This window comes from Methylobacterium tardum (assembly GCF_023546765.1).
In the GTDB taxonomy this organism is placed as follows: domain Bacteria; phylum Pseudomonadota; class Alphaproteobacteria; order Rhizobiales; family Beijerinckiaceae; genus Methylobacterium; species Methylobacterium tardum.
Genome location: NZ_CP097484.1, coordinates 5,868,866 through 6,770,162, shown reverse-complemented (window position 1 = coordinate 6,770,162; position 901,297 = coordinate 5,868,866). Strand labels below are relative to the sequence as shown.

The window sequence follows — 901,297 nt, the reverse complement described above, 5'->3', positions numbered from 1 at the left end:
TCGGACCCCGCTCGGCGCGGCGGGCCGCCCTCCAGCTCATCAAGAAGCGCGACACGCTGCTCGGCCCGCTGGCCGATGCCATGCGAGTGGCGGCCGACCGCATCATCGTGTGCACGAGCTGCGGCAACGTCGATACCTCCGACCCCTGCACGATCTGCCGCGATGCCGAGCGCGACCCGACGACGCTCGTGGTGGTCGAGGACGTGTCCGATCTCTGGGCCCTGGAGCGCTCGGGCGCCGTGAAGGCGCGCTACCATGTGCTCGGCGGCGTCCTCTCGGCGCTCGACGGCGTGCGGCCGGAGCACCTGAACCTCGCAAGCCTGGTAGAGCGCGTGGCCCGGCCCGAGGTGACCGAGGTCATCCTGGCGCTCAACGCCACCGTCGACGGCCAGACCACCGCCCATTACGTGACCGAGTCGATCCGGCATTGCAGCGTGAAGGTCACGCGGCTCGCCCACGGCGTGCCGGTCGGCGGCGAGCTCGACTATCTCGGCGAGGGCACCCTGTCGGCGGCGATCCGCAGCCGCACGGCGTTCTGAGCGGCGGGAAGCCGGCGCGAGCCGGTATTTGACCGGTCCACGACCGCATCCTATTCGACGCTGAGCCCGGACCCGTCCCGGCGCCTTCCCTGCCGGTTTCCGCCATGACCATCCGCCCGCTCGTCATCCTCCCCGATTCCGTCCTGCGCCAGAGTTCCGAACCAGTCGGTCCGATCACCGCCGAGATCCGCACCCTCGTCGCCGATATGTTCGACACGATGTACGACGCGCCCGGCGTCGGGCTCGCGGCGATCCAGATCGGCGTGGCGAAGCGTGTCGTCACGATCGACACGTCGAAGGAGGAAGGCGTCCGCGACGCGCGGGTCTTCATCAATCCCGAGATCGTCTGGTCCTCAGAGGAGAAGCGGGTCTACGACGAGGGCTGCCTGTCGATCCCCGACTATTACGCCGAGGTCGAGCGGCCGGACCGGGTGCGCGTGAAGTTCCGCGACCTCGACGGCAAGGAGCAGGAGATCGAGGCCGACGGCCTGCTCTCGACCTGCATCCAGCACGAGATCGACCATCTCAACGGCGTGCTGTTCATCGACCACCTGTCGAAGTTGAAGCGCGACCGGGTGATCAAGAAGTTCACCAAGGCGGCCAAGCGCGACGCGGCCTGAGCCGGCCATGCGCGTCGTCTTCATGGGCACGCCGGACTTCGCGGTGCCGACGCTCGCCCGGCTCGCGCAGGACGGGCACGACATCGTCGCGGTTTATACCCGCGCGCCCGCCAAGGCCGGCCGCGGCATGAGCCTGCGTCCCTCGCCGGTTCACGCGCTGGCCGACACGCTCGGCGTGCCGGTCCTGACGCCCGCGACGCTTCGCACGCCGGAGGCAGCCGAGACCTTCGCGGCGCACCGGGCCGACGTCGCCGTCGTGGTGGCCTACGGGATGCTGCTGCCGCAGGCGATCCTCGACGCGCCGAAGCACGGCTGCCTCAACCTGCACGGCTCATTGCTGCCGCGCTGGCGCGGCGCGGCACCGATCCAGCGCGCCGTCATGGCCGGCGATGCCGAGAGCGGCGTCGGGGTGATGCGGATGGAGGCGGGCCTCGACACCGGCCCCGTGGCCCTGGAGGCCCGGCTCCCGATCGCCCCGGGCATGACGGCGGGCGCGCTGCACGACGCGCTGATGCCGGTCGGCGCCGATCTGATGGCGCAGGCCCTCGCCCGTCTCGACGCGGGTACCCTGACCTTCACGCCGCAGCCGGAGGACGGCGTCGTCTACGCCCACAAGATCACCAACGACGAGGCGCGGATCAACTGGTCCAAGCCGGCCACCGAGGTTGCCAACCGGATCAACGGGCTGTCGCCCTTCCCCGGCGCGTTCTTTGAGGTCGATCTCGGCAAGGGTCCCGAGCGCGTGAAGGTGCTGCGCGCCATTCCGGCAGCGGGCGCAGGCGAGGCGGGGACGTTGCGCGATGCGGAGGGAATTGTCGCGTGCGGCGACGGCGCCGTCCGGCTTCTGGAGCTGCGCCGCGCGGGAAAAGGCGGGAGCGCCAGCGGAGCGGAGTTCGTCCGAGGCGCCCGTCTCACGCCCGGCGCCCGCCTCGGCTGATGCGCGTAGCCCGGTCAAGGTCTTCTGCACTCGGTCCAACCCGTCATCGCGCGCGCAGCGAAGCGACCCAGGGCAGCGCACCCTGGCGAGGCTTGGCGCGACACGGGATTGCTTCGCTACGCTCGCAAAGACGATCGCGCGCACATCCTTCCAAAGCTTTGTGTCATATCGCGAAATCGAACATCAGAGCGCCCTCGGTAAACCTTGAGGGCGCCTGCTGATGCCCCGCTACAAACTCGTCATCGAGTACGATGGCGGCCCGTTCTGCGGCTGGCAGCGGCAGGCCGAGGATCCCACGGTCCAGGGCGCGATCGAGGCGGCCGTCACGCGCTTCTCCGGCGAGGATGCCCGGCTCACCTGCGCCGGCCGGACCGATGCCGGCGTGCACGCGATCCATCAGGTGGCCCATCTCGACCTCGCCAAGGACTGGCGAACCGACACGGTGCGGGACGCCCTCAATGCCCATCTGCGGCCGCAGCCAGTCGCGATCCTGTCCGCCGAGATCGTACCGGAGAGCTTCGACGCCCGCCACTCGGCGATCCGCCGGCACTACCGCTACCGCATTCTCAACCGGCGCAGCCCGGCGGCGCTGACGCGAGCCCATGTCTGGCACGTGCCGTGGCCCCTCGACGCGGATCGCATGCACGACGCCGCCCAGCGCCTCGTCGGCCGCCACGACTTCTCGGCCTTCCGGGCCGCCGAGTGCGGGCGAACAGCCCAATCCGCACGCTGGAGCAACTCGACGTCGCCCGCGTCCCGATGGCTCTGCACGACGAGATCGTGGTGGCGACCGCGGCGCGCTCGTTCCTGCACCATCAGGTGCGGGCCATGGTCGGCACGCTGATGCTCGCAGGCTGCCGCCGGCTCTCGGCGGATGACGTCGCCGAGATCCTCGCCTCGGGCGACAAGCGCCGCTGCGGGCCGCTGGCCCCGGCCGCAGGGCTGACGTTCGTGGGCGTCGACTACGGTCCGGCGAAGTAGGCGTCGAGCACCCGCTCGTAGATCGCCGTCAGTCGCTCCAGATCGGCGACCGCCACGCATTCGTCGACCTGATGCATGGTCTCGCCGACGAGGCCGAACTCGATCACCGGGCAGGCATCCTTGATGAAGCGCGCGTCCGACGTGCCCCCTGTCGTGGAGAGCGTCGGCGTCAGGCCGGTCTCGGCCCGGATCGCCTCGGAGACGAGCGTCACGAAGGCGTCCGGCCGCGTCAGGAAGGCCGGCGCATTCGAGGGCTGGAGGTCCAGGCTGAAGCGCACCGCGTTCCCGGCCGCCTGCTCCAGGCGCCGACGGATCTCCGCGCCCAGGCTCTCGGCCGTCCAGTCGTCGTTGAAGCGGACGTTGAAGGTCGCCCGGGCGGTTGCCGGGATCACGTTGGTCGCCGGGTTGCCGACGTCGATCGTGGTGAACTCGAGGTTCGAGGCGTCGAAATGCGCCGTCCCGCGATCCAGCGGCTCGGCGACCAGCGCCGAGGCGAGGCGCAGCAGGCCCGGGATCGGGTTCTCGGCCTTGTGCGGGTAGGCGACGTGGCCCTGCCGCCCCAGCACGGTGAGCTTGCCGGTGAGCGACCCGCGCCGGCCGATCTTGATCATCTCGCCGAGCCGGCCCGGATTGGTCGGCTCGCCGAGGACGCAATGGTCGAAGCGTTCACCCCGTCGCCGCGCCCAATCGAGGAGCTTCACGGTGCCGTTGACCGCCGGCCCCTCCTCGTCGCCGGTGATCAGGAACGCGATGGAGCCGCCGAAATCGGCGCCGCGCCGTTCCAGGAAGGCGAGCGTGGCCGCGAGCATGCAGGCGATGCCGCCCTTCATGTCGGCGGCGCCGCGGCCGTACAGCATCCCATCGGCGACCGCGCCCGCAAAGGGGTCGTGGCGCCACGCGCCCTCGCCTTCCGGCACGACGTCGGTGTGACCGGCAAAGACGAGGCACGGACCGTCCTGCCCGATGCGCGCGTAGAGGTTCGGCGTATCGGGGTATCCGGGCTCGGAGAAGACCGGCCGCTCGATGGCGAAGCCGACGGGCTGGAGCGCGTCGGCGACCACGTCGAGGGCGCCGCGATCCTCCGGCGTCACGGACGGGCAGCGGATCAGGGCCTGCGCGAGACGCAGAGCCGCGTCGGGGGCGTGATGATCAGCCGGCATGGACCCGTCCTCGGCGGCGTGACATGCCGCGCGGCCCGCTTAACCCGAAGCGGGCCGCCCCGGAACTCCCGTCCCGAGCCCTACTTGGTGACCACGACCTGCACGTCGCCGTGGCGGCGCTGCACCGACACGGTGACGTCGTCGTCGTAGCGCTGGAAGCGGATATCCAGGCGCGAACCGCCGAGCTTGACGTTGTAGAGGGTCACGCCGTCGAGGAAACCCGGGAGGATCGGGTTCTTCAAACGGACGCTGTTGCCCTCATGGTCGAGTTCGAGGCCGAGACACGCGGCCAGGAACGCGAACGGCGCCGCCGCCGCCCAGGCCTGCGGGCTGCAGGCCACCGGATAGGAAACCGGCCCGCGCTGCTTGCGGCGCATGAAGCCGCAGAACAGCTCCGGCAACCGCTTCTGGTCCTGGTAGAGCGAGGTGTCGAACATCCCCTGGAAGATGCGCGCAGCCTCGTGCTTGCGGTCGTAGCGCGCCAGACCCATCGCGATCAGCGCGTTGTCGTGCGGCCAGATCGAGCCGTTGTGGTAGGACATCGGGTTGTAGCGCGCCTCGCCCTTGGCGATCGTCCGCACGCCCCAGCCGTTGAAGCCGTCCTTGCACAGCAGTGTCTCGGCGACCTGGGCCGCCCGCTCCGGCTTGGCGATGCCGGTGAACAGGGCGTGGCCGGCATTGGACGAGCGCACCGCACACTGCTTCTTCGCTCCGTCCAGGGCCAGCGCGTAGGTGCCGATCTCCTCGTTCCAGAACGCCGCGTCGAACTTCTCGCGGAGCGCCGCAGCTTCCTGCGTGAGGCGCTCGGCCATCGGATCGTGCCCCAGCTGCGCCGCGAGCTTCGCCATGCCGTTCTTGGCCGCGTAGACGTAGCCCTGCACCTCGCACAGGGCGATCGGGCCCTTCGCCAGCTGACCGTCGGTGTGGAAGATCGAATCGTGGCTGTCCTTCCAGCCCTGATTTTCTAGGCCCTTCTCGGTGTCGCGGGCGTACTCAACGAAGCCGTCGCCGTCCCGGTCGCCGTAGCGGTCCATCCATTCCAGGGCGAGTTCCAGCGCCGGCCAGATGGCCCGGACGGTCTCGAGGTCGCCCGTGACCGCGTAGTACTCCCAGGCCAGCATCACGAAGAGCGGCGTGCCATCGATGGTGCCGTAATAGTGGCGGAACGGCACCTCGCCGAGCATCGCCATCTCGCCGCGGCGGGTTTCGTGCAGCACCTTCCCGGGCTGGGCATCGGCCGCCGGATCGATCGCCTTGGCCTGGGTCGAGGCGAGGTAGCGCAGCACGCCCCGGGCGAATTTCGGGTCGATCCAGAGCGCCATCATCGCCGTGATGATGCCGTCGCGCCCGAACACCGTGGAGTACCAGGGGATGCCGGCGAACGGGTAGATGCCCTCCGGGGTGCGGGTCGCCAGCATGTAGAGGTCGGCCGTGGCCCGGCACAGGCCCTCGTTGAACTGATCGTTCGGCGAGATGATCGTGGTGATCCCCGCCGTGAGCGCCCGGAGATCGCGCCGCGAGTCGCGATAGGCGCGGGCGAAGATCGTCCCCTCGCCGAGGTCCTTGAGCTCGCGCCGGGCGCCTCCGGCATTGGCCGCGAGCGTCAGCTTGGCGGCCGCGTCCTCGCCGACCATCGAGTCGGTCGGCGGCTTGGTAAAGGCCCGATGCGCCTCGAAGGTGACGCGGATGAACAGCGAGGTCCGGCCGCCCGGCGGCAGCGACACGTCGAAGACCACCTTGCCGGGCTCGATCGAATCGGGCTTCGGGCCGAAATGCAGCGCCGTGGTCCGGACGATCTCGTCCAGGCCGACGTAGCGGAACTGGACCTCCCGGTCGCTCGCCACCTGGACGCCGCGCTTGCCGCGCTCCTTTCGGTCGGTGCCGCGCACCTCGAACAGGTCGCGGTAATCCGCATCGAAAGTCACGGCGATGCGCAGGCGGCGGTGCTTCGAATCGAAGGAGCGCAGGCCGATGCGGTCGTAGCAGGCGCCGCGGAACAGGAACTTCGTGCGCTCGATCGCGATCGTCTCGCGCGGAATCGAGGTCTCGTCGTGGGCGTCGATGCGGATGTCGGGCGTCGTCATGTCGACGCTGAGCGCGCCGTTATCGTCCTGCATCACCGAGGAGAGCATCAGCGGGCGCTGTCCCTCCACCGTGACCTCCAGGCGCGAGAGGTAGCGCGTGTCCTGGAAGTAGAGGCCCTCCGGGCCGGGCTGGACGCCGATATCGCCGTAGGAATCGAGGACGCCGAACGCCTCGCCGAACTTCAGCGAGCGCAGGGGCCGCTCGACCAGGGAGGTCTGCGCCTCGATGTGATAGGTCGGCAGGACGTCGTCTGCGTCCTGGAATCCGTGCGCCACGCTTCCGGAGCTCGCCGCGGTCCGGGCCTTCGCGTCGTGGGCCGCTGCCGTGTTGTCCGCCGCCATGCAGGGCATCTCCGGGTGCAAGTGAGAGGTGCGATCGAGAGGGCTGCTGCACCCGTTCGATGCAGCAGCCCTTGTTCACCCTACGGATGAGTCGCCTTTAAGACGCTAGGCCGAGCCGGACCCGCCTCGCAAGCCCGGTGCCCAGGTTCAGGCCGGCATTGCGGCGACCGGGATTGCCGGGCGCGCGGAGCCGTTGACCTCACCGTATTGCGGCTTGAAGCCGGACTTCGGCAGCTTGATCACGTCGGCGCCGCGGGCGAGCAGGTCCTCGTAGGCGGCGACGTACTTCTTGACCATGCACTCGGCGGTGAAGGCGCTCTCGAAGTGGCGGCGCACGCCGGCGCGGCTCATGGTCTTGACCTTGGCGACCGCCGCCACGGCATCGTCCATGTTATCGCAGAGCACGCCGCCGACGCCGTCCTTGATCACTTCCGGCACGGAGCCGTTGCGGAAGGCGATCACCGGGGTGCCGGCCGACATCGCCTCGATCATCACCAGGCCGAAGGGCTCCGGCCAATCGATCGGGAAGGCGAGCGCCAGGGCGTTGCCGAGGAAGTCCTTCTTCTGCTCTTCATTGATCTCGCCGATGTACTCGACCAGCGGGTGATGGATCATCGGCTCGATGACCTCGTCCCAGTAATCCTGGTCGGCCTTGTCGACCTTGGCGGCGATCTTGAGGGGCGTGCCGGAACGGATCGCCATTTCGATCGCGCGGTCGGGCCGTTTCTCGGGCGAGATCCGGCCGAGGAAGGCGAGATAGCCGCCCTTGGCCTCCGGGTAGTACGGGCAGTTCTCGGCCGGCAGGCCGTGATGGATCGTCGCCAGCCAGTTGGAGGTCGGCGGCATCGGCAGGCGCTGATTGTCGGAGATCGAGACCAGCGGCATGCCCGTGAAGGTGCGGTAGACCGGCATGAAGTCCGGTACGTCCAGGCGACCGTGCATCGTGGTGATGCACTTGTGATTCAGATCCTCGAACATCGGATACTGAAGCAGGTCGATGTGGAAGTGCAGGATGTCGAACTCGTGCGCGCGGCGGTGCACCTGATGCAGCATCGCCAGGTGGCTGGCGGTGTGATCCCGGTACCCGAGCAGGCGCAGCCCCTCCGGCGTGCAGGCGGCGAGCTTGGCAGACGTCTCGGAGTCACCGCTGGCGAACAGCGTGACTTCGTGGCCCTGGCGGACCAACTCTTCTGTAATCCAGCTGACGACGCGCTCGGTGCCGCCGTAGAACTTCGGAGGGACGGCCTCCGACAACGGAGCGATCTGGGCAATGCGCACGAAGTGTCTCCTGGTTGGCCGAATTTGACGGGGGGTCTAACCCTGTTGGCCTGAGCGGGACATGAATGAAACGGACGGCCAAGGTTATGGTTCCTGGCGCCGCCCGCTGTCGCGCACCGTTTTGTGCAGCGCGCAAGCTGTCCCCGGATTCCCCCGAATCAGCGGGGGTGGCGTGCGCGCCGACCCGCCCCGAGGCGGCCACGGCGACCGCGCCGTCATCCCGGGACGGCGCAGCACGGCCCGGTATGACGGCGCAGACCTTCATGGCCGTCTGAGTGCCCCGCCCGTCACGGTGCCCCACGGCCGTTGCCGCCGCGTCAGCTTTCTGTCATAAGCCGCCCCGCGTCGAACCGCCCGGCCGATAGGGCTGCCGTGGCGGCTCGTGCTGCTCCACCAGAAGCATCAGCGCGCGAACCTCATCCGATCCCTCCGGATCGGCCAGAGATCCTTTCGCGCAACGGAGAGCCAAATGCCCAAGTTGAAGACGAAATCGGGCGCGAAGAAGCGCTTCAAGATCACCGGCACCGGCAAGGTGATGTACGCCCAGGCCGGCAAGCGCCACGGGATGATCAAGCGGACGACCAAGCAGATCCGCAACCTGCGCGGCACCACGACCCTGTTTGAGGGCGATGCCGCCAACGTGAAGAAGTACTTCCTGCCGAACGCGCGGTAAGTCCTTCAACACCCGTTGCCACTGTCTTTCGTCGAATCCAGGAGATAACCGATGGCCCGCGTCAAGCGCGGCGTGACCAGTCACGCGAAGCACAAGAAGGTTCTGAAGGCCGCCAAGGGCTATTACGGCCGGCGCAAGAATACGATCCGCATCGCCAAGCAGGCGGTGGAGAAGGGTCTGCAGTACGCCTACCGCGACCGCAAGAACAAGAAGCGCACGTTCCGCGCCCTCTGGATCCAGCGCCTCAACGCGGCGGTCCGCGAGCACGGCCTGACCTACTCGCGCTTCATCGACGGTCTGGCGAAGTCCGGCATCGTGGTCGACCGCAAGGCGCTGTCCGAGCTCGCGATCCACGAGCCGGCGAGCTTCGCCGCCGTCGCCGAGAAGGCGAAGGCCGCGCTGCCGCAGAACACCGCCAAGGCGGCCTGATCCAGGCCTGAGGCGAGACGGACGGAAGGCGCGGTTCCCCAGGGAGCCGCGCCTTCGTCGTTTACGAGGTCCCGCGCACCGCGCTTGCGCCCGGGCGCACAACGCGCGAGAGCACGGCCCGACGGCCGACTCCGCCAACCCTGCTCGAAGACAGCGATGACCGATCTCGACACCCTCGAACGCGATCTCCTGGCCCAGGTGGGCGCGGCGTCCGACGAGGCGGCCCTCGACGCGGTCCGCGTCGCCGCGCTCGGCAAGAAGGGCAGCGTCTCGGATCTGCTGAAGACCCTCGGTTCGATGACGCCGGACGAGCGCAAGGAGCGTGGGCCCCTGATCAACGGCCTGCGCGACCGGGTCCAGGGCGCCGTCACCGCGCGCAAGACCCAGCTGGCGGAGGCCGCCCTGGAGGCCCGCCTCGCCTCCGAGCGGGTCGACGTGACCCTGCCGGTCCGGGAGGCCCCCGAGGTGCGCGGCCGGATCCACCCGATCTCCCAGGTCATCGACGAGATCACCGCGATCTTCGCCGAGATGGGCTTCGCAGTCGCCGAGGGTCCGGACATCGAGACGGATGAGCTGAACTTCACGGCCCTCAACTTCCCGCCCGGCCACCCGGCCCGCGAGATGCACGATACCTTCTTCCTGGCCCCGGACCGGGACGGGAAACGCAAGGTGCTGCGCACCCACACCTCGCCCGTGCAGGTGCGGACCATGCGGGCGCAGACGCCGCCGATCCGCGTGATCATCCCGGGGCGGACCTACCGGCACGATTCCGACCAGACCCACACGCCGATGTTCCACCAGGTCGAGGGGCTGGTGATCGACACGAGCGCCAACATCGCCAACCTGAAATGGGTGCTGGAGGAGTTCTGCAAGGCGTTCTTCGAGGTGGAGGGCGTGAAGATGCGCTTCCGCCCGTCCTTCTTCCCCTTCACCGAGCCCTCCGCGGAGGTCGACATCCAGTGCTCGCGCAAGGGCGGCGAGATCCGCTTCGGCGAGGGCGACGACTGGCTGGAGATCCTGGGCTGCGGGATGGTCCACCCGAACGTGCTGCGCAATTGCGGGCTCGACCCGGACGCCGTGCAGGGCTTCGCCTTCGGCGTCGGCATCGACCGCATCGCCATGCTGAAATACGGCATGCCGGACCTGCGCCCGTTCTTCGAGGCCGACGTCCGCTGGCTCGACCATTACGGCTTCCGCCCGCTCGACGTGCCGAGCCTCGTGGGCGGCCTCACCGGCTGAGCCGCCCCGGTCCCGCCGCGGCCCTCCGGCCCCGGTGACGGCCCCGCGATCCTGTTCCTCCGACGGTCGAGCCGATACCGGGCTCTCGAAGGTCCATCATGAAATTCACCCTCTCCTGGCTCAAGGACCACCTCGACACCGAGGCCTCCCTCGACACCGTCGCCGAGACGCTCACGCGGATCGGCCTGGAGGTTGAGGGCGTCGAGGACAAGGCCGCCGCGCTCAAGCCCTACGTGATCGCCCGGATCCTGACGGCCGAGCAGCATCCGAACGCCGACCGGCTCCGGGTCTGCACCGTCGACACCGGTGCGGGCGCGCCCGTGCAGGTGGTCTGCGGCGCCCCGAACGCCCGGGCCGACCTCGTCTCGGTCTTCGCGCCGCCCGGCACCTACGTCCCGGGCAAGAACATCACCCTGTCGGTGGGCACGATCCGCGGCGTCGAGAGTCACGGCATGCTGTGCTCGGGCGCCGAGCTCGGCCTCGGCGACGACCATGACGGCATCCTGGAGCTCCCGACCGACGCACCCGTCGGCCAGGCCTACGCCCTCTATGCCGCACTCGACGATCCGGTCATCGAGATCAACCTGACGCCGAACCGGCCGGACTGCACCTCGGTCCACGGCATCGCCCGCGATCTCGCGGCCGCCGGCCTCGGCACGCTCAAGCGTGAGACGCTGCCGGGCGTGCGCGGCGAGGGTCCCTGCCCGGTCGAGGTCGAGCTGGCCCTCGATCCGGCCGACCGGCACCTCGCCCCCCTCTTCGCCCTGCGCCTGGTGCGCGGCGTCAAGAACGGCCCGTCGCCGGCCTGGATGCAGGCCCGCCTGCGCGCCATCGGCCTGCGGCCGATCAACAGCCTCGCCGACATCACCAACTACGTCACCTTCGATCGCGGCCGGCCGCTCCACGTCTTCGACGCCGCCAAGATCGCCGGCACCCTGACCGTCCGGCGGGCACGCGACGGCGAGAGCCTGCGCGCCCTCGACGGCCGGACCCACACCCTGACCGACGACACGGTGGTGATCGCCGACGAGAACGGCGTCGAATCGATCGCCGGCATCATGGGTGGCGATGCATCGGGCTGCGACGCCGGCACCACCGACGTGCTGATCGAGTCGGCCCTGTGGGACCCGACCAACATCGCCCAGTCGGGCCGCCGCCTCGGCATCATCACCGACGCGCGCTACCGCTTCGAGCGGGGCGTCGACCCGGCCTTCACGCTCCCGGGCCTCGACCTCGCGACGCGGCTCGTAGTCGATCTCTGCGGCGGCACGCCCACCGAGGCGCGGATCGCCGGCGAAGCGCCCGAATCCGAGCGCCGCATCGACTTTCCCTGGACCGAGGTCCGCCGCCTCGCCGGAATCGAGGTGCCGCGCGCCGAGATGCAGCAGATCCTCGAGACCCTGGGCTTCCACATCTCCGGCACCGGGGACCGGGCGACGGTGCTGCCGCCGTCCTGGCGGCCCGACGTCGAGGGCAAGGCCGACCTCGCCGAGGAGGTCGTCCGCATCGCCGGGCTCGACCGGATCGAGGCCAAGCCCCTGCCGCCGCTCGCCGGGATCGGCCGCCCGCTGCTCACCGTGATGCAGAAGCGGACCCGCCTGGCCAAGCGCGCCCTGGCGAGCCGCGGCCTCATGGAGGCGGTCACGTGGTCGTTCGTGCCGCACGACGACGGCGTCCTGTTCGGCGGCGGCGGAGCCGACCTCGTGCTGGCCAATCCGATCGCTTCGGAGCTGTCCGACATGCGGCCGAGCTTGGTGCCGGGCCTCCTGCGCGCGGCGCAGCGCAATGCCGACCGGGGCTACCCGGATGCGGCCCTGTTCGAGGTCGGCCAGTGCTTCGCCTCCGACGAGCCGGAGGGCCAGACCATCCGTGCGGCGGCGGTCCGCCGCGGCGGCGCGACCCTGGCCGGCGCCGGGCGGCACTGGGACGGCAAAGCCGCGACCGTCGACGCCTTCGACGCCAAGGCGGACGCCATCGCCCTGCTCGGCAGCCTCGGCGTGCCGACGGGCGGCCTTCAGATCACTGCGGGCGGCCCGTCCTGGCTGCATCCCGGCCGCTCGGGCACGCTGCGCTTTGGGCCAAAAAACGAGATCGGCTGGTTCGGCGAGGTGCACCCGCGGACGCTGCAGGCCCTCGACCTGAAGGGGACCCTCGTAGCCTTCGAGATCGTCCTCGACGCCCTGCCCCTGCCCAAGCACAAGCCCACCAAGGCCAAGGCAACCCTGGCGCTGTCGGAGCTCCAGCCGCTGTCGCGGGACTTCGCCTTCGTGGTCGGCCGCGACGTCCCGGCGGGCGATATCGTCAAAGCCGCCCAGAACGCCGAGCGCAAGCTCGTGACCGGGGTCGAGGTGTTCGACCTCTACGAGGGGCCGGGCGTGCCGGACGGCGCCAAATCGGTGGCGATCGCGGTGCGCCTCCAGCCCGTCGAGCGGACCCTGACCGACGCGGAGATCGAGGCGGTGAGCGCCAGGATCGTCGCCGAGGTCACCCGCAAGACGGGCGCGATCCTCCGGGCCTGAGGCGCTGCCATGGACCGGATCGCCCTGCTCATCGGCGACCTCGCGGCGGCCGAGTACCGGCCGAAGGCGGCGTTGCGGGAGGCCCTCAACCACCCGGCCGCCGTCGCAGAGGCGACTCTGCCGCTGCTGGAGGCGGCCGCCGACGGGCGCGAGCTGACGCCGGAAGAGACGAACCTCCTGTTCTGGGGCCTTCACGTTCTGGCCCACGCCCGGGACACGCGCGCCCTCGCGCCGCTTCTCAGGCTGCTCCGGCACGACGAGGAGAGCCTCGACGCCCTGCTCGGCGATGCCGTCACGGCGACCCTCGCCAAGGTCGTGGCGAGCCTGTTCGACGGCGATCCGCAACCGCTGTTCCGGCTGATCCTGGACAGCACGGTGGACGATCACGCGCGCATGGCGCTGATGTGCGCCTGCACCTTCCTGACGCTGGAGGGGCGGATCGACCGGGCCGCGATGCACGACCTGCTGGTCCGGTTCGACGATGCGCAGGCGGCTGTCGAGGACGGTCCCGCCTGGGTTGGCTGGGAAGAGACGATCGCGCATCTCGGCTTCCGGGACCTCGCGCCCCGCGCGGCCGCGGCCCGCGCCGACGGACGGCTCACCGACGAGATCAGCGACGCCGACTGGTTCAAGGAGGCCCTGCGCAAGGCGGAGACCAAGCCGGACGACCGAGACCGGCTCGGTCCATACCAGTACGGCTACCTCGACGATCCGGTCGAAGCGCTCGACTGGACCGAGGAGGGTGCGGGCGAGCCGCAGCGCAACCCGTTCAAGGATGTCGGCCGGAACGATCCGTGCCCCTGCGGCTCGGGCAAGAAGTTCAAGAAGTGCTGCCTCGGCAAGGTGGAGGCGGAGGGGCCCTGGATGCCGCCGGAGCCGCTAGGCCGCTGACGCGGCCGTTCCGCTGAGCGGGTTCTCGGGATCCCAGCCGTAGCTCAGCGTCTCGAACCGCATGGCGCGGGCGTCGACCATCAGGAGGCGCCCGACGAGGGGCTCGCCGAAGCCCGCCACGGCGCGGATTACCTCCATGGCCATCAGCGAGCCCATGACACCCGCGAGCGCGCCCAGCACGCCGGCCTCCGCGCAGGCGGGCACGCTGCCGGGCGGCGGCGGGTTAGGGAAGAGGCAGCGATAGGTTGGGTTCGGATTCCCGTCGGATCCGGTCTCGTGCGCCCGAATCGTGGTCAGCGTGCCGTCGAAGCGGCCCAAAGCCGCCGTGACCAGCGGGCGCCGCGCCCGGAAGCATGCGTCGGACACCGCGTAGCGGGTGGCGAAGTTGTCGGATCCGTCGGCCACGAGGTCGTAGCCGGCGATCAGGTCGACGGCGTTGTCCGCGTCGATCCGGAACGGGTGCGGGACCACGGTCACGTGCGGGTTGAGCCGCGCCACCGCGTCGGCCGCGCTCTCGACCTTCGGCCGGCCGAGATCCGGCGTGCCGTGAATCACCTGCCGCTGGAGATTTGAGAGCGAGACCGTGTCGTCGTCGACGAGGCCGATCGTGCCGATCCCGGCGGCGGCGAGGTACTGGATCAGCGGCGCGCCGAGGCCGCCTGCCCCGATGACCAAGATCCGGGCAGCCTTGATCCGGGCCTGACCCGGACCGCCGACCTCGGCGAGGACGAGGTGGCGGGCGTAGCGTTCGATCTCATCGGGAGCGAGGGCCATAGGCTGCCCATAATCCGCGGCGCCGCCGATCGAAAGCGCTGAAACGACAACGCCGCCCCGGTGAGGAGGCGGCGCGGGTCTCGCGTCTCTGGATCCGGGCCGCTCAGCGCGGCGCGAGGATCATGATCATCTGCCGGCCTTCGAGCATCGGCTCGCTCTCGACCTTGGCGATCTCGGCCGTCTCGTGCTTCACGCGCTCCAGGAGGCGCAGACCGATATCTTGGTGAGCCATCTCACGACCACGGAAGCGCAGGGTCACCTTGACCTTGTCGCCCTCCTCGAAGAAGCGGTGCACCGACTTCATCTTGGTGTCGTAATCGTGCTTGTCGATGCCGGGGCGGAGCTTGATCTCCTTGACCTCGACCGTCTTCTGCCGCTTGCGCGCCTCGTTCTGCTTCTTCTGCTCGTTGAAGCGGAAGCGCCCGTAATCGAGCAGCTTGCAGACGGGCGGCACGGAGTTCGGCGCGATCTCCACAAGATCCAGGCCGACTTCCTCAGCCAGATTGAGGGCGTCGAAGAAGGGGACGACGCCGCGGTTCTGCCCGGTATCGTCGATCAGCTGCACTTCCCGCACCCCGCGAATGTCGCGGTTGGCGCGCGGCCCGTCCTTCTGCGGGGCCGGCATGGCTCTCATCGGTCTACGAATGGCTTAGGTCTCCTGCTGCAACGACGAAACGGCGGACCAGACGACCCCCGAGAGAATCTCCTGACCGCCAGCCGTTCCGGTCTCATCCGGACATACTACGTTGGGGGAAGCGCGGCCAGAGTCAACGGCCTACCATGGCAGCGCGCAATAATAACCGGTTGTGACGTCACGACCGGTGAGCGCCGGCAAGGCGGCGCGGACGTTCGAGGCGCTCGCCTCCGCATGCGCTCAGATCAGTGCCGAGAGCGAAGGCGTGACGGTAACAGGCGCTCTCCAAGATCGGAGATTTCGCTCGGCGGTCGGACCTACCGGTGCCTGCGCTTCGCGGCTGCGCGCATAAGCTGAAGCACCGCTTACCGGCCGCGCCCGAGCAGCTCCGCGTAGACCGCGAGCGTGTCGCCAGCCATCCGCTCGAGAGAAAAGTTGGCCTCGACATGCGCGCGGCCCCTCCGCGCCAGCGCATCACGGGCGCTTGCGCCGAGCGACAGGGCTTCCGTGAGCGCCGCGGCCAGCGCAGCGGCATCTCCGGGGGTACGCGCCATCCGGTGCGCTGGCCGGCGGGCACGTCCGGCGGGGCCAGAACCGTTTCCGGGACGGCTCCGAGATCCGAGACGACCACCGGCGCCCCGAGCGCCTGCGCTTCGACAGCGGAGCGTCCGAAGGCTTCGGGCTCGACGGATGGGACGGCAACCACCGAGGCAGCCCGGTAGGCCGCCGGCATGTCGGTGCAATGGCCGACCCTGCGGACGAGGCCGCCCAGATTCCGCGCCGCGATCAGCGCGTCGAGCTCGCGCTCGTAGGCGGCGCGGCCCTGCGGGTCGCCGGCGAGCACGACAGCGATGTCCGGCACGCCGCGGTCGCGCATCTGCGCCACCGCCTCGATCAGCACGCGATGCCCCTTCCAGGCGGTCAACCGGGCCGCCAGAAGGATCACCCGCTCGTGCGGTGCCACGTTCCAGGCGCGGCGCAGGGCCTCGACGCGACCCGTGCCAACGGCCACCGGGTTGAAGGTGGCCAGATCGGTCCCGCGATGGATGACCCGGACGCGATCGCCGGCCTGCTCGGCGTGGAGCTGGTTGATCAGCGCCGCCGTGTAGTGCGAATTGGCGATCACCACATCGCCACGGGCCATGACGGAATTGTACAGCACCTTAACGCCGGTTCGGCCGGAATAACTGCCATGATAGGTGGTGACGAAGGGCAGCCCAAGGCGACGCGCCGCACCCAGCGCGACCCAGGCCGGGGCCCGCGAGCGCGCGTGGATGATCTGCACCCGCTCCCGGCGGCAGAGCGCCATGAGCCGCAGGACGTTCACGGCCATCCCAATCGGGTTCTTCGACGCCGCCGGGAACTGGTGCCAGTGCCCACCCTTCGCCTGCAGCTCTCCGATCAGCCGGCCGCCCTCGGTCGCGACCAGGGCGCGCGCGCCGACGGCCGCCAGGGCAGCCGCGACGTCGACGGTCGTCCGCTCTGCGCCGCCGGCGTCCAGTTCCGGGATGATCTGCAGGATCCGCGCTCCGGCCAGGACGCCGACCTCCGTCGGAAAGCCCGACAGACCCCGGCCCTCGTCGCCCATTCGCGGTCCCTCGGCGAGGACGCGCATGCCCCCGGACGGTATCTGCCAAATGCTCGCTGCCATTGCTCCAGCATCAACGCCGCGCTTTACGGTCCGGTAAACGGAGATTGAAACCGACTCGGTCAGGAAAGGACTTCGTCCGCTCCCAGACGGAGTTATCGGAGAATACGATGACCGAAACGGACCCCGCATTCATCACCGTCGGGACCGGCAGCGCCATGCGCCGCATCGCGGTCCGCGTGCGCGACGGCGCGGGGCCGCCGGTCGTCTGGCTCGGCGGTTTTCGTTCGGACATGACCGCCACGAAGGCGACAGCCCTCGATGATTGGGCAAACAAGGCGGGCCGCAAGCTGGTTCGATTCGACTACGCCGCCCACGGCGCCTCGAGCGGCACCTTCGCGGATTGCACCATCTCATCGTGGCTCGAAGACGCGCAGGCCGTGCTCGCGGCCTATGTCGATGCGCCGCCGATCCTGGTCGGCTCGCCGATGGGCGGCTGGATCGCCTGTCTCGCGGCACGTGAACGGGCGGCACAGGGCGCGAAGACGGCCGGGATGGTGCTGATCGCGCCCGCCCTGGACTTCACCGAGGATCTGATCTGGGATCGCCTGAGCGAAGCCGCCCGCACGATGCTTGTTCGGGACGGCGTCCTGCGGCGGCCCAGCGATTACGCGCCGGAGCCGGATCCCATCACCCTGAGTCTCATCGAGGATGGCCGCCGGAACTGCCTGCTCGATCGGCCGCTCGATCCCGCCTGCCCGATCCATATCCTCCAGGGCATGCGCGACACCGATGTGCCCTATACGCACGCTCTCAAGATCCTGGGGCGGCTGCCGGCAGAGGGCACGGTTGCCACGCTGATCGCCGACGGCGACCACCGCCTGTCACGGCCGCAGGATATTGCGCGGCTCATCGCGGCGGTGGCCGAAATCGGCTGATCCGGACCCTCAAATCGGGTCTGCACGCAGGTCAGTGGAGGCTGACAGGCTGCAGGTCGTGCGCGAAGGCGTTGGCCAGCACGACATCGCGGGAGTCGGCGAGCATGATCGGCGCGCCGCTCGCCGAGAGAAGGGCGAACAGATCCAGGCCGGGCGTCAGTTCCGGAGCCTGGGGGAAGAAGCGACGCACCTCGTCGGACCGGATCGGCCGAACGTAGGCGATGTGCCCCTCGCCCAGCGCGGCGAGATCGGCCGGCTGGAAATCGGCCGGGTCGAGATCGGCGGGGGTCAGGGGCGACGGGTTCAGGTCAGTCATCAATGCCCTCCTGGGTGGCAGAGCGTCCACCGTCGGTCCGAGAGGCACCGGCGGCTCGGACCTGATGTGGGGATTGTCGCCGGCCAATCAATCGGACGGTCGTTCTGTCTCAGCCGCGGGAGCCGATATCGATCTTCCGGACGATGCGGTCGGGCTCCGGACGTACGAGGTCGATAGACAAAAGGCCGTTGGCGAGGTCTGCCCCCAGAACCTCCATGCCGTCGGCCAGGAGAAAGGCCCGCTGGAACTGGCGCGCCGCGATGCCGCGATGGAGGAAATGGCGCTCGCGCTCGTCCACCTGCCGACCGCGGACCACCAGCTGGCTCTCCTCCAGCATCACGTCGAGCTGCTCCCGGGTGAACCCGGCCACGGCCAGCGTGATGCGCAGGCGCTCGGGCTCGCTCTCCGTGCGGGGCAGACGCTCGATATTGTAGGGCGGATAGCCATCGTTGGCGGCCTTCGAAACCCGGTCGAGCGCCTGCTCGATCTCGCCGAAGCCGAGCAGGAACGGGTGCCCGAAGGGCGAGGATCGGGTCATCGCGGCCGTCATCCAGAGAGCGAGGCCTCCGCACTCCGGGACTTGCCGCGCCCCGGCGTACGTTGAGCACCTCGGCGATAGGGAGCCCGCACGGGGCAGCGCTCCGCCGGGCAGGACGCCTCGGCAAGGCAAAGATATGGCCGAGGCCCTGCGAGCCATCAAGGGAGGCCGACCTTTTGTCCGTCAAGCGCCCGGAATGGCAGTAAGTGGGAAATTTAGGCACATCTAATTGGGAAGCTTAGGCAATATCCGAAACGGCCACGCTTTCCGGTAACAGTTTGGAACTGCTCTGATTTTCTCGCCAGGCCTTGATCCCGGCGGCGCTGATAGATACTGCCGCGGCTGATCACCGTCCGTCGTACACGGATCTCCTGCAACGCCCTGCCACGCGAGGCATCGAAGCCCATGAGCGCGCCCTCGACCCCGGCGGATCATGCGGTGATGCGGCGCGTCGCGGACGTGTGCGGCGATGAGGCCGACATCCTGGCGTTGTCGGTGGCCCGCTTCGTGGCCGCCGGCTACATGACCAGCGATGTGGCCTGCTGGAATGCCGCCTTCGACGGCGCCGAGCAGCTGCTCGGTCCCGCGGAGGGCTGCAGGTTCGTCGCCTGCGTGGTGGCGATCATCCGTGCGCTGCGGGCGGAGCGGGATGACGATTGGTCGTTCATGCCGGCGAGCTGCTGCCGGGTGACCGGGCATGAATGCGCGTTGGTGAACCTGATCAACCGGGGACGACAGCGGCTCTGGGCGGATCTCGAGGAGGCAGCGGCGGCGATCACGGGACGTGAGACCGCGCCGCGCCTCGTCGCAGCGGTTCGCGCGGCGGTCGGACCGCTGGATGCGGCAGCCGAGCGCCTCGCGCCGGCGGCCAGACCCGGCGGCGTGGTCCTCCATTGAGCTGCTTCTCGTTGAAGGACACCGGTCGGGCGGCGTGCCGCGTGGCTGGGCTGAAGAGGAAGAGGAAATCCGTTCGGTGCTTGCCTTGAGCATTCCCCTGTACCGTCGCCGTATCGGGCGCATCGCCCTCGACACGGCCGCCTGCTTCGCGCTCTCGGCGCTCCTCGTCGTCTCGGCGCTCGCGCAGGACGCGTCCGAGAAGGCGGTACCGCTCAAGCTTCAGCTCAACAAGGTTGAGACGGCCGGTGAGGCCTGCCGGATCACCATGGTGATCGACAACACCAAAGGGACCGCCCTGAAGTTCTACAAGGTCGACCTCTTCGCCTTCGACACGGAGGGCGTCGCGCAGAAGCGTGTGGCCGTGGAACTCGGCCCGCTTCCGCCCCGCAAGACCACCGTCAAGATCTTCGATTTTCCCGGCATCGCCTGCAACAAGGTCGGCCGGATACTCCTCAACGACGTTCTGGCTTGCGACGGCGGCGATTCCGCCCGCGAAGCGTGCCTCGAACGAACCGAGACAGAGACCAAGGCCGGCCTCCCCTTCGACCGCTGATGCGGGCGGCTTGAGGAACGACGAGACCAAACCGCCCTGCAGCACATGCCGCCGGGCGGCGAGCGGCTTTCGCCGCACACTGCGACGGATGCGGCACGAGACCGCGTGAGATCAGAACGCCAGGAGCCCGCGATGGACCCGACACAAGCCCCGATCGAGGCGGCCCACGACTTCTCGTTCCTCGGCCTGTTCCTTCAGGCCGACCCGATCGTGAAGGGTGTGATGATCCTTCTGGTGATCGCCTCGATCGCCTGCTGGACCGTCGTCTTCGAGAAGGTGATCCGGCTTTCGGCTGCCCGGCGTCAGGCGAAGGCCTTCGCGACGCTGGTGCGCTCCGGTGGGAGCCTGGACGGCGACCACCGGGGCATCGCGGGCCACGTGGTGAAGGCCGCGATCGATGCGTGGCGCGATCAGGACTCGTCCGAGACCCGCGCGGAGCGGCGCGAGCGGATCGAGCGGGCCATGAAGGGCGCGCTCACCCTCGAGGTGAAGCGCCTGCGGACCGGCCTGTCGCTGCTGGCGACCTCAGGCTCGACGGCGCCGTTCGTGGGCCTTTTCGGCACAGTCTGGGGCATCATGAACTCGTTCTCGCCGATCGCCCGGAGCCAGGACACATCGCTCGCCGTGGTCGCGCCGGGCATCGCGGAGGCGCTGTTCGCGACCGCGATCGGCCTAGTCGTCGCGATCCCGGCCGTGATGGCCTACAACAAGCTGTCGGCTGACATCGGCGGCGTCCAGAGCACTTTCGGATCCTACATCTCTGTGCTCGGGAACCGCCTCGCGCGCGATCGCGCCGGCGCCCACCGCGCCGCGGCCGAGTAGCCCCTTCGCGCGCCTGCCCGTACGGGCCGAACGTAACCGAACCGGAGACGCCCCGATGGCGATGGGATCCATTCGCGCGAGCGACGACGACGATCTCGACGACGCGCCGATGTCCGACATCAACGTGACCCCGATGGTCGACGTGATGCTCGTCCTGCTGATCATCTTCATGGTCGCCGCCCCGCTGATGACCACCGGGGTGCCGGTTCAGCTGCCGAAGACGGCGGCTCCCAAGGTGGCGCAATCGAAGAAGCCGCAGGAGGTCACCGTCGATAAGGAGGGCAATCCGTCGATCGCCAAGGAGGTGTTCACGATGGACAGCATCGTGCCGCGCCTGCGTGAGATGGCGGCCGCCGACAAGGACCAGGTCATCCTGGTCCGCGGCGACCGCGACGTCCCCTACGGCAAGGTCATGGAGGTGATGGGCCTCGTCGGCCAAGCCGGCTTCACCAAGGTATCGCTGATCGCCCAATCGCCGGGCGGAGCGGCCCCCGCGGCCGCGGCCGCGCCCGCAGGGACTGCCCGCTGACCCGATGAGCACCTTTACGTCGACGGATCTGCCGGCCGGTCTCGGCGAGCGCCGCCCGTCCGGGCTGGTCGCCGCCTTCCTCGTCGCCCTGATCCTGCATGCCCTGGTGCTGGCCGCGGTCATGTTCCTCCGGCTCTCGCCGCCCGCTCCTCCCGGTGAGCAGCAGATCACCGTCGACCTGGCGCCGGTCATGACCGACGCGGCCACCGAAGCCCCGGCGGAGCAGCAGATGAGCCAGGCCGCGCCACCGGAGACCAAGCCGGTCGAGCTGCCGCCCGACGAGGCGGTGCAACCGCCGCCGCCCGCCGAGATGGCGGAAGTGAAGCCCGAGGAGACCCCGGCCGTCGAACCGCCGCCTGCCGCCGAGCCGGTGGAAGCCCAGAACCAGGTCATCACCTCGACGTCCGAGGCGGCCGAGCCGCTGGCCGCGCCCCCGACCGAAGTGGCCAAGACCGAGGAGCCGCCCAAGCCGAAGCCCGATCCCGCCAAGCTCAAAGCTGAGCGCGAGGCGAAGCTGCGGAAGATCCGCGAGGAGAAGATCCGCGAGCAGAAGCGCGAGGAGGCCCGGCAGGAGCGGCTCGAGGAGATCCGTGAAGCGAAGGCGAAAGCCGCGCGCGAGGCAAAGGCGCGTCAAGCCAAGGCTCAGCAGGGCGCCGAAGCACGCGACTCCGCCTCGGCATCGCGCCAGAACGCGGCCGGCCGTGCGGCGGCCGGCAACGATCCGAGCGCGCTGCGCCAGTGGACGGGCGCGATCAGTTCGGCAATCCACGGGCGCATGAATGCGGGTGCCGCCAACGGCACGAGCGGCGGAACCGCGGTTGTCCGGTTCACGGTCATGCGCTCAGGCCAGGTTACGGGGGCCGGTCTCGCGCGGTCCAGCGGGGTCGGTCAGATCGATAGCGCCGCACTCTCGGCCGTTCGCGGTTCTCTGCCGCCGGCACCGCCCGGCGTGACCCAGTCGAGCCTGTCGGTGTCGATCCCTCTCAACTTCCGCGTGCGCTAAACTCTCCCGCACAACGCTGCGCGAGCGTGATCCGGCTCGTTGGACTGCGTAGGACTTCCACTGGCGTGGCGAATAGTGTGCGCTGACGTACCGAACGTGCCTCGCAGATTCGCCATCCGGCCGACGAGCGTGCTAAGGCTTACGTGAACTCGCTCCTGTGCGCGTCCGACGACGCTGCGCGGGAGCGATCAATCCGGCCTTGCCCCTCCCCCTCGAACAGGCCGGACCCGCCCAGTCACCGTCCCGCGCAGCAGGTGTGGCCGGGAACACTGAGCCGGGGCGAAAGGGATAGGATGAGCGACGAGACCGAGTTCGACCTCGACGAGGCGAATGCCATTCGCGACGCGGAAGCCGAAGCGAAGACGCGTGCGGAGAACCGCATCGAGCGGGCGGAGCGCGCCGAGCGCATGGCCCGCGAAGGTGCCCAGGCCATGGCGGAGCACCACGCGGCCATCAAGGCCGTGGACGAGCGAACGGTACGGTTGCGCTCCCTTCGGCTCGCCAAGGAGGCCGCGGACGCGCAGGCGAAAGCCGCCGAGATGGAAGCCAAGGCGGCCGCCAAGAGTGCAGGTAAAGGCGGAGCCAAGAAGGCAGCGCCGAAGAAGACCGCCGCGAAGGATTAGAGGCCGATGGCCGACGATCGCAACCGCCGCCGCTTCACCGATCCCCGCGCGGCGGCCGAAGCCGCCTTTCGGGCCGCCACCACCCCGAAACCGTCCGCACCGCCGCAGCCGGTTTCGCGGCCGGCCGCAGCCCCCGCCGCGATCCCGGGTGCGCGGGAGGTCGTCAGCCTCCGCCTCGACAGCACCGTCCTCGCGCATTTCCAGAAGGATGGGCCGGGCTGGCAGGACCGCATCAACGAGGCGCTGAAGGCGCTCGTCGCCGGCGCCTAGGATTGCCGACGGTTATCCGCCGTCAGACACCGGTCGGACGCTGCCGGAGAATCCGGTTCACCGCCTGATCGAGCGCCGACAGGAACGCCGACCGATCGGCGCGCGAGAACGGCTTCGGCCCGCCGGTGATCGTGCCCGCCTCGCGCAGGGATTGCATCAGATCCCGGGTCGCGAGCGCCATGCCGATCGAGGCCTCGCTGAACGGCTTGCCGGTGAAGGCGAGGACCGTCGCCCCGGCTTTCACGCAACGCGCGGCCAGCGGCACGTCGGCGGTCAGCACGATGCTGCCCGGACCGGCCCGCGCGGCAATCCAGTCGTCCGCGGCGTCGAGTTCGGAGCCGACGACGACGCGCACGATCCAGGGCTCGCGCGGCAGGTTCAGCACGCTGTTGGCGACGACGTGAACCGTCAGGCCGTAACGCGCGGCCACCCGGTACGTCTCGTCCTTTACCGGACAGGCGTCGCCGTCGAGATAGATCGGCGGAGCCGCTCTCTCCGCGCTCATGAACGCGGCACAAGCTTCGAGATGAAGCCTGCCAGGATCAGCAGGACTCCGAGGGCGAATTGCCCGTGCTCGATGTCGCCGCCGACCGAGAGCACGATGGCGCGACCGAACACCATCAGCCCGATCAGCGGCAGCCCGAAGCGCAGGGCCATCTTCACGGTGACCAGGAGGGTCGAGCGTCTCGCGCCGGCTTGGGTCATCAGCGGGCGGCCACCGCCCGACGCGCGGCCAAGTCCTCGACCGGTACGGTCTCGGCGAGGCCCCGCTCGAGGGTCGCCACGGCCAGCGGCGCGCCGCGGCCGCGCAGGGCATGGGCCCCGAGTGAGCGCGCCCGCACGCCCGCCGGCAGGCGCGGCAGCCGCCCGAGAAGATCCTGCGAGATCAGGATACCGACGCCCAGTGGGCGGCACAGGGCTTCGATCCGGGACGTCACGTTCACGGCGTCTCCGAAATAGGCGATCTTGTGCCGATCGACGCCTACTTCGGCCGTGACCACGGAGCCGCCGTGCAGGGCCGCCCGGAGCTGAGGCACCGTCCCGAACCGGGCTTTCCAGGCCGCGGCATCCGCGTCGATCCGATCGAGCACGTCGAACAGGCACGTGACGCACCGCGCATCCTTCAGCCCCCGGGCCATCGGCCAGGTCACCATGGCGAGATCCCCGACATAGTCGCCGACCGATCCGCCGTTGCGCCGCACCGGCTCGGCCAGGGTCGCGAAGACCGCGCCGAGATATTCCTGGGCCCTCAGATCGCCGTGTGCTTCGGCGAAGGCCGTCGAGCCGACCACGTCAAGGAACAGGAAGACCCGTTCCTCCGCCACCGGCTTGTGGTAGCGCCCGATCATGAAGTTCACGAAGACCTCGCCGCCGATGAGGTCGCGCATCCGGATCACGAACACGAGGAGGCCGGACACGGCCAGCGCGTAGGCCAGGACACGCGCCGTCATGCGGGTCGCGGTGGCCAGATCGTCGGGCGTGAGGGCGAAGGACCAGACCACCAGCCCGCCGATGGCGTTGCCCGCCATGATCATCAGCACATAGGCGAGTTCGGCGGCCGGCACGTAGAGCCATGCCGGGAAGCGCCGGATCCGCGCCTGCAGCCCGGCCAGGATCAGGCCACGATCGAAGGCCAGCACCGTCGCGCCGGTGCAGAGCCCGTAGGTGAACCCCGCGAGCGGCGACGCTCCCGCCGCGAAGATGACGTTGTAGAGCAGTCCGGCGCCTGCGGAGGCCAGAAGGATCAGCGCCCAGAACATCCGGTGGGCCGGCAGCATCGGCGCATCTCCAGCATGGCCTACCGATGGACCGCGCCTCGAACCACGCTCCGCGCGGACGCGGGACCAGCAGACGCGGCAGCCCCTCGTCGCCCGATTTCAGGCCGTGGCCTAAAGTTTAGCGCCGCGGGCATCACCCAGCCATTGCTCAACGCCCCAAGATGGCGCGAGTAAGGCGTGCCGGACGATGAGCGGCAGGGACACTGCACGCCGAGCGGGGCCCGTCAGCCATGAGGTGCGCCCCGGAAATCAGGTCGCGGCAGGGAAGGGAGCGCTGCCATGTACGCCAGAAGCTTCGGTGCGACACGCGTCCCGGTTTCGGTGATCGGCCAGGGCACGTGGCACATCGACAGCGCGGATCGCGCGGATGCGGTCCGCGCGCTGCGGGCCGGCATCGATGCCGGCATGACCCATATCGACACCGCCGAGATGTATGGCGACGCCGAAGCGATCGTGGCCGAGGCGGTCGCGGATTGCCGCGAGGAGGTCTTCCTTGTCTCGAAGGTGGTGCCCGGCAATGCCACCCGCCGGGGTGTCGTGCGCGCCTGCGAAGCCTCGCTCCGCCGCCTGAGAACGGACCGGCTCGACAGCTACCTGTTGCATTGGCCGGGGCAGCACCCGCTCGAGGAGACGATCGCCGGATTTGAGGATCTGCGCCGGGCGGGGAAGATCCTCTCGTGGGGCTTGAGCAACTTCGATGTCGACGACCTCGATCGGGCGCTCGCCATCGCCGGCCCGGACCGGATCGCCTGCAACCAGGTCCTGTATCATCTGAACGAGCGGGCGATCGAGCACGCGGTGCTGCCCTGGTGCGAGACCCACGGTGTCGCGATGGTCGGCTACTCGCCCTTCGGCAGCGGCGAGTTCCCCGATCCCGCAAGCGTCGGCGGGCAGGTTCTGGAGGGCATTGCCCGCGCGCACGGGACGACGCCCTACGCCGTGGCCCTCGCCTTCCTGACGCGGAGCCCCGGGACGTTCACGATCCCGAAAACGAGCCGCACCAGCCGGGCGGTCGAGAATGCCGGCGCGGCGGACCTGCATCTTGGGCCGGCCGAGATCGCCATGATCGATTCGCACTTCCCGCGTGGCCCGCGCCCCCGGATGCTGCCGATGCTCTGACCGTCCCCGAACCTCAGGCACACCGCGCGCGCGAGACCGGTTCCTCGGCAGCAGTGGCGCGCACCCGATTGCGGCCCGCCTTCTTGGCCGCGTACAGCGCCGCATCCGCCGCCACGAACAGCGTATCGGGTGCACCGCCGGAGCCAGGATCGGCACTCGCGACGCCGATGCTGACGGTGGCGACGCCGCCGACCTCCGGGGCGTGGGCGATCTGCAGGTTGACCACGGCTCTACGCACCCGTTCGGCCACGTCGTAAGCCGCCGCCGCGTCGAGCCCCGGCAGAAGCACCACGAACTCCTCACCCCCGATCCGGAAGCAGAGCCCATCGATGGGATGCGTCCGCCGCAGGCAATCGGCGATCACTTTCAGGACTTCATCACCGCGGTGATGGCCGAACCGGTCGTTGAACTGCTTGAAGTGGTCCGCATCCACGATCATCAGCGCCAGCGGCGCGTGGGATCGGACCGCACGCGTCCACTCCGCAGCGACGTGCTCGTCATAGCTGCGCCGGTTCGGGAGACCCGTCAGGCCATCCGTCCGCGCTAGGACGGCGAGCGCGGCGTTGGCCTGCTGCGTGGCGGCTTCCGCGAGCGCCCGACGCCCGATTTCCCGATGCAGCAGGATCGTCAGGCTGAAGGTCAGGACGTTCAGGCAGAGGATCAGGACGGCGATGATCGCAGCCTTGTAGATCCAGAGCGCGCGAATGCTCTCGACGCTGGTGGCTACCGTCACGATCAGCGGAAGATCGTGGAGGTTGGAAAACGCGTAGAGCCGCGCCTCTCCGTCGAGACTCGATCGACCCAGAAACTCGCCCTGCTGGTGTGTCCTATAGATCTGGTAGCCGGGGCTGTTTCCGATATTCCGGCCGAGCGCCGCGGAGCGTTCCGGCGCCCGCATCAGCAGCGTCCCGTCTCTGTGGAAGATGTTGATGATGAGACCGTTGTCGAAGCGCAAACGGTCGAACAGCCGCTGGAAGTGCACGAGGACGATCGACCCCGTCACGATACCGGCGAAGGCACCGTCCGGCGTCTCGATTCGACGGCTCATGCGGATGATCTGGCGCCCCGTCATGCGTGAACGGGTCGGACCCGTCAGAATGAGGCCCGCCTGCGGATCGGAACGCAGGGTCTCGAACTCGGGCAGATCGCTCAGATTGAGTTGAGGCGACAGATTCGGATCGCTCGTCATTCGGACGTGGCCGTCGACGTCGGTGACGGCGATCGGACCCAGGCCTGACTGCAGAGGCGAGACGTTGAACAGGGCTAACCGCCTGAGTTCGGGCTCCAGGGCGGCGATATCCGGCCGGCTCGCCAGACGGGCCGCATCACGCAGCGATTGATCGTACGTCCGGATGCTGTGGCCGACCCCCTCCTCGATCACCGCCAGCAGGTTGGCGCCGTTGCGCCGGGCGCCGTGCCAAGCGATGTCGCGCAGGTCGATACACAGATAGGCGCCGAGCAAGGTCAGACAGACGAGCAGGCTCGCGCCGGCCGCGGCGATCAGGCGTGTGGCCCGGTCGGCCAGATGCGCACGCAGGGCTATAGCAGCCGATCGCAGGATCATGACCGTCGCGTCACCACGGCTACAGTCGAACGCGCGCTCGCGGTCGCTGAACTTAGAATTGACGCGAATACTCGCTCAGGAAGATTGACAAAGACATGACCGAAAAGATTAGCGATCGGTGAACCGGCGCGTCGGACCGGGGCTTGTCACACGCACCGGGCGTGCACGCTCGTCCCTCTTGGCACGCGGGGCTCGGATCCCGCGTGCCTCCGTTCGCCTTATCGCTCGCCGAGACCCGCTTCGGCGCTGGCACCCAAGGACGACCGATCCTCAGTCACCGATGCCGAACAGCTTCTCGATGAAGTTGCGGTCGTCCTTCTGAGCCCGGCGTGCCGGCGCGGCCGGACGCGGCGCCGGCGCCTCCGGCTCGCCGAAGATCTGGCCGAGTATGCCGGCCGGTGAGCCCGGCGCGGCGCTCGCCACCGAAGCGGTCGTCTCCGGCGCCCTGCGCCAGCGGTTGATGTTGGGCAGCGGAACCGGATTCTGGCCCTTGAGCGCCTGGGTCATGTAGGTCTTCCAGACCTCGGCCGGCAGATTCCCGCCGGTCACCTTCTTGGTCAGCTCGCCGTCGTCATTGCCGAGCCAGACCCCGGTCACGAGGCTCCCCGAGAAGCCGATGAACCAGGCATCGCGATAATCCTGGGTGGTGCCACTCTTGCCGGCGAGCTCCCAGCCCGGAATGTCGGACTTCTTGGCGGTGCCGCTGACGAAGGTCTCGTGCATCATCGCGTTCATCATGCCGTCGGCATCGGCGCTGATGACCCGGCCGAGCCCGCTATCGGCACGCTTGTAGAGCACCTTGCCGTCCTGACCCTTCACGCTGGTGACCACGTAGGGGATCACGCCTGTGCCGCCATTGGCGAAGGCGCCGTAGGCTCCGACCATCTCCAGCAGCGTCACTTCCGACGTGCCGAGGGCGATCGACCCGTTGGCCTGGAGCGGCGACGTGATCCCGAGCCGCTGCGCGGTCTGAACCACCGCCTTCGGGCCGACTTCCTGGCCGAGACGCACTGCGACGGTGTTCAGCGATTGCGCCAGCGCGGTCCGCAGGGTCACCGGACCCTCGTAGCGGTGCGAGTAGTTCTCCGGCGCCCAGTTGCCGATGCGGATCGGGGCGTCGTCCCGCACGGTGTCGGGCGTCGCCCCGTGCTCCACCGCGGTGAGATAGACGAAGGGCTTGAACGACGAGCCGGGCTGCCGCTTCGCGGTGGTCGCGCGGTTGAACTGGCTCTGGGCGTAGTCGCGACCGCCGATCAGCGCGCGGATCGCGCCGTCGGGCCGCATCGAGACCATGGCGCCCTGGCCCACGTTGAAGCGCGCGCCCTTGGCGTTGAGCTCGTCGGTGAGTGCGCGTTCGGCAGCGGCCTGGAGACCCGTATCGACGGTGGTCTGCACGGTGATGTCGGTATCGAACTTGCCGACGTAATCGCCGAGCACGTCCATCACGAGGTCCGCGACGTAGTTGGCCGAGCCGCCGCCGCGGGCGTTCGCCGGCTTCGCGGGCTGGGCGAGCGCCACCTTGACGTCCTGCGGCGACGCGAAGGCGAGGTCCTGCATGGCGGCGAGCACCTGGGCGGCGCGCGCCTGGGCAGCGGGCAGGTTGCGGTTCGGGGCGAGCCGCGAAGGTGCCTGCACGAGGCCGCCAAGCATGGCGGCCTGCGCGAGGCTCACCTCCTTGGCGGGCTTGCCGAAATACCGCTGCGCCGCGGCCTCGACGCCGTAGGCGCCAGCGCCGAAATAGACGCGGTTCAGATACAGCTCCAGGATCTCGTCCTTGGTGTATTTGTGCTCCAGCCACAGGGCAAGGATCGCCTCCTGGATCTTGCGCGAGGCGGTGCGCTCCTGGGTCAGGAACAGGTTCTTGGCGAGCTGCTGCGTCAGGGTCGATCCGCCCTGGGCCACGCCGCGCCGGGTCAGGTTCTGGCCGATGGCGCGCAGGATGCCGACCGGGTCGACGCCGAAATGCTGGTAGAAGCGCCGGTCCTCGATCGCCACGAAGGCGCGGGGCAGATAGGGCGGCAGCTCCTTGATCGAGACCACGCGGCCGCCCGTCTCGCCGCGGTTGGCCAGCAGCGAGCCGTCGCTCGCCAGGATGGCGATGTTGGGCGGGCGCTTGGGCACCGCGAGCTGGTCGATCGGGGGCAGCTGGGACGCGTGGTAGGCGATCAGCCCGGCCAGCCCGATCACGGCCCAGAGGCCGAGCACGACGGTGCCGTAGACGATCCGGCCGAGCCACGAGCGGCGACGCCGGGCGCTACCCGAACGCTTTGGTCGCCCGCCCGTCTTGGCCGGCTGCCGCGCCGTGCCGCCCGATCGCTTCGCCACGCGCTCTCCTGTCCCGGGACGGTCCTCCCGGGACAGGCGCAGATCGAGTTCGCCGCGATCCCTCACGCGCCCTTCAGGCACATCGAAATTCGGCTCAATCCTGCCTCGACCCTTGGCCATGCATCCCGTCTTCGCATTGATCCGAACCGACGCGCGGGTCTCGTGCGACGCGTGACGGTTTCCGCATGCTAAATGCGGCCGTTTAAGGGGCCGTTATCGATGCGGTCCGCACCCGTTCCAGGCTTCGTCCCGGAAGAGCGTCAGGACCGCGGGCCCCTAGCCGGTGGGGGGCGTCACTCCGAGAACACGCCGGGACTCGGCAAGAAGCACGTCGTGGCGCACGGCTTGCGGACCCGAATCCGGCGTCTCGCGGCCGAGGCGGGCGATGCGAGACAGGAAGAGCCGACGTCGCAGACCGAGCCATCCGATGCTCTTGGCAAGCGCATGAAGGACGAGGCGGACAGCCTCCGTCCGTTCCCGCTCCTGCACGAGTTCGGTCTTGAGGTGCTCCTCACGCCGGAGTGCGGCCTCAAGTTCGTGCCGCAGGTCCGCGCTGGCCAGCGCGTCGTTGCGTGCGGCCGTGAGTTGGATCCGGCATTCCTGCAGCGCGCTGAGCAGCAGGAGCTCCTGCGCGGACGCATCTCTCATCAAGGCCTCCTGCGGCGCCGCCTTCGTAACGCGCGATGTCGCCAGAACATGCGATGTCGGTGGCTGCCGGCGACGGCATAGCGAGCGCCGCCGCTGGCCGGAAGCCGGCTTCCGGATTATTCGGCAGCGTGACCACGAACCACGGGGGAATCAGGGACGTGCGCCATCGGATCGTTGTGGCCTTCGGAGCCTTATCGCTGGGATCGGCCGTGCTGCACCTCACGCCGGCGCAGGCCTACCAGCTCGACACCGTGAACTTGGTCGGCTGCGCCCAGGACGGCGGGGTCTGCCGGATGTCCTACCCGACCAACGTGTATTACGGGGTCCCGGGCCGGACCAACGGTCGCCCGTTCCCGCAGGGCGGCACGGTTCCGTGCAACACGCAGACCTTCGGCGACCCGGCTCCGGGCCGAGGCGAAGAGCTGCTGGTACGCGCCGCGGATCACCGCGGGCGGCGGTACCGATCGGAGACGGTTTGACGAGGATGACGAGCCGCGCCGCGATACCTATCGCTACGGTCGCGACTACGATCGCCCACCGGCACGCCGCCCGTACGACGAAGATTACGGACCGTCGCGGCGTCGCTAGCGGGACGATCCGGACGAGGATTGATCTGCGGCATCGCAACTCGGCCTTCGCGCGCATCCGGCCTGTTAACCGCCGGTCGGCAACATGGTGCGGCGCGGAGCCCGGCTCCGCTGACTGACGTGACCGGTGGGAGGCCATGACGGAGAATCGCCGCAGCGTTTTCCGGAAGAACGCCTTCACGATCGGCAGCCTGCTGCTCGAACGCGGCGCGGTCGGCTGCCTGGTCTGGGACATCACCGAGACGGGCGCTCAGATCGAAGTCGAGGGCGACCAAGTCGTTCCGGCCAAGTTCCAGTTGCGCCTGACCGAAGGTGGTGACCCGCAGTTGGTCGCCGTGGCGTGGCGGCGAGGCCGCCGGATCGGCCTGACCTTCGCGCCTGTCGAAGGCTGAGCCCGCGCCTCAGCCCGGTTGCAGAGCGGGCACAGGGCGGCCGCTGGCCGTGGCGAGGCGAAAGCGCCGGGGCCGCACGAACAGGAAATCGAACGACGTGCCGCGCACGAGCCGCTCGAGGATCAAGGGCATCAGCACCGCCATCGCGATGACGATCAGGCTCGCCGCGCCGATATCGGCGATCCAACCGCTGCGCACGAGAAGCTCCCGCGTGGCGGCCATCGGCAACGAGAAGGCGAGATAGATCACGATCGAGCGCTGACCGCAGGTCCTGATCGCCTCGGCGACCGGACCTCCCAACCGGACGATCAGCGCAGCGGTCACGACGATCGCCAGCGCCCCTGCCGCACCCAGCGCAAGGCTGACGAGCGGCAGGCTGGCTACGGTCGGGTGATCCGGATTGCTCCACGGGGTCAGTGCCAGCCACCCTTCCAGGCCAGCCCAGACGGCGAGGCCGCACAGGGCGAGACCGATCCGGCGGCGCGCGGTATCGGCCAGCGCGAAGATCCGACCCGCAAACAGGTAGCCGGCGAGGAAGTAGACATACCGGGCGCAGAACTCGCCGATGAGCGTCGAGTCACTGCGGATATCGGCGATCTGCAGCAGGGCAGCGCCCGTCAGCAGCAGGCCCGCGGGAACCTGATGGAGCGCCTTGGTCACGACCGAGAACACCGCCAGCAGATAGATGAACCACAGGCTCGAATAGGGTTCGATCAGTGAATGGGCGAGATGCGCCGCGAAGGCCGTCGGCCCGCCGTCGCCGACGATCTTCCCGTACCGCGCGGCCGACTGGATCACGAGCCACAGCAGGTAGAAATAGGCGAAGTGAACGACGCGGCGGTCGGAGAACAGGCGCCAGTCACGGCCGATTACCCGGCCCATGAACAGGCCGGACAGGAGGAAGAAGTCCGGAATCCGAAACGGCTTCGCGAAGGCCACGACCGGATGCAGAAAACCTTCGCCGCCCATGGCGTCGCCGGTGCCGGTCACCGCATGCATCATGACCACGAGGAGGATGCATATGCCTTTGGCGACATCGACCCAGGCGAGCCGATCGCGCGCATCTCCGGTTCCGGCCATCGTCCCGTCCTTGCAGTCGAGGCGATCCTGGACCCGGAACGGTTGACGACAAGGCTCTGCGCCGGCGCCCGCTGTCGACGTGGCGAACGCGCGGTAAATGCCGCCCGTCAGTGCTTGCGCCGTGCTGCGCGCCGGTCGCGGGTTGAGCGGGTCGCGGCGTGGAAATCGTCGGGCTTGCCGCGGACCCAGGTCAGGAACCGGGCGATCTCCGGATCGGCCCTGAGAGCCTCCACATCGGCGAGGCGCTTGGCAATCTCGGCCTCGCTGTAGCGGGCATGGATAGCCGAGTGGCAGATCTGGTGAAGCCGGACCGTACCCCGGTGCGTCCCGCCTTTGAGCTTCGGGGTCAGGTGGTGAAGGCTGGAGCGAGCGCCGGGCGGAATCGGCCGCTCGCAGAGCGGGCAGACCGGATGCGCGCGCGCGGCCGTCCCCGGCGCATCGGGGTCATCGGCGCTCCAGCGCCGTGAGCGCCGTCCGACCACGCACATCCTCCCTCGTTCGACCCGTTACCGCTCCGATTGCGCCGCCGGCGCGCAGCCCCGCGCGAGGCGGCTCCGGAACAGCGCCTCGGCCGCGCGATCACCGACGCCCAGGATCGAGACGTGGTCGCCCGAAACGAGCTCGATCCGGGCTCGCGGCCCGGCTGCCGCCGCCAGGGCGACCGCAAGCTTGGCCGGCACCACAGGATCGTCGCGGCCCTGAACGATCAGCACAGGCGCCGTCCCGGTGCGGATGCGCAGGTCCGAGCGATAGGTGTCGCGCAGGAGCAGGTCGGGGCCAGCGGGACATGCAGCCGCACGGCGTGGCTCATCGAGTCGAACGGCGCCTCCAGATACAACCCGAGCGGCGCTGTGCGCGCACCGACCGCGACCGCGACGGCGGCGCCCAAAGAATGGCCGTGAAGCAGGATCGGCGCACCCGGCGCCCGAGCGGCCGCTGCAGCCACCGCCGCCATCCCATCATGGATCAGCCCCGTCTCGCTCGGGTGTCCGGTCGAGCCCGGATAGCCGCGATAGGCAGGGGCCAGGACGCCCCAGCCGCCGCGGTGCCAGGGACCGTCGGTGAAGCGGGCGCCCTGCGGCTCCGGCCGCGAGCCGTTGCCATGGAAACTGACGATCACGCCGCAGCCGGGCTCCGGCGGCTTCCACAGCGCGTGCAGCGTCTCGCCATCCTCGGTGACGAGGGTGACAGCGGCCACGCCCGGAACCGGCACGACGGCGGGCAATGGCCGATACGCGCCCGGATAGAGGAGCCGGCGCTGGTTGAGGCCGAGCACGACCAGGGCCAGGCCGTAGAAGAGGATGGCCGCGAGAGCCAGGCCGATCAGGAGACGCATATCCGCTGGCTGGAGAGCACGGCATTCGCCGAGGCGCGCGACGGCCCGGGAGGATCTGTTGTCTACGGGTTGCACTCAGCATTGACAAAGCGGCCCGAGAGCCCGAGTCTTGAATCGTTCCGAGGGGGCCCTGCAGGGGGCTGAGATTGGGCACGCTGCCCTGACCCTTGAACCTGATCCGGCTCATACCGGCGGAGGGACGGGAACCTGCGGTCGCGTGCGCGCGGCCGGCTCTCATCTCAGCCATCGCGTGGACCGGACCGCTCCAGAACGAGGAGAGGCCCACGATGAACGCACCCGTTCTCCCGAAGGACGTGAAAGGCAGCCCCGAGGCCGTGACCACCGGTCCGGTCACCGGATCGCGCAAGGTCTATGCGAGCCCGGCCGGCCGGCCGGACATCCGCGTGCCCTACCGCGAGATTGTCCTCTCCGATCCCAAGGAGGAACCGGTGCGGGTCTACGACCCGTCGGGCCCCTACACCGAGACGGATGCGCGCATCGACCTCAACGCCGGCCTGCCAGGCGTGCGCGAGCCCTGGATCGCCGGTCGCGGCTACGCGGCGGTCGCGCCGCGGGCGGTGAAGCCGGAGGATAACGGCTTCGCGGGCGACAAGCTCGTAGCCGCCTGCCCCGCCGAGCGGATCATCCGCAAGGCCGCGCCGGGCCAGATGGTGACGCAGTACGAATTCGCCCGCGCGGGGATCATCACCGAGGAGATGATCTACGTCGCCCATCGCGAGAACGTCTGCCGCGAGAAGATGCTCGAGGGCGCGGAGGCCGCGCTCGCGGACGGCCAGAGCTTCGGCGCCTCGGTCCCACCCTTCATCACTCCGGAATTTGTGCGCGACGAGATCGCCCGCGGCCGGGCCATCATCCCGGCCAACATCAACCACACCGAGCTGGAGCCGATGGCGATCGGCCGGAACTTCCTGGTCAAGATCAACGCCAATATCGGCAACTCGGCGGTGACCTCCTCGGCCGCCGACGAGGTCGAGAAGCTCGTCTGGTCGATCCGCTGGGGCGCCGACACGGTCATGGACCTGTCCACCGGCCGCAACATCCACAACATCCGCTCGTGGATCATCCGTAACAGCCCGGTCCCGATCGGCACGGTGCCGATCTACCAGGCGCTGGAGAAGGTCGGCGGCGACCCGCTCAAGCTCGATTGGGAGGTGTTCAAGGACACGCTGATCGAGCAGGCCGAGCAGGGCATCGACTACTTCACCATCCATGCCGGCGTGCGGCTGGCCCACGTGCCGCTGACCGCCCGGCGCGTCACCGGCATCGTCTCGCGCGGCGGCTCGATCATGGCGCGCTGGTGCCTCGCCGGCCACCGGGAATCGTTCCTCTACGAGCGGTTCGACGAGATCTGCGACATCATGCGGGCCTACGACGTGTCGTTCTCGCTGGGCGACGGTCTGCGCCCGGGCTCGATCGCCGACGCCAACGACGCCGCCCAGTTCGGCGAGCTTGAGACGCTGGGCGAGCTGACCAAGGTCGCCTGGGACAAGGGCTGCCAGGTGATGATCGAGGGCCCCGGCCACGTGCCGATGCACAAGATCAAGGTCAACATGGAGAAGCAGCTGACGGAGTGCGGCGAGGCGCCGTTCTACACCCTCGGCCCGCTGACCACCGACATCGCTCCCGGCTACGACCACATCACCTCCGGCATCGGCGCCGCGATGATCGGCTGGTTCGGCACCGCGATGCTCTGCTACGTCACCCCGAAGGAGCATCTAGGCCTGCCCGACCGGGACGACGTGAAGACCGGCGTGATCACCTACAAGATCGCCGCCCACGCCGCCGACCTCGCCAAGGGTCACCCGGCCGCGCAGCTGCGCGACGACGCGCTCAGCCGCGCCCGGTTCGACTTTCGCTGGGAGGACCAGTTCAACCTGGGCCTCGATCCGGATACGGCCCGGCGCTACCACGACGAGACCCTGCCGAAGGACGCCCACAAGGTCGCGCATTTCTGCTCGATGTGCGGGCCGAAATTCTGCTCGATGAAGATCACGCAGGATCTGCGCGCCGAGGTGCTGGCGATGGAGGAGGCCGGCGAGGTCGTGGGCGCGTCGCCCGCGATGTCCAAGGCCGAGGCCGAGGCCGGCATGCGGGCGAAGTCGCAGGAATTTCTGGCCGAAGGCGGCAAGCTCTACGTCGACGCCGCCGAGTGAGACGGCGGCACGCCCGGTCCCTTCAGGATTTGGGCGTGCCGCAGCCCCGCCCCGGCGCTCCGCCGTACGGGGCCTCGATATCGAGGACGGCACCCGGGCGGGCACCTTAGGCATCGTGCAGCGCCGCGAGCATCAGATCCGCGGCAATGCCGACGTCTGGGGGTTTCCCAGTTCCACGATCCGGGCGCAATTGTCCCCGGCCCATCGTGATCGAAGCGGAGCGCCTCCAGGGCGGCCGGGGCGGGCGCGCTCAGCCGCCAAGCGATTCCCATCCGGCGCGGCCCGGATGCGCCCGACGCGGCTTCGCAGAGCATCCGCGCATCCCGGTCCTGAAGATGCACCGGACGTAGCGCTGCGACTGCCCGTGCAACGCGACGACTTTAAAACGAATGCAGCTCGGATTTATGGCGTGGCGGTAACGGGGTGTTCATCGCATCTCCGAACGCCCACAGCCGTCCCGTGGACTGTCCGCGGCCCTTAACCGATGATTAGGCAGGTGGCCGGTTCAATCCTCCGATCACAGGATCGCAGGAGACTGGCCATGGAGATCCGCCCGTTAACGACCACGCCATCGGGGCCGCAGGGCCTCGACGCCCTCGGAGCCACGGCTGCAGCCGCCGTGACCCAGAAGGCGCCTGAACCCGAGACCAATACCGCGCCGCTCGAACCCGCGGTGAAGCTCGATATCGGCACCAATGGCGGCAAAGCGCGCTACATTCAGGACCCGGACACCAGCACGATCGTCTTCCAGGTGCTCGATCCCTCGTCCGGTACCGTGATCGACCAGCTCCCGAGCGAGACCGCTCTGCGCAATCGCGCCTACGATTCCGCGCACGGGACGCGCAATTCCCAGTCCGGCAGCGTGTCGCGCGTGGCCTGAGGCTGCCGGGTCAGGCGCGAAGGCGGCGGAGGCGGTCGTCCGAGGCGGTGTCTCGCAGGCCGAATGACGCCAGCGGAAGGATCTCCACGGGCTGATTGCGCCGGGCGATGAGGACGCTGTTCTCCGAGACGGACGTCCACGTGCCGTGGTCGCGATCGAGCGGCTCGGACGCGACGACGACACCGCCGTCGGACGCGCGATAGTAGAGGGAGTTGGCCTTGTCGTTGGCCGCGTAACGGAACGCGTAGAGATCGCGTCCGTCCGCGAGAGCGGCCGTGAACCGGAACGGATGTTCGCCCGCCAACTCGGTGAGCCGCACGAGCGCGCGCGCCGTGGCCTCCACGGGATCGCGGCGCGGTCCCGCGCCCATCAGGCCGCAGCCGAGCAGGCCGAGGAAGATCGCCTCGGAATCCGTCGTGCCGGCACGGGACGGGTAGAGCTCGTCGGGAATCATCGCCTCGACCGGCCGCCGCAGGCGGCTCCAGTCGCCGATATAGCCGTTGTGCATGAACAGCCACGGCCCGCACGCGAAGGGATGGCAATTTGGCCGGGTGATCGGCGTTCCGGTCGCGGCCCGCACATGCGCGAAGAACAGGTGCGAGTGCAGGTGGCGGCACAGGTAGCGCAGGTTGTCGTCAGACCAGGCTGGCTGCACCTCGCGATAGCGACCCGGCTCGGGATGATCCCCGTACCAGCCCAGCCCGAAGCCGTCGCCGTTGGTCGCCGCCGTCGATTCCAGCGCCTGGATGCTTTGCGAGACCAAGCTGTGGGACGGCTCGGTGACGTAATGCTCCAGCGGGATTGTGCGTCCCGCATAGGCGATCCAGCGGCACATCGACGGGGTTCTCCGGGTGCGTGTCGCGAGGCTGATCCGGGACGATCGTGGACAAAGCGCGGCACCTTGAGCGCCGCGTCGATCACAATCGTTCGCGAGAACCGTGCCGCGACGGTCAGCCTCAGACGCCGTGGGTCTGCAGCCAGCTTTCCAGAAGAGCGACCTGCCAGAGCTTGGAATTGCCTTTGGGCGTCAGCGTGCCGTCCGGATCGGCAAGCAGGTGGTCGACGTAGGCGCGGTTGAAGATGCCGCGTGCCCGCGCCTCCGGCCTGTCCAGAACGTCGCGGACGAAGTCCAGGAACGGGCCGCGGATGTGCTTCAGTGCGGGAACCGGGAAGTAGCCCTTCTTCCGATCGATGACTTCGGCGGGAACGACCGCACGGGCGGCTTCCTTGAGGATGTACTTGCCGCCGTCGCGGACCTTCAGATCCGCCGGGATGCGCGCCGCAAGCTCGGCGAGGTCGTGGTCCAGGAACGGGACGCGCGCTTCGAGACCGCAGGCCATGGTCATGTTGTCGACTCGCTTCACCGGGTCGCCGACCATCATGATCTGCTGATCGAGCTGCAGCGTCTTGTCGATGGCGCTGGCGCTTTTTGAGTCCGCGAAGAACGCTTCGAGATAGGCGGTGCTGTAGTCGCCGTTCACTAGGTCCGGCGCCAGCGCCTCGCGCATCTCGTCATGGTCGCGATCAAAATACGCTCTGGCATAATCCGAGACCGGATTCGCCGAGCCCATCAGCTTCGGATACCAATGGTAGCCGCCGAACACCTCGTCGGCACCCTGGCCGCTCTGGATCACCGTCACGTGCTTGGCGACCTCCTGCGATAGGAGCAGGAACGCGACCGCGTCGTGGCTCATCTGCGGCTCGGCCATGGCGGCGATCGCCGCGGGCAGCGCCTCCAGCGTGCGCGAACCGTCCACGGCAACCTTGGTGTGATCGGTCTCGAAGGTGCGGGCGATGATGTCCGAGTACTTGAACTCATCACCCTCGACGCCGTTCACGGCGTCGAACCCGACCGAGAAGGTCTTCAGCCCGGTCTGGCCGTTGCGGGCCAGGAGCGCGACGAGGAGCGAACTGTCGAGCCCGCCCGACAGGAGGACGCCGGTGGGCACATCGGCGACTTGCCGGCGCTCAACCGCCGTGCCGAGGGTCTCGAGGACGGCGTCGCGCCAATCGGCCTCGGTCATGCCGCGATCGGCCTCGCGCGGGCCGATCGTGACCGTCCAGTAGGTCTTTTCGTGCCGGGTGCCGTCCTTCTCCAGGGTCAGGATCGTCGCCGGCGCGAGCTTGCGGACACCCTTGAGGATGGTCAGCGGCGCCGGCACGCCCGCGTGCCAGCTCATGTAATGGTGGAGCGCCGCCGGATCGATCGCCGTGTCGACGTCGCCGGCCGCGAGCAGGGCCGGGAGTGACGAGGCGAAGCGGAAGCGACCCTTCACCGCGCTGTAGTAGAGGGGTTTGACCCCGAGCCGATCACGCGCGAGCACGACGCGTCCGGAGTCGCGCTCCAGGACGGCGAAGGCGAACATGCCGTAGAACCGCTCGACGCAGGCCGGTCCCCAGGCGTGATAGGCCTTGAGCACGACCTCGGTGTCGCTCGTCGAGAAGAAGACGTAGCCTTTCGCCTCCAGCTCGGCGCGCAGCGCGCGAAAATTGTAGATGCAGCCGTTGAAGACGATCGCCAGCCCGAGGCCCGGATCGACCATCGGCTGCTGACCGGCCTCGGACAAGTCGATGATCTTCAGCCGGCGGTGGCCGAAGACGACGCGGCCGGAGCCGAACAGGCCCTCGCCATCCGGGCCGCGCGCGCGCAAGCAGCCCACCATGGCCTGGACGGCAGCGGGATCGGCCGGTCCATCGAAGCTGATCTCACCGCAGATCCCGCACATCGTCGCTGTCGGCCCTCGTTCCGGCGGCATGACCGCTCCAACGGAGCGAAACGGCCGGCGCGCCGCGACGTTCCTTCAACGGCGCGGGATCGAACACCCGCACAGGTGGCCGGAAGCAGGGTCAAGCGTTTGACGCCGTCGCCGTCCGGCTGCTAGACCATGGCCGTGCATGAGCGCAGGGGTCGCGCGCGGACCGTCGGTTCCGCCCCGATGATCCGTGACGTCCATGTCGGCGGGCGTAGTTCAGTGGTAGAACGTCAGCTTCCCAAGCTGAATGTCGTCGGTTCGATCCCGATCGCCCGCTCCAGCATCTTCAGGCACTTAGCCTAGCCCCGCCCGGGGCGCGAACCGGGCGATACCACATCGATACCACCTTTTCCGCCGGCACCGCCCGAATCAGGGGCGCCGCCGCCGGAGTTGACGAATCCCCCGCCCAGGCGATCATCGCCCCCGACTGTCGAGGTCAGGCTGTTCGTCTAAGCACAGGACGCCGATCACGGACGGTGGCCACTCGTTCGGCGGGAGCCATCGCGATGATGACGGAAATCAGGGGAGGCCAAGGTCCCGGCCGGCGGGCTGCAACAGGCGGCAAGCCTCGACAGGTGGCAACGAAGGGCTCGGGGCTTCCCCGGGCCCTTTCGCTTTCGTGGGCGAGCTGCGACCCTGCCGGCATGAGCAAGCCCCTCTACCCGGTCGAGGACGGCCCCGGCGCTGGCCGATACGTCGACGTCGTCGTGCGCGTGATGGTCGGGCCCCGCCGTTCAACGGTCCTCGTGGAGCGTCAGGGCGAGCCCGCCAGCCTGTACGAGACGCGGGAGCATGGTCGCGAGACGGACGGCCTGGGCGACGCCGTCGAGGCGGCCGTGCGGGAGGGGCTCGCGAGGCTCCCTCAGTCCAGCCGCGTCGAGTAGCTGCCGTCGGGGTAGACGGTGCGTTCCTCGACGTCGGAGCCGTCACACAGGACCGTCTCGCCTTCCGGCTTGAACCGCATCCCGGCGGCGAAAGTGTCGAGAGCATCCTCGACCGGGACGCTGGTGGCGGCACCCAGACGCCGGCGTCCATCGCCGCCTTGGCGATCTGCAACAGGAAGGCGTACGGGATGCCCACGCTGGCCCCCGGCTCAGACGCCAGCGCCTGCCCCAGCATGTATGGGCCGAAGTACCCGGTGGCGCTCATGCCTTCCTCGCGACGGTAGCCCCCGGCCGGCACGGGTCGCCGGATCCATGGCAGAACGGGCACTCCGCCGGCGGCGCGGGCTGGTCGAAGCACGTGGCGCAGGACCGCGCCAGCACCGGCCGCCCCCCGGCGATGACCATGGCGGCCGCGCAGGGATCGGGCTCGATCACGTCGAACGTGACGGACCAGGTGCAAGCGGCCTCGTCAGACTCGAACGAAGTGATGCGGACGGGGATGGTGGGCATGTCAGGTCTCCGTCGCCTCGATGGTCGCCTCGGCGCGAGCCAGCACCCCGGTGAGCGCGGCGTCGATCACCGCCAGCGCGTCGGTCGCGCAATGCGGCCCCGACTGGCACGACCAGGGTTCCAGGGGGTTCCGGGCGGCCAGCGTGAAGCGGCCGCCGAAGTCACGCGACCACATCAGGCCGCCCTGGGGCACCCGCAGCAGGGTCCGGGCGAGCTTCAGGGCCTCGGGGATCCCGGAGAACCAGAGCAGGCGCCGGCGCTGGTCGCCGAACACGGTCGGGAGGAACACCCCTCGCGCGTAGCGCCCGATGGGGTTCGGCACCCATCCCTCGGGCAGGCTGCCCGTCTGGGTCAGGACCTGGCAGGCATTCTCGCCCCTCGCGTCGACCGGGATCTCCGCGTCCCGCCAGCCGAGCAGGTGCTCCGCGATCATGCAGGCGAGCCAGTCATTGTTGATCTCGGCCGTCGATGGGTCGATCGAGGCGATACACCGGCGCATCGCGGGGATCGCCTCGACGAGGCGCTTGGCCTCCTCGAGCCGGTAGGCGACCTCGGCAGCGCCGACCTCCACCTTCAGCCGGTCGGTGCCTGCGGTGCTGCGCCTAGCCATGGGCGGACCACACCGCCGGAAGATCGGCGTCCTTGGTCCTGGCGGGCGGACGCTCGAACAGGGGCGCCAGGGCGGCCGCCATCTCGTCTGCGAACGGCGTCATGTCGAGCGCGATGACGTAGGCAGTCGGGCTCCCCTCGGCGTCGAACTGGATCCCCGACACCACCTCGCCGGGCTTCGACGGAGCGGCGGCCAGATCGACCGGCAGGGAGACGAGTTCGAGGGGCTCGTGCCGGGGCAGGCCCTGGATCCGCCGACAGGCGTCGCCATCGAGGAGGTGGTTGTAGGGGCCCATGGTCAGTCCTCCTCGTCCTCGATGGGGTCCATCCGCGGCGCGGCCTCGGCGAGTTCCATGACCATGAGGGCGGCCGCGTCGAGCAGGGCGCGCTCGTCCCAGACCCAGACCGAGGCGACCCGGATCATCTCGACGGCCATCGCGACGAGGTCGTCGGTCGTGAGCCGTGGGTTGCCGTAGGCGGCCGCCTTCCGGACTGCCGGGCCGCCGTCGACGCCCCAGGCGCAGACCTGCCGGGTGTCCGCCTCGTCCGAGGCCCTGAGCATGATGTGAAACTCGTTGCTGCCCTCGTTGAGACAGACCTCGAACCCGTCGCGCGCGAAGACCGTGTGCTGGGTGCCCATGGTCAAGCAGCCTCGTCCTAGGGATCCTCGTACGGGCGTCCGTGCACCTTGGCGTAATGCTCCCTCGACCAGGCGAACTCCTCCATCGTGTAGCCGCCGTCCCTGATCCAGCCGGAGAGGCAGTAGGACCCTCCTTCCTCCTCGCCCTCGATGGTGCCGGACAGGTCGGGGAACAGGCGCGCGATGGCCTCGAAGATCGGCCGGGCGTCATCGTCGTAGGCACAGAACCGGCACTCGATCAGGCAGGGCTCGTCCCGGATGAACTCGAAGTACCCGGCGTTGTAGGCGCTGCCCCAACACTTGTAGGCCCAGTTCCGGCCCTCGCCGGAAGGGTACGCGGCGAACGTCTCGAAGCTCAGGCGGACCGGGGAGCCGGCGTAGCCCAGGTTCGTGTTCTCGACGATGTGGGCTGCCCGGAAGTCGGCGATGGAGGCCTCGGGTCCGGAGACGGTCAGCCGGAGTGTGGTCTCGTTCGCCATGGCTCAGGCCTCCGTCGAACGCGGGGCGAACGTGAGGTCGGCAAACCACATGTCGCGGGGGTCGTCCTGGTACCGGATCGTGTCGACGCGATAGCGGGTGGTTTCCCCATCGTTTGGGAGGATGAGGTAGTCGCCGGCGCTGACCCCATGGCCGAAGCCGGAGACCCTGAGGTGCTGGCCTTCCTCGATCACCCTGAGGGTGTTGCAGGCGTGCCCCCACCGTGGCCTGGAATAGTCGTGCGTCTCCGGCTCCCGGGCAGGCGCTCGCGGCTTGCTGGCGCCAAGTCCTTTCGCGAGCGCCATCGCGAGTGCTGCAGCCTGAAACACGTCCGGTCCCCCTCGAAACCGTTGGTGCCCCGGAGACGAGTCGAACGTCTCTCTCCACGTTTTCAGCGTGGCGCTATCACCGGGTCAGCTGCCGGGGCTCGCCCTCGATCGAAGCAGGAATTCCGGATTCGCCTAGGGGGTACCCACGAGAAAGGGGCCCCGCACTGCCACGCGGGACCCCTCGCAGTCCCGGACAAGGCCCCCTGGGATGGGCCCCCGCACGTGGCACCGCGCGGGCTCCCGACCGTGCCCGGCGGAAAGTGAGGAGGGCATCCTCGATCAGGGCGGAAGATTCGTCGAATGTTGTGTGATCGGGGATCACAGAGCCCCCCTTGCAATCCAAACCGTGTCTGCTAAATACAGACACTTGGCCGGTTCTCACCGACCCAGGGAACAAGAAGAGGCACTCCCTTGACCAGCAAGAACACCCTCGACACCGCCATCGCCGCCTGGAAGGCTGCCACCACGCAGATCGACCGCGACCTGGCCGCCCAGGCCATTGGCGAGCACATCGCCTACGATACCCCGGAGGGCGCCGACTACGAGTCCGCCACCGACGAGCTCCTCGCCCGCCTCAAGGCCGAGTTCGGCCCCGTCCCGGTCGAGGACCTGCGCGGGTTCTACATCGCCCTCCCGGCCGAGCTCACCGCCAACGAGATCGAGGGCATCTGGGGCGTCGGCCGCAGCGAGCAGCTCGCCGTCGCCGACGCGCACTACTGGACGCAGACTCAGCCTGCCACCGTCGAGCAGGGCGACAACGAGTGGATCATCCGACACGAGGGCAGCACGTTCCGGTGCCAGACCGTGCAGGGCGCCGACGCCTGCGCCGCGACCCTGGGCTACCGCGCGTGGCCCTGCACCGAGGCGCTGTACCGCCGCGTCAAGGAGGAGGGCTACGACACGAACGGCCGGAACTCCTACGGCTACGCGAAGAACGGCAGCCTCTACGACGTCGCCGAGCGCGACGCGGCCTGATCCCACCCCCGCGCCCCGGCAATCCCGCCGGGGCGCTCCTCGCTTCAGGGATCACCGAAATGGCCCTCACCGCCGCCGCCGCCAGCCTCGCCATGCAGCAGGCCGCCAGCCTCCACGACGTCTGCCGGATCGCCGCCGGGCTCACGCCGGATGTGCTCCACGCCCTGATCGACAGCTACCTCCCGGACCACGACGAGGGAGCGGTCGAGCCACGCGGCACCGTGCTGTCCCACGGCATCTATTGGACCGACACGCACTACGTCCACGCCGCCGCCGACGGTCGCTTCGTCGTCTACGAGCGAGACGACGCCTGATCCCAGGGGGCCGCCCCCTTCCGCGCCCTGGCAATCCCGCCGGGGCGCCCTCCATCCAGGGATCACCGCAATGGGCATCTTCGGATACCTCGACCGCATCGCCGCCGAGGCAGAGGCCAGGGACACCCGCACCCCGGAGCAGCGAGCCGCCGACGTCGCCGCCTACGAGGCCAGGGGCCGCGAGGCCGCCATCCGGCTCGCCGCGGAGCGAGTGGAGTTCCTCGCCGCGGCCCCCCGCTACGTCCTGCCCGACGGCACCGCGTGGCGGAGTTCGGACATGATGGGCACGCTCCGCACCGGCCGACAGGGCGACCAGGGGCGCCGCCTCCACGCCGTCCCTGAGGAGGATTGCGGCGTCTGGTCCGGCGCCAGCCCGGCGCTCTGCGGGGCCCAGCCCGGACCCCGGTCCGTCGGCTGGGGCGATGTCCGTTCGGAGCCGGTGGACTGCCCCCGCTGCGTCGCCAAGCTCCGGAAGTTCGGGCTGTGACCCGGACCGTCATCACCATAGCGGGCCGCCCCTGGGCAGTCCGCCTCGCCATCTGGGCGGCCGCCAACGACGGCGGCCGCCGCTTCGTTTCGGTCGACCTGCTCGCCACTCCCTGAGGGATCCATGCTCATCGAACTCGTTCCCCTCGACGAGGGGCTCCACGACGGCACCGCGGTCGGCCTGCTGGACGGCCGGCCGCTCGTCTACGTCGAGCGCCGCGCCCACGTCGACGGCCGCCAGTACGCGCACGGCGACATCGCCGACGCGTTCGTTGAGGCGGTCAACGTCGCCGCCACGAAGATCCTCGGGCCGGAATGGTCGAAGCCGCTGGCGCAGATCACCGGCCTGAACGCGCGCACGTGCAATCGCGACCGCATTCACCGCTGGGGACTCCCGCCGTGGGTCCTAGTCCTGCTCGCCCGGGGCGCGGCCTCGGAGCACCCCAGGGCCCTGGGGCACATGCTCCTGGCTGTCGCATCCCTGCGCGGGGGCCTCGCAGAGCTTAAGCACGGCCGGGACCGGGTCGATGTGGTCGTGGGCAAGAAGGCCAGGGCCCTGGTCGAGGACGCCAGCGAGCTCGTCGAGTGGGCGCGGAAACAGCGGCGGCTCCCGGGATCACAGGATCCCGAGACGGAATCTTAACCCGCGCCCCGTACAGTCCCAACTCCCAGCGTCGGTTCTCACCGGCGCACCGGACATAGGAACTCCGATGACCCTGGACCCGAAGCGGGTTGCAGAGGCGCGCCTGTCGCTGCGCCTGCAGACCCCTCCTGCCTACTCCCTCCCCGGCAACCCGCCAGACCTCGACAGCCTCTACAAGGGGGCCGGTCTCTGCTGGAACAACGCCTACGCGGACGTCCGCGCCTGGGCCATCCAGGTGGAGACCAAGGGCCTGCCGGCAACGCTCGTCGCGCTGCTGGAGCCCCTGCAGGACGCCCCGACGGTCGACCACGTCGTCGCCGCGGCGGAGTGCGCGGCGCGGTGCGAGCTCGATGACGAGCTCTCCACCGACGTCCAGTGGGCCTGCGGCCAGATCGCCCAACGCCTCCGGTTCGTGGGCGCGTTCATGGGGCACTACGTCTGCACGTGCATGGCGTACCACGCCGTGAGCGTCGCGGCGTCGGGACAGCACGACGACGCCATCCTGAACCTCATGCTCACCACGGTCGCCGTGCTGCGCGAGGTCGGGCACCGGATCATCGCCGAGATATTCGACCCGACGAGGGACGCGGACATCGCGAGGCTCCGCGAGATGGTCGTCCCGGACATGGAGCGCGACGCCGACAACATCGAGCTCTGGCGCGAGCTCCGCCTCGCGGACACCCAGGCCGCAGCAGGGGCGGACGAGCCCCGTGGCGCCGTCCGCGACGACACTGGGCAAGATTCCCGGGACGAGGACCACGACCGCGCCAACCGCGTCGTCGCCGACCTTCTCAACGAAGGGCGGCCCGCGGGTGCGAGCGAGCCCGGGATAACCGTGCTCCAGTCCGTCAGCCACCTGCCGGGTAGCGCGAAGGATGGCAGCCGCGGCAGCACGGGCAGCACGCCCCGGGCCGAGTTCGCCGGCATTGCCGGTGAGCGCCTGCGGTGCCTGCCGCTGCGTGACCTGTCCGAGACCCGGGCGGCGCTGGTGGCGCGGCATCCCCACGCCGCCGGCGTCGTCGACCGGGCGCTGGGCCACGCCGTCGGGCGGCCGTACGCCACGCTGCCGCCGATCCTGTTCGTGGGCCGCCCGGGCGCCGGTAAGACGCGGCTCGCCACGGACATCCTCGCTTTCATGGGACTGCCGAGCATCGTCTACGCCTGCGCCGGCGTCGCCGACGGGTCATTCGGCGGGACGTCCCGGCAATGGGGCACGGGCCGCGGATGCGTGCCCCTGCAGCGTGCCAAGGCACACCGGCTGGCGACGTGCGGGATCGTGCTTGACGAGGTCGAGAAGGCGGGCGAGAGCCGGCACAACGGGAACCTCCAGGATACGCTCCTGGCGATGCTCGACCACGCGGACCGGTTCTTCGACCCCTACGTCGAGGCTCAAGTCGACCTGTCGGGCATGACTTTCCTGGCGACCGCCAATAGCCGCACGGGCCTGTCTACCCCGCTGCTCGACCGGTTCATCGTCATCGACGTCCAGACCCCGGGCCGAGAGCACGTCCCCGCGCTGGTCGACGGGATCCTCGCCGACGTCCGCCGAGAACGGGGACTCGATCTCGACTGGTGTCCCGAACTCGACGGCGAGGAGCTCGCCGCGGTCCAGGACGCCGGCGCCCGGGCAGCATCCGGTCGCTCCGCCGACTTGTGGAGGCGATTCTCGCCACCCGTGAATCGCTGGCCCCGCGCCATTGATGGAGGCCGCCATGACGTTCTCCCTCATCCAACCGGTGCTGCCCAAGCGGCTGATCATGATCAACCGCGTGCTCGTCAGCCGGCGCGTGGACCTAAAGCAAGTGAACGAGGGCGTGGCCGCCGCCGCGATCCTCTTCACGTACCAGCTGGAGCGCGAGCTCCTCGCGGGCGAGATCGACCCCGACCTCGCCGTCAGGAAGGCCAGGGTTCTGTGCCGGGCTGCCGCCTTCAGCCACCCGGACCGCACGGAGGCGGCCCGATGACGGACGGCTACACTTACTACAGCCCGCGTCTCCTGTTCGACGTCTACTGGCACACGCGCAAGCGCCTATGGTCAGTGCGGGTGAACGGCCGGGTCCTCTACCACATGCCTCAGGCCTGCCTGAGCTGCGCCACGCTGATGGTCAGCGTCCCGGCGGTCGAACGCATCCGCGCCCGTGGGCAGAGGGAGGTCTGTGCGTGGGCGCGCGGCCACCGGGCGTACCTGCCGCATGGCCTCGGAATGGATGGCACCCCTGAGGGCGAGCAGATCTTCTTCGACCCGTACCGGTTCACGTCCTTCGTGACGGCCGGCGGGATGCAGGTCACGGCGTGCCGGTGGCTGTATTTCGATCCGGATGGCAGCGCGTGGGGGCTCGAATGTCGCTGAGACAGCGCTACCGCGGCAGCCTGCCGGCGGACCTGCACCGCATCTCGTCGGCGCCGCTGCTCGACGAGTGGCTCCTCGAACCCGACGACCAGGCCGCGGATGGGGCGGTGCTCACCGGCGTCATCTCCGGGCACCCTCGGTATCCGGACGGAACCCGCGTGACGACGAGCACGGTCCAGCAGATCGAGGACGAGCCGGCGAACGGCATCGGCCGGTGGGCCTGGTCCTATTCCACGGGCCTGCTCAGACTAGGGACCTGCATCGACCTGCCGTATTCGAGGGGAGTTCCGCTATGAGGTTCCGCCGTCCGTCGCTCGCCGAGATCGCTGAGCGCAACCGCTCCCGGGCCCGGGACGCCGATCTCCTCGCCTCTGGCTGGACGCCGTCCCCTGAGGATCTCGCGGACGCGCCGTTCATCGACCAGTACGAAGAGACCACGTACCCGGGGTCCGACAAACCGAGCCTCAAGGGCCAGGTGACTGGTCACCCGCGCCTGGGCAGCACCTATGTCTGGACATCGCCCCTGATCGCACGCGGCGACGGCTGGGTCCGCACGGAGGGGCGCTTCTATCGCTTGGGCAGCCCCGCCCCGACGCCCGAGCCCGAGCCGCCCACGCCCCCGGCCGCGCCGTACACGCCGCCCACGGACGAGGAGATCGACGACCTTCTCGGCAGCCTGCCCGACTACGGGCTCGACCCCCGGTAGCCTGCATTCCCCCAGAGCATGGCTGTGCGGTGGCGGTCGGTGACAAATCGCGCGCCACCGGGACAAAGCGCGCGCGATCGGCGGCCGAAATGACAAACCACGCGCGATGGGAACGAATGCCGCACGCAGTCCTACGTTCCGAGTGCTGAGACCCGCGCCGGGCGCAGGTCGGCCGAGATCGGCTGCAGACAGTACCCGCGCGGGCGCACAAGGCAAGTTTCAAGCGGAGTTTTCGATGCATATCGCGATTTCCCTGGCCGCCCTTTTGGCGACCGGAACGGCGGCGGCTGCCCCGATGGATGGCGACCGCTGGGATGCCGGCGCCGTCGAGCGGCGGGGCCACAAGGTCCTGACGACGGGGCTGATGTTCCGGCGCACCGGCGCGGGCGAATGGGAGGTCTCGGCGCGCTGCGAGACACGCGACATCCGGACTGGCCGGTGGCGCGCCAAGACGGGCCGCGGAGTCGCGGTCCGGAGCATGGGCCTCGTCATGGTCAAGACAGGGACGCTGGGCCGATTCATCCTGTTCGTCGACGCCGGGGAGATCGCCTCGAACAAGCCCTGGTGCGCGAGCGGTGCGGCCAACCTCGGGACCGGGGACTAGGCAGCCCGGTGCGCCAATTCCTCGCGGATCAGGCCCGGCGCGATGCCGACCGCGCCCGCAAGCGCGCCGAACGCCAGGCTTTGCGGGACGCCGGTGCGCCAGATCCCCGGCAACAAGATGCGACTATCGTCGATGCGCTCCGGGCCGCTCTCGTGCCCCCCACGGGTCAGGAGGCCGTCCGTCGACACGTCGACTCCACGACGTTTGAAGGGCGCTGCGCGGGCCTGAGGGGCAAGTCACACGGAGGAGTCTCCCTCCGGCGCCGAGCCATCCACGCGGCCCAGGTGGACAGGCTCGCGCCCCGGCAGGAATGACTAGGGGTGGGTGTTCAATACACACCCTAGCTCGATCCCGGCGGCGCCGGCACACACTCCGGCATGGCTACCGACCGTTTCTCGTCGCCCTCAGGTTCAACGTCAGCACCACATCCTGGGCCCGAAAGCTTGACAGGTTCACTAAGGACGTCGTGCCCTACCACACCTTGCCAAGATCGAGGCCGATGTGCAGGCGTGCGAGGCCGCTATTGCCGACCTCAGAGGCAAGATCGCTGCCTTGCGCCTCAATAGAGGGCGTGATGAACGCTGGGCGGCCATCGAGCGCCTGCGCGATCTTCAGAGAAAGGGAGCGACAGACGAGGAGGTCTTCGCGGCCAGGATGCGGATCCGGCAGATCATTTGGGACACCTTCGGGAATATGTGGTGCTACCCGGACGGACAGGTCGAGATCTTCACCAACGACGGGGGCTACCACCTATTTCGGGACGGGTACTGGTGGAACGACGAGGACAGGATCTGGGTGCCGTCTGTCGGCGCCATGACCGGCATCCCGTATCGCGCCACCGCGGCCGAGCTGGCCCGCTGGGCGGAATGGCTGGGGCATGCCTATCGCGACGCGCCCCGGATCAAGTTGCGGAACGGCGAGACCCTCTGAACGGGCGCGGGAGGGGCAGCCCGGCCGACCGGATGCCGGCGCAGCGTGCGGCGCCTCCGTTCCCGGTGTGGCCCCGTCGCCGGCGGTCTACGCGACGCCCCCCCCCCCCCCGCCCTTCGTGTCGTCCTTCGGCGTCCGCCTCCGAAAGCGCCCGCGCTCGGCCCGGGCGAAGAGCTTCTTGTGAAAGATCCGCTGTTCGATCTTCTTCCTCAGCGTCCTGTGCCCCCACTCCTCCCGGTGGGTCTTGCATTCCTCCACGAGATCCGCCCCGAGACGCTGCTCGATCTCCTGGACACAAAGGGAACCCGCCCGCGGCAGGATCCTCCAGATCTCCTGCACGACGCGTTCCCAGTAGGCGTCGGCCCGGACCTCCTGCAGGTGTCTTTCCGCCTCCGCCAACTCGGTCTCCAGCGTCGCCACGCGTTCCGCCAGCAGCCGGACTTCCGCCTCGTGGCCATCCAGCAAGGCGAGCGCCTCGTTCCGCATCTGGCGTTCGCCGTCGACCTCCTCCCGCATCCGCTGCCTGTCGCGAAGGAAGATGGCGCTGGCCTCGGCCTGGGCCGCCTTCCATAGCGCCACCCCGGCCGCAGCCAGTTGGTTCGAGACCGCCTCGGGCATGCCGGCGAGCTCGATTGCCGGGCTGTATTCCCGCTCCCGCTTCCAGTCGTTCAGGAGTGGGCCGACGTCGTTGGGCGAGCCTGCGGCGCCCAGGTTCGCCGAGAGCCGGGTCCTGACCGTGCGGAGCGAGACCCGCTCCCGTCCGCCGGCGCGGATCTCGTCCGCGGCCCTGAAGACGTCGTTCCTGGTCACCATCGCGGGCCGCCCTCCCGGCATGAGGGTGAGCGAATACGGTTAACGGATCGTGACTCCCATAGCGCGTGACAGGTATCGTTACGCGGCATGCGATACCGAATGGCCGTGTGGCAGACCGGCAGTGTCCAGGGCGGAGGAAGCGCGAGGGGTTGCCGGCGTCCGTACGCCGTGGCGCGCTCGGAGGTCCAGGGGACGGTGTCGGCCGGCCCGCGCCGACATAGGTTTCATCGGGCCGACGGGCGTGAAACCCGCCGCGCCGGCTTTCCGCCCGCACGCGAGGTGACGGCCATGTTCGACATGACGAAGGTGGTCGCCAACGCCTTGGGCGAGCAACTCGCGCTCACCTACCAGCGGACCTTCGGCAGCCGCGAGCCGCGCTACGCCGAGATCATCGAGGCTTCCGCGCGCCTCATGATCGAGCGCATCGTCGGCAGCGACGCGCTTTACCACGACGGCGACCACACGACCCTCGTGACCCTCGTCGCACAGGACATCCTGCGCGGGCGCTTCCTGCAGCAGGGCGTCACGCCCGAGGACTGGCTGCACATGATCGTGGCCGCCCTCTACCACGACATCGGCTACGTGCGCGGCGTCTGCTCGGGAGATCGGGCGGACGCCTTCGTCGTCGACGCGCAGGGCACGACCGTTAGCCTGCCGCGCGGGGCCTCGGACGCGGCGCTGGCGTTCTACCACATCGAGCGCTCCAAGCTGGCGGTGCAGGAACGCTTCGGCACGCACGACCTCGCCGATGCGGGACGGGTGATACGCGCCATCGAGCTAACCCGCTTCCCGGTTCCGGAAGACGACGAGCACCGCGAGACCGGCACGGAAGCTGGCCTCATGCGAGCCGCCGACCTGATCGGGCAGTTGGGCGACCCGCTCTACCCGCGGAAGCTGAACGCCCTGTTCTACTAGTTCGCCGAGGTCGGGCTCGACTGCCAGCTAGGTTACGACAGCCCGGCCGACCTGGCGGAGCGGTATCCGGCGTTCTTCTGGTCGAAGGTCGAGCCGGTGATCGGAGACGCGGCCCGCTTCCTGGACCTGACGGTCGAGGGACGCGGCTGGATGGCCAACCTCTACGCCCACGTATTCGCCATGGAGCACGACCGCCGCCGCATGGGCCCGCATGCCGGCGGATCACGGGAAGGTGGTTCGTAGCCCGCGACGAATACCTTCCGAGCGGCGCCCGAACCTTTTCCCTGTTGCACGTTACGCGTAACGCATTCCGAGTAACGCTACGCGGCACCCGCTACGCTCGGCGACAATATCACCCAAGGCTTGGTTCTCCGGGGGACTCCTCCGGGAGGCCGGCAAACCCGACCGTCGTGCATCCCCGAGGCAGATCTACGACGATCAGGCACCGACGAGGCCCACGAGGCTGGGGGGCCACTCGGACCGGGCCGGCGGGTGTCCCTCGTGAGGACAGCCCAGACTGCCCCTCCGGCTCACCAACGTCAAAGGAAGGCGCCCCGTCACCGCAGGGGGTGCGGGGCGCAAAGGCTACTTGCCGCTCGGGGCCGCCCCGCTGCCCGTCACCCCATTCCCCATGCTGCTGCCGGCCGGGGCGCCGGGCGTGCTGACGCGGGGGCCGCCGCTGGTGCCCGGCGCCGCTCCCACACCCATCGAGCCCGTCCGTTCCGCGGCCTTCTCGGAGTTGCTCTTCACGCTGCCGGGGTTGTTCATATCGCCTTCCGTACGGCCGCCGCCAGCGGGCGTCTGGGCAAGGGCAGCCCCCGAAAGCGCAAGCGAAAACAGCGCCGCGAGACTGAGTGTCCGCGTCAACATGGGCGTTCCTCCTGGATATGACGTTCGGGGACAACCAACGCCGAGACGGATCAAACCGTTCATCGGCATCGAGGATTTGCGCCGCCTCCCCCTTGTCGACGAAACCTGGTCATCGCCCCGCCCTTTCCCGCTCGGCACCCGGGTATTTGGCCCGCAACTGCGGGGCGACGATCCTTTCGAAGAAGTCGGCCAGGACCAGGATCGGCCGCCGGTGCCGCCGAATGGCTCCAGCCGAAGATCGATGATGCCCTGTTCGATGTCGGACGCGGGATGGCGCGCCGGAAAGCCGAGAAGGATGCATCTGGCCTCCTACATCGACCGGTCGCGCCCAAGACCCGTTCCGAGCGTCCGACCGTCAAGCTGAAGCCCGGGGCCGCGCGTCTTCGTGGCAAGCCAGCACATCGAGCCGGTACTTGTCCGTCCTGGACTGGCTTTGGACACGCAGGAACGCTCGCGTGCCATCGATGAAGCGCTCGGCGGCCTCGTCCCCGGTGAGCGGGTAATGCGTCTCACCCGTCCAATGCACCAACACCACCTCACCGCCTGGCCGAAGGCAGCCTTGGACCCGGTCCGCCAAGCGCGCCACGTCGCCGGCGTCGAGGTAGTAGACGACTTCCGACAGCAGGATCAGGTCGAACGTGCCCTCCGGCCACTGGCCGGGCACCTGGGCGAGTTCGAATCGTACGTGGGGCAAGTCCCGGCACCGCTCGCGAGCCCGCTCCAGCGCGCGCTCGGCCAGATCGAGGCTGACCAGGGCGTCGCAGCGCCGGGCCAGCACCTCGGTGAGCACGCCGATGGAGCAGCCGACCTCCAGGACGGAGGCGTAACGGTCCCGCGGCAGGGCATCGAGCGTGGCTGCGTACTTCGCCCGCTCGTAGTCGCTGGTCTCAAAATCCCAGGGATCCAGGTTCGCCGCGTAGCGCTCGCCGAAGTAGCTTGCCGGCAGGGAATGGTCGTGGCGCGTCATCGGAGCACCCGCGCTTCGAAGAGGTCATTGGCCATTTCCCCGCTGTCCAGGATCTCCGCCGCCGCGGTGGTGAGCGCCCGGTCCGGCGCGGGCTGACGCAGGTAAGTGGCGAGGTCGCGCGAGAGCCGCTCAAGGGGATGCTCGCGCAGGAAGCCCTGCAGGCCGACGGAACGCTGGGCGAGCTGCAGCACGTCCAGGCCGGCCCTCTCCACCGCGAGACGGGCCAGGTTGACGAACGCGACGATGCGCTCGGGCGCGAGATCGTCCTCGTGGACGATCCGCGCGGCGCGCTCGACCCAGTGCCGTGCGCCCTCGACCGCGATGGCACCTTCGCCGAGGCGGGCGAGCTGGTGCGGGTCGCCGCCGCGCCCCATCGCGGCGAGATGCGCCCGCCAAGCATCGAACACCGCCTCGATGCCCCCGAGCTGCACCGCCGCGAAACGCCAAGCGCCGCCCGAGAACGTGGGCTGGCGATGGTAATCGTCCCAAGTGCCCAGGATCTCGTCCTCGTTGACGGCGATGTCCTCGAAGTCGACGGTGCCAGTCGCGGACGCACGCATCCCATGGGCCCGCCATCCGGTCAGGTCGGCGCGGTTGCCGGGCTCCAGCGGCACGACGAGCATCAACGGCGGCGCGCCCGGCTCCCGCTTGACCGTCACGAGGGCCCTGGTGACGTAGCCGGCGCCCGACGCGAACGTCTTGACGCCGCGGAGCCGGCGATCGTCCCCCAGCCGCAGGCATTCACCGGGCGCGTCCGTGTTCCACACCCCGAACAGATGCCCCGCCCGCGCATCCGCGAACAGGCGGCCCCCCTGTGTGAGGGTGCCATAACGGGCGACGAGTTGCAGCGCGTTGACGTGGCCCTCGTAGATGCGCCCGAGTGCGAGGCTTCCGTACCCCACGAGCCGCAGCACCGCCGCGAGGTCGCACGCCCCCGGCTCCTCGCCGAGGCCGACACCGCCTTCTCCGGAAGGGATCGGCGCCGCGAGCAGGCCCAGGTGGCCCAGGGCGGCGACATCCTCGACCGGAAACCCGTCGTCGCGGTCCTGGCCCGCCGCGCGAGCCGCAGCGGCGGCGGCCACTTGCCGGGCTGCCGCGACCGCATCGTATGCCAGGTCGGGCGGGGTCCTCTGGTCCATGCGCCTCCCTCCCGTCAGGCCGCCGCGGCGGCGATGTCTTCTACCGTGCGGCCGGTCACGACCGACAGCGGTCGCTCTTCAAGGATGTCCGGCTCGCCAGGTCGACGCGCCGCCTCGTCATGGGACTTGATGAGCAGCCAGGAGACATGCCGTTCACGAGGCCGAAGTTTCATTCGCGTCAGGCGCCATCGACCGCTCAGCTTCTCGCCGTGCAGCGTGAACGCGAGCGACCCTGCGGCGAGCGCAGTCCCAGCGGCTCCGTCCGGCTCCCAGGTGCCTCGGTCCCACAGCAGCACCACGCCCGCCCCGTAGCTGCCCGGCGCGATCACGCCCTCGTAGTCGGCGTAGTCCAGGCCATGGTCTTCGACCTCCACAGCGAGCCGACGCTCGCCCGCGACGAGGCTCGGACCTCGCGTGACCGCCCAGCTTTTCAGGACGCCGAACTCCAGCCGGAAGTCGTAGTGCAGCCGGCGCGCGGCGTGCTTCTGTACGCGGTAAATCAGGGGGGCACCTTCAGGCATTGCCGGTCCGCTCGACGGCGGTCCCGCGCAACCTGCCCGCGGCGCCGGTTGAACGGTCGGACCGGCCAAAGCGACCCAAGCCGCGCAGGAGCGTCAACGCCGCGGTCGCCATGCGGATGTGGGCCCGAAGCTCACGCGGGCGAAGCGGGCGGTAGGCCAGGTGCGGGGTGGCGGCCTCGACCGCGGCGAGCATCGCGCCGAGGGCCGGCAGCCGCAGGATGGCCGCCGCATCGTCGGGACGGACGCCGAGCCAGGGTGCCCAGAGCCGGTCGCGCCGCAGCCGCCCGGACGCATGCAGGCGACGCAGCCGCCGTCGCCAGGCGAACCGAAACAAGGCGCGGGGCAGCGGTTCCAGACGCGGGTCGCAGGGGCTCTCCGGCACCTCGCAGCGCAGCTTCATCGTGTCCGCCGCGCCGCCCGGCGCCCGCCCGTCGAGGCGGCCCGAGGTGACGACGAGAATGTCTGGGTCGTGGCGCACCCGCGCGTCGCTCGACAGAAGCGAGGAGACGAACGCCTTGTCCTCGCCGACGGCGAGCGGCGGCATCCCCCCGACGCGGCGGTAAGTCCCGAGCCTGACCGCGAGCGTCGCCCCCGAGGTCGTCCAGTGGCGCGGCCAGGGGTCGTGCGGAACCGGATCGATCAACGCCTCAAGCTCGGTCAAGAGGACCTCGTAAGCGCCTTCGAGGCTGCCCCGCGCATGAAGCGCTGCCGGTAGGCGTGCGGCGTCAGCCTCATCGAGGGCGATCCGGCCGGCCACTGCGTCGACCCCGTCCGTGATGGCCGCAAGGTTACGCGCGACCCAGTCCGCGGGCACCCGGCTGTCGGCGTCGGTCGTCAGGATGACGCCGTCGGCGGCGTCGCCGCCACCCTCCTCCAGCCAGTCCGCGGCGGCCTCCATGGCCTCGCGCCGGGCCCAGCCCGCGTTGGCGCCGTCGAACACGCGCTCGATCACACGGACGACGAGGCGCCGCGGATGCGGCAGGGCTGCGACCACGTGCGCGGTGCCGTCCGTGCAGTTGTTCAGGAACAGCACGACACCGAGTTCGCTTGCCCCAAGGCCCTCCTGGACGTCGAGCGCGCGCAGGCACTCGCCGATCCGCTCGGCCTCGTTCCGGACCGGGATGGCGACCACGCACCTGAGCGCGGGCGCCGGATCGAAGCCCCCGCAAGCGCTCTCAAGCTCCATTGCCCGACGACCTCCGGCAGCCGCAACAGGCATGCCGGCGGCCCAGAAAACCAACTTAGGACAGGCGAATCCTTTCCTGAGGCGACCTGCGACCAATAAGACCGCTATCCGGGGCAGTAGATGCAGTCAGCCACGAGCCTCCTCGCCCTCAACTTCGCCCTGGCGGGAGCGCGCGAGGGCTTCGGGCCGTTCCTGGGCGTGTACCTGCAGAAGCAGGGCTTCGACCCCGCGGCGACCGGCTTCGCCATGGGTCTCGCCGGCCGGCCGGGCTTCTCGCCACGACGCCGGTGGGCGCGCTGATCGACCGAACGGCGTACAAGCGCGCTGCGCTCGCCACGGCGGTCCTGGGCATCGCCGCGGGAGCCGTGGCCCTGGTCGCGACGAACAACCTCTGGCTGATCGGCCTGTCGCAACTCGTTATCGGCGTCGCCGACACCAGCATCGCCCCGCTGGTCGCGGCCGTGACGCTCGGCATCGTCGGGCAGAAGGCCTACGGTCAGCAGGTCTCGCGGAACGAGGCGTACAACCACGCCGGCAACGCCGCGAACGCTGCGTTGTCGGGCGTGCTCGGCTACACACTGGGGCTCGGCTTCGTAGCGATCGCCATCGTGGTCATGGCGGTCGCCTCGTGCGGGGTCCTGCTCGCCATCGACAAGGGCCGCATCGACCACGCTGCCGCGCGCGGCGGCGAGCAGGACGAGCGCTCGACCGTCCGGGTGCTATTCGAGACCAAGCCGCTCCTGCTCCTCGCGGGTACCGTGTTCGCGTACCAGACAGCAAACGGCGCCATGCTGCCGTTCCTGGCGCAGGCGCGCACGGCCGCCGGCGCCGACCCGAGCCTGACGACCGGCGTGATGACCGTCGTCTCGCAGGCCACAATGGTCGGGGCCGCGCTTCTGGCCGCCCGCATTGCGAAGGATTGGGGATACGCCAGTGTCCTCTCCATCGCCCTCGGACTCGTCGTAACCCGCGGCATCCTCGCGGCGTTCGCGGCCTCCTGGTGGCTGGTCATCCCAGTCCAGCTGCTCGAAGGGCTGGCGATGGGCCTGGGCGGCGTCGCCATCCCGGCGCTGGTGGCCGAGACGATGGAGGGCTCGGGCCACGCCAATGCCGGGCTCGGCGGCGTCATGACCGCCTACGGTGCGGGCGCCACCGCGAGCCCGCTGGTCGCCGGGCTCGTCGCGCAATACCTCGGCTTCTCGACCTCCTTCATTGCCCTTGCGGCCATCGCCGCCGGCGGGCTCGCGGTGTGGATGGCCGGTCGCCGGGTGCTGGGCTTGCGTGACCGGACAGGTCAGACTGACGGCGCGTCCGCCGATCCGGCCTGACGGCTCGGAGCAGGCGGATGGATGCGCGGAGCGGAGCGACGAAAACCGTGCCCAGCGCGCTTATGGGCTCCTTCCCGGCTTTCGTGCTGTTGCAAGGTTCGCTCTACGCCGCCTACGGCACCGAATCCCCCTTCCTCCCGAGCTTCCTCGGCGAGCGCGGTCTCACCCCGGGCGAGATCGGCCTCGCGCTCGCCGCAGGTACCCTGATGCGCCTCGCCGCGGGACCGGTCGCTGGTCACCTCGCGGACCGACACGACGCCACGCGGGCCGTGCTTGGCATCGCGGCTGCCGCGTCCGGGCTGATCTCCTTCGCCTACCTCGCTGGCTACGGCTTCTGGCCGCTCCTGGCCGTGAGCGTGCTGCATGCCAGCGCCATCGCGGCCCTGGCGCCACTCGCCGACGCGCTCGCGCTCGCCGCGGCGGAGCGGGAGGGCACCTTCTCCTACGGCTGGGTTCGCGGCGCTGGCTCGGCGGCCTTCGTACTCGGGACACTGGCCTCGGGGCTGCTCGTCGCCCGGGCCGGCCTGGCGAGCATCATCGTGTCGAGCGGCATCCTGTTCCTCGTGACGGCGGCCGCCACCGCCCGCGTCCCGGCGGCGCCAGCCCGGGACGGGCTTCCAAGCCTCGGCTTCGGCGGCATCCGTGAACTCCTGGCCCTCGCGCCGTTCCGGCGGATGCTCGTGATAGCGGCGCTCGTGATCGGCAGCCATGCCCTCAACGACGGCTTCGCAGTCCTCCGCTGGCGCGCGGCCGGCATCGGTCCGGGCACGATCAGCCTGCTCTGGTCGGAGGCGGTCGTCTCCGAGGTCTTGGTCTTCGTCCTCGTCGGACCCTGGCTGCTGGCGCGCCTCGGGACGGCCCGGGCCGCGACGCTGGCGGCAGGGATGGGCGTCCTGCGCTGGTCCGTCATGGCCGCGACGGCCTCGGTTCCGGCCCTGGCCATGGTCCAGCCGTTGCACGGGCTGACCTTCGCGCTGCTGCATCTCGCCGCCATGCACCTCATCGCCAGGGTCGTGCCGGAGCACCTCGCAGCGAGCGCCCAGACGCTCTACGGCACGCTCGGGCTCGGCGTGGCCTCGGCGGTCCTGACCGCGACGGGCGGCCTGCTCTACGGCGCGTTCGGCGCCGGGGCGTTCTGGGCCATGGCCGCGCTGTGCGCGTCGGCGCTCCCCTTCTTGGGCGGCCTGGACCGGGCTGATGCGCCGACCGAGCGTCGCGCGACCTGACTTACGTGTTGCTTGCGCTAGCTCCCCGGTGCGCACCCCTGCGCGGCCGGAGACCCCTGCCATGTTCATGAAGATCGACAAGCTCCTGACGGAGCTGCCCGTGCCGAAGAGGCCGGAGCCCAACGCGGCCGCAGCCCTGCAGGAGTTGCTCGGCGGCAAGTACGGCGAGATGTCCACACTCGGGAACTACATGTTCCAGAGCTTCAACTTCCGCAACAAGGAGAAGCTCCGGCCGTTCTACAGCCTCGTGTCGAGCATCTTCGCGGAAGAGATCGGCCACGTCGAACTCGTCTCGACCGGCATTGCGCTGCTCAACAACGGGCCGGGCAACCCGAAGAAGAACGTCGACGTCTCGAAGGCGCCGTTCGAGGACATGCAGGACATCCGGCTCGCCGGGAGCTTCCTCTCGAACGGCGGCGGCGCCATGCCGATGAACTCGAACGCCGCGTCCTGGAACATGGACATGGTGACGACGACCGGAAACCTGATCATCGATCTGCTGCACAACTTCCACCTGGAATGCGGCGCGCGCATCCACAAGCTACGGGTCTACGAGACCATGACCGAGCCGACGGGGCGCGAGGTCTGCGGCTACCTTCTTGTGCGCGGCTCGCTGCACGCGCATGCCTACGCCCTGGCCCTGAAGAAGCTCACCGGCGTGGCCATCGAGCAGATGCTGCCGACGCCCAACATCGACCTGTCGCGCATCCCCGAGTGCCAGAAGTACCTCGACGAGGGCAAGCACCGCCGGCTCTACACCTTCAGCCCGGACGACTACGCCGAGGCGGCCGGCGTGTGGTCGAACGACGAGGTCGCGCTGCCGGGCGACCCACCGGGCAACCTGGAGGTCGCCGACGGCGCCCCCGAGGGCGGCAAGATCCCCGAGCTCGACGGCAACTACGGCGCGTTCGCTCCGGACTACGCGCCGGAGGAGATCTTCGAGATCGCGAGCAAGCTCTACAAGAAGAGCCGCTGACCACCGTCGCGGGCGATGCCTTGCCGGCGTCGCCCAGGCTTGGCGGGGCGCTTCCGCCGCAGTCGGTTCCAGGAACGGCGGCACACCCCTCACGTCGGAGGGCGAACCCGACACCAACGAGGAGCCACGACGGCATGGCCAGCACGGACATCGGCAGGATCTACACGGGCGCGCTGCGCAACACGCGCGCCCTAGAACGGCAGGGCCTGGAGCAGATGGAGCGCCAGCTCTCCGGCCTGGAGCGCTATCCCGACTACGCTGCCGTCCTGCGCCGCCACGTCGAGACCACAAAGGGTCAGATCGCCCGCCTCGACACGGCGCTGGAGGCCATCGGCGAGAGCGTCTCGACCCTGAAGGAGACCGCGACGAGCGTCGCCGGCACCATCGGCGCGGCCGTGCACGCCGTCGCGCAAGACGAGACCCTGAAGAACCTCTACGCGGGCTACGCCTACCAGTACGACCGGGTCGCGGCCTACCGCTCGCTCGCCGTCATCGCGGAGCGGGCTGGCCAAGCCGACAAGGTGGCGGGGTTCCGCGCCGCAGTCGACGAGGAAACGAAGGCGGCGGAGGAGATCGCCGCCCTCATCGAGCCGGTCACCAAAACCTACCTCGACCTGACGCTGGGCGGCTCGAAGGCCGATAGCTGAACCTCACCCGGGGCGGTCGTCCAGCCCGCCCGACTCGTGTTCTGGGAGTTGGTGATCGAGGAGAAACACGACTCCAAGGGGACCTACAAGGAATTCAAGCACGTCGTGAACATGACGGCCTCCGCGCTGCAGAAGCGCTTTAAGAGCGAGGAGAGCCAGTCGGTCGTCCAGAAGAGGGATGGAGGCGAGGCGACCAGCCACGGGGAAGGCCGACGCATCGTCGAGATGCTGCACAAGAAGAAATCCGATCTCACGGACGACGATTGCGGGCACATGCGCAAGGTAGTCGGTTACGTCCACCGGCACCTGAAGCAGGGCGGCCCCCAGGAAAAGGACACGGAAGAAGAGTCGCCGTAGCGGCTTTCGCTGATGAACTGGGGCCACGACCCCCTGAAGGACACTTGAGGCATGGACGACCCAACCCCCGTGACCGTCACGGTCGAGGCATGCGGCGAGAGCCACGGTCAGTATCGATGGCACCTAACCGACGCCGACGGCGTCTCCGTCCGGGTCTCGCCGGAACCGTACGCTTCCCCGGAGGAGGCCGCGTCCGCGGGGAAGATGGCGCTGGAAGCGTTCGGCGCGGCAGCCCAGGCTTGAACGACGAAACCAGAATTGCGACCGCGCGCCGCAGCAAAGCTTCGAGGCTTTGCCTGTGGATCCCCATGTCGGTCGCACGCCATTAAATCGATCTACACCGATGGGGCGCACCATGGGGATTCGAACCTACCCGGGGTCGCCCCATGCTCACCGTCGTCGGATGCCTCGCCGAGTCCCATGACTTCCGCCTGGTCGCACTGGCGGCGACCGTCTGCGCGCTCTCGGCCCTGACGACGGTCTGCCTCGTCAGCCACGCGCGCCGGGCGAGGGCCTTGGCGCAGGCCGGCTGGCTCGCCGTGGCGGCGACCGCCGGCGGTTCCGGCATCTGGGCGACGCACTTCATCGCCATGCTCGCCTTCGCGCCCGGCGTGCCGAGCGGCTACGACGTCGCGCTCACCGGCCTCTCCCTCGTCATCGCCGTCCTGTTGGTCGGCTCCGGCCTCTCGCTCGCGGTGCTGGGCGGCGGACGCGTGGCGGCCTGGGCCGGTGGCGCCATCGTCGGCTTCGGCATCGCCGCGATGCACTACACCGGCATGGCCGCCTACGACGTCGCTGGGCACAAGGCCTGGGACCCGGCCACCGTCGCCGCCTCGCTCGCGCTCGGGGGCATCCTGGGCGGCGCGGCGCTGGCGGCGCAGGTCGGGGCCCGCGGCCTCGCCCGGCAGTTGCCGGCGGCCCTGCTGCTGCTGCTGGCCATCTGCAGCCACCACTTCACCGCCATGGGCGCCGTCACGGTCACGCCCGACCCGACGCTCGCCGTGTCGGCGTCCGCCGTCCCGAACGCGTGGCTCGCCGTGGCCGTGGCGCTCGCGAGCTTCGCCATCCTGCTGCTCGCCGGCGCCGCGCTCGCCCTCGACGTGCGCGACCGTCGGCATTCGAAGGTGGAGGCGGAGCGCCTGCACAGCCTCGCCAACGCCGCCGTCGAGGGGCTCGTCGTGTGCACCGGCGACACCGTGGTGAGCGCCAACCGGAGCTTCGCCAAGCTCGTCGGCCTGCCGCAGGCGGGCCTCGCGGGGACGACGCTGTCGGCGTACCTACCGGGCGACGCGGCCCGGCTCGCCCTGGCCGGCCAGCCCGAGCGCCCGGTCGAAGCCGAGCTCCGGCAGGCCGACGGCACCCTCGTCCCCGTCGAGGTCATCATGCAGCCGGTCGAGCATGCGGGGCGCTCGCACTACGCGGTGGCGGTGCGCGACCTCCGCGCCCGGCGTCAGGCCGAGAGCCAGATCCAGTTCCTCGCCCACCACGACGCGCTCACCGGGCTGGCCAACCGCGCCAGCTTCGGAAAGCGCCTCGACCAGGAGATGCGGGCCGCCGACGCGGGCGGGCGCAAGCTCGCGGTGCTGTGCCTCGACCTCGACCGCTTCAAGGAGGTCAACGATCTCTTCGGCCACGCCGCCGGCGACGCCATGCTGGAGAGCGTCGCCCGCATCGTCTCCGCCGAGCTCGACGACGCGCAGATGGTGGCCCGGCTCGGCGGCGACGAGTTCGCGGTGCTTGCCCCCTGTGACGGGCCCTCCGAGGCCGGCCGCCTCGCCGAGCGCATCCTGGAGGCGCTGCGCGCCGTGAAGGCGGCGGGCAACGGCCCGCAGGTCGCCACCAGCATCGGCATCGCCCTGTACCCGGACGACGCGCAGGAGCGGGCCGCCCTCCTCAGCTACGCCGACACCGCCCTCTACCGCGCCAAGTCGGAGGGCCGCGGCACCTACCGCTTCTTCGAGGCAAGGATGGGCGTCGAGGTGCGCGAGCGCCGCCTGCTGGAACACGACCTGCGCCACGCCGTGGCCCGGGGCGAGATGCACCTCGTCTACCAGCCGCAGACCGACGTCGGCAGCGGCGCCGTCATCGGCTTCGAGGCGCTGCTGCGCTGGAAGCACCCGGAGCGCGGGTTCGTCTCACCCGCCCTGTTCATCCCCATCGCCGAGGAGAGCGACGCCATCCTTCAGATCGGCGAGTGGGTTCTGCGCGAGGCTTGCCGCGAGGCCGCGAGCTGGACGCAGCCCCTGTCCATCGCGGTCAACGTCTCGGCGGTGCAGATCCACAGCCCGCACTTCGTCGGCCTCGTGCACGAGGTGCTGCTCAGGACCGGGCTGGCACCGCAGCGGCTTGAGGTCGAGGTGACCGAGACGGCGCTGATCAGCGACCCGAACCGGGCGCTCCTGACCCTCCGGCAGTTGAAGTCGCTCGGCTTGCGCATCGCCATGGACGACTTCGGCACCGGCTACTCATCCCTGTCGAACCTGCGCTCGTTCCCGTTCGACAAGATCAAGATCGACGGCTCGTTCGTGCGCTCGGTCGACAGCAACGAGCAGACCGCCGCCATCGTGCGCTCGGTGCTCGGCCTGGGCCGCGGCCTCGGGCTGCCGGTCCTGGCCGAGGGCGTCGAGACCGAGGCCGAACTCGCCTTCCTGGCTACGGAGCAGTGCCATGCCGCCCAGGGCTACCTGATGGGCCGGCCTTCGCCCATCGCGCAGTTCGCCCGGCACACGCATGGCACGATTCCCCTCAACGCCGACGACCGGAAACGTGCTTGAGCCGAACGGCAATGGGGCAAGCGTTAACTTCGCACGCGTAAGTTCGTCGGGTCGGCTTGGACGGGGGACAGGCATGGAGGGCCGCATGACACGAAACCCTTCCACGACACGCCCGCCGCTCCGTGGCGCCGCCCTGGCCTGCGCCCTGGTCGCCGGCTGCGGCCTCGCCCCGGTCGCCCTTGCCCTCGCGCCGCGCCCCGGCGAGCCGGTCGCGGTGCTCACCCTCTTCCCGGACGCGCCCGTCCCCAAGGCCGTCGCCGCCTCGGGTGCCTCCATCCTGTGGCTCTCCACCGGTGGGCACGTCGCCGTGGTGGACGCCTCCAGGCGCGACGCCGCCGCCGACCTGCGCCGGGCCGGCGCCCTCCTCGTCCTCGCCGCCGGCCCGCTCGGCACATGCCTGCCGGGCTTCCGGCTTCCCTCGAACCGAACCGGCACATCCCCGTCATGACCGACAGCAGCAGCCTCGACCGCCTCCGCCTCGCCTTCCTGCCGGTCATGCTCGGCGCGCTCGGCGTGCTCGCCGCCATCGTCACGGCGCTCGCCTGGTGGCGGGACGTCATGCCCGTGCCCGTGACGGTCCTCGCGCTCCTCCTGCCCGGCGCGGCCTTCGCCGCCGCCCGCCGGCATGGTGCGGCGGCCATCACGCGCCACCTCTCGTCGGCCGCCCTGATGATGCTGGTCGGCCTTCTGGTGCTGACCTCCTCGGGCACGCACCTGCAGATCGACCTGCACATGGTCTTCTTCGCCGCCCTCGCGGTCGCCGCCGGCTGGTGCTGCTGGTCCTCCATCCTGGTGGCGGCCGGCGTCGTGGCCGTCCACCACCTCGCGCTGAACGTGCTCTACCCCGCCGCCGTGTTCCCGAACGGGGCCGAGTACCTGCGCGTCGTCCTGCACGCCGTCGTCCTCATCACCGAGGCCGCCGCCCTGGTGCTGGCCGCCCGGCAACTCGCGAGGGCGCTGGCCTCCGCGGAGGCGGCCACCCGGCAGGCCGCCGACAGCGTGCTGGCGCAGCGCCGCGCCGAGGCCGCGGCCAGCCAGGACCGCAACTTGGAGGCCCACCGCCAGCGCCGCCTCGCCGAGGTCGTCGCCGAGTTCCGCGACGCCTTGGTCGAGATCGAGCACAAGGTCGAGCGCGAGACCGGCGGCATGCGCGAGACCGCGCTGGCGCTGAGCGGCGTCGCCGAGCAGTCCAGCCGCCAGGCCGCCACGTCGGAGGCCACCGCGTCGGCGACCGCGCAGAACGTGCTCTCGGTCTCGGCGGGCGCGGAGGAGCTCAGCGCTTCCATCTCCGACATCGCCGGCCAGACCGAGCGGGCGCGCGGGCTCATCGCGCACATGACCGAGATCGCGCGGAGCACAAACGAGGAGGTCGAGCAGCTCGCGGTCGTGGCAGACCGCATCGGCACCGTCATGGGCCTGATCAAGTCCGTGGCCGACCAGACCAACCTCCTGGCCCTCAACGCCACCATCGAGGCGGCGCGCGCCGGCGCCGCCGGCCGTGGCTTCGCGGTGGTGGCCTCCGAGGTGAAGGCGCTGTCGGGCCAGACCATGCGGGCGGCCGACGAGATCGTGTCCCAGGTCGAGGCCATCCAGGCGTCGACACGGCGCACTGTCGGCTCCGTCCACGCGATGGCGTCGGCCACGCAGGAGGTGAACGCGTTGACGACCTCCATCGCCGTCTCGGTCGACCAGCAGCGCGCCGCGACGCAGGAGATCTCGCGCACGGTGGCCCAGGTCGCGCAGGGCAGTTCCGAAGCCCACGCCGGGGCCGTCTCGGTCTCCCAGGCCACCCGGGAGACGCGGCGCCATGCCGGCACGGCCCTGGCCGCGTCCGAGTCCCTCAAGGCGGTCGCCGCCGACCTCGCGCGCTCGGTGGCCCAGTTCGTCCAGCGGGTCACCACCGACCTGGACGAGCGTCGCGGGACCGTGCGCGTCGGCGTCGACGAGGCGGCCATCCTGCACGCGCGCGGCTGGCGGCACCCGGTGCGCCTCGTGGAGGTCTCCTCCCACGGCGCCCGCGTCTCGGGCGCCCCGCATCTCGCGCCGGGCGAGGCGGTCGAGTTCGAGGCGGCGGACGGCGCCCGCATGCCGGCCGTGGTCGCGTGGTCCGATGGCGGGATGGCCGGCCTCGACATCCGCGCCGGCCTGCGTCACCGGGCCCTCGACGGCGGCCTGGGGCTGGCGGCCTGACGGAGCCGCGTCCGATCAGCCCCGCCTGATCAGGTCCCCGATGCGCGAGCGGATGCGGGTTGCCGACTTCCCGCATCCCCCGGTATGGCAGAAACACACGTGGGGGATTCGGTCGCCGGAACCCGGCCCCGGCGTCGCCGCCGTGCCGGCGGTGGGCAACCTGGGCATGGGACGCGGGAGACCGGCGCGGTCGCGCCGTCGTCCCGGCTGCCGGCGCGGTCGGGGACCCTATCTCTCACGCCTACCAGCTCCCTTTCCCACCAACCCGTAACCCGCCCCGCAAATGTCTTCTCGACGCCTGCCTGACGCGCCTGGCCCGGCCCCCTTCCAGGCGACGCTCGACAGCGCCGCGGATTTCGCCATCGTCACGACCGACCCCGAGGGACGCGTGACCGCCTGGAACCCTGGGGCCGAGCGCATCCTGGGCTGGACGGCCGAGGAGATGGTCGGGCAGCCGAGCGCGACCTTCTTCACGCCGGAGGATAGGGCGGCCGGCCAGCCGACGGCGGACATGCGCCGCGCGGTCGAGACCGGGCGCGCCGCCGACGAACGTTGGCACCTGCGCAAGGACGGCACCCGGTTCTGGGCAAGCGGCGAGATGATGCCCCTGCGCTCGCCCGACGGCGCGGAGCTCGGCTTCATCAAGATCCTGCGCGACCGCACCGGGGCCACGGCCTGCGAGGGCCAGACGCGCCGCGTCCGCGACGAGCTCCAAGTCGTCACCGACGCGCTGCCGGTGCTCATCAGCTTCATCGACCGGGACCACGTCTACCGCTTCGTGAACCGGCACTACGAGACGTGGTTCGGGCGCCCCGCCGGTGAGATCCTGGACCGGCCCGTGCGGGAGGTGGTCGGCAAGGAGACCTATGCGGCCCGGCTGCCCTTCCTGGAGCGGGCGCTCGCGGGCGAGGACCTCACCTTCGACGCGCTGATGCCCTACCGCGGCGGCGAAACCCGCCAATCGGAGATCCGCTACGTCCCGCGCCGGAGCGCGGGCGGGGCCGTCGACGGCGTCTTCGTCATGGTCACCGACATCGCCGAGCGCCATCGCGCCAGGGCCGACCTGCAGGAGGCGGAGGACCGGCTCAGGCTCGCGCTGGAGGGGGCCGGCACCGGCATCTACGACTACGACCTCGTCACCGGCGCGCTCACCTGGGACGCGCGCACCCGCGCCCTGTTCGGGCTGTCGCCCGACGACCCGGTCTCCTACGAGGGCGCCTTCCTGCCAGGCGTCGACCCGGAGGACCGCGAGCGTGCCGACCGCGCCGTGCAGGCCGCCATCGGCTCGCCCGACGGCTTCGACATCGAGTACCGCGTCGTCGGGCGACGTGACGGCGTGGAGCGCGTGCTGGCCGCGAGGGGCAACACCGTTTTCCGGAACGGCGCGCCGGCACGCTTCGTCGGCACGGTGCGCGACGTCACCGAGGCGCGCGCCGCGGAGGCGAGCGCGCGCCGGCTGGCGGCCCTCGTCGAGCAATAGAGCGACTTCATCGGCATCGCGGGCCTCGACGGCCGGCCGAGTTCCTGAACGAGGCCGGCCGCGAGCTCGTGGGGCTGGCGAGCCTGGAGGAGGCCCGCCGCTACGGAATCGCGGACTTCTTTGAGCCGACGGATCGGCCGACCGTTCTGGAGGAGGTTCTCCCGGCCGTTCGCGAGACCGGCTTCTGGGAAGGCGACCTCGCGTTCCGCAACTTCGCCACCGGTGCCGCGATCCCGGTCCACTACACCGTCTTCCCGTTCCGCGACGCGCAAGGTGCCGTCAGCGGATACGGCACGGTCACCCGCGACCTCACCGAGCGCCGGCGGCAGGAATCGTTCCGGGACGCGCTGATCGCGTTCGGCGACCGCCTGCAGGCATGCCGCGACACCGCCGAGATGGCTGCCGCCGGCGCCGAGATCATGGCGCGGACGCTGGACCTGGACCGGGCCGGGTACGGAACCGTCGACGCGGCGCTGGAGCACATCGAGGTCGAGCGGGACTGGACGGCCCCGGGCGTGGCGAGCCTCGCGGGGCGACACCGTTTCGACGACTACGGCGAGGTCCGCGCCGGCCTTGAACGAGGCCGCGAGGTTGTCATCCCGGACGTGACCGCCGACCCCCGGACCGCCGGCAACCCAGGCCCTCTCCTCGGCATCGGGGTGCGCGCCCTGATCAACGTGCCGGTGATGGAACACGGACGCATCGTGGCGGTGTTCTTCCTCCACGACCGCAACGTGCGCGACTGGCGGCCGGACAAGCTCGCCTTCGTCCGCGACGTCGCCGAGCGCACCCGCGCCGCCATCGAGCGCACCCGCGCCGAGGCGAGCCGGCGCGAGAGCGAGGAGCAGTTCCGGGTCTTCGCCCAGGCCATGCCGAACCACGTCTGGGCGGCGGATGCCGGGGGCGAGCTCTACTGGTTCAACGAGCAGGTCTACGCCTTCAGCGGCACCTCGCCGGGCGATCTCGACCGGATGGGATGGACCGCCATCGTGCACCCCGACGACGTCGAGGCGGCCGGCCGGGCCTGGGCGGCCTCGCTCGCCTCGGGCGCGCACTACGAGACGGAGTTCCGCATCCGCCGCGCGGACGGGGTCCACCGCTGGTTCCTCGTCCGCGCGGAGCCGATCCGCGGGCCCGACGGCGCGGTGGTCCGCTGGATCGGCACGAACACCGACATGGAGGACAGCAAGCAGGCCACGGCTCAGCTGGAGCGCCTCAACGAGGGGCTGGAGCAGCAGGTCGAGGAGCGCACGCGCGACCGCGACCGCATGTGGCGGCTGTCGACCGACGTGATGCTGGTGGCGCGGTTCGACGCGACCATCGTGGCGGTGAACCCGGCCTGGACCGCGCTGTTCGGCTGGGGCGAGACCGAGCTGGTCGGGCGCTCGTTCATGGACCTGGTGCACCCGGACGACGCGGGCTCCACCGCTGCCGCCGCCGGCGACCTCTCGGCCGGCTCGGTCATCCCCCGCTTCGAGAACCGATACCGGCACAAGGACGGCAGCTACCGCTGGCTGTCCTGGACCGCCGTTCCGGACGAGGACTTCATCCACGCGGTCGGGCGAGACGTCACCAGCGAGAAGGAGGCCGCGCAGGCGCTCGCCCGGACCGAGGAGGCGCTGCGGCAGTCGCAGAAGATGGAGGCGGTGGGCCAACTCACGGGCGGCCTCGCGCACGACTTCAACAACCTGCTCACCGGCATCTCGGGCAGCCTGGAGTTGCTGCAGACCCGGATGGCCCAGGGCCGGCTGACCGACCTCGACCGCTACATCAACGCCGCCCAGGGAGCCTCGAAGCGGGCGGCCGCCCTGACGCACCGGCTGCTGGCCTTCTCGCGCCGCCAGACCCTCGACCCGAAGCCGACCGACGTGAACGCCCTCGTGCACGGCATGGAGGAGCTTGTTCGCCGCACGGTCGGTCCGTCGGTCCACATCGAGGTGGTCGGCGCCGCAGGGCTCTGGCCAGCCCTCGTCGACCCGCCGCAGCTTGAGAACGCGCTGCTGAACCTGTGCATCAACGCCCGCGACGCCATGCCGGACGGAGGCCGCATCACCATCGAGACGGCCAACAAGTGGCTCGACGACCGCGCCGCCCGGGATCGAGACCTGCCGCCCGGGCAGTACCTGTCGCTCTGCGTCACCGACACCGGCACCGGCATGACGCCCGACGTCATTGCCAAGGCATTCGACCCGTTCTTCACCACCAAGCCCCTCGGCCAGGGCACGGGCCTCGGCCTCAGCATGATCTACGGCTTCGCGCGCCAGTCCGGTGGGCAGGTGCGCATCTACTCGGAGGTGGGACAGGGCACGACCATGTGCATCTACCTTCCGCGTCACTACGGCGACGCGGAGGGCGCCGAGGGCCTGCCGGACCTCGCCTCCGCTCCGCGCGCCGAGCAGGGAGAGACGGTGCTCATCGTCGACGACGAGCCGAGCATCCGCATGCTGGTCACCGAGGTGCTTGAGGACCTGGGCTACACGGCCATCGAGGCGGCGGACGCGAGCTCGGGCCTCAAGGTGCTGCAGTCGGACGTGCGCATCGACCTGCTGGTGACCGACGTGGGGCTGCCGGGCGGCATGAACGGCCGACAGATGGCCGATGCCGGCCGGGTCAACCGCCCGGGCCTGAAGGTGCTGTTCATCACCGGTTACGCGGAGAACGCGGCGGTGGGCAACGGGCACTTGGAGCCCGGCATGGCAGTCCTGACCAAGCCGTTCGTGATGGAGGCGCTCGCCTCGCGCATCAAGGAGCTCATCGCGGCGCCCTGACGCCGCGCGGCCCATCCGGCGAGACGTTCGGTTCTCCGACAGGACCCAGCCATGAGGGCCTTGTGGCCGTTCTCGCCTCCGAACGCCGGAGGGAACAGGAGCACCGGCTCCGCTCGGAGGCGGCCACGACGGATGCGGCCATGACCGCGATGGGTGGACCTCGCACCGTGCCGTGCGACCCTGGCCCGGTTGATGGCCATGCTCCCCGACTCGTTCAAGGCCGATGGGCTTCCTGATGGCCCGCGAGCCCGACCTGTGGCGGAGGCGCGTTCGCCGACCCATTCCAAGCGGCGTTCACGGTGACGACACGGCGCCGGCCTGAGGAGCGGCCCCCGTGACCCGCCTCAGGATGCGGGAGAGTTGATCCGCCGAGTAGGGCTTGTGCAGGAGCTCGAAGCCGTGGCTGCCTTCGCGGGCCAGCACATGGCTGTAGCCGGACGCCAGGATCACGGGCATGCCGGGGCATCGCCGCAGGATCTCGCGCGCGAGGTCGACCCCGTCCATGCCCGGCATCACGACGTCCGAGAACACCGCGTCGAAGCCGGAGCAGTCGGTCCCGAGACGCGCCAAGGCATCCTCGGCGTTCCTCGCCCAGGTCGTCTCGTAGCCGAGGTCCTCCAGGATCTGCGTGGCGAAGCGCCCGACCTCGACGTTGTCCTCCACCACCAGAACCCGTTGCCCGGCGCCCCCCGCGTCCCCCACGGCCTGGGCGAGCCGGGCCTCCTCCGGCTCGCCGGGCTCGATCTCGGGCAGGTACAGCGTGAAGGTCGTCCCACGCCCGACCGCGCTCTCAACGCCGACGTCGCCCCCCGACTGCTTGGCGAAGCCGAACACCTGGGACAGGCCGAGCCCGGTGCCCTTCCCGACGTCCTTGGTGGTGAAGAACGGCTCGAAGATGCGCCCGACCACTTCCGGCGCGATGCCGGAGCCCATGTCCGCGAGCGACACCGCGGCGAAGGGGCCCGGCGCCGCCGCATGTCCCCGGATGGCCGGCTTGCCCATCCCGCACGCGAGCCGCACGGTCAGCGTGCCCTCGCCGCCCATGGCGTCCCGGGCGTTGACCGCCATGTTCACGAGCGCCGTCTCGAACTGGCTGCGGTCGGCGCGCACGTAGCACGCGGCGTCCGGAAGCTCGGTCACGACGTGGATGCGGGCGCCCGAGACCGTGTCGAGCATCTCGGCCACGCCGCGCAGGCAGCCGACGAGGTCGAACGCCTCGGCCTTGAGCGCCTGGCGCCGCGCGAAGGACAGGAGCTGCCCGGTCAGCTTGGCGGCGCGCTCGACCGTGTCGGAGACCGCGTCGAGGTAGCGGCCCCTTCGCGCCTCGGGCAGGTCCGGCCGGCGCAGGAAGTCGACGGAGGACCGGATGATGGTCAGCAGGTTGTTGAAGTCGTGGGCGACGCCGCCGGTCAACTGCCCGATGGCCTCCATCTTCTGCGACTGCCGCAGCGCCTCCTCCGCCTCGGCCAACGCGGACGAGCGCGCCTTCTCGGCGGTGACGTCGCGCCCGTAGGCGTAGACGACGTCGCCCTCGGCGGCGGTGTGCCAGGAGATCCAGCGCGGCGTGCCGTCCTTGTGGGTGTAGCGGTTCTCGAAGGCGGTGAGGTCGTCGTCCGAGGCGGCGTAGGTCAGCGCGGTGCGCGTGACGACGCGGTCCTCGGTCCAGATGAAGTCCAGGAAGCTGCGGCCCACCACCTCGGCGGGCTCGTGGCCGAGGATGGCGGTCCAGGCCGGGTTCACGGCGCGGAAGACGCCGTCGACGCCGACGACGACGAGGAGGTCGCGCGAGTTGCGCCAAACGCGGTCGTGCTGCGCCGTGCTCTCGGCGATGCGACGCTCCAGGGCCTCCTCGCGCGCGTGCTCGGCGGTCACGTCCTGCGCGATGCCGCCGAGGCGCCGGAGCCGGCCCTCCCCGTCGCGGATCGGGAAGCCGGTGTCGCGGATGTGACGCACGGTTCCGTCGTCCGGCCGCACGATGCGATACTCGACGCTGTTGGTCTCTCCGGCGAGGAGCCGGGGCATCGCGGCAAAGGCCCTCACGCGGTCCTCGGGATGCACCAGCGAGGCCCAGCGCCCGAGGTCGTCCATGACGAGCTCGCGCCGGTCGCCCCAGACCCTCTCGTAGGCCGGGCTTAGGTACTCAAGTCCCCCGCCGTCCGGGTCGGCGATCCAGAGCACGTCGGCGGAGTTCTCCGCGAAGGAGCGGAAGCGCTCCTCGCTCTCGGCCAGACCCGCCGCCGCGCGCACCCGGCCGGTGGTCTCCTGAGCGACGTTGAAGACGCCGGCGACCCGTCCGTCCGCGCCGGTGACGGGGTTGAGGCTGTAGGTGAAGAAGACCTCCTCGGGCGCGTCGCACCGGTCGAGCACCAGGCGCTGGTCCTGCACCTCGACCGCGCCCCCGCCGGCGAGCACCCGGTCGAACAAGGGCCCCAGCTCGTGCCAGGCTTCGGGGAAGACCTCCCGAACCGGACGGCCCAACGCCCCGGGGTGCTTGCCGCCGACAAGCGCAGCCCACGCGTCGTTGTAGAGGATGGCAAGGTCCGGCCCCCAGTAGACCGCCATAGGCGTCGCGGCCTGGAGCGCGACGCCGACCAGGGCGACGAGCGCGGCCGGCCAAAGCTCGGCGGGCCCGAGGGCGGTCGCGGACCAATCGTGCGCCCGCATCCGGTCGGCCATGTCGCCGTCGCCCGGGAACGGGTTCTGGTGTGTCTCGGGCAGGCCTTCCATCCGGCGGGGTGGTCCGTGGTAAGTCAGTATCATTATTGTGGGCGAAATGCCGCGCTCGCGACAAGCCAATCCCCGCCTCTCGGGTCCACCCGGGAAGCAGGGTGCACAGAAGTCGCGTCATGTGCCCTCGGAGACGAGGCGCCCGATATCGCCTGCGCCCGTCATCGTCGCCCGCTCCCGACGCTTTCCTCCGGCACGGGGGTATGCTCCTGGACCGCGGTCAGCGGAGCCTCCAGCACGCAGACCAGGCCCTCGGGCGCGTAGTCGAGGCGGGCCTCGCCTCCCGTCTCCGCCGTGAAGGTGCGCTCGATCAGCCGCGAGCCGAACCCCTTGCGCGTGGGCGGCCCCGGAAGCGCCGGCCCGCCGCCCTCCGTCCAGGTCAAGCGGAACAGCGGCTCGCCGTCGGTCCGGTGCTCGACCTGCCAACGCACGTCGACCGATCCGCCCGCGGTCGAGAGGGCGCCGTACTTCGCGGCGTTGGTGGAGAGCTCGTGCAGGACGAGGACCATCGACAGGGCGACCCGGGCAGTCAGGAGCACGTCGGGACCCCCGCAGCGCAGGCGCGAGGGGTCGGCGTGGCGGTGCGGCGCGAGGGCGCCCTCAACCACGTCCGCGACGGGCGCAGCCGTCCAATCCACGGCCGTGAGGATGTCGTGCGCACGGCCGAGCGAGATCAGCCGCGCCTCGAACGCCCGTCGCGCCTCCTCCGGGTCGGGGGCGCCGCGCAGCGTCTGCCCGGCGATGGCCTGGACCAGCGCCAACGTGTTCTTGATCCGGTGCTGCAACTCCCCGGCGAGCAGCCGCTGCCGCTCCTCGGCCCGCTTGCGCGCGGTGACGTCGAGCACCGTCCCGACGAACCGGGTCGCGCGCCCGTCCTCGGCGAAGCGGCGCCCGCGCGCGGCCACCCACCGCTCGACCCCGTCCGTGAGGCCGAGGGTCCGGTACTCCGCGTCGAAGGTGCCGTCGCCCGCGGGGTCGAGCGCGGCCCGGACCGCCGCCTCGGTCGCGGCGCGATCCTCCGGGTGCAGGCCCGCGAGGAACGTCTCGTAGTCGACCGGGGCGCCGGGAGGCAGGCCGAACAGCGCCCGCACCCGGTCGTCCCAGACGAGCTCGCCCGTCGCCAGGTCGTAATCGAAGACGCCGATGTCGGCCGCCTCGATGGCCAGCCGCAACTGGTCCTGCGCCTCGCGCAGCACGGCCTCGTTCCGGCGCTGGTCGGTGCGGTCGCGCAGGATCCTCAGGAAGCCGAGCGGCCCCCCGTCCCCGTCGCCGAGCGGCATCGTCTCGCAGCCGGCGACGAAACGCTCGCCGTCCTTGCGCATGTGCCACCGCTCGCCCGTGGCACGACCCTGCTCCAGGGCCAACCGCATCTCGGTCTCAAGCATGCCGGCCTCCCTGTCCTCGGGCGTGAAGAACACGTCTGCGGGACCGCCCACCACCTCGCCCGCGCCCCAGCCGAGGATGCGCCGCGCACCCTCGTTCCAGCGGGTGACGATGCCTGCCCGGTCCGTCGCGATGATGGCGTGGTCGGTGGCGCCGTCGAGGATGCGGTCCTGCAACCGGTGCTGCTCGCGCAGGGTCCTGCCCATCGCGAGCAGTGTCATGACCTGCCGCGCCAGCGCCTCCAGGCCGTCGCCCTGCTCGGGGGTGAGCCCTCCCGGGCGCGGCGCGGTGTCGAGCACGCACACGGCGCCCAGGACCTCGCCGGCGGGTGTCCGCAGCGGCGCGCCGGCGTAGAAGCGCAGGTGCGGCGCGCCCGCGACCTGCGGGTTGCCGCGGGTGCGCGGGTCGTCCGTCAGGTCGGGGACCACCAGCAGGCCGGCGGCGAGGCCCAGCGCGAGGCGGCAGATCGAGCGGCCGAGCGGCATCTCGCAGGCGTCGGTGCCGAATTCCGCCTTGAACCAGTGACGGTCGGCGGCCACGAAGCCGACCTGCGCCATCGGCGTCCCGCAGAGCCGCGCCGCCAGCCGGGCGATGTCGTCGAACGCCCGCTCGCCTGCCGTGTCGAGGACGCCGTAGCCGTCGAGCGCGCGCAGGCGTTCGGGATCCCGAACCGGGTCGTCCGGTCTCATTTTCGGGCGGCGCCCACGAGGGAGGACGAACTCAGGACGCACGGCGCGCGCCCTCATCCACATCGGACGGACGAAGTTGCAGCAGGGTGCCGCCTGGGCTGTACAGGGCGCCGAGCACCCGCTGGAAGTGCCGCTTGATCGTGCCGTGGCACTCGCAGGCCGCCTGCTCCATGTCGGCGCGGTTGCACACCGTGATCCGACCGCGTCGCACCTTCACCAACCCTCGGTGCTGCATGTCGCGCAGGGTGCGGGTCAGGTACGAGCGCTGGACCCCGAGAAGCTCGGCCAGCATCTCGTGCGTGATGGGCAGCGTGTCGCCGCCGAGCCGGTCCTGGAGGGCCAGCAGCCAGCGCGCGCAGCGCTCCTCGATGGGGTGGCTGGCGTTGCAGGCCACCGACTGCAGCACCTGCGCGAGCAGGCAGTCCGAGTAGCGGGTGAACAGGTTGCGCAGCGGCTGGGACTCGCCCTTGATGGCCTGCAGCCGCGCGGCGGGCATGCGCAGCACGGGGCCGCCGACCTGGACCACCGCCTGGCTGAACGCCGGCAGCGACCCCTGGCTGACCACGCCGCCGATGGCGCCCTCGTGGCCGACCGCGGCCGTCTCGACGCTGCGGCCGTTCCTGAGGACGATCACCAGGGCCGCGACGCTCTGGCCGACGGGGAAGGTGATGTGGGTGACGTCCTGGTCGACCTCGAACAGGACGTCGCCGCGCCTGCACTCCCGCAGGTCCATGTACGGCGCGAGCAAGGCCCGGTCCTGCGGGCGCAGGGCGGCGAGGAGGAGGTTGCCGCATAGGTCGTCGGGGGACATGGGGGCGTCGTCCGGGGGAACTGCAAAGCCGCCTACCGTGACCGGTGCCGCATGTCTGGTCACTTGTGCACGGATGCCACGAAAATGCCTCAATCGCGACGGGCTTCAATTAATTGTGAGAACACAGACGGTTAGGCACGATATCGCCGTGACGGCGATGCGGCGATGCAACCAAGGGCCCGCGGCCGATTTGATGGCATCGGATCCAGAGCCCGGACGCAGCCGACGCCCATGCCGCGCTACTTCATCGACTACGAAGAGGGCGACAAACGCCTCGTGGACGAGGACGGAACGGAGTACCCGGACCTCACCGCGGCGCGCGACGCCGCCATAGCGGCGCTGCCCGACATAGGTCGGGATGCTCCGCCGTCGGACGGCAAGCGCCGGTTCGTGGCCCGCGTGCGCGACGGGGGCGATACGGTACTCTGCACCGTGACCCTGCAACTCGACGCGGATTGCGGCCCCGGGTCATCCGGTGAAGGTGGCCTGAACGACTGATCGGATGGGAAGGGTCGCCGTGAGCGTTTGACGCAACCCGGGAGTGCCGGCGCCCTCGCAGAAGGCTAGGCAGATGTCTCGGGAGCGCGCTGGCGGACAGCCAGAGCTTGCGCGTCACGGCTCGAACCAGCGTTGGCCTCAAGCGCCGGTCACCGTTCGCACTGGGCCTAGACGACTTGCGCGGGCACAAGCCCGCGGCCATGGGCCGGCGCCGGACGGCGCTCACGGTGCGACGGAGCGGCAGGGACGGGCTGCGTGAAACGTCTGGCGATGCGGGAGAACTCCGGCGTGCGCATGTAGCCGTAGGATTTGTGGTGGTTGGCCTCGCCGTCGGGACGACGGTAGGCGTTCACGACGCGTACGTCCACGACCTCCACCGCGCCGTGCCCGCCATAGTCGGGCCGCAAGTCGCCCGTGACGGCGACGACGTCCTTGCCGTCCGCGAGGTTCGTCCAGCTCGCGACGTTGGCCGGCACCCGCAGGTCGCCGAACTCCTCCTCGGCCTTCAGCTTCACCTTCGCCAACCCGAGGGGCGAGCCGACCGTGACGAGATGCTCGACCCTCAAGCCGGGGTCGTCGCGTTCCAGGGAGCGGAGCACGTCGTAGGCGATGACCGACCCCATGGAATGGGCCGCAAGGAGGATGCGGCGGTCGCGGAACATGCGCAGGCGCTCGATCAGGCGGCCACGCACCTGGCGGGCGAACGACGTCTCGGCGTGGTAGTGCCAGAGGTCGTCGAAGCGGTGCTCCAGGATGAGGTCGTCGACCAGGGTGATCCCGGTCGCTCCCTCGATCCTGTCGATGCCTTCGTAAACGGTGGCCAGCACGTCCTGGACGGTCGTCGACGGGGCGTCCCCGTGGCTGGGCAAGGGCCCCACGCCCCCGCAGGGTTCGTAGGGTTCGGCGAGGTCGGCGCCCGAGAGCGGCGCGTCGTAGCGCAGGTCGGCCCAGTACACGAACTCGAAGTCGAACTCGGCGTCGTGAAATCCCTCGTTCCGGGCGAGACCTTCCGAGATGGCCGCGCGCCACCAGCGCGTCTTCTCGTCGACCGGCGGCTTGTTGGCCAGCCCGTGTATCCCGATGATGACGGTTGGCCGATCCATTTCCGCGGGGGCGCCCTGAATCCGTGCCGCCGACCGCGACCGTCGGGGCGGCGTCGCCTCGGAAACGTCGATGGGTGCGGTTTGGTGCCGAACGCGACCGGGGACGTCTCGGCGACGACGCCATCTGGAAACGCCCTCCGACGCGAGGCCGTGGATGCCTGTTTTCGCGGTGTCCCACGCCTTCGGACGGAAGCGTCACGTATCAAGCATCCGGTTCCTCCACAGCGGAGGCAATCGGACGCGCGATCCCGGCGGGGCGTCGCGGGTTATCGGGCAGCCAGGGCGAGACTCGCCCAGGGCGGACGGCGGCCGAGGTGCGTGGATGCGTGACGAGAAGGCGTACGGACCCGAGGGACGCGCGGCGGTGCTGGAGCGGCAACGCACCCTCAAGATGGCCAAGTCCGCCCACGCCTACGTCCGCGGCAACACGCTGAAGTTCTACGAGTGGCTGGACGGGCTCGCGCGAGGAACCCTGCCAGAGGGGCCGCCTGTCTGGATCTGCGGAGACTGCCACCTCGGCAACCTTGGCCCTCTCGCCGACGCGGACGGGCGCGTCGACGTCCAGATCCGCGACCTCGACCAGACCGTCGTCGGCAACCCGACGCACGACCTCGTCCGCCTCGGCCTGTCGCTGGCGAGCGCGGCCCGGGGCTCGGACCTACCCGGCGTCGTCACCGCCAGGATGCTGGAGGAGATGGTCCGCGGCTACGCGCAGGGGCTCGCGGGTCACGGTCCCGACGAGGTCCCGCCCGAGCCGGACGTGGTCCGCACCGTCCGGCGACGGGCGCTCGGCCGGCAGTGGAAGCACCTCGCCCGCGAGCGGTTGAAGGACGTCGAGCCCAGGATCCCGCTCGGCCGCAAGTTCTGGGCGCTCGACGAAGCGGAGCGCGGCGCCCTCGGCGAGCTCTTCCGGCGGGACGCGGTGCGCGGCTTGGTCCTTGCCCTGAACGGGCGTGGCGAGGAGGCCGGCGTCCGCCTCGTCGACGCGGCCTACTGGATGAAGGGCTGCTCCTCGCTTGGCTTCCTCCGCTACGCCGCGCTCGTGCGCATCGAGGAGGACGGCAAGCGCCGCCTCGCCCTCGCCGACCTTAAGGAGGCGGTCGAGCCCGCCGCCCCGGCGGCACCCGGCGCGGAAATGCCCGCCGACCCGGCCGAGCGGGTGGTGGCCGGCGCCCGGTCGCTGTCGCCGAACCTGGGCGAGCGCATGTTGCCGGTACGCCTGCTCGGCAAGCCGGTCGTCATGCGCGAGCTGGCGCCGCAGGACCTCAAGCTCGACGTCGACCAGTTCACACGCGCGGAGGCGGTGCGGGCCGCGCACTACCTCGCCCACGTCGTCGGCAAGGCGCATGGCCGGCAGATGGACGAGGCCATGCGCTTGGCCTGGCGCGCGGAGGTCATGCGGGGCACCGAGGGCGGGGAGCGAGCGCCGACCTGGCTGTGGTCGAGCGTCGCCGAGCTCGCCGGCCGCCACGAGGTCGGCTACCTGCAGCATTGCCAGCGCTACGCGCACAGGGAAGCAGCCTGAGGCCGGCGCCGGCCTCGCCGGCGTTCGCTGAGGGTCGGCACCGGTCCCGATAGCGGAGCGTCGGCGTGCAGGGTAGGTACCCGGAACGGTTCCGGGTTCACGCCGCCCCCGCGCGTACCATGTCCTTCGCCGGCAATCGGCGCCACAAGAACCGTGTCCGAGCGTCCGGCACGTGCCCGGTCGCCGCCAAGTCCCAGGCGCCATCGTGGTGAGCGGCGGCGGTATGGTCACGCCCTCGCCAAGCGCCACCGAATACTGAGATTCCTGAACACCTATTTCAATCGCCGAGTCTCATACTGAGGAACGTCATGGGCTGTCGCGCGATCTGATACATATTAGCTTTGGCCCCTACGCCACCGCTTCCGCCTCGCCATGCCCGATCCATCGTTCTTCACAGACGAGCCTCAGCTCACCCCGCTTCTGCGCAAGCTGAGGAGCATCACCCGCCTCTCCGCCCGGGACGAGCAGGCGATCCTGCGCCTGCCGGCCCACCCGCGTGTGTTCACGGCGGGTCAGGACCTCGTGAGCGAGGGCGACCGATCCACCCAATGCTGGCTGGTGCTCATGGGCTGGGTGCAGCGCTATAAGTTGCTGTCCGGCGGCAGGCGGCAGATCTCCGCCTTCCATGTCGCCGGTGACATGGCCGATCTTCCGAGCCTCCATCTGCCGGTGATGGACCACAGCCTGGGCGCGGTCACCTACGTCATGGCCGCCTCCATCCCCCACGAGGCGCTGCGCGAGCTCCTGGAGCGCCACCCCGACCTCAACGCCCCGTTCTGGCGCGACACCCTTGTCGATGCCGCGATCTTCCGCGAATGGGTGGCCAACGTCGGGCGGCGTCCGGCCTACCAGCGGCTCGCGCACCTGTTCTGCGAGCTGTACCTGAAGCAGGCCGCGGTCGGCTTGGCCCAGGACCACCGCTGCCCGATGCCGGTGACGCAGGTCGACCTGGCGGACGCGACCGGGCTGACCAGCGTCCACATCAACCGGACCTTGCGCGACTTGCGGCGCGACAAGCTCATCGACCTCAGGAGCAAGACGCTGGTCATCCACGACTGGACGCGGCTGGTCGAGGCCGCCGAGTTCGACCCCACCTACCTGCAATTGGACCGCACCCTGGCGGCCTGAACCGGCCACCCGCCCGGTTGTTGCCCGTGCAGGAGCGACGGCCACCGGTGCACGCCGTTCCCTGGACCTGGACGCGCGATGCCGCTCTACTACTTCGATACCGACGTCGGCGGCGACCGTCTCCACGACGAGGAGGGCCTGGACCTTCCCGATGCCGCGGCGGCGCGCGACGCGGCGATGGGCGCCCTGCCGGACATGGCGCGCGACGAGTTGGGAAGCGGCGACCGGCACACCCTCACGGTCCGGGTCCGCGATGCGAGCGGGACCGTTGTCTACTCCGCAACGCTCGACCTCACCGGCGAGTGGCACGTCCCGCAGACGGTCACCTGATGGGGGCGCCCACCGGATTTCGGCTCAGGCAAGCTCCTGGGACGTGAGCCGCTCGACCCGACGCACGCTTCCGTCGGCGTCGGGACGTTTCCGGTCGAGCTCGCCGGACGTCGCGAGGTCGGCCACCCGCTGCACCGCCGCGGTCACGCCGCGACGGAAGCCGCCTGAGGGGTTGAGGCACTCGACGGCCCGACGCCGTCGGGAAGGGCGAGATAGTGGAAGCGGCTGTTGGCTTGTCCTCCTGGCGGAAGCAGCGCCAAGCCCCGCAACGCATCCCTTCCGCCCGCGGCCCAGCGGTCCCGGATCGAGGAGGGTGAGAAGTCGAAGCTCTTGGCCGCGAGTTCGTCGGCGCCCGCCTGGTAGACGAGGTGGAGCAGCGTCACCGCCGGCCCCGTGGGATCGAGCCGTTCCCGAAGCTCGTACTCGCGCCTGAGGCCCGCAATCGCCCGGCGCGGCGGGCTGGCGAAGATGAGGTCGTTGGCGCGCTCCAGAACCGCGTCGAGGGAGGCGGGACGTGGCGCCCGCAGGGAGAACAGGTCCGAGGCGATGCACAGGAGGTCGCGTTCGGGCTCGGTCGCGAAAAGCGGGTCGAGGGGTAGGTTGTTCGTGTAGCCCGCGTCGCACAGGACGCGCCCGTCGATCTCGACCGGCGGGAACGCGGGCAGGATGGCGGTGCTGGCGAGGACGTGCTCCGGCCGGACCTCCTGGCGGGCCGTATCGAAGTAGACCTCCTCGCCGGTCTCGACGTCGACGCACCCGACCGTCAAGCGGGTGTCGCCCCGGTTGAGCCGCCCGAAGTCGACGAGGCGCTCCAAGGTCCGGAGGAGCGGCCTGTTGTCGAACAGGGCCACGTCGTTCGGGACCCACGGCAGCGCCGACCACGGGCCCGGGAACCGGTGGCCGAAAATGGTCGGCCGCCCCCCGACCAGCGAAAGGAGGGCGTGCAGGCCGTTGTAGACCTGGCGCGGCTTGAGCAGCCCGGTCGGGCTCGGGCCCGTGGCCTGGGTCGCCTCGTCCCAGAACGTCTGGAGCTTGGCGACCCGGTCCTCGGGGGCGCTGCCCGCGACGATGGCCGCCGTCACCGCGCCGATGGACGCGCCGACGAACCAGTCGGGCCTGAGCCCGTGGCCGTGCAGCGCCTCGTAGGTCCCGGCATGGTAGGCGCCGACGGCGTTGCCGCCGGCGAAGACCAGGGCGAGGTCGCGTGAGTTGTCCGGCATCCTTGCCTTCGTGTCTTGAGGATCCCCTCGCCGTAATCGGACGGAGCACGCGGCGCCATCCGAACCGGCGAGAGGCTGGCAGGCGTCCGCCGCACCCCATACAGGCGGGCGTTCACCCGTTCGGCACGGTCCGGCGTCAGCCGTGCGGCTTGAACACGACCTTGGTGCAGTTGTCCTTCTTGTCCCGGAACATGTCGTACAGCGCCGGGCCATCCTCCAAGTTCGTGGAGCGGTGGCTGATGATGAAGGACGGGTCGATGTCGCCGTTCTGGATGCGCTCCAGCAGCGGCTTCATGTATCGCACCATGTGGGTCTGACCGGTCTTCAGGGTCAGGCCCTTGTTCATCAGGACGCCGAGGGCGACGGGACCGACCGGACCGGCGAAGACGCCGGGCATCGAGACGTTACCGCCCGGACGGCAGGCCAGGATGGCCTGGTTGAGCGCGAAGGGGCGCTCCAGGCTGACGGTGTGCTCCATGATGGCGGAGGAGACCTTCTGGAGCGTGGTGTCGGCCCCGTGGGACTCCATGCCCACCGCCTCGATGACCGAATCCGGCCCTAGGCCCTTGGTCATCTCCATGAGCGTGTCCTGTACGTTCTCCTTGGACAGGTCGATGGTCTCGGCCCCGGCCTCCCGGGCCAGCGCGAGGCGCTCGGGGACGCTGTCGATGGAAATGACGCGCTTGGCGCCCAGCATCAGGCAGCACTTGACGGCGAGCACGCCGACCGGGCCGCAGCCCCAGATGGCGACCGTGTCTTCCGGGCCGATGTCGCAGTGCTCGGCGGCTTGGTAGGCGGTCGGGAAGATGTCTGAGAGGAACAGCACCTGCTCGTCGGTGAGCCCCTCGGGCACCACGATGGGGCCGACGTCGGCGTAGGGCACCCGCAGGTATTCGGCTTGCCCGCCCGCATAGCCGCCGGTGATGTGCGAGAACCCGAACAGGCCCGCCAGCGGATAGCCGTAGGTCTGCGCCTGCAGCTTGCCGTTCGGGTTGGTGCGCTCGCAGCAGCTCCAGTTGCCCCACTTGCACTGCCGGCACTCGCCGCAGCAGATGGTGAAGGGCACCACGATGCGGTCGCCGACCTTGAGCTTGTGGTTGTCCTTACCGACCTCGATGACTTCGCCCATGGTCTCGTGGCCGAGGATGTCGCCGCACTCCATGGTCGGCATGAACCCGCCCATCAGGTGCAGGTCGGAGCCGCAGATCGCGCAGGCGGTGACCTTGATGATGACGTCGCGCCCGTGCTCGATCTTCGGGTCCGGCACGGTCTCGCAGGTAATCTTGCCCCGGCTCTGCCACGTGAGTGCTCTCATGGTCGGTCGTCTCCGGTCGTCGGGTACCGGTTCGAAAAGAAGGTTGGCCGCGACCCGGTTCCGGGCGTGGCGGGGCGTGAAGGGTCAGTGACGGCGCGGCTTGGGCCGCGTGCCGAGGATCACCGCCGCCGTCGCGGCCAGGCCGGCGGCGAGCACGCCCGCCGTTGCGAGGGGGTGCAGGGTGGCTCGGGTGTAGGCGCTGGTGCGCATGACGTAGACCGGCGGGTCGCCGCGGACCGCCCCGGCGTGCCGCGGCGCATGGAGGGCGCCCTGCGGGTCCCGAAGGTGCTCGGACCGCTTCTGCAAGGCGATGATGGCCGGGGCGAGCTCGTCGTAGGCTCCGGGCGCGAACTCCTTGCTCATCACGAACAACTTGCCGCCGCCGCCCACGAAGATGTCCCGCTGCGGGTACACGGCGGCGTGCAGGATGGCGTTGGCCACCTCCTCGGGCGGGTAGATCGGCGTCGGCAGGGTCGGCTCGCGGTCCATGTAGTTGCGGGCGCGCTGCGGCAGCGGGGTGTCGATGGAGGCGGGCTTCACCAGGGTGACCGAGACCGGCGCGCCCTCCGCGATGAGCTCCATGCGCAGGGTGTCGGTGAAGCCCTTCACCGCGTGCTTCGAGGTCGCGTAGAGGCCCTGGAACGGGAAGGCGAGGTCGGAGGCGATGCTGCCGACGTTGATCAGCGCGCCTCCGCGCTGGCGCAGATGCTCCGCGGCGATCAGAGAGCCGTTCACTGTGCCCCAGAGGTTGGTCTGGATCAGGCGCTCGTGGTCCTCGTAGGCGATCTCGCGCAAGGGGCCGTACACGGTCAGGCCGGCCACGTTCACCCAGGTGTCGAAGCCGCCGAACGTCGCCACGGCCTTGTCGGCGATGGCCTGGACGTCCTCACGTCGGCCACGACGTAGGCCGCCTTCTGGCCGATCTCGTCCGCGACCTGCGCGAGCACGTCCCCGCTGCGGGCTGCGAGCACCACCCTCGCCCCGCGCTCCGCGGCCATGCGCGCCGTGGCGAGGCCGATGCCGCTTGACGCGCCGGTGATCACGACGACCTGCTCGCGCAGAGGCTTATGCGTCATGTCCGGTTCGCTCCGTGTCGCCCCTGAAAGGGGCCCGGCATGGCTAAGTGCCAGACGCCGAAGCGTTGCGGGCCGAGCGGGCTTTCGTGCCTTCGGGCCTAAGCCGCGCCGGCCGTGACCGGCTCGCGGACGGCGGCGTGACGCGTGCCGTTCGGTGGGCGAAGCAGGAGCAGGCGGTCGCTGTCCGCCGCCTCGGCCATCTCGTGGTCGGCCGAGGGAAAGTCGAGCCTTCCATCCGACCGGATGACGAGCAGGCATTGCACGTCGCCGGCATCCGGGCCGGCCGGCTCGACCACGAAGCGGCATCCCTCGGCGTGTCTCGCCGCAAGGGTTTCGAAGTCGAACCCGCCATCCCCCAGCACCTTCCCACGCAGATCCCGGCTCACGCCGGTCTCGACGTGCAGGAGGTGGTCCGCGGAGGGCGCGAGTTAGTAGACCCGCTCGCGACCGAGTTCCGGCGCGAGGCGCGTGCAGACGAGCGCGTTGTAGAGCTCGTCCCGGGTCGCCGCGAGCAGGCGGTCCGGCGGCTGGTCGGCCAAGCCCTCCTCCGCCTCACGGGACAGCAGCTCCGCCTGCAGCGTCGGTACCCCGCCGGCCCGCGCCGCGCGCAGAGCCCCGGGGTATGTGTCGACCAGCAGCACCGGCACGCCCGCCCGGTGCAGCGCCAGGGCAAGCGCGCTCGACCAGGGTGAGGCCCCGACGATGGCGAGGCGCTCCGCGTCCGCCGCGACCGAGAGCCCGAACCGGCGGGCCAGCGGCCCCAGCGAGAAGCCGTGGGCCAACACCGTCGCGACGATGACGGCGAACACCGTCGGCTGGATCAGGTCGCCGCCGGCGTATCCGGCCTCGCTGAGCCGCGGCCCGGCTAGGCCCGCCACCGCGGCCGCCACGATGCCGCGCGGCCCGATCCAGCCGACGAACAGGCGCTCGCGCCAGGTCAGGTCGCTGCGCCAGGTGGCCAGCCAGATCACGGCGGGCCGCACCACGAACAGCGTCGCGGCCGTCAGCGCCAGGACGGGCAGGGAAAGCTTGCCCAGGACTGCGGGATCGAGGTCGGCGGTGAGCACCACGAACAGGCAGGACACGATGAGGACGACGAGCGCTTCCTTGAACCGCCGCAGCTCGCCGATGCCGGGTACGTGGAGGTTGGCCAGCGCGACGCCGAACACGGTCGCACCGATCAGCCCGGCCTCGTGCATCAGGAGGTTCGGCACCGCGTAGGCGACGAGCGCCAGCGCCAGCAGCAAGGGCGTCTTCAGGGTCTCGGGCACGAGGTCGCGCCGGAAGGCCCAGGCCACCAGGAAGGCGGAGCCGGAGCCGAGGATGGCCGCGGCGGTCGCGCCTTCCGCGAGGTGCAACGCCAAATCGGTCAGGGCCTCCTCGCCGGAGCGGTGGGGCAGACCGACCAGGATCTCGATGACGATGGCGGTCAGGATGGCCCCGACCGGGTCGTTGACGGTGGCCTCCCACTTCAGGAACGCGGCCGAGCGCCGCTCCAAGCGCGCGTGGCGCAGCAGCGGCAGGATGACCGTGGGCCCGGTGACCACCAGGATGGCACCGAAGACGGCCGACGGTCCCCAGAGCATGCCGCCGATGAGGTGGGCGGCGAGCGTGCCCAACACGAAGTTGATGGGCAGCACGATGGCGGTGAGCCGGAGCACGCCCTCGCCGGCCGCCCGCAACTCGCGGACGTCGAGCGCGAGCCCCCCTCGAACACCACGATGGCCACCGCCAGGCCGATCAGGGGACGCAGGTTCGACCCGAACGACTGGGAGGGATGAAGGAGGCCGAGCACAGGGCCGACGAGGAAGCCGAGCCCGAGCAGGAGGACGATGGCCGGGATGCGCAGCCGGGCAGCGAGCACCTGGGCGGCGACGCCGCCGGCGACGATGCACAGCACCGCCATCGCCACACCCTGTTCCATACGCGAAGCTCCCTTGGGGGCGTCCATACTGGTCCGGGACAACGTTCCCGGACGCCGCGAGTCCCTGCCGACGTCGCCTCAGGCCGCGCCGGGAGCGCCCGCCTCCGTCGAACGCGGGCGGAACGGGCAGCCCCACTCGTCGCCGACGACGCGGCCGCTGTACTGGCGCGCCTCCGACGCCTCGCCATGGCGGGCCAGCATCGGGTTGAGCGAGCCGGCGAGAGCCTCGTCCCGCTGCAGGATGGAAGCGCGCAGCTTCTCGTAGCGGCCCACGGCACGCAACTGCTCGAACTGGGCGTGCAGGTTGAACACCAGCGCGGGCGAGGAGAACCGCCGCGCCGGCCGGCTGGCGTTCGGATGCAAGCCGACCACGAAGAACGCCTCGCCGGCGAAGCTCAGCGAGAAGTGCGGGCTGTCCGGCTCCTGGGCGACCCGGCGGTCCCACGGGTGGCTGAGCCATGCATCCTTGTCGGCCAGGGACTGCACCCGATCCCAGAGGTGCCGCTCAAAGCCCTCCTCGTCGAGGTCGACCGGCCCCTCGAACACCACCGCGAAGCTCTGGAACAGGTCGGGCTTCTCGCGGTATCGCGCCGCGAAGGCCATCATCGCCGGGTAGATGCGCATGTCATCCCAGGCCGAGGTGATGTCGCGGGCGACCAGGATCCGCATCTGTCCCTTGGTCAAGGCCGACTTGGCGCCGACGCACGGGAAGCCGGCGTCGCGGATGAAGGCTCGGAATGCCTCTGCCTTGGGGTGGTTGGTATCGTCTCGGGGTAGTTGCATCGGAATTCGGCACGCACGTCGCACGGATGCCCGCGGAACCGGTAAAGGCGCCGCGGCCTCAGGCAACGGTGACGTCCAGGCCGCGTTCCGTGCTCGCGCTAGCCTGCCCTACCTATCCACAGCCGGCAGACCATCGCGGAGGCGTGATGGCCGGCGAGCCGGTAGGCGTCAGCCCCTAGGCCAGGTCACTACTTGCTCTTGCCGCCCTTCTTGCCGAGCTCGGCCTGGGCCGAGGACGAGGTGCGCGGGTTCGATTTGCCCTCGTGGCTCGCCTTGGCGTTCGCCTTCTTGGCCGTCGCGCTGCCGTGGCCCTTCTTCTCGGTCATGGTCGTCTGCTGAAGTGGTGAACGGGAAGTCCCCGTCCACCCCCGCGTTCCCAGCACGGTCTCCGCTCGGCGTTCACGCGTGCCTGAGGTCGTCCGGGACCTTGCCGCCGTTCTCGGCGAGCTTCTGCACGACCTGCTTGTGAAGCCAGACGTTCATGGTGGCCGAGTCCTCCTTGTCGCCCGTGTAGTGGAGCTCGTCGGCGAGCTGCTTGCGGGCCTGCAGGCTGCTGTCGAGGTCGAGCAGCTTCAGGAGGTCGGCGATGGAGCGCTTGTAGTCGAGCTCCTGCCCCTTCTTGGCGGCGAGACCGGCGAGCACCTGGCCGACGTCGACGTTCGCCTGTCCGGCACCGGACGGGCCGGCCGCGACCGGGGACGGGGCCCCGCTCATGGAAGGCGCGGCGGCGCCGCTGGCCGAGCCGGTCGGGCCGTCCTGGCCCTGCGCCGCGGTCGACACGCTCGGTGTCTCCGAGGCGTGCGGGGCCGCGGCCTGGGCGCTGGCGCTGACGCCGCCGAAGATCTTCGACATGATCGAACCGAACATGCTCATTCCGTCCTCCGCGTTCCTGGCCCCCACGGGGGCGATTGCTCGACAACGGGAAGGTGAGCGCCGCGTTCCGGCAGGGGCTGGCGGCGGCCTTGGCCGGTGCAAGCCTGGGCCGCGGCGGCGCGGCGCGGGCATGACTGCCATGGCGGGGCGCGTGCCGGAAACCGGCCAGTCCGCCATAGGTTAGTCCGTAGCCCCTTCCGTTCCGGGGCCAGGGTTGGGTGGCTGTCTTGGAATGTCTGGACGACGCGATGGTGCCGGCACCGGACCTGGAAGTGTTCAAGGCCGCGGTCGAGGCGGCCGGCGAGGCCATCGTCATCACCTCAGCCGAACTCGACGAGCCGGGTCCCCGCATCGAGTACGTGAACCCTGCCTTCACCCGGATGACCGGCTACGAGGCACGGGAGGTGATGGGACGGTCGCCGCGCCTGCTTCAAGGCCCCGGAACGGACCGTGCGGTGCTGGAACGCTTGCGCGCCTCCCTCGAAGCGGGCGAGGCCGCGAACGGCGAGGCGCTGAACTACCGCAAGGACGGTTCGGCCTACACCGTCGAGTGGCTGATCACGCCGGTCCGGGGTTCGGACGGGCGCATCGCGCGCTGGGTCTCGGCGCAGCGAGACGTCAGCGAGCGGCGGGCGTTCGAGGACCGGCAGGTCCTGATGGTGCGCGAGCTTCACCACCGCGTGAAGAACACCCTGGCCACGGTGCAGGCGGTGCTGAACGCGACCGTCCGCTCCTCATTGTCCATCCCGGAGTTCACGCGCGCCCTGTCGGGCCGCATCGCCTCGCTGGCCCGCACGCACGCGCTCATCACCGAGGACACCGGGCAGGCCGCCTCGTTCGAGGGGCTGCTCAGGGCCGAGCTGGACCCGTACGGCGAGCGGGGGCGCCTGAGCCTTGACGGGCCGAATGTCGTGCTGCCGTCGGAACTCGCCGTGCCGGTCGGCATGGCGCTGCACGAGCTGACGACGAACGCCCTGCGGCACGGGTCGCTCGCCGACCCGAACGGTCGCCTACAGGTGACCTGGCGGGTCGAGGAGGGTCCGGCCGGCCGCGGCCTGCGATGGGACTGGGCCGAGCACGACGGCCCCCCCACCGCGCACCCCACGCGCGAGGGCTTCGGCCATCGGCTCCTCAACAAGGTCCTGGCGACCCAGACTGGGGCCGAGGTCGAGGTCGACTTCGCACCCGACGGACTCCGCGTCTCCATCAGGATGCCGCTGCCCGAGGCGCGCTCCTGAGGGCGGACCCTCACCCGACATGGAGGCGGGCGACGTAGGCGTCGAGGAGGGCGGCGACCCGGCCTTGTGTCTCCAGGGCCTTGACCCGCCGCCGGCGGGCGAGCGCCAGCAGGACCTTCGCGCCGGAACGGCCGTCGCAGGCCATCGCGGCTTCGCCGAGGGCGTCGGCGACGGCGTTCAGCACGACGACGCCGACCGCCAACACCGCCAAGCCTTCAAGTGTCGCCACCCGCATCCCCCGGAGATAGGGCGCCCGGGCGCTGGCGGCTCCGGCGGGCGTCCGCGTCGGGCCGACGCGCCCGTTCGGCCATGCCGCTTCCGGGGGCCGTTAGCGAGCCGAGCGGATCAGGCATGGACCAGGCGCAGGGCCGCCGGCCTCCCGCCGTCGTCGGCAGCCGGCGCGCACCGGGTCTGGTTCCGGCCGCCGTCCTTGGCGGCGTAGAGGGCCGCGTCGGCGGCCTGGTACAACGCCCCCGCCTCCGCGCCGCCCCGGCCGGCGCCGCTCGCGAGGCCGACGCTCACGGTGACCGCGCCCGGCCCGATGCCGGCGGCGGCGACCGAGAGCGACGCCACCGCCTCGTGGACCTTGGCGGCGACGCGCGCCGCACCGTCCTCGTCGGTGTCGGGCAGGAGCAGCACGAACTCCTCGCCGCCCACGCGCGCCACGAGGTCGTCAGGACGGTGCACGCTGGCCGCGAGGCAGCCGGCGAGGCCCCGCAGCACCGCGTCGCCGACGGCGTGGCCGTAGCGGTCGTTGAGGCGCTTGAAGTGGTCTGCGTCGACCATGAGGAGAGACAACGGCTTGCCCGTCCGCCGCGCGCTGGCCCAGGCCGTCTCGAACACCTCGTCGAAGCGCCGCCGGTTCGCGAGGCCCGTCAGGGCATCCGTCACCGACAGCCGGGCGAGCTCGGCCTGCATCGCGGCGCGGCGGCGGAGCTCGCGCCCGAAGAGCAGCGACAGCGTCGCCGTCAGGCCGCAGAGGAGCAGCAGGACCGCGCCGACCACGACCGCCTTGGCGCGCCACCCGGCCTCGATGTCGTCGGTGGCGAGCGCGACGTTGAGCACGAGCGGCAGGTCGCCGACCCGGGTGAAGGCGTAGTACCGCTCGACGCCGTCGCGGACCGAGGTGCCCGTGAAGGCGCCGCTCGGCGCGCCCACGAACCGCCTGAAGGTCGGGGCGTCGGCGATGTTGGCGCCGATGTCCGCGTCGACGAAGGGATGGCGCATGATGCGCGTGCCGTCGGCGCGGTACAGGTTTATGGCCCCGCCCTGCCCGAGGCCGAGGCGCTCGAACAACCGGTTGAAGTAGGCGAGCTTGATCGTGCCCACCACGACGCCGCCGAAGGAGCCGTCGGGCTTGTCGATGCGGCGGCTGAAATTCATCATCCGCTCGCCCGTGAGGCGCGAGACCACGGGCCGGCCCACGTGCAGGCCGAGGCCCGCCCGGTCCCTGTGGACCTGGTAGTATTCCCGGTCGGCGTAGTTGCCCTTGCGCGGCGGCCACGCCGCGGCCTCGGCGACGATGTCGCCGCCCTCGCCGAGCACCAGCAGGACGCCCAGGTCGCGCGCCGTGGTCGCCCGGTCGAACAGGACGAGTTGGCGCAGCTCCGGGGCGGCCTGGGCCACGCCGGGCGCCTTCAGGTTGTCGGCGACGGCCTGGAGCGACAGGTCGATGATCTCGACGTTGCGGGCGATGTCGCTCTCGATGACCTGCAGCAGGTTCTTCGAGGTCTGCTCCGCCTTGTCCCAGGCGTCGCTGCGCAGGTCGAGCAGCATCATGCCCGACAGGGCGAGCATGCCGAAGGGCGCCAGCACGCCCAGCGCGATCCAGGTGCGGGTTGAGCGGAACCTTTGCGCGAGGCGGGTCGGCAGGTCCATCGTCGGACACTCCCCGGGGCGGACTTCTCGTTGCCTGGTTTATGACGCGCAAAGCCTTACCGTGGCTTTCGCCCGGGGTTGTCCCTGGCCCCTTAAACGTCCGATGCCTAACGCCCGGTTGAGGGGAACCCGACACTTGCCGGCGTCGCTTGGCGAGGTCAGGCGGACGGCTCAGGCACGGGCGCCTCGACAGTGAACACCACGCCGGCAGGGCGGTACTCGATCCAGTCCGTGTTGCCTAACGTCCGATAGATGATGCAGTCGTGTTCCCGCGAGTCGCTCAAGAGCGCTCCGCCCCATCGTGACCGCTTCGGCCTCCAGTTCCCGGGTCGACGCGTAACACGCGGCACGCGCGGGTGCGAAGGCGCGGGCCGCGACGCGTACGCCCGGCGGCTGACCTCAGCCTAGTATGACCCGAAGCTTGTTGGCGAGCTCATCCCGCTGGTAGGGCTTGTTCAACAGCGGCAGGTCGGCCGGCACGCCGTGCTCGTCGAGCGCCGTGCCTGTGTAGCCGGAGGCCAGCAGAACGCGCAGCCCGGGCCGCAGGCGCCGGGCCTCGACCGAGAGCTGCACCCCGTTCATGCCACCGGGCATGACCACGTCCGAGAACAGGATGTCGACCCGCTCCGGGCCGCTCAGGCGCTCCAATGCCTCGGAGGCACGGGTCGCGGTGAGCGTCCGGTAGCCGAGCTCGCCCAGGCTCTCGACCGCCATCTCCAGGACCGCCGGTTCGTCCTCGACCACGAGCACCACCTCGCCTGAGGCGGCGCGGCGCAGCGGCAGCGGGCCGTCGAACCGAGGCTCCACCGCCTTCTCGGCCGAGCGCGGCAGGTACAGCTCGATGGAGGTGCCCCGGCCCGCCTCGCTCTTGATCTGCGCGTGGCCGCCGGCCTGGCGCACGAAGCCGTAGACCTGGCTGAGCCCGAGGCCGGTGCCCTTGCCGACGTCCTTGGTCGTGAAGAACGGCTCGAAGGCGCGGGCGCGCGTCGCGTCGTCCATGCCGTGGCCGGTGTCCGAGACGGAGACGAGCACGTAGGCCCCGGGCCGCAGGTCGGGCCGGTCGGCGATCTCGTCCGCATCGAGATGCGCGTTGCACGTCTTCACCGTGAGAGTGCCGCCGCCCGGCATCGCGTCGCGCGCGTTGACCGCGAGGTTCAGCACCGCGCTCTCGAACTGGCCGGGGTCTAGCCGCACCGGGTCGAGGCTCGCGTCGAGGCCGAACCTGACCTCGACGGTTTCGCCCACGGCGCGCTGCAGCAAGGCGCGGAAGTCCTTCAGCAGCCGGTTCGGGTTGACCGTCTCGGGTCGGAGCACCTGGCGGCGCGAGAAGGACAGCAGCTTCTCGGTGACCTCCGCGCCGCGTTTGGCCGCGGTCATCGCCGAGTTGGCCGGCGCTCGACGCGCTGCGTCTCCCCGGGGCGGCGCACGATCATGTCGAGGTTGCCCACGATGATGGTGAGCAGGTTGTTGAAGTCGTGCGCCACGCCTCCGGTCAACTGCCCGATGGCCTCCATCTTCTGCGCCTGGTTCAGGCGCTCCTCCGCCTCGTGCTGCCGGGTCGTGTCCATGACGATGCCCGCCACCGTCCGCGGCTGGCCGGCCTCGTCGCGGTAGACCTTGCCCCGCGCCGTGATCCGGCGGGTCGCGTTGTCGCCGGCCCGCCTGATCCGGCAGTTGAGGTCGAGGCGCCCGGTCCCGTCGACGCCTTCGAGCGCCGCCCTGGCCATGGCGCGTTCCTCCGGCAGGACATGCTTGACGAAGGCCTCGACGTCCCAGCTCGCGACCGGCTCCTGGTAGCCGAAGATCGCGTCGTGCCGCGGCGTGCGGCGCGAGGTACCGGTGCGCAGGTCGAGCTCCCAGTCGCCCATCTCGGCGGCCTCAAGCGCCAGGGCGAGGTTGTCGCGCGCGACTTGCAGCTCCGCCCGGCGCGCCTCCCGTTCACGGGCCGTGGCCTCGGCGCGGGCGTAGAGAAAGTCGACCTCGCGCAGGTAGACCCCGAGCAGGATGAAGCCGGAGACGAGGGCCTCCAGGCGTCCCGTGAACCATCCGACCGTGCCGCGCGCCGCGCCGGGCAGGGTGACCATGTTGTCGAACACCAGGAGCAGCAGCGAGACGGCCAGCCAGAGCTGGAGCACGGTCCGCAGCCGGGTCGTCCAGCACAGCGCCGCGAGGGCCAGAACCGTCAGGGCGACTACTCCCGGGCCTACGCCCGAGGTGGTGAGCAGCCGGTAATCGTCGCCCTCGACGCTCTTGGGGAGCAGGTCGACGTATCGGGTGACGACCACCGCGGTCAGCGCCGCCGTCGCGATGGTTCCGGCAATCGCGAGCAGGCCGACTGCGGCCACGCGCCCCGGCGCCACGGTCTGGCTGCGCCCATGGCCTTCCATGAGGGCGTAGGGCAGCGCGAAGAGTGGTGGTCCGATGTGCCAGAAGGTCCAGAGCCAGGTCGTCGTGTCCGGCCCACCGCCGAGGATGCGCCCCGGGGCGAGGACGTTCGGGAACGACAGCATCTGCAGGAGCACGACCAGCGTCACGTAGAGGCTGCCGGTCCCGAGAACGAGCAGCGGCCCCGAACGGGTGCGGCGATACTGGGTGAGGAAGAGGTAGGTGGTCAGTCCGTAGACCACGATCAGGGCCGCTTGGTAGACGGGCACGAAGCCCGGCATCGGCAGGATGGGCTGGGCGGCGAACGGCAGCAGCGCGAGCGTGACCGAGCCGAAGACGAGGCTGACCAAACCGGCGAGCAGGCGCTGCCTTCGGCCGGCCCGAGCCGTCGCGAGGGTTGCGAGCGTGGGGTCCGTCGCGGTCGTGCCCATCGTGTGCTCCGTGACGAAGCGCGATGGCTGACCGTGCCGGTAAGTCGCTCGCGAAGCTCTGGGGTTAGCACGACCCCGGCCCGGGCGCCATTTGGTGGCGTCGCGGACCAGGGTTCAAAGAGAGCTAGGCGGTGCCGTTGCCCCCGGTGGCGCCGTAGACCTCGCCGGTGACGTAGCTCGCCTCCTGGCTCGCCGGGAACACTTGGACAGGCGCGAGCTCCACCGGCTGGCCCGCCGGAAGGCTGGAGGGCCGGTCAGAACGGACCGGGGCCACCGCGTTCACGCGGATGCCCTTCGCGACCGCTGCTTGGCGAGATCCGAACTCGATGCCCGTCTGGACCCGATAGCTGTGAAGAAATGGCGCGACCCGCAAGGCGCTATCTGACGGTCCGAGGTCTCGGGCCGTGACCACGTCCCTTCACGGATCGGCAACGGCACCCCCATCCTCACCCGCGACGGTGACGCCGCGCGCGAATTTGTCCATCGGATCGCGGTCGGGATGATGGAGGAGACCGGATTCGGGACCTTCGAGGCGAGCGACGGCGACAAGGCCATGACGCTCCTCGCCCGGGAAAATGCCCTCATCGTCCTACTGTCCACCGACGTGCAGATGCCGGGCTCGCGGAACGGGTTCGCCGTGGCCCGCGATACCTCCAGCCCGTGGCCGCACAGCGCCATCGAGATCGTGTCCGGACACGCACGGCCCGAGCCGGACGACGGAGCCGCGTTGCCGGTGCTCAACCACGCCCACAGGCCATCTTAAGGCCCGGCGAAGCCTCCATGTCGTCCAGCATGCGCTCGGCCCTTCTCGCGCAGCGGTCCGCCAGGCCGCGCACCCGGTCCAGGGCCGCGACGAACGCGTCGACCCCCTCCGATGCCACCCGAGCTTCGTCGAAGGCCTCAAGCGCGTGGCAGGCCGTCGCCATCTCGGTGAAGCCGATCATGCCCGATGCCGAGGACAGCGAGTGGGCGCGATGCCGGAGGCGGATGCGCACGGCCTGGTCGGCGGCATCGCCCTCGAAACTGGTATCCAGTTCCCCGACGAGCAGCGCCAACACCTCGCGTGGGCGGCCGGGTGAGAGGAAGCGGCGCACGTCGCTCCAGGCATCCTCGTCGAACTCCGGGCTCGCAGGCTCCGGGAGCGGTGTCACGTCGGCCGCCCCGTCCCGTGCCAGCCACCGGTCGACGGTCGCGTAGAGGTGCTCCCGGTCGAACGGCTTGCCGACGTGGTCTTCCATGCCGGCGTCGCGGAAGGCGGAGACCTGCTCCGGCAGCACGTTCGCCGTCATTGCCACAACGGGCAACCGCGACACGGGTCCCGGCAAGTCCCGGATCAACCGCGTCGCGGTCATCCCGTCCATGCCCGGCATCTGCACGTCCATCAGCACCAGGTCGAAGGCCCGGTCCCTGACCGCGTCGACAGCCGCCTGCCCGTCCCCGACCATCTCGACCACGTGCCCGGCTCCGCGCAGCACGGCGCCCGCCAATTCCTGGTTGATGAGGGAATCGTCGACCAGCAACAACCGGCCCCTCTGGCGCGGTGCGGCAGCGAGCACAGGTGCCGGCGCCTCGGCCGGCGCCGATGCCCGAGGCAGACCGACGATGAACCAGAAGGTCGAGCCTCCGCCTTCCACGGACGAGACCCCGATCTCGCCGCCCATGAGCTCGACGAGGTGCCGGCAGATGGCCAGCCCGAGGCCGGTGCCGCCAAAGTCCCGCTGGATCGAGCCATCGACCTGGCTGAAGCGCTGGAACAGGCGGTTCTGCTTGTCCTTCGGGATGCCGATGCCGGTGTCGGCGACCCGGAAGCGCAGGCGCTCGCCGCCCGAGATGCCGCCCTGCGGCGCGACGTCGAGGGTGATGGACCCGGACGCCGTGAACTTCACCGCGTTGTTGAGCAGGTTGAACAGAACCTGCCGGAGCCGGTTCTCGTCGCCCTTCAGCCAGCGCGGGAGGCCGGGGTCCATGCGCAGCCTGAACTCCAGGCCCTTGGCGTCGGCCGGCCCGCGGACGATGGAGACGCAATCGTCGACCATGGCTAACAGCGAAAACGGCTCTTCGACGAGTTCGATGGCGCCGGCCTCGACCTTGGAGAAGTCGAGGATGTCGTTGACGACGGTCAGCAGGGCGTTGCCGGACGAGCGTCCGAGCTCGGCCTGGCGCCGGTTGCCGGGGTCGAGCCGGCCGGACGCCAGCATCAGGTCGGTGAAGCCGATGACCGCGTTGAGCGGCGTGCGGATCTCGTGGCTCATCGAGGCGAGGAAGTCGGTCTTGGCGCGGTTCGCCCGCTCGGCGTCCGCGCGCGCCGCCTCGGCCACCGCCTTGGCCTCGGACAGGGCGATCTCGGCGACCTTGCGCGCGGTCGTGTCGAGCGTCAGCCCGATGACGCGGGCGGTGCGCCCGGAGGCGTCCGCCTCGACCCGGCCGATGGCGGTGATCCAGCGCATGCCGCCCTCCGCCAGCGGCACGCGGAACTCCGTCGTGTAGCTCCCGCCCGCCTCGATGGCCTGCGCGAGGTCGGCGAGGACGTGCGGGACGTCGTCGGGATGCGCGAGCGGCTTCCACTCGGCCTCGACGTCGATCTCGGCCTCGCTCTCCGGCAGGCCGTGCTGACGGGCGCACTCCGCCGAGAGCCGCACCCGCCCGGTCGCGACCTCGTAGTTCCAGGTGCCGGCCTGGGCAGCCTTCATCTCGGCCTCGTGCCGGTACCGTTCGCTCAGGTCCATCGCGATGCCGAGGAAGCCGAGGTCGGTCCCGTCCTCCGCCCGGAGAAGGGTGACGTTCAGCAGCACCGGGAGCCGCTCGCCGCCCTTGGTGACGTAGGTCCACTCCCCGGGGTCCGGCTGGCCGTGGCGCGCCTTCGCGACGAACGCCTCGAAGCCGGCCTCGACCGGCCGACCCAATTCCCGGGACAGGACACCGGCCCGCCGCTCGACCTCGGCCGGGTCGTGGAACACGCCCGGCGTCGCCTTGCCGACCAACTCCTCGGCGGCGTAGCTCAGCATCCGTTCGGCGGCCGGGTTGAACAGCGTGATGGTACCCCGCATGTCGGTGGCGATGACGGCGTAGCCGGCATGGTCGAGGACGGCCTTCTGAAGGGCCGATCCCGCTCGCAGAGCCGCCGTCCTTTCGGCGACCTCCCGTTCGAGCGAGGCGTTGACCGCGTGGATGCGCTCCTCGGCGGCCGCCTGCTCGGTGATGTCGCGCGTGACCACCGCCACGCCGGCAACCGAGCCGTCCGGCGCGCGGATCGGCGAGGCGGTGACGAGGACGGGGAAGACCGTGCCGTCCTTACGCGTCCGCAGCGTCGGGAACGGCGGCACGACCTCGCCGCGGCGGATGCGCAGCAGCACGTCGCGCTCCTGCGCCCACAGGTGCCCCGGGACGATGAGATCCTCGGCCTTGCGCCCGATGGCCTCGTCGGCGGCATGGCCGAACAGCCGCTCGGCGCCCGGGTTCCAGTCGGTCACGACGCCCTCAACGGTCTTGCCGACGATGGCGTCGTCGGCGTTCTCGACGATGGCGGCCAGCCGCGCCTTCTCGACGGCAGAGAGCACCTCGCGCCGGCGCCCTGCGAGGCGCAGGTAGACCAGCCCGGCCAGGAGCAGCGCGCCCGTAACGACCACGACGGCCACGGTCGCGGGGCGGACGAGGTTCAGCCCGGAGACGAAGGCGGGGCGCGCTGCGACGTCGACGTCCCAAGTCCGACCGAAGACGGACAGGCGCCGCGTCGCGGCGAGACCGGCCGCCGGCGCCTCGGATGCCACGCGTCCGACGTAGAAGCGCGTGACCCCCTCCGGCTCGACGTCCCGGATGGCGACGTCGAGCTCGTCGAGGTCGAGGTCCACGCTCGCGAGCACCTCGTCGATGACCAGCGGCGCATAGGTCCAGCCGAAGGTCGCGGCCCGCCGCTCGTCAGGCGTGGCGGCCGGAGCGCCGTCGCGCAGGACGGGCAGGAATAGGAGGAAGCCGCGCTGCCTCATGCCGGTCGCCTGCACCAGTGTGACTGGCGCCGTCAGCGTCGCGGCCCCGGTCTCCATGGCCTGGAGCGCGGCACCGCGGCGGTTGTCCTCGGAGGCGACGTCCAGGCCGACCGCCTCGCCGTTGCGCGCCATCGGCTCAACGTACTGGATCACCCAGCGCTCGCCCTCGTGGGGCGCCAACTGCCGGATGCGCAGGTCCGGGGCGCCATCGCGTCGCGCTTCCGCCAGGAACGCCACCTCTCCCGACGCCGGCACGCGCCGGACGAAGCCGAAGCCGCGCACGCCCGGGAACTCCCGGTCCACAGCCCGGCTGTTGGCGTAGCGTCGGAAGCCGTCGCGCGTGATCGCGGTCTCCCCCGCGGCCAGCACGGCGCCGCGGGCGCCTCGGACCGCGTATTCGTAGCGCGTCATCCGCCTGTCGATGACGGAAGCCAGCCGGCCCGCTGCGACCTGAAACCGTTCCGCCGCGACGCGCCCGTTCCACGCCTGCGTCCACTGTGCGGCCCCGAGCGCGGCCAGCAGGCCGAGGACTGCGACCGACAGCGCCGCGATGCACGGCGCCGGGCAGGGCCCCGTCTTCCCGAAGTCGGAGATCCCGTTCTTTCCCGATCCCATCCGGTCCATGTCCAGCATCCCCCGATGAGGCCCCGGGATGGTCGCGCGGTTGGCCCGCGCCGGTCGTCGTACCGCCCCAGCCCGGCCCTCATGCCGTCTTCCACTCCATCGCGCGCAGCGCGGCCTGCGAGAAGCGCGGGTCGCCCGTCACCTCGCGGCCGACCCAGTCCGGCAGGTCCACTTCCTGGTCCTCGCGGTCGAGCTCGACCTCGGCAAGAACGACCCCGTCGAGGTCGCCCTCGAATACGTCGACGGTCCAGACCGAACCGCCATGGGGCACTCTGTGGCGGACCTTCTCGACCCGCTCCCCGGGCTGGAGCGACCGCAGGAGGCTGTCGGCCTCGGGCGTCGTGATCTCCCACTCGAACTCCGCCCGGACGACCCCGGCACGCGGTCCCTTGACCGTCAGCCACGCCTCCCCGCCGTCCTTGCGCACCCTGACCTTCATGCCGGCGGCATTCGCGATCAACCCGTCGGAGAGACGGCGGCAACCGGCCGAGGCGGTTAACCAGCCGTCCCCGCTCACGAGGAACCTGCGCTCGGCCTCCAGTCGGAAGGACCATGAGGCGCGGACCGGCTCCATCTCCTCCGCTCCCGCGCCGAGGACCGACCGTACGATGTCCGCCAACCGCCCGATCCCGTATGGCTTACCCAGGAAGCGCGAGCCCGGCACCATGTGGCGGGTCTCCACAGAGCGGCCCGAGAGGTAGACGACCGGCAAATCGGGCCGCAGTGCCCGGACCTCGGTCGCGAGGAACAGCCCGTCGACCGAGCCGGGCATGTGGACGTCGGTGACGAGGGCGTCGAGGCGCTCGCCGAACGCGACGTGTTCGAGGGCGGCGATCCCATCCGAGCAAGTCACGGCCTGGCAGCCCGCGGCTTCCAGCTCCGCGGCGACCATCCGCAGGGCGATGGGGTCGTCCTCGGCGACGACCACGACGGGCCTTTTGCACGGCGATTGCATGCGCCGGTCCCCCGGTTGCTCGGCACGGACGCGCGCCGTTCTTGTGACAACAGGCTACGATGCGTCGGGGCGCGCGATCCAGTAGACTTCACGGGGGTGAAACCCGCCGCAGTTAGACCACCTGGCCTATGTCCGCGACACGAACGGGCCGGATTGCCGACATCGGGGCGGACGGGGGCCGAAGGACCGTCAGGGATGCCACGCGTCGCAGGCCAAGCCGTCATCGCCGACGACGACCCGTTCTTCCGGATCGCCCTCGCGAGCATCCTCACCGGCCATCTCGGGCTTGACGGCGTCCATCAGGCCGGCTCGCTCGACGAAGCCCTGGAGACGCTGGCGGAGCAGCCGGACGTCCGGGTCGCGCTGTTCGACCTCGCCATGCCCGGGATGGAGAGCGCCGCCAGCCTCTCGGCGGTGCGCGAGTGTTTCCCGGAGGTCCTGACGGTCGTGGTCTCGGGCTCGACCGACCGCGAGGACGTTTTCCTCGCCCTGCGGGCCGGGGTGCACGGCTTCGTACCCAAGGGTACCTCGGTCGAGGAGCTGATCCAGGCCTTGGGAATGGTGTTCGACGGCTTCGTCTACGTGCCCGCCTTCGTGACCCGGGTGCCCGGCGAGGGCGCGCCGACGGCGCCGGCCGCTTGGCGGGAAGCCGCCCGCGACCCGACCGCCGCCCTCACGCCGCGCCAGCGCCAGGTGCTCGACCTGATCGTCGCCGGGCAGTCGAACAAGGAGATCGCCCGCTCGCTCGCCCTCGGGGAGGGCACGGTCAAGATCCACGTCGCCGCGCTCCTCAAGGCACTCGGCGTCGCCAACAGGTCCGCCGCAGCGGCCTGGGGCGGGGCCAACCTCGGTCGAGTGCGAACGTCGCCATAGGCCAGGAGGTCTATTCGGCGGCCCGCACACGTCCGTCAGGCCGAGATGACGGCGTTTCCCCGGAGGCAAACAATGGGTCATCGAACGCCGGACACGCCCGCCATGACCCACCTCCTGATTCCCGCCGCACTCGCCGCCGCTACCGTCGGGGTCGGCTTCGGACTCCGAACGACGGTGCCTCCCAGACACGGCGCGCTGCCGGTCCTGGCGCTGATCTCCGGACCCATCGGTACCGCAGCTTCGTCGAGCCAGGCGTTGGCGCACCCTGCCATGCCAGCCTCGCTGCCCACCGTGCGGGTGGTCCTGGCCTCGCCCTATCCCGGGCGCTGAGCGATATCCGCAAGCATATGCACGAACCCATGAGTGACATGACCGGCGACATCGACCAGACCACCTTCGAGCAGGTGGGGCGGCTCCTCGGGGCCGAGCGCGCCGCCGAGATGCTAGGCCTGCTCCGCGACACGCTGGCGGAGCTCGCCGACATGACCGACGACGACCTGCGCGCACCGGCCGGGCTGGCCCGCGTCCATCGCCTCAAGTCGGAGGCCGGCCTGATGGGCTTCGGGCGCGTGTCGCAGGCCTGCGAGGCCGTCGACGTTGCCGGGACGCACGGTTCCGTACCCCTGGCCCGTTTGAACGACCTGCGCGCGGCGATGGCCTCGGCCCTGGCAACCGTGGCGGCGCTCGGACCGAACCTTGGACCACCTGCGCCCTGACGGCGCCATCTCCCGAAGAGGTCACAGCCATGAGGAACCAAGAGCGGCGCGCCCCAGCGGGCGCGATCGATACGTCGTGCCGTATCGTCAGCGCCTACGTGGCCGCGAACGCGGTGCCGGCGAGCCGGCTCCCGGACCTGATCGTCGAGGTCCACGCCGCGCTCGCGAGCCGGTGGCCCATCGTGGCGGCCGGAAGACCGTCCTCCGGTGTGGAGTCGCCCCTCGGCGGGCGGCCGACCCTGGCGCAGGTCCGAGCATCGCTGGGACCCGGCGGGATCAAAAGCTTTGAGACCGGCAAGCGCTACACCTCGCTCAAGCGCCATCTCGGCAGTCTCGGCCTCACCCCTGACGCATACCGTCGGAAGTGGGGACTGCCGCCCGACTATCCCATGGTCTGCCCGGCCTACTCCGCCCTACGCGCCGACATCGCGAAGTCCATCGGACTCGGGAAGCGATATGCATGATTGATGCGTCTAGGCCGACCGACCGATCAGGATACCGGTGCGCAGGGGCGAACCTCGTAGTATCGGTCGTCGCGCATTCGCCTGGGCTTCGGTCTCGTCCCTCAATCTTATCGACCGAGGCACGTTCGAAAGCGGATGGTCGACCGAACGTTTCCACATGCGACCCGCCTCTGCCGTTGGTCACGGCCGAAGCAACGCTCGAAAGCAGCCGCGTGGGTACCCGAGATCGGCGTGACCGTAGCACATGCGAGCACTCGGGCGGAGAGCCCCATCGTGACCGCGCGAGTCATGCACAAGGCTGGCTTCGCTCGGTCGCAAACGGGGGCTTGCGGGTCTTCCGACGTGCGCGCTCCGGCACCGGCTTCGGGCACGGCTAGGCCAGGGAGGTGGACCCGCCTTTCGGTTCGCCAAGGACGGTCCCTCCCCGACAGGCGCCGGAAACCTGGGCGGCCACGGTCGGTTGTAAGTCATGCCCGGGTCGGGGCCGGCTTGGCGCCCAGGACGGCCTGGCGCCGAGGATCGGGAGCGGTGGACGTGCGGGATCGGAACGCGACGCAACGGGTTCCGACGGATGCCGGTCTCCTGCTCGCCGCGGTCGAGGCCAGCGGGGAAGCCGTACTCATCACCTCCGCCGCGCTCGAAGAACCCGGTCCGCGCATCGAGTACGTGAACCCAGCCTTCACCCGCATGACCGGCTACAATGCGGAAGAGGTCCTGGGACTGAATCCCCGCCTCCTCCAAGGCTCGGGGACGGACCGCGCCGTCATCGACCGGATGCGCGCGGCGCTCGCGGCCGGCGAACCGTTCCAGGGCGAGGCCGTGAACTACCGCAAGGATGGTTCGACCTACACGGTCGAATGGCTGATCACGCCCGTGCGCGACCCCGACGGGCGGATCGGCCACTGGGTCTCGGCGCAGCGCGACGTCACAGAAAGGCACGCGGCGGAGGAAAGCCAGGGCCTGCTCGTCCGCGAACTCCATCACCGCGTCAGGAACACCCTCGCGACCGTCCAGGCGGTGCTCAACGCGAGCCTGCGCTCGCCGATGGGGCTGGCGGACTTCCGGCAGGTGTTCACCGGCCGCATCGCCTCGCTGGCCAAGACCCACACCCTGATCACCGACGCGCGGACGCAGACCGTGTCGTTCGAGGGACTGCTCCGGACGGAACTTGAGGCTTACCTGGAGCCGGGCCGCTCGCGCGTGTCGCTGCAGGGACCCCAGGTTCCGCTCGCGTCCGAGCTGGCGGTCCCGGTCGGGATGGCGCTGCACGAGTTGACCGTCAACGCCATCCGGCACGGCGCGCTTGCCGACCCGGACGGTCGCCTGGAGGTGACCTGGACGGTCGACGAGAGCCCTGCCGGACCGGTCCTGCGCTGGACCTGGGACGAGCATGACGGGCCGCCCGTGGCGCTGCCGAGCCGGGAGGGTTTCGGCATGGAATTGCTCAACGGGTTGCTGACGTACCGTCTCAAGGGGAAGGTCGACGTCGCCTTCGACCCGGACGGCCTGAGGGTGAGCGCCGCCGTCTTGCTGCCGCGCGTGCGGTGAGGGATGCGCGGCGGCCGTCGGTAGGTCACCAGGCGCAAGGTGCGGACTTCGGCATCGTGATCTACCCCACGCCCGTTCTCTCCCTCCCTCTTGAGCCGCTCGCCCCTGTCGACCTTGCAAACGCGTCGACGGCCGCGTCCGGGAACGATGGGCGACGATGTCGCGGAGAACAACACCGGAGGGCCACCTGTGCTAGGTGTGTGGCATGCCTGCCGGACGCGACCGCCCCACTGCCCTGACCGCACCCGTTGCCGCCCGCAGCGGCAGCCCATCGACCAGGCGGACGCTCCGCCTTCGTGCGGAGGCACCTGGGCAGCCTGGCTCGACGGTTCGGCCGACACTCCGTGGGGACCGAGCCTGAGCCGATGACCACGAAGGCTTCGCTGTTCGCGGCAGGCGGCTTCATGGGCGCGCTGATGGGCGATCACGACTGGGCGACCACCTCGCTCGGGTCGCCGCAGCACTGGCCGCAATCGCTCGTGACCCTGATGCGCGTCATGCTCAACTCGCGCCAGCCGATGTTCATCGCCTGGGGGCCCGACCGCACGCTGGTCTACAACGACTCCTACGCGCCCATGCTGGGCGCGCGGCATCCCGCGGCCCTGGGCCGCCCGTTCTTCGAGACCTGGCCGGAGGTCCGCGACGAGGTCGGCGCTCTGATGGACCGCGTGTTCGCGGGCGAGCCCGTGCACATGGACGACCTGCAGCTCACGCTGCACCGGAACGGTTACCCGGAGGAGGCCCACTTCTCCTTCTCCTACACGCCGGTGCCTGGGGACGACGGCCGGACCGTCGGCCTGTTCTGCGCCTGCACGGAGACGACCCGGCAGGTCCTGACGGAGCGCCAGGCCGCGTCCGAGCGGCAGCGGCAGCAGGCGTTGCTCCAGCAGATGCCCGGGTTCGTCGCCGTCCTGGGCGGCCGGAAGCACGTCTTCGAGTACGTCAACGACGCCTACATCGCCGTCGCAGGCCAGCGGGACTACATCGGTCGACCGGTCCGGGATGTATTCCCGGAGCTGCGCGACCAGGGCTTCTTCGAGCTGCTCGACCGGGTCTACGCGACCGGCGAGGCTTTCGCCGCCCGCACCGTCCCGATCCGCTTCACCGACGGGGACGACCGGTACCTCGACTTCCTGTACCAGCCCATCCGCGACGAGGCGGGGGCGGTCACGGGCATCTTCGTGGGCGGCTACGAGGTCACCGAGCAGGTGCGCTCGCGAGCCGCGCTCGCCGAGAGCGAGAGCCGGTACCGCACCCTGTTCGAGACCATCGACGTCGGGTTCTGCATCATCGCGATGAAGTTCGACGAGACGAACCGGGCCATCGACTACCGCATTACCGAAGCCAACCCGGCCTTCGAGCGGCAGACCGGCGCGAACGTGACCGGACGATGGGTCAGCGAGTTCGCACCGAACCTTGAGCCCCAATGGCTGGAGACATACGGACGCGTCGCGCTGACCGGCCAGCCCGCGCATCTTGAGAACTGGGCCGAGGTGTTCGGGCGCTGGTTCGACGTGCGCGCGCTGCGGGTGGGCGACCCCGCCGCACACCGGGTCGCCATCTTCTTCACCGACATCTCCGAACGCAAGCGCATGGAGGAGGCGCTGCGCGTCCTGAACGCCACGCTTGAGCAACAGGTCTCCGAGCGCACGGCTGAGCGCGACCTCCTGGCCACCATCGTCGAGCGCACCGACGCCATGGTGATGGCGGCCGACCTCGACTACGACATCCTGGCCATCAACAAGGCCAACGCGGACGAGTTCGAGCGCATCTACGGCGTCCGACCCAAAGTCGGTGACAACATGCTCGGCCTGCTCGCCGACCAGCCCGAGCACCGTGCCCAGGTCCGTGCTGGTTGGGGCCGTGGCCTGGCCGGGGAGGAGGTCACGATCATCGAGGATTACGGCGACCCCGCCCGCGTCCGTCCGTACTACGAGATCAGCTTCCGGACCCTGCGCAACGAACGGGGCGAGCGCATCGGCTGCTACCAGTTCGTGACAGACGTCACCGAGAGGTTGCGCGACCAGGCCGAGCTCGCGCAGGCGCAGGAGGCGCTGCGCCAGTCCCAGAAGCTGGAGGCGGTCGGGCAGTTGACCGGGGGCGTGGCGCACGACTTCAACAACCTGCTTACCATCATCCGATCTTCGGTCGATTTCCTGCGGCGCCCGGACCTCGCCGAGGAGCGCAAGGGCCGCTACCTCGACGCGGTCTCCGACACGGTCGAACGGGCCGCCAAGCTGACCGGCCAGCTTCTCGCCTTCGCGCGGCGCCAGGCGCTCAAGCCCGAGGTGTTCGACGTGGGGCAGCGGGTGAGCGGCATCGCCGACATGCTCGATACGGTCACCGGCGCCCGGGTGCGCGTCCTCGCGGAGGTGCCGGATGAGCCATGCTTCATCAGGGCCGACCTGAGCCAGTTCGAGACCGCGTTGGTGAACATGGCCGTCAATGCCAGGGACGCCATGGACGGTGAGGGTACGCTGACCCTGCGCCTCGTCCGCGGCGCGGCCCTGCCCGCCATCCGCGGTCACGCCGGCTCGGACCAGGCGTTCGCGGCCGTATCGCTGATCGACACCGGCGCGGGAATCCCACCGGAGCGACTCGGTCGGATCTTCGAGCCGTTCTTCACGACCAAGGAGGTCGGCAAGGGCACTGGCCTCGGCCTGTCCCAGGTGTTCGGCTTCGCCAAGCAGTCCGGCGGCGACGTCGACGTGCGCAGCACGGTCGGAGAAGGCGCGACGTTCACGCTCTACCTCCCGGAGGTCACGCCGGAGGAGCTGCCGGCGAGTGCCTCGCGCCCGGACCACGGAATGGCTCCCCTCGGGGCTGGCCAATGCGTGCTGGTGGTAGAGGACAACGTCGGGGTCGGCCAGTTCGCCACCCAGATCCTGGAGGACCTTGGCTACAGCCCGACCTGGGCGGCCAACGCCGAGGAGGCGCTGGATCGGCTCGGGCGGACCGGCAACGGGTTCGACCTGGTGTTCTCGGACGTGGTCATGCCCGGCATGGGCGGCATGGCCCTCGCCAAGGAGCTGCAGCGTCGGCTGCACGGCCTGCCGGTGGTGCTGGCCTCGGGCTACAGCCACGTGCTTGCCCAGGAGGGCACGCACGGGTTCGAGCTATTGCACAAGCCGTACTCGGCCGAGCAGTTGGGCCGCATCCTGCACCAGGTCCTCGGGCTCCAGTCCGGGCATCGGAGCGTGTGACCGAGCAACGAACGTCCTGACGCCGCGTTCTGCGCTCACCCCCGGACGGCGGCATCATGGGACCGCGGATCGGTCGAGGGCGGAAAACGGGTGGAACGGTGGCGGGCGAGACGGTGCGGTTCAGCGCGACGCAGCGGGAGGCCGGCGACGGCGCGCCCGGGGCGACGGCCGCTTTCCCGTACGACCGGATGACCGTGGAGCGGTTCCGCGCCGCGTTCCCCCGGGCACGCTGGCGAGACGACCTGGGCGCCTGGTTCGTGCCGGGCCGTACGGCGGAGCGGCGCCTCACGGCGTGGTCGGGGCGGGAGTGGACGGGCGTCCTGGCCCATGCGGACGAGCGCGGTCGCGACGCCTTTGCGTTCGAACCCGTCGAGAGCCCCTACCTGGAGACCACCGACGACCTGGTGGTCCGGACGCCGTACTCCCGTGCCGTCGTCGCCGAGTTGCGGGCGGTGCCCTGGGCGCGATGGGACCCGGCGTCGAAGGCGTGGCGCGTGCCCTTCAGGTCCTTGGAGGAGCTGCGCCGTCGATGGCCTGCCATCGAGGACGCCGCGCGCCGGGCCGAGCCCGCGGAGCGGCGCAAGCGCGAGGCGGACCGCAATCAAGCCTCCATCGGCGGACAGGGGACGTCTAGGCATCGCCCATTCTCCGGGCAAACCGCCGCGCCGCCCAGGCCCATCAAGGGCGGTCCTGACCGGCACATTTGCTTGACTTTCGCAGGCACCGGCTTAAATCTCGTGTCGAGGCCGCAAGCCTCTTAGGCTCACCGCATGGGGGCCGCGAACAGCCGGGCATCGCCCGGTTTTTTCGTTTCTAGTCGAAGCAATAGTATTTCACGCCGAGCTTCGCCCCCTCTCCGGGGAACGCGAAATCGGCGATCCGGGCCCGGTCCCGGACGTGCCGGTACAGGTCGAACTTCTTGTCGTACCCGGCCCTCGCCATCGCGTAGACGTAGCTGTCGGCGAGCTGGAGCAGCGGGAACGCCTTCGGCTTGTACTGGATGCGCCCCAGGATGGACGCGAACTCCTCCTTGGGCATGGGCTCGTACTTGCCGCTGGTGGCCTTGTCGAAGGCGAGGCCGTTCTCCTTCAGGTTGTCGAAGTAGCCCACCACCGTTTTGTTGAAGCTGGGGTCGGCCTCGAACACGACGTGCAGCTTCCTGTCCTCCCTCTTCGCGATCTTCGCCGCCCGCTCGACCGTGATGTCGAACGCGCTCCGGCACAGCAGCCAGCGGTCGTTGCCGTGCTTCGCCAAGTAGCCGCGGGCGAGGTAGCGCGGGCGGTCGATGACGCACGCGAGGCCGATCACCGGCGCGCCGACGAGGACGCCCTTCCAGTCGGTCCAGAACGCATCGCGCTCCTCCTGGGTGCGGCGTTCGAGCCAAGCGAAGTGGCCCTTCTCGGCACGCATGTCCGTCAGGTGGGCGGGTCCCCTCAGGCGCCACCTCTCGGCGAAGCCGTCCACGAGGTCGCGTGCGGCGTCGTTGTCCTCGCCGCGGACCAGGATGCCGCCGAACGCGAACCAGTCACGCCCCTCGCGCCCGGCGTCGGGGCGCTTGTCCGGATGCCGGTTGCCGGTCTCGTCGAGGTACAGCGTGAAGGGACGGTTCATGCCCAGGGAATGCCGCGCGATTCGCGCATTGCCAAGTCGCCTTGGTCGCGTCGGTGGGTGATGGCGCAACAAGACCGACGCGGCGGCCTTGCCGCGGCCTTGCGGCATGCCGCGGAGCCCTGCGACACGGCAATCGCCTCACATGTAGAATTTGTATTCCGACCTCACCGTCATCTCCGGGCTGACCTGTTTCAGGATCTCGCTGACCTTCCGAGAGAAGGCCATCGTGATCGGGACGCCGTCGGAGAAGGCGGCGTTGTTGACGTTCATCTTCGTCAGGGCGAGGATTTCGGCGGCAAGCTCCCTGGGGCCGCTGTCGCCGTGCTTCTCAAGGATGGTCCACGGTTCCGGGACGTGGACCCCCGGATAGGTGTCGAAGTACGGCGTGAAGCCGTGGGTGTAGAGGATGGGGTAGGCATCGCCGACCATCGCGAAGGTGCCACGAACCGGGGGATAGCGTCCGATGCGGGCAAGGCGCACCCGGCTTCTGTCGAGGGTCACCAAGTCGATCTCAGCGCGGGCGTTCACGGCGGAGATGCCTTCGAAGAAGCCCGCGAGCTCGTTGAACTCCCGATGCTCGGCCCCCCAGAAGCGGGAGCTCTTGTGCACCACGACGCGCTTGGGCGGCAGGCGGCTGATCTTCTCGTATTCGGTGAGGACCTTCCTCATCAGGTCGGCGGCCCCAGCCTGGGTGAGATGCGGGGTCTTGCCGTGCTCATCGACGTCCCATTCGAAGGGGTCGCCGCGCAACACGACACCCTGCCCGAGGTAGTCGAAGGCCTGCGCGACGCCGGTCCGCATCACGATCCGTCCCTGGGCGTCCTCGGCCTTGTAGAACGTCACCCCGACGTAGCAGGTGTCGGTCCCGAGGCCATGCCCGCGCCAGGGAACTCCGCCGCCCTTGAAGTACAGCGCCGTCGCGAAGTTCCAGGCCCGCGTCGCCCGGTCCTGGAGGGATGGCTTCTTCCCGCTGAGGGTATCCTCCCTCAGGATCTGGATCGGGACGCCCCACTTCATGCTTCGCGCCTTGAGGCCGCGGCGCAGGTTGAGCCAGCCGCCGTTGCCGAGCTGCGCCGTGGAGGAGTTTTCGAGGAGCACCTCCGGCATCGCCACCAGGATGACATCCGGCGCGGGAGAGACGGTCGCGATGCGCTCGATGTGCTCGGCGATGAGGTCGGTGGCCCGCTCGACGCGCTGGATCGGGTTGTCCCCGTCTGCGATGAGCCGCGCCTCCCGATCCTGGAACGTAGCCCGCCAGCGTTCGGCCGTGAGGATCGAGGTGGCGAAGCTGCTCTCCGCCGACATGCCCACGAAATCCGGGGTGAGGCTTTTGACGAGGGCCTCGACGATCACGTCCTCGTCGACCTCCTCCGGCAGCGAAGGCGAGCCGGCCGGCATGGTCCGGCGCTGGGTCTTGGTCGTCTCGATGTAGTGCCGGCATTCGTCCACCCAGCGTTCGCAAAGCTCGGCGGTGGCGCGGGTACCGACGATGCCCACCCTGATCTGCGTCGGATGGAGGGCGGGATCCGTGCACCCGAAGGGCCCGGTCTCGGCGAGCCCGGTCTTCTTGTCCGGGTGGAGGAAGTGCCCGCCGAATTCCAGGTGGGGCTCGCGGATGTACTCGATGGTGACCGACATCTCACTTCCCCTTGGGTCGCTTGCGAACCGGGACCGGATTGCTCTGGATGCTGAAGGCCGCCTCCGCCGTAAGGGGGATGCCGCTGGCTGTGGCGACGGCTTGGTCCCCGATCTTGAGATCGAATCGGTCATGACCGCCGGCCATTTGGTGGGCCCAGAACAGGATGTTGTTGAGGTAGGCGTCGTTGTACTCCTCGACCCGCGCCGAGATCGCGTATGACCGGCCGCCTCTCCCTCCCACGGCCGCTTGCCGTCCGTGGTGAACATGAGCTGCGGGTGGATCGCGATGGCCCAGAGGTCGCCGAACCGTTCGAAGCCGTAGTCGAGGGCCTGGTGCCGGAAGAACTTGAGCTTCCCGTACTCGTAGTGCTTGGCGACGGTGCGCGGTTGCGTGCGGTTCGTTCGCGCGCTGGTCCAGCGCTTCTGGATCGGGGCGTCGACCGCCAAGCCGCGATTGTAGAAATAGCGACGCGGCCGCTTCTCGTAGCTGAGCCCGATCCCTCTCAGGTGCCGGTGGATCAGGCTGTTCATCAGCCGGGCTAGGTCGACCTCGTACTCGGTGCCCTGGGCGATCCAGTCCTCCAGATCGACCTCCTCGACCCCGCCGGCGTCGATGACGCCGGCGAACGCCGTTTCCCCGTCCGAGGGGTCCGAGAGCGTATGGATGAGGCCGCCCTTGTAGACGTAGGGCGGGATCATGCCGCTCAGGCGGTCATGGAACCCGAACTGCTTCTGCGGCAGGACCGGGGCGATCCAGACCTTCTCGGGACGGCGCTCGATCCTGAGGAGGTTGGTATAGAGCGTCTCGCCGACATCCATCGACACGCGTTCCGGGGCGGCCTCGCACAGGGCCAGGAGCGCCGGGTAGGCGTCGCCGTCGAAGCGGTCCTCGGACTTGGAGAACTCGATCCGGTGCGGGGCGGTCAGGGCGCCGGGGTTGTCTCGCAGGTAGGCCTTGACGTCCTTCCAGTAGAGGGCGTCGTCGTCCGGATGGTACACGATGTAGATGACCGGCAGGTTGAAGCCGCGCCAATAGTACAGGTCTTTCTCGGTGACCGGGGATGCGAAACCATCGTCGGTGTCCCGGATGACGAAACTCGAACCCGACTTGGACTGGACCTTGACGATCTTGCCGGTGGCAATCGCGCCGTCTCCGTCCGAGCGGGGACGACAGAGCTCGATCTCGCCGTCGATGCCGACGTCGTCCTTCTCCTGCTCGCGCCAGATGCATTTCATGCCGTGGACGAGCAGGCCGATCCGGTCCAGCCCCTTCCACTCGGAGATCTTCGACTTCGCAACGATCTTGACGGGAGCATTCATCGGCATGCCTCCGGATGCGCCCGGCCAGGCACAGCTTCGCTGTTAACGGCCACATTCATGGTTTGTTCGATCCGGTGGTGATTTTTGAATCGCCAGCGCTCAGCCGATAGGGAGAGGCAGTGCGCGAAGGTTGCCGAGCCCGTTCCTTGCCCTTGCCTCTGCAACGTCCGTGCGGACGCTTGATCACCGTCGTCGCCCAGGCCATCTGACACGCTCGTCAAGAGATCCTTGACCATGAAACGCGCGACCCCACACCCGTCCGATTGACCCCGGCGCCCCCCGCGGCGTGCCGAGCCTCCGCGCCTGCGAAGGCTGACGTGCCCCAGCTTCTCTTCACTTTCGACGGCCCCAGCGGCCCCGCCGACTTGCCCCGGAGAGGCCTTCGCACGTGCCTGAAACTTGCGGGTGCGCTGTGCCCACCGAGCAAGTTGGATGGAAACCAAAGTTTGATGTGAGGGGGTCCGGGGCGCCCGATCAGGGCACAACAGCCGAGCTCGGCAAGGACCGAACACGAAGCCCTACTAGTGTCTTGCCACTTTGTGAGGAAAGCTCCTCGCAGGAGTCAAGTCCGCGTTTACCCTGACGTCGATTTCGACTTTGTTTTTGGTCGCCGTTTGACGACGAATCGTCGGGACGTACCATCGACTATCGGAAGGGGTCAGGCCGGTTCGCGGAGTGTTCCGCGGGCAAGAGCCACCAAAGCCCCGCCAGCACTGGACCAACACATCCGGTGAACCTCGACAGCACCACGCGCGACCGGGCCCAGGCCCCAAACCCACGATGAGGAAAGACCCTCTTGGACCTCCTCGCCAGTGACGCTGCGGACCTGCCGCAGGTCGAACCGCCGTCGGATCTCGACGGCGCCGGCGTCCTAGATCGACTGATCGCGTCCTATGGCGCGGAGCCGGTCCGGACGCGCGCGCCCGCCGTCCAGCGCCCCGCCGGCGAGTTCTTCTTCGACCCCATGGGCCCTAACCTCGTGGTGCAGGGCTGGAGCGTGTTCCCGCAGACCCGCGGGGAGCGTCGCGGCCCGGCGCTCATCGACGGCCGCGGCCTCGCGTGGAAGCCGTTCGCCGAGCGTCTGCCGACCGACCGCGACGTCCGGTGGTGGGCCATCCAGGCACCCTCGCACAACGTCGCCGCGATCATGGGCCGGGCCTCCGGCGGCGCGTTCGCTCTCGACATCGACGTGACGGACGCCGGGCTGAACGCCGCGGTCCAGGACCTCGCCGACGAGATTTTTGGCGTCACCGACTTCCGGCGCTATGGCAGCCACCCCAAGGTCGCGCTGCTCTACCGCCAGGCGTGGCCCGAGGACGACGACGGCAACGCGGACCTGATCCCCAACCGGTCGTGGCGGTTCGTCGACGGCGAGCCCGACGAGGACGGCAGGCCGCGGCAGTACGGCGGCGTCGAGATCCTGGCCCGCGGCAAGCCGATCACGTTCTACGGCAACCACCACAAGACGGGGCGGTACTTCTCGTGGGCGGGGCTGCACCCCCTGTACCATGGCCCCGAGGCCCTGCCGCTCGTGACCCGCGTGCAGGTCGAGCGATTCGTCGAGGCGGTCCAGAAGCTCCGCCCGTTCCACCGCGGCGGCGCCAACCCGGTCGACACCCGGTGGACGTTCGACCCCGAGGCCGGCCTGCACGCGCCCCGGGCGATGGTCTCGCGACGATTGGGCCACGGACGCCGACGGCCGGGTCGTGGACGGCCGCGAGGCCTTCCTGTTCCGCCTGTGCTCCACCATCGTCTGCCGGAACGAGGCCGCCGTGCGTGGCGGCCGCCAGGGCATGGGTTCGCTCTGCGCGCTAGCCGAAGAGCGTTTCCGGGCCCTGGCAGAGGTCTCGGGCCGCTGGGCCGACGACGGCGAGCTCAAGGGCGAGATTGCGGACAAGATGGTCCGCCTCGTCCGCGAGGCCATTTCGGAAGCGGACGCCGGCAAGCACGCGTTCCAGGCCCCCGTCACCCTCGATCCCGAGACGGGGATCTCGACGTTCGCCGAGGCCCGCCACGAGGCCGTCGTCGCCGTCGAGGCGAAGAAGGCCGACGACCTGTCGTGGGCCAACGAGGCCGTGCGCCGGGCCATCACCGACCTGGGGGCGAAGCGCCTGCCGCCGATGAAGGTGGTCCCTGCGACGCCGGCGTCCGCCGCGGCCGCCGCGATGATGCCCCGGCAGGACCGGTTCGCCGCCGGGCGCAAGGCGGCCGAGGCCGTGGCGGCCGCCGCCGACGAGGCCTTCGCCTTCGCCTACCGAACCATCCGCGCCGGCGGCTGGCGCCCCCCGGCCGACGACCCGAAGGCCAGGATGCCCATCCACGGCATCGTCGCCCCGACCGGCGCCGGCAAGACCAGGGCGGTGATCAGGTCCAAGATCCGGGCCCGCGCCGCCAACCCCGAGGTCCGGATCAACACGGCGATCCTCGTGCCCACCCACGCCAACGCGGCGGAGATCGCCGACGCCGTCGGGGTCCACGAGCGCGAGCTCGGCGAGGCCGTCGCCGAGGCGAAGGCGGCGGGCATGAACGTGTTGCATTTCAAGGGGCGCATCGCCGCCGGCTGCAAGTTCGGCGGCCAGATGGAGCGCCTGTATGGCGCCGGACTGCCGGGCAACCGCCTGTGCCGGACCAACGACAAGGACCGGTTCACGAAGGAGCGCGAGGAGAAGCTCTGCCATTTCTACGACGAGTGCCCCCACCGCCTGATGCTGGAAGAGCTCAAGTCCGGGACGGTCGACCTGACGCTCATGCCGCACGCCTACCTGACCGGTCCGATGGCCAAGGAAGTCGCGGACAACGTGCACCACGCCGTCGTCGACGAGACGCACTGGCGGGCGGTCTCGGGCACGAAGACGTTCCCCATCCAGGTCCTGGAACAGGCGCGGTCGCTGCCCCGGCTGACGAAGGAGGAGCGAGCCGAGGGCGTCGATGCCCAGGAGTTCGTCATGCTTCGCGACGAGGCGGTGCGCGTCCTGCTGCGGGCGCGCGACGCCAGCGTCGACCCGGCCCGAGCGTTCCTGGCGCTCAGCCGCCGCAAGGGCCCCGACTGGGACCACCGCGGCGGCGACCTGATCGGGGCCGCCGCGCGCTGCGTCGATGCCTCCCGGGACGCCGGCAGCAAGGTCCACCCGAACATGCAGGACGTCGAGGTCGACGTCGCGGTCGACATCGCCCAGGCCAAGCACGCCGACGGCGAGGGCGCCCTGTGGAAGCTCGTCCGCGACCGGTACGAGGACCTGGTCAAGGACATGGAGGAGGCCGCGGCCCACGCGGCGCTGGCGTCCACCGGCGTCGACGTCCCGGCGCCCGAGCCCCGCGTGCTTTCCCAGCGCGACACCCGGATCCAGTTCGGCGTCATGGTCGACGAGGAGACCCACCAGCAGGTCGACAGCGTCCGCGTCAGCTACTGGAAGAAGCGGAACTTCGTGGGGCTGCCGACCCTCCTGATCGACGCCTCGATGTCGGAGAGGATCACGGAGCACGCCTGGCCGGGGCGCCAGCCGGTGATCACCCGGATCGACGCCCCGGTGCACGCCCGGACGATCCTGGTGGCCGACGGGACCGGTTCCGACGGCGCCGTGCTGCCCGGCAAGGGCAAGTCCGGCAAGGGCAAGCTCCAGGCGGCCGCCCGGGCCGAGCTCCTGCTCGCCCTGCGCACCAGGGTCGCCGGCATCTACGCCAACGGCGGCGTGCTGGAGAGCTACACCAAGGCGGTCCGGGCCTTTGTCGAGGGCTCGCAGGCCGCGGCCCCGAACGTGGACGTGCTCCACCAGGGGAACACGCGCGGGTACAACTTTGCCGAGAGCCACTCGGCCCTGCTGTCGTACGGCCGGCTCGAATACCCCATCCAGGCGGTGGACGCCTACAAGGCCCTGTTCACGTTCAACGACGCGGACCAGGAGCCGGCCTGGGACGCCCTGGGCACCGGGTTGGACAAGTCCGGCAAGCCCATCCAGGCGCCGCAGGGAGAGCGCACGATCACGATGCGCGACGGCAGCCAGCGGGTCTACTCGGACATGATGTTCCCCGAGGGCTCATGGGCCAGGGAGGTGCAGGAGCAGCTCCGCGAGGAGGAGCTGCGCCAGACCCTGGGGCGGCTGCGGCCGGTCTACAGGATCGACAGCGACGCGGTCTGGGTCAATGTCGGCCGGTGCGTCCCGGCAGGCATCGTGGTCGGCGAGATCGTCTCGCTGGTCGACCTCGTCCGCCCCGGCAAGGTGGACCATATCTTCGAGGCCGCGCGCCGGTCGCACGGGGTGCTGTCGCCCCAGGGCGCGCGCACGCTGCAGCCCGACCTGGCGCTGTACCGCGTCGGCCAGACGTCGCCGCTCAAGCGCCTCGTGCCGCGCGAGACCGAGGGCCTGGTCAAGGTCCGCTGGTCGATCCAGGGCACGGCCGAGCCGGTCGAGCGCCTCATGCTCAACTACGTCGAAGACCTGGAAGAGGCGGTCTACGAGTTCTGCCGGCAGGCCGGCTGGCGCATGGTCCCGGGCTCGTTCGAGGTCGTCGGCCAGCGCCCGTCCCGGATCGCCATCGGCCACAAGCGCCCCGACCGCCAGGACATCGAGCGCGCCGGGCTGACGATGGGTCAGGCCGACGACATCGTCGAGGAACGCGGCGTCGAGGGCCTGAGGCTGTACGTCATGCAGCTCGACCGCGAGCGCGAGGAGGCACGGCGCGCCCGTGCCCTGAAGCGGGTCACTAGGGAGCTCGGGCGCGCGCCCCAGGGCGCCGACTGGCAGGGCCTGCCCATGCTGCCCGACGTGCCCCGGGCCATGGCCAAGGGCAGCCTCACGACCCGCATGCTGGTCGACGCGGGCGAGTGGGTCGACGGCGGCGGGGACGAGGACTAGGCGGCCGCCCCGGCCGGGACGCGGGGCTTCAGGCGCAGCTTGCGGATCCCGGTCCGGGGCTTGGCCTCCGGCCGCGCCTCGCGCAGGGACACCGTGAGCGCCAGGTGGGTGAACACCTGCTCGTACCCGGCGAGCCGGATCCACTCGACGTGGAGGTTGACGCCGGCGGCCGCCAGGTCGGCCTTGGCCGGGGCCAGCGCCAGCCGGTCGAGGTCGGCCTTGCGGCGCAGCGCATCGACGCCGATCAGGAGCCCGGCGTCGGGCACCGGCACGCGGATCTGCGCGCGCCCCGACCCGACGAATCGCTTGCTCCATCCAGATCGCAGCGGGACCTGCCCGGAGAGCCACGCCAGGACCCGCAGGTACAGCAGGGGCGAGTACCGCGACCGCATGCGCCCGACGGCCGCCAGGTCGAACTCGACGGGCTTGGTCGGCGGCAGGGCGCCGGTGTCGTTGGCGACGTGGGCCTCGGCGACGAGGCGCGCCGGCAGCCACAGCGCGGCGGTCTCGCTGGTGCGCTCGGGCTCGCGCTGGAGCGTGCCCCGGCGCTCCGGCAGGCCCGGGCCGGGCGACATGACGGCCACGGTCTCCCACCCGAGCATCGCCGGCACGACGGTGTCCGCGAGGCCCATGAGGCGCACCTGCGTGCCCTGCAGGCGACCGACCATGGGACGGAGCAGGGCCATGCGGCGCACGCCCACCAGGCCCATCAGGGACCGCACGGGGACGTCCGCCGCGGCCTGCTGGCGGGTCATGAGCATGTCGACCGGGTTCGCCAGTCCCTCGGCGACGGGGTTGGCCGCGACGGCCCTAGACACGCCCGCCAGCCACACGGCGAGGTCGCTCGCGGTGGCGTCGCCGGCGACGATGACGGCGCCCGTGGCGAGGCAGCGCGAGACGGTGGCGGGGGCGGTCGGCGTGGTCATGGCGACTCCTGTCGCTGTCATGTTACGCCCGGCCCGGCGAGGCGCAAGAGAATGCGCGCTATGTCACCCGCGTATCACAAAACCGGACGGTGCTAAGTTATTCAAGTTATTCATTTAAATGCGATCCGACGCGATCTCGATAAAGAGCTAAAGATATATAGGCTTTCTTGAAGCCCTCCGGGCTCCAGGATCCCTGCTCCCGGCGGGGTCGGGAGACCTGCCTGCCTCCGGCTCCGGGGCGAGCCTGTGGCCTCCGACTCGGGGCGGTGGGTAGGTCGGTGGTGGTGGGTCTGAGGACCTGCGTAGCCAACCTGGAGACAGGCCCAGTCCTGACCCTGCCGGTGTCAGCCTACGGCCCTGCCAAGGTTCCAGGGTCGCCGTGCCGGGTCGGCGTTGTGCCTTGCCAGGCCGGCAGGCACGCTCGCGGGCGAGGAGAGACATGCCATGGCCCAGCACCGCCTGACCCTTCGCCAAGTGCGCGCCAACGCCGCCATCCGGTCGGCCCGCGCCCGCAGCCGCCGTGCCGCGCTGCAGCGCCCCGAGGGGCGTGACGTCGCGCTCGCGTTGGGCGACGCTGTCGCCGAGGTCCTCGTCCGACGCGGCGTCGTCACCCCCGCCGGCCGCGTCGCCGGCGTCGCCGCGCTCCAGGCCCATCCCGACCTCGCCGCCATCGTGTCGGCCGCCACGGAGGCGCTCGCCGCCCGGTTCGCGCCGGGCGAGGTGGCCGCGGTCTTGCAGGCCCGGCTTGCCGCTTGACGCCGTCGGGGACTCTTGCGGCCGAATCGGTCGCGACCTACAATGGCAGCATCCTCCGTGGGGTTCGCGCCCCATGGTGTTGTCACCCGAGCGTGCCCACAGGCCGCTCGGGTTTTTTTCTGTCTGACGAGGCGCCCATGGCCGGCCTGAACGTCAACCTCGACCTCGCCTCCAAGGTCAACGCCATCGCAGAGGGTTGGACCGAGTTCACCGAGCGCGACTTCGCCCGCGCGCTCCAGTTCAGCCTCACCGGCGTGGGCATCGACGCGGTCAACCGCTGGCGCCGCGCCGCGCCGGGCGTCATGGACCACCCGACGCCGTGGATCCTCAACGGCGTCCGCTACGACGTCGACAAGTCGCGCCTCGCGTCCATCCAGACCGTCGACCAGGCCGTCGCCGTCGTGCGCGTCCTGCCCGACCGGTCGGCCGTCATGAAGTACGGCTTCGGCGAGGGTCACAGGCCCGCCGGCGGCGTCGGCATCGAGGGCTGGTTCGAAAATCTGTCCCAGATCTACCTACCCGTGCAGTCGGGCCTGGAGAGGGGCGCCGGCATCCGCCCCAACGCGTTCGGGAACTACAGCGGCCGCCGGGTTAAGGCGCTCGCGCAGCAGTTCGCCGCCGGCTACCAGCGCAACGTCACCGCCTCGTCGAAGTGGCGCCCATCCCAGATGCAGACCTACGTCCACGGCGCTATGGTCCAGGTCGTCTCGAGGACGAACAGCGCGCTGTGGCGGGCGTTCGCTGACGGGATCCCGCCGGGCGTGGCGCCGGGGGCGGACCCGCGCTGGGGCCGCGTCAGCGTGGAGGCGACGAACGACATCCGGTTCCACCACGCCGGGCCGATGCTGGACGGCGCGATCCTGGGCGGCGGGGTCGTCACGTAGAACACGTATCTCCAGGCGGCGCGCCGGGAGCCGGGTCTACGCCTCGGGCGTGCGGGCGGTGAACGTGCAGGTCTACGTCAACGGGACGCTCGTCGCGACGTCGGCCACCGTCGGCGCCGGCAACGCCATCCAGACCGCCACGTGGACGGGCCTCTCCGGCGGCTAGCTCCTCAAGCCCGGGGACGTCGTGACCGCGAAGCTCCAGTACGCCGTCAAGGACACGGTCGGCGTGACCACCGGCAGCGCGACCGACGCGGTGGTCGTGGCGCTGGTCCTGGTCTGATCGGATCCGCGTTACCCGCCCCGGCGGAGGCGTGTCGGCGTTCTTCCGACGAGCGTTCTTCTTTATAGAAGTAACGGGGGCACTGATTCACAGCTTCAGGATGTCCTGCGTGTCGGCGTCACGGTGGTTATCCCCAGGGAGGCCAGGGATCCGGTAACCGTGATCGAGGTCCCAGCTGGACGAGGAGTCCGAGCTCTGGATCTATATGCGGGCAGACGTCGGGAGACCTTCATGAACATCGAGCGCGACATCAAGGCCTGCGAGACCGGGCTCACCGCGATCCTGTTCGAGGCTCACCTTCAGGGCCAGGCCCGGCAGTCCGCCCTTCGGCAGGCGAGCTCGGACAACGCGGTTGCGTCGGTCGACCGCCTGGGCCGCGAGCTCCTCGCCAGCCGCCGCCGGGAGGCCGCGCTGGCTCGCCGCGTCGCGGAGCTTGAGGCCAGCCTGCGGAGCGAGCGTGCCCGGCCCCGGGCTGCGGACTGGGGCACCGGCTACGCCCGGCGCGCCTGAGAAATCGTACGCGGCACGCATTTTCCCCATTGCGCCTTTCCCTGTGCGTCCGAATCGGGACGCAGAGAGACCACCGTGGGGCGCACGTAGCCCGACGTCGGGCGCACAGAAGTCAAAGAGAAAGGGCCCCGGATCACTCCGGGGCCCTCTTTCATTCGGCGTCCTGGCGTTCGTCGCGGCGTTCCCGCCGCCTTCGTTCAGCGAAAGGGCACCGGGCGGGGCCCGGCCTCCGACATCGCGTGCGCGTGGAGGTCGTCGAGGAACTCGTCGACGGACGATGCCGCGCGGTCGGCGCCGGCGTCGCGGGCGAGCCGGGCGATCTCGCGCTCCCTCTTGGCTTCCGCCTCCACCCTGGCCTCCGGCAGGCGGTAGCAGGGGGCGAGGTTTACGAGGAGATCGCGCTCCGACTTGGCGCGCAGGTGCTGGTCGAGGCGCTGAATGGGGCACGCGGCGACGCGGTAGAGCTCGTCGTCCGTCAGGGCTTCGAGCCACATCCGCACGTGCTCCGGCAGCGTCGCGAGGTCCAGGGCCTCGTACCGGTGGGCATTCCAGGCGAAGTGGCGGACGTGGTCCTGAAGGGCGGCCGCCTCCGGGTACTGGACCCTCAGCACCTCCTCGAACCCTTCCGGGTTCTCATGCTTCATCTGGGCGATGTGGGCGTCCGCGAAGGCGGAGAGGCGGGCCTCATCGGTGGTCTCGGCGCCGGCGGCATCGAGGTAGGCGTCCGCCTGCGCCTCCGCCGCGGAGACGGCCGGCTGGGGCGAGACGAGGCGGCTGACTAATCGGACGGCGCCCGTCGCGGCGTCGACGACGGCCTCCGTGACCATGATGGCGGGCGCGGCGGCGATGCGGGCGACCCGGCCGGCGGCGCGGAGGGCCTTGGAGGCGGCAGAGAGGGCAGCCTTGAGAACGGACCTGAGAGACATCTTGGAACCCCTTCCTTGTCGGTGTTTCGACGTCCTGATCGTCCCCCTGGGCGTAGCAAGCGACAACGAGGGGGTGGGCGGGCCGGCGTGGCGTGACGCCGGCACGGGTCGGCGTCATGGGGCCGGGGCGCCGTGCTCCGCGTCCCAGGCGGCCACCTCCTCGGGGCGGGCCTGCCGCCAGAAGTGCCGCGTGCTCGCCGAATGGGTCACGACGCGGCCGCCGGCGGCGGTGCGGGTGAACCCGACTTCCGCCGGGCCCTTCCACTCGCGCTCGCGGTACGAGTAGGCGTCGGTGGCCGCCCGGCGCGTCGCGATGCCGGCGGGATCCACGATGTCCATAACCTCCGTCTCGCGCAGCGGGACGAGGCGGCCGTCGCGCATGACGGCGAACCGCGGGCACCCTTGCGACCCGTCCTCGATGACCGCGTAGACACCGCCCTCGACGGGCTCCGGGTACATCACGCTCTCGTCGTACGCGGCCGTCCAGGCCCCGCCGCCGGGCGCCCGGCACACGCCCGTCACGCGGTGCAGCAGCTCCAGCTCGTCGATCCCGTAGTCCCTCATCCGATCCTCCTCCGTGCCGTTCGCACATTGGGAACGTAGCACTCGCGTCACCGCGCGCAAGTGTTCGAAGGATTGGATGGTGAATTCATGAGTGCAGCGATTTGCACCCAGACCCCCACTTAGTGGGTGCAAATCGCTGCAGCGTCCCTTCCTTCCTGCCGTCAACTTTGGCTGTCCTGGCGTCAACTTTCGATTTTGCTTGTGGTTTGGAACGGGAGTGCTTGAATTCGGTTCGCGAATTGGGAGCGCCAGATTCGGCGGAGGGGACATGAGCTGGCACCCGGACGAGGCCTATGACGACGCCGCGCTGCAGCGTGAGGAGGCCGCTGAGGTCCTCACGCCCGAGGCCGTGATCACCCGCCTCAAGCTCGCCGTTACGGACGCCGGCAGCCAGGCCGAGTTCGCTCGCCGCGCCGGCACGTCGAGGTCGCGTGTCTGCGAGGTCCTCTCAGGCCGCCGCCCGCCGGGGGACGCCATCCTCGCAGCCCTCGGCGCCCGCCGGGCCATCGTCGGGAGGCAGGCATGAGGCTGACCGAGAGGCAAGCGCGCATCCGCCTCGCAGCCGCGGTTGCCGCCGCCGGCGGGCAAGCGGCCTTCGCGCAGTCCATCGGGCTGCCGGTCGGGACGCGCAGCCACGCCACCGCGGTCAGCCGGTCGGTCCGCGGCCCGCAGCGGATCTCGGCCCGGATCCTCGCCGCCATCGGCCTGCACCGGGACGAAGCCGGCGAGATCCACACCATCGAGCGGGCCGCGAACACAGCCGCCTGAGCGGCCGTCGGGTCCAACTCCCGGCACTCACCCAGAACGACAACCGACACCCAGCAGGGAAATCAGATGGACGCGGACATCGAACGGTATCTCGTCGAGATGGCGAGAAAGGCGGTCGCCCCCTGCACCCCGCCGACGAGCTCGCCGCGCTGGAGACCCGCGTCGCGAAGCTCCGGCGCTGATAGCCGCCGACCGCGAAGTCCGCGTTGGCAGCACCCACCACGCGACCGTCGAGCGCGTCGACGACCGCGACCACGTCATCATCGAGCCGCTCCCTGACCTGACGGAGGTCCTCGGCCGGCTCGTCGGCCCGCTCGTCGTCCTGGACACGGAGACGACCGGCCTGCACCGCCACAACGGGGACCGCCTCATCAGCCTCGCGGTCCTCCCGCTGGACCGCGACCGCGGGCCCGGGGAGGAGCGGGTGACGTTCGCCGCGTACCGGCTGACCGTGAACCCCGGCCGCCCGTCGAGCCCCCAGGCCCTGGCGGTCCACGGGCTGACTGAGGCCGAGCTCGCGACCAAGCCGGCGTTATCCCGCGCGATGGCGAGCCAGGTCGTGCGGTTCATCGGCGGCAGCACGGTGGTCGCCCACAACACTCCGTTCGACGCCGGCTTCGTCCAGTCGGAATGCGAGCGCCTCGGCATGGGCTGGCGGCCCGACGAGGGGCAGGTCGCCGACACCCGGCTGCTCTGCAAGCTCCTCTGGCCGGGGGAGCCGGGCAGCCTCGACGCCCTGGCCACGCGCCTCGGCGTCGACCGCGGCGACCGTGACGCCGGCCACGACGCGCTGGCCGACGCCCGCCTGCTCGCTCGGTGCCTGCCCGGGCTGGTGGAGGCCCTCGTCCGCCACATCCACGGTAAGGCCGCGGCGTGAGCTTCCGGGACGCCATCGTCACCGACACGCACGGCGCGGCCGCCCTGCTGGGCTGGCCCGTCTCGCGTGTCGAGGCCGAGCTCCGGGCAGGCAAGCTCCCCGGGCGACAGGTCAGCGGCAAGGCGGCCCGCATGTTCCTCGGCGAGGCCATGCGTCTGCAGACCGCCATCGAGATCGGCGGCGCCGGCGGCCGCCACATGCGCGAGTTCCCGGTCCCCGGGAGCCCCACGACGAAGGCCTACCGCTGGGCCGTCGTGCTGCCCGGCGAGGGCTCCTACGAGCTCGACTGCCTCCGTGCCGGCCCCGAGGGCGAGCACCTGATCGACCGCGACGACTACGCCCCCGAAGAGGACCTATGAACACCGCCGCCGCCCTGCTCGCCGGCCTCGACACGCTCGACGGCGCGGACCTGAAGACCCGGTTCGCCGACGCCCGGCGGGCCGCCCTGGCCGCCGGCGCCAACGCCGAGGTCGAGGCAGCGATGGCCGCGCTCCAGGCCGCTACGCGCGCCGGCATCGAGGGGATGGCCGCCGCCGTCGCCGCGGCGCTGAATGCTCAGCCCCTGCCGGTCCCGCCCCCGATCAGGTGCCCGACGCCGGCGGACTTCGCGGCTGCCGCGCGGGCCGGGGCCGCCCGCAACGCCGCCCGGGCCGCGTCCCCGATGCGCCCCATCCCGGCGCCCGTGCGCCCCGCGGAGGAGCCCGTGGCCGACGCCGGCGTCCCCAAGGTCGAGGCGGCCGCTCCCCCGCCGCCCGTCCCGGCGCCCCGGCCCCGCGGGCTGGCGAACCTGCGCCGCGCCCCCTTCGAGAACGCCCCGCCAAAGCCGGAGGCCTCGACGCCGGCGGCGGCCGCACCGGCCGTCACGCATCCCGTGCCGCCGATCCGGAAGCCGAGGGTCAGCGAGGCGAGCCTGGATCAGGACAAGCTGAGGGCGCTCCGGGCGAAGTACCGGAACCCCCGCCTCCTGCCGTTCATCCGGCCGAACGGCGAGCCCGACTGGTCGCTCCCTGCCTGGGATCCCCAGGACGACGAGATCCCCTGCTGACGAATCCCCCCGGCGCCGGGGGAGTGGCGCTGCAATCCCCGCAGCAGCCCGAAACGAAGGGACCATCCGAATGGGTATCGCCGTCACCGCCTACAAGATCATCACCGAGGCCCTGGAAGAGGCGCACGAGCTCGGCAGCACGCCCGCGCTCAAGGCGCGCTTCAACCTCAACAACGCCCGGGCCGCGCTCCTCACCGGCCCCGACCTAGCCGGCTACGAGGTCGTCCGGAAGACGAAGCCCAAGCCGTTCATCGGTGGCCTGCAGCCCGTGGTGTTCGAGTCATGGAGCGAGTTGCTCAAGGCAGTCGAGTGCCCCCTGGCGCCCGAGGATTTCACCGGCAAGCTGGAGCCGGGGAAGGCTGAGGTGGGGCAGGAGAGCCCCGCCGACCTCGCCCGCCGCGTCGACCCGGCATGGTGCTACCGGAACGACGCCGCGTACCGGGCCCGCCACGACTAGGCGGTCCGCGACTGCATGGAGGCCAGCCAACTGACGTACGCGGCCGCCGAGGTCATCGGGCACGCGGCCGTCAGCGAGCTCCTCAACTCGGCCGAGCCGCCCGCCGGGGAGGAGCCGGAGCAGCCGACCGTCCATCCCGTCACCGGGGCCCTGCGTGAGAAGCTCGCCGAGGCATTCCCGGGCGTGACGGCGACAGTGCACACCCGTCGCCCGTTCACCGACGAGGACACCCCTGCGGTCACGGTGCAGCCGTGCCCCTGGATCCTGACGGCTGTCCTGCCCGGGCAGACGAAGGTCTCGGAAGGGAATGGAGTCTGAGATTACAAGGTCTCGACGTCCGCCACGGCGGTCATGTTGAACACGTTCTCCGGCGTCGAGCGGGAGATCCACGTCGACGCTTCCAGCCCCTGTGACAGGGACCTGGAGCGGATCCGCGACGCGGTCGAGCAGGCTGTCAGGTACGCGATTGAGAGGGCGCGCACGGCGGCGGCCGCCTTCATCAAGGCCCTGTCCCCGGCCCCTGCTACTGCCACCGAGGAGGCCGCCTGAATGCGCGCACTCCTCGTCCTCATGTGCGGCACCGTCGGCGGGACGATGATCACCGCCGCCGGCATCGTGACGGTGCTGTTCGCGTGCATGGGCCACGCCGGCGACCTGGGCCGGTCGGCCATAACCCTGGCCTGCTGGACCCTCGGGTTCGGGTTCGCCTTCCTCGTGGTCTCGCTCGTCGGCGTCGCGACCGGCGTGCTGGAGCCCACCGCCCCGGCCGCCAAGGAGGCCTCCGATGTGTGAGCGCTCCAACATCAGCGAGCACGCGTTCGACGGGGCCGCGGCGTGGGCCGCCTTGCCCGCGCACGTCGAGGCCCGCACCGGGGCCTTCGCGCTGGAATGCGGGGTCGCCATGGGCATCATGGCTCACGCCGGGGTCCCGCCCTGCGCGCGGCAGAACAGGCCTTCGACTTCTCCAGCCAGCTCCTGCAGGAGGCCGTCCTCGGCTACGACGGCGTCTCCGACCGCGATTGGTTGAACGACCACCTCGCCGCTGACGGCGGCACGTTCTCCGTCCCGTCCTGTGTCGGCATGGTCTGCCGGCAGTGCCGGTGCAGTCACAACGACCCCTGCGAGGAGGGCTGCGGCTGGCTCGCCGACGGCCTCCGCACCGCCTGCGCCGCCCCGGAGCCTGACGCCGGCGTCGAGGCGGCCGCCCCGCTCCAGCCCGGCGACGTCGTCGTGAACGGCGTCGTCCGGCACGAGCCCAAGCTGCCCGAGGAGGAGGCCCGCGCGGTCGTGAAGGGCGCCTGCCGGGCGGTGGGGGCATCCGAGCTGGCGGAGGTGCAGCCCATGCGCAGCGACCTGCGCCGGCTGGCGGCAGCTATCGACGGCATGCACGCGGAGATCGAGGAGGAGGCACCCTGATGGCCTTCGCCCGCATGGCGGACGCGGAGGCCCTGGCGTTCTACCGGGGCCTCGACCGGAGACTCGATGACCGGGAGGTGGCGCAGGAGCTCTGGCAGTACGCATGCCAGCACGCCTACGAGGGACTCGACGTCGGCGACCGGGAGTACGTGCGGGCGCTGGCGTTCGAGAAGGGCACCGGCATCGGATCCACCTACTACTACAATCGGACCGCCGGGCTCCGGATCATGTCGGGCGGGTGCTGGAACGAGGGTCCGTTCGTCCCGCGGTTCGAGCGCCTGCGCGGCCGCGCCGCGGTCCTATGGGCGGCCTACAATACCCTCTACATGAAGGCCGACCAGGGGCGCGTGTCGGTCTGCAAGTGGCTGCAGATGGGCCACGGATGGCAGCGGCACTGGCGCTGGCGTTACCATGACGCAGTGGAGAAATCGGCTCTGTCAGGCCTGGAACGGTGGCTCGGCCGCCCGATCCGCCGGGTCGACTGCGGTTATGAGGACAGGCACCAGTTCGTCTGGAAGGACAGCGTCGGCCTGGCCCCCGGACTGGCTTCCTGTCGGTCATCGTGCCCCGCGGGCTGCACCGACCGCCGCCGGCGTCGGAGATCTTCCCGGTGTCCGCGACCGCGCCCCGGGATGCAGGCGACGGGGTCTGGCTGGCCGAGGGGTCATGGCTCACGAAGAAGACCTACGACCGGCCGGCGGCTCTCGGCTGGCTCGCCTGGTCCTACGCCCCCGGTCGCCCCGGGGAGGTCGAGGTCCTCGTCCGCGGCGCGACGGCGGCCGCCGCCGTAGACCGGTTCTGGCAGGCATACGACGCGGCGCGGGGCACGTTCGCCGGCCGCCGCGTGACGCCGGCGGACCGGGAGCTCGCGTGGGAGCCGCCGACGGTCGAGTTCGCCGACATCGAGGGCGAGGACCTCGACGCGCTGGCGGACCTGTGCGCGGGTCTCTGACGGCGCCCAGGGTTACCGGGAGCTGAGTCCGACCGCGAGGATTCTGCCTGTCCCAGAATGAATCATCGTAACCCGGCGCTGCTATGGTTCAGTCAGTCCCCAGGACGGCGAACACCGGCAGGCGGAGGTAGCGTCCCGCCAGCATCGTCAACCCCACCCGACGCTGATGCAGGGCGCCTGTGCCCTGTCGTTCGTTGGGGGCGTGTCGTGCCACGTAAGAAGGGTGAGAAGGAGCTCAAGAAGGTCCGGAAGGTCAGGCTGACGGAGGGCCAGAAGCTCTTCGACAGACGGCCCGACTTCCTCGATCCCACCGGGGCGATCCGGAAGAGGGTGAGGCGGAGGCTGGGCGCCGAGAGCGCCCGGGCCAGGGTCGAGCGGGAGCGTGAGGCCAGGAGGCCGCGCGACGCCCGCTACCGGGAGAGGCTGCGGGCGAGGAAGCTTTGGGAACGGGAGAACCCCGGCATCCCGATGCCTCCGCCCCCGCCGCCACCCCCGCCTCCGACTGACCAGCTCAGGCTGTTCTGAGCTCCTCGGGCCTCGTGTCGCTGAGTGCCATCGCGTCTATGACGGCGCTCAGCGACACGGGCCTGTACCCCCAGACGTCGACGCCGACGTCGCATGACTGCGTCGTGCCGGGCAGCCGGCCGTGCGTGTGGCCGAACAGGTGCAGGCTGCCGCGGAAGGCACGAGCCCAGCTACGCAAGGGGTAGTGGCACAGCACGAGGTGCCGGCCCTCGACCGAGATTTCCCGGATCCCCTCGTGCTGCTCCGCCCAAGGCAGGCGCCGGCCCCGGCGGTCGTGGTTGCCCACGATCAGGATCTTGCGCCCGTTGAGCCTGCGGAACGCCCGTTCGATGGCGGCCGCGTCCCGGGACAGCGCGAAGTCGCCCAGGTGGTAGACGGTGTCGCCGGGCCGGACGGTCGCGTTCCAGGCCTCGGCCACGAGCTCGTCGTGCTCCGATGGAGGCGAAGGGACGCTTGCAGGCGTGCAGGATCCCGCCGTGGCCGAAGTGCGTGTCTGCCGTGAAGAAGATGGCCATCGAGGCCTCCATGGGTAGGAGGCCGGCGCGCGCGCTCAGGTCCTCCGGGATGTCGGGAAGGGCAGCGCGGCCGCGCGTTTCAGGGACATCCGGGGAGGCCTCGGTGGCGGGAGGAATCGTCACGATCGCAGCTCGCGCCGGGGCGGTCCAGCGCGCCCTCAAGACAGGGTGAACGAACCCCTGGCCGCGGTTGACCCCAGACGCTTGTTCACTATCTGTTCTTAGAGATGGAGGGCAGCATGCTGAGCTATGACGACGTCGCCACGGCCGCCGCCGGCGAGGAGCGCGACGCCCTGTGGAGGGCCCTGCCGAGGACATGATGGCCGAGGCTGCCGCCCGCCGGGACGGGCCGGATTTCGTGCGCGCGGAGCGGCCGGCGGACGTCGCGCGGGCGCTCGGCCGGGGACGCCGGAGGCCTCAGGCGAGCCGGCTGCGCTCGGCCTCGTAGGCGTCGAGCACCGCCTTCGTCCAGGCCTCCATGCCAGCGGCCTTCATCTCCAGCCGCTGGCCGTGCAGGTAGTGCCGTAGGGTGATCGCCTCCGCGAGCTCGCGCTCCTGGGCGTGCTCCCCGGGCGTCCGTTGCTTGCGGTGCCCGAGGATGGCCGAGGCGGACCCGCCCAGCCGCTCCATGTCCAGATAGGCCGACAGCGTGCGCCGGACGTCGTGCCGGACCCAGGGGCGGATCCGGTGCAGGGCGAACAGGTCGGCCTCGGGTCTCAGCGTCACGTTCCCGTCCCGGCCGGCCTTCGACTTGCCCTGCAGCCGGGCGGCCAGCTGCGTCAGGGCGTTGCCGGCGAGAGGCTGCCCGGCGACGGTCGAGGGGAACAGGAACTCGCTCCCCGGGGACGTGTCCCACCGTGCGATGGCGGCGGCGGCCGCCGGGGGGATGGGCAGGCCGTGCGGCACCTCCTCCCCGCCCGACTTCTTCATTTCCTCGCCCGACCACGACCACACGACCCAGCCGGGCGGGCCGCCCTCCCACGGCACGACGGAGGCGCGCCGGGTGCCGGTCAGGGCCGTGACGCGCTGGCCGGTGAGGACCGTCGCCCACAGGGCGCCAAGGACCGCGTCCGAGGTCCGCTTGCCGGTGCCGCCCAGGGCCCGGTGCCGCTCCGCCACGAAGAGCGTGCGGGCGAGCTCGTCGAGCCGCGGCGTGTGCTTGCGGGCCTTCGCCTGGTAGTCGACCCTGACCTTGTCCCGCCACCACGGGTATGTGCTGTGGCTGAACCCGGCGCGGTGCGAGTGCAGGCTCAGCGCCCAGTCCAAGGCGGCCTTGCAGGCCTCCACGGTGTCGGCGGCCGCGCTCTGCGTCCGCTCCTCCGCCACCCGGTCGCGCAGCGCCAGCAGGTCGTCGGGCCGGACGGCGGAGACGGGCGCCCGGGTCAGGCGCGGGTCGAGCGACCGGCGCAGGTGACCCTCGAATTGCCGGGCCCAGCGCGGCCGGAGCTGGGGCAGCTTGTGGGCCAGGAACTCCTCTACCAGGTCTTGCCACTGCCACGGGCCGCGGCGGCGCCGGTCCTCGTCCGACTGCGCCTCGACGCTCTCCGGGAACGCCGCGTCGACGGCATCCTCGACGCTCGCCCCTGTCTTCATCGCGTGCTCAAACACCCGCAGGTCCGGGCGGGGGTCGACCCCTCCCTTGAGATCGAGGCGCGCCCGCGTCGCCGCCTCGCGGGCGGCCGCCACCGTCACGTCCGCCCCGGCGCCGAGCCGGATGGTCGACGTCCGGGTCTTGAGCAGCCAGGTCACCGCCAGGGGCGTCGTACGCAGGATCAGCCCCGGGACGGCGACGTCGGCGTGGTCGATGCCACGGCCCGTCACCTTGCCGCCGTTAACGAGGGCCAGGGCCCGCTTGACGTCGGCGGCCGTCAGCCGCGACCGCTCGCGTGTGTAGGTCGACACTCAGCCTCCGTGGGCGCGATACCACCGCGATACCACACAGGCGGCACGCGCCGGGTCAACCCGCGTGGCTACGCAGGGAACCGGAATTCGTAGGCGTGGGAGGGGTTTGTGCAGCTGTGGTTAAGGGCGGCCGCGGCGCCTGGAGCGATTCGTGTCAGCTTCCCAAGCTGAATGTCGTCGGTTCGATCCCGATCGCCCGCTCCAGCATACCTTTCCGGTAGGATTACAGCCCGTCTGGTGCCGTCGGCTGCGAACGCCGGGGGACCTCCGTACCGCTCGGTTCAAGCGGCTTTGGGAGCGCCTGCCGGCGTCTGCGCGTAGGTGATCTTGTAGGCTGTCGGGAACGGCGTGCCGCCGTCCTCGACCGCGCCCTCCGCCCGCAGGCCATCCCGGAGAAGGATTCGGCGGACGATTTCCGGAATCATCGCTCCCGCCACGTAGCGGCCCAGGCATTCGTGATGCCCGAAACCGAAATGCAGGAATGCATGATCGGGCCGGGTCGAATCGAACCGCTCGGGATCGGGCACCCAGTCCGGGTCGAACATCGCCGACAGGCTCAAAGGCAGCACGACCTGGCCCTTCCGGATACGGGTCTCGCATGCGCCGTCGCGCCCGAGCACGTGATCGGCCTCGGCCTGACGGAACATGAAGGCGACGATCGGCGCGAAGCGCAGGGCTTCCCACACGTAGCCATCGAAGGTGGCGGGATTGGCGGCAGCCGCGCGCGCGGCCGCGTGAATGTCGGGGCGCCGGAGGATCTCCGCGAGGGCGTTCACCACCGCCTCCGCGGTCGTCTCGATCGCGCCGATGAGAAGGCCACCCACATTGATGACCACCCGGTCCATGCCGAAACCGCTCGCCGCCGGAAGATTCAGCCGGAGGAGCCGGATGAGGATATCGTCGGGTACGGGAGTGCCCGCCTTGAGGGCGGCGAGCCTTGACGGGATCAGTGACGCGAAAGCGGCGCGCATCTCCTCGCGGGCCCGTTGCGCGGCGCCCTGGACGGCCTCGGCATCGGGCCGACCGTCGAAGGGAAGATTGTTGAACTGATCCAGCTGGTTCGCGTAGGACCAGCGCAGCAGGTCGTCGTCCGGGGACGGGAAGCCGAAATAGCTCTGCACGATCCGCAAGGGGACCAGGCGCGAGATCGAGGCGACCACGTCGAGCGACCCGCCGCCCGCGTCGAGGGCGGCATCGGTGATCGCGCCGGACTGCTCGCGGATGGCCGGAAGATCCTCCCACGACAGCATGGCGCGCATCACCGCCTTGTCGCGATAATTCACGTCCGTGCCGTCGAGGGCCAGCATGAACTGGCCCATCTTGGGCTTGTAGAGCGCCACCGAGAAGACTGTCGGCAGGGACAGGATCTCCGCGATCTCCGCGCGGCGGGCGACAAGGACGACTTCGCCGCAGTCCAGCACCGGCCGTCGCTGACGCAACTGCGCGAAGAACGGCCGCGGTGCGCGTCGGATCCAGTCCCGGGCGAGCGGCCAGCGCTCGGCGACGGGCAGCGCTTCGAGTCTGTCGAGGCAGGGGGCATCATGGTCGGCTGGGCGCATGGACCTCTCCCAATCTGTTGCGATCCGGCCCGGACGGCCACGCGATGCGGCGCGGGCCGTCAGTTGAGCGAGATGTCCAGGCCTTCGCGCAGGCGCGCGACGAGTTCACCCTGCCGGTGCGTTTCCGTTTTGGCGAAGAGGGCGCGCAGCTGCGTGCGCACGGTCGAGATCGCGATGCCGCGCTCCCGGGCATGGTCATCGAGCGAGCGACCCGACGCGACCGCGTGGGCGAGGATCGCCTCGGCAGAGGTCAAGCCAAACAAGCTCTGAAGACGGACCGCACCATCCTGGCTCTTGTTGCCGCCGCTGCGGATCACGACGGCCAGTTCGGCCTTGACCCGCGTTCCCGTTCCGGACGGCCGCTTCGACAGCGGATGCAGCGACACGCGGAACGGGGTGCCGCTCTCGGCACAGGTGATCGCGATGTGTTCGGCCTGTGTGATCTTCACGTGGCCGGTCGCGGCCGCGAGGGCCTCGCTGGCCGCTTGCGCGATGCGCCGGGAGCACTGGCCGTCCCTGAGGGCGAGGCTGCCCCTGTCGAGGGACAGGCCGGTGCGTGACTTCGCGAGCTCCTCGGCGGCGCGGTTGGCGTGCGCGACCCGCAGGCGCGAATCGGTCAGGATCACGGCAGCGTCGAGGAGGTCGAGCGCGGCGGCGAGATCGGAGGAGCGCTCGGAGGCCTGGCGCATCAGGGCATAGAACTCGAAGGCCCGGCGCAGGTGCGGCACCAGCATCGCCAGGCGCCGCGCCTCAACGGATCGGAAAGGCCCCGCCTCCTCGTCGCGCATGGCGGCGAGCGTCGCCATGACGTCGGCCTCCTTGGCGAAGTAGCTCACGAGGCTGTGCTCAATGCCGAAGGGCCGCACGACCTCCTTGAAGAGAGCCGTCTCGCGGAACTGGACCGGGTCGACACCCTCCTCCGCCCGGATGACCTTGCCCTGGTTCGACAGGATGTAGGGCAGCCGGGGATCCTCCGTGGCGTGCCGGTAGAGGAACGTGCGGTACTGCGTGCGGTCGAAACCCGACACCGCCCACATCGGCTTGCGGCTCCCGTCGAGACTGAACACCGCGAGCTGGCCGACGCGCCCGCCGACGAAGTTCGTGAGATCTCCCAGGAGGGCCGACCATTCCTCAGGCTGGCCGACACGGTCGTAGATGGATCCGACCAGGTGCGAGTAGGCCTCAACGTCCTGCATCGTGGGGCTCCAAAGTTGGCAGCGGGCGTGCGTGCGCGACGTTTCCTTTTTCGATCAGCATCCATGGGGCATGATCGGCACCCGGTACTAGGTGATTTCCGTCATACGTCGATCAAAAATTCAGTTTCAACAGCGATTTAGACGTGTTCACGACTTACAAGGTCCGCATATACTCTAGAAGCTGCCGTCGCTGCGCATCATCGAGCCGGTCCGTCCCATACGCGGGCCCCTCGTGCCCACGGTTCGAGTTCCCCGGTAAACGTCGTGTCGAACAGGAACGGGCCGACATCCGAGCGGAAGCCGAGGCGGGCCTCGTCCACTTCCCGGCTTCCGACATGGAAGGTTTTGGAACGTTGTTCCGAGGGGAGCAGAAGTTCGTACAGGTTCGGCACCGAGCCGTTGTGCAGGAACGGTCCCGTCGCCCAGATCCCGTCGAGCGGGCGCGCCTTGTAGGCGAGGAGATCGCGGTCCTTGCGCCTGTCGAGGAAATCAGCAACCGCGCCTTTACCGCCGGCTGTCGAGACGTCGTTGAGAAGAGGGTTGCCGGACTTGATCGTGGAGGCACCCCGCTTGAGTAAGCGGTTGATGACAACGCCCTGATCGGCGCGGATCCGGGTCAGATCCGGAGCCTTATCGATCGGCGCCAGGATCGCGCCGGCGACGATCGCGGCGACAAGGTCGAGGCTGCGCGTTTCGGCGGGTAGCGGCGGCGTGGTCGCCAGAAACGGCATGCGGACACCCTCAAGAATGCCGGTCTTGGCCCGCCGGTTCGCGGCATTCTCCGCCATCTTCGGATCGGTGCCGATTTCGGCGAGCGGCGTCATAATTACGGTTTGAGCGCGGTTGGACCCCTTCGCGGCAATCGCATGGCAGGACAGGCAGAGCCGATCGTAAAGGGTCTTGCCGGCGACGGCGTCGCGTTTCTGGGCCTCGGTGCGCGGCGCGATCCGGTCCGGCCAGGCAGGCGCCGTCAGAGCGCCCAGCTGGTTCTCGATCCGCAGCAGGTTGAGCCGGTCCGCCGAGGTCTCGAACCAGAGCGGCGGCAGGGTTGGCTCGCGGATATCGGCGTAGGCGAAGACGCCGAGCACTTCGCCGACGTTGCGGCCGAGGCGCTCGACGGCGAGCTTGTTCGGCGCGGAGCCGTTCCACTGCACCTTATCGTGCCAGGACGTGTCCCACAGGAACGGATAGCTGACGGGTGCATCGGGCTTGGCGATGTTGCGCCGGTCGTGCAGATCCAGGCCTGTCGCCCGGTTGAAGATCATCCCGAACGCGTCCAGGCGCGCCGGCCCCCAGGGCACGGACGCGCGGCTCGTCTCCACATAATCCGAGAATTCCTTGGCGAAGCTGTCGAGGCTCTTGCGCAGGCGGACGCGGTCGGCCTCCGCGGCGCCCGGGTCGCGTGCGGACAGCTCTGGCGGCAGGACGCGGCCTGCGAAGCGCTCGAATCGGTCCGGCTCGCTCGCGGTCAGGGTTAGAGCCCGGCCGAGTTCCTCGATGAAGGCGAACATGTCCGCGTTCGTCGGCCCGCCATCGATCTGGATCGTCTGCCCGCGCAACTGGACGCGGTTCACGTGACAGGCGGCGCAGGTCATGCCGACCCACTCGCCGCGGTCGTCGACATCCTTCACGAAGCCGATGGGGAGGCCGGTGCGGACGGAGCCGGGCGCACCGTCATAGGGATTCGGCAGGTATCCGAAGCGCGCGAGACTGTCGGCCACGAACAGGCGGCCGCCCTCCGCACTCTCCAGGGACATGAACCACGCGTAGGGCATGATCTGCGAGCCCTGGCTCGCCGTGTAGAACCACGCCCGATCCGAGGCGCTCCAGGACTGATTGAGGAAGTGCGGCGCCGGCCCCGGCTGCTCCGCGCCCACCGGTGTCGCCGGTCGTGCCGTCAGCACGAGCAGCGCAGCGAACGCAACGCCTGCGATCCTGGATCGAGTCACGATCGCATCTCGGGCATGGCCTGGACCTGCCGCCTCTCAGGTTGCTTCGAAAATTGATTAGACGTCGGTCAATTCAGCTGCCTCCCCCAAATGGAGGATAAACAGACTGGGAATTCAAGCGCGAAATAAACTTCCAGTGACAGCGAACACTGGATTGGCAACCCGATCATGCTCGGCGCGCCGGCGCTCCAGGCGGCCCGCGCGCCGATCGCCGCCGCGCGTCAGCGCACCCCGCCGCCGACGTTGATGTCCTCACCCGTCACCCAGCGGGCGTCGTCGGACGCGAGGAACGCCACGACGCTCGCGATGTCATCGGGCTGGCCGGCGCGGCCGAGGGGTGTCTGCGCGACCATCCCGGCCTCCATCTCCGAACCGGAAATGCCCGCCGTATGCGTGCCCTCGGTCACCACGTAGCCGGGGCTGACCACGTTGACCCGGATCTTGCGCGGGGCCAGCTCGTTGGCGAGGACGCCCGAGATCGCGTTCACGGCCCCCTTGGTGCCGCTGTAGACCGCCGTGGTAGCCGGATGGATGCTCGCAGCCACCGACGAGATGGTGATGATGCTGCCGCCCTCGCCGAGATGCTCCGAGGCGGCCTGGGTCGCCAGCAGCACCCCCAGCACGTTGACGTCGAAGATCCGGCGATAGTGCGCCTCGGTCACCTCGGCGAGCGCGGCGAATTCATAGACGCCGGAATTGTTGACCAGGATGTCCAGCCGGCCGAACTCCTTCACTGCCGCCTCGATCAGCCCGCGCGCCTGTGCGGCGTTGGAGACGTCGGCCTGGACCGCCATCGCACGGCCCCCCGCCGCGGTGATCGCTGCCACGACGGCGTCCGCGCCCGTCCGGCTCGACGCGTAATTGACCACGACCGCGGCTCCATCCTTCGCCAGCGCCTTCGCGATCGCGGCGCCGATCCCCTTCGATGCCCCGGTCACCACTGCGACCTTGCCGTCGAGCTTCGACATGTGTGCTAACCTTCGACATGGGCCGGATCCGGGATGGAAGCCGTCATCCCATAGTTCCGAATTTTGGAACTAACGAAACGGAGTTCAAGGCCCCACATGGATGAAACATGAGGCCCCTGGTTCACCCTGCGATTGAAGACGTTCAGCCCGAAGCGATCCTGCACGCGCTGGCCGATCCCGACCGGGCAGCGATCTTCGCCCGCATCACGCGGGCGGGCTGTGTCGAGGCCTGCTCGGCCGTCTCCGCGCTCGGCGAACGGGTGATCCCGAAATCGTCGCTGTCCAGCCACTTCAAGGTGCTGCGCGAGGCGGGCCTGATCCGGTCCGAGCGCCACGGCGTGGAGATGCGCAACCATTCACGCTTCGCCGAAGTCGATGCCCGCTTTCCCGGCATGCTCGCCGCGATCCTGAACGCCTACGCGACCCGGTTCGCCGAGGACGGGGCACCCGAGACCAAGGCGGCCGAAACCGGCGGGACCTGAGCTCCCGCCGCTCGATCCTGCCCCGCGGCTCCGGGAGAGCTCGCGCCGCCGATGGCGGTCAGCGTGCCGGGGCCGCTCCGGGACCGAAGCCCGTGGGCGGGCGCGAGCCGAGATGGCCCCGCAGGGTCCGGCTCTCGTATTCGCTGCGGAAGAGGCCGCGCCGCCGCAGCTCGGGCAGCACCAGCTCGATGAAGTCGCCGAGGCCGCCGGGAAGGGTCGGCGGCATGATGTTGAAGCCGTCGGCGCCGCCGGCCTGGAAGCGCGCCTCCATCTCGTCGACGATCTGCGCCGCCGTCCCGACGATCTGCGAATGGCCGCGGGCGCCCGCGATGCGCAGGTAGAGCTGGCGCAGGGTCAGACCCTCGCGGCGGGCCAGATCGAACATGAGTTGCTGACGGGACTTGATGCCCTCGGTCTCGGGCAGCTCCGGCACGGGCCCCTCGGGATCGTAGCCCGACAGGTCGTGGCCGCCGATCATGCGGCCGAGCAGCGCCAGCCCGACAACCGGGTCGATCAGGTCCTGAAGCGCCTCGAACTTCGCCCGCGCCTCGGCCTCGCTGCGCCCGACGACCGGGAACAGGCCGGGCATGATCTTCAGATCATCCGGCGCACGACCGAACCCGGCCATGCGCCCCTTGAGATCGCCGTAGAACTCGACCGCCTCGTCCAGCGTCTGGTTGGCGGTGAAGACGATCTCGGCGGTCCGCGCCGCGAGGTCCTTGCCGGGCCCGGAGGCGCCGGCCTGCACCAGCACCGGCTGGCCCTGCGGCGTCCGCGAGATGTTGAGCGGACCGCGCACCTCGAAATGCTTGCCGTGATGATCGAGGGGCCGGAAGCCGTCCGGCTTCGAGAACTGGCCGCTGGCGCGGTCGATGATCACCGCGCCGTCTTCCCAGGTGTTCCAGAGGCCGAGGACCACGTCCACGAACTCCTCGGCGCGCTCGTACCGGTCGGCGTGGCGGGCGATCCGGTCGCCGCCGAAATTCGCCGCCTCCGCATCGGTGGCGGATGTGACGAGGTTCCAGCCGGCGCGTCCGCCACTGAGATGATCGAGCGACGCGAACCGCCGCGCCACGTTGTAGGGCTCGTTGAAGCTCGTCGACGTCGTGGCGACGAGGCCGATCCGGCTCGTCACGGCCGCGAGGGCCGAGAGAAGGGTCAGCGGCTCGAAATGGGTCGAGCGCGCCGTGCGCTCGCTCGAGCGAAGGTCCAGATCACGGATTCCGGTGCCGTCCTCCAGAAAGATCAGGTCGAACTTCGCGGCTTCAGCCCGGCGGGCCCAGCCGACATAGCGTTCCAGCACCAGCCCGCCGTCGGCCTCGCTGGAGGGATGACGCCAGCCGGCCACATGGTGACCCGTCGCGTAGAAGAACGCGCCGAGGCGCAGGGTGTCCTGTCTCATCGATCCGACCGGCTTGGAGGACGGCCCGCTCCGGGCCGCGTCACGGGACGGAGTGTAGCCGACCGAGCCCCGGCCGCGAACCGCCGGTTGCGGACGCGGTGAAAATCTCGAGCGCCTGCAACGACCGCGACCTCCAGCGGCGGCCTCGCGGACAAGGCCATGTGATTGAATTCTTCTCGCGGCGCGGCCGAATGCCGAAGATTATTGTCTTCAAACTCCAAAGTAGAGAACGCACTTTCGTTGACTCGGGCATGCTCCGACAGGATCTTGTATACACTGTCTGCACCAGGGACCCCGCGGCAACGATGAAGACGCAAAAGCCGTCCGGCCGTGGCCCCGGAGCGACTTTGCGCGAAGGCCGCACGCGCGCCCGCGATCGAGGCGGCGCGCCGCGTCACGGCGGATGCACGCGCCTGCCGCGATGTCCGGCATCGGCAAGCCGCGTCCCGCCGACCGCGCAGCACTGAGCGGCCTTTTCCCTCAACCAGACCAGCCAAAACCCCGCGCCGGGCGCAGCCTCCGCGTCCCGGGCGGGGCGCCAGAACCCCGCGCATCGCCAACCTTCCAAGCCCTAGGTTATGCCCATGTCCTTGCTCCGCCGATCCCTCCTGGCCGCCGGCCTTGCTCTGGCCGGTCTGGCAAGCCCGTTCGGGCAAGTGGCCAGGGCCGAGGAACCCAAGGAGATCCGGCTCGACTGGGCCACCTACAATCCGGTCGGCCTGCTCCTGAAGGAGAAGGGCTTCCTGGAGGAAGCGCTGGCCCCGCGCGGGATCAAGGTCCGGTGGGTCCAGTCGCTCGGCTCCAACAAGGCCCTCGAATTCCTCAATGCCGGGGCGATCGATTTCGGCTCGGCGGCAGGCGCGGCGGCTCTCGTTGCGCGGATCAACGGCAACCCGATCAAGGCGATCTACGCCTATTCGCGTCCCGAATGGACGGCGCTCGTCACCCGCAAGGAGACCGGCATCACCAAGCCGGCCGATCTCAAGGGCAAGCGCGTCGCGGTCACCCGCGGCACCGATCCGCACATCTTCCTGATCCGCGCGCTCCAGGGCGCCGGCCTGACCGAGCGCGATGCCAAGCTCGTCCTGCTGCAGCACCCCGACGGGCGCACCGCCCTCGACCGGGGCGACGTGGACGCCTGGGCGGGCCTCGACCCGATGATGGCGGCGGCCGAGATCGAGAACGGCGACGTCCTGTTCTACCGCGACGCCGCCGCGAATACCTGGGGCCTGCTCGACGTCCGAGAGGCCTTCGCCAAGGAGAATCCCGACCTCGTGCGGGTGGTGATCGCCGCCTACGAGCGGGCGCGGGCCTTCGCGCTGGCCAACCCGCAGGCGCTCTCCGCCGCCCTGATTACCGCCACCAAGCTGCCAGAGCCGGTGATCGCCCGCCAGCTCGAGCGCAACGATCTGTCCCAGCCGGCGATCGGGCCGGCCCAGGCCGAGTCGATCAAGGCCGCCGGCCTCGCGCTGCAGCAGGCCGGCGTGATCCCCGCCGGCACCGACGTGACGGCCGCGGTCGACGGCCTGCTCGACGCGAGCTTCAATCCCGTCGCCGGACGGTGAGGTTCGGCGTGCCGCTGCTGCAGCGGGGCGGTCGGGCCGGTCTCGGGCTGGTTCTGCCGCTCCTCCTCGCGATCGGCTGGGAGATCGCGGTCGATACGGGGCTCGCATCCGGGCGCCTGCTCCCGCCGCCGAGCCGGATCGGCGCGACGCTGTGGGACCTCGCGGCGTCGGGGGATCTCTGGATGCATGTCGAGGCGACCCTGGTCCGGGTCGGCCTCGGCTTCCTGTGCGGGGCCGCGGCCGGGATCCTGGCCGGCGCGCTGGTCGCCACGGTTCCGGTCCTGCGCTGGCTGGTCGATCCGAGCCTCCAGGCGCTGCGCGCCGTCCCATCGCTGGCCTGGGTGCCGCTGTTCATCCTGTGGTTCGGCATCCTCGAGACGCCGAAGGTGCTGCTGATCGCCGTGGGCGTGTTCTTCCCGGTCTATGTCGGCGTGTCCGGGGCGATCGCCTCGGTGGATCGGAAGCTCGTCGAGGTGGGGCGGATCTTCCGGCTGTCGCGCCTCGCCCTCGCGCGCCGCATCCTGCTGCCGGCCGTCCTGCCGGCCACGCTCATCGGCCTGCGCACCGGCCTCGGGCTCGGCTTCCTGTTCGTCGTCGCGGCGGAGCTGATGGGCGCCTCCGAGGGCCTGGGCTACCTGCTGGTCGACGGCCAGCAATTCAGCAAGCCGGATCAGATCGTGGCGGCGATCATCGCCTTCGCGGTGGTCGGCAAGGTCGCCGACATGGTCCTGATCACGCTGACACACCCCTTGACGCGCTGGCAGGATACCGTGCGGGAGAACCTGTGACGGCCGATCCGAGACCCACGCCATTCGCGCCGGCTCCGCGCACCGATCCCGACGGACCAAGGTTACCCGTGCTCATCGTCGACGACCTCTCGAAGACCTATGCCGACGGCACCGAGGCGCTGTCGGGCATCGGCCTGTCGGTCCGGCAGGGGGAGATCGTCGCGCTGATCGGCGGCTCGGGCTGCGGGAAGACGACGCTGCTCCGGCTGATCGCGGGCCTCGATCAGGCGAGCCGCGGGTCCGTGCAGGTCGACGGTGAGGCGATCCGCGCGCCCCATCCGAGCGTCGGCGTCGTCTTCCAGGAGCCGCGGCTCCTCCCCTGGCTCGACGTCGCGGGGAATGTCGGCTTCGGGCTCGCCGCCCTCCCCCGCGCCGAGCGCCGGAGCCGCGTCGCCCACGCCCTCGAACGCGTCGGCCTCGCCGAGTACGGCCATCGCTGGCCGCGCGAGCTCTCCGGGGGCCAGCAGCAGCGCGTCGCGATCGCCCGGGCCTTCGTGGCCCAGCCCCGGGTGCTGCTCCTCGACGAGCCGTTCTCGGCGCTCGACGCCTTCACCCGGAAGGGGCTGCACGAGCAGCTTCTCGACCTCTGGACCGAGTCGAAGCCGACGATCCTGATCGTCACGCACGATGTCGGCGAGGCCGTCACGCTCGCCGACCGGGTCGTGGTGATGCGCCCGCGGCCGGGCCGGCTCGGACGAGACCGTGGCGATCGGGCTCAGCCGCCCGCGCGATCCCGTGGCGCCCACCTACGAGGAGGCGGTGCGCCGGGTGCTGGCCGCCCTCGACCGCTCCCTGCGACCGGCCCAGACCGGCCCCCGCCCCACCCCCGAGACCCGCGCCAGCTGGTGGTGAGCCACCGCCGCTCGGCGACCCGATCCATGGATGCTTCGATGCCCGTCACGCGCCGTACCCTGCTCGCCGGCTTCTCGGCCGCCGCCCTCGCCGGGCTGAACCGCCCGGCCCGGGCCGCCGCCACGCTGCGCATCGGCTATCAGCGCTCCTCGACCCTGATCGCGCTGCTGCGCCAGGACGGCGCCCTGGAGCGCGCCCTGGCGCCCCTCGGCACCGGCCTGTCCTGGCACGAATTCACCAGCGGATTGCCGATTATGGAGGCGCTGAACGCCGGGCAGATCGACGTCTCGGCCGATGTCGCCGACACCGTCCCGATCTTCGCCCAGGCCGCTGCCGCCCGGATCACCTACATCGCCCAGGAGGCGCCCTCCCCCGAGGCCCAGGCGATCCTGGTGCCCGCCGATTCACCGGCGAAAACGGTGGCCGACCTCAAGGGCCGGCGGGTCGCCGTGACCAAGGGGGCGGGCAGCCACTACCTGCTCCTCGCGGCGCTCGCGGAAGCCAAGCTCACCTTCAAGGACATCACGCCGGCCTATCTGACGCCGGCCGACGGGCGCGCCGCGCTCGCCAGCGGCGGCGTCGAGGCCTGGGTCGCCTGGGATCCCTTCCTGTCCGCGGCCCGGCAGCAATCGGGCGCCCGGGTGTTGCGCGACGGGGCCGGATTGTCGCTCTACAAGCGCTACTACCTCGCGGCCGATCCCTACGTGGCCGCCAACGGCCCGGTGCTCGCCGCCCTGTTCGACCGGCTCGCCGAGACCGGCGCCTGGGTCAAGGCGAACCCGGCCGAGGCCGCCTCCCGTCTGGCGCCCCTCTGGAAGATCGAGCCCGAGGTGATCGTGCGCGCCAACGCCCAGCGGAGCTACCGGGTCGAGCCGGTCACCCGCGCCGGCCTCTCGGAACAGCAGAAGATCGCCGACGCGTTCCGCGCCGAGGGATTGCTGCCCCGTGCCGTCGATGCCAGCGCTCTGGCCATCTGGACGCCGCCGGCGCGCTGATCCGCATCGCGCCGCGCCCAGCGCGACGGATTTTGTGCGCCGCACATGCGTGTGAATTCGAACGGGATCCGTCGCCTCATTTCGAGGGTTGGCCAAACACATCATCATCGTAGAATGGCCAATAATGACACAAGTTAAGCACGCATCGAATAACAACGGTGAGGCAGACGCTCTTATACTCGCGATCTGCCGCAGTATTCCCGCAGCCCGCCGCGTGGCGGAAACGAGCGGCCTCCGCGTCCGGACCGAGGCGCTGCTCCGCAAGGCCTCCTGACCCGCGTTCCGGCCGGGCTCGACCTTCCGGTCGAGCCTGGCCAATCGTGTCTCATTCGGACCGGACCCAATCCTCATGCTGCACATGCATTTTGGCGCAGGCCGCCTCGGCCTGGGCCTCGTCGTGCCCGCGTTCCAGGCACCGACCACCGCGAGCGTCATCCTGAATCGTGCCGTCCCGGCCGCCAACGCCACCGGGTCCACCGCGCTCGGCGCCGAGCGGCGCAACGCCCTGCTGCGGGATCACCCGGAGAGCGCCTACCATCTGCAGATCCTCGACGGCACCGAGGCCCGGACCGAGCGGATCCGCTATGCCGGGTTCCACACCTACGCGGGTGGCGACGTAGCCGCGTGCACCCGCGCGATCGCCGAAGCGTCGGAGGGGTCGCGCCGGGGCGTCATGGTCACGGCCTCGGTTCTCAAGCGCGAGAATTACGGGCCGGTCGTCGAGGCGCTGACCACCCTCGCGGCGATGCGCGAGGCCGGCGCGCCGGTCGGCCCCATCTTCCTGGTCGCCTGCGAGAACATGGTCTCCGCCCAGGAGGTCCTCGGCGATCCCGACCTGGTCGGGCCCGATCCCGCAATTCTGCGCCGCCACGTGACGCCGGTCGCCGCTCTGGTCGACCGGATGTGCGTCGACCTGGAGGAGGACGCGTCGGGCACCGCTCCGACGGTCTGCGTGCGCACCGAGCCCTACGCGTCGCTGAAGCTCGCCCTCGGCCCCGATACCGAGATCCTGCAGGACCTCTGTGCGGGGAGCCTGATCACGTTCGGCCGCCATCTCGACGTCGAGAAGCAGATCAAGGGCTGGCTGCTCAACGGCAGCCACTGGCTGATCGCGCTCCGCGCCTTCCAGGCGAGCGGTGGCGACCGCGCGATGAAGCTCAACGAATTTATCGCGGCCTCGCCCGACGAGCGGCGCCACGCCATCGCGGTGATGGACGAGATGCGCGAGGGGGTCGCCCTGCTGCTCCGGCAGGATCCGGCCTACGCGGATTTCGTGCGCGACGTCGATGTCGACGCCTACCTGGCCGGGGCCGCCACGGCGATCCTGCAGCGGTTCCTCTCCACCGAGGACCCGATCACCCGCATCCTCGCCCGGTTCCAGGCGCCGCCGCCCGGAGACCCGACGCCGATCGAGGCGTTCAGCACCCGCTTCGCCGACCGCATCAACGCACCGCTGAGCGCCTACGAGACGGCCAAGGGCGTGCTGCCGCCGGCCGCCAGCCGCGGCCTCCTCAGCCTCCTCCACCTCGTGCAATCCGGAACCTTCATCGATGCCCGTGCCCAGTAATCCGTCGTCGGGACCGACGCTCATCTTCGACTGCGACGGCGTCCTGATCGACAGCGAGATCCTCGTCTGCCGTCTCGTCAGCGAGGAGCTCACGGCGCTGGGCTACCCGATCAGCGTCGCGGACGTGATCGCCCGGTTCGCCGGCCGGCCGGAGGCCGAGATGCTGGCCGAGATCGAGGCGGACCGGGGCGCGCCGCTGCCGGACAGCTTTCTCACGCGCACCCGGGCCAGGACCGCCACCAGCTACGAGACCGAGTTGCGGGCGGTGTCCGGCGTGGCCGAGATGCTGGAGCGCCTTCAGGTGCCGGCCTGCGTCGCGTCGAGCAGCGCGCCGGGTAAGCTGCGTCAGGGACTGGAGACGACCGGCCTCCTCAGGCATTTCGGTGGCAACGTCATCAGCGCCGCCGCGGTGGCCCGCGGCAAGCCGGCCCCGGACGTCTTTCTCTACGCAGTCGGATGGATGCGCAGCACGGTCCAGAGCTGCATCGTCGCCGAGGACAGCGTCCCGGGCGTCACGGCGGCCCGCGCCGCCGGCATCCGCACCTTCGGCTTCACCGGCGGCGGCCATTGCCCACCGGATCTGGAGGCGCGGCTCCGGGCGGCGGGGGCGGAACAGGTCTTCAGCGACATGCGCGCGCTGGAGCGGCTCGTGCCGGCGGCCTTCGCGGAGCCGCTGGCGGCATGACGCGGGTCAGTGGGACGGGACGGGATCGAGCGTGCCTAGGGCAGGCCGGATGGCCGCCCGGGTGCGCAGATAGGATGTCGTGAAGCCGAGGAGGCCCAGGCAATCGCAGGTCAGGCCATACACCGACCCCATCAGGATGTTGTGGCTCGCCCAGCTGAGCGCCGCGCCGATCAGGAGCAGCCGCATGGTCTGCGGCGCGGCCTGAAGGCGCGCGGTGGTGGCCACCAGCGCGGCGAGGCCGGCGAAGACCGACGGCAGGCCGTTCCACGTCGCCAGGGTCAGGATTGCGGCGAGCACGAAGGTCCCGGCAAACACCGCATCGAGCCAGGCGGGGCGTCCGCGCACGGTGACGAAGCGCGCCGCGAGCAGGCTCTGGGCGACTGCGATCAGGTTCATCGCCGTGCCGGTGGACGAGCCAAGGCGGAAGAAGTGCACGCTGAAGCACAGGCCGCAGGCGGCCGAGCTCAGCAGGATCAGCCGACGTTGCGGCATCAGCCCGGTGGCGAAGCCGAAGGCGAGGCCGAGGAGGCCGAACAGATCGAGATGGCCGGCGGCGGCGCGCGCAAAGGCCAGCCAGGCTTCGGGACTGAGCATGGTTCGAGGTCTTGGAGACGGGGTTGGCGGGACCTCCCTCTGGTCGGCTGTCGCGGTGGCGCGATTAAGGAGTTTCGGCGGCTTATTGCGGCGCAGCAGAGGCATCGCGAAGGCCGCGGCCGAAGCCGTCGGGTCCGTGGTGAGACCGGGGATCGTGGGCAGAACAGGAGCGCGGCATGACTCCCTTCATGTGGCTGGCGGCCGCGACGGCCGCGATCGGCGGGTTTCTCTACGGTTACGACACCGGCATCATCGCGGGCGCCCTCCTCTCCATCACCGAGGAGTTCGCGCTGCCCCACGCCATGCAGGAGGTCGTGGCCGCCGCGATCCTGTTCGGCGCGACCCTCGGCGGCCTCGGCACCGGCGCCGTCTCGGACCGGTTCGGGCGGCGGCACACGATCATCGCGATCGCCGCGCTGTTCACCGCCGGCGCCGTGGCGGCGAGCCTCGCCCCCAACGCCACGCTCCTCGCGCTGTCGCGGGTGGTGCTCGGGATCGCGGTCGGCGCCTCCTCGCAGTCGATCCCCGCCTACGTGGCCGAACTCGCCCCGGCGGAGCACCGGGGACGTCTCGTCGTGGCGTTCAGCGTCGCGATCGGCCTCGGCATCCTGTCCGCCAGCCTCGTCGGCTACGGCCTCCACGACACGCTGTCGTGGCGGCTGATGATCGCCGCGGGCGCGGCCCCGGCCGTCGTGCTGTTTTCCGCCATGTTCGCTCTGCCGGAGAGCCCGCGCTGGCTCGTGGCGCAGGGACGGCGCGACGCGGCGCGCGCGGCGCTCGCCCGGGTCCGGCCCGCGAACGCGGATCTCGACGGCGAGCTCGACGGCATCACCCAGGCGATCGCGCAGAGCGACCGGTCCACCCCGGGCTGGCGCGGCCTCGCGGAGCACTGGGTGCGCCCCGCCGTGATCGCCGGCTGCGGCACCGCGGCCTTCACCCAGCTCGTCGGCATCGAGATGATGATCTACTACGCGCCGACCCTGCTGAAGGGCGTCGGCTTCGGCGAGGGCAGCGCGCTGCTGACCAATGTCGGCATCGCCGCCATCTATCTCGTCATGACCGCGACCGGTCTCGCCATCGTCGACCGCGTCGGGCGGCGGCGGCTCTCGCTGGTGACCCTGCCGGGCGCGGCCCTGTCGCTCGCCGCCCTGGGCGCCCTGTTCGTGCTGGGCCGGACGGGCCCGGACGACGCGCCGTTCGTGGTCGGATGCCTGTTCCTGTTCATGGTCTTTCAGGCGGGCGGCCTGCAGGTGATCGGCTGGCTGACGGGTTCCGAGGTCTACCCGCTCCGGGTGCGGGCGGCAGGCACGAGCGCCCAGGCGGCGACCGTCTGGGGCTCGAACCTGCTCCTGACCGGCACGGCCCTGTCGCTGATCCACCATCTCGGCGCAGGCGGCGCGATGTGGGTCTATGCGGGGCTCAACGCGCTCGCGTTCCTGTTCGTCTGGCGCTACCTGCCCGAGCTGAAGGGCCGCAGCCTGGAGGAGGTCGAGGACGCCCTGCGCCGGGACCACTTCACGCCGGAGCATTTCGCCGCCGCGCAGCCCCGTTATCGGGAGGCCCGGGCCACCGCCTGACGGGATCGGGCGCCGGGCTCAGGCGCCGAGGGCCGGTGACAGCTCCCGATCCTCCGGCTCGACCTGCCGGAACCGCGCGAAGCGCAGGGCCATCAAAGGCAGGATCAGCAGGTTCAGCACCGTCGAGGTGACGAGGCCGCCGAGGATCACCAGCGCCATCGGCCCCTCGATCTCGCGCCCGGGCTCCCCGGCGCCCAGCGCCAGCGGCAGCAGGCCGAGGCCGGTGACCAGCGAGGTCATCAGGATCGGCACCATCCGGTCGGCCGCGCCCTCGGCGGCGGTGGCGGCGTTCCAGGGACGGCGGTCGCGCGTCACCATCTGCTCGTAATGGGCGATCATCATCACGCTGTTGCGCAGCGAGATCCCCGACAGGGTCACGAAACCCACGACCGAGCCCAGCGACAGCACACCGCCCGTGAGCGCCGCCGCCGCCACGCCGCCCACGAAGGCGAAGGGTAGGTTGATCAGCACCAGCAGCAGGTTCGCCGCCGAGCCCGTGACGATAGCGAGCAGTACCACGATGCCGAAGCCGGCGAGCGCCGCATGGAGCAGCAGGTCGCGGCGGGCGGCCGCCTGGGCTTCGGCAGCCCCCGAGAAGGTGACGTAGACGCCTTCGGGCAGCCGCACCTCCTTGGCGATCTTGCGCTTGGCCGCCGCCACGAAGCTCGCGATATCGCGCCCGACGACGTTGGCGGTCACCGCCTGGACCCGCTGCGCGCCCAGGTGCTGCACTTGGTACCGGCCGGCGCTTTCGTAGACGTCGGCCACCTGCGACAGGCGGACGTAGCGGCCGCCGGGCGCGCGCAGCGGCAGGTCGCCCACCGCGCTGAGGCGCCCCGCGCCGGGGCGTCGAGGATCACCAGCACGTTGAATACGGCGTTGCCGCGGTAGGTCTGGCCGACGACATCGCCCTGATAGGCGGTGCGGACCGCCTCCAGGACCTCGACCGGGTCGAGCCCCCAATGGCGCAGGTCCACCGGGCGCAGGGCGACGGTGACCTGCGGCAGCCCGGCGGGCGAGGCCTGCTGGACGTCGCGGGCACCCTTCACCTCCGACAGCTCCCGGGCCACCGAGCGGGCGGCGGCCTCGATCCGGTCGAGGTCGCTGCCGACCACGTTGATCACGACCGGTGCGGTGAAGCCCGAGACCGTCTCCTCGATCCGCTCGGTCAGGAAGGTCTTGAGCGAGAAGGCCGCACCGGGAAATCCCGCGATCAGCGCCCGGATCGCGGTCTCGACGGAGCGCTGGGCAGAGCCGTCGAGGCCGGGCTGCAGGTCGATGTGAATCTCGCTGTAATGCGGCCCAGCCGTGTCCTCGCCCGCCTCGGCCCGGCCGATCTGCGACGCCACCGCCCGCACGCCCGGGATCTGCTTCAGGTCCGCGGTGATGAGGGTGCCGAGCCGCTGCGATTCCTGCAGCGAGGTCCCGGGAATGGCCACCATGTGCAGGATCATGTGCCCCTCCCGGAGATCGGGGAGGAACACCGCCCCGAGGGTCGGGAGGATGGCGGCACCGACGAGCGTCACCAGAAGGCTGCCGAGCATCGCGAGCCGCGGCACCCGGCCGACCAGGGCGAGCAGCCGGAGATAGGCCGCGCGGCTCCAGCGCACGACCGGCGGCTCCCGGAACGGCACGGCGTCGCCACCCTTCAGCCGGCCGGCCAGCAGCAGCAGCGCCAGCGCGGGGGTGACGGTGAGCGCCACGAGGAGCGAGGCGACGACCGCCGCGATGTAGGCGAGCGCCAGAGGGCCGAACAGGCGTCCGGCGACCCCGTTGAGCGCCAGCACCGGCATGAACATCAGGAGCACCGCCAGGGTGGCGTAGGCCACCGAGGTGCGCACCTCCAGCATCGCGGAGAACACCACGCGCGCCGCCCCGCGGCCGGTGCCGCGGGCCGCTCGCAGCCGGCGGGCGACGTTCTCGACGCCGATCACCGCGTCGTCCACCACTTCGCCGATGGCCAGCGCCAGCCCGCCCAGCGTCATGGTGTTGAGGCTCTCGCCCCAGGCCTGGAGGGCCAGGGCGGCGGCGATGAGCGAGAGCGGGATCGCCGCCGCGCTGATCAGGGCGGCCCGCCAATCCGCCAGGAAGACGAGGAGCACGAGCACCACCAGCACCCCGCCGAGCGCCAGGGCCTGGAGGACGTTGCCGGTGGCGACGTCCACGAAGTTCGCCGGCCGGAACAGGTCGGGGCGCAGGCTCACGCCCTCGCGGTCGAGAACCGGGCGCAGCTCGTCCAGCGCCGCCTCCAGGCGGGCGGTCACCGCGCGGGTGTCGACCCCGATCTGTGCGCCGACCATCAGCAGCACACCGGGCGTCCCGTCCACGAGGGCGCCGCTGATCGCGGGCTCGGGCGCGGCCGTGACGGTCGCGACGTCCGACAGGACCACGCTCGCCCCGCCGTCATTGTGGAGGACGGTCCGTCCCAACGCCTCGGGCGTCAGCGACTGCCCCTCGGTCCGCAGCAGCACCCGCTGGTTCGGCGTGTCGACGAAACCCGCGCCCCGGACACCGGTCGCCTTGCGGGCCGCCGCCAGGACATCGTTGAGGCCGATCTGGTAGCGGATCAGGTCGTCCGGACGGATCTGGACCTGGAGCGATCGGACCGAACCGCCGTAGATCGACACCTGGGCGATGCCCGGGACAGCCTGCAGGCGGCGGCGCACGGTCCATTCCGCGACATGGCGCAGGTCCATGGCATCGCGCGTCTTCGAGGTCAGCCCGACGAGGAGCACCGTGAGCGTCGAGGAGGTCAGCGGGGTCATGGCGGGCGCCGCGACCCCGTCCGGCATGCGGCCGGCAAGGGCCGCCAGACGCTCGTTGACGCGCTGGCGCACCCGGTCGACATCGCTGCCGGATCGGAACGCGGCGGTGATCACCGAGAGGCCCTGGATCGACGTCGAGCGCAGGGTCTCCAGGCCGGGCAGGCCGCCGACCGCGACCTCGACCGGCTGGGTCACCAGCACCTCGACCTGCTCCGAATCGAGGCCGGGCGCCTCGGTCTGGATCGTCACGATCGGCGGCGCGAATTCCGGGAAGACGTCGTAGCGGGCGCCGGCAAGGGCGTAGAGGCCGAAGACGATCACCGCGCAGGCCAGCGCCAGCACCACCCGCGGCAGCCGGACCGCGAAGCCGACGAGGAACGCCTGGGGGCCGCCGCGACCGGCAGCGGCGGGCGGCTCAGTCATCGTCGTCGCCCACGACCCGGATGCGGCTCTTCATCTCTTCGGAGAGCAGGGCACGGCCGCCCTTCAGGACGATCTCGCTCGCCTCGGGCAGATCCTCCACCACGAAGGCGTCGGCCGACATGGGCGCGTCCGGACGGATCGGATGCCGCACATAGGCCCCCTCGCCGGTGCCTCGATACACCCAGGTGCCCCCCTCCCCGTGCACGACGGCATCCTCCGGGACGAGGACGCCGCGCACCGGGCGCGCGGCCGGCAGGAAGGCCATCGTGCTCGTTCCGGGCAGGAGCCCGCTCTCGCCCGAGACGAGGTAGAAGAAGCTCTGGCCCTGGATGCGCGGGTCCGTGCGGGTCGCGGGCGAGACCAGCCGCAGGGGCACCCGCTCGCTCTGCGGGGGCACCTCGGCGGACGCTTGCTTCGGCGGCTCCGGGAGGCTCTCGCCCGGCGGCAGCGTCACCTGAACCAGGAAATCCGCGCGCTCGATCAGGCGCGTGACCAGGGGCGAGCGCTCGATGATCGCCTTGCCGAGCACCGAGCCCCATTCCTGCCGGGCGGTGGCCGCGAGGGTGCGCACCTGCGATTCGGCCGCGGTCACGGCGGCCCGGTCGGTCAGAAGCGTGCCCTCGGCGGTCTCGATCTGCGCCACCGCCACGACCCCGGCCCCGAGGCTGCGCGCGCGTCGCGCGGCGCTGGCGGACACCTCGACCCGCGCCTGGGCGGTCTGAAGCGCCGCGACCGCCCCCGCGTAGTTGTTGGCGAGCTCGGTGATGCGGGCGAGGTCGAGGACGCTGCCATACGCGGTCAGCTCCTGCTCGTGGCTCACGGAGGGCCGCGTCTCGGTGACGAGGCCGATCCGCTCGCGCTCGGCGGTGGAGAGCCGCACGACGGTGCGCCCGTCCTCGATCGCGGTACGCGGCGCGGGAAGCCGCGCCTCGGCAACGGCGTCTCCACGCAGGCCGGGGACAAGCGGTTCAAGATGCTGCCGCAGGTCCGACAGGATCGGAGCCGCGCGTGCGCGGAGCAGCGCACCGGGCTCCGTGAAAGCGACGCACGCGGCCGCGAGCAGCATGCCTCCGGCGAGCAGAAGCGTCCGCCGCTCACCCACGTCACGTCCCTCCCCTGTGCCATTGCCGAATTTACCCGGCTCAGATGCCGAATACACCCGGATGCGCTGGGCTCAAACCGCGCCGCGTCGCGGCGGGGCAAGGATCCAGAGGAATGTCGCGGGTCTCTGCCCGCCTGCGCGATGTGGTCGGGACCTGTTTGTAGCGCCTTCGGGTGATCGCGCCAGCGCTATCGCGCCGCGCGCACAGCGTCGCGGACCCTCGTTGACGATGCCGCGACAGCAAAAGGCCCGCCTCGTGCTTGCGAGGCGGGCCTTCACCGGTTTTCGAGCGTCTTGGCTCGGCTTTAGCAGTCGTTGCCCGAGACCGGGGCCGTCTGACGGTCGGCGGCGGCGTTGTTCATCGCGCCGACAGTGCCGGGCGACGCCGGCTGCTGGCCGCCCGCAAGGTTGGCGGCAGCCGGATCAGTCGAGTTCGACTTGGCACCCGGGCTTGTCTTGGAACTGTCAGCCGTCTGCGTGGCACCGGCGTTGTTCATGGCGCCAACGGTTCCGGGCGAGGCGGGCTGCTGACCACCGGCGAGGTTCTTGCTCGACTTGTCGACGTCCGAGCTGCTGGGGTTGGATGACTGCTGGTCCGGCGTCTTCGACTTCGTCGTCCCGGTGTTGCAGGGCGCGGCGAGGGCGGGACCGGCCGCGAGGGCGAAAAGCGCAACCGCGCTGGCCAGGCGTGAGACCTTCATCAAAACGTTCCTCCAGAGTTTTTCCGTGGACGTAATTGCCAGATCGACCCGGGAGTTCCGTCAATAGTATCGGTATTTCGATGATGGACGGTCGAAAGCTCATGTCGTCGAGGCGCCGATCGGTGGGTGCGCTTTGCGAAACCGAAACTGTGCGACGCGGAGCGGTGCGTAGGCTTGCGGCATCACGCCGACGGGCCGCGATACACGACCGGGGTCATGCCGACCTCTGGCAGCACGTTACGGGCCGATCCGACGTCGGAGCTGGACGTCGGCCAGAGAATGACCAGGCATCGGCCTTGCAGGCGGTGGAGGCCAGCGCGCGACTTCTGCTAGAGCACATTGGCGGGTGGGGTCGGATCGCGCTCCGATGTCGGAGCGAGAACGGTGAGGGAGCAAGTCCGGTGACGCGCGTGGACCTGAACTCCGACCTCGGCGAGGGCTTCGGCGCCTATGCCTGCGGCGACGACGCGGCGATCCTCGGGATCGTCACCTCGGCCAACGTCGCCTGCGGGCTGCATGCGGGCGACCCCGAGATCATGGCCCGGACCTTCGCGCTGGCGAGGGAGCGCGGCGTCGCGGTGGGCGCCCATCCGGGCTTCCCGGACCTCTGGGGCTTCGGTCGGCGGCGGATGCCGTTCAGCCCGCCCGAGATCGAGCGGCTGGTCGCCTATCAGGTCGGCGCCGCGCAGGCGCTCGCGGCCTATGCCGGTCACCGCATCACCTACGTGAAGGCGCACGGGGCGCTCGCCAACATCGCCGCCGAGGAGCGGCCGGTGGCCGACGCCATCGCCCGCGCGGTCCGGGCGGTGGACCGCGACCTCGCGTTGCTGGCCATCGCGCTGACCGCCCAGGTGCCGGCGGGCGAGGCCTGCGGGCTGGAGGTCCATCAGGAGATCTTCGCCGACCGCGGCTACACGGAGGCCGGCCTGCTGATCCCGCGCGGCCACCCCGGCGCGCTGATCACGGAGGCCGACGCGGCCGCCGACCGGGTCGTGCGCATGGTCGAGGCCGGCGCGATCATCACGGCGGCGGGCACGCCTCTGCCGACACCGATCCGCTCGATCTGCGTCCACGGCGATTCCGACCATGCCGTCGCCACCGCCCGGGCGGTGCGCGCCCGGCTGGAGGGCGCAGGGGTGACGCTGGCGCCGTTCCGGCCGTGAGCGCGGTCTCGGACGAACCCCGGCTCCTCGATGCCGGCGAGGCGGCCCTGGTGGTCGAGTTCGGCACCACCGTCGATCCCGCGATCAGCGACCGCGTGCTCGCGCTCGACGACGCCCTCGGCGCGGATCCGCCGGTGGGGCTGCGGGAGCGCGTGCCGACCTACCGCTCGCTGATGCTGCACTACGACCCTTTGGTGCTCGACCGCGACACCCTCGCCGCCCGGGTGCGGACGCTCGCGGCGGGCGCTGCCGCGCGGGCGGCGACCCCGACCCTGTGGACGCTGCCCTGCTGCTACGACGCCCCGCACGGCGAGGACATCGCCCAGGTGGCCGAACGCACCGGCCTGTCGGCGGAGGCGGTCGTCTCGACCCATGCGGGCGCGACCTATCGGGTCTACATGTACGGGTTCGCGCCGGGCTTCGCGTATCTCGGCGGCCTGCCGAAGACCCTGGCGGTGCCGCGGCGGGCGAGCCCGCGGCCGCCGCATCCGGCGAACGCCGTGGTGATCGGCGGCGGTCTCGCCGCGGTGGCGACGGTGCCGATGCCGACCGGATGGTACGTGATCGGCGCCACGCCGGCCCGCCTCTACGCGCCGGAGCGCGATCCGAGCTTCTTCGTCGGCGCCGGCGACCTGATCCGCTTCGAGGCGGTGGATGCCGCGGCCTTCGAGGCCCTGACCGCCCGCGAGGCGGCGGGCGAGCCGGTGGCGCGGCGCGGGGAGGCCCGCTGATGGCCGCTCTCGTCGCCGAGGCCGCCGGGCCCGGGATCACGCTGCAGGATGGCGGCCGGCACGGCTACCTGCGCTACGGGATCACGGCGGCGGGGCCGATGGATCCGCTGATCTACGCCACCGCCAACCGGGCGGCGGGCAATCCCCTGGACGCCGCCGCGATCGAGATCTCGACCGGTGGCCTGGCCGTCACCGCCGCGGACGGCGCCCTTGGGCTCGCGCTGATCGTCCCGGGCTTCCGGGTCACGCTGGACGGCGCGGCGCTCCCCGACGCCGTCGCGCTGACCCTCGAACCCGGACAGAGGCTCGTCGTCCGGGCGGGCGACGCGGGCGCCTGGGGCTATCTGGCGGTGAGCGGTCGCCTCGACGTGGCGCCGGTCCTCGGCTCGGTGGCGACCCACACACGCTCGGGCCTCGGCGGTCTCGACGGCCGCGCGCTGGCCGCCGGCGACCGGCTGCCGATCCGCGAAGCCGTGCCCGGCGACGGTGCGCCCCAGCGGCTCGTCGCGCCCTGGCTCGACCGGGATCCGCGGGAGATCCGAGTCGTGCTCGGGCCGCAGGACGACTACTTCGCCCCCGACCAGATCGAGGCCTTCCTGGCCGGCCCCTGGACGGTCTCGCCGCGGGGCGACCGCATGGCCTGCTTCCTGGACGGCACGCCCCTGCGACACGCCAAGGGTCACGACATCGTCTCCGACGGGGTGGCCATGGGGGCGATCCAGGTGCCCGGCAACGGCCTGCCGATCATCCTGATGGCCGACCGCCAGTCGACGGGCGGCTATCCGAAGATCGCCACCGTCATCGGCCCCGATCTCGGGCGGCTTGCGCAGATCCGCGGCGGGGCGCGGCTGTCGTTCCGGCGCGTCTCGGTGGCCGAGGCGGTGGCGGCCCGGCGGGCCGAGCGCGACGTCCTCGCCGAACCGGTGCGCCGGGAGCCGGTGGTGCGGACGGATTTCGCGTCCGACTTCCTGCTGGGGCTGAACCTCGTCGGCGGCGTCACCGACGGACGCCCCTGAACGCGAAAGAGCCGCACACCGCGTGCTCCACCGCGATCAGGAGCGTAAGAGACCGCGCCGGCCGGCTCGCCGGCCGCAGATCCGAGAGAGCAGGAAGGTCGTCACGCATGGCTCACGCCGTCACCGCCTCGGGCACGCCGCCCGCGCGCAGCAACGAGCCCCTGAACGCCGACAGCGTGCGCCGCGCCCGCATCGACCTCGCCGCGTGCCTGCGCTGGGCCGCGCGCAACGGTCTTGAGGAAGGCATCTGCAACCACTTCTCGGCGGTGCTGCCGGAGCGGCCGGACCTGTTCCTGGTCAATCCCTACGGGCTCGCCTTCGCGGAGGTGACGGCGTCGAGCCTGCTGCTGTGCGACTTTCACGGCAATGTCGCCGAAGGGGACGGCCAGCCGGAGGCGACCGCCTTCCACATCCATGCCGAACTGCACCGGCTCTCTCTCTCTCTCTCTCTCTCTCTCTCTCTCTCTCTCTCTCTCTCTCTCTCTCTCTCTCTCTCTCTCTCTCTCTCTCTCTCTCTCTCTCTCTCTCTCTCTCTCTCTCTCTCTCTCTCTCTCTCTCTCTCTCTCTCTCTCTCTCTCTCTCTCTCTCTCTCTCTCTCTCTCTCTCTCTCTCTCTCTCTCTCTCTCTCTCTCTCTCTCTGAAGCCGCGCGCCCGGGCGGCCTTCCACACGCACATGCCTTACGCCACGGCGCTCGCCATGCTCGAGGGCGAACCCCTGATGTGGGCCGGCCAGACGGCCCTGCGCTTCTACGGCCGCATCGCGGTGGACGAGGATTACAACGGGCTGGCGCTGGACTCGTCCGAGGGCCAGCGGATCGCGATGAGCGCCGGCGAGGCGGACGTGGTGTTCCTGAAGAACCACGGCGTGATGGTGCTCGGCGAGACCATCGCGGAGGCCTGGGACGACCTCTACTACCTGGAGCGGGCCGCGCAGGCCCAGATTCTGGCCATGAGCACCGGGCGCACTCTGAAGGTCGTTCCCGAGGCGATCGTCCGACACGTGGCGGCCCAGGAGGCGGCCGGGCGCGCCGAGAGCGCGCGGCTGCACCTGGAGAGCGTCAAGCGCGTCCTCGCCCGGGACGAGCCGGCCTTCCTCGCCTGATTGGCTCAGGGCGCCGCACGGATCCGGTCGAGCAGCGGCGCGTCGGCATAGCCGTCCGGCGGCAGGCCGACCGAGCCCTGGAAGGCGCGGAGCGCCGCCCGGGTCTTCGGCCCGATCTTGCCGTCGACACCGCCGGTGGCGAAGCCGCGCTCGATCAGGCGGGTCTGGAGGTCGCGGCGCTCGTCCGCGGTGAGGGCCCGGTCGCCCCTTGGCCAGTCGCGGGTGAGCGCCGGATCGCCGCGGAGGCGGTCCGACAGGAGCGCCACCGTCAGCGCGTAGGACAGGGCGGTGTTGTAGCGCAGGATTACCGCGAAGTTCGGCTGAATCAGGAAGGCCGGGCCGCGGATCCCCGCGGGCAGGATCAGGGTCGCCTGGGCGTCGTCCGGCACCGGCCGGCCGTGGGCCGGCGTCACCCCCAGCGCCCGCCACGCCGCGACGCTGCGGGCGGTGGTCTCGTCGGCGAGCGCGGCGTCGAAGCGTTCCTGCAGCACCGCCTCGGTGCCCCAGCCGTCTCCGGGTTTCCAGCCGTGGACCCGGAGGTAGTTGGCCGTGGACGCCAGGGCATCGGGCACCGACGTCCAGATGTCGCGCTTGCCGTCGCCGTCGAAATCGACCGCGTCACGCTGGTAGACGGAAGGCATGAACTGGGTGTGGCCCATGGCGCCGGCCCAGGATCCGGTCAGCCCGCCGGGCATCCGGTCCAGGGGCGCCCGGTTCCAGGCCAGGATCTGAAGCGCAGCCGCGAGCTCGTCGCGCCAGTACGGAGCGCGGGCGGGATCGCCGCACCCGAGCGTCGCGAGGGAACGGACCACGGGCTTCACGATCGCCGGGTTGTCGAGCACGGCTCCGTAGCTCGACTCGACGCCCCAGAAGGCCACGAGGATATGGCGGTCGACGCCGTACTTCGCCTCGATGGCCGCCAGGGTGTCGGCATGCTCGGCGAGCTTGCGCTGGCCGGCCTCGATGCGGGCCGGCGTCACGCTGGCTTCGATGTAATCCCAGATCGGCCTGACGAACTCGCCCTGGCTTCCGGTCGCGGCGAGCACGTCCGGATCGGGGGTGAGGTTGCCGAGTTGCGCCTCCGCGAGATTCTGCGGCACGGCCCGTGCCGTCGCCCAGGCGATCAGCTCGGTCCGGCAGTTCTCGAAGGGTTGCGGTGAGGCGGTCGGAGGCGACCCGGTCTGCGCGATGGCGAGAGCCGGCGCGAGCACGCAGGCGGAGACCGCGAGGCAGATTGAGCCGCGCCGCTTCGCGTGCCGGATCTGCGCATTGCCGTGATCCATGGGGTCTCCGGTGGCCCAAGCCGTGTCTGTCTGCCAGCATAGCCGCCAAGGCCGAGCGACTTCCAGGCGCGCGCCTGCCCCGCGACGGACGCGCCAGGCGCCCTACATCGAACCGGCGTGGCCCGACGGAGAGGGAAACCGTGAAGCGCATTGCCTGCACGGTGCTCGGCGCGACGCTGCTCGTCGCCGAGCCCGCCCATGCCCTGGAAGTCTCCCGGAGCCGCGACATCCCGGTGCGGCCGGACGCGGTCTGGGCCCTCATCGGGGATTTCTGCGCCATCCAGCTCTGGCACCCGCAGGTGCAGCGCTGCGTCCTGTCGAACGACGACGATGACGGCATCCGCGTGCAGATCCGCGGCCTCGTGGTGAAGGGCGGCCTGGGCACGATCGTCGAGGTCGAGACCGCCCGGGACGAGGCCGGCATGAGCTACAGCTACAGCTTCATCCAAGGCCCCCTGCCGGTGCGCGCCTACAACGCGACGCTGGCGGTTCGCCCGAACGGGACCGGCGCGACGGTGATCTGGAGCGCGACCTTCGATGCGGACGGCATGAGCGATGCCGAGGCCGTCGCCGACATCACCGGCGTCTTCGATGCCGGGCTTGCCGGGATCGCTCGCGAGACAGCACGGTGAGTTCCGGCCGGATCGCCGCCTGGCGTGAAAAATGCCGCCCCCGCCCTCGCCGCAGCATCGTCGAGGACCGATGTGAGCGGCGTCGGCGCGACCGCTCGGCCGGCGCGACACCCCCGAGGCAGCCTCAGGAGCCCGAGACCGCATGCGCCGTCACCGTCACGCCAAGATCGTCGCCACCGTGGGCCCGGCCAGCTCGTCGCCGGACCGGTTGCACGCCCTGTTCCTCGCCGGGGTCGACACCTTCCGGCTCAACTTCAGCCACGGCGTCCAGGAGGATCACGCCAAGGTCCATGCGGCGATCCGCGCCCTCGAGAAGGAGGTCGGCCGGCCGATCGGCATCCTGCAGGACCTCCAGGGTCCGAAGATCCGGATCGGCACGCTGCAGGGCGGCCGCCTGGATCTTGAGGCCGGCGAGACGGTGCGCTTCGTCCTGGAGGGCGCCGAGGGCGACAAGCAGGCGATCCCGCTGCACCACCCCGAGATCTTCGACGCTGTGGTGCCGGGCCAGGAACTGCTGATCGGCGACGGACGGGTGCGGGTCCGGGTGACCGGACCGGATCGGACCACCATCACCGCTGAGGTCCTCACCGGCGGGCCGATCTCGAACCGGAAGGGCGTCAACCTGCCGGGCACGCTGCTGGACCTGTCACCGCTCACCGAGAAGGACCGGGCCGACCTCGCCTTCGGCCTCGATCTCGGCGTCGACTGGGTGGCGCTGTCCTTCGTCCAGAAACCCTCGGACGTCATCGAGGCGCGGGGGATCATCGGCGAGCGCGCCGGCATCATGTCGAAGATCGAGAAGCCGCAGGCGCTCGAGCGGATCGGCGACATCATCCGCCTCTCGGATGCCGTGATGGTCGCCCGCGGCGATCTCGGCGTCGAAATCCCGCACGAGGACGTCCCGGGGCGGCAAAAGGAACTGATCCGCGCCTGCCGGCTCGCCGTGAAGCCGGTAATCGTCGCCACCCAGATGCTGGATTCCATGGTCAGCGCGCCGGCGCCGACCCGAGCCGAGGCGTCCGACGTCGCCACCGCCATCTACGACGGCGCGGATGCCGTGATGCTGTCGGCGGAATCGGCCACCGGCCGCTACCCGGTGGAGGCCGTGTCGATGATGGACCGGATCATCCGCAGCGTGGAGGGGCACAAGCTCTACCACTCGATCGTGGCGGCGTCCGAGCCCGGCGAGGAGGAGACCCCGCCCCACGCCGTGGCGACCGCCACGGCCGACCTCGCGGAGGCCGTGCACGCGGCCGCCATCGTCGCCTACACGGCGAGCGGGACGACGGCCGCGCGGGTCGCGCGCAAGCGCCCGGCCGCCTCGATCCTGGCCTTGACCCCGAACCTCGCCACCTCGCGCCGGTTGAGCCTTCTCTGGGGCGCGCACAGCGTGCTGACGGAGGATGTCGATTCCTACGAGGAGATGACCACCAAGGCCTGCCACCACGCGCAGGACGAGGGTTTCGCCAAGCCGAACGACGTCATCGTGGTCACCGCCGGCATCCCGTTCCACACCGCCGGCAACACCAACAACATCCGCCTGATGCAGATCTGATCCGGTGTCCGGGTGATCACCTCGGCCTTACCGTCCTTGCGAGCGGAGCGAAGCACTCCGCCAGCGCCAAACCCAAAGGGTCGCGCCGCACCGGGTCACTTCGCTGCGCTCGTGATGACGGCGAGGACCCGCTCCGAGGCTTCACCGGGCCATCTCACGAGGCCCGCATCGGTACGGCCGCCGGTGGAACGCGGTCGCCGGGTCGCCCGTTGAATCGAAAGCTGCGCCGTTTTGGCGCGAAACCGGAGGGCCGACCCATGAACCTGATCGGACGTCTCGTCACCAAGCTTCTCGGCAACGAGAACCGCCCCATCGATCGCGACGACCGGAACGCCAGCACGGCGACGCCGATCGGCCGCCTCGTCACGAAGATCCTGGGCAAGTAAACCCAATCCGTCGCCGCGCGCCGGGAGGCGCGCGGCGCGCGATTGGCGCGGTCAGTTCGCGAGCGCGCTGGTGGTCGCCTTCACGACCGGCGCCGCCGGCACCGTATGCTGCCAGAAGGTGCCGGTGCGGCCCTTCTCCAACCCCTCCTCGTAGAGGGCGCGCATGTAGGCGGTGTCGAAGCCCTTGGCGGCCGGCACCTTCGGGCCGTTCTCGTCAATGTAGGTCAGGTTGAAGCCGATGCCGTTGTTGCGCGCCAGGGCGTAGGTCGCCGTGAGCGTCGCCCGCGAGCGCGCCCGGCTCGCCGTGGTGAAGGAGCGCTCGACGATCGAGAGCGTGTTGTCCTTCGTGACCTCGAAATCCGGCTCCAGGCGGCCGTTGATCACGACGTAGATCTCGGCCTTGCCGCCGGTGCGGATGCGGCCGTCGCGCAGCAGCAGCGTCTGCGGCAGCGTGAAGACCGGCGTGACCACCGATCCATCGACATGCATCTCCTGGAAGCGGGCATCGCCGGCCGAGACGTCGATGAATTGGGGCGGGAAGACCGCGGGGATGCTGGCCGAGGCGGCCAGCACGTCGCGGAACAGCTCCCGAGCATTGGGCACGCCGCTCGCCGCGATCGCGCCCATGTTCCAGATCACCGCGCGCTGCGAGTCGAGATTGGTCGTCACGACGAGCAGGCGCCGGCCCTTGGCGTGCTCCTCGGCGACCGCCCGGATCAGGTCGGGCGTCACGTAGCGGTCGATCAGGTTGCGCAGCCGCCCGTCGCCGAACAGGCCCGAGCCGAACAGCACGTTGGCGAGATTGGGCGAGGCCACGAGCTCGCCGGCGACCCCGCTCGTATAGAACTCGGTCAGGTACGGGTCGTAGGCCGAGCCCAGGAACGCGAAGGGCGCGATCAGCGCGCCGGTCGAGACGCCCGAGACCAGGGTGAATTCCGGCCGCTTGCCGGAGGCGGTCCAGCCGTTCAGCACGCCCGCCCCGTAGGCGCCGTCGCCGCCGCCGCCCGAGAGCGCGAGATAGGTGAAGCCGGCGGAGCGCCGCTGCGGATTGGCCGCGAGTTCCGCGATCGTCTGAACCGAGGCGTCGGCGAAGACGCGCGCGCCCGGGATGCCGGGCACGCTGGCGAAGGCGGCCTGCTCGGCCGTGTAGGGCGCGCGCGGAACGCTCCCGCAGGCCGCGACCTGAGCCGCCAGCCCGAGCGCGAGCAGCGCGCGCAGGCGTCTCTGACGGAAACCCATCGTCCTGACCTCAATCCGTGAAACCCGAGCCACTGTGCCATACGGAACGAGCTTGGCCGTATCCGGCGTTCCGCCTTCGCTGGCTCAGAGGCACGATATGGCCGCGCTGTTGCCCCGCGGTCACGATCGGACGGGATCGCGGCGCGAGCGTGGCCGCGCCGGATCAGCGAGCCCGCACGCGTCGCCCATTGCCGGTGGACAGGGCCGGCGCTGGGCAGGGCGATGCCCTTGCAACGCTCGCGAACGCCGCGCTAGGGTTCGGTCGTGGCCTGACAAGACAGGGTGTCGCACCTGATGCGGCAGCCATTTCGTCGGCGCGCGGTCTGTCCGACGGCTTGCATAGCCGGATGACGGGTCATGGACCCGGGATGCACACCGCACGCGTGGCGCAAGGCAGGTCGCAGGGGGCGGAGGGGATTATGGAAGCGGGCCTTGGCTGGACGGATGATCGCGTAGCTCTGCTGCGGCGACTCTGGGAGGACGGGCAGAGCGCGAGCAAGATCGCCGCGCAGCTCGGCGGCGTCACCCGGAACGCGGTGATCGGCAAAGTCCACCGCCTGGGTCTGGCCGGTCGCGCCCGCGGCGCCGATGAAGCCCCGGCCGCCGCAACGCCCTCGAAGATCGTGGAGATCGAGACCGCCATCGCGGTGGTGGAGACCCAGGCGCCGGAGCCGGTGGCGATCCTGTCGCATCGGCCGGCGCCCGAATTTCCGGCCGCCGCGCCCGCCAAGGAGCCGGTCGCGATTCCGGTGTCTCAGCGGGTCACCATCATGGACCTGCGGGAATCCATGTGCCGCTGGCCGCTCGGGGATCCGACCACGCCGGAATTCCGCTTCTGCGGCGCGCGCTCGATTACCGGGCTGCCCTACTGCACCCATCACGCGGAGATCGCCTACCAGCCCGCCACGGAGCGGAAGCGCGACCGCCGGGTGGCGTCGTTCCGCTGAGCGTCCGGCGCATCAGCGCAGGCTGATTCCCGCCTCGGTCAGAAGTCGGGCGGTGGCGGGGTTGATCCAGGCCGCTGGAACGAGGCCGACGAGGTTCTTGGGCTGGGTTGCCCCGAGATCGGCGCGCGCGATGGCGCGGACGATCTGGTCGGCCAGCGCAGTGTCGAGGTTCGGCCGCGCCAGGACGAAGCTCCACGAGCCCACCGTCTCGATCGGCGCCGATTGCCCGGGGAAGCTGCCCGCCGGCACCGTGAGCCGCCGCATCGCCGCCCCCGGCTGGGCCAGCCGCGCGATGCCCGCCTCCGAAGGTCCGAAGAAGCGGGCGCCACCCGGCTCCCGCGCCAGGGCCTGAAATCCCGGCCAGTCCAGGCCACCGCCCCAGAGCGCGTCGGCTTGTCCCGCCCGCACCAGGGCGGGCCCGTCGCCGGCCCGATCCAGCAGGATCGGACGGATGTCCCGCGCGGGATCGAGGCCCGAGGCGTCCAGCGCGCTGCGCCCCATGACCGTCAGTCCGGAATTGTGGGTGCCGAGCACCACGGCGCGCCCACGCAGATCCGCCACCGTTCGGATCTGACTGCCGGCAGGAACCGCGAACAGGCCGGGCGTCGGGTACATCGGCGCCAGGATGGTCAGGCCGTCAGCCGCGGCGAGGGCCGGATAGGCGTACTCGCCCTGCACGAGGGCCAGGTCGACCTGCCCGTCGCGCAGGAGTCCGATATTCTGCGCCGATCCGCCCGAGTTCCGCGTCTCGATCGTCAGTGTGGCGTCGGCCGTGTGGATCGCCGCCGCGAACGCCTCGCCGAAGGCGGGGAAGCCGCCGCCGGGCGTCGCGGTGGCGAGGACGACCCGCGCCTCGGCCGCGTGGCCGGGGCGAGCCAGCATCAGCCCGAGGCCCGACAGGAGCGCCGCCCGGCGAGTCGGACGTCGGCTTGGCGGGGCACCGGCGCGCCCGCGCGTCATCGGGCCCGGACCTTTGTGCGCCGACTAGCTGGAGAACGAATTTCTATCGCGGCCGGGAAATTCAGCATAGCCGTTCCACCTCCGGCGCTCCTGACTTGCTAAAGCGGAAAGAACTTTCGGCAACGGGACTTAGCCCGATTGCCCCCGCGGCGGCAACGCGATATCGCACCCTCCTGTCCGGCGCCGGACACGGCAGCGCCCGATCGAACCTATCCCGCGCGGGCGGTCCGGACCCGACGTCCGTTCGTCCCATTTCCACGAGCAGGAGTTCCGCGATGGCCGATACCCTCAACGCGCCGCAGAAGGTCGGCCATGGCCGTGTCTACGGCTCGATCACCGAGACGATCGGCAACACGCCGCTGGTCCGGCTGAACCGCTTGCCGAAGGAACAGGGTGTCGATGCCGAGATCCTGCTGAAGCTTGAGTTCTTCAACCCGATCGCCAGCGTCAAGGATCGCATCGGCGTCAACATGATCGACGCGCTCGAGGCGTCCGGCAAGCTTCAGCCCGGCGGCACCCTGGTCGAGCCGACCTCGGGCAACACCGGCATCGCCCTGGCCTTTACGGCGGCGGCCCGGGGCTACCGGCTGATCCTGGTCATGCCGGAGACGATGTCGCTGGAGCGGCGCAAGATGCTCGCCTTCCTGGGCGCCGAGCTGGCGCTCACCCCCGGCGCACAGGGCATGAAGGGTGCGATCGCCAAGGCCGAGGAGCTCCTGAAGGAGATTCCGGGTTCGGTGATGCCGCAGCAATTCTCGAACCCGGCGAACCCTGAGATCCATCGGAAGACCACCGCCGAGGAGATCTGGACCGATACTGGCGGCCAGCTGGACGCCTTCGTGGCCGGCGTCGGCACCGGGGGCACCGTGACCGGCGTCGGCGAGGTGCTGAAGCCGCGCCTGCCGAACCTGAAGGTCTTCGCGGTGGAGCCGGAGGATTCGCCGGTGATCTCCGGCGGCCAGCCGGGCCCGCACAAGATCCAGGGCATCGGGGCCGGGTTCATCCCCGACAACCTCCACACCGACATCCTCGACGGCGTGCTGAAGGTTTCCAACCAGACTGCCTTCGAGACCGCGCGGGCCCTCGCCCGTCTCGAGGGCATCCCGGGCGGCATCTCGACCGGCGGCAACGTGGCCGCGGCGCTTGAACTGGCCAAACGGCCGGACTTCCAGGGCAAGCGGATCGTCACCGTCGCCTGCTCGTTCGCCGAGCGCTACATCTCGTCGGCGCTGTTCGACGGAATCGGCTGAGCGGCCTGGCGCCCGAACATCGCCCTCGCGCCGAAACTTAAATCTGTCATCCCGGGGCCGCATCGCGGATCCCGGGATCCAGACCCACAGGCGCGTCAAGGATCGAGACCGAGCGGGTCTCTGGATGGGCTGCCGCCGGCATACCTTTTCGAGTCCCGGCTCGCCTCTGGTGACTCGAACTGATGGCCGTGAGGCGACGGTCCGGTGCATGGCTCGCCGCCCACAAAGAATGCCAATCCAGACGTGATTGGCCATTAATGAGTTTGCCTTGTTGTCGATAACCGATATTTTCGACCCGTGATTACCATTTTCCAGCCAAAGCCGATCACCTCTACTGAAAATAAGCTTCGATACTGCGCATCAGTTCTCGCATAGGATGGCCTCGGGCCGGCGGAGATCGAGACGAAACCTGCGCGAAGTCGATCTGGATCTTCGTTCATCCTTCCGCTATCGCCGATCGGGCGACCGGAAGGAGATTCTCACATGCGCGGCCTGCTCTGCCTTCTCTGCTGCCTCTGGGCACAGGCGGGATCAGCCCAGGGCTTCGCCGTCCACGACCTGACGCAGGTCACCGAAGCGGCCCGCGCGAGCCTCGGCAGCGGAACATCGGCACAGGCGGAGCCGGAGCATCTCATCCTGACCTGCACGGGCTGCGCGGGCGCACCCTTGGCCGAATTGCAGCTCGGGCGGCTGAGCGACGGCACCGAGCAGCGGGTCCGGTCCGGAAAGACCTCCTTCGGCGCCCTGGAAGCGCTCTGCATCAAGCGAAATCCGGATTGCCGGCTGTCTGGCCTTCCCGCCGGCCCCGCCATCGGCTGGATCACCGTCTACGCGCTCGGAAACGGCGGAGGCGCCACCGCGGTGATCCTGCGCGACGGCGACCTGTTGTCGATCGACGCCCGGGCGACGAGCCGCGGGAGCGCCGAGGATACGGTCCAGCGGCTGGTGCAGACGATCATGCCGCGGATCGTCGGCCCCTGACGTCCGGGTCGGCACCGATCGCGCAACCGACCGTCTCCGCCTCCGTTGTCCCGCGAAGACGCAGAGAGGCGGATGATGACGAATCACGCAGACCGATCGTCGCCGAAGGACAACGTCGCACCTGCCGGCGGCACGAACGCATCGGGATCCGGCGAGATCGGTTCCCAAGCGGGTTCGCCGCGCGAGGACCGCGATAAACCGACGGGCCAGGCCAACCCGCAGCTGAGTGAAGCGATCGATCGCGCCACGGCGGCGGTCGGCCAGGACGACGGGAAGCGCTGATGGTCAGGCCGACGAGCGATTCCGGCACCGTCACCCGCAAGCCCGACGACGCAGTCGGCACACGCGGGGATGCCCCCGCCGGTGGCGGTCGGCAGACCGCCGATCAGGCCGCCATCACCGAGATGGGCACCGGCGGAACGCCGCGCACCGAGCCGAAAGAGGGTTGGGGAAACGCGGGCGAGCCTGGGCGGTCGCCGCCGGCCGTCGGGGGCTCATCGGGTGGGCACTCCGATCAGAAGGCGTCGCGCGGCCCGGCCGAGGACGAGAAGGTCGCGGGCGGGCGCTACCGGGCTGAGCGGGAGAATCGGGAATGAGCGAGCGCGAGGAGACCGGCGCGAAGCCGGAGAAGCCGAAGAACGTCGCGCCCGACGCGGTGAAGGATCCGAACGAGAAGACAGACGGCAAGCCCGGGATGGGGCCGCCGGCTGGCGGGACCCAGCGCGACGAGACCGATCCTGGCAGCAGCTGAGCCGGGGGTGACGCGGACGCGGCGATCGCCGCCGCGCCCGGCGCCGCTCAGACGAGCCGGAACGGGATCGGCTCGGCGGAGAGCCGGACGTCGTCCGGCCGGCAACCCGTTTCGATACAGGCGTAGCGGATCGCGTCCTGGCGGGTCCGGAAGATGCCCCCTGCCCGTCCTCCGGTCTCAACGGCGACCCAGTGGCCGTCGCCATCCTGGCCGACGAGGTAGGAAAGCGGCGCCGGGGCACCGAGCGACCGGACCGGCGGGAGCGAGTTCAACGCGACGGGCATGGAGCTTACGGGGTTCACGCGGACCTCTCGGGTCCGCCATGCCGCGTTACGCGACACGGCATAAGTGTTCGATGGACTCGAGTGCGGCCCACCATAAGGACCGCATCAGCAACCGGGCCTGAGCGCCCGGTTGCCGTCCGTTCACGTCCGGGTGCCCCGGCCGTTCGGCTCAGGCCGCGTTCTCCTTGGCACGCTCGGCACGCTTCCGGTCGTTCGGGTCGAGGACCGCCTTGCGCAGGCGGATCGACTTCGGGGTCACCTCGACGAGCTCGTCGTCCTGGATCCAGGCCAGCGAGCGCTCCAGGGTCATGCGGATCGGCGGCGTCAGGCGGACGGCCTCGTCCTTCGAGGTCGTGCGGATGTTGGTGAGCTTCTTGCCCTTGAGCACGTTCACCTCGAGGTCGTTCTCGCGGTTGTGCTCGCCGACGATCATGCCCTGGTACACCTTCCAGCCCGGCTCGATCATCATCGGGCCGCGGTCTTCCAAGTTCCACATGGCGTAGGCCACGGCCTCGCCCTGGTCGTTGGAGATCAGCACGCCGTTGCGCCGGCCCGGCATCTCGCCCTTGTAGGGCTCGTAGGCCTTGAACAGCCGGTTCATGATGGCCGTGCCGCGGGTGTCGGTGAGCAGCTCGCCCTGGTAGCCGATCAGGCCGCGGGTCGGCGCGTGGAACACGAGGCGCAGGCGATTGCCGCCGGACGGCCGCATCTCCAGCATCTCGGCCTTCCGCTCGGACATCTTCTGGACGACGACGCCGGAATGCTCCTCGCCGACGTCGATCACGACCTCCTCGATCGGCTCCAGCAGCCCGCCGTTCTCGTCCCGCTCGTACACGACGCGCGGCCGCGACACGGCGATCTCAAAACCCTCGCGGCGCATGGTCTCGATCAGGATCGAGAGCTGCAGCTCGCCGCGGCCCGAGACGTAGAAGCTGTCCTTGTCGGCCGCCTCCTCGATCTTGAGCGTGACGTTGCCCTCGGCCTCCTTGAACAGGCGGTCGCGGATCATGCGGCTCGTGACCTTGTCGCCCTCGGTGCCGGCGAGCGGGCTGTCGTTGACGATGAACGACATCGTCACGGTCGGCGGGTCGATCGGCTGCGCCTGGATCGGGGTCTCGACCTGCGGGTCGCAGAACGTGTCGGCGACGGTGCCCTTCATCAGGCCGGCGATCGACACGATGTCACCCGCCTCGCCGATGTCGATCGGCGCGCGCTCCAGGCCGCGGAAGGCGAGGATCTTCGAGACGCGGCCGGTCTCCACGACCTTGCCGGTGCGATCGAGCACCTTGATCGACTGGTTCGGCTTCACCGAGCCCGCGGCGATGCGGCCGGTGATGATGCGGCCGAGGAACGGGTTGGCCTCCAGCAGGGTGCCGAGCATCCGGAACGGCCCCTCCTCGGTCCGGGCCGGCGGCACGTGCTTGAGGACGAGGTCGAACAGCGGCTCGAGACCCACCGACGGGTCGGCCTCCGGGCTGTCGGCCATCCAGCCGTTGCGGCCCGAGCCGTAGAGGATCGGGAAGTCGAGCTGCTCGTCGGTGGCGTCGAGGGCGGCGAACAGGTCGAACACCTCGTTCACGACCTCGTTGATGCGGGCGTCCGGCCGGTCGACCTTGTTGATCGCCACGATCGGGCGCAGGCCGATCTTGAGCGCCTTGCCGACCACGAACTTGGTCTGCGGCATCGGGCCCTCGGCCGCGTCGACCAGCACGATCACGCCGTCGACCATCGACAGGATGCGCTCGACCTCACCGCCGAAATCGGCGTGGCCGGGGGTATCGACGATGTTGACGCGGGTGTCCTTCCAGACGACCGAGGTCGCCTTGGCCAGGATCGTGATGCCACGCTCCTTCTCGAGGTCGTTCGAGTCCATCGCCCGCTCCTCGACCCGCTGATTCTCGCGGAAGGTGCCGGACTGGGCCAGCAGCTTGTCGACGAGGGTCGTCTTGCCGTGGTCGACGTGAGCGATGATGGCGATGTTGCGCAGATTCATGGCGGCCCGAAACGGGTTGTGCCGGCTCCCTGGCGGCCGCGCGGCGCGGCCGTCCGCGCCGGTTCAGGTACGGAGTCGTGGTGGTTGCGTCGCAATATAAGGACACGCGCCCGTCGGCAAGGCCACCGAGGACATGGCGGGGGCGCACAGCCCGAATCGCTGGGGGCAGGCGCGGTCCTCGATCGCGCGTCGGCCGGAACGGCGGGACATCGCCGCTCTCGTGCAGGGCTGCCCTGCACGCGTGCCCGCTGCGGAGATCACCGCCCTATATCAGGACGTGCATGCGCCTCGGCGGCGGCTGCCGCGGCCGCTTCGGGTTGATTTGGATGGAATCGGACCGCTCGGGTACCGTGACGGCGGCGGCACTGTGTCCGGCCGCCGTGATTCGGCTTTCGCCCCACCAGAACGGACTTACGTCGGAAGGACACGATGCGCGCGCTTGAGCCGCGGCTGTTCCCGTACATCTGGCGCTACTCCAAGGCCGATCAGCTCAAGATCTGCGCCGTGGTGTTCGCGTCGCTGCCGTTCTACTTCGCGTCGCTCGACCTGCCGAAGCGGATCGTCAACGACGCGATCACCGGGAAGGCCTTCTCTCACGGCGAGGGAACCGCACCCTTCCTGGAATTGACGGTCCAGTGGCCCGACGCGCTCGGCGGCGGCACAACCCGGCTGTTCGAGGGCTTCCAGCTGGACCGGCTGGAGCTGCTGCTCGGGCTCTCGACGCTGTTCCTGACGCTCGTCCTGATCAACGGCGCCTTCAAGTTCTGGATCAACCTCCAGAAAGGCATCCTCGGCGAGCGGATGCTGCGGCGGCTCCGGTTCCAGCTCTTTTCGCTGATGCTGCGCTTCTCGCCCGAGGCGCAGCGGGAGGTGAAATCCTCCGAGACCGCAACGATCATCCGCGACGAGGTCGAGCCGATCGGCTCCTTCATCGGCGACGCCATCGTGGTTCCGGTGTTCCTCGGCACGCAGGCCGCCACCGCGCTCGCCTTCATCATGATGCAGAACCTGTGGCTCGGCCTTGCGGCCGGCGGCATGGTGGGCGTGCAGATGGTCGTGATCCCGCGGTTGCGGCGCGAGATCATCCGCCTCAGCCGGCGGCGTCAGATCGCCTCGCGCAACCTCGCGGGCCGCGTCGCCGAGGTGCTGGACGGGCTGCCGGCGGTCCTGCTCAACGATACCGGGCGCTGGGAGCGGGCGGAGATCGGCGGCCGGCTCTACAGCCTCTACGACCTGCGCCTGCGGATCTATCGGCGCAAGTTCGCGGTCAAGTACCTGAACAACCTGCTCGCCCAGGTGACGCCGTTCCTGTTCTACGCGATCGGCGGCTACTTCGCGCTGAAGGGCGAACTCGATATCGGCCAGCTGGTGGCGGTCCTCGCCGCCTATCGCGATCTGCCCCCGCCCCTGAAGGAGCTGATCGACTGGGACCAGCAGCGTCTCGACGTCGAGGTCAAGTACGAGACCGTGGCGGCGCATTTCGGGCCGCAGCGCCTGCGGCCGGCCGAGCACGAATCACAGGGGCCGCCGCCCCGGCTCGGCAGTCCGCTCCGGGTGGAAGGCCTGACCTTGCGCGATCCGCAGGGCGGCGCGTCGGTCGAGGTGCGCGATGCCGAGGTGAGCCTGCCACAGAGCCTCGCGCTGGTGCCATCCGGCCCGGTCGCGCAGGAATTCACGCGCGTCCTGGCGGGCCTTCAAACGGCGCCGAGCGGCTCGATCCGGATCGGCGAGCACGACCTGTTCACCCTGGCGCGCCCGGTCCACGCGCACCGCATCGCGTATGCCGGCGTCGAACCGGTCCTGTTCCCCGGAACGTTGCGCGACAACATCCTCTACGGCCTGCGGGTCCGGCCGCTGCGGACGAACGGCCTCGATCTCAGCAAGACCCGGATCAACGAGGCGGTGAAGACCGGCAATCCGTGCGACAGCGTCGAGGATCCCTGGGTCGATTATCGGCGTCTCGGCGTCCGCGATGCCGGGGAGCTGGACGAGCGGCTCGTCGATCTGCTCGGACGGCTCGACCTCGGCGACGACCTGTACCGGTTCGGTCTCGGGGCGCTCAGCTCGGTGGCGCACGACACGCCGGTGGGCCAGCGCATGATCGCGGCCCGGGAGCATCTGCGCGAGCACTTCGCTCGCAAGGGCCTGGCCGACCTGGTGATCCCCTTCGCCCGCGGGCGCTACAACGATCAGGCGACCGTCGGCGAGAACCTGCTGTTCGGCGTCCCGCGCGACCCGAGCTTGAAGGAGCCGCAGCGCCTGGCGGCGACCCCCCTGTTCCGCCAAGCCCTTGAGAAGGTGAAGCTGCTCGACGAACTCGATCGCATGGGCGTCGCGATCGCCAGCAACCTCAAGGACATCTTCGCCGACGTGCCGCCCGGCCACCCGCTGTTCCGGCGGTTCTCGCTGATCACGCCCGACGCGCTGCCGGATTACCTGCGCCGGCTCGCCCGCCTGCCGGCCGAAGGGCGCCTGAGCGAGGCCGACAGCGTCGCCTTCCTGGCGCTGGCCCTCGCCTATGTCGAGCCCCGGATGCGTTTCGGCCTGCTCGACGAGGCGCTCGCCAAACGGATGGTCGGCGCCCGCGGGATCGTGCAGGGCTTCATGCACGGCGACGACGGCTGCGACGTCGAATCCTACGATCCGAACCGGATCAACCCACGCAGCACCGTCCTCGACAACCTCCTGTTCGGCCGCATCGACACGGCACGGATGCACGGCGAGGCACTCATCCAGCAGGAGGCGCGGGCGGTGTTCCGGGAATTCGACCTGGAGCGGCCGATCCAGCGGCGCGGTCTCGAGAAGGACGTCGGCAACCGCGGGCAATTGCTGGCCGAGCGCGTCCGCGTGCGGATCGGCCTCGCCCGGGCGATCCTGCGTGAACCCGAGATCCTGGTGGTCGATCGGGTCGACGAGCACCTTGAGCGCGGCGTCGAGACGCTGCTCGACGTCGCGGGCGCCACGCTGCCCCGCGCCAGCCTGGTGGCCAGCCTCTCGCCGGACGCGGATCTCGCCCGCTTCCCCGCGCGTCTGCCGCTCCGCGATGCCGACACGCGCCTGCGCAGCGCCGCCGAATGACGGAGGCGTGAGCGGCGCACCCGGCGCGCCGGCGGCGGTTTACAGATCATCGCGTGTCCGGCACAGGATGGCGCCCCATGCCCACATCAATGGACGCGACCGCAACCCCGGCCCGGTCGACCGCGAGCCTCGCCGGCCTGCCGCGCGTGGTGCCGCCGCACCGCGCCCCGCCGGAGCGCGAATTGCCGATCCCGGCCTATCTGCGCTCGATCCGCGACAACAGCCTGCGGGGGTTCCCCAAGCGGGCCTACGAGGAGCCGGTGACCCGCCGCGGCCTGCTGGGGCGCTCGAGCTTCATCCTCAACGACCCCGAGGCGATCCGGCGGGTTCTGGTCGAGAATCAGGCCAACTACGCCCGAACCACCGGCACCACCCGCATCCTGCGCCCGATCCTCGGCGACGGGCTCCTGATCAGCGAGGGCTCCGCCTGGCGCCATCAGCGGCGCACGCTCGCCCCGGCCTTCACGCCGCGGGCGATCGACGGGCTGGTCCCGCACATCTCGGCCGCCGTGGACGAGGGCTTGGACCGCATCGCCGAAGAGGCGGCCGCGGGGCCGGTCGACCTGTTCAACGCGTTCTACCGGCTCGCGCTCGAGGTTGCCGGGCGCGCCATGTTCTCGGTGGGCATGGACGAGCACGGCGCGGAGCTGCGCCGCTTCATCGCCGAGTACGCCGAGCGGATGGGGCGGCCGCATCTCCTCGACATCGTGACGCCGCCGGGCTGGCCGGTACCCCTCGACTGGTCGCGGTCACGCTTCCGCCGCCGGTGGATCCCGTTCCTCGACCGGATCATCGCGGCCCGCCAGGCCTCGGACCGCGGTCAGGCCCGCTCGGGCGACCTGCTCGATCTGCTCGCGGCGGCGCGCAACCCGGATACGGGTGCCGCCTTCTCGCCGGGCGAGTTGCGCGATCAGGTCGCCACCATGATCCTGGCCGGTCACGAGACGACCGCCGGCACGCTGTTCTGGGCCGCCTACCTGCTGGCCCTCGCCCCCGAGGTGCAGGAGCGCGCCGCCGCCGAGGCGCGGGCTGCCGACCTCGCGGACCCGACCGGCTGCCAGAGCGACGGGCGGCTCCCCCTCACCCGCGCGGTGATCGGCGAGACCCTGCGCCTGTATCCGGCGGCGTTCGTGGTGGTCCGTCGGGCGCTCGGCCCGGACACGGTCGCCGGCCATGCGGTGAAGAAGAACGACATCGTGATGGTCAGCCCCTGGGTGCTGCACCGGCACCGCGGCCTCTGGTCCGACCCCGAGGCGTTTGATCCGGGCCGCTTCCTGCCCGGGGCGCCGCAGCCGCCGCGCTTCGCCTACCTGCCGTTCGGGGCCGGCCCGCGCGTCTGCATCGGCGCGCAATTCGCGCTGAGCGAGGCGGTCCTCTCGCTGGCGCGGATGCTGGCACGGTTCCGGATCGTGCTGGATGAGCGGGAGCCGGTCCTGCCGCAGGCCGTGGTCACCACCCAGCCGGACCGGGCGGCCCGGTTCCGGCTGATCGCGCGGGAACCGGTCAGCCCTTGATGCCGGTGATCGTCGCCGAGACGGCCCGCGGGTCGCGCAGCGGCCAGCGGCCGCTCTCCACCTGCGCCAGGAACGCGTCGAGCAGCCGGTTGTAGGCGTCCGGCTCCTCGACGGAGAGCGCGTGGCCGGTGTTGGGCAGCATCGCCAGGGCCGCGGACGGGATGACCTGCTTGAGCATCAGGCTCGGAGCCGGCACGGCCAATCTTCGTCGCCGGCGAGGATCAGGGTGGGCACGGCGAGGCCTGCCAGCGCGTCGGTCAGATCGTAGAGTGAGGGCCGCTCCTTCTGGACCCCGGCCTGCGTGTTGGCGGAGCCCACGGCCGAATGCTCGGCGAGCATCCGCTTGAATTCGGCGTGACCCCGCGGATCCTTGTTGGCGAATTGCACCCGGGTCGGTCCGTAGGCGTAGCGCTCGGCGAATGCCGCCATGCCGTCGCGGCGCAGCATCGCGGCGGTGGCGTCGGCCTCGGCACGGAACAGCGCCTGCCGGTCTGGCTCCGCGCCGTAACCGACGCCGCCGAGGCAGAGCGACAGGGCGCGGCCGGGATGGCGCAGGCCGAAATGGAGAGTCGCGAAGGCGCCCATCGAGATCCCGGCAACGTGCGCTTTCTGCGCCCCGACATGGTCGAGGATCGCCAGGATGTCGTCGGCGGCGCGCGCCTGCGTATAGGCCGAAACGGCCTCCGGAACGTCGGAGGGCGGATAGCCCCGGGCATTGAACGCGATCGCGTGATAGCGCTGGCCGAAATGGCGGAGCTGCGCCTCGTAGCTGCGATGGTCGCCGGCGAATTCGTGGACGAAGATCAGCGGCGTCCCGTGCCCGCTCTCCTCGTAGTGAAGGCGAATTCCGTCATCCGTCGTGGCGCTCGGCATGGCGATCCCTGTGCTGATGCCCCCCGGCACACCATACCGATACCCTAAGCCGCCTGAGATGCGGCAGCCTTCAACGACGGCCGAGGTGAAACGTTTCGCCGCTCGGCCCAAGAGAACAAGCCCCGTCTTTCCGGGGCGCCGCAGGCGAGCCCGGAATCCAGAACCGCCGTCGGTGCAAGATCTTGGCGCGCCAGCGGCTCTGGTTTCCGGGCTCCGCTACACGGCCCCCGGAATGACAGGACGTGGAGTCGCGACGCCGGATCGAGAAGCGGCTCGGCCTCCATTCGCGGACCCAAGGCTCCCCAGGCGAAACGGAAAGCGGCAAAGCCGCGCCCGGCTGCCCGGACGCGGCTTGTGTCGATTCATGCCGGCGGGAGCGATCCCGGCCCGGCTCAAGCGGCCTTCTTGGAAGCCACCTTACCGCCGCCCTTGTTGGCGACGACCTCGGCGAGCTTGGCCGCGAGCTTCGCGTCGAGCTTGCCCGCGGCACCGAGCGGCAGCTCGATGTCGAGGCCGAGGGTCGAGACGCCCTCGCCGCGCTCCAGCGTGACCTTCACCTTGTCGGGCTCGACCGCGACATGGTTGGCGATCACCGCCAGGATCTCCTCCCGGAGCTGGAGCACGAGGTCGGGGCGACCCGACTCGGCCCGCTCGTGGGCGAGGATCAGCTGCAGGCGGTCGCGGGCGACCGTGCCGGAATTGCGCTTCTGGAAGATCCCGAGGATGCTCATGCCGCCCTCCGCATGAACAGCTTGTCGAGGAAGGACTTGCGCTCGACCGGCAGGCTCATCGGCACCTCCTCGCCCTTCAGGCGGCGGGCCGCGTCGGCGTAGGCGCGGGCCGGGGCGCAGAGCGGGTTGTTGAGGGTGACCGGGCAGCCGAGGTTCGAGGCGCGCAGCACCTCCTGGCTCTCCGGGATGATGGCGAGCAGCGGGATCGACAGGATGTCGAGCACGTCCTCGGTCTTGAGCATGTCGCCGCGGTCGGCCCGGCCTGGGTCGTAGCGGGTGAGGATCAGGTGCTTCTCGATGTCCTCGCCCTTCTCGGCCTTGGCGGTCTTCGAGTCGAGGAGGCCGATGATCCGGTCGGAGTCGCGCACCGAGGAGACCTCGGGGTTGGTCACGACCACGGCCACGTCGGCGTGGTGCATGGCGAGCTGGGCGCCGCGCTCGATGCCGGCGGGCGAGTCGCAGATGACCCAGTCGAACTTGTCGCGCAGCTCTTCCATCACCCGGGCGACGCCGGCGTCGGTGAGCGCGTCCTTGTCGCGGGTCTGCGAGGCCGGCAGCAGGTGCAGGGTCTCGACCCGCTTGTCCTTGATCAGCGCCTGCGGCAGCTTGGCGTCGCCGTTGACCACGTTGATCAGGTCGTAGACGACCCGGCGCTCCGCGCCCATGATCAGGTCGAGGTTGCGCAGACCGACGTCGAAATCGGACGACGCACACGCTCTGTCCGCCTTGTGCCAGGGCTGCTCCGAGGGCCGCGGTCGTCGTCGTCTTGCCGACGCCGCCCTTGCCCGATGTGACGACGAGAACCTTTGCCACGCGTCGATCTCCCTTAATCCAGGCTTGCCATTCGGATGTTGCCGTTATCGAGCCAGACCTGGGCGGCCTTGCCGCGCAGGGCCGTCCCCATGTCCTCCGCCGTCCGCACGAGGCGGTCGATCCCCAGCAACTCGGGTTCGAACTTGCGGCAGTAGATTCGTGCGCGCGGGTTGCGCGCGGCTCCGGCGATCGCGCGTCCGCGCAGGGCGCCGTAGACGTGGATGGAGCCGCCGGCCAGGATCTCGGCCCCCGAGGAGACCGAGCCCATCACGGTCACGTCGCCGGTCGGGTTGATGACGCTCTGGCCGGAGCGGACCGAGCCCTCGACGGTGATCGAGGTGACCACCTGCGGCTCCGGCTCGGCCGGGACGCTCGGGATCTCGATCGTCTCGGACGGCTGCCCCTTGATCAGGAGCGGCGGCAGGCCCGCCGCGACCGTGTCGGCGCCCTCGATCCCGAGGACCGCGATGCCGCGGGCCTTGAGCTCGGCCATTAACGTTTCGAGCGCGTCCGGCTCGGGCTTGAGCTGGGCGCAGTCCAGGATGACGGCCCGGCCTTTCAGCAAAGTCGGCGAGCGCTTGAGCGCCGCGTCGAGGCCCGCGAGCCACTCGGGAAGCGGCGGCTCGGGGGAGAGGGCCAGGGCCTTGAAGGCCCGTCCGCGCAGGCTGAGCGGCCGGGGCGCGGAGGGAGAAGCCGCCTGGGCGGTCTCCGGATCAATCGGCTCGGGGAGGGTCTCGCTCATGTCCGCCCGTTAAGAGTCCTTACCGGACCATTGACGGCGGGTATGGTTACCGAAGGGTTAAGTTTCTGATCCGGTCGGCAAATTCTGCCGGGATCCTTGTATCGGTGCGGAAGAGGACACTTTCAGGTTCCGGCCGCGACCGTCGCAAGCGCGGTCGAGTGCTCTCGTCATCGCCAGCGCAGCGAAGCGACCCGGGGCGGCGCCATCACCGAAATCGGAGCGCCGACCGGATCGCTTCGCTGCGCGCGCAAGGACGGCACGGGTTTCGAGAGGCCGAACGGACCGCTCTCGCGAAAAGCCCCTCAGCCCCGCTCGAACAGGTTGAGCTTGATCGCATCCTCGAGGAGCCGGACCTCGACGGCCTGTCCGCGGAAAGCCGGGTCGAGGTCGTCGGCGGCCCGGTAGAGGCCGTCGATCGCCACGAGCTCCGGCTCGAAGCGACGGCACCAGATCCGCGCCGTGGGATCACCCGCGGCGCCGGCGATGGCCCGTCCGCGCAGTGCCCCGTAGACGTGGATCGAGCCGCCGGCGATCACCTCGGCACCCGAGGCGACGGCCCCCAGCACGGTCACGTCGCCTTCCAGATGCAGCACGGTCTGGCCCGACCGCACCGGCGCGTCGAGGATCAGAGAGCGCGCGACCTCCTTGGCCGGCGTCTCGGCCGGCGCGGCCTCCCCGGGCGTGTCGATCTCGCCCGCGGGGCGCCCGCCCGACAAGGCCGGCGGCGTTCCGGTTCCGAGGAGCGACGGCGCCGCGCCCTCGATGCCGAGGATCGCGATATTGCGGGCGGCGAGTTCGGCCAGAAGCCCGTCGAGATCCTCACGGCCGAGCCGCAATCCCCCGAGGTCGAGGATCACCGGCCGGCCGGCGAAGAAGTTCGGCGCGCGCCGGTTCAGGGCGTCCAGGTCGCCGAACCACTCGGACACGGGCGGCACCGGCGCCAGAACGGTGGCCATGAAGGAGCGGCCGCGGAAGCGGATCGGCGGGCGCGCCGGCTCGGATGTCGGCTGGGTCACGGGCGTGTTCGGTGTCGCTGCGAGGGTCGTCCGCATCCATGCGGCGGCGCGGCGCCGGGGGCAATCCCGCATCGCCCGGTGTGACGCCTTGGCGGGTGCGCGAGGCCGTTTCTGTTGTAGAGAGATGCGGCAGCCGAGCCGGACGGACCCTTGAGCAGCGCTACCACGCAAACCCTCAGACCCTTCGTCGCCGATGACTTGACACAGGCGAACCAGCGCCGGGCGGCCGATCCGCGCGCCTCGGCCTGGGTGTCGGCCAATGCCGGGGCGGGCAAGACCAAGGTGCTGACCGACCGGGTGGTGCGGCTGCTGCTCGACGGTGCGCCGCCCGGACGCATCCTGTGTCTGACCTTCACCAAGGCGGCGGCCGCCAACATGGCGATCCGCGTCTTCCGCCTTCTCGGGCGCTGGGTGACGCTGGATGACGCGGCCCTCGCCGCCGAACTCGCGGATCTGACCGGCGAGCGCGCCGGGCCGGATCGGCTGCGCATGGCGCGGCGCCTGTTCGCCCGGGCCGTGGAGACGCCGGGCGGCCTGAAGATCGAGACGCTGCACGCCCTCTGCGAGCGGCTGCTGCACATGTTCCCGTTCGAGGCCAACGTCCCGGCCCGCTTCGTGGTGCTCGACGACACCAAGGCGCGCGAGCTGTTCGAGATCGAGATGGCCAACGTCTTGGCCGACGCGGTCTCGAACGGCGACACGCCGCTGAGCGCGGCCCTCGCCCGCGTGACGCCGGAGGCGACGGGCGACACCCTCCGGGCGGCGATCCGCTCCGCGATGCGGGCCCGCGGCCTGATCGGTGACAGGGCCGGGCTGGACGACGCCTTCGCGCGCCTTCACGGCGCGCTCGGGCTCGCCGCCGAGGAGACCGCCGAGCGGATCGAGGCGGCGATCCTGGACGGAGGCCCCGGCTGTGCGCCGGACGACCGCGCCGCGCTGGTGGCGGCGCTCCGCACCGGCAAAGCCAACGACGAGAAGCTCGCGGACGCGCTCGCCGCCGCGGAGGCCGAGCGGGTGCGCTCCGAGGCTCTGCCCGACCGGAGCGAGGCGCTCGCGCTCTATCGCGGCGTGTTCTTCACCCTGAAGGACGAGCCCAAGGCCGATAGCAGCCTCGGGACCAAGAGCGTCCCGCCCGCCGTGAAGGAGGCCCTGATCGCCGAGCGGGAGCGGCTGGTGCCGCTGTTCGACCGCCTGCGCGCCGCCCGGGCCCATGCCCGCACGCAGGCGCTGTTCCAGCTCGCGGCCGAGATCCATCGGCGGGTCGAAGCCCAGAAGGCCCGGCTCGGCGCCCTCGATTTCGACGATCTGATCCACAAGGCGCTGGATCTGCTCGACCGCGTCGGCGCGGGCTGGGTCCTGTACAAGCTCGACCGGGGCATCGACCATGTGCTCGTCGACGAGGCGCAGGACACGAACCCGGAGCAATGGGCGATCCTGCGGGCGATCACGCAGGAATTCGCCGCCGGCGAGGGCGCCCGGACCGGGACCCGCACGCGCTTCGCGGTGGGCGATCCGAAGCAGTCGATCTACGGCTTCCAGGGCGCGGAGCCCCGGGAATTCGCCCTCACCCGGGCGGCCTGGATCGCCGAGTCGCGTTCGGCCGGCCTGACCTTCGAGGACGTCCCGCTCACGCTGTCGTTCCGCTCCACGAGCCTGGTCCTGCAGGCGGTCGACGCGGTGTTCGCCCTCGACGCGCACAATGAGGGCCTGTCCTTCGACGACACGGTGCGCAAGACCGTCCATGCCAGCGCCCGGCCCGGGGCGCCGGGCGCGGTCGAGCTGTGGCCGATCGCCGAGCCCGAGCCGGCGGCCGAGCCCGAGGCCTGGACGGCGCCGCTGGACGCGCCCGAGATCAGCGCCCCCGCCATCGTGACGGCCCGTCGCGTGGCGCAGGCGGTGCGAACCTGGACCACGCGCGGCGACGCCACCGGCCGGATCTGGCGTCCCGGCGACGTCCTGATCCTGGTGCGCAAGCGCGGACCCGCCTTCGAGGAGGTGATCCGGGCCCTGAAGGGGCTCGGGGTCCCCGTCGCCGGGCAGGACCGGCTGGAGGTCTCGGCCCATATCGCGGTGGCCGACCTCGTCGCGGCCGGACGGGCCGGCCTGCTTCCCGCCGACGACCTGACCCTCGCCACGGCGCTGAAGACGCCGCTCGTCGGCCTGACCGACGACGATCTGGTGCGGATCGCCGCCCGCCGCGACCTGTCCGATACCCTGGAGGACGCCCTGCACCGGCACGCGGAGGCCGGCGACGCGGCGGCGATCCGCGGGCGCATGGCGCTCTCCGACTGGATCCGGCTCGCCGGCCTTCACGGCCCGTTCGGCTTCTATGCCCGGCTTCTCGGCCCGCAGGGTGGCCGCGCGAAACTCGTGGCCCGCCTCGGCGGCGAGGCCGGTGACGCCATCGACGTGTTCCTCGCCGCCGCGGCCCAAGCGGAATCCGGAGAGGACGCGCCCTCGCTCGGCGGCTTCCTGGCGCGCTATGTCGGTGCCGAGGCCGGGCATACGGTCAAACGCGACCTCGAATCGGGTCGGGACGAGGTCCGCGTGATGACCGTGCACGGGGCCAAGGGTCTCGAGGCGCCGGTGGTCGTGATCCTCGACGGCTGCGAGCCCCTGGGACGCAACGATCCGCCGCTGCTGCCGCTGGCCATGCAGGGGGCCGTCCTGCCGCCGGTCTGGTCCGGGGGGAAGACGCAGGATTGCGCGGCCGCCGGAGAGGCGCGCGCGGCCCTGCTCGCCCGTGCCCGGCAGGAACACAACCGCCTGCTGTACGTGGCCATGACCCGGGCCGCCGACCGGTTGATCGTCGCCCCCTTCCGCGGCCACGAACGCGAGAGCGAGACGGCATGGTGCCGGATGATCCATGCCGGGCTGGAGAACGCCTTCGGCGCCGGCCGGTCGATCGAGCTGTCCTATGGTCCCGCGACCGTGTGGCACGACGGGATGGAGACGGCCCGCGAAATCGATGGGCCGTCGCAAGCCGCCACTCTGGACCCGGAGCCGTCCTGGCTGCGCGGCCCCGTGCCGCCCGAGCCGGAGGTGCCGACGCTCAGCCCGTCGGGCGCGCTCCAGGCCGCGGACGGCACTCGCGTGCCACCGCCACGCCTGGCGGATGCGCAGGCCGTGCGGCGCGGCATCCTGATTCACGCGCTCCTGCAGCACCTGCCCCGCGTCGAGCCGGCACGCCGGGAGGCCGCCGGGCTCGCCTTCGTGCGGTCGCGGGCGCCTGGATTACCGCGCCCCGCTATCTACAGCATCGTCCGATCAGTGCTCCGACTCATCGGCGACCCGGACCTCGCGCCGCTCTTCGCGCCCGAAGCGCGCGCGGAGGTCAGCCTGTCGGGGCGGGTGCGGACGGAGCAGGGCGAGCGCTCGGTCCAGGGGCGAGTCGACCGGATCTCGGTCACGGCCGACACGGTGCGCATCGCCGACTTCAAGACCGGGCGCCCGCCGGACGAGGACGCACCGCTGCCGCCGGCCGAGGCGGGCCAGATCGCCCTGTATGCCCGGCTCCTCGGCCAGATCTATCCCGGCCGGACGATTCGCCCCATGCTGATCTGGACCTCCGGCCCGGTGATCAGACCCCTCGATGCCAGCGATGTCGCGGCGGCCCTCGCGCATGCCGGGATCGTGACCTGAGGACGCGTCCCCCGCGCTCCGCCGGTGCCGACATGCGCCAGCGCACACGCGGCAGCGGGAGACGGGAGCCTGCTCCCGCCGGACCGACAGGACTTCTTGACCGCGCAGTCACCCGTCGCCAATTCTGGTCGGACCGCGCGGGCCCCTGCCCGTTCGACGCTGCCCGACCGGCGGCGACTTCCGAAAGGTGACGTTATGGCGACGGTGAAAGTAACCGACGCGAGCTTCGAGCAGGACGTTCTCAAGTCCGCCGAGCCCGTCGTGGTGGATTTCTGGGCGGAGTGGTGCGGCCCCTGCCGCCAGATCGGCCCGGCGCTCGAGGAGATCGCGACCGATCTTCAGGGCAAGGTGAAGATCGCCAAGGTGAACGTCGACGAGAATCCGCAGATCGCCGCCCAGTACGGCATCCGCTCGATCCCGACCCTGCTGCTGTTCAAGAACGGCGAGCGGGTTGACCAGAAGGTCGGCGCCGCCCCGAAGGGCGACCTGTCCCGCTGGATCGGCGCGCAGACCGCCTGAGCGATCCGCGAGGACGCCAAAAAGGAAAGCCCGGCCGCAAGGCCGGGCTTTCTCGGTTTCAAGACCCTGTTCTTATGAAGTCCCGGGCTTCTGCCCGGGACTTGACGTCCGGTCTCAGTACGAGCCGAACTTGTAGTTCAGGCCGGCGCGGACGACGGCGAAGGCGTTCTCGTCGCGACGGGCAGTGGCCAGCGAGTAGACCGGCAGGAGGCCGGCCGGAGTGACGGCAGCGCCGACCAGCGGGAACTGGGCGCGGTTGTTGCTGTCGAGGTTCACGTACAGGCCTTCCACCTTCAGCGTGACGGCCGAGGAGCGGAAGAAGTTCAGGAAGGAATCGGTCGGCAGGGCGTATTCGATACCGCCACCGACGGTCCAGCCGGTCTTGAAGTCGTTCCGGCGACCGGCGAAGTTCTGGAAGCCGACGCGCGCGCCGTCATCCGTGCCGGTGGCGTAGGCGAAACCGCCGGTGGCGTACACGAGGGTCCGGTCGAAGGCGTAACCGAGACGGCCGCGGACGGTGCCGAAGAAGTCGATGGTGTTGAGCGTGCCGTTGACCGGCACGAAGCCCGCGTTGATCGCGCCGGCGTTGGTGGCGAAGCGGGCGCGACGACCGAAGTCGAGGTACTGCGCGTCGGCCTCGAAGCCGATCACGGCGCCGTTGCCCGGGCTCAGCTGCCAGTTGTAGCCGATCTGGCCACCGCCGCTGAAGCCTTCGCGGCTGTTGTTGTCGTAGACCAGCGACGAGCCGAGCGGCGCGAGAGCAGGATAGGGCGCGAAGCCGGCGGGCGTCAGCACGACCGGGTTGCCGGGGGTCTGAACGAAGCCGCGGGTCGAGTTGCTGCTGGCGTCGAAGGCGTAGCCGGCGTTGATACCGAAGTAGGCGCCGGTCCAGGTGAACACCGGAACGGGGGTGAACACCGGCGGCGGAGCGCGGCGCGGCAGGTCGGCGGCCGAAGCGGCGGCGGTGAGCGCCGTAAACGCCGCAAGAGAGGTAACAAGCTTCTTCATTACTGTGATCCCCAGCATTAGCCCGATCGAGAGTGAAAATAAGCGATCGTGGCTTTCGGGGATGTAGCTTAGCTGCCACAGCCGGGGGAAAGCGTGGCCGTGGAGCGGCTTTCGCCGCGTTGATTGCGGCGAATCGGCGACGTTTGGAACTCGGAAACCAAAGTTCGCGAGATGTCCAGCGCCAAGCCCTGGAGCTGCCGGGGCAGCTCCGAACCGCCCCGGACTTGCGAGCACTCAGACCGGCGGCGTGTCGTTGGCCGCGAGGACTAAGCCGGCCAAGTACAGCGAGCCGCAGATCAGGATCCGCGGCGGCTGCTCGAAGGCGATGTCCTTCACGAGAGCGAGAGCAGCCTCGATGCTCGGCGCCGCGTAGGTCGAGAGGCCGACGCTCGCGCCGATCTGCGCCACCTCGTCCGCGGGACGTGCCGCCATCGTGCCGGTGATCGGCACAGCGACGAGCGCGCGCGCGAGACCGACGAAGTTGCGCAGGAAGCCGTCGGCGTCCTTCGTGCCGAGAAGGCCCACGATCAGCACCAGCGGCACGTCGCTGCGTTCGCCCAGATCGGCCATCGCAGCGGCCAGGATCCGGCCGCCATCGATGTTGTGGCCGCCGTCGAGCCACAGCTCGGTGCCGGGATCGAGCTGCGCGGCGAGGCGGCCGCGGCCGAGCCGTTGCAGCCGGCCCGGCCAATCGACCTCGGTCAGGCCCTTCTCCAGCGCGGTGATTCCGATGTCGCCGAAACCGGCCGCGCGCAGAGCCGTGATAGCGGTGCCGGCATTGACCAGCTGGTGGCGGCCGGCGAGCCGGGGGCGCGGCAGGTCGAACAGGTCCGTCTCATCCTGGTAGACGAGGCGGCCGCGCTCCTCGTGAACCGAGAAATCCTGGTTGCCCACCAGGATCGGTCCGGCGCCCACGGCCTCGGCCCGCCGGCAGAGCACGGCGTCGGCCTCGGCATAGTCCTGGGCGGCGATCACCGCCGGACAGCCGCGCTTGAAGATCCCGGCCTTCTCGGTCGCCACCGACTCGACGGTGTCACCGAGGTATTCGGCGTGGTCGCGGCCGATGGGGGTGACGACCGCGCAGGCGGGCCGCTCGATCACGTTGGTGGCATCGAGTCGGCCGCCGAGGCCGACTTCCAGCAACAGCACGTCGGCGGGGTTCTCCGAGAACAGCAGCAGCGCCGCGGCCGTGGTGATCTCGAACATGGTGATCGGCTCGCCGTCATTGGCGGTCTCGCAGCGCGAGAAGGCGTCGGCGAGCCGGTCCTCGTCCACGAAATGGCCGCCGCCGATCCCGCCGATCCGGATCCGTTCGTGGAAGCGCACGAGATGCGGCGAGGTGTAGACATGCGCGGCCAGACCGCCCGCCTCCAGGATCGACCGCATGAACGCGATGGTCGAGCCCTTGCCGTTGGTCCCGGCGACATGGATCACCGGCGGCAGGCGCCGTTCCGGATGGTTGAGCCGCCCGAGCAGCCGCTCGATCCGCCCCAGCGACAGGTCGATGGTGCGGGGGTGCAGCGCTAGGAAACGCGCCATCAGGGCGTCGGACGAGGCCATCGCGCGGGACTTACGCCGCCTCGGAGGCCGTGACCGGCGCACCGGCCTGGGCGACGTTGGTCAATAAGCCGCAAAGGCGCGTGATTGTCTCCTTGAGCTGGTGGCGATGCACCACTTGGTCGACCATGCCGTGCTCGCGCAGATATTCCGCCCGCTGGAAGCCGTCGGGCAGCTTCTCCCGGATGGTCTGCTCGATCACCCGCGGGCCGGCGAAGCAGATCAGGGCACCGGGCTCGGCGAGATGCACGTCGCCGAGCATCGCGTAGGAGGCGGTGACGCCGCCGGTGGTCGGGTTGGTGAGGACCACGATGTAGGGCAGGCGCGCAGCATTGAGCCGGCGCACCGCCACCGTCGTCCGAGGCATCTGCATCAGCGACAGGATGCCCTCCTGCATGCGGGCACCGCCGGAGGCCGCGAACAGCACGTAAGGGGTACGCTTCTCCAGCGCCGTCTCGGCGCCGCGGACGAAGGCCTCGCCGGCCGCCATGCCGAGGGACCCCGCCATGAAGCCGAATTCCTGCGCGGCCAGCACCATCGGCAGGCCACCGACTCGGCCGAAGCCGATCTTGAACGCGTCCTGCAGTCCGGTCTTGGCGCGCGCCTCCTTGAGCCGGTCGGCGTAGCGCTTCTCGTCGCGGAACTTCAGCGGGTCGGGGGCGACCTCGGGAAGCGCGACGTCGATCCAGGTGCCCTCGTCGAACATCATCTTCAGGCGCGCCTGGGCACCCATCTTGAGGTGATGCTCGGAGCCCGGAATGACCCAGTGATTGGCCTCCACCTCCTTGTGGAAGACCATCTGCCCGGTATCCGGACACTTGACCCAGAGGTTCTCCGGCGTCTCGCGCTTGAACAGAGTCTTGATCCGGGGGCGCACAACCTCCGAGATCCAGTTCATCGGTTCGACCATTGCGTTGCGTCCGTCCGCTTCAAGCCCGCGCAGATATCAGGATGGGGGCGCCCCACCGCCAGGGTTCAGGAGTGCGGCTCAGGCCGCCCGCTCGACACCGGCGGACCGCACCCCCTCGGCCAGCTCGCGCACGAGGTCCACGACGGCCGGCACGCTCCCGGCCTGCGGCCGGCCCTCGCCGTCGAGAGAGCGGACCAGGGCGTCGACCAGCGCCGAGCCGACGACGACGCCGTCGGCCCCCTTGGCAATCGCGGCCGCATGGGCGCCGGTCTTCACGCCGAAGCCGACCACCACGGGCAGGTCGGTGTGGCGGCGGATCCGGGCGACCGCCTCGGAGACCTTGCCGAAATCGGGCGTCGCCGTGCCGGTCACGCCGGTGATCGACACGTAGTAGACGAAGCCCGCGGTGTTCGCGAGCACCGCCGGCAGGCGACGCTCGTCGGTCGTCGGCGTGGCCAGCCGGATGAAGGCCAGTGCCCTTGGCCAGCGCCGGCAGGCACAGCTCGGCATCCTCTTCCGGCGGCAGGTCGACCACGATCAGGCCGTCCACGCCGGCCGCGACCGCATCCTCCAGGAACCGGTCGACCCCGTAGGTGTGGATCGGATTGTAGTAGCCCATCAGCACGATCGGCGTGCCGTCGTTCTCCGCGCGGAAGCGGCGGACGAGGTCCAGCGTGCCGGAAACGGTCTGCTTGGCCTTCAGCGCCCGCAGGCCCGCCGCCTGGATCGCCGGACCGTCCGCCATCGGGTCGGTGAACGGCAGGCCGAATTCCAGGATGTCGGCGCCGGCACCGGGGAGCGCCTTCAGGACCTCCAGGGAGGTCTCGGGATCGGGGTCGCCCGACATCACGTAGGTGACGAGGACGGACCGGTTCTCCGCGCGGGCGCGGGCGAAGGTGGCGTCGATGCGGCTCGGCATGGTCTGGCGGTGTTCGCGGTTGCGAGCCGAGAACGGCCCGGGGTTGCACCCGCGCTACACCAAAGGCGCCGGCCCGTGAAGCGGGCGGCCCTTGCAGCTTCGCTTCGGTGCCGACGGCCGTCACGCCCGCGGGCGCTTCGGCGTGTGCGACGCGGCCATGCGCGGCGGCCGATTGTCGAGGCCGCTGCGGCTGCGTAGCAGGTCGCATGTCCGAGATTCCGCTTCCGACGCGCCCCTTCTCCGCGCTGCTGTTCGACATGGACGGCACGATCATCAGCTCGATCGCCTCGGCGGAGCGGGTCTGGTCGCGCTGGGCCGAGGCGCACGGCCTCGACGTGGCGTCGTTCCTGCCGACCATCCATGGGGTGCAGTCGGTGGAGACGATCCGGCGCCTCAACCTGCCCGGTGTCGATCCGGAGGCAGAGGCTGCCGCGATCACGCGGGCCGAGATGGACGATGTCGGCGACATCACGGAGATTGCCGGGGCGCGGGCCTTCCTGAAGGCGCTGCCGCCGGAGCGCTGGGCGATCGTCACCTCGGCGCCCCGGGCCCTGGCGACCCGGCGCCTCGCGGCGGCCGGGATGCCGCTGCCCGCCCTCATGGTGGCCGCCGAGGACGTTCGTCACGGCAAGCCCGCGCCGGACTGTTTCCTGATGGCGGCGGAGCGGCTGGGCGTCGCGGCACCGGAATGCCTGGTCTTCGAGGACGCGCCGGCCGGCATCCAGGCGGCCGAGGCCGCCGGCGCGACCGTGCTGGTCGTCACCGCCACCCATCACAGGCCGGTGAGCGCCGGACACGCCGCGTTCCCGGATTACCGCGGACTCTCAGTCGAGGCCGCCGCGGACGGGATCCGCGTGATCGCGCGCACCTGAGCGGATCGGCTTCGCGGCCCTCGCGCAGGGCATTGACTTCACGCGGGCACAGCACGGCACTATCGGGCCCACGAGGATCGGGTCCAGGAGCAGCAGGCCGATGACCAAGCCCAACGGCGTGCCGCGCAACCTCTTCGAGACCGCCGAGGGCCGTCGTCTCGCCGAGGCCCGCACCGACCCGGCTTGGCGCCAATGGGGACCGTATCTCAGCGACCGGCAATGGGGCACGGTCCGCGAGGATTACAGCGCGGGCGGGGACGCCTGGGACTACCTGCTCCACGACCATGCCCGCTCCCGGGCCTATCGCTGGGGCGAGGACGGGATCGGCGGCTTCGGCGACCGCCATCTCAACTGGTGCCTGTCGCTCGCGCTCTGGAACGGGCGCGACCCGATCCTGAAGGAACGACTGTTCGGTCTCACCAACCAGGAGGGCAATCACGGCGAGGACGTGAAGGAGCTCTACTACTACCTCGACGGCCTCCCGACCCACGCGTTCATGCGGATGCTCTACAAGTACCCGCAGGCCGCCTTCCCTTACGGACAGCTGGTCGCGGAGAATGCGAGGCGGGGCCTCGACGACCCGGAATACGAGCTGCTCGATACCGGTCTGTTTGACGAAGGCCGCTACTTCGACGTCGAGATCGCCTACGCCAAGGCCGCACCCGACGACATCCTGATGCGCGTCACCGCGACGAACCGCGGTCCTGACGCCGCCGACCTGACGCTCCTGCCGCAGCTCTGGGCACGCAATATCTGGTCTTGGAAACCGGACGTTGCCAAGCCGGAGCTGATGGCTGGGTCCGACGGCTCGGTCTGGGCCCGTCATGCCGCGATGCCGCCGATGCGGTTCTTCGCGCAGGGCACGGCGGAGCTGCTGTTCACCGAGAACGAGACCAACACCCACCGGCTGTTCGGCAGCGGCCCGGCCACGGGCTTCTACAAGGACGGGATCGACCGCCGCGTGGTCCGCGGCGACCGCGGCGCGGCCAACGGGCTGTCGGGCACCAAGTGCGCCGCCCGCTACGACCTGCATCTCGAGCCCGGGGAGACGCAGATCCTGCGCCTGCGGCTGCGCGCCGAGACGGTGGCCGGGGAGCCCTTCGCGGATTTCGATGCGGTCTTCGCCGCGCGCGAGGACGACGCGGACGCGTTCTACGCGGCGCTCCAGGCGCCGATCGCGGATCCCGAGATGCGTCTCGTCCAGCGGCAGGCGCTGGCCGGCATGCTCTGGTCGAAGCAGCTCTATCACTACGACGTGCGCGAGTGGCTCGCGGGCGATCCGGCCCAGCCCGCCCCCGCACCAGAGCGCCGGCACGGGCGCAACAGCGACTGGGCGCACCTCCGCGCCAACGACATCATCTCGATGCCGGACGCCTGGGAGTATCCCTGGTTCGCGTCCTGGGACCTCGCCCTCCAGGCGATCGTCTTCGCGCTGATCGACCCCGATTTCGCCAAGAACCAGCTGCTGCTCCTCGTCGACGAGGCTTACGCGCATCCGAACGCGGCGCTGCCGGCCTACGAGTGGGGGTTCGGCGACGCCAACCCGCCGGTTCATGCCCTGGCGGCCTGGCGGGTGTTCGAGCTGGACCGCGCGCTCACCGGCGTGCCCGACCACGACTTCCTCAAGCGGATCTTCAACAAGCTCACCCTGAACTTCACCTGGTGGGTGAACCGCAAGGATGCGGACGACCGCAACCTGTTCCAGGGCGGTTTCCTCGGGCTCGACAATATCGGGATCTTCGACCGCTCGAAGCCGGTGGGCGATGGAGCGACCCTCACCCAGTCCGACGCGACGGCCTGGATGGCGACCTACGCCCTCAACCTGATGCGCATCGCCATCGAGCTGGCACTTCAGGATCCGACCTTCGAGGACATGGCGGAGAAGTTCTTCGAGCATTTCCTCCTGATCGCGGGCGCCACCGGCGCGGGCGTGTGGGACGAAGCGGACGGCTTCTTCTACGACGTGATCGAGACCCGGGACGGCCAGCGGCTGCCGATCCGGGTGCGGACCATGGTCGGCCTGATCCCGATCTTCGCCGTCGCGACGATCAACGCGTGCGACCTCGAGAAGCTGCCGTCGCTGCGCGCCCGGATGGCGTTCTTCCTGAAGAACCGACCGGATCTCGCGACCCTGGTCTCGCGCTGGAACGAGCCCGGCCAGGGTCAGACCGCGCTGCTCTCCCTGCTGCGCGGCCACCGGCTGAAGGCGCTGCTGCACCGGGCCCTCGATCCGGGCGAGTTCCTGTCGGATCACGGCCTGCGCGCCGTATCCCGGGCCTACGCGGACCAACCGTTCTGCTTCGCGTGGGACGGCCGCGACCTCGGCCTCGCCTATGAGCCCGCGGAATCCCGGTCACGCTTGTTCGGCGGCAATTCGAATTGGCGCGGCCCGGTCTGGATGCCGGTGAACTATCTGCTGATCGCAGGACTCAACCGCTTCCACGACTATTACGGACCGGATTTCCGGGTGGAGGCGCCGACCGGTTCGGGCCGGACCTCCTCGCTGCGCGAGATCGCCCGGCATCTGTCCCATCGCCTGATCGGCCTCTCGACCCGCGGATCCGACGGGAAGCGGCCGGTCTACGGGGACAGCCGCATCGAGCAGGACGACCCGAACTTCCGCGACCACGTCCTCTTCTACGAATACTACGATGGTGACACCGGACGCGGCGTCGGCGCCGCGCACCAGACCGGATGGTCCGGGCTCGTGGCCTTGCTGATTCAGGACATCGCGACGGCGGCCGTCGAGGCGTCAGCTTCGGAATGACCGTGACGCGCCTCGCCGGTCCGCAGCCGGACGGTGCGGCGCTACTCCGCCGCCTGTCTGACCCGCAGCCGCTGGCTTATCCCGATCTGACGCGAGATGTTCGACCGGCGGGCGCTGTAGGCGGCCGAGACCAGCGGATAGTCGACGGGCAGGCCCCATTTCGCCCGGTAGGCCTCGGGGGTCAGACCGCGAATGGTCAGGTGGCGGCGCAAGGCCTTGTAGGGCTTCCCGTCTTCGAAGCTGATCAGCGAATCAGGGCGGATCGAGGCGCGGATCTGCGCGTCGGTCGGCCGGTCGATCGACGTCTTCGAGGGTTGGTCCAGCGCCGCGATCGAGCGGTGAACCTGCAAGAGCAGCTCGGGCAGAAGATCCGCGGGCACGCTGTTGCGCGTTACATACGCGCTCAAGATCTTCGCTGCGAGTTCAACACTCGGCGAGGCGGTGCGCATGGTCGTCTCCTCAATTTTTCTTTATGGCCGATCTGGCGCTTGTCCGTCTCTTCGGCTTTACCTCTGCCGTGGGCTATTATGCGCCATAGGAAACATACTACAACTGTGGCGCGCATTTGTCGCACCGTAAATACGACCTCGAGTTGAAAAATTCGAATTGCTGACCTGGCTGTATCGGCGAGGATGCGACGTGGCCTCCGGAACTGCCGCCGGGCACAGCTCCGATTGGTGCGGTCGACGCGACCGAAGCCGTGGGACGTCAGGTTGCGATTACACTGGCGCAGAGCGCCAGCCCCGCGCCGACGTCAAACCAGCTGGTTGAAGGCTCAGAACAGCAGGTGCAGCGCCAGCGGCGCCAGGATCGCCGTCACGAACGCGTTGAGCCCCATGGCGATGCCCGCGAAGGTGCCGGCCACCTCGCTGACCTGGAAGGCGCGCGCCGTGCCGATGCCGTGCGCCGCGAGCCCGGCCGCGAAGCCCCGGGCCCGCATGTCGTGGATCCGCAGCACGTTCATCATCGGCGTCACGAGGATCGCGCCGATGATGCCCGTGAGGATCACCAGGATGGCGGTCAGCGTCGGGTCGCCGCCGAGCGCCTCGGCGATGCCCATGGCGACACCCGAGGTCACCGATTTCGGCGCGAGCGACACGAGAACCGGCTGCGGGATGTCGAGCAACCGCGCCAGGCCGATCACGACGGCCAAGGTCGTGGCCGAGCCCGCGGCCAGGGCCGTGAGCATGGGCACCAGCGCGCGCATCACGGTGGCCCGCCGCTCGTAGAGCGGCATGGCAAGCACCACGGTGGCGGGTCCGAGCAAAAAGTGCACGAACTGCGCGCCCTCGAAATAGGCGGGATACGGTGTGCCGGTCACCGCCAGGACCCCGCCGACCAACGCCACGGTGATGAGCACCGGATTGGCGATCGGATGCCGGCCGGTGGCCGCGGCGATCCGGTCCGCCAGGACGTAGGCCGTCAAAGTCACCGTCAGCCACAGCAGCGGCGTCTTGGCGAGATAGACCCAGAGGGAGAAGTCGCCGCTCATGGGTCAGGGCTCCCGATCGGACCCGCGCCGTTCCACCAAGGCCGCCACGGCGCGGAAGACCAGGACGGTGACCAGGAGCGACAGCGCGGTCGAGACGACCAGCACGATGGCGAGCTTGAGGCCCTGCGCCCGCAGCAGATCCAGGCGGCCGACGACACCGACGCCCGCCGGGACGAACATGAGCGACAGGTTCATCAACAGGCCGCGCGCCGTGGATTCGAGCGTTCCGTCGGTGAGCGGCTTCGGAAGATAGCGGGGCAAGCCGAACCGGGCATTGTCGCGCACAAGCAGGAACGCGAACATCAGCCCCATGCCGATGACCGGGCCCGGGATCGGCACCCCGGCGCCGCGGGCGAGGATCTCACCCATGAGCTGAGCGAGCAGGATCAGCGCCAAGCTCGCGATCATCGCCGTCTCCGAAGCTTCAGGCGATTCCGACGCTGTGCTGACCGGTGCGCCGCGCGGCCGCGATGGCGCCGTCGCCGAAGCCGAGCAGGCGGCCGAGGCGCTCGACCAGCGCCTCCTCGAATTCATCGACATGGCCATCTGCGGCCGCGACCGACCAAGCCATGGTCAGCAGCTCCTGTCGCTCGGTCCTGTCGGCCTCGTGGGGGATCATCTCCACGAGGCTCGCGACGTCGCGCGTCTCGTTGTCGATGGCGGCGGCCCGCTCGATCAGCGCGCGCGCCGCGTCCGGGCCGTCCGCGTAATGACCCTGCACGAGGCGGGACAGGCGCTCGCTCTCGGACGGGGCCAGGATCCCGTCGACCCGGGCGACGTGGACGAGGAGCGCCGTGGCGGCCAGATGCGTGTCGTCGACGGTTTCGTGGCTGCCGACGCCGAGGGCCTCGGTCGCGTAGGCGCGCAGGCGTGCGATCAAGGACATGTCGGCTCCGGCGGATCTTGTACGGCACAGTTCGGACGGGCGGCTGCCTCCGTCAAGGACGCGCCCGCACGTCGCCGCTCAGCGTGGCAGAGCTGCATCGCTGACGCCGCGCTCGGGACACCGCGCCGCTTCCGTCGCTCCGGCGACCAGCGGCGCCAGGATCGCGTCGGCGGCCCGGACGGCAGCCGGTCCAGCCTGCGCGGGCGTGCCGGCCTGGAACGGCGGTTCCGGCGCATACTCGGCGACGAGCTGAGCGGTTCGGGCGTACTCCGCACCGCGCAGCCGCGCGGCGAGGGCCAACCCGAGATCGAGCCCGGCCGAGACGCCCGCTCCCGTGACGCGGTTCCGGTCGAACACCACGCGCTCGGCCACCGGCTCGGCACCGAGGAGCGGCAGGGCCGCATTGCGCAGGCACCAGTGCGAGGTGGCCCGGTAACCCCGCAGCAGCCCGGCGGCGCCGAGGATCAGCGAACCGGTGCACACACCGGTCAGCCACATCGCCCGCGCGGCGCGTTCGCGCAGGAAGGCGAGCAGCGTCGGATTGCGCATCTGCGCCGGCGTACCGTCGCCGCCGGGTACGAACAGGACATCGAGCGCCTGCGGACACGTCTCGAAGCTGTGCGTCGCCACGAGAGCGAGCCCGGTGTCTGTCGCGACCGGACCGATCTGTTCGGCGACAAGGTAGAGGCTGTCCTGAGCCATCCCGGCGAGCAGCGTCTGCGGCCCCACGAGGTCGAGGGCGGTCATGCCCGGGAACAGCAGCATGGCGATCCGGACCGATCGATCCGGCGGGATCAGTCCGGGCGTGTCGGATCCTGCGGCGAGCGCCGGCCAAGCGGCCGCCGCCGCCGCTGCGGCGGCCATCAGGTCGCGTCGACTCGGGCCCGACGGCGCTCTCACGCTCGTTGCCGGCGCTTCAGACCGGCCATCCGGCGTCGCGGTAGGCACTGTCCCAGAACATCCATTCGAGCCGGGTCGCCTGCGTGAAGGCCCGGTGCATCCGCTCGCGCGTGCCCGCCGAAGCCGTCAGCGCCGCCCGATCGGTCGCCGCGATCATCCCGGCCACCGCTTCGGCGAATTCCTCGCCCGCATAGGTGTCGATCCAGGCCCGATACGGATTCCCGGCCGCGGCGCGGGCGAAGATGTCGTCGCCCACGGCCTTGTAGATCCAGAAGCAGGGCAGCAGGGCGGCGCAGACGACCTCGAAGGGCTCCGCGTAGGCCGTCGCCAGCAGGTAGGACACGTAGTGGTCGCAGGCCGGCGTCAGCGGCGTCGCCGCGAAGCTCTCGGGGCCGATTCCGTAATCACGGAAGAAGCCGCCGTGGAGCGCGCGCTCCACCACGATCGCGTCCTGCGCGGCCCGGGAGAACTGCACGATCCCGTCCGGTTCCGGCGCCTTCGCGGCGGCGAGACTGAGCGCCCGGCCGAAGCCGATCAGGTAATGGGCATCCTGGACGATGTAGTGCTGGAAGGTCTCCCGCGGCAGCGTGCCGGCGGCGAGCTCGGCATTGAACGGCATCGCCCCGATGATGTCGCAGGCGGCGGCGTTTCGCGTCCAGGCCTCGCCGGAGAAGGAGCCCGGGCCACCGTCACCCGTCATCGCGAGGGCCATTCCTCTAACCCTGCCGCTGCGCGTGGGTGACGGCGACGTGGATCAGTTCCGCGAGGGTGCGCACGCCGAGCTTCTGGCGCATCTGCGAGCAGGCGTTGGTGACGGTCTTGTAGCTGACCGACAGGTCGGCCGCGATGGCGCCGTAGGAGCGCCCCTGGGCGAGACGGGCCAGGATCTGCTGCTCGCGGGGCGTGAGCTGCGATTCCGGGGTGCGGCGGGCGTCGGCGCGCAGCATCGCCACCTCGGTGGCGAGTCGGCGGTCCAGATAGACTTCGCCGATCCGCACCTTGCCGAAGGCCTCGAACAGCTCGGCCGAAGCATGGTCCTTCAGGACGTAGCCGAGGGCTCCAGCCTCCAGGGCGCGCGCGACGATGACCGGGTCGTTGTGCATGCTGAAGACGAGGATGCGCGTCTCCGGCGCCACCGCGCGGATCCTGCGGATCAGGCCGAGGCCGGCCATGCCGCTGCCCTGGAAGGTCAGATCGCAGATCACCACCGGCGGCCGCAGCCGGTGGAAGATGCGGTAGCCGCCGACCACCGTGGTCGCTTCCGCGATGGTCTCGACGCCGGCATCTTCCAGCACGCGTCGACAGCCCTGCAGCACGATCGGGTGGTCGTCGATCACCAGGACCGGCAGACGGGTTGCTGCGACGTCGATCTGGGAAGCGATGGCGTTCATGCGCTCGGCGCGTTGTTCTCGTCGCCCTGCTCCGGCGGAACGGGGATCGTGATCCGGACGATTGCTCCGGGGCCGCCTTTGTCAAGGGCGAAGCTGCCGCCAAGGGCCTCGACGCGCTCCCGCATCCCCGAAAGACCGAGGCCGGTCCCGTGTTCAGCCGGGATTCCGGTGCCGTTGTCGCGGATCGTGGCCTGCACCCGCCCGTCCACCTCGCCGGCCTCGGCCTCCACCCGCGTCGCGCCCCCGTGGCGGACGGCGTTGGTGGCACTCTCCTGCACGCAGCGGAACACGGTGAGGTCCACGAGGTCGCCGTAGCCGCGCGCCAGCCCGTCGAACCGGCCGACGAAGGCGATGGCGGGATGACGCTGGGCGAACCCGCGCAGGAGCAGGTCGAGGCAGGTGGCCAGGGGCGCCTGGCCGAGCCCGTGCGGCCGCAGGCGGTTCAGGAGTTCCCGGTTCACCGTCTGGACCTGACCCACGATGGTACTGATCTCGTCGGCCCGGGCCGCAAGCTTCTCGCGGCTGGGCTCGGCGGGACCGGATGCGATCCGGGCGATCGAGGCGGCATTGGCTTCGAGGGCGAACAGGCACGGGCCGAACTCATCGTGCAATTCGAGGGCGGTGCGGCGCCGCTCGTCATCCTGCGCGGTCAACAGCTGGCGATTGAGCCGACCGTTGGCGGCGCGGACCTCACCCAGTGCCGCCGCCACCTTGTTGAAGCGGTCGGCGATCACCGCCAGCTCGCGGGCTCCGGGGGGCTCCAGCCGCGCCGTGTAATCGTGGTGCTCCAACTGCGTCAGACCGACGCCGAGCCGCCGCAGCGGCGCCAGGATGCGGCCGAGGGCGATGTAGAGCGCGATCAGCATTGCGGCGTTGATCGCCAGGGTGGTCAGCGACAGCGCCCGGGCGTAGCCCCAGATCTCGCCGATCTCGTCGAGCGGCTGCGTGGTGATCTGCGCGGTGCCGAGCTGCTGGCCGTTCACCGCGATGGGCAGGGTGTGCCGCTCGATCGGCGGCATGATCAGGTCGGCGAACCAGCGCGGCGCCTCGCGCTCGGACCGGTGGGGCAAGGCCGGCTGCCCGATCTGGTCCCCGTCGGCGTCGCGCACGGCGACGCGGACGTGACGGAGCACCTTGAAGCGGAGGTCCAGGGTCTGAAGCAGCGTGTCGGGGTTGCTGGTGTCCGAGAGGCGGATCGTGTCCGCGACCAGGGACTCGACGGTCGCCAGCGACGCGCGGGTCTCGACCCGCACGGCCGTGCGGGCGTTGAGCACGATCACGCCGCAGGAGATCAGGGCCGCCAGCGCGTCGATCAACAGCACGACGGCGACGAGCCGCGCGCGCGTGGACCAGCCCGCCCAGGGCCACCGCCCGGTACGGTGCTTGAAGGGCGCGGGCGCGTCGTCCAGCGTCAGGTGTTTCGGTCCTGTATCCACTCCGTGACGCATAGCGGCCGCGTCGCCGAAGTCCATGCCGAGCCGTCCCGTGGAGCGGACCTCGGCGGAGGATGCGCAGCGTCGGAACCGGCGGGATCCCGGCGATGACGGATTCTTAAGCGGCACGCGTATATCTTGTGGATAGCCGAGCCACGACTGGGCTGCCTGCCAATTCGAACCGACATCTTTGCGCCGTATTGCGCTTTCACTGTCGGATGCAGCGACGAACCTCTTCCGTACTATCGGAAGACGCTGGCCGGTCGCGGGGGAGCCCGGTCGCGCGCATTGTGCATCGTGTCAGAGACCCCGGACCATGATCGATCTCGCCCTGGATCCTTCTGAGACCCGAGAGACTCGGGATCCGGAGCCGCGTCCGAAGCGTGGCGTCAACCTGCGCGTCATCCTCTTCAGCCTCGCCGGGGCTGGGGCCCTCTGCGGCTTCGGCGTCGCCGCCTCGACCGTGATGGCCGGCCTCGCCGCACCGGCGCCCGCGACGTTCAAGGTCTCCGGGAAAGCGGCCGACTGGCCCGACCTGAAGGACGGCCTCCCCGCCCTCGCGGGGTCCGGCAAGGTGGCTTCGGCGCCGGTGCCGGCGGCCGAGCCTGTATCGCCCGCCCTGCGGATGGCCGCTCTGCCCGAGGCGTTCACGCCGGCCGTCGCGCCGACCGGAAATCCAGCCGCGCCGCCGCCGGCAAGGTTGCCGCCGCCGCGGAACCGCCGGCCCGCCGCATCCCGGTCCCGACCCCGATCGCGCCGATCGCCGCCGGGCGCCAAGCTGCGACGCTGCCGCCGAGCCGGACGGCGGCGCTCATCGCTCCCCGTGCCTCGGAGGCCATCAAAGCGCGCGAAGTGGTCGAGCCCGCCGCGACGCCTGTTCAGAAGCCGGCCGCCGCATCCGCGCCCATGGCCGCGCCGCCCGCGGCCGAGAAGAGCGAGAAGCCGGGGCGCAAGCCGGTGGCAGCCCAGAAGCCGCCTGCTCCGCCCAAGGTTGCCGCCAAGGCGAAGGCGCCGGCATCCACCGCCGTGGCACAGGCCGAGGCTTCGGAACCGGAGGAGACCGAGGTTCTCGGCATCAAGCTGCCGTCCCTCGCGCCGGCGGGACGCAAGCTCAAGGAGAGCGTCGACGCGCTCGGCGACGCGGTGAAAAACGTCTTCTGAGCGGCCTGCGGCACTCAGTGAAGACAGGCTGAGGCGGGCTCCCGCCCCCGCTGCGCCATGAACGATCCTTGAGGACTGCTCAATCAGTCATCCGGACCGCCTGCGGCTGCACCGTTCGCGAGCGCCGCGCCGCAGGGCGGCGACGCGGCAGGACCGCTCGGCGCCGATTCTCAGCCCCGACCCGAATGGCGGCCCGGCTTGTGGTCCGGCTTCGCACCAGTCCGCTCGACCTTGCGCTGATGCTTCCCGGCTCGCGGGCTCGCGAAACCCTTCGGGCCGCTGGGCCGTCCGCTGCGCTCGCCGGGAGGCGCATCCCCTACGAGCGCCTCGACCTGGATTTCCGGCGATCCGTTGCGGGCGAAGGATTCGGCAAAGCGCGCCGCCGCATTGCCGCGCACCTCGAACTTGGTCTCGCGTTCGAAGATCCGGATCGCGCCGATCTCCTGACGGCCGATGCCGCCCCGGCGGGTCAGCATCGGCAGCAGGCGGCGCGGGTCGGCGTTGTCGCGGCGGCCGAGATTGAGCCGGAACCAGACGGCCGGCCCCATGGCGGCGATCCGCTCCGGATCCATCGGGTCATAGGGCGGCCGCTCGCCCCGCGGCGCGCGGCCCTCACCCGGATCGCTGACCTCCTCGGGCGCCGGCAGGCGGGTGCGGTAGACGCGGGCGAGGAGCGCCGCGAGTTCGTCCGGGCTCTTGCTGGCCAGGAGCGTCTCGGCAAGCGCCACATCCTCCTCGGCCGGCGGCTCGGCGAAGAGCGGGTCGGAGAGCATGCGCTCGCCGTCCAGACGGCGGATCTCGTCGGCCGAGGGCGGCCCCGACCATTCGGGGCTCACCTTGGCGATGGCGAACATCTGCTCGGCCCGCCGCCGGCGCGAGTTCGGGATCAGGAGCACGGAGGTGCCCTTGCGGCCGGCGCGGCCGGTGCGGCCGCTGCGGTGCTGCAGCACTTCGGCATCGTGCGGCAGATCCGCGTGGATCACGAGGCTCAAGGACGGCAGGTCGATGCCGCGGGCGGCCACGTCGGTGGCGACGCAGACCCGCGCGCGGCCGTCGCGCAGGGCCTGGAGCGCGGCGTTGCGCTCGCCCTGGCCGAGCTCGCCCGAGAGCGCCACCACCGAGAAACCGCGCTCGGTCAGGCTCGCCTGCAGATGGCGGACGGCGTTACGAGTGTTGCAGAAGACGATCGCCGTCTTGGCGTCCGCCTCGCGCAGGAGGTTGAGCACCACGTGCTCGGTCTCGCGCGGCATGATCCGAACCGCCCGGTAGGCGATGTCGGCGTGTCCCCGGGTCTCGCTCTTGATCGCGAGCCGGAGCGCGTCGCGCTGATAGCGTTCGGCCAGCGCCTCGATGCCCTTCGGCAGGGTCGCGGAGAACAGGTAGGTCGCCCGCTCCGGCGGCGTCGCCGAGAGGATGAACTCGATATCCTCGCGGAAGCCCAGATCGAGCATCTCGTCGGCCTCGCCGAGGACGACGGCCCGCAGCGCCGTGGGATCGAGATTGCGCCGTTCCAGGTGGTCGCGCAGGCGGCCGGGCGTCCCGACGACGATATGCGTGCCCTCGGCGAGCATCCGGCTTTCCCGGCGCGGGTCCATGCCGCCCACGCAGGCGGTGATCCGGCCGCCGGCCGGGCCGTAGAGCCAGAACAGCTCGCGCTGCACCTGGAGCGCGAGTTCCCGGGTCGGAGCGATCACCAGGGCGAGCGGCGCCGCCGGCGGCGGGAGCATGTCGCCGTCGCCGATCAGCAGGCTCGCCATGGCCAGACCGTACGCCACGGTCTTGCCGGAGCCGGTCTGCGCAGAGACGAGGAGATCGCGGGAGCCGGCAGCCGCCTCCAGCACCGCGGCCTGAACCGGGGTGGGATCGGCGTAGCCACGATCGGCAAGGGCCCGCGCGAGGGGGCGGGCAGGGTCGGAAAAGGCAAGCTCGGGGAACTCTCAACGGCCGCGCCGCACCCGGCAGCGCGCCATCGCGCGGCGGAGGAATCAGGCACCGGACTCTATTCGGGTGGTGGGAAGGTAACGCCTCCCGGGCCAACTGACCACTCCCGCCGCAGCATGGGGCGGTTGCACGCGGTCAGCCGAGGGCGCTCCGGCCCTGTCATCCACGATCAGATGGCCTAAGAGACGGTCAAGTATCGCACACCGCCGCTTGGCCGCGGTCGGCACGGAGAGCATCACGGACATGACGGCAGCCCTGCGGGTGGCGGTAGCCTGGGCGACGGTTCTCGCCTTCGCGTGGTTCGGCAAGGACTGGCTCGGCGACCTGTCGCAGCCGCTCTTCGCAGGCGGATTGTTCGCGTGGCTGCTGGCGGTGATCGTGTGGTCTGCGTTCGGCGTGGTGCATGAGGCCGAGGAACTGGCTCACCGGCTGGGAGAGCCGCTGGGCACCCTGGTGCTCACCCTCGCCATCGTCATCATCGAGGTGTCGCTGATCTCCGCCGTGATGCTCTCGGCCAAGGACGCGCCGACGCTCGGCCGCGACACGATGTTCGCCGTGCTGATGATCGTGCTGAACGGCGTGGTCGGGCTCGGCCTTCTGGTCGGCGGCCTGCGCCACCACCAGCAGCGCTACAACCTCCAGGGGGCCTCGGCCTTCATGGCGGTGATCATCCCGCTCACCACCATCGCGCTGATCATCCCGAACTTCACCAGCTCCACCAGCGACGGGACGCTGACGACCTTACAGGCGGTGACGTTCTCGGTGTTCACGCTGGCCCTCTACGGCGTGTTCCTGCTGATCCAGACCGGCCGGCACAGCGAGTTCTTCATCGATGCCGAGGCCCGGGATGCGGACGCGCATCCCGGTGAGGCCTCCTCCGTGTCGGGCGGCAGTGTCGCCAAGCATGTCGGCCTGCTGCTCGCCAACGTCCTGCCGATCGTCATCCTGGCCAAGAGCCTCGCGGTCATCCTCGACCACGGCATCGCGGCGCTCGGCGCTCCCTCGGCGCTGGGCGGCGTGCTGATCGCCGCCATCGTGTTCACGCCAGAGGGCATCTCGGCGCTCAAGGCGGTGGCCCGCAACGAGCTGCAGCGGGCGATCAACCTGTGCCTCGGCGCCGCCACCTCGACGGTCGGCCTCACCGTGCCGGCGATCCTGACCATCGGCCTGCTCACCGGACAGACGGTGGTGCTCGGCCTCAAGCCCACCGAGATGACCCTGCTCGCCGTGACGCTGATCCTCAGCGCTCAGACCTTCTCGGGCTCGCGAACGACCGTGCTCGAAGGCGCGGTGCACCTCGTGCTGTTCTTCGTCTACCTCGTGCTGATCTTCAGCCCGTGATCCGCGCGGGTTACCCATTCAACGCTGTCATCCCGGGGCCGCGCAGCGGAGCCCGGGATCCAGACCCGCCGACGCGCCCTGGCTTGGACTCTCACGGGCTCTGAATTCCGGGTGTGCCTGCGGGGCCTGAGAATGACGGCGCTCATTATCCTGCCGAGAGCGCCGAAACGCAGGATATTACGCGTCAGGCCGCGACAGCCCGGATTCCATCACTCAGGCGCCGAAGCGCTCCGTGCGGATCAGGCCCGGGGCGACGCCCGCCGCCACGATCAGGTCCGACGCCGCGGCGACGAACCGGTTGGAGCCGCAGATGAACACCTTCCCCGGCGGCCCGGTCCGCGCCAGCGCGGCGGCCACCAGGGCAGCGTCGATCCGCCTGCCACCGGCTTCGCGGGTAATCGCGAGATGCAGGGAGACGCCGGGATCCGTCGCGGCGAGCCGTTCCAGCTCGGCGACCGCGATCGCCTCCGCGCGGGTGCGGGTCGAGTAGATCAGCGCCGCCGGGATCTCCCGCCAGCCCTGCGCCCGCCGCCGCAGCATTGCGAGCAATGGCACCACACCGGAGCCGCCGGCCGCCAGGAGCAGCGGGCCGCCGTCGGGCCCGTCCCACGAGAACGAGCCGCCGATCGGCCCGCGCAGCTCCACCCGGTCGCCGACTTCGGCGCAATCCGAGAACCAGCCAGAAACCTCGCCGTCCGGCAGGCCCTCGATCATCAGCTCGAGGGTGCCGCTGCCGTCCGGCGCCGAGGCGATCGAGTAGCTGCGCTGGGCCTGGTAGCCGTCCTCGGCAGTGAGGCGGACATCGACGTGCTGCCCGGCCCGGTACTGCTCGGCCAAGCCGCAGCGCAGCCGGACGCTCTTCACATGGGGCGTGACGGGCGCGATCGCGGTGATCTCGGCCTGATGCCAGCGGAAGACGACGGGCTCAGTCACCGATGTAGCGCTGCTCACGCCAGGGATCCCCGTACATGTGGTAGCCGCGCAGCTCCCAGAAGCCGGCGGTGTCGACGGTGGTGAAGCGCAGCCCCTTCACCCATTTGGCGCTTTTCCAGAAATAGAGATGCGGCACGAACAGCCGCGCCGGACCGCCGTGATCCGGATGAATCGGCTCACCGGCGTAACGGGTGGCCACGAGGGCGCGACCGCCCACGAGATCCGCCACCGGAATGTTCGTGGTGTAATCGTCATAGGATTCCGCCAGCAGGAACCCCGTCGGTGCCGCGATCCCGGCATCCGCCAGAAGGTCGCCGAAGCTGACCCCCTCCCAATCCGTATCGAATTTCGACCACTTGGTGACGCAGTGGATGTCGCCGTGCCACCTGGTCCGCGGCAGCGCCTCGAACGCGTCCCAGCTCCAGGACTTGATCGGCCGGGATCCCTCGCGGAGCGTGAATCGCCACGTGGCGAGGTCCACCACCGGGTTGGGACCGATCTGCAGGATCGGGAAATCCTCGGTGAGATACTGGCCCGGCGGCAGGCGTGCCCCGGTCTCGGGCGGCTGCCTGCGCCCGACGAAGCCCCGTGTCACCATACCGGCCTCCGCACCCCTCGCTGTCGCCCCGGGTTTGGTGCGACGGCACACCTCACGTCAAGCCGCCAAGTCCCGTCATGTGCGGCCGAACAAACGCCCCAAAGCTCGAGTGTGCTAGCGGGACTGTGCCGACGTTCGGCACGAATCGCCTGCTTTCAGGGGGAAGTCATGAAGTACCTTCTCGCGACGAGCCTTGTCGTCGGGAGTCTCGCCACCCTCGCGCCGGCCGCCCAGGCCCGCGACGGGATCGGTGCCGGCGGCGCGGCCGCGCTCGGCGTGCTCGGTGGTCTGGCGGTCGGCGGCGCCATCGCGTCCGCCAACAACGGCTACTACCCGGGCCGCCCGGTCTACCGCGCCCCGCCGCCGGTCTACGTCGAGGAGGATTACGGCCCGGTCTGCCACTTCGAGCGCCGCCGCACCGTCGATCCCTACGGCGACGTCTATATCCGCCGCGTTCGCGTCTGCGAGTAAGCGGCCTCCGGAACGGGCTCGACGGCGAGCGCCGGCTTCAGGCGCTCGGCACAGGCGATTCCGCCGAGGACGAGCGCGAGGGCGGCGGCTTGCGTCGCCCCGAACGGCTCGCCGACCAGCAGGACGGCGAGGATCGCGCCGAAGATCGGCACGAGGTTCACGAACAGGCCGGCGCGGTTCGGACCGATCATCTCGACGCCGCGCATGAAGAAGAGCTGCGCCAGCAGCGACGGCCCTAGGCCGACGAACGCCACCATGGCCCAGCCCTCGCGGCTGGGCCAGACGGCGTGCCCGGTCGCCCACTCGACCGCCAGCGGCGGCAGAGACGTCACGAAGGCGGCCACCGCCATGGCGGCGAAGAAGGCCAGCGCTGAGACCTTCGGCCGGGTCGGCAGGAAGATCGTGTAGCCCGCGTAGAGCAGGCAGGCCCCGAAGACGAGCACGTCGCCGCGGTTGAAGGCCAGGTGCGTGATCACCGACCAGTCGCCGTGGGTCGCGGCGAGGCCGGCGCCGATGAGCGTCAGGACCACGCCGGCAACCTGGCCGGCCGTGACCGGTACGCGATAGGCCAGGCGGTTCAGGACGATCACCAGAACCGGGATCGCTCCCTGGAAGAGCGCGAGGTTGATCGCGCCGGTATGCACGCCGGCCGCGTAGAACAGGCAGTTGAAGGCCGTGTAGCCCAGCCCGCCCATCAGCAGGATGCGCAGCCAGTGCGGGCGCAGGAGCGGCCACTCGGCCGCGAGCCGTCGGGCGGCGAACGGCGTCAGCACCGCACAGGCCACCGCCCAGCGCAGGGTCGTGATCACTTGAGGGGAGACGTGGCCCGGCGCCCAGCGGCTGGTGACCGCGTTGCCGGCCCAGAGCAGGGCCGTGGCTGTGAGCAGAAGATAAGCGGGCGCGGCCGACGGAGCCCGGGCCGCGCGCTCGGTCGTCAACGGCGGCGGAACTGACCGCCGCGGACAGGGGGACGCGGGCCGGAGGAACGCTCGTCCTTGTGGCGGAACACGAGGCGTCCCTTCTCAAGGTCGTAGGGCGACATCTCGACGGTCACGCGGTCGCCGGCCAGCGTCTTGATGCGGTTCTTCTTCATCTTGCCGGCCGTGTAGGCCACGATCTCGTGGCCCTGGTCGAGCTGCACGCGGTAGCGCGCATCCGGCAGGATCTCGATCACGAGACCGTCGAACTGCATCAATTCTTCTTTCGCCATGCACCTTCTCCAGTCGGACCGTCCGGCAGCAGGCGTTCCGGCAATGCGTTTTCGGCTGTCATCGAGCTCGGGAAACGCCGCAGGGCGCGGATCCGATCCGGTGGACCGACCGCGCCAGCTCAGCAGCACCGCTCGCATGTAGTCGCCGCGGGAACGGCCCGCAAGTCACGGACGCCGAACCCGTTCCGTCATCGACATGAATTACGCCGCCTCACGGCTCAATGTCATTGCCGGCATAATCGAGGCGCCCGTCCGGCGACCGCCGCCAGATCCGCAGGGCCACGGCGTTGCCGGTGCGATCCCCGCGGGCGTCGAAGCTCATCGGACCGAGAACGGTGCGCACGGGCTGCGGGCCGCGCAGGATCTCGGCCACCTTCCGACTGTCGGAGATCCGACCCGTCTTCGGATCCGCGGCATGGGCCTGCTCGGTCGCCCGGGCCAGGAGCTCCACCGCCGCGTAGGCGCCGGCCGCCACGCTCTCCGCCTCGGGCGTCCGCGATGCGGGCTTGCCGCCGCGGGGATCGGGCAGGCGCGGCGGGTCCGGGAGCAGCGTCATCACCGTGCCCTCCGCGGCAACTCCGGCGGCGGCCGGGAAGCTCGGGTCGAGGATCCCGTCGCTGGCCACCAGGGCCGCGCCGAGGCCCGCCTCCCGCATCGCCCGCAGCAGCGCGGCGGCCTCAGGCGCGAGTCCGCCGAAATAGACGGCGTCGAGCCGGGCAGCCTTCAGGCGGGCGACGAGGTCGGAGAGATCGCGCGTGCCCCGCGCGAACCCGTCGAACAGCACCTCCGACGCGCCGCTCTCCTTCAGCCGCGCCGAGACGGCGTCGGCGAGGCCGCGCCCGAAGGTCGAGCGATCGTTGAGGATGCCGACACGGCGTCCGGCATAGGCCTTCGCGAGATAGGCCGCCGCGGCCCGGCCCTGCTGCGCATCACTCGGCGCCATTCGGAACAGGTTCCAGAGGCCGCGGCTGGTCAGCGGGGTGTAGGTCGCGCCGGTCGTCACCGCGACGGCGCCGGCATCCTCGTAGACCGGTGCGGCGGCCGCGACCGCACCGGATTCGAACGGCCCGATCACGAGACGCACCCCGTCGGCGGAGAACTTCCGGGCCACCGCCACCGCCTGCTTGGGATCGCCGGCGTCGTCGGCCGGAACGAGAACCCAGCGCGGGCGCCCGCCGGCGGCCCGGTTCAGGTCGGCCACCGCCTGCTCAGCCCCCTGCCGGAGCCCCTGGCCGAAGACGGCGTCCGGGCCGGTCAACGGGGCCGAGAGCCCGATCCGCACCGCATTCTGTGCGGCGGCCGGCGCGACGGCGAGGAGGCCCGCGAGGGCCAGGGCGAGAGAGCGCAGCATCCCGGCACCTTACGGCGGAGTCCGGCGCCGCCGGAAGGCCGATCTTTGTGTGACCGCGGATGCGCAATGCGTGACAACGACCGTCGTCAATTGCCGGATTATGTGCATCCTTGAACCGATCGGGAGGCAGATACGCGCGGAAGCGCTGGCGCGCGCGGGCGATGTGCGGAATAAGGCCCTCGGCCCGATCCTCGCCGGTCGACTGAACCGCCCTTCGCGGCCTGACTCGAAGACCCTCTGGGACGATTGACGATCATGACCTCGCTGTTCGCCGGCATCCAGGACGCGCCGCTCGACCCGATCATGCGGCTGTTCGAGGCCTTCAACGCCGACCCGAGCCCGAAAAAGCTCAACCTCGTCGTTGGCGTCTACACGGATGCGGACGGCAAGGTGCCGCGCCTGCGCGCCGTGCAGACCGCCGAGAAGCGCTGGATCGAGAAGGGCCTGCCGAAGACCTACCGGCCGATCGAGGGCACCAAGCCGTTCCGTGACGCGGTCCAGGAGCTGCTGTTCGGGAAGGGCGCGCCGATCCTGTCGCAGAACCGGGTCGCGACGCTGCAGAGCATCGGCGGTACCGGCGCGCTGAAGACCGGCGCCGACGTGCTGGCCAAGCTGTACCCGGGCGCCACCGTCGCGGTGAGCAACCCGAGCTGGGAGAACCACAAGGCCCTGTTCAGCCAGGCCGGCTTCACCGTGGTCGACTACCCCTACTTCTCGGCCGAGACCGGCGGCGCCGACTACCCGGCCATGAAGGCCTATCTTCAGGATCTGCCGAAGGGCTCGATCGTGGTGCTGCATGCCTGCTGCCACAACCCGACGGGCGCGGATCTCAGCCTCGACGAGTGGCGCGACCTCGTGCCCCTGATGGCCGAGCGCGGCCTCATCCCGTTCCTCGACATCGCCTATCAGGGCTTCGGCAACGGCCTCGACGCCGATGCCGAGCCGGTGCGCCTGTTCGCCGAGTCGGGTCAGGAATTCCTCGTCGCCTCCTCGTTCTCGAAGTCGTTCTCGCTCTACGGCGAGCGCGTCGGCGCGCTGACCATCGTTGCCGAGAACCCGACCGCGAAGGCGAAGGTCGAGGCGTTCGCCAAGCGGCTGGTGCGGGCGAGCTACTCGAACCCGCACACCCACGGCGCCGCCATCGCCGAGATCGTCCTCACCGATCCGGAGCTGCGCGCCGATTGGGAACGCGAACTCGCGGAGATGCGCGACCGGATCCGCGCCATGCGCGACCGGATGGCCGACAGCCTGCAGCAGCGCCACCCCGAGCGCGGCTTCGACGCCATCAAGACGCAGAAGGGCATGTTCTCCTACACGGGCCTGAGCCCCGCGGAGGCCACCCGCCTGCGCGAGGAACACGAGGTCTACGCGCTGGAGACGGGCCGGATCTGCGTGGCTGCGGTCAACACCCACAACATCGATCACGTCATCGACGCGATCGACGCCGTGGTGAAGGGCTGACGCCGTGGCGGCTCTCAAGCGCGTCTGCCGGTTCAACGTCTGGATCAATCCGGTCTTCGATACGCGGCTGAGGGCCGAGCCCGACATCGACCTGCAGATCGGCGACCTGCAGGGTCCGGACAGCGCGCTACAGGCGTTGCTCGAGCAAGCCCATGTCTTCCACGTCTCGCCGGCGCGGGACGAGCTGCCGCGCCGTTGGCACGTCACGGACGATCTGCTCGCCTCCTGCCCGAACCTGCTCGCCGTCTCGTCGGGCGGTGCCGGCTTCGACACCGTCGACGCCGCCGCCTGCACCCGGGCCGGCGTCGCGGTGGTCAACCAGGTCGGCGGCAACGCGCAGTCGGTCGCGGAGCTCGCGATCGGCCTGATGCTCGCCGTCTCGCGCAAGATCTGCGTGTCCGACCGCCTGCTCCGGACCCAGCGCGGCTTCTCGCGGGAATCGCTGATGGGCCACGAGATCGGCGGTTCGACCCTCGGGCTCGTCGGGATCGGGCATACCGGCAAAGCAGTGGCCAAGCTCGCCCGCGGCTTCGACATGCGGGTCCTGGCCTACGATCCGCTGCTCTCCGCCGAGGAGATCCGGGCGCGCGGCGCCGAGCCGGTCGATCGGGATCGGCTGCTCGCCGAGTCCGACATCGTGTCCCTGCACTGCCCGCTCGACGACACCACGCGCGGCAGCTTCGACGCCAAAACCTTCGCGGCGATGAAGCCCGGGGCGCTGTTCATCACCACCGCCCGGGGCGGCGTCCACGACGAGGCCGCGCTGGCCGAGGCTCTGACCTCGGGGCACCTCGCAGGGGCGGGCCTCGATGTCTGGGCACCGGAGCCGCCGCCACTCGACTCGGCGCTTCTCAAGCTCGAGACCGTGGTGGCGACCTACCACACCGCCGGTGTCACCCATGAGGCACGCCGCAACGTGGCCGCCTGGGGGGCCGAGCAGATCATCGGCATTCTGAACGGCGTGACGCCGCCGCGGCTGGTCAACCCGGAGGTCTGGCCGGCGGTGCTGGAGCGCCGGGCGCGTTTGCTGGGCTGAGCCCCTCGTCTTTGCGAGCGCAGCGAAGCAATCCAGTCGGCGCCTCGGCTCCTGATGTCGCGCTGCCCTGAATTGCTTCGCTACGCTCGCTAGGCGGGGGTTCGCTGTTACGTCGCCGCCCGCATCCAGCCCAGCCCCGCCTCGGTGCCGGCCGCCGGATGGTACTCGCAGCCGATGAAGCCGGCATAGCCGACCTCCTCCAACGCGGCGAAGATCGGGTCGAACGCGATCGTCCCGGTCCCGGGCTCGTGGCGGCCGGGATCGTCGGCGATCTGGACATGGGCGATGAGCGGCGCGTGCGCGCGGATCAGCGCCGCCGGGTCGTGGCCCAGGCAGACGCAGTGATACGCGTCGAACAGCAGCTTGACGTTGTCGCGCCCGATCGCCCGGATCGCCTCGACGGCCACCAGCGGGTCGCCGATCACGTAATTGGCGATCGAGCCGGGGCCGATCGGCTCGACGATGACCGTCATCCCGCGTGCCTTGGCGGCATCGGCCGCGAAGGCGAGATTGTCGAGATAGGTCTCCCAGAGCCGCGCCTGCTCGACCCCGGCGGGTCGGACGCCCGCCATCGGGTGGACCATGCGGCAGCCGAGCTGCGCGACGTAGTCCAGGGTCGGCTCGATGGTGGAGCGGTAATAGTCGACCTTGTCCGGAAGGGCCGCGAAGCCCTTCTCGCCTTTGGAGGCGTCGCCGGCCGGGAATCCCGTCTGGACCAGCGGCACGCCCGCCCGTTCGAGCCAGCCCGCCACCTCCCGCGCCGGCGTGGCGAACAGGTTCGGGTGTTCGACCGCCCGGAAGCCGGCCTTGGCGGCGGCGGCGAAGCGCTCTGCGAGCGGCAGCTCCGTGAACAGGAAGCCGCAATGGCCGCTGAGGCGGTCCTTGTAGGCACCGAGCTTCATGAATCAGGCACTCCTGCCGGTCTCGATCATCGCGCGCATCCGGTCCACTGCCGCGTGGGGCGCGGTCAGGACCGGGACATTCACCGCCTTGCGCACGGCCTCGGCCGCCCGGGAGGTCGAGAAATGCGCCAGCATGATCGCGTCGCAATCGGCGAGTTCCGGCGCCCGCTCGGCGATGAGACGATTGTGCGTCTCGGCATCACCCGACCGAAGGCGCGCCATGGCGTCGTCCACCAGCACCGTGCGCAAGGTCGCTGGCCGGTCGGCCTGCCCGACGAACTCCTCGAACTCGTCGGTCATCGTGCCGACGGAGGGGCCGAAGGTGGCCAGCATGCCGATGCGCTGGCCCTGCGCGATCGCCGCGCGGAACATCGCCTCGTTGGGCTTGAGCACCGGGATCGGCACGGTCTCGATCAGCCGGTCGATCGCCGGACCGAAGGCCGAGCAGGTGATCAGGATGCCGTCCGCGCCCATGTCGTGGCCGTAGCGGCCGAACCGCACGAAGCGGTCGATCATGCCCTCCGAGATCTCACCCGGCTCCTTGGCCCGGTCCAGCGACAGGCCGTCGCCGAGGAGGTTGACGGTCTCGGCCTCGGGCCAGTTTTCCGCGAAGGCCGCCTGGATCGGCGCCATGGCGACCGGCGTGGCATGCAGGAGAACGATGCGGGGAGCCATGCTGTGTCTCAGGTTGGGCGTTCGGCCCCAGGCCGAAGTGTCATCGATCGACTTGTAAGCGATTTCAAACAGGGAGCAAGATAACGCAAGCTAGTCCCGAAGGCCTAACGCCGCGGCGGCGCCGTGCTCGCGCGGAGGATCAGTTCGGCATCGATCTCGGTGAGGCGCACCACCGGGCGGCCTTGGATCCGGGCGATCAGGTGATCGCCGGCGGCGTGGCCGATCTCGGCGGAGTGGATGCGGATTGTGGTCAGGGGCGGATCCAGGAAGGGCGCGAAATCGGAATCGTTGTGGCCGATCACCGACAGGTCGCCCGGAATGGCGAGGCCGCGGGCCCGGGCTTCGATCATCGCGCCGAAGGCGATCTGGTCGGTGCCGCAGATGATCGCGGTGGGTGGCGGACCGCTCGCCAGCATCTGACGGAAGCCGTCGCGGCCGCCGCCGATCCCGTAGGAGATCTCGATATCGTGCTCCGACGCGAGCCGCAGGCCGCGGACCGCAAGCGCCTGCGCGATGCCGTTCACCCGCGCCCCGCCGCGGTCGTTGTCCTTGCGCAGGCCGGAGATCACCCCGATCCGGGAATGACCCAGGTCCATCAGGTAGTTGGCCGCCCGGGCCGCCGAGGCGGCATTGTCGAACCCGACGCAGGGGCGCTCCCGCGACAGGCTGAAGGTCTGCACCATCGGAATGCCGGTGCTGGCGATGCGGGCGTAGAGGTCCGGGTGGTGGATGTCGCCGACCAGCATCAGCCCGTCGACGCCCCGCTCCAGCAGGAAGGTCGCCTCCCGCAATTCGTCCTCCAGGTCGTAGCCGGCATTGGCGGCGACCAGGGTGTAGCCCGCCTGCCGCAGCCGGTCTTGGAAGCTCGACAGGACGCGCACGAAGGCTTCGTTCTCGATATTGGGGACCACCGCACCCACGGCCATGAACCGGCGGGTCGAGAGCGCCCGGGCCGCACCGTTCGCGACGAAGCCGAGATCCTGCGCCGCGCGCATTACCGCCTCGCGCTTGTCAGCCCGGACCCCAGCGGAGCCGTTGAGCACCCGGGACACGGTGGCGGTCGAGACGCCGGCGCGGCGGGCCACGTCCCGCGCGACCGGGCTGCGCGACGGTGGCTCGAGGGTCTCCCCCGGCAGATCCAGCACTGAAATCGACCGCCCCCTATACCCGGCCTCGCCTGTCTCGCGATGCCTCGATCCGCTGCTTGGCGTGTGCGCCGACTCGGACAGGCAGTATATTGACACCCCTCGCGCCGCCTGACTATCTGAAAGCGCTTTCAAAAGCCGTCCGGCGCGACGGTCTACAGGGAGGAGCGGATGGCGACGCTCGACCGGCCGGCCTCCGGCCTGGGGTCACCGGAACGCGAGGCGCCGACGGTAGGCGGGGCGGATGCCACGGCCGCGGGCATCGCCGCGCCGCAGGCAATCGTGACCAGCCTCAAGCGCAGCGACGCCGTCACGCCCTACCGGTTCCGCGACCTGCTGGCGCTGGACGATTTCGAGCGCCACGCGCGGCGGCTGCTGCCGCCCATGATCTTCCAGTACGTGTCCGGCGGGGTCGAGACCGGCTCGGCCCTGGCGCACAGCCGCGGCGCCTATGCCGACTACGCCCTCGTGCCGCGGCTGATGCGCGATACCTCGGCGCGCGACACCACCACCGAGCTGTTCGGCCAGACCTACGCGGCGCCTTTCGGGATCGGACCGCTCGGCGGGGCCGCCTTCATCGCCTACCGGGGCGATCTCGTCCTGGCCGAGGCGGCCAAGCGCATGAATGTGCCGATGTGCCTGAGCGCCTCGTCGCTGATCAAGCTGGAGGATGTCCACGACCAAAATCCGCAGGCCTGGTTCCAGGGCTACCTGCCGGGCGACCAGAACCGGATCGACCGCCTGCTCAACCGCGTGGAAGCCACCGGCTACCGTACCTTCGTGGTGACCGCCGACACGCCGACGCTCGGCAACCGCGAGCACAACACCCGCAGCGGCTTCTCCATGCCGATCAAGGTCACGCCGAAGGTCGCGTGGCAGAGCGCGACCCATCCGCGCTGGCTGCTCGGCACCGTGGCCCGGACCTTCCTCAAGCACGGCGCCCCGCATTTCGAGAACACCGAGGCCGAGCGCGGGCCGCCGATGATGTCGCAAGGGGCGGTGCGCAACACCATCGCCCGTGACCAGCTCTCGTGGAAGAACCTGGAGGCGATCCGCAAACGCTGGTCGGGCAACCTGCTGGTGAAGGGGCTGCTCGCCCCGGAAGATGTCGAGATCGCCCGCGCATGCGGCGCCGACGGCGTGATCCTCTCGACCCATGGCGGGCGGCAGCTGGACTACGCCGTCGCGCCCCTCGACGTGCTGCCGGAGATCGCGGCCCGGAAGGGCGACCTCAAGATCATCGTCGACAGCGGCATCCGCCGAGGCACCGACGTGATGAAGGCGCTGGCGCTGGGCGCCGATTTCGTCCTGCTCGGCCGACCCTTCATGTTCGCCGCAGCTTTGGGCGGGGTCGCGGGCGTCGAGCACGCGATGCGGATCCTCAAGGAGGAACTGAACCGCGACATGGCGCTGATCGGGGTGAACCGCCTGTCGGAGCTCAATCCCGAGTTCCTGCGCCGCGTCCCGCGTCGGGGCTGAGCCGGAGATCGCCATGCCCGATGCCGCGCTCCGCCCTGCCCCGCTCGGTCTCGCCTTCGTCGGCTGTTTCACCACCGAGCGCCGCAGGGCGCGCGGACAGGGCATCGACGTGTACCGCACCGGCGCCAGCCTGGAGGGCTGGACCCATCTCGGGCGGGTGGACGGGCTGACGAACCCGTCCTTCCTTGTGACCGATCCGGCGCGTGCCGTGGTGTACACCGTTCAGGGCGACGGCGAGGCGGCGAGCGCCTTCGCGGCCGAGGCCGACGGAAGCCTGCGCACGCTCGGAAGCGCGGCAACCGGCGGCACCAACAGCGTGCATCAATCCCTCGACCCGAGCGGGCGCTTCCTGATCGTCGCCAATTACGCCAGCGGCTCGGTGGCACTGCTGCCGGTGCGCGCCGACGGCGGACTCGAACCGGCGAGCCACGTCCTGCCGCTCCCGGGCGATCCCGGCCCGCATCGGTCCGAGCAGGCCTGCGCCCACCCGCACCACGTGGTCGTGTCGCCGGGCGGCAGCCACGTGCTCGTCCCCGACAAGGGTCTCGACCGCGTCTTCGTCCTGCGACTCGACGGTGACCGGCTCGCGCTCGTATCGGAAACGGTGATGCGCCCCGGGGCCGGCCCGCGCCACATCGGGTTTCACCCGGGCCGCCCCCTCGCCTTCCTGGTCAACGAACTGGACTCGAGCGTCGCGACCTGCCGCTGGAACGAGGCGACCGGGACGCTCGTCCCCCTGCATCTCGTGCCGACCCTGCCTCCGGACTTCTTCGGCGCGAGCACGGCGGCGGCGATCGTGGTCACGCCCTGCGGGCGCTTCGTCTACACTTCGAACCGCGGTCAGGACGGCATCGCCCGTTTCCGCCTGAAGGACGCCGCCGAGCGGCTCGACCCGACCGGCTGGACGCCGTCCGGCGGCCGCGACCCGCGCTTCATGACGCTCGCACCCGACGGCAAGCACCTGCTCGTCGCCAACGAGCAGGGCGACAGCCTCGCCGAGTTCACTATCGACCCCGACACCGGCGACCTGTCCCGGACGGGCGCGCGCCCGAGCCTCAGCCCCTGCACGATCGCGTTCCTGTGACGGAGACATCCGGATGCGCGGTCATCCCTGCGCGCGAAGCAAGACAATTCAGGGTTGCAGGAAGCTCACCGTCGTCGCGCTGCCCTGGGCGCTTCGCTCCGCGCGCGATGACGGCGCGCTTCAAGAGATCGGTCGAAAGCTGTTCGACCAAGATAAAAATAAAAACATGATCTACCCGGAGGAAATCCCATGTTTGCCAAGCGCTACAGGTTTCTGATCGCGTTCCTTCTCTTCATTGCGGGGATCATCAATTACATGGACCGCGCGGCGCTCGGCGTTGCGGCGCCGTTCGTCAAGCAGGACCTCAACCTGTCGCCCTCGGAGCTGGGGGTGATCTTCAGCACCTTCTTCTTCGGCTACGCGATTTTCGCCTTCGTGGGCGGCCAGCTCGCCGACCGCTACGGCCCGCGCAGCGTCTACAGCTGGGCCGCCGCCTCGTGGTCGATCCTGTGCATGCTCACCGGCGCGGTGACCGGCTTTGCCCAGATGTTCGTGGTCCGCGCCCTGTTCGGCTTCGCCGAGGGGCCGATGAACTCGACCACGAACCGGACCATCACCACGTGGTTCCCCCGCGAGGAGACCGCCCGGACGATCGGCTTCACCTTCTCGGGCCAGACCGTGGGCAGCGCCATCGCGGCTCCCGTCGTCGGCCTGCTGGCGATCCAGTACGGCTGGCGGGTGGCGTTCGTCGCCATCGGCGCCGTCGGCCTGCTCTGGGTCGTGGCGTGGCGGCTCCTCATGACCGACCGGCCGCAGGACAATCCGCGGGTCGGCCCGGAGGAGATCGCCCTCGTCGAGCGCAGCCGGGCCGTGACCCATCTCGCGCCGTCCGACCACGCGCGGTCCCTGCGGGAGTACCTGTTCCTGCCCAGCACCCTGTCGCTGGGACTCGGCATGTTTGCGGTGAACTACACCCTCTACATCTTCCTCTCGTGGCTCCCGAGCTACCTGACCGACGCCCTGCACATGCCGGTGCAGCAGATGGCGCTCGTGGCCTCGATCCCGTGGGCCTGCGGCTTCGTCGGCTATGTCGGCGGGGGCGTCGTCGCCGATCACCTCTACAAGCGCATGGGCGACAAGCTGGCCGCCCGGAAGCTCACCACGATCGTGCCGCTCGCCATCGCGGGCGTGGCGCTGATCGCCGTCAATGCCGCGCCGAACGCCGCCGCCGCGGTCGCGCTGATCGCGCTGGCCGTCCTGATGCTGACGAGCTCGGTTCAGTCCTGCTGGGCGACGATCCACGAGCTGGTGCCGGAGGCGCGGGTCGGTGGGGTGAGCGGCTTCATCCACCTGCTCAGCAACATCTCGGGCATCGTCGGACCGACCGCGACCGGGCTCGCCGTCCAGTATCTCGGCGGCTACGCCAGCGCCTTCGTCATCGCCGCCCTGATCGCCGCGGCCGGCGTGGTCGCCATGGCAATCTTCGTGCGCCGCCCCCGTCTTCCGGAAGCGGCGCACCCCCTGAATGCCGCCAAGACCGCCTGATTCCGGAGGGCCAGACCATGAGCACGCGCGCCGATACCGTCCCGCAGAAACCCGTCCTCCTGACCGGCGCCTCGGGCGCCCTCGGGCGCGTGCTCACGCGGGCGCTCGGAGAGCAGGGCTGGACCCTCCGGCTCACGGACCGCGTCCCCTTCCCCGACCAGCTGCCGGAGGGCGCGCGCTTCCAGCTCGCCGACCTGGAGGACGGGCCGGCGATCCTGCGGCTCGCGGAGGGCTGCGGCACGATCCTCCATTTCGGCGGGATCTCGGTGGAGCACCCGTTCGAGACGGTGATCGGCCCGAATATCCGCGGCCTCTACCACGCCTACGAGGCCGCACGCCGCGAGGGTGCCCGGATGGTCTTCGCCTCCTCGAACCACGCCATCGGCTTCCACGAGCGGACCGAGGTGCTGGATGACGACTGCGCTCTGGCGCCGGACGGCTATTACGGCCTGTCCAAGGCGTACGGCGAGATGATGGGCGGCCTGTATCGCCACAAGCACGGCGTCGAGAGCGTCTTCCTGCGCATCGGCTCCTGCTTCCCCGAGCCGACCGATGCGCGGATGCTCGCCACGTGGCTCTCCTACGGCGACATGACCCGCCTGGTCATGCGGGCCACCCTGGCCCCGACCCTCGGCCCGTCCGGGACGGCCGTGATCTGGGGCGCCTCGAAGAACAGCCGCATGACTTGGTGGCGTCGGGACGGCCGCGAGACGATCGGCTGGGCGCCGCAGGACAGCGCCGATTCCTACGCGGCGGCGCTGGAGGGAAAGACCAGCGGCAACCCGGTGGCCGAGCGCTACCAGGGCGGCGGCTTCACCGCCCTCGACTATTCCCGCAGCGAACCCCCGCGGTGATGACAGGAAGATCGAACCGCCAATCCCCTTCCACCGCCCTCATCCTGACGTGACCGCGAAGCGGGCCTCGAAGGAGGGCTCCAGGGATCGCAGCGCTCTCTGGCCTCCTCCCTCGAAGTCGCCACGGCGCTCGGGCACCGCGGGACGAGATCGCGGTCGGGAAACCCAGGACACGCGTGTGCGACCCGGCGGAACGTCGGGGCGACCGGCTCTCAGATGAAACGATGAGACACGATATGGCAGACGAGCAGACCGAAACCCGACTGAAATGTGCCCTCGTGGTGCGGGGCGCCTTCGACGCGCACGTGGTGCCGGCCTTCGAGGCGGCCGGTGGTCGGGCGGCGATCCACTGGGCGCCGACCGCGGTGATCATGAAGGAGATCGAGGCCGGCGCGACCGCCGACGCGATCCTCGTCCTGTCGGACGCCATGGACCGCCTGATCGCGGAGGGCAAAGTCGAGGCGGAGAGCCGGGTCGACGCGGTGCGCTCCCGCTACGGCATCGCCGTGAAGGCCGGGTCCCAGCATCCGGACATCTCGACCGTGGAGGCGCTCAAGCGGACGCTGGTCGAGGCGCGCTCCGTCGCCTACTCGCGCACCGGCGCGAGCGGGATCTACTTCGCGGGGCTCCTGCCGCGGCTCGGGCTCGCCGAGGCGGTGAACGCCCGGGCGACCATCATCCCACAGGGCTTCACGGCCGAAAAGCTGGTCTCCGGCGAGGCCGACATCGCGGTCCAGCAGATCAGCGAGCTGATGGTCGTGCCGGGCATCGAGGTGGTCGGCCCCCTCCCCGATCCCGTGCAGGAGATGACGACCTTCTCGGCCGCGATCATGCGCGGCGCGACCGACCGCACGGGTGCCGCGCGCTTCCTCGCGGGCCTGACCACGCCGCAGGCCGCCGAGGCCTACCGGACCAGCGGCCTCGAACCGGCCTTCTGACCGGCGCGGCGACGATCCGGCGAAACCGGTCGAACAAAACGATGTCTCACGAGGAAACGATGCCCCCGAACGAACAGGACCGGATTGTCCGGCAGGTCTTCTTCAGGCTGATGCCGCTGCTCTTCATCGGCTACGTCATGGCCTATGTCGACCGGATCAATGTCGGCTTCGCGGCTCTGCGGATGAACGCCGACCTCGGCATCGGCCCGGCCGTGTTCGGCCTCGGCGCCGGGATCTTCTTCATCGGCTATTTTCTCTTCGAGGTGCCGAGCAACCTGATCTTGGAGAAGGTCGGGGCCCGGCGCTGGATCGCCCGGATCATGATCACCTGGGGCCTGCTCTCGGCGGCGATGATGTTCGTTCAGGGTTCGGCGAGCTTCCTCGTCCTGCGCTTCCTGCTCGGCGCGGCCGAGGCCGGCTTCTACCCGGGCGTGATCCTCTACCTCACCTACTGGTTCCCCAAGGCCTACCGGGCGCGGATCTTCGGCGCCTTCGCGGTCGGGATCCCGGTCTCCCTGGCGATCGGCGCGCCGCTCTCGACCTCGATCATGCAGCTCGACGGGCTCCTGGGCCTCAAGGGCTGGCAGTGGCTGTTCCTGCTGGAGGGCGTGCCCACCACCCTGTTCGGTTTCGTCTTCCTCGCCCTCATCCCCGACCGGCCCAAGGACGCCACGTGGCTGGCGCCCGCGGACCGCACCGCCCTCCAGTCAGTGATCGACGCCGAGCAGCGGGCGGTCGCAGCCACTCACGGAACCAGCCTGCGCAAGGCCTTCGCCGACCCGCGGCTGATGGCCCTGTCGTTCATCTACTTCGCCAATACCGGCGCCAATCTCGGGCTGGCGTTCTTCCTGCCGCAGATCCTCAAGAGCACCGGCCTGTCGGACATGCAGACCGGCCTGATGACCGCAGTCCCTTACGTCTTCGGGGTGGTCGGCGGCCTGACAATCGGCTGGATCTCCGACCGCACCAACGACCGCCGGGTGACGCTGGCGAGTGCCCTGATGCTCACGGCGGCGGGCACGGCACTCGCGGGTTTCGCCACGGGCTCGCTCTGGGCGGTGGCCTTCATGGCGGTGGCGGCAGCCGGCCTCTACGGCGGCAAGGCGCCGTTCTGGGCGCTGCCGCCGGTCTTCCTCTCCGGCAGCGCGGCGGCCGGCGGCATCGCGCTGATCAACTGCGTGGGCAATCTCGGCGGTTTCGTCGCGCCGTCCATCGTCGGCTGGATCCGCGAGACCAGCGGCAGCTTCGAGGCCGGACTGTACTTCCTGGCAGCACTGGCCTTCTCGGCGGTGATCGTGACCCTGCTGGTGGTCAATGCCCGCTTCGGTGACGCCCGCCAGCCGGCGACGGTTCCAGGCCCGGCGGTGGCGCCGCGCACCTGACGCGATCCGGGTGGATATCGCTCCCAGATCCCCACCCGCGACTCCGAAGTCGCCCTAGGGTTCGCCATCCCGGGTTCGCGACCGCAAAAAAGTCCTTATGCTCGTGCTGTCCGGACACCTCATCCCGTCGGACCGGATCGCGCCCTCCATGCTGAAGACAGCCTTCGTTGCCGCCCGCGACCGCCAGCGGCTGTCCGAGATCGCGACGATCCTGATCGGCTTCGGCGTCACGCGGGTCGTGGACCGCCTCGGCCTGCGCTATCTGCCGCTGCTACCGCGCCGCCAGCCCCGGCTCGACGTCACCCGCCTGTCCGAGCCCGAGCGCCTGCGGCGGGCGATCGAGGCGCTGGGTCCGACCTTCATCAAGTTCGGGCAGGTCCTGGCGAGCCGGCCCGACCTCCTGTCGCCCGCCTGGACCGAGGAGCTGCAGAAGCTTCACAGCCAGGTCGTACCAGTCACGTGGGAGCAGATCGGGCCGCAGCTCGAGCAGGATCTCGGCGGCTCGCCGCTGGAAGTGTTCGCCGAGTTCGACACCAACCCGATCGCCTCGGCCTCAATCGCCCAGGTCTACCGGGCGCGCCTGCACTCGGGCGAGGACGTGATCGTCAAGGTCCTGCGCCCGAACCTGCGCAAGATCATCGAGGCGGATCTGCGCCTGATGGCGCACGGCGCCCGCATCGTCGAGAACGAGTGGCCCGACATGGCCCGCTATCAGCCGCGGGAGCAGATGCGCCACCTCGCGGAAGGGTTGAACGGCGAGCTCGACCTCCTCAACGAGGCGCGAAATTGCGAGCTGCTGGCCCAGATCTTCGAGGGCCGCGACGACATCGTCTTCCCGAAGATCCACTGGGAGTACTGCTCCGAGCGCGTGCTCGTGCAGGACTTCATCCACGGCATCCCACCGAACGACGAGGCGGCCCTAAAGGCGGCCGGCGTCGACAAGAAGCTGCTGGCCCAGAAGGGTACCGACGCCTTCCTGCGGATGGCGCTGATCGAGGGCCTGTTCCACGCCGACCCGCATCCCGGCAACATGCTGGCACTGCCGGGCAACCGCATCGGCTTCATCGATTTCGGCATCATCGGCCGGCTGTCGCAGCGGCGGCGCTCGCAGCTCCTCGTGCTGATCGGGGCCATGCTCAAGCAGGACGCCGACGGCCTGATGGCCGTGCTTCTGGACTGGACCGGAACCAGCAATCCGGATCTGACCCGCCTCCAAGTCTCGGCCCAGTCGTTCGTGGAGAGCCACTCCTCGATCCCGCTCAATCTGGGGCTCGTGCTCACCGACTTCATGAACATGGCCCGCGAGAACGATCTCGCGATGCCCACCGACCTCGCGATCCTGTTCAAGGGGCTGGTCACCGCCGACGGCGTGATGCGCCACCTCGACCCGGATTTCGACCTGTTCGCCGCGGCCGGCCCCACGGTCCGGGCGAGCATGCAGACGCAGTTCTCGCTCTCCGCCCTCAAGCAGAAGGCCGAGGCCCTCGGCGTCGGCCTCTACGGTGCCGCCTCGGAGCTCCCGACGCTGATCCACCTGATGCTGGTGCGCCTCAAGCAGGGGCGCGTCACGGTCGAGATCGAGGTGAAGGGGCTCGACAAGGTCACCCGCGGCATCGAGCGCGCCGCCGCCCGCGTCGCCGTGGCGCTGGTGGTCGCCGCCTTCGCCACCCAGCTCGCCCCGCGGCTGATCGACCTCGGCACGCCGGTCTTCGTGTCGATTGGATTAATTATTTTCGTGCTCGGGATCGGCTGGCTCGTGCTGCTGATGCGTAACAAGTAGACGACGTGATCGACGATCTTGTTACAAATCTAAGTTATGGCTCCGCGGCGAATACCGGTCTCGTTTGATTATCGTCCGCGGCGTGTTAGCGTAACTCATCCAACGATTCGCCGGGTCGCGGGCGAGGTGTGTACCAGAAGCGGTTAAACCGTCGGTGCCGCCGAGCTCTCGACAATCCGTCGCCGCGCCCTGCCGTCGGTGGAAGGCTGGCGGCGCGCCGCGCACAGGCGCCCGCCGGGACCAGAGGGGGCGGGCGATGGATGCGGGCATCGTGTTGCCGTGGACCGACGGGGCGACGCGCCGCCTCGGCGCGCTCGAAGCAGAGAACATCCGCCTGCGGGACCTGCTGACGCAGGCGACCGCGCAGGCCGACCGGGAGCGCCAGCGCAGCCGGCGGCTCGGTCGCATTATCGAGGCAGCAAGCCGGGTCGAGGCCGGCCGCCTCGCTGCCGGGCACGAACCGGCCCCGCCGGGTCCGACGCGGCGCACAGGCTCAGGCCCGGACATGAGTCCGAGCCGTGACCGACGGGCGCCACATTCCGCACGGCATCAGGCGGCCAACGACTACCTCGAACTGCTCGATTGCGACGGCCGCCTGATCACGGGCAGCGAGGATGGGCCGGCGCTCTTCGGCCTGCGCGAGGAGACGGACGCGGTCGGTCGCCTGTGGATGGAGATCTGGACCCGTCCGGAGGATCGCGAGGCGGCGGCGGCCGCCCTGGACCGGGCCCGCGCGGGCCGACCTAGCCGCTTCCAGGCGGAGCTGGAGACCGGCGGCACGGTGCGATGGTGGGACGTGGCCGTCACGCCGCTCGGCGCGACGGCCGATCGGCCGGAGCGCATCCTCGCAGTGTCGCGCGACATCACCGAGCTGAAGCTGACCGAGGCCCGGCAGGCGCTGCTGATGCAGGAGCTGGCGCATCGGATGAAGAACACCATGGCCCTGGTCCAGGCTGTCGCGGCGCAGACCATGCGCAACGCGGCGTCCCTGGAAGCGGCCGGCGAGGCGCTGTCGGCGCGGCTGCTGGCCCTCGCCAAGGCGCACGACGTTCTCCTTCAGGGCTCCTTCGCCCGGGCCTCCCTGATAGACCTGGTGGACGGAGCCGTCTCCCTGCACGGCGACGGCGTTCTGGGCCGGTTCGCGGTCGCAGGCCCGGAGCTGACCTTGAGCGCGCGCCATGGCCTGACCCTGGCGCTCATGCTGCACGAGCTCGGGACCAACGCCACCAAGTACGGCGCGCTCTCCGTGGCGGCCGGTCGGGTCGGCATCACCTGGGAGGTGACTGAGACGGAGCGCGGACCGGCTCTGCGGTTCCGCTGGGAAGAGACCGGTGGACCGCCGGTCGTCCCACCGACGCGAACCGGATTCGGGACCCGCCTGATCGCCCGCAGTCTCGCCCACGGCTTCGGCGGGACGGCAACGCTCCTGTACCCGCGCGCCGGGGCCGTCCTGACCTTCGAGGCGCCGCTCGACGCCGTGGCGGCGGCTTGACCGGGGACCGGTGCCACGCCGTTCCCGGCCGCATGGCCGGACTTCACGTTGGGATTGACGATGCGGCGGGCCCGTTATCCGGTCGCCAGCCGGATCGACGGTTCCACCGCGGGCCGCATGTCCCGGAGAGCCGTGATCGTCCGGTCGCGGAGGATTCTGAGGTCGATCAGCGAGCCCGTGATGTCGTCGCCCGCCTTGGCGGCCTCTTCGAGGCCGCGGCATGCCAGAGACAGGGGTGTGCAGCCGAGCATGCCCGACATGGACACGAGGGTATGCGCCTCGCGCCCGTACTCGGCCGGTCCGCAATCGGGTCCCTCGAAGGCGGTGACGAGGCTGGCGACGAACCGGTCGAGGATGCGGACGAGCTTATCCCGGCCGATCGCGGCCGTGAGCTCGTCGAGCGCATCCCGATTCACGAGCGCGTGTGACACCGTCCGTCTCCGGTACCGGGCATGATGCGAGGGCGGTCCACCCTCGCGCTCTTGCCCCGGGAACGCGGTCACGCGGACCTTGTCGCCGCCTGTGCCACGTTTTCAGAAAGAATCGTAATCTTCCAGCGGAACCTGCGCAGAACCGCGCTGATTTGCAAGCACTGTCGCGAAGCTATTTAGGCGCCGCACCCGGATTTCGGACGCCGGCTTCATCGTAAAGTTGCATTGATTACCTCAATGAAGCCGGTGCTTGTCCACGACTTCTGCCGGCGGATTGGTGGCCGCCGCGGCGGGCGGTGCTAAGCATTCGAATCAGGCGGCGCACAACCGTCGAGGAGCGCGCAGCTTGCCTGACCGGACGGCACCGTGACAGCCTACAGCCTGCGTGCCCGGCTGCTTGCCCTGTGGGTGCTGCTGCTGACCTCCGCGGCCGCGACGGCCTACCTCATGTACGGCGTCTACAATCAATCGACCGGCGTGCAGGTGGCTCAGGCGGAGGTCGCGGTGGCGCGGGCCTGTCGCGCGATCATCGACCGATACGCCGCGCTGGTCCGCAACCGTGGCGCGCGGACCGCGGAAGGTGACCTCGCCGACGTGGTCGAGGGGGCGCTCGGCGGTTTCGGGGGAGTCGAGGGCGGAATCTGGAGCGCGTCGGACGGTTCGATCGCCTATGCCTATCCCACCTACGAAGGGACCGGACCGAAGACGGATCTCCCGGCGGCCGAGCGGGAGACGATCGCCGCCGTGAACGCCGAGGCGCTGCGCGTCGACCATGCGGTGCCGCAACGCCGGCCGAGCCGCACGCAGGTGCTGCTGCTGCAGGGCTGTCCCCTGCACGGGCCCGAGCCCGGGCTGACCGCCTGGACCATGGGCCGCGTCCGCGTCAATGACGGCCCCACCTACACGCGCTTCCTGGCGGGACTCGGCTTCCTGGCCGCCACGGTGCTCGGGTCGGCGGCCTTTCTCGGATGGTTCCTGTACGGGTTTTCCGGCCGGATCGCGCGGCTCGAAGCCGCGCTCGCGACCCAGCCGGACGGCGAGGATCTGCCACGGCTCGCACCGACCGGCGAGCGCGAACTCGACCGTCTGGTCGATGCCCTGAATGCGGCCGGCGGGCGCCTGCGGGACGCGCGGGCGCGGATCGTGGCCACCGAGCGTCTGGCCACCGCCGGCCGGCTGGCGGCGAGCATCGCGCACGAGATCCGCAACCCGATCGCCGCGATGCGGCTCAAGGCCGAGAACGCCCTGGCCAGCGGTGACTCGAACCGCGCCGCCCTGGCCCTCGAAGCCATGCTCGGCCAGATCGCGCGGGTGGACACGCTCCTGCGCGACCTCCTCAACCTGACCCAGGCGCGGCCGCTCCACCGGACGCCCACCGCGATCGCACCGCTGCTCGCCGAATGCGCGCGCCTGCACGAGGATCTCGCGACCGCCCGCAATGTCCGGATCGAAACCGTGTCGGACGGCCTCCCAGAATCGGACCACCCGCATATCGACCGAGCCCAGGTCGCGCGCGCGCTCGACAACCTGCTGCTGAACGCGCTCCAGCACACGCCCGCCGGCGGCCGCGTCCGCCTCGGCGCCGCGCGGGACACGGTCGATGGAACGCTGCGTCTGCGGCTTCGCGTCAGCGATACCGGTCCCGGGGTCGATCCTGCGATCCGCCCCAGCCTGTTCGAGCCGTTCGTCACGGGCCGCCCCGACGGGACCGGCCTCGGCCTCGCGATCGTGCGCGAGATCGCGCTGGCGCATCGCGGCACGACCGGGCTGGTCGACAACGCGCCGGAGACCACCTTCTGTCTGGACCTGCCATGGCGACCATCCTGATCGTCGACGACGACCGAGCCCTCCGCGAAGGTCTCACCGAGACCGTGGCCGACCTCGGCCACACGCCCGTGCCGGCGGCGTCCGGCTCGGAGGCGCTCGCGCGGCTGCAGGAAGGCCCGGTGGCGGCCGTACTCCTCGACCTGCGCATGCCCGGCGATCTCGACGGCATGGCCACGCTGGAGCGGATCTGCGCGCTGCCGGACCGGCCACCCGTGACCGTCCTGACCGCCTTCGCCAGCCCGGCCAACACGATCGAGGCGATGCGCCTCGGCGCCCACGACCATCTCACCAAGCCGATCGGCCGCTCGGACCTCGCCGCCGCCCTCGACGCGATGCTGGCGCATGCCCGGCCGGACGCGGCCGCTCAAGCCGCGCATGCGGGCCATCCGGGTCTCGTCGGATCGAGCGAAAGCATGCGGCGGGTGCAGAAGACCATCGGTCTCGTGGCCGACACCGCGTCGACGGTGCTGATCCGCGGCGAGACCGGCACCGGCAAGGAGGAGGTGGCACGCGCCCTCCACGCCTTCTCGCGGCGGCGGGCGCGGCCGTTCGTCCCGGTGAACTGCGCGGCCATCCCGGGAGACCAGCTGGAGAGCGAGCTGTTCGGCCACGTCCGCGGCGCCTTCGCCGGGGCGACCGCGGACCGCGCTGGGGCCTTTCATCAGGCTGAGGGCGGCACGCTGTTCCTGGACGAGATCGGTGACATGCCGGCGGCCATGCAAGCCAAGATCCTGCGCGTCATCCAGGATTGCGTCGTGACGCCCCTCGGCGGCCGCTCCGCCCGAATCGATGTCCGTCTCGTCGCCGCCACGCATCGCGACCTTCCGGCGCTCGTGGCCGAGGGCGGTTTTCGGGCTGACCTGTACTACCGGCTCAACGTCGTGCCGATCGACCTGCCGCCCTTGCGCGAGCGCCTCGCCGACATCGTGCCGCTCGCCGAGCATTTCCTGGCCCCGTCGGGCAAGCGCCTGAGCGGCGGCGCGGCATCCCGCCTGCTGGCCTATGACTGGCCGGGGAACGTGCGCGAGTTGCGCAACGTGGTGGAGCGGGCGGCCGTGCTGGTGCGCTGTGGCGTGATCGCGGCTGACGACATCGACCTGCCGGCGGCCCGGCCCGAGCGGCGAGCCGGTGACGGATCACTTCCAGGACTGGCTCTCCGGCGACCTGCCCGGAGCCGTGGCACGGCTGGAGCGGACCATGATCGCGGCCGCCCTGCGCGAGGCCGACGGCAACCGCGCCCGGGCCGCCCGCCGCCTCGGTATCCAGCGCCAGCTCCTCTACGCCAAGATCGAGCGCTACGGCCTCGGCACGCCGGGCGCCGACCTGTCGGGAGACACGACAGGGGATGTCGTGAATCCCGACGCTTCGGATCCCCCTGAGCCGGGCTAAGCCGCTCACGGTACACGGAATCTTGAGCCGCTGGGGTGCAGCCCGCATCCCGTGGGAACCGCAGGCCTGTGCGCGCGTCGAGCATCGCGGCGGGCCGGCGGATCATGTGTACTGGGCCTCGCCGTCGATCGGGGGATCGAGGCACGATGGACAGGATCGACGGGGGCCGGCAGGCCCGGACTGCGCGCGTGCGGACCGCCGACACCAAAGCCCTGCGCGGGCTGGACGCGCTGAACTTCTTCCTCGCCGACGTGCGCGACGGCCTCGGCCCCTACCTCGCCATCTATCTCATCGCGGTGCGCGGCCCCGATCAGGGCTGGAACGAGGCCACGACCGGCCTTGTCATGACGATTGCGGGCATCCTCGGCCTCATCGCGCAGACGCCGGCGGGCGCGTTGATCGACGCGACCAACCACAAGCGCGCCGTGGTGATCGGCGGCGCGATCGCGGTGACGGCGAGCTGCCTCGTCCTGCCGTTCATCGCGAACTTCTATCTCGTGACCGCAACGCAATCGATCGCCCACGTTGCCGGGACGATCTTCCCGCCGGCGCTGGCCGCGATCACGCTGGGCCTCGTCGGCCCGAAGATGTTCGCCAAGCGGATCGGCCGCAACGAGGGCTTCAATCATGCCGGCAACGCGGTCTCGGCCGCGGTCGCGGGCGGGCTGGCCTACTTCTTCGGGCCGGTCGTGGTGTTCTGGCTGATGGGCGTGCTGGCGGCGCTCTCGATCGGCGCCATGCTGATGGTGCCGGCCGACGCCATCGACAACGACCTCGCCCGCGGCATGACCGAGGACGAGGCGCAGACGCAGGAGAAGCCGTCGGGCCTCGCCACCCTGCTGCAGAACCGGGCGCTGCTGCTGTTCGCGGTGCTGTGCGCAATCTTTCACCTCGCCAACGCGGCGATGCTGACCTCTGTGGGTCAGCTCCTCACGCACCTGTCGGGCAAGGACCACGCGACCTCGCTGATCGCCGTCTGCATCGTGGCGGCGCAATGCGTGATGGTGCCGGTGGCGATCTTTGTGGGCGCCAAGGCCGACGTGATCGGCCGCAAGCCGATCTTCCTGGCGGCCTTCGGAGTCCTGGCGCTCCGCGGCGTGCTCTACACGATGTCGAACAACCCGTTCTGGCTGGTGGGCGTGCAGCTGCTCGACGGGATTGGCGCCGGCGTCTACGGCGCGCTGTTCCCGATCGTGGTGGCCGACCTCACCCGCGGCGGCGGTCGCTTTAATGCGGCCCAGGGCGCGGTCGCGACCGCACAGGGGATCGGCGCATCCCTGAGCGCGACGCTCGCCGGCGTGATCATCGTGTCGGCGGGCTATTCTACCGCCTTCCTGGCGCTCGCGGCCATCGCGGCCCTGGGCTTCGTGCTTTACCTCATGCTGATGCCCGAGACCCGCGGCAGCGGCGCAAGCGAGCCGGAGAGCGACGGGACGCTACCGCCGGCCGTGCCAGCGAGCGCCTGATCGGCGGTTATTGGGGGCTTCTTCGCCGACCCCGTCTTTGCGAGCGCGGCGAAGCAATCCAGGGCAGCGCGCCATCACGAGGGCGGCACCGCTGGACCGCTTCGCGCCGCTCGCAGACGCGGGGAGGCAGCCGCAGCGGCGATGCTGACGGTGTCCCCCATCCCGCGAGGCGGCGTCAGAGGGCGGCGATCATAACCGGATCCGACGGCATCGCCGCGACCGTCGCCTCCGGCGGGGCCTTGCGCGAGACGTAGTAGAGATCGATGGCGCGCCAGAACGCGCCCTGCTCCTCGACCGAGCGGCGCGCGAGGGAGCTCTCGAGGATCGTCATCGCGGCCCGCGCGGGCTCGCTCCGCTCGAGTTCCTCGAGCAGGCCGGCGAGATGCAGCATGGGGGCTTACCTCCGTACGGACAGCAACCCCCGACAACGCCCGAGCTTGCCGAACGATCCAGAGACCGCGCGCGGCCACATCCCGCACGATCCTTGCCTCGCGCGGAAGCGCGGCTACCATCGCGGCGCCGAGTCTGACTCGCTTTCCTTCAACCATCGAGGATCACCGATGTTCTCAAGCCGAAGCGGCGCGGCTCTTACCGCGCGCGGAGCGGTGTTCGCGCTGGCCCTGGCCAGCACGCTCGGGGCGGGTCCGCTCCTCGCCCGCGAGATGCCCGAGGCCGGCACGGCGGCGGCGGCGAAGAAGCCGAACGTCGTGATCCTCGCCACCGGCGGCACCATCGCGGGCGCCGGGGCGGATGCCGCCAACAGCGCCACCTACACGGCCGCCAAGGTTCCGGTCGACAAGCTGATCGCCGCCGTGCCCCAGATGAGCGCCGTCGCCAACGTGCGCGGCGAGCAGGTCTTCCAGATCGCCTCGGAGAGCTTCACGGACGCGCAGCTCGTCCAGCTCGGGAAGCGCGTGTCCCAGCTGCTGAAGCAGGACGATGTCGACGGCGTGGTCATCACCCACGGCACCGACACGCTGGAGGAGACGTCGTTCTTCCTCGACCTCGTGGTGAAGAGCGACAAGCCGATCGTGGTGGTCGGCTCGATGCGGCCCTCCACGGCGATCTCGGCGGACGGCGCCCTCAACCTGCTGGACGCCGTGACGGTGGCCGCCAGCAAGGAGGCGATCGGCCAAGGCGTGACCGTGACGATGAACGACACCATCCAGTCCGGCCGCGACGTGACCAAGCGGACCAACGTCGTACCCAGCGCCTTCTTCAGCCAGTGGGGGCCGCTCGGCATGGTGATCGAGGGCAAGACCTACTTCTTCCGCTCCCTGTCGAAGCGCCACAACACGAGCTCGGAATTCGACATCGACCAGATCGACAGCCTGCCTCTGGTGGGCATCGTTCACGGCTCGGGCAACATGATCCCGGGCGTCTACGACGCCGAGGTCCAGGCGGGTGCCAAGGCCATCGTCAACGCGGGCACCGGCAACGGCTCGGTGGCGGGCTACCTCGTCGACAAGCTCAAGGACATCCGGTCCAAGGGCACGCTCGTCATCCGCTCCTCGCGGGTGCCGGACGGCCTCGTCCTGCGCAATGCCGAGCAGCCCGACGACAAGTACGACTGGGTGGTCGCCCACGACCTCAACCCCGCCAAGGCCAAGATCCTGGCCGCCGTGGCGCTCACCAAGACCAGCGACACCAAGGAGCTGCAGCGGATATTCTGGGAGTATTGAGCCCGGCGACGGGCCACGTCTTCCAAGCGCGACTGCACCCTGTAGCGCGCCGCGAAGGAGCCCCTACTCGGCGCGCTGACGCCGGACAATGGCGTCGCGGCTGCCGTCTCTGCGAGCGGAGCGAAGTGACCCAGGGCAACGCCACGTTCTCGTGGGGCGCGCTGCCCTGGGTCACTTCGCGCCGCTCGTGATGACGGTACGGGCGGCGTCAGTCGAGAGCGCCAACCGGAGCCGCCAAGACTCTGGGGCTTCCTTGACGGCCTACCCTCTGATGCTGCCAGCGGCACCCGCCCCGGGTTACATCCCAGGGCACACCCCTTAGATACCGGCCAGCGCCGCGGTTGCGCGGGCCGAACCGAATCGCGGCTCTGGCCCCGCCCGGTGGCACCGATCCTGGAGGAACGAGCATGACCGAGCTTCATCCCGAGGTCGCGGCGGTCACCGAGCGCGTGGTGGCGCGCTCCCGCGAGACCCGGCGTGCCTATCTCGACCTGATCGCCCGCGAGCGCGAGGCGGGGGTCCGGCGCGGCAAGCTCGCCTGCGGCAACCTCGCCCACGGCTTCGCGGCGTCCGGCGAGGACAAGGCGGCGATCCGCGACGAGCGGACGGTGATGAATATCGGCATCGTCACCGCCTACAACGACATGCTCTCGGCCCATCAGCCCTACGGGCGCTACCCGGACCAGATCAAGCTGTTCGCCCGGGAGCGCGGCGCGACCGCCCAGGTGGCGGGCGGCACGCCCGCCATGTGCGACGGCGTCACCCAGGGCCAGACCGGCATGGAGCTGTCGCTGTTCTCCCGCGACACCATCGCCCTCTCGACCGCCGTGGCGCTGAGCCACGGCATGTTCGACGGCGCGGCGCTGCTCGGCATCTGCGACAAGATCGTGCCGGGCCTGCTGATCGGCGCGCTGCGCTTCGGCCACCTGCCGACGATTCTGATCCCGGCCGGGCCGATGCCGTCGGGTCTCGCCAACAAGGAGAAGCAGCGGATCCGCCAGCTCTACGCCGAGGGCAAGGTCGGCCGCGCGGAGCTGCTCGAATCCGAGTCCGCCTCCTACCATGCGGCCGGGACCTGCACGTTCTACGGCACGGCCAACTCCAACCAGATGATGATGGACATGATGGGCCTGCACATGCCGGGCGCGTCCTTCATCAATCCCGGCACGAAGCTGCGGCAGGCCGTGACCCGCGCGGCGATCCACCGGCTCACCGAGATCGGCGCGGCCGGCAACGATTACCGGCCGCTCGGCCTGTGCGTCGACGAGAAGGCGATCGTGAATGCCGCAGTCGGCCTGCTGGCCACGGGCGGCTCGACCAACCACGCGATCCATCTGCCGGCCATCGCCCGCGCCGCCGGCATCGTGATCGACTGGGAGGACATCGACCGCCTCTCCAGCGCCGTGCCGCTGATCGCCCGCGTCTATCCGAACGGGGCCGGCGACGTGAACCACTTTCATGCCGCGGGCGGCATGAGCTTCGTGATGGCCGCGCTGCTCGACGCCGGCCTCCTGCACGACGACATCCTGACGGTGGCGGGCCAGTCGCTGCGCGACCACGCCCGCGACCCGAAGCTCGCCGAGGAGGAGCTGGTCTTCGAGGACGCCGTGCCGGAGAGCCTCGACGACACGATGCTCCGGCGGCCCGAGAACCCGTTCCAGCCGGACGGCGGCATGCGGCTGGTGAAGGGCAATCTCGGCCGGGCGACCTTCAAGACCAGCGCCGTGGAGGAACAGCGCCGGACCATCGAGGCCCCCGCCCGGGTCTTCTCGGATCAGGACGAGGTGCTGAAGGCCTTCAAGGCCGGCGAGCTGGAGCGGGACGTCGTGGTGGTGGTCCGCTTCCAGGGCCCGAAGGCGAACGGCATGCCGGAGCTGCACAAGCTCACGCCGCCGCTCGGCGTGCTGCAGGACCGCGGCCACAAGGTCGCCCTGGTCACGGACGGGCGCATGTCGGGGGCGTCGGGCAAGGTTCCGGCCGCGATCCACGTGAGCCCCGAGGCGCTCGGCGGTGGCCCGATCGGTCGGATCCGCGACGGCGACGTCGTCCGTCTCAGCGCCGCCGAGGGGCTGCTGGAGGTGCTGGTCGGCAACGACGAGCTGGCCGCGCGCGCGGAGGCCGTCGCACCGGCACCCGCACAGGGCACCGGGCGCGAGCTGTTCGCGTTCATGCGCCATGGGGCCGACACGGCCGAGCGCGGCGCTTCGGCGATGCTCGCCGCCGCCGGCCTCTGAAACCGCACAGGAGGTGCCGACCATGAACGATCTGACCAGCATCGACGCGCTGATGCGTTCCGTGCCCGTCATTCCGGTCCTGGTGATCGACGACGTGGCCCATGCGCGGCCCGTCGCCGAGGCCCTGGTGAAGGGCGGCCTCACCGCCCTTGAGGTCACCCTGCGCACCCCCGCCGCCCTCGACGTGATCCGGGAAATGACCCGGGTCGAGGGCGCGGTCGTCGGAGCCGGGACGGTGCTCAATCCCCGCGACCTGGAGAACGCGCTCGCGGCGGGCGCCGAGTTCATCGTCTCGCCCGGCCTGACCGAGCCGCTGACCGACGCCGCCAAGGCCAACGGCGTGCCCTATCTGCCGGGCGTCGCCACGGCGGCCGACATCATGCGCGGCCTGGATCACGGGCTCGACCGGTTCAAGTTCTTCCCGGCCGAGGCGGCCGGCGGGATCAAGGCGCTGAAGGCGCACGCGGCGGTGTTCGGCGCGGTGCGGTTCTGCCCGACGGGCGGGATCACCGAGGCGACCGCCCCCGACTGGCTGGCGCTTCCCTCGGTGCTCTGCGTCGGGGGCAGCTGGGTGGTGAAGCCCGGCACGCCCGATCCGGTAGCGATCGCGCAGGCGGCCCGGGCGGCCGCGGGGTTGCGGACGGCGTAAACGCAGCGACCGCCGTACTTGCAAGCGGAGCGAAGCAATCCAGGGTCGCGCCACATCCCCAAGATGTCGCGCTCCCCTGGGCCACGTCGCTACGCTCGTGATGACAGAGAGAGCACGGCGCCCGCGTCGATCAACAAGAGACCGGATGGCTGAGCGGCCGGACAACGCTCACCTCCCGGTCGAGAGAGGAGCGTCGGTGTGGCCCGCTACTCCGCCGGCAGCGGCTGCCGCAGGTCCCGCGGCGTGAACACCCCGCCCTTCGGCTCCAGCGTGATGCGCCGGTCGTGGAAGGCGTCCAGCGTCGAGCGGTGGCCGATCGACACGATCGTCGTGCCCAGGAGCTTCTCGCGCAGCATCCGGTAGATCGCCGCCTCCGAGGGCTCGTCCAGCGAGGCGGTCGCCTCGCCGAGGAACAGCCATTCCGGCTTGGCGAGCAGGGCGCGGGCGATGGCGAGGCGCTGCTGCTCGCCCCCGAGAGCCGCCGCTCCCAGGTGTCGACCTCGTCGAGGCGGTCGACCAACGGGGCCAGCTGGGCCGCCGTCAGCGCATCCTTGATCGCCGCATCGGGGAACTGGTCGACGGTGTTCGGGTAGACGACCGCGCCGCGCAACGTGCCCTGCGGGATGTAGGGCCGCTGCGGCAGCAGCAGCGCCGACTGACCGGCGGGCACGTCGACCCGGCCCTTGCCGAAGGGCCAGATCCCCGCGATCGCGCGGAACAGGGTCGACTTGCCCGAGCCGGACGGACCGGTGACCAGGGTCGCACCGCCGCGCGGCAGCGTCAGCGCGTCGGCGGTGACGATCGGCCGCCCGTCCGGAAGCGCGAGGACGAGCCCGCGCGCGGTGACGTCGCCGGTGCTGTCGTTGCCCTGCACGAGGCCGTAGCCCGCCGCCTCCAGCGCCTCCGCCTTGGTCATCGCCCGGCGGAAGGAGCCGAGACGGATGGTGTTGGCCTTGTAGGCGGCCAGCGTCGTGTAGGAATCCACGAAGAACGACAGCGAGCTCTGCACCTGCCCGAAGGCCTGCGAGGTCTGCTGGAGAGCGCCCAGAGTGATCTTCTTGGCGAAGAACGACGGCGCCGCCAGCACCATCGGGAAGATCACGCTGGCCTGCCGGTAGCTGAACGTGAAGGCGATCAGCTTGATGCGGCGGAAGATGATGCCGATGTAGTTATCGATGACGCTGTGGAACAGCGTCGCGAGCCGCGAGGCCTCCGCCCGCTCGCCGCGCAGCAGCGCGATCTGCTCGGAATAGATGCGGTTGCGGGCAAGCGCGAAACGGAAATTCGCCTCGACCTGCTCCTGCCGGAAGTCGAGCCCGATGAGCGGCCGGCCGATCAGGTGGGTGAGCCAGGTGCCGACCACCGCGTAGGCGATCACCAGCCAGACCAGGAAGCCCGGGATTACCGCGTCGGTGAACGGCACGACGAAGTCGCGCGACAGGGTCCAGAGGATCACGATGAACGAGACGAGCTGCGCGGCTTGGCTGAGAAGCCGGATCGACAGCGTCGTGGTCTGCACGATGAAACTGTTGACGTCGGCCTGGATGCGCTGATCCGGGTTGTCCGCCTCCTCGTCGGTGAACGGGATCCGGTAATGCGTGCCGTTGCCGAGCCAGCGCTCGTACAGGCTGTGGGTCAGCCACGTGCGCCAGCGGATCAGCAGCGAGGAATCCACGAACAGGTCGAACATGCCGATGGCGATGTTCATCGTGGCGAGCGGCACGAACACCCAGAGCAGCTGGTACCAGAAGGCGTTCGCGTCGTATTCCTGCAGTGAGTTGTAGATGTCGCGGTAGAAGAAATTGAACCGCAGCGTCAGCGCGACATCGGCGAAGTTCACGAAGATCGAGAGCGCGACGAGGTTGCGGCCGATCCGGCCCTCGGTGGTGCCGAACCAGCGGAACAGGCCGATCTCCTTGGTCGGCTTGTCGCGGTTGGCGAAGTACGGGTCGGCAATGTTGGTGATCGCCCGGATTGGTTCGAGATACGAGATGCCGAGCACGATGGCGGCGAACACCACGGCGCCGGTGGCGGCGAAGGCCGGGGGCAGAAGCGCCGCGATCACCGGCGGCAGCAGGCCCATCGCCGCGATGGTCTTCGACCCGGCGAGCAGCAGGTAGCCGACGCCGTAGACTGAGACGAAGACCTTCAGATAGGCCGAGATGCGGTTGGACGCGATCAGGATCGCCGCCATGGCGAAGCCGGCCAGCGAGACGTAGAGCGGCGGGCTTGGAATACCGGGAACCGCCAGCAGGATCAGCGCGGCGACGGCCGTGAGCACGGCCTGGATTCCGAGCCCGGTCCTGAGTGCAGCCACGCGTCGATCCCCCGTCCCGTTCGCACCCGGTCAGGGGCGCAACCCGGCGGCCTTGGCCCCGGCTGATGGCGAGATAGTGGCACTGGCCCCGCGCTGTCGCGTGAAACTTTCGTCACGTTGACGCGCTGCGGCGATTTAGGCCGTTGGCGCGCCTACCAGTTCCATTCCTCGAAGCCCGGCTCGCGGCACCGATAGCCGATCGGGCATTGCGGGTTGTCGCGGGTTGGCGCGAAGCGCAGCTCCGCGATCTCGGAGCCGCTGCACTGTCCTGGCCCGCTGACGAAGCGCTCTGGGGCGGCGCCAGCGACGATCACAACATCGCCCTCGCCCTTCACCAGCGCCATCGCCTCCGCGCAGGTCATCCGGGCGGTGACCGAGCCGCGCGGCGCGCGCGGTTGCGCAAACGCCCCCGTCCCGGCCGCGACGGCGGCAAGGTGCGAGCACAGCAAAGCGAGGGCCAAAGGCCTCATCAAGAACGGATTCCAACACGGACCCGGGAAGAAAGCCCACGGGCGTCGCACCATCCTGCACGGGCCGGCTGCCGGAGACTGTCACCGGAATGCGCCACCGCACGGCTTTCGCCGTCGGACCGCCGCAATCGGCGGATTATGAGATTTTCGGACCGCCGCGAAGCGTTGCACACTCCGAACCGGGGCCGCCTGCGCGGGCGACCTCGGCAAAGCGTCGCGAACGGCCTTCGGCACGCGCTTCCGGCGCCCGGCGTGCCGGTCGACCTGCGTCGGAGCCAAGGGATCCAACGATGTCCGCCCTCTCGATCCTTGACGTCTCTGCGGTGCGCGCCGCGCCCGTATCCCGGGAGCCCTACGCCTATACCCTCGGGAACAACGTGCTCAACCCGGACGCGATCGGCGACATTCGGCGCGACTTTCCCAATATCGGCAAGCCCGGTTACCTCACCGTCGACGAGGTCGCCCTCAAGGGCCGGTTCAAGGCGCTGATCGACGAGCTGGAGAGCGACGAATTCTCCGCGATCCTCGGCGAGAAGTTCGGGATCGATCTGGTCTCGTGCCCGCGGCTCACCACGATCATGCGGCGCAGCCAGCTGAAATACGGCTCGATCCACACCGACGGCCCGTCGAAGGTGCTGACGCTCCTCGTCTACATGAACGACGCCTGGGACGCCCCCGCCGCGGGCCGCCTGCGGGTGCTCTACGACGGCAAGAACTACGAGCCTTTCGCGGTCGAGGTGCCCCCGACCATGGGCACGATGTTCGCCTTCCAGAGGGCCGACAATTCCTGGCACGGCCACGAGCCGTTCGAGGGCGAGCGCCGCGTGGTGCAGGTCGCGTGGCTCAAGGACGCGTCGGAGCTGGAGCGCAAACGCAAGCGCAACCGCACGGCACAGTTCCTGAAGGGCATCTTCGGCCGCTGATCGGACATTTGGGGGGTGGACGATGGGGGCGTTGGTGCTGGCCGATCCGGGAGGCGGAGCGCATTCCGGATCCGGGCGTCGCTATGCGTTGCCGGCGCTGCTCATTCTCGGCTGGATCGGCCTCTTCGCCTACAGCGCCGCCTACCTGACCGAGGACCTGCCCTTCCGCTCGCAGCCGCCCGAGGCGACCGCCTCGGCAGACGCCGCCGCGCAGCGGGCACCATCGAGCCGGATCGTGATGCTCGATACGCCCGATCTGCCGACCCTGGCTACGCCTCCCGAGACAAAGTCGACGCCCGCGCCGAGCGTGCCGGCCACGCCCGCGCCGGCGCCGCTCCCGATCGCTCGACCCGCTCCGGCCTCAGCCCCGATCAGTGCCGAATACGTTGGCGTCTGGGGTCCGACTCCCGAGGCCTGCGGGTCCCGCTCGAGGCGGCGGGGCTATATTCCGGCGACGATCACGCAGGATCGCGCGCGGGCCGGCCGCACGGTCTGCACCTTTCACGACACCCGCCGCAGCGGGAGCGCCTGGATCACGTCGGCCGAGTGCAGTGATCGCGGCCGCCACTGGTCCTCGCAGGTCCGCCTGAGGGTGGAGGGCGATCACCTGACTTGGTCGAGCAGCCGCGGCACCTCGGCATATATCCGCTGCAGCCGCCGCGCCGGTTGAGCGTCACGGTCCGGGGGCGACCAGCCCCGCAGCCTGCAGGACGATCCGCGCGGCGGCCCGGCTGGGCGTGTCCGCAGCCGCGAGCCGCATGCGACCGTCGATCCGGGCGAGCGCGGCGAGCTGCGCGTCCCGGGCGGCGCCGCCAGACAGGAGGGGCTGCAGGGCCTCCGCGAGGCGCGCGGGCGTGCAATCGGCCTGGACGAATTCCGGCATGGCGTTCTCGGCGAGGATCAGGTTCGGCAGCACGATGGTCGGAACCTGAATCAGGCGGCGGGCGATGAACTCCTCGGCCCGCGAGACCTTGTAGGCGACGACCATCGGGACGCCCGCGAGCGCCAGCTCCAGCGTCACCGTCCCCGAGGCGGCAAGCGCCGCGCGGGCCCCGCGGAACGCGGCGTATTTCGGTGCCTCGCCGGTGACGATCCGAACCGGGACCGGCCAATCCGCCGCCAAGCGCTCGATCAGGGCGCGGTGACGCGTCACGGCCGGCAGCGAAGCCTCGATGGGCAGCGTGCGACCGACCTGGGCCAGCACCTGCCCGAAGACCGGCATCAGCCGCTCGATCTCGGATCGGCGCGACCCGGGCAGCACCGCGAGGCTGTAGGGCTGCGCCTCGCGGCGCCCCAGTTCGGGATCGTTGGGACGCAGTTCCGACAGGCGCTCGATCAGCGGATGCCCGACATAGGTGCAGGGCGGCCCGCCGAGCCGCAGATGCGCGTCCGGCTCGAACGGAAGCAGGGCCATGACATGGTCGATGAAGGGCCGCATCCCCTTCGCCCGCCAGGGACGCCACGCCCAGACGCTGGGCGAGACGTAGTCGATGATCGGGATGCCGGGCGCGGCCTTCCGCACCCGCTTCGCCACCGCGTGGGTGAAGCCGGGGCTGTCGATGATCACCAGCACGTCCGGCCGGGCGCGCACCGCGGCCTCCGCGGTCTCGCGGATGCGGCGCAGCAGCGTCCGCGCCCGGGCGAGCACCGGCAGGTAGCCCATCACCGCCACGTCATCGAGGGGGAACAGGGACGTGAACCCGGCCTCCGCCATGGCCTCGCCGCCGACACCGCCAAAGGCGAGGTCCGGCGCCGCCGCCTGCAGCGCCCGCATCAGCTTGGCCCCGAGCTGGTCGCCGGAATCCTCTCCGGCGACGAGCCAGATCGTGCGGGACGGAGGGGTGCTCACGGCGCGCTCCCGTAGCCGGTCACGAACAGCCCGAGGCGGTCGGCCTCCGCGGCGGTGGCCTCACGGTCGATCACCAGGGTCCCGCCAGCCTCCAGCGCGAGGCCGACGCAGCCGGCCCGGGCCGCGTTCCGGACCGTGCGTGGGCCGACCGCCGGCAGGTCCACGCGCAGGTCCTGGCCGGCCTTGGGCGCCTTCACCAGCACGGTCGCCGGCAAGGGCCGCCCGAAGCCAAAGGGCCGTCGCCCGAGGGCGCGCGCCCGGGCGAGCATCCGGTCGGTGCCCTCCGGCCCCTCGACGGCGAGCACCCGGTCGCCCGCGACCGCCGTCGCCTGGCCGAGATCGTAGGGCGACAGGGCCGACAGCACGGCGCGCCCGGTCCGGATCGAGGCGGATGCCTCCGCGTCCGGCGCCCGGCGGCCGATGTGCCCCTCAGGGCAGAGCAGGTCCGGCGCAGCCTCGTGGACGCCGAGGACCCGGTGTCCCTCCTCCTCGACGAGGGACAGGGCGGCGCGGAGCAGGCGGTCGTCACCCCCGCCCGCGATGGCGCGCAGGGCCTCGCGGTTGCGCAGGGCGGCGCCGGCGTTGAGGATGGCGGCCGGGCTCGGGCGGGAGACGCCGCCGGCCGGCACGACCATGGCCGGCCCCCAACGGCGCAGCAGCTTCAGCGTCGCCGCGAGATCGAGGAGATCGACGGTCGCGTCGGCGCTGGCGCGCAGGGTCCGCCCGGTGAAGCCGCGCAACGCGATCACTCGGAACGGCCGGCGGGCCCGGCGGAGCGACTCGGCGACGAGTTCCGGCAGACGGCCGGCCCCGGCGATCAGGACGAGGGCCCCCTCGGGCGCGGGATCGGCCATCGCCATGCCCTGCGCCGGTCAGGCGGCGCTGATCGGGGTCGGCACCTCGCGCGGCGTGCAGATCGAACGCTTGCCGCCGACGCGGATGAAGTCGAGGATCTCCCGCACCGCCGTGTGGGACTCGAAGGTCGCCGCGACGTCCTCGACGCGCTCCATCAGCGTGCCCTCGGGGGCGAAGAGCAGGCGGTAGGCCCGCCGCAGCGCGTGGATGTCCTCCCGCGCGAAGCCGCGGCGCTGCAGCCCGATGATGTTGAGCCCCGAGAGGGTGGCGCGGTTGCCGAGCACCATGCCGTACGGGATGCAGTCGTTCTCCAGGCCGGAGAGGCCGCCCACGAAGGCATGCGCCCCGACGCGGGCAAACTGGATCACCGCGGCCCCGCCCCCGAGGATCGCGTAGTCGCCCACCGAGCAATGACCGGCCAGCATCACGTTGTTCGAGAAGATCACGTGGTCGCCGACGCGGCAATCATGGCCGACATGCGAATTCGCCAGGAAGGTGCAATGGTCGCCGACCAGGGTCTCCAGCCCGCCGCCGCTGGTGCCGGGATTCATGGTGACGCCCTCGCGGATCAGGCAGTCGGAGCCGATCGTGAGGGTCGAGGCCTCGCCGCGGTACTTCAAATCCTGAGGCGGATGCCCGATCGACGCGAAGGGGAAGATCCGGGTGCGGGGACCGACATGGGTGCGACCCGCCAGCACGACATGGCTGACAAGCTCGCAATCGCGGCCGAGCACCACCTCGGCGCCGACATGGCAGAACGGGCCGATCCGCGCCCCGTCGCCGATCTCGGCGCCGGGCTCGATCACGGCGCTCGGATGGATGAACGGCGCGCTCACTCCGTCACCAGCATGGCGCCGATCTCGGCCTCCGCAACCAGCGTCCCGTCGACCCGGGCCTCGCCGCGGAACCACCACATGGTCCGGCGCTGGTTCATCTTCGTCATGTGGAAGCGCACCTGGTCGCCGGGGGTGACGGGCTTGCGGAACTTGCACTTGTCGATGGTCATGAAGAACACCTGCTTGGTGCGCAGCTCGTCGGTCCGGATGTGACGGCAGCAAATGGCGCCCGCCGTCTGCGCCATGCCTTCGATCAGGAGCACGCCGGGGAAGACCGGCAGGCCCGGGAAATGTCCCATGAACTGCGGCTCGTTGGCGGTGACGTTCTTGATGCCGACGCAGGATTCGTCGCGGTCGATCTCGACGATGCGGTCCACCATCAGGAATGGATAGCGGTGCGGCAGCAGCTCCAGCAGCGTCTGGATATCGGCTGTGCCCAGCTCGCCGCCGGTCTCGCGCGCCGCCTCACTCATCAGATTCCGCACCTCGACGTGCCGCCCGAGGCGGCCTGGGATCCGACCGCCGACGGCGGACGGATCGCCCTCTTCGGAAGAAATCGCCGAAAGCGCAAGGTCTTCCCGGTCATGCGCTCGCGGCAAGCCCGGTCCCTGACACTCGGACGAGGCCGGCCCGCGCCGGAAGGACGGGCGCCCTGCCCCTCGTCCTCAGGTTCAGAAGCATTACGGAGACCTTCAGGGAGGGGCCGGCAGTCCTTGTGATCTCCCGACCCGCGTTCGCGCCGGCTGCGGCACAGGATCCTGAGGCTACGATTCCTCGCCGGCCGCGTCCTTTCCGGAGCGCTCGGCAAGACGGGCCAGCGTCGTCAATTCACGGAACCAGGCCCGCACCGGCTTGGCGGGGGTTCCGCCCCAGCGGCTGCCCGGCGGGACATCGCGATTGACGTTGGAGGAGCCGGCGATCTGGGATCCCCGGCCGATGCGCAGGTGGCCGACGACGCCGACCTGGCCGCCGAGGACGACGTAATCCTCCAGCGTCGCCGAGCCCGAGATGCCGACGCCCGACACGATCACGCAGTGGCGCCCGATCACGACGTTGTGAGCAATCTGCACGAGGTTGTCGATCTTGGTCCCCTCCCCGATGACCGTGTCGCGCGAGGCGCCCCGGTCGATCGTGGTGTTGGCACCGATCTCGACATCGTCCTGGACGATCACGCGCCCGATCTGCGGCACCTTGAGATGGCTCGCGCCCATGGCGAAGCCGAAGCCGTCCTGGCCGAGCCGCGCCCCCGGATGCACGATCACCCGGTTGCCGAGAAGTGCGTGGCTGAGGGTCGTGCCCGCGCCGATCGCGCAGTCGCGGCCGATGCGCACGCCCGGACCGATCACCGCGTTGGGGCCGATCACCGTGCCGGTGCCGATCTCCGCGCCGGGGCCGATGACCGCGCCGGGATCGACCGCGACGCCCTCCTCGAGCCGCGCGTCCGGATGGACGTGGGCGCCCGGCGCGATGCCGCGGGCCCCGAATTGCGAGCCGGGGCGCAATGCGTCCGGATGCAGGCGGCCGAGCAGCACCGCGTAGGCCCGGTAGGGATCGCGGCTGATCAGGGAGACGGTTCCCGCCGGGCAGCGTGCCGCGAAGCGGGGAGACCAGACAGGCACCCGCCCGCGTGGCGGCGAGGGCGTCGCCGTAGCGGGCATTGTCCATGTAGGCGAGTTCGCCGGGACCGGCGCTCTCCAGCGGCGCGGCGCCGCCGAGCCTGAAGTCCGGGTCCGCACCCTCCGGGAGGGTCGCGCCGGCAACTGCCGCGACCTCGGCGAGGGTCAGGCCGCCCGCGGCGGTGAAGAAGATAGGATCTGACATGTTCGACAACGCGTCGGCCGGGACAAACCGGCCGACGCGCGAGATTTTTATCAGAAGCGCGAGCCGCCGGAGAAGCGGAACGCCTGCGTCTGATCCTTGCCGACGTGCCCGTACTTGCCGAGGATCGGCACGTAGACCGCGATGCCCTCATCCTTCGTCAGAGCGTAGGCGTAGTCGAAGCGGATCGGGCCGAGCGGCGAGTTCCACAGGATGGACGCACCGACCGAGGAGCGGATCGTGGCGCTGTCGCGGACGTTCACGCATTCCGGCTCGACGCCGACGTTGAAGGCGTTGAAGTTGCAGCGCCCGGTGATCGGCGACGTGCCGTTGATGAAGCCGTCGCCGTTCACGTCGAAGTTGCGGCGGCTGTTGTAGCCGAACAGCGTGCCGGCGTCGGCGAAGAGCGCGCCCTTCAGGCCCAGATCGCGCGGAACGAGGGGCAGCGGGAACTGCACTTCGAGGGTACCGCCGATATAGGTCGAGCCGCCGATCGCGTTCGAGCGGGCGTCGGCGATGCCGACGTCGCGCGGGCCGATGCCGTTGGGCGCGAAGCCGCGGACCAGCGACGGGCCGAGGAAGAACTCGTCGGTCACCCGCAGCGGCTTGCCGTCGATCGCCGAGATGTGGCCGCCCTGGAACCGGACGAAGCCGACCACGTCCTCGAAGATCTCCTTGTAGTACCGCGCATCGGCGGTCACGCGGAAGAACTTGGAGTCGCCGCCCAGGCCCGCGACGTCGGGCTTCAGCTCGGCATAGAGGCCGTTACGCGGCGCGCCGATCACGTCGAGCGTCGAGTAGGCGAGCGTCAGGCCGGCCAGCGAGGTCAGAGTGTTGCCCTGCGAGCCCTTGATGGCGATCGACGCCTCGCCGTCATACGCGCAGTTCGGGTAGAGCGCCGGCCGCCGATGTTGCGGCCCGTGTTCGGGTCGATCGTGCCCGCCGCGTAGGTCGCGGTGTAGCCGGGGATCGGGATCGAGCAGTCGTTGTACGGCCGCTTGAGGGTGTTCGGCACCTTCAGCTCGGTGTTGTACAGCGAGTAGCGCAGGGTGATGCCGAACTCCTCGGTGATCGGCAGGCCGAGGCGCAGCTGGCCGCCGTACACCGTGGTCTCGTAGCGCGAGTACCGGGTCAGGTCGGAGTACTTGTAGAAGGCATCGAAGCCCGCCGCGAGGCGGTAGCCGAGGAAGTACGGCTCGGTGAAGGAGAAGTCGACGCCGCGCGAGTACTGGCCACCCGTGCCGGCGAGGCGGACGTACTGGCCGCGACCGAGGAAGTTCGACTCGGAGACCGAGACCTCGCCGATGATGCCGTCCTGGGTGGAGTAGCCGCCCGCCACCGAGAACGAACCCGTGGGCTGATCCTCAACGTCGATGTTGATGACCACGCGGTCCGGGGCGGAGCCCGGCTCGTTGGAGAAGCGGACCTTCTTGAAGAAGCCCAGGCCGTTCAGCCGCCGCTCGGCGCGGTCGGTCAGCACCCGGTTGTAGGCATCGCCCTCGGCGATATCGAGCTCGCGACGGATGACGTAGTCGCGGGTCCGGGTGTTGCCGCGGATGTTGATCCGCTCGACGTAGACGTGCGGGCCGTCCTCGACCACGAAGCCGAGGGAGACCTGGTGGCTCCCCGGGTCGCGCTGGCCGGTCGGGCGGACCTGCGCGAACGGGTAGCCGGCGCGGTTGACCTGACGGGTGACGTTGTTGAGCGTCTTCTCGACGTCGTCCGCGTTGTAGACGTCGCCCACGGCGGTGGCGACGTCGCTGTTGAGCTGCGCGGTGTCGAGGCCCGGAAGGCGGGAATCCACCTGCACGGCGCCGACCTTGTACTGCTCGCCCTCGCTCACCGTGACGGTGATGACGTAGCCCGAGGTCTCGCCCTCGACGTAGCGCGCGTCGGCGCTGACCACCTGGAAGTCGGCGTAGCCGTTCTTCAGGTAGTAGCGGCGGACCTGATCGAGGTCGTTGGTGATGCGGTCGGGATCGTAGACGTCGGAGGTCTTGATGAACGACAGGAAGTTCATCTCCGAGGAGCTCATCAGCCCCTTCAGCGTCCGCTCCGAATAGGCGTTGTTGCCGACGAAATTGATCGAGATGATGCCGGTCTTATCGCCTTCGTCAATCTGGTAGATCACGTCGACGCGGCCGTTGGGCAGATCAACCGTGCGGTAGGTAACCTTGGCGGTGCCGCGGCCGAAGCGCTTGTAGACGTCGCGGATGCGGGCGAGGTCGGCGTTGATGATCGCCTCGCTGTACGGGCCGCGGGCCTTGGCCTCGACGATCCCCTCGAGGGTCGCCTTCTCGACCTTCTTGTTGCCCTCGAAGACCACCCGGTTGATCAGGTTGTTCTCGCGGACGGTCACCACCGTGCGCCCGCCCGACTGAGCGACCTTCACGTCCGAGAACATGCCGCTCGCCAGCAGGTTGCGGCGGGCCTCCTCGGCGGAGCCGGAGGCCGTTCCGGTCACGTAGGACCGGATCGTATCTGCATCGACGCGCTGGTTGCCCTGGACGACGATCTGCTGCGCCTGAGCGGCTCCGCTCAGGACAACGCCAAGACCCGCGGTGACTAGGACGATGGTTCTCCGCACCGACTTGCGTCGGCGCTTCCCCGTCAACGACATCATGCAATCGCCCGTTTCTGTTCTGGTCGCGGGGGTTAGCCCGTCTCAGGCGACCGTTGACCGGTCGTCCCGTCACCTGGTCCAAGCGTGGCTTCGGTCCAAGCGTAGCTCTTAGCGGGATTCCCCTGCCAAGCAAACGCGCGGGAGGCCATCGTCAGGGGATTTTGGGGGTCGTGGCCTTCGCGCCACTTAACGGTGCGGTCAGCCTGTGGGCAAACCGCAAATCGTGGTGAACGACCCGTAAACGCTTGCGACGACGAGCCTTTTCAGACCCGTCGTCGCCCCTGCGAACGCAGCGTTAACCGAGATTTCGACCCGCGCGAGGGCCTGTTCAGGGCGGTCTCCTGGCGAGATCGCGGCGGGAATGGGGCATCCTTTCCCGTGGACCACGGACAGGATACCCAAGCGGCCGCCCGAGGCGGCGGCGCGTCAGGTGTTCCGCCAGGACGCGCCGAGGTTGAGGATGTCGTTCCAAGCCGCGAACAGCATCAGCATCAGGACCAGGGCGAGGCCGATGCGGAAGCCGATCTCCTGGGCGCGCTCGCTCAGCGGACGGCCGCGCACCACCTCGAAGGCGTAGAACAGCAGGTGGCCGCCATCGAGCAGCGGCACCGGGAAGAGGTTCAGGAGGCCGATCGAGACGGAGAGCAGCGCGATCAGCCCGACGAGGCCGCCGACACCGCCGGTCTTGGCGACCTCGCCGGAAACGCGGGCGATGCCGATTGGGCCGGAGAGCTGGTCGGCGGATTCGCGGCCGGTGGCGAGCTTGCTGAGATACGAGAAGGTGCGCTCGGCGACGAAGTAGGTCTCGCGCACCCCGAGATCGAGTGAATCGAGCGCCCCGTAGCGGACCAGCCGGGCTTCCGAGCCGGCGGGCGAGCGTATGCCGAGGCGGCCGATCCGGTGACGGCCGAACGGCGTCTTGTCCTCGAAGGTGGCCGGCGTCGCCTGGATGGTGATCGACTGATCGTTGCGCTCGACCGTGAAGGTCAGCGGCGTCCCGGCGCTGCCGGTCACCGTCCGGTACATGGCGTTGAAGTCGCCGATCTTCTCGCCGTCGATGGCGGTGATCACGTCGCCCGGCTGGAAGCCGGCCTGGGCGGCGACGCTACCCGGCTCCACCGACGAGACCCGGGCGGGCAGCTCGTAGCGGCCGCCGAGCCAGATCGCCCCGGCGAAGAGCAGGATCGCCAGGATGAAGTTCGCCACCGGCCCGGCGGCGACGATCGCGGCGCGCTTGGATACCGGCTGGGTCGGGAAGCTGATCGCCCGCTCCTGCGGGCTCATCCGGGCGACCGCCTCCGGATCGGGCATGCTCGCCCCGTTCACGTCGCCGTGGAACTTGACGTAGCCGCCCAGCGGGATCGCGCAGAGCTTCCAGCGGGTGCCGCGGCGGTCGTTGAAGCCGAACAGCTCCGGGCCGAAGCCGAGCGAGAAGGCGTGCACGCCGACTCCGCACCAGCGCCCGACCAGGAAGTGGCCCATCTCGTGCACGAACACCACGACGGTGAGCACGAACAGGAACGGGATCACGGCGCCGAAGAAGCCGCCGGCGGTGCCGGTCATCGCGTTGAGGAAGTCCATAAGCCGTTCCCTGGCCGTCTTCGCGCCGGCTTCTCGGGCCAGGCATCGAACCGTTCTAGCAGATCGGGGCTGCCCCCTGCCAACGCAATCCTGCGCGCAGGCTGCCGAAGGTCGCACGCGCCGTCCGATTCCGCACGCTCCGATCGCGCCTGCCGGACGGGAGCGTCAGTGGCCGCCACCCCGCCCGCCACGGCGTTCGGGCGGCGGATCAGCGGCACGGCGCAGGCGATCGCCAGGAACAACGCCGTGAGCGCGAGGAACACGTCCTCGAAGGCCATCACCAGACCCTGGATCCGCACCGTGTTGGTCATCGCCTGCAGCGCCATGCCGGGCGCGGCGCTGCCGTAGGAATCGAAGCCGCGCTGCAGCGTGTCGAGGCGCTCCAGCGCGGCCGTGTTCGCCCAGGTGAAGCGCTCGTGAAGCCGGGTGAGATGGAGGTCCCAGCGATCGTTGAGGATCGTGTTGATCAGCGCGAGGCCGACCGCGCCGCCGAGGTTGCGCGTCAGGTTGAACAGGCCCGACGCGTTCTTCATGCGCGCCGGCGGCAGCGTGCCCAGCGCGATGTTGTTGATCGGGATCATGCACAGCATCAGCGAGCAGCCGCGCAGGATCTGCGGCAGCAGCAGCTCGTAGAAGTCCCAGTCCTTGGTGAGACCGGTGACGATCCAGGTCCCGCAGGCGAAGCCGACGAAGCCGAGCCCCATCATGAGGCGCGGATCGACCTTGCCGGACAGGCGGCCCGCGATCGGCGCCGTCGCGAACATGCACAGGCCGGAAACGAACATGGTCTCGCCGATCATCAGCGCCGAGTAGCCGCGCACCCGGGCGAGATAGACCGGGTAGATGTAGGTCAGCCCGTAGAGGCCAATGCCCAGCACGAAGCTGGCGACGCAGCCGCTGGCAAAATTCCGGTCCGAGAAGGCGCGCAGGTCGACGATCGGTTGCTTGGCGGTGAACACCCGCCAGAAGAACAGCAGCGCCGAGGTCCCGCAGATCACCGCGCAGGTGAAGACAGCCTCGTCCTGCAACCAGTCGTGGTTCGGGCCCTCCTCCAGAACGTATTCGAGGCAACCGAGGAACCCGGCCATGAAGGCCAGCCCGGCCCAATCGAACGATTTGATCAGGCCGTAATTGGGCTCGCCGAAATCGACCAGGATCCAGGTCGAGACCGTCACGAAGATGCCCGGCACGACGTTGATCAGGAACAGCCAGTGCCAGGACATCAGGTCGGTGAGATAGCCGCCCACGGTCGGGCCGATCGTCGGCGCCAGCGTCGCCACGAGGCCGATCATCGGCGAGACGATGGTCCGCTTTGAGGGCGGGAAGATCGTGAAGGCCGCGGCGAAGACGGTGGGGATCATGCCACCGCCGATGAAGCCCTGGGCGGCCCGCCAGACGATCATCTCGCCGATCGACGAGGAGGTGGCGCACATCAGGCTCATGGCGGTGAAGCCGCCGGCCGAGATCGCGAACATCCAGCGCGTGGAGAGCACCCGCGACAGGGTGCCGGAGAGCGGAATCGAGATCACCTCGGCGACGAGGTAGCTGGTCTGAACCCAGGGGATCTCGTCGCCCGAGGCGGAGAGGCCGGCTTGGATCTCGTTCAGGGAGGCCGAGACGATCTGGATGTCCAGGATCGCCATGAACATCCCGAAGACCATGCAGAGGAACGCCACCATGCGGCGGCGGTCCAGCGGCGGCTCGGCGGCGCGCGCCGGCGCGCCCGCGGGGATGGCGGCGGCGGTGGCCACGGCCTGCCTCAGCGGCTAGCGGTGCTGACCGGCCGGTCGCCGGCGGCCCGGTCCAGCACGGATCGGTCCGCACCAACGCGGGTATCGACCCGCACCACCGCCGACAGGCCCGGCCGCAGCAGACCCTCGCGGGCGACGTCCTCGGGCACGCGCACCCGCACGGGCAGACGTTGGACGATCTTGGTGAAGTTCCCCGTCGCGTTGTCGGGCGGCAGCAGGCTGAACACCGAGCCGGAGGCGGGCGAGAACGACTCGACCACGGCGTGGATCTCGCGGTCCGGATAGGCGTCGACCGTGACCGTGACCGGCTGGCCGGGACGCATGCGCTGAACCTGCGTCTCCTTGAAGTTCGCGTCGATCCGCACGCTCTGGAGCGGCACGAGGGCGGCGATCCGGGTGCCGGGCGACACGTAGGCGCCCGCCTCGACGGCCTTGTTGCCGACCACGCCGTCGAACGGCGCGCGGATCACCGTGAAATCGAGATCGCGCCGGGCCCGGTCGACGGCGGTGCGCAGCTCCGCCGCGAGGCTCTCCGCCTCGCGCTTCTGCGCCTGCAGAACGTCGACATTGGCCCGGGCCGCGACGAGGCCGGCCTCCATGGCCTTGACCGAAGCCTCGGTCCGGTCGCGGTCGGCGCGGGTCTGGTCGATGCGGGACTTGGCGACGTAGTCCGCCTGCATCTGCGTCGCCCGGGTGAAGTCCGCCTGGGCGCGGACGGCGTCGGCGCGGGTCGCGTCGAGCTGCGCGGCAGCCTGGGCGACCTGCGCCTGCGCCGCCTCGGCCTGCCGGCCGATCCGCGCGATCGTGCTCTCCTGGGTCGCGAGCTTGTCCTGCGCGGCCTGGAGCGCGAGGCGGTAATCGCCGTCGTCGAGCTTGGCGATGACGGCGCCCTTCTTCACCGACAGTCCGTTCACCACCGGGACGGCCTCGAGATAGCCCGGCACCTTCGCGGCCAGCACCGAGATATCGGCCTGGACGTAGGCGTCGTCAGTGGCGACGAAGAACCGTCCGACGGTCCACCATTGCCAGCCCTCATAGGCACCGCCCGTGAGTGCGGCGGCCAGCACTCCGAGCAGGACGAGCCTCCTGAGGGGCCGTTTGCGCCGCGGCGCTTCCGAAGGCGCCACCGCGCTTGCCGGCGCAGCCGTCGCGGAGACCGGCGCACGGGGCGCCGCATGCTCCGCGCGCTCGTCCGCGCCGGTCTCGGCAGGGTTCTCGATACCGGATGTGGGCCGATCCGCGTCCTCGCGAAGGGACATCTCAGCGCCTCAAGGTGACTGACCGAACCGTTCGGTCAATGGGGAGGACGCGTCTTGACGCGCCTCGGAAGACACCGCAGATTACGTTGACCGAACGGTTCGGTCAAGCGTGGCGGCGTCTCGGACGCGGAGCGGAACGATGGCACAGGGTGCGGTGCTGGAGCGGGGTCAGGCCCAGCACGAAGGCGACAAGCGGCGGCAGATCCTCGACGGTGCGCGGACGGTGTTCCTGTCGGCGGGTTTCGACGGCGCCAGCATGGGTGAGATCGCCCGGGCGGCCGGTGTCTCCAAGGGCACGCTCTACGTCTACTTCGAGAACAAGGAAGACCTGTTCGAGGCGCTGATCATCCAGGAGAAGACCAGCCTCGCCGAGGCGCTCTTCACCCTCGATGCCGGAGATCCGGACGTGCCGGGTGTGCTGGCGCGGCTCGGCACCAGCTTCCTGACCGAGATGTGCCGGCCGGAGCACGTCTCGGTGGTCCGGATGGTGATCGGCGCCTGCGAGAAGTTCCCGCGTTTCGGGTTGGCCTTCTACGAGGCCGGGCCGGCCTGCGGCGTCGAGCGCCTGTCGGGCTATCTTGATGCGCAGGTCGCGGCCGGCCGGCTGCGGATCGCCGATACCGAACTCGCGGCCCGTCACTTCCTGCACCTGTGCCAGGCGGGCCTGCTGACCCGGCTGCTGTTCGGGGCCGGCGGCATCGCCGACGCGGCCCAGATGCGCCATCAGGTCGACGAGGCGGTGCGGATGTTCCTGGCCGGGTACGGGCCGGAGCGCTGAAGCGCGGCTCCGGCGGCGACCGTCTTGGCTTCGCTGCGCCCGCGAAAACGGGGTTCAGCCCGCCGCGCGCAGCTCCGGCAGCGCCTCGGCGCTCCAGACGCGGACATGGGCGTCGATGGCGAGCGCCTCGTCGACGTCGGCCGGCGCCGAGCGGTACTGCCCGGCGAAGTGCGTGCAGGCGCGCTCGACGAGATCGCTGATCCCGTAGAAGCCGATCCGGCCGGCGATGAAGGCCGCCACCGCGATCTCGTTGGCCGCGTTCATCACGGTCGGCGCAGCACCGCCCGCCGCCAGCGCCGCACGGGCGATCCGCAGGCACGGGAAGCGCGCCTCGTCCGCCGCCTCGAAGGTGAGCGATCCGAGCTTCACGAGGTCGAGGGGCCGGCCGCGCTCGATGGTCAGGCGGTCGCCGAGTCCGAGACAGTGCGAGATCGGCACGCGCATGTCGGGGAGCGCCAGCTCGGCGGTCACGGCGCCGTCGAGCCAGTAGACCATGCCGTGGATCACCGATTGCGGGTGCACCACGACGTCCAGGCGCTCGGGCTCGATGCCGAACAGGTGGTGCGCCTCGATCAGCTCGAGGCCCTTGTTCATCAGGCTGGCCGAATCGATGTTGATCTTCATGCCCATCGACCACGTCGGATGGGCGGCGGCCTCGGCCGCGGAGGCGGCGGCGATCCGCTCGCGGCTCCAGGTGCGGAACGGACCACCGGACGCCGTGATCATCATGGTGCGGACGTCGGCGAGCGGCCGGCCGGCGAGCGCCTGGCTCAGGGCGTCGTGCTCGGAATCCATCGGCAGGATCGTGGCGCCATAGCGCGCAGCGTCGCGCATGAAGGCGTCGCCGGCGCAGACCAAGCTCTCCTTGTTGGCCAGCGCGACCTTGCGGCCGAGGCGGAGCGCCGCATGGGTCGATTTCAGCCCTGCCGCCCCGCTCACCGCCGCAACGACGATGTCGGCGTCCCGGGCGACGGCCTCCATGACGGCCCCCTCCCCCGCTCCGCTCGGGATGCCGGAGCCCGACAGGGCCTCGGCGAGCGCAGGGCCGGCGGATTCGTCGGCGAGCGCCGCGAACGAGGCGTTCAGCTCGCGGGCGACCTTGGCCAGCGCGACGGGATCCTTGCCGCCGACCAGGGCTCCGACGCGGAACCGGTCGGCATGCTGGGCCAGCAAGTCGGCGGTCGAGCGGCCGATCGAGCCGGTGGCGCCGAAGACGGTGACGATCTGGGTCACGGGTTCAACTCCCTCATCGTCACGCGATCAGACCGCCCCCGCGCAGGGCGAGATACAGGGCCGCCAGAAGGGCGACCGCGAAGAATCCATCGAGCCGGTCCATGACACCGCCATGGCCCGGGATGATCTTGCCCGAATCCTTCACGCCGTAATGGCGCTTGAGACCGGATTCGATCAGGTCCCCCGCCTGACTCAGGACGGAGGCCAGCGCGCTCACGCCCGCCACCACCGGCAGGGAGGCGGCACTGGGCAGGGTCATTCCGGCGAGGTCGGCAACCACCGGCACCATCGTCCCGGCCGCGACCGCGCCGACGAGGCCGCCAAGGGCTCCCGACCACGTCTTGTTTGGCGAGACCCGGGGCATCAGCTTGGGGCCGCCGATCTTCCGGCCGGCGAAGTAGGCCGCGATGTCGGTGGACCAGACCACCGCGAACATCCAGGCCGGCCCGACGAGGCCGATGGCGGGATCGTCGCGCAGGGCCACCGGCACCGCGGCGATCGCGGCCGCGCCGAGCACGCCGAAGAAGGCACGGAGCCGCCCCCGGCCGGTCCGGGCCACCGTGGCGCAGGCCGCGGCGCCGAGCAGCAGGACTGCGAGACAGGCCGGCGTCGGGGCGCCGCCGCGCTGGCAGAGCAGCAGGGCGCCCAGCGTCGCCGCGCCCAGCGCGATCAGCACCTCGCGGGGCTCGGTACGGCTCATCACCATCCACTCGGCGAAGCCGACGATGCCGGCGGCGAGCCAGATCCCCGCGAAGGGCCAGCCGCCATAGACCAAAGCGGCCAGCACGCCGGCCCCGAGCACGAGGCCCGAAGCGACGCGCAGCCACAGCTCGCGCCGTCCCGAGGGACGCGCGGCCGGTGCGGCGGCGGAGGTCACGCGCGTCCCGTCCTTCGCCTCAGACCTGCATGATCTCCTTCTCCTTGGAGGCCAGCACGCCGTCGATCTCGGCGATGTACTGGTCGGTCGCCTTCTGAACGTCGGTGGCCTGACGCTTCTCGTCATCCTCCGAGATGGCGCTGTCCTTCAGGAGCTTCTTGAGGTGGTCGAGGCCGTCCCGGCGCACGTGGCGCACGGCGACGCGGGCCTCCTCGGTGTACTTGTGGGCGACCTTGACCATCTCCTTGCGGCGCTGCTCGTTCATCTCGGGGATGCGGAGCCGGATGGTCTGCCCCTCGGTCTGCGGGTTGAGGCCGAGGTCGGATTCGCGGATCGCCTTCTCGACGGCCGTGACCATGCTGCGGTCCCAGACCGAGATCGACAGGAGCCGGGGCTCCGGCACGCTGACGGTGGCGACCTGGGCCATCGGCATCATCGAGCCGTAGGCGTCGACCTGGATCGGGTCGAGGAGCGAGGGCGTGGCGCGCCCGGTGCGCAGCGAGCCGAGATCCTTCGAGAGAGAAGACACAGCGCCCTGCATGCGGCGCTTGATGTCGTTGAGATCGAATTCCGGTGTGGCCATGAGGGTCGTCCCGAGACGTCTGACGTGGTCTTCTAGCCCGGCGCGGGCAGTCGCGGCCTCAATGGACGAATTTTTCAGGGCCGCAAACCGTCTTCCGGTCGGATGACGCCCAAGCCCGTCAGGGCCGGTGGAACGGGCAGGCGCAACGTCCGCCGTCAGTCCGGGGCCCCGACGGCGAGCCCGGAAACCAGAACCCCGGACGGTGCCTTGCTCTGGCCTGCCGGCGGGCCGGATCCCGGGCGCCGGCGTGCGGCCCCGGTATGACGGTGTCGGCTGCCGGCACCGGAACGCCGTCGGACAGACGGCTCCGTCAGGGCGCCACGAGGGTGGAAGGCGCTTCACCCGACAGAATCGCGGCGATCGAACTCGGCGGGTGCAGCGAGCCGACCAGTATCGACAGCTTGCTCTCGCGGGCGAGCGCGAAGGCGGCGGTGTCCATCACCTTCAGATCGCGGGCGATCGCTTCGTCGTGGGTAATGCGGTCGTAGCGGGTCGCGCTCGGGTCCGTCTTGGGATCGGCCGAGTAGACCCCGTCGACCTGCGTCGCCTTGAGCACGGCGTCGCAGCGAAGCTCGGCGGCGCGCAGGACGGCGGCGGTGTCGGTGGTGAAGAACGGGTTGCCGGTGCCGCCGGCGAGAACGACCACCTGCCCCTTGTCGAGGTGATGCAGAGCTGGCTGACGGGCGTAGGTCTCGCAGATGGTCGGCATGGAGACCGCCGACATGGTGCGGGCCTGGACACCCGCGGCGTTCAGCGCGGTCTCGATGGCCAGAGAGTTCATGACGGTGGCCATCATGCCGAGCGAGTCGCCGGTCGCCCGGTCGATCCAGCCGGCCGCCGAGATCCGGGCCCCGCGGATCATGTTGCCGCCGCCGACAACGATGGCGATCTCGGCGCCCGCCTCGATCGTGCGGGCGATGTCCTCAGCCAACCCCGCCAGGGTCGGGGGATGGAGCCAATAGCCGTCCGGGGCGGCCAGAGCCTCGCCCGACAGCTTCAGCAAGATCCGGCGAAACGGCGTCGTATCCGGCATCGGGTCTCCCGGCTCCATCCCGTATCGCGCAAGCCGGGAGGCTTCTACGTCAGGCGCGGGAGCCGCGTCGAGGGGTTGCGGCGGATCCGGTGAGTCGTCCCAATCGAATTGGGACCCACGCACGAACGGATGTCTTACGGTCCCTTCGTGCGCGGGCGAGGCGCCGGCCTGATCGAGGGCAGGCCGGCGCCCGGTTTCAGCTACCGGCCAGAACGCCGACGGCGCCGAGGACGGTCATTGCGAGACCGGACGCGAACACGCCGATCATGAGGTAGGAGAAGGGTTTCAAAGCCATGCGCAGAACGTAGCGCAGCGCGGCAGAATGGCGTGTGCGCCGCAACACGATCCGGCGTGGAACACAAACCGGCCTGCGAAAACACGAAGCCCCGCCCGGCTCGCGCCGGACGGGGCTCACATCACACGAGGCCGGTGCGATCAGGCGCGGCCGGCCTGCTGGGCGACTTCGGTGGCGAAGTCCGGACCCTCTTCCTTCTCGATGCCCTCGCCCAGCGCGTAGCGGACGAAGCCCGTCAGGGTCACAGGGCCACCGACCTTGGAGCCGGCCTCCTTGAGGACCTGGCTTACCGTCTTCGAGCCGTCGTGCACGAAGGGCTGATCCAGGAGGGTGACCTCCTTGTAGTAGCTCTTCAGGCCGCTCTCGATGATCTTGGCGAGGACGTGGTCCGGCTTGCCGGCGTTCTTCTCGCGCAGGATGTTCGACTCGCGCTCCACCGTGGCGGCGTCGACGCCCGAGGCGTCGAGAGCCACCGGATTCGTGGCGGCGACGTGCATGGCGATCTGACGGCCGAGCGCCGACAGCGCGTCGACGTCGCCCTCGGATTCCAGCGCCACGAGCACGCCGATCTTGCCGAGACCCTCGGAGATCTGGTTGTGCACGTAGGAGGCGATGACGCCCTTCTTGACCTCGAGCTTGGTGACCCGGCGCAGGTTCATGTTCTCGCCGATCGTGGCGATCAGGGCCTGCAGCTTCTCGGAGACGGTCTCGGTGGCGCCCGGGAAGTGGGCGGCCTGGAGGCCCTCCAGCGTGCCGTCGGTGTTCAGGGCGATCTTGGCGGCCTCACGGGCAAAGGCCTGGAAGGCATCGTTGCGGGCGACGAAGTCGGTCTCGGAGTTCACCTCGACCACCGCGGCGTGATGGCCGGCGGATTCGACGGCGACCAGGCCCTCGGCGGCGACGCGGCCGGCCTTCTTGGCGGCCTTGGCGAGACCCTTCTTGCGCAGCCAATCGACGGCGGCTTCGATGTCGCCCTGCGTCTCGTTGAGCGCGCCCTTGCAGTCCATCATGCCGGCGCCGGTCTTCTCCCGGAGCTCCTTCACCATCGCGGCGGTGATGTTGGCCATGGCGATCCCTTTCGTGTGGTCTGGATGAGAGAGGCCCGGCGCGCGGGTGAGCGGCCGGGCCCGGTATGCCTGGAACCGCGACGTCCCGATGACGGGGCCGTCGCGGAGTCCCGATAGATCAGGCCGCGGCGGCGGCCTCGACGAAGCCACGGGCCTGCGAGACCCACGAATCGCGGTCGATGCGGCCGTTGAGCTTCAAGTCGGCATCGACCTTGGCGACGTCCTCGGGGGTCATCGCGGCGAGCTGCCAGTAATGGTAGATGCCGGCGTCGTTCAGCTTCTGCACGATCTGCGGACCGGCGCCGTTGAGCTTGGTCAGGTCGTCCGGCGCGCCGCGCGGGGCGGCGAGCAGCTCGAAATGCTCGGTCGACTCGGCGAGCATCGCCACGTCCGCCGGGTCGAGGGCGTCGGACTCGACCGAGACGGCCGCGTCGTCGTTGGCCGGCAGCTCCTCGGCCATCGGCTCCTCGGAGGCGCCGAGATCCATGCCCGACGAGCCCTGGGCGCGCGAGATGCCGTCGATGGCGGCCTTGGCGATCAGGTCGCAGTACAGCGCGATCGCGCGGCCGGCGTCGTCGTTGGCCGGGACGATGTGGGTAATGCCGTCCGGGTTGCAGTTGGTGTCGACGATGGCGGCCACCGGGATGCCGAGGCGGTTCGCCTCCTTGATCGCCAGCTGCTCCTTGTTGGTGTCGATCACGAACAGCAGGTCCGGCACGCCGCCCATGTCCTTGATGCCGCCGAGCGCCTTCTCGAGCTTCTCCTTCTCACGGGAGAGCATCAGGCGCTCCTTCTTGGTCAGGCCCGGGCCGCCGGTCTCCAGCGTCTCGGTGACCTTGCGCAGGCGCGAGATCGAGCCCGAGATGGTCTTCCAATTGGTGAGCATGCCGCCCAGCCAGCGGGAGTTGACGTAGTACTGGGCCGAACGCTTGGCCGCCTCGGCGATCGTGTCGGCCGCCTGGCGCTTCGTGCCGACGAACAGCACGCGGCCGCCCTTGGCGACGGTGTCGCTCACCGCCTGCAGCGCCTGGTGCATCGCCGGCACGGTCTGGGCGAGGTCGATGATGTGGATGTTGTTGCGGGTGCCGAAGATGTACGGCTGCATCTTCGGGTTCCAGCGGTGGGCCTGGTGACCGAAATGGGCGCCCGCCTCGAGGAGCTGACGCATAGAGAAATCGACGGCCATGTCTTTTGTGCTCTCCGGTTAAATCCGCCGCGGAGGGATGCGGCCGCCCGAATGCTCGGACGACCACCGGAAACGCCTCATTCAGGCATGAGGCCGGCTCCGCGTGTGGGATAGACGGGCGCTTAGCAGAGTGTGCGCCCCGCAGCAAGTCCGTCAGGTGCGATCCGGCCGGCGCGAGCAGCCGCGGATTCCATCTCGAAAGGATCTCCACGCCCGTTCGATCGAGCGTTGCCGTCCTGCGGCACCACGCCAATCGGCGTCCGAAAATCGCCTTGCGCCAGCAATTATTTCTGATCTAGATTGTATTCGTAGAATACAATTTGCCGATCGGACTCGAATACGAACAATTTGAAATCAATAGATTGAATTTCGACACGCCGCCCGTCGCTCGATGAGCCGACGCGGTGCGCCGAACCATGCGCGCCGCTGGTCCGCGGCTTGTCGGGGAGATCGTCAACGATGGCGTCGGTCAATCCTGCGGGGGCATCGGAGGAGAAACCACCCGAGCTGCGCGTCGACTGGAAGACAGCCTTTGCCGAAGAACAGCAAGCGCTCGGCCTCGACGGAGACACCCGGCCAGCGGCCCTCTGCCTATCGGGCGGTGGCGTGCGCAGCGCCGCTCTGTGTCTGGGCGTCCTGCGATCGTTGGCGGATCGGAAGCACGCGCTGCTCCAGAACGTCCATTATCTCTCCACCGTCTCGGGTGGCGGATATATCGGATCCTGGCTGACGCGGTTCATCGCCGATCAGGACAAGGCGCAGCGGGTCATCCCGGCGATCACGCGGACGATCGGCAGACGCGCTCACGAAGGCGAGGCGGCACCGGTCCGGCAGCTGCGCCGCTATACGCGCTTCCTGGCGCCGCAGGCGGGCCTACTGTCCCTCGATACCCTGGCGGGTATCCTGCTGTGGATCCGCAATACGCTGGTCAACTGGCTCATCTTCCTGCCGATCTTCAGCGCGGTGGCGAGCCTGCCCCTCGGGCATTTCGCCCTGACGGCGGCCATGGTCGGGGTCCCGGTGGATAGTCCGATCAAGATGCTGGTCGCGCTGGTCGCCTTCCTCGGTCTGATCTCAGGCGCGGCGGCTTCGATCCTCTACCTGCCCAGCCACTATCATCCCGACCCGGAGGCGAGCCCCCCGAGACAGGGCCCTTACGGAATACCGTGGCAGAAAATTCTGGCCGTGGTCGTCGTGCCGATGCTGGCCTGGTGCGTGCTGGTCCCGCTGATGGTCGCCGACACCGTCCTGCCACCTGCACAGATCCGGCACGCGCAGACCGTGTTCGGCACGTGGCCCGACGGGGCATGCCCCGCCAGCACGCCGGCGGCGTGCCCGCGGGCAGACGGCCAGGCGCCGCTGACCGCGGTTGTGCGCGAAGCCCTGCGGATCGCCGCCAGGGACTCGTCGCTTGCGGCGGATGGCCGATCCTGCGGCGCGGCGGTCTCGGCAACGGCCTGCGTACGGCCCACGCGCCCCGGCTACCCCTCCGTCGCCGATCTGTGGCGGCTACCGGTCTCGAGTGCCGGTGCGTGCGTCCTGGCCTACCTCATTGCGTATCTCCTTATCGCGCGACGGCGCTACGAGCCGATTATGCGGAGCGGGAGACCCATCGACCCGCGCAAAAAGCATCTCGCCGTGCTCGCGCAAGGCTTCCTTCCTTGGCTGGCCGGCTCCGCACTGTCCTGCGCGTTCCTTTGGGCGGGCATCGCCCTCGCGCGGGACGGTGGCCTGTTCTGGCTCGCCATTGCGGGCCCGCTCTGGGTCGGTGTGGCGGAGACACTGCGAACGACGGTGTTCGTCGCGTTGCGCCATAAGCGGATCCGCGGCGACCTCGATCGAGAATGGCTTGCCCGCATGAGCGGCGCCAAACTCCTCGTCATCCTGGCCGGCACCGCGGGCGGCGCCGTCGTGGTGGTCGGCGGCGCCGGGCTCGCGCTGCTCAGTGGCGGCGCCTTCAAGACGCTGGCAGGCGGCGGTCTGGCTTCGGGGGGCCTCGTGGCCTGGATCGGGCGAAGCGCCGCGACGGTCTTCACGCCGCGCACCGTCGGCAGCCCCGCGCCCGCGCTTCAACTGCCGCTCGCCGCGATCGCCAACGTCGCCGTCATCGTGTTCGGAGCCACCCTGTTCGCGCTGATCGGCCACGGCATGGCGATCCTGATCGGAGCGACCGCAGCCCGGATCGCCGCCCCGGCCGAGCCCGGAATATTCGGGATCTCCGTCCTCTCCTTTACCGTCGCCGCGGCCTGCGCCGGACTCGCCTGGGGCCTCGGCCTCGCGATCAACCTCAATCGCTTCTCGATGCACGCGGTCTACCGCAACCGCCTGACGCGCGCCTTCCTGGGCGCGGCCCGCAAGCCCGAGAGCCGGCATCCGGACAGTTTCACGGGCTTCGATCCGGCCGACAACCTGCGCGTGGCGGACGCCTTCGACCGGCCGTCGGGCGGTAATCGCCTGTTTCCGGTCATCAACGTCGCCCTCAACAGCACGGTCGGTGAGGATCCGGCGCGGGCCGAGCGCAAGGCGGTGTCGTTCACGATCACGCCGCTGCGCTGCGGCTCCGCGGCGCTCGATCTGAAAGAGAACATGGCGGACCCGAAGGGCGCCTATGTGCGCAGCGACTCGTATGCCGGCGACGAGAAGCAGACCGGCCTGCTCGATGAGCGCAAAGGCATCAGCCTCGGTACAGCGATCACGATCTCCGGCGCCGCCGCGAGCCCCAATATGGGCTATCACTCGGCGCCCCTGATCGCGAGCGTGATGACGCTGTTCAATGTCCGGCTGGGGGCGTGGCTTCCGAACCCGGCGGTCGTGGACGACCCGAAGCAGCTCGGCCGCGCCGGCCCACGCAACGCCGTCGGGGTCCTGCTCTACGACCTGCTGGGTCAAGCAAGCCTGAAGCGTCCGTACGTCTACCTCTCGGACGGCGGCCACTTCGACAATCTCGGTATCTACGAGATGCTGCGCCGACGCTGCGGCATGATCCTCGCCATCGATGCCGGGCAGGACCAGCATTACGCCTACGAGGATCTCACCCGGACCATCGAGTACGCGCGTATCGACCTCGGCGCGGAGATCACCTTCCTCCCGCCGATCCGTGTCGGCGACGCCAAGCTGGAGGCCCAGGGGGCCTTTGCGGAGATTCTCTATCGGAAGACGACGGAGGATGAACCGCCGCAGACGGGCCGCTTGATCTACCTGAAGGCGTGGCTGCCGCCGGATGCGCCGGTGGAACTGCTGGCGATGCAGAAGCGCAAAACGAGCTTCCCGCACGAGAGCACCCTGAACCAATTCTTCACTGAGAGTGATTTCGAGAGCTATCGGCGGCTGGGCGAGTACCTGATGGATTGCCTCATCGATCTGTCGAACGCCCCACCCGGCGAAGGCGCAGACCCAGCGCCATCCGCGAACGGGCTGGAGCACCTGTTCGACGGACTTCAGCGTCTAGCGCGGAAGGCACAGCGGGATCGGGCTGCCCCCGGCCAGCCCGTAGACCCAGGCCGTCAGCATGCGGCGAACACGCGCGCGACGGCCTCCTGGCTCATGACGCGATAGGCCCCAGCCGCCAGATCCTCCGGCAGATCGAGCCCTCCGACCCGATCCCGGTGCAGCGCCGCGACGTGGTTCCCGACCGCGGCGAACATTCGGCGGACCTGATGGTAGCGGCCTTCCGTCAGCGTCACGGCGCAGCGTGTGGCATCCTCGACGTCGAGCCGCACCGGCAGCAGCGGGCGCTCCTCGCCCTCCAGCATCAGCGTCCCCGCGGCGAAGATCTCCGCCTCCCGCCCGGTCAACGGCCGGTCCAGGGTGACGCGGTAACGCTTCGCCACGCTGGCCTTCGGGCTGATGATCCGGTGCAGCAGCGCCCCGTCGTCGGTGAGCAGCAGCAGCCCCGACGTCTCCTTGTCGAGCCGGCCGACGGTGGAGAGCGGCGGGTCGCGGCGGCGCCAGCGCTCGGGCAGAAGCCCGTAGACCAGCGGACCGGCCTCCTTGTGCGAGCAGGTGACGCCCAGCGGCTTGTGCAGCATCAGGCACAGGCCCGGCAAAGGATCGAGGGGCGCGCCGTCGATCGTCAGGCGATCCGGCAGGTCCGGATCGAGGGCGATGCGATCGCCGGCATCCTCCAGCTCGACGCCGTCCAGACGGATCGCGCCGGCGCGGGCGAGGCCCTGGATCTCGCGCCGCGAGCCGTAGCCGAGATTGGCGAGGAGCTTGTCGAGCCGGACGGATTTCGCCGCGCTCACCGGCGGGCCTCGTAGACCCGGAAGCCATTCGCCTGCACGGCGACGGTGACGGCCCGGAACGACTCGCGCAGGGTCGCCTCGTAGGGCAGGTGCGCGTTGGCCACGAGCCAGAACGCGCCGCCCGGCCGCAGCACCTCGGCGGCCCGGGCAATGAAGGCCCGGCCGAGTGACGGGTCCTCGGCTCCGCCCTCGTGGAACGGCGGGTTGGTCACGACGAAATCGAGACCGTCCGGCACCACGCCGGGGGTGCGGATATCCGCCCAGTGGATCGTGGCCCGCGGGTCGGCGACGTTGCGGCGCGCCATCTCGACGGCCCGGCGATCGATCTCCACCAGCGTCAGAGCGGTCACCGCGTCGGATCCGAGCAGCGCCCGGGACAGGATCCCGAGACCGCAGCCGAAATCGGCGCCGCGGCCCTTCAGGCTCGGCAGGTTCGCCAGGAGCAGCGCCGTGCCGGCATCGAGCCGGTCCCAGGAGAAGATCCCGGGCTGCGTGCACAGGGCGAGATTGTCGACGTGGCGCGGACTGCCCTCGTCGATCGCCTCCGCGAGGCCGGCCGGAACCTGCGGGCGCTCGGCCGTGCAGATCCGGTGATGCCGGCGCGGCTGGTCGGCGGCGGCGCAGCCGAACGTCGTCAGTTCCTTGGCGAGGCGCGTGCCGCCCCGGTCCTTCGGGGCCAGGGCGACCATGCGGCCGCCGGGGCCCAGGGCCCGCAGCAATTGGGCCAGCACGTAGCGGCGCTCGACCGTTCCGGGTGGCGCCAGCACGGTCGCCGTGTCGAGGCTGTTCTCGGGCAGATCCTCCAGCCGGGCGGCGCCGGGGATCAACGGGGAAAGCTGGACGGCATCGCCGGGGACCTCGGCGAGGTCCACCGGCGGCAGGCCGTAGACGGCATGGCGCATGAAGGATTCGGGATCTTGAGAACCGGATCCGGAACGCGAATCCGCTGCGGAGCGGGGAGACCCGCGCCCGACTCGGTTCATCCGGGGGGAACACCGCGTTTATACCGGAACCGGCCCGGATGCCCAGCCTTCCGGGCGGATCACAGAGCCCCGGAAGGGCGTCGAAGCACCCGTATCGGGCTTGGGCTCCGCCCGATGCTCCCATCCGTTCAGGCGATCGCTTCGGCCTGCCCGTCTTTGCAAGCGGAGCGAAGCAATCCAGCAGCGCCACAGCCGAAGAGGTCTTGCTGCCCTAGGTCCGATCGCTGCGCTCGTGATGACGGAGGGTCCGTCACCCGGGGACTTCAGCCGGAAACCGTCTCACGTCGTCACTGTCGGACGCAGCGAAAGGACCCCGGCGAGGCGCATTACCCCCGGGGGAATTCGAGGCCCATCTCGCGGTAGCGGGCCGGATCGTCGGCCCAGTTCTCCCGCACCTTCACGTGCAGGAACAGGTGGACCTTGGCGTCGGCCGCCTCGGCGATCTCGATCCGGGCCGCCTGCCCGATCGACCGGATGGTCTGGCCGCCCTTGCCGAGGACGATGGAGCGCTGGCTTTCCCGCTCGACGAAGATCGTCTGCTCGATGCGCACAGAGCCGTCCGATCTGACCTGCCACTGGTCGGTCTCGACCGTGGAGCGGTACGGCAGTTCCTCGTGCAGCCGGTCGTAGATCTTCTCCCGGGTGATCTCGGCCGCGAGCATGCGCAGCGGCGCGTCCGAGACCTGATCCTCCGGATAGAGCCACGGTCCGGCCGGCATGCGTGCCGCCAGCGCGCGGCGCAGATCATCGACGCCGCTACCGTTGAGCGCCGAGATCATGAACGTCTCGGCGAAGGGCGAGGCAGCGTTGAGCTTCGCGGCGAGGTCGAGGAGCCGCTCGCGCGGGATCAGGTCGATCTTGTTGAGGATCAACAACTTCTCGCGCCTCACCTCACCGAGACGGCCCAGCACGGCCTCCACCTCGGCGTCCACGCCCTTGCGGGCATCGACCAGCAGGCAGACCGCGTCGGCATCCGCCGCGCCGCTCCAGGCCGAGTGCACCATCGCGCGGTCGAGGCGGCGCTTGGGCGCAAAGATGCCGGGCGTGTCGACGAGCACGACCTGAGCCGAGCCCTCGATGAAGATGCCGCGCACGAGCGCCCGGGTCGTCTGCACCTTGCGGGAGACGATGGAGACCTTGGTCCCGACCAGGTTGTTCAGGAGCGTCGACTTGCCGGCATTCGGAACGCCGATCAGCGCGACGAAGCCCGCCCGGGCGTCCGCGGGCGTACCCGGAAGGGCCGAGGCCGCGTTGCCGGCCGCTGCTGGTGTCGGGCCGTCGTCCTGATCGTTCTCGCTCATGCTGTCTCCGTCGGCCCCGCCTCCGGCAGGGCCCCGATCCCCTCCCGCTCCAATAACGCCTGGGCGGCCGCCTGCTCGGCGATCCGCTTCGATGTGCCCTCGCCGAGGCCGGGCTCAAGACCCTCGACCTGGACGGCGATCTGGAACCGGGGCGCGTGATCGGGGCCGGTCCGCTCAACCACCGCGTAGGTGGGGATCGGCAGACTCCGCCCCATCGCCCATTCCTGCAAGGCGGATTTCGCGTCGCGGCCGCGCGCCGCGGCCGTCGGCTCGCCCGGCCGGAAATGCGCCTCGACCACGGCCCGGGCGGCGTCGAACCCGGCATCGAGGTAAATGGCGCCGAGAATCGCCTCGCAGACATCGGCGAGGATCGTCTGGTTGCGCCGGCCGCCGCCCATCACCTCGCCCTGGCCGAGGATCAGGTGCGGCCCGACCTCCCACGACGCGGCAACCGTCGCGCAGGTCTCCCGCCGCACCAGCGCGGCGAGCCGGCGCGAGAGGTCGCCCTCGTCCGCGTCGGCGAAGGCGCCGTAGAGGCGGTCCGCCACCGCGAGACCGAGCACGCGATCGCCGAGGAATTCGAGGCGCTGGTAGCTGCCGCCCCGCCCGCTCGCCTTGCTGGTGTGGGTCAGGGCGCGCGTGAGCAGGTCCTGATCGGCGAAACGATGGCCGATCCGTTCCTCGAGCGCGCCGAGCGGCGGGCGTGGCTTGTGGGCGCGTCGCGTCCGCGCGGAGGATCGAGGCTGCGCCGCGTCGTCCAAGTCCGAACCGGTCAATGGATCGTCGTGAACAGGCGCGACCAGCGGACATGGGCCGGCCAGTTCCACACCTGCCACGCCGGTGTGCCCTCATCGATCGAGAAGAAGATCATCTCGGCCCGCCCCACGAGATTCGCGAACGGAACGTAGCCGACATTGGCGAGGTCGCGCGAATCCGTCGAGTTGTCGCGGTTGTCGCCCATCATGAAGAAGTGACCGGCCGGGACCGTGTAGGGCTCGGTCTTGTCCCAGAAGCCGTTGTCGCCGTCGCGCTCGATCACCCGGTGGACCACGCCGTTCGGCAGCGTCTCGAGATATTGCGGGACCTTGGTCGCCTGGCCGTAGGGATCGGTGGTCTCGTAATCGGCGATGCGCTCGCGCTTCACAGCCTTGCCGTTGATGTTGAGCACGCCGTCGATCATCTGGATCTTATCGCCCGGCAGGCCGATCACGCGCTTGATGTAGTCGGTCGCGTTGTCCTTGGGCAGCTTGAACACCGCGATGTCGCCGCGTTTCGGCTCGGCACCCCATACCCGTCCATCCGCCTGGACCGGAATATATTCTGAGAGCGGCAGCGAGTACTTCGAGTACCCGTAGGAGTATTTCGAGACGAACAGGTAGTCGCCGATCAGCAGGGTCGGGACCAGCGAGCCGGAGGGGATGTTGAACGGCTGGAACAGCAGCGTGCGCACCACCAGGGCGATGAGTAGCGCCTGGATGCCGACCTTCAGCGTCTCGCGGATGCTGGCCCAGGTGCCGGTCTCGGCGGGTTTCCTGAGCGGCTTGCCGTCGTAATCCACGCGCGCGTCCCGTCTTCGGTTGAGGTTCCGTCGCCTGCCGCCAGCGGGGCGCGGCCCCGCCGCGCGCGGCTTAGATGTGCGGTTGTCCCGAGGGATGCGCCGCAATCGTGTCCGCTGTGTGCGGCGGTCTAGACCAAGCGCGAGCCCCCCGCAACGCGCGAGAGCGGCCGGCTAATCCGCGCTGCCGGATCTTACCCGATGCCGGCCACCGGCAGCGCCTCGATGATCACGAAGGCTTGTGCCATGGGTGGATCGTCCGTGAGGCTCACGTGGAGGCGCCCCTCGTGGCCAGCCGGCAGCAGCTCCTGGAGCCGCGCCGCCGCGCCGCCAGCGAGTCGCAGGGTCGGCTGGCCGGAAGGCAGGTTGACCACCTCCATGTCCCGCCAGAACACGCCCGCGCTGAGACCGGTGCCCAGAGCCTTGGCACAGGCCTCCTTGGCGGCGAAGCGGCGGGCGTAGCCCTCTGCGCGGGCAGCCCGCCGGTCGCAGCGGGCCCGCTCGCCGTCGGTGAAGACCCGATGCGTGAAGCGCTCGCCGTGACGCTCCAGGGTCCGGGCGATCCGGCGGATATCGCAGAGGTCCGAGCCGATCCCGATGATCATGGTGTCCGCGCGCGGTCCATGGCGGCGCGCATGTCCCGAACGGCCTGGGCGAGCCCGACGAAGATTGCGTCGGCGATCAGCGAGTGGCCGATGTTCAGCTCCCGGATCTGCGGCAGAGCCGCGACCGGGCCGACGCTGCCGAGGGTGAGACCGTGCCCGGCATGGATCTCCAGACCGAGAGCCGCCCCATGCTCGGCCGCCCACCGGATGCGGGCGAGTTCGCGCGCGGTGTGGGCCGCGTCCGCCTCCAGGGCGGCCTCGCAATAGCTGCCGGTGTGGAGCTCTACCACCGGCGCCCCCAGGGCGCGGGCCGCATCCATCACGGCCGGCTCCGGCTCGACGAACAGCGAGACCCGGATGCCGGCCTCCGCCAGGGCCCGGATGCGGGGGGCGAGATGGTCGCGGCCGCCGATGATGTCGAGCCCGCCTTCGGTCGTGCGCTCCTCGCGCTTCTCCGGGACGAGGCAGGCGGCGTGGGGACGGGTGTCCAGCGCGATCGCCACCATCTCGTCGGTGGCGGCCATCTCGAAGTTGAGCGGCACGGCGAGGCCGCGCTTCAGCGCCGCGATGTCCGTGTCGCGGATGTGGCGTCTGTCCTCGCGCAGGTGCGCGGTGATGCCGTCGGCCCCCGCCTCGACGGCGAGCAGCGCGGCCCGCACCGGGTCGGGATAATCGCCGCCGCGCGCGTTGCGCACGGTCGCGACGTGGTCGATGTTGACGCCGAGGCGCAGCTTTTCGGAAGTCATCCGCTCGTTCGTCCCCGTGTCGGCGCGGTTCGACAGGCCTGCAAGCAAGATTTGGCGCGCGTCATGCCGACGCTCCGTAGCTGCGATATGCTGGCGTTTGGCCGCCCCGACAAGACGGGCCGTCGACGCTCGGCGCTCGGGACGGCCCGCCCGCGGGCTTGCCAGCGCCCGGAAAACCGACTAAGCGCCGCCCCTCGCGTTCGCTCCGGCCGGGGGCTGAACGGACGGTGCCGCTTGCGGCATAGGGTTCGTCAAGAACCCGTCGTCCGGTGTCTCCGCCTTCGATCAACCGCTCGGGCCTGAAAATCGGCTCGAAGGGCTTGGCGCCGGGCGACCTGCGAGACGAACCGGCCCGAATCTCCGCCCCCGGCGGCCGGGCTCCTTTTGACGATGAAAGGCCCGACAATGCCTCTCTACGAGCATGTGCTCTTGGCCCGCCAGGACGTGACGTCCCAGCAGGTCGAGACGATGATCGACACCTACAAGGGTGTGATCGAGCAGAACGGTGGCCGTCTCGAGAAGATCGAGATGTGGGGCGTGAAGTCCCTCGCCTACCGGATCAAGAAGAACCGCAAGGCGCATTTCGCGCTCCTCAACATCGACGCCCCGCCGGCCGCTATCGCCGAGATGGAGCGCCAGATGCAGATCTCCGAGGACGTCCTGCGCTTCATGACCGTCCGGGTCGAGGAGCTCGATCAGGAGCCGTCCGCCATGATGCAGAAGCGCGACCGCGACGACCGCAAGGATCGCGAGCGCGGCCGTCGTCGTGACGACGAGGGCTTCGGTGGCGGCTTCGGCGGCGACCGGGGTGACCGCGGCGATCGGGGTGATCGCGGCGAGCGCAGCTTCGGCGGGGAGGGCTAACCCATGGCATTCGGTGCTGGTGCGGGCGGCGGACGCCGTCCCTTCTTCCGTCGTCGCAAGACCTGCCCGTTCTCCGGCGCGAACGCGCCGAAGATCGACTACAAGGACGTCAAGCTCCTGTCCCGCTACGTGTCCGAGCGCGGCAAGATTGTGCCGTCGCGGATCACCGCGGTCTCGGCCAAGAAGCAGCGCGAACTCGCCCAGGCGATCAAGCGCGCCCGCTTCCTCGGCTTGCTGCCCTACGTGATCAAGTAGGCTGAACGAAACCCGCCGGCCCGGCATCAGCCCGGGCCGGTCCTCGCAGAGGGCGGCTCACGCCGCCCGATCGTTGGGGCGCAACGCCGCCTCTAACCCTGCCGCAGCGGCAGCGGGACAGCGGAATCCATGGCACAGCATATCGGCATCGGTATCGGCGCGGGCCTCGTCTCCGCACTCCTGTTCGGGGTGCTGCTGAAGGCGACCCCGCTGGCGATCCTGCTCTACCTCGTGGCGCCGCTGCCGATCTTGATCGTCGGACTGGGCTGGAGCCACAAGGCTGCCCTTGCGGCGGTCGCGACCGGAAGCCTCGCGCTCGCCCTGCTGATCGCGCCCTTCATGGGATTGGCCTTCGGCGCCTATATCGCCCTGCCCGCGTGGTGGCTCGCCTATCTGACCCTGCTGGGACGCGAGACCCCGAACGGCCTCGAATGGTATCCGACCGGCCGCCTGCTCGGCTGGATCGCCGCCACGGCCGCCCTCGCCTTCATCGCCATCGCGGTTCTATCCTCGCCGAACCACGCCGCCTTCGACGCGCAGCTGCGCGGGCTCGCCAACACGTTGGTGCAGGCCCGGATGCCGGACGCGCCGACCGAGTCGCCAAGACCCGCGATGCCGGGCGTGCGTCCGACACCGGGGACGCGGCAGCCGATCCGAAGGCGGTGCCGGACGCGGAGCCGGCCGACGTGACGCGGACCGAGCTGGCCGACGCTCTGGCGCGGGTGGTGCCGGCCTTCGCGGCGAACGGGCTGGCTCTGCTGCTCGCCTTCTATCTCTGGGCCTCGGCCCGGATCGTGAAGATCTCTGGACGCCTGCCGCGGCCCTGGCCCGATATCCCGTCGACCGCCATGCCGCGTGCGACGCTGGCGACCCTCGCGGCCGCCGTGCTGATGTGCTTCGCACCCGGCTATGTCGGCGTGCTCGGCGTCGCGCTGGTCGGCGCGTTCAGCGCCGCCTTCTCGCTCCAGGGGCTCGCCGCCTTTCACGACCGCTCGCGCGGCCGCCCGGGGCGCGGGCTGATGCTGTTCGGCATGTACCTGACCCTGTTCGTGACCCAGGGCATCGCCCTGGTGGCACTCACCTTGTTCGGCCTGGCCGACACCGCCCTCGACCGCCGTCGTCCGAAGGACAGTCCGGCGCCGTAGACCCCGGCCTCAGCGGCCGACCACCTGAAGGAGAAAAACCATGGAAGTGATCCTGCTCGAGCGCGTGGCCAAGCTCGGCCAGATGGGCGAGACCGTGAATGTCCGCCCCGGCTTCGCCCGCAACTTCCTGCTCGCCCGCGGCAAGGCCCTGCGCGCGACGGAAGCCAACAAGAAGCACTTCGAGGCCCAGCGCGCCCAGCTCGAGGCCCGCAACCTCGACCGCAAGAAGGACGCCGAGGTTGTCGCCGAGAAGCTGAACGGCCAGAGCTTCATCCTGATCCGCCAGTCGGGCGAGACCGGCGTGCTCTACGGCTCCGTCTCGACCCGCGACCTCGCCGAGGTCGTCGCGAAGGAGGGCTTCACGGTCGATCGCGGTCAGTTCACCCTGAACCAGCCGATCAAGACGCTCGGCCTGCACACGGTCCCGGTGGTGCTGCACCCCGAGGTCGAGGTGGAGATCACCGTCAACGTCGCCCGCAGCCCCGAGGAGGCCGAGCGTCAGGCCCGCGGCGAGTCGGTCACCGAGCGCGAGGCGTTCAACCTCGGCGACCTCGGCCTCGAGGTCGGTCAGGCGCTGGCCGATGCCGGCGAGGGTGCCGACGACCGCGGCTGATTCCCTTTGCGGCTCCGGCCGGCCTCTCGGCCGGCCGGAGCCGCAAGCGTGGGGTTGCATCGGGCTGCTCCGTAGCGGGTCGGCGATGCCTGTATACCGGTGAACATCGGGGATCATCGGCCCCGAGACTTGACACGTTCCAGTTTTGTTCCAGCATGGACGCCCGCCGCTTGCGAGAGTCGGCGGGCGTTCGTTTGTCCGGGATCGACCCGACAAACGCGGCGTCGGCTAGGCTTCGGTAACCATACCGCGGCCAAGGTCGTGCGGTGTGATCCTGGTGCGCCCGCCGCGGCGCCTGATACGGAGTCGTCCGCCGATGGCCCTGCCCAATGCGCTCACGGCCAAGCTCGAAGCGGTCCAGGCCGAGTACCGCGTCGCCCCGCACAACGTGGACGCGGAGCAGGCATTGCTGGGCGCGATCCTGGTGAACAACGACGCCTATTACCGGGTGTCGGACTTCCTGCTGGCCGAGCACTTCATGGAAGATGCCCACCAGCAGATCTTCACGGTGGCGGCATCGCTGATCCGGGCCGGCAAGCTCGCGACCCCCATCACCATGAAGACCTATCTGGGCGACGCCGATTTCGGCGGCCAGACGGTGATGCAGTACCTCGCCCGGCTCGCCGCCGACGCCACGACGGTGATCAACGCCGGCGAGTACGGCCGCACGATCTACGACCTCGCCATCCGCCGCCGGCTGATCACCATCGGCGAGGATCTGGTCAACGGCGCCTACGAGGCGCCGGTGGAGCAGGCCCCGCGGGATCAGATCGAGGAGACCGAGCGCCGCCTCTACGAACTGGCCGAGGCCGGGCGCTACGACGGCGGCTTCCAGAAGTTCTCGGACGCGCTCACCGCCGCCGTCGACATGGCCGCCAAGGCCTACCAGCGCGACGGCAAGCTCTCGGGTATCGCGACCGGCCTGAGCGATCTCGACGCCAAGATGGGCGGCCTGCAGCCCTCCGACCTGATCATCCTCGCGGGGCGCCCGGCCATGGGCAAGACCTCGCTGGTGACCAACATCGCCTTCAACATCGCCAAGGCCTATCGCGGCGAGAAGCAGCCGGACGGCACCACCAAGACCGTGAACGGCGGCATCGTCGGGTTCTTCTCGCTGGAAATGTCGGCCGAGCAGCTCGCGACCCGTATCATCGCCGAGCAGTCGGGCGTGCCCTCCTACAAGATCCGCCGCGGCGATATCCGGCCCGAGGATTTCTACAAGATCACCGACGCCGCCCGGGACATGCAGACGATCCCGTTCTACATCGACCAGAGCGGCGGTATCTCGATCGCCCAGCTCGCCGCCCGAGCCCGGCGCCTCAAGCGCCAGAAGGGCCTCGACCTGCTGATCGTCGATTATCTCCAGCTGCTGTCGGGCTCCGGCAAGCGCAGCGACAATCGCGTGCAGGAGATGACCGAGATCACCACGGGCATGAAGGCACTCGCCAAGGAGCTGGCAGTGCCGATCATCGGCCTGTCTCAGCTCTCCCGTCAGGTGGAGAACCGCGACGACAAGCGTCCGCAGCTCGCCGATCTTCGCGAATCGGGCTCGATCGAGCAGGACGCCGACGTGGTGATGTTCGTGTTCCGCGAGGAATATTACGTCGGCAACAAGAAGCCCCGCGAAGGGACGGAGGAGTTCTTCGCCTGGGAAGCCGAGATGCAGCGCGTCCACGGCAAGGCCGAGGTGATCCTCGGCAAACAGCGTCACGGCCCGACCGGCACGGTGGAATTGCAGTTCGACGCCAACATCACCCGGTTCTCGAACCTCGCCCAGACGGATCGGATCCCCGAGCAGATGTGAGGCGCCATCGGTTCGGCCGGCTCCGTCATCGCGAGCGCGGCGCAGCGACCCCGGGGCGGCGCGCGATCGATCATCGTGGCGCGCCTGGATTGCTTCGCTCCGCTCGCAAGGACGACGGGGCTTCCTGGCCGGCGGGCCCGAGAACCGCACGGTGGCCATCCGAGCCCCCGCGTTCCCGCCCGCGAACCATCGGCAGCTCCGGCCGTTGAGCGAGGACGATTTCCCGCCGCGGCAGGAGCGACGATGACCGAGCCGACACCTCCGAAGATGCCGTACTGGCACGTCTACACCGACGCGGAGGGGGTGAGCCGCCAGGAGCTGTTCCACCTGGAGCGCTTCAAGTTCGAGGGGATCAACCCCGAGACCGCGCCCCAGTGGAACGACAAGATGGATCCCGCGCCGTCGGTCGTGACCTTCACGGTTCTGCCGGTGGGCTGGGTCGGCGAGTGGCACGAGAATCCGCGGCCGCAATGGATCGCGATTCTCTCCGGCCGCTGGTTCGCCGAGACCATGGACGGCCATCGGGTCGAGATGGGCCCGGGCGAGCTGATGATGGGCGAGGATCAGAACACGAAGGAACGGAACGGGAAGAAGGGTCACCTCTCCGGAACGGTCGGCAACGAGCCCTGCACGATGATCGTGACCGGCCTTCAGGTCGAGCCGACCGTGAACCAGCCGGGCCGGTTCAAGTAAGGACCGGCCATGGACGGCTTCGAACTCACGCAGCCGCGCTTCAAGGCCTACGTTCTGCCGAACGCGCCCTTGCAGAAGCTGGCCGAGGGATTCCGCTGGACGGAAGGTCCGGTCTGGTTCGGTGACCGAGACGAGCTGCTGTTCTCGGATCTGCCCAACAACAGGGTGATGCGCTGGGCGGAATACGCGGGCTTGAGCGTCTACCGGGAGGCGGGCGACTTCGAGAACGGTCACGCCCGCGACCGTCAGGGGCGGATGCTGTCGTGCTCGCATCGCGGCCGACGCATCCATCGGACCGAGCTGGACGGCCGCGTCACCAGCCTGGTCGAGCGCTACCAGGGACGGCGGTTGAACTCGCCCAACGATATCATCTGCAAGTCCGATGGCACGATCTGGTTCACCGACCCGCCCTACGGAATCCAGACCGACTACGAGGGCGGCAAGCAGGAATCGGAGCTGCCCGCCGCGGTCTACCGGTTCGACCCGCGCGACGGCTCGCTACGGGTGGTGGCCGACGATTTCCAGGGGCCGAACGGGCTCTGCTTCTCGCCCGACGAGCGCAGGCTCTACATCGCCGAGACCGGCCTTCAGTTCGACACCGACCCGCTCCAGCACGTCCGGGTGTTCGACGTGTCCGACGACGGCGGCCTGTCCGGCGGTGGCGTGTTCTGCACGATCAACCCGGGCAATGCCGACGGGATCCGTTGCGACGAGCACGGCAATCTCTGGTCGAGCGCCGGCGACGGGGTCCACTGCATCGATCCGGGGGGCGAATTGGTCGGCAAGATCCTGGTGCCCTCGACCGTGGCCAATCTGACCTTCGGCGGACGGAACAACAGCCGCCTGTTCCTCTGCGCGTCGCATACGCTCTACGCGATCTACGTGAACGTGCGCGGAGCTCCGCTGCTGTGAGCGGCATGCGGGCGATCGTCGGCTTCGGCCGCACCGTCTTGGATCTCTCGGTCACCGAGGCGTTCTACCGCGACGGCCTGGGCTTCGCGCGGATTGCCCCGCCGGAACCCGTGCCGGTCGCGCAGGCGGAGGCGATGGGCCTCGCGGATCGGCGCGCGACGCAGCTGCGCATGCGGCTCGGCGGGCAGACCGTAATCTTCCTGGCGGTCGATCCGCCCGGCGCGCCCTACCCGGCCGATCCTGCGGCGACGGACCCGTTCTTCCAGCACCTCGCGATTCCGGTCCGCGACATGGAGGCCGCGGTCGCGCAACTGGCGCGGCTCGCCCCGACGCCTATCAGCCGCGGCGGTCCGCAGCAGCTGCCGGCCTCCACGGGGGGCGTGACCGCCTACAAGTTCCGCGATCCCGACGGGCATCCCCTGGAGCTGATCGCATTTCCCGGTGGCCCGCCCGCCGCCCGCTGGCGCGACGCGCCGGGCCTGTTCCTGGGCATCGATCACTCGGCGATCACCGTCACCGACCTCGACGCCACCCTGGCTTTCCTCACCGGCCCCCTCGGCCTCACGGTGGCGGAGCGTGGCCTGAACCAGGGTCCGGAGCAGGCGCGCCTCGACGGGGTGGAGGATCCGCAGGTCGACGTGATCGCGCTGGAACCGCCGGTCCCGGCGCCGCACGTGGAGCTGCTGCACTACCGCGTGCCCACCACCGACCGGCGGCAGCGCGTCGGTCCCGGGGACCGGGCCGCGACCCGCTACATCTTCTCCGCGACCGATCCGGAGGGCCTGTCGCGACGACTGTGCGCGTCCGGACTGGCGCCGCAGGCCTCCGCCGACGGCGCGACGGTCTACTGCGCCGGGCCGGATGGACACGGCTTCTTGTTCGTGCGGGCCTGAGCGCACCTGTCCGGCAAGTGCCGGCGCGGGCTTGACGCGTCGCCCCTCCGGCGTCCAATCCGGCCGCCCCGGAGGTGAGATTGATGCCGCTCCTCGCCCTGCCCTTTCCGGCCATCGATCCGGTGGCGCTCGCGATCGGGCCGATCACGATCAAATGGTACGCGCTCGCTTACATCGCCGGCCTGATCGGCGGATGGTACTACGCGCGCCGCCTCGTGATGGCCGACCGCCTCTGGGGCGTGGTGAAGCGTCCGCAGGTCGCCGACATCGACGACCTCGTCGTCTGGGTGGCGCTGGGCGTCGTGCTCGGCGGCCGGATCGGCTACGTGCTGTTCTACAATCTGCCGATGTATCTCGCCGACCCGATCGAGATCCTGGCGATCCGCAACGGCGGCATGTCGTTTCACGGCGGCTTCCTCGGCGCGATCCTGGCCTTCCTGCTCTTCGCCCGGGCCAAAAAGCTCAACGGCTACACGCTGCTCGACATCGGCGCCGTGGTCGTGCCGATCGGCCTGTTCTTCGGCCGCATCGCCAATTTCGTGAACGGCGAGCTCTGGGGGCGGGTCGCGCCGGACTTCCCCTACGCGATCGTGTTCCCCAGCGGCGGGCCGCTGCCCCGTCATCCCAGCCAGCTCTACGAGGCGGCCACCGAAGGCCTGCTGCTGTTCATCGTCATGGCGATCGCCGTGCGCCGGTTCGGCTTCCGCAAGCCCGGCCTGCTCGGCGGCATCTTCGTCCTCGGCTACGCCCTGGCCCGAACCTTCTGCGAGTTCTTCCGCGAGCCGGATCGCCAGCTCGGCTTCCTGTTCGGCGACCACCTTGGCCCGATGGGTGGTGGCGTGACCATGGGCATGCTCCTGTGCGTGCCGATGATGATCGTCGGGCTCACCTACATCGTGCTGGCCGCCACCGGCCGGACACGCCCGCGCCACCCGGTCGAAGGGCCCGTCGCCGCCGAGGAGGCGCGCAAGGCGCCGGTGGAGGCGTGACGCCCCTCGGGGCCGAGATCGCCGCGCTGATCCGGCAGAACGGGCCGATCGGCGTCGATCGCTACATGGCGCTGTGCCTCGGCCATCCGGTCCACGGCTACTATCGCACCCGCGATCCCCTCGGCGCGCAGGGGGACTTCACCACGGCGCCCGAGATCAGCCAGATGTTCGGCGAGCTGATCGGCGCCTGGACCGCCTACGTCCACGGGCTGATGGGTCAGCCGGACCCGCTGGTCCTGGTGGAACTCGGCCCCGGCCGCGGCACGCTGATGGCCGATGCCCTGCGGACCTTGCGGGCCGCGATCCCGGATGTGCGGGTGGCGCCGCACCTCGCCGAGACGAGCCCGATCCTGCGGGCCGCGCAGGAGCGGACGCTCGCCGGCACCGGCGCGATCTGGCACGCGGAGATCGAGACGCTGCCTCCAGGTCCGGTGATCCTGCTCGCCAACGAGTTCTTCGACTGCCTGCCGGTGCGCCAGTTCGAACGCCGGCCGACCGGTTGGCACGAGCGGCAGGTCGGCCTCGGGCCGCAGGGCACTTTCGTCTTCGGCCTCGCGCCGGAGCCGAGCCCGGGGCTCGACGTCGACGGGCCGGACGGAGCCTTGCTCAGCGTGCCGACGGTTGGTCTCGCGGTGATGCGGACGCTGGCGCAGCGGTTCCGCACGTCGGGCGGCGCTCTGCTCGCCATCGATTACGGCCACGTCCGACCCGGCTTCGGCGATACCCTGCAGGCCGTGGCAGGCCACCGGTTCGCGGATCCGTTGGCCGCGCCCGGGGAAGCGGACCTGACCCATCATGTGGATTTCCAGGCGCTGGCCCGGGCGGCGAGCGGCCAGGGCGCGCAGGTCCACGGACCTGTCGATCAGGGGGATTTCCTGTTCGCCCTCGGTCTGCGCGCCCGCGCCGAACGGCTGAAGACGCGCGCGACCGACGCCCAATCCATCGAGATCGACAGGGCGGTCACCCGGCTGACAGAGGCTGGCGAGGGCGGGATGGGCTCTCTGTTCAAGGTTCTGGCGGTGAGCGGCCCAACTCTGGGGCCGCTCCCGGGGTTTCCGGACGCCGGATCGTCGGCAGAGGGTTGATGGCCCGGTCTTGGAGACCGCGTCGGATCAGCCGAAGGAACCGAACCCCGAATCCGTCTGGCTGGGGGCCCGCGGAGTCGGCGGCGCGGGCGGGTTCGGGTCGTTCGGGTCGAAGGCGGCAAGTTCGCCCGTGACCGGATGTGCGGGCGTGCTCGGGATCCGGGGCTCCTCGGCCTCCGGCTTGGTCGTTTCGATCAGGGCGTCGGTCTCGATCCCTTGGGCCATTGCGATCCTTCTCGGAATGGAGCCGTCCGCGGCTCCATACTGCATTGCAGCAAGAATCTGACGCCTGAACGATATCGTCAAGGGGCGGGCCTTGCGGTATCGGAGCGTGACAGGGGAACCGGAATGGGAGCGAGCGTGACTTCAGGCATGTCGATCGAGGCGCCGCAACTCTCCGCGCATCCGAACGTCCGCCACGCCTTCTTCACCCGCCAGGGCGGCGTATCCGACGGCATCTACGCCTCCCTCAACGGTGGTCTCGGGTCGCAGGACGATCCGGAGCGCGTCGTCGCCAATCGGGCTCGGATGTGCGCCCAACTCGACGTTCCGCCGGACAGGCTCGTGAGCCTGTACCAGGTCCATTCCGCCGAGGTGGTGACCGTCGAGGCGCCGTTCGCGGCGGCGATGCGCCCAAGGGCCGACGCCATGGTGACTCGCGTTCCGGGGCTTGCTCTCGGCATCGCCACCGCCGATTGCGGGCCGATCCTCTTTGCCGATGCCGAGAACGGCGTGGTGGGGGCCGCCCATGCCGGCTGGAAGGGCGCGCTCACCGGGGTGATCGACGCGACGGTGGCGGCGATGGAGGCGTCGGGCGCACGACGGGATCGGATCGTGGCGGTGCTCGGCCCGACGATCAGCCAGAATTCCTACGAAGTCGGACCCGACTTCGTCGCGCGGTTCCGGACGGAGGCGCCCGGCATGGAGCGGTTTCTCGGCGCCGGGACACGGCCCGACCACGCCCAATTCGATCTGCCGGGCTTCATCCTGGCGCGGCTGGCCGGAGCCGGGATCGGCGATGCGACGTCGCTCGATCTCTGCACGTACGCCGATCCGGAACGCTTCTACAGCTACCGCCGCACCACGCATCGCGGCGAAGCAGATTATGGCCGCCTGATCTCGGCCATCGCACTCACGCCCTGAGGGCCGATTACGAAGACGAAAATCGGGTGCGACAATTTGCCAACCTGGCGCTTCAAAAAAAGCGTAGCCGCAAACGAACCTTGGCCATTCGAGCGCGTTGTGGGGTCAAGGTGCCGGGGAAAAACGGCGGGTTGCCTGAAGGGGCCGCGATCAGCGGTCGGCGACACCGCGGAGCGCAAAGCAGCCCTGGAACCGCTGGACGACAACCAGATCCGCGCTCCGTATCAGTCCGGTCCACGGGCGGTACGGAACCACCAGTGAGGACCAGATCATGAAATCCCTGCTCCGTCTGTCCACAGCCCTCGCGGGCGTCGCCCTCGCCGGCTCGGCCTTCGCCGCCGACCTGCCGCGCCGCGCTGCTCCGCCGCCGGTGTTCACCCCCGTCCCGGTCTTCACCTGGACCGGCTTCTACGCGGGCTTCAACGCCGGCTACGCTTTCGACGCCAGCAGCCGCTCCAACAACTCCACCTTCGTCATCCCGGGCGGCGTCGGCCTGACCACGGGCCCGGCCGCGGTCGCCACCTTCCGCAACCGCAGCCAGGACGGCTTCTCCGGCGGCGCGCAGATCGGCTACAACTACCAGTTCACCCCGGGCTCGGGCGTGGTGATCGGCATCGAGGCCGACGCGCAGTACCTCGACTTCGGCCGCGACCGGAACAACGCCTTCGTCACCGGCGGCGCGATCGCACCCGGCCTGATCCTCAACGACCCGCGCGGCCTGGCCAGCCTCGACTACTTCGGCACCGTGCGCGGCCGCCTCGGCTACGCCTTCGACCGCACCCTCGTGTACGGCACCGGCGGCTTCGCCTACGGCTCGGGCAGCGCCGACCGCTCGTTCGGTGGCTTCGCCGGCAATGACAGCTTCCGCACCGGCTACGCGGTCGGCGGCGGCATCGAGTACGCCCTGCCCACCGATTCGTTCCTGAACTTCTTCCGCTCGTCCGCCGTGACGCTGAAGGTCGAAGGCCTTTACGTGAACCTCGACCGCGGCACCCGCAACCAGGGCGTCCTGCTCGTCAACGCCGCCAATCTGGCGCCGGTCTACACCACCGGCATCGGCCGCCGCGACGACGAGTTCGCCGTGGTCCGCGCCGGCCTGAACTACAAATTCGGCTCGTACTGAAAGTTGGTGACGGCGCAGCTTCGGTCGCGCCGGCCTAACCGATCAAGCAAGAAGCCCGGCCGAGAGGCCGGGCTTTTCGCATTCGACTCTCAAGCGAATGAAGTTTTCGCAATCGCCCCTGACAAAGCGTCGCCGCGCACCCATGTCGTGTCTGCCATGCGGCGCGTTCGAGCCCGCGGGTGAGATTCGAGGAGGACGACTCCATGAACAGCGAAGAACGCGACGTCATATCGGGCATCTTCCAGCGGCTGGAACAGGCGCAAACCCAGCCCCGCGACGCGGAGGCCGAGCGCTTCATCGCCGACAAGATCCGCGCGCAGCCCTACGCCCCCTACGCGATGGCGCAGCTGATCTACGTGCAGGAAGAAGCGATCAAGAGCTTGAACCAGCAGCTCGAGCAGGCGCGCCGACAGGGCGAGCAGGCGCAGTCCTCGGGTGGCGGGGGCTTCCTGTCGAGCATCTTCGGCGGAGGCGGCAGCCAGCGCCAGGAGCCGCAGCAGCAGCCGGGCTACGCCCAGCAGCGCCCGGCTGGCCAGCCCTGGGGGAATACGGGCGCGCCGCCACAGGGCTATCCGCAGCAGGGTTATCCCCAGCAGGGCTACCCGCAGCAGGGTTATCCGCAGCAACAGGGCGGTCCGTGGGGCGGCCAGCCGCAGGCTCCGGCGCGCGGCGGCGGCTTCCTGGCGAACGCACTGCCGATGGCCGCGGGCGCGGCGGGCGGCATGCTGCTCGGCAGCGCCCTGTCGAATGCCTTCGCGGGCGGCCACTCAAGCCTCGGCAGCGCCGCTGCGGCGGGCCTCGGGGGTGGCGGTGAGACGATCGTCAACAACTACTACGGCGACGGCGGCAACCAGGACCTCGGCTCGGCGCTCGACAACAGCGGCAGCGACCTCGGCGGCTTCCAGGACGCGGGCTACAGCGATCCGGGCGGCGATTTCGGCGGCGACCTGGGCGGCGGCGACGACAGCGACTGGACCTGATCGCCCGGCCGCAAAGTGATGCAAGATGGCCCGGTCGTGCTCAGGCACGGCCGGGCCTTTTTGTACACGCCCACGATCAGCTGTGAGCCGAGCGTCAGAGAACCTCGACGCGGGTGCCGACGGGGACGCGATCGTACAGATCGATGACGTCCTCGTTCATCATCCGGATGCAGCCCGATGAGACCGACTGGCCGATGGTGTTGGGCTCGTTGGTCCCGTGGATGCGGTAGAGCGAGGAGCCGAGATAGAGCGCCCGCGCACCGAGCGGGTTCTCGGGGCCGCCCGCCATGTGGCGCGGCAGATCGGGGCGGCGGGCCAGCATCTCGGACGGCGGCGTCCAATCCGGCCACTCGGCCTTGCGGCTGACGGTCTTGAGCCCGGACCATGCAAAGCCGGGACGGCCGACGCCGATGCCGTAGCGGAGCGCCCGCTGTCCGGCCTGAACGAGGTACAGGTGCTTGCCGGAAGTGTCGATCACGATCGTCCCCGGTCTCTGCGATCCGGTGAACGGGACCTCCTGGCGCTGGTATTCCGGCGCGACCGCGCGGGCGATACGGCTCGGATCCGTCTGGGGCGCGCCGTAGTAGGCTCCGGCAGCCGCGGCACCCGCAGGGGCGGCTCCGTACGGCCGGGGCGGCACCGCATAGGCCTGGGCGTCCGGCTCGGCCGGCAGCAGCTCGCCGGAATAGGCCGCGACACGCTGAGGGGCTACGACGGGTTGGGGAGCCCGGATTTGTTGCGGGTTGGCGTAGCGCTGGGGCAAGCTCCGGCCGCCGCTCCCGGCGCTGCCGGTCATCAGATACTCGATGAGGCCGCCGCCATAATTGCTCCCGTTACCGCTTTCCGCGTAGCGCGCCTGCTGTGCGTGGGCGGGCACGCACCACGCAAGGGCGGCCACGCTCGCCCACACACCGAGATGGACTGATCCCCGCATCGTCGCACGCTCCCGCACCGGGGCTGCACATCCCCGTGGCGCGAATAGTCCCGCCCGAAATCCGCGAATCAGGTGAATGAGCGTGGTGAATCGAATGCCGGCTCGGCGCTGTCCCGCGATCCGGCGACGACACCGTGAATCAGCGGTAAAGCATCGCTGCCGCGGCCCGGAAAACGTCGGGCGCGGCCGAGAACGCGGCAAATGCGCGATCGACGCGTGGCAGTCACAGTCCGCTAACTGATGTGTTAGACACTTATCGCGACCGAACCCGAACGCCTACGCCCGGACGATGACCCAGAAGCGCTATCGCATCGAAGACGCCCTTGGGCTTCCCGGGGCTCCCCGCCAGCGTCGAGCACGCCCGCCTCTGGGGAGCGCCTCGAAGACATCTTCAACGCCATCCAGGACCTGCGCCGCGTTACTCAGATGAGCGCGAGCGAGACGATCGAGTCCTGCCGCCGCGAGCTGCACGAAGCGCTCGCGATGCGCACCGAACTCGACATCATGAAGGATGCGATCACGCGGACAAAGGGTGAGCTGGCAACGCTGCACCGGACCGAGAACACCGGCAAGGGCATGCGCCGGGCAGCCGACGAGCTCGATGCCGTGGTCGACTCGACCGAGCGCGCCACGACGCAGCTCCTCGGGGCGGTCGAGGAGATCGAGAGCCACGCCGGCATGCTCAATGCCGCGACCCTGCCGCCTGGCATGAAGCCGCACGTCGACGTGATCCTCGAGCGGGTCATCACCGCTTACGAGGCCTGCAACTTCCAGGATCTGACCGGCCAGCGGATCACCAAGATCGTCGGCGTGATGAAGTTCATCGAGGAGCACCTCGACCGGCTGATCGCAACCTGGTCGGAACTCGACAGCTTCAAGGAGCTCATCACCGTCATGCCGGTGCCGACGGCGCTGGACGACGAGAGCTCGCTGCTCAACGGGCCGAAGCTCGATCACGATCCGGGTCACGTTGATCAGAGCGACATCGACTCACTCTTCGACTGATCCGTCTGCGGGCCGGCGGCGCACGATTTTTGTACGCCGCCCTGTCCCCCTCGGCGGCAGGAACGCTTAGATCTGCGGTATGAGCCGCAGAGCCCTTACCGACCTGCCCCCCGACACGTTCGACGACGGCCGCGATGCCGAGCGGGACGAGAGCGCCGACGAGGCAGGCCGGCCGCCGACGCCTCGCCGGAGATCGACTTCGATTTCGAGCCGGGCGCGGTCCAGGCCGGCACCGAGGTGATCCGGCGCTTCTGGTCGACGCTGCCGTCCTCCCCCGGCGTCTACCGGATGTTCGACCACCGCGGCGACGTCCTCTACGTCGGCAAGGCCAAGAACCTGAAGGCCCGCGTCGGCTCCTATGCCCGCGGCAGGCGCATTCGAACCGCATCGCCCGGATGATCTCGCAGACGGCGGCGATGGAGTTCGTCACCACCGCCACCGAGACCGAGGCGCTGCTCCTCGAAGCCAACCTGATCAAGCAGCTGAAGCCCCGCTTCAACGTGCTGATGCGGGACGACAAGTCGTTCCCCTACATCCTGGTCACCGACGACGGCCCGGCTCCGCAGATCGTCAAGCACCGCGGCGCGAGGCGCCGGAAGGGCAGCTATTACGGGCCCTTCGCCAGCGTGTGGGCGGTCAACAGGACGGTCAACGCCCTGCAGCGCGCCTTCCTGCTGCGCACCTGCACCGACAGCTACTACGAGAACCGCACCCGGCCCTGCCTGCTCTACCAGATCAAGCGCTGCTCCGGCCCGTGCACGGGCGAGATCGCGCTCGAGGACTATGCGGCGATGGCGGATTCGGCGCGCGCGTTCCTGGCGGGCAAGTCCAACGCCGTGAAGGATCGGATGCGCGGCGAGATGCAGGAAGCGTCCGAGGCCATGGAATTCGAGCGCGCCGCCCGCTTCCGCGATCGGATCGCCGCGCTCTCGGCGATCCAGGGCGTGCAGGGCGTCAACACGCAGGGCGTCGAGGAGGCCGACGTGTTCGCCCTCGACGAGCAGGCCGGTCAGTTCTGCATCGAGGTGTTCTTCTTCCGCAACTTCCAGAACTGGGGCAACCGCGCCTACTTCCCGAAGGCGGATCGGACGATGACGCCCGACGAGGTGCTGGGCTCGTTCATCGGCCAGTTTTACGACGACAAGCCTGCGCCCCGGACGGTGCTCACGAGCCACGCCATCGAGGACGCGGAGCTGGTCGCCGCCGCCCTGTCGAGCCGGGTGGAGTACCGCGTCGAGCTGCACCGCCCGAGCCGCGGCGAGCGCAAGAACCTCGCCGACTACGCCCAACGCAACGCCAAGGAAGCCCTCGCCCGGCGGCTCGCCGACACGGCCTCGCAGGGCAAGCTGCTCGCGGCCCTGGGACAGGCCTTCGGGCTCGACCGCGCGCCGCGGCGGATCGAGGTCTACGACAACTCGCACATCATGGGCACGAACGCCGTCGGCGGGATGATCGTCGCGGGCCCCACGGGCTTCATGAAGACGCATTACCGCACGTTCAACATCAAGTCCGAGGATCTCACGCCCGGCGACGATTACGGCATGATGCGCGAAGTGCTGCAGCGGCGGTTCAAGCGGCTCGTGAAGGAGGCGCCGCGCACCGAGCGGGAAGCCGCCGTCGCCGCGGCCGAAGGCGGCGTGCAGGAGCCGGTGCCGGTCCCGGCCGAGGAGAGCGAGGCCTTCCCGGCCTGGCCCGACCTCGTGCTCATCGACGGCGGCAAGGGCCAGCTCGACGCGGCCCGGGCGGCGCTCGACGAGGTCGATGTCACGGGTGTGCCGCTTGTCGGCGTCGCCAAGGGACGCGACCGCGATGCCGGGCGCGAGACGTTTTTCGTACCCGGCCGGCCGCCTTTCAAGCTTCCGCCGCGCGATCCGACGCTCTACTTCGTGCAGCGACTCCGCGACGAGGCTCACCGCTTCGCCATCGGCAGCCACCGGGCCAAGCGCAAGCGAGAGATGGTGAAGAATCCCCTGGACGAGATCGCCGGCATCGGCCCCAGCCGCAAGCGCGCGCTGCTCCACCATTTCGGGACCGTGAAGGCGATCGAGCGCGCCGCCTTCGAGGACTTGGCCAAGACACCGGGCGTCAACGCCGCAACCGCACGGGCGGTCTACGACTTCTTCCATGCCGGCGCCTGAGAACCCCGCCGTCATGACCGAACCGGCCCCCAAGGCGTTGACGCCCGCGCCGGGCTCTGATTTCACCCCGGCGATGAACGCCGTCCTTCCCCGACGACGGTCGCCGGCTTGGACGCTCGCGAATTGCCTGACCTACGGGCGCCTCGTTGCCGTGCCGGTGATGGTCGCGCTGCTGTTCTGGCCCGAGTCCCACACGGCGCGGTGGACGGCGCTCGGCGTGTTCGTCGCGGCCGCGATCACCGACTACCTCGACGGTTACGTCGCGCGGACCTACGATCAGAGTTCCGCACTCGGCCGGATGCTCGATCCGATCGCCGACAAGCTGCTCGTCTCCGCCTGCCTGCTGATGTTGACGGCAGACCACACCATCATCGGCTCGAATATCTGGGCCGCGATCGTGATCCTGTGCCGCGAGGTCCTGGTCTCCGGCCTGCGGGAGTATCTGGCCGAGCTGAAGGTCGGCGTGCCGGTGAGCCGGATCGCCAAATGGAAGACCACGGTGCAGCTGCTGTCGCTGGGCTTCCTGGTGGCCGGACCCGCGGGCGAAACGGTGTTGCCGGGCACGGAATCGATCGGCCTGACGCTGCTGTGGCTTGCCGCCGCCCTGACGCTGTGGACCGGCTGGGACTACATGCGGGCGGGGATCAAGCACGTCATCGACGACCCGCGCTGATGACGCGGCGCGCGGGCGGCCCGGTCCCAGGCCTCTGTTCGGCGGTGTTGCCATGAAGCTCGTCTATTTCGCCTGGGTTCGGGAGCGGATCGGCCGCCCCGAGGAGGAGGTGGCTCCGCCACCGGAGGTCGCCACCGTGACGGATCTCGTCGCGTGGCTGCGCGGGCGGGGCGAGGAATACGCCTACGCCTTCGAGGATCCCGGCGTGGTGCGCGCCGCCATCGATCGCGCCCATGCCAAGCCCGACGCCTCGATCGTCGGCGCTCGGGAGATCGCCTTCTTCCCGCCGATGACCGGGGGCTGAGGGGCGCCGTGCACGTAGTCGACCCGGCTTGAAGCGCGCTATTCCGGCGTCTCTAACGCCGTCGCTCCGGCTGTGCTTCATGCCGAACGGCGCGCGGTCCGAGCCAAGTTCCTTTACGGGTTCGGCCCGCCTCAAGACTTCGTTGGCTGCGGAACGCTCAAGCTGGGCCGGCCGTTACCGGGGACCGATATCGGTTACCGGAGCCCGAGAATGCGCAAGACCCTGCTCGCCACCGCTGCCCTGCTGAGCCTCTGCGCCGCCGCGCAGGCGCAGACCACCGTCATCGAGCGTGACCGTCCGGCGGTCGTCGCCGATCGCCCGGCCTCCGAGTCGAAGTCCGTGACCGTCCACGAGCACGGCGACGGCTGCGTCACCAAGACGGTCCGCAAGGAGAACGACATGGGCGATTCCAAGACCGTGAAGAAGGAGTCGTGCGACTGAGGCACGGCCCTGCGCGGCCGGGCCTCTCCACAGGTCCGGCCGCGAACGCCTCGTTCGCACACGCGGATGATCATCAAGGGTGACGGCGACTCGCCCTCACCGCCAGCCGACATCCACGAAGTAGCCGTGGCCCGTACACATCCGGGCATCGTCCGAGGCCAGGAACAGGACCAGGGCCGCGACATCGGCCGGCTGGATCCGGCCGTCGAGGCATTGAGCCGCGACGATCCCGGCTTCCCCTTCCGCTGTGTACCATTTCTCCTGCCGCGGGGTCTGGACGTTCCCGGGCACGATCGCCACCACCCGGATGCCGTCGCGGCCGAGATCGCGGGCGAGCGCGCGGGTCATGCCCTCGATCGCGGCCTTTGCGGTCTGGTAGAGCGGCATGTCCGGCAATCCGAGATGCCAGCTGATCGAGCCGAAGTTCAGGATCACGCCCCCGCCGGCCCGACGCATCGCCGGGACCGCCGCCTGGGCGGCGAAGAACAGATGGCGCAGATTCACCGCCATGCGGTCGTCCCAGTAGGCCGGCGTGACATCCTCGAGCTTGTGGCGGTCGTCGTTGCCGGCGTTGTTGACCAGCACGTCGAGGCCGCCCAAGGCCGTCTCGGCCTCGGTCACGAGAGCCCGGACAGCCTCGACGTCGGTCAGGTCACAGCGTCGGTAGAGCGGCGCGTACGCTGCCCCGGGAGAGAGCCTCGCGATCACGGCCTGCGCCGCGGCGTCGGCGATATCACAGAAGAGAACGCGCGCGCCCTGCAGCACGAAGGCTTCCACCAGACCCGCGCCGATCCCGGACGCGCCTCCGGTCACCAGCACGCGCTTGCCCTGCAGGCTCGGATAGATCGCGCGAGTCCCAGGCGTTGACGACATCGGACAGCCCTCCTCGATCGCGACCGCCTCCGCGCCGCGAATTGTCGGAGTTTTACCCGTGTGCCGACGCGCCGCAACGCTCAGGCAGAGGTCGAAGATTCGCGAAACGTTAAGAGTTGCCGAATGAGATCGCTGCGTCTTCTAGAAAGGAAAACGCCGTGCCTCTGCGCCTGGAACTCAAGCCGTTCGAGCGGCTCATCATCAACGGTGCCCTGATCCGCAACGGGGACCGGCGGTCCGCGTTCCTGATCGAGACCCAATGCAAGTTCCTGCGGGAAAGCGAAATCATCACGGAGAGCGAGGCCGATACGGCCTGCAAGCAGCTCCACCTGACGCTGACGGTCATCTACCTCGCCGATGACCCCGCGCAGGGGATCGACCTGTTCTTCCGCCAAGCGACCGACCTCATCCGCCTGGTTCCGGCGGCCGCCCAGCAGATTGCCGCCATCGCCGAACTCGCCGAGGCCGGCGAGTATTACCGCGCGCTCAAGCTCGGCCGAAAGCTCGCCGAGTGGGAGAGCGCGATCTCGTTGGAGGCGCCGGCGGCGACTTGAGCGCGCCGCGCCTCAGCCCGGATTGCCCTGCAGACCGGCGGCGAGCTGGTTGTTGATCGAGACCAGCGTCGCGATCTTCTCGGAGGTCGGCTCGATCATCGTGTCGACACAGCTGCGCAGCACGAAGACACCGAGACGGGCGACACCCTGCTTCACGTCGGCCGGAAGCGGGTTCTCGTCGGCCGTCGCCTCGGAGCTGAGCAGCGTCCAGATCCGCTGATTGAACGAGAGCGCTTCGTTCAGCGACCGGACCTCCCCGGAGGCGAGCCCATGCTCCGCGCTGATGAGACGTTGCGCCGCCTTCAGCAGCAGAGCTGACTCGGCCTCACGGGGCGACAGAGCGCTGCGCGCGGTTCTGGCATAGGCATTGGCGGCAGTGTTCATCGGCGGTCCCCAACCGGCATCGGACTCACCTGCGCGGCAGGCTTGCGCGTAGCTGTCGCAGAACAGGAGTTAAGACGGCGTGAGCGTCAGATCCGCCATGATACTGCCGGGTTGGACAACGACCACGGTTTGTGGCTCGAAGGAATCCGCCGCCGGACCCCCTCACCAATGCTGAATTTCTGTCTCGGAACTGTTGCTGGCGGCCTGATCGCCTGCGTTCTGACCATCGCGGCGGCACGTCAACCGGAGATTCAGGCGCGACTCGGCCTGAAACCGACCCTGCCGCCGATGGCTCTGGCGGCGCTTCCGAAGCCGCCGGAGCCGGATTGCGTCCGGCGCCCCGATGCGGCTCCGAAGATCGGCGCGCAGGATATGCTCTTCAACCGCCAGAGATTCTGGTCGGTTTCGCCCTGATCAGAAGGTGCCGATCAGGACGAGCAGCATGGTCGTCGCGACCGTGGTGCTGACGAAGCCGCAGAGCGCGGCGGCGAAGGACGGACCGGTGCGGACAGCGGTCGCGGAGTCGACATCGTTCGAGAGCGTGGTGGCGGGGGTCATCGGCACAGAACCTTCTGGGCGACGTGAGTCGCGCATGTCAGGATGATGCTGCTGGCGCGGCGCGGCCGAGGTGCGGGCGCGCACCCGATCAGTCGCAGCGGTTGATTTTCTTGGCGATCCGCAAGCCCCGAAGCTCACTGCGCAGATCGATCGCCACGACACCCTCGCCGCATCGCTCGAACGCGTCGCGGGCATCGTCGTAACGGTCGCCAACCTCATCGAGCGTGTCGCAGACACGATCGTGGTTGCCCAGCCGAGCTTCCTGGCGCGCCTGGAAGCGCAGGGCATTCGCCTCATCGACCTTGCGCTGAGCCTCCAGGCACGCCGGCAGAGCCAGCGCCGAGGAGGTCATGACGAGGCCGGCCAGGACACTGGCGAGGCATCGGGACAGAGTGGCCGAACTGGCACTCACGGGAACACTCACACACTGGATGTGATGGCAGACCTTGGTTCGGTCTGCCGGGTTTCTCGGGGCGGCTCGCGTCCTCCCCATCTCTGTCCGCTCAAACGGTGAAGCTGACATGAAGGTTCCGGTCCGGATCAGCTCTTCCGGCGCAGGCGAGAAGTGAGGATTGCAGGCAACGCCACGGGGGCCGGACCCATCGGATCGACCCCGACATCGTACTGCCTGGGCATCGGCTTGAGCTTGCCGTGGCTGTGCCCGTGCAGATTGAGTGCGCCCCGGCTCATGCCATTCCAGGTGCGAAATGCGTAGTGGCAGAGCACCACCATCCGGCCCTCGACCGCAAATTCCGCATAGTGGCGGACCGAGGCCCAGCCGGGCGCCGTCAGGGTCTCGGGGCCGTCGTTGTTGCCGATGATCAGATGCTTCTCGCCGTTGAGCCCGTCGAGGATCTCGCGGATCCGTGCCCCGCTTGGACCGAGGGCGAAGTCGCCGAGATGCCAGACGATGTCGGTGGGCGTCACGGCCGCGTTCCAGGCCGCGATCAGGCCGGCATCGTGGGCGGCCAGATCGGGATAGGGCCGGTGGTCGAAGCGCAGGGCCCGCTGATCCCCGAAATGCGTGTCCCCCGTGAAGAAGGTCGTCACCCGTCGCTCCACCGTGAGCCCGCCGCCTCGCCGCGAAGCGCTCCGGCAGCGGCGTTGTTCCATCGGGACCGTGACCCGTCGGCGCGTTGACGCCATCGGTCACAGGCGCGAAGCGTGGCATCCGGGGCGATCGAGGGAGGGCGGGGACATGCTGGGGACGGTCGGATTCGCCTTCCTGGCCGGCCTGCTGTCGGTGCTCTCGCCCTGCGTCCTGCCGCTTGTGCCGATCGTGCTCGGGACCGCGGCGTCGGAGCATCGGCTCGGTCCGGTCGCCCTTGCGAGTGGGCTCGCCATCGCCTTCACGGCCATTGGCCTGTTCGTGGCGACGATCGGCTTCGCCATCGGGCTCGACGGGGACGTGTTCCGGAGCGTCGGCGCGATCCTGCTGGTGCTCGTGGGCGTGGTCCTCATGCTGCCCCGCCTCCAGGCCCAGGTCGCGACCGCGGCGGGGCCGGTGGGAGCCTGGGCCGAGGAGCGCTTTGCCGGGATCGGGACCGGCGGTCTGTCCGGCCAGTTCGCCGTCGGCGTCCTGCTCGGGGCGGCCTGGAGCCCCTGCGTGGGCCCGACCCTCGGGGCGGCCTCGCTGATGGCGTCGCGGGGCGAGCACCTCTGGAGCGTGGCCCTCGCGATGCTGGCCTTCGGGATCGGCGCGGCCGCGCCGCTGATGCTGCTCGGTCTGGTCTCCCGTCAGGCGCTGATGCGCTGGCGCGGCGGGCTGGCGGCCGCCGGCCGGGCCGCGAAGGCAGCGATGGGCGTCGTCATGGTCCTGCTCGGCCTGCTGCTCCTGACGGGGCTGGACAAGCGCGTCGAGGCTGCGGCCGTCGCGGCTTCGCCGGACTGGCTGAACACAATCACGACGCGCTACTGACAGCCGGCGCCAGCGCCCGCAACGGAGATCAGCGATGACCGAGCCCCCCGTCTGACCAGTTTGGCGCATGGTGGCGGCTGCGGCTGCAAGCTCGATCCCGCCGTCCTGCGCCAGCTGCTCGCCCAGCAGCCCGCCGCCGGCCCGTTCGAACGCCTTCTCGTCGGCAACGAGACCTCCGACGATGCGGCGGTCTGGGAGCTGGACGACGGCACCTGCGTCATCGCCACCACCGACTTCTTCACCCCAATGGTCGACGATCCCGTCGATTTCGGCCGGATCGCCGCCACGAACGCGATCTCGGATGTCTACGCCATGGGCGGCCGTCCCATCCTGGCTCTGGCGATCCTGGGCATGCCGGTGGGCAAGATCGATCCCGAGGTGGTCGCACGGATCCTGCAAGGCGGCGCGGCCGCCTGCTCCGAGGCCGGCATACCGGTCGCGGGCGGGCACTCGATCGACACGCCCGAGCCGATCTACGGGCTCGCGGTGATCGGAACCTGCCGCCGGGAGGCGGTGCGGCGCAACGCCGATGCGCTGCCCGGGGACGCCGTCATCCTGACCAAGGCGCTCGGGGTCGGCGTCTACTCGGCCGCGATCAAGCGGGAGGCCTTGGACGAGGCCGGCTACCGGGATTTCGTCGCCACGACCACGCTGCTCAACCGGGTCGGGGCGGATCTCGCCGCCGAGCCCGCCGTGCACGCCCTCACCGACGTGACCGGCTTCGGCATCCTCGGCCATGGGCTGGAACTCGCCCGCGGCGCCGGGCTGACGCTCGTCCTGGAGGCCGATGCCCTGCCGCTGCTGCCGCGGGCGGAGGCGCTGGCGCGCGACGGCTTCGTGACCGGGGCCTCGCATCGCAACTGGGCCGCGTTCGGCGAGGCGGTCGACCTGCCGGCTGCGTTTCCCGAATGGCGCCGGCACCTCCTGACCGACCCGCAGACCTCCGGCGGATTGCTGGTCTCCTGCGCGGCCGAGCGGGCGGATGCAATCCTCGCGCGCATCCACGCCGCCGGCTACCCGGCCGCGGCCCGGATCGGCCGGGTGGAGACCGGGCCGGCCCGGATCCGTGTTGACAGCTGAGGACACGGCGTCGCCGGGGAGGCAATCTTCAACAATCGCGTTCAGGCTCTCGCCCCGCCGAGTGCAAGAGCCATCAAACCCGCTGTGACCGATACCTCAACCCTGCCGCCACCCACGCACGGCATCGCCGGCTGGCCGTTCGGGACCGCCCGCGGCGGCCTCGCGCGTCCCGCGTCCCTGCCGGACGGGCGACCGTGGCCGCGCATCCGCGTCATCACGGTCACGCGGCACGGGACCGATCCGGGCGGATCCGTCGCGTCGGTCCTGCGCCAGGAATATCCGGACGTCCGGCACGACCTCCTGCCGCCCGGCTCCGGCCGCGCCGCGGTCGAGCGGATGCTGGCCGACCCGACCATCGACCACCTGCTCTGGCTCGGCGCCGGCGACCTCCTCGCCCCGGGCGCCCTCACGGCCCTGGCGCTCGAAGCCGCGCTCACGGGCGCTGCCGCGGTGGCGGGCCTGCGCGTTCTGTACGATGACGCCGTCCGTGCTCTCGATGCGCCGGCCGCCATGGTGGAGCCGGGTGACGGCGCGTTCGCGGGCAGCGCAATCCTGTGGGCGCGGGACGCGCTGTCCACGCACGCCCTCCTCGATGCGGACGGGGCGCTGCAGGCCGCCGCGGCCTGGTCGGCGCTCGGCGAGGCGCGGCGGGTCATCATCGGACGCCCCGTGCTTCTGCACGGCCTCGCGGTGGCGCCGATCCCGACGGGCGACCTGTCGATCGTCTCGCTCACCGGCACGGGCACCCAGGGCGGCGCCGGCGTGGCGCAGCGCCGGCTCGCCGACGCTCTCGCGCTCGCGGGCCACCGCGTGACCGAAGTCGCCTTGAGCACCCGCCCCGAGGCCGCCGAGTGGACCGACACGTTCCCGCAGGCCGAGGCCGCGATCGCGGCGGCGGCTCCCGATCTGGTGCTCGCCGGTAACCTGCACGGAGCGACCCGCAGCCTCGACATCGTCGGACGCCTCGCCCGGCGGGGACCGGTCGGCCTCGTCCTGCACGACCTGTTCCCGCTCACAGGCCGGTGCTGCCATCCCCGCGATTGCGGCCGCGCCCTCGCCGGCTGCGACGCCGCCTGCCCGACACCGGACGAGTACCCGCAGCTCGCCTCGGACCGGATCGCCAGCATGCATGTCCGCAAGCGCGCGGTGCTTGCCGGCCCTGCCGGCCCGTGGCTGCTCGCGAATTCCGACTGGACGCTTTTGCGCGCCCGGGAGCTCGCGCCGCCGGGCGCGATCGCGGAGCGGATCCGCTTGGCCTTCCCGACCGCCGTGTTCCGGCCGGGCGATCGCGCCGCCCTGCGCCTTCGGCTCGGTTTGCCGCCCGGCGACGTGCTGATCCTGGTCTCGGCGGTGATCGTCGACGGGCCCGACAAGGGCTTCTCGGACCTGCGCGCCGCGCTCCAGGCCGTGACGCGTCCGGGCGTCGGGGTCGTGGCGATCGGCCGGCTCGACGACCCGACCAAGCTCGGTGTCCCCAACCTGTTCGCGCCGGGCCTCATCGCCGACGAAAAGACCCTCGCCGCCTGGTACGGCGCCTGCGACGTCCACGTCACGGCGAGCCGCCACGAGACGCTGGGCCAGACGCCGATCGAAGCCGGTCTCTGCGGCGTGCCGACGCTCGCCTACCGCGTGTCCGGCCTGACCTCCTCGGTGATCGACGGCGTCTCGGGCCGCCTCGTCCCGGTGCGGCCCGGCGCCCTGGCGGAGGCGCTGACCGCGCTGGTCGAGGACGGTGACGCACGGGCGCGGCTCGGCGCCTTCGCGCGGATCACTCTGGAGAGCCGCCACAGCCCGGCCGCGGCCGCCCTGTCCCTGGACGCGGTGTTTCGCCGACGCGGCCTGCGGGACGCCACGCTGCGCCCGACCTTCGCACCGGCGATGCTCGGCCACTTCCCGTTCGCCGCCGCGCTGCAGAAGGGAGCCGTCGGCACAGTTCCGGCGGCTTCGCCGCCCCTGGTGCGCCGGCTGCGGCGGGCCAAGCAGATGGTCCTGGGCCGCCGCATGCCGCTCTTCGTGCGCCGCTGTCTCTACCTCGCCGGCACGCTGCGACGGAGCGCGCCGTGAGGCGCGGGGACGAGGCCGGAAGACGGCGGATCTATCTCGACGAGACGCATCTGCGCGGGCACGTGACCGGGATCGAGCGGATCACGCTCGACCTTTTCGCGCCCGAGACCCTGGCACCGCACGAGGTCCGCCCGGTGACCAGCGGATCGCTGCCCGGCATGATCGCCGCGCAGCAGCTCGGCCTGCCGCTGCGGGCGCTCCTGGACCGGGAGGCCCTGTTGCTGTTTCCCGGCTTTCCGCCCGGACCGCTCTGCGCCGTCGCGGCTGAGCGGTGCCTGCTCTACGTCCACGACACCTTCCTGATCACCCGGACGGCGGATCTGAGCCTGCGCAGCCGCCTCTACATGAGCCCGAGCTTCGCCCTCGCCCTGCGCTGGTGCCCGAACCTGTTCGTCAACAGCCGCACCACCGGCGAGGCCGTGCGCGGCCTCTGCGCGGACCACGCCCGCGTGGCGCTGCTCCGCCCTGGCGTGCGCGACGCCTTCGGCCTCGGCGATCTGCCCGGGCCGGCCGGCTACGCCGCCGGCCAACCCCTTCGGCTGCTCGCGATCGGCACCATCGAGCCGCGCAAGGACTATCCGGCCGCCCTGGCCCTGACGGCCGCGCTGATCCGCGCCGGCGTGTCGGCCGAACTCCATCTCGTCGGCCGGGTCGGCTGGGGCCGGCACGAATTCCTCGACGATCCGCCCCCCTACCTGCATCGCTACGGCTACGTGTCCGATGCCGAGCTGCGCGGGCTCGCGGCCTCGTGCCATTTGTTGATCTCGACATCGAAGGCAGAGGGGCTCGGTCTGCCGTTGCTCGAGGTGCAGCACGGCGGCCTGCCGGTGGTGGCGCCGGATGAACCCGTGTTCCGAGAGGTTCTCGGCGCGTCGGGGCTTCTGATCCGCCCGGATCAACCGGACTCTGCCGTTGCGGCGCTGCTCGGCTGGATCGCGGAAGGCGGTCTGACCCGGGCGATCCAGGCGAGTCGAGAGAACGTGGCACGCTGGAACGCGGCGGCAGCCGAGGATGCGCACCGTTTCCGAAGTTTTCTGGCCGGCGATCGAACAGCCTACGACGCGGCGGAGTCAATTGTCGCACCCAAAGGCGCCGCGTGAGACGGAGTACGTAGTCCCCAACAAAATCAGGGGTTCCCGCGCCCCTCTGCCGTGACACTTACGTTTGTCGCTGTATCGCTTATCTGCGCGTTTCCTGCGTCAGGAACCTGCACCACGGCGAGAGTACTTGTTCGGTATGCTGGTTGCTCGACTGCCGGTGACGAGACCGCCGCAAGCGAGGATCTGTCCCGGATCGGCACGGAGCTGCACCGCGGAGAGACAGGGCGATGGAGGCGGTGACGGGCGGCGTTCTCCGCCCCGGCAGGTCAAGGAGCGAGGCGTATGTTCGACTTCTCGACACGAATGGGCGGTGATCAGCCCGTGCGCATGGTGCTGCCCCAGGTCACGCCTCGGACGGAACCGCGCGTGATCCTACGGCGCCTGTGGCGTGGAAGCGGCTTCATCGTCCTGGGCGCCCTGTTCATGGTCGCGGTCGCGGTCGCGCTGCTCGGGCTCATCACGCCGCGCTACACATCGAGCATGCAGGTGCTCGCCGATCCGAGCGACCTGCGCGTCGCCGAGAACGACGTGAACGCCCGCCAGCCCCAGGCCGACAGCGGCGTCTCGATCGCCGAGAGCCAGGTGCGGGTCATCCAGTCCGACAACGTGCTGCGCCGGGTCATCGCCAAGCTGCACCTCGATCAGGATGACGAGTTCGTGCTGCCGGACGGCAACAACCCCACCCTGAACTGGATCAAGGGCGCGCTCGGCATGCTGCCGCCGCCGGCGAGCCGGGATCCGGTCAACATCGCCCTCGACACGCTCCAGAACCGGCTCACCGTCCGGCGGGCCGAGCGGACCTTCGTGATCGACGTCGCGGTTCAGTCCCGCGACGCCGAGAAGGCCGCGCGCATCGCCAACGCAATCGGCGACGCCTACTTCGCCGAAGAGGCCGCGGCCCGGACCGACACGGCCCGGCGCGCCTCGGATGCCCTGGCCGGCCGGCTCGCCAACCTGAAGCGGGATGTCGAGCAGGCCGAGAGCGCGGTGGTGCGCTACCGCGAGGATCACAAGCTCGTAGCCTCCAGCGGCAGGCTGCTGACCGATCAGCAGCTCGGCGACCTGAACCAGCAGCTCGTCACGGCCTCGATCAAGACCGCCGAGGCCAAGTCGCGCCTGGAGCAGGCGCGCAGGATGCGGTCCTCGGATCCCAGCACGGCGCTCCCCGAGATGCTGCAATCGCTGGAGATGCAGGCGCTGCGTCAGCAATACGCCACGCTCTCCCGCAATACCGCCGAGCTGGCCACCCGTCTCGGCGAGCGGCACCCGGCGATGGCCGAGCAATACGCCCAGCAGCGCGACCTTCAGCGGCTGATCCAGCGCGAGAAGGAGCGGATCATCGAGACGACCCAGAAGGATTACGACCGCGCCGCCGCCAGCGAGGCGGCGATTCGGGCCAATCTCGACCGGGTCAAGACCGAGACGGTGTCCAGCGACCGGGCCTATGTCGGCCTCCGCGAGCTGGAGCGGACGCTCGATGCCCGCCGCGGCGTCTACGAGGCCTATCTGAAGCGGGCCCGCGAGGCGAGCGAGCAGGAGCGGCTGAACACCACCAACGTGCGGGTGATCTCGGTGGCGACGCCCGCCCGCCAGCGGACCTTCCCGCCTTCGCCTAAGATCGTCCTTCCGGTCGCCCTGGTGCTCGGGCTGCTTCTCGGCGGCGGCATCGCCCTGGCGCTCGGCGCCGACAGCGACCGCCGACGCAACCAGCGCGCCGCCGCCCGTCCCGCCGCGAGCTTCCGGGCCGCCGATGCGTGAGATCGGGAATGTCGGCTTCGGCCTGGACGCTGCGGACCCGCCCCGCCGCGAGGTCCGCACCGCGCGGCTTCCAGCCTCCCTGGTACCCGGCGCCGTGCAGGCGTGCGCGACCGTGGAGCTGTTCGGCCTGCGCTTCAACACCGGGACCGCCGCCGCAATCGTCGCCGCGGTGGCGGCCCGACAGGACGATGCGCCGCGCATGATCGTGACGGCCAACATCGACCACATCGTCCAGCTCAACGAGAATGCCGGCTTCCGCGGCGCCTATGCTCGGGCCGTCGCCAGGACCCTCGACGGCATGCCGCTGGTCTGGCTGGCGCGAGCGGTGTCTCGTCAGCCCGTGCAGCGGGTCACCGGCCACGACCTGCTGGCCTGCATCCTCGCCGACCCGCATACCTACGCGCAGAGGGTCTTCTTCGTGTCCTCGCGCCAGGATGCGGCGGATGTCCTGACCGCCCGCCTGCGGGCGGAGGGTCTGCCGGGCAGCGCGGTGGCGAGCGTCGTGCCGCCCTTCGGGTTCGAGCATGACCGCGACTACAGCCGCGCCCTGGCGGAGCGGATCCGGGCACACGGCACCACGCTGCTGGTCCTGGGCGTCGGAGCTCCGAAATCGGAGATCTGGATTGACCGGCATGCCTCGGCGCTGGGCAACCCGATGGTGCTCTGCGTCGGCGACGCGCTCAACGTCGCGGCCGGATGCCTGAAGCGGGCACCCGGCGTCATGCAGCGCCTCGGCCTCGAGTGGATCTTCCGGTTCCTCCAGGCGCCGCGCAGGCTGTTCCGCCGGTACTTCATCAAATCCTGGCGCTTCGTCGGGATCGCGGCCCGGGCGTGCCTCCCGCACCGGATCGGGTGATCTCAGCCCGCTCCGGTGAACAGGTCCGGTCGCCGCAATTGCAGCGCGAAGAGCAGCACCAGCGACTTCATGTCGGTAAGGGCGCCGCGCCGGCCCATCGCGGCCAGTTCCGGGAGCGGGATCTCGTGCACGGCGACGGCCTCGCTCTCCGAGGCCAGGCCGCCGCCGGCGCCGGTCCGGTCGGCCTCGCGGTAGGCCGCCAGGAACAGGTCCATCCGTTCGGTGGAGATGCCCGGCATCGACCAGGCGCTGGAGACGAAATCGAGCTGCCCGAGGCGTAAGCCCGTCTCTTCCATGGCCTCACGCCGCGCCTCGTCCTCCGGCAAGCCCTCGTCGAGGAGGCCGGCCGGCACCTCGAGGTGGCTCGACGGGCCGCTGGCATAGAGCACCGGAGCCCGGAACTGCGAGACCAGCGTCGCGACGCGCCGGTCGGGATCGTAGGGCAGCACCGCCACGGCCCGGCCGTGATCCTCGATCTCGCGCGTGATGCGGGTCCCGTCCTCCTGCATCACCTCCGCCACGAGATAGCGCGCCCAACCGTCGTGCACGAGGCGCACGCCCCCGATCCGTGGTGCCATGCCGTTCCCAACCTCATTCCGAGATCCTGACGGATCGTTCAGGAATGCGGCGGCTTCACGGAGGCGGTCATGCGAAAACGCACGGTCTCGCCGAGGCGCTCGGCCGCGTCGAGCCGCGCGCCCTCCTCACGCACGAGGTTAGGGATATCGATCATCGCCAGAGGATCGGTGCAGGTCACCGCGAGGGTCTGGCCGGGCTTCAGCGCCCGCAGAGCCTTGCGGGTGCGCAGCACCGGCAGCGGACATTTCAGCCCGCTGAGATCGACCTCGATGCAGTCCGGATCGTCGTTCCGCAAACGGCTGGCTCCCGGAACGGCGCAGAAGCCCGCTCCGGGTCGGTCATAGGGACCCGTGACCGCCGATACCAGCGGGCGGCCTCACCATTCGTAGTAGCCGAAGGCCGGGCCGTAATAACCGGCCGGTGCGGACCAGACATAGCGCGGGCCGTAATACCCGGTGTCGAACCCGTGGCTCGGCACCGGCGCGTAGGCGACGCCGTAGCCGAACGGGGCCGGGTAGCCGTATTCGCCGTAGTAGCTGTATTGCGGCCGGCCGCGTGCCGTCACCGTGCCGGCGATCCGGCCTTCGGGACCATAGTGCCAGCGACCGCCCCCGTTGAACGGGGCCGGGTCGGCGGCCCGGCACGGGCCGGCCGCGATTGTCACAGCGGCCATCGCGGCCAGAAAGATGGTTGTCACACGGATCATGGAACGCCCCCCGGCGAGGCCGAAGCGGGCCTCAGAACGTTCCATTAGCACGTCCGTTCAGGGATTCGCGCCTGGGCAAGCGCGCGCCCGAAGCACGGTCAGAACACGCATTCCGAGAAGGCAGCACGCACGCAGGACCCCCAGCGCCCCTCGTAATCGGCCAGCAGATCTTCGGCCCGGGTCCGCCCCGCCGCCACGATGGCTTCGAGCGGCTGGAGGTAGATCGTCTCGTCACGTCCCTCCGCGTCGCGGCGGCCCCGCGCGCGCAGACCCGCCCGGGCAATGGCCAGGGCCTCGGCCGCGACCGCACCCAGCGTCGTGTTGGCCACCGGGGTTGCGAGACCAAGCCGCGGCGCCGTGGCCCGCGCGGCCTCGCGGTTCGCGGGGCTCCACCCCTTCACGAGGTCGAGGGCGGCGTCGAGGGCGGATTCGTCGTAGAGCAGTCCGACCCAGAAGGCCGCCTGCGCGGCGATCATGCCGGGATCGCCGACATCGGCGCCGCGCATCTCGAGAAAGCGCTTCAGGCGGACTTCCGGGAAGGCGGTCGAGGCGTGATTGGCCCAGTCGGAGACCGTCGCGTACTCGCCCGGAAGCTGCGCGAGCTTGCCGGCCATCAGGTCGCGGAACGAGGCACCCGAAACGTCGTGGTAGGTGTCGCCGCGCTTGACGAAGTACATCGGCATGTCGAGCAGCCAGTCGACATAGGCCTCGTAGCCGAACCCCGCCTCGAAGGCGAAGGGCAGCATCCCGGTGCGGTCCGCATCCGTGTCGCGCCAGATCTCCGACCGGCGCGACAGGAAGCCGTTGGGCCGTCCGTCGGTGAAGGGGGAGTTGGCGAAGAGTGCGGTGGCCACCGGCTGCAGCGCCAGCGAGGCGCGCATCTTGCGCACCATGTCGGCCTCGGAGGCGAAGTCGAGGTTCACCTGCACGGTGGCGGTGCGCAGCATCATGTCGAGACCGAGCGACCCGACCTTCGGCATATAGCCAGCCATGATCCGGTATCGGCTCTTGGGCATGACCGGAGTTTCGTCCCGGCGCCATTTGGGGCTCATGCCGAGGGTGAGGAAACTGATGCCCAGCGGATCGGCGGCGCGTTTTGTGGCCGCCAGATGGGTGGCGAGTTCCGCGGCCGTGGCGTGCACGTCGGGGAGCGCCGCGCCGGACAGCTCGAACTGGCCGCCGGGCTCGATCGAGATCGCGCCACCCTCTTCCGCCGACAGGCCGATGATGTTGCCGAGATCGAGGATCGGCTCCCAGCCGGTCTCGCGGCCGAGGCCTTCCAGCAGCGCACGGATCCCGCGCTCGCCGTCGTAGGGCACGGGCGCCCGGGTCTCCCGGTAGAACGGGATCTTCTCGTGCTCGGTGCCGATCGCGAAGCGCTCGCGCGGCTTCTCGCCCGCGGCGAACCACTCGATCAGCTCGGCGCGCGCGGTGAGCGGCGTGGTGTCGTTGCTGTCGCGCGCCATGCGCTGCCTGCCCGTGCGTCTGACCTGTGCCTGGGAGAGGGCGCGCCGAACTGCTTCGGCGGGTCCGCCCGGTTCAAACCCCACCTCGCGAATGGGGTTCGGGCTGACACCCGCCCCCGACCCCGATGAGCCCGCGGCGCAGGCGGCGTCCGGTGAGGGACATAGTCGAGCCGCCGAGAACCCACAACGCGGCGGCGCAGACCGGTGCCCCGCTTCACGTCTGATCCGGCGCGACAATCGCCCGCCGGACTATCCTTATGTGCGCCGGCACACATGGATCCGACAGGCGGACATTTCAGCGCGCATCTCCGAGAACCGCCTGGACCAGGGTCAGCACCGCGACAGCGGCGGTGTCGGCTCGGAGGATCCGCGGCCCGAGCGACAGCGCGACGGTGTTGGGCCGCGCCCGAATCAGCGCCCGCTCCTCCTCGGAGAAGCCGCCCTCCGGGCCGACCAGGACGGCGAGCGGCGGCGGCGCCTGCGGATCGCCCGCCGCGCGCAGGGCCGCCACCGGATCGCCGACGGGGGCGTCCTCGTCGCAGAACACCAGGAGACGCTCCGGCGCGAGGCCGGCCAGCACCGCGGGCAGGCGTTGGGGTTCCGGGCAGTCCGGGATCGCCAGGATGCCGCATTGCTCGGCGGCCTCCACCGCATTGGCGCGCAGCCGGTCCATATTGACCCGCTCGCCCTGCGTGAACCGGGTGATCACCGGCTGGATCGTGCCGGCTCCCATCTCCACCGCCTTCTGCGCGAGGTAGTCCAGGCGCGCGCTCTTCAGGGGCGCGAACAGGTAGTGCAGGTCTGCGGGCCGAGGCTGCGGACGCGTGCGCGCGGCGACGTGCAGGTCAGCGCCCTTGCGGCCGGTCTGGACGAGGTGCGCACGCCACTCGCCGTCGCGACCGTTGAAGACCAGGACGGGATCGTCCGGCCCACGGCGCAGGACGTTGAGCAGGTAATTCGCCTGCGCCCGGTCGAGCGGCAGAATCACCCCCGCGGCGAGATCGGGCGCGACGTAGAGGCGCGGAGCGGTGAAGTCGTAGGCCGGCATCGGCGCGTGGTTGCCCGCCCCGCTGGGCGTGTCAACGCGGGACGGGCCCCGCACTCTGTTGCCAAAAGGTTACGAGAGCGGCTTTTCCGCACCTCGTCCACCAGTGCATCGCGCAGCCGGTTTGCCGCTTGATTGACGCCACAATCCTATGGCGAACCCAGGGAAACGGATGAGAGCCGGCCGCATGCGGATTCGGCAGGGGCGTCGAGGGAGTCGTGGAATGGCGAAGGGGAGCTTGAGTCTGGGGGCCGCGGTGCTGGTCGGCACCGTTCTGTTCGGTACCGCAGCCTTCGCGCAGAGCGCGACGCCGGAATGCGGCGCCATCCAGAAGACCCTGGCCGATCGCAAAGCGCTGGTCGGCCGTGCCAACGCGGCCTCGCAGTCCAAGAAGAAGATGACGCCGCAGGAAGCCTGCGCGCTGTTCGGCAAGCTCCAGGCCAACGGCGCCGAGGGCCTGAAGTGGATCACCGCCAACAAGGAATGGTGCTCGATCCCCGATTCCTTCGCCGAGGGCTTCAAGGCCGACCACCTGAAGGTCAGCGGCATCCGCACCAAGATCTGCAGCGTCGCCGCCCAGGCGACCAAGATGGAGGCGCAGGCCCGCGCCCAGGCCCAGGCTCAGGCCAATGGCAACGGCGGCGGCCTGCTCGGCGGTCCGGGCTTGACCGGCAGCTTCAAGCTGCCGCAGGGCGCCCTGTAAGATCGTCTGAGAGGATCACGGATCCGGCGCGGATCCCCTCTGCAGCGGAGGGGGCCTCGTGTGCGGCGACCGGAGATCCGAGCGATGAGCAGGACGGCGATTGACGACGGGCGGCCGGCGGACGCCGTGAGCGGACACTGGGTCGACCGGTTCGCGCCGCGGCCCTGGCGGCCCTATCTGCGCCTAGCGCGCATCGACCGGCCGATCGGGTGGTGGCTGCTGCTCCTGCCCTGCTGGTGGTCGGCCGCGCTGGCGGCGATCGCCGCGGAGCAGCCCTTCCCGGATCCCTGGCACTGCCTGCTGTTCCTGATCGGGGCGGTGGCGATGCGTGGGGCGGGCTCCACCTACAACGACATCGCCGATCGCGACCTCGACGCCCAGGTCGAGCGCACGCGCCTGCGCCCCCTCCCCTCGGGGCAGGTGCGGCCGCGCCACGCGGCCGTGTTCCTGGTGGTCCAGGCGCTGATCGGGCTCGCGGTGCTGGTGCAGTTCAACGAGGAGGCGATCCTCATCGGGCTGTGCTCCCTCGTGCCGGTGGCGATCTACCCGTTCATGAAGCGCGTCATGCCGCTGCCGCAGGCGATCCTGGGCCTGGCCTTCGCGTGGGGCGCGCTGATGGGCTGGGCGGCGGTGTTCGCCCGCCTCGATCCGCCGGCGCTGCTGCTCTACGCGGGCGCGCTGTGCTGGGTCATCGGCTACGACACGATCTACGCGGTTCAGGACATCGAGGATGACGAGATCGCCGGGATCCGGTCCTCGGCCCGGCTGTTCGGCCGGCGTGTCAAAGGCGCCGTCGGGCTATGCTACGCCCTGGCGGCAATCCTGATCCTGCTGGCGGCCAGAGGCGCGAGCGCGGGTATCGTGGGTTACCTGGGCGTTGCGGCCTTCGCGGCGCATCTCGCCTGGCAGGTCGTGTCGCTCCGGGAGCGCGACGGGCGCGGAGCGCTCACCCTGTTCCGGTCGAACCGGGATGCGGGCCTGATCCTGTTCGTCGGCCTCGCTGCCGACGCGTTGCTGCGTGGTCTCTTCTGAGGTCTGCGGAGACCGTCAGGTGCGGGCGATGATCTCGTTCTCGCCGCGGAAGATCTGCGGCCGGGCCGGCAACCGGCCGGTCTTGCGGCGGGCCAGGAAGCGCGGGCGGCGGGCGCCGAGCCCGGCATGCCGGCGGCGGATGCGCACCTGTCCGAGGATCAGACGGCCAATCTGCTGGGACACCGGCACGAGGACACCGTCCTCCCGCACGATCATCCGCACCAGCCCGGCCCGGCCCGCGATGTCGCGCCAAACGGCCACGACGTCGTCCTCGCCGAAGCTGCCGAGGCGATGGAGCGCGTGGCCTTCCGCATCGACGAGGATCAACGTGAACCGGTCGGTCCCGGTGATCTCGGCATCCTCGGCAGCGTAGGCGAGTGCGATGCCGGCGGCCGGGCGGGCGCCGGACGTCCGGCCGATCACCGGGAGCGGCGAAGCCGTGAAACAGAGCGCGATGTCCGCATCAAGCATCGGCTGTCCTGTGCGACGTTCATCCGCGATCGGGGAAGTGTTCATCGGTCCGAGTCCCTGGATCAAGTGGCGACCCCTGTCGGGCCGTCCGTTATGCCAAGCAAAATCGCACCCGAACTCCTCCGCACCGCTTAAGAGCCGTCGTTAAGCGAATCTGGACAGGGCTGTCATTTGCGGAATGCTCAATGCTTCCTTGAATGCTCAACACTTCCTTGCGCTGTTCGATCATTATCGATCGATCAACCAACATCCTTGTGGCGGTGCGGGAGGCGCCGTACAACGGAGCGGCCGGATGCGCGGCCCTCCCGCGCCCGGTTCTCTCAGCCCAGCCGGGCCCCGACATCCGCTCAGCCGGATAGACGGCGCAACGAGGCCCTTTGCGGGGCCAGACCGATTCCATGCGGAGCGCGATGTCCGAGACTCTCACCGACGACGCCGTCTCCGCCCTCATGCCGGACCTGCGCGCGGTCATGCGCGAGGCTGCCGAGATCGCGCGTCCGTTCTTCAGGCTCGGCGGCCAGACCTCCGCGCGGATCTGGTCGAAAGCGGGCGGCTCGCCGGTGACCGAGGCCGACGTCGCGGTGGACGCCTTCCTGAAGGTCCGGCTGAGCAGCCTCGTTCCGCAGGCGGCTTGGCTTTCGGAGGAGACGGCCGACGATCCGGCGCGCATCGGCCACGACCTCGTCTGGATCGTGGATCCGATCGACGGGACCCGCGCCTTCCTGTCGGGCCACCCCGACTGGGCGATCGCGGTCGCCCTGCTCTCCGGGGGCCAGCCGCTGATCGGCTTCGTCCACGCGCCGGCCGGCGGCGCGGATTACGAAGCGGTCCGCGGGCGCGGCGCCACCCGGAACGGCGAACAGATCCGGGTCGACGGCCGGCAGAGCCTGCCGGGCGCGCGCATCACCGGCCCGAAACCGATGCTCGACCGCCTCACGCGCGGCGCCGGCCCGGATCCGGATTTCTCGGTGATCGCGCGGATCCCGTCGCTCGCCCTGCGGCTCGCCCGCGTGGCCGACGGGACCGTCGATGTCGGGATGATCTCCGGCCATGCCCGCGACTGGGACCTCGCGGCCGCGGACCTCGTCCTGCGCGAAGCGGGCGGGATTGTGTGCGACTTCAACGGTGACGCCACACCCTATAACCGCCCGGATCCGGTTCACGGCGAGCTGCTCGCCGCTCCGGTGGTGCTGCGCGATCCCGTCCTGGCGGCCTGGGGCCGCTGAGGCGCGGGGACGGCTCTTGAAGTCGGCTGTGAGGCCCAATCACGCCGGGTGACGATCGCGATCCCATCTCGTCATCCGGGATGGGCGACATCCCGGGGCCGCGCAGCGGAGCCCGGGATCAAGGCACGCCGAGGCGCCACGGTTGAGCAACCGCGGCGCTTATGGCTTCCGGGCTCACCTGCGGCGCCCCGGAATGACGGTGTGATCGGCGGGAAGCGATCGGTCGCGAGACTCGCCGCTACGTCTTGCCCGTCAGGCTGCCGCGGACTCGCGGAGCATGACCGCGCCGGGCGCGAGCCCGAGGCGCTCGGCGAGATGCCAGTGCAGTTCCCGAGGGGAATGGTAGTTGTAGGACCGGTCGATCAGGTGGCTGATATCGGCCCCGGTCTGATCCGCGGTCTTGGCCCGCGCCAGCTTGCCCACCCGGAAGGTCGGCGCATCGGTGACGGGGAACGGACGCCGCGGCGCCGTGTGTATTCGAACATCATGAATTAGGTCTTTTCTTTTCTGGACCGGACGTTTTACGCCGCCCGGCGTCGTTTCTGGGATATTGCCTCCGACGCGACCGGATACCGAACGGTCTCGTCCGGCATGGAAGCGTCGGAAGGGGGAACCGCTTCGCGCGGCCGGATCAGGATCCCTCACAAGCGTCCCTTCGGGACGGTCTCCCTCCGCACCCAGGGCGCAGCGGGAGGCCTGTGAGGGCCTTTCAGACCTGCGGGACGGTCAGGCCGCCTGCAGGTTGCCGGCGGCGTCCTTGCCGCTGCGCTTGTCGGTGAGGATCTCGTAAGTGATCCGCTGGCCTTCGATCAGGTTGCGCATCCCGGCGCGCTCGACGGCCGAGATGTGAACGAACACGTCCTTGCCGCCATCATCGGGCTGGATGAAACCGTAGCCCTTGGTCTCATTGAACCACTTCACAGTGCCGGTATTCACGTAGTGTACCTCGTTCGTCCATAGGCCACCCGCGCGACGAAGGAGCCGCGTGATGCGCCAAGGTCTTTCTGGGGTTTGGCCAGTGTGGCGGGGCGCGAGATGCCGGACCCTTGAAGCGTCGGTCTCGGTGGGTAAGCCCCCCGAGGACGTATTTAGGGATCCGCTGCGGCCGCAACAAGGCGGTTCGGACGCAACATCTGCGTCGCAGGCCGGATCGCGGGCGCTGCCGAGGCGCGCCGCCCCCTGTGATTCTCGGCATTCACGATGCATATACGGAATGCGCTCAAGCAGTTAAGGCGCGTGGCTCTGGACGGTACATGGCAGGCATCTCGGTCTCGCTGGACGGTGCGAACATCCAGCTCTCTTTCCAGAAGGATGATCAGGCGACGGCGGTGGTGATGGATGCCCGCGCCGCGCGCGCCCTGGTGCGCGCCGTCGGCCAGCTTCTCACGGCGATCGACGATACCGACGAGCCGGATGTCGGGGATGAGATGGGCGACGAGGAGGTCGCCATGCTCGACGTGACCTCCTCGGCCATCGAGATCGGCACCGACGACGAGGGTCAGGCGGTGGTCGCCCTGCAGGCCGGGGCGCTCCCGCCCTTCCAGCTTCGCCTGACGGACGAAGAGGCCCGCCACGTCGTGACGAGCCTCTCCGAGATCCTCAACGCCCCCCGCGACGTTCGCACCTCGCACGGCGGCCACTGAGTCTCACCGCTGTCCGCGGGTCACATCCGCGTCCCGGGATCGGTCGGCGTCCCCGGGAAGATGTCGGGTTCGGAACCTGGACCGCCGGGCTCGCCGATGCCGGGGTCGTTCACCGGATAGGGCGTGCGCGGACCGGTCGGGCCGATATCCGGCTCCTCGTCGGGCGTGGGCGGCACAGGCGGCAGATCGCCGGGCGTGGGTTCGGGCAGGCCGGGGTTGGCCATGGCGCGACTCCTGATGCGTGATGGGATGGTCACTAACGGACCGCGCTCCCGGGGGTTCCTTGGCCCGCCCGCGCCGGGCTCGGCCGCCGTTTGGCCGCGGGAACGGGGTGATCGGCCTTCCGTTGGTCGGGCACATCCCAGCAACGGAGAACACCCGCCATGCCCGACATCAAGCAGGCCAAGATCCTGATCCTGGCGACCGACGGCTTCGAGGAAGCCGAGCTGACGGTTCCGCAATCCAAGCTGTCTCAGGCCGGTGCGAAGGTCACCGTCGCGGCCCCGCAATCCCGCCAGAGCAAGGGCTCGATCCGCGGCTGGGACAAGACCGACTGGGGCAAGGAGGTCGCGGTCGATACCGAGCTGGAGCAGGTCGATCCGTCCGCCTACGACGCGCTGGTCCTGCCCGGCGGACAGATCAACCCCGACAAGCTGCGGCTCGAGCCGAAGGCGCTGGAGGTGATCAAGAGCTTCCTGACATCCGGCAAGGTCGTCGCCGCAATCTGTCACGCGCCGTGGCTGCTCATCGAGGTCGGCGCGGCCAAGGGCCGCGACCTGACCTCGTTCAGCTCGATCCGGACCGACGTGATCAACGCCGGCGGCCGCTGGCACGACAAGGAAGTCGTGACCGATCACGGCATCATCACCAGCCGCAATCCGGGCGACCTCGACGCCTTCTGCGCCAAGATCATCGAGGAAATCCGGGAAGGCGGCCACGGCACGCGACAGCTCGCGGCCTGAGGTCACGCGCGCGGGCGACGAGCTGCGCCCGCGCTCGCCCATGACTCCGAGGACGGCGCAGCTCCGGATCGGCCAGCCGTACTCGTCCGTGCCCTCGACCGCGATGCGATGGGCGCCCGGCGCGAGATCGTCCGGGAGCCGCGCCGTCCAGATATGGGTCGAGGGTATCGCCCCGACCCAGCTCTTCCTCGTTTCCGGGTAGCGCTCGAACAGCTCGGCGAGGAACGGGTCGAGACAGCGCCCCCCGAAACGCGCGCGGCCCGCATCCTGCCGGAGGATGCGGGCCGCGGCCTATCGGTATCGGGCTCGAAGAGCTCCGCGGCGCGCGGGACGCCTACTCCTCGTCGCCGGGCTCGAACGACTGCGGCATCGGCTCGGCGCTGGCGACCGGGGTCGGGGCGCCGATGGTCGACGGCACGTTCACGCCGTCGCGCTTGTAGATGTCGTCGCGGAACTGCACGAGGCCGTCCGGGGTCGACCAAGCAGTGATGTAGGTCCAGTAGACCGGCACCGGCTGGGCGATGTTGGCGTCGACGCGCTTGCCGCTCTCGATCGCCTCCTCGACCTTCTGACGATCCCAGCCGGGCGTGTCCTTCAACAGCCAGGTGATGTACTCGCGCACGTTCTGCACGCGCACGCAGCCCGACGAGATGAAGCGGAAATCGTCGCCGAACACGCCCTTGGTGTTCGTGTCATGCATGAACACGCCGTAGGGGTTCGGGATGTTGATGCGGACGATGCCCATCGAGTTGAAGTCGGCGCCCGAATCCTGCCGGTAGGTGTAGCGGGTGCCCTCGTCGGAGAACCAGTTGACCGACTTCGGCGAGATCTCCTGACCGTTCGACAGGATGCGGATCCGGTTGTCCGTGAGGTAGTTCGGATCCTTCTGCATCTTCGGGATCAGGTCCTTCTTCACGATGGAAGCCGGGACCGTCCAAGTCGGGTTGAAATTGATCTGGGTCGCCTTGGTGTTCATGATCGGCGACTGCCGGTCGATCTTGCCCACGCCCGCGGCGTGCAGCGTCACGACCTGACCGTTCTCGACGGTCTCGACCAAGGCCGCCGGGATGTTGGTGATCACGAAGCGCCGGCCCAGGTCGCCCGAGTAGGAGCGCAGACGCACGACGTTGGTCTCGAGCTGGCGCAGCCGGACATCGGCCGGGACGTTCATCGCCTGCTGCGTAGCAAGGCTCATCGTGCCGGTCTGGCTGAGGCCGTGGCGGGCCTGGAAGCGCTTCACGCCGGCGGCGACGTAGGAATCGTACACGCCCGAGCCGCCGGCCGCCGGATCGAGATCACCGGTGACGATCAGGCGCTGGCGGACGGCCGCCACGGCCGGGCCGCGCGAGCCGATCCGCAGGTGGTCGGCGCCGGAAACCTGCTTCCAGCCGCCGCGGCCGACGATGTCCTTGTAGCGCTCGACCATCTGCTCAGTGGCCGAGACCGTCTGGGGCGAGAGAATCGGAACCGTCTCGCGCTGCACCTGCATGGCGGCGGGCGAGGCGTAGTCCTGCGCCCATTCGGCCTGGGCGTAGTTGCCCTGGTCGCGGGCTTCGGCGGCGCCAACACCCAGCGCGCCGAGAGCGGCGACGCTCAGGAGGGTGGTGAACCGGTTTTGTGCCTTCATGCGCATCGGTCGCTGGCTCTGGTCCGGAGTACGTCAGAATGTGGCGGGAGCGAATTGTCTCGGACGCCACGGTGTCGGTCTGACGTTAAGAACCCTTATCGAAGGGGCCGGAATGTGGCATCGCGGTGCGCTAGCGCACGCAGCATCCAGGTGCGGCACGCTGGCAACAGCCAAGGCCATACCGGTGTGGCAGTGATGCCATAGCCGTCCGGACCGGACGACGCGCGGGAGCAGCATGAGAGCGGGCCCGTCCCCCACGGATCGATGTGACCGACCTCCGGCCGCTTTTCTGCGGGCGGCGATCTCCGTGCTGGCGCTCTACGCGTTCGTGCTCCAGGCCTTCCTCGGTGGGCTGATGCCGGTCCCGGCCGCGGCCGAGGGACTATGCGCCCAGCATGCCGCGGGCGATGCGGCGCCGGGCAAGGCCCTGCCGCACGGCCATGGCGATTGCTGCACAGCCGCGCAGGCGTCCGCCACGGCGCTTCCGGCGCGGGCGGCTTCGGCCGTCATCGTGTGGACGATCGCGGTGGCCTCGTGCCCGACCTGGGCGACGACCGACGGACCGCGCGCCCGCGCCCCGCCCGGCGGCATCGCGTCACCGCGAGGTCCCCCCGCCGCCTGAGCGATATCCCCCCTCGGATCTCTCAGGACGGATGCATTCCCATGAAGACCTTTGTCTCGGCCGCCCTCGGGCTCGGCCTGCTCGCCTCCGCGGCGCAGGCCCACGCGGTGCTGGAGCGCAAGCAGGCGAGCCCCGGCGCGTCGTATCGCGGCGTCGTTCAGATCATGCACGGCTGCAGCGGCAAGCCGACCACCCGGGTGAGCGTGACCATCCCGGAGGGGCTGATCGGCGCCAAGCCGATGCCGAAGCCCGGCTGGACGCTGGCGACGACGCGCGGCGCCTACGCGAAGACCTACACGACTCATCACGGCACCGCCTCGGAGGGGGTGACGGCGATCACCTGGAGCGGCGGCTCCCTGCCGGACGACGAGATCGACGAGTTTACCTTCCTGGCGCAGGTGGCCGACACGTTCGAGCCGGGCGCGACGGTCTACGTCCCCGTGCAGCAGGATTGTTCGGAGGGCGGCTATTCCTGGACCGAGGTGCCGAAGCCCGGTCAGGACGCCCATGACCTGAAGGCGGCCGCTCCCGCGTTCCGCATTGTTCAGGTCGCGCAGATGGGCGGAGCGATGGCGGCTCCCGCGGCGTCTCCCGCCGCATCGGCGCCCGTGAAGGCCGGCGACCTGACTATCGAGACGCCCTGGCTCCGGGCGACGCCGAACGGTGCCAAGGTGGCGGGCGGCTATGTCCGGATCACCAATACCGGGAGCACGCCCGATACGCTCACCGGTGCCGCCGTGCCCTTCGCCAAGTCGGGGGACATCCACTCCATGTCGATGGACGGCGGCGTCATGAAGATGGCCCCGGTCTCGGGCGGCCTGACGATCAAGCCCGGCGAGACCGTCGAGCTGAAGCCCGGCGGCTACCACCTCATGTTCGAGGGGCTTACCGGGGCGCCGAAGGCCGGCGAGAGCGTGTCGGGCACGCTGACCTTCCAGCGCGCCGGCTCCGTGCCGGTGACCTTCTCGGTTGCGCCGATCGGTGCGGCGTCGCCGGGCGGGCAGCACCAGCACCAGCACTAGCGTTTCCGGACGCCCCGCCGAGCGGCCGACCATGACGGCCCCGGTTCTTGCCGGAAGCGGGCCCGCGGGTCCGACGCCCCTCCCCGTGCGGGAGTGGGTGCCCGTCGTGCTGCCGCGGCTGCGAACCCGACGCGGACCGGGCCGCCTGCTTCTGGCGGTCCTGGTTCTCTACGCGCTGGCGCTCCAGATCGTGCTCGGCGGCATGGCGATGGCCGCCGCGCTCGGGCCCGACCACGTCCTGTGCCTCGCCGATGGCGGCGCGCACGGGTCGGCGCCGGACAAGACGCACCTGCCGGCCCACGGCCATCTGACCTGCTGCACATTCTCCCACGCCGCCGGTCCTGCCGCCCTCCCCGCACCCGAACCGGACGCGGTCACGCGGCGTCCGATCTGCGTCGCGGCTCCGGGAGCGCGGGCGCATCGCCTTACCATGCCGCGGGCGCCGCCCCGGCGCGGTCTCGGAGCCCGCGCGCCCCCCGCCGTCTGATCGATCGCCCGCCTCTCCCGATCGCCAGACACGGATTTCCACCCATGCCCCGCCCAACCCGGGTCGGCCGCCGCGCCGCGCTCACCCTCCTCGCCTGCGCGGTGCCGCTCGCCGCGCGCGGTCAGACCGCGCCGGCCGCGGCGGTCGCCCTCCCCGAACTCAGCGTGGTCGGCAGCGCCACGCCGACCGGCCCGCTGCCGGGGGAAGCGCGCGGCTCGCTCTCGGTGCCGAGCGTCGATACGCAGCGTGCGACACTCTACGGGACCGTCGGCTCGGTGGCCTTCGTGGACGCCGCCACGATCCAGGATCGCTACGCCAACACCGCCATACGCGACGTCCTCAAGGACGTGCCCGGGGTCTACGTGCAGGAGCGCTACGGGCAGGAGCTGCGCCTGTCGGTGCGCGGCTCCGGCGTCGCCCGGAACTTCCACCTGCGCGGCATCGAGCTGCTGCAGGACGGCATCCCGTTCAACCTCGCGGATGGCAGCGGCGACTTCTACCAGATCGATCCGCTCGCCCTGCGTTCGGTCGAGGTCTACAAGGGCGGCAACGCCCTCACCTTCGGGGCGACCACGCTCGGCGGCGCGATCAACTTCGTCACGCCGACCGCCTACACGGCACTGGCGCCCAACATCCTGCGTCTCGACGGCGGCAGCTTCGGCACGATCCGCGAGCAGGCGCAGATGTCCCGCATCGACGGGCCGCTCGACGTGCTGGTCAACGCGACGCTCACCAATTCCGACGGCTTCCGCGCCCACGAGGCGCAGGCGACCCGGAACTTCAACGCCAATATCGGCTACCGGATCGCGCCCGATATCGAGACCCGCTTCTATCTCGGCACCTACATCACCGACCAGAAGCTGCCGGGCAGCCTGACCCTCGGCCAGAGCCTGACCACCCCGACGCTCGCCAACCCCACCGCGATCACCGGCAATCAGTCGCGCAAGGTCGAGACGGAGCGGATCGCCAACCGCACATCGTTCCTGCTCGACGTCGGCAAGCTCGATGTGGACACCTGGGCGATCCACAAGAGCCTGTATCATCCGATCTTCCAGGCCATCGACCAGGATGGCTGGACCTACGGGATCAGCCCGCACTGGGCCGGCACGTTCGATCTCGGCGGCTTCCGGGACGACGTCGTCCTGGGCCTGCGCGCCTACGCGGGCCAGAACTCGGCGCTCCAGTTCGTCAACATCCGCGGCCAGCGCGGTGCCAAGACGCTGAATTCCCTTCAGAGCGCGTCGAGCTACGAGGCCTATGGCGAAAACCGGTTCTGGTTCCTGCCGGACGTGGCGCTGATGACGGGCGCCAAGGCGTTCTCGCCGAACCGGACCTTCAGCGACAAGGGCGGCGTGCCCGGGAACGTGACGCCGCGCTTCGCCGACCTGACCTATTCCGGGATCAACCCGAAGATCGGCCTGCTCTGGCAACCGCTGCCCGACCTGCAGGTCTTCGGCGACGTCACCCGGTCCCGCGACGTGCCGGACTTCTCCGACCTCGTGCAGCAGAACCTGCTGAACACAACCTTCGTCCCGCTTCAGGCCCAGCGGGCCTGGACCTACGAGGCCGGGGCCCGCGGCCGGGTCGACCGCCTCGCCTTCGACGTGACCCTCTACCGGTCGGACCTGCGCGACGAGCTGATCAACTTCTCGACCAATCCCGGCCTCAACATCCCGGCCGCCACCTTCAACACGCCGCGCTCGATCCACCAGGGCGTCGAGGCGGCCGTCACGCTCGATGTCGCCCGGGACCTCGCCGCGGCCGGCGACGGTTTGAGCCTGACGCAGATCTGGACCCACAACGACTTCCGCTTCGTCCGCGATCCGGTCTTCGGCAACAACCGCATCGCCGGCATTCCGCCGGATGTCCTGCGCACCGTCCTCAGCTACCGGCACCCGAGCGGCTTCCACATCGCTCCGGCCCTCGACTGGGTGCCGCAGGGCGCCTTTGCCGATCACGCCAACACCCTCCGGGTGCCGGGCTACGCGCTCCTCGGGATCGAGGCCGGGATCGACTTCGCCAACGGCGTCTCGCTGTTCGTGGATGCCCGCAATCTCACGGATGCGCGCTACGTGTCGGACGTCGCGGTGGTCGCCAACGCCGCCGCGACGGCCGGCGGTGCGGGCGCATTGGCGGCGTTCTATCCTGGCAATGGTCGCAGCGTATTCGGCGGCGTCCGCGCCTCGTTCTGAGCGCTGGTATCCGCCCCCGACGAATATATGTGCAGACGGAAGCGGCCCATTAAGGTTAAGAAACGATGAACCCTGATGTCGCCGCCGATCGGCGCTAAGATTGCCCCGTCGTCGGAAAGCCACGGACGGAGCGTCCCAAATCCGGACGGACAGGCCGTCGGACGGCACAGGAGAGGCAGAATGAACGGCTTCGATGTCACGTTCCGGGACGATCAGGACTGGGTCGATTTCGGTAAGTCCTACGTCAATTCCGAAGCCTTCAAGACGCTGTTTCGCGAGGGGATGACGCTCGCCGAGGAGACGGCCGCCTATCTCGACGGTGAGGGCCGCGACGAGTCGCGTCTCGTCTCCCGCGACGCGACGCTGAGCTACGCGGCCGAGAGCATGCGTCTGACGACGCTGCTGATGCAGATCGCCTCCTGGCTGCTGGTGCAGCGCGCGGTCGCCGAGGGCGAGATGACCCCGGCCGAGGCGCTCCTAGAGAAGCACCGGGTCAAGCTCGGCAGTACCGAGCCGCCGAAGCCGCAGGATTTCACCCTGCTGCCGGTGCGGCTCCAGCAGTTGATCCTGCGGGCGCGGCGGCTGCACACCCGCATCCTGCACCTCGACGTGCTGATCACCGAGGACCGGCCGACCCCGGCTCCGGTCGAGAGCCCGGTGGCGCAGCAGCAGGGACTCCTGCGGATGGCGTTCCGCATGGCCGAGGGCTGACCGCGTTCGGGCACGATCGGATGCACCACCCGTCCTCAGCGGGCATCTGCTGAGGACGGCCGCCACACCGACCGGGCGCGCAACGCAAAACGGGCGGCCTCACGCGGAGACCGCCCGTCCTGTTGGCGCCACGCCGAAGGCGCAGCGCCCGATCCGTCTGGATCTCAGCGCTTGCCGAGGTTGCCGAAGCGCGAGTTGAAGCGCGAGACACGGCCGCCGCGGTCGAGCATCTTCTGCTCGCCGCCGGTCCAGGCCGGGTGGGTGAGCGGATCGATGTCGAGATTGAGGGTGTCGCCCTCCTTCCCGTAGGTCGAACGGGTCTGGTACTCGGTACCATCCGTCATAACGACCTTGATGAAGTGGTAGTCGGGGTGCTCGGTCCCCTTGGCCTTCGCGGCCGCGTCCTTCGCCATGACCTGTCGTCCCTGATCTGGCACGCCGGCGGGAAGCGCAGGAGGCGCCGCCCGACCCGGAATGCGGAAGATATCACCGGTTGCACCGAACCGTGGGTTCGTGGCAACGGCACGTCCAAGCCGACCGTGGTGGCGGCCCGCGGCCATTGAACACACGCAATCGGATGAGCGGCGGCGTATACCGCAGGCTCTCCCCGGTCACAAGCGCCGTGGACCGGGTGAATGACTGACACGTGAGGCGTGATGGCCCGTAGACCCAAGGCGGCCGCGGAAGGCCGGCCCAAAGCCCCGCTCAGCGCGCTCCGGCCGCTGCTGCCCTTCGCGCTGCACTATCGCGGGCGAATCGTCGCCGGCCTCGTCGCCCTCGTCTGTGCCTCGGCCTCGACGCTGGTCGTGCCGATCGCCATGCGCCGGGTGATCGACCACGGCTTCACGGCCGACGGCTCGGGCGTGATCGATGCCTACTTCCTCGCACTGCTGGGCGTTGTCGCGGCCTTCGCGCTGTCGAGCGCGGCGCGCGTCTACACGGTGGTGACGCTGGGCGAGCGCGTGGTGGCTGACCTGCGCAGCGCCGTGTTCGCGCGGCTGACGCAGCTGGATCCGGCCTTCTTCGACCGGGCCCAGTCCGGCGAGATCGTCTCGCGACTCACGGCGGACGCGACGCAGATCAAGTCGGCCTTCGGCGTGTCGGTCTCGATCCTGCTGCGCAACCTGTTCCTGTTCGTGGGCGCCACCGCCATGATGGTGATCACGAGCCCGCGTCTTTCCGTGATGGTTCTGGCGGCGATCCCGGTCATCGTGTTCCCGCTGATCTTCTCCGGCCGCGGCGTGCGGCGCCGCTCCCGCGCCGCGCAGGATCGCTTGGCCGATGCCTCCGCCTACGCCGCCGAGGCGGTCGGGGCGGTTCGGACCATGCAGGCCTTCGGTCGCTCGGCCACGACCGCGGCCCGCTTCGCGGCCGCCTCCGAGGACGCCTACGCGGCCGCCCGCGCCTCCATCCGCGCCCGGGCCCTGCTGACCGGCGTCGCGATCTTCCTGATCTCTGCCTCGGTGGTCGGGGTGATGTGGTATGGCGCCCAGGGCGTCCTCAACCATACGATGACGGGCGGCGAACTCTCGCAATTCGTGCTCTACGCTGTCTTCGGCGCGGGCGCCCTCGGCCAGCTCTCCGAGGTCTACGGCGACCTCGCCATGTCGGCCGGGGCGGCCGAGCGCCTCACCGAGATCCTCGCCGCCGAACCCGCGATCCGCGCGCCGTCGCCGGCCCTGCCGCTGCCCGACCCTGCGCGGGGGGCCGTGGCCTTCGAGGATGTGCGCTTCGCCTATCCGACCCGCCCGGAACACGCCGCCCTCAGCGGCCTCAGCTTCGCGGCCGCGCCCGGCGAGCGCATCGCCATCGTGGGGCCGTCCGGGGCCGGCAAGTCGACGGTGTTCCAGCTGCTCCTGCGCTTCTACGATCCCCAGGCCGGCCGGATCGTGGTCGATGGGGCCGATATCGCGCAGGTCGATCCCGAAAACCTGCGCGCCCGCATCGCCCTGGTTCCGCAGGACCCGGTGGTTTTCTCCGGGACCGTCAGCGAGAACATCCGCTATGGCCGCCCCGAGGCCGCGGAGGCGGAGGTCCGGCGCGCGGCCGAGCTCGCCAACGCGCACGGCTTCATCACTGCCCTGCCGCAGGGCTACGCGACCCAGGTGGGCGAGCGCGGCGTGACGCTCTCGGGCGGACAGCGGCAGCGCATCGCCATCGCGCGGGCCATTCTCAAGGACGCGCCGATCCTGCTCCTCGACGAAGCGACTTCGGCGCTGGACGCCGAATCCGAGCGCGCCGTCCAGGCCGCCCTCGACACGCTGATGCAGGGACGCACCACCCTGGTGATCGCACATCGGCTGGCCACGATTCGCGCCGCGGACCGAATCCTGGTGCTCGACGACGGCCGTATCGCCGAGACCGGGACCCACGAGACCCTGCTGGCGCAGGGCGCGCTGTACGCGCAGCTCGCGAACCTGCAATTCACCGACGCGCTGGATGAGACCGCCCGGGGCAAGGAGCCGCGAACGCGCGGCGAGCGTCTGCCGGCGGCAGAATGAGGCGCGCGGCACCGCGACAGGCACGGCCCCGCCGTGTAGGACTGTCGCGATGCCAATGCTCGACCTCGCCCGCTTCCCGCGCCTGCCGCTGCTGACGCAGCCGACGCCGATCGAGCCCCTGGACGGGCTAACGCGCCATCTCGGCGACACCCTCAACGGCGTGCGGATCTTCGTGAAGCGCGACGACGTGGCGGGGATCGGGCTCGGGGGCAACAAGCTGCGCAAGCTCGAATACCTGCTCGGCGCGGCTCGGGCGGAGGGCGCCGACACCGTCGTCACGGTCGGCGCCATCCAGTCGAACCACGCGCGGCTCACCGCGGCCGCGTCCGCGCAGGCAGGCCTCGCCTGCGAGCTGTTCCTGACACGCAGCGTGCCGCGCCAGGATCCGGACTATACCGGCAACGGCAACCGGCTGCTCGACGACGTGTTCGGGGCCACGGTTCACGAGCTGCCGGGCGATGCGGATTCCCTGGCGGCCGCCGAGGCGCGGGCGGCAGAGCTTCGCGGCCAGGGCCGCCGGGTCTACACCTTCCCGTCCGGCGGCTCGAGCCCGACCGGCTGCCTGGGATACGCGAACTGCGCCGCGGAGATCCTGTCTCAGGCGGACCAGCTGGGTCTGAGCTTCGCGCAGATCATCACGGCGAACGGCAGCGCCGGCACCCATGCCGGCTTCGTGGCGGGCCTCGCCGCCATGGGCCTCGACACCACGCTGGCCAAATCCTTCGCGGTGCTCGCCGAGGACGCGCGCGCCCGCGCAGAAGTGCTCGAGAAGGCGAACGCCACGCTCGCGTTGATCGGGTCCGAGCGGCGCGTGTCGCCGCAGGACATCAACCTCGACGGCACGCATCGCGGGTCGGGCTACGGCATCCCCACCGACGGCATGCTCGAGGCGGTGCGGCTCATGGCACGGACGGAGGGCAAGCTCCTCGACCCGGTCTACAGCGGCAAGGCCTTCGCGGGCCTGCTGCACGATGTCCGCGCCGGCCTCTACCCGGCAGGGTCGTCCGTGCTGTTCCTGATGACGGGCGGGACGCCCGGCCTGTTCGCCTACAAGGAAGCGCTCGCCGGCTGAGGCCGCCCTCAAGGCCTTCAGGCGCGCGCGCGCCGCATCGCATCGGCCTTGTCGTGCGACCGCTGGGCCGCGGCCTGAATCCGGCCGACCTGCGACACCAGCGTGTCCGTGGCCCTGGCCATCTGCCCGGCCAGATCCTTCACCTCCGCGGCGGCGGCCGCGAAGCCGCGCCCGGCCTCGCCGTCTCGGGCCGCCGCGATCGAGGCTCGGAGGGCCATCAGGCCGGTCTGTCCGGCGATCGCGGCCAGCAGGCCGGTCACGTCCTCGCCCGCCGACATGTCATGGGCGGGAGCGGCCGCCGCCTCGACCGCCCGCAGGCGGATCAACCCGTCCTCGAAAACCCGCATGGCCGCCGCGACGGCTTCGGCCTGCGCGACGGCTTCCTCAGGACCACATTCCATCGTGGCCGTCTCGAAAGGCGTCGTCCCGGAGAGTTCGGGCGCCGTTCGCCCGTCGGGGCGCATTGATACGTTGCGATTCGACATCGATCCCACCCTCCTCGGATCGCCCGCACCCTGCAGCATCAAGGATAACGCAGAGTTAATTTCTCATGGGCGCTGGCGGAGCGCCGATGCCCCAGATTTTTTCTAGTCTAATTTGTAGCGATTCGGCACGCTCTGCGCATCGCGCGCAAGAACAGGCCAGATTGTGCAAGAGATTTATTCTCGCCAGAATAGATTGGCCAGAAAAATACTATCTGCCGATTTTCAGAAACATGCGATTGGGCCAACCCATGAGATCAAGTGGCGGCGCGAGTCGCCAGCTTCGGCCTTGCGACACGCTGAGCGGGCAAGGAGCGTACGGGCGAGCCGCGACGACCGGCTCTTCCCCCATCCTTGCCCTCATTCTGAGGTGCCCGCGTCAGCGGTCCTCGAAGGAGGGCTCCAGGGACCGCGCGGCTGGCTGGAGGCCTCCGCTGCGCTCCGGCGCCTCAGGATGAGGCCGCGGGGAGATGCCCCAACCCCGGCCCGCCATCAGCGTCCCGTCATCGATCGTTTCAGGGTGGCCCAGAAACGGCTTCAGCGCTCCGTGAGCTTCATCTCGATCCGACGGTTGCGGGCGTAGGCCTCTTCGGTGGTGCCGGCATCGAGCGGCTGGAACTCGCCGAAGGCGCCGGCCAGGAGATGCTGGGCGGGGGTCCCCTTCCCGGCCAGATACTGCACAACCGCGATGGCGCGGGCAGCCGAGAGTGCCCAGTTGGACGGGAATTGCGACGTGTTGATCGGCCGGGCATCGGTATGGCCGTCGACCCGCAGCACCCAGGGCAGATCCGCCGGGATCTGCTTGGCGAGGTCCGCGATAGCGCCGGCGATGCGGTCCAGCTCAGGGCCGGCCTCGGGCTTCAGGGTCGCGGAACCGGCGGGGAACAGCACCTCGGATTGCAGCACGAAGCGGTCGCCGACCACGCGAATATCCGGGCGGTTGCCGAGGATCTGGCGCAGGCGTCCGAAGAAGTCCGACCGGTACCGGGCGAGTTCCTGGACCTTCTGGGCCAACGCGACGTTCAGCCGGCTGCCGAGCTCGGCGATGCGCGCCTGGGATTCCCGGTCACGGCTCTCGGAGGCCGCGAGGGCGTCCTCCAGGGCGGCGAGCTGGCGGCGCATGGCGCTGATCTGCTCGTTGAGCAGATCCACCTGCGAGAGCGCCCGCTTGGTCGCGCCCCGCTCGGCCTCGAGCTGCTTGTCGAGGGCACCCGCCGCGCCCTGGCTGACCGTCGCAGCCTCGGCCTGGGACTTGGCCTCGTCGCGTTCGGCCTCGACGCCGGCGAGCGTCGTGCGGAGATTGCGGGCCTCGTCCTCCTGGCTGCGCCGGTTCGAGCGCTCCAGGGCGAGGAGATCGGTCAGGTCGGCGATCTGCCGGTTGAGTCTAACCAGCGTCTCGTCCCGGCCGGTGAGTTCCTGAGACAGGAAAAACTGACCGACGACGAAGATCGTGAGCAGGAACACCACTGACAGCAGCAGCGTCGCCAGCGCGTCGACGTAGCCGGGCCAGACATTGAGCGTGCGCCGCGTGCGGGTCGCCGTGGAGGCCACTACACCCGCTCCCGGCCGAGCCGGTCGAGCGCCTGCTTCAGCTCGCGCTCACGGCTCGCCTGCGCCTCGACCCAGTCGCGGATCATCTGCTGCTCGGCGCGCATGTGCTGGACGAGGCCCTGAATGCCCTCGGCGAGGTTGGTCATGGCGAGCGTGGCGGCGCGGCTGCCCCCGCCCTCGGCCACCAATGCGCTCAGGCGGTCGATCGCGTCCTTCAGCTCCTGCGTGCCCGCGGCCGGCCGGGCCACCACGACCCCCGCCTCGGCGGCCGTCTCGCCGGACATCAGCCAGTCCTGCAATTCGTTGTGGAACCGGGCATGGGCCTGGCCCGCCTGCAGTTCCAGGAAGCCGGTGATCAGCGAGGAGGCGAGGCCGAACAATGAGGCCGAGAAGGCGAGGCCGATCCCCGACAGCGGCACGGCCAGACCGGATTTCAGCTCGCCGAACATCACCCCGGCATCGCCGCCGCCGCGCATCCCCTTGATCACACCGCCCACCGCCGAGAGCGTGTCGATGAGGCCCCAGAACGTGCCGAGCAGGCCGAGCAGGATCAGGATGCCGGCGATGTAGCGCAGCATCTCGCGGCCCTCGCCGAGGCGCACCGCGATCGTGTCGAGATAGCCGGCGGTCCCCGGAAGGGTCGTCCCGGCGGCCCGGGCCGCGATCATCGGCGCCATGGGGGCCAGGAGCGCCGGCGGCTGCTTGGCCTGGGCGCCGCGCGCCACGGCGTTGACGTAGCTGGTCTCGCGGAACAGCCGGATGACCTGGCCGAAGGCGATCAGCACCGCGATCAGCAGCACGCCGAGGATAAGCCCGTTGAGTCCGGGATTGGCCAGGAAGGCCGGCGTGATCTGCTTGAACAAGATGAAGGCTAGGAAGCCGACGAGGATCAAAAAGATCAGCATCCGCCCGAGATAGATCCCGGGCCGTGCCAGCGGCTCTCTCTTGACTTCGCCGGTATCGCGGGCGGCCATCGATCGCTTTAGCCTAATCTCGAGATGCGGTCGCCGGTGGCGCCCGTCGCGGCCACTGTGGGGGCAGGCCTGCACGCGATCAAGTCACGCAAAGGACACGCTAATCCCAGAAGTGCGGCGCACTCTCCTCGAGATTCGGCCCGAGGCGCAGGGCCGCGACCCGGGTGGCGAGGCCGCGCGCGTCGGTCTCGACGGCGATCCCGCAGAGCGTCCCCTCGCCGACGGCGACCTCCCAGCGGGATCCCGGCGTCTTCTGGATCATGCGGCGGATCGGCTCGTCCTTCTGCATGCCGATGACCGAGTCGTAATCGCCGCACATGCCGGCATCCGACATGTAGGCCGTGCCGCCGGGCAGGATCCGGTGGTCGGCGGTGGGGGTATGGGTGTGGGTCCCGACCACGAGGCTCGCGCGGCCGTCGAGGTAATGGCCGAAGGCCTGCTTCTCGCTGGTCGCCTCCGCGTGGACGTCGACCACCACGGCGTCGGCCGCCGCGCCGAGGGGGCAGGCGGTGAGCTCGCGCTCGACCGCGGCGAAGGGATCGTCCATCGCGTCGAGGAAGACCCGGCCCATGACGTTGACCACGAGGACGCGCGCGCCCGCCTGCGTCTCGATGACCGTCGCCCCGCGGCCGGGCGTGCCGGGCGGGTAGTTGGCCGGGCGCACCAGCCGGGGCTGTCGGGCGATGAACACCAGGGCCTCGCGCTGGTCGAAGCTGTGGTTGCCGAGCGTCACGGCGTCGGCGCCGGCCTGGATCAGCTCGTCGCAGATCGTCTCGGAGATGCCGAAGCCGCCGGCCGCGTTCTCGCCGTTGACCACCACGCAGTCGAGGCGCCAGCGCTCGCGCAGGCGCGGCAGGCGCTCGCAGACCACATGGCGGCCCGAGCGGCCGACGACATCGCCGAGGAAGAGCAGGCGCATGGGTCAGGCCGTCCTGTCGAAACGGATGACCTCCGCTTCCGTGATCACGAAATGCAGCGGCCGGTCGTGCGGCTCGGCGGGCACGTCCGCGACCTCCTGGGCGGCGAACCCGATCCCGACGGTCAGGATCGGCCGATGGCGCGACAGTCGCGTGATCGCGCCATCGTAGTAGCCGCGACCGTAGCCGATGCGCTGACCGGTCCGGTCGAAGGCCGCGAGGGGCACGATCAGGGCGTCGGGATCGACGGGGGGCAGCGCGGGATCCGGCTCGCTCAGGCCGAAGCTGCCGGCGACCAGGGCCTCGCCCAGGCGCCACTCCCGGAAGACGAGGCCCTCCGGCGTCACATGAGGCAGCGCCACGGCCTGTCCGCGGGCGAGCAGGCCCTCGGCGGCGGGACGCGGATCCACCTCGCTGCGGATCGGCCAGAAGGCCCCGACCAGGCGGGCCTCGGTGAGTTCGGGCAGCGCGAGCAGCGCCCGGGCGATCACCGCCGAGGCGGCCTGTCGCGCGGCCGGGTCGAGCGCGTCGCGCGCCGCAAGGGCAGCGCGCCGGAGTTCCGCCTTGCGCGCCACGTCGGGGGATTCGGAATCAGGAGAAGTCGGGTGCGGAGCCACGTGAGCCGTTGGAGGATCGATCCCGGGAAACCTACAGCGTAGGTGGGCGCCGTGTTGGCCAAGTCCAGGGACGAGGCCAGGGACAGCTCCCGAGGGAGTCGATAAGGCCCCGGGGATAGTGCTCCTGACGAACTCTGCAGCCCCGCCACCGACATGTAGCTGTCCGGGCGGCCAACCGCCAGGGCCATGCCGGCTAAAAATCGGTTCCCCGCCGCATCCGGGATCAGGAACGAGACGGCGTCAGAAGCGCCGCGCGCGAGCGGCACCGTCGATGCATTCGATGCCGCCGCCGGCGTTCAGGGTATGCAGGCGGCTGCCCGGCCAGCCTGGGCCCGGCGGAATCCGGGCGAGGACGGTCTGCGCGAAGCCGTCGCCGTCGAGCCGGTCGATCCGCGCCAGCGCCAGGGCGCGGCCGTAGCCGGCGGCGCAATCCTGGATCGGGCGGATCAGATGTCCGCCGCGCAGGACGATGCGCCCGGCCGGACGCGCGAGCGCGGGATCGACCAGCACCGGATTGGACGGATGCGGCGTGTAGGGCCCCCGGAAGTCTGGTGCGGACCAGAGGTAGAGGGCGTCGTGGAAGGAGCCCGCACCGGCCGGCGCGTCGCGCTCGGCGTCGCGCACGGTGGCGAAGATCCACCAGCGCCCCCCATGCTCGACCAGGGTCGCATCGCTCGCGACCACGCCGGACAGAAGCGTCGTCTCCTTGACCCAGCCGCCGGGAAAGCGCGTCGCGCGATACAGGTCGACCGTGCCGGCCGCCGAGCTTTCCGGCACCATCCAGACCGAACCCTCGCGTTCGAAAACAAACGGATACGAGAGGTGGTGGGGCTCCTCCAGAACCGGGACGGGCGCGCCCTCGGGACCGTCCGGACCGAAGCGGACCACCGAGATGATCGCCTTTCCAGTCGCGTGCGGAAAATCCTCGACGAAGAGGTGCGTCGTTCCGGCGACGGCGATCGGGAACGGATCGGCGTAGAAACGGCGGCCGTCGTCCGGCAGCACGGTCCAGCCCGAGTCGGGCAGCCGCCCGAGATCAATCAGGTCGGGTCCCACGAGGCGCCGCCATCCGCAACGCCAGTGCGGGGCGTTGTAGCAGAGGCGGTAGAGCCGGTGGACGAGCGCGCCGGCGAGCATCCGCCCGGCCTGCCTGCCGAAAACCGGCAGCGTCAGGCCGCCGGATCGAGCCTCCGGCTCGGCCGAGCCGGCCGGCGCGGCCGCGCGCCCCGCGATCCGGTCGCAAAGGGCCGCGGTGATCACCGTCACCGTGCGGGCCAGCGCATCGTCGAAGCTCGGGAGCACGACGCCCGGCCGGTCGGCGCCGAGACGGCTCTCGGCGATGATCCGGCCGTCCGCCGCCAGCGTGGCACGCGGAACGGCGTGGGCGAGCAGAGAGGCGAGCAGCGCCGCCTCGCCCGGCGCGCCGTCATAGGCCAGCTGCCAGGTCGCAGGACCGGGCGGGACGTCGCCGCACAGGTCGATCACGAGATCGGCTGCCGTGTCGCGGTGACGCCACCGGTCGAGTTCGTGTAGCGGAAGGGGCGCCGATCCGAGCGGCTGCAGGCCATGGACCAGGGCCTCGAGCCGGAAGAGCAAATCGGCGCTGGTCGGCCATGCCCCAGGCCCGGGCGCGTCGTCGACGCTCACGCTCAGGATTCCGGGGATGTCTGAGATCCGCCGCAGCAGCGCAGCCTGCCACCGGCGCGGTCGCGTCCCGTCGAGGCGAACTCTCACATGCATCGGCGTTCGCGTTCCGGCCCAGCGCGATGATCCGTCGCTCCGTGGACCAGGCAACGCTATATCCCGTCAGCCGTATCGAGAACGATAAGATCGCGAAAGGGCGCTCAAACCTGTGAAGAGCGTTTACCAACGTTCCAGTAATCAGCGTTTCTCGCTCGACCGATCGCAGTTATCACGGCTTGTCAGAAGCCCGCGCGACTCTTGCAGCAGGGCATGTCACCCGGGTGGGACTGACCTGGATTGAGACGACGGTGACCGATCGTGGCACGGATCGACCCTAATATCGCTGTCGCAACCTGGCTCACCCCCGTGCAGCCCGGTTATCCCGAGCGGCCGAGCCCCAGCCAGCCGGAGACCACGGCCGAGTTCGGAGACCTCTGGCGCATCCTGTGGCGCCGCAAACGGCTCGTCTTCGGGACGGCCTTGCTGCTCGGCCTGCTGGTCCTGGCCTACGCCCTGATCACCCCGTCCCTCTACACCGCCGCGGCCCAGATCCTGATCGATCCCCGCGACCGGCAGGTCGTGTCCAACGACGTCAATCCGGGCGCGCTCTCTCCGGACGGCGGCATCGCGCAGGTCGAGAGCCAAGTGCGGGTGATCGAGTCGGACGCGGTCCTCGGACGCGCCGTCGCGCAGGCCGGCCTGGAGAAGGAGCCCGGTTTCGGGGTGCCTCAGGACAATCCCGTGCTCAAGGCCCTCGCCGCCCTGCGGGAGATGATCACCGGTCCCAAGGCGGAGCGGCATGTCGATCCGCGCGGCCGCGCGCTCGACCAGCTGCGGCGGCGCCTCGCGGTGAAGCGCGCCGACAAGGTTTTCGTGATCGACGTCGTCGTCACGACGACGGACCCGGACCTCTCGGCCCGCATCGTCAACGCCATCGCGAACGCCTACCTGGCGGACCAGACGGATGCCCGATCCGATGCCGCAAGGCGCGCGGCGGGCGACCTGCGGGGCCGGCTCGATGAGCTGCGCAAGGCGGTCAACGTCGCCGACAAGAAGCTCGAGGATTACAAGGCCCGCAACGGGTTGATCGCCTCGAGCGGCCGCTTGGTGAACGAGCAGCAGCTGACCGATCTGAATACCCGGCTCGTGGCCGCCCAGGCCCGGACGGCGGAGGCGAAGGCGCGCCTGCAGGGCATTCGCAGCGCCCGCGGACAGCCGGTCGGGTCCGGCGCGATGCCGGAGGCGGTCCAGTCCTCCGCGATCGATCGCCTGCGCGGCCAGTATGCCGAACTCGCCGCCAAGGAGGCGGATCTGCGCACCAATCTGGGGGAGCGCCACCCCTTCATCGCCGCCGTGCGCACGCAGATGCAGGACGTCCGTCGGCTGATCGACGCGGAACTCAATCGCATCGCGGGCGCCGCCGAGACCGAGGCCCAGCGCGCCCAGGCCAATGAGCGGACGCTGACGGCCGAGCTGGAAAAGCTGCAGCGGCAATCGGCGGTGACCGCCCAGTCGTCCGTGCAGCTGCGCGAACTGGAGCGCGAGGTCGAGGCGGCGCGCTCGGTCTACAACAACTTTCTGGTCCGGGCCCGCGAGATCAAGGAGCAGACCAGCATCGACAGCTCCAACGCCCGGATCATCACGGCGGCCCGGCCGCCGCAGGATCCGAGCTGGCCGCCCCGGCTGATCCTGGTCGCCGCAGCGCTCGCGGGCGGACTTGGCCTCGGCGCGGGCCTCGCGCTGACGCGGGAGTACCTCGCGCCGACCGTTCTCTCCTCGCGCCAGCTCGAGAGGCTCTCGAACGCGCCGGTCGTCTCCGTGCTGCCGGGCGCCCGGCCGAGCCGCGCCAACGCGGCGGCCGCGGGCTTCACCCTCGACCATCTCGCGGCGACATCGGGGAGCCGCGCACCCTCGCTGGCGCTGCTCGTGACGTCCGGCAAGGCGGATGACGCGCAGCGCCGGGCCGTCATCCGGCTGCTTGCGTCGGTCGCGGTCGGGCGCGGGGACCGGGTGCTGCTCGTGGACGCGGATCTGCGCGCGGACGGGTCCGGCACGGGCGGCCTTCTCGACGTGCTGCGCAGCGAGCAGAGCCTCAACGCGGTCACGCAGACAGATCCGAAATCCGGGGTCCGCCGGATCGGCCTCGGCGACACTCAGAAACCGATCCGCGACGCGCTCACCCAGGCCAACATCGAGCGCTTCATCGCGGGCGTGAAGGGCCGGTTCGAGCTGGTGATCATCGACGGCGGCGTGCTCACCGAGAACTTGCGGCTCGGCCCCTTGGCGGCCGCAGCGGACAGGCTGCTCCTGGTCGCCTGTAACGGCACGACGCGCCAGAGCGACCTGATCGACCTCGTCGGCACCTCGGAGACGCTGGGGCGGCCGATCTCGGGCTCCGTGCTGCTGGGCGGACGCCGGGCTTGATGGATCCGCGTCCGGCGTCGATCGGGCACCGCTTCGATGCGCCCCAGCGGGCGGTTGCGGGCTCGGGCGTGATCGCGCGGGCCGAGGCCGTGGCTTTCCTGCTCTGGACGCTGGCGCTCGTCGGTGTCTCGGGCGGCCTGCTCTGGGCGCTCGGGCTCAATTACGACGGGATCAGCGGCTCGGCGCCGTCCAAGATCCATCCGGCCACCTACATGGCGGTCGCGCTGTTCGGCTGGGTGATGCTGCGCGCCGGCAACCCGGTCATTCCAGTGGCCAACGCGCTGACCCGCCCGGCCAGCGTTCTGCTGGCGGTCTGCGGCATCCTGCTCCTCGTCCTGATCGCGGCCCGGGGCGGAACGGGCCTCGCGGGCTCGATCGACACCTTCGTGCTGGCCGGCCTCGTCCCGATCCTGCTCATGGACCGCGACGATGCCACGCTCGGGCGGCTCGAGACCGTGTTCCACTTGGTCATGCTCGCCAATGCCCTGCTCGGGCTCTACGAGGCTGTGAGCGGCCAGCGCTTCTTCCCATTCCGGTTCGACGGGGTCGCGTTCGAGACCGATACCCGGTCTGCGGCGCTTCAGGGTCACCCGCTTGCCAACGCCACCATGACGGCCTGCTACATCCTCGCCCTGGCCAAGGGCGGCGGCCGGCTCGCCCCGCCCCTGCGCGCCGGCATGATCGCCCTTCAGCTCGTCGCGCTGGTCACCTTCGGCGGCCGCTCGGCCACCGTGACGACGCTCGTCCTCGGCAGCGGCGTCGGACTCTTCGCGCTGAACCGGACGCTGCGCAGCGGCCGGATCCCGCTCGCCGGTGCGGCCTGCGCCTGCTTCGCCCTGACGCTGGTGCCGCTGGCCGTGGCAGCCCTGGCCGAGATCGGCTTCTTCGACACGCTGTTGAGCCGCTTCGTCTCCGACGGCGGCAGCGCGCAGGCCCGGGTCGACATGCTGGCGATCTTCGACGCCATCCCGCTCCGGCAGCTGATGTTCGGGCCGGACCTCCTCCAAGTGAGCACCCTGCGGCGGATCTACGGCTTGGAATGGGGCATCGAGAACTCGATCATCTCGGACGTCTTCTACCACGGCGTGCTGGTGACGGCGGTGCTCGTGCTGGCGGTGGGCCTCTATCTCGCCGAGGTCGCGCGCACCTGCCGGCGGGGCGTCTGGCTCCCGATCCTGGCCTTCGTGATCCTGGTCAACACCTTCGAAGGCCTGGCCGGCAAGACCACGATGCTCGCCAAGTTCGCCCTGATGCTGATCGTCCTGTTCCCGCCCGTCCGACGCGCCCCGCGCCTCTGACGACGCCTCAGCGCCGCAAGCCGAGCGCGGCCACGAGGCCTGGATCGACGACGTGGGCGTCGCTCATCAGGCCGAGCCCGTCGAACAGGTTCCAGAACGACCACCCGAAGCCCGCCCGCTCCGCCGCCTCGCGCACGTCGCGGATGTAGGCGGCGCGATCGGGCGCGCGCGCGGCCGTGAACCGGGCATCGGTGCGCAGAGCCCCGAACTCGCCCATGAGAACAGCGGCGGGCGGGATGCCGTAGAGGTCGGCCCAGGTCGAGACGGGGGCCATCGCCCGGGCGATGTAGGCCGGGCCGGGCTCGGCCGCGAAGTACTCGCGCAGCTTGGCCTCGATCACCGCCAGGTCGCGGGTCTTCTCCGCCTGCGGGACCGCGGGGTTGGCGTCCATGCGGGCCCGGACCGCCGCGAGGGTCTCCTTCAGGCGGCCGTGGGTGCCGGGCCACGGCACGGCGTTGAGCCAGCGGTAGAACGGCTCCTCGGTGAGCCACGTCGCGCCCTGGTGGGAGAACAGGTAGGGCTCATAGAAGTGAAAGGTGTAGAGGATCGGCGCGAACGTCCGGAGCGAGGCCGGATCGAGGGCGGTCAGCCCGTCGGCGAGGCTGCCGCAGGCGCCGGTCGCGACCAGGGTGAGCGACGGCGCGGCCGTGCGCGCGGCCGTGAGGAGGCTGGCCTGGACGCGGTTCCAGGCGAGCGCTCCGCAGGCCTGCGGCGGCTCGTTGACCGGCTCCAGCGCCACCCGGTCGGCGCCCTTCCTGGCGCACAGACGGGCCAGATCGGCGACGATGAGATCCCGATAGGCCTGGAAGAGCGTGGCCCGGTCGGACCCGTAGAAGGCGTCCGGCGTGTAGTGGTGCGTCGCCGCGTTCGCCTGGACATTGACCAGGACGCGCATCCCATTCGCCAGCACAGCGTCGATCGCAGACGACAGATCACCAAGGAGTTGGCTGCGCCGCGCGCCGGTAAAGGCGACGAAGGGACCGGGATCGAGCGGAAGACGCGCGAAGTCGAAGCCGAGCGCCGCGAGCTGGCGCAAATCGGACCGGCTCGGGACCGGCCGGTCCGCCTGGAAGGGCGGCCAGGCATAATCGGTTCGCGGGGCGGGAAATTCGGTGGTGAGCGAGAACCAGGGCCAGAGCGCGATCCCGCGGCGGAGCCGCAGCGGCTCCACGTCGCCCCGGGCCGGGCGCGTCCCCGCCGCCGCAACGGCGAGGCCGCCCGCCAGGAGGGCCCTCCGGCTCGGCATTACAACTCCGTTCCCGCGGTTGCGCGGGCGGGCGCGACGACGGGCGGCGGGCGGCGGGGTGGCGCCTTCGGATAGCCGCCGACCTGCCGCACCTCGTCCTCGTAGGCCGCCAGCACGTCGTCCCAGCGGAAGCTCTCGGCGCGCCGCCGCGCCGCCGCGCGGGCGCTGTTGACCGCGGTCGCGTCGGCCAGCACGCGCTCGATCGCGGCGGCGCAGGAATCGCCGTCCGTGAAGTAGAACTGCGCCTCGCCCGCGGTGCCGCGGTTGAACGGGTTGTCGTGGGCGATCACCGCATTGCCCGCCCACAGGGCCTCGACCAGCGAGGGGTTGGTGCCGCCCACTGTGTGTCCGTGCAGGTAGGCGCGGGCGTGGACCCGTAGGGCCTGGACCTGGTCGGCGTCGTAGATGGCGCCGGGGAACAGCACCTCGGGCGAGGCGGCATCCTCCACGGCGCGGTGGTAAGGATCGCCGACCTTCATCGTGCCGAGCACCACGAGCCGCATCCCCCTCGGCCGACGCGAGAACGCCTCGACCAGCGTCAGGATGCTGTTGTCCGGCTCGATGCGGGCGATCGAGACGAGGTAGCGATCAGGTTCCAGGCCCAGCGGCGGCAGCCCGAGACCTGACGGCGGCGGGTCGCCCCGTAGGGGATGGTCGCGATGGCGTCGCGCGTGCGGCGCTCGGCGAGATGGTCGGCGATGGCCGGATGGTCCGCGACCAAGCGCTGCGACGACCAGGCGGCGATCCACTCGCTGACATAGAAGAACGCCCTGACCGGCAGAGACCATTTCGGGCGGCGCCACTCGATCCCGTCCATGTTGGTCAGGATCCGGCCACCGCGGGCGCGCAGATAGGGCAGGAACACCGCCCCGTTATAGCCCAGCACGAGGCAGACCCCGTCCCGATTGGCGGCGTCGTGGGCGCAGATCGCGTCGAAGGCCAGCGTGGCGGCCGGGCCGCGCAGGCCGACCTCGACGGTGATCAGCTCGACGCCCTCCCAGAGGCGCGACGAGACCCGTGTGCCCACGCGATCGACGTCCTTCTGGCAATACACCCCGACGCGCCAACCGCGGCTGACCATATGGAGCGCGAAGCGTTCAGCGAAAGTCTCGAATCCGCCATGGGCGGCCGGGATGCCGCGCGTTCCGAGAATAAGTACCGCGGGCGCGCGATCCGACATCGTCCTTCCTTCTCAGCCTGCCCCTCATATTGTATTAGGCCGGTGAACACCAACCCTGTAAGTCAAATTTTCAACCTTAGGTCCATAGTTGATCACGGGAACCAATCTTTTGGCGTGCAGACCGACATAGACGATGACTTGTTCCGGGGATGATCGCGGCGTGCCTGCGCGGGGACTACGCATAACCTGCGTGCACCAGGGCTATGAACTCTACGGGTCCGACCGCTGCTTCATCGAGACGGTGCGCGCCATGCGGGCCGCCCATCCGCGGGCGGAGATCGACGTGGTCCTACCCCAAGCCGGCCCGATCGTCGCGGCCTTGGAGCCCTATGCGTCTCGAATCGTGGTCGAGCCGCTCTGGATCCTGCGTCGCAAGAACCTGCCGCGCCTCGCCACGCTGGGCATGATGGCGCTGCCCGGTGCGGTGCTGCGCGCGCTGCGGCGGATCCGTGCGAGCGATCTCGCCTACATCAACACCTCCGTCGTGGCCGATTACCTGCTGGCCGCCCGGCTGAGCTCCGGGCGCAGCATCGTGCACGTCCACGAGATCGCGGAAGGAGCGGTGCTGGCGGTCCTGCGCGGGCTGATCCGCTGGAGCGGCGCCAGCGTGGTGTTCAACTCGCGCGCCACCGAGCGCGCCTTCGCGCTGCCGCCGCGCCGCCTGACGCGGGTGGTCTACAACGGCATTGCCGGGCCGGCCGAACCGAACCCGCCGACCTACGACGGGACGCGTCCGCTCCGGGTGCTGATGCTCGGGCGGATCAGCCGGATCAAGGGCCAGGACGTGCTGATCGAGGCGCTGGCCTCCCTCCCGAAGGCGACGCGGCGGCGGATCGAACTGCGCATCGTCGGCAACGCCTTCGAGGACGCGGCCCGCGAGCGCGCCCTGGCGACGCGAATCGCCGAGACCGGCCTGTCGGACCAAGTCAGCCTCCAGCCGTTCGTGGCCGACCCGGCCGCGCTCTATCGCTGGGCCGACGTGGTGACCATGCCGTCGCAGCGGCCCGAATCCCTCGGACGGGTGGCCATCGAGGCCATGTCGTACGGGGTGCCGCCGCTGGTGACCGCGATCGGCGGGCTGCCGGAGGTCGCCGATGACGGCAGGACCGGATGGATCGTGGCGCCCGGCGGCCCTCAGCCGCTCGCCGACGCGCTGGCGCGGATCGTCGCGGAACCGGAGGGCTGGCGAGACTTCGGCCGCGCGGCACGCGCGCGCTACGAGGCCCACTTCTCGGAACGCGCGGCGGCCGACGGCATCGCCACCATGATGGAGGCGACCTTGAGCCGATCGGCAGCGCCGTGAACAGGATTGCCAGCCCGTGCGGAACCGGAGGCAGCCCCGTATTCGGCCGCGAATGGTCCGGTATCGTGTTCCATGTTATGAGCGGCCCGCTCCTCGACCGGAACCAGTCTAGGGCGACTGATTTAGAGAGCACGCAAGTGGGGTGAGCACCGGTCGAAGGTCTTGCCGGCGATCTATCCGGGTTCAAGCGTGGCAGCGGACGCGCCGCACTCGCGAGAATCGGGCCTTTATCGGCGAAGGGAACGCATTTTGATGGATATTGCCCATTTCCTCCAGCAGATTATCGAGAAGGTCTCGGCCGAGAATCTGCTCGCGGCGGGCATGCTGTTCGCGACCGCGCTCGGTTGCGCGCTGATCGCCTATCTCCGGACGGCGGAAAAATACTCGTTCGCGGAATTCTTCGAATTCGCGATTCCCCGCGAGGTGATCGCGCATCCGTCCGCGCGGGCAGACCTGCTGTTCTACATCACCCGGAAGGCGATCATGCCGTTCCTGCTGATCCCGGCCGGCGTGACCTTCGTGGTCGCGGTCGGCTATGCCACCAACCGCGTGCTGGGCGCGATCTTCGGGATCCACGAGCCGGTCTTCGGCGCGCCGGGACCGATCACCGTGGTGATCTTCACCGGGACGATGCTCCTCGCCTACGACCTCTCCTACTACCTCTATCATACGGCCCAGCACCGCTATCCGTTTCTCTGGGAGCTCCACAAAGTCCATCACTCGGCCGAGGTCATGGTCGGCATCACCAAGGATCGGGTGCACCCGCTCGACGAGTTGATGAACCGGGCCTGGGACGGGGTGATCCCCGGGATCTGCTTCGGGATCTGGAGCCTCGTCGCTCTCAATCCCGTCGAGCTGACGGTGTTCGGCATCAACGTCTACATCATGCGCAACATCCTGATGATGGACTTCGTGCGGCACACGCATTTCAAGATCTCGTTCGGGCCGCTGAACAACGTCGTGCTGTGCCCGCACTGGCATCAGCTCCATCACTCCACGGCTCCGCAGCACTACGACAAGAATTTCGGCCTGCTGTTCTCCTTCTGGGATCGCCTGTTCGGGACGCTGTGCGTGCCGGAGCCCAACGAAGATTTTAAATTCGGGCTCGTCGATCGGGATGTTGCCGACTATCAATCCCTCTCGGGTCTCTACCTGCTGCCGCTGAAGAAGATGGGCCGGCGGATCACGCGGCAGGCCCGGCGTTTGCGCGGAGCCGTGTCCCAGCCGCGTCCGGGCGCATGACCATGGCCCTCGAGCGCTTCGAGACGGTTCGAACGAGCGAGCGGCTGGGAGAAGTCGGTGCGGCCTGGACCGACCTGTGGCGGCGCAGCGGCGCCCTCGTGTTCCAGAGTCACGCCTGGATCTCCGCCTGGTGGGCGAGCGCGCCGGATCGGGAGCGCCGGGCCCTGGCCATCGTGCTGGCCTGGCGCGGGGAGTCGCTCGTCGGCGTGATGCCGCTCGCGACCGTGCGCCGGAAGGGCCTCCGGGTTCTCGAATGGGCCGCGAAGGAATGCGCGGATTTCGGTGACGCGCTCCTGGCCCCCGGGACGGACCGGGATCTCGTGCGGCGGATGTGGCGCCATGCCGGCCAGGCCGGCGGTTTCGACCTCGCCTACCTGAACCGGCTCCTTCCGGGCGCCGCGGCCCGGGCGCTGATCGACAGCCCGGGCGGCGGGATCCGGCTGCGCCTGAACCATCGCGAGGAGGCGAATTGGCGGGTGCGCGGCCCCTGGAAATCCGGGGCGGCGTGGTTCGACGCGCAGTCGAAGAAGACCCGCCAGAACTATCGGCGCGGCCAGAAATTCATGAGCGAGCGCGGCGCGCTGGCCTTCCGCCTCCTCGGTCCGGAGGAGCCGCTCGCACCGGTTCTCGAGCAACTGACCACCTTCAAGCGGGCCTGGCTCGCGGCCCATGGGCTGGACTCGACGGCGTTCTACGACGAGGGATCGCAGGCTCTGCCTGCCATGGTCGAGGTTCTGCGCGAGACCGGGCTGCTCCATGCCTTCGTACTGGAATGCGGCGGTGCGGTCGTGGCGGTCTCGATCAACTTCGTCCAGGCGGGCGCCATGATGGCCTTCGTCACCACCTACGATCCGGCCGCGGAGCGGGGCTCACCCGGCATGGTCCTGATGATGGACTACATCATGTGGTCGATCGACCACGGGTTGCAGACCGTCGATTTCCTGTGCGGCGACGAGGGCTTCAAGGGCCGTTTCGGCACCGAGAACCTCACCCTGGCCTCGCTGATGGGCGCGCGCACGCCGCAGGGCGCGGCCGCACATTTCGTGGACCGCGCCCACCACGCGTTGCGGGGCCGCTTCGGAAAACCGGCGGCGCCCGTGGACACGGCGCCGGCCGCCGAGGCTGTCAGCTGACGGGAATGATCCCTTCCGGACACGTCCGGCCTCAGGTCGCGCAGGCGGCGGGCGGCGCGGCGTGCGACATGCGCGCGAGGCTCCGGAAAGCATTCACCGACCAGGCCAGCGTGGCGATCTCGGAGGCGAGCAGGCCGAGGAGCGCGGTGGCCGCCGGCAGGAGCAGGAGGGCCGGCACGATCAGGGCGAAACCGAGCGCAGCGCTTGCCACGGCGCCCGCCGTGATGGTCCGGAACGCCGCCGAGGCTTCCAGGTAGGCGCGGGGAAGCGCGTAGAGCAGCGAGACGGTGACCACCGCCCAGACGCCGAGCCCGATCCATCCGAGCGGCGCGTCCGCGAACCGCCCCTTGAACAGGATCTCCTCGATCAGCGGCAGCAGCGCGGCCATCGCGGCCCCGTAGGCGAGGCAGGCGCAGCCGAGCAGCGCCGCCTGGCGGATCACGATCCGCCGGGCCGCCTTGGCCTGCCCGCTCGCGCGCAGCCGGATGATCTCCGGCAGGACCATGTTCATCAGCGCGCTCGTGGGAATGCGCAGGGGCGCGTAGAGTACGAGGGTCGCCGCGATCGGGGCGTAGGCGGCCGGGCCGGCGAGAAGGGCGAACAGCAGGGTCAGGCCCTGGCCTTGCACTGTCAGGCTGGTCACGCCCGCGAGCGACCACGCCAGGGTCGGCCAGATCGCCCGGTAGCGCGCCCGGGCCCGCGCGTGCAGCGAGATCCGGAGCCGCTCCCGGAGCACCCCGTAGGCCACCGCGATGGCGACCGCGTGAGCCAGCGCGATCGCCGCGAAGGCATGATCGAGGAGCACCGTGCCCGAACCGTCGAGACCGAGTGCCGCGAACACTGTCCCGCAGGCGGCGTAGACGACGTCGCTGAGCCCGGCGATCCGCGGACGGCCGCGGGCGAGGAGCACGATCCGCAGGTAGCTGCGGAAGGCGTAGAGACCCACGAAAGCCCCGGCCGCCAATGCGCCGAGGCCGATCACCGGCACGAGGGCGAGCCCGACGCCGACGCCCATCACGCCGGAGACCAGCAGCGCGCCGGAGCCGAACATCACGTCGTAGCCGAGAGCCGCCGGCCGTCCGATGCTGCGGGCGACATGCAGGGTCGCCGGAACCGCCACCAGCGCGCGGATGTAGGTGATGCCGACGGCGCCCACCGTGAACACGATCGCGAACAACCCGTAATCGTGCGCGTCGAGCTCGCGCACCAGCAGGATGTTCAGGACGAAGTGGAACAGGCTCTGGGTCAGCTCGCCGGAGAGGATCACGGCGAACCGCCCCGAGACGGCAGCCCTCAGCGCATCGAGCAGCCGGCCGGGCCGCGTACGGCCGCCATCCGTCGTGCGCAGAGGGTCTTCGGAATACGACATGGGTCTCGACATACGCGTGCGGGCAGCCTCTCCCCGCAGACAGTGAGAGAGGCTGCCCGCGGAGACCTAGGCGTCAGGGATCGGCACGGCATCCGCACTGTCCCTGAAGCTCGGCCTAGCCCCGCTACGTTCCCGGAGCGTGTCTGGTTTCACGTTCGAATTCGTCCTTCAGTGCGGCGAGACAGCGCGCGAGGTCATCCTCGTCGGCCCAGACATGCGGGCTGACGCGCAAGGCCTGCGCGCGCTCACTCACGAACACGCCCCTGCGGCGCAGGCGATCGACGATGCCCGCGGGAAGCCCGCTCGGCGAACGCAATCCGAGGATATGGGGGGCGCGCAGGTGACGCGGCGCGACCGAGAGCGGCAGCGTTGCGGCTGCCTCCGCGAGCCGATCCGTGAGCCCGCGCAGCCGGGCCGTCACGGCCAACACGCCCCAGCCGGCGATCAATTCCAGCCCGGTCGCCGCCATGGGCAGAGCGACGGGATCGTTCAGCTCGCCGCGGTCGTACCGACGCGCGCCGACGGCCGGCGGCCGGTTTCCGAGGTTGTCCTCGATCGCGGTGCCATCCTGCCGGTGGGGCGCGGCGTAGAGGAAGCCGAGGCCGTAGGGTCCCAACGCCCATTTGTAGGTCGGGAAGGCCAGGAAGTCGGGCCGCCAGCGCGCGACATCCACCGGCACGGCACCCACCGCCTGCGTCGCGTCGATCACCAGAGCCGCGCCGGCCCGGTGGACCGCGGGCGCCAGGCGGTCGAGGTCGATCAGGCCGCCGTCGGTCCAGTGCAGCGGGGTCAGGGTCGCGAGCGCGAGCGGCGGGGCGCCCGGGCGCTCGATCGCGTCCAGGATTGCGGCGGTCCAGTCGCCGTCCCGGGGAGGCGCGACCTCCTCGGCGACGAGGCCGTGGACGGCGGCGAGCGTGTCGAATGCGAAGCGCAAGGACGGGAACTCGTCGGCGACCCGCAGCAGGCGCCCGCCCGGCATCGGCTCGATGTTGCGCGCGGCGACGGCCATCGCGTGGCTGATCGAGCCGACGATCGCGACGTCGTCGGCGGCCGCCCCGATCAGCCCGGCGGCGGCGGCGCGGGCCCGCTCGGCCCAGGCGGGGATCGCCTCGCGGGGGTGCTCCCAGGGACGGCTCTTGGTCAGGATGCCCGCCTCGCCGGCCGCGCGGACGGCCCGCGGCAGGGGCGACCACGCCGCCGCGTCGAGGTAGCTGACCTCGGGCGGGACCTCGAAGAGGTGGCGCTGGGACGGGAGCTCTTCGGCGGTCGACATGGCGGGACCGTAGAGGATCGGACCCGCCGGAGCCACGCTCCGGAGCTTGATCGCGCCGCCCCGATGCCGCAAGCCGGCGGACCACATCCGCGAGGCCGCCCGTGCCGACCCACCTGCCCCCTCCCGATCCCGCGCCGCCATGGGCCGCCTGAGCGCCGATTGCTTCGACGCCGCGCCCGCCCCGATGCGGGTCGCCGATGCCGTCGCGCTGATCCGGAGTCGGTTGCCGGTGCTGTCCGGGATCGAGACGGTGGACCTCGCGCGCGGGGATGGCCGCGTGCTCGCCGAGGATCTGGTCGCGCCGATCGATCTGCCGCCCTTCGACAACGCCGCGGTGGACGGCTACGCCGTGCGGACGGCCGATCTGTCGCCCGGAGCAGAGACCCGCCTGCCCCTCGGTGGCCGTGTGCCGGCGGGGCACGCACCGCGCGAGGCCGGCGCGGGCTTCGCGGTCCGGATCTTCACCGGCGCGCCGCTGCCGCCCGGCACCGATACGGTGGCGATGCAGGAGGATGTGCGCCTCGACGGCGGGACCGTGGTCCTGCCGGCCGGCCTGGCGCCGGGCGCCAATCGCCGCCGCGCCGGCGAGGATGTGGTCCGCGGCCGCCTCGCGATCCCGGCCGGCACCCGTCTCGGCCCGCGGCATCTGGCGCTCGCCGCCGCGCTCGGGCTGCCCGGCCTGCGCCTGCGCGTGCCGCTGCGCGTGGCCTTGTTCTCCACGGGTGACGAGCTGGCGCCGGCCGGCGAGCCCCTGCCGCCCGCCGGCATCCACGATGCCAACCGGCCGATGCTCGCCGCCCTCCTCCGCCGTCTCGGCACCGTGCCGGTCGATTTCGGCATCCTGCGCGATTCGGCCGCCTCCGTCCGGGAGCGCGTCGCGGCGGTGGCGGCGGATCACGACCTGATCGTGACCTCGGGCGGCGTCTCGGTCGGCGAGGAGGATCACGTCCGCGCCGCCGTCGAGGCTTCGGGGGGCCTGACCTTCTGGCGCCTCGCGATCAAGCCGGGCCGGCCCGTGGCGCTCGGGCATGTCGCCGGCACGCCCTTCATAGGCCTCCCGGGCAACCCAACCGCCGCCTACGTGACGGCGCTGGCGATTCTCCGGCCGCTGGTCCTGCACCTGTCGGGGGCGCTGGACGCGGCGCCGTCGCTCATCGTGCGGAGCGGCTTCGCCACCGCGAAGCGGCCGGGCCGGCGCGAATACCTGCGCGTGTGCCTCCGGCCGGGCGCCGACGGGACACCCGAGGCCGTCCCGGCGCCCGGGGGCGCCCTGTCGAGCCTGTCCGGCAGCGACGGGCTTGTGGAACTCGCCGAGGACCTGACCGCGATCCGCGTCGGCGACACCCTCCCCTATACCGCGCACGGCGAGCTCGGCTGAGCTGTTGTTCCCGCGCGCGAGCCTGTAGAGCCTCGCGGAGCACTTCCAACACCGTTTCGAGATCCCGTGTCCCTGCTCGCAGACCGCGCCCCCGCCAAGGTCAACCTGACGCTCCACGTTCTCGGGCGGCGGGCGGGCGACGGCTATCACGTGCTCGAAAGCCTTGTGGCCTTCGCGGGCACCGCGGACCGGCTGACCCTGGATCCGGGCGCTCCGCTGGGGCTTTCCGTCAGCGGGCCGACGGCCGGGCCGGCCGGCCCGACGGCGGACAATCTGGTGCTGCGCGCGGCCCGGGGGCTGGCCGCGCGGGTCCCGGACCTGCGGACGGGCGGCTTCCACCTGATCAAGCGCCTGCCGGTCGCCGCCGGCATCGGGGGCGGATCCTCCGATGCCGCCGCGGCCCTGCGCCTGCTCGCGCGCCTCAACGGGCTCGCCCTCGACCATCCGGCGGTCGTCGCAGCTGCGCGGGAGACCGGGGCCGACGTTCCGGTCTGCCTCGATCCGCGGGCCCGGATGATGTGCGGCGCCGGCGAGGACATCGGACCCGCCCTCGGCGTGACGCCGCTCCCGGCGGTGCTGGTCAATCCCGGCGTCCCGGTCCCCACCGCGCCGGTGTTCAAGGCGCTGGGCCTGACGGTCGGCGAGACGCGCGCGGGCGCGGCCCATCCGGTCATCGCCGCGGGTCTCGACCGGGACGCGCTCGTCGCGGCGATCGGCCCGGCCCGCAACGACCTGGAGGCGCCGGCCCTGACCGTGGCACCGGTGATCGGCGAGGTCCTGGCGGCGCTGCGGGCGCGCGGCTGCCGCTGGCGCGGATGTCGGGCTCCGGCGCGACGGTGTTCGCGCTGTTCTCCGACCGCCGCGGCGCCGTGCGCGCGGCGTCCGCCCTGCGCCGTGCCCATCCGGGCTGGTGGGTGGCGCCGACGTTCCTGCGCTGAGCCGCGGGATCTCAGGCGGGCTCCGCCTCATAAAGGGTGACGACGCCACCGGCTTCCGGCACCATCACGCGCCAGCATCGGGTCCGCGGCAGCGCGGCCGGATCGACGGCGCTGGCGAGGCCGGTCCCGACATCGAAGAGCGCGCCCCGTCCAGATTCATCGCGGCCGCACAGGTAGGCGCGCCCGTCACCGAGATGGAGGGCGGCCGCTGACGTCGCGGCTCGGCCGGATGCGGGGGCGCCGCTCGGCGCGATGACGGCGCCGCGCAATTCGAGAACGTCCGCGTCGGGCGGCAGATCGGAGCGGACGGGCAGATGGCCGCCCTCCGCGCTGCGCCGGTTGAGCAGCAGCGGCGCCGGTCGCCCCTCCCGGCTGACCAGGAGGGCGAGATCCGGCCCGTCGCGGCCGGCCATCAGGCAGCAGGCCCCGGGCCGGACTCGGTCGAGCCTGATCGTCCGCCCCGGGATGCGAAGGCCCTCGGTCATGCTCCGACCTGTGTTCGGCGCGCATCGCGGCTGCGGAAGAACGCCCGCCGCTCGGCCTCGGCGCGCACCACGGTGGCGCGGACCTGGAGCAGGTCCTTGCGCGTCAAAAGTCCAACCAGCCGGCCGCTCTGCGGATCCGTGACCGGCAGGCGCCCCTGCCCGGCCGCGAGCATCACGTCGAGCGCGTGCGAGACCACGTCGCCCGGATGGACCACCGCGAGATCGGCATCCGAGACGCGCTCGCCGAGGGTGCCCTCCGCCGCGTCGCCGTCACGCTCCTCCAGAGCCCAGTTCAGCGCGTCGCTGCGCGAGACCAGCCCGACGGGGCGGCCTGCCCCGTCGGCGACCGGGTAGGCATGATGGGCTCCGTCCTCGATGGCCGTGAGCGCGTCCGCCAGCGGCAGGTCGGCGGCCAAGGTCTCGACCTTCGGGGTCATCACCGCCGCGACCCGGGCGAGGTCGTAGGGGTCGATCCCGTATTCACGGGTCACGTGCTGGCCGCGCCGGGCGATCTTCTCAGTGAGGATCGACCGCTTCAAAAGCAGGACCGTGACCGCGTAGGCCGCCATGGTGGCGGCCAGCAGCGGGGCCAGAGCGGCGATATCCCCCGTGACCTCGACCGCGAAGACCACGCCGGTGAGCGGCGCCGGCAGGGTGCCGCCGAGCATCGCGGCCATGCCGATAAGTGCCCAGAAGCCGTGCGCACCCGGCAGGAGCAGGCCGAGCAGCCATCCCACCGCACCACCGATGATCAGGAGCGGCGCGAGCACGCCGCCGGACGTGCCGGAGGACAGGGCGGCGAGCCAGATCACCGCCTTCACTGCGAGGATCGTCACGACGGCGCCGGCCAGCATGTGCCCGGACAGCAGATCGTGGATCACATCGTAGCCGACGCCGAGCGCCCGCGGCTCCACGAGGCCGCCCAGGCCGACCACCGCGGCGCCCAGGGCCGGCCACCACATCCAGTGAATGGGCAGCCGGCCGAAGCCGTCCTCCAGGGCGTACAGAGTCCGCGTCAGGCTGCCCGAGATCAACCCGCAGGCGATGCCCACGGCCGCGCAGGCGGGCAGGCCCCACCACGGCAGGTTCGGGTTGTCCGCGAAAGGAAAGAGCGGGCCGGCCCCGAACAGGGCGGGACGCCAGCAGGCCGCCGTCACCGCCCCGACCGTCACCGGGACGAGGCTGCGCGGGCGCCATTCGAACAGCAGCACCTCGAGGGCGAGCAGCACGGCCGCCACCGGCGTGCCGAAGATCGCCGTCATGCCGGCGGCTGCCCCCGACACCAGGAGGGTCTTCCGCTCCGCGGCGCTGAGATGGAAGAACTGGGCGAACAGGGAGCCCACCGCCCCGCCCGTGACGATGATCGGCCCCTCGGCGCCGAACGGGCCGCCGGTCCCGATCGCCACAGCCGACGAGACCGGCTTCAGCACGGCCACCTTGGGCGACATCCGGCTGCCGCCGATCAGGATCGCCTCCATGGCTTCCGGGATGCCGTGGCCGCGGATCTTCTCGGAGCCGTAGCGCGCCATGGCGCCGACGATCAGCGCGCCGATTACCGGGATGGCGACCATCCAGGGCCCTGGCGTCGCCTCCGCGAGGGAGGTCAGGGCCGTGTCGAAGCGGCCGTACCACGCGAAGTTGGTCACGAGGCCGATCAGCGTCAGCAGGATCCAGGCGGTGCCGCTCGCGGCGGTGCCGGTGACCACGGCCATCCCGGCCAGCGTCAGGACCCGTCGATCCGCGCTGAAATCCCCCAACGCCCGGCGCAGCGGCCTCTCGCCGCCACGCTCGATCTCGGTCCCGCCGTCCATCTGGATCTCCGCTTGGTGTGTCCGACATTTATGTCGTGATACGATATATTCCACAACTGCGCGGCCAAAGACGGCACGCCGTCCGGCCGTCGTGAGGGGGTTCGGGCCGGCGGTGGCACAGAAGGCGCACGCCGGGATCCGAGCCGGGACATCTGGAGGCCGTGATGAGCCACGCAGCGCCGAAGGGCGACGCACACGTCGAGGCGCTCTCGCCTGAGCAGTACGCGGCGCTGGCGGATTTCCGGTTCCGGCTCCGACGGTTTCTCGCGTTCAGCGAGGCCGCCGCCGCCCGGGCGGGTTTGCCGCCCCAGCAGCATCAGGCGCTGCTGACCCTCGCGGGCCATGCCGGGCGCCAACCCGCCACGGTCGGCCTGCTGGCCGAGCAGCTCCTGATCGCCCCCCACAGTGCTGCGGAGCTGGTCACCCGGATGGTCGAGGGCGGTCTGCTCGCCAAGGCGCGCGCGGCGGAGGACCGGCGACGGAGCGAGCTGTCGCTCACCCCGCGGGCCGAGGCGCTGCTGAGGACCTTGACGGCAGCCCATCTGGAAGAGCTGCGCGATCTCGCACCGGCGCTGGTCGGGGCGTTGAAGCCGGCCGTGCCTTGACGGCGCGCGGTACCGGTGGCCCGCTTGCTACGGGAGCAATCGATGGCCGGCCGGAGCGACTCAGAGGCGCGCAGCGCCAAGCTGCGGAAGGTCTATGCGGCCCTGGTCGCGGGCCCTGCCTCGGTCGCGGACCGGCGGATCGAGGCGGCCTTCGCGGCGATCCCACGGGAAACGTTCGCCGGGCCGGCGCCCTGGACGATCGTGACACCGGCGCCCCGTCGGTTGCGGCAGCGCGGTCCGGTCTACGTGCGGACGCCGGACGACGATCCCGCCTTTCTCTACCAGGACGTGCTGATTGCGCTCGACGCCGAGCGGGGCATCCATATCGGCCAGCCAAGCCTCCACGCCCTCTGCCTCGACGCCCTGGCGCCGCAGCCCGGCGAGACCGTGCTCCAGGTCGGCACCGGCAGCGGCTACTACACGGCGCTGCTGGCGCATCTGGTCGGACCGACAGGACAGGTCCACGCCTTCGAGATCGATCCGGACCTCGCCGCCCGTGCAACCGCCAACCTCGCGCCGTGGCCCTGGGTGCAGGTCTGCGCACGGTCAGGCGTGGCGGACCCGCTCCCCGCCGCCGACGCGATCTACGTCAATGCCGGCGCGACGAGACCGGCACGCGCCGGCTCGAGGCCCTGCGGCCCGGCGGGCGCCTGCTCTTCCCGCTCCAGTCCGGTCAGGGCCGCGGCGGCATGCTGCTGCTGCAGCGGCCGAGCGGCGGAGCGGCTTGGCCGGCCCGGTTCGTGTCCTTCGCGATCTTCATACCCCTGCGGGGCATGCCGCAAGAGGACGCCCCGGCACTCGCCACGGCCTTCGGCAGGGGCGACCTCCCGGCGGTGCGGTCATTCCGGCTCGCGGGACCGCCCGACACGAGTTGCTGGTACGATGGCGGCGATTGGTGGCTCTCCACGCGGGAGCCCTGAGGTGCAGCCTCAGCGCGCCCGCGCCACGCAGAACTCCACGGCGCCGATGAGCGCCGTCCTCACCGGTCCGTCCGGGAAGACGTCGAGGGCCGTCCGGGCCTGGGCGCCGTAATGGTGGGCGCGCGCAACGGTCTCCTCCAGGGCGCCATGGCGCTGGAGCAGATCGAGGGCCGTCTCCAGATCGTCGTCGCGGATCTCGCCCTGCTGCAGGGTCCGGCGCCAGAAGCCGCGCTCGCCCTCGCTGCCCCGGCGATGGGCCAGCACGATCGGCAGGGTGATCTTGCCCTCGCGGAAATCGTCGCCGACGTTCTTGCCGAGCTCCGCCGAGGTGCCGCCGTAATCGAGCACGTCGTCGATCAGCTGAAAGGCGATGCCGAGATTCATCCCGTAGGCGCGCGCCGCCGCCTGCTCCGCCTCCGGCCGGCCGGCAAGGACGGGCCCGACCTCGCAGGCCGCGGCGAACAGCTCGGCGGTCTTGCCGCGGATCACCGCGAGGTAGGCCGCCTCATCGGTCTCGAGGTTCTTGGCGTTGGTGAGCTGCATCACCTCGCCCTCGGCGATCACCGTGGCGGCCGCCGAGAGGATGTCGAGCGCCCGGAGCGAGCCGACCTCGACCATCATCCGGAAGGCCTGACCGAGCAGGAAGTCGCCGACCAGCACGGAGGCTTCGTTGCCCCACTTGATCCGGGCGGCCACGCGGCCGCGCCGCATGTCGCTCTCGTCGACCACGTCGTCGTGCAGGAGCGTGGCGGTGTGCATGAACTCGACGCTCGCGGCGAGCTTCACGTCTCCGTCGGTGTCGCCCGCGTAGTCGCAGAGCTTGGCGCAGGCCAGGGTCAGGATCGGGCGCAGGCGCTTGCCGCCGCTGGCGATCAAGTGGTTCGCGACCTCGGGGATCATCGCCACGTCCGATCCTGTCCGCGACAGGATCGTGGTGTTGACCCGCGCCATGCCGTCAGCCACCAGCGCGACGAGGTCGTTCAGCCCCGCCTCGGCCTCGGGCTTCGGGTTCTCGATGGAGAGGGCCATACCCAAGATCCGTGACCTCCAGACCGGTTGCCCCACAGGGGGCGGGCGATCCCTTCGCACGCGCCCCGCGGCGCCGCAACATCGCTCCCAGCTGGATATGGTGTGCCGGAAACGCGGATCTCACGCGACGAAAGCGCCGATCCGCGCTCCTCTGACCTCGGTGCGCGCCCGATGATCGAGCTGATCCGCGCCAACGACGTCGTGCTGATCGGGTTCGCCCGCTCGGTTCTCGAAGCGGCCGAGATCCCGGTTCTCGTCGCCGACAGCCATATGAGCCTGATGGAGGGCTCGATCGGCGTCTTCGGGCAGCGCCTGCTGGTGCCACGCGACCATGAGGCTCAGGCCCGGCGCCTGCTCGTCGATGCCGGGATCGCTCACGAGCTGCGCCAGCCGTGAGCCCGGAGCCGGACGGCCTTCTCGGCGGACGCCTGCGCCTGCATCAGCCACCGCGGGGCGCGCACCGGGCCGGGACGGACGCCATCCTGCTCGCGCAGCTGCTGGTTCCGGCGGCCGGCGATCGGCTCTGCGACGCCGGCGCCTCGACGGGCGCCGTCGGTCTCGGCTGCGCCGCGCTGGTGCCCGGCCTGAAGCCGACGCTGATCGAGCGCGATCACGACGTCGCCGAATTGGCTCGGGCGAATGCCGGACTCAACGGCATCGAGGCTCGGGTGATCGAGGCCGACCTGCTCGCGTCCGCGGCGGAACGCCGCGCTGCGGGTCTGCTGCCGGACAGTTTCGACGTGGTGCTGACCAATCCGCCCTTCTTCGACGGCGGCCACCGGACCTCGCCCAATCCAGGGCGGGCGACCGCCCACACCTTTGCCGGGCAGGACCTCGACGCCTGGATACGGTCCTGTACGGCGATCCTGCGGCCCGGCGGTCGCCTTGGGCTCATCCACCGGGCCGACGCGCTGCCCGCCTGTCTCAATGCACTCAAGGGACGCTACGGCGGCATCGCGATCCGCCCGGTCCACGCCCGGGCCGAGGCGCCCGCGATCCGCCTCCTGATCAGCGCGACCAAGGGCAGCCGCGCCGCGCTGAGTCTGCGCCCGCCGCTCGTGCTGCACGATCCCGACGGGAGCTTCACCCCGGAAGCCGCAGCGCTCCATCGCGGAGCACCGTGGCCGCCCGCCTGACCCCTCCGCTCACGCGGCCAGGGCAGCCGGCTCCTCCTCGCGAATGCCGAGAAACCGCTCGACCTCGGCGAGATCCGGGAAGGACAGGAATTCCGGGCGCAGCGGCTCGGGCAGGCCTTCGAAATTGAGCCCCGGGAACGTGTCGGGATGCGGATAGAGCTGCCAGGCGGCACCGGGCTCCACCGGCGGAAACAGGATCGCGACCTTCTCGTCGCCGAGCCGCACGATCCGCGACGGGCTGTACGACAAGGTCTCGATGCTCCAGCCCCGGTGGGCGTCCCGGCGGGCCTTCATGGTGCGGCGGCTCGTCGCGCGATGCATGGCGGTCTCCTTCGGTTGCGGGATTGTTGGCGGATGTCTCAGGCGGCGCTCTTGCGGCCGGACCGCTTGGGCCAGCCGAGCGCCACGAGGCGCGCTTTCGCGTAGTCCCGGACCTCGTCGCGGGTGCCGGCCGGCATCGTCGCGAGGACGGCCTGGGTGGCGCCGTCCAGCATCAGGTCCGTGACGGCATTGATCGTCTCGGCCTCGTCGATGCGGCGCTTGAGATCGCCTTCGGCCTCGGTGATCTCGTCGAAAGCCGGCGGCTCCTCGAAATCCTCGTCCACGGCCCGGACCGCGGGCTGGTGAGCGCGGAACTCGTCGGCCTCTTCCTCCGAGTAGACGAGGCCGTGCAACTCGATGAGCTTGAGGATGACGCGGTCCTTACCGCGCTTCTCGGCCATGGCGTAGACGTAGGCCGCCTGCTTGCCCGAGACGCGGTAGTTCACGTTCACCAGAGCCTCGCCCAGCGACCACTCGACCCGCTCGGTCCCCGGCTTCGCGCCGGGCAGGCGGCCGGTCACGAGGATTACGGCCTCGTCGCGCTCGGACCGGATGATGGTCGGAGGCTCGAACACGATCCCGGCCTGGGCGGCGATGCGCTCCAGCGTCTTGTGGTAGATCACGGCCGTTCCCTGGACGCGCCAGACGTTGCCCCCGAAGGGCTCGCCGTAGCGGACGAGGATGTCGGCGATCTGCTTGTCGGCGGTTCGCATGCGGGGCTCGTTCCGGCGGGTTGGGCTGCGTCGTCCACAGCTTTGTAAGGCGACGCTCTTTTGTTCTCTTTTTGTTCGTATCTATATGCGCAATCCCCCCAAGATGCGCAAGGGTCGGCCGCGGATTTGCGTGCGCCTGGACATGCGGAATAGTCCCCGCGCGCGTCAGGCCGTTCCGGTTCGATTCACTGCACGCAAGGCGACCCGCCTCGTCATCCCGGGGCCGCGCTGCGGAACCCGGGATCCAGACCCGCCGACGCGGAAAGAACGGGCGCCGACTGAGGTTCTGGGTTGCCCACCTCCGGCGGGCCCTCCGGGTCCGGGCTCGCCTGCGGAGCCCCGGAACGACGGGGCTGATCTCGTCACCTGGTTGGGGTGTTGAACTGAGTTTGCCTATGCGTGGGCATTTGGGGATGCTGACCCCGTGCCTGCGCTGTTCTTCGGCGGATCACCCGCGCGGACCTCGCTCAGGGGACGCCCAACATGTCGGTCGGCTGCAAAGCTGCGCCGGAGACCCGCATTGTTGCTGCACCGCATCCTAGGTTAGACCGCAGGAACGATGTCTGAGGCAGCCGCCGCGATGACCCCTTCCCTCTGGACCCGCCTGTCGAATCCAAGCCACTTCATGCGGTGGTCGGGCGCGCTGGTACCGTGGCTCACCGCCCTGTCGCTCGGCGTGCTGGCCGTCGGTCTGTACATGACCTTCTTCGTGGTGCCGCCCGATTACCAGCAGGGCGAGACCGTGCGGATCATGTACATCCATGTTCCCGCGGCGTGGCTTGGGGTGTTCTTCTACGGCGCCATGAGCGTGTCGGCGATTGGCAGCCTGGTCTGGCGCCATCCGCTCGCCGACGTCGCCCAGCGCGCCGCGGCGCCGATCGGGGCCGCCTTCACGCTGATCTGCCTCGTCACCGGTTCCCTCTGGGGCAAACCCATGTGGGGGACCTATTGGGTCTGGGACGCGCGCCTGACCTCGATGTTGATCCTGCTGCTGATCTATTGCGGCATCATCGCGCTGTGGCGGACCCTGGAGGACCCCAACCGGGCTGCCCGCGCGGTGGCGATCCTGACCCTCGTCGGCGCCGTGAACCTGCCGATCATCAAATTCTCGGTGAACTGGTGGTCCACCCTGCACCAGCCGGCCTCGATCCTGCGCATGGGCGGTTCGACCATCGATCCGTCGATGCTCTACCCGCTGCTGATCATGATCGGCGCCGCGACGCTCGGCGGGACAACCCTGCACCTCTACGCGATGCGCACCGAGATCATGCGCCGCCGGGTGCGGACGCTGACGATCCGCGAAGCCGAGCGCCTGGACCGGACCCAGCCGCGCCTCACCCCGACACCGGCGACGCTGCCGGTCGGTCAGCCGGTCTAGGAGGACCGCGATGGATCTCGGATCTCACGGCGGCTTCATCCTGGCGGCCTACGGCTTCACGGGGCTGGTGATGGTTGCCCTCCTCGGCAACGCGATCCGCGACCGGCGGGCCCAGCTGCGCGCGCTCCGGGGCTTCGGCGAGGATCGGCGATGACCCTCCCCCTCGACGAGGTGACCGGGCGGCCGCCGCCCGTCCGCCGCTCGCTCCTGTTGATCGTGCCGGCTCTCGCCTTCGCGGCGCTCGCCGCCGTGCTGTTCCTGCGCCTGCGCTCGGGCGCGGATCCGGCGGCCCTGCCCTCCGCGATGATCGGCAAGCCGGTGCCGAGCTTCGACCTTCCTGCCGTGCCCGGGCTGACCGCGGCGGGCGCGCCCGTGCCGGGGCTGTCGAGCCAGGACCTGAAGGGGCAGATCACGGTGCTCAACGTGTTCGCCTCGTGGTGCGCCCCCTGCCAGGTGGAGCACCCGATGCTGATGCGGCTGGCGAAGGAGCCCGGGATCCGGCTCGTCGGCATCGACTACAAGGAGCCGAGCCCCGAGGCCGGCCAGCGTTTCCTGGCCCGGCACGGCGTGCCGTTCAGCGCGGTCGGGGCGGATGCCAGCGGACGGGCGGCCATCGATTTCGGCGTCTACGGCGTGCCCGAGACGTTCATCGTCGGGCCCGACGGCGTTATCCGCGACAAGCTCGTCGGCATCCTGACGCCGGAGAACTTCGCGAGCGTGCTCGCGCGCATCCGCGCTGCCGGAAAGGTCGCGGCGGCGCAGTAGCGCCTACGCGCCGGGCTGCGGCTCCTTGCGCTCGTAGCGGGTCAGCAGCGGCGTCTGCGCCAGCGCGAACAGCACGGTGATCGGCATGATGCCGAACACCTTGAAGTTCACCCAGAAATCCTCCGTCTGGGTCCGCCACACCGCCTCGTTGAGCGCCGCCAGCACGAAGAAGAACACGCCCCAGCGGAAGGTGAGCTTGCGCCAGCCTTCCTCGGTGAGGCTGAACATCGAATCGAGCACCACCGACAGGAGCGAGCGCCCGAAGGCGAGGCCACCGAGGAGAACCGTGCCGAACAGCGCGTTCACGATGGTCGGCTTGACCATGATGAAGGTCTTGTCCTGCAGCGCCAGGGTCAGGCCGCCGAACACCACCACGACCACACCCGAGACCAGCGGCATGATCGGCAGGCGGCGGACCAGGACGTAGTGGATCGTCAGCGCCACCACGGTGGCGGCGATGAACAGGCCGGTCGCCACGAACAGCTTCTGATCGGGCGCCACGCCGAAGCGCTCGGAATAGGCGTTGCCCAGGAAGAACAGCACCAGCGGTCCGAGTTCGAGCGCCAGCTTGACGAGTGGCGGCAGGTGTCGGCGCGGGGGACGGATTCGATCTGCATGCGCTCTGGCTAGCTCGGATGCGGCGCCCTCGACATATCCGAGGCGCCGGACTCACTCGGTTGCGGGTGTGTGGAACGCGGGGCGGCCGAAGTCCATCACGGCGTGTGCCGAAGACCGGCGGCCACTCGCGCCTCAATCCTTCTCCAGGCCAGCGATCGCCCGGGCGAAGTCGCGGGCCGCGAACGGCTCCAGATCCTCCACGCCCTCGCCGACGCCGATGAAGTGCACCGGCAGGCCGAACTTCGCCGCCAGCGCCACCAGGATCCCGCCCCGCGCGGTCCCGTCGAGCTTGGTCATCACGAGCCCGGAGACTGGCGCGGCCTGCGAGAACAGCTCCACTTGGCTGAGCGCGTTCTGGCCGACCGTGGCGTCGAGGACGAGGAGTGTCGCGTGTGGGGCATCCGGGTCCTGCTTGCGCAGCACACGGACGACCTTCTCCAGTTCCGCCATCAGCCCGGCCTTGTTCTGAAGCCGGCCGGCGGTGTCGATCAGGAGCACGTCGGTTCCAGCGGCAGAGGCCTGCTTCAGGGCGTCGAAGGCGAGCCCGGCCGCATCCGCGCCCTGCGCGCCGCTCACCACCGGCGTGCCGGTGCGGGCACCCCAGACCTTCAGCTGGTCGATGGCCGCGGCCCGGAACGTGTCGCCTGCCGCGAGCATCACGGTGCGCCCCTCCGCCCGGAGCTTCGAGGCGAGCTTGCCCAGCGTCGTGGTCTTGCCGGCGCCATTGACGCCGACAGTGAGGATCACGAACGGCTTCCGGGCGGCATCGATGGCGAGCGGCACGGCGACGGGCTCCAGGGCCCGCTCGACCTCGGTCGCCAGGATCGCCCGCACCTCGTCGGGCGAGATGCCCTTCTCGTACCGACCCTTGCCGACGGCTTCCGAGATCCGCATCGCGGTCTCCAGTCCAAAATCGGCCTGGATCAGGGCGTCCTCCAAATCCTCCAGAGTGGTGGCGTCGAGCTTGCGCTTGGTGAACAGGCCGGTGACCCGGTCGGACAGGGCCGACGAGGTCCGCTTCATCCCGGAGGTGAGACGGCTCCACCAGCCCTTGGCCTCGGGCTCACGGTCCGGCCCGGCCCCGGCATCGTGGGCGAGGGCCGCGGCGGAATCGAGCGGCTGGATGTCGGGAGACGGGTCCGTGATTGGGGCGTGAACCGCGTCCCCGGTATCGACCGGATCGGCCCCGTGCTGCGGGTCGTCGCCAGCCGTGCCGGCGGGCGGGCGCTCGGGCTCGCCGGCGATCGGCAGCAGATCCGCGCCCTCGGACGACGTCGGCGACGGGCTCGCCCGTCTCCTCGGGCGGCAGCGGCACCTGCTCCACGTCTTCCGCCCCGGTGGCGAAGTCGGGCTGGCCCTCGGACGGCGACGCCGCCTCCGCCGGCAGTTCGGCCTCGGGCTTATCGTCGGCCGCCGCCTGGCCCTTTCGCCCGAACAGGCGTCCGAACCAGCCGGGCTTCTCCTCGCTCGCCATGCAATCGCGTCCTCAACCCACCTTGCCGACCCGGCGCCGACCCTCTAGCCGATCCGGATGCTCAACGCCTTCGACATAGGCGCGCGCCTCCTCTACCGCGATGCCCTGCTGCTCGTCATCGACAAGCCGGCGGGCCTGCCGGTCCATCCGGGCCCGCGCGGCGGCGAGACGCTCACCGATCATCTCGACGCGCTTCGGTTCGGCCTGCCCCGCCGGCCCGAAGCCGCGCACCGGCTCGACCGGGACACGTCGGGCTGCCTCGCGCTGGGCCGCCACGCCAAGGCGCTGGCGCGGCTGGGCAAGCTGTTCGCCGGCAGCGCCGTCGACAAGACCTACTGGGCGATCGCCGAGGGCGGTCCGTCCGAGGAGAGCGGCCGCATCGACCTGCCGCTGGCGCGGCGCTCGGACGATCCGCGCTCGTGGTGGATGAAGGCCGACCCGGCGGGGGACCCGGCGCTGACCTACTGGCGCGTGCTCGGGCGGTCGGACGGTCGGACTTGGCTGGAGCTGAAGCCGGTGACAGGGCGCACCCACCAGCTCCGGGTCCATTGCGCCGCCTCGGGCTGGCCGATCCGCGGCGACGCGATCTACGGCACCGCGCCGCGCGGCAGCGCCCTGCACCTCCACGCGCAGACCCTCTCGATCCCGCTCTACCCGAAGCGCGACGCGATCACCGTGACGGCGCCGCCACCGCCGCACATCGCAGAGGTAGTGGGCGGAATGCGCGCCTGAACCTCACCGTCATCATGCGCGCAGCACCGTGAGCGCGGGCAGCGCGACGGCGGGAACATGGCGCCGCTGGATGGCTTCGCTCCGCTCGCGAGGACGAACGGTTGGGGCCGCGATAGGCAGGTTCGGTCCTCCGTCTGCAACCCTCCTGCGCTTCGGCACTGTCGTTCCGGGGCTCGCCGCAGGCGAGAGCCCGGAACCCAGAACCACAGCGTGATCGCGGTATGGAGGAGCGTCCTGACGACACCGCGGCTCTGGATTCCGGGCTCCGCTGAGCGGACCCGGAATGACGAAGTTGATTGCGTACTCACTCAAGCCCAGGCCGCGCGCTAGGCGGCGATGAGCCGCGTACCGTCGTGCCCCGCGATGGCGACGTTGTGGAACGTCCCCGCGGCTTCGGGCGCGGCGAGGCGCACTGCGGTGAAATCCGCGCTCCGCCCCACGCCGCCGCGCTCCGCCAGAACCGTCAGGCGGCGGCCGACCTGAGCGTCGAGGTGCCGCCGAAGGGCATCAACTCCGGCCTCGCGCAGCCGCGCCGCCCGTGCGCGGATCGCCTCTGCGGCCACCGGCGGCATGCGCGCTGCGGGCGTTCCGGGACGGGGGGAATACGGAAAGACGTGCAGGTGCGTCAGGCCGCATTCCGCCACGAGATCGACGGAGCGGTCGAACTGCGCCTCGGTCTCGGTGGGAAAGCCGGCGATCAGATCCGCGCCGAATACCATGTCGGGCCTGAGCCGCCGCACCGTCTCGCAGAAGCGGATCGCGTCGGCGCGCAGATGCCGGCGCTTCATCCGCTTGAGGATGAGATCGTCGCCGGCCTGCAATGACAGGTGCAGGTGCGGCATCAGCCGCTCCTCCTCGGCAATGGCGGCGAGCAGCGCCGCGTCCGCCTCCACGGAATCGATGGAGGACAGGCGCAGGCGCGCGAGGCCCGGCACCGCGCGCAGGATCCGCCGGACCAGGGTACCGAGGCTGAGCGGGGGCCCGGGAAGGTCGCGGCCATAGGCCGTGAGATCCACCCCGGTCAGCACCACCTCGCGGCCGCCATGGTCCACGATCCGCGCGATCTGCGCGATGACGTCGGCCGCCGGCACGGAGCGGGAATTCCCACGGCCGAAGGGGATGACGCAGAAGGTGCAGCGATGGTCGCAACCGTTCTGCACCGGCACGAACGCGCGGGTATGCCCGGCGATGGCCTCGATCCGCGTCGGCTCGGCCGTCCGCGCCGCCATCACCGCACCCGGTCCCGTGCCGGCCGCCGTCCATCCCTCGGGGCGGAGCTTCTCGCTGTTGCCGACGAGGCGCGACACCTCGGGCATCGCCGCGTAGGCCTCGGTCTCGACCTCGGCGCCGCAGCCGGTGACGACGATTTCTGCCCCGGGCCGCTCCCGGGCGATGCGCCGGATCGCCTTCCGGGCCTGACGCCCGGCCTCGGTGGTCACCGCGCAAGTGTTCACCACCACCCGGTCTCGCCCGTCCGCCGCCGCGTGGGCCCGCAGGGCCTCGGACTCGACGGTGTTGAGGCGGCAGCCGAAGGTCAGGGTCTCGACCGTCATCAGGCCGCGCTGTCGAACAGCTCCGGCGCCAGGGTGCCCTCGGCGACGAGCGCGACCGGGCCGGTCATCAGGACGTGGTCGTCGGCGCGCCATTCGACGAACAATTCGCCGCCCGGCAGCGCGACATGCGCCTGCCGGCCGATCATGCGGAGCCGCGAGGCGGCCACGACGGTGGCGCAGGCGGCCGTGCCGCAGGCGAGCGTCAGCCCGGCCCCCCGCTCCCAGACGCGGAGCTTGATCGTCTCGCGGCCCGTGACCTGCGCCACCGAGATGTTGGCGCGCTCCGGAAACAGCGGGTGGTTCTCCAGCATCGGGCCGATCCGGGCGAGGTCGAAGCTGTCCGGATCCTGCTCCACGAAGAACACAGCGTGCGGGTTGCCCATGTTCACGGCACCCGGCGAATGCAGGATCGGATCGTCGATCGGGCCGATCTGCAGCTCGATCCGGCGGGTGTCGGGGAACGGCTCGGACAGGGGGATCTCGTCCCAGGCGAGCCGCGGCCGACCCATATCAACCGTGAAGGCGCGCTCGGAGACGCGGCGCACGCCGAGAAGACCGGCCGCCGTCTCAAGGGTCAGCCGACCGCCCTCGGCGGGCCGGGCCATGGCCGGGTCGTCGAGCATCGCGTAGGCGACACAGCGCGTGCCGTTGCCGCAAGCGCCCGATTCCGAGCCGTCGGTGTTGTAGATCCGCATGAACGCATCGGTGCCCCGGCTCACGGGATCGTGCAGCACCATCAGCTGGTCGAAGCTCGACCCCGGATCCTGCGCGATCGCCCGCGCTTCCTCGGGCCGCACCGTCACCGAGGACCCGCGCAGGTCCAGCACCACGATCGCGTTGCCGGCGCCGTGCATCTTCAGGAAGCGTCTGTGGGCGAGTGCGCTCATGCGGTCCCGCAACGAGAGGGAGGTGGCGGGCTATATGGCAAAAGCGGTCCCCGAGCGCGAGGGGAACGCGCAGCGTGGCAGATGCGCCGCACCTGCAGCTCTCGTCCGCGGCGGTCTCGCGGGCCGTCCCGTTCGCCATTAGGTTATGCGCCGGGAGCCCGCGCGATCATCCGCTGGCCTCGACCGGAGCGCCCACCGTGATCCGCCTTCGTCCGCTCGTCGCCCTCTCGGCTGCTCTCGTGCTCGCGTCCGGCGGCCCGATCGTCGCCCAACAGCAGCCCGCACCCCCGCCATCCACGGCGCCCGCGCCGGCCCAGACGAATCCGCTGCCGACGACGACGGCGCCGAACCCGGTGCCCGACCCGGGCAAGAGCCCGGCCCCGGCGCCCCAACAATCGGTGGCGCCTCCGCCCGCGGGCCAGTCCGCCGTGGGAACGCCCGCGCGGCCGACGCTCCTCGAGAAGGCCGGCGAGCCCGGCGACGTCGACGAGGTCACCCTGCCCGCCAAGCCGGCCGCGATCCTGTCCGGCAAGACCAAGTGGGAAGAGGCGGTTCCGAACCTCAAACAGGCCTTCGCGCGGATCGAGGCCGACCTCGCCAAGATCGGCGTCGCGCCGGCCGGCCGGCCGCTGGCGGTCTTCACCCGCACCGACGATGACGGCTTCGAGTTCGAGGCGATGATCCCGGTGGCGTCCGCCCCCAACCCGGCACCGGCCGAGACCGACGGGCTGCGCTTCGGCACCACGCCCTCCGGCAAGGCGCTGCGCTTCGCCCACAAGGGATCGTACGAGTCGATCGACAGTACCTACGAGACGCTGACCGCCTATCTCGATGCCAAGGACATCGTCGTGCAGGACCGGTTCGTCGAGGAATACGCCACCGACCTCAAGGACAGCACCGACGACAACCTCGACGTGAACATCTACGCCCTGGTGAAATAGGCGGCCGCCATCCGGCGCCGGTCTGCGGCGCCGCACCCGACTGCGACGACCGCTTCGGGATTGAGCGCGGGTCCCCTCTCTCATGCAGGAGAGGGGGAAGGTCACACGCTGTCGGTGGCCGCGCTTTCCGCCTGAGACGCGCGAGCGGCGAAGCCTCTCCGGCGTGCGAACCCGACGAGGCGGACAGATCGCCGCTACCCCGCCACGGCAGGAACAGGGGCATCGGCTCGCGGATTCGCCCGACATGCCCGCCGCCGACATCAGATCCGCGACTGTCCCGCGTCCGCGCCGCAAGGCGGCCCCCGCCGTCACGGATCCCTCGCTCGCCGAGAAGGCGCTCGTCATCCACGCGCGCCTCTGCCCGGTCTACGGCTGCCCGATCCCGTACTTCCACAGCCTCGATCCGGTCAGCGAACTCGTCTCCTCGCTCCTGTCGCATCGGACGCGCAACGCCGAATCCGGCCGGGCCTTCAAGGCGCTGCGGGCGCGCTTCCCCGACTGGGAGGCGGTGATCGACGCGGACGTACCGGAGATCGAGGCCGCCATCGCGGGTGTGACCTGGCCGGAGCTGAAGGCGCCGCGCATCCGCGACGTGCTCCGGGCGCTGCGCGACCGGTGCGGCAGCCTCGACCTCGCCTTCCTGGCCGACATGGAAGTCGAGGCCGCGCGGGCGTGGCTGCAGGCGATCCCGGGCGTCGGGCCGAAGACCAGCGCGGCGGTCCTGTCCTTCTCCACCCTGCGGATGCCGGCCCTGCCGGTGGACAGCCACCATCACCGGGTCGCCCAGCGCCTCGGGCTGATCGGCAAGACCGTCGATGTCGGCCCGTCGCACCCGATCTTGCGGGCGCAGCTCCCTGCCGACTGGAGCGCCCAGGACCTCTACGACAATCACGAGATCCTGATGCTCCATGGCCAGCAGGTCTGCCACCATCATCGCCCGGCCTGCGGACGCTGCGTCTTGGTCGATCTCTGCCCGAGCGCGAAGCGGCCCACGCGGGAGCCCTGAGCGAATCCTTGACCGGTCCGGCCTACGGGTGCGAGTAACCCCGCGCCCGGACGGCGCTGAGCCCCGGCCTTACTTTGCTCAGGATCGGCGCCGATGGCCGCGTTCACCGAATTGGTCTTCTCGGGCGTCCAGCCCACCGGCAACCTGCACCTCGGCAATTACCTTGGGGCGGTGAAGCGCTTCGTGGAGATGCAGGAACGCGACGCGCAGTGCCTCTACTGCGTGGTCGACCTGCACGCGATCACCGTCTGGCAGGATCCCGAGGCGCTGCGCGGCCAGATCCGCGAGGTCACGGCCGCCTTTCTCGCCGCCGGCATCGATCCCAAGCGCTCGATCGTGTTCAACCAGAGCCAGGTGCCGCAGCACGCCGAGCTCGCCTGGGTGTTCAACTGCGTCGCCCGCCTCGGCTGGCTGAACCGCATGACCCAGTTCAAGGAGAAGGCCGGCAAGGACCGGGAGAACGCCTCGATCGGCCTGTACGACTACCCGGTGCTGATGGCCGCCGACATCCTGGCCTACCGGGCGACGCACGTGCCCGTCGGCGAGGACCAGAAGCAGCACTTGGAGCTGACCCGGGACATCGCCCAGAAGTTCAACACCGATTTCTCGGGATCGATCACGGCGCACGGCCACGGCGACGCGTTCTTCCCGATCACCGAGCCGCTGATCGGCGGCCCGGCCGCCCGGGTCATGTCGCTGCGTGACGGCACCAAGAAGATGTCGAAGTCGGACCCGTCCGACAACGCCCGCATCAACCTCACGGACGACGCGGACGCCATTGCCCAGAAGATCCGCCGGGCCAAGACCGACCCTGAACCCCTGCCCTCCGAGGTGGCGGGCCTGAAGGAGCGACCGGAAGCCGACAACCTCGTGGGGATCTATGCGGCACTGGCCGGCATCACCCGGGAGGACGTGCTGCGCGATTTCGGCGGGGCGCAGTTCTCGACCTTCAAGCCGGCGCTCGCCGACCTCGCGGTGACGAGCCTCGCGCCGATCGCCGGGGAGATGCGCCGCCTCACCGCCGATCCTGGCCATATCGACGCCGTGCTGGCCGACGGCGGCGCCCGGGCCGAGACCATCGCGGCGCAGACCCTCGACGCGGTCAAGGACATCGTCGGCTTCGTCCGGCGCGGTCCCAGCCTCCAGGCGGTGCGGTGACCGTCCGGGCGCTGGTCTTCGACGTCTTCGGGACGCTGGTCGACTGGCGCTCCGGAGTCGCCCGCGAGGCGGCGCGGCTGCTGGCGCCCGTCGCGCCGAACCTCGATGCCGGCGCCTTCGCGGACGCGTGGCGGGCGCGCTACAACCCGTCGATGGAGACGGTGCGCTCCGGCGCTCGACCCTTCGTCGACCTCGACACGCTCCAGGCCGAGTCGCTGCCCGACGTGCTGGCGCAGTTCGGCATCACGGGCGTCTCCGAGGCCGTGCAACGGGAGCTGATCCAGGCCTGGCACCGGCTCGACGCGTGGCCCGAGGTGCCGGACGCGCTGCGGCGGCTGCGGGAGAAGCACCTCCTGGCGCCGAACTCCAACGGTCATGTCCGGCTGATGGCCGATCTCGCCCGCCGAAACGGCCTGATCTTCGACGCCATTCTCGGGGCCGGCTATTCCCGCGACTACAAGCCGAAGCCGGCGCTCTACCGCGATGCTGTCGCGGCCTTCGGCTTTGCGGCCGGGGAGACCATGATGGTCGCCGCTCATTCCAACGACCTCGCGGCGGCGGCGAGCCACGGCTTGTCGACCGCCCACATCGCCCGCCCGCACGAACACGGTCCGGCCGGCGGCGAGACCGCGCCGACGGTGCCGGTCACCCACGCGGCACGGGACCTGGCGGATCTCGCCGACCAGCTCGGCTGCTGAGGCGGACACACCGGAGGGTTCAGATGGCTGATTGGAACCCCGCCCTCTACACCCGCTTCGAGGACGAGCGGACGCGACCGGCGGCCGAACTCCTCGCCCGCGTACCCCTCGACGCACCGGTTCTGGCCGTCGATCTCGGCTGCGGCCCCGGCAATTCCACAGCACTGATCGCGGCGCGCTACCCCGACGCGGAGGTGATCGGCCTCGACACCTCGCCGGCCATGCTGGAGAGCGCCCGCGCCAGAGCGCCCGCGCCCGGCTCCCCGATCTCGCCTTCGCGCTGGCTGATGCCGCGACCTGGATGCCCGAGCGCGCGCCGGACCTGATCTTCGCCAACGCCGTCCTGCAATGGTTGCCCGACCACGCGACCCTGCTGCCGCAGCTGTTCGGCCTCCTCGCTCCGGGCGGTGTGCTGGCCGTGCAGATGCCCGACAACCTCGCAGAGCCCTCGCACCGGCTGATGCGCGAGGTCGCCGGCGCGGGCCCATGGTCAGCGGCCATCGGCGATCCGGCCGTGGCCGGCCGCCTCGGCCGGATGCTGGAGCCGACCGCCTATTACGATCTGCTGGCCCCCCACGCTGCCGAGGTCGACGTCTGGCGCACGACCTACCACCACCGCATGGCGGATGCCGCCGCCATCGTCGAGTGGGTCAGCGCGACCGGCCTCCGGCCCTTCCTCGATCCGCTCGACACAGATCAAAAGCCCCGCTTCCTGGCCGCCTATGAGCGCGCCATCGCAGAAGGCTATTTGCTCCGGAGCGACGGCCGGCGCCTTCTCGCCTTCCCGCGGGTGTTCATCGTGGCACGCAAACCGGGGTAGCAGCCCGCTCCTTCAGGCCGCGCGCACCGTGCCGAGAAAACGGCTCACCTCGGCACTCAGGTGCTCGGATTGCCGGGACAGGTCGGAGGACGAAGCCAGCACCTGATTGGCGGCCGCGCCGGTCATGTCGGCAGCGCCGGCCACCCGGGAGATGTTGGTCGTCACCTCGCCCGTGCCGGCGGCGGCCTGGGTCACGTTGCGCACGATCTCCTGGGTCGCAGCGTCCTGTTCCTGCACCGCGGCAGCGATCGTTGTCGCCACCCCGCTGATCTCACCGACGCGCCCCGTGATGCTGCCGATCGCCGACACGGCCTAGCCGGTGGAGGCCTGAACGCGGGCGATGTGGCCCGAGATCTCTTCGGTGGCCTTCGCGGTCTGGCCAGCCAGTTCCTTGACCTCGGCGGCCACCACCGCGAAGCCTCTTCCGGCCTCCCCGGCCCGGGCCGCGTCGATGGTGGCGTTGAGGGCCAGCAAATTGGTCTGGCCGGCGATTCCATGAATCAGGGCCACCACGTCGCCGATCTTGATCACCGCCGCGTTCAGATCCTCCACCAGCCTGACCGTCTGGGCCGCCTCGTCGGCCGCAGCCTGCGCGAGCCGCGCGGATCCCTGAACTTGCCGTCCGATCTCCTGCACGGAGCTGCCGAGTTCCTCGGCCGCCGAGGCTGCGGCGCGGACGTTGGAGGCCGCCTCCTCGGCTCCGGCCGCGACGGTGGTCGACTGGCTGGCGGTCTCCGAGGCCGTATCGGCCAAGCCGCGCGCCGTGGCCTGCAACTCGGTGGCCGCCGCCGTGACCGAGCCGACGATGCCGCCGACCGCGTGTTCGAACGCGTCCGCCAGCTCGGCGGTCGCACGCCGGCGTTCCTCCTCGGTCTGGGCCAGGGCGGCCGCGCGGTTCCGGGCGTCGGCGTCGGCCTGGGCGCGGAGCGCGTCGCGCAGGCTCAGGACGGCGCGTCCGACGAGCCCGACCTCATCGCGGCGCCGCGCCTCGGGTACGCGCGCCTCGTAGTTCCCCGCCGCCATGTCGCCGATCGTTCTGCCGAGGCTGCGGATCGGCGTCCCGACGAGGCGGTGCAGCACGCCGAGGAAGGCCGCGCACCCGATCAGCACGCAGAGGACCGAGATACCGATCAACATCGCGCGGGCCCGATCCTCCGCGGACGTCAGGGTCGCGACCGGCACCGCGACCACGATGGCCCATCGATCGGGCGTCTCGCCGGCCTGGATATGCTGCGCCATGTAGCGCCACGGCGCGCCATCCGGGCCGGGCGCATCGGCGACCACATTCGCGCCCGCCGCGATCGCCTGCTTGGCGACGGCGGCGGCGGAGGCGTCGAAGGTCTGCAGCGGCTTCCCGGCGGCTTCGCCGGTCGGGTGCGCCACGGTCGTCCCGCTCGCCGAGACGACGGCCAGGTAGCCGGTTCCGAACGGCTTCACCGCTCCGAGCGCCCGGTTCAGGGATCCGAGGTCGATGTCGACGCCGGCCGTGCCGAGATATGCGCCGTCCACGCTGATCGGCGCGCCGAACGACATCATGACGATGTCCTTCCCGGCGACCGGGTAGATGTAGGGCTCGATGGCCACCAGACGGTTGAGCTTCTTGGGCTGAAGGTAATAGGCGCCGTCCGGCTCGGTCTCGTAGCCGGTGAGAACCTCCCGCTTGATCGTGCCGCTGCCGCGGTTCCAGTACGGCATGAAGCGGCCGCTCGCGTCCGAGGATGCCGTGCCGGCGAACTCGCGGTCCCGCCCATCCAGGGCATTCGGCTCCCAGCCCGTCCAGGTCGCGATCAGGTCGGGGTTGGCGCGCAGCAGCTCGCGCAGCGTCGCATCGTAGACCGCCCGATCCCGGATCCCGCCGGCGCGCAGGGCCGACGCTGCAACCGCGAGGCTCTCGGCGGTCTTGGCTGCGGCAGAGAGACGAAGCCGGACGTCGCGCGCCTCACTCGACAGCGTTTCCGACTGGATCCTTGCCGTCTGTTCCTCAAAAGCAGAGTTTATCCGGCGGATCAGGAACGTTGTTCCGGCCGCAAAAATCGCGGCGATCAAGACACTGCATATGATTGCGACGCGGAGCGGAAGCGAGAACATTTCGGATAAGCGTCCGCACGTAGATTATGAGGCTTTCGCCGGTCATTTCTACGCTATCTAACCCGTTTGCCGCCGTCAACGCTACGAACACAATGCATAGCCACAGATCAATTACACAATATAAACTGCAAGTTTACTGCCGATGAGGGCTACATGATCGACTAATTCAAAGCAAATTTTTTGAAAACGGCCGAAGAAGCGAGTTCGCCGGCCGCCCGGTGGGATCCGGCGGCCGGCAGCTTTCCCTCAGGCTTCGCCGCGTGCGACCAGCGCCTCGTACTCGGACACGTCCAGCTTGCCTTCCTGGGCAACCCGCGCCTTGTCGGCATCACTGATGACATCGCCCGCAAGGTCGAGACGCTTCCACGCGGCGAGCGGCGTCTCGCGACCGGGTCTTGGGACGTACTTGTTCTGCTCGAGCTTCTTGTACTTGTGGATGTAGCGCGGGCAATTGACCCAGATCTTCGTCACCGCGACCTTCACGAGGTACTTGGCCTCGGTGTACTCAGCCATCAGCGCGTCGTCGCGCAGCAGCGTGGCGTGGCCCTGAACGCGGATGCGGTGCGGCGTCTCGAAGTCGATGAACAGCAGACCGACCTTGGCCTGACCCTCGATGTTGCCCATCGAGTAGAACATGCCGTTGCCGTCGAAGCCCGGGAACACCAGCGTGCTGGCGTCGAGCACCTTCACGAAACCCATGGGGCCGCCCTTGTAGGAGACGGTCGGCATGCCGTCGGGATCAACGGTCGAGAGGAAGAACATGTCGCGGGAGCCGATGAAGGCGCCCTCCTCCGGCTGGATGCTCTCGTGGACCCAATCCTCGTCAAGACGCACGGCGAGCTTGGTGGTGCCGAACTCCTCCTGCAGCGCCCGGTGCGCGTCGGAATAGAGCGATGCCATGGGTGTCCTCTCCGTTTGCCGGTCCTCGTGCAGGCGAGACCGCTGCCGGGCTTATGGCCGGGATGTCCGGTGCCGGACAACCTGAAACGCGAAGGGCCGGCCGCGCCTTCGCGCGACCGGCCCCCAGCGCGGCCAAGCAGAGCCCGGCCGCGCGATCCGAAGCGATCAGTTGCGGGTCTTGTCGACCAGCGCCTTCTCGGAGATCCACGGCATCATGCCGCGGAGCTTGGCGCCGACCTCCTCGATCGGGTGGGCGGCGAGCTTGGCGCGGGTCGCCTTGAACGAGGTCTGGTTGACCCGGTTCTCCAGCATCCAGTTGCGGGTGAAGATGCCCGACTGGATGTCGTTGAGCACGCGCTTCATCTCGGCCTTGGTCTCGGGCGTGACGATGCGCGGGCCGGTGACGTACTCGCCGTACTCGGCCGTGTTGGAGATCGAGTAGTTCATGTTGGCGATGCCGCCCTCGTAGATGAGGTCGACGATCAGCTTCACCTCGTGGAGGCACTCGAAATAGGCCATCTCGGGGGCGTAGCCCGCCTCGACCAGGGTCTCGAAGCCGGCCTTGATCAGCTCGGCGAGGCCGCCGCAGAGCACGGCCTGCTCGCCGAACAGGTCGGTCTCGCACTCCTCCTTGAAGGTCGTCTCGATGATGCCGGCGCGGCCGCCGCCGTTCGCCGAGGCGTACGACAGGCCGAGATCGTGGGCGTTGCCGGAGGCGTCCTGCGCGATGGCGATCAGGGTCGGCACGCCGCCGCCGCGGAGGTACTCGGAGCGCACGGTGTGGCCCGGGCCCTTCGGGGCGACCATCAGGACGTCGAGATCCTTGCGCGGCTCGATCAGGTTGAAGTGGACGTTGAGGCCGTGGGCGAACAGGAGCGCGGCGCCCTGCTTCATGTTGCCCTCGAGGGACTCGCGGTAGATGTCACCCTGCAGCTCGTCGGGGGTGAGCATCATCACCACGTCGGCCCACTTGGCGGCCTCGGCGACCGAGAGAACCTTGAAGCCCTCGTGCTCGGCCTTCTTGGCGGTGGCGGAGCCTTCGCGCAGCGCGATGACGATGTCCTTCACGCCCGAATCGCGCAGGTTGAGCGCGTGGGCGTGGCCCTGGCTGCCGTAGCCGACGATGGCGACCTTCTTACCCTTGATCAGGTTCAGGTCGGCGTCGCGATCGTAATACACCCGCATGTCTGTCTCCTCTTAGCCTTGGTGGTTCGGGTCGGGTTTGGCCCGGCCGTAAAGGGCCAGGAACTGCTCGACGGCGCGGCCCGCATCGCGCCGGATCTCGGCCCCGTCGAGGTCGAGGGTCTCGCCGAGCAGAAGTCGGATCTGGATATCCCGGCCGACGAGGCCGAAGAAGGTGCGGAAGGCGGTCTCACTGTCGGCGAAGGCCAGCAGGCCGGCGGCGCGCCCCGCCTCCAGCACGGGCTTGACCCGCTCGCCGATGGCAAAGCGGCCGTTCGCGAGCACGATGCCGCCGAGGTTGCTCTTGCGCGAGCCCGCATGCGCGATGGCGATGCGGTTCAGCGCCACCGAGGTCGGGCCGGTGATGACCTCCAGCCACGTCACGGCGAAGTCCTGCAGGCGCTCCCGCAAGGTCGCGCCATCGAGCACCTGTGCGGCGTCGTGCCCGGCATGGACCCGGGAGGCCTGCCAGCGCACCGTTGCGGTCAGCAACCCGTCGCGGTCGCCGAACCACTTGTAGAGCGTCTCCTTCGAGCAGCTCGCCCGGCGCGCGACGGCGTCCATGGTGACTTGCTCGCCGTCCTCGACCATGAGGCCGAGCACGGCATCCAGCACCGCCTGCTGGCGTGCCGACGGGGCGTCCTGCTCTGCTGTGGCGCTCGCCTGCATCATCTCGAATGGCGTACCGTACCGTACGGTACGCGCTCTAGGCCGATTCGACGGCCGCCGCAAGGGGGTGCCGCGGCCGAACCGGGTCAGCGCGGGAGCGGCAGTCCCTCGCGGGCGAAGACGGTCTGCACGGCCGGCCGCTCGGCGACGCGGCGGGCATGGGCGGTCCAGGCCGGGAAGCGGCCGGCCATATCAAACCGGAGCACGGGCCCGTTGGCCCAGAACCAGAAGACCATCAGGTAGGCGTCCACCACGCTGAAGCGGTCGCCAACCGCCCAGCCGCCGTGCGCGAGGCGAACCTCGGTCATCGTGGCGAGATCCGCATAGGTGTTGGCGGCCTTCGCCTTGATGCCTTCGAAGGCGCTCTCGTCGTCGGTGTAGCGCTCCGGACGGCGGACATGCGCGTAGGTGACGTGGTGGTTGCAGGCGAGCCAGCCGAGCCACTCGTCGGCGGCCGCTTGCTCACGCAGATCCGTCGGCCACAGCGCCTTCTCCGGCACCTGACGGGCGACGTGGCGCAGGATAGCCGCGCATTCGGTGAGCACCCAGCCGTCCTCGGTCAGCGCCGGCACGCGGCCGCGATCGTTGATGGACAGGTATTCCGGCCGCCGCTGGTCGCCCGCCGCGAGGTCGAGCTTGTTGCCCTCGTAGGGCAGCCCGGATTCCTCCAGGATGATGTGGGCGGCGAGCGAGCAGGCGCCGGGGGCGTAGTAAAGAGTGCGGGCAGTCATGCAGGGTCCTTGATCGGCGAACGCGGGCGCGACGTTTTCAGCGACAACGGCCAGCCGGCTGTCGCCTTCAAATCCGACGACGACTTCCGGCTCCCCCGAGCACCGACTGGCCGCGCGTCAGAAGCTCAGAGCGGCTCCGCCCCACGCCCCATGGCGCTGATGCCGGTGCGACAGATCTCCACCAGCCCGATCACGCTCATCAGGCGCACGAACCGGTCGATCTCCTCGGTGGCGCCGGTCAGCTCGAACACGAAGGAGTTGAGCGTCGCGTCGAGCGTCTTGGCGCCGAAGGCCGCGGCCAACCGCAGGGCCTCGCTGCGGTGCTCGCCCTCGCCCTTCACCTTCACGAGGCAGATCTCGCGCTCGATGGCGTTGCCCTGGAGCGTCAGGTCCACGACCCGGTGCACCGGCACCAGGCGGTCGAGCTGCGCCTTGATCTGCTCGATCACGGCGTTCGTGCCCGTCGTAACGATGGTGATGCGCGAGATGTGGCGCGCCTCCTCGGTCTCGGAGACGGTCAGGCTCTCGATGTTGTAGCCGCGGCCGGAGAACAGGCCCGAGATGCGGGCGAGCACGCCGGGCTCGTTGTCGGCGATCACCGCCAGCGTGTGCCGGTTCACCGGCTCGACGCGGACCGCATCGGGGTAGTGGGTGTTCATCGCGTTCATCGCCGGCCTCGTCCTCGTCGTTCGACCCATCGCCGCCGCAGCGGCGGATCGCGGCCCGGCACGGAGCCGGGCCGCCCTCCCTCACACCAGCATCTTGCCTTCCTCGGAGATCACGTCGCCGAGCTCGACGCCGGTCTCGCCGAGGTAATCGGACAGGAGCATCTCGTTGTGCGCCTTGCCCGACGGGATCATCGGGAAGCAGTTCTCGGTCTTGTCGGCGATGCAGTCGAAGATCACCGGGCCGTCATGGGCGAGCATCTCGGCGATGGCGCCGTCGAGGTCGCCCGGCTTCTCGCAGCGCATGCCCTTGGCACCGTAGGCCTCGGCCAACTTCACGAAGTCCGGCAGGCTCTCCGAGTAGCTCTGCGAGTAGCGCGAGCCGTGCAGCAGCTCCTGCCACTGCCGGACCATGCCCATGTACTCGTTGTTCAGGATGAACACCTTGATCGGCAGGCGGTACTGCACCGCCGTCGACATCTCCTGCATGTTCATCAGGATCGAGGCCTCGCCGGCGATGTCGATCACCAGCCCGTTCGGGTGCGCGAGCTGCGTGCCGATCGCGGCCGGCAGGCCGTAGCCCATCGTGCCGAGGCCGCCCGACGTCATCCAGCGGTTCGGCTCGTCGTACTTGAAGTACTGGGCAGCCCACATCTGGTGCTGGCCGACCTCGGTGGTGATGTAGGTCTCGCGGCTCTTGCAGGCCTCGTAGAGGCGCTGGACCGCGTATTGCGGCTTGATGATCGTGCCCGACGGCCAGTAGGCGAGACAGTCCCGCGCCTTCCAGGTCCCGATCTTCTGGAACCACGAATCGAGGTTCGACTTGTCCGGCCGCGACGGCAAAGCGCGCCACGCCTCCAGCATGTCGGCCAGCACCGAGGCGCAGTCGCCGACGATGCCGACATCGACCTTCACGACCTTGTTGATCGAGGACGCGTCGACGTCGATGTGGATCTTCTTCGAGAACGGCGAGAACGCGTCGAGCCGGCCCGTGATCCGGTCGTCGAACCGGGCGCCGACGCAGATCATCACGTCGCACTCGTGCATCGCGAGGTTGGCCTCGTAGGTTCCGTGCATGCCGAGCATGCCCAGGAACTTCTCGTCCGTGCCCGGATAGGCGCCGAGCCCCATCAGGGTCGAAGTCACCGGGAAACCGGTCTCGCGGACGAGCTCGCGCAGCAGGCGCGAAGCCTCCGGGCCCGAGTTGATCACGCCGCCGCCGGTGTAGAAGACCGGCCGGCGCGCGGTTGCCATCAATTCGACGGCGGCGCGGATCCGGTCGGAATCGCCCTTCACGGCCGGGCGGTAGGTCTTGTGGCTCGCGATCTCAGGACGCTCGTAGAGCCCCGAGGCGAACTGGATGTCCTTGGGCAGGTCAACGACCACCGGGCCGGGACGGCCATTGGCCGCCACGTAGAACGCCTCGTGCAGGATGCGCGGCAGGTCGTCGATCGATTTGACCAGGTAATTGTGCTTCGTGCAGTGGCGCGTGATGCCGACCGTGTCGCATTCCTGAAAGGCATCGGTGCCGATCAGATGCGTCGGGACCTGGCCGGTGATGCAGACCAGCGGGATCGAATCCAGCATCGCGTCGGTCAGGCCGGTGACGATGTTGGTGGCGCCGGGACCCGAGGTGACGAGGACGCAGCCGACCTTGCCGGAGGAGCGGGCATAGCCCTCCGCCGCGTGGACAGCGCCCTGCTCGTGGCGGACCAGGATGTGCTTGACGGCGTTCTGATGGAACAGCGCGTCGTAGATCGGAAGTACGGCGCCGCCCGGATACCCGAACAGCGTGTCGACACCCTGATCCTGGAAGGCCCGGATGACCATCTCGGCCCCGGTCATGACCTCGCCGCTCATGCTCGTCTCCTCGCGCTCTCCGGAGCCACCGCGATCCTCGGATCGCCGCCCTGCCCCGTCCTCTCTCACCGCACCTTCGTCCCGCGGGGCGGTCTCCGCCTCGCCCGAACGTGCCCTTCGCGTCGATATCCCGTCTGCGCCGATCCCATGCTGCCCTGACGCGGGCAACAAAAAAGGGCCCCGAGGGACCCTGCATGCGCCACCGCTCGGACCGCGGCCCTAGCTCAGGGCCGCCCCGTCGGTGACGCTACCGCTACAATAAGGATCGTGGTCATCGGATATCCGAACTCGCCCCGCGGCGGCCGACCAATCCAGCAAGGATTGCAACGGATCGCGCGTGAAGTGCCGGGCGTCTTAGCGGAGAGCGGAGAGCGGGTCAACGGTTCTATCGTGCCGTTTCGGTGTTTCGAGCTTCCGCGCTTTCACGCCAGCGGCGGCGGGTAGCGGCGGACCCAGTTACTCGCTGCGTCGTAGGCCGTGCCGAGCTGAAGGCAGGCGAGCTCGCCGTGGTTGGGACCGACGATCTGGATGCCGGTGGGCAGTCCGGCCTCCCCGAACCCGGCCGGCACGTCGAGGGACGGCAGGCCCGCCATGGTCACCGGGATCACGGTCTGCATCCAGCGGTGATAGGTGTCCATCCGGCGCCCGCCGACCGTCTCGGGCCAGCGCAGAGACTTGTCGAACGGGAAGACCTGCGCCGTCGGCATCACGAGGTAGTCGTAAGTCGCCATGAACCGGCGCAGGGTCTCGTACCAGCGCGTACGGCCTTCCAGCGCGGCGATGATCTTGTCGGCGGTGAGCGCCAGCCCGCGCTCAACCTCCCAGGCGGCCTCCGGCTTCAGCTGGGACCGGTGGCGGGGCTCGTCGTAGAACGGGCGGAGGTTCGCCGCGACCGTCAGCGCCCGCAGCACCAGCCAATCCTGCCAGAGCCGCTCCATGTCGTAGTGCGGAACAGCCTCCTCGGCGATGCAGCCCAGCTCGGCGAAGGTGGTCAGCGCTGCGCGTCCGAGTTCCAGCACACCGGGATCGAACGGGATCTGCCCGCCGAAATCGCCGAGCCACGCAATGCGGGTGCCGCGGAAATCCCGGGCGCGCGGGCTGGCGAAGGCGGAGGGGTCCTGACGGATCGCGTTCGGGTTGCGCGGGTCGTAGCCCGCCTGAACGGAGAGCATCAGGCCGATATCGGCGGGCGTGCGCCCGATCGTCCCGAGCACGCCGAGGCCGGGGCTGAACACGTCCTTGGCCTCGGCGGGGATGCGGCCCCAGGCCGGGCGCAGGCCGTAGCAATTGTTGAAGGCCGGCGGGTTGCGCAGGGATCCGGCATGGTCACTGCCGTCGGCGACCGGCTGCATTCGCAGGGCCACCGCGACCGCGGCGCCGCCGCTCGACCCGCCCGCGGTCTTGTCGCGATCGTAAGCGTTGGCGGTGGTCCCGTAGACCGGGTTGAAGCTGTGCGAGCCGAGGCCGAATTCCGGGATGTTGGTCTTGCCGATGAAGATCGCTCCGGCGGCGCGCAGCCGGGCCACCATAATCGAGTCGGTGTCGGCGACCCGGTCGGCGAAGATCGGCGAGCCCTGCGTGAACCGCAGGCCCCGCACGGGATCGAGATCCTTCACCGCGAGGGGGAAGCCGTGGAGCGGTCCAACCGCCTCACCGCGCGCCAGGACGGCATCCGCGGCCTCCGCCTCGTGCAGAAGCGCCGCGTCGTCCCGCAGCCCCACGATGGCGTTCACCTGCGGGTTGATCCTGTGGATCCGCTCCAGATAGGCGCGCATCACCTCGACGCAGGAGACGACCCGGCCGCGGATGGCGGCGGCGAGGTCGACCGCGCCCATGGCCGTGATGCCGTCCGGTCGCACGTCCTGCATCGTACCGCTCCTTCAATCTGGTGGGCTGTGCCAGTCACTCCGCGATGCAAGATCGGAGACCGTTTTGGCGAGCGGAGCAAAGCGAGGACGGCGCGCCTTCGCCTCAGGCTGTCACGCCACCGACCAGGGCAGCGTCTCCTCGCCCCGGAACACCACCACCGCCGTGTCGTCGACCGAGACGGCCTCGGCGACCCGGCCGGGCCGCCGCTCCAGGGTCACGGTCCCGGGATTCGGCTCCAGGCCGTGGAAGCGGGCGCCGTTGAGCGACGCGAAGGCCTCGAACTTGTCCAGCGCTCCCTCCTCGTCGAAGACCTGCACGTAGGTCTGGAGCGCGCTCGGGCCGCAGAACACGCCGGCACAGCCGCAGGAGGCTTCCTTGGCGCCGCGGACATGCGGGGCCGTGTCGGTGCCGAGATAGAAGCAGGCCTCGCCCGAGGTCGCGGCCTTGCGCAGGGCCAGCCGGTGCCGCTCGCGCTTGGCCACCGGCAGGCAGTAGAGATGCGGGCGCAGGCCGCCCTGGAAGATGTGGGTTCGGTTGATTACCAAGTGGTGCGGCGTGATCGTCGCCGCGCACCGGCTCCGGTGCTCGCGGACCACGTCGAGGATCTCCGCCGTGGTGGCGTGCTCCACGGTGACCTTCAGCCCCTGATGGCGGCCGAGCAGCGGGATCAGGCTGCCTTCCATGAAGGCGGCCTCGCGGTCGAAGATGTCGATCTCCGGGTCGGTCGCCTCGCCGTGGATCAGGAGCGGCATGCCGATCCGCTCCATCCGCTCCAGCACGGGCGCGATGCCGTTCAGGTCGGTGACGCCCGCGTGCGAGTTCGTGGTCGCGCCGGCCGGATACAGCTTGGCGGCGACCCAGACCTTGTCCCGGAAGCCACGCTCGATCTCATCCGGATCGGTGTCGTCCCGCAGGTAGCAGGTCATCAGCGGCGTAAAGTCCATGCCGGCGGGCAACGCGGCGAGGATGCGCTCCCGGTAGGCCTGCGCGGCCGCGACCGTGGTCACCGGCGGCACGAGGTTCGGCATGATGATGCCCCGGGCGAACTGCGCCGCTGTATAGGGCAGCACCGCCTTCAGCATGGCACCGTCGCGCAGGTGGATGTGCCAGTCGTCCGGCCGGCGGATCGTGATCCGGTCGACCGGTTTCGCCTCCTGGCGCTCGGCGGGGAACAGCTCGGCGACACCCATCGCGAAACTCCTCAGGCCTGACCGAAGGCGGAGATGCCGCCATGAGCCGCGGACCACTCCGCCGGCGCGTTGAGGAAGCGCTCGACCTCTTCCAGGGTCTTCGGATCGAAGGTGCCCATCTCCTTGGCCACCGCCAGCACGTCCCACCACGTGGTGAGGTAGTGGAGCTTGATGCCGATCTCCTCCATCAGCGCGGCACTGCCGGGGAAGATGTCGTAGTAGAACAGCACGAAGCAGTGATCGACCTGGGCGCCGGAATCGCGCAGGGCCTTGCAGAAATTGACCTTGCTGCGCCCGTCGGTGGCGAGATCCTCGACCAGCAGGGTCCGGGCGCCCTCGGCGATCTCGCCCTCAATCTGGGCGTTGCGGCCGAAGCCCTTGGGCTTCTTCCGGATGTACTGCATCGGCAGCATCATCCGGTCGGCGATCCAGGCGGCGAAGGGGATGCCGGCGGTCTCGCCGCCCGCGATGTGGGTCAGCTTCTCGTAGCCGATCTCGCGCACGATCGTGGCGGTGGCGAAATCCATCAGCGTCGAGCGCAGGCGTGGGAATGAGATGATCTTCCGGCTGTCGGTGTAGACCGGGCTCGCCCAGCCGGAGGTGAACTTGAACGGCTCGTCCTTGTAGAAGAGCACCGCGCCGATCTCGAGGAACATCTTGGCCGCCTCGCGGGCGATCACTTGCCGGTCGAGGGGCAGGAAGGGGCTGGTCATGCGGCGTGCGCGCTCCGCTGGGGTGCTCTCCGGGGCTTGAAAATCAGTCCGGCCGGAGAGAACGCGTTGAATAAGGGCCTGACCGCCCTCCTCCGCCCTGTCTCCGTCAGCGTCAACCCTGTGCGGCGCGCTATCCGCGCTTCACTTCATGCGGTCTTGCCGGCCCGCAGATGCGCGAGGTGCCGGATCGCCAGAGCGTAGCCATGTGTCCCGAACCCCGCCAGCACGGCCGTCGCCGCGAGCGAGATGTAGGAGTGGTGGCGGAAGGCCTCGCGGCGATGGACGTTCGAGATGTGGCACTCGATGACCGGCACCTCGCAGGCGTTGAGCGCGTCGAGGATCGCCACCGACGTGTGGGTGTAGGCGCCGGCGTTGATGACGATGCCGGCCGAGCCGACCCGGAATTCCTGGATCGCGTCGATCAGCACGTGCTCGGCGTTGCTCTGGCGGCACTCGACCGCGAGTCCGAAGCCTGTGGCGGTCTCGCGGCACAGGGCCTCGACATCGGCCAGCGTCTCGCGGCCGTAGATCTCTGGCTGGCGCTTGCCCAGCAGGTTCAGGTTCGGCCCGTTCAGGACCAGGATCGTGTCGTTCATCGTGTGCCTCGCGGCCCGAGAGGTGCGGCAAGCGCCGGCAAGACACAAGGGCAGGATGTCATCCGGCCGGAGATGTCCCGCATACGGACCCGAGTCGCACGCCGGTCGGTTCAGATCCGCGACCCGCGGCGCTATCCCGGACGGCGCGAGGGGATGAGGCAGGGAGAACAATCGGATGGCGGCATCCCGAAGCGACGCACCCGTGGTGATCGCGGTGGCGATCACGGGCTCGGTCCCGCGCAAGAAGGACAACCCGGCCGTGCCCGTCACGGTGTCCGAGCAGATCGAATCGACGCAGCAGGCCTTCGAGGCCGGCGCCAGGCTCTGCCACATCCACGTGCGCAACGACGACGAGTCGCCCTCCTCCGACCCGGACAAGTTCGCCGCCGTGCAGGAGGGGCTGCGCCAGCACTGCCCGGGGATGATCGTGCAGTTCTCCACCGGCGGGCGCGGGCGCGACCCGGCCGCCCGTGGCCTCTCGCTCAGGCACCGGCCCGACATGGCCTCTCTGTCCACCGGCTCGGTGAATTTCCCGACCATCGTCTACGAGAATTCCGCGAGCCTCGTGACCGACCTCGCCAGCCAGATGAAGCAGTACGGCGTCCGGCCCGAGATCGAGATCTTCGACCTCTCGCACCTGCACGGCGCCAAGCGCCTCGTGTACGCGGGCCTGATCGACGCGCGCCCGCACGTGCAGTTCGTCATGGGCGTCCAGAATGCGATGCCGGCCGAGGAGCACCTCCTCGACATTCTGCTCGCCGAGACCCGGCGGATCCTGCCCGAGGCGACCTGGACCGCCGCCGGGATCGGCCGCAATCAGGCGGTGGTGATGGACTGGGCGCTGGCCCGCGGCGCCGACGCGGTGCGCACGGGCCTCGAGGACAACATCCGGGTGACGAAGGACCGTCTGGCGGCGAGCAACGCCGAGCTGGTCGGGCTCGCCGCAGAGGCCGTGGCCCGCCACGGCCGCCGTGTCGCGACGCCCGCCGAGGCGCGCGCCGCGCTCGGGCTTGGCTGAGCCACCTTCTCACGCGCGGGTCGGCGTGCTAACGCTCCGACCGCGCGGGTGTAGCTCAATGGTAGAGCAGCAGCCTTCCAAGCTGAATACCCGGGTTCGATTCCCGGTACCCGCTCCATCAATTTTCATTGCTGCGTCAGCGAGTTGGCCGCATTTGGTCCGACGCTGACGCATGTCCGGGATGGCCGGATACAACATCGATACAACCATTCACAGGTGGCGACCGTGGGCTGCGTGATTCTCGTCGACAACTCGAACATCTTCATCGAGGGCCAGAAGGCCTCGGCGGTTCGTAAGGGGGAGCTTCCCGCCGCGCCCGGCGACAGGCAGCCTTCGGACATCTCCTGGCGCATCGACTTCTCGCGCCTGCTCACCCGCCTCGCCGACGGGAGGCCGATCCAGGAAGCGATCCTTGTCGGGTCCCGGCCGCCGGCGAACGACGCGGTGTGGACGATGGCCGAGCAGGGGGGCTTCAAGGTCATCACGCACGAGCGCAACGCCCAGAACAAGGAGAAGGCCGTCGACACGGAGTTGGTCGCGCAGGGGACCCGCATCATCGTGAAGGCACCCGAGCCGGGCGTGCTCGTGCTCGCCTCGGCGGATCGGGACTTCATGCCCTTGGTGCGGGTCGCGCAGGAGGAGGGCTGGGAGGTCGAGATGGCGGCGTTCTCCCGGGCGTTCAGCCCGACCGGTGAGATGGCAATCTCCGTCAACCGGGTCCGTCCCCTCGACGGTTCTTTGGACCTGATCGGGGGCTGCGCGTTCGAATGGCCGTGATGACCTGCGCCATTCCGCGCGGCCGACGCATTTCCGACAGTTGATGATCCGGCGTCATAGGGTCGGGGAGCGACTTACCTCTGGCCTCCGCTGCGCTTCTCCTCATCGAGCTGCTCGTGGCGGGCCAGGGTAGCGAGCCGGCCTATGACGGTGTGGTGCGCCCTGCCGAGCCGACGGCCGATCTCGCTGGCCCCGAGCCCCTCGGCTTCGAGCAGCAGGAGCTGGGCGTCCTCTTCCGGGGTGAACCGCCGTACGACGCGCCCGCCCCGGACGTAGTCCGTACCGGCCTTGCCGACCCTGCCGCTCCTCGGGCCGACCACGCCCAGGCGCAGGAGCTGCCACTCCACGGCCGCCACGTTCGCATCCATGGCCGCGGCGATGCGTGGGCGAGGTATGCCGGCCTCGACCATGTCCGCCATGCGGTCGAGCTGTTCCGGCGTCCAGTGGTACCTGCGTTTCGACATGCGCGTTCAGGGTTGGAGTGACGCAGATCCTGCCTTGAAGGACGTGGAATTCTCGAAAAGGGCCTGGATCGCCCCGCAGAATAGCTTCTCCTCCTCCTCGATGTCGACGGACGCCAGGTCGATGTGGCCCGTGTAGACCTCAGTATCACCAACGGTCCCCACGAATCGCGCCGGCTCCACGCCGTCCGGACGGATCGGGTAGAGCAGCATCACCCTCGGGCACCGGTAGCGGACGGAGTAGCCCAGGACCTGGTTCAGGTCGGGCCGGTCCGGGACGCCCTCGTTGCGCTTGTACTTGGCGTCGATCACCAAGTGGGTCGCCGCACCGTCCTGCAAGACGATGTCGGGGGTCATGTCAGTATTCTTGGCCCCGGCGGCGAGCGTCTCGTAGGCCGGCATCTTGGCGCCGCCCGGGCCGCCCAAGTTGCCGTCGAGCACCCGCGGCGCGCCGGCGCGCCCGAAGTGCCCGGACAGGAGCCGGCGGGCGTAGTCCTCGAAGATCCGCTCCATGTCGACCAGGATCGTGCGGAAGACCGTCTCCCCGTCCGGATCCCGGATGGCCAGGCCCTGGCCGCGGATGATCAGCTCGGCCAGCAGCAGGGCGTCGACGTAGTGCTCGTGGTATTGCGGCAGTGAGGCCAGGTAACGGGCGACGGCCTCGGGGCTCGCCTCGGACGGACGCGCCGGCGCAATGTGCTCCAGGCCGCGCAGGGTGCGCCGCAACTCGTGGAGGCGCTTGGGGCTGACGAGCTCCGACGGCAGGGAGAGAAAGCGCCGCAGCAGGTTCTCGACCCCGAGGCGCAGCATCCGGTTCGGGCCGAAATCCGTGGTGCGCTCGAACGACGACGAGACGGCGACGGGTCTGGCGCCCCGCTGGGTGAGGAGGGCGCTGTCGAGGGCGCGCACGCTCCCGGCCGGGGACGACCCGATGCGCTCGCGGCGCTCGTACTGCGCGACCAGGCCGTCGCGCCAGATGCGCTGGAAGATGGCCAGCAACTGCTCGGCCATCAGGTCCACCAGGGAGACCGGCATCTCCGTGGACGTAGAGAAGGTGCGGAGGTGCCTAGCGAGCACGACGGGCCGGTAACCCGTCACCATGCCCATCAGGCGCTCCATGTTCCCGACCGGCACCCGCGGCGTGACGTTGATGGCCCAGGCATCGTTGAGCGGGATGTAGCCGACGTAGCGGCCGAGCAGGATGTGGGGCACGGTCCCCTTGAAGAGGACCTGGAAGTATTTCAGGACGTCGTCGTGCAGGTCGAGCCTGCCATTGGGCAGCACGAGTTCCGGAGGCAGCGGCAGCATCGCGTGCTCGGTGGCCTGCAGGACCCGGTGGTCGGCCCGATGACCTGACGCGAAGCTGACGCCCGCCGGGACGCGTTGGAGGCGCCGCATCGCGCCGCCTTAGGCCGCCGCGCCCGGGGCACCTGCCGGCACGGCCTCGGGATCGGTGGACGCTTCCACCTCGGGCGCCGGCGCTCCGTCCTCAAAGGCACGCCACATGCGCCGGATGTCCTTGTAGGTCTCGGGCAAGAACCGGCAGGCCCGCTTGAAGAACGGATCGAGGCTGAACGCCCAGATCCGCCTCGCGCTGGTGTCATTGACCGCGTTGATGAAGTAGGCATGCCCAAGCCTACAGTATTCGTCATCAAGCCGCTGGATGCCCTCGTAGAACGCGAGCATCCGTTCCACGAACTCCTGCTCGGCGCCCTTCGCCAACAGGATCTCCCGTAGGAGGTCTGGGCTCGGCGGCATCTCGACCCGGGCGAAGCGCCGCTCGAAGGCGATGTCCATGTCGTCCACGCCCTTGTCCCAAGGGTTCATGGTCGCGATGATCACCAGGTTCTCGGGGATCGTCATCTCCAGCCCGGAGGCGACCCGGAAGGGCAGCTTGCGCTTGTCCATCTCGACGTAGGTGAGGGCCTCCCCGAAGACCCTGGCGGCGTCGCAGCGCGAGATCTCGTCGATGACGAGCACGTGCTGCGTATCCGGGCGCGCCAGCGCCTTCTCGCACATGATGGGTAGCGTCCGCTTCACCGGCTGAAACCGGCCCGCCGCGTCCGGGACGAACCCGACCATGAAGTCCTCGTACTGATACGAGGTGTGGAACTGAACGAAGTCGGTCGCGTCGGCATCGCCCGCATATGCGTGGGCGAGCCGCTTGGCGTACCAGCTCTTGCTCGTCCCCGGGGGGCCCACCAAGATGATGCCGGCGTAGCCAAGGTCGATGGCGTCGAGGAGCTGCGCCAGGACCTCGTCGCCCTCGGGCAGTTCCAGGTCCTCGGGCGAAGTGTCGGCGGCGCTCAGCGCGGGCGCCGGGGCGTCGGGCGTCGAGGCCACGGCTGACGCGATGCCCAGGTTCTCGACCGTGAGCTGGCGGACCTTCTCCGGCGTCATGATCATCAAGCCGCGTCTTGAGCCAGGGGGACGAGGTCTTCGTCGGCGAAACCGTCGAGGCTCGGGTCGAACAGGGCGGCGAACGTCGCCGACTCGTCCGTGTGGTGTGCGCGGAGGGCGAAGCGGTCACGGAAGGTATCGAGGACCGCCTGCAGGCTGCGCTCCTCGAACCCGTAGTCGCGGAACAGGTAGGCGGCGAGCGCGACGGCCTGGACGCGCTTGCCCCCGAGCATCGAGCCTGACGCCACGTTCGCGTGGTCCGGCATCAGGGAGTAGGTCACGCCCTGGCCCTTCCCCTTCACGTCCACGGCGGCCATGAACGGCCCGTCCGGCCGGAGCGAGCTTGGTGCGTAGGAGCCGGCCACGTTCTTGTTGAAGGGCTTGACCTCGCCGGCGTCCGGGTTGCGGACCGGCGAGAAGAAGGGCGACGAGGTCTTGAGGCCCGCGACGGTCAGGTAGCGCTGGTGGAAGTCCTTGATGTCCCGGCTCCGGTGGAGGCCGCCCTTGCCCCGGCGGTCGGCCTCCAGAAGACCTAGGTAGCCCGCGAAATGCTCGTGCGCCGGCGTAGCGGAAAGCCGGTCCATCGCCCGTCGGACCGCATCCACAGTGAATACGTAGGTCTCACCCGACCCTGGACCTGCTGCCACCTGACGTTGCCCTCTTCGACGCGGGGGTGTTCGCCAGATCTATACCGTACGCACTTCGTCCCGCGGAAGCGGCGGCGCGCAACGTCGTGCCGGTCCCGGAGAACGGATCCAGGACGATGCCTGGCCGGTATGGGCCCTCGCAGCCGCAGTCGGTCCAGCCGGCTGTCACGCGCTTCGCGAAGGTGAACTCGCGGAAGTACCCGCCCAGAGCCACCTTGGCCTCGGCCGCCAGCCGCTGGACGGCGGCGGAATTCCTGCCGGTGCCCGTCTGTGTCTTCATCGCCTTGCCGGCGTCCGAGATGCCTGTCGCCTGGATGGCCGCGATGTGGGCGTCCGTCAGACCCTTCTCGGCCGCCAGCTCCATGGCGCGGCGCGCCTGCGGCCGCGTGGTGTCGAGCATCGCCGTACGCTCCACGATCCGGCGCCGTGGCTTGCCGCAGCACGTGCAGACCTGCTCCGGGCAGGCGAGCGTGAGGATGCGGTCCACGAGCTCCACCGGGTATGGCGCCAAGTGATTGCTGAGATCCCGCCGCAAGCCGATGGTCCAGACGTCGCTCGGCCCGGTGCCATTCCCATACTTCTCGGCATAGCCGAACTGGTCGTAGTAGTAGTTCTTGTTCCGAACGAAGTGGAAGATGAACTCATGCCGGCTCTTGAGCCGGTCCTTCGCGGGATCAGGCATCCCGCCTTCCTTGACCCAGATGATGCGATTGCGGAGCTTCCACCCGGCATCCTCGGCGGCCACCTCAAGCCTGGCAGGCGTACCGGCGAGAGAGTTGCGGTGATAGGTGTCGCCAAGGTTGATGAACACCGAGCCCCATTCGGGAATGACCCGCCGCCAGTCCTCCATGCATTCGAGGAGGGACGCCACGAACTCGTCGGCCGTGGGTTCCTGGCCAATCTGACCGCGCACTCCGTAGTCGCGCTTCAGCCAGTAGGGCGGTGACGTCACGACGAGATCGGCGTCCCCTGCCTTTAGTGGCACGGAGCGCGCGTCGCCGAACAGGGTCTTTATGAACGCCGGTTCGAGGACCGGTTCCGGCGGGGTCGCCTTGCCGCGACGAGAACGGATGTTCGCGCCGTCGGCCTTCGCGGGTTCGGGGCGGAAGAGGTCTGGCTTGACGTTCACGTTCATCGCGCGGGCCTGTTCAAGGATTGCAATACTCGTCCGTTCGGTCGGTCCTACTGGCCGACCGCGCCTGTCCCCGGCAGGCGTTTCATTTCGTGCTGCAACCCAGTGCCTCGCCGCTTCGGTTAACCGACCGCCACATTGTATTAACCCGCGCCGGTGCGCCAGCCGAGAGTGCGAAGATCGTTACCAACAGCCTGGGCTCTTGGCGCCGGCGGCTTGACCGCGCCAGGGCGGCCGGGCACCACCGGGGGCGGGCCATGGCATCGGGCCGTGCCCCCGCGTGGAGACGGTCCATGACGCCCCTCGTCCGCCTTGAGCTCGCCGCGCCGTCGATGCCGGAGCCGGGCGACCTCCGCCTCGGCCGCGTGTGGCTCGACGGCCGCGAGGGCGAGCTCGTGTACGTCGGGCGGGAGCCGCACTTGGAGGGGCCCGACGGCCGGGTCCCGATCCCGAGGGATGCGTACGGCGTCGCCCTCGTCGAGGCCCTCGATGCCCTTGCCAACCGCGTCTGGGGCGACGACTGGTCCTCCGCCGTGGCCGAGCTCACCGGCATGAACAGGCGCTCGACGGCGCGCGACCGCGTCCGGAAACAGGGGCTTCCCCCGAACGCCCTCTCTGGCGTCGTGAGGATCGCCCAGCGCCATGACGCCAGGGAGTTCGCCGCCCTCGTTCGGGCCGCGGCGCGGTATCTCGACGCCCAACGCACCATCGGGGCGACCGCCCTATTCACGGATGCCACGAGTGCCTTGGTAGAGCTTAGGGGGCTGCGGGCGCTGGATCCAACCCACCGTTAACGGGTTCGCAAGCCGCTTCCTATAGAACCGCTCACCTGCCCCGTCGGCATAGGCCGACATGGGCGCTGGAGATTGAGTCCATGACCGACGACGCGCAGCGTCGGGCGCCGGCCGCCCGCGCGGGTGAGCACACGCCCGCAGACCTCCTCACCACGGTTCCCACCTACAGCGAGCTCGCCCTGGGGTACCCCACGCTGGGGCCGCCCTCCGCCGACATGGCCGCCTGGGCGCGTACCCTCGACCTCGCAGGCGTCCCTGACGGCGTCCGGTGTGCCATCGAGGCCCTGACCGACGACGGCCACGTCCTGCAGATCGTCGCCGTCGCGCAGGCCTGCGAGCTCGCCAGCGTCGACCGCGCGCTGCCGGTCGAATCGCGCGAGACGATGACCGAGTGGCGCGACCGGGCCCGACTCGTCGCGGCAATCGCCGGGCATCGCCAATGCGCCCTGGCCGCGATGCACACGCTCGACGTCGACGCCGGCGCCACGGAGGATCCCGTGCAGAGGCGCCAAGTCCTCTGCACGCGCGCCGAGGCGAGCCACATCGTCCGGCAGGTCGAGCTCGGGACATACGACGCCGCGAACGCCTGGCGCCCGGAGAACCGCCTGCTCTCTCGGCAGATGGCCTGGGTGGATCTCGTCGACGAGGCAACAATAGTGACGGCGACCGCGCCCCGCGCCGAGCCCGAGTTCGACGTCTGCTTCGACGGCCTCGATGACAACGTCGTTTCCGGGCTGCCGCCGGTGACGCACGCCGCCGCCCTGCAACTGCAACGCACGCTCGACGTGCCAGGCGTCAGCGAGGCCCTGGTCGGTGGTGGCGGCGTCGTCCTGCTCGACGTGCCCGACGCGCTGACGCTCGCCGTGCTTAAGGACACGGCCGACGCCAAGCGGGGCGTCCCGTTCGGCGTCGAGATGCTCGCCGAGGACGCGCCGGCGAAGCATCACGAGGCGGCCAAGCGCGAGCGGCAGTACGTCGCCTGCCTCAGGCGTGAGCAGCCTGTTCTGGCCCTGTCGCCGGACGCCGGGACGTGCCTGCCGGCCGTCGCGCTGCGGGCGGCCGACCACCGCCTCACGCTGTCCCCGATCTGCGGGGCGGACGTGGCTGCCGTCATCCGGGGCACGACCGGCCAGGCCGTCTCCGACGCCGACCGCGCCCGGCTGGAGGGGCTCGCGTTCTCGGCGGCCGACGTCGCCGCGGCGGTGCGCCCGGGGCGGGATCCGGCACGCTGCGTCGAGCACATCGTCCGGCTCGTCACGCCGACGCCGGCGTCGGGCCGGGGGCGGGACCTTACGCTCGATCAGCTCCACGGCGCCCGGGAGGCGGTCGAGTGGGGCCGCGGCCTCATCGCGGACCTGGCAGCATGGCGGAGCGGGGAGCATTGGGCGACAGTCCGCAACGGCGCCATTCTCGGCGGGCTGCCCGGCACCGGCAAGACGCTTTTCGCGCAGGCTCTCGCCAACAGCAGCGGGTTGCCCCTCATCATCTCGTCGCTGATGGAGTGGCAGGGCACGGGGGAGGCGCATCTCGGGACAACGCTGAGGGCGATGCGCGAGACGTTCGCGCGGGCCAAGGCCCTGGCCTCGGGGCAGCGCGGCTGCCTGCTGCTGGTCGGCGAGGTCGACGTTTTCGCCGACCGCCGCACGGTGCAGCATCGTCACGCTGACTACGTCCTGCAAGTCATCAACTCGTTCCTGGAGCAACTCGACGGAGCGGCGGGTCGGGAGGGCGTCATCGTCATCGGGACGACCAACGATCCGGACCGCATCGACCCGGCGATCCGGCGGCCCGGGCGGCTCGGCAAGACGATCCAGATGGGCCTGCCGGACGTGGAGGAGCGCGTCGCGATGCTGCGCGTCCGCCTCGGTGACGACCTGCGCGACGCGGACCTGCTGCCGGTCGCGTACCGGACGGAACGGCACACTGGCGCGATGATCGAGGCCCTGGTCGAGGACGCCCGCCGCCGCGCCCGGCACGCGGGGCGGCCGCTCGCCCTCGATGACCTGCTGGACGTCGCCGGGGCCGGGGACGCGGACACGCCGGAGGCGACGCTGTACCGCCTGGCGGTGCACGAGTCCGGGCACGCCCTGCAGGCGCACCTGTCTGATCCGGACCGCGACTTGATCGTCACCCTGCAGTCGCGCGAGGGCGTCGGCGGGTGGGTCGAGCTAGTCGGGGGGGACAGCGGGGTATGGACGCGCGCCGAGGCCGAGGCGCGGATCCGGATCGGGCTCGCGGGCCGGGCGGCGGAGGAGATCATCCTCGACAGCGCCAGCTCGGGCGCGCGCCAGGACCTGCTCACCGTGACGAGGATCGCGGTCCGTATGCTGGGCGAGTGGGGTCTGGGCGAGCGTAGCCTGATTGCCGTCGAGCGGGATCCCGTCACGGCGCTCGCGACGGACCCGCGCCTGCAGGCGGAGACGTCGGCCCTACTCGACAGGCTGTACGCCGAGACGCGGGACACGGTCCGCCGGCATGCGGGAGCCGTACGCCGGATTGCGGAAGCGCTGCTCGTCGAGCGCCGTCTCGATGGCGCGCGGGTCGCCCGGCTGGTCGCCGAGGCCGGACCGGCGCGGCGGCGATGAGGGAGGCGATCATGGACCGGACCGATCCCTCCGAGCGTCAGCTCGCGCTGTTCGGCATCGCCGCTCACGCCATCGCACTCGTCCGCGACGGTCTCATCAGGCCCGGGGACCTGGCCGAGATCACCGCTGTCATCCAGGCCCTCATCAAGGCCGAGCACGAGGAAGGGGGCGGACATGACGGTCAGGCAACGCTACCCGTCCCGGCTCCCCGCGGACCTGCACCGCATCTCTCAGGCGCCCCTCCTCGACGAGTGGCTCCTCGAACCCGACGACCGCGCTGCGGACGGGGCGGTACTCACCGGCGTCATCTCCGGGCACCCGCGGTACCCCGATGGGAGCCGGGTCACGACGTCGACCGTCCAGCAGATCGAGGACACGCCCGCGGGCTCGTTCGGCGGGTGGGCCTGGTGCTATTCCACGGGCCTGCTCAGACTCGGACGGTGCATCGACATCCACTACAGCAGAGGGGTTTCGCTATGAGGTTCCGCCGTCCGTCGCTCGCCGAGATCGCAGAGCGCAACCGCTCCCGGGCCCGGGACGCTGACCTCCTCGCGTCCGGTTGGACGCCGTCCCCCGAAGACCTCGCTGACGCGCCGTTCATCGACCGGTACGAAGAGACGACCTACCCGGGGTCCGATAAGCCCTCGCTGAAGGGGTTCGTGACCGGGCATCCGAGACTGGGCAGCACGTACGCGTGGACCTCCCCCTCATCGCGCGCGGTGACGGTTGGGTGCGGACCGAGGGCCGGTTCTACAGGCTGGGCGAACCGGCCCGGACCCCGGCGCCCGAACCTGAGCCGGAGGCTCCGGCCGCGCCGTACACGCCGCCCACGGACGAGGAGATCGACGACCTTCTCGACGGCCTGCCCGACTACGGGCTCGACCCCCGGTAGCGGTGTCGAGCCGTTCGCGGCGGTGTCGGATCGGTTGAATCCGGAGCCGCCGGTGTCCGATCAATGGATTCCGCGTCGGCCGGGACGAAACGCCCGCTGCCTGGACAGAACGCCCGCTGGCGGCCTCGAAATGGACAGAACGCCCGCGGCGACAAACGACATGCGCGCGCGACGAATGACATGCGATCGGGCCGCGGAATGACAAACCGCATGCGGGACGGCCGACGGTAGCCCCGCGGAGGCCGCAGGTAGGCGCACGTCGGGCGCACGTAGCAAGTATCTAGTGGAGTATTCGTATGCGTAACCTGATCACCCTGGCCGCCCTCGCGGTGGCCGGGTCGGCGTCGGCCGGCCCGACGGACGGCGAGCGGTGGGACATGGGCGCCGTCGAGCGCCGCGGGAGCGAGGTCCTCACGACGGGGCTGACGTTCCGGCGGACCGGACCCGGCGAGTGGGCCGTCGAGGCCCGCTGCCAGGTCACGGACACCCGCACGAAGCGCTGGCGCGTCCGGACCGGCCGGGGCGTGGCGGTCAGGAGCATGGGCCTGGTGCTGGTCGACGTGCCCGGGCTCGGCCGGTTCGTCCTGTTCGAGGCGTCGGACGAGATCGCCGCGAACGTGCCCGGCTGCGCGTCGGGCACGGCGATCTACGGGACCGGGGACTAGCCCCACTTGTATTCGGGCAGCCCACGTCCGACGAGGAAGTGCAAGAAGTCTTTCCCCAAGGGCGTCAGGAAAGCCTTGGTGTCGTCGGTCGGGTCTCCAGGCTCCAACGTGACGAGGCCACGGTTTACCAAGTATCCACTCCAAGCCGGAAAATCATCATCCTTGAAGGTCTCCGGGTAGTTACGGAGGGCAGTGATGTTGAAAATTTCGCGGGCCTGCCGAAGCGTGAGCGGACCGAGGGTGTTCAACTGTTTCAGGGCATGGATCTGGCTGCCGAATATGAGCCGGTACGTCTGCTCGTGATTTGCCTCCACCTGAGCCGCCACGGCGATGCGGACCGCCCACGCCATCTGGACGTCGAGCGGTCCCGGAACGGCTTGCTCAATGCGCCGGCGCAGGTCGGCTTCGATGGGGGCATAGACCGGGCTCGGGGGCGGTAGCGCGGGCAGCGGGGCGCCCGGCTCCGGAGCCGGCACGGGCAGCCTCTCGGTCTCCGGTGGCGGCGCGTTCTTCTGGGCCTCGACCTGCGCCGTCCCGGAGAGGTCGATGGACCGATCCTTACCGAGGTTCGCTCCTTTCCAGCGATCGATCGCCCTGGCGAGGGGCTGTCGGAAAAGGCCGCTGCCAGGAGGAAGGCAACGACGCCGCCGGAGGTGTAGACAGCGGCGACTTGGGCGGCGTCAGAGATCATCCACCACAGGTAGCGCGCTCGCCACAGCCCGGCGATCTCACGCCGCAGTGGAGCGGCCGATGTCCACAAGCTGCGCCAGGTCCTCGCGGATCAGGCACAGCGCCGACCCGGCCGGGTCCGCCCGGGCGGCGTCGTAGTCCGCCGGTGTCGGGGTCCGGCCGACGTATCGAGGGTGGAGGTCACCCGGCTCCCGGTAGACGGCGCAGAACACCGCCCGGGCGCGGTCGATTTTCAGCCATGCCCGGGGCTCGACGCCGAGCTCGTCCGTGAGGGTTTCGGTCAGGAGGAGGCGGCACGAGCGGCCGCGCTGCTCCCACACGGCAAGGGTCTCGATGACGTCGTCGCCGAGGAGGTCTGTGGCATGCATGGGGAGGTTTCCGGGAGGTGGGCCGGGGCGCGTGCCGCCGGCCCTGAGGGAAGCGAGGACGGGTTAGCTACCGATTGCCTGTACCGCTTCACATGCCCGGGAAGCGGGGCGCGAACGCCGTCGCGAGCCTCGCCAGCCCCTTCGCCGTGACCCGCACTTGCGTGTAGGCTTGGTCCTCCCCGTCGGCGTCCGGCACGACCGTAGTTTTTTGCACCAGGTTGCCGTCGTTGAGGCGGTGCTGGTGGGCGAGGAGGCGCTTGCTAGCGCCCCGCATGTTGACCCAACCTTCGGCCCTCAGGTGCCGCGACGGGTCCTTGGGCCGGATCCCCACCTCGACTGCCGCGGCGTCATCGAGGCCGGCGAGGGCCACCTCCCCGACACTCAGGGAGCGCTCGCGTATCGGCGCACCGCGCGGTTCGTCACGATAGCGCGAAGGCCGCCGGAGCGGTCGACGCAGACGTTGGGGAGGGACGGGGCGAACATTGGGCTGCCTGCGATGGATGCAGGGGCCATGATCAGCGGCGCGCGGGACCGCGCACGGTAAGAGCCGGGAACCTCCGCTCGATTCGTCGCGAAGAACGGGCGATTCGATCCATGAGGGCCTGGATCCCGCTCGCCGAGGCCGGCCGGCGCCCCATTGGGGACGTCTACGCAATTTCGCGTTCACACTGGCACGAGGCCCCAGGGCCGGGCTGGCGGGGGGTCTCGGCGTCGGGGTGGCGGAGTCGCCGGATCCGCCAGAAAGGGGTCGCGGCGGCATTCCGGGGGCGCGGGCGAGCCAGGAGGTGGGCCTCGGGGCGGGCCGGATCGGCGGCCTGGGCGGCGTTAACCGAGGGGCCTCACGCCGCCCTAGCCGGGCTTGTGCCAGGCGCTTGGACGGTCAAATCTATCCAGGTCGACGGGTGTGCTGCCCCGCCGATGGCCTCGCCTGGACAGAGAATGCTCCTCGACTACGTCATCCCCGAGACACCGGATTGCCTGCTCGACGAAACCCCGCTCGCCGCGGAGATCCGCGCGCGTGCGACCGTCGCGGCGTCCCGGCGCTCCAAGGTCGAGAAGGCCCAGGCGCGCGCCGCCGAAGCCCGGGCCGCCGCCGCGGCCGAGCGCGCTGCGCTGGACGCCCGGGCGGCGCACCTTGCGGTCCTGCATCCGACCCACAGCGCGATCTACGAGAAGGCGTCCCCGCGGAAGAAGATCAGGCGCCAGATCCCCGTGAAGGGCCGCGCCACGCTGACCGGCGCCAACCCCGGCCACCGCATCACCCGGCACCCGATCCAACTTGCGCACTCGCACATGCTGCCCGAGGCCGGGTACGTCTCGCTCCAGCGCCACGACACGGGCTGCCGGTCCGACGAGCTCGTGGCCATCAACGCCTACGCGTGGGCCGATCTCGAAATCCGCGAAGGCGACGCCTTCTATGGCATGGACCCCGCCGACGTCGCCGGCATCGTCCTCGCGCGCCACGATGCCGCCGGCGTGCCCCGGCCCGATTACGTCACGTTCTCGGGCCGGGGGTTGTGGTTCGTCTACCTCGCCGACGGCCGCATCCCCCCGCAGGCGCGCGGGCGCGTGCTCAAGGCCTGCCGCGCCTACTGGGGCGAGGAGATCAAGACGGGCCGCGGCGCCGGCACCGAGCGCGTCACGGCGAAGGCGGCCGCCATGCGGTCCCTGTGGGAGGGCGGCCGGATTGACTGGGCCGTCGCCGACATGAGCCGCGTCCATCGCATCGCGGGCTCCATCAACGACGCCAGCGGCGAGACCGTCCGGCTCGTCTGGCCGGCATCTTGGGCCGACGTGACGCGCTCCGGGTTCGACGCATTCTGCGACGCCGTGCTCCCGTTCACCCGCCAGGAGACGAAGGCCTACCTCGACGAGTGCGCCGCCCGCCGTAAGGCCCGCGAGGAGCGCGCCATCGCCGAGGGCAGGACCCCCACGGGATTCCTGCGCGCGCCCATGCCGGGGCGCTGGGCCGTTGTCGCGACCGAGATCGAGGCCCTGATCCGGCACCATGCCGGCGACGGCGCCGTCCCGCCCGACCTGGGCCTCCGGAACCTGCTCGGCCACCACCTGTGCTGCGCCTGGGCGCTGTCGGGCCGGGGCGGGGATGCGCGTGCTTGGGCGGCCGAGCTCGCCCCGTGGCTGTGCGGGCCCAAGCTGTCCGAGAAGGCGCTGGCGACCTACCTCCGCCCCATCGAGAAGGCGCTGCGTCGCCATGAGGCCGGCGAGACGGTCACTTACAAGCCGCCCGGCGGCGAGCCCCGCGAGGTCTCGCCCCTCTACGAGTACGGCGTCGGCCGGGTCGCGCGCGAGCTGAAGGTCACGCGGGAGCTCGCCGCCTCGCTGGGCTTCCGGATCCTCACGCCGGCGACCCAGGACCGACAGGCCCTGTCGCCGGCGGAGAGGCAGGCGGCGAAGCGCCAGCGCGCGGGGGCGAGGAAGCGGGAGGCCATGGCCAAGGAGAAGCGGGAGCGGTCGGGGCTCATCCTCGAACTGACGGCCGAGGGCCTCGATGCCGGGCAGGTCGCCGAGCTCCTCGGGTGCTGCGCTAGGACGGTCGAGCGCGCGCTGGAGGAGATGTTCGAGGGCGCGGCCGACCGTGCAACGGTGGTGCTGGACCTCCCCGACGAGGACGTCTCCGACGACCAGATGCAGGCTCTCGTGGAGGCGTGCACGCTCACGGCTCCGACAGATCCGTCACGCCATCTATCTGAGGGCTTCGCCCTTAAGGGGGAGCCTGCCCCCGCCGCCCCCCGTGAGCCCGTCCCGGCCTGGATTGAGGCGGACGTGAACCCCGACCTGGGCCGCCTCTTCGGCCTGTTCGTCGCGGAATATCCCCTTCCTCCCGGTCAGCGCTACTCGGACCATGCTCAGCGCCTGCAGGGCCTGTTCTGGCATGACCTCGCACGTGTCGGCCGGGTCGACAGGACGATGCGGCTCCACGTTCGCCGGGACGCCCTGGAATTCGCCATGCACATGCTCCAGGGCGAGCTTGAGGACGGGATCTCGTTCGGTCGCCTGCCGACCCAGGAGACCGTCTACATGCCCCTCAAGCCCCGTCCCCGTCGCCCTGTCCGCACTCTCGGGCATTGTCCCTCACCGGCGACGCGTCTACATTGATCACAGGTCGGCGCGAGCCGTCCGGGACTGGCCTCTCGATGCAGCACATCGTCCGCCAGGACACACGCCCGCCCGGCGACCCCGCGGCGGGCGTCGTCGTTTCAAGGCATGGTGGCTTGCCAGCCCCGGCGGCAGGATCGGCCCCATGATCCCGTCTCCGTACCCCTCGATGTCCACGGCCTCCCCCTTCCCGGCCCCGTCCTCGCGGGCGGCGCGTCGCGATGCCGACCGCCAGAGGAAGCGGGCCGAGAGGCAGGCCCTCAGGGACGCCGGGGCGCCCGATCCCAGGCAGCTCGACGCGGCTATCGTCGACGCCCTGCGGGACGCTCTCGTGGCCCCTGCAGGCCAGGGCGTGGTTCGCCGGCACGTGGACATCCACGACGTCCTGAGGGGCGCCGCGCGGGCGCTGAGGGGCAGGACGCATGGAGGAGTCTCCCTCCGGCGCGAAGCGATCCACGCGGCCTTGGCCGACCGTCTGGCGCCCCGGCAGGACTAACATGGGTGGGTGCTCAATACCCACCCTAGCCCGGTCCCGCGGCCGCCGGCACGCTGCCCGGCATGTCTGACCGCCCCCTCGTAGAGCTCCGGTTCAACGCCAGCACAATCTCATGGGCCCCGCCAGCTCCAGGGGTTAGCTAAGGACGTGATCCCGTACGCGGCCTCCTACGCGCTCAACGGCACGGTGTTCGCCGCCCGCGATGCCCTCCGGGACGAAGCCAGACCACGAAGGGCAAGGGCCAGAAGGTGCACCAAACCACGAAGGCCAGGGACGCCAAGCGCCGCCCCGTCTTCTTCGCCTCGGTGTTCGGGGCCCAGGCCATCTGGGAGCGCCCGGAGAGGACCAAGGCCACGGGCCCGCGCCGGCGTGGGGTGCGCAGGTCCACAACCTGTCCGCCCCCCGCCTGCTCGTGGCGGCCTACAGGCACGAGGAGTACCGGCGGCACCCCTTCGACTTCAAGGGCATTGTCGCCCGCGCCTACGAGGACCTGCCCATCAGGTTCGGCGAGGCTGTGAGGCAGCCCTCGGCAAGGTGCTTTCGGACCGGGGCCTGTCCGGCCGCTGAGCCCATCCTGGGCCCATACGCCCCCATGGGGAGGCCATGGAACGCCCATGGGCTGGCCGCCCCCGATGCGGACGGACTAAGCCCCTGATATCAGACCATGACCGGCCACGGGCCCATGGGCACGGGACGGGCCTGCGATGAGGCCTGGCATCCCTCGGGCACGGCCCACGCGCCCCCATCCCGTCTCCGTGGATCCCCATGCGTACCCATGGGCGCGATGGGCCGCGGACCAACGCCGGCCTGCCATCCCATCCTATCGGTCCGAGACACCGATAAGCCGCGGCCACAGGATGCCCGCCAGGCGGTGCCGGTTTGGGGAACCGGTAGGGACTGTACGCGCGCGCGATGGGCCTGCAAGGCCGCCCCATTGCGTCGCCCGCCAGGTCGATTACCCCCAGGGTGTTAGCGCAGGGCGTGCCCGTCTGCCTTCCGGGGACGATCCTTCTTCTTGCGCTTCTTGCTCGGCTTCACCTCGCCGTCCGCATCATCGGCACCGCGTTCGCTTAAGGCAAAGCTGTGCAGGTCCGCCAGCGCCGCATCGCCCGTGGCCGGTGCTTCGGTCAGCGCATAGAACGCCGCACGCACGATCTCCTTCTTGTGGGCCTGCGGGTGCCGCTCACGTCGGCGGTCCGTAGCTCTTTCGGCTTCATGCCCGGCTTGACGATCGCGCGCAGCGTTGTCGCGATTTCTTCGATAGATGCCATGTTCACCCCCGGCTGGTAATTCCGCAGTGCGGCAGCCCAGTTCCTCCTATATGACAGTATCGTGACAATCAAACCGGCTGTGGGCGTTGCAAATTAGGCATAGATCCCTGTCGGCACCGCCGCTAAGAGACGCCTGTTCTTATTGAGACCGGAACACACCTTGCAGGCGCCGCGGCGAAATCGGGGCGCCTGCCTCTTTTTATATATAGCCGGCTTCATGTCTTGAGGCTGGCGATTCATACACGCCGTCATGATGGACTGCCACAGCACTCCTTTTCTACTTTTTGCGCTTCAAGCCAGCGGTCACGCGGTTTGCAACTAGCCACGCGTGGAGCCAGCAGCACCGTCAGCACGTCGCCCACCCGGACCGGGGCGCCCGCGCAATGCAGCTGCAGCGGCGCCACGCCGTCGCTTACCTCGAACGTCAGGCGGGCGCTCAGATCGAGGCCGACCTGCTCCGATACCTTGCGGATGATCGCCGCGAACTTGCCGGCGGTCATGTGGGTGCGGTAGCCGTCGATCACGTCCCAGAGCTGGACGAAGATCTCCGACCAGGCTTCCGGGTTGGCGCCGCAGTCGAGGGCGGCGAACTGCCCGGCCTTCACCTCGGTGACGTGGTAGCCGCGCTGGATCGTCCGGCCGGCGTAGCTGAACACCAGCGGCGTCGCCGGCTGCGCGTCGCAGGCGGCGAGCAGGGCACCCAACGGTATGTCCGTGACGGCGGCCGGCGTCGTCGTGTCCGGGTGTTCAAGGGTCAGCATGGGCTTGCTCCTCGGGTTGAACCTCAGCGCTTCACGAAGCCGATGTCGGCGGCCACCGCGCTCAGCCGCTCCGGCTCGCGCTCCTTCCGCTCGCTGTATCGGTCGACCAGGTAGTCGGCCCGCTCGCGGGTCAGGAGCGTGACCTTCATCAGCTCCTCGCAGACGTCCACGACGCGCTCGTAGAGCGGCCCCGGCTTCATACGGCCGGCGTCGTCGAACTCCTTGTAGGCCATCGGCACCGACGACTGGTTCGGTATGGTGATCATCCGCATCCAGCGCCCGAGCATCCGCAGGCTGTTCACGGCGTTGAAGCTCTGCGAGCCGCCGGACACCTGCATCACGGCCAGGGTTCGCCCCTGGGTCGGCCGCACGCTGCCCTCGCTCAGGGGCAGCCAGTCGACCGGCTCTTCATCACGCCGGTCATGTTGCCGTGCCGCTCGGGGCTGACCCAGACCTGGCCCTCGGACCAGATCGAGAGCGCGCGGAGCTCCTGCACCTTGGGATGGTCGGCGGTGCTGTCGTCCGGCAGCGGCAGGCCGTGGGCGTCGTAGATCCGCACCTCGCCGCCCATCGCCTCCAGCAGGCGCGCCGCCTCGTAGGCCAGGAAGCGGCTGAAAGAGCGCTCGCGCAGCGAGCCGTAGAGGATCAGGAACCGGGGCGCGTGGGTGAACGGCGTCGTCGTCTGCACGCCCTCGCGGGTCGGCACCACGAAGTGCGCCTGGCTCAGGTTCGGCAGGCCGTCGGCGAAGGGCTGGGCGGGCTTGTCCAAGGATCGGCTTTCTTGTACGTTCAAATTGTAATTTGAAGATTGTATCGAAAATGGACGAACCGCAAGCCCTCGCCGCGTTCGCGGCCCTCGCCCAGGAACACCGCCTGCGCCTGGTGCGGGCCCTCGTGACCGCCGGGCCGGACGGCCTGGCCTCCGGCGTGCTGGCCGAAGCGGTCGGCGTCTCCGCCGCGAGCGTTTCCCACCACCTCAAGGAATTGAGCCACGCTGGGCTGGTCGCCTCGCGACGCGAGGGCCGCTCGATCATCTACAGCGCCGCCTACCCGGTGCTGTCCAACCTGATCGCCTTCCTGATGCGCGACTGCTGCCAGGGCCGCCCGGAGGTCTGTGCCCCAGCGATGGCCGCGCTGGCCACCTGCTGCCCCCTAACGGAGAGACCGCCCATGCCTGAGCCGTTCGACGTCGTGATCTACCACAACCCCGAATGCGGCACGTCGCGCAACACCCTGGCGATGATCCGCAACGCCGGCATCGAGCCGCACGTGGTCGAATACCTGAAGACGCCGCCGAACCGGACGCTGGTCAGACAGCTGCTCGCACGCGCCGGCCTCTCGGTGCGCGACGCACTGCGCGAGAAGGGCACGCCCTTCGCAGAGCTGGGCCTCGGCGACCCGGCGCTGTCCGACGAGCAACTGCTCGACGCGGTCGAGGCGCATCCGGTCCTGCTGAACCGTCCGCTTGTGGTGAGCCCGAAGGGCGTGCGCCTGTGCCGGCCGTCGGAGGCGGTTTTGGACCTCCTGCCGATGCAGCAGGGCGAGTTCGTGAAGGAGGACGGCGAGCGGGTCGTGGACGAGCACGGTTGCCGCGTCGTCACCGCCTGAGCACGCCATGAGCACCTTCGAACGCTACCTGACCCTCTGGGTCGCCCTCTGCATCGTGGCCGGCATCGCCCTCGGCCACGTCATGCCGGGCTTCTTCCACGCCGTGGGCGCCGTCGAGGTCGCCAAGGTGAACCTACCGGTGGCGGCCCTGATCTGGCTCATGGTCATCCCCATGCTGCTCAAGATCGACTTCGCCTCGCTCCGCCACGTCGGCCGGCACTGGCGCGGCATCGGCGTGACGCTGTTCATCAACTGGGCGGTGAAGCCGTTCTCGATGGCGGCGCTCGGCTGGTTGTTCATCGGGTACCTGTTCCGGCCCTACCTGCCGGCCGACCAGGTCGACAGCTACATCGCCGGGCTCATCATCCTGGCGGCGGCGCCCTGCACGGCGATGGTGTTCGTGTGGTCGAACCTGACCCGGGGCGAGCCGCACTTCACCCTGAGCCAGGTGGCGCTGAACGACACCATCATGGTTGTGGCCTTCGCACCAATCGTCGGCCTGCTGCTCGGTCTCTCGGCCATAACGGTGCCGTGGGGCACGCTGGTGCTCTCGGTGGTGCTCTACATCGTCATCCCGGTGATCATCGCCCAGGTCGTGCGGCGGAGCCTCCTCGCCTCGGGAGGCCAGGCGGCGTTGGACCGGCTGCTCGCCGGCTCGGGCCTGCCTCGCTCGTGGCGCTCCTGGCCACCCTGGTGCTGCTGTTCGGCTTCCAGGGCGAGCAGATCCTGGCCCAGCCCGCGGTCATCGGCCTGCTCGCGATCCCCATCCTGATCCAGGTCTACCTGAACTCGGGGCTGGCCTACCTGCTGAACCGTGCCGCGGGCGAGCAACACTGCGTGGCCGGTCCCTCGGCGCTGATCGGCGCGTCGAACTTCTTCGAGCTCGCGGTCGCCGCCGCCATCAGCCTGTTCGGCTTCAACTCGGGCGCGGCGCTTGCCACCGTGGTCGGCGTCCTGATCGAGGTCCCGGTCATGCTCTCGGTCGTGTGGATCGTGAACAGGAGCCGGGGCTGGTACGAGCGCGGCGCGGCGGGCAAGGAAGCGGCGCTCAAGCCAGCCTCCCGTGAGGTCTGAGGCCCGCGGCCGCCTCGTCGTGATCTCCGCCCTCGGCGTGGTGGAGATCCTCGCCTGGGGTTCCTCGTTCTACCTGCCGGCGGTGCTCGCCGACCCCATCGCCGCCGACACGGGCTGGCCCCTGGCCTGGGTGGTCGGCGGCCTGTCCATCGGGCTCCTGGTGGCGGCAATCGCCTCGCCCCGCGTAGGAATCGCCATCCACCGGCACGGGGGACGCCCGGTCCTGGCATCCGCCGCGCTGCTGCTGGCGGCGGGCCACGTCGTGATCGGCCTGGCGCCGTCCCTGCCAGTGTTCCTTGCCGGATGGCTCCTACTCGGCCTCGGCATGGGCTGCGGCCTGTACGACCCGGCCTTCGCCACGCTCGGCCGGCTCTACGGCGCCGAGGCGCGCCCGGCCATCACCACGTTGACCCTTTGGGGCGGGTTCGCCAGCACCGTCTGCTGGCCACTCTCGGCCTTCCTCGTCGAGCAGGTCGGCTGGCGCCATGCCTGCCTCGCCTATGCCGGCCTCCACCTTGCCGTGACCCTGCCGCTCGTGCTCGGCCTGATCCCGAAGGCGCCCGCATTGTCGACCGAGGGAGGAGCGGGTCACGGGGCAGACGTGCCTCTGACGGTCCGCGAGCGCCGGGCGTTCCTGCTGATGGCCGGCGTGCTGGTGCTGGGAGGCACGGTGATGACGCTGGTCTCCGTGCACCTGATCGCGCTGCTGCAGGCCCGCGGCGTTGCGCTCGCGGCGGCCGTGTCCTACGGCGCGCTGATCGGGCTCGCCCAGGTCGGGGCCCGTATCGTCGAGATGGCGAACAAGGGCAGGTACCACCCGCTCTGGACCCTGACGGCGGCCATGTCGCTGATAGCCGTGGGTCTGGCCATCCTGGCGGCCGGCATCCCGGCGGTCGGCGTCGCCCTGGTGCTCTACGGAGCGGGCAACGGGATCTACTCCATCGCGCGGGGCACGGTGCCGCTCGCCCTGTTCGGCCCCGTCCGCTACCCGGTATTCGTGGGTCGCCTTGCGCGGCCGGGCTTGGTCGCGCAGGCACTGGCGCCGTCCCTCGGAGCCGTGGCGCTCACCTACGGCGGTGCCGATGCGGCCTACGGCCTGCTTCTGGCGCTCACGCTGGTCAACCTCGGCCTGGCATCCGCCTTGTGGGGGACACGGCCGCACGGCGCCGAGGGGAGCGGCGCCGTCGGCTGAACGGAGGCTGCGTGCCGGCTTCAGAACCAGTTCGACGCGGTCGCGCAGCCTGAGGGCATCTCGAACGAGGAAGGTCCTCTCAGGACGCTACGAACCCGCACGCTTCGAGCGGGACTACCACCACCACGACCACGGATACTGAGCGGCGCACGAGAAGGCCGAGGCGCCTGCTCTCCGACCGGGCGGCGAGTGGGCGCCCTCAGGCTCGCATCTCCGGCCGCCGAGCTCTGGCCGCGGTCAGGCGCGCGGAAGTCGTTCCGGCCAGGGCGTCGTGTGCCTCGTTGGGTATCGGGTACACGGAGCTCGCGTTGATCTCGCAGAGCACGTAGGTGTCCTCGCCGCCGGCACCCTTCGGCCCGAGCAGGAAGTCGGCGTCCCAAACGACCGGTAGGTCGTCCGGGACCAAGCCGAGCAGACGCGTCATCTCAGGTATCCATTCCGCTTCCATCAGGCCGCGCAGGTGCTGGAAGCGCGCGTCGTCCGGCCCCGAATAGAGGCGCGGCGGGGCCCGTCCATGCTCGGGCGGGGCGAGCGCGGTCACGTACTGGGCACCGAACCCGGCCACCCGCGTACCGCTCACGTAGCAGCGGACCATCCCCTCCAGGTGCCGCGCCTGGAACGGCTGGTCGGCGAGCGCGCCGCCGGCCGCGAAGTCGGCGCCGCGCTCGGCCAGGAACGCGTCGAGCGGGACCGTGCGCAGGCTCCTGTCGCGCGCCTCCTGCACCGAGACGTCGGGACCCGCTGCGCGCTCGACCTTCCAGACGCCGATGCCGCCGTTGCCGCGGCTGCGCTTCAACACCCGCGGTCCCTCGGCCAAGCGCCCGGGGAACTCCGCCGCAAGGGCGGCGTAGCTCGCGTAGAGATACGTGTCCGAGCCCCAGCCCATCTTCCGCGTCCGGACCAGCACCTCCTTGGTGCCCATCCGGTCGATCACGTCGGGATGGCCGCTCACCAGGATGCCGGCGGCGGCCACCTCCCGCAGCACCGCGTCGAGCGCGCCGCGGCCCTCGCCGGCATCCTCCGTCACCGGGTTCACCCAGACCAGCACCGCGTCGACCGCCATGAGTTGGGCCCGCAGGAGGTCGGCCCCGCCCTCGACCCAGACGGCGGGCTCGGCGGCGAGCCCCTGCCGCTCCAGGGCGGCGAACACCGCCGCGAACCGGCTGGTCTCCGGGCGCGCCTCGGCGCGTGCCCGGGCGTCGCCCCGCCAGACGACGGCGACCTTGAAGGGATGCGGGTCTGGAACGGTCATCACGGGCACCGGGGAGGATGGCTGGTGCGGTTCGGGAGTGAGAGGCGGCCGCCCTCCGGTTCACCGTCCGCAGGGCCAGCGTTGCCGCAATGCGAGGCTGGCCCCCGCCAGCATGTCGGTCCGGAGCAGCGCCGCATTGGCGTGCGCCCAGGTCATGTATGTCTCGGTCAGGGCCTCGATGGTGTAGTCCGCGGCGCAGATCCCGGCCTTGTCGCCGCCATCGCCGAAGGCCGCCAGCGTATCGGCGACACCCATGAGGTAGGCGCTGCACCAGCCTGACGCCTCGCCCCGCTCGGCGAGGCAGACCCGGTACAGGTCCCCTGACCGCCTCTCGCGGATGTCGACCGAAGCGCTCGGCGGCACCGCCGGGGCACCGGCGCCCTGGTCCTGCGCGCAGGACGTGCCCTCGCATCCGGCGGCGCTCGCCGGCGGAACCGAGGCGGCGACCGAAGCCGCCACGACGGCCGCGAGGCACCGCTGCCTGAGGTTCACCGACATCGTCACCATGGCGACGCTCCTGCGCATCAGCTCTTCGCGACCTTCACCTGGTCGAGCGCGTCCCGCAGGCCCTTGGCGAGCTTGCCGGCGTCGTCGTTCGCCCAGAAGTGCATGAAGAACAGCCGCGGCTCGTCGTCGAGCATGTGGTTGTGCAGGGCCGTGACCTCGATGCCGTTCGCCCGCAACGCCCTGATCACCGGGTTCACCTCGTCGGCGGTCAAGACGAAGTCGCCCGTGATGGCGGCCTTGCCGCCGCCGGTCGGCTGGAAGTTGATGGCGATGGCCGAGCCCATGGCTTCCGGCACCGTCATGCCGTGGTCCTTCGGGGTCTCCGCGCGCGGCACGCTCACGGCGTAGACGCCGCCGTTGACCTTGCCCTTGCGCCCGATAGCCGCGTCGATCGCCGCCGTGTCGAGGTCGAGCGCCTGGTCCGGCGCAGACGCCTTCGCCGGCACCGGACCCTCGCCCGCCGAGGCCGGTTCGGTTTTCCCGGTAGGCGGCGTGCCGCCCGCGGTCTCGCCGCCGAAGGGCGTGCGGCTCGCGCCGAGCGCTCCCGCCAGGATGGTGGCGAGCTTGCCGGGCTCGCCGTGTCCGGAGACGTGCATGTACAAGGTGCTCGGCGAGGCCCGCAGCAGGTGGTTGTGGATGGCCGTGATCTCGACCCCGTTCTCGACGAGGCGCTTCATCACCGGGTTCACCTCGTCTTCCAGCAGGACGAGGTCCCCCATGACCATCACCTCGTCGCCGCCTCCGTGCCGCACGAAGGCGAGCCAGGATCCGAGCGCGAAGGATGGCTTCAAGGTCACGCCGTCGAGGGTGACCTTCAGGTCGGACCGGGGCAGGCCGACGCGGTAGACCCCGCCCGGCATGGCGGTCCCGGGCTTGCCGAGCCCGGTGGCGATGGCATCCTGCCAGGGCTCGGCAGCCGACGCGCCGGTCGCGAGGGTGCTCAGGACGGCGATGGATGCAAGCAAGCGACGCATGGTCGTCTCCTCGATTGTGGTAGCGGTTCGAAGTCCTCAGGACCGGCGTGCCGGTGCCTGCAGCACACCCTCGTCGGGCAGGGTTCCGTCGCCACGCCGGAACTCGACGCGGTTGCCGGCCATCCAGACCTGGACGCAGGGGGCGGCCTCCAGGCAGAGCTCGTCCTTGTCGAGCCGCCATCTGGCGGTACGGGCCCGCCCGAGGGACACGACATGCAGGCGGCCGCCCGGCTCGAACCGGTAGGCCCAGTGCACCTCGTCGGTGACCTCCTTGCCGACGAGGCGCGCCCGGATCTCGGAGGCGGTCAGGTGCCGGAACACCTCGCCCGCGTCCGCCGGCACCGCCGGCAGGGTGAGCAAGGCGACAGCTAAGGCGATGACTCGGGCGCCCATCACACCAGCCCCGCGAGATGCAGGACGATGCCGGCTGCGGCGCAGGCCCCGAGCGTCTGGACCATGCCGACCTTGAGCCGAAACACAGCGAGGACCGCGGCGGTGGCCAGGGCGAGCGCCCACGGGTTCAGGCTGGCGAGGACTGGCACGTCGAACCCGACCGGTCCGGCCGCGAGCGGTCGCGTCTCGGCGAAGACGGTGTGCAGGGCGAACCAGACCGCGAGGTTCAGGATTACGCCGACCACCGCCGCCGTGATGGCCGAGAGCGCGCCGGCCAGGGCCCGGTTGCCGCGCAGGCGCTCGACGTACGGGGCGCCCACGAAGATCCAGAGGAAGCAGGGTGCGAAGGTCACCCAGGTGGTCAGGAGCCCGCCAAGCGTGCCCGCGACGAGGGGCGGCAGGCTCCCCGGCGCCCGATAGGCGGCGAGGAATCCCACGAACTGGGTGACCATGATCAGCGGGCCTGGCGTGGTCTCGGCCATACCGAGGCCGTCGAGCATCTCGCCGGGCTTCAGCCAGCCGTAGTGCTCCACCGCCTGTTGGGCGACGTAGGAGAGCACCGCGTAGGCGCCACCGAAGGTCACCATCGCCATCTTGGAGAAGAACACCGCGACGTGGCTAAACACGTCGTCCGGCCCGACGGCGAGGAGGATGGCAGCGACAGGCACCAGCCAGATTGCCCCCCAGGTCAGCAGCACCCGCACCATGTGCCCGGCCGCCGCCCGCTCCTGCGGAAGCTCGTTGTCGCCGAGCAGGAAGGGCCCGTCCACGATCTTGCCGCCGCCGCCGTGGCCCCCGGCCTTGAACTGCGGCATCCCGGCCCGGCCGCCGAGGTAGCCAATCACGCCGGCCGAGAGCACGATCAGCGGGAACGGCACGTCGAGGAAGAAGATGGCCACGAAGGCCGCCGCCGCGAGGCCGACCATGACGGGGCCCTTGAGCGCCCGCTTGCCGATGCGGATTACGGCCTGCACCACGATGGCGAGCACCGCCGCCTTTAGCCCGAAGAACAGGCCGGCGACGAGGCCGACATTGCCGTAGAGCGCGTAGACCCAGCTCAGGGCCATGATCGCGACGACGCCCGGCAGGACGAACAGGCCGCCGGCGACGAGGCCGCCGCGGGTGCCGTGCATCAGCCAGCCCACGTAGGTCGCGAGCTGCTGCGCCTCCGGCCCCGGCAGGAGGGTGCAGAAGTTCAGGGCGTGCAGGAAGCGGTTCTCGGAGATCCAGCGCTTCTCCTCGACCAGGAGGCGATGCATCACCGCGATCTGCCCGGCAGGGCCGCCGAAGGAGAGTGTTGCGATGCGCGCCCAGACCGGCACGGCCTCGGCCAGGGTCACGGGCAGCGGCGCTCCCGGGGCGGACGCGCCGGGCTCGGGCGCGGTCTGGATGCGGGCGGTCGCGGCCATGCTCATGCCTTCCCCTTGGTGCGGTCGCCGACCCAGTCGTGACGCTCCTCGGTCGCGTCGCGGCACCAGCGGTAGAAGGCGTCGTAGAGGAGCATGCCGGCGTCGAGCTGGGCGAGGTCGTCGGCGTAGATGCGCGACAGGCCGAGCGAAGCCGCGAGCAGCCCGGCCGCCTCCGGCGCGAGGTCCGGCCGCCCCGTGTCGGCTCCGCGCACCAGCATCGCGAGGTGCAGGAGCGGCGGCGTTGCGAGGCCCATCTCCTCGACCATGACGTCGAAGGTGCAGAGCTCGCCCCGGTGGCTCCAGAAGGTGCCCGGGTCGCCGATATCGAACGGCGCGGCCTCGAACCGTTCCGCGACGCCGACGACCTCGCCGGGCGGCACGAAGAGGAAGACTGCGTCGGGGTCGACGAAGCGGCGGATGAGCCAGGGGCAGGCGATGCGGTCGACCTTGGGCCGGGAGCGCGTGACCCAGACGGTTCGGCCTAGCTCGTCGCGGTTGCGGACCTTGTCGGCTGGAACCATGGGCAGTTCGGCGGCCGCCCAGTCCGCGATGCCGCCCTGCAGGGCTTCCGCGCTCACCCCGGCGCTGCGCAGCCAGGCGGCGACGCCGTGGCTGTGCCGGCGCCCGTCCTCGCAGACCACGACGACGGACCTGTTGCGCAGCGCCGGCGCCCATTCAGCGACCCGGCCCGGCTCCCGGACGAGGGAGCCGGGTACGTGACGCTGGTCCGCAAGGAATTCCTTGTAGGTGCGCACGTCGACGACCACCGGGCATCCCGGGGTGCCGATCAGGCGCGCGAGTTTTTCGACGGAGATGGAGTTCGGCACGGGCATGACGCGTCCTTGCAGCGAGTGCAGATGGGACGCGATTCTTCAGCCGAAGCCTCGTCGGGGGATCGCTCCCCGATGGGCCTATACATCCCGTCGGCAGGTGCCCTGTCAAGCGTCTCCGGACCGCACTGGGTTTGTCCCCGCGCCGGAGACCTGCGTGACCCTGCGGGGCAGCTCGCGCGTCAGGGCGGTGCGCCGATAGGGTGTCATCTTCCGCCAGGTACGGATCTCCTGGACCGTCCGCCCGCAGCCCACGCACCAACCTGTCCTGCCGTCGAACTGGCAGACCGAGATGCAGGGGTCGTCCTTCTTCATGGTACGGCTCCGCATGCCCCACGGCATCGATGCCGCTGGACACATATATAGGATACCCCCCTATATATCATCACGACGAGGAAGCCCGCGATGGCTCATACGATCAAGGAAAAGACCAAGCTCCTGGCGCGGGTGCGCCGGATCAAGGGACAGGCGGAAGCCGTCGAGCGGGCCCTGGAGGCCGAACTCGGCTGCGCCGACGTCCTGATGCTGGTCGCCTCGATGCGCGGGGCCATCAACGGCCTGACCGCCGAGCTGATGGAAGACCACATCCGCCATCACGTCGTGAACCCTGACGCCGAACCGGACGCCGAGCGCGCCAGGGGCGCGGCCGAGCTGATCGAGGTGGTGCGGACCTACCTGAAATGACGAGACCCCATGACTTCCTTGCCTGACCTGCTTCAGCAGGGGACTGCGCACGCCTGGCTGTTCGTGCCGAGCGCGATCCTGCTCGGCGCCCTGCACGGCCTGGAGCCCGGCCACTCGAAGACGATGATGGCCGCCTTCATCATCGCGGTGCGGGGCACGGTCACACAGGCGATACTCCTCGGGCTAGCCGCCACGCTCTCGCACACGGCCGTGGTTTGGGTCATCGCGCTGGGCGGGCAGTACCTCGGCCAGGAATGGGGCGGCGAGGCGAGCGAACCGTACTTCCAGCTCGCCTCCGCTGTCCTCATCGTCGGCATCGCGCTCTGGATGGCGTGGCGCACCTGGCGGGAGCGGCGCCACGACCATCATCACCACGACGAGGCGAAGCACGTCACGACCCGTGAAGGCGTGTTCAAGCTGGAGGTGTTCGAGGACGGTGTGCCGCCACGCTGGCGCCTGAGCCGGGTCAAGGGCGTGTTGCCCACTTACCAGCGTGTCAGTCTTGAGACCGTTCGACCGGACGGTGTCCGCGAGACCTTCTCCTTCGCGAGCCGGGGCGACTTCCTGGAAAGCCCGAAGGAGATCCCGGAGCCGCATACCTTCAGGGCGAGGCTGAATTTAGTTGGACCGGCTGGTACGGAGATCCACGAGGTCGAGTTCGAGGAGCACGACCATGACCACGGGCACATGAACCTGGGCGACGAGGACGACGCCCACGCCCGCGCCCATGCCGAGGACATCCGCCGGCGCTTCGCCGGCCGTCAGGTGACGACCGGCCAAATCGTCCTGTTCGGACTGACGGGTGGGCTGATCCCGTGCCCGGCGGCCATCACGGTCCTGCTCCTGTGCATCCAGCTCAAGCAGTTCAGCCTGGGCTTCGCGCTCGTCGTCTGCTTCAGCATCGGCCTGGCGCTGACGATGGTCTCGGCCGGTGTCCTGGCCGCGTTGAGCGTCAAGCACGTCGCCTCCCGCTGGTCCGGGTTCGGCGCCTTCGCCCGTCGGGCCCCCTACGCCTCGGCCGCCCTTATCGTCCTGGTCGGCCTCTACACCGGCTGGCTCGGCTGGCAGGGCATCGGCCACGCACACCAGGACCACGCGGCGGCATGGTCGGTCGACGTTCATGGCTGACCGACAGGCCGTGAGCCGAAATCGGTTCAGTCGTTGGCGGAGGCACTCGACATTGGATCGACCAGAAGGCGGACCTTAACAGCCATCACGCTCGCATGGGATCTTCTCGACGCGCCGCCTCCGCCATCCTGGAATGTCGCGCCTCCACGACCCGCGTCCCCGTCGCGGCCCGGCCGAAGCGGACGTAGAGCGCCGGCAGGACCAGCAGGGTGAGCAGCGTCGCGCTGACGAGGCCGCCGATGACCACGGTCGCCAGCGGTCGCTGGACCTCCGCCCCGGTCCCCGTCGCCAACGCCATCGGGACGAAGCCGAGCGCGGCGACCAGCGCCGTCATCACCACGGGACGCAACCGGGTGAGGGCCCCCTCGCGCACGGCGTCACGGGCGGGCATGCCCGCCGCGACGAGCGCGCGGATGTGGCTGAGGAGGACCAGCCCGTTGAGGACGGCGACGCCCGAGAGCGCGATGAACCCGACCGCCGCGGAGACCGAGAAGGGCATGTCCCGTAGCCACAGCGCCGCCACGCCCCCGGTCAGGGCCATCGGCACCGCGCTGAACACGATCAGCGCGTCCCTGGCCGAGCCGAGGGCGCCGAGGAGCAGGACGAGGATCAGCGCGAAGCACGCCGGCACCACCACCGCCAGGCGCTGTCGGGCGGCGGTCAGGTTCTCGAACTGCCCGCCCCACTTGACCTCGTAGCCCGCCGGCAGCCTCACTTCGGCGGCGATGCGTTCCTGCGCCTCCGCCACGAGCGAGCCGATGTCACGCCCGCGCACGTTCGCGGTCACCACGACGCGGCGGCGGCCGTTCTCGCGGCTTACCTGGTTCGGCCCCTCGGTGAACTCGAAGCTCGCGAGTTGCCTAAGGGGCACGCTCAGGCCGCCGGCCAGGGCCGGGCCGGCAGGCACGCCGGTGCCCGCCCGCGCCGTGGCCGCCTGCGAGGCCGGCAGCGGCACCGGCAGGTTCTTGAGCGCCTCGACGTCGCCGCGCACGGAATCCGCGAGGCGCACCACGATGGCGAAGCGCCGGTCCCCCTCGAACACCAGCCCGGCGTCCTTGCCGCCAACCGCCGTGCCGATGACGTCCTGCACGTCGGCGAGGCTCAGGCCGCGCCGCGCGATCTCCTTCCGGTCGATCCTGATCTCCAGGAAAGGCAGGCCGACCGCCTCCTCGACCTTCACGTCCGCGGCGCCATCCAGGCCGCGCAGGATGCCGGCGATCTTGCGGGCCCCCTCGACCATCGGGCCGAACTCCTCGCCGAACACCTTCACCGCCAGGTCGTCGCGAACCCCGGCGATGAGTTCGTTGAAGCGCATCTGGATGGGCTGGGAGAAGCCCAACAGCGTGCCGGGGATCAGCTTCGCCTCGGCCTCCATGCGCCCGATCAGGGCTTCCTTCGTCTCGGACGGGTCCGGCCACTCCGCCTGCGGCTTGAGGATCAGGTAAGCGTCGCAGGCGTTCGGCGGCATCGGGTCGGCGGCGATGTCGGGCGTGCCGCAGCGCGAGTAGACGAAGGCCACTTCCGGGAACTTGCTCATGGCGTCCTCGACGCCGAGTTGCATCGTCTGGGACTGCGTGATCGAGGTCGACGGGATGCGCCGGGCCTCCATCACGATGTTCTTCTCGTCGAGCGTCGGGGTGAACTCCTGCCCGAGGCGCGTGGCGAGCACGCCGGCCAGCCCGACGACGGCGACCGCCGCCATGACGAAGGTCAGGGGCGCCCGGATCGCGCCGCCGAGCACTGGCCGGTAGGCGGACTTGAGCGCCCGGATGAGGAGGTTGTCCCCTTCGCTGACGCGACCCGTGACGAAGGTGGCGACCATGGCCGGCACGAAGGTCAGCGACAGCACGAAGGCCGCCACGAGCGCGATCAAAACCGTCAGGGCCATCGGCGTGAACGTCTTGCCCTCGACGCCGGTGAAGGTCAGCAGCGGCACGTAGACCAGGATGATGATGGCCTGCCCGTAGACGCTCGGCCTGATCATCTCCTCGGCCGAGACCCGGACCGTCTCCAGCCGTTCGGCCAGGCTCAGCCTGCGCCCGAGTTCGCGCTGTCGTTCGGCGAGGTGCCGCAGGCTGTTCTCGGCGATGATGACCGCGCCGTCGACGATGAGCCCGAAGTCGAGGGCGCCCAGGCTCATGAGGTTGGCGCTGATCCGGCCCGCGAGCATCCCGGTCGCGGTCAGCATCATCGCGACCGGGATGACCAGGGCGGTGATGATGGCCGCCCGGATGTTCCCGAGCGCCAGGAACAGCACCGCGACGACCAGCAGCGCGCCCTCGGCGAGGTTCCTGGCGACCGTCCCGATGGTGGCGTCCACGAGGTCGGTGCGGCTGAGGAGCGTCCGGGCCTGGATGCCCGGCGGCAGCAGCTTGTTGATCTCCCGGATCTTGGCGTCCGCCGCCGCCGAGACGGTTCGGCTGTTCTCGCCGATGAGCATCAGCGCCGTGCCCAGCACGACCTCGTGGCCGTTCTCGCTGGCCGAGCCGGTCCGGAGCTCCCGCCCGATTCCGACCTCGGCGACGTCCTTCACCAGGATCGGCACCCCGGCCCGGGTCGCCACGACGATGTCCCGGATCTGGTCGACGTTCTCGATCAGGCCGCCGGCCCGGACGACGTAGCCCTCGCCGTTGCGTTCGACGTAGTTCGCCCCCCGGGTCGCGTTGTTGGCCTCGATGGCCCGCGTGAGGTCGGCGAAGGAGAGGCCGTAGCCGACGAGCTTCATCGGGTCCGGCTGGACCTGGTACTCCTTGACGAAGCCGCCGATGGCGTCGGCCCCGGCCACACCGGGCACGCTCTTCATCTGGGGCCGGATGATCCAGTCCTGCACCGTGCGCAGGTAGACGGTCCGTTCGAAATCGGACTTCAGCCGTTCGCCCTCGGGCGTCAGGTAGCTGCCGTCCGTCTGCCACCCCGGCTTGCCGTCGGCCACCGGCGTCCCTTCGCCGGGCGCCTCGTACTCGACCGCCCACCAGTATATCTCGCCGAGACCGGTGGAGATCGGGCCGAGCCGAACCTCAACCCCGGGCGGGAGGGTGCCGCGCACCTCGGCGAGGCGCTCGTTCACCTGGCTCCGGGCGAAGTAGATGTCGACCTTGTCACTGAAGACCGCCGTGAGCTGCGCGAACCCGTTGCGTGAGAACGAGCGCATGCTCTCCAGGCCCGGCGTGCCCGCGAGCGCGCGCTCGACCAGGACCGTGACCTGTTTCTCGATCTCGACCGGCGTCAGCGCCGGGGCGATGGCGTTGATCTGGACCTGGTTGTTGGTGACGTCGGGCACGGCGTCGATGGGCAGCCGTGACAGCGACCAAGCGCCGAAGGCGGTGGCGATGAGCGTCACCAGGATGACCGCGTAGCGATTGGCGACCGAGAAGGCGAGGACGGGGCGGATCATGGCTCAGTCCTCCGCCGCGGCCTTGCCGAGTTCGGCCTTGAGCGTGAAGCTGTTGGCCACCGCGATGACCTCGCCAGGCTCAAGCCCGGCCGTCACCTCGACGTCGCGGTCGTCGGAGCGCCCGACAGTGACGGAGCGCGCCTCGAAGCCCTCCGGCACCCGCACGAACACGGTCGGCTTGCCCTCGATGGTCTGGACCGCCTCGGAGGGGACGAGGACGCGAACCGGCTTGTCCGAGACCTTGATCTCGGCGGCCACGAAGGAGCCGGGACGCCAGGTCTCGTCGGGATTGGCCAGCTCGGCGACGACCCGGGCGGCGCGGGTGTTCTGGTCCAGCACCGGCCCGATGAAGACGATGCGACCCTCCGCGGTCGCGCCGGTCGCGTCCGTCCGGACGGTCACCGTCTGGCCCTCGCGGACCAGCGGCAGGTCGCCCGGCGTGACCGCGAGGTCGATCCAGACCTTGGTGAGGTCGGCGACGCTGTAGAGCTCGGTCTCCAGGTTGTCGCGTCCGACCGCGGCGCCCAGGTCGACGCGCCGCTCCACCACCTTGCCCGCGATGGGCGAGCGGATCTCCTGGCGCTCGAACTGCGCCTCGGGCTGGCTCGCCAGGGCGTTGATCTCGGCGGGCCCCAAACCCAGGAAGGTCAGCTTGCGGCGGGCCGCGTCCTCCTTGACCTTCAGGTCCTGGTAGCTCGCCTGCGAGCGCAGGTACTGCTGCTCGGACGAGATCCGCTTGTCCCAGAGCTCCTTGTCGCGCTGGTACAGGGTCTTCTGCAGGTCGGCCGAGACGTGCGCGGCGAGGTACTCGCCCTTGGCGTCCGCGATCTCGCGGCTGTCGAGCAGCGCCACGACCTCACCCTTGGCGACACGGTCGCCGAGCCCCTTCCGGAGCTCCACCACCGTGCCTGTCGTCTTCACCGCGATGCGGGCCGTGTTGTTGGCGCTCGGCACGATGGTCGCCGGGACGTGGAGGTGCCGGAAGAGGCGTCCCCCGTCGGCGGCGTCCGTGCGGATGCCGGCCTTGGCGATCTGCCGGTCGCTCAGCCGGACGAGGCCGGGTCTCTCGGGCTCCGGTGCGGCCGCCGGCTTGGCCTCGGGACGGGCCGGCGCAGGCGCTTGCCGGGTCGCCAGCATGGACCTGAGCGCATCCGGCGCGGCCGGCCACCATGTGGCGACGAGGAAGCCGCCGACGACGGCCAGCGGGACTGGGAGGAGTCGTTTCAACATGTCGGCGCCATGGACGGCCGGCCGCGCGTCCGCACGGTGCCGTCGTTCGAGGAAGGGACGTGGCGGGTGGCCTCAGCCCCTCGGAGGCTCGTACGGCCCCTTCGCATCGCCGCCGGCGCGGTCGGCTTCGTGCGCGACGGCGAACGATTGCACCGTGCAGGACGGAGCGTCCGCGGGAGCACGAGCGTCGGCCGGCATCACGCACTGCGCGTGCGATTGCGCATGGTGGACCAACTCGTCCGCCTCTTGGTGGCCCGCGACATGGTCATGGCCCGATAGGCGGAGGTCCGCGTGGACGGAGGCTGCGGAAGCGTCGTGTCGAGCCTCCGCCATGAGCGGCAGCAACGTCACCGCCGCCATCACGAAGGCGATGGCAACCGTCATGAGACGCCGTCCGAACGACACCCGATCCCAATCCCCCGAAGCCTGCGCAGGCCCATCCCGACGCGGCGAAAGCGCTTCCCTTATCCTATCCAGGGGGATAGGAAGTCAACATGGACCATGCCCACGCCTCTCACCCCGAAATCGTCAAGCGGCTCAAGCGAGCCCAGGGCCACCTCGCCGGCGTCATCGCCATGATCGAGGAGGGCCGCTCCTGCGTGGATCTCGCCCAGCAGCTCCAGGCGGTCGAGAGCGCCATCGCCAACGCCAAGCGCACCCTGATCGAGGACCACATGGAGCACTGCATCGGCGACGGCGTCGCCGGTGGGGGCAAGACGGCACGCGCGGCGCTGGCCGAGTTCAAGGCGCTGGCCAAGTACCTGTGAGGGCCCGATGCTGAGCGTCCTCGCGAACCGGACCTACCGGCACCTGTTCGCCGCGCAGGTCATCGCCCTGATCGGCACGGGACTGCTGACCGTCGCGCTCGGCCTGCTGGCTTACCGCCTTGCCGGGGCCGGGGCCGGCGCCGTCCTGGGCACCGCGCTGGCCATCAAGATGGTCGCTTACGTTCTGGTGGCGCCGGTCGCGAACGCCTTCACCGGGCAGTTGCCGCGACGCGCCTTCCTGGTCGCCACCGATCTCGTCCGAGCCGGCGTCGCGATGGTCCTGCCATTCGTGGACTCGATCTGGCAGGTTTACGTGCTGGTCTTCGTGCTGCAGTCCTGCTCGGCCGCCTTCACCCCGACCTTCCAGGCGACGATCCCGGACATCCTCCCGGAGGAGCGCGACTACACCCGGGCGCTCTCGCTCTCGCGGCTCGCCTACGACCTGGAGAACCTGCTCAGCCCGGCGCTCGCCGCCGTCCTTCTCAGCGTCATCAACTTCCACTGGCTGTTCGGCGGCACGGTCGTCGGCTTCCTGTGCTCGGCCGCGCTCGTCGTCTCGGTCAGTCTGCCGAGCCCACGGCAGACCGAGCGGCGCGGGATCTACAACCGCACCACCCACGGCCTGCGCATCTACCTGGCGACGCCCCGCCTGCGGGGCCTCCTCGCCCTCAACCTCGCGGTCTCGGCCGCCGGCGCCATGGTCATCGTGAACACCGTGGTGATCGTCCAGGCGATCCTCGCACGCCCCCAGAACGACGTCGCGGTCGCGCTCGGGCTGTTCGGCGGCGGCTCGATGGTTGCGGCCCTGATCCTGCCGCGGATCCTCGACCGGCTGCCGGATCGCGCCGTGATGCTGCCGGCGGCGGCGCTCCTCGGCGTCGTCCTGCTCGGCTTCGCCGCCACGACCTGGGGTGGCGTGATCGGCTGGCCGATGCTGCTCGCCACCTGGTTGGTCCTCGGGGTCGGGTACTCGGCCGCACAGACCCCGACCGGGCGGCTGCTCCGGCGCTCGGCCGCGACCGAGGACCGGCCCGCGGTGTTCGCGGCGCAGTTCGCCCTCTCGCACGTCGCCTGGCTCGTGACCTACCCGTTGGCGGGCTGGCTAGGCGCCGATGCCGGGATGCCGGTCACCCTCGCGGTCCTGGGCGTGCTGACCCTGCTGGCCGTCGCCGCAGCCGCCGCGCTCTGGCCGGCGAACGATCCGGACGTCGCCGAGCACGTCCACGCGGACCTCGATCCCGCGCACCCGCACGTCGGGGGCGCAGGCGGGGTTCGCCACGCCCACGCCTTCGTCATCGACGACCTTCACCACCAGTGGCCGGCCCGGTTCGGATGAGACTGCAGCCGGTCTTGGTCGCGCTGCTCCCGCTCACCCTGGCCTATGGGCCCGCTCGGGCGATTGACTGCACCGACTTCCTACGGATGCACGGCATGCTTCGGCAGGCGCAGGCCCAGTGCACTTTCGAGAGCTTCAACCCTGAGATCGTGGACACGGCGCGTCGGTGCTTTGACCAAGTAGGCTCCGGCAAGGGTGCGCGGGCCATCCGCGCGGGTGCCAAAGAGTTCGACCGGTTGGCTGACCTACGAGGAAGGAACGCCGCCTGCGCACTCATCAAGAGGAACTTTCCGATGGTCATACGCTGAGGCCAAGCGCCTTGAAGCGGACCGCTCCTGAGCCTCAATGGGTCGTGAACAGCCCTGCGTTAAGCCCACTCAACGTACCGTCGTCCGGAAGCGGACAGTCTGGAAACCACCGAGGCTGTGTGAAAACGCCCTGTTGTGCTACCTTTTCGGGAGCGCTGGAGGGGTCGAATGGGCCGTTTCATCGAAGGTTGCGAGCGGCGCCAAGCGCTTCTTCTGGCGGACTGCGTCGACGACTATGTCGGCGAGGAGAATCCAGTCCGGGTGATCGACGTCTTCGTCGATGAGCTGGACTTGGCCACACTCGGCTTTGAAGGCGCGGCTGCGACGGGGCGGCCCGGCTACCACCCGGCGACGATCCTGAAGCTCTACCTCTACGGTTACATGAACCAGGTGCAGTCGAGCCGACGCCTTGAGCGCGAGGCAGGCCGCAATGTCGAGGTCATGTGGCTGACCGGCAAGCTTGCCCCCGACTTCAAGACGATCGCGGACTTTCGACGCGACAACGGCGAAGCCGTTCGGGCAGCGTGCAAGCAATTCGTCGTCCTGTGTCGGGAGATCGGCCTCATCGCCGGCGGCACGGTGGCGGCGGACGGCAGCCGGTTCAAGGCCGTGAATACGCGCGACAAGAACTACACGCCCGGCGCGATCCGCCTCCGCTTGGCGCAGGTGGAGGCCAGTATCGAGCGCTATCTCGATAAGCTCGACACCGCCGACCGGCAGGAGGCGGACGTCGCCGAGATGCGCACGACACGCCTGAACGAGAGGATTGCGGCGCTTCGCCAGCAGATGCGCACGCTGCAAGCCATGGCGCACGAAGTCGAGACAGCGCCCGACCGTCAGATCTCGCTGACCGACCCGGACGCCCGTGCGATGGCCACGAACGGCAAGGGCACGGGCCTCGTCGGCTACAACGTCCAAGCGGCGGTCGATACGGACAGCCACATCGTCGTGGCGCACGAGGTCACGAACCTCGGCCATGATCGCACCCAACTCGCCAACATGGGCCGGCAGGCGAAGGACGCGACCGGGGTCGAGCACCTGACGATTCTCGCCGATCGCGGCTACTTCTCAGGAGCGGAGGTTCTGGCCTGCGAAGGGGCGGGCGTCACACCGATCTGCCCAAAGCCTTTGACCTCGGGCGCCAAGGCGGAGGGGCGCTTCGGCAAGCCGGACTTCCTCTACGATGCGCCGAGCGACACCTATCGGTGCCCTGCCGGCGAGACCCTCATCAAGCGTACGACCACCATCGAGAACGGCCTCGTTCTGAACCGCTACTGGTCGAGCCACTGCCGATCATGCGCGTTGAAGCCGGGCTGCACGACCGGCAACGAGCGACGGGTGACGCGCTGGGAGCACGAGCATGTCGTGGAAGCCATGCAGGATCGGCTCGACCGCAGGCCGGACGCCATGCGCATCCGGCGACGGACCGTCGAACATGTGTTCGGCACGATCAAGGACTGGATGGGACGCAGCCACTTCAAGATGCGGAGGCTTGCGAACGTCGGGACGGAGATGAGCCTCCACGTCCTCGCCTACAACGTGAAGCGAGCCATCGCCCTCCTCGGAACGCCGAGGCTCATCGCCGCGATGCGGGTATGAGCCGAGAACGGCTCGCCCAGCTCGTCATCGCTTCCGCCCCAACCCGTTTCCACACAGCCTCCACCCATCACGGATTTTGACGGCACGGTCGTGAAGCGGCCCGAACAGGTCACCCACGAGCAGTAGGGATGCTGATCTCGAACCTTCGCAAAGATGTGGCCCTGGGTTTCAGGCGAGGTGCGGGAGGTACCCGGGTCTTGGCTGCACCGACCGTTTATCGACTAGGATCGTGCGCCGCTTCGGCGCGCCTGGATCAGACAGCTTCGGAGTGAGGGTGATGATCGCGACCTTCCAATCGGGCATGCCGGGAAGCGGAGCGTCCATGATGCCGACGAGGACGGTAACCCCGCGACGTCGGAACTCGGCGACCGCGGCAAGCACATCGTTGCACAGATCACGCCGCCGGTCGGGCTCGCCGCCGCCGATGGCATGCGGCCCCATCACCATGGAGGCGAGATCCATCCACTCGGTCAGTCCCGCGACCTGTGCGTCGTAGGCGGGCCCAAGCTCCGGACGGTAGATCAGGAACGCCTGCGATGCGGCGACCATGCGAACCTGGCGGTGAGTGTCGAATGGGCTGACCGCGACCGGTTCGAGATGGCCCATCTCCTCGACAAATTGGGCTGCCGCCTCCTCGCGTGGAGTGGGGATGCGGGGCTTGGTGAAGGCACCACGCTCGTAACCGAGCGCCTCGGCGATCCTGTCGAGGCTCTCGGCTCCGACCGGTTCGGCCCGTTCGACCCGTTCGACGGTCGATAGCGAGACCCGTGCGAAGTCCGCGAGGGTCTCCTTCTTCCATTGCCGCAGGCTCCGGCCCATCCGGGTCACCATGGCGACAAGCTCGACGGGCGGGACGTGGTGGACCCCTTGTGGGGGAGGCGGCATCGCTGCCAGCCGCTCGATGATCTCCTTCGGCGTCATGTCCTGCTCCTTCCGACGAGAGGAAGGTGGTCCAGGCTTCGCGCGCAAAGGAGCCCGAAAACCCTTCAGGGCATCTTGGCTCACAAGCGGAGGCGGGTCGACAATCGAGACGTAACGCCAAGGCTCGCGCGTGACGGCCGCTGATCCCTGACTAAGTGACGCCGGAAGGCTGTGTGGCGACAGGCCACGCAAATCACCCGACACATCCGCTCATGCTTAGCGCTGCCCTGCCCGAGGGCGTCGGCCAGGCCGAGCCCTCAGTCGAACCGGAAGCCGAAAAGGCCACCGTCTTCCCGGTCCGACAGCGTAGGCTCCACAATGGCCTCTTCCCAGACGATGTTCGTCTCCTCCGACAGGGAGTTCAGGACGTCCGAGTTCAGGCACGCGATGTACTGTCCCTTGTGGATGTCGGCCGTGGCCTTCCCGAGTTCCAGGGCCTTGAGGATTTGACGCGGGTCGACGCCGTCGAACAGCCGACTGTCATGGATGAGGAAGCCGGGTCCCATCCCCTTCCGCTGCCAGATGGTGAAGAGGGCGAAGTCCAGGCAGAAGATCTCCATGTTGGAGATGCCGCCCCCGCTGTCGCCTTGGATGCTGATCCGGAACTCGGGCCCGTTGTCGGTGGCCTCGACCTCGAAGCCGCCGGATCGGTCGCCCTTGTAGAGCTCGCCGATGGCGCCGCCGATGAGGAGCATCGCGTCCTCGATATGTGACTGCTTGTCCCTCAGGTTCGCGCTGAGACGCAGCTTGATGTGTCCGCGTTCGACGTCGAGCTGCGTCGTCTCCTGTTCGAGCGCCTCCGCCGACCTGAGGCGCTCCTGCAGGGCCGCATGTTCCGCCTCAGCCTCAGCCAGCAGGCGCTGCAGGTCGATGAAGTCGTCGAGGGCGCCGCCGGACCTCAGGATTGCGAGTATGCGCGTCCTGGTGACCTCTAGCGCGGTCGAGCGCTGCTCGCCGAGGGCCAGCTCCCCTTCCGCACGTGCGATCTCCTCTGTCAGGTGGGCGCGTCTGTTAGCCAGGACCGACGCCTGGAAGGCAGCGACCTGTTCGCGGCGGCGCTGGACCACAAGGCCCGGCAGTTCGACCCCGACCGCCTCGTACAGCCGCTCGACGTCGACCAACGGCGATCCGGATCGCTCGCCCTCGATTGCGTTCCGCAGGTACTCGATGGTCTCGTTCAGGACGACGGCGCGGCGCGCGATGGCCTGCATCTCGGCCTTGGCTGCGGCGGCCTCCGCCGACAGCTCCCTGTAGGAATCGGCGACCTCGAAACGCGCGAGACGCTCGCCGAGCTTGGTCGCCTTGTCGCGGGCGAGGACGACCTGTGGCCGGAGCTCGGCCGACGTTCCGATGATGTCTCCCAGGGCTCCGCCCTTCGCGGCCTTCTTCAACTCCTTCAGCATGCGCTCGCGCTGACGGACGTTGTGGAGGTCGTGCGAGATGCGCCAGTCCAGGCCGAGCAGGTAGGACAGGTTCTCCTGCCAGTCCCATCGCTGCTGCATCTCGGCCTGGCGCTCCGGCGAGATGAAGCCGGCGGACCGGTCACGCCGCGCGAAGTAGGAGAACATCGGCCGGAAGCTCGGCGTGTACGATACGCCGTACGCCGATCCCTTCAGGGCCGACGGCAACCCGAACATCGCATGGCCCAGGTACTGGTTCCAGTCGGCGGTCGAGATCGACGTCGCCCCGCTGCCCTTGTCCTGCTTCCACGGCAGGCCGAGCTGCTCCGCAACTTCGGCCGCCATGCCAATGCGTCCGAACGCCGATCCGCTGCGCTCGACCTGGATCTCCCGACCCGCGATGCGGAACGTGCCGCGGAACGTCTCGTCCACCAGCGCCTTCTTGCGGAAGAGGTCGTCCTTGTCGCAATCGGCGCCCAAGAGAAACTGGACGAGCTCGGCGAAGCTCGACTTGCCCGCGCTGTTGCGGGTCTTGCCCTCGTTTGAGCCGTCGGCACGGGTCGACAGGACCACGTTCAGGCCGGCGTGGAACGTCAGTTCCTTGAATTTCGGGAGGCTGCTGCCGAGGGACAGGATCATGGCTCGCCGCCCCCCGGCCTGATCATGCCACCCGCCATGTGCACAGCGCCGACGGTGTAGAGGAACGTCAGCGCCGTCACGAACCAGTCGAACGAGACCGGGTCGGATTGCTGCCGGGCAGCGCGCGCCGTTCGGAAACCGTCCCAGAGGTCGGACACCTCGCGGGGCTGTCCGAGAAGCTCAAGGATCTCGCCGCCAACGCCGATGAGCGAACGCGCGCCTGAGAGGTGCTTTCCGGGGAGGATCATGCCGCCGCCTCTTCCGGCTCGTCCTCGGGCTTGTCCTCGAAGATGTTGCAGGCGTCGAACAGGAAGGTGAGGATCGCACCGGCAGCGACGATCCGGTCGTTTGTGACGGTGCCGATCCCAACGATGCCCTGGTGCAGGTTCTCCATGATGTCGCCCGGTGCGAGGCCTTGTTCCTTCAAGGCGAGGTAACGTGCCTTGAATGTCGCGGCGATCTTCTGGCCTCGCTCGACGTCGGGGTGCGTCGCGAAATATTCCTCGACAAGCGGGACGTTGGCCATCTGCCCCCTGATCATGTGCCGCCAGTGCGGGGGGATCTTGTTGAACTCCAGCTTCCTGAAAGGCACCGGCTTCGGGTCGAGGCCATCGTCGAGGGGGGCCTTCTCGACCGCGGTCATGATGCCGTCAACCAGTTCGGCGACGACCTTAAGCTTCATGTTCCGGGTTTCCTCGGCCGTGACCGCCATGCCGATCAGGGCGATGATGTCGGCTTCATGCAGGCCGAAAATCGTGTCTTCGAATCCGGCTCGGCCGAAATGGCCGAACTTGTGGCCCGCATTGGCCTGCCGCATCTCGCCTAGCTTCGTCACGGTCGCGTCGGTTGCGGTCCCGTCGAGGAGGTTGTGGACGAAGTGCCACTCCTTCATCAGGCCCTTGAGGTGCCCACTGGCCTTGGCGAAGTCCTCGTCCATTTTTTCGAGCAGCGTCGGCACGCTTGGCGACGCGTCGTCGACCTTGCCGTAGCAGGCGAACGCACGGCCGACGGATGCCAGGTAGCCGTCGCAGCCCCTATCGCCGAGCGAACCGAGCGGTCGCGTCTTGACGAAGTCGTCCCTGTGGGCGCGGGTCATGACGTCCGCGAAGAAGTCCTGGAAGCCCACGCCGGACAGCATGCGCAGCCTCAGGTGTAACTGCACCTGCCATGCGTATCGCTGCTCGCTGGTCATCCAGGCGGACATCAGTTCATCCCTTCGCGGCCGTCATTGAAGTTCCGGCACCTGCAGCCCACAAGGGCTCCAAATGCCATTCCCCGTGGGTTTGACGAAGGCTGTAGCCATCAGAAGGGTTGACCTCCGCCGGCGGTTGCTTCGCGACCGATCGTGCCACGTCAGGACCTAAATCATCCCCTCACGCCGCCACGACCGGGAGCTCCTCGAAGCGCGTGGTGTAGCGGGGCGAGCGCATCTCGAACTTGGTCGCCCACTCCCTCTTCTGCACGACGCCGGCGGTGGCCGGCACGACTGTTCCGCGGCCGTAGCGCCGGTTGCAGGCGTCGAGCGCCGCCATCAGCGCGGTCGCATTTTCGCGATCCAGCTGGCCCATGCTCGGGAAAGCCCGCTGCGAGGCTTCGAGCGGCACGAGGTCGGTCGTGACGATGCCCGCCTTGGAATAGCGGTAGCCGGGCTTCCAGACCTTCCTCACGCCGAACACGGCGGCCTTCACGAGAACGATGGTGTCATTCGAGGCTTCCGGAAAGGACACCACCGTCGAGACCGACCGCTGCGGCCGGTTCCTGTCGTGCTCCGAGGTGTGGAAGAAGACCGTGACGTGGTCCGTGCCCAGGCCGCCCGCACGGAGCTTCTCGCCGAGCCGGTGGCATGGGTGGCGACGGCCTGCTCCATCGTGGCGAGATCTTCCACCCGATCGGAGAAGCACCGCGTCACCGCGCAGCCTTTCCGGGTCGGCGCGACCTCCTCCAGGTCGAGGCAAGGCACGCCGCGCAGCTCCTGCACAAGCCGTTCGCCAACCACCGTCATGGCCTTGCGCGCGACCCGGGCATCCAGGTCCCTCACGTCGGCGACGCTCTCGCAGCCGAGCGCCTCAAGCTTCCTCGCGTTGGCGGGTCCGATCCCCCAGATCTCGCCGGGCTCGATGCGCGCCATCCAATGGGCGTACTGGACCGGGTCGGTCAGGTCGCACACGCCTTCGAGTTCCGGAACCTTCTTCGCGACGTGGTTGGCGAGCTTGGCCAGCGTCTTGGTGGGCCCGATGCCGACGCAGGTCGGGATGCCGGTCCAGGCCTGAACCGTCGCGCGCATGTCGCGTGCGAGCGGCATCCTGTCGGCCTGCCGCACGTCCGTGAGGTCGAGGAAGCTCTCGTCGATGGAGTAGACCTCGATGCGGGGGCTGAACCGCGCGTAGACCTCGTTCACGCGCGCCGACATGTCCCCGTACAGGGCGTAGTTCGAGGAGAAGGCCCGAACGCCCCCCGACCGGCACAGGTCGCGGATCTTGAACCAGGGATCCCCCATCTTAATCCCGAGGGCCTTCGCCTCGCTGGTTCGGGCGACAGCGCAACCGTCGTTGTTGCTCAAGACGATCACGGGGACCCTGGCGAGCCGGGCATCAAAGACGCGCTCGCACGAGCAGTAGAACGAGTTGCCGTCTGACAGCGCGTAGGTCCGGCCGGTCATTCGCCGCGGCGCCTCGGGTTGATGGATCCCGTCACCACTCCCCAGACCTCGACCACGGCGTCGCTCGACAGCACGAATGACGGGAACCGGGGGTTGGCGAACGAGAGCGTCACCCTCGGGCCGACCCGCTTCCAGACCTTGAAGCTGCGCTCCCCGTCGACGTCGACCACGACGATGTCCCCGTTTCGCGGGGTGACAGAGCGGTCGACCACGGCGAGATCGCCGTCGAACAGCCCGGCGAGGAGCATGCTGTCGCCGGCCACCCGGACGATGAACGTCGCCGGCCGGTTCGAGACCAGCAGGCGCTGGAGGTCGACCTCCTCCTCTGCGAAGTCGTCGGCCGGGCTCGGGAAGCCTGCCCGCACGGCCTTGGCGAGCATCGGGATGGGCATTGGCAACCCAATGACGATGCCGCTGACCTGCATGCCTGGCCTCCGAATCCTCATAGAACAAAGTGTGAACGAAAAGGTTCATGGTCCGCAAGCGGCCAAGCTTGCGACGACATGCCGTTGTGGATTGATGTGGATAGCTGTCCGAAGGGGCTCGCCGGCATGTCCCTGGACGCTCCGGCCGAGTGGCGGGACCTCGTCCGGCGTGTGGTCCGGCCGGGTCCGTAGCGCAAGACGCGTAGCGTTACCTGCTACCCGCTACGGACTCGAAACGCTTCCTTAACCATGACGGCCCCCGACTGAGACCGCACGGGGAGAAGGCTATTATGGCGGGGGGAGCCACCATCGGACTGGCACCGGGCGATGAACGCCGGAGGCGCGCCGTCTTCCAGGCGGCCGACGACATCCGTGCCGAGGGCGTGGAGGCCGTCAACCTGCGGACGGTTTGGGCGCGGGTGAAGCTTGATCACGGGGTTGCCGGCAACAACCAGACGATTGGCCGGTACTACGCCGAGTGGACCGCCGACCGCTGCTACGTTCCCGCCATCGAGCAGTCGGGGATGCCAAAATCTGTCTCGACGAGGCTGGCGAAGGCCGGCATCGAGCTTTGGGGGGCGGCGCAGGCCGAGGCCACCATGATCTACCAGCGCGACCGCCAGCGCATGGAGGCGGAAGTCGCGGCCGAACGAAAGTTGCGGGAAGAGGCACTCGCGATGCTGGACGCCCGCGAGGCGGTCATCGACGCGCAGCGGAACGAGCTTGCCTGGTACGCGACCGAGCTCGACCGGGTGAGGGAGCACCTGTCGTTGGTGAGGTCGCGCGCTTTCTGGCGGACGGTGGCCCAGGAGATCTGGGAGATCCTCCCGGAACGGGAGGCGATGCACCTGGCCGACATCGTGCCCCGGATCGGGCATGAGTTCGTGAGGGAGGCCGAGGAGTACCCCGGGGAATGGGGCGTGGACCTGATCCGGGGCGTGATGGACCAGCGGATCAAGTTCAAGAAGCTCTTCGCGAAGGAAGGCGCTGCGCGTTACCGACGCCGCCGTCCCGAAGACGATGCGGCCTGAAGCGTCAGCCGCCCCAATGAGGCCGTCGGTTCAATCTTAATCTCGCTGGCGTTGTCCCGAGGAAGCCGACGAACTGCCGGAAAACATCAGCGTGAGGAACGATACCAGCCGTCAGGTTTCGATGCGCTACGTCCCCTTGGATTTCCGTTCCCTTTCGAGGAAGTAATGGGGGGCGCTATACGCCCAGGTCCGTGTAGTCACCCGGACGCGTCCCTCGGTATTCCCCGGCTAGGGATCCAGTAACCTTGCGATGACGATCAGCTGGACGGCAGCCCGACGAGCTGAATCTATGGCCTCCTGAGACGACGGAGGCAGCGATGCGCGATCACGGACAGGTCGTCCACGACGGCGTGTCGGCCGGCCTGGGAGCCGCCCTGCTGGCAATGGACGCCGGCATCCGCGCCCACCGCGAGCAGGCCGCTTGGGATCGCGCCGAAGCCCGCTCGGAGGCTGCCGTCCACCGTCTCGGCCAAGCCCTCATGGCCTCCCGCGCCCGTGAGGCGGAGCTCGCCCGCCAGCTTGCGGCCGCCCGCGCCGAGGTCGCTGGCCTGAGGATCCGCGCCGCCAAGGCAGAGGCCCGGCTTCCAGCCGTCCGGCGCGCGTGACGATTTTGCTTGCGACTTGCCCCGTGCGCCCTTTTGCGTCCCCTGTGGGACGCACGTAGGCCGACGTCGGACGCACGTGCGCCCACGAAAAAGCCCGCCGGTGATCCCGGCGGGCTTCGTTGTTTCGGGGGCTCGGGCGGCTCAGGCAACCCGGACCTGGCGGTGCCTGAGGGCTTCAACGTGTGCGAGCAGGTCTGCCATCGCGCTGTCGCCCCGGGCGCCCCTATACGGCCAGGAGAATGCCGGCGCCTCTGACATGTCCGCATCCTGCGGATGCGTCCCGGGCGCCGCGGACGTGTCCGCATCGTGCGGGCCCTGCAGGCCGGGGACGTGTCCCGTTCCAGCGGCGAGGGCCTGGGCCTCGTGGGGCATCGCGAGGGCCAGCACGGCGAGCTCGTCGGGCGAGAGCGAGTGCAGCCACGTCGCGGCGTCGGCGGGCAGGCCGGTGAGGTCGACGGGATCCCCGCCAGCGGTGAGATGACGGGCGTGGAGGACGAGGGCCATCCCGACCGGGTGCCGGGCCGGAATGCCCTCGGGCACCGGGGCGGAGGGAGCGGCCGCCACGGCGGCATCGAGGTAGTCCTCCGCGGCTACGGCGGTGGGCAGGACGGGATCGGGCCGGAAGAAGAGCCTGCGGATCCACTTCGCCCCGTCCCACACGAGGGCGACCGGGGCGAGGGCAACGGCGGCGAGGACGGCGGCGAGGCGGGCGAGGAAACGCATCGGGGGTTCCTTGGTGTGTGGAGTCTCGATGATCGCCTCGCCCCGGCAAGCCACAATCAGGCGGCGTCCGCGCTGGCCGCGATCCACGCCTCGGCGCTGAGCCCGAACAGTCTCCGGTCGAGGTCCGGGGGCAACTGCCGCCGGTGCGTGCGGAGCGCCCGGAGCGCGTGGCTCGCGAGGATCGTGTCGAACCTTTCGTGGGACGAGAGGACGTGCCCCTTAACGGTCGTCGTCCTGCCCCAGCCCATCTTGTTATTGATGCTGGCCCGGTCGCTGTCGCGCGCGCTGAGGAGCCGGCAGCCCTCCAGCGCGGCGATCTGCACGTCCTCGATGGCGGCGCGCTCAGCCTCCGGCTCGTAGATCGCCGTCATCGCGGCCATCGCCCTGTCGACGTTCGCCTGCGCGCGTTCGACGTACATCTCTAGCGCCCATGCCAGGCGCCGCTCCAGTTGTGCGGGCGGGATCAGGATCAGGCGCCTGGCCCGGGTGACGTCGTCGGCCAGGGCCCACGCCCACTCGTGACGTTCGAGGGACTCCTTCGCGGCGGCGATGGCGCGGGTCGCGAGGTCGAGGTCCTCGGCCGCCTGGCGCTCCCGGTTCGCCGCCTCGAACGCCTCGCGCTCGGCCGCGTCGGCGCGCTGCCGGGCCAGCTTCTCGCGATACGCCTGCAAGCCGTTGCGGGCGGTATTGACGAGGACCTGCGCCGCCTGACGGTCGAGATGCGCGCTCTCCCAGAAGCACGGCAGACCGCTAAGACGGTCGTAGCTGTAGCCGACGGTACGCAGGTGCCGCCCCTCTTGGCTGGCGAGCGCGTCGTCGTAATCCTGGCTGGGCTCCGTCGCCGTCCAGAGGGCTTTGAGCTCGCCCGACACGCGGAGCTCCCGCGGCGCGACCTGCCAGGTCAGCCCCAGCCCCTCCGGCGGGCGCTGCCACTGCCTCGTGACCCGGTTCTCGTACGGCATCGCATCCCTCCGAATTTGCCGTGCCGTCATTCGGCACATGACGAATGCTAGCACCGCTGCGGGCTCCGGCAAGAACATTCTCTGTCCTGGCGTCAACTTTGCGAGGCTATCATCTGAAGACTGTGCGTATTGATACGTACATGGCGCTCTATACAGGCAGGTCTTTGAACGTTGTTCAATCGAGACCCGTTAACTTTGTGCCCCCAAGCCTCTTTCGTCTTTTGACGAACTTGCTCAAATACCCCTGCGCAAGCATCGCGTGAACATTCGGAGGACGGCAATGCAGATCTGGAGGGAAGTGGGATCGGGCGTGTCGGTGCCCGATGTCCGGCGCGTCGTTGCGGCCACGGTCGGCGTCGGCGCGGTCGCGCGTCGGCTCGGCGTCTCGCAGTACACCGCCCACTGCTGGGCCCAGCTCGCCGGCGTCGCCATCCGAGCGGTGCCGCCGACGGCGCGTCTGCCGGATCGCCAGCGCATGACGGACGCTGACGTCGCCGCAGCGATCCAGGGGCCGCTCTCGCTGCGCAGGGCGGCGGCCGCGCTGGGCGTCACGCCGCCGGCGCTGCAGAGCCGGGCGCGCTACCTCGGCCTGCCGACGGACACCGCCGGCCGGGCCGCGCTGAGGGGGGCGTGCGCGTGAGCTGGCACCCCGACGATTCGTACGACGCGGCCGCCCTGAGCTGCGAGGAGGCGGCGCAGGTCGTGGCACCGGAGGCCGTCCTCGACGAGCTCCGCGCTGCCATCCAGCGCCAGGGCTCCGCCGCCGGCTGGGCCCGCCGCCACGGCGTGGGCCCCGGCTACCTCGCGGACGTCCTCTCCGGCCGCCGGTCGCCCGGAGCCCGGATCCTGCAGGCGCTCGGGATCGAGCGCGCGTACGTCAGGGGGTGCCTGTGAGCGCTGCCTCCGCCGCCCGCGACGCCGCCGTCCTGGCCGCCCTCCAGGCCGGACCGTCGAGCTCGCTCCCGATGCACCTCGCGCCGGCGCTCGGGCTCAGAATCGCGCAGGTCTCGCTGTCCCTGCAGCGCCTGCGCAAGTCCGGCCACGTCCGGTTCGAGGCCGGCAACTGGATCGCCATCGAGGAGCCGCGCGCGTGAGCCATCCCCTGCTCGAAGGCCTCGATGGCCTGACCGGCGCAGCCCTGCGCCAGCGCCTCGCCGAGGCCCGCGCCGCCGCCCTGGCCTCCGCCGCAGGCGACGCGGGCCACCCCATGACCGGCCTCGTCCGCGACGTCGAGGACCGGGTCGTGCAGGCCATGCGTGCCGGCGTCATCGCGCTCGTGGACGGCATGCAGCCGGCGACGCCCACGGAGCCCGCCCCGCCGCCGGCCCCCGTCCCCGCGCCGCGCCCGCCGATGATCCGCGTCCCGGCGCCCGCCGCGGCCCCCGCGCCGGTTCCCCCGCCGAAGCCCCAGGCGCCCTCCAGGCTGGCCGGGCTCAAGCGATCGGCGCCGGCGGACGACGGCCCCCCTGAGGCGCCGGAGCCGGTGCCGCGGCATCCGCCGATCCGGCCGACGCTCCCGCGAGTGCAGCCCCTGCCCGGGTATCGGCCGCCCCCGCCACCGCCGCCCCTCGATCCGAACGATGCAGACATCCCTTGGTGAGGAGACAGACGATGAGATTGACCGAACGCCAGGCCCGCATCCGCCTGGGAGAGGCCGTCGCCAGGGCCGGGGGGCAGGTCGCCTTCGCCCGGGGGCTGCAGGGCGTGTCGCCCAAAGCGGCCGAGAGCATCGTCTCGAAGAGCTTGCTCGGGCGCCAGCGCGTCGCCGGGTCCGTCCTCGCCTACCTCGGCCTGCGCCGGGACGCTGCGGGGGACATCCACACCGTCGAGCCGCCCTCCCGCATCGAGGTCCTCGCCGTCCGGGCGGAGGGCGACGCCGGCGTCCGTGCAGCGGCCGCGCTCGCCGACGGCATCCTCGGCCCGAGGCCCTGAAATCCAGCCCCACGCCGCCGCATCCCCGCAGCAGCCAGAACAGAAGGATCGTCAGATGAGTGTCCAGGTCCCCAGCCCCGCCCATGTCGCCATCGCGGCTGCCCTCTCGCAGTGCCTCGGCAACATTCACGGGAGCGCCAACAAGGCCTCGTTCGTGATCGAAAGCCTGACGAAGGCCGGGTTCGAGATCATCCGGTCGAACGGGCCCGACCACGTGGCTGTGCCGCCGTCCAAGGCCGTCCCCATCACGATCACGCTGGGCGCCGAGGCCCTGCAGGCGGTCGCGAACGTCGACGACATCGAGGCCCTGCGCCGGGCGCTGCCGCGCCTCACCACGCCGGTGGAGGACACGCTCTGATGCGCGCCTTCCTCATCCTGACGTGCGGGACGGTCGGCGCGACCTGCGTAACCGCCGCCTTCCTCACGACGCTCCTGTTCGCGTTTGCCGGCCATGCCGGCGAGCTCGCCCTCGCGGCCTTCGTGGTGGCGGAGTGGTCCCTCGCGTTCGGCCTGCTCTTCCTCCTCATCGCCTACCTCTCGGACGTCGCCGGCATCCTGGAGCCGATCAACCCGCGCCGGGGGGACCCAATCGATGGCTGAGCACTCGAACATCAGCTCCACGGCCTTCGACGGCACGGTCGCGTGGACCGCGCTGCCGGCGCACGTCCAGGCTCGCGTCGGGGCGGCCGCCGTCGAGCTTGGCGTCGCGATGGCCATCTCGGAGCACGCCAGGATGCCGGCGTGCCGCGCCGGGGACGAGGCCATGGAGCGCGCGGGCGAGCTCCTGCGCGAGGCGGTCGTCGGGTACGACGGCGTGCCGGAGGGGGCCTGGTGGGCCGGCACGGGCGACGAGGCCAGCGTGTTCTCTATCCCCTCGGTTCTCGGCATGGTCTGCCAGGCGTGCGGCTGCAGCCAACTGGATCCGTGCCCTGGTGGCTGTGGTTGGCACTCGGGCGATCTGTGCACCGCGTGCGTTCCCAACGCCGGCATCGCCACCGCTGCCCCGCTCCGACCCGGCGACGTCGTCGTAGACGGCGTGGTCCGCCCTGAGCCGCCGATGCCCGTGCAGCCTCTCGGGCGCCGCCTGGGTGAGATCGCCAGGGCCATAGACGGCATTGACCAGGGGGGCGGCGATGAACGCTGAGAGGGGCGACGTCACGCTCAGGAACGGCCAGGTGACGACGCGCAAGGCCCGACCCTGCGCCGTCTGCCCCGACGGTCGCATTATCCCAGCCGGCTCGCCGTGCTGGTCCACGGCCATCATCGGGGACCGCGGGTTCCGAGCTGAGCACACCTGCCTCGGCACCCCCTGCCTCGTCGCATCGTCGGCGCTCGTGCCGGCGACCGTACTCGGGGAGGACGAGCATGCCTTCTGAACAGACCCTCTCCCCCGATCTCCTCCCGAACCTCGATGGGTTCGAGGGCACCTATGCCGGCGTCGAGATCCCCGCCCTGAAGGCCGGCGAGCCGTGGATCGATTCGTCTATCGCCGGCCTGCAGTTCTACGACTACGCCGCCATCTACGAGCTCACGGGCGAACCCCTGATCCCCGTCGCTGGCGACCGCCTCTCCCTCGTTCGCGAGTCCGAGAACCCGCACGACAGCAATGCGGTCGAGGTCTGGTGGCGTAACGGCATCAGGCTCGGGCATCTGCCCCGGCGCGTCGCGGCCGAGATCGCCGGGCCGCTCGATGCCGGCGTGGCGCTAAGGGCATACGTCGCCCACGGCGGCGACGGCGAGGCCTGGTCCGCCCGGGCCCTGCTCGTGGGGTCGGCGGCCGCGGCCTTCCACGGCCGGTACATCCGCCACGTGTGCGAGGCCGCGTTCTCGCGATGGGAGTGGGAGCAGGAGTCCCGCGCGATCCGGGAGGACCGGCCGTCCCGGGAGCGCGGGCAGGCCTTCGCCCGAGAGCAGGGGGACCGGCGAACCGCGCGCCTGCAGCAGGCGGTCAACACGTTCGCCAAGCTCCCCATCGAGCTCGACGAGCCGCCCGTCGGCGCGGTCCGCGAGATCTACGCCATCCAGTCGGCCCTCGGGTGCTCGCGGAGCACGGCGTTCCGTCTCGCCCGCGCTGCCGGCGTCGAGCCCCGGCTGCACCACCGCGGCTGGTACTGCGACGCCGCCACCGTGCGGTTCACGCCCGAGCTCATCGAGGCCATGCGAGCCTGGGCGGCCGCGCCACGGACGCGGTATTCGCTCCGATGATCCACGGCCCTGGGCGCGGCCAAAACCCGGCGCCCAGGGCCGTTTAACGGAAAATTCAAGGGATCCGGGTAGACAAGGATCAGTCTCCGAGGCGACGGTTCTACAAGTACAAGTCCAGTAGATCCGATCAACCCACTCCCATCGAGTACGCCAAATCCCGGCGCCGGTTGGAGACCGCAAAATGGAGCCTTGTCTTAGCACACCCGACCTCTTTCACGGCCGTACTCGGACTGAGACGGCCGCGCTGCATGCGCCGGAACTGCGGTACACCGCGGTCAAGCACGTGCGAGCGATCGTGCCGCCTCTGTACGCTCGCGACGCCGACGGTACCGGTGGCCCGTACACGATCCGCCGGATCGAATACGCGGACAGCCCTCTGTCCGAGACCGTCACGCCCGAGCATCCCGAGGGGATCCTAGAGGTGTGGGAAATTTTGCATCCCGACGACCCCGACTACTGCTGCGGTGTCCTGCTGAAGCGCAGGAGCCCGCGGACGGGGAAGGTGCTGTGGTGCGGCTGGGACGGCATGGACGAGACCGAGGACGAGCGCCTTGGCTACGCGATCTGGGAGATCGCGTTCCACAGCCAGCAGTATGGGCGCTCGTCGACCGGCTGGCGAAAGGACAGGTACCCTAACCCTCCGCCGGAGTTCTGAGCTCAGCCGGAACCGTGTCGCTCGCCGCCATCCGTCCGCGGATCTCAGCGAGCGACACCGGCCTGTAATCCCAGCAGTCGACGCCCACGTCGAGCGACCGGCTGTCCCCGGGCAGCGTGCCGTGCGAGTGCCCGTACAGGTGCAGGTCGCCGCGGTGCAGCCTCGGCCAGGTTCTGTGCGAGTAGTGCGAGAGCCAGATCCCCTGGCCGTCGGCGACGACCTGCCCGACGTCGCGCACGCTGGCCCACGGCAGGGCGGCCGCGCTCTTGTCGTGGTTGCCCCGCACCAGGTGCTTGACCCCGGCCAGGCGGTCGAACAGCGCCCTCTCGCGCCGGGGGTGGCAGCGGTACGAGAAGTCTCCCAGGTGCCAGACCGTGTCGTCGGGCCCGACCGTCGCGTTCCAGTTCGCGACCAGCGCCTCGTCGTGCTCCTCGATGGTGGAGAAGGCGAGGCGGGGCGTGCTGAACGTGGCGTTGACGATCCGGGTGTGCCCGAAATGCGTATCCGCGGTGAACCACGTAGCCATGGGGCCTCCAATTTTTGGGGGAGGCCGGCGCGCGCGCTCAGAGCCTCCGGGATGTCGAGACGGGCGGCGCGGCCGCAGGTTTTCGGGACATCGGGGAAGGCCTCTGGCGGGGAGGAATCGCGACGATCGCAGCTGTTGCGGCCGGGCGCCAGCGGAGCCTGCGGGCAGGGTGAACGGATCCCTGGCCGGGGCGGCCGCGCGGTACAAACCTAAGTCAGAATGCCGGATCTGCCCTGGATTTGTACCATGACCCGGCTTGTGGCTTGCCGGGTGCGCCCGCGCGCTGCCCACGTGCGGCCTCAGGCGGGACGCACGCGCCGAGGCGCCCGCTGGGTCCGGGGCGGCCGCACGGGCGCCGGGAGGCCGGACAGGGCCGCCCGCTCGGCCTCGTAGGCCTCCAGCACCGCGCTGACCCACAGGCCCATCCCCTCGGCCTTCAGGGCCACGCGCTGGGCCGTGTCGTAGTGCAGCCGGGTCACCGTGGCCCGGCGCTCGCGCAGGTCCTCGGCGCCGGCGATCTCGTGGTCGAGGATGGCCGACGCCGCGCCCCCGAGCCGGCGGTCGGTCAGGAACGTGGTCAGCGACCGCCGCACGTCATGCAGGGTCCAGTGCCGGACCCCGTGCGCCCCCAGCAGGTCGACGAGCGGCCCCCTCCCCGTCGCCCCGGTGATGCGTCGACCGGACAGCCGGTAGAGCAATTGGTTCAGGGCGCCCGGGGACACGTGCCCTCCCCCGCGCTTGCTCGGGAACAGCCAGGCCGCGCCCTTCGCCCCTGACACTCGGCGCAGGGCCGCCCAGGCCTCCGGCGGCAGGGGGAGCAAGTGCGCCCGCCTCGACTTCATGGCCGGCCCCTCCCACGCGACCGCGCGCCAGCCGGGCCCGGGCGCGCCCGCCTCGGCATCGAGGTCCGAGACCTGCCCCGGCGTCGTGCCGGCGACTTGTCCGGTCCGCTGCCCGGTGAGGACGACGCACCACAGCATCGCCAGCGCCCCGGCTCCGGTGGCGTGCTCGGTCTGGCCGAGGCTGCGGTGCCGCTCCGCCAGGGCCAGCGTCCGCCCGAGCTCGGGCAGGGTCGGCGTGTGCGCGCGCTTGCCCGGGGCGTAGGTGACGTTCCACTGATCCCGCCACATCGGCCACCGGTCGCGCGCCTTCGACAAACCACTTCGCCCCGAATGGTTGGCCCAGGCCCACTCCATCATCTCCTTGCCCTGGCGGACGCAGCGCGCCGCGGCCGAGAGGGAGTTCGCCTCGGCGATGTCGTCACGGATCTCCTGGAGGATCTCGGGCCCGAGGTCGCGAACCAACACGTGCCGCAGCCGGTCGTACTGGGGATGGCGCAGGTAGGACGTGTACTGCCGGACGTAGCCGGGCGTGAGCGTCCGTGCCTTGTGCTCCAGGAACAGGTCGACCAGGTCATGCCACTGCCACGGGCCGCGGCGCCGGCGTTCCTCGTCCGACGGCACGGCGACCTCCTCCGGCCAGGCCGCGTCCGCCGCCGCCTCCGGGTCCCCGGTCGCCGCCATGGCGTGCTCGAACACCCGCAGGTCCAGCTTCGGGTCGCGGCCGCCCTGGAGGTCGAGGCGCGCCCGGGTCGCGGCCTCGCGCGCTGCGGCCACCGTGAGCGCGTCCACCGAACCGAGCCGGACGGTCGACGCCCTGCCCCGCAGGTACCAGGTGGCGGCCTGGGGGGTGACGCGGAGCGTGAGGCCGACGCAGGCGGTGTCGCCCCACTCGAAGCCGCGGCCCTCGATTCGCCCCCCTGCGATCATCGACCGCGCCCGCCGGACGTGATCCGCCGTGAGCCGCGCCCGTTCCCTCGTGTAGCCGCCCGCCATGCCCGTCCCCGGCCCGATACAACGGCGATACAACGGGCGGGGCGGCGCGCTGGCAAGCGGCCGCCGCGGTCGGACAGTGGACAAGTATTTGACGTAGAAGGTGTTCTAGAATGTGGTTAACAGGCCGGGCGCCCCCGCCGTGCGGCGTCAATCAGCCTTCCAAGCTGAATACGAGGGTTCGATTCCCTTCACCCGCTCCAGCCCGCGCCGCCGGCCGCGGTCGCCGCGCCGGGTCGCGCCTCTTCCGGATCAGGCACACATCATGAAGGTTTCGGCCGACCTCTGCATCGTGCCGATGGGCGTCGGCCCGTCGGTCTCGCCCTATGTCCGCGCGATCAAGGCGATCATCGAGTCGAGCGGCCTGACCGCCACGATGCACCCCAACGGCACCAACATCGAGGGCGAGCTCTCGGAGATCTGCGCGCTGGCCGAGCGGTGCGAGGCGAAGCTCGCGGAACTCGGGGTCCAGCGGACCTTCTTCACGCTGATCTTCTCCACGCGCCGGGACAAGGACCAGTCCATGGCCGACAAGCTGACGGCCGTCTCCTGACGCGGCGCGCGCGCGGCGCGCCCGCCGCGCGGTCTGGACGCTCGAACGACCTCAGCCGTGGCAGCTGCAGCCGGCATGGTCGCAGCCGGGGTGATCCGTGTGCCCGTCGGCGCACGAGTCGCAGCAATAGGCCTTCCCGTCCCGGGATACCGCCTTCGCGACCGGGATCACGCAGACGCAGTCCTGGCAGGCACACTTCACCATCTCGACGTCGACGCTGGCCGCGATCTCCTCCTCCACTCTTATGTGTACGAGTCGACGTTAGATCCGGGACATCAATCAGAAAAGCCGTCCCGGTTGCGGTGACGCGCCCGTGATCCGTTTCCCGGCTCGCGCGTTTCCCTCGTCCGGTCGCTGGCGTGCCGGATGGGAGGACAGCATGGCCGAGCAGGAAACCGGCGACGTACGGATCGAGCCCTATGACGGCCCGGCGGGCGGCTGGGGTTCGGCCCGCTCCCTCGCCGAGATCCTGACGCGTGAGGGTGTGCCGGTCACCGGTTCGGCGATGCTGCTGAAGCAGAACAAGCCGGACGGGTACATGTGCGTGTCCTGCGCCTGGGCGAAGCCCGCCAAGCCGCTCGCGTTCGAGTATTGCGAGAACGGCGCCAAGGCGACCGCCTGGGAGCAGACACGGCGGCGTGCGACCCCGGACTTCTTCGCGGCCCACACCGTCACCGAGCTGCTCGGCTGGAGCGATTATGCCCTGGAGGAGCAGGGCCGGCTCACCCATCCCCTGCGCTACGATCCCGAGACCGACCGCTACCGTCCCGTCTCGTGGGCCGAGGCGATGGCGGAGATCGGGCGAGAGCTGAAGGCCCTGCGCGCGGCCGACCCGAAATCGGTCGTGTTCTACGCCTCGGGCCGGGCCTCCCTGGAGACCAGCTACATGTGGGCGCTGATGGCGCGTCTCTACGGCAACAACAACCTGCCGGATTCCTCCAACATGTGCCACGAGCCGACCTCGGTGGCGCTGCCCCAATCAATCGGTGCGCCCGTGGGCACGGTGCTCCTGGAGGATTTCGAGGACACCGACCTGATCCTCTTCTTCGGCCAGAATGTCGGGTCGAACGCGCCGCGGATGCTCCACCCGCTCCAGGAGGCACGCCGCCGCGGCGCGCAGATCATCACCTTCAACCCGCTGCGCGAGCGCGGGCTGGAGCGCTTCACCGATCCGCAATCGCCGGTGGAGATGCTGACGCGGTCCTCCACGAAGATCTCGACCCAGTACCATCAGGTGAAGGCGGGCGGGGATCTCGCGGCGATCACCGGCCTGTGCAAGGCGCTGCTTGCCATGGACCGGGAGGCTTCCGCGTCCGGCCGGCCCGGCGTGCTCGATCACGCCTTCATTGCCGAGCACACTCACGGGTTCGAGGATTTCGTCGCCTTCTGCGACGGCCAGGATTGGGCCGCGCTGGAGCGGCGCTCCGGGCTCACCCGGGCCGGCCTGGAAGCCGCGGCGGCGGCCTACGCCCGCGCCAAGGCGGTGATCGGCATCTACGGGATGGGCCTCACGCAGCACCGCAAGGGCACCGAGACCGTGCGGATGCTGGTCAACCTGCTGCTCCTGCGGGGCAATATCGGGAAACCCGGGGCCGGGATCTGCCCCGTGCGCGGCCATTCCAACGTGCAGGGTCAGCGCACGGTCGGCATCACCGAGAAGCCGGAACTGGCGCCCCTCGACAAGCTGAAGGAACTCTACGATTTCGAGCCGCCGCGGGAGAAGGGGCTCAACACCGTCGAGACCTGCGAGGGCATCCTCGATGGCAGCGTGAAGGCCTTCATCGGGCTGGGCGGCAACTTCCTGCGCGCGGTCCCCGATACCGGCCGCATGGAGCCGGCTTGGCGACGGCAGCGGCTGACCGTCCAGATCTCGACCAAGCTCAACCGCTCGCATCTCGTGAACGGGGCGGTGGCCTACATCCTGCCCTGCCTCGGCCGCATCGAGATCGACCGGCAGGCGAGCGGCCCGCAGGTGGTCTCGATGGAGGATTCGACCGCGCGCTTCCACGGCTCCCGGGGCGTCTCCGATCCGGTCGGCCCGCACCTGCGCTCGGAGCCCTGGATCGTGGCGGAGATCGCGAAGGCGACCCTGCCGCCGAATCCGCGGATCGACTGGGATTCCTGGGTCGCCGATTATGGCCGGGTGCGCGCGGCCATTGAGGCGACCTATCCCAAGGTGTTCCACGACCTGAACGGGCGGATGTTCCAGCCGGGCGGCCTGACCAAGCCCCTGGGCGCCCGCGACCGGAAGTGGGAGACGGAGACCGGCAAGGCGAACTTCGCCGTGCCGGCGGGCCTGGAGGCCGACCCGGACCTGCCGGCCCGCGGCCCGGACGTGCTCGACCTGATCACCCTCCGGTCGAACGACCAGTTCAACACGACGGTCTACGGGTACGACGACCGCTTCCGCGGCGTGAAGGGCACCCGCGACGTGCTGTTCATGAACCGGCAGGACATCGCCCGGCTTGGACTGAAGGATGGCGGCGGCGTCGACGTGGAGACCGAGGCCGACGACTCGGTTCCGCGGCGTGTCGGCGGGCTCCGGGTCGTGGCCTACGACATTCCGGAAGGGAATTGCGGCGGCTACTACCCCGAGCTGAACGTCCTGCTGCCGCTCTGGCACCATGACGAGCAGTCCAAGACGCCCGCCGCCAAGGCGATCACCGTCCGGGTGACCGCAGCGGCCCGCTCGGGCTGAGAGGAGCGTCTGGCGCGCGGTCGCTCCTTCCGGCAAGGAACGATCATGGACCAGTGCGACCCCACCCGACGCGCGACCGGACACTTACGCGGATCCGCGTCTGCTCGCACTCCTGGACCGGATCGCGGCCGAGACGCCCCTGCGGGCGCCGGGACTGGATCTCTCGCATCTGCGGGCGTGCCCCGATGTGCTGTCCGCGGAGGCGGGGACCGCCGATCCCGAGTCCGGCGGCCTGCCGCTCACCGAGGCCGATCTCTCCGGCGCCCGGATGGAGGAGGCCGACCTCGCCGGGGCGAATTTGCGCCGGGCCACGCTCCGCGGCGTGGTCGGGCGCTCGACCCGCTTCACGGGCGCCATCCTGGAGGAGGCAGACCTCTCCGAGGCGGACCTGTCGGGCGCGGATTTCACCGGGACGGTCGCGGGCCAAGTGAAGTTCGCCGGCGCCATGCTGGAGGATGCGCGCTTCGGCCAAGCCGCGATGCGGTTCGCCGACCTGTCCGGCGCGCTTCTCGACGGAGCGGATTTCGCAGGCGCCGATCTCTGGGGCACGGATTTCTCCGGCGCGGACGCCGACGACACGGTGTTCCGCGAGGCCCGCCTGGACGAAGCCAAGCTCGCGGATGCCAACCTCACCCACGCGGATTTTGCCGGCGCCAGCCTGACGAAGGCGAGTCTGGCGGGCTCGCGGCTGCGGGGGGCGAATTTCACCGGGGCGAAGCTCGACGGGGCCGACCTGTCGGGGGCCGATCTGTCGGATACCGATCTGGTGCGCTTGAATCTCGCCACCTGCCGCCTCCGGCACGCCCGATTCTCCGGCGCGTGGCTGAACGGCACGCGGATGAGCGTCGAGCAGCTCGGCGGCGCGGTCGGCGAGGAGGTGGCCGGCGCCTACGAAGCCGCACAAGCGAGCTATCTGGCCCTGGAGCAGAACTGGAAGAGCATCGGCAGCCACGACGCGGCGAGCTGGGCCTACAAGCGGGGCCGCCGGATGGGACGTTTCCATGCCGGGCGGCAGGCGCTGGCGGCCTGGACCGAGCGGGACTGGACCGGCGTTCTGCGGCACGGCTACCGCTGGACCGCCGACCGTTTCGCCGAGTGGCTGTGCGATTACGGCGAGAGCCTGTCGCGCATCGCCCGGGCCTTCGCCCTGCTGATCGTCGTGTTCGCGGGTCTCTACGGGCTGACCGGCGGCCTGTTCATCCTGGACGGGCCGGAGGCGGGCCCGACCTACAATCCCCTCGATCTCTTGAGCTACAGCGCGCTCAACATGATGACCGCGAACCCGCCGGAGATCGGATTGAAGCCCACCGGCCGCGTCACCAACCTGCTGGTCGGCCTCGAGGGCGCGGTCGGCATCATCCTGATGGGGCTCTACGGCTTCGTCCTGGGCAACCGCCTGCGCCGATGATGGGAGGCTGCGGCCCGCTGCGCGGAGCCGTCACTCGCCCACACTCAGGCGGTCGATGACGAGGCTCAGGTCCTTGCGCAGGGCGCGGATCTCCGGCTCGCTCAGTTCGAGCTGGCACATCACGCTCTCACGGACGGAGACGGCCTCGGAGCGGAGTGCCGAGCCCTTCGGCGTCAGCGCGATCTCGACCTCGCGCTCGTCGGACTGACGGCGGGTGCGGAGCAGGAAGCCCGCGCTTTCCAGCCGCTTCAGCACCGGCGTGAGGGTCCCGGAATCGAGCCGCAGCCGCCGGCCGATCTCGGAAACCGTGACGCCGTCCTGCTCCCACAGGACCAGAAGGACGAGATATTGCGGATAGGTCAGGCCGAGCCGCTCTAGGAACGGGCGGTACGATTTGGTCATCCGGTGCGCGGCCGCATACAGCGCGTAGCAAAGCTGATTATCCAGGAGGAGCGGGTCCGACTCTCGCTCCGCCTCTAACGTGTCGGCAGTGTACGCCATATCGTTCGCCCATCGCGGTCCAGGCACCGCCACTCTCGACCGCGACCGCGGGTCTGTCATCATACCATAACACGCGAAGCCGGCGCACAAGGTCCAGCCGAGCGTTACGATTTCCTAACAACCGGGTTGGGATCGTGACTCACTATTTGGCGATGCGAGCGCCGCGAGTGTGTCGAGGAGCCCGGTCTCGTCCTCCAGGGTCCGAAGGTCGAGGACGATCGTGTCGTCGGTGATCCGGCCGATCACCGGTATCGGCAGCCCGCGCAGGCGCTCGGCCAGCCGCTTGCACCGACCGCCGGCGCCGCGCCGGCCTGGTCCGCCCCCGGATCCGGATGGAGAACCAGCGCGGCGCTGGGCAGGGTCTCGACCGGCAGGGCGCCGGAGCCGATCTGGCTGATGCACGCTGCCACCGAGACTGTCGCGCTGCCGGCGAGCCGCTGCGCCACCGCGGGCGCGAGCCGCTCCGCCTGCTCGGCGATCGCCGCGCGGTCGCGGGTCAGCAGCCGCAGGGTCGGCAGTTCCGCCCGCAGCCGCTCCGGGTGGAGATAGAGGCGCAGCACCGCTTCAAGGGCCGCGTAGGTCATCTTGTCGACACGCAAGGCCCGCTTCAGCGGGTTCTTGCGCACGCGAGCGATCAGGTCCTTCCGGCCGGCCACGATGCCGCATTGGACCGCACCGAGGAGCTTGTCGCCGCTGAACGTCACCACGTCGGCCCGCGCCAGGGCCGCCCGGACGGTGGGCTCGGCCGGAAGGCCGTAGGCGGTGAGATCAACGAGACTGCCGCTGCCGAGATCGTCGGCAAGCGGCACGCCGCGCTCGCGGCAGAGGGCGTGCAGGGCGGCCGGGTCGGCGGCGGCGGTGAAGCCCGCGATCGCGTAATTGCTCGGATGCACCTTCATCACCAGGCCGGTACGCGGGCCGATCGCCTCCGCGTAGTCGCCCAGATGCGTGCGGTTCGTGGTCCCGACCTCGCGGAGACGGCATCCGGCGCGGATCATGACGTCCGGCACCCGGAAGGAGCCGCCGATCTCCACCAGCTCTCCGCGCGAGACCACCACCTCCTTGCGCATGGCGAGCGCGTTCAGCACCAGCAGGACCGCGGCCGCGTTGTTGTTCACCACCACCGCGGCCTCCGCACCGCTCAGGCGGCAGATCAGGCCCTCGACGTGGTCGTCCCGCTCGCCCCGGGCCCCGGTTCCCAGATCGAATTCCAGGTTGCTCGCCTGCACCATCACGGCGGCGACCGCATCGGCGGCCGAACGCGGCAGCAGGGCGCGACCGAGATTGGTGTGGAGCACGGTCCCGGTGAGGTTGAACACAGGCCGCAGGGAGGGGCGTCGCGCGGCGGCGAGGCGCGCGCACGCGGCAGCCCGGATCTCCGGCTCGTCCGGCACCGGGCCACCCGCGGCGCGGAGGTCGGCCAGCACGGCCCGGATCGCGTCGGTGAAGGCTGTCCGCCCATAGGCTTCCAGATCGGCCGCCGCCGTACTGCCGACCAAGCGCTCGACGGATGGCATCCGGCGGGGTGTTCCGGCGGCGCTCGGGTGGATCTGGGCGGATGAGCTCATGCAGACGCACAGATAACGATCCGCCGGCTCCGGGCCAGTCCGGAAGCACGTGGACAATCCGCGCAGGATTGTTCCGCCCCGGGTCCGACGTTAAGGCCACATCCGGAAAACGGTCGCCGATGGCGTGCCAAAGCCTTACCAAGCGGCCCGGGGCCAGGCCATGCGGGCCGCCCGCCGATCCTATCGGGAGACGTCACCATGTCCCGGTCCTCTGCTGTCATCCACCCGATGATCCTGTGCGGCGGGACGGGGACTCGGCTGTGGCCGGCCTCGCGGGAGAGCATGCCCAAGCAGTTCGCCCGGCTGGTGGACGCAGAACGCTCGACGTTCCAGGCGACGCTGGCACGGGTGTCGGACGCGGCCGTGTTCGCGAAGGCGACCGTGATCGCCTCGGCCGAGGCCCGGTTCATCGTCGCCGAGCAGCGCGACCAGCTCGGCCTTGCCGCCGACATCCTGCTCGAGCCGCAGGGGCGCGACTCGGCCGCCGCGGTCGCGGTGGCGGCGCTGCACGCGGCGGCCACCGACCCGCAGGCGGTCGTGCTGATCATGGCCGCCGACCACGTCGTGCCCGACACCGCCGCCTTCGTGGACGCCGTGGTGCGCGCGTCCGCCGGCGCGCGGGCGGGCTACACCATGACACTGGGCATCGAGCCGGACCGCCCCGCCACCGATTACGGCTACATCCGCCGCGGCGAGCCGATCGCCGAGGCGCCGGGCGCCGCCCGCGTCGCCCGCTTCGTCGAGAAGCCCGACCGGGCCGGCGCCGAGGCGCTGATTGCGGAGGGCGCGCTGTGGAACTCCGGCTACTTCCTCTTCCGCGCCGACCTGATGCTGGCCGAGCTGGAGGCGTTCGTGCCGGACGTGCTCGCGGCCGCGCGCGCGGCCCTGGAGGCCGCGGTCACCGACCTCGACTTCGTGCGCCTCGATGCGGCGGCCTTCGCCCAGGCCCCCAAGATCTCGATCGACTACGCGGTGATGGAGCGGACCGCCCAGGCCGGCGTGCTGCCGGTGTCGTTCCCCTGGTCGGATGTCGGCACCTGGGACGCGGTCTGGCAGGTCCTGGACCACGATGAGGCCGGCAACGCGGTGCGGGGCCGGGTGTCGCTGATCGAGACGAAGAACAGCCTCGTCCACAGCCAGGGCGACGGCGTCACCGCTGTGGTGGGCCTGGAGGACGTGGTGGTGGTGTCCACGCCCGACGCGGTGCTGGTGGCCTCGAAGGCGCGCTCGGGGCAGGTGAAGGAGCTGGTGACCGCGCTGCGGGCGAAAGGTGAGCCGGAGGCGGATGCGCATCTGCGGATGTACCGGCCGTGGGGCTGGTACCAGCGGATCGACCTCGGCGAGCGGTTCCAGGTGAAGCGGATCCAGGTGGTGCCGGGCGGCCGCCTGTCGTTGCAGAAGCACTACCACCGGGCAGAGCATTGGGTGGTGGTGCGCGGCACCGCCGAGGTGACGATCGACGAGCGGGTGGTTCTGGTCCACGAGAACGAGGCGGTCTACCTGCCGATCGGGTCGATGCACCGGCTGGCCAATCCGGGGAAGATCCCGCTGGAGCTGATCGAGGTGCAGGTCGGCTCCTATACCGGCGAGGACGACATCATCCGCGTAGAAGATATCTACGGGCGCTGACCGAAAACGCGCCCTGCGACGCAAACACCCTCCCGGTATCCGGAACCATGACGCCCTCCCGGTGAATAGCAGGGTGTGCGGTCGCGTCCCTCGCGGATGGCAGCCGCATATCGAAACACCGGGGGAGACTCATGAAGCACAAGCCGCTCCGCGAGCAGGTCATCGTGATCACCGGCGCATCGTCGGGCATCGGGCTGGCCACGGCGCGGATGGCGGCCGAACGCGGCGCCCGCGTCGTCATGGCGGCGCGCAGCGGCGACGCCTTGGCGCGCATCCGGGCCGAGATCGAGGGGATCGGCGGCAAGGCGATCGACGTGGTCGCCGATGTCGGCCGCCGGGCGGACGTCCAGGCCGTCGCCGATCGCGCGGAGGCGACGTTCGGCGGCTTCGACACCTGGGTGAACGTCGCCGGCGGCTCGATCTACGGCCGGCTGCGCGAGATCAGCGACGCCGACCATGAGCGGCTGGTCCAGACCAACTTCTGGGGCACGGTCTACGGGTCGCTGGTGGCGACCGAGCACCTGCGCCAGCATGGCGGCGCGCTCATCAACGTCGGCAGCATCGCGTCGGACCTCGCCTTCCCGTTCCAGGGAATGTACGCGGCCTCGAAGCACGCGGTGAAGGGCTTCACCGACGCGTTGCGCATGGAGCTGATGTACGAGAAGGCGCCGGTCTCGGTCACCCTGATCAAGCCGGCCTCGATCGATACCCCCCTGCCCCAGCGCGCGCGCAACTACATGGACCGCGAGCCGAGCCTGCCGCCGCCGATCTACCCGCCCGAAGAGGTCGCAAACGCCATCTTGCACGCGGCGGTGCACCCGCAGCGCGACATCTTCGTGGGCGGCGCCGGCAAGGCCTTCACGGCCGGCAAGGAGTTCGCGCCCGGCGCCTACGACTATCTCGCCCCGGCGATCATCGCGCTCCAGAAGCGCGCGAGCGCTCCCCGCAATCCGGATGGGGCCCTGCACGCGCCGGTGGCGGCGGGCGAGATGCGCGGCGACCCGCCGCTCCCCGTCATGCGGACCAGCGCGTACACCCGGGCGACGCTGCACCCGCTCGCAGCGGCGGCAGGCCTTGTCGGCATCGGTGCGGCCACCGCACTGGCGGTTCTCAGCAACGCGCCCGGTCGCCGTCGGCCTCTGTAGTTGATCCGCGTGGTGGACACTCTGCCCGGTCCGGGCCGACCTGCGTCGGACGCGCCACGCGACCCGCGGGTCGTCCCGCGCCGGATCGTTCAGCTCTCCGAAGACCGAACCATCGCCTACGCGGAAACCGGGCGCGGCCCTGATCTCGTGGCGATCCACGGCACGCTGATGTGCCTGGAGGACATGTGGCTCGGGCCGGTGCCGGCGCTGGCGGAGCACTTCCGCGTGATCGCGGTCGATCGCCCGGGCCACGGCTTCAGCCTGCGCCCCCGCGGACGCGCGGGTGATCTCTGGGATCAGGCCGCCCGGATCCGGGACGCGGTGCAGCGCCTGGATGTGCACCGTCCGGTGATCGTCGGTCACTCGTTCGGCGCGGCGGTCGCGCTCGCCTACGGAATGCTTCACCCGGAGGAGATTGCCGTCGTCGTCGCCGTCGCACCGATCTGCTTCCCCGAGCCCCGCCTGGAGCACGTGCTGTTCGGCCCCCGGGCGCTGCCGTTCGGCGGCGATCTCCTGTCCAAACTCCTGAGCGCCGGAAGCGACAAGGCGCTGCTTCCGCTGCTCTGGAACGCGATGTTCTTCCCCAAGGCGATGCCGGACACGTTCGCCCGCCGCTTCCCCTTCGACCTCGCCGCGCGGCCCGCGCAGATCACCGCCGAGGGCGAGGATGCCGGATGGCTCTGGCCGGCGCTCACGCGCAGCGTTCTATCCTACCCGACCGCGCGCGCACCGGTGCGTTTCGTGTGCGGCAGCGCCGATCTCGTCGTGAACACGTTCGTCCACGGGCGGCGCGCCGCCGGCCTCATGCCGTCGGCCACGTTCCAGCTCCTGCCAGCAGCCGGCCACATGCTGCACCATTTTCACGCCGACGCGGTGGTGCGTGCGGCGTTGTCCCTGCGTCCTGCGGCGTAGGTCTGCCGGCGCTCCGGCTCTCTCGCGTGCCGCTGCGTCCACGGCGTGGCGCGATCCGAAAACCTCGGCCCGACCCGGGCGCGATGCCGCGTCTCAGGTATGATCCACGCGGGGCAGCGCGACCCTGCGCGTGACCGCAAGCGCCCGAATGGCTGCCTGTGCTCTGCGGGGATAGCGGGCACAAGCCTTCACTTAGCCGACACAGGTTGTTGCGCAGGCCAAGCCATTAACACGCCGCGATTTTTCGCGGTGCATCATCGAAGTATGACGTAGCTCGCGAGCCCGCCATGCACTTCAAGATTCGCGCGACCGGCCGGCATCTCTGGACCTGGGTGCTTCTGGACGACACCGAGGCGACGGTCGCCGAGTCGGACCGGTCGTTCCCGACGCAGACCCAGGCCTCGGCCGCCGCGATGGCGTTCGCGCAGCTCGTGGCGCGGGCGGGCCGATCGCTGAACGCGGGGTCGCCCGGGGGCAGCCTGATCTGACCGGATCCTCCGGTCCCTCGTCGTGTGGACGGCCTGGACAGCTATGCGCGCGGCGTCGGCCGCCAGTCGGGCGCGGCCATCTCGAAGCCCGCGAAGTCGAAGCCCGGTGAGACCGTGCAGCCCACGAGCGTCCAGGCCCCAAGGCTGGTGGCCGTCTGCCAATGGCCGGCGGGCACCACGCATTGCGGTCGCTGCCCGGCGGCGAGATCCGGCCCGAGATGTTGCGCGGCGGCGTCATGGCCGTTGGGGCTCGTGGTGATCACCAGCGGCGCGCCGGCATGCCAGTGCCAGATCTCGGCGGCGTCCACCCGGTGCCAGGCCGAAACCTCGCCGAGATCGAGCAGGAAATAGATCGCGGTTCCGACGGAACGGCCGTCCACGGTCCTCGGATCGCGAAAGGTCTCGCGGTAGTGGCCGCCTTCGGGATGGGGCTTCAGCCCGAGCATCGCGATCACCTCGGCTGCCGTCATGTCCGCCTCTCCGTCCTCGGGCCGGGCGCGAATTGCCTCGGGCTTGCCGGCACTTGGCACCGATGGTACCGGCCGAAAACCCTCAAGGTCCGAAAAACATGCCGAGCCCCACCGTACGCCTCCATCGCGGCGACCTGCCCGCCACCTACGACGCGGGCCGCGCGGTCGCCATCGACACCGAGACGCTCGGGCTCAATCCGCACCGCGACCGGCTCTGCGTGGTGCAGATCTCCACGGGCGACGGCACCGCCGACGTCGTGCAGATCCCGCAAGCCGGCCCGGAGCCGGTCGTGCTCAAGCGCGTCCTGGCGGATCCGGACGTGCTGAAGATCTTCCACTTCGCCCGGTTCGACGTTGCGGTCCTGTACAAGGCCTTCGGGGTGATGCCGCAGCCGGTCTACTGCACCAAGATCGCCTCGAAACTCGCCCGCACCTACACCGACCGGCACGGGCTCAAGGATGTGGTCCGCGAACTCGTCGGCGTCGATCTGTCCAAACAGCAGCAATCCTCCGACTGGGGCGCCGAGAACCTGTCTCAGGCGCAGCTCGACTACGCGGCCTCCGACGTGCTCCACCTCCACGCCGCCCGCGAGAAGCTCGACGCGATGCTGGCTCGCGAGGGCCGGACCGACCTCGCCGCTTCCTGCTTCGCCTTTCTGCCGACCCGGGCGCGCCTCGACCTCGACGGCTGGCCCGAGACCGACATCTTCGCGCACACGTGACGTCGTTTCGGCGGGATCCGGCGCGATTCCCGTGCGGGGTGAGCCTTTCCTGCCACCGCATCGCGGAACGCCGCTGCTAGGTTGCCCGTGCCGCGGCTTTCGAGTCTCGGCCGTGCCCTCCTCGCCGGTCACTTTCCCGATCAGGCCGGCGAGGAGGGTCCGTCGATGGCTCAGGTCAGGATCCGGGCGCCGGAGGGCGTCGTGATCCGTGCGCTCCAGCGCGGGCCGGGGCCTTTCACGAGCTTCGGAGGATCGGCGAGGCCGAGCGCGGCGTGAAGCGCCGCCACGCCGTCCGGCTCCGGATGCGTCAGGACGATGGCTTCGAGGCGGGCGCCGAGATCCGGCATCGACGCGGCAGGGTTCCCGTGCGGCCCCCAATCCATCACGTACGGCACGGCACCGTCCGCCGGCCAGGCCCCGTCCGGACGCACGCCGAAGCGCCACGCCAGGGCGCCGCGGGTCATCGTGGCCGCCTGCCCGAGCAGGGCGTCATGGGCGGCGAGCACGCCGTCGAGGTCGTCGGTGCGGGCGACGAACCCGCGCAGCCGCCGGCCCGAATCCCAGTCCGCCCGCACCTGCGCGGCGTCGCCGAGGCCGAACCAGCGGGCACGGGTCGGGACGGGTGCCTCCGGATCGACGGCGATCACCTCCAGGAACGTCGCGTCGCCGAGGCGCAGCAGGTGGTTGCGGGTGCCCATCTCCCAATGGCGACCGCCCTCCGGCATGGTGAGGCCGAGGCAGTCGCGGACATGCGCGACGCCTTCCGCAAGATCCGGCGCGACGACGGCGAGGTGGTCGAGGGTGAGCATGCGTGCATCCGCCGTCTTGGATGATTGAGACGCTGCCGTGTAACAGGCCCTTCCGCAGGTCGAGATGGACCTGGGCCAGAAAGCGCCTCAGATCGTCCGGGCCGCGGAAACGCCAATCCGTGCAGGCTTTGGCCCAGAGTTTCATCTGTTCATCCGGCGTCAGGTCGCTTTTGAGGGCCGCACCCATGAAATCACGCAAGCGGCGGCGATCCTCACCTTTGAAGCCAGTGAGTATCGCGGCAGTGGCTTCCTCCAACGACCCGTACAGATAGTCGATGCTCTGATTGAATTGCTCACCGAAGCGGATGAATTCCGGTGTCGCAGGCAAACGCCCCGACTTCCGCCGCGCCCGGTTCCGTAGCTTCGTCCGCCGGCTCACGGCTGCTCTCGCGTCATAACTTGTCCCGCACCTTTCTGAGGAAGGCTCTGAGTGCGGCACCATCGTGGAACACGACATCAGCAGATGACGACCACCACAGTTTTCTTAGTTCTTCGTCAGCAATCTGATCGCTGGTAATCAAATCTAGATATTTCCGCAAATTTGTTCGCTTGCCTTCATCTTTCAGGGGAGACAATACGGTTTCAATCATTTCTTCTTCGCTGGATACATCGTCCAAAAGGTCCTGATAGAATTGCAAACTAAGCTCAAGAAATTCAGCCGATAGTTTCATCTCAGTCTCCCTCCGTTAAAGGATAGGCGGTTCGTATGCGGAACCCTCGCGGAGAGGTGGGATCATGTCTTGATTCGATGCCGACACTGCGTGTGTTGCGCATGTAGACGACGCCATCGTCTGTGCTGTAGGCCTCCCTTCCAGTTTTATAATCGAACGATCTAGTAATAAATTTGCGATCATCTAAGCCCGATGCGACGCGATCAACGGCCTCTTTGTTGGACTTGAGGGTCTGATTCACCAGATCGTTGGCCGATTCGATAGAATCAAAGCTCCCATCTCTCTTCATTCCTCCATCGACAATCCAAGAACGCGACTGAGATTTTCGCAAGCGTTCGAACAATTCGTCGTCGGATTTGCCGACGTGCTTCCCGAGAGTGTGCCCACCTCGACCTTCCTCAGCTTTCAGATCGACTCTGTACTTCTGATCGTCACTGCCGACGAGGATAAAATGCGCATCGTTGCCGACTGCAACTTCTCCAATGCCGCCCTCATTTGTCCACTGACCACCGTCTGGTTGGCCAGCCGGCACGCGTGGTTGGCCGGGATTGTAGGCGTAGAGTACGAGTCCGAGTCGAAGTAGCTTTACCTCTACGCTAAGGGCTACGAGTTGCCACTGCATCCGGGCGACGAAGATCTCTTTCAAGCACATGGATCATCCTCGCCATAAGCGTAGGGCCTATGATAGGATGATCTTCTTATAAGTGAGCAATGTTCTTGATTTGTTCCAGTTCTGGGGAGGGACGCGGGAGAGAGACACGGCCATCACCGGTCACAATCGGGGGCCGGGCTCGCGCCCGGTCCCCGCTCGCCTCACAGCGAGTAGTACTGCACGAACTCGATCGGGTGCGGCGTCATCTCGTAGCGCAGCACCTCGGTCATCTTCAGCTCGATGAACGAGTCGATCTGGTCGTCCGAGAACACGCCACCCTCCTTGAGGAAGGCCCGGTCCTTGTCGAGGCTGGCGAGCGCTTCGCGGAGGGATCCGCACACGGTCGGGATCTTCTTCAGCTCCCGCGGCGGCAGCTCGTACAGGTCCTTGTCCATGGCCGGGCCCGGGTCGATCTTGTTGCGGATACCGTCGAGGCCGGCCATCAGCAGCGCCGAGAAGGCGAGGTAGGGGTTCGCCATCGGGTCGGGGAAGCGGACCTCGACGCGCTTGGCCTTCGGGCTCTTGGTCCACGGGATGCGGCAGGAGGCCGAGCGGTTGCGCGCCGAGTAGGCCAGCAGCACCGGCGCCTCGTAGCCCGGCACTAGGCGCTTGTACGAGTTGGTCGACGGGTTGGTGAAGGCGTTCAGCGCCTTGGCGTGCTTGATGATGCCGCCGATGTACCACAGGCACTCCTGGGAGAGGCCGGCGTACTTGTCGCCCGCGAAGACCGGCTTGCCGTCCTTCCAGATCGACTGGTGGACGTGCATGCCCGAGCCGTTGTCGCCGTAGACGGGCTTGGGCATGAAGGTCGCCGACTTGCCGTAGCTCTGCGCGACGTTGTGGATGCAGTACTTGTAGATCTGCATGTGGTCGGCGAGCAGGGTCAGCGTGTCGAACTTCATGCCGAGCTCGTGCTGGGCCGAGGCCACCTCGTGGTGATGCTTCTCGACCTTCACGCCCATGGACTGCATGGCCGCGAGCATCTCGCCGCGCATGTCCTGCGCCGAATCCTGCGGCGGGACCGGGAAGTAGCCGCCCTTGGTCTGGACCCGGTGGCCGAGATTGCCGCCCTCGTAATCGGTGAAGCCGTTGGTCGGCAGCTCGGTGGAGTCGAGCTCGAAGCCGGTGCGGTACGGGTCGGCGCCGAACTTCACGTCGTCGAACACGAAGAACTCGGCCTCGGGGCCGACATAGATCGTGTCGCCGATGCCGGTCTGCTGCAGATAGGCCTCGGCGCGCTTGGCGGTGCCGCGCGGGTCGCGGCCGTAGGGCTCACCGGTGGCCGGCTCCAGCACGTCGCAGACGATCGACATGGTCGCGGCCGAGAAGAACGGGTCCAGCGTGGCGGTCACCGGATCCGGCATCAGCAGCATGTCGGATTCGTTGATCGCCTTCCAGCCGGCGATCGACGAGCCGTCGAACATCGTGCCCTCGCCGAAGATCTCCTCGCCGATGAGCGACACGTCGAACGTGACATGCTGCCACTTGCCGCGCGGGTCGGTGAACCGGAAGTCCACGTAACGCACGTCGTTGTCCCGGATCGTCTTCAGCACCTCGGCCGCAGTGGTCATCGTGGGCATCCTCCAGGGATCTTCGAAAAACGTCTCTCGTGGCGCACCCGCACGCGGTCAGGTGCGCAAGCAAGCGGGGCTTGATATCCGGCGCGGGCGTGCCTTGCCACCCGCCGGGGGCCGGAATCGGCTGTCGGATAGAACGATCCGCCCGCGATCCCGCGCGATCTCGAAAGCGTGATCGCGCACGGGCGTTTTTAGGGCATCGTTGTTCCCCGGCAATGGCCCGCCTGGCACGATCCATGCGAAGGCGGCCCCGGCCGTCGATGAGGCGGCAAGCCGTTCGCGTCTGCCCGGGTTGCCCAGGTCGCGCATTGATACGGACGAGAGAACCGGAATGACCAAATATAAGCTCGAGTACATATGGCTCGACGGGTACACGCCGACCCCGAATCTCCGCGGCAAGACGCAGATCAAGGAATTCGATAGCTTCCCGACCCTCGAGCAGCTCCCGATGTGGGGCTTCGACGGCTCGTCCACGAAGCAGGCCGAGGGCGGCAGCTCCGACTGCATGCTGAAGCCCGTGCGCCACTTCCCCGACCCGGCCCGCAAGAACGGCGTGCTGGTGATGTGCGAAGTGATGATGCCGGACGGCGTGACGCCGCACGAGTCCAACAAGCGCGCCACCATCCTGGACGATGCCGGTGCCTGGTTCGGCTTCGAGCAGGAGTACTTCCTGTACAAGGACGGCCGCCCGCTCGGCTTCCCGACCTCCGGCTACCCGGCGCCGCAGGGCCCGTACTACACCGGCGTCGGCTACTCGAACGTCGGCGACGTCGCCCGTAAGATCGCCGAGGAGCACCTCGACCTCTGCCTCGATGCCGGCATCAACCACGAGGGCATCAACGCCGAGGTGGCCAAGGGCCAGTGGGAATTCCAGATCTTCGGCAAGGGCTCCAAGAAGGCCGCCGACGAGATGTGGATGGCCCGCTACCTCCTGCAGCGCCTCTGCGAGAAGTACGGCATCGACGTCGAGTACCATTGCAAGCCGCTCGGCGACACCGACTGGAACGGCTCGGGCATGCACTGCAATTTCTCGACCGCCTTCATGCGCGAGCATGGCGGCAAGGCCTACTTCGAGAAGCTCATGGAGGCGTTCAAGAACGCCCGCGAGGAGCACATCGCCGTCTACGGTCCGGACAACCACATGCGCCTGACCGGCAAGCACGAGACCGCCTCGATCCACGAGTTCTCGTACGGCGTGGCCGACCGTGGCGCCTCGATCCGCGTGCCCCACTCCTTCGTCAACAACGGCTACAAGGGCTACCTGGAGGACCGCCGTCCGAACTCCCAGGGGGACCCCTACCAGATCGCCTCGCAGGTGCTGAAGACGATCACTTCCGTGCCGACCGAGGCCGCTGCAGCCGCGTAAGACGCGGGGGGAGCCCTGGGCTTCCCGGTGCCATCAACGAAGCCGGGCCCTCGGGTCCGGCTTCGCCCTTTCTGGGACAGGGAAGAACGTGGCCGACAGCAGGGCGGCCGCGACCCGCGCCGTCATTTCGGGACGCAACAGGCGAGCCCGGAACTCAGAATCGCCGCGGGTGCAAAGTCTTGATGCATCAGCGCGTCTGGATCCCGGGCTCCGCTGCGCGGACCCGGGATGACGGCGGGGCTTGCAGCGCGGACGGCGCGCTGTCGGATGTCACGGCCGCCGCGGGCGCTCGTCCTCGCGGATGGCGGCCTCGTGGTACCACGCGCCGCCGCTGAAGCTCGGCACCGGCGCTGGCTTCGCCTCCGCGACGGCGCGGGGCGTCGCCCGTGCGCGCCGGAACGCGGACAGATCGTAGATCTTGGCGGTTTCGCGCGGGTCCGTGGCGGCCATCGCACATCCTCCTGCACCAGGTTCAAGCGGCCGATCAGGCCGGCCGTTCCCGATGATGTGGGGTGCGGAAGACGGCGCTCCAGAGCCGGAGGCGCCGATGCCGGACATTCGCGCAGTACGAAATCTTAGGCAGACGTCTCGCGGTAAGCTGCCGCCTGCAGTGCCGGAACCACAGGCGGAGGCGTGTCAGATCGCGTCGGTACCGGTCTCGCCGGTGCGGATGCGGATCGCTTCCTCGATCGCCGAGACGAAGATCTTGCCGTCGCCGATGCGTCCGGTCTGCGCCGATTTGCGGATCGCCTCCACGGCCCCCTCGACGAGGGCATCGGACAGGACGATCTCGAGCTTCACCTTGGGCAGGAAATCGACCACGTACTCGGCGCCCCGGTAGAGCTCCGTGTGGCCCTTCTGACGGCCGAAACCTTTCGCCTCGATGACGGTGATGCCCTGGAGACCGACCTCCTGGAGCGCCTCCTTCACCTCGTCGAGCTTGAAAGGCTTGATGATCGCTTCGATCTTCTTCATGCCGCTCGGGCCTGCGCTGCGGTGCGTGGCATTTCTAACATCCTCGTGACGCCTTCGCCATGCCGTTTTCGCGGCGTGTTCGACCATAGTGCCTATTTCGTGTGCGATTCACGCACATCCTTCGGGCGCTTCCCAGGAATCTGGCGCGGTTTTAGTCAGAGCTGATCGGCACACGGGCAGAGGCGGAGATGGATATGCATGTGCTGACGGTCGCGGCAATGAGGCGGGTCGATGCCGCGGCGATGGACGGCGGTATGCCGGGTCTTACGTTGATGGAAGCGGCCGGTACGGCCGTAGCCGGTCGCGCCCGGGCCCGGCTGCCCGCGGGTGGCCGCGCCGTCGTTCTGTGCGGGCCGGGCAACAACGGCGGCGACGGCTTCGTGGCCGCGCGCCTGCTGGCCGAGGCGGGCTACGCCATCGACCTTTTCTGTCTCGGCGAGGCGTCGAAGCTGACGGGCGATGCCGCCCGGGCGGCCAAGGCCTGGACAGGGCCGGTGCACGCGCCCGAGGGCGGCGCGCTGCCGTCCTGCGATCTCGTGATCGACGCCCTGTTCGGGGCCGGCCTGTCGCGCGACCTCGACGGTTCTGCCCGCGCGCTCGCCGAGACGGTGAACGCCTCCGGGGTCCCGGTGCTCGCCGTCGACGTGCCGAGCGGGGTCGACGGCGATACCGGCGCGGTGCGCGGCGCGGCCATCCAGGCGGTGGAGACCGTGACCTTCGTGATCTTCAAGCCGGGGCATCTGCTCCAGCCGGGCCGTGGCCTCTGCGGCCAGCTCAGCCTCGCGGATATCGGGACCGGTCCGGAGGCCTTGGCGGCCGGCCTCGCCGCCTGTCCGCGCCTTCACCGGAACGGGCCCGACCTGTGGGCCCGGGATTTTCCGCGGCTCACCGGAGCCAGCCACAAATACACCCGCGGCCACGCCCTGGTGCTGTCGGGGCCGGCCACCAAGACCGGGGCGGCCCGTTTGGCCGCCCGCGGCGCCCTGCGGGTCGGCGCCGGGCTCGTCACGGTCGCGTCGCCGGCCGCCGCGCTTGCCGAGAACGCCGCCCATCTTACGGCGATCATGCTGCGGGCCTGCGAGAGCGCCGACGATCTCGACGACCTGCTCACCGACGAGCGCCTGAACGTGATCCTGGCGGGGCCGGGGCTCGGCACCGGCGAGCCGACCCGCGAGCGCGTCGCCGTGGCGGCGGCGGCCGGGCGCGGTCTCGTCCTCGATGCCGACGCGCTGACGAGCTTCGCCGGGCAGGCGCCGCTGCTGGCCGCCCATCTCGCGGATGGCGAGGCCCGCGCGGTGCTGACGCCGCATGCCGGCGAGTTCGCGCGGCTGTTCGAGAACACGGACGCGATGGCGGAGGGCACCGACAAGGTCGCCCGGGCCCGCGCGGCGGCCGCGCTCACCGGCGCCGTGGTGGTCTTCAAGGGCGCCGACACGGTGATTGCCGCCCCCGACGGGCGCGCGGCGATCAACGACCATGGCAGCCCCTATCTCGGGACAGCCGGGTCCGGGGACGTGCTGGGCGGCCTGATCGCCGGCCTGATGGCGCAGGGCATGGAACCCTTCGCGGCCGCCGCGGCCGGCGTCTGGCTCCACGGGGATGCCGGCCTGCGCCACGGGCCGGGCCTGATCGCCGAGGACATCCCCGAGCTGATGCCGGCGGTGCTCCGCGACCTCGCCGCGTCGACCGGCGGCTGACCGCTCAGGTGACCTCGAACATCGTCCAGAGGCCGGTGTCGAACCGCTCCAGCACCGTGGCGCTGATCAGCCAGCGCCCCGGGTTGTCCGCCAGGAAGCCGATCCGGGCTGTCCGGCCCTCCAGAAGTTGGAACGTGTCGAGCCAGTAGGGCTCCCAGCCATCATCGAGGGGGTGCAGGAGCCGGAAGCAGTGGCCGTGCAGGTGCAGGGCCTGCGGGAAGCCGGTCTCGTTGCGCAGGGCCAAGACAACGACCTGGCCGCGCTTCACCGAGAAGATCGGCTGGAGGCCGACGGCGCCGCTCGCGCCGTTCACCGACCAGATCTTCTGCGGGTCGCCGGTGTAGACCGGATCGGGTGCGGCGCCATCCTTGGTCCCGTCCTTGGTCTTCGGCACGAAGGCGCCGCCGGTGATCACCACGTCGCGGCGCAGGGCGTTCTGGAGCTTGATCTCGGCCGGCAGGCGCTTGTTCTCGCCGATCGGTCCGATCGGCGGACGCTTCTCGGTAATCCTGGCACCCTTGGTGGTGACGCTCGCGAGCGTCAGGCCTTTCCCGATCAGCGCCTCGATCGTGCACCGGGCGCCCTCCTCCTCCGGCAGGTCGACCAACAGGTCGTAGCGGGTGCCGTGCGGGAACGGCAGGGTGGCCCGCAGCGGCTCGAACGTGTCGGTGGGCTGCCCGTCGACGGCCGCCACGTAGACCTTCACGCCCTCGAACTTGATGCGCGTTGCCCGGGCGTTGCAGGCATTGCCGAGCCGCAGGCGGACCCGGGAGCCCGGCCGGGCCTCGAAGGCGCCCGGCACCGGCTTGCCGTTGACCGTGACGAGGTTGCCGAGGCGCCCGTGCGCGGCCGCGAGCGCCGTCTGCCCGAAGGCCATCAGCGTGCCGTCGTCCTGGAGTCGCCAGTCCTGCAGGACAACGCTGACGTCGGCGTCGACGGCGGGCGGGTTCGCCTCTTCGACGACCAGCATGCCCGCGAGCCCGCGGCCCGACGGCTCGCTCGCCCCGCCGACGATCAGGGGCCGGATCAGGTAGGAGCCGGCATCCGGCGGCGTGAAAGTGTAGAGGAAGTCGCCGCCCGGCGGGATCGGAGCCTGGGTCACCCCGCCGACGCCGTCCATGGCGTTGATATTGCGCACGCCGTGCCAGTGGAGCGACAGCGGCTTGTCGGTCCGGTTCTCGACCTTGAGGCGCACCGCCTGCCCGAGCTTCACACGGACGACGGGCGGCAGGGCCTTGCCGTCGAAGCACCAGACCGGAATCTCGGGCGCGGGCTCCGGCCTGAACCGCGCCTTGCCGGGCGCCGCTTGCAGAACGGCGGGTTCCGATTGAGCGGCGGCCGGCGTATCCGGCGAAGCCCCCGGCGCCTGGGCCCGCACCGCCTCCGGGGCGAACCCGAAGGCGGCCGCGGCCGCGATCAGGGTCCGTCGCGACGGCCCACCGGCGTGCGAATCGGTCGGCGGCACGGGGCGGGATGGCGGCATGGGAACTCGGCTGCGGCTCGCGACGGGCCCGCTCCTTAGCGGCGCGCGGGCTTGCGCGCCACAGGGACAAGTTTTTTGCTGCGGGCCGGCTGGCCCATGCTATAGGGCGCGCTTCCGGCGGCCGGCGATGCGCCGGATGTCGGCGCGCGCGGGCGTGGCGGAACTGGTAGACGCGCTGGATTTAGGTTCCAGTGTCGCAAGACGTGGGGGTTCGAGCCCCTCCGCCCGCACCAGGACGTCTCCTGAGGGTGCGGTCCCAGCGGACCGCCCTGTCTTCGTACCCGACGTCTCGGCATCCCGAACCGCGTGAGCACGATGCCGGCCCGGCCGGCGACCCCAGGTTTCTTTGAAGAGCGACGACGACGATGCAGGTGACCGAGATCAACGCCCAGGGGCTGAAGCGCGAGTTTCAGGTTCTGCTGGCCGCCCAGGAACTCGAGGAGCGCCTGACCAACGAGCTGTCCGGCATGAAGGACAAGGTGCAGCTCAAGGGCTTCCGCCCGGGCAAGGTGCCGGTCGCGCACCTGCGCAAGGTCTATGGCCGCTCGGTGATGGCCGAGGTGGTGCAGAACGCCGTCAACGAGGCGAACCGCCAGATCGTCACCGATAACGGCCTCAAGCTCGCCCTCGAGCCGCAGGTCGAGTTCCCGACCGACCAAGCCGAGGTCGAGAAGGCGCTGGACGCCAAGGGCGACCTCGCCTTCAAGGTCGCCCTGGAGGTGATGCCGAGCTTCGAGCTCGCCGACCTCTCCGACGTCAGCCTGACCAAGTTCGTCGCCAAGCCTTCCGACGAGGAGGTGAACGAGGCCCTCGAGCGCATGGCCGGCCAGAGCCGTCCGTTCGCCGAGCGCGACGAGGGTGCCGAGGCGCAGAGCGGCGACCGCGTCACCATCGACTTCGTCGGCCGCATCGACGGCGAGGAGTTCCAGGGCGGCAAGGGCGAGGGCATCGACCTGGAGCTGGGCTCCGGCTCGTTCATCCCGGGCTTCGAGGACCAGCTTGTCGGCGCCAAGGTCGGCGACAAGCGGCTCGTGAAGGTGACGTTCCCGGAGGCCTACGGGGCTGAGAACCTCGCCGGGAAGGATGCCGAGTTCGACGTGACGGTCACGAAGATCCAGGCGCCGGGCGAGGCCAAGATCGACGACGAGCTCGCCAAGTCCATGGGCATGGAGTCGCTGGAGAAGCTCCGCGAGGCCGTCTCCGAGGCGATCGGACGCGACTTCGAGGCCGCCACGCGCCGCCGCCTCAAGAAGGACCTCCTCGATGCCCTGGACGGCAAGTACGCCTTCGAGCTGCCCCCGTCCCTGGTGGCGCAGGAATTCGCCGCCGTGTGGGCCCAGGTCGAGCAGGACCTGAAGACCCGCGGCAAGACCTTCGCGGACGAGGACACCACCGAGGAGAAGGCCCAGGCCGAGTACAGGAAGATCGCGGAACGGCGCGTCCGTCTCGGTCTCGTGCTTGCGCAGGTCGGCGAGAGCGCCGATATCAAGGTCTCGGATGACGAGGTGAACCAGGCCCTCATCGCCCGGGTCCGGCAGTTCCCGGGCCAGGAGCAGCAGGTCTGGGACTTCTACCGGAAGAATGCACAGGCGCTCGCGGAACTCCGCGCGCCCCTGTTCGAGGAGAAGGTCGTTGACCACGTCCTCGGGCAGGTCAAACTCGCCGAGGAGCCCGTCTCGAAAGAGGCGCTTTTCGCCGACGAGGATGAGGACGACACGACCGGCGAGAAGCCGGCAGACAAGGCCGGGGCCGAGACCGAGCCCAAGGCCGACTGAGTCCCGCTCTGTCCCAGGACGGCGGGCAAGGGTTAGGCGATGGTTAAGCATCGCCGGTGTTCGCTGACATGTCCGGGGCTGCCCTGATTCGCGGCAGCTCCGGGCCTCACTTGGGCAGGACGAGATGAGAGATCCGATCGACGTCTACAACAACGCGCTCGTGCCGATGGTCGCCGAGCAATCGAGCCGCGGCGAGCGCGCCTTCGACATCTACTCCCGCCTGCTGCGCGAGCGCATCATCTTCCTCACCGGCCCCGTGGAGGATTATGGTGCGTCGCTGATCGTGGCGCAGCTGCTGTTCCTCGAGGCGGAGAACCCGAAGAAGGAAATTTCCTTCTACATCAACTCCCCCGGCGGCGTGGTCACCTCGGGCCTGTCGATTTACGACACGATGCAGTTCATCCGCTGCCCGGTGACGACCCTCTGCGTCGGCCAGGCCGCCTCGATGGGCTCGCTGCTGCTGACCGCCGGAGAGCCAGGCCACCGCTTCGCCCTGCCGAACGCCCGGATCATGGTCCACCAGCCGTCGGGCGGCTTCCAGGGTCAGGCGACCGACATCCTGATCCACGCCCGCGAGATCGAGGCGCTGAAGCGGCGCCTGAACGAGATCTACGTGAAGCACACGGGCCGCGACTACGACACGATCCACACGGCTTTGGAGCGCGACAACTTCATGACCGCCGACGCGGCCAAGGAGTTCGGGCTCATCGACGAGGTGATCGAGAAGCGTCCCGAGCCGGCCGCCGCCTGAGCGGCATGCGGCGCCTGACCGCCGCGGCGCGGCCTTGATCCCGCCGCGGCAGCGTGTTTGCATCCGAGATTGGGCCCTTCGGTCAAACGCGCGCAGCACACTGTTTCTTTAAACGGGCCCCCTACATTCATGCGATGCGCGTCCGCCCCTAGCCGGCTGCGGATGCGAGGAATCGGAGACCGATATGAGCAAGACTGGCGGCAACGACTCGAAGAGCACGCTGTATTGCTCGTTCTGCGGCAAGAGCCAGCACGAGGTCCGCAAGCTGATCGCCGGCCCGACGGTGTTCATCTGCGACGAGTGCGTCGAGCTGTGCATGGACATCATCCGCGAGGAGTCGAAATCCTCGCTGGTGAAGAGCCGCGACGGCGTGCCGACCCCGAAAGAAATCCGCCGCGTCCTCGGCGACTACGTCATCGGCCAGGACTTCGCCAAGAAGGTTCTCTCGGTCGCGGTGCACAACCACTACAAGCGGCTCGCCCACGCGACGAAGCACAACGACGTCGAGCTGGCCAAGTCCAACATCATGCTGATCGGGCCGACCGGCTCGGGCAAGACCCTGCTCGCGCAGACGCTCGCCCGGATCCTCGACGTGCCGTTCACCATGGCGGACGCCACGACGCTGACCGAGGCCGGCTATGTCGGTGAGGACGTCGAGAACATCATCCTCAAGCTGCTCCAGGCCTCGGACTACAACGTCGAGCGGGCGCAGCGCGGCATCGTCTACATCGACGAGATCGATAAGATCTCCCGCAAGTCCGACAACCCGTCGATCACCCGCGACGTGTCGGGCGAGGGCGTGCAGCAGGCGCTCCTGAAGATCATGGAGGGCACGGTCGCCTCCGTCCCGCCGCAGGGCGGCCGGAAGCACCCGCAGCAGGAATTCCTGCAGGTCGACACCACCAACATCCTGTTCATCTGCGGCGGCGCCTTCGCGGGGCTGGAGCGGATCATCTCCCAGCGCGGCAAGGGCACCTCGATCGGCTTCGGCGCGACCGTGCAGGCCCCGGATGACCGCCGCACCGGCGAGATCTTCCGCTCGGTCGAGCCGGAGGACCTGCTGAAGTTCGGCCTCATCCCGGAGTTCGTCGGCCGTCTGCCGGTCCTGGCGACCCTCGAGGATCTCGACGAGGCCGCGCTGAAGAAGATCCTGCAGGAGCCGAAGAACGCCCTGGTTAAGCAGTATCAGCGGCTGTTCGAGATGGAGAATGTCGACCTGACCTTCCAGGACGAGGCGCTGTCGCTGGTCGCCCGCAAGGCGATCGAGCGGAAGACCGGCGCTCGCGGCCTGCGCTCGATCCTGGAGACGATCCTGCTCGACACGATGTACGACCTGCCGGGCCTCGAGTCCGTGGAGCAGGTTGTGATCGGTCCGGAGGTGGTCGAGGGCAAGTCGCGCCCGCTCTACATCCACGGCGACCGCAACAAGGACGCGCCCGCCAGCGTCAGCGCCTAAGCGCTTGGTAGGGTTGCATTAAGCGCCCGGCTCCGGCCGGGCGCGCTGCGGGGAACATCTTGAAAACGCTGCCCCCCGCAGCCACCTCAGGCTCAGCGCGGTGGCCGCACGCTCCTTCGAGGTTCGGTCCGCGTCGCCAGCCGCAAAGTTAGCGAAATCCGACCCTCGCGGCCCGGTCGGCCCCTGGCTGTAGGCGCGCTCCATGCATGGAGGCGCCGAACCCGGGCGTCCTGAGAGGAAGTCAGCATGTCACAGTCGAAATCGCGCCAGCCGGTGGTCCCGGGTTCGACGGGCTCCTACGCCGTCCTCCCCCTGCGCGACATCGTCGTCTTCCCGCACATGATCGTGCCCCTGTTCGTGGGCCGCGAGAAGTCGATCCGCGCCCTCGAGGAGGCGGTCCGCACCGATCGCCATATCCTGCTCGCCACCCAGATCAACGCGGGCGACGACGATCCGGCGACCGATGCGATCTACAAGATCGGTACCCTCGCCTCGGTGCTCCAGCTCCTGAAGCTGCCCGACGGCACCGTGAAGGTGCTGGTCGAGGGCGTCGGCCGCGCGAAGGTCACGGGCTTCACCCGCTCGGACGAGTATTACGAGGCCACCGCTGAAGCCCTGCACGACGAGCTCGGCGATCGCGTCGAGGCCGAAGCGCTCGCGCGCTCCGTGCTCTCGGAGTTCGAGAACTACGTCAAGCTGAACAAGAAGATCTCGCCCGAGGTTGTCTCCGCCGTGACCCAGATCGACGAGCCGTCCAAGCTCGCCGACACGATCGGCTCGCACCTGCTCGTCAAGATCTCCGACAAGCAGGGCATCCTGGAGACGCCCACGGTGGCGCAGCGCCTCGAGCGCGTGCTGTCGCTGATGGAGAGCGAGATCTCCGTGCTCCAGGTGGAGAAGCGCATCCGGACCCGCGTCAAGCGGCAGATGGAGAAGACCCAGCGCGAGTACTACCTGAACGAGCAGATGAAGGCGATCCAGAAGGAGCTGGGCGACTCCGAGGATGGCCGCGACGAACTGGCCGAGCTCGAGGAGAAGATCGAGAAGACCAAGTTCACCAAGGAAGCCCGTGACAAGGCGACGGCCGAGCTGAAGAAGCTGCGCCAGATGTCGCCGATGTCGGCCGAGGCGACCGTCGTGCGCAACTACCTCGACTGGATGCTCGGCATCCCGTGGGGCAAGCGCTCGAAGATCAAGAAGGACCTGCTCGGCGCCCAGGCGCTGCTCGACGAGGACCATTTCGGCCTCGACAAGGTCAAGGAGCGGATCGTCGAGTACCTGGCGGTGCAGCAGCGCGCCAACAAGCTCACCGGCCCGATCCTGTGCCTCGTCGGCCCACCCGGCGTCGGCAAGACCTCGCTCGGCAAGTCCATCGCCAAGGCGACGGGTCGCGAGTTCGTCCGGATGTCGCTCGGCGGCGTGCGTGACGAGGCCGAGATCCGCGGTCACCGCCGGACCTATATCGGCTCGATGCCCGGCAAGATCGTGCAGTCGATGCGCAAGGCCAAGACCTCGAACCCGCTCATCCTGCTCGACGAGATCGACAAGATGGGCATGGATTTCCGCGGCGATCCGTCGGCGGCGCTCCTCGAGGTGCTCGACCCTGAGCAGAACAGCACCTTCAACGACCACTACCTGGAGGTGGATTACGACCTCTCGAACGTGATGTTCGTGACCACGGCCAACACCCTCAACATCCCGGGCCCGCTCATGGACCGGATGGAGGTGATCCGCATCGCCGGGTACACCGAGGAGGAGAAGGTCGAGATCGCGCGCAAGCACCTGATCCCGAACGCCCTGAAGAAGCATGGGCTCGGGACGCACGAGTGGTCGATCGACGCCGACGGGCTGATGATGCTGGTCCGCCGCTACACGCGGGAGGCCGGCGTCCGCAACCTGGAGCGCGAGCTGTCCAACCTGATCCGCAAGGCGGTGAAGGAGATCCTGATCACCAAGACCAAGTCGGTCGCGGTGACCCCGGAAACCCTTCCGGTCTTCCTCGGCCCGCCGAAGTTCCGCTACGGCGAGATCGATGCGGACGATCAGGTCGGTGTGGTCACGGGTCTGGCCTGGACCGAGGTCGGCGGCGAGTTGCTGACGATCGAAGGCGTCATGATGCCCGGCAAGGGCAAGATGACGGTCACCGGTAACCTGAAGGACGTGATGAAGGAGTCGATCTCGGCGGCGGCGAGCTACGTCCGCTCCCGGGCCCTGGACTTCGGCATCGAGCCGCCGCTCTTCGAGCGCCGCGACATCCACGTCCACGTTCCGGAGGGGGCGACCCCGAAGGACGGTCCGTCGGCCGGCATCGCCATGGCCACCGCGATCATCTCGACGCTGACCGGGATCCCGGTCCGTCGCGACGTCGCGATGACCGGCGAGGTGACGCTCCGCGGTCGGGTTCTGCCGATCGGCGGCCTGAAGGAGAAGCTGCTCGCCGCGCTGCGCGGCGGCATCAAGACGGTGCTGATCCCCGAGGAGAACGCCAAGGACATCGCCGAGGTGCCCGACAGCGTGAAGAACGGCCTTGAGATCATCCCGGTCTCGCGGATGGACCAGGTGCTGGAAAAGGCGCTGGTCCGCCAGCCCGAGGCGATCGAGTGGGAAGAGCCGCTGCCGGTGGCCAAGCCCGCCCGGACCGAGGAGGACGGTGCCGCCTTCGTGGCGCACTGATCCATCGGGTCGAATGAGACAAGCCCCCGGAGCTTCGCGCGCCGGGGGCTTTTTCATGCACGGAGGTCGGATGCGCATCCTGCTGATCAACCCGAACACCAGCGCGCACGTCACCGATCTCGTCGCCCGCCATGTCCGCACGCAGTTCGACGGCCGGGCGGAGTTGCGCGCCGTCACCGGCCGCTTCGGGGCCCGCTACATCGCGAGCCGGGCCGCCGCGGCGATCGCAGGCCACGCCGCGCTCGACGCCCTGGCGGAGCACGGAGCCGACTGCGACGCCATCTATCTGGCCTGCTTCGGCGATCCCGGATTGCTGGCGCTGCGGGAGCTGTCACGGGTACCGGTGATCGGCATGGCGGAGGCCGCCTGCCGCGAGGCCGCCGCGCGGGGCCGCTTCGGCATCGTCACCGGCGGCGCGGCCTGGGAACCGATGCTGCGAGAGTTCGTGGCGGCGCTCGGTCTGTCCGACGCCCTGGCGGCGCTCCGAACCGTGGCTCCGAGCGGCGGCACCATCGCCAGCGACCCGGACTCGGCGCTGGCGATGCTGGTCGAGGCCGGCCGGGCCTGCGTGGCGTCGGGATCCGAGACGGTCATCCTGGGCGGTGCCGGTCTCGCTGGGCTGGCGGCGCGGATCGCCCCGCAGATCCCCGTCCCGCTCATCTGCTCGGTTGAGGCCGGGACCCGGGCGGTTCTGGCAGCGGCGGGCGGATCCGAGCCGGCCTTGTCCAGGCCGGACCCCGTCGAGAGCGTCGGCCGGCACCGGCTCTGGCGGCGCGGCTGATGGATTCCTGACGCGGATCCGGGATGTGGACCTTGCACCGAACCGGCGCCATGCCGTAACGGTCGCCGTCCGGGCGGTTAGCTCAGTTGGTAGAGCGTCTCCTTTACACGGAGAGGGTCGGCGGTTCGAGCCCGTCACCGCCCACCAGATGATGTATCGGTCTCGTGCGATCCCGATGACCACGCCTCCTCGCGTGCAGGTCGGTCGCGGCTGAGTCTATGGCTCAGCGAGGGTCGGTGATCGGCCCCGGTAGCCGTCCGGAGGTCACCGGGCCAACCCGACCTCTCGGCAACGGATGCTAGCCTCGCGGCGCGGCCCGGGACGCCCGCACCGCCGCGAGCGCCCCGGCCACGATAAGCAGGCAGGCGAGCGCCAGCGCCGGGCCGGGATTGGCATAGCCGGCCGCCACCAGGATCAGCGTCGAGAGGACCGGTGCCGCGTGGGCCGCGACGCCGAGAAGCCGGACGTCGCCGCGCTTGCAGCCGATATCCCAGAGGTAGAAGGCGGCGCCGACCGGTCCGAGGCCGAGCAGCAGCACCGCGCTCCACTGAACCGCATCGACCGGCCAGATTGTCGCCTCGACGGCTCGATGGCATGCGAGGCTGAACGCGGCTGTCGCGAGGCAGAAGCCCGCGACCGCGTCGGTCGGAACGGTCCCGACCCGGGCCGAGAGCACCGAATAGCCGGCCCAGACGAAGGCGGCCGCCAGGGCCGCCGCGTAACCCGGCAGCGCCCCCGTGGCGAAGCCGAGTTCGCCGCGGCCTGCAAAGAGAGCCGCGACGCCGGCAAGCCCCAGCGCGGCACCGGCGAGGTGGCCCGTCTGCAACCCGCCCGATCCCGGCAGGCGGGCCGAGAACAGGACGATCAGCAGCGGCCAGAGATAGTTGATCAGCCCGGCCTCGGCCGGCGGCGCGAGGCGCAGGGCGCTGAAGTAGAGGGCGTGGTAGCCGAACAGGCCGCCCACGCCGAGCAGCCAGACCGGCCAGGGCTGGAGCAGCGCACGGGCGCGCGCCGGCCGGGCGATCCAGGGCAGGCAGCCGCACAGGCCGCCGACCAGGAAGGTCATGGCGGCGAGCTGGAACGGCGGCACCACGCCGGAGGCCGCGGTGAACAGGGCGAGCAGCGACCAGAGCAGGATGGCGCCGAAGCCCGCGAGGGTCGCGGCCGAGCGTGGCGTGCGGCGGGACAGGGATGACGCGGTTTCACGCATGGGCCGCGGCTATCACGCGAATTCCAAATCGGCGAGACGTGCGGTCATGTGCCTGTCATCGGGGCATCCTACCGGCGGGCCGGGATAGGGAGAGCGGTGATGCGTGCGATTGCAGCCGGGCTGGCGTTGATCCTCGCGGGCGGTCCGGCACAGGCGGGAGACGCCGCCCAGCTCGGACCGCGGCCGTTCTACCTCGCCGATCAGTTGAAGCCCGGCCCGCTGAAGGACACGCTCGCCGCCTGCGGGGTCGACCGCACCTACACGCCCCGGACCTTCTCGATCTCGCATCGGGGCGCACCCCTGATGTTCCCGGAGCATACCCGCGAGGGCCTGTTCGCCGCCGACCGCATGGGCGCCGGCATCATCGAGTGCGACGTCGCCTTCACCAAGGACCGCCAGCTCGTCTGCCGCCACAGCCAGTGCGACCTGCACACGACCACCAACATCCTGGCCCGGCCGAACCTCGCGGCGAAATGCACGCAGGGCTTCCAGCCCGCGGACCCCACGACCGGGCGCAAGGCCTCCGCCAAGTGCTGCACCAGCGACCTGACGCTCGACGAGTTCAAATCGCTCAACGGCAAGATGGACGCGGCCGATCCGGACGCCACCACGGTGTCCGCCTACATGAACGCGACGCCCCGCTGGCGGACCGACCTCTACGCCAGCACCGGGACGTTGATGTCCCACAAGGAATACCTCGCGCTGGTGAAGGGCATGGGCCGCAAGTTCACCCCCGAGCTGAAGGCACCCCAGGTCACGATGCCGTTCGAGGGTACCTACACCCAGGACATGTACGCCCAGCAGTTGATCGATGAGTATCGGGAGGCCGGCATCCCGGCCGCCGACGTCTATCCCCAGAGCTTCCAGCTGCGCGACATCCTCTACTGGCTGGAGAAGGATCCGGATTTCGGCCGTCAGGCGATCTTCCTCGACGACCGCGACGAGACCACCAAGGGTTTCGACCCCGAGAAGCCGGCGACCTGGACCCCCGGCATGGCGGAGCTTGCGGCCAAGGGCGTCCGGATCCTGGCGCCGCCGCTGTGGATGCTGGTCCGGCCCGGGCCGGAGGGCGCTATCGAGCCCTCGACCTATGCCCGGGAGGCGAAGAAGGCCGGGCTCGGCCTGATCGCCTGGTCGCTGGAACGCTCGGGCCCGCTGAAGGAGGGCGGCGGCTATTACTACCAGTCGATCAAGCCGGTGGTGACCGGGGATGGCGACATCCTGCGGCTCCTCGACGTGCTGCACAGGCAGGTTGGCGTCCTGGGCGTGTTCTCGGACTGGCCGGCCACCACGACGTTCTACGCCAATTGCGTGGGCGTGCCGTAGGGAAGCCGCTCAGTCGGCCCAGAGGGCCACGAGCGAGAAGAGACCGGCCATCGCGAAGTTCACGATGAGGATGCCGGTGATGATCAGAGCAAGCGTCATGGTAGCCTCGGCGGCCGGGCGTTGTGCTGGGAAGGGATTGAGGAGCGACGTGGCGTTCAGACCCGCGCCGCCCGGGATGGCCCCGCGGATCGTCCGCGCGGACCGAGGCTGGCGTCGCCTCAGGGCGGGCTGATCACCCGGACGAGGTCGAACAGGTAGTCGCCGTCCAGCGGCTTCCAGCCCAGCCACCGCCGGACCAGGGCGTAGCCCCCGCAGAGCAGGGTGGCGCTGGCGACGACGGCCAGCATGAACCACGCGATGTCCCGGGTGCCGAACCCGATCGCGATGCTGAACAGGGCCGTCATCACGAAGATGATCTTGCTCGGGTTGCGCGGGCCGCGCGTCGTCACGTCAGACATGGGAACCTCCTTCGGACCAGGTCAGCGGGCGCGGCAGTTCGGGCCGTACCAAGTCAGGGTCCGGCGATCCATGCCGCCGTCGGACGAGGCTCCGCAGACAGGGAAGCGCGGGTCGCCGCTGCGCTGAAGGCTCGCGAACTTGTAGAGATCCTGCCGGGCCTCGCGGCGGCGATTCTGCTCGGCGAGTTGGGCCTGCCGGTACAGGTTGCTGTTGGCCTGGGCCGCGGCGCGCTGCTGGTGAAGCCCCATCATGCACTCGGCAAAGGCGTCGGTCTCGGGCTCGAACCCGAAGGCGTAGCACTGGTTCTGATCCATCGCGTGCCGTTCCTGCGGTGTGACGCAGGCGGCGAGGCCGAGCGCGCAGGCCGCTGCGAGACCGAGCTTGAAGGCGGCTGGAAGTCCACCCCGAACGGCGGCGGCGCGCGAAGAACAATTCCGATCGTCGCTAACAGGGTGAACGTCGAATTTACCGTCAAACCAGGTGTTCATGATGCCCGCGGTCTCGTTTTTCTGTCCGCGCGAACATCCGCGACGCGACAGAACGGGACCTATACGAGGTGCATCGATTTGTTCGTGTTTCAGAGCACGCGCGCGATTGCGCCAATCCCTTCCCGCAATGCCCGTTTTCCCGGGACATTGAAGAACGTGAATCGGGAAGGGATTTCCTCACACGTGCGCGGATGAGCACGGGGCGCGCCATCCCGGCCGACCGGGATCGACCCTCATCCGCAGGACGTCATCGCCCCGTGCGTGCAACGGAGCGGGTTCGGCGGGACAGGTCCGCCCGAAGAGACGATGCGTCGAACCGGAGCAGGTTTATGGACGCGCCGGGCCGGACCCGGCGCGCCCGGTCGCAATCAGACGAAGTGCTGCCCGCCGTTGATCGTCAGCGTCGAGCCGTTGACGAAGCCGGCCTCGTCGCTGGCAAGATACTCGACCGCGTGGGCGATCTCGTCGGCCTCGCCAAGACGGCCAGTCGGGATCGCCGAGATGATCTTGTTCCGGATGTCCTCCGGCACCGCCATCACCATCTCGGTGGCGATGTAGCCCGGCGCGATCACGTTGACGGTGATGCCCTTGGCGGCACTCTCCTGGGCCAGCGCCTTGGCGAAGCCGATCACGCCCGCCTTGGCGGCCGAGTAGTTGGTCTGCCCGGCCTGACCCTTCTGGCCGTTGATCGACGAGATGATGATGATGCGGCCGAAGCTGCGGCTGCGCATGCCCTCGATCAGCGGACGGGTGCAGGTGAACATCGAGTCGAGGTTGGTCTTGATGACCGCCTGCCACTTCTCGAAGGTCATCTTGTGGAAGGCACCGTCGCGGGTGATGCCGGCGTTGTTGACCAGGATGTCCACCGGGCCGAGCTCGGCCTCGATCGCCTTGATGCCGGCCTCGCAGCTGGCAAGATCACCGACGTCGAACTTGAAGACCGGGATGCCGGTCTCGGCCTTGAAGGCGTTGGCCGCCTCGTCGTTGCCGCCGTAATTGGCGGCAACCTTGTAGCCCTTGTTCTTGAGCCGCTTGGAGATAGCCGCGCCGATACCGCGGGTGCCGCCCGTCACGAGGGCGACGCGTCCTTGGGTCATTGTTTCCTCCTGTTCGCATCCCGTGATGCCGCGTGCGGATGGCGTCCGCACGCGATTTTTTCTGACTTCGGCCTTAAGTCTATGTTGTTGGCCGAGACAGACGTTCCGGACGAATCAGGTCCGCTCGATACACATCGCGACGCCCATGCCGCCGCCGATGCAGAGCGTGGCGAGGCCCTTCTTGGCATCGCGCCGCTTCATCTCGTGCAGCAGGGTGACGAGCACGCGGGCCCCGGAGGCGCCGATCGGGTGACCGATGGCGATGGCGCCGCCATTGACGTTCACCTTGGCATCGTCCCAGCCCATGTCCTTGTTCACGGCCAGCGCCTGGGCCGCGAAGGCCTCGTTGGCCTCGATCAGGTCGAGGTCGGACGGCTTCCAGCCCGCCTTGTCCAGAGCCTTGCGCGAGGCGGGGATCGGGCCCGTGCCCATCACCTTCGGGTCGACGCCCGCGGTCGCCCAGGACTTGATCCGCGCGAGCGGGGTGAGGCCGCGGCGCTCGGCCTCCGAGGCCGACATCAGCACGAGCGCGGCGGCGCCGTCGTTGAGGCCGGACGCGTTGGCGGCCGTCACCGTTCCCTCCTTGGCGAAGGCGGGCTTCAGCTTGGCCATCGCCTCGACGGTGGCGCCGTCGCGGATGTACTCGTCGGTGTCGACGACGGTGTCGCCCTTCTTGCCGGGCACCGTGACGGGGACGATCTCGTCCTTGAAGCGGCCCTCCTTGCGGGCGGCCTCAGCCTTGTTCTGCGAGCGCGTCGCGAACTGGTCCTGCTGCTCGCGGGTGAGCTGGAAGGCCTGGGCGACGTTCTCGGCGGTCTGGCCCATGTGGTAGCCGTTGAAGGCGTCCCAGAGCCCGTCCTTGATCATGGTGTCGACGAGCTTGAGGTCGCCCATCTTCTGGCCGCCGCGCAGATACTGCGCATGGGGCGAGAGCGACATGGATTCCTGGCCGCCGGCCACGATGACCTTGGCGTCTCCATTGGCGATCTGCTGCATGCCGATGGCGACCGTGCGCAGGCCCGAGCCGCAGACCTGGTTGAGGCCCCAGGCGGTGGCCTTCTCGGGGATGCCGGCCTTGATGGCCGCCTGACGGGCGGGGTTCTGGCCGGCGCCCGCGGTGAGCACCTGGCCGAAGATCACCTCGTCCACGTCGTCGGGCGAGACCTTGGCGCGCTCCAGAGCGGCCTTGATCGCGGTCGCGCCGAGCTCGTGGGCCGGCACCGCCCCGAAGGCGCCGCCGAACGAGCCGACCGGCGTGCGCGCGGCCCCGACGATGACGATCTCTTCGCTGCCTGCCATGTGAACGTTCTCCTCTCACGAGCCGGCGCGCCTTCCTCTTCCCGGGCGCGCTCTGTGCCGGTCTTGGGATGAAGGGCGTGAGAGAGGCGAAGTCAAGATTGTGCATCGGCGGCGTGAAGCCCCCGATGACGTGTCGAAGAGACTGAAATGATCTCGCCGGCTGGCGGCCTCTGCATTATTCTGCGTTGAAGACGTGCAATTTGCTGTTTTCTGCGCCCGGAGAAGGCTTTAAGGATCGTGCTGCGGGCGCGAAGACGGCCCCCGCCAGGCCGCACCGCGCGCCTGCAACGCCCCTAGGTCCCGAGTCCAGAAAGGCCGTTCCCGATGGCGGATACCGTCAAGGCCACCCAGACCGTCATCAAGAAGTACGCCAACCGGCGCCTCTACCACACGGGCACCTCGACCTACGTGACGCTGGAAGACCTCGCCACAATGGTCCAGAACGGCGAGGACTTCGTCGTCTACGACGCGCGGACGGGCGACGACATCACCCGCTCGGTGCTCACCCAGATCATCTTCGAGCAGGAGAACAAGGCCGGCGCGGAAAACCTGCTGCCGGTGGCGTTCCTGCGCCAGCTGATCCGCTTCTACGGCGACAGCATGCGCACGATGGTGCCGAGCTTCCTGGAATTCTCCATGGCGAACTTCGCCAAGGATCAGGACGGCCTGCGCGAGAAATTTGCCCACAGCTTCGGCCCGGCCGCGTTCCAGAACGCGATCGAGCAGCAGGTCCGCACCAACATGAGCTTCTTCGGCGATGCCATGAAGATGTTCACGGGCTTCGCACCGCCCGCCGCCGGGTCGCACCCGCCGGCAGCGCCCGCGCCGACTCCTATGCCGGCGGCGAGCTGGACGACCTCAAGCGCCAGATGCTCGAGATGCAGCAGCGCCTGGAAGCGCTCGCAAAGAAATAATTACCGCCGGTGCGGCGGTATCGAAGGTTGACGATTAGTAAACATCGGCCCCACCTTTGCGACATCGGCACGGAAACGTGCGGAGGATGTCGCGATGATGCGGATCGGAACAGGCAGCCGTCCCGAGCTGGTACAGGTCCGGCCCGTGCGGGACGTGCCAGGGTCGACCGAAGGCACGCGTCAGGAGAGCACGCAGCCGCCACGGCGCGCGCCGCCCGCGTCCGAGGCACGCGCGCTCGTCCTGATCGATGGCGGGCAGTCTGAGCGGTCCGAACGGGCCGCATCGGCGGAACGCCCGGCCGCAGGAAAACCGCGCGCGGGCTTCATCGCACACTTGCTGACGGCCGGAGACCCGGCGCTGCTTCCGTCGCGTCTGGAGCGGACCCGTATGGCCGCCGCGTGCTACGCGGAGGCCGCGCGGCGCCTCGCCTGAGGCGCCGCCCTCGCGAAGCTCAAGCCTCGGCGGACTTCACCTTGAGCACCTGACGGCCGCGGTACATGCCGGTCTTCAGGTCGATGTGGTGCGGACGGCGCAGCTCGCCCGAATCCTTGTCCTCGACGTAGGTCGGCGCCTTGAGGGCGTCGGCCGAGCGGCGCATGCCGCGGCGGGAGGGGGAAGTCTTTCGCTTCGGAACGGCCATGGCTTGATCCTTCGTGACGCCGCGAACAAAGCGGCGCGCGGGCGGCTCCTCGATCGAGGATCGCCACGCACACCGCGGGATACGGATGAGGGCGCGCTTATAGCGCCGGCACCGGCCCCTGGCTAGAGGCGCCCGCCCACAACCGTTAAGCGCGGGTTCAAGCGGAGCCGTGCAGATCTGACGTGACGGTGCCGCGGAGCGGGCCGTGCCTCTCGGGAGAAACGCCATGGCTTCCTCCACCAAGACCCTCGCCCTCCTAGCCCTGCTGTCGAGTCTCGTCGGCGCACCTGCCTTGGCGCAGGCGCCGCAGACCCCGACGACCGCGGCGCCGACCGCCCCGGCGAAGCCGACGGCGCCGAGCGCCCCCGTCGCCGGGTCGCCCAATGCCGCCAAGGGCGCGCTCCTCGATCTCAACAGCGCGAGCACCGAGGAGCTCGACGCGCTTCCCGGCATCGGCGCGGCCCGCGCGGCGGCGATCATCAAGGGCCGCCCCTATCGCGGCAAGGACGAGCTGGTCTCCAAGAAGATCATCCCGAAGAACGTCTACGACGGCATCAAGGACAAGGTGATCGCCAAGCAGAAGTGACCGCCTACTCGGCGATCGCGCCCTGAGGCATGGAGAAGCCCGGGGTGTCTTCTCGGCCGCGGCCTTCGGGGCCGCGTGCCGGGCCGGGCTCTTCTTCCGTGCCACGGGCTTCTGCGCCGCCTTCACGGCCGGCGGATCCTCGCAGGCCCGGAAGCTGAGCTCCGCCAGAGGGCTGCCCTCCTCAGAGACGATGGCGATTGGATCGGGCAGCGTCGGCAGGGCCGCCTGCCAACGGATCGGGCCGCCGAGCATCGCTTCGATCGCCGCCGGGGCGCTGCCGCGCCGCAGGGTGCTGAAATCCGGCCCGTAGGCGGTGGCGACCTTGCCGCCCACCACCACCAGCAGGACCTCGCTGACCTCGGGCGTCAGGGGTCGGAGCGGGTTGGTCGTCCGGACCTGCCCGGCCCGGGTCACCACCATCTTGAAGCCCTTCGCGCCCTCGAAGCGCGCGGCCCGCGCCCCGCAGGGCTGCTCGACCGGCGGAGCGGCGGCCGGCGTGGGCGTCCCCGCCTGCGGCGTTGACGGATCCGGCGCCGGGCTCGGCGCAGCCGGTGCGGGCGCGTTCTGGGCCAGGGACGTCTGAGACGACACGGCCGAAAGGCAGGCCGCACCGGCCAGCAGCAGCCATGCGAATGTCCTCATCGCCCGGACTCCGGCCCATCACGCCGCGGCCGCTCGATCCGCTCCGTCCTGTCGAGTGCTCTGATCGGTTCCAATTCGATCGCGTCCAAATCCAAGACACGCGGATCCAGCACCTGTGCCGTGCGGTCGATCGGGCTCCGGCGGGCGCCGACCGAGCCGATGAGCAGGTGCTCGTCATCCACGTCGAGTTCGGAGTCCATGCGGAGAGGCTCGCGCCGCGTCCTCGCCGCCATGGCAAGAACAGTCACGATGGCGACGGCGAAGACCAGTACGGCCAGGATGATCAGCAGGCGCTCCATGCTGGTCGAAGCTCTACTCCGCCTGGAGGGGCGCCGTCACCCCGTCGCGCGCGACGGCCTGCGCCCGGTGTCCGGAGCCGACTCACGCGGGGCCGGATCCCCAACGCTTTCCTGCGCTGCCGATGACGCGGAACGCTCCTTGCGTGGGGCGGCGGAGCGGGTAGATGCGGGCAGACCCGAGGCGGAATCGATCGATGCAGCACCAGCCGAGCCGCAAGCCTGAGGAGCTGGAGGGCCACCTCCTCGGCCTGATCGAGGCAGCCCGCGACCAAGCCCGGGAAGATCCGTTCCGCAACCCGGTCCTGGCGGTCACCCTGGCGATCACGCGCCGCTTCGACCGGAACGAGATCTCGGCGGCCGATCTCGACAGCCTGTTCGTGCGGCTGCGCGCCGCGTCGCTGGACTCACGGGCCGCGCGGCTGCGGGCCTATGTCGGGCTGGAGGCTGGGCCGGCCGACCCGCAGGCGGCCATCCCGGCCCGTTTGGTCGCCGCGGTCCCGGACCGGCCCGAAGCCTTCGAGGCCTTCGCGGACTTCATCCGCCGCACCGCTTTCGCGGTCGTCTTCACGGCCCATCCGACCTTCGGCATGCCGCGGGCCGTGGCGAGCCTGCTCGCGGAGGCCGCCAGCCTGCCCGACGAGACGGCCCGCACCGGCCTGATCGCGCAAGCCGCCGCGCTCTCGACCCGTCCGGACGCGCCGATCACCCTGGATGTCGAGTTCGAGCAGGCCTGCGCGGCCGCCAATAACGGCCGGCTGGCCCTCGACGCGTTCAACGGCGCGGTGCTCGACGCGGCCCGCGCCCGCTGGCCCGACCGCTGGACCGAGCTGACACCCCGCCCCTTCGCGATCGCCAGCTGGGTCGGCTGCGACACCGACGGCCGCACCGATATCGGCTGGTGGGACACCCTGCGCTACCGGCTGATCTCGAAGCGCATGCAGTTCGACCGGGTGATGCGCGAGCTGCCCGAGATCGGGGCCTGCCGCGAGGTCCGCGCCCTGGCGGAGGGCGCCCTGGCGGCCGTGAACCGCCAGCTCGCCGTCGCGCCCCGCCTCGGCGACAAGCCCTCCCTCGAAGCGGTGCACCGCTTCTCGCTGGCGCTGATCATCGAGCGCGAGCGCGCCCAGACCGATGCGGGCCAGCTGATCGCGGGCCTCACCGCGGCGCTGGAGGCAGCCGGGGATCCGGCCGACCAGCGCAGGATCGCCGTCCTGCGGGCCGGCGTCGCCACGCACGGCCTGTCGAACGCGCTGCCGCATTTCCGGCTGAACGCCAGCCAGATCCACAACGCGGTCCGCCGCGTCGCCGACCTGGAGGGCGAACCCACCGACGCGGCGCGCCGCCGCTCGCATCTGGCGACGGTTCACGCGCTGCTGAACGACGTGCGGCCCGTGGCGGTGGATTTCGGCGCGCTGGCCGCCGAGCGCGCCTCGGCCGCCCGGCTGATGATGACGATCGCCCAGATCCTCAAGCACGTCGACGGCACGCACCCGGTCCGCTTCCTGATCGCCGAGACCGAGACCGGCTACACCCTGCTCGCCGCCCTCTGGCTCGCCCGTCACTACGGCATCGCCGACCGGCTGGAGATCACGCCGCTCTTCGAGACAGCGAGCGCCCTGGAACAGGGCATCCGGGTGCTCGACGATGCCCTGCGCAACCCGCACTGGCGTCAGTACCTGAAGCGCATCGGCCGGCTCACCGTGCAGTTCGGCTACTCGGATTCCGGCCGCTACGTCGGGCAGCTCGCCGCGACCTTCTGGATCGAGCGGCTGCGGCTGCGCATCACCGAGATGCTGGTGCAGAACGGCCTGGCCGATATCGAGCTCGCGATCTTCGACACCCACGGCGAGTCGATCGGGCGCGGCGCTCATCCCACCTCGCTGCGCGACCGCCTCGCCTACCTCGCCCCGGAGGATGCCCGGGACCGCGCTCGCAAAGCCGGGATCAAGGTCCGGCTGGAATCGAGCTTCCAGGGCACCGACGGCTACCTGCTCTACGGCACCGAGGCGCTGGCGGCGGCGAGCGTCGCCCGCATCGCCGAGCACGTCTACGCGCTTGATGTGGCCGAAGACGACACCTTCTCGGACTACGCCCTCAACGACGCGCAGGCGAACGCCGACGCCACCGACGACCCGATCTATTCCGAGCCGGATTTCGCACTCGAGTTCTTCACCGCGGCCCGCCAGGACATGGAGGCGCTGGTGGATGATCCGGGCTACGCCGCTCTGCTCGGCACGTTCGGCCCGAGCCTGATCGATCGCACCGGCTCCCGCCCCGTCGCGCGCCAGAGCGACAATGGCGGCCCGGCCCGCATCACCCATCCCCGGCAGATGCGGGCGATCCCCAACAACGCGATTCTGCACCAGCTCGGCTTCCTGGCGAATTCGCTGCACGGGATCGGCCGCGCCGCCCAGCGCGGCCCGGACCTGTTCCGGGATATGCGGCGCGACTCCGTGCGGTTCTCGCGCGCCTTCCGGCTGGTGCAGCACGCCGCCTCGGTGGGCGACCTCGACGTGCTGCGCGCCTATATCGACACGCTCGACCCGGCCGTGTGGCTGGAGCGCGCCCGGCGCACGCAGAAGGACTTTCGCCGGGACGAGCTGGTGGTGATCTCGGGCGCGCTGGAGCGCCTCGATCTCGCATCCGCGCTTCGGAGCCTGTTCGGTCGGCTGACCCGCGACTGGCTGGACCTGACCGCGGCGGCCCCCGACCTGCCGGCGATGTCGGCACGGCTGACGTTGCTGCACGCCCTCCGGCTCGCCCTGATCCACCGGATCTGGTTCCTGGCGGTGCACATCCCGGGCTTCCGGCCGCAGGCCGGCATCTCCCGCGAGCAGCTCCTCGAGCGCTTCCTGCGGCTCGACATCGACGGTTGCCTGAAGCTTCTCGACGAGATCTTTCCGATCACGCCGGATCCGACCCTCGGCCTCGACTTCGGCGAGCCGGCGGGTCCGCGCGATGTCGGCACCTACGAGGCGGAGCACGCCAACCTGTTCCAGCCGATCCGGCGGATGTTCGACCAGGTGCGCGAGATCTCCGGCATGATCCAGCACGAGGTCGGGGCATTCGGGTAGACGCGGCGCGCTCGGCCGGCGGCGCCAGTCGGCGCTGGCGCGATCCCGGAGCGTCCAGACACCCAGCCAGCGCGACGAACGCGGACTGTGACGGGCTGGCCGTCAGACCGCGGGCCTACGGGCTACGGCCTTGATCCGGCAACGGCGCCTCCAGCGTGAACACCACGCCGCGGCGGCGGTAGTCGATCGCCGCCGTGCCGCCCATCTCGGCCGCCAAGGCCCGCTCGATCAGGCGTGAGCCGAACCCGCGGTGCGTCGGCGCGACGACCGGCGGCCCGTCGACCTCCTCCCAGCGCAACCAGAGCTGGGCGGGCTGTGATCCGTCCACCATGTCCCAATTGAGGATCACGCGGCCTCTGTCGTTCGACAAGGCACCGTATTTCACCGCGTTGGTCGCCAGCTCGTGCAGCGCCATGGTGAAGGCGAGGGTCAGGCGCGGCGGGAGCCAGATTTCGGGACCGCTGACGACGAAGCGTCGCGCAGCGCCGCTCTGAAACGCCAGCAACGCCTCGTCCACGATCTGCCCGAGCGGCGCGCCCACCCAATCCTTCCGGGTCAGCACATCGTGGGCGGTCGCGAGCGATTGCAGCCGGGCATCCAGCGTCCGGTGCGCCTCCTCGAGTGAGGCCGCGTTGCGGAGGGTCTGGTGCGCGATCGACTGCAGGGTCGCCATCGCGTTCTTGACCCGATGGTTGAGTTCCTCGGCCAGAAGCGTCCGGTGCTCCTCGGCGCGCTTGCGATCGGTGATGTCGATGGTGACGCCTGCCATCGTGAGGGGCTGGCCCTCGGCGCCGTAGAAGGGCTGCCCACGGGCCTGCAGCCAGCGGACCTCACCGCGCGGCATGCGCACCCGGTACTCGATGTCGTAGTCGGCCCGCGTCGCAATCGAGGCTTGGACGGCGGCCTGCATCCGTGCGCGATCCTCCGGCAGGATCGCCTCGACCAAGTCCTCGTACGTGCACGGCTCGTCGGGTTCGCGACCGAGATTCCGCTTGCAGCTCTCCGAGGCCAGCAGGCGCATCTCCGTCAAGTCGAGGGTCCATGAGCCGAGCCGCGCGGCCGAGAGGATGAAGCGCAGGCGCTCCTCGCTGCGCATCAGGTCGTTGGTGCGGCGCTCGACCTCCTGCTCCAGGGCGTCGCGGTCGCGCTGGATTCGGGCCAGCTTGTCCCGTTCCAGCGTGACGTCGAACTGCGAGGCGAAGAAGTAGGTCAGCTCTCCGTCCTGGTCGAAGACGGGCGAGATCAGCAGGCGGTTCCAAAAGACCTCGCCGTCCTTCTTATGGTTCAGCAGTTCGATCTCTATGGGAACACGCCGGGCGATGGCGGACCGGATCCTGGCGATATCGTCCCTGTTGGTCTCCGGACCCTGCAGGAAGCGACAATTCTGGCCGACGATCTCGTCATGGCCGTAGCCGGTCAGCTTCGAGAAGGCCGCGTTCACGAACACGATCGGATTGTCGGGCTGATTGGGGTCGGTGATCAGCATCGGCATCCGCGTCGCCCGGACGGCGGATACGAACGGATCCGTGCTGGCGTCCGTCCGTGCAAACTCCGCCTCGAAGCGGCTGCGCTCTTGATGATCTGCCACTATCCGTCGCCCACGCCGCGACCACCGGCATGCGTCCTCCGCATCCGTTCCAGCCTGACCGTAACACCGGATAATTCGCTTGCGCGCAACTCACTCTTTGTCGCAGCTGGGCCGCGGGACGGACTCGCGCGAGGACTTCCCGCGCAGCCCCTACAGGTCGCTCTTGACGCCGCGCGAACACACGGCAGTGGCGAAACCATCCTCGTTGAAGGGCGTCACGCCGCCTCGACCCGCAGCACGGTTCCGCTGATGCCCGTGACCCGCACCCGCTCGCCGACGGCCATCTCCGGTCCCGTGATCCGCCACAGCGTGTCATCGAAGCGGATGCGGCCCGCACCCTGCACGATCGGCTCCTCCAGGATGGCCTCCCGCCCGATCAGGCCCCGATCGGGACGGTTCAGCGCCGGCCCGCCCGCGCCGCGCCTGTGCAGGCGGCTGGCGATCCCGACCAGGACGACGGCGAGCCCCGCGAAGAGCAGCGTCTGGCCCTGCCAGGGCATCGCGATCGCGGCCGCGGCGAGCCCGGTGGCGAGCGCCGCCAGGCCGAGCCAGATCAGGAACACGCCGGGAATCAGGATCTCGGCCGCCGCCAGAATGAGGCCGGCGATCACCCAAATCCAGGCGGCTCCGACAGACTCGACGGCGCTGAGGACGGACGTGAGTGTCATCGGCATCACGCCCGTGACGACGCCACGTTGGGCGGGGTTCCCGCGCGGCGCGGCGGTGCGCCCTCGCCGAACACGCTGCGGGTCAGCTCCCCGATGCCCCCGAGGGTCCCGGCCAGCGCGGCCGCCTCGATGGGCACCACCACGACCCGCTGGTTGGGCGCGGTGGCGATGGCGCGGACGGCATCGACGTACTTCTCCGCCACCAGGAAATTCGCCGCCGCGATATCGCCCTCGGCGATGGCCCGGCTGACCATCCCGGTCGCCGCCGCCTCGGCTTCGGCGGAGCGCTCGCGCGCCTCGGCGTCGCGGAAGGCCGCTTCCCGCCGGCCCTCCGCCTCGAGAATCGCCGATTGCTTGCGCCCCTCCGCCCTCAGGATCTCGGCGGCGCGCTGCCCCTCCGCCTCGAGGATCGAGGCGCGCTTCTCCCGCTCGGCCTTCATCTGCCGAGCCATGGCCCCCGCCAGATCGGGCGGCAGCACGATGTCCTTGATCTCGATGCGGTTGATCTTGACGCCCCAGGGCGAGGCCGCAGCATCCATGACCCGGAGCAGGCGCTCGTTGATCTCGTCGCGATGGGCGAGCAGCTGATCGAGATCCATCGAGCCGACCACGGTTCGGATGTTGGTCATGGTCAGGGTCGTGGCCGCGAGGTCGAGGTTCGAGACCTCGTAGGATGCCCGCGCCGCGTCGAGCACTTGGTAGAAGACCACCGCGTCGATGGTGACGCCGGCATTGTCGCGCGTGAAGGCCTGCTGGCTCGGCACGTCGATCACCTGCTCCATCACGTTGACCCGCCGGCCGACGCGCTCGACGAAGGGCGTGATCAAGCCCAGGCCGGCATCCAGGCTGCGAGCGTAGCGGCCGAAGCGCTCCACCGTGTAGACATAGCCCTGCGGCACGATCTTCACGCCGGCCGCCAGGGTGATGACCGCCAGCGCCGCGGCGCCGACCGCGAAGACGCTCAGCCCGAGCGGAAGATCCATCGATGGCCCCCTGATCCGCCGCGCGCGGATGCTGGCCGACGGTATGAAGCGCAGCCTATCAGCTGAGCCGCGTGCCCGCGAGCGCCGCCCATCCGCGCTGGCGCGATCCACAATCCGGGGTTGGAACGAACGCTGCGTGAACGCGCGCCCTGCGGATCTGATCATCAGCGGTTCAGGCCGCCGCGCTTAGGACAGACGAAAGCGTCGCGCTTGTCGTCGCTCAGGCCCTCTCATCGCAACGCTTGTTGAAGAAACAATCGGCATGATCCCTGCCACGCTTGCCGCGGAAAGAAGTCCTTTCACGCCACGGTGGGCGGCAGATTTCCCCATCCTCCCGGACTTGGTGCGCGCGTGAAGATCGCTGTCCTCGCACATCTGAAATACCCGATCGGCCAGCCCTATGCCGGCGGGTTGGAGATGCACACGCACCTCCTCACCGTCGCCCTGAAGCGGCACGGGCACGAGGTGACGCTGTTCGCGAGCCGCGGGTCAGACCCGGCTCTGAACCCGGTGATGCTCTGCGATCCGACCGGGGATGCGCTGCTCGACCCGGAGCGCGAGGAGGCGATCGACCGCGCCGAGCACGATGCCTACCGGCAGATGATGGATATGGTCGCGGCCGGCGGCTTCGACCTGGTGCACAACAACTCCCTCCACGCCCTGCCCTTGCGCGAGAGTGCCCGGCTCGGCCTGCCCTGGGTCACGGTGCTGCATACGCCGCCGTTCGACGCTCTCACGGCCGGAGTGGTCGAAGCCGATCCCGACATGGCGTTCCTGGCCGTTTCGCCCTCGCTGGCGCAGGAATGGGCCTCGCTCGTGCCGGGCGCACAGGTGGTCGATAACGGTGTCGATCTCTCGACCTTCGCGTTCTCGGAAAGGGCCGACGCTCCGGCCTTCGCCTTCTGGTCCGGTCGGATCGTGCCCGAGAAGGGGCTGCATCTCGCCATCGACGCCGCCCGCGCGGCCGGGCTGCCGCTCACCTTCGCGGGGCCGAAGCTCAACCCCGGCTACTGGGCCGCCGAGATCGCGCCGCGCCTCGGCCCGGACCTCACGCATCTCGGGCATCTCTCGCACCGGGATCTCGCGCATCATCTCGGGCGCGCCCGGGTGGCGATTGTCTCACCGCGCTGGGAGGAACCCTTCGGCCTCGTCGTGGCGGAGGCGCTCGCCTGCGGCACGCCGGTGGCCGCCTTCCGCCGGGGTGCCATGCCGAATATCCTCGACGCCCAGTGCGGCCGCCTCGCGCGGCCGGACGATTCGCAGGATCTCTCGGTAGCGATCCGCGAGGCGGCCGGCCTGTCGCGCCGCGCCTGTCGCGATCGGGCCGAGGCGCTCTACGATGCCGCCGCCATGACCGACCGGTACCTCGATGCCTACGAGGCGGTGATCGCGCGCTGCGCCGAGCGGGCGCGGCCAGCCCTGCGCGTCGCCGGACGGCGGGCCTGACATGAGCGCCGACGCGGACCGCACCCTGCCCTGCGCCGTCTGTATCCCGGCGCGGAACGAGGCGGACCGCCTGCCGCGGCTGCTCGCCTCCCTGGCCGAGCAGGACTGTATTCCGCTGCGGAGCGCCTTGCGGGTCGTGGTCCTCGCCAACAACTGCACCGACGGGACCGTGGCGGCGATCCGGGCCCTCGAAGCGTCCGGCGCCCTGGCGCCGCTCGCGCTCCGGTTGATCGAGGTGCGGCTTGCCGGTGCGGAGGCGCATGTCGGCACCGCGCGGCGCATGGCGCTCGACGCTGGGGCCGAGTGGCTCGCCGCGGACGGGGTTCCAGACGGCGTACTGCTTACTACCGATGCCGATGCGCGCCTGCCGGCCGACTGGATCGGAGCCAATCTCCGCGCGCTGGAGGCGGCCGACGTGGTCGGTGGCCGGCTCGTCATCGACGATGACGGCGAGGCGGATCCGGCGCTCGCGGCGCTGCATGCCCGGATCGAGCGCTACTGGGCCGGCGTCCGGCGGCTGGAAGACATCCTCGATCCGCCGCCGCACGATCCGGCGCCGCGCCACGGCGACCATACCGGCGCGAGCCTCGCCGTCCCGGTGGCTCTCTACCAGGCCGTGGGCGGACTGCCGCCCCTGCCCTGTGGCGAGGACAACGCCCTGGTCGGGCTGCTGCGCGCGCGCGGCGCCCGCCTGCGTCACTGCCCGGCGGTGCGGGTGATGGTCTCGTCCCGCAACCAGGGCCGGGTCTCGGGCGGCATGGCCACCGAGATGGCCCGCCGCGCCCGGGTGATCGGCGGCGAGGCCTACCTGCTGCCGGAAGCGGCCCATTGGCAGGCGCTGATCCTGCGCCGTGCGGCCCTGCGCCGGGCGTTCCACCTCCAGCCTCCGGCCCGTGCCGCCGCCTGCGCGCGCCTCGGCCTCGGACCGGACGACCTCGCCGCTGTCGGCGACTGTCCCAACGACATCGCTTTCGTAGAGCGGGCCGACCAAATCCTCGAAGCGCGCGCCGCGCCGGCGCGGGAATGCCCCCTCGACCGGGCCATCGCCGATCTCGACGCGCTGGCCCTCGCCCTGCGGGATGCCGCGTGACCCGGGGGATCGGCTGGTACGTCCATCACCAGGGCGCCGGCCACCTCCAGCGGGCCCGGGCGGTGGCGGCGCATCTGCCCCGCCCGTGCACGATCCTGGGAACGCTCGCCGGCTTCGACACGACCGGGCTCGCCATTCTCGACCTGCCGGATGACCGGCCGCTCGGCGATGCCGCCTTCGATGGACGGGACGGCGCGGCCGACCGGCCGGAGGCGCTGCATTACGCCCCTCTGAACCATCCCGGCCTCCGCGCCCGGATGGCGCGCATCGCCAACTGGGTGGCGCGGACCGATCCGGCGCTCCTCGTGGTCGATGTCTCGGTGGAGGTGGCGCTGTTCGCGCGCCTGCTCTCGGTGCCGACTTTGGTGGTGCGCCTCGCCGGCACTCGCACCGACCAGCCGCATCTCGAAGCCTTCCGCAGCGCCAGCCGCCTCCTCGCGCCCTTTCCCGAAGCGTTGGACGGCGGGGGCGTGCCCGAGTGGGTTCGCGCCAAGACAATCTACGCGGGTTTTCTCACCGGACCGACCCTGCTCAACACCGAGGCGAGCCGCGATATCGTGGTGGTGTTTGGACAAGGCGGCGCGGGCGGCGACACCCCTGCCCTGGCCGCGGCGGCACGGTCCGTGCCCGACCGGGCCTGGCACGTGCTGGGCCCGGTCTCTGGCTCAGGCGCGATCCCCGACAATCTGCACCTGCACGGCTGGGTCCCCGACGTCGCCGCCCATGTGGCACGGGCCGCCCTGCTGGTCGGGGGCGGGGGCGACGGGGTCGTGGCGCTGGCTGCGGCGCAGGCCAAGCGCTTTCTCTGCCTGCCGGAGGCGCGGGCTTACGGCGAGCAGACCGAAAAGGCGGCAGCCCTGGCTCGACTCGGCGCCGCTATCGTGCAGGAGGGCTGGCCTGAAGCCTCCGCATGGCCGCGCCTGATCCAGGCGGCGCTCGCCCTCGATCCGGCAGTGATCGGCGGCTTGCATAGTCCGACCGCGGCCGCCGAGTGCGCGGCGGGGATCGATGCGCTAGCCGCTTCATTCGAGCGAACCTGAACGCGGCATCCGCACGCTGCTTTGCACGCCAGCAAAGCGCTCAAGCCGGAGCAGGCCACTCCGAATTTCGGCATCGACCGTCCACCGGCTGGAAGCCGTCGTCGAGTCGCCATGGGAGCGAGGACGTACACGGGGAGGAGCCGGTCTGTGCGCTGGACCGCTCACCCGGCTGGGCGTTTCTGCAATGGCACTTCGACCAGTATGAGAAGAACGCCGGCAGTCTCGGGCGATATCGCGCTCTACTGGCTACGCTGAACAAGCAGTCGCCGATCCCGCTGTATGGAGCTGGTTGAACGCCGCGCTCGAAACGCTGTCGTCCGCGCTCTGACGCGTCAGGTCCGGCCGACTCAATCGGCCGAAACCTTCATCATCGAGGCGCGCCGAACCGATATGCGGCTTCGACGGACGGATCGTTAAGAGATCAGGTCGAGCTTAGCCGCCTCGATCCCGTCCGCCCGGATCGCGTCCGGGATCGCGGAGAAGTCGCGGTATCCGGCTTCACGCGCCATCGCGTCCAGGGCCGTCTGCTCGTCGTCGGCCGCGCCGGTCCAGAGCACCGCACCACTCTTCTTCTGCTTGATCTGAAAGATGCTCATCGATCCATCCCCCATCCTGAGAAGCCCATCGCGGAGACAACGTCGCCGCTCTCCGCCGGTTGCAGGCCGGGATAGTCAAAGAGCCGTCTTCGTCGCTGTTCCGGGACGTGCGGCGTAACATCCAGCGACGGAAACATGCGGCGGCACTATGCTGGCTTCCGTGAAGGACAACGCGCCATGAAAACGCCGGCCTGCACAGTGATAGAGGTGCGTCATCAATCCAGCACCGAGCGCGAGGCCCCCGTCGTGAAGTACGTCCGTTGGCGCGCGTCCCGCCTCAGCGTCCTGTGCGGGCTCGCGATGCTCGCCGCGGCACCGGCCAGGGCGGTCGAGACCGCCTCCGTTCCCGATGCCGCCGCCATCGCGCCGGCGGTCACCGTCGTGCCGGCCGACAGCCGCGAGATCGCCGAGCGGGCGGTGGTCACCGGGACGCTGGTTCCACGCGACGAGATCCTGGTTTCCCCGGAGGTCGAGGGCCTGCGCATCACCGAGCTGCTCGCCGAGGAAGGCGACCGCGTCAGCAAGGGCGAGGTGCTCGCCCGGCTGTCGCTGGAGATGATCGCGACCCAGGAGGCCTCGAACGCGGCGGCGATCGCCCGGGCCGAGGCGGCGATCGTCCAGGCTCAGAGCCAGATCGTTCAGGCGGAGGCCGCCAACGTCGAAGCCAAGCAGTCGCTGGAGCGGGCCCAGGCGCTCGCCAAGACCGGCAACGCCACGGCGGCGGTGCTGGAACAGCGCGTCTCGGCGGCGCAGGGGGCGGAAGGGCGCCTCGCCGCCGCCAGGGGCGGCCTGCAATCCGCCCAGGCCGACCTCGCCACCGCCCGGGCGGCCGGCTCCGAAATTGCGCTGCGGCGTGCCCGCACCGACATCCGGGCGCCGGAGGCCGGGATCATCAATCGCCGCACCGCCCGGATCGGCGCCACCGCCACCGCGGCGGGAGAGCCGCTGTTCCGGCTGATCGCCCGGGGCGAGATCGAGCTGGAGGGCGAGGTGCCCGAGACGTCGCTGGCCCGCATCCAGGTCGGCAACCCGGCGAGCCTCGATCTCGATGACGGCCGCCGCCTCGCCGGCAAGGTGCGCCGGGTCTACCCGGAGGTCGATCGTGCGACGCGGCTCGGCAAGGTACGCGTCCGGCTCGGCGACGATCCGGTCCTGCGGATCGGCGCCTTCGCGCGCGGCAACGTGGAAGTGGCGCGCCGCACGGGCGTCGCGGTCCCGGTCTCCAGCCTGCTCTACGCCGCCGACGGCCGCGCCAGCGTCCTCGTGGTGAAGGACGGGCGCGTCCAGGCGCGGCCCGTGACGACAGGACTCTCCGCCGAGGGCTTCACGGAGATCCGCTCCGGCGCCGCCGCCGGCGAGAGCATCGTGGCCCGCGCCGGCAGCTTCCTGCGCGACGGGGACCGGGTGCGCCCGGTCCCGGCGAACACCAGCACGCCGATCGCCGACGCGGCCCCGCGGTAGGACGAGTCGAAGGATCCGGCCATGCGCCTCAACGTCTCCGCCTGGGCGATCCGCAAGCCCCTGCCGTCGGTGGTCCTGTTCCTGGTCCTGATGATCCTGGGGCTGGTGAGCTTCCGCGCCCTGCCGATCACGCGGTTCCCGAACATCGACATCCCGATCGTCTCCGTGACGATCACGCAGTCGGGCGCGGCCCCGTCCGAGTTGCAGACCCAGGTCACCAAATGGGTCGAGGATTCGGTCGCCGGGGTGAAGGGCGTCAAGCACATCCTCTCGACCATCACGGAAGGCACCTCGACGACGACGATCGAGTTCCGCCTAGAGGTGAACCAGGATCGCGCGACGAACGACGTCAAGGACGCCATCGCCAAGATCCGCCAGAACCTGCCGCGCACCATCGACGAGCCGATCGTCTCCCGCGTCGAGATCGCCGGCCTGCCGATCATGGTCTACGGCGCCTCGGCGCCGGCCATGACGCCCGAGGACCTGTCGTGGTTCGTGGACGACGTTGTCGCCCGGGGCCTGCAGAGCGTGAAGGGCGTCGGCGGCGTCGAGCGGCTCGGCGGCGTCGCGCGCGAGATCCGCGTCACCCTCAAGCCCGACCGGCTGCTCGCCCTCGGCATCACGGCCGCGGACGTGAACCGGCAGCTGCGCCTGACCTCGGCCGACATGGCCGGCGGCCGCGCCGAGGTCGGCGGCCAGGAGCAGTCGATCCGGGCGCTCGCCGCCTCGGCGAGTCTCGACACGCTGGCCAAGACCTCCATCGTGGTGCCGGGCAACCGCAAGGTCCGCCTCGACGAGCTCGCGACCCTGTCGGACACCGCCGAGGAGCCCCGCACCTTCGCGCGCTTCAACGGCGAGCCGGTGGTCGCCTTCGCGATCTCCCGCGCCAGCGGCGCCAGCGACGCCGATGTCTCGGTGGGCGTCGCCAAGAAGATCGCGGCGCTCCACGCGGCGAATCCCGACGTGCGCTTCGACCTGATCGACACCAGCGTCGACAACACGATCGGCAACTACCACTCGGCCATGATGGGCCTGATCGAGGGCGCGGCCCTCGCCGTCGTGGTGGTGCTGCTGTTCCTGCGCGACTGGCGTGCGACGCTGATCGCCGCAGTGGCGCTGCCGCTCTCGGTGCTGCCGACGTTCTGGGTGATGAGCGCGCTGGGCTTCTCGCTCAACGCGGTCAGCCTCCTCGCGATCACGCTGGTCACCGGCATCCTGGTGGACGATGCGATCGTGGAGATCGAGAACATCGTCCGGCACATGCGAATGGGGAAGTCGCCCTATCGCGCGTCGCTGGAGGCCGCCGACGAGATCGGGCTCGCGGTCATCGCCATCACGGCGACGATCATCGCGATCTTCTCGCCGGTCTCGTTCATGGGCGGCATCGCCGGCCAGTACTTCAAGCAGTTCGGCCTGACCATCGCGGCGGCGGTGTTCATGTCGCTGCTCGTGGCGCGGCTCATTACGCCGCTTCTCGCCGCCTATTTCCTGCGCGATCACGGGCCGGATCACGAGCGCGATGGATTCGTGATGCGCGGCTACACGCGGCTCGTGGCGTGGTCGGTCCGGCACAAGTTCATCACGCTGGTGCTCGGCATCGCGTGCTTCGCCGCCTCCATCGCCTCCACGGGGCTGCTGCCGGCGGGCTTCCTGCCGGCCGAGGATCAGGCCCGCACCCTGTTCGTGGTCGAGCTGCCGCCGGGCGCCCGGCTTCCGGACACGGTCCGGGTCACCGACCGCATCGAGGAGAAGATCCGCGCGCTGCCCGAGGTGAAGAGCGTGTTCGTGGATGGCGGCCGCCAATTGCCGGCCAAGAAGGAGGTGCGGCTCGCGAGCCTCACCATCAACCTCGTCCCGAAGAACACCCGCCACAGGACCCAGAAGCAGGTCGACGCGGAGGTCGCGGCGATCCTTCGGGAGGAGCCGGACCTGCGCTTCTGGGCGCTGCGCGAGGGCGGCCAGCGCGATCTGGCCCTGATCATCGCCGGTCCCGACAAGGCGGTGGTGGCTGAGACCGCAGCCAAGCTGCAGCGCGAGGCCCAGCAGGTCCCGCACCTCGTCAACGTCATGTCGACGGCGCCGCTGGACCGGACCGAGGTCCGGATCCGGCCGAAGCCCGCGGTGGCGGCCGATCTCGGCGTCACCACCGACACCATCGCCGAGACCGTGCGGGTCGGCACGATCGGCGACATCGGCATGAACCTCGCCAAGTTCAACGCCACCGACCGGCAGGTGCCGATCCGCGTGCAGCTGCCCGAGAGCCTGCGCGGCCGGCTCTCCGACCTTGAGACCCTGAAGGTCCCGGTGAAGGGCGGGACCGCCGTTCCGCTCGCCACCGTCGCCGATATCAGCCTCGGCCAGGGCCCGACCGGCATCGACCGCTACGACCGTTCCGTGCGCGTGGCGCTCGAGGGCGACATGCAGGGCACCGACGCGCTGGCCGAGCTGATCAGCCAGGTGATGAACCTGCCGACCGCCAAGAACCTGCCCCCCGGTGTGACGATCAGCCAGACCGGCGATGCCGAGGTGATGGGCGAGGTCTTCGAGGGCTTCGCGCTCGCCATGGGTGCCGGCCTGATGATGGTGTTCGGCGTCCTGATCCTGCTGTTCGGCAATTTCCTTCAGCCCCTGACCATCCTGTTCTCGCTGCCGCTCTCCATCGGCGGCGCGATCCTGGCGCTGCTGATCTGCCACATGCCGATCTCGATGCCGGTGGTGATCGGCATCCTGATGCTGATGGGCGTCGTGACCAAGAACGCCATCATGCTGGTGGATTTCGCCGTCGAGCAGATCCACGCCGGCGTCGACCGCAACACCGCCATCGCCGATGCCGGCCGCAAGCGGGCGCGGCCGATCGTGATGACCACGATCGCGATGGCGGCCGGCATGGTGCCGTCCGCGATGGCCTACGGGATCGGCGGCGAGTTCCGCGCGCCCATGGCGGTGGCGGTGATCGGCGGCCTGATCGTCTCGACGGTGCTGTCGCTGGTCTTCGTGCCGGCGATCTTCGTGCTGATGGATGACCTGTCGCGCCTGATGAAGCGCCTGTTCGGCCGCTTCGTCGGCGAGCGCGACGATCCGGAGGATGCGGTCGACTTCGACTCGGTCCATCCGGCCAATGACGGGCATCCGGCGCCGCCGCGGATCGCCGCGGAGTAGGACGGAGCGGCCGGGTTGTCGTCCGCTCCGTCATCCCGGGACCGCGCAGCGGGGCCCGGGTGTATCCGCGGCGCGCATTGCGCGCGGCGCCGCGATGGGCTGTGACTCCCGCCAGCGAATCGAACGAGGACACGAGAAGCGATGTCGGGTGGTCACGGGGCGGTCGAGGGTTCGAACAAGCGCGTCGCGCTGCTGATCTCGGTGCTGGCACTGTTCCTCGCGTTCAGCGAGACCCTGGGCAAGGCGGCCCAGACGGAGTCGATCGGCGCGAATGTCGAGGCCGCGAACCAGTGGGCCTATTTCCAGGCGCGCACGATCCGCTCGACGGTGCTCAAGACCGCCGACGAGGCCCTGGCCCTGGTGCCGCCGGGCCCCAACCAGGATGCGATCGCGGCCAAGCGCGCCGAATGGGCCAAGACGCTGGCGCGCTGGGAATCCGAACCCGCCACAGGCGAGGGCCGCAAGGAGCTGACCGCGAAGGCGAAGGCCTCGGAGGAGCGGCGCGACCTGTCGCTGCTGCGCTACCACCATTACGAACTGGCCTCGGCGGCCTTCCAGATCGGCATCGTGCTGGCCTCGGCCGAGGTGATCACCGGCATCGCTCTGCTGGTCTTCGCCGGCGGCTTCCTGGGGCTCGCCGGCGCGGTGCTCCTCGGCTTCGGCTACCTCGCGCCGCATGCGCTGCCATTCTTCCATTGAAGGTCGCAAGGAGGATCATCCGGGCGGGACAGCGGCGTAACGCCACGATCGCTGGCGATTGATCAGACGCGCGCGGCGCCAGGCTGGACGCGCGCGTCGGAAGCTGATCGTTTCGGCATATTCCGGGGGGAATAATGTCGGATCACTCAGAAGAACAGGGACGCCTGACGAAGATCGCCAGCGCGATCTTCCTGCACACCGAGCACGCCATCTACGCGGCACTCGGCCTCCTGCTGGCGCTCACCGCGCTCATCGCGCTGGTCGACGCCGCCGGGCTGACCTGGGAGGCCATGCGGGCGCTCGGCGGCGCCGCGCAGATCCTGGAGGTGATCGACCGGCTGCTGTTCCTGCTCATGCTGATCGAGATCCTCCATACGGTGCGGGTCTCGATGCGGTCGGGCACGCTGACCTGCGAACCGTTCCTGATCGTCGGGCTGATCGCGTCGATCCGGCGGGTCCTGGTGATCACGTTGCAATCCTCCGAGATCACCCACGCCAAGGACTGGTCGCCCGAGAAGCAGGCTTTGTTTCAGGCCTCGATGATCGAGCTCGGCGTGCTGGCCGGCCTGATCGTCACGATGGTGTTCGCGATCTTCCTGCTCCACCGCGCGCGGGACGATGGACGTCCGGCGGGCGAAGAGAAGCCGAGCGGCGCGTCCTGAATCCGCGAGCCGCCGCCGTCCTCGCGGGGGAGCGAAGCCAAACTGAATGAGCGGATCCGCTTTCAATTCAGCCGAAGGATCGCGGCGTTGAGCAGGGTCGCGAAGGCGACCCAGGCGGCGTAGGGCACGAGGAGCCAGGCTGCGACCCGGTCGAACCGCCAGGTCAGGCGGATGGTCCAGAGCACCATCACCAGCAGCATCGCCACCACGATCAGGCCGGCCCCGATCGCGTGGGCGGTGAAGAAGACCGGCGTCCAGGCGGCGTTGAGGGCGATCTGGACCAGGAAGGCGGCCAGCGCGAGCCACCAGCCCTTGCGGCTCGGCCCGGAGCGGGGCATGGCGCCGAGCAGCCGCCAGAGCGCAATCGCGATCATGGTGTAGAGGATCGTCCAGGCCACCGGGAACACCCAGTTCGGCGGGTTGAAGTCCGGCTTGTTCAGGCTTGCGTACCAGCCCGGGATCTCGGCCTGCGTCGCGGCCGAGCCGATTGCGGCGGTGGCCGCCACCGGCAGGATCGCGGCGGCGAGGCGCAGCCAGCGCGGCAGGGGCGATCCTCCGGGGACCTGTGTCGCGGCGGTCATGGTCGTTCATCTCCAGGCCGCATGGGCGCGCGGCTTGCCGGGGCCCACGCGCCGTGGCACGCGCCCGTCTCCATCCGCCGAGATTCGCCAGATGTCACAGCCTAACGCGCCGCAGGGTCCGTCGGATAGCCGGAGCGACGCCGCGCCGGATGTCACCCGCCGAAGCCTTGCTGCCCAGGCGCTGGGCCGGATCGAACCCGAGACCCGGGCGGTGGTGATGCCGCTCCACGTCTCCACCACCTTCATCCGCGATCCCGACCACGGCTACAGCTCGGGCTACTGCTACGCACGGCCGGACAACGCCACGGTGCGCGAGGCGGAGGCCGTCCTGGCGATGCTGGAGGGCGCCGCGGCCGGCGCGTTGCTGTTCGGGTCCGGGATGGCGGCGGCGACCGCGGTGTTCGGCGCCCTAGAACCCGGGGACCATGTCGTCGCCGGCACGGTCATGTACTGGGCGCTGAAGCGCTGGCTGCGGGAGGAGGCGCCCCGGCGCGGCTTTACGCTGACCTTCGTGGAGACGGACGATCTGGACGCCCTGCGGGCCGCCATCAAGCCGGGCCGGACCAAGCTCGTGTGGATCGAGACCCCGGGCAATCCGCTCTGGACGGTGACCGACATCGCCGCCGCGGCCGAGATCGCCCACCGGGCTGGGGCCCGGCTCGCCGTGGATTCCACCGCGGCCTCGCCGGTGCACACGCGCCCGCTGGAACTCGGCGCCGACATCGTGATGCATTCGGCCACCAAGATCCTGAACGGCCATTCCGACGTGGTGGCGGGCGTGCTGGCGGGCGCGCAAGCCGACACGTTCTGGGAGCGGATCCGGAGTATCCGCGCCGGAAGCGGCGGCATCCTCGGGCCGTTCGAGGCGTACCTGCTGATGCGCTCCCTCCGCACCCTGCATCTGCGCGCGGCGGCACAGTCGGCGGGCGCCCTGAGGCTCGCCGAGCGTCTGAGCGGGCACCCGCACGTGACCCGCGTCCTGTATCCGGGGCTCCCGGACGATCCGGGGCACGCGGTCGCCCGAAGGCAGATGCGCGACGGGTTCGGCTTCATGCTGTCGATCCGGGTCGCGGGTGCCGAGGCCGGCGCCATCGCGACGGCGGCGCGGGTGCGGCTCTGGAAGCGCGCGACCTCGCTCGGCGGCGTCGAGAGCCTCATCGAGCACCGCGCCTCGGTGGAAGGCCCGGGCAGCCCCTGCCCGACGGACCTGCTGCGCCTGTCGACCGGCATCGAGGACACGGACGACCTGTACGGCGATCTGGATCAAGCGCTGCGGGCGGCGCACGCGGTGGCCTGAGGGGATCCGGCGGCTGAGGACCGCGAATGATAGATCGGTCAGGCTATTCACTGCCGCGCGAGCCCCGCGATTGCGATCGCCACCTGTATTTCCCAACAAGAACCCACAAAGTCGCCCCATGCCGGCTCTAGGGACGCGTCGCGGCTTCGATGACGCCCCTACCCCGACGCTGAAGCGAGCGACCTTTGCGCATCCTCGTTCTCGAAGATGATCCGATGCTCGCGGATGGCCTGATCTCGGGCCTGTCGCTGCATGGCATGACCGTCGATTGCGTATCGACCTGCGGAGATGCCGTCGCGATCTTCGATGCGACGAACTACAGCGCGGCGATCCTGGATCTCATGCTGCCCGACGGGTCCGGATTGGATGTCCTCAGGCATATTCGGGCACGTGACGACGCCACCCCCGTCCTGGTCCTGACCGCAATCGACGCCGTCGCCGACCGCATCGCGGGACTCGATTGGGGCGCGGACGATTACATGGGCAAGCCGTTCGACCTCGGCGAACTCGCGGCCCGGCTGCGCGCGATGATCCGGCGGGCGGCCGGGCGGGCCTCTCCGACTTTCGCGTGGCGCGGCCTCACGATCGACCTCGGCCGGCAATCCGTGACCCAGGCGGGCGCCGCCCTCCCCCTGTCGCGCCGCGAATTCGCGCTGCTGGAGGCGCTGATCGAGCGGCCGGGGCGTGTCCTGTCGCGCAGCCAGCTTGAGGCGCGCCTCTACGGCTGGAACGAGGAGATCGGCAGCAACGCCCTCGAAGTGCACGTCCACAATCTGCGCGCCAAGATCGGCCGCGACGCGATCGAAACCGTGCGTGGCCTCGGCTACCGCATGCGGGAGGATCGGGCGTGAACTCCCTGCGCATGCGCCTGTTCGCGACCCTGGTCACGGCCACCGGGCTGGTCTGGCTCGCCGCCATCGTCTGGACCTATGTCGACAGCCGCGCCCAGTTCGAGAGCATCCTCGACCGCCGCCTGATGGAAGCGGCCCGCATGGTCGACAGCCTGTTCACACCGGCCCGGGCCGCGACCGCGCGGCGGCCGGGAAGCGCGGACGGTGACGAGGCCACGCTGACCCATATGGTGAGCTACGATCGGCATCTCAGCTGCCAGATCTGGTCGCTGGATGGACGGCTCATCGGAGCCTCGGATGGCGCACCCGATCCCAAGCTGTCGGATCAGCGCGACGGCTTCTCAAACCGGGTGATCGACGGGCAGGCGTGGCGGGTGTTCGCCCTGTCCGATCCGGCCAAGGGCTTCCGCATCCTGGTCGGCGACAATCTCGGGCAGCGGCGACAGCTGGAGCACGGCCTCGTCGGCAGCCTGCTGCTCACCGCCGGCTGCGTGCTGCCGATCCTGGCGCCGCTGATCTGGTTCAGTGTCGGCCGCGGCCTGCGTCCGCTGAACCATGCGACCCGCGACCTCGCCGCCCGGGACGCCGACAACCTGGAGCGGGTCGCGGTCGGCCGGATGCCCTCGGAGATCCGCCCGCTGGTCGATGCGCTGAACCGGCTGTTCGGCAAGGTGGCGGCCGCGCGCGACCACGAGCGCAGCTTCCTCGCCTACGCGGCGCACGAGCTGCGCACGCCGCTGGCCGGTCTCAAGACCCAGGTCCAGGTCGCCATGGGGGCGCAGGATGCGGCCATGCGCGACGCCGCCCTCGCCCAGACCCTGAGCGCGGTCGACCGGTCAGCGCGCCTCGTCCAGCAGCTTCTGACGCTCTCGCGCCTCGACAGCAGCGTCCGGCCGGTCGCCACCGCCTGGATCCCCGTGGAGGAGCGGCTGCGCGACCTGCTCGCCGGGATGGCCGATATGCCGGCGCCGGAGCGCGTCGGCTTCGCGCCCGACCTCGCGACCCTTGAGATCCGCATGGACGAGGACCTGTTCGACCTCGCCATGCGCAACCTGATGGAGAACGCCCTGCTGATGACCCCGGAGCCGGGCGCGGTCACCTGGGAAGCCGCGCTCGGCGCGGACGGGAGCGCCACCCTGTCGCTTGTCGACGCGGGGCCCGGCATCGCCGAGGCGGAGCGGGCCCAGGTCGTCCGGCGCTTCGTGCGCGGGAGCCGGCGCGCCAAGGTCGGCAGCGGCCTCGGCCTCTCGATCGTCACCATGGCGCTTGAGCAGTCCGGCGCCCGCCTGCGGCTCGACGGGCGGAACGACGGGCCCGGGCTGCGGGCGAGCGCGGTCTTCGACGCCGGGCTCGCCCGATGCGCGCCCGCCGCTACGGCTCGCCTTTGACCCGGGCGAGGTAGTCGACGATCACCTTGGCGTCCTCGGGCGTGATCGGCGCCTTGTAGGCGGTGATCATCTTGTCGACGACCGTGTGCCATTCCTCGCGGGAGAGCGACGGCTGGTTGAGGGTGTGGTCGGCGGAGTGGCAAGCCGTGCAGTTGGACGCGATGACGTCCGAGCCCGGGCCGGCGGGAAAACCCGGCGCGTCGCCGAAGGGCAGCTCGACCTCCGGCGTCGGGTGAAGCTCGAGCGGCGCGGCAGCCAGAGCGGCCGACGTGGCGACCGCCAGAGAGGTCAGGCAGGCCAGAACGGCGGTGCGGATGGGGCGCAGCATGGGTTCGCTCCTCAAGCCGCCACGAGGTCGAGGGCTTCGACCTGGTTGGTCATGTAGCCGCCTGCGTTCCAGACGCGCTGCATCGGCTGCGTCACCCGGTCGGTGTTGGTGCAGCGGACCATCACGGTGTGTGCCCCGCGCTCGGGCAGGCTGATCGTGGTTTGCCACTGCCGGAAACCGTAGGTGCCCTCGTCCTTGCCCAGATCGTGGGCTGCCGGTGCGGCCATGATCGAGGGACAGGTCCACGGCGGCGACGCCGCGGTCGCCCCCGAAGGCGATGCCGCGCACCGTCTGCGGCGCTCCGGCCGGCACGCTGTCGCCCGCCTTGAGGTTGGTCACGAACGAGCGGGGCAGATTCCGGGTGATCGGGATCATGGTGACCCCCTTCTGCCCGGGCTCGATCGTGTGGTGCGGCGTGTCCGGCACGCGGTAGCTCCGGGTCGTCCAGACGCTCGGATCGGGGTGATCCATCACCTCGATGTCGCCGAGCATCTTGATCCAGTAGACGGCGCACCAGCCGGGGACGACGAGCTTGAGCGGGAAGCCGTTGAGCATCGGCAACTGTTCGCCGTTCATCGCGAAGGCGAGCATGACCTCGCCGTCGCGGGCGTGGTCAATGTCCAGGGCTTTGACGAATTTCGGGGCGTCGGGCAGCAGCGGCTCGCCGAGCCCGCCGAAGCGCACATGGGTGGCGCCGGCCTTCACGCCGGCCCGGTCCAGGACGTCCCTGAGGCGCACGCCGGTGTAGAGGGCGTTGCTCATCGAGCCGTTGCCCCACTGGGCGCCGGCGACCCGGGGCTGGGCGTAGAGGCGCGAATTGCCGGCGCACTGGCTGACCGCCGCGATCTCGAAGCGCGGCAGGTCATGGATCAGCTCCCGCAGCGACAGCGCCTGCGGCCGCTCGACGAGGCCCCGGACCTTCAGGGTGAAGCTGTCGGTGTCGACGCGGGTCGGGAACGTGGCCCAGTGCCAGCTCACGAAGTGCCGGTCGTTCGGGGTGAACACGCCCGTGTCGAAGACCTCGAAGGGCGTCTCCAGCCACGGCGGCCGCGTGCGCTGGACGATCATGCGCCCCTTCTCGGGGTAGGTCGCCGACATCGGCCGGGTGCTCGGGCCGCCCGGGACGTGGAAGTCGAAAGTCTCGGCCCGGGCGCGGCCCGCGAGCAGGCCCATGCCGCCCAGGGCGGCCGCCGACAGCAGGCCGCGGCGGCTCGGGTTCGATAACGCAAGGTGTTTCGGCATCGACGTGACAATTCCGCTGCGCCGACGCCCAGCGGGTCGGCGCGGGGTCTCCACGCCCCCCAGCTTAAAGGCACCTTAAGGGCATCGACGGACCGGCGGTGCCAAAGCGGCGAACGGCGCGTTGTGATGGCGATGCCCTTCGCGGGCGCAACCGCTATCGTGAGCACCGCACGCCGATGAGATCCTCCTCCCCGCCGCCGCCCTCCTCGGCCTCGCCGTGACGGCGGCCCACGCCGATGCGGTGCCCAGCCTCGACGTCGAGCGGACCTGCCGATCGGCGCAGGTCACCAACACGACGATCAGCGACCAAGCCAACTACGATGGCTGCCTCCGCTCGGAGCGCGAGGCCAAGAAGGAGGCCGAGCAGCACTGGGGCAGCTACACCGCCGCCGCCAAGCGCCAGTGCCAGGACCAGTTCAAGGCCGGCGGCTTCCCGTCCTACGTCGAGATGGTGACCTGCCTGGAACTCGCCTCCGGGACCGTGCCGACGCAGAGCAGCGAGGGCGGCCGTGCGGTGGGCGGCCCAGGCTCGCCGCGGGACGTGAAGGCGCAGCAGGAGGGCGGCGCCAACCTCACCCGCGAGCCGCCCGCAAGCCAGCGCACCAACCCGATTCAGGTGCTGGAGAACAAGTAGGCCGCCGCGGCCGGAGCCGGCGAGCCATTCTCCCGGTGCAGACGCGGGACGCCGCTGTCACGTGCTAAGGGCTGCGTTCCCGCCCTCCGCACGCCGACCGGATCCGTGAACGCCCTCGCCATCATCGCCCCGATCTTCGGGATCGTCCTGATCGGCTGGGGTGCGGCGCTCGCGGGGCTGCTCTCCGACAAGGTGAGCGACGGCCTGTCGGAATACGTCTTCGCGGTCGCCGTCCCGGCGCTGATCATCGCCACGCTGACGAAGCCCGGGATGAGCGGCACCGTGGCGTGGTCCTACTGGGTCGCGTATTTCGGGGGCGCCGGCATCGCCTGGTTCGTCGGCACGCTGATCGCGCGCCGGCGCGCCGGGATCGAGCGGCGGGGCACGATCCTGCACGGTTTCGCGGCGAGCCAGTCGAACACCGTGTTCGTCGGCGTGCCGATGATCCTCCAGGCCTACGGCGAGGAGGGCGCCTTCCCGCTGTTCATGCTGCTCGCGGTCCATCTGCCGCTGATGATGGGCAGCGCCACCTTCCTGATCGAGTCCGATTCCGGGCTGCCGGTCCTGGCGCGGATCCGGGGCCTCGCCCTGGTGCTCCTGCGCAACCCGATCTTCGTGGCGCTCCTGATCGGCATGGGCATGAAGGGGTTCGGCCTCGCACCGGCCGGCATCGCCCAGTCGCTGATCGATGCGTTCGCGGGGACGGCCTCCACCTGCGCGCTGGTCGCGCTGGGCGCCGGCCTGAAGCGCTACCGGGTGCTGTTCGATCTGAAGGGCGCCCTAGTGATCGCGCTCCTGAAGAACCTCCTGCACCCGCTGGCGGTCTGGATCCTGGCCTTCCACGTCTTCGCGATGCCGCCCGCCTACGCGGGAGTCGCGACCCTGTTCGCCGCCATGCCGGTGGGGATCAACGCCTACCTGCTGGCGGTGCGCTACAAGACCGAGACCGGGATGGTGGCCGCCTCGGTGCTGGTTTCGACCCTGCTGGCGCCGCTCACCACCCTGGCGTGGCTCATGCTCCTCGGCCGGGCGTGACGGCAGCGCCCCGGCGTCACCGCGCGCGTTGGACCGCGCGCCGCGCGGGTCTAGGGTAGGGACAACCGCGCGGGCCTCGAAGACCGGCGCTCTCCTGCAGGCGAGGAAACTCCATGAACGCTCCGATGCGCCCTCCGGGCAGCGCCTCCCCGTCCGCCCCGGCCTCGGCGAGCTTCGTCTGGGACGATCCCTTCCTGCTGGAGGACCAGCTCACCGAGGACGAGCGGGCGATCCGCGACGTGGCTCAGAGCTTCGCGCAGGAGCAGCTCCTGCCCGGCATCGCCGAAGCCTACGCCACCGAGAAGACCGATCCGGGCCTGTTCCGGAAGATGGGCGAGCTCGGCCTCCTGGGGGTGACCCTGCCGGAGGAGTACGGCTGCGCCGGCGCCTCCTACGTCGCCTACGGGCTGGTAGCCCGGGCGGTCGAGGCGGTGGATTCCGGCTACCGCTCGATGATGAGCGTCCAATCCTCCCTCGTGATGTACCCGATCCACGCCTACGGCTCGGAGGAGCAGCGGAAGAAGTTCCTGCCGAAGCTGGCCTCGGGCGAGTGGATCGGCTGCTTCGGCCTCACCGAGCCCGATGCCGGCTCGGACCCGGCCGGCATGAAGACCAAGGCCGAGAAGATCGACGGCGGCTACCGGATCTCGGGCGCCAAGATGTGGATCTCCAACGCGCCGTTCGCCGACGTCTTCGTGGTCTGGGCGAAGTCCGACGCGCATGAGGGCGCGATCCGCGGCTTCGTCCTTGAGAAGGGCATGAAGGGCCTGTCGGCGCCGACGCTCAAGGGCAAGCTGTCCCTTCGCGCCTCGACCACCGGCGAGATCGTCATGGAGGGCGTCGAGGTCGGCGAGGACGCGCTGCTGCCGAACGTCTCGGGGCTGAAGGGGCCGTTCGGCTGCCTCAACCGGGCGCGCTACGGCATCTCGTGGGGCGCGATGGGCGCCGCCGAGGATTGCTGGCACCGCGCCCGCAACTACACGCTGGAGCGCAAGCAGTTCGGTCGGCCCCTGGCGCAGACCCAGCTCGTCCAGAAGAAGCTCGCCGACATGCAGACCGAGATCGCCCTCGGCCTCCAGGCCTCGCTCCGGGTCGGGCGGCTGATGGACGAGGGCCGGATGGCGCCCGAGATGATCTCGCTCATCAAGCGCAACAATTGCGGCAAGGCGCTGGACATTGCCCGTACCGCCCGGGACATGCACGGCGGCAACGGCATCATGGGCGAGTACCACGTGATGCGCCACGCCCAGAACCTCGAGACGGTGAACACCTACGAGGGCACCCACGACGTCCACGCCCTGATCCTCGGCCGGGCGCAGACGGGGCTGCAGGCGTTCTTCTGAGGCCCGGAGGACGCGACTCCCACCAGATCACCGCATCCTGAGGTGCGGTGAAGCCGTCCCGAAGGAGGGCTTCAGGGATCGCAGCGGCATCTGGAAGTCTCCGAGTCCTCCGTTGCGCTTCGGCACCTCAGGATGAGGGCGCGGGTGGGATATCTCAGCGATGAGGACGGTTACTCCCCGCCCTCCTCCCCGGCCAAAGACCATTCGCGCACCCGGGCGAGATGGTCGTAGGACCCGTACTTGCTGGCAAATTGCGGATAGGGCCGCGCCGTGTAGGCGGCCTCGCCGGTCATGAACCGGGCCACCAGCCCGCGCAGCCGTTCGGCATGCTCGGCGACGATCGCCTCGACGCCGCGCTCTTCGCCCCGGGGCGGCTTGACGGGGATCGGCAGGAACGGCTTCCGGCCGCCGGAGGCGTGGACGTAGAGCAGGTCCGGCACCGCCTTCACGGCCGGCAGATCCGCGAAGGCGCCGTGCATCAGCATCGCGGCCTCCAAGGTCAGTTGCGGCGAGAACCCGGAGAAGATCATCTTCGCCGAAGGCGGTGCGCCGGTCTTGTAATCGACGATGCAGGCGGTGCCGTCGGCGCGCAGCTCGATCCGGTCGGCACGGGCACGCAGCGTGAAGGTCTCGCGCCCCATCGGGATCACCCAGCGCCCGGAGACTTCCGGGTAGACCCGGGACAGAGCGGGGCGGCGCTGCGCCTCCCATTCGAGATACGCCGTCGCCATGCGCTCGTAGCGCGGCCACCACTCGGCGTAGAGGTTCGGATACTCCGCCTCGATGTCGGCGAAGGCGTTCACCGCGAGGTTCAGCAGGCGCACGGCCGAATCGGGCGGCAGGTCCTTGGGATGGCGGCTGGCAAATTCCGCGAAGACGTCGTGCACCAGCGAGCCGCGGGTGGCGACGCCCGGCGCCGCCGCCAGCGGGTCGAGCGGGTCGAGCCCGAGCACGTGGCGGGCGAAGATGCTGTAGGGATCGCGCACCAGCGTCTCGATCTCGGTGACGCTGAGCGAGCGCGGGAACAGGGCCGGGTCCGGCTTCGGCGCCGGGCGCTTCAGCCGCGGCTCCGGCGGCGCCGCGTCGAGCCGGGCCGCGAGACTGGTGAGCCGGCGTCCCGCCTCCAGGACGGTCTCCCAGCGGGGATCGCCCGCGAGCGCCCGCAGCCGCTGGATCAGCCGCGACGGCACGGTCGGCGCGCCCTCGCGCTTCAGAGCCCGGGTGATCACCGCGTCGCGGCAGCCGAGCGCCTGCACGAAGTCGTGGGCCATTTGGCCGATTCGCCGCTCGGGCGGGTTCAGGCCGACGCGCTCGCGCATCGGCCGGTTGAGGAACGAGTCGGTCAGCGTGCGCACCGGCCAGACGCCCTCGCCGAGGCCGCCGAGCACGACCCGGTCCACCGACAACAGGCGCGCCTCCAGCAGGCCGAGGATGCGCAGCCGCGGATGCGGCGCGTCGCCGGTGCAGGCGACTTTGCGCTCGCGGGCGAGCGACGTGAAGAAGGTGGCGTAGTCGCCGAACCGCCCCGGCATCAGGCCGGGCTCGGCCATCTCCAGATCGCCGAACAGGGCGTCCAGACAGGACAGGGATCCGTCCGTTTCGGTCTTGGGCGCGTCCTCCGGCCCGGCGATCAGCCGGTCGCAGGCCACCCGGTGGCTGGTGGCCGTGGTGACGAGATCGCAATCCCCAGCGCCGTCGGCCCCCGGGAAGTCCCGGAACACCAGATCCAGTCGGTCGAGCAGATCCGCGGCCAGCGCCCAGTCGATGTCCTTCAGGCGCCGTTTGGCGCGGGGCCGATGCTCGGGCGGACCGGCCTGCTCGGCGGCGAGGGCGTTGCGCAGGCCATCGAAGCCCGGAGCCGGGACCGGACCGCGCAGCAGCCCGATCTCCAGGGCGGCGGCGCCCCGGACCACGTCCGCGCGTGGCAGGCCGAGATGGACCATCGGGTGCGAGAGCAGCGCGATCAGCCGGGCCGGGATCGCGTCGGCCTGGTTGCGCGCCAGATCGGCGGCGAGTTCGGCCGCGAGCCGGGCGAGCCGCCCGGCTGGGCTTCCGGCCAGCGCCAATCCGGCGGAATCCTCCGCCACGATGCCCCAGCGCAGCAGCTCGACGGCGACCCGGCCGGCGAGTCCCCGGTCGGGCGTGACCAGGGCCGCGGTGGCGCCGTGCGTCTGCAGGGTTTCGCGCAGCGCCAGCGCCGCGACCAGCGCCTCCTCACGCTCGTCGGCGGCCTCGGCGAGCGCCAGCCCGTGCAGGCCGAGCCGGGCGATGGTGTCCCGTCCGGCCGGGTCGAGAGCGGCCCAGGCATCTGTCGTATCGGCAGGCCGCAGGGCCTGGGACAGGAGCGCGGCCCGCGCGGCCTGACCGGCATCGGGATCGCCGAGGGCCACGATCTCGGCACGGTTCAGGTTGAGATTCTCCGGCCCGAGCAGCCGGTGCAGCACCGCCTGCGGGTGGCCGTGGGCGATCACCCGGGAAAAGCCCTCGCCGGTGTCGATGCCGTCCCAGCCGGCCGCGTCGAGGTCCAGGTCGAGCCCGGGCAGGACCACGGCACCCCGGGGCAGCTTCGCCACGGCGGCGATGAGCCGGGCCGTGGCGGGCACGGAGCCCAGCGAGCCGGCAACGATCACCGGGTCCGGAGTGGCGCTGCGCGACAGGCGCCGCTCCTCGGCGAGCACGAGACCGCGCGCGCGGGCGACCGGGTCGGCGAGGCCGCGCTCGGCGAGCAGCTTCGGCCAGTTCTCGGCGGCGATCTTCACGAAGTCGAGGGTCAGGCCGAAGTAGCGAGAATATTCGGCCTCGACGGCGGCGCCGATCTCCGACCAGGGCAGCCCCTCGACGGTAAGCGCGTCCATGAGCCGTTCGAGATCGCCGGCGAGCCCGACCGCGTCGGCGGGGGAGGACGGCACGAGGAACGGCACCTCGGCATCCAGCGGCAGCAGGGTCCGGTCGACGGTCTTGGCCCAGGCCTGGACGAGGCGGGCGAGGATCAGCCGACGCTCGAGCGCCGGCATCGGGACGCTCAACGGGTCGGCATTCTCCTCCAGCAGCGGCTCGGCGGCGAGGTCGAGCTCCGCCTCGTCGGCCTCGCCGAGGGGGATCATCCGCGGCAGCAGGGTGGCCTGCCCGGGCGCGTCCCGGCCGAGCCGGTCGGCCAGGATCGCGCTGAGCGCCCGCGCCGCGCGGCGGGTCGGCAGGTAGATGGTGATGGCGGCAAGCGCCAACGGGTCATCCGCAACCGGCCCGACGAGCCGGCCGGAGAGCAGCGCCTCGGCGAGCGTCGGCAGGAACGGAACGCCGCGGGAGATGGTGAAGACGGCCGATCTGGCGGACATGGTCAGGCTTCTACGCCCGCGGCGATGTTCCGGACAGGGGGCGATGGGCCGCTGCCCGGATCGAGGCGGATGGCCGATCGCGCGCATCGCGGCGCCCCCGCGCGTCACGACTTCGGCATGCGCCGCCCTGTGCCGCGGGCCCCGTCGTTCCGGGGCCGCGAAGCGGAGCCCGGAACCCAGACACGCCAACGCGACCCGAGACGGCCCTGTCGGCGTGTCTGGATTCCGGGCTCGCCTGCGGCGTCTTGGAATGACGGCGGGCACAATGGTCCGGCCGCATCGCTTCATCCGCGAAGCGGGCCCTCGGAAGCGGGCCGGAGCAAGGTTGGTGGCGCTGAAGCCCGTGTTCCCGATCAGCCCTTCGCCCCCGCGGCAGCGCCGTAGCCCGCCCGCCGGCCGAACACGACGCCGGAGGTCAGCCCCGAGCCGCCGGGATAGCCGTTGAAGAACACGCCGCCGACCATCTCGCCGCAGGCGTAGAGCCCGGGGATCGTGGTTCCGTCCTCGCGCTTCACGCCGCCGTCGTCGCCGACCTCGACGCCGCCATAGGTGAACGTGATCCCGCCGGTGACCGGGTAGGCCTTGAACGGTCCCGTCTCGATCTTCTGCGCCCAGTTCGATTTCGGCAGAGGGAGCCCCTTCGTGCCGCGCCCGTCCTTCACGGTCGGGTCGAACGGCACATTCTCGTCCACGGCGGCGTTGAACGCCGCGATGGTCTGCACGGCCGCGTCCCGATCGATGCCGTCGAGCTTGTCGAGCAGCCCGTCCAGGGTGTCGGCCTCGACGAAGTGGGCATCGTGGAACCGGTACTCGCTGTAGAGCAGGTGATCGACCTTGGCGTCGAAGATCTGCCACGCCACGTGCCCGGGCTGCTCCATGATCGAGCGACCGAACTGGGCGTAGGTGTAGTTGCGAAAATTCTTGCCTTCGTCGACGAACCGCTCGCCGTTCGCGTTCAGCATCAGCCCCAGGAAGTAGCAGATCTTCCGGTAGTGCTTGCGCTCGCCGTGCGGCAGATCGAGGTTGCCGTATTCCGGCATGTGCAGATCCATCGGCGTGGCGTGGCAGCCGCCGTAGAAGCCGTGTGCCTTCGCCCCGAGGGCCAGCGCCATCTCGAGACCGTCACCCTGGTTGTGTGGCGTGCCGCGGACCCGGGCCTTGTCCCAGCCCGCGCCGATGAAGCGCGTCCGCAACGCGGCGTTCGACTCGAAACCGCCGCAGGCGAGCACCACCGAGGCGGCGCGGAACGCGCCCTTCGGGGTCTCCACGCCGACCACGCGCCCGTCCTCGACAATGAGCCCGGTGGCGGGACAGCCGTAGCGGATCTCACCGCCGGCCTTGGTAAAGGCCTCCAGCTCGGTCCGGGCGAGGCCGAAACCTTCGTCGTGGGTGGCAAGCGTCAGGCCGCCCCAGAAGACGAAGCGTCCGTCCTTCTCGAACGATTGCCGGGAATAGATCGGCTCGAACTTCACCCCCTGCGTCGCGAGCCAGCGCAGAGCCGCGCCGCTCTCGCCGATCAGGATGCGCTGCTCGCGCGACAGCGGCCGGCCATCGTTGAAGCCGAGTAGATCCTCCTCGAACTTCTGCGCCGTGTAGGCGCCGAAATCGGTGCGCGGCAGGCGCGGATCCTCGGGGTCGACCAGCAGCGGGATCAGGTCGTCGTTTCCCTCGTAGACGAAGCGCATGGCGCCGGCCGTGTAGGCGGTGTTGCCGCCTGCCAGATCCTGCTCGGCCTTCTCGATCATCAGCACCGAAGCGCCGCGCTCCAGGGCAGCGAGGCCGGCGCTCATGGCGGCGTTGCCGGACCCGACCACCACCACATCCCAATGATCATCACCCGGACGCTGCATGCCTGCCTCCTCCCAACGAACGGCTTTCACAGCATTGTATACGCCTGCATGCAATCTGTCGCAAGCATTTCGGACCGCGCGGTTTCGCGCTATGGCCAAGCTGAGGAGAGCCGGGATGAAGGCCAGCGAAGCGGAGCGCTCCAGCGGCGCCGGCGCCTATGAGCGGCTGCTGCGCGCGATCGAGGAGGGCGAGCTCGCCCCGGGGAGCCGGCTGCGTGAGGCGGAGCTCGCCGAGCGCTTCCAGATCAGCCGCACGCCGGTGCGCGAGGCGCTCGGTCGTCTGGAGGCGCAGGGCCTCGTCGCGCACGAGCCGCACCGGGGCGCCAGCGTGGCGCAGCTCGACTACGGTCAGGTGAGCGAGCTCTACGATCTGCGTGAGGTGCTGGAAGGGACCGCCGCACGCCTCGCGGCGATCCACGCCAGCACGGTCGAGACCGAGATCTTGGAGGAGATGGTCGCCCGGGACCGGACATTGCTGGGGGACGCGCCAGCGCTGGCGCGCACCAACCGCCAGTTCCACCGCCAGATCCACGGGGCGGCGCGCAACCGCTTCCTGCAGGGCACGCTGGAGACGATGCGCCTGTCGCTGGTGCTGCTGCCGGGCGCCACCACGCTGGCGGCGCCCGATCGCGCCGCGGAATCCCTCGCCGAGCACGCCGCCATCGTGGCGGCGATCCGCGCCCATGACGCGGACGGCGCCGAGGCGGCCGCCCGGGCCCATATCCGGGCCGCCTTCAAGGCCAGGATCCGGATCTGGCAGGAGGCCTGAGCGGCCTCAGCCCTCAGGCGTGGGCGGGGGCTCGTTCGACCCGCGGACCGCTCCGGAACAGCGCGAGCGTCGCGACGATGCCGCAGGCGGCCGCCGCCATGAGCCAGTAGCTCGGCGCCGCCCGGTCGCCGGTCGTCTGGATCAGGTAGGTCGAGACCATCGGTGTGGCCGTGCCGAACAGCGCGGTGGCAAGGCTGTAAGCCAGCGAGAAGCCGCTCGCTCGGACATGGGCCGGCACCACCTCGGAGAGCGAGACCACCATGGCACCGTTGTAGACGCCGAAGAAGAACGAGAACCACAGCTCGACGGCGAGCATCTTGCCGAAGGTCGGGTCGGCCACGAGCCAGTGCAGGGCCGGGTAGGTCGTCAGCAGCGACAGGGTCGAGATCGTCAGCAGCACCGGCTTGCGTCCGATCGCGTCCGACAGGGCCCCGCCCACCGGCAGCCAGACGAAGTTGGTGATCGCCACGAACAGCGTCACGATCAGGCTGTCGGTCTCGGTGAGCTTGAGGACGTTCTTGCCGAAGGTCGGGGTGTAGACGGTGATCATGTAGAACGTCACCGTGGTCATCGTGGTCAGCATCATGCCGAGCAGCACGATCCGCCAATTGGCCGCCACCGTGGTCAGGATCTCGCGGGTGCTCGGATGGCGGGTCCGCTTGGCGAATTCCTGCGTCTCTTGGAGCGAGCGCCGGATGAAGAAGATGAACGGCACGATCAGGCATCCGATGAAGAACGGGATGCGCCAGCCGAAATCGCCGAGCTGCTGTTTGGTCAGGAACGCGTTCAGCCCGTAGCCGATCAGGGCGGCGAACATGATTGCCACCTGCTGGCTCGCCGACTGGAACGAGGTGTAGAAGCCGCGCCGGCCCGGTGTGGCGATCTCGAACAGGTAGATCGACACGCCGCCAATCTCGACGCCGGCCGAGAAGCCTTGCAGCAGGCGCCCGGCGAGCACGATCAGCGGCGCGGCGATGCCGATGGTGTCGTAGCTCGGGCAGAAGGCGATGAGCACGGTGCCGCTCGCCATGATCGCGAGCGTGATGATCAGGCCCTTCCGGCGGCCGATCCGGTCGATATAGGCGCCCAGCACGATCGCCCCGAGCGGCCGCATCAGCGCCCCGAGCCAGAAGGTGCCGAAGGTCAGGAGCAGCTCGGTGGTCTCGTTGCCCGACGGGAAGAACGCCCGCGCGATATACGTGGCGTAGAACCCGAACAGGAAGAAGTCGAACATCTCCAGGAAGTTGCCGCTGGTCGAGCGGAGGATCGCCCCGATCCTGGACTTGAGCGTGGCCTCGACGGCCCCCGGATCTCCGGCCATGACGCAATCCTCTCTGGGTGCCGCTCAGGCACCGATCCACTTCATGGCGATGATCGTGCCGGTCACGGTCAGCGCGCCGCCGATCCGGGTGGCGATCTGCGCGAACGGCATCAGCGCCATGCGGTTCGCCGCCGTGAGGATCGCCACGTCGCCGGTGCCGCCCTGGCCGCTGTGGCAGGCGTTCACGATCGCGGTCTCGATCGGGTACATGCCGAGCCAGCGCCCGACGAAGAAGCCGACGGTCATCAGCGTCACCACGGTCGACACGATGGTGATCAGGTTCACCAGGGTGAAGGCGGCCATCAGCTCGTGCCAGGGTGTGAGCGCCACGCCGATGGCGAAGAGCAGCGGGTAGGTCATCGAGACCTGCACGAACTTGTAGACGACGAAGCCGCCGGCCTGGAGATGGGGCGACACCGCGCTGGCGAGCTTGGCGAACACGGCCAGGAACAGCATCGCCACCGGCGCCGGCAGGCCGACGAGGTGGTGGGCCATCACGCCGAGCAGGTAGAGGGTGATCGCCGTGAGCCCGGCCGCGCCGATCGTGGCGGGATCGATCTGTCCCCTGGCTGCCTCGGCCCTGGCCTGCGCGTCGCTCGACTTGATCCCGTCCGAGTCGGGCTGGAGCCGCCCCTCGCCGGTAAGGTGCGGGTAGCGCTTGCCGACCGAGTTGAGCGTGCCCGACAGGATGATGGCCGTGAGGGAGCCCAGCATCACCGGCGGCAGCACCTGGGCGAAGACCACGCCCTGCTGCATCCCCAGAATCGCCGCGTAGCCGATGGAGAGCGGGATCGCCCCCTCGCCGACGCCGCCCGCCATGATCGGCACGACGATGAAAAAGAACGTCTTGTAGGGGCCGAGACCGAGCAGCGTGCCGACCAGCGTGCCGACGAGGGCCGCCGCCACCGATCCGAGCGCGAGCGGCGCGAAAATCTTGAGGAAACCCTTGATCAGGACCTCACGGTCCATGCCGAGGATCGAGCCGACGATGATCGTGGCGATGTAGATGTAGAGGAAGTTGGTGAACTTGGTGAAATCGGTGATCGCCTTCACCATCTGCGGCGGCACCAGCGCGTAGTAGACCAGCGCCGAGGGGATGAAGGTCGCGAAGATCGCGCCGGCGCCGATGTTCTTCAGGATCGGGATCCGCTTGCCGATCTCCGCACAGGTAAAGCCGCCCATCACCAGCACGGCGATCATCGTCGGCCCGTCGGGCTTGATCTCGCCCTCCTGAACCAGAACGGCGATGAGGATCGCCAGAACGGCGAAGATCGGCAGCGGTATGATGCCGATCTTGAGGTCGATGAGGCGCCACCAGCCCTCCGGCCAGAACCGGGCCGCGCGCCCCTCGGACGACGGGCTCTCGACCGGGGCTGGGATCGGCCTCGGCGACGCGGTGCTGGTCATGGACGTCCCCCGGATGTCTGCCCGCGCGCCGGCAGTCTCGACCCCGGTCTCGCGGCGGCCGAAATCCGCCTCGGCCCGTCAAGGCCCGTTCGGGCGGCGGAAATAAAGTGACATTCGGCGTATCAGCGCTGGCGGGGGGCGGCAACGCGCGGCCGGGAACAAAGCGCGCGACCTGTTCCGTGAACAGGGATTAAAAGTTGCGGACACAACGTTCGCAGCTTCTTTGTACGTGCAACCTGCTGCGAGTGGTCCGGCTTGAGGCCGGACCCCGACGTGATGTGCCGGCGCTGAGACAAAATCCCGGCGCGGGCGCAGGGTTCAGAAGTCGCGCTGGACGCGGAAGCGGATCTGCGTCAGCGAATCCTGCGTCGCGGTGCGTGGCACGAAGGCGCCGCTGTTGATCCCCGCGACGTTGGCGTATGCCGTCGGGCTCTTGTCGGAGTCGATGACCCGGCCACTCTTCACGCCGACCTGCGTGTAGAACGCCTCGACGCCGATATCGAGATCGCTCACCGGCGACCAGATCAGGCTGCCGCCGACCACGAACTGATAGGTGTCGCGCAGCGCTTCGCTCAACTGGTAGAAGCGGGTGCCGGGTACGCCGACGGCGCTGGATCCGAACGCGTTGGCGCCGTTCGGATTCAACAGGCCGAAGAGCGCGCCCTGGGCGAGACGGGCGCTCCGGGCGAAGTCCAGCTCGCCGTAGGACCCGAACAGCGCCGAACGCCATTCCGGCGACCAGTAATGCAGGTACGAGGCGACCGTCGAGAAACCCGCAGACGTCTGGAGTTGTCCGGTGAACGGATTGATCGTCGCGTCGGCGAAGGGCTGGTTGAACTTCTGACCGTCCCAGCCGCTGTTGGCCTGCGCGTAGCAACCGGCCACCATGCAGTATCCGATATACATCTGCCCGCCCTTGGCATACGCGCCCTGCAGGTAGAGGGCGTCGCCGGCGCTGATGGCGGGCGCATTGATCTTCACGCCACCCTGCACGGCCCAGCCCTGGACCGAGTTGGTGTGCGGGATCCCGGTCAGCACGCCGCCCGCGCCCGCCGCCGCCGCGGTGCTCAGGTTACCGACGTTGATCTCGTGCGTCGCGGCCGAGAGCTGGGCGGAGCCCCAGGCCTGATCGACGCGCAGGGCGGCGACGAAGTCGGGAAGCCGCGAGCGCTGGACGCTGTCGACGTTGCCGAAGCGGGACGGGATGCCGTCGGCGTAGCCGACGTAAACGGGGCTAACCGCGGGGGTGCTGCCAGTCGGCGCGAAGACCGGCGAGCGGGTGAAGACCGGATCCTCGATCGACAGGGTCGCCGAGAGGCCGTTGCCGAAGGTCGCCGTGTAGGCGAGCAGGTTGGTCGACGAATTATCCGAGCCGGCGGTGGCACCGTAGAACTCGAAATCGTGGGCGTAGAAATCGAAGAACGACGACGCACGACCGGCGGTGAGGCCGGCGAACTGGATGAACGCCTTGTCGACGTTTACATATTGCTGCGACCGTCCCCGCTCGTCCACGCCGACGGCGCCGTAGGCTTGGGCGATGCGCAGCTGCGTGCCCGAATGGATGGTCCCGGTGCGCGACGCGGCCTCGAGGCGGGCGAAGGCGCGCAGGGTGCCGTAGGCGGTCTGCGTGCGGGCATCGAGGTTGATGCGGAGCTGCCCCCTGTAGCCCGACGTGTCGCCGCCACTGCCCGCCTGCCGGCTGTAGCTGGTCTGGTAGCCGGCCTCGTACCGGGCGCGTCCCGAGATACGCAGGCAGGTGTCGGTGCCGGGAATGTAGAAGAAGCCGGCGCCGTAGGCGGTGCAGACACGGACGTACTCGATCGGAACCGCCTTCTTCACCGGAAGATCGGCGGCGTGTGCGGCACCCATGACCGCCAAGGTAGCGGCGGACCCGAACAGAAAACGCTTGAACAAACGCATTGTGACCCCCAGTCTTTCGAGTATGACAGCAGCTTCGCGAGACCTTGTTCCGATCCGAGAAGATCTTTCCGCGTCTCATCCTGCTTGCAGGAGATGTTTTCTGCTTTCATCGCGCTGAAATCATCTTCACTGGTACGCTGCAATGCTCTTGTGAGGGCATCAACGGGGAACCCAGAGTTTATAAACATTGATCCGATCTTGTTGCAGGCGCGCAACATAATTGATTAGCACTACGTCGGTTGCGATCATCGATGCTGTAATGATAGGTGCATTCGCAACGTGTTGATCTGACCTGGAATGCGCCGGACGAATGCGCATTCGTGTTTTTATTATTGTTGTTTCGGAAGCAGCGCCTCCTGGTCACAGCAGCCGGAACTTGCGACCGGCCGGCCGATCATTCGGCTATTCGGGCGGTCCTCCGCCGGGCTCCGGCCTACGTGGACGGCCTGCGATTCGCGCGGGGCGTCAGACGCTGGCCATTGATCGCGCGGGCACGAAACCAGTGGCCGAGGGCCGGAGCGCATGCCTCTGCCGCTGGATCAGAGCCGGTCAGTGCCACCCCGTGGAACGCCAAAAAGAGCCCGGCACGGAGCCGGGCTTCGAAGTCATCCTGCACGGGGGCCGGCACCAGGGCTGAGGCTCCGGCGCCGGCGTTGCGGATCAGAAGTCGCGCTGCACGCGGAGACGGACCTGCGAGACCGAGTCCTGCGTCGCGGTGCGCGGCACGAAGGTGCCGTTGTTGATGCCGGCGACGTTCGCGTAGGCGGTCGGGCTCTTGTCGAGGTCGATCGCGCGGCCGCTCTTCACGCCGACCTGCATGTACAGAGCCTCGACACCGATATCGAGGTCGCGCACCGGCGACCAGATCAGGCTGCCGCCCGCCACGAACTGGTAGGTGTCGCGTAAGGCCTGACTCAGCTGGTAGAACCGCGTGCCCGGCACGCCGACGCCGTTGGACCCGAAGCTGTTGGCGCCGTTCGGATTCACGGCATTGAAGATCAGGCCCTGGGCCGTGCGCGCGCTGCGGGTGAAATCCTGCTCTCCGTAGGCACCGAAGATGGCAGAGCGCCATTCGGGCGACCAGTAGTGCAGATACGATGCAACCGCCGAGAAGCTGGTCGATGTCTGCAGCTGGCCGGTGAACGGGTTTATGGTCGCATCCGCGAAGGTCTGCCCGATCTTCTGAAGCTGGATCAGGGTGTTGACCTGAGTATAGCAGCCCGTGAAGGCACAGTAACCGGTGTACATCTGGGCGCCATCCGCGTAGGCGCTCTGGAGATACAGGGCATCGCCCGGGGCGATGAATGGCGTGTTGATCTTCAGGCCGCCTTGGACCGCCCAGCCTTCGACACTCTTGGTATGAGCGATGCCGGCGGTCACGCGGCTCGCAGCCGGCAGCGGTGCCGCCGTGGTCAGGTTTCCGGTGTTCAGCTCATGGGCCGCGGCTGAGATCTGCGCGGAACCCCAGGCTTGGTCGACACGCAGGGCGGCGACGAAGTCCGGCAGGCGCTCGCGCTGGATGTCGCCGATGACGCTGTAGCTGGACGGAGCACCGTTGGTGTAGCCCACGAAGACGGGGCTGACTGGCGCGGTACCGGCCGCCGGCGAGAAGACCGGGCTGCGGCGGAAGACCGGGTCTTCGATCGAGAGCGTCGCCGAGAGGCCGTCGCCGATCGTGGCCGTGTAGGCGAGCAGGTTGGTCGATGACACATCCGAGCCCATCGTGGCGCCGGCGATCTCGAAGTCGTGGGCGTAGAAGTCGAAGAACGAGGAGGCGCGACCGGCGGTCAGGCCGGCGAACTGGATGAACGCCTTGTCGACGTTCACGTATTGCTGCGCGTGGCCGGCCTGATCGACGCCCGTGGCATCGTAGGCCTGCCCGATCCGCGCCTGAGTGCCGGAGCGGTCGTAGCCGGTGCGCGAACCGGCATCGAGGCGGACGAAGGCGCGCAGGGTGCCGTAGGCGGTCTGGGTGCGGGCATCGAGGTTGATGCGCAGACGAGCCTGGTAACCCGCGTCGTCGCCCGCGTTCGTGCCGGCCTGACGCGTATAGACGGTTCTGTAGCCGCCCTCGAACCGGGCGCGTCCCGAGACGCGCAGGCAGGTGTCGGTGCCAGGAATGTAGAAGAAGCCGGCGCCGTAGGCGGTGCAGACGCGGACGTACTCGATCGGAACCGCCTTCTTCACCGGAAGATCGGCGGCGTGCGCGGCACCCACGGCCGCGAACGCGGCTGCGGACCCGAGCAGCGAGCTCTTCAAGAGCGTCATAGATATCTTCAAAGCTTCGAGACCCGATGACACCATTCATTGAACACAGATGTGCTTTGAATGGCACTTTATAACCTGATCAACATCGTATCTGATGTGATCATCAGGCCTCTCGCGTCCGAGATGCCGTTTGCAGCGGCACAATGTTTGATCAAACACGACATGATCAACTCTGAATCGTCTATGTCGTTTCTTCTTGTTGATTTTTGTTGCCTCACAGCCACAGATCGAGTCGAATGACCAGAATTACTTCTAAGACGGATTAATTTTACTACAGAGATGTCGCCTACTATATCTAACTTATCTATGCGTGATCGAGATTGATCACAGAAGATCTAGATAGCCATGGCGGCGTTTCGCCATCGCGCACGAATGGGCACTGAGACGGGCTGCGGCGCCTCGGATTTCGGGGATGGGCGGCGCCGTTATGGCACCCGGTGCCACGCCGGGACGACGACTCGGCGCGAGGCCAGCCGAATCGGCGAATCGATCAGCACGACGCCCCGACCCGATCGCGGACCGGTCGGCGCTCCAGCGAGATGGATTCCGATTAAGATGGTCGGGGCGCATCGCGCGGCTCCCACCAAACGCCCGGGCGGATCGCGTTCGGCTTGGACGCCGCAACAGGGGTGATTGGCCGGTTCGCTCTTGCGGCCGCACGGCGAGGACTGCTCGGCGCCGACGCGGTCGCGACGGATGCGGCTTTACGCGATCCGGGTGCACCGCAGCCTCAAGGCGCGGCAGCTCGGCGGCAGAAGGGAAACGGGCGGCCGGAGGCCGGCATCCGGGACACGGTCACGGCCCACCGGATCCGCCCGATGCGCAGGCTCGGTCTCCCAGCATCGCGTGGGGCCATCCTGCGAAGGGCCGCGCGCACAGAAAAAGGCCCGGCCGAAGCCGAGCCTTGAGGTCCGTGCAGCACGGGAACCGCCGGGGCCGTGACCCCGGCGTTGTCGATCAGAAGTCGCGCTGGACGCGGAAGCGGACCTGCGAGACCGAGTCCTGCGAGGCGGTGCGCGGGACGTAGCTGCCGTTGTTGATCTGGGTGACCAGGTTGTAGGCGCCCGGGTTCTTGTCGAGGTCGATCGCGCGGCCGTTCTTCAGGCCGATCTGCGTGTAGAAGCCCTCCACGCCGATATCGAGGTCCTTGACCGGCGACCAGATGATGCTGGCACCCGCCACGAACTGGTAGGTGTCGCGCAGCGCCTGGCTGAGCTGGTAGAACCGGGTGCCCGGAACGCCGACGGCGTTCGTGCCGAAGCCGGGGGCGCCGGTGAGACCGCTCACGAGGCCGTAGATCGCGCCCTGAGCTGCACGCGCGCTCTGCGAGAAGCTCTGCTCGCCGTAGGAGCCGAAGAAGGCCGAGCGCCACTCCGGCGACCAGTAGTGCAGGTACGACGCGACGGCGGTGAAGCTCTGCGAGGTCTGCAGCTGACCGGTGAACGGGTTGATCGTCGCGTCCGAGAAGTACTGAGCGAACTTCTGGCCCTGGATGGTGGTCGTGCTCTGGATGTAGGAGCCGGTGTAGTTGGAGTAGCCGGTGTAGAGCTGCGCACCGTCGCCGTAGGCGCCCTGCAGGTAGAGGGCGTCGCCCGGGGCGATGAACGGGGTGTTGATCTTCACGCCGCCCTGGATCGCCCAGCCCTGGGTGTTCTTGGTGTGGGCCGGCACCAGGATGGGACCGGTGCCGAGACCGCCGGCATTGGCGGCGCTCGATAGGTTGCCGGCGTTCAGCTCGTGGGTGGCGGCCGAGAGCTGGGCCGAACCCCAGGCCTGGTCGAGGCGCACGACGCCGACGAAGTCGGGCAGGCGCGACTTCTCGATGCTGTCCACCAGCCCGAACCGGCCGGGACCGACGAAAATCGGCGTCGGCTGGACGGTCACGCCAAAGTTCGAGGCGCTGCCGGTGGAGACGGTCGGCGAGACGCCGAACGGCGAGAAGATCGGGGTGCGGCGGAAGACCGGATCTTCGATCGAGATCGTGGCCGACAGGCCGTTGCCGATCGTGGCCGTGTAGGCGAGCAGGTTGGTCGAGAAGATGTCCGAGCCCGCGGTGGCGCCGGCGATCTCGAAGTCGTGGGCGTAGAAGTCGAAGAACGAGGAGGCGCGACCGGCGGTCAGGCCGGCGAACTGGATGAACGCCTTGTCGACGTTCATGTACTGCGAGTCGCGGCCGAACTGGTCGGTGCCGATGCCGGCATAGGCCGGCCGATGCGCTGCTGGGTGCCGGACTGGCCGACGCCGGAATAGCCGGTGCGGGCGCCGGCATCGAGGCGGACGAAGGCGCGCAGGGTGCCGTAGGCGGTCTGGGTGCGGGCATCGAGGTTGATGCGCATCCGGCCCTGGTAGCCCGAGGTGTCGCCGATGTTGTTGCCGTACTGGCGGGAGTAGCTGGTCTGGTAGCCACCTTCGAACCGGGCGCGGCCCGAGATGCGCAGGCAGGTGTCGGTGCCAGGAATGTAGAAGAAGCCGGCGCCGTAGGCGGTGCAGACGCGGACGTACTCGATCGGAACCGCCTTCTTCACCGGAAGATCGGCGGCGTGCGCGGCACCCACGGCCGCGAACGCGGCTGCGGACCCGAGCAGCGAGCTCTTCAAGAGCTTCATAGATATCTCCAAAGCTTCGAGACCCGATGATGCGGACGTGCCCGGTTTTCCGGGTCTAGCCGCACGTTCTGTAGGTTTGGCCTGCGTCTTGAGCGGCAGGCTCCTGCGGGCTCTCGCTTGGCGATGCCCCCGTGCACCCTCACCATGTGCGAACGGGTTTCGGCCGGCAACGAGGATTCTGATCTGGCTTGGCTGTTCCGACGCGATGTTGCCGCCTGGCAACAATTTTGGGGCGAGTTAGCCGGCAATTCCCCAATCGCCGCAGCCGGATGCCAATTCGACGTGCGTCTCTGGCGCGTTTTCGGTCACGAAATGCCCGGCCTCCCGTTTCCGGCAGGCCGGGCGCGATTCGCGGGCGGCGCCCGCACGCTCATCAGCCGCGACGGGTCACATCGGCGGCGTCAGGCCGTCCTTGCCGACGGCCACGCGGCGGGCCGTGATCGTGCCGTCAGTGTCGCGCCCCACCACAACGAAGGCTTTGGCGCCGGCAGTCAGGGCGGCCTTGTCGGCCGGCTCGAAGGTCACCACCGGCGCCTGGGGCGGAACCAGGATCTGGATGGACTGGCCCTGCCCGTAATCCACCGTGAGGGTCCGCTCCGCGCCGCCGCCGCTGGCCTTGACGGTGCCGTTTGTCATGCTGCTCTTCACACGAGGGGCGTCCGGTGCGGTGGAGGCCGACGCAGCCGTCACGGTGCCGTTGGTCATGGCGCTCTTGACCTGGGAGCCACCGGCGGTCCGGTCGGGGATCATGTCCCAATCGTAGTGCCCCTCCCCGGTACCGCGCATCGCCTCGGGAAAGAGAACGACCTCCAGCGCCACCGGAGGCTCGCCCTTCGTGGCGGTGCCGATGAACACGCCGTCCTTGATCTGATCGAGTTGGGCCGGCACGACCCACGAGAATTTGGCGTCCGAGGCAAGCGCGATCCGCTCGGACTTGCCGTCGGCCGTGTTCAGCGTGAATCCGTTGCCGTCAGCCGCCTCGATCGTTCCGCGCAGGCGCTCGACCTTCGCGGCGGCCTGCGCTCCGGTCGCGGCGGTCAGCAGGCCCGCCAGGGCGAGCATAAAGAGTTTCGACATCATGGGGTCCCTTCGCCGGCAGGATTGCCGCGGCGGGCGGGACCTGGGGCAGGAAGCGTCGGCGTCAGCCCCAGCGGCCCTGTGACATCGCGACCGGTTTGGGGGACGGACGCTCAGCCGGGTTGCCGAAGCCTTGCCAGAAACGGCGCGGCCGACGCCTCCGCGGCCGCCTCGATGGCCCGGTACTGCGCCACCACCGCGCCGCCGAACGCCGAGAGCCGAGCGCCGCCGCCGGTCCGACCGCCGGTCTGCGCCTCGACGACCGGGCGGCCGAAACCCGTGTTCATCGCTTCCACGAGGAGCCACGCCCGCCGGTACGACATGCCCAGCGCCCGGCCCGCGGCCGAGATCGAGCCGTGCTCCGCGATCAACTCCAAGAGGCGGACCTTGCCGGGCCCAAGACGGTGCCCGGGCCCGAAATCGACGCGGATGCTCAGACGCGGCGCGCGCTCCGCAGGGGTGTCGGCGACCGCGCTCAGGCGGGAAGCGCCAGCATGGCGAGCCCGAAAGCGGCGACGCCGGCGCCGAGGACCGGCGCGGTGCGGCCGGCGCCGAGGCGTGCCGCGCCGATCCCAAGGCCGATGCCGGCCGCGTGGAGAAGGGCCGTGGCCGCCAGGAAGCCCAGCCCGAAGGACAGGCCGGAGGCGGTCTCCGGCGTCTCGGCACCGTGGGCGTAGCCGTGGAACACCGCGAACACCCCGACCAGGGCGGCGAGCAGGGCAACCGGCGCCCGCAGGCCGACGATGGCCGCAAGGCCGAAGACGACGATCGAGAGCGCGATCCCGGTCTCGGCATAGGGCAGCGCGATCCCGGCCATGCCGAGCCCGGCCCCCGCGCTCATCAGCGCCAGGAACGCCAGCGGCAGGGCCCAGAGCGCCCGCCCGCCCCGCAGCGCCGCCAGCAATCCGACCGCGACCATCGCCAGGATGTGGTCGGCGCCCATCAGCGGGTGCAGGAACCCGGCTTCCGCACCGGTGGCGACGCCGTGGCCCGGATGCGCGAGCGCCGCCTGCGGCAGCAGCGCGAGCGCGGTCGGGAGCGTAGCCAGAGGAACGGCGAGTCGAGCTTTGAGCAGGCGCTTCATGGGAGATCCTTCGCTGGTCCCGGGCAGATGTAGCGCCGTTTCCACGCCGGTGCGAGGGTCGCCCGCGCCGCTACAGAGTCATCGCCTCGTGGACCGCGCTCGGCTCGAACGGCTCCAGAAAGGCGGCGCCGACTCCATGCGTGAAGTGACGCATCACCCGGGCAAGCTTCCGCCCGACCTGGATTGTTGCGCCGATCTCGAGCGATTGCTCGACCAGCAGCGCGACGCCGGAGGCCGAGATGTTGAGCACGTGACCCGAGACGCCAAGGCCGCCATCCAGTGTGACTTGGACGATCTTCTGCTTCGGCACGATGCGGTGATGGACGCGCACCACCTCGGGCCGCAGATCCTGAGCCCGCGACAGCGCGACGAACTGGCGGGCCAGATCCGTCAACGCCGAGCGGCCGCCCCGGACCGAGACGGTGAATTCCTCACCGACCGCCCGGTCGATCCGCGCCTCGAGAAGGCCGATGTGACGAATGCTGCAGGTGAGATCCTCGCCGGGGCTCAGCCGGGATGAGGACCGGAAGCGGATGCCCTCGGTCGAGACGTCCGTTGTGATGGCGTAGAAATCCCGGCGGCGCTGATTCCAGCACAGGGCAGGCAAGATGACGTGGTGTCGTTGGCCATTCATGCCCTTCAACGCCGTACCCGAAACATAGCTGCGTTGTGCGATGGATCAGCCTGACGAGACATTCATGAGGTCTGTAAAATTGCACTGATCTTCTGTCTCGTGCACGCTGTTCTTTAGATCGCGGTTGCCAGAGGGCTCATTCGGAACCCCAGCGAAAGCAGGCCATCGGCGGCCATCCGCAGCTGCGGCGCAGCCGATCCGATTGCATACAAAATGCATATTGACCGATTGGCATGGATGCTGCCTTGGGATTGTGCATACCACGGCGGCGTACGACACTGCCCGTCGTCGCATGGATCGGTCGCGCCGGTCCCGTCCCACTCCTCGCGCCTGCATCCGGACCGGTCCCATGTTGCGTCTCGCCGCCTGCCTCCTCGCCGGAACCCTCGTCGCCGGGCCCGCCGCGGCGCAGACCCTCCGATACGGCATGATGGAGGATCCGGACGCCCTCGACCCGACGCTCGCCCGCACCTTCGCGAGCCGGATGGTGTTCGCCGCCCTCTGCGACAAGCTCGTGGATATCGGGCCCGACCTGAAGCCGGTGCCGCAGCTCGCGACCTCCTGGGAGCTGTCGCCCGACGAGAAGGCGCTGACCATGCACCTGCGCCCGGGCGTGCTGTTCCAGGACGGCGAGAAGCTCGATGCCGCCGCGGCCAAGTTCTCGATCGAGCGCCACATGAAGATGCCCGGCTCGCAGCGCCGCTCGGAAATCGCGCCGATCGACTCGGTGGATGTCGTCGACGACCTGACTTTCCGCATCAACCTGAAGCAGCCGTTCGCCCCGCTGCTCGCGCAGTTCACCGACCGGGCCGGCATGATGGTCTCGCCCAAGGCCGCCGAACGGCTCGGCGACAAGTTCGCCTCCGCGCCGGTCTGCGCCGGTCCGTACAAGTTCGCCGAGCGGGTGCCTCAGGACCGGATCGTAGTTGAGCGTTTCGCCGACTACTGGAACAAGGACGCGATCAGCATCCAGCGGATTGAGTTCCGGCCGATCCCCGATGCAACGGTGCGGCTCACCAACCTGCGGGCGGGGCAGCTCGACCTGCTGGAGCGGCTCGCCCCCACCGACGTGGCGCAGGTGAAGCGCGACGCCAAGCTGAAGCTCGACTCGACCACCGAGCTCGGCTTCCAGGAGATCCTGTTCAACCCCCACAAGGCCGGCTCGCCGGTCTCGGACCCGAAGGTGCGCGCCGCCTTCGAGGCGGCCATCGACCGCAACGCCATCAATCAGGTGGTCTACAACGGCGAGTTCCTGGCCGGGAATCAGTGGGTCAACCCGAAGAACCCGGACTACGTCAGCGAGTACCCGATCCCCAAGCGGGACGTCGCCAAGGCCAAGGCCCTGCTGGCCGAGGCCGGGAAGCCGAACCCGCAGATCACGCTGACCGTCTACGCCAACAGCGAGTCGCCGCAGGTCGGCCAAGTGATCCAGGCGATGACCAAGGAGGCCGGCTTCGACGTGAAGATCCAGGCGGTGGACTTCACCACCGCGCTCGATGCCGCCGACAAGGGCAATTACGAGGCGCAGCTCTATTCCTGGAGCGGCCGCTCGGATCCGGACGGCAACACGTTCAGCTTCCTGTTTTGCAAGGCGGCGCTGAACTACCCGAAATACTGCAGCCCGGAGGCCGACGCGGCGCTCCAGGCCGAGCGCGGCACCGTCGACCCGGCCAAGCGCAAGGCCGCCTGGAAGGCTCTGGCCGATCACGTGCTGACGGACCGGCCCGGGATCTACATCCTGCACCGCAAGCTGCTCTGGGCCTACAGCCAGAAGCTCACGGGTTTCGTGCCCTATCCGGACGGGCTCGTGCGCTTCACCGGCCTGAAGCTCAACTGATGCTGCGGTTCCTGGCACGGCGCCTCGCCCTGGCGGTCCCGACCCTGATCCTCGCCTCGATGATCATCTTCGCCCTGCAGCAATTGCTGCCGGGCGATGTCGCCACGGCGCTGACCGGCGAGGAGCGCGATCCGCAGGTGATCGCGTTCATCCGCGAGAAGTACCACCTCGATGAGCCCCTGCCGGTGCGCTACGCCTACTGGGCCGGCGGCGTGCTGCGCGGCGATCTCGGCGAGTCGATCCGGCTGCAGAAGCCGGTCTCCGAGCTGATCATCGAGAAGCTGCCGGTGACGCTCGAACTCGCCTGCCTCGCCATGCTGGTGGCGCTCGCCATCGGCGTGCCGATGGGCGTGCTCTCGGCGGTCAAGCGCGGTCAGGCCGCCGACACGATCGCCAACGGCGTGGCCCTCTGGGGCCTGTCGGTGCCGAACTTCTGGCTCGGGATCCTGCTGATCCTGCTGTTCTCGGTGGAGCTGGGCTGGCTGCCGGCCTCGGGCTACGTCTCGCCGTTCGAGAGCCTGTCGGAGAACCTCGCCGCCATGGTGATGCCGGCTTTCGTGCTCGGCAATGCCATCGCGGCGGTGATGATGCGCCACACCCGCGCGGCGATGCTGGGCGTGCTCGGCTCGGATTACGTCCGGACGGCCCGCGCCAAGGGCGTGTCGCCGCTGCGGGTCACCCTGCGGCACGCGCTGCCGAACGCCGCGATCCCGATCATCACCCTCGGGGCGCTGGAATTCGGCCAGCTCCTGTCGGGAGCGGTGCTGACCGAGCAGGTCTTCTCCGTGCCGGGCTTCGGCAAGCTGATGGTCGATGCCGTGTTCAACCGGGATTTCGCCACCGTGCAGGGCGTCGTGATCTGCACCGCCGCCACCTACATCGCCCTCAACCTCGCCGCCGACCTGCTCTCGGCCGCCGTCAACCCGAAGCTGAGGCGGGCATGAGCACCGGCAGCGAGATCGCCCGCGCCGAGGCCGTCGGCCTGGAGACCGCCCCGTCCGGCACACCCACCAACGGGCTCATCCAGGAACCCGGCACCCTCGCGGCCTTCTGGCGGCGCCTGCGCGCGCGCCGGAGCGCGGTCGCGGGCCTCGTCATCGTCGGCCTGCTGGTGCTGATGGCAGCGTTCGCACCCTGGATCGCCCCCTACGACCCCACCGCCACCGACTGGGCCAACGTCCGCGGCGCGCCGAGCCTCGCCCACCCGTTCGGCGGCGACGAGGTCGGGCGCGACGTGCTCGCGCGGATCATCTTCGGCGCCCGCGCCTCGCTCGGCGCCGGCCTCGTCTCGGTGGCGCTGGCCGTCTCCCTCGGCCTGCCGCTGGGGCTGCTCGCCGGCTACGCGGGCGGCTGGATCGACGGCGCGATCTCCCGTCTCACCGACGCGCTGCTCGCGATCCCGTTCCTGATCCTGGCGATCGCGCTCGCCGCCTTCCTCGGCCCGAGCCTCGTCAACGCGATGATCGCCATCGGCCTCTCGGCGACCTCGACCTTCATCCGGCTGACCCGGGCGCAGGTGCGCGCCGTGGCGGCGGAGGAGTTCGTGGAGGCGGCCCGCGCCATGGGCAACCCGCCCTGGCGGATCGCCCGCGTCCACATCCTGCCCAACATCGTGCCGGCGATCCTCGTCCAGGCGACGCTGACCATCGCGGCCGCCATCATCGCGGAGGCGAGCCTGTCGTTCCTCGGCCTCGGCCAGCAGCCGCCCGAGCCCTCCTGGGGGGCGATGCTCAACACCGCCAAGAACTTCATGGACCAAGCCCCCTGGATGGCGATCTGGCCCGGCCTGTCGATCTTCCTGGCGGTGCTCGCCTTCAACCTGTTCGGCGACGGCCTGCGGGACGCCCTCGATCCGAGGCAGCGCACATGACCAAGCCCCTCCTCGACGTCCGCGACTTGGCGGTCGCGTTCGACACCGACGGCGGCGCGGTTCACGCGGTCAACGGCGTCTCTTACACCCTGCACGAGGGTGAGACGCTTGGGATCGTCGGCGAGTCCGGCTCCGGCAAGAGCGTGCACGTGCTGGCCATGCTGGGCCTGATCCCGCGCCCGCCCGGCCGCATCACAGGCGGGCAGGTGCTGTTCGAAGGTCGCGATCTCCTCGCCCTGAAGGAGCGCGAACTGCGAAAAATCCGCGGCGGCGCGATCGGCTTCGTGTTCCAGGATCCGATGAGCTCGCTCAACCCCGGCATGACCGTAGCGGCGCAGATCATCGAGCCCCTGCGCATCCATCTGGGCCTCGATGCCCGCGCGGCCCGCGCCCGGGCGAAGGAGCTGCTCGACCTCGTGCGTATCCCGAACGCGGCCGCGCGCCTCGACCAGTACCCGCACGAATTCTCCGGCGGCCAGCGCCAGCGGGTGATGATCGCCATCGGCCTGAGCTGCCGGCCGAAGCTGCTGATCGCCGACGAGGCGACCACCGCCCTCGACGTCACCGTCCAGGCCGAGATCGTCGCCCTGGTGCAGGAGCTGAAGCGCGAGCTCGGCATGGCGATCATCTGGATCACCCACGATCTCGGCGTGGTGGCGGGGATCAGCGACACCGTGCAGGTGATGTATGCCGGCCGGATCCTGGAGCGCGGCCCGGTCGACGACATCTTTTCGGATCCGCGCAACGCCTACACGCTGGGACTCCTGCGCTCCCTGCCGGATCTCTCCGGCGGCCGCGCCGGGCGCCGCCGCCTTCACCAGATCGAGGGCGCGCCGCCGGACATGCGCCATCTCCCGCCGGGCGACCCGTTCGCGCCGCGCAACGCCTTCGCGACGCAGCGTTGCCGAACCGAGATGCCGCCGCTGGCGCAGGCCCCCGGCGCCGCCCCCGGCCACCTTGTCGCCGCCTGGTACGACCTGCCGAAGCTCCTGAGCCAGGGGGCCTCGCGATGAGCGGGCTGGAGCAACCCATCGTCTCGGTGCGCGACCTGTCCAAGCACTATCCCCTCCGGTCCTGGTGGGGCGGCAAGGGCGCGGTGTTCCGCGCGGTCGAGGGCGTGAGCTTCGACATCCGCCCCGGCGAGACCCTGGGCCTCGTCGGCGAATCCGGCTCCGGCAAGTCGACCATCGGCCGGGCCGTGACCATGCTCAACCCGCCGACCTCGGGCACCATCGCGTTCGAGGGCACCGACCTCGCCAAGCTCTCCGCGGGGGCGATGCGGAAGATGCGGGCGCGGATCCAGACCGTGTTTCAGGATCCCTACGCCGCCCTCAACCCGCGGATGAGCGCTGGAGACTACGTCGCGGAGGCGTTCAAGCTGCACCGGCGCGCCATGCGCGGCCCGGAGCGGCGGGAGGCCGTGGCGGCTTTGTTCCAGCGGGTCGGGCTCGATCCGCGCTTCATGGGCCGCTACCCGCACCAGTTCTCGGGCGGCCAGCGCCAGCGCATCTGCATCGCCCGGGCGATCGCCCTGAAACCCAGTTTCATCGTCGCCGACGAGCCGATCGCGGCGCTCGACGTCTCGATCCAGGCGCAGGTGGTGAACCTGCTCCAGGATCTTCAGGACGAGATGGGCCTGTCCTACCTGTTCATCTCCCACGACCTGCGGATGGTGCGCTACCTCTGCCACCGGGTCGCGGTTCTCTGGCGCGGTCGGATCGTCGAACTCGCCGAGGCCGACGCCCTCTACGAGGATCCGCGCCACCCTTACACCCGCCGTCTGCTCGCCGCGGTGCCGGTGCCGCACCCGGCCGAGGAGCGCGCCCGCCTCGCCGCCCGCGACCTCGCCGGCCACGATCAGCCGCCCGACGGGCCGCTCACCGAGGTGGCGCCGGGGCATTGGGTGGCGCTGCCGGGCGGCGGCCCTGTTGAGTAGGACGCACCCCTCTCCTCCCCCTTGCGGGGAGGAGGCGGAGGTGGGGGTGGTTCAAGATGCGGCTCAGCGGTTCCTTATGAACCACCCCCAACCCTAACCCCTCCCCGCAAGGGGGAGGGGAAACGCTGGACGACTAGGAAACGACAGGACATCCCGTGAGAGACTTCTCCGCCCCCGGCCGCTCCCCGGTCTACGCCGCCAACGCCGCCGTCGCGACCTCGCACCCGCTCTCGACGCTGGCCGCCATCGAGGTGCTGCGCGCAGGCGGCAACGCCGTCGATGCCGGCGTCGCGGCGGTCGCCGTCCAATGCGTGGTCGATCCGCTGATGACCGGGATCGGCGGCGACTGCTTCGCCCTCTACGCTCCCGCTGGCGCCACCAAGCCGATCGCCCTCGACGGCTCGGGCCGGGCGCCGGCCGCCGCCACGCCCGACTGGTACGCCGAGCACGGCGTCGCGATCACGCCGACCTCCCCGCACGCCGTCACGGTGCCGGGCGCGGTCGCGGCCTGGGAGCTACTGGTGCGCGAGCACGGCACCCGCTCCCTCGGCGAGCTGCTCCAGCCGGCGATCCGCTACGCGGAGGACGGGTTCGTCGTCCAGCAGCGCGTGGGCTGGGACTGGCTGCGCGGCGCCGAGCGCGTCGCCGCGGACCCACATGCCGCCGAGACCTACCTGCCCGGCGGGAAACCGCCGGTGATCGGCAGCGTCGTCCGCCTGCCGAAACTCGCGGCGACGCTCCGAAAGATCGCGGAGGCGGGTGCGCGTGCCTTCTACACGGGACCGGTCGCCAAAGACATGGTCAGCCGGCTGAATGCCCTCGGCGGCCTGCACACCCTGGACGACTTCGCCGCCGCCCGGCCCGACATCGTCACGCCGGTCTCGACCCGCTACCGCGGCTACGATGTGTACGAGTGCCCGCCCGCCGGCCAGGGTCTGGCGGCGCTGATGATGCTGAACGTGCTCTCGCATTACGATGTCGGAGCTCTCTCGGAGCTCGACCGGCTCCATCTCTTCGCCGAGGTGTGCAAGCAGGGCTACCACCACCGCGACGTCCTGTTCGGGGACGCCGCCCTCGCCAATGTGCCGGTGGAACACCTGCTCTCCGACGCCTGGAAAGCCGCCGCCCACGGGGCGATCGACATGGGCCGCGCCCGCGAGCCTGAGATCTATCCCGAGATCGCCCGGGAAGTCGCCGAGGGCCGCGCCCACAAGGACACGGTCTATCTCTGCGTGGTCGACCGCGACGGCAACGCGCTATCGCTGATCAACTCGATCTTTCAGGGCTTCGGCTCCGGCATCCTGGCGCCCGAGAGCGGCGTGCTGCTGCACAACCGCGGTCTGTCGTTCCGCACGGAGGGCGGCCATCCGAACAGCGTCGGCCCGGGCAAGCGGCCGATGCACACGATCATCCCCGGCATGCTGATGAAGGACGGGCAGGCGGTCGCGCCGTTCGGCGTGATGGGCGGGCATTACCAGGCCATGGGCCATGTCGAGCTGCTCTCCGGCCTCCTCGACCGGGGGTTCGACGTGCAGGAGGCCCTCGATGCCCCACGCAGCTTCGCCTATGGCGGGACCCTGGAGGTCGAGGGCGGTATCCCCGACGCCGTGATGGCGGGGCTGATCGAGCGCGGCCACCCGGCGATCCGGGCGCCCCTGCCGCTCGGCGGCGGGCAGGTCATCTGGATCGACCGCAAGGCCGGCACGCTGGCGGCCGGCTCGGACCCGCGCAAGGATGGTGCGGCGCTGGGGTATTGAGAGGCGTGTGAGGGCTGGGCGTTGCCCGCCCTCATACTCTGGTACCAGCAACGGTGGGCTTTCATCAGCACCACCGTCTTTGCGAGCGGAGCGAAGCAATCCAGATAGCGCTACGCCGATCGACGGCGCGCTACCCTGGGTCACTTCGCTGCGCTCGTGATGACGGCAGGCAGCCCCGCCGCCGGCTCAGTCGATATCCTCGACCGCCTCGCCGCCGCCATAGACCCGCTGCGCGAGCGAGGCCTCCATGAACGGGTCGAGATCGCCGTCGAGTACCTCGTCCGGATCGGTGGACTGGGTGCCGGTGCGCAGGTCCTTCACCAGCTGGTACGGCTGCAGCACGTAGGACCGGATCTGGTGGCCCCAGCCGATATCCGTCTTGGCGGCGGCCTCGGCGTTGGCCTTCTCCTCGCGCTTCTTCAGCTCCAGCTCGTACAGGCGGGCACGCAGCATGTTCCAGGCGGTCGCCCGGTTCTTGTGCTGCGAGCGCTCCTGCTGGCACGCCACCACGATCCCGGTGGGATTGTGGGTGATGCGCACCGCCGAGTCGGTGGTGTTGACGTGCTGGCCGCCGGCGCCGGACGACCGGTAGGTGTCGATCCGGCAATCGGATTCCTTGATCTCGATCTCGATCCGGTCGCCGATCACCGGGTAGACCCAGACGCTGGCAAAGCTGGTGTGCCGCCGGGCGCTGGAATCGTAGGGCGAGATCCGCACCAGGCGGTGCACGCCGGACTCGGTCTTGAGCCAGCCATAGGCGTTGTGGCCCTTGATCAGGAGCGTGGCGCCCTTGATCCCGGCCTCCTCGCCGTCGGTCATCTCGGCGACCTCGACCTTGTACTTCCGGCGCTCGGCCCAGCGGGCGTACATGCGCTGGAGCATGTTGGCCCAGTCCTGGCTCTCGGTGCCGCCGGCGCCGGCGTGGACCTCGAGATAGGTGTCGAACCCGTCGGCCTCGCCGGACAGCAGGGTCTCGACCTGCCGGCTCGCGGCCTCCTTCTCGACGGCCAGGATCGCGGCCTCGCCCTCGCGGATCGAGGATTCGTCGCCCTCCATCTCGCCGAGTTCGATCAGCGTCGCGCCATCCTCGAGGTCGCGCTCGAGCTTCTTGATCGCCGTGACGGCCTCGTCGAGCTGCTGGCGCTCGCGCATGACCTTCTGGGCGGCCTCGGCATCGTTCCAGAGGTCGGGATCCTCGGAGGCTGCGTTCAGCTCCGCGAGGCGTTTATCGACTGTGTCCCAGTCAAAGATGCCTCCTCAGCAGCCCTATAGACTGCTTGGCGGCATCCGAGGCTTGCTCGATCTCGGCGCGCATCTGGTTTTTCGGGAATGAGGTGCAGGAGAGAGATGGTTCGTGTCGGGCCGGGGTGATAGCCCCCGGGGCGCGGCCTGTAAACGCCGCCGGCCCCGCGTCGCCGTCACCACGGGTGGGTGCCCGTTCGAAGGGACATCCGCGCGCCGACCTGAGACGCCCGGGCGTATTTCGCGTCCCGCCGGCGCCTCGTGGCGGCTCAGTACCGCGGCGGGATGATGTAGGCGGGCGCGATCACGTACTCCTTCGGACGCTTGCGCGCGCCGAAGCGGCCTTCGGTGATCTGGTCGCTGAAATAGTCGAAACCGGTATAGCCGAAGCCGCCGCCGTTCATCACCTCCGCCACCGGCACCGGCGGGACGGCGAGGTCAGGGCGTCCCGGCGGCACGATCACCTGGCAGCAGCCCTCCGTCCGGAGGACCGTCGGACCGTTCGGGGCGGTGAACACGAAGGCCCGCGGCTGGTAGGGCGCGGTCGGGTAGGTCGCGTCCGACGCGGAGGCGCCCTGCCCCGCCCCGAGGGCGAGCAGTCCGGCGAGGATCAGGGTCTTGGTGCTCACGCGATGCTCCGTCACGGGGGCCGGCCGGGCCGGCAACTGGCCTACACTCTAGCTGATCGCGGGCGGATTGTCCGGCCTGTCCGAGCCGACCGGTTACCGAAACGCCGGACCGGATCAGCCGCGGGCGCGCAGGACCACCTGCGGGCTCGCCGGCACGGGACGGCAATCCGTCATGAAGGTGTTGAGCGGCAACGGCTTCGAGTCGCACGCGTACACGTCCGCCGGCCCCGGGGCGGGCACCGGATCACGGGCGATGATCGGGTTCGGCGCGCAGGCCGAGGCCGCGGCGGCAAGCAGCAGGGCGGCGATCAGGTTCAGGCGGCGCATGCGGCTCTCGGGACGCGGGAAGACCCCCGCAGCTGACCCTGGCCATCGCGATCCGCCCTGACAAGCGTCGGCGCGGGGCCTGGATGCCTTTGGCGGAGCCTGTCGCCCCGCGGCAACAATCCGGACCGGACCACCGGTGGCGAAGTCGGCGGCCTGGGACGCGGCCGTGTCGGCCGCACCGGATCTGATTGGCAGACGAATTTTCCGGCGACGGTCTGCCTCCGAGCGGGTCTTGACGCGCGACCTGCATCAACCGGTAAAGTGCCTCGCGCTGTGAACGGCCGCAGGATCGAACCGCCGTCCGACGCCACCGTCCGGAGGATGCTCGCCGTGTCTGCTGAAGCCGCCAAGGGACCGGCGTCGTACTTCCCATCCATCGAGAAGACCTACGGGCGCCCCATCGGCGAGTGGCTGCAACGCGTGCGCGACAAGCTTCCGGCCAAGCACATGGACCTGGTCGCGATGTTGAAGACCGAACACGGGATGGGTCATGGACACGCCAACGCGATCGTGGCGGCGGTCCTGGCTGCAGAGAAGCAGTGAACGACACGCGGCGCGGCGGATCGAATAGCGGTCGGATGACGTTCCTCACCGCCTACACTGGCCAAACAAGAGGAACGCCCATGCGTATTCGCTATCTGCTGCCGCTCGTCGGCTTGCTCGCGCTCACGGCTTGCAAAGACGAGAAGAAGGCTGAGAATCCCGCGCCTCCTCCGCCTTCTGCCAGCACTGCGCCGGCAAACCCCGCGTCGCCGACGACGACGACGACAAATCCGGCTCCAGCCAACAAGCCGTAGCCGACGAGCCCTGAAGGAGGCGGGCCCTGGCACGCCTCCCGAGACCACAGGGCCCGTCAATCGCAACCGGGGCTGACGTCGCCGCTTCGATCGCGAAACTCATACCCAGGCCGGACTCTCTGGCCGGGTTCCATGGATGGAAATCAGCCGGTGCGATCTTGATATGGCCGCCGGATAAAGCGGGCCTACATTTTCGTCTGCGGACGCGCCGATCCGCTACACACTTAGGGGCGCGAGCTGGACGAGCTTGGCAGAACGTGGCCTTTGGTTAAGGGGCACCAACAGTGCCGTGCATCGTAGCTCCGACCAGGTGAGGCTTCGGCGAACGGGCCGCACTGGAAGCCTCTTCCTCGTGGTCGTGTGCCGCGCCAAGATGATCGAAGACTGTTCGGCCGTCAGATCGAGCGCGGTCGACGAATATAAACGCCAATACTTCGTGGATCCATACGCGGCGACCCATTCGATAGTACCAGCGAATTGCGTGCCGTATCTTCGGATCCGGGTGCCAGACCCACCTCATAAGCGCTCTGGGGCGAAGCTGCGCGGCGGCTCCGGATCTTGGGACACCGCGCTGGCTGGTAACGAACCGGATCCCGGTTCGCCGGGCCGCGCCTCAGCCGACGCGGGCCATTGGCACGACGTTGTGCAGGGTCTTGTCGCCGCCGTCGAAGAAGCGACGGACGTTGCGGGCCGCCTGCCGGATGCGCTGCTCGTTCTCCACCAGCGCGATGCGGACGTACTCGTCGCCGAACTCGCCGAAGCCGATGCCGGGCGCCACCGCCACGTCGGATTTTTCCAAGAGCAGCTTGGAGAATTCGAGACTGCCCATCTCCCGATAGCGTTCCGGGATCGGAACCCAGGCGAACATCGAAGCGGCCGGCGACGGGATGGTCCAGCCGGCCTTGCCGAAAGATTCCACCAGTGCATCGCGCCGCTTCCGGTAGGTGCCGCGCATCTCGTTGATGCAGTCGTCCGGCCCGTTGAGGGCGGCGGTGGCGGCGACCTGGATCGGCGTGAAAGCACCGTAATCGAGGTAGGATTTCACCCGGGTCAGCGCCGCGAGCAGGCGCTCGTTGCCCACCGCGAAGCCCATGCGCCAGCCGGCCATCGAGTAGGTTTTCGATAGCGAGGTGAACTCCACCGTGCAGTCGATCGCGCCCGGCACCTGCAGCACCGAAGGCGGCGGGTTCCCGTCGAAATAGACCTCCGCGTAGGCGAGGTCCGACAGCAGGATCAGCTCGTGCTGCTTCGCGAAGGCGACGAGGTCCTTGTAGAAGTCGAGGCTCGCCACGTAGGCGGTGGGGTTCGACGGGTAGCAGACTACCAGGGCCACCGGCTTCGGGATCGAGTGGCGCATGGCCCGCTCGAGCGCCGGGAACATCGCCGGGGTCGGTTCGGCCGGCACGGAGCGGATCACGCCGCCGGCCATCAGGAAGCCGAAGGCGTGGATCGGATAGCTCGGATTCGGGACCAGCACGACGTCACCGGGGGCGGTGATCGCCTGGGCCATGTTGGCGAAGCCTTCCTTGGAGCCCAGGGTCGCCACGACCTGCGTGTCGGGGTTGAGGCTCACGCCGAAGCGGCGCTGGTAATAGCCGGCCTGCGCCCGGCGGAGGCCCGCGATGCCCTTCGAGGCCGAGTAGCGGTCGGTGCGCGGCCGCCCCGCCGTCTCGCACAGCTTGGCGATGACGTGCTTCGGCGCGTCCAGATCCGGATTGCCCATGCCGAGGTCGATGATGTCGGCGCCCTGCGCTCGGGCGGCGGCCTTGATCCGGTTGACCTGCTCGAAGACGTAGGGCGGCAGTCGCTTGATGCGGTGGAAGTCGGTCATGGGCGTGTCCATCGGCGCGTCCCGAATCTGGCGTCTCTCGTCTGTGCCGGTCGCGCGAACCATCTGCCGTAGCAGATTTGCGCGCCGTCGCCGACCCACAAAAGCGTTGCTATTGCGGAGGCGCCGGGGCCGGCTTGATCGTGGCCGCAGCGCCTTGGCCGGCACTCGCGGCGGCGCGCCCGCGCCTCGTTGCGCCCGCGGGCGCCCTCCAGCTCCGCCTCCAGGGCCTTCTGACCGGTGACCGACTTTGCCCGGACCGGGCGCTTCGGCGCATCGACGCCCACCGGCATGAAGTCGGGCTGCTCCTTGCTGCGGGACTCCGCGACGAAGTCTGGCGCGGCGACCATCCGTGGCCCGTAGCCTGCATCGGAGGCCAGGGAGCGTACGACGTCGCCCGAGCAGGACGCCAGCGATCCCGCCAGGAACGCCACGACGGCCGCACCGGCGATCCGACGCATCGCGGCACCGCGATGCGCACGCGCGACGGGGTTCAAATTGGCGCGCTCCATCGTCACATGCCCATGAGAAGATCGGCCGGATGTTTCGGCGACGTCGGGAGCCGGGCTGGCGAAACCTCTGGCTCGCTCCTTATTTTGTCGGAAACGAGGCCCGCGCCATCGGGCCGACAGACCAAACACAGGGAGGCACGCTTGACGAGCCCGCAGGCGCCGGATCGGACCGCACCTCCGAAGTCGGTCTCAAACGGTGCGATGCCGGACGGGATTAAGGCCCCGCTTCCGGATATCGAGGCACTGACCCGCAATGCGGGTCAGTTCGTGGAGGCGATGGGCCGCAACGTCGGCCGCCTCCTCAAGCCCGAGACCCAGGCCGGCGGCCCCGGCGACGAGCTGAGCGATGCGGCCAAGGTCCTGGGACAGGTGGTCGAGACCTGGCTCGCCGATCCGAAGCGGAGCGCCGCGGCGCAGGCCCGTCTGTCGCAGGCCTTCCTGACGCTGTGGGGCTCGACCTACCTGCGCCTGCAGGGCCAGCCGGCCGATCCAGTGGCGCTCCCCGAGTCCCGGGACGCGCGCTTCGCCCATGCCGAGTGGTCAACCAACCCGTATTTCGACTTCATCAAGCAAGCTTACCTGCTCGCCACCCGCTGGGCCGAGAGCCTCGTCGACGAGGCCGAGGGTCTCGACGCGCATACGCGCCACAAGGCGCAATTCTACCTGCGCCAGCTCACCAGCATGCTCTCGCCCTCGAACTTCCTGCCGACCAATCCGGAGCTGATCCGCCACACTCTGCAGGAGAACGGCGCCAACCTCGTCCGCGGGCTGAAGATGTACGAGGAGGATCTGGAGTCCGGCGGCGGGCAGCTGCGCGTGCGTCAGACCGACCCGAGCGGGTTCGAGGTCGGCCGCAACATGGCGGTCACCCCCGGCGAGGTGGTGTTCCGCAACGACCTGATCGAGCTGATCCAGTACGCGCCCACAACCGAGACCGTGCTGAAGCGCCCGTTCCTGATGGTGCCGCCCTGGATCAACAAGTTCTACATCCTGGATCTCAACCCCCAGAAGAGCTTCTTCAAGTGGATGGTCGATCAGGGGCTGACGGTCTTCTGCATCTCCTGGGTAAATCCGGATTCTGCGCCACGCCGACAAGGATTTCGAATCCTACATGCGCGAGGGGATCGAGGCGGCCATCGACGCGATCGGCGTCGCCACCGGCGAGACCGAGGTCACGGCGGCCGGCTACTGCGTCGGCGGCACCCTGCTCGCCGTGACGCTGGCCATGCAGGCGGCCACGGGCAACCGGCGGATCAAGAGCGCGACGCTGCTCACCACCCAGGTCGACTTCACCCATGCGGGCGACCTGAAGGTCTTCGCCGACGAGGAGCAGATCCGCCAGATCGAAGCCCGCATGGCCGGCCAGGGCTATCTGGAGGGCACCCGGATGGCCAACGCCTTCAACATGCTTCGGCCGAACGACCTGATCTGGCCCTACGTCGTGAACAACTACATCAAGGGCAAGACGCCCTCGGCCTTCGATCTGCTGTACTGGAACTCGGACGCCACCCGGATGCCGGCGGCCAATCACTCCTTCTATCTGCGCAACTGCTACCTCAACAACACGCTGGCGCAGGGCCGGATGGTGCTCGGCAACGTCCGCCTCGACCTCAAGAAGGTGCAGGTGCCGATCTTCAACCTCGCCACCCGCGAGGACCACATCGCGCCGGCCCTCTCGGTGTTCGAGGGCTCGAAGGCCTTCGGCGGCAAGGTCGATTTCGTGCTCGCGGGCTCGGGCCACATCGCCGGCGTGATCAACCCGCCAGCCAAGCCGAAATATGGCTACTGGACCGGCGGGCCGGTGAAGGGAACGCTGGAATCCTGGATCGCCGCCGCGGTCGAAACCAAGGGCTCGTGGTGGCCCTACTGGTTCCAGTGGATCGAGGCGCAGGCGCCTGAGCGTGTCCCGGCCCGGCAGCCGGGCGGCGACGCGCTGCAATCCCTGGGGCCGGCCCCGGGGACCTACGTGCGGATGCGCGCCTGAGGTGACGCATCCCGAAATCGGAACGGGATCGGCTCGGTAACCGCACCGTCGTCACGCGCGAAGCGAAGTGACCCAGGGCAGCGCGACATCTGTCAGCGTGGCGCTACCCTGGATTGCTTCGCTGCGCGCGCGAGGACGGCGTCAGCGAAGCCCTCGACCGGAGCTGAGTTTCAGTACTTTCGCACCAGCGGTGCGGGGCCGGGGCCGGCGGGGCACCGAACACGTAGCGGAAGCCCACTGAGACGATGTCGGCGCTGGAATCGACCACGCCCGCGAAGGCGATGTTGCTGACGTTGTAGTCGCGCCCGATGCCGGCGAGGATCCGCGACCGGTCCAGGAAGAAGTGCGAGTAGGCGACGTTGAGGGTCAGAGCTTGGCTCCAGCGGTAGCTGGCGCCGACCGAGACATTGTAGCGGTCGCCGTCGGGCAGGCGCACCGACCGGTTCGAGAAGTCGATCGGCGAGGTCTCGTAGGCGAAGCCGGTCCGCAGGGTCAGGTTCGCGCTGGCGTCGTACTCGGCGCCGATCGAGTAGGTGTAGCCGTCCTTGTAGTTAAGCGGCAGGGAGTTGACCGGCAGGCCGAGCGTCTTCGAGACGATGCCGATATTGCCGAGCCTCGACCAATTGTCCCACTCGAAGCCGAAGTTCACGCGGGCCACCGGCGAGATCGCCTGGGTCAGGCCGACGCTCAGCTTCTCGGGCGTGTTCAGCCGCGCGCGGACCTGCCCGGCCAGCGGCGCCAGCGCGACCAGCGGCACGCCGATCGAGCCGTCGATGTCGTGATGCACCGAGGAGCGGTAGCCGATGCCCAGAACCGTCCCGTCGCGGGGCGTCAGCGTGGCGCCGGCGGTGAAGCCCGCACCCCAGGACTCACCCTTGAGGAAGGAACTCGGATAGACGGTCGGCTGGATGCCGGGGATCGGCAGGGCCTGCCGCAGGGTCAGGCGGAAATACTCGATGTTCGGGCCGGCCGCGACCGACAGCCACTCGTTGACCTTGAAGCCGAGCACCGGGTTAATCGCCAGTGAGAAGATCCGCGACGAGCGCCCGTAGACTTCGCCTGCCCACACCTGATGCGGCTTGGTCACGAGACCGAAGGGAGCGCCGGTGGAGAGGCCGAGCCAGAGGCGGTCGTTGAGCTGATAGGAGGTGGCGCCCGCCGGAACCACGGCGCCCTGGCCGATATCGCCCGAGCCGCCCAGCCGCGCGAAACCCGGATTGGTGCCGAGATCCGGACGGATCGTGGAGGACAGGCCGATGAAAGTGAAGTTCTGCTCCGCGACGAAGCCCGGGTTCATCGTGATCGTCGCGGGATTCCAGAAGATCGACGAGACGCCGCCCGAGCCGGCCGCCGCGCCCGCGAAAGCGAGGCCCTGCGCCTCGGTGCTCTGCTCCCGGATGCCAAAGGCGCCCGCTTGCGCTTCCCCGACGCCGAGGATCGCCACCGTGGCTGCGAGCATCGCCGCGCGCACTGTCCCGCCCATCTTGTCCCCCAGATCCTTTGTTTTGACCGGCACCGATTGATTGCCCGAAACCCGTTATCCGGCGCCGTTTCGTACATGGTGCCGGTTTTACGAGCTGAATCGCAACGACCTTCGTCCTATCCGGAGCCAAGACGAGGCACGGAGTGACGACTGCGATCAACGCCCACGCACAAGTGCAGCGAAACGATCATCAATAGTCAGCGCTTTAATCTTGAGTTGCCTCGGACATTCTCCGTCATGAATAATAGATCCGGAAACGACCGGATCTGCACTTTTCCGCCGGCCTGTTGCGCAGCTGCGACACCCGGTGAGGTCCGGCGACCCGCCCTGTCCGCTTGCGCCGGGACGGGCGCCCGGCCATGGTCCCGCCGTCCGGCGCAGACCGGCACCAGGGAAGGATGAGGAGTGCGGCGATGAAGCTCTTCCGGCACGGCCCGAGCGGCGACGAGAAGCCCGGCCTCGTGGATGCGCATGGGGGGCTGCGCGACTTGTCGGGAATCGTCCGTGACATCGCCGGCCCGGCGCTGGCGCCCGAGTCGCTGGCCCGGCTGCGGGCCCTCGATCCCGAGACCTTGCCGAAGCTGCCGCCGGACGTGCGGCTCGGCCCCTGCGTGGGTGGCACCCGGAACGTCGTCGCCATCGGGCTCAACTTCGCCGACCACGCCGCCGAGACCGGCTCGCCGATCCCCGCCGAGCCGATTATCTTCAACAAGGCGCCGTCGAGCCTGTGCGGGCCGAACGATACGGTGATCATTCCCAAGAGCTCGCACAGCACCGATTGGGAGGTGGAGCTCGCCGTCGTGATCGGCCGGCGCGCCAGCTACGTCCACGCCAACGAGGCGCTGAGCTACGTGGCGGGCGCCTGCATCTGCAACGACGTCTCCGAGCGCGAATGGCAGATGAACCGCGGCCCGACCTGGACCAAGGGCAAGAGCGCGCCGACCTTCGGGCCGCTCGGCCCGTGGCTGGTGACCCTCGGCGAGATTCCCGATCTGAAGAATCTCGCCATGAGCCTCGACGTGAACGGCGAGCGCCGCCAGACCGGCTCCACCGCGACAATGATCTTCGACGTGCCCCAGCTCGTCGCCTACACGTCGCATTTCATGCTGCTGGAACCCGGCGACGTGATCACCACCGGCACCCCGCCGGGCGTCGGCCTCGGCATGAAGCCGCCGCGCTATCTCAAGGCGGGCGACGAGATGGTGTTGCGCATCGAGCGGCTCGGCGAGCAGCGCCAGAAGGTCATCGCCTTCGACGATTGGACCGCCAAGGTCTCGGCCGGCCAACCGACCGATTGAGAGGCCGCGCCGCCTCCGCGGGGCCCGCTTCGCGCGGAGGCGCTTGATTTTTCGTCGCCGATCCCACTCAAGGGAACCATGAGCCAAGCCGCCGACCCGCACGCGACCGATATCCGCCACGACTGGAGCGTGGCCGAGATCCGCGCGATCCACGACCTGCCGCTGATGGACCTCGTGTTCCGGGCCGCGCAGCTGCACCGCCGGCACAACGACCCGGCCGACATCCAGCGCGCCTCGCTCCTGTCGATCAAGACCGGCGGATGCCCGGAGGATTGCGCCTACTGCCCGCAATCGGCGCACCACAAGGGCGCGGGCGTCGCCCGCGAACGGCTGATGCCGGTGGAGACGGTTCTGGCCGAGGCCGCCGCCGCCAAAGCCGCCGGCGCCCAGCGCTTCTGCATGGGCGCCGCGTGGCGCCAGCCCAAGGACGGCCCGGAATTCGATGCGGTGCTGGCGATGGTGCGCGGCGTGCGCGGGCTGGGCATGGAAGCCTGCGTCACCCTCGGCATGCTCACGCCCTCCCAGGCCGGCCGCCTCGCCGAGGCGGGGCTGACCTCCTACAACCACAACCTCGATACCGGACCGGACTTCTACGGCGACATCATCTCGACACGGACCTACGACGAGCGGCTGCGGACGCTGGAGAACGTCCGCGAAGCCGGGATCGGCGTGTGCTGCGGCGGGATCGTGGGGATGGGCGAGGGCATCACCGACCGCGCCGCGATGCTGCAGGTGCTGGCCAATCACGCGCCTCAGCCCGAGAGCGTGCCGATCAACGCGCTCGTGGCGGTGCCCGGCACGCCACTCGAGGACCAGCCGGCGATCGATCCGTTCGACCTCGTGCGCATGTGCGCCACCGCGCGGATCGTGATGCCGCGGTCCCGGGTGCGGCTGAGCGCCGGCCGCAAGAGCCTGACCCGGGAGGCGCAGGTTCTGTGCTTCCTGGCAGGCGCCAACTCGATCTTCTACGGCGAGCGGCTGCTCACCACCGCCAATAACGGCCAGGACGACGATGCGGCCCTGCTGGCCGATCTCGGCATCCGCGTCGGCGCGCCGGTTCGCGCCGCGGCCGAGTAGGCCGCAGACGCCCTTCACGGGCTGCGCGCCGCATCTTTGCGAGCGGAGCAGAGCAATCCAAGAACGCCACGACACGCGGCGTCGCGCCTACCTGGGTCGCTTCGCTGTGCTCGCGATGATGATGCGGGCACCATCAACCACGCGCGATCGCGTCAGCCCTCCGGCAGCGCGATCCGGAACCGCGCACCGGGCTCGCAGCCGTCGAGGCTGAGGGTGCCACCGTTGATCCCGATCAGCTCGGCGGCGATCGGCAGGCCGAGACCGGTGCCGCCGGAGCGCATGGATCCCTGGAACGGCGCGAACAGGTTCTCCCGGGCGCGCGCCGGCAGGCCCGGGCCGTTGTCGGCGACCAGGACGGTCACGCGGCCCGGCTCGCCACGGCAGGCGGTGACCCGCACCTCGGCGCCCTCGACCGCCGCGCCGTCCAGGGCCTGCACGGCGTTGCGGACGAGATTGGCGAGCGCCCGGCCGAGCTGCTCCGGATCGGCCTGGACGCTCAGGCCGCCCGCCGCGACCTGAACGGCGACGGGATGTCCGGCCAAAGCGGCCAGATCCGGAAGCTCGGCGAAGATCGGCGCCAGCGGCGTGCTGGTCAGGTTTGGCGCCCGCTCGGAGACGCGGCCGTAGGCGAGGGTCGCCTCGCAGAACCGGATCGCCCGGGCCAGCGTCCCGACCAGGCGCGGCGCCACCCGCTGCACGGTCGGATCGGCGGTGCCCTCAAGGCGGTCGCCGAGGAGCTGGGCGCCGGTGAGCAGGTTGCGCAGCTCGTGGCTGATCTTGCTGACCGCGAGACCCAGCTCGGCCAGCCGCCGCTTCTGGCGGAGCTGGTCGGCGAGGCTGCGCTGCATCCGCCCGAGGGCAAGCTCGGCCTGCCCGATCTCGTCGCTGCGGCGGGACGGGGCGATGATCCGGCCGGCATCCTCCGGATCGTCGGCGAAGACCGTGATGCTGGTGGCGAGCCGCCGCACTGGCCGCACGATCAGCACCTGCAGCACGACGAAGACGAGGCCCGCCGCCGACGCCGCGATGATCAGCGACGAGACCAGCAGGCGCAGGGCGTAGTCGATCATCGCGGTGCGCAGCGGTGCCTCGTCGAGCAGGATCTCGACCCGCTCGAAGCCGATCCCGCCCTCCCCGACCACGCGGATCGGCTCCCGCACCGGGGCCACGAGGGTGCGCCACGCGCCGCGGATGGCGGACAGGGAGGTCACGTCCCGCAGATCGACGGTGTCGGCCACGGTTTCCGGCATCGGCTCGATGGCGAGCAGGCGCTGGGCTCCGCCGCCGCGAACCGCGATCGCCCGGGCGTTGACGCCGGCGAGCAGCCGGCTCTCCAGCGCCTCGGAGACCGGTTCGCCGGTCCTTCCGTCCAGCACCAGGGCCGCCACCTGGGCGGCGGCCAGGCGGTCGGACATCCACTCGATCCGGTAATTGGCCACCGCCGGCACGTAGGTCAGCACCTCGGCCACGACCACGAAAGCGACGGTGACGAGGAACAGCCGGCCGGACAGGCCGAGACGCGCCGCGCGCCGGTCGAGGCCCTCGCGGGTGGAGGCTGTCCCCGGCGCCGGCGGAGCCGCGGCCGTGGTGTTGGACTCGAGGGACACGCCGGTCACGCTCCGCGCGGGCATCGCAGATGGGGATCGGCGGAGTGGAGGTCGCAGGTGCTCGAGCCGGTTCCGGCCTTCGCGGAGAACATGTTCGCAAGCCACAGTTTCGCAGGCGGGAATACAGAGTCTCGTCGGCGAGCACTATACGGCAACCACCCGCACGCGGTTGCACGCGTTCTCAGACACAGGAACACATGAACCGCTTCGAAATGCGGAGCTCAACAGCGCCGGGCGCGCCGGCTCACCAGCAGGCTCGCCAGGGTGAAGACGGCGAGCAGGGCAAGCCCGGCCACCATCTTCGGCGTGACGAGCGCCCGCAGCGCCAAGGCATTGTCGCAGCCGCCCGCGCCGGTCGCGAGGCACACCGCCTTGGCGGTCTCGTGGGCGGCGACCACGTCCTCGATCCCGGCCCCCGTGGTCGCGTAGACGAAGGCGCCCGGTAGCAGGCCCAGGAAGGTCGCGAGGACGAACACGCGCATCTTCACGCCGAACGCGGCCGGCGCGATGTTGGTCACCCAGAACGGGAACAGGGGCAGCAGACGCAGGATCACGATGTAGCCGAAGGCGTCGCGGCGGAAGCCCTCGGCGAGACCCGCCAAACGGGTCCCGCCGATCCGGCGGAGCAGGTCGGCGCCCGGTCCGCGGCCGATGGCGAACACGATCGCGGCGCCCGTTGTGGCCGCGCAGACCGCGGTCAGCGCCCCCGGCAGGATCCCGAACAGGAAGCCGCAGATCATGGTCAGGATCAGCGTGGCCGGCACCGACACCACGACGGCCCCGACATAGAGGCAGTAGGCCGCCACCAGCGCGCGGAGATAGCCGACCTCCACGAAGCCGCGCAGCCGGCCCGCGAGGCGAGCAGCCGATCGAGACTCAGGAGTTGCGCGGCCCCCGAGACGAGGACGATCGCCGACACGCTCAGGAGCAGCACCAGCGGCAGCCAGCGCAGCCACCGCCGCCAGCGCCCCTCGGCGACGGGTGCGGGCGCGATGTCCTTCACCCGGGCTTGCGCATCCGCAGGATCTTGAAGAATCCGCCCGGGAAGGTCGGCTTCAGACCGACCACCTCGACGCCGTTGCGCCGGGCCCAGGCCTCGATCCGGGTGGCCTTGAAGTCCGAGGACCAGCCGATCTTCGTGCAGAGCGGCGCCACGATCTCCTCGACGCGGGCGACGGGACCGTCGCTCTGGCCGAAATGGTTGGCGAGCACGATGCCGCCGCCGGGCCGCACCACGCGCAGGAACTCCGACATCGCGGCCTCGGGATCGGGCACCAGGGTGATCAGGAACTGCGCCACCACGGCGTCGAAGCTCGCATCGGCATAGCCCAGGTGGCAGACATCCATCACCTGGAGGCCCTTCACGTGGGACAGGTTGCGGCGCCGAACCTTCGCGCGGGCGCGCTTGAGCATGTCCTCGGACAGGTCGACGCCGCAGACGAAGCTCGCCTTCGGGTAATAGCCCAGCGCCAGCCCGGTGCCGACGCCGGCCTCCAGGATGCGCGGCCCGTGCTCGGCGGCCGCCTCGACGGCCGCGCGGGCCGCCGGCTCCGTGAGCTTGTCGTAGACCACGTCGTAGACGGGCGCCCAGCGGGCATAGGCCTTGCGCATCAGGGCCGTGCTCGGCCCGGCCATCTGCGGCTCGCTCAGCATCGTTCGCAATTTCCAGAGGTTGAGATCAGGCGGCCTCGCGGGGCCGGGCCGACAACGCGTCGACGCGCCGGATGGTGCCGCCGCCGAGCACCCGCGCCCGGGGGCCGTCATCCGCGTAGATCGCGCAGGCTTGGCCCGGCGACACGCCGTCTTCGGGCTCGGTGAGCACGATCTCGGCGGTGCCGTCGGGCCCGGCCGTGAGCGTCGCCGGGCGCGGCGGCCGGGTCGAGCGCACGCGCACCGCCACGGCAAGGTCGCGCACGGCCTCGACCGGGCCCGCGCCGAGCCAGTTCAGGTCCGAGAGGCGGATGCGGGTCGTGGCCAGCGCGGTGCGCGGGCCGACCACCACGCGGGCCGAATCCGGCTCCAGGCGCACCACGTAGAGCGGCTCGGGCCCCGACAGGCCGAGGCCCTTCCGCTGGCCCACCGTGTAGTGGACGATGCCGTCATGCCGGCCGAGCACGTGCCCGGCGAGGTCGGCGATCTCGCCGGGCCGCGCCGCGTCCGGGCGCAGGCGGGCGATCACGTCGCTGTAGCGGCCCTGCGGCACGAAGCAGATATCCTGGCTGTCGGGCTTCTCGGCGAGCGACAGACCGAGCTCCTTCGCGAGCGCGCGCGTCTCGGTCTTCTCCAGCTCGCCCAGCGGGAAGCGCAGGAAGTCCAGCTGCTCGGCCGTGGTGGCGTAGAGGAAGTAGCTCTGGTCGCGGGCGGGATCGAGGGCGCGGTGGAGGGCCCGCCCGCCGCCCGGCAGCGCGCGGCTCGCCACGTAGTGGCCGGTGGCGAGCGCGTCGGCGTTCAGGTCCCGCGCGAGGCCGAGCAGGTCGCGGAACTTCACCGTGCGATTGCACTCGACGCAGGGGATCGGCGTCTCGCCCGCGAGGTAGCTCTCGGCGAACTTCTCAATCACCGCGTCGCGGAACCGGTCCTCGTAATCCAGGACGTAGTGCGGGATGCCGAGATGCTCGGCCGCGGCCCGGGCGTCGTTGATGTCCTGGCCGGCGCAGCAGGCGCCTTTGCGATGCGTCGCCGCGCCGTGATCGTAGAGCTGAAGCGTCACGCCGACCACGTCGAAGCCCTGCCGCTTCAGCAGGCCGGCCACCACGGAGGAATCGACGCCGCCCGACATGGCGACGACGACGCGCGTCTCGTGGGGGGCTTTGGGAAGATCGAGCGCGTTCATCATGAAGGTCCGCAGCCGCCGGCTCGGAAGCTTCCTGGCTGCACGATGCGTCTATAGCGGGATCCCGCTCTGCTTTCCAGGCCGGCCGGTGCGCCCAGACAGGCTCGCTCGGCAGATCCTGCCGGGCGCGCGGCAGCTTCGGCCCTGAAGGTGCGACAGCCCGACACAAGAAGTGCTGGTTTCTGAAATACTTATCCATTCCATTCGGTGGCGCGCGCCTTGCTGTGGGAGATGTCGAGAGGAGCCCGGCATGGCGAGCGGCACGACGGATCGATTGGATGTCACATCGTGGATCTCATCCGCGCGGACGGCGTCCACCACGCGCTCGGGCTGGGAAGCAGCGGGTGTCGCGGCCCGTGCCGGTGACTCCTCGCAGGACCGCTTCGGCGCCGCCCTGAGCGCCGCCCAGACCCGGGACGACGCGGTCCAGGTGCGCGCCCGGGCAGCCGCTCGCCAGGACCAGAATGACGCGGCGCGCGCCCGTCAGACGGCCCAGCGCGATCAGGCCGACGCGACGCGGGCCGCATCGGAGCGCACGCGGAGTGCGAGCCTGCAGGCCGAGGCTCGGGCGGATGACAGGCGTGCGAGCCAAGCCAAGCCGGCGCATGTCTCCGCGCAAGCTCCGGGCGCGTCGCGGACCGATGTTCCGGCCGCCTCGACCGCTTCCGCGACGGATGCGGGAACATCGACCGCCACGACCCAGGCGGGGAGCGGCGATGCGGCTTCGGTCGCACCGAAATCCGGCGCGACGACAGCGGCCGCTGGGGAGACGAGCCCTCAAGCGCCCGAGGTGGCGCCTGATCAGGACCAACACGCCGAAGCGGCGCTGCAGCCGCAACAGGCGAACGCCGTGCCTCCGGCCGCGACCGCCGATCCCGCAGCCACGCTGCTGGCGCTGCTGGCCACACTGGCGGAGAGCGGCTCGGCCCGCGCCGCCGGTGCAGCGGTGGCTGGCGACGGTTCCGAGGTAGCCTCGCCCGGCGCGGTGCCACCCGGACAGCCCGGAGCCGGCTCGACGAGCGGTGACGCCAAGGACGGCGTCGCCGGCGTGGCGGGGTCGGTCACCGGGGCGGCAGCACTCGCGACGTCGACGGCCTCCGGCAAGGCCGGAAAGAGCAGCGCTCCGGTCGAGGTCGTGCAACCCGGTACCGGCGACCCGGCGGGTGCGTCGGCCGCCGATGGCAAGGATTTCCTCGCGGCCCTCGCCGATGCCGGCCCGAGAGGCGCTCAAGATGCGGGTCAGGGCGCGGCCGCTGGCGCCGTGCAGGCGGCGCCTCCGGCGAATCCCGGCCTTCCGCCCGCCGCGGGGACCAATGCGGCGCATGCCGCAACCGCCGCGCAGGCCGCCGCTCCCGCCCAGACGGACCCGGCGATTCCCATGGGCAGGTGCCGATGGCCATCGGCCTGCGCTCGATGAACGGATCGAGGAGTTCCAGATCCGGCTCGACCCGGTTGAGCTCGGGCGGATCGACGTCAAGCTGGAAATCGACAAGGCGCGCGGCACGGTCACGACCCACTTGGTAGTCGATCGGCCCGAGACCCTGGCGATGCTGCAACGCGATGCCGGCCAGTTGCAGCAGGCGCTGTCTCAGGCGGGCCTCGATCCCTCGGCCGGAGGCCTGAACCTGTCGCTGCGCGGCGATGGCGGCGCGCAGGGCGGCAATGGCGGCCAGCAGGGCGATGCACCCCGTGGCGGACCGGCCACCTGGACCCGGGATCAGGCCGAGGCTCCGCAGGACATCGCGCCGACGCGCTGGCTCCGCGGCTATGGCGGCGTCGACATCAGGATCTAACCGGTCCCACGGACTGACACGCAGACATCGTGCATCCGAGCCCCGCGCTCCGATGCCTCATCGGAGAGAACGGCATGACGAGCGGCATATCCAGCCTTACCAGCACGACATCCACGACGGGCTCCTCGTCGAGCAGCAGCGGCAACGCCACCGAGATCGCCAGCAACTTCACGCAGTTCCTGACGCTGCTCACCACACAGCTCAAGAACCAGAACCCCCTCGACCCGATGGACACCAACCAGTTCACGCAGCAGCTGGTGCAGTTCGCCGGTGTCGAGCAGCAGCTCAAGACCAACGATCGCCTCGACAACATCCTGAGCGCGTCGCAATCGGCGAGCTCGGCCTCGGCTACCAGCTACATCGGCAAGACCATCACGGCCGACGGCAGCTCGGCGCAGCTCTCCAACGGCTCCGCCTCTTGGACGCTGGCACCGGCCCGGGCAGCCTCCAAGGCGGTGATCACGATCCTCGATTCTAAGAACAACGTCGTGGCCACGCAGACCACGTCGCTCACCGCCGGCAGCCAGACCTACACGTGGAACGGCAAGACCTCGGCCGGGCTCAGTTCTACGGACGGCACCTACTCGATCAAGGTCTCGGCCACGGATGCCACCGGCTCCAGCGTCGCGGTCGACACCAGCCTGACCGGCACCGTGGACGAGGTTGATCTCAGCGGGACGACGCCGGTCCTGATGATCGGCTCACAGAAAGTGCCGCTGTCCAGCGTGCAGACCATCGGGTTGTCCACAAGTGGCACTTAACGAATCACATCCGAGTGACTCGCTTCAACATCTCTTAAGCGGGCGCAAGTACCTTCAATGCTCGACAGGTCAGTCGAGTGTAGAGCGTATCATGACCGAACCGAGCCGCCCGAGAGTGAAGTACGTGATCGGGCCCGACGGCAGCCCCCTGACGATCGCGGATCTTCCGCCTCCGAGCACCCGCCGCTGGGTGATCCGGCGCAAGGCGGAGGTCGTGGCGGCCGTGCGCGGCGGTCTCCTCAGCCTGGAGGAGGCGTGCAAGCGCTACACCTTGACCACCGAAGAATTCCTCAGCTGGCAGTTCTCCATCGACCAGCACGGTCTGGCGGGCCTGCGTACCACCCGGATCCAGCATTACCGGCACTGATCCCCAGCGCCACCACAGGACGGTGGCGTGAAGACCCCAACCGCCCTGCTTCGACACGCAGAGCTTCGCCATCGCACCGTCGTTCCGGGGCGCCACAGGCGATCCCGGAACCCGTCAACACCGAAGGTGCCACGACATGGCGCATCGGCGGTTCTGGACCCGGGGTCCGCTTCGCGGTCCGGGAAGGGCGGGATGGTCACCCCTCCCGAAGCGTGCGCCCTCGGCAGCGCAGTTTGGGTCTTTGGACCGGCCTCGGGAGAGTATGAAGCCGCGTCCGGACCCCGGGCGCGGCTTTTCAGCGTTTCGACGCCCCTCGCGGCCGCCGCACGGCCCGGCATTAACGACCCGCTAACCATGGACCGGGCAATTTCTGCCGAGCGGGCCGTGGGGGTCCGCCTCGCGTTCAGAGTGCAGCGACCCCGCCCGTGAAGCCGGTCCTCGATCTCGTCACGAAGCTCGGACCGGCCCGCATCGCCGCCATGGCGGCGGTGACGCTGACGCTCATCGGCTTCTTCGCCTTCATCATCCTGCGGGTCTCGCGCCCGGACATGGGCGTGCTGTTCTCCGACCTGTCGATGCAGGATTCCGCCAGCGTGGTCCGCGAGCTCGACAGCCGCGGCATCCGCTACGAGACCCGGGGCGACGCCGGTCAGACCATCCTGGCGCCCCGCCCCGATCTCGCCAAGCTGCGCATGGACCTGGCCGGCAAGGGCCTGCCGACCCAGGCCGGCGTCGGCTACGAAATCTTCGACAAGGGCGACGCGTTCTCGTCCACGAACTTCGTGCAGAACGTGAACCACCTGCGCGCGCTCGAGGGCGAGCTGGCCCGCTCGATCCGGGCGATCGGCCGGGTGCAGGCGGCCCGCGTCCATCTGGTCCTTCCCGAGCGCCGCCTGTTCGAGCGCGACCGGGAGAGCCCGAGCGCCGCCATCGTGCTGAAGCTGATGGGCGACCTCGATGCCGGTCAGGTGCGGGCGATCCGCCATCTCGCGGCCTCCGCGGTGGAGGGGCTCAAGCCCGAGCGGGTCTCGATCGTCGACGAGCGCGGCCGGCTGCTGGCCGACGGCGCCCGGGACGCTAAGGCCGACGGCGCCGAAGGTTTCGAGGACCGGCAGGTCGCCCTCGAGCGGCGCCTGCGCGGCCAGATCGAGGACGTTGTCGCCGGCATCGTGGGCCCCGGCCGGGCCCGGGTTCAGGTCAACGCGGAGCTCGACCTAAACCGCATCGAGAGCCGCTCCGAGACCTTCGATCCCGAGAGCCGCGTGGTGCGCTCCGCCCAGACCCGCACCGAATCGGCGCTGACCAGCAATGCCGACGGGCAGGTCAGCGTCGGCAACGAGCTGCCGGGTGCCAATGGCGGCGACAAGGCGCCCAGCCCGAAGGACGCGACCAACAAGAACGAGGAGACCACCAATTACGAGATCTCCCGCGTCACCAAGACCGAGATCGCGGAGGGTGGCCGGATCAAGCGGCTGTCGGTGGCCGTCGTGGTCGACGGGCTCTACGCCACCGCGCCGGACGGGAAGCCGGCCTACAGCCCGCGGCCTGCCGCCGAACTCGAGCGGATCACCGCCCTGGTGCGCAGCGCGGTCGGCTTCGACAAGGCGCGCGGCGACCAGATCGAGGTGGTGAACCTGCGCTTCGCGGAGGCGCCGAGCGTGCCGCAATTCACCGAGCCGACGCTGATCGAATCGCTGCTCGCCCCCACCAAGGAGGACGTGCTGCGCATGGCTGAGTTCGCCGTGCTGGCTCTCCTGACGTTGGTCGTCCTCCTCACGGTCGTGCGCCCGCTGGTGCGTCAGGTGCTCGCGCCGATTCCGGCGCCGCCGTCGCTCGCCGGGCCCGGGATGGGCATCGTCGGCGACGCGTCCGTGGTCGCGGGTCCGGGCGCCACGGTCACGGTCATCGACCGCGACAGCCCGACGGCGCGGCTGATGGAGTTCGCCAAGATCAACGGCCAGATCCAGGCCGAGACGGTCCAGCGCGTGGTGGACATGGTTCGGGCGAGCCCCTCCGAGACCGTCGAGGTGCTGCGCACCTGGATCCAGGATGAGTGACGCGTAGGGAGTCGAGAGCAGGTCGATGGCGGCAGGATTGGCGAACACCTTGGCGGCGGCGGGCGGCGATTCCTTCGCGGCGATGCCCGGTCCCCAGCGCGCGGCAGCGCTCCTGCTGATGCTCGGCGAGGAGGAAGGGGCGCCGATCTGGCAGATGCTGGAAGAGGAGGAGATCAAGAAGGTCAGCGCCGCGATGGTCCAGCTCGGCACGCTGGAGGCGGCGACCGTCGAGAAGCTGATCATCGAGTTCGTGACAAAGCTCGGCAACAGCGGCGGCATCTCGTCGAACTTCGAGCGGACCGAGGCGCTGCTCCTGAAGATTTTCCCCAGCGACCAGGTCTCGCTGATCATGGCGGAGATCAAGGGCGCGTCCGGCAAGCGCGTCTGGGCCTCGATCGCCCAGGTCGATCCGGAGATCCTCGCCTCGTTCCTGCGCAACGAGTACCCGCAGACCGTGGCGGTGGTGCTCTCGCGGGTGCGGGCCGACTACGCCGCCAAGGTGCTGACCATCCTGCCCGAGGACTTCGCCATCGACTGCCTCAACCGGATGCTGCGCATGGAGACCGTGCAGAAGGAGGCCCTGCGCCACATCGAGGAGACCCTGCGGGTCGAGTTCGTCTCGACCATCGCGCAGACCCAGCGCCGCGACGCCCACGAGATGATGGCCGACGTGTTCAACGCCTTCGACCGGCAGACGGAAGGCCGCTTCCTCGCCGCCCTGGATCAGGCCAATCGCGGCTCGGCCAAGCGCATCCGCGAGCTGATGTTCACCTTCGAGGATCTGCTGAAGCTCGATCCGGGCAGCGTCCAGACCCTGATGCGCTCGGTCGACAACGAAACCCTGTGCCGCGCCCTGAAGGGCGGCAACGAGCGGACCCGGGCCTTCTTCATGCAGCAGATGTCGACCCGGGCGGCCAAGAACCTCACGGACGAGATGGCATCCCTCGGCCCGGTCCGGCTCAAGGAGGTCGATGAGGCGCAGGCGAAGATGACCGAGATCGCCAAGGATCTCGCGGAGAAGGGCGAGATCATGATCGCCAAGAATAGCGCCGAGGAGGAGCTGGTCTATTGAGCGCCCAATCCGCCCGGAGCGCCAAGCCGTTCCTGTTCGAGACCGATTTCCGCAGCGCACGCCCGAGCGCCGAGGCACAGCGCGCCGCCGAGGCCGCCGCCCAGGCCGAGGCGGAGGCGCATGCGCGCGGCGTGCAGGAGGGGCGGATCCAGGCCGAGTCGCAGGTCCAGGGCCGGCTCGCCGACGCCATGACCCGGTTGGCGCTGGCCGCGGCGGGCCTGATCGCCCAGGCCGACGCGCGGGACGTCGAGCGCGAGGCACAGGCGGTCGAGGTAGCCATCCTGATCGCCCGCAAAGTCGCGGGCGACGCCCTGGACGCCGCGCCCCTCGCCGGCATCGGCGAGGCGGCCCGCACGGCGCTCCAGCACCTGCGCGGCGTGCCTCATCTGGTGGTGCGGGTGCATGACAGCCTCGCCGAGGAGGCCGAGACCCTGGTGAAGCGCCTCGCCCGCGAGCGCGGCTACGAGGGCCGCCTGGTGGTGCTGGGTGATCCCGACATGGCGGCGGGCGACGCCCGCATCGAATGGGCCGATGGCGGCATCGTGCGGGAGCGCGCCCGCATCGAGGCGGCGGTTCTGGACGCCCTCGGCCTGCCGACGAGCCCGTGAGGAGATCCTGATGTCCGACGATTTCAGCCTGCCCCAGCTCGGCGACCACGACACCGACTACGCGGCGGGGTCGATCCGCGACGCGCCCACCACCCCGAAGACGGCGGCCGATCTCGAGCAGCTCTTCGACGTGCCCGTGATGGTCTCGGCGGTCCTCGGCTCCGCCCGGATGCCGATCGGCGACCTGCTCCGGCTGGCGCCCGGCGCGGTGCTGGAGCTCGACCGGAAGGTCGGCGAGGCGATCGACGTGTTCGTCAACAACCGGCTTGTCGCCCGCGGCGAGGTCGTCCTGGTTGAGGACCGGCTCGGCGTCACGATGACCGAGATCGTCAAGGGCGAATGATGGGCGGGACGGGCGCCGATGCCGGCAGCCTACCCAACGGGCGCGCAACCCGCGCCAGGATGTTTGAGAGGGACGAACCATGCGGCTCCTGATGATCGGGCGGCTCAACGGCGAGCTGATCACCGCCTCGAAGATCGCCATGCAGCGCGGCGCCTCCGTCACGCAGGCGGATGCCGTGCCGCAGGGCCTCAACGTCCTGCGCGCCCGCGGCGCCGACCTCATCATGATCGATGTGGGCCTGCCGATCCGCGACCTCGTCACCGCGCTGGAAGGGGAGCGGATCCGCACGCCGGTGGTCGCCTGCGGCGTCTCGGCGGATGCCTCGGCCGCCGTGGCGGCGATCCGGGCCGGCGCCAAGGAGTACATCCCGCTGCCGCCCGATCCCGAGATGATCGCCGCGGTGCTGGAGGCGGTCGCCACCGACCGCGCCGCCTTCGTCTGGCGCGACCCGTCGATGGAACGGGTGGTCAAGCTCGCCGAGCAGGTTGCCCGCTCCGAGGCCTCGGTGCTGATCACCGGCGAGAGCGGCACCGGCAAGGAGGTACTGGCCCGCCACGTCCATCAGAAATCCAACCGCGCCGGCAAGCCCTTCGTGTCGGTGAACTGCGCGGCGATCCCCGAGGCCCTGCTCGAATCCGAGTTGTTCGGCCACGAGAAGGGCGCGTTCACCGGCGCGGTCGCCCGGCGCATCGGCCGGTTCGAGGAGGCCAACGGCGGCACGCTGCTCCTCGACGAGATTTCCGAGATGGACGTGCGCCTGCAATCGAAGCTGCTGCGGGCGCTGCAGGAGCGGGTGATCGATCGGGTCGGCGGCACGGCCCCCGTGCGGGTGGACATCCGCGTTCTCGCCACCTCGAACCGCAACCTCGTGGAGGAGGTCCGCAAGGGCACGTTCCGCGAGGACCTGTTCTACCGGCTCAACGTCGTCGCCCTGAAGCTGCCGCCCCTGCGCGAGCGGCCGGCCGACATCCTGGAACTCGCCGCGCATTTCGCCAAGAAATACGCCGCCGTGAACGGTGTCCCGGCCCGTCCGCTCTCGGCGGAGGCGCGCGCGCTGGTGCTGAAGAACCCGTGGCGCGGCAATGTCCGCGAGCTGGAGAACACCCTGCATCGGGCGGTGCTTCTGGCCTCGGGCGACGCGATCGGCCCGGAGGCGATCCTGTCGCCGGAGGGCGAGGCGATCACCGCGCAGGGACCGGCGGCGCGGGCCGCGCAGGTCGCCGAGGCCGCCACCCGCGGGCTCGTCGGCCGAACCGTGGCCCAGGTCGAGTGCGACCTGATCCTCGACACGCTAGATCACTGCCTCGGCAACCGGACCCACGCGGCGAAGATCCTAGGGATCTCGATCCGGACTCTGCGCAACAAGCTGAACGAGTATGTCTCGGCGGGCCTCGACGTGGCCGAGCCCGGCAGCGTCCGGGCGAGCGTGGCCTGCGGTTGAGAGGATTCAGGGCGACTGGACCGCGCAAGAGCCGTGCCGGTCGCGGTGCGATCGGGCACGCCTCCGGATCCTGGCTTCACCGCGCGCTCGCCGCCTAACCGGCCTCCGCTTCAGCGGAGAAGGCTCTAGCGGCGGCCGGCCTGGGACGCCTTATCGGCGGTGTTCTGGGCCGCGAAAGCCGCTTCGAGCTTGCGCAGCGACGCGTAGCGGGCGACGTCGCCCTCCACGTCGCGGATTGTTTCCTCGGCGAGATGACGCTGGAGCGCCACGCGCGGGTCGTCGGGCGGCAGCGCCTCCCGCTCCTGCAGACGGAGCACGGCCTGCCGCACCACGGTATAGACCGCCTCGCGCTCCTCCCGGGTCATCGACGGCTGGATCGCCTTCGCGACGAGATCGGAGAAATCCGACATGGAGTGTTAGACTTCGCTCGTTTCACCGGGGCGCCCGGAGACCGGGCCGCCTCCCTCTACAGACCGCGCAGCGCGGGATCCAGAGCCCGCCTGCGGCGGGCTACATCCGCTGGTCGCGGATACCGGCGACCAGGAGCGAGCACGAGCTCCAGATCACCAAGAAGCAGAAGAACGCCACGAGGAGGGTATGGCCCCGCTCGGGGTAGAGGCTGTCCGTCGGCAGGACCGGGGGCACGAACGTCGCCAGGAAGATGTGCTGCTTGCTGGCCGCGATGCGGGCGCGGTCGAGCATCCCGCTGGCCGATTCCTCGAGCTTCTCGGCGATCGTGCGTTCGACCAGGAGACCCTCGTACTGGAGCAGGGCTTCCGTGAGGTTGGGACCGCCGCCCGCCGCCGCGCCCGCGCTCGTCAACTCGTCCTGTAGCAGCTTCATCTGCTGGTCGATGGCCGCGCCGTTGGCAACCAGCGTCTGGATGGAGCGCGAACGCTCGTCGAGGTTCGAGCTGCGCAAGACCTGCAGGTCGTTCTCGTTCTTCAGCTTGTCTTTCCGCAGGGTGTTCAGGGTGGTGAGCGTTCCCTCGGCCGACTTGATCGGGTCGATCACGCCCCATTGGTTGCGGAAGCTTTGCAGCGCGACATGCGCATTGCGCAGGCGTTCCTGCGCCGTCGCGGCGTCGGCCTGAGCCTGCGCGACCATGTCGGCCTGCGCGCGCTTCGAGATGGCGTTGATCAGGGTTTCAGACCGGGCCACCACCTCGCGGGTGATGGTCAGAGCATCCTCGGGGGTGAAGGCGCGCACCGTGAGGCGGATCACGCCCGAGATCGAGTCGATATGCGCTTCGACGTGCTTGCGCCAGTACTTGGTCAGATCCTCGATCGGGTCGCTCGGGTCGAAGCGCGTCCAGAAATCGGCCTCGGGCCGCGAGAACATCTTGGAGATGCCGATGCTCTTCTCCAGCGCCTCGACCATCGTCTGACTGCCGATGTAGTCGCGGACGATGAAGCTGTCCTGGCTGTTGTGCTTCTGAATCAGGTTCGTGTACTGGCCGAGCGAGATGTTCTCCATCGGCTCGACGTTGCCGCGAACCGCGAACTGGGCCTCGGCGACGTACTGATTGGAGGCGAAGCCGAACAGGTAGAGCCCGATCACCAGGGTCGGCAGCAGGACGAACAGGCCGACACGCCGGATGATCCGAGAACCGTAGGTGGACGTGTCCTCCTCGCGCGGACCGAGGCCCGGCAGGCGCGTCCAGTCCATGCGCTCGCGGATCGAGGCCATCAGCGCCCGGGCGTTGCGCTTCTCGGGAACCGGCCGAATCGTTTCCGCGCTCCGCCGCAGCTCGGGCATGGCCGAGGCGGCAAACGTCACGATTTCACCTTCGCGCGTGTCGTCCTTGACGTCGCCGAAGCTCATCCGCTCTGTGTTCCTGGGTCTGCGCCGGTTCCGCTGCCGCGGCGCCGGCCGAGGGGCGGCCCGTGCGCGGCTCCGGAATCCCGTTCTTTTAGGCCCTTTTTATGGCGCCCCCGCCGTCTGCCGCACCGCGGCGACGGGCACCGTAGCCCAGCCCCCGTATCGCGTCCTAGAGTCTCCGGATGATGACAGAACCTCGTTTCGAGGGCGATGCGGATCGCCGCCTCACCGGCCGCTCGGCTAAGGCTGTGGCCAAAGGCTTGGCCAAAACCAAGCTCACCGAGGTTGTGGCGGTGTGCGCGAAATGTGCGAAGCGGCAGGGCCTGCGCCCGCGCGCCATCCGTGCGCTTCTGAAGCGGGCCGGGAAGCAGGCGGCCAAGGATGGGCGGACGGGCAGCCGGACGAAGCTCTGCATCGCCGAATCCAGCTGCCTCGGACCCTGCCCGAAGCGCGCGGTGGCGGTCGCGACGGGGGCCAGCGTCGCGGCCGGTCGCGTCATCCTCCTCGATCCCGGGGCGAGCCCGGAAGCGGCGCTCGCCGCCGTGCTCCAACCCGGGAGGCCTCGTTCTTCGGCCCCCGAATTCGGCCCCAATACCGCTCTAGCGGCGATGGCGACCGACGAATCGCCGCCGGCCGGTTGACCGGCCCAGACCTGGAGCTGCCGTTCTTGCCCCCTTCCCGACGCGCAACCCGCACGCCCCGACCGTGACCGGCGACCGCGTCTCCTGGAAGAGCCGGGCAGGCCGGGCCGTGCTGCGCCGCCTGCCCCTGTTCGGCACGCTGATCGGCCTCGGGCTCGCGGTCTGGCTCGTGGCGACCAACGATCTCGGCGCCGTCGCCGCGGCGTTCGGGCGGATCGGGGTGGCAGGCTTTGCCGGCGTCACGCTGGTGCGGGCGCTCGTGATCGTGCTGTGCGGCATCGCCTGGGCGCGCATCCTCGACGGGCTGTCGCCCGCCCCGGCCGCGGCCTGCCTGATCCTGCGCTTCGTGCGCGAGGGCATCAACGTGCTGCTGCCCGTGGCCTCGGTCGGCGGCGAGGTCGTGGGCGCGCGGCTTCTCACCTTCTGGGGGGTCGCGGGCTCCCTGGCGGCCGCCTCGGTGCTCGCCGACCTCCTGTTCCAGGTCGGAACGCTCGGCCTGTTCGCCGGCCTGGGGGCCGGGCTCCTGACCCGGGTCGAGGGCGCGCAGGCCGCCGAGCTCGCGAACTGGACGCTGCGGACGCTGGCCGTCGCAGGATTGGTGATCACGGCCTTCTTCGCGCTCCAGCGCACCGGCGTGGTGCGGGTGATCGAGGATCGGGTCGCCGCCCTCGGACGGCGCTTCGTCCGCGAGACCGAGGCCCGCCCCGAGCCGAGCCAGCGCATCCAGGGCGCGCTGGACGCGGTCTGGGCGGCGGGACGGCGCGGCCACCTCGCGCAATCCTGCCTCCTGCACGCCCTGGCGTGGCTCCTGGGCGCGGCCGAGATCGCCGTCGTCCTGGCCTGTATCGGGATCGACCACGTCAGCGTCTCGGAGATCCTGGTGATCGAGGCGCTCAGCCAGGCCATCAAGGCAGCCGCCTTCCTGGTCCCGAGCGGCCTCGGCGTGCAGGAAGGCGGCCTCGTGCTGGTCTGCGGCCTGTTCGGGATCGATGCCGGCACGGCCATCGCCCTCTCGCTCGCCCGCCGGGTGCCCGACGTGGTGCTCGGCCTGCCCGCGCTGCTCGTCTGGCAGAATCTCGAGGCCCGGCGGGCCAACGTGCGCCCGGCGACACCGACCTGACATTGCCCGTGACGCCGATGATCGACGTGCAGACCCGCCTGACTTGTACACGCCCGACCCTGCGCCGCCGGCACCGTGTCCTGGCTGCCCTGGCAGGGTTGGCCGGCGCGCTGCTCGCCGCGAGCCCGGCGCTCGCCCAGAGCGTCACCCTCGATCTGGGCGCCGGCGGCACGACCGAGCGCGCGCTCCAGCTGGTCGCGCTGATCACCATCCTGGCGGTCGCGCCCTCCGTGCTGGTGATGGCCACGGCCTTCACCCGGATCGTGGTCGTGCTGTCGATCCTGCGCTCGGCGCTCGGCACGCAGACGGCGCCGCCGACCGCGGTGCTCGTCAGCCTCGCGCTGTTCCTCACGGCCTTCGTGATGGCGCCCACCGGACGGACGGCCTACAGCGCCGGGATCGAGCCCCTGATCGCCGGACGGATCACGCAGGCTCAGGCCTTCGAGCGCGCATCGGCGCCGTTCAAGACCTTCATGCTGCGCAACGTGCGCGAGAAGGACCTCAAGCTGTTCCTCGACCTCGCGAAGATTCCGGCGCCGAAAGGTCCTGAGGATGTCGGTCTCGAAATCGTGACCCCCGCTTTCATGATCTCGGAGTTGCGCCGCGCCTTCGAGATTGGTTTCCTGCTCTTTATCCCGTTCCTGATCATCGATCTCGTCGTCGCCTCGGTCCTGATGGCGATCGGCATGATGATGGTCCCGCCGGCCACAGTGTCCCTGCCGTTCAAGCTGATCTTCTTCGTGCTGGTCGACGGGTGGACCCTGGTGGCGGGCTCGCTGGTGCAGAGCTATGGTGGATAACAACCTATAGACTTAACATCGGAGTCTTCAGGGTTGCTTTAACCGACATTTAGCACTCCTATGCGAACAAGGCGCATGTTTTCCATGCGCAGCTTTATTCACGATCGTGGAGGCGCCGCAGCCGTCGAGTTCGCCCTCGTCGCCGGACTGTTCATCCTGGCTATTCTGTTTGTCATGACAGTAGCCACTATACTTTTTATCAATCAATCACTCGATTACGCCACCACGCGCGCGTCGCGGCAGATCATGACCGGCGCGGCACAGACTCAATCCATGGATCAGGCCGGGTTCAGGACGGCTCTGTGCGGCTACCTGCCCGCCGTGCTCAAGTGCAGCAACGTCATGATCAACCTGTACGTGGTGCAGCCCGGGGGCTCGCCGAGCGGGTATTACAGCTTCGTCAAATCGGACATGAGCGGCTTGGCGATCCCGACGCTGACACCGGGTTCGGGGCAGTACACGCTGGGTTCGCGCGGCGCCTACCAATACCTGCTGGTGATCTACCCGATCACGTTCATGCCCGCGGCCTTCGCGTCGATCCTCGGAAGCAGCGCGACCTTCAACGGCGCGCCCGCCTACCTGACGGTCTCGACAGCGGCCTTCCGCAACGAATTGTACTGATGTCCGCCGGCCTGCCATCGCCGACGCGCGGCTTCATCGCCGACACCCGCGCGGTGTCGGCGGTCGAGTTCGCGCTGATCTTCCCGGTGCTGCTGGTCCTGATGCTCGCGGGGATCCAGCTCGTCACCTACATCAACGCCACCCGCAAGGTGGAGCTGATCGCGCAGTCGATCAGCCAGATGATCTCCCAGGCTCAGCCGCCCCAGAATTCCACCACCGCCACCGTCAACGCCACGGACCTGCATTTCAGCTTCGACTCGGCCCTCGTCCTGTTCCCCTACCTGATGAAGGACGCGCCCCGGCAGGGCCTGCAATGGTGGCAGGACATCGCGATCACCTTCGCGTCGGTCAACTTCACGCAGACCGCCTCCAATTGCACGGGCACCACCGACCTGAGCAATTGCTACGCCGCGAAGGTCGTCTGGACGAGCACGGGGACGACCGGGGGAACTACCGGCCCTGCACGCCCGCACAGCTCCCCGCCGACAACACCGCCGCGCCGAGCCGCGCCACGCTGCCGCGCTCCGTCTTCGGTCCGGGCTCCCTCATCGCGGTCGACGTGGTCTTCACGTTCCGGCCGTCATTCGGCGCGCGGTTCATCCCGGCCATACGGATCGCCCGCTCGATGTACGTGCAGCCGCGCTACGCCTCGCTCGTCGATCTCGACACGACGGGCAATGACGGGATCGCCACGAAATGCCCCTGATCCGCAACCCTGCCCGCCGCCTCCGGGACCGGGCCGCGTCCCTGCGTGGCGCCCGATCCGGCAACGTGACGATCATGTTCGCCTTCAGCCTGATCCCGCTGATCGGCTTGGTCGGCTACGGCGTCGATTATGGCGTGGCGATCACCGACAAGGCGAAGGTCGACGCCGCCGCGGACGCGGCCGCCATCGCGGGTGTCGTCGCCAGCAAGGCCTATTTCGCGGCCAATCCGGGCCAGACCAACCTGAGCGCCAACGCATTCGCCGCCGGAGCCGCGCAGGCGACCAACGCCTTCACGGTCAACACCGGCAACGTGCCGTTCGCGCAGGTCCAGCTCCAGGCGCCGCAGATCTCCCGGCAGGGCCAGACGATCACCTCGGCGATCACCTACACGGCCACGGTCAAGAACAACTTCGGCCAGATGTTCCGGACGCCGACCACGACCTTCGGCAACACCGTCACGGCCACGGCCGATCTTCCGAGCTATCTCGACTTCTACCTCCTGCTCGACGTGTCCGGCTCCATGGGCCTGCCGGCCACGACCGACGGCATGGCGAAACTCGCATCCCAGAACACCGACAACTGGTCGGACTACAAGCAGGGCTGCCAGTTCGCCTGCCACTTTCCGGGCTACAAGGGTTGGAGCCTCGCTTCGGGCAAGATCCAGCTGCGGTCGGACGCGCTGAACAGCGCGGTCTGCTCCCTCATCACCCGGGCCTCGAACCCGACGATGCAGAACCAGTACCGGGTCGGCCTCTACCCCTTCATCAACCAGATGGGCGTGCTCGCCGACATCAACAGCTCCATCGCGACGCTGAACACGGCCGCCCAGTGCTCGGGCCAGCCCTGGCCCCTCGCGCTCACGAACCTTCTGGATACCGGCACCACGCAGCTCTACACGAACAACGACCCGAGCACCGGCACGGGCGCCGGCGGCACGCATTTCGAGGTCGTCCTGCCGCAGATGCAGAGCACCATCACGGCGTCCGGCGGCTTCAACGACGGCTCCAGCACGACAGCGCGCAAGCCCTTCGTCTTCCTCGTGACCGACGGCATGCAGAATAGCCAGCATTACTCCACAAATAGCAGCGGGAAATACTATTACCCGGGAAATCCCTCGACGTTCAGAGGCTATGCAGCCGGGAACTGGGACGGATCCCAGCCCGCTCAGATCGATCCGTCCCAGTGCGCGGCCCTGAAGAAGGCCGGCGCGACGGTCTCGGTCCTGTACATCCCGTACAACATCATCAACTTCAAGGATTACGGCGGCGGCATTGCCTGGGAGAACAACCGCGTCAACGGGTTCAGCCCGACGCTGGCGACCCCCCTGCAGAGCTGCGCGTCGCCGGGCTTCTTCTTCACGGCCAATTCCCCGGCCGACATCACGTCCGCCCTCAACGCCATGTTCGACAAGGCCCTTCAGGTCGCCCACCTGACGCAGTAGACACCGGCCGGACCGGGTTTTCCCGATCCTCGGCGCGGCGGGCTGCCGAACCGGCAGATCCGCGTGGACGACAAAGCCAGCCCGTCTTTCCGGGGCGCCGCAGGCGAGCCCGGAATCCAGATTCGCCGTGGATGATTACCGGCGGTTCCGGTCTCCGGGCTCCGCTCCGCGGCCCCGGAATGACGGGGTGGAAGTTCGACAACCCTTCGCATCGTGCCGACCGGCTGCCTGCGCGGCAGCGTGGCTTTCATAACCACGTTCTGGCATCCGGGCTGTGCCAGGCACGGCTCGGCCTGGGCCCGCGATCGCCCTGCATCCCTGGCGGGCTCCCGTCGTGCCGCTCAACCCGGCGGCGCACCGGCCGGCGCGGCGCTGCTCTGCTGCTCGGCGCCCGACGGCTCCTGGCCGCCCGCGGCGTCCGGTTTTCCGCGCTCGGGCGTCGCGGCGTCCGGGTAGCGCTTGCGGTACTCGGCAAGGAACGCCGACAGGGTCTCGGCCTTGGTGGCGCGGGCCGCGATGGCGCGGAAACCCGGGGCAAGGGTCGGGTTGGCGCCCGTGAGCAGCGCGAAGGTGCGCGCGTCCGGGCTCGCCGCCATGGCTTCCGAGAACTTCGCCTTAAGCCGCTCCAGGCCGATCACCTCGCCCGCAAGATCGTAGGCAATCGCGGCGCGCACGGCATCGGAACGCGCCGTCTCGTCCAGAGGCTGGCCCGACCGCCACGCGTCGCCGAGGAGCCCCTCGTGCGCCTCCCCGGCCTCGCGCCACCGGCGGGCCCCCCAGTAGATGTCGGCGCGCAGCCGCTGGATGTCGGGGCCGCTCTCGTCCTCGATCGTCTCCAGCGCGAGATCGGTGCGGCTGAGATCCGATAGGGCGCGGGCGCGGACAAGACCGCGGGCGCGCTTCAGCTCGCGCGGGAGTTCCGGCAGGTCGGTGGCGTCGAGCACCTGCAGCGCCTGCATGGGCTTGTCGTCCATCAGCCGCACCGTGGCGAGCCGCGCCGCGACGGCCGAGCGGGCGGGTCCGGTCAGCCGGTTGTCGATCTGGTACTTGAGGAGGTCGGCGGCCGGGTCCAGCAGGTCGAGCTCGACCAGACGATCGGCCAGACGCCGCACCACCTCGTCGCCGCGCCGCCCGATCGGGCTCATCTCGCGGAAGTCGAAGAACAGCGCGACGGCGTCGACCCCCGAGAGGCTGTCGCCCTTGTCGGTGAGATACAGGTCCTCGAAGGCGGCCTGCGCGTCGCGCGTGAGGGCCTCCGAGGCGGGCGCATTCGGCGCGAACGCGTTCACCCGGCGCACCGTCGTGAAGGCGTCGCGCCAGCGGCCGGCCGCGAGATAGAGGCGCGCGAGGCCCGCCGTGATGGCTTCGTCGATCGGCCCGCGATGCCAGGTCAGGCCAATGCGTTCCAACCGCTCGATCGCGGCGTCGGATGTGAGCTTGCCCGCGGCCCGGGCCAGGAGCGCGCCCCGCAGGCTCGCCTCGACCGAGACAGGGCGCAATGCGGTGCCCTCCAGGCGGGTATAGGCGTCGAGCGCCGCCTCGGTCTGACCCGTGGCCTCCGCGGCGCGGGCGCGGACCAGGGCCAGCCGGTCGCGGATCCACGGCGACAGATCGCGCGCATCCTCCGCGCGGGCCGCCGCAGTCTCGGCATCGCCGGTCTCGATCGCCGATTCCGCCGCCGCGGCGCGGATCTGCTGGGCGAGATCGGCGGGGTAGCCGTTCGCGAGCGGCAGAACCTTGAGGAAGCCGTTCTCGGCGGCCTTCCAGTCTCCCGATCCGGCCGCCGCCATGGCTCGCCACAGGGCGGCCTCGGGGTCGTCGGTGAGCGTCGGCAGGCTCAGCGCCTTCAGGGCCTCGGCGGTCCGCCCGATCCGGACGAGTGCGATGCCGCGCAGGACAGCGGTGTCGCGCTGGGCGGCGAGCAGCGGATCGTCGGACGCGGCCGTCTCGAGAGCCGCAAGGGCTTCGAAATCGAGACCGTTGGCGAGATCGGCGCGCGCGAGCGTGAGGCGGGCGGGGCCGCGCTCGGCAGGCGTCGCCGCGGAGGCCGCGTTAGCCAATCCGCGCAGGGTCTCGCGCACGTTTCCAGCGCGCGCCCGCTCCCAGGCCTCCCGCGCGATGGCGAGGGTCCCCGCCTCGGCGAGAACCGTTTCGGCCTTCCGGGCGATTGCCGAGGCGGCGAGACCGCCCTCCCGCCCGATCGTCACGGCATCGAGTTCGGGCCGTACCGCGAGGTCGTCTGCTCCGGCGAGCACCGCCAGCCCGTGCCGGCTCGGCAGGATCTCGAAATCGGCGAAGCGGCGGCTCTTCGGATTGCCGACGGGGCGCCGCGCCGCGGAGGTGACCACCGCGACGCGCTCACCGTCGAGATCGAGCCATGTCGCCGAGCCCGGCCGCGGCAGGCCGAGCGAGACGGCGACGCGGCCCGAGGGGTCGAGCTGGCGTACGGGATCGAGGCTGTCGCTCGGGCTCAGCGTATCACCCGCCGACAGCTCCCAGCCGAGGCCGCTCCCCTTTGTGACGGCGTTAAGGTCGACCAGGCGCCCCTGCGGAACCGAGAAGCGCAGTACCGTCAGCGGCCCGGTCCGTGACGGCGGGCCCAGCGGGACCAGCCCCTGGCTGCCCGTCGGCAGGGTGACCGGCTCGGCGGTCTCGAACGCCAGGGTGGCGATGCCGCCGCGCTCGAACAGGACTGCCGGCGGCAGGGACTGGAACGGAAAGACGAGACCGGCCCCGGCTTGACGCCGCGGAGGCGCCTCGGGCGACGGGCTCCGGACCGCCGGCGCCTCCGCGCGGCTCGGTGTCGCCGGAGCGGGACCGGGCAGAGCCGCGGCGGCCGGCTGTGCCGTCGGCCCGGGAACCTCGGCGACATTCTTGACCGGCTCGGGCGGCTTCCGCCGGACCGCGTCGAGGACGAGGGCCCCGTCCTCCCGCTCCGTGCCGATCGTGTACCCGTCTTCGGGCGTGACCAGAAGGCTGGCCGACGTCCCATCGATCTCGGTCGCCAGCTTGGCGATCCCGGGGCGCGGTCGTCCGCGGGTCTCGCCGGCATCGATAGTCCAGGCTCCGACGACCCGCAGCCGCGTCACCGGTCCCTCGCTGGTCACAGTGGTCACGGCGTCCGCCGGGACGCGCAGCGACAGGCGCGTCAGCGTCGGAAGCCGGGCGAGTTCGAGGGACAGGGGCTTGCGCACCGGTTCAGGTATGCGCGCCTTGAGGGCTTCCTCGGCCACCCTGGCCCGCCGCGCGAGTTCGGCGACGACCTCCGGCGGCAGCGGCGGCGGAAGGCCTGACCAGCCCTCCGGCAACAGATCGACGAACACGCGCTCGCCGGCCGATTGCACATTGATCCGATAGGGCCTCTGCAGGGCGACCCGCAGGCCGGTTCCGTCGGGATCGCGGCGGACGCTGGACACGTAGGCCGGCATCTCGTCGGCCAGATGCTCCGGTCCCTGCGCGACGCGCTCGCCATAGCCGACCAGCAGGACACCGCCCGCGAGCTTGGCCTTGACCGAAACCGGCTTGTCGAAATTGAGCACGATCCGGCCGTAGCCGCCCGCGCCGCTGCCGGTCTCGCTGCCCTTGGCGCCGATCAGTTTGGCGGCCAGCGACGGATCGACCGACGCCAGAAGGGCGAGCACGGGCAGCGACATGCGCAGGAGCCGCACGCCGAACACACGACCGATGCAGGGGCGCCCGCCCTCCGATCCCATTGCCTCGCCGATCCGATCCCGGCGCGCGGCACCGGTGGGGCCGCAGCGCGCGGCGCCACATCACAGCGGGATCCTGCGGCAGCGCGGCTAACGCTGCCTTAACCGTATCGGGAAAATCGGCCGGAACGCCGCCTCGGTCGCCGCGAGCGTGCCCGGGATCACGGGCGCGCCGATCCTCAGCCGCTGAAGGCGACGGCGCGGTCGAAGGCCTGTGCGAAGCCTTCGAGGGGAACCGTGATCGCGGCCGGATCGGAGCTGCCCGACTTCTGGCCGGTCACGATCAGCTTCTTGGCGGTCCGCATGCCGTCGAGGGCGAGCGTCGGGAAGCTGATCGGCACGAAGCAGCCGTCCTGGCTGCAGGCCGTGTAGGGCGCACCCTTGCCGAGGGTCTGCTCGTCGAGCTTGAACGTTACGCCCGGCTCGATGGCGAGACCGAACGGCATCAGCACGATGCCCTCGGACCGGCCGTTCGCCGGCGTCTGGAGCTCGAAACCGAACTTGCGGCGCCCGGTCTGCGAATCGCCCTGCGATTGCGCCACGATGCAGATCACCTTCTCGCCGGGACGCGTGCAGGTCATCGTCCAGTCGCCGTAGCTCTCGCTGACGGTGCTGGCACCCGCCGGCCAGGCGGCATGGGCCGGCGCTGCCGCGGGCGTCGCCGCCGGTGCGGCGGCCTCGGCCGGGCCGGGCTTGGCCGGCGTGGACTTGGCCGCCGGCTTCGGCGCGGGTTTGGGACGGGGCTTGGGACGGGCCTGCGCGGGCGCGTCGGAGGGTGGAACCGCCTCGGGCTCGGCATCCTGAGCGCGCAGCGACAGGGTCGAGCCGGCCAGGGCCAGCGTCCCGATCAGGCTGACGCGTACCAGCGCGCGAAGTGTCGACATAGAATCACGATCCCCCGTGGCCAGAGAGCGGCAGTGCCGCCTAATGCCCAAGCCGGGGGGACGCAATCGCCCAGGCATGCACGACGCGCGGTCGTGATGCCGTCAGAGGGGGTTCGGGCCGCCGACGGCGCGGGCCAGGGCACAGCGCCGGGCGAAGGCGGTCTCGCTGCCGGTGCGGACGGCACGGGCGACGGCGAACACGAGGGTCAGGAAGCCGGGATCGCGGTCGGCGGACTCGGTGGCCGGACCGGGGATCCGAGAGGTGATGAGCGCGAGCATGACGGACTCCGAAATCGAGATCTCGAGCGCTTCCGCAAACCCTTATCGCGCGGCCGTCTCGGCGGCCTTGTTGCGTTGCAATATGAGACCTGCAGCTGGCGCCTGCCATCTGATCAGACGCGCATGACGCATGCGCCGTACTCATGCCCAACTACGGGATCTTCAGAGGAAGCTTAACAGTTTCAGGTGCAGCGCCCGGCACAGCATCCGCGATGGACTGAGCTGCATTGCTTTCGCTCCGTAGTGCGGATTCCAAGCGCGAGCCGACGCTGCAGCGCGGTTGACCGTCGGCGGCTGAGCCGCCATTGAGCGCGCTTCCGGCGACTCGGACCCTGGGCCGTATCGGCCCCGCCTGCGCGGGCCTGTCGCCGCACTGTCACATGCGCGCCATAACCCGCCCGCCAGCCAGAACCCGCGGATTCACGACCTGTCCGCCCGACCGAGGACCTCCCGCATGACCGACCAGCCGACCCGTCACCCGATCCACGGCCGGATCACCGGCCCCATCGTGATGATCGGCTTCGGCTCGATCGGCCGCGGCACCCTGCCGCTCATCGAGCGGCACTTCGAATACGACCGCGCCCGCTTCACGGTGATCGACCCGGTCGACACCCACCGGGCGCTGGCCGAGAAGCACGGCCTTCGCTTCGAGAAAGTCGCCCTGACCCCGGAGAACTACCGCGACGTGCTGACCCCGCTCCTCACCGAAGGCGGCGGTCAGGGCTTCTGCGTCAACCTCTCGGTCGACACCTCGTCGCGCGCGATCATGGAACTCTGCCGCGAGCTCGGCGCCCTCTACATCGACACCGTGGCCGAGCCCTGGCCGGGCTTCTATTTCGACAAGTCCAAGAGCCAGGGCGACCGCACCAACTACGCGCTCCGCCAGGACATCCTCGACGCCCGCGCGCAGAAGCCCGGCGGCACGACCGCGGTCTCGTGCTGCGGCGCCAATCCCGGCATGGTGTCGTGGTTCGTCAAGCAGGCGCTCCTGAACATCGCGCAGGATACCGGCCTGCAGCGGCCGGAGCCCAAGACCAAGGCCGAGTGGGCCGGCCTGATGAAGGATCTGGGCGTGAAGGGCGTCCACATCGCCGAGCGGGACACCCAGCGCGCCAAGACCGAAGCCGCGCGGCGTCTTCGTCAACACGTGGTCAGTCGAGGGCTTCGTCTCGGAAGGCAACCAGCCGGCGGAGCTCGGCTGGGGCACCCATGAGACTTGGAAGCCCGCCAATGCCCGCGAGCAGGAGAAGGGCTCGCGCTGCGCGATCTACCTGCTGCAGCCGGGCGCCGACACGCGGGTGCGCACCTGGGTGCCGACCGCCGGCGCGCAGTTCGGCTTCCTGGTGACCCACAACGAGGCCGTCTCGATCGCCGATTACTACACGGTGCGCGACGGCGAGACGCCGGTGTTCCGGCCGACCTGCCACTACGCCTACCACCCGGCCGACGACGCGGTGCTGTCGCTCCACGAGATGTTCGGCAACGCCGCCAAGGTGCAGGAGCAGCACCACATCCTCGACGAGACCGAGATCGTCGACGGGATCGACGAGCTCGGCGTGCTCGTCTACGGCCACAAGAAGAACGCCTACTGGTACGGCTCGCAGCTCTCCATCGAGGAGACCCGCCGGGTCGCACCGTACCAGAACGCCACCGGCCTGCAGGTGACTTCGGCGGTGCTCGCCGGCATGGTCTGGGCGCTGGAGAACCCGGAGGCCGGCATCGCCGAGGCCGACGAGATGGACTTCCGCCGCTGCCTGGAGGTCCAGACCCCGTATCTCGGCCCGGTCGTGGGCGTCTACACCGACTGGACGCCGCTTACCGATCGCCCCGGCCTGTTCCCCGAGGACATCGACACCCGCGACCCCTGGCAGTTCCGCAACGTGCTGGTGCACGGCTGAAGGTCCGGCGCGAACACGTCATCCCGGGGCCGCGGAGCGGAGCCCGGGATCCAGACACGCCGAGGCGACTCGTCTCGGCGGCCGCGGTGTCTCTGGATTCCGGGCTCGCCTGCGGCGCCCCGGAAAGACGACGCTGGGGCAACCAGGACGGGCACGCCTACTCGGCCTGACGCCGCGTCACCAGGGTGCGGTTCGGCTCGACTTCGGCCGTATCCTGGTACAAGGGCACGATCGCCCGCAGCCAGCCGCGGATCTCCCGGCCGCCGTAGTTCCGCGCGACCACGTCACGGGTGAGGTAGGCCTGCAGGTTCACCGGCCCGAAATTATAGCCGACGAGACCGCCCACCGCGATCTGCCCCTGCGGACGGTAGCCGACGACGCGGGTCGGCAGGTCGGTGGAGCCGAATGCGACCGCGCCCACCTGCCACTTGCCGAATTTCCGCGTCGCCGTCAGGTCGAGGTTCAGGTAGTCCGGATAGAGCGTGCCGGCGGGCGAGCGCGGGTCGAGGAAGATCCCGTAGAGCAGGTTCGCGGTGAGGTTCCAGTCCTGGCCGGTGTAGCTCGTCGCGAAGCGGTGGGTCAGCGAGGCCGACTGCGTGAGAAACCCTGTCTGGATCGGCAGATAGCCGCCGAACAGGTAGCTGACGCCGACATCGCCGCCGAGATCCCAGGCGAGCTGGGCGGCCAGCAATTGCTGCCCGATCCCGCTCTGATAGGGCGCGCCCCGGCTGCTCGCCGCCGCGACCAGCTGCGTGAAGAAGAACTGCAGGCGCCCGCCCGCGACGTCCCAGGGGGTCGACCACGCGAAGGTCGGCAGGTTGACGTTCGTTGAGGAGTCGCGCGGGTGCGTACTGCGCGTTCCGAAGCTCGACAGGTTCACGAAGTACAGGCCCACCGGGAGCTGGGCGCCGACCGGAAGCCCGACCGTCTGTCCGGGCTGAGCCGCGGACCCGGCGCGCGCATCCGTCGTAGCGAGGGCTCCGTAGACGGCAAGAACAGCCGCCGCGATCCCGCGTGTCGTCAGGCTAAATCCGGCCATGAGGTTCCCGAACCAGAGCCCCGACATCCGGGGCTGATCAGGGTTGGACGCACATCCGGAGCGCCGACATCCCGCCGTTACAGCCAAGCTGTGCGGAACGACACGGGATCGACATTTCGACGGGACGATGCGGGACTAAACTACTCGCCGTCGGCGACAACGACGCGATCGGGCCGGTAGGTCGCCCCCTCCACCGGGTTCGCGACCCAGCGGCACCGGCCGATCCGCATGTCGTGACCCGCGTGGAAATGGCCGGAGATCCACAGGCCCGGCCGCTCGGGATCGGCGAGGTCGTCGAGCGCCGTGGAGGCGTAGAAGGCCGGGACCCACCAGGGGACGCCGGGCGCGCCCCGGAACCGGTCGGCCGCCAGGGGGCTCGCCGGGTGATGGGTCACGACCACGGTCGGGCCGTTATGGGCGATCCGGAGAGCCTCGTGCAGGGCCGCCCGCTCGATCCGGTGGGCCGCCATCGCGTCCGCTGGCTGCCAGGGGGTGCCGTCGGCCTTGCGGATCGATCCGCGATACTCGCGGGAGCCGGTGACCGGATCGGTCATGCGCGCGGCCGCGTAGGCCACCGGATCCTCGGGGCGATCGGGCGTCTCGGCGGCGAGCCAGCGCCCGGCGAGGGTCCAATCGCTCCACAGGGTGGTGCCGATGAAGCGCACGCCGTCGATGACGCAGCTCTGAGCGTGCTGAAGCAGGTGGATGCGGGCCCCGAGTCCGTTCACCCGGGTGACCTCCGCCTCCAGGGCCGCCAGCAGCTCGGGCGCCGTGCGCGGGTCGCCGGTCGGGGCGTAGCGCTCGTGATTGCCCGGCACCAGCACGATCGGCCGGCCCTGCGCGAGGTCCAGCAGCGCCGCGAGCCCCCGCTCGGGGTGGCCCTCGTACAGGTCGCCTGGGCACGCCAGGAGGTCGAAGGGTTCGGCCGGCGGCGCGATCAGGTCGAGGCGCCGCCGCTCCAGGTGCAGGTCGGAGATCGGGAAGATGCGCATGGGTGTCGTTATCCGGCGGCCCGGCGCTCGGCCGCGGCGGCCCGGAGAATGTCGGCGGCGGAATCGGCGTTGAGGATGGCGATCCCGGCCGCGGCGACGAGATCCGGCCAGGGCGAAGGATGGAGGGCGGTCACCAGCCCGGCCGCGATGATCGCGAGGTTGGCGAAGGCGTCGTTGCGGGCCGAGAGATAGGCTGCCCGGGTCAGGCTGCCCGAGCCGGTGCGGTGCCGAGCGAGCATCAGCGCGCAGGCGAGGTTCACCGCCAGCGCACCGAGGCCGGTGAGGGTCAGCGACAGCGCCGCCGGGGCCACGAAGTCGGAGGCTTTCGCGTAGGCCGCCCAGGCGGCGGCGAGCGCCGGCAGGAGCAGGATGCCCGCCATCGCGGTGCCGAGCCGCGCGCGGTTGCGCGCGCTCCAGCCCAGGCCCGCGAAGATCAGCAGGTTGATCGCCGCATCCTCCAGGAAGTCGAGGCTGTCGGCGATCAGCGCTACGGAGCCGATGGCGAGCGCCACGGCGATCTCGATGCCGAAATAGCCGAGATTGAGCGCCGCCACGCGGGCGACGACCGGACGGAGGGAGGGCGGCTCGGCCCGCTGCGCATCATCGGCGATCACGGCGCGCGTCTTCGCCGACGCCTGCCCGCCTGTCGAGGCCTGTTGAGAAATCTGCGCCCGCCGCTCAAGAAAGTTCAGGGATCTTGCGCCTTTGTCCGGGTGGATTCGGCGCCGGGATCGTGCGAGGCGGTTGCGGGAGCCGGCCGCGCGAGACGGGCGACCGGCGGGAACCGGAGGTCTGCCGAGCCATGCTGCCCGAATTGCGCGTGCTCTATTTCGAGGATCTCGAGGTCGGGCTGTCGGAGACTTTGTCGAAGACCATCGCCTCCTCGGACGTGGTGGGCTTTGCCGAGATCACCGGCGACCGCAACCCGATCCACCTCTCCGAGCACTTCGCGGCGCGCACGCCCTTCGGCACGCGCATCGCCCACGGCCTGTACACGGCGGGGCTGATCTCGGCGGTGCTCGGCACGCGCCTGCCCGGACCGGGCGCCGTCTACATCTCGCAGACCCTGAACTTCCGCGCGCCGGTGCGCATCGGCGATGTCGCCGAGGTCACCGTCACGGTCGCCGAGCTGATGCCCGAGCGGCGGCGTGCCCGGCTCGCCTGCCGCTGCGCGGTGGCGGGCGAGACCGTCCTCGACGGCGAGGCGTTGGTGAAGGTGCCGACCAAGGCCGAGGCCGACCCGCTCGCGAGCCGGACCGAGCGCGCGCAGGGCTGAGGTGAGGGCGACCGAGGCGGTCCCGGAGACGATCGCCGATCCGGACGACCCGCGCCTCGACGCCTACACGCGGATGCGCGAGCGCGACTTCGTCGGCCGCGCCGGGCGCTTCATCGCCGAAGGCGAGGTGACCCTGCGCCTGCTCCTCGGACAACGCAGCCGTTTCCGCGCGGAATCGGTCCTGCTCGCGCCGGAGCGCTGGCCAGGACTGGCCGACGCCATCGCCGCCTGCCCGGACCCGCCGCCGGTTTACTGCGCCGCCAAGGCCGTGATGAGTGCCGTCACGGGCTTCCCGATCCACCGCGGGGTGCTGGCGGTCGGCGTGCGGGGCGCGGAGTTGGACGCGGCCGCGCTCGTGCCGCCGCCTCCGGCGCCGGCCCTCGTCCTCGGCCTCTCGGGGCTGACCAACCACGACAATGTCGGGTCCGCCTTCCGCAACGCTGCCGCCTTCGGGGCCGACGCGGTGCTCCTCGACGCGGGCAGCTGCGATCCGCTCTACCGCAAGAGCATCCGCGTCTCGGCCGGCGCGGCGCTGATCCAGCCTTTCGCGCGTCTGCCTGCAGGACAGGATTGGCTTGAGGTTGCGGACGCCCTCGGGCTTCAAGCCTTGGCGCTCAGCCCGGGGGCCGCCGAGACTCTCGAGGACGGCGCCGTGCCGGCGCGGGCGCTCCTGATCCTCGGCACGGAGGGACCGGGCCTCGACGCGGCGACGCTCGCCCGGGCGCGCCCGGTCCGGATCCCGATGGCGGCCGGATTCGACTCGCTCAACGTCGCCACCGCGGCGGGCATCGCCCTGCACGCCATCGCCCGCGTCCAGGGACGGCTCGACCGCGCGTGACGGATCGACCGCCCCGCTCATCTACCGATAAAAATTGACACCGAGCCGAGAAAGACTCTGGATCGAGCCTCCAGTCGGAGACAGGCCGAGGACAATCCAGTGCACCGTCTTGAGGGGCCGGCAACTTAATTCCCCAAAAACAATACGTAGATTTTTGGATTCGGCTTGGTCGGCGGATTTGCCTTTGCTACGGCGGATTTGACGTCGTTTTGAGCAAGGAATTCAATGATGATGCGCACCATCACGACCGCCGGCGCCGCTTTGATCGCGGCTCTGGCCTTCGTCGGGACTGCGGACGACGCGCGGGCCGGCTGCCACCGCTGCGGCCCGGTGACGCCCGGCTACCGCGTCAGGACCGTGAATCAGGTCTCGAACCGGACGCAGTATCGGGACGTGCAGCGCACGCACTACGTTCAGAAGACGCGTCCCATCTACAACGTCACGCGTGTCCGCCCGATCGTGCGCGTCCACACCGTCACGCGCGTTCATCATCATACGGTGCCGGTGATCCGCAACGTCAACGTGTACAGCGTGCAGCGGCTGCCGGCGCAGTACATCCACACCAACAGCGTGCAGAACTACTATCACGGCTGCGGCTGCAACTGAGCCCAGCCTGTCCGGTGGCCTCGCGCCGCCGTTCCCGGCCGGCCGCTCAATCGCGGCTGGCCGTTTTCGGTCCCGTATTCAGGCACGCCTTCGGGCAGATGGGGGCGCGACCGAGGAAACGCCCCAGCGCGGCTTGCGTCCGCATCGCGCACAGCTTGCCCAGGAAATCCTTGTCCTCGTCGCCGAAATCCGGGATCCGGCAGGACGCGACCATCGTGCGCTCGGCCTGTGCCCACAGGGTCGAGACCGCGGCCGTGGTCCCGGGACGCTTCAGCGCGGACCACGCGGACGGGTCGTTCTCGGCCGTCTCAATGTAGAGCGCGACGAAGCTCATCAGCGCCGCCAACCCGTCCCGATGGTGCTGCTGGACGTCCGGATCACGCCGATCGTTGAGGGCAACCGCAGTGTCGAGATCGTGCGTGTAGGAGTTGAGTTCGTCGAGCAGGTAGCGGAAGTCGACCGCCGAAGTCGCGCCTTTCGGGCGCAGATACGTGTCCACGAACAGGCTGGACCGGAATAGCCGCGAAATCCTGGCTGGCGCGAACAGGGCCGCGTCCTCGGCCGGCCGCTTGACCGCCCCGCCGCCGACGAGCGGAAAGGCGTCGCCGTCCGCGGTGATCACGTGCACCGATTCATGCACGGCCGTCGGCAAGCCGTACTTGGCATCGCCGCAATCAAGCCACGTGCGGAAGAACGCCTTGTCCTTGACGGTCCTGAACACGGCGTAGCCGTTGGACGACGCGGATTTCAGGACATTGATGGCCTGAGCTTGGCAGTCGCCGGCAACCGCCGGTCCGGCGCCCAGAGATGCGGCAGCTTGCAGGACGAGCCCGCACAGGGCTGCTCGAACGGTCTTGCGCATCGGCCCGCATCCTTGGAGATGCGGATCCTGTGGCCGGCGTGGTTAAAGAACGGTTCCGGCACCGTTCCCGAGACCGTCGATCGGTATTGGTCACACTCTCGACGCATTCGGCCCGCTCTCAATTCTGAAATGGCCGAGCTTGCCGGTCCGCAGGGTTCCGGCACGTTCACGCTGCGCCTCAGGGCCGACGGGTGGATGCGTGCGCGCACGAACCCTCGGGCCGCAGGACATGGGAAGTCCGGAACCATGCTGTTGAACGTTGCGAATGCCGGTGCCGGCCCAGCGGACGAGGACGCGCGGTTCCCGCGCGGCGCCGAGCAACTCAGCCGCCGATCGTTCCTGGTCGGCTCAGCGCTCGGCATCGGCGCGCTCGGGCTCGGCGGCTGCGGGACCTCCGACAGCCTGTTCCTCGCCGAGGCGCGCAACACCTACGGACCGATGCCGGGCGAGAAGTTCCCGATCCCGGCGGTCGATATCAGCAAAGTCGATCCGAAATACTATCGCCGCACCGTCAGCTACCAGACCAAGGAAGCGCCCGGCACGATCATCGTCGATCCGGCCAATTACTACGTCTACCGGGTTGAGGGCGACGGGGCCGCCACCCGCTACGGCGCCAATGTCGGCCGCCAGGGGTTCCTGTGGAGCGGCGACGCCTATGTCGGCCGCAAGTCCGAGTGGGCGACCTGGACGCCGCCCGCGGAGATGATCCGGCGCCAGCCGGAGGCGGCGAAATACGCCCGCGGCATGCCGGGGGGCCTCGACAACCCGCTCGGCGCCCGGACCCTCCACCTTTACCAGAACGGCGCCTACACGCTCTATACGATCTACGCGAGCAGCGACGCCGAATCGATCGGCTCGGGCATCACCAGCGGCTGTGTCGGCCTACTCAGCCAGGACATGATCCATCTCTACGCCCGCACGCCGGTCAAGACGAAGGTCGTCGTCCTGCCCGCGTAGGGGGCGGATCCGGCTCCTCGGCCGGCGCGCTCCAAATGCTCGCGCCGAGACGGTCGAGCAAAAGGGGTACTTCGGGCACGCTGGCACAGATCTCCCATTCACGACCGCACGGTACGCCCGCTCCCGTGAATCTGCGCGCGACAAACGGCTGCAATTGCCGTGCGAGGATGCAAGGCTAGCTTGGCCGCAGGGGTGCGGGGATTCGGTGGGGAGTCGTCAGCGTTGCTTCAGTCTGGGGATGGGTTGCGGGCGTTGACCGGACGCCGGGTGGCTGTAGTCGGAGCCGGTCCGGGCGGACTGGCCGCAGCCCTGCTCCTGGCCCGCGCCGGAATCCACGTCACCGTGTTCGAGAAGGACGCGCAGGTCGGCGGCCGCACCAAGACCGTGGAGGCGCCGGGCGGCTACCGGTTCGACATCGGCCCGACCTTCTTCCTCTATCCCCAGATCCTCGCCGACATCTTCGCGAGCTGCGGCGAGCGGCTTGAGGACCACGTCAAGCTCGAACGGCTCGATCCGCAATATCACCTCGTCTTCGAGGGCCCGGACGGGATCTCCGGCACGATTCGCGCCACCGGCGACGTCGAGCGGCTGGAGCACGAGATCGCGGGCCTCGCGCCGGACGACGCCAAGAACGTCAAGGCCTTCTTCGAAGAGAACCGCACCAAGCTGCGCTACTTCAAGCCGGTGCTCGAGCAGGCCTTCCACACCCTGCGCAGCATGGTGAGCCCGGCGATGCTGGCGGCCCTGCCCTACCTGCATCCGGGCCGGAGCGTCGACCGCGACCTCAAGCGCCACTTCGCCGACCCGCGGGTGCGCCTCGCCTTCTCGTTCCAGACCAAATACCTCGGCATGTCGCCGTTCCGGTGCCCGAGCCTGTTCACGATCCTGTCGTTCCTCGAATACGAGCACGGGGTCTACCACCCGGTGGGCGGCTGCGGCGCGGTTTCCGAGGCGATGGCGGGCCTGGCCACGCGGATCGGCGTCGACCTGCGGCTCAACACCAACGTCGAGCGGGTGCTGTTCGACGGCAAGCGCGCCAGCGGGCTGGTGGCGGACGGCGAGACCTTCAACGCCGACGCGGTGCTGATCAACGGCGACTTCGCCAAGGTGATGCGCGCCCTGGTGCCGGAGCGACACCGCCCGCGCTGGCGCGACGCCAAGATCCAGAAGGCCCGCCTCTCCTGCTCGACCTTCATGCTCTATCTCGGCATCGAGGGGAAAATGCCCGACACGCTCGGGCATCACACGATCCTCCTCGCCGAAGGCTACGAGAAGAATATCCGCGAGATTACCGAGGGCACGCTGCCGATGCAGCCGTCCCTGTACGTGCAGCACGCGGGCTACACGGATGGCGGCATGGCGCCCGCCGGCCACACGGCCCTCTATGTGCTGGTACCGGTGCCGAACCTGAAGGCCGGGATCGACTGGACGGCGATACGGGAAACCTACCGCGCCCTGATCCTGGAGCGGCTGAAGCTCCTGGGGCTCGGCGATATCGAGTCCCGGATCCGCTACGAGCGGATCATCGATCCGACCCAGTGGGAGGAGGATTTCGCCGTCCACGAGGGCGCCACCTTCAACCTCGCCCACGACCTGATGCAGATGCTGTATTTTCGGCCGCACAACCGCTTCGGGCCGGGCCTCTACATCGTCGGCGGCGGCACCCATCCGGGCTCCGGCCTGCCGGTGATCTACGAGGGCGCCCGGATCTCGGCGCGGCTGCTGATCGAGGAACTGGCCGGCGCCCGCGCCGCCGCCACGGCAGGCATCCCCGAGACCGCACCGCTGGCGACCTCCGGCGAGGCCTCGTGAGCGCGCTGGGCGCCCGGATCGTCCTGATCGCGGCTCTCTGCGCCGTGGCGCTGCCCGCTTCGGCCGCGACCGTCCAGGTCGAGGTGGACGGGATCGAGCCGGGCGCCGGCAGGGTGCGGGTCGCCCTGTGCCAGGGCGGCCTTTCGGAGGCATCCTGCGCCCGCGGTGACGACGCGCCGGCCTCGGCAGCCCGCGCGCTGTTCACCTTCCAGGGCGTCGCGCCGGGCACATACGCGGTCGCCGCGTACCAGGATTCCAACGGCGACGGGCGGCTCGACCGTACGGGGCTCGGATTGCCGCTGGAACCCTACGGCTTCTCCGGTGCGGTGAGCCGCCGGGCGCGGCCGGACTTCGCCGAGGCCGCCTTCGCGTTGCGCGAGCCGGGCACGGCCCTGCGGGTGCGTCTCGCCCGCGCCCTGCCGCGGCGGTGACACGATGGGCGAGCCCCTCGTCCGGATCGAGGGCGTCGGCCTCGACCTGCGCGGACGCCGGGTGCTGGAGCGGGTCGACCTCGACCTTGAAACCGGCGAGACCCTGGCCTTGCTCGGGCCGAACGGGGCCGGCAAGTCGTCGTTGATGCGCCTCGTGGCGGGCCGCCTGAGGCCCGATGCGGGCTCCGTCCGCGTGGCGGGCGCGGACCCGTTCCGAGAGGGCGATGCCCGTCGCGCCATCGGCTGGGTGCCGCAGGAGATCGCCCTCTACCCGAAGCTGACCGTGTCGGAGAATCTCGGAATCTTCGGCCAGCTCGCGGGCGTGCACCGGCGCGACCGGAAGGCCGCCGTCGAGGCGGCCCTGGACATGGCCGATCTCGCCGATGTCGCGCGTCGGCCGGTCGGCATCCTGTCCGGCGGCTACCGGCGGCGGGTCAACATCGCGGCGAGCCTGATGAACCGGCCCCGGCTGGTCCTCCTCGGCGAGCCGACGAGCGGCGTCGACCTCGCCGCGCGGGCCGCGATCCACGCGGTGCTCGATCGACTCAAGGCGGCCGGCACCGCGATCCTGATCGCGACCCATGATTTCGGAGAAGCGGAGCGCCTCGCCTCGCAGGTCGCCTTCCTGGCGCAGGGACGGATCGTGCGGGCCGGGCGGCTCGCCGATCTGCTGGCGCAGCTGCGCACGGGCGCGCCGGAACGGGAATTGGGCCTGACGGTCCCAGCGGATGATTCGGCCGAGGCGGTGCTGCGCCGTGCCGGCTTCGCCCCCACCGAGCCCGGCGGCGTGCTCTGGCGCTCGGTGGAGCGCGGCGGACTCGACGGCGCGGCCCTGCTCGGGCGCTTGCGGGCCCAGGGCGTGCCGGTGGCCGAAGTGCGGGTCCGCGCGCCGCGGCTGGAGGCGCTCTATCTCGACGCGCTTCGGCCCCGCGGCATCGCCGACCACGATGGGGCACGGGCATCGACACCCCTGCGGGCGGGAGCGGCCGGGTGATCGGCGCGGCGTTCCGCGTGATGGCACTCAGCCTCCTGCGCGACCGCGCGGCCTTGGTCATGGCCTTCGTGTTGCCGACCGTGATCTTCTCGATTTTCGCGGCGATCTTCTCCGGGGCGACAGGCGACCGGATCCGCATCCATCTCGGGATGGCCGACTTCGCCCACACGGCGGCGACACAGCGCTTGGTGGACGCGCTGGCCGCCGACCCCTCTCTGCGGGTGACCCGCCTGCCGGCGACGGACCTCGACGCCGTGGCCCAGGTCGTCCGCTCGGGCGAGGTCGACGTGGCGCTGGCCCTTCGCGGCGACCTGATCGCCACCCCGGCGGGCGACGCGCCCGGGCCGGCCGACCAGCCGGTCGTGCTCGTCGAGAACCCCGCCAAGGCGCTCGCGACCCCGATCGCCCTCGGCCAGCTGCAGCGGGTGCTGAACGAGGCCCTGCCCGACGTGGTGCTGTCCCGGATCGTCGCCGACGTGGAGCGCACCGGCAAGATCGGTCCCGACGAGCGCCGCTTCTTGGAGGACGCCTTCGCCGAGCAGCGCGCCAGGAAGGAGCCGTTCAGCTTCGCATCCCTGGTCGAGCGGCGCAGCACGGCCGCCGGCACCGCCAATGCCCGCATCAGCTATTACGCGGGCGCGATCACCGCGGTGTTCCTGCTCTTTGCCGCCATGCAGGGCGCGATGTCGCTGGTCGAGGAGCGCGAGACCGGGCTCACCGAGCGGCTGATGGCCGGCCCCGGCGGCCTGCCGGTGGTGGTGCTCGGGAAGTTCGGCTTCCTGACGCTCCAAGGTCTCGTCCAGGCCGGCCTGATCTTCCTGGCCGCCGCTCTGCTCTACGGCGTCGAGATCGGACCCCACTGGCCGGCCTTCCTGACCGCCTGCCTGCTCGTCTCCGCCATGGCGGCCGGCCTTGCGCTCGCGGCCTGTGCGCTCGCGGCCTCGCGGCAGCAGGCGCACCTCGCCTCGACCTTCGGGGTGTTGCTGCTCTCCGCGGTCGGCGGCTCGATGGTGCCCCGGTTCCTGATGCCGCCCTGGCTGCAGCAGGCGGGCTGGCTGACGCCCAACGCCTGGGCGATCGAGGCCTATCAGAGCGCGCTGGGCGAGGGGTTCGCCGCCGCGGCCCCGGCGCTCGCCGTGCTGGGTGCGCTGACACTGTGCGGGCTCGGCCTCGCGCTCGCGCTGGCATCGCGTCGGACGGCGTAGGGCCGTGACCGGTCCGAGCCGGCGCTAATCGACATAGACGCCGGCTCCGATGAGCGCCTCCACCCCATCGACATGCGTCGCGCAGACGTAGCTCCATTTCACGCTCGGTGCGGCCGGCCGGGCTTCGGGAACATGTAATCGACCCAGCCGGAACCAGATGTTCTGACGACCTCGGCGAGGTCCCGGTGGAACTGCTTCCCGTCGGCATCGCGCTCGTAGAGCAGATCGCGTCCTTCCCGGTCCGGGCGGGCGGCGTTGAACAGGACGATCCCGCGCAGATCGAAGACGAACAGATAGACGTCGCCGTAGCGCCAGCCGCCGCCCTTCCGCCTGAACGCGCCGAACGCCCGGGCGCCCTGCTCTTCCAGCACCTCAGCCGCCCTGTTGACGAGAGTCTCGATCTCCGCGGCCTGATGGACCGGCGGGGCGATCTCTTCGCGAAGGCAGGGATCGCCGTCCCCAGAACCAGCAGAACCGGCCATATCAGCAGGGCTCTCAACATGCCGTCGCCTCGCCGACCGAGCCTCCTCTCCGCGTAGAATTTACGGTTTGTGCCGCAGGGTGATCGATCGCGGAGTGCCCAGACCCGGCGGCGCCATTCCCGCGCTAGGCCCTCGTCCGCGCGAACCAGCCCTCATCGGCCGGACGCTGGCGCAGGAGAGGCCGCCACGTCCACTTCTGGGGGGCCGGCGGGCTCACCGCGTTGGGCAGCGCCTCGAACGTCAGACGAGTGCGATGACGGTCGATGATCCGGCTGAGATGCCGGAGCGCCGTGAGCCCCTGCTTCGCCATCATGAGATGGCCCTCGCAGGCTCCATTCCGTCCCAGACGATCGAGGGTCGCTTCAGCGCGGGCCAGGATCTCCCGGGCCTCCACGCAATAATGCTCCAGCTCAGCGAGATCTGGCATCATGTCCTCCGCGCCGACCGTGTCTCGGAGTTTGACGGCGCATCGATACCGCCACGGCCGCCCGCCGCACATCATCCATTTGAGGGGCACGATCGGCCTCGCGGCTTATGAGGCCGAACGGGGATCGCGCATCGGCGCAGGGCGGATCCACCATCCCGTTCTTCACCATGCGGCACCGAGCTCCCGCGACGATCCGCGCCGTTCCTGCACCAGGCCGCGCACCGCCATAGCGGCGTTGATCCGTCACTGCCCCGCTCACCGGAATCCCGCATGCTCCGCCTGCTCATCGCCGACGGCAACGACCGCGCCGCCCGCGACCGCCACGTCGCGGCCACGGGCCGAACCTCGGCCGAATCCTACGCCGCGGTGGTGCAGGATCTCGCGCCGGAATCCGCCTGCCGGCACATCAACCCCGCCGATGCCGACGCCACCGTGCCGGCGGGTCTGTCGGATTTCGATGGGCTGATCTTCACCGGATCGACGCTCAAGGTCTCCGAGGGCACGCCTGCGGTGACCCGGCAACTCGCGCTGATGCGTGCCGCCTTCGAGGCCGGGCTCGCCGTGTTCGGCTCGTGCTGGGGCGTGCAGGTCGCCGCCACGGTGGCGGGCGGCCACGCCGCCGCGAACCCGCGCGGACCCGAATATGGCTTCGCCCGGGCGATCACCCCGACCGAAGAGGGCCGGACCCATCCCCTCCTGGCCGGACGGCCGGCGACCTGGGACGCGCCCGCGATCCACTCGGACGCGGTCCTGGAGCCGCCGCCGGGTGCCCGGGTGCTCGCCGGCAACCGCATGCTCGGCATCCAGGCCATCGAGATCCGGCAGGGGAGCGGCTGGTTCTGGGGCACGCAGTACCATCCCGAACTCGACCTCGGCGAACTCGCCGCGATGCTGCGGCTGTGCGACACGGGCATCGTGGAGGCGGGCCTTGCCGAGTCTCCGCAGGCGGTGGCGGCCTATGCCGACGAGATCGCCGCCTTGCAGGGCAGCGACCATGAGGCGGCGCGCCGCCTCGCCTGGCGCCACGGCATCGGCCCGGAGGTGCTCGAGGCGGATCTGCGGCGGCGGGAGATCGGCAACTTCCTGAACCGCCTGTCCACAGGCGAGGCCTGAGCGACAGGCACCGCGACCGGGTGGCGCGTTGACCCGTCGGGCCCCAGGTCTAGCTTCGCTCCTGCGGGCCATGTCCAGTTCGGCCCGGGGAGCGACCCAGCAGGATGAGCCAGGATTCTACGGTCGCCGTCATCGGCAGCGGGCTCGGCGGCCGGCGGCCGCCTGCGTCGCCGCCGCGCGGGGCCACCGCGTGACGGTCTACGACAAGAACGGCTGGCTCGGCGGCAAGGCGGCGGTGCTGCACGAGGGCGGCTTCCGCTTCGACATGGGCCCGACCATCCTGACCGTGCCCCGGGTGCTGGAGCGGATCTTCGCGGAGGCCGGACGCTCGGTCCACGACTACATGGACCTGCGCCGCCTCGACCCGCAATGGCGCTGCTTCTTCGGCGACGGCACCCACATCGACCTGATGCAGGATATCGAGCGGATGGCCGGCGACATGGAGCGCTTCGCCCCCGGCACCGGCGAGGGCTACAAGAAATTCATCTCCATCTCCGAGCACCTGCACGGGGTTTCAGAACGATTCTTCTTCTGGAAGCCGGTGGAGGATCTGTTCGACACGATCAACATCCGCGCCAACATGAATCCCGGCACGCTGCGCGACGTGCTGTCCCTGCGGATGCACGCCTCCGTGGCCTCGGCGATCCGCGGCAAGGTCAAGGATGCGCGCCTCGCGCAGATGCTCGACCACTTCGTGCAGTATGTCGGCTCCTCGCCCTACGGGGCACCGGCGGTGCTCTGCGCGATCGCCCACATGCAGACGGCTGACGGCGTCTGGTACCCGATGGGCGGCACCCGCGCCGTCGCCGAGGGCTTGGCGAAGCTCGCCCAGGAACTCGGCGCCACCTGCAAGACCGACACCGAGGTGACCGGGATCGAGACCGCCAACGGCGCGGTCCGCGGGGTGCGCACCGCCGAGGGCGTCACGCCGTTCGACGCGGTGATCTCCAACATGGATTCGGTGCGCACCTACCGGGAGCTCGTCGGCGGCGAGGCGGCCAAGGCCTACGCCAAGAAAAACCCCGAGCCGGCCTGCTCGGGCGTGGTGCTCTATCTCGGCCTGAACAAGCGCTACGAGCACCTGAACCACCACGACTTCGTCTTCTCCCGCGATCCGGAGGAGGAGTTCGACTACATCTACAACAAGGGCGAGCCGGCCCCGGACCCCACCGCCTATCTGGCGGCCCCCTCCTCCACCGATCCGAGCGTGGCGCCCGAGGGCGGCGAGGCGCTCTACGTCCTGGTGCACACGCCCTATCTCCGGCCGCACCACGACTGGCGCCCGGACGGGCCGCTGTTCCAGAACTACCGCCGGACGATCCTCGACAAGCTCAAGCGCACCGCCGGCATGCCGGATCTCGAGGAGCGGATCGTGGTTGAGCGCCACCTGACGCCGCAGGACATCCACGAGCGCTACAAAGTCCTCAACGGTGCGATCTACGGCCTCGCCTCCCACGGGCGGGTGATGGGGGCGTTCAAGCCCGGCAACCGCTCGCGGCAGGTGCGCGGCCTCTACCTCGCCGGCGGCGCCGCCCATCCGGGGCCCGGGATGCCGATGGTGATGATGTCGGGCTGGATCGCCGCCGACGCGCACGACCAGGATGCGCGCGGCGCCTTGCGCGAAACGGCGTGAGGCCCACGCCGCCGTCCCCTCCCACCGTTCGGGGGAGAGAGCGCGGAACCCGCGGCGTGCCGCTTCCGCGGGTTTCGCTGCCGATCCGGAACTTCATGGTGGCGTGGTTCGAGCGCTACCTGCACCGCCATCTCGACGCCTTGCGCCTGCCGCTCTGGAGCACGCCGCCGGCCGGGGACCATCGCGGCCCGATCGTCGTCTACTGCAACCACCCCGCGTGGTGGGATGCCGCCCTGATCATCGTGCTGGCCGGCCGGCTCTACCCGGAGCGGGCGAGCCGGGCGCCCTTCGACGCCGCGATGCTGGCCCGCTACCGCATCTTCGAGCGGATCGGCGCCTTCGGGGTTGACCTCGGCACACCCCGCGGGGCCGCGCAGTTCCTGGCCGCCGCCCGCGCGATCCTGGCAGGGCCGGACGGCATGATGTGGATCACCGCGCAGGGCCGCTTCGCTGATGCCCGCGCCCGGCCACTGTCGCTGCGCCCTGGAGTGGCACGGCTGGCCGAGTTCGCCCCCGACGCCCTGTTCGTGCCGCTCGCGCTCGAATACGCCTTCTGGGACGAGCGCGGCGCCGAGGCCTTCGCGGCGTTCGGGACCGGGATCCGAGGATCCGACCTCGCCGCCCTGCCCCGGGCGGAGCGGCTCGCCCGGCTGGAGGCCGACCTGACCGCGACCCTCGACCGGCTCAGCGCCGACGTGATCAGCCGCGACCCGGCCCGCTTCCGCGCCCTGGTGTCGGGCCGGAAGGGCGTCGGCGGGATCTACGATCTCTGGCGGCGCGTGGCGGCCCGGCTCAGCGGGCGGCGCTTCGACCCGGCGCACCGGGCCGTGAACGGCAACGATCGCGCGCCATGACCCCTTCCGTCCCGTCGGGCCCGCATGCGATGCCGGGGGATCGCCGCCTCCTACCCCGGCACGGACGATGACCGATTCGATCCTCACGGCCCTGGCCCTGATTTGCCGGCCGCGGCCCTCCTGCCCGCCGTACTGGCGGCGGTGAACCTCGCGGTCCTGCGCCGGCCGGTCCCGGAGGCCGATCCCGGCCCGGTCTCGATCCTGATCCCGGCCCGCAACGAGGCCGGCAACATCGAGGGCACCGTGCGGGCGGCCCTGGCCAGCACGACGGTGCCGGTGGAGGTAATCGTCGGAGACGATCATTCCACGGATGCGACCGCCGCGATCGTGCACGCCATCGGCGATCCGCGCCTGCGCCTCGTCGCCGTGCCGGCACTGCCCGAGGGCTGGACCGGCAAGAACCACGCCTGCAGCCACATGGCCGGTCTCGCCCGCAGCCGCCAGCTCCTGTTCATTGACGCCGATGTGCGCCTCGCGCCCGAGGCTGCGGCGTGCCTCGCCGCGCAGGCCCGCCGGACCGGCGCGGCGCTCGTCAGCGGGGTGCCGCGCCAGCGCACGGAGACGCTCGGCGAGATGCTGACCGTCCCGATGATCGACTTCCTGCTCCTGGGCTACCTGCCGGTGCCGCTGATGCGCCGCCTGCCCGACCCGTCGCTCGGGGCGGCCTGCGGCCAGCTGATCCTGGCCGACCGCGCGGCCTATGTCGCCACCGGCGGGCACAGCGCGATCCGGACCTCCCTGCACGACGGCGTGCGCCTGCCCCGGCTGTTCCGCACGGCGGGATACCGCACCGACCTCGCGGCGGCCGCGAGCCTCGCCACCTGCCGGATGTACCAGGGCTTCGCGCAGGCCTGGGCGGGATTCTCCAAGAACGCTCATGAAGGCATGGCCACGCCCCGCGCCCTGCCGGTCTGGACCCTGCTGCTCGGCTGCGGGCAGGTCCTGCCGCCGCTCCTCGTCCTGCTCGGTCTCCTCGGCCTGATCCCCGCGACCGCCCTGCTGCCGGCCGCTTCGGCCTGGGCCCTGTCCATCGCCACGCGGGCGGCCATCACCCTGGCGACGCGGGCGCCGCTGGCGACGATCCCGCTGCATCCGGCCACCGTCCTGGTGGCGCTGGCGATCCAGTGGAACGTGCTCCTGCGCCGCGAGCGGGCCGGCGCCGCCACCTGGAAGGGCCGCAGCTATCCGGTGAGCGGGGCCTGAGATCCGTTCCGCCGGAACCTGGTCCTCACCGCGATGCCGGCTGACACGGCTCGGTTGAAGGGGGCGCTCCCTCTTGCTTCTTCAGGGAGACGATGAGCTGCACGTTCGGCACATCGCCGACCTGCCGAGTCAGGTGCCCGACATGCTTCTCCGGCCCCTGCGGCGTCGACCCCATATCGGCGTTGAACTGCACCTCGCCCGGCCCCTGCTCCAGCACGGTGCCGTCCGTCGCCTCGACCGACCAGCGCCCCGACAGGGTGACGACCCATTGCGGGCCGGGCGCCGCGTGCCACGCGCCGACATAGCCGACGGGCGGCACCGCGTAGCTGATCGACCTGACGTCACCCGGCGGGACGCCGACGAATTGCGGCGCCGCCGGCGGCGCGTAGCTCTTGAAGACGAAGTCCTTCAGGTCGCAGTACTGGACGTGACTCTGCCCCCTCTCGTCCGCGTAGAGGACGCCGTAGCGAAGGGCCGGCGGATCGGCCGAGGCGAGGCCGGCCGGGCCGGAGGGCGTCGGCGCGATGGTCATCGGGGGCTCACCGGCCGTGCCATCGGCCCGCGCACCCGCACCGCACGCCAGCGAAGCCAGCATAAGCGCGGCCGCGCGACCTGCATCCTTGGCGCGTATCATAGTCCAGCCTCCGAAGCTTCCGGGCATGGTGCCCGGATCGGCGCCGACGCGGTGATCGCCCCGGGCGCCGTCATCGCCCGGAACGCCGGCGTGCCGCGTCTCGGGCTCGTCGATCAGGCGCCCCGATCGGCCGCCGAGACGGCGCCGCCGAGACCGGTCTCCGCCAGGATCCAGGCCGCCGTATCGGCATCCGCGCCGGCAACCGGCAGGTGCAGGATGATCGGTGTGTCGTAAGGGTGACGGGCCTTGAGGGCGACCGACAGGGCATCGGCGAGACCCGTGCGGCTCTTCAGGATGGCCGCGACCTCCTCGCCGTGCTCCACCGCGCCCTTCCAGCTGTAGACCGAGCGCATGCCGGGCAGGACGTTGATGCAGGCGATCAGGCGCTCGCGGACCAGGGCCTCGCCGATGCCGAGCGCCGAGGCGGCGTCGGGAAAGGTGGTGTAGACGAGGAGCGGACGCTCCATGCTATGCCTCCGGATGTGCGTGCGTCCGGAGAGTGAGGCGCCTGCAGGGTATGAACGTCAACCGGGCGGTTCGCTCATGAGACTGGAGCCGTGACGTGACACCCGACGCGACCCCGATCCACCCGACCGGCTGCGCCTGAGCCATGCCGCATTTCAAGAAGATCGCCTTCGTGGCGAGCCCGACCGGCCATGCCCGCGAGGCGGCCGCCGCCCTGATGCGGCGCTACGACCACGTCCCGCCCGAGGAAGCCGACGTCGTCGTCGCCCTCGGCGGCGACGGGCTGATGCTCCAGGTTCTGCACCGGTTCATGGACAATCCGAAGCCGATCTACGGGATGAACCGCGGGACGGTCGGCTTCCTGATGAACGAGTTCCGGGACGACGATCTCCTGGAACACCTGGAGGCGTCACAGCGCAGCGTCATCCATCCGCTGGTGATGGACGTGCTCGACACCGAGGGACGTTCGCACCGGGCGCGGGCGATCAACGAGGTCTACCTGCTGCGCCAGACCCACCAGACGGCCAAGCTCAAGATCGCCGTCGACGGCAATGTGCGCCTGGATCTGCTGATCGCCGACGGCGTGCTGGTCGCCACGGCGGCCGGCTCCACCGCCTACAACCTGTCGGTCGGAGGCCCGATCCTGCCGCTGGACGCGAAGCTGCTGGCGCTCACCCCGATCTCGGCCTTCCGGCCCCGGCGCTGGCGCGGCGCGCTCCTGCCGGACTACGCCCGGATCCGGATCGACGTCCTTGATGCGCCCCACCGGCCGGTGGCGGCAGTGGCGGACCATATCGAGTTCCGTCGGGTCTGCACGGTGGAAACCTCCCTCGACCGGACCACCGAGCTGGTGCTCCTCCACGATCCCGGCCACAGCCTCGACGAGCGCATACTCCGGGAGCAGTTCGGGTGAGCCGGCGATCAGACCGGCGCGCGCGTCCGATCACGCGGCGATCGCCCGCATCATCCTGCCGACCATCCGCGCGGGGGAGACCTACGCGCTCGACCGCGACCTGAGCGAGGCCGACGCCCTCGCCTATTGGACCGGCGCGGACCGCGAGACTTTCGTGGCCGAGGCGGACGGGGCAGTGCTCGGCACCTACTACCTGCGCGCCAACCAGGCGGGCGGGGGCGCCCATGTCGCCAATTGCGGCTTCATGACCGATGCGGCCGCGACGGGACGCGGAGTGGCCCGCGCCATGGGCGCGCACGCCCTCGACCGGGCGCGGGCGCAGGGCTTCGCGGCGATGCAGTTCAACTTCGTGGTGACCACCAACATCCGGGCGGTGCGGCTCTGGGAGAGCCTCGGCTTCGCGATCGTCGGCCGGCTCCCGGGCGCCTTCGCGCATCCGAGCCTCGGGTTTGTCGACGCCCTGGTGATGTTCCGGACGCTCTGAGGGCTGAACCGTCCTGGGAAGCTCCCGCGGCAGGTGTTCAGCCCCGGCCTCTTCCTGAGTTCTGGCTACAGAATTCCAGCTCAGAGGGAGCCGGGACGCGCCCCGATCAGCCGAGGGGTGCCTCCACCAGATCACTCTCGCGGATCGCCCGCTCGCCGGTCTGAGTGCGGATCCGGTAGCTGGGCTCACCCGTCTGGTCCTCCGGCATCAGCCGCAGGACCTCGAACACCTCGCCGTCGCCCTTGTCGCCAGGAAGACCGAGCCGGGGCCGGCACACGCGCTGGCCGATCTTGAACTTGTGGGACATGCCGGACTCCGGGAGCGAGGTATCGATGGGGCGACGCCTCAGCGGCGCTTCTGGGCCTTGGCCTTGCGGGCGAGATAGCGCGCGTCGCGCTGGGCCTTCTGCTCGGCCTGCAGAGCCTTGGCACGCTCCTGGGCGGCGAGCTGCTCGGCGTGCTTGCGCTCGATCTCGGCGAGGCGTTCGGCCTCGGCGAGCGCCGCGGCGCGCGCGATCTCGGCCTGCCGGAGGGCGGCGCGCTCGGCCGCACGGGCCTCACGGGCATCGATCACCGCGCGGCGGGCGGACTGACGGGCCAGGACCGCGGGATCGTCGGCGGACGGGCGTGCCCGGAACCGGGCCAGCATCTCGGACCGCGCCTTCGCGGCCGTCTCGAGGCGATCGACGACACCCTGCTTGTTCGGAAAGCTCACAGACACTCCTGGGTCGGGCGTGGCGGAGGCCGACGCCCCGAAAGGGGATTGCAGATACAAAGAAGCCGCTCCTGGAGGAGCGGCTTCCAAAGACCGTTCGAACGGCGATCAGGCCGTCTGGAGCTGGCCGGCGGACTGCTTGCCGCTGCGGCGGTCGGTCTCGAGCTCGTAGGTGACCTTCTGGCCCTCGTTCAGGCCACGCAGGCCGGCGCGCTCGACGGCCGAAATGTGGACGAACACGTCCTTGCCGCCGTCATCCGGCTGGATGAAGCCGTAGCCCTTGGTCTCGTTGAACCACTTGACGGTTCCGGTGCTCATGGAAGTCCTTGATCTTCGCAGGAATAGTGAGAGATGGCACACACCCGTGGGGCATGGCGCCGGCATCGACCGATAGCGATAGGAAAGTCAGAACCGCCCTGCGAAGGCGTAACGGTCCAAGATATCCGGACACGTGCCGATGAGTGAGAGGTAGACCCTTCGGGGCTTCTTGGCAAGCGCGAGGAACTATTTACCGCGGCCAGCGGCCCGGCGGCCGGGAATTTCTTGCCGGAACAACGCGATCATCCGCTCCGGAAGCGCCATCTGACAGCAGGAGAGCGGAATGTACGGTCGCGGAAACACTTGAAATCTGTGGTTTCCGTCGTGCCATTTGGCACGCGGCGGATCCGGAATCCGCTCAGGCCGGGACGAGACGCAGCACGCCCTCGCCGCGACGATGGCCGATCGCCGTCACGGCGACCTCCCGCGCGCCGCGGTCGGCGACGAGCGCGGCCCCGAGGGCCGCGCCGAACGGGGCCGCCACTTCGAGCCCGTGCCCGATCACGTCGCCGAGGGCGCGCAGGCGCGCCTCGGGTGCGAGCCGCCCGAGGGTGTCGCGCTCCTCGGCGGTGATCGGGGCAAGTCCGGTCGCTCCGGACAGGACGTGGTCGGGCGCCGCGATCCCGGCCTGCCGCCAGAGGGTCTCCAGGCTCGCCGCGACGCCGCCGGGCCCGCGCCGGGTCCGGTCACTGGCCACCGCCTCGAGCCGGGCAAGCGCGCGGGCGCCGCGGGCAGCCGCATGGTCCGCCGATTCCAGCATCAGGAACGCCGCACAGCTTCCGAGGATGAAGCCGCCGGTCTCGCCACGCTGGAAGACCGGGCTGAAGCTGCCGCGCGCGAGGTAGCCGCCCATCTCGTGGATCACCAGCACGTCCGGCCGCTCGGCACTGTACGAGCCGCCGACCAGGATCGCGTCGATCTGGCCCGAGGCGACCCGAGCCTGGGCGATCCGCAGGGCATCCACCCCGGCGGATTCCTCGCCCATGAAGGTACGCGAGGCGCCCGTGACCCCGTGGACGATGGCGATGTTGCCGGCCAGCAGGTTCGACAACTGGGCCAGGAACAGCGTCGGGCGCAGGTCGTTCTGGAGCCGCTCGTTCAGGTAGGCGCCCGGATCGGTAGCCTCCCGCAGGCCCGTCAGGATCGCGCCATCGACCGCGTAGTCGCGCTCGCCGCCACCGGCCGCCACGACGAGGTGGAGCGCCTGCTTGAGGGCGGCCTCGTCCTTGACGCCGGCGGCGTCGAGGGCCAGCCCCGCGGCGTAGACGCCGAGCCGCTGCCACGCCTCCATCTGGCGCTGGTCGCTGCGCTTGGGGATCTGCCCGTCCCAGGCAATCGCGGGCGCGGGATGCACCGGATAGGGCGCGAAGGTCTCGGTGTCGGTGCGGGGGGCCGCCTGCGCGTCGAGGGCCGCGAGATGGGACTCGACGCCCTCGCCCGCACAGGAGACGAGGCCGAGCCCGGTGACGACGACGGGGCGGTTCATGGCGGGCTCACGACTGCGCGGGATCCGGGAACAGACCGATCGCCTGCGCCCGCGCGCGCATCGGCGCGTCGAGCCCGTCCGGGAAGGGCATGGTGCGGAAGCGCAGCTCCGCATCGCAGAGCGCCTTGCCGGCATGGCTGATCGCCGCCTTGGTCACCGCGTAGCCCGAGCCGTCATGCTCGAGATTGGCCGTGACGACGAGTTCCGCCCCCGGACCGACGAAGGAACGGAACCGCGCCTTGTCGACGCCGGTGAGGAACGGCATCCGGGCGAAGTCCAGATGGGCCAGCACGAGATAGCCGGAGGCCTGCGCCATCGTCTCCGTCAGGAGGACGCCGGGCACCAGCGGATGGCCGGGGAAATGCCCCTCGAAGACGGGGCTCTCGAGCGGCACCCGCGCGAGCGCCTCGATCCGCCCGGCGGCCCGGTCGAGGAGCCGCACGGAATCGATCATCTCGAAATATTCGAGGCGCATGGCAGGACCGACGTGGCGGGACGAATCAGAGTGCGGGCGTCAGACCTTGGCGGCCTTCTCGGCCACCAGACCGTCGATGCGCGCGCACAGGTTCTTGAGGACGAAGTACTCTTCGGCCGGAACCTTGCCCTCGTTGACCTCCTGGGTCCAGCGCTCCAGCGGCAGCTTGATGCCGAAGGCCTTGTCCACCGCGAAGGCGATGTCGAGGAAGGCGAGGCTGTCGATGCCGAGATCGTCGATGGCGTGACTCTCGGGCGTGATCTTGTCGCGCGGGATGTCGGCGGTCTCGGCTATGATGTCGGCCACGCGCTCGAAGGTGGCGCTGCCGTGGGCGGGCTCGTCGGACATGTCTTCTCGCGGGCTGTTCGAATTCCGGATCGGTCGGGCGGGGAGCCCCCTCGCCGCCGGGCAGCCCGGCGCTCACGCCCCGCGCGGCCACCCTACACGTCAGTCGGGCCTCGTACGCGGCCCCGTCGGATGGCGGCGACCTCTACACGAGGGTGTCAGGAGCGGCAACCGCGACGGTTCCCCCGGCGTTTCAGCGCGTATCCACAAGCGCGCGTCGCTGCGGGTGAGGACGCGCGGACGCTCTGGCCGCGCCGGCCCCGGCTGACGCGCGACCGCGCGTTTCCAGGAGTTCAGACGGATGCCACCGATCACCAAACCCGCCGCCCCGCCGGCGCGGATCGAGGCGACGCCCCCGGCGCCCCCGCTGGCGCCGCACGAGCGGGCGCGCTCGCAGGGTGCGGCCCGCGTCCTCCTGGTCCTGGCGCTCTCCGCGCTCGGCCTGTGGATCCTGCACGGCTTCCTGCCGGCGCTGGCCTGGGCGCTCGTGCTCGCCATTGCCCTGTGGCCGCTCTACACCCGCCTGGAGCACCGCTTCCCGCCGGGCAAGCACAACATCCTGCTGCCCTCCCTGATGACGGCTGCCGTGGCGCTGATCTTCCTGGTGCCGCTGGCGATTCTCGGCGTGCAGGCGGCCCGCGAGGCCCACGACGTCGCCGACTTCGTGCGCAACGCGGAGGCGAACGGCGTCCCCGCACCCGAATTCCTGCAGCATCTGCCCTACGGCGCCGCGCAGGCGACCGCGTGGTGGAACGACAATCTCGGCCATGCGCAGGCAGGCTCGGACCTGCTGCACCGCTTCGACAATCACTCGGTGATCGGCGCGTCGCGGAACTTCGGGCGCGAGGTGGTGCACCGGATCGTGCTGTTCGGCTTCAGCCTCGTGGCCCTGTTCTTCCTGTTCCGCGACTGGCGCACCGTGCGGGACCAGTCGCTGACCGCCTGCCACCGCCTGTTCGGCCCGCGCGGCGAGCGCGTCGCCCGCCAGATGGTGGCCTCGGTGCACGGCACCGTCGACGGGCTGGTCCTCGTCGGCCTCGGCGAGGGCTTTTTGCTCGGGATCGTCTACTACTTCGCGGGCGTGCCGCACCCGGTTCTGCTCGGCGCCTTCACGGCGGTGGCGGCGATGATCCCGTTCGGTGCCGCCCTCGCCATTGCGATCGCGGCACTCCTGCTGGTGGCGGCCGGCTCGGCGAAGGCGGCGATCGTGGTCGCCGTCGCGGGCCTCGTCGTCACCTTCGTGGCCGACCACTTCGTGCGGCCCGCCCTGATCGGCGGCACCACCAAGCTGCCGTTCCTGTGGGTGCTGCTCGGCATCCTGGGCGGCGTCGAGACCTTCGGCCTGCTCGGACTGTTCGTCGGTCCCGCCGTGATGGCCGCCCTCGTCCTGCTGTGGCGGGAATTCACCGAGGGGCATGACGAGACGGCCTGAGGTCCGGTCTCATCTGGAGCCGGACCGGATCGTGCCGCCATCCGGAACGGCCCCGGGTTTCCGCATTCACCCGCCCCGTCCTGCCGAAGGGCGGGACGCCGCGGCGGCGGTGTCCCTAATCGGCCGCGCTCGCCTCGACGCGCCGCCGGTCCTGACGCCAGTCGGCCGGCTTCTCGAAGGTGCCGGCCCAGATGCCGCGGCGGGTGGCCCAGGCCTGGCCTTCCTGCCGGACATAGGACGCCGTGACGTGTCGGCTGGCCAGGGCGTGGCCCTGCGCCGCCATCCAGGCGGACAGGTCCTCGCCGTGGACGTGGCAGACGCCGGCGACACGGCCCGCGCCGCCCCCCTCGCGCCGCTCGCAGGTGACCACGCCGCCGGCGATCCGCGCGCGCAGGGCCTGCTCGGCCTCACGGCCGCAGCGATACTCCAGACCGGACGCCGTCTCGCAGCTCTGCGCCGTCTCGGGCGCGTCGATGCCGTAGAGGTGGATGCGGGTGCCCTGAACCTCGATCGTGTCGCCGTCGATCACCGTCGCGGGGCCGCTGATCGTGCCGGCCGCCGCGGCGGAGCCGCAGAGGAGGAGCAGGGCTAGCATCGGTCTGATCATCGGGAGACTGTCCACGCGGAGGGCGGTCGAACTGGCAAAAGGCTGGTGAAGCCGGAATGCTGCGCCGCCAATGTGGCGATTTTGCCGGGCGGCCCCGGCGCAGGGTTCGCCTGGAGGCGAAGGTTGCCGCTCTGGGGTTGCGAAAGTGTTCCACCCGGCACCGCGGGAACGGCGGCCCGGCAGCAACCGTTGTGAAGCATGGCGTTTCTCAAGACCCTGCTGGGCACGGTCGCCCTGTGCGCGGCGCTCCTGATCTGGGCCGATTACGCGATCGGACCGGAGCGATCGGGCTCGGAGCCGGCCTCGGGCCTCACGGCCGCGGCGGTGCTGGCCAGTGACGGCATGACGCCGGACGGTTCGCCGGGTGATGACCGCCTCGACCGCGCGGCCCTCGACAGGCTCGCCCGCGCGGCCTCGGCTGAGCCCCTGGCGGCAGGCGCGGCCGAGAGGCCCGCCAGCTGACGGGCGGGTCCCGACCGCCGTGCAGCGCGGCCATTCCGTCATTTCGAGCCGGCGCGGTGGCGTTCAGGACCCGGACCGGCCACCGCCCCGGATCCTGGGACGACCAGCGCGTCCAGAGCGTGGCCGCGTCAGGCCCGGTACTTGCCGCTGCGCTTCACGAGCACGCGGGTCCCGACCGGCACGCGCTCGTAGAGATCGGCGATGTCCTCGTTGAGCATCCGCACGCAGCCCGACGACATCTGCTCGCCGATGCTCCACGGCTCGTTGGTGCCGTGAATCCGGAACAGGATGTCCCGGTTACCCTGGTACAGGTAGAGGGCGCGGGCGCCGAGGGGATTGTCGAGGCCGCCCTTACGGGTCCGCGGCAGGTCCGGATTGAGCGAGACCATGGTGGCTGTCGGGCTCCAATCCGGCCAGACGCCCTTCCGGCCGACCCGGGCCTCGCCCTTCCAGGAGAAGCCCGCTTTGCCGACGCCGACGCCGTACTGCATCGCGGTCCCGTCGGCCTGAACCAGCATCAGCTGGCGCTTGTCGATGTCGACCAGGATGGTGCCGGGCTGCTCGGGGCCGTTGTAGCTCACCTGCTGCCGACGGTACTTCGGATCGAGCCGCCCGGTATCGACCAGGGGAATGTCGAAAGGTTTGTCGGGCTTTGCGCCGATATACCACGCCGCGTCGTCGTCTTGCGCGAGCTGGGCCGGGCGGGTCTGGCAGGCTGCGAGGGGCGCGATCGCCACGAGAGCGAGTACGAGGCGCGAGAGCAGGATCCGGCGGATCCGGGTCCAGGCCAAGGGGCGCGTCACGGTCATCAGTTCTGTCATGCAGGCTAAGGTCCTCAGGCCCTGCCTACCGCCTCCCCGCCAGTGACGATGTAGCTTTTCCGCCGCAGCAGGCCATGTGCGGCCCGCTCCCGCGGCCACGGTTGCGCCCTAATTCATAATGGAGGCGGGGCTTCGTCGAGCGCCGCGCGGAGGCGATCGATGCCTGAGACCGAGACGATTCCCGAGCCGGCAGAGGTCCCGCCCGCCCTGGCGCTCAGCCCTGCGATCCACCTCGATCATTGCGTGATCCACGTCAGCGATTGGGCGCGGTCCAACGCCTTCTATCGCGACGTGGTGGGCGCCGAGGTGATCGAGCGGGGGAACGGCTACGCCTACCGGTTCGGTGGCGTGCAGCTCAATTGCCACGGTCCCGGCGTGAAGGCGGATCCCCTGGCGCTACGCCCCGTCGAGCCCGGCAACAGCGATCTCTGCTTCCGATGGTCGGGCCCGATTGCGGATGCGATCGCCCATCTCGAAGCCGCCGGCGTGCCGGTGGAACTCGGGCCCGTGGAGCGGCACGGCGCCGCGGGCGCCGGGCTCAGCGTCTATTTCCGGGATCCGGACGGCTCGCTTCTCGAGTTCATCACCTACCCGACAGGCTGATCAGCCCCGGCTCTCGGCCAGTGCCTGGTTGGTTTGCTCCAGCCGCAACGCCAGCACACGCATCAGTGCGATGCTGATCTGTGGAAACTGTGCCAGGAGTTCGAGGAACACGCCGCGGTCGATGCGGAGCGCGGTCACGGCGGATTCGGCCGTCACGGTGGCCGACCTGGGCTGCTCGGCCAGGATGCCCATCTCACCGACCAGGGCATCCTGGCCGAGCAGCGCCAGCCGCACCGGCCCGGCGGGACCATCGATGCTGACTTCCGCGGTCCCCTTGAGGATCACGTAGGCCGCATCGGCCACATCGCCGCGGGCGAAGAAGCGCTGCCCGGGCTCGAAATGCACCCGCTCGCTGGTGAAGGCCAGCAGCTTCAGGCGCGCCGGTTCAACTTCACGGAACAGCGGCACCTGCTTGAGAGAGGAAACCTCGGTGTCGAGGGTCATACGTGGGCTCCACGACGGGTCTCGGGGCGGGAACGGACGAGCCTGCGCATCCATGCGGTTCATCAGGCACTTGTCCAGCCCTGCACCCGACGCAGCCCGTCACCGCCAGCGTCGCGGGGTCTGCGCGATCCTCGTGTTGGCGGTCCTGTTTGTGGGCGGTCCGGCCTGGGCCCGGCTGAGCCAGAGTGAACTCGCCCGCGTTGCCGCGGCGCCGGTACCCGGAGCGCAGGCACCGCTGGATCTCCGGGTCACGGACGCCCTGACCGGTCAGGCGACGACGCTGGGACAGGTCTTGGCGGGACATCCCGCCCTGCTGCTGCCGGTCGACTACACCTGCGGCAATGTCTGCGACCCGATGGTGTCGATGTCGGCCGACGCGTTGGCGGCGACGGGTCTCGCACCCGGTGACTCCACGCTGGTGCTCGTCGGCATCGATCCGCGCGACGATGCCGCGGCCGCACGCCGCATGCTCGCGGACACCTTAGGCGAACGCGCCGCGTCGGTTCGACCGAGGGCGTTGATCGTCTCGGACGAAGCACTCGCCCGCCTGACCGGGGCGCTCGGCTACAACGCGGTGTACGATCCCGGCACCGACAGCTTCGCCCATCCGGCCGCCGCCCTGCTGCTTACCGGCGACGGGCGGGTCGCCCGGGTGCTCTCACCCCTGGCGCTGACCGGGCGGGACCTCCGCTTCGCCCTCACGGAGGCCGGGGAAGGTCGCGTCGGGGATTTGGCCGACCGCCTCGCCCTGCTCTGCTACGGCTACGACGCGGCCCGCGGCGTCTACACGCCCCTCGTTCGGCGCATCCTGACGGTGGCGGGCCTCGTCACGATTCTGGCGATCGGCGTCCTCATCCTCGGACTGACCCGCCTCGCGCGGACGCGGGCGGGCTGAGGGCCCGAATCAGCGCCGTGTCGAAAGGCCCTGCTCACCGGCCGCCGGGGCCTCGCGCTTCAGGCTGGCATTCAGATGGGGCGAGTCGACCGGCTCCTCGCGGGTCGTCGGCGTCGCCGAGTCTTCCGGGGCCGGCATCGGCGGCAGCGGCGGCGTATTCGGCCTCACATCGGGGCCACCACCGGCGGCATCCTTGACCATGTTGCGGTTCGTCATACGCGATAACCTTCCTGCATCCCGCACGGTCGAACGCTCCGTTCCGGCCTCTGAGCCAGTTCGGCAAGCGTCCCTCAGGGCAGATGCGGTCGTCTACCCAGGTCGATCGACAACCAACGCGGCAGATAAGACCCCGGTTGCCGTCAAGCTTAGCTATTCGAAGCTTGGCTAGGTCTCGACATAGGAACCTTGGTTATTGCTGAAGGTTGTTGCGGGGTGAAGCGAAGCCTGAGGAGGAACTGATGGCATCCGGAAATTCGACCTCGAAGCGAGGCTTTGCCTCGATGGACCTGGAGCGGCAGCGCGAGATCGCTAGCAAGGGCGGCCGCAGCGTCCCCGCCGAGAAGCGCTCATTCTCTCAGGATCGCGAACTCGCCTCGTCCGCCGGGCGTAAGGGTGGCCAATCCACGGGTACCGGCCGCGCCGAGTGAGGCAGACCACTAACCGTGTCGCGTAGCGGCGCCGTGTCCTCGAGACCGGCGCCGTTTTTCTTTGTGATGGCTTCCGCACAGCAAAAGGCCCCGCCTCCTCGGCGGGGCCTTTTGCTGTGCGGTCCGGCTTTGAATTCGGATCAGGAGATGCAGCGGCCCGGCGTCATACGGCGCGCCTCCGGGCCGACCAGAGAGCTGAGGGCGGTCTCGCAGCCCTCGCGGACCATACGACGCACCGGCGGCTTGAGCACCGGCTGAATGCCCATGTCCTGCGCCTCGCCGGCGACGGGGGACCGGCTTTCGAGCTTCTGAACCCCAGCCACGCGGGTCGGGCTGATCGCCAGCGAGACCGGCCGCATGCCCGGCAGGGGCATCTGCACGGTCTGGGCCGTCAGCGTCGGGGGCGTCCAGTGGTCGGCCGTGTCGCGCACCACCGGCTGGACCAGCACGGTGAGGAGAGCGGCAGGAGCACTCACGCCCAGGAGGAAACCAGACCGCAGCATTGCCCCGACCTCATTGCGAGAGCTTGACAGGATGTTTCGATAACGCGCCCTGCAATCGCAGGTTCCTAGACTGTCTCGCGTCTATGAGGCTTTAAGTATTCGATGGCAGCTCGGCCGTTGGTGCGGCGGCGCACCCGCGCCATCCACACCCATCCCCTGTTGCATCGAAACCACGCCCGCCGAAAAAGCGCATTTTCTGGAACCTGCCTGCCCGGCGGCCGTTACCTGAGCACCCGGCCACCTGGTCCTCCCCGCATTCCCCTTGTGCATCGGCCGGAACCTCACCGACGGGCTGGAGCCTTCTCCGGCCCGTTTTTTTGCGTCCTGTCTCCGACCGCATGGCAACAAAAAACCCCGGCTTGCGCCGGGGTTCTTCGAGTCGATGAGAGTGCCGCCGACGCGTCAGGGTTTCGGCCGCGACACCATGTTAGGGCAACCTTGGCTCAGGCCGTCTTGGCTTCCCGCCGGCGCGCCGTCTGCTGGAAGAACAGCGCCTGGCTGATCACCGCGGAGACGTTGGCGGGCTGGAACGGCTTGGCGATGAGGAAGGCCGGCTCGGGACGCTCGCCCGTCAGGAAGCGCTCCGGATAGGCGGTGATGAAGATCACCGGCACCTCGAAGGACTTCAGCAGGTCGTTGACCGCATCGAGGCCGGACGAGCCGTCTGCGAGCTGGATGTCGGCCAGGATCAGACCCGGGCGCTTGCCCTCGCCGGCGATCTTGACCGCCTCGGTGCGGGTCCGGGCCACGCCGATCACGTTGTGTCCGAGGCCTTCGACCAGCGCCTCGAGATCCATGGCGATCAGCGGCTCGTCCTCGATGATGAGGATCTCGGTCGCCATGTCGGCGGCGAGTTCGCGGCCGGCCTCGTCGACGAGATCGCGCACCTCGGAGACGTCGACGCCCAGGATGATGGCGGCGTCCTCCTCGGAGAAGCCCTCAAGGCAGGAGAGCAGGAAGGCCTGACGCGGCAGCGGCGTGATCTGGCCGAGGCGCACCTCGGCGGGCAGGTCGTGCTGGACCTGCTCGCTGCGGCCGTTCACCGACAGCGAATTCCAGATCCGCGTGAAGACCCGGAACAGATCCGCCTTGATGTTGGTGCTCCGGCCGAGCGTGTCTGGCTCGTTGACGAGGGTCTCCAGGGTGGCGGCCACGTAGGCGTCGCCCGCCACTTGGCTACCCGTGAGCGCACGCGCGTAGCGGCGCAGGTACGGCAGGTGCTGTACCACGAGTTGCGATGTCGACATTCGATCCCCTGTGCCTCGCCGTGTTGCCCGGCCGCGATCGCCTCGATCCGTTGACCGAGAGCCTGCCGGGGCCGGCTTTGTGTCCTGCGCAGCCTACCGCCCAACGCGGAGGCCAGCACTCCGTTCCACCCCCGGCGGAACCGATGCCGGCGGGCAGGCGTTGCCGGCGCAGCCATGGCGTATGTCGAGCCGCAGCACAATGCGGCCGGGCCGACTTCGGCAACAAGGGGCCTGTTGATGGTGGACCAGGGAAAGGAAACGCGTTCCCGCGCGCCGCGGCCGCGCGCGGACGGTGCTACGGACGACGTTTCCGACGAGCAGACCAGCGATCCCGTCGAGGCGGGCGCATCATCCGCTTCAAATACTGGCTCGACTGCGTCCCGTACGGGATTGAGCGAGCACACCCGCAACCGGATCGCCTCTCAGTTGCGCACCATGTACGACTCGATCGCGCAACAGCCCGTGCCCGACCGCTTCGCCGACCTCATCGCCAAGCTCGACAGCGGCGACCGCGAGAAGGCCTGACGCCATCCACCCGTCTTCAAGTCCGTCAGTCTGCCCCTCACGCCCGCTTCGGGCGTGGAGGCAAAACCGCGCAGGACCGGGACTTGCAAAAGGGCTGCCGCGTCGGGCAGCAGCCCTTTCAGACCTTCTTCACCAGCCTGAGACCAGTCCCGGCTGCTACAGTCCTACCTCAAAGGGTCGGCGAGCGGCCCCGCATCAGGCCGACAACGGCCGAGATCGCGAACAGGACGATTGCCACGAAGAAGACCAGCTTCGCAGCCTCCATGGCGGTGCCGGCAATGCCGCCGAAACCAAGCAGAGCCGCCACGAGGGCAACGACAAGAAAAGTTACGGCCCAACCGAGCATCGTTCGTATCCTTCAAAAGTGCCAACGCGGGCTCAGCCGCGCCGTTCTGAACACAAAAACGCCAAGGTTTCGGTCCGGTTCCGCCAACTTGACAGAGTCGTGTGCGTAGATCCGGGTTAGCCGATCCGGCCGCGACGATGGGTGACGGAACGGGACAAGGGCGCTAGCGTTCGAAGATAGGTCTTCAGGTTCGATCCGGGATCCGCGATGCTGCAATCTGCCAAGAGTGCCGTTCGATCAAAGGCCGCCGCGATGGCGCGCCGTCTCGCCGCCGTGGCCGACAAGGCCGGCGACGCGTTGCGTGCCGCGCTTCTCGGGCTTGTCGTATCGCCGGCGCCTGTGCCGGTCCGCGTGCGCGCCCGCCGTTCTGACCGATCGCGCTGAGACACCCCTTCCCAGCACGCCGCGGGGCCGAGCGGAGCAGCCGGCCCCGCCCTCGCGCGGCGGAATTGCCGGCGCCGCGCATCGCACCAGCCGTGGACGGCCGGAACCTGCAGAGCGGCAGGGCCTCGTGATGCGGGGCTCCGGCCGCCTCCCGATTGCAGATGCAGCCGGAAGCCGCTTTAGGAACGGCCGACCATCTCGCGCGGGGTAAGCGATGGCGGACACGGACGCGAGCAGCCTGACCTTCGATCGATCGATGCCGCAGCCGGATCGGCTGGAAACCGTGGCGCCGCTGATCCGCCGACGGATCGCGCCGAACGGCGGCCCGTTCACGGCCAGCGGCACCTGCACGTACGTGGTGGGCCGCGACCGCGTCGCCGTCCTCGATCCAGGGCCCGACGACGCGGCCCACATCGATGCGCTCCTCCGGGATCTCGCCGGTGAGCGGGTCGAAGCCATCGTGGTCACCCACACGCACCGCGACCATTCTCCGGGGGCACGCCTCCTCGCCGCCCGAACCGGCGCGCCCATCCTCGGATGCGCTCCGCACCGGGCCGCACGGGCGCTGTCCGAGGCCGAGATGCCGATGCTCGACGCGAGCGCCGACCGGGCCCATGCGCCCGAGCGTGTCATGGCGGAGAGCGATACGGTCTCAGGCCCAGGCTGGACGCTGGTGGCCGTGGAAACGCCCGGCCACACGATGAATCACCTCGCCTTCGCATTGCCGGAGGCGCAGGCCTTGTTTTCGGGGGATCATGTCATGGCCTGGTCCACGACGATCGTGGCCCCGCCGGACGGCGAGATGCGGTCCTACATGGCGTCCCTCGACAAGCTGCGGGGCCGCACCGAGACGATCTTCTGGCCGGGCCATGGCGGTCCGGTCCGCGATCCGGCGCGGTTCCTCCGCGGCCTCGCGGGCCATCGCCGGCAGCGCGAGGCCGCGATCCGCGCGCGTCTGGCCGCCGGCGATACGCGGATCGCCGACATCGTCGCGGCGATCTACCAGGGGCTCGATCCGCGCCTCAGAGGCGCGGCAGCCCTGTCGGTCTTCGCCCATCTGGAGGATCTCGTCGGGCGCGGCCTCGCCGCATCCGACGGCGCACCGCGGCTGGACGGGGCCTACGCGGCCGCCTGAACCCCTTCGCGGCCGACGATCACTTCACCGCGAGGGCGAGGTTGGCGACATCGTCCAGGTAGGCGCGGATCCGGTCGGCGTTGCTGCCGAAGTCGCGCCCGCCGAGCCGGGAGGCTGAGCGCACGTCGATCCGCGCCCCATCGGCGCGCGGGCGGATCCGCACGGTCACGTCGTCGGGCAGATTGAGGATCAGGCCCCGGGCCACCGCCTCGATCCGGCCGTTTCCAGTGCGGCCGCCCGGCCGGATCGCCTCCACGATCTGCCAGTGACGATTGAGAGCGGCCTTCCGGGCCAGCTCGAACGCCTCGTCGGCGCCGATATCGAGGGTGAGCGGCGCGATCTGCGGATAGGCGCCGCGCTGGCGCTCGCGGAGCGCCGGTCCCGGATCCGGTGGATAACGTCCGCCGCGGGCCGCGAAGGCGGCGCGCGAGCGCGAGAAGGCGGGCGGATTGTCGATGTCGGTGCTGATGTCCGGAACAGCGGGCAGGCGCAGACCGCGCAGGCCCAGGAAAGCGGGATAGCCCAGGACGACGAGCGCCAGGATCAGCCCGGCCAGGGCGGCGCCCAGGCCGCGCGCCCCCTCGCGCCAGACCCGGACGAAGGCGAAGATCGCGGCAGCGGCCGCCACCAGCGCGACGCCGAACCCGGCCATGAGGGCGGCGAGCGCCGCGTCGGTATCGGCACGCGGATCGCGCACCAGGATCAGGGCGAGCCCGGTCACGAGGATGGAGAACAGCGCCAGCCGCCGGGCCAGCAGCCCCGCACGGGTGACGGGTTCCTCGACGAGTAGGCGGCGCATGGGCATCATGGAGGCGTTCGGGGCCCAATCTTACAGCTTGGCCATGGCGGACACCATCGCGGTGCTACGGGGCATAGGCGCGGGCATTGCCGTGCAGGCCGAGGGTGGCCGGCTGCTTGAGGCTCTCAGGCAGCATCGCCTCGCCGGGCCGGCTCGCGGCTTCCGCGGCCTCGCCATGCGCCAGGATCTGGACGGCCGGTGCGCTCCAGGGTCCCGAAACGGCGAACAGCAGACCGCGCGGCGGGGCGGACGCGGGTCGCAGGGCGAGATTGCCCCTGGCGTCGAGCCGCCGATCCGGAAGCGAGACCTGACCATGCAGGGTCGCGCCGACGCTCGGACCGACCAAGCCCGCCTCGGTGATCTCGCCGATCCCGTCGGTGAAGCGCAGGGTGATGGCGGCGCGCTCGAACGCGGTCCGGCTGTTGCGGCGCGCGAGCGCGCCGGGCGCGATGGCGCCGTTGCGGTGGATGACGTCGGCGAGGTCGAGGCCGGCGATCGCGCCGCCCTCGACGGACAGCGCCGCCCGTCCGCCGAGATGCGCCAGGAGGCCGGCGCTGTCCCGGGCGCTCGAGTCCAGGGAGAACTGCCCCTGCACGGGTCCCCCCACCCAGCGCCCGGCCCCCATGTCGCCGGACAGGCTCCCGAGATCGAGGTGGTCTACGCTTCCCTGCAGGCGCATCTCGGTCTCGGCCGGGTCGGCCCCGCTCGCCAGGGTCATCCGTCCCTTGAAGGTGCCCTCCTGCACGCGCGCCCGATTCACCGCGACCTCCATCGCGGCGTCCCGAACAAGGACGCTCGCCGCGAGGTCCTGCACCGGAACCGGTCCGACCCGCGCATCGGCCGCCGACAGACGCAGGTCGAGATCGCCCTGGGTGAACGGCGCCAAGGCCAGCGGCACGCCTTCCGGCTCCGACAGCCGCACGAGATCACCGACCAGGGGCGCGAGATCGAGCGTCTCGGCCGCCAGCGTCGCCTGGACTGACAGCCGCGGCGCCTCGCCCGGGCCGAGCGCGACGGCACCCGCGCCCTCCAGCACGTTCTGACCGAATCCGACCCGCAGGCTCGGCCAGGACACGGACCGTTCCGCCGTCTCGAAGCGGCCGGCGACCGAGACCACGCCCGCCAGCGGCGAGAGCGGGACGTCCCAGCCGATCCACGACAGGGTCTCCGGCAGCGCGCGGGTCTCGAAACGCACTTGGCCCCTGAGGTTGGGCAGCGCGGCTGTCTCCGAAGACGCCTCCACGGTCCCATCCGCCGCCAAGCTGCCGCCCGGCCATGTCACGTCGGCGGTGAACGGGCTGCGCCCGCCCAGGGCCATGTCGGCCGGCCGGAGATGCGTGAGCGCGACCTGCGTCGGGACGCCCCGCCATGTCAGCGTCGCGTGTCCCTCGGCCGACCCGCTCCAGAACGGCCATGCGAGGTCCAGATCGAGATCCCGGACCTCCGTGCCCTGCGCGATCCGCGCGCCGGTCACGATGATCCGGCGCGGCCGGGCCGTGACATCGGACCGGACCTGCGCGCCGAGGCGCCCCAGGGGCCCGCTCCAGGCGGCGGCCTCCCCCGACAGGCGCGCGCCTTCGAGGCGCAGCCCGCCGATGGCCGCGCGGCCGCCGAGCAGGCTGAACGGATCGAGGTCGATGCTCAGGCGGCCTTCCTCCACCAGGGCCGGTCCCGCGGTCCCGGCCGCGACCCGCACGCGGCCGAGGGTGAGGCGCGGCAGCGGCAGCACGGTCAGGCTCGCAGGTCCCTGCGCGCTGAGGGTGAGCCCGTAGGCGTCGAGGGCCTGACTGACGAAGGCCGTCGCCCGGCCGCCGTCGACCGGCCAGTCGCGCAGGCCGAGGCCGGCAACGATCAGGCTCCCGAGAGCGAGGACAAGGGTCGGGCGGCGCAGCGACATCATGCTCCGGACGGGCCGCGGCTGCGGCCGGAAGCCGGGTGCCGCGACAGGCCCCCTCAAGCCGTCGCGGCCCGGCAGGGTCTGCACGTCGAGGGGGTGTTCTAGCGCCCTTCGCGGCGTTTGTCTGCCGGACCTGCGCGAAGCCGCCGATCCCTCCCCAGGCCGCGGCGGTTACGGATCAACCCGGACCGCACCAGCTCGCGCGGCGCAGCACTGGATTTCGACGGCGGAATCGGGAACAGCAGGCGCGAGGAAACGCGCTTGCCAAAGTTTCGGCCGGTCAGGCCCGGCGGGAAAAGGACGGTTCGATGAAGAAGGTCTACACGGATGCCGCCGCGGCCTTGGCTGGGCTCCTGCGCGACGACATGATGGTGATGTGCGGCGGCTTCGGGCTGTGCGGCATCCCGGATGAACTGATCGAGGCGGTGCGCCTCTCGGGCGTCAAGGGCCTGACGGTCGTCTCGAACAATGCCGGCATCGACGGCGTCGGCCTCGGCAAGCTCCTCGACACGCGCCAGGTGCGGAAGATGATCTCGTCCTATGTCGGCGAGAACAAGGAATTTGCCCGCCAGTATCTCGGCGGCGAGCTGGAGATCGAGTTCAACCCGCAAGGCACGCTGGCCGAGCGGATCCGCGCCGGCGGCGCCGGCATCCCGGCCTTCTTCACCAAGACCGGCGTCGGCACCAAGGTCGCCGAGGGCAAGGAGGTCCGCGAGTTCGACGGCGAGCAGTACGTGATGGAGCGCGGCCTGTTCGCCGACATCGCCCTGGTCCACGCCCATACCGGCGACACCGAGGGCAACCTCCGCTACCGGATGACCGCCCGCAACTTCAACCCGATGATGGCCACCGCGGCCAAGATGACGGTGGCGCAGGTCGAGCACCTCGTGAAGCCGGGCGAGATCGATCCGGACACGATCCACACGCCCGGCATCTTCGTGAAGCGCATCATTAACGTGGGCGTGCGCGACAAGCGCATCGAGCAGCGCACCACGCGCAAGCGCGGCGACAGCACCCCGGCCGCGGCGGCCGGCGGCGGCACGCACTGATCGGACGGGAAGGGAGCGAACGATATGGCCTGGACCCGCGAGCAGATGGCGGCGCGCGCCGCCAAGGAGCTGGAGGACGGCTTCTACGTGAACCTCGGCATCGGCATCCCGACGCTGGTGTCGAACTACATTCCCGAGGGGATGTCGGTGCAGCTCCAGTCGGAGAACGGCATGCTCGGCATGGGCCCCTTCCCCTATGAGGGGGAGGAGGACCCGGACCTGATCAACGCCGGCAAGCAGACCATCACCGCCCTGCCGACGACGAGCTACTTCTCCTCGGCCGATTCGTTCGGGATGATCCGCGGCGGACACATCAACCTGTCGATCCTCGGCGCCATGCAGGTGGCCGGCAACGGCGACCTCGCCAACTGGATGATCCCCGGCAAGATGGTGAAGGGGATGGGCGGCGCCATGGACTTGGTGGCGGGCGTCAAGCGCGTCGTCGTGGTCATGGAGCACGTCGCCAAGAACAAGGACGGCACCGAGAGCCCGAAGCTCCTGAAGGCCTGTGACCTGCCGCTCACCGGCACGCAGGTGGTCGATCTGGTGATCACCGATCTCGGCGTGTTCGAGATCGACAAGAAGGGCGACGGCGGCATGAAGCTCATCGAGCTCGCCGACGGCGTCACCGAGGACGAGATCCGGTCGAAGACCGGGGCGGATTTCACGACCGCCCTTAAGGGATGACCGATTTCGGACGGGGGCCGCGCGTCGGCGGCTCCCGTCCAGGGATGCCCGCCGATCAGGCCGCACGCACGCTGTCGAGGAAACGGATCACCTCGGATCTCAGCCGATCGGCCTGACTCGACATCTCCGAGGCGGCGCCAAGGACTTGCGTGGCAGCCGTCCCCGTCTGACCCGAGGCCTCGGCGACGATGGCGATGTTGGTCGTCACCTCTCCGGTGCCGGCTGATGCTTCGCTGACGTTGCGCACGATCTCGCTGGTCGCGGCGCCCTGCTGCTCGACCGCAGCAGCGATCGTCGCCGCCACACCGTTGATCTCGCCGATCCGCGCCGTGATCGTGCCGATCGCCGTGACGGCCTGTCCGGTGGCGCACCGAACCTCGCCGATCTGCCCGGTGATCGCCGCGGTGACCTTGGCGGTCTGCTCAGCCAGAGCCTTCACCTCGGCCGCGACCACCGCGAAGCCGCGCCCGGCCGCTCCCGCCCTGGCAGCCTCAATCGTCGCGTTCAGCGCCAAGAGATTGGTCTGGCTCGCGATATCAGCAATCAATCCGACCATCTCGCCGATCCGGTGCGAGGATTCGTGCAGGGTGTTGACGAATTGCGTTGTCGCACCGGCCTCGCCGACCGCGTTCCGGGCGAGGCCGACCGAAGCTGCGATCTGGCGCCCAATCTCCTGGATGGACGAACCGAGTTCCTCGGCAGCGGCCGCGACCGTCTCGACGTTGGCGGCCGCCTGCCCGGCCGCCGCCGCAACGGTACTGGATTGCGCGGCCGAGTCCGCGGCCGTGGCTGTCAACATCTCGGCCGTCGCGTACAGCTGCGTAGCGGAGGACGAGACCACGTCCACGACCCCGCCGATCGTCTGCTCGAACGTGTCCGCAAGTTCGCTCATGGCACGCTTGCGCCCCGCTTCGGCTGCGACGGCGGCTCGTTGACGCATCTCGGCCTGCTCCTTGGCCTGCTGGGCAACCAACTGCTTGATATCGCCGACGGCCCGGCCCACCGCCCCGATCTCGTCGGCACGGGCCGCCTGTGGGATCGCGATCTCCACATCCCCCTGAGCCATACGCTGCAGGACGCCACGCAAGCCACGCAGCGGACCGGTGACCCCGACGCGGACGACGAGGCCGGCGACACCGATCGCAGAGAGGAGACCGAGGACGGTGGCAATGACCAGCATGGTCACGGACCGCTCGACTTCATGATCGGATTGGTCACGCACCGCCTGCAGCGCGCTTTCCAGCGTTTCGAGCTGCGCACGCACGATGCTGTTCATCTCAACACTGATCGGAACCGCTTCGTTGATCAGGATAGTTCTGGCCGTCACGTTGTCGTTCACGAGAGCACGCGCGGACACGTGATCGAGCGCAGATAAGAAATCGGCGAATTTTGCCCGAAGACGCACATCCGCAGCGTGTTGCGCGTCATCATCCGGCAAGGCAATCAATTGCTGCAGCAATGTGTCTGCACGCGCTCGACTTTGATCGGACCGCGCCTTGTAGGCCGCCATTTCCTTCTCGCCGGTCTCGATAATCAGATCCCGAACGTGCGTGGCCAGATCGCCGACCACGACCCGGAATCGCAACATCAGATTGAGATGCTGAGCCTCGACGTCGACGATCCGACGCATCTGAGACGATAAGCTCAACATGTTCAGCCGCGCGTATGCGATCAGACCGCCGGAGATCACGGCGACCAGAAGAATAGGCAGCATAACTTTGATGAAGATCCTGGCGTCGCGAAGCATAGACATGACACGTCTCGCATTACGGGCTCAAACGCGCGGATCTTTATGATTCAAAAAACTAGATGTCCAGCAAACCTAGGAGAAATACCGCGAACTATGGGTTAAATGTCTTTGAACATACTCCGCAAGTCGGGCACACAACGAAGACCAGCCGGATTTTATGGCGCCCGAGTCTGTGAAATAATTTTGCACACTGGTTCAGTCGCGAGATGGCAGGTCGTAATGTCAACGCAAGCGGCACGTCGCGGCGGTCGCCGTGCCTCAACGGGAAGCATGGCGGCCGCCGAATGATGGGATTGGGTTAAGAGGGCGTCCTGCGCTCCTGCCTACATCGGCGGGGTCAGGCCATCCTTGCCGACCGCCACGAGCTTGCCCTCCGCCTTGCTGCCGTCCTTGGCGACCACCGCGAAGACTTTCGAGCCGGGGGTCAGGATCGCCTTGTCGGCCGGCTCGAAGGCGACGATCGGCGCCGAGGACGGCACCACGATCTCCTTGGAGCCGTCCTTGCCGTAACTCACCGTCAAGGTGCGCTCGCCGCCCGAGGCCGCCTTGTCGGCCTTCACCGTGCCGTTGGTCATGGCGCTCTTCACCTTCGGCGCGTTCGACGTCTCGGCCTTCACCGTGCCGTTGGTCATGGCGCTCTTCACCTTGGCGCCGGCGCCCGCGGTCTGGTCGGTGATCGTGTCCCAGCCGTAATGGCCCTCGCCGGTGCCGCGCATCGATTCTGGGAAGAGGACCACCTCCAGGGCGGTCATCGGGTTCTCGCCCTTGGTGGCGGTGCCGATGAAGACACCGTCCTTGATCTGGTCGAGGCTCGACGGGACCACCCAGGCGAACTTCGCGCCGCTCACATCGACGGTCTCGGACTTGCCGTCGTCGGTCTTGATCGTGACCGTGCTGCCGTCGGCCTTGTCGACGGTGCCGCGGACGCGCTCGACCTGCGCGGCGAAGGCGGCGCTCGACAGGAGAGCCGTCAGGCCGGCGGCGACGAGGGTCTTGCTGAGGTGCTTCATCGAGGTCCCATCCTGGCTTCAGGAGCCGGGTTATGGGGCGCTGCGCACGGCAAACAAGGTTGTGCGCAAACGAAATGCGCGATCTGGAAAACAAATGAGGCGGCGCCCGATTGAGCGCCACCTCATGCTGCCTGGGCTGGGCCGGCGCCTCGCACCGTCATTCCGGGGCGCCGAAGGCGAGCCCTAAAACCGGAACCACAGCGGTGCCCATTCTGACACCGCGGCGGATCTGGATCCCGGGATCCGCTGCGCGGCCCCGGGATGACGGATCGGCTGCGATCGCCTCTCTGGAAGGACCCGATCTGATCAGGCCGCGAGGGAGCGCAGCACGTAGGGAAGGATGCCGCCGTTGCGGAAATACTCCAGCTCGTCGAGGGTATCAATCCGGCAGGTCAGCGGGACCTGCTTCACCGAACCGTCGGAGGACTTGATCTCCGCAATCAGCGTCTGGCGGGGCTTCAGCTCGCCGGCGAGGCCCTTGATGGTGACGGTCTCGTCACCCTTCAGGCCGAGCGACTGCCAGCTCGTGTCACCCTGGAAGACCAGCGGCACCACGCCCATCCCGACGAGGTTCGAGCGGTGGATGCGCTCGAAGCTCTCCGCCACCACGGCGCGGACGCCCAGCAGCTTCGTGCCCTTCGCCGCCCAGTCGCGCGACGAGCCGGTGCCGTACTCCTTGCCGGCGAAGATGACGAGCGGCGTGCCCTGCTCGGCGTATTTTTGCGCCGCGTCGTAGATGAACATCTTCTCGCCCGAGGGCTGGAAGTGCGTCCACCCGCCCTCGACCACGTTGCCCGCCTCGTCCCGCACCATCTGGTTCTTGATGCGGATGTTGGCGAAGGTGCCCCGCATCATCACCTCGTGGTTGCCGCGTCGCGTGCCGTACTGGTTGAAGTCCTGCACGCGCACTTGGTGCGACTGCAGGTAGGCGCCGGCCGGCGAGGCCGCGCGGATGTTGCCCGCCGGCGAGATGTGGTCGGTGGTGATCGAGTCGAGGAACAGGCCGAGGATGCGGGCATCCGCGATGTCCTCCACCGGCTTCGGGGTCTTCTCCATGCCGACGAAGTAGGGCGGGTTCTGCACGTAGGTGGAGCCCGGGTTCCACGCGAAGGTCTCGGCCTCGGTGACCTGGACGTCCTTCCAGTTCTGGTCGCCGCCGAACACGTCGGCGTAGCGCGACTTGAATAGCGCCGAGGTGATGTTCTCCTCGATGAACTGCTGCACCTCGGCCGAGGTCGGCCAGATGTCCTTCAGGTAGACCGGCTTGCCGTCCGAACCCTGGCCCAGCGGCTCCGTGGTGATGTCGATCTGGAGCGAGCCGGCGAGCGCGTAGGCGACGACCAGCGGCGGCGAGGCGAGGTAGTTCGCCCGCACGTCGGGGTTCACGCGCCCCTCGAAGTTGCGGTTGCCCGAGAGCACCGCGGCGGCGACGACGTCGTTGTCGTTGATCGCCTTCGAGATCGCCTCCGGCAGCGGGCCGGAATTGCCGATGCAGGTCGTGCAGCCGAAGCCCACGAGGTTGAAGCCGAGGGCGTCGAGCGGCTCCTGCAGGCCGGATTTCTCCAGGTATTCGCCGACCACCTGCGATCCGGGCGCGAGCGAGGTCTTCACCCACGGCTTCGAGCGCAGGCCCTTGGCGACGGCGTTGCGGGCGAGCAGCCCGGCGCCGATCATCACCGAGGGGTTCGACGTGTTGGTGCAGCTCGTGATCGCCGCGATCACCACGTCACCGTGCCCGATGTCGAAGTTGGTGCCCTCGACGGGGTAGCGGCGGGCGAGATCGGCCGCCTTCTTGAACTCGGTTTCCATGGAGGCCGCGAAGCCCGGCTTGGCGCCGTCCAGCAGCACCCGGTCCTGCGGGCGCTTCGGGCCGGCCAGCGAGGGCCGGACCTCGCCCATGTCGAGCTCCAGCGTGTCGGTGAAGACCGGGTCGGGCGTGCTGGCGTCGCGCCACATGCCCTGCGCCTTGGCGTAGGCCTCGACCAGGGCGATTCGGTCGTCGGAGCGGCCGGTGACCTTCAGGAAGTCGATGGTCTTCTGGTCGACCGGGAAGAAGCCGCAGGTCGCGCCGTATTCGGGGGCCATGTTGGAGATCGTGGCCCGGTCGGCGACCGCCATGTCGCCGAGGCCGGGGCCGTAGAACTCCACGAACTTGCCGACCACGCCCTTCTTGCGCAGCATCTGGGTGACGGTGAGCACGAGGTCGGTGGCGGTGGTGCCCTCGGGCAGCTTGCCCGACAGCTTGAAGCCCACGACCTCGGGGATCAGCATCGACAGCGGCTGGCCGAGCATGGCCGCCTCGGCCTCGATGCCGCCGACGCCCCAGCCCAGCACCGCCATGCCGTTGACCATGGTGGTGTGCGAATCGGTGCCGACCAGCGAATCCGGGTAGGCCACGTCGGAGCCGTTCTCGGACTTCGTCCAGACGGTCTGCGACAGGTATTCCAGATTGACCTGGTGGCAGATGCCGGTGCCCGGGGGCACCACCGAGAAGTTGTCGAAGGCCGATTGGCCCCACTTCAGGAAGGTGTAGCGCTCGCCGTTGCGCTCGTATTCCAGCGCGACGTTGTCGGCCAGCGCCTTCGGGGTGCCGAACTCGTCGACGATGACCGAGTGGTCGATGACGAGATCGACCGGCACCAGCGGGTTGATCTTCTGCGGATCGCCGCCGAGCGCCACCATGGCGTCGCGCATGGCCGCGAGGTCGACCACCGCCGGCACGCCGGTGAAATCCTGCATCAGCACGCGAGACGGGCGGAACGCGATCTCGACCTCGGCCTTGCCCTTCTGGTCGAGCCAGCCGACGGCGGCCTCGATATCGGCCTTCTTGACCGAGCGATCGTCCTCGTAGCGCAGCAGGTTCTCCAGAATGACCTTCATGGAGAAGGGCAGCGCGGCTGCGGAGGCGAGGCCGTTCTTCTCGGCCGCCGGAATGGAATAGTAGGTGTAGGTCTTGCCGCCGGCTTCGAGCGTCTGGCGGGCCTTGAAGCTGTCGAGTGAGGGCACGGCTGGTTCTATCCTCGCTGCGGGTTGTCGAACACGCGCAGGCAAGACCTGCGCTACGAAGTTGTGTTCGGCCTGTGTAGCGCCCGACGGGCGCGCGCCGCCCCGGGAGTGCCCGGGCAGGAGACGATGCGCGGGGGCGATTTGGACGCCCGTGGAGCCGCGCGGCGCAGCCAGGGAGGGATATAGAACTTTTCGAATCTGGCCGCTACCGGGTCGCGATGACAGGCGCGTTTTCCTGTCGGAGATACGATGGACGAGCGGAGGCGGCCGGCCGTGACTGGCTGCGACGGACGTTCAGGTCTGCCGTGCGATCTCGGAACGGGGCACCATCCCCGTCTCCCGGTGTGGTCGCGTCGCAGCCGCGTCAGCCCGTCGTCCCGGGGCCGCGCAGCGGAGCCCGGGATCCAGACCCGCCGACCCGCCAAGTCCCGGCACCGAAAGCGGTTCTGGATTGCCCGCCTCCGGCGTGCCCCGGCGGGTCCGGGCTCGCCAGGGGCGACCCGGAATGACGGCGCGGCTGCCCTGGATTGCTTCGCTCCGCTCACAAGGTCGATTGAGGCGAAGCCGTCTCGGCCCTAGCCCGGGACGCTTACCCCCGGCAGCGCCTTGGACCGGTTCGGCTGGGCCGCGAGCTTGCGCAGGGATGCGACATTGGCGGCCGCCTCCTCGGGGCTCATGTCGCGGCGCAGGAGCGCCTCGGCATCGGCGAAGCGGCCCTTGAGACCCAGCACCATGGCGAGATTCGCCCGCACCCGCGCATCGGCGCCGGGCTGATCGGCAGCGAGCCGCAGGGTCTGCTCGGCCTGGTCGAGGTTGCGCGACAGCGCGTAGGACAGGCCGAGATTGGACAGGAGCGAAGGCTCGTTCGGTCGGATCTTGAGGGCGGCCTCGTAGAAGCTCTGTGCACGGGCCTGCTCGCCGAGCTGCGCGGAGGCCGAGCCCTGCGCCGACAGGATGCGCCAGTCGGGCGCGGCCGGCGAATGGGCGTTGGCGAGCACGTCGATCGCCTCCCGGAAGCGGCCGGCCTCGACCAGCGACTTGCCGTAGGCGCCGAGGAGCGCCGTGTCGCGCGGGTTGCGCAGGGCCGCCTGCTGCAGGACCGCCGAGGCTTGGCTGATCTGGTCGTTCGCCCGCAGGGCGCGGGCATAGGCGATCGCCGCGCGGGCATCGCCGGGATTGGCGTTGAAGCGCTCGGCCAGGGACGCCGTCTCCTGACGCGCGGCCGGCGGCCGTCCGCCCAGCTCGCCGATCGAGCCTGTGGTCTCGGGGGAGCGGGTGTTGCAGCCGGCGAGCCCGAGGGCGACGAACATCGCCATGAGCGTTACGCGGCGTCCGGCGGATGCCGCAGGTCCCGGGACCCGGATCAGGGCCGTCATCATCGTGCGCTCCGCCGCCAGCTCAGCCGAGGACTCTGGCGCGTGCTTCACGCCCCCGGCCGGCCGGTGATAGAGCATTAACCCTAATCACCGGTTAAGCCGCCGGTCTCGGCGGCGCATGAGAGGCACATGACCCAGGCCGATACCCAGGCATCGACGCCCGCCCTGCTGCCCGGCGACACGCCGGCCGTGCCGGTCACCTTGGTGACCACGGCGACCTGGGTGGAGGCCGAGGCTGCCCTGGCGCCGCTCCAGCGCAGCTTCGCGCACGCCGTCGGGTTCAAGCCGAAGGCGGGCAGCCTCGCCCTGCTGCCCGGCCCGGATGGCACCCTCGCCCGAGTGCTGTTCGGCCTCGGTGATCCCGAGGCGGGAGCCTACGACCGGCTGCTCGCCGGCAAGCTGCCCGGCCTGCTGCCCGAGGGCACCTTCCGCCTGGAGAATGCGCCCGAACCCGCCGAGGCCGCCCTCGCCTGGCTGATGGGAAGCTACCGGTTCGGCCGCTATCGCTCCGCGGGCGGAACCAAGGCGCGCCTCGCGGCGCCGGCCGGCATTGATGCCGCCGAGGTGGAGCGGATCGCCGCCGCGATGGCGCTGGGCCGCGATCTCGTCAACACGCCGGCCAACGATCTCGGGCCCGACGCGATCGAGGCCGCCGCGCGGGCGCTCGCCGCGCGCCACGGTGCCGCCGTCAGCGTCACGCAGGGCGATGCCCTGGAACGGGAGTTTCCGCTGATCCAGGCGGTCGGCGCCGCCTCGCCGCGGGCGCCGCGTCTGATCGACCTGACCTGGGGACCGGCTGAGGCGCCGCGCGTGACCCTGGTCGGCAAGGGCGTCGCCTTCGATACCGGTGGTCTCGACATCAAGCCGTCCGCCGCGATGCTGCTGATGAAGAAGGACATGGGCGGCGCCGCCGCGGCGCTGGCCGCCGCCGACATGGTGATGGGCGCCGGCCTGAACCTGCGCCTGCGCGTGCTGATCCCCGCTGTGGAGAACGCGGTGTCCGGGAACGCCTTCCGCCCGGGCGACGTGCTGCCGAGCCGGGCCGGCCTCAGCGTCGAGATCGGCAACACCGACGCGGAGGGCCGGCTGATCCTCGCCGACGCGCTGACCCTGGCGGACGCGGAGGGCCCGGAGCTGATCCTCGACTTCTCGACGCTCACGGGTGCGGCGCGCGTGGCGCTCGGGCCGGACCTCCCGGCCTTCTTCACCGAGGACGAGGCTCTGGCCGGCGCCGTGGCGGAGGCCGGGCTGCGGGCGATCGACCCGGTCTGGCGCATGCCGCTGCACGCGCCCTACGCGAGCCTGCTCGACTCCAAGGTGGCCGATCTCAACAACGTCTCGGGCGGCCCGTTCGCGGGTGCCATCACCGCCGCCCTGTTCCTGCGCCGCTTCGCGCCGAAGACCAAGGCCCACGGCCATTTCGACCTCTACGGCTGGAACCCGTCCACGAAGCCCGGTCGCCCGGAGGGCGGCGAGGTCCAGACCGCGCGGCTGACCTACGCACTTCTGAAGGCGCGCTACGGCGGCTGATCCGTCCTCGGCGCCAAGGGCGGAGGCAACGGTCGAGCCGTATCAGCGCCCGTGCGCAAACCGGATCACCCTCGTCGTTCCGGGGCGCCGAAGGCGAGCCCGGAACCCAGAGACTCCGTCGCCCATGATCGGGCGCCTCGGCGGCTCTGGATCCCGGGCTCCGCTGCGCGGCCCCGGGATGACGGGCTGTGATGGCGCGCTTTGGGTCCTTTCGGGCATCGAATTATCGGATTGCCGCGCGCGATGACGGCGCGGCTCAAGCGAGCCCCGCCTGCCGCAGCAGCATCCCGGCCCCGGCGCACAGCGCCAGGGTCTGCAGCGTGCCGAGCCCGAAGCGGAACACCGCCAGGATGGCGGCGAGCGTCAGCGCCAGAGCGGCTGGGTCGAGGCTCGTCGGCACCGGCAGGTCGAGGCGCAGCGGCCCGAGCGGAACCGTCTCCACCTGGGTGAACAGCGTCCGCAATCCGAACCACACTGCGAGATTGAGGATCACCCCCGCCACCGCGGCGGTGATCGCCGAGAGCGCGCCCGCCAGCCGGCGGCTGCCGCGCAGGCGCCCGATCAGCGGCGCGCCGGCGAAGATCCACAGGAAGCACGGCACGAAGGTGACCCAGGTGGTGAGGAGCCCCGCGAGCGTCCCGGAGACGAGCGGCGGCAGGGTGCCGGGCGCCCGGAAGCCCGCCAGGAAGCCCACGAACTGGAGCACCATGATCAGCGGGCCGGGGGTGGTCTCGGCGAGCCCGAGCCCGTCGAGCATCTCGCCGGGCTGCAGCCAGCCATAATGCTCCACCGCCTGCTGGGCCACGTAGGCCAGGGCCGCGTAGGCGCCCCCGAAGGTGACGAGCGCCATCTTGGAGAAGAACAGGGCCGTCTGGCCGAAGACCGGCGGCACGCCGGGCAAAACGAGCAGCGCCGCCACCGGCAGGAGCCAGATCGCCAGCCAGAGGGCGGCCACGCGCAGCGAGGCCGCGGCGCCGACGCGCTCCCGCGGCAGCGCCGCCTCGCCGATGATCACGTCCGCCTCGTCCGCGGGCGCCGCATCGGTCTCGGGGGCCGGGCGCCGGCCGCGGGCGAGGCCCAGCAGGCCGGCCGCGATGACCACCAGCGGGAACGGCACGGCCAGCGCGAAGATCGCCACGAAGGCCGCGAGGGCGATGAGCCGGTCCGTTCGGTCGCGCAGGGCGCGGCCGCCGAGCCGCCAGAGGGCGTGCAGCACGATCGCCAGCACCGCCGCCTTCAGCCCGAAGAACAGGCCGGCGACGACATCGACATGGCCGTACAGCACGTAGAGCCAGCTCAGCGCCATCAGGGCGAGGAGCCCCGGCAGGACGAACAGCCCGCCCGCCACGAGGCCGCCCGCGGGCCCGTGCATCAGCCAGCCGATATAGGTCGCGAGCTGCTGCGCCTCCGGCCCGGGCAGGAGCGTGCAGAAGCCGAGCCCGTGCAGGAAGCGGCGCTCCGAGATCCAGCGCCGCTCCTCCACCAGGATGCGGTGCATCACGGCGATCTGCCCGGCCGGGCCGCCAAACGACAGGGCCGCCACCCGCAGCCAGACCGGGACGGCCTCGGCGAGGGTCGGCAGGCGTTTCAGGCCGTGAGCGGCAGCCCCGTCTCGATCAGGCGCGCCCACAGGGAAGCCCCGTACGGCGCGGCCGCGTCGTTGAAGTCGTAATGCGGGTGGTGGAGTGAGGCACTGTCGCCGTTGCCGATGAACATGTAGGCGCCGGGGCGGCGCTCGAGCATGTAGGAGAAGTCCTCGGCGGTCATCATCGGCGCCACCGCGCGGTCGACGTTCTCCCCACCGACCACAGCCTCGGCGACGTCGGCCATGAAAACCGTCTCGGCCGGATGGTTCTCGGTGACCGGGTAGCTGCCGCCGAACTCGGTGACGCCGGTCGCGCCGAAACCCGCGGCGATCTCGGCCACCAGAGTCTCGATCCGCGTCCGGACCTGCGTCCGCACCGCCTGGGACAGAGTGCGCACGGTGCCCCGCAGGGTCACGGTCTGCGGCAGCACGTTGAAGGCCTCGCCGGCTTCGAGGGTACAGACCGAGACCACCGCGGACTGCACCGGGTCGAGGTTGCGCGACACGATGCTCTGCAGGGCGATGATCACGTGGCTCGACACCAGCACGCTGTCGACGGCGTTCTGCGGCAGGGCCGCGTGGCCACCCCGGCCCTCGATGGTGATGGTGAAGCGGTCGGTGGAGGCCATGATCGGCCCTGGCCGAACCGCGAAGGTGCCGACCTTCATGCCGGGGATGTTGTGCATCCCGTAGACCGACTCGACGCCGAACCGCTCCATCAGCCCGTCCTCGACCATGGCCTCGCCGCCGCCGCCGCCCTCCTCGGCAGGCTGGAAGATCAGCACGGCGGCGCCGTCGAACTCGCGGGTCTCGGCGAGGTACTTGGCGGCCCCGAGGAGCATGGTCGTGTGCCCGTCATGGCCGCAGGCGTGCATCATGCCCGGGACGGTGGAGCGGTAGGGCAGATCCCGCACCTCCTGGATGGGCAGGGCGTCCATGTCGGCGCGCAGGCCGATGGCGCGGTTGGAGCCGCGGCCCCTGCCGCGGATCACGCCCACTACACCGGTGCGGCCGATGCCGGTCACCACCTCGTCGCAGCCGAAGGTCCGGAGTTTCTCGGCGACGAATCCGGCCGTCCGCTCCACGTCGTAGAGCAGCTCGGGATGGGCGTGCAGGTCGTGGCGCCACGCCTGCATCGTGTCGGCGAAGTCGCGGATCCGTTCGAGGACGGGCATTGGGTTGGGGCTCTCGTGGCCTTGGGGTTTCGGCCTCCAGCAAAGCCGGGGCCAGAGCCGGCGTCAACGGCCGCGCTCGGCGAGGCTGCGGCGCGTCCTGTGCTGGGGTTAGGAACGGTTGCGGTGAGGGAAAGCCGATGTTTGTCGGCAATCGATGCGCCGACCGCGCGTCGCTTCGATTTCGCCTCCCGTTCCTCAGAACAAGATCGAGGAGGGACAAGGCTCTGCCTTTATGAACAGGCGTTCTCGACCTTTGAGAAGATGGTCGTTTCGAGCGCGATGTGACTGTCCACGGCCTTCGGCTGCGCACACCGTTCGACGGCATGGAAGACCGCGTGGATCTCCTCGGCCGTTTTTTCGTCGGCCCGGACGAGACGCCCGGTCCAGGCCGTGATTTCCTGTGGCGACGACGTGCTGGTCACGAAGCCGATGATGTCGCCCTCGGCCGTGCCGACGAGGATGCGGCTTCGACTCGTCTGCGCAAAGCCGGGATTGGCGGCGGTGTAGGTCCCGGAGACGGCCTCGCCCATCTGGAGGAGGCGAAGTTCCGCGCCTGCTTGGCTCCGCCAGACACCATCGAACATCGTTGCCCAAGCCCGCCGACCGAGCGGCCGTTCGCACGGCCAATCACAAGCGATATAGCAGATTTGATATAACGGAAGCGCGGGCTCGGCAATGCTCGGGCGCGGTTCGTGTCTGGTGAGGCCCTGGGTGCGGCTTCGCTACCAGAGGGCTTCGTGCGGATGGAACCGCACGATGTCGCCCGGCACGACCTCGATCCGGTCCTCCTCCAGCTCCACGAGGCCGTCGGTATCAGTGAGCGATGACAGCATGCCCGCGCCGTCGCGCTGGAACTTCCGGGCTTCCCAGGTGCCGTCGGCGTCCTGAGCGAGGCTGGCCCTGACGAACTCCCTGCGGCCCGCGCGCTTCCGATAGGAGAAGGCCGCCCTGACGGTGAATCCGCGCGGCGGCGCGTAAGCCTCGCCGGCGAGCCGGGCGAGAAGCGGCCGCACGACGAACACCAGGGTGACGTAGACAGCCACCGGGTTGCCCGGCAGGCCCAGGAACGGCTTGCCGTCGATCATGCCCATCGCGACCGGCCGTCCCGGCTTGATCCCCAGCCTCCAGAACACGAGGCGCCCGACGGTCTCGACGGCGGTCTTCACGTGATCCTCGTCGCCGGTCGACACGCCGCCCGAAGTCAGGATCACGTCATGCTCGGCGGCTGCCGCCGAGAGCCTCGCCGCGAGTGCCGCCGGGTCGTCACGGATGACGCCGAGGTCACGCGCCGCGACGCCCATCCGCCGGAGAAGAGCAAGCAGCAGGATGCGGTTCGAGTCGTAGATCGCGCCCGGCCTCAAGGGCGCCCCCGGCTCGACGAGCTCGTTGCCCGTCGAGAACACGCCGACCCGCAGGGTGCGGCGGACCTTCAACGTGCGCAGGCCGACCGCGGTCGCCAGAGCCAGGTCCTGCGGCCGGAGACGCCGGCCGGCCGGGACGATCGACGAGCCCTTCGCCGCGTCCTCGCCGGCGTCGCGGCTGTTGGCGCCGCGCTTCAGCCCGAGCGGCAAGGACACCCGGCCGTCGGGCAGGACGTGGACGTCCTCCTGCATGAAGACGGTATCGGCCTCGGCCGGCATCGGGGCCCCGGTGAAGATCCGGGTAGCCGAGCCCGCCGCCGACACGCCCTCGGACGACGCGCCGGCCGCGACGACCGCCCCGACCGGCAGCACCGTCGCATCGGAGGCGCGCAGGTCCGCGAAACGGACCGCGTAGCCGTCGACGGCCGAGTTGGGGAACGGCGGGACGTCGATGGGCGCGACGCAATCCTCGGCCAGGATGCGTCCGTCCGCCTCCAAAACGGGAACGTCCTCGGTGCCGACGACCGCGACGAGCCGCTCGCCGAACAGCGCGTGCGCATCCTCGATGGTCATCAGAGGACCGCCGAACGCGAAGCAGTCGTCGCTGAGCTGGGCCATCCGGCTAGAGCCTCCCGAGGACGTCTTCGAACGAAACGGCCACGTCGAGCATCAGCCCCGTCACCGCCTCCGCGTCGTTCAAATCTACGACGGGAATGCCCGAGGTCGGAAATGCGACGTCGCTCGCGATGCCCACGATGGTGGTGTCCAGAGGATGGATGGGCGGGCGGCCGTTGCCAGCGCGATGAACCTCGATCTTGGGGATCGGCTCCCGCTTGTACCCTTCCACGATGATGAGGTCGCAGGGGCTGATCCGCTGCAGGAGCTGACCCAGGGTCGCCTCCTCCTCATCCCGCAGCTCGTGGACCTGGGCCCACCGGCGACCCGACGACACGAGAACCTCGCTCGCTCCCGCCCTGCGGTGCTCGTACGAGTCCTTCCCGGGCAAGTCCGTGTCGAAGTCGTGGTGAGCGTGCTTGATGGTCGCCACCTTCACCCCGCGGGCGACGAGCACGGGGATGGCCCGAACCAGCAGGTTGGTCTTGCCAGCCCCGCTCCACCCGGCAAGTCCGATTAAGCGCATGCCGGACACCACTGACCGCCTCCCTCGTGACGTTTCCACTGCCCCGCTCGACGGCTCAGGGCAAGCATCAGTCACGCCGCCGGGACGCGTGACTGCGGCCCCGCGCAAATTGAAACGCCTTCAAAAACGATATAACACCTGCGCTATAACGGCTGCCATTTGGTATGCCACGAGCGAACGCCACGCCAACGGACCCGAACGGGCACGCCATGCACGACTTCAACCTTCCCTCGATCGCGCAGGCATGACCATGGGCCAAGCATCCCCTGCGGCGGACTGGGCCGACATCGTGACGGGCGCCTACTGCGCCGACGCGAAACCGCCGCTCACGCAGGAGCTCGCCGGCCAAGTCCGCGACGTGCTCGCGAAAGCGGTCGCTTCCCCGGCCGGAGACGCCCCGAATTCCCTGATGGACCGCCTGAACGACGCCCTCGACGCATTCGAGACCGAGCTCCGGTCCGTCGTCGGGCCCAGGGTCACGTCCCTGGACGAGGCGACGGGAGCCGTCGCGATGAAACACCGGTCCGAGGCCGGCCAGCCGCTCCGGGCCTTCGGCGGCCAGTAGACCCGACCGAACCGCAGGACGCCGCGACCACCCGCCCCAGCAGTTGAGAACCAGATACCGCAATGAGTGAGGCACCGGGGACAGTCAGGACCTTCTCGCATCCCGGCCGGGGGCGGAACAAGGCGCGCAGCGTGCCCAAGGGGCGCCGAGGTCGAGCCGCGGGCGAAGGTCGAGATCGAGGAGCTTCTCGGCTCCCGCTCGCGCCAGCGCGACCTGCTCATCGAGCACCTCCACCTGATCCAGGACACCTACGGCCAGATCAGCGCCGAGCACTTGGCGGCGCTGGCCGACGAGATGGCCCTGGCCTTCGCCGAGGTGTTCGAGACCGCGACCTTCTACGCGCATTTCGACGTCGTGAAGGAGGGTGACGCCTCCATCCCGAGGCTGACCGTCCGAGTCTGCGACAGCATCACCTGCGCGATGTTCGGCGCCGACGAATTGTTGGAGACGCTCCAGCGGGAACTCGCCTCCGACGCCGTCCGCGTCGTGCGCGCACCCTGCGTCGGCCTGTGCGACCACGCGCCCGCCGTCGAGGTCGGGCACAACTTCCTGCACAAGGCCGACCTCGCGTCCGTGAGGGCCGCGATCGAGGCCGGCGACACGCACGCCCACGTCCCGGACTACGTCGACTACGATGCCTATCGAGCCGCCGGCGGCTACGCGACCCTCGAACGGCTCCGCAGCGGCGACCTTCCGGTCGACGACATCCTGAAGGTGCTCGACGACGGCGGCCTGCGCGGCCTCGGCGGCGCCGGCTTCCCGACGGGGCGCAAGTGGCGCTCGGTGCGTGGCGAGCCCGGCCCCCGGCTGATGGCGGTCAACGGGGACGAGGGCGAGCCCGGCACCTTCAAGGACCAGCTCTACCTCAACACCGACCCGCACCGCTTCCTCGAAGGCATGCTGATCGGCGCCCACGTCGCCGAGGCGCCGGAGGTCTATATCTACCTGCGCGACGAGTACCCCATCTCCCGCGAGATCCTGACGCGCGAGATCGCGAAGCTTCCCGAGGGCGGCCCGCGTATCCACCTGCGCCGCGGCGCCGGCGCCTACATCTGCGGCGAGGAATCCTCGCTGATCGAGTCCCTCGAGGGCAAGCGCGGGCTGCCGCGGCACAAGCCGCCGTTCCCGTTCCAGGTCGGCCTGTTCAACCGTCCGACGCTGATCAACAACATCGAGACGCTGTTCTGGGTCCGCGACCTGATCGAGCGGGGCGGCGATTGGTGGAAGAGCCACGGCCGCAACGACCGCGTCGGCCTGCGCTCCTACTCGGTCTCGGGGCGGGTGAAGGAACCGGGGGTTAAGCTCGCCCCGGCCGGCCTCACCATCCAAGAACTCATCGACGAGTATTGCGGCGGCATGGCGGACGGCCACACCTTCGCGGCCTATCTGCCGGGCGGCGCGTCGGGCGGCATCCTGCCGGCGTCGATGAACGACATCCCGCTCGATTTCGGGACGCTGGAGAAGTACGGCTGCTTCATCGGGTCCGCCGCCGTCGTGATCCTGTCGGACCGGGACGATGTGCGCGGCGCCGCGTTGAACCTGATGCGGTTCTTCGAGGACGAGAGCTGCGGGCAATGCACCCCCTGCCGTTCGGGGACCCAGAAGGCCCGCATCCTGATGGAGCAGGGCGTCTGGGATACCGAGCTCCTGGGCGAGCTGTCCCAGTGCATGCGGGACGCCTCGATCTGCGGCCTGGGCCAAGCCGCCTCGAACCCGCTCAGCAGCGTCATCAAGTATTTCCCCGACCTGTTCCCCGCCCCGCGCGCCGCGGCTGCCGAGTGAGGCACCCGATGGCGCTGGCGAACCCTACCCCGATGTCCGAGCCAGGAGCGGCCGCATGAGCAACGCCCCCGAACAGCACGGCAACAAGACCGAGAAGTCCGAGATCCGGGCCGACGGGCTGCAGGATGCAGGCGGCCCCGCGTCGGGCCCGAAGCCGGAGGCCGGCGGCTCCTACTCGGAAGGCGCGAAGGCGGGCGGCCAGGCGGCACCGGAGCCGTCGGGACTGCACAATCTGAAGGAGCGGCCGACCGCACCCCCGACCATCGCTTTCGAGCTCGACGGACAGCAGGTCGAGGCCGGCCCCGGCGAGACGATCTGGGCCGTCGCCAAGCGCCTCGGCACCCACATCCCGCACCTCTGCCACAAGCCCGAGCCCGGCTACCGTCCGGACGGCAATTGCCGCGCCTGCATGGTCGAGATCGAGGGCGAGCGCGTGCTGGCCGCCTCGTGCAAGCGCACGCCGGCCGTGGGCATGAAGGTCAAGACCGCGACCGAGCGCGCCACCAAGGCGCGCGCTATGGTGCTCGAACTGCTCGTGGCCGACCAGCCCGAGCGCGAGACCTCGCACGACCCGACATCGCACTTCTGGGTGCAGGCCGACTTCCTCGACGTATCCGAGAGCCGCTTTCCCGCGGCCGAGCGCTGGACCGGCGACTTCAGCCACCCGGCCATGAGCGTCAATCTCGACGCCTGCATCCAGTGCAATCTCTGCGTCCGCGCCTGCCGCGAGGTCCAGGTCAACGACGTCATCGGCATGGCCTACCGCTCGGCGGGCACCAAGGTCGTGTTCGACTTCGACGACCCGATGGGCGGCTCGACCTGCGTGGCCTGCGGCGAGTGCGTCCAGGCCTGTCCGACCGGCGCGCTGATGCCGTCCGCCTACCTCGACGCCGAGCACAAGACCCGGACGGTCTATCCCGACCGCGAGGTGACCTCGCTGTGCCCCTATTGCGGCGTCGGTTGCCAGGTCTCCTACAAGGTGAAGGACGAGAAGATCGTCTACGCCGAGGGCGTGAACGGCCCGGCCAACCACAACCGGCTCTGTGTGAAGGGGCGCTTCGGCTTCGACTACGTCCACCACCCCCACCGCCTGACGGCGCCGCTGATCCGCCTGGACAACGTCCCGAAGGACGCCAACGACCAGGTCGACCCGGCCAACCCGTGGACGCACTTCCGCGAGGCGACCTGGGAGGAGGCGCTCGACCGCGCCGCCGGCGGCCTCAAGACGGTCCGCGACACGCATGGCCGCAAGGCGCTCGCCGGCTTCGGCTCCGCGAAGGGGTCGAACGAGGAGGCCTACCTCTTCCAGAAGCTGGTGCGGCTCGGGTTCGGCTCGAACAACGTCGACCACTGCACCCGGCTGTGCCACGCCTCGTCGGTGGCCGCCCTCATGGAGGGGCTGAACTCGGGCGCCGTGTCGGCGCCGTTCTCGGCGGCGCTCGACGCCGAGGTCATCATCGTGATCGGCGCCAACCCGACCGTGAACCACCCGGTCGCGGCGACCTTCCTCAAGAACGCCGTGAAGCAGCGCGGCGCCAAGCTGATCGTCATGGACCCGCGCCGGCAGGTTCTGTCGCGGCACGCCTACAAGCACCTCGCGTTCAAGCCCGGCTCGGACGTGGCGATGCTCAACGCGATGCTCAACGTGATCATCGAGGAGCGGCTCTACGACGAGCAGTACATCGCCGGCTACACCGAGAACTTCGAGGCGCTGAAGGAGAAGATCGCCGAGTTCACGCCTGAGAAGATGGCCTCGGTCTGCGGCATCGACGCGGAGACGCTGCGGGAGGTCGCCCGGCTCTACGCCCGCGCCAAGTCCTCGATCATCTTCTGGGGCATGGGCATCAGCCAGCACGTCCACGGCACGGACAACTCGCGCTGCCTGATCGCGCTCGCCCTCGTCACGGGGCAGATCGGGCGTCCGGGCACCGGCCTGCATCCGCTGCGCGGCCAGAACAACGTCCAGGGCGCGTCCGACGCCGGCCTGATCCCGATGGTCTACCCGGATTACCAGTCGGTCGAGAAGGCCGCGGTGCGGGAGATGTTCGAGGAGTTCTGGGGTCAGAAGCTCGACCCGCAGAGGGGTCTCACCGTCGCCGAGATCATGCGCGCGATCCACGCCGGCGAGATCAAGGGCATGTTCGCCGAGGGCGAGAACCCGGCGATGTCCGACCCCGACCTGAACCACGCCCGGCACGCGTTGGCGATGCTCGACCACCTCGTCGTGCAGGACCTGTTCCTGACGGAGACCGCCTTCCACGCCGACGTGGTGCTGCCGGCCTCCGCCTTCGCCGAGAAGGCCGGCACCTTCACCAACACCGACCGTCGCGTGCAGATCTCGCAGCCGGTGGTGTCCCCGCCGGGCGACGCGCGGCAGGATTGGTGGATCATCCAGGAACTGGGGAAGCGCCTCGGCCTGCCCTGGAACTACGGCGGCCCGGCCGACATCTTCCGCGAGATGGCCATGGTGATGCCGTCGTTCAACAACATCACGTGGGAGCGCCTGGAGCGCGAGGGCGCCGTGACCTACCCGGTCGACGCGCCGGACAAGCCCGGCAACGAGATCATCTTCTACGCCGGCTTTCCCACGGAGAGCGGGCGCGCGAAGATCGTCCCGGCTGCCGTGGTGCCGCCGGACGAGCTGCCGGACGAGGACTACCCGATGGTCCTGTCGACCGGCCGCGTGCTCGAACACTGGCACACCGGGTCGATGACCCGGCGCGCCGGCGTCCTCGACGCGCTGGAGCCCGAGGCGGTCGCCTTCATGGCCCCGAAGGAGCTCTACCGGCTCGGGCTGGAGCCCGGCGATACGATGAAGCTGGAGACGCGCCGCGGCGCCGTCCACCTGAAGGTGCGCTCCGACCGCGACGTGCCGGTCGGCATGATCTTCATGCCGTTCTGCTACGCCGAGGCCGCGGCCAACCTGCTGACGAACCCGGCGCTCGACCCGATGGGCAAGATCCCCGAGTTCAAGTTCTGCGCGGCCCGGGCCTCCGCCGTCCACGCGACGCCCATGGCCGCCGAGTAGGCGGCGAGACCTCCGGCGGCGCGCCCAGGCATGCCGCCGGACTTGGACGGCGGATCACAGGAGGCTTCGGCGGGCTGCGCCGGGAGCAGCAGGGCTGCCGGCCCCGAGCCGCGGGCTGATACCGTTTCCGGTTGATCGGTCGGTGCCGTCTTTGCGAGCGCAGCGAAGCAGTCCAGTCGGCGCCGCGCTGACAGATGTCGCGCAGCCCTGGGTCGCTTCGCTGCGCTCGCGATGACGCAGCGGGCTGCACAGACCGAAGCATTCAACCGGACACCGTATGACGGGCCGACGCCTAACCTCGAGAGACTGCGCCCGACGGAGGCGCGCCTCCGCGCGCCATCCTCGATCCTAGGAGTCGGGTTTCATGAGCGAAGCGAGAAGGTCGAGTTCGCCCGCCACGGCAGCTGAAGCGAGCCGCTCCATGCGCAGGTAACTGTCGAGGATGGTGTCGCCCGTGCTCGTCAGGACCGCCCCGCCGCCGCGGCGTCCCCCTTGCTCGCGAAGACGAGCGGCTCCTGGAAAGCCTTGTTCAACGTATCGATGAGGTACCAGGCTCGCTTGTAGCTCATGCCCATCCGGCGCCCTGCGGCGGCGATGGAGCCCGTGTCGCGGATGCCGCTCAGAAGGGCGGCCTTGCCCGGTCCCAGCAAGGTGTCCGAGCCGAGCTCGATCCGCAAACTGATGCTCGTGTCCTCGCCCAATGCCCACCGCCGCTTCGCTGGAGGCCCCTGCGCCTCGCAGGCGTCCCTACGCGAAACGGCCTCGCCGATCATCCCGGCGAGCGACAGGATCGTCCGTTTCGTTCCACCGAGGTGGGTCCACCTCATCGCGGGTCGGGGGCACGCCACCCGCGCAGGCCGGCAAGCCCTGCAAGCGTCACGCGGCTTCTGCGGCGGGCGAGAAGCCCAGATCGCGCAGCGCGGCGGCCGTCCCGGGCTCGCCGAGCAGACTCAGGAAGGCCGCGAGCGCCGGCATCCCCTGGGCGTCCTCGCGATATGCCAGGTCGTAAGCCTCTTCCGTCAGTGGACGGAAGCCCAGCCCGTAGGCATCCGCGACGCTTGCTATGGCCACGCCCCAGTCCGCCCTGCCCTGCGCGACCGCCGCGGCGACGGCGTTATGCGAGCGCGGCTGGTTCCAGAACCCCGCCGGCCGGGCACCGTTCAGCAGCCGGTCGACGAGCAGGCGCGTGCCCGATCCGGCGTTGCGGTTGACCATCACGGCGTCGGGGTCGGCGAGCGCGGAGGCGACCGCGTCCGCGGCGTCCCGACCTTCGAACCTGACGTCGCCGCGGCGAAACACGACGCCCTGGAGGCGGCGCCAGCCGGGCACGAGGGACATCCCCTCGGCGAGGAACGGGGCATTGTATCGGCCCGTCTCGGGATCGAAGAGGTGCATGGCGGCGACATCGCATTCGCCGCGTCGCAAGGCGGCAAGGCCGCCGGCCGACCCGACCCAGATGGTGCGGGCGCGGTAGCCGCGCTCGGCGAGCAGGCCGACCACCCGGTCCAGACCGATGCAATGGCTGCCGACGATCGTCAGGTCGGGCGCCCGAACGCCGGCGCCCAGGCGGACCACGGCGACGCCCTCTCCGGCTTCGATGCCTGCGCGCGCGGCTGGAACCGCGAAGAACCCGTCCGCCTGCGAGAAGGCGGTGACCGAACCCGAGCCCTTCGGCAGCGGCAGGGCCATCGTCCCCTCGGGACCGAGGGCGAGCGAGGTCATCACGAACTCGGTGCGACCAAGCTCGGAGGGTACCCGCTGGGACACGCGCGCCTCGATCGTCTCGTCCTCCCGCGGCGGCAGCCCGGCAAGCGCCCGCACGAACGGAACGACGAAGTCGTGGAAGGTGAACATCGCGGAGGTGGGGAATCCCGGCAGGACGATGATGGGCCTTCCCTGAGCCACCGCCACGCAGAGCGGCTTCCCGGGCTTCAGGGCCACGCCGTGGAACAGGATTCCCGGCTCGCCGAGGCGGGACAGCACACGGTGCGAGACGTCGCCGGCGCCTTTGGACGTGCCTCCCGAGAGCACGACGAGGTCGCTGTCCTGGAGGGCGGACCGAAGGGCGGCCTCGAGGACGGCAGCATCGTCGCGCACGATCCCGAGCCGAACCGGCTCCCCGCCGTTCTCGGTCACCGCGGCCGCGATGATCGCGCCGTTCGAGTCGTAGATCGCGCCTTCGGGAAGGGGCTCGCCCGGTGCGACCAGCTCGTCTCCCGTGGACAGGACCGCGACGCGCGGGCGTCTGGTGACGTCGACGGCCGCCAGGCCGCACGCCGCCAGCATACCGATTTCGCGGGCAGTGATCCGCGTCCCCTTTCGCAGCACCGTCTCGCCGCGGGCCATGTCGGCCCCGGCATATCCCACGAACTGCGCGGGCCGAACCGCGGTCAAGACATCGACGGCAAGGCTCCGGGCGTCGAATTCCGAGTGCTCGACCATCACCACCGCGTCGGCACCACGAGGGATCATGCCGCCGGTTGAGATCGGCGTCGCCGTTCCCGGCCGGACTACGGTTGTCGGCGCGACGCCGCAGGCGAGGATCTCGCGGTTCAGCGTGAGACGCCGTGGGCTCGCCGGCCCGGCTCCTTCGGTGTCGGCCGCGCGCAGGGCGAACCCGTCGACCAGGGAACGGTCGAAGGGCGGAACGTCCATCGGGGAGGCCACGTCGCGGGCGAGCACGCGCCCGAGCGCGTCTTCCAAGGGCACCGTCTCGGAAGGCAGGCGCGTGTGCGGGACCGCCGCCCGGAACGTTGCGAGCGCATCGTCCCGGCTCATCACCCTGAGAAACTGCTCCTGGCTTGAGGCCGCGGCGAGACGCTCGGCGAAATCCGCCGCCTCGTTACGGTCTGCATCGGCGTTCACAGGGCCCAAACCTCTGCCTCCTCGCCGGCCCGGAAGCCTTCGCTTTCCGGCTCGACCACGATGATGCCGTCCGCCTGCACCAACCGACGAAGCGGAAGGCCGGCTCCGCCAAGTGGCTCGACGCCATCCGGCCCGCTTCGGACGAAGACGATTTCGGACAGACCGATCGACGAGACAATCTTCCGTACGAGGACGTGCCGCCGCGGCAAGCGGTCCTGCGCGCCGGCGAGCCGCGCGATGAGAGGACGGCCGAGGGCCAGGAACGCGGCGAGTGCCGCCTCGGGACGCCCGGGCACCAGAAGAACCGGCCTGCCGGCTGCGGAGCCGACGGCGGTGGTTTCCCCGGGCCGCATTGCGATGCCGTGCGCGCGGACTTCCCCGGCGATGGCAAGGGCCGCAGCGCTCTGGTCCGAGCGACCGAAACCGCTCCCCCCAACCACCAGCACCGCGTCTGCCGTGCCGCCGCGGATGGCCTCGACGATGTCCCGGACTCCCTGGGCGCGAACGGCCTCGGTTGTCCCACCTGCCCGCGCGATCAGACGCCTCAGCAGGGGCGACACGGTATCGAGGCTGGACGCCCCCGCGGTGACGACGCGCAAGAGTGGCTGACGGACGTCCAACGCCTTGAGGCCGGTTGCCTCCAAGACGAGCAGGTGAAGCGGCTCGATCCGTGTGCCCGCCTCGATCAGCCTGTCGCTGCCAGCGACGTCATCGCCCGCTCCACACACACCTTCCCGCGGGGCGATGTCCGCGACGACCATGCCGTCTACAAATCCCTCCGGGGGCAAGACGGCATCGGTGCCGGACGGCAGCGGCTGTCCGGCCTCGACCCATGGCGGCGGCCGCCCCAGGAAGATCGGCGCGTAGGCCGACGCACCGCCCACCGAAGCGGCATCGACCGCGAAGCCATCTCGCATCGCCGTCAGGCCCACGGGCACGTCGGAGCCCGCGACGACCGCTCCTGCGGATATGCGTCCGAGCGCCGCTGCGAGCGCAACCGTCACGGGGGCGACGGGAGCAGCTTCGCCGCTGAGCAGGTTCGCCGCCTCCCGAAGCGGGATCAGCGCCGAGGACGCATTTCGGATCATCGTGGCGGCGATGCGCCATCCGGGTTCGAGGATCAAGGGGCGGCGCAGCGGTCGACCCGGCGTGCGCCGCGTTCGAGTACCGAAAGAAGCAGCGTCGGCGAGAACACGTGCGGCTCTGCCTGGAATGCGGCACCGACGATGCTCCCGTGGCGAGCATGTTCCCCCGCGAAGGGTTACTGCTCGCATCCCTGACGGACAGCGATGGCCTCGCCGAACGTCCCGACGCCACGACAACGGTCGCCTCGGGCGATATGCTCACTGACTATCCGCACGCGCTTCCCTGGTAGGCATGACAGGTCCATTCCGCCGAACCTGCGTCTCAAGGTCGGACTCATCGGCTGATCGCGCCATCCGCCCCGTCCCCTTCCTGAGGACGGGCCCGGGCGCATGATGCAGACGCTTCAGGAAATCCTGTCCCGCCTGTGCAGTCTGGATCGCGACGTGCTGGCGATCGCGTGGCTGTCGCTGCGTGTCAGCCTCACCGCCGTCGGCATCGGTCTCGTGCTCGGCATACCCCTGGGTGCGTGCGTGGCTGTCGCCCGCTTTCCCGGGCGCGGCGCTGTGGTCGGCCTGCTGAACGCGTTCATGGGGCTGCCGCCGGTGCTCGTCGGCCTCGCGCTCTACCTCGTCCTCTCCCGCTCCGGTCCGCTCGGACCGCTCGGCCTGCTGTTCACCCCCGGCGCGATGATCGCCGCACAGGCGACGCTCGCGACCCCGCTCGTCGCCGCCCTGACGCAGCAGGTCGTCGCCGACGCCCGGGTGCATCTCGGGGAGCAGCTGCGCTCCCTCGGGCTCTCCGCCCCGCGTCAGGCCGGGGCGATGATCTACGACGTGCGCTTCTCCCTCGTGACCGCGGCGCTCGCCGCGTTCGGCCGGGCAATCTCGGAGATCGGGGCGGTCCTCGTCGTCGGCGGGAACATCGACGGGTATACCCGCACGATGACGACGGCGATCTCGCTGGAGACCCAGAAGGGCGATCTCAGCCTCGCCCTGGCGCTCGGCCTCGTGCTGATCGGCCTCGTTCTGGTGGTGAACGTCGCCGTGGCCCTGCTCCGCCGGCACGCCGCACGGGTGTATGGATGAGCGCGACGCCTGCCATCCGCCTCGAAGACGTAGCTCTGTCCCTCGACGGGCGAACGGTGCTCGACCATCTCTGCCTGGAGGTCGCCTCGGGCAGCGTCACGGCCATCATCGGCCCAAACGGAGCGGGCAAGAGCGTCACCCTCAGGGTCATCGACGGGCTCCTGCGACCCGACAGCGGAACGGTCCGGGTCGGCCTGCACCGGCGGGCCTTCGTGTTTCAGCGGCCCGCGCTGATCCGCGCAAGCGCGGCCGCGAACGTCGCGCTGGCTCTCGGAGGCCTCCCCCGTCCTGCGCGCGCCGTGCGGGTGCAGGAGGCGCTCGCCCGCGTCCGCCTCGCCGAGCGTGCACGCGATGCCGCGACGCGGTTCTCCGGCGGCGAGCAGCAGCGGCTGGCGCTGGCCCGCGCCTGGGCGGTCGAACCGGACCTGCTCCTCCTCGACGAGCCGACCGCGAACCTCGACCCGGCTTCGACCGAGATCGCCGAGGGACTGGTGTCCGCGATGGCGCGGGCGGGCACCACGGTGGTGCTCGTCTCACACAATCTCGGGCAGGTGGCGCGCCTCGCCGACACGGCGATCGTGCTGGCCTCCGGCCGCGCCGTCGAGCATGGTCCATCCCGCCAGATCCTGTTCTCGCCCCGCACCTCCGAGGCGCGGGCCTACCTCGCTGGGGAATTGCCGTGGACCCCTTCCGTCGTCGCCTCCTGACCCTGGGATTGGCCGCGCTCCTGAGCGCGGCTGGCCTCCTGCCGTCGGCTCACGCCGAACCGACCTCGATCGTCGTCGCCTCGGCGACCTCGACCGAGCAGTCCGGCCTGTTCAAGCACATCCTCCCGCTCTTCCGGGAGACGTCCGGGATCGACGTGAAGGTCGTCGCTCTGGGCACGGGCCAGGCGCTCGACGCCGCGCGCCGCGGCGATGCCGACGTGGTGCTGGTCCACGACCGTCCGGCCGAGGACAAGTTCCTCGCCGAGGGCTTCGCGAAGACGCGGTACGACGTGATGTACAACGACTTCGTGCTGATCGGCCCGGCCTCCGATCCGGCCGGCGTGCGCGGCCTGGGCGTGCGCGAGGCCTTCGCCAAGCTCGCGGCCAGCAAGGCGGCGTTCGTGTCGCGCGGTGACCGCTCGGGCACCCACAGCGCCGAGCTGCGCAGCTGGAAGGAGGCGGGCGTCGATCTCGCGGCCGTGCGCGGTCCTTGGTACCGGGATGTCGGCCAGGGCATGGGCCCCGCGCTCAACGCGGCCTCAGCGCTCGGCGCCTACATCCTCGCCGACCGAGGGACCTGGCTCGCGTTCAAGAACCGCGCCGACTTGGTCATCCTGGTTCAGGGGGATCCGAGCCTGTTCAACCCCTACGGCGTGATGCTGGTGAACCCCGACAAGCACCCCGGCGTGAAGGCGAAGGAGGGGCAGGCCTTCATCGACTGGCTTGTCTCACCGGCGGGGCAGCAGGCGATCGCGGGCTACAAGGTCGGCGGCGAACAGCTGTTCTTCCCGAGCGCCGGCGCGCCTGTGACGCGCTGACCCGGTATCCGCGCGTTGGAGGGCCGGACTGGCATCGACGCGCGGCCCCGCGGGCTGACACGCGGCGACCAGGTATGTTGTGCGCGTTCCAAGGTTCGTCGTCGAAGACACCAACTCAGCAGCGCACGGCCCGATAGGCGCTTTGGCATCGCGCTCGTGGGCCGCGACAGCACCGCCGCGATGTCAGCGTCCCAGGGATCACCAGGGGACGCATTCCGGTTCCGCAACGTTCTTCTCAAGGCGCAGCGCGCGCATGTCCGCGCCAGCTCAATCGTCGACATGGCTGGGCGGCTGGGAGAACGCCTATGCCCACGACGATCAGACGCGTTGAACTCGCGCAAGCCGCTCTCGACGCTTACCTCCACGTCGAAGGCGCTGACCGGCGCTGGACCGGTGGTGTGCCCGCCTGCGAGATCGTAGACTTGATCACCGACCTGCTGCTTCTTCCGAGAACCAGAGGGTATGATCCCTGCTCAGTCCTCAGCAAGGCGCGGCATTACGTGGAAGCTGAGACTGGCGTGCGCTGCTGAATGCGCTCCGCTGCCTCCGGCCGCTCAGCGGACTGAAGGTGTCGGCTGTTCTCCGACGGGGCAGACCTGATTACTGCCTAGCCCTTATCACGCGAGACTCTGAGCCAAGCGGCGTCACCTGCGTTGCTATCCGTCGCTTCAAATCTCGGATAAACTCGGTCCAGACGCCAAGATCTGAGACGCAGGATGGGTAGCAATACCAGCTCGCCTGTGTGGAGACCCGGCCAGGGAGAGATGGCCGAGTGCATTCGTGCTCATGACTGGGCGGCAACACCGCTCGGATCGATCGAGCACTGGTCGCCGCGCCTCAAGCTCGCTGTCGAGATGGTGCTGGCCAACCCGCTGGTGGCCAGTCTTGTCTGCGGGCCCGATCACATCCTGATCTACAACGATGCCGCCGCCGCGCTCTACGGTGCGCACCATCCCGCAGCTCTCGGCCAGCCTCTGCCAAAAGCCTTTCCGGCCGGTTGGGTTACGGTTGAAACCCTCTACCGGCGGGCGTTCGCGGGCGAGGTCGTGCAAGTCCACGGTCAGCCGCTCGACACGCGCGGCGACGGCAATCCGCAAGCCGACGCGTTCGACGCCATTCTCACGCCCGTGCGCGAGGAGGCGGGACATGTGGCTTACGTCCACATGGTGGGCACCGAGATCGGCAGGCGCACGCGCGCCGAGACGGCTCTGCGTGCGAGTGACGAGCAACTCGCCGCGATCTTCGGCAACGCAGCTGTCGGGTTGTCGGAACTCGCGCAGGATGGCCGCTTCCTGCGGGCCAACAATGAACTCTGCCGAATCCTGGGGCGCACCCGTGACGAGGTTCTGCGCCTGACGGTCATGGATGTCACGTACCCGGACGATGTCCCACCGAGCCTGAAGGCCGTCTCCGAGGCACTCCGGACCGATCAGCCCGCTTCCCTCGACAAGCGCTACATGCGCCCGGACAGCACGTTCGTGTGGGCCAACAGCCGCGTACAGCCGCTGCACCATGGACCAGATCAGCCGAGCACGCTGTTGGCGGTCACAGCCGACCTCACAGACCGGCACGGCGCCGAAGAGCGTCTCCGGGAAAGCGAAGAGCGGTTCCGGGCCCTGGCGAGCCTTGTGCCCGTCATCCTGTGGCGCTCGGACGCAAGCGGCACGAACTTCTCGGAGAACCGGTCCTTCCTCGACTACACCGGCCAGCTGACAGGTGAGGTGGACGATTTCGGTTGGCTTGAGCCGATTCACGCCCACGACCGAAAGGCCGCCCGTGAACTCTTCCGAAGCGGGATCGAGAGCCGGCAGCCGATCAGCATGCAGCTCCGCCTGCACGGCCGAGACGGGCAGTACCGCTGGTTTCTGGCGCGACAGGTGCCGATCTTCGACGCGCAGGGCCAGGTGACGGAATGGTTTGGCGCGGCCATGGACATTCACGAGCTGCGCGAGTTGCAGGAGCGTCAGGCCGTGATGGTCGGTGAGCTGCAGCACCGCACCCGCAACCTGATCACGGTGGTGCGCGCCATCGCGCAGAAGACCATGGCGCAGACCGGCCCGACGGAGACGTTTTGCGAGCAGTTCAACGACCGGCTCTCAGCCCTGGCCCGCGTGCAGGGGCTGCTCTCGCGCTCGGACCAGGAGCCCATCACGCTCAGGGGGCTGATCCGCACGGAACTCGACGCCTTCGGGGTGTCTGCGATGCAGAACCGCGTGGCGCTGGAGGGGCCACGCGTGGTTCTGCGCAAGGCCAGCGTGCAGACACTGGCTCTGGCCCTGCATGAACTGGCCACCAACGCGCATAAATACGGGGCTCTGGCCAGCGCGCAGGGCGAGCTATGGGTCAGTTGGGACACCTATACCGCCAAGGCCGGGGAGCAGCGGCTCTCCTTGCTGTGGCTCGAGGAGGGGATCCGGAAGCCTGAGGGGCAGAGCGCGGTCCAGCGCGGCTACGGGCGCGAGCTGATCGAGAAGGCGCTGCCCTACGCGCTCAAGGCGCACACGAGCTACGAACTGGGTGAGGACGAGCTACGCTGCTCGATCGACCTGCCGCTTGCTGACACGCACGAGCGGACTGTCCGCTGAGGCGCGCTTCAACCGGCAAATGCGGCTACCGGACAGCATCTGACCTGAACGGCTGTCCAGTCCCCCGATCAGCCCCAAGGCGCCCTCAGGCCCGGATGAGAGCGCGGAAGTCGACCTAACGGTGGACGAACGCCAAGGCCGGGAGAAGCAGGCAGGTCTGCAACCCACCACCATCAATCCTCGACCTTCGTCTCGGGCCGGTCACCGCCCCGGGCGGTCTCGTCGTGCCACCGGTACTTCTCATCTTCGTAGCTGATCACGGTGTCATCGTCCGGTGCACGCTGCTCCGCTGCCGCACGTTCCGCGGCCGCATGCGCATCCTTCCGAGTTGGGAACGTCTCGGAGAACACATCGCCGACTTTATACGCCCAACCTCCATCGTGCTCGACCACTTGGTACGTGACGCTTGCCATGGCGGAACCTCGCGCTTGCACGAGGCAACGCGGCACTCCGCTCTTCAGTTCTAGCGGGATGCAACCGCAAGCGGACGCGGGCCGCTCGTCCAAGCGCCTGTCTGAACCGGTCTATAGACAGGCGCTTTGGGAAAGCTGCCGGAGGTCAGGTGCGTTGCCCCGCGGCCGGATTGGCCGGTCCCGGGTCGCGCGCTAGGTTCGAGGACCGCGCCCCTTTGGCAGCCGTGGAGCGCACGACATGGGTATGGCCAACCTCCCGCCACTTTCCTTCGAGGCGCTTCCACACGGGATCCGCGCGCGCTTCGTCGACGGCGTGAACGGGCTGCGCATGCACGTGCTGGAGGCCGGCCACGGTGAGCCCGGCCGCCCCCTTATCTTTCTGGTGCATGGCTTCCCAGAGATCGCCTTTTCCTGGCGCAAGATCATGCCGGCCCTGGCTGCGGCCGGCTACCACGTCGTAGCCCCCGACCTGCGCGGCTATGGCCGCACGTCGAACGGCTCGGTCGGCTACGACGATGACCTCGCGCCCTACCGCCTCCACAATCACCTTCTCGATCTGCTGTGTCTGGCGAGCGCGCTTGGCCGGCACCGAGCCGCCGCCATCATCGGGCATGATTTTGGGTCCTGGATCGCCGGCTACTGCGCGCTGGCCCGCCCCGATGTGTTCGGAGCAGTCGTGCTGATGAGCGCCCCGTTTGCCGGTGCCCCCACGTTCGACGCGCTGGGGCGAAGTCTGCATGCCCCCGCCGACGACCCGATCCACGCCGCGCTCGCGGCCCTGCCGCGCCCGCGCGAGCACTACCACCTCTACTATGCGTCACGATCGGCCGCGCCCGACATGGACGGCAGCCCGCAGGGCCTGACGGCCTTCCTGCGCGCCTATTTCCACCACAAGAGTGCGGACTGGCCGGACAACCGCCCGCACGCGCTCGCGCGTTGGACCGCCGAGACGCTGGCGGAGCTGCCGACCTACTACATCATGGATCTCGGCCGGAGCATGCCGGCGACGGTCGCCCCCGAGATGCCCGCCGACGCGGGTGGCAACTGCGCGTGGCTGACCGATCGGGAACTTGCAGTCTACGTCGACGAGTACGCGCGGACCGGTTTCCAGGGGGCGCTCCAGGGCTACCGCTGCCGAATGGATGGGAGCCTTGCCCGCGACCTCGCGCGGTTCGCCGGTCAGCGGATCGAGGTCCCCGCGCTGTTCGTGGCCGGGCGGAGTGACTGGGGTCCGTTCCAAGCCCCCGGCGCGCTGGAGCGCATGCAGGAGGAAGCGTGCGCGCGCATGCTCGGCTGCCACTTCGTCGAGGGGGCCGGCCACTGGGTGCAGCAGGAGCAACCCGAGGCCGTGATCGAGTTGGTCCTCGACGCCCTTGCGCACGCCGCGGCGTGATCCACCGCTCCGCGGTGCCCTACGTCCGCCCCTTGGCCTGAGACGTCATCGCGAAGGATCACGAAGGCCGGAGGCGGCCGGTGCGCGCCGGTTCCGGAAGCCGCCGGCGCACCGCGATGTGAGGTGCTGAAGACCGGATGCTACCGACCGTAGAATTTCGGATCGAGCGCGGCGAGCGCAAGAAGCGGTGGCGGGAGGGCGACACCGTGCATCCGCATTGTCCGCGCGGCGGAACGGCATCCGAGCTGGTCGTCGGCTGCGGCCGCGGCCTCGACCGCCGCGATGGTGGCGGCGTCCGGGTGAGGTGCCGATGCCGGCTTGGTGGCAGCCGGCGCATCCTTCGCCTGGTTCGCCGGCCCGCGCTGAGCATCGGTGCCCGCCTGATTTGGCGAACCTCCCGGGGTCGGGCCACTCAGCCCGGACTTCTGCTGGACGTCGCCGCCCGCGGAAGAGGCCGCACCCTGGCTTGCCCCCGAGGGATTTGAAACAGCGGTCGCCTGTTGCGGAGGCGTCGCGGCGGCCTCCTTCGCCGGCTCCGGCTGCTTCACGAAAGCCAGAAGCTCCTGGCAGAGATTGGCTGGACGCCCGGATGGGGCGGCTGTGCCGCTCTCCTGCGCGAGCGCGTTGTCCGCTACGAGCAGGGCCCCTGCCAAGCCGATTGCCTGGGCGAAAGTGCTCAGTCGCCGCTTCATCGGATGCGCTCCTCCTGAAAGCTTGGTCTCGTCGCAGCTGGCGCTCGAATGCCGGGTCTCAGGAGCGCTTCGGCTGCGAGGCGGCGCCCTCGGCTTTCCCATGCGGCTCGCCGGCGAACTCATCGGGGGACGGGTCGCCGTTCCAACGCGGGCCGACCAGGTTGGTGCCCGGCTCGGAGACCCGCGCACCCGAGGTGGCGAATGCCTGGTAGGCGAACTTCTGATTGCTCGTGAGCGCCAGCATGGCCGCAACGCCCAGGAGAACGGCGGCAAGGACGGCGGCGATGAAAGCTTTCATGTCAGCTTGTCCTGATATGAGCCCGGCCCATCACTCGGCCGGTGCCGGGCGGGATCCGAGCTGCGGGCCGCTCGCGGTGCGGGCCTGCTCCTGCTCTACCCAGAGGTCGTGGTGCGCGCGCGCCCAGGCCAGATCGACCTGACCGCTGCCCATCGCGTCGTAGGCGCCCTTCATCCCGAGCGTGCCGATGTAGATGTGGGCCAGGATACCGGCGATGAAGACGATGCCGATCAGGGAATGGATCACCTGCATGATCTGCATCCCGTTGACGTCGAAGAGCGCGAACGGGAAGAGCATCATCAGGCCGGTGGCGCCCATGGCGGCGCCGAAGCCGGCCACCATCCAGAACACGCCCTTCTGGCCCGCGTTGAAGCGGCCGGCATGCGGGTGCTTGCTGCCGATAAAGCCGCCCCCAGCTTTGAGCCACTCCCAGTCGATCCGGTTCGGGATGTTGTCCCGGATCCAGACGACGATCATGAAGGCGACGCCCAGCATGAAGGGCCAGGCGAGATAGACGTGGCTGTACTTCGCGTACTGGGCCAGCGCGCCGAAGGCATCCGGCCCGATCAGCGGCATCAGCAGCCGTTTGCCGAAGATGTAGTTCAGGCCGGACAGGGACAGGATGATGAAGCACACGGCCGTCATCCAGTGCGTGAACCGCTCGAATGCGTTGAACCGGAGGATCTTCTTGCCGGATTCCTGGCTGTGATCCGTGATGATGCGGCCGCGCCAGAGGAAGAAGAGCGCCAGGGCCCCGAGCATGCCGAGGATCACGAGCGCCCCGATCCAGGGCAGCCACCCCTCGCGGAACATCTGGTACGCGCGGCCCTGCGGCTGGATCAGGTTGGCGGCCTTGCCGTCCGGGATGCTGATGCGCCCGCTGATCTTGGGGGCCTGCCGGAACAGAAGCTCCTCATTGATCGAATCCGCCGTGGGGTTCGCGCCCGTCGGGTTCTGCCCATCGGCCTGGATCGGGTTCTGCGCCTGCGCGGCCCCGTAGACACCCGGTGCCGTCCAGAGCGCCGTTGCCAGGACGAGAGTGCTGAGAAGCGTCCATGCCCGCCGCATCGGCGTTCCTTTCAGATCGGTCGAGCGGTCCGCGGATTCTGCCGCGGTCCCTGTTCCTGCGCGCCCCTCAGCAGAGGAGCAGCCCTACATCAGATCGTGATCGTCTCGCGGTAGGCCGTCTTCCAGCCCCAGGCCCCCGAGCCGTACCCGCGCTTGATCACCCGCTGCTTGTAGATCTCGGCGATCATCTCGCCGTCGCCCGCGAGCAGAGCCTTGGTCGAGCACATCTCGGCGCAGAGCGGCAGCTTGCCCTCCGCGAGCCGGTTCGAACCGTACTTCTCGTATTCGGCGGTCGAGAGATCGGGCTCGGGGCCACCCGAGCAGTAGGTGCACTTGTCCATCTTGCCCCGGGACCCGAAGTTCCCGACCCGCGGGTACTGCGGTGCGCCGAACGGGCAGGCGTAGAAGCAGTAGCCGCAGCCGATGCAGATGTCCTTGGAGTGCAGCACCACCGCGTCGGCGGTGGTGTAGAAGCAATTGACCGGGCACACGGCCGCGCAGGGCGCGTCGGTGCAGTGCATGCAGGCCATCGAGACCGAGCGCTCGCCGGGCTTGCCGTCGTTGAGCGTCACCACCCGCCGCCGGTTGATGCCCCACGGCACTTCGTGCTCGTTCTTGCAGGCGGTGACGCAGGCGTTGCACTCGATGCAACGATCCGCGTCGCAGAGAAACTTCATGCGCGCCATGATCAGGTCGCTCCTCTCAGGCCGCTCGGATCTGACACAGGGTGGCTTTCGTCTCCTGCATGCCGGTGACGGGATCGAAGCCGTAGGTCGTGACGGTGTTGACGCTCTCGCCGAGCACGACCGGGTCGGTGCCCCTCGGGTAGTAGTCGCGCATGTCCTTGCCCTGGTACCAGCCGGAGAAATGGAACGGCATGAACGCGACGCCCTTCCCGACGCGGTCGGTCACGAGGGCCTTCACCTTCGTCTTGGAGTTGTTCTCCGCGCCGGTGACCCAGACCCACTGACCATCCTTGATGCCGCGCTCGGCCGCGTCGCCGGTGTTGATCTCGGCGAACATGTCCTGCTGCAGCTCGGCGAGCCATGGGTTGGAGCGCGTCTCCTCGCCGCCGCCCTCGTACTCGGCGAGGCGGCCCGAGGTGAGGATGATCGGGAAGTCCCGGGCGACGTTGCGCTCGACCGCCGCCTTCTGCACCGAGAAGCCGATATTGGGCATGCGGAACTGACGCTCATCGGGCCGGGTCGGGTACTTGGCCACGAGATCCGGGCGCGGTGAGTAGATCGGCTCGCGGTGGACCGGCACCGGGTCGGGCAGGTTCCAGGCATTCGCGCGCGCCTTGCCGTTGCCGAAAGGCGAGACGCCGTGCTCGAGACAGACGCGCTGGATGCCGCCCGAGAGGTCGGTCGCCCAGCTCACCGTGTCGGGCTTGTCGCCGCCGATCTTCAGGATCGTCGCCAGCTCGTCCGCCGTGAGATCCTTGTCCCACCCGAGCTTCTTGAACACGCCGAGGGTGAATTCCGGATAGCCGTCGGTCAGGTCGGAGCCCTTCGAGAAGGAATCCTCGGCCAGCAGGGTCTCGCCGTTGCGTTCGGTGCCGAAGCGCGCGCGGAACGTGCCGCCGCCCTCCTTCACGTGCAGCGCCGTGTTGTAGAGGATGGCCGAGCCCGGATGGCGGATCTCCGGCTTGCCCCAGCAGGGCCAGGGCAGGCCGTAATAGTCTCCGCCGACCTCCGGATCGTCCTTCGGCGCCCGCAGGGTGACGAGGTCGAACTTTTGCTGGTTGCGCATATGCGCCTTCAGGCGCTCGGGCGACTGCCCGCAATAGCCCGTCGACCAGCCGCCGCGGTTGATCTCCCGCAGGATGTCCTCGGCCAGGGGGACGTTGTTCTCGACCTTGATGTTCTTGAACATCGGGTCGGCGAAGCCGAGCTTCTTCGAGAGCAGGTAGAGGAACTCGTAGTCGTTCTTGGACTCGAAGGCGGGCTTCACGATCTGCTCGCCCCATTGCAGGGACCGGTTCGAGGCCGTGCGGCAGCCGTCCATCTCCAGCGAGGTGCAGATCGGGAGCAGGTAGGTGTTGTCCTGCCGGGCATCGAGCGCCGCGAAGGTGGTCGGATGCGGGTCCGCGACGACCATCAGGTCGAGCTTGTTCAGGCCTTCGAGGGCCTCGGGCAGGCGCGTGACGGTGTTGCCGCCATGGCCCGAGATCATCATCGCCCGCGTGGGGCTGCGCTGATCGATCTGGTCGGGCGGAAGGTTCACGGAGTCGAACCAGCGGGTCGAGGTGATGCCCGGGGTCTCCATGTTCTCCTTGCGGGATCGCGCCTTGCGGCCGGCAGCCGCGGGAACCTCATCGAAGCGCGATTGCAGCCAGGCGTAGTCCACCTCCCAGACGCGGGCCCAGTGCCGCCAGCCGCCCTCGGCGAGGCCGTAGTAGAGCGGCAGGGTCGTCACATCGAGGCCGAGGTCGGTCGCGCCCTGCACGTTCGTGTGCCCGCGGAAGATGTTGGCGCCCGTGCCCGGCTTGCCGACATTGCCCGTGGCCAAGCACAGGATGCAGAGCGCGCGCACATTGGCGGTGCCGACCGTGTGCTGCGTGTTGCCCATGCACCAGATCATGGTGGCGGGCTTCTCCTTGGCGAACTTCTCCGCCACCCGGCGGAGCTGCTCGCCCGGCACGCCGGACACGCGCTCCACTTCCTCGGGCGTCCACTTGGCGACCTCCTTGCGGACGTCGTCCATCGCGTAGACGCGCTGGCGGATGAAGTCCTTGTCCTCCCAGCCATTCTGGAAGATGTGCCAGAGCATGCCCCACGCGACCGGGATGTCGGTCCCCGAGCGGATGCGCACATAGTCGGTGGCGTGCGCCGCCGTGCGGGTGAAACGGGGGTCGATGACGATCAGGTTGGCGCGGTTGATCTCCTTCCCGGACAGCACGTGCTGCATCGAGATCGGGTGCGCCTCGGCGGGATTGCCGCCCATGATGATCATGGTCTTGGCGTTGCGGATGTCGTTGTACGAGTTGGTCTGGGCGCCGTAGCCCCAGGTATTCGCCACGCCCGCCACGGTGGTCGAGTGGCAGATGCGCGCCTGGTGGTCGACGTTGTTGGTGCCCCAGAAGGCCCCGAATTTCCGCAGCAGGTACGCGGCCTCGTTCGTGTACTTGGCCGAGCCGAGCCAGTAGACGGAATCGGAACCCCACTTCTCGCGGATCTGCAGCAGCTTATCGCCGATCTCGTCGATCGCCTGATCCCAGGAGATCCGCTGCCACTGGCCGCCCACGAGCTTCATCGGATATTTCAGGCGGCGGTCCGACGAGACCAGCTCGCGGATGGCGGCCCCCTTGGCGCAGTGGGTGCCGCGGTTGATGGGACTTGCCCAGGACGGCTCCTGGCCGACCCACACGCCGTTCACGACTTCGGCGGTCACCGTGCAGCCGACCGAGCAATGCGTGCAGATGTTCTTCTTGATGACCGTCCCCGGCCCGACCGCCGACGAGCCGGCGGCCTCGACCTTGCGGACGGCGCCGAGCTGGATCGAGCCCGCGGCGGCGAGCGCCCCGGCCGTGAGCCCGGACTTGCGCAGGAACGCACGCCGGTCGAGCACGCCCGCCGCGAGACCGGCCGCGACCGCCTGATGCTTGCTGCGGCTGGCCTCGCCGCTCTTCCGCTTCGTCAGCATGGCAGCCTCACTTCGTCCCCGGCGCAGGATCGGGATTTTTCAGGAGCGTCTCGTAGCCGTTGGTCCGGTAGAACGCCTTTACGTGATCGCTCAGGCGGTACCGGCTGCGCGTCTCGTCCTGGCCCGGGTCGTAGGCCTGGGCCTCCGTCGCAGCCATCGGCGACGCGACCGCGGCGGCGGCCGCCACGGTGCTTCCGCCGAGCGCCCGAAAGAACTGGCGACGACCGAGCGTCTTCGGATCCTGCCGCATCATCCAACTCCCTCAGCGACACCCGCTTGATAGCAAACTCACGTCACGCCTTTCGGTCACGCTCGACCACCGGGCACCGCATCCCCGTCACGAATCCATCGCGAAGGCTTCCGCCTCCACCTCCATGAAGGTCCGTCCCAGGCTGCCCACCGCACGGTAGAAGCGCGCGTTCTTCGCCCGCTCAAGATCCCCGAAGAAGCGGTCCGCCCAGGGGACGAGGTGCCGGCCGAAGAAGCGTGCCTGTACATCGGGCCCGGCCTCGAACCGCCCGCCGGCGAGCCCCGCCATCACCTCCATGAGGAAGGCCAGGTGGTCCTCCGGCTCGCTCATGGCCTCGGCCCGCGAGAGGCCGAGGGCCGCGAGATCCTCTCGGACCAGCGCGAGCGGGCGCTCGTTGAGGAAGCCGGTGAGATAGTAGGAGGCGTAGGGAAGAAGCTCGCCCCTGCCCACGCCGATGAACAGCGCGAAGAACTCGCGCTCGACTCCCGCGCCCGTCGCCTCTGCCGCCGCGCGGCTCAGATCCGCGACGTGCTGGCCAAGGATCCCTTCACCGCCCGAAAGGCCGGCGAGCGTATCGAGCAGGTCCTGACTGGGTGGACGTCCGAGCAGGACGGCCAGGAGATCGTAGTGCCGCGCGCGGAGCCCGTCGACGTCGTCCACGCGGGCGCCGCCCAGCGCCTCCGATTCCACAGGTCCGAACGCCGACGCCACTGGAGTTTTCTACTCGCCCGAGATCGGACCGATCCCGCTCTCTGGAACGACAATAAGAAAGGCTCTTATCTCCCGCAATCCAAAACTCCTAGCCCGTATTGGGCATCGCGCCGCCGTGACGCCGCAGGCGGGGTCCCGGACGCGCCTCCATTCCGTCGGCTGCGGGCACGGAATCGCGCGCGGGCGTCGGATCAGGAAAGGCCGGAGCGGCTTGCTGGACCGTGGCCGCGGGGGCCGGGAGGGCCGGCGCGTGGTCCTGCGGATCGGGTCCGGGCGGAGCGGCATCGGCCACAAGGGGACATTCCGGCGTCCGACCGGACTCCGGCGAAGCTTCGGGCTGGCGATCGCGGGTCTCACCCGACGCCGGCATCGCTTTGGCGGCCCCGCCCAGCAGACGCCCGAGCATCGCCTGGACGTCGTCGCTGGGCAGAAGCGGACCGAGGCCGGGGACGCCACCCGGGCTGTTCCAGTCGTAAGCGTATTCCCGCGCCTCGCTGACGAAGTCGCGGATGGCGGGGTCGAGTGACCACATCCGGCGCAGGGCCGCGTTGCGCAGGGCCGCCGGAACGCCGGCCCGCAGGAACGGGGCGAGATCGGTCTCCGGGGTCAGGGCTTCGAGGGGCGGGAGATCCACCACCGGATCGTCCGCCGGCACCGGTTCCGGTGGCCGCGCCTCGGGTCCGGGCTGCGGCGCGATGAGATCCGCCTCGGCAGCCCCCGCGTCCGGCTCCGGGAGGGGCGCCGTGTCGGGGACGGCCGGCACGCCGCGTTCCGTCAGGGCGGCGGCGCGCACGGCGAGCTTGCGCCGCGTCCATCGCGAGAGGAAATTCTCACTCATTCGCGCCGCTCCCGGGCGCCGTGCGCCCGGCGGGCCAGCGCCTCGGGATCGGCGCGATCGCGCTTGCGCTTCTCGAACTTGCGCTCGACGTGGAAGGCCTCGAAGAAGGCCAGAAGCTTCGCCTGCACCTCCGGCGGCATCGGCACCGGCTCGACGATCTCGCCGACCCCTTCGGCCATGGATTCCCCCTCATACGGGTCGGCCGTGACGCTCGCGACCTCGTAGGTCTCGTCGCCGGTGTTGCGCAGGGCGACCCAGAGGGAGGGGCGACCGGAGACGAGATTGTCGCGGTAGTGCCCGGTCTCGCCCGGATGCAGCGCGACCTCGTACGAGCCGGCATAGAAGGTCGCCTCGTCCTCGGTCTCGGAGAGCTTCGTCCAGGGCGACGCGGCCGCCGCCGCCGGCAGGGCCCCGACCGGGAGCCGTGCATGGCTCGCCCAGGGACCGGAAAGGCGCCGCCGCGCGACGATGATGCCGACCTCGAAACGATGCTCGGGCGTCGTGGACATGTCAGGCGGCCTCCCGGCCTTCGGCGAGGGGCAATCCGACGACGAGATTGTGCGGCTTGAGCTGCACGCTTCGATCCGGCGCCGCCGCGAGCAGGAGATAGACCGGGCGCTCCCCCACTGTCGGCAGGACCTGCGCGGGGTCGCCGAAGGTCAGGCTGAACACGGCGAGCACCCGGTCGCGTGTTCCGGCATCGAGCGTGTCGCCGCGCCAGAGCGCGTTGCCGATGCGCGTCGCCTCCTGGTCGAGACCGACGAACCAGCGCCAGTCGGGGTCCTCCAGCCGGTCGAGGGGCGTCACGCGCACCGCGACGTTCAGCAGGTGGCCGACGAAGGTCTCGATCACCCGCGCCAATCCCGCGCGGCTGCGGGGATCGGAGCCGAGATTGAGCGCCATCGTGAAGGCGTCCGACCGGCTCCAGTACGTCCAGGCATTCTCGGCCGTCAGCACGTCCAGCTCGTTCGCCGCCTCCTTGCCCAGCATCGTCAGCAGGGGCGAGAGCGGCGCGCTTCCCTCGCGGGCGGCGATCACCTCGGCGTCGGCCAGGAGCACAGCGCCCTCGTGGAAGCTCACGCATTGGGGGCGGAAGAACAGCTCGGCCGCGCGCAGGACGAAGGGGTCGTCGCAGCCGTCGAGGGCGTTGCGCAGGATCAGGTGGACGAGTTGGTTCAGGAACAGGGACGGCACACCCTGAAGGTCGCCGCGCACGAGCGACAGATATCCGGCCTCGACGGAGCGGGCGGCGAGCAGCCGATCGCGGAAGGCGAGGATCACCGCCCAGTTCTCCCGAGCGTCGGCGTCGGCGATGGCGGCGATCTCGGCGGGCTCCACATGCCGCCGGGGCGCGTCCATGAGGGCAGCGTGGAGCGCGACCTCGGACGCGCAGGCGTCGTCCGGCGGCACGAGTTCGGGCCGCGCCAGATACGCGAGGATCAGTTCGTCCGTGACCGTGAGGCCGCCGCCGGCCGTGCGCTGCGTGAGGTGATGGCCGCTTGAGACCCAGAACTCGGTCATCCGGTCAGCCTCCCGCCGTCGTATCACGCAGAAGGCCGACGAGGTCGGCCTGTTCCTCCGGCTCGTCCGCGTCGGCCTCGACGAAGTGGAACGCGCGCCCGTGGGACCGGTCGCCGCCGGGCCGGTGGTGCAGCGTCCGGAAATCCTCCCGGATCGCACCGTCCGCCTCGACGCGGTGCATCGCCACGACGCTGCCGACCGGCAGATCGCAGAGGGACGCGGCGACGTCGAGTTCCTCGCGGGCGGCCGCACGGGCCGCCTCCCAGTCGGGAGCCCCGAAGCGCGCGCGGATGTGGCCGGCGAGGTGCTCCTCGGCCTGCGCGCGCTCCGCTTCGCTGGCCTCGCTCACCACCACCAGAGTGGAGAAGCCGAGCGAGCGGACGCCGACGAACCCCGAGCGGAAGGCCGTCAGGGCCTTGCCGGTCAGCCGCGACGGATCCCCGTCGAGGAACAGGAAGGTCCCGGTGACGGCCCATTCTCCGGGTTCGGCGGCCTGCGCGAAGACGAAGGTGTCGGAGGGATCGAGCCGCAGGGTTCGGGGAAGCTTCAGCGTCACAGAAGGACCCCGCCGGTCTTCGGATCGCGCCAGTCCGGCGCCTCCAGGCTCACGCGCAGCGGGAGGTGCTCGACCCGCCCGTCGGGCCAGGTCAGCTTCCCGTCGCCCTCAGGCTCGATCGCGGCCCGCACACCGGATTCCCGCGGCAGATGGGCGAGGTAGAGCGCCGCGACATGGCCGAAACCGTCCTCGCGCCAGATCTCGAAGGTCTTGGTCAGATGGCGCGCGAAGCTCTCGACCAGGGGCGCGCGCAGGTCCGTGCCGAAACCTTCCTCCTCCAGGGCGGTGGAATCCGGCGTGTGGCCCGGGTCGCCCGCCGCCAGCTTCGAGGCGAGCAGCATCCCCGAGAAGACCAGCCAGTCCGGCTCCTCGTCCTCGCGGCACGCTTCAGGCCAGCCGAGGCGCCCCCCTCCGAGGCGCGCGCCGTTGAACAGCAGCGTCCCGGGCCATTCGAACGTCACCGGGATCTCCGGCGGTCCGAAGACGCCGACGGCATTCGCCAGGGCGACCATGCCGGCGAAATGCGCGCGGCGCGCGGTGGCGAGCGGCTCGTCCGGGGCGAGCACCACGGCGAGGTCGATCAGGTCGTCGCGCCGGCTCAGGACGAGCGTCGCCGCCTCCGCCTCGCCCGATGCGGCGAGCCGGCAGGCTTCCGCGTGCGCGTCGGAATGCCGCTCCGCTGCGCGCTCGCTGAAGCCGGGGGGCAGGACCAGCCTCGACGGGCCGGCATCGACAAGGACGGTCATGGAGCGGCTTTGGCGAGGGGCCGATGAGAGTGCGGGACAGGGTTGCGACCTGCGCCCGCATGCCGGATCGTTGTTTCGAATGGTTCGAGTATAAGGGACCGGCCCCGTCGCGCGAAGGGGCTTTCCATTCGCAGTTGTATTCGGGTCCGATCTTGTCCGACCGCCTCGTACTCGCCTGCTCCTGCGAGCGGACGATGTCCCTCGATACCGCCGCCATGGGCCAGGCCTGCGGCGGCGAGCTTCGCACCGCCGACCAGCTCTGCGGCCGCGAACTCGACCGCTTCCGGGAGGCCCTGGCCACCGGGCGGCCCGTCACGGTGTCCTGCACGCTGCAGGCGCCGCTGTTCGACGAGGTGGCGGAGGAGGCAGGCGCGGAGGATCGGGTCGCCTATGCCAAGATCCGGGAGACCGCCGGCTGGTCGTCCGATGCCGCGGCGGCCGGACCGAAGATGGCCGCCCTGCTCGCCGCGGCGGCGGAGCCGCTTCCCGACGCCGCCACCGTCTCCCTGGAAAGCCGCGGCGTGGCCCTGATCTACGGGCGCGACGAGGTGGCCCTCGAGGCTGGCCGGCGGCTCGCCGAGCATCTGGACATCACCGTCCTGCTGACCCGCCCCCGCGAGATCCCGCCGCTGCACCGCAACGCCTTCCCGGTCCTGCAGGGCACGATCCGGACCGCGAAAGGGTACCTCGGAGCGTTCGAGCTCGGCATCGGACGATTACGCCCTCCCGGCCCCGTCCTCGCGCACGCACCTCGTTTTCGGCGCGCCGCGAAACGGCGCCGTGTCGACCTGCGATCTCGTCATCGACCTCTCGGCCGGCGCGCCGTTGTTTCCGGCACACGCGGTGCGGAGCGGTTATCTGCGCGCGGACCCGGGCGATCCGGCCGCCGTGGAGCGCGTGCTGGCGGACGCGTCCCATCTGGTCGGCACGTTCGACAAGCCGCGCTTCATCGACTTCCACGGCGACTTGTGCGCGCACAGCCGCTCCCGCATCACGGGCTGCACACGCTGCCTCGAAATCTGCCCGACCGGCGCGATCGCGCCCGCGGGCGACACCGTGCACATCGACCCTTACGTCTGCGCGGGATGCGGCTCTTGTGCCGCGGTCTGCCCGACAGGAGCCGCCGCCTACACGCTGCCGACCTCCGACGCGCTGATGCGCCGGCTGCGCAGCCTGATGCGCGCCTATCGGGCGGCGGGCGGACAGAACGGCCTCGTCCTGTTCCACGACGGCGACCACGGCGAACCCCTCGCCGATGCGCTCGGCCGCTATGGCGACGGCCTTCCCGCACATGTGCTGCCGGTGCAGGTCAACGAGGTGACGCAGATCGGACCCGAGGTGATCGCGGCCCTGTTTGCCTACGGCGCGGCCGGAATCCGGGTCCTGGTCCGGGCCCGTGCAAGCACGACCTCGAACCCCTGTACCGAACCCTGTCCCTCGGGGAGACGCTGGCGCAGGCGCTGGGCTACGGTGCGGAAGGCGGCGGGCGCGTGGTCGAAACCATCGAGACCGATGATCCGGATCTCCTGGGCGCCGCCCTCCGGCAGGCCACGCCGGGGCGGCAGGCCGCGGTGCCGGCCGGTCTGCTGTTCCTGGGGAACAAGCGTGAGGTGCTGCGCCACGCCTTCCGCGACATGCACAGCGCCGCACCGGCACCCGTGAGCCGGGTTCCGCTCGCGGCCGGCGCCCCCTTCGGCGGCCTCGATTTCCGGGTCGCGGACTGCACCCTGTGCCGGCCTGCGTCAGCGCCTGTCCGACCCACGCGCTCTCCGACAGCGCCGAGCAGCCGCTTCTCGGCTTCGAGGAGAGCCTCTGCGTGCAGTGCGGCCTCTGCGCCGCGACCTGTCCCGAGGACGTCATCGCCTTGCGTCCGCAGGTGGATTTCGAGGCCTGGGCGGCGCCCCGTCGGGTCGTCAAGGAGGAAGAGCCCTTCTGCTGCACGCAGTGCGCCAAGCCCTTCGGCACGCGCTCGACGATCGAGCGCATCGTCGAGCGGCTGCGCGAGCGGCACTGGATGTTCAGCGGGGCGGGCGGCGAGGCGCGCCTGCAAGCGCTGACGATGTGCGAGGATTGCCGGGTCGAAGTCGCGGTGAATCAGGGCTTCGATCCGCATTCGGCGCCGGAACGCGACAAGCCCCGTACGACCGAGGATTACCTGCGCGAGCGCGCGAGCGGCTGACGGGCGCCTCAGCGGGGCGCGGTGGCGCGTTCGAGGAATTCGATCAGGGCCGCACGGTCCGCTTCGCTGCCGATCGTCTGCTCGGGCATCTTCGTCCCGGGCGTGTAGCGGGCGGGACCGATCTCGAAGAGCCGCGAGACGGTCTCGGGTGTCCAGACGAGGTCCATCCGCTTCAGCGAATCCGAGTACCGGTAACCGGGCACGCTGGCGATCCGGCGGCCGAACAGGCCGGCCAGCGTGGGCCCGGCCCGCTCGCCCTCGTCGGACGTGAGGGTGTGGCAGGCGACGCACGCCCCGAACACCTCGGCGCCCCGGCCGCCCTGCCGGACAGCGAGGGGATCTGCCGGGCGCCGCATGATCAGCGCGCCGATCGGTTCGCCGCTCTTCGCGTCCCAGCGCCGGACGAGGCGGTCGCCGCCGCCCGTGACGAGCTCGGCCCCGTCCGGACGCCACGCGAGCGACCAGACCGGTAGGCCGGGTCCGACGAGGCGCAGCTGGACCTGGCCGGTCGCCCGGTTGACCACCGCGATGGTCCCGCCTGCCGTCGCAGCCGCCACCCTGGCTCCGTCCGGAGACAGGGCCAGGGCGATCACCGGGTTCGGGCCGAGCTCGGCAGCGGCCCGGACCGTGCCGTCGGTGCGGACGAAGCGGAGGATCGCATCGGCCCCGGCGACCGCGATCTCGCCGTCCGCAGCCACCGCGACGGCATTGAGGCCCGTGGGTGCGGTGGCAAGGACCTGGGATCCGCCCTCCGGGGGCCAGATCCGCACCGCCCCGTCGGCACCGGCCGTGACCGGCGCGCCGCCCGGCAGGAAGGCCACCGCGTTCACCGGCCCGCGGTGCGGATCGAGCGACCGGCTGTCCTCACCGGAGAGCGACCAGATCCGCGCCGTGCCATCCCACGAGCCGGAGGCGAGAGACAGGCCGTCCGGCGAGATCGCGAGCGCGACGATCGGGCCCGTATGGCCCTCGAGCACCCGTTCCGGCTCCGCGCGCCCGAGGCGCCAGAGGGCGATCCGCCCGTCCTCGGAGGCCGTGGCGAAACGGCCGTCCGGAAGCGCGGCGACCGCGTTCACCGCGCCGTCGTGGAAGCGCAGCACGCCGAGCGCGGCACCGGTCTCGATGCTCCACACGATGGCGGATTGGTCGAAGCCGCCCGAGATTGCGAGGCGGCCGTCGGCGGTCACGGCGAGCGCCCGGACCGGGCCGCCGTGGCCGCGCATCTGCGCGCGGGCCGGGGCGCCGCAGAGCAGCAGGAGAGCGATCACACCTAGGATCCGCGCGAAGCTGGTCATCGAGGCTCGGCTCTGGAGGGGCCGCCCACCATAGCGGAGCGCCGACCGGCCTGTCGCGGCGGTTCCGGCGGTCATCGATCGCCTTCCGGGCGCGGATACGGCGCGCGGCATTGCCGGGGCGGTGCACAGGTCGAATCCTGATCATCACTCCGGGATGACGCATCGCTCCGGCGATGATCCGAACCGCCTCCGCGTCTCTGTTGCCGCTCCGGGACGCGCTGCCCCTGCTGTGCGGCGCCGGCGCGCCCTTGACGCGCCGATCGGCGATCAGCGGGGTGGCGGACCGGACTGACGTCGACGCGCGATGTACCAGAGGGCAAGAACCACGACGGCCACAATCAGGCTCAGCCAGACCCAGTTGAAGTCGATCGCCGCGGCCGTGGCCGCGCCCGAGCTGGATTGCGCGGGGCCCGTCTCCGAGATCGGGGGTGCCGGGTGGGTTTGCTGTGCCAGCGCGCCCTGAAGGCTCGACGCCCAGATCAGGCCGGTGAGAACGGCGCTTCGCATGATTTTCTCCCGGGCGAGGCGTGGACGCTAGAGGCGGGACTTCCCGGAGCGGAACGCCGGCGCTGCTTCCAGTTGCGCCCGCGTCAGGCGGATTTCGGCGCGCCAGGGCTTCTCGCCGACGAGGACCGTCGCCGGCGTGCCGCTGGGTCGCTCGGCCCCCGCGGAGCCGGTCGCTTCGGTCACGCGCCCGCTATGCTGGTTCTGAACCGCACCGAGGGTATCGCGGGTGGTCCGCGCGCCCGGCATCGTGTCCGGCCCCACCCGCGCGGCCGCCTCGGCGCCGGGCGCGGTCTCGGGCGTGACGATCGAGCTCGGGCCGCTTGTCAGCGACACATCGCTGAAATTCCAGGCGATCTGGTCGAAGGGGAGCGCTACGGATTTCTCGCCCAATCCCAGGAATCCGCCGACCCCGATGATGACGGCCCGGACCTGACCACCTCCGTCGACCAACACGTCCTCGATCTTTCCAACCCCCACGTGGTCCATTCCAATCACCGGAACCCCGATCATCTGCGAGGCCGATATGGTTCCGGGCTCGGGGCCTTCGATGAACCGAGCCGCGGGGGCATCCGACTGCGCGGACGGCGATGCCGCCGCAGGCAGCGCGGCGGTGACGAGGAGGACACCCAGCATCCTGGCTTTGAGAAGGGCACCGCGCATCCCAGGCTCTCTGAACTCGTGCCAAAACAGACACGACGAGAACAATGGACTGTGCCCTTGGGTTCATCGACGGTGCGGCCGGCGGCCCGGCGATCGTGCCGACCGCGATCGAGGCCTTCGGAAGGCCTGCTGTGACGAACGCCCGATCAGGCATGTTCAGCTGACACCAGCGTCAAGAGCCGTGCATCAATATCGGACTTCGCGCGGCGAAGGGCCCGCAAGGCTGGAAGTCTGACGCACCGATGTCTAAGGGCTCGTGGCGTAGCGCTACAGGCGCCAAGATCCGCCTTCTGCGCTGCGGCGATGCCGTGTCCGGCCCCTATACCGCCAACCCGTCCGAGCGGGATGTGCCCAGAGCTGCCGAATGCTCGTCGGAGCGGTCAAGGGCGAGACTATCGGCAGCTCATCCCCATGCGGCGTCCTGCGGCGGCGATAGAGCCAGTCTCGCGGATAGCTTGTAGTGGGGCGGCTTTGCCCGGTCCGAGCAAGGGTCGGCTACCAATTCAACCCGGAGGAGGATTCCCGCTCTTTCAAACCTTGTACGCATTGAGTGGCGGCTACCACAATGTTCGGTGCCCCATCCGTCACCGGAAGCATGATTAAGGGCAGCCGGTCTAACCCGCGCTGTCATCGATCGATCGGGGCTCCTGCGGGATCATGGCGCTGCGTTCCGGCTGTCTGGCGGCCTTCCTGATCGGTTGAATGTAGCTTTGCAACACGGTCAGGCCGTCCTCGGTGATGGCCCATCGGCGCGTGCCATCTGCGGACTGATCGGGAAGAGGCGCGATCAGGCCACGGCGGGACAGAGCTTTACACTGGTAATCCTCAAGGCCGTACTGCCGAGGCCCCCGGGAGAGGAGCTTGAGTCGATAACGCGCGCTCACGGTGAGATGTAATGGTTCCACTGCCACGACGGCATTCCCTCTCCCGAACGCAACTCTTCGGATGCGCTTGTTGGTCAGGATGCCTCATTGCTCGCAGCTTTGTCGACCTTGATCAGCCACTTAACTCGCAAACACATGTTGCGAAATGCACTCGGAAACAGCGGTCGAGCCGAAGATCGCAGAACCGCAGCCCGTATGATCAGCCGCGCCCAGTATATCACGGATCTGCAGCCACCGTGTCACGATTTGAGGCGGAGCCCTGGAAATAATTCGATTTTCACCGTCGGTGTTGGTGTGCCGAATCCGACAAACAGGTCATTAAATACTTACAATCGATATTCTTACGAAGGTACCTTCGATTATCTGGAACACTTCTGGCTTGTCGCTCCATCGCAGTTAATCATCGACATCGTACGCAGCGGCGGCGTTGCTGTTCCGTTCCTCTTGCCCAATACTGCCACTACGTTATGGCTTGCGCAGGAGGGAAGGCTTCGGGCGGCATGGCATACTTTAACCTCAACCCGGCCGAGCATTGAGTCGAGCGGTTTGAGGACGGCGAGGCCCTATGCCGACGGGCCTCGATCGCAAGTAAATCGGCAACTTCCTTTAAGTGAACACTCTATGAAAGCGTGATGTCCCTAGAATGCATCGCATGGCAATCCGCCATCCGGATGTGCTTTCAAGGTCAAATCGCGGGTGTCGATTCTCGTCTGGGGGCTCGCTTCAGAGACAGGCGGAGTCGTCAACATCGTCAGCCAGAACACGCCCGTCGCGAGCCCGAGAGCGGCCAAAAACATACTTGCTCGTCGCATCGATCGCCTCCGTCAGACTCCATGCTCCGTCTGATTTATTGATTTCATGATCGATCAGTGGTGTCGATCGGGCTCATATCAGCATGGAATGCAGAGGCGCGCAATATAGAGATCTATTTCTGAACCCGGATAAATTATTCCTATAGAACCGTGGTCGATGGACTTTACGCGCCTGCGTCTGCATAGGAGCGAAGCGTTGATTGCCTTCCTAAGCATCAGCAATCTGAGACCGCCTGAATGCTAGCGCTTCCGCAACGATATCGCTTCAGCAAAGCACTGGGAGGGCAACGTCGTACGGCCGCCAGAGCGGCGAACGACCGCTTCTAAAGCCGAGCCTCTCCAGCGCAGTGCGGCTGAAGTCGCGCCGCCAGAGCGTTGAAAGGGCATCCGGGTCGGAGCAATTCAGATCTTCAGCGCTGCGGAGGACTATCCTCCGCCACAGGTTCACGCACGTCACACGACGCAGGGCTGAGTCGCACGGTTTCGCGTGAGCCAATTCCGCGGCTCTGCGGGGCTTGTCGCAAACGCAGACGGCCCTTCGTTCACAGGTCGTTGGTCATACCCGCTCACGCAGATCCTGGCTTTAGGGTCGACCCCTGATGTGCTCCTCACAGGGAGCCCGCGATGAAGCAGTCCAAAAGCCCTGCGTGAACCCAAACCGTCCGACTCAGCTCATTCCGAAAACGCTCTCGCGTCTGAACGACGGTCCAGACCGGCCTGATCCAGGGACGTGGCGGCCTCCCTCCGAAGAGAAGCCGCCGCGCTCACACGGCTCTGCGCGCGGCCCCGCGTCCGGAGAGCCCGCGGCGCTGTGGCCGAGGCGTGGGCGGACGGTCCGCCGCGGCGAGGTCGTCCAGGATCGGGCAGTCCGGCCGTTCGTCGCCGCAGCAGGCGCCCGCCAGATGCTCCAGCGTCCGCGCCATGCCCTCCAGCTCGGTGATGCGGCGGCGCAGGTCCGCGATCTGCTCCTGCGCGATGGCCTTCACGCCGGCGCTCGGCCGGTCCCGGTCACGCCAGAGCGCCAGCAAGTCGGCGATCGCGTCGACGCTGAAACCGAGATCGCGGGCGCGGCGGATGAAGCGCAGCGTGTGCAGGTCGGCCTCGCCGTAATGGCGGTAGCCGGATTCGGACCGCGCGGCCGGCGGCAGCAGGCCGGTCGCCTCGTACCAGCGGATCATCTTGGCCGAGACGCCGGTGCGCCGTGCCGCCTCGCCGATCGTCAGGAGCGCCGCGCTCATACGGTCCTCGGGGTGAGCGCCGCCGCCTCGGCAGGGGTCGGCCGCCCGCCGGCCCGGCGCAGCCGCAGCGCGTTGCCGAGAACGAAGACGCTTGAGAACGCCATGGCGCCCGCGGCCAGGATCGGCGACAGGGCCGGGCCGCCGAACGGCACCAGCACGCCCGCCGCGACCGGGATCAGCGCGGCGTTGTAGGCGAAGGCCCAGAACAGGTTCTGGCGGATATTCGCCATGACCGCTCGCGAAAGCGCCAGCGCCTCCACGAGAGAATCCAGGCTCCCCGACATCAGCACCACGTCGGCGCTGTCCACGGCGATGTCGGTGCCGGTCCCGATGGCCAGCCCGACATCGGCCTCGGCGAGCGCCGGCGCGTCGTTGATGCCGTCGCCCACGAAGGCCACCGGCCCGTGCGCCGCCCGGAACCGCTGGACCGCCTCGACCTTCCCGCCGGGCAAAACCCCGGCGGCCACGTGGTCGATGCCGAGGCGTTCGGCGACACAAGCGGCGGCGCGGGGATCGTCGCCCGTCACCATCGCGACGGTGAGGCCGCGCGCTTTGAGCACCGCCACCGCCTCGCGGGCGCCGGTTTTCACGGGATCGGCCAGGGCCAGCACGGCGGCGTGGCGGCCGTCGAGGACCAGATGGACCGGGCTCCGTCCCGCCCCGGCCAGCCGTTCGGCGCGGTCGGCGAGGGCCGGATCCAGCACGACCCCGAGCCGGTCGAGATAGCGCGGCGCGCCGAGTGCGACGGCCCGGCCGGCCACGCGGCCGGAGATTCCGAATCCGTCCACCGCCTCGAAGCTGTCCGGTTCGGGCACCCGGAGGCCGCGCTCGCGGGCGGCCGCCACGACGGCACCGGCCAGCGGGTGTTCCGAGCGGGTCTCGAGGCCGGCCGCCAGGGCCAGAACCTCGTCCGCCGCGACGCCGTCGGCCGGTGCGAGATCCGTGACGCGGGGCTGCCCCTCCGTCAGGGTTCCGGTCTTGTCGAGGGCGACGACCCGCACGTCGCGCAGGCGCTGCAGCGCGGCGCCGTCGCGGAACAGGACGCCCCGCGAAGCCGCGCGCCCGGTCCCGACCATGATGGCGGTCGGCGTCGCCAGGCCCATGGCGCAGGGGCAGGCGATGATCAGCACCGCCACCGCGTTGACCAGCGCCGTCCCCAGCGCGGGCGCGGGCGCGAGCAGCAGCCAGGCCAGGAAGGTCGTCGCGGCGATCCCGATCACCGCCGGCACGAACCGCCCGGTCACCCGGTCGACCAGCGCCTGGATCGGCAGCTTGCCGCCCTGGGCCCGCTCGACCATGGCGGCGATCTGCGCGAGCACAGTGGCGCCCCCGACCGCGTCGACGCGCAGGTCGAGGCTGCCGCGGCCGTTGAGGGTGCCGCCGACCATCCGGTCGCCCGGCGCCTTGCGCACCGGCGCCGGTTCCCCGGTGATCATGCTCTCGTCGACATGGCTGGTGCCGGAGGCCACGACGCCGTCGGCGGCGACACGCTCGCCCGGGCGTACCCGGACCACGTCGCCGACGCGCAGATCGGCGAGCGGCACCTCGGCCTCCGCGCCGTCCCGGACGACCCGGGCGGTCTTCGGCGCGAGGTCCATCAGCCGGGCGATGGCCTGCCCGGTTCGCCCCTTGGCGCGCGCCTCCAGGGTCCGGCCGAGCAGGATCAGCGTGACGATCAGCACGCTGGCCTCGAAGTAGAGATGAGCCGCGCCCGCCGGCAGCAGGCCGGGCGCCAGCGTCGAGACCAGCGAGTAGAGGTAGGCGGCCCCAGCCCCGAGGGCGACGAGGGCGTTCATGTCCGGGCGGCCGCGCAGCAGCCCCGGAATCCCCTTGAGGAAGAACCGCCGACCGGGCCCGGCGAGGATCACGGTGGCCAGGACAGCCTGGATCAGGGCCGTCACCACGCCGCCATGCAGGCCCGGCAGGACGTGGCCGCCCATGTCGAGGATCACCACGGGTGCGGAGAGGAGCGCCGCGGCGATCAGGTCGCGGCGCAGGGCCCGGCCCTCGGCGTCCTGCCGGGCCGCCGGGTCGACCGGCTGCGCCCCATCGACGGATCGCGCCGCGTAGCCCGCCGCCTCCACGGCCGCCACCAGATCGGCCATCGCCACGACGCCCTCGGGATGGCGGACCACGGCGCGCCCGGCGGCAGGTTGACGCTGGCGCCGGTCACGCCCGGCACGGCTGCGAGCGCCCGCTCGACGCGGTCGACACAGCTCGCGCAGGACAGGCCCTCCAGCGCCAGCAGGCTCTGCGTCTCGGGAACGGGGTAGCCGGCATCCGCCAGCGCCGCCGCGGCGTCGGATGGCCGTGCGCCGCCCCCCAGGACGAGGCTGGCGCGGTTGGTGGCAAGGTTCACCGCCACGTCGCGGGCGCCGGGCAATGCCGCGAGGACGCGCTCGACGCGGCCGACGCAGGAGGCGCAGGACATGCCCTCGACGGGGAGGGTCAGGGCGACGGGGTCCGACATGGCGGCGGTTCCGTTCGAAGCTTCCAGGCCCAGTGAGATGGGGGTTCCCATCATGGGAAGGTCAAGAGGCGGGACTGACGCCAGAGCGATGCCCGGCAACGCGCAGGGATTTCCCAAGGCAATGGTTGTGAAATCGGCCATGTCCGGCCAGAGTCCGCCAGCAACCTTGCGGACAACAGGGATGACCGAGCCGCTCACGATCTATGGCGACCCAGGATCCGGGAACTGCCTCAAGGTCAAATGGGTCGCGGCCCATCTCGGCATTCCCGCGACGTGGCGCGATGTGGACGTGCCGGGCGGCGGGACGCGCACGCCCGAGTTCCTGGCGCTGAACCCGGCCGGGCGCGTGCCGGTCGTGGTCCTGCCTGACGGCGCGGTTCTGTCGGAATCGAACGCGATCATCGTCTACCTGGCGGAGGGCTCCCCGCTCATCCCAGAGGCACCGCTCGACCGCGCCCGCATGCTGCAATGGATGTTCTGGGAGCAGTACAGTCACGAGCCCTACATCGCGGTCCGGCGCTACCAGCTCCACTACCTCAGGCGCGCGCCCGAGGATCTGGATCCGAAGCTCGCCGAACGCGGCGCGGACGCGCTGCGGCTGATGGATGGGACGCTCGCGCACTCCGCCTTCATGGCAGGGGACGCCCTGACGCTCGCCGACGTGGCGCTGGTCGCCTACACCCGCATGGCGCATGAGGGCGGCTTCGATCTCGGACCGTATCCGGCAGTCCGCGGCTGGATCGGGCGCGTCGAGGCGAAGCTCGGGATCGGCGCCTATGCCTGATCGGCCGCCGCCGGGAGCGGCGCGGCGGCGCCGTATTCCGGCAGGCTGACCCGCACGACCGTCCCCTGCCCCACGGCGCTCTCGATGGCGAGGCGGCCGCGATGGCGGTTGAGGCTGTGCTTGACAATGGCGAGCCCGAGCCCGGTGCCACCCCGCGCCCGGCTCGACGCGACATCGACGCGGTAGAAGCGCTCGGTCAGGCGCGGAATGTGCTCGGGCGGGATGCCCGGCCCGTCATCGGAGACCGACAGGATGATGCGGCGGCCGAGCCGGGCATCCTCCTCCCGGGCCAGCCCGACGCTGACCTGGCCACCGCCGTATTTCACCGCGTTCTCGATCAGGTTCTCGATCACCCGGGCGAGCTCGTCGGCATCACCGGGCACTGGATAAGGGCCGGCCCCGTCCTCGAACCGGATCGACGCGCCGCGGGCCTCGGCGGGCGGCCCCTGGGCGTCGACCATCTGCCGCGCGAGGGCTCCGAGATCGACCACGGCGGTCGGTGCCACGTGCTCGCGCAGCTCGATCCGCGACAGCGAGAGCAGGTCGCCGATCAGCCGCGTCATGCGCAGTGCCTGAACGCGCATGATCTCCAGGAAACGCGCGCGCGCCTGCGCATCGTCGCGAGCCGGCCCCTGCAGGGTCTCGATGAAGCCGATCAGGGTCGCGAGCGGCGTACGCAGCTCGTGGCTGGCGTTGGCGACGAAATCGACCCGCATCGCCTCCAGGCGCCGGGCCGAGGTCAGGTCGCGCAGGAACAGCACGGCGCTGACGCCGGACCCGTCGGGCATCGGCAGGGCGCCGATCTGGACCTCGAAGGTCCGCTCCAGGGGAATCCGGGTCGAGAAGGCGATCCGGCGGGGCATGCCGGAACTCAGCACCGCCTCCACGCCGTCGAGGACCTCCGGGTCGCGCAGGGCGAAGGACAGCGGCCGGGCCTGGTGCAGAGCCGGCAGGAGCGCCCGGGCGGCGGGGTTGGCCTCCACCACCAGGGTCCGCCGGTCCACCAGGATCACCGGGTCCGGCACGTGGGCGAGCAGCGCCTCGGCGACCGCGCTGCGCGGCGCGGCCGCGGCCGGCCGCGGCGGCGACAGCGCCCGGTCGCGGCCGGCCAGCCAGCCGCCGAGGCAGACCGCGCCGAGGCCCGCGAGGATCAGCGGCAGGTCGAGGCGCCCGGCCAGGGCGGCCGCGAGCCCGAACAGACCGGCCGCGATCGCGGCGCCCGTCCAGGCCGGGGAACCGCGCAGGCGTTCCGGAAGCGGGCGGTCGGGCATGGCGGGCCGGCCGATCCGATCAGCGGGGGCCGGACTCGTCGTGCCACGCCCGGCCGGACGGGCCGGCGGTGCCCTCCGGCGGCCCGGGATCCCGCGCGCCGCCCGCGCGCTTGACGATCTCGTACAGGCCGAGCATCGCCAGGGCGGTCACGAACGGAACCACGTAGTAGCAGCCCCGGAATAGGAGCAGCGAGGTCAGCACCTCGTTGCGCGGCAGGCTCGACAGGGCGAGCAGGATCGTCGCCTCGAACACACCGATGCCGCCCGGCGCGTTCGACGCGATGCCCAGCATGGCGGCGAGCACGTAGATCGCCAAGAAGGTGGTGAAGGCCAGCGTCGTCTCCTGCGGCAGCAGGACGTAGAGCACGGCCGCCGCCGCGCAGACGTCGCCGATTCCGACGATCATCTGGCCGATGGAGACCGAGGCGCCGGGCAGCTCCAGGCGCCAGTGCTTGACCGTGATGCTGCGCTTCTTGGCCGAGACCCAGGCGAGGTAGCCGAGCACCAGGGCGAGCGCCGCGAGGCCCACGCTCTGGTTGATCCGGATCGACGTGAAGGCGAGCCCGGCGAGCTGGCCCGCCTCGATGATCAGGCTCAGGCCCAGCACCACACCCATGCCGAGCCAGAAGGTGAATCCGGCGATCACCGTGAGCGCCGCGATCTTGGCGGTGGACAGGCCCTGCCGGGCGTAGATCCAGTAGCGGATGGTGCCGGCGGTCAGCAGGGGAAAGCCGAGGGTGAAGCTCACCGCGTAGCTCGTGAACGAGGCGAGCGCGGTGATCCGGTACGGCACCTTGATCCGGAGCTGGCGCAGGGCCAGCGCGTCGTAGCCGGTGAGGAACAGGTAGCTGATGCCGACGAACAGGAAGGCCAGGCCGAGTTGCTCGAACGTCGCCGCCTTGATGGCCGCGTGGACCTCGGCCCAGCTCACGCTCTGGACGAGCTTCCACAGCACGCCGAGGGAGACCGCGAACAGCACGATGCTGGCGGCCGTGCCGATCCAGGCATAGCGGCTGCGCCGGCTTTTCCGCGGTACGGCCGCGGGGTCGTGCTGGACCGGCTCGGCCTTCTCGGCCGCGCTCCGGTGCTGTCCCTGAAAATTCATGCCGTTCGGCGTCCGCCCTTCCGGCTGCGCGGCCCGGCCGCAGGGCATCAGCCCGTGCCGGAGTCTCCCGGACCGCGGCCCGTTGCCCCGCATGTAGGCCGAACGGGCGCGCAAGGCCAGGGAAGGCGCCGCCCGGACCGACGTTCTATCCTCAACGAGCCGTCCGACCGAGGATTGCGGCGGCCTCGGCGAGGCCTTTCCGGATCCGGGCCGGGACGTCCGGCGAGGTGCAGACATAGGTCGGGCTCGGATGCGGCACCCGGATCACCGGCAGGCCCGGCCGGATCGCCGCGACAGCCGGCGCCGCCTCGCCGGCGAAGCGGCCGGCCAGCACCGCGACGGCTAGGCGCGGCAGCAGGTCGAGGAGCGGGGCCAGATACGGCGCGGCGGCCGCGACCTCGGCCCGGCGGGGGGCGCGGTTGAGGGCGCCCGCTTCGTGAATCAGCCAGGGCACGACATTCCAGATCAGCGTGTCGGCCCGGGCGATGCTGGCCTCGGCGAGGAAGCGGAACAGGTTGGCGGCGGTGCCGTTCGCGCTGTCGCGGGTGACGAAGCCGGTGCGCAGCACGGCCGGGCCGGGCGTCTCGAGGAGGAGGAGCATCCGCGCCCCGACGCCGCCGTCCAGGGGGTCCGGCACGGGGACCGGCGCCCCGCGTTCCGCCGCGATCCGGTCCGCGAGCGCCCGGATCGGCGCGATGTGCGGCGCCCCGATCAGGGCGCGGCGCGCCGCGAGGGCATCGGGATCGGCCAGCGCCTTCGGCGCCTGCGGCTCAGCCTTCATCGAGACCCGGGATCGCCGCGCCGAGCCGGCCCGAGAGGCGGAAGCGCTCGATCCCCGCCTCGCGGGCCAGGCGCGCGTTCAGTCCGGCCTCGCCGCCGAACTGGAAGCCGATCTGGCTGGCATAGGCTGCGCAGGCCGCGCGCTTCCGGGCCTGCGCGTCCGGATCCAGGCGCATCTTCGCCTCGGCGAGGGTGGCGAACAGGCCGACGAGGGGCTCCTTCGGCGCGTCCTCCCGCACCGTATAGGGGAAGTCGCGCCACCACAGGATCGGCGCCGCGACGTCCAGGCTTCGGAGCGCCCGGACGACCTGCACGTGATCGACATGGCCGCCGATCGCCTGGGGCGCGAGGAGGAGATCGGGGCTCTCCGCGGCGATCAGGCCCGCGAGCGCGGGTGCGAGCTCGGCCGCGATGCCGTCGTCGGCGCGGGTGTCCGAAAAAAGCTCCGGCGCCGAGCCGTAGCCCCGGTGCGGCGCCTCCCGGAACGGCAGGTGCACGGGCGGCGCGATGCCGAGCGCGGCGGCGGCGCGAACATCCTCATCCCGGCGCAGAGCCATGTAGTCGACATCTGGCGCCAGACCCTTGTCGAGCTGGCAGGCCAGCGCGAAGCCTTGCGGGTCGGCGACGCTGCCGGTGAACAGGGTCGCCATCACCACGCGCCAACCGGCCTGCGCGAGGCTCGCCAGAAGGCCGCCGCAGGAGAAGGCCGCATCGCCGAGATGGGGCGAGAGGGCGAGCGCGGTGGGCATGGTTCAGGGTCTATCGGCTGGTGCGAGCTCCAACCCGTCACCGCACCCTAAGGCGCCGGAGCGCAGCGGAGGCCGCGGGTTGGATATCCAAGACTGAAGCGCCTTCAGAGCAGATGCGGCTCGGCGCGGAACCGGCAGGTCGGATCGTGGGGCAGGTCCGTCGCGAAGTCGGTGGCGGGCCGTTCGTCGCGCACCCGGGCGTAGACGTCCATGATCTGCCGCCCGACAGCATGCCAGGAATAGACCCGCCTGCACTCCTCCAGGCCGGCGGTCGCCAGGCGGCGGCGCAGGCCCGCATCCGTGATCACCCGGGTGAGCGCGGCGGCCTGCGCGGGCACGTCGCCGGGATCGACCAGCAGCCCATTCTCGCCGTCGCGCAGGCAGTCCGAGACGCCGACCGCGTGGCACGACACCGTGGCGAGCCCGGCCGCAAGCGCCTCCAGGATCGTGTTGGAAAACCCCTCCGCGTAGGTCGGCGAGACGAACACGTCGGCGCGCCGGTACAAGTCGGGCACGGAGCCGTATTCGGCGTAGCCCGTGAAGGCGATCTCGCGATCCGAGAAGGCCAGCTCCGCGGCGAGTGCCCGGGCCGGATCCACATCCGGTCCGATGCCCGAGATCGTTGCGGCGAAGGGCGTGCCCTGCTCGCGCAGGATCGCCAGGGCGTTGATGAAGTCGAGCACGCCTTTCCGGCGGTCGACCCGGCCATGGTAGAACAGCCGCACCGGCCCGGCATGAGGCGCGGGCAGCCCGTCGGGCGTCCCTTGCGCGAAGCGGTCGGTGTCCACCGCGCCGGGCACGATGGTGAAGCGGGCGGGATCCGATCCCAGCCGCTCGCAGACCTCGTCCACGAAGGAGGCGCCGCCGATCAGCAGCGCGTTGGCGTGGGCCAGGACCTCGCACATGGCGACGCGGTGCGTCTCGCAGCACGATCCGACCCAGTGACCGTCGCCGCCCTGGATCGAGACGACGCTCGGCACCCCGAGCTTGCGCGCCGCGAGCAGCACCGCCCAGCCGGTCGGGTAGCCGTACTGCGCGTGCAGGACGTCGAAGGGCTTTTCGGCATGCTCTCGGCCGATGGCGTCCACCATCGTGTCGATGTCGCGCTCGAAATCGCCGGAGGTCTGCTCGCCGAGCTGCTCCAGGCCGATCACCCGCACGCCCGGCACCGGCGGCGGCGGCCCGCCGCCGTAGACGCGGGTGCCGAAGGCGTCGCCCCGGTACTGCGAGATCATCGTCACGTCGTGGCCGGCATCGACCAGCTCGCGCAGCAGGTTCTGCGCGTAGACGCTCATGCCCGATATCGCCGGGAAGTAGCGACGGCTGAGGAAGAGGATTCTCATCGTTGCACGCGATGCGGAGTGCGGGCCGGTCGGAATCCCCTCCCCCTTGCGGGGAGGGGTAGAGGTGGGGGTGGTGCAGGAGGCACCCGATCGCTCAATTCTGCACCACCCCCACCTCCGGCTCCTCCCCGCAAGGGGGAGGAGAGGCGGGCCGCCATCCTCACGGCCATTGCCGCCGCGTCTCCTGCTCGCCCGCCAGCACCGGGCCAGGGCGCCGGCAGCCACGGAGGTAGTCCAGCGCCTGAGGGATCATCACGTCGGCCCGGTGGCTCTCGCGGGACAGCTCGACGCAGATCAGCTTGCCGAAGCCGACCTCTTCCAGCGCCTCCAACACGCCCGGCACGTCCATGTCGCCCTCGCCGAAGGGCAGGTGGATGTGACTGCCGCGCTTCATATCCTCGATCGCCACAGTGCCGATCCGGTCGGCGAATTCCCGCACGGCCGCCGCGGGCTCGCGCTCGCCCGTGACGAGGCAGTGGCCGGTGTCGAGGGCGAGCGCGAGCCCCGGCACGTCGAGGGCCGCATAATCGCCGAGCGTCTCGATCAGCATGCCGGGCTCCGGCTCCAGACACGGCACGACCCCGGATTCGGTGGCGAAGGTCGCGACCTCGTGCAGCCCCTCGACCAGCCAGCGCCGGGCCTCGCCATGATCGACGCCGGGCTTGGGCACGCCGGCCCAGAACGACACCGCCTCGGCGGAGAGCATGGCGCCGATCTCGACGGCCCGCTTGAGGAAGCCGACCCGGCGGGCGCGGCCCGCGGCGTCGGCCGTCACCAGCGTCGGCTCGTGCTTGGCGTTGGGATCGAGCAGGAAGCGGGCGCCGGTCTCGATGACGCAGGTCAGCTCCAGCTTCTCCAAGAGACTCGCCACCCGGCCGGCCTCGGCCGCCCAGGTCTCGGCGAACGGATCGAGGTGGTGGATGTCGAGCGTCAGGGCCACGCCATCGTAGCCCGCCGCCTTGATCAGATGGAGCGCGTCGCCGAGGCGGTGGTTGGCCGCGCCGTTGGTGTTGTAGGCGAACCGGAGCGTCACGCCGCCCTCCCCTGCCGTTGGGCGAGGCGGAACGGCGCATGGTGCGATTCCGGCTCGCGGTACAGCGGATAGTGCCGACCGACGATCGTCTCGGCCAGGGCCGTGTCGAACAGCGGCTGGCCGCCGAACCGCTCCAGGGCCTCCGGCGTGAGCCGCACCGGGCGCAGGGTCTCGCTCTCGGTGCCGAAGCGGATCAGCGGGTGATCGCGGTCGAGGAGCTTCTTCGTGTTGCGCTCGCCGATCCGGTAGTAGCTCATGGTCTCGACCTCGAGCCCCGGCACGATCGCCTTCACGACGCCGACCCCGCCGCCGGATGGGGTGCAGTCGACGTAGAGGACATCGAACCCGGCCTCCAGCAGCCGGTCACAGGCGATCTTCCCCCGGGCATGGCCGTCGGCGGCCGGGGTCGAGGGCAGCTCGGCGAACCGCTTGGTGCTGCGCTCGGAATAGACCGTGTCGGCCAGCACGCCGCGCAGGTCGGCCGCCGGCATCTCGATCCATTCGAGCATCGCCTGGAGAGCGCGGCTCTCCTCCAAGTCCAGGCTGGGGAGCGCCTTCTGGATGAACGCGTCGACGTAGCCGGGCGGCGTCACCGTGGCGGCCATGTCGAGGGGACCGTGCCCGAAGGTCTTGCGCACCCGCGCCGCCTGGAACTCCAGCAGCGCCTTGCGCAGGGCCCGCTCCCGGTCCGGATCGCAGGCCTCGCCGCAGGCCGAGAGCGCGATCGGTGCCGGGGTCCGCGCCGGATCCTCGTCGTAGCCGACGACGTAGAGGTTGGTCAGCCCGAACTGGTCGGTGGCGAATTTCGGCAGGGCGCGGATCCCGAGCTCCTTCAGCCGGGCCAGCATCGCGGCGTTCTCCGGGCCGATGCCGTCGAGGTCGAGCATCACGCCCTGGTCGAGGGCCCGGAACAGCAGGCCGTTGCCGTCCCGCTGCAGCAGTTCCAGCACGCCGTGGCCCAGGGCGAAGGGCACGTCGGGCCCTGCGCCGAGCCCGTTGGTGATCAGGTTGGTGAAGGGCTTGTAGCCCTCCGACAGCTCGAAATAGTCGGTGGCCGCGATGTCGAGCGGCATCAGCACGATCTCGCCCGTGGCGTGCCGCACGGACGGTGTCCATTCGAGGACCGTGTCGCGGCCGACCGGAGAGCCGGCCGGGAGGCAGAGGGTCAGCGGGTCGGCGACGGATTTGGTGCCGTAGACGCGCACGAGGTCGGCGTAGCTCGCCCGCTCCTTGGCCCGCGGCAGCACCGCGAGTGACGGCATCAAATTCTCGGCGATCTCCGCCACGGCGCCGATCAGCGCCTCGTCGTCGGTGGCGCCGTAGCCGATGCCCGACGGCATTGCGCCCACGAAGAACGGGTCGCCGAGGAACAGGGCCACGAACCAGACCGGGATGCCGGTGCGATCAAGCGGTGCCAGCGGGAAGCCGACGATGCGGCCTTCCGGCAGGACGTCGAGATAGGCCTTGACCGCGTCGGGCAGGGTCTCGGGCAGGCCCTCGATCGGCCGCTTGGCCCCGAAGCGGTAGGGTCGCGGCGCCTTGATCCGCTCGTGGCGGGCGCGGTCGTCCTGGTCGTGGAAGGCGTCTGCTTGGGTCAAGTCGTGTTCCCGTCTGCCGCGAGCCGTGCGCCATGCCCCTGCCCCCATCCACCCACCTCAGGATGAGGGCGCGGGTGAGGTGGATCGGGTCGCGGCTCGGTGTTGTGTCATCCTGTCCGGCGGTTGCTACCCCTGCCCGTAGGCGCGGGCGACGAGCCGCATCGTGTGAAGGTCTCGGGACGCCGAGTACGCCGCCCGCTCCTCGGGCCGGCGCAGGGCCGAGCCGAAGGCGCGCACCTGCTCGGTGAAGGGCGAGCTGTCGGCGTCGAAGGCGAGCGGTTCGGCGCGCCCGCTGGCGCCGTCTATGAAGGTCAGCGACCCGCCGGCCGTCTGGCCCATCGTGTTCTCGGCGACCAGCAGGCCCTTCGTGCCGACCACCTCCAGGCGGCGGCGGGGCAGCGCGTCCGGGCAATTGTAGGCGACGTGCAGGCTCGCCAGGGCACCGCCCGCGGTCCGCCCGATCAGCAGGGCGCCGTCGCCGACGGCGTAGTCCTGCACGCGGGACTGCGTGAGCGCCGCGAGATCCGTGATCGGCTCACCCACCAGGAAGTCCACGAGGTCGAGCCCGTGCGGGGCGAGGTCCATCAGGGCGCCGCCGCCGGCCTGGGCGGCGTCGATCCGCCAGTTGGGCTGCCCGGCCTCCGACCAGTCTCGGCCGAGCCAGCAGGCGTAGACGATCCGCACCGCCGTCACGGTGCCGAGCCGGCCGGCCTCGACCTGAGCGCGGATCGTCCGGTGGGCCGGGTGATGCCGCTGGTCGAAGGCCGTCCCGTAGAAGATGTTTTGCGACTCGACCGCGCGGACCATGGCCTCGGCGTCCCCGAGCGTCGCCGCCATGGGCTTCTCGCACAGGATCGCCTTGCCGGCGGCGGCCAGCGCCTCGACGGCGATGCGGTGGAGGTGGTTCGGCGTCGCCACGTAGACCGCCTCGACCTCGGGCTCGGCGATCAGGGCGGCAAGGTCGGCGTGACCGCGGGCGCCCGCCCGCTCGGCGGCCGCGCGGCTCTCCGGATTCGGATCGCTGACCGCCACCAGCCGGTGCCCGGCGGCGCGGATGCCCGGCTCCATGAAGTCGCGGGCGACCCAGCCGTAGCCGACGATGCCCCAGCCGACGGCGTCCATCACCACCGCTCCGGGAGGTCGACGAATTCGCGTACGCGCACGCGCTGCGTCTCCGACGCATCGAGGTTTTCGCCGAAGGTCAGCGTCTCGGGTCCCGGCGAGTGCAGCGGGTAGGTGGCGCGGGGGCCGTATTCCGCCTCGTAGCGCTCCGAGGGCCAGCGGATGACGTAACCGTCGCCTTCTGGCGCGTAGAGCGGGTTGAGCCGCAGCACGGTCCTCGGCTTCGGCAGGGTCAGGCCGTCGACAAGCGCGCGCGGCGCCGGGCGCATGCCGGGGCCGCACACCACCGAGAACGCCTCGCAGGTGCGCAGGGCCGCCGGCTCCTGCGGGCCCGGCGCCCGCGCCTCGACGAGCGCCCGGGTCAACTCCGCGTCGTCGTACACCAGGGCGTCGGGAAACAGCTCGGCGATCTCCTCGGCCGTCACCGCCCGTCCGGCCGAGAAGCCCGGGCAGTCGCGGTTGTGGATGTGGCTCAGCGCCAGCCAGCCGTCGTCGCCGGCATTCTGGCGGAGGCACTCGAGCAGCACCGCCTTGTCGCCGAGGAAGTAGAAGGCGTCGTTGCACACGACGAGGTCGACCGGAGCCCCGGCGATCGGCCAGTGGGCTGAGCCGGCGTCGAAGCAGACGAGCTGGGCCTTCTCGGCCACGACCCAGTGGCGCGCCACCCAGAGCTTGGCGAAGACCACGTCGGCCCCAGCGACCTTGCAGCCGCGCCGCTGCAGCTCCCGCAGGTAGTGGCCGATGCCGCAGGCGAATTCGAAGACGCAAACGGGCTCGTTCCAGTGCGCTTCCAGGAGAGACAGGCCAGCCAGGAAGGTCGGGTCGCTCCAGCGGTGCAGGAAGTAGTCGCCGACGCGGCCCCAGCCGAGGAGTTCGACCGCGTCGCGCAGGGTCGCGGTGCGGCGCTCCTTGATCAGGCGGATGATCCCGGCGGGATCGGCGGGCGGCCCGTTCCACCAATCGTCTTGATCGACCAGCAGGGCGGCCAGCGCCTCGTCGGGCTCGCCGGCATCGAGATGGGCGAGCACCCGCTCGACCAGGGCCGCGCGGTTGATCCGCAGGTACGGGATGCCGTCGATCACGGGCCAGCGCGCGCCGGTCTCCGCGTCGCGCAGGGCGTGCGGGCCGTCGGCCTTCAGCGGGTTGCCGGTGTCCGGCGATCTGAGTTCGAACGGGATCATGGTTCTCGGGGCCGCCCGGGCAGATGGGCGACCGGGTCCGGCGATCAAGGGATGCGCATGTCGGCGAGGACACGATCGTGGAAGCCCTTCACCGGGCCGGCATGGACCAGCTCCCACTCGCCGAGCACCATCCCCATCGTGGTCGAGGCCCCGCGGAGATGCTGGGCGATCTGCAGGACCCGGTCGATGCAGTCGGCCGCGTGGAAGGCGCGGCCCTCGGCGGTGGCGTCGTCGGGCAGGACCGCGCGGGCGCGCTCGACCTCGCCGCGCAGGGGTTCGCCGAGTTCATTGAGCGCCCAGGCGGTGGTGGTCGCCATGATCGGGCCCAGATGATCGCCGAGCAGCATCTCGCCAGTAAAGCCGGCATCCGGCATCGCGGCGTTGTGGAAGTGGTGGGCCATCGCGGCCAGGAACACGGTGCCGGGATCGGCCCGGTAGAACGGGCTGAGGCAGACGCCGTAGACCGCCACGATCAGGCAGTGCTCGGCGTGGTTCTCTGGCGGCTCCAGCAGGATCCGGGCGCGGCCGGGGCAGGTGACGCCCGCCCGCGGCTGCTGCGCCAGGGCGCCGACGAAGCCCGGCAGCGGCCCGGGCCGGCCGGCCGGACGCGGCGCGAGCCGCGCGCGCAAGCGCTCGCGGAGCTCCGGATCGAGCTCTCTGGTGACGGCGTCGAAGCCCGCCACCAGCACCGTGGAGGCGTCCGCGTCGGAGAGCCCCGCCGCGGTCAGGAAGGCCGCGTCGAGGTCGCAGAGGCGTGTCGCCGCGAGGGTGGTCGCGGTGATGTCGAGGGCGACGTCATCGGGCGCGGCGCCGCCGGTGAGGAGTCCCCATCCCTGCGCGAACAGCCGCTCGGCGATCGACCCCGGGCGGCCCGCCGAGCGGACGCGCTTGAGGTCGTTCATCTCGACCAGAAGGTCGCGCAACGCCTCCGGCGCGGCGGCGCCGGAGGGGGACGGGTGGTTCTCGCTCGGCATCGTTTCTTTCAGACGGCGTGCAGCAGTTCGGGTGAGGTCTTCACCGAACGCCCCAAGGACCCTTCCGGCTCGCCAACCGACGAAGGTCGAAACGCGCGCCTCCTCCCCCGTGGGGGGAGGAGCGTACATTGTGGTGCGTCAGCGCCCGTTCAGTGCACGCCCAGCCAGTCGTGGAGCATCTTCTCCTGCTTGCCGAAGGCGTGCTCCGGCCCGTGGCCGTTTTTGACCATCGGCGCCTTGAAGAAGGTCGAGAGCTGCTCCTGCACGCCGCCGTCGCCGCGCTTGTTGGCGAGGTCGAGGACGCGGGCGATCTCGATGACCAGCGGGGCGGCCAGGATCGAGTCCTTGCAGAGGAAGTTCACCTTGATCTGCATCCGCTGGCCCATGAAGCCGGTGACGTCGATGTTGTCCCAGGCTTCCTTGTCGTCGCCGCGCGGCCGGTAATAGTGGATGTGCACGAGGTGGTCCTCGACCGGGTAGCCGAGGATCGAGTCGAGCACCGTGCCCTTGGTGTTGAGCTTGGACTGCAGCGAGTTCGGGTCGTTCAGCGCCAGGCCGTCGCGGTTGCCGAGGATGTTAGTCGAGAACCAGCCGTCGACGTGCAGGGCGCGCGCCTTGAAAGCGGGGGCCAGCACCGTCTTCATCATGGTCTGGCCGGTCTTGCCGTCCTTGCCGGCCACCGGGACGTTCAGCTCCTTGGCGAGGTCCAGGAGTGCCGGGACGTCCGCGGCCACGCTCGGGGTAAAGTTGGCGTAGGGGATGCCGCTCTTGATCGCCGCGTAGGCGTAGAGCATCGCCGGCGAGATCGCCTCGTCGCTCGAATCGAGCCCCTTCTCGAAGGCCGCGGTCGAGTTCAGGGTCGGGTCGTTCAGGTCGGGCCAGCGCTCCGTGGAGGCGAGGTTCACCACGACCACGTCGCCGAGGTTGCTCTCCTTCTGGAAGCGGCGGAGGTCGTTGGCGATCACCGAGACCGCCTCGCGGTGGTCCTTGGCGACGATGCGGTTCTGGCCGTCGATGTTCTTGCAGAACTTGGCGCTGCCGACAGCCGGCCAGGGGGTGATGCCCTTCAGGACCTGGGCGCCGTTCTCGATGTCGTCTTTCGAAAGCACGCCGTGGCCACTCGCGGCCGAGGCGAGGTCGTCGCCGTTCAGGTCCCAGCCGCCGAAGACGAGATCCTTGTAATCGGCCGTGCCCGCCACGGAGAGGCCGGCGAGCGGCAGTCCGTCGAGCCGGTTCGAGCCGGATTTGATCATCTCGATGCCGGCGATGGCGGTGGTGGCGACGGCGCCCCCCATGCCAACGAACGCGACACCGACGCGGCGACCGGACTGCATGCTCATTGGAAACTGATGTCCTTGTGGGGACGCGGGTGGCGTCTTGGGACGGAGAGTTCGGCCCCCCCGGGCGGTACCTAACTGGCTCGGACGTGCGGCGTTCCAAGCCGAATGCGACAACTTTGCGCCTCCGCCCCTCGGAGCGCGGCGCGATCACGGCGTTACGGCGGCCTTAAAAAGCAGGGTTAACCCTTCGTTGACCGTGCCACGCTTGGATCACGGAGCCGTCCCATTCTGGTCACGGCCGGCGCCGATACGGCCGCCGCTTCCAAGGACCGGCCGCCAGACGCCGGGCCGACAAAGGAAAAATCTGAAGAGGACCAGTGATGGGGGTTTTCCCGGAGCCGGCGCGTTGCGCCGACGACGTGAGCCGACTCGCGCCGACCGCGAGCCATATCGAGGATGAAACCGTGGCGTGGCTGCCGCGGGCCGGACGCGGAACGGAGCGCCGGTCACTTCGCCGCACAGGCCAGAATGGGATCCGCCGGCTCTCCGGAACGCTGGTCCTGGGCCTGATCGCCGGGTTCGGCCTGCCGCAGGCGGCCTTCGCGCCGGCCTATTTCGCGCCCGCCGCACAGGCTCACGACCGGGTGGACACCAGCCCGCGTGCCGCGCAGGCGCTCGCCCGCTCCGCGATGGACGCCGCGCCGATCGAGGCCTCATCCGAAGCCTACGCCGCCTGGAGCGGACTGCCCGTTCCGGAGCAGGAGCCGGCCACCACGGCGCTGATCCAGGACAACCTCGCCGCCCTGCCGCGCGTGACCCAGGAGCAGGGCGAGGCCGCCGTCCGATTCGGCCAGCGCAGCGTGCCGGGCAAGGTGGTCGACACGATCGTGAAGGCCTCGGACGAGGCTGGTGTCGATCCCGTCTACATGATGGCGCTGGCCGACAAGGAATCGAGCTTCGACACCGACGCGAAGGCCGCGACTTCCTCGGCGCAGGGCCTGTTTCAGTTCGTCGCCCGCACCTGGCTGGAGATGATCCGCGATTACGGCGCCCGCTACGGGCTCGCCAACGAAGCCGCCGCCGTGAAGGGCCGCGGCTCCGCAATCACCGTCACGGCCGGGATGCGCACCCGGGTCCTCGGCCTGCGCAACGATCCGCGCGTGGCGGCGCTGATGGCGGCCGAGCTGATCAAGCGCGACCGCGAGCGGATCGAGGCGCGGGTCGGTCGGGCCCTCTCCACCACCGAGCTCTACCTCGCGCATTTCCTCGGCACGGCCAGCGCCGGACGCTTCCTGTCGCTCTCCTCCGAGAGGCCCGACGAGGTCGCGGGGCGGGAGTTCCGCAGCGCGGCCCGGGCCAATCGCAGCCTGTTCACCGAGAAGGCCGGCGGCAAGCGCCGCAGCCTGACCGTGGCCGAACTGCACGGGCGGATCGAGGACATGATCGACCGGCGGCTGACGCGCTACAAGGGCGTCGCGGCGGTGGCCGAGGCCCTGGACAAAACGCCGGCTCAGACCGAGGTCGCCGCCGACGAGGCAGGCCAGGCTGCGGGCAACCGCCGCGTGCAGGTCACGGAAGCGCTGCCGCCGGACGGGGTGTGAGGATCGGGTCTCCATCCTGGCGCGCAAGGGTATCGTGATTGAGGCATCACGGGCATCAGCCTGTCATTCCGGGGCCGCGCAGCGGAACCCGGAATCCAGAGCCGCCGATGCGTCAGGTCCTGACACGGGCGGTGTTTCTCGATTCCGGGCTCGCCTGCGGCGCCCCGGAAGGACGGAGCCGGGAGCGCGGCGCATCCCGAGGTTGATCGTCCGCCTCAATGCCCGCCGGCCGGCGCACCGCCGCCGAGCTTGACGCTCTTCAGGCTCAGCGCCAGCGGCACCGCGCAGGCGGCGACCATGCCCAGCACCCAGAACACGTCGATATAGGCCCAGTAGGCGACCTCGGTGCTCAGCACGCTGCCGATCCAGGCCGTTGCCTGGTTCTGGGCCTCGACGCCGACATAGCCGTGCTCGGAAAAGTACTGCGTCGCGCGTCGCATCGTCTCCTGGTAGGCGGGCTCGGCCGGATTGATGCTCTCGACCAGCCGGCTCTGATGGAACTGGCTGCGATAGGCCAGGATGTTCTGGGCGAGCGAGACGCCCATCGAGCCGCCGACGTTGCGGGCGACGTTGATCAGGGCCGAAGCCTGATCTGTCTGGTCCTTGCGGATGCCCTCGTAGGAAGCCGAGGTGATCGACAGGAACACCATCGGCAGGCCGATGCCGATATAGACCCGCGACCACGCGAAGAACGCGAAGGTCGTCGTGCCGTTGAGCCGCGTCAGGTCATACATCCCGAGCGCCACGATGGTCATGCCGGTGGCGATCAGCCATTTCGGCTGCACGTAGGCCGAGACCCGGCCGGTGAGGAACATCATGACCACCGTGACGATGCCGCCGGGCCCGAGCACGAGGCCCGACAGGGTGGCGGTGTAGCCGTAATATTCTTGCGTGATCTGCGGGATGAACTGCGTGGTCGAGATCAGGATCGCGCCGGTAAACATCATCACCAGGAAGCAGGAGCCGAACTGGCGATTGCCCAGCAGGCTCAGGTCCACGATCGGGTTCTTCTTGTTCAGGAGCCACGGAATCATGGCCGCGAACGAGACCACCATCAGCACGCCGGAAACGTTCATCAGAGTCGAGGTGCCGAACCAGTCCTTCCGCTGGCCCTCGCCGAGGATCACCTCCAGCGAGCCGAGGAACAGGGCGACCAGAACGAAGCCGACGATGTCGAAGCGGATGCCCTTGCGGGACAGGGCCCGGCGCTCCTTCTTGGCCGCCTCGCTGTCCTCGATCAGCCAGTACATCAGCCCCAGCGCGATCACGCCCACGGGGCCGTTGATCAGGAAGCACCAGTGCCAGGAGGCGTTGTCGGAAAGCCAGCCGCCGAGCGTCGGCCCGATCACCGGCGCCACGACGATGGCGACGCCGTAGAGCGCGAAAGCCTGACCGCGCTTCGCCGGCGGGAACGAATCGGCCAGGATCGACTGGGCGAGCGGGGCCATGCCGCCGCCGCCGAGCCCCTGCAGCACCCGGAACAGCAGGAGCGATTCGAGGCTCCAGGCGAAACCGCACAGGATCGACGAGATCGTGAACAGCCCCACCGACCACATGAAGAACGCCTTGCGGCCGTAGCGCTTGGCCAGGAAGCTCGAGGCCGTGAGCGTGATCGCGTTGGCCACGAGGTAGCTCGTCACCACCCAGGCCGCCTCGTCGGGCCCGACCGCGAGGCCGCCCGAGATGTAGCGGAGCGCCACGTTGGCGATGGTGGTGTCGAGCACCTCCATGAAGGTCGCCAGCGCGACCACGCCGGCGATCAGCCAGGGATTGTGGCCGCCCGGCGCCTTGCCCGAAGCGGACTTGCTCGCAGCGGACTTGCCCGTCCGCGGCTTGTCCGCGTTCGGCTTCCGCCCGGGCGCGGCCGACCCGCCCTTGGCGGCCATCGCGCTCACCGGACCGTGACGGTCGGAACGATCGACATGCCCGGGCCGATCGAGACGTCCGTCGGCCAGTCGCTGACGACGATCTTCACCGGGATGCGCTGCGTCACCTTCACGTAATTGCCGGTGGCGTTCTGCGCCGGCAACAGGCTGAAGGCGGTGCCGGAGCCCGGCTGCACCGAGGCCACCGTGCCGTGGATCTTGCGGCTCGGGTAGGCATCGATCGCAATGTCGACCGGCTGGCCCGGACGCATGTCGGTGATCTGCGTCTCCTTGTAGTTCGCCGTCACCCAGATGTCGTCCGGCACGAAGGTCGAGAGGGTCTGCCCGGCCTGGGCGAGCTGACCGATGCCGCCGGTCAACCGGACGACACGGCCGGACTGCACGGAGCGGATTGTGGTGTAGCCGAGGTTCAGTTCCGCCTGTTCCACCTGCGCCTTGTCGCGGGCGAGCTGCGCCTGGGTCGAGGCTTTCTGCGCCTGCAGCGAGCCGATCTGCTTCTGCGCGGCGACCACGCTGGCATTGGCGCTCTGCAGCGAGGCCTGCCGCTGCTGCAGCGTCGAGGTCGCCGATTGCGATTGCTGGATCGAGCCCGAGCCGCGCTCGGCGAGGTCCTTGTACCGGGCCGCATCCTCCTGGGCGAATTTCAGCGCCGCCTCGGCAGTGGCGACCTGCGCCTTCGACACGTCGATGTTGGCGTACTGCGCCTGGATCTGGGCATCGATGTTCTTGATCGCGGCCTCGTCGGCCTCGACCTGGGCTTTCGCCTGCTCCAGGGCGATCTGATAGTCGCGCTGGTAGATCTGGAAGAGGATCTGCCCGGCCTCGACGTGCTGGTTGTCGGTGACCGGCACATCGGCGAGGTAGCCGCCGACCTTGGGCTGGATCGAGATGCTGCGCGCGTCGACGAAGGCGTCGTCGGTGCTCTCGTACGGGTGCATGTACAGGAGCCAGTAGAAGAACACGCCGACGCACAGAGCGACGACCGCGAGGGCGCCGAGCAGGAACGCGAACGGGTGGCGGCGCAGGATGTTGGGGCGGCGCTCCTCGTCCTCCTGATCGTCCGCCCCGTCGTCGGTCTCCTCCTTCGGCGCGTCCTGATCCGCCTCCTGATCCTCGCCGTCCGCGCCGGGCTTGCGCGCGGTCTCGCGCTCCTGCGTGGGCCGGCCGAGATCCAGGACATCGCGGTCGACGACATCGCGGTCGACCGCCTCGGCCCGGCCATCGGCCGGCCGCGCGCGCGCCGCCGCCTCGGAGGCCTGCCGCTGATCGTCAAACATGGGAAATCGTCGCCCGGTGGGCCGGCCCCCGAGGGTGGCCGGACAGTGCATATCGCCCGCCTCGCACTGCAAAAGCCGAGCGCTGGCCCAAGGTTCCATGGCGCGGCAGTCGCCCCCAGGAACGCTTGCCGCACTGCGGCGTTCTGCGCCGGGAACCTCTGCCGCTCACGGCTGCCAGGTTCGGAGTTCCGCCATGACCAGCAGTCCGACACCGAATTCCGGCCCCACGGCCACGTCTCCGTCCGGCGTCCCGCTCGTCGGCGCCGCGCGCCTCGACGCCATGAGCGCGGCGCTCGCCCGCAACTGGTGGCTCATCGCCCTGCGCGGGGTCATCGCGATCCTGTTCGGCGCCGTGGCCTTCATCGCGCCCGGCGCCTTCGTGCTCTCGCTGGTGCTGTTCTTCGCCGCCTACATGGTCGCCGATGGCGTCTTCGCCATCATCGGCGCGGTCCGGGCGGCGCAGCGTCACGAGCGCTGGGGCTTCCTGCTGCTGGAAGGCCTCGCCGACATCATCGTGGGTGTCGCGGCGGTTCTGGTCCCGGCGGCGGCGGTCTGGGCCTTCGTGCTGCTGCTCGCCGTCTGGGCGCTGGTGACCGGCGGGCTGATGATCGCCGCGGCCTTCCGGCTTCATCTCCATTACGGCCGCTGGTGGCTCGTTCTCGGCGGCATCGTGTCGATCCTGTTCGGGATCGCGCTGATCCTCGAGCCCGGCATGTCGGCCCTGGTGCTGACGTGGTGGATCGGCTCCTACACCTTCGCATTCGGCGTGCTCCTGCTGATCCTGGCCTTCCAGCTTCGGAGCCGGCACGGGGCCGCCGGGTCGTCCATCACCCCGACCGGGCGCTGATCCGAACCGGATCCGTGGCCCGATCCACACGGCCGCGGTGCGATCGTCATCCGGGTTCGATCACGCCGCGGTGATTGCGGGACACGCGGCCTGAAGCAGCCTAGAACACCGCGTCGACCGGAGCGGCCGGTCCCGGACCCTGCAATGCGATGACGCCCGACGCGCCGGAGCGCGCCCCGACCGACGGGCCGACACCGTCAGATCCGAAGGCCGCGCGCCCAGCGAAGAGCGATGCGCCCGACCCGCGCCGGCCGCCCGCGAGGCGCGGCGCGCTGCTCTCGATCTCCTCCGGCACCTGTGGGTCCTGCTCGCCGCGGGCGGCCGCGGGGTCGCGCGCCTCGGGGGTGCCGCATCTGCCCGCTCCGGCGCACTCCTGGCGCGCAGACGCGATCGGGCTCGGACGGAGGCTCGGCCGAGGGTGCCCGCCGACCGGCCTGCCGCCGAAGCGGGGACGCGCTGGGGCGGACCGGTGCGGCGGCGGCCGGTCCTGCTCGCGGCTGGTGCCGCGATCCTGCTGCCGGCCCTGGCGCTGGCGCTCTACCTGCTCGCCGCGCTCCTGACCCTGCCGCCGCTCGGCGGGGCCGTCGCCGAGACCGGTCAGCGGGCGATCACCGTCGAGGCCGATGACGGGCGCGTCTTCGCCACGCGCGGAAGCTTCCGCGGCCAGAAGCTCACCGCCGCCGACCTGCCGCCGCATCTCGCGCAGGCGATCGTGGCGATCGAGGACCGGCGCTTCTACAGCCACTGGGGCCTCGACCTGCGCGGGCTCGCCCGGGCGGCGTGGCGCAACGTCACGGGCGGCGGCGTGCGCGAGGGCGGATCGACGATCACGCAGCAATATGCGCGCCTGACCTCGCTCAATCAGGAGAAGACGCTCTGGCGCAAGGTCCAGGAGGCGTTCCTGGCCCTGCGCGTCGAGGCGACGATGAGCAAGGACGAGATCCTGCTCGGCTACCTCGACACCGCCTATTTCGGCGCCGGCGCCTACGGGGCGGATGCGGCAGCACGGCGCTATTTTGGCAAGCCGGCCAAGGCCTTGAGTCTTCCAGAGGCGGCCATGCTGGCCGGTCTCGTGCGCGCACCCTCACAGCTCGCGCCGACCCGCAACCTCGGCGGCGCCAAGGAGCGGGCCGACGTGGTGCTCCAGGCCATGGTCGAGACCGGCGCAATCACGCAAGGAGAGGCCGACACGGCCCGCCGGCAGAGCGTGACCCTGAAGACGCCGCCAGAGGCGCCGCCCGGGACCAACTACTTCCTCGACATGATCGCCGGCGACGTGAAGCGCCTCGCCGGCAAGGACGGCGACGTCACCGTCCGCTCGACCTTGAACCTAGACCTGCAGAGCCTCGCCGAAGGCGTCGTGGCGCGCCGGCTCGACAAGGACGGGCGCCGCCGCAAGGTCGGTCAGGCGGCGATGGTGGTGCTGTCGAAGGAGGGCGCGATCCTCGCCATGGTGGGCGGCCGCGACTACGAGGACAGCCAGTTCAACCGCGCCGTCCAGGCCAAGCGCCAGCCGGGCTCGCTGTTCAAGATGCTGGTCTACCTGACCGCCTACGAGAACGGCTACAGCCCCGAATCCGTCCTGGTCGATCGTCCGGTCCAGATCGGCAATTGGGAGCCCGAGAACGACGACGGGCGCTATCGCGGCCCGGTGCCGCTGCGGACCGCCTTCGCGCTCTCGATCAACACGGTGGCGGCCCAGCTCGGCCAGGAGGTCGGCATTCCCGCGGTGATCGCCACCGCGCGCCGGCTCGGCATCCAGTCCGACCTGCCGAACGTGCCGAGCCTCGTCCTCGGCTCCGGCGGCGTGAGCCTCCTGGAGATCACCCGCGCCTACGGATCGGTCCTCTCCGGCCGCACCCCGCTCCAGGCCTACGGCATCCAGGCGATCCGCGGAGGGGCGCCGCAGCCGCTCTACGTCCAGACCGATCCGGCACCCGGGGCGACGCTCGCGCAGGAGCCGCGCACGATGATGCTCGACTCGCTTCAGGCGGTGGTCGAGTCCGGCACCGGCCGGGCGGCGCGGGTGCCCGGCCAGATCATCGGCGGCAAGACCGGTACGAGCCAGGATTTCCGCGACGCCTGGTTCGTCGGCATGACGCCGGACCTCGTGGTCGGGGTCTGGATCGGGAACGACGACGACAGCCCGATGAGCCGGATGTTCGGCGGCGAGATGCCGGCCGGGATCTTCCACGATTTCGTCCAGCGGGCGGCGGAGAAGCTTGCCAAGGGCAAGCCGCGCCCCTCGGCGGAGCGGGCCGAGCCGGCCCGGGCGGTCGCGACCGCGGCCGATCCGTCCCCGGCCGGCGAGGTCCGGGGCGTACCGGAGGTGATCGATACCGGGACCCTGAACCTGCGCGGCCGCGTCGTGCGCCTTCTCGGGGTGGAGGGCGAGCGCGGACATCTCGCCCGTCAGCTCGCGAGTTACCTGCGGCGGCGCGAGGTGGTCTGCACGGCCGTCTCCGACGGGGCCAAGGCCCGCTGCCGCATCGAGGGCGACGACCTCGCCGGGCTGATCCTGGCGGCGGGCGGCGCACGCGCCGCGGAGGATGCGCCGCCGGACCTGCTCGGGGCCGAGGAGCAGGCACGGGCCGAGCGGGTCGGCCTGTGGGGCCGGTAGGGCGTCAGGCCCGGCCGAGCTTGACGAGCGTCAGCGGGTCGGGCGAGCCGTCGAAATAGCGCGTCAGCGCCTCGGCGAAGAGCGGCTCGTCCGGCGCGGCGGCGGCGAACAGCGTCATGCTGGAGCGGAACTTGACGTCATCGGGCGCGCCGAAGATCGCGTGCGCCGAGCGCCCGGCCACGGCGTTGACGGCCTCCGTGCAGCTGCGCAGCCGCGCGCCGAGAACCGGATGCGCGCAATAGGCGCGCGCCTCGCCCAGGGATTCGATCGCGTAGCGCTGCGCCATCGGGCTGGAGCCGAGGCCGGCGATCTGCGGGAAGATGAACCACATCCAATGGCTGCGCTTCGCCCCGGCCTGCAGCTCCGCGAGGGCGCGGGCGTACACACCCTCCTGCGCGGCGACGAAACGGTCGAGATCGTAGGGCTCGGCCATGCGGTGCTCCTCAACATCGGTCCCTGACGCACCGGCCGCCCTGGTGTAAGCGGCCGCCATGCTCGGAATCCTCATCAGCTTCATGATCGCGAACCCGGCGGCGAGCCACGCGATGACGGCGGTTCTGGAGACCGCCGGGATGGCCGCGGCCCTGATCCTCCTGCGCACGCCCCGTCCCGAGGGCACCGCGGCGCTCCTGGTCTCGACCTACTATTACGGCCGCGAGGCCGGACAGCGCGAGCACGACATCAAGCATGCCGGCTGGGACGCGGTTCAGGCGCATCTCGGCGCCGAGTTCCTGTACGGCTGGTCCCTGCCGAACCTGCAGCAATGGCTCGCGCCGACCTGCGCGGCCTGGGCAGTGGCGGCCGCGCTCTACGTGATTCGATCGCGGTCAGCACGGCTCCCGGCCGCCGCGCTGGGACGCCGCCCCTAGTCTCCCGTCGGCGCCGCAGTGCTCAGCCCCGCGTGAACGACCCGTCCGGCGGCCCGATCTCGCTGCGATCGCCGAGAAGCCGCCGGCCCGAGGCGATGATCTGTACCGTCTCCCGACTGCCGCACTGACGCCGGGCCAGCACCTCGAGGTCACGCAGGTAGTCGATCACCGGGCCGCGCTGCTTCTCGCCCCGGCCGATCACCGGTTCGACCTTGGCGGTCACCGTTCCGGCAACCGAGTCCCAGAAATCGGCAGCGTTTCCCATGGACTCCCCGATCGAAGGCTCGTGCATCGCTCGTCCCTTCCGGCTCACGGGCGGCTTGTCGGGCCATTCGGGAGGGGCCGCATTGACCCATGTTGAAGGCCGGGCCGGGATCGCCCCTCCGCAGCGCGCGGCTCACTGCATCGTCATCGCGGGGCGGCGCGGCACGGGGTCGAGGTCGGTCCCGACACACGGCAGGGGACCGACATCCCGTCCGATGGTTTGCCAGCTTACGGCGACCTCGCACCTGGGGGACGTACAGCGGCGAAATCCGCGGAGAGCGCCCCGGCTCGATCGCCAAGGCCGTGAACGGGCGCATCGTCGGAAGCCTCGACACGCCGGCGCGGGGCCTATCTTGACGGAACCTGCCTCCTGACGGCGTGACGCGCCGTGGTCCGGACCTGCACTCGGAGATCATCGCATGCCGCAGATCACCATCGGCGGACTCTCGTTCCGGTACCTCCTCGAGGGGCCCGAGGGAGCCCCGGTCGTCGCCTTCTCGAACTCGCTGGGTGCGACGCTGGAGATGTGGGACGCGCTGCTGCCGGCACTTGGCGGACGGTACCGGACCCTCCGGTACGACACGCGCGGCCACGGCGGCTCGGAGACCCGCGACGCGCCCACGGAGATCGCCACCCTGGCCCAGGATCTGGCGGGGCTGCTCAATGCCCTCGGCCTCGGCCGGGCCCATCTGGTGGGCCTGTCGCTCGGCGGCATGACCGTGCAGGCGCTCGCGAGCGCCGATCCCGCGCGGCCGCTCAGCGCGACCCTCATGGCGACCGCCGCCTCCATGCCGAGCGCGCAGACTTGGAACGAGCGCGCCGAGACCGTGCGAACCCAGGGAACCGCGGCGGTCGCCGAGGCGACGCTGGGGCGCTGGTTCACCGCGGAATTCTCGCAGCGCGCGCCGGAGACGGTGCAGGCGATCCGCGATCATTTCCTCGCCTGCGACCCGGCGGGTTACGCGGTCTGCTGCGGCGCGATCGGGCGCATGGATCTGCGGCCGGCCCTCTCGGCCATCACGGCGCCGACCCTGGTGATCGCCGGGCGTGACGATCCGTCGACGCCTCCCGCGATGGCTCAGGAGATCTGCGACGGAATTCCCCAGGCCGAGCTCGTGGTCCTGCCCCGGGCCGCCCATCTGCTGGCCGTCGAGCGCGCCGAAGCCGCCGGCGGCTATCTCCGCGCCTTCCTCGACCGCAACACGTCAGGAGGTTGAACGGCTCGGCGCGATCCGGACTCTCGCGCCTCGACCCAGAAGCCGATTCTCAACCATTGACTGCCAGTCTGACGGCTGCGGGCCTGCGTGACCGGCCCGCGGAGCCCGCGTATCATGGCCCATACCGCAGCGCCCGGCGCCCCGGTTCCGTCCGGGGTGACGGCCGGCATCCCGCTCCTGGCGGCCATCGAGGGCTTGGCCAAGGCGCTGTTCGCGGCCTTCATCTTCTTCGCCTGCTTCGCCTTCTCCGAGACGTCGCCCTACGACGCCGTGGCGATCCCCACGATCGTGCTGTGGCTCTGCCTCGGCGTGCGCCTCCACCGCGGGACCGTGCCGCTGCTCGCGCTCCTGCTGCTCTACCTCGCGGCGATCGTCACGGCGCTGCTGCCGTATCTCAACGAGGATTTCCCGGTCACCTGGACGATCCAGCTGATCTACCTCACGGTCACCTGCATCTTCTTCGCGATGTTCTTCGCGGACGACACCCACGCCCGGATGGAGCTGGCGCTCAAGGCCTACACGGCGAGCTGCGTGTTCTCGGCGGCGCTCGGCATCGTCGGCTACCTGCAATGGCTCGGGATCGAGGACCTGTTCTACAAGTACGACCGCGCCTCGGGGACATTCCAGGACCCGAACGTGTTCGGCTCCTTCCTGACGCTGGGTGCCCTCTACCTGATGCACGGCCTGCTCACCGGCTCCACGCGGCGGCCGCTGGTATCGCTCGCCGGGCTCCTGATCATCGTCGCCGGCATCTTCCTGTCGTTCTCGCGCGGCTCCTGGGGCGGCAGCGTCGTGGCGGTGCTGCTGATGGTGGGATCGGTCTACGCGGGCAGCACCTCGCCCCGCCTGCGCCGCCGCATCACGTTCCTGACGCTCGCGACGATCGTGCTCGGCACCGTGGCGGTGATCGCCCTGCTCTCGGTCGACCACGTCCACAAGATGTTCGAGACCCGCGCCGCCCTGACCCAGGATTACGATCAGGGCGAGACCGGCCGCTTCGGCAACCAGATCCGGGGCTTCGCCATGCTGCTGGAGCGCCCGTTCGGGATGGGGCCGATGCATTGGCGGCTGATCTTCGGGCTGGAGCCGCACAATTCCTACATCGGATCCTTTGCCAATGGCGGCTGGCTCGGGGGCGCGGTCTTCATCGGGCTGGTGCTGACCACGAGCGTGGTCGGCTTCCGGCTCCTGATGCGGCCGTCGCCCGTCCGGGCGCACGCGCAGATCGTCTGGCCGGCGTTGCTGATGTTCTTCCTGCAGGCCTTCCAGATCGACATCGAGAAGTGGCGTCACGTCTACATGATGCTGGGCATGGTCTGGGCGCTGGAGGCCGCGCGGGTGCGCGCTGGCACGCCGCAGGCCGGGCGCGCTTGTAACGCGGCCGCGGCCGGGTCATCGCTGGCCCGCGGCCGAGCTGATCGCCGAGCGGCGCAGCCGCACCGGGAGGCGGTACGTGACGACACAGCCGGACATTGAGGAGGATCGGCTCGCGGCCCTGCACGCCCTGGGGATCCTGAACACCCCGCCCGAGCCGCATTTCGACGCCGTCTGCCGCACCGCCCGCCGCCTGTTCGGCGTGCGCAGCGCCTTCGTGGCGCTGATCGACGACACGCATCAATGGCTGAAGACGCCCTGCGCCGACGTTCCGGCCCGGATGCCGCGCGCGGAGAGCTTCTGTCAACATACGATCCGCGGCGATGCCCTGCTCGTCGTTCCCGATGCCCGGCTCGATCCACGATTTCGCGACTTGGCCCTGGTGACCCGCGCGGACGGGATCCGTTTCTACGCGGGCGTCCCGCTGAGCCTTGAGAAGGGGCTGCGGGTCGGCACGTTCTGCCTCTCCGATCCCGAGCCCCGCGCCACCTTCTCGGAGGCCGACAGGGCGGCTCTGCGCGACCTCGCCGAGATCGTCGTCGCCCATCTGCGCCTGACCGAGGCCAATGCGCGCCGGGGCCGCGAGATCGAGCAGGGCGCGATCCGCGAGGCCCTGATCCGTGAGCAGCACCGCGAGATCAACGCCCGCGCCCGCGCCCAGGAGGCCGTGAACCACCAGCTCACCATGGCCGAGCAGCTCGCCAGCATCGGCAACTGGCGCGTCGAATTCGCCGACGGCCATCAGGTCTGGTCGGCCAGCCTCCACGCGATCGCCGGTCGCGACCTCGAGACGCCGCCACCGCGCCTCTCAGACTTCGCGCAGATCTACCATGCCGACGACCGGCCCGGCATCGAGGCGATCGTCGCGGACGCCATCGCCCACCGCAGGAGCTTCGACTTCGAGGCGCGGCTGTTGCGGCCCGACGGTCAGACCCGCCACGTAGTCGTCCGCGGGATGGTCCGCGGGGATGGCGCGGTCGGCGGCCTCGTCGGCGTGCTGATCGACGTCACCGAACGTCGGCGCGCCGAGGACGAGGTCCGCCGCAGCGCGCTGCGCTACCGCGGCCTCGCGGAGACGCTGCCGCTCTTGGTTTGGACCATGCGGGTCGGCGACGGGCAGGCGACCTACGCCAACGCGCAGTTCCACAGCTACTACGGACCGATCGGGCCGGAGCGGGCCGAGCGCCTCGTCCGCAACCATCCGGAGGATGCCGCCGCCATGGAGGCGGCCTGGAACCGGGCCGTCGAGACCGGCACGGGCTACAGCGGCCAGTGGCGGATCCGGCGCCACGACGGCGTCTATCGCTGGCACAAGATCGCGCTGATTCCGATCCGGCTCGATCCCGCCAACGGGGCGGTGGCGGAGTGGCTCGGGACCGCCCTCGACGTCGATGACATCGTCACGGCGCGGCTGGCGGTTGAGGAGGCCCGCGGCCTGCTGGGGATCGCCCTGGATGCCGCGGGCGCCGGCACCTGGGACTGGGACATGCGCACGGGGCTCGCGACCCTGAGCCCGGAAAGCGCGCGCATGCACGGCCTCCCCGATTCCGGTGAACCCCACACGCTCGCCGCGGCGGACTGGACGGCGCTCCTCCATCCCGACGATGTCGGCGATGTCTGGAACGAGATCCGGCGGGCGGTGGAGACCTCCACCGCCTACACGGCCGAGTTTCGGGTGGGCGAGCGTTGGCTCTACGCCCGCGGGCGCACCGTGTTCGGGCCCGAGGACCAGCCGCAGCGCATGGTCGGCCTGCATCTCGACATCACCGAACGCAAGGCCGCCGAGGCGGCTTTGCGCGCGGCCACCTGGGACGCGGAGGCAGCACGCGCCGAGGCCGAGCGGGCGAGCGTAGCCAAGAGCGAGTTCCTGGCCGCCATGAGCCACGAGATCCGCACGCCGCTGAACGGCATCCTCGGCTACGCCGATCTTCTCCTCGACGAGAGCAGCATCCAGAACGAGGACCGGCGCCGCCTGGAGCTGATCCAGAGCTCGGGCGCGGCGCTGCTCACCGTCGTCAACGACATCCTCGACTTCTCGAAGATCGAGGCCGGCGAACTCGCCCTCGATCCGGTCCCTTTCCCGCTGATCTCGATCGTAGACAGCACGGTCTCGATCGTGCGCGGCAGCGCGATCCGGAGCGGCCTCGCCATCGAGGCCCGGATCGATCAGGCGCTCCCGAACTTCGTGGTCGGCGACCCGGGCCGCCTGCGGCAGGTCTTGCTGAACCTCCTCAACAACGCCGTGAAGTTCACCCCCGCCGGCTCCGTCACCGTGACCGTGCAGCGGGAGGGTGAGAGCCTCGCGCCCGACGGCAGTCCCGGCGACGTCGTCCGGTTCGCCGTGACCGATACCGGAATCGGCATCGCGCCGGCGCAGCAGGACCGGCTGTTCAAGCGCTTCAGCCAGGTCGACGGCTCGATCAGCCGCCGCTTCGGCGGCACCGGCCTCGGCCTCGCGATCTCCCGCCACCTCGTCACGCTCATGGGCGGCGAGATCGGGGTCGAGAGCCGCGAGGGTGAGGGATCGACCTTCTGGTTCCGGCTCATCCTGCCGCGAAGCGCCGAGGTCGCCGACGCGAACGGCGCGCCCGCCGGCGACGACACGGCCGCGGCGCGGCGATCGCCGCCGGTCGTGGAAGCCGCGGCCCCAGCGGCTGCGAAAGCGGCGCCGCTCCGGTTGCTCCTCGTGGAAGACGTGCCGCTCAACCAGGAACTCGCCTGCGCGGTCCTCGAATCGCAGGGCTACGCGGTGGACGTCGCCGGGGACGGGGCCGAAGCGATCACGGCAGTCGGGACATCGGTCGCCGCAGGCCGCGCCTACGACCTCGTCCTGATGGACGTCCAGATGCCCCTCGTAGACGGGCTGACCGCCACCCGCCGGATCCGCGCGCTCGCGCCGCCGGCCTGTGACATCCCGATCGTGGCGATGACCGCCAACGTCCTGCCGGCGCAGCTCGAGGAGCTGCGCGAGGCCGGGATGGACGATCATGTCGGCAAGCCCTTCCGCCGGGCCGACCTCTTCGCCACGATCAGCCGCTGGACGGCACCGGGGGCGCGCCGCCCGGCACGCTCGGAGGAGCCACGCCGCAGGGCACAGATCGATTCCGCCATCCTCGACGCCGCGGTGCTCGGCGAGATGGAGGTGAGTTTCGGATCCGACCGCGTGTCCGCCCTTCTATCTCCTGGCGAATGAATTGTCGGAGCGGTTCCGGCCGAGCGAGACCGACCGGCTGCAAATCGCCCACGACGCGCACGCGCTCGTGGCGGCGGCGGGGCTCCTGGGCTTCGTCGGCCTGTCCAGCCTGTGCCGCGAGGTCGAGGCCGCCGCCCATGCGGGCGCCGACCTGATGCCGCTGATCCGGCGTCTGGAGGTCCAGCGCGCAACCGCCCTGCGCGCCATTCGCCAGCTGCGCGCGGCGTAAGCCCGGATACGGGTTGTGGGCCGGAGCCCCTCCCCGGCCGATGGCTTCGCCGACAGCGGCGGAGCGACGCTATCCGGCCTGCACCACGCCGACGGGCCGCCCGAGGTCGCTCCCGACACGCGCGATGGTAACGCGCGCTTCAGGGACCGAGGGCTTCGACCGGCAGCCTCAGCCTGGATCGTCGGCGGGCTTCTCGCCGGGCGGGGCGAACAGGTCCTCCGGCGCGACCACGGTGACGCGGCGTTGCGCCAGGTCGAGAACCGGCACGAAGGCCTTCGTGAAGGGAAGGAGTGCGGTGGCGCCGCCGCCCGGAGGGCGCAGTTCCAGCAGGTCGCCGCCGCCGTAATTCGGCACCGCGACGATCACCCCGATGGTCGCCCCGGCCTCATCCACCGCCGTGGCGCCGATCAGGTCGGCGGCATAGACCTCCTCGTCATCCTCGGGCGCGGCCAGGCGGTCGCGGGGAACGAACAGGGCGACGCGGTTGAGCGTCTCCGCGGCGTTACGGCCGGAGATGCCGGTGACCCGGGCGATCAGCATGTCGGGCGATGAGCCCGGAGCAGGGCGCACCTCGGCGAGCGTCAGCGTCCGCCCGTCCGCCGTCTGCAGGGGGCCGTAGCCCGCGATCGCCCGCGGATCGCCGGTGTAGGATTTGAGCCGGACCTCGCCGGTGAGACCGTGCGCCCGCCCGAACTCGCCCAGAAGGACGAGGTTCGGATCGGGCGGCACGGGCGGCGGCGCCGGCTTGGGCGCCGGTGCCTTGGGCGAGGTTGCGGCGCCCGGCGCAATCGCGCCGATCGCCGTGCTCGTGCGGCCACGGCGGCCGCCGTCGCGGGGCGTGGGACCTGCGGGGCGGCGCGCCATGACCGAGCGCCTTACGCGGCGGCGTCCTCGGCGGGCGCCGCGGCCTTCTCGGCGCGCTTGGCGGCACGCTCCTTGGCCTTCTCGCCCGGCTCCGCCTTCTGCGGGTTGTTGCGGGTCGGGCGCTTGGCGAGGCCGGCCGCATCGAGGAAGCGCAGGACGCGATCGGTCGGCTGCGCGCCCTTGGCGAGCCAGCTCTGGATCTTCTCGTTGTCGAGGATGATGCGGGCCGGATCGTCCTTGGCCTTCATCGGATCGTAGGCGCCGACCTTGTCGATGAAGCGGCCGTCGCGCGGGGCGCGGGCGTCGGCGACGACGATGCGGTAGTAGGGGCGCTTCTTGGCGCCGCCGCGGGTGAGACGGATCTTGAGGGCCATGGTCTGACTACTTTCGCTGTTGCTCGATCTGGGACTCGTGGTCCGCCTTGATCGACTGGTGGTGCCGAATGACTTCCTTGACCACGAAGGCCAGAAACTTCTCGGCGAAGTCGGGGTCGAGCTTGGCCTCGACCGCGAGCTTGCGGAGCCGGGCGACCTGACGGGCTTCCCGGTCCGGATCGGAAGGGGGATCCCCTTTCGGGCCTTGAGCTCGCCGACCCGCTGCGTGCAGCGGAAGCGTTCGGCGAGGAGATGGATCAGCGCCGCATCGAAATTGTCGATGCTGTCCCGCAGGCGCGCGAGTTCGGGATCGACGGCCTGCGCCGCGAGCACGCTCATTTCTTCTTCCCCGGCATGAACCCACCGAGACCCGGGAGCTTGGCACCGCCGAGGCCCGGAAGCCCCGGAAGCTTGGGCATCCCGCCCCCGCCCAGGCCCGGCGGCATCGGCGGCAGCTTGCCGCCGAATTGCTTCTCGAGCTGCGCGATCTGCTCCGGCGTCGGCTCCGGCATGCCGGGCGGAAGGCCGGGCATGCCGCCGCCCATTCCACCCCCATGCCGCCGCCGAGCCCGAACATCGAGCCGAGCGCCTGCCCGATCCCGCGCTTGCCCTGGCCCATCGCCTTCATCATGTCGGCCATGGTCCGGTGCATCTTCAGGAGCTTGTTGATCTCCGAGACATCGACCCCCGAGCCGGCCGCGATGCGCTTCTTGCGACTGTTCTTGAGGAGGTCGGGATTCTTCCGCTCCTGCGGCGTCATCGACGAGATGATCGCCCGCTGGCGCTTGAACATCTTCTCGTCGAGGTTGGCCCCCTCGACCTGCTTCTTGATCGCGCCCATGCCGGGCAGCATGCCCATCAGGCCGCCGATGCCGCCCATCTTCTCCATCTGGGCGAGCTGCATGGACAGGTCTTCGAGATCGAACTTGCCCTTGCGCATCTTCTCCGCGGTGCGGAGCGCCTGCTCGTGGTCGATGGTCTCGGCGGCCTTCTCGACGAGCGAGACGATGTCGCCCATGCCGAGGATGCGGTTGGCGACGCGGGCCGGGTGGAATTCCTCCAGCGCGTCGACCTTCTCGCCGACGCCGACGAGCTTGATCGGCTTGCCGGTGACGGCCCGCATCGAGAGCGCCGCGCCGCCGCGGGAATCGCCGTCCATGCGCGTCAGCACGATGCCGGTGACGCCGAGCCGCTCATCGAAGGCGCGGGCGGTGTTGACCGCGTCCTGTCCGGTCAGCGCGTCGGCGACCAGCAGCACCTCGTGCGGCCGGGTCGCGGCCTTCACCTCGGCGGCCTCGGCCATCAGGCCCTCGTCCACCGTGGTGCGGCCGGCGGTGTCGAGCATCACCACGTCGAAGCCGCCGAGGCGGGCAGCGTCCATGGCGCGCTTGGCGATCTGCACCGCCGACTGGCCGGCGACGATCGGCAGGGACTCGACGCCCACCTGCTTCGCCAGCACCGCGAGCTGCTCCATGGCGGCCGGGCGGCGCGTGTCGAGGGAGGCGAGCAGCACCTTGCGCTTCTCGCGCTCGGCCAGGCGCCGGGCGATCTTGGCGGTGGTGGTGGTCTTGCCCGAGCCCTGCAGGCCGACCATCAGGATCGGCACCGGAGCGGGGGCGTTGAGATCGACGGTCTCGGCGTCCGTGCCGAGCATCGCCACGAGCTCGTCGTTGACGATCTTCACGACCATCTGGCCGGGCGTCACCGACTTGAGCACGACGGCGCCCACCGCCTTCTCGCGCACCTTGTCGGTGAAGCCGCGAACCACCTCGAGGGCGACGTCGGCCTCCAGCAGGGCGCGGCGCACCTCGCGCATGGCGGCGGTGACGTCGGCCTCGGTGAGCGCGCCGCGGCGCGTCAGCCCCGAGAGGATGCCGGAGAGGCGATCGGACAGGCCTTCGAACATGATCCTGACGCCCCGCCGTTACTGCTCGAGCCCGGCGCGCTCGACGCGGCGCGCCTGGAGGGCGGCCTCGAAGCTGCGCACGGCCTTGGCAAACTTGTCCCGGCACTCCGGGTTGCAGAAGCCCACTACGGCGCCGTTGTAGAGCGTCAGCGAGTCGGCCGAGATCGGCTTGCCCGACCACGGGCAGGTCTCGTTGATCGCGTCCTCGATCTTCAACGCTTCTTGATCTCGCGTCATGCGTGTGCCTCGGCCGGCGAATCCCGTCGCGGCGGATCGGGCCAACACCCATCGCGCCCGAGGGCGCAGACGCGCTGTCGGGCGTTGACCTCCGGTCTCACGGGACCGGTCGGCTTGGCATCGGTCGATCTACTACGGATCGGGAGGGCGGGGGGTAGCCGCGATGGGGCAGAAAGTCAATTTTTCGTTCCGCGGGGACTCGAGGCCAAGCCTGCAAGGCCCGAAACGGGGCGGCCCATCGCAATTAACTTTTACCGATCGTTAAGCATGTTGCGATTGTCATTGCCAGGTATTCGCTCAGGACGCCTGCCGATGTCGGAACCCGCCCGCTCCACACCGCCGCTCGAGGCCGGCGGGCGCTCCGCGCCCGGTCCGCTCCGCGACTGGCTCGCCGCCATGAAGTCCCAGTCTCCGGCCGAGCTGCGCGGCGACGCGCGAACCGAGGAGACGCATTCCGAGCCGAAGGCCGGCCGCCCGGCCGAGACGTGGTCGCCGCGGCTCGTGCAACCGGCCGAGGCGCCCCGTGCCGTCGCCGAGGATGCCGACGTGTCCGAGCTGATGGCAGAGAATCTGATGCTCAAGGCCAAGCTTCGCGTGGAAGCCGAGCGCCAGGATGAACTCCAGGCGATCCTGGCCGAGGAGATCCGCACGCTGCGCGAGCATATCCGCGAAGAGATCGGCTCGATGGAGGATCTGCGGGCCGAGCAGGAGGAGATCCGTGCGGAGCGCGACGAGTTCCGCCGGGAGCGCGAGCGGTTCCGCATCGAGCGGGAAGAGATGCGGGCCGAGCGCGACCGGGCGATCACCGAGCGCGACACGCTTCGGCTAGAGCGCCTCACCCTGGCGGGCGAGCGCGATGCCCTGCGCGAGGAGCGCGATTTGTGGCGGGCCCGTACGGAGGCGCTGGCCCAACCGCTGTTCCAGAGCCAGAAGCGCTGAAGGCGCCCTGACGGAACCCTGAAAAGCCGAAGGGCCACCCGAGAGGGTGGCCCTTCCATTGCCGAACCGTGATGTCCGGCGGAACTGTCCCGAGATCGGGGCTCTGACGCGTCTTAGAACGACACGCCGGAGGCGACGGTCCAGGTCCGATGAGCCGAGACACACGGCTGATGACAATGAGACACTGGATCACCTCCTTTCGTTGGTTGCGGATGAAGCGAAGGTAGGTGGCCGCGCCCGGCTTGTGAAGCCCCGTGCCTGCGCCCGTTTGTCCTCCCCCGCGCCGACGCTTTGCCGCCCGGGCGGCCGGGCGTATGACGGGCGCCCCGCAGTCAGCCCGAACCGCCTTGAACGCGCCTTTCACGAATCCGCCACGTCCCGCCGACGAGGCCGCGCTCGATCCCGACGCGATGCGCCAGCCGCTCGGCAACGCGTGGTATTGCGTCGGCCAGTCCCGGAGCCTGGGCCAGGCGGGCGACAAGACCGGCCTCCGGGCCGTGGCGCTGAACGGTGAGCAGATCGTGATCGGCCGCGCCCCGGACGGCAATCCGTTCGCGCTGCGCGACCGATGCCCCCACCGCGGCATGGCCCTGTCGAAGGGCCGCTTCGACGGCGACACGCTGATGTGTCCCTTCCACGGCTGGCGCTTCGGAACGGACGGGCGCTGCCGCGACGTCCCGACCCTGTCGGAGCACGACGCCGCCGACTTCTCCCGCATCCAGGTGCAGCGCTTCCCGATCCGCGAGAGCGCCGGCTTCCTCTGGGTGAACCCGCATATCGGGCCTGCCGCCGGCGACGTGCCGGCCGTTCCGGAGCTGGATTTCGCGCCGGCGGGATCCCTCGTGGTCGAGCTCGTGGTCGAGGCCTCCTTCGATCTCACGACGTTGAGCCTCGTGGATCCGGGCCATGTCGCCTTCGTCCACGATTCCTGGTGGTTCCGGCCCTCCAAGCAGCTCCGCGAGAAGGTGAAGACCTTCCAGCCGGTCCCCCACGGCTTCGTCATGACGAGCCACGCCACCACGACGAGCTCGCCGGTCTATCGCCTGCTCGGCGGGGTGCCCGAGGTCGAGATCGAGTTCCGCCTGCCGGGCGTCCGCCTCGAGCGGATCCGCGCGGGCGCCAAGCGGGTCGCGAACTACACCTTCGCGACCCCGCTCACGCCGGACCGGACGCTGCTCACCAACGCCCTGTACTGGAGCATGCCGGCGCTGAACCTGCTGAAGCCCGTCGCACGCCCGCTGATGCGCCAGTTCCTCACCCAGGACCAGCAGGTGCTCCAGCACGCGCAGGACGGGCTCGACCGCAAGCCGACCATGGTGCTGTTCGGCCAGGGCGACCTGCCGTCGCAATGGTATTTCCGCCTGAAGCGCGAGGCGCTCGAATCCGCTCGCGATGATCGACCGTTCACGAACCCGCTGGAGCGTCGGGAGCTGCGCTGGCGATCCTGAGAGCGGGGCAAACGTCGAACCGCGCCTCTCCCGTGATTTAAGACCCTATTAACCATACCAAGAGCAATCATTACGGCGCAGTACCTCTTCTGGGACGCTTCGCGCCGATGCCCCGCTTCTTCATCGACCTTCATGACGGCCTGCAGCCGATCCACGACGAGGTCGGCTTCGAACTGCCGGACCTGCCGGCCGCGCGCGCCAAGGTCACCCGGATCATGTCGGCGATCGCCCGCGACATGCTGCCGGATGTCGAGCGTCAGGATTACGTGGCCTGCGTGCGCGACGGCGTCGGCAAGGTGGTCTACCGGGCGCGGCTGTCCCTCGCCGCCGAGATGGTCGACTGAGCGATCCGGCGACGGCCCCGCCCTGGGTCTCGCTGCCGCAACGCCTGAGAACTTGACCGGAGCCCGCGATCGGCCATCTCCGGTCCATGAAACGGCGCAGCCTGCTCACGGTCGCCAGCGCGGCCACGGTGATGACGCTCGGCGGTGTCGGCTATGCCGCGCACCGGCGCGGCAAGAACCCGTATTATGGCGGGCCGACCTCGGACCATTTCGATGGGCTGCGGTTTTTCTCGCCCGATCAGGCGACCGACAAGTCGCTGCCGGACGTGCTCCGCTGGCAGGCCAAGCGTCAGCGCGAGCCCTGGCCCAAATCGTTCCCGAGCCCGTTTCCGGCGGACCGGCCGCCCGAGCGCGTCTCCGGGCTGCGGGTCGTGCTGATCGGCCATGCGAGCTACCTCGTGCAGGTCGCCGGCCGCAACATCCTGATCGATCCGGTCTTCGCCAAGCGCGCGAGCCCGGTCCGCTTCGCCGGGCCGAAGCGGGTCAACCCGCCGGGAATCGCGCTGGCCGACCTGCCGCCCATCGACGCGGTGCTGATCACCCACAACCACTACGATCATCTCGACGGGCCGAACCTTGCCCGGATCTGGCAGGCGCACCAGCCGCTGATCGTGGCGCCGCTGGGCAACGACGCTATCCTGCGCGGCTACGATGACACGATGCATGTCGAGACGCGCGACTGGGGCCAGTCGGTCGATCTCGGCGACGGCCTGCAGGTCCACCTGACGCCCGCGAACCATTGGTCGGCCCGGGGCGTCAACGACCGGCGCATGGCGCTGTGGTGCGCCTTCGTGATCACCTCGCCCCGGGGCGTGCACTATCACGTCGGCGATACCGGCTTCGGCGACGGTGCGCTCTTCCGCGAGATCCGGGCCCGCTTCGGGCCGCCCCGGCTGGCGACCCTGCCGATCGGCGCCTACGAGCCGCGCTGGTTCATGCGGGCGCAGCACGTGAATCCGGCCGAGGCCGTCGAGGCCTTCGTGCTGCTCGGCGCCGAGCAGGGGCTCGGTCACCACTGGGGCACGTTCCAGTTGACCGACGAGGGTGTGGAGCGGCCCGCGGAGGCGCTGACGGCGGCGCTCGCGGAGGCGGCGCTTCCGCCCGAGCGGTTCGTCGCTTTGCGGCCCGGTCAGGTCTGGCAAGCCTGAACGCCGGCGGATCGGCTGCCGCCCCAATAGGCATGATGCGTGCATCATGCCGTATGCAGCATGGATCCGCGGCACTGAGGTGTCCGCCGCGCGCCTGAACGGCGTGCGCCGCTCCATGCGGCGCACCCGCTTTCAGCCGAGAGACACGATGGACCTGTTCAAGCCGACACGCCGCTCACTGATGGCCGGAGGCGCGGCGCTCGCTGCCCTCGGGGCGGCGGGCCGGGCCGGCGCGCAGGGCGCGGCCCCCGGCAGCCTGACCTACGGCATCTCGATGACCGACCTGCCGCTCACCACCGGACAGCCCGACCGGGGCGCGGGCGGCTACCAGTTCACCGGCCTGACCCTGTACGACCCCCTGGTCGCCTGGGAACTCGACGTCGCGAACCGGCCGGGCAAGATGGTGCCCGGGCTCGCCACGTCCTGGGAGAGCGATCCGGCCGATCCCAAGGTCTGGACCTTCCACCTGCGCGAGGGCGTGGCGTTCCACGACGGCTCGGCTTTCGATGCCGACGCGGTGATCTGGAACTTCGACAAGGTGCTCAACAAGGAGGCGCCGCATTTCGACCAGCGCCAGGCCGCCCAGGTCCGCCCGCGGCTGCCCGGCGTGGCGAGCTACCGGAAGCTCGACGCCAAGACCGTCCAGGTCACGACCAAGACGCCCGACAGTCTGTTCCCCTACCAGATGCTCTGGTTCCTGATCTCCTCGCCGGCCCAGTACGAGAAGGTGGGCCGGGACTGGGCGAAGTTCGCCTTCGAGCCCTCGGGCACGGGACCGTTCCGGATGGGGCAGCTCGTCCCGCGCGTACGCCTCGAGCTGCTGCCGAATGCCGGCTACTGGAACCCCAAGCGGGTGCCGAAGCTGTCGAAACTCACGCTGACCTGCGTTCCGGAGGACCTCGCCCGGGTGAACGCGCTCCTGTCCGGCAATGTCGACCTGATCGAATCGCCGGCGCCCGATGCCGTGCCGCGCCTGAAGGCCGCCGGCATGCGCGTCGTCGGCAACGATACGCCCCATGTCTGGAACTACCATCTCTCGATGCTGGAGGGCTCGCCCTGGCGGGACCTGCGCCTGCGCAAGGCCGCCAACCTCGCCATCGACCGGGCCGGAGTCGCCGAGCTGATGGGCGGTCTCGCCCAGCCCGCAATCGGGCAGGTGCAGCAATCGAGCCCGTGGTTCGGCAAGCCGCGCTTCCAGATCAAGACGGACGTCGACGCGGCGCGCAAGCTCGCCGAGGAGGCGGGCTTCTCGGTCAAGAACCCGGTCAAGGCGACGGTCCTGATCCCGACCGGCGGCACCGGGCAGATGCTGTCCCTGCCGATCAACGAATACGTTCAACAGAGCTGGGCCGAGGTCGGCATCCAGGTCGAATTCAAGACCGTGGAGCTGGAGGTGGCCTACACGGCCTGGCGCCAGGGAGCGGCGGATCCGAGCCTCAAGGGGGTCAGCGCCGGCAACATCGCCTACGTCACCTCGGACCCGTTCTACGCGATCCTGCGCTTCTACGATTCGAAGCAGATCGCCCCGAATGGGGTCAACTGGAGCCATTACCGCAATCCGGAGGTCGATTCCCTCTGCGACAAGGTCAAGGCGAGCCTCGACACGGACGAGCAGAACCGGTTGCTGGCGCGGATCCACGAGATCGTCGCCGATGATGCGGTACAGGTCTGGGTCGTGCACGACACCAATCCGCACGCGCTCTCGCCGCGGGTGAAGAACTATGTCCAGGCGCAGCACTGGTTCCAGGATCTGGCCACGCTCGCCTGACCAGGCTCAAGGCGGCGGGACGGCCTCGTCTCGCCTCCGACATCCCGGGGCCGCGCAGCGGAGCCCGGGAGCCCTACAGGCCGACGCGGCAAGTTCTGAACCGCCTGTGCTTGAGGACGGCGACCGCCTCGACATGCCAATTCTGCGGCAGGCGCAATCGATGCCCTGTCGGCCGCGGGACCGGATACTGATTCGGCCCGCCGCACGCCTTCCGATCACTCGTCGCTTCTGAGAGGCCGGCTCACGCCGGCCTTTCCTTGTCTGTGCCGGCCCGTCCCGAGACATGGCAACCCGGGAGGAATCGGCAATTTCGCACTTGCAGCAAAGCTAGTTGCGAGCTAGGACGCTCGGGCAGACAAATTCGGGAGCATCTGGCAATGGCCCTTCGTCTTATCAGTGGTTTCGCAGCGGTGACCCTCGCGCTGTCCGGCCTCTCGGTCCCGGCCGCGCTGGCGAAGCCGGCGACGGGTGCGAGCGCGGTCAAGATGATCGACACCGACAACGACGGCACGGTCGACCTGAAGGAAGTGGAGGCGGTGGCCTCGGCGACCTTCGATCGCCTGGAGAAGGACGCCGACGGCACCCTCGACGCCAAGGAGCTGAAGGGCCGCTTGAGCCAGGCCGGCGTGAAGCAGGCCGATCCGGACAACGACGGCACCCTCGACAAGAAGGAGTACCTCGCTGCGGTTGGCGAGCGCTTCAAGCTGGCCGATCCGGACAACGACGGCACCCTCGACGCCAAGGAGCTGAACTCCAAGGCCGGCAAGGCGCTGCTCGCCCTCATCAAGTAAGACGTCCGCGACGCTCAACGTCGCGTGCTCAAGGATTGAGGCTCCCGCGGATTCCTTCCGCGGGAGCCTTGTCATTTCGTGGACGCGCGCCTCGACGCGCCTCACCTCAAATCCGGCAGCTCTCGAACCCGGCGCGGATCGCCGCCTCATCGAGGTTGCGTCCGATGAACACCACCCGGGAGACGCGCGGCTCATTCGGTCCCCAATCGCCCTGCACGTCCCCGTCGAGGATCATGTGCACGCCCTGGAAGACGAAGCGCTTCGGCTCGTTCGGGAAGGCCACGATCCCCTTGCAGCGCAGGATGTCGGGCCCCTGGACCTGGGTCAGGTTCGAGATCCAGGGCATGAACTTCTCGGGATCCACCTCGCCCTCGATCTTCGCCGAGAGCGACCGGATGTCGGAATCGTGATGGTGGTGGTGTCCCTCCTCCAGGAAGTCGGGCTCCACGTCGAGGATCCGGTCGAGGTCGAAGGCATTGCGCTCCAGCACGGCGTCGAGCGGGACGGCGCAGTTCTGCGTGCGGTGGAGCTTCGCCAGCGGGTTGATGGTGCGGATCTCGGCCTCGACCCGGTCGAGGTCGGCGGGCGACACGAGATCGCTCTTGTTGAGCAGGATCACGTCCGCGAAGGCGATCTGGTTCTTCGCCTCGGGCGCGTCCTTCAGCCGGTCGGACAGCCACTTGGCGTCGGCCACCGTCACCACGGCGTCGAGCCGGGCGGCGTCGCCCACATCCTGGTCGACGAAGAAGGTCTGCGCCACGGGCGCCGGATCGGCGAGGCCGGTGGTCTCGGCGATGATCGCGTCGAACTTGCCCCGGCGCTTCACCAGCCCGTCCATGATCCGGATCAGGTCGCCGCGCACCGTGCAGCAGACGCAGCCGTTGTTCATCTCGAACACTTCCTCGTCCGCGCCGACGACGAGGTCGTTGTCGATACCGATCTCGCCGAACTCGTTGACGATCACGGCGTAGCGCTTGCCGTGGTTCTCGGTGAGGATCCGGTTGAGGAGCGTGGTCTTGCCCGCGCCGAGATAGCCGGTGAGCACGGTCACCGGGATCTTCCCGGCCGTGGATCCAGCTTGGGCGGAAACGGGGCTCGTGTCGGTCATGGCGGGTTCTTCGATGGGGTCAGCGGACGGGCGCGGTGCGCCCATGAGCGTTGTCATATTGTAACAAATCCCGTCAAAGGAAGACGGAGCCACACGGTTTCGCGACCACGGCTCCCGATCGATTGCGCGTCGGACAAGCTTTGCTCTAGGCACATGATGCCGCACGGACTCTTCCGCGCGGTACGCCATAGAAAAGCACCGACGATCGCATTGATGTGGGCCTCGTCCCGGCGCGAATCGTACACTTGTCAGTCAACCCGGTCTCTTCGCCCGGACCCGGAAGATCATTCGCATGGACGCCCGAAATCCGCTGGACCAGGATGAGGCGATCTCCGCACCCCGCCGCAAGCGCCGGGGGCCGGGGCTCCTCCTCATCCTCCTGCTGCTCGCGGCCGCGGCAGGGGCGGCGTTCGCCTTCTCCGACCGGGTTCGCGAGGCCACGTCGGGCCTCGTCGCCTCGCTGACCGGCCTGTTCGCGCCGAGCAATCCGGATCCCGGGATCGATGCGGAGAAGGCCGGGGCCGTGGAGCGGATCTTCCGGCCCACCAAGGAGCAGCGCGCCGCCTTCGAGATCCTGCCGGTCGCCACGCAGGTCTTCCGTCCGGAGGGCACCGCGGAGGGGCGCATCGCCCTCAACGAGGACGACAACGTCCCGGTCGTGTCGCCCTATGCGGGCCGGGTGACGAAGGTGCTGGCCCGCGCGGGCGACGACGTGAAGGCTGGCGACGTGCTGCTGACGCTCGAGGCCACCGACATGGTCCAGGCGCAGAACGACTACCAGGCGGCCCTGAACACTCTTCAGAAGCAGCAGGCGCTTCTGAAGCTCGACCAGACTATCGCACAGCGCCAGCAGGAACTGTTCCAGGCGCACGCGACGGCGCTGAAGGACTACCAATCCGCCCAGAACGACGTGATCGCCGCCCAGAGCGACCTGAAGACCGCGGAAGCCGCCCTCGACGCCGTGAAGAACCGCCTGCGGCTGCTGGGCAAGACCGATGCCGAGATCGCCGCCTTCGAGAAGAAGGGCACGATGAGCCCCGAGACCCAGATCCGGGCCCCGATCGCCGGCACGATCGTCCAGCGCAAGGTCGGCACCGGGCAATATCTATCGGCGTCCAGCGACCCCGTCTTCGTGATCGGCGACCTGTCGACCGTCTGGCTCATCGCCAATGTCCGGGAGAGCGAGATCCCGAAGATCCGCATCGGCCAGGAGGTCGAGGCGAAGGTGGCGGGCTTCGGCGCACGGGTGTTCAAGGCCCGGGTCAACTACATGGCCTCCAGCCTCGACCCGGCGACGCGGCGGCTCGCGGTGCGCAGCGAGGTCGACAATCCCGACCGGGTGCTGCGCCCGGAGATGTTCGCCACTTATACGATCGTCACCGGCAAGGGCGAGCCGAGCCCGAGCGTGCCGGTGGGCGCCGTCGTGTACGAAGGCGACCGCACCCACGTCTGGGTGGCGCGGCCGGACGGAGCCGTGGAGGCACGGGACATCAAGCTCGGGCTGATCAACGGCGACAATGCCCAGGTGGTCGAGGGCTTGCGCCCGGGCGAGCAGGTGGTGACCCGCGGCGCCCTGTTCATCGACCGGGCGGCGAGCGGCGAGAAGGCGTCCTGAGCGAGGATTCGGTCCGATGAACAGCCTGATCGTCTTCTCGCTCCGCCAGCGCGTGCTGGTGGTGCTGATGTTCGTGGTGATGCTGGGCATCGGCTACGGAGCCTATACGCAGCTCAACATCGAGGCCTATCCCGACCCGGTCCCGCCGCTCGCCGACGTCATCACCCAGAACCCGGGCCAGTCGGCCGACGAGATCGAGCGCTACATCACGATTCCCCTCGAGGTGGCGCTGGCCGGCATCCCCAACGCCCAGGTGGTGCGCACGATCTCGCTGTTCGGCCTGTCCGACGTGAAGGTCCAGTTCAACTACGAGTACACGTACGAGCAGGCCCTGCAGCGGGTGCTCAACCGCCTGTCGCAGGCCCCGACGCTGCCCAACGGCGCCACGCCGCAGATCTCACCGACGAGCCCGGTGGGCGAGATCATGCGCTACAAGCTCGTCGGTCCGGCGGGCTACTCGCCCATGGACATGAAGACCCTGCAGGACTGGGTGCTGCAGCGCCGGTTCAAGGCGATTCCCGGCGTGGTTGACGTCACGGCCTTCGGCGGCAAGGCCAAGGAATACGAGGTCGCGGTCGACCTGAACCGCCTCCAGGCCCAGGGCCTGACCCTGGTGCAACTGACCAATGCGCTGAACAACGCCTCGATCAACGTCGGCGGCCAGACGCTGAATGTCGGCCAGCAATCGGCGGTGGTGCGCGGCATCGGCCTGATCCGCGACATGGACGACATCCGGGACACGATGATCAGCCTCGTCAACGGCACCCCGGTGCTGGTGCGGGACGTGGCGGAGGTGCGCGTGTCGAACGCGCCGCGCCTCGGCATCGTCGGCCACGACGACCAGCGCGACATCGTCGAGGGCATCGTGCTGATGACCCGCGGCGGCAAGAGCCTGCCGACGCTGGAGCGGGTCGAGGCCGAGATCGACAAGATCAACAGCTCCACGATCCTGCCGCCCGACGTGAAGATCGAGCGGATCTACGACCGCTCGGGCCTGATCCACACCACCACCCACACGGTGATGCACAACCTCGTCTTCGGCGTGGTGCTGGTCTTCGTGGTGCAGTGGCTGTTCCTCGGCTCGCTCACCAGCGCGATCATCGTGGCGGCGACGATCCCGTTCGCCCTCGGCTTCGCGATCCTGATCCTGGTGATCCGCGGCGATTCGGCGAACCTCCTGTCGCTCGGCGCGATCGATTTCGGCCTGATCGTCGACGCCACCGTGATCATGGTCGAGAACGTGTTCCGCCACATCGCCGAGCCCGACCACGTGAAGGGCGAGGTCCCGCCGGGCGGCCTGACCGGGCGGCTCGGCACGATCGCGGTCGCCGGCCGCGAGGTGAACCGGGCAATCTTCTTCTCGGCGACGATCATCATCGTCGGCTTCCTGCCGCTGTTCACGATGACCGGCGTCGAGGGCCACATCTTCGGGCCGATGGCCAAGACCTACGCGTACGCGCTGCTCGGCGGCCTGCTCGCGACCTTCACGGTCTCGCCCGCGCTCTCCGCCCTGATGCTGCCCAAGAACCTGGAGGAGCGCGACACGCTGATCGTGCGGGTGCTGCGCGTCGGCCACGAGCGCGTGCTGGCCTTCGGCCTGCGCAACCGGGTCCTGGCCCTCGCCGTGATGCTGGCGGTGCTGCTGGTCTCGGGACTGACGGCCCGCAATCTCGGCCTGGAATTCCTGCCGCGGCTCGAGGAAGGCAACCTCTACGTGCGCGGGACGATGCCGTCCTCGATCTCGCTGGAGGCCGGCAATGCCTACGTCCAGCGCATGCGCAAGATCTTCCAGGAGGTTCCGGAGGTCACCACCGTCCTGTCGCACCAGGGCCGCCCGAACGACGGCACCGACGCCACCGGCTTCTTCAACGTCGAGTTCCTGGCGCCGCTCAAGCCCATCGACCAGTGGCGGAAGGGCCTCGACAAGGAGACGCTGATCCAGGACCTGAGCAAGCAGCTGGCCTCCGAATTTCCCGGGATCGAGTTCAACTTCTCCCAGTATATCGAGGACAACGTCCAGGAAGCCGCCTCGGGCGTGAAGGGCGAGAACTCGGTCAAGATCTACGGCAACGACCTCGCGCAGCTCACCAAGACCGCCAATGCCGTCAAGGCGGCGCTGGCCACCGTCCAGGGCGTCACCGATCTGTCGGTGTTCGAATCCCTCGGCCAGCCGACGGTCCGGATCGACGTCGACCGCCACAAGGCCGCCCGCTACGGCCTGTCCATCGGCGACGTGAACACCACGATTCAGGCGGCGATCGGCGGCCAGACCGCGGGCGACCTCTACGAGTACGGCTCGGACCGCCACTTCCCCATGCGGGTGCGGCTCGCCAAGGAGTACCGCTCGTCGCTGGCCGGCATCCGCAACATCGCGGTGGGGGCGCAGAACCCCAATGGCGGCGTGATCCAGGTACCGCTCTCCGAGATCGCCGACGTCGACCTCGTCTCGGGCGCCTCGTTCATCTACCGCGAGGACCAGGAGCGCTACATCCCGGTGAAGTTCTCGGTGCGCGGCCGCGACCTCGGCAGCGCCGTCCTCGAAGCCCAGCGGAAGGTGGCCGACGCCGTGGACCTGCCGCCGGGCTACCGCCTGGAATGGGTCGGGCAGTTCACCAACCTGAAGGAGGCGGCGGCCCGGCTCAGCCTCGTGGTGCCGCTCACGCTGCTGCTGATCGCGCTGCTCCTGTACATCAACTTCTCGTCGGTGGCCGACATGCTGCTGACCCTGTCGGTGATCCCGATGGCGATGATCGGCGGCATCTTCGCGCTGTTCCTGACCGGCACGCCGTTCTCGATCTCGGCGGCGATCGGGTTCATCGCGCTGTTCGGCATCTCGACCATGGAGGGGGTGATCCTGCTCGCCTACTACAACCAGCTCCTCGACGAGGGCTGGAAGAAGCAGGAGGCGGTCTGGCAGGCCGCCGTGGTGCGCATGCGCCCGGTGATGATGACCTGCGTGGCGGCCTGCGTCGGCCTGCTGCCGGCAGCGGTCTCCACCGGCATCGGCTCGCAGGTGCAGAAGCCGCTGGCGCTCGTGGTGGTCGGCGGCATCATCCTGGCGCCGAACCTGATCCTCGTGGTCGTGCCGGTGCTGATCTCGCTGTTCTCGCGGCGGCGCCCGAACCCGGACGCACGGGCGCGGACCGAGCATCGGGTCGCCGCGTGAGCCGGCTGAGGAAGCCGGCGCAGCGCGTTGCAGGGGGGCCACAACGCCCGCGCCGCGCGCGCGACCTGGGGACAGTCGCATTGACTTGGATGCGCGCCGCGCCGCTCTACCAGGGTGAGGCTTTCGGGGGCGGAATGGTGAGCGTTGGGCCGAACAGGTGCGGACGGGCGGCCGCATGGCTGGCGGCCTCCCTGTCCCTGTCGGCCTGCGCGGTCGGCCCGAACTTCGTGCCGCCGGAGGATCCGCCGGTCAGCCGCTACACCAAGGAGCCGCTCAAGAACCCGTCGGCCGCCGACAAGATCCGCACCCGGCAGGGCGGCTCGGCCGACCAGAGCTTCGTCTCGGGCGCCGACATCCCGGGCCAGTGGTGGACCCTGTTCCACTCGAAGGCGCTGAACCGGGTCGCCGAGCAGGCGCTGGCCAACAACCCGACGCTGGAGGCGGCCCAGGCTTCGCTGCGGGTGGCGCAGCAGAACGTGCTCGCCCAGAAGGGCACGCTCTACCCGAGCCTGACCGCGACCCCGCAGATCCAGGGCAACCTCGCCCCCGGCCTCGACCTGCAATCGCCGCTCAACAACCAGACCAACTACCTCTACAGCCTCGCCACGCCGCAAGCGGTGGTCTCGTACAATCCGGACGTGTTCGGCGGGAATCGCCGCCAGATCGAGTCCCTGGAGGCCACCACCGAGAACCAGCGCTTCCAGCTCGAGGCGGCCTATCTGAGCCTGACCGCCAACGTCGTCGCCGCCGCCATCCAGGAGGCGGCGCTGCGGGCGCAGATCGACGCCACCCGCAAGGTGATCCAGGCCCAGACCGAGGTTCTGCAGCTCTACAACAAGCAGCTCTCCCTGGGGCAGATCGCCGGCGCCGACGTGATCCAGCAGCAGGCCGCGCTGGCGCTGTCGCAGCAGCTGCTGCCGCCGCTGGAGAAGGCCCTCGCCCAGCAGCGCAACCTGCTCACGGCGCTCGCCGGCCGGCTGCCCTCCGACGAGATCAGCGAGACCTTCGACCTGGCCGCCCTGCGCCTGCCGACCAAGCTGCCGGTGAGCCTGCCCTCGCGGCTGGTCCAGCAGCGGCCCGACGTGAAGGCGGCCGAGGCGCTGGTGCAGGAGGCGAGCGCCAATGTCGGCGTCGCGGTGGCCAACCGCCTGCCGCAGTTCAGTCTCACGGCCACGGGCGGCTCCAGCGCGACGCGGATCGCGCAGGTGACCAATCCGGGCGCGGCGTTCTTCACGATCATCGGGCAGGCGACGGCACCGATCTTCGATGCCGGCACCCTGTTCCGGCGCCAGCGCGCGTCGGAGGAATCGCTGACGCAAGCGCAGGCGCAGTACAAGGCGACGGTGATCACCGCCTTCCAGAACGTCGCCGACGCCCTGCGGGCGCTCCAGGCCGACGCCAAGGCGGTGGCCGCAGCCGATGCCGCGGTGAGCGCCACCAACCAGAGCCTCGGGCTGATCCGCAAGCAGTACACCGCGGGCGCGATCACCTCCTCGCAGGTTCTGATCGCCCAGCAGGGCTACCTCTCGGCCCTGGTCACCTCGGCGGGCGCGCGCGCCACCCAGTATGCCGACACCGCGGCCCTGTTCGTGGCGCTGGGCGGCGGCTGGTGGAACCGCGCCGACGTGGCGCCGCCGCCGCCCGAGAAGGACCCGCTGAAGGTGCTGTGACGCGCGGCCGCGTCACGCGTACATCGCGATCGCGTCCTGCAGCATCTGGTCGGCGGTGCTCATGACCTTGGTGTTGGCCGTGTAGGCCTGCTGCGTCTCGATCATCTTCGAGAACTGGTCGGTGATGCTGGCGTTCGACTGCTCCACGGCGCTGGCCGTCACGGTCGCGCCGTTGAGGCCGTAGCTCGGCGTCCCGGACTGGCCGTTGGCCACGTAGGTCCCGCCGTCGAGCCCGGTCAGGTTGTCCTGCTGGCCGAACTGCGCGAGCGTCAGCGTGCCCAGCGGCAGGGCGCTGCCGTCCGCTTTGGTGCCGGTCAGGGTGCCGGCCGGCGAGACGGCGAGGCTCGCCAGTGTGTTCGCGCCGGTGGGAACCGTGACGGGCGCCGTCGCGGATGGCCCGGCGAACAGGTAATAGCCCGCGCCGTTGACGAGGTAGCCGTTGGCATCCGCCGAGAAGTCGCCGCGCCGCGTGTAGCCGGTCTCGCCGGAGAAGGTCGGGCTCTGATCCGTCCCGGTATTCTCGCGGACGATGAAGTAGCCGTTGCCCGAGATGGCGAGGTTGGTCGGCACGCTGGTCGACTGCACCGTGCCCTGGATGTTCAGGCTGTTGCGGGTGCTCGTCGCCACGCCGCCGGCCTGCTGCGGAGCCTTCGCCGACTGCGCCAGCATGTCGGCGAAGCTCGTCTCCGTGGTCTTGAACCCCGCCGTCTGGGTGTTGGCGATGTTCCCGGAGATGTTGTTGAGCGCCAGCGACTGCGCCGAGGCGCCGGAAATCGAATTCGAGAGCGCGTCGTAGAGGCTCATCGGGGTCTCCGTCCGTGAGACCGGCAGGAACCGATCCGACGGAGAAGCATAAGCGCCCACTATGGTTAACCGGCCGTGTGTGACGGAGTGTTGCGGGCTTGAGGCCGGGTGCGAGCGCCGCCACCGTCCTTGCGAGCGAAGCGAAGCAATCCAGCAGCGCCACGCCGCGGAAGACGCTCCGCCCTGGGTCGCTGCGCTGCGCGCGCGATGACGGGACCGACGGGTCAGGCGCCGACAGCACTCAGCACGATCTCTCGCCGGTGCGGCCGGTCGCGGTGCTCGATCAGGTAGATGCCCTGCCACGTGCCCAGCGCGAGCCGTCCCTCGACCAGCGGGATGCTGAGTGCCGAATCGGTGACCATCGTGCGGATATGGGCGGGCATGTCGTCGGGCCCTTCGGCCCCATGGACGTAGCCGGCGTTGCGCGGCGCGAACCCGTCCAGTGCGGTCATTAGGTCGGTCTGCACGTCCGGATCGGCATTTTCCTGGATGGTGAGCGAGGCCGAGGTGTGCCGGCAGAACACCGTGACCAAGCCGTCGCGGATGCCGCTCCCGCGCACGAACTCCGCGACTGCGCCGGAAAAGTCCGTGAATCCCTGACCGGCGGTCGCAATGGTCAGGCGCCCGCTGGCGTGACGCTCGACCCGGCCGGAGGCCAGGATCTCCACCGGACCGATCTTGCCCTGCCTCATGCGCTCTTCTCCAGCAGCGTCGCGCCCGGCGCGACCTCGCGCTCGCCGCGGGCGAGGATCCGTTCCAGCACGTCGATCCGGTCGGCCTCCGAGGGCGGCTTGTCCCAGCGGATGCGGCTGACCCGCGGAAAGCGCATCGCCACGCCCGACTTGTGCCGAGTCGAGCGCTGCACCCCTTCGAACGCGATCTCCAGGACGAGGCCGGCCTCGCGCCCGTGGGCGACCTCGCGTACCGGGCCGAAGCGCTTGGTGGTGTTGTTGCGGACATAGCGGTCCAGCTTGGCGAGCTCGGCGTCGGTGAAGCCGTGATAGGCCTTGCCCACCGGCACCAGCTCGTCCCCGCCCTCCGGCGCCGCGCGCCAGACGCCGAACGTGTAGTCCGAGTAGAAGGACGAGCGCTTCCCGTGCCCGCGCTGGGCGTACATCATCACCGCGTCGACGATGTGCGGCTCGCGCTTCCACTTCCACCACGGCCCCTTCGGCCGGCCCGGCAGGTAGGGGCTGTTGAGGCGCTTGAGCATCACGCCCTCGATGGCGTCGGCATCCTCGCCGGCGCCGACGGAAGCCGGATCGGCCCGGGCGGCGGCCAGCGCCTCCCAATCCGCGAAGGGCACCAGCGGCGAGATGTCGATCCGCGCGTGGTCGAGGCGCGTGACGAGGGCTTCCAGCTTCTCCCGGCGCGTTGCGAAGGGTTCGGCCCGCAGGTCGTCGCCTTCCAGGGTGAGGAGGTCGTAGGCCCGCACATGGGCGGGGAACTCCTCCAGGAGCTTGGCCGTGACCGCCTTCCGGTTCAGCCGCTGCTGCAGGACGTTGAACGACTGGACCCGCCGCTCGCGCAGGATCAGAAGCTCGCCGTCGAGCGCGCCCGTGAAGGTGATCGCCTCGGCCAGATCCGGGAACGCCCCGGTGATGTCCTCGCCGGTGCGGGAATAGACCTTCCCGACCTGATGGCCGGCCCGGTCGCGACCGCCGACGAGCTGGACGCGGATGCCGTCCCATTTCCACTCGGCCGAGAACGCCTCCGGCTCCAGCTTCTCAAGATCGGCTTCCTCCTCGATCGGGTGCGACAGCATCGGCGGCCGGAACGGGGCCGGGTTGAGGGTCTCGGGCCGCTCGGCCCGGCCCTCGACCCAGGCGAACAGGGTCTCGAACGGCGGGGTCAGCCCGTGCCAGACCTCCTCCACCGCATCGGCGTCGTGGCCGCCCAGCGCGCCGACCGCGGTCTTGGCGAGACGGGCCGAGACGCCGACCCGCAGGTTGCCGGTGACGAGCTTCAGGAGCGCCCAGCGCCCGGTCTCGCCGAGGGCGTCGAGCCAGTCCGAGAGATGGCCGGGCAGCTCGCGCTTGGGGATGGTCGCCAGCGTCTCCACGACCTCGGCGAGGGTCGGGACATGCGGCGGCGGGTTGTTGTGGCCGGGGCCCGGCTCCCGCGGCGCCTCCGTCGGTCCCGGCCAGATCAACGCCGTGGTCTCGGCGAGGTCGCCCACATAATTGTGCGACAGCCGGAACAGAACCGGGTCGATCCGCTCCTCCACCAATCCCCGGATCAGGGCCGGCTTGGCCTCGCGGAAGCTCAGCGTCCCGGTCATGGCGCCCAGCGCGAAGCCGCGCTCGGGATCGGGCGTGCGCGCGAAGTAATCCTGGAGCATGCGCAGCTTCGCGTTGCGGCGCGGCTCGTAGGCGAGGCGGTCGAGGAGTTGGGCGAAGTCGTTCACGCGGCCGCCTCCGCCCCGATGCCGGGTTCGGTCTCACCGTCGTCGCCGTAGCCCAGAAGGTGCAGCGGCTTCGCCCGGATGCCCTGCGTCCCGCACCAGTGGACCAGCGCGTCCTCCTGGCCGTGGGTCACCCAGACTTCCTCGGCGCCGGTGTCGCGGATGGTCCGGCACAGGTCCGGCCAGTCGGAATGGTCGGAAATGACCATCGGCAGCTCGACGCCCTTCTGGCGGGCGCGGGCGCGCACGCGCATCCAGCCCGAGGCGAAGCAGGTCACCGGGTCGGGGAATTTGCGCGACCACAGGTCCTGGATCGACGAGGGCGGGCAGATCACGATCGCCCCGTGCAGATCCTTGCGCTCAGCGGCCACCACCTTCGGCGTGTCGCCTAGCGGCACACCCTCGTCCTTGTAGAGGGCGGTCAGCTTCTCCATGGCGCCGTGCAGGTGGATCGGCCGGTCCCAGCCCTCCTCGCGCAGCAGCGCCATGACCCGCTGCGCCTTCCCGAGCGCGTAGGCGCCGACGATGTGGGCGCGTTCCGGGAACAGCGCCACCGAGTCGAGGAGCTTGCGGACCTCGCCGCGCGTGTCGGGATGGGTGAACACCGGCAGGCCGAAGGTCGCCTCGGTGATGAACACGTCGCAGGGCACCACCTCGAAGGGCAGGCAGGTCGGGTCCGGCGCGCGCTTGTAGTCGCCCGAGACCACCACGCGAACCCCGTCCCGCTCGATGGCGATCTGCGCGGAGCCGAGCACGTGTCCGGCCGGCGCGAAGCGAACGGTGACCTCGCCGATGCGGATGGACTCGCCGAGCCGGGCCTCCTGCCGCTGGCGGCAGAAATCCGCGCCGTAGCGCACCGCCATGATCTGCAGGGTTTCGGGGGTCGCCAGGACGTGGCCGTGGCCCGACCGGGCATGGTCGGCATGACCGTGCGTGATCAGCGCGCGCTCCACCGGCCAGGTCGGATCGACGTGGAAGCGCCCGAGCGGGCAGTAGAGACCCTCGCGGGTCAGGGTGAGGAGATCGCTGGCGCGTATCGGCATCGGGCCCGTGCTACCGGTGGAGTCCGGCGGAAGCCCCGATATATAGGCGCTCCCGGATCCGGCAGACGCATGGCCTCGCAGCTCAGTTCCGGCGATCTCCTCGCCGATCGCCGCTATCGTTACGCGGAAGCCTGTCTGGCGGAGGGCGACCATGCCGGGGCAGCGGATCTCGCCGAGCAGGTCCTGGAGATCGCCCCCCGCTACGCGCCAGCCTGGCTGCTCCTCGGCCGAGCCCGGGAAGGCTTGGCCGAGCCCGGCGGCGATCCGGACCAGCGGGCCGCGGCGGCCCGCGCCTATGCCTGCGCCCTCGACATCGACCCGGACGACACCCTCGGCGTGCGGGCGCACCTCGTGCGCCTGGGCAGCAGCGACGGCCTTCCAGCCCTCTCGCCAGCCTATGTCAGGGCTCTGTTCGACGGCTACGCGCCGCGCTTCGAGCGCCATCTGGTCGAGGGCCTGGGCTATGTCGGCCCGGACCTCGTCCGGGACGCGCTCCCGCCCGAGCCCCCGCATTTGGGAACGGCGCTCGATCTCGGCTGCGGCACCGGCCTGATGGGCGCGGCGATCCGCAACCGCGTCGGTCATCTCGCCGGGGTCGATCTCTCGCCCGGCATGCTGGCCCTGGCCCGGGCCAAGCTCCAGAACGCGCGACCGCTCTACGACCGCTTGGTCGAGGGCGAGCTGACCGCGTTCCTGGTCGGTGAGCCGGCAGTCTCCGCCGATCTCTGCCTCGCCGCCGACGTCCTGATCTACGTGGCCGATCTCGGCCCTGTCCTGGCCGAGATGGGCCGCGTGCTGCGGCCGGGGGGCCTCGCCGCCTTCACGGTGCAGTCCCACGACGGAACGGGCGCCGCCCTGGGCCCGGACGGCCGCTACGCCCACGCCGACGCCCATGTCGCGGCGGCGGCCGCCGGAGCCGGCCTTGCGATCCTGGCATTGCGGCCCGCCGACGTCCGGCGCGAGGCCGGCCGGCCGGTGCCGGGGCGCGTCGTTGTGTTGCGCCGCACAGCAGCATGAAACTGCTTTGCTGTTCGTCCATTGTCAGTCGGCTGCGACAGGCGCGGCCGCTGAATCGGGGGATCAGCATGGCGGATTACGGTAGCAGGACAGGGGCCGACGCGCCCGAGCGGAAGCCCGATCCGCCGGCGGACCGCTCCTTTCCGGCCGATCCGCGCACGCGGATTCCCTTCGCCATCGCGCTCGCCACCCTGGCGGGCTGCGCCGATTCCATCGGCTTCCTGGAATTCTCGCAGCTGTTCATGTCGTTCATGTCGGGCAACACCACGCGCTTCGGCGTCGCGGTGGCCAATGCCGACTGGGAGAACGTCACGCGCGTTGCCAGCACCATCAGCGTCTTCTGCTTCGGCGCCTTCCTGGGCACTCTGATCGCCGCCTGGGTCGGACGCTGGCGCCTGGCCGTCCTGCTGACCCTGCAGGCGCTGCTGCTCGCCGGCGGGTTGCTGATGCCCTGGGGCACCTTCGCCTACCCGCTGCACGCCTACCCGATCGTGCTGGCTCTGGGACTCCAGAACGCCACGCTCCAGGACGAGGGCGGTCGCTCCCTGGCGCTGACCTACGTCACCGGCGCGGTCGTGCGCTTCGGCACCGGCTGCGCCAACCTGCTGCTCGGCACGGTGGCGCCCTCCTTCTGGATCCAGGCGCCGCTCTGGGCCGGCCTCAGCACCGGCGCGGTGCTGGGTGGTCTGCTCGACATGCGCTACGGCGAATCGGCGTTCCTGTTCCCGGCGGCGCTCGCCGCCATCCTGGCGCTGATCGCCATCGCCCTCACGATCGCGAAGCCGGGCAGTACCCTGGTGGCGGGCTCGGCGCCCGCGCCCGACGCGAGCCCGAAGGCCGAGGTGATCGACGCGATCCACTGAGCGGAGCCGACGCTCCGGGGCCGCTCAGCCGTCCGAATCCCGGACGCTGCCCCGGCCCTGCTTGATCGTGGCGCGGTTCTTCTTGGCGCCGATGCGCCGCTCCTGCGAGCCCCGGGTGGGCTTCGTCGGCCGGCGGATCGGCGGCGGCGGCTTGGCGGCCTCGGCCACGAGATCGACGAGGCGCTGCAGGACGTCCGCCCGGTTACGCTCTTGCGTCCGGTGCCGCTGGCCCGCCAGGACGAGCACGCCGTCCTTGGTCATCCGCCGTCCGGCCAGCCGCACGAGGTTCGCCTTGACGCGGTCGTCCACGGACGGTGAATCCAGCGCCGCCCAGCGGAGCTGAACCGCGGTCTCGACCTTGTTGACGTTCTGTCCGCCGGCGCCCGAGGCGCGCATGAAGGACAGCTCGATCTCGTCGTCGCCGATGGCGATGCGCGGGGTCACCCTCAGGGGCATGGCGGCCTCCGGCGGGGCGGACGCGAGGCGCGGTGCGTCGCGGATCCAAGCTGGGGCGCGGCGATCGCGGAAGTGCGGGACGCGGCCACGATCACCATATTCCTCCTGCGAGCCGCGCGCGTCGGCAACGACGCGCGCGACATTAAGGTTCAGGCGGCCTCGGCCGGCGTGCGGGCCCGAAGCGCGAGGGCGTGGAGGCCGCGCTTGAACGCATCCTCCAGAAGCGCGTTCACCAAGCGGTGCCGCTCGACGCGGCTCTTGCCCTCGAATGCCGACGCGACGATGTCGAGCCGGTAATGGGTCTCGCCCCCCGGCCGTGCCCCGGCATGGCCGGCATGCAGATGCGACTCGCCGATCACGCCGAGGCGCGCCGGCGCGAGCTGCTCGCGCAGCCGCGCCTCCATCCAGTCCCGCAGGGTGCCGCCCGCGCCCGCACCGTCCGCCATCGTGCCCTCGCGTCGTGTTCGTGGGTGCCCGTCAAGCCCGATCTCGCGCATGCGTCATCAGGCCCGGTGCCCTTGTGTCTCAGGTCCGCCCCCTCATAATCGGCCCGTCATGGATCTCAACTCGCGCCTGTTCGACAGCATCCGGATCAAGCCGTCCTGCGACGAGCCGAAGGCGGCGGCCGAGGGCGTCTGCGAGAGTCCGGGCTGCACGCAGCCGGGCCTGTACCGGGCGCCGAAGGGTCGGAAGGCGGAGGGCCAGTACTGGCGCTTCTGCATCGACCATGTCCGCGCCTACAACGCCACCTACAACTACTTCGACGGCATGAACGACGCCGCCGTGCAGGCCTACCAGAAGGACGCGATCATCGGGCATCGCCCGACCTGGGCGATGGGCGTGAACCGGACCGGCGAGGCCAAGCCGGCGGACGAGCCGGTCCGCGACTGGGCGTATGTCGATCCGCTCGGCATCCTGCGCGGCGAGGGTGTCGGCGACGCGCGCCGGCGCGCCCGCCAGCCCGAGGAGCCGCGCAAGCCCAAACACTCGGCGACGGTGCGCCGCGCCCTCGACGTGATGGGACTCGAGGAGAACGCCGATTCGGCCGCCATCAAGGCGCAGTACAAGGTGCTGGTGAAGCGCTTCCACCCCGACGCCAATGGCGGCGACCGCTCCTTCGAGGAGCGGCTGCGCGACATCATCCGCGCCCACGACGTCCTGCGCGCGGCCGGACTCTGCTGAACGGCACGAAGGATGCACGCCGGTTCAATCCCAGGATAGGGAAAACCGCGCGATGGGACCCTATATGGGACTCATGCCGGTCGGTGGCGCCCGAGCGCGCTGCCGTCTAAGGATGGCTCCGCCCCGCCGCGGAGGCCCGGCTCGACGTTCTTCCGCGCGGATGCTTCACTGTTTGGGAGTGGAGCGCCCGCGCCTCACGAGGTTCCGAATGCTCTCTGACGATACGCCCGCCCGGCTCCCCGACCGCACCGTCTCCGTCCGCGATGTCTTCGGCATCGACCTCGACCTCAAGGTCCCGGCCTATGCCGAGGCTGAGGAGCACGTGCCGGATCTCGATCCCGACTACATCTTCGACCGGGAGACGACGCTCGCGATCCTCGCCGGCTTCGCCCGCAACCGCCGCGTGATGGTCACCGGCTATCACGGCACCGGCAAGTCGACCCATATCGAGCAGGTCGCGGCCCGGCTGAACTGGCCGTGCATCCGGATCAACCTCGACAGCCACGTCTCGCGCATTGACCTCGTCGGCAAGGACGCGATCGTCCTCCAGGACGGCAAGCAGGTCACCGCCTTCCAGGACGGCATCCTGCCCTGGGCGCTGCAGAACAACGTCGCGCTGGTGTTCGACGAATACGATGCCGGCCGCCCGGACGTGATGTTCGTGATCCAGCGCGTGCTGGAGCTGTCGGGCCGCCTGACGCTCCTCGATCAGAAGCGCGTGATCCGCCCGCACCCGGCCTTCCGGCTGTTTGCCACGGCCAACACGGTGGGCCTCGGCGACACGTCGGGCCTCTATCACGGCACGCAGCAGATCAACCAGGGCCAGATGGACCGCTGGTCGATCGTCACCACGCTGAACTACCTGCCGCACGACCGCGAGGTCGACATCGTGCTCTCGAAGGCGACCCATTACCGGGGCGACCAGGGCCGCGACATCGTCAACCGGATGGTGCGCGTGGCGGATCTGACCCGCAACGCCTTCATGAACGGCGACCTCTCGACGGTCATGAGCCCGCGCACGGTGATCACCTGGGCCGAGAACGCCGACATCTTCAAGGATATCGGCTTCGCCTTCCGGGTGACCTTCCTCAACAAGTGCGACGAGCTGGAGCGGACGCTGGTGGCCGAGTTCTACCAGCGCGCCTTCGGCAAGGAGCTGCCCGAGAGCGCGGTGAACGTCGCGCTGAGCTGACCCGCATGGAGGAGCCCGTGGCGCGTCCGGCCGAGACCGCTGTGATGGACGTGGACACCTCGTCCGCGGCCATCCGCACGCGCTACGAGGACGACCTTCACAGCTGGGCGCGGGAGCAGGTCGCCCTGCTCCGCGCCCGCCGGTTCGACGAGATCGACGTCGAGCGCGTCGCGGAGGAGCTGGAGGACGTGTCGAGGCGCGAATTCTCCAAGCTCTACAGCTGTCTGCGCGTCCTCCTGATGCACATGCTGAAGTGGGATCAGCAGCCCGAGCACCGCACGCCGAGCTGGATCTACTCGATCCGCGAGCAACGCCGCCGCTTCGACCGTCTGCTGACCGAGAGCCCGAGCCTCAAGGCCCGCCTCGAGGAGGCTCTGGCACAGGCCTACCCGGACGCGCGCGACTGGGCCGCCGACGAGACCCATCTGATGCCGGACGAGTTTCCGTCTGCCTGTCCCTACAGCTGGGATGAGATCCGGGCTCGCCCCTTCGATCTCGATTCCGCGAAGAAGTAGCCCGCATGTCCATCTCCAACCGCAAGCCCGGCGAGCGCCGCGAACCCGTGGCCGAGCCCCTGAAGCGCTCGGTGGCCGGGTGCCTGCGCGCCATCGCCCGGCGCTCCGAGGTCGAGGTCACCTACGCGACCGACCGGCCGGCGCTGACCGGCGACAAGGCCCGCCTCCCCGAGCCGCCGCGCAAGCTCTCGGCGCAGGACGTCGCGGTGCTGCGCGGCAACGCCGACGCCATGGCGCTGCGCCTCGGCTGCCACGACGTGGCCGTCCACCGCCGCCTCGCCCCCGAGAACGCCGCCGCCCGGGCGGTCTACGACGCGGTCGAGCAGGCCCGGGTCGAGGCGATCGGCTCGCGGCGGATGGCCGGCGTCGCCAGCAACATCTCGGCGATGCTGGAGGACCGCTACCACCGCGGCGGCAAGTACGAGACCATCACCGACCGGGCCGACGCCCCGATGGAGGACGCCGTCGCCCTGATGGTGCGCGAGCGCCTGACCGGCCAGAAGCCGCCCGAGGCCGCCACCAAGATCGCCGAGCTGTGGCGCGAGCATATCGAGGCCAAGGCCGGCCCGAACCTCGACGGGCTGCTCGGCTCGATCGAGGACCAGCGCAAGTTCGCCCGCTCGGTGCGCGACCTCCTCACCTCGCTGGACATGTCGGACGAGACGCCGTTCGACGCCGAGGACGACGAGAACGACGACGAGAACGACGCCCAGGACGACGAGCAGAACCCCAGCGAGGGCGATTCGGAGGAGAAGAGCCAGGGCGAGCGCGCCGAGATCGAGACCTCCGAGGAGGCTTCCGACGAGATCGAGGACGGCGCCCAGGAATCCGCGGACGCCCCCTCGGGCGAGCTGCCGGAGGAGGCCGAGGACGCCGAGTCCGAGGAGGCCTCCGAGGCGTCGCGCCCGCCGCAGCGGCAAGGCAACGAGGCGCGCGGGCCCGAGTACCGGGTGTTCAACGCCCGGTTCGACGAGGTCATCCACGCCGAGGAGCTGTGCGACGCCGACGAGCTGTCGCGCCTGCGCTCCTACCTCGACAAGCAGCTCTCCCATCTGCAGGGCGTGGTCGGGCGCCTCGCCAACCGGCTGCAGCGGCGTCTGCTCGCGCAGCAGAACCGCGCCTGGGATTTCGACCTGGAAGAGGGTCAGCTCGACCCGGCGCGGCTCGTGCGCGTGGTCATCGACCCCTACCAGCCGCTCTCCTTCAAGCAGGAGAAGGACACCAATTTCCGCGACACAGTGGTCACGCTGCTGCTCGACAATTCGGGCTCGATGCGCGGCCGGCCGATCACCGTGGCGGCGACCTGCGCCGACATCCTGGCGCGGACGCTGGAGCGCTGCGGCGTGAAGGTGGAGATCCTGGGCTTCACCACCCGCGCCTGGAAGGGCGGCCAGAGCCGCGAGGCGTGGCTCGCCGCCGGCAAGCCGCCGAATCCCGGTCGCCTGAACGACCTGCGCCACATCGTCTACAAGTCGGCCGACGCACCCTGGCGGCGCGCGCGAAAGAATCTCGGGCTGATGATGCGCGAGGGGCTACTCAAGGAGAACATCGACGGCGAGGCGCTCGACTGGGCGCACAAGCGCCTGCTCGGGCGGCCGGAGCAGCGCAAGATCCTGATGGTGATCTCCGACGGCGCGCCGGTGGACGATTCGACCCTGTCGGTGAATGCCGGCAACTACCTGGAGCGGCACCTGCGCTGGATGATCGAGGAGATCGAGACGCGCTCGCCCGTGGAGCTTCTCGCCATCGGCATCGGCCACGACGTGACCCGGTACTACCGCCGCGCCGTGACGATCATCGACGCCGAGGAGCTTGGCGGGGCGATGACCGAGAAGCTGGCCGAGCTGTTCGAGGAGGACGGCGCACCGGCGCCGACGGGCCGGATGCTGCGCGCGGCGGGCGGCCGGCGCTGACGGCCCGCCAGCGGGTCGTCTCCGACCTCAGGCGCATCCGGTCCGGCGCCTCATCCTGAGGTGCCGGAGCGGAGCGGAGGCCTCGAAGGAGACCTCCGGAGGCCACCGCAATCCCTGGAGACCTCCTTCGAGGCGGCTCAGCCGCACATCAGGATGAGGGTCACAGACGGGATATCCCGATAAGATGCACCCGCCGCGCAAGCGGAAACCGCCGCGGCCTCGATGGCCACGGCGGCTTAAACCGTCCGATAAGGGGCGTGAAGCCCGAAGCCTCAGGCCGCGGCGGCCGGGGCCTCGGCGAGCTTCTTGTGGATCTCGCGCTTCAGGAGGCGCGCGGTCTGCGACAGGTCGCCCTCGCCGGCCTTGATCAGGAAGGCGTCGAGGCCGCCGCGGTGCTCCACCGAGCGCAGGGCGTGCGCGGTGACCCGCAGGCGCACCCGCTTGCCGAGCGCGTCGGACTGGAGGGTGACGTTGCACAGGTTCGGCAGGAACCGGCACTTGGTCTTGCGGTTCGAGTGGCTCACGAGGTGGCCGACCTGAACGGCCTTGCCGGTGAGTTCGCAGCGGCGCGCCATGATAAAAAACGATCCCGTCTCGTTCCGCCCGAATAGACCCGATCGCGACCGGCGCGATCATCGTCGCAGCGGGCGGCGCCCATTGCGTGTTCCAGGTCCGGCGGAGTCCTGTTGAAGGCGCGAGCCTATAGGCGACGAAGCCGCGCCGCGTCAAGGTGCCGGCGGGCAGAGGCGGCGCCTCAGCCGTCCAACGGTCTGTTAACCACGATGCCGGGATATAGCCTTCTTCCACCTGCAGGAAGGTGCCTCTCCCGGCTCCGGGCGTCGAGAGGATGCCGACGAGCGGGTGTTCGAGAGGGTGTGTTCGAGCGGGTGTCTTGGGCCGCCCGCCCTGGGATGCGATCCGGATCATGAGCGCCACGCCAATCCGTCGGATGATCAAGCCTGTGACGAAGCACGCTGTCGGGCGCCTCGCGGGCAGCCTTCTCGCGGTCGCGGCCCTCGCGGCCCCGGCCGATGCCGCCGCGCGCGGGTCACGCGGGAAACGCGCCGCTCCGGCTGCCGCGACCGTGGCGGTGGATTACGGCATCAACCTCGCCGGCCTGCCGATCGGCACGGCGCGTCTCGCCGGGTCCTTCGACCGCGACCGCTACGCGATGGACGTGTCGGCTGTGCTCACCGGCCTCGTCGGCGCCATCACCGGCGGCAAGGGCTCGGCCCGGGCCTCCGGGAGCTTCTCGGCCGCACCCCAGCCCGGCGCCTTCGCCATCGCGACACAGACGGCGAGTTCCGGCATCGCAGTGCGCATGGCCCTGGCACACGGGAACGTGGTCCAGGCCGAGATCACGCCGCCGCTCATCGACATGCAGGACCGCGTGCCGGTGACCCCGGCCAACAAGCGCGGCATCATCGACCCGGTGAGCGCCCTGCTGATGCCGACCCAGGGGCGCGGCGAGCCCCTCGATCCGGAGAATTGCAACCGGACGCTGCCGGTCTTCGACGGCGCGACCCGCTTCAATGTGGTGCTCAGCTACGCCGAGACCCGCCCGGTGCAGAAGCCCGGCTATGCGGGGCAAGTTCTCGTGTGCAACGCCCGCTATCAGGCGGTGGCCGGCCACCGCCCGGACCGGCCGGGGGTGAAGTTCATGGAGGAGAACCGCGAGATGTCGGTCTGGCTCGCCCCCGTCGAGGGAACGCGCGTCCTGATCCCGCTGCGCATCTCCGTGCTCACCACGATCGGCACCAACATCATCGAGGCCACGCGCTGGAGCCAGGGCGGCAATCCGACCACGACCGCGACGGCCGGCGCCGCCGGCGGCAGCGTCGCGCAGGCGAGCCTGGCCGGGCAGTAAGGGCGGTTTGACCGGCGGCGGCTTTCCCGGCACGTCCGCCCGGCGCGTCCGCCGCGCCAGGGAGGTCAGCCAGTGCCCAAAGGCTACATCATCGTCCGGATGACGGTCACCGACCCGGACGCCTACAAGGACTACGCCGCCATGGCCTCCGAGGCCATGCGCAAGTATGGCTGCAAGCCGCTGGTCCGCGGCGGCCGCAGCGAAGCGCTCGAGGGCGAGGCCCGGCCGCGCAACGTCGTGCTGGAATTCGAATCCTACGAGGCGGCGCGCACCTACTACTTCTCGCCCGAGTATCAGGCCGCGATCGAGAAGCGCCGGCCGGCGGGGATCGGCGAGGTAGTGCTGGTCGAAGGCGTGGATTGAACCGCTTCCGGTTGAACCCTTCGTTTGCCGCTGCACCGCGCGCTGCGAAGCGGCGACGGAGGTTGTGGACGAAATCTTCATCCGCCGCGCGATAATCCGCGGATGCGCCCGTCTGCCCTCCGAATCGCCCTCGCCCTGATCGCCCTCGCCGGCCCGGCCGCCGCGCGGCCGCTGACCGCCGGCACTGCGGAATCCGGTTGCGGCGGCGACGCCTACTCATCGGCCGAGATCGCCGAGCACCGCCGCGGCCCGCTCGTGGCGATGCCCGACACGCTCTGCGCCGATGTGGCGCCCCAGCCGGGCACGCCGACGACGCAGATCGACGTCTACCCGCTCATCACGCCGCAGGTTGGACCGGCGGCGGCGGCATCCCATATGGGGGAGGATCGATCCGGCCCTATCGTCCCTGACGCGACCGGCCGCCCCAGCATCCCCCGCTCCGCGCCCCGCCGGCGCCGCGACGGCCTTCCGGTCCGAAGGAATCGCCGACCATCGACGCCTTGCTTCGCCCCTCGCCCAGCCGCTCGCTGTCCCGAGACGCCCGCGCCCGCGGCGTCACGGCGGTCCTCGGGCCGACCAACACCGGCAAGACGCATCTCGCCATCGAGCGGATGCTCGCGCACCCGACCGGGATGATCGGGCTGCCCCTGCGGCTCCTCGCCCGGGAGGTCTACCTGCGCGTCGTCGCCAAGGTCGGCCCGGAAAAGGTCGCGCTGGTGACCGGGGAAGAGAAAATAAAACCGGACCGGCCGCGCTACTGGATCTGCACCATCGAGGCGATGCCCCGCGACCTCGACGTGGCCTTCGTGGCGATCGACGAGATCCAGCTCGCCGCCGACATGGACCGCGGCCACGTCTTCACCGACCGCCTGCTCTACGTGCGCGGCCGGGAGGAGACCCTGCTGATCGGCTCCTCGACCATCCTGCCGCTGGTCCAGAGCCTGATCCCGAACGTCCACACCACCACCCGGCCGCGGCTGTCGCAGCTGACCTTCGCGGGGGAGAAGCGGCTCTCGCGCCTGCCCCGCCGCACCGCCATCGTCGCCTTCTCGGCCGAGGAGGTCTACGCCATCGCCGAGCTGATCCGCCGCCAGCGCGGCGGCGCCGCGGTGGTGCTGGGCGCGCTCTCGCCCCGGACGCGCAACGCCCAGGTCGAGATGTACCAGGCGGGCGACGTGGATTACCTCGTCGCCACCGACGCGGTCGGGATGGGGCTCAACCTCGACGTCGACCACGTCGCCTTCGCGGCGAACTGGAAGTACGACGGCACCCGCTTCCGCAAGCTCACCCCCGCCGAGATGGGCCAGATTGCCGGCCGGGCCGGGCGGCACCTCGCGGACGGCACCTTCGGCTCCACCGGCCGCTGCCCGCCCTTCGAGCCCGAGCTGGTGGAGCGCCTCGAGAGCCACGACTTCGACCCGTTGCGCATCCTGCAATGGCGCAATCCGGATCTCGCGTTCGGCAACCTGGAGGCGCTGCAGGCGAGCCTCGACGAGCACCCGCGCGAATCGGGCCTGACCCGCGCCCCCATGGGCGAGGACCAGCAGGCCCTCGAGATCCTGATGAAGGAGGAGGACATCCGCGACATGGCGCGGAGCGCCGCCACGGTTCGGCGGCTCTGGGACACCTGCGGCGTGCCGGATTACCGCAAGGTCCACCCGCAGGTGCATGCCGACCTCGTGGCCCAGCTCTACCGATTCCTCATGAAGGGCATGGCCGGGCGGATCCCCGACACGTGGTTCGCCGAGCAGGTGGCGATGATCGACCGCACCGACGGCGACATCGACACCCTGTCCCGCCGGATCGCCCAAGGACGCACCTGGACGTTCGTCGCCAACAGACCCGACTGGCTGCGCGACCCAGAACATTGGCAGGGCGAGACGCGTCGGGTAGAGGACAGGCTGTCCGACGCCCTGCACGAACGCCTCGCGAGCCGCTTCGTCGACCGGCGCACAAGCGTCCTGATGCGGCGCCTGAGAGAGAACACGATGCTCGAAGCCCAGATTACCGCCGACGGTGACGTCACCGTCGAGGGTCAGCATGTCGGCCACCTTCACGGATTCCTGTTCGTTCCCGATGCCAGCGCTGAGGGGCACGAAGCCAAGACCCTGAGAAGTGCCGCCGAGAAGGCGCTCGCCGGCGAGATCGAGGCGCGGGCCGACCGGTTCGGCGCCACCGCCGATTCGACCCTCGTGCTCGCCCATGACGGCACGATCCGCTGGACCGGCGCGCCCGTCGCCAAGCTCACCCCCGGCGAGAAGCTGTTCGCCCCGCAGATCCGTCTGCTGGCGGACGACAGCCTGACCGGCGCCCATCGCGAGAAGGTCGAAGCGCGCCTCGACGCGTGGCTGAAGGCCACCATCGTGCGCCTCCTCGGGCCGCTCATGGAGATCGAGACCGCGGCCGACCTCACCGGTCTCGCCAAGGGGATCGGCTACCAGGTGGTCGAGGCGCTGGGCGTGCTGGAGCGCTCGAAGGTCGCGCACGAGATGCGCAGCCTCGATCAGGACGGCCGCGGCGCCCTGCGCCGCCACGGTGTCCGGTTCGGCGCCTATCACATCTTCCTGCCGGCCCTGCTCAAGCCGGCGCCCCGCACCCTCGCGGCCCAGCTCTGGGCCCTGCGCAACGGCGGCCTCGACCAGCGCGGCCTCGACGAGATCGCGCATCTCGCCGGCTCCGGCCGTACCTCGATCAAGGTCGATCGGGAGATCGCCAAGGGCCTCTACCGCGCCGCCGGCTTCCGGGTCAGCGGCGAGCGCGCCGTGCGCGTCGACATCCTGGAGCGGCTCGCCGACCTGATCCGCCCGGCGATCGCCTACCGGCCCGGCACCACGCCGGGCGCCCCGCCGGACGGCACCGCCGACGGCGACGGCTTCGTGGCCACCGTCGGCATGACCTCCCTGGTCGGCTGCTCGGGCGAGGATTTCGCCTCGATCCTGAAGTCGCTCGGCTACAATTCCGAGGCGCGCCCCGGCCCGGCCATAACCGTGCCGCTCGTCCCGGCCGCCGCCACCGCGCCGGCCGTACCGGCCGCGGCCGCCGAAGCCTCCTCCGATGAGGCGGTCACCGCGCAGGCGGATGCCGCCGAACCGGCCGACGACGAGGCCTCCACGGACGCGGCCGAGCGCGGCGAAGGCTCCGCCGAGGAGGTCCATGCCTCCGCGGAAGAGGTCTCCGCGAGCGGAGCCGAGGAGCCCCCCGCCGAGATCCCAACTCCGGAAACCGAAATCGCGGCCGTCGAGGAACCGGCGGCGGAGACGCCTCCGGCCGAGGAAGGCGCTGCCGAGGTGGATCAGCCGGCCGAAGCGCCCGAGGCGCCCGTCGTGGCCGAGAGCGAGGCAGCTTCCGAGCCGGCCGAGGCCGGCGCCGACGCGGCTGGCGACGTGACCGCCGAGGCGGCGGCCGAAACCGCGCCCCCGGACGGCGAGCCGACGGCAGAGGTGCCGCAGATCGAGGTATGGCGCCTGCAGCGCCATCAGCGCCCGGCCCATCAGCGTCCGCAGAACCGTCCCCGCGGCGCCGGCCGCGGCCGCGACGGTGGCCAGCAGGGTCAGCACCCGGGACAGGGACGTCCCGAGGGCGGCCGGCCGGAGCACCGCCGGGCGGCCGAGGGCGGAGACGGCGGACCGCGTCCGGGACGGGATCGCGGCCCCCGTCGCGACCGCTTCGAGGGCGGAAGGCCGGAGCGCCGGGACGATCAGCGCGGTGCCGAGCAGCGCCATGCGGGTCCGCGGCCCGATCAGCGGCCGCCGCGGCGGGAGCGGGCGCCGGATCCGGATTCGCCCTTCGCCAAGCTGGCCGCGCTCAAGGCGCAGCTCGAAGCCGGCGACGGCGGGAAGCGCTGATCCCCGCGCATGCGGGAGGACCGGCAGCGCCTCGACAAATGGCTGTGGTTCGCGCGTTTCGCGCGGACGCGGTCCCTCGCCGCGCGGCTGGCTTCGGACGGTTTCGTGCGGGTGAACGGGACGCGCGCCGACAACCCGGCGAAGGGTATCGGCGTCGGCGACGTGGTGACGGTCGCCGCGCCGCACGCCACGCTGGCCGTGCGGGTTCTCGGCCTCGGCGCGCGGCGGGGGCCGGCCCCGGAGGCGCGGCTCCTCTACGACGATCTGTCGGCCGGCTCCGTTCACGCGGACCCGACCAAGTGATGAGACGGGGCCACAACCGTCCGGAGAGCGATCGGCGGCGCAACATGCGGCGCCCGCGCGCTTGTCAGCCCGGGAGGCAGCGTCTAGAGCCGTGGCCTTCGAAGCCCGGCTCCGCGCCGGACCTCACCGGCGTCCCCTCGCAGCGCCACCCGGGCGTGCGGGCCGTCCCTAGGCTCCGCCCGGGCCAAGTCGTGTTTTAGGACGAAGACATCCGATGACCTACGTCGTCACCGACAATTGCATCAAGTGCAAGTACACGGACTGCGTCGAGGTCTGTCCGGTGGATTGCTTCTACGAAGGCGAGAACATGCTCGTCATCCACCCGGACGAGTGCATCGATTGCGGGGTCTGCGAGCCGGAATGCCCGGCCGAGGCGATCAAGCCCGACACCGAGTCGAACCTCGACACGTGGCTGAAGCTGAACGCCGACTATGCCAAGACTTGGCCCAACATCACGCAGAAGAAGGAAGCCCCGGCCGACGCTAAGGATTGGGACGGCAAGACGGGGAAACTGGAAGCCCATTTCTCGCCCAACCCCGGCTCCGGCGACTGAACTGGGCAGCCGGTCCACAGGCTTTCCCACTGCATCTCGCCCGAGCCGACCCGGTGGGCAGAGTTTTGCTGGCAGACCATCGCGTGCGGTGACGTTGCTCGGCCTGCGTCTTACGAAGCCCTGATCCGCAGCTGCGGCATTTCTGCCCGGCTGCGCCGGTGTAAAACTCTTCAGCGCCGCGCCGGGCATGCGTGTGCGTCTTCAGGTATGCTTTGATCTGCGCGCCGGATTGTGGTACACAATCGGTCTGCCGTCGCTTGCGCCTGACGTGCTTCCTCCAGCCGAAACACCTTCGATCTTCGTGGGTTAGGAGTAGTACGCGACCGACCGCTGAAGGCGACTTCGGCGGACGTTCCAGGCTTTTGCGCGGCCGCGCCGGGGAACGCCCGTGATCTCGCACTTTGGCGAGAGTCCTGGGAGCGGCGAGGCAAACCGGGTGTCCCGCCCGGAAGAACACGGTTTCGCGCGGCGTCGAAACGCTGCGCGCCAGTGGAGGCCCTTCTCGCATGACCACAGCCAAGAAGACGACGACCACAGGCCGGCAGGGCTTCAAGACCGGCGAGGCTGTCGTGTATCCGGCCCACGGCGTCGGTCGCATCACCGCGATCGAGGAGCAGGAGATCGCGGGCTACAAGCTTGAGCTGTTCGTGGTGTCGTTCGAGAAGGACAAGATGGTTCTGCGCGTCCCCACCGCGAAGGCCAACAGTGTCGGCATGCGCAAGCTGGCCGAGCCGGAGCTGGTAAAGAAGGCCCTGGACCTGCTGACCGGCCGCGCCCGGATCAAGCGCACCATGTGGTCGCGCCGCGCCCAGGAATACGAAGCCAAGATCAACTCGGGCGACCTGCTGGCCGTCACCGAAGTGGTGCGCGACCTCTTCCGCTCCGAGGCTCAGCCCGAGCAATCCTATTCCGAGCGTCAGCTGTACGAGGCTGCCCTCGACCGGATCGTGCGCGAGATCTCCTCGGTGAACCGCATCACCGAGACGGAGGCCCTCAAGCTCATCGAGCAGAGCCTTGCGAAGTCGCCGCGGCGGGCCAAGAGCGAGGCGGAGCCCGAGGCCGAAGCCGAGGGTGACAGCGAGGGCGACGACATTCAGGAAGAGGCGGCCTGAGGCCAGCCACGCCCTGAAGCAACGACAGACCCGGCCCCCGTGGCCGGGTTTTTTTGGCCTGCTGACGCGCCCGCCGCCAGCCGGCCGGACATCTTCGAGCGATCCGGGACTGGACGGAGCGGCAGCGAAGCCCATCTGATCCCGAGAGAACACGAAATCGTGGCCGGCCGACTGTCGCATTCTGGGGCAACGCGGCGGAACTTTCGCGTTCAGCCTTCCGTTGTCGGTTGCCTGGCGTCGCCCCTCGGTGACGCCTGTGCGCCGGGCAGCAGGTCCGGCGCCGCAACAGCACTCGACAACAAGAGGCAGGCGGATGGCTGAGATCGCGGGAATTCGTCGGCAGTTCATACGGACTGCCATGGAGGCGCCCTTCCTGGCCCGGGAGGAAGAGCGTGGCCTCGCCGTCCGCTGGAAGGACGATCGTGACGAGCGCGCCCTCCATCGCCTGATCTCAGCCCATATGCGCCTCGTCATCGCCCTGGCGGGGCGTTTTCGTCACTACGGCCTGCCGATGGCCGATCTCGTCCAGGAGGGGCATGTCGGCCTGATGGAGGCGGCCGCCCGCTTCGAGCCGGAGCGGGACGTTCGCTTCTCGACCTACGCGACCTGGTGGATCCGGGCCTCGATCCAGGATTACATCCTGCGCAACTGGTCCATCGTGCGCGGCGGGACATCCTCGGCCCAAAAGGCGTTGTTCTTCAACCTGCGCCGGCTGCGCGCCCGGCTGATGCAATCCACCGAGGAGCATGTCGGCGATGAGATCCACCGCCGCATAGCCAGCGCGATCGGCGTCTCGCGCGACGACGTCGCCCTGATGGATGCGCGCCTGTCCGGTCCCGACATGTCGCTCAACGCCCCAGTGGGCGAGGACAACGACGCCTCCTCCGAGCGGATGGACTTCCTGGTCGACGGTGCCGACCTGCCGGACGAGACCGTGAGCGCGACGGTCGACGGCGAGCGTCGCCTCAGCTGGCTGCAGCAGGCGCTGACCGTGCTGTCGGAGCGCGAGCTGCGCATCCTGCGCGAGCGTCGCCTCGCCGAGGATCAGGCGACCCTCGAAGCCCTCGGGCAGCGTCTCGGCATCTCGAAGGAGCGGGTCCGCCAGATCGAGAACCGCGCCCTGGAGAAGCTGCGTCGCGCCCTGGCCGATCGCTTCCCGGCCGCCACCGGCAGTCCGCATATCGGCTGACCGGCACGACGCGTCGTCCCGAAGCCCGGCCTCGGCCGGGCTTTCGCGTTTCTTGGGTTCAGCAGCTCGCTGCGCCGCCTTCAACGCGTGTGGTGAAGCGGCTCAGGGTTAGCGAGAAGCCGAGAACGTAGCGCGATCTAGCTCCCGACCGCGTTGGGTCAGAGGAAAGGACCGCATCCTGAGCCGCGGTGCCCGATCCCTCCCCCTCATCCTGAGGTGCCCGCGTCAGCGGGCCTCGAAGGAGGGCACCAGGGATCGCGCGGCTGGCTGGAGCCTCCTTCGAGGCCTCCGCTGCGCTCGCAAAGACGGGTCGCTGCGGCGCCCTGATCGCGCTGCCGGTTCAAGCGCTCTGGACGACGGCGCCGTGCCGTTCCCGCCGACGGCGGCGACGGCCGGGCTCGGGGGTTGCGTCGAGCCAGATCACCAGCGCGAGGGCAATCAGCGCCGGTAGCCCGAGGGCGAGAAACGCGCCGGTCCAGCCGACCATGCTGTAAGCCAAGCCGCCGTACCAGCTCGACAGGGCGCCTCCGACACCCTGCACCGCATTGACACTGCCCAGCGCCGTCTGGGTCCGGCCGGAGCCCCAGGTCAGGTCGGCCACCACCACCGGCACGGCCACGCCGACGATGCCAGAAGCCACGCCGTCCAGCACCTCGGCGGCGATGAGCCAGACAGGATCGTCAATCAGGCCCGACATCAGCGCGCGCACCGGCAAGACCGCGAAGGCGACCATCAAGATCTGGCGGCGACCCCGCTTGTCCGCGAGCGATCCGGCGAACAGCGCCACCGGCACCATCACCAGTTGCGCCACCATCACGTAGCGGGCCGTCCAAGTGGTGGCGTCCGCGGCGGTGGCCACGAGCTTCTGGCCGAGCAGCGACAGCATGCCGCCGTTGCCCAGGTTGAACAGGGTCAGCGCCACGGTCAGCACCAGCAGCCGGCGGTTGCCGAGAACCTGCCGGATGCCGCTGCGCTCCGGCTCATCCTCGTCGTCCTCTTTCCAGCCGACGGCCCGGCGGCGGTTCCAGGCGCCGGCCGGCGTCGTCAGCGTCGCCGCGATCGCCGCGACCGCCATCCCGCCGAGGACCCAGAACGCGATGGCGGGGCCGAAATAGCCCGTTCCGAGGCTGATGCCGCCGGCGGCGATCAAGATGCCGAGATGGTTGAACGCCTGGTTGCGGCCCTGCTGCTTCGGGAAGCGGTCCTTGCCGACGATGCCGAGGGTGAGGGCCGCGACGGCCGGCAGTAGGAGGGTCCCGCCCGCCGCCGCGAGAAGCTGCGCGCACAGCACGGCGGGGAAGCTGCGCGCCGGAAGCAGCAGCAACGTGCCCGCCAGGATCGCCCCGCAGGCCAGGGCGATCAGGAGGCGCGGCGAGCGGGAGCGGTCGACCAATGCGCCGAACGGGCCGCTGAGGAACAGGGTGCCGAACCCGACCAGGGTGATGACGAACCCCACCCGCGCGGGGCTCCACGATGCCGCCTCCGCCAGCCAGGTCCCCAGGAACGGCCCGAGGCCACCCTGGATATCCCCGATGAACAGGTTGATCAGGGCAAGGTTAGCGGTGGGAGCCATGCGATCCTGGAGCCATTTCGGGCCCCGGACCTGGACTTGCACCCGGTTACGGTCAAGCCCGGGCCGCCCGTCGCGGCACCGAACCGCGGCCGTATGCCGCCGGACCTGTGGACCGCGCGAATCCGCGTCGCAGGCTCAGGATTCGGAAGGTCCATACGTCATCAGGCCGTGACCGAACGACCAGTTCTCGGGCGAGACCTCGACGAGAGTGATGATGACATCTGCCGGATTCACCCCGGGATCGCGGCCGAGATTGTCGGCAATGGCGGCGTAGAGGGCCCGCTTCTGGGCGGTGCTGCGGGTGGCGCTCGCGACGATCTGGACGATCACGAGATCCGCGCTGTGGCGGATGCCGACGTATTCCGGGCTGAAGATGAAATCCGCTGCCGCATGCTCGTGGATGACCGTGAACAGGTCGCCGTCCGGCACCGCGTAGGTTTCGCGCATCGCGGCGTAGATGCCGGAGACGAGGGCGGCGCGGTAAGCCTCTGTCGTGCCGGCGCGCAGGGAGATACGGGTCAGGGGCATCGTGACACTCCAAGGAAGCCGGGTGATCAGCGGCCGCGCGCCGCGGCGAGGCCGGGACGGGCGAGATGCGCGATCGCGACGGCCGGCGTACCGGCGGCCGGCTCGGACCGGAGCGTGAAGCGGGTCAGCCGCCAGCCCTCGGGATCGAGGCCGACCAATGTTCCGAGAATGCCGGGCTCGCCGGCGATGGCGCGGCCGCGCGTCCGCTCGGTCTCGCTCAGCGTGGCGAGATCCTCCTCGAGGGCGACGAGGCGCGACTCCTCCGATAGGAAAAGGGCCGTGGCGGCAGGCCCGAAATCCACCGCCGAGGGCAGCCAAGTCTCGACACGCGGTCGCCCGAAGCTGTCGACGACGGCTCGGAAAGCGGGAGCGGCCAGGAAGGCGGCCGCCGCGCTGGCGTCCTGCCATAGATAGAGCGAGCTGTAGGCGTTCGTCGCCCCACCCCGGCCCCGCTCCTCAATCGTGACAGCCTTGAGGACCAGCCCCGGCATGACGTCCCAGGCGGGTGCCCGCTCAGCGACGCGAGCACGGATGCGGTTCATGTCGTAGTCGGCCGGCAGGCGGTGACGGTATCGGGCGATCAGCATCGGGCAAACCTCATTGGCGCCCGCAAGCTTGCACGACGGTTTGATAACTGCGACATATCGCAACCGATATCTGTCATTTCATATTTTTATGACCGCCCCTCCTCTCGATCTCGACGGTGTCCTGACCTTCGTGCGGGTGGCCGATCTCGGCAGCTTCACGCGTGCCGCCGAGGCGCTTGCCACCTCGCAGGCGGCGATCAGCCTGCGCCTCAAGCGTCTGGAGGACAGGCTCGGCACGCGCCTCCTCGACCGGACGCCGCGGCACGTCGCCGTGACCCGGCAGGGCGCGCAGTTCCTGCCGGCGGCCCGGCGGCTTCTGGAGGCGCATGACAGCGCGTTGGCGGAAGTCGCGGGGACGGTGCCGGCCCGCCTGAGCCTCGGCATCAGCGACCATGTCGCCGGGCCGGACCTCCCCGCTCTGTTGCGGCGGCTCGGCCTCGACGGGGCCGGTCTCGTCACGGAGGTTCGGATCGTGGCGTCGCGCGATCTCGCGACCGCCTTCGACGTGCCCGGCGAGGGCGGCTACGACGCGGTAATACTGCGCACGGAAGCGGCGTCCGGGCACGACGGAACGGTGCTGGCGGAAGAGCGCCTGGGCTGGTTTGCCGCGCCGGACTTTCCCGCACCACATGCGGGCGAGCCGCTGCGGCTGGCCGGTCTCGCCGGTCCGTGCAACGTCCGGGGTGCCGCGACGCGCGTCCTCGACACGGCGGGCCTGCCCTGGACCGAGGTCTTCGTCGGCGGCGGCGTGCTGGCGGTCGGGGCGGCGGTCACGGCCGGCCTCGCGGTCGCGGCCCTGGCGCCGAGCACCGCGCCGCCGGGCGCCATGGAGGTCGGCGCGCGGCTCGGCCTACCCGAATTGCCCCGGACCTGGATCGTGCTGCGCGCCCGCCGCCTGGACGGGCGCGCCGCCCAGGCCCTGCGGGCTCTGGCGGCGGCCTACCGGAACCCCGGCGGCCGCTGACGGGCCGCCGGTCGTGAGCCTCAGGAGGCGAGCGGCCCCTGGGCGCCCTGCTGCTCGATCATCTTCTGCCGGTACAGACCGACGAAATCGATCGGGTCGATGTACAGGGGCGGGAAGCCGCCGTTGCGCACCGCCTCGGCCACGATCTGGCGGGCGAAGGGGAACAGCAGGCGCGGGCACTCGATCATCACGGCCGGATGGATCTGGTCGGCCGGAATGTTCAGCAGGCGGAACACGCCCGCGTAGGTCACCTCGAAGGCGAACAGCACCTCGTTCTGGACCTTGGCGTCGCCCTCGAGCTTCAGCTCGACCTCGAAATCGGTCTCGGAGAGCTGCTGCGCGTTGACGTTGACCTGGATGTTGATCTGCGGCCCCTGGCCCTCCTTGGGCTGCAGCGAGCGCGGCGCGTTCGGATTCTCGAAGGAGAGATCCTTCGTGTACTGCGCCAGGGCGTTGATGGTCGGTACGTCGCCCTGCGGCATGCCGCCGCCGTTGCCGTTCGCTGCCGGGGAATCGGCCATGCGGATCATCCTTCTCGATCAGCCGGCGCGGCCGGCGCGGGTTGGTGTCGCGGCGGGTGCCGCTGGATAAAGCCGCGGAACTGCCCAAACTGCAGGGCCGCTAGCACGCGGACCATCCCTGGACAAGCGAGCTGGCGCGACGCTGGCGTTGCCGGCCCGAGCGACCCATATCGCGATCAAGTCGCGCGAGCCGACTCCGCACGCGCACAACCGGCTCGCTCCTTACGCGTTGGTCGGATATGAGTCGCCAGGACCTATGCGTGCCTCAACGGCGCCGCACCGCGTCTGACCTGAGCAAATGGCACAGGGTCTTGCCGCGGCCACCATCGGATCGGTGATGCAGGACAGTTTCGACGTTACGACCATCATCTTCCTCGCGCTCGCAGTCTTCGTGATCTGGCGTCTGCGCTCGGTGCTCGGTCAGAAGACCGGAGCGGAGCGCTCGCCGTTCAAGCCGGTCGACCGCAGCCGCACCGAGCCCCAGACGCGGTCCGACGGCGACAACGTGGTGCGCCTGCCGGGCGCCGACCGGGTTCAGCCCGCGCCGCCGCCGGCCGCGGCACCGCGCGACTGGCGCGGGATCGCCGAGCCCGGCTCCGAGATCGCGCGCGGCCTCGAGGCCTGCGTCCAAGCCGAGCCGGGCTTCGATCCGCGCGCCTTCCTAGAGGGCGCCAAGTCGGCCTACGAGGCGATCATGATCGCCTTCGCCAAGGGCGACCGGAAGACCCTGCGCGGGCTCCTGTCCAAAGAGGTCGGCGAGGCATTTGAGCGCGCGATCGTCGAGCGCGAGCGCAACCGGCAGACGCTGGAGACCACCTTCGTGTCGATCGACAAGGCCGAGATCGTCGCCGTCGAGGTGCGCAACCGCGTCGCGCAGGTGACCGTGCGCTTTCTGTCGAACCTCATCACGGCCACCCGCAACGCGGAGGGCAAGGTGGTCGATGGCAGCGCCGAGACCGTGGTCGAGGTGCCGGATGTCTGGACCTTCGCCCGCACCCTCGGCTCGCGCGACCCGAACTGGCAGCTCGTGGCCACCGAGGCCGGCGCCTGAACGCGTGGCAGCCAAGCCGTGCCGCTGCCACGCCTCCGATCCGGAACCGTTCCGGCTGTCGTCGCCGCGCTCGCCCTGGCCCAGCTCGTCCTGACCCGTGCGGCCAGCGCCGCACCCGAGACGGTCGGCGGCGCCGTCCTGACGCCGGTCGCGATCGAGACTGTGCCGGGCTTTCCCGGCCCGGATCCCGCCGCCGCGCGCGACGCCTTCCGCCGGGTCTGCGCCGCGCCGCCCCCGGCCCTGCCGCAGCAAGCGAGTGTGGCGGGTGATCCCGCAGCCCTGGCCGAGGCCTGCGCGGCGTCCGCGGGCGACGTTCCGGATGCCGCCACGTTCTTCCGCGATCATTTCGACGCGTTCCGCGTGGAGCGGCCGGGCGCCGGGCAGCCCGGCTTCCTGACCGGCTATTTCGAGCCGGAGCTCGAGGGCTCCCTCGATCCCAGCGCCGATTTCCCGACGCCGGTGCTCGCCCGCCCCGACGATCTCGTGTCCCTCGGCCCCGGCGAGACCCGCCCCGGCCTCGATCCATCCCTGCGGGCCGCACGGGCCACCCCGGCCGGGTTCGCGCCCTATCCGGACCGCGCCGCCATTGAGGACGGGGCGCTCGGCGCGCAGGCACGGCCGATCCTGTGGCTGCGCGACGCGGTCGATCTGCTGGTGCTGCAGGTGCAGGGCTCGGGGCGCGTCCGCCTCCCGGACGGGCGCGCGGTGCGGGTCCTGTATGACGGGCGCAACGGCCGGCCTTACACGGCGGTGGCCAAGCTGATCGTGCAGGAGGGGCACCTGCCCCTCGAGGGCCTGACGCTCGCCCGCTGGACCGGGTGGCTGCGCGACCATCCCGACACCGCCCGCCGGCTGATCCGCGCGAATGCCTCCTACATCTTCTTCCGCCTCGCCGACGTGGCGGATCCGGCCCTCGGCCCTCCGGGGGCCGCGAACGCGCCCTTGAGCCCCGGCTACAGCCTCGCGGTGGATGCCGGCCTCTGGCGCTATGGGCTGCCGTTCTGGCTCGCCGGAAAGCTGCCCGATCGAGCCGAAGGCGCGGCGGGACGCCTCGTGATCGCCGCCGACACGGGATCGGCGATCGTCGGGCCGGCCCGCGGCGATCTCTTCGTCGGCACCGGTGCCCGGGCCGGCATCGTCGCCGGAAACCTGCGCGATGCCGTCGGCTTCGTGGTCCTGCTGCCGAAGCGCAAGGCGGCCCAGGAGCGGGCGCCGTGAGGCCGCCCCGCCGCGGGCGCCGCCTCAGTGCGGGCGAGGCCCGGCTCTGGAACGCGATCGCCAAGCTGGTGACGCCGCTACCCGGACGCGCGTCGCCGATCTCCGAGGCCGCCCCTGCCCCGGCGACGCCGACCGCCACCATGCCGGCCCTGTCGGCCCCGATCCTGAAGCCGAGCGCGGCACCAGCCGCCAAGAAGCCGCGGGCGAAGCCTCCGCCCAAGCCGGCAGCGGCACCGCCGCGTCCCGTGACCGCTGCCCCCTACCAGTGCGCCGCCTCAGCACCACGCGCCGAGCGCGGGGCTCGAGCGGACCGCCAAGGTCGGCCTGCGCCGCGGGCGCCTCCCCATCGAGGCGCGGATCGACCTGCACGGGATGGTGCAGGCGGAGGCCCATGCCGCGCTCACGGGCTTCCTGCTCCGGGCGCGGGCTGCCGGACATGCCTATGTGCTGGTCGTCACCGGCAAGGGTGGACCGGGCTATTCCGAAGCCTTCGCCGAGCGCGGAGTCCTGCGCCGCAGCGTGCCGCACTGGCTCCGGGGGCCAGACTTGCGCGGGATCGTCCTCGGCTTCGAGGAGGCCGCCCGCCACCACGGCGGCGGCGGCGCGCTCTATGTGCGCCTGCGGCGCCGATAGGGCATCGCGCATCGTTCCGGTCCGGATCGTCCAACGGCACGGCCTTCGACCTCCCCCGCCCACCCCGAGGCGCCTTCTGGCCGTCTTGCTCGACCCAATGGGGCGTCAAACCGCGCGGGGCCACGCTGTTGCGGCAGGGCCCGTTCGCGCCAATATCGGGGCCCGGCGCACGCGGCGCCGCGCACACAGCCGTTCGAGAGATGCCGGAGCTTCCCGAAGTCGAGACCGTACGGCGCGGACTGGCCCCCGCCCTGGTGGGGGCGCGGTTCAGCCGCGTCACCCTGCGCCGGGCCAACCTGCGTTTCCCGTTCCCGGAGCGCTTCGCCGCCCGGCTCGAGGGGCGGGCCGTCACGCATCTCGCGCGCCGGGCCAAGTACCTGACCGCCGACCTCGACTCGGGCGAGACGCTGATCATGCATCTCGGCATGAGCGGCCGGTTCGACGTGGCGCTGCCCGACGGCCGCAACCTGTCGCCGGGGGATTTCTACCTCGAAGGGGCCCAGGGCACCCCCAAGCACGACCACGTGGTGATGGCGATGAGCACCGGCGCCACGGTCACCTACAACGATGCCCGCCGCTTCGGTTTCATGGATCTCGTCCCGAGCGCGGATCTCGCCGGCTGCCGCCACTTCGCCCGGATGGGCGTCGAGCCCCTCGACGGGCTCACGGGGGCGGTGATCGCGCGGCTGTTCCGCCACAAGTCCGCGCCGCTGAAGGCCGCGCTCCTCGACCAGCGGCTGATCGCGGGCCTCGGCAACATCTACGTCTGCGAGGCGCTGCACCGGGCGCGCCTGCATCCGGAAGCCCCGGCCGGGAGCCTCGCCAAGCCCGACGGTCGCCCGACCGCTAAGGCCAACGCCCTGGCGAAGGCGATCGTGACGGTTCTGGAGGCGGCGGTCGAGGCCGGCGGCTCGACCCTGCGCGACTACGCCCAGACCGACGGCCGTTCGGGCGCCTTCCAGCACGCCTTCCGGGTCTACGACCGCGTCGGCCTGCCCTGCAGCCGGCCGGGCTGCGGCGGCGCGATCACCCGCATCGTGCAGGCCAACCGCTCGACCTTCTTCTGCGCCGCCTGTCAGCCCCCCGGCTGACGGCACCGATCCGTCGACTCTCGCGCCGCGAAACGGCATTTTCGCCACAAACCCGGTTAGGGTCAGAGCCCTCGACGTGCGCACCCGGTTGCGGGCAGCCGATCCCGGCCCGCGACGCGTCACGGGTCGCGCGGGCCCAGACAGGATCCCGATGTTCTTCCGCCGCTCAAAGCCCCCGCGCCCGAGACCACCGCGCTGGATCCGACGGACGGGCCGGCCCTGCCGCAGCGGCTCTCGCCGCGCTCGCCCGGCGAGGCGATCAAGCCGACCGCCGCCCCGCCGCCGCCGGAGAAGCCCGAGCGCGAGCGGAGCGGGCTCGTGGGCATCGTCAGCGGGGCGCTGACCTTCGCGGTGGTGATCGCCATCGCGGCGATGATCGGGATCACGCTGTTCCAGCGGCAGGTCCGCGAGCCGGGACCACTCGCGGCCGACAAGGTCGTGGTGATCCCGACCCACAGCGGAACGTCCGAGATCGCCGACACGCTGAAGCGCGAGGGCGTGATCGACCATACCGGCCTGTTCGAGTTCGCCGCCCGGTTCGGCGGCCGGCCGGCGCTCCGGGCCGGCGAGTACGTGTTCAAGGCGCATGCGAGCATCGCCGACACGCTCGACACGATCGCCACCGGCCGGCAGGTCCAGCACGCTATCACGTTCCCGGAGGGCCTGACCTCCGAGCAGATCGTGACCCGCCTCAACGACAACGACGTGCTCACCGGGGAGGTCAACGACATCCCGGCTGAAGGCTCGCTCCTGCCCGACACCTACAAGTTCGAGCGCGGCGCCACCCGGCAGCAGATCGTCAACCTGATGAAGGCCAAGCAGCGCGAGGTGCTGAACCAGATCTGGCTCCGGCGCAGCGCCGACGTGCCGGTCCGGACCCCGGCCGAGATGGTCACGCTGGCCTCGATCGTCGAGAAGGAGACCGGCCGCGCCGACGAGCGTCCGCGGGTGGCGGGCGTGTTCATCAACCGCCTGAACAAGCGGATGAAGCTGCAATCCGACCCGACGATCGTCTACGGGCTCGTGGGCGGCCGCGGCACCCTCGGCCGCGGGATCATGCGCTCCGAGATCGACCGGCCGACGCCCTACAACACCTACGTGATCGAGGGCCTGCCGCCGGGCCCGATCGCCAATCCCGGCCGGGCTGCCCTGGAGGCGGTCGCCAACCCCTCGCGGACCAAGGACCTCTTCTTCGTGGCGGACGGGACCGGCGGGCACGCCTTCGCCGATTCGCTTGAGGCGCATCAGCGCAACGTCGCCCGCTGGCGGGCGGTGGAGAAGAGCCGGCAGGCGCCGCCGGACGCGGTCGATAAGGTCGAGCCCGGCCCCGATCCGGCGACGCCGGGCCGCGCCTCGGCCTACGCGCCGGGCGGCGCGCCCGCGGGGAACGGAACCAACACGAACGCGGCCTTCCTCGAAACCGGAGCGCCGAGTTCGCGGGCGTTCGACGCATCCGAGGGCACGCGCCTCGATCCCCTGAAGAACCGCAGCTACGATCTGGGCTCGCCGAAGACCGTCCCCGCCCTCGCCGATCCGACGCCGGCGCCGCGCGGTCGGCGCTGACGGCCGGGGCCGGATCGCGGCCCCGCCGTTTCCGAGACGCCCGGCCGGACGTCGAGCCGCCTGCCGCGGGAGGGAGAGCCGGATGCCCCGGATGATCTTCGTGAACCTGCCCGTGGCCGACGTCGAACGCGCGGCCGGATTCTACGCGGCCCTCGGGGCGGAGCGGGACGCCCGCTTCTCCCAGCCGGGCACCGCCGCCGCGATGGTGTTCTCCGACGCCATCGTGGTGATGCTGCTCAGCCACGCGCATTTCGCCCATTTCGCGCCGCGCCCGATCGCCGACGCCCGCGCCGCCACCGAGGTGCTGATCTGCCTGTCGGAGGAGAGCCGGGCCGCGGTCGATGCGCGCGTCGCGCGGGCGGTCGACGCCGGAGGACGCGCAGACCTCAGAGCTCCGCAGGCGATGGGCGAGATGATGTACAGCCGCAACCTCGAGGATCTCGACGGCCACGTGATCGAGCTGATGTGGATGGACGCGGCGGCCGTGACGCAGGGTCAGCCCGGCGCGTGATCCCGCCGCGCCCCTGTCCTCCGGGGGCCTCGCCGGCGCCGACGAACCGACCGACCTCTTCCCCACCCGCAGATCCGTGCTACAGGCCCCGATCTTCGAGGGGGGATGGGGGTCGCCATGGCCCAGATCGCGAGCATGACCGGCTTCGCCCGCGCGGCGGGCACCACCGGGCCGGTGCAATGGGCCTGGGAGGTCCGCAGCGTCAACGGGCGCGGCCTCGACGTGCGCGTCCGCGTGCCGGCCGGCTATGACGGCCTCGGCGAGACCGCCCGCACGGCCCTCCAGAAGACCCTCACCCGCGGCCAGTGCCAGCTGACGCTGACGCTGACCCGGCCGGAGGCGACGACGCGGGTCCGGATCAACGAGGCTCTTCTGGCCAGTCTCGCGCAGGCCGTAGCCCGGGTGCCGGTTCCCGAGGGCGTGGCACCCGCCACCCTGGACGGGCTGCTCGGCATCCGTGGCGTGATCGAGACGGAGGACGAGGCGACCGACACGGAGGCGCTCGCCCGGGATCTCGCCGCGGGCGTCGTCCGGTTGGTCGCGGATCTCGCCGAGGCGCGCCACGCCGAGGGCCGTCAGCTGGAGCAGGTCGTCGGTGCCCAGGTCGCCCGGATCGCCGCGCTGACGCAGGCCGCGGAGGACAACCCGGCGCGCCAGCCCGAGGCGGTGCGCGCGCGCTGGCGGCCGCCGTGGCGGCGCTGGGCGGCAGCGGCCTCGATCCCGACCGCCTGCATCAGGAGGCCATGCTGCTCGCCGGGAAGGCGGATGTCCGCGAGGAGCTGGACCGCCTCAGGGCCCATGTCACCAGCGCCCAGGAGCTGCTGGCCGCCGGCGGCGCGATCGGCCGCCGCCTCGACTTCCTGGCTCAGGAATTCGGACGCGAGGCCAACACCCTGTGCGCGAAGGCCAACGACATCACCCTGTCGCGGATCGGGCTCGACCTGAAGGCCGTGGTCGAGCAGTTCCGCGAGCAGGTCCAGAACATCGAATGACCGGTCGAGACGTGAGGAAATGGATGCCGAACCCCGCGGAGACACGCGCATGACCGAGCCGGCCGGCGGCGCCTTCGACCCCATCGCGCGGCGTGGGCTGATCCTGATCCTGTCCTCGCCCTCCGGGGCGGGCAAGACCACCCTGACACGGGCGATCGCGCAGGATCCGGCCTGGGCGCTCGACCTGTCGATCTCCGTGACCACGCGGTCCCGCCGCCCGTCCGAGATCGACGGGCGCCACTATCACTTCATCGATCGCGAGGCGTTCGAGGACCTGCGCAGCCGCGACGACCTGCTCGAGTGGGCCGAGGTCCACGGCAATTTCTACGGGACGCCCCGCCGGCCGGTGGAGAAGGTGCTCGGGGCCGGCCGGGACATGATCTTCGACATCGACTACCAGGGCACACGGCAGGTGCGCGCGAAGCTGGCCCAGGATGTCGTGACGGTCTTCATCCTGCCGCCCAGCATGGCCGAACTTCGCCAGCGCCTTGAGCGTCGGGCCGAGGATTCGGCCGACACCATCGAGAAGCGTCTCGCCAACGCCCGGACCGAGATCCAGCGCTGGGTCGAGTACGATTACGTCATCGTCAACGACGACCTGCAGAACGCCTTCAAGGCGCTGCAGGGCATCCTGGCGGCCGAGCGGCTCAAGCGCGCGCGCCGCACGGGGCTGGCGCAGTTCGCCGACGGCTTGCTGGCCGAGACACCGTAGAGGCCCGGAGCCTTCCTATCGGCGGATCAGCACGACGCCGCCGATCAGGAGCCCGACCCCGATCAGGCGCGGCAGATCGACGGATCGCTGCGCCAAGCCGAGCAGGCCGAACTGATCGAACACGATCGAGGCGAGCATCTGACCCGTCACCAGGAGGGCGAAGAAGGTCGCGGCGCCGAGCTTCGGGACGAGTAGGATCGCCAGCCCGATGAAGAGGGCGCCGAACAGGCCCCCGCTCCAGGTCCACCACGGGATACGCCCCGCGACGCTCGCCGCCGGCACGGGATCGCGCAGGGCTGCGGCCAGGAGCGCCATGCAGGTGAGACCGACCGCGTAGCTGGCAAATCCCGCCCACGACGCGGAGGCGAGCCCGACGCGCAAATTCGCGTTCAGGATCTGCTGCAGGACGAGGCCGGCCCCTGCCAGGATAGCGAGCAAGGCGGGTATCGCGAGAGCGAGCATCGGTGAACGGGCCTGTTCGGAGGGGTTGATCCACCCGGAGTGACAGCCGCTCCGACGCGGCCCGTCAAATGCCGTGCCTGCTGGCTTTCATGGGAAACCCGCGCGCCGACCGGCTGGATATGCGGCGCTCAGGGCCCGGCAGCACCCTCGGGCGCGGGGCTCAGCCACGCGCGCATCGCCGCGAAGGTGGCCACCGCGGCTCCGGTCAGGACCGCTTCCGCGGCCGGATCGTCCGCGAAGGTTTCGAGCCGCGCCCGGAGGGTCGCCCACATCGCCCCGGCGGCCGGGCCGTGCGCCCGGTAATAGGCGAGCCCGGCGCCGGACAGGCCATGCAGGTCGGCGATATGCCGGCCGATCACTTTGCCGCCCAGCGTCGAGCCCTCCAGCACGTAGAGCGCGCCCGTGGCCGCGGCCGGTCCTCGAAGGATAGGCCCCTCACGACCGCCGAGCATCGGCAGCGGCAGCGCGGCCACCGCATCGGGACTCAGTCCGAGATGCTGGAGGTCCGCGGCCAGCAGCGCGAGGCGGCGCCGCGGTGCGAGAAAAGCGTCATCGGCCAGCTCGGCGCCGATCACCGGCTCCCAGGCCGCATGGAAACCGTGGAGCCGCGCCAGCAGGGTGCGATAGCCCGGAAGCGTCGCGACGCGCGCCCGCCAGTCGAGGGAATCCTCCAGGGCCGGTGGGCTGGCCCCGTGGCCGTCCGAAGCCCGGCATGCAGGCTGTCGCGGCCCATCGATCCGGGTGCGCTCACGCGGTGATCGTGAAGCAGGCGCCGGGATTGTTGGCGACGTCGAGCCGGGCGTTGATCTGTTCGAGCATCGCCCGGATCAGCTTCATGCCCAGGCCGGATCCCTTGCCGCGGGCCTTGGCGTCGGCCCAATCGTCGGGCAGGCCGGCGCCATCATCGCAGACCCGGAGCTGGACCTCTCCGGGACCGGAGGCCGAGACCTTCACCTCGACGCGGCCGCCCCCGGCCGGATTCGCGGCGTATTTGAAGGCGTTGGTCACGAGTTCCGTGGCGATCAGCGAGAGCGCGACCGCCTTGCGGTAGGGCACCATCAGGCCTGGCTCCGCGGACATATCCACGGCGTGTCCGTCGCCGGCGAGTCCCGCAAGATCGTTGCACAGGCTCTCGATGGTCTGGCCGAGATCGACCTCGCCGAACCGTTCCGCCTGATACAGGCTGTCGTGCACCCGGGCGACGCTCATCACCCGGGCAGAGGTATCGGCGAAGGCCTGCCGGGCTTCGCCGTCGGCGATCTGCCGCCGCTGCATCTGCAGGAAGGCGGAGACGATCTGCAGGGAGTTCTTCACCCGGTGGTCGATCTCGCGGGTCAGCAAGTCTTTCTGCTCGAGCAGGCGCTCCTTCTCGGCCAGAAGGCTCGTCAGCTCGTCGATCTTGCGGCTCTGGCGCAGCACGACGCCCTCCACGGCCTCGGTCAGCGAAGCCGCGAGCTGGAGCTGCCACTCCGCCCAGGGTGCCGCGAAACCGGTGCGCTCCTCCACCCAGCGCTCGAAGGAGCGGCGCGGCAGCACGGCGACAGGGCCGCTTCCGGCGAGAACGGGCTTGCGCGGGTCGCCGCCCCACGTGACCGTGCTGGGCACTTCGGGGCGGAACCAGAGCAGCAGGTTCTCCCGCGACTCGTCGACGAAGGCGGCCAGCAGGCCGCTCGCGATCTCGCGGTGCGGCGCCGCTTCCAGGTACTCGGAGGTGAAGCTGTTGCTGCTGTAGACGCTTTCCCCCGCGGGCATCCGTTCCCGCAGCCAGCCCGCGATCGCCGCCATCATGTCGGGCGGCGGCGTCCGGCCGATCTGCGTGACCCGCTCACCCGAGACGATGCCGGCACCCGTGGCGCTGAACAGGTCGAGCAGCGTGGTCGCGCCGCCGGTCAGGGCCGCCACGAAATCGTCGGACCGGGTCAGCCCGCGCACGAGGCGCCCCTCGACATCGAGATGGGCCTGGCGCTCGTCCCAGAGCCGGCGGGACTCGATCTCCTGCACCCGCATGGCGAAGGCGTCGGTGAGCACCGTCGCGGCGGAGCGGGTCTCCGGCGTGACGTAATGCGGACGGCGGTGGTGGCCGATCATCAGGCCCCAGAGCCGGCCCTCGACCATGATCGAGATCGACATCGACCCGTTCACGCCGAGGTTGCGCTGGTACTCCAAGTGGATCGGCGACAGCGTCCGGTGCTGCGCGAAGGTGAGGTCGATCGGGGCGTTGCCGGCGGCCGGCGCCGCGACCAGACCGACCGGCACGCTGTCGCGGTCGATCACGAAGCGGCTCTTGGCCTTCGTGTAGAGGGCACGCGCCTGGGCCGGGATGTCGGAGGCCGGAAAGCGCAGCCCCAGCAGGCTCCGCGACCAATCGGGCACCTTGTCCTCGGCCACCGCCTCGCCGTTCCAGTCGCTGTCGAACCGGTAGACCAGCACCGCCTCGAAGCCCGTCAGGGCGCGGATCTCGAGGGCGGCGATCCGGGCGGCATCCGCCAGGGTCGCGGCCTCGCGCAGGCGACCGACTGCGAGTTCGACGTCGACCTGACTGGCCGTGGCGAAGTCGTCGGCCGAGTCGGGTTCCAGCTCGAGTTCGACGATGAGCCGCCCGGCATGGGCATGGGCAACGGCATGGTAAGGCGTGCTCCGGCCCGGAAGGAGCAGCCGGCGACGCACCGAGCGGCCGTCATCCAGGGTCCCGCTCGCCAAGCGCGCCTGAACCGCCTCGATGAACGCCGCCGGCAGGATATCGGCGAGCGGGCGGCCCGCCAGCGGCAGCTCGGACGGATCGACGATCTCGGACACGTTCGCCGAGTAAGCGAGCACCAGCAGGGTCGCCGCGTCGGCGGCGAGCATCACGGCATTGGGCTGGATCGAGCCGGGGATGTGGATCGGCTCGCGCTCGCAGATGCTGGCATCGACCGGCTCGGCCCGGACGCGCTGCCCGATCGCCGCCATCACGGCCTCGCGCGACAGACCGGCCCCGAGGCTCTCGAGCGGATCGATGGTCAGCCACGTCACCGGAGCACCCGCCGCGATCGTTCCATGACGCATATGGACCCGGGCCCGCAGCGGCTGCGGCAGCCGGCCGAAGACATAGTCGAAGCTCTCATCCAGGGCGCCGCGACGGGCGCCGGCGAGGAAGCGGCCCCGGAAGCTCGGGACGTTGGTGCCCGGCATCACGTCGCGGAAGTAGTTGCGTCCCAGGACGGCGTCGCGTGACAGGCCCGAGATCGCGCTCGCGCCCTCGCTGAACGCCACGATGGCTCCGGCCGCATCGAGACCGATGACGCCCTGATCCAGGCGGTCGATCGCGTCGGGCGCGAGCACGTCGAGGTCGACGCCGTTATCGGGGGCCTGGCTCGGCGGCATCAGGAACGAAACCAGCTCATTCAATCGGATATGACGGCACGATCGGACGAAGCGCAACGATTGTGGTCGCGACAAGATCAACTCCCGTAAATCTTTCGTTGAATGTCGGACATTGCGCTCACAAGTCCTTCCTCAACTGTAGGATGATATGCCGGTCTCTCGCACAGGCTCCTCACCGTGCGGCCCTCGGCAAGAACATAAATCAACAGATGGGCAAGGTGCTCCACGGCAGGGCCCAGCATCTCGCCGCCGAGCAGCCGGCCGCTCCGATCGGCCCAGAGGCGGATCCCGCCGCGGTTCAGGCCCTCGACGCGGGCCCGCCCTTGATCGGAGAAATCCATCCCTCCGACGACGCGGTCCTGGTCCTCGGGATCGTGAGGCGCTCCGACCACAGCAACCTGGGGGTGTGTGAACACCATGGCGAAGCCTGGAAGGGGCGCAGGAGCCTCGACGGCACGGCTGGCGGCCAGGGCGGCGGCATTGGCTCCGGCGATAGCGCCCTGTCGGCTCGCTTCGTGCAGCACCGGCCGCCAGGCATCGGCATCGCCCGCGATCAGGATGGGCGCCCCTGAGCAGACGAGGCTGCGGCGGTCGAAATCCGGTACCCCGCCCTCGCCGACGCGCAGGCCGGCGGCCTCGAGATCGAGATCGGCGAGATTGGGGGACCGGCCCGCCGCAGCGAGGATGCGGGTCGCCCGCGTGACCTGCGGCTGCCCGGCCCGATCGGTCCAGGCGACCCGCACGCCGTCACCGTCGGCCGCGGCCCCCTGCACCCGGGCGCCGAGGTGCAGGTCGAACTCCGCGCCGAAGATCTCGATCGCCTGCCGGTTGAGGGCAGGCTCGGACAGGCCGGCGACGGTGTCGCCGGCATCGATGACTGTCACCACGACGCCGAGTCGCGCCATCGCCTGGGCGATCTCGATCCCGACAGCGCCGGCGCCGAGGATCGCCAGCGAATCGGGCAGGTCGGGAATCTCGAACAGGGTGTCGGTGGTCAGGAGGCGCTCACCCAATCCCTGGAGCGGATCCGGCACGACCGGGCTCGATCCCGTGGCGATGACAGCCGCGCGGAACCGGATCTGCGCCTGACCCTGCACGACGAGGGTACGCGCATCGACGAATCGGGCACTGCCCGCAATCCGGGTGCCGTCCGGCAGCGCGTCGAGCCCCTCGAAGACACTGGCGACGAAGCGATCGCGCTCGGCGCGCAGGCGTTTCAGCACGGCCGGGCCGTCGACGGTGACGCCAGAGACCCGGATTCCGAACAGATCGGTGCTGCGGGCCGCGTGGGCGGCGGCACCGGCGGCGATCAGCAGCTTGGAGGGCATGCAGCCGACCCGGGCACAGGTGGTGCCGCCCGGTCCGCGCTCGATCAGCACCGCGCGGGCACCGGCGGCCGTGGCGGCGCGATGCGCGGCGATGCCGGCCGTTCCGGCCCCGATCACCGCCACATCGACATCGAGTTCGCGCATCACCACCCCGGACATTCCGCCGGGGCCAAAGTCTCACGGCTCAGGTTCGTTCCACCTGCGCGCTCGCGCCTCAGCCCGATCCGAACCGGCCGGGGCCCCGCGCGCGCCGTCGCCGACGGCGCAGGGCCATGGGATCAGGCGCTGCGGCCGGGGGCCGTGCCGCCGAGGTGGAAAACCCGGTGCGGCACCAACTCGCCGCGCTCCACATCCCCCACGGCGACCAGGATCCCCGCGCAGGTCGCGAACGCCTTGCCTTCAACGGGAGCGTCGCGGCCCCGAAGGATCACCGGCTGACCCCGCATGAGGCGCAGACCCAGATCGCGGGAGACGGCGACCTCCGGGATGGCATCGAGAGCCGTCTCGACGGGACGCAGATAGGCCAGCGCGGCTTCGGGGGTGCCCTCCGACAGCACCGTGACCGGGCACGCCTCGGCCTCCGAGAACGGGCCGACACGGGTCCGGCGCAGGGCCGAGACGTGGCCGTAGCAGCCGAGCACGCGGCCGAGATCGCGGGCCAGGGCGCGCACGTAGGTCCCCTTGCCGCATTCCGCCTCGATCACCGTCCGCTCGCCGTCATGCTCGGCGACCGCGAGCCGGTCGATCTGCACCGGCCGGGCGACCAGCTCCACGACCTCACCCTCGCGGGCGAGATCGTAGGCGCGCTCGCCCTGGATCTTGATGGCCGAGTAGCGCGGCGGCACCTGCTCGATCGCACCCACGAAAGCCGGCAGCGCCGCCTCGACCGCCGCGCGGTCGGGCCGGGCGTCGCTGGTCGCCACGGGTCGTCCCTCGGCATCATCGGTGTCGGTTTCGATGCCCCACTGCACGGTGAACCGGTAGGCCTTGCGGCCATCCATCACGAAGGGGACGGTCTTGGTCGCCTCACCCAGCGCGATTGGCAGGATTCCGGAGGCCAGCGGGTCGAGGGTGCCGGCATGGCCAGCCTTCTTGGCGTTGAAGGCGCGCTTCACCACCGCCACCGCGTGGGTCGAGGTCATGCCGACATGCTTGTCGAGGATCACCCAGCCCGACACGTCCCGACGCTTCGGCCGGTCCGGACGGGGCCCGCGCTGCGGGCGCCGTCCCTCCGGACCCCGGCGCTCTGCGCCCGGAGCAGGAGCGGCGCGCTCGGCCGGCGGGTGATCTTCCATGGAAACCGTCATGTCCGCATGTCCCCGGGGTCGATGCCCCGTCCCTTTCTGTTCGGCGACAGGGTTCAATGCCCCGTCCCGGTCTCCGGTTCGTCGTCGCGCCCGGAATCGAGGTCGCGCTGCACACGCTCGTCCCGCAGCAGCTTATCGATGCGGGCCGCCTCATCGAAGGTCTCGTCGCGGCGGAAGCGCAGCTCCGGCGCGAATTTCAGGTTCACGCGTCGCGCCACCTCCTGGCGCAGCACTTTCCGGTGCCGCTCCAGGGCCGCGATCACCGGCGCCTCGTCGAGGCCGCCGAGCGGCATGACGTAGGCCGTGGCGAGCTTCAGGTCGGGCGACATCCGCACCTCCGGCACGGTCACGACATGCGTGCCGAGCACCGGATCCTGGATGTCGCCGCGCTGGAGCACCTCGGCGAGCGCGTGGCGCACGAGTTCGGCCACGCGCTGCTGGCGCTGCGAGGGGCCGGTGGAAGTGGGTTTCTGGGCCATTCTGTCTCGGGCCGGCGCCGCTGGGGTGGCCGGCTCACGTTCTGAAAAAAGAAAAGACGGCCGCGGCGGGTGCCGCGGCCGCCCTGTCCGGACGGGTCCGGACGATCAGAGCGTGCGGCGGATCTCCTCGACCCGGTAGCACTCGATCACATCGCCCGCGCGCATGTTCTCGAAGTTCTCGAAGGCCATGCCGCACTCCTGGCCGGAGGTGACTTCCTTCGCGTCGTCCTTGAAGCGCTTGAGCGTCTTCAGCTTGCCCTCGTGGATCACGACGCTGTCGCGGATCAGGCGGACATGGGCGCCGCGCTCCACGATACCGTCGGTGACGCGGCAACCCGCGACCTTGCCGACCTTCGAGACCTCGAAGACCTCCTGGATGGTCGCCTCGCCGAGACGATCTTCCCGCAGGGTCGGCGGCAGCATCCCCGACAGCGTGGCTTTGATGTCGTCCACGAGGTCGTAGATGATGTTGTAGTACCGGATCTCGATGCCGGCCCGCTCGGCGGCCTCGCGGGCCTCCTTGTGGGCGCGCACGTTGAAGCCGATGACCACGGCCTTCGACGCCTGGGCCAGGGTGATGTCGGACTCGGTGATGCCACCGACGCCGGACAGGAGGATGCGGGCCGCGACCTCGTCGTTGCCGAGCTTCTCCAGCGCGCCCGAGATCGCCTCGACCGAGCCCTGCACGTCGCCCTTGATGACGACCGGCAGCTCCTTGCGGCCGGCGCCTTCCTTGAGGTCGCGCATCATGTCGACCAGCGAGCGGTTGGCACCGCCGGTCCGGGCATTCTGGCGCTCGCGCTTCTGGCGGGCGCGGTACTCGGTGACCTCGCGGGCGCGCGCCTCGTTCGGCACCACGATCACGCGGTCGCCGGCATCGGGCGTGCCGTTGAAGCCCAGCACCTCGACCGGCACGGACGGTCCGGCGTACTGCACGTTCTCGCCGAGGTCGTCGATCAGGGCGCGCACGCGGCCCCACTCGGCGCCCGCCACGACGATGTCGCCGGTGAACAGGGTGCCGCGCTGAACCAGGACCGTCGCCACGGGACCACGCCCGCGGTCGAGCTGGGCCTCGATGACCGTGCCCTCGCCGTCGCGCTTCTCGTTGGCGCGCAGGTTCATGATCTCGGCCTGGATCTGGATACCGTCCAGCAGCTCGGACAGGCCGGCGCCGGTCTTGGCCGAGACCTCGAACTCGAGGGTCTCACCGCCCATCGACTCGACCTGGATGTCGTGCTGGAGCAGTTCCGTGCGGACCCGCTCCGGCTTCGCGTCCGGCTTGTCGATCTTGTTGACCGCGATGATCATCGGGACGCCCGCCGCCTTGGCGTGCTGGATGGCCTCGATGGTCTGGGGCATGACGCCGTCATCGGCCGCCACCACGATCACCACGATGTCGGTGACCTTGGCGCCGCGGGCGCGCATCGACGTGAACGCCGCGTGGCCCGGGGTGTCGATGAAGGTGATCATGTCGCCGGACGGAGCCGCGACCTGATAGGCGCCGATATGCTGGGTGATGCCGCCGGCCTCGCCCTCGACCACGTTGGCCTTGCGGATCGCGTCGAGCAGCGACGTCTTGCCGTGGTCGACGTGGCCCATGATGGTGACCACCGGCGGACGGGGATCGAGATCCTCCTCGAGATCCGGCTCGTCGGACGACAGGCCTTCCTCGACGTCGGACTCGGCGACGCGCCGCACCGTGTGGCCGAGCTCCTCGGCGATGAGCTGGGCGGTATCCGAGTCGATCACGTCGGTGATCTTGTGGATCTGGCCCTGCTTCATCAGCATGCGGATCACGTCCACGGCCCGCTCCGACATGCGGTTGGCGAGTTCCTGGATGGTGATCGTCTCGGGGATCGTCACCTCGCGGGACAGCTTCTCCTTCTGCTCGACGTGGCCGCGGCCGCTCATCCGCTGCTGGCGGCGGCGGAACGACGCCACGGAGCGCGTGCGCTCGTCCTCACCCGACGTGGCGGTCGCGATGGTCAGGCGGCCGCGGTTGCGGTCGCCACCCGGCGACTTCGGCGTCTTGGGCGGGGTGATAATCTTGAGCGGCATGCCGGGACGGCGGATCACCCGCTTGGTCTCGGACTCGTCGTCGTTGGTCTGGGCTCCGCGACCGGCAGGACGCGCTGCGGCACCCGCACCGGCCGGACGCGCGGCGGTCGTCGGCGTCGCGCTCTTCTCGGGCTCGGGCGCCGGGGCCGGACGGGCCATGAAGTTGAGGTCGCGCGGCTTGCGCGAATCGGCCGTGATCGTCTTGCGCGGCTCGCCCGTGGACGGACGGGGCGTCAGCGGCGGGCGCGGGGCAGCGGGCGAAGCCGCGGCGGGCGCGGGCCGCGCGCCGGCCGGGCGAGCGGCATCGGGCTGACGAGCCGGCGCGGCCGGACGGGCCTGGGCCGCAGCAGCCGGGCGAGCCGATGCAGCGGCGGGCTGCGCAGGAGCCTGAGCCGGACGAGACGGCGCGGCGGCCGGCGCCTCGGCGGCGGGCGCGGCGGCCGGTGTCGGGGCAGCGGGTGCAGGCGGGGGCGCGGCAGCAGCCGCCTTGGCGGCTTCCGCCGCCTCGGCAGCAGCGGCAGCAGCCGCAGCCTTGCGCTCTTCCTCCTCGCGGCGGCGCGCCTCGGCGGCCTCACGCTCGCGGCGGGCCTGCTCCTCGGCCTCGCGGCGGCGCGCCGCGGCCTCGGCCTCGGCCTTCTGGCGCGCTTCGGCTTCGCGACGCTGCGCGTCGGCGAGGGCGGCCGCGCGAGCGGCGCTCTCCTGCTCGCTCAGGGTGCGCAGGACAACGCCCGAGGCGGCGCGCTGCGCAGGCCGCGGGGGCGGCGTCGTCGGCGCGGGAGCGGCCGGACGCGGAGCGGGGGCAGGCTCACGGGCAGGGGCGGCCGGTGCCGCACCGATGACGCGGCGCTTCACCGTCTCGACCACGACCTGCTTGGAGCGGCCATGGGAGAAGCTCTGACGCACGGTGCCCGCCTCGATCGGCCGCTTGAGAGAGAGCGGCTTCGGGGAAGTCCGGTTCAGAGTCTTGTCGCCCGGGTTGTTCGTATCGCTCATTCAGCCTGAACCCTGAGGGTTTCCATCGTCCCGTGAACCGACACCCGGTGGCGCCGGTCAAAATAGTCCTGCGTCGTCAACGTGAGGCTTCGCCGATCCCGCCGATTCGGGCTGGATCGGGCTCCCCGGTCGCCGCGGCGGCGCCCTCGAAGGAGCGTAGCCGACGCCAACGCGACAGGCAGCCGGCGGCTCCGGCTCCTGCGACGAGCGCAGCGTGTATCACATGATCCCGACCTAAGGCCATGTCCAATTCGTCTTCGGACAGGTCATCGATGATCGGGATCCTTGACATGGCCCCGCCGTGACGCCTGTGCAAGGCCGAGGCGATCTTCCGCCGGCCGTCCGGGCTCGCCTCGGCGGCATGAATCACCGCAATGGCGCACGGTTGCCCGCCGATCGCCGCCTCGACCTTCGAGAAGCCCGCCACAATGCAGCCCGCCTTGTTGGCGAGCGCGATCGCCTGCCGCAGGTCGTCCCGGAGTGCCGCGGTAATCCGGTCCGGCAGGTCGGGGGCGGCCGGGGTCGGCCCCTTGAAGGCCCGCGAGAACAGGTTCTTGCGGACGGCCTCGGCGACGACCGCGCGCCGGGCGCTGACCCAGGCACCGCGGCCCGGCAGCTTGGCGCGCAGGTCGGGCACGACGCTGCCGTCGGGCCCGCGCACGAATCGGATCATCGCGTCCGGCGCCTGGGCGACGCGCGTGACGATGCAGGTCCGCTCAGGCGCGCGGCGGCCGGGGCCGGCATCGAGCCCCCGGCAACCAGCCCGTCCTCGGGCAAGGTCGTGTCGACCGCGACCATCGCGCCTCCGCGCCGCCTCTCGCTCAGGCCTCGGCCTGCGCCGGCGCGGCCTCGTCGCCCTCATGGCCCTCGGCGGCATCCGCGCCGTCCTCGCCTTCCGGCTCCGGCAGGGCCTCGATCCAGCCGGCCTTCAGACGGGCGGACATGATCAGGGCCTCGGCCTCGGCGCGGGACAGGTCGAACCCGTCGAGGTAACCGGCATGGCGCACGGCCTCGGGGCCGCGGCCCTCCGTGTAGCCGACGAGGTCGTCGGTGGCGCAGCCCGCCAGATCCTCGACGCTCTTCACGTCGTTCTCGCCGAGAGCGACCATCATGGGCGTGGTGATGCCCTCGATCTCGCGCAGCTCGTCGGCGACGCCGAGCTCGGTGCGGCGGGCGTCGTGGGCCTGCTCGATCCGGGCGAGGTGGTCCTGGGCGCGGGCCTGGATCTCGGTACCGGTCTCCTCGTCGAGCCCCTGGATGCCGGACAACTCCTGGATGTCGACGTAGGCGATCTCCTCGACGTTGCGGAAGCCTTCCGCCGCGAGCAGCTGGCCGACGGTCTCGCCGACGTCGAGCGCCTCCATGAACACCTGGGTCCGCTCGGCGAACTCCTTCTGGCGGCGCTCCGATTCCTCGGCCTCGGTGAGGATATCGATGTCCCAGCCGGTGAGCTGCGAGGCGAGGCGCACGTTCTGGCCACGGCGGCCGATGGCCAGCGACAGCTGGTCGTCCGGCACCACCACCTCGATGCGGTCGGCCTCCTCGTCGAGCACCACCTTCACCACCTCGGCGGGCTGGAGGGCGTTGACGATGAAGGTCGCCTCGTCCTCGGACCACGGGATGATGTCGATCTTCTCGCCCTGCAATTCGCCGACCACGGCCTGCACGCGCGATCCGCGCATGCCGACGCAGGCGCCGACCGGGTCGATGCTGCCGTCGCGGGAGATCACCGCGATCTTGGCGCGGGAGCCGGGATCGCGGGCCACCGCCTTCACCTCGACGATGCCGTCGTAGATCTCAGGCACTTCCTGCCCGAACAGCTTGGCCATGAATTGCGGGTGCGAGCGCGACAGGAAGATCTGCGGGCCGCGCACTTCCGAGCGCACGTCGAACAGGTAGGAGCGGATCCGGTCGCCCGGCCTGAAGGTCTCGCGCGGGATCATCTCGTCCCGGCGCACGATGCCCTCGCCACGGCCGAGATCGACGATCACGTTGCCGTACTCGACGCGCTTGACGACGCCGTTGAGGATCTCGCCGATGCGGTCCTTGTACTCGTCGAACTGGCGGGCGCGCTCGGCGTCGCGGACCTTCTGGACGATGACCTGCTTGGCCGACTGCGCGGCCACGCGGCCGAAATCGAAGGGCGGCAGGGTGTCGGAGATCACGTCGCCGACCAGCGCGCCCGGGTTGTAGCGGCGGGCCTGATCGAGGGTGATCTCGCGGGCGTCGTTCTCGACCTGATCGGCGACCAGGAGGTGACGCGAGAGGCGCAGCGCCCCGGTCTTGGAATCGATCTCGGCGTGAACGTCGGTCTCGGCGCCGTAGCGGGAGCGGGCCGCCTTGGCGATCGCTTCCTCCATCGCGTCGATCACGATGGAGCGGTCGATCACCTTCTCGCGGGCGACCGCGTCGGCGATCTGGAGGAGTTCGAGCCTGTTGGCGCTGACGACGGCCATCGGTGTCGGTCCTTCTCTTCCGTCAAATCTTCGGGCCGGCCGCTGGGCGGCCGACGCTGGGGTCTCAGTGCAGGGAGTCGCGGTCCTTGAGCCGGGATGCCTTGGTCACGATCGGCTTCTTGGGACCGGTCCGGGCCGGATGCTTGGGCTTCGCCGTGGGGCTGGCCTTCTTCGGCCCCTGCGGGCGGAAGGGGCTTCGGGCCGGCGGCGCCGCGCGATCCTCGGCAACTTCCTCGTCCGCGCCCCCGTCCGCCTCATCCTCGGCAGGCGGGCCGCCGCGCCGAAGCGACTCGCGGACCAACTCGTCGGTGAGGACGAGATGGGCCTCGGCAAGGTTCTTGAGCGGCAGGTCGATGCGGCTCGGCAGCCCTTCCTTGACGTCGGGCAGATCGATCGGGACCGTCAGCCCAGCCGGGTCCGGCGCGCCGAGAATCCCGCGGAAGCGTTTGCGCCCGTCGAGCGGCGGGCTCAGCTCGACTTTGGCCTCGTAGCCCACCCAGCGGGCGAAATCCGAGACCCGCACCAGCGGCCGGTCGATCCCGGGCGAGGAGACTTCCAGGTTGTAGGCGCCCCCGACCGGATCATCGACGTCGAGGATCGGCGAGATCGCGCGGCTCACCGCCTCGCAATCGTCGATGGTGAAGGTGCCGTCCGGTCGCTCCGCCATGATCTGCACGGTGCAGCCGTTGATGTTGGACACCTTCACCCGGACCAGCCGGAAGCCGAGGCCCTCGAGCGGCCCCTCGATCGCCTGCGCGACGCGCGCAGCGACGCCGGCCTCTCGGACGAGGCGCTTCTCGGACAGATCCGCTTCGATCTCGGACGACATGGGTTTGAGCGCGCAACCTTCGCGACGTTCTGCCGGCCCGTCCGCAGCGTGCGGCCTTCAGCGGCGAGAGGCTGTGCGGCGAAAAAAAAGAGCGGACCCGGTGGGGCCCACTCCCGAACCGCAGCCTCGCGACTGCCATCAGAACTGTTGCAAATCAGATAGCCGCGGCTCGTGGAAAGTTCAAGACCGTTTCGGCGCATGGGGCGTGCGACTGTCACGGGCCGATGGTATTCTGACCTTCATGCTGACCGGTCTCCTCGCTCTCACGATCGCGGCGCTGTTCACGGGTGCGGCCCTCTACATCAACATCGTCGAGCAGCCCGCCCGCCTGGCCCTGGATGATCGCGCGCTACTGACGGAGTGGAAGCCGGCCTATAGGCGCGGCTTCGCGCTGCAGGCACCGCTGGCGGTGATCGGCTTCCTGCTCGGGACCGCGGCGTGGTGGACGAGCGGCTGCGCCGGCTTCCTGGCCGGCGCGGTACTCATGCTGGCGAACTGGCCCTGGACGATTCTGGCGATCCTGCCGACGAACCGGATCCTGATGGCGACCGCACCGGAGGCGGCGGACGGCGCCACCCGTGCTTTGATCGGGCGGTGGAACGTCCTCCACGCGGTGCGCTCGGCACTCGGCGCTGCGGCCGCCGCCTGCTTCCTCTGGGCGCTCGCCTGACGGCGCTCAGGCCGTGGCGCTCCTCGGCACCCGCCCCTCCAGCGGGTAGGCCGGATCGTTGTAGCCGGGCGTCGTCGGGTGGCCGGCGGCCACGAACCCGTCGACCAGCGCCTCATCCTCCGGGGTGAAGGCGTAGTCGAGGGCGCCGAGATACTCCTGCCACTGCGCCTCGGTCCGCGGCCCCGCGATGACGCCGGTGACGAGGCGGTTGTTCAGCACCCAGGCGGTGGCGAACTGGCCGGCCGTGATGCCCCGCGCCTCGGCATGCTCCTTGAGCGTCCGGGCGATGCGCAGGGATTCCGGCCGCCACTCGGTCTGCATCATCCGGGTGTCCTGGCGGCCGGCGCGGGACTCGGCCGGCGGCGGCGCGTCGGGATCGTACTTGCCGGTGAGCACGCCGCGGGCGAGCGGCGAGTACGGCACGACGCCGAGCCCGAAATGGGCGCAGGCCGGCAGGTGCTCGGTCTCGGGCATGCGGTTGAAGGCGTTGTAATAGGGCTGGCTCACCACCGGCCGGTCGATCCCGTTCTCGTCGCACAGGCGGCAGATCTCGGCGACCCGCCAGGAGCGGTGGTTCGAGACGCCGAAATGCCGGATCTTGCCGGCGCGGACGAGGTCGGCCATCGCCCGCACCGTCTCGGCCAGCGGCGTGTCGTGGTCCTCCTTGTGGAGGTAGTAGATGTCGATGAAGTCGGTCCCGAGCCGGCGCAGGCTGTCCTCGGCGGCCTTCATCACGTGGACCCGCGAGAGGCCGCGGTCGTTGGCACCCTGCCCGGTCGGGTTGGCGACCTTGGTGGCCAGGATCCAGGCGTCGCGCTCGGCCTTGATCGCCCGGCCGGTGATCTCCTCCGAGCGGCCCTCCGTGTAGACGTTGGCCGTGTCGATGAAGTTGATCCCCGCCTCGCGGGCACTGCCGACGATCCGGCCGGCCGTCGCCTCGTCTGTGGGGCCGCCGAACATCATCGTGCCGAGGCAGATCGGCGAGACCTTGAGGCCGGAGCGGCCGAGTTTGCGGTACTGCATGGGATCCATCCGGTGTCCGTCACCACGCTAATTCGCCGCGCGGACGCTGAGGTCAACCACCACGTGTAACCTGACTGTGACCGCGGCGAACCGACCCGTGCCGGCACGATACGGCCGGGCGATCGTTCTCGCCCGGAGCAAACCGCCGCCCGCCTCCCTCACGAGCGCCCTGTTCGAGACCATGATCGACCGCCTGGCCGTCCCCCTCCCCTGGCTCGACCGGGCCGGCCGCATCTCCTGGCTGAAGCTTGCGGTGTTCCTCGCCTGCATCGCGCCCGCCCTGTATCTCGCCGCCGCCTACCGGCTCGATGCGCTCGGCGCGAAGCCGATCACGGCGCTGATCCACGCCACCGGCGAGTGGGCGGTGCGCTTCCTGCTGTTCTCCCTGGCGATCTCGCCGCTGCGCCGCATCGCCGACTGGCCGAAGGTCCTGGTCGTCCGGCGGATGCTCGGCATCACCGTGATGGCCTACGCGGTGGCCCACCTCACCCTCTACGCGGTCGACCAGAACCTGATCCTGACCAAGGTCGTCTCGGAGATCGCGCTCCGGCTCTACCTGACGATCGGCTTCGTGGCGCTGATCGGCCTGATCGCCCTGGGCCTGACCTCCACGGACGCGGCGATCCGCAACCTCGGCCCGAACTGGAACCGGCTGCACCGGCTCGTCTACACGATCGCCGTGCTGGCCCTGGTCCACTACTTCCTGCAATCGAAGATCGACGTCACCGATCCGGTCTTCTCCGCCGGGCTGTTCCTGCTGCTGATGGGCTGGCGGGTGATGCGGCGCTTCCGATGGCCGGAGCGGCCCTGGTCGCTGCTCCTGCTCGCGGTCCTCGCCGCGCTCGCGACCGCAGGGCTGGAGGCGGCGTGGTACGGTCTCGCCAGCGGCGTCCCGGCGAACCTCGTGCTCGCGGCCAACCTGGATTTCTCCGGCCCGATCCGGCCCGCCTGGTGGGTGCTGGCGGTCGGGCTGGTGCTGCCGGTCGTGGCGCTGGTGCGGGGTCCGAGCCCGCGCGCGGCCGGGCCGGCGCCGCGCAGACGGCCGGCCTCTCCGCCCCGCCGGGAGCCCGCGCGCGAGGCCGCGGGAGAGCCCTTGTCGCCGCGGGCCTGATGCCGCAGAACCCGCTCCCGGTCCCCGCCGCCGGCGGCCCCGGGCCCAGCGGAGCTTCCAAGACGCCATGCGCGGCACGCTTCTTCTGATCGCGGGCTTGCTCGCGCCGACCGTCGCCCTCGCGGCGCCGCCCGCGAAGCCGGCCGCCAAGGCGGCGCCCGCCGCGACGGCCCAGACGGCCCCCGCGCCGGCTGCCGCATCCTGCACGCCGCCCGAGCCGCCGCCGGCCGCTGCCCGGCCGACCAAACCGGCGCTGCCGGCCAAGCCCGCCTGCCTCGACACCAAGGAAGGCTGCCCAGGCTGGGAGGCCTACAGCTACAACGACGCGATCAAGGCCTACAATCTGCAGGCGCAAGCCTTCCGGCCGATCGCCGAGGCCTACCTGCAGAAGCTCAGCGCCTACGTGAAGGCGAGTTCGGAATACGCCCAGTGCGAGGTCAACGCGCTGCAGAACTAGCCGGCTGAACGGCAGCCGACATCGCCGCACGGGGGCGGTTCAGGCAATCCGGCGCAATCTCCGGTGACGATGGCCGCGATCCCCGCGCGCCCGATCAAGCCGAGGCCCCCGTGCCCGCTCGTCGTCTCCTCGTACGCACCGGCTTCTGCGCCCTGCTCCTCGCCGCCGGCCCGGCGCTGGCCGCCGATTTCGACGGCCCCTATCCGCCGCGCCCCTACGGCGGCCCCGCTCAGGAGGACGAACCCGAGAGCCGCCCGCCGCCGCCACTCCGACCTGAACCGGAATTTCGAGGACCCCGCTTCACCGCGGCGCCCCCAGAAGCCTGCCGGGAATTCGTACGCCGGCGGTTCGATCCGGATGGCGCGCCGGTGCTGCGCCGGGTGCGGGTTTGCGACGAACCAGTGGTCGACCGTGGGCCGCCGCCCCCTCTGCCCCCGGAGGACATCCCGCCCCGTCCCTGGGGCGGCCCCCGTTGGTAGGTCCCGCCTGATCCAGGCCGCGGTCGACGTTCCGGCGTCGCCGTCCGTGCGAGCGGAGCGAAGCTATTCGGGAGAGCGGCGGTCGCGTGCCCCCATTCTCATCGCGCTCCGTCCGTGATGACGGAGCGCGATGCATCAACCGACGGCCTCGACTCGAAGCCGGCTCAGATGCGGACCGGCGCCTTCTTGAGCGCGGCCGCGAAGGCCTTGAGCTGGCGGTTCAGATCCGCCAGTTCGTTCAGCGCGATGGTCTTGTGGCCGTCGCGGACCGCGCGCTCGATATCCTCGACCTGCAGGTCGGCGAGGCGGCGGATGGCGGTGGCGACTTGTTGTCGGGTCATCGATTCGAGCGTCTCGTCCGAGCGTCCTGGCGGGCCTCAACGGACGGCCGTCTTGCGGCCGTCGACACGTTTCGGTGATAGGCCGGTAGGCTTAACCGTTGGTGTCCGAGGCCCCGCCGTGCACAGGGGATCAGGCCCTGGCCGAGGCCCTAACGGCGCTCGCGCATCTCGGTCCGGCGCATCGGCATCGCGTCGATCGTGGCGAACAGCCGCTGCGGCGCGAGCGGCGCCGCTTCGGTGATCTTGGTGCCTCCGTCCTTGCCGATCAGGACCGCGCGGAAGCTGTCCGCGGGGAGGCCGAGGCGCTCGCGCAGGGCCCGCGCCTCCGCCCCGGAACCGACCGCTTCCAGCACCACGAGGTCGCGCTCGGCGACGCCGGCGCGGACCGAGGCCAGCGCGGCCCGCTGCGCTCGGAGCTGCGCGTCCCCGGAATCGGGCGCCGACAGGACCAGCACCCGCGCCCGGTCGCGATAACCGTCGAGGGGACCGGCCAGGGCAGCCCCCGCCGCCATGGCGGCCATCGCCGCCAGCCCGAGGCCGAGTGCCGTTTCCCGCATGCCGCCGCTCCGCGCTTCCGAGCCGGGACAACGCGCGATCCTCGCATGAGATCGCGCCTATGCGTTTGCCGCCGAGGCCGGGCGCCCCAGATCGGAGGCAGCCAGTCTCCGGGAGTCCGCCATGACCACCGCCATGAACCGCCGCATCGTCCTGGCCTCGCGCCCGCACGGCGAGCCGCGGCCCGAGAATTTCCGCCTGGAAGAGGTACCGGTGCCGCAGCCCGGACCCGGCCAGGTCCTCCTGCGCACCCGCTGGCTGTCCCTGGACCCCTACATGCGCGGCCGGATGAGCGACGCGAAATCCTACGCGGCCCCCGTGGAGATCGGCGCGCCGATCACCGCCGAGACCGTGGGCGAGGTCGTCGCCTCGAACCATCCGGACCATGCCGTCGGCGACCTGCTGACCGCCTTCGCGGGCTGGCAGGATTACTGCGTCACGGACGGCAAGGGCTCGCGCAAGGTCGATCCCGCCGTCGCCCCGCCCTCGACGGCGCTCGGCGTCCTCGGGATGCCGGGCATGACCGCCTACACGGGCCTGCTCAACATCGGCCAGCCGAAAGCCGGCGAGACGGTCGTGGTGGCCGCCGCCGCCGGTCCGGTGGGATCGCTCGTCGGACAGATCGCCAAGCTGAAGGGCGCTCGCGCGGTCGGGATCGCGGGCGGTCCGGACAAATGCCGCTACCTCACCGAGGAACTCGGCTTCGACGCCGCTGTCGACCACCGCGGCGCCGACCTGCCCGGGGCCCTCGCGGCCGCCTGCCCCAAGGGCATCGACGTCTATTTCGAGAATGTCGGCGGCGCCGTCTTCGCCGCCGTGATGCCGCTGCTCAACCCCTTCGCGCGGATCCCGGTCTGCGGCCTCGTCTCAGCCTACAACGCCACCGAGGTCCCGCCCGGCCCCGACCGCCTGCCCGGCCTGATGCGCTCGGTCCTGACCAACCGGCTGCACATCCAGGGCTTCATCGTCTGGGACTTCGCCGCGCAGGCGGAGACGTTCCGCCAGGAGGTCGGCGCCTGGATCCAGGAGGGCCGGGTCCGGTACCGCGAGGACGTGGTCCAGGGGCTGGAGAACGCCCCGGAAGCATTCATCGGCCTGTTGAAAGGCCGGAATTTCGGCAAGCTGGTCGTGCGGGTTTCATAACCCCAGCTTGCTGCCGAATTGGAACGGATGTAGAACAAACAAATCCGGCGGCGCTGCGGAAAGCGGGCACAAGCCCGTCCCGCAGGTTGCCGCTCCGGAGGCCCGGGCGCATGGTTCGCGCGCCGCCGGGCAAATGCCCTGTGAGATCCGTACGGTCAGGAGAGAGCGATGGCGGGCAGCGTCAACAAGGTAATTCTGGTGGGCAATCTCGGGCGGGACCCTGAGATGCGCCGCCTCGGCTCGGGCGATCCGGTGTGCAACCTGCGCCTCGCCACCTCCGAGTCGTGGAAGGACAAGGCGACCGGCGAGCGCAAGGAGAAGACCGAGTGGCACTCGGTCGTGATCTACAACGACAACCTCGCCCGCGTCGCCGAGCAGTACCTGCGCAAGGGCTCGAAGGTCTACATCGAGGGCCAGCTCCAGACCCGGAAGTGGACCGACAATTCCGGTGTCGAGAAGTACACCACCGAGGTGGTGCTCCAGCGTTTCCGCGGCGAGATGACGATCCTCGACGGGCGCGGCGGCGGCGGCGACTTCGCCGGCGAGGACGAGGGCGGCGGCCAGATCAGCCGCGGCGGCGATCGCGGTGGTGACCGGGGCGGCGATTTCGGCGGCGGCCGCGCCCAGGGCGGCGATCGGCGTCCGGCTCCGGCCTCCTCGGGCGGCGGTGGCGGCGGCAGCCGCGGCGGCTACGACCTCGACGACGACATCCCGTTCTAGGCCCGTCGCCGGGTCCGGGAATCACCGAACCCGCCGCCTTGCGCGGCGGGTTTCTTGTTGGGGCCCATGCCGGTGCGGCCGGCGCGTCAGATCCGGTAGGATCGCCGGGACTCGGCGCGATGCGTGAGCAAGCGGATCAGGCCGAAGCCGAGGAGCCCCGTCGCGCCGGCTAGGATGAAGGCCGGCCGAACCCCGGTCCGAACCGCGGCTCGATCGAGCGCCACCTCCAGCCCGCCGGCTATGTTGGCGACCAGCGGCACGACCTGTGTGTCGAGGAACAGCTTCGGCGCCGATGGGCCCGACGGCTTCTTCAGCAAGTAGTCCCGGCCGATCACCAAGCTAACCTCCGTTAAGTTCATCGTATTTCCGCGAACAAAGCGCTGTGGCCGCGGTTTCGATGGAGAACGCCGCGATGCAGCCGGTGTATCCCGCGACTGCAACGGCCCGGAGATCGCCCCTTGGACAAGCCCGAATTCAAGCCGTATGCCCTCCCCGCGGGCGGGTGGGGCTCCGCCCTCTCGGTCGGCAACATCCTGAAGCGCGAGGGTGTTCTGGCGAGCGTGCCGGTCGTGCTGAGCCGGCACAACAAGGTCGACGGCTACCAGTGCAACAGCTGCGCCTGGGTGAAGCCGGCGAGCCCGCTGCCGTTCGAGTATTGCGAGAACGGCGTGAAGGCCGTGGCCTGGGAGCTGACCGCGCACCGCTGCACGCCGGACTTCTTCGCCACCCACACGGTCACCGAGCTGCTCGACTGGGACGATTACCAGCTTGAGCAGACCGGCCGCCTGACGCATCCGCTGCGCTACGATGCGGCGACCGACAAGTACGTCCCGGTCTCCTGGGGCCACGCCGTCGAGGAGATCGCCCACGAGCTCCGCGCCGTCGAGGACCGGAAGAAGGGTACCGTGTTCTACAGCTCGGGCCGCCTCTCGAACGAGGCGAGCTACCTCTATCAGCTCTTCGCGCGGCTCTACGGCAACAACAACCTGCCGGACTCGTCCAACATGTGCCACGAGACGACCTCGGTGGCGCTGCCGGTGAGCATCGGCCAGGCGGTCGGCTCCGTGTCGCTCGACGATTTCGGCAAGTCCGACTGCATCATGTTCTTCGGGCAGAACCCCGGCAGCAACGCCCCGCGGATGCTGCACCCCCTGCAGGAGGCGAGCCGGCGCGGCGTCCCAATCATCACCTACAACCCGCTCCGCGAGCGGGGCCTGGAGCGGTTCCTGAACCCGCAATCGCCCACCGAGATGCTCACCGGCAAGGCGACGCGGATCAGCTCGCAGTACCATCAGGTCAAGGCGGGGGGCGATCTCGCCGCCATCGCGGGCATCTGCAAGGCAGTCCTCGCCGCCCATGACGCCGCGAAGGCCAAGGGCGGCTCGGTCCTCGACGAAGCCTTCATCCGCGACAACACGAGCGGCTTCGAGACCTTCGCCGACTGGCTGCGCGCCCAGGACTGGGACGAGCTCGAGCGCCGCGCGGGCCTGCATCGCGCCGACATGGAATCCACCGCCCACGTCTACTGCCATTCGCAGGCGGTCATCGGCGTCTACGGCATGGGGCTGACCCAGCACCGGGCCGGTGTCGAGACCGTGCAGATGCTGGTCAACCTCCTGCTCATGCGCGGCAATATCGGCCGCCAGGGCGCCGGGATCTGCCCGATCCGGGGCCATTCCAACGTGCAGGGGCAGCGCACGATGGGCATCACCGAGAAGCCCGAGCTGTTCGATCTGGACAGGCTGGGGCAGCAGTTCAACTTCGAGCCGCCGCGCGAGGCGGGCTACAACACCGTCGAGGCCTGCGAGGCAATCCTGCGGGACGAGGTCCAGGCCTTCATCATGCTGGGCGGCAACTTCGCCCGCGCCATCCCCGACCATGGCCAGATGGAGCCTGCACGGCGCCGCCAGCGGCTGACGGTCAACGTGATCACCAAGCTCAACCGCACCGCGCTGCTGCCGGGTGCCATCAGCTACATCCTGCCGGTGGTCAGCCGCCTGGAGATCATCGAGACCGCGAAGGGCCAGCAGGTACTCTCCATGGAGGACACCTCGGCCTGCGTGCACGGCAACCGCGGCGTGCGGCGCCCGGCCTCGCCGCACCTGATCGGCGAGATCCGGCTGATCTGCGAATTGGCGCAGCGGGTGCTCGACCCCAACCCGCGCGTGCGCTGGGACCTCTACAGCGACGATTATGCCGAGATCCGGAAGGAGATCGGCGAGACCCTGCCGGCTTCGTTCTGGGATTACGAGCGGCGCATGTGGGAGCCGGGCGGCTTCCAGCGTGACCTGCCGGCGAATCGGCGAGACTGGCACACGGAATCGGGCCGGGCCAACTTCATCACGCCGACCGGGCTCGACGAGGACGCCGACATGCCCGGCGTCGGGCACGACGTCCTGCGCCTGATGACGCTCCGCAGCAACGACCAGTTCAACACCACGGTCTACGGCTATTACGACCGGTTCCGGGGCATCAAGAACACGCGGAAGGTCGTGCTGATGAACCGGTCGGATATCGACCGGCTCGGGCTCAAGATCGGGCAGCCCGTGACGCTGCGGACGGTGGCCGATGACGGCGTCGATCGGAAGCTCTCGGGGCTGCTCGTCGTGGCGTACGACATCCCGATCGGCTGCATCGGCGGCTATTATCCGGAATGCAATGTCCTGATGCCGATCTGGCACTACGCCATCGGCAGCAAGACCCCGGCTGCCAAGACGATTCCCGTGACGGTGCACGCCGACAGCGACAAGGTCCTGGCACCGGAGCTGGAATACGCCACCGGCTGAGCCACCGGACCTCACCGGCTGCGGATTGTGCGAGACCCATTGGAACGGATACTGGTTTTCGGACATGTTAGACCCGTTATCGGTCCGGATATCCGCTGCCTTGTCGCACCGCCTCATCCGCAAGCTGGCCTACGGCGCCGTTCTCTCGGAGGAGGACCGCGCCGGCCTGATGCACATGATCCGGCACACCCGCGCCGTCGAGGCGCGGCACAGCCTCGTCCGCGAGGGGGAATCGATCCCGCGGGTCCTCGTCATGCTGGACGGATGGGCCTGCCGCTCGAAGCTGCTGGCCAGCGGCCACCGCCTGATCACCGACCTGATCCTGCCCGGCGAGATCAGCCACGTGCAGTCGAACCTGCTCGGCTATGCCGATCACTCGGTGACCACCTTGACCGCGGGCGTGGTCGCCGAGATCAACCCTGCCGAGATCCCGGGGGCGCTGGAGCGCTGGCCGGGCCTCGCGCGGGCCGTACGCTGGTCGACGCTCCAGACCGACAGCCTCCTGCGTCAGGCCCTGATCAACAACGGGCGGCGCCTCGCGGCCCCGCGCATCGCCCACCTGATCTGCGAGGTGCGCGCCCGGCTGCAGGCCGTGGACGAACCCGTCGAGCGCGGCTTCGACTGGCCGCTGACGCAGGACGACCTCGCCGACGTGACCGGAATGACGCCCGTCCACGCCAACCGGTCGCTGCGGGTTCTGCGGGACAACGGCCTGATCCTGCTGGAAAGGCGCCGGATGCATGTTCCGGATCCGGATCAAATGGCGGCCTATTGCGAGTTCCGGCCCGACTACCTGCACCACGCTCATGCTCCCTCGAATCCGGTGCGCTGAGGCCATGCCGCTGTTCTTCTTCCACCTGCGTACCCCCCGCGGTCTGGAGCGCGACGCATTCGGCCTCGACCGGCCGAGTGTGGAAGCGGCCTATCTGGAAGCCTGCCGGACGATTCCGGACCTGTGCGTCGACCTCCTGAACGAGGGCACGGCGCCGCTGGCCTGCGCGTTCCTGATCTGCGGTGCGGACGGCACCGAGCTGATCGAGGTGCCGTTCAACGAGCAGCTGCACGACGGGCGCAGGCCCGGACGGCCCGATCCGGTCCCGGAGCAGCTCGCCTGCCTGGCGGAGGTCCGGAAGGGGCGGCGGCTGGTCGCTGAGATGCGAGCCCAAATCGCCGAGATGCGCGCCAGCGCGGCCGAGATGCGGGCTGCGGCGCGGCGGGTCTGCCCGAGCATCGAAGCGGCGGGTCCGGCCGAGGTCTAGCCGCTTGACCCGCACCCGGCCGGAGCGATGCAGCCCGATCCCTGTGAATGACCGCTTCAAACACGGCTTCACGCCGGAACGGCGATCCGGCCGGCACGTTGACCGGCGCCATCCGCTTGCGGTCACCTCGTCTCACACATCCTGTCAGAGCGAATCGGGTCACGAATGGTCGGTCAGCCACCAGGGTTCGGAAAGGCTGAGCCGCCGGACGACGGTCCGGCGGGGAGTACCGGAACGGGTCCGGCGCAGGGAACCGCGGAGGCGGCGGCCCTGAGCGCGAGCTTCAAGCGGTTCGCCGACGTCGTGCCCCTGATGATGTGGCGTTCCGACGAGAACGGTAACGCGATCCACCACAACGAGTGCTGGCTGGAATTCACCGGGCGGCCCCTCGAGGCGGAACTCGGCCTCGGCTGGCGCAGCGGACTGCATCCTGAGGATTTCGAGCGGCACGCCAAGGTTGTCGCGGACGCCTTCGAGGCGCAGCAGCCCTTCACCGTCGAGTTCCGGCTCCGCCGGCACGACGGCGAGTACCGCTGGCTGCTCGACACCGCCCGCCCCCTCGTGGAGGACGGTCGGTTCCAGGGCTATCTGGGCTCCTGCTTCGACATCACCGACCGCAAGCACGCGGAGGAGCATATCGAGCACGCGCTGGCCGAGAAGGAGGCGCTGCTCGCGGAGGTCTACCATCGCGTCCGCAACAATCTGCAGGTGATGGTCAGCCTGATCGGCCTCTACGGCCGGGCGGCGCCGGATCCCTGCCGCGGCAGCTTCGAGGCCCTGGGCCAGCGGGTCCGGGCGATCGCGCTGGTGCAGCAGCACCTGCACGAAGCGCCGCATATCGCGTCGATCGACCTCAAGGACTATCTGCACCGCCTCGCCTCGGGGCTCGGGCAGCTCCGGCGGGCCGGGCGGATCAGCGTCCAGGTCGGCGGATCGGGGAACGGTCTGGTCGAGCCGCGGATCGCCAATGCCCTCGGCATGATCGTCGCGGAGATCGTGGCCGAGTGCCTCGACGCCACCGCCGAGCACGTCGCCTGCTCGATCACCATCGACATGGAGGCCGCAGGCGACGAACCCCTGAGCCTGGCGATTGTCTCCGGGGTGAGCGAGATGGCCGCGTCCGGCCGGCCGAACGTGCCGAAGCTCGGGCCACGCCTGATCGCCGCCTACGCGGCGCAGGCCGAGATCGTCGTCCAGGGCGATGCCAGCCCGGCCGATCCCCTGCGCCTCACCTTGCCGACGCCGCGTCCCGGCGCGCAATGACCACCCGCGGCGCAGCGCCCTGTCGCCACACCGGCACGGGCGGCCTATAGCGGCGCAGATCACTCCGGATCCGGCCGAGCATGCTTCCCCCGATCGACACCATCATCGAGAATTTCGAGATCGCCGAAGACGACGATATGCGGCTCGAGTACCTGATCGAGCTCGGCCGTGCCCTGCCGCCCATGCCCGAGGCGGAGCGGACCGAGACCAACCGTGTCCACGGCTGCGAGAGCCAGGTCTGGATCGACACGAAGGCGGAGCCGTCGGGCGGGACGCCGCGCCTCGTCCTGCACGGCTTCAGCGACTCGTTCATCGTCCGCGGTTTCGTCGCGCTGATGGTGGCGCTCTACACCGGCAAGACGCCGCAGGAAGCCGCCGAGACGGACGGCCTGGACCTGTTCCGGCAGTTGCGCTTCGGCGCCCACGTGACCTCGAAGCGCTCGAACGGCGTGCGGGCGATGGCAGAGCGCATCCACCGCGACGCGGTCCGGCTCGCCGCGGAGACCTGAGTAGCCGCGCCGTCCTTGCGGGCGAGGCGGCTCGGAGCGGCGCCCTGATGCAGACCGTAGCGCCGACAGGGCCCTTTCACCCGCGCCACAGCCGCAATCGCCCGCGCTCAGGCCCGGTGGCCTCCCGCTCCAGGCCATAATGCTCGGCGAGCCGCCCGAGGGCGATGCGGGCCACGACCTTGGCCGACCGGGCCGGCCAGCGCCGCTCCGCCTCGATCCGCTCCAAGCCCTTCAGGAATCCGCACAGGTCGATCAGCAGGCCCGACAGGTCGCTTCCGACCGCGTCGAGAGCGCCGCGCACGCGTTGCCGGGCCGCGATCACGTGATCCGCCGCGGAGGCCGGGTCGCGTGGGCCGGCGCCATCGACGCGCGGGGCGCCGAACGCGCTTCCCATGCGCGGCAGCAGTGCCGCCGTGGTCATGTCCCGGCGCAACCGCTCTCCCGCCTCGAAGGAGGCCGCGTCGATCAGCGGCGTCCCGTCCCGGTCCCGTCGGCGCATCATCCAGGACAGGGGATTCTCCGAAGCGTTGCGCAAGATCGGCTCCGAACCGCCTTCCACCACGGTGAGGTCATGGTGCTGCGCCGGGAAAGCCATGTCGCCCGGCATGGCCTGCCGCCGCAGCCGCGCCCGGCCGGCAGCCGTGATCGTCAGCTGTGTGCCGGCGGCATTCCATGCCGCCAGATCGGCGGCCGCGAGGATTCGGCCCGACGCCGTCGCGAAGCGTCCGCTGCCGATCGAGACCCCGTCGCCCCCTCGCCGAGCCACCAGTGCATCCTCGACGAGCGGATCGGGCCGCGCGTAAGCGCCGGCCTCACCGAGCCGCGCCAGCAGGCGGGCCGCCTCGGCCGGCAGGTCGCTCGAAGCGGCACGTTCCCGCTCCGGAATTACGGTCTTGGCAGGCTTATCCTTGACCTTTTTGTTCATGTTTTGTTCCAACGGTGCTAAGCCGGATGCGCGAGACCCTGATCTTCTCAGGAAAACTCAGCTCGTCAAGGTATATTTACCTACAACCCACAGCTATTTCGAGCCCGACTGTGACCGCCGCGTCGGCGGACGATAGAGCACATCGGCAATCTCATCTTCCGACTTGCCGCGAACCGCGTAGCCCATCGCCTCGAACCGCTCGATCAGCGCCGCGCTGGTCGCCGCGGACCGCGCCGCCCATTTCGCGAGCAGGTCGTTCACCTGCTCCAGATCCGCCTCGGGGTGATCGTCCTGCGGATCAGGGGTCGCGACCATGTCGGCACCTCGGCGTCGATCGGCGGCCGTGATCGTCGCCACAGCCCGCGGTTCAACGCCCGAGGTTGTCACGGGCTCCCGATAAGCGGCCGGCGTTTGTGAGTCCGCGGCGGCGCCGGCGGGCTCGGGATCCGGAGGCAGCGAACGTGCGCAGGCTGACAGCGTCAGCAAGCCCGGATTCCGGGTTCCGCGGCGCCGTCTTGGAATGACCGGGCGATCCGCACGGGACTCCGCGTCTCCCATCTTCCTCGGCGGCACACGCGTCGAGCCCCGGTCCTGCGCCCCTGGTGCCTTGCATCGCGGCGCCCGGCGGGACACATCCCCTCACCCGGATGTGTGGGGATCTGACGGAGAGACGATGACGGAGATCGGCCACGGCTTGCACGCTCAAACCATCAGCGCGCCGGTCGCCGAAGCCCGGCCGCGGCGCTTCAGCGTCCACGGGCAGGAGGTCACCGACCCTTACGCGTGGCTGAAGGCCGAGAACTGGCAGACGGTCCTCAAGGACCCGGCCGCCCTCCCCGAGGATATCGCCGCCTACCTCAAGGCCGAGAACGCCTTCTCCGAAGCGGCGCTCGCCGGGACCGCGGCCTTGCGCCAGACCCTGGTCGCCGAGATGCGCGGACGCATCCAGGAGGACGAGAGCGGCGTACCGGAGCCCGACGGGCCGTTCGCCTACTACACCCGCCACCGGGAGGGCGGGCAGCACCCGCTGGTCTGCCGGCGGCCGGTGACCGCGCCGGACGTGCCCGAATCCGGGCCGGATCCGGACGAGACCATCCTCATCGACGGCGATCGCGAGGGCGAAGGGCTGCCGTTCTTCGAGATCGCCGCCGCGGTCCATTCCGACGATCACACCCGGCTGGCCTGGAGCGTCGACACCAAGGGCTCCGAACTCTACACGATCCGGGTGCGCGACCTCGCCACCGGCCTCGACAGCGACGACCGCGTCGACGCGACCTCCGGCGAGGCGGTCTGGGCCGGGGACGGGGAGAGCTTCTGGTACGTGGCGGTGGACGCCAATCACCGGCCCGCCAAGGTCATGCGCCACCGCCTCGGCACGCCGCAGAGCGCGGACGAGACCCTCTACACGGAGGCCGATGCCGGCTACTTCGTGCATATCGGCAAGACCCAGTCCGGCGCGTTCCTCGACGTGACGGCGAGCGACCACGAGACGTCCGAGGTCCGGCTGCTCGACCGCCACGCGGAGGGCGCACGCTTACGCCTCATCGAGCCGCGCACGCCGCTGCTGATCTACGGGGTGGAGCATCGCGGCGACCGGCTGTTCATCCGGACCAACGCCGACGGCGCCGAGGACTTCAAGATCGTCACCGCGCCCCTCGACGATCCGGGCCGCGCCACTTGGACCGACTTGGTGCCGCACCGGGCCGGTGTGATGATCCGGCACCTGCATGTGCTCGCCGGCCACCTGATCCGGCTGGAGATCGAGAACGCCGTGCCGCGGATCGTCGTGCGCGCCCTCGCCGACGACACCGAGCACACGGTTGCGTTCGACGAGGAGGCCTACTCCCTCGGCCTGCGCGCCGGGCTCGCCTTCGACACGGCGACGATCCGCTTCGTCTACTCGTCGATGACGACGCCGTCCGAGACCTGGGATTACGATTGCGCGAGCCGGACACGGACCTTGCGCAAGCGGCAGACGGTGCCGAGCGGGCACGATCCGGCCGCCTACGTGACCCGGCGGCTCTTCGCCACCGCGCCCGACGGCGAGCAGGTCCCGATCTCGCTGCTGCACCGGCGGGATCTCGCCCTCGACGGCAGCGCGCCGCTGCTGCTCTACGGCTACGGCTCCTACGGCACGTTGATGCCGGCGGCGTTCCGGACGAACCTGCTCAGCCTCGCCGACCGCGGCTTCGTCTACGCCATCGCGCATATCCGCGGCGGCACCGAGAAGGGCTGGCGCTGGTATCTCGACGGCAAGCGCGAGAAGAAGCCCAACACCTTCACGGACTTCATCGCCTGCGCGCGGGCGCTGATCGCGGCGCGCTACACCGCCGAGAAGCGCATCGTCGCCCATGGCGGCTCCGCGGGCGGGATGCTGATGGGGGCGGTGGCCAACCTCGCCCCGGAGCTGTTCGCCGGCATCGTCGCCGACGTGCCCTTCGCCGACGTGCTCAACACGATGCTGGACGCGGAGCTGCCCCTGACCCCGCCGGAATGGCCCGAATGGGGTAACCCGGGGGAGAGTGAGGCCGCCTTCCGGACGATCCTGTCGTACTCGCCCTACGACAACGTCGCCGCCAAGGAATACCCGGCGATCCTGGCGCTCGGCGGGCTCACCGACCCGCGGGTGACCTACTGGGAGCCGGCGAAGTGGGTCGCGCGGCTGCGGGCCACCATGACCGGCGGCGGGCCGGTGCTGCTGCGGATCAACATGGAGGCCGGCCATGGCGGCGCAGCCGGCCGGTTCGACCGACTCGAGGAGGTCGCGCTGATCTACGCCTTCGCGCTCATGGCGGTGGGGAAGGCGTAGAGTTCGAACGGCTCCCTGCGCAGTTCCAAGGTCTCTGCGCCCGCGGGCGAGACGCCCTATGCCTCGGACGCACCTGGCGCATTCAGACCGAACCGCCCGGCGGGTACGACGCGGAGGATGAGCCCGGTGTCCACCGCCTGCTCCGTTCGGCACGGTGGGGGACCGTGGCGCACGAAGGCTTCGACCGGACCGGACAGAACGCATCGCGCGACCCGGCCGCCGGATGCGCCCGGGAAACCCCTCGGGTCTCCGGTGTTCCCGTAGTGCCGACCCCGGTGCACGGGGCCGCCTGTCTTCGTTCGGAGAGTCCGTGTTTGTCCGAGGCGACCTATCCACCGCTCGACGTGCTCAAGCCCGTGGCCGATGGCCTCTGGATCGTGGACAGCGGCCCCTTGCGCGCCCTCGGGATCCCGCTCCCGGTCCGGATGACCGTGATCCGGCTCCGCGACGGCTCGATCTGGCTGCACTCGCCGACGCGCTACGATCCGCAATTGCACCAGGACATTGCCGCGCTGGGGCCCATCCGCCACATGGTCGCGCCGAACATCGCCCACTGGACCTTCCTGAAGGAGTGGCAGACGCACTGTCCGGACGCCCTGACCTGGGGCGCCCCGAACCTGCGCCAGCGCGGGCAGGTCCGCCGCTCGGGCCTGCGCATCGACCGGGTGCTCGATGACGCGGCGCCGCCGGAATGGGCCGCGGATTTGCGCCAGGTGGTGGTACCGGGCGGCCTTTCGTTCCGGGAGGTCGCGTTCTTCCACGGGGCGAGCCGCACCCTGATCCTGACCGACCTCGTCCTCAACTTGGAACCGGCCAAGATGCCGGCGCTCCTGCGCCCGCTCCTGCGCCTCGCCCGCATGACCACGCCGGACGGGCAGCCGCCGCCCTATCTGCGCCTCGTGATCAGGTTGCGGCGGCGCGCGGCCGTGCAGGCGGTCTCGGAGCTCCTCGCGCTGGAGCCCGAGCGGGTCGTGTTCGCCCACGGCCTGTGGTTCATGCGGGACGGCACCGCGCACCTGCGGCGGTCCCTGCGCTGGCTCGGCGCGTTCGGCTGATCGCGCCAGCCCGGTCCCGCATCCGGCTCAGGGCCCTGCGCCCAGCTGCCGGATGATCCAGAGCCGCGCGGCACCGAGATCCTCGAACAGGGAGGGCGCCACCCGATTGACCGGGCCGAACCCGGCTTCGAGGAACCATTTTCCCGCATCCGCGCCGTGCTGCTCGGACAATCGGACTAGGACCGCGACAAGGAAGCCGTCCGCGAAGACGAGCTGGCTCTCGGCATCGTCGCTGTTCGTCGCGACCTGCACGGGCTGCAGGCTCAGGATCATGCGGCGATCGGCTTTCCAACAGGGATTCCGGACTGAGGACCCACCATGCTCGCGATCAGCGACACCCCTCATCCGCATCTCTTGGCCAATCAGCCCGTTTCGCCGAAGTTCCGAGCCAGTCATGCCCCGGAACACCGCCAGGACCGTCCGGTTGGCCAATCATGGATCGGCGGCGCAGAACGGGATCTTCCATGGATGATCGGACGATGGCCCGCGGGCTGGCCTGGTTCGGGATCGGCCTGGGCTTGGCCGAGACCTTCGCGCCCCGTCGCGTCGCCGAAGCGACGGGGCTGGAGGGACACGAGGGGCTCATCCAGATCTACGGGCTGCGCGAGATCGCCTCGGGTGTCGCGATCCTGGCCGCGGACGAGCCGGAGCGGCACCTCGGCCTGCGCGTGGCCGGGGACGTCCTGGACGGCGGCTTGCTGGCGGCGCGGGCCACGCCCTCCAACCCGAGACGGGGCCGCACCTTCGCGGCCGCCCTGGCGGTGGCACCCGTCGTCCTGCTGGACACCACCTTCTGGCTGAAGGCCAACACCCGGGCCAAGACCCGGACCCGGTGGATCCCCAGCAGCCCGGCCGAGCTCCGCTACGTGCGCTACAGCGCCGATGTGGAGACGATCGCGGCGGACGAGGCCGCGACGATCGATCGAATCGTGGAGTCACAGAAGCGGCTGCACGCCCGGAATCTCAAGACGTTCGGCCGCCCGGTCCGCGCCTCGCACGGCAAGCTGCACGGCGCCGCACTGGGCGAGCTGGAGGTGCTCCCGAATCTGCCGCCCTGGCTCCGGCAGGGCCTGTTCGCGGAGCCGGGACGCTACCCCGTGGTGGCGCGACTCGCCAACGTTCCGGGCGAGATCGCGTCCGACGCGGTCGCCACCCAGCGCGGCTTCTCCTTCAAGGTCATCGGCGTTCCAGGCGCGATGCTCCCTGGGCATGCCGGCGAGCTGACCCAGGATTTCGTGCTCGACAGCGGCCCTCGCTTCGCCGCCGGGACGGCCCGGCAGTTCCTGGCGAACCATCTCGCGCTGGAGCACGGTCCGCAGATCCCGGACGGCGTGAAGGCGGCCGTCTCGTCTGTGGCGCGGGCCGGAAACGCGGCCCTCGACGCCGTCGGCGCCGGCAGCGCGATGCTCGACTTCTTCGGCCATCCCCGGGTGCATCCGCTGGCGGAAGCCTATTTCTCGCAGGCGCCACTGCGCTTCGGCGCCTACATCGCCAAGCTCGCGGTCGTGCCGGTGGGGGCTGCCCAGCGCGTCCTCGCGGACGCGACCGTCGACCCGGCCCAGGATCCGGACGCCCTGCGGACGGCCACGGTTGGCTATCTGCGCGCGCACGACGCGGAATTCGACGTGCGCGTGCAGCTCTGCACCGATCTGGATCGGATGCCCGTCGAGGATGCCAGCGTCGCCTGGCGCGAGGACGAGAGTCCCTATCAGACGGTGGCCCGGCTCCGCTTCCCGAAGCAGGACGCGTTCAGCGCGGCGCGCCGTGCCTATGTCGACGAGGCCCTGTCGTTCTGCGTCTCGCACAGCCTCGCGGCGCACCGGCCGCTCGGCTCGATCAACCGGGCCCGGATGCGCGCCTATCCCGAGATGGCGCGCATCCGGAGGGAGGCCGGCGCGCATCCCGTGCGGGAGATCCGGTCCATCGCCGAGGTCCCCGCCTGACGCGGGGACGCCGCCGTCGGATCAGGCGCCCGGCGGATCCATTCCGACCGAGCCCTCCGCTCGGTTCAGGGCACTGACCCGCGGGCCGCGAAGCCCCGGGTTCTGCTGCTCGAGGGCGTCCAGCACGGCATTGGCGGCGCCGATGATCGCGCCGGGCGAGCCGCCCGGGATCTCCGGCCGGATCGCCTCGACGAGGCGCGTCAGGAATGTCTGCTCGACCTGCGGGTGTTCGGCCCCTTGAGCCTGGCGCCAATAGGCGGCGTGAACGTTCTCGGCGATCGTGCGGGCCGTCCGATCGACGCCTGGGGTGTCCTGCTCCATCGCTTACCTGCCTCGATCCCTATGCTGAGAAAGAGAAGGGTGGTCCTGAATGCGGCGCGTTCAAGGGCCGCCGGACTCCGGGGCCGGATCGACGCCGTCGAGGGATTTGGCGAGTTCCGTCAGCACCTCCTCCACCATGGGCGGCCAAGGCGCGTTCGCCTCATCCATCAGGCGCGCGGCACTGACCAGGGCGGTGATCTGCTCCTCGTAGACCGGCCGCCCGACGAGTTGCGCGTAACGGACCCGGGCCGCGAGCGCCGTCGCAAGGCGCTGGACCTCCGCGATCTTCGCGTTCGGCGCGCCGGTGCCGTCGCCGTTGGTCATCCACCCACCCCCGTTGGCCGCCCACAGCCCCTCTTAGGCCATGACCGATATGCCGTCAGGAGGCGGCGCGGTCGAGCAGCGGGAACTTCCGCCGCTCGGATGCGTCGATTTCATGCAGGCAGACGCATGCCGTGTTGGGAGGTTCACATGCGCAGATCGACGATCCTCACGCTGGCCACGGCCTTTGCCCTGAGCGCCGCCCCCGCCTTCGCCCAGCCTATCAGCCAGACGGGCACCGGCGGCGGCCCCACCTCGGCGGCCAAGGCGCCGCACACCGCAGCGACCGGCCAGACCGTGCCGAATCCGGGCGCCCTCAATCCCAACGAGACCGGAAGCATCGAGCGCCGGGACGCCACCGAGCAACGCAACGACGCCATCACCCGCGGCATCTGCATCGGCTGCTCCCGCTAAGGTCGATCCGTCGGGCCGGCGACCGGACGCGGCACCGGCCCGACGGCTGTTCATGACCGCGTCGCGAAGCATCGCTCAGGTCTTGAAGGCGCGCGCGCCTTCGACCAAATCAGTGGCCCCACTCACCATGAACAGGAGTTACGGCGTGGCGAACGAGGCTGTCGAGCAGGCGACAGACAAGACCTATTATGGCCTTACACTGTCACAGCACGCGGAGCGCATCAGGAAATTGGCGACGGAACGTGGCCTGACCGGTGAGGTCTTCGAACGTGTGACCGCGAAGGCTGTCGAGATGATCCCGACCATCCGGTTGAACGACGGCGGCCAGCGCTGACGCTGGACCGGGCCGGCTCACCGCTCGGCCCGTAAGCTCTTTACGATGCGGCTGGCGATCTTGCGCACGGCCGCATCATCCCGCGCCTCGCCCTCGACCTTGTCCCAAAGGTGGTCGAGGCTGCCCTCGAGTTCGTCCAGCAATTCCGGATGGCGCTGAGCCAGGAAGCGGATTGTCCCGAACAGCAGATGCTCGGTGGCCATCTCGCGGCGTCGCGCTTCGGCGACGGGGTCCAGGTGCGGCGTGTGGGTCGGGTCGGTCATGATCGCCCAACGATCCGCCGACGCCGCGGTTCGGCGTGTCCGGCGCGGTGTGACGCCGCGGAGATCGGCTTCCTCCAGGCGATGGCCTAGCCGAAGACGCGAACAGGAACAGCATCCTCCCGCTCTGGTTGAATCCTGTCGAGGAACAACATCTCAGAAGGGAGAGGACGATGGGCGATACCGACCCTGCCAAACCGGGCGACGAAGCTCCTCCCGGCACGTCCGGAACCGGCGAGAATCTGTGCCGCGCCTGCGGTGGCACCGGCAAGGTCGCCGACAAGACCTGTACCGAGTGCCAGGGCACGGGCAAGGTGACCACCGGCATCGGTGGCGCCTGACCGGACACCCGTCCGTCTGATCGCCTCCAGACATATCGTGGTCTTTCCATCGGCCTGAGGCGCCGCAAGCGCGGTCGCGGTGACGACGGTCGTTGTTCCTGCCCACGCGCGCCCGTCTAGATCGCAGCCTCCACGGTGCGACCCGGGCCGGCAGGACAGTCGGCGTCGCCGCGAAGATCGTCGCGGCGCCTGCTCCGCTCGGAACGGGTCCGGACCGGCTCGATTGTCTTGGAGAAACCGGGAGGATCCTGATGGCCGATGCTGCGCAGATCCAAGAACATGCCGAGGTGGTCGGCTCTGATGGGGTTCATGTCGGGACGGTCGACCATGTCGACAAAGGCGAGATCAAGCTGACGAAGCGCGATGCCGCGGCGGGCGGCCTGCACCACTATATCCCCCTCGACTTCGTGCAGTCGGTCACGGACGGCAAGGTTCACCTGGACCGGCCGGCCGACGAGGTGAAGCGCGAGTGGTCGACGTCGTGATCGGCAGGCCGGACCGGAACGCCGCGGTGGTCAGCGCCGCAGCGCACCGAACCAGGCTGTCAGCGGCTCTACGAAGGCCGCCCAGGTGCGCGCCCAGACCGTTCCGCTGCGGCCGTCCTCGACGCCACGCCCCGACATAAGGGCCGCGACCAGCGCGTCCTCGCGGGGCTTGCACTCGCCGAGGGCGTTGCGCTCGTCGCCGGCACGGCCCTGCCCTGACGGCTGGTGGGCGTAAGCCTCGCGCAGGCAGCGGTGCCAGGCCTGCTCCAGCGCCCGCGGATCGGCCGGATTGGCCGCCGGTGTCGCGACCGCCGGAGGGGCGGCCAGGAGGAGCATCGCGGACAGGCTGAGCACCGGCATGCGCATGCCCCTCCTATGCCCCATCGCGGCATCGGCCGGATAGAACGTATCGGCAACAGTACAGCCTGCTCGGCGCGCCGACGGCTCATTCGGCCCGGTGCGATCGGGCCGCCCGGCAGCTGTGATCCATGAGATCCTCGGCACTGGCCTCCGGCATCCTGTAGGCCAGGGCGATCATACCGGCTTGCGGGTTCTCGGGGTCGGCCGCGACGACCGCGAAGCTGACGTCATGCAGCTTTCCCTGCCAGCCCGGCACGCGGGCGAGCGCCGCGAACGGATTGAAGCCCTCCACCCGATCGGCCGGAACCCGGAGGGCGAGGTAGCGCGTCTTTCCGAACGGGATGGGAAACGGCGCCCAGGTCTCGCCGACCGCGGGTCCATGCGCCTTCAGGGCGGCCATGACGCTCCGGCGCATGCAGTCGAGGTGGATATGCAGCTGGTCCTGGCTGCGGCCGCCCACCGAGTTCACCTCAAGGCCGACCGCCGCAATGGGCAGCCGGCCCTGCAGCGCGTCCGACACGGCGTGCCGGGCTGCGAGCGCCGCCCGCCAGTAGGCCGCACCGCGGGGCCCCTGGAGCACGGGCGCCTCGATGCCCGACACGTTGTCGGTCGGCATCACGACCGTATGGGTCGGCTGGCCCGGCGCGCGCAGCACCGCCGTCCCCGGGCGCTCGCCGTCCCCGAGATCGACGGACAGGCACGGGAAGCTCCGGCCGGCCGCCTTCTTGGCGAGCACGCATCCTTGAAGCGCGACCCACAGCACGTCCCGCACCGGGTTGGCCGCGCGGGCAGCCGATACCGACGTGACGGCGAGCAGGGTGGCGACGATCAGCAGCCGGCGCATGATGCGGTCTTCCGGTCCTCGGCAGCCAGTATGCTACAAGCCACGGTCGACGATCACTGTAGGCTCGCGCTGTCAGTGCAATGTTACGGAGCTTCGATGCCGAGATCGGACATGCAGCGATTGGGCCTGGTGCGCACCGCGACCTGGATTCTGGTCGTCCTCATCGTCGCCGTCACCCTCGTGCCGCTCGGACTCCGGCCGGTGGTGACGGCCAATCCCAGCGTCGAGCGGGCTGCAGCCTATGCGCTGACTGGGCTGCTCATGATGGTGAGCTATCCGAAGCACTGGCGGCGGATCCTGATCGGCAGCATTCTCCTGGCCGGTGGCCTAGAGGCGGCGCAGACCCTGACCGGCACGCGCCATGGCCGGTTCGACGATTTCCTGGTGAAGGCCGGTGCCGCGCTGGCGGGTGCGGTCGCGGGTCTCGCGCTCGCAAGTCTGGCGAGCCGACGCCTGAACGCTCGGGCGGGTGGATGAATCCGGTCCGGCGCCGGCCCGTTCAGGTGGCCGGCACGCGGCCGGGCCCGGAAACTGCCGAGCTTTCCGAGCGTTGCTCCCGCGGGGGTCACACGCGAGGTGCGGCATGTTCGGCGCGGCCAAACTCACGGGACGATTCTGGTTTCGCAAGACGTGGACGGGCAAGCTGGTCCTGCTCGCCGAGGAAGAGCGGCCGCGCTGGTTCGGGCGCGGCGGACTGACCAAGCTTCGCTGGCGAGACGCGCGCCTGCTCGACTTGGCGGAGGCACCCATGCGGACGCTGATGACGCTGGAGCGGACCTACCGGGCAGAATACGGGGCCGGTCCGGCGCGGGTTCTTCAGGCTGTCGTTCCGTCCGGCAAGCGGGGCGCCATCGCCACGCCGCTCGGAGACGCCGCCAGCGCCTAAGCGCTGACGAAGGCGCGGGTCGAGCCTGAGGGACAGAGCTCGACCCGCCTGCCGTTCGGCTTCTGTCCCCAAAGCCGGAGCGGCGTCCCGACAGATCACGGCAGAGTTAACGCGCCGTAAATGTCCGCGCGCCGTTCGCTTCGTCCGACCGGACACGCTGGACCAGGAGAACCCACGCCCCGAGCACTTTGTAACTCATTTTATCTGTAAGCAGCAGGTCCACTGATCTATGTTGGTATTGGGCCGCAGATACGGTAGATAACGGCGATTATCGGTTCTCTTCTTGCAGATAAGCACTTGACTGCGGAGAAGAGACTCCACGTTCATGGCTCACTCCCGCGTGAGAGGCGCTAATGGACGACAGCACTTCAGTCCCGAACCAAGACCAGATCGATTTCGCCGAACTGACCGCCGACATCGTTTCGGCTTACGTGGCCAACAACTCCGTTCCGGTCCCTGATCTGCCGACGCTTCTGTCCGGCGTTCATGCTGCTCTGACCGGTCTCGGCCAGACCTCCGCTCCGGCTGAGCCGGAGTTCAAGAAGGCGACGCCCGCTCAGATCAAGAAGTCGATCACGCCGGACGCGCTGATCAGCTTCATCGACGGCAAGCCCTACAAGACGCTCAAGCGTCACCTGACCGGCAACGGCATGACCATCGAGCAGTATCGGCAGCGTTACGGCCTTCCGCCGGACTATCCGACCACGGCGTCGGCCTACTCGGCGATGCGCGCCGAGTTCGCCCGCAATGCCGGCCTCGGCCACAAGCGCCGGGCTCCGGCCGCGAAGCGCGCCGAGGTGTCCGAAACCGCCCCGGCGGCTTCGGAGTCGGCCGGTCGGGGAACGAAGACCGCTAAGGGCCGGAAGTCCAGAAAGGCCGACGCCGAGGCGTGAGCGTTCCGGCCCGGCCTCTCGCGAGTCGAGGCCGGAACGCCGCCGGTCAGTGCTTCTCCTCGGCCGGGCTGTGCTTCTGCGGCCCGTGGCCGTCCTGACCGGCGTTGTTGTGCTTGTGATGATCCCGGCTCTCCTGCTGGGACTGGCTGCGCGGCGCGCGCGGCGGGCTGTTGCGGATCCTGGCACCGCCGCCCGCCGGCACGTTCGGCCCCTCCTTGTGCTCGATCGTCCGGATCTCGAGGTCGTGGGTCTTGCTGCCTGCCATCGATGCCTCTCGGGTTCGTCACACCCGCCGGCGGTTGCGGCGGATGCCCGGCGAACCGCGGGACCGGGATGGTGTTCCCATGCCCGGAACGAGGCGGGCGGGCAGCCGTTGCCCCGCTTGAACGCCAGGGAGCCGCGCTTGAACCGATCGATCCCCGCCCTTCTTCTCGCCGCCGCGACCGTCATCGGCGTCCCGGCAACGGTCGCGGCGCAGGACAGGGCCAGCCCCGGGCAGGCGCCGCCGGCCGAGACCGCCGGCAAGCCGGCCGCCGACACGCAGGAACCGGGCAAGACCGCCACGGAGGCCGTGACCCATCCCTCCGCGGTGCCGCCCACCGAAGGCGCTGTCGGCACCGGCAAGCCGCCGACGAGCGGAGAGGCGCCGGCCTCGGGCCGCTAGACCGCGCGACGCAGTGCGGACGGACTCGAAGCGTCCGCGCGCGAACCAATGCGGCCTTCGGGAGTCTCCCTGTCGCGGCCAAGCATCGGCTGTGGCGGGCGAGCTGGACCGGATCATGCGTCAAGACGGGGTCGTTCAAGACCATCGCGAACCCGCCGCGCCCGATCGAGCCCGCACCTGTCCCTGGCTCCGGCGCCTGCACCGGCACACGTCCGGGATCGCCGCCCCCGATTCCCGCCTCTGGGCACTCGCCCTCGCGATCGTCGGGATCGATGCCGTGTGGATGCGGATCGCCCGGATCGATGCCGAACCGGTGGGCTTCGCGCTCGCGGCGGCGGCCGTCGCGGTCCTCCTGATCGCGGCCGCCGGCCTGAGCACGCTGAAGTCGGACCCGCCCTTACGGGGAATGGCCCTGGGGAGCGCGTTCCTGATCGCCTTCACGGTCCCGGTGGCGGTCCTGCACTTCCTCGCCGCGGGGCTCGCGCTGCCCTTCGCCGACGGCACGCTGGCCCGGTTCGAGGCCGGCCTGGGCTTCGACTGGACCGGCTACGTGGCCTTCCTGGCCCGGCATCCGACCCTGTCGTGGTGGCTGGCGCTCGCGTACCATTCCAGCGGACCGCAGGTCGGTCTCGTGGTGATCGCGCTGAGCGCCGCCCGCCGGCTCGGGCGGCTGTGGACCTACATTCGGCTGTTTTCCGTGACGCTCCTGTGCGTGATCGTCGTCGCCGCGCTGCTGCCGGCGCTGGGGCCCTACGCGTACTACGCGCCGCGGATCGTTCCGGCGGAGCACTTGGAGACGGTCGGGGCGCTCTGGCACCTGGAGCCGGTGGCGCGGCTGCGGACCGGCACGCTGGACACGCTCGCGCTCGGCGACCTGCGGGGCCTCGCGACATTCCCGTCCTTCCACGTCTGCCTGGCGATCCTGACCGCTTGGGCGCTGGCCCCGGTCCCGGTGCTCGGGCCCCTCGCGATCCTGCTCAACGCCGCCGTGATCATCGCGACGATCGGCGCAGGCGGCCATTACCTGCCGGACGTGCTGGCCGGGGCGCTGCTCGCGGGGGCGGCCCTCGCATGTCGGTCCAGGGGCCGGCGCCGCGAGCCGGTCACCGCACTGGAATGTCCACCGCCCACCGCCGGCGCGATCGGTGCGGCCGACGCTTGAGGGATGCGGCAGCGGGACCGCGAACCAGCGCGTATCCGGGAGATTAGCCGGACAGCGGAGAAGCGAGGGACCATGCCCCAGACCCGATGGACGACCCGCTCCATGCCGAGCCAGGCCGGCCGGTGCGCGGTTGTCACCGGCGCCACCAGCGGGATCGGCTACGAGGCGGCGCTCGCACTGGCGGGTGCCGGCGCCGAAATCATCCTCGCGGCCCGGGACGCGGCGAAGTCCGAGCGCGCGATGGCATCGATCCGGCGACGGCACCCGGGCGCCCGGCTCGCATTTCAGCCCCTCGACACGGCGCGCCTCGCCTCCGTCCGGGCCTTCGGCGAGCGGTGGCAATCCGAGGGCCGACCGATCGACATCCTGTTGCTCAACGCCGGCATCGCCACCGTGCCGAACCGCGAGGCGACCGAGGACGGGTTCGAGCGCCAGCTGGGCACGAACTATCTCGGCCATTTCGCCCTGACCGGCCTGCTCTTGCCGTTCGTCCGACAGGATGCGGCTTCGCGGATCGTCGAGGTCGCGAGCCTCGCCCACAGGCCCGGGCGGATCCATTTCGACGATCTCCAGCTTGCCCGCTCGTACGGCCCGCAGCGCGCCTATCGGCAGTCGAAGCTCGCGATGCTGATGTTCGGCCTCGAGCTCGACCGGCGGCTGAAGGCGGCCGGCTCGCCGATCCGGTCCGTCCCGGCCCATCCCGGCGCGGCCCGCACGGATGTCTTCCGGCGCGGTGACCGGGCCGGGCCGGTCCAGCGGCTCGCCGGGCACGCGATCTTCTCGGTGATCGGCCAGTCCGCCGCACAGGGAGCGCTGCCGCTGCTCTTCGCCGCCACGGCGCCCGAGGCGGAAGGCGGCGCCTATTACGGGCCGGATGGGATCTGGGAGCTGAAGGGCCATCCGACCCGCGCCGACATCGCCGCGCACGCCCGGGACAAAGGCACGGCGGAGCGGCTCTGGTCGGTGTCCGAGGCGCTCACCGGGATCCGCTGCGCCGTCTGACCCCGCACCCACCGCGCGGCTCCGCTTGCCCGCCCGCCACCCCTTCCATAGATCCTGACGATGACAGCCCTTCCCTTCGACAACAGCTACGTCCGCCTACCGGAGCGCTTCTACGCCCGCCGTGCGCCGACGCCCGTGGCGGCACCCCGCCTGATCCGGCTGAACCGGGCGCTGGCCGAGGCGCTCGGCCTCGACCCGGACTGGCTGTCGGGCCCCGAGGGCGTGGCGGCGCTTGCCGGGAACGGTGTGCCGGACGGCGCCGATCCGATCGCGGCCGCCTATGCCGGGCACCAGTTCGGCAACTTCGTGCCGCAGCTCGGCGACGGCCGCGCGATCCTGCTCGGCGAGGTGATCGACCGGATGGGACACCGCCGCGACATCCAGCTCAAGGGCTCGGGCCCGACGCCGTTCTCCCGGCGCGGCGACGGGCGCGCGGCGCTCGGTCCGGTGCTGCGCGAATACCTTGTCAGCGAGGCGATGGCGGCGCTCGGCATCCCGACGACGCGCGCGCTCGCCGCCGTCGCGACGGGTGAACCCGTGGTGCGCGAGACCCTGCTGCCCGGCGCGGTCCTCACCCGCGTGGCTGCCAGCCACATCCGGGTCGGCACCTTCCAGTTCTTCGCGGCGCGGGGCGATGTCGAGGGCGTGCGGGCGCTTGCCGACCATGTCGCCGACCGGCACTATCCGGAGGCCGCGCAGGCGGCGAACCCTTACCGGGCGTTGCTGGAAGCGGTCATCGCCCGGCAGGCCGAGCTGGTGGCGCGCTGGCTGCTCGTGGGCTTCGTCCACGGCGTGATGAACACCGACAACATGTCGGTCGCCGGCGAGACGATCGATTACGGCCCCTGTGCCTTCCTCGATGCCTATGATCCCCGAACGGTCTACAGCTCCATCGATCGGAACGGGCGCTACGCCTACGGCGAGCAGCCGCGCATCGCCCTCTGGAACCTGACGCGGCTGGCCGAGACCCTGCTGCCGCTGCTCGCCGACGACGAGAGCGCTGCGGTCGCCGAGGCGGAAGCGGCGCTCGCCGGCTACGCGGCGCGCTTTGAGGCCGCCTATCACGGCGGACTCGGCCGGAAGCTCGGTCTGGGCGAGACACGCGAGGGCGACCCTGCGCTGGCCGGCGACCTCCTCAAGCGCATGGCCGAGAACCAAGCCGACTTCACGCTGACGTTCCGGAACCTGTGCGCCGCGGCAGAGCGGCCGGAGGCCGTGGCGGTGCGCGACCTGTTCGCCGATCCCACGGTCTTCGATGACTGGGCTTCCCGCTGGCGCGCGCGGCTGGCCCTGGAGGGCCGCGACCCCGCCGCGACCGCCGCGGCGATGCGGGCGGTCAACCCGGCCTTCATCCCGCGCAACCACCGCGTGGAGGCGATGATCGAAGCTGCTGTGGAGCGGAGCGACTTCGCCCCCTTCGAGACGCTTCTGACCGTGCTGTCCCGGCCCTACGCTGAGCAGCCGGAGAACGCTGCCTACGCAGAGGCACCCGCGGGGGCGGCGTCGGCTACCGGACGTTCTGCGGTACCTGACCCAGGGTGGGGTCTCGGCTCAGAGCTTCCTCAGGCGTGGGGCCAAGTATAGATCTCGTGCACGTTGCCGTCGGCCCGGAACCAGTGCACGCGGGTCGCCGGATTGAACCCATGATCCCGGTACGAGGTGGCGATCAGCGACACGAGCGCCGCCGCCGCCGAACGATCATGGATGTCATAGGCCAGGAGTTGCGGGGACCGCCCATCCATCTGGGCGCGATCGCGAACGAAGATCGAATACGACATACGCCTCACTCGGCCCGATCTTAAAACAACCTATGCGAGCATAAATCACACGGACCGTAGCCGTTCATTGCAGGCTGACGTAAAGGTTAATCGATTTTAACCAGCCTCCGACGCTTTGATCGGATCTTCATCGAGAGGGATGCGGCGAAGCTCGCGTACCGCGGGTCGCTTCACGTGATCACGCCCTGTGATCACCCTGCCCTGTTCGTGAAGCGCCGGAGCCGCGTGGAGAACCTGAGGGAATGCGGCTTCGCGGCCGGCTGCGCCCGGATTTCAGGACGCGCGCATGAATGGGATCGGCTCGCGATCCTGCCCGGCAGCCGTTGTCTGAAGCAGCGCCAGCATCAGCTTCATCGCCGCCGCGGCGGCCTCGACGCATTCGGCCTCGCTGTCGAGCCGGTCCAGCAAGGCGCCGGCATCGGCATCCGGCACCAGGTGGCTCATGGGCCCGCTGCCGAAGGCCGGTTCGAGCACGGGTCCGCACTCGACCACCTCGATGCCGGTATGGCGCAGGTCGCAGCAGATCCGGTCGAAGATCGCCTCCACGGCGGAGGCCGGCCCTTCCAGAGCCTGCACGAAGTGCAGGCTGGCAAAGAGCATCGCACCGGTGACGCCGGCTCCGGCATTCCGGTGCTGGGACGCCGCCACGATGGCGCCGACGATGCGCTGCACCTCCGCAGGGCTGCCCGCGATCGCGCTGCGGCTGCGGTAGACCAGCCGGAACAGGTCGGAGCGGTCCCTGGGAGTCATGCGGCCTCGCGCGCGTCGACGAACGACAGGAACTCCGCTTCCGGCAGCGGGCGGCTGACGTGATAGCCCTGCACCTGGTCACAACCTGAGGCGGCCGTGAAGGCGAACTGCTCGGCCGTCTCGACGCCTTCGACCGTGATGGTCATGCCGAGGCACGCCCCCATGGTGATGATCGCCCGGACGATAGCGGCGCTCTCCGGGTCGCCCGGAAGCTGCCGCACGAAGGATCGGTCGACCTTGATCTTGTCGAAGGGAAAGCGGCGCAGGTAGCTCAGCGAGGAGTAGCCCGTCCCGAAATCGTCCATCGAGATGCTGACGCCCGCCGCCCGCAATCGGGTCAGGGTGGCGAGGGTGCGCTCTTCGTCGGCCAGCAGCACGCCCTCGGTGATCTCCAGCTCCAGGCGGTCCGCGGCGAGACCGGAAGCGGTGAGCGCCGCCTTCACGGTCTCGGCGAGGCGGAGGTCCCGGAACTGGGCCGGGGAGAGATTGACGGCCACCCGGATGTGCGACGGCCAGCGGGCCGCCTGGGTGCAGGCCGTGCGCAGGACCCATTGTCCCAGCGGTCCGATCAGACCCGTCTCCTCGGCGAGCGGGATGAAATCGGCAGGCGGAACGAGGCCGCGCTCCGGATGGCGCCAGCGCACCAGCGCTTCCGCCGCGGTGATCCGGCCCGTGCGCGCATCGACGAGGGGCTGATAGTGCAGCTCGAATTCCTGCACCGTGATCGCGCGGCGCAGGTCCGCCTCCAGGCTGCGCCGGGCCTGGACGCGCGCGTCCAGCATGGGATCGAACCGGCGGAACGTGCCCTTGCCATCCGCTTTGGCCTTGTACAGCGCGAGGTCGGCGTTGCGCAGCAGCGTGCCCGGCTCGCGGCCATCCGCCGGCGCGAGCGCGGCGCCGACCGAGGCGCCGACATTGACGAGCTGACCGTCGATCAGGAACGGGCGGTCGATCAGCTCGATGATGCGCGCGGCCAGAGCCTGCACCGCCTCGGGACCGTCCGGGGCGGCCTGCAGGACCGCGAACTCGTCACCGCCAAGCCGCGCGACCAGATCCTGCGCACCCAGCGCCGCCGTCAGGCGCTCGGCCGCCTTGCGCAGCAGCGTGTCGCCGAGACCGTGCCCGAGGGTGTCGTTCACGAGCTTGAACCGGTCGAGATCGAGAATGAAGACCGCGAAGGGCTGATCGCGTTCGCCGCAGGACGCGGCGTGGCGGGCGAGCAGGTCGTGAAAATGGGCGCGGTTCGGCAGGCCCGTCAGCGCGTCCGAATAGGCCAGCATGCGCATCCGCGACTCGGTCTGCAGGCGCTCCCGCTGATCGCGGACGGCCAGCACGGTCTGGAGCCCGCTGCCGAGGGGGACTTCGCTGCGCAGCACGCGCACCGGCACGCTCTGCCCGTCGGCGCCGACCAGCTCGGCCTCCCGCTCCTCGCGCTCGGGCAGGGCCGAGACGACGAGGCCGGGCAGGACATCCGACAGGCGGCGGCCGCTCAGCGCACCGGCGCCGACACCCGACATCTGCTCAAGGCTCCGGTTGGCGGTCTTGATGGTCTCGCCGTCGCAGACGGCGAGACCTTCGACGGCGAGGTTGGCCAGCTCACGCAGGCGCTCCTGGTCCCGCCGGGCCTGCGCCCGGGCGCTCAGGGTCAGGCGCAGGCCGACGAGGGCCAGGGTCAGGAGCCCGAACGAGACGCACGCCACGATCGGCGCCACCACCTCTGGCGGGACCGCCTCGGCCGGCAGCGGCCGCTCCGGATCGAAGGTCAGCGTCATTGCCGCCATGCCGCCGAGATGGAGGACACCGATCCCCGCAAGCAGCAGCGGTGCCGCAGCCCGGCGCCACGGACGACGCCGCTCGCCAGCGACCATCAGGGCCGCACCGAACATCAGCAGGCTCGCCGCCAGCGAGACGGCCACGAGGGCTGGATCCCACACCACGGTCCCGGCGACCAAGTAGGAGGCCTCGCCGAGATAGTGCAGCGCCGCGATGCTGATCCCGAGGGCGAGGCCGGCCGCGAACCGGCGCGCCCGATCCCGCTGGCCGATCACGAACCCGATGCTGATCCCGATGCCGCCGATGGCGATCAGGAGCGACAGGGCCGTGAGGGTCGGCTCGAAGCCGGCGGGCATGCCGGGCCTGAAGGCGAGCAGCGCGACCATGTGGGTGGCCCAGGCGGTGCAGCCCGACGCCACGATGGCGGCGGCGCCCCAGGTCCAGGCGGCACGCCCCATCGAGCGCGCCGCGTGAGCTGCCACCGAGAACGAGCCGTAGACGCCCGTGATGCAGATGGCCGCAGCGAGCAGGATGAGTCGGTGGTCATGTGCCTCGGCGAGGCACGTATAGACGGATCGCATGGCAAGCTCCGAGGCTTAAGGCCTAGGCTCGACCTGTTAATCAAAACCCCTATAGCCAGCAGCGAAAGTTACTCCGACCTCACGAAAGATCAGTCTTCATCCCCAATCCGTTAATCTGCGTTATGGTTCGAACTGTCGCGCAGCGAACAACACAACATGTGTTGCGGTCGAAGTCCGAGGGCGCGACAATTTGCGCCGAGTCGCCGGTCCTGGACCTGCGCCGCCCCTCTGTCGCGACGCCCGCGAGGCTTCGCGCTCGACGGCCTCCTCCGTCTCGGTCCTGAACCCCCTGGCGAAAAGCGCTACGGAGGATCGGATGACGCAGACGGGATGTCTCACGCGATGACGAAGCGGCTTCTGGTGGGATTCCTCGCGCTGCTTCTGACGGTGGCCGGCGCGCAGGCGGCCGGCATCGTCGTGTCGTCCAAGCTCGATACGGAGGGCGGCGTCCTCGGGAACATCATCCTGCAGGCTTTGAAGGCCAAGGGCCTGCCGACCGTCGACAAGATCGAGCTCGGCGCCACGCCGATCGTTCGCCAGGCCCTGCTCGAGGGCCAGATCGACATCTACCCGGAATATACCGGCAACGCGGCGTTCTTCTTCAGCAAGGCGGACCTCCCGGTCTGGAAGGATCCGGGCGCTGCCTACGAGACCGCCAGGACCCTCGATCTCCAGGCCAACGACCTCGTCTGGCTGAATCCGGCCTCGGCCGACAACACCTGGGCGATCGCGGTCCGCGCGGACATCGCCCAGGCCAACGGCCTGCGGACGATGAGCGATTTCGGCCGCTACGTGGCCGGCGGCGGCCGGATCAAGCTCGCCGCGTCCTCGGAATTCGTCTCCGCGCCGGCCGCGCTCCCGGCCTTCGGCAAGGCCTACGGCTTCGCGCTCAGGCCGGACCAGCTGGTCATCCTGTCGGGCGGCGACACCGCCGGCACGATCGCCGCGGCGATGCGGGGCACCTCGGGCACGAACGCCGCCATGGTGTTCGGCACCGACGGCAGCCTCACCGTCGCGCGGCTCGTCGTCATGGCGGACGACAAGCGCGTCCAGCCGGTCTACCAGCCGGCGCCGGTGGTCCGCGGGCCGGTTCTCAAGGCGCATCCGGAGATCGCCGCGGTGCTCGATCCGATCTTCCGCAGGCTCGATCTGGCCACGCTGCAGGAGCTCAACGGCCGCGTGCAGCTCGGCGGCGAGCCGGCCTCGTCCGTCGCGGCAGATTTCCTCAGGCGGAACGGCTTCGTGCCCTAGGCGCCCTCAGCCGGAGCACGGCCTTTAGAGCCGCCCCGGATTGCAACGCGGCGGGAAACGGCTCTAGTGCGGGGCAGTTACGGCCGCGCTCGGAGCACCGGATGAGCGGACACATGGCGGCCCGGGCGCGCGCCGGTTTCCGCCCGGCCCGGCCGGGGGCCGACCCGCTGGGTTCTGTCTTCGCGGCCCTCCTCGGCCTCGGCCTCCTCGCCTTGCCGCTGGTGACGGCGCGCCCGAACCGGATCGCGTTGGGTACGCCCCTGATGGCGTGGTCGGCCCTGCCCCTTGGCCAAGCCCTGGCGCTCGGCGCCGTCCTCGGATGCGTCGCGCCGCTGCTCGCGCTGCGGATCGCACCGGGCCTGCGCCTCGCCGCCGGGAGTGCCGCGCTCGGGCTGCTCTGCCTCGCGGCCGGCTGGGCGGCCGATCACCTGACGCCGCCCGGCGACCGCTACGGCCGGATCTCCCTGGATGCGGGCTGGTGGCTGGCCTTCGCGACCGCCGGCCTCGCGGCCGGCGACGGGCTGGCGCGGCTGCGGCCGAGCCCGGCGCTGCAGATCGGCGCGCTGGCGCTCGTTGCAGCCCTCGTAGGGCTCGTCCTGCGCTCCGGGTTCTGGGACAACCTCTCGGTGCTGCGGGAATATGTCGGCCGCTCCGACACGTTCGGCCGAGAGGTCCGGACCCATGCCGGCCTCGCCCTATCCTCGGTGGCTGCCGCCGCCCTGGTCGGGATCCCGGCGGCGATCCTGGCCCATCCGGTCCCTACCTTACGGGCGGCGCTGCTCTCGGTCTTCAACGTCGTGCAGACGATCCCGTCGATGGCCCTGTTCGGGATGCTGATCGCTCCCCTCGCCTGGATCGGCCGGACGGTCCCGGGGGCGGCGGATCTCGGCATCGCGGGGATCGGCGCCGCACCGGCCTTCGTGGCCCTGTTCGCCTACGCGCTCCTGCCGGTCACCGCCGCGACCGTCGCCGGCCTCGACGCCGTGCCCGGGCCGGTGCGCGACGCCGCGCGGGGCGTCGGCATGACCGACCGGCAGCGCTTGGTACAGGTGGAGCTGCCGCTCGCCCTCCCGGCCATCCTCACCGGTATCCGCATCGTGCTCGTCCAGAATATCGGGCTGGCGGTGATCGCCGGGCTCGTCGGCGGCGGCGGTCTCGGCGTGTACGTCTTCCAGGGCATCAGCCAGAACGCGGGCGACCTCGTGCTGCTCGGCGCGCTGCCGACGGTGGCCATGGCCAGCGGCGCGGCGGTGCTGCTCGATGCGGTCATCGACCTCAGTCGCGGCCGGGCGGCGGACCGGACCCCATGATTGAACTCGCGCATGTCAGCCGCGTCGTCGGCGGCCGCACGATCGTGGCCGATGTCAGCCTGCGGGTCGCGGCCGGAACGATCCTGACGGTGGTCGGCACGTCGGGTTCGGGCAAGACGACCCTGCTGCGGCTGATCAACCGCCTCGCCGAGCCGAGCGCCGGCACGATCCGGGTGGCGGGCCGGGACGTCCGGACCGTCCCGCCCCACGCGCTGCGCCGCGGGATCGGCTACGCCATCCAGGGGCACGGGCTGTTTCCTCACCGCACCGTCGCGGAGAATATCGGCGCGGTGCCCAAACTCCTCGGCTGGGAGCGGGCGCGGATCGCCGCCAGGGTCGACGAACTCCTCACCCTGTTCCGTCTCGATCCGGCGCTCTACCGCGACCGCCTTCCGGCGGCGCTCTCCGGCGGCGAGCAGCAGCGGATCGGCGTCGCCCGCGCCCTCGCCGCCGAGCCGCCGATCCTGCTGATGGACGAACCCTTCGGCGCCCTCGATCCGATCATCCGCGGCCGGGCTCAGGACGACTTGAAGGCGATCCAGCAGCGCTACGGCACCACGATCGTGCTGGTGACACACGACATGAACGAGGCCCTGCGCCTCGGCGACCGGATCGCCGTGATGGATGGAGGGCGCTTGGTCCAGGAGGCCGACCCGACGGCTCTGATCGGCGCGCCGGCGACCGAATTCGTCGGCGCCCTGCTCGGCCGCGGCGACCGCGCCTTCCAGCTCATGGCCCTGCGGCTCGTGGACGATCTCGCCGAGCCCGGCCCGGCGCCGGGCGCGCCGATCCCGGCCGGCACCTCGGTGCGCGATGCCCTGGCCGAGAGCCTGTGGTCGCAGCGCCCGGCTCTGCCGGTGAGCCGCGACGGCGTCATCCTGGGCCGGGTGACGCGGGCGAGGCTCGAGGCGCAGGGCGCGGGCCCGTGAGCCGGGCGTCGATCCCGAAGGCCGCGCTGCTCGTCCTGCTGGTCGCGTTCCTGGCGGCGCCGGAGGCGTTTGCGGGGCTGTTCCGGCCGTTCGCGCCCGCCGGCACCCCGCCGATCTACGCGCAGACCCCGCTCCTGACGCTGGCCGTCAACCACCTCCTGCTGGTCGCCGCCGCGACCCTGGCGGCCAGCCTGCTCGCCCTGGGCTCCGCAATCGCGGCGACCCGGCCGGCCGGGCGCGACGTCCTGCCCTTCGCCCGCGCGCTCGCCAATCTCGGCCAGACCTTCCCGCCGGTCGCCGTCCTGGCGCTGGCGGTGCCGATCTTCGGGTTCGGCACGGTCCCGACGCTGATCGCCCTCGTCCTGTACGGATTGCTGCCGATCTTCGAGACGGCCCTGACCGGCCTGGAGGGCCTCGATCCGGCGCTGATGGAGGCGGCACGCGGCATCGGGATGACCGATCGCCAGCGGCTCGTGCAGGTGGAGCTCCCTCTCGCGCTGCCGATGATCCTCTCGGGGATCCGACTCTCGGCCGTCATCGGCCTCGCGACGGCGACGATCGGCTCGACAGTCGCGGCCAGCACCCTCGGCGAGGTCATCGTCTCCGGCCTCCTCACCGGCAACACCGCCTACGTCCTGCAGGGCGGCCTCGTGGTCTCGGCGCTGGCGATCCTGATCGACGCCGGCCTGCGCGCGCTCGAAACCGGAGCGGCGCGCCGGGCCGGGTCTCATGCCTAGGAGCGATGGGACGCCTTGGACGGGAGCCGGCACGCGCGTGCCGGCTCCGCGGCCTTCACCCGATCACCATCCGTGGTGCCAAGCCGCGTGACGCCAGCCGCCATGATGGTGCCAACCCCAGGGGCGGTGCCAGCCGACGCGGCGCCAGGCCCAGGGACGGTGCCAGCCGTAGACCACCGGCCGCGCGTAGTAGACCGGGCGGTAGGCGTAGGGGCGCCAATTGGGCTTGCACCAGCCGTAGAAGCCCCTGTGGAACCCGGGGCCGCAGCCCTGCGCGGCGTCCGCCGTGTCGATTGTGGCGGTCAGGGTGCCGAGCGCGAGGAGAGCGGCGCCTGCAAGCTTCATTCGCATGTCTTCCTCCTGTCAACCGTAAGCAAAGCCATCACGCGGCGACGCTCGATCGAGATGTCGTCCGATGATGCCCGGCCGTTTGCGAAAAGCCGGAAGTGCACCCGAAACATCCAGACAGAGAAAGCGTTTCTTCACGAATATGTGCGCAGGCCGGCCCACGATTGAGCGCGAAGCCCTGCCGGAAACCTGCGCTTTGCCCGGATACGGCCATCCGGTTCCGACACTGTGCTTACGAGCACATGCCGGAGACCGCACCAGGGCGCGGCCGCGGGACGGGAGGCGCATCGGAGCCGTCCAGCCGTCCCGCCGCCATGCCGAGGGAGGTGCGGCCTAGGCTTCCGCTCAATTCGGCGGCGCTCCTTCCGCTCCTCGATATAGAACGGAGCACCAAGGCCGCCGCTTCAGCGACCGCCGACAACCAAGAGCTCGATGCAGAGCTCTGCGGCTACGGGCGCACGGTTCGCGACGCCCTCAGCCATGGTCCGCGACCGGCCACGACGAACAGCTCCGGACATGCAGCACGATCAGGGCGCGGGCCAACGTCACCGAGAATTGCACCACCTCAGGGACATGAATTTGGGCCGCTCCATCGCGGGCCATACAATGTACAGCATCAGTTACACAGAATTATTGAATATTGATTTTGTCAGCATCACTCTTCGATTGGCGCAATCGATTCGGAGGGCCAGACCTCGGGACGACGATCGGTATCAAACGGCCTTCTCTGCGCCTGATAGGGAGGTTACCGTGACACGAAGGGACAGACGGACAACATCGCTCGTCACCTGTACGGCAGCGACACTTGGGGTGCTGCTTCTGAGCTCCGGACCGTCGGCCGCGGAGGACATGCCGCGCCAGGGCGAATTCCGGATCACCTACACCGCGACGATTCCGGCCGCGCCGAAACCTGTGATGATCGGCGAGAACCGCATGGCGTCCGCCACGATCAACATGATGACGGCCGTCAACGAGTCCGGCGGGAAGCTCCTGCACAACATGGCCGGCCGCTGCACCTCCGCGCCGCTAATCGACAACACCGCCAAGACGGTCGAGAACCACGGCTATTGCGACTACGTCGATGCCGACGGTGACCACGTGTTCGAGAAGTGGGACTATCCGGTGCAGCCGCTCGGGGCGGCGAACGAGGGCACGGGCGAGTGGATCGGCGGCACGGGCAAGTTCGCCGGCCTATCCGGCACGATGAAGATCCGCTCCCGCCGGCTGAACACGCTCACGGACGGGGCCGTGCAGGTGGTCGGCGAGAAGCTCGGCAGTTACAGCTTCACCAACACCGTGGCGAGCGCCAAGCCGAACTGAGGGCGTAGCCTCCGGGGCCCGAGGCCGCGCGTCGATCCCGGGCTCCAGCCGGTCTCGGCGAGACGTCCCAGACTTCGCGATGAGCGGCGGGACAGATCGACGGGCTTGGCGGTATGACGGCGGCCATGAAGTCCGTCATGACGCCCGCGGACCGGGATCGGTTCGAGAAATGCCTCGTGCTCGCCGAGCACGGCGCCACGGCCGGCGAACGGACGGCTGCCCGCGCAGCCGCCGAACGCATCGCCCGCGGCGCCGGCCTGACGCTGGCCGAGGCGAGCCGGGCGTTCGGGCAGCGGCGAGAGGCGCCGCGCTCGGAAGACCGGCCCTCGCCGGCACCCCGCCGTCCCTACGCCTGGGCGCAGCCGAAGGAGCCGGTGAAGCCCGTCACCGTCGAGGAGCTGGCGCGCCAGAAGGCCGAGACCGAAGCTTGGCGGAAGCGGGCTTCGGCCGCCGCCGATCGCCAGAGGAAGCGGGAGCGTGCGGAACAGGACGCCTACGCGGCCGAGGCGCGGGCCCGGCAGGCCGAGCGCGACCGGGAATGGGCGCGCGCCCGCGCGGCGGCCGCGTCGGGCGAGCGCTAAACCTCGACCCTGCGCGGCGGTTCAGCGGTGCCGCAGGATCGCCGTCCTGTGATGCGCGCGCTTCCCGCGATGGCGGTGCCGGACACGCGGCCTCGACACGGCCTGTGGCGCCGCGCCCGGGAGCGGCGCCGCGTTCGGAGGCGGCGCGGCGACGCCGTCATGCGCCGCGATCACGCGGCGCGCCTCCTCGACGCTCATGTCACAGGCGCTGGTCATGCCCTGTAAGGCGCCCAACGCCCGATTGTATTCGGGCAGGTTGGTGCATCCGGGAACGCCCCAGGCCCGGGCCGCACCAGGCGCTCCGACCAACGCAGCGGCCATGACGGCGGCAAAACCCTTCCTGAACGACAAAGCCCACCCTCCCGCGGTCGAGGCCCGAGACCGGCCCAAGCCAAGGGTCAACACGCGACAGCCCACGAAGGGTGCGCCGGGCTCAGGCGCCGCCGCACATGTGCTGCGAATCTGGCAACGTCCAGGAATCGAGGGTCCGCAGGTTGGTGGTGGTGTACATCTTCCCGCGATCGTCGCCCTTCGGGCAGCCTTTCGGCAGGGCGACGAGGCAGGTGATCGCGCGATCGCCGACCCGCGATCGCGCGACGGCTTCGACATACGCGTAGGAGATTCCGTAGACGCCGTTCTTCAGGTCGACGCTGGTTCCCTCGCCGAGGCCGTCGCGCTGCGGCTTCACCAGCCGGCCGCTGAACCGCGTCCCGATCCGCGCGATGGTGGTGGCGACGCAGGTACCGATCCGCGCCGGGACCTGGGCCTGCGCCGCACCTGACGGCATGCCGGTCCCGGCCGCGATCCCGCAGACGACCATGGCCGCGCCGAAACAGACCCGCACGGCCTTCTGGCGCCGCCCGCGCAGACCCGCCATCAGGCGGCTTCGAGGAGGAAGTTGGTGCGGCGGAACATCAGCTCGCGACGGTAGAAGTAGACGCCGCGATGCCGCATGGCCTCGTGTGCCGCGTCGACATCGAACCCGAACGGTTTATCCCGCGACGTGTCGATGCAGCTCACATACATCCACTGCACGCCGTCGATCATCTGCGGGATCGGCTGATCCTGCCGAATGGCGCAGAACTGCCGATCGTCAGTCGCCTTGACGAAGATGTAGTAGGTCTTCCGCGCGCACATCCGAACCTCCAGGGACCCGGGCGATGTATCCGCAACGCAACGGTCAAGCTATAATGTGATTCGAGTCGAATAGTCAAGCTTTCGCCACATTGTCGCCACGTATGAGGCAGCCCCTCCCCTGTAGCGACCGGCTCAGTCGGCAGCCTCCTGGAGCGGGCGGCCCTTGTCGACGACGTAGACCGACAGGATCCTCAAGGTCCTGTCGCCGACCACCGTGTAGCCGGCATGGGGAACACCGCGCTTGTTGATCCCGCGCTCGCCCGTGGGCCGCTCCTTCGGCTCCTGACCGTGCAACTGCGCCGAGCCGCCCTCGATGACGTAGAAGGCCTCCTCACCGTTGTGGACGTGTCGCCGCGAGGTCGCCCCCGGCGGAACCTCGACCAGCTGCATGACGATCTCCCGGCTGTCGTCGCCCGAGACCGGCATGCGGCCGAGCTCGGTCCGCTTGACCTCCTGCGCCGTCGCGGCGCCCGCGAAGATCAGGGTGCCCGCCACACAGAAGCCCGCCACAGCAAGGCCGCGCCCGCGTCTCATGTCATCCTCCCGGTTTCGGGCAGAATGACACGGCCCCGCTCGGCCAGGAACGCCCGGACGGCAGCCGGCCGTTACAGCCTCGCGGATTGGATCGCCTACCGACGCCCGCGAAGCGGAGGAGGCGCACGACCACCTTCGGCACGCAGAGGTCGCCCCCGGCTACGCCGCCAAGCGCTCGCCGAGCGCCAAGGCCATCCAGCTCGGCCACACGGCGGCCCGACGAACACACGAGCCGCGAACGCTGCGCCGCGTCGCGTGCGATTTCCTCACGCGACGCGTGACGACTTGATGGATTGTTCGGTCGGGTCGCGCGCCTTATCGTCCGATCACGATCAGCGCCCCGCAGGCACGACAGCGATCGGATCCGCATCGATCATCCGAGCGCGCGGAGCGCATCGCGCCTGACGCCGCGTCCAGTCTGCGGACGATGCTGGCAACCCACGCCTGTCGGGACCCACGCGGGAGACCGTAACCGGGCCCCACCCGCCGGCGGCACCGATGCGCGTGGATGCGCGACGGACCGGGTCGGCACAGAATCTGACGGGAGACACACCCACCATGGCGGGCGACATCACCATCCGGTCCGGCCAATGCCATTGCGGCGCCGTGCGGTTCGAAGCACGGCTCACGGATGACCTCGCCTCGGCCCGGCGCTGCACATGCTCCTATTGCCGGATGCGCGGGGCCGTCGTCGTCATGGCCGAGAAGGGCGGGATCAGGATCCTGCGCGGCACGGACACGCTGACGAGCTACCGCTTCCACACCGGCGCCGCGCAGCACTTCTTCTGCTCCCGATGCGGGATCTACACGCATCATCAGCGACGTTCGAACCAGGACCTCTACGCCGTCAATGCGGCGTGCCTGGACGGGGTCAGCCCGTTCGATTTTCCGGAGGTGCCGGTGATGGATGGGGTCAACCACACGAACGATACCGGCAAGCCGACGCGCCGCGCCGGCACGTTGTGCTTCAACCCGGCCGAGTGACGCGCCGGGATCTGGGGTGGATCCTGATCAGGCGGCCGCGATCTCCGGTGCCGCTGCGGCCCAGTCGGCGCCCCAGTCCTGAACGACGTGGCCGGGGGCGACCTCCCGGTAGAGCCGCTCCGGCGGCACGTAGTCGGGCGCGCGGATCGGGCTGCGGATCTCGTCGTCCGGCAGGGCGTGCCGCTCGCCGCGCCGGGCCGGATCCGGGACCGGCACGGCGGCCAGCAGCTTCTTCGTGTAGGGGTGCTGTGGGTCGCCGAAGATCGCGGCTCGGGGGCCGATCTCCACGATCTCGCCGAGATACATCACCGCCACCCGGTGGCTCACCCGCTCGACCACCGCCATGTCGTGCGAGATGAACAGGTAGGCGAGGCCGAACTCCGCCTGGAGGTCGAGCATCAGGTTCACGACCTGCGCCTTCACCGAGACGTCGAGCGCCGAGACCGCCTCGTCGGCGACGATCAGGCGGGGGTTCAGGGCGAGCGCCCGGGCGATGCAGATGCGCTGGCGCTGGCCGCCGGAGAACTCGTGGGGAAAGCGCCCGGCGGTCTCGGGGGGAAGCCCGACCCGGGCGAGCAGGTTCTCGGCCCGCTGGCGCGCTTCCCGGGGCGGCGCGAGACGGTTGATCAGCAGCGGCTCCGCCACCGCCGCGCCGACGCTCAGGCGCGGGTCGAGGCTGGCGAACGGGTCCTGGAAGATCATCTGCATGCGCTGGCGGCGGGCGCGCAGGGTCTTGGGACCGAGGCCGGTGATGTCCTCGCCGTCGAGAAGGACCGAGCCCGAGAGCGGCTCGACGAGGCGCAGGATCGCGCGGCCGGTGGTGGACTTGCCGCAGCCGGACTCGCCGACGAGCGCCAGGGTCTCCCCGGCCGCGAGGCTGAACGAGACCCGCTCCACCGCGTGGACCCGGCCGGTCACGCGGCCGAGGAGCCCGGAGCGGATGTCGAACCGGGTGGTCAGGTCGCGCACCTCCAGCACCGGGCGGTCGGCGGCCCGGACGGTTTCGGGGGTCTCGGGCGTCGGCGCCGCCAGGCCGGTGGCCCGGTCGACCACCGGGAAGCGCATCGGGCGGGGACGGCCCGCCATGGTCCCGAGGCGCGGGACCGCGGCCAGCAGCGCCCGCGTGTAGGGCTCGGCGGGGGCGTCGAAGATCCGCGCGGTCGGGCCGGCCTCCACGGCGCGGCCCCGGTACATCACCACGGTGCGGTCGGCGATCTCGGCGACCACGCCCATGTCGTGGGTGATGAACAGGACCGACATGCCCTCCTCGTCCTGCAGGCTCTTGATGAGGTCGAGGATCTGGGCCTGGATCGTGACGTCGAGCGCCGTGGTCGGCTCGTCGGCGATGAGGAGCTTCGGCCGGCAGGCGAGCGCCATGGCGATCATCACCCGCTGGCGCATGCCGCCCGAGAAGCGGTGCGGGTACTCGTGCAGGCGCGACCGGGCGGCCGGGATCCGGACCTTGTCGAGGAGCCGGAGCGCCTCTGCCTCGGCGGCGGACCGCGACAGGCCCCGGTGCCGGATCAGCGCCTCGGCGATCTGGAAGCCGATGGTCAGGACCGGGTTCAGGGAGGTCATCGGCTCCTGGAAGATCATGGCGATGGAATCGCCGCGCACCCGCCGCATCTCGGCCTCGGGGGCGGCGAGCAGCTCGCGGCCTTCGAAGCGCACGCGCCCGCCGATGCGGCTCGCGTCCCGCGGCAGGAGGCGCAGGATCGACAGGGCGCTGACGCTCTTGCCGGAGCCGGATTCGCCGACGAGGGCCACGGTCTCGCGGGGCCCGACATCGAACGAGACGCCGTGCACGACCTCGCGCCAGCGCCCGTCCGAGCGGAAGGACACGGTGAGGTCTGAGACCGAGAGGATCGGGTCCACCGGATCTGCCATCGCTAGAGTACCCGCCGCGGGTCGAGGGCGTCGCGCAAACCGTCGCCGATGAAGTTGATCGACAGCACCGTCAGGAAGATCGCGCCCCCCGGGAACAGCGCCCAGTGCGGGGCGACGTCGAGATGGTCCTTGGCGTCGAACAGCAGCCGCCCCCAGGTCGGGATGTCGGGCGGGAAGCCGAGCCCCAGGAAGGACAGGGTCGATTCCGCGATGATCGCGGACGAGACCTCGATCGAGGCCGCCACGATCACCGGCCCCAGCGCGTTCGGCAGGATGTGGCGGCGCACGAGGTGGCCGGTGGTCGCGCCCTGCGAGCGGGCGGCCTCCACGAACTCCTTCTCGCGCAGGGACAGGAACTGCGCCCGAACCAACCGGGCGACCGGCATCCAGCGCAGGCCCCCGATCACCGCGACGATCATCAGGAACACGCCGCCCTGGCTGCCGAACACGGCCTTCAGGCTGTCGCGGAACAGGTAGATCACGAGGAGCAGCAGCGGCAGCTGCGGCAGCGACAGGAACAGGTCGGTCAGCCACATCAGCACCGGGTCGAGGAACCGGCGCGACATGCCGGCGAGCGCGCCGACCAGCACGCCGATCAGGCTCGCCACCGCCATGGCGGCGAAGCCCACGGCGAGCGAGATCCGGCCGCCGTAGATCATCCGGGCGAGCAGGTCTTGGCCGAGATCGTCGGTGCCGAACGGGTGGTCCCAGGACGGGCCCTGGAGCTGGGCCGCGAAGTCGATGTCGCCGATGGCGACGGGCCAGAGCAGGCCGCCGAACACCACGCCGGCGACGAGGAGCGCCAGCACGCCGACGCTGGCGAGCGCCAGCCGGTGCCGCCGGAAGCGCCGCCACGTCTCCCGCCCCGGCGAAGCCGGCGCGCGGGCGACGGGCACCGCCTCATCGGAGGGCGATGCGAGGGTCGAGCCAGCCATAGAGCAGGTCCGCGACGAGGTTGAACAGGATGACGAGGCCGGCGAACACGAAGGTCACCGCCATCACCACCGGCGTGTCGTTGGCCAGCATGGCGTCGATCAGCAGCGAGCCGATGCCCGGGATCCGGAAGATCTGCTCGGTGACGATGGCGCCGCCGAACACCGCGGGGATCTGGAGGGCGACGAGCGTCACCACGGGGATCAGGGCGTTGCGGGCGATGTGCCGGCGGGTCACCGTGCCCTCGGTCAGGCCCTTGGCCCGGGCCGTGGTGACGTAGTCGAGGCGGGCGACGTCCAGCGCCGAGGCGCGCACGTAGCGGGTGTAGGAGGCGGCCTGGAAGAAGCCCAGCACCGCCACCGGCATGATCGCCTGCCGGACATTCGCCCAGAGCCAGGGCAGGCCGGAGCCCGGCAGGTCGGCCTGGTAGACGAAGGGCAGCCAGCCGAGCTTGATCGAGAACAGCAGGATGAACAGCAGCCCGGTGAAGAAGGTCGGCAGCGAGAAACCCACGAAGGCCAGCGTGTTGGCGACCTGGTCGGCGAGCGAGTAGGGCCGGCGCGCCGCATAGAGGCCCACCGGCACGGCGATCAGCAGCGCCAGGACCTGCGAGGAGCCGACCACGAACAGGGTCGTGGGCAGCCGCTGCAGGATCAGGGTGTCGACGTTCACCCGGCTGGCGAACGAGAAGCCCCAATCCCCCTGCAGCATGGCGGTGAGCCAGTGCAGGTAGCGGGTGAGGATCGGGTCATCGAGGCCGAACTTGACGCGCAGAGCCGCCCGAACCTCCGGCGGCACGTTCGGGTTGCTGGCGAGTTCGCCGAACGGGTCGCCCGGCGCGAGCGCCAGGACGGTGAACAGGATCAGGCTGATGCCGAGCAGGCTCGGAATCGCGATCAGGAGGCGTCGCAGGATGTAGGCGCCCATGGCGCGGCGCTCCCGCTCAGGCCTCCCTGTACCAGTCGGGCAGGAACGACAGGTCGTTGTCCCAGCCGCTGCGGGGCGCCGTGAGCGCGGCGCCCACCGCCGAGACCTCGGCGCGGTGAATCAGCGGCAGCACGTTCTCGGAGACCGCGAGGTCGTTGCACTTGATGAGGAGCGCCGCCCGCTTGACCGGGTCGAGCTCGCTCTGGGCGGCGTTGTAGGCCTCGTCGTAGGCGGCGTTGCGCCAGCGCACGACGTTGCGGCCCTGCCACTTGTTGGCCTTCTGGGCCACCTCCCAGGATGCGTACATGAGCAGCCAGATCGCCGGATCGGCCTGCGTCATGCTGTAGGCGTACATTTCCATGTCGGCGTAGAAATGCGTGCAGGTGTCGGGGTTCGCCGGGTCGGAGGAGAAGAACACCGAGCCGGTCACCGATTTCAGCTCGATCTCGATGCCGGCCTTGGCGGCCGCCTGCTTGATGATCGCCTGCGTCTTCTGGCGCGGCGCGTTGATCGAGGTCTGGAAGACCAGCTTGAGCTTCTTGCCGTCCTTGGCGCGGATGCCGTCGGAACCCTTCTTCCAGCCGGCCTCGTCGAGGAGCGCGTTGGCCTTGGCCGGGTCGAAGGCGAAGCTCGTGGTCTTCGAGACGAAGCGCTCCGGGCCGTTGACCGTGTTGGCGGTGGGCTTGCCGGTGCGGCCGTAGATGTAGGTCTGGATCGACTTGCGGTCGACCAGCAGGTTCATCGCCTGGCACACCTTCGGGTCCGAGAAGGCCGGGTGCTTGGTGGTGATCGAGGCGCGCTCGCCGTCGACCTCGACGTTCGGGTCGGTGGCGTTGAGGAGCAGGAACTCGAGCTTGCCGCCGTAGACGACGTCGACCCGGCCCTTGCCGCCGGTCTCCAGGCGCTTCAGCACCTCGTCCTCGATCAGCATGTTCCAGGCGTAATCGTACTCGCCGGTCTGGAGCACCGCGCGAGCGGCCGAGACCGCGTCGCCGCCGCCCTTCATCTCGACCGTGTCGAAGTACGGGCGGTTCGGCAGGTGGTAGTCGGGGTTGCGCTCCCCGCGGACGATGTCGCCGGGCCGGAACTCCACGAACCGGTACGGGCCGGTGCCCACGGGGGCGAGGTTCTGCGGCGCGTCCCGGGACTTGGCGCCGCTGTAGGGTCCGAACAGGTGCTTCGGCAGCACCATCCCGACGATGCCCACGAAGGCGTCGCACCAGTAGGGCGTCGGCTTGTCGAACAGGACCCGGACGCTGAGGTCGCCGACCTTCTCGACCTTGCAATCCTTGTAGGAGCCGGCCGTCACCGCCGCGGTGGCGGGGTCGCGGGCGTATTCCCAGGTGAAGACGAGGTCGTCGGCGGTGAGCGGCTTGCCGTCGTGCCACTTCACGCCGGGCTTGAGCGTCCAGACCACCGAGCGGCCGTCGGCGGCGAGCGCCCCGTTCTCCTTGGACGGGATCGAGGCGGCCAGAACCGGCACGAGGTTGCCGTCCGCGTCCCAGGCGGCGAGCGGCTCGTAGAAGATCCGCGAGGCGTCCTGGTCCTTGGTGCCGATGGCGAAATGCGGGTTGATCAGCGTCGGCGCCTGCCACCAGAGCAGCTTGAGGGCGCCGCCGCCGCCGGCCTTGGTCGGCTTGTAGCCGGACCGGATATCGGCCGCCATCGCGACCCCGTTCCCGGCCAGCATCAGACCGGCCATGGGCGCGGTGAGGCCGACAGCCACCATCCGCTGCACGAAGGCGCGCCGCGACAGGCGGCCGTCCCTCACCCGCCCGATGAGGCCGCGCAGATCCCGCTCGTCCATGTACGCATCCCATTTACCGCCACACGCGGCACAGCAACATTCCGGTGGCGGCCTTGGCAAGGGGCGGGCCAGTGACGGTTCAATCGGAACGTGTTGAGGGATGCGCGTTGCGCACAGCCGCGTGGCCCCGGCCGTGCATACGTGCGGGCGGCCGAAGGGCCCGCGCCCTATCGGTCTTCGCGCGCGGAGCGAAGCAATCCAGCAGCGCCGCGCTTCCCGAGGGCGCGCAACCCTGGGTCGCCTCGCTGCGCTCGCGATGACGGCGCGGAGCCCGTTATGGTGGCGCGAAGCCGACCAGCAGCCTTCCCGGAGACGACACGATGGACAACCGCAACGCCGTGTGGCGCCACGTCGACGCGCAGACGGAGCGGCTGATCGCCCTGTCCGAGCGGGTCTGGGGCATGCCGGAGGTCTGCTACACGGAGACGCGCTCCTGCGCCGAGCACGTCGCCGAGCTGCGTCACCAGGGCTTCCGGATCACCGAGCAGGTCGCCGGCATCCCCACCGCCGTGATGGGCGAGGCCGGCGCGGGCGGGCCGGTCATTGCGTTCCTCGGCGAGTACGACGCCCTGCCGGGCCTGTCGCAGGAGGCGGGCGTCGCCGAGCACCGGCCGGTGGAGGCGGGCGGCCACGGCCACGGCTGCGGCCACAACCTCCTCGGCTCGGCGGCCTTGCTCGCCGCCACCGCCCTGAAGGACTGGCTCGCCGAGACCGGCACGCCCGGCCGGGTGCGCTACTACGGCTGCCCGGCGGAGGAAGGCGGCGCCGCCAAGGCCTTCATGGTCCGCGCCGGCGCCTTCGCGGATGCCGACATCGCGATCTCCTGGCATCCGGGCAGCTTCTGGGAGGTGGCGCCGCCGGTGGCGCTCGCCAACACGCGGGCCGACTTCGTCTTCACCGGGCGCACCGCCCACGCGGCGGCCGCGCCCCATCTCGGGCGCTCGGCGCTGGACGCCGTCGAGCTGATGAGCGTCGGCGTGAACTACATGCGCGAGCACATGCCGTCCGACGCGCGGGTCCACTACGCCTATCTCGACGCCGGCGGCATCGCCCCGAACGTCGTCCAGGCCGGCGCGACGGTGCGCTACTCGATCCGGGCCCGCGACCTCCCCGGCATGCTGGCGCTGGTCGAGCGGGTGAAGAAGATCGCGCAGGGCGCCGCCCTGATGACCGAGACTAAGGTCGAGGTGCGGATCGTCAGCGCGGTGTCGAATCTGCTGGGCAATACGCCGCTGGAGCAGGCGTTGCACGGGGTGATGGAGGAGCTAGGACCGCCGCATTTCGACGATGCCGACCGGGATTTCGCCGGGAAGATCTGCGCGACGCTCACCGACGGCGACATCGATGCCGTGTTTCGCGCCATCGGGATGCCGCGCACCGAGGCACCGCTCGCCGATTTCCTCGTGCCCCTCGACGCGCCGCGCAATCCGGCGGTGGGCTCCACCGATGTCGGCGACGTGAGCTGGGTGGTTCCGACCGTCCAGGCCCACGCACCCACGGTGGCGATCGGCACGCCGTTCCACACCTGGCAGGTGGTGGCGCAGGGCAAGACTCCCGCGGCCCACAAGGCGATGGTGCAGGTCGCCAAGGCGATGGCCGCCACCGGTGCCCGGGCAATGACCGACGCGGCCCTGCGCGACGCCGCCAAGGCGGACCTCGCCCGCCGGGTCGGCGCGGCGGGCTACGTCTCGCCGCTTCCGCCGGAGGTCGAGCCGCCGCTGCGGATGTCGCTCGGATCCTGAGCGGCGCGAGCGGCGGATCGCCCCGCCGGGTCGCCGTCGGCGCGGACCAGACCGAGGAAGCGTTCGACCAGCGGCTGCCGCGGCCGGGTCCACAGTGCGTAGACGTCGGCCCGGATGTGCGGTCCCTGAATCGGCTTGTAGACGACGTCGGCATGGGCCAGCCGGGCGACGAATTCCGGGATGATCGCCACGCCGAGCCCCGCCGCAACGAGGCTCGTCAGGGACGCCGCCTCGACGGTCTGGTGGGTGATCCGCGGGACGAACCCGGCCGCGACGCAGCAATCCCAGAGGTACTTGGCGAACAGCGAGTCGGTGAGCCTCAGGAAGACGAAGGTCTCGTCCCTCAGATCCGTGAGGCTCACCGGCGCTGCCGCGAGGCGGTGATCCTTGGGCAGGACGAGGCTGACGGTCTCCCGCCACGCGAGCTCGCTGACGAGGTCGGCATCGTGCGGCGGGCACCGCAGGAAGCTCACATCGGTCTGGCCGGATTTCAGCATCGCGATCTGTCGGTCCGGCGACATCTCGTGGATGCGCAGATCGACCCCGGGATAGGCGTTCGCGTAGCCCCGGATCGCCCGGCCGAGCGGGCCGGCGAGCATCGATCCCGTGAGGCCGACATTGAGGATGCCGGCCGTGCCGGCACCGATGGCGCGGGCCCGGTCGACGGCCTCGCCGGCCTTCTCCAGGATGGCCGACGCCTGTGCCTGGAGATCCTCGCCCGCCCGCGTCAGCGTCACGCGCCGCGTGGTCCGCTCGAACAAGGGCGTGCCGATCTCCGCCTCGAGATCGCGGATCTGCTGGCTCAGCGGCGGCTGCGCGACCCCGAGGCTCTCCGCGGCCGCGGTGAAGCTTAAATGCTTGGCCACGGCCAGGAAGTAGCGCAGGTGCCGGAGTTCCATGTCGATATGTTTTACATATGATTTCAGACGAAAGATATATTTGACGTCTCAATTGACTGGAAGGATTGTGCGGAGCGCAGAGTCGACGCGTCTCCACCCGGCACAACGCCACTGATCGGCCTCGGCCCGCCGCCGACGCCGCGGAGCCGGGTGGCACGGCAAGAGCGACCCGGGACTATCAGGGAGGTTGCGATGGGGCGCTTCTTCGCGTCGCTCTTCGGGCAGGTGGTGGTCGCCCTCGCGGCGGGCATCGTGCTCGGCATGGTCTGGCCCGATTTCGCGGTCGCGCTCAAACCGCTGGGCGACGTCTTCATCAAGCTGATCAAGATGGTGGTGGCGCCGCTGGTGTTCGGTGTCGTCGTGCACGGCATCGTCGGCGCCGGCGACCTGCGCAAGGTCGGCCGCGTCGGGCTCAAGGCCCTGATCTATTTCGAGGTGGTCACCACCATCGCGCTCGCGCTCGGCCTCGTCCTCGCCTACCTGTTCGCGCCCGGGCACGGCATGAACATCGATCCGGCGACGCTGGATGCCAAGTCGCTCGCCGGCTACACGGAGCGCGTCGGGCAGGTCACCGGCACCGTCGATTTCCTGATGAAGCTCGTGCCGACGACCTTCGCCGACGCCTTCGCCAAGGGCGACATCCTCCAGGTCCTGATCCTCGCGATCCTGTTCGGCGCCGGCCTATCGCTGCTCGGCGAGCGCGGCCAGCCGCTGGCCGACGGCCTGGAGCGGATCACCGAGGTGCTGTTCAAGATCGTCGGCTTCATCGTCCGGCTCGCGCCCCTCGGCGTGCTGGGCGCGGTCGCCTTCACGGTGGGCAAATACGGGATCGTCTCGCTGAAGCAGCTCAGCATGCTGGTGGTGCTGTTCTACGCCGGCGTCGCGTTCTTCGTGCTGGTGGTGCTCGGCGGCATCCTGCGGCTTGCCGGCTTCAGCATCTTCAAGCTCCTCGCCTACCTGCGCGAGGAGCTGACGGTCGTGGCCGGCACCGCCTCCTCCGACTGCGTCCTGCCGCAGGTCATGCGCAAGCTGGAGCGGCTCGGCATCAAGGATTCCACCGTCGGCCTCGTGATCCCGACCGGCTACTCGTTCAACCTCGACGCCTTCTCGCTCTATCTCACCCTCGCGACGGTGTTCATCGCGCAGGCGACCAACACCGACCTGTCCTTCGGTCACTTGATGCTGATCCTCGGCATCGCACTCCTGACCTCGAAGGGCGCGCACGGCGTGCCCGGCTCGGCGATCGTGGTGCTGGCCGCCACCCTGTCGGCGGTGCCGGAGATCCCGGTGATCGGGCTGGTGCTGGTCCTGTCGGTCGACTGGTTCGTCGGGATCGCCCGGGCGCTCGGCAACCTGATCGGCAATTGCGTGGCGACGGTGGTCATCGCCGCCTGGGAAGGTGATATCGACCGCGCGCAGGCCCGGCGCATCCTGGACGGCGAGCCGGCAACGGACATGGCGGTGATCCTCGATGCGCCCATCCCGCACCCCCAATCCGCCTGACGGCGGCGTCCCGGCCCCGGCGGCGCATCGGAGACCTGTCATGACCGCACCGACGTACCATCCCGCCTGCGGCGGCCTGCCGGGGCAGACGTCGCTGATGACCGGCCGCGCGGTGTTCACCGAGGCCTACGCGGTCATCCCCCGGGGCGTCATGAGCGACATCGTGACGAGCTTCCTGCCCGGCTGGGACGGCACCCGGGCCTGGATCCTGGCGCGCCCTCTGTCGGGCTTCGCCGAGACCTTCGCCCAGTACCTGATGGAGGTCGCCCCCGGCGGCGGCAGCGAGCGGCCGGAGCCGGATGCGCAGGCGCAGGGCGTGCTGTTCGTGGTCGAGGGTGACCTCAGCCTGGGCCTCGAGGGCCGGACCCATGCCCTGCGGCCGGGCAGCTACGCCTACCTGCCCCCCGGGGCGGCCTGGAGCCTGCGCAACGGCGGCGCCGAGCCGGCCCGCTTCCACTGGATCCGCAAGATCTACGAGCCCGCGCCGGGCCTCGCCGTGCCGGACGCCTTCGTGACCCACGAATCCGCGATCGAGCCGGCCGGCATGGCCGGCACCAACGGCGTCTGGGCGACGACCCGCTTCGTCGCCTCCGAGGATCTGCGCCACGACATGCACGTGAACATCGTCACCATGCAGCCGGGCGGGACGATCCCGTTCGAGGAGACGCACGTGATGGAGCACGGCCTGTTCGTGCTGGAGGGCAAGGCCGCCTACCGGCTCAACCGCGACTGGGTCGAGGTCGAGGCAGGCGACTTCATGTGGCTGCGCGCCTTCTGCCCGCAGGCCTGCTACGCGGGCGGCCCCGGCCGGTTCCGCTACCTCCTCTACAAGGACGTGAACCGGCACCCGGCCCTCAGCCTGCGCGGTCCCGCGCGATGAGCGCGCAGCCGGCCACCCGCTCTGTCACGGCCCGGCCGCTGACGGCCGAAGCCTTCGCGCCGTTCGGGCAGGTGATCGACACCGCCGGCACCGCGCCGCGCCCGATGAATGCCGGCATGGCGCGCCGCTTTCACGATCTCGCCGCGATCGAGGTCGTCGGCGACGGGGCCCGCACGGTGATCGGGCTGGTCGAGGCGCAGCCCTACCCGCTGCCGCTGCGCCTGACCCTGGTCGAGCGGCATCCCCTCGGCGCGCAGGCCTTCGTCCCCTTGAGCGCCGCCCCGTTCCTGGTCGTGGTCTGCCCGGACGCGGATGGCCGGCCCGGCCGGCCCCAGGCCTTCGTCACCGCACCCCGCCAGGGAATCTGCTACGCCCGCGGCACGTGGCACGGCGTGCTGACGCCGTTCGGGGCCAGCCAGGATTTCGTCGTGATCGACCGCGGCGGGCCGGGCGCGAACCTCGAGGAACACGTCTTCGCGGATCCCTGGACAATTCACCTGCCCGGCACGGGCTGACGGCCGGCCACCCGCACCGGATCGCGGAGAACGTGTATACGCGGTCGCGCGGCGCGGCTGGGCGCCGGGCGAACCGTCCGGGATCACGATGTGCAACCTCTACAGCCTGCGCACCGGACCCGCGGAGCTGCGCCGGGCCTTCGGGATTGCGGAGGACCACACCGGCAACCTGCCGCCGCTGCCGGCGATCTTTCCCGACCAGCTGGCGCCGGTGGTGCACACCGGCGCAGCCGGCCGGGACCTCGCGATGATGCGCTGGGGCATGCCGGGGCCGAAGGCGTTCGGCGAACAGCCCGTCACCAACGTGCGCAACACGGCGAGCCCGCACTGGCGCCCCTGGCTCGGGCCGGCCCATCGCTGCCTCGTGCCGGTCACCGCCTTCAGCGAGTACGCCGATACCAAGCCGCGCAAGACGCCGGTCTGGTTCGCCCTCGATGAGGAGCGGCCGCTCTTCGCCTTCGCGGGCATCTGGCGGCCCTGGACGGGCGTTCGAGGGACCAAGCGCGAGAACCCCGATCGGGTGGCGCAGGAGCACCGGGTGTTCGCCTTCCTTACCACGGACGCGAACGGCGTCGTCGGCCCGGTCCATCCGAAGGCGATGCCGGTGCTGCTGACCAAACCGGAGGAATGGGCGACCTGGCTCGAAGCGCCCACCGCCGAGGCGCTCCGGTTGCAGCGTCCCCTGCCGGACGACGCGATGCGCGAGGTGGCCCGCGGCGCGCGGTCGGACGGGCCCGGGATCGACGACGAGGCTTGAACGGGGCAGCCCGTCCGCGTCAGCCGCCGGCGGGATCGGCGGACGGATCTGCCGCGGCGGGCGGCCTCTCGGCGCTCCAGCCGCGGGCGCGCCAGCGCGCCACCACGGCGGCGTTGAGCCGGGCGATCCGCGCCCGGTGCGCCTCCCAGAACGAGCGCGGCGTTGCCGGCACGGGATCCGCCCGTTCCCGATGCACGGCGGCTGACGCTCCGGCGGCGAAACGGATCGGCCCGGCCGGGCGCGGACTCGCGTGGGCGACCCGCGCCTCGGGATCGGCGAGGATCGCCTGGGCGCGGGCGCAGTAGAGCTGCGACAGGGGCGACATCACCTCGGACCCGTGTCCGGCCCGGTACTTCATCAGGGCGCGGCAGAGATCACCGTCGGCCCGGCGCCACGCCTCGGCGAGGTAGCGTACCCCGTAGCGCACGTTGATCTCCGGCGCCGCCAGTTCCGCGACGGTGCCGCGGAAGCCGAGCATCGCCGCCGTGGTGGGCCGCACCTGCATGAGCCCGACCTCGCCGACGCTGCCCACCACGGTGGGATCGTAGCCGCTCTCGATCCGCGCGACGGCGTCGGCCACCGCCAGCGGCAGACCGGTCCCGGCCGCCTCGCGGGCGATCAGTGGCAGGAAGCGGGCGCGCGCATCCGCGGCCGGCACGGGCGCCGCACTCGGCGGCACCGGCGGCAGGGCGGCCATGCCCAAGGCGTGCACCGCCAGGAAGGTCGCGGGCCGCGCCTGCGCGGGCGCGGCGCAGACCAGCAGCAGCAGGAGGAACGGAGCGCGCATCAGCCGCCACGCGGAAGGTTCGCGCTCTGGTTACGCTTCCCGCCTCAACGAAGCCTTAGCGTGCGGGGCGCCGCCGGATCGTCGCTTCGGCAGCCGCACGCGTCACTGGACCGAGCCCCCGTCCCGCGCCTGGAGCAGCCGCAGGGCTTCGCCCAGCACCGCGTGCAGATCCGCGGCGCCCTGCAGGCTGAGGGGCAGGCCGACCCGCTGGCCGTGGATCGTATCGAGCACGACGACGGCGAGATCCTCGCCGATCAGCAGGCTGGGCTTCGGCAGGCAGAGCGGCAGGACGAAATCGCCCGCGGTCTCGCCGAGGACGTCCACCGCCTCGGTCGGGCGGAAGGGCGGTTTCGGTTCGGTCATCGCATCCTCCTGTCCACGCGGTTCGGGCCGGCGCGACAGGCGGCGCCGGCCGCGCGCCTCAGTCGCGATCACGGTCCGGCAGGCGGAGCGACCGCACCGTCAGCGTGTCGATGTCCAAGGATCCGACCTGAAGGGACTCGACCCGGGCGCGGCCCACCGAGAGGCGGCCGATCGCGAAGGCGCCCAGCGCGACCGCCCCGATGGCCGCAACCCCGACCGCGAGGGCGCCCAGGGCCGAGGCTCCCACCGTTCCGGCCCCGACGGCACCCGCCCCGAGCACGGCGGTGTCGCGGGGTGGTCCAGCCGCAGCCGCGTGGCCGTCGGCTTCCTCCGGAACCCTCGATGCGCTCATGCGGGATCCTCTCGCGATCCGTCCGTCGGAACGATCCCTATACCCGACCTTAACCGCGTTTTCACGCCGAGGGCGGAGGCTGACCACCGACCCGGACCGCGCATCCGCGGCCAGAACGGAGCCTTTCCGTGCAGCATCTGCTCCAGGCCCTCGCGATCTTCTCCTTCGGCTGCGTGCTGATTCATGTCGGACGCCCCTACGCCCGGGCGACCACATTCCTGCTCTCGGCCACTGCGCTGATGCTGAGCGTGACTCTCGGAACCGTGCTCTGCCAGCGGATCGGCCTGCCCATGGGCACGGCCGAGGCCGGTGCGCCGTCCTGGCTGTCGCCGGGCCCGATCGATCAGTAGAGCCGCGTGCGATCGGCGTCGGCGATCATCGCGTCCACGACGTTGGCGACAGCGGTCTGGTCGGAGAGGATGCGGCCGACCTGACGCGGTGGGCTGGTCTCGGTCGAGGCGGATCAGGGCCAGACCCGGATCGCCACCGGGCGGCGGATCAGGTCCCGGTCGGAGGTGATGGTGCAGCCCTCGATGCGCAGGCTCGCGTAGGTCAGGAGCGCCGTATCGCCGACATCGCCGAAGTTGCGCCCTTTGGCGTCCGGATCGAGGAGTGACGGATAGGCAATGAGCGGGGCCGCCGCCGTGCAGGGGTCGTCGTAGAGGGTGGCGCCCTCCACGAGCAGGCGCGGGCTGTCCCAGGTGATCAGGTCGCGCGAGGACGTCCAGTAGAAGCCGGAGCGCGGAAACCCCTCACCCGCCTTGGCCATGAACACGGCGATCCAGGCGCCCGAGCCCCGGTGGCGGACCACGGCGCCCACCGGCCCCGGGAATGGTCCGACCGGCCGGCAGGTAGCCGGGTTCGGGCGGGTGGCCAGATACGGGTCCGGGAAGGCTGCGCCGAAGCCGGTGCCGGTCCAGGCACGCCAGCGGGCCGGGTCGGCGGGCTCGTCGCTGCGGAACAGGCAGACCCCCGCCTCCTGGTCGCTGCCGGGGCGGGTCCAGCCCGTGGTCGAGGCGAGGAAGTAGCGCCAGCGCCCGTCCGCGACGATGTTGGACGGGTTGAAGAAGCCCCGATGCCGGCCCTGGTCGACCTCCTGCCGGAACGGGGCGCCGGCCACGACGACCGGCGGAGCCTTCCGCGTGAAGCTGCGCCCCCCATCCGCCGAGGCGGCCGCCGTGATCGTGTTGTACCAGCAGGCCATGTAGGTCCCGGCCGGGCAGCGGCCGGGATGCTCGTTGGCCTGGTACTCGTGGTGGAGCAGCGCGGCCACGTGGCTGCCGTCCTCGGTCCAGGTGGCGGTGATCCAGGACCGGTCGTCGTAGAGGGCCGGATCGGATTTCTCGCCGGAATCCAGCACCACCGTGCAGTCGAGCTTGAGCTGGCCGAGATTTGGGCCCCGCAGCGCCCGGTTGCGGTAATGCAGGCCGAAGACCGCCACCGCGCCCGACGCATCGCGGAAGGCGCGGGCCGGCGCATCCGGCACATCGGCCCCGTCGCAGGCGTCGCGGCCCGCCTTGAAGACGATCGTCGGCGGCCCGACGAGGGTCAGGGCCGAGAGCGGGGGATCGGAGGCGGCCCGGGCCGGGAGGGGTAAGACGGTCAGGATCAGCAGTGCCGCACATGCGAAGCGCGACGTCCTCCCTCCCCCTTTGCGGGGGAGGGAGGGAGAGGCGAGGGCCACTCCCGGATGATCCGATCCGCCACGCCCATGGCCGCCACCCGGCTGCGTCCCGGCCACGCCTGGACAAACAGGGCGAGATTCGCTTGAGAACCATTACAGAGTGCTTGCACTCCACTGGCCCGTCCAAGAGTCTCCCATGGTTCTCCTGATCCTCGGGCTCGTGCTGTTCCTCGGCACGCATGCCTTCTCGATGGCCCGCAACCGGCGCGCCGCGATCGTCGGCCGGATCGGTGAGAGCCGCTACAAGCTCGGCTACACGGCCCTGTCGCTGCTCGGATTGGTGCTGATCGGGGTCGGCTTCCACGATTACCGGCTGACCGGCTACATCCCGGTCTGGGACCCGCCGGTCTGGACGCGCCACCTCGCCCTGACCCTGGTCTGGCTGGCCTTCGTCTGCCTCGCGGCCGCCTACCTGCCGGGTCATATCCGCGCCAAGGCCAAGCACCCGATGCTGCTCGCCGTGAAGATCTGGGCGACCGCGCATCTCCTGGCCAACGGCGATCTCGGCTCGATCCTGCTGTTCGGCGGCTTCCTGGCCTGGGCGGTCTCGGCGCGGATCAGCGCCAAGCGCCGGGCGCTCGCCCCAGGCGCCGTCGTCGCCCAGCACGCCGGCCCGGCGGTTGCGCCCCATGGCTGGCGCAACGACATCCTGGCATTGGTGATCGGCACGGCCGCGTGGTTCGTCTTCGCCCGCTACCTGCACTATCCGGTGATCGGCGTGCCGGTCTGGCCGGGGACGGCCTGAGCCACGGCCAGAGACACCGCTGTCGCCAACCCGGCGCCCGTGTGTTAGGCGCGGGGCCCGATCGAGGTACGAGGTGGCGCGCCGATACAGGCGGGCCGGGATATAATGGCCGAGAACAACGAGTTCCTTCGCGAGGTCGACGAGGATTACCGCCGCGACCGGATCCTCCAGATCTGGAAGCGCTACAGCGGCGTGATCATCGCGCTCGCCGTGCTCGTGGTGGCGGGCGTCGCGGGCTGGCGCTACTGGCAGAACCAGCAGCGCGCGGCCGCAGAGACCGCCTCGGTGCAGTTCGACGATGCCAACCGCCTCGCCAAGGACGGCAAGGTCGCGGAGGCCGACAAGGTGTTCGACGCCCTGGAGGCGCAGGGCCCGGCGGGCTACCGCCTGCTCGCCCGGTTCCGGTCGGCTGCCGAGACCGGCAAGCGCGACGCCGCGGCGGGGGCCGCGGAGTTCGACAAGCTCGCCGACGATACCGGCCTCGGCGATGGCCTGCGCGATCTTGCGCGCCTGCGCGCCGCGTTGCTGCGCCTCGACGGGCCGAACCCGGACCCGGCGCTCGCCAACCTTCAGGGACTGGCTGCCGGCACGCCGTTCCGCCACACCGCCCGCGAGATGCTCGGCCTCGCCGCCCTGAAGAAGGGCGATTACGAGGAGGCCGGCCGCTGGTTCGACCAGATCGTGGCCGATCCCGACACCCCGCGGAACCTGCGCGAGCGCATCGAGGTCTACGCGGCGATCGTCGCGGGCGGCCCCGTCACGGTCACCGAGGCCAAGCCCGAGGCCGCCGCGCCGCCCCCGCCGATCACGCGCTGATTTCACTTCTGACTGTTCGAGAACCACCATGGATATGCCGACCGTCGCCATCGTCGGGAGGCCGAACGTCGGCAAGTCGACCCTGTTCAACCGTCTCGTGGGCAAGAAGCTCGCGCTGGTCGACGATCGCCCGGGCGTCACCCGCGACCGGCGCGAGGGCGACGTCGCGTTCGGCGGCCTTCAGTTTCGGGTGATCGACACCGCCGGCCTCGAGGAGGCCGACGCCGCGACCCTCACCGGCCGGATGCGGATGCAGACCGAGGCGGCGATCCTCGCCGCCGACGTGGTGCTGTTCGTGATCGACGCCCGCGCCGGCGTGCTGCCGGCTGACCAGCCCTTCGCCGAGCTGGTGCGCCGCGCCGGCTGCCCGGTGATCCTGATCGCCAACAAGGCCGAGGGCGGCGCGGGGCTCGCCGGCGCCTACGAGGCCTTCACCCTCGGGCTCGGCGACCCGATCCCGTTCTCGGCCGAGCACGGCGAGGGCCTGGGCGAATTGCACGAGGCGCTCAAGGGGGCCCTGCCCCAGCGCGACGACGATGAGGAGGAGGACGCGGACGCCCCCGGCGGCCGCTCCCTGAAGGTCGCGATCGTCGGCCGCCCGAATGCCGGCAAGTCGACGCTGATCAACCGCATGCTCGGCGAGGACCGCCTGCTCGTCGGCCCCGAGGCCGGCATCACCCGCGACTCGATTTCTTTGGACTGGGAGTGGCGCGGGCGCCGCATCAAGCTCCACGACACCGCCGGGATGCGCCGCCGCGCCCGGATCGACGACAAGCTGGAGAAGTTGGCGGTCTCGGACGGGTTGCGCGCCGTGCGCTTCGCCGAGGTGGTGGTGGTGCTCCTCGACGCCACGATCCCGTTCGAGAAGCAGGATCTCACCATCGCCGACCTCGCCGAGAGCGAGGGCCGCGCCCTGGTGATCGGCCTGAACAAGTGGGACCTGGTCGCCGACCAGCCGGGCCTGCTCAAGCAGCTGCGCGAGGATTGCACAAGGCTGCTGCCGCAGGTACGCGGCGTCGCGGTGGTGCCGCTCTCCGGCCTCGCCGGCGACGGCGTCGACAAGCTGATGCAGGCGGTGGTGCAGGCCTCGGAGGTCTGGGACCGGCGCATCTCGACCTCGCGCATCAACGACTGGCTGAACGAGGCGACCTCCCGCAACCCGCCCCCGGCGGTCTCGGGCCGGCGGATCAAGATCCGCTACGCCACCCAGGTGAAGAGCCGGCCGCCGCATTTTGCGCTGTTCGGCAACCAGCTCAACGCCCTGCCGAAATCCTACACGCGCTACCTCGTGAACGGCCTGCGCGAGGCGTTCGACCTGCCGGGCACGCCGATCCGGCTGAGCCTGCGGACCTCGCAGAACCCGTTCGACAAGGGCTGACCCCGCCTCCGCTCTCCGTCCTTGCGAGCACAGCGAAGCAATCCAGGCAGCGCGACGATGGCCGAGGTCGCGCTACCCTGGGTCACTTCCCTCCGCTCGTGACGACGGAGCGGTTGCGGCAGCCGTGCGCAGCCCTCAGCGGACCGCGCCGGCGATCCAATCCACGGCCGCCGCGAGGGCGGCGCGCTCGTCCTTCCCCTCGGCGAGCGCCGCCTCGAAGGCCCTGATCTGTCCGTCCGCGCTGGTCCCCTCGGCGACGATCACCCGGGCGCGGGCCACATCGGTGGCGCAGCCGAGCGCGTCGGCATCCTCGGCCACTAGGGCCAGGACCGCCTCCAGCGCCTCCGCGAAGGGCACGGCCTCGCCGCGCGCCTCGTCGATCAGCGTCGCCTGCACGCCGCTGTGCTGGGCGCGCCACAGGTTCTCCGAGGCCAGGGCCCGCGAGACGCCGTCGAGACCGGCATGGAGGTCCGGCCGGCGCACGCACAGGCGCACGAGGCAGCGAAACAGGGCGGCGAGACAGAGGGAATCGTCCAGGCGCGTGCAGGCATCGGCGATGCGCAGCTCCAGCGTCGGAAACTTGATCGACGGTCGCAGCGACCACCACAGGAAGCTCGCGTCGGCGATGGCGCCCGATCGGGTCATGATGTCGACAAACCGCGCGTGGGCGGCCGCATCGGAGAAGATCTCCGGCAAACCGGTGCGCGGCAGCTCGCCGAATACGCTCAGCCGGTAGGCCATCAGCCCCGTCGCCTCGCCCTGCCAGAACGGCGACGACGCCGACAAGGCGAGCAGGAGCGGCTGGAACGGCAGCAGCCGGTTCATCAGGTCGATGCGCGCGCCCGGATCCGGCACCTCGACGTGGACGTGCATCCCGCAGATCAGCGCCCGCCGGGCCGCGATGCCGACATCCGACAGGATCCCTTTGTACCGCGCCCCGTCGGTGGCGGTCTGGCGGGCCCAGCGCGCCAGAGGATGGGTCCCGCAGGCCAGCAGGCTGAGCCCGTTCTCCGCCGCGATGCCGGCGAGTTGCGCCCGCTGGCCGCCGAGGTTCTCCCGCGCGGCCTGCGCGCCGGTGAGCGGGGGCGTGCAGACCTCGACCTGCGCGGCCACCAGTTCGCGCCCGGTCTCGGGCAGTTCCGCCTTCACCCGCGCATGGAAGGCGGCGAGGTCGCCCCGCGGCGTCCCGCGGGTCTCGGCATCGGCGAGGAAATACTCCTCCTCGATGCCGAAGCGGTAGCTGTGGGCGCTCATCGTGGTCTCCGGGCGATCATCACTCCAAGATAGACGCCGCAGACGCAGTTTCGACCGCACAGGACCGAACCGATCCGGCGCGCGGGCCCGGACGTCCCGGGATCAGGCCGGCCGGACGCTCGTGGGGTCCGGTCGCGCGGCGCGCCACAGCCACAGGGCCGTGAGGAGCAGCAGGAGCGTCGCGAGCGCGCCGGCCCAGCTCAGCGCGTCCCAGCCGGCCCAGCGACCGGGACCGATGCCGCGCACGAGCAGCGGGCCGACGATCTGTCCGGCCGCGAAGGCGGTGGTCATTCGGGCGAGCAGGGGCGTCGGGTTGTCGGGCCGCGCCTCACGCGCCAATTGCAGGCCGGCCATGGTGGCGATCATGAAGGTGCCGCCCACGCAGACCGCCGACACCGCGACCGCCCAGAGGGCCTGGACGACCAGGGGCAAGGCCGTCCCGAGCGCCATGATGCCCTGGGCCGCCGCCCAGAGCCGCCGGCGCGGTACGTGGGGCAGCCACAGCGCCACGGCCGCGACCGAGACCGCCGCCGCCAAGCCGAACAGGGGCGGGCCAGGCCGAACACGAGGGGATCCGGCGCCAGCGCCCGCGCCATGGCGGGCAGGAAGGTGGCCGGCACGATGTAGCCGAACCCGAACGTGCCGTAGCACAGCACCAGGCCGAGCTGCCCGCTCCGGCCGCCATGGGCCGTCGCCGCGGCCTCGCGCGCCACCTGCTGATCCGAGGCCGCATCCGGGCCCCGTGGCAGCGACCAGGCGAGCAGCGCGCCCGCCGCGGCGAGCAAGCCGAGTTCGAGCCAGAGCCAATCCGCCGGCTGACGGCCGCCGAGCCAAGCCAGGGTGCCGGCCAGCGCGATCCCGAGCCCGACCCCCGCGTAGATCCACGCGCCGAGCTGCGGGGCCCGGCGCCGGGCCAGTTCGGCCAAGCACCAGCTGCTCGCACAGACCAGGGCCCAGGCGCTGAACACGCCGGTCGCCGCGCGCAGACCGGCGCCCGTCACGTGCGCCGCGGTCCTGTCGGCTGCCGCCGTCGCCAGCGTCGCCAGCGCGACGCCGAGCAGGCTCAGCAGCAATCCGCGGCGCGGGTTGCCGGCAAAGCGCGCGGCCGTCAGGGCACCGACCAGATAGCCGACATAATTCGCCGCGGCCCATTCGGCACCCGCGTCGGCGCTGAGCGTGCCGTCGCGCATCATCAGCGGCATGAGCGGCGTGAACGCGAAGCGGCCGATCCCCATGGCGACCGCCAGGGCGACGAGGCCGCTGCCGACCACGGCCAGGGCCGCCGGGTCGACTGGACGGGAGGAGAGATCGCGGGTGCTCATCGGACGGATTGAGCACGTCGTACCCCTGTTGAAAAAGTGAATTCTTATGACGTATCGTTCTCTCGATGAGAACGATGGACCTGGACGACCTGCACATCTTCCGCTGCGTGGTGCGGGAGGGCGGCGTGACGCGGGCCGCGAGCCTGCTCCATCGCGTGCCGTCGAACGTCACCACCCGGATCAAGCAGTTCGAGGAGCGCCTCGGGGTCGCCCTGTTCCGCCGCCAGGGCCGCAACCTCGCCCTGACCGAAGCCGGACGGACGCTCCTGGGCCACGCCGAGAAGCTTCTGGACCTGGCGGACCTCGCCGAGCAGGAGCTGCGCAGCGGCGTCGTGGGCGGGCTGCTGCGGCTGGGCTCGCTGGAGAGTGCCGCCGGCGCCCGGCTGCCGCCGATCCTATCGGCCTTCCACGCGCGCTACCCCGACGTGACCATCGAGCTGAGAACGGGCACGACCCGTGCGCTGCTCCAGCAGCTGGAGCGTTTCGAGGTCGAGGCGGCCTTCGTGTCCGAACCGTTCGAACGCGGGAAGCTGTCGTCGGTGCCGGCCTTCGACGAACATTTGGTGCTGATTACCGGACGGACGGCCCCGCGCGCCGGCCGCTCCGCCGCGCTGGGCGGGCAGACCGTCGTGGCGTTCCCGCACGGCTGCTCCTACCGCCAGCGCCTGATCGAGTGGCTTGCCGAACAGGGCACTGCGCCCGCGCGGATCCTGGAGATGAGCTCGTATCACGCCATCGTGGCCTGCGTGGCCGCCGGCACCGGGGTCGCGATCATCCCGACCGAGGTGCTCGATCAGGCGGTGGTGGGGCATGCGGTCGAGCGCCATCCGCTGCCGGCGCATCTGCGCCTCAATCGGACCCATCTCGTCTGGTCGGGGGAGGCCAGCGCACCGCTGCAGGCGCTGATGGCGCTGCTTCCCCCGGCGGCCGGGGCGGCGCGGTCCGTGGAACCCGCGCCTCAGGCTGCCCGCAGCGGGCCGCCGACGAGCCACGCGGGATCGAACCAGCGGTCGGCCTCGCCGTCATAGGGCAGGCGCGTGATGTCCCAGTTCTGGATGTACTTGGCGTAGACGTTCCACACCGCGATGCCGCCGCCCACGAAGATCCGCCGGCCCGGGTAGCGCTTGAGCACCTCTTCGGGATCCTCGTGGCTGCGGATCACGTCGATGGTGCGGTCCTTGAAGGCGAATTCGGGCACCGAGGCCACGGTCTTCGGCCCGGCGATGAGCACGTGGCCCATGGTGAGCGCGAAGAAGCGCGTCACGTCCTCGACGAACAGCGGGTCGGTGTTCCCCTCCCAGGGCAGGTGGCCGTTGAGGCCGAGCTGGCCGCGCAGGCCGATCGCGCAGATGCAGCGGACGTCGATCATTGAAGGCAACTCAGTGAAAGGAAACCGGTTTGTCCCGTCCAATCCCTCATCCTGAGGTGGCGGGCGGGACGACCCAATCAAGCAACCGCCGATCCCGTCATTCGGGTGCGCGGAAACTCAGCACCCGGTCGGTGGGGAAGTCGTAGAGCTTGCCGGTCTCGGTCCAGTCCGGGGCGGCGAGCCGCACGAAATGCGGTGCGAGGTCCTCGGGCGTCCGCAGCGTTTCGGGATCCTCGCCCGGCATCGCCGAGCGGCGCATCCCGGTGCGCAGGGGACCCGGGTTGAGCAGCATCGCCTTGATCGCCGTGGTCTCGTTCTCCGCCGCGTAGGTGCGCACCAGCGCCTCGAGCGCGGCCTTCGAGACCGAGTACGGCCCCCAATAGGGCCGGCACTTCGACGACGCCCCGGAAGAAACGAAGATCGCCCGGCCCGCATCCGACATGCGCAGCAGCGGGTCCAGCGAGCGGATCAGGCGCCAGTTGGCGGTCACGTTCACGTCCATCACCTGCCCCCAGATCTTCGGGGTGATGTGGCCGATCGGCATGAGCGCACCGAGGATACCGGCATTGCCGACGAGGATGTCGAGCCGCTTCCAGCGCGCGTTGATCGCCGCACCGAGCCGGTCGATGGCGTCGTAATCGGCGAGGTCGAACGGCACGAGCGTGGCGCTGGAGCCGGCGGCGCGGATCGCGTCGTCCAGCTCCTCCAGGGCGCCGACCGTGCGCGCCACCGCGATCACGTGGGCGCCGGCGCCGGCGAGCGCCAGGGCGGCGGCGCGCCCGATGCCGCGGGATGCGCCGGTGACGACCGCGACGCGGCCTTCGAGGGTCTCTGAGACTCAGCCATGCGCAGGACCTAGCGCATTTCCGCGCGCAGGGGATCTCCGTTGGAGACCCGTTCGCGCGGAACCCCCAGATCCTGTCAGTCCGCCTCGGCCAGCATGGCGAAGCGCTTCGGCCCGGCGATGGAGAGATCCGTCAGGCCGGTCGGGTACTCGCCCGTGAAGCAATGGTCGGTGTATTGCGGGCAGGTCGCGTCCCGCGCCTCCTCGCCCATCGCCCGGTAGAGGCCGGGGATCGACAGGAAGGCGAGCGAATCCGCGCCGATATACTTGCGCATGCCCTCGAGATCGTGGGTCGCGGCGAGTAGCTTCTCCCGCTCGGGCGTGTCGATCCCGTAGAAATCCGGGTAGGTGATCGGCGGCGAGGCGATCCGGAAATGCACCTCCGAGGCGCCGGCCTCGCGCATCATCCGGACGATCTTCACCGAGGTCGTGCCGCGCACGAGGCTGTCGTCCACGAGGACGATGCTCTTGCCCTCGATCGCCGCGCGGTTGGCCGAATGCTTCATCCGCACGCCGAGCTCGCGCACCGACTGGGTCGGCTGGATGAAGGTCCGGCCGACATAGTGGTTGCGGATGATCCCCATCTCGAACGGGATCCCGGTCTCCTGCGAGAAGCCGAGTGCCGCCGGCACGCCGGAATCCGGCACCGGCACGACGATGTCGGCCGCCACGGAGGCCTCCCGGGCCAGCTCCCGGCCGATCGCCTTGCGCACCGCGTAGACGCTCTTGCCGTTCACCACCGAGTCCGGCCGGGCGAAGTAGATGTACTCGAAGATGCAGGGCCGCATCGGCACGGCGTCGGCGAAGCGGATCGACTCGATCCCCTCCTCGGAGATCACCACGATCTCGCCGTTCTCGATGTCGCGCACGAAGCGGGCGCCGATGATGTCGAGGGCGCAGGTCTCGGAGGCCAGCATGTAGCGGCCGTCGAGCTCGCCCAGCACCAGCGGACGGATGCCCAGCGGGTCGCGGGCGCCGATCAGCTTCTTATTGGTGAGCGCCACGATCGCGTAGGCGCCCTGGATCGCCTGGAGGGCGTCGATGAAGCGCTCGATGATCCGCGGCTTCCGCGAGCGGGCCGCGAGGTGCAGGATCACCTCGGTGTCGGAGGTCGACTGAGTGATCGCGCCGTCGCGCACGAGGTCGCGGCGGATCGACAGGGCGTTGGTCAGGTTGCCGTTATGGGCGACCGCGAGACCGCCGCTGGCGAGTTCGGCGAAGAGCGGCTGGACGTTGCGCAGGATCGTCCCGCCGGTGGTCGAGTAGCGCACGTGCCCGATGGCGGCGCGGCCCTTCAGCCGGGCGATGGTCTCGCCGTCCGAGAAGGAATCGCCCACGAGGCCGGGCCGCCGCTCGGAGTGGAACACGGAGCCGTCGAAGGAGACGATGCCGGCCGCCTCCTGGCCGCGGTGCTGGAGGGCGTGCAGCCCGAGGGCCACGATGGCAGAGGCCTCCGGATGTCCGAAGATACCGAAGACGCCGCATTCCTCGCGGAGCGTGTCGCCGTCGAGGTCGAAATCGGCGCTGGGATTGGCGGCGTGTGACATGAGGCGGTCGATCACTCACAGGACCCGGCGGCGACGGGCCGGCGCGCCGGTCGTCGCGGATACAATCCGATCAACACCGGAACCGCTATCTAGGGGTTCCGCGCGCGCCAACCTACGGCGAATACCGCAGATCAGCGTCGCGTCGGGGTCGGCGCGGTCTCGGTGCGGCGCTGGGGCGCCGGATCGGTCTCGGCCGGCGCGTCGGCAGCCTCGTTGGGCGGCGCGCCGGTCTTCGGCTTCTTGAACTGCTTGAGGAAGCCTTCCGGATTCTCGGGCAGCTGCGCCACCAGAGCGTCGCCGGACTTCTCCAGCATCGGGCGTGAGCGCGCCTGCGCGGCCCAATCGGGCACCTTGCCCTGGACCAGCCAGGACAGGAACACCCAGCCGATCACGCAGATCAGGAAGCCGCGGGCGGCCCCGAACAGGAAGCCCAGCGAGCGATCGACCGCGCCGATGCGCGAGTCGAGCACCACGTCCGAGATCTTCACCGTGATGATCGATACGATGATCAGCGTGCCGAGGAAGATCGCCGCGATCGAGGCGACCAGCGCGACGGTGTCACTGTTCACGTGCTGCTTCACGGTCGGAAGGAGCATTGGGTACAGCGTCCAGGCGACCGCGGCGGCAGCCACCCAGGCGACGATCGCCAGCACCTCGCGGGTGACGCCACGCACGGCCGCGAGCAGCGCGGAGACCGCGACGATGCCGAGCACGACGAGATCCAGGACGGTAAACGGCATCGTTGAGCTTTTTGGTACCCGCGGGGATAGCGCGTCGGCCGTGCGGCTCCCCCGGACCGCAGTGGATTTATACCAAGCCGGACCTCGGCCGTCACCCGGGGGCCCGCGCCTCGGTCCGGGGCTGTGCCGTCCATGCATCAGATGCGCTCTGTCGCGATGCCGCGCCGGGTCGGTCTGAGTTCCCCTTACCGTATGCCGATCACCGACCCGTTCGGCACGTCGCGGTCTCGCGCCGGTCGACCCGCGCCGTCTTTCCGGGGCGCCGCAGGCGAGCCCGGACCCGAAGGGGCACGCCGGAGGCGGGCAATCCAGAACCATGTAGTCGCCGGAACCTGGTCTGTCGGCGTATCCGGATCCCAGGCTCCGCTGCGCGGCCTCGGGATGACGGAGTGAGACGGCGGTGTCCGGCAAGGCGATCCCGTGCAGAGGCGCAGCTTCGATTTGCGGAGACGGGTTGCCGACCGCATCTCGCCTTGCAGGTCCGCGTCGTGCATCCCCATTCCTCAAGGATCGGAGATCGGGAACAGTACGGTGACGCAATCCACAACCGGCATCGGTGCCCACGGGGCCCGGCTGACGATCGACCTTGGGGCGATCGCGGCAAACTGGCGAACCCTCGCCGCACGCGGCGGCGGTGTTGCCTGCGCCGCCGTGGTGAAGGCTGATGCCTATGGCTGCGGCATCGCCAGGGTCGGGCCGGCTCTCTGGGCGGCCGGCTGCCGGACCTTCTTCGTCGCCCACCTGTCCGAGGGCGTCGCAGCCCGCGCCGCCCTGCCGGACGCCGCGATCTACGTCCTGAACGGCCTGGCCCCGGGCGCCGCTGCGGCTTTCGCGGCGCACGGACTGCGTCCCGTGCTCGGCAGCATCGAGGAACTCTCGGACTGGGCGGCGTTCTCGGCCGGCCGCGTGCCCGCGGCGCTCCATGTCGACACCGGCATGAACCGGCTGGGCCTGTCGGTGCCGGAGGCGCTGGACCTCGCGGGCGACCCGCGGATCGCGGCGTCTTGCATCGATCTGATCCTCAGCCACTTCGTCAGCGCCGAGAAGCCGCAAGATCCGGTCAATGCCCGGCAGATCGCCGACTTCGCCCGGGTGCGCGCGGCCTATCCGGCCCTGCCCGCCTCGCTGGCGAACTCCTCCGGCATCTTCCTCAAGGGCGCGCAGCATGACCTCCTGCGGCCGGGCTACGCCCTGTTCGGCGGCAACCCGACCCCCGGAACCGCGAACCCGATGCGCCCGGTGGTGCGGCTGGAGGCGATGATCGCGCAGGTGCGCGATGTCGAGGCCGGCGCCACCGCGGGCTATAACGGTCGCTGGGCCGCAGCCGCGCCCAGCCGGCTGGCGACGCTCTCGCTCGGCTACGCCGACGGCTTCCCCCGGGCGATCAGCGGACGCGGACAGGCGCTGGTCGGCGGCGTCCCGTGCCCGATCCTCGGCCTCGTCTCGATGGATCTGATCATCCTCGACGTCACCGCGGCCCCCGCAGCCGAGCGCGGCGCCACAGCCGTGCTGATCGGCGACACTCTCGATATTGACGCGGTCGGCCGCGCCGCCGGGACGATCGGCTACGAGATTCTCACCGGCCTGGGTTCTCGTTATGTTCGATCCTATGTAGAGTCCTGCTGATTCACCCGTCGCGCTGAAACGATATTCCGTTACTCCGGGGCGCCGCAGGCGAACCCGGCATCCAGAACCGCGGCGGGGCCTTGGCGCGTCGGCGGCTCTGGATTCCGGGCTCCGCTCCGCGGCCCCGGAATGACGGCCAGTCCCGAAGGCACGCGACGTCCGGACCCGACCGAGCCATGGCCAAGATCCACCAGACCTTCGTCTGCCAGTCCTGCGGGGCGGTCTACAACCGCTGGCGCGGGCGCTGCGAGGCCTGCAACGGCTGGAACACGATTGTCGAGGAGGCGCCCTCGGCTCCCGGCCAGTCCGGGCCGGCCGCAACCCGGCCGTCGCGCAGCCGCGGCCGCGTGTTCCCGCTGGAGGGCCTGACCGGCGAGGCGAAGGAGGCACCGCGCATTCCCTCAGGGATCGGCGAGCTCGACCGGGTCACCGGCGGCGGCTTCGTGCGCGGTTCCGTGATCCTGCTCGGCGGCGATCCGGGGATCGGCAAGTCGACCCTGCTGATGCAGGCCTCGGCGGCCATGGCGGGCACCGGCGAGCGGGTCGCCTACATCTCGGGCGAGGAGGCGGTCGGGCAGGTGCGACTGCGGGCCGAGCGGCTGGGGCTGAGCGCGCTCCCGGTGCAGCTCGCGGCCGAGACCAATGTCGAGGACATCGCCGAGACCCTGAGCCAGGGCCGGCCGCCCGCGCTCGCGATCATCGACTCGATCCAGACCATGTGGACCGAGACGGTGGAATCCGCCCCCGGCACGGTCACGCAGGTCCGCTCCTCGGCCCAGGCGCTGATCCGCTTCGCCAAGACCACCGGCACGGCGGTGATCCTGGTCGGCCACGTCACCAAGGACGGGCAGATCGCCGGCCCCCGGGTTGTGGAGCACATGGTCGACGCGGTCGCCTCCTTCGAGGGCGACCAGGGCCACCATTTCCGCATCCTGCGCGCGGTGAAGAACCGCTTCGGGCCCACCGACGAGATCGGCGTGTTCGAGATGACCGATGCGGGCCTCAGCGAGGTGCCGAACCCGTCGGCCCTTTTCCTGGCGGGCCGAGACCATCAGGCGGCGGGCACGGCGGTCTTCGCCGGGATGGAGGGCACGCGGCCCCTGCTGGTCGAGATCCAGGCGCTCGTCGCCCCCTCCTCCCTCGGCATGCCGCGCCGCGCCGTGGTCGGCTGGGACCCGAACCGGCTGTCGATGGTGCTGGCCGTGCTGGAGGCCCATGGCGGCATCCGGCTCGGCAGCCACGACGTTTATCTGAATGTCGCCGGAGGCCTGCGCATCACCGAGCCCGCGGCGGATCTGGCGGTGGCGGCCGCCCTGGTCTCGTCTCTGTCGGGCGCGGTGCTGCCGCCCGAGACGGTGTATTTCGGCGAGATCGGACTCTCCGGCGCGATCCGGCCGGTCGCACAGGCCGGATCGCGGCTGAAGGAAGCCCAGAAGCTCGGCTTCGCCAAGGCGCTGATCCCGCAGGGTCGCGGCGAGGGAGAGAAGGCGCTGTCGGTGGAGACGCTGCGCCACATCGCCGACCTGGTGGCGGGGATCAGCGCGGGCGCGCCGCGGAAGGGCTCCGGGCAGCGCGGACGGCAACAATCGCGTTACGCCGACGAAGAGGTGTGAGCGCCTCCGTCTTTGCGAGCGCAGCGAAGCAACCCAGGGACACGCCACCTTCTGGCAACGCCCGCCGCCCTGGATTGCTTCGTTGCGCTCGCAAAGACGGCTGAGGCTTTTACCCCCCGTCACGCTCATGTGCCGCGGCACGGCGGCCGGGCGCTGGCGCTCGATGACGAAGTCGTGGCCCTTGGGCTTGCGGGTGATCGCCTCGACGACCGCCTGGGCCAGCACCGAATCGTCCTGAGAGGCGCGCAGGACCGCCCGGAGATCGGCCGAATCCTCCTGGCCCAGGCACATGTAGAGCTGGCCCGTGCAGGTCAGGCGCACGCGGTTGCAGCTCTCGCAGAAATTATGGGTCAGCGGCGTGATGAAGCCGAGCTTCCCGCCGGTCTCCTCGACGCGCACGTACCGCGCCGGGCCGCCGGTGCGGTCGGGCAGCGGCGTGAGGGTGTAGCGGGTCTCCAGGCGCTGCCGCGCCACCGACAGCGGCAGGAACTGGTCGGTCCGGTCCGCCTCGATCTCGCCCAGCGGCATGACCTCGATCAGCGTCATGTCCATGCCGAGGCCGTGGGCCCAGGCGATCATGTCGGGAATCTCGTCGGCGTTGACGTCGCGGAGCGCCACCGCGTTGATCTTCACCTTCATCCCGGCAGCCCGCGCCGCCGCGATGCCGTCGAGCACCACCTTGAGGTCGCCGCGGCGGGTGATCTCGTGGAACTTGTCCGGGTCGAGGGTGTCGAGCGAGACGTTGATCCGGCGCACGCCGAGGCTCGCCAGCTCGTCGGCGTAGCGCGTGAGCTGCGTGCCGTTGGTGGTGAGCGTCAGCTCCTCCAGCGCCCCTGAATCGAGGTGGCGCGAGAGCCGGCGGAACAGGTGCATGATGTCCCGGCGGACCAGCGGCTCGCCGCCGGTGATCCGGAGCTTGCGCACGCCGCGGGCGATGAACACGCCACAGAGGCGGTCCAGCTCCTCCAGGGTCAGCAGGTCGCGCTTGGGCAGGAACTGCATGTGCTCGGACATACAGTAGGCGCAGCGCAGGTCGCAGCGATCTGTCACCGAGATGCGCAGATACGAGATCGCCCGCTGGAACGGGTCGATCAGCGGCGCGGGCCCGGTGGGCGCGCCGAGAGCGGACGTCTGCGGCGTCAGGGAGCTGTCATCGAGCATTGTCCGGCATATGATGCCCCAAACGGTCGCGGGCAAGCAGGTCCCGCGCCGCAGCCCCAGATTGCGTAGGAGTGTGACCCGTGACCGAGGATCTGTGGCCGACCGAGATCCGCCTGTCGGCCGACCGGCGGAGTCTCAACGTCGCCTTCGAGGACGGGGCGCGCTACGCCCTGCCGGCCGAGTACCTGCGGGTGTCGAGCCCGTCCGCCGAGGTGCAGGGGCACTCGCCGCTGGAGCGCAAGGTGATCGGTGGCAAGCGGTCCGTGGCGATCCTGGCGGTGGAGCCGGTCGGCAACTACGCGGTGAAGCTCGGCTTCGACGACATGCACGACACCGGCATCTACGGCTGGGGCTACCTGCATACGCTCGGCCGCGAGTACGAGAGCCGCTGGCAGACCTATCTCAGCGAACTCGCCGAGCGCGGCCTCGACCGTGACACGGCGCGGCAGGCGCCGGTGAAGGGCGGCGGGAGCGGCGGGGGCTGCGGGTCGGGTTCCTGCGGGTGCCACTGAGGGCAGCCGCTCTGTTCGGTGCGGATTCTGGCATCGGGCGTCGACATCTTCGCGAACGGAGCGAAGCAATCCAGGGCGGCGCCACGGCTCGCCATCGCGGATTACTGGGCCGCCTCGCTGCGCGCGCAATGAGGGCGTGTTGAGCTGTTCCGCCGAGGAGGCCGGAGGCTTGCATCGTATGAGACGCGTGCCTCGTCCGATCGCTCGCCATCTCTGGAGACCCCATGGCCTTCGCCTGCACCATCCCGGCTACGCCCACGATTCAGCAAGACGACGCCACCGTGCGCATCACGCGCTGGGACTTCCCGCCCGGCGGCGTGACCGGATGGCACGAGCACGGCTGGCCGTATTTCGTGGTGATGCTGGTGGACGGGATTTTGCGCGTCCATGACGGTGCGGCGGTCAGTGAGACGGCGCTCGCGGCCGGGCAATCCTACATGCGTCCCGCGGGCATCCGGCACGACGTGATGAACGGGTCAGACCACCCGATCGCGTTCATCGAGATCGAGGTGAAGCGCCCGGACGCGCTGGTGACCCTGCCGGCGGCCTGAACGCAGAAGGGCCGACCTCGCGGCCGGCCCTCCCCCGAAAAGCCCCGAAAAAATCAGCGCTGGACGATGACTCTCGTGCCCACCTTGGCGTGGGTGTAGAGGTCCATCACGTCCTCGTTGGTCATGCGGATGCAGCCCGAGGAGACGGCGGTGCCGATCGTCTCCGGCTCGTTGGAGCCGTGGATCCGGTAGATCGAGCCGCCGAGATACATGGCGCGGGCGCCGAGCGGGTTCTCGAGACCGCCCTTCATGTAGCGCGGCAGGTCGGGCCGGCGCTTCAGCATGGTCGCCGGCGGGCGCCAATCCGGCCACTCGCGCTTCATCGTGATGGTCTGCACGCCGCCCCAGGTGAAGCCCGGACGGCCGACGCCGACGCCGTAACGGAGGGCCTGACCGCCCCCCAGCACGTAGTAGAGCCGCCGCTCGGCCGTCGACACGACGATCGTGCCGGCGCCGTAGGGGCCGTTATACGCCACGGTCTCCCGCGGGATCGCCGACATCTGCGGCACCGCGGCGTCGGCGCTCAGCGGGTCGGCGGGGTTGAGCGAGGCGTTGGCCACCGGCACCGCGACGGTCTCGACGGCCTGCGGGCGCACCCGCACGGTGAGCGCGTCGTTCAGCGGCTGGCGGGTCAGCGGGTCGATCTCGTAGGCCAGAGCCGGCGCGGCGCACGCGGCCGCGCCGAAAAGCCCGATCAGGGCGGGGAGAAAACGACGCATCAAAGCCTCTCGGGGCAGGCGCGGACTATGGCGGGAACGCGGCGAATACCGGGGCACGATGCCGTGCCGATCCTCGCCAAGGGGTAAACGCTCGCGCCTCAAATCCAAGCCTGAAACCGCCCGATCCAGGCGGTTCCGCCCGCCCGTGACTCGATGGCAACACTGTGGCAGCTTGGCCGTAAGAGCGGGGATGAACGGCATAAGTCGCGGCGTTCGCGACCCGTGCCCGCGGCGGGTTCCGCGGGCGCCTCGAGGCCGCGTCAGGCCTCGTCGGCAGCGAGCCAGATGGCCGGCTCGCGCGGAGCCGGGCGGAGCGGGGCCGGCGCGGCGGGCAGGCCGCGCAGCTGGGCGAGTTCGGCGAGTTCCGGCGCCTGCGCGGTGTCGTCGGCGGTCAGGAACAGGCCCCGCGCCCGGGCGGCGCGGCCGAGATCGGCCCGACTCGTCCAGACGCTCTGGGCCGGGCTCGTGAGCAGCGCCAGGGCCACGGGCGCCAACCACAGGGCGAGCCAAAGGCTCCCGACGAGGACCAGGGCGAAGATCATCAGCGCGCCGACCACCACGGCATCGGCCTGGAGCCGGAAAGCCTCCGACCAGGAGACCTGCCGGTCATCCCGATCCTGCGTCTCCCAGCGCACCACCCGGCCAAGGAAGGTCGAGACCACGGCGCTGGCGGTGAACAGGGTCAGGACCGGCCACAGGACTACCCACACGGCCTGCTCCAGGGCGGCGCTCGCGAGCAGCGCCCGGGTGCCGCCGAAGGCCGCCCGACGCTCCGGCGCCGCCAGGACATGGCCGAGGCTCAGGAGCTTCGGCAGCGCCAGCACGGCGATGCTGAGGATCGCCAGCGCATGGGCCGCCGCCCCCTGCCCGGTCAGGCCGTAGGCCAGCAGGCCGAGATCGCCGGTCCGCGCAGCCTGCCAGGCGGCCAGCCCGACGAATGCGATCCAGAGGGGCAGCACCCCGTAGGAGAGGATGCCGACGAGGAGGTGCCAGCGGCTCGCGGCGCGCAGCCCCGTCCAGGGCAGCACCCGCAGGTGCTGGAGGTTGCCCTGGCACCAGCGACGCTCGCGGCCGAGCAGGTCGACGAGGTTCGTGGGCATCTCCTCCCAGGTCCCGCCCATCTCGGGCAGCAACCGCACCTCCCAGCCGGCGCGGACCATCAGGGCGCCCTCGACGATGTCGTGGCACAGGATCTCGCCGCCGAGCGGCTCCCGGCCCGGGAGTTTGGGAAGCTGCGCGTTCGCCGCGAAGGCCTCGATCCGTAGGATCGCGTTGTGGCCCCAGTAGCTGCCCTCCGGCCCCTGCGGTCTCCAGGCAGCGCAGCGCCAGCGGCGCGTAGAGGCGAACGGCGAATTGCTGGATGCGGGCGAAGAGCGTGTCCCGGCCCGCCGCGTACGAGACGGTCTGGATCAGGCCGGTGCGCGGGCTCTCCTGCATCAGCCGCACGAGCCGGGTCATCGCCGCGCCCGTCATCAGGCTGTCCGCGTCGAGGACGATCATGAAGGCGTACTCGGCGCCGTAGCTGCGGCAGAACTCGCCGATGTTGCCGGCCTTGCGGCCGACATTCTCGGTCCGGCGCCGGTAGCGGATCCGCGGCAGCGCCGGGTCGGCGGCTGCCCAGGCCTGGATGCGGGCGAATTCGTGCTCCTCGACGGCGGCGATCGCGCCGTCCCGCGTGTCGGAGAGAACGAAGATGTCGATGTCCTGCACGTCGGCGCGGGCCAGCGAGCGCGCCATCACCCGCAGGCGGGCGAACACCGCCACCGCGTCCTCGGCGTGGATCGCCACCACGGCGGCGGCGCGTCCGGCGCCCGCGATCGTGGCCTCGGCCTGCTCGGAGCGGCGCTCCAGCACCGACTTGGCCCGATCGCCCAGGAAGCCGGCGATGAGCCCGTAGGCGTATTGGCAGGCGACGAAGGCCTGCCAGCCCATGACAAGGCTGAACAGCACCAGCACCGCCCAGGCGAGCGGGCTGACACCCGCCGGATAGGCGAGCGCGGCAAGCCACGCGAGACCGCCGGCCGTGACGAGGCTCGGGATCGCCAGGGCGAGGCGGCGAGCCCGGAGTGCGCGCGCCGGTCGCGTACCCGTCCAGACCTCGTGCTGGGGGATTGCGGTCGACGGATCGGATGTGACCGAGCCTGCGTTCCGATGCGGTCGCTCGGCAGAGGAGGTGACGCGTGGGGACATGGCGCGAGGAACTCGACCGTGGAAGGCTGCCGGCCGCCCGGCCGTCTGGAGCCGAGAACCGATGACCGTGGATACCGATGTGCGGGGTGAGGACACGGAGCCGACCCGGCCGCGCAGGCGGCCGGAAGCCGAACGGATCAATCCCCCCTCCCGGCGCCGCGTTCTAGGAACAGTCCTGACCGCGGCTGCCGGCACGGTTCTACCTAGCGCGGCCGATCTGAATGGGTCCAGAACGTGGGCCGGGTCGGCGCTTCCGCCGCAGGACGGCCCGATGACGTTCGAAACGCTGTCGGATCAGGCGGCGCGCTTGGCCTCCGCCCCCTACGCCGCACCGCCCGAGGACCTGCCGGCGGCGCTCGCAGGCCTGGATTACGACCGCTACCGGGCCATCAGGTTCCGGCCGGACGAGGGCCTGCGCCTCGGCAACAACTTCAGCGCGCAGTTCTTCCACCGCGGCTTCCTGCAGCGCAAGCGCGTAGACCTCTATCTCCAGCCGCGGCGCGGGCCGGCGCACCGGATCCCCTACGAGAGCCGCCTGTTCGACCTCGGCCCGACGCTGGCCGGGCAGACCTTCGCGCCGGATCTCGGCTTCGCGGGCTTCCGCCTGCACTACGCGTTCCCGGACACGCCCTCGTGGCGCCCCAAGGGCTTCCAGGAGGAATTCCTTGTCTTCCTCGGCGCCTCCTATTTCCGGCTACGGGCGGCGAACCAGGAATACGGCCTCTCCGCCCGCGGGCTCGCGATCGGCACGGGTGCCCCGGAGGGCGAGGAATTCCCGGACTTCATCGCCCACTGGATCTGCGAGCCGGAGCCCGAGGCCCGCAGCCTGACGGTGATGTCGCTCCTCGACAGCCCGAGCGTGGCCGGCGCCTACCGGTTCGAGATCACACCCGGTGACCCAGCCCGGATCGCCGTCACCGCGGCGCTCCATCCGCGTCGGACGCTCGCGAAGCTCGGCGTGGCGCCGCTCACCAGCATGTTCCTGCACGGCCAGAACGGACCCGGCGCCCGGGGCGCGACGCCGTTCGACGACTTCCGGCCGCAGGTGCACGATTCCGACGGGCTGTGCGTCGCAGCCGGGAGCGATCCAGCGCGGGTCGATCGCCTCTGGCGGCCACTGGTCAACGGTCGCAGCCAGCCGCAGATCTCCGCCTTCGCGGCCAAGCCGCTGGCGGGTTTCGGGCTGCTGCAGCGCGAGCGACGGTTTGAGGCCTATCTCGACGTGGAGGCGCGCCAGGAGGCACGGCCCGGCCTGTGGGTCGCGCCCGATCACGCGGGCTGCGCTTTCGCAGAGGGCGCGGTGCAGCTCTACGAGATCCCTTCCGGCGAGGAATACGCCGACAACATCGTCGCGGCCTTCGTGCCGGCGGCTCCGGCGCAGCCCGGCACCCCGGTGCGGCTCGCCTACGGCCTGACCACGGTCGGAGCGGAGCCCGTGGCGGCCATCCCCGAGACCGCCCTCGCCAGGGTCACCTCCACGCGTTTCGGATCGGCGGAACGCCTGCGCCCGACCAACCCGCCGAGCCCGCAGCGGCGGCTCTGCGTGATCGATTTCGAGGGTCCCGGCCTGCCGAAGGGCACCGACGACGACATCACCGCGGAGGTCTCGGCCAGCGCCGGCACGATGCACGAGCCGGTGGCCAATTTCGTGCCGCAGACGGGCGGATGGCGGATCTACGTCGAGTGGCGCCCGCCGGACCCGATGCCGACGAGCGATGTCGTGTTGCGCGCCCGGCTTGCCCGTGGGACGACGCCCCTCAGCGAGACCTGGGACGCCGCCGTGTGAGCCCGTCCGCGCGTGCAGCGAGGCGACTCTAGCAGGCGCAGGATGGCAAGGCGGGCGCGGTCCGGGATTGCCTCAAGCGCGCGCGGATGATCCGGGCCGGGCGCATTCAGGCAGTCCGGCGTTCCTGCTCCAGGCGACGTGCGAGACGGGTGGCGCCGTAGACCTCGCTCAGGCGGCGGCGCGCGGCGGAGATCGGCGGCGCCTGCCGCTCGACATGGGCGGCGGCGATGACGCGCAGGGCGGCGGCGACCGATCGCTCCAGACGGCGCTCGGCCTGCGCGGCCGCGTCCTGATGAGTGGCCAGCATGTGATGATCCCTCGTGCATACCGTATCCGCCCTCTTGTGGGGCGGTGATCGGCGGCACAGACAGTGTTCACATCTGGCTTGACCGCATCAAGGCAGCTTGGCCGTAAACCGGCGCGCGTCGTTACCGCAATTCTTCATGCCATGTCCGGCCGTCGCGCTCGATCAGCGCGATGGCGGCGGTTGGCCCCCAGCTCCCGGCCGGGTAGGGCCGCGGCGCCTCGGGCCGGTCGGCCCAGGCCTTGAGCACGCCGTCGGCCCAGGCCCAGGCGGCCTCGACCTCGTCGCGGCGCATGAACAGGGTGGCGTTGCCGCGGACCACGTCCATCAGCAGGCGCTCGTAGGCGTCGGGGTAGCGCTGCTTGAAGGTCTCCTCGAAGGAGATGTCGAGGTCGGTCGGGCGCAGGCGCAGGCCGCCGGGACCGGGATCCTTGGTCATCACTTCGAGCTTCATGCCCTCCTGCGGCTGCAGGCGGATCACCAGCCGGTTCGGCTCACGGCCGAAGGCCTCCTCGGGGAAGATCGAGAACGGCGAGGCCCGGAACTGCACCACGATCTCGGAGAGCTTCTGGGGCAGGCGCTTGCCGGTGCGCAGGTAGAACGGCACGCCGGCCCAGCGCCCCGACTGGATCTCGACCTTCATGGCCACGAAGGTCTCTGTCCGGCTCTCGTGGCCAAGTTCGGCGAGGTAGCCCTCGACCGGCTTGCCGTCGACGGCGCCCGCCACGTACTGGCCGCGCACCGTGACCGCCTGCACGTCGTGGGCCGTGATCGGCTTGAGGGCGCGCAGCACCTTCAGCTTCTCGTCGCGGACCGAGTTCGCCTCAAGATTGAGCGGGCTCTCCATGGCGGTGAGGCAGAGCAGCTGCAGGATGTGGTTCTGCAGCATGTCGCGCATCGCGCCCGACGTGTCGTAATAGCCGGCCCGGCCCTCGACCCCCACCGTCTCGGCGACGGTGATCTGGACGTGGTCGATCACGTCCGAGGTCCAGAGCCGCTCGAAGATCGTGTTGGCGAAGCGGAGCGAGAGCAGGTTCTGGACCGTCTCCTTGCCGAGATAGTGGTCGATCCGGAAGATCTGAGATTCTGGGAAGACCTCACCGACCGCGTCGTTGATCGCCCGGGCCGATTTGAGGTCCTTGCCGATCGGCTTCTCCAGCACGACGCGGGACTTCTCGCCGACGAGCCCGTGGGCGGCGAGGTTGCGGCAGATCGAGCCGTAGAGGTCGGGCGAGGTGGCGAGGTAGTAGGGCCGGACTTGGTCGGGCCGCTCGTCGAGCTTGGCCACGAGGTCGGTCCAGCCGCTGTCGCCGGCACCGTCGACCGCGACGTAGTCGACGTGATCGAGGAAGCGGTGGAGCATGTCGTCGGTCAGGTCGGCGGCCGGCACGAATCGCTTGAGGGCGTCGCGGGCGTGCTCGCGGAAGGCGTCGAGGGACAGTTCCGACCGCGAGGCGCCGATGATTCGGCTCGTCTCGGGAATCTGGCCGTCGCGGAAGCGGTAGAACAGCGCCGGCAGCAGCTTCCGCGCAGTCAGATCGCCGGTCGCGCCGAACACGACGCAGTCGAAGGAAGCGACGGGGATGATCGTGGCCAAGGGCGGCTCCCGGTTGTCGTGCGCTGGTCTCGTGCGGCGGCTGCGTCGCACTGACCTAGCCCGTGTGCAAGGGCTTCGCCAGACGAGGGGCGCAGGCCTGCGCTGCCCGGGCCGGGGCGCGGCCGCGACAGGTCCGGGCGACCCGATCGCGTCACGCTCGGTCTTCGCGAGCGAAGCGAAGTGACCCAGGGCAGCGCGAGGCCGATTGGGTCAGCCCTCCATGTACCGCTTGAACGCCTCGGCGTAGTCCGGATGCCAGCGCGACAGGGCGGGCCGGTTCTCGACGATGTCGCCGGACGCCCAGGCGATCCGCTTCGCGTCCTGGGCGCGGGTGGTCTCGTTGTCGGGGCAGAGGATATAGAATTCGCCGGCGGCGAGCCGCTCCAGCATGAACGCCACGGTCTCCTCGGGCGTCCAGGCGCCGGCCGGCTTCTCGGTGACGCCGCGGGCCTTGGTGAGCCCGGTATAGACGAAGCCGGGGATCAGCAGGTGGGCGGTGGTGTGGCAGCCCTCCCGGTTGCGCAACTCGTGGGCGAGCGCCTCGGTGACCGCCTTCACGCCCGCCTTCGAGACGTTGTAGGGCGCGTTGCCCGGCGGCGTGGTGATGCCCTGCTTCGAGCCGGTGACGATGATCGCTCCGGCCTTGCCGCCCTCGATCATGCCGGGCGCAAAGGCGTGGATGCCGTTGACCACGCCGCCGAGATTGGTCTCAAGAATCCGCGCCCAGGTATCGGCGTCGGAGAACAGTTTTCCGCCGGCCTCGATCCCGGCATTCAGCATCACCAGGGCGGGCGGTCCGGCCTTGGCGACGGCGGTCGCCAGGGCCTCCACGGCGCCCCGGTCCGACACGTCGGTGGGCACGGCGCGCACCTCGACGGCGGCGAGTTCGGCGACGGCGGCCCGGGCCGCGTCCAGGGCCTGGCCCGGCAGGTCGGCGAGCCAGACGTTCATGCCGGCCCGGGCGAAGGCCTGCGCGGCGGCAAGCCCGATGCCGCTCGCAGCCCCGGTGACGACCGCGTTGCGACCGGGGCTGATCGCGGGGTGCTGGCTCATGACGGATCCTCGGCTGACTGGCGCCCATCAGATGGGGCGAGCCTGGAGGAAGGCGAGTTCGCGGCAGCGTACCGAAACCCCGCAGAACCCGCGGATCGCCGCGGGGGCGGCGTCTGTTAGGGTGAGGCTGCGCCCTCAGGACTCCAGGACCCGGATGCCCCATCCCCCGAGCCGCCGGTCGATCCTGGCCGGTGCGGCCACCTTCGGTCTCGCGGCGACGGCGCGGGCGGCCGGGTTCGGGCCCCCGGCCGCCCATCCTGGTCGGGCGACAGCCTCCAGGCGGCCGCGTCGGCCAAGGGCCTGCTCTACGGCTGCGAGGTGCCGTTTCACCGCTTCGACGCGACCCCTGCCTACCGGCAGGCGGTGGCACGCGAGTGCGGCCTCCTCGTCTGCGGCACCGAGATGAAGATGGAGGAGGTTTTGCCCGCCCCCGGCAAGACCGACTTCGCCCGCGGCGACGCCATCCTGCGGTTCGCCCGAGCGAACGGCCAGCGCATGCGCGGCCACACGCTCGTCTGGCACGCGGCGCTGCCGCCCTGGGTCGGGCCGCTGCTCGGCCGGGCGAGTGCCGTCCAGGCCGAGGACTTCATGCGGCGCTGGATCGAGACGGTGGCGGGCCACTATCGCGGCCAGATCGTCGCCTGGGACGTGGTCAACGAGATCTTCGGCAACGAGGCCGATCCCGACCGCGGCGGCGGCCTGCGCGACTCGCCCTGGCTCGCCTCGATCGGCCCCGGCTACGTCGACCTCGCCTTCCGGATCCTGCACGAGACCGACCCTACGGCGGCCGGCACGTGGAACGAGGACGCGGTGGAGCAGGGCGTGCCCTGGATGGAGGCCAAACGCACCAAGGTCCTGCGCCGCTTGGAGGCGATGCGCGCCCGCGGCGTGCCGATCCGGCGCTTCGGCCTGCAATCGCATCTCACCAGCACGATCCCGATCGACCAGGGCCAACTGCGCCGCTTCCTGCGGGAGATCGGCCAGATGGGGCTCGGGATCGAGATCACCGAGCTCGACATCGACGACCGGGCGTTTCCGTCCGACGTGGCTACCCGCGACCGGAGGGTGGCCGACTTCGCCCGCCGCTTCCTCGACGTGGTGCTGGACGAGCCCGCCTGCCTCGATGTCGTGACCTGGGACATCTACGACCCGGATACGTGGCTGAACGACCACCCCTACCGCAAGCGGCCCGACGGCCTGCCGCAGCGGGCGCTGCCGCTCGACGCGCAGTTTCAGCGCAAGCCGCTCTGGCACGCGATGAGGGCGGCCTTCGCGGCCGCGCCGGATCACCGGGCCGCCCGCGACAAGCTCAGGCGGGCGTGACGCCGGCCCGACGTCCGTCCTCGGCGAGGCTCGGCTCCGGCGGCCGGTCCGCCAGGAGGCGGCGGCGGAGACGCGCGCAGGGGCGCTCGACGAGGGCGTACATGCCCCAGCACCAGAGCAGCGTCACCGGGAAGGCCACGAGCATCAGCCCGAACCCGTGGAGCCCCGGCCGCAGGTGCAGCACCAGCGCCACCACGGTCATGTGCGCGAGGTAGAAGCTGTAGGACCAGAGGCCGAGCCGGCGCATCGGCCGGCTGGCCAGCAGCCGCACCAGAGGTCCCTCCCCGTGCAGCAGGTACGCGAAGGGCACGAACAGGGCGGCGCTCTGGAGCGTGTAGCGCAGGCTCTCGCGGAAGGCGGGATCGCGGACCGCCAGGGTCCCGAGGATCACCGCGAGGCTGGCGGCGACCTGCCAGAGCGCGGGGCGCCAAGCCCGGTCGGCCGAGATCACCGGGTTGTTCCACAGGCCGAGGCAGCAGCCGAACAGGATCGCGTCGATGCGGGTGTGGGTCCAGCTGTAGTTCAGGCTGTAATCCGGCAACCGCCAGACGTTGCTGCACCGGATCGCCAGGACCACTGCGCAGAGTCCCAGACAGGCGAGCGTGGCCCGGCGCGGCGCGAGACGCCCGAGCCACAGCACGAAGGCCAGCGGGAAGACGAGGTAGAAATGCTCCTCGATGGCGAGGCTCCAGAGCGGCACCGGCAGCACCGCCTCGGTGCCGAACAGGCCGGGATAATTGGTCAGGAAGATCACTTGGCCCAGCACCGCCGCCGGCGCGACAGGCATCCAGTCGAGGAGGCCCGCCGCGTAGAGCGCTCCGGAGGCGAGCAGCGTCAGGTACATCGGCGGCAGGATGCGCAGGCTCCGCCGCAGATAGAAGGCGGGGAGCGAGACCGCACCCGTCCGCGCCCGCTCGATCCGCAGGAGCGTGGTGATCAGGTAGCCGCTGAGGAAGAAGAAGATTGTGACGCCGAAGCCGCCCGGCACGACGTGGCTGTAGCCGCAATGGGCCGCGAACACGATCAGGATGGCGAGCGCCCGAACCCCGTCGAGTTGCGGCAGGTAGGGCATCGCTGCGGGACGCGGGTCTCCGGGATGCGGCATGGCGGGAACCGATCTCCTGTCTGGGCCTGGGCAGCCGCGGTGGACCAGCCATGCGGTGTCCGATGGAACGCTTCGATTGAGGTGTCCCACTCCGTCATCGCGAGCGGAGCGACGTGACCCAGGGCAGCGCGCCGTCAATGAACGTGGCGCTGTCTGGATTGCTTCGCTCCGCTCGCAAAGACGAGGGTGCCGAAGCCAGCAAATCACAAATTGTATAAGCGCCGTTTTCGCGCCGGCCGGCATCCGCATGAAGCCTGACGCGGCTGAACCAGTTGCGGGATCGTAAATCCCGGTCTCGGGCCACTCTCAGGGCCGGAGGAGATTGGTAACCACGCCGGCCCATCATCCGGCCCGGTCGCGCCGCCTGAGCGCGTCGGGAGTGTTGCGTATGGTCCCGGTCCCACCCCGCCGTCCTACCGGCCCGCGCGCCCGTCTCGGTGCGGGCCTGTCGCTCCTGGCGCTGCTCGGCACGTCCGTCGCGGCGCTGGCGCAGGGCGCCCCCGCGGCCGTCCCAGCGGCCAGCCCGCCTCCGGGGCCGGTCCCGCCGCGCGCCATTCCGGCCGCCGTGCCGCCGAGCCCGGACACCGGATCGGCCGGCAAAGGCCCGGAGACCAAGGTGCCGGAGGCGAAAGGCCCCGAGACGAAACCGGCCGACTCCAAGCCCGTGGAGACGGCATCCCCCGAATCCAAGCCCCTCCAGGGCAAGCCGCAGGAAACGGCGCGGAAATCGCGTGAGCCGGCGCCCCTCGTCTACGCCAAGGTCTCCGCCGACCCGAACCCGACGCTGACGGCGCGCACCTTCCTGGACACGCTCCGGGCGGCGGAGCGCTACGCGGCCTTCGCGGAGGCCGGCGGCTGGGAGCGGCTGCCCGAGGATCTCGCGCGCCTGAAGTCCGGCGAGCGCAACCCGGCGATCCCGGCGCTGCGCCACCATCTGACCCTGACCGGCGACCTGCCGGCGGACGCGCCCCCGAGTGACCGCCTCGATCCGCCCCTCGTGGCCGCGATCGCGGCCTTCCAGGGCCGCCATGGCTTGCCCGACAGCGGCATCCTGGGCCGGCTCACGATCAACGCGCTCAACGTGCCCGCCTCGGTGCGTCAGCGTCAGCTCGCCGCCTCGGCGTCCCGGCTGATGGGCTCGAAATTCCCGTTCGGCGAGCGCTACGTCGTGGTCAACATTCCCTCGGCCGCCGTGGAGGCGGTGGAGAACGGCACGGTGGTCCGCCGCTACGTCGCGGTGGTCGGCTCCCCCGACAAGGCGACCCCGGCCGTGGAGACGCGCATCACCGACATCAACTTCAACCCGACCTGGACCGTCCCGGCCTCGGTGGTGAAGAACGAGATCATCCCGCAGATGCGCAAGAATCCGGGCTATCTCGCCAAGAACCACATCCGGATCCTCGGGCCCTCCGGCGAGGTCGACCCGACCAAGATCGACTGGGCGGGCGAGAAGGCCGTCAATTACACGCTGCGGCAGGATTCCGGCTTCGACAACTCGCTGGGCCAGGTGCGGATCGACATGCCGAACCGCTTTGCCGTCTACATGCACGACACGCCGGCGAAATCGCTGTTCGCCGCCAGCGTGCGCTTCCACAGCCACGGCTGCGTCCGCGTCGGGCAGGTGAAGGAGCTCGTCGGCTGGCTGCTGCAGGGCACGGACGGCCCGAACGGCCCAGGCACGGGTTGGGGGCCGATCGAGATCGAGACCGGCATCGCCGACGGCGAGCGCCGCGACATCAAACTGCCCAAGCCGGTTCCGGTGACCTTCGTGTACCTCACGGGCTACGCCACCCCGGACGGCAAGGCGCATTTCCGCGACGACATCTACAATCTCGACAATCCGGCTCCGGAACCCGCGGCCACCGGCGCGATCCCACCTGCGGCCAGCGTCCCCGCGCCTGTGAAGCCGGCCGCCGCGCCGACGACCAGACCCGCCGGGATGCCCGCAGCGGCGGCCAAGCCCGGCCCGACGAAGCCGGCTTCGGCCAAGCCCACGGCGGAGCGCCGCACTTTGGAATCCGTTGACGCTATCCGCTGACCCAGCCCCGCGATGCCGATGAGCGCTCGTGTTTGCGCCACCAGATCATCCGGAACGCCACCGACAGCGGCCATTTCACGGGTGCGGGCTTTCGGATTAGAGCCTCGCGAAGCCTGACGTCCTTCAGGGTCACCCCTCACCGTCATTCCGGGGCGCCGCAGGCGAGCCCGAAGTCCAGACGCCGTGTCGGTGAAAGACTTGCCGCGTCGGTAGCTCTGGATCCCGGGTTCCGCTCCCGCGGACCCGGGATGACGATGGCGTGGGCTTAGCGACGAAGGCGTCCTGCATCCGAGCAGGCATCAAGCCCCCGCCAGATCCAGCCGCACTTTGACCAAACCGGGATCCTCCGGGTCGCGGCTCTGCGCGAAGCCGAGGCGGCGGCAGACGGCCAACATCGGCCTATTCTCGGCCAGGACCGAGCCCTCGACCCGGCCGATCCCCTCCGAGCGCGCCCAGTCGATCATCAGGCGCATCAGGGCGAAAGCCGTGCCGGTGCCCCGGACGTCGCGGCCCACCGCGATCGCGTACTCGCCGCTCTCGTGATTGGCGTCGGCGTGCAGCCGCACGGCGCCGAGCATCCGCTCGCCCCCGTTCGGCTCGACCTCGGTGGCCACGAACGCGATGGCCCGGGCATAGTCGAGCTGGGTAAGGCGTGCCAGGAAGGCGTGGCTGAACTCGCGCACAGGCCCGAAGAAGCGCAGTCGCAGATCCTCCGGGTCCAGCCCCTTGAAGAAGGTCAGGAACAGGCCCTCGTCCTCGGGCCGCACCGGCCGCACGCGGATCGTGCGGTCCTTGAGGTTGAGGGTGCGGACCCACTCCGCCGGGTAGGGGCGGATCGCGAAGCGCGGATGGCCGCGGCCGTATTGCCCCTTCTCGGAGCGACCGATCCGGACCTTGGCGTCGAGTGCCAGCACGCCGGTCTCGTCGGCGAGCAACGGGTTGATATCGAGTTCGCGGACCTGCGGCAGGTCGGCAGCCAGTTGGGACAATTTCACCAGCGTCAGCGCGATCGCCGGCAGGTCGGCCGCCGGCACGTCGCGGTAGCTGTCTAGACGCCGGGCGACGCGGGTGCGGCCGATGAGGTCGCGGGCGAGGATCAGGTCCAGCGGCGGCAGGCCGAGCGCCCGGTCGTCGATCACCTCCACGGCCGTGCCGCCGCGGCCGAAGACCACGACGGGGCCGAAGACCGGATCCTCGGCGAGGCCGGCGATGAGCTCGCGCCGCTGGCCCCTGCGCACCATCGGCTGCACGGCGAAACCGGTGACCCGGGCATCCGGCCGCTCCCGGCGCGCCCGGGTCAGGATGCTGCCCGCGGCCGCGCGGACATCGGCCTCGCTGGTGAGGTCGAGATGGACCCCGCCGACATCAGATTTGTGCACGACATCGGGGGAGACGACCTTGAGGGCCACGGCCCCGCCCGCCGCGATGATCGGCCAGGCGGCGGCGGCGGCCGCATCCTTGTCGGGGGCGAGAGTGATGGGGACGGTCGGGATGCCGTAGGCCTCCAGCAGGCCGTTCACCGCGACCGGATCGAGCCACGCGGCGCCCTGACGGAGGGCGCCGGCGATGATCGAGCGGGCGCGGGCCGTATCGGGGGAGAAGTCGCGCGGCAGCGAACCCGGCGTGCGCATGAGGTCGTCTTGCGCCTCGCGGTAACGCACGAGATGGAGAAAGCCCTCGATCGCCTCCGAATCGGTGGTGAAATGCGGGATCCCGGCCCGGGCGTAGGCGTCGCGCGCGGCCTCGGCGTCGCCCAGGCAGACCGCGAAGACCGGCTTCTTGCGCGTCTGGCCGGCCCGGGCCCGCTTGACCGTGTCGGCGATCGCGCCCGCGACCTCGCCGGCCTCCGAGCGGGCGGTCGGGACGTGGATCGCCAGCACGGCATCGCTCGTCCGGTCCACGAGCATCGGGCCCAAGGCGCCCGAGAAGGCCGGGCCCGCCGCGTCGATGCCGAGGTCGAGCGGATTGCCGGCCGGACGCCCCTCGGCCTCGGCGGCTCCGGCAAGACTGCCCGATTTCTCGATCAGCCGGTCGGCGGCGAGCAGGCCGATGCCACGGCCGTTCGACAGGATGGCCAGCCGGTCGCCCGGGAACGGACGCTGGCGCCCGAGGGTCTCGACCGCGGAGAACATCTCGTCGAGATCTTGGACGGCCAGGAGACCGGCCCGCCGGAAGGCCGCCGCGTAGACCGCGTCCGGGCGGGCCAGCGCGCCGGTATGGGTCACGGCCGCGCGCCTGTCCGGGCGATGACGGCCGGCGCGCAGAACCACGACGGGTTTCGCGCGGGCCGCAGCGCGCGCCGCCGACATGAACCGGCGCGCATCGGCGACCCGGTCGAGGCACAGAAGGATCGCGCGGGTGCGGTAATCGGCGGCGAAGTGATCCAAGCAATCGGCCACGCCGATATCGAGCACGCTGCCCAGCGACAGGACCGCCGAGAAGCCGGTCCCGTGGCGGGCGCCCCATTCGACGAGGGCCGCGGCGACGGTGCCGGATTGCGAGACGAGCGCGAGGTCCCCGGCCTTGGGGGCATGGGCGAAGAGGCTGGCATTGAGCTTGGCGCCCGGCACCGCGAGCCCGGCACTGTCAGGCCCGAGGAGGCGCAGGCCATGCGCACGGGCGATCCGATGGGCCGTCGGCCCGGGATCGTCCGGCTCCGAGCCGAGCCGGGCAGTGAGGATGACGGCCGCCCCGGCGCCGATCGCGGCGGCCTGCGCCACCACGTCGGGAACACCCGGCGGCGACACCGCGATCAGGACGAGATCGGGGACGGCTGACAGATCGGCGATCCGTGGCACGCAGGGCAGGCCGTCGATGGTGGCCTGATCGGGCTGCACCGGCATGATCGCGCCCGGAAAGCCGGCGCCGCGCAGGCTGTCCAGCACGCTGCGACCCAGCGAGCCCTCTCGCGTCATGGCCCCGACCAGGGCAATCGAGCGGGGCGCCAGCAGCTTGTCGAACCGGTAGGTACTCACGACCGGCCGCTCACAGGGCCGCCGTCACGGGATGAGATCCTGTGGGCGATGCGTGCCGGCGTGCATGCGGTGTCCCTCGCTGGCATCGGGATCCGGCGAGCCTCCAGGCCTGCGCCGCCCTACCAGATGGCGCAGCCCGCCCCACGGGCAATGCCCGATCGGCCCGCCCCTGTCGGACGCGGCTCCGGGGCCGCCGGGCCCTACAGAGACACCCACGATGTCCAATATCTAACAACCTTTACCGTCGTCAAAATGGATTTTGTGAACCGATCTAGATTGGTCTTGCCATAAAATTCGCACCACCATAGTAACTGCGCCTCAACTACCCTGTATCGGGCCAACCAGAAACAGATTCCGGCCCTTCGGCGCAGAGCGACGGCCGAGGCCAGGGATCACGAGGAGATTGCGGGATGGATGCCACGGTTGAAGGGCAACCGGACTATCTCACGCTGTCGGTCGACATCGTATCGGCGTTCGTGAGCAACAATCCGGTGCCCGCGCCGGAACTGCCGAGCCTGATCGCGGCTGTGCACGCGACCCTGTATGGGCTCAGCCAGCCCGCGGCAGCGCCGGCGGAGGAGTTACGGCCTGCCGTCCCGGTCCGGCGCTCGGTCCAGCCGGACTTCATCGTGTGCCTGGAGGACGGGAAGAAGTTCAAGTCGCTCAAGCGCCACCTGCGCACCCATTACGACATGACGCCCGACGCGTACCGTCAGAAATGGGGTCTCCCGCCCGACTACCCGATGGTAGCGCCGAACTATGCGGCCGCCCGGTCCAGCCTCGCCAAGAGCATGGGGCTCGGCCATCAGCGCCGGAAGGGCTGAGCGCGTCCGCGCGCATCCACAGCTTTCCAGCCTCGGTTTAGGTATCGGGCAAGGGGCGCTTGCGAGGGTCGAACGCCCCTCCGCACCCCCGAGACCCGATGTCCGGCAAGCCTAGCCCCGTCGCCCGCCTGTTCTGGACGGCCGTGATCGGCTGCCCATTCGGGTTCTGGTACGGCACGCCCGGCTTCGCGGCGACGGGCGCCGCTCTCGCGCTGGTGCTGACGCGCCATGTCGGCCGGCCCCGCCGGTTCCGGGCTCGGGTCCGCCGCATCGCCCGGGCGCATGGCGAGACCCTGGCGCTCCGGCGGCGCCAGGAGAGCTTCTGCGACGCCTACGGCAACTGGATCGAGGACGGCTGGCTGCGCGAGCGGGAGTACTTCCTCGATCGCACGGTGCTGCCGCAGATCGGTCCACGCTACGCCGATCTCGCCGTCTCGGAGCGCGAGCGGATGCTGGCGATCGTCGAGACTGAGGCCGCTGCGGTCGCGCTCCCGGACGAGGAGGACGCTCCGGAGACGGGGCTCGAGTACGAACGCTTCTGCGCGGATCGCCTTGCCGAGGCCGGCTGGCGGGCGCACAGGACGCCGGCGAGCGGCGATCAGGGTGCCGATATCGTCGCGGTGCGTGACGGCCTGCGCCTCGTGGTTCAGTGCAAGCGGCTGAGCAAGCCCGTCGGCAATGCCGCGGTGCAGGAAGCGGCGGCGGCCCAGCGCTACTGGGCGGGCGACCACGCCGCGGTCGTCTCGAATGCCGGATTCACGCCGGCGGCCCGCCGGCTCGCGGCCGCGACGGGCGTGCTGCTCCTGCATCACGATGCCCTCGCCGCGCTCGACCTCGCCGCGCGGTGACGGCTTCAGGCGAGCGGGCCGGGAATGGCGATCTCCGCCTCGCTGAGCAGGCGCGCCTCGTGCCGACGCACGAACAGCCAGAGAGCCAGGCCACCGAACACCACCAGGGCCAGCAGCGTCAGGCCGACCGGACCCACGATGTGCTCGATCGAGCGCCCGCAATAATATGAGCCGATGCCCATGCTGGCCGCCCAGGTGATCCCGCCCAGCGCGTTGAAGGCGAAGAAGCGGCGGGCGTCCAGGCGGTTCACGCCCGCCAGCAGGGCCGCGTAGGCACGCAGCATCGCGGTGAAGCGGCCGAAGAACACGATCTTCCCGCCATGCCGGCGGAACAGGTACTGGCCGAGCTTGAGACGTCCGTGATCGAGGGCGATCAGATGTCCGTAGCGCAGGAGCAGGGGCATGCCCCAGCGGCGACCGGCCCAGTAGCCGACATTGTCACCCAGGATCGCGGCCGCCGCGGCCGCGGCGATCACGAGGCCGATGTTGAGGTTGCCCGTGCTGCCGGCATAGACGGCGGCCGAGATCAGCACCGTCTCACCCGGGCAGGGCACGCCGGCGCTTTCCAGGGTGATGATCACGAAGATGGCGATGTAGCCGTAATTCGCGATCAGATCGGCGACAGGCAGGTCGTTCAGGAAGGCCATGCGGTCCTCGAGGCCGGTCTTCGGGCAAAGCCCGAAGACAGAAGCGGGCGGAACGTGGCCTTAAAAGGGCTCGCCGAGGGCGGGAGGCCGGCTCAGAGCACCTTCAGGAGCGCCTCCGCGCCCGAGGCTTCGGCCTTCGAAGGCGTCTCCTCCACGTTCAGGATGCGCACGACGCCATCCTCGACAAGCATGGAGTAGCGCTTCGAGCGCATGCCGAGACCGAAACCGGTGCCGTCCATCTCCAGGCCGATCGCCTTGGCGAAGTCGGCATTGCCGTCGGCGAGGAATTCCAGGCCTTCGGCCCCGCTGGCCTTCGACCAGGCGTCGAGCACGAAGACGTCGTTGACGCTGGTCACGGCGATCGCATCGATACCGCGGCCGAGGATCTCGTCCTTGTGGGTGACGAAGCCCGGCAAGTGGTTGCGGTGGCAGCTGGGCGTGAAGGCGCCGGGCACGCCGATCAGCACCACGCGCCGGCCCTTGAACACGTCGTCGGTGGTGCGGGCGATCGGGCCTTCCGGACCGGTCACCCGGAACGTGGCCTGGGGCAGATGGTCGCCAACCTGGATCATCGCGGGTTCCTCGTTGCCGCGCGCCAAGATTGCGCGCGTGAGCAGCGCGCCTGACCTAGCGTGACAGACAGGACCTGTCGAGGAAGCCGCGTGCTCGAAGTCCGGTGCTCATGACGCCGCGCCAGGCCGGTCGCGCGCTTTGTCCGCTGGACAAGCGGAGGGCACCGCGTAGCATGTGGGTATGCAGAACCCAGCGTCGCCCGCGCGTTCCGCGCTCTCCGGACCGAACTTCCTCGACGGCCAGTTCCTTGTGGCGATGCCGGGGATGGCGGACGAGCGCTTCGCCCGCTCGGTGATCTACGTCTGCGCCCATTCCGCCGACGGGGCGATGGGCATCATCGTGAACAAGGCGGCGACCGACATCAGCATGCCGGATCTGCTGGTCCAGCTCGACGTGGCGCCCGAGGCGGACGCGATCCGCCTGCGCGAGCGCGTCGGGCATATGCCGGTCCTGATGGGTGGTCCCGTGGAGGGACGACGCGGCTTCGTCCTCCACACCGACGATTTCCACATCCAGCAATCGACGCTGATCATCGGCGACGGCATCTGCCTGACGGCGACCGTGGAGATCCTGCGGGCCATCGCCAGCGGCGAGGGTCCGGCGAGCGCCGTGCTGGCGCTCGGCTATGCCGGCTGGCAGGCGGGCCAGCTGGAGAGCGAGATCATGGCCAATGGCTGGCTCAACTGCCCGGCTGATCCGGCCCTGATCTTCAACGCCGACCTCGACGCGAAGTACGACCTCGCCCTGCGGGCGAACGGCATCGACCCCGCGATGCTCTCGATGACCGCCGGCCGGGCCTGATCCGGCCGAGAGCGCGACTGGCCTCATGGTGCGCCGGGTTGCGTCGCCTGGCGCGCAAGGGCGGTCGAGCCGAACTGCCAGCCGGCGATGAGGCGCGGATCGGCGCGGCGGCCTATTCCTGAACGGCGTCGGCACCGCCGCCCGCGTCCGGGTTCATGCCTTCGACGGCTGGCTTCGGCCGGGGCCGGCGGGGCGCGGCCGCGGCGGTCGGAACCGCCGTGTTGGCACCGAGGCGGGTGGCCAGGGCTAGAGCCCGGTTCTCGGTGACGCGCAGGTGGCAGAACCCGTGCGAGCCCTCCCGAGAATAGGTGCGGCAGAGCTGCTCCCGATCCGACGAGAAGGCAGCCTGCTCGCTCACGATCGGCCGCACGTCCTCGCGCCGGGCCCGCTGCGTCATGAGCTTGTAATTGTCGCGCACGGCTTTGTCGGCGACGCCCCGACCCGTATCGAATTCGCCGGCCCGCGGGATCAGGGTGGCGGCGGCCGGCCCCCAGAGACCCGTGGGGGTCGTGGCGCAGTCCGCGGCCGAGAAGGTGCAGACCGGACCTGAGCCGAGGGTCGAGACTAGGACCCCACCCTCGGTCACGTCGAAACGCAGCGGGCACTCGGCCCCGGCGGCCTCGAAACGCGGGACGCCCTCGGGCTTGCCCTCGGCGCTCAACGAGACGGGATTGCCGCCCGCGAGCGGCACCGTGCACGCCTCGGCCGGCTGCGAGATCTTGGTCCCCGGCAGCTTGATCCGGGCGGTGATCGCGGTGCCGGACCGTTCCAGCTTCAGGGCGCCGGACAGCCCGTTCAGCATGAGCTCCTGCCCGAGGATGCCGTCCTCCGAAGGGGCCTTGAGCACGACCGGGCGCGCCGGCACGGGCGCGGGACGCGGCGCCTCGGCCGCCGGAGGCTGCCCCGGCTCACCGGGTGCGCCCGGAGCAGGCGCCGCTGGCGGAGCCTCGGGCACGCCGCGGGGCGGCACCGGCGGCCGCTCCGGCTTGATGCCGAACAGACGCTCGAAGAAGTTCTGCGCATGCGCAGGCGGCGAAGTCAGCATCGCGGGCGCCGCGACGGCGACCGCCAGGATCGGGAGCAGGAAGCTGCGGTTCAGACGCATCGTTCTCTACGGGGACACGAAGTGGCGGGGCCACACGCAACCCCTTGTCGAAACGTTAACACGCCCTCGATGGCGCGGACGTGGCAGCGAAGCAACAAAATGCCATCACGCCATCTGGCAGGATCGCAGCCTCGGGCGATATCCTGCCGGGAACACAAGGAGATAGCAACGCTGCGCCCGGCCGATCGCCGCGTGCAGGCTTCGCCTTGCGAGCCCGTTGCGGGCTTCTTATATCGCCCTCGACGCGGGATTGCGCGCTGGGTTTCAGCCGTTCACGGCCCTTGATCCGGCCCGGGTCCCATACTCACATCACCTCCGTACACCGCCATGGGCCGAGCTGCTTCGGGGCTCGGCGGTCTGCTTGAACGCGACACAAAGAGGGATCCCACCATGGGTAAAGTTATCGGCATCGACCTCGGCACCACCAATTCCTGCGTGGCCGTGATGGAAGGCACGCAGCCCAAGGTCATCGAGAATTCGGAAGGCGCGCGCACCACGCCGTCCATCGTCGCCTTCACGGACGACGGCGAGCGGCTCGTCGGCCAGCCGGCCAAGCGCCAGGCGGTCACGAACCCCGAGCGCACGTTCTTCGCCATCAAGCGGCTCATCGGCCGGACCTACGACGACCCGATGACCCAGAAGGACAAGGGCCTCGTGCCCTACAAGATCGCCCGCGGCGATAACGGCGACGCCTGGGTCGAGGCGGACGGCAAGAAATACTCGCCCTCGCAGATCTCCGCCTTCACGCTGCAGAAGATGAAGGAGACTGCCGAGTCGCATCTCGGCCAGCCGGTCACGCAGGCGGTCATCACGGTCCCGGCCTACTTCAACGACGCCCAGCGTCAGGCCACCAAGGACGCCGGCAAGATCGCGGGCCTCGAGGTGCTGCGCATCATCAACGAGCCGACCGCGGCGGCGCTCGCCTACGGCCTCGACAAGAAGAAGTCCGGCACGATCGCCGTTTACGACCTCGGCGGCGGCACCTTCGACGTGTCGATCCTGGAGATCGGCGACGGCGTCTTCGAGGTGAAGTCGGCGAACGGCGACACCTTCCTGGGCGGTGAGGACTTCGACAACCGCGTCGCCGAGTACCTGACGGCCGAGTTCAAGAAGGAGCAGGGCATCGACCTGACCAAGGACAAGCTCGCCCTCCAGCGCCTCAAGGAGGCCGCCGAGAAGGCGAAGATCGAGCTGTCCTCGGCCACCCAGACTGAGATCAACCTGCCCTACATCACCGCCGACAACACCGGCCCGAAGCACCTCGCGCTGAAGCTCAGCCGTGCGAAGTTCGAGTCGCTTGTCGACGATCTGGTGCAGCGCACGATCGAGCCCTGCCGCAAGGCGCTCAAGGATGCCGGCGTGTCGGCCTCCGAGATCGACGAGGTGGTGCTGGTCGGCGGCATGATCCGCATGCCGAAGATCCAGGAGGTGGTGAAGTCCTTCTTCGGCAAGGAGCCCCACAAGGGCGTCAACCCGGATGAGGTCGTGGCCATCGGTGCCGCCGTGCAGGCGGGCGTGCTCCAGGGCGACGTCAAGGACGTGCTGCTCCTCGACGTGACCCCGCTTTCGCTGGGCATCGAGACGCTGGGCGGCGTGTTCACCCGGCTCATCGACCGCAACACCACGATCCCGACCAAGAAGTCCCAGACCTTCTCGACCGCCGAGGACAACCAGAACGCGGTCACGATCCGGGTCTTCCAGGGCGAGCGCGAGATGGCGGCCGATAACAAGCTGCTCGGCCAGTTCGACCTCGTCGGCATCCCGCCGGCGCCCCGCGGCATGCCGCAGATCGAGGTGACCTTCGACATCGACGCCAACGGCATCGTCAACGTGACGGCCAAGGACAAGGCGACCAACAAGGAGCACCAGATCCGCATCCAGGCCTCGGGCGGCCTCTCGGACGCCGACATCGAGCGCATGGTCAAGGACGCCGAGGCGAATGCCGAGGCCGACAAGAAGCGGCGTGAGCTCGTCGAGGTGAAGAACCAGGGCGAGAGCCTGATCCACGCCACCGAGAAGTCGGTGACCGAGTACGGCGACAAGGTCCCGGCCGCCGACAAGGGCGCGATCGAGACCGCGATGACCGCGCTCAAGACCGCGCTCGAGGGCGAGGACGTCGAGACCATCAAGGCCCGCACCACGGACCTGATGCAGGCCTCGATGAAGCTCGGCGAGGCCATGTACGCCGCCAACCAGGCGGCCGGCCCGGATGCCGGTGCCGAGGCGGCGGCCTCCGAGAAGAAGGACGACGTCATCGACGCCGACTTCCAGGAGGTCGGCGAGAAGGACCAGAAGAAGCGCGCCTGAGGCGCATTTCTGATACGACCGCGCAGGGCCGGAGCGATCCGGCCCTGCGTTTGCGTGGGCAGCTGATCCGAAGGCTCGGTCATTCCGGCGACGCGAAGCGAAGCCCAGAATCCAGAAGCGCCGACAGATCAACGTTCTGCACGGGCAGTGCTTCTGGATTCCGGGCTCGCCTGCGGCGCCCCGGAATGACGGAGCGAGAGTAGAAGCGTCGCGATCCGGAGTTCGGGCCGACGGGAAGGCACCTGAGGGCGGGATGTCGAAGCGGGACTATTACGAGATCCTGGGGGTCACCAAGACCGCCACGGAAAGCGAGATGAAGGTCGCTTTCCGCAAGCTCGCGATGACCTATCATCCCGACCGCAATCCCGGCGACAAGGACGCCGAGATCAAGTTCAAGGAGATCAACGAGGCCTATCAGTGCCTCTCCGACGGCCAGAAGCGCGCCGCCTACGACCGGTTCGGCCACGCGGCCTTCAGCCAGGGCGGCGGGGGCGGTCCCGGATTCGGCAACGAGTTCGGCGACTTCATGTCGGATATCTTCGACAATTTCTTCGGTGACGGCCGTGGCGCTGCCGGCGGCGGACGGGGGCGCGGCGGCGCGCCGGGCCGCGAGCGTGGGGCCGACCTGCGCTACAACCTCGAGATCACCCTGGAGGAGGCCTTCTCCGGCAAGGCCGAGACCATCAAGATCCCGACCTCGGTGACCTGCGAGGCTTGCGACGGCTCCGGCGCCAAGCCCGGCTCGAAGCCGCGAACCTGCCCGACCTGCGCGGGCTACGGCCGCGTCCGGGCCGCACAGGGCTTCTTCGCCATCGAGCGCACCTGCCCGAACTGCCACGGCCGCGGCGAGATCGTCGACGATCCCTGCACCGCCTGCCAGGGTGCGGGCCGGGTCAACCGGGAGCGCACCCTCTCGATCAACGTGCCGGCGGGCGTCGATGACGGGTTGCGGATCCGGCTCGCCGGAGAGGGCGAGAGCGGGTTGCGCGGCGGCCCGGCGGGGGACCTCTACGTGTTCCTGTCGATCAAGCAGCACGAGTTCTTCCAGCGCGACGGCGCCGACCTGTTCTGCCGGGTGCCGATCTCGATGGTCACCGCCGCGCTGTCGGGCGAGATCACCGTGCCGGTGATCGACGGCTCGCAGACCCAGGTGCGCATCCCCGCGGGCACGCAGACCGCCAAGCAGTTCCGCATCAAGGGCAAGGGTATGCCGGTGCTCCGCTCGCGGGAGGTCGGCGACCTCTACATCCAGGTCTTCGTCGAGACCCCGCAGAACCTGACCAAGCGCCAGCGCGAGCTGCTCCAGGAGTTCGACCAGTCGGCCTCCCCGGAGAACCACCCCGAATCCGCGGGCTTCTTCTCGAAGGTGCGAGACTTTTTCGGCGGCACCGTCCGTCCGTGAGGTCGGATCCCAAACCGGGGAAGACCTGTTATGCATGCGGTCGGCGTGGCCTGCGTACCCTAGGCGCCGTCCCGGCTTGACTGTAAGACAGCGCCGTCCTCTAGCCTTTCATTCTCATCCGGCATCAAGGAATCCAGGACTTGCCGCCGCTCCGCCGTCCCAACGCGAAGGCTCCTGCCGCCAGGAGCGCGATTTTCGGGCCGCGGCGCGACCCCTTGGAGGACGAGGCCCGCTTCCTCCGCTCCTGGTTCGAGCGACCGCTGGTGACGGGCGCCGTGACGCCCTCGGGCAAGATGCTCGCCCGGACCATGGCGTCCTACGTGGATCCGCGACGGGAAGGCCCGGTCGTCGAGCTTGGGCCCGGCACCGGCCCGGTGACCGAGGCGCTGATCCGGCGCGGCGTCGCGCCGGAGCGGCTGATCCTCGCCGAGTTCAACCCCGACTTCTGCCGCCTGCTCACGCACCGGTTCCCCGGCGTCACGGTGATCCGCGGCGACGCCTACGACATGCGCGCCAGCCTCAAGGCCGTGCTCACGCAGCCCGCCGCCGCGACGATCTCCAGCCTGCCGCTGTTCACCAAGCCGCTGGAGCAGCGGCTCGACCTGCTCAACACCGCCCACGACCTGATGCAGCCGGGCGCGCCGTTCGTGCAGTTCACCTACGCGGTGGTGCCGCCGATCCCGGCCCGCTGCGAGGCCGGCAGCTACACCGCCGACCGCTCCAACCGGGTCTGGCTGAACCTGCCGCCGGCTCGGGTCTGGGTCTACCGCCGGCCCTGAGCTGAACACGGCCCTAGCGGCAGGGACGCTTGTCGAGACGGCAGCGATCATCCCCCGTCATTCCGGGGCGCCGCAGGCGAGCCCGGAATCAAGCACCGTCCGTGCAAGGACTTGGCAGGTCCGCGTTTCTGGATCCCGGGCTCCGCTGCGCGGCCCCGGGATGACGGGGTGAAGGCTTGTGCGCCGACGCGCCCCGAACGCGGGGAAGAGCAGACGTTTCAGAAGCGGCGACAGGGTCGACCTGAACACGGCCTGAGCGAGCAGCTCACGTTGACGTCAACTTCAACGGTTCACACCTGGGACACGGCCGGACGCGCGATCGCGCCCGGCGTGGAACAGGAGAACCTCGATGTTCACCAAGACCGCACGCACCCGCTTGGCTGCAGCGCTGGCCTTCGGCGGCCTTGCCCTCGCGGCCCCGGCCATGGCCGCGCCGCTGAGCCGCGACGCAGGATTGCAGCAGGGTTCCGGCGAGGTCCAGACCGTCCAGTACGGTCATGGCTACGGTCACCGCCACGGCGGCTGGGGTCACCACGGTTTCGGCCCGCGCCATCACCATCACGGCGGCTGGGGCCGGGGACACCATTACGGCTGGCGCCACCACGGTTTCGGCCCGCGTCACCATCACCACGGCGGCTGGGGTCATCGCCACGGCCACGGCCGCTGGTAGGCTCATGAGGCGCGCGTTCCACGTGAGCGGAGCGCGCCTTTTCAGGACATCGCAGCCGCGCCCGGCTCCCGCCCAGGTGCGGCCGCTCGATGGGCCGGACGCTGATCGGCGCTCACCCGCTTGATGACGGCCCGCCGCTCCGCTGGCGCCGCCCCCATCCGATAGGCGGCCCGCAGGGAGGTCTCCGCCCGATCGGCCGCGGCCTCGTCGGCGGCGTGGACGATTCCGAGCAGGCCGCCGGACGCGCCGGGGCCGGCGAGATCCGTGAAGCCGACCCGGGTGTCGATGGCATCCTCCGGCCGGGTGCGGCCGCCGCCGAGTTCGATCACCGCCAGGCCGAGCGCCCGCGTCGCGACCGCCGCGACGGTTCCGGTCTGATGGACCGGCCGCTGCACCGGTGCCTCGGGCAGGGACCGGGCGGGCTTTTCCAGGAGGTCGCCCGGCCCGCCGAGGGCCGCGATCATGCGGGCGAAGCGCTCGGCCGCCCGACCCGAGGCGAGCGCCTGCTCCAGCCGCCCCGCAGCGTCGTCCCGATCCGGCGCCAGACCGCCGGCCACAAGCATCTCGGCGCCCAGCGCCAGCGTGACCGCGTGGAAGCGCGGCTCGCGGCGCAGGCCCGTCAGGTAATCGATCGCGTAGGCGACCTCGACGGCGTTGCCGGCCGCGCTGGCCAGCGGCGCGTCCATATCGGTGATCAGCGCGGCCGTGCGCAGGCCCGCGCCGCCCGCCACCGTGACGATGCTCTCGGCCAGCGCCTGCGCCGCAGGCAGGCTCTCCATGAAGGCGCCGGAGCCCTGCTTGACGTCCATCACCAGCCCGTCGAGGCCCGCGGCCAGCTTCTTCGACAGGATCGATGCGGTGATCAGGTCGAGGGATTCAACCGTGCCGGTCACGTCGCGGATCGCGTAGAGGCGCCGGTCGGCCGGGGCGAGATCGGCCGTCTGCCCGATGATCGCGCAGCCGACCTCCCCGACAACCCGTCGGAACGCGTCGAGCCCCGGCGTCGCGTCATAGCCCGGGATGCTGCCGAGCTTGTCCAGCGTCCCGCCGGTATGGCCGAGACCCCGGCCGGAGATCATCGGCACGTAGCCGCCGCAGGCCGCCACCATGGCGGCGAGCGGCAGGCTCACCGTGTCGCCGATCCCGCCGGTGGAGTGCTTGTCCAGCACCGGACCGGGCAGGCTCCAGGTGAGGACGCGGCCCGACTCGGCCATGGCGCGGGTCAGCGCCACCCGCTCCGGCAGCGAGAGCCCGCGGAAGAACACCGCCATCGCGAAGGCCGCGGCCTGTCCCTCCCCGACCGCGCCGTTGGAGAGGCCCTGAACGAAGGCGCGGATCTCCTTGGGGTCGAGGGATAGGCCGTCCCGCTTGGCGCGGATCGTCTCCTGGGGGAGCCGCACCCTCAGAGTTCCCGCGCCTGCATCAGGGTCTCGAACAGGCTGCTCGCCCCGAGCCGGAAGGTCTTCTGGGTGATCCAGTCCGGCCCCATGACCCGATCGGCCAGGGCGAGGTAGGTGGCAGCGTCGGCGACGCTGCGCAGGCCGCCGGAGACCTTGAGGCCCGCCGGTCGGCCGCTGGCGCGGATCTCGGTGAGCATCGCCTCGGCGGCGTCCGGAGTCGCCGAGACCGGGCTCTTGCCCGTGGAGGTCTTGAGGAAGTCGGCGCCTGCTTCCAGGGCGAGCCGGCTGGCTTCCCGGATCCGCGTGGGATCGGCGAGCTCGCCCGTCTCCAGGATCACCTTGAGGATCGCCGAGCCGCAGGTGTCGCGCACGGCCTCCACCATGTCGCGGGCGAGGGCCGCATCGCCCCGCAGCAGGGCGCGGTAGGGCATGACCAGGTCGATCTCGTTCGCCCCGTCGCGCAGGGCCTCGGCGGTGTCGTCGGTGGCGCGGGCGCAATCCTCGCCGCCGGCCGGGAAGTTGATCACCGTGGCGACGCGGATCCCCGTGCCCGCGAGCGCCCGCGCGCCCTGCTCGACGAAGCGGGGCCAGACGCAGATCGCCGCCACGCCGCCGCGTTTCGCGTCCCGGCAGAGGGTATCGATCTTGGTCTCGGTGCAGGTCTCGCCGAGATCGGTGAGGTCGAGGAGCGGCAGCGCCCGGCGGGCGACCGCGCCGGCTTCGGGATCAGTCATCGGACATGTCTCCGTCGGGCAGGCCGGCCACGAAGGCCCGGACCAAGCGTCCGAGATCCGCCGCGGCGCGGGCTGCCACCGCCTTCGTCTCCGCGTGGTGCGGCGCGCCCCCGGCAATCCCGGCCGCCAGATTGGTCACCACCGAGACCGCAGCGACCGGCAGATCGAGGAAGCGGGCGAGGATGACTTCGGGCACGGTGGACATGCCGACGCAATCGGCCCCGAGGATGCCCGCCATACGGACCTCCGCGGGCGTCTCGAAGCTCGGGCCGGAGAACCACGCGTAAACGCCCTCTCCCAGAGGCACACCGCAGACCGCGGCCGCCGCGCGGAGCCGCGCCCGAAGGTCCGGATCATAGGCTTCGGTCATCGGGACGAAGCGGGCGTCGCTGGCCTCACCGATCAGGGGATTCAGGCCGGAGAGATTGATGTGGTCGGCGAGCAGCACGAGGCTGCCGGGGCCGGTCTCGGGCCGCAGCGAACCGGACGCGTTGGTGAGCAGCAAGCGCCGCGCGCCGAGCTGCCGGGCGCAGGCGAGCGGCACGCGCATCACCGCCGGATCGCCGTGCTCGTAGGCATGGGCCCGCCCCTCGAACACCAGGACGGGTCGCCCTGCCAGGGTGCCGCGGTGCAGCCGGCCCCCATGACCGCTGACGCCCGGCCCCGGAAAGCCGGGGATCGCCGCGTAGTCGATGGCGGTCGCGTCCGCGAGGGCGGCCGCCATGCCGCCGAGGCCGGTCCCGGTCACGACCGCGCAGGCGTAAGGTCCCGCGAAGCCGGCGGTGCGCAGCGTGTCGAGGGCCGCCGCCTCACTCACCCAGCGTCTCCGGACCGAAGGATTCCGGCAGAAGCTCCGCCAGCGTGAAGCTGCGGAGGACGCCCTCCGGCCCGGCCGCGTAGATCGGCGTGTCCGGCGCGGCGAATTCTCGGATGCGCTGGCGGCAGGCCCCGCAGGGCGTCACGAGGGCCGCGCCGTCGCCGCAGACCAGGATCGCCGTGACCCGCCGGCCGCCGGCCGCGATCATCGCGGCGATCGCCCCCGCCTCCGCGCAGGTACCGACCGGATAGGCGGCGTTCTCGACATTGCAGCCGGCATGGATCGCGCCGACCTCGTCGCGGAGCGCGGCACCGACCCGGAAGCGGGAATAGGGAGCGTGCGCCCGTTCGCGCACAGATCGGGCTGCCGCGAACAGGGCGGCGAGCCCGTCATCCTCCTGTCCTGAACCGACGGCCTGCATGGCCGATCTTTGGCACCCGCCGGGGCGCCCTGTCGAGGGCCCCACCGGGGGTCAAAGTTCGGTCAGGGCGGGGTTAGCGGATCGCCGCGCCGGCCCCGAGCAGGCTCGCGGCCTGGCGCAGATCCGCGTCGTCCCGCGGGCCGCTGAGGGCGTACGCAGTGTCGCCGGCATTCCACGAGAGGACGTCGCCGTCGTCCGAGCCGGTGAGCGTCGCCGGACCGCCGCGGATCCCGCGGGTGGCGAACAGCGACGCCTCGCCGAAGGTCCCGGCGTCGAGCGCGATCTCGATGCCGGTGCCGTGCCGGGCGGGGAAGATCTGGATGTCGCGCACGTGCCAGCCCTCCGGAAGGGTCGGCAGGTCGATGCCCGTGACGGTGCGGAGGCGCGCCCGGTCGTAGACCGGACCGTCGCCCTGCCCGGCGATGCTCTTGCGCAGCTGCGCCACCGCGCGGGCCTGCCGGGCATCCGACAGCAGCGCCGGATCCGGGGTCGCCGCCAGGGTATCGGGCACGCCGAACTGGCCGATCTCGTCGTGGGCGAGCCATCCGGCGCCGACGAGCACCGCGATGGCGGCGGCCCGCTTCAGGCGCGAGGCGACCCGGCGCCAGCGCAGGTTCCGGTCGAAGCGGCGCGCCAGGGCGACGGTTCGGTCGGGCCCAGGTCCCGGCACACGCTCGAAGCAGGCCCGGAGGGCGTCGCGGTCGTGCATCTCGGCCATCACCCGGGCCGCGGCTGCGGGATCGGCCGCCAGATGCGCCTCGACCTCAAGGCGGCGCATCGGGTCGATCTGCCCGTCGGCGAAGGCGATGAGATCGTCGTCTGTGATCGGATCAATCATCGTGAAGTCCTCGAATCCAGCGTAGCCCGGAGGGCGATCCGCCGGTCGCAATCGTCCTATCCTGCCGGCACCGCGCGCGGTGCCGGTCCATCCTCAAGCCTCACCGACGGCGCGCCGGAGCGGCCAAACCGAGTGGCGCTGCGGCTCGTCCGACACGACGAGCCGCAGCGCCGACGGTGGCCCGCGCCGTGTCTCGGGGGATCGGCCAGACTCCGCCTGATCGGCGGCCCGTTCGGTCCGCGCGCCCTCCTCGAAGGCCCGCAACGCCGCCCGGCCGCGGCCGAGGCGGGACATCAGCGTGCCGATCGGGATGCCGAGCACGGCGGCTGCGTCGGCATAGGCCATGCCCTCCAGGGTCACGAGGTGCAGGGCGGCGCGCTGCTCCTCGGGCAGGGTGAGGAAGGCCTGGCGGATCTGGGCGAGTCGGACCCGGCCCTCCTGGGCCGGCGGCGCCATGTCGTCGGCCATCCGGACCAGCGTGTCGGCGTGGCGCGCCTCGACCTGCTTGCGGCGCTGCTCGTCGATGAAGGCGTTGTGCAGCACCGTCATCATCCAGGTGCGCAGGTTCGTGTTCGGGCGCAGCGAGCCCTGCATCTCCAGGGCGCGGACCAGGGTGTCGTGCACCAGGTCGTCGGCCCGCAGCGTGTCGCGGGTGAGCGACCGCGCGTAGCGCCGCAGCGGCACGAGCAGATCGAGAAGGTCGGGACGCTTGTTCTTATCCGATGCCATAGGGTGTGAACGCGGACGCGCGGCCGTTTAATCCCTCCGCCCGCGCGTCGCGTTGCTCAGGCCTGATCGAGGGTGGCGGCGATCCCCGAGATCACGCGCGGATCGGTGGGCTCGACCTGCGTGGCGAAGGCAGCCGCGAGGGTGCCGTCGCGGGCGATCAGGTACTTGTGGAAGTTCCAGCGGGGCGTCTCGGCCGGGCGCTCGGCCGCGGCCCAACGATAGAACGGGTGGGCGCCCGGCATCCGCACGCGGGTCTTGGCGGTCAACGGGAAGGTGACGCCGTGGTTCTTCCGGGCGGCCTCCGCGATGGCCGGCCCGTCCAGGGGCTCCTGGTTGCCGAAATCCGGCGAGGGCACCCCGATGACCGTAAGGCCCCGGTCGCGGAAGCGGGTCCACAGCGTCTGAAGGCCGGCGAGCTGCCCGGCATAGCCGCAGGCCGTGGCGGTGTTGACCACGAGGATCGGGCGGCCGGCATAGGCCGAGAGGGGCATCGGGCCGCCCTCCGGCGTGTCGAAACCGAAATCGGTCGCCCGCGGCCCATCGGCCGCATGCGCGCCGCCGGCGAGCCCGGCGCCGATCAGGATCAGGGCTTCCCGGCGCAGCAATGTCATGACGGCAGCCTCGTTCCGAGCGGGCGTCCGCGCGCCCGATGGCAGGTGCCCGAACGTGCCATGCCGCGCGGGGTTTCGTCACGAGACGGGGTCGATTCGTCGCAGCCGTCGGCCACGCCTCAGGCCGCCCGGATCGAGTCGAGGAACTGGCGCATCGCCGCGTCGAGCTTCCGGGCCTGGGTCGAGAGGCCCGAGGCCGAGTCCAGGACCTGCGTCGCGGCCGCGCCGGCGCCTTCGGCCGCGCGGGCCACGCCCGCGATGCTGGTCGTGACCTCTCCGGTCCCGAGCGCCGCCTGCCCGACATTCCGGACGATCTCCTGGGTCGCCGAGCCCTGCTGCTCGACCGCCGCGGCGATCCCGCCGGCCTGCCCGCTGATCTCGCTGATGCGGCCGACCACGACCGCGATCGCGTCCGACGCATCTCCGGTCCAAGACTGGATCTCTCCGATCTGCTTGGCGACCTCCTCGGTGGCTCTGGCTGTCTGGCCCGCGAGTTCCTTGACCTCGCTCGCCACCACCGCGAAGCCGCGGCCCGCCTCGCCGGCGCGCGCGGCCTCGATCGTGGCATTGAGCGCCAGCAGGTTGGTCTGCGCCGCAATGCCCGAGATCAGGCCGACCACGTCGCCGATCCGGGCGGCGCCCGCGCGCAGCGTCTGCATGAGGTCGGCGGACTTTCCCGCCTCCGCGACGGCCGCATCGGCGAAGTCCGCCGAGTTCTGCACCTGCCGGCCGATCTCCGCGACCGTGGCGCCGAGTTCCTCGGCCGCCACCGCCACCGTGTTGACGTTCGAGGCCGCCTGTTCGGCCGCCGAGGCCACGGCGGTCGATTGCCGTGCGGTCTCGGTCGCGGCCACGCTCATGGTCTCGGCGGTGGATTGCAGCTCGGTTGCGGCCGCGGAGACGGCGCGCACGACGCCGCCGACCGCTGCCTCGAAGCCGTCAGCCATCTCGTGCATCGCCGCCTTGCGCTGGGCGTCCAGCGCGTCCCGCGCCTCCGCCGCCTTCGACTCCAGGACCTTGGCCCGGGCGAGCCCGTCGCGGAAGACCTGCACGGCATCGGCCATCGCGCCGATCTCGTCGCCGCGCCCGACGCCCGGGACCGCCACCGAAAGCTCGTCCGCCGCCAGCCGGGTCATCGTCCCCGTGATCGCGTGGATCGGACGGGCGATGCTCACCTGCAGGAGCGCCAGCCCGGCGAGGGCCGCGCACACCATCAATCCGAGACCGGCGAGGTTGGCGGTGCGCGACGACGCGATGGCCGCCGTCGAGCCCGCGGCGCGGATCTTGAGGAGATCCTGCTCGGTCTTGGTCAGCTCGGCCGCCTTCGCGCGCAGACCGTCCATCGCCGCCTTGCCGGTCCCCGAACTCTCGATGCGCCGCGCCTCGTCCCGGGTCGACGGATCCTTCATCAAGGCGATCTCGCGATCCGCGACGGTGCGGCTCCACTCCTCGGCCAGCACCTTCAAGTCCGCGAGCCTCGCCTGCTGCGACGCGTTGCCCGCCGTCAGACCCCGCGCCGCCTCCCAGGCCGCCGCGAAGGTCGTCCGGCCTGCCGCCTCGGGCTCAAGGAAGCGGGGATCGGCGGAGATCAGGTAGCCGCGCAACCCGGTTTCCCGGTCGATCATCGCGGTGGTCATCCGGCCGATCTCGGACAGGACTTCATGGGTGTGAACGGTCCAGGCCTCCGCTTCCTCGATCTGGCCGACATTCCGGAGGGAAATCACCGAGACGCCGACCGTGATCGCCAGCATGACGACCATCGTCAGCGCGATCTTCCCACTGATTTTGAGATCGGCCAGTCGAACGCCCATGAATCGCCCCTGCTCTCACGATGGAGCCCGTCGGGGCAGCCATTTCGCGCGGATCAGGTAGACGATCGCTGTAAAAATCAAGCCATCAGCGCAAAAACGTTCTTCAGAGAAGCAGAGATAGCGGGATCAATGCGCATGAAATAAGATTTTCAACCAGTCATCTTACGTTTCAGATCTTTAACGCAAACATCTTTAATCACATCAATCACTCAGAAACTCTGAGATATGCGGTTTTACTGATACGCCTGCTGCAGATCGACGGTGCAGTCCCGGCCGACCCGCTCGTAATTCTCGGCGAGCCAGGCCTGCGCGGCGGTCCGGCCCTTGTCGCGCAGGCGCTTGAACACGGTCCACCGCGCGTCGAGCTTGGACGCCGCGTTGTACGCCTCCAGGGCGTCGGTGCCATCGATGCGGTGGACCAAGACCCGGCGGTACTGCCCCTGGCCCAGGGTCCCCTCCTCGATCAGCCCGTCGAGGAAATCGATGGCCCGCAATTCCCGCATCAGGTTGGCATTGAAGGTGATCTCGTTGAGCCGGTCGCGGATCTCGCTCTCGGTGCGCGGCGTCTCACGCCGCTCCACGGGATTGATCTGCACGAGGAGGATGTCGCGCGTCCGGGCGCCGCGATGGAGCGGATAGAGGGGGGATTGCCGAGATAGCCGCCATCCCAGTACGGCACGCCGTCGATCTCCACCGCCTGGAAGACCGTGGGCAGGCAGGCCGACGCCATCAGGTGGTCGACGGTCAGGCGCTCGCGCTCGAACACCGCGAGCTTGCCGGTCCAGACATTGGTGGCGGAGACGAACAGGCCCGCCGTGTCGGCCGCGCGCAGGCGGTCGAAATCGACCTGCTCGGCGAGCGCCTTGCGCAGCGGGTTGATGTTGAGCGGGTTCGACACGTAGGGGCTGGGCGACAGCATCTTGGCCCAGAACTCGGCCACCGGATTGCCCTTCCACAGGCTGAACAGGCCGCTGACGACATTGCGCTGGGCCGGCCCGAGATCGCCGTCGAGGCTGACCTCGCGCCAGAATCGCTCCAGCCCGCCGCGGGCGCCGTCCGGGCCGCCCTTGAGCCAGCCATCCACCAGGACGACGGCGTTCATCGCTCCCGCGCTCGCCCCCGTCACCGCCTCGAAGGCAAGGCGTCCGTCCTCGATCAGGGCGTCGAGCACGCCCCAGGTGAACGCGCCGTGCGCGCCCCCGCCCTGCAGCGCCAGGGAGACCGGCTTCTCGGCCCGAGGCCCGGCCAGAACCTGACCGGTCGGCTGCGCGGACACGGCCTCAATCGCGTCCGAGACCGGAGCCTCGGGCATGGCCGTCGCGGGGTTCTGCGGCGCAGCTTCGCCGGAATGCTCGCTCATGATGGCCTCCTCGAACAGGACCGAAGATGGGATGCTGCGCTGCAGCATCAACCGCGCATCAGGGTTGCGGCCCGAAGCGCGACCCGGACGGGCCCCGCGCGAATCGGCAACAGACGCCGACGAAAACCCGGCGGCGTGCCGAGCAAACTCGACATCCGCGCCCGGATACGACATGACAGCGGCGATGCTGTCATGCGCGATGCTGTCCTGCGCGGCGCCGGCTTGACGCGGCGCCGGGTCGTCCGCAGCTAACCCAAGGCAGCCCCGAAGTCCCGGCGAGGCGCGTCCCCGGGCCGGTCCGGCAGCCCCTCAGGGCTCCCACGGCCCGCGAGACGCGCACGCGAAGGTCCACGATGGAAGTCATGGAAGCCACCCGTTCCGAAATCCCCGCCGAGAACCCGCTGGCCGGCGGCGGACCGGAGATCGCAGGCCCCGCCCCGCGCCACCGCACGGTCGGCGTTACGGTCGGCGAGGGCGCCGGCGCGGTCACGGTCGGCGGCGGCGCACCGATCGTCGTCCAGTCGATGACCAACACCGACACGGCCGATATCGACGCCACGGTGGCCCAGGTCGCGCAGCTGGCCCGCGTCGGCTCGGAGCTGGTGCGCATCACCGTCGACCGCGACGAGGCGGCGGCCGCCGTGCCGAAGATCCGCGAGCGCCTCGACCGGATCGGCGTCAACGTGCCGCTGGTCGGCGACTTCCACTACATCGGCCACAAGCTGCTCGCCGACCATCCGGCCTGCGCCGAGGCGCTGGCCAAGTACCGGATCAACCCGGGTAACGTCGGCTTCAAGGACAAGAAGGACACCCAGTTCTCCGCGATCATCGAGCAGGCGATCAAGCACAACAAGACCGTGCGGATCGGCGCCAATTGGGGCTCCCTCGACGGCGAGCTGCTCACCCACCTGATGGACGAGAACGCCAAGGCGCCGCGGCCGATCGATGCCCGCGCGGTGATGCGCGAGGCGATGGTCCGCTCGGCGATCAGCTCGGCCGACCGGGCCGTGGAACTCGGCCTGCCGCAGAACAAGATCATCCTCTCGGCCAAGGTCTCGGCGGTGCAGGACCTGATCGCCGTCTACCGCGAGGTGGCGCGCCGCTCGAACTACGCGATCCATCTCGGCCTGACCGAGGCCGGCATGGGCTCGAAGGGCCTGGTCGCCGCCTCGGCCGCCATCGGCGTGCTCCTCCAAGAGGGTATCGGCGACACGATCCGCTACTCGCTGACCCCCGAGCCGGGCGGCGACCGCTCCGTCGAGGTGAAGGCCAGCCAGGAACTCCTGCAGACGATGGGGTTCCGCACCTTCGTGCCGATGGTGGCGGCCTGCCCGGGCTGCGGCCGCACGACCTCGGCGACCTTCCAGGAGCTCGCCCGCGACATCCAGAACTGGATCGTCACCTCCATGCCGGAGTGGAAGAAGACCTATCCGGGCGTGGAGGGGCTGAACGTCGCCGTGATGGGCTGCATCGTGAACGGCCCGGGCGAATCGAAGCACGCCGACATCGGCATCTCGCTGCCCGGCACCGGCGAGACCCCGACCGCGCCGGTCTTCATCGACGGCAAGAAGGCGATGACGCTCCGCGGCCCGACGCTGGCCAAGGACTTCGAGACGATCGTCATCGACTACATCGAGCGCCGATTCGGCCAGGGCGGGACGCGCACCGCCGCCGAGTAAGAGGCACGGAGCGGGTCTCCTTCGACCGGAGGATCAGTCTCCCGCACCGTCATTCCGGGGCGCCGCAGGCGAGCCCGGACCCGGAGGGCACGCCGGAGGCGGGCAATCCAGAACCGCTGGTGGTGCAAAGTCTGAGCGCGTCGGTGGCTCTGGATCCCGGGCTCCACTGCGCGGCCCCGGGATGACGGGGCGGCCAGGTCTGGGCCTGACGCGCCGAGACCCAGCTCCGCGCTCTTCGCATCTGCACACGGTTTCCGCCTGCACGCGACCGTGGTAGCAACGCGGCACGATCCCGTGAAAGGTCGGCCCGGTGGCCGGCCCGCGCGGTTCGGCGGAGTCTTCGCGTTTTCTGCCCGGCCCCGACTGGCCCCTGAGCCGAACCGCGAAGCGCCGGCCACGCCCAAGCTTCCGACATCCGCATGAGCCAAACCTTCGCACCCGGCGTAGCAGCCCAGCCCGCGCCCGCGGCGCCCGACGCCCCGCGCGAGGCCGCCCCGGCGGCCGAGGGCGAGGGTTCCATCCAGGGGCCGGCCACCTCCGGCACGCTCGATGCCCCCGAGAAGGCCGAGACGCGCCACGGCCATGCCGGCTTCTGGACGCTGCTGGTCGGCTCCGTGGGCGTCGTCTACGGCGATATCGGCACGAGCCCGCTCTACGCGTTCCGCGAGGCGCTGGTCCCGGCCCGCACCGACGGCATCCTGCTGCCCGAGGAGGTGATCGGCACCGTCTCGCTGATCCTCTGGGCGCTGTTCATGATCGTGACGGTGAAATACGTCGCGATCCTGCTGCGCATGGACAACAACGGCGAGGGTGGCATCCTCTCGCTGATGGCGCTGGCTCGGAAAGCGCTCGGCGGCTCGCGCATCGTGTTCATGCTGGGGCTGCTCGGCGCCTCGCTGTTCTACGGCGACGCGGTGATCACCCCGGCGATCTCGGTCCTCTCGGCCGTGGAGGGGCTGAAGCTGGTCACCCCGGCCCTGAACGATTACGTGCTGCCGATCACCGTGACGATCATCGTCGCCCTGTTCCTCGTGCAGAACCGTGGCACCGCCAAGGTCGCGGCCTTCTTCGGGCCCATGACCGTCGTGTGGTTCGTCGCCATGGCGCTCGCGGCGCTGCCGCATATCGGCCTGCACCCGGAGGTCTTCCGGGCGATCAACCCCTGGTACGCGGTGCATTACCTGCTCGGCCACGGCAGCGGGGCGCTGGTGGCGCTCGGCGCGGTGTTCCTGGCGGTGACGGGCGCCGAGGCCCTGTTCGCCGATCTCGGGCATTTCGGCCGCAAGCCGATCCAGGTCGCCTGGGTCTGCCTCGTCTTCCCGGCACTCGCGCTCAACTATCTCGGGCAGGCGGCCCTGGTGTTGGAGAAGCCCGATACCGCCGATCCGTTCTTCCAGCTGGTCCCGGCCTGGGGCCTGCTGCCGATGGTGGTGCTGGCGACGCTGGCGACCGTGGTGGCGAGCCAAGCGGTGATCACCGGGGCGTTCTCGCTCTCTCGGCAGGCGATCCAGCTCGGCCTGCTGCCACGGCTGGAGATCCGCCACACCTCCGAGTCGCATGCCGGCCAGATCTACCTGCCTCAGATCAACGGGTTGCTGATGATCGGCGTCGTGCTGCTGGCGGTGCTGTTCAAGACTTCCTCGTCGCTCGCCTCGGCCTACGGCATCGCGGTGACCGGCACGATGCTGCTCACCGCCTCCATGACCTTCCTGGTCATCTGGCGGATGTGGGGCTGGTCGCCGGTGGCGGCGGCCGCCGTGATGCTGCCCTTCATCATCCTCGAATTCCTGTTCCTGCTCTCCAACCTGATCAAGGTGGTGGAGGGCGGCTACGTGCCGCTGCTGCTCGCCGGCGGCCTCATCATCCTGATGTGGACCTGGGTGCGCGGCGTCACGATCCTGTTCAACAAGACCCGCAAGACCGATGTGCCGCTCGTGGAGCTGGTCGGCATGCTGGAGAAGAGCCCGCCGCACCATGTCCGCGGCACCGCGGTGTTTCTGACGAGCGACCCCGAGATCGCCCCGGCGGCTCTCCTGCACAACCTCAAGCACAACAAGGTGCTGCACGAGAAGAACGTGATCCTCACCGTCGAGACGGTGGACACGCCCCGCTCCAACGAGGCCGACAAGGTGCGCATCGAGCCGGTGGGCCCGCATTTCTTCAAGGTCGTGATGAAGTTCGGCTACATGGAGACGCCGAACATCCCGAAGACCCTGGTGCTGCTGCGCCGCCAGGGCTTCAAGTTCGACATCATGGCGACGTCGTTCTTCCTGTCGCGCCGCTCGATCCGGCCGGCCGCCCATTCGGGCATGCCGCTCTGGCAGGACCGGATCTTCATCACGCTGGCCAAGAACGCCAACGATGCGACGGACTTCTTCCAGATTCCGACCGGGCGTGTGGTGGAGGTCGGGACGCAGGTGACCGTGTAGGCGGTCGGCCTCGCCGACACACGATAAACCCGATCAACATTTCAGACGAATGCTGCGCTTCCGCCGCCAAGATTTACACAGCCATACAATTTTCCGAGCCATTTTTGCCGAATAGACATCCAGTTTCCGCGCATGAGGCGGAGCTACACATAGAAAAGTCTGCGAGGCCGGCCGAACGAGTCCTTGCGACTTCTCGAGGTCGAACCATGGTGATCGCGGAGCGATCTCTCTCGATGGAGGACGGACACGAGCCCAAAGCGTGCAAGATTACGATGCACGCGCCTGAAGACGCGGACGGGATGTGGATCTGCCGCTATACGATCGGATGGCCGACCACTCCGGAAGAGAGCTTCGGCGCTGGCGTGGACGCCTTCCAAGCGCTCCACCTCACGCTCCAGAAAATCGGCATCGCGCTTTATGCCAGCGCCTATCACAAGGCGAGCATCTTGGTGTTCGACAGGCCCGGGAGAGGCTACGGTTTTCCCATGCCGAAGAACGGGCGTAACCTTCTGATCGTGGACGACACGATCTTCGACGGGTGAGCGCCGGGCTCGCGCGCCGGCTGTTCGGCACCGTTGTCGCTGGCCGCGAGGCAACTCTGGCGGGGGGCCGGCGGCGCCACCAAATCGCTCCTGACTCAGGATGGGATCCGGGCCTGTGATCGGCAGGTTGATCCTGCAACACTCAATGGCACGGCCCGACGAGCCGCGCCGGCCGAGTGGACACAACCTCCAGCTGTTCCCACGGCCACGCACATCATGTGCGCCGCCGCACGCGGCATGACCTGAGCGCAACCAAGCGAGGATGACCGGTCCCGTCCGTGCGTTGCACCCGAGACGGGGCCTGCTTTAGAATATTTATTATTCTGAGCTTGAGCGTTTGCCCGGCGATCTTCCCCGCATCGGCACGCGTGAGCCGGCGAAGCCGGCATCGGCCCCAGGCCCGGCTCGGACCCGACTGATCGCCGCTCCGGCGCCGCCAGACAGGACGCAACGATGATCAAACTCACCGTGAACGGGGCTGCGCGCAGCTTCGACGGCGACCCCGACATGCCGCTGCTGTGGTACCTGCGGGACGAGCTCGGGCTCACCGGCACCAAGTTCGGCTGCGGCGTCTCGCTCTGCGGCGCCTGCACCATCCATCTCGGCGGCGCGGCGACCCGCGCCTGCATCACGCCGGTCTCGGCGGCCGAGGGCCAGGAGGTCGTCACCATCGAGGGGCTGTCGCCGGACGGCAACCACCCCGTGCAGGTGGCGTGGCGCGACCAGAACGTCTCGCAGTGCGGCTTCTGCCAGTGCGGCCAGATCATGCAGGCCGCCGCCCTCCTGAAGGACACGCCCAAGCCCACCGACCAAGACATCGGCGACACGATGAGCGGCAACATCTGCCGCTGCGGCACCTACCCGCGCATCCGCACCGCGATCCATCAGGCCGCCGGTCAGACCGCGCCCGCCAGCAAGGGAGAGCGCCTGTGATCCACGACGCGAAGATGATGGCGGACATCGCCAAGGCCAAGCCGGCCCTCGACAATGTCAGCCGCCGCGGCATCCTCGGCGGCGCCGGCGCCCTGGTGCTGGCCCTCTCGCTGCGCCCCGCCCGGGCCGACGAGACGCAGACCAAGGAGCAGAAGGAACAGAAGTTCGGCGCCGACGGCATGCCGCATGGCTGGCGCGATGATCCGAAGATCTTCGTCGCGATCGCGCCGGACGGCACCGTCACGGTGACCAACCACCGCTCCGACATGGGCCAGGGCATCCGCACCTCGGTGGCCTTCACGGTCGCCGACGAGCTGGAGGCCGACTGGTCGAAGGTGAAGGTGGTCCAGGCCTGGGGCGACGAGACCCGCTTCGGCAACCAGGACACGGACGGCTCGCGCTCGACCCGCCACTTCTTCCAGCATTTCCGCCACGCCGGCGCCGCCGCGCGGCTGATGCTGATCCAGGCCGCCGCCAAGCAGTGGGGCGTGCCGGCCTCCGAGGTGACCGCCGTCAACCACACGCTGACCCACGCCAAGTCGGGCCGCACCCTCGGCTACGGCGCGGTGGCCCAGGCGGCCGCCGAGCTGCCGGTGCCCACCGACGTCAAGCTGAAGGACCCCAAGGACTTCCGCTACATCGGCACCGGCAAGGTCGGGCTGATCGACAACTTCGACATCACCACCGGCAAGGCGATCTACGGCCTCGACACCAAGCTCGACGGGATGCTGTACGCGGTCGTCGCGCGTCCGCCAGTCTACGGCGGCAAGGTGAAGTCGTTCGGCGACAGCGAGGCCAAGAAGGTCGCGGGCGTCGTGAAGATCTTCAAGATCGACGGCGGCGAGATCCCGTCCGAGTTCATGCCGCTCGGCGGCGTGGCGGTGGTGGCCAAGAACACGTGGTCGGCCATGAAGGCGCGGGACGCCCTCAAGATCACCTGGGACGACGGCCCGAACGCCGGCTACGACACCGACGCGTTCCGCAAGGAGCTGGAGGCCGCGGCCCGCAAGCCCGGCAAGGTCGTGCGCACGCAGGGCGATGTCGACGGCGCCCTGGCCAAGGCCAAGACCCGGGTCCAGGCCGAGTACTTCGTGCCCCACCTCGCCCAGGCGCCGATGGAGCCCCCGGCTGCCGTGGCCCGGGTCAAGGACGGATTCTGCGAGGCCTGGGCCTGCGTGCAGGGTCCGCAGGCGGCCAACGACCGCCTGATGAAGGCGCTCAAGCTGCCCGACGACAAGGTCAAGGTGAACGTGACGCTGCTCGGCGGCGGCTTCGGCCGCAAGTCCAAGCCCGACTACGTGGTCGAGGCGGCGCTCTGCTCGCAGGCCGTCGGCGGCGCGCCGGTGAAGCTCGCCTGGACCCGCGAGGACGACCTCCACCACGGCTTCTACCACACGATCTCGGTGGAGCACCTGGAGGCTGGCCTCGACGAGAAGGGCATGCCGGTGGCGTGGCTGCACCGCTCGGTGGCGCCGACGATCGGCTCGATCTTCGCGCCCGACCCGAAGCACGAGCTGCCGTTCGAGCTCGGGATGGGGCTGGTCAACACGCCGCTCAACATCCCGAACATGCGGCTGGAGAACCCCGAGGCCGCCGCCCATGTCCGCATCGGCTGGTTCCGCTCGGTGTCGAACATCCCGCACGCCTTCGCGATCCAGTCCTTCGTGTCGGAGCTGGCGCACGCCGCCGGCCGCGAGCCGAAGGAGTACCTGCTCGAACTCATCGGCCCGGATCGCAAGATCAGCCCGACCGAGATCGGCGACGTCTGGAACTACGGCGAGGATCCCAAGCGCTACCCGATCGAGACCGGCCGCCTGCGCGGCGTGATCGAGGCGGCTGCCAAGGGCGCGGGCTGGGGGCGGCAGATGCCCAAGGGCAGCGGCCTCGGCGTCGCCGGCCACTACAGCTTCGTCACCTACACGGCGGTGGCGGCCGAGGTGGAGGTCGGCGACAAGGGCAGGTGAAGGTGAAGGCGATCGACATCGCGGTCGATTGCGGGCCGCAGGTGAACCCGGAGCGCATCCGCTCGCAGATGGAGGGTGCTGTGGTCATGGGGATGGGGCTCGCCCTTACCTCCGAGATCACCTTCAAGCAGGGCCGAGCGGTGCAGAACAACTTCGACGGCTACGAGGTCCTCCGGATCGACGCCGCCCCGAAGGTGGTCCGCGTGCACCTCGTGCCGACCGGCACCTATGACGGGCCGCTCGGCGGCGTCGGCGAGCCCGGCGTGCCGCCGGTGGCGCCGGCCATCGCCAACGCGATCTTCGCGGCCACCGGCCGCCGGGTCCGGCAGCTACCGATCCGCGATCAGCTGAGCGCCTGAACCGTCACCCGTCGCGAGACGTTGGGGCCGTGGGGGAACCCGCGGCCCCTTCTTTTGGAAAGTACCCGACCCGATGATGCGTCCCGCCCTCACGACCTGCCTGACCCTGATGCTGGGGGCGGCCCCCGCCTTCGCCTCGCCCTGCGGCGACCGGATCGACAGCGTGTCGAAGCGCGTCCAGTCCGAGGTGAGCCAGTCGATCTCGGCCAACACCAGCGGCCAGGGCAACGCCGCCAAGCGCGGCGGCGAGGGGCTCACCGGGACGGAGGGACAGCGGGCGAACGAGTCGCCGCAGGCCCCCCGGAGAAGGCGGCCCAGGCCGGCCAGGGCGCGGACGCCGCCCAGCAGGCGAAGGTCGCCCTGGAGGAGGCGCGCACGGCGGAGTCGAAGGGCGACACTCAGGGCTGCGAGGCGGCGCTCACCCGCGCCGAGCAGCAGCTGAAGAAGGCGCCGTGAGGCGCTGATACGCTTTTTGGTTTTCTGCTTCGGTCCCACCGTCTTTGCGAGCGGAGCGAAGCAACCCAGGGTCACGCCAAGCTTTCCGAGATCGCGCTGCCCTGGGTCACTTCGCTTCGCTCGTGATGACGGGGAGAAGCGACACCCGGAGCCTTCGGCAGGTCCGCGCCGGCCCCTCGGGGTGGGCTCAGTGCCGGCCGCAAGTGCGATTCGATCCGCGTGACGTACGCCCGGGGCAAGAGCCCCTACCGACCCAGCGCGCTGATCTCGATCACGAATTTCCGCCGCAGCGCCCGCGAAAAATCGCCGTAGCCAGCGGCCGCCAGCAGGAACGCCCCCGGGCCGCCGATGACGTGCGCGCGGTACCATTGCTCCAGGCTCGTGCGCTCCTGCGGCAGCGGCGTCGGGAGCAGGCCGTAGCCGGGCGCCCGGTAGGCGCCGGCTCCGACCACGTCGTTCTCGCCGGGCACGAGGATCGGCAGGCCGTTGACCGTCGCGCCGGTGTCGAGCAGCGACCGCTGCGCCTCCGCGAGGCTGTCGGCGTCGGTGCAGTTGTCGATCCCGTCGCCGGAGACGTCGACCACCACGCGCTCGGCCGGGACCGGCAGCGCCGGGAGAACGGCGGCGGTCACCGTGCGGAACATTTGGCCGAGGCAGGTGAACTCGCCCGCCTGACGCGGGGTGGCCCGGACCAGCGCGGCGGTGGCGGCCGCGTCGGCCCGGCCGGCGATCCGCCGCCAGCCGACCGCGAGATTCGCCCGGTCCGCCCAGGTCACCATCGCGAACAGGATCCCGCTCGGATTGCCGGTGATCGCGCCGAGGACCGACGGATCCTCCAGAGCCTCGGCGATGCCCTCCATCTGCAGCCGGAAGCGCGCGTCGCCGACGGATTGCGAGACGTCCACGGAGACGATGAGCGCGGTGGCGACGCTCTCGGGCGCGGCCTTGACGGGCTCGGCTGTGGCGGGCGCGATCCCGAGGAGCAGGAGGCCGGCGCCTCGCAGCACGCCGCGGCGGATCCGTCGCGAACCCGTCCGCATCATCGGCCTCGGCGCTCCCGGAAGGCGCGGCCCTGCGGCCGTCGCGCATCCGTTAGGCCACGTTTCGATGTCGCGCGAAACCGGCCTTTCGGGGGGCCCGTCGTGCGGGTCCGCCCGTCGGGCCGACGCGCCGTGGGAGATCCCGAATGCGCGTCGGCGGGGTGTCGATCGGGCACGAAGCCCGGCCCCGGTGAGGATGGCTCGGCTCCGGCGGCGGTGACCCGCTCATCTCGGAGACGGCCCGTCCTCCGGCCTCATCCCTGGGCCGGCCGCGGGGCAGTCGGGGACGGCATCGGCCGCCCCGGAGAGGATTCAGGCGGCCGCGGCGCCGAGCGCGTGCGGGTTGCCGTTCAGGCCAGCGCAGAGATCGTCGATTTCGGCGAGGTCCAGCGCATCGCCGGCCCGGCCGGCGATGGTGTCGATCAGGTGATCCTGACGGGGATCGAACGGATGCCCCTGCATCCGGTAGAACTGGTAATAGCGCAGCGCCGCCAGGACGGTGTCACGCTCGCGGTCGGTTACGGTGAAGTGCTGCATGGGTAGTTGCTTCCCCTTGTGGCTTCAACGAACGCTCGGGTAGGCCGCGACGCCGATCCCGAGCTTGACTGTTGTAACCCGTGGGCAACTGCCCGACCAGTTCTTGACAGCTCGCGCGGACGTGATTCGCGGGCCTCAAAACGCTGCCGCGCGTCCGCGGCAGCTGAAACCTGGATCAGAAATTCAGTCTTTTCAGAGGCTTGCCGGAGTTTGGCTCGTCACAGACCAAGATCGGCCAGATAGCGCGGCAGTGCCTCGCTCGCCGGCCCGTAGCGCGCCTCATCGAAGGCATCGGCGTTGTCCGACGGCTCGAGGTTGATCTCGCAGGTCGGGATGCCGAGGGAACGCGCCTGCCGCACGTAGCCCGCCGCCGGGTAGACCGCCCCCGACGTGCCCACGGCCACGAACAGGTCGGCCGCGGCCAGCGCCGCCTCGATTGCGTCGAGGTGCATCGGCATCTCGCCGAACCAGACCACGTCCGGCCGCATCCGGCCCGACGCGCCGCAGGCGGGGCAGTCATCCGCCCGGCTCAGGTCGGCGCGCCACGGCGTGACCGCGCCGCAGGCGCAGCAGCGGGCCTTGAGCAACTCGCCGTGCATGTGGGTGACCGCCCGTGAGCCGGCCCGCTCGTGCAGGTCGTCGACGTTCTGCGTGCACAGGAACAGCCGCCCGCCCCGCGCGGCGCACCGCGCCTCGGCCCGCGCCAGGGCGCGGTGCGCGGCGTTCGGCTCGGCCGCGACCACGCCGCGGCGGCGATGGTCGTAGAAATCGAGCACCGTGTCGGGGTCAGCCGCGTAGGCCTCGGGGGTGGCGAGCTTCATCGGGTCGAACCGCGCCCAGAGGCCGCCGCGATCCCGGAACGTGCCGAGCCCGCTCTCGGCCGAGACGCCGGCCCCGGTCAGCACGAAGATCGTCTTGGGATGTCCCGTCATGGGCGGCTCCTGCGCGCCGGAGATTGGCCGGATATGTCCGCTGGTTGGCGGTGTGGTTTCTTTCCCGCAGCGTCCAACCGGTGAATGCTGCGGCTCGCTTCACCGAGCGGGAGACACGAAATGTCCGATGTTGCGCTGCTGGTCATCGATGTCCAGGAATCCTTCCGGCACAGGCCCTTCTGGAACGACGCCGATGTCCCGCCCTTCACCCAGCGTCTGCAGGCACTCATCGACGGCGCCGCCGCGCGGCAGATCCCGATCCTGCAGGTCTTCCACGTCGCCGAGAGCGGACCGTTCGCCATCGCTTCCGGCCATGTCCGCACCCTCGAGCCGATCGTGATCGCGCCGACGGCCACCCTCCACAAGCGCCGGCACAGCGCCCTGGTCGAGACCGGCCTGTCCGGCTGGCTGACGCAGCACGGCATTCGCCGGCTGATCGTGTCGGGCATCCGGACCGAGCAGTGCTGCGAGACCACGGCCCGCCACGCCTCCGACAGCGGCTGGCAGGTCGACTACGTGACCGAGGCCACCCTGACCTTCGCCATGACCCACCCGGACGGCCGCCGCTTCAGCGCGGACGACATCAAGGCCCGCACCGAGCTGGTGCTGACCGACTGGTTCGCCCGGATCGTCACCGTGGACCAGGCGCTGGCCGGCCCGAATCTACCGGTCGCCGCATGAGCGGGACGGCGCGGCACATCCCGGTTCTCGTGGTCCTGCCGCCGCGCGCGCTGCTGCTCGACCTCGCCGGCCCTCTGGAGGTGCTGCGGATCGCCGGCACCGTCCAGGATCGGGTCGGCTTCGCGGTGGCGTACGCGGCGCCGCGAGCGCTCACCCGCTGCTCGATCGGGCTCGACCTGGGCGGTGCCGGAATGCTGCCGGATACGGTGGCCGACGGGACGATCGTGCTCCTGCCGGGCTCCGCGACACGGGTGCTCGGCGACGCGCCGGACCAGGCCGCTGACGCCGACGCGGAGGCCGAGATCGTCGCGTGGCTCCGCGCCGTGGTCCGTCCGGGCCACACCGTCGCGACCGTCTGCGAGGGCGCGCTGCTGGCGGCGCGGGCCGGGTTGCTCGACGGCTACGCCTGCACCACCCACCACGCCAGTTGCGACCGGCTGCGGGCGGCGGCGCCCCGGGCCCGGGTGCTGGAGAACCGCCTGTTCGTGCAGGACCGCGACCGGTTCAGCAGCGCCGGCGTCACGGCCGGCATCGACCTGATGCTGCACCTCGTGGCGGAGTGGGCGGGCCCGGCGACGGCGGTCGCCGTCGCGCGGGCGCTCGTCGTGTACATGCGGCGCGGGCCCGACGACCCCCAGCTCTCGCCCTGGCTCGAGGGGCGCAGCCACCTGCACCCGGCGGTGCACCGGGCCCAGGACGCGATCGCCGCCGACCCGGCCCGGGACTGGTCGCCGGCGCTGCTCGGCCGGCTCGTGGGCGCGAGCCCGCGCAACCTCGCGCGGCTGTTCCGGCTCCACGCGGGCATGACGGTGACGGACGCGGTCAACCGGTCCCGCGTCGCGCTGGCCCGCGACCTGATCGCGCGGAGCGATCTCGGCCTGGAGCGGATCGCCGAGCGGGCCGGCTTCGGCTCCGCCCGGCACATGCGCCGCGTCTGGCGGCAGTTCCACGCGGCGGCGCCGTCGAGCCTGCGCGCTCGATCCGCGGATGTGGCGGCCGAGCCGGCCAACCCGCGGCCCGTAGGCCGGGATTCTGCACGGAACCCCGCGAAGCACCCGCCCTTGCGAGCGGAGCGAAGCGATCCAGGGTAGCGCCCCGCTCTCCGGCGTCGCGCGGCCCTGGGTCACTGCGCTGCGCGCGCGATGACGGGCGAGGGACGACGACCGAAGGCTTCGACCGGACACCGCGGGCGTCAGGCCATCCCACACGCGCGGCGCGGGTGGATGGACCGACGCGGCCGCCTGTGACCTCCTGCCCCGCCGACCCCGTCCGCCCGAATCGGCGCGGACCGTGCATCGGCCCGGCGCGCCCGTTGGCGCGGAAGGAGTGAGCGGCATGCCCGAATTCGACCTTGCCATCCGGGGCGGCACGGTGGTCACGGCGAGCGACACGGTCCGGGCCGATGTCGGCGTGCACGGCGGCCGGATCGTCGCGGTGGCCGAGGGCATCGCCGACGCGGCCCGGGTGATCGACGCCTCCGGCCTGCTGGTGCTGCCCGGCGGCATCGACAGCCACGTCCACATCGCCCAGGAGTCCGGCCCCGGCATCGTCATGGCCGACGATTTCGCCAGCGCCACCCGGGCGGCGGCGGCCGGCGGCAACACCTGCGTGATGCCCTTCGCGCTCCAGCCCCGGGGCGCCTCCCTGCGCGGCGCCGTCGACGCCTACCGGGCGAAGGCCGAGGGCCAGTGCCACGTCGACGTGGCGATCCACATGATCATCTCGGACCCGACCGCGGCGGTGCTCGGCCAGGAGCTGCCGGCGCTGGTCGCCGACGGCTACACCTCGTTCAAGGTCTTCATGACCTACGACGACCTCGTCCTGAACGACCGCCAGCTCCTCGACGTGTTCCACGTCGCGCGGCGGCAGGGCGCCCGGGTCATGGTCCACGCCGAGGGCTACGACGCGATCCGCTACCTCAGCGAGCGGCTGGAGCGGGCGGGCGAGACCGGCCCTACGGCCACGCCCTGTCGCGCCCCGAGATCGTCGAGCGGGAGGCGGCGCACCGGGCGATCAGCCACGCCGAGCTGATCGACCTGCCGATCGTCATCGTCCACGTCTCGGGCCGCGAGGCCACCGAGCAGATCGCCTGGGCGCAGGCGCGGGGCCTGAAGATCCGGGCCGAGACCTGCCCGCAATACCTGACGCTGACGGCCGAGGACATGAAGGGGCTCGGCCAGGAGGATATCATGGCGGGGGCGAAGTACGTCTGCTCGCCGCCGACGCGGGACGTCGAGAGCCAGGAGGCGGTCTGGTCGGGGATCCGGCGCGGGATCTTCGACGTGGTCTCCTCCGACCATTGCCCGTTCCGCTACGACGACCCGAAGGGCAAGCTGAACCCGCGGGGTAAGACCTCCTTCCGCTGGATCCCGAACGGCATCCCCGGCATCGAGACGCGGCTGCCGGTGTTCTTCTCGGAGGGCGTCTCGAAGGGGCGGATCAGCCTCAACCAGTTCGCCGCGCTCACCGCCACGAACCACGCCAAGCTGTACGGGCTCTACCCGCGCAAGGGCTCGATCGCTCCGGGCTTCGACGCCGACCTCACGCTGTGGGATCCGAACCGGCGCGAGACCATCCGCCAGGCGAAGCTGCACCACGGCTCCGACTACACGCCTTGGGAAGGCTTCGAGGTCACCGGCTGGCCGGTCATGACCATCGCGGGCGGGCAGGTCATCGCCGAGGATGGCCGGGTCCTGTCCGAGCCGGGACGCGGACGGGTGCTCGACCGGGCGGTCGATCCGGCCGAGCCGCGGGACGCCTGAGGGCGACGCTGGCCCGCCGCTTGCCTGCAGCCTCCGGGGGGAGCACCGCATGGATGTCGAGCTGATCGGCCTGACCAAGCGCTACGGCGCGGCAACCGCGGTCGACGGCATCGACCTGAAGGTGCCGTCCGGCGCCTATTGCTGCCTGCTCGGCCCTTCCGGCTGCGGCAAGACCACGACGCTCCGGATGATCGGCGGCCACGAGCGCGCCAGCGCGGGCGACGTGGTGATCGGCCCCAAGGCGGTGGGCGACGCGGCCCCGGCCGCGCGCGGCACCGCCATGATGTTCCAGAGCTACGCGCTGTTTCCGCATCTCGACGCGCGCGACAACGTCGCCTTCAGCCTGAAGATGCGCGGGGTCGGCAAGGCGGAGCGCCGCGCCAAGGCGATGGCGATGCTCGACCTCGTCCAGATGGGCCACCTCGCCGGACGCCTGCCGGCCCAGCTCTCGGGCGGCCAGCAGCAGCGCGTCGCGCTCGCCCGCGCCCTCGTCACCGGCCCGAAGGTGCTGCTGCTCGACGAACCGCTCTCCGCCCTCGACCCGTTCTTGCGGGTGCGGATGCGGGTGGAGCTGAAGCGGATCCAGACCGAGCTGGGCCTCACCTTCATCCACGTCACCCACAGCCAGGAGGAGGCGATGGCGCTCTCCGACCTCGTGGTGGTGATGAATGCCGGCCGGATCGAGCAGGCCGCCGACCCGCGGACCGTGTTCGAGCGGCCCGCCACCGCCTTCGTGGCCCGGTTCATCGGCGGCCACAACGTGATCCGGCTGCCCGAGGGCCTCGTCGCCGTGCGGGCGGACCGGATGCGGCTCGGCGCCGAGGCCGGCCCCACCGCGCGGCCGGCCCGCGTGGTGGCGGTCGAGTACCAGGGCACCAGCGTCCATGTCGGCCTCGACGCGGAGGGGCTGGAGCGCGCGCCCGAGAGCCCCGCCGCGCTCACGGCGATCCTCAGCGATGCGGAGTTCGCGGCCCGCCCGCTCCGCCTCGGCGACACGATCCCGGTCGGCTGGGACGCGTCCGCCGCCCACCGCCTCGACGCCTGACAGCCCCGGAGACGACCATGGACCTGCCCCAGAAGCCGAGCCGGCGCACGCTCCTGAAGGGGGCGGCCGCGCTGGCCGCAACGCCGGTGACCGGCTTCCCGGCGGTGCACGCCGCCGAGCCCGTGACCCTGCGCTACCTCGGTACCGCGGTGAACCAGTCTGCCGACATCGCCAAGAAGGTGAAGGAGGATCTCGGCATCACCATCGAGTACATCCCGGTGGTGACCGACGAGGTGACCAAGCGGGCGATCACCCAGCCGAACTCCTTCGACCTGATCGACACCGAGTATTTCAGCCTCAAGAAGATCCTGCCCTCCGGCAACCTGCAGGGCATGGACGCCAAGCGGATCAAGCTCGCCGACAAGATTTCTTCCGTCTTCACCAAGGGGGAAGTGGCCGGCAAGAAGATCGGCGACCAGGGCACGGCGCCCCGCAAGGTCTTCTACCTGGAGGGCCAGGACTCGAAAAAATTTGCCGGCGAACAGACTCAGTGGATCTCGCTAATCCCGACCGTCTACAACGCCGACACGCTGGGCATCCGGCCGGACCTGATCAAGGTGCCCGTCACGAGCTGGAAGGAGCTCCTGAACCCGGCCTTCAAGGGCAAGGCCTCGATCCTCAACATCCCGTCGATCGGCATCATGGACGCCGCCATGGTGGTGGAAGCCACCGGCGACTACACCTACGGCGACAAGGGCAACATGACGAAGCCCGAGATCGACCGCACCATCAAGGTGCTGATCGAGGCCAAGCGCGCTGGCCAGTTCCGGGCCTTCTGGCAGGACTTCAACGAATCCGTGAACCTGATGGCCTCGGGCGAGACCGTGATCCAATCGATGTGGTCGCCCGCCGTCACCAAGGTGCGCGCGCAGGGCGTGCCCTGCACCTACCAGCCGCTGAAGGAGGGCTACCGGGCCTGGGCCTCGGGCTTCGGCATCCCCAAGACCCTGAGCGGTAAGAAGCTCGACGCCGCCTACGATTTCATCAACTGGTTCCTGTCCGGCTGGGCCGGGGCCTACCTCAACCGGCAGGGCTACTACTCGGCGGTGCTGGAGACCGCCCAGGCGAACATGCAGCCCTACGAGTGGGCCTTCTGGATGGAGGGCAAGCCCGCCGAGAAGGACATCCTCGGCCCCGACGGCACCCTGATCGAGAAGGCCGGCGCCACCCGCGACGGCGGCTCCTTCGACGCGCGGATGGGCGCGGTCGCCTGCTGGAACGCCGTGATGGATGAGAACACCTACATGGTGCGCAAGTGGAACGAGTTCATCGCGGCGTGAGCGGGCTCACCTTTCCCCTCCCCCTGTGGGGAGGGGCAGGGGTGGGGGTGGTGCAGACGGCACCGCACCGCTCGATCCTGCACCACCCCCACCTCCGGCTCCTCCCCACAAGGGGGAGGAGAGTCGCGTCGCGCCCTTTCGGCCCCGTCGCGCCCTCGCCTATCTCCAGGCCGCGCCGCTGGCCCTCGTCTTCCTCGTCTTCCTAGTGGTGCCGCTGGTGCTCACCGGGATCGTCTCGCTCTGGGAGTACAACGAGTACGAGATCATCCCGGCGCTCACCCTGCAGAACTACGCCGACGTGTTCGACGGCTGCCTGTCGGCCGACCTCTGCACCACGGTGCGCACCTATCTCTCGACGGTGAAGTTCGTCGTGCTGACGCTGGCGATCACCCTGCCGCTCGGTTTCGCGATCGCCTACTTCCTGGCCTTCCACATCCGCTCCGGCACGGTGCGGATGGGCCTGTTCCTGCTCTGCACGATCCCGTTCTGGACCTCGAACGTGATCCGCATGATCTCGTGGATCCCGCTGCTCGGCCGCAACGGCCTCGTCAACGACACGCTCCGCACCCTCGGGTTGATCCGGCAGCCGATCGAGGGCCTGCTCTACTCCGACTTCGCGGTGGTCCTGGCCTTCGTGCACCTCGACACGGTGTTCATGATCGTGCCGATCTTCAACAGCCTCGCCCGGATCGACCGGCGGCTGATCGAGGCGGCGCGCGACGGCGGCGCGTCCGGCGCGCAGATCCTCTGGAACGTGATCCTGCCGCTCGCCAAGCCCGGCATCGCCATCGGGACGATCTTCGTGACCACGCTGGTGATGGGCGACTTCGTCACCGTGGGCGTCATGGGTGGCCAGCAGATCGCCAGCGTCGGCAAGGTGATCCAGGTACAGATGTCCTACCTGCAATTCCCGGCCGCCGCCGCCAACGCCGTGGTGCTGCTCGCCGCCGTGCTGCTGATGATCCTGGGGCTCACCCGGATGATCGATCTCCGGCGGGAGCTGTAGCGATGGATCAGCCCCGCGGCCGCGCCTTCTACCTGCTGGCGGCGGTCTTCGCCCTCTACGTCCTGTTCCTCTACGGGCCGACGCTGACGATCCTGGCGCTCAGCTTCCAGGGCCCGTCCGGCGGCCTGACCTTCCCGATGAACGGCGTCTCGACCCACTGGTTCGCCAAGCTGTGGGAAGGCGTCGGCGTCGCCGACATCTGGGCGGCGCTGCGGCGCTCGCTGGCCCTCGGCCTCGTGGTCATGGCGCTCACCGTGGGAATCGCGTTCTACGCCGGCCTCGCCTTCCGGAAGGGGTTTCGCGGGGCCGGCCTCGTCTTCGCCCTGGCGGTGTCGAGCCTGATCGTGCCCTCGATCGTGGTCTCGCTGGGCATCGGCCTGGAATTCCGGCTCCTCGACGACGGCATCAAGGCGCTGGCCGCCGCCACCGGCTGGGGATTCCTGCAGGACCACGGCACGCTGATGGGCCTCTACAGCTCGGCGCTGGGCGCGCATCTCACCTGGACGCTACCCTTCGGCCTGCTGATCATGTTCGCGGTGTTCAACCGGTTCGACCCGGCCTACGAAGAGGCCGCCCGCGATCTCGGCGCCAGCGGGCCGCAGACGCTCCGTCATGTGGTCGTGCCGATCCTCGCGCCCGCGCTCGTCGGCGTCGCCCTGTTCGGCTTCACCCTGTCGTTCGACGAGCTCGCCCGCACCAGCCAGGCGATCGGCGGCCGCAACACCCTGCCGCTGGAACTGCAGGGCCTGACCACCACGGTGACGACGCCGGAGATCTACGCCCTCGGCACGGTCACCACGGCCGTCTCGGCGCTGGTGATCGGGACCGCGCTCGGCCTGACCCTGTGGCTGCAGAAGCGCCGGGCGCGGCGGGCGCTGGCCGGCATGTGATCGATGCCACACGGCCGGGCTGCCACGGGTTTGCGGCGCGCCCCGACATTGCCAATCCGGCCCCATCCGTGTATGCGCACCGCGCGCCCCCGAGACACCCTTGGAGGCAGGGGCGCGCCGGGAAGGTCGTGAGCCGTCCGCATCGGGCGGCTTTTTCGCGTTCCGGCTCCAGCAATCGTAAAGGATCACGCCATGAGCGCTGTGAAGACGCTTGAGGCCGTGGCACGCGACCGGGTCGGCAAGGGGGCCGCCCGGGCCGTTCGTCGCCAGGGCCAAGTTCCCGCCGTCATCTACGGGGGCGGCCAGCCGCCGCAATCCATCGCGGTCGACCTCATCCGCACCCGCACCCTGATCTACGCCGGCGGCTTCAAGACCACGCTGTTCGAGATCAATGCCGGCGGCACGAAGGTCCGCGCGATCCCGCGCGACTTCCAGCTCGACCCGGTCAGCGGCGTGCCGCTTCACGTCGACTTCCTGCGCGTCGTCTCGGGCCAGACCGTCACGGTCGAGGTGCCGGTGCACTTCGTCAACGAGGACGCGGCCCCCGGCATCAAGAAGCTCGGCGGCACGCTCAACATCGTGGCCCACACGCTGACCCTCGACGTCGCCCCGGACCAGATCCCGGATGCCATCGAGGTCGACCTGACCGGCCGCCAGATCGGCGACGTGATCCACGTCTCCGACATCAAGATCCCGGCCGGCACCCATACCGGTGAGCCCACCGACCCGGTGGCCAACATCGTGCCGCCGACCGTGCTGGGCGCCGAGGTGGAGGCCGAGGAGGCCGCCATCGCCGAGGCGCAGTCGGCCGAGGCCGCCGACGACAAGGCCGAGGAGTCCGCCGAGGACGAGAAGAAGGACGGCGAGGAGGCCTGAGCCTCGTCGCACCGCTCCACGCCATCGAGAGCCCCGGCCCTGCCGGGGCTCTTTTGCGTTCAGACCGATCGCCGTTGGCCATCTTTGCGAGCGAAGCGAAACAACCCAGCCCGCGCCAGGCCCGCAACGTGCTGCCCGAGGCACGTGAGCTTTCTTTTGCCACGACTGCCAGACCCAACGGGTATGGTCAGCGCCGTCACGCCGGGGCGCTGCAGGCGAGCCCGGACCGGGAGGGGCACGCCAGAGGCGGGCAATCCAGAGCCTCTGCCGGTGCCAAGCCGTCCCGCCTCGGCGGGTCTGGATCCCGGGCTCCGCTCCGCGGCCCCGGGATTACGCGGCTACGGATACAGCCGCGCGCGGCTCCAGCCCTCACCCGTCCGGGTGAAGCGGACCCGGTCGTGCAGGCGGAAATCGCCGTTCTGCCAGAACTCGATGCTCACCGGCGCGATGCGGAAGCCGGTCCAGTGCGCTGGCCGCGGGATCGGACCGTCCCCGTAGCGCTCCGACAACGCCGCCACGGCGCTCATCAAGGTGTCGCGGTCGGCGAGCGGGCGCGATTGCTGGCTGGCGATGGCGCCGAGCCGGCTCTCGCGGCGGCGGCTCTGGAAATAGGCGTCCGCCTCCTCCGGCGTCACTGGTTCGATCGGGCCTCGGGCCCGCACTTGCCGGCGCAGGCTCTTCCAGTGCAGCACCAGCGCGGCCTGGGGATTCTCGGCCAGCTCCGCGCCCTTGGTGGACTGGGTGTTGGTGTAGAACACGAAGCCGCGCGCATCGAAGTCCTTCAGCAACACCATGCGCACGTCCGGCAGCCCGTCGGACCCGGCGGTGGCGAGCGCCATCGCGTTCGGATCCTCGGGCTCGGCGGCCTCGGCCTCCTTCATCCAGGCGGCGAACAGCGCGACCGGATCTTCGCTCAGCGTGAAGTCCGCACGCTTCGGGTCATCGGTCCTTAACTGATCCACGCCAAGACTCCTGCCTGCCGCGTCCAGGGGCCTGAGGGGGCACCGACATCGGCATGTTCGGTCGAGCGGAAAGCCCGTCGTGAGTCAGGTGTAATGCGGCGATGCGCGTGTAAAGAGCCGAGCCGGCGGTCGCACATCGTCGCGTCCCTGTCGGCCCTGTCGTTGACGGTCGCGCTGTGCGGATGCAGCCAGCCGCTGCTCGTGTTCCGCGGCGAGGTCGCCGAGGCGCCGCGGGTGGTCGAGGAGCCCGTCGTCACCGGCAGCATCGAGAAGCGCCCGATGAGCTTCGGGGACGATCTCGCCGAGGAGGATTGGCGCCGCGCCCGCGCGGCCTTGGGCGTCGCGCTGGACCCGCAGGGCAACGGCCGTCCGGTGAAGTGGGACAACCCCGAGACCGGCCTGCACGGGACCGTCAACCCGACCGGACTACCCTACGTCGCCGAGGACCTGATCTGCCGCAACTTCCTCGCCTCGGTCGTCGCGCCGGGCCGGAGCCGGTTCGTGCGCGGCACCGGCTGCAAGCCGTCGGGCGGCCAATGGACGCTCAAGCGCGTCCGGACCGCGACCAAGACCGAGCGTTCCTGAGAGCCAGGGATGCCGGGCCCTCGCGGGAGGACCCGGCGGGATCCGTCAGAAGCGCCTCAATACGGGTAGCCGTAATACGGCCGCATGCGCAGGCGCGGCTGGGCGGCCGGCGGGGCGTCGTAGCGGGCCGCGGCCTCCGGATCGTAGGCCCGGATGTACGGGTCGAGGGCGGGATCGCGGTAATTGCCGTTGTTGACCCCCGCCGAGCGGTCATTGCCGCTGAGCGCTGCGTAGGGCGAGAGCCCGCTGCCGCTGTCGCCACCGCCGCCGCCACCCCCGAAGGCGAAGGCCGCACCCGGGACGGCGGCGAGGAGCATCGCCGCGAACGGCACCGCCAGCGTCTTGCGCATCATGTCGTGTCTCCACATCACGTCTTCGATAGCGAACGGCCAAGCCGAACGGGGGTTCCCGGGCTGGGCGCCGACGACCGCGCGACACGGTATCACGCTGCTGTAACGGGGATTTACCAGAGCGGAGAAAACCCGACCCTTTTCGATGATGTCAGCAGAAATCCGTCCGCATGGCAGGCTTGTACCGGTAGACTCCCAGCCTCTCTTGCTTGATCGTACCGTCGAGCAACAGATTTGGAGCCTGCAGCGACCGTATCGGCGCTGTCGGCGGGCGCTTTCAGGATCCCGGTCGCCGTGAATATCGTTACGAAAACCGGCCTGTCGGGGGCGAGGCTTCCCTGCTGATGGAGCGGACGATCGGCGGCACGGATCGGCCTCAAGCCGGCGGCGGCCGGGCTCCGGCCCATCCGGAGACGCGGATCCCTGAATCCTGCCCCGTCGTGCGGATGGTCACCGTGCGGCTCAACCGCAGGTCCCTGCGCGGCTGGCACATCCGCCTCCTCGATCAGCTCGGGCAGCGGCCCGACCGCCGGATCCGGATCGCCTGGACCGAGGATGCGGGCAGCCTGCCGCCGAACGCAGAGCTGCTGTTCCGGCTCGAGGCCGCGATCCACGGGTTGCCGCGACCGGGCACGGCGACCGCGGCCGAGCCGGTCGCCCTCGCGTCCTACGAGGCCGGCCCCGGAGCAGCCGACGGCGAGATCGTCCTCGACCTCTCGGAAGCCCCCGCGGATCCGGCCCGCGCCGCGACGTGGCGGCTCGATTTCGACGGGGTGCCGGGCGAGGCGGGCCTTCTCGCCGCCCTGTTCGGCAAGCGCGCGCCGGTGGCGGCCCTGCGCGGCCCGGACGGCGCGCCGGTGGCGGTCGGGCGCCTCGGCGCGGAATCGCATACGGTGATGCTGGCCGCCTTCGAGGATTACCTCGCGCGGACCATCACGCTGATCGTGGCCGCCCTCGACGGCGCCCGCGCGACCCGGCTTCCCGACGGGACCGAGGCGCCGCTGCAGCCCGGCAGTCCCTTCGACCTCGGCGGCCTCGGGGTCGGCCGGCGCGCCGCCGAAGGGCTCGCCCGGCAGGTCGCCCGCAGGCTCTACGCACTCTGCTTCCACCGCCCGCAATGGCGGGTCGGCTGGCGCCGGCTCGCAGGCCCCGACCTCATCGACCTGCGCCGTCACCCGGAGGGTGGCTGGATCGACCTGCCCGACGACGGGCGCCGCTTCTATGCCGACCCCTTCGCCATCGCCCGGGACGGGGACGTGACTCTGTTCGTCGAGGAGTTCGACTATCGCCGCGGCAAGGGGGTGATCTCGGCGGTGCGCTTCGCGGCCGACGGCCCGCAGGGGCGGCCGGAGCCGGTCCTGGAACTCGAAACCCACCTCTCCTACCCTTTTGTGTTCGAGGCGGACGGGCAGGTCTGGATGATCCCGGAATCCCACGCCTCAGGGACGATCGACCTCTACCGGGCCACCGCCTTCCCGCGCGGCTGGGTCCACGAGCGGGTTCTGGTGGACGGCGTCGTGGCGAGCGACGCGACCCTGCTGCATCATGGCGGCCGCTGGTGGCTGTTCGCCACGGTCCGGGCCGGCGGAGGCAGCTACTCCGACACCCTGCATCTCTGGCACGCGCTGGATTTCCGCGGTCCCTGGATCCCGCACCGGCGCAACCCGGTGCTGATCGATGTCGGCTCGGCCCGCGCGGCCGGCGCGATCGTGGAACGGGACGGCGCCCTGATCCGGCCGGTCCAGGATTGCCGCGGCGGCTACGGCGCGGCCCTCGGCTTGGCCCGGATCCTGCGCCTCGGCGAGGGCGGCTACGCGCAGCAGGTCGAGACCCGCCTCGAGCCCGGGGCCGCCTGGCCCGGCTCGCGCCTGCACATGCTGAGCGCAGCCGGCGGATTCGAGTTCATCGACGGCTCGCGGCCGGCCCGCCCGCGCCTTCTGGGCTGATCGCGCGGCACGCAGAAGCCCCGTTGGTGCCGAACGGCACCCGCGCACGGCTCGCATCGCGGCGCCGCGCGCGCTAAGCGGGTGCTCCACGCGCGCGAAGCTTAGAAGAACCGCCAGGACGATCTTCATGGCGAGCCCCGTCGAACATGCGAGCTTCCTGCCGCCGGTCCTGACCTTCCTGTCGGCGGCCGTGATCGGCGTCCCGGTGTTCCGGCTGATCGGCCAGAGCGCCGTGCTCGGCTACCTCGTGGCCGGCGTGCTGATCGGGCCGTCCGGCCTGTCGCTGATCGCCGAGCCGGACACCGCCGCCAGCGTCGCCGAGATCGGCGTGGTGCTGCTGCTGTTCATCGTCGGCCTGGAACTGCACCTGTCGCAGCTCGTCTCGATGCGCCGCGACATCTTCGGGCTGGGCACCGCGCAGCTCGTGGTCTGCGCGCTGGTGCTGGGCGGTGCCGGCGTGCTGGCGGGCCTCGCTCTCGGCGCCGCCGCGGTGATCGGCCTCGCCCTCGCACTCTCGGCTACCGCGGTGGCGCTGCAACTCCTGGAGGAGCGGGGCGACCTCGGCAGCGCCTATGGCGGCCGCGCCTTCGCGGTGCTGCTGTTCCAGGATCTGTCGGTGGTGGGCATCCTGGCGCTGATGCCGCTGCTGGCCTCGGCGGGCGAGGCGACCGACGCGTCGTGGCTCGGCGAGGCCGCCGCCTCGACCGGCAAGGCGCTCGCCGCGATCCTCACGGTGGTGCTGGTCGGCCGCTACGGCCTCAACCCGTTCTTCCGGCTGCTGGCCGCGAGCGGCGCCCGCGAGGTGATGACCGCCGCGGCCCTGCTGGTGGTGCTCGGCACGGCGCTGCTGATGGAGCAGGTCGGCCTGTCGATGGCCATGGGCGCGTTCCTCGCCGGCATCCTGCTCGCCGAGTCGAACTTCCGCCACCAACTCGAGGCCGACATCGAGCCGTTCCGCGGCATGCTGCTCGGCCTGTTCTTCATGAGCGTCGGCATGTCGATCGACGGCGCCCTCGTGCGCGAGGTCTGGCCGGCCCTGTTCGGCGCGACGCTGGCGGCGATCCTCGTCAAGGTCGCGCTGGTGGCGGGCCTGTTCCGGCTGTTCGGCTCGGACACGCTCGGAGCTTTGCGAGGCGCCGCCGTTCTGGCGCCCGCGGGCGAGTTCGCCTTCGTGCTTCTGCCGCAGGCCGAGGAACTCGGGCTCACCGGCGCCAAGGCGACGCGCTTCGCGGTGGCGCTGGCCGCGCTGACCATGCTGATCGGGCCGATCGCCGCGAAGGGCCTCGACAAGCTGATCGAGCGGCGCAACGCGCGGACCACGCACGACATGGAGGAGCCCGCCTCCGAATTCGCCGAGAGCGGCGACGCCCGGGTGCTGGTGATCGGCTTCGGGCGGTTCGGGCAGGTGCTGACGCAGGTGTTGCTGGCCGAGGGCATCCCCGTCACGGTGATCGACAAGGACGTGGAGCAGTTGCGCGCCGCCACGCGCTTCGGCTTCCGCATCTATTACGGCGACGGCACGCGGCTCGACGTGCTCCGGGCCGCCGGGATCGGACGGGTCGAGCTGGTCTGCATCTGCGTCGGCGACCGCGAGGGCGCCCTCAAGATCGTCGACATCGTGCACGAGGAATTCTCCAGCGTGCGCACCTTCGTGCGCGCCTATGATCGCCTGCACGCGGTCGAGCTGATGAACCGGGACGTGGATTACCAGATCCGCGAGACCTCCGAATCCGCCCTCGCCTTCGGTCGGGCGGCCCTGGAGGGCCTCGGGCTGTCGCCGGAGGCGGCCGCGGCGCGGGCCGACGATGTGCGCAAGCGCGACATCGCCCGCCTCGTGCTGCAACAGGCCGGCGCCCTGCCGGACGGGTCCAGCTGGATGCGCGGGGCCGCGGCCGGCCTCAAGCCCGAGCCGCTGACCGTCCCCGTGCGGCCCGCCCGGGCCCTCAGCACCGAGACTCGCGACCTCGTGGGCAGCGACCGGCGCGAGGCGGCCGAGCGGCTCCTGGAGAAACCCGCCCTCGCCCCGCAGGAGACCGATGGTGCGGACGCCGAGGGCGATCCGGACACGGAACTGGAGTCCGAGGGCAGCGCCCGGGATGCGTGACGGCGCGGATGTCTGACGGGCCCCCTGCGGCCGGGACGGGCCGCTTCGTCACCGGCTCGATCCTCCGGCACGTGATCGTGATGGCCGCCACGGGTTCGGTCGGGCTGATGGCGATCTTCGTCGTCGACCTGCTGTCGCTGTTCTACGTCTCGCGGCTCGGCGACCCGAACCTGACGGCCGCGGTCGGCTTCGCGGGGATCGTGCAGTTCTTCGCCACGGCGGTGAATATCGGCCTGATGATCGCCGCCGGGGCGCTGGTCGGAAAGGCGGTCGGCGCGCGCGACCCGGTGGCGGCGCGCCGCTTCGCGACGTCCGCGCTGGCACTCGGCAGCCTCGTCTCCGCCCTGATCGCGGTGCTGATCGCCGCGCTCGCCGACCCGCTCCTGGCCCTGATCGGCGCCAGCGGCGAGGCCCTGAGCGTCGCGCGCCTGTTCCTGCACATCACCCTGCCGTCGAACGTGCTGCTCGCCGCCGGAATGCTGTTCACCGGCCTGCTGCGCGCGGTCGGCGAGGCCCGGCAGGCGATGCTGGTCACCCTGGCGGGTGCCGTGATCACGGCCTTCCTCGATCCGCTGCTGATCTTCGGGGCCGGCCTCGGCGTTGAGGGCGCGGCGATCACGGTCTGCGTGGCGCGCGCCACCTTCGTTGCGGTCGGGATCCGCGGCGTTGCCGGCCACGGGCTCCTCGGGCGGCTGCGCCTCACCGGCCTGCCCTCCGATGCCGCCGCCCTGTCGACGGTCGCGGGACCGGCCATCCTCACCAACCTCGCGCCGTCGGTGGCGAGCGCCTTCCTGGCACGCCTCTTTGCCGGCTACGGGGCCGACGCGGTCGCGGCCGCCTCGGTGATCGATCGCCTGACGCCGGTGGCCTTCGGCGGCCTGTTCGCTCTCTCGGGCGCGATCGGCCCGATCCTGGCGCAGAACTGGGGCGCGGGCCGGTTCGACCGGATGCGCGGCGTCCTGCGGGATTCGGTCCGGGTGACGCTGGCCTACGTGACGGTGGTCTGGCTCATCCTGGCGCTCGCCCGCGGCTGGCTGGCCGCCCTGTTCGGCCTGCACGGGGTCGCCGCCGAGCTGTTCGGCTTCTTCTGCCTCGTCGGCGGCGCGATCTGGTTCTTCAACGGGCTGCTGTTCCTCGGCAATGCCGCCTTCAACAATCTCGGCTTTCCCTTGCGCTCGACGCTGCTGAACTGGGGGCGGGCGACGCTCGGCACCATCCCGCCCGCGATGCTCGGCGCGTCGCTCTTCGGACCCCGGGGCGTGGTGGCCGGCATGGGGCTCGGCTCGCTGGTCTTCGGGGTGCTCGGCATCCTGCTCGCCCGCCGCACGGTCGATCGGCTGGAGGGGGCGGCCCGCGCCGGCGCGAACCTCAAAGCGCGGCAGAGGCGTCCCAGCGGGCGGCGCCGCTGCCGCCGGGCCACGCCCATCCCGAGCCGTTGAGCTGAGGGCGCGGGGGCCGGACACAGGTTTCGCGGGTCAGAACTGGTATTTCCCTGCGCAAACGGTCACGATGCCCTGTCCCGGCCGGTCCGACCGGGTCAGGATCGAGGCCTCATGTTCAACCCGCTCGAGATGTTCCAGGCGCAGGGCGAGGCCGGGCTTCAGGCCATGGCCCAGCAATTCGGTCTGACGACCGAGCAGACGGCCCGCGCCTTCGAGGCGCTGATGCCGGCCCTGACGCTCGGCCTCCAGCGCAGCGTCGGCATGGACCCGAGCAGCTTCACCCGGATGTTCGGCCTGCCCGAGGCGGCCCGGCCCGCGGCACCGCAGGGGCTCGAGGCGCTCGGCCAGATGTTCGGCTCGGCGCAGCTCATGCAGGCCGTGCTGCAACAGGCCTCGGCCACGAGCGGCGTCGGCGCCCAGGTCCTGCGCCAGATGCTGCCGATGATGGCGGGCGCCGTGGTGGCGAGCATCGTCCACGTGATGCTCAACCAGCCGCAGGCCGCCCCCGTCCACGCCCAGCCGAGCGCGCCACCCCCGCCCGTGCCCTTCCCGTTCGGCCCGGCCTGGACCGAGATGGCGAAGGCATTCCTGCCCACGGCGGCGGCGCCCGCTCCGAAGCCAGCCCCCAAGCCTCCCGAGATCAAGGCGGGCGAGGCCGGCTCCGACATGCTCCACCAGATGCTGCGCACCGGCGCGGAGGTCCAGGGAAACAACATCCGGGCGATGCAGGAGCTGTTCGAGACCTTCTGGCCCTCGACCGGCGCGACGGCCGGCGCGGCGCCTCAAGGGGGCCCACCCTCTTCCCCATCCCCCGATCCGGCGGCGCCCAAGCCCCGGCGTGGTCGGCCGTCCGGCGGGGCCGGTTGACGCGGGGACGCGGCCTCAGGATGCCGTTGACCCGATGGGTTCGGACGGCATGTCCTGCCGCGCAGGAGATCCGACGATGACCGACCACCTGACCGCCTGGGCCGCGTGCGCGGAAAGCGTCGCCGAGAACGGCGTAGCCAAGCGCACGATTCCGGGCGCGGGCGCGAGCCTCGTGCGCGTGGTGGTGCCGGCGGGCACCTCGGCCGCGCGCCACAGCCACGCGCACGAGCAGTTCGTGCAAGTCATCTCGGGGTCGGGCGTCCTAGAGACCGAGCAGGGCCGCAAGCCGTTCTCCGCCGGCAGCGTGTTCCACTTCCCCGCCGGGGCCTGGCATGCCGCCATGTTCGAGACCGAGACCGTGCTGATCGAGACGAACCTCTCGGCGCAGGGCTGACAGAGATCTGGAGATCGGCCTCAGCCGGCCGGAGCGCCGCCGGATGGAGCCTCTTCCCGCACGAGGCTGGTCAAGGCTTCGTGGGCGGAGCGGATCGCATCCTCGGCAGCGATCAAGCTGCCCTCCTGCGGATCGAAGGCGATGCCGCCCAATCGGTTCACGCAGGCGGCCCCATCCAGGCACCGGCGCAGCCCGGAAACATGGAGACGTAGAACGCATAGACGCAAGCCCATGCCCCCGAAATCGATCTCCGGGTAAGTTTCCGTCAGGTCAGAAAGGGGAATGACCGAGCACTCGAACCCGACCTCGCGGCTTTGCCAGGTTGCCGGCATGCACCCGTCCACGGCAGTCCGGAGCATCCGACGGTCCGGACAAACCCAACCTGCGACAAATTATTCTTTGTGCGCGCCCAAAATGCCTGTGCTTGGCCTGAACGCGTCGCGCGTGTAGGAATCCGACCTTCAACGCCCGCCCGTGCACGCCGACGAAAGGCCGGGCATCGCCCCTACCAGAACAGAGGCTGACCATGAGCGCCGGTACCGCCGCCGACAAGCACTTCTCCAACAGCTTCTTCGCCGCCCCGCTGACCGAGGCCGATCCCGAGATCGCCGAGGCGGTGGCCAAGGAGCTCGGCCGTCAGCAGCACGAGATCGAGCTGATCGCCTCGGAGAACATCGTCTCCCGCGCCGTGCTGGAGGCGCAGGGCTCGGTGCTGACCAACAAGTACGCCGAGGGCTATCCGGGCCGGCGCTATTACGGCGGCTGCCAGTTCGTGGACATCGCCGAGGACCTCGCCATCGAGCGCGCCAAGCGCCTGTTCGATTGCGGCTTCGCCAACGTGCAGCCGAATTCGGGCTCCCAGGCCAACCAGGGCGTGTTCCTGGCGCTGATGCAGCCCGGCGACACCTTCCTCGGCCTCGACCTCGCGGCCGGCGGCCACCTGACGCACGGCGCGCCGCCGAACGTCTCGGGCAAGTGGTTCAAGCCGGTCTCCTACACGGTGCGCCGTGACGACCAGCGGATCGACATGGAGCAGGTCGCCCAGCTCGCGCAGGAGCACAAGCCGAAGGTGATCATCGCCGGCGGCTCGGGCTACCCGCGCCATTGGGACTTCGCCAAGTTCCGCGAGATCGCCGACTCGGTCGGCGCCTACTTCATGGTCGACGCCGCCCACTTCGCCGGGCTGATCGCGGCGGGCGTGCATCCGTCGCCGTTCCCGCACGCCCATGTGGTCACCACCACGACCCACAAGACGCTCCGCGGCCCGCGCGGCGGCATGATCCTGACGAACGACGAGGCGCTCGCCAAGAAGTTCAACTCGGCGATCTTCCCCGGCCTTCAGGGCGGCCCGCTGATGCACGTCATCGCCGGCAAGGCCGTGGCCTTCGGCGAGGCGCTCAAGCCCGAGTTCAAGATCTACGCCCGCCAGGTGGTCGAGAACGCCAAGGCGCTCGCCGACACGCTGATCTCGGGCGGCTACGACATCACTTCGGGCGGCACCGACAACCACCTGATGCTGGTCGACCTGCAGCGGAAGGGCCTGACCGGCAAGGCGGCGGAAGCCGCGCTGTCGCGGGCCGACATCACCTGCAACAAGAACGGCGTGCCGTTCGACCCGCAGAAGCCGACCATCACGTCGGGCATCCGGCTCGGCACCCCGGCCGGCACCTCCCGCGGCTTCGGTGTCGCCGAGTTCAAGCAGATCGGCGGCTTCATCGCCGAGGTGCTGGACGGGCTCACCGCCAAGGGCGAGGCGGGTGACAGCGCGGTCGAGGCCGACGTCAAGCGCCGCGTCCATGCGCTGACGGATCGGTTCCCGATCTACGGCTGAGGCCCAAGCGGGGCCCGAGCGGGGCGGCCTTCCGGCCCGCCCCCGAGTGGATTAGGAAACGGCCGCGGACCCAACCGGTCCGCGGCCGTTTCCATGCCCGAGTGCGAAACCCATGCGGTGTCCTTATTGCGGCGGCTCCGAGACCCAGGTGAAGGACTCGCGGCCCTCCGAGGACGGCGCCGCGATCCGGCGCCGCCGGGTCTGCCCCGATTGCGCCGGCCGCTTCACAACCTTCGAGCGGGTGCAGCTGCGCGAGGTCGTGGTGCTCAAGCGCTCCGGCAAGCGCGTCCCCTTCGACCGGGACAAGCTCCAGCGCTCGATCGACGTGGCTCTGCGCAAGCGCGCCGTCGATCCCGAGCGGATCGAGCGGCTGGTCAGCGGCATCACCCGGCAGCTCGAGAGCGCGGGCGAGCCGGAGGTGACCTCCGAGGCGATCGGCGAGCTGGTAATGGCGGGGCTCAAAGGTCTCGGCGACGTCGCCTACGTGCGCTTCGCCTCGGTCTACAAGAATTTCCGCGAGGCCAAGGACTTCGAGGACCTGCTCGGCACGCTGAGCGACGGCACCCTGATGCCGGCGGTCGCGCCCGAGCCTGAGGTCGAGCCGGAGCCCGAAGCTTCGGGACGCCGCCGCGCCGGCCGCTCATGAGCGACGACACGAACTTCATGCGCCTCGCCCTGGCGCTGGGCCGACGCGGGCTCGGCACCACCTGGCCGAACCCGTCGGTCGGCGCCGTCTTGGTCGCGCCCGGGACGGGGCGGATCCTCGGGACGGGGGCGACGGCACCGGGCGGGCGCCCGCACGGCGAGCCTCTGGCGCTCGCCGCCGCGGGCGACGCCGCCCGCGGCGCAACCCTCTACGTCACCCTGGAGCCGTGCTCGCATCACGGCCGCACGCCGCCCTGCACCGACGCGATCCTGGCTTCGGGGATCGCCCGGGTGGTCAGCGCGATCGAGGATCCGGACCCGCGCGTGGCGGGCCGCGGCCACGCCTTGCTGCGGGCCGGCGGCGTCAGGGTCGAGACCGGGCTGTTGCGGGACGCGGCGGCGCGCGACCATGTCGGCCACATCACCCGGGTGACCCGCGGCCGGCCGGCCCTGCACCTGAAGCTCGCCCGCACCCGCGACGGCTTCTGCGCGGCCGCCGGGCCGGAGCGCCTGCGCATCACCGGGCCGGTGGCGGACGGGGCGGTCCATCTCTGGCGGGCCCATGCGGACGCGATCCTGATCGGCATCGGCACCGCCCGCGCCGACGACCCGTCGCTGACCGTGCGGCTGCCGGGGCTGGCGGCCCGCTCGCCCCTGCGGATCGTCCTCGACACGCATCTGCGGCTGTCCCCGGCCAGCGTGCTCGCCCGGACGGCCCGCGACACGCCGACCCTGGTGCTCACCACCCGCTCGGCCCCGGCGCATGCGCGGCGCGCCCTGGAGGCCCTGGGCGTCGAGGTCGCGGCCGTGCCGGCGGACGCGGCCGGCGGGATCGATCTCCCGGCAGCTTTGGCGCATCTCGGCGAGCGTGGCCTGACGCGCCTGTGCAGCGAGGGCGGCCCCCGCCTTGCGGAGGCGCTGGCGCGGGCCGATCTGATCGATGCCTGCACGCTGGTCACCGGGCCGGTGGAACTGGGGCCAGCGGGCGGCCTGCCGGCGCTGGGGCCGGTGCTGGCGGAGGCGCTGGCGAGCGACCGCTTCCGCGAGGCCGAGCGGTCGCAGCTCGGGCCCGACGCGGCCGTGACCTACGAACGCAACAGGACGTAAGCGATGTTCACGGGGTTGGTCAGCGCCATCGGCACGGTTGTCTCGATCGCGGGCGAGGGCGACCTGCGCCGGATCGCGATCCGCGCCTCCTACGACCCGGCGACGATCGCGCTCGGCGCCTCGATCGCCTGCGCGGGCCCGTGCCTCACGGCGGTGTCGGTGGAGCCGGCCGAGGGCGGCTGCGTCTTCGCGGTGGACGCCGCCGCCGAAACCCTGGCGCGCACCACTGTGGGCTCCTGGGTTGCGGGCACGCGGGTCAACCTCGAACGCTCGCTGAAGATCGGCGACGAGCTCGGCGGCCATCTGGTCACCGGCCACGTCGATGGCCTCGCCGAGATCGTGGAACGCGAGTCCGTCACGGCCGACGCCTGGGGTGCCAGCGAGCGCTTCACCCTGCGGGCGCCTTCGAACTGGCCAAGTTCATCGCCGAGAAGGGCTCGGTCTGCCTCGACGGCACCTCGCTCACGGTGAATTCGGTTCAGGACGACCTGTTCTCGGTTCTGCTGATCCCCCACACCCTCCAGGTCACCACCTGGGGCGAGCGGCGCGCAGGGGATCGGCTCAACCTGGAGGTCGACCTGATCGCCCGCTACGCCGCCCGGCTCAGCGAGGCGCGGGCCGGCTGATCCGGGCGTCCTTGCGAGCGCAGGGTCTCATCAGCGCGGCGGGATCGAGTAGGTGCCGGTGGCGTGGCAGACGAGGTCCGGGCTGCCGGCGGCGGTGATCAGCACCTCACCGACGGCGAGCCGCCGGCCGAGCTTGAGCAGCCGGCATTCCGCAACGAGATCCCCCGAGGCGGGCTTGCGCAGGAAGTTGAAGCTCAGGCCCGTCGTCACGGCGAGCGCCACCGGGCCGATATTGGCGAGGATCGCCGCATAGAGGGCGTAGTCGGCGAGCGCCATCATGGCCGGCCCCGACACGGTCGCGCCGGGGCGCAGGAAGCGCTCGTGGGCCTCCAGCCGCATCCGCGCGGAGAGCGGTCCCACAGCCTCGAGATGGTAGGCGCGCCCGCCCGCCTGCATCTGCGGGAATTCGCGGTCGAGGAAGTCGCTGGTCTCGGCGAGGGTAAGGGTCGTGGCGGTCATCGCCTCATGCAGCACGGCGGTACCGTCAAGGCAATCACGAGGCCTTTCGAACCGCCTTCCTCATCGGAAAATCACAGTCGATCCGCCGATGTCGTCTTTGCGAGCGGAGCGAAGCAATCCAGTCGGCGCTACGTTCACGGATGTCGCGCAACCCTGGGTCACTTCGCTGCGCTCGCGATGATAGAGGGCTGCCTCCATCGAGGGCTTTGACCGGACGCCGCATCAGGACGGGGAAGCGGGTGGGAGAATTCCTCCCGCAGCGCCCATCAGAAAAAGATCGGCCGCGCACTGGCGGTGATCTCGCCAAGCACCGTGCCGGTGGCCGGCTCGACCTCCTTGAGCACCACGTCGTAGCCCCAGAGGTCGGCGAGGTGCTGCAGCACGCGCTTGGCATCGTCCTTCTGGAGGGTGATCTTGTTGATCGCCTTGTGGTGCAGGATCAGGCGCCGGTCGCCCTCAAGATCCACATCCACCACCTCGATATCCGGGTCGAGCCACGCCACGTCGTACTGGCGGGCGAAGGCCCGGCGCAGCTTGCGGTAGCCGCGCTCGTCGTGGATCGCCTCCACCCGCAGTTCCGGCTCCTCGGGGTCGCCGACCACGTGGAACAGGCGCAGGTCGCGCATCAGCTTGGGCGACAGGAACTGCTGGATGAAGCTCTCGTCCCGGTAATTCTCCCAGCAATCGCGCAGCACCGCCATGGCGTCGCCGGTGCCGGCGATGTCGGGGAACCACTCCCGATCCTCCTCGGTCGGCTGCTCGGTGATGCGGGCGATGTCCTGCATCATCGCGAAGCCGATCGCGTAGGGATTGTGGCCGCCGTAGGAGCGGTCGTCGTAGTTCGGCTGCCGGATGACGTTGGTGTGCGACTGCAGGAACTCGAGATAGGCCGCCTCGGTGATCTGTCCGGATTCCGACAGGGCGTTCATGATCCGGTAGTGGCAGTAGGTGGCGCAGCCCTCGTTCATCACCTTGGTCTGGCGCTGCGGGTAGAAATACTGGGCCACCAAGCGGACGATGCGCAGGATCTCCCGCTGCCAGGGGCGTAGACGGGGCGCGGCCTTCTCTAGGAAGTACAGGATATTCTCCTGCGGCAGTTCGAGCAGCGCCTTGCGCCGCTCGGCGGCCGCATCCGGCCGCGCCGTGCCGATCTTCTGCGGCAGGGTCCGCCAGAGGTCGTTGTAGATCTGCTCGCCGTGCTCGATCCGCTCGCGCTCCCGCCGCTGCTCGGAGGCGAGGTCCGGCCGCTTCTTGCGCGGGTAGCGATGGACACCCTGGCTCATCAGCGCGTGGGCGGCGTCGAGCACCTGCTCCACCGCCGGTGGCCGTAGCGCTCCTCGCAGCGGCTGATAAAGCCCTTGGCGAAGTCGAGGTAGTCGAGGATGCCCTCGGCATCGGTCCACTGCCGGAACAGATAGTTGTTCTTGAAGAAGTGGTTGTGGCCGAACGCGGCGTGGGCGATGACCAGCGTCTGCATGGTCGCCGTGTTCTCCTCCATCACGTAGGAGATGCACGGGTCGGAGTTGATGACGATCTCGTAGGCGAGCCCCATCAGGCCTCGGCGGTAGCCGGCCTCGTGCTGGGCGAAGTGCTTGCCGAACGACCAGTGCTTGTAGAACAGCGGCATGCCGATCGACGCATAGGCGTCGAGCATCTGCTCGGCCGTGATGATCTCGATCTGGTTCGGATACCAGGACAGGCCGAGCTGCGGCCCGGCCACCGCCTCGCAGGCGTCGTGAATCCGCCGGATCGTGTCGAAATCCCAGTCGTTGCCGGTGAACAGGGGTTTATCGACCTTGACGGCCGGCGCACGGACCGTGGATCGGCTCAGGCTGGTCACCATGAAACCCTCATCACATCCTCCCCTCCCCCTGTGGGGAGGGCCAGGGGCGGGGGTGGTGCAGAAGGCACCGCGGCGATCAGACCTGAACCACCCCCACCCCTATCCCTCCCCACAGGGGGAGGGACAAACTCACCCCTCCGCCTCCGCCCGCGCGTCCTTGCGGCCGAACAGCTCGCGGAACACCGGGTAGATCTCCCGCCGATGGTTGACCTTGCGCATCGCGATCGGCCCGCCGGCCTTGGCGATCGCCTCGTAGGTCCGCCACAGGGTGGTGCGGTGCTCGACGAAGCCGGCGCGCGGGCCGTTCTCGTCGCCGACCTCCAGATAGGCGAAGTGCTGGCAGGCCGGCAGGATGTGCGACCGCAGCAGCTCCGTCGAGGTCGGCCCGTCGGAGGAGACGTTGTCGCCGTCGGAGGCCTGGGCGGCGTAGATGTTCCAGTCGTTGGGATCGTAGCGCTCGGCGATGACGCGCTTCATCTCGACCAGCGCGGACGAGACCAACGTGCCGCCGGTCTCGCGGGAGCCGAAGAACGTCTCCTCGTCCACCTCGGTCGCCCGATCGGTGTGGCGGATGAACACGATCTCGACGTGCCGGTAGCGGCGCGTCAGGAAGATGTGCAGCAGGATGTAGAACCTTTTGGCGAGGTCCTTCATGTGCTCGGTCATCGAGCCGGACACGTCCATCAGGCAGAACATCACCGCTTGCGCGATCGGCCGCGGATAGGGCTCGAATCGGCGGAACCGTAGGTCGATCGGGTCGACGTAGGGGATGCGCTTCGCGCGCTCGCGCAGCTTCAGGAGCGCCTGCTCCAGCTCCGGCCGCTCCGGGTCGCCCTCCGGCAGGGCGTCGAGCCGCGCTTCCAGGGCCGCGACCTCCTCGGGCTTCGGGCGCTTGAGGGCGATCCGCCGCGACATCGAGTTGCGCAGGGTGCGGGTGAGCGCGAGGTTCGCCGGCGAACCCGTCACCGTGTAGCCCGCCCGGCGCAGCCCCTCCGTCTCCACCACCGCGAGGCGGCGCTTGGCGAGGTCGGGCAGTTCCAGGTCTTCGAGGAAGAGTTCCAGAAACTCCTCGCGGGTGAGCACGAAGCGGAACGCGTCCTCGCTGTTCTCGCCGCCCTCCCCGCCTTCTCCAGAGCCGCGCCCGCCACCGCTGCCCGGCGGACGCTCGATCGTGTCGCCCTCCACGTAGGTCTTGTTGCCGGGCAGGATGTGGTCCTGCAGGCCGGTGCCGGGCTGGCGGGAGAAGCGCGGCTCGCGCACGCCGTCCGCCGGCACGCTGACCCGGCCGTCCTTGCCGAGATCCTTGATGTCCTTCTCGCGGGCGGATTCCCGCACGGCACGCTGAGCCACGTCCTTCACACGGCGCAGGAAGCGCTGGCGGTTGGGGAGGCTCTTGCCGCCCGGGTTCAAACGTCGGTCGACGATGTGCATCCGCTGCGAAAACCCTCGTCCGCGTGTGCCGGCCGGGTCCGGACCTTTATCGTACCATGCTGCGACCGGAGGTATGGATCCCTCTTTCGCAACTGGCCTGAGATCTTCACCGGCCGGTCGTCCGAAACTGTGGCGGCGGAGGGTTTAAACCTAGCCCGGCCGGATTGGACCCGGCCGGGCGCCCCGCGCTTCAGCCCGCCTGCTTCACCCGCATGTACCATTCCACCAAGCGGCGAACCTGCCGCTCGGTATAGCCGCGCGCGACCATGCGCTCGACGAACTCGCCGTGCTTCTTCTCAGTCTCGCCGTCCTTCTTGGAGCCGAAGGAGATCACCGGCAGCAGCTCCTCCACCTGGGAGAACATCCGCCGCTCGATCACCTCGCGCAGCTTCTCGTAGCTGGTCCAGCTCGGATTGCGGCCGCCGTGCTGGGCGCGCGAGCGCAGGGCGAACTTCACGACCTCGTTGCGGAAGTCCTTCGGGTTGGCGATGCCCGCCGGCTTCTCGATCTTGGTCAGCTCCTGATTCAGCAACTCCCGGTTCATGAGCTGACCGGTCTCGGCGTCCTTGAAGTCCTGGTCCTCGATCCAGGCGTCGGCATAGTCGATGTACCGGTCGAACAGGTTCTGCCCGTAATCGTGGTACGATTCGAGATAGGCCTTCTGGATCTCGTGACCGATGAATTCCGCGTAGCGCGGGGCCAACTCGGTCTTGATGAATTCCAGGTACTTCTTCTCGGTCTCGGGCGGGAGCTGCTCGCGGCGCAGCGACTGCTCCAGCACGTACATCAGGTGCACCGGATCGGCCGAGACCTCGGTGGTGTCGTGGTTGAAGGTCGCGGCGAGCACCTTGAAGGCGAAGCGGGTGGAGATCCCGTCCATGCCCTCGTCGACGCCGGCCGTGTCCTTGTATTCCTGCATCGAGCGGGCGCGGGGATCGACCTCGCGCAAGCTCTCGCCGTCGTAGACCCGCATCTTCGAGAAGACGTTGGAATTGGCGTGCTCGCGCAGGCGGGAGAGCACCGAGAACCGGGCCAGCATCTCCAGCGTGCCGGGTGCGCAGGCCGCGTCGGACAGTTCCGAGCCGGAGATCAGCTTCTCGTAGATGTGCTGCTCTTCGGTGACGCGCAGGCAGTACGGGACCTTGATCACGTAGATCCGGTCGATGAAGGCCTCGTTGTTCTTGTTGGTCTTGAACGTCTGCCACTCGGCCTCATTCGAGTGGGCCAGGATCACGCCGGTGAACGGGATCGCGCCGATATTCTCGGTACCGACGTAATTGCCCTCCTGCGTCGCGGTGAGCAGGGGGTGCAGCATCTTGATCGGCGCCTTGAACATCTCGGCGAATTCGAGGATGCCCTGGTTCGCCCGGTTCAGGCCGCCCGAGTACGAGTAGGCGTCGGGATCGGCCTGCGACAGGGTCTCCAGGCGGCGAATATCGACCTTGCCCACCAGCGAGGAGATGTCCTGGTTGTTCTCGTCGCCCGGCTCGGTCTTGGCGATGGCGATCTGGCGCAGGCGCGAGGGCCGGACCTTGATCACCTTGAAGCGCGAGATGTCGCCGTTGAACTCGTCGAGGCGCTTCAGTGCCCAGGGGCTCATCAGGCCGGTCAGCCGCCGGCGCGGGATGCCGTAGCGCTTCTGGATCTCCTCGCCCATCGTCTCGGGGTCGAACAGGCCCAGCGGGCTCTCGAAAACCGGCGAGACCTCGTCCCCAGCTTTGAGTACGTAGACGGGGTGAACCTCCATCAGGAGCTTCAGCCGCTCGGCCAGCGACGACTTACCGCCGCCCACCGGGCCGAGCAGGTAGAGGATCTGCTTGCGCTCCTCCAACCCCTGCGCGGCGTGGCGGAAGAACGAGACGATCCGCTCGATCGTCTCCTCCATCCCGTAGAACTCACGGAAGGCCGGGTAGGTCCGGATCGTCCGGTTCATGAAGATCCGGCCGAGGCGCAGATCCTTGGATGTATCCACAAATTCGGGCTCGCCGATCGCCGCCAGGATGCGCTCGGCGGCCGAGGCGTACATCAGGGGCTCGTCGCGACAGGCCTCGAGGTACTCGGAGAGCGTCATCTCCGTGTCGCGGCGGGCCTCGTACCCTCGGGCGAAGCTCTGGAAAAGGTCGTTCGTCGCATGCATGGGCATTCGATAACCCTCTCAGACCGTGACAGCTTCATCCTGTCTCGGCTTGGATGCAACCGACAGGCCCGCTTTTGTCGCAGTGCGGCGAGCATGGTGCGCGGCATGTCGATTGCTTGCAACACTCACGCGCGCTGAGCCCGGCGCGGACGAGACTCCGCACCGTCTCACACCGCGTGCTGACGGCGGCAAAACAGGACCCGACATGCGAACCCCCCACTCGGCTCACAAATCCGTGCCCTCTTTCTTGGACTCGTCGCCCGATTTGCCGGCCGCTGTTCCGACCGTGATCTTCACGGTCTGCGTCTGGACTTGCCCGTCGGAGCTCTTCACCTCGAAGGTCACTTCGTCGGAGCCGGTGAACCCGCTGTTCGGCTGGTAGAACAGGGCCTGCACCGCCGCCTCCTTGTTGGGGCAGCGATAGCTCGCCGGGGTCTTCAGCTTGCCGACCTTGGTGATGATGGAGCCGTTCTTCGGCGGCCCGGAAACCTTGAACTCGGGCATTGGCCCAGGAGAACAATCCTTCTTGAGATTGGGCGCGATCTCAAGCCGCACCGACTTGCCGGGCGCGACCGTCTTGGTTCGGTTCGCCGTGGACTGGGCGAGAGCCGGCCCGGCGAGGGCCAGACTGCCCGCGAGGAGCGTGGCGAACGGACGAAGGGCGATCATGGCAGCGTCTCTCCGGTGCCGACCCGGGGCCTGTCTCCGGAACCGCCGCCCGGTGCCCCGTTCATCGGTCGAGAGCATGTGGGGACGCCGCGCACGAGCGTCGAGGGCTCGGCCGGTCGCTTAATTCTGCAGCGCCGCGGCCACGATCCCCGTGACCCGGGCGATCTGCGCGGCGTCGAGCTCTCCGGCCAGGGCGGCGGCGAGCCGCGCCTCGACCTGCGCGCGCTCCCCGGCATCCGCGATCGGCGTGGCGGGAATCTCGTCCTCGGCGAGACGGCACACGCGGCGGATCGCCTCCGCGGCCGAGAGCAGCTTCTCCCGATCGCTGGGTCCCATCTCCCAGAGCGGGTTGCGCAGGCGGCTGATCACGCGCTTCGCGTCGCGGTACTCTCGGTCGACGTTGGTGGCGGCCTCGATCTGGCTGACGAGGAACATCAGTTCCAGGACCTCGGACGCCGCTTCCGGGCAGGTGCGGACGATCCGCATGATGCGGGCCATCAGCTCCTGGCTGGGCGACAGCTTGGATTTGGGCACGGCCATGCGGGCGACAACGCGAGTTGTTGCCGGAAAGTTCGCCTGCCGCGTGTATGATCGGCACCGGAGCGTCCGGCGGATCTGCGGTGCCGGTCAGATCTCCGCGCCGGACATCTCGCGCAGGCCGTCGAGCAGGGCGCGGCAGGCGCGCAGCTCCTCCAGGGCATCCGCCAGGGCCGAGCGTTCGGGAACCCCGAGCGGCTCGGCTCGGGCGCCCGCCTCGGACTCGGCCTCCGGAAACAGCGGTTCGGCCGGCACGGCCTCGCCGCGGCCCACCGCCTGGACGAAACGGATGCCGTTCTCCTTGATCACCCGCTGCGCCCCCGCGATCGTGTAGCGCCGCACGTGCAGGAGATGGCGGATGCCGGCGACGAGCTCGACATCCTGGGGGCGGTAGTAGCGCCGTCCCCCGGCCCGCTTCACGGGGCGGATCTGCCCGAAGCGGGTCTCCCAGAAGCGCAGCACGTGCTGAGGCACGTCGAGTTCCTCGGCGACCTCACTGATGGTGCGGAACGCGTGGGCGCTCTTCTCGCCGGTCCCGGCCGGCGGTTCGTCGGTCTGTTCGGCGGCGAGGGCTGGCGGCATGGCTGTCGTGCGGATCGCGTGGAGACGGCACGATCTTGCCGGCTCGCAGAGCCGTACTCAAGCCTGACCGGCGCAGGAATTCCGCCGCGCTCCGGGACGGGACCGCGCTCGCGACACGCCTTGCGCGGGCCCTTCCCGCCTCAATCGTCGTCGTGCCGGTCCGCACCGTTGAGGCCGTTGATCTTGGCCTTGAGCACGTTCGACGGCTTGAACACCATGACCTGGCGGGGCTCAATCGCGACCTCCACCCCGGTCTTGGGATTGCGGCCGACGCGCTTGCCCTTGCTGCGCACCACGAAGGAGCCGAAGGAGGACAGCTTCACCGTCTCGCCGCTCGCCAGTGCAGGTGCAGATCTCCGACAGCACGGTCTCGGCGAGGGCGGCCGACTCGGTCCGCGACAGGCCCACCTGGTGGTAGACGGCCTCGCTCAAGTCGGCGCGCGTCACCGTCTTGCCTGCCATGCCGTGTCCCCTCGCCCGCATCGCTCGCCCCATGGCGCAGGGCGCAGCACCCATGGCCGCACCGAACGCTGAAGGCGTATCCCTATGATCCGGCACGCTAATCGGCGCTCCGCCCCCGGTCAACCGCGCCGGCGCACCGAATTGTTTCGGGCGTGTCTCCGGACGCGTCACCAGCGGATCAGCGCGGCCCCCCAGCTGAAGCCGCCGCCGATCGCCTCGATCATCACCAGGTCGCCCGCGCGGATGCGCCCGTCCCGGCGCGCCACGTCGAGGGCCAGCGGGATCGAGGCCGCCGAGGTATTGCCGTGGCGGTCCACGGTCAGCACGATCTTTTCCCGCGCGATGGCGAGCTTGTCGGCCGAGGCCTCGATGATCCGGCGGTTGGCTTGGTGGGGCACGAACCAGTCGAGTTCGTCTGCGGTAACGCCGGCCTGCGCGAAGGCCTCGACGATCACGTCGGTGACCTGCCCGACGGCGAACCGGAACACGTCGCGGCCCTCCATGCGCAGGCGCCCGGTGGTGCCGGTCGAACCGGGCCCGCCGTCGACGTAGAGCTTCTCGCGGTGCCGCCCGTCCGAGCGCAGGCTGGTGCTCAGGACCCCGCGGCCGTCCGCGTCCTCCTGCGCCTCCAGCACGACCGCCCCGGCTCCGTCGCCGAACAGGACGCAGGTGGTGCGGTCCTCCCAATCGACGATTCTGCGAGAAGGTCTCGGCGCCGATCACCAGCGCCCGGCGGGCCGACCCGGTGGTCAGGAACTTGTCGGCGGTCGAGACCGCGAACACGAAGCCGGCGCAGACGGCCTGCAGATCGAAGGCGGCGCCCTGGTGGATGCCGAGCGCGGCCTGGATCTGGGTCGCGGTGGACGGGAAGGTGTGGTCCGGCGTCGAGGTCGCGCAGATGACGAGGTCGATGTCGTCCGCCGTCAGGCCGGCATCGTCCAGGGCGGCCCGGGCGGCCCGGGTGCCGAGCACCGAGGTGGTCTCGTCGGAATCCGCGATGTGCCGCTGGCGGATGCCGGTCCGCTGGACGATCCACTCGTCCGAGGTGTCCACCTGCTCGGCCAGGGCGGCGTTGGTCACCACGCGTGCGGGCAGGCACGATCCGGTTCCGACCACCACCGAGCGCAGGGCTGGGACGCGCCGATTCTGCTCGGGGTCTGTACGGAGGGTTGCCATCATTGTCCTTCCCGGGCAGCGCGGGTTCACACCCTTCCGGTGTGTCGCCGCGGGCGCCCGATTTCCATCCTGTCCGCCAATAGGCCCAGGCCGGCACCGGCCGCTCAGGCCGGCGCCAGGGCCGCCGTCTGGTCGAGCCTCTCGCGGATCGTGCGGATCATGTCGTGACGCGCCATGTCGTGCGCCAGATCGATGGCGGCCGCGAAGCCCTGCGCGTTCTCAGAGCCGTGGCTCTTGATGACGATGCCCTCCAGGCCGAGGAACACGCCGCCATTGGCCCGGCTCGGGTTCATCTTGTCGCGCAGGGCGCGGAACGCCTGCCGGGCGAAGAGGGCGCCGATCTTGGCCGCCAGCGTCCGCGTCATGGCCGCGCGGAGATAGCTGCCGATCTGCTTGGCCGTGCCCTCGGCGGTCTTGAGGGCGATGTTGCCGGTGAAGCCCTCGGTCACGACCACGTCGACCGTGCCCCGGCCGAGATCCGTGCCCTCGACGAAGCCGTGATAGCTGAGGCCGGGGCTCTCCATCTCGCGCAGGATCCGGGCGGCCTCCTTGACGGCCTCGTTGCCCTTCATCTCCTCGGTGCCGACGTTGAGCAGGCCGACGGTCGGCCGGTCGAGGTCGAACACGATGCGGGCCATGGCCGAGCCCATCACGGCCATCTCGACGAGGTGCTCGGCATCCGTCCCGATGGTGGCGCCGACATCCAGCACGATGCTCTCGCCGCGCACGGTCGGCCACAGGCACGCGATGGCCGGGCGCTCGATGCCCGACATGGTCTTCAGGCAGATCTTCGACATCGCCATCAGGGCGCCGGTGTTGCCGGCCGAGACGCAGGCATCCGCCTGACCGTCGCGCACCGCCTGGATCGCCTGCCACATGGACGACTTGCCCCGGCCCTGGCGCACCGCCGGCTCGGCTTGTCGTCCATGGCGACGGCCACGGTGGTGTGGCGGATCTCGACGCAATCCTTGAGGCGGGGCTCCTTGGCGACCAGCGGTGCGATCACCGCCTCGTCGCCGAACATCAGGAAGGTGGTGCCGGGATGGCGCTCGCGGGCGAGGGCCGCGCCGGGCACGACCGTGGAGGGCCCGTGGTCGCCGCCCATGGCGTCGAGCGAGATGCACACGCGTTGAGACATGTCGTTCAGGCGGGTCGCGGGGTCTCGGCGGGAAAAGCGGTGGACAGGGACGAGATAGCCCCGTCGGGCGCGGCGGACCATAGCGATACCGGGCCGGCGGGCAAATGAATTCGGGCGGCACGCGCGAGGTCGCCGCCATGCGGTGGCATAATCGCTCGGGGCCCGGGACTGCCAGGACGGTCGGAACATCCCCCGTCATTCCTGGGCCGCACAGCGGAGCCCGGAATTTAGACGCGCTGTCGGCGCAAGATCTTGACGCGTCGGCGTGTCTGGATTCCGGGCTCGCCTACGGCGCCCCGGAATGACGGCGCGTCCGTGACGTCATGACTCCGCGCGGCGGGCAGGCGATCGTTGCCGCACGGTGCGCAGGTTTCGGACCTCAACCCTCGCCGTCGCGAAGCTTGCGCAGCCCGGCCAGGGGTCCCGCATCCTCGCCCACCACCACGGGCTCGAAGCTGATGCCGGGCTTGCGGGGATAGGGGTCCAGCCCCAGCGCCAGGAACTCCGCGGTGAGCGCGCCGAAATCGATGCGGCCGCCGACGAGCGGGTCGGGGATGTCGGCGTCCTCGGCATCGGTGCCGGCGAGCCGGTCGGTGTCGGTGAACACGACCTCGACCGGTTCGCGCACCGGGGCCTCGAACGGTTCGAGGCTGACGGTACAGACCTGCGTCACAAAGGCCTCCACGGTGCCTGTCACTGTGAGCCGGCTGGTCGAACCCTGGATCTCGAACCGCCCGACCAGGTCGCGGATGGCGGGGATCCCGAAATCGGTCGCGAGGGCCGCGCACTCGGCCGGGCTCGCCTCCACGGTGGCGGTACCGTGCCCCTGGGGCAGGCGCTCGACATTCACCCAGCGCGAGAGCGGGCCGCTGGCCTGGCTGCTGTCCCGGGTCATGCGCGGTCTCCTGCTCTGTCCTCGTTGGGTGCGAAAGCGGGCGCGAAGCCGTCCGGCTTCGGGAAGGGCGGCCCATCACCGAGCAGCCCGTCGAGGTCAACCGCGGCCAGAGCCGCGTCGACCGCCTGAACGTAGGCGGCGAGGCCCGTCCCGTCCCCCTCCCCGCCAAGCACGTTGCGGACGAGGGCCGCGCGCAGCGCCGCCGTGTCGCCCGCGTCGAGGGCGGCGTCGTAGCCCGTGGCCCGGCCGTAGAAGGCGGCGCCGAGCTTCTTCATCCGCTTGGACACGCCCATGTCGCCGACGCCCAGTTCGCGCAGGGACGCGTCGAGCTGGGTGAAGACCGAGTTCACGAGATCCTGCGCCACCTCGGCGGCCGGCGCCGGCAGTCGGCTCAGCCGGCGCAGGACCAGGATCGCGTGGAGGCACAGGGCCTCGAACCGGCCCTCGACGGTGTCGGGGACGCCGAGGCGCGTGTACAGGCCCGGCTGGCGCGCGGCCATGCTCAGGGCAAGGTGCAGCCCCTCGACGGCGCGGCGGCGCGCGTTTGCGCGGCGGAACAGCCCGGCGATCATGGGCACCCCAGAGCGAAAAATCGGACGGCGCCGCACCCGGCACGGATGTCGGCTGCCTGTGGCCAAGCTTGCCTTGTCAAAGCCATAACCCCGCGGTACGGCAACCTACGCCCAGGGCGCAAGCGCCGTCGGAATCCCGTGCCGGCGGCCTCGGTTGCGTCCCGTCCGTCCACACGCTCTCTGGGGGCCCGATGCGGCGCCGTCTCGTCCAGTCCTTCGCGCGCCTCGCCCTGCTCGGCCTTGCGGGAGCCGGCCTGTCCGGCTGCATCGGCGAGGAACTGCGCCACGGCTATCAGGTCGATCAGGCCGCGCTCGCCACGATCAAGCCCGGCATGGGCCCCGAGCAGGTGCTGCAGATCCTCGGCACGCCCTCGACGGTCTCCACGGTGGGCAACAAGTCCTGGTACTACATCTCCCAGAACACCCGCCGGACGATCATGTTCATGGGCGAGCAGGTCGAGGACCAGAAGGTGACGGCGGTCTACTTCACCCCCGGCTTCAAGGTCGAGCGCGTGGCGCTCTACGGCCTTCAGGACGGCCGGGTGTTCGACTTCATCGAGCGCACCACGCCGACGAGCGGCGCCGACCGGGCCTTCCTCAGCCAGCTGTTCCGCGGCCTGACCCGCTACGAGCCGTTCGGCAGCGGCAACGGCGCCAGCGTCGTGCCGGGCGCGAATCGCGGCCTCTGACCAACGGCGCCCGCCGCGAGGCGGGCGATCTCCGCGGGTTCTGAAAACACGTATTCGGGTCCGAGCGCCGCGAGCGCCCGCGGATCGGTGTAGCCCCAGGCCACGGCGCCGAACGGGCAGCCGAGGGCGCGGGCCGCCTCCAGATCCCGGATCTCGTCGCCGATGCAGAGCGCCCGGTCCGCGGCGATCCCGGTCCGCGCGAGCAGCGCCTTCAGCCGGCGCGCCTTGCCGAAGATCGAGGCCCCACAGGCATAGGCGTCGATGCGGGCCGCGTTGTCCGGCCCGAGCACGCGGCGGACGGCCTCCCGGCGGTTCGACGACAGGATCGCCAGCGGCACGCCCGCCTCGGCGATCTCGGCCAGCATCGCGGTGACGCCGGGGAACAGCGCGATCCGCGCGGCGTCGCGCGCGGCCAGGGCGTGCATGTGCCGGGCGATGAGCGGCAGCTTCCAGCGGGGGATGCCGAGATGGGCCACGATCGCCCGGGCGCCCTGCAGCCGCAGTTCCTCGACCTCATGCGCCTCGACGCGCCGGAACCGGTAGCGGTCGGCCACGCCGTTGAGGACCGAGCAGAACCAGTCGAAGCTGTCGGCCAGGGTGCCGTCGAAATCGAGGACGATGAGGCCGGCCCGCGCGCGGGCTCCCGGGCCATCTCAGGTCCGCAGGTTCTCGAGCGGGACGCTGAGGCGCAGCAGCAGCCCGCCCGGCGCCCAGTCGTGCTCCAGCACGCCGTCGAGCTGGCCGGCGACGCTGCGCTCGGCCAGCACCGTGCCGAAACCCTTGCGGGACGGCGCGCCGACGACCGGGGGACCGCCCGCCTCCTGCCAAGTCAGCGTGTAGCGGTCCGCTTCCCGGCGCCCCATTAGCGAGACCCCGCCCGCCTTGGTGGAGAGGCCGCCATACTTCATCGCGTTGGTCGCCTGCTCGTGCATGATCAGCGCGAGGGCGGTGGCGGTGCGCTCGCCGATCTCGGCATCGTCGCCGGAGATCGCCACCCGGGCGCGGCCGCCCTCCTCGTAGGCGGCCATGATCAGGCGCATGAGCCCCAGCACCGTCTGGCCCGCCACCGCGGGGGCGCTGTCGGGGGAGTGCGGCCGGACATATTCGTGCGCCCGCGCCAGGGCGCCGAGCCGGTCCCGGAAGGCGGCCGCGAAGGGCTTGGCGGCCGGATCGCTGCGCGCGGTCAGCGCGGCCAGCCCGCCGATCACCGCGAAGATGTTCTTGATCCGGTGCGACAGCTCGCGGATGAGCAGGTCGCGCGCCTCCTCGGCGCGCTTGGCCTCGCGCAGGTCGCGGGTAACGGTGGCGTAGCCGACCTCGGCTCCGGTCGGGTCGCGTACCGGGAAGATGTTGTACAGGACCGCCACCGGCTCGCCGGTGGCGAAGTGCCGGAACGCCAGCTCGCCCTCCCAGAAGCCGTTCCGGCGGACCGCCGGCATCACGGTCTCGGCCAGCACCCGGCGGCTGTCGTCCGTGAAGAAGTCGGGGATCCTGTGCCGGCGCGCGGCGGCGAGGTCGGGCAGCCCGACCAGGGCCAGGGCCGCCTCGTTGAGGTGGGTGATCTCGCCCTCGAGGGTGCAGAGGCCGATGAAGTCCTTCGACGTTTCCACGATGGCGGCGAGCTGGCGCGCCTCGGTCTCGGCGCGCTTCAGGTCGCCGATGTCGGTGCAGGTCCCAAACCAGCGCTCGATCCGCCCCTCCGCGTCGCGGATCGGCATGGCGCGGCCCAGCGTCCAGCGATAAGCGCCGTCGCGGTGGCGCAGACGGTACTCGATCTCGTAGGGCTCGCCGGTCTCCAGCGAGTGGCGCCAGCGTGTCCAGGCCCGCTCCTGATCCTCGGGATGGAACACGTCGTTCCAGCCCTCGCCATCGGTGGAACCGTAGGGCACGCCGGTGAACTCGTACCAGCGGTCGTTGTAATAGTCGTGGAACCCGTCCGGCTGCGTGGTCCAGACCATCTGGGGCATTGCCGCGGTCATCACCCGGAAGCGGCGCTCGCTCGCGGCGATCTCCGCCTCGCGGGCCGCGACCTGGGCGAGGGTCCGGCGGTGTTCCAGCAGGCTCGAGATCTGGCGCGCCAGGGCCATCAGCGTGGCGGTCTGCTCCGAATCGAGACCCTTCGGCCGGGCCGCCCGGTCGAGCACGCACAGGGCGCCGAGGGGGATGCCCTGCCCGCCTCGGATCACCGCGCCGGCGTAGAACCGGAACCCTTCCGGCCCGGTCACCAGCGGGTTCTCGACGGTCCGCGGATCGGTGGTGAGGTCCGGGATGACGAGCATCTCGCCCGCCTCGATCGTGTAGGCGCAGACCGAGCAGTTGATCGGGAGCTCGCGCTTGCCAAGCCCGACCTCGGACTTGAACCATTGCCGCTGGGCATCGACCAGGCTGACGAGGGCGACCGGCGCCCGGCAGACATAGGCGGCGACGCGCACGAGATCGTCGTAGAGCGGCTCGGGATCCGAATCGAGGATCGCGAGGTCGCGCAGTTCCGCGATCCGGGCCGCGGCGCTCCAGCGCCCGTCGGTCGGTTCGGAAGCCGCGAGCGCGTGAGGTGCCGGCACATCCATGGTCCCGCCCCCAAATAGGTGCGCGGACGGTGCCTGCCTAGGCACCGCCGCGCAACGCCGCCACGCTTATTGTGGGCGCGGCGGATCGAGGCTGAGGGCGCCTTAGGCGGCGCGGGCCTCGCCCAGGGTCGGGTAGTCGATGTAGCCTTCCGGGCCCTGGCTGTACCACGTCGCGGCGTTGTCCTTGTTGAGCGGCGCGCCCTTGGCGATCCGCTCGACCAGGTCCGGATTGGCGATGTAGGTCCGGCCGAACGCGATGGCGTCGGCCTCGCCGGCATCCAGCACCTTCTGTCCGCTGATGCCGTCGTAATCGGCGTTGAGGATCATCGGGTTGCGGAACACGCGCCGCATCGCCGGGGCGATCGGCGGGTGGTCGGCCTTGCCGAAGGTGCCGTCCGGGCCCGGCTCGCGCATCTCCAGGAAGGCGATGCCGATATCGGCCAGCGCCTGCGCGGCGGCCACGAACAGCGGCTCGGGATTCGAATCGTTGCAGCCCTGGATCGCGCCGTTCGGCGAGAGGCGCACGCCGGTGCGCTCAGGTCCTGCGACCTTGGCGACCACCTCGGTGACCTCGCGCAGCAGCCGCACCCGGTTCTCGATGGAGCCGCCGTACTGGTCAGTGCGGTGGTTGGTGCCGTCGCGCAGGAACTCGTCGATCAGGTAGCCGTTCGCCGCGTGGATCTGCACGCCGTCGAAGCCCGCGGCCAGGGCGTTGGCGGTGGCGCGCTCGTAATCGGCGAGCAGGCGCGGGATCTCGGCGAGTTCCAGGGCGCGGGCCTCACCGTAGGGCTTTTTGCCGGAATAGGTGTGGGCCTGGTCGGGCGCCGTGGTGGCCGAGGACGAGACCGGCTTGGCGCCGCCGAGGAAGTCCGGGTGGACCATCCGGCCCATATGCCAGATCTGGCAGACGATCTTGCCGCCCTTGTCGTGGACCGCCTTCACGATCGGCCGCCAGGCATCAACCTGGGCATCGGACCAGATGCCGGGCGCGAACGGCCAGCCCAGCCCCTCCTGGGTGATGCCGGTGGCCTCGGTGAGGATCAGGCCGGCGCCGGCGCGCTGGGCGTAATACTCGGCCATGATCGGGGTCGGCACGTGCTCGCGGGTGCCGCGGCCCCGGGTGAGCGGGGCCATGAAGATCCGGTTCTTCGCCTCGATGGCGCCGATGCGGATCGGGTCGAGCAGGGATGGCATGGATGACCTCGTGCTGGTGCGACCTGGGGGCCGCATCCGGTTTGTTCCCGCGCCGAGGTGGCGCTGCGGCGCGGCGATGCCAAGGTGCAGCGCAACCGGAACGACGGCGACGTGCGGGGGCACACATGGCAAAATGCAGAGGGCCGGGCTCCCTCGGAGCCCGGCCCTCGCCGTGCGTCAGGGTCTCGGCAGCCCTTAACTGTGCGCTAGCACCGCCAGCAGCAGCAGGGCGATGATGTTGGTGATCTTGATCGCCGGGTTCACCGCGGGGCCGGCGGTGTCCTTGTAGGGGTCGCCGACCGTATCGCCGGTCACCGCCGCCTTGTGGGCCTCCGAGCCCTTGCCGCCGTGATGGCCGTCCTCGATGTACTTCTTGGCGTTGTCCCAGGCACCGCCGCCCGAGGTCATCGAGATCGCCACGTAGAGGCCGGTGAGGATCACGCCGAGCAGGCTCGCGCCCACCGTGGCGAAGGCCTGGCTCTTGCCGGCGATGAGCTGGATCACGAAGAACAGCACCACCGGCGACAGCACCGGCAGCAGCGACGGGACGATCATCTCCTTGATCGCCGCGCGGGTCAGCATGTCGACCGCCCGGCCGTAATCGGGCCGGTCCGTGCCCTGCATGATCCCGGGCTTCTCCCGGAACTGGCGGCGGACCTCCTCCACGACCGCGCCCGCCGCGCGCCCGACCGCCGTCATGGCGATGCCGGCGAACAGGAACGGGATCAGGCCGCCGAGCAGCAGGCCCACCACCACGTAGGGGTTGGACAGGGAGAAATCGACGCTGACGCCCTGGAAGAAGCGGTACTGCGTCGGGCTCGCATTGGCGATGAAGTAGTTCAGGTCCGACGTGTAGGCGGCGAACAGCACCAGCGCGCCGAGGCCGGCCGAGCCGATCGCGTAGCCCTTGGTGACCGCCTTGGTGGTATTGCCGACCGCGTCGAGGGCGTCGGTCGACTTGCGCACGTCGGAGGGCAGGCCCGCCATCTCGGCGATGCCGCCGGCATTGTCGGTGACCGGTCCGAAGGCGTCGAGCGCCACGATGAAGCCGGCCAGCGCCAGCATCGCGGTCACCGCGATGGCGATGCCGAACAGGCCTGCGAGCGCGTAGGTGCTGATGATGCCGCCCACGATCACCAGGGCGGGAAGGGCCGTGGATTCGAGGGAGATCGCCAGCCCCTGGATCACGTTGGTGCCATGGCCAGTGACCGAGGCGGTGGCGATCGACTTCACCGGGCGGAAATTGGTGCCGGTGTAGTACTCGGTGATCACCACGATCAGCGCCGTGATGGCGAGCCCGATCACCGCGCAGCCGAACAGGGCGGCCGAGGTGAAGGTGACGCCCGTCGAGGTGGTGAAGGACGTGGCGAAGCCGCCGAGCAGCGTCATGTTGACGAGGGCGATGGCCGCGACCGAGAGCACGCCCGCGGCGATCAGGCCCTTGTAGAGGGCGCCCATGATCGACTGGTTGGCCCCGAGCCGCACCGCGAAGGTCCCGGCGATCGACGTGACGATGCAGGCCGCGCCGATGGCCAGCGGGTAGAGCATCATCGGCTCCAGCACGTCCCGGCCGCTGCCGGTGGGGCCGGAGAAGAAGATCGCCGCCAGCACCATGGTGGCGACGATCGTGACCGCGTAGGTCTCGAACAGGTCGGCCGCCATGCCGGCGCAGTCGCCGACATTGTCGCCGACGTTGTCGGCGATGGTGGCGGGGTTGCGCGGATCGTCCTCCGGGATTCCGGCCTCGACCTTGCCGACGAGGTCGCCGCCGACATCCGCTCCCTTGGTGAAGATGCCGCCGCCGAGGCGGGCGAAGATCGAGATCAGCGAGGCGCCGAAGCCCAGGGCCACCAGCGCGTCGATCACCTCGCGGCTCGACGGGTCGAGATGGGCGCCGCGGGTGAGATAGAGGTAGTAGAGGGCGACCCCGAGCAGCGCGAGGCCGGCGACCAGCATGCCGGTCACCGCGCCGGACTTGAAGGCCATGTCGAGGCCCCCGCCCAGCGAGGTCGAGGCCGCCTGGGCGGTGCGGACGTTGGCCCGGACCGAGACGTTCATGCCGATGAAGCCCGCCGCGCCCGAGAGCACGGCGCCGATCAGGAAGCCGATGGCGACCTTAATCCCGAGGAACACGGCGAGCAGCACGAACAGCACCACGCCGACGATGCCGATGGTCGTGTATTGCCGCCGCAGATAGGCCTGCGCGCCCTCCGCGATGGCCGCGGCGATCTCCTGCATGCGCTGAGTGCCGGCGTCGCGCCGCATCAAGTCGAGAATCGTGACGATGCCGTAGGCGACGGCGCAGAGCCCGCCCGCGATGATCAGAACCAAGGGAATCATTCGACCGTCCTTGTTATTATCGTGCCTGGCGTGGGCTTGTGCTTGTCGAGCTTGACCGCCGCGAGACGGCCATGGGACGCGGTGCTCGGATTCGGGGCTTTCCTTCCCAAAACAAGGCCTTGATTGCCAAACTTCGCTGGAGAGCGCAAACGCCGAGTTGAAGATGTTTGCAGCGCGGCGCGCGAATGCTGCATTGCGAGAGCGTTAAGCCGGCGCATTATTATGCAGGATCCGGATCCGACGGCCCTGGGCTGAGCCGATCACGGGCGATGCAGGGGGACGGGGATTCCGGCGGTCGACACGGGCGCGAGCGCCCTCCCCGCCGAGCGAGGAAGGGCGCCGTGCCCGACCTTCCACTTTCCGGTGGAGATCCTCCGGCGGCTTTCGCCTTCCCTCATCGCGCGGAGACGACCATGCCGGAGCGATCGACCGGAAACCGTCTCAGAAGTGGCTGAACGAGCCCGCGGCGAACACACGCGCCGCGCCATCGTCCATCGCGAAACGGGGCGGCCCGTCGCCAGCGGTGACGGTGCCGATGGCCGTGAGCGGAATGCCGCCCTCCGCCACCTCGGCTCGGAAGGCGTCGAGCTGTTCCGGCGCCACCGTGCAGAGGATCTCGTAATCGTCGCCGCCGGTCAGGATCGTGTCGATCAGGCCGGGCTCGGCCGCGAGAGCGCGCCGGGCCGGTTGCGAGAGCGGCACGGCGGCTCCGTCGATCCGGGCGCTCCGGCCCGCGCCGAGCATCTTGGCGAGATCACCCGCCAGCCCGTCCGAGACGTCCATCGCCGCGGAGGCGTGGCGGCGGACGGCCGGAGCCGCCGCGAGGCGCGGCCGCGGGTGCAGGTAGCGGTCGGCCAAGAAGGCCCGCAACGCCGGATCGAGCCCCGCCGACCAGGGTGCCTCCGGCTCCAGGCGCAGCCGCAGGCCGAGCGCCGCGTCGCCGATCGTGCCGGTGACGCAGATCCGGTCGCCGACCCGGGCGGTGTGGCGCCGGACGATCCCGCCGGTCGGCACCTCGCCCATCATCGTCACGCCGATCAGCGCCGGCCCGCCGGAGCGCACCGTGTCGCCGCCGAGGAGCGGACAGCCGGTCTCCGCCGCCGCCGCGCCGAGTCCGCCCGCGAAACCGGCGAGCCACGCCTCCGTCCAGTCGTCGGGCAGGGCCAGCGTCAGCAGGAAGCCGCGCGGGATCGCCCCCTTGGCGGCGATGTCGGACAGGTTCACGCCGAGCGCCTTGCGGGCGATGGAGGCCGGCGGGTCATCCGGGAAATAGTGGATCCCCACCACGACCGCGTCGGCGGTGAGGACAAGATCGTGGCCGGGGGCCGGCGTCAGGGTGGCGGCGTCGTCCCGGAGCCCGTCGGCGCCCGGCCCGGCCAGCGGCGCGAAGTACCGGGCGATCAGCCCGTCCTCGGAGATGCGGGACGGGCCGGCCACGGGTCAGGCCTTGTTGGCGGAGGTCTTCGCGGAGCCGGACTTGCCGGAGAGCGGCTTCGACGAGCCCGGCTTGCTCGAAGCCTTGGCGGCCCCGACCTCGCCCGGCCGGACTTCCCGGGCGAGCCGGTCGAGCACAGCGTTCACGAGGCCCGGCTCGTCGGCCGTGTAGAAGCTGTGGGCCACGTCGACATAGGCCGAGATCGCCGCTCCCACCGGCACGTCGGGCCGGAACATCAGCTCGTAGGCGCCGGCCCGCAGGATCGCCCGCAGTACGATCTCGATGCGCCGCAGCGGCCAGCCCTGGGCGAGCGCCTGATCGAGCTTCGGGTCGATCGCACGCTGCTCCTCGACGGTGCCGCGCAGGAGGTCGCGGAAGAAGGCGGTCTCGGCCTTCGGATGCGCGATCCCATCGACTTCCTGGCCGATCCAGAAGGCCTCGAACTCCGCGAGCGCGTCGAGGACGCCCTTGCCCGAGATGTCCATCTCGTAGAGCGCCTGCACCACGGCGAGGCGGGCGCCGCTGCGCAGGCTGATCTTGGCGGTGCCGGCGTTGCTGCCGGCCGTCGTCTCGGCGGACGCGGCGCCGTTCTCCGGCTGGGTATCGGGTGTCCCGGTCATGGGGGTATCCATCATCGCGGGCGGGCGGCTTCGGCCGCGCGCTTGAGGGCGAGCACGCCGAGCGCCGCCTCGGCCGCGCCGCCGCCCTTGTTCATCTCGGCGACCCGGGCGCGGGCGAGCGCCTGCGCCTCGGTCTCGACGGTGAGGATGCCGTTGCCCAGCGGCACGCGGCGGTCGACCGAGAGGTCCATCAGCGCGCGGGCGCTCTCGCCGGCGACGATGTCGTAATGGCCCGTCTCGCCGCGGATCACGCAGCCGAGCGCCACCACGGCGTCGTAGGCACCCGTTTCGAGGAGGATCGCCACCGTGGCGGGGATCTCGAGGGCGCCCGGAACCGTCACCACGGTCGCCTGCGCGCGGGCCGCCTCGATCGCCGCCAGGGCGCCGGCGAGCAGTTCGTCGGCGATCGCGTCGTAGTAGCGCGCCTCGGCGACGAGGATCCGGGCGCCCGCCAGCGCCGGATCGGTGGGCTTGGGCGCCGAATCGGCGCGGGTGTGGGCGACCATGGCTCTCGTCCGGCCGGGTTTTCGGGGGCTGGCGGACCGCACGATGGGCGCCCGCATGGGGGAGGACGGTTAGACCGAAGCGGCCGGCGCCACAAGCGGTGCGGGCCACGGGTGGGGAATGCGGTCCGCAGGGGCGCCGCGACGGCGTCCCCCAACCCTACCCTACCAGCGGCGGCAGCGGCGCGGATGTCCCCTCCGGAATCGCCGTCCGGGCGACGTTCATGGTCATGGCGAGCAGCGCGTAGTAGCCGTTGATGCCGGTGAGATCGATCGCCCCCTGCTCGCCGAAGCGCCCGACCACGGCCGCGTAGGTCGCGTCGCTCACCGCGCGGTTGCGCGTCAGCTCGGTCGAGAACGCGTAGGCCAAGGCCTCGTCGGCGCTCATCGTGTCGGGGCGGCGTCCCTCGGCCAGGGCCTGCGCGGTCTCGGGCGCGACGCCGGCCTTCACGGCGATCGGGTGGTGGATGGCCCATTCCACCGGCTGGCTCCACTCCCGGGCCACGATCAGGATCGCGAACTCGCTGATGCGCAGCGGCAGGACGCTGCCGTAGCGCAGGTAGAGCCCCATCCGGCTCGCGCAGAGCATCAGCTCGGGGCTGCGCAGCAGCGGCACGAACGGCCCGAAGACCGGAACGCCGCGCTCGGCCTCGAACACCGCCGCGGCGGCGGCCTGCGCCTCCGTGAGGCGGTCGGCCGGGATCGCCGGCATGCGCTCCGCGCTGGTCTTGTCGCTGGCCATGCGTTTCCCCTCCCCTGCATCGTGCCCGGCACGCGGCGTGCTCTGGATTTCCGGTCCCCGTGCGCCTAGACCGTTCAGGCTCAGCGGCACGACCCGCGCGCCCGGACCGGGCTGCGATCCTTTAGAACGCCAGCGAGGCTTACGGCTTTGGCCCTCCCCGTCAACGAACGCCGGCGCATCATGCTGCTCACGGGTGCGAGCCGGGGCATCGGCCACGCCACCGTCAAGCGGTTCTCGGCCGCGGGCTGGCGCGTGATCACCTGCTCGCGCCACGCCTTTCCGGAGAACTGCCCCTGGGAGATGGGTCCCGAGGACCATCTCCAGGTCGATCTCTCGGACGCGCAGGACACGGTCCGCGCCGTCGAGGAGGTCCGCGGCCGGCTCGCCGCCGAGGGCGGCGTGCTACACGCGCTGGTCAACAATGCCGGCATCTCGCCGAAGGGGCCGGACGGCGAGCGCCTCGGCGCCCTGGCGACCGAGTTCGACGCGTGGCAGCGGGTGTTCCAGGTCAACCTCTTCGCCACGATCCTGCTGGCCCGCGGCCTGCGCGACGAGCTCGCCCGCGCCAAGGGCTCGATCGTCAACGTGACCTCGATCGCGGGCTCGCGCGTCCACCCCTTCGCGGGGGCGGCCTACGGCACCTCGAAGGCGGCGCTGGCCGGCCTGACCCGCGAGATGGCCGCCGATTTCGGGCCGCTGGGCGTGCGGGTCAACGCGATCTCGCCGGGCGAGATCGACACGTCGATCCTGTCGCCCGGCACCGAGAAGCTCGCCGAGCAGATCCCGCAGCGCCGGCTCGGCACCCCGGACGAGGTCGCCAAGGCGATCTACTTCCTGTGCACCGAGGCCTCGTCCTACGTGAACGGGGCCGAACTCCACATCAACGGCGGCCAGCACGTTTGACCAGAACGCCTGCCCCCTCGGGCACGAACGCCGTGGGTCACGGCCCGGCCCCCGTGCGCCGGGCGCTCCTCCTCGGCCTGCTCCTGTGCGGCGTGCCCCTGGCCGCCGCGCGGGCGGAGCCCGGGATCCGGATCCTCGACCTGCCCTTCAAGGTCCGGGCCCTGCGCGGCCCCCGCAGCGAGGCCGCCGTCTCGGTGGCGACCTCCGGGCTGCTGCCGATCGCCGGCGCGAAGGTGAGCCAGCAGGCCGGCGACGAGGAGAGCGCGCCGATCACCGTGGTCTGGGGCGACGACGGCGGTGCCGTGCTGTCGCTCTCCGAGGGAACCGTGAGCGTCCGCCCGATCGGCCGTGAGGCGGTCGAGGGACTAACCGCCGCGGAGACGCCGCGCGGAGCCGTGCCGGGCTCGCGCCGGGCGCTGTCCGGCCCGTTGAGCGCCTATCTCACCGGGCGCACCCGCGCCCCGGACGGCAGCGCCGCGGCGGCCGTCCTGACCATCCGCGAGCGCCAGCCGATGGCGGTCAGCACCGATCCCAAGCCCGTGCCGGTGGCGACCGTGACGGTTCCGGCCGGGGCCGACGCGGTGTTCGCGCCCCTGCGGCCGCGCCTGCTCCGTCTCGGGGATCGTCCGGCGCTGCTGGCCTCCACGCGCCCGGGCGCGGAGACCGGCGGGCTCGCGCTGATCGAGCGCCCGGCCGGCGATCCGGGTGCGGCCTGGACGGTCGCGGCACGCACGCCGCCGCAGCCCGGGCCGCCCCTGAAGATTGCCGGCATCGCCGACTTCTCCGGGTCCGGCGCCGTCCAGGCCGCGACGGTCAGCGCCGGCGGCCGGCTCCAGCTCTGGACGCTGCATCCCGACCGGATCGAGGCCGCCGGCACGGCCGAGGGCTACGCGGCCGGGGCCGGCGATTCCGATCTGGCCGTCACGGCTCCGGCCGGCGGCGCGCCCGAGCTGGTGCTGCCCGTGGCGGGCCGCGCCGAGATCGCCCTGGTCTCCGCGAAGGGGGCTCTGCACGAGCGCCTGCGCGTGCCGCTCCCGGCTCCGGCCGAGACCGGCATCGTGGTCCTGGGCGAAGGCGCGGCGGCGCGGCTGCTGGTCGGCCTCGCCGATGGCCGGGTGGCGGTCGTCGCGCCCGATGGGGAAAACCATGACGGCGGATGCCCAGGCCGACAACCGCCTGTTCCCGGCGCGGCCCTTCGTGGGCGCATCGATCGCGGTGATCCGGGACGAGCGTGTCCTGCTGGCGGCCCGCGCCAACGAGCCGATGCGCGGCGTCTGGACGCTGCCGGGCGGCCTCGTGGAAGCGGGCGAGGCGCTGGCCGAGGCGGCCCTGCGCGAGTTGTCCGAGGAAGTCGGTCTGACCGCCGAGGTGGTCGGCGTGCTCTCGCCGACCGAGATCATCGTCCGGGACGAGGCCGGCCGCGCCCGGCACCATTACGTCGTGCACCCGCACGCCGCCCTGTGGCGCGGCGGCGAGCCGGTGGCCGGACCCGAGGCCCTCGGCACCCGGTGGGCGACGCTCGCCGAGGTCGCCACCCTGCCGACGACGCCGGGTCTGGTCGAGACCCTGCAGGAGGCGTTCGCGCGGGTTCGGGACCGCAATCCGGCCCGCGGCGGGGAGGCGACGGCGTGAGGCGCGCCGCGACGATCCTGTGCCTGCTGGCGGCGCTCGCCGCCCAAGCCGCCGCGCCGGCTCTGGCGCAGCAGCGCTCCGGCCGCCCGGCGGCGTCCGCCTCCAAGGACGCCAAGGACGCGCCCAAGGAAACGAATGCCCCCGCCGATACCCCGGCCCCCTACGACCGCGACCTGATGCGCATGTCCGAGATTATCGGGGCGCTGGCCTTCCTGCGCGGCCTCTGCAGCGCGCCGGATGCCGCGGACTGGCCGGCCCGCATGAAGGCGCTGATCGACTCCGAGGGCGTGACCCCCGCCCGCCGCGACCGTCTGGCCGGCGCCTACAACCGCGGCTATCGCGGCTACGCGCTGACCTACCGGGTCTGCACGCCGGCGGCCCACGAGGCGGCCGCCCGCTACGTCGCCGAGGGCGACCGGCTGTCGCACGCGCTGGCAGGCCGTTTCGGGGGGTGATGCAGGCGCAACACACTGCTCAGGGATGCCGGCGAAGCGTCGGATTTGAGCCCTCGCGTTAACCGATTCGAAATTCCCGGCTGGCCGAGCCGCAGGGACCTGCTTATCATCCGTTGTGTCCGCCGGGTCTTGTGCCCGGCGCAATGGAAGTATCGGGCCATGCAGCATATCTCTCACACCGCTCCTCTCGAGGTCGATGTCGAGGAGAAACGTGTCGCGCTGAGTTACGTCTCGGAAGCGTTCGCGGAAGGCTGCCTCGACGGGCTCGACGGCGACTGTATGGCTCAGGCCGCCCTGTTCGCCGCCTTCCAGGAACTGGTCATGACCTACGGTGAGGAAGCCACGGCCCGTTACGCGGAAGGATTTCCGGAGCGCATCCGCGGCGGCGCCTTCACCACGACCCTCCAGCACTGAGGGCCGGGATCGCGGACGGTTGAGGCGCGGGCGGGCAGCGACTACCTCCCGCTTCCGCGGTCCGGCACGCCGGACCGCTCCCGTCCTGTGAGGATCAGCCTGCCATGCCCGTCGCCCTGCTGCCGGACCGCGCCCTCGTCGCCGTCACCGGCCCGGACGCCGCCGCGCTCCTTCAGGGCGTGCTGACCTGCAATGTCGAGACGCTGCAGGACGGGGAGGCGCGCCTCGGCGCCCTGCTGACGCCCCAGGGCAAGATCCTGTTCGACTTCCTCGTGTCGCGGCTGCCGGACGGGTTCCGGTTCGACGTGCAGGCGGACCGGGCGGCCGATCTCGCCAAGCGGCTGTCGCTCTACAGGCTGCGCGCCCAGGTCGCGATCGCCGCCGACCCGACCGTGGCGGTGGCCGCCGCCTGGGACGGGCCCGCGCCGGCCGCCGCCGAGGCGGTCGCCGATTCCCGCCACGCCGATCTCGGAGCCCGGCTCTACGCGGCCGAGGGCGCCTTCTCGGCCGACGCCGCGGAGGCCGATTACCACGCGCACCGGATCGCGCTGGGCATCCCGGAGGGCGGGCGCGACTACGCCTTCGGCGACGCGTTCCCGCACGAGGCGCTGATGGACCAGCTCGGCGGGATCGACTTCAAGAAGGGCTGCTATGTCGGCCAGGAGGTGGTCTCGCGGATGCAGCACCGGGGCACCGCTCGGACCCGCATCCTGGCGGCCGCCTACCCGGACGGCGCGCCCGCGCCCGGCACGGAAATTACGGCCGGCGGCAAGGTTCTGGGCACCACCGGCAGTTCCGCCGGCGGCCACGGCCTTGCCCTGGTCCGGCTCGACCGGCTGGTCGACGCCCTCGGCGCCGGCGAGACCCGCGCGCGGGCGGGCACCCCGCGACGCTGGCGCGGCCCGCCTACGCGACCTTCACGCTGCCGGAGGCCGCCGCGAGCCCGGCCGGGTGAGGCGCGCATCCGCCGCCGCGCGGTGGAAACTCGGGCCCTGAAACCCCGCGACTCAACCGCCGCTTGAATCCGCCGCCCGTTCCGGCGACACCCGTCCTGGAATGGCTACAAACAAGACCGGGGCGGAAACGATGGGCGTCTACGAGCCCGGCACCGAGGCGGAGGCCGGGGAGATCGTGCGGGCAGCCGCCGGGCGCGGCGAGCGCCTGCGGCTGGCCGGCGGCGGGACCGCCGCAGGTCTCGGCCGGCCCGCGCAGGACAGCGCGACGCTCTCGGCGAAGGCGCTCACCGGCGTCACGCTCTACGAGCCCGCCGAGATGGTGGTGGCCGCCCGGGCCGGGACGCCCCTCGCCGAGGTCGAGGACCTGCTCGCCTCCCAGGGTCAGATGCTGCCCTTCGAGCCGATGGACCTGCGCGGCCTCTACGGCACCACCGGCGAACCGACCTTCGGGGCGGTGGCGGCGATCAACAATGCCGGCCCGCGACGGATCAATGCCGGGGCGGCCCGCGACAGCCTGATCGGCGTGCGCTTCGTCAACGGGCGGGGCGAGGCGATCAAGTCGGGCGGCCGGGTGATGAAGAACGTCACCGGCCTCGACTTGGTGAAGCTGATGGCCGGCGCCCACGGCACGCTCGGGCTCCTCACCGAGGTGACCTTCAAGGTGCTGCCGTCCTGCGAGCGCGTCGCCACGCTGATCTTCCCGGGTCTCGACGACGCGCGCGGGATCGCGGCCCTGTCGGAGGCCCTGGGCTCTCCGTTCGAGCTGACCGGCGCGGCCCACCTGCCGACGGGGATAGGTGCCCCGCAGGCGCGAACCTTGATGCGTCTCGAAGGCTTCTCGGACTCCATCGACTACCGGACGGGCGAGTTGCGCCGCCTGCTGAAGCGCTACGGATCGGCGGAGATCCTGGACGGCGAGGCCGGCGCCGCCCTCTGGCGGTCGGTGCGCGATGCCGCGCCGCTGGCCGAGCCGCGCGAGGCGGCGCTCTGGCGGATCTCCACCGCGCCGACCCACGGGCCGGCCCTGGCGGCGGCAATCGCGGCGGAGCGCGACGCCCGCTGGTTCTTCGACTGGGGCGGCGGCCTGATCTGGCTCGCCACCGGCTCCGAAGGCGATGCCGGCGCCGCGACAGTGCGCCGGGCGGTGCAGGCCCAGGGCGGCCACGCCACGCTGGTGCGCGCCCCCGACGCCGTGCGCGCCGCCGTTCCGGTGTTCCAGCCGCTGGCCGAGCCGCTGATGCGGCTCACCGCCGGCATCAAGGCGGCGCACGATCCGGCCGGATTGCTCAACCCCGGTCGGATGTACGCCGGACTGTAAGCTTCAGATTCCGCCCCTTCCCGGTCGCGGGGAGGCGAGGCGCCGAGGATGTGACCCGTGCAGACCAACTTCGCCCCCGCCCAGCTCGCCGACCCCGCCATGGCGGCCTCGGAGAAAATCCTGCGGACCTGCGTGCATTGCGGCTTCTGCACGGCGACCTGCCCGACCTACCTGCTGCTCGGCGACGAGCTCGATTCCCCGCGCGGGCGGATCTACCTGATCAAGGACATGCTGGAGGGCGGCAAGCCGGCCTCGCAGGAGGTGGTCAAGCATGTCGACCGCTGCCTCTCCTGCCTGTCCTGCATGACCACCTGCCCGTCGGGGGTGCATTACATGCACCTCGTCGATCATGCCCGGGCGCATATCGAGAAGACCTACGCGCGACCGACGGGCGACCGGTTTCTGCGCGCCCTGCTCGCCCAGGTCCTGCCCTACCCGAACCGCTTCCGCCTCGCGCTGGTCGCCGCCAAGCTCGGCGCGCCGTTCCGCGGGCTGGTCGGCCGCCTGCCGCGCGTGGGCAACCGCCTCGCCGCCATGCTCGACCTCGCTCCGGCCGGGATGCCGCCCCGTGAGCCGACGAACCGGCCGGGCCGGTTCGCGCCGGCGAACGGACAGGCCGCCAAGCGCGTCGCGCTGCTGCGCGGCTGCGCCCAGAGTGTGCTGCGGCCGGACTTCAACGCGGCGGCGATCCGGCTGCTCAACCGGCACGGGATCGAGGTGGTGCACGCCAACGAGGGCTGCTGCGGGGCGCTGACCCACCACATGGGCAAGGAGCATTCGGCCCACGCCCACGCCAAGCAGACGATCGACGCCTGGGATGCCGAGATCGCCAAGGGCCTCGACGCGATCCTAGTGACGGCGTCCGGCTGCGGCACGACGATCAAGGATTACGGCTTCATGTTCCGCGACGACCCGGCCTATGCCGAGAAGGCGCGGCGGGTCTCAGCCTTGGCCAAGGACGTCACCGAGTACGTGGCGCAGATCGACCTGAAGACGACCACGGACGCGAGCGACCTCGTAGTGGCGTACCACTCGGCCTGCTCGATGCAGCACGGCCAGGGCATCCGGACGGAGCCGAAGGCCCTGCTCAAGCGGGCCGGCTTCACCGTCAAGGACGTGCCCGAGGGCCATATCTGCTGCGGCTCGGCGGGGACCTACAACATCCTCCAGCCCGAGCTGGCCCTGAAGCTGCGCGCCCGGAAGGTCGCCAATATCGAGCGCGTGCGCCCCGACGTGATCGCCACCGGCAACATCGGCTGCGCGACGCAGATCGGGAAGGGCACGGGCATTCCGATCGTCCACACGGTGGAGCTGCTCGACTGGGCGACCGGCGGTCCGAGGCCCGCGGCGCTGACGGGGGTGGCGCCGCAACTCGCGGCGGCCGAGTAGAAGCAGGACGACGTTTGCACCCGCGCCATCATTCCGGGGCGCTGCAGGCGCGCCAGGATCCGAAGGGGCACGCCTGAGGCGGGCGCTCTAGAACCACGTCGTCGCCAACACTTTCTGTGTTGGCGCCTCTGGATCCCGGGCTCCGCTGCGCGGCCCCGGGATGACGGGCCGCTTGGCATCACAGCCGTGACAGCCCCGTGACATCTCTTCACGCTTGACCCTTGCCAAATCCGCGCAGCGGTCTGTAATGATACCGACCCCTTTCCGGTCCCGCCGGCCGCCGCAACGGCCCGCGGACGTGGCCGAATTCCTCGCGAAAACGGTTGCGGTATCGCGGCGGATCCTGTCGGTCCGTCTGGCGGCGACGGGTGTCGCCCGCGATCGGGCAGGTGTCGCACGACGCGGCGGGGATCCTCCGCCGCACCCCAGGAATTCACGGCCGGTTCCCGCCGGCCGAGATCGTTTCGCGAGGTCGGAACCACGATGGACGGACGCACGGCCCAGCATAACGCTGCGCGTGCCCCGGAGGCGCGAGAGGTGCGTCGGTCCGGTCCGTCCCTCGACCCGGCCTGTTTCAACCCCAGGCGCCCAGGGCGCCGAACGGCGGTTGACGGCAATTTCCCCTCGAACCCATCCGCCTCGGCGACGAGGCCGGCACCACGCCCGACAGGTTTGACGTCGGGCGAGGCGCCGCCGGGACCACGGGCACGGAGAACGACGTCGGCCGCCATGCCGAGAGTCCGACATGGCCAACAAAATGCTGATCGACGCGATGCACTCGGAGGAGACCCGAGTCGTCACGGTCCACGGGTCTAGGGTCGAGGAGTTCGACTTCGAAGCCGCCAACCGGCGTCAGCTGCGCGGCAACATCTATCTCGCCAAGGTCACCCGGGTGGAGCCGTCGCTCCAGGCGGCCTTCGTCGAGTACGGCGGCAACCGCCACGGCTTCCTGGCCTTCAACGAGATCCACCCCGACTACTACCAGATCCCCCTCGCCGACCGGCAGGCGCTCCTCGAGGAGGAGGCCCGCGACGCCGAGGAGCACCGCGAGCGCGAGGAGCGCCGCCGCCGCTCGCCCCGCCGCTCCCGCGGTCGCCGCGCCGAGGCCCGCGCCCGCAGCGCCGACGAGACGGTGAGCGCCGAGGACGCGCACGAAGCCGCGCACGAGACCGCGCAGGTCGAGGGTGACGAAGGTCAGGCCGCGGAGCGCGCCGAGACGCCCGCGGAGGCCGGGATCGCGCCGGCCGGCATGCCCGACACGCTCGCCGAGAACCCCGAGGCGGTGCAGGAGGCGCTCGCCTCCGAGACCGCGGCCGGGGATATCGCCGAGCCGCAGGCCGAGCCGGCGCAGGGCGCCGAGTTCGCCGCCGAGCCGGCTGCCGAGCCCGCCGCAGAAGCCATCGACCCCGCCCCGGTCGCGGCGCAGGCCGAGGACGCCGCGACCGACCAGGACAGCCCGGTCGAGCCCGAGGCCCGGATCGCCATTGCGGAAGCGCTGACCGTGGCCGAGGCGCCGGCCGAGACCGTCACGGCGGACGCGTCCGGGCCGGTCGCCGACGACGAGGCCGACGAGTCCTCCGACGAGGAGGATGCGGAGGACGAGGAGTCCGACGACGACGAGGATGAGGACGACGAGGACGAGTCCGACGAGGATGACGATTCGGACGAGGATTCCGACGATCCCGACGCCGAGCCCAAGATCGCCCAGGTCGGCGGCAACGGCGACGCGCTGGCCGAGATCCCCGAGCGGCCCCGCCACTACCGCCGCCAGTACAAGATCCAGGAGGTGATCAAGCGCCGCCAGATCATCCTGGTGCAGGTGGTCAAGGAGGAGCGCGGCACGAAGGGCGCGGCGCTCACCACCTACCTGTCGCTCGCCGGCCGCTACTCGGTGCTGATGCCCAACACCGGCCGCGGCGGCGGCATCTCCCGCAAGATCACCTCGGCGGCCGACCGCAAGCGCCTCAAGGAGGTCGTGCAGGACCTGGAGGTGCCCGAGGGGATGGGCGTCATCCTGCGCACCGCCGGCGCCTCGCGCTCCAAGCCCGAGATCGCCCGCGACTTCGAGTACCTGATGCGCCTGTGGGAATCGGTCCGCGAGCTGACGCTGACCTCGATGGCCCCGGCGCTGGTCTACGAGGAGGGCTCGCTGATCAAGCGCGCCATCCGTGACCTCTACAACAAGGATCTGGACGAGGTTCTGGTCGCCGGCGAGGACGCCTACCGCGAGGCCAAGGACTTCATGCGGATGCTGATGCCCGGCCAGTCCAAGGTCGTGAAGCCCTACCGCGACCCGACGCCGATCTTCGCCCGCTTCGGCGTCGAGCAGCAGCTCGACGCGATGTTCTCCACCCACGTCTCGCTGAAGTCCGGCGGCTACCTCGTGATCAACCCGACCGAGGCCCTGGTCTCGATCGACGTGAACTCGGGCCGCGCCACCCGCGAGCACGACATCGAGGACACCGCCCTCAAGACGAACCTGGAGGCCGCCGAGGAGGTCGCCCGCCAGCTGCGCCTGCGCGACCTCGCGGGCCTGATCGTCATCGACTTCATCGACATGGAGGAGAAGCGCAACAACCGCGCCGTCGAGAAGAAGCTCAACGAGTGCCTGAAGAACGACCGCGCCCGCATCCAGGTGGGCCGGATCTCGCCCTTCGGCCTCATGGAGATGAGCCGCCAGCGCATCCGCACCGGCGTGCTGGAATCCTCCTCAATCCCCTGCGCCCATTGCGGCGGCTCGGGCTTCGTGCGCGCCACCGCCTCGGTGGCCCTGCACATCCTGCGCTCGATCGAGGAAGCGCTGCTCAAGTCGGCCTCCCACAACCTGGTCCTGCGCACCCGCACTGAGGTCGCCCTCTACATCCTCAACCAGAAGCGCGGGCACCTGCGCGAGCTGGAGGTGCGCTTCGGCGTCACCATCACGATCGCGGCCGACGAGCGCCTGGCGGCCACCGCGGCGTTCCAGCTCGACCGCGGCGAGCCGGCCCAGCGCGCCGAGGGTCCGGTGACGGGCGTGCGCGCCCAGGCGATCTCGCCGACCACCGAGTTCGAGGACGAGGACGAGGAGGCCGACGAGGTCGAGGCCGAGGCCGAGACGGAAGCCGAGGGCGAGGCCGAGGAAGGTCAGGCCGAGGCCCGCGAGGACGCGTCGCGCGATGAGGGCGACGGCCGGCGGCGTCGGCGGCGTCGGCGTCGGCGCGGCGGTCGGCAGGAAGGCCGCTCGGAGGACGGCAGCGCCGAGGAGAATCGCCAGGCCGGCGAGCGCTCCGAGGAGGACGGCCCGGACGAGGAGTGGGACGGCGAGGAGCAGGCCGCCGACGAGCCGGCCCAGCCTGCCGTTGCGGCCGAGACCGGGGATGCCGAGGAGGCGGTGGCCGGACCGGACGAGTCGGCCCGCGCGGACGACGAGGGTGGGCGCCGCCGTCGCCGGGGGCGCCGCGGCGGACGTGGGCGCGGCGAGGGCCGCGGCCGCGAATCTGCCGAGCAGGACGAAGCCCCGGAGGCTGCGGGCGAGGCGGTCGCTCTGCCGGCGGAGGAGCCGGTGAGCGCGCAGGCCGTGGCCGAGGCGGTCGAGGCCGCACCGGCGGCGAACCGCGACGAGGCTGCGGTGGACCTGCCGCTGGCATCCGCGCCGGATTCTGCCGCGCCGGAAGCCGCGGAGCCCGCCAAGGCCACGGCCGAACCGGCGCCCGAGCCCGTCGCGGTCGTGCTGACGCCCCCTCCGATCCGGACCGGCCGAAGCGCGCCGGCTGGTGGTCCCGCACCAAGGCCGCTCTGACGGGCGAGTAATCTCAGGTGCCCCTGGACTGAAAAGGTCCAGGGGCACCGTAATCGCGCACGACGACGTGAACGCTCTGCTGCATCCGCGATTCCAGCCGGGCGCAGAGACATGCCTCAACCTTCATCATTGGTTGAAGATTCGGTGCGACAGTCCCGCTGATTAATGCGTCGGAGGGAACCGCATGTTCAGTTTGCGCCGGCAGCGTCAGAGCCAGGACGCGGCCGTAACCCCGGTGAAGGCGATTGCCGCGACCGAGGTGCCGCCCGCTGCTCCTGCCGAAACGAGCCCTCGCCCCGAGGCGGCGCCGGCCGTCGATCGCGAGTGGCTGTCCCTTCTGGCCCGGCTCTCCGCCTCGGCCTCGGATGCCGGGACGTCGATCGGCTGGATGACGCACGACGCCTCCGGCACCGCCGAGCAGGCCCGTCTGATCGCCGCTGCCAGCGAGGAACTCGCCGCCACAACCGGTGAGATCGCGGCCCGCTCCTCCTCGGCGGCCGAGACCGCCGAGGCGGCCCGGGCGGGCATCGCCACCTGCGTCGGCGACCTGCATCGTGCCACGGAAGGCATGCGCGGGATCGAGGAAGGCACCGAGGAGATCGGCGGCCGGCTCGACAGCTTCTCGGTCGCGGCCCTGCGGATTGAGGAGATGGCCGGCACCATCGCGGCGATCTCCGCCCAGACCAACCTGCTGGCGCTCAACGCCACGATCGAGGCGGCCCGGGCCGGCGAGGCGGGCCGCGGCTTCGCGGTCGTTGCCGCCGAGGTCAAGACCCTGTCGGCGCAGACCGCCAAGGCGACCGACGAGATCCGCGCCCGTGTGAACGGCCTGCGGGAGGAAATGGCCGCGATGCAGGCGGCCGTCACGCGCAGCCGCAACGCGGTGGAGACCGGCGCCGCCGCCATGGTGCGGGCCAATGCCAGGGTCGAGACGGAGAGCGGCGCCGTGGCAAATGTCGCCGCGCAGATGCGCGAGGCCTCCGAGATTCTGGGCCAGCAGATCCTGGCGACCGGCGACATCGCCCGCAACGTCGGCCGGATCGCCGAGGGCACCGACAAGGCGCGGCGGGAGATCGGCGACGCCCTGACTCAGCTCGGGCAGATCGAGGACCTCGGCCGGACCCTGCTCGACCGGCAGAAGGCGGAGGCCGTGGACGACCGCCTGGCCCGCATCCCGGCCGATTGCGCCGCGTGGCGCCGCGCCATCGCGGCGACGCTGGTGGGGATGCGCTCGGCGGACAACCCGCCGGCGGGCGTCGCCGCCGACCCGACGCGGCCGGCCGCCCTGGAGGCGCCGCTGACGCGGGCCCGCGAGCAGGCGGCGGCCCTGATCCGCCACGTGCGCGCCCATGCCTGGGACGAGGCCACCACGGCCTTCGTCGCCTTCGAGGCAGCGATCAAGGACGCCCGCGCGGCCGTGGCCTGAGCCACCTTCAGGCGTCGATCAAGCGATCGAGGCGCATGCGGGTGATCTGCGCGACCTCGTCCAGCGCGGTCGCCTCCTCGGCCGCCGGATCCCGCCCGAGCCGGGCCTCGAACACCGCCAGGATCTCGGCCCGGCTCCGGCCGCGCACCGCGATGATGAACGGGAAGCCGAACCGCGCCCGGTAGGCGGCGTTCAGGCGGTCGAAGGCCGCCGCGTCGGCCTCGGTCATGCGGTCGAGCCCGGCGCCGCCCTGCTCGCTCGCCGAATCCGCTGTCAGGCTGCGCGCCCGCGCCTCCGGCCCGGCGAGTTCCGGATGGCCGTTGAGGAAGGCGCGCCGCGTCTCGCCGGGGACCGCACGGACCGCCCGCATCATCGCGGCGTGCAGGGCCGCGACGCTGGCGAACGGCCGTTCGTGCCAGGCGGCCCACGCCACCCAGGCGGCGTGCTCGAACACGCCTCCGAGGAGGCCCACGAAGGCGTCCTCCTCCATCCGGTTGACGGCGGCGAGATCGGGCACGGGCCTCAGCTGCCGCGATAGGTGGTGAAGCTGCCGGGCGCACAGAGCATCGGCACGTGATAATGCTGCTTCGGGTCGAAGATCGCGAAGCGCACCACGGGATTGTCGATGAAGATGTCGGCCTCGTCGGTGCCGGCGCGGCCCCGGAAATAATCGTCGACGTGGAAGGCCAGCTCGTACTGGCCCGCTTTGGCCTCGTTCGCCGCCAGGATGGGCGCGTCGGTCCGCCCGTCGGCGTTGGTCACCACGCTCTTCACGAGCCGCCACGTCTCCCCGTCCAGCACCGAGAAGTCGATGCGGACCCCAGCGGCGGGGCGCCCGCGATCGGTGTCGAGGACGTGGGTCGAGATGCCGGCCATGCCTGCGGGGTCCTCAGCGAAGCGGTTCGGAGTGGGCGTCAGCTGCCGCGATAGTAGGAATAGCCCCACGGCGTGAACAGCACCGGCAGGTGGTAGCGCTGGCCGGCATCGCGGATTCGGAAGCGGATCGGCACACGGCTGAGGAAGTTCGGGCTCGGCAGGGTGACCCCGAGGGCCGTGAAATACGCCTCCACGTGCATCAGCAGCTCGTACTGGCCGGGCTTGAGGGCGTCGTCGACGAGGAGCGGCTCGGCCGGCCGGCCGTTGGCGGCGGTGGTGACGGTCTTGATCGGCCGGTAGGCGTCGCCGTCGCGCACGGACAGGTCGCAGACCATCCCTGCCCCCGGCGTGCCGTGGAAATTGTCGATGGCGTGCAGCGTCAGGCGCGGGCCGAGGCCCGCCTGCGAGACCGGGCCGGTGGTGAGTGTCCCGGGCTTGCCCGGCACCCCCGGCGCCTGGGCGTGCGCGGCGCCTCCGGACGCGGCGGCCGCGACGCCGCCGAGGCCGAGTGCGGCGAGGCTTCGACGGGTCAGGGCAAGGGGCTCCGCGTGTGGCGCCTGCCGCTCCTCGGGCGCAGGACGATCGACCGGAGATGGTACAGGCGACACGGGGCTGGGCTCAACCGCGCGCCGCAGCGGCGGCCGGAGGATTCTGCGCCGGCTGCTCCCGACAGATCGGCCCCATCCCGCACCCTCCCCGCTTACCAGACCGGACAACGAAGCAAGGGGCGCGCCAGGGAAGCGGCCTCACCCGGCAGGCGCCGTGCGGCGCGGCCTTACCAGCGGCCTTCCGCCTGGCGCTGGCGCAGCGCGCGTTCCTCCGCGCTCGGGGGCTTGGTGGCGAAGCTGCCGGTCTGAACCGCGCCGCCGCGTGCGAAGGACGCGAAGTGCACGCCGTTCGGCGCGTGCGCCTGCTCGATCAGCGTCCACGACCGGGCCGTCTCCGGATCGTCCGCGTACCAGCGTTTGCCGCGGCCGAGCATGACCGGGAAGGTGATCAGCACGATCCGGTCGATGAGCCCTGCCGGGAGTAGAGCCGGGTACAGCAGGCTGCTGCCCTGGATGAGGAGATCGGGACCGTCGCTGTCCTTGAGGCGCGTGACCGCCGCGACCGGATCGCCGACGAGACGCTGGCTGTTGTTCCAGTCCAGCGCCCGGTCGGACGACGTCACGACATGCTTGCGCACGGCATTGAAGGTCGCCCCGATTGGCTGGTCGCCGTTGTGCGGCCAGTAGGCGGCGAAGATCTCGTAGGTCCGCCGCCCGAGCAGCAATTCGTACGCGCCCGCGAGCAGCCGACTCATCGGCCCGTCGAGGGACTCGTCGAAGTACGGGAAGGTCCAGCCGCCGTGCCGGAACCCGGTCTGGTCCTCCTCAGGCCCGCCCGGTGCCTGGATCACGCCATCGAGCGACTGGAACAGGGAGCCGGTGATCTCACGCATCGGCAGAGCCTCCGCGCAGGGCCGCTTCGATCTGGGTGATGTCGATCTTGCGCATGGTCATCATCGCCTCGAACGCGCGCCGCGCCGCGGCCCGGTCGGGAGCGCTGTTGGCGCGCAGGAGCGCCCGCGGCGTGATCTGCCACGAGAAGCCCCAGCGGTCCCGGCACCAGCCGCACTGGCTCTCCTCCCCGCCGCTGCCCACGATGGCGTCCCAGTAGCGGTCGGTCTCCGCCTGATCCTCGGTCAGCACCATGAAGCTGACCGCCTGGTTGGCCCTGAAGGCGGGGCCGCCGTTCAGGCCGACGAACGGACGGCCGAGCACGGTGAACGCGACCGTGAGTTCGGCGCCCGCGGACCCACCCGGGAAATCCGACGGGGCGTTCATGGGGGCGCCGACATGGCTGTCCGGGAAGGTCTCGGCGTAGAATTCCGCGGCCCTGCGGGCCTCGCCGTGGTCGAACCACAGGCAGGTCGTCAGCTTGTCGCCGGTCATCGCGGGTCGCTCCCCTTCACGCTGCGTTGCGCGGGCCGGCGAGGCCGAGCCTGTTGCCCGCCGGATCGGCGATGTTGGCCGAGTAGCTGCCGCCGGGGATCGGGCCGGGCCCCTGGAGCACCGTGCCGCCACTGTCCCGCACCGTCGCGAGCGCGGCATCGATGTCGGCGACGTGGATGTACCAGTTCCACCGTGCCGGCGCGCCGGTCGCCGCGCTCGACATCACCGCGCCGGGGCGCAGGTCGCCCCGCCCGATGAAGGCGTACTCGCCCATCGCGCCCATCGGCATGGCGCCGAGCTTCTCCCAGCCGAACAGCGCGCCGTAGAACGCGAAGGCGCCCGCGGGATCGGGGGTGGCGAGTTCGATCCAGACGCCGTGGCCGAGGGTCGGCTGCGTCCCGAGCGGCACCGGCCCGAAGGCCCGGCTCTCCCCGGGATCGGTCGCCGCCAGGAGCGCGAAGACCACGTCCTGCGGGTCGCTGACCATCGCGAAGCGGCCGACATGGGGGATGTCGACCGGTCCGAACCGGACCCGGCCGCCGAGTTCCACCACCCGCCCGGCGGCGGCGTCGACGTCGCGGGTGGCGAGATAGACCGCCCATCCGGGGAAGCCCGGCGCCTCCGGCGTCGTCTGCCGGATCCCCGCCACGGGGTGGCCGTCGGCCGCGCCGATCCGGTATCCGCCGTGCTCGGGCATGGGCGACGGCGCGACGTGCCAGCCGGCGACCGCCTCGTAGAAGGCCTGAGCCGCATCCGGATCGCCGGCGTTCAGCTCGAACCAAACGGGCGTCCCCTCGGAAATGGGCATCGGGCGCATTCCTCCGTGTGAGTGGGCACGTTGGCCCGGCGCGGCGCGTTTCTCGCGGCGATTTGTGTGGCGGCGACTCGTCCGGCCCCGCTTTGCGCAGGCTGGCAGTCTCGGTTACACAAAGCAACCATGCAGTCAGAAAAAATAACTGACGTCGGACCGAGCCCGCGGGAGCGCCGCTACGACGATGCCTGCGGCACCGCCCTGGCCCTCGAATTCATCGGCGAGCGCTGGTCGCTGCTGATCATGCGCGAGCTCGTGTTCGGCCCGCGCCGCTTCGGCGAGATCCGGGCGAACCTCCCGGGCCTCAGCGCCAACGTGCTGACCCAGCGCCTGGAGAGCCTCGAGGAGGCCGGCATCGTCCTGCGCTACCGGCTGCCGTCGCCCGCCAGCGTCCAGGTCTACGACCTGACCGAGTGGGGCCGCGAGGCCGCGCCGCTGATGCGCGCCATGGGGCGCTGGGCGGCGCGCTCGCCGCGGCACGACCGGAGCCTGTTCATGTCGGCGGCCTCGGCCATGATGTCGCTCCAGGCGCTGGTCGATCCGAAGCGCGCCGCGTCGCTGGCCGTGTCGGCCGCGTTTCACTTCCCCGGCGAGGACTTCGTCGCGACGGTCGAGGGCGGCGAGGTCCAGGTGCGCCGCGGTGTCATGGACGCCCCCGATCTCGCCTTCACGGGCGATACGCGGGCGCTGCGCCGGACGATCTACGGCAAGGCGCCCCTCGTCCGGGACGGGGCCGGCGGCACGCTCGCCTTCGCGGGCGAGGCCGATCTCGCGCGCGCCTTCGTCGACCTGTTCACGCTGCCTGCCAAGACCGCCTGAGCGGCGGCGCGAGCCGGTCCTCCCGGGCCGAGACCGGCCTGCGCCTCGTCGGACCGCGCTCTAGCTCGGTGGCGGGTCGGATTCAGCGGGCGGCGTGTCGGTGGTCTTCTGGCGCTCGCGCTCCTTGCGCAGCTCCCGTTCGGCCAGGAGCCAGAACTCGATCTCGAATCCCTCGGGCCGGTGATTGCGCTCCCACAATTCGTAGGCGCGCTCGCGGATCTGCTCGAAAGTGATGGCATCCGGCGCCCGGGGCGGCGGAGGCGCATGCGGGGAATCGGGCACAGGCGATGACCCGGGGGCTGAGGCGGGCGCCCCGGGGCCGAAGCCCCCGGGGACGGATGAAGGTCGGGCTTCACGTCGTCGCCGCCAGCGGCGATCAGGGGGCCGGCCTGTCGAGATAGGCGGCCACGCTGGTAATCCGGCTGCCCACCATGGTGACGGCCTTGCGCAGCCGCTCCTCGCTCACCCCGAACCGCTGGGCCCAGGCCTCGCGCACGGTCCGGTCGTAGATGTCGATATGGGTCTTGCCTCGCGCTTCAGTGGACATGCTGTGCCCGCTCCGGTCTGTCGGTGCGCCGCGGCTGTGCCGGGCTGTCTGCCGAGACAACCGGACGTCCCCGAATTCGGTTGCTGCCCCGGCGCGCGGCCGGGGCCTGTCCGTCGCGGGGTCAGTGCGCCGTCGTCACCGGCTGCGGGACCGGGTCCAGCAGCGGCTCGGCCTCCGGCGCCTCCTGCCGGACCCGGGCGGCCACGAAGGCGGTCAGCAGCGGCACCAGCAGGGCGGTGACCACGACGCTCGCCGCGACCAGCACCGTCGCGGGCCCGGCGGCGTCCGCGTAGGCCGGGTTGGCGGCCGCGATGATGGCCGGCACGGCGGCGGCGTTGCCGGCCGTCGAGGCGGCGGCGACGCCCGCCACGCCGTTGCCGCCGGTGAGCCGGTCGGCGACGAACAGGACCGCCCCCGTCACGACGACGACGGCCGCGCCCAGCCCGATGCCGAGCAGGCCCGCCTGCCAGATCTTGGCGAGGTCGAGCCCGAAGCCGAGGGCGAAGGCGAAGAACGGGATCATCACCGGCGCGGCGCCCGACAGGAAGGCGCGCATGTCGCGGTCGAGGTTGCCCAGCACCATGCCGATGAGCAGCGGCAGGATGCTGCCCACCAGCGTCGGCCACGGGAAGGCGGAGAGGCCCGCCAGCCCCAGCGTCACCATGGTCAGGAACGGGCCGGATTCGAGGCTCATGATCGCGTAGGCGCCCGCATCCTTCGGGCGGCCGAACTGGCCCATCAGGGCGAGGTAGAGCCCGCCATTGGTGTCGTTCATGGCGGCCACGATCGCCAGCGTCGAGATGCCCGCGAAGGCGCCGCTGAGGACCGGGGCCTCGCCGAGGAAGTGCCCGACCACCACGCCCATGAGCGCCGCCACGCCGACCTTGGCGGCCAGCAGCACCCCGCCCTTGCGGGCGATCGCCGGGGTGGCGCGGAAGTCGATGCCCGCGCCCATGCAGACGAAGAACACGGCGAGGATCGGGAGCGCCCCGTTGAACAGGGCGCCGGTGAACGAGCCGAAGAAGGTCGCGGTGTTCGGGAAGAGCGTGTGGAGGATCGCCCCGAGGAACAGCGGCACGACCATCAAGCCGCCGGGGACGCGCTCCAGCGAGCGCTTGATCGGAATCTGCATGGGTCGTCCTCCGGTGTGGCCTCTGTCCCGGGCCTGACACCCGCAAGTCCCCCCGGCCGCCTGCTACAACCTTTCGACAAGTGCGTGCAACACGTCGCTTCGGACGTCGCTCGGCCGGTGTCCTTGTCGACAAATCGTTGACAAGCGTGCGGCTTCCACGCTGACTTGGCCGCGCGCGGACGGAGGTGCTTCGGGATGTCGTCAGCCCTGCCCGACGGAGCGGAGGCCTCCGATCCGGCATCCCGTCCCGTCACGGTGCCGGTGCGGCCGACCGCCCCGGCCGACGGCATCTACCGCGCGATCCTCGCGGGCATCGCCAACGGTACCTACGCGGCCCATGCCCGCCTGCACGGCGAGCACGACCTCGCGCGTCATTTCCGGGTGTCGCGCCCGGTGGTGCGGGCGGCCCTCGACCGGCTGCGCCGGGAGGGTGCCATCGTCTCGCGACAGGGGGCGGGCAGCTTCGTCCGGCCGCGCGGGGC

General features: G+C 70.2%; 833 protein-coding genes, 6 tRNA genes, 1 other RNA gene, 61 pseudogenes and 1 riboswitch (2 of these 902 cut by a window edge). Of the genes and pseudogenes, 451 read left to right on the top strand and 450 right to left on the bottom strand.

Annotated elements, in window-relative coordinates:
* From recR to truA, 4 genes and pseudogenes are all read left to right on the top strand, one after another.
* A protein-coding gene (gene recR / locus M6G65_RS32530; RefSeq protein WP_250103380.1) for a recombination mediator RecR crosses the window boundary here: on the top strand, window positions 1-539 show its 3' portion. The gene continues 67 nt to the left of window position 1, outside the view; 539 of the gene's 606 nt are visible here — the last part of the coding sequence; the start codon falls outside the window, past its left edge; it ends in the stop codon at window positions 537-539.
* 104 nt (window positions 540-643) lie between these two features.
* Window positions 644-1,159 carry a peptide deformylase gene (locus tag M6G65_RS32525; RefSeq protein ID WP_238194357.1) on the top strand — a complete coding sequence of 172 codons (516 nt, stop codon included), beginning with the start codon at window positions 644-646 and terminating at the stop codon, window positions 1,157-1,159.
* A 7-nt stretch (window positions 1,160-1,166) separates the two neighbouring features.
* Window positions 1,167-2,096, top strand: coding sequence for a methionyl-tRNA formyltransferase (gene fmt / locus M6G65_RS32520; RefSeq protein WP_238194356.1), 930 nt, complete (start codon window positions 1,167-1,169; stop codon window positions 2,094-2,096).
* A gap of 220 nt (window positions 2,097-2,316) precedes the next feature.
* Window positions 2,317-3,077: pseudogene (gene truA / locus M6G65_RS32515) on the top strand (tRNA pseudouridine(38-40) synthase TruA).
* On the opposite strand, the gene dapE reads toward truA, so the two are convergent.
* The 3 genes from dapE to M6G65_RS32500 form a co-directional block, all read right to left on the bottom strand.
* On the bottom strand, window positions 3,059-4,237 hold the full coding sequence (gene dapE / locus M6G65_RS32510) for a succinyl-diaminopimelate desuccinylase (RefSeq protein ID WP_238194354.1): 1,179 nt from the start codon (window positions 4,235-4,237) through the stop codon (window positions 3,059-3,061). The pseudogene truA and the gene dapE sit on opposite strands and share 19 nt — an antisense overlap.
* Window positions 4,238-4,317: 80 nt before the next feature.
* Window positions 4,318-6,663 carry an amylo-alpha-1,6-glucosidase gene (locus M6G65_RS32505; RefSeq protein WP_250103379.1) on the bottom strand — a complete coding sequence of 782 codons (2,346 nt, stop codon included), beginning with the start codon at window positions 6,661-6,663 and terminating at the stop codon, window positions 4,318-4,320.
* A 147-nt stretch (window positions 6,664-6,810) separates the two neighbouring features.
* Entirely contained in the window at window positions 6,811-7,941 is a 1,131-nt protein-coding gene (locus M6G65_RS32500; RefSeq protein WP_238194352.1) for a glycosyltransferase family 4 protein, read from the bottom strand.
* A gap of 469 nt (window positions 7,942-8,410) precedes the next feature.
* On the opposite strand from M6G65_RS32500, the gene rpmI reads away from it, so the two are divergent.
* From rpmI to M6G65_RS32475, 5 genes are all read left to right on the top strand, one after another.
* Entirely contained in the window at window positions 8,411-8,614 is a 204-nt protein-coding gene (rpmI, locus tag M6G65_RS32495) for a 50S ribosomal protein L35 (RefSeq protein WP_007561407.1), read from the top strand.
* Between the two features lie 51 nt (window positions 8,615-8,665).
* Window positions 8,666-9,043 carry a 50S ribosomal protein L20 gene (gene rplT, locus M6G65_RS32490; RefSeq protein ID WP_250103378.1) on the top strand — a complete coding sequence of 126 codons (378 nt, stop codon included), beginning with the start codon at window positions 8,666-8,668 and terminating at the stop codon, window positions 9,041-9,043.
* A gap of 156 nt (window positions 9,044-9,199) precedes the next feature.
* Window positions 9,200-10,282 (top strand): phenylalanine--tRNA ligase subunit alpha, encoded by a 1,083-nt coding sequence (gene pheS / locus M6G65_RS32485; RefSeq protein ID WP_238194351.1) that lies wholly within the window; start codon window positions 9,200-9,202, stop codon window positions 10,280-10,282.
* 98 nt (window positions 10,283-10,380) lie between these two features.
* Window positions 10,381-12,801, top strand: coding sequence for a phenylalanine--tRNA ligase subunit beta (gene pheT / locus M6G65_RS32480; protein WP_250103377.1), 2,421 nt, complete (start codon window positions 10,381-10,383; stop codon window positions 12,799-12,801).
* 9 nt (window positions 12,802-12,810) lie between these two features.
* Window positions 12,811-13,692 (top strand): DUF1186 domain-containing protein, encoded by an 882-nt coding sequence (locus tag M6G65_RS32475; protein WP_250103376.1) that lies wholly within the window; start codon window positions 12,811-12,813, stop codon window positions 13,690-13,692.
* Here M6G65_RS32475 and M6G65_RS32470 read toward each other — a convergent pair.
* From M6G65_RS32470 to M6G65_RS32460, 3 genes and pseudogenes are all read right to left on the bottom strand, one after another.
* Complete coding sequence (locus M6G65_RS32470; RefSeq protein ID WP_238194348.1) at window positions 13,681-14,466, bottom strand: HesA/MoeB/ThiF family protein; 786 nt, start codon at window positions 14,464-14,466, stop codon at window positions 13,681-13,683. The genes M6G65_RS32475 and M6G65_RS32470 overlap by 12 nt on opposite strands.
* Before the next feature lie 103 nt (window positions 14,467-14,569).
* A complete protein-coding gene (infC, locus tag M6G65_RS32465; protein WP_238194347.1) occupies window positions 14,570-15,091 on the bottom strand; it encodes a translation initiation factor IF-3 in 522 nt (173 codons plus the stop codon).
* Between the two features lie 374 nt (window positions 15,092-15,465).
* Window positions 15,466-16,715, bottom strand: a pseudogene (locus M6G65_RS32460) (glycosyltransferase).
* A 143-nt stretch (window positions 16,716-16,858) separates the two neighbouring features.
* On the opposite strand from M6G65_RS32460, the gene M6G65_RS32455 reads away from it, so the two are divergent.
* Window positions 16,859-17,626, top strand: coding sequence for an alpha/beta hydrolase (locus tag M6G65_RS32455; protein WP_250103375.1), 768 nt, complete (start codon window positions 16,859-16,861; stop codon window positions 17,624-17,626).
* Window positions 17,627-17,657: 31 nt separating this feature from the next.
* Here the strand turns inward: M6G65_RS32455 and M6G65_RS32450 are convergent, their stop codons facing one another.
* Together M6G65_RS32450 and M6G65_RS32445 are read right to left on the bottom strand one after the other, a co-directional pair.
* The gene (locus M6G65_RS32450) at window positions 17,658-17,942 is read right to left on the bottom strand and encodes a BQ00720 family protein (RefSeq protein WP_192706729.1); all 285 of its coding nucleotides are present in this window, start codon (window positions 17,940-17,942) and stop codon (window positions 17,658-17,660) included.
* A gap of 109 nt (window positions 17,943-18,051) precedes the next feature.
* Window positions 18,052-18,480: an Hsp20 family protein gene (locus tag M6G65_RS32445; protein ID WP_250103374.1), complete on the bottom strand. Its 429-nt coding sequence runs from the start codon at window positions 18,478-18,480 to the stop codon at window positions 18,052-18,054.
* 405 nt (window positions 18,481-18,885) lie between these two features.
* Between M6G65_RS32445 and M6G65_RS32440 the strand changes: the two genes are divergently transcribed.
* The 7 genes from M6G65_RS32440 (at window position 18,886) to M6G65_RS32410 (ending at window position 23,177) form a co-directional block, all read left to right on the top strand.
* A complete protein-coding gene (locus M6G65_RS32440; protein ID WP_238194346.1) occupies window positions 18,886-19,377 on the top strand; it encodes a hypothetical protein in 492 nt (163 codons plus the stop codon).
* 76 nt (window positions 19,378-19,453) lie between these two features.
* The gene (locus tag M6G65_RS32435; protein WP_238194345.1) at window positions 19,454-19,930 is read left to right on the top strand and encodes a Tat pathway signal protein; all 477 of its coding nucleotides are present in this window, start codon (window positions 19,454-19,456) and stop codon (window positions 19,928-19,930) included.
* 132 nt (window positions 19,931-20,062) lie between these two features.
* Window positions 20,063-20,752 carry a MotA/TolQ/ExbB proton channel family protein gene (locus tag M6G65_RS32430; protein ID WP_250103373.1) on the top strand — a complete coding sequence of 230 codons (690 nt, stop codon included), beginning with the start codon at window positions 20,063-20,065 and terminating at the stop codon, window positions 20,750-20,752.
* 55 nt (window positions 20,753-20,807) lie between these two features.
* Window positions 20,808-21,281 (top strand): ExbD/TolR family protein, encoded by a 474-nt coding sequence (locus M6G65_RS32425; RefSeq protein ID WP_238194344.1) that lies wholly within the window; start codon window positions 20,808-20,810, stop codon window positions 21,279-21,281.
* Between the two features lie 4 nt (window positions 21,282-21,285).
* Window positions 21,286-22,284, top strand: a complete 999-nt coding sequence (gene tolA, locus M6G65_RS32420) for a cell envelope integrity protein TolA (RefSeq protein ID WP_238194343.1) — start codon at window positions 21,286-21,288, stop codon at window positions 22,282-22,284.
* Window positions 22,285-22,577: 293 nt separating this feature from the next.
* Window positions 22,578-22,907 (top strand): hypothetical protein, encoded by a 330-nt coding sequence (locus M6G65_RS32415; RefSeq protein WP_238194342.1) that lies wholly within the window; start codon window positions 22,578-22,580, stop codon window positions 22,905-22,907.
* 6 nt (window positions 22,908-22,913) lie between these two features.
* On the top strand, window positions 22,914-23,177 hold the full coding sequence (locus tag M6G65_RS32410; RefSeq protein ID WP_238194341.1) for a BrnA antitoxin family protein: 264 nt from the start codon (window positions 22,914-22,916) through the stop codon (window positions 23,175-23,177).
* A 22-nt stretch (window positions 23,178-23,199) separates the two neighbouring features.
* Here the strand turns inward: M6G65_RS32410 and M6G65_RS32405 are convergent, their stop codons facing one another.
* Genes M6G65_RS32405 through M6G65_RS32395 form a run of 3 tightly spaced genes read right to left on the bottom strand, consistent with a single transcriptional unit; the run spans window position 23,200 to window position 24,955 of the window.
* Window positions 23,200-23,682, bottom strand: coding sequence for a YaiI/YqxD family protein (locus tag M6G65_RS32405; protein ID WP_238194340.1), 483 nt, complete (start codon window positions 23,680-23,682; stop codon window positions 23,200-23,202).
* Complete coding sequence (locus M6G65_RS32400) at window positions 23,679-23,882, bottom strand: hypothetical protein (protein WP_238194339.1); 204 nt, start codon at window positions 23,880-23,882, stop codon at window positions 23,679-23,681. The genes M6G65_RS32405 and M6G65_RS32400 overlap by 4 nt, the downstream gene beginning before the upstream one ends.
* Window positions 23,882-24,955 (bottom strand): adenylate/guanylate cyclase domain-containing protein, encoded by a 1,074-nt coding sequence (locus M6G65_RS32395; RefSeq protein ID WP_250103372.1) that lies wholly within the window; start codon window positions 24,953-24,955, stop codon window positions 23,882-23,884. Before M6G65_RS32395 ends, M6G65_RS32400 begins: the two co-directional genes overlap by 1 nt.
* A 279-nt stretch (window positions 24,956-25,234) precedes the next feature.
* Here M6G65_RS32395 and M6G65_RS32390 point away from each other — a divergent pair, with 279 nt between their 5' ends.
* Window positions 25,235-26,074 (top strand): aldo/keto reductase, encoded by an 840-nt coding sequence (locus M6G65_RS32390; RefSeq protein ID WP_238194337.1) that lies wholly within the window; start codon window positions 25,235-25,237, stop codon window positions 26,072-26,074.
* 13 nt (window positions 26,075-26,087) lie between these two features.
* Here the strand turns inward: M6G65_RS32390 and M6G65_RS32385 are convergent, their stop codons facing one another.
* The 3 genes from M6G65_RS32385 to M6G65_RS32375 form a co-directional block, all read right to left on the bottom strand.
* Window positions 26,088-27,638 (bottom strand): GGDEF domain-containing protein, encoded by a 1,551-nt coding sequence (locus M6G65_RS32385; RefSeq protein ID WP_238194336.1) that lies wholly within the window; start codon window positions 27,636-27,638, stop codon window positions 26,088-26,090.
* A gap of 270 nt (window positions 27,639-27,908) precedes the next feature.
* A complete protein-coding gene (locus M6G65_RS32380; RefSeq protein ID WP_250103371.1) occupies window positions 27,909-30,083 on the bottom strand; it encodes a transglycosylase domain-containing protein in 2,175 nt (724 codons plus the stop codon).
* 156 nt (window positions 30,084-30,239) lie between these two features.
* Window positions 30,240-30,611, bottom strand: coding sequence for an ATP-dependent helicase (locus M6G65_RS32375; protein WP_238194334.1), 372 nt, complete (start codon window positions 30,609-30,611; stop codon window positions 30,240-30,242).
* Window positions 30,612-30,820: 209 nt separating this feature from the next.
* Between M6G65_RS32375 and M6G65_RS32370 the strand changes: the two genes are divergently transcribed.
* Both M6G65_RS32370 and M6G65_RS32365 read left to right on the top strand, forming a co-directional pair.
* A complete protein-coding gene (locus M6G65_RS32370; protein WP_250103370.1) occupies window positions 30,821-31,090 on the top strand; it encodes a hypothetical protein in 270 nt (89 codons plus the stop codon).
* 245 nt (window positions 31,091-31,335) lie between these two features.
* Complete coding sequence (locus M6G65_RS32365) at window positions 31,336-31,590, top strand: pilus assembly protein PilZ (RefSeq protein WP_238194332.1); 255 nt, start codon at window positions 31,336-31,338, stop codon at window positions 31,588-31,590.
* Window positions 31,591-31,599: 9 nt separating this feature from the next.
* Here the strand turns inward: M6G65_RS32365 and M6G65_RS32360 are convergent, their stop codons facing one another.
* From M6G65_RS32360 to M6G65_RS32345, 4 genes are all read right to left on the bottom strand, one after another.
* Complete coding sequence (locus M6G65_RS32360) at window positions 31,600-32,670, bottom strand: acyltransferase family protein (protein ID WP_250103369.1); 1,071 nt, start codon at window positions 32,668-32,670, stop codon at window positions 31,600-31,602.
* A gap of 107 nt (window positions 32,671-32,777) precedes the next feature.
* Window positions 32,778-33,152 carry an HNH endonuclease family protein gene (locus M6G65_RS32355; RefSeq protein ID WP_238194330.1) on the bottom strand — a complete coding sequence of 125 codons (375 nt, stop codon included), beginning with the start codon at window positions 33,150-33,152 and terminating at the stop codon, window positions 32,778-32,780.
* A gap of 24 nt (window positions 33,153-33,176) precedes the next feature.
* Window positions 33,177-33,383 (bottom strand): hypothetical protein, encoded by a 207-nt coding sequence (locus tag M6G65_RS32350; protein ID WP_250103368.1) that lies wholly within the window; start codon window positions 33,381-33,383, stop codon window positions 33,177-33,179.
* On the bottom strand, window positions 33,377-34,006 hold the full coding sequence (locus M6G65_RS32345) for an alpha/beta hydrolase family protein (RefSeq protein ID WP_250103367.1): 630 nt from the start codon (window positions 34,004-34,006) through the stop codon (window positions 33,377-33,379). Before M6G65_RS32345 ends, M6G65_RS32350 begins: the two co-directional genes overlap by 7 nt.
* 112 nt (window positions 34,007-34,118) lie before the next feature.
* Window positions 34,119-34,223, top strand: a riboswitch (TPP riboswitch).
* A 70-nt stretch (window positions 34,224-34,293) separates the two neighbouring features.
* On the opposite strand from M6G65_RS32345, the gene thiC reads away from it, so the two are divergent.
* The gene (gene thiC / locus M6G65_RS32340; protein ID WP_238194328.1) at window positions 34,294-36,180 is read left to right on the top strand and encodes a phosphomethylpyrimidine synthase ThiC; all 1,887 of its coding nucleotides are present in this window, start codon (window positions 34,294-34,296) and stop codon (window positions 36,178-36,180) included.
* A gap of 541 nt (window positions 36,181-36,721) precedes the next feature.
* Window positions 36,722-37,060, top strand: a complete 339-nt coding sequence (locus M6G65_RS32335; RefSeq protein ID WP_238194327.1) for a hypothetical protein — start codon at window positions 36,722-36,724, stop codon at window positions 37,058-37,060.
* 10 nt (window positions 37,061-37,070) lie between these two features.
* On the opposite strand, the gene M6G65_RS32330 is transcribed toward M6G65_RS32335, so the two are convergent.
* Both M6G65_RS32330 and M6G65_RS32325 read right to left on the bottom strand, forming a co-directional pair.
* Window positions 37,071-37,895 carry a class II glutamine amidotransferase gene (locus M6G65_RS32330; protein ID WP_238194326.1) on the bottom strand — a complete coding sequence of 275 codons (825 nt, stop codon included), beginning with the start codon at window positions 37,893-37,895 and terminating at the stop codon, window positions 37,071-37,073.
* A 121-nt stretch (window positions 37,896-38,016) separates the two neighbouring features.
* Complete coding sequence (locus tag M6G65_RS32325; protein ID WP_250104324.1) at window positions 38,017-39,786, bottom strand: N-acetylglutaminylglutamine amidotransferase; 1,770 nt, start codon at window positions 39,784-39,786, stop codon at window positions 38,017-38,019.
* 232 nt (window positions 39,787-40,018) lie between these two features.
* Between M6G65_RS32325 and M6G65_RS32320 the strand changes: the two genes are divergently transcribed.
* Together M6G65_RS32320 and M6G65_RS32315 are read left to right on the top strand one after the other, a co-directional pair.
* Window positions 40,019-40,093: transfer RNA gene (locus M6G65_RS32320), tRNA-Gly, on the top strand.
* A 364-nt stretch (window positions 40,094-40,457) separates the two neighbouring features.
* Window positions 40,458-40,697 (top strand): hypothetical protein, encoded by a 240-nt coding sequence (locus tag M6G65_RS32315; RefSeq protein WP_238194325.1) that lies wholly within the window; start codon window positions 40,458-40,460, stop codon window positions 40,695-40,697.
* Between the two features lie 261 nt (window positions 40,698-40,958).
* Here M6G65_RS32315 and M6G65_RS32310 read toward each other — a convergent pair whose 3' ends face one another.
* From M6G65_RS32310 to M6G65_RS32280, 7 genes are all read right to left on the bottom strand, one after another.
* Window positions 40,959-41,207, bottom strand: a complete 249-nt coding sequence (locus M6G65_RS32310) for a hypothetical protein (protein ID WP_238194323.1) — start codon at window positions 41,205-41,207, stop codon at window positions 40,959-40,961.
* 1 nt (window position 41,208) lies between these two features.
* On the bottom strand, window positions 41,209-41,817 hold the full coding sequence (locus tag M6G65_RS32305; protein WP_238194322.1) for a hypothetical protein: 609 nt from the start codon (window positions 41,815-41,817) through the stop codon (window positions 41,209-41,211).
* Window positions 41,810-42,112 carry a hypothetical protein gene (locus M6G65_RS32300; protein ID WP_238194321.1) on the bottom strand — a complete coding sequence of 101 codons (303 nt, stop codon included), beginning with the start codon at window positions 42,110-42,112 and terminating at the stop codon, window positions 41,810-41,812. Before M6G65_RS32300 ends, M6G65_RS32305 begins: the two co-directional genes overlap by 8 nt.
* Before the next feature lie 2 nt (window positions 42,113-42,114).
* Window positions 42,115-42,462 (bottom strand): hypothetical protein, encoded by a 348-nt coding sequence (locus M6G65_RS32295; protein ID WP_238194320.1) that lies wholly within the window; start codon window positions 42,460-42,462, stop codon window positions 42,115-42,117.
* Window positions 42,463-42,473: 11 nt separating this feature from the next.
* Window positions 42,474-42,935 (bottom strand): hypothetical protein, encoded by a 462-nt coding sequence (locus M6G65_RS32290; protein ID WP_238194319.1) that lies wholly within the window; start codon window positions 42,933-42,935, stop codon window positions 42,474-42,476.
* A 3-nt stretch (window positions 42,936-42,938) separates the two neighbouring features.
* Window positions 42,939-43,262: a hypothetical protein gene (locus M6G65_RS32285; protein ID WP_238194318.1), complete on the bottom strand. Its 324-nt coding sequence runs from the start codon at window positions 43,260-43,262 to the stop codon at window positions 42,939-42,941.
* A 22-nt stretch (window positions 43,263-43,284) separates the two neighbouring features.
* Window positions 43,285-43,360: transfer RNA gene (locus M6G65_RS32280), tRNA-Phe, on the bottom strand.
* Between the two features lie 313 nt (window positions 43,361-43,673).
* Between M6G65_RS32280 and M6G65_RS32275 the strand changes: the two genes are divergently transcribed.
* The 8 genes from M6G65_RS32275 (at window position 43,674) to M6G65_RS32240 (ending at window position 49,340) form a co-directional block, all read left to right on the top strand.
* Window positions 43,674-44,237 (top strand): hypothetical protein, encoded by a 564-nt coding sequence (locus M6G65_RS32275; RefSeq protein WP_250103366.1) that lies wholly within the window; start codon window positions 43,674-43,676, stop codon window positions 44,235-44,237.
* Window positions 44,238-44,296: 59 nt separating this feature from the next.
* Window positions 44,297-44,551, top strand: coding sequence for a hypothetical protein (locus M6G65_RS32270; protein ID WP_238194316.1), 255 nt, complete (start codon window positions 44,297-44,299; stop codon window positions 44,549-44,551).
* A gap of 70 nt (window positions 44,552-44,621) precedes the next feature.
* Entirely contained in the window at window positions 44,622-45,038 is a 417-nt protein-coding gene (locus M6G65_RS32265) for a hypothetical protein (protein WP_238194315.1), read from the top strand.
* 123 nt (window positions 45,039-45,161) lie between these two features.
* A complete protein-coding gene (locus M6G65_RS32260) occupies window positions 45,162-45,680 on the top strand; it encodes a hypothetical protein (RefSeq protein WP_238194314.1) in 519 nt (172 codons plus the stop codon).
* Window positions 45,681-45,747: 67 nt separating this feature from the next.
* Window positions 45,748-48,030 carry an AAA family ATPase gene (locus M6G65_RS32255; RefSeq protein ID WP_250103365.1) on the top strand — a complete coding sequence of 761 codons (2,283 nt, stop codon included), beginning with the start codon at window positions 45,748-45,750 and terminating at the stop codon, window positions 48,028-48,030.
* Window positions 48,021-48,326, top strand: a complete 306-nt coding sequence (locus tag M6G65_RS32250) for a hypothetical protein (RefSeq protein ID WP_238194310.1) — start codon at window positions 48,021-48,023, stop codon at window positions 48,324-48,326. The genes M6G65_RS32255 and M6G65_RS32250 overlap by 10 nt, the downstream gene beginning before the upstream one ends.
* Window positions 48,323-48,736 carry a DUF6634 family protein gene (locus M6G65_RS32245; protein WP_238194309.1) on the top strand — a complete coding sequence of 138 codons (414 nt, stop codon included), beginning with the start codon at window positions 48,323-48,325 and terminating at the stop codon, window positions 48,734-48,736. The genes M6G65_RS32250 and M6G65_RS32245 overlap by 4 nt, the downstream gene beginning before the upstream one ends.
* A 235-nt stretch (window positions 48,737-48,971) precedes the next feature.
* Window positions 48,972-49,340, top strand: a complete 369-nt coding sequence (locus M6G65_RS32240; RefSeq protein WP_238194308.1) for a hypothetical protein — start codon at window positions 48,972-48,974, stop codon at window positions 49,338-49,340.
* Here M6G65_RS32240 and M6G65_RS32235 read toward each other — a convergent pair.
* Complete coding sequence (locus M6G65_RS32235; protein WP_238194307.1) at window positions 49,337-49,528, bottom strand: hypothetical protein; 192 nt, start codon at window positions 49,526-49,528, stop codon at window positions 49,337-49,339. The two genes, M6G65_RS32240 and M6G65_RS32235, sit on opposite strands and share 4 nt — an antisense overlap.
* Before the next feature lie 466 nt (window positions 49,529-49,994).
* Here M6G65_RS32235 and M6G65_RS32230 point away from each other — a divergent pair, with 466 nt between their 5' ends.
* Window positions 49,995-50,270: a hypothetical protein gene (locus M6G65_RS32230; RefSeq protein WP_238194306.1), complete on the top strand. Its 276-nt coding sequence runs from the start codon at window positions 49,995-49,997 to the stop codon at window positions 50,268-50,270.
* Between the two features lie 87 nt (window positions 50,271-50,357).
* Here the strand turns inward: M6G65_RS32230 and M6G65_RS32225 are convergent, their stop codons facing one another.
* Window positions 50,358-51,083, bottom strand: a complete 726-nt coding sequence (locus tag M6G65_RS32225; protein WP_250103364.1) for a DNA-binding protein — start codon at window positions 51,081-51,083, stop codon at window positions 50,358-50,360.
* A gap of 288 nt (window positions 51,084-51,371) precedes the next feature.
* Between M6G65_RS32225 and M6G65_RS32220 the strand changes: the two are divergent.
* Window positions 51,372-52,241, top strand: a pseudogene (locus M6G65_RS32220) (metal-dependent phosphohydrolase).
* A 342-nt stretch (window positions 52,242-52,583) separates the two neighbouring features.
* On the opposite strand, the gene M6G65_RS32215 reads toward M6G65_RS32220, so the two are convergent.
* The 5 genes from M6G65_RS32215 to M6G65_RS32195 form a co-directional block, all read right to left on the bottom strand.
* On the bottom strand, window positions 52,584-52,868 hold the full coding sequence (locus tag M6G65_RS32215) for a hypothetical protein (protein WP_238194304.1): 285 nt from the start codon (window positions 52,866-52,868) through the stop codon (window positions 52,584-52,586).
* A gap of 355 nt (window positions 52,869-53,223) precedes the next feature.
* The gene (locus M6G65_RS32210) at window positions 53,224-53,835 is read right to left on the bottom strand and encodes a class I SAM-dependent DNA methyltransferase (protein WP_250103363.1); all 612 of its coding nucleotides are present in this window, start codon (window positions 53,833-53,835) and stop codon (window positions 53,224-53,226) included.
* On the bottom strand, window positions 53,832-54,974 hold the full coding sequence (locus M6G65_RS32205) for an acyl-CoA dehydrogenase family protein (protein WP_238194302.1): 1,143 nt from the start codon (window positions 54,972-54,974) through the stop codon (window positions 53,832-53,834). Before M6G65_RS32205 ends, M6G65_RS32210 begins: the two co-directional genes overlap by 4 nt.
* Window positions 54,975-54,988: 14 nt before the next feature.
* A complete protein-coding gene (locus M6G65_RS32200; RefSeq protein WP_373323651.1) occupies window positions 54,989-55,495 on the bottom strand; it encodes a DNA polymerase ligase N-terminal domain-containing protein in 507 nt (168 codons plus the stop codon).
* A complete protein-coding gene (locus M6G65_RS32195; RefSeq protein WP_238194301.1) occupies window positions 55,488-56,681 on the bottom strand; it encodes a glycosyltransferase family 2 protein in 1,194 nt (397 codons plus the stop codon). Before M6G65_RS32195 ends, M6G65_RS32200 begins: the two co-directional genes overlap by 8 nt.
* A gap of 120 nt (window positions 56,682-56,801) precedes the next feature.
* Between M6G65_RS32195 and M6G65_RS32190 the strand changes: the two genes are divergently transcribed.
* The 12 genes from M6G65_RS32190 to M6G65_RS32130 all read left to right on the top strand — a co-directional run bounded on the left by M6G65_RS32190 (window position 56,802) and on the right by M6G65_RS32130 (window position 70,427).
* Window positions 56,802-56,981 (top strand): hypothetical protein, encoded by a 180-nt coding sequence (locus M6G65_RS32190; RefSeq protein WP_250103362.1) that lies wholly within the window; start codon window positions 56,802-56,804, stop codon window positions 56,979-56,981.
* The gene (locus M6G65_RS32185; protein WP_250103361.1) at window positions 56,969-58,009 is read left to right on the top strand and encodes an MFS transporter; all 1,041 of its coding nucleotides are present in this window, start codon (window positions 56,969-56,971) and stop codon (window positions 58,007-58,009) included. The genes M6G65_RS32190 and M6G65_RS32185 overlap by 13 nt, the downstream gene beginning before the upstream one ends.
* A gap of 47 nt (window positions 58,010-58,056) precedes the next feature.
* The gene (locus tag M6G65_RS32180; RefSeq protein WP_238194299.1) at window positions 58,057-59,235 is read left to right on the top strand and encodes an MFS transporter; all 1,179 of its coding nucleotides are present in this window, start codon (window positions 58,057-58,059) and stop codon (window positions 59,233-59,235) included.
* Between the two features lie 61 nt (window positions 59,236-59,296).
* Window positions 59,297-60,211 (top strand): manganese catalase family protein, encoded by a 915-nt coding sequence (locus M6G65_RS32175; RefSeq protein ID WP_250103360.1) that lies wholly within the window; start codon window positions 59,297-59,299, stop codon window positions 60,209-60,211.
* 134 nt (window positions 60,212-60,345) lie between these two features.
* On the top strand, window positions 60,346-60,858 hold the full coding sequence (locus M6G65_RS32170; protein WP_238194297.1) for a DUF892 family protein: 513 nt from the start codon (window positions 60,346-60,348) through the stop codon (window positions 60,856-60,858).
* A gap of 54 nt (window positions 60,859-60,912) precedes the next feature.
* Window positions 60,913-61,215, top strand: coding sequence for a DUF3140 domain-containing protein (locus tag M6G65_RS32165; protein ID WP_238194487.1), 303 nt, complete (start codon window positions 60,913-60,915; stop codon window positions 61,213-61,215).
* Window positions 61,216-61,266: 51 nt separating this feature from the next.
* Entirely contained in the window at window positions 61,267-61,458 is a 192-nt protein-coding gene (locus M6G65_RS32160; protein ID WP_238194296.1) for a hypothetical protein, read from the top strand.
* Window positions 61,459-61,601: 143 nt separating this feature from the next.
* Window positions 61,602-63,989 (top strand): EAL domain-containing protein, encoded by a 2,388-nt coding sequence (locus M6G65_RS32155; RefSeq protein ID WP_250103359.1) that lies wholly within the window; start codon window positions 61,602-61,604, stop codon window positions 63,987-63,989.
* A gap of 85 nt (window positions 63,990-64,074) precedes the next feature.
* Window positions 64,075-64,437: a hypothetical protein gene (locus M6G65_RS32150; RefSeq protein WP_238194294.1), complete on the top strand. Its 363-nt coding sequence runs from the start codon at window positions 64,075-64,077 to the stop codon at window positions 64,435-64,437.
* Window positions 64,434-66,179: a methyl-accepting chemotaxis protein gene (locus tag M6G65_RS32145; RefSeq protein WP_250103358.1), complete on the top strand. Its 1,746-nt coding sequence runs from the start codon at window positions 64,434-64,436 to the stop codon at window positions 66,177-66,179. The genes M6G65_RS32150 and M6G65_RS32145 overlap by 4 nt, the downstream gene beginning before the upstream one ends.
* Window positions 66,180-66,462: 283 nt before the next feature.
* Window positions 66,463-67,659, top strand: coding sequence for a PAS domain-containing protein (locus M6G65_RS32140; protein ID WP_238194292.1), 1,197 nt, complete (start codon window positions 66,463-66,465; stop codon window positions 67,657-67,659).
* Between the two features lie 68 nt (window positions 67,660-67,727).
* Entirely contained in the window at window positions 67,728-70,427 is a 2,700-nt protein-coding gene (locus M6G65_RS32130) for a PAS domain-containing protein (RefSeq protein WP_430929532.1), read from the top strand.
* 294 nt (window positions 70,428-70,721) lie between these two features.
* Here M6G65_RS32130 and M6G65_RS32125 read toward each other — a convergent pair whose 3' ends face one another.
* From M6G65_RS32125 to M6G65_RS32115, 3 genes are all read right to left on the bottom strand, one after another.
* Window positions 70,722-73,154: a hybrid sensor histidine kinase/response regulator gene (locus tag M6G65_RS32125; RefSeq protein WP_238194291.1), complete on the bottom strand. Its 2,433-nt coding sequence runs from the start codon at window positions 73,152-73,154 to the stop codon at window positions 70,722-70,724.
* 161 nt (window positions 73,155-73,315) lie between these two features.
* Window positions 73,316-75,226, bottom strand: coding sequence for an HWE histidine kinase domain-containing protein (locus tag M6G65_RS32120; protein ID WP_250103357.1), 1,911 nt, complete (start codon window positions 75,224-75,226; stop codon window positions 73,316-73,318).
* A gap of 31 nt (window positions 75,227-75,257) precedes the next feature.
* Window positions 75,258-76,037 (bottom strand): Crp/Fnr family transcriptional regulator, encoded by a 780-nt coding sequence (locus tag M6G65_RS32115; RefSeq protein WP_238194289.1) that lies wholly within the window; start codon window positions 76,035-76,037, stop codon window positions 75,258-75,260.
* Between the two features lie 231 nt (window positions 76,038-76,268).
* On the opposite strand from M6G65_RS32115, the gene M6G65_RS32110 reads away from it, so the two are divergent.
* Window positions 76,269-76,535 carry a DUF6894 family protein gene (locus M6G65_RS32110; protein ID WP_238194288.1) on the top strand — a complete coding sequence of 89 codons (267 nt, stop codon included), beginning with the start codon at window positions 76,269-76,271 and terminating at the stop codon, window positions 76,533-76,535.
* Between the two features lie 167 nt (window positions 76,536-76,702).
* Here M6G65_RS32110 and M6G65_RS32105 read toward each other — a convergent pair whose 3' ends face one another.
* A complete protein-coding gene (locus tag M6G65_RS32105) occupies window positions 76,703-77,638 on the bottom strand; it encodes a hypothetical protein (RefSeq protein WP_250103356.1) in 936 nt (311 codons plus the stop codon).
* A 322-nt stretch (window positions 77,639-77,960) separates the two neighbouring features.
* Between M6G65_RS32105 and M6G65_RS32100 the strand changes: the two genes are divergently transcribed.
* The 3 genes from M6G65_RS32100 (at window position 77,961) to M6G65_RS32090 (ending at window position 80,621) form a co-directional block, all read left to right on the top strand.
* Complete coding sequence (locus tag M6G65_RS32100; protein ID WP_250103355.1) at window positions 77,961-79,163, top strand: DUF2252 family protein; 1,203 nt, start codon at window positions 77,961-77,963, stop codon at window positions 79,161-79,163.
* A 372-nt stretch (window positions 79,164-79,535) separates the two neighbouring features.
* Complete coding sequence (locus M6G65_RS32095) at window positions 79,536-80,291, top strand: Crp/Fnr family transcriptional regulator (protein ID WP_238194285.1); 756 nt, start codon at window positions 79,536-79,538, stop codon at window positions 80,289-80,291.
* 78 nt (window positions 80,292-80,369) lie between these two features.
* Window positions 80,370-80,621 (top strand): DUF6894 family protein, encoded by a 252-nt coding sequence (locus M6G65_RS32090; protein ID WP_238194284.1) that lies wholly within the window; start codon window positions 80,370-80,372, stop codon window positions 80,619-80,621.
* Between the two features lie 143 nt (window positions 80,622-80,764).
* Here the strand turns inward: M6G65_RS32090 and M6G65_RS32085 are convergent, their stop codons facing one another.
* The 8 genes and pseudogenes from M6G65_RS32085 to M6G65_RS32050 all read right to left on the bottom strand — a co-directional run bounded on the left by M6G65_RS32085 (window position 80,765) and on the right by M6G65_RS32050 (window position 87,812).
* Window positions 80,765-81,841 carry a patatin-like phospholipase family protein gene (locus M6G65_RS32085; protein ID WP_238194283.1) on the bottom strand — a complete coding sequence of 359 codons (1,077 nt, stop codon included), beginning with the start codon at window positions 81,839-81,841 and terminating at the stop codon, window positions 80,765-80,767.
* A gap of 136 nt (window positions 81,842-81,977) precedes the next feature.
* The gene (locus tag M6G65_RS32080; RefSeq protein ID WP_238194282.1) at window positions 81,978-83,156 is read right to left on the bottom strand and encodes a zinc-dependent alcohol dehydrogenase; all 1,179 of its coding nucleotides are present in this window, start codon (window positions 83,154-83,156) and stop codon (window positions 81,978-81,980) included.
* A gap of 84 nt (window positions 83,157-83,240) precedes the next feature.
* A pseudogene (locus M6G65_RS32075) lies at window positions 83,241-84,232 on the bottom strand (SDR family oxidoreductase).
* Window positions 84,233-84,330: 98 nt separating this feature from the next.
* Window positions 84,331-84,618, bottom strand: a complete 288-nt coding sequence (locus tag M6G65_RS32070) for a hypothetical protein (RefSeq protein ID WP_238194281.1) — start codon at window positions 84,616-84,618, stop codon at window positions 84,331-84,333.
* A gap of 42 nt (window positions 84,619-84,660) precedes the next feature.
* Window positions 84,661-85,893 (bottom strand): cation:proton antiporter, encoded by a 1,233-nt coding sequence (locus M6G65_RS32065; RefSeq protein ID WP_250103354.1) that lies wholly within the window; start codon window positions 85,891-85,893, stop codon window positions 84,661-84,663.
* 341 nt (window positions 85,894-86,234) lie between these two features.
* Entirely contained in the window at window positions 86,235-86,939 is a 705-nt protein-coding gene (gntA, locus tag M6G65_RS32060; protein ID WP_238194279.1) for a guanitoxin biosynthesis heme-dependent pre-guanitoxin N-hydroxylase GntA, read from the bottom strand.
* 188 nt (window positions 86,940-87,127) lie between these two features.
* On the bottom strand, window positions 87,128-87,265 hold the full coding sequence (locus tag M6G65_RS32055) for a hypothetical protein (RefSeq protein WP_197430732.1): 138 nt from the start codon (window positions 87,263-87,265) through the stop codon (window positions 87,128-87,130).
* 73 nt (window positions 87,266-87,338) lie between these two features.
* Window positions 87,339-87,812: a DUF3597 domain-containing protein gene (locus M6G65_RS32050; RefSeq protein WP_250103353.1), complete on the bottom strand. Its 474-nt coding sequence runs from the start codon at window positions 87,810-87,812 to the stop codon at window positions 87,339-87,341.
* Window positions 87,813-88,060: 248 nt separating this feature from the next.
* On the opposite strand from M6G65_RS32050, the gene M6G65_RS32045 reads away from it, so the two are divergent.
* Window positions 88,061-89,050 (top strand): HWE histidine kinase domain-containing protein, encoded by a 990-nt coding sequence (locus M6G65_RS32045; RefSeq protein ID WP_238194277.1) that lies wholly within the window; start codon window positions 88,061-88,063, stop codon window positions 89,048-89,050.
* Between the two features lie 10 nt (window positions 89,051-89,060).
* On the opposite strand, the gene M6G65_RS32040 is transcribed toward M6G65_RS32045, so the two are convergent.
* From M6G65_RS32040 to M6G65_RS32015, 5 genes are all read right to left on the bottom strand, one after another.
* Window positions 89,061-89,279 (bottom strand): hypothetical protein, encoded by a 219-nt coding sequence (locus M6G65_RS32040; RefSeq protein ID WP_238194276.1) that lies wholly within the window; start codon window positions 89,277-89,279, stop codon window positions 89,061-89,063.
* Between the two features lie 116 nt (window positions 89,280-89,395).
* A complete protein-coding gene (locus M6G65_RS32035) occupies window positions 89,396-90,928 on the bottom strand; it encodes a sensor domain-containing diguanylate cyclase (RefSeq protein ID WP_250103352.1) in 1,533 nt (510 codons plus the stop codon).
* Window positions 90,929-91,327: 399 nt separating this feature from the next.
* Entirely contained in the window at window positions 91,328-92,305 is a 978-nt protein-coding gene (locus M6G65_RS33615; RefSeq protein WP_284042366.1) for an ATP-binding protein, read from the bottom strand.
* A complete protein-coding gene (locus tag M6G65_RS32020) occupies window positions 92,302-93,744 on the bottom strand; it encodes an MASE4 domain-containing protein (protein ID WP_250103351.1) in 1,443 nt (480 codons plus the stop codon). The genes M6G65_RS33615 and M6G65_RS32020 overlap by 4 nt, the downstream gene beginning before the upstream one ends.
* Before the next feature lie 124 nt (window positions 93,745-93,868).
* Window positions 93,869-94,027, bottom strand: coding sequence for a hypothetical protein (locus M6G65_RS32015; RefSeq protein WP_373323648.1), 159 nt, complete (start codon window positions 94,025-94,027; stop codon window positions 93,869-93,871).
* A gap of 216 nt (window positions 94,028-94,243) precedes the next feature.
* Here M6G65_RS32015 and M6G65_RS32010 point away from each other — a divergent pair, with 216 nt between their 5' ends.
* Window positions 94,244-94,507 (top strand): response regulator, encoded by a 264-nt coding sequence (locus tag M6G65_RS32010; RefSeq protein WP_238194273.1) that lies wholly within the window; start codon window positions 94,244-94,246, stop codon window positions 94,505-94,507.
* On the opposite strand, the gene M6G65_RS32005 is transcribed toward M6G65_RS32010, so the two are convergent.
* Window positions 94,482-98,351 (bottom strand): CHASE domain-containing protein, encoded by a 3,870-nt coding sequence (locus M6G65_RS32005; RefSeq protein WP_250103350.1) that lies wholly within the window; start codon window positions 98,349-98,351, stop codon window positions 94,482-94,484. The genes M6G65_RS32010 and M6G65_RS32005 overlap by 26 nt on opposite strands.
* A 79-nt stretch (window positions 98,352-98,430) precedes the next feature.
* Complete coding sequence (locus M6G65_RS32000; RefSeq protein WP_250103349.1) at window positions 98,431-99,306, bottom strand: response regulator; 876 nt, start codon at window positions 99,304-99,306, stop codon at window positions 98,431-98,433.
* A 195-nt stretch (window positions 99,307-99,501) separates the two neighbouring features.
* Here M6G65_RS32000 and M6G65_RS31995 point away from each other — a divergent pair, with 195 nt between their 5' ends.
* The 7 genes and pseudogenes from M6G65_RS31995 to M6G65_RS31965 form a co-directional block, all read left to right on the top strand.
* Window positions 99,502-100,179 carry a LuxR C-terminal-related transcriptional regulator gene (locus M6G65_RS31995; protein WP_238194270.1) on the top strand — a complete coding sequence of 226 codons (678 nt, stop codon included), beginning with the start codon at window positions 99,502-99,504 and terminating at the stop codon, window positions 100,177-100,179.
* Between the two features lie 102 nt (window positions 100,180-100,281).
* Window positions 100,282-100,509, top strand: coding sequence for a hypothetical protein (locus M6G65_RS31990; protein ID WP_238194269.1), 228 nt, complete (start codon window positions 100,282-100,284; stop codon window positions 100,507-100,509).
* 29 nt (window positions 100,510-100,538) lie between these two features.
* On the top strand, window positions 100,539-100,895 hold the full coding sequence (locus M6G65_RS31985) for an Hpt domain-containing protein (protein WP_238194268.1): 357 nt from the start codon (window positions 100,539-100,541) through the stop codon (window positions 100,893-100,895).
* A gap of 29 nt (window positions 100,896-100,924) precedes the next feature.
* Window positions 100,925-101,359: a Ros/MucR family transcriptional regulator gene (locus M6G65_RS31980; protein WP_238194267.1), complete on the top strand. Its 435-nt coding sequence runs from the start codon at window positions 100,925-100,927 to the stop codon at window positions 101,357-101,359.
* A 534-nt stretch (window positions 101,360-101,893) separates the two neighbouring features.
* On the top strand, window positions 101,894-102,907 hold the full coding sequence (locus M6G65_RS31975) for an HWE histidine kinase domain-containing protein (RefSeq protein WP_347710469.1): 1,014 nt from the start codon (window positions 101,894-101,896) through the stop codon (window positions 102,905-102,907).
* 365 nt (window positions 102,908-103,272) lie between these two features.
* A complete protein-coding gene (locus M6G65_RS31970; RefSeq protein ID WP_250103347.1) occupies window positions 103,273-106,110 on the top strand; it encodes a PAS domain-containing protein in 2,838 nt (945 codons plus the stop codon).
* A gap of 56 nt (window positions 106,111-106,166) precedes the next feature.
* Window positions 106,167-106,709: pseudogene (locus M6G65_RS31965) on the top strand (hypothetical protein); the annotation flags it as partial.
* Window positions 106,710-106,923: 214 nt separating this feature from the next.
* On the opposite strand, the gene M6G65_RS31960 reads toward M6G65_RS31965, so the two are convergent.
* The 3 genes from M6G65_RS31960 to M6G65_RS31950 all read right to left on the bottom strand — a co-directional run bounded on the left by M6G65_RS31960 (window position 106,924) and on the right by M6G65_RS31950 (window position 112,330).
* Window positions 106,924-107,721 (bottom strand): DUF3800 domain-containing protein, encoded by a 798-nt coding sequence (locus tag M6G65_RS31960; protein WP_238194264.1) that lies wholly within the window; start codon window positions 107,719-107,721, stop codon window positions 106,924-106,926.
* Window positions 107,722-107,859: 138 nt separating this feature from the next.
* Window positions 107,860-110,679, bottom strand: coding sequence for a DUF4365 domain-containing protein (locus M6G65_RS31955; protein WP_250103346.1), 2,820 nt, complete (start codon window positions 110,677-110,679; stop codon window positions 107,860-107,862).
* 871 nt (window positions 110,680-111,550) lie between these two features.
* Window positions 111,551-112,330: a hypothetical protein gene (locus M6G65_RS31950; protein ID WP_250103345.1), complete on the bottom strand. Its 780-nt coding sequence runs from the start codon at window positions 112,328-112,330 to the stop codon at window positions 111,551-111,553.
* 55 nt (window positions 112,331-112,385) lie between these two features.
* Between M6G65_RS31950 and M6G65_RS31945 the strand changes: the two genes are divergently transcribed.
* Window positions 112,386-115,532 carry a hypothetical protein gene (locus M6G65_RS31945; RefSeq protein WP_250103344.1) on the top strand — a complete coding sequence of 1,049 codons (3,147 nt, stop codon included), beginning with the start codon at window positions 112,386-112,388 and terminating at the stop codon, window positions 115,530-115,532.
* On the opposite strand, the gene M6G65_RS31940 is transcribed toward M6G65_RS31945, so the two are convergent.
* On the bottom strand, window positions 115,529-116,458 hold the full coding sequence (locus M6G65_RS31940; protein WP_250103343.1) for a hypothetical protein: 930 nt from the start codon (window positions 116,456-116,458) through the stop codon (window positions 115,529-115,531). The two genes, M6G65_RS31945 and M6G65_RS31940, sit on opposite strands and share 4 nt — an antisense overlap.
* 444 nt (window positions 116,459-116,902) lie before the next feature.
* Between M6G65_RS31940 and M6G65_RS31935 the strand changes: the two genes are divergently transcribed.
* The 3 genes from M6G65_RS31935 (at window position 116,903) to M6G65_RS31925 (ending at window position 118,891) form a co-directional block, all read left to right on the top strand.
* On the top strand, window positions 116,903-117,214 hold the full coding sequence (locus M6G65_RS31935; protein ID WP_238194259.1) for a hypothetical protein: 312 nt from the start codon (window positions 116,903-116,905) through the stop codon (window positions 117,212-117,214).
* 137 nt (window positions 117,215-117,351) lie between these two features.
* Complete coding sequence (locus tag M6G65_RS31930; protein ID WP_238194258.1) at window positions 117,352-118,098, top strand: hypothetical protein; 747 nt, start codon at window positions 117,352-117,354, stop codon at window positions 118,096-118,098.
* Between the two features lie 514 nt (window positions 118,099-118,612).
* Window positions 118,613-118,891: a hypothetical protein gene (locus M6G65_RS31925; RefSeq protein WP_238194257.1), complete on the top strand. Its 279-nt coding sequence runs from the start codon at window positions 118,613-118,615 to the stop codon at window positions 118,889-118,891.
* A 197-nt stretch (window positions 118,892-119,088) separates the two neighbouring features.
* Here M6G65_RS31925 and M6G65_RS31920 read toward each other — a convergent pair whose 3' ends face one another.
* Complete coding sequence (locus tag M6G65_RS31920) at window positions 119,089-119,817, bottom strand: hypothetical protein (RefSeq protein ID WP_238194256.1); 729 nt, start codon at window positions 119,815-119,817, stop codon at window positions 119,089-119,091.
* A 114-nt stretch (window positions 119,818-119,931) separates the two neighbouring features.
* On the bottom strand, window positions 119,932-120,381 hold the full coding sequence (locus M6G65_RS31915; protein ID WP_250103342.1) for a hypothetical protein: 450 nt from the start codon (window positions 120,379-120,381) through the stop codon (window positions 119,932-119,934).
* Window positions 120,382-120,649: 268 nt separating this feature from the next.
* Between M6G65_RS31915 and M6G65_RS31910 the strand changes: the two genes are divergently transcribed.
* From M6G65_RS31910 to M6G65_RS31855, 12 genes are all read left to right on the top strand, one after another.
* Window positions 120,650-120,907, top strand: coding sequence for a helix-turn-helix domain-containing protein (locus tag M6G65_RS31910; protein WP_238194252.1), 258 nt, complete (start codon window positions 120,650-120,652; stop codon window positions 120,905-120,907).
* Window positions 120,904-121,149, top strand: a complete 246-nt coding sequence (locus M6G65_RS31905) for a hypothetical protein (RefSeq protein WP_238194503.1) — start codon at window positions 120,904-120,906, stop codon at window positions 121,147-121,149. Before M6G65_RS31910 ends, M6G65_RS31905 begins: the two co-directional genes overlap by 4 nt.
* 61 nt (window positions 121,150-121,210) lie before the next feature.
* A complete protein-coding gene (locus M6G65_RS31900) occupies window positions 121,211-122,026 on the top strand; it encodes a 3'-5' exonuclease (protein WP_250104322.1) in 816 nt (271 codons plus the stop codon).
* The gene (locus M6G65_RS31895; protein WP_238194251.1) at window positions 122,023-122,385 is read left to right on the top strand and encodes a hypothetical protein; all 363 of its coding nucleotides are present in this window, start codon (window positions 122,023-122,025) and stop codon (window positions 122,383-122,385) included. The genes M6G65_RS31900 and M6G65_RS31895 overlap by 4 nt, the downstream gene beginning before the upstream one ends.
* Window positions 122,382-123,071, top strand: a complete 690-nt coding sequence (locus M6G65_RS31890; RefSeq protein ID WP_238194249.1) for a hypothetical protein — start codon at window positions 122,382-122,384, stop codon at window positions 123,069-123,071. The genes M6G65_RS31895 and M6G65_RS31890 overlap by 4 nt, the downstream gene beginning before the upstream one ends.
* A gap of 70 nt (window positions 123,072-123,141) precedes the next feature.
* Window positions 123,142-123,528 carry a hypothetical protein gene (locus tag M6G65_RS31885; RefSeq protein WP_238194247.1) on the top strand — a complete coding sequence of 129 codons (387 nt, stop codon included), beginning with the start codon at window positions 123,142-123,144 and terminating at the stop codon, window positions 123,526-123,528.
* Window positions 123,529-123,543: 15 nt separating this feature from the next.
* On the top strand, window positions 123,544-123,846 hold the full coding sequence (locus M6G65_RS31880) for a hypothetical protein (RefSeq protein WP_238194245.1): 303 nt from the start codon (window positions 123,544-123,546) through the stop codon (window positions 123,844-123,846).
* Window positions 123,847-123,879: 33 nt separating this feature from the next.
* Window positions 123,880-124,077, top strand: coding sequence for a hypothetical protein (locus tag M6G65_RS31875; RefSeq protein WP_238194243.1), 198 nt, complete (start codon window positions 123,880-123,882; stop codon window positions 124,075-124,077).
* Window positions 124,078-124,320 (top strand): hypothetical protein, encoded by a 243-nt coding sequence (locus M6G65_RS31870; protein ID WP_238194242.1) that lies wholly within the window; start codon window positions 124,078-124,080, stop codon window positions 124,318-124,320.
* Window positions 124,321-124,416: 96 nt separating this feature from the next.
* Window positions 124,417-124,944, top strand: a complete 528-nt coding sequence (locus M6G65_RS31865; protein WP_250103341.1) for a hypothetical protein — start codon at window positions 124,417-124,419, stop codon at window positions 124,942-124,944.
* Between the two features lie 610 nt (window positions 124,945-125,554).
* The gene (locus M6G65_RS31860) at window positions 125,555-125,896 is read left to right on the top strand and encodes a hypothetical protein (RefSeq protein WP_250103340.1); all 342 of its coding nucleotides are present in this window, start codon (window positions 125,555-125,557) and stop codon (window positions 125,894-125,896) included.
* 207 nt (window positions 125,897-126,103) lie between these two features.
* Window positions 126,104-126,421, top strand: a complete 318-nt coding sequence (locus tag M6G65_RS31855; protein ID WP_238194236.1) for a hypothetical protein — start codon at window positions 126,104-126,106, stop codon at window positions 126,419-126,421.
* Here M6G65_RS31855 and M6G65_RS31850 read toward each other — a convergent pair.
* Together M6G65_RS31850 and M6G65_RS31845 are read right to left on the bottom strand one after the other, a co-directional pair.
* Complete coding sequence (locus M6G65_RS31850; protein WP_347710468.1) at window positions 126,408-126,839, bottom strand: metallophosphoesterase family protein; 432 nt, start codon at window positions 126,837-126,839, stop codon at window positions 126,408-126,410. The genes M6G65_RS31855 and M6G65_RS31850 overlap by 14 nt on opposite strands.
* Window positions 126,840-127,353: 514 nt before the next feature.
* Complete coding sequence (locus tag M6G65_RS31845) at window positions 127,354-128,838, bottom strand: integrase arm-type DNA-binding domain-containing protein (RefSeq protein WP_238194234.1); 1,485 nt, start codon at window positions 128,836-128,838, stop codon at window positions 127,354-127,356.
* 126 nt (window positions 128,839-128,964) lie between these two features.
* Between M6G65_RS31845 and M6G65_RS31840 the strand changes: the two genes are divergently transcribed.
* Window positions 128,965-129,042, top strand: a tRNA-Gly gene (locus M6G65_RS31840).
* A gap of 77 nt (window positions 129,043-129,119) precedes the next feature.
* Here M6G65_RS31840 and M6G65_RS31835 read toward each other — a convergent pair.
* The 4 genes from M6G65_RS31835 to M6G65_RS31820 form a co-directional block, all read right to left on the bottom strand.
* Window positions 129,120-130,397 carry a cytochrome P450 gene (locus M6G65_RS31835; protein WP_238194233.1) on the bottom strand — a complete coding sequence of 426 codons (1,278 nt, stop codon included), beginning with the start codon at window positions 130,395-130,397 and terminating at the stop codon, window positions 129,120-129,122.
* Between the two features lie 59 nt (window positions 130,398-130,456).
* Window positions 130,457-131,593, bottom strand: coding sequence for a helix-turn-helix transcriptional regulator (locus tag M6G65_RS31830; RefSeq protein WP_238194231.1), 1,137 nt, complete (start codon window positions 131,591-131,593; stop codon window positions 130,457-130,459).
* Between the two features lie 197 nt (window positions 131,594-131,790).
* Window positions 131,791-133,542 carry a di-heme-cytochrome C peroxidase gene (locus M6G65_RS31825; protein ID WP_250103339.1) on the bottom strand — a complete coding sequence of 584 codons (1,752 nt, stop codon included), beginning with the start codon at window positions 133,540-133,542 and terminating at the stop codon, window positions 131,791-131,793.
* A gap of 221 nt (window positions 133,543-133,763) precedes the next feature.
* Complete coding sequence (locus M6G65_RS31820; protein WP_250103338.1) at window positions 133,764-134,510, bottom strand: glucose 1-dehydrogenase; 747 nt, start codon at window positions 134,508-134,510, stop codon at window positions 133,764-133,766.
* Between the two features lie 107 nt (window positions 134,511-134,617).
* Between M6G65_RS31820 and M6G65_RS31815 the strand changes: the two genes are divergently transcribed.
* Window positions 134,618-134,992 carry an ArsR/SmtB family transcription factor gene (locus M6G65_RS31815; RefSeq protein ID WP_250103337.1) on the top strand — a complete coding sequence of 125 codons (375 nt, stop codon included), beginning with the start codon at window positions 134,618-134,620 and terminating at the stop codon, window positions 134,990-134,992.
* A gap of 58 nt (window positions 134,993-135,050) precedes the next feature.
* On the opposite strand, the gene M6G65_RS31810 is transcribed toward M6G65_RS31815, so the two are convergent.
* Window positions 135,051-136,394, bottom strand: coding sequence for an LLM class flavin-dependent oxidoreductase (locus M6G65_RS31810; RefSeq protein ID WP_250103336.1), 1,344 nt, complete (start codon window positions 136,392-136,394; stop codon window positions 135,051-135,053).
* Between the two features lie 584 nt (window positions 136,395-136,978).
* Between M6G65_RS31810 and M6G65_RS31805 the strand changes: the two genes are divergently transcribed.
* The 6 genes and pseudogenes from M6G65_RS31805 to M6G65_RS31780 all read left to right on the top strand — a co-directional run bounded on the left by M6G65_RS31805 (window position 136,979) and on the right by M6G65_RS31780 (window position 142,846).
* Window positions 136,979-137,959 carry an aliphatic sulfonate ABC transporter substrate-binding protein gene (locus M6G65_RS31805; RefSeq protein ID WP_238194226.1) on the top strand — a complete coding sequence of 327 codons (981 nt, stop codon included), beginning with the start codon at window positions 136,979-136,981 and terminating at the stop codon, window positions 137,957-137,959.
* 8 nt (window positions 137,960-137,967) lie between these two features.
* Window positions 137,968-138,747 (top strand): ABC transporter permease, encoded by a 780-nt coding sequence (locus M6G65_RS31800; protein WP_238194225.1) that lies wholly within the window; start codon window positions 137,968-137,970, stop codon window positions 138,745-138,747.
* A 68-nt stretch (window positions 138,748-138,815) separates the two neighbouring features.
* Window positions 138,816-139,599 (top strand): annotated as a pseudogene (locus tag M6G65_RS31795) (ABC transporter ATP-binding protein).
* Between the two features lie 38 nt (window positions 139,600-139,637).
* Window positions 139,638-140,594 carry an aliphatic sulfonate ABC transporter substrate-binding protein gene (locus M6G65_RS31790; protein WP_238194223.1) on the top strand — a complete coding sequence of 319 codons (957 nt, stop codon included), beginning with the start codon at window positions 139,638-139,640 and terminating at the stop codon, window positions 140,592-140,594.
* A 349-nt stretch (window positions 140,595-140,943) separates the two neighbouring features.
* Window positions 140,944-142,161, top strand: a complete 1,218-nt coding sequence (locus tag M6G65_RS31785) for a hypothetical protein (protein WP_250103335.1) — start codon at window positions 140,944-140,946, stop codon at window positions 142,159-142,161.
* The gene (locus tag M6G65_RS31780; protein ID WP_250103334.1) at window positions 142,145-142,846 is read left to right on the top strand and encodes an HAD family hydrolase; all 702 of its coding nucleotides are present in this window, start codon (window positions 142,145-142,147) and stop codon (window positions 142,844-142,846) included. Before M6G65_RS31785 ends, M6G65_RS31780 begins: the two co-directional genes overlap by 17 nt.
* A 6-nt stretch (window positions 142,847-142,852) precedes the next feature.
* On the opposite strand, the gene M6G65_RS31775 is transcribed toward M6G65_RS31780, so the two are convergent.
* Window positions 142,853-143,440: a YgjV family protein gene (locus M6G65_RS31775; RefSeq protein WP_238194220.1), complete on the bottom strand. Its 588-nt coding sequence runs from the start codon at window positions 143,438-143,440 to the stop codon at window positions 142,853-142,855.
* 176 nt (window positions 143,441-143,616) lie between these two features.
* Between M6G65_RS31775 and M6G65_RS31770 the strand changes: the two genes are divergently transcribed.
* Entirely contained in the window at window positions 143,617-145,017 is a 1,401-nt protein-coding gene (locus tag M6G65_RS31770; RefSeq protein ID WP_238194219.1) for a sugar porter family MFS transporter, read from the top strand.
* Between the two features lie 18 nt (window positions 145,018-145,035).
* Here the strand turns inward: M6G65_RS31770 and M6G65_RS31765 are convergent.
* The 3 genes and pseudogenes from M6G65_RS31765 to M6G65_RS31755 all read right to left on the bottom strand — a co-directional run bounded on the left by M6G65_RS31765 (window position 145,036) and on the right by M6G65_RS31755 (window position 150,008).
* Window positions 145,036-148,205, bottom strand: a pseudogene (locus tag M6G65_RS31765) (efflux RND transporter permease subunit).
* Window positions 148,198-149,271, bottom strand: a complete 1,074-nt coding sequence (locus M6G65_RS31760; RefSeq protein ID WP_430929584.1) for an efflux RND transporter periplasmic adaptor subunit — start codon at window positions 149,269-149,271, stop codon at window positions 148,198-148,200. Before M6G65_RS31760 ends, M6G65_RS31765 begins: the two are co-directional and overlap by 8 nt.
* Before the next feature lie 341 nt (window positions 149,272-149,612).
* The gene (locus M6G65_RS31755; protein WP_238194216.1) at window positions 149,613-150,008 is read right to left on the bottom strand and encodes an exopolysaccharide production protein YjbE; all 396 of its coding nucleotides are present in this window, start codon (window positions 150,006-150,008) and stop codon (window positions 149,613-149,615) included.
* Between the two features lie 401 nt (window positions 150,009-150,409).
* Here M6G65_RS31755 and M6G65_RS31750 point away from each other — a divergent pair, with 401 nt between their 5' ends.
* From M6G65_RS31750 to M6G65_RS31730, 5 genes and pseudogenes are all read left to right on the top strand, one after another.
* Window positions 150,410-151,171, top strand: coding sequence for a LamB/YcsF family protein (locus tag M6G65_RS31750; protein ID WP_238194215.1), 762 nt, complete (start codon window positions 150,410-150,412; stop codon window positions 151,169-151,171).
* Window positions 151,168-151,902, top strand: a complete 735-nt coding sequence (locus tag M6G65_RS31745; protein ID WP_238194214.1) for a 5-oxoprolinase subunit B family protein — start codon at window positions 151,168-151,170, stop codon at window positions 151,900-151,902. Before M6G65_RS31750 ends, M6G65_RS31745 begins: the two co-directional genes overlap by 4 nt.
* A complete protein-coding gene (locus M6G65_RS31740; protein WP_250103332.1) occupies window positions 151,902-152,918 on the top strand; it encodes a 5-oxoprolinase subunit C family protein in 1,017 nt (338 codons plus the stop codon). The genes M6G65_RS31745 and M6G65_RS31740 overlap by 1 nt, the downstream gene beginning before the upstream one ends.
* Window positions 152,919-153,025: 107 nt before the next feature.
* Window positions 153,026-153,354: pseudogene (locus M6G65_RS31735) on the top strand (class II aldolase/adducin family protein); the annotation flags it as partial.
* A 207-nt stretch (window positions 153,355-153,561) separates the two neighbouring features.
* Window positions 153,562-154,020: pseudogene (locus M6G65_RS31730) on the top strand (class II aldolase/adducin family protein); the annotation flags it as partial.
* 5 nt (window positions 154,021-154,025) lie between these two features.
* Here the strand turns inward: M6G65_RS31730 and M6G65_RS31725 are convergent.
* The gene (locus M6G65_RS31725; protein WP_250103331.1) at window positions 154,026-155,303 is read right to left on the bottom strand and encodes a lytic murein transglycosylase; all 1,278 of its coding nucleotides are present in this window, start codon (window positions 155,301-155,303) and stop codon (window positions 154,026-154,028) included.
* A gap of 140 nt (window positions 155,304-155,443) precedes the next feature.
* Between M6G65_RS31725 and M6G65_RS31720 the strand changes: the two genes are divergently transcribed.
* The 3 genes from M6G65_RS31720 (at window position 155,444) to M6G65_RS31710 (ending at window position 157,876) form a co-directional block, all read left to right on the top strand.
* Window positions 155,444-155,935 carry an SRPBCC family protein gene (locus M6G65_RS31720; RefSeq protein WP_238194210.1) on the top strand — a complete coding sequence of 164 codons (492 nt, stop codon included), beginning with the start codon at window positions 155,444-155,446 and terminating at the stop codon, window positions 155,933-155,935.
* 142 nt (window positions 155,936-156,077) lie between these two features.
* Entirely contained in the window at window positions 156,078-157,490 is a 1,413-nt protein-coding gene (pyk, locus tag M6G65_RS31715) for a pyruvate kinase (protein ID WP_250103330.1), read from the top strand.
* A 257-nt stretch (window positions 157,491-157,747) separates the two neighbouring features.
* On the top strand, window positions 157,748-157,876 hold the full coding sequence (locus M6G65_RS31710; RefSeq protein ID WP_192706684.1) for a TFIIS helical bundle-like domain containing protein: 129 nt from the start codon (window positions 157,748-157,750) through the stop codon (window positions 157,874-157,876).
* A gap of 51 nt (window positions 157,877-157,927) precedes the next feature.
* Here M6G65_RS31710 and M6G65_RS31705 read toward each other — a convergent pair whose 3' ends face one another.
* Window positions 157,928-159,115: a patatin-like phospholipase family protein gene (locus tag M6G65_RS31705; RefSeq protein ID WP_238194206.1), complete on the bottom strand. Its 1,188-nt coding sequence runs from the start codon at window positions 159,113-159,115 to the stop codon at window positions 157,928-157,930.
* A gap of 419 nt (window positions 159,116-159,534) precedes the next feature.
* Between M6G65_RS31705 and M6G65_RS31700 the strand changes: the two genes are divergently transcribed.
* Window positions 159,535-160,062, top strand: a complete 528-nt coding sequence (locus M6G65_RS31700) for a GcrA family cell cycle regulator (protein ID WP_238194204.1) — start codon at window positions 159,535-159,537, stop codon at window positions 160,060-160,062.
* Window positions 160,063-160,074: 12 nt separating this feature from the next.
* Here the strand turns inward: M6G65_RS31700 and M6G65_RS31695 are convergent, their stop codons facing one another.
* Window positions 160,075-161,022, bottom strand: a complete 948-nt coding sequence (locus M6G65_RS31695; protein WP_238194202.1) for a TAXI family TRAP transporter solute-binding subunit — start codon at window positions 161,020-161,022, stop codon at window positions 160,075-160,077.
* A gap of 275 nt (window positions 161,023-161,297) precedes the next feature.
* Between M6G65_RS31695 and cysK the strand changes: the two genes are divergently transcribed.
* The 5 genes from cysK to M6G65_RS31670 all read left to right on the top strand — a co-directional run bounded on the left by cysK (window position 161,298) and on the right by M6G65_RS31670 (window position 164,004).
* Window positions 161,298-162,272: a cysteine synthase A gene (cysK, locus tag M6G65_RS31690; RefSeq protein ID WP_238194200.1), complete on the top strand. Its 975-nt coding sequence runs from the start codon at window positions 161,298-161,300 to the stop codon at window positions 162,270-162,272.
* A gap of 483 nt (window positions 162,273-162,755) precedes the next feature.
* Entirely contained in the window at window positions 162,756-163,253 is a 498-nt protein-coding gene (locus M6G65_RS31685; protein ID WP_238194199.1) for a hypothetical protein, read from the top strand.
* A gap of 72 nt (window positions 163,254-163,325) precedes the next feature.
* Window positions 163,326-163,535 carry a hypothetical protein gene (locus M6G65_RS31680; protein WP_238194197.1) on the top strand — a complete coding sequence of 70 codons (210 nt, stop codon included), beginning with the start codon at window positions 163,326-163,328 and terminating at the stop codon, window positions 163,533-163,535.
* Window positions 163,535-163,849, top strand: coding sequence for a hypothetical protein (locus M6G65_RS31675; RefSeq protein WP_238194195.1), 315 nt, complete (start codon window positions 163,535-163,537; stop codon window positions 163,847-163,849). Before M6G65_RS31680 ends, M6G65_RS31675 begins: the two co-directional genes overlap by 1 nt.
* Window positions 163,846-164,004, top strand: a complete 159-nt coding sequence (locus M6G65_RS31670; protein WP_238194194.1) for a hypothetical protein — start codon at window positions 163,846-163,848, stop codon at window positions 164,002-164,004. The genes M6G65_RS31675 and M6G65_RS31670 overlap by 4 nt, the downstream gene beginning before the upstream one ends.
* A 47-nt stretch (window positions 164,005-164,051) precedes the next feature.
* On the opposite strand, the gene M6G65_RS31665 is transcribed toward M6G65_RS31670, so the two are convergent.
* Both M6G65_RS31665 and typA read right to left on the bottom strand, forming a co-directional pair.
* Window positions 164,052-164,306, bottom strand: a complete 255-nt coding sequence (locus M6G65_RS31665; RefSeq protein ID WP_379010708.1) for a DUF2188 domain-containing protein — start codon at window positions 164,304-164,306, stop codon at window positions 164,052-164,054.
* A 151-nt stretch (window positions 164,307-164,457) separates the two neighbouring features.
* Window positions 164,458-166,281: a translational GTPase TypA gene (typA, locus tag M6G65_RS31660; RefSeq protein WP_250103329.1), complete on the bottom strand. Its 1,824-nt coding sequence runs from the start codon at window positions 166,279-166,281 to the stop codon at window positions 164,458-164,460.
* 429 nt (window positions 166,282-166,710) lie between these two features.
* Here typA and M6G65_RS31655 point away from each other — a divergent pair, with 429 nt between their 5' ends.
* The gene (locus M6G65_RS31655) at window positions 166,711-169,359 is read left to right on the top strand and encodes an ABC transporter transmembrane domain-containing protein (protein WP_238194189.1); all 2,649 of its coding nucleotides are present in this window, start codon (window positions 166,711-166,713) and stop codon (window positions 169,357-169,359) included.
* A 77-nt stretch (window positions 169,360-169,436) separates the two neighbouring features.
* Window positions 169,437-170,873: a cytochrome P450 gene (locus M6G65_RS31650; RefSeq protein WP_250103328.1), complete on the top strand. Its 1,437-nt coding sequence runs from the start codon at window positions 169,437-169,439 to the stop codon at window positions 170,871-170,873.
* On the opposite strand, the pseudogene M6G65_RS31640 reads toward M6G65_RS31650, so the two are convergent.
* From M6G65_RS31640 to minC (M6G65_RS31620), 5 genes and pseudogenes are all read right to left on the bottom strand, one after another.
* A pseudogene (locus M6G65_RS31640) lies at window positions 170,863-171,746 on the bottom strand (alpha/beta fold hydrolase). The gene M6G65_RS31650 and the pseudogene M6G65_RS31640 sit on opposite strands and share 11 nt — an antisense overlap.
* 392 nt (window positions 171,747-172,138) lie before the next feature.
* Window positions 172,139-172,477: a cell division topological specificity factor MinE gene (gene minE, locus M6G65_RS31635; RefSeq protein WP_238194183.1), complete on the bottom strand. Its 339-nt coding sequence runs from the start codon at window positions 172,475-172,477 to the stop codon at window positions 172,139-172,141.
* Window positions 172,474-173,290, bottom strand: a pseudogene (minD, locus tag M6G65_RS31630) (septum site-determining protein MinD). The gene minE and the pseudogene minD overlap by 4 nt, the downstream one beginning before the upstream one ends.
* A 13-nt stretch (window positions 173,291-173,303) precedes the next feature.
* Entirely contained in the window at window positions 173,304-174,032 is a 729-nt protein-coding gene (gene minC / locus M6G65_RS31625; RefSeq protein ID WP_238194180.1) for a septum site-determining protein MinC, read from the bottom strand.
* A gap of 302 nt (window positions 174,033-174,334) precedes the next feature.
* Entirely contained in the window at window positions 174,335-174,988 is a 654-nt protein-coding gene (minC, locus tag M6G65_RS31620) for a septum site-determining protein MinC (protein ID WP_238194483.1), read from the bottom strand.
* A 258-nt stretch (window positions 174,989-175,246) separates the two neighbouring features.
* On the opposite strand from minC (M6G65_RS31620), the gene addA reads away from it, so the two are divergent.
* Both addA and trxA read left to right on the top strand, forming a co-directional pair.
* Complete coding sequence (gene addA / locus M6G65_RS31615) at window positions 175,247-178,690, top strand: double-strand break repair helicase AddA (protein ID WP_430929531.1); 3,444 nt, start codon at window positions 175,247-175,249, stop codon at window positions 178,688-178,690.
* Window positions 178,691-178,885: 195 nt separating this feature from the next.
* Window positions 178,886-179,209, top strand: a complete 324-nt coding sequence (gene trxA / locus M6G65_RS31610; RefSeq protein WP_010682902.1) for a thioredoxin — start codon at window positions 178,886-178,888, stop codon at window positions 179,207-179,209.
* A 114-nt stretch (window positions 179,210-179,323) separates the two neighbouring features.
* On the opposite strand, the gene M6G65_RS31605 is transcribed toward trxA, so the two are convergent.
* From M6G65_RS31605 to trpA, 4 genes and pseudogenes are all read right to left on the bottom strand, one after another.
* Window positions 179,324-180,217, bottom strand: a complete 894-nt coding sequence (locus M6G65_RS31605) for an outer membrane protein (RefSeq protein ID WP_238194177.1) — start codon at window positions 180,215-180,217, stop codon at window positions 179,324-179,326.
* 234 nt (window positions 180,218-180,451) lie between these two features.
* Window positions 180,452-181,777 (bottom strand): bifunctional folylpolyglutamate synthase/dihydrofolate synthase, encoded by a 1,326-nt coding sequence (locus tag M6G65_RS31600; protein ID WP_238194175.1) that lies wholly within the window; start codon window positions 181,775-181,777, stop codon window positions 180,452-180,454.
* Between the two features lie 10 nt (window positions 181,778-181,787).
* Window positions 181,788-182,684, bottom strand: coding sequence for an acetyl-CoA carboxylase, carboxyltransferase subunit beta (gene accD, locus M6G65_RS31595; RefSeq protein WP_238194173.1), 897 nt, complete (start codon window positions 182,682-182,684; stop codon window positions 181,788-181,790).
* Window positions 182,685-182,762: 78 nt separating this feature from the next.
* Window positions 182,763-183,603, bottom strand: a pseudogene (trpA, locus tag M6G65_RS31590) (tryptophan synthase subunit alpha).
* 206 nt (window positions 183,604-183,809) lie between these two features.
* Between trpA and M6G65_RS31585 the strand changes: the two are divergent.
* A complete protein-coding gene (locus tag M6G65_RS31585; RefSeq protein ID WP_238194167.1) occupies window positions 183,810-184,475 on the top strand; it encodes an HAD-IA family hydrolase in 666 nt (221 codons plus the stop codon).
* A 100-nt stretch (window positions 184,476-184,575) separates the two neighbouring features.
* On the top strand, window positions 184,576-187,242 hold the full coding sequence (locus M6G65_RS31580) for an MGH1-like glycoside hydrolase domain-containing protein (RefSeq protein WP_250103324.1): 2,667 nt from the start codon (window positions 184,576-184,578) through the stop codon (window positions 187,240-187,242).
* Window positions 187,243-187,283: 41 nt separating this feature from the next.
* On the opposite strand, the gene M6G65_RS31575 is transcribed toward M6G65_RS31580, so the two are convergent.
* From M6G65_RS31575 to M6G65_RS31535, 9 genes are all read right to left on the bottom strand, one after another.
* On the bottom strand, window positions 187,284-187,691 hold the full coding sequence (locus M6G65_RS31575) for a Ros/MucR family transcriptional regulator (protein WP_238194163.1): 408 nt from the start codon (window positions 187,689-187,691) through the stop codon (window positions 187,284-187,286).
* Window positions 187,692-188,017: 326 nt separating this feature from the next.
* Window positions 188,018-188,734 carry an LrgB family protein gene (locus tag M6G65_RS31570; protein ID WP_238194161.1) on the bottom strand — a complete coding sequence of 239 codons (717 nt, stop codon included), beginning with the start codon at window positions 188,732-188,734 and terminating at the stop codon, window positions 188,018-188,020.
* A gap of 3 nt (window positions 188,735-188,737) precedes the next feature.
* On the bottom strand, window positions 188,738-189,142 hold the full coding sequence (locus M6G65_RS31565; RefSeq protein WP_238194160.1) for a CidA/LrgA family protein: 405 nt from the start codon (window positions 189,140-189,142) through the stop codon (window positions 188,738-188,740).
* Between the two features lie 16 nt (window positions 189,143-189,158).
* On the bottom strand, window positions 189,159-189,620 hold the full coding sequence (locus M6G65_RS31560) for a tellurite resistance TerB family protein (RefSeq protein WP_250103323.1): 462 nt from the start codon (window positions 189,618-189,620) through the stop codon (window positions 189,159-189,161).
* Window positions 189,621-189,698: 78 nt separating this feature from the next.
* Window positions 189,699-190,484 carry a DJ-1/PfpI family protein gene (locus tag M6G65_RS31555; RefSeq protein ID WP_238194157.1) on the bottom strand — a complete coding sequence of 262 codons (786 nt, stop codon included), beginning with the start codon at window positions 190,482-190,484 and terminating at the stop codon, window positions 189,699-189,701.
* Between the two features lie 52 nt (window positions 190,485-190,536).
* Window positions 190,537-191,232 carry a TenA family protein gene (locus tag M6G65_RS31550; RefSeq protein WP_373323642.1) on the bottom strand — a complete coding sequence of 232 codons (696 nt, stop codon included), beginning with the start codon at window positions 191,230-191,232 and terminating at the stop codon, window positions 190,537-190,539.
* Window positions 191,233-191,236: 4 nt separating this feature from the next.
* Entirely contained in the window at window positions 191,237-191,911 is a 675-nt protein-coding gene (locus tag M6G65_RS31545) for a response regulator (RefSeq protein WP_192706655.1), read from the bottom strand.
* Window positions 191,908-193,383: an ATP-binding protein gene (locus tag M6G65_RS31540; protein WP_250103322.1), complete on the bottom strand. Its 1,476-nt coding sequence runs from the start codon at window positions 193,381-193,383 to the stop codon at window positions 191,908-191,910. Before M6G65_RS31540 ends, M6G65_RS31545 begins: the two co-directional genes overlap by 4 nt.
* A gap of 608 nt (window positions 193,384-193,991) precedes the next feature.
* Complete coding sequence (locus tag M6G65_RS31535; RefSeq protein ID WP_250103321.1) at window positions 193,992-194,159, bottom strand: hypothetical protein; 168 nt, start codon at window positions 194,157-194,159, stop codon at window positions 193,992-193,994.
* 91 nt (window positions 194,160-194,250) lie between these two features.
* On the opposite strand from M6G65_RS31535, the gene M6G65_RS31530 reads away from it, so the two are divergent.
* Complete coding sequence (locus M6G65_RS31530; RefSeq protein WP_250103320.1) at window positions 194,251-194,505, top strand: hypothetical protein; 255 nt, start codon at window positions 194,251-194,253, stop codon at window positions 194,503-194,505.
* 170 nt (window positions 194,506-194,675) lie between these two features.
* Here M6G65_RS31530 and M6G65_RS31525 read toward each other — a convergent pair.
* Window positions 194,676-196,429, bottom strand: a pseudogene (locus M6G65_RS31525) (DEAD/DEAH box helicase).
* 260 nt (window positions 196,430-196,689) lie between these two features.
* Here M6G65_RS31525 and M6G65_RS31520 point away from each other — a divergent pair.
* A complete protein-coding gene (locus M6G65_RS31520) occupies window positions 196,690-197,787 on the top strand; it encodes a calcium:cation antiporter (RefSeq protein WP_238194153.1) in 1,098 nt (365 codons plus the stop codon).
* A 213-nt stretch (window positions 197,788-198,000) separates the two neighbouring features.
* On the opposite strand, the gene M6G65_RS31515 is transcribed toward M6G65_RS31520, so the two are convergent.
* Window positions 198,001-198,738, bottom strand: a complete 738-nt coding sequence (locus tag M6G65_RS31515; RefSeq protein WP_238194152.1) for an FAD-binding oxidoreductase — start codon at window positions 198,736-198,738, stop codon at window positions 198,001-198,003.
* Window positions 198,713-199,318 (bottom strand): sulfite oxidase-like oxidoreductase, encoded by a 606-nt coding sequence (locus M6G65_RS31510; protein ID WP_250103319.1) that lies wholly within the window; start codon window positions 199,316-199,318, stop codon window positions 198,713-198,715. The genes M6G65_RS31515 and M6G65_RS31510 overlap by 26 nt, the downstream gene beginning before the upstream one ends.
* 168 nt (window positions 199,319-199,486) lie before the next feature.
* On the opposite strand from M6G65_RS31510, the gene M6G65_RS31505 reads away from it, so the two are divergent.
* The gene (locus M6G65_RS31505; RefSeq protein ID WP_091781038.1) at window positions 199,487-199,789 is read left to right on the top strand and encodes a hypothetical protein; all 303 of its coding nucleotides are present in this window, start codon (window positions 199,487-199,489) and stop codon (window positions 199,787-199,789) included.
* Here M6G65_RS31505 and M6G65_RS31500 read toward each other — a convergent pair.
* The 3 genes from M6G65_RS31500 to M6G65_RS31490 form a co-directional block, all read right to left on the bottom strand.
* Entirely contained in the window at window positions 199,759-200,727 is a 969-nt protein-coding gene (locus tag M6G65_RS31500) for a DMT family transporter (protein ID WP_238194149.1), read from the bottom strand. The genes M6G65_RS31505 and M6G65_RS31500 overlap by 31 nt on opposite strands.
* Window positions 200,724-200,999, bottom strand: coding sequence for a translation initiation factor IF-1 (gene infA / locus M6G65_RS31495; RefSeq protein WP_012320343.1), 276 nt, complete (start codon window positions 200,997-200,999; stop codon window positions 200,724-200,726). The genes M6G65_RS31500 and infA overlap by 4 nt, the downstream gene beginning before the upstream one ends.
* 211 nt (window positions 201,000-201,210) lie before the next feature.
* The gene (locus M6G65_RS31490) at window positions 201,211-202,350 is read right to left on the bottom strand and encodes a branched-chain amino acid ABC transporter substrate-binding protein (RefSeq protein ID WP_238194147.1); all 1,140 of its coding nucleotides are present in this window, start codon (window positions 202,348-202,350) and stop codon (window positions 201,211-201,213) included.
* A 255-nt stretch (window positions 202,351-202,605) separates the two neighbouring features.
* On the opposite strand from M6G65_RS31490, the gene M6G65_RS31485 reads away from it, so the two are divergent.
* Together M6G65_RS31485 and M6G65_RS31480 are read left to right on the top strand one after the other, a co-directional pair.
* Entirely contained in the window at window positions 202,606-203,811 is a 1,206-nt protein-coding gene (locus M6G65_RS31485; RefSeq protein WP_250103318.1) for an amino acid aminotransferase, read from the top strand.
* Window positions 203,812-203,815: 4 nt separating this feature from the next.
* On the top strand, window positions 203,816-204,847 hold the full coding sequence (locus M6G65_RS31480; RefSeq protein WP_238194143.1) for a hydroxyacid dehydrogenase: 1,032 nt from the start codon (window positions 203,816-203,818) through the stop codon (window positions 204,845-204,847).
* Window positions 204,848-204,954: 107 nt separating this feature from the next.
* Here the strand turns inward: M6G65_RS31480 and M6G65_RS31475 are convergent, their stop codons facing one another.
* The 3 genes from M6G65_RS31475 to M6G65_RS31465 form a co-directional block, all read right to left on the bottom strand.
* Window positions 204,955-205,749 carry a hydroxypyruvate isomerase family protein gene (locus M6G65_RS31475; protein ID WP_250103317.1) on the bottom strand — a complete coding sequence of 265 codons (795 nt, stop codon included), beginning with the start codon at window positions 205,747-205,749 and terminating at the stop codon, window positions 204,955-204,957.
* 3 nt (window positions 205,750-205,752) lie between these two features.
* Window positions 205,753-206,424 (bottom strand): aspartate/glutamate racemase family protein, encoded by a 672-nt coding sequence (locus tag M6G65_RS31470; RefSeq protein ID WP_250103316.1) that lies wholly within the window; start codon window positions 206,422-206,424, stop codon window positions 205,753-205,755.
* Window positions 206,425-206,528: 104 nt separating this feature from the next.
* Window positions 206,529-207,569: a LacI family DNA-binding transcriptional regulator gene (locus M6G65_RS31465; protein WP_238194137.1), complete on the bottom strand. Its 1,041-nt coding sequence runs from the start codon at window positions 207,567-207,569 to the stop codon at window positions 206,529-206,531.
* A 171-nt stretch (window positions 207,570-207,740) separates the two neighbouring features.
* Here M6G65_RS31465 and M6G65_RS31460 point away from each other — a divergent pair, with 171 nt between their 5' ends.
* The 9 genes from M6G65_RS31460 to M6G65_RS31420 all read left to right on the top strand — a co-directional run bounded on the left by M6G65_RS31460 (window position 207,741) and on the right by M6G65_RS31420 (window position 218,063).
* Window positions 207,741-209,048, top strand: a complete 1,308-nt coding sequence (locus tag M6G65_RS31460) for an alpha-hydroxy acid oxidase (protein ID WP_238194135.1) — start codon at window positions 207,741-207,743, stop codon at window positions 209,046-209,048.
* Between the two features lie 13 nt (window positions 209,049-209,061).
* Window positions 209,062-210,132: a lactonase family protein gene (locus tag M6G65_RS31455; RefSeq protein ID WP_250103315.1), complete on the top strand. Its 1,071-nt coding sequence runs from the start codon at window positions 209,062-209,064 to the stop codon at window positions 210,130-210,132.
* A 13-nt stretch (window positions 210,133-210,145) separates the two neighbouring features.
* Window positions 210,146-210,349: a hypothetical protein gene (locus M6G65_RS31450; RefSeq protein ID WP_238194131.1), complete on the top strand. Its 204-nt coding sequence runs from the start codon at window positions 210,146-210,148 to the stop codon at window positions 210,347-210,349.
* On the top strand, window positions 210,322-211,617 hold the full coding sequence (locus M6G65_RS31445; RefSeq protein WP_238194129.1) for an MFS transporter: 1,296 nt from the start codon (window positions 210,322-210,324) through the stop codon (window positions 211,615-211,617). The genes M6G65_RS31450 and M6G65_RS31445 overlap by 28 nt, the downstream gene beginning before the upstream one ends.
* 17 nt (window positions 211,618-211,634) lie before the next feature.
* Window positions 211,635-212,471 (top strand): NAD-dependent epimerase/dehydratase family protein, encoded by an 837-nt coding sequence (locus tag M6G65_RS31440; RefSeq protein ID WP_238194127.1) that lies wholly within the window; start codon window positions 211,635-211,637, stop codon window positions 212,469-212,471.
* Window positions 212,472-212,707: 236 nt separating this feature from the next.
* Window positions 212,708-213,409, top strand: coding sequence for a molybdate ABC transporter substrate-binding protein (locus tag M6G65_RS31435; protein WP_250103314.1), 702 nt, complete (start codon window positions 212,708-212,710; stop codon window positions 213,407-213,409).
* A gap of 59 nt (window positions 213,410-213,468) precedes the next feature.
* Window positions 213,469-214,791 carry an MFS transporter gene (locus M6G65_RS31430; RefSeq protein WP_250103313.1) on the top strand — a complete coding sequence of 441 codons (1,323 nt, stop codon included), beginning with the start codon at window positions 213,469-213,471 and terminating at the stop codon, window positions 214,789-214,791.
* A gap of 148 nt (window positions 214,792-214,939) precedes the next feature.
* The gene (locus M6G65_RS31425; protein WP_192706635.1) at window positions 214,940-216,571 is read left to right on the top strand and encodes an ABC1 kinase family protein; all 1,632 of its coding nucleotides are present in this window, start codon (window positions 214,940-214,942) and stop codon (window positions 216,569-216,571) included.
* A gap of 256 nt (window positions 216,572-216,827) precedes the next feature.
* The gene (locus M6G65_RS31420) at window positions 216,828-218,063 is read left to right on the top strand and encodes a sensor histidine kinase (RefSeq protein WP_238194120.1); all 1,236 of its coding nucleotides are present in this window, start codon (window positions 216,828-216,830) and stop codon (window positions 218,061-218,063) included.
* A gap of 74 nt (window positions 218,064-218,137) precedes the next feature.
* On the opposite strand, the gene M6G65_RS31415 is transcribed toward M6G65_RS31420, so the two are convergent.
* Window positions 218,138-218,494, bottom strand: coding sequence for an Hpt domain-containing protein (locus M6G65_RS31415; protein WP_238194119.1), 357 nt, complete (start codon window positions 218,492-218,494; stop codon window positions 218,138-218,140).
* A gap of 366 nt (window positions 218,495-218,860) precedes the next feature.
* Between M6G65_RS31415 and M6G65_RS31410 the strand changes: the two genes are divergently transcribed.
* From M6G65_RS31410 to M6G65_RS31400, 4 genes and pseudogenes are all read left to right on the top strand, one after another.
* Window positions 218,861-220,321 (top strand): sensor histidine kinase, encoded by a 1,461-nt coding sequence (locus M6G65_RS31410; RefSeq protein ID WP_238194117.1) that lies wholly within the window; start codon window positions 218,861-218,863, stop codon window positions 220,319-220,321.
* Window positions 220,306-221,358: pseudogene (locus M6G65_RS33845) on the top strand (sigma-54-dependent transcriptional regulator); the annotation flags it as partial. The gene M6G65_RS31410 and the pseudogene M6G65_RS33845, both read left to right, overlap by 16 nt.
* Before the next feature lie 160 nt (window positions 221,359-221,518).
* The gene (locus M6G65_RS33840) at window positions 221,519-221,710 is read left to right on the top strand and encodes a helix-turn-helix domain-containing protein (protein ID WP_347710467.1); all 192 of its coding nucleotides are present in this window, start codon (window positions 221,519-221,521) and stop codon (window positions 221,708-221,710) included.
* A gap of 146 nt (window positions 221,711-221,856) precedes the next feature.
* Window positions 221,857-223,176: an MFS transporter gene (locus tag M6G65_RS31400; protein WP_238194113.1), complete on the top strand. Its 1,320-nt coding sequence runs from the start codon at window positions 221,857-221,859 to the stop codon at window positions 223,174-223,176.
* A 175-nt stretch (window positions 223,177-223,351) separates the two neighbouring features.
* Here M6G65_RS31400 and M6G65_RS31395 read toward each other — a convergent pair whose 3' ends face one another.
* Window positions 223,352-223,567, bottom strand: coding sequence for a hypothetical protein (locus tag M6G65_RS31395; protein WP_238194111.1), 216 nt, complete (start codon window positions 223,565-223,567; stop codon window positions 223,352-223,354).
* Between the two features lie 169 nt (window positions 223,568-223,736).
* Between M6G65_RS31395 and M6G65_RS31390 the strand changes: the two genes are divergently transcribed.
* The 3 genes from M6G65_RS31390 to eda all read left to right on the top strand — a co-directional run bounded on the left by M6G65_RS31390 (window position 223,737) and on the right by eda (window position 227,741).
* A complete protein-coding gene (locus tag M6G65_RS31390) occupies window positions 223,737-224,858 on the top strand; it encodes a type II asparaginase (protein ID WP_238194109.1) in 1,122 nt (373 codons plus the stop codon).
* Window positions 224,859-225,265: 407 nt separating this feature from the next.
* Entirely contained in the window at window positions 225,266-227,092 is a 1,827-nt protein-coding gene (gene edd, locus M6G65_RS31385; RefSeq protein ID WP_238194107.1) for a phosphogluconate dehydratase, read from the top strand.
* 22 nt (window positions 227,093-227,114) lie between these two features.
* On the top strand, window positions 227,115-227,741 hold the full coding sequence (gene eda, locus M6G65_RS31380; RefSeq protein ID WP_238194105.1) for a bifunctional 4-hydroxy-2-oxoglutarate aldolase/2-dehydro-3-deoxy-phosphogluconate aldolase: 627 nt from the start codon (window positions 227,115-227,117) through the stop codon (window positions 227,739-227,741).
* A 206-nt stretch (window positions 227,742-227,947) separates the two neighbouring features.
* Here eda and M6G65_RS31375 read toward each other — a convergent pair.
* Both M6G65_RS31375 and M6G65_RS31370 read right to left on the bottom strand, forming a co-directional pair.
* Window positions 227,948-230,058 (bottom strand): annotated as a pseudogene (locus M6G65_RS31375) (ABC transporter ATP-binding protein/permease).
* Window positions 230,059-230,210: 152 nt separating this feature from the next.
* Entirely contained in the window at window positions 230,211-230,528 is a 318-nt protein-coding gene (locus M6G65_RS31370; protein ID WP_238194101.1) for a hypothetical protein, read from the bottom strand.
* Window positions 230,529-230,818: 290 nt separating this feature from the next.
* Between M6G65_RS31370 and M6G65_RS31365 the strand changes: the two genes are divergently transcribed.
* Both M6G65_RS31365 and M6G65_RS31360 read left to right on the top strand, forming a co-directional pair.
* Window positions 230,819-231,451, top strand: coding sequence for a 2OG-Fe(II) oxygenase (locus M6G65_RS31365; protein WP_250103311.1), 633 nt, complete (start codon window positions 230,819-230,821; stop codon window positions 231,449-231,451).
* 88 nt (window positions 231,452-231,539) lie between these two features.
* Window positions 231,540-232,121 carry a peptidase inhibitor family I36 protein gene (locus M6G65_RS31360; RefSeq protein ID WP_238194097.1) on the top strand — a complete coding sequence of 194 codons (582 nt, stop codon included), beginning with the start codon at window positions 231,540-231,542 and terminating at the stop codon, window positions 232,119-232,121.
* A 3-nt stretch (window positions 232,122-232,124) separates the two neighbouring features.
* Here the strand turns inward: M6G65_RS31360 and lpxB are convergent, their stop codons facing one another.
* From lpxB to M6G65_RS31315, 9 genes and pseudogenes are all read right to left on the bottom strand, one after another.
* Window positions 232,125-233,225: a lipid-A-disaccharide synthase gene (gene lpxB / locus M6G65_RS31355; RefSeq protein ID WP_238194481.1), complete on the bottom strand. Its 1,101-nt coding sequence runs from the start codon at window positions 233,223-233,225 to the stop codon at window positions 232,125-232,127.
* 71 nt (window positions 233,226-233,296) lie between these two features.
* Window positions 233,297-234,154, bottom strand: coding sequence for an LpxI family protein (locus tag M6G65_RS31350; RefSeq protein ID WP_238194480.1), 858 nt, complete (start codon window positions 234,152-234,154; stop codon window positions 233,297-233,299).
* 18 nt (window positions 234,155-234,172) lie between these two features.
* Window positions 234,173-234,991 (bottom strand): acyl-ACP--UDP-N-acetylglucosamine O-acyltransferase, encoded by an 819-nt coding sequence (lpxA, locus tag M6G65_RS31345; RefSeq protein ID WP_238194094.1) that lies wholly within the window; start codon window positions 234,989-234,991, stop codon window positions 234,173-234,175.
* On the bottom strand, window positions 234,988-235,464 hold the full coding sequence (gene fabZ / locus M6G65_RS31340) for a 3-hydroxyacyl-ACP dehydratase FabZ (RefSeq protein WP_192706618.1): 477 nt from the start codon (window positions 235,462-235,464) through the stop codon (window positions 234,988-234,990). Before fabZ ends, lpxA begins: the two co-directional genes overlap by 4 nt.
* Before the next feature lie 291 nt (window positions 235,465-235,755).
* Window positions 235,756-236,812 (bottom strand): annotated as a pseudogene (gene lpxD, locus M6G65_RS31335) (UDP-3-O-(3-hydroxymyristoyl)glucosamine N-acyltransferase).
* A 50-nt stretch (window positions 236,813-236,862) separates the two neighbouring features.
* A pseudogene (gene bamA, locus M6G65_RS31330) lies at window positions 236,863-239,432 on the bottom strand (outer membrane protein assembly factor BamA).
* Window positions 239,433-239,858: 426 nt separating this feature from the next.
* On the bottom strand, window positions 239,859-241,013 hold the full coding sequence (locus M6G65_RS31325) for a M50 family metallopeptidase (RefSeq protein ID WP_250103310.1): 1,155 nt from the start codon (window positions 241,011-241,013) through the stop codon (window positions 239,859-239,861).
* Window positions 240,992-242,776 carry a DHA2 family efflux MFS transporter permease subunit gene (locus tag M6G65_RS31320; protein WP_430929583.1) on the bottom strand — a complete coding sequence of 595 codons (1,785 nt, stop codon included), beginning with the start codon at window positions 242,774-242,776 and terminating at the stop codon, window positions 240,992-240,994. The genes M6G65_RS31325 and M6G65_RS31320 overlap by 22 nt, the downstream gene beginning before the upstream one ends.
* The gene (locus M6G65_RS31315) at window positions 242,773-244,023 is read right to left on the bottom strand and encodes an HlyD family secretion protein (protein WP_238194087.1); all 1,251 of its coding nucleotides are present in this window, start codon (window positions 244,021-244,023) and stop codon (window positions 242,773-242,775) included. The genes M6G65_RS31320 and M6G65_RS31315 overlap by 4 nt, the downstream gene beginning before the upstream one ends.
* Window positions 244,024-244,162: 139 nt before the next feature.
* On the opposite strand from M6G65_RS31315, the gene M6G65_RS31310 reads away from it, so the two are divergent.
* Entirely contained in the window at window positions 244,163-244,801 is a 639-nt protein-coding gene (locus M6G65_RS31310) for a TetR/AcrR family transcriptional regulator (RefSeq protein WP_238194085.1), read from the top strand.
* A gap of 54 nt (window positions 244,802-244,855) precedes the next feature.
* Here the strand turns inward: M6G65_RS31310 and dxr are convergent, their stop codons facing one another.
* The 7 genes from dxr to M6G65_RS31275 form a co-directional block, all read right to left on the bottom strand.
* The gene (gene dxr / locus M6G65_RS31305; protein ID WP_238194083.1) at window positions 244,856-246,034 is read right to left on the bottom strand and encodes a 1-deoxy-D-xylulose-5-phosphate reductoisomerase; all 1,179 of its coding nucleotides are present in this window, start codon (window positions 246,032-246,034) and stop codon (window positions 244,856-244,858) included.
* Between the two features lie 19 nt (window positions 246,035-246,053).
* A complete protein-coding gene (locus M6G65_RS31300) occupies window positions 246,054-246,911 on the bottom strand; it encodes a phosphatidate cytidylyltransferase (RefSeq protein ID WP_238194081.1) in 858 nt (285 codons plus the stop codon).
* A 19-nt stretch (window positions 246,912-246,930) separates the two neighbouring features.
* Entirely contained in the window at window positions 246,931-247,494 is a 564-nt protein-coding gene (frr, locus tag M6G65_RS31295) for a ribosome recycling factor (protein ID WP_020092978.1), read from the bottom strand.
* A gap of 310 nt (window positions 247,495-247,804) precedes the next feature.
* On the bottom strand, window positions 247,805-248,527 hold the full coding sequence (gene pyrH, locus M6G65_RS31290; protein WP_192706609.1) for a UMP kinase: 723 nt from the start codon (window positions 248,525-248,527) through the stop codon (window positions 247,805-247,807).
* A 196-nt stretch (window positions 248,528-248,723) separates the two neighbouring features.
* Window positions 248,724-248,867 carry a hypothetical protein gene (locus tag M6G65_RS31285; RefSeq protein ID WP_250104333.1) on the bottom strand — a complete coding sequence of 48 codons (144 nt, stop codon included), beginning with the start codon at window positions 248,865-248,867 and terminating at the stop codon, window positions 248,724-248,726.
* A gap of 95 nt (window positions 248,868-248,962) precedes the next feature.
* Window positions 248,963-249,889 (bottom strand): translation elongation factor Ts, encoded by a 927-nt coding sequence (gene tsf, locus M6G65_RS31280; protein ID WP_238194079.1) that lies wholly within the window; start codon window positions 249,887-249,889, stop codon window positions 248,963-248,965.
* 118 nt (window positions 249,890-250,007) lie between these two features.
* The gene (locus M6G65_RS31275) at window positions 250,008-251,075 is read right to left on the bottom strand and encodes a 30S ribosomal protein S2 (protein WP_238194078.1); all 1,068 of its coding nucleotides are present in this window, start codon (window positions 251,073-251,075) and stop codon (window positions 250,008-250,010) included.
* 459 nt (window positions 251,076-251,534) lie between these two features.
* Between M6G65_RS31275 and M6G65_RS31270 the strand changes: the two genes are divergently transcribed.
* Window positions 251,535-254,630 carry a patatin-like phospholipase family protein gene (locus M6G65_RS31270; protein WP_250103309.1) on the top strand — a complete coding sequence of 1,032 codons (3,096 nt, stop codon included), beginning with the start codon at window positions 251,535-251,537 and terminating at the stop codon, window positions 254,628-254,630.
* On the opposite strand, the gene M6G65_RS31265 is transcribed toward M6G65_RS31270, so the two are convergent.
* The 7 genes from M6G65_RS31265 to M6G65_RS31235 form a co-directional block, all read right to left on the bottom strand.
* The gene (locus M6G65_RS31265; RefSeq protein ID WP_238194075.1) at window positions 254,579-255,319 is read right to left on the bottom strand and encodes a pseudouridine synthase; all 741 of its coding nucleotides are present in this window, start codon (window positions 255,317-255,319) and stop codon (window positions 254,579-254,581) included. The two genes, M6G65_RS31270 and M6G65_RS31265, sit on opposite strands and share 52 nt — an antisense overlap.
* Entirely contained in the window at window positions 255,316-256,221 is a 906-nt protein-coding gene (locus tag M6G65_RS31260; protein WP_238194073.1) for a class I SAM-dependent methyltransferase, read from the bottom strand. The genes M6G65_RS31265 and M6G65_RS31260 overlap by 4 nt, the downstream gene beginning before the upstream one ends.
* Before the next feature lie 407 nt (window positions 256,222-256,628).
* Window positions 256,629-257,603 carry a GTPase Era gene (gene era / locus M6G65_RS31255; protein WP_238194071.1) on the bottom strand — a complete coding sequence of 325 codons (975 nt, stop codon included), beginning with the start codon at window positions 257,601-257,603 and terminating at the stop codon, window positions 256,629-256,631.
* A complete protein-coding gene (rnc, locus tag M6G65_RS31250) occupies window positions 257,600-258,379 on the bottom strand; it encodes a ribonuclease III (RefSeq protein ID WP_238194069.1) in 780 nt (259 codons plus the stop codon). The genes era and rnc overlap by 4 nt, the downstream gene beginning before the upstream one ends.
* A complete protein-coding gene (gene lepB, locus M6G65_RS31245) occupies window positions 258,376-259,161 on the bottom strand; it encodes a signal peptidase I (RefSeq protein ID WP_238194068.1) in 786 nt (261 codons plus the stop codon). The genes rnc and lepB overlap by 4 nt, the downstream gene beginning before the upstream one ends.
* Window positions 259,162-259,352: 191 nt before the next feature.
* On the bottom strand, window positions 259,353-259,763 hold the full coding sequence (acpS, locus tag M6G65_RS31240; protein ID WP_192706600.1) for a holo-ACP synthase: 411 nt from the start codon (window positions 259,761-259,763) through the stop codon (window positions 259,353-259,355).
* Entirely contained in the window at window positions 259,760-260,509 is a 750-nt protein-coding gene (locus M6G65_RS31235) for a pyridoxine 5'-phosphate synthase (protein WP_238194065.1), read from the bottom strand. The genes acpS and M6G65_RS31235 overlap by 4 nt, the downstream gene beginning before the upstream one ends.
* Before the next feature lie 405 nt (window positions 260,510-260,914).
* On the opposite strand from M6G65_RS31235, the gene rpsF reads away from it, so the two are divergent.
* From rpsF to M6G65_RS31185, 11 genes are all read left to right on the top strand, one after another.
* The gene (rpsF, locus tag M6G65_RS31230) at window positions 260,915-261,373 is read left to right on the top strand and encodes a 30S ribosomal protein S6 (protein WP_091713090.1); all 459 of its coding nucleotides are present in this window, start codon (window positions 260,915-260,917) and stop codon (window positions 261,371-261,373) included.
* 3 nt (window positions 261,374-261,376) lie between these two features.
* Window positions 261,377-261,628 (top strand): 30S ribosomal protein S18, encoded by a 252-nt coding sequence (gene rpsR / locus M6G65_RS31225; protein WP_007561044.1) that lies wholly within the window; start codon window positions 261,377-261,379, stop codon window positions 261,626-261,628.
* Window positions 261,629-261,757: 129 nt separating this feature from the next.
* Entirely contained in the window at window positions 261,758-262,318 is a 561-nt protein-coding gene (locus M6G65_RS34165) for a hypothetical protein (protein ID WP_430929529.1), read from the top strand.
* Window positions 262,315-262,773, top strand: a complete 459-nt coding sequence (locus M6G65_RS34160) for a hypothetical protein (RefSeq protein WP_430929528.1) — start codon at window positions 262,315-262,317, stop codon at window positions 262,771-262,773. The genes M6G65_RS34165 and M6G65_RS34160 overlap by 4 nt, the downstream gene beginning before the upstream one ends.
* A gap of 40 nt (window positions 262,774-262,813) precedes the next feature.
* On the top strand, window positions 262,814-263,386 hold the full coding sequence (gene rplI, locus M6G65_RS31215; RefSeq protein ID WP_250103308.1) for a 50S ribosomal protein L9: 573 nt from the start codon (window positions 262,814-262,816) through the stop codon (window positions 263,384-263,386).
* A 316-nt stretch (window positions 263,387-263,702) separates the two neighbouring features.
* The gene (locus M6G65_RS31210) at window positions 263,703-265,190 is read left to right on the top strand and encodes a replicative DNA helicase (RefSeq protein WP_192706595.1); all 1,488 of its coding nucleotides are present in this window, start codon (window positions 263,703-263,705) and stop codon (window positions 265,188-265,190) included.
* Window positions 265,191-265,433: 243 nt separating this feature from the next.
* Window positions 265,434-265,883: a cupin domain-containing protein gene (locus M6G65_RS31205; RefSeq protein WP_250103307.1), complete on the top strand. Its 450-nt coding sequence runs from the start codon at window positions 265,434-265,436 to the stop codon at window positions 265,881-265,883.
* A gap of 9 nt (window positions 265,884-265,892) precedes the next feature.
* Window positions 265,893-266,795 (top strand): SMP-30/gluconolactonase/LRE family protein, encoded by a 903-nt coding sequence (locus M6G65_RS31200; RefSeq protein ID WP_250103306.1) that lies wholly within the window; start codon window positions 265,893-265,895, stop codon window positions 266,793-266,795.
* 5 nt (window positions 266,796-266,800) lie between these two features.
* Complete coding sequence (locus M6G65_RS31195; RefSeq protein WP_238194478.1) at window positions 266,801-267,688, top strand: VOC family protein; 888 nt, start codon at window positions 266,801-266,803, stop codon at window positions 267,686-267,688.
* An 80-nt stretch (window positions 267,689-267,768) separates the two neighbouring features.
* Window positions 267,769-268,677 (top strand): prolipoprotein diacylglyceryl transferase, encoded by a 909-nt coding sequence (lgt, locus tag M6G65_RS31190; RefSeq protein ID WP_250103305.1) that lies wholly within the window; start codon window positions 267,769-267,771, stop codon window positions 268,675-268,677.
* On the top strand, window positions 268,674-269,762 hold the full coding sequence (locus tag M6G65_RS31185) for a class I SAM-dependent methyltransferase (RefSeq protein WP_250103304.1): 1,089 nt from the start codon (window positions 268,674-268,676) through the stop codon (window positions 269,760-269,762). Before lgt ends, M6G65_RS31185 begins: the two co-directional genes overlap by 4 nt.
* A gap of 27 nt (window positions 269,763-269,789) precedes the next feature.
* Here M6G65_RS31185 and M6G65_RS31180 read toward each other — a convergent pair whose 3' ends face one another.
* Window positions 269,790-269,987, bottom strand: a complete 198-nt coding sequence (locus M6G65_RS31180; protein ID WP_238194053.1) for a fibronectin-attachment protein (FAP) — start codon at window positions 269,985-269,987, stop codon at window positions 269,790-269,792.
* Window positions 269,988-270,134: 147 nt separating this feature from the next.
* Here M6G65_RS31180 and pgeF point away from each other — a divergent pair, with 147 nt between their 5' ends.
* The 3 genes from pgeF to M6G65_RS31165 all read left to right on the top strand — a co-directional run bounded on the left by pgeF (window position 270,135) and on the right by M6G65_RS31165 (window position 273,008).
* Window positions 270,135-270,905 carry a peptidoglycan editing factor PgeF gene (gene pgeF, locus M6G65_RS31175; protein WP_238194477.1) on the top strand — a complete coding sequence of 257 codons (771 nt, stop codon included), beginning with the start codon at window positions 270,135-270,137 and terminating at the stop codon, window positions 270,903-270,905.
* 271 nt (window positions 270,906-271,176) lie between these two features.
* Window positions 271,177-272,028 (top strand): outer membrane protein, encoded by an 852-nt coding sequence (locus M6G65_RS31170; protein ID WP_238194051.1) that lies wholly within the window; start codon window positions 271,177-271,179, stop codon window positions 272,026-272,028.
* A 203-nt stretch (window positions 272,029-272,231) separates the two neighbouring features.
* Window positions 272,232-273,008 (top strand): DUF2076 domain-containing protein, encoded by a 777-nt coding sequence (locus M6G65_RS31165; RefSeq protein ID WP_238194049.1) that lies wholly within the window; start codon window positions 272,232-272,234, stop codon window positions 273,006-273,008.
* Window positions 273,009-273,102: 94 nt separating this feature from the next.
* On the opposite strand, the gene M6G65_RS31160 is transcribed toward M6G65_RS31165, so the two are convergent.
* Window positions 273,103-273,942: a L,D-transpeptidase gene (locus M6G65_RS31160; RefSeq protein WP_238194047.1), complete on the bottom strand. Its 840-nt coding sequence runs from the start codon at window positions 273,940-273,942 to the stop codon at window positions 273,103-273,105.
* A 289-nt stretch (window positions 273,943-274,231) separates the two neighbouring features.
* Here M6G65_RS31160 and M6G65_RS31155 point away from each other — a divergent pair.
* The 5 genes and pseudogenes from M6G65_RS31155 (at window position 274,232) to M6G65_RS31135 (ending at window position 278,503) form a co-directional block, all read left to right on the top strand.
* Window positions 274,232-274,947: pseudogene (locus tag M6G65_RS31155) on the top strand (protein phosphatase CheZ).
* 79 nt (window positions 274,948-275,026) lie between these two features.
* Window positions 275,027-277,085, top strand: a pseudogene (gene uvrC, locus M6G65_RS31150) (excinuclease ABC subunit UvrC).
* A 73-nt stretch (window positions 277,086-277,158) separates the two neighbouring features.
* Window positions 277,159-277,758: a CDP-diacylglycerol--glycerol-3-phosphate 3-phosphatidyltransferase gene (gene pgsA, locus M6G65_RS31145; RefSeq protein ID WP_192707344.1), complete on the top strand. Its 600-nt coding sequence runs from the start codon at window positions 277,159-277,161 to the stop codon at window positions 277,756-277,758.
* Between the two features lie 52 nt (window positions 277,759-277,810).
* On the top strand, window positions 277,811-278,062 hold the full coding sequence (gene moaD, locus M6G65_RS31140) for a molybdopterin converting factor subunit 1 (RefSeq protein WP_238194043.1): 252 nt from the start codon (window positions 277,811-277,813) through the stop codon (window positions 278,060-278,062).
* Between the two features lie 210 nt (window positions 278,063-278,272).
* Complete coding sequence (locus M6G65_RS31135) at window positions 278,273-278,503, top strand: hypothetical protein (protein ID WP_250103302.1); 231 nt, start codon at window positions 278,273-278,275, stop codon at window positions 278,501-278,503.
* A gap of 96 nt (window positions 278,504-278,599) precedes the next feature.
* On the opposite strand, the gene xylB is transcribed toward M6G65_RS31135, so the two are convergent.
* Window positions 278,600-279,376 (bottom strand): D-xylose 1-dehydrogenase, encoded by a 777-nt coding sequence (xylB, locus tag M6G65_RS31130; protein WP_238194041.1) that lies wholly within the window; start codon window positions 279,374-279,376, stop codon window positions 278,600-278,602.
* A gap of 158 nt (window positions 279,377-279,534) precedes the next feature.
* Between xylB and M6G65_RS31125 the strand changes: the two genes are divergently transcribed.
* Window positions 279,535-279,930, top strand: coding sequence for a flagellar biosynthesis repressor FlbT (locus tag M6G65_RS31125; protein ID WP_250103301.1), 396 nt, complete (start codon window positions 279,535-279,537; stop codon window positions 279,928-279,930).
* A gap of 12 nt (window positions 279,931-279,942) precedes the next feature.
* Here M6G65_RS31125 and flaF read toward each other — a convergent pair whose 3' ends face one another.
* On the bottom strand, window positions 279,943-280,314 hold the full coding sequence (gene flaF / locus M6G65_RS31120; protein ID WP_192706580.1) for a flagellar biosynthesis regulator FlaF: 372 nt from the start codon (window positions 280,312-280,314) through the stop codon (window positions 279,943-279,945).
* Between the two features lie 111 nt (window positions 280,315-280,425).
* Here flaF and M6G65_RS31115 point away from each other — a divergent pair, with 111 nt between their 5' ends.
* Window positions 280,426-280,728 (top strand): hypothetical protein, encoded by a 303-nt coding sequence (locus tag M6G65_RS31115; protein WP_373323623.1) that lies wholly within the window; start codon window positions 280,426-280,428, stop codon window positions 280,726-280,728.
* On the opposite strand, the gene M6G65_RS31110 is transcribed toward M6G65_RS31115, so the two are convergent.
* The 3 genes from M6G65_RS31110 to M6G65_RS31100 all read right to left on the bottom strand — a co-directional run bounded on the left by M6G65_RS31110 (window position 280,729) and on the right by M6G65_RS31100 (window position 281,922).
* Entirely contained in the window at window positions 280,729-280,872 is a 144-nt protein-coding gene (locus M6G65_RS31110) for a hypothetical protein (RefSeq protein ID WP_192706579.1), read from the bottom strand.
* A gap of 88 nt (window positions 280,873-280,960) precedes the next feature.
* Window positions 280,961-281,224, bottom strand: coding sequence for a hypothetical protein (locus tag M6G65_RS31105; protein ID WP_238194037.1), 264 nt, complete (start codon window positions 281,222-281,224; stop codon window positions 280,961-280,963).
* A gap of 188 nt (window positions 281,225-281,412) precedes the next feature.
* Window positions 281,413-281,922, bottom strand: coding sequence for a metallophosphoesterase (locus tag M6G65_RS31100; protein WP_238194036.1), 510 nt, complete (start codon window positions 281,920-281,922; stop codon window positions 281,413-281,415).
* A 148-nt stretch (window positions 281,923-282,070) separates the two neighbouring features.
* Between M6G65_RS31100 and M6G65_RS31095 the strand changes: the two genes are divergently transcribed.
* The 6 genes from M6G65_RS31095 to M6G65_RS31070 all read left to right on the top strand — a co-directional run bounded on the left by M6G65_RS31095 (window position 282,071) and on the right by M6G65_RS31070 (window position 289,648).
* Complete coding sequence (locus M6G65_RS31095; RefSeq protein ID WP_238194034.1) at window positions 282,071-282,790, top strand: cytochrome c biogenesis CcdA family protein; 720 nt, start codon at window positions 282,071-282,073, stop codon at window positions 282,788-282,790.
* A gap of 27 nt (window positions 282,791-282,817) precedes the next feature.
* Window positions 282,818-283,870 (top strand): selenide, water dikinase SelD, encoded by a 1,053-nt coding sequence (gene selD / locus M6G65_RS31090; protein WP_250104320.1) that lies wholly within the window; start codon window positions 282,818-282,820, stop codon window positions 283,868-283,870.
* Window positions 283,871-283,954: 84 nt separating this feature from the next.
* Window positions 283,955-285,934, top strand: a complete 1,980-nt coding sequence (locus tag M6G65_RS31085) for a glycosyltransferase (protein WP_238194031.1) — start codon at window positions 283,955-283,957, stop codon at window positions 285,932-285,934.
* On the top strand, window positions 285,931-287,034 hold the full coding sequence (locus tag M6G65_RS31080) for a glycosyltransferase (protein WP_238194029.1): 1,104 nt from the start codon (window positions 285,931-285,933) through the stop codon (window positions 287,032-287,034). Before M6G65_RS31085 ends, M6G65_RS31080 begins: the two co-directional genes overlap by 4 nt.
* Before the next feature lie 282 nt (window positions 287,035-287,316).
* Window positions 287,317-288,792 (top strand): GumC family protein, encoded by a 1,476-nt coding sequence (locus tag M6G65_RS31075; protein ID WP_250103300.1) that lies wholly within the window; start codon window positions 287,317-287,319, stop codon window positions 288,790-288,792.
* On the top strand, window positions 288,785-289,648 hold the full coding sequence (locus M6G65_RS31070; RefSeq protein ID WP_238194025.1) for a WecB/TagA/CpsF family glycosyltransferase: 864 nt from the start codon (window positions 288,785-288,787) through the stop codon (window positions 289,646-289,648). The genes M6G65_RS31075 and M6G65_RS31070 overlap by 8 nt, the downstream gene beginning before the upstream one ends.
* Window positions 289,649-289,650: 2 nt before the next feature.
* On the opposite strand, the gene M6G65_RS31065 is transcribed toward M6G65_RS31070, so the two are convergent.
* From M6G65_RS31065 to M6G65_RS31045, 5 genes are all read right to left on the bottom strand, one after another.
* Window positions 289,651-290,226: an NUDIX domain-containing protein gene (locus tag M6G65_RS31065; RefSeq protein ID WP_238194023.1), complete on the bottom strand. Its 576-nt coding sequence runs from the start codon at window positions 290,224-290,226 to the stop codon at window positions 289,651-289,653.
* A gap of 38 nt (window positions 290,227-290,264) precedes the next feature.
* On the bottom strand, window positions 290,265-290,522 hold the full coding sequence (locus M6G65_RS31060; protein WP_238194021.1) for a sulfurtransferase TusA family protein: 258 nt from the start codon (window positions 290,520-290,522) through the stop codon (window positions 290,265-290,267).
* 81 nt (window positions 290,523-290,603) lie between these two features.
* On the bottom strand, window positions 290,604-290,933 hold the full coding sequence (locus M6G65_RS31055) for a hypothetical protein (protein WP_250104319.1): 330 nt from the start codon (window positions 290,931-290,933) through the stop codon (window positions 290,604-290,606).
* 98 nt (window positions 290,934-291,031) lie between these two features.
* On the bottom strand, window positions 291,032-292,399 hold the full coding sequence (locus tag M6G65_RS31050) for a glutamate--cysteine ligase (RefSeq protein WP_238194017.1): 1,368 nt from the start codon (window positions 292,397-292,399) through the stop codon (window positions 291,032-291,034).
* A gap of 295 nt (window positions 292,400-292,694) precedes the next feature.
* Window positions 292,695-293,447: a 16S rRNA (uracil(1498)-N(3))-methyltransferase gene (locus M6G65_RS31045; protein WP_238194016.1), complete on the bottom strand. Its 753-nt coding sequence runs from the start codon at window positions 293,445-293,447 to the stop codon at window positions 292,695-292,697.
* A gap of 220 nt (window positions 293,448-293,667) precedes the next feature.
* Between M6G65_RS31045 and M6G65_RS31040 the strand changes: the two genes are divergently transcribed.
* Entirely contained in the window at window positions 293,668-294,147 is a 480-nt protein-coding gene (locus M6G65_RS31040) for a hypothetical protein (protein ID WP_238194014.1), read from the top strand.
* An 84-nt stretch (window positions 294,148-294,231) separates the two neighbouring features.
* Complete coding sequence (ubiA, locus tag M6G65_RS31035) at window positions 294,232-295,179, top strand: 4-hydroxybenzoate octaprenyltransferase (protein ID WP_238194012.1); 948 nt, start codon at window positions 294,232-294,234, stop codon at window positions 295,177-295,179.
* 15 nt (window positions 295,180-295,194) lie between these two features.
* Here ubiA and M6G65_RS31030 read toward each other — a convergent pair whose 3' ends face one another.
* On the bottom strand, window positions 295,195-295,650 hold the full coding sequence (locus M6G65_RS31030; protein ID WP_250103299.1) for a DUF6101 family protein: 456 nt from the start codon (window positions 295,648-295,650) through the stop codon (window positions 295,195-295,197).
* A gap of 410 nt (window positions 295,651-296,060) precedes the next feature.
* Between M6G65_RS31030 and M6G65_RS31025 the strand changes: the two genes are divergently transcribed.
* Entirely contained in the window at window positions 296,061-296,876 is an 816-nt protein-coding gene (locus M6G65_RS31025; RefSeq protein WP_238194008.1) for an inositol monophosphatase family protein, read from the top strand.
* Window positions 296,877-297,128: 252 nt separating this feature from the next.
* Here the strand turns inward: M6G65_RS31025 and M6G65_RS31020 are convergent.
* A pseudogene (locus M6G65_RS31020) lies at window positions 297,129-297,364 on the bottom strand (AsnC family transcriptional regulator).
* A 238-nt stretch (window positions 297,365-297,602) separates the two neighbouring features.
* Entirely contained in the window at window positions 297,603-297,812 is a 210-nt protein-coding gene (locus tag M6G65_RS31015; protein WP_010682786.1) for a cold-shock protein, read from the bottom strand.
* 317 nt (window positions 297,813-298,129) lie between these two features.
* Here M6G65_RS31015 and M6G65_RS31010 point away from each other — a divergent pair, with 317 nt between their 5' ends.
* The gene (locus tag M6G65_RS31010) at window positions 298,130-298,519 is read left to right on the top strand and encodes a hypothetical protein (protein ID WP_238194006.1); all 390 of its coding nucleotides are present in this window, start codon (window positions 298,130-298,132) and stop codon (window positions 298,517-298,519) included.
* Window positions 298,520-298,539: 20 nt separating this feature from the next.
* Here M6G65_RS31010 and M6G65_RS31005 read toward each other — a convergent pair whose 3' ends face one another.
* Complete coding sequence (locus M6G65_RS31005) at window positions 298,540-298,743, bottom strand: hypothetical protein (RefSeq protein WP_192706560.1); 204 nt, start codon at window positions 298,741-298,743, stop codon at window positions 298,540-298,542.
* Between the two features lie 159 nt (window positions 298,744-298,902).
* Here M6G65_RS31005 and M6G65_RS31000 point away from each other — a divergent pair, with 159 nt between their 5' ends.
* Window positions 298,903-299,481: a type 1 glutamine amidotransferase domain-containing protein gene (locus M6G65_RS31000; protein WP_238194004.1), complete on the top strand. Its 579-nt coding sequence runs from the start codon at window positions 298,903-298,905 to the stop codon at window positions 299,479-299,481.
* 334 nt (window positions 299,482-299,815) lie between these two features.
* On the opposite strand, the gene M6G65_RS30995 is transcribed toward M6G65_RS31000, so the two are convergent.
* Window positions 299,816-301,114, bottom strand: coding sequence for a L,D-transpeptidase family protein (locus M6G65_RS30995; RefSeq protein WP_238194003.1), 1,299 nt, complete (start codon window positions 301,112-301,114; stop codon window positions 299,816-299,818).
* A 301-nt stretch (window positions 301,115-301,415) separates the two neighbouring features.
* Here M6G65_RS30995 and M6G65_RS30990 point away from each other — a divergent pair, with 301 nt between their 5' ends.
* From M6G65_RS30990 to rcdA, 5 genes are all read left to right on the top strand, one after another.
* Window positions 301,416-301,730 (top strand): hypothetical protein, encoded by a 315-nt coding sequence (locus tag M6G65_RS30990; RefSeq protein WP_238194001.1) that lies wholly within the window; start codon window positions 301,416-301,418, stop codon window positions 301,728-301,730.
* A 41-nt stretch (window positions 301,731-301,771) separates the two neighbouring features.
* Window positions 301,772-302,752: a DUF1775 domain-containing protein gene (locus tag M6G65_RS30985; protein WP_238194000.1), complete on the top strand. Its 981-nt coding sequence runs from the start codon at window positions 301,772-301,774 to the stop codon at window positions 302,750-302,752.
* 31 nt (window positions 302,753-302,783) lie between these two features.
* Complete coding sequence (locus M6G65_RS30980; protein ID WP_238193999.1) at window positions 302,784-303,239, top strand: hypothetical protein; 456 nt, start codon at window positions 302,784-302,786, stop codon at window positions 303,237-303,239.
* Window positions 303,240-303,283: 44 nt separating this feature from the next.
* Entirely contained in the window at window positions 303,284-305,431 is a 2,148-nt protein-coding gene (locus tag M6G65_RS30975; RefSeq protein ID WP_250103298.1) for a TonB-dependent receptor family protein, read from the top strand.
* Window positions 305,432-305,611: 180 nt separating this feature from the next.
* Entirely contained in the window at window positions 305,612-306,142 is a 531-nt protein-coding gene (gene rcdA, locus M6G65_RS30970) for a protease adaptor protein RcdA (protein ID WP_250103297.1), read from the top strand.
* A 164-nt stretch (window positions 306,143-306,306) separates the two neighbouring features.
* Here rcdA and rpmE read toward each other — a convergent pair whose 3' ends face one another.
* On the bottom strand, window positions 306,307-306,555 hold the full coding sequence (rpmE, locus tag M6G65_RS30965) for a 50S ribosomal protein L31 (RefSeq protein WP_012322259.1): 249 nt from the start codon (window positions 306,553-306,555) through the stop codon (window positions 306,307-306,309).
* Window positions 306,556-306,798: 243 nt separating this feature from the next.
* Here rpmE and M6G65_RS30960 point away from each other — a divergent pair, with 243 nt between their 5' ends.
* Both M6G65_RS30960 and M6G65_RS30955 read left to right on the top strand, forming a co-directional pair.
* On the top strand, window positions 306,799-308,643 hold the full coding sequence (locus tag M6G65_RS30960; protein WP_250103296.1) for an ABC transporter transmembrane domain-containing protein: 1,845 nt from the start codon (window positions 306,799-306,801) through the stop codon (window positions 308,641-308,643).
* Between the two features lie 49 nt (window positions 308,644-308,692).
* Window positions 308,693-309,715 (top strand): D-cysteine desulfhydrase family protein, encoded by a 1,023-nt coding sequence (locus M6G65_RS30955; protein ID WP_238193994.1) that lies wholly within the window; start codon window positions 308,693-308,695, stop codon window positions 309,713-309,715.
* Window positions 309,716-309,732: 17 nt separating this feature from the next.
* Here M6G65_RS30955 and M6G65_RS30950 read toward each other — a convergent pair whose 3' ends face one another.
* From M6G65_RS30950 to M6G65_RS30920, 7 genes are all read right to left on the bottom strand, one after another.
* Window positions 309,733-310,200 carry a methyl-accepting chemotaxis protein gene (locus M6G65_RS30950; RefSeq protein ID WP_238193992.1) on the bottom strand — a complete coding sequence of 156 codons (468 nt, stop codon included), beginning with the start codon at window positions 310,198-310,200 and terminating at the stop codon, window positions 309,733-309,735.
* Window positions 310,201-310,734: 534 nt separating this feature from the next.
* The gene (locus M6G65_RS30945) at window positions 310,735-311,748 is read right to left on the bottom strand and encodes a peptidoglycan -binding protein (protein WP_250103295.1); all 1,014 of its coding nucleotides are present in this window, start codon (window positions 311,746-311,748) and stop codon (window positions 310,735-310,737) included.
* A complete protein-coding gene (locus M6G65_RS30940) occupies window positions 311,748-312,722 on the bottom strand; it encodes a MotA/TolQ/ExbB proton channel family protein (protein WP_250103294.1) in 975 nt (324 codons plus the stop codon). The genes M6G65_RS30945 and M6G65_RS30940 overlap by 1 nt, the downstream gene beginning before the upstream one ends.
* Window positions 312,723-312,822: 100 nt before the next feature.
* Window positions 312,823-313,641 carry a TIGR00282 family metallophosphoesterase gene (locus M6G65_RS30935; protein WP_238193986.1) on the bottom strand — a complete coding sequence of 273 codons (819 nt, stop codon included), beginning with the start codon at window positions 313,639-313,641 and terminating at the stop codon, window positions 312,823-312,825.
* Between the two features lie 3 nt (window positions 313,642-313,644).
* The gene (locus tag M6G65_RS30930) at window positions 313,645-314,256 is read right to left on the bottom strand and encodes a 5-formyltetrahydrofolate cyclo-ligase (RefSeq protein WP_238193984.1); all 612 of its coding nucleotides are present in this window, start codon (window positions 314,254-314,256) and stop codon (window positions 313,645-313,647) included.
* Window positions 314,246-314,402: non-coding RNA, 6S RNA (ssrS, locus tag M6G65_RS30925), on the bottom strand. The genes M6G65_RS30930 and ssrS overlap by 11 nt, the downstream gene beginning before the upstream one ends.
* Before the next feature lie 94 nt (window positions 314,403-314,496).
* Window positions 314,497-315,996, bottom strand: a complete 1,500-nt coding sequence (locus M6G65_RS30920) for a glucosamine inositolphosphorylceramide transferase family protein (RefSeq protein WP_238193982.1) — start codon at window positions 315,994-315,996, stop codon at window positions 314,497-314,499.
* 261 nt (window positions 315,997-316,257) lie between these two features.
* Between M6G65_RS30920 and M6G65_RS30915 the strand changes: the two genes are divergently transcribed.
* Window positions 316,258-318,363, top strand: a complete 2,106-nt coding sequence (locus tag M6G65_RS30915; RefSeq protein ID WP_238193980.1) for a GumC family protein — start codon at window positions 316,258-316,260, stop codon at window positions 318,361-318,363.
* A complete protein-coding gene (locus M6G65_RS30910) occupies window positions 318,360-319,661 on the top strand; it encodes a VpsF family polysaccharide biosynthesis protein (protein ID WP_373323613.1) in 1,302 nt (433 codons plus the stop codon). The genes M6G65_RS30915 and M6G65_RS30910 overlap by 4 nt, the downstream gene beginning before the upstream one ends.
* Before the next feature lie 7 nt (window positions 319,662-319,668).
* Here the strand turns inward: M6G65_RS30910 and M6G65_RS30905 are convergent, their stop codons facing one another.
* Both M6G65_RS30905 and M6G65_RS30900 read right to left on the bottom strand, forming a co-directional pair.
* Entirely contained in the window at window positions 319,669-320,907 is a 1,239-nt protein-coding gene (locus M6G65_RS30905; protein ID WP_250103293.1) for a glycoside hydrolase family 5 protein, read from the bottom strand.
* Window positions 320,907-322,087, bottom strand: a pseudogene (locus M6G65_RS30900) (DUF1972 domain-containing protein). The gene M6G65_RS30905 and the pseudogene M6G65_RS30900 overlap by 1 nt, the downstream one beginning before the upstream one ends.
* A gap of 190 nt (window positions 322,088-322,277) precedes the next feature.
* Here M6G65_RS30900 and M6G65_RS30895 point away from each other — a divergent pair.
* The 3 genes from M6G65_RS30895 to M6G65_RS30885 all read left to right on the top strand — a co-directional run bounded on the left by M6G65_RS30895 (window position 322,278) and on the right by M6G65_RS30885 (window position 325,765).
* On the top strand, window positions 322,278-323,390 hold the full coding sequence (locus tag M6G65_RS30895; RefSeq protein WP_347710466.1) for a glycosyltransferase family 4 protein: 1,113 nt from the start codon (window positions 322,278-322,280) through the stop codon (window positions 323,388-323,390).
* Between the two features lie 252 nt (window positions 323,391-323,642).
* On the top strand, window positions 323,643-324,632 hold the full coding sequence (locus M6G65_RS30890; RefSeq protein WP_238193972.1) for a sterol desaturase family protein: 990 nt from the start codon (window positions 323,643-323,645) through the stop codon (window positions 324,630-324,632).
* A gap of 2 nt (window positions 324,633-324,634) precedes the next feature.
* The gene (locus tag M6G65_RS30885) at window positions 324,635-325,765 is read left to right on the top strand and encodes a GNAT family N-acetyltransferase (protein WP_373323654.1); all 1,131 of its coding nucleotides are present in this window, start codon (window positions 324,635-324,637) and stop codon (window positions 325,763-325,765) included.
* Window positions 325,766-325,796: 31 nt separating this feature from the next.
* Here M6G65_RS30885 and M6G65_RS30880 read toward each other — a convergent pair whose 3' ends face one another.
* Together M6G65_RS30880 and M6G65_RS30875 are read right to left on the bottom strand one after the other, a co-directional pair.
* Entirely contained in the window at window positions 325,797-327,134 is a 1,338-nt protein-coding gene (locus tag M6G65_RS30880; RefSeq protein WP_238193968.1) for a lipopolysaccharide biosynthesis protein, read from the bottom strand.
* 124 nt (window positions 327,135-327,258) lie between these two features.
* Entirely contained in the window at window positions 327,259-328,407 is a 1,149-nt protein-coding gene (locus M6G65_RS30875; protein WP_250103291.1) for an aminotransferase class V-fold PLP-dependent enzyme, read from the bottom strand.
* A 139-nt stretch (window positions 328,408-328,546) separates the two neighbouring features.
* Here M6G65_RS30875 and M6G65_RS30870 point away from each other — a divergent pair, with 139 nt between their 5' ends.
* Window positions 328,547-329,785, top strand: a complete 1,239-nt coding sequence (locus M6G65_RS30870; RefSeq protein ID WP_238193965.1) for a molybdopterin molybdotransferase MoeA — start codon at window positions 328,547-328,549, stop codon at window positions 329,783-329,785.
* A gap of 66 nt (window positions 329,786-329,851) precedes the next feature.
* A pseudogene (locus tag M6G65_RS30865) lies at window positions 329,852-330,723 on the top strand (4-(cytidine 5'-diphospho)-2-C-methyl-D-erythritol kinase).
* An 11-nt stretch (window positions 330,724-330,734) separates the two neighbouring features.
* On the opposite strand, the gene M6G65_RS30860 reads toward M6G65_RS30865, so the two are convergent.
* Together M6G65_RS30860 and M6G65_RS30855 are read right to left on the bottom strand one after the other, a co-directional pair.
* On the bottom strand, window positions 330,735-331,208 hold the full coding sequence (locus M6G65_RS30860) for a hypothetical protein (RefSeq protein WP_238193961.1): 474 nt from the start codon (window positions 331,206-331,208) through the stop codon (window positions 330,735-330,737).
* Window positions 331,205-333,019 carry a chloride channel protein gene (locus M6G65_RS30855; RefSeq protein WP_250103290.1) on the bottom strand — a complete coding sequence of 605 codons (1,815 nt, stop codon included), beginning with the start codon at window positions 333,017-333,019 and terminating at the stop codon, window positions 331,205-331,207. The genes M6G65_RS30860 and M6G65_RS30855 overlap by 4 nt, the downstream gene beginning before the upstream one ends.
* Window positions 333,020-333,183: 164 nt before the next feature.
* Here M6G65_RS30855 and M6G65_RS30850 point away from each other — a divergent pair, with 164 nt between their 5' ends.
* Window positions 333,184-333,624, top strand: a complete 441-nt coding sequence (locus M6G65_RS30850; RefSeq protein ID WP_238193959.1) for a MarR family winged helix-turn-helix transcriptional regulator — start codon at window positions 333,184-333,186, stop codon at window positions 333,622-333,624.
* A 60-nt stretch (window positions 333,625-333,684) separates the two neighbouring features.
* Here the strand turns inward: M6G65_RS30850 and M6G65_RS33835 are convergent, their stop codons facing one another.
* Window positions 333,685-334,062, bottom strand: a complete 378-nt coding sequence (locus M6G65_RS33835) for a hypothetical protein (protein WP_347710513.1) — start codon at window positions 334,060-334,062, stop codon at window positions 333,685-333,687.
* On the opposite strand from M6G65_RS33835, the gene M6G65_RS30845 reads away from it, so the two are divergent.
* On the top strand, window positions 333,943-334,656 hold the full coding sequence (locus tag M6G65_RS30845) for a protein-L-isoaspartate O-methyltransferase family protein (RefSeq protein WP_347710510.1): 714 nt from the start codon (window positions 333,943-333,945) through the stop codon (window positions 334,654-334,656). The genes M6G65_RS33835 and M6G65_RS30845 overlap by 120 nt on opposite strands.
* On the opposite strand, the gene M6G65_RS30840 is transcribed toward M6G65_RS30845, so the two are convergent.
* Complete coding sequence (locus M6G65_RS30840) at window positions 334,554-335,573, bottom strand: polyprenyl synthetase family protein (RefSeq protein ID WP_238193956.1); 1,020 nt, start codon at window positions 335,571-335,573, stop codon at window positions 334,554-334,556. The genes M6G65_RS30845 and M6G65_RS30840 overlap by 103 nt on opposite strands.
* A 171-nt stretch (window positions 335,574-335,744) precedes the next feature.
* On the opposite strand from M6G65_RS30840, the gene M6G65_RS30835 reads away from it, so the two are divergent.
* Together M6G65_RS30835 and M6G65_RS30830 are read left to right on the top strand one after the other, a co-directional pair.
* Entirely contained in the window at window positions 335,745-335,969 is a 225-nt protein-coding gene (locus tag M6G65_RS30835) for a putative signal transducing protein (RefSeq protein WP_210032554.1), read from the top strand.
* Window positions 335,966-336,709, top strand: coding sequence for a tRNA1(Val) (adenine(37)-N6)-methyltransferase (locus tag M6G65_RS30830; protein ID WP_238193954.1), 744 nt, complete (start codon window positions 335,966-335,968; stop codon window positions 336,707-336,709). Before M6G65_RS30835 ends, M6G65_RS30830 begins: the two co-directional genes overlap by 4 nt.
* Before the next feature lie 9 nt (window positions 336,710-336,718).
* Here the strand turns inward: M6G65_RS30830 and M6G65_RS30825 are convergent, their stop codons facing one another.
* Together M6G65_RS30825 and M6G65_RS30820 are read right to left on the bottom strand one after the other, a co-directional pair.
* On the bottom strand, window positions 336,719-337,030 hold the full coding sequence (locus M6G65_RS30825) for a hypothetical protein (protein WP_238193953.1): 312 nt from the start codon (window positions 337,028-337,030) through the stop codon (window positions 336,719-336,721).
* 38 nt (window positions 337,031-337,068) lie between these two features.
* Window positions 337,069-337,743: a trna delta -isopentenylpyrophosphate transferase gene (locus M6G65_RS30820; RefSeq protein ID WP_192706530.1), complete on the bottom strand. Its 675-nt coding sequence runs from the start codon at window positions 337,741-337,743 to the stop codon at window positions 337,069-337,071.
* Window positions 337,744-338,323: 580 nt separating this feature from the next.
* Between M6G65_RS30820 and M6G65_RS30815 the strand changes: the two genes are divergently transcribed.
* Genes M6G65_RS30815 through M6G65_RS30805 form a run of 3 tightly spaced genes read left to right on the top strand, consistent with a single transcriptional unit; the run spans window position 338,324 to window position 339,886 of the window.
* The gene (locus tag M6G65_RS30815; RefSeq protein ID WP_238193951.1) at window positions 338,324-339,121 is read left to right on the top strand and encodes a heme ABC transporter permease; all 798 of its coding nucleotides are present in this window, start codon (window positions 338,324-338,326) and stop codon (window positions 339,119-339,121) included.
* Between the two features lie 10 nt (window positions 339,122-339,131).
* Window positions 339,132-339,275, top strand: coding sequence for a heme exporter protein CcmD (ccmD, locus tag M6G65_RS30810; protein WP_192706528.1), 144 nt, complete (start codon window positions 339,132-339,134; stop codon window positions 339,273-339,275).
* On the top strand, window positions 339,272-339,886 hold the full coding sequence (locus M6G65_RS30805; protein WP_238193948.1) for a DsbE family thiol:disulfide interchange protein: 615 nt from the start codon (window positions 339,272-339,274) through the stop codon (window positions 339,884-339,886). The genes ccmD and M6G65_RS30805 overlap by 4 nt, the downstream gene beginning before the upstream one ends.
* A 3-nt stretch (window positions 339,887-339,889) precedes the next feature.
* Here M6G65_RS30805 and M6G65_RS30800 read toward each other — a convergent pair whose 3' ends face one another.
* The gene (locus M6G65_RS30800; protein ID WP_250103289.1) at window positions 339,890-340,429 is read right to left on the bottom strand and encodes a septation protein A; all 540 of its coding nucleotides are present in this window, start codon (window positions 340,427-340,429) and stop codon (window positions 339,890-339,892) included.
* 207 nt (window positions 340,430-340,636) lie between these two features.
* A pseudogene (ftsY, locus tag M6G65_RS30795) lies at window positions 340,637-341,978 on the bottom strand (signal recognition particle-docking protein FtsY).
* 57 nt (window positions 341,979-342,035) lie between these two features.
* Between ftsY and M6G65_RS30790 the strand changes: the two are divergent.
* The gene (locus tag M6G65_RS30790) at window positions 342,036-342,710 is read left to right on the top strand and encodes an RluA family pseudouridine synthase (protein ID WP_250103287.1); all 675 of its coding nucleotides are present in this window, start codon (window positions 342,036-342,038) and stop codon (window positions 342,708-342,710) included.
* Between the two features lie 326 nt (window positions 342,711-343,036).
* Here M6G65_RS30790 and mtaB read toward each other — a convergent pair whose 3' ends face one another.
* Together mtaB and dapF are read right to left on the bottom strand one after the other, a co-directional pair.
* Complete coding sequence (mtaB, locus tag M6G65_RS30785) at window positions 343,037-344,263, bottom strand: tRNA (N(6)-L-threonylcarbamoyladenosine(37)-C(2))-methylthiotransferase MtaB (protein ID WP_238193941.1); 1,227 nt, start codon at window positions 344,261-344,263, stop codon at window positions 343,037-343,039.
* On the bottom strand, window positions 344,263-345,150 hold the full coding sequence (gene dapF, locus M6G65_RS30780) for a diaminopimelate epimerase (RefSeq protein WP_192706522.1): 888 nt from the start codon (window positions 345,148-345,150) through the stop codon (window positions 344,263-344,265). Before dapF ends, mtaB begins: the two co-directional genes overlap by 1 nt.
* A gap of 197 nt (window positions 345,151-345,347) precedes the next feature.
* On the opposite strand from dapF, the gene M6G65_RS30775 reads away from it, so the two are divergent.
* The 5 genes and pseudogenes from M6G65_RS30775 to tam all read left to right on the top strand — a co-directional run bounded on the left by M6G65_RS30775 (window position 345,348) and on the right by tam (window position 349,773).
* On the top strand, window positions 345,348-346,091 hold the full coding sequence (locus M6G65_RS30775; protein WP_238193939.1) for a GyrI-like domain-containing protein: 744 nt from the start codon (window positions 345,348-345,350) through the stop codon (window positions 346,089-346,091).
* Between the two features lie 244 nt (window positions 346,092-346,335).
* Window positions 346,336-347,097, top strand: coding sequence for an endonuclease III domain-containing protein (locus tag M6G65_RS30770; RefSeq protein ID WP_238193937.1), 762 nt, complete (start codon window positions 346,336-346,338; stop codon window positions 347,095-347,097).
* 93 nt (window positions 347,098-347,190) lie between these two features.
* Window positions 347,191-348,255 carry a tryptophan--tRNA ligase gene (trpS, locus tag M6G65_RS30765; protein ID WP_238193936.1) on the top strand — a complete coding sequence of 355 codons (1,065 nt, stop codon included), beginning with the start codon at window positions 347,191-347,193 and terminating at the stop codon, window positions 348,253-348,255.
* Window positions 348,252-348,953, top strand: coding sequence for a haloacid dehalogenase type II (locus tag M6G65_RS30760; protein ID WP_238193934.1), 702 nt, complete (start codon window positions 348,252-348,254; stop codon window positions 348,951-348,953). Before trpS ends, M6G65_RS30760 begins: the two co-directional genes overlap by 4 nt.
* A gap of 23 nt (window positions 348,954-348,976) precedes the next feature.
* Window positions 348,977-349,773 (top strand): annotated as a pseudogene (tam, locus tag M6G65_RS30755) (trans-aconitate 2-methyltransferase).
* 12 nt (window positions 349,774-349,785) lie between these two features.
* Here the strand turns inward: tam and M6G65_RS30750 are convergent.
* The 11 genes and pseudogenes from M6G65_RS30750 to aroQ all read right to left on the bottom strand — a co-directional run bounded on the left by M6G65_RS30750 (window position 349,786) and on the right by aroQ (window position 362,236).
* Window positions 349,786-351,861, bottom strand: a pseudogene (locus tag M6G65_RS30750) (methyl-accepting chemotaxis protein).
* A 246-nt stretch (window positions 351,862-352,107) separates the two neighbouring features.
* Window positions 352,108-352,761, bottom strand: coding sequence for a pyridoxamine 5'-phosphate oxidase family protein (locus M6G65_RS30745; RefSeq protein ID WP_238193933.1), 654 nt, complete (start codon window positions 352,759-352,761; stop codon window positions 352,108-352,110).
* 165 nt (window positions 352,762-352,926) lie between these two features.
* Entirely contained in the window at window positions 352,927-353,946 is a 1,020-nt protein-coding gene (gene ilvC / locus M6G65_RS30740; RefSeq protein WP_250103286.1) for a ketol-acid reductoisomerase, read from the bottom strand.
* A 12-nt stretch (window positions 353,947-353,958) separates the two neighbouring features.
* Complete coding sequence (locus tag M6G65_RS30735; protein WP_238193931.1) at window positions 353,959-354,615, bottom strand: TetR/AcrR family transcriptional regulator C-terminal domain-containing protein; 657 nt, start codon at window positions 354,613-354,615, stop codon at window positions 353,959-353,961.
* An 83-nt stretch (window positions 354,616-354,698) separates the two neighbouring features.
* Window positions 354,699-355,343, bottom strand: coding sequence for a glutathione S-transferase family protein (locus M6G65_RS30730; RefSeq protein WP_238193930.1), 645 nt, complete (start codon window positions 355,341-355,343; stop codon window positions 354,699-354,701).
* Window positions 355,344-355,468: 125 nt separating this feature from the next.
* Window positions 355,469-356,011 carry an acetolactate synthase small subunit gene (ilvN, locus tag M6G65_RS30725; RefSeq protein WP_250103285.1) on the bottom strand — a complete coding sequence of 181 codons (543 nt, stop codon included), beginning with the start codon at window positions 356,009-356,011 and terminating at the stop codon, window positions 355,469-355,471.
* A gap of 81 nt (window positions 356,012-356,092) precedes the next feature.
* Complete coding sequence (locus M6G65_RS30720) at window positions 356,093-357,868, bottom strand: acetolactate synthase 3 large subunit (protein ID WP_250103284.1); 1,776 nt, start codon at window positions 357,866-357,868, stop codon at window positions 356,093-356,095.
* Between the two features lie 422 nt (window positions 357,869-358,290).
* Window positions 358,291-359,736 (bottom strand): amidase, encoded by a 1,446-nt coding sequence (locus tag M6G65_RS30715; protein ID WP_250103283.1) that lies wholly within the window; start codon window positions 359,734-359,736, stop codon window positions 358,291-358,293.
* A gap of 111 nt (window positions 359,737-359,847) precedes the next feature.
* Window positions 359,848-360,927, bottom strand: a complete 1,080-nt coding sequence (pyrC, locus tag M6G65_RS30710) for a dihydroorotase (protein ID WP_238193926.1) — start codon at window positions 360,925-360,927, stop codon at window positions 359,848-359,850.
* Between the two features lie 11 nt (window positions 360,928-360,938).
* The gene (locus tag M6G65_RS30705) at window positions 360,939-361,640 is read right to left on the bottom strand and encodes an orotate phosphoribosyltransferase (RefSeq protein WP_250103282.1); all 702 of its coding nucleotides are present in this window, start codon (window positions 361,638-361,640) and stop codon (window positions 360,939-360,941) included.
* A gap of 146 nt (window positions 361,641-361,786) precedes the next feature.
* Window positions 361,787-362,236 carry a type II 3-dehydroquinate dehydratase gene (aroQ, locus tag M6G65_RS30700; protein WP_238193922.1) on the bottom strand — a complete coding sequence of 150 codons (450 nt, stop codon included), beginning with the start codon at window positions 362,234-362,236 and terminating at the stop codon, window positions 361,787-361,789.
* A gap of 175 nt (window positions 362,237-362,411) precedes the next feature.
* Here aroQ and M6G65_RS30695 point away from each other — a divergent pair, with 175 nt between their 5' ends.
* From M6G65_RS30695 to M6G65_RS30685, 3 genes are all read left to right on the top strand, one after another.
* On the top strand, window positions 362,412-363,254 hold the full coding sequence (locus M6G65_RS30695; RefSeq protein WP_238193921.1) for a 3-oxoadipate:acetyl-CoA acetyltransferase: 843 nt from the start codon (window positions 362,412-362,414) through the stop codon (window positions 363,252-363,254).
* A 44-nt stretch (window positions 363,255-363,298) separates the two neighbouring features.
* Window positions 363,299-363,372: transfer RNA gene (locus tag M6G65_RS30690), tRNA-Gly, on the top strand.
* A gap of 26 nt (window positions 363,373-363,398) precedes the next feature.
* Window positions 363,399-364,031 carry an NYN domain-containing protein gene (locus tag M6G65_RS30685; protein WP_250103281.1) on the top strand — a complete coding sequence of 211 codons (633 nt, stop codon included), beginning with the start codon at window positions 363,399-363,401 and terminating at the stop codon, window positions 364,029-364,031.
* Between the two features lie 74 nt (window positions 364,032-364,105).
* Here the strand turns inward: M6G65_RS30685 and M6G65_RS30680 are convergent, their stop codons facing one another.
* The 5 genes from M6G65_RS30680 to M6G65_RS30660 are packed head-to-tail and all read right to left on the bottom strand — an operon-like array spanning window position 364,106 to window position 368,674.
* Window positions 364,106-364,495, bottom strand: a complete 390-nt coding sequence (locus M6G65_RS30680) for a hypothetical protein (RefSeq protein WP_063111868.1) — start codon at window positions 364,493-364,495, stop codon at window positions 364,106-364,108.
* Window positions 364,496-364,501: 6 nt separating this feature from the next.
* A complete protein-coding gene (locus tag M6G65_RS30675) occupies window positions 364,502-365,890 on the bottom strand; it encodes an McrC family protein (RefSeq protein WP_238193917.1) in 1,389 nt (462 codons plus the stop codon).
* Window positions 365,891-365,899: 9 nt separating this feature from the next.
* Window positions 365,900-366,898: an McrB family protein gene (locus tag M6G65_RS30670; RefSeq protein WP_238193915.1), complete on the bottom strand. Its 999-nt coding sequence runs from the start codon at window positions 366,896-366,898 to the stop codon at window positions 365,900-365,902.
* Entirely contained in the window at window positions 366,898-367,476 is a 579-nt protein-coding gene (locus tag M6G65_RS30665; RefSeq protein WP_250103280.1) for a hypothetical protein, read from the bottom strand. Before M6G65_RS30665 ends, M6G65_RS30670 begins: the two co-directional genes overlap by 1 nt.
* A 37-nt stretch (window positions 367,477-367,513) precedes the next feature.
* The gene (locus tag M6G65_RS30660; protein ID WP_238193911.1) at window positions 367,514-368,674 is read right to left on the bottom strand and encodes a DNA-methyltransferase; all 1,161 of its coding nucleotides are present in this window, start codon (window positions 368,672-368,674) and stop codon (window positions 367,514-367,516) included.
* A 290-nt stretch (window positions 368,675-368,964) separates the two neighbouring features.
* Here M6G65_RS30660 and M6G65_RS30655 point away from each other — a divergent pair, with 290 nt between their 5' ends.
* From M6G65_RS30655 to M6G65_RS30635, 5 genes are all read left to right on the top strand, one after another.
* On the top strand, window positions 368,965-369,465 hold the full coding sequence (locus tag M6G65_RS30655; RefSeq protein WP_238193909.1) for a hypothetical protein: 501 nt from the start codon (window positions 368,965-368,967) through the stop codon (window positions 369,463-369,465).
* Between the two features lie 80 nt (window positions 369,466-369,545).
* Window positions 369,546-372,050, top strand: coding sequence for an AAA family ATPase (locus tag M6G65_RS30650; protein WP_250103279.1), 2,505 nt, complete (start codon window positions 369,546-369,548; stop codon window positions 372,048-372,050).
* 174 nt (window positions 372,051-372,224) lie between these two features.
* Window positions 372,225-372,530, top strand: a complete 306-nt coding sequence (locus M6G65_RS30645) for a hypothetical protein (RefSeq protein WP_238193905.1) — start codon at window positions 372,225-372,227, stop codon at window positions 372,528-372,530.
* A gap of 214 nt (window positions 372,531-372,744) precedes the next feature.
* Window positions 372,745-372,942 carry a hypothetical protein gene (locus tag M6G65_RS30640; protein ID WP_250103278.1) on the top strand — a complete coding sequence of 66 codons (198 nt, stop codon included), beginning with the start codon at window positions 372,745-372,747 and terminating at the stop codon, window positions 372,940-372,942.
* A 296-nt stretch (window positions 372,943-373,238) separates the two neighbouring features.
* A complete protein-coding gene (locus tag M6G65_RS30635; protein ID WP_238193902.1) occupies window positions 373,239-373,607 on the top strand; it encodes a hypothetical protein in 369 nt (122 codons plus the stop codon).
* On the opposite strand, the gene M6G65_RS30630 is transcribed toward M6G65_RS30635, so the two are convergent.
* The 3 genes from M6G65_RS30630 to M6G65_RS30620 all read right to left on the bottom strand — a co-directional run bounded on the left by M6G65_RS30630 (window position 373,604) and on the right by M6G65_RS30620 (window position 375,425).
* Window positions 373,604-374,083 carry a hypothetical protein gene (locus M6G65_RS30630; RefSeq protein WP_250103277.1) on the bottom strand — a complete coding sequence of 160 codons (480 nt, stop codon included), beginning with the start codon at window positions 374,081-374,083 and terminating at the stop codon, window positions 373,604-373,606. The genes M6G65_RS30635 and M6G65_RS30630 overlap by 4 nt on opposite strands.
* Before the next feature lie 252 nt (window positions 374,084-374,335).
* Window positions 374,336-374,665 (bottom strand): hypothetical protein, encoded by a 330-nt coding sequence (locus M6G65_RS30625; RefSeq protein ID WP_250103276.1) that lies wholly within the window; start codon window positions 374,663-374,665, stop codon window positions 374,336-374,338.
* 88 nt (window positions 374,666-374,753) lie between these two features.
* Window positions 374,754-375,425 (bottom strand): phage antirepressor KilAC domain-containing protein, encoded by a 672-nt coding sequence (locus M6G65_RS30620; RefSeq protein WP_238193896.1) that lies wholly within the window; start codon window positions 375,423-375,425, stop codon window positions 374,754-374,756.
* Window positions 375,426-375,604: 179 nt separating this feature from the next.
* Between M6G65_RS30620 and M6G65_RS30615 the strand changes: the two genes are divergently transcribed.
* Window positions 375,605-377,782 carry a helix-turn-helix domain-containing protein gene (locus M6G65_RS30615; RefSeq protein WP_238193894.1) on the top strand — a complete coding sequence of 726 codons (2,178 nt, stop codon included), beginning with the start codon at window positions 375,605-375,607 and terminating at the stop codon, window positions 377,780-377,782.
* Between the two features lie 145 nt (window positions 377,783-377,927).
* On the top strand, window positions 377,928-378,278 hold the full coding sequence (locus tag M6G65_RS30610; RefSeq protein ID WP_238193892.1) for a hypothetical protein: 351 nt from the start codon (window positions 377,928-377,930) through the stop codon (window positions 378,276-378,278).
* Between the two features lie 969 nt (window positions 378,279-379,247).
* Here M6G65_RS30610 and M6G65_RS30605 read toward each other — a convergent pair.
* The 3 genes and pseudogenes from M6G65_RS30605 to arsH form a co-directional block, all read right to left on the bottom strand.
* The gene (locus tag M6G65_RS30605; protein WP_238193888.1) at window positions 379,248-379,430 is read right to left on the bottom strand and encodes a hypothetical protein; all 183 of its coding nucleotides are present in this window, start codon (window positions 379,428-379,430) and stop codon (window positions 379,248-379,250) included.
* Window positions 379,431-379,797: 367 nt separating this feature from the next.
* Window positions 379,798-380,310 (bottom strand): DUF6428 family protein, encoded by a 513-nt coding sequence (locus M6G65_RS30600; RefSeq protein WP_238193886.1) that lies wholly within the window; start codon window positions 380,308-380,310, stop codon window positions 379,798-379,800.
* A 23-nt stretch (window positions 380,311-380,333) separates the two neighbouring features.
* A pseudogene (arsH, locus tag M6G65_RS30595) lies at window positions 380,334-381,079 on the bottom strand (arsenical resistance protein ArsH).
* A gap of 50 nt (window positions 381,080-381,129) precedes the next feature.
* On the opposite strand from arsH, the pseudogene M6G65_RS30590 reads away from it, so the two are divergent.
* From M6G65_RS30590 to M6G65_RS30575, 4 genes and pseudogenes are all read left to right on the top strand, one after another.
* Window positions 381,130-381,318: pseudogene (locus M6G65_RS30590) on the top strand (ArsR/SmtB family transcription factor); the annotation flags it as partial.
* Window positions 381,319-381,480: 162 nt separating this feature from the next.
* Window positions 381,481-381,918 carry an arsenate reductase (glutaredoxin) gene (gene arsC / locus M6G65_RS30585; RefSeq protein WP_238193882.1) on the top strand — a complete coding sequence of 146 codons (438 nt, stop codon included), beginning with the start codon at window positions 381,481-381,483 and terminating at the stop codon, window positions 381,916-381,918.
* Between the two features lie 7 nt (window positions 381,919-381,925).
* A pseudogene (gene arsB, locus M6G65_RS30580) lies at window positions 381,926-382,992 on the top strand (ACR3 family arsenite efflux transporter).
* Window positions 382,982-384,184, top strand: a complete 1,203-nt coding sequence (locus tag M6G65_RS30575) for an MFS transporter (RefSeq protein WP_238193879.1) — start codon at window positions 382,982-382,984, stop codon at window positions 384,182-384,184. The pseudogene arsB and the gene M6G65_RS30575 overlap by 11 nt, the downstream one beginning before the upstream one ends.
* Before the next feature lie 199 nt (window positions 384,185-384,383).
* Here the strand turns inward: M6G65_RS30575 and M6G65_RS30570 are convergent, their stop codons facing one another.
* From M6G65_RS30570 to M6G65_RS30540, 7 genes are all read right to left on the bottom strand, one after another.
* Window positions 384,384-385,436, bottom strand: a complete 1,053-nt coding sequence (locus M6G65_RS30570; protein ID WP_250103275.1) for a Cj0069 family protein — start codon at window positions 385,434-385,436, stop codon at window positions 384,384-384,386.
* A 60-nt stretch (window positions 385,437-385,496) separates the two neighbouring features.
* A complete protein-coding gene (locus tag M6G65_RS30565; protein ID WP_250103274.1) occupies window positions 385,497-385,943 on the bottom strand; it encodes a Rap1a/Tai family immunity protein in 447 nt (148 codons plus the stop codon).
* 17 nt (window positions 385,944-385,960) lie between these two features.
* The gene (locus M6G65_RS30560; protein ID WP_238193873.1) at window positions 385,961-386,917 is read right to left on the bottom strand and encodes a DUF1259 domain-containing protein; all 957 of its coding nucleotides are present in this window, start codon (window positions 386,915-386,917) and stop codon (window positions 385,961-385,963) included.
* A gap of 36 nt (window positions 386,918-386,953) precedes the next feature.
* Entirely contained in the window at window positions 386,954-387,310 is a 357-nt protein-coding gene (locus tag M6G65_RS30555) for a hypothetical protein (RefSeq protein ID WP_238193870.1), read from the bottom strand.
* Complete coding sequence (gene chrA / locus M6G65_RS30550) at window positions 387,310-388,719, bottom strand: chromate efflux transporter (protein WP_250103273.1); 1,410 nt, start codon at window positions 388,717-388,719, stop codon at window positions 387,310-387,312. The genes M6G65_RS30555 and chrA (M6G65_RS30550) overlap by 1 nt, the downstream gene beginning before the upstream one ends.
* Before the next feature lie 2 nt (window positions 388,720-388,721).
* Window positions 388,722-389,552, bottom strand: coding sequence for a chromate resistance protein ChrB domain-containing protein (locus tag M6G65_RS30545; protein WP_250103272.1), 831 nt, complete (start codon window positions 389,550-389,552; stop codon window positions 388,722-388,724).
* A gap of 105 nt (window positions 389,553-389,657) precedes the next feature.
* Window positions 389,658-389,864, bottom strand: coding sequence for a DUF1289 domain-containing protein (locus M6G65_RS30540; protein WP_238193864.1), 207 nt, complete (start codon window positions 389,862-389,864; stop codon window positions 389,658-389,660).
* Between the two features lie 90 nt (window positions 389,865-389,954).
* On the opposite strand from M6G65_RS30540, the gene M6G65_RS30535 reads away from it, so the two are divergent.
* Window positions 389,955-390,233: a metal/formaldehyde-sensitive transcriptional repressor gene (locus M6G65_RS30535; RefSeq protein ID WP_238193862.1), complete on the top strand. Its 279-nt coding sequence runs from the start codon at window positions 389,955-389,957 to the stop codon at window positions 390,231-390,233.
* A 9-nt stretch (window positions 390,234-390,242) separates the two neighbouring features.
* Complete coding sequence (locus tag M6G65_RS30530) at window positions 390,243-391,361, top strand: nickel/cobalt efflux transporter (RefSeq protein WP_238193860.1); 1,119 nt, start codon at window positions 390,243-390,245, stop codon at window positions 391,359-391,361.
* Window positions 391,362-391,446: 85 nt separating this feature from the next.
* Here the strand turns inward: M6G65_RS30530 and M6G65_RS30525 are convergent, their stop codons facing one another.
* The 3 genes from M6G65_RS30525 to M6G65_RS30515 form a co-directional block, all read right to left on the bottom strand.
* Window positions 391,447-394,755: an efflux RND transporter permease subunit gene (locus M6G65_RS30525; protein ID WP_250103271.1), complete on the bottom strand. Its 3,309-nt coding sequence runs from the start codon at window positions 394,753-394,755 to the stop codon at window positions 391,447-391,449.
* A 3-nt stretch (window positions 394,756-394,758) separates the two neighbouring features.
* Complete coding sequence (locus M6G65_RS30520) at window positions 394,759-395,985, bottom strand: efflux RND transporter periplasmic adaptor subunit (RefSeq protein ID WP_250103270.1); 1,227 nt, start codon at window positions 395,983-395,985, stop codon at window positions 394,759-394,761.
* 72 nt (window positions 395,986-396,057) lie between these two features.
* Window positions 396,058-396,369, bottom strand: a complete 312-nt coding sequence (locus M6G65_RS30515) for a hypothetical protein (protein WP_238193854.1) — start codon at window positions 396,367-396,369, stop codon at window positions 396,058-396,060.
* Between the two features lie 110 nt (window positions 396,370-396,479).
* Between M6G65_RS30515 and M6G65_RS30510 the strand changes: the two genes are divergently transcribed.
* From M6G65_RS30510 to M6G65_RS30500, 3 genes are all read left to right on the top strand, one after another.
* Entirely contained in the window at window positions 396,480-396,752 is a 273-nt protein-coding gene (locus M6G65_RS30510) for a metal-sensing transcriptional repressor (protein WP_238193852.1), read from the top strand.
* 7 nt (window positions 396,753-396,759) lie between these two features.
* Window positions 396,760-398,088 (top strand): MFS transporter, encoded by a 1,329-nt coding sequence (locus tag M6G65_RS30505; protein WP_250103269.1) that lies wholly within the window; start codon window positions 396,760-396,762, stop codon window positions 398,086-398,088.
* A 476-nt stretch (window positions 398,089-398,564) separates the two neighbouring features.
* The gene (locus M6G65_RS30500) at window positions 398,565-399,995 is read left to right on the top strand and encodes an IS1182 family transposase (RefSeq protein ID WP_238193848.1); all 1,431 of its coding nucleotides are present in this window, start codon (window positions 398,565-398,567) and stop codon (window positions 399,993-399,995) included.
* A gap of 168 nt (window positions 399,996-400,163) precedes the next feature.
* On the opposite strand, the gene M6G65_RS30495 is transcribed toward M6G65_RS30500, so the two are convergent.
* The 6 genes and pseudogenes from M6G65_RS30495 to M6G65_RS30470 form a co-directional block, all read right to left on the bottom strand.
* Window positions 400,164-400,916 carry a helix-turn-helix domain-containing protein gene (locus tag M6G65_RS30495; RefSeq protein ID WP_238193847.1) on the bottom strand — a complete coding sequence of 251 codons (753 nt, stop codon included), beginning with the start codon at window positions 400,914-400,916 and terminating at the stop codon, window positions 400,164-400,166.
* A gap of 257 nt (window positions 400,917-401,173) precedes the next feature.
* The gene (locus M6G65_RS30490) at window positions 401,174-402,955 is read right to left on the bottom strand and encodes an ABC-three component system protein (protein WP_250103268.1); all 1,782 of its coding nucleotides are present in this window, start codon (window positions 402,953-402,955) and stop codon (window positions 401,174-401,176) included.
* Complete coding sequence (locus tag M6G65_RS30485) at window positions 402,952-403,203, bottom strand: ABC-three component system middle component 6 (RefSeq protein ID WP_238193843.1); 252 nt, start codon at window positions 403,201-403,203, stop codon at window positions 402,952-402,954. The genes M6G65_RS30490 and M6G65_RS30485 overlap by 4 nt, the downstream gene beginning before the upstream one ends.
* On the bottom strand, window positions 403,200-404,159 hold the full coding sequence (locus M6G65_RS30480) for an ABC-three component system protein (RefSeq protein ID WP_238193841.1): 960 nt from the start codon (window positions 404,157-404,159) through the stop codon (window positions 403,200-403,202). The genes M6G65_RS30485 and M6G65_RS30480 overlap by 4 nt, the downstream gene beginning before the upstream one ends.
* A 169-nt stretch (window positions 404,160-404,328) precedes the next feature.
* Window positions 404,329-405,614: pseudogene (locus M6G65_RS30475) on the bottom strand (Y-family DNA polymerase).
* Window positions 405,611-406,039, bottom strand: a complete 429-nt coding sequence (locus M6G65_RS30470) for a LexA family protein (protein ID WP_250103267.1) — start codon at window positions 406,037-406,039, stop codon at window positions 405,611-405,613. The pseudogene M6G65_RS30475 and the gene M6G65_RS30470 overlap by 4 nt, the downstream one beginning before the upstream one ends.
* 290 nt (window positions 406,040-406,329) lie before the next feature.
* On the opposite strand from M6G65_RS30470, the gene M6G65_RS30465 reads away from it, so the two are divergent.
* The gene (locus M6G65_RS30465) at window positions 406,330-407,070 is read left to right on the top strand and encodes a DNA-binding protein (RefSeq protein WP_238193830.1); all 741 of its coding nucleotides are present in this window, start codon (window positions 406,330-406,332) and stop codon (window positions 407,068-407,070) included.
* 317 nt (window positions 407,071-407,387) lie between these two features.
* On the top strand, window positions 407,388-407,675 hold the full coding sequence (locus M6G65_RS30460) for a hypothetical protein (RefSeq protein WP_238193828.1): 288 nt from the start codon (window positions 407,388-407,390) through the stop codon (window positions 407,673-407,675).
* 141 nt (window positions 407,676-407,816) lie between these two features.
* Here the strand turns inward: M6G65_RS30460 and M6G65_RS30455 are convergent, their stop codons facing one another.
* Entirely contained in the window at window positions 407,817-408,398 is a 582-nt protein-coding gene (locus M6G65_RS30455) for a hypothetical protein (RefSeq protein WP_238193826.1), read from the bottom strand.
* A gap of 56 nt (window positions 408,399-408,454) precedes the next feature.
* On the bottom strand, window positions 408,455-409,438 hold the full coding sequence (locus M6G65_RS30450; RefSeq protein WP_250103266.1) for a hypothetical protein: 984 nt from the start codon (window positions 409,436-409,438) through the stop codon (window positions 408,455-408,457).
* Window positions 409,439-409,640: 202 nt separating this feature from the next.
* Here M6G65_RS30450 and M6G65_RS30445 point away from each other — a divergent pair, with 202 nt between their 5' ends.
* From M6G65_RS30445 to M6G65_RS30400, 10 genes are all read left to right on the top strand, one after another.
* Window positions 409,641-410,000, top strand: a complete 360-nt coding sequence (locus M6G65_RS30445; RefSeq protein WP_238193822.1) for a hypothetical protein — start codon at window positions 409,641-409,643, stop codon at window positions 409,998-410,000.
* Entirely contained in the window at window positions 409,991-410,254 is a 264-nt protein-coding gene (locus M6G65_RS30440) for a helix-turn-helix domain-containing protein (RefSeq protein WP_238193820.1), read from the top strand. The genes M6G65_RS30445 and M6G65_RS30440 overlap by 10 nt, the downstream gene beginning before the upstream one ends.
* Entirely contained in the window at window positions 410,251-410,454 is a 204-nt protein-coding gene (locus tag M6G65_RS30435; RefSeq protein ID WP_238193818.1) for a hypothetical protein, read from the top strand. The genes M6G65_RS30440 and M6G65_RS30435 overlap by 4 nt, the downstream gene beginning before the upstream one ends.
* Window positions 410,451-410,960 carry a hypothetical protein gene (locus M6G65_RS30430; protein WP_250103265.1) on the top strand — a complete coding sequence of 170 codons (510 nt, stop codon included), beginning with the start codon at window positions 410,451-410,453 and terminating at the stop codon, window positions 410,958-410,960. Before M6G65_RS30435 ends, M6G65_RS30430 begins: the two co-directional genes overlap by 4 nt.
* An 11-nt stretch (window positions 410,961-410,971) precedes the next feature.
* A complete protein-coding gene (locus M6G65_RS30425; protein ID WP_250103264.1) occupies window positions 410,972-411,292 on the top strand; it encodes a hypothetical protein in 321 nt (106 codons plus the stop codon).
* 55 nt (window positions 411,293-411,347) lie between these two features.
* Window positions 411,348-411,650, top strand: a complete 303-nt coding sequence (locus tag M6G65_RS30420) for a hypothetical protein (protein WP_238193812.1) — start codon at window positions 411,348-411,350, stop codon at window positions 411,648-411,650.
* Window positions 411,650-411,892 carry a hypothetical protein gene (locus M6G65_RS30415; protein ID WP_238193811.1) on the top strand — a complete coding sequence of 81 codons (243 nt, stop codon included), beginning with the start codon at window positions 411,650-411,652 and terminating at the stop codon, window positions 411,890-411,892. The genes M6G65_RS30420 and M6G65_RS30415 overlap by 1 nt, the downstream gene beginning before the upstream one ends.
* Complete coding sequence (locus tag M6G65_RS30410; RefSeq protein ID WP_238193809.1) at window positions 411,885-412,436, top strand: hypothetical protein; 552 nt, start codon at window positions 411,885-411,887, stop codon at window positions 412,434-412,436. Before M6G65_RS30415 ends, M6G65_RS30410 begins: the two co-directional genes overlap by 8 nt.
* A gap of 221 nt (window positions 412,437-412,657) precedes the next feature.
* Window positions 412,658-413,497: an HIRAN domain-containing protein gene (locus M6G65_RS30405; protein WP_238193807.1), complete on the top strand. Its 840-nt coding sequence runs from the start codon at window positions 412,658-412,660 to the stop codon at window positions 413,495-413,497.
* A gap of 295 nt (window positions 413,498-413,792) precedes the next feature.
* Window positions 413,793-414,152: a hypothetical protein gene (locus tag M6G65_RS30400; protein ID WP_238193805.1), complete on the top strand. Its 360-nt coding sequence runs from the start codon at window positions 413,793-413,795 to the stop codon at window positions 414,150-414,152.
* Here the strand turns inward: M6G65_RS30400 and M6G65_RS30395 are convergent.
* Window positions 414,130-414,678, bottom strand: a complete 549-nt coding sequence (locus M6G65_RS30395; protein ID WP_250103263.1) for a metallophosphoesterase — start codon at window positions 414,676-414,678, stop codon at window positions 414,130-414,132. The genes M6G65_RS30400 and M6G65_RS30395 overlap by 23 nt on opposite strands.
* Before the next feature lie 299 nt (window positions 414,679-414,977).
* The gene (locus M6G65_RS30390) at window positions 414,978-416,513 is read right to left on the bottom strand and encodes an integrase arm-type DNA-binding domain-containing protein (protein ID WP_250103262.1); all 1,536 of its coding nucleotides are present in this window, start codon (window positions 416,511-416,513) and stop codon (window positions 414,978-414,980) included.
* A gap of 262 nt (window positions 416,514-416,775) precedes the next feature.
* Between M6G65_RS30390 and M6G65_RS30385 the strand changes: the two genes are divergently transcribed.
* A complete protein-coding gene (locus M6G65_RS30385; RefSeq protein ID WP_192706506.1) occupies window positions 416,776-417,063 on the top strand; it encodes an MTH1187 family thiamine-binding protein in 288 nt (95 codons plus the stop codon).
* 51 nt (window positions 417,064-417,114) lie between these two features.
* On the opposite strand, the gene M6G65_RS30380 is transcribed toward M6G65_RS30385, so the two are convergent.
* Window positions 417,115-417,267: a metallothionein gene (locus M6G65_RS30380; RefSeq protein ID WP_210331581.1), complete on the bottom strand. Its 153-nt coding sequence runs from the start codon at window positions 417,265-417,267 to the stop codon at window positions 417,115-417,117.
* A gap of 175 nt (window positions 417,268-417,442) precedes the next feature.
* Between M6G65_RS30380 and M6G65_RS30375 the strand changes: the two genes are divergently transcribed.
* A complete protein-coding gene (locus M6G65_RS30375) occupies window positions 417,443-419,761 on the top strand; it encodes an FdhF/YdeP family oxidoreductase (RefSeq protein ID WP_250103261.1) in 2,319 nt (772 codons plus the stop codon).
* Window positions 419,762-419,861: 100 nt separating this feature from the next.
* Complete coding sequence (locus M6G65_RS30370; RefSeq protein WP_250104318.1) at window positions 419,862-421,169, top strand: pentapeptide repeat-containing protein; 1,308 nt, start codon at window positions 419,862-419,864, stop codon at window positions 421,167-421,169.
* A 30-nt stretch (window positions 421,170-421,199) separates the two neighbouring features.
* Here M6G65_RS30370 and M6G65_RS30365 read toward each other — a convergent pair whose 3' ends face one another.
* Together M6G65_RS30365 and selA are read right to left on the bottom strand one after the other, a co-directional pair.
* Window positions 421,200-421,670 (bottom strand): MarR family winged helix-turn-helix transcriptional regulator, encoded by a 471-nt coding sequence (locus M6G65_RS30365; RefSeq protein WP_210032511.1) that lies wholly within the window; start codon window positions 421,668-421,670, stop codon window positions 421,200-421,202.
* 114 nt (window positions 421,671-421,784) lie between these two features.
* Window positions 421,785-423,238 (bottom strand): annotated as a pseudogene (gene selA / locus M6G65_RS30360) (L-seryl-tRNA(Sec) selenium transferase).
* A 198-nt stretch (window positions 423,239-423,436) separates the two neighbouring features.
* On the opposite strand from selA, the gene M6G65_RS30355 reads away from it, so the two are divergent.
* The 4 genes from M6G65_RS30355 to M6G65_RS30340 all read left to right on the top strand — a co-directional run bounded on the left by M6G65_RS30355 (window position 423,437) and on the right by M6G65_RS30340 (window position 427,412).
* Entirely contained in the window at window positions 423,437-424,867 is a 1,431-nt protein-coding gene (locus tag M6G65_RS30355; protein ID WP_250103260.1) for a mannose-1-phosphate guanylyltransferase/mannose-6-phosphate isomerase, read from the top strand.
* 131 nt (window positions 424,868-424,998) lie between these two features.
* Window positions 424,999-426,012, top strand: a complete 1,014-nt coding sequence (locus tag M6G65_RS30350; protein ID WP_238194920.1) for an SDR family oxidoreductase — start codon at window positions 424,999-425,001, stop codon at window positions 426,010-426,012.
* A gap of 12 nt (window positions 426,013-426,024) precedes the next feature.
* Complete coding sequence (locus tag M6G65_RS30345; protein WP_238194919.1) at window positions 426,025-426,924, top strand: alpha/beta fold hydrolase; 900 nt, start codon at window positions 426,025-426,027, stop codon at window positions 426,922-426,924.
* A gap of 287 nt (window positions 426,925-427,211) precedes the next feature.
* A complete protein-coding gene (locus M6G65_RS30340; protein ID WP_238194918.1) occupies window positions 427,212-427,412 on the top strand; it encodes a hypothetical protein in 201 nt (66 codons plus the stop codon).
* Window positions 427,413-427,453: 41 nt separating this feature from the next.
* On the opposite strand, the gene M6G65_RS30335 is transcribed toward M6G65_RS30340, so the two are convergent.
* Window positions 427,454-427,882: a cupin domain-containing protein gene (locus M6G65_RS30335; RefSeq protein ID WP_238194917.1), complete on the bottom strand. Its 429-nt coding sequence runs from the start codon at window positions 427,880-427,882 to the stop codon at window positions 427,454-427,456.
* Between the two features lie 98 nt (window positions 427,883-427,980).
* On the opposite strand from M6G65_RS30335, the gene M6G65_RS30330 reads away from it, so the two are divergent.
* Window positions 427,981-428,604 carry a ribonuclease D gene (locus tag M6G65_RS30330; RefSeq protein WP_238194916.1) on the top strand — a complete coding sequence of 208 codons (624 nt, stop codon included), beginning with the start codon at window positions 427,981-427,983 and terminating at the stop codon, window positions 428,602-428,604.
* Between the two features lie 170 nt (window positions 428,605-428,774).
* Here M6G65_RS30330 and M6G65_RS30325 read toward each other — a convergent pair whose 3' ends face one another.
* Window positions 428,775-429,413: a VOC family protein gene (locus M6G65_RS30325; RefSeq protein ID WP_238194915.1), complete on the bottom strand. Its 639-nt coding sequence runs from the start codon at window positions 429,411-429,413 to the stop codon at window positions 428,775-428,777.
* Between the two features lie 64 nt (window positions 429,414-429,477).
* On the opposite strand from M6G65_RS30325, the gene M6G65_RS30320 reads away from it, so the two are divergent.
* Window positions 429,478-429,774, top strand: a complete 297-nt coding sequence (locus tag M6G65_RS30320; protein WP_238194914.1) for a hypothetical protein — start codon at window positions 429,478-429,480, stop codon at window positions 429,772-429,774.
* A gap of 31 nt (window positions 429,775-429,805) precedes the next feature.
* Here the strand turns inward: M6G65_RS30320 and M6G65_RS30315 are convergent, their stop codons facing one another.
* From M6G65_RS30315 to glnA, 3 genes are all read right to left on the bottom strand, one after another.
* On the bottom strand, window positions 429,806-430,084 hold the full coding sequence (locus M6G65_RS30315; protein WP_238194913.1) for a hypothetical protein: 279 nt from the start codon (window positions 430,082-430,084) through the stop codon (window positions 429,806-429,808).
* 1 nt (window position 430,085) lies between these two features.
* On the bottom strand, window positions 430,086-430,730 hold the full coding sequence (locus tag M6G65_RS30310) for an RNase A-like domain-containing protein (RefSeq protein WP_238194912.1): 645 nt from the start codon (window positions 430,728-430,730) through the stop codon (window positions 430,086-430,088).
* Between the two features lie 167 nt (window positions 430,731-430,897).
* Window positions 430,898-432,307, bottom strand: coding sequence for a type I glutamate--ammonia ligase (glnA, locus tag M6G65_RS30305; protein ID WP_250103259.1), 1,410 nt, complete (start codon window positions 432,305-432,307; stop codon window positions 430,898-430,900).
* A gap of 337 nt (window positions 432,308-432,644) precedes the next feature.
* On the opposite strand from glnA, the gene M6G65_RS30300 reads away from it, so the two are divergent.
* Window positions 432,645-433,679: a glutamine synthetase beta-grasp domain-containing protein gene (locus tag M6G65_RS30300; protein ID WP_250103258.1), complete on the top strand. Its 1,035-nt coding sequence runs from the start codon at window positions 432,645-432,647 to the stop codon at window positions 433,677-433,679.
* 270 nt (window positions 433,680-433,949) lie between these two features.
* Here M6G65_RS30300 and M6G65_RS30295 read toward each other — a convergent pair whose 3' ends face one another.
* Both M6G65_RS30295 and M6G65_RS30290 read right to left on the bottom strand, forming a co-directional pair.
* Complete coding sequence (locus M6G65_RS30295; protein WP_238194909.1) at window positions 433,950-434,129, bottom strand: DUF2735 domain-containing protein; 180 nt, start codon at window positions 434,127-434,129, stop codon at window positions 433,950-433,952.
* Between the two features lie 186 nt (window positions 434,130-434,315).
* The gene (locus M6G65_RS30290; RefSeq protein ID WP_250103257.1) at window positions 434,316-434,654 is read right to left on the bottom strand and encodes a P-II family nitrogen regulator; all 339 of its coding nucleotides are present in this window, start codon (window positions 434,652-434,654) and stop codon (window positions 434,316-434,318) included.
* A 194-nt stretch (window positions 434,655-434,848) separates the two neighbouring features.
* Between M6G65_RS30290 and M6G65_RS30285 the strand changes: the two genes are divergently transcribed.
* Window positions 434,849-436,351 carry an NAD(P)H-hydrate dehydratase gene (locus M6G65_RS30285; RefSeq protein WP_250104317.1) on the top strand — a complete coding sequence of 501 codons (1,503 nt, stop codon included), beginning with the start codon at window positions 434,849-434,851 and terminating at the stop codon, window positions 436,349-436,351.
* 4 nt (window positions 436,352-436,355) lie between these two features.
* Here the strand turns inward: M6G65_RS30285 and M6G65_RS30280 are convergent, their stop codons facing one another.
* Window positions 436,356-437,834 carry a multicopper oxidase family protein gene (locus tag M6G65_RS30280; protein ID WP_250103256.1) on the bottom strand — a complete coding sequence of 493 codons (1,479 nt, stop codon included), beginning with the start codon at window positions 437,832-437,834 and terminating at the stop codon, window positions 436,356-436,358.
* A gap of 148 nt (window positions 437,835-437,982) precedes the next feature.
* On the opposite strand from M6G65_RS30280, the gene M6G65_RS30275 reads away from it, so the two are divergent.
* From M6G65_RS30275 to M6G65_RS30245, 7 genes and pseudogenes are all read left to right on the top strand, one after another.
* Window positions 437,983-438,067: transfer RNA gene (locus tag M6G65_RS30275), tRNA-Leu, on the top strand.
* 132 nt (window positions 438,068-438,199) lie between these two features.
* Window positions 438,200-439,609, top strand: coding sequence for a trigger factor (tig, locus tag M6G65_RS30270; protein ID WP_250103255.1), 1,410 nt, complete (start codon window positions 438,200-438,202; stop codon window positions 439,607-439,609).
* A gap of 124 nt (window positions 439,610-439,733) precedes the next feature.
* A complete protein-coding gene (locus M6G65_RS30265) occupies window positions 439,734-440,360 on the top strand; it encodes an ATP-dependent Clp protease proteolytic subunit (RefSeq protein ID WP_250103254.1) in 627 nt (208 codons plus the stop codon).
* Between the two features lie 184 nt (window positions 440,361-440,544).
* Window positions 440,545-441,816, top strand: a complete 1,272-nt coding sequence (gene clpX, locus M6G65_RS30260; RefSeq protein ID WP_250103253.1) for an ATP-dependent Clp protease ATP-binding subunit ClpX — start codon at window positions 440,545-440,547, stop codon at window positions 441,814-441,816.
* A 246-nt stretch (window positions 441,817-442,062) separates the two neighbouring features.
* Window positions 442,063-444,489, top strand: a complete 2,427-nt coding sequence (gene lon, locus M6G65_RS30255; RefSeq protein ID WP_238194907.1) for an endopeptidase La — start codon at window positions 442,063-442,065, stop codon at window positions 444,487-444,489.
* Between the two features lie 70 nt (window positions 444,490-444,559).
* Window positions 444,560-445,281: pseudogene (locus tag M6G65_RS30250) on the top strand (aspartate/glutamate racemase family protein).
* A gap of 60 nt (window positions 445,282-445,341) precedes the next feature.
* A tRNA-Val gene (locus M6G65_RS30245) sits at window positions 445,342-445,417 on the top strand.
* 151 nt (window positions 445,418-445,568) lie between these two features.
* Here the strand turns inward: M6G65_RS30245 and yddG are convergent.
* Window positions 445,569-446,480 carry an aromatic amino acid exporter YddG gene (gene yddG, locus M6G65_RS30240; protein ID WP_238194905.1) on the bottom strand — a complete coding sequence of 304 codons (912 nt, stop codon included), beginning with the start codon at window positions 446,478-446,480 and terminating at the stop codon, window positions 445,569-445,571.
* A gap of 99 nt (window positions 446,481-446,579) precedes the next feature.
* Between yddG and M6G65_RS30235 the strand changes: the two genes are divergently transcribed.
* The gene (locus M6G65_RS30235; RefSeq protein WP_250103252.1) at window positions 446,580-447,806 is read left to right on the top strand and encodes a glycerophosphodiester phosphodiesterase family protein; all 1,227 of its coding nucleotides are present in this window, start codon (window positions 446,580-446,582) and stop codon (window positions 447,804-447,806) included.
* Between the two features lie 218 nt (window positions 447,807-448,024).
* Here M6G65_RS30235 and M6G65_RS30230 read toward each other — a convergent pair whose 3' ends face one another.
* Window positions 448,025-448,264: a hypothetical protein gene (locus M6G65_RS30230; protein ID WP_238194903.1), complete on the bottom strand. Its 240-nt coding sequence runs from the start codon at window positions 448,262-448,264 to the stop codon at window positions 448,025-448,027.
* A gap of 21 nt (window positions 448,265-448,285) precedes the next feature.
* Window positions 448,286-448,579, bottom strand: coding sequence for a hypothetical protein (locus tag M6G65_RS30225; RefSeq protein ID WP_238194902.1), 294 nt, complete (start codon window positions 448,577-448,579; stop codon window positions 448,286-448,288).
* 3 nt (window positions 448,580-448,582) lie between these two features.
* Between M6G65_RS30225 and M6G65_RS30220 the strand changes: the two genes are divergently transcribed.
* A complete protein-coding gene (locus M6G65_RS30220; protein WP_238194901.1) occupies window positions 448,583-448,948 on the top strand; it encodes a hypothetical protein in 366 nt (121 codons plus the stop codon).
* A 173-nt stretch (window positions 448,949-449,121) separates the two neighbouring features.
* Here the strand turns inward: M6G65_RS30220 and phbB are convergent, their stop codons facing one another.
* Both phbB and M6G65_RS30210 read right to left on the bottom strand, forming a co-directional pair.
* Window positions 449,122-449,850, bottom strand: coding sequence for an acetoacetyl-CoA reductase (phbB, locus tag M6G65_RS30215; RefSeq protein WP_250103251.1), 729 nt, complete (start codon window positions 449,848-449,850; stop codon window positions 449,122-449,124).
* A 114-nt stretch (window positions 449,851-449,964) separates the two neighbouring features.
* On the bottom strand, window positions 449,965-451,149 hold the full coding sequence (locus M6G65_RS30210; protein WP_238194900.1) for an acetyl-CoA C-acetyltransferase: 1,185 nt from the start codon (window positions 451,147-451,149) through the stop codon (window positions 449,965-449,967).
* A 324-nt stretch (window positions 451,150-451,473) separates the two neighbouring features.
* Here M6G65_RS30210 and phaR point away from each other — a divergent pair.
* Together phaR and M6G65_RS30200 are read left to right on the top strand one after the other, a co-directional pair.
* Window positions 451,474-452,063: pseudogene (gene phaR, locus M6G65_RS30205) on the top strand (polyhydroxyalkanoate synthesis repressor PhaR).
* Window positions 452,064-452,157: 94 nt separating this feature from the next.
* Window positions 452,158-452,496: a hypothetical protein gene (locus tag M6G65_RS30200; RefSeq protein ID WP_238194899.1), complete on the top strand. Its 339-nt coding sequence runs from the start codon at window positions 452,158-452,160 to the stop codon at window positions 452,494-452,496.
* Window positions 452,497-452,515: 19 nt separating this feature from the next.
* Here the strand turns inward: M6G65_RS30200 and rpmF are convergent, their stop codons facing one another.
* The gene (gene rpmF / locus M6G65_RS30195; protein WP_003601373.1) at window positions 452,516-452,704 is read right to left on the bottom strand and encodes a 50S ribosomal protein L32; all 189 of its coding nucleotides are present in this window, start codon (window positions 452,702-452,704) and stop codon (window positions 452,516-452,518) included.
* Between the two features lie 226 nt (window positions 452,705-452,930).
* Between rpmF and M6G65_RS30190 the strand changes: the two genes are divergently transcribed.
* Window positions 452,931-453,290, top strand: coding sequence for a helix-hairpin-helix domain-containing protein (locus M6G65_RS30190; RefSeq protein WP_238194898.1), 360 nt, complete (start codon window positions 452,931-452,933; stop codon window positions 453,288-453,290).
* Between the two features lie 322 nt (window positions 453,291-453,612).
* Entirely contained in the window at window positions 453,613-453,873 is a 261-nt protein-coding gene (locus M6G65_RS30185) for a hypothetical protein (protein ID WP_250103250.1), read from the top strand.
* Between the two features lie 55 nt (window positions 453,874-453,928).
* On the opposite strand, the gene M6G65_RS30180 is transcribed toward M6G65_RS30185, so the two are convergent.
* Window positions 453,929-454,231, bottom strand: coding sequence for a hypothetical protein (locus tag M6G65_RS30180; protein ID WP_238194896.1), 303 nt, complete (start codon window positions 454,229-454,231; stop codon window positions 453,929-453,931).
* Between the two features lie 194 nt (window positions 454,232-454,425).
* Between M6G65_RS30180 and M6G65_RS30175 the strand changes: the two genes are divergently transcribed.
* A complete protein-coding gene (locus M6G65_RS30175) occupies window positions 454,426-457,305 on the top strand; it encodes a phosphoenolpyruvate carboxylase (RefSeq protein ID WP_250103249.1) in 2,880 nt (959 codons plus the stop codon).
* A 115-nt stretch (window positions 457,306-457,420) separates the two neighbouring features.
* Here M6G65_RS30175 and M6G65_RS30170 read toward each other — a convergent pair whose 3' ends face one another.
* The 3 genes from M6G65_RS30170 to M6G65_RS30160 form a co-directional block, all read right to left on the bottom strand.
* On the bottom strand, window positions 457,421-458,893 hold the full coding sequence (locus M6G65_RS30170; RefSeq protein WP_250103248.1) for a PAS domain-containing protein: 1,473 nt from the start codon (window positions 458,891-458,893) through the stop codon (window positions 457,421-457,423).
* Window positions 458,894-459,108: 215 nt separating this feature from the next.
* A complete protein-coding gene (locus M6G65_RS30165) occupies window positions 459,109-459,561 on the bottom strand; it encodes an NfeD family protein (RefSeq protein ID WP_238194893.1) in 453 nt (150 codons plus the stop codon).
* A 5-nt stretch (window positions 459,562-459,566) separates the two neighbouring features.
* Entirely contained in the window at window positions 459,567-460,544 is a 978-nt protein-coding gene (locus M6G65_RS30160) for an SPFH domain-containing protein (RefSeq protein WP_238194892.1), read from the bottom strand.
* A gap of 351 nt (window positions 460,545-460,895) precedes the next feature.
* On the opposite strand from M6G65_RS30160, the gene M6G65_RS30155 reads away from it, so the two are divergent.
* From M6G65_RS30155 to M6G65_RS30145, 3 genes are read left to right on the top strand one after another with little or no spacing between them, the layout of a single operon-like run.
* Complete coding sequence (locus tag M6G65_RS30155; RefSeq protein ID WP_238194891.1) at window positions 460,896-461,990, top strand: glycosyltransferase; 1,095 nt, start codon at window positions 460,896-460,898, stop codon at window positions 461,988-461,990.
* A 1-nt stretch (window position 461,991) separates the two neighbouring features.
* Window positions 461,992-463,080, top strand: coding sequence for a glycosyltransferase family 2 protein (locus tag M6G65_RS30150; protein WP_238194890.1), 1,089 nt, complete (start codon window positions 461,992-461,994; stop codon window positions 463,078-463,080).
* On the top strand, window positions 463,077-464,120 hold the full coding sequence (locus M6G65_RS30145) for a glycosyltransferase (RefSeq protein ID WP_238194889.1): 1,044 nt from the start codon (window positions 463,077-463,079) through the stop codon (window positions 464,118-464,120). Before M6G65_RS30150 ends, M6G65_RS30145 begins: the two co-directional genes overlap by 4 nt.
* Before the next feature lie 413 nt (window positions 464,121-464,533).
* Here M6G65_RS30145 and M6G65_RS30140 read toward each other — a convergent pair whose 3' ends face one another.
* A complete protein-coding gene (locus M6G65_RS30140) occupies window positions 464,534-464,716 on the bottom strand; it encodes a hypothetical protein (RefSeq protein WP_160533674.1) in 183 nt (60 codons plus the stop codon).
* Window positions 464,717-465,016: 300 nt separating this feature from the next.
* Here M6G65_RS30140 and M6G65_RS30135 point away from each other — a divergent pair, with 300 nt between their 5' ends.
* The 4 genes from M6G65_RS30135 to M6G65_RS30120 all read left to right on the top strand — a co-directional run bounded on the left by M6G65_RS30135 (window position 465,017) and on the right by M6G65_RS30120 (window position 470,697).
* Window positions 465,017-466,177, top strand: a complete 1,161-nt coding sequence (locus M6G65_RS30135; RefSeq protein ID WP_250104316.1) for an efflux RND transporter periplasmic adaptor subunit — start codon at window positions 465,017-465,019, stop codon at window positions 466,175-466,177.
* Window positions 466,178-466,198: 21 nt separating this feature from the next.
* Window positions 466,199-469,336, top strand: a complete 3,138-nt coding sequence (locus M6G65_RS30130) for an efflux RND transporter permease subunit (protein ID WP_250103247.1) — start codon at window positions 466,199-466,201, stop codon at window positions 469,334-469,336.
* Window positions 469,337-469,477: 141 nt separating this feature from the next.
* Window positions 469,478-470,035, top strand: a complete 558-nt coding sequence (locus M6G65_RS30125; protein WP_238194887.1) for a DUF4337 domain-containing protein — start codon at window positions 469,478-469,480, stop codon at window positions 470,033-470,035.
* Window positions 470,036-470,169: 134 nt separating this feature from the next.
* Window positions 470,170-470,697: a phosphate-starvation-inducible PsiE family protein gene (locus M6G65_RS30120; RefSeq protein ID WP_238194886.1), complete on the top strand. Its 528-nt coding sequence runs from the start codon at window positions 470,170-470,172 to the stop codon at window positions 470,695-470,697.
* Window positions 470,698-470,759: 62 nt separating this feature from the next.
* Here the strand turns inward: M6G65_RS30120 and M6G65_RS30115 are convergent, their stop codons facing one another.
* Window positions 470,760-471,278, bottom strand: coding sequence for a TspO/MBR family protein (locus M6G65_RS30115; RefSeq protein WP_238194885.1), 519 nt, complete (start codon window positions 471,276-471,278; stop codon window positions 470,760-470,762).
* Window positions 471,279-471,369: 91 nt separating this feature from the next.
* Here M6G65_RS30115 and M6G65_RS30110 point away from each other — a divergent pair, with 91 nt between their 5' ends.
* From M6G65_RS30110 to M6G65_RS30100, 3 genes are all read left to right on the top strand, one after another.
* Complete coding sequence (locus M6G65_RS30110) at window positions 471,370-472,575, top strand: trans-sulfuration enzyme family protein (RefSeq protein ID WP_238194884.1); 1,206 nt, start codon at window positions 471,370-471,372, stop codon at window positions 472,573-472,575.
* A 185-nt stretch (window positions 472,576-472,760) separates the two neighbouring features.
* Window positions 472,761-473,426, top strand: a complete 666-nt coding sequence (locus M6G65_RS30105; RefSeq protein ID WP_238194883.1) for a response regulator — start codon at window positions 472,761-472,763, stop codon at window positions 473,424-473,426.
* Entirely contained in the window at window positions 473,423-474,814 is a 1,392-nt protein-coding gene (locus M6G65_RS30100) for a sensor histidine kinase N-terminal domain-containing protein (protein WP_238194882.1), read from the top strand. Before M6G65_RS30105 ends, M6G65_RS30100 begins: the two co-directional genes overlap by 4 nt.
* Here M6G65_RS30100 and M6G65_RS34155 read toward each other — a convergent pair.
* Window positions 474,798-475,142, bottom strand: coding sequence for a cytochrome c (locus M6G65_RS34155; protein ID WP_238194881.1), 345 nt, complete (start codon window positions 475,140-475,142; stop codon window positions 474,798-474,800). The two genes, M6G65_RS30100 and M6G65_RS34155, sit on opposite strands and share 17 nt — an antisense overlap.
* Window positions 475,143-475,153: 11 nt before the next feature.
* A pseudogene (locus M6G65_RS34150) lies at window positions 475,154-476,384 on the bottom strand (molybdopterin-dependent oxidoreductase).
* A 217-nt stretch (window positions 476,385-476,601) separates the two neighbouring features.
* Between M6G65_RS34150 and M6G65_RS30085 the strand changes: the two are divergent.
* From M6G65_RS30085 to M6G65_RS30075, 3 genes are all read left to right on the top strand, one after another.
* Window positions 476,602-477,018, top strand: a complete 417-nt coding sequence (locus tag M6G65_RS30085; protein WP_250103246.1) for a hypothetical protein — start codon at window positions 476,602-476,604, stop codon at window positions 477,016-477,018.
* A 105-nt stretch (window positions 477,019-477,123) separates the two neighbouring features.
* On the top strand, window positions 477,124-478,053 hold the full coding sequence (locus M6G65_RS30080; RefSeq protein ID WP_238194878.1) for an AEC family transporter: 930 nt from the start codon (window positions 477,124-477,126) through the stop codon (window positions 478,051-478,053).
* A 113-nt stretch (window positions 478,054-478,166) separates the two neighbouring features.
* Window positions 478,167-479,396 carry an acyl-CoA dehydrogenase gene (locus tag M6G65_RS30075; RefSeq protein WP_250103245.1) on the top strand — a complete coding sequence of 410 codons (1,230 nt, stop codon included), beginning with the start codon at window positions 478,167-478,169 and terminating at the stop codon, window positions 479,394-479,396.
* 170 nt (window positions 479,397-479,566) lie between these two features.
* On the opposite strand, the gene addB is transcribed toward M6G65_RS30075, so the two are convergent.
* Window positions 479,567-482,731 carry a double-strand break repair protein AddB gene (addB, locus tag M6G65_RS30070; RefSeq protein ID WP_250103244.1) on the bottom strand — a complete coding sequence of 1,055 codons (3,165 nt, stop codon included), beginning with the start codon at window positions 482,729-482,731 and terminating at the stop codon, window positions 479,567-479,569.
* A 353-nt stretch (window positions 482,732-483,084) separates the two neighbouring features.
* Window positions 483,085-484,581, bottom strand: a complete 1,497-nt coding sequence (gene tcuA / locus M6G65_RS30065) for an FAD-dependent tricarballylate dehydrogenase TcuA (protein WP_250103243.1) — start codon at window positions 484,579-484,581, stop codon at window positions 483,085-483,087.
* Between the two features lie 115 nt (window positions 484,582-484,696).
* On the opposite strand from tcuA, the gene M6G65_RS30060 reads away from it, so the two are divergent.
* Complete coding sequence (locus tag M6G65_RS30060; RefSeq protein ID WP_238194875.1) at window positions 484,697-485,350, top strand: GntR family transcriptional regulator; 654 nt, start codon at window positions 484,697-484,699, stop codon at window positions 485,348-485,350.
* A gap of 13 nt (window positions 485,351-485,363) precedes the next feature.
* On the opposite strand, the gene tcuC is transcribed toward M6G65_RS30060, so the two are convergent.
* From tcuC to M6G65_RS30015, 9 genes and pseudogenes are all read right to left on the bottom strand, one after another.
* On the bottom strand, window positions 485,364-486,671 hold the full coding sequence (tcuC, locus tag M6G65_RS30055; protein WP_238194874.1) for an MFS transporter: 1,308 nt from the start codon (window positions 486,669-486,671) through the stop codon (window positions 485,364-485,366).
* 24 nt (window positions 486,672-486,695) lie between these two features.
* Window positions 486,696-488,078 (bottom strand): 2-hydroxycarboxylate transporter family protein, encoded by a 1,383-nt coding sequence (locus tag M6G65_RS30050; protein WP_238194873.1) that lies wholly within the window; start codon window positions 488,076-488,078, stop codon window positions 486,696-486,698.
* A gap of 318 nt (window positions 488,079-488,396) precedes the next feature.
* Window positions 488,397-489,998, bottom strand: a complete 1,602-nt coding sequence (locus tag M6G65_RS30045) for a porin (protein WP_238194872.1) — start codon at window positions 489,996-489,998, stop codon at window positions 488,397-488,399.
* Window positions 489,999-490,658: 660 nt separating this feature from the next.
* Window positions 490,659-492,266 carry a porin gene (locus M6G65_RS30040; RefSeq protein WP_250103242.1) on the bottom strand — a complete coding sequence of 536 codons (1,608 nt, stop codon included), beginning with the start codon at window positions 492,264-492,266 and terminating at the stop codon, window positions 490,659-490,661.
* A 957-nt stretch (window positions 492,267-493,223) separates the two neighbouring features.
* Window positions 493,224-494,872 (bottom strand): annotated as a pseudogene (locus M6G65_RS30035) (porin).
* Between the two features lie 387 nt (window positions 494,873-495,259).
* Window positions 495,260-495,949: a metal ABC transporter permease gene (locus M6G65_RS30030; protein ID WP_238194869.1), complete on the bottom strand. Its 690-nt coding sequence runs from the start codon at window positions 495,947-495,949 to the stop codon at window positions 495,260-495,262.
* A 113-nt stretch (window positions 495,950-496,062) separates the two neighbouring features.
* Entirely contained in the window at window positions 496,063-496,428 is a 366-nt protein-coding gene (locus tag M6G65_RS30025; RefSeq protein WP_238194957.1) for a winged helix-turn-helix domain-containing protein, read from the bottom strand.
* Window positions 496,425-497,033: a HupE/UreJ family protein gene (locus tag M6G65_RS30020; RefSeq protein WP_238194868.1), complete on the bottom strand. Its 609-nt coding sequence runs from the start codon at window positions 497,031-497,033 to the stop codon at window positions 496,425-496,427. Before M6G65_RS30020 ends, M6G65_RS30025 begins: the two co-directional genes overlap by 4 nt.
* A 70-nt stretch (window positions 497,034-497,103) precedes the next feature.
* Window positions 497,104-497,667 (bottom strand): PilZ domain-containing protein, encoded by a 564-nt coding sequence (locus tag M6G65_RS30015; protein WP_238194867.1) that lies wholly within the window; start codon window positions 497,665-497,667, stop codon window positions 497,104-497,106.
* A 349-nt stretch (window positions 497,668-498,016) separates the two neighbouring features.
* Between M6G65_RS30015 and M6G65_RS30010 the strand changes: the two genes are divergently transcribed.
* The 6 genes from M6G65_RS30010 (at window position 498,017) to ggt (ending at window position 505,067) form a co-directional block, all read left to right on the top strand.
* Window positions 498,017-499,504, top strand: coding sequence for an ABC transporter substrate-binding protein (locus M6G65_RS30010; protein ID WP_250103241.1), 1,488 nt, complete (start codon window positions 498,017-498,019; stop codon window positions 499,502-499,504).
* Window positions 499,504-500,448 carry an ABC transporter permease gene (locus M6G65_RS30005; RefSeq protein WP_238194865.1) on the top strand — a complete coding sequence of 315 codons (945 nt, stop codon included), beginning with the start codon at window positions 499,504-499,506 and terminating at the stop codon, window positions 500,446-500,448. The genes M6G65_RS30010 and M6G65_RS30005 overlap by 1 nt, the downstream gene beginning before the upstream one ends.
* A complete protein-coding gene (locus M6G65_RS30000) occupies window positions 500,445-501,374 on the top strand; it encodes an ABC transporter permease (RefSeq protein WP_238194864.1) in 930 nt (309 codons plus the stop codon). Before M6G65_RS30005 ends, M6G65_RS30000 begins: the two co-directional genes overlap by 4 nt.
* Window positions 501,371-502,387 (top strand): ABC transporter ATP-binding protein, encoded by a 1,017-nt coding sequence (locus tag M6G65_RS29995; RefSeq protein WP_238194863.1) that lies wholly within the window; start codon window positions 501,371-501,373, stop codon window positions 502,385-502,387. Before M6G65_RS30000 ends, M6G65_RS29995 begins: the two co-directional genes overlap by 4 nt.
* Window positions 502,384-503,310, top strand: a complete 927-nt coding sequence (locus tag M6G65_RS29990; RefSeq protein ID WP_238194862.1) for an ABC transporter ATP-binding protein — start codon at window positions 502,384-502,386, stop codon at window positions 503,308-503,310. Before M6G65_RS29995 ends, M6G65_RS29990 begins: the two co-directional genes overlap by 4 nt.
* Before the next feature lie 155 nt (window positions 503,311-503,465).
* Window positions 503,466-505,067 (top strand): gamma-glutamyltransferase, encoded by a 1,602-nt coding sequence (ggt, locus tag M6G65_RS29985; protein ID WP_238194861.1) that lies wholly within the window; start codon window positions 503,466-503,468, stop codon window positions 505,065-505,067.
* Between the two features lie 186 nt (window positions 505,068-505,253).
* Here the strand turns inward: ggt and prfB are convergent.
* From prfB to M6G65_RS29970, 3 genes are all read right to left on the bottom strand, one after another.
* A protein-coding gene (gene prfB, locus M6G65_RS29980; RefSeq protein ID WP_250103240.1) for a peptide chain release factor 2 occupies window positions 505,254-506,382 on the bottom strand; the annotation gives its coding sequence in 2 pieces (ribosomal slippage) (window positions 505,254-506,312 and window positions 506,314-506,382; 1,128 coding nt in all).
* A 196-nt stretch (window positions 506,383-506,578) separates the two neighbouring features.
* A complete protein-coding gene (locus M6G65_RS29975; protein WP_238194860.1) occupies window positions 506,579-506,938 on the bottom strand; it encodes a hypothetical protein in 360 nt (119 codons plus the stop codon).
* A gap of 114 nt (window positions 506,939-507,052) precedes the next feature.
* Window positions 507,053-507,265, bottom strand: coding sequence for a hypothetical protein (locus tag M6G65_RS29970; protein ID WP_210032360.1), 213 nt, complete (start codon window positions 507,263-507,265; stop codon window positions 507,053-507,055).
* Window positions 507,266-507,595: 330 nt separating this feature from the next.
* On the opposite strand from M6G65_RS29970, the gene M6G65_RS29965 reads away from it, so the two are divergent.
* Both M6G65_RS29965 and M6G65_RS29960 read left to right on the top strand, forming a co-directional pair.
* Complete coding sequence (locus M6G65_RS29965; protein WP_238194859.1) at window positions 507,596-507,808, top strand: DUF4287 domain-containing protein; 213 nt, start codon at window positions 507,596-507,598, stop codon at window positions 507,806-507,808.
* Window positions 507,809-507,888: 80 nt separating this feature from the next.
* Entirely contained in the window at window positions 507,889-508,062 is a 174-nt protein-coding gene (locus M6G65_RS29960) for a hypothetical protein (protein WP_238194858.1), read from the top strand.
* 613 nt (window positions 508,063-508,675) lie between these two features.
* Here M6G65_RS29960 and M6G65_RS29955 read toward each other — a convergent pair.
* The gene (locus tag M6G65_RS29955) at window positions 508,676-509,893 is read right to left on the bottom strand and encodes an LL-diaminopimelate aminotransferase (RefSeq protein ID WP_238194956.1); all 1,218 of its coding nucleotides are present in this window, start codon (window positions 509,891-509,893) and stop codon (window positions 508,676-508,678) included.
* Window positions 509,890-510,351, bottom strand: coding sequence for a hypothetical protein (locus M6G65_RS29950; RefSeq protein WP_250103239.1), 462 nt, complete (start codon window positions 510,349-510,351; stop codon window positions 509,890-509,892). Before M6G65_RS29950 ends, M6G65_RS29955 begins: the two co-directional genes overlap by 4 nt.
* A 252-nt stretch (window positions 510,352-510,603) precedes the next feature.
* Here M6G65_RS29950 and M6G65_RS29945 point away from each other — a divergent pair.
* Window positions 510,604-512,386 (top strand): annotated as a pseudogene (locus tag M6G65_RS29945) (PHA/PHB synthase family protein).
* 170 nt (window positions 512,387-512,556) lie between these two features.
* Here M6G65_RS29945 and M6G65_RS29940 read toward each other — a convergent pair.
* A pseudogene (locus M6G65_RS29940) lies at window positions 512,557-513,869 on the bottom strand (OmpP1/FadL family transporter).
* Between the two features lie 413 nt (window positions 513,870-514,282).
* Here M6G65_RS29940 and M6G65_RS29935 point away from each other — a divergent pair.
* Window positions 514,283-515,167 (top strand): fumarylacetoacetate hydrolase family protein, encoded by an 885-nt coding sequence (locus tag M6G65_RS29935; RefSeq protein ID WP_250103238.1) that lies wholly within the window; start codon window positions 514,283-514,285, stop codon window positions 515,165-515,167.
* Window positions 515,168-515,245: 78 nt separating this feature from the next.
* Window positions 515,246-516,244, top strand: coding sequence for a biotin synthase BioB (gene bioB / locus M6G65_RS29930; protein ID WP_238194853.1), 999 nt, complete (start codon window positions 515,246-515,248; stop codon window positions 516,242-516,244).
* Between the two features lie 152 nt (window positions 516,245-516,396).
* On the opposite strand, the gene M6G65_RS29925 is transcribed toward bioB, so the two are convergent.
* From M6G65_RS29925 to mnmA, 4 genes and pseudogenes are all read right to left on the bottom strand, one after another.
* Window positions 516,397-517,875: a sensor histidine kinase gene (locus M6G65_RS29925; protein WP_238194852.1), complete on the bottom strand. Its 1,479-nt coding sequence runs from the start codon at window positions 517,873-517,875 to the stop codon at window positions 516,397-516,399.
* A 197-nt stretch (window positions 517,876-518,072) separates the two neighbouring features.
* Window positions 518,073-518,854, bottom strand: a pseudogene (locus M6G65_RS29920) (TVP38/TMEM64 family protein).
* Window positions 518,851-519,504, bottom strand: coding sequence for a class I SAM-dependent methyltransferase (locus M6G65_RS29915; RefSeq protein WP_192706426.1), 654 nt, complete (start codon window positions 519,502-519,504; stop codon window positions 518,851-518,853). The pseudogene M6G65_RS29920 and the gene M6G65_RS29915 overlap by 4 nt, the downstream one beginning before the upstream one ends.
* A gap of 25 nt (window positions 519,505-519,529) precedes the next feature.
* Entirely contained in the window at window positions 519,530-520,684 is a 1,155-nt protein-coding gene (gene mnmA, locus M6G65_RS29910) for a tRNA 2-thiouridine(34) synthase MnmA (protein WP_250104314.1), read from the bottom strand.
* Between the two features lie 172 nt (window positions 520,685-520,856).
* Between mnmA and M6G65_RS29905 the strand changes: the two genes are divergently transcribed.
* The 9 genes from M6G65_RS29905 to flbD all read left to right on the top strand — a co-directional run bounded on the left by M6G65_RS29905 (window position 520,857) and on the right by flbD (window position 529,126).
* Window positions 520,857-522,101: a prolipoprotein diacylglyceryl transferase gene (locus M6G65_RS29905; protein WP_250103236.1), complete on the top strand. Its 1,245-nt coding sequence runs from the start codon at window positions 520,857-520,859 to the stop codon at window positions 522,099-522,101.
* Window positions 522,007-522,477 (top strand): flagellar hook-length control protein FliK, encoded by a 471-nt coding sequence (locus M6G65_RS29900; RefSeq protein ID WP_250103235.1) that lies wholly within the window; start codon window positions 522,007-522,009, stop codon window positions 522,475-522,477. Before M6G65_RS29905 ends, M6G65_RS29900 begins: the two co-directional genes overlap by 95 nt.
* A 74-nt stretch (window positions 522,478-522,551) precedes the next feature.
* On the top strand, window positions 522,552-523,238 hold the full coding sequence (locus M6G65_RS29895) for a flagellar hook assembly protein FlgD (RefSeq protein ID WP_238194849.1): 687 nt from the start codon (window positions 522,552-522,554) through the stop codon (window positions 523,236-523,238).
* Window positions 523,239-523,329: 91 nt separating this feature from the next.
* Window positions 523,330-523,605: a CtrA inhibitor SciP gene (gene sciP, locus M6G65_RS29890; protein WP_007569077.1), complete on the top strand. Its 276-nt coding sequence runs from the start codon at window positions 523,330-523,332 to the stop codon at window positions 523,603-523,605.
* 425 nt (window positions 523,606-524,030) lie between these two features.
* The gene (gene fliF / locus M6G65_RS29885) at window positions 524,031-525,662 is read left to right on the top strand and encodes a flagellar basal-body MS-ring/collar protein FliF (protein WP_238194848.1); all 1,632 of its coding nucleotides are present in this window, start codon (window positions 524,031-524,033) and stop codon (window positions 525,660-525,662) included.
* A 25-nt stretch (window positions 525,663-525,687) separates the two neighbouring features.
* The gene (locus tag M6G65_RS29880) at window positions 525,688-526,734 is read left to right on the top strand and encodes a flagellar motor switch protein FliG (RefSeq protein WP_238194847.1); all 1,047 of its coding nucleotides are present in this window, start codon (window positions 525,688-525,690) and stop codon (window positions 526,732-526,734) included.
* Window positions 526,731-527,342 carry a FliH/SctL family protein gene (locus M6G65_RS29875; protein WP_250103234.1) on the top strand — a complete coding sequence of 204 codons (612 nt, stop codon included), beginning with the start codon at window positions 526,731-526,733 and terminating at the stop codon, window positions 527,340-527,342. The genes M6G65_RS29880 and M6G65_RS29875 overlap by 4 nt, the downstream gene beginning before the upstream one ends.
* A gap of 10 nt (window positions 527,343-527,352) precedes the next feature.
* Window positions 527,353-527,685, top strand: coding sequence for a flagellar motor switch protein FliN (fliN, locus tag M6G65_RS29870; RefSeq protein ID WP_192706419.1), 333 nt, complete (start codon window positions 527,353-527,355; stop codon window positions 527,683-527,685).
* 79 nt (window positions 527,686-527,764) lie between these two features.
* Window positions 527,765-529,126 (top strand): sigma-54-dependent transcriptional regulator FlbD, encoded by a 1,362-nt coding sequence (gene flbD, locus M6G65_RS29865; protein WP_238194845.1) that lies wholly within the window; start codon window positions 527,765-527,767, stop codon window positions 529,124-529,126.
* Window positions 529,127-529,251: 125 nt separating this feature from the next.
* Here the strand turns inward: flbD and M6G65_RS29860 are convergent, their stop codons facing one another.
* A complete protein-coding gene (locus tag M6G65_RS29860) occupies window positions 529,252-529,536 on the bottom strand; it encodes a hypothetical protein (RefSeq protein ID WP_250103233.1) in 285 nt (94 codons plus the stop codon).
* 100 nt (window positions 529,537-529,636) lie between these two features.
* Window positions 529,637-530,950: a KpsE/RkpR family capsule polysaccharide export protein gene (locus M6G65_RS29855; protein WP_250103232.1), complete on the bottom strand. Its 1,314-nt coding sequence runs from the start codon at window positions 530,948-530,950 to the stop codon at window positions 529,637-529,639.
* Window positions 530,951-531,129: 179 nt separating this feature from the next.
* Here M6G65_RS29855 and M6G65_RS29850 point away from each other — a divergent pair, with 179 nt between their 5' ends.
* From M6G65_RS29850 to M6G65_RS29825, 7 genes and pseudogenes are all read left to right on the top strand, one after another.
* Window positions 531,130-531,588 (top strand): hypothetical protein, encoded by a 459-nt coding sequence (locus M6G65_RS29850; protein WP_250103231.1) that lies wholly within the window; start codon window positions 531,130-531,132, stop codon window positions 531,586-531,588.
* Window positions 531,589-531,652: 64 nt separating this feature from the next.
* Window positions 531,653-532,708, top strand: a complete 1,056-nt coding sequence (locus M6G65_RS29845; RefSeq protein WP_238194842.1) for a flippase-like domain-containing protein — start codon at window positions 531,653-531,655, stop codon at window positions 532,706-532,708.
* A gap of 17 nt (window positions 532,709-532,725) precedes the next feature.
* A complete protein-coding gene (gene fliP, locus M6G65_RS29840; RefSeq protein ID WP_238194954.1) occupies window positions 532,726-533,508 on the top strand; it encodes a flagellar type III secretion system pore protein FliP in 783 nt (260 codons plus the stop codon).
* Between the two features lie 84 nt (window positions 533,509-533,592).
* Window positions 533,593-534,129 (top strand): TadE/TadG family type IV pilus assembly protein, encoded by a 537-nt coding sequence (locus M6G65_RS29835; protein WP_250103230.1) that lies wholly within the window; start codon window positions 533,593-533,595, stop codon window positions 534,127-534,129.
* Window positions 534,129-534,236 (top strand): annotated as a pseudogene (locus M6G65_RS33830) (TadE/TadG family type IV pilus assembly protein); the annotation flags it as partial. The gene M6G65_RS29835 and the pseudogene M6G65_RS33830, both read left to right, overlap by 1 nt.
* Before the next feature lie 293 nt (window positions 534,237-534,529).
* Window positions 534,530-534,835, top strand: coding sequence for a hypothetical protein (locus M6G65_RS29830; RefSeq protein WP_250103229.1), 306 nt, complete (start codon window positions 534,530-534,532; stop codon window positions 534,833-534,835).
* Entirely contained in the window at window positions 534,826-536,277 is a 1,452-nt protein-coding gene (locus tag M6G65_RS29825; RefSeq protein WP_250103228.1) for a TadE/TadG family type IV pilus assembly protein, read from the top strand. Before M6G65_RS29830 ends, M6G65_RS29825 begins: the two co-directional genes overlap by 10 nt.
* A gap of 341 nt (window positions 536,278-536,618) precedes the next feature.
* On the opposite strand, the gene M6G65_RS29820 is transcribed toward M6G65_RS29825, so the two are convergent.
* From M6G65_RS29820 to M6G65_RS29810, 3 genes are all read right to left on the bottom strand, one after another.
* Complete coding sequence (locus M6G65_RS29820) at window positions 536,619-539,990, bottom strand: hypothetical protein (RefSeq protein WP_250103227.1); 3,372 nt, start codon at window positions 539,988-539,990, stop codon at window positions 536,619-536,621.
* Between the two features lie 176 nt (window positions 539,991-540,166).
* Window positions 540,167-540,871, bottom strand: a complete 705-nt coding sequence (locus M6G65_RS29815; RefSeq protein ID WP_238194837.1) for an invasion associated locus B family protein — start codon at window positions 540,869-540,871, stop codon at window positions 540,167-540,169.
* Window positions 540,872-540,973: 102 nt separating this feature from the next.
* Window positions 540,974-541,150 carry a hypothetical protein gene (locus tag M6G65_RS29810; RefSeq protein WP_192706408.1) on the bottom strand — a complete coding sequence of 59 codons (177 nt, stop codon included), beginning with the start codon at window positions 541,148-541,150 and terminating at the stop codon, window positions 540,974-540,976.
* A gap of 454 nt (window positions 541,151-541,604) precedes the next feature.
* Here M6G65_RS29810 and M6G65_RS29805 point away from each other — a divergent pair.
* Window positions 541,605-543,048, top strand: a pseudogene (locus M6G65_RS29805) (homospermidine synthase).
* Between the two features lie 157 nt (window positions 543,049-543,205).
* Here the strand turns inward: M6G65_RS29805 and M6G65_RS29800 are convergent.
* The 3 genes from M6G65_RS29800 to M6G65_RS29790 all read right to left on the bottom strand — a co-directional run bounded on the left by M6G65_RS29800 (window position 543,206) and on the right by M6G65_RS29790 (window position 545,693).
* Window positions 543,206-544,087, bottom strand: a complete 882-nt coding sequence (locus M6G65_RS29800; RefSeq protein WP_238194835.1) for a transporter — start codon at window positions 544,085-544,087, stop codon at window positions 543,206-543,208.
* A 140-nt stretch (window positions 544,088-544,227) separates the two neighbouring features.
* Window positions 544,228-545,079: a metallophosphoesterase gene (locus M6G65_RS29795; protein ID WP_250103226.1), complete on the bottom strand. Its 852-nt coding sequence runs from the start codon at window positions 545,077-545,079 to the stop codon at window positions 544,228-544,230.
* Between the two features lie 8 nt (window positions 545,080-545,087).
* Window positions 545,088-545,693: a cation efflux transmembrane domain-containing protein gene (locus tag M6G65_RS29790; protein WP_238194833.1), complete on the bottom strand. Its 606-nt coding sequence runs from the start codon at window positions 545,691-545,693 to the stop codon at window positions 545,088-545,090.
* A 188-nt stretch (window positions 545,694-545,881) separates the two neighbouring features.
* On the opposite strand from M6G65_RS29790, the gene croR reads away from it, so the two are divergent.
* The 3 genes from croR to M6G65_RS29775 all read left to right on the top strand — a co-directional run bounded on the left by croR (window position 545,882) and on the right by M6G65_RS29775 (window position 547,799).
* Window positions 545,882-546,355: a 3-hydroxybutyryl-CoA dehydratase gene (croR, locus tag M6G65_RS29785; RefSeq protein ID WP_250103225.1), complete on the top strand. Its 474-nt coding sequence runs from the start codon at window positions 545,882-545,884 to the stop codon at window positions 546,353-546,355.
* A 73-nt stretch (window positions 546,356-546,428) separates the two neighbouring features.
* Entirely contained in the window at window positions 546,429-547,193 is a 765-nt protein-coding gene (locus M6G65_RS29780; protein WP_238194953.1) for a TrmH family RNA methyltransferase, read from the top strand.
* 225 nt (window positions 547,194-547,418) lie between these two features.
* Complete coding sequence (locus M6G65_RS29775; RefSeq protein WP_238194832.1) at window positions 547,419-547,799, top strand: hypothetical protein; 381 nt, start codon at window positions 547,419-547,421, stop codon at window positions 547,797-547,799.
* Between the two features lie 46 nt (window positions 547,800-547,845).
* On the opposite strand, the gene M6G65_RS29770 is transcribed toward M6G65_RS29775, so the two are convergent.
* On the bottom strand, window positions 547,846-548,661 hold the full coding sequence (locus tag M6G65_RS29770; protein WP_238194831.1) for a hypothetical protein: 816 nt from the start codon (window positions 548,659-548,661) through the stop codon (window positions 547,846-547,848).
* A 246-nt stretch (window positions 548,662-548,907) separates the two neighbouring features.
* Here M6G65_RS29770 and M6G65_RS29765 point away from each other — a divergent pair, with 246 nt between their 5' ends.
* From M6G65_RS29765 to M6G65_RS29745, 5 genes are all read left to right on the top strand, one after another.
* The gene (locus tag M6G65_RS29765; protein WP_238194830.1) at window positions 548,908-549,618 is read left to right on the top strand and encodes a L,D-transpeptidase; all 711 of its coding nucleotides are present in this window, start codon (window positions 548,908-548,910) and stop codon (window positions 549,616-549,618) included.
* A 222-nt stretch (window positions 549,619-549,840) separates the two neighbouring features.
* Window positions 549,841-551,430 (top strand): phytoene desaturase family protein, encoded by a 1,590-nt coding sequence (crtI, locus tag M6G65_RS29760; protein WP_238194829.1) that lies wholly within the window; start codon window positions 549,841-549,843, stop codon window positions 551,428-551,430.
* Entirely contained in the window at window positions 551,427-551,861 is a 435-nt protein-coding gene (locus M6G65_RS29755; protein WP_238194828.1) for a DUF2141 domain-containing protein, read from the top strand. Before crtI ends, M6G65_RS29755 begins: the two co-directional genes overlap by 4 nt.
* Before the next feature lie 4 nt (window positions 551,862-551,865).
* Entirely contained in the window at window positions 551,866-552,855 is a 990-nt protein-coding gene (locus tag M6G65_RS29750) for an ABC transporter ATP-binding protein (RefSeq protein ID WP_250103224.1), read from the top strand.
* Window positions 552,852-554,060: an ABC transporter permease gene (locus M6G65_RS29745; RefSeq protein ID WP_238194826.1), complete on the top strand. Its 1,209-nt coding sequence runs from the start codon at window positions 552,852-552,854 to the stop codon at window positions 554,058-554,060. Before M6G65_RS29750 ends, M6G65_RS29745 begins: the two co-directional genes overlap by 4 nt.
* 98 nt (window positions 554,061-554,158) lie before the next feature.
* Here the strand turns inward: M6G65_RS29745 and M6G65_RS29740 are convergent, their stop codons facing one another.
* Together M6G65_RS29740 and M6G65_RS29735 are read right to left on the bottom strand one after the other, a co-directional pair.
* Entirely contained in the window at window positions 554,159-554,542 is a 384-nt protein-coding gene (locus M6G65_RS29740) for a cache domain-containing protein (protein WP_250103223.1), read from the bottom strand.
* Between the two features lie 124 nt (window positions 554,543-554,666).
* Window positions 554,667-554,969 carry a hypothetical protein gene (locus tag M6G65_RS29735; protein WP_238194824.1) on the bottom strand — a complete coding sequence of 101 codons (303 nt, stop codon included), beginning with the start codon at window positions 554,967-554,969 and terminating at the stop codon, window positions 554,667-554,669.
* A 270-nt stretch (window positions 554,970-555,239) separates the two neighbouring features.
* Between M6G65_RS29735 and M6G65_RS29730 the strand changes: the two genes are divergently transcribed.
* From M6G65_RS29730 to M6G65_RS29715, 4 genes and pseudogenes are all read left to right on the top strand, one after another.
* The gene (locus tag M6G65_RS29730; RefSeq protein ID WP_250103222.1) at window positions 555,240-556,082 is read left to right on the top strand and encodes a type 1 glutamine amidotransferase; all 843 of its coding nucleotides are present in this window, start codon (window positions 555,240-555,242) and stop codon (window positions 556,080-556,082) included.
* A 104-nt stretch (window positions 556,083-556,186) separates the two neighbouring features.
* Window positions 556,187-557,715: pseudogene (locus M6G65_RS29725) on the top strand (phytoene desaturase family protein).
* Window positions 557,716-557,810: 95 nt separating this feature from the next.
* A complete protein-coding gene (locus M6G65_RS29720; protein WP_238194952.1) occupies window positions 557,811-558,569 on the top strand; it encodes a lysophospholipid acyltransferase family protein in 759 nt (252 codons plus the stop codon).
* 102 nt (window positions 558,570-558,671) lie between these two features.
* A complete protein-coding gene (locus M6G65_RS29715; RefSeq protein WP_430929527.1) occupies window positions 558,672-559,772 on the top strand; it encodes a glycosyltransferase family 2 protein in 1,101 nt (366 codons plus the stop codon).
* Between the two features lie 25 nt (window positions 559,773-559,797).
* On the opposite strand, the gene M6G65_RS29710 is transcribed toward M6G65_RS29715, so the two are convergent.
* Together M6G65_RS29710 and cutA are read right to left on the bottom strand one after the other, a co-directional pair.
* Window positions 559,798-560,304: a cupin domain-containing protein gene (locus tag M6G65_RS29710; RefSeq protein WP_238194820.1), complete on the bottom strand. Its 507-nt coding sequence runs from the start codon at window positions 560,302-560,304 to the stop codon at window positions 559,798-559,800.
* Window positions 560,305-560,519: 215 nt separating this feature from the next.
* A complete protein-coding gene (cutA, locus tag M6G65_RS29705; protein ID WP_238194819.1) occupies window positions 560,520-560,873 on the bottom strand; it encodes a divalent-cation tolerance protein CutA in 354 nt (117 codons plus the stop codon).
* 143 nt (window positions 560,874-561,016) lie between these two features.
* Here cutA and M6G65_RS29700 point away from each other — a divergent pair, with 143 nt between their 5' ends.
* Window positions 561,017-561,784, top strand: coding sequence for an NAD kinase (locus tag M6G65_RS29700; RefSeq protein WP_238194818.1), 768 nt, complete (start codon window positions 561,017-561,019; stop codon window positions 561,782-561,784).
* A 7-nt stretch (window positions 561,785-561,791) separates the two neighbouring features.
* On the top strand, window positions 561,792-562,268 hold the full coding sequence (locus tag M6G65_RS29695) for a GNAT family N-acetyltransferase (RefSeq protein WP_250104313.1): 477 nt from the start codon (window positions 561,792-561,794) through the stop codon (window positions 562,266-562,268).
* Window positions 562,269-562,374: 106 nt separating this feature from the next.
* Here the strand turns inward: M6G65_RS29695 and M6G65_RS29690 are convergent, their stop codons facing one another.
* The 6 genes from M6G65_RS29690 to M6G65_RS29665 form a co-directional block, all read right to left on the bottom strand.
* Window positions 562,375-562,575 (bottom strand): hypothetical protein, encoded by a 201-nt coding sequence (locus tag M6G65_RS29690; RefSeq protein WP_238194817.1) that lies wholly within the window; start codon window positions 562,573-562,575, stop codon window positions 562,375-562,377.
* 38 nt (window positions 562,576-562,613) lie between these two features.
* The gene (locus tag M6G65_RS29685) at window positions 562,614-562,982 is read right to left on the bottom strand and encodes a DUF6481 family protein (RefSeq protein ID WP_238194816.1); all 369 of its coding nucleotides are present in this window, start codon (window positions 562,980-562,982) and stop codon (window positions 562,614-562,616) included.
* Window positions 562,983-563,090: 108 nt separating this feature from the next.
* On the bottom strand, window positions 563,091-563,300 hold the full coding sequence (locus M6G65_RS29680; RefSeq protein ID WP_020090869.1) for a cold-shock protein: 210 nt from the start codon (window positions 563,298-563,300) through the stop codon (window positions 563,091-563,093).
* Between the two features lie 358 nt (window positions 563,301-563,658).
* Window positions 563,659-564,786: a beta-ketoacyl-ACP synthase gene (locus M6G65_RS29675; RefSeq protein ID WP_238194815.1), complete on the bottom strand. Its 1,128-nt coding sequence runs from the start codon at window positions 564,784-564,786 to the stop codon at window positions 563,659-563,661.
* A 7-nt stretch (window positions 564,787-564,793) separates the two neighbouring features.
* On the bottom strand, window positions 564,794-565,261 hold the full coding sequence (locus M6G65_RS29670) for a 3-hydroxyacyl-ACP dehydratase FabZ family protein (protein ID WP_238194814.1): 468 nt from the start codon (window positions 565,259-565,261) through the stop codon (window positions 564,794-564,796).
* 39 nt (window positions 565,262-565,300) lie between these two features.
* Window positions 565,301-565,609, bottom strand: coding sequence for an acyl carrier protein (locus M6G65_RS29665; protein ID WP_010683687.1), 309 nt, complete (start codon window positions 565,607-565,609; stop codon window positions 565,301-565,303).
* A gap of 298 nt (window positions 565,610-565,907) precedes the next feature.
* On the opposite strand from M6G65_RS29665, the gene M6G65_RS29660 reads away from it, so the two are divergent.
* The gene (locus M6G65_RS29660; RefSeq protein WP_238194813.1) at window positions 565,908-567,038 is read left to right on the top strand and encodes an AI-2E family transporter; all 1,131 of its coding nucleotides are present in this window, start codon (window positions 565,908-565,910) and stop codon (window positions 567,036-567,038) included.
* Window positions 567,039-567,153: 115 nt separating this feature from the next.
* On the opposite strand, the gene M6G65_RS29655 is transcribed toward M6G65_RS29660, so the two are convergent.
* Entirely contained in the window at window positions 567,154-567,645 is a 492-nt protein-coding gene (locus M6G65_RS29655; protein WP_238194812.1) for a thermonuclease family protein, read from the bottom strand.
* A gap of 198 nt (window positions 567,646-567,843) precedes the next feature.
* On the opposite strand from M6G65_RS29655, the gene M6G65_RS29650 reads away from it, so the two are divergent.
* Entirely contained in the window at window positions 567,844-568,107 is a 264-nt protein-coding gene (locus M6G65_RS29650; protein WP_238194811.1) for a hypothetical protein, read from the top strand.
* Window positions 568,108-568,235: 128 nt separating this feature from the next.
* Here the strand turns inward: M6G65_RS29650 and M6G65_RS29645 are convergent, their stop codons facing one another.
* On the bottom strand, window positions 568,236-568,916 hold the full coding sequence (locus tag M6G65_RS29645; RefSeq protein ID WP_192707327.1) for a L,D-transpeptidase: 681 nt from the start codon (window positions 568,914-568,916) through the stop codon (window positions 568,236-568,238).
* A 171-nt stretch (window positions 568,917-569,087) separates the two neighbouring features.
* On the opposite strand from M6G65_RS29645, the gene M6G65_RS29640 reads away from it, so the two are divergent.
* Window positions 569,088-569,531, top strand: coding sequence for a VOC family protein (locus M6G65_RS29640; RefSeq protein WP_238194810.1), 444 nt, complete (start codon window positions 569,088-569,090; stop codon window positions 569,529-569,531).
* Here the strand turns inward: M6G65_RS29640 and M6G65_RS29635 are convergent, their stop codons facing one another.
* Window positions 569,532-569,975, bottom strand: a complete 444-nt coding sequence (locus tag M6G65_RS29635) for a cyclic nucleotide-binding domain-containing protein (RefSeq protein ID WP_192706379.1) — start codon at window positions 569,973-569,975, stop codon at window positions 569,532-569,534. It abuts the gene before it with no gap.
* A 133-nt stretch (window positions 569,976-570,108) separates the two neighbouring features.
* Here M6G65_RS29635 and M6G65_RS29630 point away from each other — a divergent pair, with 133 nt between their 5' ends.
* A complete protein-coding gene (locus M6G65_RS29630; protein ID WP_238194950.1) occupies window positions 570,109-570,870 on the top strand; it encodes an SCO family protein in 762 nt (253 codons plus the stop codon).
* Between the two features lie 9 nt (window positions 570,871-570,879).
* Here M6G65_RS29630 and M6G65_RS29625 read toward each other — a convergent pair whose 3' ends face one another.
* The gene (locus M6G65_RS29625) at window positions 570,880-571,086 is read right to left on the bottom strand and encodes a hypothetical protein (protein ID WP_192706377.1); all 207 of its coding nucleotides are present in this window, start codon (window positions 571,084-571,086) and stop codon (window positions 570,880-570,882) included.
* Between the two features lie 242 nt (window positions 571,087-571,328).
* On the opposite strand from M6G65_RS29625, the gene M6G65_RS29620 reads away from it, so the two are divergent.
* Complete coding sequence (locus tag M6G65_RS29620) at window positions 571,329-571,517, top strand: con-10 family general stress protein (RefSeq protein ID WP_010683678.1); 189 nt, start codon at window positions 571,329-571,331, stop codon at window positions 571,515-571,517.
* Window positions 571,518-571,657: 140 nt separating this feature from the next.
* On the opposite strand, the gene M6G65_RS29615 is transcribed toward M6G65_RS29620, so the two are convergent.
* Together M6G65_RS29615 and M6G65_RS29610 are read right to left on the bottom strand one after the other, a co-directional pair.
* Window positions 571,658-572,020, bottom strand: a complete 363-nt coding sequence (locus M6G65_RS29615) for a hypothetical protein (protein WP_238194809.1) — start codon at window positions 572,018-572,020, stop codon at window positions 571,658-571,660.
* Window positions 572,021-572,463: 443 nt separating this feature from the next.
* Window positions 572,464-573,267 carry a response regulator gene (locus M6G65_RS29610; RefSeq protein ID WP_192706375.1) on the bottom strand — a complete coding sequence of 268 codons (804 nt, stop codon included), beginning with the start codon at window positions 573,265-573,267 and terminating at the stop codon, window positions 572,464-572,466.
* A gap of 174 nt (window positions 573,268-573,441) precedes the next feature.
* On the opposite strand from M6G65_RS29610, the gene M6G65_RS33825 reads away from it, so the two are divergent.
* Window positions 573,442-573,792: a NepR family anti-sigma factor gene (locus M6G65_RS33825; RefSeq protein ID WP_308445183.1), complete on the top strand. Its 351-nt coding sequence runs from the start codon at window positions 573,442-573,444 to the stop codon at window positions 573,790-573,792.
* A gap of 169 nt (window positions 573,793-573,961) precedes the next feature.
* Here M6G65_RS33825 and M6G65_RS29600 read toward each other — a convergent pair whose 3' ends face one another.
* A complete protein-coding gene (locus tag M6G65_RS29600; protein ID WP_007568853.1) occupies window positions 573,962-574,138 on the bottom strand; it encodes a DUF1328 domain-containing protein in 177 nt (58 codons plus the stop codon).
* 598 nt (window positions 574,139-574,736) lie between these two features.
* Here M6G65_RS29600 and M6G65_RS29595 point away from each other — a divergent pair.
* The gene (locus M6G65_RS29595; protein WP_238194808.1) at window positions 574,737-575,657 is read left to right on the top strand and encodes an MBL fold metallo-hydrolase; all 921 of its coding nucleotides are present in this window, start codon (window positions 574,737-574,739) and stop codon (window positions 575,655-575,657) included.
* Window positions 575,658-575,676: 19 nt separating this feature from the next.
* Here M6G65_RS29595 and M6G65_RS29590 read toward each other — a convergent pair whose 3' ends face one another.
* Together M6G65_RS29590 and M6G65_RS29585 are read right to left on the bottom strand one after the other, a co-directional pair.
* Entirely contained in the window at window positions 575,677-576,456 is a 780-nt protein-coding gene (locus tag M6G65_RS29590) for a DUF1499 domain-containing protein (RefSeq protein WP_238194807.1), read from the bottom strand.
* A 64-nt stretch (window positions 576,457-576,520) separates the two neighbouring features.
* The gene (locus tag M6G65_RS29585) at window positions 576,521-578,356 is read right to left on the bottom strand and encodes an AsmA family protein (protein WP_250103220.1); all 1,836 of its coding nucleotides are present in this window, start codon (window positions 578,354-578,356) and stop codon (window positions 576,521-576,523) included.
* 305 nt (window positions 578,357-578,661) lie between these two features.
* Here M6G65_RS29585 and M6G65_RS29580 point away from each other — a divergent pair, with 305 nt between their 5' ends.
* Complete coding sequence (locus M6G65_RS29580) at window positions 578,662-579,402, top strand: CoA transferase subunit A (protein ID WP_238194805.1); 741 nt, start codon at window positions 578,662-578,664, stop codon at window positions 579,400-579,402.
* Window positions 579,403-579,426: 24 nt separating this feature from the next.
* Window positions 579,427-580,089, top strand: a complete 663-nt coding sequence (locus M6G65_RS29575; RefSeq protein WP_238194804.1) for a 3-oxoacid CoA-transferase subunit B — start codon at window positions 579,427-579,429, stop codon at window positions 580,087-580,089.
* 55 nt (window positions 580,090-580,144) lie between these two features.
* Here M6G65_RS29575 and M6G65_RS29570 read toward each other — a convergent pair whose 3' ends face one another.
* From M6G65_RS29570 to M6G65_RS29555, 4 genes are all read right to left on the bottom strand, one after another.
* Window positions 580,145-581,842, bottom strand: coding sequence for a methyl-accepting chemotaxis protein (locus tag M6G65_RS29570; protein WP_250103219.1), 1,698 nt, complete (start codon window positions 581,840-581,842; stop codon window positions 580,145-580,147).
* Window positions 581,843-582,162: 320 nt separating this feature from the next.
* Window positions 582,163-582,849 (bottom strand): metal ABC transporter permease, encoded by a 687-nt coding sequence (locus M6G65_RS29565; protein WP_238194802.1) that lies wholly within the window; start codon window positions 582,847-582,849, stop codon window positions 582,163-582,165.
* Between the two features lie 306 nt (window positions 582,850-583,155).
* Entirely contained in the window at window positions 583,156-585,855 is a 2,700-nt protein-coding gene (acnA, locus tag M6G65_RS29560) for an aconitate hydratase AcnA (protein WP_250103218.1), read from the bottom strand.
* A gap of 575 nt (window positions 585,856-586,430) precedes the next feature.
* Window positions 586,431-587,234 carry a tetratricopeptide repeat protein gene (locus tag M6G65_RS29555; protein WP_238194800.1) on the bottom strand — a complete coding sequence of 268 codons (804 nt, stop codon included), beginning with the start codon at window positions 587,232-587,234 and terminating at the stop codon, window positions 586,431-586,433.
* 126 nt (window positions 587,235-587,360) lie between these two features.
* Here M6G65_RS29555 and M6G65_RS29550 point away from each other — a divergent pair, with 126 nt between their 5' ends.
* Entirely contained in the window at window positions 587,361-588,761 is a 1,401-nt protein-coding gene (locus M6G65_RS29550; RefSeq protein WP_238194799.1) for a leucyl aminopeptidase family protein, read from the top strand.
* A 256-nt stretch (window positions 588,762-589,017) separates the two neighbouring features.
* Here M6G65_RS29550 and chrA (M6G65_RS29545) read toward each other — a convergent pair whose 3' ends face one another.
* The 5 genes from chrA (M6G65_RS29545) to mobB all read right to left on the bottom strand — a co-directional run bounded on the left by chrA (M6G65_RS29545) (window position 589,018) and on the right by mobB (window position 594,032).
* Window positions 589,018-590,391, bottom strand: a complete 1,374-nt coding sequence (chrA, locus tag M6G65_RS29545) for a chromate efflux transporter (RefSeq protein ID WP_238194798.1) — start codon at window positions 590,389-590,391, stop codon at window positions 589,018-589,020.
* Entirely contained in the window at window positions 590,349-591,521 is a 1,173-nt protein-coding gene (locus M6G65_RS29540) for a M20 aminoacylase family protein (protein WP_238194797.1), read from the bottom strand. Before M6G65_RS29540 ends, chrA (M6G65_RS29545) begins: the two co-directional genes overlap by 43 nt.
* Before the next feature lie 230 nt (window positions 591,522-591,751).
* A complete protein-coding gene (locus M6G65_RS29535; protein ID WP_238194796.1) occupies window positions 591,752-592,051 on the bottom strand; it encodes an avidin/streptavidin family protein in 300 nt (99 codons plus the stop codon).
* A 192-nt stretch (window positions 592,052-592,243) separates the two neighbouring features.
* Window positions 592,244-593,500, bottom strand: coding sequence for a molybdopterin molybdotransferase MoeA (locus M6G65_RS29530; protein WP_238194795.1), 1,257 nt, complete (start codon window positions 593,498-593,500; stop codon window positions 592,244-592,246).
* Between the two features lie 4 nt (window positions 593,501-593,504).
* Window positions 593,505-594,032 (bottom strand): molybdopterin-guanine dinucleotide biosynthesis protein B, encoded by a 528-nt coding sequence (gene mobB, locus M6G65_RS29525; RefSeq protein ID WP_250104312.1) that lies wholly within the window; start codon window positions 594,030-594,032, stop codon window positions 593,505-593,507.
* A gap of 241 nt (window positions 594,033-594,273) precedes the next feature.
* Between mobB and M6G65_RS29520 the strand changes: the two genes are divergently transcribed.
* The 3 genes and pseudogenes from M6G65_RS29520 to fdhF all read left to right on the top strand — a co-directional run bounded on the left by M6G65_RS29520 (window position 594,274) and on the right by fdhF (window position 599,398).
* The gene (locus M6G65_RS29520) at window positions 594,274-594,588 is read left to right on the top strand and encodes a hypothetical protein (protein WP_238194947.1); all 315 of its coding nucleotides are present in this window, start codon (window positions 594,274-594,276) and stop codon (window positions 594,586-594,588) included.
* 62 nt (window positions 594,589-594,650) lie between these two features.
* Window positions 594,651-596,370: pseudogene (locus tag M6G65_RS29515) on the top strand (NAD(P)H-dependent oxidoreductase subunit E).
* A gap of 55 nt (window positions 596,371-596,425) precedes the next feature.
* Window positions 596,426-599,398: a formate dehydrogenase subunit alpha gene (fdhF, locus tag M6G65_RS29510; protein ID WP_250103217.1), complete on the top strand. Its 2,973-nt coding sequence runs from the start codon at window positions 596,426-596,428 to the stop codon at window positions 599,396-599,398.
* Window positions 599,399-599,859: 461 nt separating this feature from the next.
* On the opposite strand, the gene M6G65_RS29505 is transcribed toward fdhF, so the two are convergent.
* From M6G65_RS29505 to M6G65_RS29495, 3 genes are all read right to left on the bottom strand, one after another.
* Complete coding sequence (locus M6G65_RS29505) at window positions 599,860-600,099, bottom strand: winged helix-turn-helix domain-containing protein (protein WP_379010493.1); 240 nt, start codon at window positions 600,097-600,099, stop codon at window positions 599,860-599,862.
* A gap of 175 nt (window positions 600,100-600,274) precedes the next feature.
* Window positions 600,275-602,263 carry a molybdopterin biosynthesis protein gene (locus M6G65_RS29500; RefSeq protein WP_238194791.1) on the bottom strand — a complete coding sequence of 663 codons (1,989 nt, stop codon included), beginning with the start codon at window positions 602,261-602,263 and terminating at the stop codon, window positions 600,275-600,277.
* Window positions 602,260-603,351: a molybdopterin-binding protein gene (locus M6G65_RS29495; RefSeq protein ID WP_238194946.1), complete on the bottom strand. Its 1,092-nt coding sequence runs from the start codon at window positions 603,349-603,351 to the stop codon at window positions 602,260-602,262. The genes M6G65_RS29500 and M6G65_RS29495 overlap by 4 nt, the downstream gene beginning before the upstream one ends.
* 387 nt (window positions 603,352-603,738) lie before the next feature.
* Here M6G65_RS29495 and M6G65_RS29490 point away from each other — a divergent pair, with 387 nt between their 5' ends.
* The 4 genes from M6G65_RS29490 to M6G65_RS29475 all read left to right on the top strand — a co-directional run bounded on the left by M6G65_RS29490 (window position 603,739) and on the right by M6G65_RS29475 (window position 608,544).
* On the top strand, window positions 603,739-604,434 hold the full coding sequence (locus M6G65_RS29490) for an ABC transporter permease (RefSeq protein WP_238194790.1): 696 nt from the start codon (window positions 603,739-603,741) through the stop codon (window positions 604,432-604,434).
* Window positions 604,431-605,141: an ATP-binding cassette domain-containing protein gene (locus tag M6G65_RS29485; protein ID WP_250103216.1), complete on the top strand. Its 711-nt coding sequence runs from the start codon at window positions 604,431-604,433 to the stop codon at window positions 605,139-605,141. Before M6G65_RS29490 ends, M6G65_RS29485 begins: the two co-directional genes overlap by 4 nt.
* Window positions 605,114-605,959 (top strand): ABC transporter substrate-binding protein, encoded by an 846-nt coding sequence (locus tag M6G65_RS29480; protein WP_250103215.1) that lies wholly within the window; start codon window positions 605,114-605,116, stop codon window positions 605,957-605,959. Before M6G65_RS29485 ends, M6G65_RS29480 begins: the two co-directional genes overlap by 28 nt.
* 764 nt (window positions 605,960-606,723) lie before the next feature.
* Entirely contained in the window at window positions 606,724-608,544 is a 1,821-nt protein-coding gene (locus M6G65_RS29475; protein ID WP_238194787.1) for a PAS domain S-box protein, read from the top strand.
* Between the two features lie 173 nt (window positions 608,545-608,717).
* Here M6G65_RS29475 and M6G65_RS29470 read toward each other — a convergent pair whose 3' ends face one another.
* Window positions 608,718-608,957 carry a DUF2188 domain-containing protein gene (locus M6G65_RS29470; protein ID WP_238194786.1) on the bottom strand — a complete coding sequence of 80 codons (240 nt, stop codon included), beginning with the start codon at window positions 608,955-608,957 and terminating at the stop codon, window positions 608,718-608,720.
* Window positions 608,958-609,201: 244 nt separating this feature from the next.
* Here M6G65_RS29470 and M6G65_RS29465 point away from each other — a divergent pair, with 244 nt between their 5' ends.
* On the top strand, window positions 609,202-610,350 hold the full coding sequence (locus M6G65_RS29465; protein WP_283214830.1) for an alpha/beta hydrolase: 1,149 nt from the start codon (window positions 609,202-609,204) through the stop codon (window positions 610,348-610,350).
* A 140-nt stretch (window positions 610,351-610,490) separates the two neighbouring features.
* Here M6G65_RS29465 and M6G65_RS29460 read toward each other — a convergent pair whose 3' ends face one another.
* From M6G65_RS29460 to M6G65_RS29405, 12 genes are all read right to left on the bottom strand, one after another.
* Window positions 610,491-611,042, bottom strand: coding sequence for a hypothetical protein (locus M6G65_RS29460; protein ID WP_238194785.1), 552 nt, complete (start codon window positions 611,040-611,042; stop codon window positions 610,491-610,493).
* A gap of 58 nt (window positions 611,043-611,100) precedes the next feature.
* Complete coding sequence (locus tag M6G65_RS29455) at window positions 611,101-611,340, bottom strand: hypothetical protein (RefSeq protein WP_192706346.1); 240 nt, start codon at window positions 611,338-611,340, stop codon at window positions 611,101-611,103.
* Window positions 611,341-611,370: 30 nt separating this feature from the next.
* Entirely contained in the window at window positions 611,371-612,408 is a 1,038-nt protein-coding gene (locus M6G65_RS29450) for a formate dehydrogenase subunit gamma (RefSeq protein ID WP_238194784.1), read from the bottom strand.
* A gap of 89 nt (window positions 612,409-612,497) precedes the next feature.
* Window positions 612,498-613,094, bottom strand: a complete 597-nt coding sequence (gene fdh3B / locus M6G65_RS29445) for a formate dehydrogenase FDH3 subunit beta (protein ID WP_238194783.1) — start codon at window positions 613,092-613,094, stop codon at window positions 612,498-612,500.
* 16 nt (window positions 613,095-613,110) lie between these two features.
* On the bottom strand, window positions 613,111-616,053 hold the full coding sequence (locus M6G65_RS29440; RefSeq protein WP_250103214.1) for a formate dehydrogenase subunit alpha: 2,943 nt from the start codon (window positions 616,051-616,053) through the stop codon (window positions 613,111-613,113).
* A gap of 7 nt (window positions 616,054-616,060) precedes the next feature.
* Window positions 616,061-616,303, bottom strand: coding sequence for a formate dehydrogenase (locus M6G65_RS29435; protein WP_024829467.1), 243 nt, complete (start codon window positions 616,301-616,303; stop codon window positions 616,061-616,063).
* A gap of 87 nt (window positions 616,304-616,390) precedes the next feature.
* On the bottom strand, window positions 616,391-617,014 hold the full coding sequence (locus tag M6G65_RS29430; RefSeq protein ID WP_238194781.1) for a TorD/DmsD family molecular chaperone: 624 nt from the start codon (window positions 617,012-617,014) through the stop codon (window positions 616,391-616,393).
* An 88-nt stretch (window positions 617,015-617,102) separates the two neighbouring features.
* Window positions 617,103-617,852, bottom strand: coding sequence for a DUF3306 domain-containing protein (locus M6G65_RS29425; protein ID WP_238194780.1), 750 nt, complete (start codon window positions 617,850-617,852; stop codon window positions 617,103-617,105).
* The gene (locus M6G65_RS29420) at window positions 617,849-618,361 is read right to left on the bottom strand and encodes a DUF3305 domain-containing protein (RefSeq protein WP_250103213.1); all 513 of its coding nucleotides are present in this window, start codon (window positions 618,359-618,361) and stop codon (window positions 617,849-617,851) included. The genes M6G65_RS29425 and M6G65_RS29420 overlap by 4 nt, the downstream gene beginning before the upstream one ends.
* A 1-nt stretch (window position 618,362) precedes the next feature.
* Window positions 618,363-619,373, bottom strand: a complete 1,011-nt coding sequence (locus tag M6G65_RS29415; RefSeq protein WP_250103212.1) for a DUF6352 family protein — start codon at window positions 619,371-619,373, stop codon at window positions 618,363-618,365.
* A 4-nt stretch (window positions 619,374-619,377) separates the two neighbouring features.
* The gene (locus M6G65_RS29410; RefSeq protein ID WP_238194777.1) at window positions 619,378-619,929 is read right to left on the bottom strand and encodes a DUF6505 family protein; all 552 of its coding nucleotides are present in this window, start codon (window positions 619,927-619,929) and stop codon (window positions 619,378-619,380) included.
* Window positions 619,926-620,675 (bottom strand): biotin/lipoate--protein ligase family protein, encoded by a 750-nt coding sequence (locus M6G65_RS29405; protein ID WP_238194776.1) that lies wholly within the window; start codon window positions 620,673-620,675, stop codon window positions 619,926-619,928. Before M6G65_RS29405 ends, M6G65_RS29410 begins: the two co-directional genes overlap by 4 nt.
* 194 nt (window positions 620,676-620,869) lie before the next feature.
* On the opposite strand from M6G65_RS29405, the pseudogene M6G65_RS29400 reads away from it, so the two are divergent.
* A pseudogene (locus M6G65_RS29400) lies at window positions 620,870-622,854 on the top strand (4Fe-4S binding protein).
* An 8-nt stretch (window positions 622,855-622,862) separates the two neighbouring features.
* On the opposite strand, the gene M6G65_RS29395 reads toward M6G65_RS29400, so the two are convergent.
* The 5 genes and pseudogenes from M6G65_RS29395 to M6G65_RS29370 all read right to left on the bottom strand — a co-directional run bounded on the left by M6G65_RS29395 (window position 622,863) and on the right by M6G65_RS29370 (window position 630,720).
* A complete protein-coding gene (locus M6G65_RS29395) occupies window positions 622,863-624,149 on the bottom strand; it encodes a c-type cytochrome (RefSeq protein ID WP_238194774.1) in 1,287 nt (428 codons plus the stop codon).
* Window positions 624,150-624,416: 267 nt separating this feature from the next.
* Window positions 624,417-624,656, bottom strand: a complete 240-nt coding sequence (locus tag M6G65_RS29390) for a hypothetical protein (protein WP_238194773.1) — start codon at window positions 624,654-624,656, stop codon at window positions 624,417-624,419.
* 27 nt (window positions 624,657-624,683) lie between these two features.
* Window positions 624,684-625,316 (bottom strand): PRC-barrel domain-containing protein, encoded by a 633-nt coding sequence (locus tag M6G65_RS29385; RefSeq protein WP_238194772.1) that lies wholly within the window; start codon window positions 625,314-625,316, stop codon window positions 624,684-624,686.
* A gap of 2,460 nt (window positions 625,317-627,776) precedes the next feature.
* Window positions 627,777-628,250 (bottom strand): Cu(I)-responsive transcriptional regulator, encoded by a 474-nt coding sequence (gene cueR, locus M6G65_RS29375; RefSeq protein WP_238194771.1) that lies wholly within the window; start codon window positions 628,248-628,250, stop codon window positions 627,777-627,779.
* Window positions 628,247-630,720: pseudogene (locus M6G65_RS29370) on the bottom strand (heavy metal translocating P-type ATPase). Before M6G65_RS29370 ends, cueR begins: the two are co-directional and overlap by 4 nt.
* 181 nt (window positions 630,721-630,901) lie before the next feature.
* Between M6G65_RS29370 and M6G65_RS29365 the strand changes: the two are divergent.
* Window positions 630,902-631,504: a glutathione S-transferase family protein gene (locus M6G65_RS29365; RefSeq protein ID WP_238194769.1), complete on the top strand. Its 603-nt coding sequence runs from the start codon at window positions 630,902-630,904 to the stop codon at window positions 631,502-631,504.
* Here M6G65_RS29365 and M6G65_RS29360 read toward each other — a convergent pair.
* The 11 genes from M6G65_RS29360 to M6G65_RS29310 form a co-directional block, all read right to left on the bottom strand.
* Window positions 631,495-632,775: an ATP-binding protein gene (locus tag M6G65_RS29360; protein ID WP_250103211.1), complete on the bottom strand. Its 1,281-nt coding sequence runs from the start codon at window positions 632,773-632,775 to the stop codon at window positions 631,495-631,497. The genes M6G65_RS29365 and M6G65_RS29360 overlap by 10 nt on opposite strands.
* Window positions 632,776-632,794: 19 nt before the next feature.
* Complete coding sequence (locus tag M6G65_RS29355) at window positions 632,795-633,880, bottom strand: lysylphosphatidylglycerol synthase domain-containing protein (protein WP_238194767.1); 1,086 nt, start codon at window positions 633,878-633,880, stop codon at window positions 632,795-632,797.
* A gap of 151 nt (window positions 633,881-634,031) precedes the next feature.
* Window positions 634,032-634,661 carry a uracil-DNA glycosylase gene (locus tag M6G65_RS29350; RefSeq protein WP_238194766.1) on the bottom strand — a complete coding sequence of 210 codons (630 nt, stop codon included), beginning with the start codon at window positions 634,659-634,661 and terminating at the stop codon, window positions 634,032-634,034.
* A complete protein-coding gene (locus M6G65_RS29345) occupies window positions 634,651-635,409 on the bottom strand; it encodes a PIG-L deacetylase family protein (protein ID WP_250103210.1) in 759 nt (252 codons plus the stop codon). The genes M6G65_RS29350 and M6G65_RS29345 overlap by 11 nt, the downstream gene beginning before the upstream one ends.
* 104 nt (window positions 635,410-635,513) lie before the next feature.
* Window positions 635,514-636,752 carry a glycosyltransferase family 4 protein gene (locus tag M6G65_RS29340; protein ID WP_308445182.1) on the bottom strand — a complete coding sequence of 413 codons (1,239 nt, stop codon included), beginning with the start codon at window positions 636,750-636,752 and terminating at the stop codon, window positions 635,514-635,516.
* Window positions 636,753-636,912: 160 nt separating this feature from the next.
* Entirely contained in the window at window positions 636,913-637,785 is an 873-nt protein-coding gene (locus tag M6G65_RS29335; RefSeq protein WP_250103209.1) for a sugar phosphate isomerase/epimerase family protein, read from the bottom strand.
* Window positions 637,782-639,383, bottom strand: coding sequence for a YcaO-like family protein (locus tag M6G65_RS29330; protein ID WP_250103208.1), 1,602 nt, complete (start codon window positions 639,381-639,383; stop codon window positions 637,782-637,784). Before M6G65_RS29330 ends, M6G65_RS29335 begins: the two co-directional genes overlap by 4 nt.
* Before the next feature lie 126 nt (window positions 639,384-639,509).
* Window positions 639,510-640,505, bottom strand: a complete 996-nt coding sequence (locus tag M6G65_RS29325; protein WP_250104311.1) for a Gfo/Idh/MocA family protein — start codon at window positions 640,503-640,505, stop codon at window positions 639,510-639,512.
* On the bottom strand, window positions 640,505-641,686 hold the full coding sequence (locus M6G65_RS29320; protein WP_250103207.1) for a class I SAM-dependent methyltransferase: 1,182 nt from the start codon (window positions 641,684-641,686) through the stop codon (window positions 640,505-640,507). The genes M6G65_RS29325 and M6G65_RS29320 overlap by 1 nt, the downstream gene beginning before the upstream one ends.
* A 44-nt stretch (window positions 641,687-641,730) precedes the next feature.
* Entirely contained in the window at window positions 641,731-642,660 is a 930-nt protein-coding gene (locus M6G65_RS29315; protein ID WP_250103206.1) for an HD domain-containing protein, read from the bottom strand.
* 149 nt (window positions 642,661-642,809) lie between these two features.
* On the bottom strand, window positions 642,810-644,000 hold the full coding sequence (locus M6G65_RS29310; RefSeq protein ID WP_250103205.1) for an inositol-3-phosphate synthase: 1,191 nt from the start codon (window positions 643,998-644,000) through the stop codon (window positions 642,810-642,812).
* 320 nt (window positions 644,001-644,320) lie between these two features.
* Between M6G65_RS29310 and M6G65_RS29305 the strand changes: the two genes are divergently transcribed.
* On the top strand, window positions 644,321-645,541 hold the full coding sequence (locus M6G65_RS29305) for a transglycosylase SLT domain-containing protein (RefSeq protein ID WP_238194759.1): 1,221 nt from the start codon (window positions 644,321-644,323) through the stop codon (window positions 645,539-645,541).
* Between the two features lie 215 nt (window positions 645,542-645,756).
* Here M6G65_RS29305 and M6G65_RS29300 read toward each other — a convergent pair whose 3' ends face one another.
* On the bottom strand, window positions 645,757-647,427 hold the full coding sequence (locus M6G65_RS29300; protein WP_250103204.1) for a DHA2 family efflux MFS transporter permease subunit: 1,671 nt from the start codon (window positions 647,425-647,427) through the stop codon (window positions 645,757-645,759).
* Between the two features lie 5 nt (window positions 647,428-647,432).
* Entirely contained in the window at window positions 647,433-648,704 is a 1,272-nt protein-coding gene (locus M6G65_RS29295; RefSeq protein WP_250103203.1) for an HlyD family secretion protein, read from the bottom strand.
* Window positions 648,705-648,897: 193 nt separating this feature from the next.
* Here M6G65_RS29295 and M6G65_RS29290 point away from each other — a divergent pair, with 193 nt between their 5' ends.
* The gene (locus M6G65_RS29290; RefSeq protein ID WP_250103202.1) at window positions 648,898-649,551 is read left to right on the top strand and encodes an HdeD family acid-resistance protein; all 654 of its coding nucleotides are present in this window, start codon (window positions 648,898-648,900) and stop codon (window positions 649,549-649,551) included.
* 100 nt (window positions 649,552-649,651) lie between these two features.
* Here M6G65_RS29290 and M6G65_RS34145 read toward each other — a convergent pair whose 3' ends face one another.
* Window positions 649,652-649,846: a hypothetical protein gene (locus M6G65_RS34145; RefSeq protein ID WP_430929525.1), complete on the bottom strand. Its 195-nt coding sequence runs from the start codon at window positions 649,844-649,846 to the stop codon at window positions 649,652-649,654.
* Window positions 649,847-649,969: 123 nt separating this feature from the next.
* Between M6G65_RS34145 and M6G65_RS29285 the strand changes: the two genes are divergently transcribed.
* Window positions 649,970-652,171 carry a PBP1A family penicillin-binding protein gene (locus tag M6G65_RS29285; protein ID WP_430929524.1) on the top strand — a complete coding sequence of 734 codons (2,202 nt, stop codon included), beginning with the start codon at window positions 649,970-649,972 and terminating at the stop codon, window positions 652,169-652,171.
* 4 nt (window positions 652,172-652,175) lie between these two features.
* Here the strand turns inward: M6G65_RS29285 and M6G65_RS29280 are convergent, their stop codons facing one another.
* Entirely contained in the window at window positions 652,176-652,604 is a 429-nt protein-coding gene (locus M6G65_RS29280; RefSeq protein WP_238194754.1) for a DUF1810 domain-containing protein, read from the bottom strand.
* Between the two features lie 58 nt (window positions 652,605-652,662).
* On the opposite strand from M6G65_RS29280, the gene M6G65_RS29275 reads away from it, so the two are divergent.
* Window positions 652,663-653,040, top strand: coding sequence for a hypothetical protein (locus M6G65_RS29275; protein ID WP_238194753.1), 378 nt, complete (start codon window positions 652,663-652,665; stop codon window positions 653,038-653,040).
* 22 nt (window positions 653,041-653,062) lie between these two features.
* Here M6G65_RS29275 and M6G65_RS29270 read toward each other — a convergent pair whose 3' ends face one another.
* The gene (locus tag M6G65_RS29270) at window positions 653,063-653,305 is read right to left on the bottom strand and encodes a hypothetical protein (protein ID WP_238194752.1); all 243 of its coding nucleotides are present in this window, start codon (window positions 653,303-653,305) and stop codon (window positions 653,063-653,065) included.
* A gap of 418 nt (window positions 653,306-653,723) precedes the next feature.
* Here M6G65_RS29270 and pcaD point away from each other — a divergent pair, with 418 nt between their 5' ends.
* The 4 genes from pcaD (at window position 653,724) to M6G65_RS34140 (ending at window position 659,317) form a co-directional block, all read left to right on the top strand.
* The gene (pcaD, locus tag M6G65_RS29265) at window positions 653,724-654,521 is read left to right on the top strand and encodes a 3-oxoadipate enol-lactonase (RefSeq protein ID WP_250103201.1); all 798 of its coding nucleotides are present in this window, start codon (window positions 653,724-653,726) and stop codon (window positions 654,519-654,521) included.
* Window positions 654,522-654,635: 114 nt separating this feature from the next.
* On the top strand, window positions 654,636-655,997 hold the full coding sequence (locus M6G65_RS29260; protein WP_238194750.1) for an O-antigen ligase family protein: 1,362 nt from the start codon (window positions 654,636-654,638) through the stop codon (window positions 655,995-655,997).
* Window positions 655,975-659,088 (top strand): ATP-binding protein, encoded by a 3,114-nt coding sequence (locus tag M6G65_RS29255; RefSeq protein WP_430929523.1) that lies wholly within the window; start codon window positions 655,975-655,977, stop codon window positions 659,086-659,088. Before M6G65_RS29260 ends, M6G65_RS29255 begins: the two co-directional genes overlap by 23 nt.
* 1 nt (window position 659,089) lies before the next feature.
* Complete coding sequence (locus M6G65_RS34140; RefSeq protein ID WP_430929522.1) at window positions 659,090-659,317, top strand: Hpt domain-containing protein; 228 nt, start codon at window positions 659,090-659,092, stop codon at window positions 659,315-659,317.
* A 168-nt stretch (window positions 659,318-659,485) separates the two neighbouring features.
* Here the strand turns inward: M6G65_RS34140 and rimM are convergent, their stop codons facing one another.
* The 5 genes and pseudogenes from rimM to M6G65_RS29235 form a co-directional block, all read right to left on the bottom strand.
* Window positions 659,486-660,181 (bottom strand): ribosome maturation factor RimM, encoded by a 696-nt coding sequence (gene rimM, locus M6G65_RS29250; RefSeq protein ID WP_238194748.1) that lies wholly within the window; start codon window positions 660,179-660,181, stop codon window positions 659,486-659,488.
* A gap of 11 nt (window positions 660,182-660,192) precedes the next feature.
* Window positions 660,193-660,555, bottom strand: a complete 363-nt coding sequence (gene rpsP / locus M6G65_RS29245) for a 30S ribosomal protein S16 (RefSeq protein WP_238194747.1) — start codon at window positions 660,553-660,555, stop codon at window positions 660,193-660,195.
* 234 nt (window positions 660,556-660,789) lie between these two features.
* A pseudogene (locus M6G65_RS34135) lies at window positions 660,790-660,894 on the bottom strand (chorismate mutase); the annotation flags it as partial.
* A pseudogene (gene ffh, locus M6G65_RS29240) lies at window positions 660,891-662,461 on the bottom strand (signal recognition particle protein). The pseudogenes ffh and M6G65_RS34135, both read right to left, overlap by 4 nt.
* A gap of 18 nt (window positions 662,462-662,479) precedes the next feature.
* Entirely contained in the window at window positions 662,480-662,698 is a 219-nt protein-coding gene (locus M6G65_RS29235; protein ID WP_192706305.1) for a glutathione S-transferase, read from the bottom strand.
* Between the two features lie 312 nt (window positions 662,699-663,010).
* Between M6G65_RS29235 and M6G65_RS29230 the strand changes: the two genes are divergently transcribed.
* The 6 genes from M6G65_RS29230 to lanM all read left to right on the top strand — a co-directional run bounded on the left by M6G65_RS29230 (window position 663,011) and on the right by lanM (window position 669,136).
* Entirely contained in the window at window positions 663,011-663,637 is a 627-nt protein-coding gene (locus tag M6G65_RS29230) for an ATPase (protein WP_238194745.1), read from the top strand.
* A gap of 410 nt (window positions 663,638-664,047) precedes the next feature.
* On the top strand, window positions 664,048-665,085 hold the full coding sequence (locus tag M6G65_RS29225; protein WP_373323667.1) for a Rieske 2Fe-2S domain-containing protein: 1,038 nt from the start codon (window positions 664,048-664,050) through the stop codon (window positions 665,083-665,085).
* Between the two features lie 107 nt (window positions 665,086-665,192).
* Window positions 665,193-665,429, top strand: coding sequence for a DUF6894 family protein (locus tag M6G65_RS29220; RefSeq protein WP_192706302.1), 237 nt, complete (start codon window positions 665,193-665,195; stop codon window positions 665,427-665,429).
* An 86-nt stretch (window positions 665,430-665,515) separates the two neighbouring features.
* The gene (locus M6G65_RS29215) at window positions 665,516-666,577 is read left to right on the top strand and encodes an MBL fold metallo-hydrolase (RefSeq protein WP_238194743.1); all 1,062 of its coding nucleotides are present in this window, start codon (window positions 665,516-665,518) and stop codon (window positions 666,575-666,577) included.
* 148 nt (window positions 666,578-666,725) lie between these two features.
* Window positions 666,726-668,345, top strand: coding sequence for an ABC transporter substrate-binding protein (locus tag M6G65_RS29210; RefSeq protein ID WP_250104310.1), 1,620 nt, complete (start codon window positions 666,726-666,728; stop codon window positions 668,343-668,345).
* Window positions 668,346-668,722: 377 nt separating this feature from the next.
* The gene (gene lanM, locus M6G65_RS29205; RefSeq protein WP_238194742.1) at window positions 668,723-669,136 is read left to right on the top strand and encodes a lanmodulin LanM; all 414 of its coding nucleotides are present in this window, start codon (window positions 668,723-668,725) and stop codon (window positions 669,134-669,136) included.
* 106 nt (window positions 669,137-669,242) lie between these two features.
* On the opposite strand, the gene M6G65_RS29200 is transcribed toward lanM, so the two are convergent.
* Complete coding sequence (locus M6G65_RS29200; protein ID WP_250103200.1) at window positions 669,243-670,244, bottom strand: CobW family GTP-binding protein; 1,002 nt, start codon at window positions 670,242-670,244, stop codon at window positions 669,243-669,245.
* Between the two features lie 292 nt (window positions 670,245-670,536).
* On the opposite strand from M6G65_RS29200, the gene M6G65_RS29195 reads away from it, so the two are divergent.
* The 3 genes from M6G65_RS29195 (at window position 670,537) to M6G65_RS29185 (ending at window position 676,695) form a co-directional block, all read left to right on the top strand.
* Complete coding sequence (locus M6G65_RS29195; RefSeq protein ID WP_238194740.1) at window positions 670,537-671,859, top strand: efflux RND transporter periplasmic adaptor subunit; 1,323 nt, start codon at window positions 670,537-670,539, stop codon at window positions 671,857-671,859.
* 16 nt (window positions 671,860-671,875) lie between these two features.
* A complete protein-coding gene (locus M6G65_RS29190; RefSeq protein ID WP_250103199.1) occupies window positions 671,876-675,025 on the top strand; it encodes an efflux RND transporter permease subunit in 3,150 nt (1,049 codons plus the stop codon).
* A 134-nt stretch (window positions 675,026-675,159) separates the two neighbouring features.
* A complete protein-coding gene (locus tag M6G65_RS29185) occupies window positions 675,160-676,695 on the top strand; it encodes an efflux transporter outer membrane subunit (protein WP_347710509.1) in 1,536 nt (511 codons plus the stop codon).
* Between the two features lie 12 nt (window positions 676,696-676,707).
* Here M6G65_RS29185 and M6G65_RS29180 read toward each other — a convergent pair whose 3' ends face one another.
* The 4 genes from M6G65_RS29180 to M6G65_RS29165 all read right to left on the bottom strand — a co-directional run bounded on the left by M6G65_RS29180 (window position 676,708) and on the right by M6G65_RS29165 (window position 680,946).
* Window positions 676,708-677,499, bottom strand: coding sequence for a flagellar hook basal-body protein (locus M6G65_RS29180; RefSeq protein WP_238194738.1), 792 nt, complete (start codon window positions 677,497-677,499; stop codon window positions 676,708-676,710).
* A 224-nt stretch (window positions 677,500-677,723) separates the two neighbouring features.
* Window positions 677,724-678,191, bottom strand: a complete 468-nt coding sequence (locus M6G65_RS29175; RefSeq protein WP_238194737.1) for a secondary thiamine-phosphate synthase enzyme YjbQ — start codon at window positions 678,189-678,191, stop codon at window positions 677,724-677,726.
* Window positions 678,188-679,906: a cisplatin damage response ATP-dependent DNA ligase gene (locus M6G65_RS29170; RefSeq protein WP_250103197.1), complete on the bottom strand. Its 1,719-nt coding sequence runs from the start codon at window positions 679,904-679,906 to the stop codon at window positions 678,188-678,190. Before M6G65_RS29170 ends, M6G65_RS29175 begins: the two co-directional genes overlap by 4 nt.
* Entirely contained in the window at window positions 679,903-680,946 is a 1,044-nt protein-coding gene (locus M6G65_RS29165; RefSeq protein ID WP_250103196.1) for a ligase-associated DNA damage response exonuclease, read from the bottom strand. Before M6G65_RS29165 ends, M6G65_RS29170 begins: the two co-directional genes overlap by 4 nt.
* A gap of 69 nt (window positions 680,947-681,015) precedes the next feature.
* Here M6G65_RS29165 and M6G65_RS29160 point away from each other — a divergent pair, with 69 nt between their 5' ends.
* On the top strand, window positions 681,016-681,963 hold the full coding sequence (locus M6G65_RS29160) for a methyltransferase domain-containing protein (RefSeq protein WP_238194734.1): 948 nt from the start codon (window positions 681,016-681,018) through the stop codon (window positions 681,961-681,963).
* Between the two features lie 68 nt (window positions 681,964-682,031).
* Window positions 682,032-682,826 (top strand): YoaK family protein, encoded by a 795-nt coding sequence (locus M6G65_RS29155; protein ID WP_238194733.1) that lies wholly within the window; start codon window positions 682,032-682,034, stop codon window positions 682,824-682,826.
* Window positions 682,827-682,850: 24 nt separating this feature from the next.
* Here the strand turns inward: M6G65_RS29155 and arfB are convergent, their stop codons facing one another.
* Complete coding sequence (gene arfB / locus M6G65_RS29150) at window positions 682,851-683,282, bottom strand: alternative ribosome rescue aminoacyl-tRNA hydrolase ArfB (RefSeq protein WP_250103195.1); 432 nt, start codon at window positions 683,280-683,282, stop codon at window positions 682,851-682,853.
* 149 nt (window positions 683,283-683,431) lie between these two features.
* A complete protein-coding gene (locus tag M6G65_RS29145) occupies window positions 683,432-683,728 on the bottom strand; it encodes a BolA family protein (protein ID WP_250103194.1) in 297 nt (98 codons plus the stop codon).
* A 109-nt stretch (window positions 683,729-683,837) separates the two neighbouring features.
* On the opposite strand from M6G65_RS29145, the gene M6G65_RS29140 reads away from it, so the two are divergent.
* The 4 genes from M6G65_RS29140 (at window position 683,838) to cobT (ending at window position 688,084) form a co-directional block, all read left to right on the top strand.
* Window positions 683,838-684,464: a J domain-containing protein gene (locus M6G65_RS29140; RefSeq protein WP_192706287.1), complete on the top strand. Its 627-nt coding sequence runs from the start codon at window positions 683,838-683,840 to the stop codon at window positions 684,462-684,464.
* Window positions 684,465-684,672: 208 nt separating this feature from the next.
* Window positions 684,673-685,656 carry a cobaltochelatase subunit CobS gene (cobS, locus tag M6G65_RS29135; protein ID WP_238194730.1) on the top strand — a complete coding sequence of 328 codons (984 nt, stop codon included), beginning with the start codon at window positions 684,673-684,675 and terminating at the stop codon, window positions 685,654-685,656.
* Between the two features lie 5 nt (window positions 685,657-685,661).
* Window positions 685,662-686,171, top strand: a complete 510-nt coding sequence (locus tag M6G65_RS29130) for a DUF29 domain-containing protein (protein ID WP_250103193.1) — start codon at window positions 685,662-685,664, stop codon at window positions 686,169-686,171.
* Between the two features lie 5 nt (window positions 686,172-686,176).
* Window positions 686,177-688,084, top strand: a complete 1,908-nt coding sequence (gene cobT / locus M6G65_RS29125) for a cobaltochelatase subunit CobT (RefSeq protein ID WP_250103192.1) — start codon at window positions 686,177-686,179, stop codon at window positions 688,082-688,084.
* A 272-nt stretch (window positions 688,085-688,356) separates the two neighbouring features.
* On the opposite strand, the gene rpmB is transcribed toward cobT, so the two are convergent.
* On the bottom strand, window positions 688,357-688,659 hold the full coding sequence (gene rpmB / locus M6G65_RS29120) for a 50S ribosomal protein L28 (protein ID WP_091778228.1): 303 nt from the start codon (window positions 688,657-688,659) through the stop codon (window positions 688,357-688,359).
* Window positions 688,660-689,033: 374 nt separating this feature from the next.
* Here rpmB and M6G65_RS29115 point away from each other — a divergent pair, with 374 nt between their 5' ends.
* The 7 genes from M6G65_RS29115 to M6G65_RS29085 all read left to right on the top strand — a co-directional run bounded on the left by M6G65_RS29115 (window position 689,034) and on the right by M6G65_RS29085 (window position 697,316).
* Window positions 689,034-689,951: a DUF3108 domain-containing protein gene (locus M6G65_RS29115; protein ID WP_373323666.1), complete on the top strand. Its 918-nt coding sequence runs from the start codon at window positions 689,034-689,036 to the stop codon at window positions 689,949-689,951.
* A gap of 72 nt (window positions 689,952-690,023) precedes the next feature.
* Window positions 690,024-690,314: a DUF1330 domain-containing protein gene (locus tag M6G65_RS29110; RefSeq protein ID WP_192706283.1), complete on the top strand. Its 291-nt coding sequence runs from the start codon at window positions 690,024-690,026 to the stop codon at window positions 690,312-690,314.
* Window positions 690,315-690,814: 500 nt separating this feature from the next.
* A complete protein-coding gene (locus tag M6G65_RS29105) occupies window positions 690,815-694,159 on the top strand; it encodes a helicase-related protein (protein WP_373323660.1) in 3,345 nt (1,114 codons plus the stop codon).
* Window positions 694,160-694,168: 9 nt separating this feature from the next.
* On the top strand, window positions 694,169-694,462 hold the full coding sequence (locus tag M6G65_RS29100; protein WP_238194725.1) for an RNA-binding S4 domain-containing protein: 294 nt from the start codon (window positions 694,169-694,171) through the stop codon (window positions 694,460-694,462).
* Window positions 694,463-694,676: 214 nt separating this feature from the next.
* Window positions 694,677-695,015, top strand: coding sequence for a ferredoxin FdxA (gene fdxA / locus M6G65_RS29095; protein ID WP_192706280.1), 339 nt, complete (start codon window positions 694,677-694,679; stop codon window positions 695,013-695,015).
* Between the two features lie 506 nt (window positions 695,016-695,521).
* Window positions 695,522-696,127: a CarD family transcriptional regulator gene (locus tag M6G65_RS29090; protein ID WP_192706279.1), complete on the top strand. Its 606-nt coding sequence runs from the start codon at window positions 695,522-695,524 to the stop codon at window positions 696,125-696,127.
* A 313-nt stretch (window positions 696,128-696,440) separates the two neighbouring features.
* Window positions 696,441-697,316 (top strand): RNA polymerase factor sigma-32, encoded by an 876-nt coding sequence (locus M6G65_RS29085; RefSeq protein WP_192706278.1) that lies wholly within the window; start codon window positions 696,441-696,443, stop codon window positions 697,314-697,316.
* Between the two features lie 340 nt (window positions 697,317-697,656).
* On the opposite strand, the gene M6G65_RS29080 is transcribed toward M6G65_RS29085, so the two are convergent.
* From M6G65_RS29080 to M6G65_RS29070, 3 genes are all read right to left on the bottom strand, one after another.
* Window positions 697,657-698,889, bottom strand: a complete 1,233-nt coding sequence (locus M6G65_RS29080) for an MFS transporter (protein WP_238194724.1) — start codon at window positions 698,887-698,889, stop codon at window positions 697,657-697,659.
* 135 nt (window positions 698,890-699,024) lie between these two features.
* A complete protein-coding gene (locus M6G65_RS29075; RefSeq protein WP_238194723.1) occupies window positions 699,025-699,417 on the bottom strand; it encodes a tautomerase family protein in 393 nt (130 codons plus the stop codon).
* A 26-nt stretch (window positions 699,418-699,443) separates the two neighbouring features.
* Window positions 699,444-700,004, bottom strand: coding sequence for a DUF4865 family protein (locus tag M6G65_RS29070; RefSeq protein ID WP_238194722.1), 561 nt, complete (start codon window positions 700,002-700,004; stop codon window positions 699,444-699,446).
* An 88-nt stretch (window positions 700,005-700,092) separates the two neighbouring features.
* On the opposite strand from M6G65_RS29070, the gene M6G65_RS29065 reads away from it, so the two are divergent.
* Window positions 700,093-700,968: a LysR family transcriptional regulator gene (locus M6G65_RS29065; RefSeq protein WP_238194721.1), complete on the top strand. Its 876-nt coding sequence runs from the start codon at window positions 700,093-700,095 to the stop codon at window positions 700,966-700,968.
* A 20-nt stretch (window positions 700,969-700,988) separates the two neighbouring features.
* Here the strand turns inward: M6G65_RS29065 and secB are convergent, their stop codons facing one another.
* On the bottom strand, window positions 700,989-701,489 hold the full coding sequence (gene secB, locus M6G65_RS29060; protein ID WP_192706273.1) for a protein-export chaperone SecB: 501 nt from the start codon (window positions 701,487-701,489) through the stop codon (window positions 700,989-700,991).
* 337 nt (window positions 701,490-701,826) lie between these two features.
* Between secB and M6G65_RS29055 the strand changes: the two genes are divergently transcribed.
* From M6G65_RS29055 to gmk, 8 genes and pseudogenes are all read left to right on the top strand, one after another.
* Window positions 701,827-702,540: a Tim44/TimA family putative adaptor protein gene (locus M6G65_RS29055; RefSeq protein WP_238194940.1), complete on the top strand. Its 714-nt coding sequence runs from the start codon at window positions 701,827-701,829 to the stop codon at window positions 702,538-702,540.
* A gap of 24 nt (window positions 702,541-702,564) precedes the next feature.
* Complete coding sequence (gene mltA, locus M6G65_RS29050; RefSeq protein WP_373323665.1) at window positions 702,565-703,758, top strand: murein transglycosylase A; 1,194 nt, start codon at window positions 702,565-702,567, stop codon at window positions 703,756-703,758.
* A gap of 372 nt (window positions 703,759-704,130) precedes the next feature.
* Complete coding sequence (locus M6G65_RS34130; protein ID WP_250103191.1) at window positions 704,131-704,391, top strand: Smr/MutS family protein; 261 nt, start codon at window positions 704,131-704,133, stop codon at window positions 704,389-704,391.
* A 200-nt stretch (window positions 704,392-704,591) separates the two neighbouring features.
* Complete coding sequence (gene mutM / locus M6G65_RS29040) at window positions 704,592-705,482, top strand: bifunctional DNA-formamidopyrimidine glycosylase/DNA-(apurinic or apyrimidinic site) lyase (protein WP_238194719.1); 891 nt, start codon at window positions 704,592-704,594, stop codon at window positions 705,480-705,482.
* Window positions 705,483-705,800: 318 nt separating this feature from the next.
* A complete protein-coding gene (mltG, locus tag M6G65_RS29035) occupies window positions 705,801-707,045 on the top strand; it encodes an endolytic transglycosylase MltG (protein WP_379010455.1) in 1,245 nt (414 codons plus the stop codon).
* Between the two features lie 82 nt (window positions 707,046-707,127).
* Complete coding sequence (locus M6G65_RS29030) at window positions 707,128-707,556, top strand: VOC family protein (protein WP_238194718.1); 429 nt, start codon at window positions 707,128-707,130, stop codon at window positions 707,554-707,556.
* A 117-nt stretch (window positions 707,557-707,673) separates the two neighbouring features.
* A pseudogene (locus M6G65_RS29025) lies at window positions 707,674-708,548 on the top strand (YicC/YloC family endoribonuclease).
* A gap of 49 nt (window positions 708,549-708,597) precedes the next feature.
* A complete protein-coding gene (gene gmk / locus M6G65_RS29020) occupies window positions 708,598-709,260 on the top strand; it encodes a guanylate kinase (RefSeq protein ID WP_250103190.1) in 663 nt (220 codons plus the stop codon).
* A 15-nt stretch (window positions 709,261-709,275) separates the two neighbouring features.
* Here gmk and M6G65_RS29015 read toward each other — a convergent pair whose 3' ends face one another.
* The 10 genes from M6G65_RS29015 to rimP form a co-directional block, all read right to left on the bottom strand.
* A complete protein-coding gene (locus M6G65_RS29015) occupies window positions 709,276-709,722 on the bottom strand; it encodes a DMT family transporter (RefSeq protein WP_238194715.1) in 447 nt (148 codons plus the stop codon).
* Window positions 709,723-709,850: 128 nt separating this feature from the next.
* Window positions 709,851-710,297, bottom strand: a complete 447-nt coding sequence (locus tag M6G65_RS29010) for a biliverdin-producing heme oxygenase (RefSeq protein ID WP_250103189.1) — start codon at window positions 710,295-710,297, stop codon at window positions 709,851-709,853.
* A 172-nt stretch (window positions 710,298-710,469) separates the two neighbouring features.
* On the bottom strand, window positions 710,470-713,085 hold the full coding sequence (locus tag M6G65_RS29005) for a histidine kinase dimerization/phosphoacceptor domain -containing protein (RefSeq protein WP_250104309.1): 2,616 nt from the start codon (window positions 713,083-713,085) through the stop codon (window positions 710,470-710,472).
* Window positions 713,086-713,162: 77 nt separating this feature from the next.
* Window positions 713,163-714,557 (bottom strand): dihydrolipoyl dehydrogenase, encoded by a 1,395-nt coding sequence (locus M6G65_RS29000; RefSeq protein ID WP_238194714.1) that lies wholly within the window; start codon window positions 714,555-714,557, stop codon window positions 713,163-713,165.
* A 134-nt stretch (window positions 714,558-714,691) separates the two neighbouring features.
* A complete protein-coding gene (truB, locus tag M6G65_RS28995) occupies window positions 714,692-715,720 on the bottom strand; it encodes a tRNA pseudouridine(55) synthase TruB (RefSeq protein ID WP_430929521.1) in 1,029 nt (342 codons plus the stop codon).
* 53 nt (window positions 715,721-715,773) lie between these two features.
* Window positions 715,774-716,199 carry a 30S ribosome-binding factor RbfA gene (gene rbfA, locus M6G65_RS28990; protein ID WP_238194713.1) on the bottom strand — a complete coding sequence of 142 codons (426 nt, stop codon included), beginning with the start codon at window positions 716,197-716,199 and terminating at the stop codon, window positions 715,774-715,776.
* A 105-nt stretch (window positions 716,200-716,304) separates the two neighbouring features.
* Window positions 716,305-719,250: a translation initiation factor IF-2 gene (gene infB / locus M6G65_RS28985; protein ID WP_238194712.1), complete on the bottom strand. Its 2,946-nt coding sequence runs from the start codon at window positions 719,248-719,250 to the stop codon at window positions 716,305-716,307.
* A 76-nt stretch (window positions 719,251-719,326) separates the two neighbouring features.
* Entirely contained in the window at window positions 719,327-719,923 is a 597-nt protein-coding gene (locus M6G65_RS28980; protein ID WP_430929520.1) for an RNA-binding protein, read from the bottom strand.
* A 148-nt stretch (window positions 719,924-720,071) separates the two neighbouring features.
* Window positions 720,072-721,706: a transcription termination factor NusA gene (gene nusA, locus M6G65_RS28975; protein ID WP_250103188.1), complete on the bottom strand. Its 1,635-nt coding sequence runs from the start codon at window positions 721,704-721,706 to the stop codon at window positions 720,072-720,074.
* Between the two features lie 64 nt (window positions 721,707-721,770).
* A complete protein-coding gene (gene rimP / locus M6G65_RS28970; RefSeq protein ID WP_238194709.1) occupies window positions 721,771-722,535 on the bottom strand; it encodes a ribosome maturation factor RimP in 765 nt (254 codons plus the stop codon).
* 241 nt (window positions 722,536-722,776) lie between these two features.
* Here rimP and M6G65_RS28965 point away from each other — a divergent pair, with 241 nt between their 5' ends.
* A complete protein-coding gene (locus M6G65_RS28965; protein WP_373323658.1) occupies window positions 722,777-723,205 on the top strand; it encodes an anthrone oxygenase family protein in 429 nt (142 codons plus the stop codon).
* Window positions 723,206-723,211: 6 nt separating this feature from the next.
* Here the strand turns inward: M6G65_RS28965 and M6G65_RS28960 are convergent, their stop codons facing one another.
* Window positions 723,212-724,228 carry an aldo/keto reductase gene (locus M6G65_RS28960; RefSeq protein ID WP_238194708.1) on the bottom strand — a complete coding sequence of 339 codons (1,017 nt, stop codon included), beginning with the start codon at window positions 724,226-724,228 and terminating at the stop codon, window positions 723,212-723,214.
* A 181-nt stretch (window positions 724,229-724,409) separates the two neighbouring features.
* On the opposite strand from M6G65_RS28960, the gene msrQ reads away from it, so the two are divergent.
* The 3 genes from msrQ (at window position 724,410) to M6G65_RS28945 (ending at window position 726,275) form a co-directional block, all read left to right on the top strand.
* Entirely contained in the window at window positions 724,410-725,339 is a 930-nt protein-coding gene (gene msrQ / locus M6G65_RS28955) for a protein-methionine-sulfoxide reductase heme-binding subunit MsrQ (protein ID WP_238194934.1), read from the top strand.
* A gap of 67 nt (window positions 725,340-725,406) precedes the next feature.
* On the top strand, window positions 725,407-725,796 hold the full coding sequence (locus M6G65_RS28950; RefSeq protein ID WP_238194707.1) for a hypothetical protein: 390 nt from the start codon (window positions 725,407-725,409) through the stop codon (window positions 725,794-725,796).
* Between the two features lie 110 nt (window positions 725,797-725,906).
* A complete protein-coding gene (locus tag M6G65_RS28945) occupies window positions 725,907-726,275 on the top strand; it encodes a hypothetical protein (protein WP_238194706.1) in 369 nt (122 codons plus the stop codon).
* Between the two features lie 164 nt (window positions 726,276-726,439).
* On the opposite strand, the gene M6G65_RS28940 is transcribed toward M6G65_RS28945, so the two are convergent.
* Both M6G65_RS28940 and M6G65_RS28935 read right to left on the bottom strand, forming a co-directional pair.
* Window positions 726,440-726,616 (bottom strand): hypothetical protein, encoded by a 177-nt coding sequence (locus M6G65_RS28940; protein ID WP_250103187.1) that lies wholly within the window; start codon window positions 726,614-726,616, stop codon window positions 726,440-726,442.
* A gap of 149 nt (window positions 726,617-726,765) precedes the next feature.
* Window positions 726,766-727,173 carry a DUF4174 domain-containing protein gene (locus tag M6G65_RS28935; protein WP_238194705.1) on the bottom strand — a complete coding sequence of 136 codons (408 nt, stop codon included), beginning with the start codon at window positions 727,171-727,173 and terminating at the stop codon, window positions 726,766-726,768.
* 121 nt (window positions 727,174-727,294) lie between these two features.
* Between M6G65_RS28935 and M6G65_RS28930 the strand changes: the two genes are divergently transcribed.
* Window positions 727,295-728,314, top strand: coding sequence for an NADP-dependent oxidoreductase (locus tag M6G65_RS28930; protein WP_238194704.1), 1,020 nt, complete (start codon window positions 727,295-727,297; stop codon window positions 728,312-728,314).
* Between the two features lie 168 nt (window positions 728,315-728,482).
* Window positions 728,483-729,034, top strand: coding sequence for a single-stranded DNA-binding protein (ssb, locus tag M6G65_RS28925; protein WP_238194703.1), 552 nt, complete (start codon window positions 728,483-728,485; stop codon window positions 729,032-729,034).
* 86 nt (window positions 729,035-729,120) lie between these two features.
* On the opposite strand, the gene M6G65_RS28920 is transcribed toward ssb, so the two are convergent.
* Complete coding sequence (locus M6G65_RS28920; RefSeq protein ID WP_238194702.1) at window positions 729,121-729,369, bottom strand: hypothetical protein; 249 nt, start codon at window positions 729,367-729,369, stop codon at window positions 729,121-729,123.
* Window positions 729,370-729,492: 123 nt separating this feature from the next.
* Here M6G65_RS28920 and M6G65_RS28915 point away from each other — a divergent pair, with 123 nt between their 5' ends.
* The 5 genes from M6G65_RS28915 (at window position 729,493) to M6G65_RS28895 (ending at window position 734,851) form a co-directional block, all read left to right on the top strand.
* Window positions 729,493-731,820, top strand: a complete 2,328-nt coding sequence (locus tag M6G65_RS28915; protein ID WP_250103186.1) for an FdhF/YdeP family oxidoreductase — start codon at window positions 729,493-729,495, stop codon at window positions 731,818-731,820.
* Window positions 731,821-731,920: 100 nt separating this feature from the next.
* The gene (locus tag M6G65_RS28910; RefSeq protein ID WP_238194700.1) at window positions 731,921-732,652 is read left to right on the top strand and encodes a Crp/Fnr family transcriptional regulator; all 732 of its coding nucleotides are present in this window, start codon (window positions 731,921-731,923) and stop codon (window positions 732,650-732,652) included.
* 4 nt (window positions 732,653-732,656) lie between these two features.
* Window positions 732,657-733,079, top strand: coding sequence for a DUF6894 family protein (locus M6G65_RS28905; protein ID WP_238194699.1), 423 nt, complete (start codon window positions 732,657-732,659; stop codon window positions 733,077-733,079).
* 165 nt (window positions 733,080-733,244) lie between these two features.
* Window positions 733,245-734,342 carry a sensor histidine kinase gene (locus M6G65_RS28900; RefSeq protein ID WP_238194698.1) on the top strand — a complete coding sequence of 366 codons (1,098 nt, stop codon included), beginning with the start codon at window positions 733,245-733,247 and terminating at the stop codon, window positions 734,340-734,342.
* 80 nt (window positions 734,343-734,422) lie between these two features.
* Complete coding sequence (locus M6G65_RS28895; protein WP_250103185.1) at window positions 734,423-734,851, top strand: SufE family protein; 429 nt, start codon at window positions 734,423-734,425, stop codon at window positions 734,849-734,851.
* 76 nt (window positions 734,852-734,927) lie between these two features.
* Here M6G65_RS28895 and M6G65_RS28890 read toward each other — a convergent pair whose 3' ends face one another.
* Together M6G65_RS28890 and M6G65_RS28885 are read right to left on the bottom strand one after the other, a co-directional pair.
* Complete coding sequence (locus tag M6G65_RS28890) at window positions 734,928-735,776, bottom strand: DUF6456 domain-containing protein (protein ID WP_238194696.1); 849 nt, start codon at window positions 735,774-735,776, stop codon at window positions 734,928-734,930.
* A 93-nt stretch (window positions 735,777-735,869) separates the two neighbouring features.
* Window positions 735,870-736,091 (bottom strand): hypothetical protein, encoded by a 222-nt coding sequence (locus tag M6G65_RS28885; RefSeq protein WP_238194933.1) that lies wholly within the window; start codon window positions 736,089-736,091, stop codon window positions 735,870-735,872.
* A 358-nt stretch (window positions 736,092-736,449) separates the two neighbouring features.
* Here M6G65_RS28885 and M6G65_RS28880 point away from each other — a divergent pair, with 358 nt between their 5' ends.
* Window positions 736,450-738,585 carry a S9 family peptidase gene (locus tag M6G65_RS28880; protein ID WP_250103184.1) on the top strand — a complete coding sequence of 712 codons (2,136 nt, stop codon included), beginning with the start codon at window positions 736,450-736,452 and terminating at the stop codon, window positions 738,583-738,585.
* Between the two features lie 314 nt (window positions 738,586-738,899).
* A complete protein-coding gene (locus M6G65_RS28875) occupies window positions 738,900-739,640 on the top strand; it encodes a DUF4336 domain-containing protein (protein WP_238194694.1) in 741 nt (246 codons plus the stop codon).
* A gap of 27 nt (window positions 739,641-739,667) precedes the next feature.
* On the opposite strand, the gene M6G65_RS28870 is transcribed toward M6G65_RS28875, so the two are convergent.
* Window positions 739,668-739,913 (bottom strand): hypothetical protein, encoded by a 246-nt coding sequence (locus M6G65_RS28870; RefSeq protein ID WP_238194693.1) that lies wholly within the window; start codon window positions 739,911-739,913, stop codon window positions 739,668-739,670.
* A 191-nt stretch (window positions 739,914-740,104) separates the two neighbouring features.
* Here M6G65_RS28870 and M6G65_RS28865 point away from each other — a divergent pair, with 191 nt between their 5' ends.
* The gene (locus M6G65_RS28865; RefSeq protein WP_238194692.1) at window positions 740,105-741,583 is read left to right on the top strand and encodes a catalase family protein; all 1,479 of its coding nucleotides are present in this window, start codon (window positions 740,105-740,107) and stop codon (window positions 741,581-741,583) included.
* A 21-nt stretch (window positions 741,584-741,604) separates the two neighbouring features.
* On the opposite strand, the gene M6G65_RS28860 is transcribed toward M6G65_RS28865, so the two are convergent.
* Window positions 741,605-741,904 carry a hypothetical protein gene (locus tag M6G65_RS28860; protein WP_192706240.1) on the bottom strand — a complete coding sequence of 100 codons (300 nt, stop codon included), beginning with the start codon at window positions 741,902-741,904 and terminating at the stop codon, window positions 741,605-741,607.
* A 60-nt stretch (window positions 741,905-741,964) separates the two neighbouring features.
* Window positions 741,965-742,228: a hypothetical protein gene (locus M6G65_RS28855; RefSeq protein WP_238194691.1), complete on the bottom strand. Its 264-nt coding sequence runs from the start codon at window positions 742,226-742,228 to the stop codon at window positions 741,965-741,967.
* Between the two features lie 147 nt (window positions 742,229-742,375).
* Here M6G65_RS28855 and M6G65_RS28850 point away from each other — a divergent pair, with 147 nt between their 5' ends.
* Together M6G65_RS28850 and M6G65_RS28845 are read left to right on the top strand one after the other, a co-directional pair.
* Window positions 742,376-742,639 carry an invasion associated locus B family protein gene (locus M6G65_RS28850; protein ID WP_238194690.1) on the top strand — a complete coding sequence of 88 codons (264 nt, stop codon included), beginning with the start codon at window positions 742,376-742,378 and terminating at the stop codon, window positions 742,637-742,639.
* A gap of 145 nt (window positions 742,640-742,784) precedes the next feature.
* Entirely contained in the window at window positions 742,785-742,973 is a 189-nt protein-coding gene (locus M6G65_RS28845) for a hypothetical protein (protein ID WP_238194689.1), read from the top strand.
* Window positions 742,974-742,990: 17 nt separating this feature from the next.
* Here the strand turns inward: M6G65_RS28845 and M6G65_RS28840 are convergent, their stop codons facing one another.
* On the bottom strand, window positions 742,991-743,236 hold the full coding sequence (locus tag M6G65_RS28840) for a hypothetical protein (protein ID WP_250103183.1): 246 nt from the start codon (window positions 743,234-743,236) through the stop codon (window positions 742,991-742,993).
* Between the two features lie 170 nt (window positions 743,237-743,406).
* Here M6G65_RS28840 and M6G65_RS28835 point away from each other — a divergent pair, with 170 nt between their 5' ends.
* Together M6G65_RS28835 and M6G65_RS28830 are read left to right on the top strand one after the other, a co-directional pair.
* Window positions 743,407-743,574: a hypothetical protein gene (locus M6G65_RS28835; RefSeq protein WP_192706236.1), complete on the top strand. Its 168-nt coding sequence runs from the start codon at window positions 743,407-743,409 to the stop codon at window positions 743,572-743,574.
* A 251-nt stretch (window positions 743,575-743,825) separates the two neighbouring features.
* Window positions 743,826-744,059: a DUF2171 domain-containing protein gene (locus tag M6G65_RS28830; RefSeq protein WP_192706235.1), complete on the top strand. Its 234-nt coding sequence runs from the start codon at window positions 743,826-743,828 to the stop codon at window positions 744,057-744,059.
* 30 nt (window positions 744,060-744,089) lie between these two features.
* Here the strand turns inward: M6G65_RS28830 and M6G65_RS28825 are convergent, their stop codons facing one another.
* Window positions 744,090-744,425 carry a hypothetical protein gene (locus M6G65_RS28825; RefSeq protein ID WP_250103182.1) on the bottom strand — a complete coding sequence of 112 codons (336 nt, stop codon included), beginning with the start codon at window positions 744,423-744,425 and terminating at the stop codon, window positions 744,090-744,092.
* A 79-nt stretch (window positions 744,426-744,504) separates the two neighbouring features.
* Window positions 744,505-745,263, bottom strand: coding sequence for a CDP-diacylglycerol diphosphatase (locus M6G65_RS28820; protein WP_238194687.1), 759 nt, complete (start codon window positions 745,261-745,263; stop codon window positions 744,505-744,507).
* 111 nt (window positions 745,264-745,374) lie between these two features.
* On the opposite strand from M6G65_RS28820, the gene M6G65_RS28815 reads away from it, so the two are divergent.
* From M6G65_RS28815 to M6G65_RS28805, 3 genes are all read left to right on the top strand, one after another.
* Window positions 745,375-745,740: a hypothetical protein gene (locus M6G65_RS28815; RefSeq protein WP_238194686.1), complete on the top strand. Its 366-nt coding sequence runs from the start codon at window positions 745,375-745,377 to the stop codon at window positions 745,738-745,740.
* A 106-nt stretch (window positions 745,741-745,846) separates the two neighbouring features.
* The gene (locus tag M6G65_RS28810; protein ID WP_250103181.1) at window positions 745,847-746,149 is read left to right on the top strand and encodes a hypothetical protein; all 303 of its coding nucleotides are present in this window, start codon (window positions 745,847-745,849) and stop codon (window positions 746,147-746,149) included.
* Between the two features lie 353 nt (window positions 746,150-746,502).
* Entirely contained in the window at window positions 746,503-747,042 is a 540-nt protein-coding gene (locus M6G65_RS28805) for a Ros/MucR family transcriptional regulator (RefSeq protein WP_250103180.1), read from the top strand.
* 46 nt (window positions 747,043-747,088) lie between these two features.
* Here M6G65_RS28805 and M6G65_RS28800 read toward each other — a convergent pair whose 3' ends face one another.
* Window positions 747,089-747,307, bottom strand: coding sequence for a hypothetical protein (locus tag M6G65_RS28800; protein WP_238194684.1), 219 nt, complete (start codon window positions 747,305-747,307; stop codon window positions 747,089-747,091).
* 138 nt (window positions 747,308-747,445) lie between these two features.
* Between M6G65_RS28800 and M6G65_RS28795 the strand changes: the two genes are divergently transcribed.
* The 4 genes and pseudogenes from M6G65_RS28795 (at window position 747,446) to M6G65_RS28780 (ending at window position 751,402) form a co-directional block, all read left to right on the top strand.
* The gene (locus tag M6G65_RS28795) at window positions 747,446-747,706 is read left to right on the top strand and encodes a hypothetical protein (RefSeq protein ID WP_238194683.1); all 261 of its coding nucleotides are present in this window, start codon (window positions 747,446-747,448) and stop codon (window positions 747,704-747,706) included.
* Between the two features lie 115 nt (window positions 747,707-747,821).
* Window positions 747,822-748,868 carry a phosphatase PAP2 family protein gene (locus M6G65_RS28790; RefSeq protein WP_250103179.1) on the top strand — a complete coding sequence of 349 codons (1,047 nt, stop codon included), beginning with the start codon at window positions 747,822-747,824 and terminating at the stop codon, window positions 748,866-748,868.
* A gap of 72 nt (window positions 748,869-748,940) precedes the next feature.
* Window positions 748,941-749,870, top strand: coding sequence for an oxidoreductase (locus M6G65_RS28785; protein ID WP_238194681.1), 930 nt, complete (start codon window positions 748,941-748,943; stop codon window positions 749,868-749,870).
* Between the two features lie 60 nt (window positions 749,871-749,930).
* A pseudogene (locus M6G65_RS28780) lies at window positions 749,931-751,402 on the top strand (protein adenylyltransferase SelO).
* A gap of 30 nt (window positions 751,403-751,432) precedes the next feature.
* Here M6G65_RS28780 and M6G65_RS28775 read toward each other — a convergent pair.
* The 3 genes from M6G65_RS28775 to M6G65_RS28765 all read right to left on the bottom strand — a co-directional run bounded on the left by M6G65_RS28775 (window position 751,433) and on the right by M6G65_RS28765 (window position 754,752).
* Window positions 751,433-751,612 carry a hypothetical protein gene (locus M6G65_RS28775; RefSeq protein WP_250103178.1) on the bottom strand — a complete coding sequence of 60 codons (180 nt, stop codon included), beginning with the start codon at window positions 751,610-751,612 and terminating at the stop codon, window positions 751,433-751,435.
* A 309-nt stretch (window positions 751,613-751,921) separates the two neighbouring features.
* Window positions 751,922-752,398 (bottom strand): BLUF domain-containing protein, encoded by a 477-nt coding sequence (locus M6G65_RS28770; RefSeq protein ID WP_238194678.1) that lies wholly within the window; start codon window positions 752,396-752,398, stop codon window positions 751,922-751,924.
* Window positions 752,395-754,752, bottom strand: a complete 2,358-nt coding sequence (locus M6G65_RS28765; RefSeq protein WP_238194677.1) for a putative bifunctional diguanylate cyclase/phosphodiesterase — start codon at window positions 754,750-754,752, stop codon at window positions 752,395-752,397. Before M6G65_RS28765 ends, M6G65_RS28770 begins: the two co-directional genes overlap by 4 nt.
* A 342-nt stretch (window positions 754,753-755,094) precedes the next feature.
* Between M6G65_RS28765 and osmF the strand changes: the two genes are divergently transcribed.
* The 4 genes from osmF to M6G65_RS28745 all read left to right on the top strand — a co-directional run bounded on the left by osmF (window position 755,095) and on the right by M6G65_RS28745 (window position 758,979).
* Window positions 755,095-756,003, top strand: a complete 909-nt coding sequence (gene osmF / locus M6G65_RS28760; RefSeq protein ID WP_238194676.1) for a glycine betaine ABC transporter substrate-binding protein OsmF — start codon at window positions 755,095-755,097, stop codon at window positions 756,001-756,003.
* A 101-nt stretch (window positions 756,004-756,104) separates the two neighbouring features.
* Complete coding sequence (locus M6G65_RS28755) at window positions 756,105-757,313, top strand: ABC transporter permease (protein WP_238194675.1); 1,209 nt, start codon at window positions 756,105-756,107, stop codon at window positions 757,311-757,313.
* Complete coding sequence (locus tag M6G65_RS28750) at window positions 757,310-758,242, top strand: ABC transporter ATP-binding protein (protein ID WP_250103177.1); 933 nt, start codon at window positions 757,310-757,312, stop codon at window positions 758,240-758,242. Before M6G65_RS28755 ends, M6G65_RS28750 begins: the two co-directional genes overlap by 4 nt.
* Window positions 758,239-758,979 carry an ABC transporter permease gene (locus M6G65_RS28745; protein WP_238194673.1) on the top strand — a complete coding sequence of 247 codons (741 nt, stop codon included), beginning with the start codon at window positions 758,239-758,241 and terminating at the stop codon, window positions 758,977-758,979. Before M6G65_RS28750 ends, M6G65_RS28745 begins: the two co-directional genes overlap by 4 nt.
* 63 nt (window positions 758,980-759,042) lie before the next feature.
* Here the strand turns inward: M6G65_RS28745 and M6G65_RS28740 are convergent, their stop codons facing one another.
* Window positions 759,043-759,330: a GCG_CRPN prefix-to-repeats domain-containing protein gene (locus tag M6G65_RS28740; RefSeq protein ID WP_308445181.1), complete on the bottom strand. Its 288-nt coding sequence runs from the start codon at window positions 759,328-759,330 to the stop codon at window positions 759,043-759,045.
* 846 nt (window positions 759,331-760,176) lie between these two features.
* Here M6G65_RS28740 and M6G65_RS28735 point away from each other — a divergent pair.
* Window positions 760,177-760,647 carry a hypothetical protein gene (locus M6G65_RS28735; protein WP_250103176.1) on the top strand — a complete coding sequence of 157 codons (471 nt, stop codon included), beginning with the start codon at window positions 760,177-760,179 and terminating at the stop codon, window positions 760,645-760,647.
* 125 nt (window positions 760,648-760,772) lie between these two features.
* Complete coding sequence (locus tag M6G65_RS28730; RefSeq protein ID WP_238194671.1) at window positions 760,773-761,228, top strand: hypothetical protein; 456 nt, start codon at window positions 760,773-760,775, stop codon at window positions 761,226-761,228.
* 21 nt (window positions 761,229-761,249) lie between these two features.
* On the opposite strand, the gene M6G65_RS28725 is transcribed toward M6G65_RS28730, so the two are convergent.
* The 4 genes from M6G65_RS28725 to M6G65_RS28710 all read right to left on the bottom strand — a co-directional run bounded on the left by M6G65_RS28725 (window position 761,250) and on the right by M6G65_RS28710 (window position 762,899).
* Entirely contained in the window at window positions 761,250-761,444 is a 195-nt protein-coding gene (locus tag M6G65_RS28725) for a hypothetical protein (RefSeq protein ID WP_238194670.1), read from the bottom strand.
* Between the two features lie 217 nt (window positions 761,445-761,661).
* Window positions 761,662-762,105 carry a hypothetical protein gene (locus M6G65_RS28720; protein WP_250103175.1) on the bottom strand — a complete coding sequence of 148 codons (444 nt, stop codon included), beginning with the start codon at window positions 762,103-762,105 and terminating at the stop codon, window positions 761,662-761,664.
* Window positions 762,105-762,365 carry a hypothetical protein gene (locus M6G65_RS28715; protein WP_238194668.1) on the bottom strand — a complete coding sequence of 87 codons (261 nt, stop codon included), beginning with the start codon at window positions 762,363-762,365 and terminating at the stop codon, window positions 762,105-762,107. The genes M6G65_RS28720 and M6G65_RS28715 overlap by 1 nt, the downstream gene beginning before the upstream one ends.
* A 132-nt stretch (window positions 762,366-762,497) precedes the next feature.
* Window positions 762,498-762,899, bottom strand: a complete 402-nt coding sequence (locus tag M6G65_RS28710) for a cupin domain-containing protein (protein WP_250103174.1) — start codon at window positions 762,897-762,899, stop codon at window positions 762,498-762,500.
* Between the two features lie 558 nt (window positions 762,900-763,457).
* On the opposite strand from M6G65_RS28710, the gene M6G65_RS28705 reads away from it, so the two are divergent.
* The gene (locus tag M6G65_RS28705; protein WP_238194666.1) at window positions 763,458-763,883 is read left to right on the top strand and encodes a GFA family protein; all 426 of its coding nucleotides are present in this window, start codon (window positions 763,458-763,460) and stop codon (window positions 763,881-763,883) included.
* A 27-nt stretch (window positions 763,884-763,910) separates the two neighbouring features.
* Here M6G65_RS28705 and M6G65_RS28700 read toward each other — a convergent pair whose 3' ends face one another.
* From M6G65_RS28700 to M6G65_RS28685, 4 genes are read right to left on the bottom strand one after another with little or no spacing between them, the layout of a single operon-like run.
* Window positions 763,911-765,770 (bottom strand): ABC transporter ATP-binding protein, encoded by a 1,860-nt coding sequence (locus tag M6G65_RS28700; RefSeq protein ID WP_238194665.1) that lies wholly within the window; start codon window positions 765,768-765,770, stop codon window positions 763,911-763,913.
* Window positions 765,771-765,772: 2 nt separating this feature from the next.
* On the bottom strand, window positions 765,773-766,705 hold the full coding sequence (locus M6G65_RS28695; RefSeq protein ID WP_250103173.1) for an ABC transporter permease: 933 nt from the start codon (window positions 766,703-766,705) through the stop codon (window positions 765,773-765,775).
* Window positions 766,671-767,630, bottom strand: a complete 960-nt coding sequence (locus M6G65_RS28690; protein ID WP_010685019.1) for an ABC transporter permease — start codon at window positions 767,628-767,630, stop codon at window positions 766,671-766,673. The genes M6G65_RS28695 and M6G65_RS28690 overlap by 35 nt, the downstream gene beginning before the upstream one ends.
* Window positions 767,631-767,646: 16 nt before the next feature.
* A complete protein-coding gene (locus M6G65_RS28685) occupies window positions 767,647-769,437 on the bottom strand; it encodes a peptide ABC transporter substrate-binding protein (protein WP_250103172.1) in 1,791 nt (596 codons plus the stop codon).
* A 320-nt stretch (window positions 769,438-769,757) separates the two neighbouring features.
* Between M6G65_RS28685 and M6G65_RS28680 the strand changes: the two genes are divergently transcribed.
* Window positions 769,758-771,179, top strand: coding sequence for a M20 family metallopeptidase (locus tag M6G65_RS28680; RefSeq protein WP_238194663.1), 1,422 nt, complete (start codon window positions 769,758-769,760; stop codon window positions 771,177-771,179).
* On the opposite strand, the gene M6G65_RS28675 is transcribed toward M6G65_RS28680, so the two are convergent.
* Window positions 771,119-772,078, bottom strand: coding sequence for a LysR family transcriptional regulator (locus M6G65_RS28675; protein WP_238194662.1), 960 nt, complete (start codon window positions 772,076-772,078; stop codon window positions 771,119-771,121). The two genes, M6G65_RS28680 and M6G65_RS28675, sit on opposite strands and share 61 nt — an antisense overlap.
* 192 nt (window positions 772,079-772,270) lie before the next feature.
* On the opposite strand from M6G65_RS28675, the gene M6G65_RS28670 reads away from it, so the two are divergent.
* From M6G65_RS28670 to M6G65_RS28655, 4 genes are all read left to right on the top strand, one after another.
* Window positions 772,271-773,581, top strand: a complete 1,311-nt coding sequence (locus M6G65_RS28670) for a dicarboxylate/amino acid:cation symporter (RefSeq protein WP_250103171.1) — start codon at window positions 772,271-772,273, stop codon at window positions 773,579-773,581.
* A gap of 40 nt (window positions 773,582-773,621) precedes the next feature.
* The gene (locus M6G65_RS28665) at window positions 773,622-774,461 is read left to right on the top strand and encodes a bifunctional allantoicase/(S)-ureidoglycine aminohydrolase (protein ID WP_238194660.1); all 840 of its coding nucleotides are present in this window, start codon (window positions 773,622-773,624) and stop codon (window positions 774,459-774,461) included.
* The gene (locus tag M6G65_RS28660) at window positions 774,458-774,976 is read left to right on the top strand and encodes an ureidoglycolate lyase (protein WP_238194659.1); all 519 of its coding nucleotides are present in this window, start codon (window positions 774,458-774,460) and stop codon (window positions 774,974-774,976) included. The genes M6G65_RS28665 and M6G65_RS28660 overlap by 4 nt, the downstream gene beginning before the upstream one ends.
* Before the next feature lie 88 nt (window positions 774,977-775,064).
* Window positions 775,065-775,733, top strand: a complete 669-nt coding sequence (locus M6G65_RS28655; RefSeq protein WP_238194658.1) for an SOS response-associated peptidase — start codon at window positions 775,065-775,067, stop codon at window positions 775,731-775,733.
* A 19-nt stretch (window positions 775,734-775,752) separates the two neighbouring features.
* Here M6G65_RS28655 and M6G65_RS28650 read toward each other — a convergent pair whose 3' ends face one another.
* The 3 genes from M6G65_RS28650 to M6G65_RS28640 form a co-directional block, all read right to left on the bottom strand.
* Window positions 775,753-776,520, bottom strand: coding sequence for a lytic transglycosylase domain-containing protein (locus M6G65_RS28650; protein ID WP_238194657.1), 768 nt, complete (start codon window positions 776,518-776,520; stop codon window positions 775,753-775,755).
* A 102-nt stretch (window positions 776,521-776,622) separates the two neighbouring features.
* On the bottom strand, window positions 776,623-776,883 hold the full coding sequence (locus tag M6G65_RS28645) for a hypothetical protein (protein WP_192706202.1): 261 nt from the start codon (window positions 776,881-776,883) through the stop codon (window positions 776,623-776,625).
* A gap of 58 nt (window positions 776,884-776,941) precedes the next feature.
* Window positions 776,942-777,235 (bottom strand): hypothetical protein, encoded by a 294-nt coding sequence (locus M6G65_RS28640; RefSeq protein WP_238194656.1) that lies wholly within the window; start codon window positions 777,233-777,235, stop codon window positions 776,942-776,944.
* 128 nt (window positions 777,236-777,363) lie between these two features.
* On the opposite strand from M6G65_RS28640, the gene M6G65_RS28635 reads away from it, so the two are divergent.
* Window positions 777,364-777,585, top strand: a complete 222-nt coding sequence (locus M6G65_RS28635; protein ID WP_192706201.1) for a hypothetical protein — start codon at window positions 777,364-777,366, stop codon at window positions 777,583-777,585.
* 113 nt (window positions 777,586-777,698) lie between these two features.
* Here M6G65_RS28635 and M6G65_RS28630 read toward each other — a convergent pair whose 3' ends face one another.
* Entirely contained in the window at window positions 777,699-778,850 is a 1,152-nt protein-coding gene (locus M6G65_RS28630) for a hypothetical protein (protein WP_250104306.1), read from the bottom strand.
* Between the two features lie 205 nt (window positions 778,851-779,055).
* On the opposite strand from M6G65_RS28630, the gene M6G65_RS28625 reads away from it, so the two are divergent.
* From M6G65_RS28625 to der, 3 genes are all read left to right on the top strand, one after another.
* Entirely contained in the window at window positions 779,056-779,664 is a 609-nt protein-coding gene (locus M6G65_RS28625; protein ID WP_238194654.1) for an NnrU family protein, read from the top strand.
* 105 nt (window positions 779,665-779,769) lie between these two features.
* A complete protein-coding gene (locus M6G65_RS28620) occupies window positions 779,770-780,480 on the top strand; it encodes a tetratricopeptide repeat protein (protein WP_192706199.1) in 711 nt (236 codons plus the stop codon).
* A gap of 28 nt (window positions 780,481-780,508) precedes the next feature.
* Window positions 780,509-781,858 carry a ribosome biogenesis GTPase Der gene (der, locus tag M6G65_RS28615; protein ID WP_250103170.1) on the top strand — a complete coding sequence of 450 codons (1,350 nt, stop codon included), beginning with the start codon at window positions 780,509-780,511 and terminating at the stop codon, window positions 781,856-781,858.
* A 135-nt stretch (window positions 781,859-781,993) separates the two neighbouring features.
* Here the strand turns inward: der and M6G65_RS28610 are convergent, their stop codons facing one another.
* The 3 genes and pseudogenes from M6G65_RS28610 to M6G65_RS33600 all read right to left on the bottom strand — a co-directional run.
* Window positions 781,994-783,112, bottom strand: coding sequence for a carboxylate-amine ligase (locus M6G65_RS28610; RefSeq protein WP_238194652.1), 1,119 nt, complete (start codon window positions 783,110-783,112; stop codon window positions 781,994-781,996).
* A gap of 102 nt (window positions 783,113-783,214) precedes the next feature.
* Window positions 783,215-783,622 (bottom strand): YbfB/YjiJ family MFS transporter, encoded by a 408-nt coding sequence (locus tag M6G65_RS33605; RefSeq protein ID WP_284042364.1) that lies wholly within the window; start codon window positions 783,620-783,622, stop codon window positions 783,215-783,217.
* 128 nt (window positions 783,623-783,750) lie between these two features.
* Window positions 783,751-784,302 (bottom strand): annotated as a pseudogene (locus M6G65_RS33600) (YbfB/YjiJ family MFS transporter); the annotation flags it as partial.
* 206 nt (window positions 784,303-784,508) lie between these two features.
* On the opposite strand from M6G65_RS33600, the gene M6G65_RS28600 reads away from it, so the two are divergent.
* Entirely contained in the window at window positions 784,509-785,462 is a 954-nt protein-coding gene (locus tag M6G65_RS28600; protein WP_238194650.1) for a LysR family transcriptional regulator, read from the top strand.
* Here the strand turns inward: M6G65_RS28600 and M6G65_RS28595 are convergent.
* The 4 genes from M6G65_RS28595 to M6G65_RS28580 form a co-directional block, all read right to left on the bottom strand.
* Window positions 785,393-785,803, bottom strand: coding sequence for a dihydrofolate reductase (locus M6G65_RS28595; RefSeq protein WP_043759157.1), 411 nt, complete (start codon window positions 785,801-785,803; stop codon window positions 785,393-785,395). The two genes, M6G65_RS28600 and M6G65_RS28595, sit on opposite strands and share 70 nt — an antisense overlap.
* Window positions 785,804-785,900: 97 nt before the next feature.
* The gene (locus M6G65_RS28590; RefSeq protein ID WP_250104305.1) at window positions 785,901-786,587 is read right to left on the bottom strand and encodes an SDR family NAD(P)-dependent oxidoreductase; all 687 of its coding nucleotides are present in this window, start codon (window positions 786,585-786,587) and stop codon (window positions 785,901-785,903) included.
* 137 nt (window positions 786,588-786,724) lie between these two features.
* Window positions 786,725-788,194 carry an amidophosphoribosyltransferase gene (purF, locus tag M6G65_RS28585; RefSeq protein WP_238194648.1) on the bottom strand — a complete coding sequence of 490 codons (1,470 nt, stop codon included), beginning with the start codon at window positions 788,192-788,194 and terminating at the stop codon, window positions 786,725-786,727.
* A 131-nt stretch (window positions 788,195-788,325) separates the two neighbouring features.
* Window positions 788,326-788,934 (bottom strand): CvpA family protein, encoded by a 609-nt coding sequence (locus M6G65_RS28580; protein ID WP_192706192.1) that lies wholly within the window; start codon window positions 788,932-788,934, stop codon window positions 788,326-788,328.
* A gap of 531 nt (window positions 788,935-789,465) precedes the next feature.
* On the opposite strand from M6G65_RS28580, the gene alr reads away from it, so the two are divergent.
* The gene (gene alr, locus M6G65_RS28575; protein WP_238194647.1) at window positions 789,466-790,560 is read left to right on the top strand and encodes an alanine racemase; all 1,095 of its coding nucleotides are present in this window, start codon (window positions 789,466-789,468) and stop codon (window positions 790,558-790,560) included.
* Between the two features lie 176 nt (window positions 790,561-790,736).
* Window positions 790,737-792,173: a DNA repair protein RadA gene (radA, locus tag M6G65_RS28570; RefSeq protein WP_250103169.1), complete on the top strand. Its 1,437-nt coding sequence runs from the start codon at window positions 790,737-790,739 to the stop codon at window positions 792,171-792,173.
* Window positions 792,174-792,284: 111 nt separating this feature from the next.
* Here radA and moaA read toward each other — a convergent pair.
* A pseudogene (gene moaA / locus M6G65_RS28565) lies at window positions 792,285-793,334 on the bottom strand (GTP 3',8-cyclase MoaA); the annotation flags it as partial.
* A gap of 80 nt (window positions 793,335-793,414) precedes the next feature.
* Between moaA and M6G65_RS28560 the strand changes: the two are divergent.
* The gene (locus M6G65_RS28560) at window positions 793,415-793,846 is read left to right on the top strand and encodes a gamma-butyrobetaine hydroxylase family protein (RefSeq protein ID WP_192706188.1); all 432 of its coding nucleotides are present in this window, start codon (window positions 793,415-793,417) and stop codon (window positions 793,844-793,846) included.
* Between the two features lie 224 nt (window positions 793,847-794,070).
* Window positions 794,071-794,397, top strand: a complete 327-nt coding sequence (locus tag M6G65_RS28555) for a cupin domain-containing protein (protein ID WP_192706187.1) — start codon at window positions 794,071-794,073, stop codon at window positions 794,395-794,397.
* 53 nt (window positions 794,398-794,450) lie between these two features.
* On the opposite strand, the gene M6G65_RS28550 is transcribed toward M6G65_RS28555, so the two are convergent.
* Both M6G65_RS28550 and mdoH read right to left on the bottom strand, forming a co-directional pair.
* Window positions 794,451-795,116 (bottom strand): L,D-transpeptidase, encoded by a 666-nt coding sequence (locus M6G65_RS28550; RefSeq protein WP_238194644.1) that lies wholly within the window; start codon window positions 795,114-795,116, stop codon window positions 794,451-794,453.
* A gap of 260 nt (window positions 795,117-795,376) precedes the next feature.
* Window positions 795,377-797,306 (bottom strand): annotated as a pseudogene (gene mdoH, locus M6G65_RS28545) (glucans biosynthesis glucosyltransferase MdoH).
* Window positions 797,307-797,577: 271 nt separating this feature from the next.
* On the opposite strand from mdoH, the gene M6G65_RS28540 reads away from it, so the two are divergent.
* Complete coding sequence (locus tag M6G65_RS28540) at window positions 797,578-799,092, top strand: OpgD/OpgG family glucan biosynthesis protein (RefSeq protein WP_238194642.1); 1,515 nt, start codon at window positions 797,578-797,580, stop codon at window positions 799,090-799,092.
* Between the two features lie 106 nt (window positions 799,093-799,198).
* Here M6G65_RS28540 and M6G65_RS28535 read toward each other — a convergent pair whose 3' ends face one another.
* The 3 genes from M6G65_RS28535 to M6G65_RS28525 form a co-directional block, all read right to left on the bottom strand.
* Window positions 799,199-799,399 carry a hypothetical protein gene (locus M6G65_RS28535; protein ID WP_238194641.1) on the bottom strand — a complete coding sequence of 67 codons (201 nt, stop codon included), beginning with the start codon at window positions 799,397-799,399 and terminating at the stop codon, window positions 799,199-799,201.
* Window positions 799,400-799,520: 121 nt separating this feature from the next.
* Window positions 799,521-800,993, bottom strand: a complete 1,473-nt coding sequence (zwf, locus tag M6G65_RS28530; RefSeq protein WP_238194640.1) for a glucose-6-phosphate dehydrogenase — start codon at window positions 800,991-800,993, stop codon at window positions 799,521-799,523.
* Window positions 800,994-801,203: 210 nt separating this feature from the next.
* A complete protein-coding gene (locus M6G65_RS28525) occupies window positions 801,204-802,046 on the bottom strand; it encodes an SDR family NAD(P)-dependent oxidoreductase (RefSeq protein WP_238194639.1) in 843 nt (280 codons plus the stop codon).
* 318 nt (window positions 802,047-802,364) lie between these two features.
* Between M6G65_RS28525 and M6G65_RS28520 the strand changes: the two genes are divergently transcribed.
* Window positions 802,365-803,369, top strand: a complete 1,005-nt coding sequence (locus M6G65_RS28520) for an endo-1,4-beta-xylanase (RefSeq protein ID WP_250103168.1) — start codon at window positions 802,365-802,367, stop codon at window positions 803,367-803,369.
* Here M6G65_RS28520 and M6G65_RS28515 read toward each other — a convergent pair.
* Window positions 803,356-804,474, bottom strand: coding sequence for an acyltransferase family protein (locus tag M6G65_RS28515; RefSeq protein ID WP_238194637.1), 1,119 nt, complete (start codon window positions 804,472-804,474; stop codon window positions 803,356-803,358). The genes M6G65_RS28520 and M6G65_RS28515 overlap by 14 nt on opposite strands.
* Before the next feature lie 388 nt (window positions 804,475-804,862).
* On the opposite strand from M6G65_RS28515, the gene M6G65_RS28510 reads away from it, so the two are divergent.
* Window positions 804,863-806,512, top strand: a complete 1,650-nt coding sequence (locus tag M6G65_RS28510; protein WP_238194636.1) for a L,D-transpeptidase family protein — start codon at window positions 804,863-804,865, stop codon at window positions 806,510-806,512.
* A 299-nt stretch (window positions 806,513-806,811) separates the two neighbouring features.
* Here M6G65_RS28510 and M6G65_RS28505 read toward each other — a convergent pair whose 3' ends face one another.
* Window positions 806,812-809,487 carry a bifunctional acetate--CoA ligase family protein/GNAT family N-acetyltransferase gene (locus tag M6G65_RS28505; protein WP_250103167.1) on the bottom strand — a complete coding sequence of 892 codons (2,676 nt, stop codon included), beginning with the start codon at window positions 809,485-809,487 and terminating at the stop codon, window positions 806,812-806,814.
* Between the two features lie 410 nt (window positions 809,488-809,897).
* Here M6G65_RS28505 and M6G65_RS28500 point away from each other — a divergent pair, with 410 nt between their 5' ends.
* Both M6G65_RS28500 and M6G65_RS28495 read left to right on the top strand, forming a co-directional pair.
* A complete protein-coding gene (locus M6G65_RS28500) occupies window positions 809,898-810,311 on the top strand; it encodes a Ros/MucR family transcriptional regulator (protein ID WP_238194634.1) in 414 nt (137 codons plus the stop codon).
* Window positions 810,312-810,409: 98 nt separating this feature from the next.
* Complete coding sequence (locus M6G65_RS28495) at window positions 810,410-811,159, top strand: restriction endonuclease (protein WP_238194633.1); 750 nt, start codon at window positions 810,410-810,412, stop codon at window positions 811,157-811,159.
* 5 nt (window positions 811,160-811,164) lie between these two features.
* Here the strand turns inward: M6G65_RS28495 and M6G65_RS28490 are convergent, their stop codons facing one another.
* Entirely contained in the window at window positions 811,165-811,806 is a 642-nt protein-coding gene (locus tag M6G65_RS28490) for a DedA family protein (RefSeq protein WP_238194632.1), read from the bottom strand.
* A 92-nt stretch (window positions 811,807-811,898) separates the two neighbouring features.
* Complete coding sequence (locus M6G65_RS28485; RefSeq protein ID WP_238194631.1) at window positions 811,899-812,378, bottom strand: peroxiredoxin; 480 nt, start codon at window positions 812,376-812,378, stop codon at window positions 811,899-811,901.
* 181 nt (window positions 812,379-812,559) lie between these two features.
* Between M6G65_RS28485 and M6G65_RS28480 the strand changes: the two genes are divergently transcribed.
* Window positions 812,560-813,180: a YqgE/AlgH family protein gene (locus tag M6G65_RS28480; RefSeq protein ID WP_250103166.1), complete on the top strand. Its 621-nt coding sequence runs from the start codon at window positions 812,560-812,562 to the stop codon at window positions 813,178-813,180.
* Between the two features lie 112 nt (window positions 813,181-813,292).
* On the opposite strand, the gene M6G65_RS28475 is transcribed toward M6G65_RS28480, so the two are convergent.
* Window positions 813,293-814,285, bottom strand: coding sequence for a hypothetical protein (locus tag M6G65_RS28475; RefSeq protein ID WP_238194630.1), 993 nt, complete (start codon window positions 814,283-814,285; stop codon window positions 813,293-813,295).
* A 390-nt stretch (window positions 814,286-814,675) separates the two neighbouring features.
* On the opposite strand from M6G65_RS28475, the gene dnaK reads away from it, so the two are divergent.
* From dnaK to M6G65_RS28455, 4 genes are all read left to right on the top strand, one after another.
* A complete protein-coding gene (gene dnaK / locus M6G65_RS28470) occupies window positions 814,676-816,592 on the top strand; it encodes a molecular chaperone DnaK (RefSeq protein ID WP_250103165.1) in 1,917 nt (638 codons plus the stop codon).
* Between the two features lie 253 nt (window positions 816,593-816,845).
* Complete coding sequence (gene dnaJ / locus M6G65_RS28465; RefSeq protein WP_238194628.1) at window positions 816,846-817,994, top strand: molecular chaperone DnaJ; 1,149 nt, start codon at window positions 816,846-816,848, stop codon at window positions 817,992-817,994.
* A gap of 140 nt (window positions 817,995-818,134) precedes the next feature.
* Window positions 818,135-818,773, top strand: a complete 639-nt coding sequence (locus tag M6G65_RS28460; protein WP_250103164.1) for a class I SAM-dependent methyltransferase — start codon at window positions 818,135-818,137, stop codon at window positions 818,771-818,773.
* Window positions 818,774-819,122: 349 nt separating this feature from the next.
* Window positions 819,123-819,443 (top strand): hypothetical protein, encoded by a 321-nt coding sequence (locus M6G65_RS28455; RefSeq protein WP_238194627.1) that lies wholly within the window; start codon window positions 819,123-819,125, stop codon window positions 819,441-819,443.
* 41 nt (window positions 819,444-819,484) lie between these two features.
* On the opposite strand, the gene deoA is transcribed toward M6G65_RS28455, so the two are convergent.
* The 9 genes and pseudogenes from deoA to M6G65_RS28410 all read right to left on the bottom strand — a co-directional run bounded on the left by deoA (window position 819,485) and on the right by M6G65_RS28410 (window position 828,164).
* Window positions 819,485-820,843, bottom strand: coding sequence for a thymidine phosphorylase (gene deoA, locus M6G65_RS28450; protein WP_238194626.1), 1,359 nt, complete (start codon window positions 820,841-820,843; stop codon window positions 819,485-819,487).
* A 2-nt stretch (window positions 820,844-820,845) separates the two neighbouring features.
* Window positions 820,846-821,577, bottom strand: coding sequence for a deoxyribose-phosphate aldolase (gene deoC, locus M6G65_RS28445; protein WP_238194625.1), 732 nt, complete (start codon window positions 821,575-821,577; stop codon window positions 820,846-820,848).
* Window positions 821,570-822,394, bottom strand: a complete 825-nt coding sequence (locus M6G65_RS28440) for a purine-nucleoside phosphorylase (protein WP_238194624.1) — start codon at window positions 822,392-822,394, stop codon at window positions 821,570-821,572. The genes deoC and M6G65_RS28440 overlap by 8 nt, the downstream gene beginning before the upstream one ends.
* Complete coding sequence (cdd, locus tag M6G65_RS28435; RefSeq protein WP_238194623.1) at window positions 822,387-822,815, bottom strand: cytidine deaminase; 429 nt, start codon at window positions 822,813-822,815, stop codon at window positions 822,387-822,389. Before cdd ends, M6G65_RS28440 begins: the two co-directional genes overlap by 8 nt.
* A gap of 73 nt (window positions 822,816-822,888) precedes the next feature.
* A complete protein-coding gene (locus tag M6G65_RS28430) occupies window positions 822,889-823,653 on the bottom strand; it encodes an anti-sigma factor family protein (RefSeq protein ID WP_250103163.1) in 765 nt (254 codons plus the stop codon).
* A 93-nt stretch (window positions 823,654-823,746) separates the two neighbouring features.
* The gene (locus M6G65_RS28425; protein WP_238194622.1) at window positions 823,747-824,382 is read right to left on the bottom strand and encodes a sigma-70 family RNA polymerase sigma factor; all 636 of its coding nucleotides are present in this window, start codon (window positions 824,380-824,382) and stop codon (window positions 823,747-823,749) included.
* A 56-nt stretch (window positions 824,383-824,438) separates the two neighbouring features.
* Window positions 824,439-824,993: a glutathione peroxidase gene (locus M6G65_RS28420; protein WP_192706160.1), complete on the bottom strand. Its 555-nt coding sequence runs from the start codon at window positions 824,991-824,993 to the stop codon at window positions 824,439-824,441.
* A gap of 119 nt (window positions 824,994-825,112) precedes the next feature.
* Window positions 825,113-826,753, bottom strand: a complete 1,641-nt coding sequence (locus M6G65_RS28415; protein WP_250104304.1) for a methyl-accepting chemotaxis protein — start codon at window positions 826,751-826,753, stop codon at window positions 825,113-825,115.
* Window positions 826,754-827,037: 284 nt separating this feature from the next.
* Window positions 827,038-828,164, bottom strand: a pseudogene (locus tag M6G65_RS28410) (patatin-like phospholipase family protein).
* 353 nt (window positions 828,165-828,517) lie between these two features.
* Here M6G65_RS28410 and ispG point away from each other — a divergent pair.
* The 5 genes and pseudogenes from ispG to M6G65_RS28385 all read left to right on the top strand — a co-directional run bounded on the left by ispG (window position 828,518) and on the right by M6G65_RS28385 (window position 836,070).
* On the top strand, window positions 828,518-829,843 hold the full coding sequence (ispG, locus tag M6G65_RS28405; RefSeq protein ID WP_250103162.1) for a flavodoxin-dependent (E)-4-hydroxy-3-methylbut-2-enyl-diphosphate synthase: 1,326 nt from the start codon (window positions 828,518-828,520) through the stop codon (window positions 829,841-829,843).
* A 419-nt stretch (window positions 829,844-830,262) separates the two neighbouring features.
* On the top strand, window positions 830,263-832,272 hold the full coding sequence (locus M6G65_RS28400) for a potassium transporter Kup (protein ID WP_192706156.1): 2,010 nt from the start codon (window positions 830,263-830,265) through the stop codon (window positions 832,270-832,272).
* Window positions 832,273-832,478: 206 nt separating this feature from the next.
* Complete coding sequence (locus M6G65_RS28395) at window positions 832,479-832,814, top strand: DUF6968 family protein (RefSeq protein WP_238194618.1); 336 nt, start codon at window positions 832,479-832,481, stop codon at window positions 832,812-832,814.
* A gap of 453 nt (window positions 832,815-833,267) precedes the next feature.
* Window positions 833,268-833,747, top strand: a complete 480-nt coding sequence (locus M6G65_RS28390) for a (2Fe-2S)-binding protein (protein ID WP_250103161.1) — start codon at window positions 833,268-833,270, stop codon at window positions 833,745-833,747.
* Window positions 833,744-836,070, top strand: a pseudogene (locus M6G65_RS28385) (xanthine dehydrogenase family protein molybdopterin-binding subunit). The gene M6G65_RS28390 and the pseudogene M6G65_RS28385 overlap by 4 nt, the downstream one beginning before the upstream one ends.
* Here M6G65_RS28385 and M6G65_RS28380 read toward each other — a convergent pair.
* The 4 genes from M6G65_RS28380 to M6G65_RS28365 form a co-directional block, all read right to left on the bottom strand.
* Entirely contained in the window at window positions 836,041-836,601 is a 561-nt protein-coding gene (locus M6G65_RS28380; protein WP_250103160.1) for a hypothetical protein, read from the bottom strand. The pseudogene M6G65_RS28385 and the gene M6G65_RS28380 sit on opposite strands and share 30 nt — an antisense overlap.
* 170 nt (window positions 836,602-836,771) lie before the next feature.
* Window positions 836,772-837,566: a DUF1194 domain-containing protein gene (locus M6G65_RS28375; RefSeq protein WP_250104303.1), complete on the bottom strand. Its 795-nt coding sequence runs from the start codon at window positions 837,564-837,566 to the stop codon at window positions 836,772-836,774.
* A 312-nt stretch (window positions 837,567-837,878) separates the two neighbouring features.
* Window positions 837,879-838,103, bottom strand: a complete 225-nt coding sequence (locus M6G65_RS28370) for a hypothetical protein (protein WP_238194614.1) — start codon at window positions 838,101-838,103, stop codon at window positions 837,879-837,881.
* Between the two features lie 218 nt (window positions 838,104-838,321).
* On the bottom strand, window positions 838,322-839,035 hold the full coding sequence (locus M6G65_RS28365) for a Sir2 family NAD-dependent protein deacetylase (protein WP_238194613.1): 714 nt from the start codon (window positions 839,033-839,035) through the stop codon (window positions 838,322-838,324).
* Window positions 839,036-839,155: 120 nt separating this feature from the next.
* On the opposite strand from M6G65_RS28365, the gene M6G65_RS28360 reads away from it, so the two are divergent.
* The 8 genes and pseudogenes from M6G65_RS28360 to M6G65_RS28325 all read left to right on the top strand — a co-directional run bounded on the left by M6G65_RS28360 (window position 839,156) and on the right by M6G65_RS28325 (window position 847,575).
* Complete coding sequence (locus tag M6G65_RS28360) at window positions 839,156-839,716, top strand: isochorismatase family protein (RefSeq protein ID WP_238194612.1); 561 nt, start codon at window positions 839,156-839,158, stop codon at window positions 839,714-839,716.
* On the top strand, window positions 839,713-840,807 hold the full coding sequence (locus M6G65_RS28355) for a GlxA family transcriptional regulator (protein ID WP_238194611.1): 1,095 nt from the start codon (window positions 839,713-839,715) through the stop codon (window positions 840,805-840,807). The genes M6G65_RS28360 and M6G65_RS28355 overlap by 4 nt, the downstream gene beginning before the upstream one ends.
* 244 nt (window positions 840,808-841,051) lie before the next feature.
* A pseudogene (gene hydA, locus M6G65_RS28350) lies at window positions 841,052-842,478 on the top strand (dihydropyrimidinase).
* 49 nt (window positions 842,479-842,527) lie between these two features.
* Window positions 842,528-843,523 (top strand): ABC transporter ATP-binding protein, encoded by a 996-nt coding sequence (locus M6G65_RS28345; RefSeq protein WP_238194609.1) that lies wholly within the window; start codon window positions 842,528-842,530, stop codon window positions 843,521-843,523.
* A gap of 17 nt (window positions 843,524-843,540) precedes the next feature.
* A complete protein-coding gene (locus M6G65_RS28340; RefSeq protein ID WP_238194608.1) occupies window positions 843,541-844,803 on the top strand; it encodes an ABC transporter substrate-binding protein in 1,263 nt (420 codons plus the stop codon).
* Window positions 844,804-844,828: 25 nt separating this feature from the next.
* Complete coding sequence (locus M6G65_RS28335; RefSeq protein WP_379010397.1) at window positions 844,829-845,809, top strand: ABC transporter permease; 981 nt, start codon at window positions 844,829-844,831, stop codon at window positions 845,807-845,809.
* Between the two features lie 2 nt (window positions 845,810-845,811).
* Window positions 845,812-846,699, top strand: a complete 888-nt coding sequence (locus M6G65_RS28330; protein WP_250103159.1) for an ABC transporter permease — start codon at window positions 845,812-845,814, stop codon at window positions 846,697-846,699.
* Between the two features lie 192 nt (window positions 846,700-846,891).
* On the top strand, window positions 846,892-847,575 hold the full coding sequence (locus tag M6G65_RS28325) for a 50S ribosomal protein L25/general stress protein Ctc (protein WP_238194605.1): 684 nt from the start codon (window positions 846,892-846,894) through the stop codon (window positions 847,573-847,575).
* Between the two features lie 338 nt (window positions 847,576-847,913).
* Here the strand turns inward: M6G65_RS28325 and pdxH are convergent, their stop codons facing one another.
* The gene (gene pdxH, locus M6G65_RS28320) at window positions 847,914-848,537 is read right to left on the bottom strand and encodes a pyridoxamine 5'-phosphate oxidase (protein ID WP_192706141.1); all 624 of its coding nucleotides are present in this window, start codon (window positions 848,535-848,537) and stop codon (window positions 847,914-847,916) included.
* 93 nt (window positions 848,538-848,630) lie between these two features.
* Between pdxH and M6G65_RS28315 the strand changes: the two genes are divergently transcribed.
* Window positions 848,631-849,122: an RT0821/Lpp0805 family surface protein gene (locus tag M6G65_RS28315; protein ID WP_192706140.1), complete on the top strand. Its 492-nt coding sequence runs from the start codon at window positions 848,631-848,633 to the stop codon at window positions 849,120-849,122.
* A gap of 56 nt (window positions 849,123-849,178) precedes the next feature.
* Here the strand turns inward: M6G65_RS28315 and M6G65_RS28310 are convergent, their stop codons facing one another.
* The gene (locus M6G65_RS28310; protein ID WP_238194604.1) at window positions 849,179-849,475 is read right to left on the bottom strand and encodes a hypothetical protein; all 297 of its coding nucleotides are present in this window, start codon (window positions 849,473-849,475) and stop codon (window positions 849,179-849,181) included.
* A 341-nt stretch (window positions 849,476-849,816) separates the two neighbouring features.
* Between M6G65_RS28310 and M6G65_RS28305 the strand changes: the two genes are divergently transcribed.
* The 5 genes from M6G65_RS28305 (at window position 849,817) to M6G65_RS28285 (ending at window position 856,225) form a co-directional block, all read left to right on the top strand.
* Window positions 849,817-851,418: a glucosamine inositolphosphorylceramide transferase family protein gene (locus M6G65_RS28305; protein WP_250103158.1), complete on the top strand. Its 1,602-nt coding sequence runs from the start codon at window positions 849,817-849,819 to the stop codon at window positions 851,416-851,418.
* Between the two features lie 127 nt (window positions 851,419-851,545).
* On the top strand, window positions 851,546-853,522 hold the full coding sequence (locus M6G65_RS28300; protein ID WP_250103157.1) for a monovalent cation:proton antiporter-2 (CPA2) family protein: 1,977 nt from the start codon (window positions 851,546-851,548) through the stop codon (window positions 853,520-853,522).
* Window positions 853,523-853,530: 8 nt separating this feature from the next.
* Window positions 853,531-854,961 carry an MATE family efflux transporter gene (locus M6G65_RS28295; protein WP_379010391.1) on the top strand — a complete coding sequence of 477 codons (1,431 nt, stop codon included), beginning with the start codon at window positions 853,531-853,533 and terminating at the stop codon, window positions 854,959-854,961.
* 114 nt (window positions 854,962-855,075) lie between these two features.
* Window positions 855,076-855,831 (top strand): DUF937 domain-containing protein, encoded by a 756-nt coding sequence (locus M6G65_RS28290; protein ID WP_238194600.1) that lies wholly within the window; start codon window positions 855,076-855,078, stop codon window positions 855,829-855,831.
* A gap of 76 nt (window positions 855,832-855,907) precedes the next feature.
* Entirely contained in the window at window positions 855,908-856,225 is a 318-nt protein-coding gene (locus M6G65_RS28285; RefSeq protein ID WP_238194599.1) for a cupin domain-containing protein, read from the top strand.
* Window positions 856,226-856,245: 20 nt separating this feature from the next.
* On the opposite strand, the gene M6G65_RS28280 is transcribed toward M6G65_RS28285, so the two are convergent.
* The gene (locus M6G65_RS28280; RefSeq protein WP_238194598.1) at window positions 856,246-856,557 is read right to left on the bottom strand and encodes a hypothetical protein; all 312 of its coding nucleotides are present in this window, start codon (window positions 856,555-856,557) and stop codon (window positions 856,246-856,248) included.
* Window positions 856,558-856,751: 194 nt separating this feature from the next.
* On the opposite strand from M6G65_RS28280, the gene glyA reads away from it, so the two are divergent.
* From glyA to M6G65_RS28260, 4 genes and pseudogenes are all read left to right on the top strand, one after another.
* Entirely contained in the window at window positions 856,752-858,056 is a 1,305-nt protein-coding gene (glyA, locus tag M6G65_RS28275) for a serine hydroxymethyltransferase (RefSeq protein WP_250103156.1), read from the top strand.
* A gap of 112 nt (window positions 858,057-858,168) precedes the next feature.
* On the top strand, window positions 858,169-858,702 hold the full coding sequence (nrdR, locus tag M6G65_RS28270) for a transcriptional regulator NrdR (protein ID WP_250103155.1): 534 nt from the start codon (window positions 858,169-858,171) through the stop codon (window positions 858,700-858,702).
* Window positions 858,699-859,808, top strand: coding sequence for a bifunctional diaminohydroxyphosphoribosylaminopyrimidine deaminase/5-amino-6-(5-phosphoribosylamino)uracil reductase RibD (ribD, locus tag M6G65_RS28265; RefSeq protein ID WP_238194596.1), 1,110 nt, complete (start codon window positions 858,699-858,701; stop codon window positions 859,806-859,808). The genes nrdR and ribD overlap by 4 nt, the downstream gene beginning before the upstream one ends.
* A 3-nt stretch (window positions 859,809-859,811) precedes the next feature.
* Window positions 859,812-860,434, top strand: a pseudogene (locus M6G65_RS28260) (riboflavin synthase).
* Window positions 860,435-860,464: 30 nt separating this feature from the next.
* On the opposite strand, the gene M6G65_RS28255 reads toward M6G65_RS28260, so the two are convergent.
* From M6G65_RS28255 to M6G65_RS28200, 12 genes and pseudogenes are all read right to left on the bottom strand, one after another.
* Complete coding sequence (locus tag M6G65_RS28255) at window positions 860,465-860,893, bottom strand: PaaI family thioesterase (protein WP_238194594.1); 429 nt, start codon at window positions 860,891-860,893, stop codon at window positions 860,465-860,467.
* Between the two features lie 266 nt (window positions 860,894-861,159).
* Window positions 861,160-862,736 (bottom strand): annotated as a pseudogene (locus tag M6G65_RS28250) (SpoVR family protein).
* Between the two features lie 129 nt (window positions 862,737-862,865).
* Complete coding sequence (locus M6G65_RS28245; protein ID WP_238194592.1) at window positions 862,866-864,167, bottom strand: YeaH/YhbH family protein; 1,302 nt, start codon at window positions 864,165-864,167, stop codon at window positions 862,866-862,868.
* A 190-nt stretch (window positions 864,168-864,357) separates the two neighbouring features.
* Window positions 864,358-866,310: a PrkA family serine protein kinase gene (locus M6G65_RS28240; protein ID WP_250103154.1), complete on the bottom strand. Its 1,953-nt coding sequence runs from the start codon at window positions 866,308-866,310 to the stop codon at window positions 864,358-864,360.
* 219 nt (window positions 866,311-866,529) lie between these two features.
* A complete protein-coding gene (locus tag M6G65_RS28235) occupies window positions 866,530-866,973 on the bottom strand; it encodes a cadherin-like domain-containing protein (RefSeq protein WP_238194590.1) in 444 nt (147 codons plus the stop codon).
* 120 nt (window positions 866,974-867,093) lie between these two features.
* A complete protein-coding gene (locus tag M6G65_RS28230) occupies window positions 867,094-867,513 on the bottom strand; it encodes a hypothetical protein (protein WP_238194589.1) in 420 nt (139 codons plus the stop codon).
* Window positions 867,514-867,600: 87 nt separating this feature from the next.
* Window positions 867,601-868,092 (bottom strand): MerR family transcriptional regulator, encoded by a 492-nt coding sequence (locus M6G65_RS28225; protein WP_238194588.1) that lies wholly within the window; start codon window positions 868,090-868,092, stop codon window positions 867,601-867,603.
* Window positions 868,093-868,232: 140 nt separating this feature from the next.
* Window positions 868,233-868,554: pseudogene (locus M6G65_RS28220) on the bottom strand (integration host factor subunit alpha).
* 167 nt (window positions 868,555-868,721) lie between these two features.
* Window positions 868,722-869,730, bottom strand: a pseudogene (locus M6G65_RS28215) (beta-ketoacyl-ACP synthase III).
* Between the two features lie 104 nt (window positions 869,731-869,834).
* A pseudogene (gene plsX, locus M6G65_RS28210) lies at window positions 869,835-870,868 on the bottom strand (phosphate acyltransferase PlsX).
* 379 nt (window positions 870,869-871,247) lie between these two features.
* Window positions 871,248-871,763 (bottom strand): YceD family protein, encoded by a 516-nt coding sequence (locus M6G65_RS28205; RefSeq protein WP_238194585.1) that lies wholly within the window; start codon window positions 871,761-871,763, stop codon window positions 871,248-871,250.
* The gene (locus M6G65_RS28200; protein ID WP_238194929.1) at window positions 871,760-872,335 is read right to left on the bottom strand and encodes a ubiquinol-cytochrome C chaperone family protein; all 576 of its coding nucleotides are present in this window, start codon (window positions 872,333-872,335) and stop codon (window positions 871,760-871,762) included. The genes M6G65_RS28205 and M6G65_RS28200 overlap by 4 nt, the downstream gene beginning before the upstream one ends.
* Window positions 872,336-872,526: 191 nt before the next feature.
* On the opposite strand from M6G65_RS28200, the gene M6G65_RS28195 reads away from it, so the two are divergent.
* Window positions 872,527-873,024 carry an outer membrane protein assembly factor BamE gene (locus M6G65_RS28195; RefSeq protein ID WP_238194584.1) on the top strand — a complete coding sequence of 166 codons (498 nt, stop codon included), beginning with the start codon at window positions 872,527-872,529 and terminating at the stop codon, window positions 873,022-873,024.
* On the opposite strand, the gene M6G65_RS28190 is transcribed toward M6G65_RS28195, so the two are convergent.
* The 8 genes from M6G65_RS28190 to M6G65_RS28155 form a co-directional block, all read right to left on the bottom strand.
* Window positions 872,961-873,644, bottom strand: coding sequence for an HAD hydrolase-like protein (locus M6G65_RS28190; RefSeq protein ID WP_250104302.1), 684 nt, complete (start codon window positions 873,642-873,644; stop codon window positions 872,961-872,963). The two genes, M6G65_RS28195 and M6G65_RS28190, sit on opposite strands and share 64 nt — an antisense overlap.
* Before the next feature lie 33 nt (window positions 873,645-873,677).
* A complete protein-coding gene (locus M6G65_RS28185) occupies window positions 873,678-875,591 on the bottom strand; it encodes a PAS domain S-box protein (protein ID WP_250103153.1) in 1,914 nt (637 codons plus the stop codon).
* 102 nt (window positions 875,592-875,693) lie between these two features.
* The gene (locus tag M6G65_RS28180) at window positions 875,694-876,785 is read right to left on the bottom strand and encodes an alkene reductase (RefSeq protein WP_238194581.1); all 1,092 of its coding nucleotides are present in this window, start codon (window positions 876,783-876,785) and stop codon (window positions 875,694-875,696) included.
* 195 nt (window positions 876,786-876,980) lie between these two features.
* The gene (locus tag M6G65_RS28175) at window positions 876,981-879,125 is read right to left on the bottom strand and encodes a sodium-translocating pyrophosphatase (protein WP_238194580.1); all 2,145 of its coding nucleotides are present in this window, start codon (window positions 879,123-879,125) and stop codon (window positions 876,981-876,983) included.
* A gap of 441 nt (window positions 879,126-879,566) precedes the next feature.
* Window positions 879,567-880,562 carry a thiamine-phosphate kinase gene (gene thiL, locus M6G65_RS28170; protein WP_238194579.1) on the bottom strand — a complete coding sequence of 332 codons (996 nt, stop codon included), beginning with the start codon at window positions 880,560-880,562 and terminating at the stop codon, window positions 879,567-879,569.
* Window positions 880,563-880,565: 3 nt separating this feature from the next.
* The gene (gene nusB, locus M6G65_RS28165; RefSeq protein WP_238194578.1) at window positions 880,566-881,180 is read right to left on the bottom strand and encodes a transcription antitermination factor NusB; all 615 of its coding nucleotides are present in this window, start codon (window positions 881,178-881,180) and stop codon (window positions 880,566-880,568) included.
* A gap of 11 nt (window positions 881,181-881,191) precedes the next feature.
* A complete protein-coding gene (gene ribH / locus M6G65_RS28160) occupies window positions 881,192-881,686 on the bottom strand; it encodes a 6,7-dimethyl-8-ribityllumazine synthase (protein ID WP_250103152.1) in 495 nt (164 codons plus the stop codon).
* Window positions 881,687-881,843: 157 nt separating this feature from the next.
* Window positions 881,844-882,425 (bottom strand): carboxymuconolactone decarboxylase family protein, encoded by a 582-nt coding sequence (locus tag M6G65_RS28155; RefSeq protein ID WP_238194576.1) that lies wholly within the window; start codon window positions 882,423-882,425, stop codon window positions 881,844-881,846.
* Between the two features lie 180 nt (window positions 882,426-882,605).
* On the opposite strand from M6G65_RS28155, the gene M6G65_RS28150 reads away from it, so the two are divergent.
* From M6G65_RS28150 to M6G65_RS33595, 10 genes and pseudogenes are all read left to right on the top strand, one after another.
* Window positions 882,606-883,328, top strand: a complete 723-nt coding sequence (locus M6G65_RS28150; protein WP_250104301.1) for an SDR family NAD(P)-dependent oxidoreductase — start codon at window positions 882,606-882,608, stop codon at window positions 883,326-883,328.
* Window positions 883,325-884,467: pseudogene (locus M6G65_RS34125) on the top strand (hypothetical protein); the annotation flags it as partial. The gene M6G65_RS28150 and the pseudogene M6G65_RS34125, both read left to right, overlap by 4 nt.
* A 7-nt stretch (window positions 884,468-884,474) precedes the next feature.
* Window positions 884,475-884,960 carry an NUDIX hydrolase gene (locus tag M6G65_RS28140; RefSeq protein WP_238194574.1) on the top strand — a complete coding sequence of 162 codons (486 nt, stop codon included), beginning with the start codon at window positions 884,475-884,477 and terminating at the stop codon, window positions 884,958-884,960.
* Window positions 884,957-885,415, top strand: a complete 459-nt coding sequence (locus M6G65_RS28135; protein WP_238194573.1) for a TIGR02301 family protein — start codon at window positions 884,957-884,959, stop codon at window positions 885,413-885,415. The genes M6G65_RS28140 and M6G65_RS28135 overlap by 4 nt, the downstream gene beginning before the upstream one ends.
* 159 nt (window positions 885,416-885,574) lie before the next feature.
* Window positions 885,575-885,829, top strand: a complete 255-nt coding sequence (locus M6G65_RS28130; RefSeq protein WP_160534062.1) for a hypothetical protein — start codon at window positions 885,575-885,577, stop codon at window positions 885,827-885,829.
* Between the two features lie 104 nt (window positions 885,830-885,933).
* A pseudogene (gene ygfZ / locus M6G65_RS28125) lies at window positions 885,934-886,784 on the top strand (CAF17-like 4Fe-4S cluster assembly/insertion protein YgfZ).
* A 131-nt stretch (window positions 886,785-886,915) separates the two neighbouring features.
* A complete protein-coding gene (locus M6G65_RS28120; protein ID WP_238194927.1) occupies window positions 886,916-888,103 on the top strand; it encodes an FAD-binding protein in 1,188 nt (395 codons plus the stop codon).
* A 57-nt stretch (window positions 888,104-888,160) separates the two neighbouring features.
* Entirely contained in the window at window positions 888,161-889,492 is a 1,332-nt protein-coding gene (gene glcF, locus M6G65_RS28115) for a glycolate oxidase subunit GlcF (RefSeq protein ID WP_238194571.1), read from the top strand.
* A 745-nt stretch (window positions 889,493-890,237) separates the two neighbouring features.
* Window positions 890,238-893,281, top strand: a pseudogene (locus M6G65_RS28110) (Rne/Rng family ribonuclease).
* Between the two features lie 173 nt (window positions 893,282-893,454).
* On the top strand, window positions 893,455-894,696 hold the full coding sequence (locus M6G65_RS33595) for a methyl-accepting chemotaxis protein (protein WP_283214828.1): 1,242 nt from the start codon (window positions 893,455-893,457) through the stop codon (window positions 894,694-894,696).
* 7 nt (window positions 894,697-894,703) lie between these two features.
* Here the strand turns inward: M6G65_RS33595 and uraD are convergent, their stop codons facing one another.
* The 6 genes from uraD to M6G65_RS28075 form a co-directional block, all read right to left on the bottom strand.
* Window positions 894,704-895,213, bottom strand: a complete 510-nt coding sequence (gene uraD, locus M6G65_RS28100; protein WP_238194569.1) for a 2-oxo-4-hydroxy-4-carboxy-5-ureidoimidazoline decarboxylase — start codon at window positions 895,211-895,213, stop codon at window positions 894,704-894,706.
* Window positions 895,214-895,218: 5 nt separating this feature from the next.
* The gene (uraH, locus tag M6G65_RS28095; RefSeq protein ID WP_238194568.1) at window positions 895,219-895,572 is read right to left on the bottom strand and encodes a hydroxyisourate hydrolase; all 354 of its coding nucleotides are present in this window, start codon (window positions 895,570-895,572) and stop codon (window positions 895,219-895,221) included.
* A gap of 38 nt (window positions 895,573-895,610) precedes the next feature.
* Window positions 895,611-896,180: a hydroxyisourate hydrolase gene (gene uraH, locus M6G65_RS28090; protein ID WP_238194567.1), complete on the bottom strand. Its 570-nt coding sequence runs from the start codon at window positions 896,178-896,180 to the stop codon at window positions 895,611-895,613.
* A 167-nt stretch (window positions 896,181-896,347) separates the two neighbouring features.
* Window positions 896,348-897,013 carry a dihydrofolate reductase family protein gene (locus tag M6G65_RS28085; RefSeq protein ID WP_238194566.1) on the bottom strand — a complete coding sequence of 222 codons (666 nt, stop codon included), beginning with the start codon at window positions 897,011-897,013 and terminating at the stop codon, window positions 896,348-896,350.
* The gene (locus tag M6G65_RS28080; RefSeq protein ID WP_238194565.1) at window positions 897,006-897,506 is read right to left on the bottom strand and encodes a VOC family protein; all 501 of its coding nucleotides are present in this window, start codon (window positions 897,504-897,506) and stop codon (window positions 897,006-897,008) included. The genes M6G65_RS28085 and M6G65_RS28080 overlap by 8 nt, the downstream gene beginning before the upstream one ends.
* A 16-nt stretch (window positions 897,507-897,522) precedes the next feature.
* Window positions 897,523-898,314 (bottom strand): VOC family protein, encoded by a 792-nt coding sequence (locus M6G65_RS28075; RefSeq protein WP_238194564.1) that lies wholly within the window; start codon window positions 898,312-898,314, stop codon window positions 897,523-897,525.
* 129 nt (window positions 898,315-898,443) lie between these two features.
* On the opposite strand from M6G65_RS28075, the gene M6G65_RS28070 reads away from it, so the two are divergent.
* Window positions 898,444-899,136, top strand: coding sequence for a winged helix-turn-helix transcriptional regulator (locus tag M6G65_RS28070; RefSeq protein WP_238194563.1), 693 nt, complete (start codon window positions 898,444-898,446; stop codon window positions 899,134-899,136).
* 60 nt (window positions 899,137-899,196) lie between these two features.
* On the opposite strand, the gene M6G65_RS28065 is transcribed toward M6G65_RS28070, so the two are convergent.
* From M6G65_RS28065 to M6G65_RS28055, 3 genes are all read right to left on the bottom strand, one after another.
* Window positions 899,197-899,418, bottom strand: a complete 222-nt coding sequence (locus M6G65_RS28065) for a DUF2934 domain-containing protein (RefSeq protein ID WP_238194562.1) — start codon at window positions 899,416-899,418, stop codon at window positions 899,197-899,199.
* Window positions 899,419-899,512: 94 nt separating this feature from the next.
* On the bottom strand, window positions 899,513-899,683 hold the full coding sequence (locus M6G65_RS28060; RefSeq protein ID WP_238194561.1) for a DUF3606 domain-containing protein: 171 nt from the start codon (window positions 899,681-899,683) through the stop codon (window positions 899,513-899,515).
* 121 nt (window positions 899,684-899,804) lie between these two features.
* Complete coding sequence (locus tag M6G65_RS28055) at window positions 899,805-900,815, bottom strand: 2-keto-3-deoxygluconate permease (RefSeq protein WP_283214827.1); 1,011 nt, start codon at window positions 900,813-900,815, stop codon at window positions 899,805-899,807.
* Between the two features lie 195 nt (window positions 900,816-901,010).
* Here M6G65_RS28055 and M6G65_RS28050 point away from each other — a divergent pair, with 195 nt between their 5' ends.
* Window positions 901,011-901,297 carry the beginning of a FadR/GntR family transcriptional regulator gene (locus M6G65_RS28050; RefSeq protein WP_250103150.1) on the top strand. Its footprint extends 487 nt past the window's final position, so 287 of the gene's 774 nt are visible here — the first part of the coding sequence; it begins with the start codon at window positions 901,011-901,013; its stop codon lies off the right edge, out of view.

Coding starts and splice junctions, on each gene's coding strand:
- M6G65_RS32160 (WP_238194296.1), top strand. CDS start 61,267: ATGGACGACCCAACCCCCGTGACCGTCACGGTCGAGGCATGCGGCGAG.
- M6G65_RS29145 (WP_250103194.1), bottom strand. CDS start 683,728: ATGGCGGACGGTGCGGGCGCGGGCGGCACCCTGCGGGACTGGATGGAG.
- M6G65_RS31105 (WP_238194037.1), bottom strand. CDS start 281,224: ATGACCTCCTCGGCGCTGGCTCTGCCGGCGTGCCTGGAGGCTCAGCGC.
- M6G65_RS32425 (WP_238194344.1), top strand. CDS start 20,808: ATGGCGATGGGATCCATTCGCGCGAGCGACGACGACGATCTCGACGAC.
- M6G65_RS31740 (WP_250103332.1), top strand. CDS start 151,902: ATGGCCGCTCTCGTCGCCGAGGCCGCCGGGCCCGGGATCACGCTGCAG.
- M6G65_RS31180 (WP_238194053.1), bottom strand. CDS start 269,987: ATGGCCCAAGGGATCGAGACCGACGCCCTGATCGAAACGACCAAGCCG.
- M6G65_RS29460 (WP_238194785.1), bottom strand. CDS start 611,042: ATGAAGCGGCGACTGAGCACTTTCGCCCAGGCAATCGGCTTGGCAGGG.
- M6G65_RS31490 (WP_238194147.1), bottom strand. CDS start 202,350: ATGCTGCGCTCTCTCGCCCTGGCCCTCGCGGGCCTCCTCGCCGTCGCG.
- M6G65_RS28820 (WP_238194687.1), bottom strand. CDS start 745,263: ATGCGCCGGCTGCTGATCGTCGCCACCCTGCTCGCCGTCACGTCGGTA.
- M6G65_RS28870 (WP_238194693.1), bottom strand. CDS start 739,913: ATGATCCTGAGCCTGCAGCCCGTGCAGGTCGCGACGAACAGCGACGAT.
- M6G65_RS29530 (WP_238194795.1), bottom strand. CDS start 593,500: ATGGCCCAGCTCAGCGACGACTGCTTCGCGTTCGGCGGTCCTCTGATG.
- M6G65_RS29915 (WP_192706426.1), bottom strand. CDS start 519,504: ATGCTGAGCGAGCCGCAGATGGCCGGGCCGAGCACGGCCCTGATGCGC.
- M6G65_RS28960 (WP_238194708.1), bottom strand. CDS start 724,228: ATGCAGTACCGCAAACTCGGCCGCTCCGGCCTCAAGGTCTCGCCGATC.
- M6G65_RS32270 (WP_238194316.1), top strand. CDS start 44,297: ATGGCCCTCACCGCCGCCGCCGCCAGCCTCGCCATGCAGCAGGCCGCC.
- M6G65_RS29615 (WP_238194809.1), bottom strand. CDS start 572,020: ATGCTGCGGTCTGGTTTCCTCCTGGGCGTGAGTGCTCCTGCCGCTCTC.
- M6G65_RS29215 (WP_238194743.1), top strand. CDS start 665,516: ATGAAACGGCGCAGCCTGCTCACGGTCGCCAGCGCGGCCACGGTGATG.
- M6G65_RS28865 (WP_238194692.1), top strand. CDS start 740,105: ATGGATGATCGGACGATGGCCCGCGGGCTGGCCTGGTTCGGGATCGGC.
- M6G65_RS32005 (WP_250103350.1), bottom strand. CDS start 98,351: ATGGACCGGATGGGATCGGGAAAGAACGGGATCTCCGACTTCGGGAAG.
- fliN (WP_192706419.1), top strand. CDS start 527,353: ATGTCCGACGATTTCAGCCTGCCCCAGCTCGGCGACCACGACACCGAC.
- M6G65_RS28830 (WP_192706235.1), top strand. CDS start 743,826: ATGGCCGATGCTGCGCAGATCCAAGAACATGCCGAGGTGGTCGGCTCT.
- M6G65_RS29070 (WP_238194722.1), bottom strand. CDS start 700,004: ATGCTGATCGCCCGATACCGTCACCGCCTGCCGGCCGACTACGACATG.
- dnaK (WP_250103165.1), top strand. CDS start 814,676: ATGGGTAAAGTTATCGGCATCGACCTCGGCACCACCAATTCCTGCGTG.
- M6G65_RS31555 (WP_238194157.1), bottom strand. CDS start 190,484: ATGGCCGCCGCAGCGGCGGCGGCGGCCGCTTGGCCGGCGCTCGCCGCA.
- M6G65_RS30870 (WP_238193965.1), top strand. CDS start 328,547: ATGGGCCGCCTGAGCGCCGATTGCTTCGACGCCGCGCCCGCCCCGATG.
- addB (WP_250103244.1), bottom strand. CDS start 482,731: ATGTCCGCCAGATCGGCCGTCTTCACCATCTCCCGCGGCGTTCCGTTC.
- M6G65_RS31580 (WP_250103324.1), top strand. CDS start 184,576: ATGACCAAGCCCAACGGCGTGCCGCGCAACCTCTTCGAGACCGCCGAG.
- M6G65_RS29155 (WP_238194733.1), top strand. CDS start 682,032: ATGGCGGATTACGGTAGCAGGACAGGGGCCGACGCGCCCGAGCGGAAG.
- M6G65_RS31200 (WP_250103306.1), top strand. CDS start 265,893: ATGGACGGCTTCGAACTCACGCAGCCGCGCTTCAAGGCCTACGTTCTG.
- M6G65_RS30005 (WP_238194865.1), top strand. CDS start 499,504: ATGCTGCGGTTCCTGGCACGGCGCCTCGCCCTGGCGGTCCCGACCCTG.
- M6G65_RS29665 (WP_010683687.1), bottom strand. CDS start 565,609: ATGTCCGACGAGCCCGCCCACGGCAGCGCCACCTTCGAGCGCGTGGCC.
- M6G65_RS28835 (WP_192706236.1), top strand. CDS start 743,407: ATGGGCGATACCGACCCTGCCAAACCGGGCGACGAAGCTCCTCCCGGC.
- M6G65_RS30115 (WP_238194885.1), bottom strand. CDS start 471,278: ATGACCGCCGCGACACAGGTCCCCGGAGGATCGCCCCTGCCGCGCTGG.
- M6G65_RS29280 (WP_238194754.1), bottom strand. CDS start 652,604: ATGGCCGAGCCCTACGATCTCGACCGTTTCGTCGCCGCGCAGGAGGGT.
- M6G65_RS28705 (WP_238194666.1), top strand. CDS start 763,458: ATGGCGGGCGACATCACCATCCGGTCCGGCCAATGCCATTGCGGCGCC.
- M6G65_RS29520 (WP_238194947.1), top strand. CDS start 594,274: ATGGGCCAAGCATCCCCTGCGGCGGACTGGGCCGACATCGTGACGGGC.
- mutM (WP_238194719.1), top strand. CDS start 704,592: ATGCCGGAGCTTCCCGAAGTCGAGACCGTACGGCGCGGACTGGCCCCC.
- M6G65_RS31055 (WP_250104319.1), bottom strand. CDS start 290,933: ATGATCCGTGTGACAACCATCTTTCTGGCCGCGATGGCCGCTGTGACA.
- M6G65_RS29800 (WP_238194835.1), bottom strand. CDS start 544,087: ATGGCCGGATTTAGCCTGACGACACGCGGGATCGCGGCGGCTGTTCTT.
- M6G65_RS28645 (WP_192706202.1), bottom strand. CDS start 776,883: ATGACCGAACCGAAACCGCCCTTCCGCCCGACCGAGGCGGTGGACGTC.
- M6G65_RS29555 (WP_238194800.1), bottom strand. CDS start 587,234: ATGATGACGGCCCTGATCCGGGTCCCGGGACCTGCGGCATCCGCCGGA.
- M6G65_RS32440 (WP_238194346.1), top strand. CDS start 18,886: ATGAGCGCGCCCTCGACCCCGGCGGATCATGCGGTGATGCGGCGCGTC.
- M6G65_RS31695 (WP_238194202.1), bottom strand. CDS start 161,022: ATGACGCGCGGGCGCGCCGGTGCCCCGCCAAGCCGACGTCCGACTCGC.
- M6G65_RS30960 (WP_250103296.1), top strand. CDS start 306,799: ATGGCCCGTAGACCCAAGGCGGCCGCGGAAGGCCGGCCCAAAGCCCCG.
- M6G65_RS29820 (WP_250103227.1), bottom strand. CDS start 539,990: ATGGGATCGGAGGGCGGGCGCCCCTGCATCGGTCGTGTGTTCGGCGTG.
- M6G65_RS29465 (WP_283214830.1), top strand. CDS start 609,202: ATGGCCAACCTCCCGCCACTTTCCTTCGAGGCGCTTCCACACGGGATC.
- M6G65_RS31540 (WP_250103322.1), bottom strand. CDS start 193,383: ATGGACTTCGGCGACGCGGCCGCTATGCGTCACGGAGTGGATACAGGA.
- M6G65_RS28770 (WP_238194678.1), bottom strand. CDS start 752,398: ATGACTCCCAGGGACCGCTCCGACCTGTTCCGGCTGGTCTACCGCAGC.
- M6G65_RS31565 (WP_238194160.1), bottom strand. CDS start 189,142: ATGATCGCGAGCTTGGCGCTGATCCTGCTCGCTCAGCTCATGGGTGAG.
- M6G65_RS29775 (WP_238194832.1), top strand. CDS start 547,419: ATGATGATGCGCACCATCACGACCGCCGGCGCCGCTTTGATCGCGGCT.
- M6G65_RS28950 (WP_238194707.1), top strand. CDS start 725,407: ATGCGCGGCACGCTTCTTCTGATCGCGGGCTTGCTCGCGCCGACCGTC.
- M6G65_RS28880 (WP_250103184.1), top strand. CDS start 736,450: ATGACGGAGATCGGCCACGGCTTGCACGCTCAAACCATCAGCGCGCCG.
- M6G65_RS29835 (WP_250103230.1), top strand. CDS start 533,593: ATGCGCAGCTTTATTCACGATCGTGGAGGCGCCGCAGCCGTCGAGTTC.
- M6G65_RS31005 (WP_192706560.1), bottom strand. CDS start 298,743: ATGGCCAACCCCGGCCTGCCCGAACCCACGCCCGGCGATCTGCCGCCT.
- M6G65_RS30940 (WP_250103294.1), bottom strand. CDS start 312,722: ATGGCCGCCCGCGATACCGGCGAAGTCAAGAGAGAGCCGCTGGCACGG.
- M6G65_RS29165 (WP_250103196.1), bottom strand. CDS start 680,946: ATGCCGATACGCGCCAGCGATCTCCTCACCCTGACCCGCGAGGGTCTC.
- M6G65_RS30010 (WP_250103241.1), top strand. CDS start 498,017: ATGTTGCGTCTCGCCGCCTGCCTCCTCGCCGGAACCCTCGTCGCCGGG.
- M6G65_RS30320 (WP_238194914.1), top strand. CDS start 429,478: ATGGACCTGGGCCAGAAAGCGCCTCAGATCGTCCGGGCCGCGGAAACG.
- M6G65_RS30495 (WP_238193847.1), bottom strand. CDS start 400,916: ATGACGCCGAAGGAGATCATCGAGCGGCTGGCAGCGATGCCGCCTCCC.
- M6G65_RS30890 (WP_238193972.1), top strand. CDS start 323,643: ATGGATATTGCCCATTTCCTCCAGCAGATTATCGAGAAGGTCTCGGCC.
- M6G65_RS29475 (WP_238194787.1), top strand. CDS start 606,724: ATGGCCGAGTGCATTCGTGCTCATGACTGGGCGGCAACACCGCTCGGA.
- pheS (WP_238194351.1), top strand. CDS start 9,200: ATGACCGATCTCGACACCCTCGAACGCGATCTCCTGGCCCAGGTGGGC.
- M6G65_RS31875 (WP_238194243.1), top strand. CDS start 123,880: ATGTTGAACACGTTCTCCGGCGTCGAGCGGGAGATCCACGTCGACGCT.
- M6G65_RS31600 (WP_238194175.1), bottom strand. CDS start 181,777: ATGGCCTCGTCCGACGCCCTGATGGCGCGTTTCCTAGCGCTGCACCCC.
- M6G65_RS28860 (WP_192706240.1), bottom strand. CDS start 741,904: ATGGAGCAGGACACCCCAGGCGTCGATCGGACGGCCCGCACGATCGCC.
- M6G65_RS30695 (WP_238193921.1), top strand. CDS start 362,412: ATGGCGGCATCCCGAAGCGACGCACCCGTGGTGATCGCGGTGGCGATC.
- M6G65_RS31910 (WP_238194252.1), top strand. CDS start 120,650: ATGAGCTGGCACCCGGACGAGGCCTATGACGACGCCGCGCTGCAGCGT.
- M6G65_RS31040 (WP_238194014.1), top strand. CDS start 293,668: ATGGCGAAGGGGAGCTTGAGTCTGGGGGCCGCGGTGCTGGTCGGCACC.
- M6G65_RS29320 (WP_250103207.1), bottom strand. CDS start 641,686: ATGATCCCGTTCGAACTCAGATCGCCGGACACCGGCAACCCGCTGAAG.
- M6G65_RS29935 (WP_250103238.1), top strand. CDS start 514,283: ATGAAGCTCTTCCGGCACGGCCCGAGCGGCGACGAGAAGCCCGGCCTC.
- M6G65_RS28595 (WP_043759157.1), bottom strand. CDS start 785,803: ATGATCGACGTCCGCTGCATCTGCGCGATCGGCCTGCGCGGCCAGCTC.
- accD (WP_238194173.1), bottom strand. CDS start 182,684: ATGGTCGAACCGATGAACTGGATCTCGGAGGTTGTGCGCCCCCGGATC.
- sciP (WP_007569077.1), top strand. CDS start 523,330: ATGACCGAACCGAGCCGCCCGAGAGTGAAGTACGTGATCGGGCCCGAC.
- pcaD (WP_250103201.1), top strand. CDS start 653,724: ATGCCGCAGATCACCATCGGCGGACTCTCGTTCCGGTACCTCCTCGAG.
- M6G65_RS32505 (WP_250103379.1), bottom strand. CDS start 6,663: ATGGCGGCGGACAACACGGCAGCGGCCCACGACGCGAAGGCCCGGACC.
- M6G65_RS31050 (WP_238194017.1), bottom strand. CDS start 292,399: ATGGCGCGCGACAGCAACGACACCACGCCGCTCACCGCGCGCGCCGAG.
- M6G65_RS30455 (WP_238193826.1), bottom strand. CDS start 408,398: ATGCGTTTCCTCGCCCGCCTCGCCGCCGTCCTCGCCGCCGTTGCCCTC.
- M6G65_RS32000 (WP_250103349.1), bottom strand. CDS start 99,306: ATGCAATCGCCGTGCAAAAGGCCCGTCGTGGTCGTCGCCGAGGACGAC.
- M6G65_RS28485 (WP_238194631.1), bottom strand. CDS start 812,378: ATGATCCAGGTTGGCGACCATCTGCCCCAGGCCACGTTCCGGGTGACC.
- fliP (WP_238194954.1), top strand. CDS start 532,726: ATGATCGACGTGCAGACCCGCCTGACTTGTACACGCCCGACCCTGCGC.
- M6G65_RS31000 (WP_238194004.1), top strand. CDS start 298,903: ATGCCCGACATCAAGCAGGCCAAGATCCTGATCCTGGCGACCGACGGC.
- yddG (WP_238194905.1), bottom strand. CDS start 446,480: ATGCGTGAAACCGCGTCATCCCTGTCCCGCCGCACGCCACGCTCGGCC.
- M6G65_RS29655 (WP_238194812.1), bottom strand. CDS start 567,645: ATGATCAGACCGATGCTAGCCCTGCTCCTCCTCTGCGGCTCCGCCGCG.
- M6G65_RS29680 (WP_020090869.1), bottom strand. CDS start 563,300: ATGAGCACCGGAACCGTCAAGTGGTTCAACGAGACCAAGGGCTACGGC.
- M6G65_RS28185 (WP_250103153.1), bottom strand. CDS start 875,591: ATGGATGTGCCGGCACCTCACGCGCTCGCGGCTTCCGAACCGACCGAC.
- M6G65_RS29690 (WP_238194817.1), bottom strand. CDS start 562,575: ATGTCCCACAAGTTCAAGATCGGCCAGCGCGTGTGCCGGCCCCGGCTC.
- M6G65_RS32035 (WP_250103352.1), bottom strand. CDS start 90,928: ATGGACCTGCCGACCCGCCTCGCGCAAAGGTTCCGCTCAACCCGCACC.
- M6G65_RS29730 (WP_250103222.1), top strand. CDS start 555,240: ATGCTCCGCCTGCTCATCGCCGACGGCAACGACCGCGCCGCCCGCGAC.
- M6G65_RS33835 (WP_347710513.1), bottom strand. CDS start 334,062: ATGCGCCAGCAGCGCCGTGTAGTAGCCGCTGCCGGTGCCGACCTGGAG.
- M6G65_RS32100 (WP_250103355.1), top strand. CDS start 77,961: ATGCGTGACGAGAAGGCGTACGGACCCGAGGGACGCGCGGCGGTGCTG.
- M6G65_RS28390 (WP_250103161.1), top strand. CDS start 833,268: ATGATCAAACTCACCGTGAACGGGGCTGCGCGCAGCTTCGACGGCGAC.
- M6G65_RS34165 (WP_430929529.1), top strand. CDS start 261,758: ATGGCACAGCATATCGGCATCGGTATCGGCGCGGGCCTCGTCTCCGCA.
- M6G65_RS29130 (WP_250103193.1), top strand. CDS start 685,662: ATGGAGGAGCCCGTGGCGCGTCCGGCCGAGACCGCTGTGATGGACGTG.
- M6G65_RS28775 (WP_250103178.1), bottom strand. CDS start 751,612: ATGGATGGGCGGTCCCCGCAACTCCTGGCCTATGACATCCATGATCGT.
- M6G65_RS32475 (WP_250103376.1), top strand. CDS start 12,811: ATGGACCGGATCGCCCTGCTCATCGGCGACCTCGCGGCGGCCGAGTAC.
- M6G65_RS30540 (WP_238193864.1), bottom strand. CDS start 389,864: ATGAAGAAGGACGACCCCTGCATCTCGGTCTGCCAGTTCGACGGCAGG.
- deoC (WP_238194625.1), bottom strand. CDS start 821,577: ATGACTGATCCCGAAGCCGGCGCGGTCGCCCGCCGGGCGCTGCCGCTC.
- M6G65_RS30150 (WP_238194890.1), top strand. CDS start 461,992: ATGAGCGCCGACGCGGACCGCACCCTGCCCTGCGCCGTCTGTATCCCG.
- M6G65_RS31485 (WP_250103318.1), top strand. CDS start 202,606: ATGACCTCGCTGTTCGCCGGCATCCAGGACGCGCCGCTCGACCCGATC.
- M6G65_RS32430 (WP_250103373.1), top strand. CDS start 20,063: ATGGACCCGACACAAGCCCCGATCGAGGCGGCCCACGACTTCTCGTTC.
- M6G65_RS32325 (WP_250104324.1), bottom strand. CDS start 39,786: ATGTGCGGGATCTGCGGTGAGATCAGCTTCGATGGACCGGCCGATCCC.
- M6G65_RS29365 (WP_238194769.1), top strand. CDS start 630,902: ATGACCGAGCCGCTCACGATCTATGGCGACCCAGGATCCGGGAACTGC.
- M6G65_RS30840 (WP_238193956.1), bottom strand. CDS start 335,573: ATGGCCCTCTCCATCGAGAACCCGAAGCCCGAGGCCGAGGCGGGGCTG.
- der (WP_250103170.1), top strand. CDS start 780,509: ATGGATATGCCGACCGTCGCCATCGTCGGGAGGCCGAACGTCGGCAAG.
- M6G65_RS28240 (WP_250103154.1), bottom strand. CDS start 866,310: ATGCCCATGCATGCGACGAACGACCTTTTCCAGAGCTTCGCCCGAGGG.
- M6G65_RS32010 (WP_238194273.1), top strand. CDS start 94,244: ATGATGGAGGAGACCGGATTCGGGACCTTCGAGGCGAGCGACGGCGAC.
- M6G65_RS28295 (WP_379010391.1), top strand. CDS start 853,531: ATGTCTGACGGGCCCCCTGCGGCCGGGACGGGCCGCTTCGTCACCGGC.
- M6G65_RS28550 (WP_238194644.1), bottom strand. CDS start 795,116: ATGCGTCGTTTTCTCCCCGCCCTGATCGGGCTTTTCGGCGCGGCCGCG.
- M6G65_RS30420 (WP_238193812.1), top strand. CDS start 411,348: ATGAGTGTCCAGGTCCCCAGCCCCGCCCATGTCGCCATCGCGGCTGCC.
- M6G65_RS31470 (WP_250103316.1), bottom strand. CDS start 206,424: ATGGCTCCCCGCATCGTTCTCCTGCATGCCACGCCGGTCGCCATGGCG.
- M6G65_RS30235 (WP_250103252.1), top strand. CDS start 446,580: ATGCGTGCGATTGCAGCCGGGCTGGCGTTGATCCTCGCGGGCGGTCCG.
- M6G65_RS32115 (WP_238194289.1), bottom strand. CDS start 76,037: ATGTCCCCCGACGACCTATGCGGCAACCTCCTCCTCGCCGCCCTGCGC.
- M6G65_RS30875 (WP_250103291.1), bottom strand. CDS start 328,407: ATGTCGACCGCCGAAGAGCTCCCGTCCCAGCGCCACCTCTTCGAGGTC.
- M6G65_RS32175 (WP_250103360.1), top strand. CDS start 59,297: ATGTTCATGAAGATCGACAAGCTCCTGACGGAGCTGCCCGTGCCGAAG.
- M6G65_RS33595 (WP_283214828.1), top strand. CDS start 893,455: ATGTTCAGTTTGCGCCGGCAGCGTCAGAGCCAGGACGCGGCCGTAACC.
- M6G65_RS32260 (WP_238194314.1), top strand. CDS start 45,162: ATGCTCATCGAACTCGTTCCCCTCGACGAGGGGCTCCACGACGGCACC.
- M6G65_RS30815 (WP_238193951.1), top strand. CDS start 338,324: ATGACCCCTTCCCTCTGGACCCGCCTGTCGAATCCAAGCCACTTCATG.
- M6G65_RS28710 (WP_250103174.1), bottom strand. CDS start 762,899: ATGAGACGCGGGCGCGGCCTTGCTGTGGCGGGCTTCTGTGTGGCGGGC.
- M6G65_RS32080 (WP_238194282.1), bottom strand. CDS start 83,156: ATGAGAGCACTCACGTGGCAGAGCCGGGGCAAGATTACCTGCGAGACC.
- M6G65_RS29735 (WP_238194824.1), bottom strand. CDS start 554,969: ATGCCAGATCTCGCTGAGCTGGAGCATTATTGCGTGGAGGCCCGGGAG.
- M6G65_RS28515 (WP_238194637.1), bottom strand. CDS start 804,474: ATGCCGCATCCCGGAGACCCGCGTCCCGCAGCGATGCCCTACCTGCCG.
- frr (WP_020092978.1), bottom strand. CDS start 247,494: ATGGCCACACCGGAATTCGATCTCAACGACATCAAGCGCCGCATGCAG.
- M6G65_RS28750 (WP_250103177.1), top strand. CDS start 757,310: ATGATTGAACTCGCGCATGTCAGCCGCGTCGTCGGCGGCCGCACGATC.
- M6G65_RS28075 (WP_238194564.1), bottom strand. CDS start 898,314: ATGCCCATTTCCGAGGGGACGCCCGTTTGGTTCGAGCTGAACGCCGGC.
- M6G65_RS28670 (WP_250103171.1), top strand. CDS start 772,271: ATGGGGCGCTTCTTCGCGTCGCTCTTCGGGCAGGTGGTGGTCGCCCTC.
- M6G65_RS28855 (WP_238194691.1), bottom strand. CDS start 742,228: ATGACCAACGGCGACGGCACCGGCGCGCCGAACGCGAAGATCGCGGAG.
- M6G65_RS31790 (WP_238194223.1), top strand. CDS start 139,638: ATGCCCGTCACGCGCCGTACCCTGCTCGCCGGCTTCTCGGCCGCCGCC.
- M6G65_RS29440 (WP_250103214.1), bottom strand. CDS start 616,053: ATGCTGACGAAGCGGAAGAGCGGCGAGGCCAGCCGCAGCAAGCATCAG.
- M6G65_RS33615 (WP_284042366.1), bottom strand. CDS start 92,305: ATGACCGCGGCCAAACGCGGCGCGGAGGTCACCGAGAAGCTGCTGTCC.
- M6G65_RS31705 (WP_238194206.1), bottom strand. CDS start 159,115: ATGGGTTTCCGTCAGAGACGCCTGCGCGCGCTGCTCGCGCTCGGGCTG.
- nusB (WP_238194578.1), bottom strand. CDS start 881,180: ATGACCGGGACACCCGATACCCAGCCGGAGAACGGCGCCGCGTCCGCC.
- M6G65_RS29855 (WP_250103232.1), bottom strand. CDS start 530,950: ATGAGCTTCGGCGACGTCAAGGACGACACGCGCGAAGGTGAAATCGTG.
- M6G65_RS30950 (WP_238193992.1), bottom strand. CDS start 310,200: ATGTCGAATCGCAACGTATCAATGCGCCCCGACGGGCGAACGGCGCCC.
- M6G65_RS29565 (WP_238194802.1), bottom strand. CDS start 582,849: ATGAAGCACCTCAGCAAGACCCTCGTCGCCGCCGGCCTGACGGCTCTC.
- rpmI (WP_007561407.1), top strand. CDS start 8,411: ATGCCCAAGTTGAAGACGAAATCGGGCGCGAAGAAGCGCTTCAAGATC.
- M6G65_RS30180 (WP_238194896.1), bottom strand. CDS start 454,231: ATGGAGCGCCTGCTGATCATCCTGGCCGTACTGGTCTTCGCCGTCGCC.
- M6G65_RS31880 (WP_238194245.1), top strand. CDS start 123,544: ATGGAGGCCAGCCAACTGACGTACGCGGCCGCCGAGGTCATCGGGCAC.
- M6G65_RS32240 (WP_238194308.1), top strand. CDS start 48,972: ATGCATATCGCGATTTCCCTGGCCGCCCTTTTGGCGACCGGAACGGCG.
- M6G65_RS29580 (WP_238194805.1), top strand. CDS start 578,662: ATGAAGAAGGTCTACACGGATGCCGCCGCGGCCTTGGCTGGGCTCCTG.
- M6G65_RS31205 (WP_250103307.1), top strand. CDS start 265,434: ATGACCGAGCCGACACCTCCGAAGATGCCGTACTGGCACGTCTACACC.
- M6G65_RS31760 (WP_430929584.1), bottom strand. CDS start 149,271: ATGCTGCTCGCGGCCGCGTGCGTCGCTTTCACGGAGCCCGGTGCGCTG.
- M6G65_RS29220 (WP_192706302.1), top strand. CDS start 665,193: ATGCCCCGCTTCTTCATCGACCTTCATGACGGCCTGCAGCCGATCCAC.
- M6G65_RS30000 (WP_238194864.1), top strand. CDS start 500,445: ATGAGCACCGGCAGCGAGATCGCCCGCGCCGAGGCCGTCGGCCTGGAG.
- M6G65_RS32255 (WP_250103365.1), top strand. CDS start 45,748: ATGACCCTGGACCCGAAGCGGGTTGCAGAGGCGCGCCTGTCGCTGCGC.
- M6G65_RS31510 (WP_250103319.1), bottom strand. CDS start 199,318: ATGGTGACACGGGGCTTCGTCGGGCGCAGGCAGCCGCCCGAGACCGGG.
- M6G65_RS28375 (WP_250104303.1), bottom strand. CDS start 837,566: ATGCGGACGGGTTCGCGACGGATCCGCCGCGGCGTGCTGCGAGGCGCC.
- M6G65_RS31560 (WP_250103323.1), bottom strand. CDS start 189,620: ATGTCCTTGATCGCACGCCTGCGCGCCTACGCGACCGAGGCCCTCGGC.
- M6G65_RS30425 (WP_250103264.1), top strand. CDS start 410,972: ATGAGATTGACCGAACGCCAGGCCCGCATCCGCCTGGGAGAGGCCGTC.
- M6G65_RS28725 (WP_238194670.1), bottom strand. CDS start 761,444: ATGACCAGCGCCTGTGACATGAGCGTCGAGGAGGCGCGCCGCGTGATC.
- M6G65_RS31835 (WP_238194233.1), bottom strand. CDS start 130,397: ATGCGCCCAGCCGACCATGATGCCCCCTGCCTCGACAGACTCGAAGCG.
- M6G65_RS30600 (WP_238193886.1), bottom strand. CDS start 380,310: ATGCTGACCCTTGAACACCCGGACACGACGACGCCGGCCGCCGTCACG.
- M6G65_RS28340 (WP_238194608.1), top strand. CDS start 843,541: ATGGACCTGCCCCAGAAGCCGAGCCGGCGCACGCTCCTGAAGGGGGCG.
- M6G65_RS29115 (WP_373323666.1), top strand. CDS start 689,034: ATGATCAAGCCTGTGACGAAGCACGCTGTCGGGCGCCTCGCGGGCAGC.
- M6G65_RS29340 (WP_308445182.1), bottom strand. CDS start 636,752: ATGAGAATCCTCTTCCTCAGCCGTCGCTACTTCCCGGCGATATCGGGC.
- M6G65_RS30200 (WP_238194899.1), top strand. CDS start 452,158: ATGATGCGGATCGGAACAGGCAGCCGTCCCGAGCTGGTACAGGTCCGG.
- M6G65_RS31920 (WP_238194256.1), bottom strand. CDS start 119,817: ATGTCTCTCAGGTCCGTTCTCAAGGCTGCCCTCTCTGCCGCCTCCAAG.
- M6G65_RS30880 (WP_238193968.1), bottom strand. CDS start 327,134: ATGTCGTATTCCGAAGACCCTCTGCGCACGACGGATGGCGGCCGTACG.
- M6G65_RS30350 (WP_238194920.1), top strand. CDS start 424,999: ATGAAGCACAAGCCGCTCCGCGAGCAGGTCATCGTGATCACCGGCGCA.
- M6G65_RS30665 (WP_250103280.1), bottom strand. CDS start 367,476: ATGGACCGGCTTTCCGCTACGCCGGCGCACGAGCATTTCGCGGGCTAC.
- M6G65_RS31425 (WP_192706635.1), top strand. CDS start 214,940: ATGCTGAAGACAGCCTTCGTTGCCGCCCGCGACCGCCAGCGGCTGTCC.
- fdh3B (WP_238194783.1), bottom strand. CDS start 613,094: ATGGCGCGCATGAAGTTTCTCTGCGACGCGGATCGTTGCATCGAGTGC.
- eda (WP_238194105.1), top strand. CDS start 227,115: ATGAACGATCTGACCAGCATCGACGCGCTGATGCGTTCCGTGCCCGTC.
- M6G65_RS31865 (WP_250103341.1), top strand. CDS start 124,417: ATGCGGGGTCGCCATGGGCATCATGGCTCACGCCGGGGTCCCGCCCTG.
- M6G65_RS30355 (WP_250103260.1), top strand. CDS start 423,437: ATGTCCCGGTCCTCTGCTGTCATCCACCCGATGATCCTGTGCGGCGGG.
- M6G65_RS30645 (WP_238193905.1), top strand. CDS start 372,225: ATGACGGTCAGGCAACGCTACCCGTCCCGGCTCCCCGCGGACCTGCAC.
- M6G65_RS30635 (WP_238193902.1), top strand. CDS start 373,239: ATGCGTAACCTGATCACCCTGGCCGCCCTCGCGGTGGCCGGGTCGGCG.
- M6G65_RS29750 (WP_250103224.1), top strand. CDS start 551,866: ATGGGCGAGCCCCTCGTCCGGATCGAGGGCGTCGGCCTCGACCTGCGC.
- M6G65_RS30040 (WP_250103242.1), bottom strand. CDS start 492,266: ATGACGCTCTTGAAGAGCTCGCTGCTCGGGTCCGCAGCCGCGTTCGCG.
- M6G65_RS32385 (WP_238194336.1), bottom strand. CDS start 27,638: ATGATCCTGCGATCGGCTGCTATAGCCCTGCGTGCGCATCTGGCCGAC.
- M6G65_RS28690 (WP_010685019.1), bottom strand. CDS start 767,630: ATGGGCGCCTACATCCTGCGACGCCTCCTGATCGCGATTCCGAGCCTG.
- M6G65_RS28965 (WP_373323658.1), top strand. CDS start 722,777: ATGCTGACCGGTCTCCTCGCTCTCACGATCGCGGCGCTGTTCACGGGT.
- tcuC (WP_238194874.1), bottom strand. CDS start 486,671: ATGGCCGGAGATCCGGGGGCCGTCGAGGCCACGCTCAAGTCCAGGATC.
- M6G65_RS29740 (WP_250103223.1), bottom strand. CDS start 554,542: ATGGCCGGTTCTGCTGGTTCTGGGGACGGCGATCCCTGCCTTCGCGAA.
- M6G65_RS31915 (WP_250103342.1), bottom strand. CDS start 120,381: ATGAGGGACTACGGGATCGACGAGCTGGAGCTGCTGCACCGCGTGACG.
- M6G65_RS32020 (WP_250103351.1), bottom strand. CDS start 93,744: ATGGGCACGACCGCGACGGACCCCACGCTCGCAACCCTCGCGACGGCT.
- typA (WP_250103329.1), bottom strand. CDS start 166,281: ATGAATCTGCGCAACATCGCCATCATCGCTCACGTCGACCACGGCAAG.
- M6G65_RS28790 (WP_250103179.1), top strand. CDS start 747,822: ATGCGTCAAGACGGGGTCGTTCAAGACCATCGCGAACCCGCCGCGCCC.
- thiC (WP_238194328.1), top strand. CDS start 34,294: ATGAACGCACCCGTTCTCCCGAAGGACGTGAAAGGCAGCCCCGAGGCC.
- uraH (WP_238194568.1), bottom strand. CDS start 895,572: ATGGCCGGCATCTCGACCCACGTCCTCGACACCGATCGCGGGCGCCCC.
- M6G65_RS30130 (WP_250103247.1), top strand. CDS start 466,199: ATGCGCCTCAACGTCTCCGCCTGGGCGATCCGCAAGCCCCTGCCGTCG.
- M6G65_RS32145 (WP_250103358.1), top strand. CDS start 64,434: ATGACCGACAGCAGCAGCCTCGACCGCCTCCGCCTCGCCTTCCTGCCG.
- M6G65_RS28850 (WP_238194690.1), top strand. CDS start 742,376: ATGCGCAGATCGACGATCCTCACGCTGGCCACGGCCTTTGCCCTGAGC.
- M6G65_RS29675 (WP_238194815.1), bottom strand. CDS start 564,786: ATGAACCGCCCCGTCGTCGTCACCGGGCTCGGCCTCGTCTCCTGTGCG.
- M6G65_RS30820 (WP_192706530.1), bottom strand. CDS start 337,743: ATGCGAACCGCCGACAAGCAGATCGCCGACATCCTCGTCCGCTACGGC.
- M6G65_RS30445 (WP_238193822.1), top strand. CDS start 409,641: ATGCAGATCTGGAGGGAAGTGGGATCGGGCGTGTCGGTGCCCGATGTC.
- M6G65_RS30225 (WP_238194902.1), bottom strand. CDS start 448,579: ATGGATCAGAACCAGTGCTACGCCTTCGGGTTCGAGCCCGAGACCGAC.
- M6G65_RS30125 (WP_238194887.1), top strand. CDS start 469,478: ATGTCGGGTGGTCACGGGGCGGTCGAGGGTTCGAACAAGCGCGTCGCG.
- M6G65_RS31770 (WP_238194219.1), top strand. CDS start 143,617: ATGACTCCCTTCATGTGGCTGGCGGCCGCGACGGCCGCGATCGGCGGG.
- M6G65_RS30705 (WP_250103282.1), bottom strand. CDS start 361,640: ATGACCAGCCCCTTCCTGCCCCTCGACCGGCAAGTGATCGCCCGCGAG.
- M6G65_RS30340 (WP_238194918.1), top strand. CDS start 427,212: ATGCACTTCAAGATTCGCGCGACCGGCCGGCATCTCTGGACCTGGGTG.
- M6G65_RS28715 (WP_238194668.1), bottom strand. CDS start 762,365: ATGTGCGCGCGGAAGACCTACTACATCTTCGTCAAGGCGACTGACGAT.
- M6G65_RS30720 (WP_250103284.1), bottom strand. CDS start 357,868: ATGAGCGGCGAGGTCATGACCGGGGCCGAGATGGTCATCCGGGCCTTC.
- gntA (WP_238194279.1), bottom strand. CDS start 86,939: ATGCAACTACCCCGAGACGATACCAACCACCCCAAGGCAGAGGCATTC.
- M6G65_RS30650 (WP_250103279.1), top strand. CDS start 369,546: ATGACCGACGACGCGCAGCGTCGGGCGCCGGCCGCCCGCGCGGGTGAG.
- M6G65_RS31535 (WP_250103321.1), bottom strand. CDS start 194,159: ATGAGCGCCGCCGTCCGGCTCGGCGGCAGCGTCGCAGCTTGGCGCCCG.
- M6G65_RS31030 (WP_250103299.1), bottom strand. CDS start 295,650: ATGCTTGATGCGGACATCGCGCTCTGTTTCACGGCTTCGCCGCTCCCG.
- M6G65_RS29650 (WP_238194811.1), top strand. CDS start 567,844: ATGGCGTTTCTCAAGACCCTGCTGGGCACGGTCGCCCTGTGCGCGGCG.
- M6G65_RS31655 (WP_238194189.1), top strand. CDS start 166,711: ATGCGCGCGCTTGAGCCGCGGCTGTTCCCGTACATCTGGCGCTACTCC.
- minE (WP_238194183.1), bottom strand. CDS start 172,477: ATGAGCATCCTCGGGATCTTCCAGAAGCGCAATTCCGGCACGGTCGCC.
- M6G65_RS29625 (WP_192706377.1), bottom strand. CDS start 571,086: ATGACGAACCGCAACATGGTCAAGGATGCCGCCGGTGGTGGCCCCGAT.
- cdd (WP_238194623.1), bottom strand. CDS start 822,815: ATGCAGGCCGTCGGTTCAGGACAGGAGGATGACGGGCTCGCCGCCCTG.
- M6G65_RS29140 (WP_192706287.1), top strand. CDS start 683,838: ATGGATCTCAACTCGCGCCTGTTCGACAGCATCCGGATCAAGCCGTCC.
- M6G65_RS29275 (WP_238194753.1), top strand. CDS start 652,663: ATGCTCGGAATCCTCATCAGCTTCATGATCGCGAACCCGGCGGCGAGC.
- M6G65_RS28525 (WP_238194639.1), bottom strand. CDS start 802,046: ATGAGCCAGCACCCCGCGATCAGCCCCGGTCGCAACGCGGTCGTCACC.
- M6G65_RS29315 (WP_250103206.1), bottom strand. CDS start 642,660: ATGCCGAGCGAGAACCACCCGTCCCCCTCCGGCGCCGCCGCGCCGGAG.
- era (WP_238194071.1), bottom strand. CDS start 257,603: ATGAGCGAGAACGATCAGGACGACGGCCCGACACCAGCAGCGGCCGGC.
- M6G65_RS30985 (WP_238194000.1), top strand. CDS start 301,772: ATGAAGACCTTTGTCTCGGCCGCCCTCGGGCTCGGCCTGCTCGCCTCC.
- rplI (WP_250103308.1), top strand. CDS start 262,814: ATGGAAGTGATCCTGCTCGAGCGCGTGGCCAAGCTCGGCCAGATGGGC.
- M6G65_RS30525 (WP_250103271.1), bottom strand. CDS start 394,755: ATGATCCGCCCCGTCCTCGCCTTCTCGGTCGCCAATCGCTACGCGGTC.
- M6G65_RS31095 (WP_238194034.1), top strand. CDS start 282,071: ATGCTGGGGACGGTCGGATTCGCCTTCCTGGCCGGCCTGCTGTCGGTG.
- M6G65_RS31885 (WP_238194247.1), top strand. CDS start 123,142: ATGGGTATCGCCGTCACCGCCTACAAGATCATCACCGAGGCCCTGGAA.
- M6G65_RS30670 (WP_238193915.1), bottom strand. CDS start 366,898: ATGATCATGACGCCGGAGAAGGTCCGCCAGCTCACGGTCGAGAACCTG.
- M6G65_RS29590 (WP_238194807.1), bottom strand. CDS start 576,456: ATGCGCCGCCTACTCGTCGAGGAACCCGTCACCCGTGCGGGGCTGCTG.
- nusA (WP_250103188.1), bottom strand. CDS start 721,706: ATGGCCGTCGTCAGCGCCAACAGGCTCGAACTCCTCCAGATCGCCGAC.
- M6G65_RS30530 (WP_238193860.1), top strand. CDS start 390,243: ATGACTTCCTTGCCTGACCTGCTTCAGCAGGGGACTGCGCACGCCTGG.
- M6G65_RS31475 (WP_250103317.1), bottom strand. CDS start 205,749: ATGAAGCTCGGTGCCTACAAGGACCGCCTCAGCGGCCATTGCGGCTTC.
- M6G65_RS28555 (WP_192706187.1), top strand. CDS start 794,071: ATGGCCTTCGCCTGCACCATCCCGGCTACGCCCACGATTCAGCAAGAC.
- M6G65_RS29080 (WP_238194724.1), bottom strand. CDS start 698,889: ATGGCTCCCACCGCTAACCTTGCCCTGATCAACCTGTTCATCGGGGAT.
- M6G65_RS30210 (WP_238194900.1), bottom strand. CDS start 451,149: ATGGCAGGCAGCGAAGAGATCGTCATCGTCGGGGCCGCGCGCACGCCG.
- M6G65_RS28400 (WP_192706156.1), top strand. CDS start 830,263: ATGAGCCAAACCTTCGCACCCGGCGTAGCAGCCCAGCCCGCGCCCGCG.
- M6G65_RS30955 (WP_238193994.1), top strand. CDS start 308,693: ATGCCAATGCTCGACCTCGCCCGCTTCCCGCGCCTGCCGCTGCTGACG.
- glyA (WP_250103156.1), top strand. CDS start 856,752: ATGAGCGCCGGTACCGCCGCCGACAAGCACTTCTCCAACAGCTTCTTC.
- M6G65_RS28235 (WP_238194590.1), bottom strand. CDS start 866,973: ATGATCGCCCTTCGTCCGTTCGCCACGCTCCTCGCGGGCAGTCTGGCC.
- M6G65_RS28150 (WP_250104301.1), top strand. CDS start 882,606: ATGCTGCTCACGGGTGCGAGCCGGGGCATCGGCCACGCCACCGTCAAG.
- M6G65_RS28625 (WP_238194654.1), top strand. CDS start 779,056: ATGGTTCTCCTGATCCTCGGGCTCGTGCTGTTCCTCGGCACGCATGCC.
- M6G65_RS28200 (WP_238194929.1), bottom strand. CDS start 872,335: ATGATCGCCGGGCTGTTCCGCCGCGCAAACGCGCGCCGCCGCGCCGTC.
- ispG (WP_250103162.1), top strand. CDS start 828,518: ATGGAAGTCATGGAAGCCACCCGTTCCGAAATCCCCGCCGAGAACCCG.
- M6G65_RS28455 (WP_238194627.1), top strand. CDS start 819,123: ATGTTCACCAAGACCGCACGCACCCGCTTGGCTGCAGCGCTGGCCTTC.
- M6G65_RS30855 (WP_250103290.1), bottom strand. CDS start 333,019: ATGGACGGCGGGACCGAGATCGAGCGTGGCGGCGAGAGGCCGCTGCGC.
- M6G65_RS30860 (WP_238193961.1), bottom strand. CDS start 331,208: ATGACCGAGGGCCTTCGCATCCCGGGGCGGACGATCAGGCTCGACCGA.
- M6G65_RS28490 (WP_238194632.1), bottom strand. CDS start 811,806: ATGGCCTTCCTGAACGACCTGCCTGTCGCCGATCTGATCGCGAATTAC.
- M6G65_RS30030 (WP_238194869.1), bottom strand. CDS start 495,949: ATGTCGAAACTCTTTATGCTCGCCCTGGCGGGCCTGCTGACCGCCGCG.
- M6G65_RS30565 (WP_250103274.1), bottom strand. CDS start 385,943: ATGGTGACGATGTCGGTGAACCTCAGGCAGCGGTGCCTCGCGGCCGTC.
- M6G65_RS28720 (WP_250103175.1), bottom strand. CDS start 762,105: ATGGCGGGTCTGCGCGGGCGGCGCCAGAAGGCCGTGCGGGTCTGTTTC.
- M6G65_RS28675 (WP_238194662.1), bottom strand. CDS start 772,078: ATGGAACTCCGGCACCTGCGCTACTTCCTGGCCGTGGCCAAGCATTTA.
- M6G65_RS30545 (WP_250103272.1), bottom strand. CDS start 389,552: ATGCCCGTGCCGAACTCCATCTCCGTCGAAAAACTCGCGCGCCTGATC.
- M6G65_RS28895 (WP_250103185.1), top strand. CDS start 734,423: ATGCTTCCCCCGATCGACACCATCATCGAGAATTTCGAGATCGCCGAA.
- M6G65_RS29270 (WP_238194752.1), bottom strand. CDS start 653,305: ATGGGAAACGCTGCCGATTTCTGGGACTCGGTTGCCGGAACGGTGACC.
- M6G65_RS28540 (WP_238194642.1), top strand. CDS start 797,578: ATGACGTTCGAAACGCTGTCGGATCAGGCGGCGCGCTTGGCCTCCGCC.
- M6G65_RS29030 (WP_238194718.1), top strand. CDS start 707,128: ATGCCCCGGATGATCTTCGTGAACCTGCCCGTGGCCGACGTCGAACGC.
- M6G65_RS32390 (WP_238194337.1), top strand. CDS start 25,235: ATGTACGCCAGAAGCTTCGGTGCGACACGCGTCCCGGTTTCGGTGATC.
- fdxA (WP_192706280.1), top strand. CDS start 694,677: ATGACCTACGTCGTCACCGACAATTGCATCAAGTGCAAGTACACGGAC.
- M6G65_RS31390 (WP_238194109.1), top strand. CDS start 223,737: ATGTTCTCAAGCCGAAGCGGCGCGGCTCTTACCGCGCGCGGAGCGGTG.
- M6G65_RS28055 (WP_283214827.1), bottom strand. CDS start 900,815: ATGCAGATTCCGATCAAGCGCTCGCTGGAGCGCGTCCCCGGCGGCTTG.
- M6G65_RS34155 (WP_238194881.1), bottom strand. CDS start 475,142: ATGCTGCGCCCCATCCGCACCGCCGTTCTGGCCTGCCTGACCTCTCTG.
- M6G65_RS28890 (WP_238194696.1), bottom strand. CDS start 735,776: ATGAACAAAAAGGTCAAGGATAAGCCTGCCAAGACCGTAATTCCGGAG.
- M6G65_RS28640 (WP_238194656.1), bottom strand. CDS start 777,235: ATGAGCGCATCGAGGGTTCCGGAGGAAGCCGACGGCCACGCGGCTGCG.
- M6G65_RS32250 (WP_238194310.1), top strand. CDS start 48,021: ATGTCGCTGAGACAGCGCTACCGCGGCAGCCTGCCGGCGGACCTGCAC.
- M6G65_RS28175 (WP_238194580.1), bottom strand. CDS start 879,125: ATGATTCCCTTGGTTCTGATCATCGCGGGCGGGCTCTGCGCCGTCGCC.
- M6G65_RS28430 (WP_250103163.1), bottom strand. CDS start 823,653: ATGATTGATCCGATCACAGACGACGATCTCATCGCCTTCGCCGACGGG.
- M6G65_RS30450 (WP_250103266.1), bottom strand. CDS start 409,438: ATGTTCTTGCCGGAGCCCGCAGCGGTGCTAGCATTCGTCATGTGCCGA.
- M6G65_RS31530 (WP_250103320.1), top strand. CDS start 194,251: ATGGCCGCGCCGCCCGCGGCCGAGAAGAGCGAGAAGCCGGGGCGCAAG.
- M6G65_RS28765 (WP_238194677.1), bottom strand. CDS start 754,752: ATGCGATCCGTCTATACGTGCCTCGCCGAGGCACATGACCACCGACTC.
- cysK (WP_238194200.1), top strand. CDS start 161,298: ATGGCCGATACCCTCAACGCGCCGCAGAAGGTCGGCCATGGCCGTGTC.
- M6G65_RS30625 (WP_250103276.1), bottom strand. CDS start 374,665: ATGCATGCCACAGACCTCCTCGGCGACGACGTCATCGAGACCCTTGCC.
- M6G65_RS30365 (WP_210032511.1), bottom strand. CDS start 421,670: ATGGCGTACACTGCCGACACGTTAGAGGCGGAGCGAGAGTCGGACCCG.
- M6G65_RS28300 (WP_250103157.1), top strand. CDS start 851,546: ATGGCGAGCCCCGTCGAACATGCGAGCTTCCTGCCGCCGGTCCTGACC.
- cobT (WP_250103192.1), top strand. CDS start 686,177: ATGTCCATCTCCAACCGCAAGCCCGGCGAGCGCCGCGAACCCGTGGCC.
- M6G65_RS29345 (WP_250103210.1), bottom strand. CDS start 635,409: ATGCCCACCGCGCTCGCCCTCTCGCCCCATCTCGGCGATGCGGCCTTC.
- M6G65_RS29990 (WP_238194862.1), top strand. CDS start 502,384: ATGAGCGGGCTGGAGCAACCCATCGTCTCGGTGCGCGACCTGTCCAAG.
- M6G65_RS29395 (WP_238194774.1), bottom strand. CDS start 624,149: ATGACCAGCTTCGCGCGGATCCTAGGTGTGATCGCTCTCCTGCTGCTC.
- M6G65_RS32050 (WP_250103353.1), bottom strand. CDS start 87,812: ATGAGCATGTTCGGTTCGATCATGTCGAAGATCTTCGGCGGCGTCAGC.
- rimM (WP_238194748.1), bottom strand. CDS start 660,181: ATGGCGCGCCGCCCCGCAGGTCCCACGCCCCGCGACGGCGGCCGCCGT.
- M6G65_RS28355 (WP_238194611.1), top strand. CDS start 839,713: ATGAGCGGGACGGCGCGGCACATCCCGGTTCTCGTGGTCCTGCCGCCG.
- M6G65_RS29085 (WP_192706278.1), top strand. CDS start 696,441: ATGGCTGAGATCGCGGGAATTCGTCGGCAGTTCATACGGACTGCCATG.
- M6G65_RS29900 (WP_250103235.1), top strand. CDS start 522,007: ATGCCGCAACCGCCGCGCAGGCCGCCGCTCCCGCCCAGACGGACCCGG.
- M6G65_RS29200 (WP_250103200.1), bottom strand. CDS start 670,244: ATGACCGACACGAGCCCCGTTTCCGCCCAAGCTGGATCCACGGCCGGG.
- M6G65_RS31890 (WP_238194249.1), top strand. CDS start 122,382: ATGAACACCGCCGCCGCCCTGCTCGCCGGCCTCGACACGCTCGACGGC.
- M6G65_RS30850 (WP_238193959.1), top strand. CDS start 333,184: ATGAGCCACGCAGCGCCGAAGGGCGACGCACACGTCGAGGCGCTCTCG.
- rpsF (WP_091713090.1), top strand. CDS start 260,915: ATGCCTCTCTACGAGCATGTGCTCTTGGCCCGCCAGGACGTGACGTCC.
- M6G65_RS28680 (WP_238194663.1), top strand. CDS start 769,758: ATGGACAACCGCAACGCCGTGTGGCGCCACGTCGACGCGCAGACGGAG.
- M6G65_RS29895 (WP_238194849.1), top strand. CDS start 522,552: ATGACGAGCGGCATATCCAGCCTTACCAGCACGACATCCACGACGGGC.
- M6G65_RS29350 (WP_238194766.1), bottom strand. CDS start 634,661: ATGAAGGCTGAGCCGCAGGCGCCGAAGGCGCTGGCCGATCCCGATGCC.
- M6G65_RS28600 (WP_238194650.1), top strand. CDS start 784,509: ATGGACCTGGACGACCTGCACATCTTCCGCTGCGTGGTGCGGGAGGGC.
- M6G65_RS30295 (WP_238194909.1), bottom strand. CDS start 434,129: ATGGCCGCCACGGACCCGCGCGAAACCGCCAAGATCTACGATCTGTCC.
- M6G65_RS32310 (WP_238194323.1), bottom strand. CDS start 41,207: ATGCCCACCATCCCCGTCCGCATCACTTCGTTCGAGTCTGACGAGGCC.
- gmk (WP_250103190.1), top strand. CDS start 708,598: ATGACCGAGCCGGCCGGCGGCGCCTTCGACCCCATCGCGCGGCGTGGG.
- rpmE (WP_012322259.1), bottom strand. CDS start 306,555: ATGGCGAAGGACGCGGCCGCGAAGGCCAAGGGGACCGAGCACCCCGAC.
- pgeF (WP_238194477.1), top strand. CDS start 270,135: ATGTCGATCGAGGCGCCGCAACTCTCCGCGCATCCGAACGTCCGCCAC.
- ribH (WP_250103152.1), bottom strand. CDS start 881,686: ATGGTCGCCCACACCCGCGCCGATTCGGCGCCCAAGCCCACCGATCCG.
- M6G65_RS31165 (WP_238194049.1), top strand. CDS start 272,232: ATGAACAGCGAAGAACGCGACGTCATATCGGGCATCTTCCAGCGGCTG.
- M6G65_RS31420 (WP_238194120.1), top strand. CDS start 216,828: ATGGATGCGGGCATCGTGTTGCCGTGGACCGACGGGGCGACGCGCCGC.
- M6G65_RS30335 (WP_238194917.1), bottom strand. CDS start 427,882: ATGACGGCAGCCGAGGTGATCGCGATGCTCGGGCTGAAGCCCCATCCC.
- M6G65_RS30885 (WP_373323654.1), top strand. CDS start 324,635: ATGGCCCTCGAGCGCTTCGAGACGGTTCGAACGAGCGAGCGGCTGGGA.
- M6G65_RS29950 (WP_250103239.1), bottom strand. CDS start 510,351: ATGCGTCGGATCGCCGGTGCGGCCGTCGTGGCGTTCCTGGCGGGATCG.
- bioB (WP_238194853.1), top strand. CDS start 515,246: ATGAGCCAAGCCGCCGACCCGCACGCGACCGATATCCGCCACGACTGG.
- M6G65_RS31275 (WP_238194078.1), bottom strand. CDS start 251,075: ATGGCCGTCGATTTCTCTATGCGTCAGCTCCTCGAGGCGGGCGCCCAT.
- M6G65_RS30555 (WP_238193870.1), bottom strand. CDS start 387,310: ATGGGCGCCCGAGTCATCGCCTTAGCTGTCGCCTTGCTCACCCTGCCG.
- M6G65_RS32290 (WP_238194319.1), bottom strand. CDS start 42,935: ATGGCGAACGAGACCACACTCCGGCTGACCGTCTCCGGACCCGAGGCC.
- M6G65_RS29495 (WP_238194946.1), bottom strand. CDS start 603,351: ATGATCCGAAATGCGTCCTCGGCGCTGATCCCGCTTCGGGAGGCGGCG.
- M6G65_RS30790 (WP_250103287.1), top strand. CDS start 342,036: ATGCTCAACGCCTTCGACATAGGCGCGCGCCTCCTCTACCGCGATGCC.
- M6G65_RS29185 (WP_347710509.1), top strand. CDS start 675,160: ATGGTGAGCGTTGGGCCGAACAGGTGCGGACGGGCGGCCGCATGGCTG.
- M6G65_RS28610 (WP_238194652.1), bottom strand. CDS start 783,112: ATGAGCGCCCACAGCTACCGCTTCGGCATCGAGGAGGAGTATTTCCTC.
- M6G65_RS33825 (WP_308445183.1), top strand. CDS start 573,442: ATGGCGTATGTCGAGCCGCAGCACAATGCGGCCGGGCCGACTTCGGCA.
- M6G65_RS31980 (WP_238194267.1), top strand. CDS start 100,925: ATGAGGAACCAAGAGCGGCGCGCCCCAGCGGGCGCGATCGATACGTCG.
- M6G65_RS32375 (WP_238194334.1), bottom strand. CDS start 30,611: ATGAGAGATGCGTCCGCGCAGGAGCTCCTGCTGCTCAGCGCGCTGCAG.
- M6G65_RS29435 (WP_024829467.1), bottom strand. CDS start 616,303: ATGCGGCAGGATCCGAAGACGCTCGGTCGTCGCCAGTTCTTTCGGGCG.
- M6G65_RS31435 (WP_250103314.1), top strand. CDS start 212,708: ATGGCAGACGAGCAGACCGAAACCCGACTGAAATGTGCCCTCGTGGTG.
- M6G65_RS31110 (WP_192706579.1), bottom strand. CDS start 280,872: ATGACCCCCGCCACCACGCTCTCGAACGATGTCGACTCCGCGACCGCT.
- M6G65_RS29000 (WP_238194714.1), bottom strand. CDS start 714,557: ATGCGCGAACTCGATGTCGATGTGGCGGTGATCGGGGCCGGAACGGCC.
- M6G65_RS32155 (WP_250103359.1), top strand. CDS start 61,602: ATGCTCACCGTCGTCGGATGCCTCGCCGAGTCCCATGACTTCCGCCTG.
- M6G65_RS30980 (WP_238193999.1), top strand. CDS start 302,784: ATGACGGCCCCGGTTCTTGCCGGAAGCGGGCCCGCGGGTCCGACGCCC.
- M6G65_RS32525 (WP_238194357.1), top strand. CDS start 644: ATGACCATCCGCCCGCTCGTCATCCTCCCCGATTCCGTCCTGCGCCAG.
- M6G65_RS29290 (WP_250103202.1), top strand. CDS start 648,898: ATGACCAGCAGTCCGACACCGAATTCCGGCCCCACGGCCACGTCTCCG.
- M6G65_RS31365 (WP_250103311.1), top strand. CDS start 230,819: ATGTCCGCCCTCTCGATCCTTGACGTCTCTGCGGTGCGCGCCGCGCCC.
- M6G65_RS28130 (WP_160534062.1), top strand. CDS start 885,575: ATGCAGCATATCTCTCACACCGCTCCTCTCGAGGTCGATGTCGAGGAG.
- M6G65_RS32470 (WP_238194348.1), bottom strand. CDS start 14,466: ATGGCCCTCGCTCCCGATGAGATCGAACGCTACGCCCGCCACCTCGTC.
- M6G65_RS31160 (WP_238194047.1), bottom strand. CDS start 273,942: ATGCGGGGATCAGTCCATCTCGGTGTGTGGGCGAGCGTGGCCGCCCTT.
- pyrC (WP_238193926.1), bottom strand. CDS start 360,927: ATGGGTGTCGCCGAGCTGTTCCCCGCCGAGCGCCAGGAGGCGAAACCG.
- arsC (WP_238193882.1), top strand. CDS start 381,481: ATGCCTGAGCCGTTCGACGTCGTGATCTACCACAACCCCGAATGCGGC.
- M6G65_RS28305 (WP_250103158.1), top strand. CDS start 849,817: ATGGAGCGGACGATCGGCGGCACGGATCGGCCTCAAGCCGGCGGCGGC.
- M6G65_RS29635 (WP_192706379.1), bottom strand. CDS start 569,975: ATGACCCTCGACACCGAGGTTTCCTCTCTCAAGCAGGTGCCGCTGTTC.
- M6G65_RS28665 (WP_238194660.1), top strand. CDS start 773,622: ATGACCGCACCGACGTACCATCCCGCCTGCGGCGGCCTGCCGGGGCAG.
- M6G65_RS30395 (WP_250103263.1), bottom strand. CDS start 414,678: ATGGCTACGTGGTTCACCGCGGATACGCATTTCGGGCACACCCGGATC.
- M6G65_RS29640 (WP_238194810.1), top strand. CDS start 569,088: ATGCCTGAGACCGAGACGATTCCCGAGCCGGCAGAGGTCCCGCCCGCC.
- M6G65_RS30265 (WP_250103254.1), top strand. CDS start 439,734: ATGAGAGATCCGATCGACGTCTACAACAACGCGCTCGTGCCGATGGTC.
- rcdA (WP_250103297.1), top strand. CDS start 305,612: ATGAACGGCTTCGATGTCACGTTCCGGGACGATCAGGACTGGGTCGAT.
- M6G65_RS29995 (WP_238194863.1), top strand. CDS start 501,371: ATGACCAAGCCCCTCCTCGACGTCCGCGACTTGGCGGTCGCGTTCGAC.
- moaD (WP_238194043.1), top strand. CDS start 277,811: ATGAAGCTCGTCTATTTCGCCTGGGTTCGGGAGCGGATCGGCCGCCCC.
- M6G65_RS28245 (WP_238194592.1), bottom strand. CDS start 864,167: ATGCACATCGTCGACCGACGTTTGAACCCGGGCGGCAAGAGCCTCCCC.
- M6G65_RS32105 (WP_250103356.1), bottom strand. CDS start 77,638: ATGGATCGGCCAACCGTCATCATCGGGATACACGGGCTGGCCAACAAG.
- lpxB (WP_238194481.1), bottom strand. CDS start 233,225: ATGCGGGCGCTGCAGGCGGCGGCGCCGGACCTCGCCTTTGGCGGTGTC.
- M6G65_RS29595 (WP_238194808.1), top strand. CDS start 574,737: ATGGCGGACACGGACGCGAGCAGCCTGACCTTCGATCGATCGATGCCG.
- M6G65_RS30500 (WP_238193848.1), top strand. CDS start 398,565: ATGGGCCGTTTCATCGAAGGTTGCGAGCGGCGCCAAGCGCTTCTTCTG.
- M6G65_RS28535 (WP_238194641.1), bottom strand. CDS start 799,399: ATGCTGGCCACTCATCAGGACGCGGCCGCGCAGGCCGAGCGCCGTCTG.
- M6G65_RS32085 (WP_238194283.1), bottom strand. CDS start 81,841: ATGCCGGACAACTCACGCGACCTCGCCCTGGTCTTCGCCGGCGGCAAC.
- M6G65_RS29585 (WP_250103220.1), bottom strand. CDS start 578,356: ATGATGTCGCTGCGCCGCCCGACCCTTGTCCTCGCTCTCGGGAGCCTG.
- M6G65_RS29645 (WP_192707327.1), bottom strand. CDS start 568,916: ATGACCGTGACGCGCCCCTTGGCCTGGACCCGGATCCGCCGGATCCTG.
- M6G65_RS31995 (WP_238194270.1), top strand. CDS start 99,502: ATGCCACGCGTCGCAGGCCAAGCCGTCATCGCCGACGACGACCCGTTC.
- M6G65_RS31990 (WP_238194269.1), top strand. CDS start 100,282: ATGACCCACCTCCTGATTCCCGCCGCACTCGCCGCCGCTACCGTCGGG.
- M6G65_RS31545 (WP_192706655.1), bottom strand. CDS start 191,911: ATGAACGCCATCGCTTCCCAGATCGACGTCGCAGCAACCCGTCTGCCG.
- M6G65_RS31870 (WP_238194242.1), top strand. CDS start 124,078: ATGCGCGCACTCCTCGTCCTCATGTGCGGCACCGTCGGCGGGACGATG.
- M6G65_RS28620 (WP_192706199.1), top strand. CDS start 779,770: ATGGCCGAGAACAACGAGTTCCTTCGCGAGGTCGACGAGGATTACCGC.
- M6G65_RS28840 (WP_250103183.1), bottom strand. CDS start 743,236: ATGACCGACCCGACCCACACGCCGCACCTGGACCCCGTCGCCGAAGCG.
- glnA (WP_250103259.1), bottom strand. CDS start 432,307: ATGACCACTGCGGCCGAGGTGCTGAAGACGATCCGGGACAACGACGTG.
- rpsP (WP_238194747.1), bottom strand. CDS start 660,555: ATGGCCCTCAAGATCCGTCTCACCCGCGGCGGCGCCAAGAAGCGCCCC.
- M6G65_RS30520 (WP_250103270.1), bottom strand. CDS start 395,985: ATGTTGAAACGACTCCTCCCAGTCCCGCTGGCCGTCGTCGGCGGCTTC.
- flaF (WP_192706580.1), bottom strand. CDS start 280,314: ATGAACACTGCCGCCAATGCCTATGCCAGAACCGCGCGCAGCGCTCTG.
- M6G65_RS31025 (WP_238194008.1), top strand. CDS start 296,061: ATGTCCGAGACTCTCACCGACGACGCCGTCTCCGCCCTCATGCCGGAC.
- rbfA (WP_238194713.1), bottom strand. CDS start 716,199: ATGGCCCAGAAACCCACTTCCACCGGCCCCTCGCAGCGCCAGCAGCGC.
- M6G65_RS32205 (WP_238194302.1), bottom strand. CDS start 54,974: ATGGACCAGAGGACCCCGCCCGACCTGGCATACGATGCGGTCGCGGCA.
- M6G65_RS30560 (WP_238193873.1), bottom strand. CDS start 386,917: ATGCGTCGCTTGCTTGCATCCATCGCCGTCCTGAGCACCCTCGCGACC.
- M6G65_RS28580 (WP_192706192.1), bottom strand. CDS start 788,934: ATGCCGTTTACCGTCCTGGATCTCGTCGTGCTCGGCATCGTCGCGGTC.
- M6G65_RS32405 (WP_238194340.1), bottom strand. CDS start 23,682: ATGAGCGCGGAGAGAGCGGCTCCGCCGATCTATCTCGACGGCGACGCC.
- M6G65_RS31520 (WP_238194153.1), top strand. CDS start 196,690: ATGACGGCAGCCCTGCGGGTGGCGGTAGCCTGGGCGACGGTTCTCGCC.
- M6G65_RS29195 (WP_238194740.1), top strand. CDS start 670,537: ATGGACGCCCGAAATCCGCTGGACCAGGATGAGGCGATCTCCGCACCC.
- fmt (WP_238194356.1), top strand. CDS start 1,167: ATGCGCGTCGTCTTCATGGGCACGCCGGACTTCGCGGTGCCGACGCTC.
- M6G65_RS31235 (WP_238194065.1), bottom strand. CDS start 260,509: ATGACTTCCGAAAAGCTGCGCCTCGGCGTCAACATCGACCACGTCGCG.
- chrA (WP_250103273.1), bottom strand. CDS start 388,719: ATGGCCGCGACCGCCCGCATCCAGACCGCGCCCGAGCCCGGCGCGTCC.
- M6G65_RS31650 (WP_250103328.1), top strand. CDS start 169,437: ATGCCCACATCAATGGACGCGACCGCAACCCCGGCCCGGTCGACCGCG.
- M6G65_RS30375 (WP_250103261.1), top strand. CDS start 417,443: ATGGCCGAGCAGGAAACCGGCGACGTACGGATCGAGCCCTATGACGGC.
- M6G65_RS31960 (WP_238194264.1), bottom strand. CDS start 107,721: ATGAACCGTCCCTTCACGCTGTACCTCGACGAGACCGGCAACCGGCAT.
- M6G65_RS28415 (WP_250104304.1), bottom strand. CDS start 826,753: ATGGTCGTCATGCTGGCGATCACGGTCGGCGTCTCGGTGATTTCCCTC.
- M6G65_RS30415 (WP_238193811.1), top strand. CDS start 411,650: ATGCGCGCCTTCCTCATCCTGACGTGCGGGACGGTCGGCGCGACCTGC.
- dapF (WP_192706522.1), bottom strand. CDS start 345,150: ATGAGCGCACTCGCCCACAGACGCTTCCTGAAGATGCACGGCGCCGGC.
- pgsA (WP_192707344.1), top strand. CDS start 277,159: ATGAACGCCGTCCTTCCCCGACGACGGTCGCCGGCTTGGACGCTCGCG.
- M6G65_RS30675 (WP_238193917.1), bottom strand. CDS start 365,890: ATGCGGCGCCTCCAACGCGTCCCGGCGGGCGTCAGCTTCGCGTCAGGT.
- M6G65_RS32055 (WP_197430732.1), bottom strand. CDS start 87,265: ATGACCGAGAAGAAGGGCCACGGCAGCGCGACGGCCAAGAAGGCGAAC.
- M6G65_RS32225 (WP_250103364.1), bottom strand. CDS start 51,083: ATGGTGACCAGGAACGACGTCTTCAGGGCCGCGGACGAGATCCGCGCC.
- M6G65_RS29795 (WP_250103226.1), bottom strand. CDS start 545,079: ATGCGCATCTTCCCGATCTCCGACCTGCACCTGGAGCGGCGGCGCCTC.
- M6G65_RS28155 (WP_238194576.1), bottom strand. CDS start 882,425: ATGGCCAGCGACAAGACCAGCGCGGAGCGCATGCCGGCGATCCCGGCC.
- M6G65_RS31810 (WP_250103336.1), bottom strand. CDS start 136,394: ATGAGACAGGACACCCTGCGCCTCGGCGCGTTCTTCTACGCGACGGGT.
- M6G65_RS28685 (WP_250103172.1), bottom strand. CDS start 769,437: ATGGACGAGCGGGATCTGCGCGGCCTCATCGGGCGGGTGAGGGACGGC.
- tig (WP_250103255.1), top strand. CDS start 438,200: ATGCAGGTGACCGAGATCAACGCCCAGGGGCTGAAGCGCGAGTTTCAG.
- M6G65_RS30805 (WP_238193948.1), top strand. CDS start 339,272: ATGACCCTCCCCCTCGACGAGGTGACCGGGCGGCCGCCGCCCGTCCGC.
- M6G65_RS29450 (WP_238194784.1), bottom strand. CDS start 612,408: ATGCGGCGGGCATGGACGCTTCTCAGCACTCTCGTCCTGGCAACGGCG.
- M6G65_RS32195 (WP_238194301.1), bottom strand. CDS start 56,681: ATGGAGCTTGAGAGCGCTTGCGGGGGCTTCGATCCGGCGCCCGCGCTC.
- M6G65_RS32395 (WP_250103372.1), bottom strand. CDS start 24,955: ATGCTGCCGGCCCACCGGATGTTCTGGGCGCTGATCCTTCTGGCCTCC.
- M6G65_RS30230 (WP_238194903.1), bottom strand. CDS start 448,264: ATGTCTGACGTGACGACGCGCGGCCCGCGCAACCCGAGCAAGATCATC.
- M6G65_RS29415 (WP_250103212.1), bottom strand. CDS start 619,373: ATGACCGAGTTCTGGGTCTCAAGCGGCCATCACCTCACGCAGCGCACG.
- M6G65_RS29360 (WP_250103211.1), bottom strand. CDS start 632,775: ATGCCCGACCGCCCGCTTCCGGAACGCCTGCGCGGTTCCCCGGCCTGG.
- M6G65_RS31935 (WP_238194259.1), top strand. CDS start 116,903: ATGGCCCAGCACCGCCTGACCCTTCGCCAAGTGCGCGCCAACGCCGCC.
- M6G65_RS30410 (WP_238193809.1), top strand. CDS start 411,885: ATGGCTGAGCACTCGAACATCAGCTCCACGGCCTTCGACGGCACGGTC.
- M6G65_RS31455 (WP_250103315.1), top strand. CDS start 209,062: ATGCCCGATGCCGCGCTCCGCCCTGCCCCGCTCGGTCTCGCCTTCGTC.
- truB (WP_430929521.1), bottom strand. CDS start 715,720: ATGACGGTTTCCATGGAAGATCACCCGCCGGCCGAGCGCGCCGCTCCT.
- M6G65_RS30470 (WP_250103267.1), bottom strand. CDS start 406,039: ATGCAGGTCAGCGGCATCGTCATTGGGTTGCCAATGCCCATCCCGATG.
- cutA (WP_238194819.1), bottom strand. CDS start 560,873: ATGGAGCGTCCGCTCCTCGTCTACACCACCTTTCCCGACGCCGCCTCG.
- pheT (WP_250103377.1), top strand. CDS start 10,381: ATGAAATTCACCCTCTCCTGGCTCAAGGACCACCTCGACACCGAGGCC.
- msrQ (WP_238194934.1), top strand. CDS start 724,410: ATGATCGACCGCCTGGCCGTCCCCCTCCCCTGGCTCGACCGGGCCGGC.
- M6G65_RS32450 (WP_192706729.1), bottom strand. CDS start 17,942: ATGACTGACCTGAACCCGTCGCCCCTGACCCCCGCCGATCTCGACCCG.
- M6G65_RS31725 (WP_250103331.1), bottom strand. CDS start 155,303: ATGGATCACGGCAATGCGCAGATCCGGCACGCGAAGCGGCGCGGCTCA.
- M6G65_RS31075 (WP_250103300.1), top strand. CDS start 287,317: ATGTTCGACTTCTCGACACGAATGGGCGGTGATCAGCCCGTGCGCATG.
- M6G65_RS31270 (WP_250103309.1), top strand. CDS start 251,535: ATGGCGTCGGTCAATCCTGCGGGGGCATCGGAGGAGAAACCACCCGAG.
- aroQ (WP_238193922.1), bottom strand. CDS start 362,236: ATGAACGACACGATCCTGGTCCTGAACGGGCCGAACCTGAACCTGCTG.
- M6G65_RS29090 (WP_192706279.1), top strand. CDS start 695,522: ATGACCACAGCCAAGAAGACGACGACCACAGGCCGGCAGGGCTTCAAG.
- M6G65_RS32410 (WP_238194341.1), top strand. CDS start 22,914: ATGGCCGACGATCGCAACCGCCGCCGCTTCACCGATCCCCGCGCGGCG.
- M6G65_RS28420 (WP_192706160.1), bottom strand. CDS start 824,993: ATGACATTGCTGCGCCGGGAAGCCCTGATCCTGATCGGCGCCGGGCTC.
- M6G65_RS32265 (WP_238194315.1), top strand. CDS start 44,622: ATGGGCATCTTCGGATACCTCGACCGCATCGCCGCCGAGGCAGAGGCC.
- M6G65_RS29970 (WP_210032360.1), bottom strand. CDS start 507,265: ATGCGCCGCCTGAACCTGATCGCCGCCCTGCTGCTTGCCGCCGCGGCC.
- M6G65_RS31575 (WP_238194163.1), bottom strand. CDS start 187,691: ATGCGCACCGCCTCGCCGAGTGTTGAACTCGCAGCGAAGATCTTGAGC.
- M6G65_RS29310 (WP_250103205.1), bottom strand. CDS start 644,000: ATGAGCATGCAGTCCGGTCGCCGCGTCGGTGTCGCGTTCGTTGGCATG.
- M6G65_RS29620 (WP_010683678.1), top strand. CDS start 571,329: ATGGCATCCGGAAATTCGACCTCGAAGCGAGGCTTTGCCTCGATGGAC.
- M6G65_RS29700 (WP_238194818.1), top strand. CDS start 561,017: ATGCCGCATTTCAAGAAGATCGCCTTCGTGGCGAGCCCGACCGGCCAT.
- M6G65_RS31010 (WP_238194006.1), top strand. CDS start 298,130: ATGGCAGGCATCTCGGTCTCGCTGGACGGTGCGAACATCCAGCTCTCT.
- M6G65_RS30460 (WP_238193828.1), top strand. CDS start 407,388: ATGCGCGATCACGGACAGGTCGTCCACGACGGCGTGTCGGCCGGCCTG.
- M6G65_RS29065 (WP_238194721.1), top strand. CDS start 700,093: ATGACCGCCCCTCCTCTCGATCTCGACGGTGTCCTGACCTTCGTGCGG.
- M6G65_RS30770 (WP_238193937.1), top strand. CDS start 346,336: ATGCCCGCCGCCGACATCAGATCCGCGACTGTCCCGCGTCCGCGCCGC.
- rpsR (WP_007561044.1), top strand. CDS start 261,377: ATGGCATTCGGTGCTGGTGCGGGCGGCGGACGCCGTCCCTTCTTCCGT.
- M6G65_RS30825 (WP_238193953.1), bottom strand. CDS start 337,030: ATGCATCGCGCGACGAGCCGCCGCACCATGAAGGCCCGCCGGGACGCC.
- M6G65_RS28370 (WP_238194614.1), bottom strand. CDS start 838,103: ATGCAGCACTTCACCGTAACCGACCGCGAGCGTGACACCGTCCTGGCG.
- M6G65_RS28700 (WP_238194665.1), bottom strand. CDS start 765,770: ATGGCAGATCCGGTGGACCCGATCCTCTCGGTCTCAGACCTCACCGTG.
- M6G65_RS29230 (WP_238194745.1), top strand. CDS start 663,011: ATGTCGGAACCCGCCCGCTCCACACCGCCGCTCGAGGCCGGCGGGCGC.
- M6G65_RS28120 (WP_238194927.1), top strand. CDS start 886,916: ATGGGCGTCTACGAGCCCGGCACCGAGGCGGAGGCCGGGGAGATCGTG.
- M6G65_RS30175 (WP_250103249.1), top strand. CDS start 454,426: ATGCAGCACCAGCCGAGCCGCAAGCCTGAGGAGCTGGAGGGCCACCTC.
- pyrH (WP_192706609.1), bottom strand. CDS start 248,527: ATGCCGGATACGACGCCGTTTCGCCGGATCTTGCTGAAGCTGTCGGGC.
- nrdR (WP_250103155.1), top strand. CDS start 858,169: ATGCGGTGTCCTTATTGCGGCGGCTCCGAGACCCAGGTGAAGGACTCG.
- M6G65_RS31170 (WP_238194051.1), top strand. CDS start 271,177: ATGAAATCCCTGCTCCGTCTGTCCACAGCCCTCGCGGGCGTCGCCCTC.
- M6G65_RS28825 (WP_250103182.1), bottom strand. CDS start 744,425: ATGCGCATGCCGGTGCTCAGCCTGTCCGCGATGCTCCTCCTGGCCGCC.
- croR (WP_250103225.1), top strand. CDS start 545,882: ATGCTGCCCGAATTGCGCGTGCTCTATTTCGAGGATCTCGAGGTCGGG.
- rimP (WP_238194709.1), bottom strand. CDS start 722,535: ATGTCGTCCGAGATCGAAGCGGATCTGTCCGAGAAGCGCCTCGTCCGA.
- M6G65_RS28655 (WP_238194658.1), top strand. CDS start 775,065: ATGTGCAACCTCTACAGCCTGCGCACCGGACCCGCGGAGCTGCGCCGG.
- M6G65_RS28365 (WP_238194613.1), bottom strand. CDS start 839,035: ATGACGGGACATCCCAAGACGATCTTCGTGCTGACCGGGGCCGGCGTC.
- M6G65_RS30045 (WP_238194872.1), bottom strand. CDS start 489,998: ATGCGTTTGTTCAAGCGTTTTCTGTTCGGGTCCGCCGCTACCTTGGCG.
- M6G65_RS30140 (WP_160533674.1), bottom strand. CDS start 464,716: ATGAGCATCTTTCAGATCAAGCAGAAGAAGAGTGGTGCGGTGCTCTGG.
- M6G65_RS28730 (WP_238194671.1), top strand. CDS start 760,773: ATGAAGTCCGTCATGACGCCCGCGGACCGGGATCGGTTCGAGAAATGC.
- M6G65_RS30060 (WP_238194875.1), top strand. CDS start 484,697: ATGAAGGCCAGCGAAGCGGAGCGCTCCAGCGGCGCCGGCGCCTATGAG.
- M6G65_RS32415 (WP_238194342.1), top strand. CDS start 22,578: ATGAGCGACGAGACCGAGTTCGACCTCGACGAGGCGAATGCCATTCGC.
- M6G65_RS32230 (WP_238194306.1), top strand. CDS start 49,995: ATGCGGATCCGGCAGATCATTTGGGACACCTTCGGGAATATGTGGTGC.
- M6G65_RS31940 (WP_250103343.1), bottom strand. CDS start 116,458: ATGACCACGCCGACCGCCCCCGCCACCGTCTCGCGCTGCCTCGCCACG.
- M6G65_RS31775 (WP_238194220.1), bottom strand. CDS start 143,440: ATGCTCAGTCCCGAAGCCTGGCTGGCCTTTGCGCGCGCCGCCGCCGGC.
- M6G65_RS29455 (WP_192706346.1), bottom strand. CDS start 611,340: ATGAAAGCTTTCATCGCCGCCGTCCTTGCCGCCGTTCTCCTGGGCGTT.
- ribD (WP_238194596.1), top strand. CDS start 858,699: ATGAGCGACGACACGAACTTCATGCGCCTCGCCCTGGCGCTGGGCCGA.
- M6G65_RS31045 (WP_238194016.1), bottom strand. CDS start 293,447: ATGCCGGCCTACGACTTCACCGCTCCGCGCCTCTACGTCGCGCCCGAT.
- lanM (WP_238194742.1), top strand. CDS start 668,723: ATGGCCCTTCGTCTTATCAGTGGTTTCGCAGCGGTGACCCTCGCGCTG.
- M6G65_RS32345 (WP_250103367.1), bottom strand. CDS start 34,006: ATGCGTCTCCTGATCGGCCTGGCTCTCGCGGCCATCCTCTTCTACGGC.
- M6G65_RS31395 (WP_238194111.1), bottom strand. CDS start 223,567: ATGCTGCATCTCGCCGGCCTGCTCGAGGAACTCGAGCGGAGCGAGCCC.
- M6G65_RS31680 (WP_238194197.1), top strand. CDS start 163,326: ATGATGACGAATCACGCAGACCGATCGTCGCCGAAGGACAACGTCGCA.
- M6G65_RS29860 (WP_250103233.1), bottom strand. CDS start 529,536: ATGTCGGATTTCTCCGATCTCGTCGCGAAGGCGATCCAGCCGTCGATG.
- cobS (WP_238194730.1), top strand. CDS start 684,673: ATGCTCTCTGACGATACGCCCGCCCGGCTCCCCGACCGCACCGTCTCC.
- M6G65_RS28315 (WP_192706140.1), top strand. CDS start 848,631: ATGCGGCGATGCGCGTGTAAAGAGCCGAGCCGGCGGTCGCACATCGTC.
- mtaB (WP_238193941.1), bottom strand. CDS start 344,263: ATGACGGTCGAGACCCTGACCTTCGGCTGCCGCCTCAACACCGTCGAG.
- M6G65_RS30505 (WP_250103269.1), top strand. CDS start 396,760: ATGCTGAGCGTCCTCGCGAACCGGACCTACCGGCACCTGTTCGCCGCG.
- M6G65_RS29100 (WP_238194725.1), top strand. CDS start 694,169: ATGCGGGAGGACCGGCAGCGCCTCGACAAATGGCTGTGGTTCGCGCGT.
- M6G65_RS28980 (WP_430929520.1), bottom strand. CDS start 719,923: ATGATCCGATTCGTGCGCGGGCCCGACGGCAGCGTCGTGCCCGACCTG.
- M6G65_RS30655 (WP_238193909.1), top strand. CDS start 368,965: ATGACGCCCCTCGTCCGCCTTGAGCTCGCCGCGCCGTCGATGCCGGAG.
- M6G65_RS29015 (WP_238194715.1), bottom strand. CDS start 709,722: ATGCTCGCTCTCGCGATACCCGCCTTGCTCGCTATCCTGGCAGGGGCC.
- M6G65_RS30975 (WP_250103298.1), top strand. CDS start 303,284: ATGCCCCGCCCAACCCGGGTCGGCCGCCGCGCCGCGCTCACCCTCCTC.
- M6G65_RS29225 (WP_373323667.1), top strand. CDS start 664,048: ATGCGCCAGCCGCTCGGCAACGCGTGGTATTGCGTCGGCCAGTCCCGG.
- M6G65_RS32365 (WP_238194332.1), top strand. CDS start 31,336: ATGACGGAGAATCGCCGCAGCGTTTTCCGGAAGAACGCCTTCACGATC.
- M6G65_RS31460 (WP_238194135.1), top strand. CDS start 207,741: ATGGCGACGCTCGACCGGCCGGCCTCCGGCCTGGGGTCACCGGAACGC.
- M6G65_RS31820 (WP_250103338.1), bottom strand. CDS start 134,510: ATGTCGAAGCTCGACGGCAAGGTCGCAGTGGTGACCGGGGCATCGAAG.
- M6G65_RS29390 (WP_238194773.1), bottom strand. CDS start 624,656: ATGCGAAGCGCCGTTCTCACCGGCCTGATCTGGGCGTCGAGCCTTCAG.
- M6G65_RS28905 (WP_238194699.1), top strand. CDS start 732,657: ATGCCGCTGTTCTTCTTCCACCTGCGTACCCCCCGCGGTCTGGAGCGC.
- M6G65_RS28805 (WP_250103180.1), top strand. CDS start 746,503: ATGGACGACAGCACTTCAGTCCCGAACCAAGACCAGATCGATTTCGCC.
- arfB (WP_250103195.1), bottom strand. CDS start 683,282: ATGCCCCTGAGGGTGACCCCGCGCATCGCCATCGGCGACGACGAGATC.
- M6G65_RS28755 (WP_238194675.1), top strand. CDS start 756,105: ATGAGCGGACACATGGCGGCCCGGGCGCGCGCCGGTTTCCGCCCGGCC.
- M6G65_RS30490 (WP_250103268.1), bottom strand. CDS start 402,955: ATGATCCTGTCCCTCGGCAGCAGCCTCCCGAAATTCAAGGAACTGACG.
- M6G65_RS30935 (WP_238193986.1), bottom strand. CDS start 313,641: ATGCGCCTGCTCTTCCTCGGCGATGTCGTCGGCCGCTCGGGCCGCCAT.
- M6G65_RS30920 (WP_238193982.1), bottom strand. CDS start 315,996: ATGCATGTGAGAGTTCGCCTCGACGGGACGCGACCGCGCCGGTGGCAG.
- phbB (WP_250103251.1), bottom strand. CDS start 449,850: ATGACCCAAGGACGCGTCGCCCTCGTGACGGGCGGCACCCGCGGTATC.
- M6G65_RS31450 (WP_238194131.1), top strand. CDS start 210,146: ATGCGCGGTCATCCCTGCGCGCGAAGCAAGACAATTCAGGGTTGCAGG.
- M6G65_RS31350 (WP_238194480.1), bottom strand. CDS start 234,154: ATGGCCGATCCCGCGCCCGAGGGGGCCCTCGTCCTGATCGCCGGGGCC.
- M6G65_RS28815 (WP_238194686.1), top strand. CDS start 745,375: ATGCAGCGATTGGGCCTGGTGCGCACCGCGACCTGGATTCTGGTCGTC.
- M6G65_RS29485 (WP_250103216.1), top strand. CDS start 604,431: ATGAGCGCGACGCCTGCCATCCGCCTCGAAGACGTAGCTCTGTCCCTC.
- M6G65_RS32455 (WP_250103375.1), top strand. CDS start 16,859: ATGACCGAAACGGACCCCGCATTCATCACCGTCGGGACCGGCAGCGCC.
- M6G65_RS28735 (WP_250103176.1), top strand. CDS start 760,177: ATGCCGCGCCAGGGCGAATTCCGGATCACCTACACCGCGACGATTCCG.
- M6G65_RS31815 (WP_250103337.1), top strand. CDS start 134,618: ATGAGGCCCCTGGTTCACCCTGCGATTGAAGACGTTCAGCCCGAAGCG.
- M6G65_RS29960 (WP_238194858.1), top strand. CDS start 507,889: ATGCGTATTCGCTATCTGCTGCCGCTCGTCGGCTTGCTCGCGCTCACG.
- M6G65_RS32245 (WP_238194309.1), top strand. CDS start 48,323: ATGAGGTTCCGCCGTCCGTCGCTCGCCGAGATCGCTGAGCGCAACCGC.
- M6G65_RS29770 (WP_238194831.1), bottom strand. CDS start 548,661: ATGCGCAAGACCGTTCGAGCAGCCCTGTGCGGGCTCGTCCTGCAAGCT.
- cueR (WP_238194771.1), bottom strand. CDS start 628,250: ATGAGCGCGGCGCTCCTGACGATCGGCGAGGCGGCACGGCGCACCGGC.
- M6G65_RS30325 (WP_238194915.1), bottom strand. CDS start 429,413: ATGCTCACCCTCGACCACCTCGCCGTCGTCGCGCCGGATCTTGCGGAA.
- M6G65_RS31505 (WP_091781038.1), top strand. CDS start 199,487: ATGAAGTACCTTCTCGCGACGAGCCTTGTCGTCGGGAGTCTCGCCACC.
- M6G65_RS29660 (WP_238194813.1), top strand. CDS start 565,908: ATGCCACCGATCACCAAACCCGCCGCCCCGCCGGCGCGGATCGAGGCG.
- M6G65_RS31755 (WP_238194216.1), bottom strand. CDS start 150,008: ATGAAGGTCTCACGCCTGGCCAGCGCGGTTGCGCTTTTCGCCCTCGCG.
- M6G65_RS28785 (WP_238194681.1), top strand. CDS start 748,941: ATGCCCCAGACCCGATGGACGACCCGCTCCATGCCGAGCCAGGCCGGC.
- M6G65_RS30290 (WP_250103257.1), bottom strand. CDS start 434,654: ATGAAGAAGATCGAAGCGATCATCAAGCCTTTCAAGCTCGACGAGGTG.
- M6G65_RS32360 (WP_250103369.1), bottom strand. CDS start 32,670: ATGGCCGGAACCGGAGATGCGCGCGATCGGCTCGCCTGGGTCGATGTC.
- M6G65_RS30615 (WP_238193894.1), top strand. CDS start 375,605: ATGCTCCTCGACTACGTCATCCCCGAGACACCGGATTGCCTGCTCGAC.
- M6G65_RS28230 (WP_238194589.1), bottom strand. CDS start 867,513: ATGGCCGTGCCCAAATCCAAGCTGTCGCCCAGCCAGGAGCTGATGGCC.
- M6G65_RS31780 (WP_250103334.1), top strand. CDS start 142,145: ATGCCCGTGCCCAGTAATCCGTCGTCGGGACCGACGCTCATCTTCGAC.
- M6G65_RS32215 (WP_238194304.1), bottom strand. CDS start 52,868: ATGTTGACGCGGACACTCAGTCTCGCGGCGCTGTTTTCGCTTGCGCTT.
- M6G65_RS30050 (WP_238194873.1), bottom strand. CDS start 488,078: ATGACCAGCACCGCGTCGCCGAGGCCGATCCCAGCCCCGGTCGAGAGC.
- M6G65_RS30660 (WP_238193911.1), bottom strand. CDS start 368,674: ATGAACGTGAACGTCAAGCCAGACCTCTTCCGCCCCGAACCCGCGAAG.
- M6G65_RS31830 (WP_238194231.1), bottom strand. CDS start 131,593: ATGCAGGACGTTGAGGCCTACTCGCACCTGGTCGGATCCATCTACGAC.
- trpS (WP_238193936.1), top strand. CDS start 347,191: ATGGCCGCGTTCACCGAATTGGTCTTCTCGGGCGTCCAGCCCACCGGC.
- ubiA (WP_238194012.1), top strand. CDS start 294,232: ATGAGCAGGACGGCGATTGACGACGGGCGGCCGGCGGACGCCGTGAGC.
- M6G65_RS32445 (WP_250103374.1), bottom strand. CDS start 18,480: ATGACCCGATCCTCGCCCTTCGGGCACCCGTTCCTGCTCGGCTTCGGC.
- M6G65_RS29815 (WP_238194837.1), bottom strand. CDS start 540,871: ATGTCGACACTTCGCGCGCTGGTACGCGTCAGCCTGATCGGGACGCTG.
- M6G65_RS32300 (WP_238194321.1), bottom strand. CDS start 42,112: ATGGGCCCCTACAACCACCTCCTCGATGGCGACGCCTGTCGGCGGATC.
- M6G65_RS28695 (WP_250103173.1), bottom strand. CDS start 766,705: ATGGCTGGCTCGACCCTCGCATCGCCCTCCGATGAGGCGGTGCCCGTC.
- M6G65_RS32120 (WP_250103357.1), bottom strand. CDS start 75,226: ATGAGACCGGACGACCCGGTTCGGGATCCCGAACGCCTGCGCGCGCTC.
- M6G65_RS30480 (WP_238193841.1), bottom strand. CDS start 404,159: ATGTCCGCCTGGATGACCAGCGAGCAGCGATACGCATGGCAGGTGCAG.
- M6G65_RS29575 (WP_238194804.1), top strand. CDS start 579,427: ATGGCCTGGACCCGCGAGCAGATGGCGGCGCGCGCCGCCAAGGAGCTG.
- M6G65_RS30390 (WP_250103262.1), bottom strand. CDS start 416,513: ATGGCGGGCGGCTACACGAGGGAACGGGCGCGGCTCACGGCGGATCAC.
- M6G65_RS31260 (WP_238194073.1), bottom strand. CDS start 256,221: ATGCGCCATGCCGTCTACGGCCTGCCGCCGGTGGACCTCGCCGAGGTC.
- M6G65_RS30405 (WP_238193807.1), top strand. CDS start 412,658: ATGCCTTCTGAACAGACCCTCTCCCCCGATCTCCTCCCGAACCTCGAT.
- M6G65_RS28205 (WP_238194585.1), bottom strand. CDS start 871,763: ATGACCCGGGACAGCAGCCAGGCCAGCGGCCCGCTCTCGCGCTGGGTG.
- M6G65_RS28810 (WP_250103181.1), top strand. CDS start 745,847: ATGTTCGGCGCGGCCAAACTCACGGGACGATTCTGGTTTCGCAAGACG.
- M6G65_RS30385 (WP_192706506.1), top strand. CDS start 416,776: ATGAAGGTTTCGGCCGACCTCTGCATCGTGCCGATGGGCGTCGGCCCG.
- M6G65_RS31370 (WP_238194101.1), bottom strand. CDS start 230,528: ATGAGGCCTTTGGCCCTCGCTTTGCTGTGCTCGCACCTTGCCGCCGTC.
- M6G65_RS28480 (WP_250103166.1), top strand. CDS start 812,560: ATGCAGAACCCAGCGTCGCCCGCGCGTTCCGCGCTCTCCGGACCGAAC.
- M6G65_RS30510 (WP_238193852.1), top strand. CDS start 396,480: ATGGACCATGCCCACGCCTCTCACCCCGAAATCGTCAAGCGGCTCAAG.
- M6G65_RS30610 (WP_238193892.1), top strand. CDS start 377,928: ATGATCCCGTCTCCGTACCCCTCGATGTCCACGGCCTCCCCCTTCCCG.
- M6G65_RS32150 (WP_238194294.1), top strand. CDS start 64,075: ATGACACGAAACCCTTCCACGACACGCCCGCCGCTCCGTGGCGCCGCC.
- M6G65_RS29610 (WP_192706375.1), bottom strand. CDS start 573,267: ATGTCGACATCGCAACTCGTGGTACAGCACCTGCCGTACCTGCGCCGC.
- M6G65_RS29670 (WP_238194814.1), bottom strand. CDS start 565,261: ATGCGCCTCGAATATTTCGAGATGATCGATTCCGTGCGGCTCCTCGAC.
- M6G65_RS30110 (WP_238194884.1), top strand. CDS start 471,370: ATGTCACAGCCTAACGCGCCGCAGGGTCCGTCGGATAGCCGGAGCGAC.
- M6G65_RS28930 (WP_238194704.1), top strand. CDS start 727,295: ATGACCACCGCCATGAACCGCCGCATCGTCCTGGCCTCGCGCCCGCAC.
- M6G65_RS28085 (WP_238194566.1), bottom strand. CDS start 897,013: ATGCGTGAGATCACCGGCTCCCTGTTCCAGTCGCTCGATGGCGTGATC.
- xylB (WP_238194041.1), bottom strand. CDS start 279,376: ATGTCGTCAACGCCTGGGACTCGCGCGATCTATCCGAGCCTGCAGGGC.
- fabZ (WP_192706618.1), bottom strand. CDS start 235,464: ATGAGTGAGGCGGCGCGCGAGACCGGCGGCGAGCTGGGCACAGCCGAT.
- M6G65_RS32110 (WP_238194288.1), top strand. CDS start 76,269: ATGCCGCGCTACTTCATCGACTACGAAGAGGGCGACAAACGCCTCGTG.
- M6G65_RS32400 (WP_238194339.1), bottom strand. CDS start 23,882: ATGACCCAAGCCGGCGCGAGACGCTCGACCCTCCTGGTCACCGTGAAG.
- M6G65_RS28395 (WP_238194618.1), top strand. CDS start 832,479: ATGGTGATCGCGGAGCGATCTCTCTCGATGGAGGACGGACACGAGCCC.
- M6G65_RS28660 (WP_238194659.1), top strand. CDS start 774,458: ATGAGCGCGCAGCCGGCCACCCGCTCTGTCACGGCCCGGCCGCTGACG.
- M6G65_RS31310 (WP_238194085.1), top strand. CDS start 244,163: ATGGCACAGGGTGCGGTGCTGGAGCGGGGTCAGGCCCAGCACGAAGGC.
- M6G65_RS31700 (WP_238194204.1), top strand. CDS start 159,535: ATGGAAGCGGGCCTTGGCTGGACGGATGATCGCGTAGCTCTGCTGCGG.
- M6G65_RS32330 (WP_238194326.1), bottom strand. CDS start 37,895: ATGTGCCGCTGGATCGCCTATGCGGGACGCACAATCCCGCTGGAGCAT.
- M6G65_RS30680 (WP_063111868.1), bottom strand. CDS start 364,495: ATGTCGAAACGCAGGTACCACTGGACGCCGGAACAGCTCGACCGCATG.
- M6G65_RS30315 (WP_238194913.1), bottom strand. CDS start 430,084: ATGAAACTATCGGCTGAATTTCTTGAGCTTAGTTTGCAATTCTATCAG.
- M6G65_RS31315 (WP_238194087.1), bottom strand. CDS start 244,023: ATGTCCCTTCGCGAGGACGCGGATCGGCCCACATCCGGTATCGAGAAC.
- M6G65_RS29420 (WP_250103213.1), bottom strand. CDS start 618,361: ATGTCCACGACGCCCGAGCATCGTTTCGAGGTCGGCATCATCGTCGCG.
- M6G65_RS31905 (WP_238194503.1), top strand. CDS start 120,904: ATGAGGCTGACCGAGAGGCAAGCGCGCATCCGCCTCGCAGCCGCGGTT.
- M6G65_RS30160 (WP_238194892.1), bottom strand. CDS start 460,544: ATGGATCTTCCGCTCGGGCTGAGCGTCTTCGCGGTCGGCGCCGCGGCG.
- M6G65_RS32315 (WP_238194325.1), top strand. CDS start 40,458: ATGAGCAAGCCCCTCTACCCGGTCGAGGACGGCCCCGGCGCTGGCCGA.
- M6G65_RS29925 (WP_238194852.1), bottom strand. CDS start 517,875: ATGCCCGCGCGGAGCGTGACCGGCGTGTCCCTCGAGTCCAACACCACG.
- dnaJ (WP_238194628.1), top strand. CDS start 816,846: ATGTCGAAGCGGGACTATTACGAGATCCTGGGGGTCACCAAGACCGCC.
- M6G65_RS28195 (WP_238194584.1), top strand. CDS start 872,527: ATGCGGCGCCGTCTCGTCCAGTCCTTCGCGCGCCTCGCCCTGCTCGGC.
- M6G65_RS30905 (WP_250103293.1), bottom strand. CDS start 320,907: ATGCCGAGCCGGAGGGCCCTCCTGGCGGGCGGCCTCGCCGTTGCGGCG.
- osmF (WP_238194676.1), top strand. CDS start 755,095: ATGACGAAGCGGCTTCTGGTGGGATTCCTCGCGCTGCTTCTGACGGTG.
- M6G65_RS29710 (WP_238194820.1), bottom strand. CDS start 560,304: ATGACCATCGCGCCGACGCCCTCCGGCCCGGCCGGCCTCGCCTCGGCC.
- M6G65_RS31930 (WP_238194258.1), top strand. CDS start 117,352: ATGGCCGGCCTGAACGTCAACCTCGACCTCGCCTCCAAGGTCAACGCC.
- M6G65_RS32380 (WP_250103371.1), bottom strand. CDS start 30,083: ATGGCCAAGGGTCGAGGCAGGATTGAGCCGAATTTCGATGTGCCTGAA.
- purF (WP_238194648.1), bottom strand. CDS start 788,194: ATGTCACACGCCGCCAATCCCAGCGCCGATTTCGACCTCGACGGCGAC.
- mnmA (WP_250104314.1), bottom strand. CDS start 520,684: ATGAACGCGCTCGATCTTCCCAAAGCCCCCCACGAGACGCGCGTCGTC.
- rplT (WP_250103378.1), top strand. CDS start 8,666: ATGGCCCGCGTCAAGCGCGGCGTGACCAGTCACGCGAAGCACAAGAAG.
- M6G65_RS32210 (WP_250103363.1), bottom strand. CDS start 53,835: ATGACGCGCCACGACCATTCCCTGCCGGCAAGCTACTTCGGCGAGCGC.
- M6G65_RS28495 (WP_238194633.1), top strand. CDS start 810,410: ATGTCCGGCAAGCCTAGCCCCGTCGCCCGCCTGTTCTGGACGGCCGTG.
- M6G65_RS29810 (WP_192706408.1), bottom strand. CDS start 541,150: ATGCTCGCGCTCATCACCTCTCGGATCCCCGGTCCGGCCACCGAGTCC.
- M6G65_RS32190 (WP_250103362.1), top strand. CDS start 56,802: ATGCAGTCAGCCACGAGCCTCCTCGCCCTCAACTTCGCCCTGGCGGGA.
- M6G65_RS31585 (WP_238194167.1), top strand. CDS start 183,810: ATGTCCGAGATTCCGCTTCCGACGCGCCCCTTCTCCGCGCTGCTGTTC.
- ilvN (WP_250103285.1), bottom strand. CDS start 356,011: ATGAACGCGATGAACACCCACTACCCCGATGCGGTCCGCGTCGAGCCG.
- M6G65_RS30330 (WP_238194916.1), top strand. CDS start 427,981: ATGCCGAGCCCCACCGTACGCCTCCATCGCGGCGACCTGCCCGCCACC.
- infC (WP_238194347.1), bottom strand. CDS start 15,091: ATGCCGGCCCCGCAGAAGGACGGGCCGCGCGCCAACCGCGACATTCGC.
- M6G65_RS28255 (WP_238194594.1), bottom strand. CDS start 860,893: ATGACCGCCACGACCCTTACCCTCGCCGAGACCAGCGACTTCCTCGAC.
- M6G65_RS34130 (WP_250103191.1), top strand. CDS start 704,131: ATGGTGCAGGCGGAGGCCCATGCCGCGCTCACGGGCTTCCTGCTCCGG.
- M6G65_RS29405 (WP_238194776.1), bottom strand. CDS start 620,675: ATGACCGTCCTTGTCGATGCCGGCCCGTCGAGGCTGGTCCTGCCCCCC.
- M6G65_RS29425 (WP_238194780.1), bottom strand. CDS start 617,852: ATGAGTGAGAATTTCCTCTCGCGATGGACGCGGCGCAAGCTCGCCGTG.
- dapE (WP_238194354.1), bottom strand. CDS start 4,237: ATGCCGGCTGATCATCACGCCCCCGACGCGGCTCTGCGTCTCGCGCAG.
- M6G65_RS31195 (WP_238194478.1), top strand. CDS start 266,801: ATGCGGGCGATCGTCGGCTTCGGCCGCACCGTCTTGGATCTCTCGGTC.
- M6G65_RS31325 (WP_250103310.1), bottom strand. CDS start 241,013: ATGGACTTCCTCAACGCGATGACCGGCACCGCCGGCGGCTTCTTCGGC.
- M6G65_RS29295 (WP_250103203.1), bottom strand. CDS start 648,704: ATGTTTGACGATCAGCGGCAGGCCTCCGAGGCGGCGGCGCGCGCGCGG.
- rpmB (WP_091778228.1), bottom strand. CDS start 688,659: ATGGCGCGCCGCTGCGAACTCACCGGCAAGGCCGTTCAGGTCGGCCAC.
- minC (WP_238194483.1), bottom strand. CDS start 174,988: ATGGCCACCGTTCTGGCGCCGGTGCCGCCCGTGTCCGAGTGGTTCGGC.
- M6G65_RS29325 (WP_250104311.1), bottom strand. CDS start 640,505: ATGGACGCCGTCGGCTGGGGCATCGTCGGCTACGGCTGGGTCGCCCGC.
- M6G65_RS31785 (WP_250103335.1), top strand. CDS start 140,944: ATGCTGCACATGCATTTTGGCGCAGGCCGCCTCGGCCTGGGCCTCGTC.
- M6G65_RS29535 (WP_238194796.1), bottom strand. CDS start 592,051: ATGGGCGAGGCCGTCTCCGGGACCTACACCGCCGCCAATCCCGGCTTT.
- M6G65_RS28510 (WP_238194636.1), top strand. CDS start 804,863: ATGGTCCCGGTCCCACCCCGCCGTCCTACCGGCCCGCGCGCCCGTCTC.
- M6G65_RS30535 (WP_238193862.1), top strand. CDS start 389,955: ATGGCTCATACGATCAAGGAAAAGACCAAGCTCCTGGCGCGGGTGCGC.
- M6G65_RS28360 (WP_238194612.1), top strand. CDS start 839,156: ATGTCCGATGTTGCGCTGCTGGTCATCGATGTCCAGGAATCCTTCCGG.
- acpS (WP_192706600.1), bottom strand. CDS start 259,763: ATGATCATCGGGATCGGCTCGGACCTCTGCGATATCCGCCGGATCGCC.
- M6G65_RS30380 (WP_210331581.1), bottom strand. CDS start 417,267: ATGGTGAAGTGTGCCTGCCAGGACTGCGTCTGCGTGATCCCGGTCGCG.
- lon (WP_238194907.1), top strand. CDS start 442,063: ATGTCACAGTCGAAATCGCGCCAGCCGGTGGTCCCGGGTTCGACGGGC.
- M6G65_RS30730 (WP_238193930.1), bottom strand. CDS start 355,343: ATGACTGCCCGCACTCTTTACTACGCCCCCGGCGCCTGCTCGCTCGCC.
- M6G65_RS31685 (WP_238194199.1), top strand. CDS start 162,756: ATGCGCGGCCTGCTCTGCCTTCTCTGCTGCCTCTGGGCACAGGCGGGA.
- M6G65_RS29355 (WP_238194767.1), bottom strand. CDS start 633,880: ATGAATTTTCAGGGACAGCACCGGAGCGCGGCCGAGAAGGCCGAGCCG.
- M6G65_RS31550 (WP_373323642.1), bottom strand. CDS start 191,232: ATGGCCCTCGCGATGACGGGTGACGGTGGCCCGGGCTCCTTCTCCGGC.
- M6G65_RS28900 (WP_238194698.1), top strand. CDS start 733,245: ATGGTCGGTCAGCCACCAGGGTTCGGAAAGGCTGAGCCGCCGGACGAC.
- M6G65_RS30745 (WP_238193933.1), bottom strand. CDS start 352,761: ATGGCATCGCTCTATTCCGACGCGCACCGGGCGCTGCAGGAGGAGTTC.
- M6G65_RS30465 (WP_238193830.1), top strand. CDS start 406,330: ATGGCGGGGGGAGCCACCATCGGACTGGCACCGGGCGATGAACGCCGG.
- M6G65_RS29005 (WP_250104309.1), bottom strand. CDS start 713,085: ATGCCGCCGAGCCAGGCCCCCGATAACGGCGTCGACCTCGACGTGCTC.
- infB (WP_238194712.1), bottom strand. CDS start 719,250: ATGAGCGATACGAACAACCCGGGCGACAAGACTCTGAACCGGACTTCC.
- M6G65_RS28070 (WP_238194563.1), top strand. CDS start 898,444: ATGCAGTCAGAAAAAATAACTGACGTCGGACCGAGCCCGCGGGAGCGC.
- M6G65_RS29600 (WP_007568853.1), bottom strand. CDS start 574,138: ATGCTCGGTTGGGCCGTAACTTTTCTTGTCGTTGCCCTCGTGGCGGCT.
- M6G65_RS31430 (WP_250103313.1), top strand. CDS start 213,469: ATGCCCCCGAACGAACAGGACCGGATTGTCCGGCAGGTCTTCTTCAGG.
- M6G65_RS28310 (WP_238194604.1), bottom strand. CDS start 849,475: ATGATGCGCAAGACGCTGGCGGTGCCGTTCGCGGCGATGCTCCTCGCC.
- M6G65_RS28325 (WP_238194605.1), top strand. CDS start 846,892: ATGAGCGCTGTGAAGACGCTTGAGGCCGTGGCACGCGACCGGGTCGGC.
- M6G65_RS28280 (WP_238194598.1), bottom strand. CDS start 856,557: ATGCCGGCAACCTGGCAAAGCCGCGAGGTCGGGTTCGAGTGCTCGGTC.
- M6G65_RS30485 (WP_238193843.1), bottom strand. CDS start 403,203: ATGATCCTCCCCGGAAAGCACCTCTCAGGCGCGCGTTCGCTCATCGGC.
- edd (WP_238194107.1), top strand. CDS start 225,266: ATGACCGAGCTTCATCCCGAGGTCGCGGCGGTCACCGAGCGCGTGGTG.
- M6G65_RS31805 (WP_238194226.1), top strand. CDS start 136,979: ATGTCCTTGCTCCGCCGATCCCTCCTGGCCGCCGGCCTTGCTCTGGCC.
- M6G65_RS28425 (WP_238194622.1), bottom strand. CDS start 824,382: ATGGCATCGGATAAGAACAAGCGTCCCGACCTTCTCGATCTGCTCGTG.
- M6G65_RS32200 (WP_373323651.1), bottom strand. CDS start 55,495: ATGCCTGAAGGTGCCCCCCTGATTTACCGCGTACAGAAGCACGCCGCG.
- M6G65_RS28080 (WP_238194565.1), bottom strand. CDS start 897,506: ATGACCGGCGACAAGCTGACGACCTGCCTGTGGTTCGACCACGGCGAG.
- M6G65_RS30190 (WP_238194898.1), top strand. CDS start 452,931: ATGGCTTCCTCCACCAAGACCCTCGCCCTCCTAGCCCTGCTGTCGAGT.
- ilvC (WP_250103286.1), bottom strand. CDS start 353,946: ATGCGGGTGTATTACGATCGCGACGCCGACCTGAACCTGATCAAGGGT.
- M6G65_RS29780 (WP_238194953.1), top strand. CDS start 546,429: ATGCGCGAGCGCGACTTCGTCGGCCGCGCCGGGCGCTTCATCGCCGAA.
- trxA (WP_010682902.1), top strand. CDS start 178,886: ATGGCGACGGTGAAAGTAACCGACGCGAGCTTCGAGCAGGACGTTCTC.
- M6G65_RS28740 (WP_308445181.1), bottom strand. CDS start 759,330: ATGCGAATGAAGCTTGCAGGCGCCGCTCTCCTCGCGCTCGGCACCCTG.
- fdhF (WP_250103217.1), top strand. CDS start 596,426: ATGAGCAACGCCCCCGAACAGCACGGCAACAAGACCGAGAAGTCCGAG.
- M6G65_RS30995 (WP_238194003.1), bottom strand. CDS start 301,114: ATGCGCATGAAGGCACAAAACCGGTTCACCACCCTCCTGAGCGTCGCC.
- M6G65_RS29180 (WP_238194738.1), bottom strand. CDS start 677,499: ATGAGCCTCTACGACGCGCTCTCGAATTCGATTTCCGGCGCCTCGGCG.
- M6G65_RS28345 (WP_238194609.1), top strand. CDS start 842,528: ATGGATGTCGAGCTGATCGGCCTGACCAAGCGCTACGGCGCGGCAACC.
- M6G65_RS28285 (WP_238194599.1), top strand. CDS start 855,908: ATGACCGACCACCTGACCGCCTGGGCCGCGTGCGCGGAAAGCGTCGCC.
- M6G65_RS29720 (WP_238194952.1), top strand. CDS start 557,811: ATGGTGGCGTGGTTCGAGCGCTACCTGCACCGCCATCTCGACGCCTTG.
- M6G65_RS32045 (WP_238194277.1), top strand. CDS start 88,061: ATGGTGCCGGCACCGGACCTGGAAGTGTTCAAGGCCGCGGTCGAGGCG.
- M6G65_RS30515 (WP_238193854.1), bottom strand. CDS start 396,369: ATGACGGTTGCCATCGCCTTCGTGATGGCGGCGGTGACGTTGCTGCCG.
- M6G65_RS30715 (WP_250103283.1), bottom strand. CDS start 359,736: ATGCAGGACGTGCGACCGGACGGCATCACGGCCATGGGCGCGGTCGAC.
- M6G65_RS32125 (WP_238194291.1), bottom strand. CDS start 73,154: ATGGAAGGCCTGCCCGAGACACACCAGAACCCGTTCCCGGGCGACGGC.
- tcuA (WP_250103243.1), bottom strand. CDS start 484,581: ATGCAGCGTCCGGGTGATGATCATTGGGATGTGGTGGTGGTCGGGTCC.
- rpmF (WP_003601373.1), bottom strand. CDS start 452,704: ATGGCCGTTCCGAAGCGAAAGACTTCCCCCTCCCGCCGCGGCATGCGC.
- pyk (WP_250103330.1), top strand. CDS start 156,078: ATGCGCCGTCACCGTCACGCCAAGATCGTCGCCACCGTGGGCCCGGCC.
- M6G65_RS31605 (WP_238194177.1), bottom strand. CDS start 180,217: ATGAAGAAGCTTGTTACCTCTCTTGCGGCGTTTACGGCGCTCACCGCC.
- M6G65_RS29305 (WP_238194759.1), top strand. CDS start 644,321: ATGGGGGTTTTCCCGGAGCCGGCGCGTTGCGCCGACGACGTGAGCCGA.
- clpX (WP_250103253.1), top strand. CDS start 440,545: ATGAGCAAGACTGGCGGCAACGACTCGAAGAGCACGCTGTATTGCTCG.
- M6G65_RS29190 (WP_250103199.1), top strand. CDS start 671,876: ATGAACAGCCTGATCGTCTTCTCGCTCCGCCAGCGCGTGCTGGTGGTG.
- M6G65_RS29210 (WP_250104310.1), top strand. CDS start 666,726: ATGGACCTGTTCAAGCCGACACGCCGCTCACTGATGGCCGGAGGCGCG.
- M6G65_RS28650 (WP_238194657.1), bottom strand. CDS start 776,520: ATGCGCGCTCCGTTCCTCCTGCTGCTGCTGGTCTGCGCCGCGCCCGCG.
- M6G65_RS29880 (WP_238194847.1), top strand. CDS start 525,688: ATGGCGGCAGGATTGGCGAACACCTTGGCGGCGGCGGGCGGCGATTCC.
- M6G65_RS31970 (WP_250103347.1), top strand. CDS start 103,273: ATGACCACGAAGGCTTCGCTGTTCGCGGCAGGCGGCTTCATGGGCGCG.
- radA (WP_250103169.1), top strand. CDS start 790,737: ATGGCCAAGATCCACCAGACCTTCGTCTGCCAGTCCTGCGGGGCGGTC.
- tolA (WP_238194343.1), top strand. CDS start 21,286: ATGAGCACCTTTACGTCGACGGATCTGCCGGCCGGTCTCGGCGAGCGC.
- M6G65_RS29570 (WP_250103219.1), bottom strand. CDS start 581,842: ATGTCTATGCTTCGCGACGCCAGGATCTTCATCAAAGTTATGCTGCCT.
- M6G65_RS29055 (WP_238194940.1), top strand. CDS start 701,827: ATGCAGGACAGTTTCGACGTTACGACCATCATCTTCCTCGCGCTCGCA.
- M6G65_RS28940 (WP_250103187.1), bottom strand. CDS start 726,616: ATGACCCGACAACAAGTCGCCACCGCCATCCGCCGCCTCGCCGACCTG.
- M6G65_RS29470 (WP_238194786.1), bottom strand. CDS start 608,957: ATGGCAAGCGTCACGTACCAAGTGGTCGAGCACGATGGAGGTTGGGCG.
- secB (WP_192706273.1), bottom strand. CDS start 701,489: ATGGCCGATTCCCCGGCAGCGAACGGCAACGGCGGCGGCATGCCGCAG.
- M6G65_RS33840 (WP_347710467.1), top strand. CDS start 221,519: ATGATCGCGGCCGCCCTGCGCGAGGCCGACGGCAACCGCGCCCGGGCC.
- M6G65_RS31440 (WP_238194127.1), top strand. CDS start 211,635: ATGAGCACGCGCGCCGATACCGTCCCGCAGAAACCCGTCCTCCTGACC.
- M6G65_RS29235 (WP_192706305.1), bottom strand. CDS start 662,698: ATGACGCGAGATCAAGAAGCGTTGAAGATCGAGGACGCGATCAACGAG.
- M6G65_RS29075 (WP_238194723.1), bottom strand. CDS start 699,417: ATGCCCCTGACCCGTATCTCCCTGCGCGCCGGCACGACAGAGGCTTAC.
- M6G65_RS31710 (WP_192706684.1), top strand. CDS start 157,748: ATGAACCTGATCGGACGTCTCGTCACCAAGCTTCTCGGCAACGAGAAC.
- M6G65_RS29765 (WP_238194830.1), top strand. CDS start 548,908: ATGCTGTTGAACGTTGCGAATGCCGGTGCCGGCCCAGCGGACGAGGAC.
- M6G65_RS30835 (WP_210032554.1), top strand. CDS start 335,745: ATGATCGAGCTGATCCGCGCCAACGACGTCGTGCTGATCGGGTTCGCC.
- M6G65_RS31210 (WP_192706595.1), top strand. CDS start 263,703: ATGGCCCTGCCCAATGCGCTCACGGCCAAGCTCGAAGCGGTCCAGGCC.
- M6G65_RS31400 (WP_238194113.1), top strand. CDS start 221,857: ATGGACAGGATCGACGGGGGCCGGCAGGCCCGGACTGCGCGCGTGCGG.
- M6G65_RS31445 (WP_238194129.1), top strand. CDS start 210,322: ATGTTTGCCAAGCGCTACAGGTTTCTGATCGCGTTCCTTCTCTTCATT.
- minC (WP_238194180.1), bottom strand. CDS start 174,032: ATGAGCGAGACCCTCCCCGAGCCGATTGATCCGGAGACCGCCCAGGCG.
- M6G65_RS30620 (WP_238193896.1), bottom strand. CDS start 375,425: ATGCCGCCGCGACCCCTTTCTGGCGGATCCGGCGACTCCGCCACCCCG.
- M6G65_RS30120 (WP_238194886.1), top strand. CDS start 470,170: ATGTCGGATCACTCAGAAGAACAGGGACGCCTGACGAAGATCGCCAGC.
- M6G65_RS29300 (WP_250103204.1), bottom strand. CDS start 647,427: ATGGCCGCCAAGGGCGGGTCGGCCGCGCCCGGGCGGAAGCCGAACGCG.
- M6G65_RS29540 (WP_238194797.1), bottom strand. CDS start 591,521: ATGCCCGTCCTCGAACGGATCCGCGACTTCGCCGACACGATGCAGGCG.
- M6G65_RS30020 (WP_238194868.1), bottom strand. CDS start 497,033: ATGAAGCGCCTGCTCAAAGCTCGACTCGCCGTTCCTCTGGCTACGCTC.
- M6G65_RS31070 (WP_238194025.1), top strand. CDS start 288,785: ATGCGTGAGATCGGGAATGTCGGCTTCGGCCTGGACGCTGCGGACCCG.
- M6G65_RS28225 (WP_238194588.1), bottom strand. CDS start 868,092: ATGCCGCCAGCCCTCGCCGCCGAACAGACCGACGAACCGCCGGCCGGG.
- M6G65_RS32335 (WP_238194327.1), top strand. CDS start 36,722: ATGGAGATCCGCCCGTTAACGACCACGCCATCGGGGCCGCAGGGCCTC.
- M6G65_RS28060 (WP_238194561.1), bottom strand. CDS start 899,683: ATGTCCACTGAAGCGCGAGGCAAGACCCATATCGACATCTACGACCGG.
- M6G65_RS28475 (WP_238194630.1), bottom strand. CDS start 814,285: ATGCGTCTGAACCGCAGCTTCCTGCTCCCGATCCTGGCGGTCGCCGTC.
- M6G65_RS28330 (WP_250103159.1), top strand. CDS start 845,812: ATGGATCAGCCCCGCGGCCGCGCCTTCTACCTGCTGGCGGCGGTCTTC.
- M6G65_RS30300 (WP_250103258.1), top strand. CDS start 432,645: ATGACCAAATATAAGCTCGAGTACATATGGCTCGACGGGTACACGCCG.
- M6G65_RS29825 (WP_250103228.1), top strand. CDS start 534,826: ATGCCCCTGATCCGCAACCCTGCCCGCCGCCTCCGGGACCGGGCCGCG.
- M6G65_RS29550 (WP_238194799.1), top strand. CDS start 587,361: ATGACCCAGGCCGATACCCAGGCATCGACGCCCGCCCTGCTGCCCGGC.
- M6G65_RS31985 (WP_238194268.1), top strand. CDS start 100,539: ATGAGTGACATGACCGGCGACATCGACCAGACCACCTTCGAGCAGGTG.
- M6G65_RS28140 (WP_238194574.1), top strand. CDS start 884,475: ATGACGGCGGATGCCCAGGCCGACAACCGCCTGTTCCCGGCGCGGCCC.
- M6G65_RS28800 (WP_238194684.1), bottom strand. CDS start 747,307: ATGGCAGGCAGCAAGACCCACGACCTCGAGATCCGGACGATCGAGCAC.
- M6G65_RS30135 (WP_250104316.1), top strand. CDS start 465,017: ATGCTCGCCGCGGCACCGGCCAGGGCGGTCGAGACCGCCTCCGTTCCC.
- M6G65_RS30015 (WP_238194867.1), bottom strand. CDS start 497,667: ATGAATGGCCAACGACACCACGTCATCTTGCCTGCCCTGTGCTGGAAT.
- M6G65_RS30285 (WP_250104317.1), top strand. CDS start 434,849: ATGCATGTGCTGACGGTCGCGGCAATGAGGCGGGTCGATGCCGCGGCG.
- M6G65_RS31675 (WP_238194195.1), top strand. CDS start 163,535: ATGGTCAGGCCGACGAGCGATTCCGGCACCGTCACCCGCAAGCCCGAC.
- M6G65_RS29850 (WP_250103231.1), top strand. CDS start 531,130: ATGATGACAGAACCTCGTTTCGAGGGCGATGCGGATCGCCGCCTCACC.
- M6G65_RS30735 (WP_238193931.1), bottom strand. CDS start 354,615: ATGATGCAGGCGAGCGCCACAGCAGAGCAGGACGCCCCGTCGGCACGC.
- flbD (WP_238194845.1), top strand. CDS start 527,765: ATGCGGCTCCTGATGATCGGGCGGCTCAACGGCGAGCTGATCACCGCC.
- M6G65_RS31670 (WP_238194194.1), top strand. CDS start 163,846: ATGAGCGAGCGCGAGGAGACCGGCGCGAAGCCGGAGAAGCCGAAGAAC.
- ssb (WP_238194703.1), top strand. CDS start 728,483: ATGGCGGGCAGCGTCAACAAGGTAATTCTGGTGGGCAATCTCGGGCGG.
- ccmD (WP_192706528.1), top strand. CDS start 339,132: ATGGATCTCGGATCTCACGGCGGCTTCATCCTGGCGGCCTACGGCTTC.
- M6G65_RS29955 (WP_238194956.1), bottom strand. CDS start 509,893: ATGACCGACTTCCACCGCATCAAGCGACTGCCGCCCTACGTCTTCGAG.
- M6G65_RS30570 (WP_250103275.1), bottom strand. CDS start 385,436: ATGACCGTTCCAGACCCGCATCCCTTCAAGGTCGCCGTCGTCTGGCGG.
- M6G65_RS29260 (WP_238194750.1), top strand. CDS start 654,636: ATGGCCCATACCGCAGCGCCCGGCGCCCCGGTTCCGTCCGGGGTGACG.
- M6G65_RS31955 (WP_250103346.1), bottom strand. CDS start 110,679: ATGAATGCTCCCGTCAAGATCGTTGCGAAGTCGAAGATCTCCGAGTGG.
- M6G65_RS31570 (WP_238194161.1), bottom strand. CDS start 188,734: ATGAGCGGCGACTTCTCCCTCTGGGTCTATCTCGCCAAGACGCCGCTG.
- infA (WP_012320343.1), bottom strand. CDS start 200,999: ATGGCGAAAGAAGAATTGATGCAGTTCGACGGTCTCGTGATCGAGATC.
- M6G65_RS32090 (WP_238194284.1), top strand. CDS start 80,370: ATGCCGCTCTACTACTTCGATACCGACGTCGGCGGCGACCGTCTCCAC.
- M6G65_RS31925 (WP_238194257.1), top strand. CDS start 118,613: ATGAACATCGAGCGCGACATCAAGGCCTGCGAGACCGGGCTCACCGCG.
- M6G65_RS32095 (WP_238194285.1), top strand. CDS start 79,536: ATGCCCGATCCATCGTTCTTCACAGACGAGCCTCAGCTCACCCCGCTT.
- M6G65_RS29385 (WP_238194772.1), bottom strand. CDS start 625,316: ATGCGCGGTGCCCTTCTCAAAGCCAGGATGCTGGGTGTCCTCCTCGTC.
- M6G65_RS31135 (WP_250103302.1), top strand. CDS start 278,273: ATGCGCAAGACCCTGCTCGCCACCGCTGCCCTGCTGAGCCTCTGCGCC.
- M6G65_RS28885 (WP_238194933.1), bottom strand. CDS start 736,091: ATGGTCGCGACCCCTGATCCGCAGGACGATCACCCCGAGGCGGATCTG.
- M6G65_RS29160 (WP_238194734.1), top strand. CDS start 681,016: ATGGCCTCGCAGCTCAGTTCCGGCGATCTCCTCGCCGATCGCCGCTAT.
- M6G65_RS30280 (WP_250103256.1), bottom strand. CDS start 437,834: ATGCCGCCATCCCGCCCCGTGCCGCCGACCGATTCGCACGCCGGTGGG.
- M6G65_RS28935 (WP_238194705.1), bottom strand. CDS start 727,173: ATGCGGGAAACGGCACTCGGCCTCGGGCTGGCGGCGATGGCCGCCATG.
- M6G65_RS30165 (WP_238194893.1), bottom strand. CDS start 459,561: ATGACACTCACGTCCGTCCTCAGCGCCGTCGAGTCTGTCGGAGCCGCC.
- M6G65_RS32305 (WP_238194322.1), bottom strand. CDS start 41,817: ATGGCTAGGCGCAGCACCGCAGGCACCGACCGGCTGAAGGTGGAGGTC.
- M6G65_RS30075 (WP_250103245.1), top strand. CDS start 478,167: ATGAACGCTCCGATGCGCCCTCCGGGCAGCGCCTCCCCGTCCGCCCCG.
- tsf (WP_238194079.1), bottom strand. CDS start 249,889: ATGGCCAACATCACCGCCGCGATGGTGAAGGAGCTCCGGGAGAAGACC.
- M6G65_RS32140 (WP_238194292.1), top strand. CDS start 66,463: ATGTCTTCTCGACGCCTGCCTGACGCGCCTGGCCCGGCCCCCTTCCAG.
- M6G65_RS28500 (WP_238194634.1), top strand. CDS start 809,898: ATGGATGCCACGGTTGAAGGGCAACCGGACTATCTCACGCTGTCGGTC.
- M6G65_RS32170 (WP_238194297.1), top strand. CDS start 60,346: ATGGCCAGCACGGACATCGGCAGGATCTACACGGGCGCGCTGCGCAAC.
- M6G65_RS29175 (WP_238194737.1), bottom strand. CDS start 678,191: ATGAGGCAGGGCAAGATCGGTCCGGTGGAGATCCTGGCCTCCGGCCGG.
- M6G65_RS31065 (WP_238194023.1), bottom strand. CDS start 290,226: ATGGCACCACGGATCGGGGGCGTGCGCCTCGTGCACGACGGTTGGGCG.
- M6G65_RS28180 (WP_238194581.1), bottom strand. CDS start 876,785: ATGCCATCCCTGCTCGACCCGATCCGCATCGGCGCCATCGAGGCGAAG.
- M6G65_RS28290 (WP_238194600.1), top strand. CDS start 855,076: ATGTTCAACCCGCTCGAGATGTTCCAGGCGCAGGGCGAGGCCGGGCTT.
- M6G65_RS29490 (WP_238194790.1), top strand. CDS start 603,739: ATGATGCAGACGCTTCAGGAAATCCTGTCCCGCCTGTGCAGTCTGGAT.